The sequence below is a fragment of the Pseudomonas sp. MPDS genome (genome assembly GCF_013283895.1).
In the GTDB taxonomy this organism is placed as follows: Bacteria; Pseudomonadota; Gammaproteobacteria; order Pseudomonadales; family Pseudomonadaceae; genus Aquipseudomonas; species Aquipseudomonas rhizophila.
Map to the genome: position 1 here is coordinate 2,320,343 of NZ_CP054128.1, position 922,746 is coordinate 3,243,088.

At 60.4% G+C, this 922,746-nt stretch carries 788 protein-coding genes, 8 tRNA genes, 23 pseudogenes and 2 riboswitches (2 of these 821 only partly in view); of the genes and pseudogenes, 452 read left to right on the forward strand and 367 right to left on the reverse strand.

Features of this window, described 5'->3' with window-relative positions; all coding sequences use genetic code 11:
• The 18 genes from leuD (HQ912_RS10200) to HQ912_RS10285 form a co-directional block, all read left to right on the forward strand.
• Nucleotides 1-612, forward strand: partial view of a 3-isopropylmalate dehydratase small subunit gene (gene leuD, locus HQ912_RS10200; RefSeq protein ID WP_047229245.1) — the 3' portion only. Its footprint begins 33 nt before the window's first position; the window shows 612 of its 645 coding nt (coding positions 34-645); its start codon lies off the left edge, out of view; the stop codon is at nt 610-612.
• 134 nt (nt 613-746) lie between these two features.
• Nucleotides 747-1,511: a class I SAM-dependent methyltransferase gene (locus tag HQ912_RS10205; protein WP_076383916.1), complete on the forward strand. Its 765-nt coding sequence runs from the start codon at nt 747-749 to the stop codon at nt 1,509-1,511.
• A 51-nt stretch (nt 1,512-1,562) separates the two neighbouring features.
• Complete coding sequence (leuB, locus tag HQ912_RS10210) at nt 1,563-2,645, forward strand: 3-isopropylmalate dehydrogenase (RefSeq protein WP_047229243.1); 1,083 nt, start codon at nt 1,563-1,565, stop codon at nt 2,643-2,645.
• Nucleotides 2,646-2,699: 54 nt separating this feature from the next.
• On the forward strand, nt 2,700-3,812 hold the full coding sequence (asd, locus tag HQ912_RS10215; protein WP_047229242.1) for an aspartate-semialdehyde dehydrogenase: 1,113 nt from the start codon (nt 2,700-2,702) through the stop codon (nt 3,810-3,812).
• 250 nt (nt 3,813-4,062) lie between these two features.
• Nucleotides 4,063-5,073, forward strand: coding sequence for an aspartate-semialdehyde dehydrogenase (locus HQ912_RS10220; RefSeq protein ID WP_047229241.1), 1,011 nt, complete (start codon nt 4,063-4,065; stop codon nt 5,071-5,073).
• A 208-nt stretch (nt 5,074-5,281) separates the two neighbouring features.
• On the forward strand, nt 5,282-7,846 hold the full coding sequence (locus HQ912_RS10225) for a FimV family protein (protein WP_173406744.1): 2,565 nt from the start codon (nt 5,282-5,284) through the stop codon (nt 7,844-7,846).
• Nucleotides 7,847-8,150: 304 nt separating this feature from the next.
• Nucleotides 8,151-8,975, forward strand: coding sequence for a tRNA pseudouridine(38-40) synthase TruA (gene truA, locus HQ912_RS10230; RefSeq protein ID WP_047229296.1), 825 nt, complete (start codon nt 8,151-8,153; stop codon nt 8,973-8,975).
• A gap of 62 nt (nt 8,976-9,037) precedes the next feature.
• Nucleotides 9,038-9,661, forward strand: a complete 624-nt coding sequence (locus HQ912_RS10235; protein ID WP_047229239.1) for a phosphoribosylanthranilate isomerase — start codon at nt 9,038-9,040, stop codon at nt 9,659-9,661.
• 265 nt (nt 9,662-9,926) lie between these two features.
• The gene (gene accD, locus HQ912_RS10240) at nt 9,927-10,847 is read left to right on the forward strand and encodes an acetyl-CoA carboxylase, carboxyltransferase subunit beta (RefSeq protein WP_047229238.1); all 921 of its coding nucleotides are present in this window, start codon (nt 9,927-9,929) and stop codon (nt 10,845-10,847) included.
• Nucleotides 10,844-12,151: a bifunctional tetrahydrofolate synthase/dihydrofolate synthase gene (gene folC / locus HQ912_RS10245; RefSeq protein ID WP_047229237.1), complete on the forward strand. Its 1,308-nt coding sequence runs from the start codon at nt 10,844-10,846 to the stop codon at nt 12,149-12,151. The genes accD and folC overlap by 4 nt, the downstream gene beginning before the upstream one ends.
• Nucleotides 12,135-12,803 carry an SPOR domain-containing protein gene (locus HQ912_RS10250; protein ID WP_173406745.1) on the forward strand — a complete coding sequence of 223 codons (669 nt, stop codon included), beginning with the start codon at nt 12,135-12,137 and terminating at the stop codon, nt 12,801-12,803. The genes folC and HQ912_RS10250 overlap by 17 nt, the downstream gene beginning before the upstream one ends.
• A 99-nt stretch (nt 12,804-12,902) precedes the next feature.
• Nucleotides 12,903-13,463, forward strand: coding sequence for a CvpA family protein (locus HQ912_RS10255; protein ID WP_039593931.1), 561 nt, complete (start codon nt 12,903-12,905; stop codon nt 13,461-13,463).
• 41 nt (nt 13,464-13,504) lie between these two features.
• Nucleotides 13,505-15,010 carry an amidophosphoribosyltransferase gene (purF, locus tag HQ912_RS10260; protein ID WP_047229235.1) on the forward strand — a complete coding sequence of 502 codons (1,506 nt, stop codon included), beginning with the start codon at nt 13,505-13,507 and terminating at the stop codon, nt 15,008-15,010.
• A 56-nt stretch (nt 15,011-15,066) separates the two neighbouring features.
• A complete protein-coding gene (locus HQ912_RS10265; RefSeq protein ID WP_047229234.1) occupies nt 15,067-16,278 on the forward strand; it encodes an O-succinylhomoserine sulfhydrylase in 1,212 nt (403 codons plus the stop codon).
• Nucleotides 16,275-17,048, forward strand: a complete 774-nt coding sequence (locus tag HQ912_RS10270; protein WP_047229233.1) for an SDR family oxidoreductase — start codon at nt 16,275-16,277, stop codon at nt 17,046-17,048. Before HQ912_RS10265 ends, HQ912_RS10270 begins: the two co-directional genes overlap by 4 nt.
• Before the next feature lie 102 nt (nt 17,049-17,150).
• Nucleotides 17,151-17,226 (forward strand) — tRNA-Val (locus HQ912_RS10275).
• Between the two features lie 58 nt (nt 17,227-17,284).
• Nucleotides 17,285-17,361 (forward strand) — tRNA-Asp (locus tag HQ912_RS10280).
• An 89-nt stretch (nt 17,362-17,450) separates the two neighbouring features.
• Nucleotides 17,451-17,527: transfer RNA gene (locus HQ912_RS10285), tRNA-Asp, on the forward strand.
• Between the two features lie 208 nt (nt 17,528-17,735).
• Here HQ912_RS10285 and HQ912_RS10290 read toward each other — a convergent pair.
• A complete protein-coding gene (locus HQ912_RS10290) occupies nt 17,736-19,019 on the reverse strand; it encodes an NAD(P)/FAD-dependent oxidoreductase (protein ID WP_047229232.1) in 1,284 nt (427 codons plus the stop codon).
• A gap of 183 nt (nt 19,020-19,202) precedes the next feature.
• Between HQ912_RS10290 and HQ912_RS10295 the strand changes: the two genes are divergently transcribed.
• Nucleotides 19,203-19,279, forward strand: a tRNA-Val gene (locus HQ912_RS10295).
• Nucleotides 19,280-19,408: 129 nt separating this feature from the next.
• On the opposite strand, the gene HQ912_RS10300 is transcribed toward HQ912_RS10295, so the two are convergent.
• The gene (locus HQ912_RS10300) at nt 19,409-19,696 is read right to left on the reverse strand and encodes an antitoxin (RefSeq protein WP_173406746.1); all 288 of its coding nucleotides are present in this window, start codon (nt 19,694-19,696) and stop codon (nt 19,409-19,411) included.
• A gap of 529 nt (nt 19,697-20,225) precedes the next feature.
• Here HQ912_RS10300 and HQ912_RS10305 point away from each other — a divergent pair.
• The 10 genes from HQ912_RS10305 (at nt 20,226) to HQ912_RS10350 (ending at nt 25,376) form a co-directional block, all read left to right on the forward strand.
• Nucleotides 20,226-20,549: a DUF2388 domain-containing protein gene (locus HQ912_RS10305; RefSeq protein ID WP_047230558.1), complete on the forward strand. Its 324-nt coding sequence runs from the start codon at nt 20,226-20,228 to the stop codon at nt 20,547-20,549.
• A 71-nt stretch (nt 20,550-20,620) separates the two neighbouring features.
• Nucleotides 20,621-20,902, forward strand: coding sequence for a hypothetical protein (locus HQ912_RS10310; RefSeq protein WP_076383936.1), 282 nt, complete (start codon nt 20,621-20,623; stop codon nt 20,900-20,902).
• 298 nt (nt 20,903-21,200) lie between these two features.
• Entirely contained in the window at nt 21,201-21,332 is a 132-nt protein-coding gene (locus HQ912_RS10315; RefSeq protein ID WP_107322247.1) for a YHYH domain-containing protein, read from the forward strand.
• A gap of 397 nt (nt 21,333-21,729) precedes the next feature.
• Complete coding sequence (locus tag HQ912_RS10320; protein WP_076383937.1) at nt 21,730-22,218, forward strand: papain-like cysteine protease family protein; 489 nt, start codon at nt 21,730-21,732, stop codon at nt 22,216-22,218.
• 207 nt (nt 22,219-22,425) lie between these two features.
• A complete protein-coding gene (locus HQ912_RS10325; protein ID WP_007895617.1) occupies nt 22,426-22,626 on the forward strand; it encodes a hypothetical protein in 201 nt (66 codons plus the stop codon).
• A 112-nt stretch (nt 22,627-22,738) separates the two neighbouring features.
• Nucleotides 22,739-23,245 carry an AAA family ATPase gene (locus tag HQ912_RS10330; protein ID WP_047228563.1) on the forward strand — a complete coding sequence of 169 codons (507 nt, stop codon included), beginning with the start codon at nt 22,739-22,741 and terminating at the stop codon, nt 23,243-23,245.
• Between the two features lie 182 nt (nt 23,246-23,427).
• The gene (locus HQ912_RS10335; RefSeq protein ID WP_047228562.1) at nt 23,428-23,625 is read left to right on the forward strand and encodes a hypothetical protein; all 198 of its coding nucleotides are present in this window, start codon (nt 23,428-23,430) and stop codon (nt 23,623-23,625) included.
• Nucleotides 23,626-23,830: 205 nt separating this feature from the next.
• Nucleotides 23,831-24,199, forward strand: a complete 369-nt coding sequence (locus HQ912_RS10340; protein ID WP_047228561.1) for a hypothetical protein — start codon at nt 23,831-23,833, stop codon at nt 24,197-24,199.
• A gap of 161 nt (nt 24,200-24,360) precedes the next feature.
• On the forward strand, nt 24,361-25,071 hold the full coding sequence (locus tag HQ912_RS10345) for an AzlC family ABC transporter permease (RefSeq protein WP_173406747.1): 711 nt from the start codon (nt 24,361-24,363) through the stop codon (nt 25,069-25,071).
• Entirely contained in the window at nt 25,068-25,376 is a 309-nt protein-coding gene (locus HQ912_RS10350) for an AzlD family protein (protein ID WP_076383940.1), read from the forward strand. Before HQ912_RS10345 ends, HQ912_RS10350 begins: the two co-directional genes overlap by 4 nt.
• Before the next feature lie 49 nt (nt 25,377-25,425).
• On the opposite strand, the gene HQ912_RS10355 is transcribed toward HQ912_RS10350, so the two are convergent.
• Nucleotides 25,426-25,632 carry a hypothetical protein gene (locus HQ912_RS10355; RefSeq protein WP_047228558.1) on the reverse strand — a complete coding sequence of 69 codons (207 nt, stop codon included), beginning with the start codon at nt 25,630-25,632 and terminating at the stop codon, nt 25,426-25,428.
• Nucleotides 25,633-25,836: 204 nt separating this feature from the next.
• Complete coding sequence (locus tag HQ912_RS10360) at nt 25,837-27,051, reverse strand: MFS transporter (RefSeq protein ID WP_173406748.1); 1,215 nt, start codon at nt 27,049-27,051, stop codon at nt 25,837-25,839.
• A gap of 125 nt (nt 27,052-27,176) precedes the next feature.
• On the opposite strand from HQ912_RS10360, the gene HQ912_RS10365 reads away from it, so the two are divergent.
• Complete coding sequence (locus tag HQ912_RS10365; protein ID WP_107322251.1) at nt 27,177-27,695, forward strand: anti-virulence regulator CigR family protein; 519 nt, start codon at nt 27,177-27,179, stop codon at nt 27,693-27,695.
• A gap of 99 nt (nt 27,696-27,794) precedes the next feature.
• Here the strand turns inward: HQ912_RS10365 and HQ912_RS10370 are convergent, their stop codons facing one another.
• On the reverse strand, nt 27,795-29,639 hold the full coding sequence (locus tag HQ912_RS10370) for a sigma-54-dependent Fis family transcriptional regulator (protein ID WP_173406749.1): 1,845 nt from the start codon (nt 29,637-29,639) through the stop codon (nt 27,795-27,797).
• A 418-nt stretch (nt 29,640-30,057) separates the two neighbouring features.
• Here HQ912_RS10370 and HQ912_RS10375 point away from each other — a divergent pair, with 418 nt between their 5' ends.
• Genes HQ912_RS10375 through HQ912_RS10400 form a run of 6 tightly spaced genes read left to right on the forward strand, consistent with a single transcriptional unit; the run spans nt 30,058 to nt 36,007 of the window.
• Entirely contained in the window at nt 30,058-31,152 is a 1,095-nt protein-coding gene (locus tag HQ912_RS10375; RefSeq protein ID WP_047228554.1) for an ABC transporter ATP-binding protein, read from the forward strand.
• Nucleotides 31,152-32,261, forward strand: a complete 1,110-nt coding sequence (locus HQ912_RS10380; RefSeq protein ID WP_047228553.1) for an ABC transporter ATP-binding protein — start codon at nt 31,152-31,154, stop codon at nt 32,259-32,261. The genes HQ912_RS10375 and HQ912_RS10380 overlap by 1 nt, the downstream gene beginning before the upstream one ends.
• Nucleotides 32,258-33,124 carry a carbohydrate ABC transporter permease gene (locus HQ912_RS10385; RefSeq protein WP_047228552.1) on the forward strand — a complete coding sequence of 289 codons (867 nt, stop codon included), beginning with the start codon at nt 32,258-32,260 and terminating at the stop codon, nt 33,122-33,124. The genes HQ912_RS10380 and HQ912_RS10385 overlap by 4 nt, the downstream gene beginning before the upstream one ends.
• Before the next feature lie 10 nt (nt 33,125-33,134).
• Complete coding sequence (locus HQ912_RS10390) at nt 33,135-33,935, forward strand: carbohydrate ABC transporter permease (protein ID WP_047228551.1); 801 nt, start codon at nt 33,135-33,137, stop codon at nt 33,933-33,935.
• Between the two features lie 10 nt (nt 33,936-33,945).
• Nucleotides 33,946-34,218, forward strand: a complete 273-nt coding sequence (locus tag HQ912_RS10395; protein WP_047228550.1) for a DUF2160 domain-containing protein — start codon at nt 33,946-33,948, stop codon at nt 34,216-34,218.
• 46 nt (nt 34,219-34,264) lie between these two features.
• A complete protein-coding gene (locus HQ912_RS10400) occupies nt 34,265-36,007 on the forward strand; it encodes an ABC transporter substrate-binding protein (RefSeq protein WP_047228549.1) in 1,743 nt (580 codons plus the stop codon).
• Nucleotides 36,008-36,193: 186 nt separating this feature from the next.
• On the opposite strand, the gene HQ912_RS10405 is transcribed toward HQ912_RS10400, so the two are convergent.
• The 17 genes from HQ912_RS10405 to HQ912_RS10485 all read right to left on the reverse strand — a co-directional run bounded on the left by HQ912_RS10405 (nt 36,194) and on the right by HQ912_RS10485 (nt 54,366).
• Nucleotides 36,194-37,135, reverse strand: a complete 942-nt coding sequence (locus tag HQ912_RS10405) for an alpha/beta hydrolase (RefSeq protein WP_076383943.1) — start codon at nt 37,133-37,135, stop codon at nt 36,194-36,196.
• A 96-nt stretch (nt 37,136-37,231) separates the two neighbouring features.
• On the reverse strand, nt 37,232-38,026 hold the full coding sequence (locus HQ912_RS10410) for a ChbG/HpnK family deacetylase (protein ID WP_173406750.1): 795 nt from the start codon (nt 38,024-38,026) through the stop codon (nt 37,232-37,234).
• Nucleotides 37,998-39,176, reverse strand: a complete 1,179-nt coding sequence (locus HQ912_RS10415) for a GNAT family N-acetyltransferase (RefSeq protein ID WP_173406751.1) — start codon at nt 39,174-39,176, stop codon at nt 37,998-38,000. Before HQ912_RS10415 ends, HQ912_RS10410 begins: the two co-directional genes overlap by 29 nt.
• A gap of 5 nt (nt 39,177-39,181) precedes the next feature.
• Nucleotides 39,182-39,871, reverse strand: coding sequence for a hypothetical protein (locus tag HQ912_RS10420; protein ID WP_047228547.1), 690 nt, complete (start codon nt 39,869-39,871; stop codon nt 39,182-39,184).
• 214 nt (nt 39,872-40,085) lie between these two features.
• Nucleotides 40,086-40,775 carry a GNAT family N-acetyltransferase gene (locus tag HQ912_RS10425; protein WP_076383944.1) on the reverse strand — a complete coding sequence of 230 codons (690 nt, stop codon included), beginning with the start codon at nt 40,773-40,775 and terminating at the stop codon, nt 40,086-40,088.
• 239 nt (nt 40,776-41,014) lie between these two features.
• On the reverse strand, nt 41,015-42,319 hold the full coding sequence (locus HQ912_RS10430; RefSeq protein WP_076383945.1) for a lipopolysaccharide biosynthesis protein: 1,305 nt from the start codon (nt 42,317-42,319) through the stop codon (nt 41,015-41,017).
• Complete coding sequence (locus tag HQ912_RS10435; RefSeq protein ID WP_173406752.1) at nt 42,316-43,320, reverse strand: polysaccharide deacetylase family protein; 1,005 nt, start codon at nt 43,318-43,320, stop codon at nt 42,316-42,318. Before HQ912_RS10435 ends, HQ912_RS10430 begins: the two co-directional genes overlap by 4 nt.
• Before the next feature lie 11 nt (nt 43,321-43,331).
• Nucleotides 43,332-44,468, reverse strand: coding sequence for a glycosyltransferase family 2 protein (locus HQ912_RS10440; protein ID WP_047228542.1), 1,137 nt, complete (start codon nt 44,466-44,468; stop codon nt 43,332-43,334).
• The gene (locus HQ912_RS10445) at nt 44,461-45,417 is read right to left on the reverse strand and encodes a glycosyltransferase (RefSeq protein ID WP_047228541.1); all 957 of its coding nucleotides are present in this window, start codon (nt 45,415-45,417) and stop codon (nt 44,461-44,463) included. The genes HQ912_RS10440 and HQ912_RS10445 overlap by 8 nt, the downstream gene beginning before the upstream one ends.
• On the reverse strand, nt 45,414-46,784 hold the full coding sequence (locus tag HQ912_RS10450; RefSeq protein WP_076383948.1) for an O-antigen ligase family protein: 1,371 nt from the start codon (nt 46,782-46,784) through the stop codon (nt 45,414-45,416). The genes HQ912_RS10445 and HQ912_RS10450 overlap by 4 nt, the downstream gene beginning before the upstream one ends.
• Nucleotides 46,781-47,884, reverse strand: a complete 1,104-nt coding sequence (locus tag HQ912_RS10455; RefSeq protein ID WP_076383949.1) for a glycosyltransferase family 4 protein — start codon at nt 47,882-47,884, stop codon at nt 46,781-46,783. The genes HQ912_RS10450 and HQ912_RS10455 overlap by 4 nt, the downstream gene beginning before the upstream one ends.
• The gene (locus HQ912_RS10460; protein ID WP_047228538.1) at nt 47,881-49,473 is read right to left on the reverse strand and encodes a GumC family protein; all 1,593 of its coding nucleotides are present in this window, start codon (nt 49,471-49,473) and stop codon (nt 47,881-47,883) included. Before HQ912_RS10460 ends, HQ912_RS10455 begins: the two co-directional genes overlap by 4 nt.
• A 2-nt stretch (nt 49,474-49,475) precedes the next feature.
• On the reverse strand, nt 49,476-50,525 hold the full coding sequence (locus HQ912_RS10465; protein WP_047228537.1) for a polysaccharide biosynthesis/export family protein: 1,050 nt from the start codon (nt 50,523-50,525) through the stop codon (nt 49,476-49,478).
• Nucleotides 50,526-50,546: 21 nt separating this feature from the next.
• Nucleotides 50,547-51,191, reverse strand: coding sequence for a CpsD/CapB family tyrosine-protein kinase (locus HQ912_RS10470; RefSeq protein WP_047228536.1), 645 nt, complete (start codon nt 51,189-51,191; stop codon nt 50,547-50,549).
• Nucleotides 51,192-51,938, reverse strand: a complete 747-nt coding sequence (locus HQ912_RS10475; RefSeq protein WP_047228535.1) for a sugar transferase — start codon at nt 51,936-51,938, stop codon at nt 51,192-51,194.
• Complete coding sequence (locus tag HQ912_RS10480) at nt 51,935-53,005, reverse strand: NAD-dependent epimerase (protein ID WP_139049576.1); 1,071 nt, start codon at nt 53,003-53,005, stop codon at nt 51,935-51,937. Before HQ912_RS10480 ends, HQ912_RS10475 begins: the two co-directional genes overlap by 4 nt.
• Complete coding sequence (locus HQ912_RS10485; protein WP_076383950.1) at nt 53,002-54,366, reverse strand: UDP-glucose dehydrogenase family protein; 1,365 nt, start codon at nt 54,364-54,366, stop codon at nt 53,002-53,004. Before HQ912_RS10485 ends, HQ912_RS10480 begins: the two co-directional genes overlap by 4 nt.
• Before the next feature lie 378 nt (nt 54,367-54,744).
• Between HQ912_RS10485 and HQ912_RS10490 the strand changes: the two genes are divergently transcribed.
• Nucleotides 54,745-56,496, forward strand: coding sequence for a sulfatase-like hydrolase/transferase (locus tag HQ912_RS10490; RefSeq protein WP_173406753.1), 1,752 nt, complete (start codon nt 54,745-54,747; stop codon nt 56,494-56,496).
• 291 nt (nt 56,497-56,787) lie between these two features.
• Here HQ912_RS10490 and HQ912_RS10495 read toward each other — a convergent pair whose 3' ends face one another.
• Nucleotides 56,788-58,707, reverse strand: coding sequence for an acyltransferase family protein (locus HQ912_RS10495; RefSeq protein ID WP_173406754.1), 1,920 nt, complete (start codon nt 58,705-58,707; stop codon nt 56,788-56,790).
• Between the two features lie 247 nt (nt 58,708-58,954).
• Here HQ912_RS10495 and HQ912_RS10500 point away from each other — a divergent pair, with 247 nt between their 5' ends.
• From HQ912_RS10500 to HQ912_RS10520, 5 genes are all read left to right on the forward strand, one after another.
• The gene (locus tag HQ912_RS10500; protein WP_047228530.1) at nt 58,955-59,623 is read left to right on the forward strand and encodes an ABC transporter ATP-binding protein; all 669 of its coding nucleotides are present in this window, start codon (nt 58,955-58,957) and stop codon (nt 59,621-59,623) included.
• A complete protein-coding gene (locus tag HQ912_RS10505; RefSeq protein WP_173407528.1) occupies nt 59,623-62,091 on the forward strand; it encodes an ABC transporter permease in 2,469 nt (822 codons plus the stop codon). Before HQ912_RS10500 ends, HQ912_RS10505 begins: the two co-directional genes overlap by 1 nt.
• Nucleotides 62,081-63,154: a lipocalin-like domain-containing protein gene (locus HQ912_RS10510; RefSeq protein WP_173406755.1), complete on the forward strand. Its 1,074-nt coding sequence runs from the start codon at nt 62,081-62,083 to the stop codon at nt 63,152-63,154. The genes HQ912_RS10505 and HQ912_RS10510 overlap by 11 nt, the downstream gene beginning before the upstream one ends.
• A gap of 65 nt (nt 63,155-63,219) precedes the next feature.
• Nucleotides 63,220-63,462: a hypothetical protein gene (locus HQ912_RS10515; RefSeq protein ID WP_047228527.1), complete on the forward strand. Its 243-nt coding sequence runs from the start codon at nt 63,220-63,222 to the stop codon at nt 63,460-63,462.
• A 31-nt stretch (nt 63,463-63,493) separates the two neighbouring features.
• Nucleotides 63,494-63,664 carry a hypothetical protein gene (locus HQ912_RS10520; protein ID WP_171061341.1) on the forward strand — a complete coding sequence of 57 codons (171 nt, stop codon included), beginning with the start codon at nt 63,494-63,496 and terminating at the stop codon, nt 63,662-63,664.
• A 313-nt stretch (nt 63,665-63,977) separates the two neighbouring features.
• Here the strand turns inward: HQ912_RS10520 and HQ912_RS10525 are convergent, their stop codons facing one another.
• The 4 genes from HQ912_RS10525 to HQ912_RS10540 form a co-directional block, all read right to left on the reverse strand.
• Complete coding sequence (locus HQ912_RS10525; protein WP_047228526.1) at nt 63,978-64,496, reverse strand: Hcp family type VI secretion system effector; 519 nt, start codon at nt 64,494-64,496, stop codon at nt 63,978-63,980.
• Nucleotides 64,497-64,726: 230 nt separating this feature from the next.
• The gene (locus HQ912_RS10530; protein ID WP_173406756.1) at nt 64,727-66,103 is read right to left on the reverse strand and encodes a VOC family protein; all 1,377 of its coding nucleotides are present in this window, start codon (nt 66,101-66,103) and stop codon (nt 64,727-64,729) included.
• A 157-nt stretch (nt 66,104-66,260) separates the two neighbouring features.
• Nucleotides 66,261-67,190, reverse strand: a complete 930-nt coding sequence (locus HQ912_RS10535; RefSeq protein ID WP_047228524.1) for an alpha/beta fold hydrolase — start codon at nt 67,188-67,190, stop codon at nt 66,261-66,263.
• A gap of 16 nt (nt 67,191-67,206) precedes the next feature.
• Complete coding sequence (locus HQ912_RS10540) at nt 67,207-68,661, reverse strand: flavin-containing monooxygenase (RefSeq protein WP_173406757.1); 1,455 nt, start codon at nt 68,659-68,661, stop codon at nt 67,207-67,209.
• 182 nt (nt 68,662-68,843) lie between these two features.
• On the opposite strand from HQ912_RS10540, the gene HQ912_RS10545 reads away from it, so the two are divergent.
• From HQ912_RS10545 to HQ912_RS10555, 3 genes are all read left to right on the forward strand, one after another.
• Nucleotides 68,844-69,929 carry a diguanylate cyclase gene (locus tag HQ912_RS10545; protein WP_107322263.1) on the forward strand — a complete coding sequence of 362 codons (1,086 nt, stop codon included), beginning with the start codon at nt 68,844-68,846 and terminating at the stop codon, nt 69,927-69,929.
• A 124-nt stretch (nt 69,930-70,053) separates the two neighbouring features.
• Nucleotides 70,054-70,740 (forward strand): cysteine hydrolase family protein, encoded by a 687-nt coding sequence (locus HQ912_RS10550; RefSeq protein ID WP_173406758.1) that lies wholly within the window; start codon nt 70,054-70,056, stop codon nt 70,738-70,740.
• Nucleotides 70,741-70,742: 2 nt separating this feature from the next.
• Nucleotides 70,743-71,630: a LysR family transcriptional regulator gene (locus tag HQ912_RS10555; RefSeq protein ID WP_047228520.1), complete on the forward strand. Its 888-nt coding sequence runs from the start codon at nt 70,743-70,745 to the stop codon at nt 71,628-71,630.
• 122 nt (nt 71,631-71,752) lie between these two features.
• On the opposite strand, the gene HQ912_RS10560 is transcribed toward HQ912_RS10555, so the two are convergent.
• Nucleotides 71,753-72,670 (reverse strand): AraC family transcriptional regulator, encoded by a 918-nt coding sequence (locus HQ912_RS10560; protein WP_047228519.1) that lies wholly within the window; start codon nt 72,668-72,670, stop codon nt 71,753-71,755.
• A 247-nt stretch (nt 72,671-72,917) separates the two neighbouring features.
• Between HQ912_RS10560 and HQ912_RS10565 the strand changes: the two genes are divergently transcribed.
• The 3 genes from HQ912_RS10565 to HQ912_RS10575 all read left to right on the forward strand — a co-directional run bounded on the left by HQ912_RS10565 (nt 72,918) and on the right by HQ912_RS10575 (nt 75,666).
• Complete coding sequence (locus tag HQ912_RS10565; protein ID WP_076386596.1) at nt 72,918-73,940, forward strand: alpha/beta hydrolase; 1,023 nt, start codon at nt 72,918-72,920, stop codon at nt 73,938-73,940.
• A 121-nt stretch (nt 73,941-74,061) separates the two neighbouring features.
• Entirely contained in the window at nt 74,062-75,282 is a 1,221-nt protein-coding gene (locus tag HQ912_RS10570; RefSeq protein WP_173406759.1) for an MFS transporter, read from the forward strand.
• 123 nt (nt 75,283-75,405) lie between these two features.
• A complete protein-coding gene (locus HQ912_RS10575; RefSeq protein WP_173406760.1) occupies nt 75,406-75,666 on the forward strand; it encodes a hypothetical protein in 261 nt (86 codons plus the stop codon).
• A 75-nt stretch (nt 75,667-75,741) separates the two neighbouring features.
• Here HQ912_RS10575 and HQ912_RS10580 read toward each other — a convergent pair whose 3' ends face one another.
• Entirely contained in the window at nt 75,742-76,893 is a 1,152-nt protein-coding gene (locus HQ912_RS10580; RefSeq protein ID WP_047228517.1) for a mechanosensitive ion channel family protein, read from the reverse strand.
• A 192-nt stretch (nt 76,894-77,085) separates the two neighbouring features.
• On the opposite strand from HQ912_RS10580, the gene arsN2 reads away from it, so the two are divergent.
• Complete coding sequence (arsN2, locus tag HQ912_RS10585) at nt 77,086-77,517, forward strand: arsenic resistance N-acetyltransferase ArsN2 (protein WP_173406761.1); 432 nt, start codon at nt 77,086-77,088, stop codon at nt 77,515-77,517.
• Here the strand turns inward: arsN2 and chrA are convergent.
• Nucleotides 77,514-78,869 carry a chromate efflux transporter gene (gene chrA, locus HQ912_RS10590; RefSeq protein ID WP_160891330.1) on the reverse strand — a complete coding sequence of 452 codons (1,356 nt, stop codon included), beginning with the start codon at nt 78,867-78,869 and terminating at the stop codon, nt 77,514-77,516. The genes arsN2 and chrA overlap by 4 nt on opposite strands.
• A 300-nt stretch (nt 78,870-79,169) precedes the next feature.
• Here chrA and HQ912_RS10595 point away from each other — a divergent pair, with 300 nt between their 5' ends.
• The 4 genes from HQ912_RS10595 to HQ912_RS10610 all read left to right on the forward strand — a co-directional run bounded on the left by HQ912_RS10595 (nt 79,170) and on the right by HQ912_RS10610 (nt 84,233).
• On the forward strand, nt 79,170-80,741 hold the full coding sequence (locus tag HQ912_RS10595; RefSeq protein WP_047228514.1) for a GGDEF domain-containing protein: 1,572 nt from the start codon (nt 79,170-79,172) through the stop codon (nt 80,739-80,741).
• A 107-nt stretch (nt 80,742-80,848) separates the two neighbouring features.
• On the forward strand, nt 80,849-81,643 hold the full coding sequence (gene xth / locus HQ912_RS10600; protein WP_047228513.1) for an exodeoxyribonuclease III: 795 nt from the start codon (nt 80,849-80,851) through the stop codon (nt 81,641-81,643).
• A 110-nt stretch (nt 81,644-81,753) separates the two neighbouring features.
• Nucleotides 81,754-82,572 (forward strand): arylamine N-acetyltransferase family protein, encoded by an 819-nt coding sequence (locus tag HQ912_RS10605; RefSeq protein ID WP_076383962.1) that lies wholly within the window; start codon nt 81,754-81,756, stop codon nt 82,570-82,572.
• 140 nt (nt 82,573-82,712) lie between these two features.
• Complete coding sequence (locus tag HQ912_RS10610; RefSeq protein ID WP_047228511.1) at nt 82,713-84,233, forward strand: nucleobase:cation symporter-2 family protein; 1,521 nt, start codon at nt 82,713-82,715, stop codon at nt 84,231-84,233.
• A gap of 116 nt (nt 84,234-84,349) precedes the next feature.
• Here the strand turns inward: HQ912_RS10610 and HQ912_RS10615 are convergent, their stop codons facing one another.
• Nucleotides 84,350-84,700 carry a hypothetical protein gene (locus HQ912_RS10615; RefSeq protein WP_047228510.1) on the reverse strand — a complete coding sequence of 117 codons (351 nt, stop codon included), beginning with the start codon at nt 84,698-84,700 and terminating at the stop codon, nt 84,350-84,352.
• 161 nt (nt 84,701-84,861) lie between these two features.
• Here HQ912_RS10615 and HQ912_RS10620 point away from each other — a divergent pair, with 161 nt between their 5' ends.
• The gene (locus HQ912_RS10620; RefSeq protein WP_173406762.1) at nt 84,862-85,680 is read left to right on the forward strand and encodes a shikimate 5-dehydrogenase; all 819 of its coding nucleotides are present in this window, start codon (nt 84,862-84,864) and stop codon (nt 85,678-85,680) included.
• Here the strand turns inward: HQ912_RS10620 and HQ912_RS10625 are convergent, their stop codons facing one another.
• Complete coding sequence (locus tag HQ912_RS10625; RefSeq protein WP_047228508.1) at nt 85,681-86,328, reverse strand: YceH family protein; 648 nt, start codon at nt 86,326-86,328, stop codon at nt 85,681-85,683.
• A gap of 130 nt (nt 86,329-86,458) precedes the next feature.
• Between HQ912_RS10625 and HQ912_RS10630 the strand changes: the two genes are divergently transcribed.
• The gene (locus tag HQ912_RS10630) at nt 86,459-86,968 is read left to right on the forward strand and encodes a DUF1993 family protein (RefSeq protein ID WP_173406763.1); all 510 of its coding nucleotides are present in this window, start codon (nt 86,459-86,461) and stop codon (nt 86,966-86,968) included.
• A 186-nt stretch (nt 86,969-87,154) separates the two neighbouring features.
• Here HQ912_RS10630 and sstT read toward each other — a convergent pair whose 3' ends face one another.
• Nucleotides 87,155-88,387 carry a serine/threonine transporter SstT gene (gene sstT, locus HQ912_RS10635; protein WP_047228506.1) on the reverse strand — a complete coding sequence of 411 codons (1,233 nt, stop codon included), beginning with the start codon at nt 88,385-88,387 and terminating at the stop codon, nt 87,155-87,157.
• A gap of 283 nt (nt 88,388-88,670) precedes the next feature.
• On the opposite strand from sstT, the gene HQ912_RS10640 reads away from it, so the two are divergent.
• Nucleotides 88,671-89,828: an MFS transporter gene (locus HQ912_RS10640; RefSeq protein WP_047228505.1), complete on the forward strand. Its 1,158-nt coding sequence runs from the start codon at nt 88,671-88,673 to the stop codon at nt 89,826-89,828.
• Here the strand turns inward: HQ912_RS10640 and nhaR are convergent.
• Nucleotides 89,825-90,721: a transcriptional activator NhaR gene (gene nhaR / locus HQ912_RS10645; protein ID WP_076383964.1), complete on the reverse strand. Its 897-nt coding sequence runs from the start codon at nt 90,719-90,721 to the stop codon at nt 89,825-89,827. The genes HQ912_RS10640 and nhaR overlap by 4 nt on opposite strands.
• Before the next feature lie 136 nt (nt 90,722-90,857).
• Between nhaR and HQ912_RS10650 the strand changes: the two genes are divergently transcribed.
• Nucleotides 90,858-91,109, forward strand: coding sequence for a hypothetical protein (locus HQ912_RS10650; protein WP_047228503.1), 252 nt, complete (start codon nt 90,858-90,860; stop codon nt 91,107-91,109).
• Nucleotides 91,110-91,137: 28 nt separating this feature from the next.
• Nucleotides 91,138-91,887 carry a TerC family protein gene (locus tag HQ912_RS10655; protein WP_047228502.1) on the forward strand — a complete coding sequence of 250 codons (750 nt, stop codon included), beginning with the start codon at nt 91,138-91,140 and terminating at the stop codon, nt 91,885-91,887.
• Nucleotides 91,888-91,961: 74 nt separating this feature from the next.
• Here the strand turns inward: HQ912_RS10655 and HQ912_RS10660 are convergent, their stop codons facing one another.
• Nucleotides 91,962-92,129 (reverse strand): hypothetical protein, encoded by a 168-nt coding sequence (locus tag HQ912_RS10660; protein WP_171061342.1) that lies wholly within the window; start codon nt 92,127-92,129, stop codon nt 91,962-91,964.
• Between the two features lie 223 nt (nt 92,130-92,352).
• Here HQ912_RS10660 and HQ912_RS10665 point away from each other — a divergent pair, with 223 nt between their 5' ends.
• Together HQ912_RS10665 and HQ912_RS10670 are read left to right on the forward strand one after the other, a co-directional pair.
• Nucleotides 92,353-93,030 (forward strand): peptidase C39 family protein, encoded by a 678-nt coding sequence (locus HQ912_RS10665; RefSeq protein WP_047228501.1) that lies wholly within the window; start codon nt 92,353-92,355, stop codon nt 93,028-93,030.
• A gap of 100 nt (nt 93,031-93,130) precedes the next feature.
• A complete protein-coding gene (locus tag HQ912_RS10670; RefSeq protein ID WP_076383965.1) occupies nt 93,131-93,334 on the forward strand; it encodes a DUF6021 family protein in 204 nt (67 codons plus the stop codon).
• 44 nt (nt 93,335-93,378) lie between these two features.
• On the opposite strand, the gene pbpG is transcribed toward HQ912_RS10670, so the two are convergent.
• Nucleotides 93,379-94,317 carry a D-alanyl-D-alanine endopeptidase gene (gene pbpG, locus HQ912_RS10675; protein WP_047228565.1) on the reverse strand — a complete coding sequence of 313 codons (939 nt, stop codon included), beginning with the start codon at nt 94,315-94,317 and terminating at the stop codon, nt 93,379-93,381.
• A 269-nt stretch (nt 94,318-94,586) separates the two neighbouring features.
• Nucleotides 94,587-95,441 carry a bifunctional methylenetetrahydrofolate dehydrogenase/methenyltetrahydrofolate cyclohydrolase FolD gene (gene folD, locus HQ912_RS10680; protein ID WP_047228500.1) on the reverse strand — a complete coding sequence of 285 codons (855 nt, stop codon included), beginning with the start codon at nt 95,439-95,441 and terminating at the stop codon, nt 94,587-94,589.
• A gap of 281 nt (nt 95,442-95,722) precedes the next feature.
• Here folD and HQ912_RS10685 point away from each other — a divergent pair.
• The 11 genes from HQ912_RS10685 (at nt 95,723) to HQ912_RS10735 (ending at nt 106,424) form a co-directional block, all read left to right on the forward strand.
• Nucleotides 95,723-95,799 (forward strand) — tRNA-Arg (locus HQ912_RS10685).
• A gap of 41 nt (nt 95,800-95,840) precedes the next feature.
• Nucleotides 95,841-95,916 (forward strand) — tRNA-His (locus tag HQ912_RS10690).
• 57 nt (nt 95,917-95,973) lie between these two features.
• A tRNA-Leu gene (locus HQ912_RS10695) sits at nt 95,974-96,058 on the forward strand.
• Between the two features lie 415 nt (nt 96,059-96,473).
• A complete protein-coding gene (tig, locus tag HQ912_RS10700; RefSeq protein ID WP_047228499.1) occupies nt 96,474-97,784 on the forward strand; it encodes a trigger factor in 1,311 nt (436 codons plus the stop codon).
• Nucleotides 97,785-97,877: 93 nt separating this feature from the next.
• The gene (gene clpP / locus HQ912_RS10705) at nt 97,878-98,519 is read left to right on the forward strand and encodes an ATP-dependent Clp endopeptidase proteolytic subunit ClpP (protein WP_003183177.1); all 642 of its coding nucleotides are present in this window, start codon (nt 97,878-97,880) and stop codon (nt 98,517-98,519) included.
• A gap of 107 nt (nt 98,520-98,626) precedes the next feature.
• On the forward strand, nt 98,627-99,910 hold the full coding sequence (gene clpX / locus HQ912_RS10710) for an ATP-dependent Clp protease ATP-binding subunit ClpX (protein WP_047228498.1): 1,284 nt from the start codon (nt 98,627-98,629) through the stop codon (nt 99,908-99,910).
• A 161-nt stretch (nt 99,911-100,071) separates the two neighbouring features.
• Nucleotides 100,072-102,468 carry an endopeptidase La gene (gene lon / locus HQ912_RS10715; protein ID WP_076383967.1) on the forward strand — a complete coding sequence of 799 codons (2,397 nt, stop codon included), beginning with the start codon at nt 100,072-100,074 and terminating at the stop codon, nt 102,466-102,468.
• A gap of 148 nt (nt 102,469-102,616) precedes the next feature.
• A complete protein-coding gene (locus tag HQ912_RS10720) occupies nt 102,617-102,892 on the forward strand; it encodes an HU family DNA-binding protein (protein WP_047228496.1) in 276 nt (91 codons plus the stop codon).
• Between the two features lie 225 nt (nt 102,893-103,117).
• Nucleotides 103,118-104,989: a SurA N-terminal domain-containing protein gene (locus HQ912_RS10725; protein WP_173406764.1), complete on the forward strand. Its 1,872-nt coding sequence runs from the start codon at nt 103,118-103,120 to the stop codon at nt 104,987-104,989.
• Nucleotides 104,990-105,210: 221 nt separating this feature from the next.
• Nucleotides 105,211-106,161 (forward strand): DUF2242 domain-containing protein, encoded by a 951-nt coding sequence (locus HQ912_RS10730; protein ID WP_047228494.1) that lies wholly within the window; start codon nt 105,211-105,213, stop codon nt 106,159-106,161.
• Between the two features lie 116 nt (nt 106,162-106,277).
• Complete coding sequence (locus tag HQ912_RS10735; RefSeq protein ID WP_171061343.1) at nt 106,278-106,424, forward strand: hypothetical protein; 147 nt, start codon at nt 106,278-106,280, stop codon at nt 106,422-106,424.
• Between the two features lie 41 nt (nt 106,425-106,465).
• On the opposite strand, the gene HQ912_RS10740 is transcribed toward HQ912_RS10735, so the two are convergent.
• The gene (locus tag HQ912_RS10740) at nt 106,466-107,503 is read right to left on the reverse strand and encodes an AraC family transcriptional regulator (protein WP_047228493.1); all 1,038 of its coding nucleotides are present in this window, start codon (nt 107,501-107,503) and stop codon (nt 106,466-106,468) included.
• A 4-nt stretch (nt 107,504-107,507) separates the two neighbouring features.
• The gene (locus tag HQ912_RS10745) at nt 107,508-108,638 is read right to left on the reverse strand and encodes a carbon-nitrogen hydrolase family protein (RefSeq protein WP_076383970.1); all 1,131 of its coding nucleotides are present in this window, start codon (nt 108,636-108,638) and stop codon (nt 107,508-107,510) included.
• A gap of 209 nt (nt 108,639-108,847) precedes the next feature.
• On the opposite strand from HQ912_RS10745, the gene HQ912_RS10750 reads away from it, so the two are divergent.
• On the forward strand, nt 108,848-110,887 hold the full coding sequence (locus tag HQ912_RS10750) for an FAD-dependent oxidoreductase (protein ID WP_107322277.1): 2,040 nt from the start codon (nt 108,848-108,850) through the stop codon (nt 110,885-110,887).
• A gap of 199 nt (nt 110,888-111,086) precedes the next feature.
• The gene (locus HQ912_RS10755) at nt 111,087-111,995 is read left to right on the forward strand and encodes a 1-aminocyclopropane-1-carboxylate deaminase/D-cysteine desulfhydrase (protein ID WP_047228490.1); all 909 of its coding nucleotides are present in this window, start codon (nt 111,087-111,089) and stop codon (nt 111,993-111,995) included.
• Nucleotides 111,996-112,001: 6 nt separating this feature from the next.
• Here HQ912_RS10755 and HQ912_RS10760 read toward each other — a convergent pair whose 3' ends face one another.
• The gene (locus HQ912_RS10760) at nt 112,002-112,550 is read right to left on the reverse strand and encodes a cytochrome b (RefSeq protein WP_047228489.1); all 549 of its coding nucleotides are present in this window, start codon (nt 112,548-112,550) and stop codon (nt 112,002-112,004) included.
• A 189-nt stretch (nt 112,551-112,739) separates the two neighbouring features.
• Nucleotides 112,740-114,146, reverse strand: a complete 1,407-nt coding sequence (locus HQ912_RS10765) for a type VI secretion system Vgr family protein (protein WP_047228488.1) — start codon at nt 114,144-114,146, stop codon at nt 112,740-112,742.
• 220 nt (nt 114,147-114,366) lie between these two features.
• Here HQ912_RS10765 and HQ912_RS10770 point away from each other — a divergent pair, with 220 nt between their 5' ends.
• Entirely contained in the window at nt 114,367-115,071 is a 705-nt protein-coding gene (locus tag HQ912_RS10770; protein ID WP_047228487.1) for a YebC/PmpR family DNA-binding transcriptional regulator, read from the forward strand.
• On the opposite strand, the gene HQ912_RS10775 is transcribed toward HQ912_RS10770, so the two are convergent.
• The 8 genes from HQ912_RS10775 to HQ912_RS10810 form a co-directional block, all read right to left on the reverse strand.
• Nucleotides 115,068-116,423 (reverse strand): leucine-rich repeat-containing protein kinase family protein, encoded by a 1,356-nt coding sequence (locus HQ912_RS10775; protein ID WP_173406765.1) that lies wholly within the window; start codon nt 116,421-116,423, stop codon nt 115,068-115,070. The two genes, HQ912_RS10770 and HQ912_RS10775, sit on opposite strands and share 4 nt — an antisense overlap.
• 151 nt (nt 116,424-116,574) lie before the next feature.
• Nucleotides 116,575-117,636: an ABC transporter substrate-binding protein gene (locus HQ912_RS10780; protein ID WP_047228486.1), complete on the reverse strand. Its 1,062-nt coding sequence runs from the start codon at nt 117,634-117,636 to the stop codon at nt 116,575-116,577.
• A gap of 18 nt (nt 117,637-117,654) precedes the next feature.
• Entirely contained in the window at nt 117,655-118,770 is a 1,116-nt protein-coding gene (locus HQ912_RS10785) for an NAD(P)/FAD-dependent oxidoreductase (protein ID WP_047228485.1), read from the reverse strand.
• Nucleotides 118,767-120,122 carry an NAD(P)/FAD-dependent oxidoreductase gene (locus HQ912_RS10790; RefSeq protein ID WP_047228484.1) on the reverse strand — a complete coding sequence of 452 codons (1,356 nt, stop codon included), beginning with the start codon at nt 120,120-120,122 and terminating at the stop codon, nt 118,767-118,769. The genes HQ912_RS10785 and HQ912_RS10790 overlap by 4 nt, the downstream gene beginning before the upstream one ends.
• A gap of 154 nt (nt 120,123-120,276) precedes the next feature.
• On the reverse strand, nt 120,277-120,567 hold the full coding sequence (locus HQ912_RS10795; protein WP_047228483.1) for a (2Fe-2S)-binding protein: 291 nt from the start codon (nt 120,565-120,567) through the stop codon (nt 120,277-120,279).
• Nucleotides 120,568-120,574: 7 nt separating this feature from the next.
• The gene (locus tag HQ912_RS10800; RefSeq protein WP_047228482.1) at nt 120,575-121,369 is read right to left on the reverse strand and encodes an ABC transporter permease; all 795 of its coding nucleotides are present in this window, start codon (nt 121,367-121,369) and stop codon (nt 120,575-120,577) included.
• 6 nt (nt 121,370-121,375) lie between these two features.
• Nucleotides 121,376-122,245, reverse strand: a complete 870-nt coding sequence (locus tag HQ912_RS10805) for an ABC transporter permease (RefSeq protein WP_047228481.1) — start codon at nt 122,243-122,245, stop codon at nt 121,376-121,378.
• Nucleotides 122,242-123,267 carry an ABC transporter ATP-binding protein gene (locus HQ912_RS10810; RefSeq protein WP_107322282.1) on the reverse strand — a complete coding sequence of 342 codons (1,026 nt, stop codon included), beginning with the start codon at nt 123,265-123,267 and terminating at the stop codon, nt 122,242-122,244. The genes HQ912_RS10805 and HQ912_RS10810 overlap by 4 nt, the downstream gene beginning before the upstream one ends.
• Before the next feature lie 246 nt (nt 123,268-123,513).
• Between HQ912_RS10810 and HQ912_RS10815 the strand changes: the two genes are divergently transcribed.
• A complete protein-coding gene (locus HQ912_RS10815) occupies nt 123,514-124,350 on the forward strand; it encodes an IclR family transcriptional regulator (RefSeq protein ID WP_047228479.1) in 837 nt (278 codons plus the stop codon).
• Between the two features lie 44 nt (nt 124,351-124,394).
• Here HQ912_RS10815 and HQ912_RS10820 read toward each other — a convergent pair whose 3' ends face one another.
• Both HQ912_RS10820 and HQ912_RS10825 read right to left on the reverse strand, forming a co-directional pair.
• Nucleotides 124,395-125,147 (reverse strand): anti-sigma factor family protein, encoded by a 753-nt coding sequence (locus HQ912_RS10820; RefSeq protein WP_047228478.1) that lies wholly within the window; start codon nt 125,145-125,147, stop codon nt 124,395-124,397.
• A complete protein-coding gene (locus HQ912_RS10825) occupies nt 125,144-125,650 on the reverse strand; it encodes a sigma-70 family RNA polymerase sigma factor (RefSeq protein ID WP_047228477.1) in 507 nt (168 codons plus the stop codon). Before HQ912_RS10825 ends, HQ912_RS10820 begins: the two co-directional genes overlap by 4 nt.
• Nucleotides 125,651-125,814: 164 nt before the next feature.
• Here HQ912_RS10825 and HQ912_RS10830 point away from each other — a divergent pair, with 164 nt between their 5' ends.
• Both HQ912_RS10830 and HQ912_RS10835 read left to right on the forward strand, forming a co-directional pair.
• Complete coding sequence (locus HQ912_RS10830; RefSeq protein WP_047228476.1) at nt 125,815-126,897, forward strand: catalase family peroxidase; 1,083 nt, start codon at nt 125,815-125,817, stop codon at nt 126,895-126,897.
• Nucleotides 126,894-127,430 (forward strand): cytochrome b, encoded by a 537-nt coding sequence (locus tag HQ912_RS10835; RefSeq protein WP_047228475.1) that lies wholly within the window; start codon nt 126,894-126,896, stop codon nt 127,428-127,430. The genes HQ912_RS10830 and HQ912_RS10835 overlap by 4 nt, the downstream gene beginning before the upstream one ends.
• 98 nt (nt 127,431-127,528) lie before the next feature.
• Here the strand turns inward: HQ912_RS10835 and HQ912_RS10840 are convergent, their stop codons facing one another.
• Both HQ912_RS10840 and HQ912_RS10845 read right to left on the reverse strand, forming a co-directional pair.
• Nucleotides 127,529-128,680: a M14-type cytosolic carboxypeptidase gene (locus tag HQ912_RS10840; RefSeq protein ID WP_047228474.1), complete on the reverse strand. Its 1,152-nt coding sequence runs from the start codon at nt 128,678-128,680 to the stop codon at nt 127,529-127,531.
• Between the two features lie 491 nt (nt 128,681-129,171).
• The gene (locus HQ912_RS10845; RefSeq protein WP_047228473.1) at nt 129,172-129,513 is read right to left on the reverse strand and encodes a DUF6124 family protein; all 342 of its coding nucleotides are present in this window, start codon (nt 129,511-129,513) and stop codon (nt 129,172-129,174) included.
• Between the two features lie 129 nt (nt 129,514-129,642).
• Between HQ912_RS10845 and HQ912_RS10850 the strand changes: the two genes are divergently transcribed.
• A complete protein-coding gene (locus HQ912_RS10850) occupies nt 129,643-130,290 on the forward strand; it encodes a LexA family protein (protein ID WP_047228472.1) in 648 nt (215 codons plus the stop codon).
• A gap of 30 nt (nt 130,291-130,320) precedes the next feature.
• Here the strand turns inward: HQ912_RS10850 and HQ912_RS10855 are convergent, their stop codons facing one another.
• From HQ912_RS10855 to HQ912_RS10870, 4 genes are read right to left on the reverse strand one after another with little or no spacing between them, the layout of a single operon-like run.
• A complete protein-coding gene (locus tag HQ912_RS10855) occupies nt 130,321-132,270 on the reverse strand; it encodes an acetyl/propionyl/methylcrotonyl-CoA carboxylase subunit alpha (protein WP_047228471.1) in 1,950 nt (649 codons plus the stop codon).
• The gene (locus HQ912_RS10860; RefSeq protein ID WP_047228470.1) at nt 132,270-133,085 is read right to left on the reverse strand and encodes a gamma-carboxygeranoyl-CoA hydratase; all 816 of its coding nucleotides are present in this window, start codon (nt 133,083-133,085) and stop codon (nt 132,270-132,272) included. Before HQ912_RS10860 ends, HQ912_RS10855 begins: the two co-directional genes overlap by 1 nt.
• Nucleotides 133,086-133,098: 13 nt before the next feature.
• On the reverse strand, nt 133,099-134,706 hold the full coding sequence (locus HQ912_RS10865) for a carboxyl transferase domain-containing protein (RefSeq protein WP_076383981.1): 1,608 nt from the start codon (nt 134,704-134,706) through the stop codon (nt 133,099-133,101).
• Between the two features lie 12 nt (nt 134,707-134,718).
• Nucleotides 134,719-135,882, reverse strand: coding sequence for an isovaleryl-CoA dehydrogenase (locus HQ912_RS10870; protein WP_047228468.1), 1,164 nt, complete (start codon nt 135,880-135,882; stop codon nt 134,719-134,721).
• A 187-nt stretch (nt 135,883-136,069) separates the two neighbouring features.
• Here HQ912_RS10870 and HQ912_RS10875 point away from each other — a divergent pair, with 187 nt between their 5' ends.
• Complete coding sequence (locus tag HQ912_RS10875) at nt 136,070-137,767, forward strand: AMP-binding protein (protein ID WP_173406766.1); 1,698 nt, start codon at nt 136,070-136,072, stop codon at nt 137,765-137,767.
• 628 nt (nt 137,768-138,395) lie between these two features.
• On the opposite strand, the gene HQ912_RS10880 is transcribed toward HQ912_RS10875, so the two are convergent.
• From HQ912_RS10880 to HQ912_RS10890, 3 genes are all read right to left on the reverse strand, one after another.
• Nucleotides 138,396-139,295, reverse strand: a complete 900-nt coding sequence (locus HQ912_RS10880) for a hydroxymethylglutaryl-CoA lyase (protein WP_173406767.1) — start codon at nt 139,293-139,295, stop codon at nt 138,396-138,398.
• Nucleotides 139,296-139,342: 47 nt separating this feature from the next.
• The gene (locus HQ912_RS10885; RefSeq protein WP_047228465.1) at nt 139,343-139,744 is read right to left on the reverse strand and encodes a MerR family transcriptional regulator; all 402 of its coding nucleotides are present in this window, start codon (nt 139,742-139,744) and stop codon (nt 139,343-139,345) included.
• 192 nt (nt 139,745-139,936) lie between these two features.
• Complete coding sequence (locus tag HQ912_RS10890) at nt 139,937-140,866, reverse strand: LysR family transcriptional regulator (RefSeq protein ID WP_047228464.1); 930 nt, start codon at nt 140,864-140,866, stop codon at nt 139,937-139,939.
• A 178-nt stretch (nt 140,867-141,044) separates the two neighbouring features.
• Here HQ912_RS10890 and HQ912_RS10895 point away from each other — a divergent pair, with 178 nt between their 5' ends.
• Entirely contained in the window at nt 141,045-142,274 is a 1,230-nt protein-coding gene (locus tag HQ912_RS10895; protein ID WP_047228463.1) for an acyl-CoA dehydrogenase, read from the forward strand.
• 73 nt (nt 142,275-142,347) lie between these two features.
• On the opposite strand, the gene HQ912_RS10900 is transcribed toward HQ912_RS10895, so the two are convergent.
• The 8 genes from HQ912_RS10900 to HQ912_RS10935 all read right to left on the reverse strand — a co-directional run bounded on the left by HQ912_RS10900 (nt 142,348) and on the right by HQ912_RS10935 (nt 150,686).
• Entirely contained in the window at nt 142,348-143,217 is an 870-nt protein-coding gene (locus tag HQ912_RS10900; RefSeq protein WP_047228462.1) for an oxaloacetate decarboxylase, read from the reverse strand.
• A gap of 234 nt (nt 143,218-143,451) precedes the next feature.
• The gene (gene astA, locus HQ912_RS10905) at nt 143,452-144,486 is read right to left on the reverse strand and encodes an arginine N-succinyltransferase (RefSeq protein ID WP_173406768.1); all 1,035 of its coding nucleotides are present in this window, start codon (nt 144,484-144,486) and stop codon (nt 143,452-143,454) included.
• A gap of 61 nt (nt 144,487-144,547) precedes the next feature.
• Entirely contained in the window at nt 144,548-145,564 is a 1,017-nt protein-coding gene (locus HQ912_RS10910; RefSeq protein WP_173406769.1) for an arginine N-succinyltransferase, read from the reverse strand.
• Between the two features lie 111 nt (nt 145,565-145,675).
• Nucleotides 145,676-147,025 (reverse strand): APC family permease, encoded by a 1,350-nt coding sequence (locus tag HQ912_RS10915; RefSeq protein ID WP_173406770.1) that lies wholly within the window; start codon nt 147,023-147,025, stop codon nt 145,676-145,678.
• Between the two features lie 74 nt (nt 147,026-147,099).
• Nucleotides 147,100-147,852 carry an N-formylglutamate amidohydrolase gene (locus HQ912_RS10920; protein WP_047228458.1) on the reverse strand — a complete coding sequence of 251 codons (753 nt, stop codon included), beginning with the start codon at nt 147,850-147,852 and terminating at the stop codon, nt 147,100-147,102.
• On the reverse strand, nt 147,836-149,188 hold the full coding sequence (locus HQ912_RS10925; RefSeq protein ID WP_173406771.1) for a glutamine synthetase family protein: 1,353 nt from the start codon (nt 149,186-149,188) through the stop codon (nt 147,836-147,838). The genes HQ912_RS10920 and HQ912_RS10925 overlap by 17 nt, the downstream gene beginning before the upstream one ends.
• Complete coding sequence (locus HQ912_RS10930; RefSeq protein ID WP_076383986.1) at nt 149,185-149,829, reverse strand: isochorismatase family cysteine hydrolase; 645 nt, start codon at nt 149,827-149,829, stop codon at nt 149,185-149,187. The genes HQ912_RS10925 and HQ912_RS10930 overlap by 4 nt, the downstream gene beginning before the upstream one ends.
• Before the next feature lie 2 nt (nt 149,830-149,831).
• Nucleotides 149,832-150,686: a MurR/RpiR family transcriptional regulator gene (locus HQ912_RS10935; protein WP_047228455.1), complete on the reverse strand. Its 855-nt coding sequence runs from the start codon at nt 150,684-150,686 to the stop codon at nt 149,832-149,834.
• 299 nt (nt 150,687-150,985) lie between these two features.
• Here HQ912_RS10935 and HQ912_RS10940 point away from each other — a divergent pair, with 299 nt between their 5' ends.
• The gene (locus tag HQ912_RS10940) at nt 150,986-151,564 is read left to right on the forward strand and encodes a histidine phosphatase family protein (protein ID WP_160891360.1); all 579 of its coding nucleotides are present in this window, start codon (nt 150,986-150,988) and stop codon (nt 151,562-151,564) included.
• Nucleotides 151,561-152,316 carry a precorrin-6A synthase (deacetylating) gene (gene cobF / locus HQ912_RS10945; protein WP_139049617.1) on the forward strand — a complete coding sequence of 252 codons (756 nt, stop codon included), beginning with the start codon at nt 151,561-151,563 and terminating at the stop codon, nt 152,314-152,316. Before HQ912_RS10940 ends, cobF begins: the two co-directional genes overlap by 4 nt.
• A 48-nt stretch (nt 152,317-152,364) precedes the next feature.
• Here cobF and ftrA read toward each other — a convergent pair whose 3' ends face one another.
• Nucleotides 152,365-153,339 carry a transcriptional regulator FtrA gene (ftrA, locus tag HQ912_RS10950; RefSeq protein ID WP_076383987.1) on the reverse strand — a complete coding sequence of 325 codons (975 nt, stop codon included), beginning with the start codon at nt 153,337-153,339 and terminating at the stop codon, nt 152,365-152,367.
• Nucleotides 153,340-153,443: 104 nt separating this feature from the next.
• On the opposite strand from ftrA, the gene HQ912_RS10955 reads away from it, so the two are divergent.
• The 4 genes from HQ912_RS10955 to HQ912_RS10970 all read left to right on the forward strand — a co-directional run bounded on the left by HQ912_RS10955 (nt 153,444) and on the right by HQ912_RS10970 (nt 156,843).
• Nucleotides 153,444-153,878, forward strand: a complete 435-nt coding sequence (locus tag HQ912_RS10955; RefSeq protein WP_173406772.1) for a rhodanese-like domain-containing protein — start codon at nt 153,444-153,446, stop codon at nt 153,876-153,878.
• A 187-nt stretch (nt 153,879-154,065) separates the two neighbouring features.
• On the forward strand, nt 154,066-154,845 hold the full coding sequence (locus HQ912_RS10960) for an ABC transporter substrate-binding protein (RefSeq protein WP_047228450.1): 780 nt from the start codon (nt 154,066-154,068) through the stop codon (nt 154,843-154,845).
• A 104-nt stretch (nt 154,846-154,949) separates the two neighbouring features.
• Nucleotides 154,950-156,062, forward strand: a complete 1,113-nt coding sequence (locus HQ912_RS10965; protein ID WP_076383988.1) for a M14 family metallopeptidase — start codon at nt 154,950-154,952, stop codon at nt 156,060-156,062.
• Between the two features lie 64 nt (nt 156,063-156,126).
• Complete coding sequence (locus tag HQ912_RS10970; RefSeq protein WP_047228448.1) at nt 156,127-156,843, forward strand: alpha/beta hydrolase; 717 nt, start codon at nt 156,127-156,129, stop codon at nt 156,841-156,843.
• Between the two features lie 214 nt (nt 156,844-157,057).
• Here HQ912_RS10970 and HQ912_RS10975 read toward each other — a convergent pair whose 3' ends face one another.
• From HQ912_RS10975 to HQ912_RS10985, 3 genes are all read right to left on the reverse strand, one after another.
• Nucleotides 157,058-157,645, reverse strand: coding sequence for a hypothetical protein (locus tag HQ912_RS10975; protein WP_173406773.1), 588 nt, complete (start codon nt 157,643-157,645; stop codon nt 157,058-157,060).
• A gap of 70 nt (nt 157,646-157,715) precedes the next feature.
• A complete protein-coding gene (locus tag HQ912_RS10980) occupies nt 157,716-158,501 on the reverse strand; it encodes a hypothetical protein (RefSeq protein WP_047228446.1) in 786 nt (261 codons plus the stop codon).
• Nucleotides 158,502-158,554: 53 nt separating this feature from the next.
• Nucleotides 158,555-159,487 carry a LysR family transcriptional regulator gene (locus tag HQ912_RS10985; protein WP_047228445.1) on the reverse strand — a complete coding sequence of 311 codons (933 nt, stop codon included), beginning with the start codon at nt 159,485-159,487 and terminating at the stop codon, nt 158,555-158,557.
• 111 nt (nt 159,488-159,598) lie between these two features.
• Between HQ912_RS10985 and HQ912_RS10990 the strand changes: the two genes are divergently transcribed.
• Nucleotides 159,599-160,093 (forward strand): DMT family transporter, encoded by a 495-nt coding sequence (locus HQ912_RS10990; protein ID WP_047228444.1) that lies wholly within the window; start codon nt 159,599-159,601, stop codon nt 160,091-160,093.
• A 2-nt stretch (nt 160,094-160,095) separates the two neighbouring features.
• Nucleotides 160,096-160,548: a DMT family transporter gene (locus tag HQ912_RS10995; RefSeq protein ID WP_076383990.1), complete on the forward strand. Its 453-nt coding sequence runs from the start codon at nt 160,096-160,098 to the stop codon at nt 160,546-160,548.
• 5 nt (nt 160,549-160,553) lie between these two features.
• Here HQ912_RS10995 and HQ912_RS11000 read toward each other — a convergent pair whose 3' ends face one another.
• Nucleotides 160,554-160,838 (reverse strand): hypothetical protein, encoded by a 285-nt coding sequence (locus HQ912_RS11000; RefSeq protein WP_076383991.1) that lies wholly within the window; start codon nt 160,836-160,838, stop codon nt 160,554-160,556.
• Nucleotides 160,839-160,977: 139 nt separating this feature from the next.
• Between HQ912_RS11000 and selD the strand changes: the two genes are divergently transcribed.
• Together selD and mnmH are read left to right on the forward strand one after the other, a co-directional pair.
• A complete protein-coding gene (selD, locus tag HQ912_RS11005; RefSeq protein ID WP_047228441.1) occupies nt 160,978-162,012 on the forward strand; it encodes a selenide, water dikinase SelD in 1,035 nt (344 codons plus the stop codon).
• The gene (gene mnmH, locus HQ912_RS11010) at nt 162,012-163,115 is read left to right on the forward strand and encodes a tRNA 2-selenouridine(34) synthase MnmH (RefSeq protein WP_076383992.1); all 1,104 of its coding nucleotides are present in this window, start codon (nt 162,012-162,014) and stop codon (nt 163,113-163,115) included. Before selD ends, mnmH begins: the two co-directional genes overlap by 1 nt.
• A gap of 104 nt (nt 163,116-163,219) precedes the next feature.
• Here the strand turns inward: mnmH and HQ912_RS11015 are convergent, their stop codons facing one another.
• On the reverse strand, nt 163,220-163,894 hold the full coding sequence (locus tag HQ912_RS11015) for a histidine phosphatase family protein (protein WP_173406774.1): 675 nt from the start codon (nt 163,892-163,894) through the stop codon (nt 163,220-163,222).
• Nucleotides 163,895-164,262: 368 nt separating this feature from the next.
• Here HQ912_RS11015 and HQ912_RS11020 point away from each other — a divergent pair, with 368 nt between their 5' ends.
• The 6 genes from HQ912_RS11020 (at nt 164,263) to HQ912_RS11045 (ending at nt 173,808) form a co-directional block, all read left to right on the forward strand.
• A complete protein-coding gene (locus tag HQ912_RS11020; protein WP_173406775.1) occupies nt 164,263-169,104 on the forward strand; it encodes an RHS repeat-associated core domain-containing protein in 4,842 nt (1,613 codons plus the stop codon).
• A 3-nt stretch (nt 169,105-169,107) separates the two neighbouring features.
• The gene (locus HQ912_RS11025; protein WP_107322621.1) at nt 169,108-169,509 is read left to right on the forward strand and encodes a hypothetical protein; all 402 of its coding nucleotides are present in this window, start codon (nt 169,108-169,110) and stop codon (nt 169,507-169,509) included.
• A 126-nt stretch (nt 169,510-169,635) separates the two neighbouring features.
• Complete coding sequence (locus HQ912_RS11030) at nt 169,636-170,334, forward strand: glutathione binding-like protein (RefSeq protein WP_076383995.1); 699 nt, start codon at nt 169,636-169,638, stop codon at nt 170,332-170,334.
• Nucleotides 170,335-170,342: 8 nt separating this feature from the next.
• The gene (locus HQ912_RS11035; protein WP_076383996.1) at nt 170,343-171,188 is read left to right on the forward strand and encodes a PhzF family phenazine biosynthesis protein; all 846 of its coding nucleotides are present in this window, start codon (nt 170,343-170,345) and stop codon (nt 171,186-171,188) included.
• Nucleotides 171,189-171,301: 113 nt separating this feature from the next.
• The gene (gene hemB, locus HQ912_RS11040) at nt 171,302-172,276 is read left to right on the forward strand and encodes a porphobilinogen synthase (RefSeq protein ID WP_076383997.1); all 975 of its coding nucleotides are present in this window, start codon (nt 171,302-171,304) and stop codon (nt 172,274-172,276) included.
• 437 nt (nt 172,277-172,713) lie between these two features.
• Nucleotides 172,714-173,808: a DUF1615 domain-containing protein gene (locus HQ912_RS11045; RefSeq protein WP_076383998.1), complete on the forward strand. Its 1,095-nt coding sequence runs from the start codon at nt 172,714-172,716 to the stop codon at nt 173,806-173,808.
• A gap of 149 nt (nt 173,809-173,957) precedes the next feature.
• Here the strand turns inward: HQ912_RS11045 and HQ912_RS11050 are convergent, their stop codons facing one another.
• Nucleotides 173,958-174,470 carry a phage infection protein gene (locus HQ912_RS11050; protein ID WP_107322624.1) on the reverse strand — a complete coding sequence of 171 codons (513 nt, stop codon included), beginning with the start codon at nt 174,468-174,470 and terminating at the stop codon, nt 173,958-173,960.
• Nucleotides 174,471-174,733: 263 nt separating this feature from the next.
• On the opposite strand from HQ912_RS11050, the gene HQ912_RS11055 reads away from it, so the two are divergent.
• Complete coding sequence (locus tag HQ912_RS11055; RefSeq protein ID WP_160894134.1) at nt 174,734-175,363, forward strand: glutathione S-transferase family protein; 630 nt, start codon at nt 174,734-174,736, stop codon at nt 175,361-175,363.
• Nucleotides 175,364-175,456: 93 nt separating this feature from the next.
• Here HQ912_RS11055 and HQ912_RS11060 read toward each other — a convergent pair whose 3' ends face one another.
• From HQ912_RS11060 to HQ912_RS11080, 5 genes are all read right to left on the reverse strand, one after another.
• Nucleotides 175,457-175,993: a membrane integrity-associated transporter subunit PqiC gene (locus tag HQ912_RS11060; RefSeq protein WP_160894136.1), complete on the reverse strand. Its 537-nt coding sequence runs from the start codon at nt 175,991-175,993 to the stop codon at nt 175,457-175,459.
• A gap of 17 nt (nt 175,994-176,010) precedes the next feature.
• Nucleotides 176,011-177,669: an intermembrane transport protein PqiB gene (locus HQ912_RS11065; RefSeq protein ID WP_107322626.1), complete on the reverse strand. Its 1,659-nt coding sequence runs from the start codon at nt 177,667-177,669 to the stop codon at nt 176,011-176,013.
• The gene (locus tag HQ912_RS11070) at nt 177,650-178,309 is read right to left on the reverse strand and encodes a paraquat-inducible protein A (RefSeq protein ID WP_047227758.1); all 660 of its coding nucleotides are present in this window, start codon (nt 178,307-178,309) and stop codon (nt 177,650-177,652) included. Before HQ912_RS11070 ends, HQ912_RS11065 begins: the two co-directional genes overlap by 20 nt.
• Nucleotides 178,306-178,902 carry a paraquat-inducible protein A gene (locus tag HQ912_RS11075; protein ID WP_047227759.1) on the reverse strand — a complete coding sequence of 199 codons (597 nt, stop codon included), beginning with the start codon at nt 178,900-178,902 and terminating at the stop codon, nt 178,306-178,308. The genes HQ912_RS11070 and HQ912_RS11075 overlap by 4 nt, the downstream gene beginning before the upstream one ends.
• 69 nt (nt 178,903-178,971) lie before the next feature.
• Nucleotides 178,972-179,412, reverse strand: coding sequence for a CBS domain-containing protein (locus HQ912_RS11080; protein ID WP_047227760.1), 441 nt, complete (start codon nt 179,410-179,412; stop codon nt 178,972-178,974).
• A gap of 247 nt (nt 179,413-179,659) precedes the next feature.
• Between HQ912_RS11080 and HQ912_RS11085 the strand changes: the two genes are divergently transcribed.
• Nucleotides 179,660-182,023, forward strand: coding sequence for a DNA polymerase II (locus tag HQ912_RS11085; RefSeq protein ID WP_076384003.1), 2,364 nt, complete (start codon nt 179,660-179,662; stop codon nt 182,021-182,023).
• A gap of 144 nt (nt 182,024-182,167) precedes the next feature.
• Here the strand turns inward: HQ912_RS11085 and HQ912_RS11090 are convergent, their stop codons facing one another.
• Together HQ912_RS11090 and HQ912_RS11095 are read right to left on the reverse strand one after the other, a co-directional pair.
• The gene (locus HQ912_RS11090) at nt 182,168-182,989 is read right to left on the reverse strand and encodes an aldo/keto reductase (RefSeq protein ID WP_076384004.1); all 822 of its coding nucleotides are present in this window, start codon (nt 182,987-182,989) and stop codon (nt 182,168-182,170) included.
• Between the two features lie 108 nt (nt 182,990-183,097).
• Entirely contained in the window at nt 183,098-184,249 is a 1,152-nt protein-coding gene (locus HQ912_RS11095) for an aldose epimerase family protein (protein WP_047227763.1), read from the reverse strand.
• A gap of 319 nt (nt 184,250-184,568) precedes the next feature.
• Here HQ912_RS11095 and HQ912_RS11100 point away from each other — a divergent pair, with 319 nt between their 5' ends.
• The 3 genes from HQ912_RS11100 (at nt 184,569) to HQ912_RS11110 (ending at nt 187,011) form a co-directional block, all read left to right on the forward strand.
• A complete protein-coding gene (locus tag HQ912_RS11100; protein ID WP_370695203.1) occupies nt 184,569-185,294 on the forward strand; it encodes a hypothetical protein in 726 nt (241 codons plus the stop codon).
• Nucleotides 185,295-185,396: 102 nt separating this feature from the next.
• The gene (locus HQ912_RS11105) at nt 185,397-186,182 is read left to right on the forward strand and encodes a sulfite exporter TauE/SafE family protein (protein WP_047227884.1); all 786 of its coding nucleotides are present in this window, start codon (nt 185,397-185,399) and stop codon (nt 186,180-186,182) included.
• A gap of 280 nt (nt 186,183-186,462) precedes the next feature.
• Nucleotides 186,463-187,011, forward strand: a complete 549-nt coding sequence (locus HQ912_RS11110; RefSeq protein WP_076384005.1) for a DUF4174 domain-containing protein — start codon at nt 186,463-186,465, stop codon at nt 187,009-187,011.
• A gap of 67 nt (nt 187,012-187,078) precedes the next feature.
• Here the strand turns inward: HQ912_RS11110 and ampC are convergent, their stop codons facing one another.
• Complete coding sequence (ampC, locus tag HQ912_RS11115) at nt 187,079-188,227, reverse strand: class C beta-lactamase (protein WP_173406777.1); 1,149 nt, start codon at nt 188,225-188,227, stop codon at nt 187,079-187,081.
• 251 nt (nt 188,228-188,478) lie between these two features.
• On the opposite strand from ampC, the gene HQ912_RS11120 reads away from it, so the two are divergent.
• Nucleotides 188,479-189,357: a Dyp-type peroxidase gene (locus HQ912_RS11120; protein ID WP_139049627.1), complete on the forward strand. Its 879-nt coding sequence runs from the start codon at nt 188,479-188,481 to the stop codon at nt 189,355-189,357.
• Nucleotides 189,358-189,447: 90 nt separating this feature from the next.
• Nucleotides 189,448-190,194 (forward strand): SDR family oxidoreductase, encoded by a 747-nt coding sequence (locus HQ912_RS11125; protein ID WP_076384007.1) that lies wholly within the window; start codon nt 189,448-189,450, stop codon nt 190,192-190,194.
• A gap of 150 nt (nt 190,195-190,344) precedes the next feature.
• On the opposite strand, the gene mapR is transcribed toward HQ912_RS11125, so the two are convergent.
• From mapR to HQ912_RS11140, 3 genes are all read right to left on the reverse strand, one after another.
• Nucleotides 190,345-191,754 (reverse strand): GntR family transcriptional regulator MpaR, encoded by a 1,410-nt coding sequence (mapR, locus tag HQ912_RS11130; protein ID WP_076384008.1) that lies wholly within the window; start codon nt 191,752-191,754, stop codon nt 190,345-190,347.
• A 164-nt stretch (nt 191,755-191,918) separates the two neighbouring features.
• On the reverse strand, nt 191,919-193,331 hold the full coding sequence (ccoG, locus tag HQ912_RS11135; protein ID WP_173406778.1) for a cytochrome c oxidase accessory protein CcoG: 1,413 nt from the start codon (nt 193,329-193,331) through the stop codon (nt 191,919-191,921).
• Between the two features lie 248 nt (nt 193,332-193,579).
• On the reverse strand, nt 193,580-193,816 hold the full coding sequence (locus HQ912_RS11140) for a DUF3203 family protein (protein ID WP_047227771.1): 237 nt from the start codon (nt 193,814-193,816) through the stop codon (nt 193,580-193,582).
• A 136-nt stretch (nt 193,817-193,952) separates the two neighbouring features.
• On the opposite strand from HQ912_RS11140, the gene HQ912_RS11145 reads away from it, so the two are divergent.
• Complete coding sequence (locus HQ912_RS11145; RefSeq protein WP_076384010.1) at nt 193,953-194,453, forward strand: MgtC/SapB family protein; 501 nt, start codon at nt 193,953-193,955, stop codon at nt 194,451-194,453.
• Between the two features lie 87 nt (nt 194,454-194,540).
• On the opposite strand, the gene HQ912_RS11150 is transcribed toward HQ912_RS11145, so the two are convergent.
• A complete protein-coding gene (locus HQ912_RS11150; RefSeq protein WP_172833790.1) occupies nt 194,541-194,702 on the reverse strand; it encodes a hypothetical protein in 162 nt (53 codons plus the stop codon).
• A gap of 221 nt (nt 194,703-194,923) precedes the next feature.
• Here HQ912_RS11150 and HQ912_RS11155 point away from each other — a divergent pair, with 221 nt between their 5' ends.
• From HQ912_RS11155 to glgB, 3 genes are all read left to right on the forward strand, one after another.
• Entirely contained in the window at nt 194,924-196,924 is a 2,001-nt protein-coding gene (locus tag HQ912_RS11155) for an alpha-1,4-glucan--maltose-1-phosphate maltosyltransferase (RefSeq protein WP_076384011.1), read from the forward strand.
• Nucleotides 196,925-197,114: 190 nt separating this feature from the next.
• Nucleotides 197,115-200,459 carry a maltose alpha-D-glucosyltransferase gene (gene treS / locus HQ912_RS11160; protein ID WP_173406779.1) on the forward strand — a complete coding sequence of 1,115 codons (3,345 nt, stop codon included), beginning with the start codon at nt 197,115-197,117 and terminating at the stop codon, nt 200,457-200,459.
• 11 nt (nt 200,460-200,470) lie between these two features.
• Entirely contained in the window at nt 200,471-202,705 is a 2,235-nt protein-coding gene (gene glgB / locus HQ912_RS11165) for a 1,4-alpha-glucan branching protein GlgB (RefSeq protein ID WP_107322632.1), read from the forward strand.
• A gap of 131 nt (nt 202,706-202,836) precedes the next feature.
• Here the strand turns inward: glgB and gudD are convergent, their stop codons facing one another.
• On the reverse strand, nt 202,837-204,180 hold the full coding sequence (gudD, locus tag HQ912_RS11170) for a glucarate dehydratase (protein WP_047227776.1): 1,344 nt from the start codon (nt 204,178-204,180) through the stop codon (nt 202,837-202,839).
• Between the two features lie 45 nt (nt 204,181-204,225).
• Here gudD and HQ912_RS11175 point away from each other — a divergent pair, with 45 nt between their 5' ends.
• On the forward strand, nt 204,226-204,396 hold the full coding sequence (locus HQ912_RS11175; protein ID WP_173406780.1) for a hypothetical protein: 171 nt from the start codon (nt 204,226-204,228) through the stop codon (nt 204,394-204,396).
• An 88-nt stretch (nt 204,397-204,484) separates the two neighbouring features.
• On the forward strand, nt 204,485-205,198 hold the full coding sequence (locus HQ912_RS11180; protein WP_173406781.1) for a FadR/GntR family transcriptional regulator: 714 nt from the start codon (nt 204,485-204,487) through the stop codon (nt 205,196-205,198).
• A gap of 248 nt (nt 205,199-205,446) precedes the next feature.
• On the opposite strand, the gene HQ912_RS11185 is transcribed toward HQ912_RS11180, so the two are convergent.
• Genes HQ912_RS11185 through HQ912_RS11195 form a run of 3 tightly spaced genes read right to left on the reverse strand, consistent with a single transcriptional unit; the run spans nt 205,447 to nt 208,039 of the window.
• Entirely contained in the window at nt 205,447-206,628 is a 1,182-nt protein-coding gene (locus HQ912_RS11185) for an acetyl-CoA C-acetyltransferase (RefSeq protein WP_173406782.1), read from the reverse strand.
• Between the two features lie 11 nt (nt 206,629-206,639).
• Complete coding sequence (locus tag HQ912_RS11190; RefSeq protein WP_092461972.1) at nt 206,640-207,305, reverse strand: CoA transferase subunit B; 666 nt, start codon at nt 207,303-207,305, stop codon at nt 206,640-206,642.
• A 35-nt stretch (nt 207,306-207,340) separates the two neighbouring features.
• Complete coding sequence (locus tag HQ912_RS11195; RefSeq protein WP_047227779.1) at nt 207,341-208,039, reverse strand: CoA transferase subunit A; 699 nt, start codon at nt 208,037-208,039, stop codon at nt 207,341-207,343.
• 167 nt (nt 208,040-208,206) lie between these two features.
• Here HQ912_RS11195 and HQ912_RS11200 point away from each other — a divergent pair, with 167 nt between their 5' ends.
• Nucleotides 208,207-209,109 carry a LysR family transcriptional regulator gene (locus HQ912_RS11200; protein WP_076384016.1) on the forward strand — a complete coding sequence of 301 codons (903 nt, stop codon included), beginning with the start codon at nt 208,207-208,209 and terminating at the stop codon, nt 209,107-209,109.
• A 120-nt stretch (nt 209,110-209,229) separates the two neighbouring features.
• Here the strand turns inward: HQ912_RS11200 and HQ912_RS11205 are convergent, their stop codons facing one another.
• Nucleotides 209,230-210,069 carry an NAD-dependent protein deacetylase gene (locus tag HQ912_RS11205; protein WP_173406783.1) on the reverse strand — a complete coding sequence of 280 codons (840 nt, stop codon included), beginning with the start codon at nt 210,067-210,069 and terminating at the stop codon, nt 209,230-209,232.
• A 246-nt stretch (nt 210,070-210,315) separates the two neighbouring features.
• Here HQ912_RS11205 and HQ912_RS11210 point away from each other — a divergent pair, with 246 nt between their 5' ends.
• From HQ912_RS11210 to HQ912_RS11255, 10 genes are all read left to right on the forward strand, one after another.
• On the forward strand, nt 210,316-210,579 hold the full coding sequence (locus HQ912_RS11210) for a hypothetical protein (protein WP_047227782.1): 264 nt from the start codon (nt 210,316-210,318) through the stop codon (nt 210,577-210,579).
• Nucleotides 210,580-210,620: 41 nt separating this feature from the next.
• Nucleotides 210,621-210,815 (forward strand): metallothionein, encoded by a 195-nt coding sequence (locus HQ912_RS11215; protein ID WP_047227783.1) that lies wholly within the window; start codon nt 210,621-210,623, stop codon nt 210,813-210,815.
• A 291-nt stretch (nt 210,816-211,106) separates the two neighbouring features.
• Nucleotides 211,107-211,421: a general stress protein gene (locus HQ912_RS11220; protein ID WP_047227784.1), complete on the forward strand. Its 315-nt coding sequence runs from the start codon at nt 211,107-211,109 to the stop codon at nt 211,419-211,421.
• 331 nt (nt 211,422-211,752) lie between these two features.
• Nucleotides 211,753-212,634, forward strand: coding sequence for a manganese catalase family protein (locus HQ912_RS11225; protein ID WP_047227785.1), 882 nt, complete (start codon nt 211,753-211,755; stop codon nt 212,632-212,634).
• Between the two features lie 109 nt (nt 212,635-212,743).
• Nucleotides 212,744-213,673 (forward strand): ZIP family metal transporter, encoded by a 930-nt coding sequence (locus tag HQ912_RS11230; RefSeq protein WP_047227786.1) that lies wholly within the window; start codon nt 212,744-212,746, stop codon nt 213,671-213,673.
• 249 nt (nt 213,674-213,922) lie between these two features.
• Complete coding sequence (locus HQ912_RS11235; RefSeq protein ID WP_107322635.1) at nt 213,923-214,579, forward strand: hypothetical protein; 657 nt, start codon at nt 213,923-213,925, stop codon at nt 214,577-214,579.
• Nucleotides 214,576-215,007 carry a phage holin family protein gene (locus HQ912_RS11240; protein ID WP_047227788.1) on the forward strand — a complete coding sequence of 144 codons (432 nt, stop codon included), beginning with the start codon at nt 214,576-214,578 and terminating at the stop codon, nt 215,005-215,007. Before HQ912_RS11235 ends, HQ912_RS11240 begins: the two co-directional genes overlap by 4 nt.
• Nucleotides 215,004-215,804, forward strand: coding sequence for a DUF3618 domain-containing protein (locus tag HQ912_RS11245; protein WP_047227789.1), 801 nt, complete (start codon nt 215,004-215,006; stop codon nt 215,802-215,804). Before HQ912_RS11240 ends, HQ912_RS11245 begins: the two co-directional genes overlap by 4 nt.
• A gap of 126 nt (nt 215,805-215,930) precedes the next feature.
• Nucleotides 215,931-217,337 (forward strand): saccharopine dehydrogenase C-terminal domain-containing protein, encoded by a 1,407-nt coding sequence (locus HQ912_RS11250; protein WP_139049638.1) that lies wholly within the window; start codon nt 215,931-215,933, stop codon nt 217,335-217,337.
• Between the two features lie 131 nt (nt 217,338-217,468).
• A complete protein-coding gene (locus tag HQ912_RS11255) occupies nt 217,469-218,473 on the forward strand; it encodes a hypothetical protein (RefSeq protein WP_260990071.1) in 1,005 nt (334 codons plus the stop codon).
• A gap of 8 nt (nt 218,474-218,481) precedes the next feature.
• On the opposite strand, the gene HQ912_RS11260 is transcribed toward HQ912_RS11255, so the two are convergent.
• Nucleotides 218,482-218,676: a hypothetical protein gene (locus HQ912_RS11260; RefSeq protein ID WP_047227792.1), complete on the reverse strand. Its 195-nt coding sequence runs from the start codon at nt 218,674-218,676 to the stop codon at nt 218,482-218,484.
• Between the two features lie 279 nt (nt 218,677-218,955).
• Between HQ912_RS11260 and glsB the strand changes: the two genes are divergently transcribed.
• Nucleotides 218,956-219,864 (forward strand): glutaminase B, encoded by a 909-nt coding sequence (glsB, locus tag HQ912_RS11265; RefSeq protein WP_047227793.1) that lies wholly within the window; start codon nt 218,956-218,958, stop codon nt 219,862-219,864.
• Nucleotides 219,865-219,919: 55 nt separating this feature from the next.
• Here glsB and HQ912_RS11270 read toward each other — a convergent pair whose 3' ends face one another.
• Nucleotides 219,920-220,249, reverse strand: coding sequence for a hypothetical protein (locus tag HQ912_RS11270; protein WP_047227794.1), 330 nt, complete (start codon nt 220,247-220,249; stop codon nt 219,920-219,922).
• Between the two features lie 649 nt (nt 220,250-220,898).
• Nucleotides 220,899-222,845 carry a DNA topoisomerase III gene (locus HQ912_RS11275; protein WP_173406785.1) on the reverse strand — a complete coding sequence of 649 codons (1,947 nt, stop codon included), beginning with the start codon at nt 222,843-222,845 and terminating at the stop codon, nt 220,899-220,901.
• 241 nt (nt 222,846-223,086) lie between these two features.
• Here HQ912_RS11275 and HQ912_RS11280 point away from each other — a divergent pair, with 241 nt between their 5' ends.
• From HQ912_RS11280 to HQ912_RS11295, 4 genes are all read left to right on the forward strand, one after another.
• A complete protein-coding gene (locus HQ912_RS11280) occupies nt 223,087-223,494 on the forward strand; it encodes a response regulator (RefSeq protein WP_047227796.1) in 408 nt (135 codons plus the stop codon).
• Nucleotides 223,495-223,607: 113 nt separating this feature from the next.
• Nucleotides 223,608-224,129: a sigma-70 family RNA polymerase sigma factor gene (locus HQ912_RS11285; RefSeq protein ID WP_047227797.1), complete on the forward strand. Its 522-nt coding sequence runs from the start codon at nt 223,608-223,610 to the stop codon at nt 224,127-224,129.
• Nucleotides 224,126-225,085 carry a FecR domain-containing protein gene (locus tag HQ912_RS11290; RefSeq protein WP_047227798.1) on the forward strand — a complete coding sequence of 320 codons (960 nt, stop codon included), beginning with the start codon at nt 224,126-224,128 and terminating at the stop codon, nt 225,083-225,085. Before HQ912_RS11285 ends, HQ912_RS11290 begins: the two co-directional genes overlap by 4 nt.
• Nucleotides 225,086-225,186: 101 nt before the next feature.
• A complete protein-coding gene (locus tag HQ912_RS11295; protein ID WP_160894163.1) occupies nt 225,187-227,664 on the forward strand; it encodes a TonB-dependent siderophore receptor in 2,478 nt (825 codons plus the stop codon).
• A gap of 42 nt (nt 227,665-227,706) precedes the next feature.
• Here HQ912_RS11295 and HQ912_RS11300 read toward each other — a convergent pair whose 3' ends face one another.
• Nucleotides 227,707-229,329 (reverse strand): MFS transporter, encoded by a 1,623-nt coding sequence (locus HQ912_RS11300; protein ID WP_047227800.1) that lies wholly within the window; start codon nt 229,327-229,329, stop codon nt 227,707-227,709.
• A 207-nt stretch (nt 229,330-229,536) separates the two neighbouring features.
• Nucleotides 229,537-231,180, reverse strand: a complete 1,644-nt coding sequence (locus HQ912_RS11305; protein WP_173406786.1) for a GMC family oxidoreductase — start codon at nt 231,178-231,180, stop codon at nt 229,537-229,539.
• 128 nt (nt 231,181-231,308) lie between these two features.
• On the opposite strand from HQ912_RS11305, the gene HQ912_RS11310 reads away from it, so the two are divergent.
• The 4 genes from HQ912_RS11310 to HQ912_RS11325 all read left to right on the forward strand — a co-directional run bounded on the left by HQ912_RS11310 (nt 231,309) and on the right by HQ912_RS11325 (nt 235,421).
• Entirely contained in the window at nt 231,309-232,193 is an 885-nt protein-coding gene (locus tag HQ912_RS11310) for a LysR family transcriptional regulator (RefSeq protein ID WP_047227802.1), read from the forward strand.
• A 159-nt stretch (nt 232,194-232,352) separates the two neighbouring features.
• Entirely contained in the window at nt 232,353-232,724 is a 372-nt protein-coding gene (locus tag HQ912_RS11315) for a c-type cytochrome (RefSeq protein WP_047227803.1), read from the forward strand.
• Nucleotides 232,725-232,839: 115 nt separating this feature from the next.
• On the forward strand, nt 232,840-234,138 hold the full coding sequence (locus HQ912_RS11320; protein WP_172833821.1) for a D-arabinono-1,4-lactone oxidase: 1,299 nt from the start codon (nt 232,840-232,842) through the stop codon (nt 234,136-234,138).
• Between the two features lie 74 nt (nt 234,139-234,212).
• Nucleotides 234,213-235,421 carry a DSD1 family PLP-dependent enzyme gene (locus tag HQ912_RS11325; protein ID WP_172833822.1) on the forward strand — a complete coding sequence of 403 codons (1,209 nt, stop codon included), beginning with the start codon at nt 234,213-234,215 and terminating at the stop codon, nt 235,419-235,421.
• A 139-nt stretch (nt 235,422-235,560) separates the two neighbouring features.
• Here the strand turns inward: HQ912_RS11325 and HQ912_RS11330 are convergent, their stop codons facing one another.
• Nucleotides 235,561-236,499, reverse strand: a complete 939-nt coding sequence (locus HQ912_RS11330) for a transporter (RefSeq protein WP_047227806.1) — start codon at nt 236,497-236,499, stop codon at nt 235,561-235,563.
• Between the two features lie 206 nt (nt 236,500-236,705).
• Here HQ912_RS11330 and HQ912_RS11335 point away from each other — a divergent pair, with 206 nt between their 5' ends.
• The 7 genes from HQ912_RS11335 to HQ912_RS11365 all read left to right on the forward strand — a co-directional run bounded on the left by HQ912_RS11335 (nt 236,706) and on the right by HQ912_RS11365 (nt 246,223).
• Nucleotides 236,706-237,746, forward strand: a complete 1,041-nt coding sequence (locus HQ912_RS11335) for an AraC family transcriptional regulator (RefSeq protein WP_047227807.1) — start codon at nt 236,706-236,708, stop codon at nt 237,744-237,746.
• 76 nt (nt 237,747-237,822) lie between these two features.
• A complete protein-coding gene (lexA, locus tag HQ912_RS11340; RefSeq protein ID WP_047227808.1) occupies nt 237,823-238,440 on the forward strand; it encodes a transcriptional repressor LexA in 618 nt (205 codons plus the stop codon).
• Complete coding sequence (gene imuA, locus HQ912_RS11345) at nt 238,440-239,072, forward strand: translesion DNA synthesis-associated protein ImuA (RefSeq protein ID WP_047227809.1); 633 nt, start codon at nt 238,440-238,442, stop codon at nt 239,070-239,072. Before lexA ends, imuA begins: the two co-directional genes overlap by 1 nt.
• Before the next feature lie 7 nt (nt 239,073-239,079).
• Nucleotides 239,080-240,501, forward strand: a complete 1,422-nt coding sequence (locus HQ912_RS11350) for a Y-family DNA polymerase (RefSeq protein ID WP_047227810.1) — start codon at nt 239,080-239,082, stop codon at nt 240,499-240,501.
• A complete protein-coding gene (locus HQ912_RS11355; RefSeq protein WP_173406787.1) occupies nt 240,498-243,575 on the forward strand; it encodes an error-prone DNA polymerase in 3,078 nt (1,025 codons plus the stop codon). The genes HQ912_RS11350 and HQ912_RS11355 overlap by 4 nt, the downstream gene beginning before the upstream one ends.
• A gap of 159 nt (nt 243,576-243,734) precedes the next feature.
• On the forward strand, nt 243,735-245,846 hold the full coding sequence (locus HQ912_RS11360) for a PAS domain-containing sensor histidine kinase (RefSeq protein ID WP_107322648.1): 2,112 nt from the start codon (nt 243,735-243,737) through the stop codon (nt 245,844-245,846).
• A gap of 95 nt (nt 245,847-245,941) precedes the next feature.
• On the forward strand, nt 245,942-246,223 hold the full coding sequence (locus HQ912_RS11365; protein ID WP_047227813.1) for a hypothetical protein: 282 nt from the start codon (nt 245,942-245,944) through the stop codon (nt 246,221-246,223).
• A gap of 71 nt (nt 246,224-246,294) precedes the next feature.
• Here the strand turns inward: HQ912_RS11365 and HQ912_RS11370 are convergent, their stop codons facing one another.
• On the reverse strand, nt 246,295-247,455 hold the full coding sequence (locus HQ912_RS11370; protein ID WP_173406788.1) for a hypothetical protein: 1,161 nt from the start codon (nt 247,453-247,455) through the stop codon (nt 246,295-246,297).
• A gap of 444 nt (nt 247,456-247,899) precedes the next feature.
• Here HQ912_RS11370 and HQ912_RS11375 point away from each other — a divergent pair, with 444 nt between their 5' ends.
• Nucleotides 247,900-248,826, forward strand: coding sequence for a hypothetical protein (locus tag HQ912_RS11375; protein ID WP_173406789.1), 927 nt, complete (start codon nt 247,900-247,902; stop codon nt 248,824-248,826).
• Between the two features lie 245 nt (nt 248,827-249,071).
• Here the strand turns inward: HQ912_RS11375 and HQ912_RS11380 are convergent, their stop codons facing one another.
• A complete protein-coding gene (locus tag HQ912_RS11380; protein WP_047227815.1) occupies nt 249,072-249,593 on the reverse strand; it encodes a DUF4142 domain-containing protein in 522 nt (173 codons plus the stop codon).
• Nucleotides 249,594-249,810: 217 nt separating this feature from the next.
• Between HQ912_RS11380 and HQ912_RS11385 the strand changes: the two genes are divergently transcribed.
• Nucleotides 249,811-250,047: a YdcH family protein gene (locus HQ912_RS11385; protein ID WP_047227816.1), complete on the forward strand. Its 237-nt coding sequence runs from the start codon at nt 249,811-249,813 to the stop codon at nt 250,045-250,047.
• A 64-nt stretch (nt 250,048-250,111) separates the two neighbouring features.
• Here HQ912_RS11385 and HQ912_RS11390 read toward each other — a convergent pair whose 3' ends face one another.
• From HQ912_RS11390 to HQ912_RS11400, 3 genes are all read right to left on the reverse strand, one after another.
• Complete coding sequence (locus HQ912_RS11390) at nt 250,112-250,975, reverse strand: LysR family transcriptional regulator (protein WP_047227886.1); 864 nt, start codon at nt 250,973-250,975, stop codon at nt 250,112-250,114.
• 274 nt (nt 250,976-251,249) lie between these two features.
• Entirely contained in the window at nt 251,250-251,567 is a 318-nt protein-coding gene (locus tag HQ912_RS11395; RefSeq protein ID WP_076384034.1) for an SCP2 sterol-binding domain-containing protein, read from the reverse strand.
• A 51-nt stretch (nt 251,568-251,618) separates the two neighbouring features.
• Nucleotides 251,619-252,329, reverse strand: coding sequence for a histidine phosphatase family protein (locus tag HQ912_RS11400; RefSeq protein WP_047227818.1), 711 nt, complete (start codon nt 252,327-252,329; stop codon nt 251,619-251,621).
• Between the two features lie 229 nt (nt 252,330-252,558).
• Between HQ912_RS11400 and sohB the strand changes: the two genes are divergently transcribed.
• The gene (gene sohB / locus HQ912_RS11405) at nt 252,559-253,590 is read left to right on the forward strand and encodes a protease SohB (protein WP_047227819.1); all 1,032 of its coding nucleotides are present in this window, start codon (nt 252,559-252,561) and stop codon (nt 253,588-253,590) included.
• Between the two features lie 202 nt (nt 253,591-253,792).
• Here the strand turns inward: sohB and HQ912_RS11410 are convergent, their stop codons facing one another.
• The 4 genes from HQ912_RS11410 to metH form a co-directional block, all read right to left on the reverse strand.
• A complete protein-coding gene (locus HQ912_RS11410) occupies nt 253,793-254,287 on the reverse strand; it encodes a DUF934 domain-containing protein (RefSeq protein WP_047227820.1) in 495 nt (164 codons plus the stop codon).
• Nucleotides 254,271-255,929, reverse strand: coding sequence for a nitrite/sulfite reductase (locus tag HQ912_RS11415; protein WP_047227821.1), 1,659 nt, complete (start codon nt 255,927-255,929; stop codon nt 254,271-254,273). The genes HQ912_RS11410 and HQ912_RS11415 overlap by 17 nt, the downstream gene beginning before the upstream one ends.
• A gap of 537 nt (nt 255,930-256,466) precedes the next feature.
• On the reverse strand, nt 256,467-256,685 hold the full coding sequence (locus tag HQ912_RS11420; RefSeq protein ID WP_047227822.1) for a DUF2970 domain-containing protein: 219 nt from the start codon (nt 256,683-256,685) through the stop codon (nt 256,467-256,469).
• 113 nt (nt 256,686-256,798) lie between these two features.
• A complete protein-coding gene (metH, locus tag HQ912_RS11425) occupies nt 256,799-260,509 on the reverse strand; it encodes a methionine synthase (protein WP_047227823.1) in 3,711 nt (1,236 codons plus the stop codon).
• A gap of 153 nt (nt 260,510-260,662) precedes the next feature.
• On the opposite strand from metH, the gene HQ912_RS11430 reads away from it, so the two are divergent.
• A complete protein-coding gene (locus HQ912_RS11430) occupies nt 260,663-262,954 on the forward strand; it encodes a fatty acid cis/trans isomerase (protein ID WP_173406790.1) in 2,292 nt (763 codons plus the stop codon).
• Nucleotides 262,955-263,048: 94 nt separating this feature from the next.
• Nucleotides 263,049-263,633: a Fe-S biogenesis protein NfuA gene (gene nfuA, locus HQ912_RS11435; protein ID WP_003182850.1), complete on the forward strand. Its 585-nt coding sequence runs from the start codon at nt 263,049-263,051 to the stop codon at nt 263,631-263,633.
• Between the two features lie 191 nt (nt 263,634-263,824).
• On the opposite strand, the gene cobM is transcribed toward nfuA, so the two are convergent.
• The 4 genes from cobM to HQ912_RS11455 form a co-directional block, all read right to left on the reverse strand.
• Nucleotides 263,825-264,571: a precorrin-4 C(11)-methyltransferase gene (gene cobM, locus HQ912_RS11440; RefSeq protein ID WP_173406791.1), complete on the reverse strand. Its 747-nt coding sequence runs from the start codon at nt 264,569-264,571 to the stop codon at nt 263,825-263,827.
• Between the two features lie 75 nt (nt 264,572-264,646).
• Entirely contained in the window at nt 264,647-265,051 is a 405-nt protein-coding gene (locus HQ912_RS11445) for a cobalamin biosynthesis protein (RefSeq protein WP_076384038.1), read from the reverse strand.
• Complete coding sequence (locus HQ912_RS11450) at nt 265,048-265,743, reverse strand: CbtA family protein (protein ID WP_047227827.1); 696 nt, start codon at nt 265,741-265,743, stop codon at nt 265,048-265,050. Before HQ912_RS11450 ends, HQ912_RS11445 begins: the two co-directional genes overlap by 4 nt.
• 11 nt (nt 265,744-265,754) lie before the next feature.
• A complete protein-coding gene (locus HQ912_RS11455; protein ID WP_047227828.1) occupies nt 265,755-265,943 on the reverse strand; it encodes a CbtB-domain containing protein in 189 nt (62 codons plus the stop codon).
• Between the two features lie 101 nt (nt 265,944-266,044).
• A riboswitch (cobalamin riboswitch) is annotated at nt 266,045-266,268 on the reverse strand.
• A gap of 200 nt (nt 266,269-266,468) precedes the next feature.
• Nucleotides 266,469-266,683: riboswitch (cobalamin riboswitch) on the forward strand.
• Nucleotides 266,684-266,781: 98 nt separating this feature from the next.
• On the opposite strand from HQ912_RS11455, the gene cobW reads away from it, so the two are divergent.
• From cobW to HQ912_RS11480, 5 genes are all read left to right on the forward strand, one after another.
• Nucleotides 266,782-267,846: a cobalamin biosynthesis protein CobW gene (gene cobW, locus HQ912_RS11460; RefSeq protein ID WP_047227829.1), complete on the forward strand. Its 1,065-nt coding sequence runs from the start codon at nt 266,782-266,784 to the stop codon at nt 267,844-267,846.
• A 3-nt stretch (nt 267,847-267,849) separates the two neighbouring features.
• Nucleotides 267,850-271,611 (forward strand): cobaltochelatase subunit CobN, encoded by a 3,762-nt coding sequence (cobN, locus tag HQ912_RS11465; RefSeq protein WP_173406792.1) that lies wholly within the window; start codon nt 267,850-267,852, stop codon nt 271,609-271,611.
• 194 nt (nt 271,612-271,805) lie between these two features.
• Nucleotides 271,806-272,807, forward strand: coding sequence for an ATP-binding protein (locus HQ912_RS11470; RefSeq protein WP_107322655.1), 1,002 nt, complete (start codon nt 271,806-271,808; stop codon nt 272,805-272,807).
• Nucleotides 272,808-272,860: 53 nt separating this feature from the next.
• Nucleotides 272,861-273,484, forward strand: a complete 624-nt coding sequence (locus HQ912_RS11475) for a vWA domain-containing protein (protein ID WP_409936844.1) — start codon at nt 272,861-272,863, stop codon at nt 273,482-273,484.
• Between the two features lie 165 nt (nt 273,485-273,649).
• Nucleotides 273,650-275,296, forward strand: coding sequence for a phospholipase D-like domain-containing protein (locus HQ912_RS11480; RefSeq protein ID WP_173406793.1), 1,647 nt, complete (start codon nt 273,650-273,652; stop codon nt 275,294-275,296).
• A gap of 157 nt (nt 275,297-275,453) precedes the next feature.
• On the opposite strand, the gene HQ912_RS11485 is transcribed toward HQ912_RS11480, so the two are convergent.
• Nucleotides 275,454-275,900: a thioredoxin family protein gene (locus HQ912_RS11485; protein ID WP_076384043.1), complete on the reverse strand. Its 447-nt coding sequence runs from the start codon at nt 275,898-275,900 to the stop codon at nt 275,454-275,456.
• Nucleotides 275,901-276,249: 349 nt separating this feature from the next.
• Between HQ912_RS11485 and HQ912_RS11490 the strand changes: the two genes are divergently transcribed.
• From HQ912_RS11490 to HQ912_RS11525, 8 genes are all read left to right on the forward strand, one after another.
• Nucleotides 276,250-277,098: a transporter substrate-binding domain-containing protein gene (locus HQ912_RS11490; RefSeq protein ID WP_047227834.1), complete on the forward strand. Its 849-nt coding sequence runs from the start codon at nt 276,250-276,252 to the stop codon at nt 277,096-277,098.
• Between the two features lie 53 nt (nt 277,099-277,151).
• Nucleotides 277,152-277,814 carry an amino acid ABC transporter permease gene (locus HQ912_RS11495; RefSeq protein ID WP_076386604.1) on the forward strand — a complete coding sequence of 221 codons (663 nt, stop codon included), beginning with the start codon at nt 277,152-277,154 and terminating at the stop codon, nt 277,812-277,814.
• A gap of 9 nt (nt 277,815-277,823) precedes the next feature.
• Nucleotides 277,824-278,486: an amino acid ABC transporter permease gene (locus tag HQ912_RS11500; RefSeq protein ID WP_047227835.1), complete on the forward strand. Its 663-nt coding sequence runs from the start codon at nt 277,824-277,826 to the stop codon at nt 278,484-278,486.
• Complete coding sequence (locus HQ912_RS11505) at nt 278,483-279,274, forward strand: amino acid ABC transporter ATP-binding protein (protein WP_047227836.1); 792 nt, start codon at nt 278,483-278,485, stop codon at nt 279,272-279,274. Before HQ912_RS11500 ends, HQ912_RS11505 begins: the two co-directional genes overlap by 4 nt.
• A gap of 42 nt (nt 279,275-279,316) precedes the next feature.
• Nucleotides 279,317-279,706, forward strand: coding sequence for a RidA family protein (locus HQ912_RS11510; protein WP_047227837.1), 390 nt, complete (start codon nt 279,317-279,319; stop codon nt 279,704-279,706).
• A 145-nt stretch (nt 279,707-279,851) separates the two neighbouring features.
• Complete coding sequence (locus HQ912_RS11515) at nt 279,852-280,616, forward strand: IclR family transcriptional regulator (protein WP_047227838.1); 765 nt, start codon at nt 279,852-279,854, stop codon at nt 280,614-280,616.
• A gap of 29 nt (nt 280,617-280,645) precedes the next feature.
• Nucleotides 280,646-281,863, forward strand: a complete 1,218-nt coding sequence (locus HQ912_RS11520) for an amino acid deaminase (RefSeq protein WP_107322659.1) — start codon at nt 280,646-280,648, stop codon at nt 281,861-281,863.
• 153 nt (nt 281,864-282,016) lie between these two features.
• Complete coding sequence (locus tag HQ912_RS11525; protein WP_076384044.1) at nt 282,017-282,940, forward strand: sugar kinase; 924 nt, start codon at nt 282,017-282,019, stop codon at nt 282,938-282,940.
• A gap of 37 nt (nt 282,941-282,977) precedes the next feature.
• Here the strand turns inward: HQ912_RS11525 and HQ912_RS11530 are convergent, their stop codons facing one another.
• A complete protein-coding gene (locus HQ912_RS11530) occupies nt 282,978-283,253 on the reverse strand; it encodes a peptidylprolyl isomerase (protein ID WP_019690952.1) in 276 nt (91 codons plus the stop codon).
• 48 nt (nt 283,254-283,301) lie between these two features.
• Nucleotides 283,302-285,839 (reverse strand): PAS domain-containing protein, encoded by a 2,538-nt coding sequence (locus tag HQ912_RS11535; protein WP_047227841.1) that lies wholly within the window; start codon nt 285,837-285,839, stop codon nt 283,302-283,304.
• 134 nt (nt 285,840-285,973) lie between these two features.
• Here HQ912_RS11535 and HQ912_RS11540 point away from each other — a divergent pair, with 134 nt between their 5' ends.
• Nucleotides 285,974-287,092: a PilT/PilU family type 4a pilus ATPase gene (locus HQ912_RS11540; RefSeq protein ID WP_047227842.1), complete on the forward strand. Its 1,119-nt coding sequence runs from the start codon at nt 285,974-285,976 to the stop codon at nt 287,090-287,092.
• A gap of 151 nt (nt 287,093-287,243) precedes the next feature.
• Here HQ912_RS11540 and HQ912_RS11545 read toward each other — a convergent pair whose 3' ends face one another.
• The 4 genes from HQ912_RS11545 to HQ912_RS11560 form a co-directional block, all read right to left on the reverse strand.
• On the reverse strand, nt 287,244-289,199 hold the full coding sequence (locus HQ912_RS11545) for an acetoacetate--CoA ligase (protein WP_173406794.1): 1,956 nt from the start codon (nt 289,197-289,199) through the stop codon (nt 287,244-287,246).
• A gap of 196 nt (nt 289,200-289,395) precedes the next feature.
• Nucleotides 289,396-290,172 carry a 3-hydroxybutyrate dehydrogenase gene (gene hbdH, locus HQ912_RS11550; RefSeq protein ID WP_076384048.1) on the reverse strand — a complete coding sequence of 259 codons (777 nt, stop codon included), beginning with the start codon at nt 290,170-290,172 and terminating at the stop codon, nt 289,396-289,398.
• An 8-nt stretch (nt 290,173-290,180) separates the two neighbouring features.
• Nucleotides 290,181-291,572 (reverse strand): GntP family permease, encoded by a 1,392-nt coding sequence (locus HQ912_RS11555; protein ID WP_047227845.1) that lies wholly within the window; start codon nt 291,570-291,572, stop codon nt 290,181-290,183.
• 301 nt (nt 291,573-291,873) lie between these two features.
• The gene (locus tag HQ912_RS11560) at nt 291,874-293,289 is read right to left on the reverse strand and encodes a sigma-54 interaction domain-containing protein (protein ID WP_139049660.1); all 1,416 of its coding nucleotides are present in this window, start codon (nt 293,287-293,289) and stop codon (nt 291,874-291,876) included.
• 222 nt (nt 293,290-293,511) lie between these two features.
• On the opposite strand from HQ912_RS11560, the gene HQ912_RS11565 reads away from it, so the two are divergent.
• Nucleotides 293,512-293,727, forward strand: a complete 216-nt coding sequence (locus tag HQ912_RS11565) for a TIGR02450 family Trp-rich protein (protein ID WP_160894197.1) — start codon at nt 293,512-293,514, stop codon at nt 293,725-293,727.
• 167 nt (nt 293,728-293,894) lie between these two features.
• Nucleotides 293,895-295,229, forward strand: coding sequence for a methyl-accepting chemotaxis protein (locus HQ912_RS11570; protein ID WP_107322665.1), 1,335 nt, complete (start codon nt 293,895-293,897; stop codon nt 295,227-295,229).
• 12 nt (nt 295,230-295,241) lie between these two features.
• Here HQ912_RS11570 and HQ912_RS11575 read toward each other — a convergent pair whose 3' ends face one another.
• From HQ912_RS11575 to HQ912_RS11600, 6 genes are all read right to left on the reverse strand, one after another.
• Nucleotides 295,242-296,816, reverse strand: a complete 1,575-nt coding sequence (locus HQ912_RS11575) for an ABC transporter ATP-binding protein (RefSeq protein WP_047227849.1) — start codon at nt 296,814-296,816, stop codon at nt 295,242-295,244.
• A gap of 27 nt (nt 296,817-296,843) precedes the next feature.
• Nucleotides 296,844-297,866, reverse strand: a complete 1,023-nt coding sequence (locus tag HQ912_RS11580; protein ID WP_047227850.1) for an ABC transporter permease — start codon at nt 297,864-297,866, stop codon at nt 296,844-296,846.
• Entirely contained in the window at nt 297,866-298,924 is a 1,059-nt protein-coding gene (locus tag HQ912_RS11585; RefSeq protein WP_047227851.1) for a microcin C ABC transporter permease YejB, read from the reverse strand. The genes HQ912_RS11580 and HQ912_RS11585 overlap by 1 nt, the downstream gene beginning before the upstream one ends.
• Complete coding sequence (locus tag HQ912_RS11590; protein WP_173406795.1) at nt 298,924-300,792, reverse strand: extracellular solute-binding protein; 1,869 nt, start codon at nt 300,790-300,792, stop codon at nt 298,924-298,926. Before HQ912_RS11590 ends, HQ912_RS11585 begins: the two co-directional genes overlap by 1 nt.
• Before the next feature lie 130 nt (nt 300,793-300,922).
• Nucleotides 300,923-301,204 carry a peptidylprolyl isomerase gene (locus HQ912_RS11595; RefSeq protein ID WP_007898306.1) on the reverse strand — a complete coding sequence of 94 codons (282 nt, stop codon included), beginning with the start codon at nt 301,202-301,204 and terminating at the stop codon, nt 300,923-300,925.
• A 96-nt stretch (nt 301,205-301,300) separates the two neighbouring features.
• Nucleotides 301,301-302,179, reverse strand: coding sequence for an esterase/lipase family protein (locus HQ912_RS11600; RefSeq protein WP_047227853.1), 879 nt, complete (start codon nt 302,177-302,179; stop codon nt 301,301-301,303).
• A 326-nt stretch (nt 302,180-302,505) separates the two neighbouring features.
• Here HQ912_RS11600 and HQ912_RS11605 point away from each other — a divergent pair, with 326 nt between their 5' ends.
• Complete coding sequence (locus HQ912_RS11605) at nt 302,506-303,567, forward strand: hypothetical protein (protein ID WP_260990073.1); 1,062 nt, start codon at nt 302,506-302,508, stop codon at nt 303,565-303,567.
• 31 nt (nt 303,568-303,598) lie between these two features.
• On the opposite strand, the gene HQ912_RS11610 is transcribed toward HQ912_RS11605, so the two are convergent.
• Complete coding sequence (locus tag HQ912_RS11610) at nt 303,599-304,666, reverse strand: 3-deoxy-7-phosphoheptulonate synthase (protein WP_160894203.1); 1,068 nt, start codon at nt 304,664-304,666, stop codon at nt 303,599-303,601.
• A gap of 333 nt (nt 304,667-304,999) precedes the next feature.
• Nucleotides 305,000-305,128, reverse strand: a complete 129-nt coding sequence (locus HQ912_RS27760) for a hypothetical protein (RefSeq protein WP_260990074.1) — start codon at nt 305,126-305,128, stop codon at nt 305,000-305,002.
• 230 nt (nt 305,129-305,358) lie between these two features.
• Here HQ912_RS27760 and HQ912_RS11615 point away from each other — a divergent pair, with 230 nt between their 5' ends.
• The 6 genes from HQ912_RS11615 to HQ912_RS11640 all read left to right on the forward strand — a co-directional run bounded on the left by HQ912_RS11615 (nt 305,359) and on the right by HQ912_RS11640 (nt 311,212).
• Nucleotides 305,359-305,793 carry a GNAT family N-acetyltransferase gene (locus HQ912_RS11615; protein WP_047227856.1) on the forward strand — a complete coding sequence of 145 codons (435 nt, stop codon included), beginning with the start codon at nt 305,359-305,361 and terminating at the stop codon, nt 305,791-305,793.
• A 127-nt stretch (nt 305,794-305,920) separates the two neighbouring features.
• Nucleotides 305,921-306,562: a UvrY/SirA/GacA family response regulator transcription factor gene (uvrY, locus tag HQ912_RS11620; protein ID WP_024781217.1), complete on the forward strand. Its 642-nt coding sequence runs from the start codon at nt 305,921-305,923 to the stop codon at nt 306,560-306,562.
• Between the two features lie 2 nt (nt 306,563-306,564).
• Nucleotides 306,565-308,388, forward strand: a complete 1,824-nt coding sequence (gene uvrC, locus HQ912_RS11625; protein WP_047227858.1) for an excinuclease ABC subunit UvrC — start codon at nt 306,565-306,567, stop codon at nt 308,386-308,388.
• 32 nt (nt 308,389-308,420) lie between these two features.
• Nucleotides 308,421-308,981, forward strand: coding sequence for a CDP-diacylglycerol--glycerol-3-phosphate 3-phosphatidyltransferase (pgsA, locus tag HQ912_RS11630; protein ID WP_047227859.1), 561 nt, complete (start codon nt 308,421-308,423; stop codon nt 308,979-308,981).
• 63 nt (nt 308,982-309,044) lie between these two features.
• Nucleotides 309,045-309,120, forward strand: a tRNA-Gly gene (locus HQ912_RS11635).
• 247 nt (nt 309,121-309,367) lie between these two features.
• Nucleotides 309,368-311,212 carry a tyrosine-type recombinase/integrase gene (locus tag HQ912_RS11640; protein ID WP_260990075.1) on the forward strand — a complete coding sequence of 615 codons (1,845 nt, stop codon included), beginning with the start codon at nt 309,368-309,370 and terminating at the stop codon, nt 311,210-311,212.
• 703 nt (nt 311,213-311,915) lie between these two features.
• Here HQ912_RS11640 and HQ912_RS11645 read toward each other — a convergent pair.
• On the reverse strand, nt 311,916-312,806 hold the full coding sequence (locus tag HQ912_RS11645) for an aldo/keto reductase family oxidoreductase (RefSeq protein ID WP_173407531.1): 891 nt from the start codon (nt 312,804-312,806) through the stop codon (nt 311,916-311,918).
• A 304-nt stretch (nt 312,807-313,110) separates the two neighbouring features.
• Complete coding sequence (locus tag HQ912_RS11650) at nt 313,111-313,836, reverse strand: TetR/AcrR family transcriptional regulator (protein ID WP_222129873.1); 726 nt, start codon at nt 313,834-313,836, stop codon at nt 313,111-313,113.
• A gap of 91 nt (nt 313,837-313,927) precedes the next feature.
• Here HQ912_RS11650 and HQ912_RS11655 point away from each other — a divergent pair.
• The 4 genes and pseudogenes from HQ912_RS11655 to HQ912_RS11670 all read left to right on the forward strand — a co-directional run.
• A pseudogene (locus tag HQ912_RS11655) lies at nt 313,928-314,197 on the forward strand (MMPL family transporter); the annotation flags it as partial.
• 7 nt (nt 314,198-314,204) lie between these two features.
• The gene (locus HQ912_RS11660) at nt 314,205-314,696 is read left to right on the forward strand and encodes a DUF1097 domain-containing protein (RefSeq protein ID WP_222129874.1); all 492 of its coding nucleotides are present in this window, start codon (nt 314,205-314,207) and stop codon (nt 314,694-314,696) included.
• A gap of 322 nt (nt 314,697-315,018) precedes the next feature.
• Entirely contained in the window at nt 315,019-316,269 is a 1,251-nt protein-coding gene (locus HQ912_RS11665; RefSeq protein ID WP_107322671.1) for an alpha/beta hydrolase, read from the forward strand.
• Entirely contained in the window at nt 316,266-317,183 is a 918-nt protein-coding gene (locus tag HQ912_RS11670) for an NADP-dependent oxidoreductase (protein ID WP_173406796.1), read from the forward strand. Before HQ912_RS11665 ends, HQ912_RS11670 begins: the two co-directional genes overlap by 4 nt.
• A gap of 96 nt (nt 317,184-317,279) precedes the next feature.
• Here the strand turns inward: HQ912_RS11670 and HQ912_RS11675 are convergent, their stop codons facing one another.
• The 7 genes from HQ912_RS11675 to HQ912_RS11705 are packed head-to-tail and all read right to left on the reverse strand — an operon-like array spanning nt 317,280 to nt 324,546.
• Nucleotides 317,280-317,717 carry a hypothetical protein gene (locus HQ912_RS11675; protein ID WP_107322673.1) on the reverse strand — a complete coding sequence of 146 codons (438 nt, stop codon included), beginning with the start codon at nt 317,715-317,717 and terminating at the stop codon, nt 317,280-317,282.
• A gap of 10 nt (nt 317,718-317,727) precedes the next feature.
• Nucleotides 317,728-318,561 carry an enoyl-CoA hydratase/isomerase family protein gene (locus tag HQ912_RS11680; protein ID WP_173406797.1) on the reverse strand — a complete coding sequence of 278 codons (834 nt, stop codon included), beginning with the start codon at nt 318,559-318,561 and terminating at the stop codon, nt 317,728-317,730.
• A 36-nt stretch (nt 318,562-318,597) separates the two neighbouring features.
• Nucleotides 318,598-319,332 (reverse strand): nitroreductase family protein, encoded by a 735-nt coding sequence (locus HQ912_RS11685; protein WP_107322675.1) that lies wholly within the window; start codon nt 319,330-319,332, stop codon nt 318,598-318,600.
• Nucleotides 319,333-319,336: 4 nt separating this feature from the next.
• Nucleotides 319,337-320,251, reverse strand: coding sequence for an alpha/beta fold hydrolase (locus HQ912_RS11690; RefSeq protein ID WP_107322676.1), 915 nt, complete (start codon nt 320,249-320,251; stop codon nt 319,337-319,339).
• On the reverse strand, nt 320,248-321,939 hold the full coding sequence (locus HQ912_RS11695) for an AMP-binding protein (protein ID WP_173406798.1): 1,692 nt from the start codon (nt 321,937-321,939) through the stop codon (nt 320,248-320,250). Before HQ912_RS11695 ends, HQ912_RS11690 begins: the two co-directional genes overlap by 4 nt.
• A gap of 12 nt (nt 321,940-321,951) precedes the next feature.
• Entirely contained in the window at nt 321,952-323,727 is a 1,776-nt protein-coding gene (locus tag HQ912_RS11700; RefSeq protein WP_107322678.1) for an acyl-CoA dehydrogenase family protein, read from the reverse strand.
• A gap of 21 nt (nt 323,728-323,748) precedes the next feature.
• Nucleotides 323,749-324,546, reverse strand: coding sequence for a crotonase/enoyl-CoA hydratase family protein (locus HQ912_RS11705; RefSeq protein WP_107322679.1), 798 nt, complete (start codon nt 324,544-324,546; stop codon nt 323,749-323,751).
• Nucleotides 324,547-324,717: 171 nt separating this feature from the next.
• Here HQ912_RS11705 and HQ912_RS11710 point away from each other — a divergent pair, with 171 nt between their 5' ends.
• Nucleotides 324,718-325,281 (forward strand): TetR/AcrR family transcriptional regulator, encoded by a 564-nt coding sequence (locus HQ912_RS11710; protein WP_107322680.1) that lies wholly within the window; start codon nt 324,718-324,720, stop codon nt 325,279-325,281.
• Here the strand turns inward: HQ912_RS11710 and HQ912_RS11715 are convergent.
• On the reverse strand, nt 325,278-325,889 hold the full coding sequence (locus HQ912_RS11715) for a TetR/AcrR family transcriptional regulator (RefSeq protein ID WP_240539554.1): 612 nt from the start codon (nt 325,887-325,889) through the stop codon (nt 325,278-325,280). The two genes, HQ912_RS11710 and HQ912_RS11715, sit on opposite strands and share 4 nt — an antisense overlap.
• A 104-nt stretch (nt 325,890-325,993) precedes the next feature.
• Here HQ912_RS11715 and HQ912_RS11720 point away from each other — a divergent pair, with 104 nt between their 5' ends.
• Nucleotides 325,994-326,389, forward strand: a complete 396-nt coding sequence (locus tag HQ912_RS11720) for a cupin domain-containing protein (RefSeq protein WP_107322682.1) — start codon at nt 325,994-325,996, stop codon at nt 326,387-326,389.
• A gap of 814 nt (nt 326,390-327,203) precedes the next feature.
• On the opposite strand, the gene HQ912_RS11725 is transcribed toward HQ912_RS11720, so the two are convergent.
• On the reverse strand, nt 327,204-328,082 hold the full coding sequence (locus HQ912_RS11725; protein WP_107322683.1) for an aldo/keto reductase family oxidoreductase: 879 nt from the start codon (nt 328,080-328,082) through the stop codon (nt 327,204-327,206).
• 338 nt (nt 328,083-328,420) lie between these two features.
• Between HQ912_RS11725 and HQ912_RS11730 the strand changes: the two genes are divergently transcribed.
• Nucleotides 328,421-329,023: a TetR/AcrR family transcriptional regulator gene (locus HQ912_RS11730; RefSeq protein WP_173406799.1), complete on the forward strand. Its 603-nt coding sequence runs from the start codon at nt 328,421-328,423 to the stop codon at nt 329,021-329,023.
• Between the two features lie 38 nt (nt 329,024-329,061).
• On the opposite strand, the gene HQ912_RS27770 is transcribed toward HQ912_RS11730, so the two are convergent.
• The 4 genes and pseudogenes from HQ912_RS27770 to HQ912_RS11745 form a co-directional block, all read right to left on the reverse strand.
• Entirely contained in the window at nt 329,062-329,172 is a 111-nt protein-coding gene (locus tag HQ912_RS27770) for an IS3 family transposase (protein WP_240539555.1), read from the reverse strand.
• Nucleotides 329,173-329,184: 12 nt separating this feature from the next.
• Nucleotides 329,185-330,075, reverse strand: a complete 891-nt coding sequence (locus HQ912_RS11735; protein ID WP_240539556.1) for an IS3 family transposase — start codon at nt 330,073-330,075, stop codon at nt 329,185-329,187.
• Nucleotides 330,042-330,221 (reverse strand): annotated as a pseudogene (locus tag HQ912_RS27775) (transposase); the annotation flags it as partial. The gene HQ912_RS11735 and the pseudogene HQ912_RS27775, both read right to left, overlap by 34 nt.
• Before the next feature lie 270 nt (nt 330,222-330,491).
• Nucleotides 330,492-331,058 (reverse strand): MoaF C-terminal domain-containing protein, encoded by a 567-nt coding sequence (locus HQ912_RS11745; RefSeq protein ID WP_173406800.1) that lies wholly within the window; start codon nt 331,056-331,058, stop codon nt 330,492-330,494.
• A 136-nt stretch (nt 331,059-331,194) separates the two neighbouring features.
• Here HQ912_RS11745 and HQ912_RS27780 point away from each other — a divergent pair, with 136 nt between their 5' ends.
• Nucleotides 331,195-331,371 (forward strand): hypothetical protein, encoded by a 177-nt coding sequence (locus HQ912_RS27780; protein ID WP_240539557.1) that lies wholly within the window; start codon nt 331,195-331,197, stop codon nt 331,369-331,371.
• 81 nt (nt 331,372-331,452) lie between these two features.
• Here the strand turns inward: HQ912_RS27780 and HQ912_RS27785 are convergent, their stop codons facing one another.
• Nucleotides 331,453-331,638 carry a hypothetical protein gene (locus HQ912_RS27785; protein WP_260990076.1) on the reverse strand — a complete coding sequence of 62 codons (186 nt, stop codon included), beginning with the start codon at nt 331,636-331,638 and terminating at the stop codon, nt 331,453-331,455.
• Between the two features lie 290 nt (nt 331,639-331,928).
• On the opposite strand from HQ912_RS27785, the pseudogene tnpC reads away from it, so the two are divergent.
• Nucleotides 331,929-333,327, forward strand: a pseudogene (gene tnpC, locus HQ912_RS11755) (IS66 family transposase); the annotation flags it as partial.
• A 278-nt stretch (nt 333,328-333,605) separates the two neighbouring features.
• Here tnpC and HQ912_RS27790 read toward each other — a convergent pair.
• Both HQ912_RS27790 and HQ912_RS11765 read right to left on the reverse strand, forming a co-directional pair.
• A complete protein-coding gene (locus HQ912_RS27790) occupies nt 333,606-333,818 on the reverse strand; it encodes a glutathione S-transferase N-terminal domain-containing protein (protein ID WP_313959890.1) in 213 nt (70 codons plus the stop codon).
• Nucleotides 333,819-333,941: 123 nt separating this feature from the next.
• Complete coding sequence (locus HQ912_RS11765) at nt 333,942-334,694, reverse strand: SDR family oxidoreductase (protein WP_173406801.1); 753 nt, start codon at nt 334,692-334,694, stop codon at nt 333,942-333,944.
• A 145-nt stretch (nt 334,695-334,839) separates the two neighbouring features.
• Here HQ912_RS11765 and HQ912_RS11770 point away from each other — a divergent pair, with 145 nt between their 5' ends.
• A complete protein-coding gene (locus HQ912_RS11770; protein WP_222129875.1) occupies nt 334,840-335,751 on the forward strand; it encodes a LysR family transcriptional regulator in 912 nt (303 codons plus the stop codon).
• A 427-nt stretch (nt 335,752-336,178) separates the two neighbouring features.
• Here the strand turns inward: HQ912_RS11770 and HQ912_RS11775 are convergent, their stop codons facing one another.
• Together HQ912_RS11775 and HQ912_RS11780 are read right to left on the reverse strand one after the other, a co-directional pair.
• The gene (locus HQ912_RS11775; protein WP_173406802.1) at nt 336,179-336,421 is read right to left on the reverse strand and encodes a thioredoxin family protein; all 243 of its coding nucleotides are present in this window, start codon (nt 336,419-336,421) and stop codon (nt 336,179-336,181) included.
• 22 nt (nt 336,422-336,443) lie between these two features.
• A pseudogene (locus tag HQ912_RS11780) lies at nt 336,444-337,577 on the reverse strand (permease); the annotation flags it as partial.
• A gap of 240 nt (nt 337,578-337,817) precedes the next feature.
• Between HQ912_RS11780 and HQ912_RS11785 the strand changes: the two are divergent.
• The 3 genes and pseudogenes from HQ912_RS11785 to HQ912_RS11795 form a co-directional block, all read left to right on the forward strand.
• Nucleotides 337,818-338,106 (forward strand): annotated as a pseudogene (locus HQ912_RS11785) (DUF421 domain-containing protein); the annotation flags it as partial.
• 2 nt (nt 338,107-338,108) lie between these two features.
• Nucleotides 338,109-338,471, forward strand: a pseudogene (locus tag HQ912_RS11790) (hypothetical protein); the annotation flags it as partial.
• A 37-nt stretch (nt 338,472-338,508) separates the two neighbouring features.
• Nucleotides 338,509-338,865: a hypothetical protein gene (locus tag HQ912_RS11795; RefSeq protein WP_047227876.1), complete on the forward strand. Its 357-nt coding sequence runs from the start codon at nt 338,509-338,511 to the stop codon at nt 338,863-338,865.
• Between the two features lie 188 nt (nt 338,866-339,053).
• Here the strand turns inward: HQ912_RS11795 and HQ912_RS11800 are convergent, their stop codons facing one another.
• The 6 genes and pseudogenes from HQ912_RS11800 to HQ912_RS11825 form a co-directional block, all read right to left on the reverse strand.
• Nucleotides 339,054-341,075: a nitric oxide reductase activation protein NorD gene (locus HQ912_RS11800; RefSeq protein ID WP_047227877.1), complete on the reverse strand. Its 2,022-nt coding sequence runs from the start codon at nt 341,073-341,075 to the stop codon at nt 339,054-339,056.
• A complete protein-coding gene (locus tag HQ912_RS11805) occupies nt 341,076-341,891 on the reverse strand; it encodes a CbbQ/NirQ/NorQ/GpvN family protein (RefSeq protein ID WP_107322691.1) in 816 nt (271 codons plus the stop codon).
• Between the two features lie 14 nt (nt 341,892-341,905).
• On the reverse strand, nt 341,906-343,273 hold the full coding sequence (locus HQ912_RS11810) for a cbb3-type cytochrome c oxidase subunit I (RefSeq protein ID WP_013692871.1): 1,368 nt from the start codon (nt 343,271-343,273) through the stop codon (nt 341,906-341,908).
• Between the two features lie 15 nt (nt 343,274-343,288).
• Complete coding sequence (locus HQ912_RS11815; RefSeq protein WP_047227879.1) at nt 343,289-344,146, reverse strand: c-type cytochrome; 858 nt, start codon at nt 344,144-344,146, stop codon at nt 343,289-343,291.
• 668 nt (nt 344,147-344,814) lie between these two features.
• Complete coding sequence (locus tag HQ912_RS11820; protein ID WP_034114485.1) at nt 344,815-345,165, reverse strand: hypothetical protein; 351 nt, start codon at nt 345,163-345,165, stop codon at nt 344,815-344,817.
• Between the two features lie 364 nt (nt 345,166-345,529).
• Nucleotides 345,530-345,679: pseudogene (locus HQ912_RS11825) on the reverse strand (DUF488 family protein); the annotation flags it as partial.
• A 629-nt stretch (nt 345,680-346,308) separates the two neighbouring features.
• Here HQ912_RS11825 and nosR (HQ912_RS11830) point away from each other — a divergent pair.
• The 7 genes and pseudogenes from nosR (HQ912_RS11830) (at nt 346,309) to HQ912_RS11855 (ending at nt 354,047) form a co-directional block, all read left to right on the forward strand.
• The gene (nosR, locus tag HQ912_RS11830; RefSeq protein WP_260990078.1) at nt 346,309-348,429 is read left to right on the forward strand and encodes a transcriptional regulator NosR; all 2,121 of its coding nucleotides are present in this window, start codon (nt 346,309-346,311) and stop codon (nt 348,427-348,429) included.
• 77 nt (nt 348,430-348,506) lie between these two features.
• Nucleotides 348,507-350,443: pseudogene (gene nosZ / locus HQ912_RS11835) on the forward strand (TAT-dependent nitrous-oxide reductase).
• A 29-nt stretch (nt 350,444-350,472) separates the two neighbouring features.
• Nucleotides 350,473-350,823, forward strand: a complete 351-nt coding sequence (locus HQ912_RS27795) for a nitrous oxide reductase family maturation protein NosD (protein ID WP_260990079.1) — start codon at nt 350,473-350,475, stop codon at nt 350,821-350,823.
• Nucleotides 350,757-351,764, forward strand: a complete 1,008-nt coding sequence (gene nosD, locus HQ912_RS11840) for a nitrous oxide reductase family maturation protein NosD (RefSeq protein ID WP_260990088.1) — start codon at nt 350,757-350,759, stop codon at nt 351,762-351,764. Before HQ912_RS27795 ends, nosD begins: the two co-directional genes overlap by 67 nt.
• Nucleotides 351,761-352,684, forward strand: a complete 924-nt coding sequence (locus tag HQ912_RS11845; protein ID WP_107322694.1) for an ABC transporter ATP-binding protein — start codon at nt 351,761-351,763, stop codon at nt 352,682-352,684. The genes nosD and HQ912_RS11845 overlap by 4 nt, the downstream gene beginning before the upstream one ends.
• Nucleotides 352,681-353,511, forward strand: a complete 831-nt coding sequence (locus tag HQ912_RS11850) for an ABC transporter permease (protein WP_107322695.1) — start codon at nt 352,681-352,683, stop codon at nt 353,509-353,511. Before HQ912_RS11845 ends, HQ912_RS11850 begins: the two co-directional genes overlap by 4 nt.
• Nucleotides 353,512-353,534: 23 nt before the next feature.
• Entirely contained in the window at nt 353,535-354,047 is a 513-nt protein-coding gene (locus tag HQ912_RS11855; protein WP_047230561.1) for a nitrous oxide reductase accessory protein NosL, read from the forward strand.
• Nucleotides 354,048-354,116: 69 nt separating this feature from the next.
• Here the strand turns inward: HQ912_RS11855 and HQ912_RS11860 are convergent, their stop codons facing one another.
• The gene (locus tag HQ912_RS11860) at nt 354,117-354,431 is read right to left on the reverse strand and encodes a c-type cytochrome (protein WP_025214358.1); all 315 of its coding nucleotides are present in this window, start codon (nt 354,429-354,431) and stop codon (nt 354,117-354,119) included.
• A gap of 143 nt (nt 354,432-354,574) precedes the next feature.
• Between HQ912_RS11860 and HQ912_RS11865 the strand changes: the two genes are divergently transcribed.
• Nucleotides 354,575-354,883, forward strand: a complete 309-nt coding sequence (locus HQ912_RS11865; protein ID WP_173406803.1) for a hypothetical protein — start codon at nt 354,575-354,577, stop codon at nt 354,881-354,883.
• Between the two features lie 315 nt (nt 354,884-355,198).
• Here HQ912_RS11865 and norR (HQ912_RS11870) read toward each other — a convergent pair whose 3' ends face one another.
• Nucleotides 355,199-356,722: a nitric oxide reductase transcriptional regulator NorR gene (norR, locus tag HQ912_RS11870; protein WP_107322696.1), complete on the reverse strand. Its 1,524-nt coding sequence runs from the start codon at nt 356,720-356,722 to the stop codon at nt 355,199-355,201.
• Between the two features lie 158 nt (nt 356,723-356,880).
• Between norR (HQ912_RS11870) and norV the strand changes: the two genes are divergently transcribed.
• The 3 genes from norV (at nt 356,881) to HQ912_RS11885 (ending at nt 360,273) form a co-directional block, all read left to right on the forward strand.
• Nucleotides 356,881-358,323 carry an anaerobic nitric oxide reductase flavorubredoxin gene (gene norV, locus HQ912_RS11875; protein ID WP_173406804.1) on the forward strand — a complete coding sequence of 481 codons (1,443 nt, stop codon included), beginning with the start codon at nt 356,881-356,883 and terminating at the stop codon, nt 358,321-358,323.
• Complete coding sequence (gene norW, locus HQ912_RS11880) at nt 358,320-359,453, forward strand: NADH:flavorubredoxin reductase NorW (protein ID WP_107322698.1); 1,134 nt, start codon at nt 358,320-358,322, stop codon at nt 359,451-359,453. The genes norV and norW overlap by 4 nt, the downstream gene beginning before the upstream one ends.
• 361 nt (nt 359,454-359,814) lie before the next feature.
• Nucleotides 359,815-360,273, forward strand: a complete 459-nt coding sequence (locus HQ912_RS11885) for a hypothetical protein (RefSeq protein WP_240539561.1) — start codon at nt 359,815-359,817, stop codon at nt 360,271-360,273.
• Between the two features lie 509 nt (nt 360,274-360,782).
• On the opposite strand, the pseudogene HQ912_RS11890 reads toward HQ912_RS11885, so the two are convergent.
• Together HQ912_RS11890 and HQ912_RS11895 are read right to left on the reverse strand one after the other, a co-directional pair.
• Nucleotides 360,783-361,566: pseudogene (locus tag HQ912_RS11890) on the reverse strand (isocitrate lyase/phosphoenolpyruvate mutase family protein).
• 113 nt (nt 361,567-361,679) lie between these two features.
• Complete coding sequence (locus HQ912_RS11895) at nt 361,680-362,393, reverse strand: LuxR family transcriptional regulator (protein WP_047229727.1); 714 nt, start codon at nt 362,391-362,393, stop codon at nt 361,680-361,682.
• 388 nt (nt 362,394-362,781) lie between these two features.
• Between HQ912_RS11895 and HQ912_RS11900 the strand changes: the two genes are divergently transcribed.
• The 5 genes and pseudogenes from HQ912_RS11900 (at nt 362,782) to HQ912_RS11920 (ending at nt 367,728) form a co-directional block, all read left to right on the forward strand.
• Nucleotides 362,782-362,991: an acyl-homoserine-lactone synthase gene (locus HQ912_RS11900; RefSeq protein ID WP_230682647.1), complete on the forward strand. Its 210-nt coding sequence runs from the start codon at nt 362,782-362,784 to the stop codon at nt 362,989-362,991.
• Between the two features lie 133 nt (nt 362,992-363,124).
• Complete coding sequence (locus HQ912_RS11905; protein ID WP_173406805.1) at nt 363,125-363,589, forward strand: hypothetical protein; 465 nt, start codon at nt 363,125-363,127, stop codon at nt 363,587-363,589.
• Between the two features lie 112 nt (nt 363,590-363,701).
• A pseudogene (locus HQ912_RS11910) lies at nt 363,702-364,016 on the forward strand (transposase); the annotation flags it as partial.
• Between the two features lie 628 nt (nt 364,017-364,644).
• Nucleotides 364,645-366,336, forward strand: a complete 1,692-nt coding sequence (locus tag HQ912_RS11915; RefSeq protein WP_047229718.1) for a molecular chaperone HscC — start codon at nt 364,645-364,647, stop codon at nt 366,334-366,336.
• 6 nt (nt 366,337-366,342) lie between these two features.
• Nucleotides 366,343-367,728 carry a J domain-containing protein gene (locus tag HQ912_RS11920; RefSeq protein ID WP_107322699.1) on the forward strand — a complete coding sequence of 462 codons (1,386 nt, stop codon included), beginning with the start codon at nt 366,343-366,345 and terminating at the stop codon, nt 367,726-367,728.
• 256 nt (nt 367,729-367,984) lie between these two features.
• Here the strand turns inward: HQ912_RS11920 and HQ912_RS11925 are convergent, their stop codons facing one another.
• The 6 genes and pseudogenes from HQ912_RS11925 to HQ912_RS11950 all read right to left on the reverse strand — a co-directional run bounded on the left by HQ912_RS11925 (nt 367,985) and on the right by HQ912_RS11950 (nt 374,989).
• Entirely contained in the window at nt 367,985-369,037 is a 1,053-nt protein-coding gene (locus tag HQ912_RS11925) for an alpha/beta hydrolase family protein (protein ID WP_047229716.1), read from the reverse strand.
• 215 nt (nt 369,038-369,252) lie between these two features.
• Nucleotides 369,253-369,540 (reverse strand): annotated as a pseudogene (locus tag HQ912_RS11930) (transposase); the annotation flags it as partial.
• A gap of 257 nt (nt 369,541-369,797) precedes the next feature.
• Nucleotides 369,798-372,188, reverse strand: a complete 2,391-nt coding sequence (locus HQ912_RS11935) for a TonB-dependent siderophore receptor (protein WP_173406806.1) — start codon at nt 372,186-372,188, stop codon at nt 369,798-369,800.
• Nucleotides 372,189-372,306: 118 nt separating this feature from the next.
• Entirely contained in the window at nt 372,307-373,287 is a 981-nt protein-coding gene (locus HQ912_RS11940) for a FecR domain-containing protein (protein WP_107322701.1), read from the reverse strand.
• Nucleotides 373,274-373,789, reverse strand: a complete 516-nt coding sequence (locus HQ912_RS11945; RefSeq protein WP_047229725.1) for a sigma-70 family RNA polymerase sigma factor — start codon at nt 373,787-373,789, stop codon at nt 373,274-373,276. The genes HQ912_RS11940 and HQ912_RS11945 overlap by 14 nt, the downstream gene beginning before the upstream one ends.
• Nucleotides 373,790-374,020: 231 nt before the next feature.
• A complete protein-coding gene (locus tag HQ912_RS11950; protein WP_076384078.1) occupies nt 374,021-374,989 on the reverse strand; it encodes an AraC family transcriptional regulator in 969 nt (322 codons plus the stop codon).
• 101 nt (nt 374,990-375,090) lie between these two features.
• On the opposite strand from HQ912_RS11950, the gene HQ912_RS11955 reads away from it, so the two are divergent.
• The 10 genes from HQ912_RS11955 (at nt 375,091) to HQ912_RS12000 (ending at nt 387,170) form a co-directional block, all read left to right on the forward strand.
• The gene (locus HQ912_RS11955; protein WP_139049698.1) at nt 375,091-376,341 is read left to right on the forward strand and encodes an MFS transporter; all 1,251 of its coding nucleotides are present in this window, start codon (nt 375,091-375,093) and stop codon (nt 376,339-376,341) included.
• 47 nt (nt 376,342-376,388) lie between these two features.
• Nucleotides 376,389-376,583: a hypothetical protein gene (locus tag HQ912_RS11960; RefSeq protein WP_173406316.1), complete on the forward strand. Its 195-nt coding sequence runs from the start codon at nt 376,389-376,391 to the stop codon at nt 376,581-376,583.
• Nucleotides 376,584-377,389: 806 nt separating this feature from the next.
• Complete coding sequence (locus HQ912_RS11965; RefSeq protein ID WP_173406807.1) at nt 377,390-380,746, forward strand: type III effector HrpK domain-containing protein; 3,357 nt, start codon at nt 377,390-377,392, stop codon at nt 380,744-380,746.
• 592 nt (nt 380,747-381,338) lie between these two features.
• Complete coding sequence (locus HQ912_RS11970) at nt 381,339-381,500, forward strand: hypothetical protein (protein WP_163006721.1); 162 nt, start codon at nt 381,339-381,341, stop codon at nt 381,498-381,500.
• A 126-nt stretch (nt 381,501-381,626) separates the two neighbouring features.
• On the forward strand, nt 381,627-382,571 hold the full coding sequence (locus HQ912_RS11975) for an FHA domain-containing protein (protein WP_047229708.1): 945 nt from the start codon (nt 381,627-381,629) through the stop codon (nt 382,569-382,571).
• Nucleotides 382,568-382,930: a hypothetical protein gene (locus HQ912_RS11980; RefSeq protein ID WP_047229707.1), complete on the forward strand. Its 363-nt coding sequence runs from the start codon at nt 382,568-382,570 to the stop codon at nt 382,928-382,930. The genes HQ912_RS11975 and HQ912_RS11980 overlap by 4 nt, the downstream gene beginning before the upstream one ends.
• A complete protein-coding gene (locus tag HQ912_RS11985) occupies nt 382,927-383,262 on the forward strand; it encodes a tetratricopeptide repeat protein (RefSeq protein WP_047229706.1) in 336 nt (111 codons plus the stop codon). The genes HQ912_RS11980 and HQ912_RS11985 overlap by 4 nt, the downstream gene beginning before the upstream one ends.
• Nucleotides 383,259-385,397: a type III secretion system export apparatus subunit SctV gene (sctV, locus tag HQ912_RS11990; RefSeq protein WP_107323290.1), complete on the forward strand. Its 2,139-nt coding sequence runs from the start codon at nt 383,259-383,261 to the stop codon at nt 385,395-385,397. Before HQ912_RS11985 ends, sctV begins: the two co-directional genes overlap by 4 nt.
• Entirely contained in the window at nt 385,397-386,731 is a 1,335-nt protein-coding gene (locus HQ912_RS11995) for a type II and III secretion system protein family protein (protein WP_076384082.1), read from the forward strand. The genes sctV and HQ912_RS11995 overlap by 1 nt, the downstream gene beginning before the upstream one ends.
• 13 nt (nt 386,732-386,744) lie before the next feature.
• Nucleotides 386,745-387,170, forward strand: a complete 426-nt coding sequence (locus HQ912_RS12000) for a hypothetical protein (protein WP_076384083.1) — start codon at nt 386,745-386,747, stop codon at nt 387,168-387,170.
• 11 nt (nt 387,171-387,181) lie between these two features.
• Here the strand turns inward: HQ912_RS12000 and HQ912_RS12005 are convergent, their stop codons facing one another.
• Entirely contained in the window at nt 387,182-387,961 is a 780-nt protein-coding gene (locus HQ912_RS12005; protein ID WP_047229702.1) for a tetratricopeptide repeat protein, read from the reverse strand.
• 166 nt (nt 387,962-388,127) lie between these two features.
• Here HQ912_RS12005 and HQ912_RS12010 point away from each other — a divergent pair, with 166 nt between their 5' ends.
• From HQ912_RS12010 to HQ912_RS12075, 14 genes are all read left to right on the forward strand, one after another.
• Nucleotides 388,128-388,736, forward strand: coding sequence for a type III secretion protein (locus HQ912_RS12010; protein ID WP_083714391.1), 609 nt, complete (start codon nt 388,128-388,130; stop codon nt 388,734-388,736).
• 65 nt (nt 388,737-388,801) lie between these two features.
• Complete coding sequence (locus HQ912_RS12015) at nt 388,802-389,014, forward strand: hypothetical protein (protein WP_047229701.1); 213 nt, start codon at nt 388,802-388,804, stop codon at nt 389,012-389,014.
• 9 nt (nt 389,015-389,023) lie between these two features.
• Nucleotides 389,024-389,473 (forward strand): hypothetical protein, encoded by a 450-nt coding sequence (locus HQ912_RS12020; RefSeq protein WP_047229700.1) that lies wholly within the window; start codon nt 389,024-389,026, stop codon nt 389,471-389,473.
• Between the two features lie 4 nt (nt 389,474-389,477).
• On the forward strand, nt 389,478-390,260 hold the full coding sequence (gene sctJ / locus HQ912_RS12025; RefSeq protein ID WP_047229699.1) for a type III secretion system inner membrane ring lipoprotein SctJ: 783 nt from the start codon (nt 389,478-389,480) through the stop codon (nt 390,258-390,260).
• Nucleotides 390,257-390,895: a hypothetical protein gene (locus tag HQ912_RS12030; protein ID WP_047229698.1), complete on the forward strand. Its 639-nt coding sequence runs from the start codon at nt 390,257-390,259 to the stop codon at nt 390,893-390,895. The genes sctJ and HQ912_RS12030 overlap by 4 nt, the downstream gene beginning before the upstream one ends.
• Nucleotides 390,892-391,485 carry a type III secretion system stator protein SctL gene (gene sctL / locus HQ912_RS12035; protein ID WP_047229697.1) on the forward strand — a complete coding sequence of 198 codons (594 nt, stop codon included), beginning with the start codon at nt 390,892-390,894 and terminating at the stop codon, nt 391,483-391,485. The genes HQ912_RS12030 and sctL overlap by 4 nt, the downstream gene beginning before the upstream one ends.
• Nucleotides 391,482-392,804 carry a FliI/YscN family ATPase gene (locus tag HQ912_RS12040; RefSeq protein ID WP_047229696.1) on the forward strand — a complete coding sequence of 441 codons (1,323 nt, stop codon included), beginning with the start codon at nt 391,482-391,484 and terminating at the stop codon, nt 392,802-392,804. The genes sctL and HQ912_RS12040 overlap by 4 nt, the downstream gene beginning before the upstream one ends.
• 16 nt (nt 392,805-392,820) lie before the next feature.
• A complete protein-coding gene (locus HQ912_RS12045) occupies nt 392,821-393,297 on the forward strand; it encodes a hypothetical protein (RefSeq protein ID WP_107322709.1) in 477 nt (158 codons plus the stop codon).
• Complete coding sequence (gene sctQ / locus HQ912_RS12050) at nt 393,294-394,352, forward strand: type III secretion system cytoplasmic ring protein SctQ (protein WP_052915348.1); 1,059 nt, start codon at nt 393,294-393,296, stop codon at nt 394,350-394,352. Before HQ912_RS12045 ends, sctQ begins: the two co-directional genes overlap by 4 nt.
• The gene (gene sctR, locus HQ912_RS12055) at nt 394,349-395,008 is read left to right on the forward strand and encodes a type III secretion system export apparatus subunit SctR (protein WP_047229694.1); all 660 of its coding nucleotides are present in this window, start codon (nt 394,349-394,351) and stop codon (nt 395,006-395,008) included. The genes sctQ and sctR overlap by 4 nt, the downstream gene beginning before the upstream one ends.
• On the forward strand, nt 395,008-395,277 hold the full coding sequence (sctS, locus tag HQ912_RS12060; RefSeq protein WP_047229693.1) for a type III secretion system export apparatus subunit SctS: 270 nt from the start codon (nt 395,008-395,010) through the stop codon (nt 395,275-395,277). Before sctR ends, sctS begins: the two co-directional genes overlap by 1 nt.
• Before the next feature lie 5 nt (nt 395,278-395,282).
• On the forward strand, nt 395,283-396,095 hold the full coding sequence (gene sctT / locus HQ912_RS12065; RefSeq protein WP_047229722.1) for a type III secretion system export apparatus subunit SctT: 813 nt from the start codon (nt 395,283-395,285) through the stop codon (nt 396,093-396,095).
• Between the two features lie 25 nt (nt 396,096-396,120).
• On the forward strand, nt 396,121-397,167 hold the full coding sequence (locus HQ912_RS12070; protein ID WP_173406808.1) for an EscU/YscU/HrcU family type III secretion system export apparatus switch protein: 1,047 nt from the start codon (nt 396,121-396,123) through the stop codon (nt 397,165-397,167).
• 215 nt (nt 397,168-397,382) lie between these two features.
• Nucleotides 397,383-400,337, forward strand: a complete 2,955-nt coding sequence (locus tag HQ912_RS12075; protein ID WP_173406809.1) for a type III effector HrpK domain-containing protein — start codon at nt 397,383-397,385, stop codon at nt 400,335-400,337.
• Here HQ912_RS12075 and HQ912_RS12080 read toward each other — a convergent pair.
• Together HQ912_RS12080 and HQ912_RS27800 are read right to left on the reverse strand one after the other, a co-directional pair.
• Nucleotides 400,253-400,477, reverse strand: a pseudogene (locus HQ912_RS12080) (GMC oxidoreductase); the annotation flags it as partial. The gene HQ912_RS12075 and the pseudogene HQ912_RS12080 sit on opposite strands and share 85 nt — an antisense overlap.
• A pseudogene (locus tag HQ912_RS27800) lies at nt 400,468-400,888 on the reverse strand (esterase/lipase family protein); the annotation flags it as partial. The pseudogenes HQ912_RS12080 and HQ912_RS27800, both read right to left, overlap by 10 nt.
• A gap of 88 nt (nt 400,889-400,976) precedes the next feature.
• On the opposite strand from HQ912_RS27800, the gene HQ912_RS12085 reads away from it, so the two are divergent.
• Nucleotides 400,977-402,416, forward strand: coding sequence for an HD domain-containing phosphohydrolase (locus HQ912_RS12085; protein WP_173407536.1), 1,440 nt, complete (start codon nt 400,977-400,979; stop codon nt 402,414-402,416).
• Nucleotides 402,417-402,437: 21 nt separating this feature from the next.
• Here the strand turns inward: HQ912_RS12085 and HQ912_RS12090 are convergent, their stop codons facing one another.
• Complete coding sequence (locus HQ912_RS12090) at nt 402,438-403,355, reverse strand: LysR family transcriptional regulator (RefSeq protein WP_173406810.1); 918 nt, start codon at nt 403,353-403,355, stop codon at nt 402,438-402,440.
• 106 nt (nt 403,356-403,461) lie between these two features.
• On the opposite strand from HQ912_RS12090, the gene HQ912_RS12095 reads away from it, so the two are divergent.
• Together HQ912_RS12095 and HQ912_RS12100 are read left to right on the forward strand one after the other, a co-directional pair.
• On the forward strand, nt 403,462-403,794 hold the full coding sequence (locus tag HQ912_RS12095) for a nuclear transport factor 2 family protein (protein ID WP_173406811.1): 333 nt from the start codon (nt 403,462-403,464) through the stop codon (nt 403,792-403,794).
• Nucleotides 403,788-404,564, forward strand: coding sequence for an SDR family oxidoreductase (locus HQ912_RS12100; protein ID WP_047229688.1), 777 nt, complete (start codon nt 403,788-403,790; stop codon nt 404,562-404,564). The genes HQ912_RS12095 and HQ912_RS12100 overlap by 7 nt, the downstream gene beginning before the upstream one ends.
• 75 nt (nt 404,565-404,639) lie before the next feature.
• Here HQ912_RS12100 and HQ912_RS12105 read toward each other — a convergent pair whose 3' ends face one another.
• On the reverse strand, nt 404,640-405,689 hold the full coding sequence (locus HQ912_RS12105; RefSeq protein WP_173406812.1) for a LacI family DNA-binding transcriptional regulator: 1,050 nt from the start codon (nt 405,687-405,689) through the stop codon (nt 404,640-404,642).
• A 162-nt stretch (nt 405,690-405,851) separates the two neighbouring features.
• Between HQ912_RS12105 and HQ912_RS12110 the strand changes: the two genes are divergently transcribed.
• From HQ912_RS12110 to HQ912_RS12125, 4 genes are read left to right on the forward strand one after another with little or no spacing between them, the layout of a single operon-like run.
• Nucleotides 405,852-406,940 carry a fatty acid desaturase family protein gene (locus tag HQ912_RS12110; RefSeq protein ID WP_047229686.1) on the forward strand — a complete coding sequence of 363 codons (1,089 nt, stop codon included), beginning with the start codon at nt 405,852-405,854 and terminating at the stop codon, nt 406,938-406,940.
• Nucleotides 406,941-406,976: 36 nt separating this feature from the next.
• Complete coding sequence (locus HQ912_RS12115) at nt 406,977-407,297, forward strand: MocE family 2Fe-2S type ferredoxin (protein ID WP_047229685.1); 321 nt, start codon at nt 406,977-406,979, stop codon at nt 407,295-407,297.
• 18 nt (nt 407,298-407,315) lie between these two features.
• Complete coding sequence (locus HQ912_RS12120; RefSeq protein ID WP_173406813.1) at nt 407,316-408,548, forward strand: NAD(P)/FAD-dependent oxidoreductase; 1,233 nt, start codon at nt 407,316-407,318, stop codon at nt 408,546-408,548.
• Between the two features lies 1 nt (nt 408,549).
• Entirely contained in the window at nt 408,550-409,416 is an 867-nt protein-coding gene (locus HQ912_RS12125) for a sugar phosphate isomerase/epimerase (RefSeq protein WP_173406814.1), read from the forward strand.
• Here HQ912_RS12125 and HQ912_RS12130 read toward each other — a convergent pair.
• Nucleotides 409,399-411,090 carry a thiamine pyrophosphate-binding protein gene (locus HQ912_RS12130; protein WP_173406815.1) on the reverse strand — a complete coding sequence of 564 codons (1,692 nt, stop codon included), beginning with the start codon at nt 411,088-411,090 and terminating at the stop codon, nt 409,399-409,401. The two genes, HQ912_RS12125 and HQ912_RS12130, sit on opposite strands and share 18 nt — an antisense overlap.
• Before the next feature lie 29 nt (nt 411,091-411,119).
• Nucleotides 411,120-411,872: a hypothetical protein gene (locus HQ912_RS12135; protein WP_173406816.1), complete on the reverse strand. Its 753-nt coding sequence runs from the start codon at nt 411,870-411,872 to the stop codon at nt 411,120-411,122.
• Nucleotides 411,873-412,299: 427 nt separating this feature from the next.
• Between HQ912_RS12135 and HQ912_RS12140 the strand changes: the two genes are divergently transcribed.
• From HQ912_RS12140 to HQ912_RS12155, 4 genes are read left to right on the forward strand one after another with little or no spacing between them, the layout of a single operon-like run.
• Nucleotides 412,300-413,157, forward strand: a complete 858-nt coding sequence (locus tag HQ912_RS12140) for a sugar phosphate isomerase/epimerase family protein (RefSeq protein ID WP_173406817.1) — start codon at nt 412,300-412,302, stop codon at nt 413,155-413,157.
• Entirely contained in the window at nt 413,150-414,199 is a 1,050-nt protein-coding gene (locus tag HQ912_RS12145) for an isopenicillin N synthase family dioxygenase (protein WP_047229680.1), read from the forward strand. Before HQ912_RS12140 ends, HQ912_RS12145 begins: the two co-directional genes overlap by 8 nt.
• A gap of 23 nt (nt 414,200-414,222) precedes the next feature.
• A complete protein-coding gene (locus tag HQ912_RS12150; protein WP_047229679.1) occupies nt 414,223-415,020 on the forward strand; it encodes a transporter substrate-binding domain-containing protein in 798 nt (265 codons plus the stop codon).
• Nucleotides 415,021-415,069: 49 nt separating this feature from the next.
• Entirely contained in the window at nt 415,070-416,611 is a 1,542-nt protein-coding gene (locus HQ912_RS12155) for an amino acid ABC transporter permease/ATP-binding protein (RefSeq protein ID WP_173406818.1), read from the forward strand.
• A gap of 153 nt (nt 416,612-416,764) precedes the next feature.
• Here HQ912_RS12155 and HQ912_RS12160 read toward each other — a convergent pair whose 3' ends face one another.
• Nucleotides 416,765-417,463 (reverse strand): SDR family oxidoreductase, encoded by a 699-nt coding sequence (locus tag HQ912_RS12160; protein WP_047229677.1) that lies wholly within the window; start codon nt 417,461-417,463, stop codon nt 416,765-416,767.
• 63 nt (nt 417,464-417,526) lie between these two features.
• Nucleotides 417,527-418,738 (reverse strand): multidrug effflux MFS transporter, encoded by a 1,212-nt coding sequence (locus HQ912_RS12165; protein WP_160894257.1) that lies wholly within the window; start codon nt 418,736-418,738, stop codon nt 417,527-417,529.
• A gap of 162 nt (nt 418,739-418,900) precedes the next feature.
• On the opposite strand from HQ912_RS12165, the pseudogene HQ912_RS28090 reads away from it, so the two are divergent.
• Nucleotides 418,901-419,062, forward strand: a pseudogene (locus tag HQ912_RS28090) (TetR/AcrR family transcriptional regulator); the annotation flags it as partial.
• Between the two features lie 585 nt (nt 419,063-419,647).
• Entirely contained in the window at nt 419,648-420,013 is a 366-nt protein-coding gene (locus tag HQ912_RS28095) for a MarR family winged helix-turn-helix transcriptional regulator (RefSeq protein ID WP_409936845.1), read from the forward strand.
• A gap of 216 nt (nt 420,014-420,229) precedes the next feature.
• Here the strand turns inward: HQ912_RS28095 and HQ912_RS12180 are convergent, their stop codons facing one another.
• Nucleotides 420,230-421,234, reverse strand: a complete 1,005-nt coding sequence (locus HQ912_RS12180) for an aldo/keto reductase (RefSeq protein ID WP_173406819.1) — start codon at nt 421,232-421,234, stop codon at nt 420,230-420,232.
• A 261-nt stretch (nt 421,235-421,495) separates the two neighbouring features.
• Complete coding sequence (locus tag HQ912_RS12185; RefSeq protein ID WP_173406820.1) at nt 421,496-422,056, reverse strand: PaaI family thioesterase; 561 nt, start codon at nt 422,054-422,056, stop codon at nt 421,496-421,498.
• A 62-nt stretch (nt 422,057-422,118) separates the two neighbouring features.
• Here HQ912_RS12185 and HQ912_RS12190 point away from each other — a divergent pair, with 62 nt between their 5' ends.
• Entirely contained in the window at nt 422,119-422,571 is a 453-nt protein-coding gene (locus HQ912_RS12190; protein WP_047229673.1) for a MarR family winged helix-turn-helix transcriptional regulator, read from the forward strand.
• Between the two features lie 34 nt (nt 422,572-422,605).
• Here HQ912_RS12190 and HQ912_RS12195 read toward each other — a convergent pair whose 3' ends face one another.
• A complete protein-coding gene (locus tag HQ912_RS12195) occupies nt 422,606-423,598 on the reverse strand; it encodes a GntR family transcriptional regulator (RefSeq protein WP_409936846.1) in 993 nt (330 codons plus the stop codon).
• A gap of 343 nt (nt 423,599-423,941) precedes the next feature.
• Here HQ912_RS12195 and HQ912_RS12200 point away from each other — a divergent pair, with 343 nt between their 5' ends.
• From HQ912_RS12200 to HQ912_RS12235, 8 genes are all read left to right on the forward strand, one after another.
• Nucleotides 423,942-425,333: an amidase gene (locus HQ912_RS12200; protein ID WP_173406822.1), complete on the forward strand. Its 1,392-nt coding sequence runs from the start codon at nt 423,942-423,944 to the stop codon at nt 425,331-425,333.
• Between the two features lie 26 nt (nt 425,334-425,359).
• Nucleotides 425,360-426,238 (forward strand): polysaccharide deacetylase family protein, encoded by an 879-nt coding sequence (locus HQ912_RS12205; protein ID WP_047229670.1) that lies wholly within the window; start codon nt 425,360-425,362, stop codon nt 426,236-426,238.
• A gap of 28 nt (nt 426,239-426,266) precedes the next feature.
• Nucleotides 426,267-427,607 (forward strand): MFS transporter, encoded by a 1,341-nt coding sequence (locus HQ912_RS12210; protein ID WP_173406823.1) that lies wholly within the window; start codon nt 426,267-426,269, stop codon nt 427,605-427,607.
• A gap of 10 nt (nt 427,608-427,617) precedes the next feature.
• Nucleotides 427,618-428,379 carry an SDR family NAD(P)-dependent oxidoreductase gene (locus HQ912_RS12215; protein WP_160894270.1) on the forward strand — a complete coding sequence of 254 codons (762 nt, stop codon included), beginning with the start codon at nt 427,618-427,620 and terminating at the stop codon, nt 428,377-428,379.
• A 136-nt stretch (nt 428,380-428,515) separates the two neighbouring features.
• A complete protein-coding gene (locus tag HQ912_RS12220) occupies nt 428,516-429,265 on the forward strand; it encodes an SDR family NAD(P)-dependent oxidoreductase (protein ID WP_047229667.1) in 750 nt (249 codons plus the stop codon).
• Nucleotides 429,266-429,278: 13 nt separating this feature from the next.
• On the forward strand, nt 429,279-429,578 hold the full coding sequence (locus HQ912_RS12225) for a hypothetical protein (RefSeq protein WP_079302840.1): 300 nt from the start codon (nt 429,279-429,281) through the stop codon (nt 429,576-429,578).
• Nucleotides 429,575-430,549 (forward strand): CobW family GTP-binding protein, encoded by a 975-nt coding sequence (locus tag HQ912_RS12230; RefSeq protein ID WP_047229665.1) that lies wholly within the window; start codon nt 429,575-429,577, stop codon nt 430,547-430,549. The genes HQ912_RS12225 and HQ912_RS12230 overlap by 4 nt, the downstream gene beginning before the upstream one ends.
• Nucleotides 430,546-431,736, forward strand: coding sequence for a PotD/PotF family extracellular solute-binding protein (locus tag HQ912_RS12235; RefSeq protein ID WP_047229664.1), 1,191 nt, complete (start codon nt 430,546-430,548; stop codon nt 431,734-431,736). The genes HQ912_RS12230 and HQ912_RS12235 overlap by 4 nt, the downstream gene beginning before the upstream one ends.
• Nucleotides 431,737-431,866: 130 nt before the next feature.
• Here the strand turns inward: HQ912_RS12235 and HQ912_RS12240 are convergent, their stop codons facing one another.
• Nucleotides 431,867-432,451 (reverse strand): isocitrate lyase/phosphoenolpyruvate mutase family protein, encoded by a 585-nt coding sequence (locus tag HQ912_RS12240; protein WP_173406824.1) that lies wholly within the window; start codon nt 432,449-432,451, stop codon nt 431,867-431,869.
• Nucleotides 432,452-432,643: 192 nt separating this feature from the next.
• On the opposite strand from HQ912_RS12240, the pseudogene HQ912_RS12245 reads away from it, so the two are divergent.
• From HQ912_RS12245 to HQ912_RS12265, 5 genes and pseudogenes are all read left to right on the forward strand, one after another.
• Nucleotides 432,644-432,818: pseudogene (locus HQ912_RS12245) on the forward strand (muconate cycloisomerase); the annotation flags it as partial.
• 786 nt (nt 432,819-433,604) lie between these two features.
• A complete protein-coding gene (locus tag HQ912_RS12250) occupies nt 433,605-434,258 on the forward strand; it encodes a hypothetical protein (protein ID WP_080962944.1) in 654 nt (217 codons plus the stop codon).
• Nucleotides 434,259-434,550: 292 nt separating this feature from the next.
• Complete coding sequence (locus HQ912_RS12255) at nt 434,551-434,853, forward strand: ArsR/SmtB family transcription factor (RefSeq protein WP_047230144.1); 303 nt, start codon at nt 434,551-434,553, stop codon at nt 434,851-434,853.
• Nucleotides 434,854-434,915: 62 nt separating this feature from the next.
• Nucleotides 434,916-435,890 carry a zinc-dependent alcohol dehydrogenase family protein gene (locus HQ912_RS12260; RefSeq protein ID WP_047230143.1) on the forward strand — a complete coding sequence of 325 codons (975 nt, stop codon included), beginning with the start codon at nt 434,916-434,918 and terminating at the stop codon, nt 435,888-435,890.
• A 40-nt stretch (nt 435,891-435,930) separates the two neighbouring features.
• Nucleotides 435,931-436,224 carry an antibiotic biosynthesis monooxygenase family protein gene (locus tag HQ912_RS12265; protein WP_173406825.1) on the forward strand — a complete coding sequence of 98 codons (294 nt, stop codon included), beginning with the start codon at nt 435,931-435,933 and terminating at the stop codon, nt 436,222-436,224.
• A gap of 279 nt (nt 436,225-436,503) precedes the next feature.
• Here the strand turns inward: HQ912_RS12265 and HQ912_RS12270 are convergent, their stop codons facing one another.
• The gene (locus HQ912_RS12270) at nt 436,504-437,397 is read right to left on the reverse strand and encodes a LysR family transcriptional regulator (protein ID WP_173406826.1); all 894 of its coding nucleotides are present in this window, start codon (nt 437,395-437,397) and stop codon (nt 436,504-436,506) included.
• Nucleotides 437,398-437,491: 94 nt separating this feature from the next.
• Here HQ912_RS12270 and HQ912_RS12275 point away from each other — a divergent pair, with 94 nt between their 5' ends.
• From HQ912_RS12275 to HQ912_RS12310, 10 genes and pseudogenes are all read left to right on the forward strand, one after another.
• Nucleotides 437,492-438,658, forward strand: a complete 1,167-nt coding sequence (locus HQ912_RS12275; RefSeq protein ID WP_173406827.1) for an MFS transporter — start codon at nt 437,492-437,494, stop codon at nt 438,656-438,658.
• A gap of 150 nt (nt 438,659-438,808) precedes the next feature.
• Nucleotides 438,809-439,282, forward strand: a complete 474-nt coding sequence (locus HQ912_RS12280) for a carboxymuconolactone decarboxylase family protein (protein WP_173406828.1) — start codon at nt 438,809-438,811, stop codon at nt 439,280-439,282.
• A gap of 46 nt (nt 439,283-439,328) precedes the next feature.
• On the forward strand, nt 439,329-439,706 hold the full coding sequence (locus HQ912_RS12285) for a MerR family transcriptional regulator (RefSeq protein WP_139049735.1): 378 nt from the start codon (nt 439,329-439,331) through the stop codon (nt 439,704-439,706).
• Nucleotides 439,707-440,118: 412 nt separating this feature from the next.
• Nucleotides 440,119-441,219 (forward strand): ABC transporter substrate-binding protein, encoded by a 1,101-nt coding sequence (locus tag HQ912_RS12290; protein ID WP_260990080.1) that lies wholly within the window; start codon nt 440,119-440,121, stop codon nt 441,217-441,219.
• A 1,288-nt stretch (nt 441,220-442,507) separates the two neighbouring features.
• Nucleotides 442,508-443,557 (forward strand): annotated as a pseudogene (locus HQ912_RS28100) (sensor histidine kinase); the annotation flags it as partial.
• A gap of 213 nt (nt 443,558-443,770) precedes the next feature.
• Nucleotides 443,771-444,106: pseudogene (locus tag HQ912_RS28105) on the forward strand (response regulator transcription factor); the annotation flags it as partial.
• A 519-nt stretch (nt 444,107-444,625) separates the two neighbouring features.
• A pseudogene (locus tag HQ912_RS28110) lies at nt 444,626-444,964 on the forward strand (ATP-binding protein); the annotation flags it as partial.
• A 184-nt stretch (nt 444,965-445,148) separates the two neighbouring features.
• Entirely contained in the window at nt 445,149-445,763 is a 615-nt protein-coding gene (locus HQ912_RS12300; RefSeq protein WP_047230136.1) for a TetR/AcrR family transcriptional regulator, read from the forward strand.
• A gap of 280 nt (nt 445,764-446,043) precedes the next feature.
• Nucleotides 446,044-446,823 carry a thioesterase family protein gene (locus HQ912_RS12305; protein WP_076384112.1) on the forward strand — a complete coding sequence of 260 codons (780 nt, stop codon included), beginning with the start codon at nt 446,044-446,046 and terminating at the stop codon, nt 446,821-446,823.
• A 50-nt stretch (nt 446,824-446,873) separates the two neighbouring features.
• A complete protein-coding gene (locus tag HQ912_RS12310; protein ID WP_076384114.1) occupies nt 446,874-448,145 on the forward strand; it encodes an OmpP1/FadL family transporter in 1,272 nt (423 codons plus the stop codon).
• 101 nt (nt 448,146-448,246) lie between these two features.
• Here the strand turns inward: HQ912_RS12310 and HQ912_RS12315 are convergent, their stop codons facing one another.
• Together HQ912_RS12315 and HQ912_RS12320 are read right to left on the reverse strand one after the other, a co-directional pair.
• Nucleotides 448,247-449,032, reverse strand: coding sequence for an SDR family NAD(P)-dependent oxidoreductase (locus HQ912_RS12315; RefSeq protein WP_139049740.1), 786 nt, complete (start codon nt 449,030-449,032; stop codon nt 448,247-448,249).
• A gap of 69 nt (nt 449,033-449,101) precedes the next feature.
• Nucleotides 449,102-450,562, reverse strand: coding sequence for an efflux transporter outer membrane subunit (locus HQ912_RS12320; RefSeq protein ID WP_076384116.1), 1,461 nt, complete (start codon nt 450,560-450,562; stop codon nt 449,102-449,104).
• A 222-nt stretch (nt 450,563-450,784) separates the two neighbouring features.
• On the opposite strand from HQ912_RS12320, the gene HQ912_RS12325 reads away from it, so the two are divergent.
• The 3 genes from HQ912_RS12325 to fabF are packed head-to-tail and all read left to right on the forward strand — an operon-like array spanning nt 450,785 to nt 456,317.
• Entirely contained in the window at nt 450,785-451,894 is a 1,110-nt protein-coding gene (locus HQ912_RS12325; RefSeq protein WP_076384118.1) for an efflux RND transporter periplasmic adaptor subunit, read from the forward strand.
• Nucleotides 451,891-454,971, forward strand: coding sequence for an efflux RND transporter permease subunit (locus tag HQ912_RS12330; RefSeq protein WP_076384120.1), 3,081 nt, complete (start codon nt 451,891-451,893; stop codon nt 454,969-454,971). Before HQ912_RS12325 ends, HQ912_RS12330 begins: the two co-directional genes overlap by 4 nt.
• A gap of 56 nt (nt 454,972-455,027) precedes the next feature.
• Complete coding sequence (gene fabF, locus HQ912_RS12335; RefSeq protein ID WP_173406830.1) at nt 455,028-456,317, forward strand: beta-ketoacyl-ACP synthase II; 1,290 nt, start codon at nt 455,028-455,030, stop codon at nt 456,315-456,317.
• A gap of 11 nt (nt 456,318-456,328) precedes the next feature.
• Here the strand turns inward: fabF and HQ912_RS12340 are convergent, their stop codons facing one another.
• On the reverse strand, nt 456,329-458,032 hold the full coding sequence (locus HQ912_RS12340; protein ID WP_047230128.1) for an ABC transporter ATP-binding protein/permease: 1,704 nt from the start codon (nt 458,030-458,032) through the stop codon (nt 456,329-456,331).
• 199 nt (nt 458,033-458,231) lie between these two features.
• Between HQ912_RS12340 and fhuF the strand changes: the two genes are divergently transcribed.
• Nucleotides 458,232-458,915 carry a siderophore-iron reductase FhuF gene (gene fhuF / locus HQ912_RS12345; RefSeq protein ID WP_173406831.1) on the forward strand — a complete coding sequence of 228 codons (684 nt, stop codon included), beginning with the start codon at nt 458,232-458,234 and terminating at the stop codon, nt 458,913-458,915.
• Between the two features lie 178 nt (nt 458,916-459,093).
• Here fhuF and HQ912_RS12350 read toward each other — a convergent pair whose 3' ends face one another.
• From HQ912_RS12350 to HQ912_RS12385, 8 genes are all read right to left on the reverse strand, one after another.
• A complete protein-coding gene (locus HQ912_RS12350) occupies nt 459,094-460,743 on the reverse strand; it encodes a cyclic peptide export ABC transporter (RefSeq protein WP_173406832.1) in 1,650 nt (549 codons plus the stop codon).
• 1 nt (nt 460,744) lies between these two features.
• On the reverse strand, nt 460,745-464,581 hold the full coding sequence (locus HQ912_RS12355) for a non-ribosomal peptide synthetase (protein ID WP_173406833.1): 3,837 nt from the start codon (nt 464,579-464,581) through the stop codon (nt 460,745-460,747).
• On the reverse strand, nt 464,578-474,783 hold the full coding sequence (locus HQ912_RS12360) for a non-ribosomal peptide synthetase (protein WP_173406834.1): 10,206 nt from the start codon (nt 474,781-474,783) through the stop codon (nt 464,578-464,580). The genes HQ912_RS12355 and HQ912_RS12360 overlap by 4 nt, the downstream gene beginning before the upstream one ends.
• 94 nt (nt 474,784-474,877) lie before the next feature.
• Entirely contained in the window at nt 474,878-488,824 is a 13,947-nt protein-coding gene (locus tag HQ912_RS12365) for a non-ribosomal peptide synthase/polyketide synthase (protein ID WP_173406835.1), read from the reverse strand.
• Between the two features lie 58 nt (nt 488,825-488,882).
• On the reverse strand, nt 488,883-491,945 hold the full coding sequence (locus HQ912_RS12370; protein ID WP_173406836.1) for a non-ribosomal peptide synthetase: 3,063 nt from the start codon (nt 491,943-491,945) through the stop codon (nt 488,883-488,885).
• Nucleotides 491,946-492,056: 111 nt separating this feature from the next.
• A complete protein-coding gene (locus tag HQ912_RS12375; RefSeq protein ID WP_076384134.1) occupies nt 492,057-493,103 on the reverse strand; it encodes a TauD/TfdA family dioxygenase in 1,047 nt (348 codons plus the stop codon).
• Between the two features lie 17 nt (nt 493,104-493,120).
• Nucleotides 493,121-496,549 carry a condensation domain-containing protein gene (locus HQ912_RS12380; RefSeq protein ID WP_107322862.1) on the reverse strand — a complete coding sequence of 1,143 codons (3,429 nt, stop codon included), beginning with the start codon at nt 496,547-496,549 and terminating at the stop codon, nt 493,121-493,123.
• A gap of 7 nt (nt 496,550-496,556) precedes the next feature.
• The gene (locus HQ912_RS12385) at nt 496,557-497,534 is read right to left on the reverse strand and encodes a TauD/TfdA family dioxygenase (protein ID WP_107322861.1); all 978 of its coding nucleotides are present in this window, start codon (nt 497,532-497,534) and stop codon (nt 496,557-496,559) included.
• Between the two features lie 248 nt (nt 497,535-497,782).
• Between HQ912_RS12385 and HQ912_RS12390 the strand changes: the two genes are divergently transcribed.
• Nucleotides 497,783-499,843, forward strand: coding sequence for a TonB-dependent receptor (locus HQ912_RS12390; RefSeq protein WP_107322860.1), 2,061 nt, complete (start codon nt 497,783-497,785; stop codon nt 499,841-499,843).
• 122 nt (nt 499,844-499,965) lie between these two features.
• A complete protein-coding gene (locus HQ912_RS12395; RefSeq protein ID WP_173406837.1) occupies nt 499,966-501,387 on the forward strand; it encodes a diaminobutyrate--2-oxoglutarate transaminase in 1,422 nt (473 codons plus the stop codon).
• A gap of 115 nt (nt 501,388-501,502) precedes the next feature.
• Here the strand turns inward: HQ912_RS12395 and HQ912_RS12400 are convergent, their stop codons facing one another.
• Nucleotides 501,503-502,243, reverse strand: coding sequence for an NADPH-dependent F420 reductase (locus HQ912_RS12400; RefSeq protein WP_260990089.1), 741 nt, complete (start codon nt 502,241-502,243; stop codon nt 501,503-501,505).
• 110 nt (nt 502,244-502,353) lie between these two features.
• Nucleotides 502,354-503,112, reverse strand: a complete 759-nt coding sequence (locus HQ912_RS12405; protein ID WP_173406838.1) for an SDR family oxidoreductase — start codon at nt 503,110-503,112, stop codon at nt 502,354-502,356.
• A 122-nt stretch (nt 503,113-503,234) separates the two neighbouring features.
• Here HQ912_RS12405 and HQ912_RS12410 point away from each other — a divergent pair, with 122 nt between their 5' ends.
• Complete coding sequence (locus HQ912_RS12410; RefSeq protein ID WP_047225855.1) at nt 503,235-503,804, forward strand: TetR/AcrR family transcriptional regulator; 570 nt, start codon at nt 503,235-503,237, stop codon at nt 503,802-503,804.
• Between the two features lie 70 nt (nt 503,805-503,874).
• Here the strand turns inward: HQ912_RS12410 and dctA are convergent, their stop codons facing one another.
• Together dctA and HQ912_RS12420 are read right to left on the reverse strand one after the other, a co-directional pair.
• Nucleotides 503,875-505,182: a C4-dicarboxylate transporter DctA gene (dctA, locus tag HQ912_RS12415; protein WP_173406839.1), complete on the reverse strand. Its 1,308-nt coding sequence runs from the start codon at nt 505,180-505,182 to the stop codon at nt 503,875-503,877.
• A 102-nt stretch (nt 505,183-505,284) separates the two neighbouring features.
• A complete protein-coding gene (locus tag HQ912_RS12420) occupies nt 505,285-506,454 on the reverse strand; it encodes a mandelate racemase/muconate lactonizing enzyme family protein (protein ID WP_047225527.1) in 1,170 nt (389 codons plus the stop codon).
• A 99-nt stretch (nt 506,455-506,553) separates the two neighbouring features.
• On the opposite strand from HQ912_RS12420, the gene HQ912_RS12425 reads away from it, so the two are divergent.
• Nucleotides 506,554-507,429 (forward strand): LysR family transcriptional regulator, encoded by an 876-nt coding sequence (locus HQ912_RS12425; protein ID WP_047225528.1) that lies wholly within the window; start codon nt 506,554-506,556, stop codon nt 507,427-507,429.
• 103 nt (nt 507,430-507,532) lie between these two features.
• Here the strand turns inward: HQ912_RS12425 and HQ912_RS12430 are convergent, their stop codons facing one another.
• The 3 genes from HQ912_RS12430 to HQ912_RS12440 all read right to left on the reverse strand — a co-directional run bounded on the left by HQ912_RS12430 (nt 507,533) and on the right by HQ912_RS12440 (nt 510,349).
• On the reverse strand, nt 507,533-508,459 hold the full coding sequence (locus tag HQ912_RS12430; RefSeq protein WP_173406840.1) for a sugar ABC transporter substrate-binding protein: 927 nt from the start codon (nt 508,457-508,459) through the stop codon (nt 507,533-507,535).
• 79 nt (nt 508,460-508,538) lie between these two features.
• Entirely contained in the window at nt 508,539-509,330 is a 792-nt protein-coding gene (locus HQ912_RS12435) for a TIM barrel protein (RefSeq protein WP_173406841.1), read from the reverse strand.
• Entirely contained in the window at nt 509,327-510,349 is a 1,023-nt protein-coding gene (locus tag HQ912_RS12440; protein WP_173406842.1) for a Gfo/Idh/MocA family oxidoreductase, read from the reverse strand. Before HQ912_RS12440 ends, HQ912_RS12435 begins: the two co-directional genes overlap by 4 nt.
• Before the next feature lie 194 nt (nt 510,350-510,543).
• Between HQ912_RS12440 and HQ912_RS12445 the strand changes: the two genes are divergently transcribed.
• Complete coding sequence (locus tag HQ912_RS12445; RefSeq protein ID WP_173406843.1) at nt 510,544-512,535, forward strand: sigma-54 interaction domain-containing protein; 1,992 nt, start codon at nt 510,544-510,546, stop codon at nt 512,533-512,535.
• A 118-nt stretch (nt 512,536-512,653) separates the two neighbouring features.
• Here HQ912_RS12445 and HQ912_RS12450 read toward each other — a convergent pair whose 3' ends face one another.
• Nucleotides 512,654-512,911, reverse strand: coding sequence for an Atu4866 domain-containing protein (locus HQ912_RS12450; protein ID WP_047225532.1), 258 nt, complete (start codon nt 512,909-512,911; stop codon nt 512,654-512,656).
• 327 nt (nt 512,912-513,238) lie between these two features.
• Entirely contained in the window at nt 513,239-514,003 is a 765-nt protein-coding gene (locus tag HQ912_RS12455) for an SDR family NAD(P)-dependent oxidoreductase (RefSeq protein ID WP_173406844.1), read from the reverse strand.
• A 243-nt stretch (nt 514,004-514,246) separates the two neighbouring features.
• On the opposite strand from HQ912_RS12455, the gene HQ912_RS12460 reads away from it, so the two are divergent.
• From HQ912_RS12460 to HQ912_RS12475, 4 genes are all read left to right on the forward strand, one after another.
• The gene (locus tag HQ912_RS12460; protein ID WP_047225534.1) at nt 514,247-515,188 is read left to right on the forward strand and encodes a helix-turn-helix domain-containing protein; all 942 of its coding nucleotides are present in this window, start codon (nt 514,247-514,249) and stop codon (nt 515,186-515,188) included.
• A gap of 209 nt (nt 515,189-515,397) precedes the next feature.
• On the forward strand, nt 515,398-515,823 hold the full coding sequence (locus HQ912_RS12465) for a YciI family protein (RefSeq protein ID WP_047225535.1): 426 nt from the start codon (nt 515,398-515,400) through the stop codon (nt 515,821-515,823).
• Between the two features lie 22 nt (nt 515,824-515,845).
• Nucleotides 515,846-516,253 carry a VOC family protein gene (locus HQ912_RS12470; protein WP_047225536.1) on the forward strand — a complete coding sequence of 136 codons (408 nt, stop codon included), beginning with the start codon at nt 515,846-515,848 and terminating at the stop codon, nt 516,251-516,253.
• A 198-nt stretch (nt 516,254-516,451) separates the two neighbouring features.
• Nucleotides 516,452-517,096, forward strand: coding sequence for a hypothetical protein (locus HQ912_RS12475; RefSeq protein WP_173406845.1), 645 nt, complete (start codon nt 516,452-516,454; stop codon nt 517,094-517,096).
• Here the strand turns inward: HQ912_RS12475 and HQ912_RS12480 are convergent.
• Together HQ912_RS12480 and HQ912_RS12485 are read right to left on the reverse strand one after the other, a co-directional pair.
• Complete coding sequence (locus HQ912_RS12480; protein ID WP_223194322.1) at nt 517,091-518,944, reverse strand: protein Hnh; 1,854 nt, start codon at nt 518,942-518,944, stop codon at nt 517,091-517,093. The two genes, HQ912_RS12475 and HQ912_RS12480, sit on opposite strands and share 6 nt — an antisense overlap.
• Before the next feature lie 56 nt (nt 518,945-519,000).
• Nucleotides 519,001-519,681 carry a peptidoglycan-binding domain-containing protein gene (locus HQ912_RS12485; RefSeq protein ID WP_076384156.1) on the reverse strand — a complete coding sequence of 227 codons (681 nt, stop codon included), beginning with the start codon at nt 519,679-519,681 and terminating at the stop codon, nt 519,001-519,003.
• A 373-nt stretch (nt 519,682-520,054) separates the two neighbouring features.
• On the opposite strand from HQ912_RS12485, the gene HQ912_RS12490 reads away from it, so the two are divergent.
• The 6 genes from HQ912_RS12490 to HQ912_RS12515 all read left to right on the forward strand — a co-directional run bounded on the left by HQ912_RS12490 (nt 520,055) and on the right by HQ912_RS12515 (nt 527,981).
• Entirely contained in the window at nt 520,055-520,723 is a 669-nt protein-coding gene (locus tag HQ912_RS12490) for a GntR family transcriptional regulator (RefSeq protein WP_047225539.1), read from the forward strand.
• Nucleotides 520,724-520,799: 76 nt separating this feature from the next.
• Nucleotides 520,800-521,606, forward strand: coding sequence for an ABC transporter substrate-binding protein (locus HQ912_RS12495; protein ID WP_173406846.1), 807 nt, complete (start codon nt 520,800-520,802; stop codon nt 521,604-521,606).
• Between the two features lie 11 nt (nt 521,607-521,617).
• Nucleotides 521,618-522,394, forward strand: coding sequence for an amino acid ABC transporter permease (locus HQ912_RS12500; RefSeq protein WP_047225541.1), 777 nt, complete (start codon nt 521,618-521,620; stop codon nt 522,392-522,394).
• Between the two features lie 2 nt (nt 522,395-522,396).
• On the forward strand, nt 522,397-523,176 hold the full coding sequence (locus HQ912_RS12505) for an amino acid ABC transporter ATP-binding protein (protein ID WP_047225542.1): 780 nt from the start codon (nt 522,397-522,399) through the stop codon (nt 523,174-523,176).
• A 61-nt stretch (nt 523,177-523,237) separates the two neighbouring features.
• Complete coding sequence (locus HQ912_RS12510; RefSeq protein WP_047225543.1) at nt 523,238-524,848, forward strand: gamma-glutamyltransferase family protein; 1,611 nt, start codon at nt 523,238-523,240, stop codon at nt 524,846-524,848.
• A 238-nt stretch (nt 524,849-525,086) separates the two neighbouring features.
• The gene (locus tag HQ912_RS12515) at nt 525,087-527,981 is read left to right on the forward strand and encodes an EAL domain-containing protein (protein ID WP_173406847.1); all 2,895 of its coding nucleotides are present in this window, start codon (nt 525,087-525,089) and stop codon (nt 527,979-527,981) included.
• 17 nt (nt 527,982-527,998) lie between these two features.
• Here HQ912_RS12515 and HQ912_RS12520 read toward each other — a convergent pair whose 3' ends face one another.
• Nucleotides 527,999-528,625 (reverse strand): LysE family translocator, encoded by a 627-nt coding sequence (locus tag HQ912_RS12520; RefSeq protein WP_173406848.1) that lies wholly within the window; start codon nt 528,623-528,625, stop codon nt 527,999-528,001.
• Between the two features lie 303 nt (nt 528,626-528,928).
• On the opposite strand from HQ912_RS12520, the gene HQ912_RS12525 reads away from it, so the two are divergent.
• Entirely contained in the window at nt 528,929-529,621 is a 693-nt protein-coding gene (locus HQ912_RS12525; RefSeq protein ID WP_173406849.1) for a type 1 glutamine amidotransferase domain-containing protein, read from the forward strand.
• 90 nt (nt 529,622-529,711) lie between these two features.
• Here HQ912_RS12525 and HQ912_RS12530 read toward each other — a convergent pair whose 3' ends face one another.
• Nucleotides 529,712-530,608 (reverse strand): LysR family transcriptional regulator, encoded by an 897-nt coding sequence (locus HQ912_RS12530; RefSeq protein ID WP_047225547.1) that lies wholly within the window; start codon nt 530,606-530,608, stop codon nt 529,712-529,714.
• A 111-nt stretch (nt 530,609-530,719) separates the two neighbouring features.
• Here HQ912_RS12530 and HQ912_RS12535 point away from each other — a divergent pair, with 111 nt between their 5' ends.
• Entirely contained in the window at nt 530,720-531,547 is an 828-nt protein-coding gene (locus HQ912_RS12535) for an SDR family oxidoreductase (protein ID WP_076384163.1), read from the forward strand.
• 45 nt (nt 531,548-531,592) lie between these two features.
• On the opposite strand, the gene HQ912_RS12540 is transcribed toward HQ912_RS12535, so the two are convergent.
• On the reverse strand, nt 531,593-532,483 hold the full coding sequence (locus HQ912_RS12540) for a LysR family transcriptional regulator (RefSeq protein ID WP_047225549.1): 891 nt from the start codon (nt 532,481-532,483) through the stop codon (nt 531,593-531,595).
• A gap of 168 nt (nt 532,484-532,651) precedes the next feature.
• Here HQ912_RS12540 and HQ912_RS12545 point away from each other — a divergent pair, with 168 nt between their 5' ends.
• The 7 genes from HQ912_RS12545 to HQ912_RS12575 all read left to right on the forward strand — a co-directional run bounded on the left by HQ912_RS12545 (nt 532,652) and on the right by HQ912_RS12575 (nt 540,663).
• Nucleotides 532,652-533,734 (forward strand): 4-oxalomesaconate tautomerase, encoded by a 1,083-nt coding sequence (locus HQ912_RS12545; protein WP_173406850.1) that lies wholly within the window; start codon nt 532,652-532,654, stop codon nt 533,732-533,734.
• A gap of 41 nt (nt 533,735-533,775) precedes the next feature.
• Nucleotides 533,776-535,101: a dicarboxylate/amino acid:cation symporter gene (locus HQ912_RS12550; protein ID WP_047225551.1), complete on the forward strand. Its 1,326-nt coding sequence runs from the start codon at nt 533,776-533,778 to the stop codon at nt 535,099-535,101.
• Nucleotides 535,102-535,241: 140 nt separating this feature from the next.
• Nucleotides 535,242-536,546 (forward strand): CitMHS family transporter, encoded by a 1,305-nt coding sequence (locus HQ912_RS12555; RefSeq protein WP_047225552.1) that lies wholly within the window; start codon nt 535,242-535,244, stop codon nt 536,544-536,546.
• An 88-nt stretch (nt 536,547-536,634) separates the two neighbouring features.
• Nucleotides 536,635-537,888, forward strand: a complete 1,254-nt coding sequence (locus HQ912_RS12560) for an OprD family porin (protein ID WP_173406851.1) — start codon at nt 536,635-536,637, stop codon at nt 537,886-537,888.
• 349 nt (nt 537,889-538,237) lie between these two features.
• Nucleotides 538,238-538,579: a hypothetical protein gene (locus tag HQ912_RS12565; protein WP_260990081.1), complete on the forward strand. Its 342-nt coding sequence runs from the start codon at nt 538,238-538,240 to the stop codon at nt 538,577-538,579.
• Nucleotides 538,576-539,580 (forward strand): universal stress protein, encoded by a 1,005-nt coding sequence (locus HQ912_RS12570; protein ID WP_173406852.1) that lies wholly within the window; start codon nt 538,576-538,578, stop codon nt 539,578-539,580. Before HQ912_RS12565 ends, HQ912_RS12570 begins: the two co-directional genes overlap by 4 nt.
• A gap of 198 nt (nt 539,581-539,778) precedes the next feature.
• Nucleotides 539,779-540,663: a universal stress protein gene (locus HQ912_RS12575; protein ID WP_173406853.1), complete on the forward strand. Its 885-nt coding sequence runs from the start codon at nt 539,779-539,781 to the stop codon at nt 540,661-540,663.
• Here HQ912_RS12575 and HQ912_RS12580 read toward each other — a convergent pair.
• Entirely contained in the window at nt 540,660-541,463 is an 804-nt protein-coding gene (locus HQ912_RS12580) for a helix-turn-helix domain-containing protein (protein ID WP_223194323.1), read from the reverse strand. The two genes, HQ912_RS12575 and HQ912_RS12580, sit on opposite strands and share 4 nt — an antisense overlap.
• A gap of 97 nt (nt 541,464-541,560) precedes the next feature.
• On the opposite strand from HQ912_RS12580, the gene HQ912_RS12585 reads away from it, so the two are divergent.
• A complete protein-coding gene (locus tag HQ912_RS12585) occupies nt 541,561-542,517 on the forward strand; it encodes a threonine dehydratase (protein WP_107322840.1) in 957 nt (318 codons plus the stop codon).
• Here the strand turns inward: HQ912_RS12585 and HQ912_RS12590 are convergent.
• Nucleotides 542,514-542,705, reverse strand: coding sequence for a hypothetical protein (locus HQ912_RS12590; protein WP_107322839.1), 192 nt, complete (start codon nt 542,703-542,705; stop codon nt 542,514-542,516). The two genes, HQ912_RS12585 and HQ912_RS12590, sit on opposite strands and share 4 nt — an antisense overlap.
• Nucleotides 542,706-542,861: 156 nt before the next feature.
• Nucleotides 542,862-544,079: a 3-(3-hydroxy-phenyl)propionate transporter MhpT gene (mhpT, locus tag HQ912_RS12595; protein WP_240539566.1), complete on the reverse strand. Its 1,218-nt coding sequence runs from the start codon at nt 544,077-544,079 to the stop codon at nt 542,862-542,864.
• 336 nt (nt 544,080-544,415) lie between these two features.
• Between mhpT and HQ912_RS12600 the strand changes: the two genes are divergently transcribed.
• A complete protein-coding gene (locus HQ912_RS12600; protein ID WP_173406854.1) occupies nt 544,416-545,726 on the forward strand; it encodes an OprD family porin in 1,311 nt (436 codons plus the stop codon).
• A gap of 81 nt (nt 545,727-545,807) precedes the next feature.
• Here HQ912_RS12600 and HQ912_RS12605 read toward each other — a convergent pair whose 3' ends face one another.
• The 4 genes from HQ912_RS12605 to HQ912_RS12620 form a co-directional block, all read right to left on the reverse strand.
• A complete protein-coding gene (locus tag HQ912_RS12605) occupies nt 545,808-546,308 on the reverse strand; it encodes a lipocalin-like domain-containing protein (RefSeq protein WP_173406855.1) in 501 nt (166 codons plus the stop codon).
• A 51-nt stretch (nt 546,309-546,359) separates the two neighbouring features.
• Nucleotides 546,360-547,748 (reverse strand): tripartite tricarboxylate transporter permease, encoded by a 1,389-nt coding sequence (locus tag HQ912_RS12610; protein ID WP_173406856.1) that lies wholly within the window; start codon nt 547,746-547,748, stop codon nt 546,360-546,362.
• Nucleotides 547,745-548,221: a hypothetical protein gene (locus HQ912_RS12615; RefSeq protein WP_173406857.1), complete on the reverse strand. Its 477-nt coding sequence runs from the start codon at nt 548,219-548,221 to the stop codon at nt 547,745-547,747. Before HQ912_RS12615 ends, HQ912_RS12610 begins: the two co-directional genes overlap by 4 nt.
• Nucleotides 548,222-548,290: 69 nt before the next feature.
• Entirely contained in the window at nt 548,291-549,589 is a 1,299-nt protein-coding gene (locus tag HQ912_RS12620; protein ID WP_076384183.1) for a hydroxymethylglutaryl-CoA reductase, degradative, read from the reverse strand.
• 137 nt (nt 549,590-549,726) lie between these two features.
• Between HQ912_RS12620 and HQ912_RS12625 the strand changes: the two genes are divergently transcribed.
• From HQ912_RS12625 to HQ912_RS12645, 5 genes are all read left to right on the forward strand, one after another.
• Nucleotides 549,727-551,097 carry a PLP-dependent aminotransferase family protein gene (locus tag HQ912_RS12625; RefSeq protein ID WP_173406858.1) on the forward strand — a complete coding sequence of 457 codons (1,371 nt, stop codon included), beginning with the start codon at nt 549,727-549,729 and terminating at the stop codon, nt 551,095-551,097.
• A gap of 647 nt (nt 551,098-551,744) precedes the next feature.
• Nucleotides 551,745-552,440: a tRNA (adenine(22)-N(1))-methyltransferase gene (locus HQ912_RS12630; RefSeq protein ID WP_173406859.1), complete on the forward strand. Its 696-nt coding sequence runs from the start codon at nt 551,745-551,747 to the stop codon at nt 552,438-552,440.
• Nucleotides 552,441-552,633: 193 nt separating this feature from the next.
• On the forward strand, nt 552,634-554,379 hold the full coding sequence (locus tag HQ912_RS12635) for an OPT family oligopeptide transporter (RefSeq protein ID WP_173406860.1): 1,746 nt from the start codon (nt 552,634-552,636) through the stop codon (nt 554,377-554,379).
• A gap of 67 nt (nt 554,380-554,446) precedes the next feature.
• Complete coding sequence (locus tag HQ912_RS12640) at nt 554,447-555,733, forward strand: DUF2254 domain-containing protein (protein ID WP_076384189.1); 1,287 nt, start codon at nt 554,447-554,449, stop codon at nt 555,731-555,733.
• A gap of 83 nt (nt 555,734-555,816) precedes the next feature.
• Nucleotides 555,817-557,058, forward strand: coding sequence for a cation:proton antiporter (locus tag HQ912_RS12645; RefSeq protein WP_047225572.1), 1,242 nt, complete (start codon nt 555,817-555,819; stop codon nt 557,056-557,058).
• Nucleotides 557,059-557,127: 69 nt separating this feature from the next.
• On the opposite strand, the gene HQ912_RS12650 is transcribed toward HQ912_RS12645, so the two are convergent.
• The 7 genes from HQ912_RS12650 to HQ912_RS12680 all read right to left on the reverse strand — a co-directional run bounded on the left by HQ912_RS12650 (nt 557,128) and on the right by HQ912_RS12680 (nt 566,179).
• Nucleotides 557,128-558,492 (reverse strand): MFS transporter, encoded by a 1,365-nt coding sequence (locus HQ912_RS12650; protein ID WP_160892116.1) that lies wholly within the window; start codon nt 558,490-558,492, stop codon nt 557,128-557,130.
• Nucleotides 558,493-558,544: 52 nt separating this feature from the next.
• Entirely contained in the window at nt 558,545-559,774 is a 1,230-nt protein-coding gene (locus HQ912_RS12655; RefSeq protein ID WP_173406861.1) for an OprD family porin, read from the reverse strand.
• Between the two features lie 119 nt (nt 559,775-559,893).
• The gene (locus HQ912_RS12660) at nt 559,894-561,258 is read right to left on the reverse strand and encodes an MFS transporter (RefSeq protein WP_047225575.1); all 1,365 of its coding nucleotides are present in this window, start codon (nt 561,256-561,258) and stop codon (nt 559,894-559,896) included.
• An 80-nt stretch (nt 561,259-561,338) separates the two neighbouring features.
• Nucleotides 561,339-562,616, reverse strand: a complete 1,278-nt coding sequence (locus HQ912_RS12665) for an FAD-dependent oxidoreductase (RefSeq protein WP_076384195.1) — start codon at nt 562,614-562,616, stop codon at nt 561,339-561,341.
• A 91-nt stretch (nt 562,617-562,707) separates the two neighbouring features.
• Nucleotides 562,708-563,190 (reverse strand): aconitase X swivel domain-containing protein, encoded by a 483-nt coding sequence (locus HQ912_RS12670; RefSeq protein ID WP_047225577.1) that lies wholly within the window; start codon nt 563,188-563,190, stop codon nt 562,708-562,710.
• Nucleotides 563,187-564,470 carry an aconitase X gene (locus HQ912_RS12675; protein ID WP_047225578.1) on the reverse strand — a complete coding sequence of 428 codons (1,284 nt, stop codon included), beginning with the start codon at nt 564,468-564,470 and terminating at the stop codon, nt 563,187-563,189. The genes HQ912_RS12670 and HQ912_RS12675 overlap by 4 nt, the downstream gene beginning before the upstream one ends.
• Entirely contained in the window at nt 564,467-566,179 is a 1,713-nt protein-coding gene (locus HQ912_RS12680; RefSeq protein ID WP_173406862.1) for a dihydroxy-acid dehydratase, read from the reverse strand. Before HQ912_RS12680 ends, HQ912_RS12675 begins: the two co-directional genes overlap by 4 nt.
• Before the next feature lie 122 nt (nt 566,180-566,301).
• Between HQ912_RS12680 and HQ912_RS12685 the strand changes: the two genes are divergently transcribed.
• The 3 genes from HQ912_RS12685 (at nt 566,302) to HQ912_RS12695 (ending at nt 570,390) form a co-directional block, all read left to right on the forward strand.
• Nucleotides 566,302-567,234: a LysR family transcriptional regulator gene (locus HQ912_RS12685; protein ID WP_107322826.1), complete on the forward strand. Its 933-nt coding sequence runs from the start codon at nt 566,302-566,304 to the stop codon at nt 567,232-567,234.
• A 102-nt stretch (nt 567,235-567,336) separates the two neighbouring features.
• Nucleotides 567,337-568,578 (forward strand): thiolase family protein, encoded by a 1,242-nt coding sequence (locus HQ912_RS12690; RefSeq protein WP_047225581.1) that lies wholly within the window; start codon nt 567,337-567,339, stop codon nt 568,576-568,578.
• Nucleotides 568,579-568,635: 57 nt separating this feature from the next.
• Complete coding sequence (locus HQ912_RS12695) at nt 568,636-570,390, forward strand: acyl-CoA dehydrogenase (RefSeq protein WP_107322824.1); 1,755 nt, start codon at nt 568,636-568,638, stop codon at nt 570,388-570,390.
• Between the two features lie 64 nt (nt 570,391-570,454).
• Here the strand turns inward: HQ912_RS12695 and HQ912_RS12700 are convergent, their stop codons facing one another.
• The 3 genes from HQ912_RS12700 to HQ912_RS12710 are packed head-to-tail and all read right to left on the reverse strand — an operon-like array spanning nt 570,455 to nt 573,292.
• Nucleotides 570,455-571,822, reverse strand: a complete 1,368-nt coding sequence (locus tag HQ912_RS12700) for a sensor histidine kinase (RefSeq protein ID WP_107322823.1) — start codon at nt 571,820-571,822, stop codon at nt 570,455-570,457.
• Complete coding sequence (locus HQ912_RS12705) at nt 571,791-572,477, reverse strand: response regulator transcription factor (protein WP_047225584.1); 687 nt, start codon at nt 572,475-572,477, stop codon at nt 571,791-571,793. The genes HQ912_RS12700 and HQ912_RS12705 overlap by 32 nt, the downstream gene beginning before the upstream one ends.
• A complete protein-coding gene (locus HQ912_RS12710) occupies nt 572,477-573,292 on the reverse strand; it encodes a MipA/OmpV family protein (RefSeq protein WP_173406863.1) in 816 nt (271 codons plus the stop codon). The genes HQ912_RS12705 and HQ912_RS12710 overlap by 1 nt, the downstream gene beginning before the upstream one ends.
• 331 nt (nt 573,293-573,623) lie before the next feature.
• On the opposite strand from HQ912_RS12710, the gene HQ912_RS12715 reads away from it, so the two are divergent.
• The 9 genes and pseudogenes from HQ912_RS12715 (at nt 573,624) to HQ912_RS12755 (ending at nt 583,296) form a co-directional block, all read left to right on the forward strand.
• Complete coding sequence (locus HQ912_RS12715; protein ID WP_173406864.1) at nt 573,624-574,277, forward strand: heavy metal response regulator transcription factor; 654 nt, start codon at nt 573,624-573,626, stop codon at nt 574,275-574,277.
• Nucleotides 574,278-574,329: 52 nt separating this feature from the next.
• Nucleotides 574,330-575,434, forward strand: a pseudogene (locus HQ912_RS12720) (IS3 family transposase).
• Nucleotides 575,435-575,535: 101 nt separating this feature from the next.
• Nucleotides 575,536-576,909 carry a heavy metal sensor histidine kinase gene (locus HQ912_RS12725; RefSeq protein ID WP_047225587.1) on the forward strand — a complete coding sequence of 458 codons (1,374 nt, stop codon included), beginning with the start codon at nt 575,536-575,538 and terminating at the stop codon, nt 576,907-576,909.
• 134 nt (nt 576,910-577,043) lie between these two features.
• A complete protein-coding gene (locus HQ912_RS12730) occupies nt 577,044-577,304 on the forward strand; it encodes a DUF2790 domain-containing protein (protein WP_083714399.1) in 261 nt (86 codons plus the stop codon).
• Between the two features lie 44 nt (nt 577,305-577,348).
• Nucleotides 577,349-578,404 (forward strand): oxidoreductase, encoded by a 1,056-nt coding sequence (locus HQ912_RS12735; protein ID WP_076384211.1) that lies wholly within the window; start codon nt 577,349-577,351, stop codon nt 578,402-578,404.
• Between the two features lie 69 nt (nt 578,405-578,473).
• Nucleotides 578,474-579,793: an NTP/NDP exchange transporter gene (locus HQ912_RS12740; RefSeq protein WP_076384213.1), complete on the forward strand. Its 1,320-nt coding sequence runs from the start codon at nt 578,474-578,476 to the stop codon at nt 579,791-579,793.
• A gap of 322 nt (nt 579,794-580,115) precedes the next feature.
• Entirely contained in the window at nt 580,116-581,528 is a 1,413-nt protein-coding gene (locus HQ912_RS12745) for an acyclic terpene utilization AtuA family protein (RefSeq protein WP_047225591.1), read from the forward strand.
• On the forward strand, nt 581,528-581,836 hold the full coding sequence (locus HQ912_RS12750) for a DUF4387 domain-containing protein (RefSeq protein WP_047225592.1): 309 nt from the start codon (nt 581,528-581,530) through the stop codon (nt 581,834-581,836). The genes HQ912_RS12745 and HQ912_RS12750 overlap by 1 nt, the downstream gene beginning before the upstream one ends.
• 83 nt (nt 581,837-581,919) lie before the next feature.
• Entirely contained in the window at nt 581,920-583,296 is a 1,377-nt protein-coding gene (locus tag HQ912_RS12755) for an MmgE/PrpD family protein (RefSeq protein WP_173406865.1), read from the forward strand.
• Here the strand turns inward: HQ912_RS12755 and HQ912_RS12760 are convergent.
• Nucleotides 583,293-584,492: a citrate synthase gene (locus tag HQ912_RS12760; protein ID WP_076384217.1), complete on the reverse strand. Its 1,200-nt coding sequence runs from the start codon at nt 584,490-584,492 to the stop codon at nt 583,293-583,295. The genes HQ912_RS12755 and HQ912_RS12760 overlap by 4 nt on opposite strands.
• A gap of 336 nt (nt 584,493-584,828) precedes the next feature.
• On the opposite strand from HQ912_RS12760, the gene HQ912_RS12765 reads away from it, so the two are divergent.
• The 7 genes from HQ912_RS12765 to HQ912_RS12795 all read left to right on the forward strand — a co-directional run bounded on the left by HQ912_RS12765 (nt 584,829) and on the right by HQ912_RS12795 (nt 592,834).
• Nucleotides 584,829-586,118, forward strand: a complete 1,290-nt coding sequence (locus tag HQ912_RS12765) for a CitMHS family transporter (protein WP_047225594.1) — start codon at nt 584,829-584,831, stop codon at nt 586,116-586,118.
• 90 nt (nt 586,119-586,208) lie between these two features.
• The gene (locus HQ912_RS12770; protein WP_047225595.1) at nt 586,209-587,606 is read left to right on the forward strand and encodes an OprD family outer membrane porin; all 1,398 of its coding nucleotides are present in this window, start codon (nt 586,209-586,211) and stop codon (nt 587,604-587,606) included.
• Nucleotides 587,607-587,659: 53 nt separating this feature from the next.
• Nucleotides 587,660-588,688, forward strand: a complete 1,029-nt coding sequence (locus tag HQ912_RS12775) for a phosphoglycerate dehydrogenase (protein WP_047225596.1) — start codon at nt 587,660-587,662, stop codon at nt 588,686-588,688.
• Complete coding sequence (locus HQ912_RS12780; protein WP_047225597.1) at nt 588,685-590,052, forward strand: acyclic terpene utilization AtuA family protein; 1,368 nt, start codon at nt 588,685-588,687, stop codon at nt 590,050-590,052. Before HQ912_RS12775 ends, HQ912_RS12780 begins: the two co-directional genes overlap by 4 nt.
• A gap of 1 nt (nt 590,053) precedes the next feature.
• The gene (locus HQ912_RS12785) at nt 590,054-590,371 is read left to right on the forward strand and encodes a DUF4387 family protein (protein ID WP_047225598.1); all 318 of its coding nucleotides are present in this window, start codon (nt 590,054-590,056) and stop codon (nt 590,369-590,371) included.
• Between the two features lie 84 nt (nt 590,372-590,455).
• Nucleotides 590,456-591,460 (forward strand): alpha/beta hydrolase fold domain-containing protein, encoded by a 1,005-nt coding sequence (locus tag HQ912_RS12790; protein WP_047225599.1) that lies wholly within the window; start codon nt 590,456-590,458, stop codon nt 591,458-591,460.
• 156 nt (nt 591,461-591,616) lie between these two features.
• Entirely contained in the window at nt 591,617-592,834 is a 1,218-nt protein-coding gene (locus tag HQ912_RS12795) for a lipase family protein (RefSeq protein WP_260990082.1), read from the forward strand.
• Nucleotides 592,835-592,915: 81 nt separating this feature from the next.
• Here HQ912_RS12795 and HQ912_RS12800 read toward each other — a convergent pair whose 3' ends face one another.
• The gene (locus HQ912_RS12800; RefSeq protein ID WP_173406867.1) at nt 592,916-593,410 is read right to left on the reverse strand and encodes a DoxX family protein; all 495 of its coding nucleotides are present in this window, start codon (nt 593,408-593,410) and stop codon (nt 592,916-592,918) included.
• A 231-nt stretch (nt 593,411-593,641) separates the two neighbouring features.
• Here HQ912_RS12800 and HQ912_RS12805 point away from each other — a divergent pair, with 231 nt between their 5' ends.
• Nucleotides 593,642-594,550 carry a LysR family transcriptional regulator gene (locus HQ912_RS12805; RefSeq protein ID WP_173406868.1) on the forward strand — a complete coding sequence of 303 codons (909 nt, stop codon included), beginning with the start codon at nt 593,642-593,644 and terminating at the stop codon, nt 594,548-594,550.
• An 11-nt stretch (nt 594,551-594,561) separates the two neighbouring features.
• Here HQ912_RS12805 and HQ912_RS12810 read toward each other — a convergent pair whose 3' ends face one another.
• The 4 genes from HQ912_RS12810 to HQ912_RS12825 all read right to left on the reverse strand — a co-directional run bounded on the left by HQ912_RS12810 (nt 594,562) and on the right by HQ912_RS12825 (nt 599,657).
• A complete protein-coding gene (locus HQ912_RS12810; RefSeq protein WP_173406869.1) occupies nt 594,562-596,697 on the reverse strand; it encodes a xanthine dehydrogenase family protein molybdopterin-binding subunit in 2,136 nt (711 codons plus the stop codon).
• A 42-nt stretch (nt 596,698-596,739) separates the two neighbouring features.
• Nucleotides 596,740-597,195, reverse strand: coding sequence for a (2Fe-2S)-binding protein (locus tag HQ912_RS12815; RefSeq protein WP_047225603.1), 456 nt, complete (start codon nt 597,193-597,195; stop codon nt 596,740-596,742).
• 286 nt (nt 597,196-597,481) lie between these two features.
• Nucleotides 597,482-598,396, reverse strand: coding sequence for a hydroxymethylglutaryl-CoA lyase (locus tag HQ912_RS12820; protein WP_173406870.1), 915 nt, complete (start codon nt 598,394-598,396; stop codon nt 597,482-597,484).
• 58 nt (nt 598,397-598,454) lie between these two features.
• Nucleotides 598,455-599,657 carry a CaiB/BaiF CoA transferase family protein gene (locus tag HQ912_RS12825; protein WP_139049846.1) on the reverse strand — a complete coding sequence of 401 codons (1,203 nt, stop codon included), beginning with the start codon at nt 599,655-599,657 and terminating at the stop codon, nt 598,455-598,457.
• Nucleotides 599,658-599,839: 182 nt separating this feature from the next.
• On the opposite strand from HQ912_RS12825, the gene HQ912_RS12830 reads away from it, so the two are divergent.
• From HQ912_RS12830 to HQ912_RS12840, 3 genes are all read left to right on the forward strand, one after another.
• Entirely contained in the window at nt 599,840-600,760 is a 921-nt protein-coding gene (locus HQ912_RS12830; protein ID WP_160892132.1) for a LysR family transcriptional regulator, read from the forward strand.
• Nucleotides 600,761-600,879: 119 nt separating this feature from the next.
• Entirely contained in the window at nt 600,880-601,887 is a 1,008-nt protein-coding gene (locus HQ912_RS12835; protein ID WP_047225607.1) for a TRAP transporter substrate-binding protein, read from the forward strand.
• A gap of 194 nt (nt 601,888-602,081) precedes the next feature.
• Entirely contained in the window at nt 602,082-603,023 is a 942-nt protein-coding gene (locus HQ912_RS12840) for a LysR substrate-binding domain-containing protein (protein ID WP_047225608.1), read from the forward strand.
• Between the two features lie 58 nt (nt 603,024-603,081).
• Here the strand turns inward: HQ912_RS12840 and leuD (HQ912_RS12845) are convergent, their stop codons facing one another.
• The 6 genes from leuD (HQ912_RS12845) to HQ912_RS12870 form a co-directional block, all read right to left on the reverse strand.
• Nucleotides 603,082-603,690, reverse strand: a complete 609-nt coding sequence (gene leuD / locus HQ912_RS12845) for a 3-isopropylmalate dehydratase small subunit (RefSeq protein WP_173406871.1) — start codon at nt 603,688-603,690, stop codon at nt 603,082-603,084.
• Nucleotide 603,691: 1 nt separating this feature from the next.
• Nucleotides 603,692-605,113 (reverse strand): 3-isopropylmalate dehydratase large subunit, encoded by a 1,422-nt coding sequence (gene leuC / locus HQ912_RS12850; protein WP_173406872.1) that lies wholly within the window; start codon nt 605,111-605,113, stop codon nt 603,692-603,694.
• A 229-nt stretch (nt 605,114-605,342) separates the two neighbouring features.
• Nucleotides 605,343-606,182 carry a glutathione-dependent disulfide-bond oxidoreductase gene (gene yghU / locus HQ912_RS12855; protein ID WP_047225611.1) on the reverse strand — a complete coding sequence of 280 codons (840 nt, stop codon included), beginning with the start codon at nt 606,180-606,182 and terminating at the stop codon, nt 605,343-605,345.
• 129 nt (nt 606,183-606,311) lie between these two features.
• A complete protein-coding gene (locus HQ912_RS12860; protein WP_047225612.1) occupies nt 606,312-607,046 on the reverse strand; it encodes a substrate-binding periplasmic protein in 735 nt (244 codons plus the stop codon).
• A 25-nt stretch (nt 607,047-607,071) separates the two neighbouring features.
• Nucleotides 607,072-608,415: a diguanylate cyclase gene (locus HQ912_RS12865; RefSeq protein ID WP_047225613.1), complete on the reverse strand. Its 1,344-nt coding sequence runs from the start codon at nt 608,413-608,415 to the stop codon at nt 607,072-607,074.
• A gap of 1 nt (nt 608,416) precedes the next feature.
• Nucleotides 608,417-609,187 carry a substrate-binding periplasmic protein gene (locus HQ912_RS12870; protein ID WP_107322813.1) on the reverse strand — a complete coding sequence of 257 codons (771 nt, stop codon included), beginning with the start codon at nt 609,185-609,187 and terminating at the stop codon, nt 608,417-608,419.
• Nucleotides 609,188-609,449: 262 nt separating this feature from the next.
• Here HQ912_RS12870 and treA point away from each other — a divergent pair, with 262 nt between their 5' ends.
• A complete protein-coding gene (gene treA, locus HQ912_RS12875) occupies nt 609,450-611,081 on the forward strand; it encodes an alpha,alpha-trehalase TreA (RefSeq protein ID WP_173406873.1) in 1,632 nt (543 codons plus the stop codon).
• Between the two features lie 68 nt (nt 611,082-611,149).
• Here treA and HQ912_RS12880 read toward each other — a convergent pair whose 3' ends face one another.
• On the reverse strand, nt 611,150-612,556 hold the full coding sequence (locus tag HQ912_RS12880) for a GntP family permease (RefSeq protein ID WP_076384241.1): 1,407 nt from the start codon (nt 612,554-612,556) through the stop codon (nt 611,150-611,152).
• Nucleotides 612,557-612,615: 59 nt separating this feature from the next.
• A complete protein-coding gene (denD, locus tag HQ912_RS12885; RefSeq protein ID WP_173406874.1) occupies nt 612,616-613,572 on the reverse strand; it encodes a D-erythronate dehydrogenase in 957 nt (318 codons plus the stop codon).
• Between the two features lie 191 nt (nt 613,573-613,763).
• On the opposite strand from denD, the gene HQ912_RS12890 reads away from it, so the two are divergent.
• The 5 genes from HQ912_RS12890 to otnI are packed head-to-tail and all read left to right on the forward strand — an operon-like array spanning nt 613,764 to nt 618,101.
• Entirely contained in the window at nt 613,764-614,480 is a 717-nt protein-coding gene (locus HQ912_RS12890) for a FadR/GntR family transcriptional regulator (RefSeq protein WP_230682588.1), read from the forward strand.
• 21 nt (nt 614,481-614,501) lie between these two features.
• Nucleotides 614,502-615,410, forward strand: coding sequence for an L-threonate dehydrogenase (ltnD, locus tag HQ912_RS12895; protein WP_076384245.1), 909 nt, complete (start codon nt 614,502-614,504; stop codon nt 615,408-615,410).
• Between the two features lie 2 nt (nt 615,411-615,412).
• Complete coding sequence (gene otnK / locus HQ912_RS12900) at nt 615,413-616,684, forward strand: 3-oxo-tetronate kinase (RefSeq protein ID WP_047225617.1); 1,272 nt, start codon at nt 615,413-615,415, stop codon at nt 616,682-616,684.
• Nucleotides 616,681-617,319, forward strand: a complete 639-nt coding sequence (otnC, locus tag HQ912_RS12905; RefSeq protein ID WP_047225618.1) for a 3-oxo-tetronate 4-phosphate decarboxylase — start codon at nt 616,681-616,683, stop codon at nt 617,317-617,319. Before otnK ends, otnC begins: the two co-directional genes overlap by 4 nt.
• 5 nt (nt 617,320-617,324) lie before the next feature.
• Nucleotides 617,325-618,101 carry a 2-oxo-tetronate isomerase gene (gene otnI / locus HQ912_RS12910; protein ID WP_047225619.1) on the forward strand — a complete coding sequence of 259 codons (777 nt, stop codon included), beginning with the start codon at nt 617,325-617,327 and terminating at the stop codon, nt 618,099-618,101.
• Between the two features lie 82 nt (nt 618,102-618,183).
• Here the strand turns inward: otnI and HQ912_RS12915 are convergent, their stop codons facing one another.
• From HQ912_RS12915 to HQ912_RS12925, 3 genes are all read right to left on the reverse strand, one after another.
• Nucleotides 618,184-619,407 carry a zinc-dependent alcohol dehydrogenase gene (locus tag HQ912_RS12915; RefSeq protein WP_173406875.1) on the reverse strand — a complete coding sequence of 408 codons (1,224 nt, stop codon included), beginning with the start codon at nt 619,405-619,407 and terminating at the stop codon, nt 618,184-618,186.
• Nucleotides 619,408-619,506: 99 nt separating this feature from the next.
• Entirely contained in the window at nt 619,507-620,460 is a 954-nt protein-coding gene (locus HQ912_RS12920; protein ID WP_107322807.1) for a sensor domain-containing diguanylate cyclase, read from the reverse strand.
• Between the two features lie 3 nt (nt 620,461-620,463).
• Nucleotides 620,464-621,474 carry a response regulator gene (locus HQ912_RS12925; protein WP_107323296.1) on the reverse strand — a complete coding sequence of 337 codons (1,011 nt, stop codon included), beginning with the start codon at nt 621,472-621,474 and terminating at the stop codon, nt 620,464-620,466.
• Between the two features lie 115 nt (nt 621,475-621,589).
• Between HQ912_RS12925 and HQ912_RS12930 the strand changes: the two genes are divergently transcribed.
• The 4 genes from HQ912_RS12930 (at nt 621,590) to HQ912_RS12945 (ending at nt 625,225) form a co-directional block, all read left to right on the forward strand.
• Nucleotides 621,590-621,832: a hypothetical protein gene (locus HQ912_RS12930; protein ID WP_107322806.1), complete on the forward strand. Its 243-nt coding sequence runs from the start codon at nt 621,590-621,592 to the stop codon at nt 621,830-621,832.
• A gap of 288 nt (nt 621,833-622,120) precedes the next feature.
• On the forward strand, nt 622,121-623,563 hold the full coding sequence (locus HQ912_RS12935; protein WP_173406876.1) for a coniferyl aldehyde dehydrogenase: 1,443 nt from the start codon (nt 622,121-622,123) through the stop codon (nt 623,561-623,563).
• 18 nt (nt 623,564-623,581) lie between these two features.
• Nucleotides 623,582-624,487 carry an alpha/beta hydrolase gene (locus tag HQ912_RS12940; protein WP_173406877.1) on the forward strand — a complete coding sequence of 302 codons (906 nt, stop codon included), beginning with the start codon at nt 623,582-623,584 and terminating at the stop codon, nt 624,485-624,487.
• A 63-nt stretch (nt 624,488-624,550) separates the two neighbouring features.
• The gene (locus HQ912_RS12945; RefSeq protein WP_173406878.1) at nt 624,551-625,225 is read left to right on the forward strand and encodes a TetR/AcrR family transcriptional regulator; all 675 of its coding nucleotides are present in this window, start codon (nt 624,551-624,553) and stop codon (nt 625,223-625,225) included.
• Nucleotides 625,226-625,232: 7 nt separating this feature from the next.
• Here the strand turns inward: HQ912_RS12945 and HQ912_RS12950 are convergent, their stop codons facing one another.
• On the reverse strand, nt 625,233-627,062 hold the full coding sequence (locus HQ912_RS12950) for a sigma-54-dependent Fis family transcriptional regulator (RefSeq protein WP_139049860.1): 1,830 nt from the start codon (nt 627,060-627,062) through the stop codon (nt 625,233-625,235).
• A gap of 277 nt (nt 627,063-627,339) precedes the next feature.
• On the opposite strand from HQ912_RS12950, the gene HQ912_RS12955 reads away from it, so the two are divergent.
• The 7 genes and pseudogenes from HQ912_RS12955 to HQ912_RS28120 all read left to right on the forward strand — a co-directional run.
• Complete coding sequence (locus HQ912_RS12955) at nt 627,340-628,107, forward strand: coniferyl-alcohol dehydrogenase (protein WP_107322803.1); 768 nt, start codon at nt 627,340-627,342, stop codon at nt 628,105-628,107.
• A gap of 94 nt (nt 628,108-628,201) precedes the next feature.
• Nucleotides 628,202-629,848, forward strand: coding sequence for a DUF1302 domain-containing protein (locus HQ912_RS12960; protein WP_173406879.1), 1,647 nt, complete (start codon nt 628,202-628,204; stop codon nt 629,846-629,848).
• A gap of 18 nt (nt 629,849-629,866) precedes the next feature.
• Nucleotides 629,867-631,228, forward strand: coding sequence for a DUF1329 domain-containing protein (locus HQ912_RS12965; RefSeq protein WP_107322802.1), 1,362 nt, complete (start codon nt 629,867-629,869; stop codon nt 631,226-631,228).
• A gap of 86 nt (nt 631,229-631,314) precedes the next feature.
• Nucleotides 631,315-632,394 carry a WD40/YVTN/BNR-like repeat-containing protein gene (locus HQ912_RS12970; protein WP_076384274.1) on the forward strand — a complete coding sequence of 360 codons (1,080 nt, stop codon included), beginning with the start codon at nt 631,315-631,317 and terminating at the stop codon, nt 632,392-632,394.
• Between the two features lie 120 nt (nt 632,395-632,514).
• On the forward strand, nt 632,515-634,872 hold the full coding sequence (locus tag HQ912_RS12975) for an efflux RND transporter permease subunit (protein WP_240539610.1): 2,358 nt from the start codon (nt 632,515-632,517) through the stop codon (nt 634,870-634,872).
• A gap of 308 nt (nt 634,873-635,180) precedes the next feature.
• Nucleotides 635,181-635,858 (forward strand): annotated as a pseudogene (locus tag HQ912_RS28115) (PAS domain-containing protein); the annotation flags it as partial.
• A gap of 111 nt (nt 635,859-635,969) precedes the next feature.
• Nucleotides 635,970-636,446: pseudogene (locus HQ912_RS28120) on the forward strand (methyl-accepting chemotaxis protein); the annotation flags it as partial.
• 24 nt (nt 636,447-636,470) lie between these two features.
• Here the strand turns inward: HQ912_RS28120 and HQ912_RS12985 are convergent.
• From HQ912_RS12985 to napE, 5 genes are read right to left on the reverse strand one after another with little or no spacing between them, the layout of a single operon-like run.
• Nucleotides 636,471-637,067 (reverse strand): cytochrome c3 family protein, encoded by a 597-nt coding sequence (locus tag HQ912_RS12985; RefSeq protein WP_013692861.1) that lies wholly within the window; start codon nt 637,065-637,067, stop codon nt 636,471-636,473.
• Nucleotides 637,068-637,076: 9 nt separating this feature from the next.
• Nucleotides 637,077-637,562 carry a nitrate reductase cytochrome c-type subunit gene (locus HQ912_RS12990; protein WP_047225631.1) on the reverse strand — a complete coding sequence of 162 codons (486 nt, stop codon included), beginning with the start codon at nt 637,560-637,562 and terminating at the stop codon, nt 637,077-637,079.
• 11 nt (nt 637,563-637,573) lie between these two features.
• Nucleotides 637,574-640,078, reverse strand: coding sequence for a nitrate reductase catalytic subunit NapA (napA, locus tag HQ912_RS12995; RefSeq protein WP_076384280.1), 2,505 nt, complete (start codon nt 640,076-640,078; stop codon nt 637,574-637,576).
• On the reverse strand, nt 640,075-640,335 hold the full coding sequence (locus HQ912_RS13000; protein ID WP_076384282.1) for a chaperone NapD: 261 nt from the start codon (nt 640,333-640,335) through the stop codon (nt 640,075-640,077). The genes napA and HQ912_RS13000 overlap by 4 nt, the downstream gene beginning before the upstream one ends.
• 36 nt (nt 640,336-640,371) lie before the next feature.
• On the reverse strand, nt 640,372-640,539 hold the full coding sequence (gene napE, locus HQ912_RS13005; protein WP_076384284.1) for a periplasmic nitrate reductase, NapE protein: 168 nt from the start codon (nt 640,537-640,539) through the stop codon (nt 640,372-640,374).
• Between the two features lie 254 nt (nt 640,540-640,793).
• Here napE and HQ912_RS13010 point away from each other — a divergent pair, with 254 nt between their 5' ends.
• Together HQ912_RS13010 and HQ912_RS13015 are read left to right on the forward strand one after the other, a co-directional pair.
• Nucleotides 640,794-642,116, forward strand: coding sequence for an APC family permease (locus HQ912_RS13010; RefSeq protein WP_047225867.1), 1,323 nt, complete (start codon nt 640,794-640,796; stop codon nt 642,114-642,116).
• Nucleotides 642,117-642,252: 136 nt separating this feature from the next.
• Complete coding sequence (locus HQ912_RS13015) at nt 642,253-643,032, forward strand: EAL domain-containing protein (RefSeq protein WP_047225635.1); 780 nt, start codon at nt 642,253-642,255, stop codon at nt 643,030-643,032.
• 71 nt (nt 643,033-643,103) lie between these two features.
• Here the strand turns inward: HQ912_RS13015 and HQ912_RS13020 are convergent, their stop codons facing one another.
• A complete protein-coding gene (locus HQ912_RS13020) occupies nt 643,104-644,306 on the reverse strand; it encodes an MFS transporter (RefSeq protein ID WP_173406881.1) in 1,203 nt (400 codons plus the stop codon).
• Between the two features lie 145 nt (nt 644,307-644,451).
• Here HQ912_RS13020 and HQ912_RS13025 point away from each other — a divergent pair, with 145 nt between their 5' ends.
• Nucleotides 644,452-645,396 carry a LysR family transcriptional regulator gene (locus tag HQ912_RS13025; RefSeq protein WP_173407539.1) on the forward strand — a complete coding sequence of 315 codons (945 nt, stop codon included), beginning with the start codon at nt 644,452-644,454 and terminating at the stop codon, nt 645,394-645,396.
• Here HQ912_RS13025 and HQ912_RS13030 read toward each other — a convergent pair.
• Entirely contained in the window at nt 645,393-645,788 is a 396-nt protein-coding gene (locus HQ912_RS13030; protein WP_076384292.1) for a VOC family protein, read from the reverse strand. The genes HQ912_RS13025 and HQ912_RS13030 overlap by 4 nt on opposite strands.
• A 67-nt stretch (nt 645,789-645,855) precedes the next feature.
• Complete coding sequence (locus tag HQ912_RS13035) at nt 645,856-646,848, reverse strand: DMT family transporter (protein WP_047225638.1); 993 nt, start codon at nt 646,846-646,848, stop codon at nt 645,856-645,858.
• A gap of 91 nt (nt 646,849-646,939) precedes the next feature.
• On the opposite strand from HQ912_RS13035, the gene HQ912_RS13040 reads away from it, so the two are divergent.
• Nucleotides 646,940-647,848, forward strand: coding sequence for a LysR substrate-binding domain-containing protein (locus HQ912_RS13040; RefSeq protein WP_076386626.1), 909 nt, complete (start codon nt 646,940-646,942; stop codon nt 647,846-647,848).
• Nucleotides 647,849-647,997: 149 nt separating this feature from the next.
• Nucleotides 647,998-648,477: a DUF488 family protein gene (locus HQ912_RS13045; protein WP_230682590.1), complete on the forward strand. Its 480-nt coding sequence runs from the start codon at nt 647,998-648,000 to the stop codon at nt 648,475-648,477.
• A 6-nt stretch (nt 648,478-648,483) separates the two neighbouring features.
• Here HQ912_RS13045 and HQ912_RS13050 read toward each other — a convergent pair whose 3' ends face one another.
• On the reverse strand, nt 648,484-649,431 hold the full coding sequence (locus tag HQ912_RS13050; protein ID WP_173406882.1) for a DMT family transporter: 948 nt from the start codon (nt 649,429-649,431) through the stop codon (nt 648,484-648,486).
• Nucleotides 649,432-649,505: 74 nt separating this feature from the next.
• Here HQ912_RS13050 and HQ912_RS13055 point away from each other — a divergent pair, with 74 nt between their 5' ends.
• Nucleotides 649,506-650,360 carry a LysR family transcriptional regulator gene (locus HQ912_RS13055; protein ID WP_047225642.1) on the forward strand — a complete coding sequence of 285 codons (855 nt, stop codon included), beginning with the start codon at nt 649,506-649,508 and terminating at the stop codon, nt 650,358-650,360.
• Between the two features lie 32 nt (nt 650,361-650,392).
• Here HQ912_RS13055 and HQ912_RS13060 read toward each other — a convergent pair whose 3' ends face one another.
• Nucleotides 650,393-652,108: an amidase gene (locus HQ912_RS13060; RefSeq protein ID WP_047225868.1), complete on the reverse strand. Its 1,716-nt coding sequence runs from the start codon at nt 652,106-652,108 to the stop codon at nt 650,393-650,395.
• A 266-nt stretch (nt 652,109-652,374) separates the two neighbouring features.
• On the opposite strand from HQ912_RS13060, the gene nhaA reads away from it, so the two are divergent.
• The gene (gene nhaA, locus HQ912_RS13065) at nt 652,375-653,568 is read left to right on the forward strand and encodes a Na+/H+ antiporter NhaA (RefSeq protein ID WP_047225643.1); all 1,194 of its coding nucleotides are present in this window, start codon (nt 652,375-652,377) and stop codon (nt 653,566-653,568) included.
• 94 nt (nt 653,569-653,662) lie between these two features.
• Here the strand turns inward: nhaA and arsB are convergent, their stop codons facing one another.
• Entirely contained in the window at nt 653,663-654,748 is a 1,086-nt protein-coding gene (arsB, locus tag HQ912_RS13070; RefSeq protein WP_076384300.1) for an ACR3 family arsenite efflux transporter, read from the reverse strand.
• Between the two features lie 234 nt (nt 654,749-654,982).
• Between arsB and HQ912_RS13075 the strand changes: the two genes are divergently transcribed.
• The 12 genes from HQ912_RS13075 to HQ912_RS13130 all read left to right on the forward strand — a co-directional run bounded on the left by HQ912_RS13075 (nt 654,983) and on the right by HQ912_RS13130 (nt 665,234).
• Entirely contained in the window at nt 654,983-655,396 is a 414-nt protein-coding gene (locus HQ912_RS13075) for an arsenate reductase ArsC (RefSeq protein ID WP_047225645.1), read from the forward strand.
• An 8-nt stretch (nt 655,397-655,404) separates the two neighbouring features.
• The gene (locus HQ912_RS13080) at nt 655,405-655,776 is read left to right on the forward strand and encodes a metalloregulator ArsR/SmtB family transcription factor (protein WP_047225646.1); all 372 of its coding nucleotides are present in this window, start codon (nt 655,405-655,407) and stop codon (nt 655,774-655,776) included.
• A 65-nt stretch (nt 655,777-655,841) separates the two neighbouring features.
• On the forward strand, nt 655,842-656,558 hold the full coding sequence (gene arsH / locus HQ912_RS13085) for an arsenical resistance protein ArsH (RefSeq protein WP_047225647.1): 717 nt from the start codon (nt 655,842-655,844) through the stop codon (nt 656,556-656,558).
• 68 nt (nt 656,559-656,626) lie between these two features.
• Nucleotides 656,627-657,631, forward strand: a complete 1,005-nt coding sequence (locus HQ912_RS13090; RefSeq protein ID WP_047225648.1) for an ArsJ-associated glyceraldehyde-3-phosphate dehydrogenase — start codon at nt 656,627-656,629, stop codon at nt 657,629-657,631.
• A 9-nt stretch (nt 657,632-657,640) separates the two neighbouring features.
• A complete protein-coding gene (gene arsJ, locus HQ912_RS13095; RefSeq protein ID WP_047225649.1) occupies nt 657,641-658,870 on the forward strand; it encodes an organoarsenical effux MFS transporter ArsJ in 1,230 nt (409 codons plus the stop codon).
• 69 nt (nt 658,871-658,939) lie between these two features.
• Complete coding sequence (locus tag HQ912_RS13100; protein WP_047225650.1) at nt 658,940-659,617, forward strand: thermostable hemolysin; 678 nt, start codon at nt 658,940-658,942, stop codon at nt 659,615-659,617.
• Complete coding sequence (locus tag HQ912_RS13105) at nt 659,607-661,088, forward strand: AMP-binding protein (RefSeq protein ID WP_173406883.1); 1,482 nt, start codon at nt 659,607-659,609, stop codon at nt 661,086-661,088. The genes HQ912_RS13100 and HQ912_RS13105 overlap by 11 nt, the downstream gene beginning before the upstream one ends.
• Complete coding sequence (locus tag HQ912_RS13110) at nt 661,085-661,759, forward strand: TenA family transcriptional regulator (RefSeq protein WP_047225652.1); 675 nt, start codon at nt 661,085-661,087, stop codon at nt 661,757-661,759. Before HQ912_RS13105 ends, HQ912_RS13110 begins: the two co-directional genes overlap by 4 nt.
• Nucleotides 661,746-662,555, forward strand: coding sequence for an SDR family oxidoreductase (locus HQ912_RS13115; protein ID WP_047225653.1), 810 nt, complete (start codon nt 661,746-661,748; stop codon nt 662,553-662,555). Before HQ912_RS13110 ends, HQ912_RS13115 begins: the two co-directional genes overlap by 14 nt.
• The gene (locus HQ912_RS13120) at nt 662,552-663,196 is read left to right on the forward strand and encodes a tetratricopeptide repeat protein (RefSeq protein WP_076384310.1); all 645 of its coding nucleotides are present in this window, start codon (nt 662,552-662,554) and stop codon (nt 663,194-663,196) included. The genes HQ912_RS13115 and HQ912_RS13120 overlap by 4 nt, the downstream gene beginning before the upstream one ends.
• A gap of 11 nt (nt 663,197-663,207) precedes the next feature.
• Nucleotides 663,208-663,870 (forward strand): response regulator, encoded by a 663-nt coding sequence (locus HQ912_RS13125; protein ID WP_047225655.1) that lies wholly within the window; start codon nt 663,208-663,210, stop codon nt 663,868-663,870.
• On the forward strand, nt 663,867-665,234 hold the full coding sequence (locus HQ912_RS13130; protein WP_047225656.1) for an ATP-binding protein: 1,368 nt from the start codon (nt 663,867-663,869) through the stop codon (nt 665,232-665,234). Before HQ912_RS13125 ends, HQ912_RS13130 begins: the two co-directional genes overlap by 4 nt.
• On the opposite strand, the gene HQ912_RS13135 is transcribed toward HQ912_RS13130, so the two are convergent.
• From HQ912_RS13135 to HQ912_RS13165, 7 genes are all read right to left on the reverse strand, one after another.
• Complete coding sequence (locus HQ912_RS13135; protein ID WP_173406884.1) at nt 665,231-666,346, reverse strand: ArsO family NAD(P)H-dependent flavin-containing monooxygenase; 1,116 nt, start codon at nt 666,344-666,346, stop codon at nt 665,231-665,233. The genes HQ912_RS13130 and HQ912_RS13135 overlap by 4 nt on opposite strands.
• 84 nt (nt 666,347-666,430) lie before the next feature.
• On the reverse strand, nt 666,431-666,619 hold the full coding sequence (locus tag HQ912_RS13140) for a DUF2892 domain-containing protein (RefSeq protein ID WP_047225658.1): 189 nt from the start codon (nt 666,617-666,619) through the stop codon (nt 666,431-666,433).
• A 13-nt stretch (nt 666,620-666,632) separates the two neighbouring features.
• On the reverse strand, nt 666,633-667,052 hold the full coding sequence (locus HQ912_RS13145; RefSeq protein ID WP_047225659.1) for a DUF6691 family protein: 420 nt from the start codon (nt 667,050-667,052) through the stop codon (nt 666,633-666,635).
• Between the two features lie 2 nt (nt 667,053-667,054).
• Nucleotides 667,055-667,489 carry a YeeE/YedE family protein gene (locus HQ912_RS13150; protein ID WP_047225660.1) on the reverse strand — a complete coding sequence of 145 codons (435 nt, stop codon included), beginning with the start codon at nt 667,487-667,489 and terminating at the stop codon, nt 667,055-667,057.
• Between the two features lie 43 nt (nt 667,490-667,532).
• Nucleotides 667,533-668,336: a sulfite exporter TauE/SafE family protein gene (locus HQ912_RS13155; protein ID WP_107322786.1), complete on the reverse strand. Its 804-nt coding sequence runs from the start codon at nt 668,334-668,336 to the stop codon at nt 667,533-667,535.
• A gap of 28 nt (nt 668,337-668,364) precedes the next feature.
• Nucleotides 668,365-670,035 carry a bifunctional protein tyrosine phosphatase family protein/NAD(P)/FAD-dependent oxidoreductase gene (locus tag HQ912_RS13160; RefSeq protein WP_173406885.1) on the reverse strand — a complete coding sequence of 557 codons (1,671 nt, stop codon included), beginning with the start codon at nt 670,033-670,035 and terminating at the stop codon, nt 668,365-668,367.
• Between the two features lie 42 nt (nt 670,036-670,077).
• Entirely contained in the window at nt 670,078-670,956 is an 879-nt protein-coding gene (locus HQ912_RS13165; RefSeq protein WP_173406886.1) for an MBL fold metallo-hydrolase, read from the reverse strand.
• 236 nt (nt 670,957-671,192) lie between these two features.
• Here HQ912_RS13165 and HQ912_RS13170 point away from each other — a divergent pair, with 236 nt between their 5' ends.
• The 6 genes from HQ912_RS13170 to HQ912_RS13195 all read left to right on the forward strand — a co-directional run bounded on the left by HQ912_RS13170 (nt 671,193) and on the right by HQ912_RS13195 (nt 675,989).
• Complete coding sequence (locus HQ912_RS13170) at nt 671,193-672,518, forward strand: sigma-54 interaction domain-containing protein (protein ID WP_139049885.1); 1,326 nt, start codon at nt 671,193-671,195, stop codon at nt 672,516-672,518.
• Nucleotides 672,519-672,662: 144 nt separating this feature from the next.
• Nucleotides 672,663-672,863 carry a cytochrome oxidase putative small subunit CydP gene (gene cydP / locus HQ912_RS13175; RefSeq protein WP_052915280.1) on the forward strand — a complete coding sequence of 67 codons (201 nt, stop codon included), beginning with the start codon at nt 672,663-672,665 and terminating at the stop codon, nt 672,861-672,863.
• Nucleotides 672,860-674,431, forward strand: a complete 1,572-nt coding sequence (locus tag HQ912_RS13180) for a cytochrome ubiquinol oxidase subunit I (RefSeq protein WP_173406887.1) — start codon at nt 672,860-672,862, stop codon at nt 674,429-674,431. The genes cydP and HQ912_RS13180 overlap by 4 nt, the downstream gene beginning before the upstream one ends.
• Nucleotides 674,424-675,560, forward strand: a complete 1,137-nt coding sequence (cydB, locus tag HQ912_RS13185; protein ID WP_107322783.1) for a cytochrome d ubiquinol oxidase subunit II — start codon at nt 674,424-674,426, stop codon at nt 675,558-675,560. The genes HQ912_RS13180 and cydB overlap by 8 nt, the downstream gene beginning before the upstream one ends.
• A 22-nt stretch (nt 675,561-675,582) precedes the next feature.
• A complete protein-coding gene (cydX, locus tag HQ912_RS13190; protein ID WP_047225667.1) occupies nt 675,583-675,705 on the forward strand; it encodes a cytochrome bd-I oxidase subunit CydX in 123 nt (40 codons plus the stop codon).
• Entirely contained in the window at nt 675,702-675,989 is a 288-nt protein-coding gene (locus HQ912_RS13195; protein WP_107322782.1) for a cyd operon YbgE family protein, read from the forward strand. Before cydX ends, HQ912_RS13195 begins: the two co-directional genes overlap by 4 nt.
• A gap of 61 nt (nt 675,990-676,050) precedes the next feature.
• On the opposite strand, the gene HQ912_RS13200 is transcribed toward HQ912_RS13195, so the two are convergent.
• From HQ912_RS13200 to HQ912_RS13220, 5 genes are all read right to left on the reverse strand, one after another.
• The gene (locus HQ912_RS13200) at nt 676,051-676,968 is read right to left on the reverse strand and encodes a c-type cytochrome (protein ID WP_173406888.1); all 918 of its coding nucleotides are present in this window, start codon (nt 676,966-676,968) and stop codon (nt 676,051-676,053) included.
• A 10-nt stretch (nt 676,969-676,978) separates the two neighbouring features.
• On the reverse strand, nt 676,979-677,614 hold the full coding sequence (locus HQ912_RS13205) for a c-type cytochrome (protein WP_047225670.1): 636 nt from the start codon (nt 677,612-677,614) through the stop codon (nt 676,979-676,981).
• Nucleotides 677,615-677,682: 68 nt separating this feature from the next.
• Nucleotides 677,683-678,117 (reverse strand): universal stress protein, encoded by a 435-nt coding sequence (locus HQ912_RS13210; protein WP_047225671.1) that lies wholly within the window; start codon nt 678,115-678,117, stop codon nt 677,683-677,685.
• Nucleotides 678,118-678,177: 60 nt separating this feature from the next.
• Nucleotides 678,178-680,955: a cation-transporting P-type ATPase gene (locus HQ912_RS13215; protein ID WP_173406889.1), complete on the reverse strand. Its 2,778-nt coding sequence runs from the start codon at nt 680,953-680,955 to the stop codon at nt 678,178-678,180.
• Nucleotides 680,956-681,000: 45 nt separating this feature from the next.
• Entirely contained in the window at nt 681,001-681,924 is a 924-nt protein-coding gene (locus HQ912_RS13220; RefSeq protein ID WP_076384330.1) for a universal stress protein, read from the reverse strand.
• Nucleotides 681,925-682,160: 236 nt separating this feature from the next.
• Between HQ912_RS13220 and HQ912_RS13225 the strand changes: the two genes are divergently transcribed.
• Together HQ912_RS13225 and HQ912_RS13230 are read left to right on the forward strand one after the other, a co-directional pair.
• Nucleotides 682,161-683,405: an MgtC/SapB family protein gene (locus HQ912_RS13225; RefSeq protein WP_076384332.1), complete on the forward strand. Its 1,245-nt coding sequence runs from the start codon at nt 682,161-682,163 to the stop codon at nt 683,403-683,405.
• Between the two features lie 106 nt (nt 683,406-683,511).
• Nucleotides 683,512-684,423: a universal stress protein gene (locus HQ912_RS13230; RefSeq protein WP_047225675.1), complete on the forward strand. Its 912-nt coding sequence runs from the start codon at nt 683,512-683,514 to the stop codon at nt 684,421-684,423.
• A 55-nt stretch (nt 684,424-684,478) separates the two neighbouring features.
• Here HQ912_RS13230 and HQ912_RS13235 read toward each other — a convergent pair whose 3' ends face one another.
• Nucleotides 684,479-685,042, reverse strand: coding sequence for a GNAT family N-acetyltransferase (locus tag HQ912_RS13235; protein WP_047225870.1), 564 nt, complete (start codon nt 685,040-685,042; stop codon nt 684,479-684,481).
• Nucleotides 685,043-685,348: 306 nt separating this feature from the next.
• Here HQ912_RS13235 and HQ912_RS13240 point away from each other — a divergent pair, with 306 nt between their 5' ends.
• The 4 genes from HQ912_RS13240 (at nt 685,349) to HQ912_RS13255 (ending at nt 691,160) form a co-directional block, all read left to right on the forward strand.
• Nucleotides 685,349-686,242 (forward strand): universal stress protein, encoded by an 894-nt coding sequence (locus tag HQ912_RS13240; RefSeq protein WP_047225677.1) that lies wholly within the window; start codon nt 685,349-685,351, stop codon nt 686,240-686,242.
• Between the two features lie 136 nt (nt 686,243-686,378).
• Nucleotides 686,379-688,751, forward strand: a complete 2,373-nt coding sequence (locus tag HQ912_RS13245; RefSeq protein ID WP_047225678.1) for a phosphoketolase — start codon at nt 686,379-686,381, stop codon at nt 688,749-688,751.
• 61 nt (nt 688,752-688,812) lie between these two features.
• Nucleotides 688,813-689,703, forward strand: a complete 891-nt coding sequence (locus HQ912_RS13250) for a universal stress protein (protein WP_047225679.1) — start codon at nt 688,813-688,815, stop codon at nt 689,701-689,703.
• Nucleotides 689,704-689,804: 101 nt separating this feature from the next.
• Entirely contained in the window at nt 689,805-691,160 is a 1,356-nt protein-coding gene (locus tag HQ912_RS13255) for an MBL fold metallo-hydrolase RNA specificity domain-containing protein (RefSeq protein ID WP_107322777.1), read from the forward strand.
• 185 nt (nt 691,161-691,345) lie between these two features.
• Here the strand turns inward: HQ912_RS13255 and HQ912_RS13260 are convergent, their stop codons facing one another.
• On the reverse strand, nt 691,346-691,882 hold the full coding sequence (locus HQ912_RS13260) for an Hsp20/alpha crystallin family protein (protein WP_047225871.1): 537 nt from the start codon (nt 691,880-691,882) through the stop codon (nt 691,346-691,348).
• 88 nt (nt 691,883-691,970) lie between these two features.
• Nucleotides 691,971-693,464 carry an arginine-ornithine antiporter gene (gene arcD / locus HQ912_RS13265; RefSeq protein WP_052915282.1) on the reverse strand — a complete coding sequence of 498 codons (1,494 nt, stop codon included), beginning with the start codon at nt 693,462-693,464 and terminating at the stop codon, nt 691,971-691,973.
• A 264-nt stretch (nt 693,465-693,728) separates the two neighbouring features.
• Between arcD and HQ912_RS13270 the strand changes: the two genes are divergently transcribed.
• Nucleotides 693,729-694,418 (forward strand): phosphoribosyltransferase, encoded by a 690-nt coding sequence (locus tag HQ912_RS13270; RefSeq protein WP_047225681.1) that lies wholly within the window; start codon nt 693,729-693,731, stop codon nt 694,416-694,418.
• A gap of 29 nt (nt 694,419-694,447) precedes the next feature.
• Here HQ912_RS13270 and HQ912_RS13275 read toward each other — a convergent pair whose 3' ends face one another.
• Both HQ912_RS13275 and fnr read right to left on the reverse strand, forming a co-directional pair.
• A complete protein-coding gene (locus HQ912_RS13275) occupies nt 694,448-695,095 on the reverse strand; it encodes a BON domain-containing protein (protein ID WP_076384342.1) in 648 nt (215 codons plus the stop codon).
• Between the two features lie 238 nt (nt 695,096-695,333).
• Nucleotides 695,334-696,086 carry a fumarate/nitrate reduction transcriptional regulator Fnr gene (fnr, locus tag HQ912_RS13280; RefSeq protein WP_047225683.1) on the reverse strand — a complete coding sequence of 251 codons (753 nt, stop codon included), beginning with the start codon at nt 696,084-696,086 and terminating at the stop codon, nt 695,334-695,336.
• Nucleotides 696,087-696,476: 390 nt separating this feature from the next.
• Here fnr and HQ912_RS13285 point away from each other — a divergent pair, with 390 nt between their 5' ends.
• The 3 genes from HQ912_RS13285 (at nt 696,477) to HQ912_RS13295 (ending at nt 700,925) form a co-directional block, all read left to right on the forward strand.
• Complete coding sequence (locus HQ912_RS13285) at nt 696,477-698,279, forward strand: PAS domain S-box protein (protein WP_160892415.1); 1,803 nt, start codon at nt 696,477-696,479, stop codon at nt 698,277-698,279.
• Nucleotides 698,276-698,638: a response regulator gene (locus HQ912_RS13290; RefSeq protein WP_076384348.1), complete on the forward strand. Its 363-nt coding sequence runs from the start codon at nt 698,276-698,278 to the stop codon at nt 698,636-698,638. Before HQ912_RS13285 ends, HQ912_RS13290 begins: the two co-directional genes overlap by 4 nt.
• Before the next feature lie 235 nt (nt 698,639-698,873).
• Nucleotides 698,874-700,925: a pyridoxamine 5'-phosphate oxidase family protein gene (locus HQ912_RS13295; RefSeq protein WP_173406890.1), complete on the forward strand. Its 2,052-nt coding sequence runs from the start codon at nt 698,874-698,876 to the stop codon at nt 700,923-700,925.
• Nucleotides 700,926-701,119: 194 nt separating this feature from the next.
• On the opposite strand, the gene HQ912_RS13300 is transcribed toward HQ912_RS13295, so the two are convergent.
• Nucleotides 701,120-702,025 (reverse strand): AraC family transcriptional regulator, encoded by a 906-nt coding sequence (locus HQ912_RS13300; protein ID WP_107322322.1) that lies wholly within the window; start codon nt 702,023-702,025, stop codon nt 701,120-701,122.
• A 110-nt stretch (nt 702,026-702,135) separates the two neighbouring features.
• On the opposite strand from HQ912_RS13300, the gene HQ912_RS13305 reads away from it, so the two are divergent.
• Both HQ912_RS13305 and HQ912_RS13310 read left to right on the forward strand, forming a co-directional pair.
• Nucleotides 702,136-702,483 carry a carboxymuconolactone decarboxylase family protein gene (locus HQ912_RS13305; RefSeq protein WP_047225688.1) on the forward strand — a complete coding sequence of 116 codons (348 nt, stop codon included), beginning with the start codon at nt 702,136-702,138 and terminating at the stop codon, nt 702,481-702,483.
• Nucleotides 702,484-702,634: 151 nt separating this feature from the next.
• Nucleotides 702,635-703,078, forward strand: coding sequence for an HIT family protein (locus HQ912_RS13310; protein WP_076384354.1), 444 nt, complete (start codon nt 702,635-702,637; stop codon nt 703,076-703,078).
• A gap of 30 nt (nt 703,079-703,108) precedes the next feature.
• Here HQ912_RS13310 and HQ912_RS13315 read toward each other — a convergent pair whose 3' ends face one another.
• The 3 genes from HQ912_RS13315 to HQ912_RS13325 form a co-directional block, all read right to left on the reverse strand.
• A complete protein-coding gene (locus HQ912_RS13315; protein WP_173406891.1) occupies nt 703,109-704,359 on the reverse strand; it encodes an MFS transporter in 1,251 nt (416 codons plus the stop codon).
• A gap of 119 nt (nt 704,360-704,478) precedes the next feature.
• On the reverse strand, nt 704,479-706,245 hold the full coding sequence (locus HQ912_RS13320; RefSeq protein ID WP_047225692.1) for a S8/S53 family peptidase: 1,767 nt from the start codon (nt 706,243-706,245) through the stop codon (nt 704,479-704,481).
• A 111-nt stretch (nt 706,246-706,356) separates the two neighbouring features.
• On the reverse strand, nt 706,357-707,253 hold the full coding sequence (locus HQ912_RS13325) for an AraC family transcriptional regulator (RefSeq protein WP_173406892.1): 897 nt from the start codon (nt 707,251-707,253) through the stop codon (nt 706,357-706,359).
• 144 nt (nt 707,254-707,397) lie between these two features.
• On the opposite strand from HQ912_RS13325, the pseudogene HQ912_RS27805 reads away from it, so the two are divergent.
• The 3 genes and pseudogenes from HQ912_RS27805 to HQ912_RS13340 all read left to right on the forward strand — a co-directional run.
• A pseudogene (locus HQ912_RS27805) lies at nt 707,398-707,478 on the forward strand (3-oxoacyl-ACP reductase); the annotation flags it as partial.
• 16 nt (nt 707,479-707,494) lie between these two features.
• Complete coding sequence (locus tag HQ912_RS13335; RefSeq protein WP_047225693.1) at nt 707,495-707,896, forward strand: VOC family protein; 402 nt, start codon at nt 707,495-707,497, stop codon at nt 707,894-707,896.
• A complete protein-coding gene (locus HQ912_RS13340; RefSeq protein ID WP_173406893.1) occupies nt 707,893-708,870 on the forward strand; it encodes a trans-acting enoyl reductase family protein in 978 nt (325 codons plus the stop codon). Before HQ912_RS13335 ends, HQ912_RS13340 begins: the two co-directional genes overlap by 4 nt.
• On the opposite strand, the gene HQ912_RS13345 is transcribed toward HQ912_RS13340, so the two are convergent.
• On the reverse strand, nt 708,865-709,053 hold the full coding sequence (locus HQ912_RS13345; protein ID WP_409936842.1) for an OprD family outer membrane porin: 189 nt from the start codon (nt 709,051-709,053) through the stop codon (nt 708,865-708,867). The genes HQ912_RS13340 and HQ912_RS13345 overlap by 6 nt on opposite strands.
• Nucleotides 709,028-709,534, reverse strand: coding sequence for a transporter suffix domain-containing protein (locus tag HQ912_RS13350; RefSeq protein ID WP_047225698.1), 507 nt, complete (start codon nt 709,532-709,534; stop codon nt 709,028-709,030). Before HQ912_RS13350 ends, HQ912_RS13345 begins: the two co-directional genes overlap by 26 nt.
• A 117-nt stretch (nt 709,535-709,651) precedes the next feature.
• Between HQ912_RS13350 and HQ912_RS13355 the strand changes: the two genes are divergently transcribed.
• From HQ912_RS13355 to HQ912_RS13365, 3 genes are read left to right on the forward strand one after another with little or no spacing between them, the layout of a single operon-like run.
• Nucleotides 709,652-711,178, forward strand: coding sequence for a TolC family protein (locus tag HQ912_RS13355; protein WP_047225699.1), 1,527 nt, complete (start codon nt 709,652-709,654; stop codon nt 711,176-711,178).
• Nucleotides 711,171-712,310, forward strand: a complete 1,140-nt coding sequence (locus tag HQ912_RS13360; protein ID WP_107322329.1) for an HlyD family secretion protein — start codon at nt 711,171-711,173, stop codon at nt 712,308-712,310. The genes HQ912_RS13355 and HQ912_RS13360 overlap by 8 nt, the downstream gene beginning before the upstream one ends.
• Nucleotides 712,300-713,328 carry a DUF2955 domain-containing protein gene (locus HQ912_RS13365; RefSeq protein WP_160892218.1) on the forward strand — a complete coding sequence of 343 codons (1,029 nt, stop codon included), beginning with the start codon at nt 712,300-712,302 and terminating at the stop codon, nt 713,326-713,328. The genes HQ912_RS13360 and HQ912_RS13365 overlap by 11 nt, the downstream gene beginning before the upstream one ends.
• A gap of 204 nt (nt 713,329-713,532) precedes the next feature.
• On the opposite strand, the pseudogene HQ912_RS13370 reads toward HQ912_RS13365, so the two are convergent.
• The 8 genes and pseudogenes from HQ912_RS13370 to HQ912_RS13405 form a co-directional block, all read right to left on the reverse strand.
• Nucleotides 713,533-713,628: pseudogene (locus HQ912_RS13370) on the reverse strand (transposase domain-containing protein); the annotation flags it as partial.
• Entirely contained in the window at nt 713,629-714,639 is a 1,011-nt protein-coding gene (locus tag HQ912_RS13375) for a zinc-dependent alcohol dehydrogenase family protein (RefSeq protein ID WP_047225703.1), read from the reverse strand.
• 55 nt (nt 714,640-714,694) lie between these two features.
• The gene (locus HQ912_RS13380) at nt 714,695-714,991 is read right to left on the reverse strand and encodes an ArsR/SmtB family transcription factor (protein ID WP_047225704.1); all 297 of its coding nucleotides are present in this window, start codon (nt 714,989-714,991) and stop codon (nt 714,695-714,697) included.
• 227 nt (nt 714,992-715,218) lie between these two features.
• On the reverse strand, nt 715,219-715,749 hold the full coding sequence (locus HQ912_RS13385) for a nucleotidyltransferase family protein (RefSeq protein ID WP_256676789.1): 531 nt from the start codon (nt 715,747-715,749) through the stop codon (nt 715,219-715,221).
• A gap of 157 nt (nt 715,750-715,906) precedes the next feature.
• A complete protein-coding gene (locus HQ912_RS13390) occupies nt 715,907-716,716 on the reverse strand; it encodes an NYN domain-containing protein (protein ID WP_107322332.1) in 810 nt (269 codons plus the stop codon).
• Between the two features lie 307 nt (nt 716,717-717,023).
• A complete protein-coding gene (locus HQ912_RS13395; protein ID WP_160892220.1) occupies nt 717,024-718,025 on the reverse strand; it encodes an NAD(P)H-quinone oxidoreductase in 1,002 nt (333 codons plus the stop codon).
• Nucleotides 718,022-718,360: a carboxymuconolactone decarboxylase family protein gene (locus HQ912_RS13400; protein ID WP_047225708.1), complete on the reverse strand. Its 339-nt coding sequence runs from the start codon at nt 718,358-718,360 to the stop codon at nt 718,022-718,024. Before HQ912_RS13400 ends, HQ912_RS13395 begins: the two co-directional genes overlap by 4 nt.
• 11 nt (nt 718,361-718,371) lie before the next feature.
• Nucleotides 718,372-719,808: an NAD-dependent succinate-semialdehyde dehydrogenase gene (locus HQ912_RS13405; RefSeq protein ID WP_047225709.1), complete on the reverse strand. Its 1,437-nt coding sequence runs from the start codon at nt 719,806-719,808 to the stop codon at nt 718,372-718,374.
• Nucleotides 719,809-720,050: 242 nt separating this feature from the next.
• Between HQ912_RS13405 and HQ912_RS13410 the strand changes: the two genes are divergently transcribed.
• From HQ912_RS13410 to HQ912_RS13430, 5 genes are all read left to right on the forward strand, one after another.
• Nucleotides 720,051-720,977 carry a LysR family transcriptional regulator gene (locus HQ912_RS13410; RefSeq protein WP_047225710.1) on the forward strand — a complete coding sequence of 309 codons (927 nt, stop codon included), beginning with the start codon at nt 720,051-720,053 and terminating at the stop codon, nt 720,975-720,977.
• 383 nt (nt 720,978-721,360) lie between these two features.
• Nucleotides 721,361-721,843 (forward strand): formate dehydrogenase subunit gamma, encoded by a 483-nt coding sequence (locus HQ912_RS13415; RefSeq protein WP_047225711.1) that lies wholly within the window; start codon nt 721,361-721,363, stop codon nt 721,841-721,843.
• Nucleotides 721,837-723,396, forward strand: coding sequence for an NADH-quinone oxidoreductase subunit NuoF (locus tag HQ912_RS13420; protein WP_173406895.1), 1,560 nt, complete (start codon nt 721,837-721,839; stop codon nt 723,394-723,396). The genes HQ912_RS13415 and HQ912_RS13420 overlap by 7 nt, the downstream gene beginning before the upstream one ends.
• The gene (fdhF, locus tag HQ912_RS13425) at nt 723,393-726,269 is read left to right on the forward strand and encodes a formate dehydrogenase subunit alpha (RefSeq protein WP_076384379.1); all 2,877 of its coding nucleotides are present in this window, start codon (nt 723,393-723,395) and stop codon (nt 726,267-726,269) included. The genes HQ912_RS13420 and fdhF overlap by 4 nt, the downstream gene beginning before the upstream one ends.
• Nucleotides 726,266-726,490 (forward strand): formate dehydrogenase subunit delta, encoded by a 225-nt coding sequence (locus tag HQ912_RS13430; protein ID WP_076384381.1) that lies wholly within the window; start codon nt 726,266-726,268, stop codon nt 726,488-726,490. The genes fdhF and HQ912_RS13430 overlap by 4 nt, the downstream gene beginning before the upstream one ends.
• 98 nt (nt 726,491-726,588) lie before the next feature.
• On the opposite strand, the gene HQ912_RS13435 is transcribed toward HQ912_RS13430, so the two are convergent.
• From HQ912_RS13435 to HQ912_RS13470, 8 genes are all read right to left on the reverse strand, one after another.
• Nucleotides 726,589-727,107: an AidA/PixA family protein gene (locus tag HQ912_RS13435; RefSeq protein ID WP_047225715.1), complete on the reverse strand. Its 519-nt coding sequence runs from the start codon at nt 727,105-727,107 to the stop codon at nt 726,589-726,591.
• 303 nt (nt 727,108-727,410) lie between these two features.
• Nucleotides 727,411-727,773 carry a Na+/H+ antiporter subunit G gene (locus tag HQ912_RS13440; protein WP_047225716.1) on the reverse strand — a complete coding sequence of 121 codons (363 nt, stop codon included), beginning with the start codon at nt 727,771-727,773 and terminating at the stop codon, nt 727,411-727,413.
• Nucleotides 727,770-728,048: a K+/H+ antiporter subunit F gene (locus HQ912_RS13445; RefSeq protein ID WP_047225717.1), complete on the reverse strand. Its 279-nt coding sequence runs from the start codon at nt 728,046-728,048 to the stop codon at nt 727,770-727,772. The genes HQ912_RS13440 and HQ912_RS13445 overlap by 4 nt, the downstream gene beginning before the upstream one ends.
• Nucleotides 728,045-728,533, reverse strand: a complete 489-nt coding sequence (locus HQ912_RS13450; RefSeq protein WP_139049914.1) for a Na+/H+ antiporter subunit E — start codon at nt 728,531-728,533, stop codon at nt 728,045-728,047. Before HQ912_RS13450 ends, HQ912_RS13445 begins: the two co-directional genes overlap by 4 nt.
• A complete protein-coding gene (locus HQ912_RS13455; protein ID WP_160892222.1) occupies nt 728,530-730,212 on the reverse strand; it encodes a monovalent cation/H+ antiporter subunit D in 1,683 nt (560 codons plus the stop codon). Before HQ912_RS13455 ends, HQ912_RS13450 begins: the two co-directional genes overlap by 4 nt.
• Nucleotides 730,209-730,553, reverse strand: coding sequence for a Na+/H+ antiporter subunit C (locus HQ912_RS13460; protein ID WP_047225720.1), 345 nt, complete (start codon nt 730,551-730,553; stop codon nt 730,209-730,211). The genes HQ912_RS13455 and HQ912_RS13460 overlap by 4 nt, the downstream gene beginning before the upstream one ends.
• A complete protein-coding gene (locus HQ912_RS13465) occupies nt 730,553-733,480 on the reverse strand; it encodes a monovalent cation/H+ antiporter subunit A (protein ID WP_173406896.1) in 2,928 nt (975 codons plus the stop codon). The genes HQ912_RS13460 and HQ912_RS13465 overlap by 1 nt, the downstream gene beginning before the upstream one ends.
• A gap of 181 nt (nt 733,481-733,661) precedes the next feature.
• Complete coding sequence (locus HQ912_RS13470; protein WP_047225722.1) at nt 733,662-734,687, reverse strand: DMT family transporter; 1,026 nt, start codon at nt 734,685-734,687, stop codon at nt 733,662-733,664.
• Here HQ912_RS13470 and HQ912_RS13475 point away from each other — a divergent pair.
• Both HQ912_RS13475 and HQ912_RS13480 read left to right on the forward strand, forming a co-directional pair.
• Entirely contained in the window at nt 734,682-735,245 is a 564-nt protein-coding gene (locus HQ912_RS13475) for a helix-turn-helix domain-containing protein (RefSeq protein WP_047225723.1), read from the forward strand. The genes HQ912_RS13470 and HQ912_RS13475 overlap by 6 nt on opposite strands.
• Nucleotides 735,246-735,260: 15 nt before the next feature.
• The gene (locus tag HQ912_RS13480; RefSeq protein ID WP_160892224.1) at nt 735,261-736,700 is read left to right on the forward strand and encodes an FAD/NAD(P)-binding protein; all 1,440 of its coding nucleotides are present in this window, start codon (nt 735,261-735,263) and stop codon (nt 736,698-736,700) included.
• 157 nt (nt 736,701-736,857) lie between these two features.
• Here the strand turns inward: HQ912_RS13480 and HQ912_RS13485 are convergent, their stop codons facing one another.
• From HQ912_RS13485 to HQ912_RS13495, 3 genes are all read right to left on the reverse strand, one after another.
• Nucleotides 736,858-737,970 (reverse strand): Gfo/Idh/MocA family protein, encoded by a 1,113-nt coding sequence (locus HQ912_RS13485; RefSeq protein ID WP_047225725.1) that lies wholly within the window; start codon nt 737,968-737,970, stop codon nt 736,858-736,860.
• 215 nt (nt 737,971-738,185) lie between these two features.
• A complete protein-coding gene (locus HQ912_RS13490) occupies nt 738,186-738,953 on the reverse strand; it encodes an SDR family oxidoreductase (RefSeq protein WP_047225726.1) in 768 nt (255 codons plus the stop codon).
• Nucleotides 738,954-738,977: 24 nt separating this feature from the next.
• Nucleotides 738,978-740,045 carry a phosphotransferase family protein gene (locus tag HQ912_RS13495; protein ID WP_076384387.1) on the reverse strand — a complete coding sequence of 356 codons (1,068 nt, stop codon included), beginning with the start codon at nt 740,043-740,045 and terminating at the stop codon, nt 738,978-738,980.
• 180 nt (nt 740,046-740,225) lie between these two features.
• Here HQ912_RS13495 and HQ912_RS13500 point away from each other — a divergent pair, with 180 nt between their 5' ends.
• The gene (locus HQ912_RS13500) at nt 740,226-740,621 is read left to right on the forward strand and encodes a DUF4280 domain-containing protein (protein WP_047225728.1); all 396 of its coding nucleotides are present in this window, start codon (nt 740,226-740,228) and stop codon (nt 740,619-740,621) included.
• 144 nt (nt 740,622-740,765) lie between these two features.
• Here HQ912_RS13500 and HQ912_RS13505 read toward each other — a convergent pair whose 3' ends face one another.
• From HQ912_RS13505 to tssB, 10 genes are all read right to left on the reverse strand, one after another.
• Complete coding sequence (locus tag HQ912_RS13505) at nt 740,766-741,308, reverse strand: toxin-antitoxin system YwqK family antitoxin (RefSeq protein WP_076384389.1); 543 nt, start codon at nt 741,306-741,308, stop codon at nt 740,766-740,768.
• A gap of 13 nt (nt 741,309-741,321) precedes the next feature.
• Nucleotides 741,322-743,331, reverse strand: coding sequence for a type VI secretion system tip protein VgrG (gene tssI / locus HQ912_RS13510; RefSeq protein WP_047225730.1), 2,010 nt, complete (start codon nt 743,329-743,331; stop codon nt 741,322-741,324).
• A gap of 18 nt (nt 743,332-743,349) precedes the next feature.
• A complete protein-coding gene (locus HQ912_RS13515) occupies nt 743,350-743,793 on the reverse strand; it encodes a hypothetical protein (RefSeq protein ID WP_047225731.1) in 444 nt (147 codons plus the stop codon).
• A gap of 55 nt (nt 743,794-743,848) precedes the next feature.
• Entirely contained in the window at nt 743,849-746,392 is a 2,544-nt protein-coding gene (gene tssH / locus HQ912_RS13520) for a type VI secretion system ATPase TssH (protein WP_047225732.1), read from the reverse strand.
• Nucleotide 746,393: 1 nt separating this feature from the next.
• A complete protein-coding gene (gene tssG, locus HQ912_RS13525; protein ID WP_160892232.1) occupies nt 746,394-747,419 on the reverse strand; it encodes a type VI secretion system baseplate subunit TssG in 1,026 nt (341 codons plus the stop codon).
• The gene (gene tssF / locus HQ912_RS13530; RefSeq protein ID WP_173406897.1) at nt 747,383-749,173 is read right to left on the reverse strand and encodes a type VI secretion system baseplate subunit TssF; all 1,791 of its coding nucleotides are present in this window, start codon (nt 749,171-749,173) and stop codon (nt 747,383-747,385) included. Before tssF ends, tssG begins: the two co-directional genes overlap by 37 nt.
• A complete protein-coding gene (tssE, locus tag HQ912_RS13535) occupies nt 749,157-749,600 on the reverse strand; it encodes a type VI secretion system baseplate subunit TssE (RefSeq protein ID WP_047225735.1) in 444 nt (147 codons plus the stop codon). The genes tssF and tssE overlap by 17 nt, the downstream gene beginning before the upstream one ends.
• Nucleotides 749,601-749,613: 13 nt before the next feature.
• Nucleotides 749,614-750,111, reverse strand: a complete 498-nt coding sequence (locus HQ912_RS13540; protein WP_047225736.1) for an Hcp family type VI secretion system effector — start codon at nt 750,109-750,111, stop codon at nt 749,614-749,616.
• 180 nt (nt 750,112-750,291) lie between these two features.
• The gene (gene tssC, locus HQ912_RS13545) at nt 750,292-751,773 is read right to left on the reverse strand and encodes a type VI secretion system contractile sheath large subunit (RefSeq protein ID WP_173406898.1); all 1,482 of its coding nucleotides are present in this window, start codon (nt 751,771-751,773) and stop codon (nt 750,292-750,294) included.
• Between the two features lie 30 nt (nt 751,774-751,803).
• Nucleotides 751,804-752,361 carry a type VI secretion system contractile sheath small subunit gene (gene tssB, locus HQ912_RS13550; protein ID WP_047225738.1) on the reverse strand — a complete coding sequence of 186 codons (558 nt, stop codon included), beginning with the start codon at nt 752,359-752,361 and terminating at the stop codon, nt 751,804-751,806.
• Between the two features lie 223 nt (nt 752,362-752,584).
• Here tssB and HQ912_RS13555 point away from each other — a divergent pair, with 223 nt between their 5' ends.
• From HQ912_RS13555 to tssA, 5 genes are read left to right on the forward strand one after another with little or no spacing between them, the layout of a single operon-like run.
• Entirely contained in the window at nt 752,585-753,046 is a 462-nt protein-coding gene (locus tag HQ912_RS13555; RefSeq protein WP_047225739.1) for a hypothetical protein, read from the forward strand.
• 52 nt (nt 753,047-753,098) lie between these two features.
• The gene (gene tssK / locus HQ912_RS13560) at nt 753,099-754,430 is read left to right on the forward strand and encodes a type VI secretion system baseplate subunit TssK (protein ID WP_107322345.1); all 1,332 of its coding nucleotides are present in this window, start codon (nt 753,099-753,101) and stop codon (nt 754,428-754,430) included.
• A gap of 18 nt (nt 754,431-754,448) precedes the next feature.
• Entirely contained in the window at nt 754,449-755,210 is a 762-nt protein-coding gene (locus HQ912_RS13565; protein ID WP_107322346.1) for a DotU family type IV/VI secretion system protein, read from the forward strand.
• A complete protein-coding gene (locus HQ912_RS13570; RefSeq protein ID WP_107322347.1) occupies nt 755,207-759,028 on the forward strand; it encodes a type VI secretion system protein in 3,822 nt (1,273 codons plus the stop codon). The genes HQ912_RS13565 and HQ912_RS13570 overlap by 4 nt, the downstream gene beginning before the upstream one ends.
• On the forward strand, nt 759,025-760,113 hold the full coding sequence (gene tssA, locus HQ912_RS13575) for a type VI secretion system protein TssA (RefSeq protein ID WP_107322348.1): 1,089 nt from the start codon (nt 759,025-759,027) through the stop codon (nt 760,111-760,113). Before HQ912_RS13570 ends, tssA begins: the two co-directional genes overlap by 4 nt.
• On the opposite strand, the gene HQ912_RS13580 is transcribed toward tssA, so the two are convergent.
• Nucleotides 760,110-761,063 carry a 2-hydroxyacid dehydrogenase gene (locus HQ912_RS13580; RefSeq protein ID WP_107322349.1) on the reverse strand — a complete coding sequence of 318 codons (954 nt, stop codon included), beginning with the start codon at nt 761,061-761,063 and terminating at the stop codon, nt 760,110-760,112. The genes tssA and HQ912_RS13580 overlap by 4 nt on opposite strands.
• A 402-nt stretch (nt 761,064-761,465) precedes the next feature.
• Between HQ912_RS13580 and HQ912_RS13585 the strand changes: the two genes are divergently transcribed.
• On the forward strand, nt 761,466-762,746 hold the full coding sequence (locus HQ912_RS13585) for a serine/threonine transporter (protein ID WP_076384405.1): 1,281 nt from the start codon (nt 761,466-761,468) through the stop codon (nt 762,744-762,746).
• Between the two features lie 256 nt (nt 762,747-763,002).
• Here HQ912_RS13585 and acnB read toward each other — a convergent pair whose 3' ends face one another.
• On the reverse strand, nt 763,003-765,603 hold the full coding sequence (gene acnB / locus HQ912_RS13590) for a bifunctional aconitate hydratase 2/2-methylisocitrate dehydratase (protein ID WP_047225746.1): 2,601 nt from the start codon (nt 765,601-765,603) through the stop codon (nt 763,003-763,005).
• Nucleotides 765,604-766,011: 408 nt separating this feature from the next.
• Between acnB and HQ912_RS13595 the strand changes: the two genes are divergently transcribed.
• Entirely contained in the window at nt 766,012-766,482 is a 471-nt protein-coding gene (locus HQ912_RS13595; protein ID WP_047225747.1) for a DUF1289 domain-containing protein, read from the forward strand.
• A 27-nt stretch (nt 766,483-766,509) separates the two neighbouring features.
• Here the strand turns inward: HQ912_RS13595 and HQ912_RS13600 are convergent, their stop codons facing one another.
• A complete protein-coding gene (locus HQ912_RS13600; protein ID WP_047225748.1) occupies nt 766,510-767,373 on the reverse strand; it encodes a universal stress protein in 864 nt (287 codons plus the stop codon).
• Between the two features lie 159 nt (nt 767,374-767,532).
• Here HQ912_RS13600 and HQ912_RS13605 point away from each other — a divergent pair, with 159 nt between their 5' ends.
• Nucleotides 767,533-768,138: a tRNA-(ms[2]io[6]A)-hydroxylase gene (locus HQ912_RS13605; protein ID WP_173406899.1), complete on the forward strand. Its 606-nt coding sequence runs from the start codon at nt 767,533-767,535 to the stop codon at nt 768,136-768,138.
• Between the two features lie 135 nt (nt 768,139-768,273).
• Here HQ912_RS13605 and HQ912_RS13610 read toward each other — a convergent pair whose 3' ends face one another.
• From HQ912_RS13610 to HQ912_RS13625, 4 genes are all read right to left on the reverse strand, one after another.
• Nucleotides 768,274-768,762, reverse strand: coding sequence for a GFA family protein (locus HQ912_RS13610; RefSeq protein ID WP_160892248.1), 489 nt, complete (start codon nt 768,760-768,762; stop codon nt 768,274-768,276).
• Nucleotides 768,763-768,953: 191 nt separating this feature from the next.
• On the reverse strand, nt 768,954-769,571 hold the full coding sequence (locus tag HQ912_RS13615) for a DNA-3-methyladenine glycosylase family protein (RefSeq protein ID WP_107322351.1): 618 nt from the start codon (nt 769,569-769,571) through the stop codon (nt 768,954-768,956).
• 23 nt (nt 769,572-769,594) lie between these two features.
• Nucleotides 769,595-770,677, reverse strand: coding sequence for a bifunctional transcriptional activator/DNA repair enzyme AdaA (locus HQ912_RS13620; protein WP_047225752.1), 1,083 nt, complete (start codon nt 770,675-770,677; stop codon nt 769,595-769,597).
• Between the two features lie 66 nt (nt 770,678-770,743).
• Nucleotides 770,744-772,198: a TrkH family potassium uptake protein gene (locus HQ912_RS13625; protein WP_076384415.1), complete on the reverse strand. Its 1,455-nt coding sequence runs from the start codon at nt 772,196-772,198 to the stop codon at nt 770,744-770,746.
• Between the two features lie 203 nt (nt 772,199-772,401).
• Here HQ912_RS13625 and HQ912_RS13630 point away from each other — a divergent pair, with 203 nt between their 5' ends.
• Nucleotides 772,402-772,989 (forward strand): LysE family translocator, encoded by a 588-nt coding sequence (locus HQ912_RS13630; protein WP_047225755.1) that lies wholly within the window; start codon nt 772,402-772,404, stop codon nt 772,987-772,989.
• Nucleotides 772,990-773,017: 28 nt separating this feature from the next.
• Here the strand turns inward: HQ912_RS13630 and HQ912_RS13635 are convergent, their stop codons facing one another.
• A complete protein-coding gene (locus tag HQ912_RS13635; protein ID WP_107322353.1) occupies nt 773,018-773,842 on the reverse strand; it encodes a helix-turn-helix transcriptional regulator in 825 nt (274 codons plus the stop codon).
• Between the two features lie 137 nt (nt 773,843-773,979).
• Between HQ912_RS13635 and HQ912_RS13640 the strand changes: the two genes are divergently transcribed.
• On the forward strand, nt 773,980-774,942 hold the full coding sequence (locus HQ912_RS13640; protein ID WP_173406900.1) for a sensor domain-containing diguanylate cyclase: 963 nt from the start codon (nt 773,980-773,982) through the stop codon (nt 774,940-774,942).
• Between the two features lie 254 nt (nt 774,943-775,196).
• On the opposite strand, the gene fabI is transcribed toward HQ912_RS13640, so the two are convergent.
• The 8 genes from fabI to gloB form a co-directional block, all read right to left on the reverse strand.
• Nucleotides 775,197-775,991, reverse strand: a complete 795-nt coding sequence (gene fabI / locus HQ912_RS13645; RefSeq protein WP_003202751.1) for an enoyl-ACP reductase FabI — start codon at nt 775,989-775,991, stop codon at nt 775,197-775,199.
• Nucleotides 775,992-776,010: 19 nt separating this feature from the next.
• Nucleotides 776,011-777,621: an ABC transporter ATP-binding protein gene (locus HQ912_RS13650; RefSeq protein ID WP_076384417.1), complete on the reverse strand. Its 1,611-nt coding sequence runs from the start codon at nt 777,619-777,621 to the stop codon at nt 776,011-776,013.
• 1 nt (nt 777,622) lies between these two features.
• Entirely contained in the window at nt 777,623-778,642 is a 1,020-nt protein-coding gene (locus HQ912_RS13655) for an ABC transporter permease (protein ID WP_047225759.1), read from the reverse strand.
• Nucleotide 778,643: 1 nt separating this feature from the next.
• On the reverse strand, nt 778,644-779,717 hold the full coding sequence (locus HQ912_RS13660) for a microcin C ABC transporter permease YejB (protein ID WP_047225760.1): 1,074 nt from the start codon (nt 779,715-779,717) through the stop codon (nt 778,644-778,646).
• A 3-nt stretch (nt 779,718-779,720) separates the two neighbouring features.
• Nucleotides 779,721-781,574 (reverse strand): extracellular solute-binding protein, encoded by a 1,854-nt coding sequence (locus HQ912_RS13665; RefSeq protein WP_047225761.1) that lies wholly within the window; start codon nt 781,572-781,574, stop codon nt 779,721-779,723.
• Complete coding sequence (locus tag HQ912_RS13670; RefSeq protein ID WP_076384419.1) at nt 781,571-783,403, reverse strand: extracellular solute-binding protein; 1,833 nt, start codon at nt 783,401-783,403, stop codon at nt 781,571-781,573. Before HQ912_RS13670 ends, HQ912_RS13665 begins: the two co-directional genes overlap by 4 nt.
• Nucleotides 783,404-783,565: 162 nt before the next feature.
• Nucleotides 783,566-784,996 carry a transglycosylase SLT domain-containing protein gene (locus tag HQ912_RS13675; RefSeq protein WP_076384421.1) on the reverse strand — a complete coding sequence of 477 codons (1,431 nt, stop codon included), beginning with the start codon at nt 784,994-784,996 and terminating at the stop codon, nt 783,566-783,568.
• Nucleotides 784,997-785,095: 99 nt separating this feature from the next.
• On the reverse strand, nt 785,096-785,863 hold the full coding sequence (gene gloB / locus HQ912_RS13680) for a hydroxyacylglutathione hydrolase (protein WP_173406901.1): 768 nt from the start codon (nt 785,861-785,863) through the stop codon (nt 785,096-785,098).
• Nucleotides 785,864-785,928: 65 nt separating this feature from the next.
• Here gloB and HQ912_RS13685 point away from each other — a divergent pair, with 65 nt between their 5' ends.
• From HQ912_RS13685 to HQ912_RS13700, 4 genes are all read left to right on the forward strand, one after another.
• On the forward strand, nt 785,929-786,687 hold the full coding sequence (locus tag HQ912_RS13685) for a class I SAM-dependent methyltransferase (RefSeq protein ID WP_047225765.1): 759 nt from the start codon (nt 785,929-785,931) through the stop codon (nt 786,685-786,687).
• Nucleotides 786,688-786,776: 89 nt separating this feature from the next.
• Entirely contained in the window at nt 786,777-787,229 is a 453-nt protein-coding gene (rnhA, locus tag HQ912_RS13690) for a ribonuclease HI (RefSeq protein WP_047225766.1), read from the forward strand.
• Between the two features lie 159 nt (nt 787,230-787,388).
• Entirely contained in the window at nt 787,389-788,150 is a 762-nt protein-coding gene (dnaQ, locus tag HQ912_RS13695; RefSeq protein ID WP_047225767.1) for a DNA polymerase III subunit epsilon, read from the forward strand.
• A gap of 272 nt (nt 788,151-788,422) precedes the next feature.
• Complete coding sequence (locus HQ912_RS13700; RefSeq protein ID WP_047225768.1) at nt 788,423-789,037, forward strand: GNAT family N-acetyltransferase; 615 nt, start codon at nt 788,423-788,425, stop codon at nt 789,035-789,037.
• Here the strand turns inward: HQ912_RS13700 and HQ912_RS13705 are convergent.
• On the reverse strand, nt 789,003-789,896 hold the full coding sequence (locus tag HQ912_RS13705) for a LysR substrate-binding domain-containing protein (protein WP_047225769.1): 894 nt from the start codon (nt 789,894-789,896) through the stop codon (nt 789,003-789,005). The genes HQ912_RS13700 and HQ912_RS13705 overlap by 35 nt on opposite strands.
• 86 nt (nt 789,897-789,982) lie before the next feature.
• Nucleotides 789,983-790,246, reverse strand: a complete 264-nt coding sequence (locus HQ912_RS13710; protein WP_047225770.1) for a hypothetical protein — start codon at nt 790,244-790,246, stop codon at nt 789,983-789,985.
• Between the two features lie 184 nt (nt 790,247-790,430).
• On the opposite strand from HQ912_RS13710, the gene HQ912_RS13715 reads away from it, so the two are divergent.
• Together HQ912_RS13715 and HQ912_RS13720 are read left to right on the forward strand one after the other, a co-directional pair.
• A complete protein-coding gene (locus tag HQ912_RS13715) occupies nt 790,431-790,988 on the forward strand; it encodes an NADPH-dependent FMN reductase (RefSeq protein WP_047225771.1) in 558 nt (185 codons plus the stop codon).
• Nucleotides 790,989-791,094: 106 nt separating this feature from the next.
• Nucleotides 791,095-792,378 carry an arsenic transporter gene (locus HQ912_RS13720; protein WP_107322357.1) on the forward strand — a complete coding sequence of 428 codons (1,284 nt, stop codon included), beginning with the start codon at nt 791,095-791,097 and terminating at the stop codon, nt 792,376-792,378.
• A gap of 129 nt (nt 792,379-792,507) precedes the next feature.
• On the opposite strand, the gene HQ912_RS13725 is transcribed toward HQ912_RS13720, so the two are convergent.
• Nucleotides 792,508-793,473 (reverse strand): DUF1853 family protein, encoded by a 966-nt coding sequence (locus tag HQ912_RS13725; RefSeq protein WP_107322358.1) that lies wholly within the window; start codon nt 793,471-793,473, stop codon nt 792,508-792,510.
• Nucleotides 793,474-793,576: 103 nt separating this feature from the next.
• Here HQ912_RS13725 and HQ912_RS13730 point away from each other — a divergent pair, with 103 nt between their 5' ends.
• The 8 genes from HQ912_RS13730 (at nt 793,577) to HQ912_RS13765 (ending at nt 803,994) form a co-directional block, all read left to right on the forward strand.
• A complete protein-coding gene (locus tag HQ912_RS13730; protein WP_003202709.1) occupies nt 793,577-794,467 on the forward strand; it encodes an NAD(+) kinase in 891 nt (296 codons plus the stop codon).
• On the forward strand, nt 794,464-795,438 hold the full coding sequence (locus HQ912_RS13735) for a metallophosphoesterase (protein ID WP_171061363.1): 975 nt from the start codon (nt 794,464-794,466) through the stop codon (nt 795,436-795,438). Before HQ912_RS13730 ends, HQ912_RS13735 begins: the two co-directional genes overlap by 4 nt.
• Nucleotides 795,435-796,307 (forward strand): rhomboid family intramembrane serine protease, encoded by an 873-nt coding sequence (locus tag HQ912_RS13740; protein WP_107322359.1) that lies wholly within the window; start codon nt 795,435-795,437, stop codon nt 796,305-796,307. The genes HQ912_RS13735 and HQ912_RS13740 overlap by 4 nt, the downstream gene beginning before the upstream one ends.
• 44 nt (nt 796,308-796,351) lie before the next feature.
• Nucleotides 796,352-796,612 carry a YeaC family protein gene (locus HQ912_RS13745; RefSeq protein WP_047225776.1) on the forward strand — a complete coding sequence of 87 codons (261 nt, stop codon included), beginning with the start codon at nt 796,352-796,354 and terminating at the stop codon, nt 796,610-796,612.
• Nucleotides 796,609-797,439: a DUF2797 domain-containing protein gene (locus HQ912_RS13750; RefSeq protein ID WP_076384435.1), complete on the forward strand. Its 831-nt coding sequence runs from the start codon at nt 796,609-796,611 to the stop codon at nt 797,437-797,439. The genes HQ912_RS13745 and HQ912_RS13750 overlap by 4 nt, the downstream gene beginning before the upstream one ends.
• A gap of 13 nt (nt 797,440-797,452) precedes the next feature.
• Nucleotides 797,453-800,110 carry an aminopeptidase N gene (gene pepN, locus HQ912_RS13755; protein ID WP_173406902.1) on the forward strand — a complete coding sequence of 886 codons (2,658 nt, stop codon included), beginning with the start codon at nt 797,453-797,455 and terminating at the stop codon, nt 800,108-800,110.
• A gap of 412 nt (nt 800,111-800,522) precedes the next feature.
• Nucleotides 800,523-801,575 (forward strand): WD40/YVTN/BNR-like repeat-containing protein, encoded by a 1,053-nt coding sequence (locus HQ912_RS13760; RefSeq protein ID WP_107322360.1) that lies wholly within the window; start codon nt 800,523-800,525, stop codon nt 801,573-801,575.
• Between the two features lie 43 nt (nt 801,576-801,618).
• A complete protein-coding gene (locus HQ912_RS13765) occupies nt 801,619-803,994 on the forward strand; it encodes an efflux RND transporter permease subunit (protein ID WP_047225780.1) in 2,376 nt (791 codons plus the stop codon).
• A gap of 61 nt (nt 803,995-804,055) precedes the next feature.
• On the opposite strand, the gene HQ912_RS13770 is transcribed toward HQ912_RS13765, so the two are convergent.
• The 3 genes from HQ912_RS13770 to HQ912_RS13780 form a co-directional block, all read right to left on the reverse strand.
• Nucleotides 804,056-808,753: a dermonecrotic toxin domain-containing protein gene (locus HQ912_RS13770; RefSeq protein ID WP_173406903.1), complete on the reverse strand. Its 4,698-nt coding sequence runs from the start codon at nt 808,751-808,753 to the stop codon at nt 804,056-804,058.
• Between the two features lie 136 nt (nt 808,754-808,889).
• Nucleotides 808,890-809,609, reverse strand: coding sequence for a FadR/GntR family transcriptional regulator (locus HQ912_RS13775; RefSeq protein WP_047225782.1), 720 nt, complete (start codon nt 809,607-809,609; stop codon nt 808,890-808,892).
• A gap of 239 nt (nt 809,610-809,848) precedes the next feature.
• The gene (locus tag HQ912_RS13780; RefSeq protein WP_047225783.1) at nt 809,849-811,585 is read right to left on the reverse strand and encodes an IlvD/Edd family dehydratase; all 1,737 of its coding nucleotides are present in this window, start codon (nt 811,583-811,585) and stop codon (nt 809,849-809,851) included.
• Nucleotides 811,586-811,778: 193 nt separating this feature from the next.
• Here HQ912_RS13780 and HQ912_RS13785 point away from each other — a divergent pair, with 193 nt between their 5' ends.
• The 9 genes from HQ912_RS13785 (at nt 811,779) to HQ912_RS13820 (ending at nt 818,732) form a co-directional block, all read left to right on the forward strand.
• On the forward strand, nt 811,779-813,101 hold the full coding sequence (locus tag HQ912_RS13785; protein WP_047225784.1) for an MFS transporter: 1,323 nt from the start codon (nt 811,779-811,781) through the stop codon (nt 813,099-813,101).
• Nucleotides 813,102-813,248: 147 nt separating this feature from the next.
• The gene (gene araD1 / locus HQ912_RS13790; RefSeq protein WP_173406904.1) at nt 813,249-814,241 is read left to right on the forward strand and encodes an AraD1 family protein; all 993 of its coding nucleotides are present in this window, start codon (nt 813,249-813,251) and stop codon (nt 814,239-814,241) included.
• A gap of 12 nt (nt 814,242-814,253) precedes the next feature.
• Nucleotides 814,254-815,834: an aldehyde dehydrogenase (NADP(+)) gene (locus HQ912_RS13795; protein ID WP_173406905.1), complete on the forward strand. Its 1,581-nt coding sequence runs from the start codon at nt 814,254-814,256 to the stop codon at nt 815,832-815,834.
• Nucleotides 815,835-816,069: 235 nt separating this feature from the next.
• Nucleotides 816,070-816,366, forward strand: coding sequence for a DUF5629 family protein (locus HQ912_RS13800; RefSeq protein ID WP_173406906.1), 297 nt, complete (start codon nt 816,070-816,072; stop codon nt 816,364-816,366).
• Nucleotides 816,353-817,528 (forward strand): lactonase family protein, encoded by a 1,176-nt coding sequence (locus HQ912_RS13805; RefSeq protein WP_173406907.1) that lies wholly within the window; start codon nt 816,353-816,355, stop codon nt 817,526-817,528. Before HQ912_RS13800 ends, HQ912_RS13805 begins: the two co-directional genes overlap by 14 nt.
• 155 nt (nt 817,529-817,683) lie before the next feature.
• Nucleotides 817,684-817,863, forward strand: a complete 180-nt coding sequence (locus tag HQ912_RS13810) for a hypothetical protein (RefSeq protein ID WP_047225788.1) — start codon at nt 817,684-817,686, stop codon at nt 817,861-817,863.
• A 162-nt stretch (nt 817,864-818,025) separates the two neighbouring features.
• Complete coding sequence (locus tag HQ912_RS27810) at nt 818,026-818,151, forward strand: hypothetical protein (protein WP_256676792.1); 126 nt, start codon at nt 818,026-818,028, stop codon at nt 818,149-818,151.
• A gap of 114 nt (nt 818,152-818,265) precedes the next feature.
• A complete protein-coding gene (locus tag HQ912_RS13815) occupies nt 818,266-818,478 on the forward strand; it encodes a hypothetical protein (RefSeq protein ID WP_173406317.1) in 213 nt (70 codons plus the stop codon).
• Nucleotides 818,475-818,732, forward strand: coding sequence for a hypothetical protein (locus HQ912_RS13820; protein WP_092398528.1), 258 nt, complete (start codon nt 818,475-818,477; stop codon nt 818,730-818,732). Before HQ912_RS13815 ends, HQ912_RS13820 begins: the two co-directional genes overlap by 4 nt.
• 19 nt (nt 818,733-818,751) lie before the next feature.
• Here the strand turns inward: HQ912_RS13820 and HQ912_RS13825 are convergent, their stop codons facing one another.
• The 17 genes from HQ912_RS13825 to HQ912_RS13905 form a co-directional block, all read right to left on the reverse strand.
• Complete coding sequence (locus HQ912_RS13825) at nt 818,752-819,369, reverse strand: glutathione S-transferase (protein WP_173406908.1); 618 nt, start codon at nt 819,367-819,369, stop codon at nt 818,752-818,754.
• Nucleotides 819,366-823,007, reverse strand: a complete 3,642-nt coding sequence (locus HQ912_RS13830) for an AAA family ATPase (RefSeq protein WP_173406909.1) — start codon at nt 823,005-823,007, stop codon at nt 819,366-819,368. Before HQ912_RS13830 ends, HQ912_RS13825 begins: the two co-directional genes overlap by 4 nt.
• Nucleotides 823,004-824,248 (reverse strand): exonuclease SbcCD subunit D C-terminal domain-containing protein, encoded by a 1,245-nt coding sequence (locus HQ912_RS13835; protein ID WP_047225793.1) that lies wholly within the window; start codon nt 824,246-824,248, stop codon nt 823,004-823,006. Before HQ912_RS13835 ends, HQ912_RS13830 begins: the two co-directional genes overlap by 4 nt.
• A 157-nt stretch (nt 824,249-824,405) precedes the next feature.
• On the reverse strand, nt 824,406-826,043 hold the full coding sequence (locus HQ912_RS13840) for a BatD family protein (RefSeq protein ID WP_047225794.1): 1,638 nt from the start codon (nt 826,041-826,043) through the stop codon (nt 824,406-824,408).
• A complete protein-coding gene (locus HQ912_RS13845; protein WP_076384459.1) occupies nt 826,040-827,776 on the reverse strand; it encodes a vWA domain-containing protein in 1,737 nt (578 codons plus the stop codon). The genes HQ912_RS13840 and HQ912_RS13845 overlap by 4 nt, the downstream gene beginning before the upstream one ends.
• Nucleotides 827,773-828,852, reverse strand: a complete 1,080-nt coding sequence (locus HQ912_RS13850; protein WP_173406910.1) for a VWA domain-containing protein — start codon at nt 828,850-828,852, stop codon at nt 827,773-827,775. Before HQ912_RS13850 ends, HQ912_RS13845 begins: the two co-directional genes overlap by 4 nt.
• On the reverse strand, nt 828,845-829,339 hold the full coding sequence (locus HQ912_RS13855) for a DUF4381 domain-containing protein (RefSeq protein WP_173406911.1): 495 nt from the start codon (nt 829,337-829,339) through the stop codon (nt 828,845-828,847). Before HQ912_RS13855 ends, HQ912_RS13850 begins: the two co-directional genes overlap by 8 nt.
• The gene (locus tag HQ912_RS13860) at nt 829,336-830,280 is read right to left on the reverse strand and encodes a DUF58 domain-containing protein (protein ID WP_047225798.1); all 945 of its coding nucleotides are present in this window, start codon (nt 830,278-830,280) and stop codon (nt 829,336-829,338) included. Before HQ912_RS13860 ends, HQ912_RS13855 begins: the two co-directional genes overlap by 4 nt.
• Before the next feature lie 10 nt (nt 830,281-830,290).
• Nucleotides 830,291-831,250 (reverse strand): AAA family ATPase, encoded by a 960-nt coding sequence (locus HQ912_RS13865; RefSeq protein ID WP_047225799.1) that lies wholly within the window; start codon nt 831,248-831,250, stop codon nt 830,291-830,293.
• 208 nt (nt 831,251-831,458) lie between these two features.
• The gene (locus HQ912_RS13870; RefSeq protein WP_047225800.1) at nt 831,459-833,192 is read right to left on the reverse strand and encodes an ATP-binding cassette domain-containing protein; all 1,734 of its coding nucleotides are present in this window, start codon (nt 833,190-833,192) and stop codon (nt 831,459-831,461) included.
• A gap of 35 nt (nt 833,193-833,227) precedes the next feature.
• Complete coding sequence (locus HQ912_RS13875) at nt 833,228-834,403, reverse strand: YcaO-like family protein (protein ID WP_223194324.1); 1,176 nt, start codon at nt 834,401-834,403, stop codon at nt 833,228-833,230.
• A gap of 574 nt (nt 834,404-834,977) precedes the next feature.
• The gene (locus HQ912_RS13880; RefSeq protein ID WP_047225801.1) at nt 834,978-835,955 is read right to left on the reverse strand and encodes a 2-hydroxyacid dehydrogenase; all 978 of its coding nucleotides are present in this window, start codon (nt 835,953-835,955) and stop codon (nt 834,978-834,980) included.
• Nucleotides 835,956-835,967: 12 nt separating this feature from the next.
• Nucleotides 835,968-837,266 (reverse strand): MFS transporter, encoded by a 1,299-nt coding sequence (locus HQ912_RS13885; protein WP_047225802.1) that lies wholly within the window; start codon nt 837,264-837,266, stop codon nt 835,968-835,970.
• A 56-nt stretch (nt 837,267-837,322) separates the two neighbouring features.
• A complete protein-coding gene (locus HQ912_RS13890) occupies nt 837,323-838,333 on the reverse strand; it encodes a sugar kinase (protein ID WP_173406912.1) in 1,011 nt (336 codons plus the stop codon).
• A complete protein-coding gene (locus HQ912_RS13895) occupies nt 838,326-839,108 on the reverse strand; it encodes a TIM barrel protein (protein WP_047225804.1) in 783 nt (260 codons plus the stop codon). Before HQ912_RS13895 ends, HQ912_RS13890 begins: the two co-directional genes overlap by 8 nt.
• Before the next feature lie 149 nt (nt 839,109-839,257).
• Nucleotides 839,258-840,283 carry a LacI family DNA-binding transcriptional regulator gene (locus HQ912_RS13900; protein WP_047225805.1) on the reverse strand — a complete coding sequence of 342 codons (1,026 nt, stop codon included), beginning with the start codon at nt 840,281-840,283 and terminating at the stop codon, nt 839,258-839,260.
• Nucleotides 840,284-840,555: 272 nt separating this feature from the next.
• The gene (locus tag HQ912_RS13905) at nt 840,556-840,909 is read right to left on the reverse strand and encodes a hypothetical protein (RefSeq protein WP_047225806.1); all 354 of its coding nucleotides are present in this window, start codon (nt 840,907-840,909) and stop codon (nt 840,556-840,558) included.
• A gap of 467 nt (nt 840,910-841,376) precedes the next feature.
• On the opposite strand from HQ912_RS13905, the gene HQ912_RS13910 reads away from it, so the two are divergent.
• The gene (locus HQ912_RS13910) at nt 841,377-846,245 is read left to right on the forward strand and encodes an NAD-glutamate dehydrogenase (RefSeq protein ID WP_047225807.1); all 4,869 of its coding nucleotides are present in this window, start codon (nt 841,377-841,379) and stop codon (nt 846,243-846,245) included.
• Between the two features lie 191 nt (nt 846,246-846,436).
• Here HQ912_RS13910 and HQ912_RS13915 read toward each other — a convergent pair whose 3' ends face one another.
• The 3 genes from HQ912_RS13915 to HQ912_RS13925 form a co-directional block, all read right to left on the reverse strand.
• Nucleotides 846,437-846,841: a cupin domain-containing protein gene (locus HQ912_RS13915; protein WP_047225808.1), complete on the reverse strand. Its 405-nt coding sequence runs from the start codon at nt 846,839-846,841 to the stop codon at nt 846,437-846,439.
• Between the two features lie 139 nt (nt 846,842-846,980).
• Nucleotides 846,981-847,262 carry an antibiotic biosynthesis monooxygenase family protein gene (locus tag HQ912_RS13920; protein ID WP_047225809.1) on the reverse strand — a complete coding sequence of 94 codons (282 nt, stop codon included), beginning with the start codon at nt 847,260-847,262 and terminating at the stop codon, nt 846,981-846,983.
• 123 nt (nt 847,263-847,385) lie between these two features.
• Nucleotides 847,386-848,819, reverse strand: a complete 1,434-nt coding sequence (locus tag HQ912_RS13925; protein ID WP_047225810.1) for a PLP-dependent aminotransferase family protein — start codon at nt 848,817-848,819, stop codon at nt 847,386-847,388.
• A 205-nt stretch (nt 848,820-849,024) separates the two neighbouring features.
• Between HQ912_RS13925 and HQ912_RS13930 the strand changes: the two genes are divergently transcribed.
• Entirely contained in the window at nt 849,025-849,465 is a 441-nt protein-coding gene (locus HQ912_RS13930) for a carboxymuconolactone decarboxylase family protein (RefSeq protein ID WP_076384471.1), read from the forward strand.
• Nucleotides 849,466-849,490: 25 nt separating this feature from the next.
• On the opposite strand, the gene HQ912_RS13935 is transcribed toward HQ912_RS13930, so the two are convergent.
• Entirely contained in the window at nt 849,491-855,103 is a 5,613-nt protein-coding gene (locus HQ912_RS13935; RefSeq protein WP_173406913.1) for a putative Ig domain-containing protein, read from the reverse strand.
• Nucleotides 855,104-855,496: 393 nt separating this feature from the next.
• Here HQ912_RS13935 and HQ912_RS13940 point away from each other — a divergent pair, with 393 nt between their 5' ends.
• From HQ912_RS13940 to hemN, 3 genes are all read left to right on the forward strand, one after another.
• Nucleotides 855,497-855,940 carry a CopD family copper resistance protein gene (locus HQ912_RS13940; protein WP_047225813.1) on the forward strand — a complete coding sequence of 148 codons (444 nt, stop codon included), beginning with the start codon at nt 855,497-855,499 and terminating at the stop codon, nt 855,938-855,940.
• Between the two features lie 96 nt (nt 855,941-856,036).
• Nucleotides 856,037-857,416, forward strand: a complete 1,380-nt coding sequence (locus tag HQ912_RS13945) for a coproporphyrinogen III oxidase (RefSeq protein ID WP_047225814.1) — start codon at nt 856,037-856,039, stop codon at nt 857,414-857,416.
• Nucleotides 857,413-858,801 (forward strand): oxygen-independent coproporphyrinogen III oxidase, encoded by a 1,389-nt coding sequence (gene hemN, locus HQ912_RS13950; protein WP_076384477.1) that lies wholly within the window; start codon nt 857,413-857,415, stop codon nt 858,799-858,801. Before HQ912_RS13945 ends, hemN begins: the two co-directional genes overlap by 4 nt.
• Nucleotides 858,802-858,876: 75 nt before the next feature.
• Here hemN and HQ912_RS13955 read toward each other — a convergent pair whose 3' ends face one another.
• The 5 genes from HQ912_RS13955 to HQ912_RS13975 form a co-directional block, all read right to left on the reverse strand.
• Nucleotides 858,877-861,534 (reverse strand): excinuclease ABC subunit UvrA, encoded by a 2,658-nt coding sequence (locus tag HQ912_RS13955; protein WP_173406914.1) that lies wholly within the window; start codon nt 861,532-861,534, stop codon nt 858,877-858,879.
• 295 nt (nt 861,535-861,829) lie between these two features.
• A complete protein-coding gene (locus HQ912_RS13960) occupies nt 861,830-862,795 on the reverse strand; it encodes a phosphoribosyltransferase (protein ID WP_047225877.1) in 966 nt (321 codons plus the stop codon).
• A gap of 128 nt (nt 862,796-862,923) precedes the next feature.
• Entirely contained in the window at nt 862,924-863,373 is a 450-nt protein-coding gene (locus HQ912_RS13965) for a DoxX family protein (RefSeq protein ID WP_173406915.1), read from the reverse strand.
• A 150-nt stretch (nt 863,374-863,523) separates the two neighbouring features.
• Entirely contained in the window at nt 863,524-865,083 is a 1,560-nt protein-coding gene (locus tag HQ912_RS13970; RefSeq protein ID WP_260990029.1) for a GMC family oxidoreductase, read from the reverse strand.
• Between the two features lie 369 nt (nt 865,084-865,452).
• Nucleotides 865,453-866,214: an alpha/beta hydrolase gene (locus HQ912_RS13975; protein ID WP_047225817.1), complete on the reverse strand. Its 762-nt coding sequence runs from the start codon at nt 866,212-866,214 to the stop codon at nt 865,453-865,455.
• Between the two features lie 292 nt (nt 866,215-866,506).
• Here HQ912_RS13975 and nosR (HQ912_RS13980) point away from each other — a divergent pair, with 292 nt between their 5' ends.
• Genes nosR (HQ912_RS13980) through HQ912_RS14005 form a run of 6 tightly spaced genes read left to right on the forward strand, consistent with a single transcriptional unit; the run spans nt 866,507 to nt 874,294 of the window.
• A complete protein-coding gene (gene nosR / locus HQ912_RS13980) occupies nt 866,507-868,675 on the forward strand; it encodes a transcriptional regulator NosR (protein WP_047225818.1) in 2,169 nt (722 codons plus the stop codon).
• 53 nt (nt 868,676-868,728) lie between these two features.
• Entirely contained in the window at nt 868,729-870,648 is a 1,920-nt protein-coding gene (gene nosZ / locus HQ912_RS13985) for a TAT-dependent nitrous-oxide reductase (protein ID WP_047225819.1), read from the forward strand.
• A gap of 26 nt (nt 870,649-870,674) precedes the next feature.
• Nucleotides 870,675-871,994 (forward strand): nitrous oxide reductase family maturation protein NosD, encoded by a 1,320-nt coding sequence (locus HQ912_RS13990; protein ID WP_076384483.1) that lies wholly within the window; start codon nt 870,675-870,677, stop codon nt 871,992-871,994.
• Complete coding sequence (locus tag HQ912_RS13995; protein ID WP_076384485.1) at nt 871,991-872,908, forward strand: ABC transporter ATP-binding protein; 918 nt, start codon at nt 871,991-871,993, stop codon at nt 872,906-872,908. Before HQ912_RS13990 ends, HQ912_RS13995 begins: the two co-directional genes overlap by 4 nt.
• Nucleotides 872,905-873,735, forward strand: a complete 831-nt coding sequence (locus HQ912_RS14000; protein WP_076384487.1) for an ABC transporter permease — start codon at nt 872,905-872,907, stop codon at nt 873,733-873,735. The genes HQ912_RS13995 and HQ912_RS14000 overlap by 4 nt, the downstream gene beginning before the upstream one ends.
• 31 nt (nt 873,736-873,766) lie before the next feature.
• The gene (locus tag HQ912_RS14005; protein ID WP_047225823.1) at nt 873,767-874,294 is read left to right on the forward strand and encodes a nitrous oxide reductase accessory protein NosL; all 528 of its coding nucleotides are present in this window, start codon (nt 873,767-873,769) and stop codon (nt 874,292-874,294) included.
• Nucleotides 874,295-874,344: 50 nt separating this feature from the next.
• Here HQ912_RS14005 and HQ912_RS14010 read toward each other — a convergent pair whose 3' ends face one another.
• The 11 genes from HQ912_RS14010 to nirS all read right to left on the reverse strand — a co-directional run bounded on the left by HQ912_RS14010 (nt 874,345) and on the right by nirS (nt 883,434).
• Nucleotides 874,345-875,838, reverse strand: a complete 1,494-nt coding sequence (locus HQ912_RS14010) for a nitrite reductase (RefSeq protein ID WP_173406916.1) — start codon at nt 875,836-875,838, stop codon at nt 874,345-874,347.
• The gene (gene cobA, locus HQ912_RS14015) at nt 875,835-876,665 is read right to left on the reverse strand and encodes a uroporphyrinogen-III C-methyltransferase (protein ID WP_107322417.1); all 831 of its coding nucleotides are present in this window, start codon (nt 876,663-876,665) and stop codon (nt 875,835-875,837) included. Before cobA ends, HQ912_RS14010 begins: the two co-directional genes overlap by 4 nt.
• Nucleotides 876,666-876,702: 37 nt before the next feature.
• On the reverse strand, nt 876,703-877,899 hold the full coding sequence (nirJ, locus tag HQ912_RS14020; RefSeq protein ID WP_047225825.1) for a heme d1 biosynthesis radical SAM protein NirJ: 1,197 nt from the start codon (nt 877,897-877,899) through the stop codon (nt 876,703-876,705).
• A gap of 23 nt (nt 877,900-877,922) precedes the next feature.
• Nucleotides 877,923-878,525 (reverse strand): Lrp/AsnC family transcriptional regulator, encoded by a 603-nt coding sequence (locus HQ912_RS14025; protein ID WP_047225826.1) that lies wholly within the window; start codon nt 878,523-878,525, stop codon nt 877,923-877,925.
• Nucleotides 878,500-878,943 carry an Lrp/AsnC family transcriptional regulator gene (locus HQ912_RS14030; protein ID WP_047225827.1) on the reverse strand — a complete coding sequence of 148 codons (444 nt, stop codon included), beginning with the start codon at nt 878,941-878,943 and terminating at the stop codon, nt 878,500-878,502. Before HQ912_RS14030 ends, HQ912_RS14025 begins: the two co-directional genes overlap by 26 nt.
• Complete coding sequence (locus HQ912_RS14035) at nt 878,936-879,448, reverse strand: Lrp/AsnC family transcriptional regulator (RefSeq protein ID WP_107322418.1); 513 nt, start codon at nt 879,446-879,448, stop codon at nt 878,936-878,938. The genes HQ912_RS14030 and HQ912_RS14035 overlap by 8 nt, the downstream gene beginning before the upstream one ends.
• A complete protein-coding gene (locus HQ912_RS14040; protein WP_107322419.1) occupies nt 879,445-879,903 on the reverse strand; it encodes an Lrp/AsnC family transcriptional regulator in 459 nt (152 codons plus the stop codon). The genes HQ912_RS14035 and HQ912_RS14040 overlap by 4 nt, the downstream gene beginning before the upstream one ends.
• Before the next feature lie 2 nt (nt 879,904-879,905).
• On the reverse strand, nt 879,906-881,084 hold the full coding sequence (locus HQ912_RS14045; RefSeq protein ID WP_173406917.1) for a cytochrome D1 domain-containing protein: 1,179 nt from the start codon (nt 881,082-881,084) through the stop codon (nt 879,906-879,908).
• Entirely contained in the window at nt 881,081-881,410 is a 330-nt protein-coding gene (locus tag HQ912_RS14050) for a c-type cytochrome (RefSeq protein WP_047225831.1), read from the reverse strand. Before HQ912_RS14050 ends, HQ912_RS14045 begins: the two co-directional genes overlap by 4 nt.
• A gap of 119 nt (nt 881,411-881,529) precedes the next feature.
• Nucleotides 881,530-881,841, reverse strand: coding sequence for a c-type cytochrome (locus HQ912_RS14055; protein WP_047225832.1), 312 nt, complete (start codon nt 881,839-881,841; stop codon nt 881,530-881,532).
• A 24-nt stretch (nt 881,842-881,865) separates the two neighbouring features.
• A complete protein-coding gene (gene nirS, locus HQ912_RS14060) occupies nt 881,866-883,434 on the reverse strand; it encodes a nitrite reductase (protein WP_231990623.1) in 1,569 nt (522 codons plus the stop codon).
• Between the two features lie 309 nt (nt 883,435-883,743).
• On the opposite strand from nirS, the gene HQ912_RS14065 reads away from it, so the two are divergent.
• From HQ912_RS14065 to HQ912_RS14090, 6 genes are all read left to right on the forward strand, one after another.
• On the forward strand, nt 883,744-884,547 hold the full coding sequence (locus HQ912_RS14065) for a CbbQ/NirQ/NorQ/GpvN family protein (protein ID WP_076384504.1): 804 nt from the start codon (nt 883,744-883,746) through the stop codon (nt 884,545-884,547).
• Nucleotides 884,531-885,118: a cytochrome c oxidase subunit 3 family protein gene (locus tag HQ912_RS14070; RefSeq protein ID WP_076384506.1), complete on the forward strand. Its 588-nt coding sequence runs from the start codon at nt 884,531-884,533 to the stop codon at nt 885,116-885,118. Before HQ912_RS14065 ends, HQ912_RS14070 begins: the two co-directional genes overlap by 17 nt.
• 12 nt (nt 885,119-885,130) lie before the next feature.
• Nucleotides 885,131-885,376 carry a cytochrome C oxidase subunit IV family protein gene (locus tag HQ912_RS14075; RefSeq protein ID WP_047225836.1) on the forward strand — a complete coding sequence of 82 codons (246 nt, stop codon included), beginning with the start codon at nt 885,131-885,133 and terminating at the stop codon, nt 885,374-885,376.
• A gap of 277 nt (nt 885,377-885,653) precedes the next feature.
• The gene (locus tag HQ912_RS14080) at nt 885,654-886,094 is read left to right on the forward strand and encodes a c-type cytochrome (RefSeq protein WP_047225837.1); all 441 of its coding nucleotides are present in this window, start codon (nt 885,654-885,656) and stop codon (nt 886,092-886,094) included.
• Nucleotides 886,095-886,097: 3 nt separating this feature from the next.
• Nucleotides 886,098-887,525 (forward strand): cbb3-type cytochrome c oxidase subunit I, encoded by a 1,428-nt coding sequence (locus HQ912_RS14085; protein WP_047225838.1) that lies wholly within the window; start codon nt 886,098-886,100, stop codon nt 887,523-887,525.
• 161 nt (nt 887,526-887,686) lie between these two features.
• The gene (locus HQ912_RS14090) at nt 887,687-889,525 is read left to right on the forward strand and encodes a nitric oxide reductase activation protein NorD (RefSeq protein WP_047225839.1); all 1,839 of its coding nucleotides are present in this window, start codon (nt 887,687-887,689) and stop codon (nt 889,523-889,525) included.
• Between the two features lie 4 nt (nt 889,526-889,529).
• On the opposite strand, the gene HQ912_RS14095 is transcribed toward HQ912_RS14090, so the two are convergent.
• The 3 genes from HQ912_RS14095 to HQ912_RS14105 are packed head-to-tail and all read right to left on the reverse strand — an operon-like array spanning nt 889,530 to nt 890,591.
• Complete coding sequence (locus HQ912_RS14095; RefSeq protein ID WP_047225840.1) at nt 889,530-889,730, reverse strand: hypothetical protein; 201 nt, start codon at nt 889,728-889,730, stop codon at nt 889,530-889,532.
• On the reverse strand, nt 889,727-890,410 hold the full coding sequence (locus HQ912_RS14100; RefSeq protein ID WP_047225841.1) for a Crp/Fnr family transcriptional regulator: 684 nt from the start codon (nt 890,408-890,410) through the stop codon (nt 889,727-889,729). Before HQ912_RS14100 ends, HQ912_RS14095 begins: the two co-directional genes overlap by 4 nt.
• Nucleotides 890,411-890,447: 37 nt before the next feature.
• Nucleotides 890,448-890,591: a hypothetical protein gene (locus HQ912_RS14105; protein ID WP_172833795.1), complete on the reverse strand. Its 144-nt coding sequence runs from the start codon at nt 890,589-890,591 to the stop codon at nt 890,448-890,450.
• A 397-nt stretch (nt 890,592-890,988) separates the two neighbouring features.
• On the opposite strand from HQ912_RS14105, the gene HQ912_RS14110 reads away from it, so the two are divergent.
• Together HQ912_RS14110 and HQ912_RS14115 are read left to right on the forward strand one after the other, a co-directional pair.
• Complete coding sequence (locus tag HQ912_RS14110; protein WP_173406918.1) at nt 890,989-892,179, forward strand: NnrS family protein; 1,191 nt, start codon at nt 890,989-890,991, stop codon at nt 892,177-892,179.
• Between the two features lie 13 nt (nt 892,180-892,192).
• Nucleotides 892,193-892,633 carry a hypothetical protein gene (locus tag HQ912_RS14115; protein WP_173406919.1) on the forward strand — a complete coding sequence of 147 codons (441 nt, stop codon included), beginning with the start codon at nt 892,193-892,195 and terminating at the stop codon, nt 892,631-892,633.
• Nucleotides 892,634-892,772: 139 nt separating this feature from the next.
• Here the strand turns inward: HQ912_RS14115 and ytfE are convergent, their stop codons facing one another.
• Nucleotides 892,773-893,447, reverse strand: coding sequence for an iron-sulfur cluster repair protein YtfE (ytfE, locus tag HQ912_RS14120; RefSeq protein WP_047225844.1), 675 nt, complete (start codon nt 893,445-893,447; stop codon nt 892,773-892,775).
• A 159-nt stretch (nt 893,448-893,606) separates the two neighbouring features.
• Here ytfE and norR (HQ912_RS14125) point away from each other — a divergent pair, with 159 nt between their 5' ends.
• The 8 genes from norR (HQ912_RS14125) (at nt 893,607) to HQ912_RS14160 (ending at nt 900,704) form a co-directional block, all read left to right on the forward strand.
• On the forward strand, nt 893,607-895,139 hold the full coding sequence (norR, locus tag HQ912_RS14125; protein WP_047225845.1) for a nitric oxide reductase transcriptional regulator NorR: 1,533 nt from the start codon (nt 893,607-893,609) through the stop codon (nt 895,137-895,139).
• A gap of 198 nt (nt 895,140-895,337) precedes the next feature.
• Nucleotides 895,338-895,985: a pyridoxamine 5'-phosphate oxidase gene (pdxH, locus tag HQ912_RS14130; protein WP_047225881.1), complete on the forward strand. Its 648-nt coding sequence runs from the start codon at nt 895,338-895,340 to the stop codon at nt 895,983-895,985.
• Nucleotides 895,986-896,074: 89 nt separating this feature from the next.
• A complete protein-coding gene (gene moaB / locus HQ912_RS14135; protein ID WP_047225846.1) occupies nt 896,075-896,629 on the forward strand; it encodes a molybdenum cofactor biosynthesis protein B in 555 nt (184 codons plus the stop codon).
• The gene (gene glp, locus HQ912_RS14140) at nt 896,626-897,873 is read left to right on the forward strand and encodes a gephyrin-like molybdotransferase Glp (protein ID WP_047225847.1); all 1,248 of its coding nucleotides are present in this window, start codon (nt 896,626-896,628) and stop codon (nt 897,871-897,873) included. Before moaB ends, glp begins: the two co-directional genes overlap by 4 nt.
• An 81-nt stretch (nt 897,874-897,954) precedes the next feature.
• Nucleotides 897,955-898,950, forward strand: coding sequence for a peptidase U32 family protein (locus tag HQ912_RS14145; protein WP_047225848.1), 996 nt, complete (start codon nt 897,955-897,957; stop codon nt 898,948-898,950).
• A gap of 10 nt (nt 898,951-898,960) precedes the next feature.
• Complete coding sequence (locus HQ912_RS14150) at nt 898,961-899,851, forward strand: U32 family peptidase (protein WP_047225849.1); 891 nt, start codon at nt 898,961-898,963, stop codon at nt 899,849-899,851.
• Entirely contained in the window at nt 899,845-900,315 is a 471-nt protein-coding gene (locus tag HQ912_RS14155) for an SCP2 domain-containing protein (RefSeq protein ID WP_047225850.1), read from the forward strand. Before HQ912_RS14150 ends, HQ912_RS14155 begins: the two co-directional genes overlap by 7 nt.
• The gene (locus tag HQ912_RS14160) at nt 900,315-900,704 is read left to right on the forward strand and encodes a putative zinc-binding protein (RefSeq protein WP_076384509.1); all 390 of its coding nucleotides are present in this window, start codon (nt 900,315-900,317) and stop codon (nt 900,702-900,704) included. Before HQ912_RS14155 ends, HQ912_RS14160 begins: the two co-directional genes overlap by 1 nt.
• Nucleotides 900,705-900,841: 137 nt before the next feature.
• On the opposite strand, the gene HQ912_RS14165 is transcribed toward HQ912_RS14160, so the two are convergent.
• From HQ912_RS14165 to HQ912_RS14175, 3 genes are all read right to left on the reverse strand, one after another.
• Nucleotides 900,842-901,519: a Crp/Fnr family transcriptional regulator gene (locus HQ912_RS14165; protein WP_047225852.1), complete on the reverse strand. Its 678-nt coding sequence runs from the start codon at nt 901,517-901,519 to the stop codon at nt 900,842-900,844.
• A 352-nt stretch (nt 901,520-901,871) separates the two neighbouring features.
• Nucleotides 901,872-902,519 (reverse strand): two-component system response regulator NarL, encoded by a 648-nt coding sequence (gene narL / locus HQ912_RS14170; RefSeq protein ID WP_047229176.1) that lies wholly within the window; start codon nt 902,517-902,519, stop codon nt 901,872-901,874.
• A complete protein-coding gene (locus HQ912_RS14175; RefSeq protein WP_047229175.1) occupies nt 902,516-904,315 on the reverse strand; it encodes a HAMP domain-containing protein in 1,800 nt (599 codons plus the stop codon). Before HQ912_RS14175 ends, narL begins: the two co-directional genes overlap by 4 nt.
• Before the next feature lie 311 nt (nt 904,316-904,626).
• On the opposite strand from HQ912_RS14175, the gene HQ912_RS14180 reads away from it, so the two are divergent.
• The 12 genes from HQ912_RS14180 (at nt 904,627) to HQ912_RS14235 (ending at nt 921,029) form a co-directional block, all read left to right on the forward strand.
• The gene (locus HQ912_RS14180) at nt 904,627-905,928 is read left to right on the forward strand and encodes an MFS transporter (protein ID WP_047229174.1); all 1,302 of its coding nucleotides are present in this window, start codon (nt 904,627-904,629) and stop codon (nt 905,926-905,928) included.
• On the forward strand, nt 905,906-907,303 hold the full coding sequence (locus tag HQ912_RS14185; RefSeq protein WP_047229173.1) for a NarK family nitrate/nitrite MFS transporter: 1,398 nt from the start codon (nt 905,906-905,908) through the stop codon (nt 907,301-907,303). Before HQ912_RS14180 ends, HQ912_RS14185 begins: the two co-directional genes overlap by 23 nt.
• Nucleotides 907,304-907,367: 64 nt before the next feature.
• Nucleotides 907,368-911,141, forward strand: a complete 3,774-nt coding sequence (locus HQ912_RS14190; RefSeq protein WP_076384513.1) for a nitrate reductase subunit alpha — start codon at nt 907,368-907,370, stop codon at nt 911,139-911,141.
• Nucleotide 911,142: 1 nt separating this feature from the next.
• The gene (narH, locus tag HQ912_RS14195) at nt 911,143-912,681 is read left to right on the forward strand and encodes a nitrate reductase subunit beta (protein WP_047229171.1); all 1,539 of its coding nucleotides are present in this window, start codon (nt 911,143-911,145) and stop codon (nt 912,679-912,681) included.
• A 2-nt stretch (nt 912,682-912,683) separates the two neighbouring features.
• The gene (gene narJ, locus HQ912_RS14200) at nt 912,684-913,439 is read left to right on the forward strand and encodes a nitrate reductase molybdenum cofactor assembly chaperone (RefSeq protein ID WP_047229170.1); all 756 of its coding nucleotides are present in this window, start codon (nt 912,684-912,686) and stop codon (nt 913,437-913,439) included.
• Complete coding sequence (gene narI, locus HQ912_RS14205; RefSeq protein WP_047229169.1) at nt 913,432-914,112, forward strand: respiratory nitrate reductase subunit gamma; 681 nt, start codon at nt 913,432-913,434, stop codon at nt 914,110-914,112. The genes narJ and narI overlap by 8 nt, the downstream gene beginning before the upstream one ends.
• 10 nt (nt 914,113-914,122) lie before the next feature.
• On the forward strand, nt 914,123-915,094 hold the full coding sequence (locus tag HQ912_RS14210; protein WP_173406920.1) for a peptidylprolyl isomerase: 972 nt from the start codon (nt 914,123-914,125) through the stop codon (nt 915,092-915,094).
• Nucleotides 915,095-915,119: 25 nt separating this feature from the next.
• Nucleotides 915,120-916,112, forward strand: a complete 993-nt coding sequence (gene moaA, locus HQ912_RS14215; protein WP_173406921.1) for a GTP 3',8-cyclase MoaA — start codon at nt 915,120-915,122, stop codon at nt 916,110-916,112.
• Nucleotides 916,113-916,382: 270 nt separating this feature from the next.
• A complete protein-coding gene (locus HQ912_RS14220) occupies nt 916,383-918,398 on the forward strand; it encodes a ribonucleoside triphosphate reductase (RefSeq protein WP_173406922.1) in 2,016 nt (671 codons plus the stop codon).
• A 31-nt stretch (nt 918,399-918,429) separates the two neighbouring features.
• Nucleotides 918,430-918,591 carry an anaerobic ribonucleoside-triphosphate reductase gene (nrdD, locus tag HQ912_RS14225; protein ID WP_003182303.1) on the forward strand — a complete coding sequence of 54 codons (162 nt, stop codon included), beginning with the start codon at nt 918,430-918,432 and terminating at the stop codon, nt 918,589-918,591.
• The gene (locus HQ912_RS14230; RefSeq protein WP_047229165.1) at nt 918,588-919,283 is read left to right on the forward strand and encodes an anaerobic ribonucleoside-triphosphate reductase activating protein; all 696 of its coding nucleotides are present in this window, start codon (nt 918,588-918,590) and stop codon (nt 919,281-919,283) included. Before nrdD ends, HQ912_RS14230 begins: the two co-directional genes overlap by 4 nt.
• Nucleotides 919,284-919,406: 123 nt before the next feature.
• On the forward strand, nt 919,407-921,029 hold the full coding sequence (locus HQ912_RS14235; protein ID WP_076384523.1) for a methyl-accepting chemotaxis protein: 1,623 nt from the start codon (nt 919,407-919,409) through the stop codon (nt 921,027-921,029).
• Between the two features lie 201 nt (nt 921,030-921,230).
• Here the strand turns inward: HQ912_RS14235 and HQ912_RS14240 are convergent, their stop codons facing one another.
• Nucleotides 921,231-922,586 carry a 4Fe-4S binding protein gene (locus tag HQ912_RS14240; protein ID WP_173406923.1) on the reverse strand — a complete coding sequence of 452 codons (1,356 nt, stop codon included), beginning with the start codon at nt 922,584-922,586 and terminating at the stop codon, nt 921,231-921,233.
• Nucleotides 922,574-922,746, reverse strand: the 3' portion of a protein-coding gene (locus tag HQ912_RS14245) for an FTR1 family protein (protein WP_173406924.1). Its footprint extends 682 nt past the window's final position; the window shows 173 of its 855 coding nt (coding positions 683-855); its start codon lies off the right edge, out of view; it ends in the stop codon at nt 922,574-922,576. Before HQ912_RS14245 ends, HQ912_RS14240 begins: the two co-directional genes overlap by 13 nt.

The following is a 922,746-nucleotide window of genomic DNA, read 5'->3' on the forward strand; positions in this document are numbered from 1 at the left end:
GCGCCTCTGGATCGTGCCAACGTCGACACCGACCAGATCATCCCCAAGCAGTTTTTGAAGTCGATCAAGCGCACCGGTTTCGGCCCGAACCTGTTTGACGAGTGGCGCTACCTGGATGTGGGCCAGCCGTACCAGGACAACTCCAAGCGCCCGTTGAACAAGGATTTCGTCCTCAACGCCGAACGTTACCAAGGCGCCAGCGTGTTGCTGGCCCGCGAAAACTTCGGCTGCGGCTCCAGTCGCGAACACGCGCCATGGGCCCTTGAAGAGTACGGCTTTCGCAGCATCATTGCGCCGAGCTACGCCGACATCTTCTTCAACAACAGCTTCAAGAACGGCTTGTTGCCGATCATCCTGAGCGACGCTGAAGTCGATGAGTTGTTCCAGCAGGTCGAGGCCAACCCCGGCTATCAACTGCAGATCGACCTGGCGGCCCAGACCGTGACCCGTCCTGACGGCAAGGTGTTGCGTTTCGAGATCGATGCATTCCGTAAGCACTGCCTGCTCAACGGTCTGGACGACATCGGCCTGACCTTGCAGGACGGCGAGGCGATTGCCACGTTCGAGGCCAAGCACCGGGCGAGCCAGCCTTGGTTGTTTCGGGATGCTTGATCTTGTGTAAGGCGTGAAGATGCCATCGCGAGCAGGCTCGCTCCCACATTGGATTTGCGCGCTGACAAAATCCCTTGTGGGAGCGAGCCTGCTCGCGATGACGCCAGAACAGACCCAGCCAAAAGGAAGTCCCCATGACCAGCACCGCCCACAGTCAGGTCGTACAAAAGCAATTCGGTGAACAGGCTTCGGCCTATCTGAGCAGTGCTGTGCACGCCCAGGGCACTGAGTTCGCCCTGCTGCAGGCTGAGCTTGCCGGGCGCGGCGAGGCCCGTGTGCTGGACCTGGGCTGCGGCGCTGGGCACGTGAGTTTCCATGTGGCGCCGCTGGCCGGTGAAGTGGTGGCCTACGACCTGTCCCAGCCAATGCTTGACGTTGTAGCTACGGCGGCAGCGGATCGTGGCCTGAGTAACATCACCACGGTGTGCGGCGCCGCCGAACGCCTGCCGTTCGCTGACGCTGAGTTCGACTTCGTGTTCAGCCGCTATTCGGCGCATCATTGGAGCGACCTGGGCTTGGCGCTGCGGGAAGTGCGCCGGGTGCTCAAGCCGGGTGGAGTGGCGGCGTTCATTGATGTCCTGTCACCCGGCATGCCGTTGTTGGACACGTACCTGCAAAGCGTTGAGGTGCTGCGTGACACCAGCCATGTTCGCGATTATTCGGCCGGCGAGTGGTTGCGCCAGGTCAGCGAGGCGGGGTTGCATACCCGCAGCACCACGCGCCAGCGTCTGCGCCTGGAGTACCAGTCGTGGGTCGAGCGCATGCGCACCCCCGAAGTGATGCGTGGGGCGATCCGTGAGCTGCAGCGATCGATGGGTGTTGAGGTGCGTGAATATTTTGAGATTGAGGCCGATGGTTCGTTCAGTACAGACGTACTGGTGCTGTGGGCCGAGCGATAGCACTTTTTCCGGCCAGTCCAAGCGCGGGCCGACAGAGCAAACGAGGAAAACATGAGCAAGCAGATTCTGATTCTCCCAGGCGACGGTATTGGCCCGGAAATCATGGCCGAAGCGGTCAAGGTCCTAGAGCTGGCGAACGACAAGTACGGCCTGGGCTTTGAACTCAGCCACGATGTGATCGGCGGCGCTGCGATCGACAAGCATGGCGTCCCCCTGGCCGATGAAACCCTGGATCGCGCGCGTGCCGCCGATGCCGTACTGCTGGGCGCCGTGGGCGGCCCGAAATGGGACAAGATCGAACGCGACATCCGTCCTGAGCGCGGCCTGCTGAAGATCCGTGCGCAACTGGGCCTGTTCGGCAATCTGCGTCCGGCAATCCTCTACCCGCAACTGGCCGACGCTTCGAGCCTGAAGCCGGAAATCGTTTCGGGCCTGGACATCCTCATCGTCCGTGAACTGACCGGCGGTATCTACTTCGGCGCCCCGCGTGGCACCCGTGAGCTGGATAATGGCGAGCGTCAGGCCTACGACACCTTGCCGTACAGCGAGAGCGAAATCCGCCGTATCGCCCGGGTCGGTTTTGATATGGCGCGGGTGCGCGGCAAAAAACTGTGCTCGGTGGACAAGGCCAACGTCCTGGCTTCCAGCCAACTGTGGCGCGAAGTGGTCGAGCAGGTGGCCAAGGATTACCCGGACATCGAACTGAGCCACATGTACGTCGATAACGCCGCCATGCAACTGGTGCGCGCGCCCAAGCAGTTCGACGTGATCGTCACCGACAATATGTTCGGTGACATCCTGTCCGATGAAGCCTCGATGCTCACCGGCTCCATCGGCATGCTGCCGTCGGCCTCCCTGGATGCCAACAACAAAGGCATGTACGAGCCATGCCACGGTTCGGCGCCGGACATTGCCGGGCAGGGCATTGCCAACCCGTTGGCAACCATCCTGTCGGTGTCGATGATGCTGCGCTACAGCTTCAGTCTCAATGACGCGGCTGATGCCATCGAGAAGGCGGTCAGTGTGGTATTGGATCAAGGTTTGCGCACGGGCGACATCTGGTCGACCGGTTGTACCAAAGTCGGTACGCAGCAAATGGGCGATGCAGTAGTCGCCGCGTTGCGTAATCTGTAATCTTTGCGGCCCACCGCTTCGACGGTGGCCCACTTTTGTATAGGTGTAGTTGCGATGAAACGTGTAGGTCTGATCGGTTGGCGCGGCATGGTCGGTTCCGTGCTCATGCAGCGAATGCTGGAAGAGCAGGATTTCGATCTCATTGAACCGGTGTTTTTCACCACCTCCAATGTCGGTGGCCAGGGCCCGTCCGTGGGCAAGGACACCGGTGCGCTCAAGGATGCCTACAGCATTGACGAGCTCAAGACTCTCGACGTGATCCTGACCTGTCAGGGTGGCGACTACACCAGCGAAGTCTTCCCAAAACTGCGTGAAGCCGGCTGGCAGGGTTACTGGATCGACGCCGCCTCCAGCCTGCGCATGCAGGACGACGCCGTGATCATTCTCGACCCGGTGAACCGCAAGGTCATCGACCAGCAACTGGACGCGGGCACCAAGAACTACATTGGCGGCAACTGCACCGTCAGCCTGATGCTGATGGGCCTGGGCGGCCTGTTCGAGGCCGGTCTGGTGGAGTGGATGAGTGCCATGACCTATCAGGCGGCCTCGGGAGCCGGCGCGCAGAACATGCGTGAACTGATCAAACAAATGGGTGCTACCCACGCCGCTGTCGCCGATGACCTGGCCAACCCGGCCAGCGCCATCCTGGACATCGATCGCAAGGTCGCCGAGGCGATGCGCAGCGATGCGTACCCGACCGAGAACTTCGGCGTGCCGTTGGCCGGCAGCCTGATCCCGTGGATCGACAAGGAACTGCCGAACGGCCAGAGCCGTGAAGAGTGGAAGGCCCAGGCCGAAACCAACAAGATCCTCGGTCGCTTCAAGAGCCCGATCCCGGTGGACGGCATCTGCGTGCGTATCGGTGCCATGCGCTGCCACAGCCAGGCGCTGACCATCAAGTTGAACAAAGACGTGCCGATCGCCGACATCGAAGGGCTGATCAGCCAGCACAACCCTTGGGTCAAGCTGGTGCCGAACAACCGCGAAATCAGCATGCAGGAGCTGAGCCCGACCAAGGTCACCGGCACCTTGAACGTACCAGTGGGTCGTCTGCGCAAGTTGAACATGGGCTCGCAATTCGTCGGTGCCTTCACCGTCGGCGACCAGTTGCTGTGGGGCGCGGCCGAACCGCTGCGTCGCATGCTGCGGATTCTGCTCGAGCGTTGATCGGTCACTGCTGTGAAAGAACCCGTGCCTTGTGAGAGGTGCGGGTTTTTTTATGGGAACGGTGTCGTCCGTGACATCGCCATCGCGAGCAGGCTCGCTCCCACGGTGGATCTTCAGTGGCCACATCACCTGTGGGAGCGAGCTTGCTCGCGATGGGGCCAGTACAACCACTGCAAACTCCCCTGCCAATTGCCTGCATACCCCCCACCCGGTAAAGTGCCGCTCCCCACGTTTTACCTGAGGTAGACCCATGAGCCAGTCCTTTGATATTGCCGTGATCGGCGCCACCGGTACTGTCGGCGAAACCCTTGTCCAGATTCTCGAAGAACGTGACTTCCCGATCGGCAACCTGCACCTGCTGGCCAGCAGCGAGTCGGCAGGAAGCTCGGTGATGTTTCGCGGCAAAAATGTGCGGGTGCGCGAAGTCGACGAATTTGATTTCGGCAAAGTCCAACTGGTGTTTTTTGCCGCCGGCCCGGCGGTGACCCTGAGCTTCGCCCCGCGTGCCACGGCGGCCGGTTGCGCGTTGATTGACCTGTCCGGCGCCCTGCCGCCTGAGCAGGCGCCGCAGATCGTGCCGGAAGCCAACGCCGGGCTGCTGGCGGGTCTGAGCAAGCCGTTTCAAGTCAGCAGTCCCAGTGCGTCGGCGACCGCGCTGGCCGTGGTGCTGGCGCCGCTGCGCCAATGCCTGGCGTTGCAGCGTATCAGCCTGACCGCCAGTCTCGCTGTGTCCGCTCAGGGCCGCGCCGCCGTCAGTGAGCTGGCCCGTCAGACTGCCGAGTTGCTCAATGCACGTCCCCTTGAGCCGAAATTTTTCGATCGGCAAATGGCGTTCAACCTGCTGGCTCAGGTGGGTACCCCGGACGAGCAGGGTCACACGCTGCTGGAAAAGCGTCTGGTGCGTGAATTGCGTCAGGTGCTGGAACAGCCTTCGTTAAAGATTTCCGTCACTTGCATTCAAGCCCCGGTGTTTTTTGGCGATAGCTTTAGCGTGACTGTGCAGGCAGCCAGCGCCGTCGACCTGGCGAAAGTCAACGCAGCCTTGGAGGCGGCACCCGGCATCGAGCTGGTGGAGGCGGGCGATTACCCGACCCCGGTGGGCGATGCGGTAGGGCAGGATGTAGTCTACGTTGGACGTGTGCGCGGGGGGATCGATGACCCGGCGGAACTAAATATGTGGCTGACGTCAGATAACGTACGCAAGGGCGCGGCGCTCAATGCTGTGCAAGTGGCTGAGTTGTTGATAAAAGACCTGCTGTAAAAGATACTTGGCAACAATTTGTCGAATGATTCTAGCTGGGCGCTATGCTTGGCCAGAGTGCTGAAGGCGAACCTCCCTCTCGGGGCTTTTCCCGAGCATGAGTGAAACGATCGCGCGCGCCGTTGCTTCGGGGGGCGCGCAATGCCTTACGGCAGCGGCATCAACACCTTCTCGCTGGCCGAGGAATGTTCAAACAAAGGAAGAGGCTATGGTTCAAGTTCGCAAACTGGTGTTAGCAATAGCGGCCGCCTCGGCGCTGTCCTCCGGTATGGCGCAAGCACTCGGGCTCGGGGAATTGACCCTGAAGTCGCCGCCGAACCAGCCTCTGGTCGCCGAGATCGAGCTGCTCGACGTCCAGCAATTGACCGCCGCCGAAGTCGTGCCGAGCCTGGCCTCGCCCGAGGAGTTTGCCAAGGCCGGAATCGACCGCCAGGCGTTTCTCAATGACCTGACCTTCACCCCGGTAATCAATGCCAATGGCAAGAGCGTCTTGCGGGTGACTTCCAGCCAGCCGCTGTCGGAGCCGATGGTCAAGTTTCTGGTGCAGGTGATGTGGCCCAATGGCCGTCTGCTGCGCGACTACAGCGTGTTGATCGACCCTTCCAAATTCTCCCCCCAGGCGGCTGACGCCGCCCGGACGAAGCCGTCCCAGGTCGTCTCCACGCCGGTGACGGGCGCCACCAAGCCTTCCCAATACACCACCACGCCGCGCGATACACTTTGGGAAATTGCTGCCAAGGTGCGCAACGGCGGGTCGATCCAGCAAACCATGCTGGCGATCCAGGCGTTGAACCCGGACGCATTCATCAACGGCAACATCAATCTGCTCAAGACCGGCAAGGTATTGCGTCTGCCGGACCCGGTGCAAAGCACCGCGTTGCCGCAACCCCAGGCTATCGCTGAAGTGGCTGCGCAGAATGCCGCCTGGCGCCAGGGGCGGCGGGGCGTTGCGCGTTCCGGCCAGCAGCAGTTGGACGGTACCAAGCGTGGTGGCAGTCAAGCTGCACCGGCCCAGGCGGCCGGTCGCGATAATCTGAGTCTGGTCTCCGCCGAGGCCGCGAAGGCCGGCGCCAAAGGCGCTGCCGGCGATGCCCAAGCCCTGAGCAACCAGCTCGCGGTCACCCAGGAAAGCCTCGATTCGGCTCGCCGCGACAATGAAGAGCTCAAAAGCCGCATGGCGGATCTGCAGAGCCAACTGGACAAGCTGCAGCGCCTGATCGAGCTGAAGAACAATCAGCTGGCCAAAATGCAGGCTGATGGTGTCGCCGTACCGCCGCTCGATGAGTCGGCCCCGGCGATGTCGGCAGAATTGACGCCGGACCCAACGGCACAAGCTCCTGCGCCCGCGCCTGAAGCGACGCCGCCCGCGACTCCCGTGGAGCCAGCTCCGGCAGCGTCCAGCGAACAAAAGTACAACGATCTGCTGACCAATCCGATCCTGTTGGGTCTGGTTGGCGGTGGCGCGTTGATCCTGCTGTTGTTGCTGCTGTTGCTGGCCCGTCGCCGCAAGGCGCAACAGGAAGCCGAGAAGCACTTGCGCATGGCCCGAGCCCTCGAGGAGGAGGCTGATTTCTCCCCGGAGCTCGATCTGCCCCCGAGCAGCTTCGAGGGCATTGAAGTTCCACCGCCAAGCGTAAAGCTCGAACCAAAACCCGCTCCCGCGCCAGCGCCCAAGCCAGCCCCGGTGATTGCGCCCGTGATCGTCACGCCGCCGATCGCCGCGCCATTGGTGGCTCCGGCTGCCGAGCGTTCCGACGATGTGTTGGGTCAGGCCCAGTCCCATATTGATCGTGGTCGTTTGAATCAGGCGGCCGATCTGCTTGAGCAGGGCATCAAGGCCGAGCCTCAGCGCAGCGACCTGCGCCTGAAACTGATGGAAGTCTACGGTCAGCAGGGCGACCGCGACGCCTTTGTTGCCCAAGAGCGCCAACTGGTGGCCAACGGCGAAAACTATGCCCAGGTCGAACAGCTCAAAAGCCGTTTCCCGGCCATGGTGGTCGCCACCACTGCCGGTCTGGCCGCCGCGGCAGTCGCTGCCGAGCTGGACGCCCAGTACGTCAAGGATTTGCTGGAAGACACGCCGCCCACCGATGAGGAGCTCGACAGCGCCTTCGACCTGAGCCTTGAGGATCTGGAAGCCGCACCGGCAACGCCTGAGCCAGAGCCTGTCGTCGAGCTGGATGCATTCCCGTCCGATGATGACCTGGACTTCGAATCGTTGCTCAAGCAGCAGACCGAGGCCAATGAAAGCCTGGATGACCTGTCGGAGTTCGACCTTGACCTGGGTGCCGACGCCCCGGCGCCGACGCCGGCCCTGGCCGACGAAGACTTCCTGCTGGACCTGGATGACGACCTCAAGGGCCTGGATGAGCCTGCCGCCCAAACCCCTGTGGTGGCCGACACCCCGTCTGACGACCTTGAGCTGCCGGAAGATTTCGACCTGTCCCTGGCCGATGAAATGGACGAGCAAGACAAACCCAAGGACGCCTTCGAGTCCGAACTGGACGATGTCAATGCCGAGCTTGAGCGCCTGTCCGACAGCCTCGCTCAGCCGACTTTTACTGCTGAAGACGCGTTGGCCAGTGCCGACGATGAGCCGGATTTCGACTTCCTCAGCGGTACCGATGAAGTGGCGACCAAGCTCGATCTGGCCCAGGCCTACATCGACATGGGTGACAACGATGGTGCCCGGGATATCCTCGGCGAAGTCCTCAGCGAAGGCGATGCCACGCAGAAGAGCGAGGCGCAGGAAATGTTGTCGCGCCTGGCCTGAGGTGATCGGGTAAACAAAAGCGGCAGCCGGTGAGGCTGCCGTTTTTGTTTGGGATGGAGTTTAGGGTGGCTGGCGGGCCTCATCGCGAGCAGGCTCGCTCCCACAGAGGTTCTCGGGTATTCACAAATCCTGCGCCCAGCACAAATCCCTTGTGGGAGCGAGCCTGCTCGCGATGGCGCCAGTACATTCAACACATGACCACCGGTTGGACTGGCATCCCATCCCGCCGGCCTTATAATGCCCGCCTTTGCGTACTTCAGCAGGCTGTAATTCCTTGGCAAACATAGACAACCCGGCCGCCGAAATGGCGGCCGACGGCTTTTTCCGGATCGCCCTGGGCGTTGAATATAAAGGCTCGCGCTATCGCGGCTGGCAGCGCCAGGCCTCCGGTGTGGCGACGGTGCAGGAAACCCTCGAAAACGCACTGTCCAAAGTCGCTGATTCGCCCGTGTCGCTGCATTGTGCCGGCCGTACCGATGCCGGCGTGCACGCCTGCGGCCAGGTGGTGCATTTCGACACCCAGGTCGAGCGTTCGATGAAGGCCTGGGTCATGGGGGCCAACATCAACTTGCCTCACGACGTCAGTGTCAGCTGGGCCAAGGCAATGCCGGCGCATTTCCATGCACGCTTCAAGGCCATCGCCCGGCGTTATCGCTACGTGATCTACAACGACCAGATCCGCCCCGCGCATCTGAACGAAGAAATCACCTGGAACCACCGTCCGCTGGACGTTGAGCGCATGGCTGAAGCCGCGCAGTACCTGGTCGGTGTTCATGATTTCAGCGCCTTTCGCGCCGGCCAGTGCCAGGCCAAGTCACCGATCAAAGAGCTGCATCACCTGCGGGTGACCCGCCACGGCAAAATGATCGTGCTCGATATCCGCGCGAGCGCCTTCCTGCATCACATGGTGCGCAACATCGCGGGCGTGCTGATGACCATCGGTGCCGGTGAGCGGCCGGTGGAGTGGATCAAGGAAGTGCTCGAAAGCCGCATCCGGCGTTCCGGTGGCGTGACGGCGCACCCGTTTGGCCTGTACCTGGTGCAGGTCGAATACCACGATGAATTCGAGCTGCCGCAGCGTTACATCGGGCCACATTTCCTCACGGGCTTCTCGGAACTCGACGGCTGACGCCCTGCGCAGCATTTGCTACCATCCGGGACTTTCACGGATTTGCCTGAGGTTTTGACGACATGCCGGCCGTTCGCAGCAAGATTTGCGGGATCACCCGCGTCGAGGACGCGCTGGCGGCGGTGGAGGCTGGTGCCGATGCCATCGGGCTGGTGTTTTATGCCAAGAGCCCGCGCGCGGTGACGGTGCAGCAGGCGAGGGCGATCATCCAGGCCTTGCCTCCGTTCGTGACCCCCGTCGGCCTGTTCGTCAACGCCAGTCGTTGTGAGCTGGGCGAGATACTCGACGCGGTGCCGTTGGCACTGTTGCAGTTTCACGGGGACGAGACGCCCGCCGATTGCGAGGGCTGGCATCGGCCGTACATCAAGGCGTTGCGGGTCAAGGCCGGTGATGACATCGCGGCCAGTTGCGATGCCTTTGCCGGTGCCAGTGGCATACTGCTGGACACCTATGTGGAAGGCGTTCCCGGTGGGACCGGTGAAGCATTCGACTGGTCGCTGGTGCCCCAGGGCCTGAGCAAACCGATTATCCTCGCCGGTGGGTTGACGGCGCAAAACGTGGCCGAAGCCATCCGTCAGGTTCGCCCTTACGCGGTCGATGTCAGCGGTGGGGTAGAGCAAAGCAAGGGCATCAAGGATCCGGCCAGGATTCGTGCGTTCATGGCCGCTGTACGCAGCAGCCAGTAGTCAATGTGACGGCTGGCAGACTGCCGCCGTCCATACCAGCACTGTACAAAGCAGGCAGGCGCCGCCTCCGGGTGGGCCGATAGCGTAGTGGTAGCCGCGGTGCCGCGGTTGCCGGGATGGCTGAGGAGGTTGGGCTGCACGCAGGTCATGCTTCGCGCTGATCGTGGTGGTCCCTCGACCCTCGCCGCACAATGAATTTAGCTCAAGGGCATACGCGGGACCGCGAACCAGAGCGTTCGGGTCACCGGTACTGGAGAAAGAAAGCATGAGCAACTGGTTGGTAGACAAACTGATCCCTTCGATCATGCGTTCCGAGGTGAAAAAAAGCTCGGTGCCTGAAGGTCTGTGGCACAAATGTCCATCCTGCGAAGCGGTGCTGTACCGCCCCGAGCTGGAAAAGACCCTGGACGTTTGCCCCAAGTGCAACCATCACATGCGCATCGGTGCGCGTGCCCGTATCGACATCTTCCTGGATGCCGAAGGCCGTGTTGAGCTGGGTGCCGACCTGGAGCCGGTGGACCGCCTGAAATTCCGCGACGGCAAGAAGTACAAGGATCGCCTGACCGCGGCCCAGAAGCAGACCGGCGAAAAAGACGCCCTGGTGTCCATGAGCGGCACCCTGCTGGGCATGCCGGTGGTGGTTTCGGCCTTCGAGTTCTCCTTCATGGGCGGCTCCATGGGGGCCATCGTCGGTGAGCGCTTCGTGCGTGCCGCCAACCATGCCCTGGAAAACCGTTGCCCGATGATCTGCTTTGCCGCTTCCGGTGGTGCGCGTATGCAGGAAGCGCTGATCTCCCTGATGCAAATGGCCAAGACCTCCGCGGTGCTGGCGCGTCTGCGTGAAGAAGGCATTCCGTTCATCTCGGTGTTGACCGACCCGGTCTACGGCGGCGTTTCCGCCAGCCTGGCGATGCTGGGCGATGTGATCGTTGGCGAGCCGAAGGCGCTGATCGGTTTTGCCGGCCCGCGCGTTATCGAGCAGACCGTGCGCGAAAAATTGCCGGAAGGCTTCCAGCGCAGTGAGTTCCTGCTGGAGCACGGCGCCATCGACATGATCATCCACCGCCAGGAGTTGCGTCCGCGTCTGGGCAATCTGCTGGCGCAACTGATGGGCCTGCCGACCCCGAAATTCGTCGCCGCCCCCATCGAGCCGATCGTGGTTCCGCCGGTGCCAGCGAACATATGACCCAACGTACCCTGGGCGATTGGCTTGCCTACCTTGAGCAGTTGCATCCGTCAGCCATCGACATGGGGCTGGAGCGCTCGCAAGCGGTAATGTCCCGCATGGGACTGGCCAAGCCGGCGCCCCGGGTCATCACCGTTACCGGCACCAATGGCAAGGGTTCGACCTGCGCCTTCGTGGCCTCGCTGTTGCGGGCCCAGGGGTTGAGCGTAGGTGTCTACAGTTCGCCGCACCTGTTGCGCTACAACGAGCGGGTGCAGATCAACGGCGTCGAAGCCTCTGACGCCGAGTTGTGCGAAGCCTTTGCTGCGGTGGAAGCCGGGCGGGGCGAGATTTCCCTTACCTATTTCGAGATGGGCACCCTGGCGGCGTTCTGGCTGTTCGCGGGTGCCGGTCTTGATGCCGTGGTGCTTGAAGTCGGCCTGGGTGGCCGGCTTGATGCTGTCAATCTGGTGGATGCGGACGTTGCGCTGGTCACCAGCATCGGTGTGGACCATACCGATTACCTGGGTGACACCCGTGAGTCCGTCGCCTTCGAGAAAGCCGGCATCTTCCGCCCGGGCGCGCCTGCGCTCTGTGGTGACCTCAATCCCCCTCAACCGTTGCTGGACAAGGTCCGCGAGTTGGGCTGTCCGTTCTTTCTGCGAGGGCGGGATTTCGACCTGGCAATGACTGAGCAGCATTGGCAATGGCGGGGCAGTGACGCCCGGGGCAATCCGGTGGAGTTGCGCGATTTGCCGCTGCTGGAGCTGCCGATGGAGAACGCCGCGCTGGCGCTCCAGGCCTACCTGTTGCTGGACCTGCCATGGCATGCCGGGCAAATTATCGAAGCGTTGCAAGCGACTCGCGTCGTCGGTCGTCTCGATCGCCGCCAGTTCGATTGGCACGGCAAGCGCCTGAATCTGTTGCTTGATGTCGGCCACAACCCTCATGCGGCGCAGTATCTGGCCGAGCGCTTGGCGCGGCGGCCGGTAGCCGGGCGCCGCCTGGCGGTATTTGGGCTGCTTGGCGACAAGGATCTGGATGGCGTTGTCGATGCGTTGGGTGCTAGTGTCCAGCATTGGGCGGTAGCACCGCTGGATTCACCGCGCTCGCGCCCGGCTGCCGAGCTACGGGAAGCCTTGCAGCGTCGCGGCGCTTGCGTAGAGACTTATGACAGCGTGGCCGCGGCGCTGGAAGGGCAGTGCGCCCTGGCGACGGTCGACGATGAGATCCTGCTGTTCGGATCATTTTTTTGTGTTGCCGAGGCCCTTCAATGGCTGGCCCGGCGCTCCACGGAGGAAGCTGCAGATGGCATTGCTGGATAAAGCGTACAAGCAGCGCATGGTCGGGGCCCTGGTATTGGTGGCCTTGGCGGTGATTTTCCTGCCGATGCTGTTTTCTCGTCAGGATGAGCAGCGCCAGGTTACGGTCGACGCTCCGGCTGCCCCCCAGGCGCCGTCTGTCGCGCCCGTGCAGGTCGAGCCGGTGCTGGTGCCTGAACCTGAAGCGCTACCCCAGGAACCCGTTCCGAGCGACGAGGAGCTGGCCGAGCAACCTGCGCCTTCCCTGTCGATCGAGCCTGCGCCGGCGGCACCCGCCACGGCAGCGCCGGCTCCGAGCAAGCCGGCAGTCGCTCCAGCCCCGGCAGCACCGGTGGCCAAGCCGGCCCCGACCCAACCGATTACCCCAGCCCCGGCCAAGCCGGATACCACGCAAAGCCGCGTGGACGCCAACGGTCTGTCGGTCAGTTGGTCCGTTCAGTTGGCCAGCCTGAGCAATCGTGAGAGTGCCGAAAAACTGCAGAAAACCCTACGCAGCCAGGGCTACAACGCCTATATCCGCACCGCCGATGGCAAGAATCGCGTATTTGTGGGGCCGCTGATCGAGCGTGCCGAGGCTGATCGGCTGCGGGACCTGCTCAGCCGCCAGCAGAACCTCAAGGGTTTTGTGGTGCGTTTTCAGCCTGAGCGCGGTTGACGGCGGTTTGCCTGATTTGAATCACACTGACAATCGCAGCTTACCGACAGCTCTGGCCTCTGCTAAAATGCGCCGCCTTATCCGTCTGTAGGCTGCACCGTGCCATTTACCTGGGTTGACTGGGCGATCGTTGCAATCGTCGCCATCTCCGCATTGATCAGTCTGAGCCGCGGCTTCGTCAAGGAAGCCCTCTCGCTGCTGACCTGGATCATCGCGGGGGTCGTAGCCTGGATGTTTGGTGGTTCGTTGTCCCAGTACCTCGCCGGATACATTGAAACTCCGTCGGCCCGCGTGATCGCGGGCTGTGCCATCTTGTTTATCGCCACCTTGCTGGTCGGCGCAATGATCAACTACCTGATCGGCGAACTGATTCGCGTCACCGGGCTTTCCGGGACGGACCGGTTCCTGGGCATGGCCTTCGGCGCGGCGCGTGGCGCGTTGCTGGTGGTCGTGGCTGTCGGGCTATTGAGCCTGGGGCCGGTACAGCAGGATACGTGGTGGCAGGAGTCCCGGCTCGTGCCACAATTTCTATTGGTCGCAGACTGGTCCAAGAACCTGATCCTGGGTTGGAGCAGTCAGTGGCTTGCCAGCGGTATCAGCGTACCCGCTGAAATACCGTTCAAGGAACAACTCTTGCCGATGGCCAAAACGCCGCAGTGAGTGTTGTTCAGTTCAGATCCATTAAGTAGGGGTTGTGTCGCATGTGTGGCATCGTCGGTATCGTCGGTAAGTCGAACGTCAATCAGGCGCTGTATGACGCGCTAACCGTGCTCCAGCACCGCGGCCAGGACGCTGCCGGTATCGTGACCAGCCATGACGGCCGGTTATTCCTGCGCAAGGACAACGGGCTGGTGCGTGACGTGTTCCATCAGCGTCACATGCAGCGCCTGGTCGGTCACATGGGCATTGGCCATGTGCGCTACCCAACAGCGGGCAGCTCGACTTCGGCCGAAGCCCAGCCGTTCTACGTCAACTCGCCGTACGGCATCACGTTGGCGCACAACGGCAACCTGACCAACGTCGAGCAGTTGGCCAAGGAGATCTACGAATCGGACCTGCGCCACGTCAATACCAACTCCGACTCGGAAGTGATGCTCAACGTCTTCGCCCATGAACTGGCCCAGCGCGGCAAGCTGCAGCCTACCGAAGAAGATGTGTTCGCCGCTGTGACCGACGTGCATAACCGCTGCGTCGGCGGCTACTCGGTCGTGGCGATGATCACCGGTTACGGCATCGTCGGTTTCCGCGACCCCCATGGCATCCGCCCGATCGTGTTCGGCCAGCGTCACACCGACGAAGGCGTCGAGTACATGATTGCCTCGGAAAGCGTGTCCCTGGACGTGCTGGGCTTCACCCTGATTCGCGACCTGGCCCCGGGCGAAGCGGTCTACATCACCGAAGACGGCAAGTTGTTCACCCGTCAGTGCGCGACCAACCCGAGCCTGACTCCGTGCATCTTCGAGCACGTCTACCTGGCGCGCCCGGACTCGATCATCGACGGCATCTCGGTCTATAAGGCCCGCCTGCGCATGGGCGAGAAACTGGCCGACAAGATCTTGCGCGAGCGGCCGGACCACGACATCGACGTGGTCATCCCGATCCCGGACACCAGCCGCACCGCGGCCCTGGAGCTGGCGAACCACCTGGGCGTCAAGTTCCGCGAAGGCTTCGTGAAGAACCGTTACATCGGCCGTACCTTCATCATGCCCGGCCAGGCCGCGCGGAAAAAATCGGTACGCCAGAAGCTCAACGCCATCGAACTGGAATTTCGCGGCAAGAACGTGATGCTGGTGGATGACTCCATCGTGCGCGGAACCACGTGCAAGCAGATCATCCAGATGGCCCGTGAAGCCGGTGCCAAGAACGTATACTTCTGCTCGGCGGCGCCGGCCGTGCGTTATCCGAACGTCTACGGCATCGACATGCCGAGCGCCCACGAGCTGATCGCCCACAATCGCACTACCCAGGAAGTGGCCGACCTGATCGGCGCCGACTGGCTGATCTATCAGGACCTGCCGGACCTGATAGAAGCGGTGGGTGGTGGCAAGATCAAGATCGAGCAGTTCGACTGCGCAGTGTTTGACGGCAAGTACGTCACCGGTGACGTCGATGAGGCCTACCTGAACAAGATCGAGAACGCTCGTAACGATGCGTCCAAGGCCAAGACCCAGGCGGTCAGCGCGATCATCGATCTGTACAACAACTGAGTGACAAGCCGGCCCTGAGGGGCCGGTTTGCGTTTAATGACTACAGGAGCGACAGCATGAGTCAGGATTGGGATGCCGGTCGGCTGGACAGCGACCTTGAGGGTGTAGCGTTCGATACCCTGGCGGTCCGCGCCGGTCAGCACCGCACGCCGGAAGCCGAGCATGGCGATCCGATGTTCTTCACGTCCAGCTACGTGTTCCGTACCGCTGCCGATGCGGCGGCCCGGTTTGCCGGCGAGGTGCCGGGCAACGTCTACTCGCGCTACACCAACCCCACCGTGCGGGCTTTCGAAGAGCGCCTCGCTGCTCTGGAAGGTGCCGAGCAGGCTGTGGCCACCGCCACCGGCATGGCGGCGATCATGGCCGTGGTCATGAGCTTTTGCAGCGCTGGCGACCACGTGCTGGTGTCGCGCAGTGTCTTCGGCTCGACCATCAGCCTGTTCGAAAAGTACTTCAAGCGTTTCGGCGTGGAAGTCGATTACGTGCCCCTGGCGGACTTGTCCGGTTGGGATGCGGCAATCAAGCCCAATACCAAGATGCTGTTTGTCGAATCGCCGTCCAACCCCCTGGCCGAGCTGGTGGACATCGCCGCGTTGGCGGAAATCGCCCACGCCAAGGGCGCCATGCTGGTGGTCGATAACTGCTTCTGCACGCCGGCGTTGCAACAGCCACTGAAGCTGGGTGCCGACGTGGTGGTGCATTCGGCGACCAAGTTCATCGACGGCCAGGGTCGTTGCATGGGCGGCGTGGTGGCCGGTCGTGGCGAGCAGATGAAAGAAGTGGTGGGCTTCCTGCGCACCGCCGGGCCGACCTTGAGTCCGTTCAACGCCTGGATCTTCCTCAAAGGCCTGGAAACCCTGGGCCTGCGTATGAAAGCCCATTGCGCCAACGCCCAACTGCTGGCTGAGTGGCTGGAGCAGCAGGATGGCATCGAGAAAGTGCACTACGCCGGCCTCAAGAGCCATCCGCAACATGACCTGGCCGCGCGTCAGCAGCGCGGTTTCGGTGCGGTGGTGAGCTTCGAGGTCAAAGGGGGCAAGGAGGGCGCCTGGCGCTTCATCGACGCCACCCGGTTGATTTCCATCACCGCCAACCTGGGTGACAGCAAAACCACCATCACTCACCCAAGCACCACCTCCCACGGTCGCCTGACGCCCCAGGAGCGTGAAGCAGCGGGCATCCGCGACAGCCTGATCCGCGTCGCGGTGGGTCTGGAGGACGTGGCTGACCTGCAAGCCGATCTGGCCCGTGGGTTGGCCGCCTTGTGATCGAGCTGGCAACGCCGCACGGCGGCACTCATGGCCGGGTAGCACTGGTGACAGGCGCCGCGCGGGGTATCGGCCTGGGGATTGCCACCTGGCTGATCTGTGAAGGCTGGCAGGTGGTGCTGACTGACCTGGATCGTGAGCGCGGCTCCAAGGTCGCCAAGACGCTGGGGGAGAACGCCTGGTTCATCACCATGGACGTGGCGGACGAGACGCAAGTCGCCACGGGAATCGCCGAGGTGTTGGGCCAGTTTGGGCGGCTTGACGCGCTGGTGTGCAACGCGGCCATCGCCGATCCCCACAACATCACCCTGGAAAGCCTGGATCTGGCCTACTGGAATCGGGTCCTGGCGGTGAACCTGGGTGGTCCCATGCTGCTGGCCAAGCATTGTGCTCCTTACCTGCGTGCCCACAATGGCGCCATCGTCAACCTGGCCTCGACCCGTGCCGCACAATCAGAACCCGACACCGAAGCCTATGCGGCAAGCAAGGGCGGCTTGCTGGCCTTGACCCATGCCTTGGCGATCAGCCTTGGGCCGGAGATCCGGGTCAATGCTGTCAGCCCCGGCTGGATCGACGCACGGGACCCGTCCCAGCGTCGCGCGCAGCCGCTCAGCGATGCCGATCATGCTCAGCATCCGGCAGGCAGGGTAGGCACGGTGGAGGATGTAGCGGCGATGGTGGCGTGGCTGTTGTCGCGCAATGCCGGTTTTGTCACGGGCCAGGAGTTCGTGGTGGACGGCGGCATGACCAAGAAAATGATTTATGAGTGAGAGCGGTTGTGCGTGCCGCTTGAACTGTTTTGAAAAAACTTCAACCCTGCTATTGACTTAGCTTCGGTACCTGCGTAAATTTCGCGGCCTCAACGAAGCAAAGGGTGATTAGCTCAGCTGGGAGAGCGTCTGCCTTACAAGCAGAATGTCGGCGGTTCGATCCCGTCATCACCCACCATGTTTTACGAGAGTTTTGCGAAAGCAAGACGGAAGCTGTCAAAAGCCTCCACCGACGCGCAGCGGTAGTTCAGTCGGTTAGAATACCGGCCTGTCACGCCGGGGGTCGCGGGTTCGAGTCCCGTCCGCTGCGCCATATTTTCCGAAGCAGGTTCGCCTGGTTCGAGATCCAAACCCAAGAGGTTGGATCAGACGAGTTAACTGGACGCAAGTCCATAGCGATACGCAGCGGTAGTTCAGTCGGTTAGAATACCGGCCTGTCACGCCGGGGGTCGCGGGTTCGAGTCCCGTCCGCTGCGCCATATCTGCTTCGAGGCCCACTGAACGCCTTGAAGCTAAGAAGAAAGCTGAAAAGCTACTTCTAGTCGATAGCAAAGACCCTGGTCGAAAGACCGGGGTTTTTTGTTTTCGGGATAATGACACTGAAAGGTTGGAACGCGCCCGTGGCGAGGGAGCTTGCTCCCGCTGGGCTGCGCAGCAGCCCTTTTCTATGAAGTCGTCCGACGAGTCTCAGAACCCAAGCCTATCCCGCAGCCCGTAATACCAAGCCCCCATCGCCGCAAACGGCGTACGCAACAACTGACCGCCGGGGAAGGGGTAGTGGGGCAGGTCCGCAAACGCATCGAAACGCTCAGCCTGGCCACGCAGCGCCTCGGCCAGGACCTTGCCCGCCAGGTGCGTATACGTCACGCCATGGCCGCTGCAGCCCTGGGAATAATAAATGTTGTCCCCCAGGCGCCCGACCTGCGGAAGGCGCGATAGCGTCAGCAGGAAGTTTCCCGTCCAGGCGTAGTCGATCTTCACGTCCTTGAGCTGCGGGAAGGCCTTGAGCATCTTCGGACGAATGATCGCTTCAATATTCGCCGGATCCCTCGCGCCATACACCACGCCGCCGCCGAAAATCAGACGCTTGTCGCCCGTGAGTCGGTAGTAATCGAGCAAGTAGTTGCAGTCTTCAACGCAATAGTCCTGAGGCAGCAGGCTGCGAGCCAGCTCATCGCCCAGCGGCTCGGTAGCAATCACCTGTGTACCGCAAGGCATGGACTTGGCTGCCAGCTCCGGCACCAGATTGCCCAGATAAGCATTACCCGCCACGATGATGAACTTGGCCCTGACCTTGCCCTGCGGCGTATGCACAACCGGGCTGGCGCCACGCTCGATGCGCACCGCCGGCGACTGCTCATAAATCACCCCGCCAAGAGACTCCACCGCCGCCGCCTCACCGAGGGCCAGGTTCAGCGGATGAATATGCCCACCGCTCATGTCCAGCATCCCGCCCACATACTCCTCGCAGGCCACCACCTCGCGAATACGCCGCTGATCGAGCAACTCAAGCTGGGTATGCCCGAAACGCTCCCACAAACGCTTCTGCGACTCCAGATGGCCCATTTGCTTGGCGGTAAGGGCAGCGAATACTCCGCCATCCTTCAAATCACACTGAATCTGATACTTCGCCACCCGCTCGCGAATGATCCGACCGCCCTCGAACGCCATATTGCCCAGCAACTGCGCCTGCTGAGGCCCGACACTGCGCTCGATCACGTCGATGTCGCGGCTGTAACTGTTAACGATCTGCCCGCCATTACGACCCGAAGCCCCAAAGCCGACCTTTGCCGCCTCAAGGACCGTGACCTTGAAACCGTTCTCCAGCAGAAACAGCGCAGAGGACAGGCCGGTGTAACCAGCGCCGATCACGCAAACATCCGTTTCGACATCATCCTGCAGGGCAGGGCGAGCTGGAACCGGATTGGCCGACGCGGCGTAATAAGATTCTGGATACGGTGTGTTCGCCATTCTGCAACCTCTGTTTTATATTTTTTACGAATGCGCCGATCCTACCCGAGATAAAAATCAGCCGCCAGCCACCGCCAAATCTTCGGCGCTTTGGCGAAATTAAATATTTTGCATATTCATAGGGTTAGGTGAAAAAAAGGTATTGACACCCCTTCGGAATTCCGTAGAATGCCGCCTCACAGCAGGCACGTAGCTCAGTTGGTTAGAGCACCACCTTGACATGGTGGGGGTCGTTGGTTCGAGTCCAATCGCGCCTACCAAACAAAATCCGCTCTGCTGGGCGGTCTAGAAGGGTCAACCGAGAGGTTGGCCCTTTTTTGCGTCTGGGGTTTGGGGAGGCTTGTTATAGTGGAAGCCACTGATAGCCGATACGCGGGCTTTTTCGCTACTCAACGGCCATTGGCGATATCTGCTTCGGCCTCGCCAATCAGATCGTCGAGAGATACTCGAACAGGTGTTTCGTTGGCGTCGAGACGTGCCTTGACCAGGTGTACGAGTTCCAGTTCGTCCAGGCGCTCGACCATCGCCTCATAGACATTCGCCGGGACCATGTAGCCCACAACGTGGTTGTGGTTCAGCACGGCCACAGGTAAGCCATTGGTGCTGCTCAAGGCGGAAGATGGGTTCTTCATGAGTTCAGATACGCTGACGGCCACATCGGCAAGAATATTTTGCATGGATATGACTCCTGAATAGGTCTTTATTCTGGTCTTTTTATTCTGGAGTGACCACTGCCCAGAATCTCCATGCCAGGCCCAAGTCCAGTCAAACCACGGGGCATCGATCAGTCCGTCGTGCGTATGCCGCTGGCGTATTTGCTCCGCTACCTTCTTCACCAGTGAGCATCCCGACGCTTAGTTTTCGTCCTTGCTGATTTATGTCAAAAGCGGGCGACTTATGAGTCGCCCGCTTTTTGTAGGTCTCAGTTTCTAAAAGCAAGGACTCGGTCCGATTGTCTACCGCTTGCGCTGACATCAATCCGCAGTAGAAAAGGACAGATTTATTTTTACTTCGCTGCGCTGAGAGTTTTCATCGAATGTATTCGCTTGGATCAACTGGCAGCCGGCTAGAAAATAAATCTATCCCCTTTTAGCCCGTCCCCTTTCAGCCCTTCGCACGGCCCGGCCCAGCGCCGAGCTTCTTGTTTGTGGTGAGTACCTACTCTGCTATCGTGGTGCCCCTAGATCGAAATGGAAGCATCAAAGAATGGATTCATGGATGACTGTGGCCGTCGCCATCATGGTGTCGATCAGCGCTCAAGCGGTAGCGGAAGATAAGGGCTCGTATCAAAACTCGATGATGATGATAACGCTGGCACCTACCTTCCTTCTTGCAGGAACGACTGGGCTCTCTCTGCAGGCTACAAAGAACTTCAAGCCTGCCAAGGCTGATGCGCTCGCGTTTATGGGTTCAGATGGCGAGATCCGGGGTGCACAGTTCGAACAGGCTTGCCGATATTACCGCGCGACCTACACGTCACCTCTGATGTCTGATATGCAACTTGCTCAGGCAATCGCGACGTCCTATTGAAGAAAGATTGGGAAGAGCTGCACAGTTGTTTACTAAAGCGGACCTGGTTTCACTAACGATATGGAAATCTCATGAATAAAGTCATCACAATTTTCGCTATCTTCGCTCTTACCGGCTGTGCCTATCAGAAATCCCAGTACGTTCTGGACATAGAAAACGCGCCAGTGCCGACGACTCCTGAAGCAACGACCAGCGAGTGTGCTCGCATCTACGATGAAATCGATAAGAATAACCAAGCTATGGCTCGCAGCTACCAAGACGGTAGCTTCACCATGAAGGCTCAGAACGAAAAAGATGCGCGTAACGAGGCGTTATCCATTCGGACATTCAAGATAGGCTGCCCTCGACGGTAACGGCTTTCTCCTGAACCCCAGCTGTGAGGTGGAGGAAACGGGACATACCACGATTATGAATCGGGCCGATTACAAGAGGCCCCAAAACCGTGGCCTTTTCCCAGTTTTACCCCTGACCCTATGGCAAAGGGCAAGCCCTGTTATGCGGCTCGTAGTGGCGAAGTAATGGTGCTAAATTCTATGCATTCAGCATGTATGAATCGCCTGACGAGGCGGGGAGATATAGGCCCCACGATCTACTCGCGTCGGTCAGCCAAATCGGCACAACCCAGGAACTCGCAATCACAGGAAGTGGACCATGAAAATCATCACCCTAGTACTGGCAGCAATTATTGCAGTCACCTCTGTATCCGCAATTGCTCATGGTGGCCGTACGGACAAGCAGGGCTGTCATAACGACAAGAAAGCTGGAACACGCCACTGCCATTGACCCGAACAGCACCGGGATCTGAAGAGGCTGCGGTCTTCTCAAGTGGATGGGCGTCGATCTGATCCCGTCTGTCGCGCGAATGTCGGAAGCCGGGCAGGAAAGACGAGGCCAATTGGAAAAGGGGGGACAGATATATTTCGCCGCGCTGAAAACCCTTTGTTTTGGCTGGTTCGGGAAAAAACTGGCTGCCGTTAAGTTTTCGGAAGGCGGAAGACGGGACCCGCGAGTTGACCGCGACCGCTGTCAGTTTTCAAGAATTGTGCGTGCATCCTGCCTCCGGCATAGGAATCCTCGAGATTGTGGAAAAATGTGCATTGATCAACTACAAGTAAATAGTTGGACAGTTACGTTTAACGTATGGATTGATCGATTGGCTTTCCAATGAAAGGGAGTTCATATGGCATATGAAGGTGTCACTCGAGAAAAGTTTTTTTCTATTTTTCCTAAGCTTGAGATACAAAAGGTGAGTCATAGTTGCTGGGCTGCGAGCTTTTCAGTGCTTATGCGATTAAATGATGTTCAGGTCTCGGAGCAGGCTGTAATTGGTTTCTATCCTGAATGGGTTCACGACGGGATAACTTTTCATCAGTTAGAAGAGCTGGCCAAATATTACAATACCTATCACTTTTCAAAGGAAACTGGACTTGTGCATGGGGCAAGAGAGCTTAAAGCTTATGCAAAGCTGGAGCCTATTTTGCAGTATGCAAGCCAATATTCAGGGTTCTTGGTGTTTGTTGAATCTCACTACGTGGTCGTATTGGGATATGATGATTCTGCTAATACAATCGATTATTATGACCCTTGGTTGGGCGTTATTGAGACGTGTGCCCTAGGATATTTTTTGGCATGGGGTACTCAGCAAACATTAGTTGTTGCAAAAGATTGATTCTTTCGTAATCAAAGCGAATAACGGGGCAGGTCACGATTTGAGACAGGTGGGTGATCAGAGACGAAGAATTGTGGTCTGGCCCTCCAGTTCTCTCTCCTTCGCCAAGAGGCAGGAGCGGCAGTTCTCCATTTTGAAGCAGGTGTTCCGGTTGGCGAAGTATTCGCACTGAAGCTGATGCAACACGCCCTGAGGAAGGGTTAACCAATGCCAAAGAAACATCAGGAAAGCAAAGCAGCGACGGCTGCTGACATTGAACGCTCTATCCAGGCACTGAACAAAATGGCTGAACGCCTCTGGGGTGATGGTCGGGAAGCTGAGGCCAAAGCTCTGCTCGATGCCTTGGATGCTTTAAACCGGGCGCTCGATAGGATCAGGATTGGGGAGAGCCGCAGGGTTCTTCATTGAGGCGTGAAGGAAAATGGGATACCTCCCACAATATGAAACGGGACGATTCCAAGGGGCCAAATCGTGGTCGGTCCCCGGTTTTCTACCTGACGCATTAATCGAAGGATATGGAATGCTCATCGTCTTCAGCGGCCTTCCCGGCACCGGAAAAACGACTATCGCCAATGATCTCGCCGCGACAACAGGCGCCATGTACCTGCGGATCGATACTATTGAGCAGGCGATTCGAAACTCGGGCGCTCTTGCGCAAGATGTGGGGCGCAGTGGTTACATGGTCGCCAATGAGCTTGCGCGGAGTAATCTTCGTTTGGGCCGCACGGTCATTGTTGATTGTGTCAATCCCGTCCTCGAAAGCCGGATCGCGTGGAGCGAAATCGCCTCACAGGCCAGTGTCCGATTAGCAAATATCCAAGTGGTCTGTTCCGATAAAGATGAACATCGACGCCGGGTCGAAACAAGGATGGTTGATGTTCCAGGGCTGACTCCACCAACCTGGCAATCGGTACTGGATCATGAATATGAGCCATGGGATGAAGCTTCGTTTTGCATAGACACAGCCTTGGTCTCTCCGGTGCAAGCGGTCTCGATGATCATCGACCGATTCCTGTCCCGTGAGTAACGTCGGCGCGCGGCGCAGTCCACTCAGAACTCCGTGTCCAGCGCCAACGCTCCCTGAATCCACCGATCCAAACTCCGGTTTTTTCAGTACCTGCCGTTCATCCATTGCCCGGCACTTGCAGTTGCCCAGACATCTCTGATGTTTAAGCGTGGAAATCCCTCGCGTCAGAACGGAGAGCCAACATGGAAATCGACGAGAATGCCCCTGGGAACAAATCCCAGCAGGACGTAACCCGTGGCACCGATAATGAAACAGGCCACGATCCCAAGAAGGACGGCCCCGAGGTTCCATTGCCGGCGGATGATGAGGCTCCTGTCGAGGAGGATATGTCTGATGTGGAGGCCGCCGATTCGGTGGCCAGTGAGCATCCCGACGCTTAGCTTTCGTCCTTGCTGATTTATGGCAAAAGCGGGCGACTTATGAGTCGCCCGCTTTTTGTAGGTCTCAGTTTCTAAAAGCAAGGACTCGGTCCGGTTGTCTACCGCTTGCGCAGACATCAATCCGGGGATCTGCTTGATCTTGCGCGAAAAAATGATGCTGGTATGGTGGCGCCTCGTTTAAATCAGCGTTCAAGAGGGATCTTCTATGCACTCATTTTTCGCCAAGACCTTTGGGGGTCTTACTACCAGCTACTACATCCGCCAATTCCTTTTTGGGCTGGTGTTCGCTGTGATGATCATCTCTTTGGCGGCCAATGGCCCTGGGGGAATCGGTGCCAAGCCTGGGCTGATTGTGTTGGCGGTCATCAACTCATTGCTCTATCCGTATTCTCGGTTCGTCTACGAAAGCGTTGTTGGCTACATCATGGGTAACAACGTTTTCTTCGTGAATGCGCTGTTCATGCTGATAGTGAAGGTTTTCACCATGGCGATGTGCTGGTCGTTGGCGATTTTCATAGCACCGGTGGGGCTGGCGTATCTGTTCTGGCGTAATAGCCGGTCGGCGGTTGAGTAAGTCAGCAGTTCAGTGCGTTCGCAGTGATAACTGACGAGAATGGCTAAAGGAAGCCCTACATTGAATCGTAGGGCTCCCTATGACTTCTTTGTTGACACGGTTCCTGTCTTGCGGCCCTGGGTTGTTCAAGTGACGCAGCAAATATTTTAAGAGGCCATCTCTTGTCGAACGTAGAATCTCGCCTGCATGAACTAAAGCTCAATCACATCTACGACGGCTTCAAACAGCTGCTCCCCATTTCTCTGTTCGTCGTTGTATTCGGCGTCGCCTTTGGCCTGGCCGCAGCGCAGTCGGGGTTGAGTGATGTTTCAGCCGTGCTCATGAGCACGCTGGTATTCGCCGGCGCTTCTCAATTTGCTGCGCTGGATCTGTGGGGCCAACAGGTCCCGGTCGTTCCGTTGATGATCACCGTCTTTGCCATCAACGCCCGGCACCTGTTGATGGGCGCCACGCTCTACCCATGGCTACGGGAGCTGCCGGTTGCCAAGCGTTATGGGGTGATGCTGGTGGTCTCGGACGCCAACTGGGCCATGGCGATGCAAGCGTTCAGCCGTGGAAAACCTGGGCTGGGGCTTTTATTTGGCGGTGGCATCGCGCTCTGGGTTGCCTGGATCCTGGGCAGTTGGCTGGGGCTGCACTTTGGCAGCGCCATTGAAGACCCGGTCAGTTTCGGGCTCGACATGGTGATGGGGTGTTTCCTGTTGGCGATGGTCGTGGGCGGGAAGAAGAACCTGCGCATGCTCATCATCTGGACGGTGGCGGCCTGTTCATCGCTGTTGGCCTACTGGTATCTGCCGGCTAACAGTCATGTCGTGGTGGGGGCTTTGGCGGGAGGTATTCTGGGCGCGTTGTGGATGGAGAAAAAACAATGAATATCGACACGGCGGGCCATGGCACCCTGATGATCATCCTGATCATGGCCATCGTGACGTTGGCGACCCGCTGGGGCGGTGTTTTCGTGATGTCATTCGTGCCGATCAACTATCGGGTGCAGCAATTCATCACGGCAATGTCCGGCTCGGTATTGGTGGCCGTGCTCGCCCCGTTGGCGATCGAGGGTGACAACGGCGCGCGCCTGGCTTTGCTGAGCACCGCAATCATCATGGTGATCGTGAAGAAACCTCTGCCGGCGATTGCGGCCGGGATACTTGCAGCCGCTTTGGTCAGGCAGTTCTGAAACCATGTCGCCCGCTCACAAGCGGGCGATGAATTCCAAGTAACACAGGTCAGAAGTTCAGGGCCAATGCCTCCCCAAACGAGTGGTCCTGAACGCCGGCCATGAAGTGTAGTGGCATCTTCTGTTTCGCCTCGACCGGCGCAATGTCAAAACTACCGACTATTTGACTGTGAAGTGCACGTAGCCGTATCGACTCTTCTTCCTTTGCCTTTGCCATTCTCGCGTGGTTCGCTGCGATTTCATTGAGAGTTGACACGGTACATCTCCGGTGACTGACCAGCAGTGATAAGACGGCCGCCGCGTCAGGGTTACGTCGCCCTGGGGCTGCCATGACAAGTCGGTGCAAACCCTGAGCCAGACGTGGCGGCGAAATGCGCGTCACCTTCCATTAGCGACGAATGGTGGGCACCGGGAAACTCTAACCGCCCACAGATGAATATTTAAAGACGCGGGCGACTTCTCAAGCGTCTGTGTCGGCGCCATAGCCGGCCGGCATGCCTGCCGTCTTGCTGAAGAACGCGACCCCGGTGATGCCGATCAGGCTGGTGGCAAGCGCCAGCAGCAGGATCACCTGCTGCGTTCCGACGGGCGCTGCCAGCAGTGCGACCAGCAGCCCCGCCAAGGGCTGTGACAGGTTGTTGAGCAGGGTAATGACGCCGACGGTCTTGCCAAAATCCTTGGCTGGAATGACCTGCTGGCGAATGCTGCGCATGTAGACGTTGAACATCTTGTCGAAGCCGACGATCAGCAGAAATCCGACGACGTAACCCCACACTGTCGGGCTGAATGCTGTGATGAAGGCGCCGGCGGCGATCAGCGTGTAAGACACACTGCCCAAGACTCTCAAGGGCAAGGTCACCCGCGCCAGGAAGAACAGAATGATGATAGTGGTCACGGCCCCGGCTGCCTGTAACCAGGCGTAGTAGTCCTTGCCGGCGCTGTACTCGCCGATCACCATGGCCGCCGAGGTGGCGAGGGTGACGCCGATGATCAGGTTGACCCCTGCGGCCAGGCCGATGATTTTTTTCAGCTCGGCCAGGTTGCGGATGTGACCGAAGGCAATGCGCAGCGGGTTCAGCCAGACGTCGTGATGTTGCTCGAAGGTTTCCAGCGTAACCGCGCTGGTGCGCTGCCAGAACAGCATGGCCAGGTCCGCCAGCAGGAACAGTACGGCAATCGCCAGCACCACCCAGTGCCAGGCCCATACCTCCAGCATCAGCGCGGCGATCAGCGGGCCCAGCACCAGCCCGGTCTGGTCGGCGATCTGCGAGTACGACAAGGTCTTGGTGTAGGTGTAATGCTTGAAGATGTAGGGCATCACCACTTCGCGAGCCATGATGCCCTGGGTGGTCAATACACCGCAGACCGCCGAGAGGGCGACGATCCAATAAATGCCGCCAAAAATCATGAAGAGCACCACGGCGGCGATGCACATCACGGCGCGATAAACCTGGCTGATGTGCAGGATTCGAATGGGCGAGAACTTGTCGCACAGCGCCCCGCAGATCGGGAACGACAGAAAGCGTGGCAGGGATTCGACGAAGAAAGCCAGGCCCGCCCAGGAGACGCTTTGGGTGGTTTGGAAAACAATCAGCGGGACGATGAACAGCAGTATCTGGTCGGCCAGCCGTGAGAGGAACATTGAAACGAAAAAGGCCAGGTAATCCTTGCGCATGGAGCTCCTTGGGAACGTCGTTGTACTGTATCGGGCCTTGCTGTCAGCGCGCAGTATGATATGGAACTAATATCACTGTTAGCCTCTATATTCACAGGGATGTTCCCTTTTCAGTGAGAACCACCATGTTCAAATCGCGCTCGTTGATTGTTGCGGTTACCTGCTTCGCCCTCGTGGCGGGTTCTACCGCTGTAGTGGCGAACCCGGGTAACGACAAGGGGAACGCCAAATTCGATCAAGGCCAGGGTCAAGGACAAGGAAACAAAGGCGGGCAGGGCAACAAGGGCGGTCAAGGCAATCCAGGTAGCAATCAGGGCGGCAAAGGTAACCAGGGCGGCAAGGGCAACCCATCGGGTGGTGATTGGCACAACGGCCCCAGCATCGACCGCGGCGGCATTCTCGGCCTGGTGAGCGGTCACCGTGATTATTGGAGCCCCGGTCCGCCACTGCCGCCGGGTATCCAGAAAAACCTCGCCCGAGGCAAGCCGTTGCCACCGGGTATTGCCAAGAAGCTGGATGGGCGTTTGTTGGGGCGCCTGCCGCACTATGACGGGTACGAATGGCAGCAGGTGGGCACGGACCTGATTCTGGTGGCGATTGCCACCGGCATCATCTATGAAGTGCTGAACGGTGCGTTCGACTAAAGCGCCAATGGAATAAATAGCAGCCTCATTCGGAGTGATGCCAGTCAGTTAAGCGAATCGCCTGTGGGAGTGAGCAAGCCCGCTCCCACAGGTTTTGCATCAGCTTTCAAGTTGTCGCAGGCGCTTGTACAAGGTGTTGCGGCTGACCCCCAGCCGCCGCGCCAGGTGCGAAATGTTCCCGCCCACCGCCTGCAACTGGCGGTTCAGGTCCTCGACATCGTTCAGGTCGACCATCAGCGGCTCCGGTGTTTCCACCGGCTCCATTTCAAGATCAATGAAGAAGTCGTCTGGCAGATGTTCCGGGCGGATCGGCTGCTCTTCGGCCATTGCCAGGGCCACTTGCAGCACGCTGCTGACCTGGCGCAGATTGCCTGGCCACGGATGGCGTTCGAACAGATCCAGCACTTCGCGGCTCAGGCCGGCCCATTGTGTGGGTTCACGGTGGTGCTCCCAAAGACGTTTGAACAGGGCCTGTTTGTCATTGCGTTCGCGCAGGGGCGGCAGTTCCAGGGTCAGGCCGCCGATGCGGTAGTACAGGTCTTCGCGGAACCGGCCCAGTTGCACCTGTTCGCGCAACGAGCGGTTGGTGGCGGAGATGATACGAATGTCCACTGCAAACAGCTCGGCGCTGCCCACCGGTTGCACGCAACGCTCCTGCAATACTCGCAGCAATCGGGCCTGGGTCGGGAGGGGCATGTCACCGATCTCATCGAGGAACAGGGTGCCGCGGTCGGCCTTGCGGATCAGGCCGATACTGCCTTTTTGATTGGCGCCGGTGAAGGCGCCTTTTTCATAACCGAACAGTTCCGATTCCACCAGCTCGGCGGGGATCGCCGCGCAGTTGACCGCAATGAACGGCTGCTTGCTGCGGGAACTGGCCTGGTGAAGGGCTTTGACGAACACTTCCTTGCCGACCCCGGTTTCGCCGTGGATCAACAGAGGAATGTCTTTCTCCAGCAAGCGTTCGGCCTGGCGTACGGCTTTTTCCACGCGGCTGTCGCCGAAGTGCAGGGTATTGAGGCTGATCACGTTCGCGACGGGGGCGGACGAGGGCGCTGGCTCGCTGAAGACCCGGGCCTTGACCGTCACCTGTTGCGGGCGTCTGAGCAAACACTGGAAGCGATTGCTCCCCGACGCTTGCAGGGCGAACGGCAGGCCGTCGGGCTGGTTCAGCAGCTCCAGCAGCGAAACCTTGAACAGGCTTTCGATGCTCACCCGTGACAGGCGCAGTCCCAGCAGATTGTCGGCGCGACGGTTGGCGGAAAGCACCTGGCCGGTTTCATCGAAAATCAGCAGCCCGGCCCATTGGCTGTCGAGGTTGTTCAATCCGGTGTTGAAGGTCAGCTGGAAATGTTCACCGCGAAACAGGTTGAGGATCAGCCGGTTTTCCACGGTCTGGCTCATCATCTTGACCATGCCCAGGGTGTGGGAGGGCGGCAGGTAGCTGTCGCTGGAAACGTCCAGCACCGCGATGACCTTGCGCTCGGCATCGAAGATCGGCGCGGCGGAGCCGGTCATGAAGCGGTTGGCCTTGAGGAAGTGTTCATCGTGTTCGATGTGCACCGCCTGTTCACAGGCCAGTGCGGTGCCGATGGCATTGGTGCCGCTGCAGCGCTCCATCCAGCTCGCCCCGGCGCTGAAGCCATGGGCCAGTTTCGGTTCGATAAAGCGCTGGGTCCCCCACGAGGTCAGCACCTGGCCCTGGTTGTCGGCCAGCATGATCAGGCAATTGGAGTTGCTCAGGATATTCTCGTAATACGGCAGGACTTCCTGGTGGGTGGTCTGCACCAGCGAATGCTGGCTTTCCAGCAACTGGGCAATGCCTTCGGCGGGCAATTGATCGAAGGCAGGCACACTCTGGTGATTCAGGCCAAAGGCGCGGCAGCGGGACCAGGAGGCCTGGATGATGGCTTCGTGGGACAAGGCTGGAGCAGGTGCGGCCATGGGGCACTCTCGCAGATGTTGTTTTTATTGTTGTGATAAGTCTCGCACATCCTCCTTGTGCTGGGGCATGCCTGAATGTCACTTGATACACGAAACCTGTGGGAGCGAGCCTGCTCGCGATAGCGTTTGATCAGTAGCATTGATGGGCCTGACACAAAGCTATCGCGAGCAGGCTCGCTCCCACAGGATCGAAGTCAGGCCGGCCGAAAACCTTTATTCAGTGTTGTTCAAAATTGTTCATTGTCAACCAGCAATCTGTTCAGTTGTTCAGTCAGGTTGTTCATTTTCGTTCATCAACGAACGTTCTTTTCTGAAGGAAAAGAGAAAAAATCAACAGGATCATGAGCTTGTGATTTCTGGCACGGCTTTCGCTTTTAGACTCGGGTCGCTTGACTCCAAATAATAAAAAGGCCGAGCCATGTCATTAACGCTTGAGCACATTTGTCGCACCGTCGAAGGCCAGACCTGGATCGACGATGCCAACCTGAGTTTCGAACCCGGATCGTTCAACGTTCTGCTGGGCCGCACGCTGTCCGGCAAGACCAGCCTCATGCGCCTGATGGCTGGTCTGGACAAGCCCGACAGCGGTCGCATCCTGATGAACGGCGTTGATGTCACCCAGCGCCCGGTGCGCCTGCGCAACGTGTCGATGGTCTATCAACAGTTCATCAACTACCCGACCATGACGGTGTTCGAAAACATCGCCTCGCCGCTGCGCCAGGCCGGTGTGTCCAACGAGGTGATCCAGAGCAAGGTGCTGGAAACCGCGAAGATGCTGCGCATTGAGAAGTTCCTGCAGCGTCACCCGCTGGAATTGTCCGGCGGCCAACAGCAGCGCACCGCCATGGCCCGGGCGCTGGTCAAGGACGCCGAACTGATCCTGTTCGACGAGCCCCTGGTGAACCTGGACTACAAGCTGCGTGAGGAACTTCGCCAGGAAATGCGCGAACTGTTCCAGGCCCGCCACACCATTGCCGTCTACGCCACCACCGAACCCAACGAAGCCCTGGCTTTGGGCGGCACCACGACGATTCTGCATGAGGGCCGGGTGATCCAGAGCGGCAAGTCGGCCTCGGTGTATCACCAGCCGCAAACCGTACTGGCCGCCGAGCTGTTCTCCGAGCCACCGATCAATCTCATGCCGGGCCGCATCGCCGGCAATGAAGTAAGTTTCGCCAATTTCGTGCACTTTCCGCTGAACGTCGATCTGCGGCCGGTGGGCGAGGGTGAGTTCCGCTTCGGTGTGCGGCCCAGTCATATTTCCCTGGTGCCGAGCAACGACGACGACCTGGAACTGGCGGTGACCGTCGAGGTGGCCGAGATCAGCGGTTCGGAGACATTCCTGCACGTGCGCAACGAGCATTTCCTGCTGGTGCTGCACTTGTCCGGCGTCCATGAATACGACGTGGATGAGCCGATCCGCATCTACATTCCGACCCACAAACTGTTTGTCTTCGATGCCCAGGGCAAGCTGGTCCAAGCCCCAGGCCAGCGTATTGCGAGGGTTGCCTGATGGCTGAAATTCGTTTGCAGAACCTCGCCCACAGCTACACCAGCACCCCGGCGGGCCCAGAGGATTACGCGATCCGCGAGATGAACCACATCTGGGAGCAGGGCGGCGCCTATGCGTTGCTCGGGCCATCGGGCTGCGGCAAATCCACCTTGCTCAATATCATTTCCGGACTGCTGAGCCCCTCTGAAGGCCAAGTGATGTTCGACAGCAAAGTCGTCAACGACCTGACCCCGGAGCGTCGCAACATTGCCCAGGTGTTCCAGTTCCCGGTGGTGTACGACACCATGACGGTGTTCGACAACTTGGCCTTCCCGCTGCGTAACCAGGGCATGGCCGAGGCGAAAATCCACACCAAGGTGCAGGAAATCGCCGAGGTCCTGGACCTGCAGAACCTGCTGGACAAAAAGGCCCGCAACCTCACCGCCGACGAAAAACAGAAGGTCTCCATGGGGCGCGGGCTGGTGCGCGACGATGTGTCGGCGATCCTCTTCGATGAACCGCTGACGGTGATCGACCCGCACCTGAAATGGAAACTGCGGCGCAAGCTCAAGCAGATCCACGAGCAGTTCAATATCACCATGGTCTACGTCACTCACGACCAGCTGGAAGCGTCCACCTTCGCCGACAAGATCGCGGTGATGTATGGCGGTCAGATCGTGCAGTTCGGTACGCCCAGGGAGTTGTTCGAGCGTCCGAGCCACACCTTTGTCGGCTATTTCATCGGCAGCCCGGGGATGAACCTGATCGAGGTCACGGCACAACCCGGCGGCGTCGGTTTCGCTTCCACCCACTTTCCGCTGTCCGAAACGTTGCAACGCGGTATTGCCCAGGCCGAAGGCAAAAGCCTGAAGGTCGGTATTCGTCCTGAATTTGTCCATGTCTGGGACGGGCCTTACGACGATGCGATGCGGGCCGATGTGGTCCACGTCGAGGACCTGGGCACCTACAAGATCCTCACCCTCAACCTCGATGGCGCGCCGATCAAGGTGCGCCTGGCCGAAGACAAACCGGTGCCCGAAGGCACCGCGTACATCAGTTTCCCGGGCCAATGGCTGATGGTGTATGCCGATGAATACTTGCTGGAACCGTTGAGTGAGGTGCAGCCATGAACAAGGTGCAGAACAACAAGGCCTGGTGGCTGGTGTTGCCGGTGTTCCTGCTGGTGGCGTTCAGTGCGGTGATCCCGATGATGACCGTGGTCAACTATTCGGTGCAGGACATCTTCGACCAGTCCAGCCGCTATTTCGTCGGTGCCGATTGGTACAGGCAGGTGCTGCTCGATCCGCGGCTGCACGACTCGTTGCTGCGCCAGTTCATCTATTCGGCGTGCGTACTGCTGATCGAGATTCCGTTGGGCATCGCCATCGCCCTGACCATGCCGACCAAGGGCAAATGGTCGTCCCTGGTGTTGATCATCCTGGCGATCCCGCTGCTGATTCCATGGAACGTGGTGGGCACCATCTGGCAGATTTTCGGCCGCGCCGACATCGGCCTGATGGGCTCCACGCTCAACGCCATGGGCATCAACTACAACTATGCGGCCAATACCATGGACGCCTGGGTCACGGTATTGGTGATGGACGTCTGGCATTGGACGTCCCTGGTGGCGCTGCTCTGCTATTCCGGGTTGCGGGCGATTCCGGACGTGTATTACCAGGCCGCGCGAATTGACCGGGCCTCCAACTGGGCGGTGTTCCGGCATATTCAGTTGCCGAAAATGAAGAGCGTGCTGCTGATCGCGGTGATGCTGCGTTTCATGGACAGCTTCATGATCTATACCGAGCCGTTCGTGCTCACCGGCGGCGGACCGGGTAACGCCACCACGTTCCTGAGCCAGACCCTGACTCAGATGGCCATCGGTCAATTCGACCTGGGCCCGGCGGCAGCGTTTTCCCTGGTGTACTTCCTGATCATTCTGTTGGTGTCGTGGCTGTTCTATACCGCCATGACTCATTCCGACGCCAACCGTTGAGGCCCGCGCCATGAGCAAGAGAAAGCTGATTCCGTTGCTGATCTACATCCTGTTCCTGCTGGTGCCCATCTACTGGCTGCTGAACATGTCGTTCAAGAGCAACACCGAGATCCTCGGCACCCTGACGCTGTGGCCCCAGGATTTCACCTTCCAGAACTACAAGGTGATCTTCACCGACCCGAGCTGGTACACCGGTTACCTGAACTCGCTGTACTACGTCAGCCTGAACACGGTGATTTCCCTGGCTGTGGCGTTGCCGGCGGCCTATGCGTTTTCCCGCTACCGGTTCCTGGGGGACAAACACCTGTTCTTCTGGCTGCTGACCAACCGCATGGCGCCGCCAGCGGTGTTCCTGCTGCCGTTCTTCCAGCTGTACTCGTCCATCGGGCTGTTCGACACTCATATCGCTGTGGCCTTGGCCCATTGCCTGTTCAACGTGCCGCTGGCGGTGTGGATCCTCGAAGGGTTCATGTCCGGGGTGCCGAAAGAAATTGACGAGACTGCCTACATTGACGGCTACAGTTTCCCCAAGTTCTTCGCGAAGATCTTCATCCCGTTGATCGGCTCCGGCATCGGCGTCACGGCGTTTTTCTGCTTCATGTTTTCCTGGGTCGAACTGTTGCTGGCGCGCACCCTCACCTCGGTGAATGCCAAGCCGATCGCGGCGGTCATGACCCGTACGGTCTCGGCATCGGGTATCGACTGGGGCGTGCTGGCGGCGGCGGGGGTGTTGACTATCCTGCCAGGCATGCTGGTGATCTGGTTCGTACGCAACCATGTGGCCAAGGGCTTTGCCCTGGGCCGGGTCTGAGGAGACGATGATGGAATGGATGAACTGGACCGGCCCGACGGCGGCCTTCTTTGGTGTCATCGCCTTGCTGCTGGCAGGCATGACTACGTGGGAACTGCGTTCGCCGAGTATCCCTCGGCGCGGTTTCCTGCCGATTGCCACCACCCGTGGCGATCGGTTGTTTATCGGTCTTCTCGGTAGCGCCTACCTGCATCTGCTGGTGATCGGCGCCACCGACTGGAGCATCTGGATAGCGTTCGCGTTGTCTTTGGTGTGGCTGTTGGCAGTGATGCGGTGGGGCTAGTCGAAGGTTCGACGATCAGGCTCTTAAACCCAAACAGGAGGTCTCTATGTTCGATAAAAACAATAAGCTGCGACATAGCGTTTCATTGGCAGCCGTGCTGGCACTCAGCGGGTTGAGCGCTGCGGCCTGGGCCGACGCCTATGAAGACGCGGCGAAAAAATGGATTGGCAGTGAATTCAAGCCGTCTACCCTGACAGCCGAACAGCAGCTCGAAGAGCTCAAGTGGTTCATCAAGGCGTCCGAGCCATTTCGCGGCATGAAAATCAACGTGGTGTCGGAAACCATCGCCACCCACGAATATGAATCCAAGGTGCTGGCCAAGGCCTTCAGGGACATTACCGGGATCGAGCTGACCCACGACCTGTTGCAGGAAGGCGACGTGGTGGAGAAGCTGCAGACCCAGATGCAGTCGGACAAGAACATCTACGACGGTTGGGTCAATGACTCGGACCTGATCGGCACGCACTTTCGCTACGGCAAGACCGCATCGATCACCGATATGATGGCCAACGAAGGCAAGGCCTACACCTCGCCGACCCTGGATCTCAAGGACTTCATCGGCACTTCGTTCACCACCGCGCCGGACGGCAAGCTCTATCAACTGCCGGACCAGCAGTTCGCCAACCTGTACTGGTTCCGCGCCGACTGGTTCGAGCGGGCCGACCTGAAGGCCAAGTTCAAGGAAAAGTACGGCTACGAGCTGGGTGTACCGGTGAACTGGTCGGCTTATGAAGACATTGCCAAGTTCTTCACTGAAGACGTCAAGGAAATCGACGGTAAGCGCGTCTACGGTCACATGGATTACGGCAAGAAGGATCCGTCCCTGGGCTGGCGCTTTACCGATGCCTGGTTCTCCATGGCCGGTGGCGGCGACAAGGGCCTGCCCAACGGCTTGCCGGTGGACGAGTGGGGGATTCGCGTCGAGAATTGCCATCCGGTCGGCTCCAGCGTGACCCGTGGCGGCGACACCAACGGCCCCGCGGCTGTGTTCGCCACCACCAAATACGTGGACTGGATGAAGAAGTACGCGCCACCGGAAGCGGCGGGCATGACCTTCTCCGAATCCGGCCCGGTGCCGTCGCAAGGCAACATCGCCCAGCAGATCTTCTGGTACACCGCTTTTACGGCCGACATGACCAAACCGGGCCTGCCGGTGATGAACGCCGATGGCACGCCGAAATGGCGCATGGCGCCGTCGCCGCGCGGACCGTATTGGGAAGAGGGCATGAAGCTGGGCTATCAGGACGTGGGCTCCTGGACGTTCCTCAAGTCCACGCCTGAGAAGCAGAGGCTGGCCGCCTGGCTCTATGCGCAGTTCGTGACGTCCAAGACCGTATCGCTGAAGAAAACCATTGTAGGTTTGACGCCGATTCGTGAGTCGGACATCAACTCTCAGGCCTTGACCGATCTGGCGCCGAAACTCGGTGGGCTGGTTGAGTTCTATCGCAGCCCGGCCCGTGTGCAATGGACCCCGACCGGGACCAACGTGCCGGACTATCCACGCCTGGCTCAGCTGTGGTGGAGCCACATCGCCGAAGCCGCCAGCGGCGAGAAGACTCCGCAACAGGCACTCGACGGGTTGGCCAAGGATCAGGACGCAATCATGACCCGTCTGGAACGCTCCAAGGCCCAGGCCACCTGCGCCCCGAAAATGAACCCTGAGCGCGACGCGCAATACTGGTTCGACCAACCGGGCGCACCGAAGCCGAAACTGGCCAACGAGAAGCCTAAGGGTGAAACCGTGAGCTACGCCGAGCTGCTGAAATCATGGGAGGCGGCGCGTAAATAAGCTGGACCTGCAATGAATGAACGGCACCGTAAGGTGCCGTTTTTTTGTGCCCGGCCCCTCGACGCGCAAAACGGTGGGAGCAAGGCTTGCCGCGATGGCGGTGGCACATCCCGCATTAATGCCAACTGACCCACCGCCATCGCGAGCAGGCTCGCTCCCACAGGGGGATTGGGTAGCGGATTTGAATCAGCCCGCCTTGGCCGGGCTGATAGGAGGGTGTCCGGCCACTGGCGATGGCCCGGCTTTCATCAGGGCCTCCAATGCTTGGCGGTAGGTGCTGCCCGCCAGGTTCATGCTGTTGTTGTGGGTTGCGCCTGGCACCAGCAACAGACGCTTTGGCTCCAGGGCGGCGTTGAATAATTGTTCGCTCAAGCGTGGTGGGACGTAGCGGTCGGCGGCGCCGTGCACCACCAGCAAGGGCATGTTGATCTCGCGGATCTTGTCGATGGAGTCGAACTTCTGCGACAGCAGCCAGCGCACCGGCAGGGAGGTGTTCGCCATGGCGGTGGCGACATCGCCCAGGGAGGTGAACGTGGATTCGATGACCAGACCTCGGGCGGGCACGAGGCTGCCGTCTTTCGCCGCCTTCTGGCCAAGCTCCGCGGCGAGGTCTACCGCCACGGCGCCACCCAGTGAATGGCCGTAGATCAGCCGCAGGGCCGGGTCCGGTTGCAGCACTTCAAGACGCTGCCAGGCAATGCGCGCATCTTCATAGACGCTGGCTTCCGACGGCAGATCGCCCTGGCTTTTGCCGAAACCACGGTAATCGATGGCCAGCACCGAAAAGCCCAGGGCCCTTAACTGCCGAATACGAAACAACTGACCGGTCAGGTTCCAGCGCACCCCGTGCAGGTACAGAATCGCCGGCGCGTTCTTGCGTTCGGCCGGCCACCACCAGCCGTGGATATTTTCCCCGGCCTTGAAGCTCTTGGGCTTGAGGTCGAACTCCTGCACGTCGCCCGGCAAGCCGCTGAACCAGGTTGCCGTACCCGGCTCGATCCGAAACACCAGTTCACGTTCCTTGTGCTGCAACACGCCACAGCCCACCGGCAGCCCGACCACCATCGCGCTCATGCACAGCAAAGCCAGCCAGCGTCGCCCAAGGCGGGAGAGAAGAGACGAAGACATCGATGCGATTCGCTACTCAAGGCATGAAGGTGCTTTTTATCAGATTCGCTGGAAGGGTGGAGGGATTTCGGATGGCTTGTTGTCGCGTATCCTAAATCACTGCACATCCCCATATTGGGTCAATATCAAAGCCTTCACCGCCGCGCCGTACGCCACCCTAGGTACGCCCGACAGGCGTTTATGCAACACTTGGGTCAGTGAGTCCCCTGGCATCAGGCTCGCGTCGCCAAAGTCTTCATCCAGGTGCAGTGGATGAACGATTACCTCAAGCGAGCCGTGACCTGGCGGCGCGGCGTGGTGCAGGTCGGCGGGTGTGCAGACGTAGTCGGCTGTCGCGCCGCACAGGCTGCGCAGGCGACGGTTGAGCATGGTCTTGAACAGGCGCTTGGGCAGGTTGAGATTCGCCCCCAGGTTACGCGCCAACCGAATCGGCACGCCGTGTCGGGCGGCAAAGCGGGCCACCAGCTCTCCAATGGGCCAGATGTTATGTACGTGTTGATGAGAATCGAGGTGGCTAGGCCGCAGGCCATGGTCCAGGCAGCGTTGCCATTGGGCATCAAGCTCTTCCTGTACCGCGCGGAGGTCCTTTGAACCAAGGCGCAGGCAGTAGCGCGAGAGGTTCAGGTCGAACTCGCCGTTCGTGTCGCAAAACTCCGGTCGCGAAGCAATGGTCTGGCTCAGCGGGCGGCCGAAGCTGAGATTGAAATGCAGGCCGATTCGGCCGTCGAGTAGCGGTTTGCGGGCCATTTCACAAGCTTGCTCGAAAGCCGGCATGTTGGCCATGGCCGTGGCCGAACTGATCACGCCAGCCTCGAAGGCCCGCAGAATCAGGGAGTTTTCGTTGAGATCGAGTCCGAAGTCGTCAGCGTTGACGATCACTTGGCGTGGCATTCACATTCTCCTGGCGCTTGGGGGTAGATGACGAAGTCGCTGTCGCGCTTTGCCCGGTCGGGCGCTTGCGCAGTAACGGTTTCAGGCTTTTCCATAACCGCAAGGCGAGCCCCAGTACCAGGCCATCGGGCTGCCATGAATAAAAACTCCAACGCCAGTGCTCCAGTTGTCCGGTCATGCGTTCATGCAGTTGATGGCTCGAGTTCTCCAGGCTGACCCGCGAGGCATCGATCCAGCGCCAGTTGTCATCCAGCCCCCAGCGAATCCACTCCTCGAGCAGAACCCGACCACTGCCCAGGTCGGCATGCTGTGGCAGGAACGCCAGGTTGTAGTCGTACAGTCGTCCCTGATCCAGCAGGCCGAGGCGATAACTGATGCAGCGACCGTCCAGTTCCAGTATCACCACCCGCACCATGCCCTCGGCGGCGAGCGCAGTGAAGGCGTGATTCATCCATTGCCGACGGCTGGGGTCGGCGAAAATGCCGACACCTTCTTCTCCTTTCCAACTGGCTGCCTCGACTTCGGCAAGGTCGTGCAGCAGCAGCCCCATGCTGATGGCATCGGGTGTCACCCGGCGGATTTGGGCACCGCATGCGGCGATCCGCTTGCGCGCCCGGCGTAACTTGTAGCGCGGATCACCGGATATCTCCTGGCGGTCGCTGTCGCTGATCAAATGCACCGGCACCCGGCAACTGAGTCGCCGTTCCCCGGTCGAGCTCAGGGCCATCCAGGCACTGAGGACGCTTCCTTCACCCACCGGTTCGGTCACTTCATTCAACTGTAGTAACGCATGGGGCAGATGTTGGCGGATCTGCATCAGCGCCTCTGCCATACCCTCGGTGTCCAGACGTATCAGCGGCGCGATGCGGTCAGCCAATGGATAGCCCAAGTGACGCAATACCCGGAAACGCAGCCCACAGATACGTTCGCGCCCCGAAATGAGCGGCAGACACAGGCACAGTGTCTGATCCTGCCAGCCAAGCAGTATGTTGAGCTGCTGATCTGGCAGCAGCGCAAATTCCGCCGCTTGCAGCCAGGCCAATGTGTTGAACGGTGTAGTGTCGGGCACCAGGGTTCGCAGCTGTTCATAAGCTGTTGCAGGGAACTGCGCCGCGCCCAAGGAACGGCACCATTGGAACCTGATCGCCATGGACATCAGGCCGCCGCAGTGGTGGCGGACGGCTGGGCCGGTTTGCGAAACGGGTCCAGTAGTGAGCCGCTATAGAACGTGTCGCGGAAAAAACGCCAGCGGCCAAACAGGCAATACACGTGGGTGATTTGTCCGCGCTCCTGATAGTCCATGCGCAGGTGCAGTTTTACGGCTGGAATGTTCTCCAGATCGCAGACGTCGACTACTTTGTCGCTGCCTTTGTCGGCCATGGTCTTCCAGAGATCCAATTGCACATCCACCGATAGCTGACTGCCCCAATAGGCGCGGATCATTTCACCGCCGAACTCGAAGAACTCGCCCGGCTTGACCGGGAACCAGCAACCATAGAAATGGCGGTCGAAATAGTCGCGTTGACTGCCCCAGATGAAAGCGACGGTGTTGCCCTTGTCGTCCAGATACATCAAGCCGGTGTGGCCTTCGGCTGCCAGCTCACGCATGGTCTCGACACGGTCGCCGAAGTGAGTGGCGAAAGCGTCGGCGTTGCTGGTAGTGATGACTTCCCTGCGCAAAAGTGGATAAGGCTTAAGTTTGCAAGGCCGCACAGGACTGACCAGATCCCGCTCCATCCATATCAGTTGGGAGTGAAAAAACACGTAGCGTCTGCACAGCTTTTTGAGCACGGTGCGCAGGCCTTTCTTCTGAATGCGATCACGCAATTTTTGCAGAACGTTCATAGTGCCTCCTGACGGGTGGCGGGTTGGGAAATGGCCCCCATCGCGAGCTGGCTCGCGATGGGGTTTTGGCTGACGAGCGCACTCATGCTGATGTCCCCATCAGCCTCCGGCGCATCGGCAGCCAGTCGCTGGGCAGGATGATCTGTGTCTGCCACGGCGCCACACCGCTGGGACGGCAAGGAGCGACACCATTTGAGCCGGATCGCCATGGACATCAGGCCGCCGCAGTCGATGCAACCGGCTGATCCGGTTTTTGAAAAGCGCCCAGTGCCGAGCCGCGGTAAAACGTGTCGCGGAAAAACCGCCAGTGACCGAACAGGCGATACACGTGGGTGATCTTGCCGCGCTCCTGGAAGCCCATGCGCAGGTGCATCTTGATCGCCGGGATGTTTTGCAAGTCGCAGACATCGACCATCGTGTCGCAACCTTTGTCAGCCATGATCTTCCAAATTTCCAACTGCATGTCCGCCGACATCCTGGAACCCCAATAGGCACGGATCATCTCGCCACCGAACTGAAAGTACTCGCCAGGCTGGATCGGGAAGTTGCAGCGATAGAAATGGCGGTCGAAATAGTCTCGCGTACTGCCCCAGGCGAAACCCACGGTGTCGCCTTGAGCATCCAGGTACATCAAGCCTGTGTAGCCCTCCGCCGCCAGCTCGCGCATGGTTTTGACGCGGTCGCCGAAGTGCCGGGCAAACGCGTCGGCATTGCTGACCGTGATGAACTCCAGGCGCATTGGTGGGTAGGGTTTGAGGTTATGCGGGGGAAGCGGGGTCCGCACATCGTGCTCCAGCCACACCAGTCGGGAGTGGAAATACGCGTAGCGCCTGAACAGCTGTTTGAGCACAGCGCGCAGGCCTTTCTTCTGGATGCGATCACGCAATTTTTGCAGGGACTTCATGGTGCCTCCTGACGGGTGGCGTGGTGGGAGAAACGAGGTGTGTTCCAGTCCATGGCAAAACAGGGTGTCCCCGGGCAGGAGATACCCGATCTGAGGGGTTTGCATAAGCTCCGGGCCGACCCCATCGCGAGCAGGCTCGCTCCCACATTGGAGGTGTAGCGGCCGCAGCTCTTGTGTTCGGCGGCGAGCCACTGTGGGAGCGAGCCTGCTCGCGATGACGATCTGCCTGACGACGGCGTTCATGCGGATTTCCCCATCAGCATCTGCCGCATTGGCAGCAGGTCACTGGGCAGGATGATCAGCGTCTGCCATAGCGCCACGCCACTGAGGCGGCAGTACATCGTCAGTAGCGCGACGGTCACGGCCATATAGGCGATCGAAGACGCCGCGGCGGCCCCGACGATGCCGTAACGCGGAATCAGGATCAGGTTCAATGCCAGGTTCAATAACGCTCCCACACCCATCAGCAGTGAAACCGTGCCGGGCCGGTTCTTGCCCAGCAGATCCAGGCGCAGGATGCTCGCGTAGCACAATCCGAACAGCCCCGGCAGCAGCGCCAGCAAGGCGGGATAGGCTGGTTGGTAGGCCGCGCCGAACAGCGTGACGATCAGCCATTCACCAATCAGTGCCATGCCCAGGCAGGCGCCGAGCATGACCGTGGCGGTCAGGCGCAGGGCCAGAGGCGTCAGGCGTTTCATGTCGGAGTCCTGCTGCAGCAAACGCTTCATCAGCGGCGTGGTGACCGCCTCAGGCACAATCAGCAGCAGTTCGGCGGCGGCGCTGGCCATGGCGTAATGGCCCAGGGCAGTGCTGCCCAGCAGGGCGCCGATGAACAGGTAGTCCGAGCGCAGTACCACTTGCTGGAACAGTAAATCGGGGTGGCTGCGGGCACCGTAGCGCAACAGCTCCTTCTGGTTGGAGCGATCCCATTGCAGGGTGAACCTGTGGTCCCGCCGCAGCCAGACCCAACCGGCCAATACCACCAGGCTCAGACCCGCCAGCCAACTGATCAGTGCGGCCTCCAGGGCGGTGTCTTTCCACATCCAGAACAGCGCCAGAAACAGCAACAGCGGCGCCAGGGATTCCATCAGCCGCAGGGCATTGAAGGCGCCAACGCCGCCGGACGCATTGTGCAGTGTCAGCAGGCCGCTCTTGAGCACGGTCAACGGCACGGCCAACAGCAGCAGCCACGCCAACAGTCCCAACTGTGTGGTGATGTCCAGTTCGCCGCCGAATTCGCGCACCAGTGCCACCACCAGCACCGTCAATAACCCGGCCAACAGGCAGCCGAAGACCAGCACCTGGCTGAGCAGCAGGCCCATCGAGCGTTGTTGAGCCGCTTGATAGCCCACGGCCGAATTCAAGCCGCCACTGGTGACGGCGCTGATCAGGTCCGGCAGGGTGCTCAGCAGGGCGAACAGCCCGCGTTCACTTGGCCCCAGGATCCGCGCCAGCAGCACATTGCGCAGCAGGCGCAGGCCGATCATCGCCAGGCGCGTGCCCATGCTCAGCGCCAAGTGCTTGAGGTAGTGGCCGCGGCTCATGGGCGTGTCCCCCGGCGAATGCGCCAGGCCAGCAATTCAGGGTGCTGGGCATTGCGTTGGCTGACGCCGAAGCGTGGCAGGTTCAATGGATCGCCGTCGGTGCGATACAAGCCGGTTTCGGTGCCCAGGGCAAATGGGAAACCGTGGGCTGCCACCTGTTGACGCACGCGCTCATCGTGATCGCCGTTGGGGTAGCAATACACCGGCAGCGGCTGGGCGCAACCGTTCTCCAGGGCCGCCCGACTGCGGCTCAGCTCTTCGTGCAGACGCTGATCATCCAGCGCGGTGAGAATCGCGTGGCTGGCACCGTGGGGGCCGAAGCGGATGAGCCCGGAGTCTTCCAGCATTCGTACCTGGAACCAGTCCAGGGCCTGGGGCTGGGCGCCCGTGGGACAGGCGTCGGTGAGGTCGTTCAAGACCTGCGGGTCAAGGCTCTTGAGGCTCTGTAGATAGTGCATCAGCGACAGGCTGCGGTGCTGCTCATCCAAGTCATCGAGCATCACCGGCAATGGCCGGCCGACGTGCTGCAAATGCTCGATCAACGAGTGTCGCGCCACTTGGCCATGGCTGCCCCACAGGGTTTCGCCGATGCTTTCCCACCAGAAGTGCTGGCGGCTGCCGATGAAGTCGGTGGACAGGAAAATACTCGCCGGCACCTGGTATTGGCGCAGCAAAGGAAAGGCATTCATCGCGTTGTCGCGCCAGCCGTCGTCGAAGGTCAGCGCCACTCGCGGGCGATTCGGGACGCTTTCAGGATCGGCCAGCAGCAGGCTCATCAAGGGCACGCATTCGAAATAGCGTTGCAGCCAGATCAGCAAGCGCTCGAAAGCCTCAGGTCCCACGCACAATTCGTTGCGATGGGGCAGCTCGGCGGCGCGGTCATTGTTAAGGACCCGGTGCAGCATCAGAATCACGCCGGCGCCACGCAACGGACCACGGCCCAGGGACGTGTTCAGGTACAGCCAGCCGCCGGTGCGCTTGCAGACTTGTTTGATGGACATGGGCCGTCTCCTTAGCGGTTCTGCTCGGGGTTCCATTGGCTATAACGATGACCTCGCAGAAACTGCCACAGCCCGATGCTCATGCCCGCCAGCGTCACCAGCACGAACGCCGCCAGGCGAAAGGGCCTGGGCAATCGGTGGCCTACGTCCAGTAAGCCGATCATTGCAATGGCGTAGCCGAGCAGTTGCGCCACCAGGCTCAGGCGATAGAACAGATGTTCATTCCACAGCCAGGCGTTGCTCAGCAGCAGCGGCAATAGCAACACCGGCGCCAGACGGCGGATCAGTTTGTGACTGATCAGGCCGATGGCGTAGAGCCCGTGACGAAGAGGGTTGAGCAACTGCCGACGCTGGGCCAGGCTTTGCAGGCCGCCAACGGTGACCCGCTGGCGACGGCGAAACTGTTTGTCGGCTTCGTCCACGCCCTGGTCGGTGACCCGGGCCAGTGGCGCATACACGATGGACTTGCCCGCCGCCGGCGCACAGGTGCTGAGGAAGAAGTCGTCGTTGACCTGCGCCGGTATGGGTTCAAACAGTTCGCGCCGCAGGGCCAGCAAGGCGCCGTCGGCCGAGACCATGCAACCTGTGCGGCTCTCTACCTGACGCAGCCAGCCTTCGTAGTGCCGATACAGGCTATCGCCCAGGCTCAGGCCCTTGCCCGGCACGGGGATTTCCATATGCCCGGCACAGGCGCCGACTTGCGGATCGCCCAGCGGGGCCAACAGGTGGCCAAGGGTATCGGCGGCCCATTGGTTGTCGGCGTCGGTGAACACCAGGATCTCTCCAGTGCTGTGGGCCACGCCGGTATTCAGGGCGGCGGCCTTGCCCTGGCGCGGCAGGTCGAGCACGGTGATGCGCGGGTCGATGACCCGCCGAGCGCAGGCCACTGTGTCGTCGGTGGAGCCGTCGCTGGCCAGGATGATTTGCAGCGAGCGCGCTGGGTAGTCCTGGGCCAGCAAGGTGCGCAGTTTCTCTTCGATGTGCCGTGCCTCGTTGTGGGCGGCAATGACAATGCTGACGTCCATCGGCAACGCCGGCCCGTAGCGCCGGAGCGGAAAAAGTGGCGCCAGCAGGCTCAGCATCAACGGATAACCGAGGTAGGCGTACACCGGCAGCAACAGGCACGACCAGTAAAGAAATTCAGCCACGGGCAGGTCTCCTGACGTTCCAATGACATAGGTTGAGAAGCAATGCGGCGCCGGTCAGGTGCAAGCGCACCCCGTGCAAGGCCCACAGTTGCAGCGTCAGGCGCAGGTCACGCCCGCTTTGACGCAGACTGAGGAACAACGCGGGCAGAGAGGTCAGCAACAGCAGCATCAGCGCGATGCGCGGCTGGCCCTGGAACAGAGCGACCAACGCCAGAAAGTCCAGGCCCCAGGCACCGATGGACAGCGCCGGAAAACGCAGCAGGCGCAGACTCGGACCATGGCTGCGCAGCAACTGCAAATGGCTGCCCTGGCGCCACAGTTCCTTGCTCATCCACTCCCGCCAACTGCCTTCGTAACCCCAATGCAGGGCCACGTTTTCATTGACCAGCAGCAACTGCGCCCCGGCGTTGCGCAGGCGCAGGGAAAAATCCTTGTCTTCGCCCGTGCGCAGGGTTTCGTCGAACCCCCCGACCTGCTCAAACCACTGGCGACGCAACAACAGGTTGGCGCTGGGCAGCCACTGCACCCGGTGCAAGGGACGCGAGCCTGGCCGTTGGCTGCGGCGTTGCCAGGCTTGAGCGAACCAAGGCGCCTGAGCGGGGGTGTCCAGGTCCAGGCCCAGCACATCGCCCTGGCCTTGGAGTTCCAGCAGCAGCTTGAGCCAGTTGGCCGGCATCTCGATGTCGGCGTCGATGAACGCCAGCCATTCCCCATGGGCGATGGCCGCACCGCGGTTGCGCAGGGCGCCGATGTGCACGCCGGGCACGATCAGCACGCGCGCCCCCAGTTCGTTGGCAATGCGCGGCCCATGATCGTCCGAGCCGTTGTCCACCACGATCAACTCACAGTCCAGTTGCGCCTGGCGAGCGGCTTCCTGCGCCGCCAGCAACGTACGGCCAATGTGTCGGGCCTCGTTGAACATCGGGATCACAATGCTGATGCGGCTCATGGACGGGCCTCCTGCGGTGTTGCCTGTTCGGCGTCGTAGCGCAACACGCTGGTGATGGCGAGCATGATCCACAGCAACTTATGGTTGGGGGCGCTGAGGAACATCAAAAACAGCGCCAGCGACAGGAAACTCATGCCCAGGTGCGTCAGCAGGTCCGCCTGCACCCAGTCCCGACGTTGCAACCAGAGCTGGCGGGCGCGCCACAGGTTGTAGAGGCCCAGGCCGATCATGCCGACGAACATCAGCCCGCCAGGGATGCCGATCTCGCTGAAGATTTCCAGGTAAGTGTTGTGGGCCCGGCGATACAGATCCCCCAGCTTGCGATTGGCCGAGAACGCCTTGGCGTAGCCCGTGGGGGCGTAGTGCAGCGGGAACGTGCCCGGGCCGCTGCCCAGCACCGGGTTCTCGCGGATCATTTTGCTGCCGACCACGATGTACGAGGCACGACGGCCCAGGGATTCGTCTTTGTGGGCACTGGCGCCGGCGCTGAGGATGCTCAGCGACTGGATACGCGCCACGTAGCCGGCCGGCATCACCGCAATCACCAAGGGAATCATGATTGCCAGCCCGAGCATGGCGAAGCCCAGGTGTCGCGGGCGGATGCGCGGCATTTGGGCACGATAGTGATAGAGACCAATCACCAGGCTAAGCAACAGCACCACCAGCCCCGAGCGCGATTCGGTCTTGGTCATGCCGCCCAGCAGCAGGATGAAACAGCCACCCCAGAACAATCGGTGCAGCAGGTTCGGGCTGCGCAACACCAGCAACAACGCCATCGGCACGGTAAAGGCGATCAACAGGGCAAAGGCGTTCGGGTCTTCCAGCAGGCCGGATGCGCGGCCCTGGTCCTGGTATTTGACCGAAAACATTGCCAGCACGCAGGTGGTGGTCACGCTCAGGGTCATCAGTCGGCAGAACAGGTCCAGGTTCAGCTCGCGCCCGATCAGCAGGGTAATCACGAACAGAATCAGCCCTACCATCAGTTCGCGCAGATGGGTCATGGACAGGCCCAGGTTCTGCGACAGCATCAGGCTCAGGCCATAGAGCATCATGAAGGCGATCAGCGGCCGCCAGATATTGCTGCTCAAGCGTGATGAGGGAATCTGGCGCAGGGCCAGTTGCAGCATCAGGATCAGAATCAGCGCCACGCCGAAGAATTTGCTGCCCGAAAAAGCATTCTCCTTGAACAGACCTTCGAACGGCACCAGCGCCGCAATGCCCAGCAAGCCCCAGCCGGGTTTGCGGTATAGCACGGCGACGCCCACCAGGCCGAGCACCGCTCCCGGCGCCAGGAAGGGATAGGGGCTGGCCAGCAACGCCAGGCAAACCAGGCCCAGCAGACTGACGATCGAGAGCGGGACAATCATGGACGAGCCTCCCGTGCCGTGCGGATATAGAGCTGCGACCAGCGTTCGGCCAGGGCGCGCAGGTCATAACGGTCCCGTTGGGTACGGCGCGCGTTATCGGCCAGGATCCGCGCCAGGGGCGGTTCGCCAAACAGTGTTTCGATCTGCCGGGCCAGTTCGGCGCTGTCGGCCGGCGTCGCGAGCAGGCCGTTGTGACGGTCCTGCAGCACATCGGGAATGCCCCCCACACCGAACGCCACCACCGGCACTCCGGCCTGCATCGCTTCGAGCAGAATCATCGGCGTGCCTTCGGTGCGCGAACTGATCACCAGCGCGTCGAGCTGACTCCACCAGGGGTTCATGTCGGTCTGATAGCCGGGCAGCTCGATGCGAGTAGGCAGGCCCGCGTCGGCAATGCGCTTGAGCAAGGCCTGACGTTCCGGGCCGTCGCCGAGCATCACCGCGTGCAGCGATGCATGCCGCTGGCACAGGGGGATCATGGCGTCGAGGAACAGGTCCGGGCCTTTCTCGTGGCTCAAGCGACCGACGTAGCCGACCCGCCAGCGCAGCCGGTCGTCACGATGAGGCAGCGGTGCTGTGATCGACGGCAGGCCGTTGGGGATCACGTCGAGTTTTTCCGCGCGCACGCTGGCCTGGCGGTGCAGCACGGCAATGCTTTCGGCCACGCAGACCACGCGCTTGACCGAGGCGGTGCGGCACAGTTGCAGGCTCAGCCACGTGTAGAACCGTTGCTTGGTGCTGCGAGGCGTAAAGCCGTGCTGAGTGATGACCAGGGGCAAGCGCAGCAGCGTGGCCGCAGCCCAGCCGAACAGCAGGCCCTTGAAGTTATGGGTGTTGATCAGCGGCTGCTCGTCCCGTCGCTGGCGCAGGTGCTGCAACAGCTCGGCCCAACTGGCGCAGTGGCGGCAATCGACCCCGGCCTGGCGAAAGCGCGTGATCAAGGTCGGCGGCGCCGCCAGGAACAGCACTTGGTGCTGCCCTGGCGTGGCCAGGCAATGATCGAGCAACATCCGCTCGGCCCCGTAGAAGCCGCCGCTGTCGAGCAAATGAATGATCGGCAGGGCGCTGCTGCGGCAGGTCGGGCCAATCGGCGCGTTCAATTGCGCACCCAATGGACAAGGCTGGGCAGGCTCCAATTGCGGTGCGGGTTGACCTGTTCGGGGTTCTGCTCGTTGATCACCAGCAACACCGGTACATCCAGTTGCTGGGTAATCTGGGCAGGGTGCTTGAAGCGATGGTCGAAGAACTCACGCACATAGACCAGGGCGATCGCCAGGAGCAAGCCGCTGAACAGACCGAACGCAATAATCAGCATCGGCTTGGGAAACGCCGGGGCGGTCGGTTCGAACGGCGGGCTGAGGACGCGAGCATTGGACAGGTCGTTGTCCAGCGCGCGGGCGGTGCTGCTCTCGGCGAACCGCTGGGCGTAGGTGGAAAATGCCGCATGCAGGGCATTGATCTCGGTGTCCATCTGCCGCAGCTTGCTCTGGGTTTGCTGCAACTGATGGATACGCTCCTTGAACTCGGCGATGCGCGCGGTTTTCTGGTCGATCACCGAGCTGACGACTGCCAGGTCGTTGGTGCGTTCCTGGATGCGGTTGCTCACCACTTTGAGAAACTGCTGGCGGGTGCGCGCGATCTGCTCCCGAGTCAACAGCATCGGCTCGCTGCCGGGCTGGAAGATCGCCAGATCATTCATGTAGCGGCTGACCTGAGTGGTCAGTTGCTCGCCCAGTTGTTTGATTTCCCGGTCTTCGAAGGCGATGTTGTCCATGGTGGTGGTGAAGGTGAACGGGAAGGTGTAGTCGTTGAACCGTGAGTTGTTCGCCGCTGCCAGGCTGGTCTTGAGGTAATCCAGCCAGCGTTGGCTTTGCAGCAGACGATCGCGGTACAGGTTCAAGGCCTGTTCTTCGGTGTTGATGGCGTTCAGGCGGAAGGTGATCTCCTCTTTGGGATCGGAGGAGCTGACGTCTTCAAGCAGCGCCAGGCGGGTGCCCTCCAGTCCGTCGAGGCGAGTCTGGTACTGGGTTTTCTTCTGCTCATAGAAGGCTTGCGGCAGCTCGATCGATTGCAGGTCCTGACGACCGGAGAGGTAGTTCTCCAGCAGTTGCGCCACGAACCGGGTGCCCTGGGCCGGGTCGCCGAAGCTGTAGACGATGGAGATGACGTTGGAGCCTGGCAGGGTTTCGATTTTCAGGTTGGCGATGGCTTCGTCGGTCAGCATGTCGAGCGTGGTATCTCGCACCGGATCGACTTCCAGCCCCAGGCCGTCGCGCAGCGGGTTGACGACGTACTCGCGCAGCGGCGTGGTGACATAGTGCTTGAGCGGCTCGCTCACCCATTTGTTGAAGATGCCGGGGCTAGGGGTGTACTCGCCCTGATCGCGCAGGGTGCTGATGGTCTGCCGGATCAGGGCCGGCGAGCGCAGGATATTGCTCTCGGTTTCCATGTCCGCCAGGGACGGTGGAATGAAGGTGGCGTCTTCCTGGTTCAGCGAGGTGGTGGCGTCGCCCTGGGAGAGTTTTTTCGACTGGACGATGACCTGGGCGGTGATGTCGAAGCTCTGTTTGAGCATCAACGGCAGCGCCAGGGCGATCACGGCGAAGATCAGGAAGACGCGCTTCACCCACTGCTTGTTGGCGAAGAAAATCCTGAAGAACTCATGCAGATAGTTTTCCTTGGGATTCATGATCAATTACCTGCTGCAGAAGTGTTGGACCTGCCGTTGTCGCCTTTGCTGTCAAGGCGGTAGCCGAAGCTGACTCCCATGCCCTGGAACAGCACCACGTCGGCCAGTTGCCGAGCCATTTCACCGGCTTTGGCCAGCCCGGTCTTGGGCACGAAAAGCATGTCTTCGGGCTGCAGGTAGGCGATCTGCGAGGCGTCACCGCTCAGGGCTTTTTCCACGTCATAGTGGCGGGCTTCGACCTGATTGCCGTTGCGGCGCATGATCACCACCGAGTCGAGTCGGGCCTTGACGTTGGTGCCACGGGCCAGGGTCAGGGCCTCGAGGACCGAGATCGGCCGGCGGATCGGGTAGGAACCGGGCTGGGCCACTTCCCCGAGGACATAGATCTCGTTGCCAGCGGTGGATTTGAGCAGCACATCGACGGACATGCGCCCCGGCAATTGGGCGTAGCGCTCGTTAAGGTAGGTTTCCAGTTGATTGACGGTCATGCCTTGCAGCGGCACGGCACCGATTTCGGGGAAGCTTGCGTAACCATCCCGGCCCACGGTGATCTCCCGACTCATGCCGGTGCCCGGGTGGGTCAGGGTGTTGCGCAGTTTTGTCTCGTTGCTCAACGGGCTGGTGACATGCACCGTCAATTGATTGCGGTTGGGCTGGAACAGCATTTTGCGGTCATAGGCACGCTGTACCTCCAGGCGTGCTTCATCCGTGGTCAGCCCGGCGATTTTTACCGAGGTGTTGGCCCCCGGCAGTTCGATACTGCCGTCGGGCATTACCTGTTGTGCGCCGTTGAGCTGGCTGGCGGCGGTGAAGTTCAAGGCCACCTGGTCACCCGGCTGGACCCGGTAGGCATCCGGCCCGCTGGTGCTGATGTGAAAGATCACATCCAGCACATCCTGGGGACGCAGGGTCTGTTCGACCCGGGGCATGTCGGTGGCCTGGGCGTTGGCCGGTGCCGCCGTAAGGATCTGCACCGGCATGGAGCGGGTTTCGGTGTGGCTGGTGCAACCGGCAAGCGGCAACAGCAGCAGGACAAGCAATCTGGCGTTCATCTCGTCATCCTTTTTGCAGGCTTACAGGTTGTTGTAGAGCCACTTGGGCATGTAGTACTTGCGGCGGTTGAACACGCTGCCCACCACCTTGGCGCCGGCCTGGGTCAGACGCAGGCGAGCGGCCTGGGCCACCTCCCAGCGGGTGTCTTCACCGCGCACCACCAGCACCACACCGTCCACCTGGGTGCTCATGACCAGGGTGTCGCAGGCCGAGTACACCGCGTCAGCGTCGATCACCACAAAGCGGTACTGCCCGGCCAGTTGCTTGAACAGCGGGCGAAGCTGCTCGGGGTTCAGGCGCTCGGCATTGCGCCCCAGACGACCGTTGGGCAGCACGTCGAAGGGCAAGCTGGAGGTCTGCACCACGCAGTCCTGCAACAAGGGCGGTGCGAGGCTGTTGAACAGCAGGTCGCTGAAGCCGCGCTCCTTGTGCAGCGACAATTGCTGGCTGAGGTTGCGCGGCGACTGGCTGGCGTCCACCAGCAGTACGCGGCCGCTGCTCATCTGCGCCAGTTGAGCGGCCAGGGCCATGGCACTGGTACTGGTTCCGGTGCCGGTGTTGGCGGCCGTCAGAAGCAGAATCCGTATGGATGGGTCAAGCACGGTTGAGGTCAGGTTGGTCTCGCTCGGGCTTGCGATGCTCAGGATATTGGTTGAACCGTCCATTTAACTCGCTCCGTGGCCGCTGAAAACTTTGAAAGGGGTGATCATCAGGATCTTCAAGTCCAGCAACAGGCTTTGTTCGGCGATGTAGCTGAGGTCCAGTTCCACGCGCTGGTCGAAGTCGATGTTGCTGCGCCCGGAGATCTGCCACAGGCCGGTCAAGCCGGGGTAGATGCTCAGGCGGACAAGATGGTTGTCCTTGTAGCGGTAGGCGTTGAACGAGGTCGGCCGCGGGCCGACCAGGCGCATGTCGCCGGTCACCACATTGATCAGGTTGGGTAACTCGTCGAGGCTGCTGCGTCGCAGGAACCGGCCGACGGGGGTGATGCGCGGGTCGTTGTCGATCTTGAAGTCGATGGCATCGGCGCCGTGCTTGTTGAGGTGGCGCAGTGATTCTTTGAGCGCCTCGGCATCAGCAACCATGGTGCGGAACTTGTACATGCCAAAGACCCGACCGCGGTATCCGGTGCGTTTCTGCACAAACAGCACTGGACCGGGGCTTGAGAACTTGATCAGCAGGGCCAGGCCCAGCAGCAGCGGGCTGAGCAGTACCAGGATCGACAGCGCGCCGAGACAGGCCACCACCCGATTGGTGCGCGAGACCGTCCAGGGTCGACCGCCGTCGCGACCAGTCAGCCAGCCGCGGCCCTGACGATGGATGGCCGCGTCCAGGCGTCGGCGGTGTTCGGGATCGACACGCTTGTCGCCACCGCGGGCGGTGATAGGGATGCATTGCTCATGTCGGGTCATAGACTCCTCCGCTGAAGGTTGGTCGCATGCGTTGGGCTGCAAGCGGTGTCGGCGATAGGCAGGGCGTAGTAATCGAGGAACCAGGCAATGAAGCGCCCCAGGCCCTCGTCCAGCTCGATGCGCGGCTGAAAACCGGTGGCCCGCGCCAGGCCGCTGGCATCGGCGCAGGTGTTCAACACGTCCCCTGGTTGCAGGGGCAGCAGTTCGATCCGGGCGGTTTGCCCCAAGTGCTTTTCCAGCAATGCCACATAGGTGCGCAGCGCTACCGGGTGCTGCCCGCCGATGTTGTAGATCCGCCAGGGCGCTGCGCTGGTGGCCGGGTCCGGTTGATCGCGATCCCACTGTGGCATGGCATGGGGCGGGCGTTCGATCAGCCGGGCGATGCTTTCGACGATGTCGTCGATGTAGGTGAAATCGCGCTGGTGCTCGCCATGGTTGAACAACTGCAACACGCGGCCTTCGGCGATGGCGCGGGCGAACTGGATCGGCGACATGTCCGGCCGGCCCCAGGGGCCGTACACCGTGAAAAACCGCAGGCCGGTGCATGGGATGCCAAACAGATGGCTGTAACTGTGGGCCATCAACTCGTTGGCTTTCTTGCTGGCCGCATACAGCGACAGCGGATGGTCCACGCCGTCCTGTACTGAGTAAGGTGTGCGCTGGTTGGCGCCATACACGGAGCTTGAGGAGGCGTAGATCAGGTGCTTGACCGGATGGCGACGGCAGCTTTCCAGAATGTTCAGGAACCCGCTGAGGTTGCTGTCGACGTAGGCCCGTGGATTCTCCAGGGAATAACGCACGCCGGCTTGGGCGGCGAGATGAATCACCACGTCGGGGCGGTGTGACTGGAACAACTCATCGATGGCCGAGGCGTCGGTCAGGTCCACCCGGGCCAACGCAAAGTCCCCCGCCTGATCCTTCACCCACGCCACGCGGTCGTGCTTGAGCTGCGGGTCGTAGTAGTCGTTGAAATTGTCCAGCCCCCACACCTGATGGCCGTCGCGCAGCAGCCGCAGCACGCAATGGGCGCCGATGAAACCGGCCGCGCCGGTCACCAGAATGTTCATGCCCGTGGCCCCTGGGTCAGGCTGCTGGGCACGGTGTGACGCAATCCGATGCCGCGATACAAGAGGCCGGCGGCGGCCAGATGTTCGGGGTTGTACAGGTTGCGGCCATCGATGATGACCCGGGCGCGCAACTTGTTGGCCAACAGAGCGAAATCCACGACCCGGAAGTTCTTCCACTCGGTGCAGATCACCAGGGCGTCTGCATCCTCCAGGGTGTCGTCGCGGGTGGCGCACAGGTTCAGGTCTTTGCGGTAGCCGTAGAGGCGGCGGCATTCGGACATGGCCTCCGGGTCGTAGGCATGGACCCGAGCGCCTTCGCGCCACAGCGCTTCCATCAGGTAGCGGCTGGGGGCTTCGCGCATGTCATCGGTGTTGGGTTTGAAAGCCAGGCCCCAAATCGCAATCGACTTGCCGGCCAGGCCGCCGGAGAACTGTTGCGTCAGTTTCTCGAAGAGAATGTGTCGCTGGCTGTCGTTGACGTCGGTGACACTGCGCAGCAGGCGCAGGGGCATGCCGCTCTGTTCGGCGGTATGCAGCAGGGCGCGCAGGTCCTTGGGAAAGCATGAACCGCCGAAGCCGCATCCGGGGTAGATGAAGTGATAGCCGATACGAGGGTCCGAACCGATGCCCTTGCGTACCGCTTCGATGTCGGCGCCCAGCCTTTCGGTGAGATTGGCCAGTTCGTTCATGAAGCTGATGCGGGTGGCGAGCATGGCGTTGGCCGCGTACTTGGTCAGTTCGGCGCTGCGGTTGTCCATGAACATCAGCTTTTCGCGGTTACGGCAAAAGGGCGCGTACAGCTCGCTCATCTGATCGCGGGCCAGCGGGTCGGCGGTGCCGATGATGATCCGGTCCGGGCGCATGCAGTCGGCCAGGGCGCTGCCTTCCTTGAGAAACTCGGGGTTGGACACCACTCGCACGTTCAGCTGTTTCAGGCCCCGGCGAGCCAATGCCTGATGGGCACATTCGGCGACCTTGTCGGCGGTGCCGACCGGCACCGTGGACTTGATGATCAAGGTGCGGTCGCTGTCCATGAAGTCCGCGATCTGGCGGGTGACCGCCAGTACATGGCTCAGGTCTGCCGAACCGTCTTCATCGGCTGGCGTGCCGACGGCGATGAAAATCAGTTCGCCGTGATTGACCGCATCACTGGCCTGATCACTGAACAGCAGCCGGCCACTCTTGATGTTCTCTTCGAGCAGTTCGGACAACCCAGGCTCGCTGATCGGTGGCACCGCTTGCTGCAGCTGACGGATCTTGTTGGGGTCAATGTCGATGCACAAAACACGGTGACCGACGTCGGCCAACGCAGCCGCTTGAATCAATCCCACATACCCCGTACCAAATACGCTCACATCCATTTTTGGCGTGCCTCGCAAGACGGTTGATGTAACTCGGATGAAACTGTTTAGAGGGGTATAGCGCAGCTTCAGAAAAGCGTGTCAGCAAAATGACAGTTGTCACTGTTGGCAAACTCGACAGAACTTGGCCTTTTGATATCAAGTCATTGACTGGTTTAGAAAAGTGCCGTTTTTAAAGGGCTGTAACGGCTTTTAACTAGGCGATGAACGGTATTTATCCATAGATTTTTACGTTTAACTGGCTTCAAGTGTGTCATTTTTGGGCTAACTTTTTTTTGACGCATTGGCCGTTCGTCCCTTTTCTTGCGCTTTGCAAAGCCGCTGCTAACGTGCAGAAAACGACCCTCTATCCAACGCCGCCCTATCGCCGAGAAACACATGCTCCGATACCTCAAGGAACTGTTGCTGGTGCTGTACCTGATCAGGGGATATGACTATTACCTTGATCGTCTGAATGCCTTGGGTTTGGGATTCGCCACGTTGCTGTTCGGCGCGATGTTCGTGGTGTTGGTGGTGGCGCTGTGGATGAGTGCGTACATCCGCCAGACCTTCGTGCGCCACTTGTTTGCCTTGGCGATGTTTGGTTCGGCGGTGTTTTTCGAGGTTTACACGAGGGTGACCGATAGCTATCTGACGTACAGCCAGTTTGTGTCGCTGGTGTATTCGGGTGGTTTTATCGGGGAGGCGGCTTCGCAGTACCGCGAAGTGATTGTCAGCGCCGCCACCGGTGGCCTGTTGCTGCTGCTGGGACTGGGTCTCAAGCCTCGGCGGTCGGTGTCATTGCCCGGTTATTTGCCAATCGCCGCACCTGTGTTGGGCGTGTTGTTGCTCAGTGGTGTTCTGTTCGTCCGGGCGGGCGAGGGCGCACGGGGGTTGCCGGTGATGTACACACCGCTGGCCTATCTGAATCTGTTCGTTTACGAAGCCCTGCACAACACCGTCGGTCCTCGGGAGCCGATCCGCCTGACGCGGCCAACATCGCCGATCGAGCATGATATTGTGCTGATTATCGATGAAAGCGTCGCTGGGAATTATCTGGATATCAATACGCCGTTCGGCGTGCACACCGGCCTCAAGACCCCGCCCGATGGGGTGCAGGTGTTCAATTTCGGTTACGCGGCTTCCATTGCCAACTGCAGCGCCGACACCAACGTCACCTTGCGTTACGGCGGCACCCGGGCCGATTACGTGCGCATCAACAGCACGTTGCCGTCGATCTGGCAGTATGCAAAAAACGCCGGGTTGCGCACGGTCTATATCGACGCCCAGCGTACCGGTGGTCACCTTCAGAACCTGATGACCGACACTGAAAAAAACGATATCGACGACTTCGTGCAGTTCGACCGCACCCCGGTGTTCGAGCGAGACATGGCGGTTGCCGCGCAACTGATCGAGCGGCTGGGCAATGACCGGGCCGAGCTGGTGGTGGTGAACAAGCTCGGTGCGCATTTTCCCGTGCACGACAAATACCCGGATGAGTTCATGAGCTATCGTCCCGCACTGCCGCGTGGGCGCTTTCTCGAAGTCGCCGATACCGGCCAGCGTGACGGTTTTGATGGCCGGACTCATGACTGGGAGCTGTACCGCAATGCCTACCAGAACACTTTGCTGTGGAATGTCGGAGAGTTCTTCAGGCGGATCTTCCAGCAGGCCGATTTGGGCAACGCCGTGCTGATCTACACCTCCGACCACGGCCAGGACCTTCACGAGCGCGGCAACCCTGGGCTCAATACCCACTGCGGCGGTGACCCGGTGGCGGAGGAAGGGCTTGTGCCGCTGGTGGTCATAGAAGGCGCGCGCTTGCAGACCCTGGATTGGCAGCGGGCATGGGCACAGAACAAGGACCGCTCCAGCCACTACAACATCTTCCCGACGCTGTTGCAGTTGATGGGGTACGACCCGGCCGGTGTTGAAGCGACCTATGGGAAATCCCTGAGCCAGCCGACCGAAGACGCCTTTACCTTCAACTACCGCTTCAATGCGCGGCTGGGGGCGATGCCTGAATGGAAACACATTGACCTCAAGCACATTGTCACACCAGGCCCGGTTCAGGCCGAGATGGCGGCGGGTCAGGCGGGATCGATGTTGAAAGTGCCGCCGTCATCGCGAGCAGGCTCGCTCCCACAGTAGTCCGAGTTGTCCGCAGGCCTTGCATACCCCCGCAAATCCCCTGTGGGAGCGAGCCTGCTCGCGAAGGCGGTGTGTCGGTCGGAATCGATGTTGAATGTGTCGCCGTCATCGCGAGCAGGCTCGCTCCCACAGTAGTCCGAGTTGTCCGCAGGCCTTGCATGCCTCCGCAAATCCCCTGTGGGAGCGAGCCTGCTCGCGAAGGCGGTGGGTGGGCTTGCAGCATAGAATCTCCCACAGTAGTCCGAGTTGTCCGCAGAACTTGCATACCCCACAAACCTGCGGGGAGGGGGCTCACTGGGTTGTGGCGATCGGGCCGAGTCGGGCCGGGTCGTGCAGTAGGGAGAATCCCAGCTCGCGCAATGTGCGGCCGATGAAGCGTGAGCCCACGTCATTCAAGTGTGCGTCATCGCGGTACAGCAACTGCCCGTCCATGATCGGGCTGCATAGCCCCGCTGGGCAGATCACTTGATTGGGGTCGATAAAGCGCACCTGGGGGAGTCTGGCGCGTATCCCCTCCCAATACGGCGCGGTGACGTCCAGCGGGGCCGAGCATGGGCGATCGGTGCCGAACATCAAGCGGCGCACGGGGCAGGTCGCTGCATTGTCGATGTTCTGGTTGCGCAGGATCACGATGACCTGACCGGTGTTGTTCGCCACGTGCTTGATGCTCGCTTCGATAATTTGTGCGGCCGCCGCATCCTTGGGCCAGGCGCCGGCCAGCACGACGTATGGGTAGTGGTTCTGCTTGATCAGCTCGAACACCCGGTCGTTGCGCGCCATGCAACGGTCGCCATACGCCTCGGACACCTCGGTGGCATAGCCGAAAATCGGCGGGCAGGCGTCCAGTGTGTAGTCCATTAATCTGATGCCGTTGGGTTTGGCCAGGATATCGACCATGCCCGTGAAATGATTGGCGAACGAGTCACCCACCATCATTCCGTCCAGTTGCTCCTTGTGTGCACCGAGCTGGCAATTCGGATCAGGTTCGGCGCTGTACCTCGCACTGGGCATATGGCAACCGCTGCGAAGCCTGTTCGGTTTGCTCAGCGCCATGGCCTCGAGCCTCGACACTTCAGGCGCAAAACGCTGTGGGAAGCCGTTCCATTGCAGGCTCAAGGTCGCCAGGACGGCCAGCCCCAGGGCCGGGACTATGAATCGGCGGACCAGTACGCGGGGAAACTGCAATTGCGCGCCAGTGCGCCGAAAGGGAATTTCGACATACCGCCAGGACCACCAGGACAACAGAATCGACACCAGCACCAGTGACATGCCCACAGAAAGGGTTATCTCGATGCCCAGGTAATTCAGGTAGGCAATCAACGGCCAGTGCCATAAATACAGCGAATAGGAAATCAGGCCTATGAACACCATGGGCCGGTTGGTCAGCAGGCGGGAGCGGGCTCCACCGCTGCCGGCCAGAATCAGCAGCGCCGCGCCCAGGCAAGGTATCAACGCATTGACGCCGGGGAAGGGGGTGTCCCGGCTCAGGGCAAACAAGGAAAAACCAATCAGCCCATACCCCGCCGCTCTATAAGCCAGCACTTCTATCCTGCCGAGTGTACGTGGCTGATAAAGATAGATACCCAGTGCTCCGCCTAGCATCAGCTCGAAAAAACGTGTGGGCAGCAGGTAATAGGAGGCCGTGGCGAAGACGTTCGTGGCGTATTCGGAAAGCCCCACCGCCGTCACGATACCGACGGCCAACACCGGCAGGACATAACGCGGTGTCAGGCGATAGAGCATCAGGATCAGCAGCGGCCAGATCACGTAGAACTGCTCTTCAATCCCCAGGGACCAGGTATGCAGCAGCGGCGCTTCGCTGGCATCGGCGGCGAAATAGTTGCCGTACTTCATCCAGATATAGATATTCGAGACCCCCAGCAGGGAGAACAGCGCACTGACGTTGAGCCGCGTCAGGTCGGCGGGGGAAAGGATGAAGGCCCCTGCGATCACGCTCGCCAACAACACAGTGACCAGTGCGGGCACGATGCGATTGATGCGCCGCTGATAAAAGCGCTTGAGCGAAAAGGTGTTGCCCTTGATCTCGGAAAACACCTGGGAAGTGATGAGGAAACCCGAGATGACGAAAAAAATATCGACCCCCACGAACCCGCCTGGCAGCAGGTCGGCGTTGAGGTGATGGATGAGTACGGCCAGCACTGCAATACAGCGAAGCCCATCGATATCGAGGCGATATTTTGTTTGAGGCATGTCGGCGATCGTCCTTGAATAGGAGGCAATCCAGGTGCGTCATGTTTATGACGAATTGGCCGACTGCATGTAAACGGCACGTATTAGTCATTGATTGATAGCTGGAAATTTATGCTTTGCAAGGCGTCGGGCAAAACCAGGCGGGGCAGACGACCAGCGGTGTTTGCCCGTCGCCTGAGCGCATCCTTGGTCTGCCCGTCACCCAACTCCGCTATCCTGAGCCTCACGTTTACCCATGAGCCTTTTCATGCTTGAAGTTCGCGACGTATTTAAGAGCTATGCCACGCCGCAAGGGCCATTGCCGGTGCTGCAGGGTATCGACCTGACGTTGGCCCCTGGCGACAGCCTGGCACTGATGGGTGAGTCCGGCAGCGGGAAAAGCACCTTGCTGCATCTGGTTGCCGGTCTGGACAAGGTCGACCGTGGCAGCATTCGCTTTGGCGAGCGTAGGCTCGACGGCATGAGCGAAAGCCAACTGGCAAGCTGGCGACGTACACAGATCGGCCTGGTGTTCCAGCAGTTCAACCTCATCAGTAGCTTGCCGGTGGAGGATAATCTGGCGTTCCAGGCGCGTCTGTGCGGTCGCTATGACCCTGCCTGGCAGACCCATCTGGTGCAACGGCTCGGCCTTTCGCAACTGCTGCACCGCTATCCCGAACAACTGTCCGGCGGCCAGCAGCAACGGGTGGCATTGGGGCGGGCGCTGGCCTCGCGGCCGCCTTTGTTGCTGGCCGACGAACCCACCGGCAGCCTCGACGAAGCCACCAGCGACGAGGTGCTGCAACTGTTGCTGGAGTTGCTGGACGGCAGCCCGACGAGCCTGCTGATGGTGACCCACAGTCCCCGGGTGGCGGCCCGTCTGAGCCGTCGAGTGGTCTTGCAAGGCGGACGTCTGGCGCAGGTGGCCCAAGGGTGATGATCCTCCGCCAGACGCTCAAGGCCTTGCTCAGCCATTGGCGCCAGCACCCGGTGCAGTTTTTCAGCGTCCTGACCGGGCTCTGGCTCGCCACCAGCCTGCTCACCGGCGTGCAGGCGCTCAACAGTCAGGCCCGGGACAGCTACGCACGAGCCAGCCAGTTGATTGGTGGCGAACCCCAGGCCAGCCTCAGTGCGCCCGGCGGCGGCACCTTCACTCAACAATGGTTTGTCGATCTGCGTCGCCTGGGATGGCCGGTGTCCCCCGTGTTGCAGGCTCGGGTGACGCTGCAGGGGCACGAGGATCAGCGCCTGCAGTTAATGGGCATCGACCCGGTGTCTTTGCCCCCCGGAGCGGCAGTGGCGGGGCAGGTCCGGGAGATGGCAGACGTGGTGGAGTTTTTCACTGAACCTGGCCGCACCTGGATCGCTGCGCAGACCTTGCAGGCCTTGGGGCTGAGCGAGGGGGACCGGCCCCGGACGGTCGATGGACAATCCCTGCCACCGTTGCTTGTCCAGGCGGACATGGCGCCCGGCGTGCTGCTGATGGACATCGGCTTCGCCCAGCAGGTACTTGGACGGCCGGACCAGCTGTCGCGCTTGCTATTGCCTGCCACGTTCAACGCGCCCTTGCCGACGGCGTTCAACGGCCGGCTGCAGTTCAAGCACGCCGATGAAGAAAACAATCTGTCACGCCTGACCGAAAGCTTTCACCTGAACCTCGACGCCTTGGGGGTGCTGTCCTTCGTGGTGGGGTTGTTCATCGTTCACGCCGCCATTGGCCTGGCGCTGGAACAACGCCGCAGCTTGCTGCGAACCCTGCGGGCCTGTGGCGTCAGTGCGCGGTTGCTGGTCACCAGTCTGGCCCTCGAACTGAGCGCCTTGGCCTTGCTCGGCGCAATCGCAGGAGTGCTCAGCGGCTACTGGCTGGCGAGTCTGTTGTTGCCCGATGTCGCGGCGAGCCTGCGCGGCTTGTACGGCGCCGAAGTGGCCGGCCACCTGAACCTCAGCCCGTGGTGGTGGCTCAGCGGCGTGGGCTTGGGCTTGCTCGGCGCGTTATTGGCCGGCGCCGACAGTTTGCTGCGGGCGGCGCGCCTGCCGCTGTTGGCGCTGGCCAATCCCCAGGCTTGGCATCAGGCCCATGCACGCTGGCTGCGGCGCCAGGGGTGGGTGGCGACATTGGCGGGGTTGCTCGCGGTATCGGCGTTGATCTGGGGTGACAGCCTGGGCAGCGGTTTTGTCTTGATGACGGCGTTGTTGCTGGGCGCTGCCCTGGCTTTACCGGTGTTGCTCAGTGGCGCGCTGAAGTTGCTGTTGCGCCGCAGTCGTTCGGTACTTGGGCAATGGTTTCTCGCCGACTGCCGTCAGCAATTGCCGACGCTGAGCCTGGCACTGATGGCGTTGCTACTGGCTCTGGCGGCGAATATCGGTGCCGGCAGCATGACCGCAGGTTTTCGCCAGACCTTCAGTGACTGGCTCGAGCAACGGCTGACCGCCGAGCTGTACATCAATCCGCAAACCCCGGCCCAGGCGGGCGAGCTGCACACCTGGCTCAAGGAGCAGCCGGCGATCAGCACGATATTGCCCAACTGGCAGGTCTCGATTCCTTTGCAAGGCTGGCCGACGGACATCTACGGCATCATCGATCACAGCGCCTATCGTCAGCATTGGCCGTTGCTGGAGTCGGTTTCCGACAAGCCTTGGGAGCAACTGGCCGGGGGTGACACGTTGATGCTCAGCGAACAACTGGCCCGGCGTCTCAACGTGAATATTGGCGATCGATTGACGATCCCGACGCCCCAGGGACCCTGGACGCCGCGCCTCGTCGGGATCTATGCCGACTACGGCAACCCCAAGGGCCATGTGCTGGTCAATGCCGACCACTTGCTGCGGCATTGGCCGCAACTGACGCCGAACCGCTTCAACCTGCGCATCGAACCCTCCGCGATCCCTGCGTTGCTGACGGCGTTGCAGGCCCGGTTCAGCCTGGATGACAGCCGAATTGTCGATCAGGCGCGGCTCAAGGGCTGGTCGACGCAAGTATTCGAACGCACCTTCGCCGCCACCGCCGCCCTCAATAGCCTGACGCTGGCGGTGGCCGGGGTGGCGTTGTTCATCAGCCTGCTGACCCAGAGCCAAAGCCGCCTCGGCCAGTTGGCGCCGCTGTGGGCGCTGGGGGTAACGCGCCGGCAGTTGATGTTGCTCAATCTGGGCCAGACCTGGCTGTTGGCGCTATTGACCCTGGTACTGGCCTTGCCACTGGGCATCGCCTTGGCCTGGTGCCTGGACGCGGTAATCAATGTGCAGGCCTTCGGCTGGCGCCTGCCGTTGCGGGTATTCCCGTGGCAATTGGCGCAGTTGCTGGGCCTGGCGATGCTTGCCACGCTGCTGGCATCGGCCTGGCCGCTGTATGCGTTGTACCGCACGCAACCGGCGGATTTGCTGAGGACCTTTGCCCATGAAGATTAAACTGGGCTTGATGCTGATAGCGCTACTGCTCTGCGGTTGTGATAACCGGCAACCGCCGCCGAAGGGCTTCGCCGGCCTGGGTGAGCAGGCCGGCGCATTCACGCCCGTGGTGCCGGGGCGGGTATTCAGTTTTCCCGCCGATCATGGTGTTCATGAGGGGTTTCGCATCGAGTGGTGGTACGTCACTGCCAATCTCAAGGATGCCGAGGGCCGCGATTACGGTGTGCAATGGACGCTGTTTCGCAGCGCCCTGAACGCCGCGCCCCAGGCCAGCGGCTGGCGCAACCAGACGATCTGGCTCGGTCATGCCGCGGTCACTTCCAGCGCCGTCCACCATGCCGCCGAGCGCTATGCACGGGGCGCAGTGGGGCAGGCCGGGGTGCAGACGACTCCTTTCGACGCCTGGATCGATGACTGGCGGTTCGCTACACAAGCGTCGGGGGCCGATCCATTGGCGGACATGCAGCTCAAGGCCAGTGGCCCACACTTCAGTTATGAGTTGCGCCTCACGTCGACGCGTCCGCTGGTGCTACAGGGCGATAAGGGGTTCAGCCAGAAATCCGAACAGGGCCAGGCGTCGTACTACTACAGCCAACCGTTCTTCCAGGCCAGCGGCCACGTGGAAATCGATGGCCAGCGTTATACGGTCAGCGGCCCGGCCTGGCTCGACCGCGAATGGAGCAGCCAGCCACTGACTGCGAACCAGACGGGCTGGGACTGGTTTTCCCTGCACCTGGACAGCGGCGAGCATGTGATGCTCTACCGCATGCGCCACAAGGATGGGGCGCCATACCTCACGGGCACCTGGATCGATGCCCAAGGCCAGGCGCAGACCCTGCATGCCGGGCAGATCAGCCTTGAACCACTGGACACCGCCGTGGTTGCCGGGCGCTCGATGCCGGTGCGCTGGACGATCAGGATCCCCGGCAAGCGACTCGACATCACCACCGATGCCTTGAACCCCAACGCCTGGATGAACCTGCGCATTCCCTATTGGGAAGGGCCGGTGCACCTGAGCGGCAGCCACAGCGGCAACGGTTACCTGGAAATGACGGGCTACTGAGAATCGCCGGAACTCCCCGGGAACGTCGACCCTCATACCTTATGAATGCCTCTGAGGAGTCCGTCATGAGTGATGACCTCACACTTCCCTCGCTGGCCGACTGGCAGCGCTTGTTCGACGACAAGACCTACTGGCAGCAGTCGCCCGACGTCCATTTCACCGAGCTGATGCGGGTGGCCGATGACCTGTTCGGCCAGGGCGCTATCGACCTGGCACAGTGGCAGGAACTCAAGGCCAAGGCCGAACAACTGCACCATCGTTCACCCGACGCCAACGTCGCTGAAGAAGTCGCCGATCCTGACGCCTGACGCGCAGGCCCGAAAAACCAAGGAGTTCGCCATGAAACCCAGTGATCAAACGTCGCACAATCCAGACGAGCCGGCGATGCCGGGTGAGGTGGAGCGTGACAACGACGCCCTGCGCCCCAACGATCCGGCTAAACGCAAACAGCAGGAAGGCGATACTGAAGCGGGGGAGACGGATGCACAAAAGACCGCGCGACAGGGCTGAGGATTGATAGACCGCGCGGTCTTGAAAACGCATTTGTTAATGCTGCTTTACTTGCCCGGTCTTGTTCGGCGTAGCGGATATGTTTTTTTATACTGCTGTTGGATTTTGTATAGCTGTTTGTATAGCTGTTATTGATTGGGCGTTAATAATGACGACTAAAGATAAATAATTATTTAAACAAGCTCCCGGACATATTTTGCAAGTTCCACTATTATTATGCCCGTTCGCCCAGTGTCAGGCTCTTTACCAGTGCATGGAATGCCGAGGCCGTCGCACTGGGCGAACACCATCCTGAATCAATATCTATCGACGATTATCCAGCGACCGGTGAACGCCAGTCATCGGAGCCCGACGTGCCGCTGACTTCGTGGGTCCAGGTGATCTTGCGGTAGGTGAAGTGCACATCTTCCAGATGGGTGAAGTGCGCGTTCGCCGGGTCCTGGCAGTTGAGCATGTAGTCCTTGATATCGACGATGATCGCGTCCTCCAGAGTGGTGGTGTAGTAATGCTCCTGGGTGCCGGCCGCCGAGGTGCGGTACCACTGGATCTCGACTTTGGTCAGGCGTTCTCCGCAGGTCAGGGCCGCCAGCAGCAGCGGCGAGGCCTTGTCGAACACCTTGGTGATGACCAGGGGTTTATGCACGCGCTGGCCGGTTGGCTGACCCGACTGAGGATCGCGGGGGATGATGACCTGGTGCTCGAAGCCTTGCACCATGACTTGATCTTCATGACCTTCCTGGTAGGTGTTGCCCACCGAGTCGGCCGTAAAGGCGCCGGCAGTGATCAGACCTTGTTTGGTGCCTTCGATGGACATGTAAGCGGGGGTAGCCAATGGATGCTCTCCTTGCGGGATAACTAAAGGGACCTGGGAAGGGAATCGTCCCCAGGTGGCCTGACGGTTATCAAGAGCTATGCCAGATTCTATAAAAGCTATGTATATCAATAGGTTGGGATTAATCGCCAGTCCATGAGCGCTCCGGCTACAGAGGAATGCGCGCGGGGAGTTGCGTAGTTGGCAAGCCGGATGCGCAACTTCTTACGCATTCGGCTTTCCGGTTTTTCCTACATTCCCAGGGCGGACATGCACTCATCCATCGAGCGCTGTTGCGTTTCGGCATACAACTGCAGCTCATCGATGGTCGGTTGTCCCAGCGCTTGCTCGAATGCCTGGCGATTGGACTGTCCGGCGTAGTGAATTTGAGCGGTATCGCCGAGGTTCGACTGGAAGATGCCGGCGGCGCTCACGGGCAGGAAGTCCTCGTACACCAGGGGTTCGGCGCGCAGGTATTGCGCTTCCAGCAAGCGTTCCAGCGAGACCGGTTGCTTGATCGTGCCTTTGGCAGCGAGGCCCTTTGGCGTCACGAAATAGCGAAAGTACGCCAGTGCCTGCCGACGCAGCTCATCGTGGTTGTCAGGGAACTGGGCAAAATGCTCGGTCATCAGTGCGTTGTAGCGTTCGGCGTTGGCTTCGTTGGGAAACGCCCCCAGCGCATCCCGAGCGGCGTTCAGCAACTGATCGTAGAGTGCGCGACCTTTCGGGGTGAGGGCGGCGCCCCGTTGCTCGATTTCGCCGAAGCGGGCGCTGTGGCTGCCTTGGGAGTGGGGCTGGTCGGTGAACGCTACAGGTTCGTCGAGCGCCTTGAAGCTGGTCTGCCGCAGCAGGATCGGGCAATGCCGACGGGGCGGGCCTTCGACGACTGCCTTGGGGGTGATGCCGTGCACGGGCATCTGGGCCTGCACGATGTCGATGTCCAGGGTACGTGGCGTCAGGTGATTGATGTGCGGGCCCTTGAAAGCCACCACGTCGGCGATCAGCCGATGCTGGGCGCTCAGTTGCCGATATTGCTCGGCCGTGACGGTGGCGCTGTGGTGCCAGCGAAAGGTTTCCAGGGCCTGTAGGACGAAGTCATCAGTCTGTGGTTCGGTCAGACCCCCTTGGCGTTCGGCCAGGTCGATGAGCTGGAGCGCCTCGGAGGTGAAGATCTGGCGCTTGTTCAGTACCGATTCGGCAAAGGCCCGAAGCTCGGCGTTTTCGATCAGTTCCAGACGCAGCAACGAGGTAAACACCCGGAACGGGCTGACCTGCAAGGCGCTTTCATGCACGGCTCGAAATGCCGTGGAATGCACAGGCACCCCGGCGGGCGTGAGGTCGTAGTAGCCCACCGGGTGCATGCCCATGACCGCGAACAGACGCCCCAGGGTTGCCAGTTCTGCGGCGGTGCCGACACGGATCGCGCCGTGGCGCTCCAGGTCCAGACGCTGGAGTTCACCGGTACTGCGCAAGTGTTCGGCCAAGTGCGGGTCGTTGACCAGCACCTGGGCATTGGTCTGTTCCACCAGGTTCATCAGTGCCCCGTACAGCGGCACCTCGTCGCGGTACATGTCGGACATCGCCTTGGAGAAGCGTTGGCGGATCAGGTCGGGACTGACGAAGCTCATTGTGAGAATTCCTGGCGCAAGCTGTGGGAAAGTGGAAGGAAAGATCGCAGCCTTCACCAGCGTCGACAAACGAAGAATCTTCAGGACTTCATTCTGTCAGGGACTGATCCGCCTCCTTCACCGTGGCTCAGGCAAGCCTTGAAGAGCGGCATCAAGGTCACTGGCCCAGGCCCTTGAGAAAGTCGCGATACAGCGCGGCGGTTCTCCCGGGGCGCTCGACCATGGGCATATGGCCTACCCCCTCCCAGATTTCCACACGCAAGTCGGCGATGCCCTTGCTCCATACGGGCACACTGCTGACGTCAATCAGCCGGTCCTTGCGACCCCAGAGCAGCAGCGAAGGCGCGCGGATGTCGGGCAGGCGCGGCTCCATCGGCGGGCTGGCGCGAAAATCCACGAAGATCTCTTCCAGTTCATCCCGGCGTTGCTCATAACGCTCGGCCAGCGCCGCCAGCACCACACTCGGCACCCATGGCGGCGAGGCCATCGTCATCGCGTAGAACGGAGCGAAATCGTCCCGCGAGCGCACCAGAAACGGGTTGTGGCCGGCTGCCAGGTGCCGCTCCATGTCGCTGGGTTCGGGCGCGGTGACGCCGGCCGGGTCGATCAGGGCCAGGGTGAGTATCCGTTCCGGGGAGGTCGCCGCCAGCCAGGCGGCGAGATGACCGCCCATGGAGTTGCCGATCACATGGACCTTGTCCAGGCCGCAGGCATCCAGCAGTTCGATCACCCGTCGGGCCTGGGTCGGGATGTCATAACCGCCGCCGGCCTTGAAGCCGGTTTCGCCATGACCGGCCAGGTCAGGAATCACCACCCGGTAGTCGCTGACAAAATGCCGGGCAAAACGCAGCCAGAGGTTCTTGTCGGCGCTGTAGCCGTGCAGCATCAATATGCTGCCGGACGCTTCGTAGGGCCCGCCTTGCCAGGTCGACACGGTCATTTCGCTGATGGGCACCGTGATCTTGTGCAGTCGGTACAGACGCGCTTCCAGGGCCATGCCCATGTCGTACAGCACATGGCCGATGCCTGGATACGTCAGCCAGCTCCAGGCGATAAACACGGCGAGGACTACCCACAACACCAACATGCTTTGCCCTCCAGGGTCAGGACAGAATGTGATCGGCCAACCGGAGCCGACGAGTCAGATAGTGATAAGTGAAGCTGAAACCGGGGAACATCGCGACGACGTGGCCGCTTTTGCTTTGATACCAGCTGTGACAGCCGCCGGATTTCCATACAGTGCGTTGCATTTCCCGGTGGATCATTTCGGTGTAGCGCTGTTCGGCGGCAGGCTGCACTTCGATGCTGCGCAGGTTTTGCCGGTTCAAGGTGCGGATGCAGTCCAGGATGTAGTTCATCTGCGACTCGATGATGAACAGTGCCGAGGTGTGACCGATGCCGGTGTTGGGGCCGGTCACGATGAACAGGTTGGGGAAGTCCGGCAGGCTGGTACCCAGGTAGGCGCGCGGGTATTGGGCCCAGACGTCGTGCAGTCGGGTGCCGTTGCGGCCGGTGACGGGATAGGAAATCACCCCGTCGGTGGCGTCAAAGCCTGTCGACCAGATGATCAGGTCCAGTGGGATGTGCTGACCGTCCCGGGTGATGATGCCGGTTTCATCGAGGGCGGCGATGCCGTGCTCCTGGCCATGCACGCTGACGTTGGCCCGGCACAGGGCCGGATACAACGTACTGGACAGGATGACGCGCTTGCAGCCGATCAGGTAGTCAGGGGTCAAGCGACGACGCAGAACCGGATCCGGCACTTGGCGCTCAAGCATGTTCAGGGCCTGGCGCTGGACCATGCGAACCGCCGGCCGTGAATATTTGAACGCAATCACCCGGGTTTCGAATTGCCAGTAGATCGACCAGCGCAACAGGGTGCGCATCGGCGCCAGGCTCAGCAACCAACGTTCGAGACGGTTGAACGTGCGGTCGCGGCGTGGCAGTACCCAGTGGGGCGTACGCTGAAACACGTGCAGATGGGCGACTTCTGGCGCAATGGCCGGGATGACTTGGGCGGCGCTGGCGCCACTGCCGACGATGGCAACGCGTTTGTGGCGATAGTCGTAGGTGTGGTCCCAATCATTGGTGTGAAACGTCTTGCCCTGGAAGCGATCCCGGCCTTCGAAATCAGGGATCACCGGTTGGCTGAGGGGGCCTGTGGCATTGATCAGGAATTGCGCATGAAAGGTCTCTAGGCTGGCGGTGTCGACGATCCAATGTCGGGCAATGTCGTCCCATGCCACCCGCTGCACATTCGCGCTCAGTTGTACCTTGTCCTGCAGGGCGAAGCGTTCGATCACGTGCCGGGTGTAGCGGTGCAGCTCCTCCTGGCCGGCGAACATCCGGCTCCAGTCGTAAGCGGCGAATGAGAGCGAATACAAGGGCGACGGCACTTCTACCGCCGCGCCGGGGTAGGTGTTCTGGCACCAGGTGCCGCCGAAGAAATTCCGTCGCTCCAAGAGCAGGAAATCCGTTATGCCCTCTTTGAGGAGATTGATTGCCGCGCACTGGCCCCCGAACCCGCTGCCGATGATCAACACCTGATAGCTGCGCATGGGCCTCCTTTCTGGTGGTGGTTGCCGATTCCCTTTGTCATGTATAGCCAAAATCCGAGCGGAGCCGTGCATTTGATGGCGAATAAATAACCCTTCATCGATGGTGGCTATTTGATGCTGCCCTGATAGACTCCAAATAACCCTATCCCACAACCCGGGAAGCCCTCGGTGCAGAGGCCTCTATGCAAAGAACGGGACGAAAGGGACTGTCATTGGCCAGGAGGCTTTACACCTCACGAATCCTGGGCCTGATGCTAGGGTTGTTGTTGGTGAGTGTCGCCGTCTATCCCCTTGACCCGGCACCTTGGGTCTGGTGGGCCATGCTGTTCAACGGCTTGTTATGGCCGCATGTGGCCTATCAGTGGGCCCGTCGCGCGGCGCAGCCGTACCAGGCTGAACGCCGAAACTTGCTGATTGACGCCTTTCTTGGCGGTTTCTGGGTCGTTGCGATGCAATTCAATCCGCTGCCCACGGCCGTTACGCTGGCAATGATGGCGATGAACAACGTTTCCATCGGGGGCTTGCGTTTTCTGTTCGCCGGGGCGGCGGTCCAAGTGACGGGCATCGCCCTGGGCCTGGCGATCTTCCCGTTGACCAGTGTGCCGATGACCAGTTCGGCGCAGCTCTATGCCAGTTTGCCTCTGTTGTGCATATATCCGCTGGCGTTGGGCTGGATCTGTTTTCGCCAGACCGACATCCTGGGCCGGCAAAAGCGCGAGTTGTTGGCCCTGAGCCGTACCGACAGCCTGACCGGTCTGCTCAATCATGGGGCGTGGAAGGACCGGCTTAACGAGGAGTTCCAGCGCTGCCTGCGACAGCCACACGATGGGGCTGGTCACGGCGTGATTGCGCTGATGGACATCGACCACTTCAAAGCCATCAATGACACCTATGGCCATGGCGCTGGTGACATCGTGTTGCGTCAGCTGGGCAAGATGCTCAAGCAAAACCTGCGGGCCACCGACATTGTCGGACGTTATGGGGGGGACGAGTTCTGCGTGATTCTGCCGGACCTGACGTTGCACAAGGCCGTGCTGGCCATGGAGGCCCTGCGTGAGCGGTTCGCCCTGCTCGGCTACGAGCAGGCCCCCGCGCTAAAGGGCAGTCTGAGCATTGGCCTGGCCGCCTTCAACCCGGCCTATGGCGACGCCACTCTCTGGCTCAACGACGCCGACCAGGCGCTTTACGAGGCCAAGACCGGCGGGCGCAACCGGGTCGTTTGCCATCGGCAGTGCCAGATGCTCGAGGAACCGGCGGTTTCTTTCTGACCCAACCGAGGAAGAGGGTTTATTTGTGCTAAACACAAACAAGTCCTGTTCCAGCCGCACTGTGTTCCGGCCTGAACTATCCCCCTAGGATTGCTTCACTCAACCACTTGTGAAGGAATCCCTCATGCAACGTTTTACCCGTCGTTTGCTCGCCGCTTGTGCGTTCTCCGGTATTGTCGCCAGCACCGGCGCATTGGCTGATACCCATCCCACCATTCGAGCCATGGCTGGCGCGGAGCCGGTCAACCAACTCCCGGCCGGTAAAACCGCGTTACTGGTAATCGATTTTCAGAACGAATATTTCACCGGCAAAATGCCCATCCCTGACGGCGCTGCTGCGTTGGCCAATACTCGCGAACTGATTGATTTCGCCGATGATCACCACATGCCGGTGTTCCATATCCAGCACATTGCGCCGGCCGGTTCGGCGGTGTTTGCCGAGGGTGGCGAAACCGTGAAATTCCATCCGGACATGCAGCCCCGGGCCCAGGATGTTGTCTTGCAAAAGACCACTGTCAGCGTCTTCGGCAGTACCGACCTGGACAAGCGTTTGAAGAGCGCTGGTATCGAAAACCTGATCATCTCCGGTCTCATGACCCACGCGTGCGTGGCCGGTGCTGCCCGTGATGCGGCGCCGCTTGGCTACAATGTGTTGGTCGCCTCCGATGCATCGGCTACCCGTGCGATCACCCGGGTCAGTGGCGAAGCGATCGACAAGGACGCCTTGCACAAGGCCGCACTGGCCGAGGTCGAGGATACTTTCGGTGATGTGATGACCACCGCCCAAATCATCAAGCTGCCGGTACGCTGAAAATGAATCAGATGCTCGCCATGCGCGTGTTTCGCTGCATCGTGGAGGCTCAGGGGTTTTCAGCCGCGGCCGAACGACTGGACACCACTCATTCGTCGGTGTCGCGCAACTTGCAGCAATTGGAGTCTGTGCTGGGCGTGCGTCTGATCAATCGCAATACCCGACGCATGAGCCTTACGGCAGCAGGCGAGCGCTACTACGCCGCTTGCGTGGATATTCTGGATCGCGTTGATGCCGCGTCCCAGGCGGTGACCCTGGAACAGGAACGGCCCTCCGGACTGCTGCGCATCAGTACCCCGCTGGTGATCGGTACGCTGGAGCTGGCCCGTTGGTTGCCGGGGTTCCAGGAGCGCTATCCGGACATCCAGGTCGATCTGTCCTGCTCGGATCCGCTTGTCGATCTCGTGGCCGATGGGGTCGATGTGGCGTTACGGATTTGCGGGCCGCTGGCCGACAGCAGTCTTGTCGCGCGCTTGCTCAGCGTTTCGCCGCTGGTTCTGGTGGCGGCACCGGCCTATGTCTTCAAGCGCGGGCTGCCTCGCGGCGTTGCTGAACTCAACGACCATCGGCTGCTGACGTATGCCTCGGCCACGCAGTGGGTGCTGGTGGGGGAAGCAGGGGAGTCGAGCACGGTGGATTGCGCCAGCAGCTTTCATACGGACACCATCACTGCCTTGCACGCCTGCGCTCTGGCGGGCGGGGGCATTGCCGCGTTTACCCTGGCGACGGTGCAGGATGACTTGCTGACGGGAAGACTGGTGCGGATTCTGCCTGAGTACACGCTTGGGCAGCGGCACTACTATGCGCTTTACCCGCATGCGCGGAATTTGCCGGCCAAGGTTCGAGTGTTTGTGGATTACATGGCGCAGTATTACGGCGCCAGGAACTGATGGACCTTGGACTGAACAGCGCCGGGGCCTGAAAAGCCCGGACAACGTTGCGACGATTTGAACGATGTAGCTGAGCCGTGGCGAGGGAGTTCCCTCGTCACAATGGGGCAAGCCACAATGAATCAAACAGCCTTGGTGTGATCGGCTGGCCCGCGCAACGTCGCAATATCCCGCTTGGGCGGCATGCCAAACAAACGGCCGTACTCACGGCTGAACTGCGAGGGGCTTTCATAGCCCACTTTGAAGGCCGCACTCGCCACGTCCATATGTTCATTGAGCATCAAGCGCTTCGCTTCGTTCAACCGTAGCCACTTCTGATACTGCAGCGGACTCATCGCGGTGAGCTGGCGGAAGTGATGGTGGAAGGTGGGGGGGCTCATCTGCACACGCGCCGCGAGGTCCTCTACGCGGATGTGTTCGGTGTAATTCAATTTCAGCCAGTCGATGGCTTTGGCGATCCGGTAGCCCTGGCTGTCCACGGAGGCGATCTGACGCAGCCGCGAAGCCTGGTCGCTCATCAACAACCGATAATGAATTTCCTGTTGGATCAGCGGCGCCAGTACAGGGATCGCGTCAGGCTCATCCAGCAGCGCCAACAAGCGTGCGAACGGCGCCAGAAGCTCAGGTGTTGCTGTACCAATGCCTGCGCCAATTCCGATGGGCCGGTCTCGATACGGCGTCATGCCGCTCTGGGCGACCAGATCGGCGACCATGCGCAAGTCGAGCTTGAAGACCAGGCCCAGGCAAGGTTGCTCCGGGCTTGCCACCATCACTTCAGAATTGGCGGGGATGTCCAGCGAAGTGATGAGAAATCGTGTGGTGTCGTATCCATACGCCTTGCCACCTACCCATACCTGTTTCACGCCTTGGGCCACGAGCACGATGCTCGGTTCGATCATGCAGATGACGGGACGCGCCGGGGCTTCACGTCGAAAGAAACTAAGGCCGGCCACCGGCATATCAAAGTCCCCCGTCTGTGGGGTCCGGGCGTCAATGATTCCGGCGAGCGTCTCTTGCAGGGATTTGCGTTGGGTGGTCATGGCGGGTTCGGGGGTTGTCCAGGACTGATAGCTATAGGCAGAACATTAACTCGCCAAGCGAAGCGCTGCCTACATGAAGTGGGCGAACTCATAGGATCGGGCAAGAAAAGCAGCGCAATGCGCTACCTGAAATCCGGGTTGGGCGCTGAGAATTTGATCCGACCTGACTCAGGAGATCATTACTCAATGCATGTTCGAGCCTACGCGGGCGACACCCCTCGAATCACTCAAACAGAAGGACTATCCAGTGAAAAGAATGCTGCTTGCCCTCGGTCTGCTTATCGTCTCTTGCTCATCCATGGGGGCTGATATGTCCAACGGTGCTGACAACTTCTACAAAAGTGACAAGGTGACAGTGGAAAAGGTCGCCTTCAAGAATCAATACGGGATGGAGGTGGCAGGTAATCTGTTTGTCCCAAAGGGACTGGACCCGAAGGCGAAGAGCGCCGCCATCATCGTGGGTCATCCCATGGGCGCGGTGAAGGAGCAGAGTTCCAATCTGTACGCGACCAAAATGGCCGAGCAGGGTTTTGTTACGCTCTCCCTGGATTTGTCGTTCTGGGGGGAGAGTGAGGGTACGCCGCGCAATGCAGTGTTGCCGGACATGTACGCAGAGGATTACAGCGCTGCGGTGGATTTTCTCGGCACCCGGCCGTTCGTCAATCGCGAGCGCATCGGCATCATCGGTATCTGCGGCAGCGGCGCTTTCGTCATCAGCGCAGCCAAGATCGACCCGCGCCTGAAGGCCATCGCGACGGTCAGCATGTACAACCATGGCGACTTGTACCGCAAAGGCTTGGGTAACTCGACAACGGCGGAACAGAAAAAGCAGTTCCTGGCCACGGCAGCCGAGCAGCGCTATGTGGAGTTTATCGGTGGGAAAACCGCGTACACCTCTGGCTCACCGCTGAAATTGACGGGCGATGCCATCGCGGATGAGTTCTTTGACTTCTACCGGACCCCGCGTGGCGAAGTCACTCCCGCCGGCGCTTCGCCGCAGACCACGACCATGCCCACGCTGTCCAGCAACGTCAAGTTCATGAACTTCTACCCGTTCGATGACATTGAAAGCATCTCGCCGCGTCCTTTGCTGTTTATCACCGGCTCCGAGGCGCACTCGCGTGAGTACAGTGAAGATGCCTACAAGCGGTCTGCGCAACCCAAAGAGTTGCTCATCATCCCGGGAGCCAACCATGTGGACCTTTACGACCGGGTGAACCTGATCCCGTTCGACAAGTTGGCCGGGTTCTTTCGCAACAATCTGAAGTAACTCCCTCAATCACGCCATCACTTGGCACCTCTTGTCCTGCGGCAGCGATCTTCGGTGCCGCAGTTCGTCCCCTCGAGTCTTCAGTGGACCCGACGCTCAAGAAACACAGGATTCATATCCCATGACCGATAGCGTATTGCCCATCTCCCAAGACCGCCCCACGTGGAGCGCGGTGCTTGCCATGTCCCTCGCTGCGTTCGCCCTCGTTGCATCGGAGTTCATGCCGGTCAGCCTGCTCACGCCCATTGCGGCCGATCTACACATTAGCGAAGGGCAGGCCGGTCAAGGCATCGCCGTGTCTGGCGCCTTCGCCCTGATCACCAGCCTGTTCATTGCATCGATTGCCGCTAGGGTGGACCGTAAAAGTTTGCTCCTGCTGCTGACACTGTTGATGATCATTTCTGGAACCGTGGTCTCATTGGCACCCAATTACGCGGTATTCATGGCCGGACGCGCACTGATCGGCGTTGCGATTGGCGGCTTTTGGTCGTTGTCAGCCGCCACGGCCATGCGGCTGGTGCCGGATCACCAGATCCCACGGGCCCTGGCGATCGTCAATGGCGGCAATGCGTTGGCGACGGTGGTGGCGGCGCCGCTGGGCAGTTTTCTTGGGCAGATAATCGGTTGGCGTGGCGCGTTCTTTTGCATTGTGCCTGTCGCCGCCACCGCTTTGGTCTGGCTGCTGTTACGCCTGCCCTCCATGCCGGCACAGACGAAGCAGGGTAGCGCCAACGTGTTCAAATTGATGGCGCGAGCCCCCATAGCCTTGGGCATGCTGGCTGCCAGCGCATTCTTCATGGGTCAATTCATGTTGTTCACCTATCTACGACCGTTCCTTGAAACGGTGACGCAGATGAGCGTGTCTTTGCTTTCGTTTGCATTGCTGGTGATTGGCGTGGCCGGTTTGCTCGGTACCTTTGTGATCGGTGCGTTCTTGAAAAATGGCCTGTACCGGACGCTCATCGTCATCCCGTTGCTGATGGCAGCGATTGCACTTGCCCTGGTGGGGTTCGGGGCGTCGGCAACCATCACGATTATCCTGCTGGGACTTTGGGGTTTAGTGGCCACCGCTGCCCCCGTCGGCTGGTGGACCTGGCTGGCGCGAACGCTGCCAGATGATGCCGAAGCAGGGGGTGGATTGATGGTCGCGATCATTCAGCTTGCGATTGCGGCGGGTGCCACGGTGGGCGGCATCCTTTTCGATCTGAGCGGCTATCAGGCGACTTTCGAAGCCAGCGCGGTTGTGCTGGGTGGTGCAGCCGTTCTCGGCATCCTGGCTGCACGGGCCGCGGTTCGGGATTGCCCAGACATCCGCGCCCGGGCGCAAGCCAAGGCCGTTTGAGCAGATGACCGTTGAGCGCCTGCGGTTGGTGGCACATTGATATATTGGTAGGCTAGGGGCTCGTTACCTATCGAGTGGGTCAGTGTGACTACCGAGCGAATTTTCCAGTTGGAGCAAGCCCTTATGGCCGTGATCGCTGCGGCGGGAAAGATGGGGGTCTGCAGTGATGAACTGTGCGCGCAGGCGGTGGGCGGGTTGATGTTTGAACACCATTGGAGCTGGGCAAACGCACAGTACGCACAAGGGGCGGCCGACGAGATCGACAACGCGTTGAGCCTTCTCGTAGGGAAACCGCCGGTGGAAAACAGGTCGCCGGCGATTGAGACCGGCGCCAATGCGTTGCTCAATCCGCCAGCTAATTCGCGGTCTGTCAGTTTTATTTGATACGAGTGGGCGCCCATTTGCGTGTGCGCCCTCATCGCGAGCAAGCTTTGCTCCCACAGGGTAAATGCTTGGAGGTTAATGCTGCGAGCGATATTCCGGCGCGGCTTCCAGCGAGGTCTTGTGAGCGTTTTCCTTGGACGTTTGCCCCTGCGTATCGGGTAGCGAGGCGACATGAACGGTACGGGCCGGGATCGCAAATCGCACACCGATTCTGGCGAATTCTTCCATCATGCCCAGGTTGATCGCCTGTTGGACATCCATGTAAACGTTGTAGCTGGGGTCCAGCACGATGTACACCGTTTCGAATTCCAGTGCGCTCTCGCCGAAACCGCGAAAGTGCGAGCGGTCGAAGCGGGTCTTTTCCTGAGCCTTGATGATGTTTTCGACGATGACCGGCACTTGCCTTAGCTGTTCTGTCGAGCAGTCATGGGGCAGGGCGAATTCAAAGACGATCCGTCGTTCCTGAAGCCGTTTGTAGTTCTGAATGGTGGTGCTGATCATTCCGGCATTGGCCATCACGATCTGCTCGCCACCCAGGCTACGGATCCGCGTGGTTTTCAAGCCGACATGTTCCACGGTGCCGGCCAGGGAACCCACGACAATGAAGTCGCCGACCTCGAACGGTTTGTCCACGGCGATGGACAGCGAGGCGAACAGATCACCGAGGATGTTCTGCACCGCCAGCGCCACGGCGATACCACCGACCCCGAGGCTGGCGATAAAGGCGGTGATGTTCACGCCCAGGTTGGAGAGCATCGCCAGGAGCACCACGGCCCAGAGAAACACCTTCGCGCCCCACAGGCTCAGGGTGGCCAACGCGCTTTTCTGGTGGATGTCGGAGTGGCTGTGGCGGGCGAAATAGTGCAGCAACGCCAGGGCAATTGCCCGGTTGGCCCAGAGCCCCACCTGCAAGGCTGCGACCACGAACCAGAGGCTGCTGACCCGGTCAAGCCAACGCTCCGGCAGGTCCAGGACGCCGACGCCAATGAGGATGGAGGCCAGTAACAACAGCGTATTGCTGGTGCTGGACAGGACCTCGACGGCGATGTGGCTGACATACGCATCGGGTTTCTGTGCCCGGGCCTGCACTTTTCTCAACAGCAAGCCGATGCCGGCCCTGACGATGATAAAACTCACCACCATCACACCCAGGGCCAGGAGCCAGTTGGCGATGGAGATGCCGAGTAATTGGGTATCGGTAAGGAACTGAAGAGAGCTTGAGTCCATGTGAACGGTCACCTGTGCCATTGCTGTTCAGGTTTTGGCCCTTGCCGACTTTGGTGTGAGAACCTGGGCAGGGCATGAACCTGGTTAGTTCGCGCAAAGCACGGGCCGTTCAATTTTGTTCTGCGCCAGCAGTTGCGTAGGAGAGTGCTGGCGGCGTAGTTTCCTGGGCAGAACCTCTGTCAGAGCAATGCCATGCACATGACCGAACTGAGCAATGAGGAGTTGGAGCCGTTGCGCCAGGCGCTGATCCTGGCGGGTCTGCCTGTGGACGACCTGAACCAGCAGGGCCGACGTTTTTTCAGCTTCAGGCAAGCAGACGCTCAGACAGCGTTTGGCGGGATCGAGGGGGAGGGCGCGGACCGATTGTTACGCTCTCTGGTGGTCCCTGAGGGGCTGCGGGGGCGCGGCATAGGCGCAGCGATGCTGGTCGCTCTGGAAGAGTTTGCGAAAAACCAAGGCGTAGAACGCCTTCACCTGCTCACTGCCAGTGCTGCTAGGTTCTTTGTCGCCCAGGGGTATCAGCCGCGTGACCGTTCGCTGGCGCCGATGTCGATCAGCGAAACGGCCCAATTCAGATCATTGTGCCCGGCCTCGGCGGCCTACCTGAGCAAATGCCTCATCTAACGCAGTAGATGCACGGCCAGGCCGGTCAGTCCGCATCCCAGTAGCACCTGGATGACGCCGCGTTTGTAGCGAAACAGCGCAATGGCGGCGGCGAGCGCGATGATTGCCGACGGCCAGTCCAGCGCACCGGAAAAACCGCTGGGCCAAAGCACGTGGTAACCGAAGAAGCAGGCCAGGTTGAGGATCACCCCGACCACGGCGGCAGTAATCGCCGTCAGCGGTGCGGTGAATTTCAGCTCGTTATGCGTCGACTCCACCAATGGCCCACCCGCGAGGATGAACAGGAATGAGGGCAGGAACGTAAACCAGGTCACCAGCGTGGCGGCAACCGCGCCAGCGAGGAAGGCCTGTTCAGGGCCGAACACCTGCATCACGTAGCCACCGACGAAGCCGACGAAAGCGACCACCATGATCAACGGGCCGGGAGTGGTTTCGCCAAGGGCCAGACCATCGATCATCTGTGTCGGGGTCAGCCAGCCGAAATGTCCGACAGCGCCTTGATACACATAGGGCAGAACCGCATAGGCGCCACCAAACGTCAGCAAGGCCGCCTTGGTGAAGAACCAGGCCATTTGCGTCAGGGTGCCTTCCCAGCCGAACAACAGGGTCAACACACCCATCGGCAAGGCCCACAGCAGGGCGCCGATGATCGCCAGCCGGGCCAGTCGCAAGGCGCTGAAGCGGGCATGCTCCGGGGGCGGGGTGTCATCGTCGATCAATGCCGGGCCAAAGGACTGATGCGTGGCGTTGTGGCCGCCCAGGCTGAACTTTTCCGGTGCCCAGCGGCCGCCGAAGTACCCGATGACCGCCGCTCCCAGCACGATCAGCGGGAAGGGGAGATTGAAAGCGAATATCGCGGTGAACGAGCCGGCGGCGATGGCCCACAGCCAACTGTTCTTGAGCGCGCGCGAACCTATCCGGTGGGCGGCATGCACGACGATCGCGGTCACGGCTGGCTTGATGCCATAAAAAATCCCGGCCACCACCGGCACTTCGCCAAAGGCGACATACAGCCAGGACAATGTGATGAGAATGAACAGCGAAGGCAGCACGAACAGCGCCCCGGCAATGATCCCGCCCCAGCTGCGGTGCATCAGCCAGCCCAGGTACGTCGCCAATTGCTGCGCCTCGGGGCCTGGCAGCAGCATGCAGTAATTGAGGGCATGCAGAAAGCGTCGTTCGGAAATCCAGCGTCGGCGCTCCACCAACTCCTGGTGCATGATCGAGATTTGTCCTGCCGGCCCACCGAAACTGATAAAGCCCAGCTTGAGCCAGAACCAGAACGCCTCGCGCAAGCTGATGGCCGAGGGGCTGGACAACGGGTCGTCGACGGTCGGGATGGGTTTATTCATGGTCGGTCGGTGCTTGAATGGCAAAGGCGACCTACGTTATGGGGCGTTACGCAATTTTGATAGCCCTGGCAAAGCGATTCATGAAAAAAACCGGCTTTCCGGGATTGTCGCCATTGGGGGGGATTTTCCGGCCAGAACGGGTGAATTTGACAGGGCCATGCGCAGGATTTTGGATCCATTGAGCCACCCATCGGCTATGCCACACCGGCAAATTGCCGCCCCCCCAGGCGGTAGGCTAAGCTCACGAATATTGGGGGCTTTGAGGGTTTCGCTCATGCTTTGCCCCCCTCAGGAAATCGCTTGCCTATCCCCCATTTTGATCCGTTCCATGTCCCTGGCGGTGCCCTCAAGCGCCTGCCGTTGCTCAAGGCAGCGGTGGCGTTTATCGCGGCGGTCTGCCTGTGCCTGTGTGGCCTGCTTTTTTTGCAACTGGAACAGTCTCGTCGCTACGATCTGGAGTCGGCGCGCACCGCCTCAGCCAACCTCACCCGGGCCATGGCCCAACAGGCTCAGGACACGTTCCAGCAGACAGACCTGGTCCTGACCAGCCTGGCGGACTGGATAGAGAGCGACGGTTTCGATCCGGCGCTGCAACCACGTCTGCAGAAAACCTTTGCCCGGCGCGTGCAAGCACTGGAGCAATTGCATGGCCTGTTCCTGTTCGACAAGCACGGTCAATGGGTCATTACGTCCTTTGAACAACTGCACAGGGGCCCAGGGGTAGCAGATCGGGACTACTTTACGTTCCATCAGCAGAACACCGCCCTGATCGCTCATATCGGGCCGGCTATCCGCAGTCGACAAAATGGCGAGTGGATCATCCCGGTGTCGCGGCGCTTGAATGATCAGGACGGCAATTTCCAGGGCGTATTGTTGGCCGGGATCAAGATGTCGTACTTCGATCGATTCTTCGAAAGCTTCAGCCTCGCTGATCAAGACGAGATGGTCCTGGCCTTGTCCGACGGGACCTTGCTGGCCCGGCGCCCCTTCGACGAGGCGAAAATCGGTCGATCCCTGGCCGAGGAACCGGTCTTTCAGCATGAGTTGTACAGCGAAGGCGCCGGTACCGCGACCATCCGTTCCGCTGCCGATGGCGTCCTCAGGCTCTATGACCACCAGCATTTACAGGCCTATCCACTGGTGGTTACCGCCGCGATGTCCGAACAGGCGATCCTGGCGGGTTGGCACGACAGAGCCTTCAAATCCAGTCTGATCGTGGCAGTGGTGGTATTAGGTATCTGCCTGTTCGGCTGGGTGTTCGTGCGTCAGGTGCGCAACAGCGAACGGATCGAAGCGGACCTGCGCAAGGCCCAGGAAGCGTTGGAACTGATTGCCACCCATGACAGCCTGACCGGGCTTGCGAACCGTCGGCTGTTCGAGCGGGCCCTGGACATCGAGTTCGGCCGGGGTGCCCGCCAGCGCAGCCCCTTGAGCTTGATCATGCTCGATATCGATTTCTTCAAGCGTTACAACGACACCTACGGCCACGTGGCCGGGGATCATTGCCTGGCAGAAATGGCGAAGGTGCTCAAGGGTTGCTGTCATCGCAAGGCTGACCTTGCCGTGCGTTATGGTGGCGAGGAGTTCGCGGTGCTGCTGCCCGATACCAACCTGCAAGGGGCCTTGGCCCTGGCCGAGCAGATCCGCCGCAGCGTTATCGACCAACACATCACCCATGCCGGCTCTCCTACCGGCTACTTGACGGTGAGCCTGGGCTGCTACGCGTTTGTGCCCAGCAGTCTGGACAGTATTGAAGTGTTCCTCCAGCGGGCCGACGCGGCGCTTTATCAGGCCAAGCACAGCGGACGCAACCGAGTGGCGGCGTTATCGATGGAAGACGGGTTTGATACGCTGGCGCGCTCGGATCGTTGAGGTCGCAGAAATCATCAAAATCGATGGCCGGGAGATCGTAAGTCGTTGCAACCACCACGGTGGCTTGTCGGTCACAGCTAGTGTCCTGGATCTGGAGCCCTGGCCCGATGAAAAACCTGCGCATAGCGACCTTCAATATCAACGGCATCCGGGCCCGACTGCCCAATCTGCTGGAGTGGCTGGAGCGGGAGAAACCCGACATTGTCTGCTTGCAGGAACTCAAGGCAGCGGACAAGGATTTCCCCACAGCGCAGCTGGAATCGGTCGGTTACGGATCGCTCTGGCACGGCCAGGCGTCCTGGAATGGCGTTGCGATCCTGGCCCGTGATGCGCAACCGCTGGAGAGCCGCCGTGGTTTGCCCGGTGGTGACGATGACCGCCACAGTCGTTACCTGGAGGCTGCGGTGCATGGCGTGCTGGTGGGTTGTCTTTATCTGCCTAACGGCAACCCGCAACCTGGGCCCAAATTCGATTACAAACTGGCCTGGTTCGAACGGCTGATCGCTTATGCCCAGGGGCTGCAGGCCAGCGATCATCCGGTGGTGCTGGCGGGTGATTACAACGTGGTGCCCACCGACCTGGACATCTACAACCCGCGTTCCTGGCTCAAGGATGCCCTGCTGCAACCCGAAAGCCGCGAGTGTTACCAAAGGTTGCTCGACCAGGGTTGGACCGATTCGTTGCGCCATCTGTACCCGGACGAGCGGGTATACACCTTCTGGGATTATTTCCGTCAGCACTGGCAAAAGAACTCCGGGCTGCGCATCGATCACCTGCTGCTCAACCCGGCGGCCAGTCCTTACCTGAGCGAGGCGGGCGTGGACGCATGGGTCAGGAATCAACCACATCCCAGCGACCATGCTCCGACCTGGATCCGGCTCGCTTCGCGAAAACGTCGGTGAGGGAGCGAGGTCTGCGGTCGGTTATTGTCTCGCAAAGGCGAATGCCTTATATCTGCACCCCAGCAGCGGACTTTTTGTAAGCCCTGCACTGGACAGGAAAGGACATCCTCATGAGCCAAACCCGACTGAATGATTCGGGCCGTTATCTGCAACGCCTGGGCTTCGACACACCGCCAGCCCCGACCCTCGACACCTTGCGCCTGCTTCAACGACGCCACACCGCCGAGTTCCCCTTTGAAACCCTTTCGACGCTGCTGGGCCAACCCGTCCCCATCGACCTCGAATCAGTGGAGCGAAAAGTCTTCGAACAAGGCCGCGGCGGTTACTGCTATGAGCTCAATCAATTGTTCCTGGCGCTGCTGTTGGAACTGGGCTTCGAAGCCCGGGGCATCACCGGACGGGTGGTGATGAATGCCCCCGAGGGTGCCTGGCCCGCCCGCACCCACCGCCTCAGCCTGGTGACGCTTGACGGCGTGCGTTACACCACCGATGTCGGCTTCGGCGGCATGGTGCCTACTGCGCCGCTGCTGCTGGACAGCCGTGACACCCAGGCCACTCCCCACGAACCCTATCGCATCGAGGTTCACCCGGACGGCTATCTGCTGCGTGCCTGCGTGGCCGACGAATGGCGGCCGATGTACCTGTTCGATCTGCAGCGCCAGGAAGACATCGACTACACCGTCGGCAATTGGTACGTCAGCAACCACCCCGAGTCGCCATTCATGGGCCGGTTGATGGTGGCTCGCACTGGCGATGGATTGCGCAAGACCCTGAACGGCAACAGCTATGCCTTGCACCGGATAGGCGAGCAAAGCGAGCGCCGGACAATCACCGACGCCGACGAACTGATCGACCTGCTGGAAAACGAGTTTGGTCTGCGCGTACCGCCACGTGAGCTTTTACGGCCCGCCGTGGTTGGGCTTCTGTAACGAAGTGGGGTAGCAGGGGAAGCGCAAGGATCCGCGGGAGAGGATGGCTGTGCGCAACAAGTTGTATACAACTCTATGGACATTTGTCCTGAGTTTTGAATACAGTGTGCGCATAACAAAAAACAGGGAACTCCCGAACCATGAAAACGCCCCATGTTTCACTCCCACGGCCCGAGGACGAAAACCTTGGCGTCGGCGCGAATATGGCTTACGGCCTGCAACATGTGTTGACCATGTACGGTGGCATCGTCGCTGTGCCACTGATCATCGGTCAGGCCGCCGGTTTGTCACCGGCGGACATCGGCCTGTTGATCGCGGCGTCATTGTTCGCGGGGGGGCTTGCAACATTGTTGCAAACCCTTGGCCTGCCGTTTTTCGGCTGTCAGTTGCCTCTCGTGCAGGGCGTTTCGTTTTCCGGGGTCGCGACCATGGTGGCGATCGTCGGCAGCGGCGGAGAAGGGGGGTTCCAGGCCATCCTCGGAGCGGTGATCGCCGCGTCCTTGATCGGCTTGCTGATTACTCCGGTGTTCTCGCGAATCACCCGGTTCTTTCCGCCGCTGGTCACTGGCATCGTCATCACCACCATTGGCCTGACCTTGATGCCGGTAGCTGCTCGCTGGGCAATGGGCGGCAATAGCCATGCCGCCGATTTCGGCAGCATGGCCAATATCGGTTTGGCCGCCGTCACCCTGGTCCTGGTGCTGCTGCTGAGCAAAATGGGCAGCGCGACGATCTCGCGGCTGTCGATTCTGCTGGCAATGGTCATTGGCACGGTCATCGCCGTATTCCTGGGTATGGCGGACTTTTCATCCGTCAGCCAAGGCCCGATGTTCGGTTTCCCCACACCTTTCCACTTTGGCATGCCGACTTTTCATGTCGCGGCCATTCTGTCGATGTGCATCGTGATCATGGTGACATTGGTGGAAACGTCCGCCGATATCCTCGCGGTGGGCGAGATCATCGACACCAAAGTCGACTCCAGGCGTCTGGGTAACGGCTTGCGGGCCGACATGCTGTCGAGCATGATCGCGCCGATCTTTGGCTCTTTCACCCAGAGCGCCTTTGCCCAGAATGTCGGACTGGTGGCGGTGACGGGGATCAAGAGCCGTTTCGTGGTGGCAACTGGCGGGGTATTTCTGGTGGTACTCGGGCTGCTGCCGTTCATGGGCCGAGTGATCGCGGCGGTGCCGACTTCGGTGTTGGGCGGTGCCGGTATCGTACTGTTCGGCACCGTGGCTGCCAGCGGCATCCGCACGCTGTCAAAAGTCGACTACCGCAACAACGTCAACCTGATCATCGTCGCCACCTCTATCGGTTTTGGCATGATTCCCATCGCCGCGCCGAATTTCTACGATCATTTCCCGAGCTGGTTCGCGACGATCTTCCATTCGGGCATCAGCTCTTCGGCGATCATGGCAATCGTGCTGAACCTGGCCTTCAATCACTTCACCCGGGGTAACTCGGATCAACAGTCCGTATTCGCCGCCGGTACCGAGCGGGTGTTGCGTTATCAGGACCTGGCGGCGCTGCGTGAAGGCGACTACTTCAGTGACGGCAAGCTGCACGACTGCGATGGTAACGAGATTCCGGTGGTGTCGGAGGCAGCCCATGCACCGGTAGAGCATGGCCCGGTACGATTGAAAAGCAGCGAGCACGTCTAGCCTCGTGACGACGGCGCTTGCTCGGCTTTATGTCTCTTAATTCGGCTTTATGTCTCTTAATAAGGAAAGGCCTGTGATCGAGGATCACAGGCCTTTCCTTTTGCCTCAGAGACTGATCACCAGCGCCCGTAATGACCGCGCGGTGGGCCGTAGTAATAGCCCCGTGGTGGCCCGTAATACACCGGCGCCGGACGATAGTAGACAGGGCGCTCGATGTAGACCGGCTGTGGCTGGTAGTAGACCGGTGGCGGCTGCTGCACATAAACCGGTTGTGGCTGGACGTACACCGGTTGCTGCACGTAGACCGGACGATCACGGTTGATGATCGCTGAGCCGACGATGGCCGAACCAACGATTGCGCCAAACACGGCGGGCCCCTCCCAACCACCTCGACCATGGGCGGATGCCTGGCCGGTGACCGCGAGTGCCCCCATGAGCAGGGCGATGATGGGGAGTTGACGGTTCATAACGATTCCTCGTTTTGGCCCCGGCGCCTGTGGTCTGCAACAGACCCGAATGAGGGTCGCGGGGATACTTGCTCTGACAGCGATTTTTTCAGAATTTGCCGTGCCGTTGGGTAAATATTGTGTAAGGTCTGTAGCGGTTTCTTTACTGCAAGGAGTCACGCATGCAGATCAACCCCAACAAAGACACTCAACTGTGCATGTCACTATCGGCGCGCCCTGGGAACTTCGGCCTGCGCTTTCACAATCACCTGTATGAGCAACTGGGGCTGAATTTTTACTACAAGGCATTCAGCAGCCAGGACTTGCCCGGTGCTGTAGGCGGCATCCGCGCCTTGGGCATCCGCGGGTGCGGGGTGTCGATGCCGTTCAAGGAAGACTGCATCGCCCTGGTCGACGAACTCGATCCTTCCGCCGCCGCGATCCAGTCCATCAATACCATCGTCAACACCGATGGCCATTTAAAGGCCTACAACACCGACTACATCGCGATCGCCCAATTGCTGCAAACCCATGCGGTGCCCAAGGATTCAACCTTTGCTCTGCGCGGTAGCGGCGGCATGGCCAAGGCCGTGGCCAGCGCCTTGCGCGACGGTGGTTACTCAAACGGTTTGATCGTGGCCCGCAACGAAACCGCCGGGCGAGCCTTGGCCGGCTCCCTGGGTTACGAGTGGCAGGCTGAACTGGGGCAGCGACGGCCGCAGATGCTGATCAACGTCACGCCGATCGGCATGACCGGTGGCCCGGAAGCCGATCAACTGGCGTTCGAGCCCAACACCATCGCAGCGGCCGAGACGGTGTTCGATGTGGTGGCGATCCCGTCGCAAACGCCGCTGATCGTGCGCGCCCAGGCTGAGGGCAAACGGGTCATCACCGGGCTCGAAGTGATTGCGATCCAGGCCCTGGAGCAGTTTGTCCTGTACACCGGCGTGCGGCCCAGCGCGGAACAATTCAAGAAGGCCGTGGCGTTCGCTCGATCCTGATTACTCCAGTCGCGCCAGCCGTTCTTCCAACGCCGCGATCCGCGCTTCGAGTTCTTCGATGCGCTCCAGCGACACGCCGCTGCCGGCACCACGCTCCACGGGATGCTGGCGGGCGGCGAGGATCGCTTCGATATCCGCCGGGTCGCCCATGGCGTGCATGTAACGGTCTTCCCGCTGGCCGGGCTGGCGCGGCACCAACAGCGCCAAGCCACGGGCGATCAGCCGTTCAAGCTGATGCACCACCTGTTCGGTGTCTTCGAAATCGTGCATCCGCCCGCTACGGGTCAGCAGTTCATTGACTGTCTGCGGGCCGCGCAAGAACAGCAACCCCATCAGAATCACTTGGGCCGGCACCAGCTCCAGGGCCTTGTCGACCCGATGCTCCCAGCGGTCGGCGCGGCTGCCCATCACCAGTTTGGTAAAGCCGCGACCTTCCAGCGCACGCAGGCTCTGGCCGACCTGGCCCGGATTGAGGTTCATGACCGGCTCACGGCTGGTCTTCTGGTTGCAGGCCAGCACCAGGGCGTTGAGCGTCAGCGGGTAGGTCTCGGGGTTGGTGGCCTGCTTTTCGACCAGCGCGCCGAGAATGCGGATTTCCGTGCTGTTGAGCCGGGGTTCTTCGGCCGGGCTTTGTTCTTCGATACTCATCGCGCGTTCCCTATGCTGTGGAAGCCGCCTAGCCTAATCCTTGCGCAATAAAAGACAAGGTGCGCAACAAGGCGTGGCTATAATCGCACCCGTTTGATTTGTCCTTTCCTGCCACCTGCATGAGATCGCCATGACTATTTCCCTGTACGCCGCTTCCATCCCGGTTTTCAAGCAGATGCTCAACGCCCTGAGTGATGTCCTGAACAAGGCTGAAGCCCACGCCACTGCGAAAAACATCGACCCGAACGCGTTCCTGCAAGCCCGCCTGTACCCTGACATGTTCCCCCTGGTACGCCAGGTGCAGATCGCGGTGGACTTCGCCAAAGGCGTGTCCGCGCGTCTGGCCGAGCTTGAAGTGCCGAAATATGACGACAGCGAAACCACCTTTGCCGAACTGCAAGCCTTGATCACCAAGGTATTGGCGTTCATCGACGGCATCAGCCCCGAGCAGATCGACGGCAAGGAAGGCATCGAAATCGTCACCCGTCCGGGCACGCCGAAGGAAAAACGCTTCACCGGCCAGACCTACCTCCTGACCTATGGTCTGCCGCAGTTCTTCTTCCACGTCACCACCACCTATGCGCTGCTGCGCCACAATGGCGTGGAAGTGGGCAAACGCGACTACATGGGCGCGTTCTAAACCCGCCAGCATGAAAAAGCCCGGGACGGTGTGGGCCGTCCCGGGCTTTTTTGTGGCGGTCTGTTTACACGGTGGCTGTGCCATCGCTATCGCGAGCAGGCTCGCTCCCACATTGGATTTGTATCTGCCACAAACCCTGTGGGAGCGAGCCTGCTCGCGATGACGGTCATACCTCCAGCGCCGCTGTCAGGCCACGCGTTCGCGCTTCTCTTCCTCACCCAAGCAAGCCGCCGCGGTGAACAGCACATCGGTAGAGGAATTGAGCGCAGTCTCCGCCGAATCCTGCAGGACGCCGATAATGAAGCCCACGGCGACCACCTGCATGGCGATGTCGCTGGGAATGCCGAACAGGCTGCATGCCAGGGGAATCAGCAACAGCGAACCACCGGCCACGCCGGACGCGCCGCAGGCACAAATGGCCGCGACGACGCTCAGCAACACGGCGGTCGGCACGTCGACCACGATACCCAGGGTATGCACCGCCGCCAGGGTCAGTACGGTGATGGTAATGGCGGCGCCGGCCATGTTGATGGTCGCGCCCAGCGGGATCGATACCGAATAGGTGTCTTCGTGCAGGCCCAGGCGTTTGCTCAGTTCCAGGTTCACTGGGATATTCGCCGCCGAACTGCGGGTGAAGAACGCGGTAATGCCGCTCTCGCGCAGGCAGGTAAAGACCAGTGGGTACGGGTTGCGACGCAGCTTCCAGAACACGATGAGCGGGTTCATCACCAGCGCCACGAACAGCATGCAGCCAATCAGCACGGTCAACAGGTGAAGGTAGCCCAGCAACGCGCTGAAACCTGAGGTTGCCAGGGTCGAGGCCACCAGGCCGAAGATCCCCAGCGGGGCGAAGCAGATGACCACGCGCACGATCACGGTCACGCCGTTGGACAGATCCCCGAGCACGGTACGGGTGGTTTCGCCAGCATGGCGAATGGCAATGCCCATGCCGATGGCCCAGGCCAGAATGCCGATGAAGTTGGCATTCATCAGGGCGCTGACCGGATTGTCCACCACGCTGAGCATCAAACTCTGCAGTACTTCGCCGATGCCGCCGGGGGCGGTGACGGCGACGTCATGGGACACCAGGACAAGGCTGGACGGAAACAGGGTACTGGCAACCACCGCGACCACTGCGGCGGCGAAAGTGCCGAGCAGGTACAGGAAGAGAATGGGCCGGATATGGGTTTCCTGACCGTGCTTGTGGTTGGCGATCGACGCCATGACCAGCACGAACACCAGGATCGGTGCCACGGCCTTGAGCGCTGACACAAAGACCTTACCGATGAAAGCGGTGGACTTGGCAAGGTCCGGTGCCAGCCACGCCAGGATGATGCCGGCGATCAGACCGATGACGATTTGCGTCACCAGGCCGGTGCGTTTGAGGCGGTGTAGAACGGAAGGAGACAAAGCAGTCATAACGGCATCTCTGATTTTTTTTGTGTGCAACGGTCGACCCCTCAGGGCAACAGGCGGGCAGGCCACGTGAGCGGGACCGAAAAGAAAGTACAGCGTTTGCAGGCCGCGGACTTTATCACAGCCCGCGGAAAAACCTGACGGACCTGTGACGATCCGTCGCTTGGGCGTTCACACGCGTTTGTCTGAGGGGCGCATTCTGTTAGGCTTTGGGCCAATCCCCTTTCTACTCTGCCAGCGACCCTTTTGGGCTGACGCTGGTGTCGTTGTTTTGCTGGAGTTCTGCATGTTGTCTGTTTTTCTGTTGTCGGCGGCTGGTTTTACAGTGCTGACCACCGAATTCATCATCGTCGGCCTGTTGCCATCCATTGCCCGCGACCTGCAAGTCACGATTGCCCAGGCCGGGCTGCTGGTGACGTTGTTTGCATTTACCGTGGCGGCATTCGGGCCGTTCCTGACCGCCTGGTTCGCCCGCTTTGAGCGGCGCAAGCTGTTTATCAGCGTGTTGGTGATGTTTGGTCTGGCCAACACACTGGCGGCGCTGGCCCCCAATATCGGCGTAATGGCCGTCGCCCGATTGATCCCAGCCTTGGGGCTACCGGTGTTCTGGGCATTGGCCAGCGAAACGGCAGTGGACATTGTCGGGCCGCAGTTTGCCGGGCGGGCCATCGCCCGGATCGGGTTCGGCATTGTCTGTGCCACGGTGTTCGGTATTCCGGTAGGCACGCTGATTTCTGATGCGTTCGGCTGGCGCAGCGCCTTTGCCATCCTGGCGTTCGTTGCGTTCGCCAAGGCCTTGCTGCTGTTTGTCTACCTGCCCAAAACCAATCTGCATCAGCACCAGGTCAGTTTGCGCTCGCAACTCAAGATATTGCGCAGCCCGTTGATGCAGGGCCATGTGCTGCTGTCGATCCTGGTGTTCAGCGGCATGTTCACCGCGTACACCTACCTGGCCGATATCCTCGAGCGCCTGGCCGGGTTCGACGGCACACTGGTGGGCTGGTGCCTGATGGGCTTCGGGGCCGTGGGGCTGGTGGGTAACTCTCTGGGCGGCCGCGCGGTGGACCGACACCCTTTGATCGCCTCGATGGTGTTTTGTCTGTTCCTGATCGGCGGCATGGTGGCGCTGGTGCCGAGCATTCATTCGACCGTCGGGCTGGCGGCAGCGATGGGCATCTGGGGAGTGACCCAGGCGGCCCTGTTCCTGGTCAGTCATGTACGACTGATGAAGGCCGCGCCTGAGGCTCCAGCCTTTGCCGCATCGCTGAACATCGCCGGGGCCAATCTGGGAATTGGCTTGGGGGCGATGGTCGGTGGGCGCGTCATCGATACCCTGGGCCTGGGCAGCGTTGGTTTTGCCGCGTCCGGGTTCATCCTCATATCGATCCTGCTGGCGTTGTTGCTGATGACCTTCAAGCCCCGTGCCGCCTGCGCGCAGTCCTAAGCGCTGAACAGCTCGCGTCGGGCACCTTCGGCGATGGCGACGATGCCCGGATGGCTGACCTTGCGCTCCACGGAAATGGCATAGAACGACTCGCTGACCGCATCGGTCTGGCCGATCACCTGTACGCCGTACTGACGCTGAACTTCTTCGGCGATCACGCTCGGGCCGATGAAAATTCCGCTGCCTGATTGCCCGAAGGCCTGCATCAGCGCGCTGTCGTCGAATTCGCCGACGATGCGTGGCTGGATCTGTTGCTCGGCGAACCAGCGTTGCAAGCGGCTGCGTACCACGGTTTCGGCACCTGGAATCAGCAGCGGGGCGTCATTCAGGCTGCGGGGGAAATCCTGCCCATAGCGCTCGGCCAGCGCAGCGGTGGCAAAGAAGCTGATCCCGCACTCTCCCAACTTCTGGCTATAACCCTTGATGTCCAGGTGGGTCGGCATCGGGCTGTCGGAAATCACCAGGTCCAGGCGCTGGATCGCCAGGTCCGCCAACAGCCGCTCGAGTTTGTCTTCGCGGCAAGTGATGCGCAGCGGCTCACTCAGCTCCATGGTCGGCGCCAGCAGCCGATAGACGATGGACTTGGGCACCACATCTGCCACCCCGACCCGGAACAGCGTCTGCTGCTCATTGGGTTGGGCCCGGAGCATAAGCTCCAGTTCGCCACCCAACTGGAACATGTGTTCGGCATAGGGCAGCGTCTGGCGGCCAGCCTCGGTCAGTTCCAACTGTCGCCCGACGCGGCGAAACAACTTGATGTTAAAGGTTTGCTCGAGCAGCGAGATCTGCCCGCTGATGGTTTGTGGTGTCAGGTTCAGTTGCTCGCAGGCCCGCACAATGCTGCCGGTCTTGGCCACCACCCAGAAGTAATGCAACTGTCGGTAATTGAGCATAAGGCACACCGATTCGTAAAAATCGAAGTATAACCGCTGAAAATACGAATTTTCCTGAAGTATTCACCTCTCTAGAATGCCGGGCCATCGGTGAGCCACCTTTGGTGCTCTGTTTAACCCTGAGAGGCATTTATCCATGACGTACAAAACCCTGGGTTTGGCGGCCTTGTTGGCAGTGTCTTCAATCGCCCTTGTTGGCTGCGAACAGGCCGAAAAAAGTGCCCAGCAGTTGATGGGGCAAGCCGCGGAAACGGCCAAGCAGGCAATCGATGACACCCATAAGGCTGCCGAACAGGCGATCAGCGAGGCCACTGGCGGGTTGATCAGCCCCAAGAAGCAGCCGGCGGATGAGGCTGAAGAATCCGAAACCTCCACCCAAACCATTTAACCCCGTCATATCGAGTCAGGACTGACCCATGGATTATCTTTTACAACTCGCTGCCAGCCCCACTGCATGGATCGCGCTGGCGACTCTGGTCGTCATGGAAATCGTGCTTGGCATCGATAACCTGATCTTCATTTCGATCCTGACCAATAAACTGCCCGAACAGCACCGCGCCAAGGCACGGCGTATCGGCATTGGCATGGCGCTGATCCTGCGCCTGGGCTTGTTGAGCACCATTGCTTTCATCGTGCAGTTGACTGAGCCGGTTATCGAAATCCTCGGTCAGGCATTCTCCTGGAAGGACATGATCCTGATCGCCGGCGGCCTGTTCCTGCTGTGGAAAGCCACCACCGAGATCCACCACAGCATGGACCCGGCACCGAATGATCCGAAATCCGCCACCTCCGGCGTGACCCTCGGATTTGCCGCTGCGATCGGTCAGATCCTGATGCTGGACCTGGTATTTTCCATCGACAGCATCATTACCGCCGTGGGCATGACCGAGCATCTGCCGATCATGATCATTGCTGTCGTGATCTCGGTGTTGGTGATGTTGCTGGCGGCCGAGCCGCTGGCCAAGTTCATCAACGACAACCCGACAGTGGTCATGTTGGCGCTGGGCTTCCTGATCATGATCGGCATGACGTTGATCGCCGAAGGCTTTGGTGCTCATGTGCCCAAGGGCTATATCTACGCAGCCATGGCGTTCTCGGCAGCGATTGAGGTGTTGAACATGATGTCGCGTCGCCGTCAGCAAAGGGCGTTGGCTGACAAAGCCTGATTACAGGCACTCAAAAGCCGCCGGGTCCATGCCCGGGCGGCTTTTTTTTGGATTTTTGAAGGGCGGCGGGACGGTCAGTGTGCGGCGGCGTGGCGCCTGGCCGGTTTTGGTGCTTTTTCCGCCCGCGCTGGTCGTGGCGCAGGATGATGGCGGCGTGCAATGCGCAAAACGCCCCACAGCATGGCTGTGGCGACGCTTAACCAGCCGAATATCAGCATCAGGATTGTTGTGGTCAGGCTCATCTGTGCCTCCTTCTGCCCAAGTTCAGGGCGACGCACTCGTTACAATGGACAGTCTAGTCGCTAAAGTGTTGCAGGGAATCGATCTGTATTGATGACAGACGGACCGCTTCGTTCTATCGCCGCGATGGGACTGCTGTTTAAGGCTATACCCACGTCTGTCTGCACCTTATGATCGACGGCCCTTGCCTGGCCCGATGTCGGGTGCCTTAACAAGAGAGTCCTAATGTTTCCGGTAATTTCCTCTTTTCGATCACTGGTACTGGTGACGGCCTGCCTGGCGGCCCTGGCGGGTTGCGCAGGCAGTGTGTCGCCGCAGATTCAGCGCCTGCCCGAGCGGGTGGAACTCAACAGCGTGCCGTTCTTTCGTGGCGAAATGTACCAGGGTGGCCCCCAGTCGCTGGCCAGCCTCTTGACGCTGCAAGGCACGGTAATCACCCCGGGGCTGCTGGAGAAGCCTCTGCATCTGCCGGAAGGCGAGGCTCATTTGCAGCAGAACCTGCAGACCCTGGCGCGAGAATATGGGCTGGTGGTATACCCCCTCGACAGCGAACTGCCGGCACTGTTGGAGCAAGTCGCGGCAGGTTATCCCGTGTTGGTGCGCTATACGGAGGGGTCGGCTTTCTGGTCTGGGCCCAGGTACGGCATTCTCGTCGGTTATGACCGCCAAAAGCAGACGGTCTTGCTGCGATCGGGGATGAACCGGCGGCTGCTGATGAGCTTCAGTGGGTTTGAGTCGGCTCTCAAGGATGCTGGAGGCTGGGCGGTATTGGTCCAGCGACCTACGCAGCTCCCGGCCAAGGTAGACTCTCAGCGCTGGCTGAAAGCTGCGGGCGAACTGGCCGGGGCAGGGCAGGAGCAGGCAGCGGCCCGGGCGACTCAAGCCCTGAGCGGCGCACACTGATCTCACCCCCCGTTCGTCACTTGTCGGGCACCACCCGCCATGCCAGAGGCTCCTAACCTCAGGGCCGGAATATCCGGCCCATGCTTGCGAGGAGAAAAGCATGGCACAGTCGAAAACACCTACGGGGCCACATTCTTCCGAACATTCTTCAGGCGATGATTTGGGATTTGATCCCGATTCGCCGGATCTCGGCGATCCTCAAGTCGATCCGATAGGCCCCGCCAAGGCGCCTCTGGACGAAGAGGATGAGCAGGAAGAGCCCGGTTCCAGAGCGTATGACCCGTTGGGTGATCTAAAACCTTGAATAAACAAAGCCCCGATGAGTCGGGGCTTTGTTTGCCTGGTTAATTAATTCGACGCTTCGACTACACCGGTTTGGCGGCTCTTGAGGTTCTTGGCCGCCTTGTATTGAAGGGCCGCGGCAGGGACGCTGGCGCTTTTGCCGGTTTCCACCCAGCTACGGATCCGGCTGGCATCGGCGAAGTGGGTATATTTCCCAAACGCATCCAGCACCACCAGGGCCATCGGTCGATTGCTCATTTTCGTCACCAGTACCAGGCAGTGGCCGGCCTGATTGGTGAAGCCGGTCTTGGTCAGTTGGATGTCCCAGCCAGCCTTATGGACCAAGTGGTCGGTATTGCGAAAGCCCAGGCTATAAACCGGTTTGCGGAAGGTTACGGTCTTTTCCTTGGTGGTACTCAGTTCGCTCAGCAATGGATATTTGCGTGCCGCGATCAGCAGTTTGGTCAGGTCCCGGGCGGTGGATACGTTGTGAATCGACAGGCCTGTGGGCTCGACATAGTGGGTGCTGCTCATGCCCAGCGCCTTTGCCTTGGCGTTCATGGCCGCGATGAACGCTGCGTACCCGCCCGGGTAGTGGTGGGCGAGGCTGGCGGCGGCGCGGTTCTCCGACGACATCAGGGCAATCAGCAACACGTCCCGGCGTGACAGTTCGCTGTTGAGCTTGACCCGGGAAAATACCCCCTTCATCTCCGGTGTATTGGCGATGGTCATGGAAATGTATTCATTCAGATCCTGCTTGGCATCCAGCACGATCAGACCGGTCATCAATTTGGTCACCGAAGCGATGGGCACCACTACGTCGGGATTGCTGGCATAAACGACTTTATTCGTCTGCAAGTCCAGCAGTATCGCGCTGCCCGAGGCGACTTGCAGTTTTGAGGTGTCTCGCGGGGCGGCGATGGTTTCCTGCGCCTCGACATTCTGCGTGATAAAGGTACCTGTGAAAGCGATGAACAGGCTGAGGATAGAAAGACGGATTTTCACGCGAGTAGACTCGATAGAGTTGAAGGTGCCGTGCAGCAATGGCTTGTTAAAAAAGCGCTGCATTTTATGAGTATGGGCGACGACAGCGCCATATGCCTGTACCGCCGGGGCTTGCGATTAAATAAAGTTTAATGAAGGGCGCAAAAACTCCTGTGGGAGCGACCCTGCTTGCGATAGCGGTGTGTCAGTCAGCATGGATGAAGGCTGAGACAAAGCTATCGCGAGCAGGCTCGCTCCCACAGGGATTGGAACTGCGCTGAAAAGGCGTATCAGCTATGCAGCGTTTCCGCCGCATACAAGGTGTTTTCCAGCAGACAGGCACGGGTCATCGGACCTACGCCGCCAGGGACTGGAGTGATCCAGCCTGCACGGGGCAGGGCGGTTTCGTAGATCACGTCGCCGACCAGCTTGCCATCGTCCTGGCGGTTGATACCCACGTCGATCACGATGGCGCCTTCCTTGATCCACTCGCCCTTCACCAGGCCAGGCTTGCCGGCGGCAACGACCACCAGGTCGGCGCGGCCGACGTGTCCAGCCAGGTCCTTGGTAAAGCGATGGGTTACGGTGACGGTGCAGCCGGCCAGCAGCAACTCCATGGCCATCGGACGGCCAACGATGTTGGACGCGCCAACCACCACGGCATCGAGACCGTACAGGTCCACGCCGGTGCTTTCCAGCAACGTCATGATGCCTTTGGGGGTGCAGGGGCGCAGCAGCGGGATACGCTGGGCGAGGCGACCGACATTATAAGGATGGAAGCCGTCGACATCTTTGTCCGGGCGGATGCGCTCCAGCAGTTTGGAGGCGTCGAGGTGTTCAGGCAGAGGCAGTTGGAGCAGAACGCCGTCGATGTTCGGGTCGTCGTTCAGGCGATCAATCAGATCAGCCAATGCTTGCTGAGTGGTTTCGGAAGGCAGGTCGTAGGCCTGGGAAAGGAAGCCGACCTCTTCACAGTCTTTACGCTTGTGCGAGACATAAACCTGAGAGGCAGGATCGCTGCCGACCAGGATCACCGCCAGGCCGGGCGTGCGCAGGCCTTGCTGGCGACGCTCGGTGACTCGTTGGGCGATCTGCTGGCGCAGGCTGGCGGCGATCGATTTGCCGTCGATAAGTTGTGCAGTCATTGCGCGTGGTTAACCATCGAGAGGGGAAAAAAAGAGAACGCATTCTCGCATGCCGAGGCGTGAGGGCAAAGGCGCTTGGTCTGCAAATTCCCCTAACCCCTTTAATTAAATGAATTTTTTTTAAAAAAGAGTTGACGACCTATCAGGCCGTCTATAACATTCGTCGCACTTGTCGGGCACAGCCTAGCACTGGTTAAGAAGGTGGAGCAGAGTTGGTTGTTTTAACTCGGTAACACTGAAAGCACTTAGTTTGTAATCGTCCAAGAATACAGATTAAAAAGGCGCCCGTAGCTCAGCTGGATAGAGCATCCGCCTTCTAAGCGGATGGTCGCAGGTTCGAGTCCTGCCGGGTGCGCCAATTAGGCAGCTTTGGCACAAGTAAGGCAACAAGGCAATATGGTGGGCGTAGCTCAGTTGGTAGAGCACGGGATTGTGACTCCCGTTGTCGTGGGTTCGATCCCCATCGTCCACCCCATATTCTAGAAAGGCGCCAGATTAACAGTCTGGCGCCTTTGCTTTAAAAGCTTGATACGCGGATGTGGTGGAATTGGTAGACACACTGGATTTAGGTTCCAGCGCCGCAAGGTGTGAGAGTTCGAGTCTCTCCGTCCGCACCATACAAGTCGCTATTTAAATAGCAGAGAACGGCGCAGTACCTGAAGAGGGCTGCGCCGTTTTTGTATTCATGATTTTTTGTCGCCGACCCTGGTTCAGGGTTGTGCGGGGTGCTCGGGTCGTCACGATTGTGTTTCCTGATGATGCGCTGCATGCCCGTTGGTCTCCTCGCGAGACCGGATGCCGGGCGCGCGGGTTTGCTGCTCCTATATATAGAAGCATTGACCCAGAGCCTTGCAGCGACCGACTGTATTTGCAATCCGGGCGAGGCATGACCGTATGTCCGCTCCTAAATTCGGCGCCTGTTTCCAGCCCTTTTTCAGTAGGGTGACTTCTTGAGTTTGACCTACTAGAATGCATGCCCTTGATTCTGGGGTCGGAAACGCCCGGCCAACGTCTGTGCAACGAGGAATATCCATGCAAGTTTCTGTTGAAAATACTTCTGCTCTTGAGCGCCGCATGAGCATCACCGTGCCGGCTGAGCGCATCGAGACTCAGGTCAACAAGCGTCTGCAGCAGACTGCCCAAAAGGCCAAAATCCCAGGTTTCCGCCCAGGCAAAGTGCCAATGAGCGTGATCCGTCAGCGTTATGAAGCTGACGCACGTCAGGAAGCCGTGGGCGATGTGATCCAGTCTTCGTTCTACGAAGCGGTCGTCGAGCAGAAGCTGAACCCGGCCGGTGCTCCGTCCGTCGAGCCTAAAGTGCTGGAAAAGGGCAAGGACCTGGAGTTCATCGCCACGTTCGAAGTGTTCCCTGAGTTCACGGTTGCCGGTTTCGAGTCCATCTCCGTCGAGCGTCTGAGCGCCGATGTTTCGGATGCCGACCTGGACAAGATGCTGGACATCCTGCGCAAGCAGAACACCCGTTTCGAAGTGGCCGATCGTGCTGCCCAGAACGAAGATCAACTGAACATCGATTTCGTCGGCAAGGTCGACGGTGAAGTGTTCGCCGGTGGTTCCGCCAAGGCTACTCAGCTGGTGCTGGGCTCTGGCCGCATGATCCCTGGCTTCGAAGATGGCCTGGTTGGCGCCAAGGCCGGTGAAGAGCGCGTTCTGAACCTGACCTTCCCTGAGGACTATCAGAACCTGGACCTGGCTGGTAAATCCGCCGAGTTCACCGTGACCGTCAACAGCGTTTCCGAGCCGAAACTGCCAGAGCTGAACGAAGAGTTCTTCGCCCAGTTCGGCATCAAGGAAACCGGTCTGGAAGGTTTCCGCGCCGAAGTTCGCAAGAACATGGAGCGTGAGCTGCGTCAGGCCATCAAGTCCAAGGTCAAGAACCAGGTCATGGACGGTCTGCTGGCCTCCAACCCGATCGAAGTGCCAAAGGCTCTGCTGGACAACGAAGTGAACCGTCTGCGTGTACAGGCTGTTCAACAGTTCGGCGGCAACATCAAGCCGGATCAACTGCCCGCTGAGCTGTTCGAAGAGCAAGCCAAGCGCCGCGTTGTGCTGGGCCTGATCGTTGCTGAAGTGGTCAAGCAGTTCGAACTCAAGCCTGACGAAGCCCGCGTTCGCGAGCTGATCCAGGAAATGGCTTCGGCCTATCAGGAGCCTGAGCAAGTCGTGTCCTGGTACTACAAGAACGACCAGCAACTGAACGAAGTCCGTTCGGTTGTGCTGGAAGAACAAGTTGTGGATACTGTTCTGCAGAAAGCTAGCGTGACCGATAAAGCGGTCTCTTACGAAGAAGCGGTCAAGCCGGTGGAAGCTCCACAAGCCGATTGATCGTTCTGCGGTAAGAAATACACACCCATAAGCCAGCCTTCGCGCTGGCTTATGCGTATTCAAGACATAACTATTTGGGAGTGACTGCGAGACATGTCCCGCAATTCTTTTTATCAGCAGAGCTCTGACATCCAAGCCGCAGGCGGCCTGGTCCCGATGGTTATCGAGCAGTCTGCCCGTGGCGAACGTGCCTATGACATCTACTCGCGTCTGCTCAAGGAACGCGTCATCTTCCTGATCGGCCCCGTTGAAGACTACATGGCCAACCTGGTTGCGGCGCAACTGCTGTTCCTTGAAGCGGAAAACCCGGACAAGGATATCCATCTGTACATCAACTCACCTGGTGGCTCGGTGACAGCAGGCATGTCGATCTACGACACCATGCAGTTCATCAAGCCTGACGTTTCCACCATCTGCATCGGCCAGGCCTGCAGCATGGGCGCATTCCTGCTCGCCGGTGGCGCAGCGGGCAAGCGTCACTGCCTGCCTAATTCGCGCATGATGATTCACCAGCCGTTGGGTGGTTTCCAGGGGCAGGCGTCGGATATCGACATCCATGCCAAGGAAATCCTCCACATTCGTTCGCGCCTGAACTCGCTGCTGGCCCATCACACCGGCCAAAGCCTCGAAACCATTGAGCGTGACACCGAGCGTGACAACTTCATGAGCGCTGAGCGTGCGGCCGAATATGGCCTGATCGACTCCGTGATCAACAAGCGTCAAATGCCTGCCTAAGCCGCTCAAAATGCAGGTGGTTGGGATGACCGGCCGCCTGCGGGCTTGAAAAAGCCCGCAATTGCCTTCATCTTGTGTTGCAAGCCTATCGGATTTGGATCGATCGAATGACTGACACCCGCAACGGCGAGGACAACGGCAAACTGCTTTATTGCTCCTTCTGTGGCAAAAGCCAGCATGAAGTACGCAAATTGATTGCCGGCCCCTCGGTCTTCATTTGCGACGAGTGCGTCGACCTGTGCAATGACATCATCCGCGAGGAGGTGCAGGAAGCCCAGGCCGAAAGCAGCGCGCATAAGTTGCCTTCGCCTAAAGAAATCAGCGGCATCCTTGATCAATATGTCATTGGTCAGGAGCGCGCGAAAAAGGTACTGGCCGTAGCGGTGTACAACCACTACAAGCGCCTGAACCAACGTGACAAAAAGAATGACGAGGTCGAGCTCGGCAAGAGCAACATCCTGCTGATCGGCCCGACAGGCTCGGGTAAAACCCTGCTTGCCGAAACCCTGGCCCGTTTGCTGAACGTTCCGTTCACCATCGCCGACGCAACCACCCTTACCGAGGCGGGTTATGTGGGTGAGGATGTCGAGAACATCATTCAGAAACTGCTGCAGAAGTGCGATTACGATGTGGAAAAGGCCCAGATGGGTATCGTCTACATCGACGAAATCGACAAGATTTCCCGCAAGTCCGACAACCCGTCCATCACCCGGGATGTTTCCGGCGAGGGCGTGCAGCAGGCCTTGCTCAAGCTGATCGAAGGTACCGTGGCTTCCGTTCCGCCTCAGGGTGGTCGCAAGCATCCGCAGCAGGAGTTCCTGCAGGTCGACACGCGTAACATTCTGTTCATCTGCGGTGGCGCGTTCTCCGGCCTGGAAAAGGTTATTCAAAACCGTTCCACCCGTGGCGGCATTGGTTTCAACGCCGAAGTGCGCAGTAAGGAAGAGGGTAAGAAGGTCGGTGAATCCCTGCGTGAAGTCGAACCTGATGATTTGGTCAAGTTCGGTCTGATCCCGGAATTCGTGGGTCGCTTGCCGGTCCTGGCGACACTGGACGAGTTGGATGAAGCTGCACTGATGCAGATTCTGACCGAGCCGAAGAATGCCCTGACCAAGCAATATGCCAAGCTGTTCGAAATGGAAGGTGTAGACCTGGAGTTCCGTTCCGACGCGCTGAAATCGGTTGCCAAACGAGCCCTGGAGCGTAAAACCGGTGCCCGTGGGTTGCGCTCGATTCTGGAAGGCGTATTGCTCGACACGATGTATGAGATCCCCTCGCAGTCTGAGGTGAGTAAAGTCGTGATCGATGAAAGCGTTATAGAAGGTAAGTCCAAGCCTTTGTATATCTACGAAAACAAAGAGCCGGCTGCCAAGGCCGCGCCGGACGCTTAAGCGTCCCGGTGCCGGAATAAAGAAGGGGCCTTCGGGCCCCTTTGCTTTTTGCGCGTTTTAGACGTGTCTTTGCGCTTGTTTTTTTTCAAGGCTGCCCCCATCTTGGTTTCAAGCTTACTTCCATCTGTTTCCGGCCTTGTGGCCGCCGTAGAGGCGAAATCATGAAGACAACCATCGAATTGCCTCTCCTGCCATTGCGTGATGTCGTGGTTTATCCGCACATGGTTATCCCGCTGTTCGTGGGGCGCGAGAAGTCTATCGAAGCCCTCGAGGCTGCGATGACGGGTGACAAGCAGATTCTTCTGTTGGCGCAGAGAAATCCTGCTGACGATGATCCCGGCGAAGACGCACTTTATCGCGTAGGCACAATTGCAACAGTTCTGCAGCTGCTCAAGCTGCCCGACGGCACCGTCAAGGTCCTGGTCGAAGGTGAGCAGCGTGGCACGGTCGAGCGTTTCAGCGAAGTGGACGGCCATTGCCGGGCCGAAGTGTCGCTGATCGACGAAGTGGACGCCCCCGAGCGTGAGTCCGAGGTGTTTGTCCGCAGTCTTCTGTCGCAGTTCGAACAATACGTGCAGTTGGGCAAGAAGGTGCCTGCTGAGGTCCTGTCGTCGCTTAACAGCATCGACGAACCTGGACGGCTGGTCGATACGATGGCGGCCCACATGGCCCTCAAGATCGAGCAGAAGCAGGAAATTCTCGAAATCATCGATTTGTCTGCCCGTGTCGAACACGTGCTGGCATTGCTGGATGGCGAAATCGACCTGCTGCAGGTCGAGAAGCGCATTCGTGGTCGCGTCAAGAAGCAGATGGAGCGCAGCCAGCGCGAGTACTACCTGAATGAGCAGATGAAGGCCATTCAGAAGGAACTTGGCGATGGTGACGAAGGGCACAACGAAATCGAAGAGCTGAAAAAGCGCATCGATGCCGCGGGCCTGCCCAAGGATGCACTTGCCAAGGCCCAGGCCGAGCTGAACAAGCTCAAGCAAATGTCGCCTATGTCTGCCGAAGCCACTGTGGTGCGCTCCTATATCGACTGGCTGGTTCAGGTGCCTTGGAAGGCGCAAAGCAAGGTCCGTCTGGACCTGGCCCGCGCCGAAGATATTCTCGATGCCGACCACTACGGTCTGGAAGAGGTCAAGGAACGTATCCTCGAATACCTCGCCGTGCAAAAACGCGTGAAGAAAATTCGCGGGCCGGTACTGTGCCTGGTGGGGCCTCCCGGGGTCGGTAAAACATCGCTGGCAGAGTCGATTGCCCACGCGACCAATCGTAAATTCGTGCGCATGGCTCTCGGTGGCGTGCGCGATGAAGCGGAAATTCGGGGGCATCGCCGCACTTATATCGGGTCGATGCCAGGAAGATTGATTCAAAAGATGACTAAGGTTGGCGTGCGCAATCCGCTGTTTCTTTTGGATGAAATCGACAAGATGGGCAGCGATATGCGCGGCGATCCCGCTTCTGCGCTGCTCGAAGTGCTCGATCCGGAGCAGAATCACAATTTCAACGATCACTATCTGGAGGTCGACTACGACCTGTCGGACGTGATGTTCCTCTGCACCTCCAACTCCATGAACATTCCGCCAGCACTGCTGGACCGGATGGAGGTGATCCGTCTGCCGGGCTACACCGAAGACGAGAAGATCAACATCGCCGTCAAATACCTTTCGCCCAAGCAGATCCAGGCCAACGGCCTGAAAAAAGGCGAGCTGGAATTTGACGAGGAAGCGATTCGCGACATTATCCGCTACTACACTCGCGAGGCGGGTGTGCGTGGTCTGGAGCGGCAAATTGCCAAGGTCTGCCGCAAGGCGGTCAAAGAGCATGCGCTGGAAAAACGCTTCGCGGTCAAGGTTACTTCGGACCTGCTGGAGCACTTCCTGGGTGTTCGCAAGTTCCGCTACGGCCTCGCCGAGCAGCAGGATCAGATTGGTCAGGTGACTGGCCTTGCGTGGACTCAGGTCGGTGGCGAGTTGCTGACTATCGAAGCGGCCGTAGTACCGGGCAAGGGTCAACTGATCAAGACCGGTTCGCTGGGCGATGTGATGGTCGAGTCGATCACCGCAGCGCTGACGGTCGTGCGCAGCCGCGCCCGGAGCCTGGGCATCCCCCTGGACTTCCACGAGAAGCGCGACACCCATATCCACATGCCTGAAGGGGCTACGCCCAAGGACGGCCCGAGCGCCGGCGTAGGCATGTGCACGGCCCTGGTATCCGCGCTGACCGGCATTCCTGTGCGCGCCGACGTCGCCATGACGGGTGAAATCACCCTGCGTGGCCAGGTATTGGCCATCGGCGGTCTGAAGGAAAAACTGCTGGCGGCTCACCGTGGCGGGATCAAGATCGTGATCATTCCCGAGGAGAATGTCCGCGATTTGAAGGAGATTCCTGACAACATTAAGCAGGATCTTCAGATCAAACCGGTTAAATGGATTGACGAGGTCCTGCAAATTGCGCTGCAATACGCGCCGGAGCCCTTGCCGGATGTGGCTCCGGAGATAGTCGCGAAGGAAGACAAGCGAGAGTCTGACTCTAAGGAAAGAATTAGCACGCATTAATACGCATTTGCCTGGGGGGCTTCCTTGACAGTTTTTTAGAGCCCTTGTTATAAAGCGGCTCTTAAGTGTCTGTAGGCCATTCAGCACTCGTTTTTGCTTTCACCAAAAAAACTTAGAATCATCTCAAATAGATATAAGGGGACTTAGAGTGAACAAGTCGGAACTGATTGATGCTATCGCTGCATCCGCTGATATCCCGAAAGCTGCTGCTGGCCGTGCGCTGGACGCTGTAATCGAATCCGTCACTGGCGCTCTCAAGGCCGGCGACTCCGTAGTTCTGGTTGGTTTCGGCACCTTCTCCGTGACTGATCGCCCAGCGCGTACCGGCCGCAACCCGCAGACCGGCCAAACGCTGGAAATCCCTGCTGCCAAAAAGCCTGGTTTCAAAGCTGGCAAGGCATTGAAAGAAGCTGTTAACGACTAAGGTTTCACCGAGTTTATCCGGGTCGGGGTCATGCCTGGCTTGGCAGCGGAGCGGTCATACAGCCGGTTTGTAGCCGGTGTGTCACGCCAGGACTCGCGGGTTTGAGTCCGGTCCGCTCCGCCAGTTACGAGAAGGCGCATCCTCGGATGCGCCTTTCTTCTATCCGGATTCTACCCACGCTCCACGGTTGCCTAAATTTGAAGTTCAACCGTTTCTGGGGGACGCATGCTGCAGAATATCAGGGACAATTCACAAGGCTGGATTGCCAAAACCATCATCGGGGTCATCGTCGTATTGATGGCGTTGACCGGTTTCGATGCCATTTTTCAAGCTACCACCAACAGTAATGACGCAGCCAAGGTCAACGGCGAAGAGATCAGCCAGAACGAGCTGAGCCAGGCGGTCGACATGCAACGCCGCCAGCTCATGCAACAGCTGGGCAAGGATTTCGACGCTTCGTTGCTGGACGAAAAAATGCTGCGCGACTCAGCGCTCAAAGGCCTGATCGATCGCAAGCTGTTGCTGCAAGGCGCGCAAGATTCGAAATTCGCCTTCTCCGAAGCCGCGCTGGATCAAGTGATCCTGCAAACGCCTGAGTTTCAGGTCGATGGCAAATTCAGCGCCGAGCGTTTCGATCAGGTGATCCGCCAGCTGGGTTACAGCCGCATGCAATTTCGTCAGATGCTGGCTCAGGAGATGCTGATCGGCCAGTTGCGCGCAGGTCTGGCGGGGAGTGGTTTTGTCACCGACGCCCAGGTGTTGGCCTTCGCCCGTCTGGAAAAACAGACCCGGGATTTCGCCACCTTGAATATCCAGGCCGACTCGTCGACGGTCAAACTGACCGATGATGAGGTCAAGGCTTACTACGATAAGCATGCCAAGGAATTCATGACGCCCGACCAGGTGGTCATCGACTACCTTGAGCTGAAGAAGGCTTCTTTCTTCGATCAGGTCAGCGTCAAGGATGAAGACCTGCAAGCGGCCTATCAGAAAGAAATCGCGAACCTGTCCGAACAGCGTCGTGCTGCGCACATCCTGATCGAAGTGAACGATAAGGTCACCGAAGACCAGGCCAAGGCGAAGATCGAAGAGATTCAGGCTCGTTTGGCCAAAGGCGAATCGTTTGAGGCGTTGGCCAAGGAGTTCTCCCAGGACCCAGGTTCGGCGAACAGCGGCGGCGATCTCGGTTATGCCGGTCCGGGTGTCTACGATCCGGAGTTCGAAAAGGCTCTGTATGCGTTGAGCAAGGATCAGGTATCGGCACCGGTGCGTACCGATTTCGGTTTTCACCTGATCAAGTTGTTGGGAGTCGAAGCGCCTGAAGTGCCAACGTTTGCCAGCCTCAAGGACAAGCTTGTTCGCGAGCTGAAAACCCAGCAGGTTGAGCAGCGTTTCGTGGAGGCGACCAAGCAACTGGAGGATGCCTCTTTCGAAGCCTCCGACCTGGCACAGCCGGCTCAGGACCTGAAACTGACCGTCCACACTTCGGCGCCGTTCGGCCGTGAGGGTGGGGAGGGGATCGCGGCCAACCGCGCCGTGGTGACCGCCGCGTTCAGCCCGGAGGTACTGGATGAGGGTGCAAACAGCACCGCCATCGAGCTGGACCCGGAAACCGTGGTGGTGCTGCGTGCCAAGGAGCACCGCAAGCCCGAGCAAATGCCACTGGAAAGCGTGGACGGGGCCATTCGCGCTCAACTGGCGAAGGAACATGCCAGTGCGGCGGCCAAGACCCGGGCCGAGGAGTTGATTGCCGGTTTGCGCGATGGCAAGACGGCCCTGGATCAACCTGTCGACGGTCAGAAATGGAAGGTCATCGAGGCGGCGACTCGAAGCCAGGAAGGGATTGATCCGGCGGTGTTGCAGGCATTGTTCCGGATGCCTAAACCCGAATCGAAAGACAAGCCGACGTTCAGCAGTGTGACGTTGCCCGACGGCAGTCTGGTCATCGTGCGTTTGAACGGCGTGAACGAAGCGGCGGCACCGAGCGATGAGGAGAAGGCGCAATACCGCCGTTATCTCGCTTCTCGTGTCGGCCAGCAGGACTTCGCTGCCTATCGCAAGCAGTTGGAGAGTGAGGCGGACATCGAGCGCTTCTAAGTGCTCTGATGGTTTGCCCCACAACGACCCGGCCGAAAGGCCGGGTTTTTTGTGTCTGCTTGTTGCATCGGGCAGTATCTTCGTCGCTCCACCGAATTCGCGTCTTTTTCCCGCAAATAACCCCCAGTAGACTTGTAACCCGTTTGAGACAAGATTAGCCACGCGGCCTGGCAGCGTTCTGTTGCACAATACGCCCCGGATCGTTTTCCTCAGGATGTTCAATGTTCAAATCATTCCCTATGCGCACCGTCGGGCTGGCACTGGTGCTGGCCGCTGCAGCCGGTTGCTCGTCGAAGAAAACAGCTATCTACGAGCATGAAAACTTCGATGACTCCGGTACGTTCTCGCGTTCCTATTCAGTGAATGATGCGGCGACCTGCGAAGCCGGGCGCCGGGCATTGCTCAGCCAGGGCTACATCATTACCAGTAGCGATCCGAAGCTGGTCAGCGGTCACAAGAGTTTTCAGCAGACCGGCGAAACCCATATGGAGATCAGCTTCAATCTGGTCTGTGCGCAAGACAGTGGTCCCGGACACCGTGCGACCATGTTTGCCAACGCCTTGCAGGACCGTTATGCGCTGAAAAAAACCAACAACTCCGCCAGCTTGGGCGTGGGGGTGCTGGGATCGGTGTCGATGCCGATCGGCTCGTCCGATGATTCGATGGTCAAGGTCGCCAGCGAAACCGTGTCGTCGGCGAAGTTCTATGAGCGTTTCTTTGCCCTCGTGGAGTTGTTCCTGCCTCCCGAGGCGAAGAAACCCGTGGAAGAAACCGAAAAACCCAAGGCTGAGCTTGGCGTTCCGGAACCCCAGGTCGAGCCGGCGGCGTTGTCACCGGTTTCTACTCCGGAGCCGACACCGATGCCTGTTCCTGCACCAGAGCCGGCACCGATTCCTGTACCTGCTCTTGCTCCAGAGCCGGAGCCGGCTCCCGAATCGGCTCCCGAACCGGCACCAGCACCAGTCGCGCCGGTGGAGGAGGCCACGCCCGCGCCTGCCGAGACTTCTCCGGCCAGTTCGGAGCCGGTCGCGCCGCCGGCGGAGCCCGCGCCCATCGCACCCAGCGAGCCTCAACTATCAGAGCCTGAGTCGTCGACGCAAGCCATTACACCGCCACCCTCCAGCGCCTTGCCGGCCCCCTCCGAGCCGATCCAGCCGCTTCCCGCCTCTTGATGCTCAGTGGCAAGGGTGGAAATCCCTTGCCACACCTGCACGCAGTAATTTCCCAGCGCTGTGCTACGTTTAATTCATGAAGCTTTTGCTTCATGTTTTGTTCATAAAGCGGCTTTATGCTGATTCCAGCGCCATCAGGCATCGGTTTCAACGTTACGTTATGGGAAGGATTCAAGATGGATGATTATCAGGAAGAGCTGCTGGAATATCAGGCGTATGAGCTTGATCCCCTGGAACCCGCCGAGGATGCGACAGAGCTGTAAATCCGCTAAAAACGACACGTTATCAGCGGCAGGTTTGCAGCCTAACTGCTTCTACGACTGCGCCGAAACTCGCCCGGAGTCTGGTTGTTCCAGCGCTTGAAGGCGCGTTGAAAGGCTTCCGCTGAGGCGAACCCCAGCAGGTACGCGATTTCACCGAACGCCAGTTCAGTGTCGCGAATGTAGGTCATGGCCAGGTCGCGGCGAGTGTCGTTGAGGATTGCGCGAAATTGCGTGCCTTCTTCGGCCAGTTTGCGACGCAGTGTCCAGGTCGGCAGCTTCAGACGCGCCGCCACTTCTTCCAGGTCGGGTTCCCGACCGCCGTTGAGCAAGGGCCCCAGCAGTTGGATGATGCGCTCGCGCAGGCTGCGGGTGCGCGTCAATTGCTCCAGTTCCCGTTCACACAACTGAACCAGGTGTCGCCAGGTGCCGGGGCAATGTTGGGGGTTGCGTTGGGCGAGACTGTCGAGTCCCAGGCGTAGCTGATTATGTTCGGCACCGAACTGGATCGGGCAGTCACCGAGCGCGCGATAGGCCTCCAGGTATGCCGGTGCTTCGAACTCGATTTCCACCCGTTCAGCCCTCAACGCGACAGCACTCACGCAGGACAGCTGCGCCAGCCAGCCGGCGATGATCGAATCCACGACGAAGCGGTTGTAGGCGTTATAGGGGCTGATGGAATAGAACCGCAGCCACGCGCCTCGGGCATCTTCATGAAAACTCGACTGACCGCGATAGTTGGAGCCGTACAGCGGCTCGAAGCGGATCATGCACCGCGCGGCTTCGCGCACCGTCGGTGCCTGGGCCGCCGTCACGCCTGCCAGCCCGGCCTGGCTCAAGCGGCTAAGTTGGCCCATGCGCAAACCCAAGGCAGGGTCCTGGGTCTGTTGGATGGCGGCGTGCCCCAGGCGCATGTAGCGCGGGATCGACAGACGAGCACCGGGCTCGGCCAGGCGTGCCGCATCCAGACCGTATTGTTCAAGCAAAGGCTGGGGGTCGTGGCCATGGCTGGCAACCGCGTCGGCCAGGCTATGGACGAAGCTGACTGACAAGTCTCCCAGTCGCATCGGTTGCGGTTTCATGGTGTTACAGCCACAGGTTCAGCAGACGGGCGCCACGAGCTTCACCGTCGGGAAAATGCTCGCCGTCATGGCTGATGAAACTCTGCCCGGCGTTACCGTTGTCCCAGAACTGACCTCGCAGGAAGACACTGACGCCGCCCCTGGCCTGGCTGCTGGGCGGCTGGCTGGTCAGTGTCAGGCGATGCCAGGCCTGGCCTTCACTCACTTCCCCAGGCTTGAGGCTGACTTCGCTCGGTGTGGACAGGCCCCTATAGCCACCCCAGGGTTTTTCCCAGGTATGGCGACCGTTGACAAAGGCAGGCACTGCCACCAATTGCGCCCCCTGTTCATTCAACTGCCGATAATGAACCGGGTACCAACTGTCGCTGCCGATCAGCACGCCCAGGCGACCGGCAGGGGTGTCGACGACGCTGATTGTGTCCGGATGGTCTGGCCCCAGCACGCCCTGTTGCTCGAACATGGGGTGCTGTTGGCGCTGTGGCTGGCCCAGCGGCCGACCGTCGCGGCCGAACACCACGCTACTGTTGTACAACGGGCCCCGGCCAACTTTCAGTTGGCCATCGCTGACGCTTGGCTCGGGCAGCACGATGGAGCCGGCCACCAGAGTCACGCCGAACTCCTTGGCGAGTCCGCCGAACAGTGCCTGGTAGTCACGGGCCATGGTGTCGGCTTTCATGCGCAGGTAAGCATCGTCCAGCCGGTTGTCACCTTTTGCGCTGACCAGCGCCTGGATGAACGCCAGCGGGTTGCTGACCGCCAGCCAGTTCATCGCTTCCTTCAACGTGGCGGCCTGATACAACTCGTCTTTTTCCCCGGCGATCATCAACCAGGTGCCAATGTGCTCGGGCAAGACCACCACGGTTTTGTCATTGAGCAAGCCCAGGTCACGAGCGGTTTGCAAATAGGCCGCCAGTTTGCGGTGCAGGCGTTCGGGGCTCTGGTAGTCGGTGGGGAACAGTTCGGGCTGGATGCCCAGCAAGTTGCCTTGATCGGCAGGGGTGCCCTGGTTCACCGCCAGGTTGATGCGAAGGTCTGACAGGTAATGACCCGCCGGACGATCCACCGTCCACAGTGCGTAGGTGATCAGGGCGGCAATCAAGGCCAGTGACAACAGCAAGTACAGAAATTTGCGCATGGGGAACAGTCAGCGGCCGTGTGCGGATTCACTGACTAGGGTAGGGCCCACGATGGGGTGTTGCCAAGGGGCGTTGCGCATTTGGATCATTAAGTTGTCAGTTACGGCCATTGAGCACGCAGCTTCCCGCTCTTAGGCTGTCTGGCATGACTGATGGAAGCCGCAGAGCCTCCGCATTTTTTCCGTGATCGCCCGTTGTGGAGTTATCGATGACCACCCCTCATTACCCGCACCTGCTGGCCCCGCTGGACCTGGGTTTTACCACGTTGCGCAATCGCACCCTGATGGGGTCGATGCACACGGGTCTTGAAGAAAAGCCCGGTGGTTTCGAGCGCATGGCGGCGTATTTTGCCGAGCGCGCTCGTGGCGGCGTGGGGCTGATGGTCACCGGCGGAATCGGGCCGAATGACGAGGGCGGCGTTTACTCCGGCGCGGCCAAGCTGACCACCGAGGAAGAAGCCCTCAAGCACCAGATTGTGACCCGTGCCGTACATGAGGCCGGCGGCAAGATCTGCATGCAGATTCTCCACGCCGGGCGCTATGCCTACAGCCCCAAGCAGGTGGCGCCGAGCGCGATCCAGGCACCGATCAACCCGTTCAAGCCCAAGGAGCTGGACGAAGAGGGCATCGAAAAGCAGATCAGTGATTTTGTCACCTGTTCGGTCCTGGCCCAGAAAGCCGAGTACGACGGTGTCGAGATCATGGGCTCGGAAGGTTATTTCATTAACCAGTTCCTGGCGGCCCATACCAACCACCGCACCGATCGCTGGGGCGGCAGCTATGAAAACCGCATGCGCCTGCCGGTGGAAATCGTGCGTCGGGTGCGTGAGGCGGTCGGCCCCAACTTCATCATTATCTTTCGCCTGTCGATGCTCGACCTGGTGGAAGGTGGCAGCAGTTGGGATGAAATCGTTCAGTTGGCCAAAGCCATCGAGCAGGCCGGGGCGACGATCATCAACACCGGTATCGGCTGGCACGAGGCGCGGATTCCTACCATCGCCACCAAGGTTCCGCGGGCGGCGTTCAGCAAGGTCACAGCCAAACTGCGCGGCTCAGTGAGTATTCCGCTGATCACCACCAACCGCATCAACACCCCGGAAGTGGCCGAGCAGATCCTGGCCGAAGGCGACGCCGATATGGTGTCCATGGCGCGGCCTTTCCTGGCCGATCCGGAGTTCGTCAACAAGGCTGCCGCCGGGCGCGCGGATGAAATCAATACCTGCATCGGCTGTAACCAGGCCTGTCTGGACCATACCTTTGGCGGCAAGCTCACCAGTTGCCTGGTGAACCCGCGGGCGTGCCATGAAACCGAGCTCAATTACTTGCCGGTCACCGAGGTGAAAAAAATCGCTGTGGTCGGTGCCGGTCCGGCCGGTTTGTCCGCTGCTACCGTGGCGGCCGAACGGGGTCATCAGGTGACGCTGTTCGATTCGGCCAGCGAAATTGGTGGCCAGTTCAATATCGCCAAGCGGGTGCCGGGCAAGGAAGAGTTCTTCGAAACCCTGCGTTATTTCAAGCGCAAGTTGCAGACCAGCCACGTCGAGCTGTGCCTCAACACGCGGGTGGATGTCGCGCAATTGGTCGCGGGCGGTTTTGACGAGATCATCCTGGCCACCGGTATCGCACCGCGAGTGCCGGCGATTCCCGGGGTGGAGCATGCCAAGGTCCTCAGCTACCTGGATGTGATTCTGGAGCGCAAGCCAGTGGGCCGCAGCGTCGCGGTGATCGGGGCCGGCGGTATCGGCTTCGACGTGTCGGAGTTCCTGGTCCACCAAGGGGTTGCCACCAGCCAGGACCGTGAAGCGTTCTGGAAAGAATGGGGGATCGATACCCTGCTCCAGGCGCGCGGCGGTGTGGCGGGTATCAAAGCCGAGCCCCATGCCCCGGCGCGGCAAGTGTTCCTGTTGCAGCGCAAGAAATCCAAGGTGGGCGACGGCCTGGGCAAGACCACCGGCTGGATTCACCGCACGGGCCTGAAGAACAAGCAGGTGCAGATGCTCAACAGCGTCGAGTACCTGAAAATCGATGACGAAGGCTTGCACATCCGCATCGGTGAAACCGGCGAGCCGCAGGTGCTGGCCGTGGATAACATCGTGATCTGCGCCGGCCAGGATCCGTTGCGTGAGTTGCAGCAAGGCCTGGAAGCCGCAGGGCAAACCGTCCACCTCATTGGCGGTGCCGACGTAGCGGCAGAACTGGATGCCAAGCGGGCGATCAATCAGGGTTCGCGATTGGCGGCGCAGTTGTAAAGACCGAATCTTCGGGGGCTGAGCCCCTGTGGGAGCGAGCCTGCTCGCGATAGCGATGAGTCAGTTGCATGAGTGTTTACTGACCCACCGCCATCGCGAGCAGGCTCGCTCCCACAAGGGGTTGCAATGAACACAGGCACTGAGGTCATCCGCGACCTAGCTGTTAAACTTGCGGCTCGTCCCGATTCGGCCTGCTGCAATGTTGCTTTCCTGCCTCGACTGGCACCCCCAACCCCGCCTGGAACTCCTTCATCTGGACTGGCTCGCCCGTGCCGGAGTTGAAGTGGCGGTGCTGCGTCTGGACCAGATTGACCCCCTGATCAGCGGCAACAAGTGGTTCAAGCTGGTTCACCATGTGCGCGCTGCCCATGAGGCCGGTGCCAAGGGGATCATGAGCCTGGGCGGTGTCTATTCCAACCATCTGCATGCGCTGGCGACGGCTGGCAAGCGCTTCGGGTTCCCAACGGTCGGGCTGCTGCGCGGCAATCCCCAGGAAACGCCGACGGTCCTTGACCTCAAAGCGTTCGACATGGATCTGCACTGGCTGGGTTATGGCGGATACCGAGGGCGGCACGCCGCGGATTTCTGGCAACCCTGGCAGGCGCAATACCCGCAGCTGCATCCGGTGCCTGAGGGCGGTTCAGGGTTGTCCGGCGCGCAGGGTTGCATGGATTGGGTGGCCGGGGCGCGTGAACAATTGGCGGCGTTGGGCTGGGTGGATTATCACGGCTGGTGGCTGGCCTGCGGTACCGGGACCTCCCTGGCGGGGCTGGTGTTGGCTGAAGCGGGGGAGCACCCGGTCTACGGCGTGTTGGCTGTGCCTGCGGATCACGGCGTGGCGCAGCAGGTCGAAAGCATCGTGGGGCAAGCAGGTCTCTGCAACCCGCGTTATGAGTTGTTCGACGGCAGCCGTGGCGGCTTCGCCCGGGTCGACGCCGAACTCGTCGCCTTCATCCACGCCACTGGCGCCATCGAACTGGAGCCGCTGTATACCGGCAAGGCGTTGATGCTGCTCAAGGCGCGGGTCGAGGCCGGACAGTTTGCCCGTGGCACCCGCTTGATTTTCGTTCACACCGGCGGCTTGCAAGGCCGCCGAGGGTTTGAATAACCAGCGTCAGCCGCGTTTGGGCATCATCCGCAGCAGGGTGTTATCGCGCACGATGTAGTGGTGGTACAGCCCCGCCAGGGCATGCAGGCCAATCAGCCAGTAGCCGATGGTGCCTCCCAACTCATGCCAGCCCTCCAGTTGTTTGGCAAAGTCTTTGTCCTGATCGATCAGCAGTGGCAAATCGAAACCATAGAACATCACCTGATGCCCTTCGGCACTGGTGATCAGCCACCCCAGCAATGGCATGGCGATCATGAACAGGTACAACGCCCAGTGCATCAGGTGGGCAAGGAAGGTCTGCCAGGCAGGCGAGGCGGGAAAGATGGCTGGAGCCTTCCCCATGCTGCGGGCGAACAGGCGTAGCCAGACCAGCGCAAACACGGTCAGGCCGAGCATGAAGTGAGCTTCTTTGATCAGGGTCCGGCCGTCACTGCCTTTGGGGAATATCCCTCGCAGTTCGATGCAGGCATAAACCACGGCCAGTAGAATCAGCATCAGCCAATGCAGGGAGACCGTGACGGTACTGTAGCGGTTTTCCGAGCTTTTCCAGGGCATGCAGGTATCTCCAGTCATCAGGTAGAGCACCGTCTTATGCGGCGTAGTGCTCCTACTGTAAGCCCGTTTTTTCGGGTTCGCTTGAGCCAGATCAGTTTCGCCAGTATGGACAACCCCGATCAATGCATTCACAGGATGGCGGCTGTTGCGCCGCTGCGCGGGAGTAAGCGCCCTGGTCACGCAAGGAGGTCAGGGTGTCAGGTCTGGCGGATTCAGGAGCCAGTCCAATAGCAGCCTTGTGTCATTTTGACCCTGCACCGGTTTCGTTTGTATGGCGGGCTGCCCACCGCCGACATCGCCTACCCCCAGGCATAGCACCGGTCGGTCGGGGTCACCATCGAGAAAGCTCACCAGCACTACGCTGCCGGTCCTCAGGGCGGGCCGCTCATTCAGCGTCAGGCGTGACACCGGCAGGGTGATGCCTTCGTTATCCGGGGTCCACAGGCTGACAGTGACACGGCCGCGGTGATCGGGGCGTGTCGGCTGATGGTCAGGGTCGAGTACGTACGCGAGGTGATAGCCGGGGATGCAGGGTCTTGGATGCTTGAGGGCAGGCCTGAATACGGTGGACCATGGGATGGCCGAAAACCGGTTACGGTAATCGCGGGTCGCCGGTGTGGGCGACAGATTGGTTTCAAGGATGGAAAATTGCCGTCCGCGATGCTGGATATCGGTGATCAGCCACTGGTCGTTGAAAGTGGACTCCGGATGTTCACTGATCTGCACGATATGACCGCTGCGCAGGAAGGGCTGGTGGCTCTGGCCCTGGATTTCCCGCTGTCGACAGCGCAGCCGCTCAAGTCTGCGGCGGCCGGCCTGGTAGCGATGAGCCAACGTCGGACTGCTGCGTATCGTCTCGTGATTTTCACCTTCGAAGGCGTGATTGGCCGCGCTGTCCCCGGCTTGGCTTGTGTCGCGATCACTGAAGCCGGCCGGCAGGCCATGGGTCATTGCGCAGTGTCGCTGGTACACCTGCCTGATGGCTGGTTGCTGGCCGGGATCAGGGCGCAGGTTCAGTTCGATCGGACGGGCGGGAAAACTTTTCGGGTCTTCGGCGAATACCAGGACATGGCCATGAACGGTGTGTTCGAAGTGGTAATGAATGCCTTCTTCTTCACACAACCGGTGCAGCAACTCCAGATCGCTCTCCTCGTACTGGATACAGAACGGGCGGCACGGGTACTGCCCATGGGGCAGTTCAAAGCGGTAGCTGTGGGCCGGCAGCGCATTGTCTTCCAGCAGTCGATGCAGGATCTGCACAGCGCTAAGCCGGTAGAAAACCCGTCGCCGTGGGCCCTGTTCCAGGCGCTGGAGGTACGGCACCAGCGTCAAGCGATAGCCGATGCGCTGTGGGGCATGGCTCGTCACGCCGACGCTGTGCACAACGCCATGCACACCGCATTCGCCATCGAGGCGCAGGAAGGCAGGCTGGTCCAGCAACGTGTCGGGATTGATCGGCGGCGACAGCCCGATCAATTCAAGGTCGAAACGGTATGGCTGATTAAGCGCTTCGCGACCGTTAAACCTCAGGACTTGCAGGCGCAAATCGCTTTGCGTGAGGGTCAGGCTGAAAGGACTTTCCGATTCGTTGCGCATCGCGGTTCTTACTGGCTGGGAAGATAAGTTCACGAGAGTACGAAACCGCAGGAGGAAAGGGGGCCCCAAATCGCCATTTCAGAAACTCCCTACAGCACGTCGGGGAAATGTTGATTCATCGGCGGTGATTTTTTGGTCGATCAGCCGGTTTAGGCCGTATAAACTTGCGCCACAGCGCCGGCCAGCAGATGTCTCGGCGCGACAGACAAGAGAGTGAGTAATGGGCGCACAGTGGAAGGTTAAACACAAAGAAGCGGCTGCCAACGCCAAGGGCAAGATCTTCGGCAAGCTGGTGAAGGAAATCACCATTGCCGCGCGCAACGGCGCTGACACTGCCACCAATGCGCATCTGCGACTGGTGGTCGAGCAGGCGAAAAAGGCCTCGATGCCCCGCGAGACCCTGGAGCGCGCGATCAAGAAAGGCTCCGGCCAGCTCGGCGAAACCGTGCAGTACCATCGTGTGACCTACGAAGGCTTCGCACCGCATCAGGTGCCGCTGATCGTCGAATGCGTGACCGATAACATCAACCGTACCGTCGCCGAGATTCGCGTTGCGTTTCGCAAGGGCCAACTGGGCGCCTCGGGTTCGGTCGCGTGGGACTTCAACCATGTCGGCATGATCGAAGCCGCCCCGGACAGCCCCGACGCTGATCCGGAAATGGCCGCCATCGAGGCCGGCGCCCAGGATTTCGAACCGGGCGAAGACGGCGCGACGCTGTTCCTCACTGATCCTTCCGACCTGGATGCGGTGCAGAAGGCGCTGCCGGAGCAAGGTTTCACTGTGCTGTCCGCCAAGCTCGGCTACCAGCCGAAAAACCCGGTCAGTGGCTTGACGGACGAGCAGATGGCCGAAGTCGAGGCGTTCCTTGAGGGCCTGGACAATCACGACGACGTGCAGGACATGTTTGTCGGGTTGGCCGGTTAAGCACCACAACCCCCTGTGGCGAGGGAGCCTGTTCCTTCGCCACAGTCGCGCAGTAAGCCTTCAATCTCCTCAAACCCCGGCCGCCCCAGCACCTGCGGCTGACAGCAGCGCGCCTGCAGATCCTGCAACGTTGCCAGTTCCTCAGCACTGAGCCCCGGTTCGATCCGCGCCAGCAGTTCCCCCAGCAAAATCCCGAACGCCCGCACTTCGATGCGTTGTAACGCACGGGTTTGCACCGTGTCGGCAGTGGCATGGAACGACGCCGCGCCAAAGTCGCCCAACAGGCAGTCGCCCTGGTCATTGCACAGAATATTGTGCCCGTACAAATCGCCGTGGGTAATGCCCTGGCGGTGCAGGTGCGCCGCCACCGAGGCGATGCCCAGGGCGATGCGCAAGGCCACGGGAGCGCTGAAACGCAGTGCGTCGGCATACACGTCGCGGGTGCAGGACTCCAGGCTCGGCAGCCCCGCCAGGTTGCGGTAGCTGGGCGCGATCAGGTCCATCACCAGTCCGGCCTGTTGCTCGGGGTGCCCGTTGATCTGGCCCAGCACGTCGATAAGGTTCGGATGACGACCTGCGGTGATGCAGGCGTGCATTTCATGCAATGGCGAGCCGTCGCTGGTCATCTGGCCTTTGTACAGTTTGAGCGCGACGTGTCGCGCGACCTGACCCGGTGGTTGCCATAGCGCCTGATGAATCACCCCCGAAGCGCCTTCGCCTAATTGTTGATGCACGTTCAGTTGCGACCAGTCGATGGGCGTCGTCCTCGCCAGGAGGTCGGCGTTGGCCTGGGTTTCCAGCGGGTTGCCGGCATAGGCCAGCCAACTCAGGCTTGGCAACTCGAGCAACCATTGCGGCAGCTCGGTCAATTGGTTGGCGGCGATGCGCAGCAGTTCAAGACGATGGCACTGCCCCAGGCTCGTGGGCAACTGCCGCAATCGGTTGCCGGCCAGCATGAGCTTTTGCAAGTGCGGGCGTTGGCCGAGCTCTTGCGGCAACTGACTGATGCGGTTGTCCGTCAGGATCAGCCAACGCAATAGTGGCGGCAGGGCAGTGCCGGGCACGCGTTCGATGCGGTTAGCCTTGAAACCGACCATGGTCAATGCCGCGCAGCGGCCCAGGCATTCGGGCAATTCAATGAAGTGGTTGTCCGAGCAGAACAACACCCGCAGGTGGGGCAACCGATGCAGATCATCGGGCAGCGCAGTCAATTGGTTGCCGCTGAGATTGAGGACTTCGAGCGAGTCGGCCAGGTCGAAAATTTCCCGGGGGAACTGTGTCAGGCCGCAGGACAGATCCAGCCGTTTGATGCCCGACAGCTGGCCGGCGCGCAGTTGAGCGAGGGTGTGCATGAGAGGTTCGCTGCTGATCAAGGGGCGGGCATCAAGCCCGAAGCCGCACAGTTAACCAATAATCAGTTCAACACAACACCCTGTGGCGAAGGTTTTATCTGTGGGAGCAAGACTTGCCCCCACAAGGCCCCCTCGCCAGCATCGAAGGTGTCTAGCGCTCGACGCTGCGGTTCCATCGCGCGTTCCAGGCCGGGCGTTGCTCGTTGACCTGGTCCCAATCCACCGCAATCGCCGTTTCCAGGTACTGCTTCATTGCCTCTACCTGGCCGCGGGTTTTGTCAGTGGTCGGTGTGGTGGGGTTGGACGGGATCTGGTCGCCTTCTTCCAGGGCGATGGCCTGGGCTTCGGGTGTCAGCAGGAAGGCGGCGAGCTTTTGCGCCAATTCAGGCTGGGTGTTCTGGGCAATGGCGCACTCAGCGACATTGAGCACCACCGCGCCTTCCTTGGGTTGCGCGTACTCGACCGGCATGCCCTTGAGTTTGAGCGCGGTCACTTGGGTCGGCGTCAACGGGAACAGCGCGGCTTCGTCGGTTTGCAGCATTTCGGAGATCTTCGCTGAGCTGGGGATGTATTCCAGCACGTTGGGTCCGACGGTGTTTGGCCAGGCCTTGAAGCCCGGTTCGACGTCAGTTTCGCTGCCGCCCTGGATCCGGTTGAACATCAGAAAACCGTGCAGGCCGAAGGTCGAGGAAGCCAGGGACTGGAACACCAGTTTGTCCTTGAAGCGCGGATCGGCCATGTCCATCCAGGAGGTGGGCGCACTCCAGCCATTTTCCTTGAACAACCGTGTGTTGTAGGCAAGTCCCGTGACACCGAGGCTGACGGCCACGGCTTGATCCTTGATGCGGCCCTTGGCCGGAATCTGGGCCAGGGGCGGGCTGTCTTCGAGCTTGTCGCACAGCCCCATGGCGATGGCGCGGTACATGATGCCGTCGTCGAGGAACATCACGTGCATTTGCGGGTTGCCTTTACTGGCCTGGACTTTCGCCAGGATGTCGGCGGAGGTGCCGGGCACGATCACCACTTTGACGTTGTTGGCTTTTTCGAAGGCCGGCAAGACCTTGTCGGCGTAAAGCCGCTCCATGGTCCCACCGTTCATGCCCAGATAAAGCGTCGGCTCGGCCATCGCCTGGCTGACGGGGAGCAGGGCGCCCAGGCAGGAGAAACCCAGCGAGCAGAAACCGAACAGTGCACTGCGTTTGACGTTATTCATTGGCGCGACCTTCCTCTATCAAGCAACGGAGATGGAGTGAAACCGGGTGATTGAAAACGCATCCAGCGACGTTTTTGACGCGCCGCAGCAGATGATCTCGGTGAGCGCCTGGCCCACCGCGGGACCGATCTGAAAACCTGCGCCGGCAAAGCCGAACGCATGCAACAGGCCGGGTTGGGTGCTGCTGTGGCCGATCACCGGTTGGCGATCGGGCAGGTAACCTTCGGTGCCGCTCCAGGTGCGAATCGCCTGGGCACCTTCCAAAAAAGGGTAGAGCTCGACGGCTTGGCGCAGGATGTCGACCACTGCGTTCTGGCCGGGGCGGGCGCGGGCATTGTCCAGGGCGAAACCTTGGCCGCCCCCCAGCACGCAATTGCCACGGGCGACCTGGCGGGCGTAGATACCGCCGCCCTCCACGCCGGTGCTGGCATCCATCACCAAGGGTAATGGCTCAGTGACCAGCATCGCTGGATGCCCGGCGTGCATCGGCACCGCTTCGCCAAATTGCGCGGCAAAATGGCTCGCCCAGGCGCCCGCGCAGTTCAGCAGCCAGGGGGCCTGAAGCACCAGGCCCGTTTCGGTACGCACACTAAAGTGCTGACCGTCATGCTCCACATGGCTGACTGCGCATTGTTCAAAGACCTGTGCGCCATGCCTGCGGGCCGCCTGGGCAAATGCCGGGGACACCAGTCGCGGATTGGCGTGGCCGTCGTCCGGGCAGAGGGATGCTCCGACTGCAACTGCGCCGACCCATGGGAAGCGGGCGCGCAACTGGTCACGATCCAGCAGTTGCAGATCAAGGCCGAAGCCCTGGCTGTTGGCGGCATAGTCGTGCAGGGCTCGCAAGTCGTCGGGGCTGCGGGCCAATTTCAGGTGACCGCTGCGCTGGTACTCCCCGTCGATGCCGATCAACTGCGGCAACTGGCTCCAGATTTCATGGGCCCGTTGCGACAACGGCAGTTGTGACAACGGTCGACCCTGGCGCCGCACGCCGCCGTAGTTGACGCCGCTGGAGTGCGAACCGCAGAAGTCTCGCTCCAGCAATGCCACCCGGCGTCCGGCTTTGCTCAGGAACAGCGCGGCCGAGGCGCCGACGATACCGCCGCCAATGATCACGACATCCACTTCGATCATGGTTCGACCTCCAGGCCAAACGGTACGGGTTTGACCGGTGCCTGTGCCCGCATCCGGCCGATTTCGCCGACCGGACGCCCGCTCTCGCTGGCAATGATTTCCGCCGCTGCCGCACCGCACATTCTCCCTTGGCAACGCCCCATGCCGACCCGGCAATGGGCCTTGACCCGGTTGATTTCCCAATGGCCTTCACCCACTACCTGGCGGATCTCGCCTGCGCTGACTTCTTCGCAGCGGCAGATCATCAGGTCGTCAGCGGCGTGGGCGGCCCAATCCGTGGGAAAGACAAAGGCGTGCTCCAGGCCCTGTCGGAAACGGCCGATGCGTTTCAGGGATTGTTCCAGTTGGGCGCAACGCTGCGGGTCGACCAGATAGCCGAGGTCTTCGAGCAAGGCCAGGGCCGCACGTTCGCCGGCGATTTCCGCGGCGTCGGCACCCATGATTCCGGCCCCGTCGCCTGCCAGGTAGATCCCCGGCACGCTGCTGCGACCGGCAGGGTCACGCTGCGGCAGCCAGGCACGGTTTAGGGGGCTCCAGGAAAATTCGCAGCCCAGCAGGTCAGCCAGTTGGGTTTCGCTGCGCAAGCCGTGGGCGAAGGCCACCGCGTCGCAGTCGAGCGATTGCAAGCCTTTTGCATTGCGCCACTGCAATGACTGGACGCGTCGTTCTCCGTCGATACGCGACAGGCTCGCACCCTGATGCACAGCGATGCCGTGGCTGCTCAGCCAGGCGCGATAGTAGAGCCCCTTGGCCAGTGTGGCCGGTTGAGCCAGCAGGCCGGGCAGGGCGCGGGCCTGGGCGCTCAAGGGCGAGCTGTCGAGTACCGCGACCACCTTGGCGCCGGCCTTGGCGTATTGATAAGCCACCAGATAAAGCAAAGGGCCGCTGCCGGCGAACACCACCCGTTCGCCGATGGCGCAACCCTGGAACTTCAGGGCGATCTGCGCCGCGCCCAGGCTGTACACACCTGGCAGAGTCCATCCCGGAGCGGGAAGGATTCGGTCAGTGGCGCCCGTTGCGACGATCACGCTGGCGTACTCCAGGCGCGCGGCGCGGCCTTCATGCAAGGTATCCAGCAGGCCCGACTCGGCGTTCCACACCAGTGTGTCTGGCCGGTAATCGAGCTGTTCGCGCAACGCGTCGAAGGTTTGGTGCAGGGCGCTGGCTTTGTGCGCCTCAAAGCCATACAGCTTGGCCGGCGAGCGCTTGAAGTTGGCCGGTTGTTGCCGATAGATCTGTCCGCCACCGCGTGCGGCTTCATCCAGCAGGACGGGGTATACGCCGTGGGCGACCAAGGTCTGGGCGGCGCGGATACCCGCCGGCCCGGCCCCGATGATGACTACCGGTTTCATAGCCACCTCGCAGGCGATGCTGTGGGATTTATGCTGCTATCGCCGCCGCCATCGCGAGCAGGTTCGCTGCCACAGGGGGACGGTGGTGATGCTTGCTGCAAGTCCCCTGTGGCAGCGAGTCTGTTCGCGATGGGGCCATTCCAGACGGCATTGTTCATGGCTGGCGCCCCGGTTCGCGGGTGATCTGCTGGCCGGCTTCAAGTAGCGTCGAGCAGGCGCGCACGCGGCGGCCGTCGCCCAGCCGGACCCAGCAATCCTGGCAGGCGCCCATCAGGCAGAAACCGGCCCGGGGCTCGGCGCTGAAGTCGCTGCCGCGCAAGTGTTCACTGCAGGTCAGCACAGCGGTAAGCAGGGTATCGCCCAGCAGACCGATGGCCGGTTTGCCGTCGAGGATAAAGTCCAATGCCGGGCGGTCGCCTTCGGCCAGTCGTTTCAACAGAGCCATGGCGCCCTCATTGTTTGCCCACCAGAACTCGATCCAGGCCATAGACCCGGTCGAGCAGAATCATGGTCAGCGCCGTGAGCGCGATGACCAGCGCCGACACCGCCGCCATCATCGGGTCGATGGATTCGGTGGCGTAGACATACATGCGCACCGGCAGGGTTTGCGTGGCCGGTGAAGTGACGAAGATCGACAAGGTGACCTCGTCGAAGCTGTTGATGAACGCCAGCAACCAGCCTCCGGCTACCCCGGGCAGGATCATCGGCAAGGTGATTTGCCGAAACAGCGTGAAGCGCCCGGCCCCTAGCGATTGCGCGGCCTGCTCGGCGCTGCGGTCCAGGCCGATGGCCGAGGCCAGCACCAGACGCAGTACATACGGTGTAATCACCAGCACATGGGCGAAGATCAGCCAGGTGAAGCTGCCGTTCACGCCCATCAGCGCAAACAGCCGCAGCAACGCCACACCCAGTACCAGGTGTGGAATGATGATCGGCGACAGGAACAAGCCATTGAAAAAATCCCGGCCAGGGAATTCGAGCCGTGTGATCGCCAGCGCCGCCGGCACCGCGATCAACGTCGCCAACGACGCCGCACTGAATGCCAGGATCAGGCTGTTGTAGAACGCATCGATAAAGTCGGCGCGTTCGAACACCGCACGGAACCAGCGCAGGGAAAACGCCGTGGTCGGCAGGCTCAGGGTATTTTCCGGGGTGAAGGCAACAAGACAGACCACCACCAGCGGCGCCATCATGAACACCACCACCAGGGCATGAAACAACAGGGCGAAAGGACCGTTCCTGGACATGATGAGTTACCCCAATGACTTCTTGTAGCGGCCTTCGATCATGCGGTTCCACGACAGCATGATCAGCAGGTTGAGCAGCAGCAGCGCGACGGCAATGGCCGCGCCCATCGGCCAGTTCAGCTCCGACAGGTACTGGTCGTAGATCAGCGTGGCGACCATTTTCAGGCGGCGCCCACCGAGCAGGCCGGGAATGGCGAAGGAGCTGGCGGCGAGGCCGAAGACGATGAGGGTGCCGGACAAGACGCCGGGCATGATCTGCGGCAGCACGACCTTGCGCATCACCGTCAACTGGCTCGCGCCCAAGGACAGCGCGGCCTGTTCGGCGGCCGGATCGAGCTTTTGCAGCGAGGTCCAGACCGGGATGATCATGAATGGCAGCATCACATGCACCAGGGCGATGACCACGGCAAACGGCGTATAGAGCAGCTTCATCGGTGAGCCGCCGAAGGCTTGCAGCGTCTGGTTGACCAGCCCGTCGGCACCCAGCAGCAGGCTCCAGCCGAAGGCCCGCACCACCACCGAAATCAGCAGCGGCGTGAGAATCAGAATGAGGAAGATCGAGCGCCACGGCGCGCCCATGCGGCTGAGGATATAAGCCTCGGGCACGCCGATCAGCACGCACAAAATAGTGGTGAGTGCGCTGATCCAGAATGTGCGCAAGAAAATCTCGTAATAGTACGGGTCGCTCAGCAGGCTGGCGTAGTGGTCGAGGGTGTAGGCGTCCCCGTCGATGCCCGTGCCGTAGTCGAAGACATTGAACGACAGCACCAACGTCAGCCCCAAGGGAATGACCAGCAGACCCAGGTACCAGGCCAGGGCGGGCGCGGACATCAGATAGCCTTGCCTTCCCCGGCGCATTGCATCGATCAGCTTCATGCCGGCACCTCGTCCACGCTCAGCACCCGCAGCAGCGCCGGATCCCAGTCAAGACCTACCGCTGTGCCTTCGGTCATCGGCGCGCAGCCGTCGTTGCGGCGCACCACGCTGAGCTCGCCCAGGTTGGTCGAGACGCCGTACAGCCATTGGCTGCCGAGAAAGAAGCGGCTGACGATGACGCCTTGCAACCGACCCGAGCCGGCTTGGCACAGATCGATTTTCTCTGGACGCAGGCTCAAGACCAGTGGGCCGTGGCCCTGGCTGCAAGCTTGAACATTGCCCTGGCCGTCGCGCTCGCCGGGCAGCAGGTTGGCTTTACCGACGAAGCCGGAAATGAATTCGGTGCGCGGGTGTTCGTAGAGGGTGTACGGCGCGTCGATCTGAGTGATTCGCCCGGCCTGCATCACCACGACTCGGTCACTGATGGACAGTGCTTCGGATTGGTCGTGGGTCACCATCAATGTGGTGATGCCGACTTCCCGCTGAATGCGGCGGATTTCGTACTGCATCTCCTCGCGCAGGTTGGCGTCGAGATTGGACAGCGGTTCGTCGAGCAGCAGCACTGGCGGTTCTATCACCAGCGCCCGGGCCAGTGCCACGCGCTGGCGCTGGCCGCCCGAGAGTTCCCGCGGGTAGCGCTCGGCGTGCTGGTCCAGACGCACCAGCTTCAGCACCCGATCCACCCGTTGTTGCAGCTCGGCGCCGGGCACTTTGCGCATGCGCAGGCCGAAAGCGACGTTGTCCTTGACGGTCATGTGGGGGAACAGCGCGTAGCTTTGGAACACGACGCCCAGGCCCCGACTGGCGGGCTTGGCATGGGTGATATCGCGACCGTCCAGCAGGATGCGCCCACTGCTGACTTCGACGAAGCCGGCGATCATTTGCAAAGTGGTGGTTTTGCCGCAGCCGGAGGGGCCCAGCAGCGAGACGAATTCGCCTTTTTCCACCGAGAGATGGGTGTCCACCACGGCATCGATGGCGCCGTAACGTTTGCCAAGTCCTTCAAGTTGCACAAAAGCCATGATTGCGCTCCACCTGAGATTGTTATGCGTCGCCACAAGGCGCGCTTTTTTGTATGGGCAGATACGAAGGGATGCTGCGGGGTGCGTTGGTGCTCGACGCTAAGTCGGCTGCCGCTGTTGTTCGAATCGCCCCTGTATGGACGCAGAGTAGGACGAAGAATAGGATGGGCTCAATGGACTATTTCACTGAGACGATGACTATTTTCATTTTCATTCGTTGAGTAAATTTAACCAGCGAGAAACTTCATGCCTGATTCCACTGATCGGAATATCGAAAAAAACGAAGTCGGGGTCGGCGCGGTCTCGCGACTGTTTGCCGTGTTGCGCAGCCTGGGTGACACCGTCGAGGGCGGGGAGCGGGTCACGCAACTGGCTCAGCGCATCGGTCTGTCTCAACCCACCACACATCGCATGCTGCGCAGCCTGATGGACGAGGGCATGGTCGAGCAGGATGCGCGCAGCAAGCGCTATCGCCTGAGCCTGGACTTTTTTGCCTTGGCCGCGCGTGCCGGGAACACCGGCAACCTGCGTGAGTTGACGCGCCCTGCCATGCTGCGGCTGTCGGCGTCCCTGGGGGATTCGTTGTTTCTGCTGGCGCGCAGTGGTTTCGATGCGATCTGTCTGGACCGCAGTGAAGGTCCTTTCCCGATCCGCACATTCACCGGCGACATAGGCGGTCGCGTGGCGTTGGGCGTGGGGCAGGGCAGCCTGGCGATCCTGGCATTCCTGCCGGAAGAAGAGCGCGACACGGTGATCCAGTACAACCTGCCACGGCTCAAGGATTTTCATTTGTACGATGAAGTCTTCCTGCGCACGGAAGTGGAGAGCGTGCGCGCGCTGGGCTACGCCGGACGCAATACCGGGGTGTTGCAAGGCATGGCCGGGGTGGCTGTGCCAATCCTGGACCGGGAGGGCCGCGCCGTGGCGGCGTTGAGCGTGGCGACCGTGAGTGATCGACTGGGACCCGACCGCTTGCCGACGGTGGTGGAAATGCTCAAGCGCGAGGCCGCCCTGATCGGACCGCGAGTCAACCCGTTCGACCCGCTGCTGCGCAGACCTTCGCAGGTGTTTGGGCAGGGTTGAATTTCACGGGCATCCCCGACCTCTGTGGGAGCGGGCTGCAGCGCTCAGAAATTCAGGGTTTGCTTGAGCTTTTGCGCCGCTGGCGTATCACTGGGTATGACCATCGCATAGTTGTATCCCGGCCCGGACCAATACTCGGCTTGCAACTCGCCGTCACGACGGCTGCCGCGCGGTAGCAGGAAATTTTTCGGGCCTGGCGGACGCACATAGAAGCTGATCTTCTGGCCGCTCGGGTCCTGATAAACCACCATCGCCGCCGCGCCTTGCTCGGTGCTCAGCAATCGCCCGCTGACCGGCTTGAATCCTGCCGCCGACAGATCTGGCAGGCGGTCGGCCCGCGTGAAGTAACGGTCGAGCCAGCCTTGCATGGTGCTCTCATCGCCGCCTTGGTAATCGGCCGGCAGGATGCCTTGCTGGGCAAACAATCGATACGCCTGCAAGGCGTCGCTCATGGGCAGCATAGCGCTGACGAGCGTCATCTCCCGGGCCTTCCAGCCGCTCAAACCGCCGACACTGACGGCCAACACCAACACTGCCGCGCTGGCCAGATGGCGATGGAACCGATGTTTCAGGCGTTGGCGGATCGCTGTCGGGTCGAGGTCCGGATTAGGCGCGTGTTGCAGGCCTGCGTTCAGGGCCGCGCGCAAGTGTTGTGCGTCCTGTTGCCAGGCCTGGACCCGGGCGGCGACTTCCGGGTGATTGGCCAGGTAGTTTTCCATCAGACGCTGGTCGGCTTCGCTCAGTTGACGATCGACGAAAGCGTGCAGGTCGTTGTCGCTGGGGGGCATGCTGATCATTTGAGTATCCGCAGGGCAGGGCGGGTGATTTCGCCGTCGCTGAGTTGGCGCAGGGCCTGGCGGGCGCGGGATAGGCGCGACATCACGGTGCCGGTCGGCACGTCGAGGATGTCGGCCACTTGTTGGTAGCTCAAGCCTTCCACCGACACCCACAGCAACAGCGCACGTTGTTCGGTCGTCAGTCGATCGAAAGCCTCGAGGGACGATTGGGCGATCACGCTGCGCTCGGCTGAAGGGTGAGCATCATCGCGACCGGTGAAAAATTCCAGCATGCGTGCATAGCGTCGGGAACGACGATGGCTATCGAGAAACTGTCGATAAAGAATCGAAAACAGCCAGGCCCGAAGGTCACCATCGGCCCGTTTGTCATTCCATTTTGACAATGCCCGCTCCAGGCACGCTTGCACCAGGTCGTCAGCATTGCTGGGGTTGCGCGTCAACGACACGGCAAAACGCCGTAGTCGGGGGATGAGCGTGCGCAACTGTTCGTCGAGTTCGTTCATGGCTGTGCTTCTTTGGCAGTCACTGCGCCGGGAGTGGAAAGACGACTCGCGAACGAGATTATTCCAGCCTGGGAAAAATAAATACGAAGTGTGGGAATAAAACCCTCTGGCTTTCGTCTGACGGGTCCTTTAGTACAAACGGCCTTGGGCCTTGGAGCTTCGTCATGGTTGACCCTTCCTTTGAACCGAGCCGGCCGCCGTTGAGTGCCGCCAGCCTGGCGCTGCGCCTGACCGGCATTGCTGTGATTGTTGCCGCGTTGGCCGGGACATTTGCCTACGTCAACGGAACCCTTGACCCACAACGCCTGACACCGAATGCGCTGGTCAACGTGCTGGAAAAGAACAACGGCGTGCACCCGGGCTTTCGTCGCAATCACTCCAAAGGGGTTTGCGTTGCGGGCTATTTCCAAAGCAGCGGCGAGGCTCGCCCCTATTCCAGTGCCCAAGTCTTCCTGGAGGCGCGCACGCCGGTCGTCGGGCGGTTTGCCTTGCCCAGCGGCAACCCCTACGCGCCGGACAACAGCGTGCCCATCCGCAGCCTGGCGCTGCGCTTCACCCAAGCCAACGGGCAGCAGTGGCGTACCGGCATGAACAGCATGCCGGTGTTTCCGGTTGGCACGCCCGAAGCGTTCTATCAGTTGCAACAGGCACAATCGCCGGATCCGGCCACGGGCAAACCCAACCCTGCGGCCGTACCCGCCTTCTTTGCCGCGCACCCGGAAGCCAAACCGTTCCTGCAATGGATCAAGACGGCCAGGCCATCGGCCAGCTATGCCACCGAAACCTACAACGGCATCAATGCGTTCTATCTGGTCAATCCTGCGGGACAACGCCAGGCGGTGCGGTGGGGCGTGGTGCCAGTGGCTTCGGATGGCACGGACGTGACGCCACCCCAGGGCGCTGACTTTCTGGAACAGGATCTGGTCAAGCGCCTGGCTGCGGGGCCGTTGCGCTGGCAGCTGAATATCACGTTGGCCAATCCGGGCGATCCGGTAAACGATGCCAGCAAAGCCTGGCCCGAAGATCGAACGGTGCTCAACGCCGGTACGCTGGTGCTGGAGCGCACCCAGTCACAGGACGACGGCGAATGCCGCGACATCAACTATGACCCGCTGATTCTGCCGAGCGGCATCGAAGGTTCAGATGACCCGCTTTTGGCGGCGCGCTCTGCCGCGTATGCCAGTTCGTACTTGCGGCGCACCAGCGAAGTCAGTCAATTGCCCGCCAACCAGGAGTCCCGCCCATGAGCGCCCCTCGACACTTCGCACCGCTGGCTCGACTGCTGCACTGGTTGATGGCATTGATGGTCATTGCCATGCTCTTTATCGGCGCGGGCATGGTGGCCTCGGTGTCCGAGCGCCATGAATGGCTGCTTCAGTTGCACAAACCCTTGGGCATCGCGATTTTGCTGCTGGTGATCGTACGCCTGGTGGTGCGTTTTACGACACGCCAACCACCATTGCCGGCCGATCTGCCAGGCTGGCAGGCGTTGGCGGCCAAGGCGTCCCATGCTCTGTTGTATGCCTTGATGTTGATTCTGCCCCTGTTGGGCTGGGGCATGATTTCAGCGGCGGGAGACCCGGTGATGCTCAGCAGCTCCCTGCAATTGCCTTCCATCGTACCGGCGGATGCCCAGACTTTCGCACTGTTGCGCAAGGCCCACGGCTACCTGGCTTATCTATTGTTCCTGACCGTGCTGGTGCATCTGGCGGCGGCACTGTTTCATGGTTGGGTGCGTCGGGATGAGGTGTTGGACAGTATGTTGCGAGGACGGGATTGAAGTCCCCGCCACCTGTCGACAAACGATAACTTGTGGCGAGGGAATGAATCCCTCGCCACCGAGTGCCCACCACGGGGAGGGCGTTGGATGATGGAGCGTTAGCGCAGCTCGTCGACCATGTCCGCTATGGTGCTCAATACATCCTTGCCCAATTGCATCGAACGCTTGCCGGACCAGCCGGTGCGAGGATCCGGGTGGTCGTCATGATCCTTGAACGGCATCTCCAGGGTCAGGGACAGGCAGTCGTATTTCTGGCCGACCGCGTTACAAGCCAGGGTCATGTTGGCCAGGCCCGGTGCGTCGCGGGTGTAGCCGTGAGCGGTCTGAAAGTCTTTGGTCTGGTGCTTGAGATCGCTGCGAAAGCGCTCTTCGAGTTCGGCAATGCGTGGCGTGTAGCCGGGGTTGCCTTCGCAACCGGCAGTGAAGACGTGAGGGATTTCCTCGTCACCGTGAACGTCCAGGAACAAATCTACGCCGTATTTTTCCATTTGCTGCTGTACGAAAAATACCTCAGGACTGATTTCCGGACTGGCGTTCTGCCACGCGCGGTTGAGATCCTGACCCATGGCATTGGTACGCAGATGGCCGTGGAAGGCACCGTCAGGATTCATGTTGGGCACCAGATACAGATCGGCCTTGGCAAGCAGTCGGTTCAAGCGCGTGTCGTCCTGATGCTGCAGGCGTTCGATCACGCCCTCCATGAACCACTCGGCCATGTGCTCGCCGGGATGCTGCTGGGCGATGATCCAGACTTTGCGTCGACCTTCGGCACCGCTGCCCTTGCGCAGTAGTTGAATGTCGCGGCCTTCCACGCTTTTGCCGACGGCCAGCAGTTCGGTCCCGGCCTTGTGCAGTGCCTGCTCGATCAACCAGTCGTGACGACCACGGCTGTAGGGTTCGAAATAGGCAAACCAGGCATGGGACTGTTCGGCTTCCAGGTGAAAGCGCAGGGCGTCGCCTTCGAACTGTGTGGGAATACGGAACCAGTTGACGTGATCATAAGAGGCAACGGCCTGGTAACCCGTCCATGCCTTGTTGTAGGACGATTGACTGGCATTGAGCAAACGAAAGGAATATTCCTGGCCGACATGCAAGCCACTGGCCTTGAAGTGGAACCACTGGAAGTGGGCGCTACGGGTGTCGGGTCTGATCTTCAGCAGTGATTGCAAAGGATTGCTGATGTCGACGATCTCGATGTTACCGCTGTCGAAATTGGCGCTGATATCAAAGGAAGATTTAGCCACGGTCACGATTCCTGTGATGGATTTTATGACCGTTACTTTACACGCAAGGAGGAGGATGTCGGGACGATTTGCGTGACAGAAAAGAGGGGGCGTCCTCCCTGGACGCTATTGGAGCTTAGTGAGTCCGCGATTGATTCTCAAGTGCTGCCTGTCGATAGTTTTCGTCGGTATGGCGTGGAGTGCTTGAAAAGGGATATTCATTTGCTATCATCGCCGCCATCGAATGAGCGACACCCAAAAGACTTCATTAGCCTGAAGCCATAAGCCGAAAAATCGGCAAAAAAAGACCCGGCAAAAAGCCGGGTCAAAAACCGTGATTAGCCTGATGAGGAGATATTCCAGAAGTCCGACCTAAGGTCTTCTGGCCTATCGACTGATCTCGCGACCAGCTGATGCAATAATAATCATTATCATTTGCAAGTCAAATGTTTTTATCCTGCCTATTGGAAAATATTTTCCTGGTCCCGCATTTGCGGTGCCATTCCCAAGTGTTACGCCTAGCGAGTAGGGTAGCCATCCAGTGACCGGTCAAGCATCACCTTGACCAGATCAATCATATGCACCACTGAAAAAGCCAGGTCGCGGCTCGACCCTTGTAGTCGACTGGCGGATTCCTGGGCGGTGGCGGCCGCACAGCGCAGCAGGTCGCAAGCATGAACCAAGGCCTCTTCTGCGCTGATGTTGCGGTTTACGTCGAAGAAGCGATGTTCTGCAGGCGCTTCTGACATACCCGGTTTCAAGTAGTAGTCCAGAGCGCGTTGGGCCGCCGGGCAGTCCTTCAGCGAGGTGAGTGTACTGTCGAAAGGGCGGGTGGGCTCATCGTTGTTGAGTCTGTCCATGGTGTCTAGATTCTCCGTGTAGGGGCTGAAATCCTGAATCCAGAATAGTACCTATCGTAATTGTGACGATAATTTAAATACTACATTTTGTGTTTTGATGGTCGGAGCCAGCCAAGTATCGTGCCGCTCATGGATAAATGGATAGAGTTGGTCAAGGCCAAGATGAAGGAGCTGCGCATCACGCAAGTGGTGCTCGCAGAACGTTTGGGGATGTCCCAGGGCGGCGTCGGCCATTGGCTGACCAAGCGCCGGCAACCCAGTGTCGACGACATGAACCGGGTCCTGCGGGAGCTGGGGCTGGAGTTTCTGGAAGTGGCGATGGTGATCCGCGAGCCGGACACCTCCACCGAGGAAGGCATGGCCCTGGCGCAGAAGTACAATCCGTACTTCCGCTACCCGGTAAGTGATTGGAGCGAGGTAGGCGGGATTCGCGAAGGCGATCTGGCGTCCTACAGCCAGGCGCGCTATGAGCTGACGGACTATCACGCTCAGGGGGACGCATTCTGGCTCGTGGTGGTGGGAGATGCGATGACGTCACCCAGCGGGTTGAGCATTCCCGAGGGTATGTCGATCCTGGTGGACCCGGCCATTGACGCGGTGCCAGGCAAACTGGTGGTTGCCCAATTGCCTGACAGCAGTGACGCCACCTTTCGCAAGTTGATTGAAGAGAGCGGGCAGCCTTACCTGGTCCCGCTCAATCCCACCTACCCGAAAACCCTGTACACCGAGCAATGCCGCATCATCGGTGTGGTCGTGCAGGCCACCATCAGGTTCTGACTGGATCGGCCCGTGGGAGCGGGCCGATACTTACTCTTCGAACTCCACCAACGCGCAGCCCTCGCTGACCATTTCACCTTCCTGGCAATACAGTGCCTTGATCACACCGGCTTGGGGCGCGCGAATGCTGTGCTCCATTTTCATCGCCTCCAATACCACCAGTTGCGCCCCGGCTTCCACCGTCTGTCCGGCGCTCACCAGCACCCGAACGATACTGCCGTTCATGGGGGCGGTCAGGCCGCCTTGGTGGCTGTGGCTGGCTTCGGCGGCGGCCAGCGGGTCGTACACGTCGACTCGGTGCAGGTCACCTTCCCATTGCAGATACAGGCTGTCGCCCTGGCGAATGGCGCGATGCCTGCGCCGCAGGCCATTGTGCTCGGTCACCAGTTGCTCACCCCGGAATTCTGTACGACCAGCCGTGACGTCCAGGGTCAATGCTCGATCCTGGCCCTCACAGCTAAGGTGCACAGTGGTCTGTCTTGGCAGCCCCAGACGCAGTCCGGCGGTGTTGGCCCAAGGTGAGTTGGCGTCATCGGACCGTGCATGCGGCGTCAGACTCAAGGCGAAGCCATGGGCCGCCGCGAGCCAAAAGTCGTCATCCAATTCGCCGGGCTCCGGCAAAAGTTGCGTCTGGTAACGTGGGATAAATCCAGTGTCCAGCTCCGCCGCCGCAAAGGCGGGGTGGGCCACGATGCGTCGTAGAAATCCGATGTTGGTTTTCAGCCCGCCGATGGCAAACTCATCGAGCATGCTCAAAAGCCGCAACCGCGCCTGTTCACGATCCTCGCCCCAGGCAATCAGCTTGCCGAGCATCGGGTCGTAGAACGGTGAAATCTCATCGCCTTCCTCCACGCCGCTGTCGACCCGACGACCCGGTGCCGCACTCGACTCGCGATACAACGCCAGGCGCCCGGTAGCCGGCAGGAAGTCGTTGGCCGGGTCTTCGGCGTACAGGCGCACTTCGATAGCGTGGCCCCGCAGTGGCACTTGCTCCTGTGTCATGGGAAGCCGCTCGCCACGTGCCACGCGAATCTGCCATGCCACCAGATCGAGGCCGGTAATGGCTTCGGTGACCGGGTGTTCGACTTGCAGGCGCGTGTTCATCTCCATGAAGAAGAACTCACCGCGTGCATCCAGCAAAAACTCCACGGTACCGGCACCGACATAACCGATGGCTTGAGCCGAGCGCACGGCGGCTTCACCCATGGCACGCCGCAGTTGTGGGGTGAGGCCGGGGGCAGGGGCTTCTTCCACCACTTTCTGATGCCGACGCTGGATCGAGCAATCACGCTCATTGAGGTACAGACAGTTGCCGTGCTGATCGGCAAAGATCTGGATTTCCACGTGCCGTGGCTTGAGCAGATATTTTTCCACCAGCATCCGCGAATCGCCAAACGACGATTGCGCTTCACGCTGGGCCGAAGCCAGGGCTTCGGCCAGTTGGCTGACGTCCTCGACCACTTTCATGCCTTTGCCGCCGCCACCGGCAGTGGCCTTGAGCAGTACCGGATAGCCAATGCGTTCGCAGGCGTCGCGGAAGGTCTCCAGGTCCTGGGCTTCGCCGTGATAACCGGGCACCAGAGGCACACCGGCGGTTTCCATGAGGGCTTTGGCGGCGGACTTGCTGCCCATGGCATCAATGGCCGAGGCGGGCGGGCCGAGGAAGATCAAGCCGGCGTTTTCGATGGCCCGGGCGAACCCGGCATTTTCCGAAAGAAAACCATACCCGGGATGGATGGCCTGGGCGCCGCTGGTCTTGGCCGCGTCGATCAGTTTGTCGATTTGCAAATAGCTGTCAGCGGCCTTGCTACCGCCCAGGTCAACGCGGATATCGGCTTCACGGCTGTGACGGGCATCGCGGTCGGTGGCGCTGTGGACGGCCACTGTGGTCAGCCCCATGGCCTTGGCGGTGCGCATCACGCGACAAGCGATTTCACCACGGTTGGCCACCAGCAACGTGGTGAGGATGGGGACGCTCATCAACGCGGCTCCTTGTTGTTCGATTCGGCCTGCCAGCTGGGCGAGCGCTTTTGCAGGAACGCTCGTAAACCTTCCTGGCCTTGCGCACTGACGCGGATGCGGGCGATGGCGTTTTCGGTGTAGCGCCGCAATGCAGGTGTGAGGGCGCCGTTGCCGACTTCACGCAACAGTTCCTTGCTGGCGCGCATGGCCGCCGGACTGTTGAGCAACAGGTTGTCGACCCATTGTTCGACCTGCTGGTCCAGTGTTTCGGCCGGGTAGCTTTCCGACAGCAGACCGATTTCTTTTGCCCGTTGTCCGTCGAAGCGTTCCGCGGTCAGGGCGTAACGCCGCGCGGCCCGCTCTCCGATAGCTTGCACCACGAACGGGCTGATCACCGCCGGCGCCAGGCCAATGCGTACTTCCGACAGACAGAACTGCGCTTGATCAGCGCCAATGGCCATGTCGCAGGCGCTGATCAGCCCCAGCGCACCGCCAAACGCTGCGCCCTGGACCACCGCCACGGTAGGAATTTTCAACTTGGCGAGGTTGTACATCAGCTCCGCCAGTTCCCGGGCGTCGTCCAGGTTGGTGTGGTAATCGAGTTCGGCCGACTGCTGCATCCAGGCCAGGTCGGCACCGGCGCTGAAGTGTTTACCGCGACCACGGATCAGCAGAAAACGCAGGTTCGGATCACTGCTGACATGGTCCAGGGCAAGGATCAGCTCGCGGATCATTTCGGCGTTGAACGCGTTGTTTTTCTGCTCACGGCTGAGCCACAAGGTCGCAAAGCCGCGGGGGTCGCTGAGCAGTTCGAGGGTGTTGAAGTTATCCATGTGCATTCCCCGTTTACATCCGGAACACGCCGAAGCGGCTCGGTTCGATGGGCGCGTTCAATGACGCGGACAAGGCCAGGCCCAGTACATCGCGGGTCTGGGCCGGGTCGATGACCCCGTCGTCCCACAGCCTCGCGCTGGAATAGTAGGGGTGGCCCTGCTCTTCGTACTGATCGAGAATCGGTTGTTTGATTTCAGCTTCCTGGGCGGCGCTGAACGGATGGCCGCTACGTTCGGCCTGTTCGCGCTTGACCTGCACCAGTACGCCGGCGGCCTGTTCGGCACCCATCACGCCAATCCGCGCATTCGGCCACATCCACAGGAACCGTGGGTCGTAGGCGCGGCCGCACATGCCATAGTTGCCGGCACCAAAGCTACCGCCGATGATGACCGTGAATTTCGGCACCTTGGCGCAGGCCACCGCCGTCACCAGCTTCGCGCCGTGCTTGGCGATGCCGCCGGCTTCGTATTTTTGCCCGACCATGAACCCCGTGATGTTTTGCAGGAACAGCAGCGGGATACCGCGTTGACAGGCCAGCTCGATAAAGTGCGCGCCTTTTTGCGCGGCTTCGGCGAAGAGGATGCCATTGTTGGCGAGAATCGCGATCGGGTAGCCGTGCAAGTGAGCAAAACCGCAGACCAGCGTCGTCCCGAACAGCGCCTTGAACTCATCGAACACCGAACCGTCCACCAGCCGCGCAATCACTTCACGCACGTCAAACGGCTGCTTGGCGTCCGCCGAAACCACGCCGTACAGCTCGTCGCTCGAATACAGCGGGGCGATGGGGGCACGTTGCTGCACTTCGCCGAGCTTGTGCCAGTTGAGGTTGGCAATGCTGCGGCGGGCAATGGCCAGGGCGTGTTCATCGCTGTCGGCGTAGTGATCGGCGACGCCGGAGATCTTGCAGTGCACATCGGCACCGCCCAGGTCTTCAGCACTGACCACCTCTCCGGTGGCCGCTTTCACCAGCGGTGGGCCGGCCAGGAAGATCGTGGCTTGCTGGCGAACCATGATCGCTTCGTCGGCCATCGCCGGCACATAGGCGCCACCGGCGGTGCAGGAGCCCATGACCACGGCAATTTGTGGAATGCCCATGGCGCTCATGTTCGCCTGATTGAAGAAGATCCGCCCGAAGTGCTCACGGTCGGGAAACACTTCGTCCTGGCGCGGCAGGTTGGCGCCGCCGGAGTCCACTAGGTATATGCACGGCAAACGGTTCTGTTGAGCGATGGTCTGCGCGCGCAGGTGCTTTTTCACGGTCAGCGGGTAATACGAACCACCTTTTACGGTGGCATCGTTGGCGACAATCATGCACTCGACGCCTTCCACCCGGCCGATCCCGGCAATCACGCCAGCGGCCGGCACGTCTTCGCCATACACCTCGTAAGCTGCCAATTGGCTGATCTCGAGAAACGGCGAACCCGGATCGAGCAAGCGATTGATGCGCTCACGGGGCAGCAGTTTGCCCCGCGAGGTGTGGCGCTCCTGCGCCTTGGGGCCGCCACCTTGTTGAACCTGAGCGAGCAGGGTGTGCAAAGCGTCGACCTGTTTGAGCATCGCCTCGCGGTTGGCAATAAATTCCGCTGAGCGCGGATTGAGCTGGGTATGCAGCGTGGCCATGGACAGCTCCGTTTAGCGGGTTTCGTTGAACAGTTCACGACCGATCAACATCCGGCGAATCTCACTGGTACCAGCACCGATTTCGTACAGCTTGGCGTCACGCAGCAGGCGACCGGCGGGGAATTCATTGATGTAGCCGTTACCCCCCAGAATCTGGATCGCGTCGAGGGCCATCTGCGTGGCGCGTTCGGCGCTGTAGAGGATGACCCCGGCGGCGTCCTTGCGGGTGGTTTCGCCGCGCTCGCAGGCTTGGGCCACGGCATAGAGATAGGCTCGGCTGGCGTTGAGCTGGGTGTACATGTCCGCGACTTTGCCCTGGATCAACTGGAATTCGCCGATGCTCTGGCCGAACTGCTTGCGGTCGTGGATGTACGGCACGATCAGGTCCATGCAGGCCTGCATGATCCCGGTAGGGCCGCCCGACAGCACGACACGCTCGTAATCGAGGCCGCTCATCAACACTTTCACGCCGCCGTTGAGCACCCCGAGGATGTTTTCTTCCGGGACTTCGACGTCATCGAAAAACAACTCGCAGGTGTTGGAGCCGCGCATGCCGAGCTTGTCGAATTTGTTGCTGCGACTGAAGCCTTTCCAGTCGCGCTCGACGATGAAAGCAGTAATACCGTGGGGGCCTTTTTCCAGGTCAGTCTTGGCGTAGATCACGTAGGTGTTGGCGTCGGGACCGTTGGTGATCCAGGTCTTGCTGCCGTTGAGCACGTAGTGGTCGCCGCGCTTGTCGGCCCGCAACTTCATCGACACCACGTCAGAGCCGGCGTTGGGTTCGCTCATGGCCAGTGCGCCGATGTGTTCGCCGCTGATCAGCTTGGGCAGGTACTTGGTTTTCTGTTCGTGATTGCCGTTGCGGTTGATCTGGTTGACGCAGAGGTTGGAGTGGGCGCCGTAGGAGAGGGCGACCGAGGCCGAGCCGCGGCTGATTTCTTCCATTGTCACCACGTGGGCCAGATAACCCAGGCCAGCGCCGCCATATTCTTCCGGGACGGTGATGCCCAGCAGGCCCATGTCGCCGAATTTGCGCCACATGTCGGCAGGGAACAGGTTGTCGATGTCTATCTGGGCGGCCCGTGGCGCTAGCTCGGCTTTGACGAAGGCCTGCACCTGATCACGGAGCATGTCGATGGTTTCGCCGAGGGCAAAGTTCAGGGATGGGTAGCTCATGGGACACCTTTTGGCTTTTTTGTCGGGTGTGGAGAGGGGGGATTGGCTCTCACCTTTACGTTAACGTAAGCCTGTGACGAATGGCTGTCAATCACCCTTTACGTTAACGTCAACTTACGCCAAAGTAAGTGCGCGTGAGTCAGCAGGTTCACCGATACACCCACTAATAAAGACAAGAGGGGTCATCATGGATCAACCCGGTTCGCAATCGCAGCTCAGCTACACCCGCGGCTCCCAGGACAAGACTCTGCTGGCGCACACCATCGGCGAGGCCTTTGATCAGACTGTGGCCCGGTATCCCGATGGCGAGGCGTTGGTGGTTCGCCATCAATCGCTGCGTTATACCTGGCGCCAACTGGCCGAAGCCGTCGACTTGCATGCCCGAGCCCTGTTGGCGCTGGGCTTGAAAGCCGGCGACCGTCTTGGCGTGTGGGCCCCCAACTGTGCTCAGTGGTGCATCAGCCAGTTCGCCAGTGCGAAGATCGGTGTCATTCTGGTCAACATCAACCCGGCGTATCGCAGTTCCGAACTCGAATACGTGCTCAAGCAGTCAGGTTGCCAATGGCTGGTCTGCGCCGCAGCGTTCAAAACTTCGGATTATCACGCCATGGTGCAAGCGCTCGCGCCTGAACTGGCGGAGCAATCGATAGGCCAGTTGCACAGCGAGCGTCTGCCGCTGCTACGAGGCGTGATTAGTCTGGACGCCCAACCACCGTCAGGCTTTTTACCCTGGTCACAACTGGCAGCCCTTGGCGCTGCGGTTTTGCCTGAGCAACTGGTCGAGCGCCAAGCCAGCCTGCATCATGATGACCCGGTGAATATCCAGTACACCTCCGGCACCACCGGGTTCCCCAAGGGCGCGACCCTCAGCCATCGCAACATCCTCAACAATGGTTACATGGTCGGCGAAAGCCTGGGTCTGACGGCGAGCGACCGGCTGGTGATCCCGGTACCGCTCTACCATTGTTTCGGCATGGTCATGGGCAATCTGGGCTGCATGACCCACGGCAGCACCATGATCTACCCCAACGACGCCTTCGATCCGTTGCTGACCCTGCGTACCGTGGCCGAAGAAAAAGCCACGGCGCTGTATGGCGTGCCCACCATGTTCATCGCCATGCTGGACCAGCCGCAACGAGGCGATTTTGATTTGTCCAGCCTGCGGACCGGGATCATGGCCGGGGCCACTTGCCCCATTGAGGTGATGCGCCGGGTCATCAACGAGATGCACATGGCCGAAGTGCAGATTGCCTACGGCATGACGGAAACCAGTCCTGTGTCGTTGCAGACCGGTCCTTCAGACGAACTGGAATTGCGCGTGACCACCGTTGGCCGTACCCAGCCGCAGTTGGAGAGCAAGATCGTCGACGAGGCCGGCAATATCGTTGCCCGTGGCACCATCGGCGAGTTGTGTACCCGTGGCTACAGCGTGATGCTCGGCTACTGGGACAACCCCAGCGGCACTGCTGACGCCATCGATCAGGACGGCTGGATGCACACCGGCGACCTGGCGACCATGAACGAACAGGGTTATGTCTGCATCGTCGGACGCAACAAGGACATGATCATCCGAGGCGGTGAGAACATTTACCCGCGTGAGCTGGAAGAATTTTTCTTCACCCACCCCGCAGTGGCTGATGTGCAAGTGATCGGCATTCCGTGCTCGCGCTACGGTGAAGAAATCGTCGCCTGGATCAAGTTCCATCCCGGCCACAGCGCCACCGAGCAAGCGTTGCAAGCCTGGTGCAAAGAGCGCATTGCCCACTTCAAGACGCCACGTCATTTCAAGTTTGTCGAGGAGTTCCCGATGACCGTGACCGGCAAGATCCAGAAGTTCCGCATGCGCGAAATCAGCATTGAAGAACTGCGCGAAAAGGAAAGCTGAGAAAAATCCCCTGTGGGAGCGGGCTTGCTCACGAATGCGGTGTGTCAACCAAGGTGATATGGCTGACACATCGCCCCGGAAAACCCAAATCCCAGATAGCACAAAGGGGAGCCGAAGCTCCCCTTTAATTTTGTCGTTACGTGCTCTTTTTTTATTATTGAGGGGCGGCCTGTTGTTGTTTTTAGTAGCCGTGACCCTTTACCGCTGTTTTGGTGATCCCCATCCGGGATCAAGAGCAAACGTATTTTTTTGAGCGCTGACCTGCTTTTTCGCTTCGCGATCCAACCGATTCGGGGGCTACCTGAAGGTAGTTTTATTGTTCTCTGCCCGGTTGCGGGTTGCTCCTGAAAGCACCCTGAAAAGCCCATCTTCTCCAAAAAAATCTGTTAGCTGCGCCTCTGTCGTGTTGTTTTTGTTATGTCAGAGTCGTTTCGTCTTGTTTTTATTGGGTGTATCGCATTTTTTATTTTTGTTATGCCAAAGGTATAGCAGGGTGCGTGCCAACTTTTATGAATGCTTTATAAATCAATGACTTGGGCTTTTTGTCGGAAATATCCGCCCGTCCAGACCTGACAAATTGTTTCCGTGTTACTCGTTTCGTAGCTGTTACACCGGGAGCGGTAACACCTCACTGTGCGGCGCGCGCCTTGGCTACCCGCGAACCGGTAGGGCGACCCAGTACGTCACAGATCTGACGGCCGGCAGCCATCAGTGCGTCCAGGTCGACGCCAGTTTCAATGCCCAGGCCATTGAGCAGGTACAACACGTCTTCGGTGGCAACGTTACCGCTGGCGCCCTTGGCATACGGGCAACCGCCCAGGCCTGCGACAGAACTGTCGAACACGGCGATGCCTTCCAGCAGACTGGCGTAGACGTTGGCCATGGCTTGGCCGTAGGTATCGTGGAAGTGCCCGGCGAGCTTGTCCCTGGGCACTTCAGCCGAAACCACCTCGAACATCTTGCGTGTGGCGCCAGCGGTGCCGGTGCCGATGGTGTCCCCCAAGGACACCTCGTAGCAGCCCATTGCGTACAGTTCGCGGGCGACCCACGCCACTTGTTCGGGCTTGACCGCGCCTTCGTACGGGCAGCCCAGCACGCAGGAGACGTAACCGCGCACGCTGACACCGTTCTGCCGGGCGGCTTCCATGATCGGCGCAAAGCGCTCAAGGCTTTCCTTGATGGAACAGTTTATGTTGCGCTGGGAGAACGCCTCGGACGCGGCGGCGAACACGGCGACCTCTTTCACGCCGGCTGCCAGCGCGTCTTCAAAACCCCGCAGGTTCGGCGCCAGGGCGCCATAGGTGACGCCGGGTTTGCGCTGTATCTGCGCGAACACCTCGGCGGAGCCGGCCATTTGCGGCACCCACTTGGGCGAGACAAAACTGCCGACTTCGATATAACCCAGGCCGGCGGCGCTCAGGGCATCCACCAAGTGCACCTTGTCGGCGACACTGATGGGTTGTGCTTCATTCTGCAGGCCGTCGCGAGGGCCAACTTCAATCAGGCGTACAAAGGAGGGAAGGGACATGGGGATTGACCTGTAGTGGGCTGCCAGTATCAAGAGGATGACGATGATTACTGCACGGTTTCCTGACCTTTGATCGTCTGCTCCAGGGCCTGGATGCAGCGTTCTTCGGCGGTGTCGAGTTCCAGCTTCATCTGTTCGATGTCCAGCAGTTGCTGTTCGAGCTGTTCCCGACGTTCGGTGATCTTCGCCAGCATGCTGTGCAGTTGTTTCTGATTGCCGCTGGTGGGGTCGTAGAGTTCGATCAGTTCACGGCACTCGGCCAGGGAAAAACCGATGCGCTTGCCCCGCAGGATCAGCTTCAGGCTGACCTTGTCCCGAGGCGAATAAATGCGTTCCTGGCCACGTCGCTCCGGGCTCAGCAGGCCTTGCTCTTCATAGAAGCGGATGGCCCGGGTGGTGATATCCAGTTCGCGGGCGAGGTCGGAGATGCTGTAGGTCTGGCTGCTCATGGAAGCGCTCGAAACGAAAGGGGCTGGCGCTAAGCTAATGGCAGGTTGACGTTCACGTCAAGCAATCAGATCCCAATGCAGACACACCCCTTGTGGGAGCGAGCCTGCTCGCGATAGCGGTATACCTGTCAGCATTAATGTTGACTGACCCGGCGCCATCGCGAGCAGGCTCGCTCCCACAATTTTGATCGCCTAAACCTTGTCGAGCTTCTTCTCATGCGCCGTCACCTGCTGGCACAGCTCGATCATCTGTTCGCGCATCCAGCGATTGGCCGGGTCCTGGTCGGTGCTTTCATGCCAGTAGAGATGGGTTTCCACGGGGGGCACATCGTTGACCGGCAACACGAAGGCATGCAGATCGTGACGACGGGCAAAGCGCTCGGGGACGGTCATGACCATGTCGGTCTGTTGCAACACCTGGGACGCCATCAAGTAATGCTGGGAGCGTAGGGCGATCTTGCGCTGGATGCCCATCTTGCCCAGGGCCAGGTCGACATAACCCAGACCGTTACGGCGGCTGGAAATATGCACATGAGTCTGGGCCAGGTAATCATCGAGGCTGATTTTTTCCTTGCCCGCCAGTGGGTGCCCCTTGCGCATGGCGCACACGTACCGGTCTTCCATCAGCTTGACGTGGCGCACTTGCGGGTCGGTATTGAGTGGCGCGTCGACGGCGAAGTCGAGGCGACCGGCGGCCAGTTCCTTGGTGGTTTCACGGCGCTTGGACAGGAAGCTCTCGATGGCCACGGTCGGCGCCAGGCGTCGCAGGCGTTGGAACAACAGCGGCAGGATCACGCCTTCGGTGAGGTCGGTCATGCTGATGCGGTAGGTCTTGACCGCCTGCAGCGGATTGAAAATCCGGCTTTCCTGCACCGACACCCGCAGCAACGATAAGGCATTGCGCACCGGGCCAATGATGTTCTGGGCCATGGGCGTGGGCACCATGCCCTGGGCCGTGCGCACGAACAGCGGGTCATTGAAGGTCTCACGCAAACGCGCCAGGGCATTGGACACCGCCGGCTGAGTGATGCCGACGATCTGTCCGGCGCGGGTCAGGTTGGCTTCGGTGTAGATCGCGTCAAAAACGATAAAAAGGTTGAGGTCGACCTTGCTCAGATTCATGGCGCTGCACTCTTGTTCTTGGGCTTGTTGTGAGGTGCCGGGTGGCGATGCAAATCAGTGAACCATATATCGGTGATGAATGTTAATACACGCCGAGAATAGGTTAGGTAAATTTTCGTAGCTGAACTAGCATCGATTTCATGACCTAAAAACAACCTCTGCCAAGAAGGTGCTTCTCATGGATTTTGCGTATTCCCCCAAGGTTCAGGAACTGCGTGAACGTGTCACCGCGTTCATGGACGCCTACGTATACCCGGCTGAAGCAGTGTTCGAACGACAAGTGGCCGAAGGCGACCGCTGGCAGCCCACCGCCATCATGGAAGAGCTCAAGGCCAAGGCCAAAGCCGAAGGGCTGTGGAATCTGTTCCTGCCCGAGTCTGAGCTGGGCGCTGGCCTGACCAACCTCGAATACGCGCCGTTGGCAGAGATCATGGGCCGTTCGTTGCTGGGGCCGGAGCCGTTCAACTGCTCGGCGCCGGACACGGGCAACATGGAAGTGCTGGTGCGTTACGCCAATGAAGAACAGAAACAACGCTGGCTGGAACCGCTGCTGCGCGGCGAGATCCGATCGGCCTTCGCCATGACCGAGCCGGACGTTGCTTCTTCGGACGCCACCAACATGGCCGCCCGCGCCGAGCGCGATGGCGACGAGTGGGTGATCAACGGCAAGAAGTGGTGGACCTCCGGGGCCTGTGATCCGCGCTGCAAGATTCTGATCTTCATGGGCCTGAGCAACCCCGACGCGCCGCGTCATGCCCAGCACTCGATGATTCTGGTGCCGGTGGACACGCCTGGGGTAAAAATCGTACGTCCGCTGCCGGTATTCGGCTACGACGATGCGCCCCACGGCCACGCCGAAGTGCTGTTCGACAATGTGCGGGTGCCGTACGAAAACGTCTTGCTGGGTGAAGGGCGCGGTTTTGAAATTGCCCAGGGTCGCCTCGGCCCGGGTCGGATCCACCACTGCATGCGTTCCATCGGCATGGCCGAGCGTGCATTGGAGTTGATGTGCAAACGTGCCGTCAGCCGCACCGCCTTCGGCCAGCCGTTGGCGCGCCTGGGCGGCAACGTCGACAAGATCGCCGATTCACGGATGGAAATCGACATGGCGCGCCTGCTGACCTTGAAAGCGGCGTACATGATGGACACCGTCGGTAACAAGGTCGCCAAGAGTGAGATCGCCCAGATCAAGGTCGTTGCGCCGAACGTGGCCTTGAAGGTCATCGACCGGGCCATCCAGATCCACGGCGGGGCAGGGGTTTCCAACGATTTCCCGCTGGCCTACATGTACGCCATGCAACGCACCTTGCGCCTGGCCGACGGCCCGGATGAAGTACACCGCGCCGCCATCGGCAAGTTCGAAATCGGCAAGTACGTGCCCAAGGAGATGTTGCGCAGCGGCCGCTAGGAAGTAGCCCACCATGAGCCTTTGTGGGAGCAAAGCTTGCTTCCACAGGCTCATCTTGTGGGGGGGAGCTCGCTTACTCCTTGACGCTCATATATTCCTCGGCCCAACGGATGTAATCCTCGGGCTGGGTGTAAGTGTGGGTCAGCTCGGTGGCGCTCAGGTCTGACGCCTGGGTGAAGATCTGCCGCTGTTCGCGCAGGCTGTCATAGGTGGCCTTGATCGCGGCGAAGTAGGCACCGTGACCATCGATGGTAACGCGCACGCCGAGTTCCGCCAGGCGTTTGTCGTCACGCAGCAACGGATTGCCATAGGTGACGAGCATCAACGGCACGCTCAGGTTTTCGCTGATCTGCGCCAGGTGGTCGAAATCCTGCACACCCACCATGCAAATCCCGTCGGCGCCGGCACGTTCGTATTGCTGGGTCCTACTGATGATTTCCTGGACCGGTAGGATCCCTGCGTTGGTGCGGGCAATGATCGCCATTTCCGGGTCGACCCGGGCTTCCAGCGCTGCGCGAATCTTGCCGACACCTTCGGCGACGCCGATCAGGTCGGTGGATTTGCGCCCGAACTGGGCCGGCAGCAGCGTGTCTTCGATGGTCAGGGCCGCCACCCCGGCGCGCTCGAGTTCGATGATGGTGCGCATCACGTTCAGGGCGTTGCCATAGCCGTGATCGGCGTCGGCAATTACCGGCAGTTGGGCTACGCGGCCAATGCGCGTGGCCTGCTCGGCGAATTCGCTGAGTGTGATGAGGGCAAAGTCCGGCGCCCCCAACACTTGCAGCGACGCGACCGAGCCTCCCAGTATCCCTACTTCAAAACCCAGGTCGGCGGCGATGCGCGCTGACATCGGATCAAACACCGAGGCGGTGTGGTAGCAGGTTTCGCTCGCCAGCAGTTGGCGAAAGTTGCGACGCAAGTCTTGATGGGAAAGCCTGGGCATATGAGTTCCACCATTGGAATGGAAAGGCTTGAGCAAAAGTGTCAACGCCGAAAGATCCAAAGGCTATCACGCGCAAGGCTTAAAGATGATGACGAATGTGCATGGGCTATGTGTGTGCAGGATTGCAGAGGATCCCGACAGGCTGTAAGCGATGATCGAGCTGACCAAGGTGCAGGCAAAGGGGGCGGAGGCTAATGCGTGTCAGTGGATGAGGTATTTGTGCTCGAACCCAGCCTACGCCGCCACCGCTTGCCGCCCCTGTTGAAGCAACGCCACGGCGCGCACCGTGTCACCTGGTTGCATTTGCAGACGTTTGGCCGTGAGACGGTCCACCAGCAGGCTGTGACCGTGCTGGTGGGCTCGGGCACTGGTAACGCGGCAACTCGCCAGCCGTCGGTTATGGATCAGCCAGACCGGTGCCTGTTCGTCCGGTGTGCCGATGGCCAGGGTCAGCGACTGGCTGTCGCGCACGGTCCGGATTTTCGCCACTGGCGCTTCGATCACCGGACCGCCATCGAAAATGTCGATGTAGCCTTTATGGGCAAAACCCTCGGCGCCGAGGATTTTCAGGGCCGGCTCGGTATTCGGGTGGGCCCTGCCGATAGCCGCCTGGGCCTGTTCGGTGAGCAGGCAGGTGTACAGCGGTTGGCGCGGCATCAGCTCGGCGATGAAGGATTTGTTGCCCATGCCGGACAATTGGTCGGCGTAGCTGAAGTCTTTCTGGAAGAAGTGCCGGCCCAGGCTGTCCCAGAACGGTGAACAGCCGTGCTCGTCGGCGTGCCCTCGCAACTCGGCGATCAGTTTTTCACCGAACAGCTGGGAAAACTCGGCCACGAACAGCAAGCGCGCCAGTGACAGCAGGCGTCCGTTATGGCCGCGGCGGTGTTCAGGATGCAGAAACAAGGAGCAGATCTCCGATTGCCCGGTCATCTCATTGTTGAGGAATAGCGTGGGTATCTGTCGCTGGATGCCCAGTTCAGGCGCGGAGCTGACGGTGACCCCGACCCGGTAGTTGTACCAGGGCTCACGCAGCCCGACCGCACCGGTCAGGGCGCTGATACCGACCACTTGCCGGTCATCGTCCTCGAGCACGAACAGGTAATCGGCATCGGCGCGTTCGACTTGTCCGGCAAAGGTGCGCTGGGCCCAGCGCACTCGATGAGCCAGGCGTTCTTCGTTGGCCGGCAGGCTGGTGAACCCGGGGCCCGCACAATGGGCCAGGTCCAACAAAGCGGGCAGATCCGTCAGAGCGACCGGGCGCACAATCATGATGCAGCTCCTTCATCGTGCCAGTCGGGGCGCTGATGCCAGGTGAGGAATCGCGTCAGGTTCATAGCGCAACCACCCGGGCCCGCTCGCCGTCGGTGATACCCAGTGCTGCGAGCATCTGCGGTGTCAGGGACACGGTGCCCTCGGCACTGACGTCAAGCTCGGCCACGATGGCCCTGTAATTCTCCAGGCCGTCGTTGCTCAGCAGGAAGTGGCCGCCGAGGTCAATGTCTGAGCATTGTCGGGCCGTGGCTATACGGCTTTGGGTGATCGAGCGGATGTTCGCCACACGAGCATGCAGTGTCGGCCCGCCGTCGAAGATATCCACGTAGCTGTTGGTTTCGAAACCCTCGCGTTCCAGGATGTCGAAGGCTTCCTGGCCGTCGGGATGCACCCGGCCGATACAGGCTTGGGCCGCCTGGGACAGCATGGGTACATAAATCGGGTATTGCGGCATCAGTTCGGCGAGAAAGGTGCGGCTCTGCAGGCCGCACAAGCGTTCGGCTTCGGCGTAGGGCAGGTCGAAAAAATGCTGGCCAACGGCATCCCAGAACGGCGACTGACCGTCATCGCTGCTGAAACCAACGATCTCGGTGATCACTGATTCGGCAAAACGTTGCGGATGGGCGGCGATGAACATCAGCCGCGCGCGGGACAGCAACTCCGATTCCGGCGTGCGTACCCGTCCGGCGTCGATATGAAAGCCGCGCAGCAGCGTCTGACCATTGAGGTCCTGGCACAGCGACAGCGCGGGTACGCCGTGCTGGATGTTCAGTTCCCGGGACTCGCTGGTAAACGGGCGATGTCGCAGGCTGTAGAACGGCTCATTGCAGCCGGTGCTGGCGAGAATCTCGGAACAACCGGTCAATTGCCCGGATGCCAGGTCCTCCAGGACGAAGAAATAATTCTCTGCGCCCGGGCTCTGCACGTCGGTCTCGAACGAGGCACATGAATCGAGGATTTTGTCCCTCAGGCGTTCGGTATCGTCGGGAAGCGATGTGACGCCCACCAGACTGTCACGGGCCAGTTGCTGCAATTGCGGCAGGTCGCTTAATTGAACTGGACGTAAGGCCAGCATGGATTGCACTCCTTTTCCAAAGAGCCCGGTGACATGCACCGGGCTTGACGATCACTGTCGATGTCCACGCATTGTGACGACGGCTGGTCGAACCCCTTCGACCGCCGATCCTCACTGTCCCGCAGGGTCAGGCAGGGCAGTATCGGTGCCGAACTTATTGAGCACGGCCAGATAGACCAGGCCTGCGGCAATCCATATCAAGCCGAGCTTCTGCGCATCCACGCCCATGTTGTACATGATGGCCGCGACGATGGCGAAGCCGATCAAAGGGCAGATCAGGTGGCGAATCACTTGGCCGGACCGCTGGCGGCGCCAGTGATGGTTGATCACGGTGATATGCAACAACATGAAGCCGCTCAAGGCGCCGAAATTGACCAGGGAAGTCAGGGTGTCCACGGCATCGATGAACAGGTAGCAGATCAACAGCGACAGCACTGCTACCAGATAGATGCTCAAGTATGGGGTGTTGTGTTTCGGATGGACCTTGGCCAGCACCTTGGGGAGCTTGCCGTCCCGGGCCATGCCGAACAACAGGCGCGACACCGCCGCTTGCGAGGTGATCGCCACGGCCACGCCCCAGGCCAGCGCCGTGGCGACGGCGGTCAAAGTGGCCAGCCAACTGCCGGCCGCCAATTCGGCGATTTCATAAAACGCGGTATCGGCGGACTTGAAGCCCATGCCGGCCGCCAGGTCGGTGGCAATCCAGGTTTGCACGACGAAAATCACCCCCATCACCAGCAGCGTGATCAACGCTGCCTTGCCCACGCTGCGCCCCGGATCATTCTTGATTTCTTCGGCCAGGGTGGAAATGGCATCGAAGCCCAGGAACGACAACACGGCGATAGACACGGCCTGCATCAACAGCGCGAAATCAAAACGTTCCGGGCTGTACAGCGGCGCCAGGGTCAGTTGGCCGTTACCGGCGCCCCCCTGCAAGGCATTCCAGGCGTAGAACAGGAAAATGGCCAGCACCATCAGTTGCGCCAGCAGGAAAATGATATTCATCCATGCGGTGAAGGTGATGCCCCGCAGGTTGACGAAGGTCGCGCTGACCAGGAATGCCAGAATGAAACCGACCTTGGGAACGTCCGGGTACAGATGGTTCAGCGCCATGGCGGCGTAGACATAGAGCAGGGGCGGGATCAGCAGGTAGTCCAGCAGCATCAGCCAACCGGCGATGAAGCCCACGTGTGGGTTAAGGCCCCGTTGCGCATAGGAATAGACGGAGCCGGCCACCGGAAAAGCTCTGGCCATGCTGCCGTAGCTCAAGGCCGTGAAGAGCATCGCCACCATGCCGATGATATACGCCAACGGCACCATCCCCGGCGCCTCGGCGTTAACGTAGCCATACACGCCGAACGGTGCGATGGGGATCATGAAAATCATCCCGTACACCACCAGGTCCGTCAGCGACAGGCTGCGCTTCAATTCCTGTTTATAGCCAAATGCCTCGATACTCATAAGCCGTTCTCCCTCTCAGCTGTGTGGGTGTGCTCTTGCTTGTCGCTTGCCGCTCGAACCTTGCCGCTGCTTTCCTACAACAATGGCGCCAGGTAAGCGCTCCAGGCCTGCACCGCTGTCGGGCTGCGTAGCAGGTCGTTGCGCACTTCGATCAACACCGAATCCAGGCCGCGTCCATCGCCATGTACCGGAACCGTCATATCGGTCGAAGGGTTGATCTTGTACGGCTGGTTGCCGGCTACCCGCAGCGAGTGCCGGCTTAGCCCGTCGACGATGCGCTGGGCATAGTCCTTGGCCTCGCCGAACAGCACGCCCGCTTCCAGGGCGCGCGGTTGGCCGTAGAACACCGGCGTAAAACTGTGGATGCCCACCACCCGCACCGTCCGGTTGTCGGCCAGGCGCTGGTCGATCAACGCTCGCAGTCGATCATGGAAGGGATGGAACAGGCACCGCTGGCGATATTCACGGGTGGCCTCATCCAGGGACTGGTTGCCCGGAATCTGGTAGATCTCGCTCTGGTGCGGGATGCTGTCGGCGACGTGAAGGGGACGGTTCAGGTCGATCAGCAGCCGTGAATAGTTGGCCGCGAGCAAGGTCGCTCCAAGGGTTTCGGACAGTTGTTCGGCCAGCGCCAGGGCACCTATATCCCAGGCAATATGCTCCTGGGCCGCCGTCTCATCCAGGCCAAGGTCGTTCAACGCGGCGGGGATAAAGCGGTCGGCGTGTTCACACACCAGGATCAACGGGTGTTCGGCGTCTTCCCGGATCAGGCGATAAGCCGGCCCGGTATAAAGGCCCGATTCAGCACATTCAATAGATTCGCGCATAGTGCTCACACAGCTCGGCAGGTGACAGCGCCTGGGTCAAGGCCAGCTCCTGGGCCTTCAAGGCGAAATAGGTTTCGACCAGCGGGCCGGGCAGGGCTTCGAACAGCGCCCCGCTGTGGCGCAGGCAATCCAGCGCCTGGGCCAGGGTCGTCGGCAGGGCGATAATGCCACGGGCACGACGGTGTTCTTCGTTCAATTCATCGGGTATTTCATCGGTGACCGCCGTGAGCGCCAGCCGTTGCTCGATGCCCAGTCGCCCGGCGATCAACAGCGCCGCCAGCGCCAGGTGCGGCGAAGCGGTGGCATCCATGGCGCGAAACTCCAGGTTGTACTGGGTCGCCACCGGTTTGCCGCTCACGCTCACCGTCGGGCAGATGCGCAGCGCCGCTTCGCGGTTACGTTGCCCCAGGCAGGCGTAGGACGCGCTCCAGTGATGGGGTTGCAGGCGTTCATAGGACACCGGTGTCGGCGCGGTGATCGCGCACAGGGCGGGCAGATAGTGCAGCACCCCGGCGGCCCAGTGCTGGCCCAGGTCCGACAGCCCGTTGGCACAGCCAGCATCATGCAGCACGGGGACGCCGTCCAGGTCTTGCAGGCTCATGTGCAAATGCACGCCGTTGCACACGGCATGTTCCGAAGTCTTGGGGGCGAAACTCACATCCAGGCCCATCTGCCGGGCGATCTCTCGGGTGATTTCCCGCACGTTCACCGCACGGTCGGCGGCGGCCACGCCCAGGGTCGGGCGGCAGGTGATTTCATACTGATGCTTGCCGTATTCCGGCAGGAACATTTCCGGTTCCACGCCGCCTGCCCGCAATGCGCTGAGCAACCATCCGGCGAACCCGGCCTGCTGGCGCTGGGCCTGGAGGCTGAAGGCCAGGCGATCCGGTTGGGGTTGAGGGGTATCGACGCTGAATTCATGCTCGAACGCGGCGAACACCTGCAAGCCCAGCTCGGCGCGATAACGTTGCACTTCGTCATGCAGCAAGGTGCGAGGGCAAGCGGCCCAGGGCCGACCATCGGTTTCCCGCACATCGCAATGAATGAAATCCAGGGCAGGTGCCTGGGCATCCGGGCCATTGTCGACAGTGACCCGGCTGGCCAGGTCCGGGATCAGTCGCAGGTCGCCATAAGCCCCCCAAGGGTTGGCCGCTGCAATGATGTCCTGGGGCGTCAGCGCACTGTTGGCCGGCACCCAGCCACAACCGGCGTCGACGTAGTGGGGCAGTTCATCACTGGGGAACGAGCGGCCGCGGGTCACGCCGATCAGGTCGGTGCAGACCAGCGTGGACACGGGCAGCGGGGTCAGCGGCGTTGCGGCATCGAGACGGCTCACGGCTGCATCTCCTGCAACCGACCGAGCACGGTGTCGGTATCGGTGATCCAGCAATAACCTTTGATCGCGTTCAGGCAGGCCAGATGACGTTGTTCGCTGTAAGTGGCGCAGGCATCTTCCACCAGCGTGACCAGGTAGCCGCGGTCGGCGGCGTCACGCACGGCCATGTCGACACACTGGTCGGTGACGATGCCGGCGATGATCAGATGACGGGTCTGCAGATTGCGCAGCACGTAGTCGATGTTGGTGGAGTTGAAGACCCCCGAAGACGTCTTGGGCAGCACGATCTCGTTTTCCCGCGGCGCCAGCTCGGCGATGATCTGGGCTTGCGGGCTGTCTTTGGGCAAGTGCATGTCCGACAGCTTGTGGTCCAGCGAGCGATCGCGACCATCGGCAGTCAGGCTCTGGATGTGGGTGTGCAACACGTTTTGCTGCGCCGCCCGCACCGCTTCGAGCAGGCGCTGCTGATTGGGGATCACCTGTTGGCGGGCGCGGCGGATGAAATAGTCGGCCTCGGGCGTGGCCAGGTGGGCATCGAATTGCGGTTCCAGCCAGGCGCGTTGCATGTCCACCAGCAGCAAGGCGGTATGGTCGCAGGTGAATGGCAAATCCCGAGGGGAGTGGTGAGGGAGCGAGAACATCCTTATTTTTCCTCCAGCAGGTGCGTGTTGAACGCCGTGCGCAAGGTGTCGATACCTTCCAGGCGCTCGGCCAGATCAGGGCATTGCAAGGTCAGGCAGGCGATAAGCGCTTCGACCTGGGCCAGCGCCGGCACCAGGCTGTCGAAGGCCGAGATCGATTCCACCGGAGCGCTGATGATCAGGTCGGCCAGTTCCCGTAGCGGTGAGGTGTAGACGTCGCTGAACAGTACGACCCGCGCGTGGCGCTCCTTGGCCGCGCTGGCCACGCGTTGGGCCTGGGCCTGGTAGCGACGATAATCGAAGATCAGCACCACATCCTGGCGCTGCACGTCGAACAACCGGTCGGGTAACTGGGCGTTGTCTTCCAGGGCAAAACAACCCGCACGCAGCAAGCGCAAGTGGTTGAGCAGGTATTGGGCAAGGAAGCTGCTGAAGCGCCCGCCAAAACAATGCACCTGATGCCGGCTGTCGAGCAGCCATTGCACGAGAATACGCACGTCTTCGGGTTGAGTCAGGGCTTGGGTGTCGGTGAGGATGCGCTGGCTGGTTGCCAGGTACTGGCTCCAGGTGTCGCCTTGCTGCAATTTGGCCCGCGGTTGCAACAGGGTGCGAGGGGAGCGCAGGCGATGGTCCATGTCACTGAGCAGCGCATCCTGGAATTCGGCATAACCGCCAAATCCGAGTTTTTTCACCAGCCGCACGATAGTCGGGTCGCTGACCCCGGCATGATCGGCCAGGCGCGACATCGGCCCGAGGCCGTTGCGCGGGTAATGATCGAGCAGGGCCCGTACGACCTTGCGTTCCGACGGCGTCAAAACCAAGCCCGGATCGGTAATCAGGTCTCGAAGAGGCGGCATCCGTGCTCCTTGCCTGGATGGGTGTTGGATTTCTTTCATAACTCCTGAAAATAGTATTTATGTAGCGGGTACTACATGTCCAGTGGTTTTTACGTTCTGTTTAAAATGCACGAAAGTAGTGCGAAAGCCTTGTAGGACGGGGACTTGATCGCATAGATCCGATATGTCAGTTGATACCTCTGTCGGTGTAAGACATAACGCCTTTTTGTCTCAGTTATTTGATTTCATATAAGGTGCTGTACAAGAAAAAGCTTGAGTATCACCTCCATGAAACCCGTTCGACTGTCTGAGTACCGTGCGTGCAAGCCACTCGCCTGACCCTGATCTGCCATGCCCGCACCGTCGCCCAGAAGCAGGCGCGTTTTGGCCTGGATGAACCGCTGGATGCCGACTGGCTGGGCAAACGCCCGGAGCCGGGCCACGGCTACCGAAATGTCCGGCAGTTGCTCTGCGGGCCGGAGTTGCGCACCCGGCAGACTGCCGCCCTGTTCGGCGACGACGCCCAGGTGGTCGCTGACCTGGCCGATTGCGATCTGGGTCGCTGGCGTGGCTTGTCCATCGACCAGTTGCTCAAGGTCGAACCGCAACCCCTGCAAGCCTGGCTCGACGATCCCGATGCCGCTCCCCATGGCGGCGAATCCGTCACCCGCTTGTGCCATCGTGTCAGCGACTGGCTGGCCAGCCTGGAAGGCCGGCCGGGGCATGTGTTGGCCGTCACTCATCCGTTCGTGATCCGCGCGGCCGTGGTAACCGTATTGGGCTGTCCGGCAGCTGCCTTCAACCGTCTCGACATCGAACCGCTGTCGACTGTCGAGTTGCGTTTCAACGGTGTGTGGCGATTGCGCACCGAGGGTCCCGGCCAGGAGTCACTCGAATGAAAAAACTGTCAGTCATCGGTATCGGTGCCGGCGATCCGGATTACCTGACGATCCAGGCAGTGAAAGCCTTGAATCGGGTGGATGTGTTCTTTCTCATGGACAAGGGGCCTGCCAAGCAGACGTTAGTGGATCTGCGGCGGGAAATCTGCCAACGCTACATCGTTGATCGTACCTACCGTTTCGTCGAAGCCTACAGCCCCGAGCGACAACGCGGCGACGTGGACTACGCCGCCAGCGTCGAAGATCTGAACCGGGCGAAGCAGGCCACCTTCGAGCGGTTGATCGATGAGCAGTTGTCTGACGGGCAGTGCGGCGGTTTCCTGGTCTGGGGCGATCCGTCGTTGTACGACAGCACCGTGCGTATCTTGCAGTCGATTCTCGACGCGGGTCGCTGCGCCTTCGAATTCGAGGTGATTGCGGGCATCACCAGCGTCCAGGCCCTCGCGGCGCAACATAAGGTGCCATTGAACAGCATTGGCGGTTCGCTGGAGATCACCACGGGCCGCCGGCTGGCGGCAGGGCAGGTCGGTGACTCGGCAAGCGTGGTGGTGATGCTCGATGCTGAAGATGCGTATCGCCAGGTATCCGATCCGGATACGCACATCTACTGGGGGGCCTATGTGGGCACACCGGATCAGATCCTGATCGCCGGTCGGCTGGAGGAGGTGGCTGAAAGCATCGAACGCACCCGCAAGGCCGCACGGCAGGCGAACGGATGGATCATGGATACTTATTTGTTGCGCAAACCTTGATAACTCAAACCTTGATACGTCAGACCCCAATGTTCGACAGTTTCCACGTCAACTGACCGCCTTCGCCCCACGTCCAAACCGCTCCCGGTACACCGACGGCGCCAGCCCCACCACACTGCGAAATGCCACGCGAAAGCTTTCCACCGAGCGGTAGCCGCACAGCTGGGCGATGTTGTCGGTGTTGTCTTCGGTGCTTTCCAGCAACTCGCGAGCCCGGGCCAGGCGCTCATGTTGCAGCCAGGCCTTGGGCGACAGGCCGCAGGCCTGGGTGAAGTGCCGCAGGAAGGTTCGCTCGCTCATGGCCGCCTGGCTGGCCAGTTCGCGCACACCGAGCGGTTCGTGCAGGCGTTCGCGGGCCCAGTGCATGACGCCGGACAAATCGCTGCGTGGCGTGCGGCTGACCGGTGAAGGAATGAACTGCGCCTGGCCGCCCGTGCGTTGTGGTGACATCACCAGTCGCCGCGCCACGGCGTTGGCAACCTGGGTACCGAAATCCCGCGCTACCAGGTGCAGGCAGGCATCAATGCCCGCGGCGCTGCCGGCCGAAGTAATGACTTGCCCCGAATCCACGTACAGCACATCCGGGTCTACCAGGATGGCGGGAAAACTTTTGGCCAGTTCATCGGTGTAGCGCCAGTGAGTGGTAGCGCCCAGTCCATCGAGCAAGCCGGCGGCGGCCAGCACGAATGCCCCGGAGCAGATCGACAGCAGGCGCGCGCCCCGGGCATGGGCGCAGCGCAATGCCTCAAGCAGCGCCGGCGGCGGTGGTTCGTCGCGACTGTGCCAGCCGGGCACCACGATGGTTTGCGCCGTTTGCAATAATTCCATGCCGCCATCGGCCAGGATCTGGAAGCCGCCCATGGCCCGCATCGGGCCGTCATCGACGGCAACGATCCGATGTTTGTACCAAGGGAAATCGAACTCAGGTCGGGCAAGGCCGAATATCTCGATGGCGATGCCGAATTCGAAGGTGCACAGGCCGTCGTAGGCGAGGATGGCGACCAGACCGGGATTGGGCTGCATATGGCGGAAAATTCCCACAGAGTGTCTTGTGCGCCACTGTAGCGGTAAGCATCGGCCGGATAAAGTCTGCTCACCCCCCTCATTTGTCTGTGGAGTACACACTCATGACCAGCCTGGTTCGCCAAGTGCCTGCTGCCCCGTCCGACCTAGCCCTGCAACATTTCAGCCGGCGTCTGACGTTCGAAACTGATTGCTCCGACGTTCACGCCAGCCAACAGGCTGGAGAAGTCGATTTCGTCCTGGTGGACGTGCGCGGGCCACTGGCTTTCGAGCGCGGGCATGTGCCCGGGGCGATCAACCTGCCAACCCGCTCGCTGACCGCCCAGGCGCTGGCGGCTTATCCCAAGACCGCGCTGTTTGTGGTCTATTGCGCGGGCCCGCATTGCAATGGCGCGAACAAAGCGGCAGTGCGTCTGGCGACCTTGGGTTATCCGGTCAAGGAAATGATTGGCGGTGTCATGGGCTGGCTGGACGAAGGCTTCCGTCTGACTGGCGCAGTGGAATGCGCAGCGGACCAGGCTGTCGGCTGCGACTGCTGATCCTTTCCAGCCAGCAGGGTGCAAACCCTGTGGCCTGGTTGTTTCTATAAATATTTGTCGCCTCAACACAATTCGCCTCCTGAGTGCCCCTCTAGACTGCCGGCCACTTCGGTTTTTAATGACCGAACGCTGCCTAAGAATCTGCCGATAACCCGCTAATAAAAAACCTGCGCACTCAGGAGCAAAAATGAACAAGCTAGCAATGTTTGGTGCCTTGGCACTGTCCGTGTTGTCCTTGTCGGCCGTGGCCGAGGACGCCAAGCCGATCCGCCTCGGAATCGAAGCCGGTTACCCGCCGTTCTCGATGAAAACCCCCGACGGCAAGCTGACGGGTTTCGATGTTGATATCGGCGACGCGCTGTGCGAACAGATGAAGGTCAAGTGCACTTGGGTCGAGCAGGAATTTGACGGCCTGATCCCAGCGCTGAAAGTGAAGAAAATCGACGCAATCCTGTCGTCCATGACCATCACCGACGATCGTAAGAAAAACGTCGACTTCACCATCAAGTACTACCACACCCCGGCGCGTTTCGTGATGAAGGAAGGCAGCGACGTCAAGGACCCGCTGACCGAACTCAAGGGCAAGAAAGTCGGTGTGCTGCGTGCCAGTACCCACGACCGTTTCGCCACCGAGGTGCTGGTGCCCGCCGGTATCAATCTGGTGCGTTACAGCTCCCAGCAAGAAGCCAACCTGGACATGGTCGCCGGTCGTCTCGACGCCATGCTCGCCGACTCGGTCAACCTCGACGACGGCTTCCTGAAAACGGATGCCGGCAAAGGTTTTGCCTTCGTGGGCCCGACCTATGAAGATGCCAAGTACTTTGGTGGCGGCGCCGGCATTGCGGTGCGCAAGGGGGATAAGGCCCTGGCCGAGAAATTCAACGACGCCATCACGCAAATCCGCGCCAACGGCACGTACAAGAAAGTGCAGGACAAGTACTTCGCTTTTGATGTCTACGGGCATTAATCGCTGAAACCAAGGTGGCCCGCCGTTGACCCGGTCGGCCACCTTTTTCATGGGCGAGTGTTTTACCCCGGCGCCCGTCGAAATACCGTTATTGGGAGTTCCTCATGCAACGCATCGACCATACCCTGCCATGGAGCCACCTGGGCACCGAGCGCCGGCTCAGTGTGTTTCGTTACGGCCACGGTCCACGCAAGGCGTATATCCAGGCCAGCCTGCACGCCGATGAATTGCCCGGCATGCGCACGGCATGGGAGCTGAAACAACGACTCAACGAGCTTGAGACCCAAGGCTTGCTCAACGGCGTGATTGAACTGGTGCCCGTGGCCAACCCCATCGGCCTGGACCAGCATCTGCAGAGCGCGCACCTGGGGCGTTTCGAACTGGGCAGCGGCAAGAACTTCAATCGGGCTTTCGTGGAACTCAGCGCGCCGGTGGCCCAACGCATCGGTGATCGCCTGGGCGACGACCCGGCCGCCAATATCACGCTGATCCGCCAGACCATGGTTCAGGTGCTGGACGATTTGCCGGCGCCGCCCTCACAACTCGAGGCCCTGCATCGCCTGCTGCTGCGCCATGCCTGCGACGCCGATGTCACCCTGGACCTGCATTGCGACTTCGAGGCGGCGATTCACCTGTACGCCTTGCCGCAACACTGGCCGCAGTGGCGCTCCCTGGCCGCGCGGTTGAAGGCGGGCGTGGCGTTGCTGTGCGAAGACTCTGGCGGCAGTTCGTTCGACGAGTCTTGTTCCTCGCCCTGGTTGCGTCTGGCCAAGACCTTCCCCGAGGCCGCGATCCCGCCGGCCAACCTGGCGACCACGCTGGAACTGGGCAGCATGGGCGACACTCGGGTGGATCAGGCCCAGGCCAATTGCGAAGCCATTCTCGGGTTCCTGGCCGAGCAGGGTTTCATCGGTGGTGACTGGCCGCCCGCGCCAGCGCACTGTTGTGAAGGTTTTCCGTTCGAAGGCACTGAGTACCTGTTCGCGCCGCATCATGGGGTGGTGAGCTTCCTGCGCGAGGCCGGTGAGTGGGTGGAGCAGGGCGATCCGTTGTTCGAAGTGGTCGATCCGTTGAACGATCGGGTTACTACTGTTCGGGCCGGCACCAGCGGCGTGTTGTTTGCGCTGGACCGTGGGCGCTATACCCAGCCTGGAATCTGGCAGGCGAAAGTGGCCGGGCGAGCGCCGATTCGCGCGGGGAAATTGATCAACGACTGATAACTGCTGTCTATCTCAGCGCACGCGCGTTGCCGTGCGGCTATCGAATGATGGAGGAAGACTGATGTTCAAAGCGCTCGCCCTGTTGCTGTTGGTAGTGTCTTGCGGTTTGCAGGCTCAGCCTGCGCTGCACACCGATTTGCCCCTCAATTACCTGGCCCATGCCGATGAGCAGGCCAGAAACCGGCCGCTGGTGATCTTCCTGCATGGCTCCGGCGGCAGCGAACAAGACCTGTTCGACCTCAAGAATGAGCTGCCCAGTGACTACAACTACCTATCGGTACGAGCGCCCAAGACCGTGGAGCGGGGCCAGTATCAATGGTTTGCCAAGAAGGGCGAGGGCGCCTACGACGGTGATACCGCGGACCTGAAGGCCAGCGGCCAGATGCTGTTGGATTTCATCGAGAAGGCCCGGGTCAAGTACCCGACCGATGCGAGCAACGTATACCTGGTCGGTTTCAGCCAGGGCGCGATGATGAGTTACGAGGTCGCCCTGCGCCATCCCGAGGCCGTCGGTGGCATTGCCGCGCTGGGCGGGCGGGTGCTGTCGGTACTGCGGGCCGAACTGACACCCGACGAGTCGCGCCGGACGCTGGCGGTATTTATCGGTCATGGTACGGCGGACTCGGTGATCCCATACCATGACGGCACCGAGGCAGACAGCTTCCTCAAGACCCTGGCCCTGGAGCCCGAATTCCATGCCTATCCGGGCGTTGGCCACAGCGTCAGTGCCATGCAGGTGCGGGATCTGCGCGCCTGGCTGGAGCGGCTTAATCCCTGATTCAGTGACAGAGGGGTTGAGTGTGCCGCCGCCATCGCGAGCAGGCTCGCTCCCACCTTTTTCCCGAGTCGCTCCCAGAAACGAGGTTGCTTCCAGTCCTGTTGGGGCAAAGATTGCTCGCGATGAATAGCAGATTGGATATCAAGATTCATGTCGCCCCAGAATCTCTGTGGGAGCGAGCCTGCTCGCGATGAAAACCACCCGGTCCATCAAGTCACTGACCAGCGACGATCTGCTTCACCAGCGCCTCATGCCCGGCCTTGTCGCCGGCCCGGGAAATGATCTGTACCACTGCCATGCGCGTGCCGGAAGCGCCCAGCAACGTGGTATCGAGGGTCGGCCCACCGCCTTGGGTCGCCTTGGTATCGAGCTGGCGCAGACCCAGGCCGGTACCTTTTTGGGTCAGGCTTTTCTCGCTCAGGATCTTGGCATCCGGCAGGGCCTTGATTTTCTGGACGGCGAAGTCGGCCATGGTGGCATCGAGGAATGTGCTGTCGTCGTCTTTCACATTCGAGCCATCGATGATGGTGTTTTCAGCCGTGATCACCACGGTTTTGCTGGTGGCATTGCTGTACATCGTCCCCTTCGCCCCCGCCGTGCCCTGGGCGGCCTCGCCGGCCGGAAGCGGTGTGGCAGTGAAGCCCTTGGGCAGGGTGAAGTTGAACTTGCTTCCCAGCAGGGAAACCTTTTGTGCCGGTGCTGCGCCGCTGGTTTTGGGCCGGGCGGCATAAGCAGGCACCACCACCAGACTGGCGATGGCCGTCAGCACCAGGGCGGCGACTTGTTTACTTACCAATGACATTGAAACGCTCCACAGAGGGGTGTGCTTGAGCGCGATCATCCCATGGGCGTCCAACCGGCTCCAGCGTCGGTCACGAGTGCGCCACATCATTGGCCCGTGGGGCTGAGGCGCGCACCAGCAGGCGGCGGGTCACCAGCAGCATGACCACCGACACCGCGACACTTACGACAAAGGCCGGCATGCCGAGCAGCGGCAGGGTGAGGGCCAGGGTCAGGCAGAACGCGGTGAAGCAATACATGCCAGTGGCCGTGGCCCGCAGCAACGCGGCGGTGAAGGCCGCGCCACGGGTTTGCTGGGAGAACACTGCCATGACGCTGCCCAGCACCGGGAACACCGCCAGTAGCCCGCTCCAGCGTTCACCCACGGTGCTGGCCAGCAGCGTCACCGCCAGGGTCAACAGCGCGCCGGCGACCATGCGTAGCAGCAGCTTGTCGGATTTGGGAGCCGGGCCGCTCATCACCGGTCGAACTGTCGGGAACAGATAGGGCGCGGCCAGCAATGCCACAATGGCGATCACGCTCGACAGCGGCAGCGAGGCCGGCAACCAGGACAGCACCATCGCCACCAGCGCCCAGACGCCCAACGCGATACCCAGCGCCCAAGGCCAGTCACGATGCTGGGCGACCCGGGCGTACACCACACAGAATGCAATCATTGCAAACATGGCCGACAGCGCCGCTGTCGCCGACTGAGCGGCAAACGCCTCGCCCTGTTCCAGGGCCAGGAACAACAGAATCGGACCCACCACCACCGGCAACCCCGACAGCCAACCGGCCACGCTCGGTCCCCAACGTCGGCCCGCCAGGGAAATCAGCAGCAGGAAAGCGGGAATCACCAATAATTTGAGGAGCAGCACGGGGTTATCCTTGTCAGGCGACGGGCCGACACGTTAGCACCGACCTCGCAGTTTCAGCGATCCCAGTAAGGTACTTCGCCAAAACACTGTAGGAAAAAGTCGATCACGGTACGCACTTTCACCGACAGACGTCGGCTGCCCGGCCAGAGAATGGCGATCTGCTGGGGCTCAAGGCTGTTGGAGGCTTCGTAGTCGCGCAATACCGGCACCAGGGTGCCGTTGCGCACGGCTTCGCCGATCAGCCACGACGGAAACATCACCAGCCCCAGGCCTTGTTCGGCCGCCTGGGTCAGGGTGTCGGCATGGTTGCCGGTGATCGGCCCTTTGACGCTGTAGGGTGTCCAGGCCTGACCCGGACGGCGGAAAAACCAGCGTTGCTGGCCGGCCACGCCTTTGTAGGCCAGACACTGATGGTTCGCCAGATCCTGGGGTTTGAGCGGTGTGCCGCAACGCGCCAGGTACGCGGGGCTGGCGGCGATCTGAAAGCGGTGCGGGGCGAGGATTCGCGCCTGCATGCCTGAATCGTGCAGCGGGCCGATGCGAAACAGCAGGTCCGCGCCTTCCTGCAGCGGGTCGACGTAGCTGTCGGTTTGCTGGATGTCCAGTTGCAGCTTCGGGTAGCGCTCACACAATGACCCCAGCCACGGCGTCAGATGGCGCTGGCCGAACACCACCGGGGCATTGATCCGCACCAGTCCAGCCGGTTCACTGTGTTGTTCCTGCAGCGCCTGTTCGGCTTCTTCGAGTTGCACCAGCAACAGGCGTGCATGATGACCCAGCAGGCGGCCGGCTTCAGTGGGCGAAACAGCGCGGGTGTGTCGATACAACAACTGCTGGTTGAGGGCCTGTTCCATCAACTGGATCTGCCGGGAAATCGACGACGGCGCCAGGCCTTCGCGCCGGGCCACCTCCGAGAAGCTGCCGTGGTCGAGCACGGCGACAAACAACCGCAGGGCCTTGAAGCCGAGTTCATTGAGACCGTGCATGGACTGCTCCGCTGTGCGAGTTGCGCAAAAGTGTTGTCTGGATGCTCCCATTTATCGCACAGCTGCGCCAGCCGATAATCCCGCTCATTGTTCTTCTCAGAGGTTCTGATCATGCAAGCGTCTTCACTCAACGCCGCCGCCCCGGCGGCTGCCTCCAAACCACGAGCGCTTTTGCGCTGGCTGTTGCTGCCCCTGGTGATCCTGGCTGGCATGGGCCTGTCGGTAGAGGCCGGTCTGCTGGGGCCGCTGGGGGTTCAAGTGGGGCATCTCTGGGCAACCCTGAGCATATTCGGCGTCGGTTCGGCGATTCTGTTTCTGCTGTTGCTGCTCAGTGGTCCGCAACAAGGCCCCGCCTTGAATGAGTTGCCGCGCTGGCAATTGATCGGCGGTTTCCTGGGGCCGATCTACGTGGTCGTGCTGACGCTTGCCACGCCCCACATCGGCATTGCCATGACCATGGTCGCAATCCTTTCCGGGCAAGTGGGTAAAAGCGTGCTGATCGACCACTTCGGCTGGTTCGGTGCAACCCGCAAGCGGGTCAACGGCGAGCGCTGGCTCGCCTTGGCGCTGATCGTCGTAGCCCTTGTCCTGATTGCCCGAGGTTGAATATGAATCTGTTTTTGCTATTGCTGCTGGTCGTTGTTGCCGGTGCGGTGTTGAGCGTGCAGGCGGCCATCAACGGTCGCCTGGGCCAGACGGTCGGTGTGCTGCGCAGCAGTCTGCTGACATTCGTGGTGGGCACGGTGGTCACCGGGTTACTGATCGTGTTTTTTGAACCCGCTCACGCCCTCAGCCTGCTGGACGTGCCGAAATGGCAACTTGGCGGTGCCTTGTTTGGTGTGGTGTACATGATGGTCATGGTCGGCGCGGTGCCAAGGGTCGGCACCGCCGTGGCGACCGTGGCAGTGATCCTCGGGCAGTTGGCCATGGGCATGCTGATCGACAATTTCGGCTGGTTGGGCAACCCCGCTATTGAGTTGTCCGGGAGTCGGGTCCTGGCAATGGCCTGCCTGGCGCTGGCGCTGGTATTCATGTATCGCAGCAGTGCACGGCAGGCCTGAGAACCTCAGTCGGGCTCGACTTCCAGTCGCAGGCTGCCATCGTCCAGACGCTTGGCAAGCCGGACAATACCGCCAATGTGCCGGCCTTCGGTGCTGAAGACCACGATCTGGGCTTTTTCCAGATCATCCGGCAGCGGTGGCTGAACGTGCAGGGCGAACCACACCGGTTCACCGTCATCCAGGCGTTGGACATCGTAGCGGCAATCGACGCTTTGGGTCTGGCGACCAAACAGCGTGTCGAGGCCATACTTAAGGTCGGTGCTGTCGTCGGCAGCGGGGGCGAGGGACATCGGCGGTCTCCTGGGATGAATGCTCGGCTGGTCTTCTAGTGATTCCTCTGGTGGGGGAAAATTCAATGGGTTCGCGCCGGCACTGAACCGGCGGCGTTGCTGCTAGAATCGCCCACCTTGACTTACGAGAGGTATGCCCATGAGCGAGCCGATTCGCCTGACCCAGTACAGCCACGGCGCCGGTTGCGGCTGCAAGATTTCGCCACAGGTGCTGGAAGTGATCCTGGCCGGCAGCGGTGCGCAGAACCTTGACCCCAAGTTGTGGGTTGGCAATGCCTCCCGGGACGACGCTGCGGTATACGCCATCGACGAGGAGCGCGGGGTGGTCTCTACCACCGATTTCTTCATGCCGATTGTCGACGATCCTTTTGATTTCGGTCGCATCGCCGCCACCAATGCCATCAGCGACATCTACGCCATGGGCGGTGATCCGTTGATGGCGATTGCGATTCTCGGCTGGCCGGTCAATGTACTGGCCCCGGAAATCGCTCGCGAAGTGATTCGCGGCGGTCGTTCGGTATGTGACGAAGCAGGCATTCCCCTGGCGGGCGGCCATTCGATCGACGCGCCCGAGCCGATTTTCGGCCTGGCGGTCACGGGCCTGGTGCAAAAGCGTCATATGAAGCGCAACGACACCGCCACCGCCGGTTGCCGCCTGTACCTGACCAAGCCCTTGGGCATCGGCATCCTCACCACCGCGGAAAAGAAAGGCAAGCTGCGCGCCGCCGATGTTGGCCTGGCCCGCGACTGGATGTGCACCCTCAACAAGCCGGGCAGCCGCTTCGGCAAGCTCGACGGCGTGGCGGCGATGACCGACGTCACCGGTTTCGGCCTGCTCGGGCATTTGGTGGAAATGGCCGATGGCAGCCAGTTGACGGCGCGTATCCGCTACGACGCGGTGCCGCGTCTGCCGGGCGTCGAGTATTACCTCGACCAAGGCTGCGTGCCGGGCGGTACGTTGCGCAACTACGACAGCTACGCCAGCAAGGTTGGGCGCGTGCAGGAACTGCACAAGCGAGTGCTGTGCGACCCGCAGACCAGCGGCGGACTGCTGATCGCCGTCACGCCCGAGGGCAACGAAGCGTTTCTGGCGGTCGCCGCTGAACTGGGGTTTGCACTGGAGCCGATCGGTGAACTGGTCGAGCGACAGACCTACGCGGTCGAGGTGTCTTGATGACCCATGACATCACCGATTACCGCGACATTTTTCTCAATGACCGACCGATGATGGACACCCGTGCCCCCGTCGAATTTCTCAAGGGCGCATTCCCCGGCGTGGTCAATCTGCCGTTGATGACCGACATCGAACGGCAACGGGTCGGTACTTGCTACAAGCAGCAGGGCCAGCAGGCGGCCATTGTCCTGGGGCACCAATTGGTGTCCGGCGACACCAAGGCGCAACGCATCCAGGCCTGGGCCGAGTTCGCAACGGCCCATCCTGACGGTGTGCTGTATTGCTTTAGAGGTGGCTTGCGCTCACAGATCGTCCAGCAATGGCTCAAGGACGAGGCGGGCATTGACTATCCCAGGGTCGGCGGCGGCTACAAGGCCATGCGTACATTCCTGCTCGACACCGTCGAGCAGGCGGTTGCCCAATGCGACCTGGTGTTGCTGGGCGGCATGACCGGCACCGGCAAGACAGAAGTGCTGACTCAACTGGGCAACAGCCTGGATCTGGAAGGTTACGCCAACCATCGCGGTTCGAGCTTCGGCAAGCGCGCCACCGGGCAGCCTTCCAATATCGATTTCGAGAACCTGCTGGCCGTGGATGTGCTGAAAAAACGTGCCGCTGGTATCGAACAGTTCGTGCTGGAAGATGAAAGCCGCATGGTCGGCAGTTGCGCCTTGCCGCTGTCTTTGTACCAGCGCATGCAACAGGTTCCGATGGTCTGGCTTGAGGACAGCCTGGAGCGGCGGGTCGAGCGGATTCTGCGCGATTACGTCATCAACCTGTGCGGCGAATTTGTCGCAGTCCATGGCGATGAAGGGTTCTCGCTGTTTTGCGAGCGGTTGCTGGCAAGCCTCAATAACATCCATAAGCGCCTGGGTGGCGACCGCCATCGACGTTTGCTCCAAATCATGGAAGCGGCCCTGGCCGAGCAGGCGACCAGCGGCGCCGTCGACTTGCATCGTGGCTGGATCGAAGGCCTGTTGCGTGAGTATTACGACCCGATGTACGTGTTCCAGCGCGAGAAGAAGGGCGGGCGGATCGAGTTCGCGGGTGAGCAGGTGGCGGTGCTGGAGTATCTGCGTGAGCGAGCGGCCCGCAAAGGGTGATCGCTGCCCACCGCCAATCCCCTGTGGGAGCGAGCCTGCTCGCGATAACGGTGGGGACCAGTGGCGGTGATTGAGGAAGTATTGTCGAAAGTAATGTCCGCAGCCTATGTCGGACAAGTTTCCTGCCCGTTGTCCAGGCCTTGCTTGTAGTTCTGGCTGGTGAGACTGGCCTTGCCGTTGTGCCACGTCAGGGTCAGCACGTACAGCGAATCGAAATCCCCCGATTCCCAATCATCGGTAATCGTCTGCTTCTTGCCCATCGCGTCGCTGGCGACCTGGTTGATCAGCTCCGGCAGGTAGCCGTGCGACCAAGCGGTGTAGATGATCGAGTTGTGGTACTTGTCGTGCAGCAGTTCGTCAGCCAGGTCGCTGGTGTCATTGGCTGAATACTCGATGTTTACCGGCAGCCCGAGTTTGATGGCGCTGGGGCTGATGGTCATCAGTGGGCGGATGTAGCTGTAGGAATTATCCAGCTCGCCCTCTTCGACGTTGCGGGTAGGGTTGGCCGCGAACACATAGTCGGCCTTGCCGAATTTCTCCGGTAGCAGGGTGGCCAGGTCGATGGCGCGATTCAGCCCCTGGCAATTGAGCTGGCCCAGGCCGCCGGCGGGTTTCTCGGCGTGGCGCAGGAACACCAAGGTCTGGATACCGTCGGCCGGTTGGGCGCGACTGACGCTCGACTCCAGCAACAGCGCCAGGCCACAAGCGACAAGCAGCGTAGGCAACATCAGCCACGGTCGGCGCTTGAAGCGTTTGGCGAAATTCAGTGGGTTCATCATTGAATAATATTCTTCGGCTCTCTCAAGTCAGGCTGACAAACCTGGGCACCAGGAAGTTTTTGGCTTCCGGTGTTTTCCTTGTCGTGATGCCGCTTCGATTTCTCGGGGCATTGCTCAGAGTCTTCTGGCGCCCTTTGGTTCGATACCGACCGATTCCGTGCACTGTAAGGCCTCCTGCCAGGAGGTAGGGCGAATGTTAGCGACAGGATGTTGCGGATTTAAGAATGGGGCGTGCGAGTTTCGTGACGCGTTCATTTGGGTTTTGTATTTAAAGAATCGCCTTACACCTGCCGTCTCCTCCTCTGACTTATTTTCCCTGCCGTCCTCGGCAAAGTCTCGCGTCCGTCCCCGCACCGCGAGATTCCCGCATGTTCGCCCCCGACAAACTCCTGGCTTTGAACAACGTCATCGGCTCGCTGGTGATTGCGGCCATGGACCCCGAGCAGCCGGACATCGAAGCGGTGCTGGCGGACTTCCGCACTTGCCTGAACGACTACGACGCCTGGGCTGAAAGTTTCTGGACCGGCTGGGCGCTGGATATCGAGCAGGTGTTCAAGGTCGGCAACGAAGTGTCCCTGGCGGCACCGAAGGAGCTTGATCAACCTGTCAGCGCCACGGTGGTCGCTTGTCCGGCGGAGGGGCCGCTGACGCTGGTGCACATGTTCCAGGCGGCGCGCTTCGTGCCGATTGGCGACACACCGGTGATGCTGGAACCGATCACCGGGGGCGAGCCGGGGAAAGAAACCTTCGGCGAACCGGTTCATCACGTGATCGGCCCCAGCGGCATTCTGGAAGTCCCCGACTGCTGGCGGGGCCAGCGTTATCGCATCACCTTTTTTCCCCATGTGACGGCCGAGCATGTCAAGGCGCTGTACGCGTCCTACCGTGACGTGATTGCTCAACTGGAAGGTTGGCTGCAAGCGGAGTGGGATGAATTTCAACCGCTGTGGTTGGAGTTTTCCGACAGCGGATTTCTCGAGCGCTACAGCGCATTGCAGCAAGCTGATTGGCGCGGGTTCACAAACGCCCTGCATCAGTTGTGGGACGACGTCAAACAGGTCTTCGAACTGCTGGCGGACCTGCAGGCCAACAGCGAGAAGTTGTTGGAGTACCTGACTCAAGCCGAGCTTGAGCAGCTACTGAAGGCGTCCTCCGAGGCAATCGCCAAAGGGTTGATGGTGTTGAGCGACGAGCCGTTGCTCTTCGTGCATATGGCGGCCTTCGCCAGTTGGCTACGGATGTTGCCGCCCCAGCACGTCGCTGAAGTCGTGGGCGAGATGCGCGCCTCGGTGCTGATCAACTTCCTGCTGATGCGTTTGACCGGGGGGCTGGGCCTGGGTCTGCGCATGAGCGGTAAGGTGCTGGGCCGGGTCCGCTCGGAGCGGGCCCGGAAGTGGTTGCTGGCGTCGAGCCTGAGATTGGGCCAACTCACCCCCGACCGGCTCGATCAACATGCCGATGTGCTCAAACCATTGGTGGTCAGTCAGCGTGCGCCTTTAAAACCGACGCCTGTCGGACCTTTGCACATTACCCCTGAGAATTCGCCGCCAGTGTCCGTGAGCAATCCGGCCGCCGTGGCGCGGGAAAAATCCCAGCCTTCTACACGCCTGAGCGAACACGAACCCCACGACGACGCCCCCAACCAATCGAAAAACCCCAACGGTGACAGCGCCGACACCGCGGCCCTGACCCAGACCAGCGGCTGCCCGGTGTCGATGGTCACCGGCGAGGAGCTGCTGACCCTGGACGACGGCACCCTCGATGGCCGACTGCCGTTTGTCTTCACCCGCTTGTACCGCACCAGCGCGGTGGACCTGGACATCGGCCTGGGCCGCGGCTGGAGCCATGCCCTGGCGCATCGCCTGTTGCTTGAAGGCGAGCAGGTCATCTGGATCGACCAGGAAAACCGCCGTACGACGTTTCCGCTGCCCAGCGAGCAACGCCCGGCGATCCACAACAGCCTGGCCCGCGCAGCGATTTACCGGGGGGCCGAGCCGGACGAACTGATCATCGCCCAGTCCGGCGAAGGTGCGCTGTTCCTACACTTTCGCGACGGCCATCTGACCGTCCTCAGCGACCGCTACGCCAACCGCCTGACGATCAAGCGCAACATCCACGGCGACATCAGCCGCCTGGACAACGGCGCCGGACGCGCCCTGCGCTTGCGTTACGCGCAGCGTCACCTGGTCGCCATCGACTACCAGAGCTTCCACCCGGCCCTGACCCTGGACGACGCCTGGCGCACCGAACAGACCCTGGTGGCTTACCGCTACGACGCCCGCTGGCGACTGATCGAAGCCACCAACGCCGCCGGCGAAAGCGAACGCTACGACTACGACGACCAGCACGTCATCCTGCAACGGCAACTGGCCGGCGGCGCGAGTTTCTTCTGGGAATGGCAAGGGGCAGGCCGCGCAGCCCGCTGCGTGCGGCACTGGGCCTCGTTTGCGCAGATGGACAGCCGCTACACCTGGGGCGAGGACGGGCAGGTCACGGTCCAGCACCTGGATGGCAGTCAGGAAGTGTACGTCCACGACGAGCGGGCACGGCTGGTGCGCAAGGTCGAGCCCGATGGCGGCGAGCACCTCAAGGCCTATGACCCCCAGGGCCGGCTGATCGCCGAACAGGACCCGCTGGGCGCCGTCACCGAATACCGCTACGACGAAGCCGGACGGCTGGTGGCGCTGATTCCGCCGGACGAGGAACCGACGTCCTACGAATACCGCCACGGTTTCCTGCACGCCCGCTCGCGCGGCAAAGCCGTGTGGCAATACCGGCGCAACACCCAGGGCGATGTAATCGAGGCCATCGATCCGCACGGCCAGAGCACCGGCTATGACTACGACGCCCAAGGACAATTGCTGGCGATCCGTTACCCCGACGGTGGCGAGCATCGGTTTACCCGCAATCAGCTGGGCCAACTGACCGAAGAAACCCTGCCCGACACGGGGCGCCGGTGTTTTTCCTACGACGCCCTGGGGCGTTTGCTGACCCGCCAGGACGAACACGGCGCCCTCACGCACTACCAGTGGGACGCGGTGGGCCGCCTGCTCGAAACCACCTTGCCGGGTGGTGCGACCCGCGCCTGGCACTACAACGCCTACGGCAAGGTCACCGCCGAGCGCGATGAGCTGGGGCGGACCACCCGCTATGAATACGCCGAGGACCTGCACCTGATCAGCCGTCGGCTCAACCCCGACGGCAGCGAACTGAAGTATCGCTACGACTCGGCGCGGCTGTTGCTGACTGAAATCGAAAACGAATCCGGCGAAAAATATCAGCTGGACTACACGCCGAACGGATTGATCCGACAGCAGATCGGCTTTGACGGCCAACGCACCGCCTACGCCTACGACCTCAATGGCCACCTGCTGGAGAAAACCGAGCACGGCGCGGACGGCGCCCAATGGGTCACCCGCTACCAGCGCGACGGGGCCGGGCGGCTGCTGGTCAAGACCTTGCCCGACGGCCAGGCCATCGAATACCGCTACGACGGGCTGGGCCGGCTGGTCCACGTCAACGACGGCACCGATCACCCGCTGGCCTTCGAATACGACGCCCAGGACCGGCTGATCAGCGAACACCAGGGCTGGGGCACCCTGCGTTATCGCTACGACGCCTGCGGGCGCCTCAACCACCTGCGCCTGCCGGACAACAGCCAGCTCGACTACCACCACGCCCGAGGCGGCGCGCTGACGGCCATCGACCTGAACGGCTCGCGCCTCACCGAACACCAGCTCAGTGGCGGGCGCGAACGCCAGCGCCGCCAAGGCCTGCTGCTCAGCCAGTACGACTACGACGAACAGGGCCGGCTCAAGGCCCAGACGGTGTGGCAGAACCAGCAGCAACTGTTCTGGCGCGATTATGCCTACAGCGCCAATGGCAACCTGCAGTCCATTTCCGACAAGCGCAACCGCCGCCATTACCAATACGACCCGCTGGATCGCCTGATCGGCATCGACTATTCCCACAGCGAGCCGCCGGAACACTTCGCCCACGACCCGGGCGGCAACCTGCTGATGCAGGACCGCCCCGGCCCCACCCGCCTCAAGGGCAACCGCCTGCTGATGGAGGGCGACCGCCACTACGACTACGACGCCTTCGGCAACCTGATCCGCGAACGGCGCGGCAAGGCCCAGTGCCTCGTCAGCGAATACCGCTACGACAGCCAACACCGACTGATCGGCGTCACCACGGCGCACGGGCGCGAAACGTCCTACCGCTACGACGCCTTCGGCCGACGCATCAGCAAGACCGTGGACGGCCTGACCACGGAATTTTTCTGGCAGGGCGACCAGGTCGTCGCCGAAAGCAGCCCGCGCCACCACCGCAGCTACGTCTACGAACCGGGCACCTTCCGCCCACTGGCCCTGCTCGACGGCAAAGGCCCGAACGCCTGCCCGTTCTACTACCACCTCGACCACCTGGGCACGCCCCAGGAACTGACCAACTACGGCGGCACCATCGTCTGGTCGGCACGCTACAGCGGCTACGGCAAAACCACCGAACTGGTCCACGGCGGCGGCGAACAGCTGGAACAACCGTTGCGCTTCCAGGGCCAATACTTCGACCCCGAAAGCGGCCTGCACTACAACCGGCACCGCTACTACAATCCGGAAACCGGCCGCTACCTGACGCCTGACCCGAGCAAACTGGCGGGTGGCCTCAACGGGTATCGCTACACCCTGAACCCGACGGGGTGGGTGGATCCGTTGGGGTTGGTGGATTGTCCGGGGAAGGGTGGGTGCAGGTCGGCGGTTGGTAGTCAGGATCCGGCGGCTAAGGTTGGGGTGGATGAGGGTGAAAAATCGCTACCCAAACCTACCTACCTTTATCGTGGAGATTTGAGGGGGCCGGAGGTCATTTTTAAAGAAGGTTTTATGAGCTTGGGAAAAAGTACTGACCTACTGCTTCATATTTGGGATAACAGAAATCCACCGAGTAATTTTGTCAGCACAACAACTAGCGTTGAAGTGGGGCTTGATTTTGGAACAAAATATGGAACGCGGAAAGGGTATCTGTATGTTCTGAAAAAAATTCCTGGGCGTGATGTTAATAAGGAGCTACCGCCAGAGGACGTTCCCTATAGCTATGAGTATGAGATTGCAATTCCAGATCGAGTAAGAACGGAAGATATTATTGGCGTTACGCCGCTTAAAAGAGATGGTTCCTACGTAGGGTATTCTTTGCCCAACCCCCAGAGGAAATAACACATGAAAAGACAGCTTGTTCCAGTTATTAAAGATGGCCAGAGGGAAGAGGTGGTGCTGGACGTGAACGCACAAAAATCCACTATTCTGCTGACTTTTAAAAGTGGCTGGTCAAAGAAATACTCGGGAGCGGATGTGTATGAGTGTCTAGGGAAAATTATTAAGGAGCATACGGATATAAAATTTTTGTGCAAAGGAGCCAAGCTTAGTGTGCGTCCTTCAAGTATGTCCTCGCAAATGTCATCAGGAATAGCGGCTTATGAGCATGTTCTAGGTAAGCGTGCATCGAGAGCAGATCTAGTTAATATATTTGATTATGAGGATCGGGATATAGTGAGTGATCCTCAGCTGCAGAAAGATTATTTTTTTCTATGGCTGGAATCTATAAAAAATGTGGATGAGTAAGTTGTGGTCGTATGGGAAGTTAGGCCTGCTTGCAGCGGGGTGGTTCATGTAGATGCTTTCCTGATGTCACGGCAATCATTCTGAACTATGCTCCGCTTTTTTCTTCCCCCTCTGGAGTCCGCTCCCATGCCCAACCTAACCCCATTCCCCATCACCCAAAAATGGCCCGCCCAGTTCCCGGAGTGGATCCAGCTCTACTCCCTGCCGACCCCCAACGGCGTGAAAGTCTCGATCATGCTGGAAGAAATCGGCCTGCCCTACGAACCCCACAAAGTGGACTTCGGCAGCAATGACCAGCTATCCCCGGAGTTCCTCTCCTTGAACCCCAACAACAAGATCCCGGCGATTCTCGACCCTCATGGGCCGGGAGATCAGCCGTTGGCGTTGTTCGAGTCGGGGGCGATTCTGATTTATCTGGCGGACAAGAGCGGGCAGTTGCTGGCCCAGGAGTCGGCGGCGCGCTACGAGACGATTCAGTGGCTGATGTTCCAGATGGGCGGGATCGGGCCGATGTTCGGGCAGTTGGGTTTCTTCAACAAGTTTGCGGGCAAGGACTATGAAGACAAGCGACCTCGTGATCGTTACGTCGAGGAAAGCAAGCGCCTGCTCAAGGTGCTTGATGGTCGTCTTGAAGGCCGGGACTGGATCATGGGCGAGCGCTACACCATCGCCGATATCGCCACGTTTCCCTGGGTGCGCAACTTGATCGGTTTTTATGAAGCGGGGGATCTGGTGGGTATCCAGAATTTCCCGAATGTAACGCGGGTGTTGGAGCGTTTCCTGGCGCGGCCGGCAGTGGCACGCGGGTTGAAAATTCCGGAATGAGTGGACTGATGACGAGCTGTTTCAATTTCAAGCAATTGGACGTGTTCAGCGAAGTGCCGCTCAAGGGGAATCCGCTGGCGGTGGTGCTCGGGGCGGACGAGATCAGTGACGAGCGCATGGCCGCTTTTGCCAACTGGACCAACCTCAGCGAAACCACTTTCCTGCTGGCGCCGCAGCATCCGGAGGCGGATTACCGGGTGCGCATTTTCACCACCTCGACTGAACTGCCGTTTGCCGGTCATCCGACTTTGGGCAGCTGCCATGCCTGGCTGGAGGCCGGAGGCGTGCCGAAAGGGCCGCAGATCGTGCAGGAATGTGGCGTTGGCCTGGTAAGAATTCGCCGCAGCGATTTCGGGTTGGCTTTTCAGGCGCCGCCCTTGCTCAAGTCCGGCCCGCTGGAGGCTCAAGTGCTGGAGCGAGTGCGCAAGGGACTGGGGTTGCAGGCCGAGGCGATTGTCGAGACGCAGTGGGTTGATAATGGTGCCGGCTGGCTGGCATTGATGCTCAAGAATCGCCAGCAAGTGTTGGCACTCAAGCCCGATTACCAGCAGTTGCGGGATCTGGCCGTGGGCGTCATCGCGCCGTGGGAACCGGCCGTGGATGGCGATGAGGCGCAATTTGAAGTGCGCGGTTTCATTGCCGGCGACGGCATGCCGGAGGATCCTGCCACCGGCAGCCTGAACGCCGGGCTGGCCCAGTGGATGCTGGCCAAGGGGCTGGCACCGTCGCGCTATGTGGTCAGCCAGGGCTTGACCATGGGGCGAGCGGGGCGGATTCATGTTGAGCAGGTGGGCGAGGACGTCTGGATTGGTGGTGCGGTGGTGACCTGCGTCAATGGCTCACTGACCTTGTAAGCCGATTATTGCCCGGCCGGTAACACTCTGTTTTCCGGTCGGCGTTTGTGCCCAGGCGGGTGAGGGCATAAGCTTTGGCCCCTGCGATCGAGCACCCATTTTTCAGGAGTCCCATGTCCAGTCAGTTCCCCGAAGCACGTCCACGCCGTCTGCGTCGCAATGCGAGCCTGCGCAGTCTGTTCCAGGAAACCGAGTTCACCCTGAACGACCTGGTGCTGCCGATTTTCGTCGAAGAAGAAATCGATGACTTTGTACCGATCAAGAGTATGCCGGGCGTGGCGCGCATTCCTGAATCGAAACTCGCCGGTGAGATCGAGCGGTATGCCCGTGCCGGTATCAAGTCAGTAATGACCTTTGGCGTGTCCCATCACCTGGACAGTGATGGCAGCGACACCTGGAGCGAGCGCGGCCTGGTGTCGCGCATGGCCGGGATCTGCAAGGACGCGGTGCCGGAAATGATCGTGATGTCTGACACCTGTTTTTGTGAGTACACCGATCACGGCCATTGCGGGGTGCTTCACGGGCATGAAGTGGACAATGACCGGACCTTGCTCAACCTGGGTAAACAGGCCGTGGCGGCGGCCCGTGCCGGGGCTGATGTGATCGCGCCGTCCGCCGCCATGGACGGGCAGGTCCAGGCCATTCGCAAAGCCCTGGACGAAGCCGGTTTCAGCCAGACGGCAATCATGGCGTATTCAACCAAGTTCGCTTCAGCGCTCTACGGTCCGTTCCGCGAGGCGGGCGGCAGTGCCTTGAAAGGCGACCGCAAAAGCTACCAGATGAACCCGATGAACCGCCGCGAAGCACTGCGCGAGTCCTTGCTTGATGAGCAGGAAGGGGCCGATGCACTGATGGTCAAACCTGCTGGCGCGTACCTGGATATCATCCGCGATATTCGCCAGGCTTCGAACCTGCCCCTGTCGGCCTATCAGGTCAGCGGCGAGTACGCGATGATCAAATTCGCCGCCCAGGCCGGCGCCATCGACGAAGCTCGCGTCGTGCGAGAAAGTCTCGGCGCGATAAAACGAGCAGGGGCGGACCTGATCTTCACCTATTTTGCGATGGATCTGGCGCTAAGCGGGATCTGATCGACGCTGGATTTCCTGTGGGAGCCTGCTCGCGATAGTGGGGGGCCAGTTGGTATCAATGTCGGATGTGCCGCCGTCATCGCGAGCAGGCTCGCTCCCACATGGGACTTGTGGCGTGGACTAAAACTGTGAGCATCCGCGGTCAACCCTGTGGGAGCGAGCTTGCTCGCGATAGTGGTAGGCCAGCTTGCATCAATGTCGGATGTGCCGCCGTCATCGCGGGCAAGCCTTGCTCCCACAGACACCCACCCAAAATCTACTGTGGAGTCTTGCTCCCACACTGATGGTGTTAGGCCACCCATCTCTCACGTCAGCTTTTTGCTGCTGTCGAGCCTTCTTTGCTCTCAAGACCCCTTTTGGCTCTGATGAACAGAACATAGCCTGTACCGGCTTTTGATCGTATGGTTGCTGCGCAATAACAGACTTGATGGAGCAACATGCAACTCAATCGATTGATGATCAGCCTCACCGCGTTGTTGACCCTGGCCGGTTGCGGCAGCCGTCAGACCCAGGAACCGGAACGCCAGCCTGCCGAGGTCAAGGCGCAGATTGTGCGGTTGTTGCCGGCCAAGACTGTGGATCGCGAGGGCTGGGCGACGGATATCTACGTGGCTTTTGCCGCTCAGCAAATCTCACCCACGACGCAGAATATCTGTTCCGTCCTGGCGGTGACCGAACAGGAATCGACGTTCCAGGCTGATCCGGCGGTACCGGGGTTGGGCAAGATCGCCCGGCAGGAAATCGATCGTCGCGCGGCAAAGATGCACATTCCGGGTCTGTTGATCAGCGGCGCCCTCCAGGTGCGTTCGCCCAATGGCAAAAGCTACAGTGATCGGCTCAATGCCGCGCGCAGCGAGAAGGAGTTGAGTGCGATTTTCGATGACTTCATTGGCATGGTGCCCTTGGGCAAGACACTGTTCGGCAGCTTCAACCCCGTGCACACCGGAGGGCCGATGCAGGTCAGCATCGCGTTTGCCCAGGCAAATGCCCGGGATTATCCCTATGCGGTGGATGGGTCGATTCGTCGGGAGGTGTTCAGTCGTCGCGGCGGGATGTATTTCGGTATTGCGCATCTGCTGGGGTATCCGGTGAGCTACACCGAACCGCTGTATCGTTTCGCCGATTTCAATGCCGGATGGTACGCCAGCCGCAACGCGGCATTCCAGCATGCAGTGAGTCGTGCCTCAGGCATTCCCCTGGCTCTGGACGGCGATTTGATCTTGCATGGTTCCATCATGCCAGGCAGCACCGAGTTGGCGGTGCGCACCTTGGGCAGGTCGCTGGGGATGCGCAACCCGACCATTCGCGACCAGTTGGAGCAGGGCGACAGCCTGGCGTTCGAGGACAGCAAACTGTACAAGCGGGTCTTCGAATTGGCTGAGAAGGCCGAGGGCAAGCAATTACCTCGGGCGGTGTTACCGGGAATCGTGCTCAAGAGCCCGAAAATCACGCGCAAGCTGACCACGGCGTGGTTCGCCAAGCGAGTGGATGAGCGTTACCGGCGTTGTATGACGCGGGCTGCGGGACGCTAGGCAATCGGTGGGCAATGAAAAAGCCCGGCGGATAAGGCCGGGCTTTCATGGTGATGCGTTAGGTTCCAGAGGTGTTTGAAGCATTGTGGCGAGGGGGCTCCTTCGCCACACATTGAGTTGGGTTTCGTCACGCATTTGGATTGAACAACTCATACACGGTTCTGAGTCAGACGATCGGAACCACCTTCAGCAACGCGGTTCTGTTGCAGGCGATCGGAACCACCTTCAGCAACGCGGTTCTGTTGCAGGCGATCGGAACCACCTTCAGCAACGCGGTTCTGTTGCAGGCGATCGGAACCACCTTCAGCGACGCGATTCTGTTGCAGACGATCGGAGCCACCTTCGGCAACGCGGTTCTGTTGCAGACGATCGGAACCACCTTCAGCGACGCGATTCTGTTGCAGACGATCGGAACCACCTTCAGCAACGCGGTTCTGTTGCAGGCGATCGGAACCACCTTCAGCAACGCGGTTCTGGATCAGACGATCAGAGCCACCTTCGGCAACGCGGTTCTGGATCAGGCGATCGGAGCCGCCTTCGGCAACACGTTTTTCGATCAGTCGATCAGAACCACCTTCGGCAACGACCGGGTGGGAGGAGGCGGCGAATGCGTTGGCTGCCAGTACCGAGAAAGCGAGGCTGAGGATGATTTGGCGTTTCATGATGGTGTGCTCCGGGGATGCAGTGGGTTGGTGTGGAGCCATTGTTGTCCGGAGCGACAATCAAGAGAACTTCATTGGCCTGATGGTGAATATCGACGGCGGTGATACCTCGCCGAGCGGTTGGCAAGCAATATTGATGTTGACTGATCCGCCGACATCGCGGGCAGGCTCGCTTCCATGGAGAGTGCGTGTCGTCTGCCGGGTGGAACACTGGCGGGCCCGCGGGTTCTACCGGCTACCCCCCAAGCGCAGGAGGCAAGTTCATGTATCAGTTATTCGGCTACAGGCAATCCGGCTCTTCGGCTGTGGAGATCGCCCTGTGCCTGTGTGGCGTGCCTTATCGCCGTGTCGATGCCTATTCGACCGAAGACAACGAGGCGTCGAAAGAGCTACAGGCATTGAACCCTCAGAAGCAGGTCCCGACCTTGCAATTGCCGGACGGTTCGGTGCTGACCGAAGCCGCGGCGATTTTGATCCACCTAGGGTTGGTGTTTCCTGAATCGAAGTTGCTGCCGGACGATCCGAACCAACGTGCTCAAGCCATACGGGGCCTGGTCTATATCGTCGCCAATTGCTACACGCCCATCGGCATCATCGATTTTCCAGAGCGCTGGCTGGTCGACGCGGATGAAGCGACCCGGCAGCAATTGGTGTCGGGCACCCGACAGCGGCTACATCGCAACTGGGCGCTGTTTGCCGACCAGTTTGCGGCTCGTCCTTTTCTCAGCGGTGCCGAGCCGGGAGCGCTGGATATCCTGGCCGCCGTGGTCACGAAGTGGGAAGACACGCGGGAGGCCATGCTGAATGCCCGACCGCCGTTCTACGAGCTACTGGAGCGCATCGACCGCCATCCGCGCATTGCGCCGGTGCTGTCGCTGCACTGGCCCTTGTAGGCGCTGTCGAGCGCAGCGAGGCTGCGGTTTTTCCGAGTAGCAAACGAAAGATCAAAACAGAAAGATCGTCCAAACGCGGCCCGAGCCTTCGGGTCAGGGGCATCTCATTTTGGTGGCGGCTTGCTCGACGAGGCCGACAAACTGCCGCACATTTTGCTGATGGGCCGTCACCAGCTCATCGATGCTGCTCCCCGCCGGCGTTTGCAGGCTGTTACGGCAGGTCAGGGTATGGGCTTCGTTGCCCAGGTCGCGCAGGCGCCACTGCACGTCCATGCGGGCATATTGGCCGGGGATCGAATCGAAGCGCTGCACATCCACCCGCAGCAATAACTTCGCTGCGCCTGGGTTGCTCAGTTGTTCGTCCAGGCTGCTGCGCAGTTCATCGGCCAGACTGGCGCCCCACCATTGCGTTTCCAGGATCGCCAGCCCGCTGTTGCCTTGGCGGATGACCATTTGCGCGCGGTCCACCTGAGGCGGAACGCTCACCTGCTCGAGCTGGATGTCCATGTTCGTGCGTGGCTGGCCGGCAGGTTGAGCCGGGCTCAGGGTGTGGTACTGGATCGGATCGCCGCGGCAGGCAGCAAGCAGCAGCACCAAGGCAACCAGGGGGAGTTTCAGCATCAGCGGCATGGGGCGTGCTCCTGTGGTCATTCGTTCGCCGGCAATGTGAGGTTCTGCGCCGGTGCATCCTTGGGACGGCCGCGAAGCAGTGATTCGGGATGGCGGCTCAGGTAGTCGGACAGCTCGCGCAACGAACGCGACATGCGCCCAAGATCGTCCAGGGTCTGCGTCAGTTGTTCGCGTTGCGGCGAATCTTCGGCCAGGGTCGAGTTGGCCGATTGCAGGGTCTTGCTCACGTCCTGCAGCGTGTTTTGCACGCTTGGCAGGGTCTTGCTGTTGAACTGGGCCAGGCCTTTGCGCAATTCCACCAGGTTGCCGTTCAGGTTGTTGGCAACGCTTTCCAGGGGCAGCTTGTTGATTCGCTCGACCATCGCCTGCAGTTGTTCCTGCAGTTGCTGGAGACTGCCCGGGATGGTCGGTATACGGACCGGGCGGGCGTTGGCGTCGAAAGTGACTTTTTCGGCCTTGGGGTAGAAGTCCAGCGAGATGTACAACTGCCCGGTCAGCAGGTTGCCGCTACGGGCCTGGGCACGCAGGCCGCGTTCAACGAAACTGCCGATCAGGCGAGCGCCGGCCGCTTCGTCATCCGGGTTGTGATTGAGCGCCTTGAGCAGTTTTTCATGGGCCTTGCCCAGGCGCTGAGGGTAGAACACCACGCCGACATTGACCGGGAAGCTGCGCAGCTTCTCGTCGAAATCCAGATTGATAGCTACGACCCTGCCCACTTCGATGCCCAGGAATTCGACCGGCGCTCCGACCCGCAATCCGCGCAAAGCCTGATCGAAGCGTAAAGCCAGGTATTGCGCCTTGCCATCCGGCGGGGCCAGGGCGCTCTGCTGGTCGGCAAACAGCTCGAACGTCTTGTCCTCGCTAGCGGGGCTGTCGTTGGGGCTGTATTCCGGTGCCCGAAATGCGATGCCGCCCACCAGCAGCGCCGAGAGTGACTCGGTCTTGACCGCAAAGCCGTTGGCACCGACGTTCACGTCCACGCCGCTGACGTTCCAGAACCGGGTGTTTTCGGTGACGTAGACATCGTTGGGCGCATTGACGAATACGTCGATGTTGACCCCTTTGCCATCGGCATCCAGCGCATAGGACACCACTTGGCCCACCGGAATCTTGCGCAGGTACACCGGCGAGCCGATGTCCAGTGAACCGAGGTCCTGGGAATGCAGGGTGAAGCGCTTGCCCGGTTCACCGTAGGTGATCGGTGGCGGGGCTTCCAGGCCGGTAAAGGACTTGGCACGAACCTTCGATTGACCGGCGTCGGCCCCGATGAAATCCCCTGACAGCAGGGTATCGATCCCGGAAATTCCGCCGGCTCCGATACGCGGGCGTACGACCCAGAACACCGAGTCCTCGTGCGTGAAGGTCTCCGCCGTCTTGGCCAGCTTGACCGTGGCGGTGACGTTCTTCTGGTCGTCGCTCAATTGCACGTCGGTGACCTGGCCGATGACCACGTTGCGATATTTGACCGGTGTCTTGTTGGCGGTCAGGCCCTGGCCGGTCTTGAAGGTGATGGTGATGGTCGGACCTTCCTGCAGCCAGTTGTTGACCACCAGGGACAACCCTACCAGCACCGCGATGATTGGCACTATCCATACCAGCGACACCGTCCAGCGGCGGCTGGTGACATGGGCGCGACCTGGTGCCGGTTGCTGCCCGTCAGTGGCTTGCGACTTCATCCATGGCCTCCTCGGATGGTTGGGTGTCCCAGATCAGGCGCGGGTCGAAGCTCATGGCCGACAGCATGGTGAACAGCACCACGAGGCCGAAAAACAGGATGCCCGGTCGCGGCTCGATATCGCTCAGTGCCTGGAATTTCACCAGCGCCGCGACCAGCGCCACCACCAGCACGTCGAGCATCGACCAGTAGCCGATGACTTCCACCAGCCGATACAGTTTCGCCCGCTGGACCTGGGCCCAGGTGCTGCGTCGCTGCACGGTGACCAACAGCAAGGTCAGTACCACGAACTTGATGCCTGGTACCGCGATGCTGGCGATGAAAATGATCAGGGCGATGTCCCAGGCGCCCCCCTGCCAGAACTCAATGACGCCACTGATGATGGTGCTGTCGGCGCCATCCCCGAGCATCTGGGTATTCATCACCGGCAGCAGGTTGGCCGGAATGTAGAACACCAATGCCGCCAGCATGTAGGCCCAGGTACGGGTGAGGGTGTCGGGTTTGCGCCGGTGCAACGGGGCGTCGCAGCGGGGGCAGGTCTCGGGCTCGTCGCTCATGTCACAGGCCAGGCCACAGCTGTGGCACAGGCACAGGTTCAGGTCGCGGGCCAAGGGCGGGGGAGGCAACGGTTCGCGGTTCATAGGTTGTCCCACAAATCGCGCACATCGCGTCCGGCGATGCGGATCATCAGCAGGCTCAGGGCGGCCAGGGCAAACAGGCCGATGCCCGGCAGCACGTCCAGCAGCCCGGCGAGTTTGATCACCGCCACCAGCGCACCCAACAGGCACACCTCCAGCATGCTCCACGGCCGCAGTGCTTCCAGGCTGCGCATGCACAGACTGAACCCCGGCGCCCGTTGATTGGCGTAGGCGTAGGCCAGCACCCAGATCAGCAATACCAACTGAAAGACCGGGGCAATGATGATCGCCACCGCGGCCACCAGGGCGATGAAGGTGATGGGGCCCTGGCTCAGGGCCACGATGGAATCCCACAGCGTCGCGCTGTTGCTCAGCCCCTGGAGACGGATGCTCATCACTGGATAGATGTTGGCGAAAGCCCACAACACCGCTGCCGTCACACTCAAGGCCAGGCGCTGTTCAATGGTCAGGCCGTTGTAGCGCTGAATCACCGCGCCACACCGCACGCACGAGGCTTTCTGATGCGCAGCGAGCACCATCGGCTCGTACACCGCATCACAATGTTCGCAAATGATCAGTCGGTCGGTATCGGCCATCGGGATGCTCGGCAGGACAACTCCTTCAATATAGAAGGAGGTTGGGATTGAGCAACCCGCCCGAACGGGTCATTCGCCGCGAATGTATTGCTCCAGTTGTCGGATCAGGTCCGCCTGCTCGGCAATCGCTTCCTTGACCAGGTCACCAATGGACAGCAGACCGACGAGTTTGCCGTCTTCGACCACCGGCAAATGCCGCAAATGTTTTTCGGTCATGATGCTCAGGCAGGTTTCGACATTCTGGTGGGGGTCTATCGTAATCACGGGTGACACCATGATGTCGCTCACTTTGGTGCCTACTGAGGAGCGGCCATGCAAGACCATTTTGCGCGCGTAGTCGCGCTCACTGATGATCCCCAGTACTTCGCCGTTCTTCACCACCAGCAGGGCACCGACGTTTTTCTCGGCCATGCGCATCAGGGCCTGCAGCACCATGTCGTCCGGTGAAATGGTGTGCACTTGCTGGTTTTTCTCGTCTTTGATCCGGAGCAACTGCGCGACGGTTTTCATGGGGAAGCCTCAGGTGTTGTTTTTGCAGGTGGTTTAAGAATCGTAGACCCAACGGCGCAGAGCAAGCGGTAAAGCGGCAGTCAGTCGTCCAAAAACGTCATTGTCGGTGAGTTCACCACCGAAGTGAGGCCATGCACTGTTGGGGCGAGGGATTTATCGCCACTGTGGGGGCAGGCCTTGCTCCCACAGATAAATCCCCTCACCACAGGTAGAATCGTCGCTTACGCAAAAAATCGAGGTTGCAGCGGTGGATCTACAGCAGGGCTTCGTCCTGACCCGGCATTGGCGCGATACCCCGGCCGGCACCGAAGTCGAATTCTGGCTGGCGACCGACACCGGCCCCCGGCGCGTGCGCTTGCCGGTGCAGCCGTCGGTGGCATTCGTGCCACAGATTCAGCGCGGTCAGGTCGAAGCCTTGCTGCAAGGGGAGAAGGACGTTGAATTGCGACCCCTGGACCTGCTGGATTTCGAGCATCGACCGGTGCTGGGCCTGTATTGCCGGCAACATGCCCAACTGATGCGCCTGGACACCACCTTGCGCCGTGCCGGCGTGGAGGTGTTCGAAGCTGACATCCGTCCACCGGAACGCTACCTGATGGAGCGTTTCATCACCGCGCCGGTCTGGTTCGGTGGCACAAAGGCCGCTGAGGGCCTGCTGCTGGACGCCCAGATGAAACCGGCGCCCGAGTATCGTCCGCCTTTGCGTCTGGTGTCCCTGGACATCGAAACCACCGCCCAGGGCGATTTGTACTCCATTGCCCTTGAAGGCTGCGGCGAGCGTCAGGTGTATATGCTCGGCCCGCCCAATGGCGACGATACTGCCGTGGATTTCCAGCTCGAATATTGTGAATCGCGCACTTTGCTGCTGAAGAAACTCAACGATTGGTTCGCCCGTTTCGACCCTGACGCGATCATTGGCTGGAACCTGGTGCAGTTCGATTTGCGCGTGCTGCATGAGCACGCCCGGCGCCTGGCCGTGCCGCTACGCCTGGGGCGAGGCGGGGAGGAGATGCAGTGGCGCGAGCATGGCGCGCGCAACAATCACTTTTTCGCCTCGGCGGCAGGCCGGCTGATCATCGACGGCATTGAGTCGCTGCGTTCGGCGACCTGGAGTTTCCCTTCGTTCAGCCTGGAAAATGTCGCCCAGACGTTGTTGGGAGAGGGTAAGTCCATCGACAACCCGTACCAGCGCATGGACGAGATCAATCGCATGTTTGCCGAGGACAAACCGGCCCTGGCTCGTTACAACCTCAAGGACTGTGAGCTGGTGACGCGGATCTTCGCCAAGACCGAGCTGCTCAAGTTCCTGCTGGAGCGGGCCAGCGTTACCGGTCTGCCGGCGGACCGCAGCGGTGGTTCGGTGGCGGCCTTCACACACTTGTACATGCCACTGATGCACCGCCAGGGTTTCGTTGCGCCGAACCTTGGCCAGCGCCCGCCCGAGGCCAGCCCGGGTGGTTTTGTCATGGATTCCCAGCCGGGACTCTACGAGTCGGTGCTGGTGCTGGACTACAAGAGCCTGTATCCGTCGATCATCCGCACCTTCCTGATCGACCCGGTGGGCTTGATCGAAGGCTTGCGCCACCCGGACGAAAGCCAGTCGGTGCCCGGTTTTCGCGGGGCACGTTTCTCCCGCACGCGGCATTGCCTGCCAGCCATCGTGGCGCGGGTGGCCGAAGGCCGGGAAACCGCCAAGCGGGAACACAATGCACCGCTGTCCCAGGCACTGAAAATCATCATGAACGCCTTCTATGGCGTACTCGGTTCCAGTGGCTGTCGTTTCTTCGATCCGCGGCTGGCGTCCTCCATCACCCTGCGGGGTCACCAGATCATGCAGCGTACCCGGCAGTTGGTCGAAGCCCGGGGGCATGTGGTGATTTACGGTGATACCGACTCCACGTTCGTCTGGTTGCGCCGGGCCCACGGCCAGGAAGAGGCGGCGTCCATCGGCCAGGAACTGGTGGCATACGTCAATCAGTGGTGGCGCGAACACGTGCGTGATGAGTTCGGGCTGGAGAGCGCACTGGAGTTGCAGTTCGAAACCCATTTCAAACGTTTTCTGATGCCCACCATTCGTGGCGCGGAAGAGGGCAGCAAGAAGCGCTATGCCGGGCTGGTAACCCGCGCCGACGGCAGCGACGAGATCGTCTATAAGGGCCTGGAAACCGTGCGCACCGACTGGTCGCCGCTGGCCCGGCAGTTCCAGCAGGAGCTGTATGGGCGGATCTTCCACCGCAAGCCTTACCAGGATTATGTGCGCGATTATGTGCACCAGACCCTGGCCGGAGCGTTCGATGATCGGCTGGTCTACCGCAAGCGCTTGCGCCGGCCTCTGGAAGACTACGAACGCAACGTACCGCCGCACGTGCGCGCCGCGCGGCTGGCTGACGAGTTCAACCAGCGCCAGGGCCGTGCGCGGCAATACCAGAACGGCGGGTGGATCAGCTACGTGATCACTGTCGCCGGCCCCGAGCCGCTGGAAACCCGCAGCGCACCGATCGATTACGACCATTACGTGACCAAACAGCTGCAACCGGTGGCGGACGCGATTCTGCCGTTTGTGGATGACGATTTCTCGACCCTGGTGGGGGGGCAGATGGGCTTGTTCTGACGGATGCGCCAGTGTTGCGGGCGGGAGGCTTTTGTGGCGAGGGAGCTTGCTCCCGCTGGGGCGCGTAGCGGCCCCTTCTGGCGGTTGCTGCGCAACCGAGCGGGAGCAAGCTCCCTCGCCACAAAAGCGCTTTGCTCGTGAGAACTAGACCATCGCCAAGCGCTGCTTGCCTTCGGGCTGCGGGAATATCAAATCCAGCGCCGCCAGATCCTGGGGTGCGAGCTTCAGGTTGGCCGCTTCGGCGTTCAAGCGCACATGTTCAGTCTGAACGGCTTTGGGGATGGCAATGACATTGTCCTGACGCAACAGCCAGGCCAGGGCGATCTGCGCTGGGGTTGCGCCATGGCGTTCGGCGATCTGGCCCAAGGTGTGGTCCTTGAGCAGTTGCCCGCCCTGGCCGACCGGGCAGTAAGCCATGACTGGCATGCGCTGCTGTTGGCACCAGGGCAGCAGGTCGAATTCGATGCCACGCTCCTGCAGGTTGTACAGCACCTGGTTGGTGGCGCAGGCCGGTGAAGCCAGTTCTTCAAGGTCCGCGACATCAAAGTTCGACACGCCCCAGCGGCCGATCTTGCCTTCTTGGCGCAGGCGTTCGAACGCTTCGACGGTTTCTTCCAGCGGGTATTGCCCGCGCCAATGCAGCAGATAGAGATCGATGTAATCGGTGTCCAGTCGGCGCAAACTGCGTTCGCAGGCAAGCGCAATGCCTTTGCGGCTGGCATTGTGGGGATACACCTTGCTCACCAGGAAAACCTGGTCCCGCAGGCCGGTGATCGCTTCCCCAACGACCTCTTCGGCGCCGCCCTCGGCGTACATCTCCGCCGTGTCGATCAGCGTCATGCCCAATTCAATGCCCAGGCGCAGGGCCGCCACTTCCTTCTTGTGAAGGGACGGTTCTTCCCCCATGCGCCAGGTGCCCTGGCCAATCACCGGTACGGCCTCGCCAGCCAGTTCCAGAGTCCTCATGTCTACCTCCTGTTTGCAGAACATCAGACGTGTGGCAGCAGGATAGACCAGGTGTTCAAGGTTGATCGTCCCCACCGCCGTGGGAACGATCTTTTCGAAGGGCAGGATTTATTGCGCGGAGAACTTCAACACCATGGTCTGGGTGTAGGTCTGGCCGGGGTCAAGCCGGGTCGACGGGAAGTTCGGCTGGTTTGGCGAGTCGGGGTAGTGTTGGGTTTCCAGAGTGAACGCGCCCCAATGCGGATAGACCTTGCCGTGCTTGCCCTTGATCGTGCCGTCGAGGAAGTTGCTGGTATAGAACTGCACGCCAGGCTCGGTGGTGTAGAGCTCCAAGCGCCGTCCGGACTGTGGGTCGTAGACATCAGCGGCCAGTTTGCTCACGTCACCCTTGGCGTCAAGTGCCCAGTTGAAATCGAAACCGCCCTGTTTGGGTTCGGCGAATTTGAGCTGCGGGTGATCGGCCTTGATATGGGTGCCGATGGCGGTGGGCTTGGTGAAGTCCATCGGCGTACCGGCCACGGGGGCCAACTCACCGGTGGGGATAAGCTTGTCGGTCACCGGGGTGTAATGGGCGGCATGCAGGGTCGCGACCTGTTTGAGTATGTCGCCGTTACCGGCACCGGCGAGGTTGAAATAGCTGTGGTTGGTCAGGTTCAGCACTGTGGGTTTGTCGGTGGTGGCCTGGTACTCGATACGTAATTCGTTCCGTTCATTGAGGCTGTAGGTGACATCTGTTTTCAGTGCGCCTGGGAAACCCATCTCGCCATCCGCCGACAGGTAGGTCAGGGTCACGCCCACCGAGTCCTTGCCGTCATGGGGTTCGGCCTTCCAGACGCGCTTGTCGAAACCTTGCGGTCCGCCGTGCAGGGAGTTGCTCTTGTCGTTCTGCGGCACCTGGTAGCGCTTGCCGTCCAACTCGAATGCGCCGCCAGCCAGGCGATTGCCGAAGCGGCCAATGGTTGCGCCGAAATACACATTGCCGTTCTTCTGGTAACCCTGCACATCGTCGAAGCCCAGCACAACATCGGCGGCCATACCGTTCTTGTCCGGCACGATCAGTGACTGGAGGATCCCGCCGTACGTGATGACAGTAGCCTCCATGCCGTGGCTGTTGCGCAGGACGAATTTTTCCACCGCGGTACCGTCGCTGGTCTTGCCGAACGCTGCGCGTTCATTGCTCAGGCCGGCGGCCTGGGATGCAGAGGTGGCGATCATCAGAGACACTCCGAGAGCCGTGAGCAGATGTCTGGATTCAAGCATGGTGTGACCTTCCTTCCTGTCTTGTTGTTGTTTGGAACGCGGGTCGAGTCCGGTGTTTAGTCGGACAGCGATGAAGGTATATTTGGTTAGTAGTCTTTCTATTTGAAAGGCTAGAAGGGATTTATAGCCATTAATCGCGATTAATCAATTAAAAAGTCATACTAATTGAGCGGGGCGGATCTTCCCCATCTGTGTGGTTTTCCCTCGTCCATCGCACTTTTACGTTTTTTGCCGCTCTATCCATGGCCAGGAAGCGGCGACCCCCACCGCCTCCCCAAGCCCAGACCGAGACTCGATGGCCGGTGTTTTTCATTTCGTGATGGTGTCGCGACGTCGCTGTTCAGCGCTGTTGGTCGGCGTGTTGATGTTGCTTGGCGGCGGTTGCAGTCATCAGCAGGGGCAAGACATGGTCACTCAGTTCAGCAACACCAGGCCTCAGGAACTGCTGCAGACCAGCGTTGACCGCATGGCCACACTGGCGATGCATGACAACCTGCAAAGCCTCTATCTGCTGATGAACAAGCTTTATCTGCGCAACCCCGAAGAGTTGCGCAAGTCCGGATTTCTCGACGCCCGTGCCGCGGAAAAGCAGGTGCGCCTGGCCATCGAGCAGCAACAGCCGTTACCGACCCTTGGCGGCAAGAAGGACCTGGCCGCCCTGAGCTATGCCATGAGCCCTGAGTTCCTGGGGGATCGGGTGGGGGCGTTCATCTACGCCATTGGCAGCATGCTGGTCACGGCCCATGGCAATCGTCTCGAGTTCTACATGACCGACGCGATCGACCCGCGCTTTGTCAGCAACGCGGCGCGCAACATCGAAAAAGCCACTTGGATACTCAGCCAACGACTGGACAAAGACGGCAAACCGCTGCTGTTTTCCAATGAGATTTCGGAGGAGGGCAGCAATCTCAGCTTTGCCGTGGAGTTTGGAAAAATCGTTGCGCGCCTGGACCTGCTGACCCAAATGCTGGACGAGCGCTACCGGCGGATCGGTCTGAACTATGCCCAGAGCCTGCTCTTTCTTAACTTCCTGCCGGTTCAGTAATGTCAGAGGAAAAGGGAATAAAGATAGATCACATTGGTATAGGTGGTTATAAGAAAAATCGCTATGCTCGCGCCCAGATTTTATTTCATGCGGTCGCGCTTAATGGATTTCGGTAATGTCGGTTTAGTCATAGCGGGCTTGGTTGTCGGTTTTATCGTCGGGATGACCGGCGTGGGCGGCGGTTCGCTGATGACCCCCATTCTGTTGTGGTTTGGTATCAACCCTGCAACCGCAGTGGGTACCGATCTGCTGTACGCGGCGATTACCAAGTCCGGCGGTGTATTGGTTCACGCCAAGAACCGCAACATCGATTGGGCCATCACCGGCTGGCTGACCTTGGGCAGTGTGCCGGCGGTAGGATTGACGCTGTGGTTTCTCAGCAGTCTGCACAGTTCGCCCGACGCCATGAACGCGATCATCAAGCAAGCCCTGGGTTTTGTGCTGTTCGCCACCGCCCTGGCGATTCTGTTCAAGAAACGCCTCCTGCAATTTGCCCATGATCGTGCGGGCGGCCACTACAATCCCACCGGCTCGCGGCTCAATGTACTCACCGTCGTCACTGGCCTGATATTGGGCGTCATGGTCGCACTGACCTCCATTGGCGCTGGCGCACTGGGCACTGTCGCACTGTTCATTCTCTATCCATTCCTGGTCACCAAGCGCCTGGTGGGCACTGAAATCGCCCACGCCGTACCGCTGACCCTGGTCGCTGGCCTGGGCCACGCCAGCATGGGCAACATGGACTGGCACATCCTGGGTTACCTGCTGGTCGGCTCGTTGCCGGGCATCTACCTGGGCAGTCACTTGTCGGGCCGCATTTCCGATGAGGTGCTGCGCCCATGCCTGGCAGTGATGCTGGCGATGATCGGGTTCAAGTTGGCGTTCTAACTAACCTGCGCACCAATCAATGTGGGAGCGAGCCTGCTCGCGATGAGGCCGGTACAGCAGAACATCTGCTTGATTGACTGTGCGCCATCGCGAGCAGGCTCGCTCCCACATAAGTTGTGCCCGACTCCTGTCACGAAATTGTTCATCTCCCACGCCACGGTTGCGCAATGACCCCTCTGGCCTAAGCTTCAAGGCAGGCAGGCGCGGTATTGGGCGACTGTCGCGGAACAATCGCCGCCATGCGCAATCAGTACAGCGTAGATATCAAAAGGAGAGGCGCATGCTCATTCGGTCGTTGACCTTCGCTACCTTGTTGGCCATTGCAGGTCCCTTGTTCGCCGCGGATGGCGACTCACCCTTGGCCGCGGACAAGGGCAAATCCCGCCCCTTGATTGTCATCGCGCCGAGCACCGTCGATCCTGCATGGGTCAGCCTGAAAAAAGCATTGGAGGAACCGGCCGGCAAACAGGGTTTTTCCGAGCGCAACCTGGTGCTTTACACCGTGCTCAACACGATGGGGCAGCGCGATGGCAAAGACCTGGACCCGCAAAGCACCATGGCGCTGATCCGTTCACTCAGGTTGGGGGCCGGTGCCCAGACCAAGATCATCCTGGTGGGCAAGGACGGAGAAAAGAAGCTTGAGCACTCAGGTGCGATTGAGCTGAAGGATATCTTCGACACCGTCGATAAACTGCCTCCAGCAGAAAAGGAAGCGGCGGCGCCAGCCCCGACTCCCGCGCCTGAAGCTGCGCCGGCCCAGGAAGGCAAGGGTGCCAAGGCAGGCAAGACGGGCAAACCGGTGACTGCGCCGAAGCCGCTGGAGGATTGATCGGGCAGGCGATGAGCTCCCTTTGTGGCGAGGGAGCAAGCTTCCTCGCCACAGTAATTTGCGTAGCCTATTGTTTCTCCAGCGCCGTCAGGATCTTGTGCGCGGCCTTCACCCGTTCCTCGATCGGGTAGTTTTTGTTTGCCAGCATCACGATCCCCATATCCTTTCCAGGAACGAACGCCGCATAGGCACCAAAGCCACCGGTCGAGCCAGTCTTGTTGATCCAGCTGTCGGCCGGCGCAGGCAGGGGTGGGTTGAGCGGCTCCACTTTTTGTGGCATCAGGGCCATCTGCGGTGCATTGCCGGCCAATAGCGCGTCAAGCGTGACGGGGTAGGGGTAGAACTCCCAACCCAACCCCTGGGTCATGCCATTGGCCTTGTAGAACCCGGTATGCGTCGTGGCGATGGCCTGTCGCAGATCGGCGTCCAGCTTTTCAGGCCGCAGGTTAGCCTCGATGAAGCGGATCAGGTCCGATGAACTGGTTTTCACGCCATAGGCCTCGGCGTCCAGCGCTCCCGGTCCGACCCGCACTGGCTTGCCGTCCTTCGCGTAGCCTTGGGCGTAACGGCTCAATTGATCCTTGGGCACCCGTACATAACTGTGCTTGAGGCCTAATCCCGGCATCAGTGTCTGTTCCATCACCTCATCGAACGGTCGTTCCAGGCTGCGGGCCGCCAGGTAGCCGAACAGGCCGATGCTCGGGTTTGAATAGAGCCGCTGGGTACCGGCCGGATAGAGTGGTTTCCAGGTCTTGTAGTAACTGAACATCCGGTCCGGATGGTCCGCTTCGCCAGGAAACTGCAACGGCAGGCCACCCGGCGTGTAGGTGGCAAGGTTGAGCAGGCTGATGCCTTTCAGGGCGCTGCCGCTCAGCTCGGGGGCGAAGCGACCGGCCGGGTCCGACAGCGACAGCTTGCCTTGGGCCTGGGCGTAGGCGCCGAGGGTGGCGGTGAAGGTCTTGCTGACCGAGCCGATTTCGAACAGCGTCTGGTCGGTCACTGCCTGCTTCGTGTCCTTGGAGGCCACCCCGTAATTGAAGTAATGACGTTCACCGTTGTGAGTGATTGCCACGGCCATGCCGGCGATGTCCTGTTGTTTCATCAAGGGCTGGATCACGGCATTGACGGTGTCTTCAACGCGCTCCTGGGCAAAGCCCGTTGTTGTGCCGCAGGCGATGAAAAAAGCGCCCGTAAGTATCGATTTGGCAATGTGCATGTCTGACCGTTCTCCATGAGTCCTGAGGGTGCCAGCCGCTCTGCCAGCAGCTTTGGGGGCACCCAATCTAGGGAGTTTTCCGATGTCCGGCAATCGGGATCCTTGCAGTTCGAACCGGGTTCCGAGTCATCTGACCGGGTTGCAAGAGACTTCCTACGAAAATCTTTAGCGTCCTGGCCTTCGACAGCCCATGGCAACCACACAAACCACTGGTCGCCGGGTAAACTTGCGCTCTTTCTAAAGGAGTCCACATGAGCTACTACCAGCCCGGCATTCTCGCCACCCCTGTTCCGCCTCAGGCCCGTCACTTGTTTTTTGCCCTGGAATCGGTCGAGGCGCTGCCGGCTGCGATCGATAAGCTTTTGTTGCAAGTCGATGATCGAGTAGTGATCGGCCTGGGCGAGTCGCTGGTCCAGGCGCTGGGTGCGCAGGTCGAAGGCCTGCGGGCGTTTCCGGCCCTGGCCGGCGTGGGCGTGGACAACCCTTCGACCCAGCACGCGCTGTGGTGCTGGCTACACGGCGAAGACCGTGGCGAGCTGCTGCACCGCAGCCGTGCCATCGAGGCCGCTCTGGCCCCGGCGTTGCGCCTGGTGCAGATGAACGAAACTTTCCGTCATATGACCGGCCATGACCTGACCGGTTATGAAGACGGCACTGAGAACCCTCACGATGAAGCGGCCATCGCCGCTGCCCTGGCTCAAGGTGTCGATGGAGTGCGCGGTGGCAGTTTTGCGGCGATCCAGCAGTGGCAACACGATCTGGATGGTTTCGCCGCCATGCAACCCCATGAGCGCGACAACATCATGGGCCGGCGCCTGAGCGACAACGAGGAAATCGACGATGCCCCGGAGTCGGCCCACGTCAAACGCACCGCCCAGGAAAGCTTCGCCCCGGAAGCCTTCGTCGTACGCCGTTCCATGCCGTGGATTGAAGGGGATCGCGCAGGCCTGATGTTCCTGGCGTTCGGTTTCTCCCTCGACGCTTTCGAGGCTCAACTGCGGCGCATGAGCGGCCTGGAGGACGGTATCACCGACGGCCTGTATCGCATGAGCCGGCCGATCACGGGGGGCTACTACTGGTGCCCGCCGTTGCTGGATGGACGTCTGGATCTGCGGGCTTTGGCTCGCTGAGCCAAGCGCAAGCACAACGGCTTGTGCAAAAGCGCAGCGTGAACGCTATTCTTGGGCCGGACGTCTATCCGTGCAATGGGGAGAGCAAACGTGGATAAGGTCATCGTTATCACCGGTGGCGGCCGCGGGATCGGGGCGGCCACGGCGCTGTTGGCTGCCGACCTGGGCTATCGGATCTGCATCAATTACCAGTCTGATGAAGGCGCCGCGCAGGATGTGCTCGGACAGGTCCGGGCCAAGGGCGCCCAGGCGATTGCCGTGCGGGCGGATGTCAGCATCGAAGACGAAGTGGTCGCGCTGTTCGATCGTGTGGACGCTGAGTTGGGTCGCGTCACCGCTTTGGTGAACAACGCCGGCACGGTCGCTCACAAGTCCCGACTCGACGAAATGTCCGAGTTCCGCATTCTCAAGATCATGAAGACCAACGTGCTGGGGCCAATCCTCTGCGCCAAGCACGCGGTGTTGCGCATGTCGCCCAGGCATGGCGGGCAAGGTGGCAGTATTGTGAACGTCTCCTCGGTGGCCGCCCGCCTGGGCGCGCCGGGCGAGTATGTCGACTACGCGGCCTCCAAAGGCGCGCTGGACACGTTCACCATTGGCCTGTCCAAGGAAGTCGCTGGAGAAGGTATCCGCGTCAATGCGGTTCGCCCAGGTTATATCTACACCGATTTTCATGCCCTCAGCGGCGACCCGGACCGGGTCAGCAAGCTGGAGTCGGCAATCCCCATGGCCCGTGGCGGCCGTCCCGATGAAGTGGCTGAAGCGATTATCTGGTTGCTGTCGGACAAGGCTTCGTATGCGACCGGGACGTTTGTGGATTTGGGGGGCGGGCGCTGAGCTTTGAAATGTAAGTTGTCGGTTCTGCCGCCATCGCGAGCAGGCTCGCTCCCACATGAGATCTGCTGAGTAGCTGAGAGATTCGTCTCGCCGCAAACCCACTGTGGGAGCGAGCCTGCTCGCGATGGGGCAATAACAGACAACCCCATATCAAAACGACCGAATAATCCGGCCCAACGTCTCCATGGCTTTCTCCGACACTTCGGTCCACGGGCTGCCGTAGTTCAAACGGATGCAATTGCCGAAACGCCGGGTCGGTGAAAAGATCGGCCCAGGAGCGATGCTGATGCCTTGGGCCAAGGCCATCTGGAACAGTTTCAGCGAGTCCATCTGCTCCGGCAGTTCCAGCCACAGGAAATACCCGCCCGCCGGCTGGCTGACGCGGGTCTGTGCGGGGAAGTAGCGGGCGATGGCGGCGAGCATGGCGCTTTGCTGTTCTTCCAGGGCGTAGCGCAGTTTGCGCAGATGACGATCATAACCACCGTGTTGCAGGTAATCGGCGATGGCCGCCTGGGCCGGCATCGAGGCGCACAGTGACGTCATGAGTTTGAGCCGTTCGATCTTCTGTGCGTAACGCCCGGCGGCGACCCAGCCGATGCGATAGCCCGGCGCCAGGCTCTTGGCGAACGAACCGCAATGCATCACCAGCCCTTCGGTGTCGAACGCCTTGGCCGGCTTGGGTGCCTGCTGGCCGTAATAGAGTTCTGCGTACACATCGTCCTCGATCAGCGGCACCTGATGACGGCGTAGCAACTCCACCAACGCCTGTTTTCTTTCCTCGGGCATGGTCGCGCCCATGGGGTTCTGGAAACTGGTCATGCACCAGCATGCTTTGATCGGGTGGCGCTCCAGCGTCTGCTCCAATACATCCAGATCGATGCCGTCGCGTGGGTGCACCGGAATTTCCACTGCCTTGAGCTTGAGCCGCTCCAGCACTTGCAGGCTGGCGTAGAACGCCGGGGCCTCGATGGCCACCAGGTCGCCGGGCTCGGTGACGGCTTGCAGGCACAGGTTCAAGGCTTCCAGGGCGCCATTGGTGACCAGCAGTTCTTCCATGGGCAGCATCAGCCCGCCGACCATGTAGCGCAGGGCGATCTGTCGGCGCAATTGCGGATTGCCCGGTGACATGTCCGTGACCACCATTCGGGGGTCCATATCCCGCGTTGCGCTGGACAGCGAGCGGGACAGTCGTTGCAGGGGAAACAGGGTCGGGCTGGGGAACGCCGAACCGAACGGTACGGTGGCTGGATCCTTGATCGAGTCCAACACCGAAAACACCAGCTCGCTGACGTCGACTTCGGTGCTGTCGTGCACCTGGGTGCTGATCACCGGCTCGGCGAACGGATTCGGTGCATGGGCGTTGACGAAGTAGCCGGAGCGCGGACGAGCCCGGATCAGGCCACGACGCTCCAGCAGGTAGTAGGCCTGGAACACCGTGGACGGGCTGACGCCGTAGGTCTGGCTGGCATAACGCACCGATGGCACACGCTGCCCTGGGCCCAGCACGCCGGAGCGGATCAGCTCAGCGATGTCGTCGGCGAATTTCTCGTAGCGTTTCATAGCGGGCCCGCTCTTGAACAATTCAGGGGGTAACGCACGGCTTGCGCAGTTACCTGTGGGAGCGAGCCTGCTCGCGATGGGGCCGGTACATTCAATGTTGATATTGTTTGACCGTCCGCCATCGCGAGCAGGCTCGCTCCCACAAAGGTTCGGCATCTTAAGCCTCAACGATTTATCGGCGCCACAAAGCGGCTCGTGGCCTCACTGAAAGTCCCAGGCTCGTCACTGTCGGCCACCTTGAAGACCATTTCCCGGGAGCCGCTACGGGGCCGTTCGCTGAGCATTGCCACCGACACCGGTACGTCGAGGATTTCCCCCGGCGCCAGGCTCAGTTGCGTTTTGCCCTGCAGGACAAAACCTTCGGCGTCCGCCAGGGACAGCTGATAATCCTGGCGCTGCTGGGTCTTGTTGATGATTTTCAGGCTGTAGATGTTCTCGATCTGGCCCAGGCTGTTTTCGCGGAACAGCCCACGGTCCTTGGTCACGTCCAGCGACACCATGGGGCGTTCTGCCAGCGCCACGGCCAAGGCCCCGATCATCACCAGCAGCACGGCGGTATAGCCAATCAACCGCGGTCGCAGCAGGCGAGTCCTGCCACCTTGCAACTGATGTTCAGAGGTGTACTTGATCAGGCCACGGGCATAACCCATCTTGTCCATGATCGAATCGCAGGCATCGATGCAGGCGGCGCACCCGATGCACTCCATTTGCAGGCCGTCGCGAATGTCGATGCCGGTGGGGCAGACCTGCACGCACATCTGGCAATCGATGCAATCGCCCAAACCCACATTGGCCGGGTTCACTTCGCGCTTGCGCGGGCCACGGATGTCGCCACGGGCGGTGTCATAGGAAATGGTCAGGGTGTCCTTATCGAACATCACGCTCTGAAATCGTGCATAGGGGCACATGTGCATGCACACCGCTTCACGCAGCCAGCCGGCGTTGAGGTAGGTGGCGCCGGTAAAGAACAGCACCCAGAACAGACTGACACCGGCCATTTGCAGGGTCAGAAGTTCTTCGGCCAGCGGGCGGATCGGCGTGAAATAACCGACAAAGGTCAAGCCGGTGAGCAGGCTGATTGCCAGCCACAACGTATGTTTGGCTGAGCGACGCAGCAGCTTGTTCAAGGTCCAGGGCGCCGCCTGCAGCTTGATCCGCTGGTGCCGTTCGCCTTCGGTGATTTTCTCGCACCACATGAAGATCCAGGTCCAGGAACTCTGCGGGCAGGTGTAGCCGCACCACACCCGACCGGCAAATACGGTGATCGCGAACAGGCCGAAGGCGGCGATGATCAGCAGTGCCGACAGCAGGATGAAATCCTGGGGCCAGAAGGTCGCGCCAAAAATGTGGAATTTGCTTTCGGCGAGGTCCCAGAGCACCGCCTGGCGGTCGCCCCAGTTCAGCCACACCGTACCGAAAAACAGCAGGAACAGAAGCCCTGCACCGCTGATGCGCAAAGTGCGGAACAAACCGGTGAAGCTGCGGGTGTGGATCAGGTTATCGGTGGTCCGGGCCTTTATCTTCGTCGGCGCGGGTTCGAAGTGCTGTATCAACTGGACGGGGATTCTTTCGCTCATGGTCGGTCGCTCCTCAGCCTGTAACTGGCCGGCGCACTATGACCATCGAACTGTTTTCATAACAGACTCAGGTATATCGATAAAAACCGGATCAGATGCCGTGAGGCCCTGGCCCTGCGACACTTTGATGCATCCAGATCAGGCGAACAGATCTCGTTGGCGAAGACCGCCGTGGGAGCAAGGCTTGCTCCCACGCAGCCTCTCTGCACAGAGGACGATTTTCTCTTCAATCAAAGGGACAAAGGGATTCAGATCACCGAATCGCTATCAGTCGCCTTGAGGTTCTTACGCCCATCGACCGCCCCGGCCACGGTCAGGGCATCGGCTTGCGCCTCGGTGATGTACACCCGGCCGCCGTTGAGATCCACCGCCGACATGGCTTTTTCCGCATCAGTGATAACGGTCAACTCGCTGGCGGGTCGCTGTTCGTTGAACTCTTCGGTGTCGAAGGTGCAGATGTGGTTGCTATCGATATTGAAACTCATGGTTAGGTTTCCTTCTGGATGTCCTGAACGTTAGGCGTCGGCCCGCAGCCGCGGTTCGTTGCGTCTGATCAGCGGTCGAGCGCACCTCTGGCCTGGCTTGCGGTCCATCGTTTATCGACTGGAAAGAGGACCGTTCATGGACGCCTGGTGGCATGAAGTCTGGATAACCCTGCAATCGGAATTCGCCGATATCACCGATGCGCAGCAGATGACGCGGGTAACCGTACGCCTGCTGATGGCTGCGTTGTTGGGCGGCATCTTGGGTTTTGAGCGTGAACACAAGGGCAAGGCCGCCGGGGTCCGGACCCATATGCTGGTGGCCTTGGGGGCGGCGCTGTTTGTGCTGGTGCCGCAGATGTCCGGCTCCGAGGCTGACGCCATGAGCCGTGTGGTGCAGGGCGTTATCGCCGGCATCGGTTTCCTGGGCGCGGGCACTATCCTCAAGGGCAACGATAGTGACGAAAGCCATGTAAAAGGCCTGACCACCGCCGCCGGCCTGTGGATGACCGCCGCCATCGGCGTCGCCGCCGGGCTGGGGCGCGAGTCCACGGCAGTGCTCAGTACGGTATTGGCGCTGGCGATCTTCAGCGTAATGCCGCTGATTGTCCGGGCGCTGGAGAAGGAGGAAAAGCCGTGACCGCGATCTCCAGCCAGAACACATAATCCTGTGTGGAGCGAGCAAGCCCGCTCCCACAGGTTTTTTGTTATCCACTAGGCTGTTGGTTCAAACCCGCTCCGGCGCCTCGCTCGGCGGGTCGCCCAGAGGAGGCTGGGGATCAAGCGGCGGGTCTTTTTCCGGGATCGGTTCCGGCTCGGGGCCGGGTGGCGGCAGGGTGGGGTCGTCAATGTTGGGGTCGGGTGTTTCAGCCGGGATGGGAATATTCATCAGGACGGGTCTCCGTGACGCACATGGCTTGAGTCGTGCTTAACCTTGTTGACCACCCTGCGCCTGGTTTGATCCCGCTGCCATCGGGGCAAATCACTCTGAACTTTTAACCGTCGGTTCGGTTCGGAGTTTAAGTGAGTTTTTTCAGGGATCCATCCTTTCAAGGACTACTGGGCCTTTACCGCCACAACGTCCATGGGGCGTAAAAGGAGCGATGCTCGATGACTGCTGAACAACACCCGACTGACCTGTCGTACAACCCGCATTTGCCATTGTCCCAGGCCCTGTTACTGCCGCGTATTGCCATTGAAAGCACCATGCCGGTCATCGAAGGCGGGCAATTCGCCGCCAAGGCCGTGGCCGGGCAGGACGTGACGGTGACCAGCAAAGTCTTCGCCGACGGTCATGACAAATTAGCCGTGCATATCCTTTGGCGCGCGCTGAAGGATGAGTCGTGGAACAGCGCGGTCATGACCGAGCTGGGCAATAACGGCTGGCTAGGCCAGTTCAATGTGCCCGAGCAGGGCTTCTATGTGTTCCGCATCGAGGCCTGGATCGACCAGTTCGCCAGTTTCCGCTACGAGCTGGAGAAAAAATTCGCGGCCGGCGTGCCCATCAGCCTGGAATTGCAGGAAGGACGCAATCAGGTGCAGATGGCGGCCGAGCGCAGCGAAGGTGAGCTGAGGGAGCAATTGACCGCGTTGCACCATGAGCTTTCCGGCCTGTTGCCAGCTGAGCAGGTGGCATTGTTCCTGGCACCCCGCAGTGCCGGTCTCATGTCCCAGGCCGATCATCGCCCCTATTTGAGTATCAGCCCGCAATACCCTCTGGACGTCGAACGCAAGTTGGCCGAGTTCGCCAGTTGGTACGAGCTTTTTCCCCGCTCGATCACCGATGATCCCAAGCGTCATGGCACCTTCAATGACGTGCATTCGCGTCTGGCGGTGATCCAGGACATGGGGTTCGATGTGCTGTACTTCCCGCCGATCCACCCCATCGGTCGCAGCTTTCGCAAGGGCCCGAACAACTCCCTCACCGCCGGTCCCGACGATCCGGGCAGCCCTTATGCCATCGGGAGCGAGGAGGGCGGTCACGAAGCGATTCACCCGCAGTTGGGCTCGCGCGAGGATTTTCGGCGTCTGGTGGCCGCGGCGGCCGACCATGGCCTGGAGATCGCGTTGGACTTTGCTATCCAGTGTTCCCAGGACCACCCGTGGCTCAAGCAGCATCCGGGCTGGTTCAGCTGGCGGCCGGACGGCACGATCAAATATGCGGAAAACCCGCCGAAGAAATACCAGGACATCGTCAACGTCGATTTCTACGCCGCGGATGCGATTCCCAGCCTGTGGCTGGAGCTGCGGGACGTGGTGGTGGGGTGGGTCAATGAGGGCGTGAAGATCTTCCGTGTCGACAATCCCCACACCAAGCCGTTGCCGTTCTGGCAGTGGTTGATTGCCGATGTGCGGGCCCAGCACCCTGAAGTGATGTTCCTCGCCGAAGCCTTCACCACGCCGGCCATGATGGCGCGCCTGGGCAAGGTCGGTTATTCCCAGAGCTACACCTATTTCACCTGGCGCAATACCAAGACCGAACTGGCGACGTATTTCACCGAGCTCAACGAATCTCCGTTACGCGAGTGCTACCGGCCGAACTTTTTCGTCAACACGCCGGACATCAACCCGGCGTTTCTCCATGAGTCGGGGCGCGCCGGGTTTCTGATCCGCGCGGCCCTGGCGACCATGGGCTCGGGCCTGTGGGGCATGTACTCGGGGTTTGAATTGTGCGAATCGGCGCCAGTGCCGGGCAAGGAGGAATACCTCGACTCGGAGAAGTATGAGATCCGCCCCCGGGACTTCACCGCGCCGGGCAACATCATTGCCGAAATCGCCCAGCTCAACCGCATCCGCCGGCAAAACCCGGCGCTGCATACGCACTTGGGCCTGACGATCTACAACGCCTGGAACGACAACATCCTGTACTTCGGCAAACGCACCGCCGATGGCAGCAATTTCATTCTGGTGGCAGTGAGTCTCGACCCGCATACCCCGCAGGAAGCCAATTTCGAGTTGCCGCTGTGGGAAATGGGGCTGCCGGACGATGCCCAGACCCAAGGCGAGGATTTGATGAGCGGGCATCGTTGGACGTGGTATGGCAAGTACCAGTTCATGCGTATCGACCCGGCCTACCAACCGTTCGGGATATGGCGGATCAGCGTGGCGTAAGGCTGTGGGAGCAAGGCTTGCCCGCGATGAAGTTGACGCGCTCTTCAGGGGAATCGAGGCGCCTGTATCGCGAGCAAGCTTTGCTCCCACAAAGTGAGGATAAATCCCCTCGCCACAAAAAGGCCCCACGACGCAAAAAGACCTTACAAGCCTGTTTCAGCGGCTTTACAGAATTTCTCAGGAGTTGCAAATGGCGAAGAAACCCCGGTCTGCCACCTTTATCAAAGACCCGCTCTGGTACAAGGACGCGGTGATTTATCAGGTCCACGTCAAATCCTATTTCGATTCCAATAACGACGGGATCGGTGACTTTCCCGGATTGATCGAAAAGCTCGACTACATCGCCGATCTGGGCGTCAACACGATCTGGCTGCTGCCGTTCTATCCTTCGCCCAGGCGCGATGATGGCTACGACATCGCCGAGTACCGAGGTGTCAGCCCCGACTACGGCACCATGGCCGATGCGCGGCGTTTCATCGCCGAAGCCCACAAGCGTAATCTGCGGGTGATCACCGAGCTGGTCATCAACCACACCTCCGACCAGCATCCATGGTTCCAGCGCGCGCGCAAAGCCAAGCCGGGTTCGAAGGCGCGGGATTTTTACGTCTGGTCCGACGACGACCACAAGTACGATGGCACGCGGATCATTTTCCTCGACACCGAGAAATCCAACTGGACTTGGGATCCGGTAGCCGGCCAATACTTCTGGCACCGTTTCTATTCCCACCAGCCGGACCTCAACTTCGATAACCCCCAAGTGATCAAAGCCGTACTGTCGGTGATGCGCTACTGGCTGGACATGGGCATCGACGGCCTGCGCCTGGATGCGATCCCGTACCTGATCGAGCGCGACGGCACCAACAACGAGAACCTGCCCGAGACCCACGACGTCCTCAAGCAGATCCGCGCCGAGATCGATGCCAATTACCCCGACCGTATGCTGTTGGCCGAGGCCAACCAGTGGCCGGAAGACACCCAGTTGTACTTCGGCGATGTCGACGCCCAGGGTTTGAACGGTGACGAATGCCACATGGCGTTCCATTTCCCGCTGATGCCGCGCATGTACATGGCGCTGGCCCAGGAAGACCGCTTCCCCATCACCGACATTCTCCGCCAGACCCCGGAAATTCCGGCCAATTGCCAGTGGGCGATTTTCCTGCGCAACCACGATGAGTTGACCCTGGAGATGGTCACCGACAAGGAGCGCGACTACCTGTGGAATTACTACGCGGCCGACCGTCGGGCGCGGATTAACCTGGGGATCCGCCGACGTCTGGCGCCGCTGATGGAGCGCGACCGCCGCCGTGTCGAGTTGCTCAACAGCCTGCTGCTGTCGATGCCCGGCACGCCGACCTTGTACTACGGCGATGAAATCGGCATGGGCGACAACATCTACCTGGGCGACCGCGACGGCGTGCGCACGCCGATGCAGTGGTCGATCGACCGCAACGGTGGTTTCTCCCGCGCCGACCCGGCCAGCCTGGTACTGCCGCCGATCATGGACCCGCAATACGGCTACCAGTCGGTCAACGTCGAGACCCAGGCCGGCGATCCTCATTCATTGCTGAACTGGACCCGGCGGATGCTGGCGGTGCGCAAGCAGTCCAAGGCCTTTGGTCGTGGCACGCTGAAGATGCTCTCGCCAAGCAACCGCCGGATCCTGGCTTATACCCGCGAATACACCGGCCCCGATGGCAAGCACGAAGTCATCCTGTGCGTGGCCAACGTGTCTCGTAGCGCCCAGGCCGCCGAACTGGACCTGTCGGCCTATGCCGGGATGGTCCCGGTGGAAATGCTGGGGGGCAATGCCTTCCCGCCCATCGGCCAGCTGAATTTCCTGCTGACCCTGCCGCCGTATGGGTTCTACTGGTTTGCCCTGGCAACAGAAAACCAGATGCCGAGCTGGCATGTGGAGCCGGCCCAGAGCTTGCCGGACTTCACCACCCTGGTGCTGAAGAAACGCCTGGAAGAACTGCTTGAAGCACCGTCGCGCACCACGCTGGAGCAAACCATCCTGCCGAGCTGGCTGCAGAACCGTCGCTGGTTTGCCGGCAAAGACAGCGCGATCGAGAAGGTCAATATTGTCTATGGCGTGCGTTTCGGCGATCCGCAGCACCCGGTGCTGCTCAGCGAAATCGACGTCACCAGCGCTGGCCAGACACTGCGTTATCAACTGCCCTTCGGTCTGCTGGCCGAAGACCAGGTGGGCGCGGCGTTGCCGCAGCAATTGGCACTGTCTCGGGTTCGCCGGGTTCGTCAGGTCGGTTTGATCACCGATGCGTTCAGCCTGGAAAGTTTCGTGCGGGCGGTTCTGCAAAGTATGCAGGCCAATACGGTGCTGCCTTGCAGCGAAGGCGAGCTGCGGTTTGAACCCACCGAAGGCCTGGCCCCATTGAACTTGGGAGACGAGCCGGAGGTGCGTTACCTGTCCGCCGAGCAGTCCAACAGTTCGGTGGTGGTGGGCGGCAGTCTGGTGCTCAAACTGATCCGCAAAGTGGCGTCGGGCGTACACCCGGAGCTGGAAATGAGTGCCTACCTGACAGCCGCAGGTTTCAGCAATATTTCGCCGCTGCTCGGTTCGGTGATTCGCCGTGACACCGAGGGCGAAGATGCGCTGCTGATGATCGCCCAAGGCTACCTGAGCAATCAGGGCGACGCCTGGGAATGGACCCAGAACAACCTCGAACGCGCCCTGCGTGATGAGCTGGCCGATGCCGTGTCCGAGCAGGAACAGCACTACAACGCCTTGGGCGAACTCAAGGACTTCGCCGGCATGCTCGGCCAGCGCCTGGGGGAAATGCACGAGGTACTGGCTCAGGCCACCGATAACCCGGACTTCGCGCCCCAGGCCACCAACGCCAAGGAGGCCCAGGCCATCGGCAAGGATGTGGCCGCGCAGGTTGAGAACGCCTTGCGCCTGCTCAAGCAGAACCAGGGCCAATTGAACCCGGCGGACCAGGCCTTGGTCGCCCGCTTGCTGGAACACAAGAAGACCGTTCTGGCGCACATCCAGGAACTGGCCGGCAAGGCTGTCGGTGGCTTGCGCATCCGCGTCCACGGCGACCTGCACCTGGGGCAGGTACTGGTGATCAAGGGCGACGCCTACCTGATCGACTTCGAGGGCGAGCCGGCACGACCACTGCATGAGCGCCGCGGCAAGCACAGCCCGTACAAGGACGTCAGCGGCGTGCTGCGCTCCTTCGATTACGCAGCCGCCATGGCGATCCACCTGAACACCGTCGACAGCACCGCCGACGCCGACGCGGCACGGCAACGGGTGGCTGATCGTTATTTGAAAGAGGCCCGTCAGGCATTTGTTGAGGCATATCGGCTGGCGGCAGCTAGTCTTGCCCATGAGTGGAAGGATGCTGAAGGCGAAGACGCCGCACTGGCGTTGTTCGGCCTGGAGAAGGCGGCCTATGAAGTGGCCTATGAAGCCGAGAATCGCCCCGCCTGGCTGCCCGTGCCATTGCACGGTCTGTACGGGTTATTGAGCGGGCTGAAACCCTTTTCCGACTTAGCCGGACCGATTTAGTGGAGAGAATCATGAGTGTCTCGAACAAAGAACCACAGGGGCAGGCCAAAGAGTCGTTGCTGCCGTCCCCCCATGACATCGACGCGCTGGTGCGCGCAGAACATCAGGACCCGTTTTCCATCCTTGGTCCCCACGGCGATGGTGCCGGCGGGCAGTTCATCCGGGCGTACCTGCCCGGCGCCTTGAGCGTGCAAGTGTTGGCCCGCGATGGCGACGAAGTCCTGGGCGATTTGCAGCTCAGCGAAACCCCGGGGCTGTTTGTCGGCCATTTCGACCGCGCCCAACCCTACCTGTTGCGCACCCGCTGGGCCGGCGGTGAGCAGGTGGCCGAAGACCCCTACAGCTTCGGGCCACTGCTGGGGGAAATGGACCTTTATCTGTTTGCCGAAGGCAATCATCGCGACCTCAGTTCCTGTCTGGGGGCGCAGTTGACCACTGTCGATGGCGTCGACGGCGTGCGCTTTGCTGTATGGGCACCGAATGCGCGGCGAGTCTCGGTGGTGGGCGATTTCAACGTCTGGGACGGGCGCCGGCATCCAATGCGCATCCGTTATCCGTCCGGGGTGTGGGAGTTGTTCATCCCGCGGCTTGGCGCGGGCGAGGGTTACAAATATGAAATCCTCGGCGCCCACGGCATTTTGCCGCTCAAGGCTGACCCGGTGGCGCTGGCCACTCAAATGCCGCCGGATACCGCTTCCAAGGTCGCCGCGCCGCTGAAAATCGAGTGGCAGGATGGGCAATGGATGCAAGATCGTCGCGAGCGGCAGTTGCCTGGCGCACCGCTGTCGATCTACGAATTGCACGCCGGCTCCTGGCAGTGCGAAATCGACGAGGCGGGAGAAGTTGCCCGGCAGTACACCTGGCACGAAATGGCCGAACGCCTGATTCCGTACGTCAAGGACCTGGGGTTCACCCACATCGAGCTGATGCCGATCATGGAGCATCCGTTCGGGGGGTCCTGGGGTTACCAGCCGCTTTCACAGTTTGCCCCGACGGCGCGTTTCGGCTCGCCGGACGATTTCGCGGCGTTCGTCAATGCCTGTCACCAGGCCGACATCGGCGTGATTCTCGATTGGGTGCCGGCGCATTTCCCCACCGATACCCACGGTCTGGCCCAGTTCGACGGCACCGCGCTGTACGAATACGGCAACCCGCTGGAAGGCTTTCACCAGGATTGGGACACCCTGATCTACAACCTGGGACGCACCGAAGTCCATGGTTTCATGCTCGCTTCGGCGCTGCATTGGCTGAAGCACTTCCACATCGACGGCCTGCGTGTGGATGCCGTCGCCTCGATGTTGTATCGCGACTATTCACGCAAGGCCGGCGAATGGGTGCCCAATCGCCACGGTGGACGGGAGAACCTGGAAGCCATCGACTTCCTGCGGCACCTCAATGACGTGGTGGCGCTGGAAACCCCCGGTGCGTTGGTTATCGCCGAAGAGTCCACCGCCTGGCCCGGCGTCAGTCAGAGCACGCAACAGGGCGGCCTGGGTTTCGCCTATAAGTGGAACATGGGCTGGATGCACGATTCGCTGCATTACATCCAGCAGGACCCGGTGTACCGCGCCCACCATCACAACGAACTGAGTTTCGGCCTGATGTACGCGTGGTCCGAGCGCTTTGTCCTGCCGATTTCCCATGACGAAGTGGTGCATGGCAAACGCTCGCTGATCGACAAGATGCCGGGCGATCGCTGGCAGAAATTCGCCAACTTGCGGGCCTATCTGAGTTTCATGTGGGGCCATCCCGGCAAGAAGCTTCTGTTCATGGGCTGCGAGTTCGGCCAATGGCGCGAGTGGAACCACGACCAGCAGCTGGACTGGTACCTGTTGCAATACCCGGAGCACCGTGGGGTGCAGAAGCTGGTGAGCGACCTGAACCGTCTCTATCGCGAAGAGCCGGCGCTGCACGATCAGGACGACGCGCCTCAGGGGTTCCAGTGGCTGATTGGTGATGATGCGGTGAACAGCGTCTACGCCTGGTTGCGTTGGAGCAAGGAAGGTCGACCGGTGCTGGTGGTTGCCAACTTCACGCCCGTGCCGCGCGCGGCATACCGCATCGGCGTGCCGTTTGCCGGGCGCTGGGTGGAATTGCTCAACAGTGACGCCGACACCTATGCCGGTTCCAACTACGGCAACAGCGGTGGTGCCTTCACCGAAGAAGTGCCCAGCCATGGCCAGGCGCTGTCGCTGGAACTCAACTTGCCGCCATTGGCGGTGTTGATTCTGCGGCCGGAGGGTTAGGAGCAGCTCCTATCATGCACTAACCCTGTGGGAGCGAGCCTGCTCGCGATGCGGTTGCGATGTTGGATGTGCCGCCTTCATCGCGAGCAGGCTCGCTCCCACCTGGATAGGTGCTCAGCCAGAAGGTTCGTTCAGCGCACCAGGCACGGCTGCTTGTTGTTGAACGTCCAGCCCGGAATCAGATACTGCATTGCAACCGCATCATCCCGCGCGCCAAGCCCCATCCCTTTGTACAGTTCATGAGCCTTGGCCAATTGGTCGGTGTCCAGCTCGATCCCCAGTCCCGGTTTTTTCGGCACCTGCACGCAGCCACCCTGGATCTGCAACGGAGCCTTGGTCAGCCGCTGCCCATCCTGCCAGATCCAGTGCGTGTCGATCGCCGTGATGTCACCCGGTGCGGCCGCAGCTACGTGGGTGAACATCGCCAGGGAAATGTCGAAGTGGTTGTTGGAGTGCGAGCCCCAGGTCAGGCCCCATTCGTTGCACATCTGCGCCACTCGAACCGAACCTTGCATGGTCCAGAAGTGTGGGTCGGCCAGGGGAATGTCCACCGATTGCAAGGTGATGGCATGGCCCATTTCGCGCCAATCGGTGGCGATCATGTTAGTGGCGGTTTTAAGACCGGTGGCGCGGCGGAACTCGGCCATCACCTCACGGCCCGAATAACCGTTCTCGGCACCACAAGGATCTTCGGCGTATGCCAGGACCTTGTGCTGGTCCCGGCAGAGGCGGATGGCCTCCTTGAGTGACCAGGCGCCGTTCGGGTCCAGGGTGATACGTGCCTGAGGGAAGCGTTCGGCCAGGGCGGTGACGGCTTCGATTTCTTCGTCGCCCTTGAGCACGCCGCCCTTGAGCTTGAAGTCCTGGAAGCCGTAACGCGAATGAGCGGCTTCGGCCAGGCGCACCACGGCGTCGGCGTCCAGGGCTTTTTCGTGGCGTACGCGGAACCAGTCGTTGTCGGCGTCCGGTTCGCTGCGGTAGGGCAGGTCAGTTTGCTGGCGATCACCCACATAAAACAGATAACCGAGCATTTTCACTTCATCACGCTGCTGGCCTTCGCCGAGCAGTGCGGCTACCGGTACATCCAGGTGCTGGCCCAGCAGGTCCAGCAACGCCGCTTCCAGGCCGGTGACCGCGTGAATGGTGATGCGCAGGTCGAACGTCTGCAAGCCACGACCACCGGCATCCCGGTCGGCGAAGGCCTGGCGTACGGTGTTGAGAATCTTCTGATAGGTGCCGATGGGGCTGCCGACCACCAGCGAGCGGGCGTCTTCGAGGGTCTGGCGAATGCGCTCGCCGCCGGGCACTTCGCCCACGCCGGTGTGGCCGGCGTTGTCTTTGAGAATGACGATGTTGCGGGTAAAGAACGGGCCATGGGCGCCACTGAGATTCAGCAGCATGCCGTCATGACCGGCCACCGGCACGACCTGCATGCTGGTGATGATGGGGGCTTTGGTGGCTTCTTGGGTCTGCATGTTTTTCCCACTCGTTGTTTTTATGCGGGGCATCGCAGGAGGGCGATGTTGATAGACATCATACAACTTGATTTTTTTATCTTACAAGGGAGGCTGGTCGGTTTTTTGGGATGGTTTGCCTTAAAAAACTCGGAAATACCTTTATTTGCTGGATTTTTTAGCAAGGAAAAGAAACATGGGGAAGATCAGTTTAGCGCTGGCGGAACCGTTCGATGACTGAGATGATTGCACTTGTCATACAAGCTAAGGGGCGTGGAGTTTTTACCTCACGGCCCGCCTGCTCCGTTTCGAGGACCCACGGCCCATGCAACCAGACATCGAGGCAACGCCGCGCAAACGCACCCACAACCTGGCCCATGACCTGGTGGCGAAGCTGAGCCAGAGCATTTTGCTGGGGCAGTTGAAACCGGGGGAAAAACTGCCGTCGGAAGGTGCCATTGTGCAGGCCCATGGTGTCAGCCGCACGGTGGTGCGCGAGGCGATATCCAAGCTGCAGGCCTCGGGGCTGGTGGAAACTCGCCACGGCATCGGCACCTTTGTGCTGGAGCAGACCGGTGAGCCGGGCCTGAGGCTCAATGTCGACACCGCCGCAGGTGTGCGGGGGATCTTGGAACTGCGCCTGGGCCTGGAAACCCAGGCAGCGGCCCTGGCGGCCTTACGGCGCAATGAACGCCAACTGCAGCAGATGCGCCAGGCCCTGGATGATTACCAGCGGTTGCTCAGCAATAACGACAGTTGCGTCGACGCCGACCGGCGCTTTCATTTGCTCATCGCTGAAGCCACGGACAACACCTGTTTTGTCGAAATCATGCAGCACCTGGGCAGTGCGATGATTCCCCGAACCCGGGTGAACGTGGTCGAACGCGGTCAAGCGGACCTGGGGAAACTGGCGCAGTTGGCTAATCTGGAGCACGAGGCCATTTTCAATGCCATCAAACGCCAGGACCCGGACGCCGCCCGCGCCGCCATGTGGCTGCACCTGACCAACAGTCGCGACCGGTTTGGCGCGGGGGCCTGAAGGCTCATCGTCGCCTGACCCACCGCCATCGCGAGCAGGCTCGCTCCCACAGTGGATCGGTGGTGGACGCCAGTCTTGTAATCGCCCGAGATCCCTGTGGGAGCGAGCCTGCTCGCGATGAGGCCGCCAGATCATGCTCAAAACCAGCAGACAAAAAAAACCGGCGCAACCCAGGTTGCGCCGGTGTGTTGCCAGTGGATGTGCGGATGTTCGTGGGTCCGCGCATTCACTGTCGGGCTCTTTGCCGGTTACGCTCGTTCCAGCGCCAAGGCCACGCCTTGACCGCCGCCGATGCACAGCGTGGCGAGGCCTTTCTTGGCATCGCGCTTGATCATTTCATGGAGCAGCGACACCAGCACTCGGCAACCCGAGGCACCGATCGGGTGGCCCAGGGCGATGGCGCCGCCATTGACGTTGACCTTCTCCATGTCCCATTTCAGCTCTCTGGCCACGGCCAGTGACTGGGCGGCGAAGGCTTCGTTGGCTTCGATCAGGTCCAGTTGCTCCAAAGACCAGCCGGCCTTGTCCAGGCAGCGGCGGGTAGCCGACACCGGGCCGATGCCCATGATTGCCGGGTCTACCCCCGCATTGGCATAGGCGCTGATTTTCGCCAGTACCGGCAAGCCCAGTGCCTTGGCTTTTTCCGCGCTCATCAGCAGCACGGCGGCGGCGCCATCGTTCAGCGACGAGGCATTGCCGGCAGTAACGCTGCCGTCCTTTTTGAACGCCGGTTTGAGCTTGCCCAGGGATTCGGCGGTGGTGCCGGCCCGGGGTTGTTCGTCGGTGGCGAAGGCCACAGGATCGCCTTTGCGCTGGGGAATCAGGATCGGCGTGATCTCATCAGCAAACCGGCCACCTTCAATCGCCGCCACGGCCTTCTGCTGGGAAGCGGCGGCAAAGGCGTCCTGCTCCTCGCGGCTGATCTCGTACTTGTCCACCAGGTTCTCGGCGGTGATGCCCATGTGGTAATCGTTGAACGCATCCCACAGACCATCGGTAATCATGCTATCGATCATCTGCGCATGGCCCATGCGCAGGCCAGTGCGGGCAGCCGGCAGTACGTACGGAGCCAGGCTCATGTTTTCCATGCCGCCGGCAATGATCACCTCGGCATCGCCACAGCGGATCGCCTGGGCGCCCAGGTGCAAGGCCTTGAGCCCCGAGCCGCAGACCTTGTTCAGGGTCAGCGCCGGCACCGCGTGGGGCAGGCCAGCGAGGATCGATGCCTGGCGGGCCGGGTTCTGCCCGCTGCCTGCGGTCAACACCTGGCCAAGGATTACCTCATCGACCTGTTCACCCGAAAGCCCCGTCTGTTCCAGCAACCGACGAATCACCGCGGCACCGAGTTGCGGTGCGGGAATGGAGGCCAGCGAACCCTGGAAACTGCCAATGGCGGTACGGGTGGCGGCGACAATCACGACTTCTTGCATCGAATTTCTCCTCACTGGGCAGCGAACTGCATTTCAGGCACGTGGTCCGGCACGATCAGTTTGCCGGCAGTCTTGGCGACGATTTCCTCGACGCTGACGCCTGGGGCACGTTCTTTGAGAATGAAGGCGCCGTCCTGGATTTCCAGGTAGGCCAGGTCAGTCAGCACGCGCTTGATGCAACCGGCACCGGTCAGCGGCAGGCTGCAACGTGACAACAGTTTCGACTCACCGTCCTTGGACGCGTGAGTCATGGTGACGATGATGTTCTCGGCACCTGCCACCAGGTCCATCGCGCCGCCCATGCCCTTGACCAGCTTGCCAGGGATCATCCACGAAGCAATGTTACCTTCCACGTCTACCTCGAAGGCGCCCAGCACGGTCAGGTCGATGTGCCCGCCACGGATCATGGCAAAGGATTCGGCCGAAGAGAAGATCGAGGCGCCAATGCGCGCAGTGACGGTCTGCTTGCCGGCGTTGATCATGTCGGCATCGACCTCGGCTTCGGTAGGGAACGCGCCCATGCCGAGCAGGCCGTTTTCCGACTGCAGCATGACTTCCATGCCTTCGGGGATGTAGTTGGCGACCAGGGTCGGAATGCCGATGCCCAGGTTCACGTAGTAGCCGTCCTGCATTTCGCGGGCGACGCGTTGAGCCATTTGTTCGCGGGAAAGTGCCATGTTGTTATTCCTTCATTCGAGCCGGGGGCAGGGGATCACTTACGCACGGTGCGCTGTTCGATGCGCTTTTCGAAGGTGCCGCAAATGATCCGGTCGACGTAGATGCCTGGGGTATGGATCTGCGTCGGGTCCAGCTCGCCCGGTTCGACGATTTCTTCGACTTCAACCACGGTGATCTTGCCGGCTGTGGCCGCCAACGGGTTGAAATTCTGGGCGGTATGGCGATAGACCACGTTGCCGAAATGGTCGGCTTTCCAGCCTTTGACGATGGCGAAGTCGCCGGTGATGGATTCTTCCATCAGGTACTGGCGGCCATGGAATTCACGCACTTCCTTGCCTTCGGCCACTGGCGTGCCGACCCCGGTGGCGGTGAAGAAGGCCGGAATGCCCGCGCCGCCGGCGCGCATTTTTTCGGCGAGGGTGCCTTGCGGGGTGAGCACGACTTCGATTTCGCCGCTCAGCAGCTGCTTTTCGAAAAGAGCGTTTTCGCCGACGTAAGAGGCAACCACCTTGCGGATCTGCCGATCTTCCAGCAATACACCCAGACCGAAACCGTCGACGCCGCAGTTATTGGAAACCACGGTGAGGTCGCGGATACCCTTGCGCTTGATCTCGGCGATCAGGTTCTCCGGGATGCCGCAGAGGCCGAAGCCGCCAGCGATCACCGTCATGCCGTCTTGCAAGCCTTCCAGCGCTTCTTCGTAGCTACTCACACGTTTGTCGAAACCTGCCATAGACACCTCTTTTATTCTTGATGGGGTCGCAATGAAACGCAGTGTTGCGCCAAGTCATATATTTGTTAAGTTGATTTTTAGGTTGGATTGATTGATAAAACTCACTAATTGCCGATATCCGTTTGCGGCTTGAAACTGACCGCTTGCCGCCGGGAGCACAGCGACCCATGACCCTCAAGCAAATCCGCGCTTTTCTCGCCGTGGCCCAAAGCCTGAGCTTCGCCGTGGCCTGCGAGCGGCTGCACCTGTCCCAGTCGGCCCTGAGCCTGACCATCAAGGCCTTGGAAGAAGGCTTGGGCGGGCGTCTGTTCAGTCGCAATACTCGCAACGTGGCGCTGACGCCTGAAGGCGAATCGCTGCTGCCCCTGGCCCGGCGCCTGGTTGCCGATTGGGACAACGCCGAGGATGAAATGCGCCAACGCTTCACCTTGCAACGCGGCCGCGTCACCTTGGCGGCAATGCCGTCCTTTGCCGGCAACCTGCTGCCGCCGATCCTCAAGACCTTCCGCGCCCGCTATCCGAATGTCAACGTCACGGTCAACGATGTGATCAACGAACAGGTGCTGGAAATGGTTCGTGATCGGCACGTTGAACTGGGGGTCGCGTTCGAGCCGATGCAGAGCTCGTCGCTGGCCTTTACCCCGTTGTATCTGGACCGCTTTGTCGCGGTGGTGCCGCTGGACTCGCCACTGGCGCAGCGCCGTGAGATCCAGTGGCAGACGCTGCTGGAGCAGCCGTTTATCACGCTGCAAAGGCCCTCCACTGTGCGGGTGATGCTGGAGGAGCATTTGCAAAACCGAGGCATGAAACTGCCGGTGGAATTCGAGAGCCATCAGTTGGCGACAGTTGGACGGATGGTCGCCAGCGGGTTGGGGGTGAGTGCGGTCCCGGCGCTGTGTGTCGGGCAGATGCATGAGCTGGGCGCCCGCTGCATCACCCTCAGCGATCCAGTGATAGAACGGGCCATCGGTGTGCTGACCAAGCCGGGGCATGAACTGTCGGCGGCGGCGCAGGCGTTGTTCGATACGCTCAGGGATCAGGACATCGGTGCGCAGTTGACCACGCGGTAAACCACGGTTCCCTTGTGGGAGCGAGCCTGCTCGCGATAGCGGCGGCACATCCAGCATAGAGGCTAGTTGAACCAGCGCAATCGCGAGCAGGCTCGCTCCCACAGGGGGGCTGCGGTGCTGTTAGAACTGGCGTTGAGTCAGCAGCGGCAGCAGTTGCTCACAAGGCTCTTCAAGCTTGAGATCCAGCAACTCGTCGGCCCGTGTCTTGCCCCGGTTGATCGCCAGCAGCGGCTTGCCCCGTTCCTTGATCGCCCGGCACAGGCGAAACGCCGACCACGCCATCAGCGAGGAGCCCACCACCAGCAGGCCGTCCGCCTGTTCGACGGCTTGCATGGCGCGAGTGGCGGTGACGGCGGCGACGTTTTCGCCGAAAAACACCACGTCGGGTTTCAAGCGCTCGCCGTCGCAATGAGGGCAGCGGGGCACCTGGAAGCGCGCCTCGAACGCGGCATCCAGCAGGGTATCGCCGTCCGGCGCCTGAACCGCGTCGACACCGGCCAGGTAAGGATTCTGCGCTTGCATCAACAGCTGGATCTGCTGGCGCTCACTGTGCTGCTCGCAATCGAGGCACACCACCCGATGCAGGCTTCCGTGAAGTTCGATTACGTCGTGGCTGCCAGCCTGGTCATGCAGGGTGTCGACATTCTGGGTGATTAGGCCGCTGATGCGTTGGTGCGCCTGCAACATCGCCAACGCCTCGTGGGCCACGTTCGGCCGGGCCTGATGGACCCGCGGCCAGCCCAGCATCGCCCGCGCCCAGTAGCGCCGCCGTGCTTCGGGTTTGGCGAGAAACTCCTGGTACATCATGGGTTGCCGACCCCGTCGCACACCCTCGCTGTCCCGGTAGTCGGGAATGCCCGAAGGGGTGCTGATGCCGGCACCGGTGAGCACCAGAAAACGGCGCCCGGCCATATGCTCCAGCAATTGATCGATCGGTTGACGGTGAAAGTCGTCGGGCATAGAGGTCGCTCCGCTGGCCTGGAGTCGTTGAGGTTAGCATCGTGGTTCGTCGAGAGGGCGGTGGGAATGCCTTTCGTCGCACAGCGTTGTTGTTTCTTCAAACTTTCCCCGGTTGCGCGACATCCACCTCTATGAACGGCACTCAAAACTGTCGTGTTGCAATGCTGTGTCGACCCCAAGCGCTGAGTGTGAAAAATGCTGCCGCTGACGTGCTTCGGCATTTAACGCACCGAGAAGAGGAGGCGTATGAAACAGACCACCGGTGAAGTACGGGCCATCAATCGACAGAGAGCAATGGTCGGTGTGTACGTCGAGGAGGAAGACAACCACACAGTCCTTGAGCTCGATTCCGCCAACGACATCGATATTGGTGACGTCATGGAGTGGGACAGTGGCAAGGCCTTGGGCACCCAGTCTTATCGCAACCTGACCAAAGGCTGGACCGCCGAGGTTTATGTGGCGAACCATGGCGTTGCGGCGGCGAACCTTGAGGTTCAATTGCTGGTGTGATCCTGACGACAGCTTTAAAACCGGAACCCAGGAGAACGAACATGAGCGAGTTAAAGTGCGGTTGCCCCGATTGCCAATGCGATGTGGACCCGCAACAGGTGTTCAATCGCGATGGCGAGGCCTATTGCAGTCAAGCCTGCGCCGACCAACATCCAAACGGTGAACCTTGTCCGGCACCGGATTGCCATTGCGAACGCAGCGGCAAGAATGGCGGGCCAGACATGGATGGCAATTAACGGGATGAAGCGCTGGAGGACACCTTTGCGCCCAGCTATCCCATTTCATCCTGAATATAAACCGAGATTGCGGCCCGCTAACGATGGGTATCGCTCAAGTTGAGTAGTTGAATTCATTATTGGGCGTCATTTCTTTGAAAGGCCGTTGTAACTCGACGCCGCAGTGAGAGTGTGGGATTGCATGAGCCGTTCGTCGCTGTTTTCAAGATGTGTTTAAAACCTTGTCGGCGCCAGACTTTCAGATTGTTAGGAGTCAGCAGGTTCGCAACATCAACTAACGAGGTGAATGAAATGGCTAACACAGGAAATAAGAATCCTGGCAATTTCGCTAACGATCGTGAAAAGGCATCGCAAGCGGGGAAGAAGGGCGGCCACGTGTCAGGTGGTAACTTCGCGAATGATCCGCAGCGCGCATCCGAGGCCGGGCGCAAGGGGGGGCAAGCTTCGGGCGGCAATTTTGCCAATGACCCGGAACGAGCCGCCGCCGCCGGCCGAAAAGGTGGCCAAGCCTCGGGTGGCAATTTTGCCAAAGACCCTGAGCGGGCCTCCGAGGCCGGTCGAAAGGGCGGTCAGGCATCCGGCGACAACGTTACCAGCGACCGCTAGACAGTTTCCGAAACAAGTCAAAAAGGCCCTGGAAACAGCCAGGATCATGGGCGCAACTCTGAATACTCAATGACGTTACGGGCCCTGTGTTAATCGCATGGGGCCTGTCGGATTTATATACAACGGGATCGCGGCAAGGAATGTCTTCAAGCGTGAGGGGAGGGTAAGTTGTTCAGTTACCTGGCATTTCTGCAAGTGCGCCTTACCGATTACCGTTCGTCTCGTTTATTAAATAAAAGATAAATTTTAACTGTTTAACTTCTTCAGATTTTCTGTGGGCCTGCTCCCGGCAGTGTCCCTTTGGCTTGTGTCCTGAACGAGGAGTTTCATCATGTTCTTACATAACAAAAGACTGCAGTACACCGTACGTGTCGCCGAGCCTAACCCAGGGCTGGCTAATCTGTTGCTTGAACAGTTCGGCGGTGCCCAGGGCGAGTTGGCGGCGGCGTCGCGCTACTTCACCCAGGCCCTGTCCGAGGATGATCCCGGCCGCAAGGATTTGTTGATGGACATTGCCACCGAAGAGCTCAGTCATCTGGAGGTGATCGGCTCGATCATCGTGATGCTCAATAAAGGCGCCAAGGGCCGAATGGCCGAGGGTGTGGAAAAGGAAGGCCAGCTGTACCGGGACATCAACGGTGCCGGCAACGACTCTCACATCACCAGCCTGCTTTATGGCGCCGGTTCCCCGCTGACCAATTCGGCCGGTGTACCTTGGACAGCCGCTTACGTCGACACCATAGGTGAGCCGACAGCGGACATGCGGTCCAACATCGCCGCCGAGGCACGGGCGAAAATCATCTATGAGCGCCTGATGAATCTCACCGATGATCCTGGGGTAAAAGAAGCGCTGGGCTTTTTGATGACCCGTGAAATCGCGCACCAGATGTCCTTCGAGAAAGCCCTGCACTCGATCCAGCCGAATTTCCCTCAAGGTAAACTGCCAGGCATGCCAGAGTTCACCAACGTGTACTTCAACATGTCCCAAGGCGAGCCTTCGGTGCGTGGCCCATGGAACCAGGGCGATGAGTGGGAATTCGTCGAGAACCCAACGCCGGCGGTGGATGGCGGCGATGGTCTGGCGAGTGTGCAACTGAGCAAGAAAGACGAAGCGCTGCTGATGGACATGAAGGCGCGGACCATGTCCAACCCGGAAAGCGACCCCATGACAGGTGCCGACTTGGGTTCAGGGATGCAAGGTGACAAACTGTAGGAAACCGGCGAGGGGGCCTGGCTCCTTCGCCTGAAAATTGCGTTTGAGCGGACCCCTCGTTGGGGGAACGATCAGACATGACCTGGCGCAAAACCAGTAAGGATATTCGATGGACCAGCCCACCTCCCGGATCCGATCGCCCTGGCGTACCTGGCTGGATCCTGTGCAAAACAACCTGCTGCTGGGGGTAAGCTTCTGGCTGGGGCTGGCGGTGATCGCCGCGCTGTTGCTCTACAGCGGTTACAACGCATTGGTGGGGGCCGACCGGCACAACCTGGGCTACGCCGTTCTGGGCGGCACCGCCGGTTTCGCCGCCACGGCGCTGGGCGCGTTGATGGCGGTGGTGCTGCGTGATATCTCCTCGCGGACCCAGGACATCATGCTCGGTTTTGCCGCGGGCATGATGCTCGCCGCCAGTTCGTTTTCGCTGATCCTGCCGGGTATCGAAGCGGCACAAAGTATCGTGGGCAATCAACTGCTCGCCGCGTTTGTCGTTGTGGTCGGCCTGGGTCTGGGCGTGCTCCTGATGATCGGCCTTGACCGTTTCGTGCCCCACGAACATGAAGTGAGTGGCCGGCGCGGTCCGCAATCGGAACGCATCAACCGTGTCTGGTTGTTCGTGCTCGCCATCACCTTGCACAATTTGCCCGAGGGCATGGCCATCGGCGTCAGTTTTGCTAACGGTGATCTGCGGGTCGGCATGCCCCTGACCACTGCCATTGCGATCCAGGACATCCCCGAAGGGCTTGCCATCGCCATGGCGCTGCGAGTCACCGGGATCAGTGCGCTGCGTGCCGCGCTGATCGCGGTGGGCTCGGGGCTGATGGAGCCACTGGGCGCGGTGATCGGGCTGGGCATGTCTTCGGGCGTGGCCGTGGCGTATCCCATTAGCCTGGGGCTGGCGGCGGGGGCCATGATCTTCGTGGTGTCCCACGAAGTGATTCCGGAAACCCACCGCAACGGCCACGAAACGCCAGCCACGCTGGGGTTGATGATGGGGTTTGCGGTGATGATGTTCCTCGACACGGCACTGGGTTAGCAGGCCGTCGAGCACTGAACCACGAAGGGTATCAGCAGGATCGAAATCGGGCCTGGCGAATGCGCCAGGGCCCGATTTTTTTGTGCCCGCAGACAAACCAGCGGCCTGTGATACCGCACGGCGTCCCGCAGTGAAACTCGTTTGAACTACGCCTCAACCTGCTCCGTCATCTGTACTGAGAGGCACGTAGTCGGGCACCCCTCGGGGCTTCCCGGTATCGAGTATTCATCACGGAGGCGATGGGCAGACATGACTATCCCGGACAACAACCCCGAGCGAGAAAACGGCACGTCGGGCCAGGCCCGACCCGAGGATCACCTGAACCACATCAAGGAGGACGTGAGCGAGGCCATAGGCAGCGCTCGTGAGCAGGCCGATGCGCATTTCGGCCAATACCGCGATACGGCAGCGGATCAGATCGATGCACTGGCGCGTGGTGCCAAGTCAGCCGTGTCGGAAATCGAAGCCAACGACACCCTGGGCCTGTCCCACTATCTGGCAGACATGGCCGATTCGATGAGCGGCCTGTCCAGCAAATTACGCCACATGAGCGCCGAGCAATTGCTGCACGATGGTTCTCGACTGGCTCGGGAAAACCCGGGTCTGTTCCTGGTCGGCAGCGTAGCGGTGGGGTTTGGCCTGTCGCGGTTTCTGAAGGCCGGCAGCTCGCCTGTCCCGGCCGAAGTAGTCGATCCCGCCGCCGGCCACTCAAGCCCGCCAAGCGGAGGATTTGCCGCCCGTGGACCCTTTGATCCGAACCCGGATCCTATCGCACCGGGCGTCAATTCTGCCGGCGGCCACGCCACCGCCAGCACTCCCGCTGCGTCCGGCACCCAGGACCAGCCCAGTGATGCCACTACCGGCTCGTTGCCCGGTTCGGCCAATACCCGAGGAGAATTGCAATGAACCGACCAGACCCAGATATTCAGCGTCCCGTCGGGACGTCGGTGCCCGATCACGATGCGTCGGTGATGGGGCTGTTAAAGCAATTGACCCACGAAGTCCCCTCGCTTTTTACCAAGGAGCTGGCACTGGCCAAGGCCGAATTCCAAGCGAGCCTGAACACTTTGAAAGCGGGTATCGCCGGGGTAGCCGGTGGCGCGATGGTGCTGCTGGCCGGTTTTATCATCCTGCTGATGGCGGTGGTCTATGGCTTGAGCACGATCATGCAGCCCTGGCTCGCGGCGTTGATCGTCGGCGCAGTGGTCATGATCATTGGTTTCATCATGGTGCAGTCGGGCAAGAAGCAATTCGAACCGTCCCACTTCAAGCCTGAGCGAACGCTCGATGCGTTGAACAAAGACCAGGAAGCCCTGCGGAGGAAAGTCTCATGAAGGATGAATTCAAAACCGAATCCCAGAAGAGCCCGGAAACCATCGAGCGCGAGATCGACGAGCAACGGGCCCACATCAGCCATATCGTCGACGCCCTGGGCAGCAAGTTCACGCCGGGGCAGATGCTCGACCAGGCGCTGACCCTGGCCAAAGGCAACGGGTCGCAGTTTTTTGGCAACCTGGGTACCACCGTGCGCAACAACCCAGTGCCCACCGTGCTGACCACCGTGGGGCTGTGCTGGCTGATGCTGGGTCAGAACCGTCCGCCACGGGTCGGTTATCGCGTCGGGCCGGACCAGGATGCCAGCGGCTGGAGCGAAGGGCTTGCCGGTGGCCTGGACAGTGCCAAGGAGCATCTGCACAGCACCACCGACTCGTTGCGCGACGGGTTTCATCATCTCAAGGACAAGGCTTCGCATCTGGCCGACGGTTTGGGCGCCAGCGCCAGCCATGCCCGGAGCAAAGCTCACGAGACGGGTGAGCGCGTGGCCCATGGCTCGCAGGACCTGGGTGATCAATTCAGCCGTCTGCTCAAGGAGCAACCGTTGATGATGGCGGCCGCGGGAATCGCGCTGGGCGCCATGCTCGGCGCCGCACTGCCCAGTACTGCCACTGAGCAGCGGGTGATGGGCAAGACCAGCGCCGATCTGGCCGACAAGGCCAGGCAAGCGGCACGCGAGGGGTATGCAACGGTGCGCGATAGCGTGAGCAAGACCACCGAGCATCGTGACGAAACTTCACCGCGTGCTCAGGCGCGTTCCGGTACGGACCTGTCTGAGGGGCTGGGCACGTCTTAAGTTGAACGCGGTCCACGGCGCAGGGCCGGCAACGCCTGCGCCGGGTGCCTGTCGAGCCTGACAGTAGCCAAAGTCCGGTGACCGGTATTTCATGGCTCCATCGTCAACGTTCCGGGGAGACTGCACATGAAGCACCGGGTCAGGTTTTCGGGCCATCTGATCTTCATCGGATTTGGCTCCATTACCCGGGCCACGCTGCCGCTGCTGTTGCGGCAGGATCACGTCCCGGTCAATCAGATCACGGTCATTGCGCCCGTGATCGAGAAAAATATCTGGTTCAAGGAGCGGGGCATTTGCTTTGTCCGCAAAGCGCTGACTGAACACACCTTCACGCAGACCCTGGACCGCTTCATCAAACCTGGCGACTTCATCGTCAACCTGTCGGTGGAAGTCAGTTCGCTGGCCCTGATGACTTATGCCTTCGGCAAGGGCGCGCTGTACCTGGATACCTGCATTGAGCCTTGGGCCGGCGGCTACGATGACCCTTCATTGGATTTATCGCATCGCACCAATTACGCGTTGCGCTACCAGATGCTGGGCCTGCGCAAAAAACTGGGCCATGGCCCGACCGCCGTCGTGGCCCATGGCGCCAACCCCGGTTTGATCACTCATCTGCTCAAGGCTGGCCTGGTGGAACTGGCCGTGCAATTGAACCATCGCTTGCCACAGAACCGCGAAGGCGTGGACTGGGCCAGGCTGTGCATGGAGACCGGCATCAAGGTGATTCATTTTGCCGAGCGCGACACTCAGCGCTCCAGCCGCCTCAAGCAGGACGATGAGTTCGTCAATACGTGGTCGGTGGAAGGCTTGATCAGCGAGGGCCACCAACCGGCCGAGTTGGGCTGGGGCACCCACGAGCGCACCTGGCCAACGTCTGCCAGGCGCCACCGCTTCGGCAGTCGCAATGCCATCTACCTCGAGCGCCCGAGCGCCACTGTGCCGGTCAAGACCTGGACACCGTTGGGCGGGCCGTGCCTGGGGCTGATGATCACCCATCACGAAACCGCCTCTACAGCGGATCTGCTAACACTCAAGGACCAGCAGAAACTGATCTATCGCCCCACACTGCATTACGCCTATCACCCGTGCAACGATGCTTTGCTGTCGATCCATGAGTTGATTGGTCGAGGCTGGCAGAGCCAACAGCAGCAACGGATTCTCAACGGTGAAATCGACAGCATCGGAGCCGATGCGCTGGGCGTCTTGCTGATGGGGCATGAACTCAATGCCTACTGGTTCGGCTCGGTATTGACCATCGATGAAGCCCGGGCGCTCTTGCCCTTCAACAATGCCACCAGTTTGCAAGTGGCGGCGGGGGTTTTGTCGGGGATTGTCTGGGCGGTGGAAAACCCGGATCGCGGCATCGTCGAGCCAGAGCACATGGACTACGAACGTGTGCTGGAAGTGGCCAGGCCTTACCTCGGTACCTTGGTGGGCAAGCAGACCGACTGGAGACCGACCGGCGCGGTGCACACGTGTTCCCTGGACGGGGCGGCGGATGATTGGCAGTTCGAGCATTTCACGCGGTTTTGAGCCGCCATCGCGAGCAGGCTCGCTCCCACATGGGTTGTGTGTATTCCTTCTAAGCCCGTGTTCCTCGCGACCTATACTCAACCCCGTGGATGACTTGACCTCGGGATGGCGCAATCGTGCGGCGTTCACTGATGCTGGCCGTTTTGTTGGTTCTGGCGGGGTGCGCCACGTCGCCGCGCGAGCAGCAGGTCGCCACCGTGGCGGTTTCCCAGGACACCTGGCGGCAGGTTGACCGGCAGATCCTCGCCGCGTCGAAAAGCGCTATCGAACAGGCCGGGCTCTACGCTCGTGGTTCGATGGAGCATTGGCGCCGGCTCGTGTATGAACGGACCGAGATTCAATTCATCCCCTGGTTCAGCAGCTACTGGACCCAGGAATGGCTGGCGGTGAAGGTCAGTTGGTATGCCGCCAGTGCCGAAGGCGAAGAGGACTCCGCGGCCAGACGTCTGGCGGTTTATCTGCAAGAGCAGTACCGCGAGCAGGTGCTGGCACCTGTGGCGGTGGAAATCGACCCCGAGGCGATCAGGGCCAACGCGACGGGCTACTACGTGCGCCTGCTCAATCAACAGGTCCAAGTGATTGCCCGCCAGCACCGAATCCCGCCGGAGCTGATGAGTCGGCGCCTGCACGGCATTCCTGCCATCAGCCTGGGGCCGCCAGCGGCGCGTAACGCCTCGTTGTATGAGATGGCGCATACCGAGCCCCTCAATACATTGCCGGCGTACGCCGCGCTGATCGACCACGTCAACAAAGCCGCCGTGACAGGTTCGGGGCCATCGGATGCGGTGATCGCCACGGTGGCACAACGCACCAGTGAAAAAATCGAAGCGCAATTCGCCACGCGAGGTGCGGCCGGGGCGGCGGCAGCCGTGGCCGGGAAAGCGGCGGGGGCGTTGATCTCAGTTGGCGTGGCGGGGATTCGCGCGATCATTCATGAGGGCGAGCGTCCGGAAATGGAGACTCAAATCCGCAAGAGCCTCAGCGCAGCGTTCGACGAAGCCTGGTTCCAGTCGCTCAAGCATCCCCTCAGCGGGGTGATGGCACCGGTGTACTACCTGGCCGAGGAAATCGAAGGCAGCCTGGTGGCGGCGGACCTGGCCAATCGCGCGGTGGAGTTGCCAGCCATCAAACCGTGACGGACGGTTCATTCTGCCCCGAGGGTGACGCGGCAACCCTTGCGATGACGGATCTGTTCGTCCGAGGGCCGCTCCTTGATGAATTCGAAGCGCGGCTCTCCTTCGCTGTAGATCACCAGCCAGCCCCATTCCAGCTCACTTTCATCTTGACCGGGTCTGGGGGGCGAGGCCCACCAGGGTTCCTTCTGCATGATCTGTCGCATCGATGTCTCCTGCCGATTGATCCCTTCAACTATAGACCGCTCGATTGGATGACAAGCGCCCATGAAATCTCTTGAATTCTGTGGGAGCAAGGCTTGCCCGCGAAGCAGGCGATTCGGTTCCAGAAAGACCGCGTGAGCTTGATCGCGAGCAAGCTTTGCTCCCACGGATCGCCTCGCAACAGATGTTGCTGGTCTATTGAGTGTGCTCTGATCGCACCCATCAGCGTCTAGCGTCTGTATCCCCGCACTCGAACGGGGAATGATTGGACCCATGCGCATATGCAAGCATTGTTGAACGAGATCCTCGATGCGGTTCGCCCCCTGATCGGTCAGGGCAAGGTGGCCGACTACATTCCCGCCCTTGGCACCGTTGCGGCCAACCAGTTGGGCATTGCCGTCTACGGCAACGATGGCGAAATGTATTGCTCAGGTGACGCTGAAACGCCGTTTTCGGTGCAGAGTATTTCCAAGGTTTTCAGCCTGGTGCAGGCCATCGGCCATTCCGGCGAGGCAATCTGGGAGCGTTTGGGCCATGAGCCCTCCGGCCAGCCCTTCAATTCTCTGGTGCAGCTGGAATTTGAACGCGGTCGGCCGCGCAACCCGTTCATCAACGCCGGCGCCTTGGTGATCTGCGACATCAATCAGTCGCGTTTTGCCGCGCCAGCGCTTTCGATGCGTGATTTCGTACGGCGCCTGTCGGGCAATCCACAAGTCATGGTGGACGGCAAGGTCGCTGAGTCGGAATACCAGCACCGCGCCCGCAATGCGGCGATGGCCTACCTGATGCAGTCCTTCGGTAATTTTCATAACGACGTGGAAGCGGTGCTGCGCAGCTATTTCAGTCACTGCGCGTTGCGCATGAGCTGCATCGATCTGGCCCGGGCGTTCTGCTTCCTGGCCAACGACGGCTTCTGCAAGCACAGCGGCGAACAGATCCTGAGCGCCCGCCAGACCCAGCAGGTCAACTCCATCATGGCCACCAGCGGGCTGTACGATGAAGCCGGCAATTTTGCCTATCGCGTTGGCCTGCCGGGCAAGAGCGGGGTGGGTGGCGGGATTGTTGCCGTGGTGCCGGGGCGTTTTACGGTGTGCGTCTGGTCGCCGGAACTCAATGTCGCGGGCAATTCCCTGGCAGGCATGGCGGCGCTGGAATTGCTCAGCCAACGGATCGGCTGGTCGGTGTTCTAACGCCCAAAAAAAGGGCCCGTTCCAATCAGGAACGGGCCCTTTGTTTTAAGCGCGATCAGCAGAGGCGGTCGATGACCCGAACTTCAGATGTGTTCTGCATCGACTGCCACGCCTGGGTCAGCGTTTGCAGCACGCGACCCATGAAGTCTTTGTCGGCCGCGGCCTTCTTGCCGACGTAGCCCTGGCCACGACGGTACATCTTCAACCGGGCACACAGGTCCTGCTGATTCTTCTCGAATTCGTCTTCCTGGGTGAACGGCGACAGGCAGTCCATATGGACCTGGCCATTCTTGCTGATCCACAGGATATGGCTGTCCAGGGTGTCTTTGTGTGCTGCGAACATGCGAGCCAGTTCATCAATAGATGGTTGATTATTCAGATTCATGTGTAAGCCCCTTGACCATTTGGTTGATCTGTCTGGTGGTTCGCAAAAACTTCGCTTCTTTCGGTAAGTGCCTGTCCAGTGCTGCATGGCTAGCACCGAAACCAGGCCGTCAGCACCCGGCCGTCTGACTTCGACGGGGTCGTGCATCGGTTGTGTAGTGTTATCGAAGGGCTGCTACGCAAATGCGCTACAACGAAGAGAAACAGCGAAGAACCTTCAGGCATTGTCAACTTTCGAGGGTCGACCACGCGCGTCATGAGGATCGTCGCCGACGTTTCTCGTCCTTGTCACCGGACGGTCATGCCAGGTCAGCACCTTCAATCTGCCTTGTGGGCAGTCCCTTATCCAAAAAACAGCTCGGCGGTCAGACGAGCTTGCTCAAGCATTTACCTGTACTCCCGATCGGGGAGACGTCTGCATCATGCAAGGCCAAATCGGAGGCGTCAACGGTTTTGTAGTGATTATTTTTGGTCACTACATATTGTCGGACAAAATGGTTTTGTTATGAAAATTCTGGATCAGGGCAGATATCCCTGTGGGAGCGAGCCTGCTCGCGATGGCGGTGTATCAGTCGGTATCCATGGTGACTAACATAACGCTATCGCGAGCAGGCTCGCTCCCACAGGGCGACGCGTCGAACATGTATTTATCAGGTCGTCTTGGCTTTGCTCGCCTTGCGAGGTGTACCGCTGGCCTTGCGCTTGGCCGGCTTGCGTTTGCTTTTCCATGGGGTGGCCCCACGGCCGGCAGGGCTGGCCGGGCCGTTGATGGTCAGGCTCATGCCCTGGCAGCGGGCGATGTGTTTGCTCATCCAGGCGGCCTGGCGGGTCACGAACTCTTCCAGGCTCATCTCTCCGCTTTGCACCATGTCCAGCGCCTGCTCCCAGATGGCGGTAGTGCCTGGATCGGCGATGGCGCGGGGCACCGCATCGATCAGGCTGAAGGCCGCCGGTGTGGCGGACAGGGCCTTGCCGTTTTTCACCAGGTAACCCCGGTCGAGCAGGCCCTGGATGATCGAGGCCCGGGTCGCTTCGGTGCCGATGCCGGTGGTGTCCTTGAGCTTTTGCTTGAGCAGCGGATCCTCCACCAGCCGGGCAACGTTCTTCATCGCCTTGATCAGGTCGCCCTCGGTGAACGGTTTGGGGGGCTGGGTCCACAGGTCCTTGAGTTTGACCTCGTCCACGGCGCAGTCGCGACCTTCGACCAGGGCCGGCAAGGTTTGTGGTGCCGGTGCTTCACGGCCTCGTGCCGGAGCCAGCGCTTCGGGCAGGGCGCGTTTCCAGCCGGGTTCGACGATTTGCTTGCCAACGGCCCGCAATGCCTGGGCGGCGCAGTCGAAGTCGGCCTGGGTCCGGTCGTATTCGTGGTTGGGCAGGAACTGCGCCAGATACCGCGCCCGTATCAGCGTATAGACGGCCCGCTGCTTGCCGGCGAGCTTGTCGAGGTTCTTCGCCGCAGCGGTAGGGATGATGCCGTGGTGGGCGCTGACCTTGGCGTCGTTCCAGGCCCGGGATTTGCGTTGGGGCTGCAAGTGCTCGCGCAGCGGCGCCAGACCCGGGTCGGCCTGGGCGAGGGCGGCGAGGATGGCCGCAGCTTCGCTGTGCTGGCTCAAAGGCAGGAAACCGCAATCGCTGCGCGGATAGGTAATGAGCTTGTAGGTCTCATAGAGCGACTGGGCAATGTCCAGGGTTTCCTGGGCGCCGAGGCCGAGTTTCTTCGAGCAGACTTCCTGCAGGGTGCCCAGGTCGAACGGCAACGGCGCCGCTTCGCGCAAGCGCTCGGTGCGCACTTTCATCACCCGGGCGGTGGCAGCGTTGCCCATGGCTTGGGCGGCGTCCTGGGCGAGGGCCTGGTTCAAACAACGTTCCTGATCGTCGCAGGCATCCGGGTCGGCGCGCCACTGGGCGGTGAACACAGTGCCGTCGTGGCGCAGTTGCACGTCGATGGCCCAATAGGCGACCGGTACGAAATCCGCGATGCTGCGGTCGCGATCCACCACCAGGCGCAGGGTGGGGGTCTGCACGCGGCCCACCGGCAGCACGCCCTGATAACCGGACTGACGCCCCAGCAGCGTGAACAGGCGGCTCATGTTCATGCCGATCAGCCAGTCGGCCCGGGAGCGGCCGAGGGCCGAATGGTAGAGGTTGAAGGTTTCGGCGCCCGGCTTGAGTGCGGCCAGGGCCTTGCGGATCGACGCTTCGTCCAGGGCCGACAGCCACAGACGCTGGATCGGTCCACGGTAGCGGCAATGCTCCACCAGTTCCCGGGCAATCATTTCGCCTTCACGGTCGGCGTCGGTGGCGATGACCAGCGTCTTGGCTTCCCCCAACAGGCGCTTGACCGCCTTGTACTGGCCCGCGGTTTTCGGCTTGACCGTCATTTTCCACTGCGTCGGCACGATAGGCAGGTCTGCCAGTACCCAGCGCTTGTAGCGGGCATCGTAGGCGTCGGGCGGGGCGGTCTCCAGCAGATGGCCGATGCACCAGGTGACTGTGATGTTCGCGCCCAGCCAGCAACCGTCACCGCGGCGCGTGGCACCAAGCACGGCAGCGATGTCTTTGGCCTGGGACGGTTTTTCACACAGGTACAGCTGCATAGCGCCCTTTTCCTAAGCAGATTTCATGGGGCTGTAGCATGGTCATGGATGGGCGTCGGAGCAAGTTTTATCTGTATGGATATACAGATAAAACGTTGCGATGCGTTGCTCCAGGGCGGTTATCGCAACGTTTGGCGGTGTATTTGCACGCAGAATGAATTTCTCGCAAGGGCATCGCTCATAACTTGCAGAGCGGTTGAAACCGCAAAGAACGTTTATGGGGTCAAGGAGAGTCACTTACATGAATTCGATGCCAAAGGGCAACGGACAGGCGGCCGCGCGTTTGATTCTCGTCGTTGAAGATGATCAGACCATTCTGGAGTTCCTGTGTGAGATCCTGCAAGACGAGGGCTTTGCCGTGGAGCCCCGGGAAAGCGCCGACGCGGCGCTGGAATTCCTCAAGCAGAGCGCTGACGATGTGGACTTGTTACTCACCGATATCACCATGCCCGGCAAACTGAACGGCGCGGACCTGGCCAATTTGACCGGCGACCGGTGGCCACAGATACCCTTGTTGATCATGTCCGGTTTCGAAACCCCGGAAAGCGCCGGGATCAAGCATCATGCCTCGTTCATCGCCAAGCCTTGGGCGCTGGGGCAGATGCTGGATCTGGTGGAGAGCACGGTGAAAAATCACTCTGTGCATTGAGCAATGCCAAGAGGGTGAGGTGGCAGGCCTGGGACTGTGCATGTTTGGGTTGCAAGCGGCGATGCGCTCCATGACAATGCGAGTCATTATCAGTCGCGAATTATTCCATTGCCATGCCCGCCAACGATCTGTCCTTACGCAGTGCCGTCGACGTTCTGTACAGTGATCATCACAGTTGGCTCCAAGGCTGGCTGCGCAAGCGTTTGGGCAATGCTTTCGATGCCGCGGACCTGACCCAGGATACCTTCGTGCGTGTCATTAAGGCTCGCTCCGCGTTGGATATTCGTGAGCCGCGACCGTACCTGTCGATGATCGCCAAGGGGCTGTTGATCGATCTGTTTCGCCGCCGTTCGTTGGAACAGTCCTACCTCGAAGCCTTGGCCGCCATGCCGCAAGAGCAGCACCCGTCGCTGGAAGAACAGGCCATCCTGCTCCAGGCCCTGATGGAGATCGACCGCTTGCTGCTAGGGTTGGGGCCGCGTGTCAGGCAGGCGTTCATCCTGTCGCAGTTCGACGGCCTGACTTACCCGCAAATTGCCGAGCGCCTGGGCGTCAGCGTACGTACGGTGAATAACCACATGGCCAAGGCCATGGAACATTGCTGCCTGATGCAGATTCAATTACAACTTTCATGAACCTGCCAGCCGAAGAGTTGCAAGCCATCCGTGTGGCGGCGCAGTGGTACGCCCGGCTTCACTCCGGCATCACGACCGACGCGGATCGAGCCGGGTGGAATGCCTGGCTGAGTGCAGACCCGCTGCATAGCCAGGCCTGGCAACGAATGACAGCGGTGGCTGAACAGATGGCGAGTGTGCCGGGCGCCCTGGCGGCACCGACCTTGAGCGAACGCCACAATCGATCCCGTCGCCAGGTATTGCGCAGCGTCTTGTTGCTCACGTCCGCCAGCGGCCTGGGTTGGTTGGGCTGGCGCAGCCAGGCTACGCAGAACCTGCTTTGCGATTACCGCACCGCAGTGGGCGAGCGCCGCGAGTTTCAGCTGGCGGACGGCAGCACCGTGCTGCTCAACACCGACACCTCGGTCAATGTTCGTTTCGATGGGCGCCAGCGGCTACTGGAGCTGTTGTGGGGGGAGATCCTCGTCACGACGGCGATCGATCCCTTGCAGCGGCCTTTCAAGGTCATCACCGGTCATGTCGAAGTGCTTGCGCTGGGCACGCGTTTTATCGTCCGAGGCCAGGCGCGGGGCGGTGAGGTGGCGGTGCTTGAAAAAGCGGTCGAGGTGAGTCTCCCGGCGATTGGCTCGAGGATGCGCGTCGAAGCCGGCCAGCGCCTGGATTTCAATGACCGGTCGCTGGGTACACTGCGCGGCAACGATGTGTCGGTCGGTGCCTGGCAGAAGGGAAGCATCATCGCCATTGACCGTCCTCTGGCGGTGCTGCTGGATGAACTGTCGCGTTACCGCAACGGCGTGTTGCGTTGTGATCCGGCCATTGCCGACTTGAAGGTTTCCGGCGTGTTTCCCGTCGATAACACCGATCTCGCCCTGGCGGCGCTGGAGAGTGGCTTTTCGTTACGCGTGACCCGCTACAGCCGATTTTGGGTCCGGGTATCGAGCGGCGATCAGCGCTGACGTGGCGGCGCGATAAAAAAGAACACTGTCCTGCACTTTTTATCTCCATCGTTCGGCTCTTCCTCAGTGAGTTTTTATCGACCGTTTGGGGGAGGGGAAGCATGTCTTGGGTAAGCGCGCCAGGTCGTCTGGTGTTTGCAGTGAAAATCGGCTTGCTGGCAGCCGTGACCGGCAGCGTCGGGGTCGTGAATGCCAGTCCGGCTCCAGGTGCCTCGGCGCAGCAGCGTTCGGTGCAGGCCTACGATATCGGGGCCGGCAGCCTGGTGGATGTCCTGACCCGGTTCTCCAGTGCCGCCGGTGTCGCCATTTCGTTTGATGCCCGGCAACTCCAGGGCCTGCAATCGCCCGGCCTGAGAGGTTCGTTCGGCGTGGGCGATGGGTTTGCCCGCATTCTTGGCGGTAGCGGCCTGCAAGCCGACCTCCAGGCCAATGGCACGTACGTGCTGCGCTCCGTGCCCGCCAACGGTTCGGCCATGCAACTGGGAGCAACCACCATCGAGGCGCAGATGCTCGGAGCGACCACCGAGAACAGTGGCTCCTACACGACGGGGGCGGTCACGATCGGCAAAGGCGAGCACTCCCTGCGCGAGACGCCGCAATCGGTGACAGTGATCACTCGCAAGATGCTCGATGACCAGAACCTGAACACCATCGATCAAGTGATGGAAAAAACGCCCGGAATTACCGTCTACGACTCGACCATGGGCGGCAAATATTTCTACTCCCGTGGGTTCCGGATGTCCGGTCAGTATCAATACGACGGTGTTCCGCTGGACATGGGCAACAGCTATGTCCAGGCCGACAGTTTCAGCAGTGACATGGCGTATTACGATCGGGTCGAAGTCCTGCGCGGTGCCGCCGGGATGATGAAGGGCGCCGGCGGCACGTCCGGTGGCGTCAATTTCGTCCGTAAACGCGGCCAGGCCACGGCCCAGACCGAACTCAGCCTCTCGGGCGGCACCTGGGACAACTACCGCGGGCAGGTCGATACCGGTGGCCCGCTGAATGATTCCGGCACCCTGCGGGGCAGGGCGGTGATCGCCGAACAGAGCCGGCATTATTTCTACGACGATGCTCGGCGCAAGGACCAGATTTACTACGGTGCCCTGGACTTCGACCTGACGCCCGACACCACCCTCGGCCTGGGCCTGGCCTATGAGGACGTCGATGCGAGTCCTTGCTGGGGCGGGCAGCCGCGCTACAGGGATGGCAGCGATTTGAAACTCAGTCGCTCTACTTGCCTGGATCCGTCGTGGAACACCTGGCGTAGCCAGCGGACCACGGTGTTCAGCGATCTCAAGCATCAACTCAATGACGACTGGGCCGTGAAGGTGGCCGGTGTCTATACGAAAAACACCCAGGACATCAAATACGCCTTTGCATCCGGCTCGGTGACGCCGGGCGTCTCGACCACCAACGTGCTGGGCAGCATGTACGACTATGACCAGGTCGATTACGGCCTCGACGCCTACCTGGACGGCAAGTTCGACGCCTTCGGGCAGCAGCATGAATTGATCGTCGGCTTCAACGCCAGCCGTTCGGACAAGGACGATTTTTTCTCGGTCGCCTTCCTGCCGCAGCAACAGAACGTATTCGATCCGGATCGACACATTCCGGAACCGGATGACAGTTACTTCATCGAGAACTCAACGCGCGGTGGCCCGGTGAAAACCGTCACCCGGCAACAAGGCCTGTATTCGACCCTGCGCCTGAAACTGGCGGACCCGTTGACGTTTGTCGTGGGCAGCCGGGTGAGTTGGTACAACTCCAAGACCGACTCGGTGTTCCTCACCGGCGGTTCGGAACACGCCAAGAGCACGGAGACAGGCCAGGTCACCCCGTTTGCCGCCGTGTTGCTGGATCTCAACGAACACCTGACGGCCTACGCCAGTTACTCGGACATTTTCACGCCCCAAGGCAACTACCGTTCCGAAAGCGGTTCGGCACTCAAGCCCCTGGTGGGTGAAAGCTATGAGCTGGGGATCAAGGGCGAATGGTTCGAGGGACGCCTGAACAGCGCCTTCAACCTGTTCCGCACGTTGCAGAAAGACCAGGCCCAGACCGACTACAACTCAAGCTGTGCGTCCTCGGACGGTTACTGCTACGAGAACGCCGGCAAGGTTCGCGCCCAGGGTTTCGAAGCCGAGATCAGCGGTGAAGTCATCGAGCGCCTGCAACTGCTTGCCGGTTACACCTACACCCAGACCAAGACCCTGAACGACATTGATACCAGCCTCAACGGCGGCTCGTTCAACAGCTATGTGCCGCGTCATGTGCTGCGTCTGTGGGGCGATTATGCCCTGGGTGGGGCGTTCGAACGGTTCAGCGTCGGTGCGGGGGTCAATGCCCAAAGCGACAATTTCCGGGTATCGCCGGCGACGGGGGAGAAGATCACCCAGGCCGGTTATGCCGTGTGGAATGGTCGCGTCGGCTACCGCATTGATGACACCTGGTCGCTGGCCCTCAACGGCAACAACCTGTTCGACAAGCGCTACTACAGCACCATCGGGACCGAGAGCTTCGGTAACTATTACGGTGAGCCGCGCAACCTCACCATGACTCTGAAGGCGCACTTCTGATCCGCTGGCGAGGGAACAAACGCCCTCGCCACGGTTTTGCCCTCAGTTTTTATCCAGGTCCACGTTCCGGGTTTCCCGCAGGCAAATCATGCCCACCACCAGGCTCACCCCGGTGATCATCACCGGGTACCACAGCCCGTAGAAAATGTCCCCGGTGTAGACCACCAGGGCAAACGACACGGTGGGCAGGAAACCGCCGAACCAGCCGTTGCCGATGTGGTAGGGCAGGGACATGGAGGTGTAGCGGATCCGAGTGGGAAACAGTTCGACCATCAGCGCCGCCAGTGGGCCGTAGCACATGGCTGAAATGATGATCAGCGCCACGATCAGTGCCACGATCATCGGCCGGTTGATCTGCTGGGCATCGGCCTGTTGTGGGTAGCCCGCCAGGGTCACCGCGCCGCGCAGGGCGGCTTCGTCGTAGCCTTCAAGCTTCACATCACCGACGCTGACCTGCACATCACTGCCGGCCGGCGCCGCGACACTGCTGTAGGGCAGGCCTTGCTTGACCAGGAAGGTCTTGACCTTGTCGCATGGGCTATCGAAACGGGCCTTGCCCACCGGGTCGAACTGGAAGGTGCACGTGGCCGGATCGGCGATCACGGTGATCGGCGCCTGACGGCTCGCCAGGTCAATGGCCGGGTTGGCGTAGTGGGCCAGTGTCTTGAAGATCGGAAAGTACAACGCCGTCGCCAGCAACAGGCCAATCATCAGTACCGGTTTGCGCCCGACCTTGTCCGACAGCCAGCCAAAAAAGATGAAGAACGGTGCGCCGATGACCACGCTGACGATCAGCAGGCTGTTGGCCAGGGCCGGATCCATCTTCAGGAACTGGGTGAGGAAAAACAGCACATAGAACTGCGCGGCATAGAAGGTCACCGCTTGCCCGGCGTTGATGCTGAACAGCGCGATCAGCACCACCTTGAGATTTTCCCACTTACCAAAGGATTCGCGGATCGGCGCCTTGCAGCACTTGCCTTCTTCTTTCATTTTCAAGAAGGACGGCGATTCATGCAGGCTCAGGCGGATCCAGGTGGAGATGCCCAGCAACACGATCGACAGCAGAAACGGAATGCGCCAGCCCCAGACTTCGAACTGATCGCCCGTGAAATAACGACAGCCCAGTACCACCAGCAGCGAAAGCAGCAGCCCGAGGGTGGCGGTGGACTGAATCCAGCTGGTGTGGAAACCGCGCTTGCCCATCGGCGCGTGTTCGGCGACGTAGGTGGCAGCACCGCCGTACTCACCGCCCAAGGCCAGGCCCTGGAGCATGCGCAGCACCACGAGGATGATGGGCGCGGCAATGCCGATGCTGGCGTAGTTGGGCAACAGGCCGACGCAGAACGTCGCCAGGCCCATGAGTACGATGGTGGCCAGGAAGGTGTATTTGCGTCCGATCATGTCTCCCAGCCGTCCGAACACCAGTGCGCCGAAAGGCCGCACGATGAAACCGGCGGCGAATGCCATCAGGGCGAAGATGAATGCCGTGGTGTCGTTGACCCCGGCAAAGAACTGCTTGCTGATCACCGCCGCCAGGGCGCCATAGAGGAAAAAGTCATACCACTCGAACACCGTCCCCAAGGACGAGGCGAAGATGACTTTCTGGGTTTCCTGGCTGGTGCCGGCGCTACGCGTGGCTTCCAGGGACTGAACATGTTCAGACATTTGGGTATCCCTCACAGTGATTGTTTTTGTTGTTCCACTGTCGACGCCGGTACAGCGTCTCCTGTTTTGCTGCATACCTTGAATTCAAAGGGTTCTCCTTGTGGGAGCGAGCCTGCTCGCGAAAGCGGTATGCCGGTCGACATCATCGTGAGCTGATACACCGCCTTCGCGAGCAGGCTCGCTCCCACAGGGGGATTCTGTTGTTCTTCAGACCGTGGCAGGTTCCTTTTGGGGCGTGGTGCTGCGGATGTCCGCCTCGAGGATCATCTGCGCCGCCTTCTCGGCAATCATCAGCGTGGGCGAGCAGGTGTTGCCCGAGGTGATGCGCGGCATGATCGAGGCGTCGGCGATGCGCAGGCCGTTGATGCCGTGAACCCGCAGTTGCGCATCCACCACCGCGTCGCGGTCCTGGCCCATGCGGCAGGTGCCCACCGGGTGGAAAATCGTCGTGCCTATACGGGCGGCGGCCTGGTGCAGTTCTTCCTCGGTTTGCAGGCTTGGTCCCGGCAGGTATTCCACCGGCTTGAAGGCGCTCAACGCCGGGGCGGCGACGATGCGTCGGGTCAGGCGGATGGCGTCGGCGGCGACCCGCAAGTCTTCGGGATGGCTCAGGTAGTTGGTTTGGATCAGCGGTGCCTCGTGCGGGTCGGCCGAGCGAATGTCCACCCGGCCGCGGCTTTGCGGACGCAGGTCACAGACCGACGCAGTGAACGCCGGGAAACTGTGCAGTGGTTCGCCAAAGCGTTCCAGCGACAAGGGCTGTACGTGGTATTCGAGGTTGGCCGAGGTCTGTTCCGGCCCCGAGCGGGCGAACGCGCCGAGTTGGCTGGGGGCCATGGACAGCGGGCCGCTGCGATCATAGAGGTAGCGCAGCCCCATGCCCATCTTGCCCCATAAAGTGCCGGCGATCTGGTTCAGGGTACGGGCGTTTTCCAACTGGTAGATCAGCCGCAGTTGCAAGTGGTCCTGCAAGTTGCCGCCCACGCCGGGCAGCTCATGAACCACGCCAATGCCCAGGCGTTGCAACAGGTTGCGCGGACCGATTCCCGAGCGCTGCAAAATACCCGGCGAGCCGACGGCTCCGGCGCACAGCACGATTTCCTTGCGCGCCTTGAACGTCATGCTTTTGCCTTGCCAACGGGCGCTGACGGCGTGGGCCCGGTTGTCACGCAACAGCACGCGGTCGACTTCGACATCGGTCATTACCGTGAGGTTGGGGCGCTGGCGAACCGGTTTGAGGAAGGCCTTGGCCGCGTTCCAGCGCACCCCGGCTTTCTGGTTGACCTGGAAATAGCCGCAGCCTTCGTTGTCGCCGCCGTTGAAGTCGTCGACGCTGGGGATACCGCTCTGCTCGGCGGCGGTGCGAAACGCATCGAGAATCGGCCATGACAGGCGCTGGCGTTCGACCCGCCATTCCCCGGCGGCGCCATGGAGCTCGGAGTCTCCGGCAAAGTGGTTTTCGCTCTGTCTGAACAACGGCAGCACGTCTTTCCAGGCCCAGCCAGGGTTGCCCTCGGCAGCCCAGCTATCGTAATCCGCGGCCTGGCCGCGCATGTAGATCATGCCGTTGATGGAGGAGCAGCCACCCAGCACCTTGCCCCGTGGGTAACTCAGTGCGCGCCCTTGCAAACCCGCTTGCGCCTCGGTCTTGAAGCACCAGTCGGTGCGCGGGTTGCCGATGCAGAACAGGTAGCCGACCGGGATGTGAATCCACGGATAGTTGTCGCGCCCGCCCGCTTCAAGCAACAACACCCGGTGCTGCGCGTTGGCGCTAAGCCGGTTGGCCAGCAGGCATCCGGCAGGGCCGGCGCCCACGATCACGTAATCGTATTCATCGACGACAGGTTGCATTCGCGACCTCATTTTGTTCTTGTGGGATGCATCCTAGTTGTTAGGTTTCGTCAAAAGAATGTTAGTTTTTGCGCAACCGCTGTGCGTTTTTAAACAGTCCTGCCTTCAGGCGTGTTCAAGGATGGCCCATGTTCGACTGGAATGACCTGCGCTACTTTCTGGAACTGCAACGCAGCGGCCGTTTGCTCACGGCCGCACGACGCCTGAACACCACCCATGCCACTGTGGCCCGGCACATCGAAGCCATCGAGAAAAGCCTGGGCACCGCGTTGTTTGTCCAGCATGCCCAGGGTTATGAACTGACCCCCGCGGGCGAATCGTTGCTCAAGCACGCCGAAGCCATGGAAAACGTGGCGCTACTGGCTCAGGAGGACATCACCCAGTCCAGCGCGCCCTTGGGCAAGATCCGCGTGGGGGTGACGGAAGGGCTGGGCATCATGTTTTTAGCCAGCCGCATGGAGGGTCTGTTCCAGCGCTATCCGGGGCTGGAGGTGGAGTTGGTGGCGGTGCCGCGTTTTGTCAGCATCCTCAACCGCGAAGTGGAAATCAGCATTCACCTCGAACGCCCGGTGGCCGACCTGCTGGTGACCCGCAAGCTCACCGACTACAGTCTGGCGCTCTACGCCAGCCAGGCCTACCTGGACCGCTCGCCACCGTTGCGCAGTCGCGAAGACCTGGCCCGCCATGCCTGGATCGGGTATGTCGACGACCTGCTGTTCAGCCAGGAACTGATGTTTCTCAACAGCTTTTGCCGCAACCCTCGGGTGGTGTTCCACAGCACCAGTGTCATCGCCCAGCAACAGGCTGCACGCTCGGGATTGGGGATTGCCGTACTGCCTTGCTACATGGCCAGCAGCGACCCGGCCCTGGTCCCCTTACTGCCCGATGAAACCCTCCGCCGCAGCTACTGGATCAGCACCCGTCGCGAACTGCACAAATCCGTGCGTCTGCGGGTGCTCTGGGATTATGTGGTGCAGTTGTGCGAGCGCGAGCAGGGGCTGCTGCTGCCCTGATCGCCAATGTCCCTGGCCATCGATCATCCAGCGCTGGCCGCCCAAGTCCCCTTTTATGGCCCCCAATGACCTCAAGCCAACGCGCGGGCGTGCCTTAGTGTGAGTCTGTCTGACCCAACACAATAAAGGCGTGCTCATTGCGCCACCAAGAGGGGCCCCATGTCGGTACCAACGTCTTCAGCCTGGACTCACGCCGCGGCGATTCTTTCGCTTGGCGTATTGCTCGCCGGTTGCGGCGAAGAGGCCAAAACGAGCCCGCCCAGGGCCTTAACGAGTGTGCCCGCCGACGGAGCGCTGGCACAAATCTACGACAGCAGTTGCAAGCTCTGCCACGCCAACCCCGGCGCCGGAGCGCCCCTGACCGGCGACGCCAACGCCTGGGCGCCGCGAGTGGCCCAGGGCAGCGACACCCTGCTTGATCACACGATCAACGGCTACAACGGCATGCCGCCGATGGGGCTGTGCATGCACTGTTCCGAAGAGCAGTTCCTGGCCCTGATCGGCTTCATGTCCGGCCAGCCATTGCAATGACCAACAGGGGAACGACGGCATGACGATGGACTATTCACGGCGCCAGTGGCTGCAACGGGCCGCCGCTGTCGCGGCCTTCACGGCGCTGGGCAGCCAGGGCGCCCTGGCCGAGTTGATGCGCGCCCCGCGACTGATTCCGTGGCGCAATTGGTCCGGTGCGCAAAGTTGCCTGCCGGGAGCGCGTCTGGCTCCCAAGAATCTGGATGAACTGGTGCAAATCGTGGCCCGCGCCGAAGGGCGGATTCGTCCGGTGGGTTCAGGCCATTCCTTCAGCGCCCTGGTGCCCACGGACGGGACTTTGCTGTCGCTGAGTTTTTTCAGCGGTCTGCTGGATCACGATGTCGCCAGCCTGCAGGCTGAGTTCGGTGGCGGCACGCCCATGTCGCGCATGGGCCCAGCGCTCAAGGCCATCGGTCAGGCGCTACCGAACATGGCCGACGTGGATTACCAGACCCTGGCCGGGGCCATCGCCACCTCGACCCACGGCACCGGCAAGGCATTCGGTTCGTATTCGGCGCAGGTGGTCGGGCTGCAACTGGTGACGGCCGGCGGCGAGGTGCTTGATTGCGATGCCAACCGCCATCCCGAAGTGTTCAAGGCCGGGCGGGTGTCACTGGGTGCGCTGGGGCTGGTGACCCGTGTGCGTTTGCAGAACCGTCCTGCTTATCGGCTGCGCGAGCGCCAGTGGGTGGCGAAAACCGAAGAGTTGCTCGAGGACCTGGACACCAACACTCGGGACAACCAGCATTGGGAAATGCAGGTGGTCACCCATTCCGACTATGCGTTGTCGATTGCCTTGAACGAAACCACCGATCCGGCCACTGCACCGGTGAGCCCCGAGGAGGAGGGTGGCAACGAATTCGTCACCCTGATCGAAAAGCTCGACAAGTATGGCAGCGACTTTCCGACGATCCGGCGCACGTTGCTCAACAGCCTGCGACTGGTGGCCGACTTCGAGGATCGGGTTGGCGATTCCCACGACATCTACGCCAATGCGCGCACCGTGCGCTTCAACGAGATGGAATATTCGGTGCCAGCTGAACACGGTCCGGCGTGCCTGCGGGAAATCCTCAAACTGATCCGCGACAAAGACCTGCGCACCTGGTTTCCCATCGAATACCGCTACGTGAAGGCCGACGACATCGCCCTGAGCATGTTCGAAGGCCGCGACAGTTGTTCGATCTCCGTGCACCAGCATTACCAGATGGACCATCACAATTTCTTCGCCGCCATCGAGCCGGTCTTCTGGAAATACCAGGGGCGCCCGCATTGGGGAAAACTGCATTCCTTGAACGCCAGGACGCTCCAGGCGCTCTACCCACGCTGGAATGAGTTTGCCCAGGTGCGCCAGGCCCTGGACCCTGGCGGAAAATTCCTCAACGGGCATCTTTCAACAATTCTGGGAGCGAGCTGATGGGTTTCAATCGTCGAGGGTTCCTGGCTGGGACGGTGGGCGCCGGACTGTTGCTGGCCGGCGTCGGTGCCTGGCTGCGACCGCGGGACCAGGGCGGGCCGTACAGCGATTATTTCCGCCAGTTGAACCGGGAACTCAAGGCCCACGGTCCCATGCGACCGGTGATGCTGATTGACCTGGACCGACTCGATCACAACATCGACGTGGTAATGGCCTCGGTCCGGCGCGCCGGCAAACAGCTGCGCTTGGTGGAGAAGTCCCTGCCATCGCCGGGGCTGTTGAACTACATTGGCCAGCGAGCCGAGACTCGACGGTTGATGTCGTTCCACCAACCGTTTCTCAACCACGATGCGTTGCAGTTTCCCACGGCTGATATTTTGCTGGGCAAACCTCTCCCAGTGCGCAGCGCCGCGTTGTTCTATGAGCTTCACAAAGGACCCTTCGATCCGTCACGCCAGTTGCAGTGGCTGCTGGACACACCTGAACGGCTTGAGCAATACCGGGCCCTGGCCCAGGGGCTTGGTACTCGCTTGCGGATCAATATCGAACTGGATGTAGGCCTGCACCGGGGCGGAGTAGCCGACGATGCCACGCTGGAGGCGATGCTCAAGCTGATCCGGGCGAACCCGACGCACTTGGAATTTGCCGGGTTCATGGGCTACGACCCGTTCGTGGGCATGGGCGTGCCCGAGCTGCTGGCAACCCCTCAGGAGCTGCTGGCGCGGGTCATGGCGATCTACACCGCACGGGTGGATTTCGTGCGTCTGCGCTACCCCGACCTCTGGCATCCTGGCCTGACCCTCAACACCGCCGGCAGCCCCAGCTATCGCTTGCACGAACGGGAGAAACTGAGCAGTGAAGTCTCGGTGGGCACGGCCATGCTCAAACCCAGCCACTACGACCTGCCATCGTTGAGCGAGCACGTTCCGGCGGCCTACATCGCCACGCCTGTCTTGAAGCGCACCGGCCCGGTCAACATCCCCGCGCTGGACGACAAGTCGCGGATTTTTTCCTGGTGGGACGTGAACCAGCGCGGGACTTTTTTCATCTACGGCGGCAACTGGATGGCCAATCTCGAATCACCCTCAGGCTTGAAGCACAACGACCTCTACGGTCGCAGCTCCAATCAGGAAATGGTCAATGGTTCTGAAACGGTGGGGCTGGCGGTGGAGGACCAGGTGTTCCTACGACCGACCCAGAGCGAGTCGGTGCTGTTGCAGTTCGGTGATCTGCTGGCCGTGCGCGGAGGGCGGATAGTCGAGATGTGGCCGGTCTATAACTGACGACGGATCCTGTGGGAGCGAGCCTGCTCGCGATGACGGCGGTACATTCAGCATCAATGTAGGCCGATCCACCGCTATCGCGAGCAGGCTCGCTCCCACAAGGGATTGCTGGTGAGCCTGCCGGAACCGAATAGAGCGTTCACAACGCAAACGGAATACTGATCTTGGCCCAGAGCATTTCGCCTTCGGGGCGGTTCTCTACGTTGAACTCCTTGGCCCAGCGGATCTCGGCGCTGGCGTATTTGAGAAAGGTCAGGTGCAGCGCCGGACCGATGGCGAACACCTGGCCGCGCACGCCGTCATCCACGTCCTGACCGGCGAACTGCACGGTGCGGCCGTATTGTTTGTCGTCGGTGGTCTGCTTGAGGTAGTAACCGTTGAGCCCCAGCATCACGTTGTCCGTCAGCCGGTAACTGGCGGAATAATCGAAGTGGAAAATCTGCCCTGAGCGGTAGTCGGTGTCCTTGTTCTCGCGATTGAAACTGTAAGTGCTTTTCATCGACACCTCGGTGTTTTCCGTGGGCAACCAGGTGAAGGAAAACAGCGGCTTGTAGGTGTAGAAATTGGTGCTGGTGTTGGCCAGGCGGTCGGTGCTGTATTCGCCGGTCGGCACGGTGATTTCCAGTGCGGCGGCCAGGGTCAGGTTTTTGCCCATGTCCCACAGCACGATGGGCGAAATGGTGGTGTCGCCCATGCCTTCGCGAGTGTCCTGCAGGCCGAACACCGAGATTTCCTGTTTGATCCAGGGCTGGCCAACGTAGATACCCAGGCGTCCACCGGCCACCCGCAAAGGGCTCAGGTAATCGATCCGGGGGACCACCGCCGTGGATTCGATTTCGACATCCGGGACTTCGCCGCCCAACGAACTGATGTTGAATTTCCTGGCCTTGTAATGGTTGTAGTAGAGGTTGAACGCAAACATGTGGTCGGGAAGGTTGTCGACGTCCAGCGGCAACACGAAGAAACCGTCGGTGCCGGTGCCGATGTTATCGACTCCGGTTTCGGTGGCCAGGGCCGGCAGGGCACAGGCCAGGCCGAGGGTCAGTTGCAAGGCGAATGTCGTGCGGGTCGGGTTCATGCGGGGGCTCATTATTATTGTTGGAAAAGCACCAAAGGTCCGAGCCATACAAATAAGCCGTTCGCCGCCGGTAGGGCAGGGTATTGGCGGCCACACAGGGGACATGGGCGGCCAGATTTTTGTGCCCCTCTATACGCTGGGTCATGCTAACGTTTATGAAACAACCGGTTACAAAAACGCCGCCTAACGTACCCCGGAACCCGCCCATGCAGATGAAAGTCATCGACCCGACCTATGAACTGGCGCTGGTGTCGCCGTTTCTTTTGCAAACCTTGGCCGACGTGGTGGCAGACCAGGGTTTCGATGCCGCCAGCCTGTGTCGCGGCCTTGGTTTCGGGCTCGACGATCTGCAGGATCCTGCCCAGCGGATTTCCTATCGCCAGGCCGTGGTCATGATCCAGCGGGCGCTCAAGCTGTTGCCTGATCGGGGCCTGGGCTTGTGGGTTGGCGATCGCAATGTATTGGGTACCCTGGGCCTGCTGGGCCACGTGTTGTCGCTGTGCGAAACCCTGCGCGATGTCTTTGCCCTGGGGATTCGGTATCAACACACCACCGGCGGTATCGCAGTCTCGAGTGTTGAAGAGGCCAGTGACCGGATCATGGTCGAGGCGACTTGCCGCCTGCCTTTTGCCGAGGTCCAGGTCTTTGCGGTCGAAGAGTTTTTCGCCAGCCTGATGGTGTACGGCAGGGCGTTGGCAGGGCCTGACTTCAGGCCCCAGGCCGTGGAGTTCATGCACGCTGCGCCGTCTTATGCCCAGGAATACCAAAGGGTCCTGGGGCCGGATGTGCGTTTCGGTTGTCGTCACAATCGCATGCTGATCGATGCCTGCTGGCTCGGCGTACGCCTGCCCAACCATCACCCGCTGGCCTTGCGTCAGGCCCTGGCCTTGCTGGAACAGGAGGCCACTGAGGTCCATCGCAAGATCGATCTGATCCAGGCGGTGGAGCGGGCGATTGCCCGGGACCTGACCCGTGGCAGCCACATCGAGAAAATCGCCAGCGACCTCAACATGAGCAGCCGCACCCTGCGCCGACGCTTGACCGAGCACAACCTGACCTTCGAAGCCTTGCTGGAACAGGTGCGTCGTGGCCGGACCCTGAACCTGCTGGCCAACCCCGACTGGTCCATCGAGCGCATCACCGAAGAGGTCGGCTACAGCGATGTGCGCAGTTTCCGCCGGGCGTTCCGGCGCTGGACCGGGATGAGCCCGAGCGCGTTTCGGACCGAGGGGTCGACACCGGCTTAGCCGGGACGGTCAATGGTCGGCTCCCTGTGGTTGACTGACTGGCGGTGCTTGTCAGAAAAAACCGACAAGAGTACAAATGTACTCCATGACGACTCTCACCCCCCGCCGTACCGCCATCCTGACCTTCATCCGCGAACGCATCGCCGAGCAGGGCCAGCCCCCCAGCCTCGCTGAAATCAGCGAGGCGTTCGGTTTCGCCTCCCGCAGCGTGGCGCGCAAGCATGTGCTGGCGTTGACCGAAGCCGGTTTCATCGAAGTCAATCCGCATCAGGCCCGGGGTATCCGCTTGCTGAACCAGCCGCCGCGTCCCGAGCTGCTGGACGTACCGGTGCTGGGGCGGGTGGCCGCCGGCCTGCCGATCGGTGCGGATGCCGAGGTCCACAGTCGCCTGATGCTCGACCCGGCGATGTTCACCAAGGCGCCGGATTACCTGCTACGGGTCCAGGGGGACTCGATGATCGAGGATGGCATTCTCGACGGCGACCTGGTGGGCGTGCAGCGTACGCCCCAGGCCTCCAACGGCCAGATCGTCGTGGCGCGCCTGGACGGTGAAGTCACCATCAAGCGCTTCGAGCGAATCGGCGAGCGGATACGTTTGCTGCCGCGCAACCCGGCCTACCAGCCGATCATTGTCGAAGCCGACCAGGACCTGGCCATCGAAGGCGTGTTCTGTGGCTTGCTGAGGCAAGGCTGATGGGCGCTGTCGTTGCGCTGGACACGCTGTTCAACGGTGGCCAGGTCTGGAAGGGCCGGCCCGCGCCCCCGGCTGCCAGCCCGCAGCCCACCGGTCATGCGGCCCTGGACGCGGCGTTGCCCAGCGGTGGCTGGCCGGAAGCGGCGTTGACGGAACTGCTGGTCGCCGCGCCGGGCGTGGGCGAGTTGCAACTGGTCTGGCCAACCTTGGCGCGACTGACGGCGGCGGGGGAGCGGATCGTGCTGGTGGCGCCGCCATTCGTGCCCTATCCGCAGGCCTGGCAGAACGCTGGGGTGGACCTGCGCCAGTTGTCAGTGATCCGGGCCGATGAGCGCGATGCCTTGTGGGCCGCCGAACAATGCCTGCGTTCGGGCAGTTGTGGCGCGGTGCTGTGCTGGCCCCGCCAGGCTGATGATCGCGCCCTGCGCCGCTTGCAAGTGGCGGCGGAAACCGGCCAGACCCTGGCGTTCGCCTGGCGCTCGATTCAGGAAGCCATCAACCCCTCGCCGGCGGCCCTGCGCATCGCCATCGATGGCCGGCCAGGGCAATTGCGGGTGCTCAAGTGCCGGGGCGGGCTGGCCCGTTCGACGCCGATTGCCTTCGCCACGCTCAGCACACCGACCGAGCATTGAGGTTGCGATGCGCTGGGTCTGCATACTCTTCCCGCAACTGGCGCTGGACGCCGCGCTGCGTCAGCGTCCCGATCCCGACGAGCCCTTGGCGCTGTTGACCGGTCCGGCCCAGCGCCGGGTCCTGCAAGCGGTCAATGACCCGGCACGGGCCCTGGGTTTGCGCCCCGGCCAGACCATGACGGCCGCCCAGGCCCTGAGCAAAGGGTTTGCCACGGCCGAATACGATGCGGCGCAGATCGAACACTGGCAACAGTTCCTGGCGGCCTGGGCCTACCGTTTCAGCTCCCAGGTCAGCGTGCATTACCCGCGCACGGTGGTGTTCGAGATCGAGTCGAGCCTGGGCCTGTTCGGCCCCTGGCCGGTGTTCGAGAAGCGCCTGCGGGCCGAGCTGACGCAACTGGGATTCCGGCATCGCATTGTCGCCGCCCCCAACCCGGTGGCGGCGCGGGTGTTGGCCAATGCCTACGACGCCCTGGTGGTGCCCGATATTGAAACCCTGCAAGCCTGCCTGGGGCAGATGCCGGTGGAGCGTATCGGCCTGGAACCCGACGTCGCCACGGCACTGTCACGCATGGGGCTGCGCCAGTTGAGCCAGGTCCAGGCCTTGCCCCGACACACCCTGGCGCGGCGTTTTGAGGCCCAGGTGCTCAAGCATCTTGACGCGCTGACGGGCAGCCGCACCCTGGCGCTGTCGTTTTACCTGCCGCCGGACCGTTTCGATGTGCGCATCGAGCTCAATTACGACGTGCAATCCCACCAGGCGTTGTTGTTTCCGTTGCGCCGGTTGACCGGTGATCTCTCGGCTTTCCTGTGCGGTCGCGACAGCGGCGTGCAACGCTTTGACCTGCACCTGGAACACGCCGGGTTGCCGGACACGCTGATCAAGGTCGGCTTGCTCAGCGCCGAGCGGGATCCTGCGATGCTTTTCGAACTGGCCCGTGGTCGGCTGGAACAGGTGCAGGTCGAGGCACCGGTACGTGGCTTTCGTTTGTGTGCCGAAGACCTGCCCAGTTTCGTGCCCCAACGCCTGGAGCTGTTCGACGAGCGTCCTCAACAGTCCTTGCCTTGGGAGCAATTGCGCGAGCGGCTGCGGGCCCGGTTGGGGGACGACGCAGTGCAGGGCCTGGGGTTTCGCGATGACCATCGGCCTGAATGTGCCTGGCAGATGACCTCTCAGCGCCAGCCCCAGGCATGTCCGGTGCGCGAGGGCGTCCGGCGTCCCGGCTGGCTGCTGGACGAACCCCAGGCCTTGCAGGAGAGCCAGGCGCGAATCCTCATGGGCCCGGAGCGCATCGAGTCCGGCTGGTGGGACGGCGCCGACGTGCGCCGTGATTACTATCTGATCGAAACCCGCGCGGGCCAACGGGGCTGGGCCTATCGACCGGTGGGCGAGGGTGGCCCGCTGTGGCTGCAGGGCTGGTTCGCATGAACATCGAATATGCCGAGCTGCATTGCCTGTCGAACTTCAGTTTCCAGCGCGGTGCCTCCAGCGCCCTGGAGCTGTGCCGTCGTGCGCAACAACAAGGTTATAAGGCCCTGGCAATCACCGATGAGTGCACCCTGGCCGGGATTGTCCGAGCCTGGCAGGCTGCCCGGGAGCTGGACCTGCACTTGATCGTCGGCAGTGAGATCCAGATCGAGAACGGTCCGAAACTGGTGCTGCTGGTGGAAAATCTGCAAGGCTATCAAGCCTTGTGCCGGCTGATCACCCGCGCCCGCCGCCGCAGCGAGAAAGGTCGCTATCGCATCGTGCGGGAAGACTTCGACGAGCCCTTGCCGGGGTTGCTGGCGTTGTGGGTGCCCGGTGACAACGATTCCGAAGAGCAGGGGCGCTGGTTGCGGAAGATATTCGCCGAGCGCTTGTGGCTGTCGGTCCAGTTGCATTGCGGGCAGGACGACCGGCGTCGGCTGGCGGACTTGCTGGCGCTGGCCGAGCGTTTGGACCTTCCGGCCGTGGCCACGGGAGACGTGCACATGCATGTGCGCGGCCGGCGCGCCCTGCAGGACACCATGACCGCCATCCGGCACCACGTCACGGTGGCCGAGGCCGGCCAGCGCCTGCACCCCAACGGCGAGCGCCACCTGCGCAGTCTCCCGGCCCTGGCCGAAATCTACCCGCGCGCCTTGCTCGACGAAACGTTGAACATCGCCCGGCGCTGTACGTTCGACCTTGGCCAACTGCGTTATCAATACCCCCGTGAACTGGTGCCTGAGGGGCATGATCCAGCGTCCTGGCTGCGGGAATTGACCGAACGCGGTATGCGCGAGCGATGGGCCAAGGGTGTGGAAGACAAAGTACGGGTACAAATCGATAAAGAACTGACTCTGATCGCCGATCTGGGCTACGACAGCTATTTCCTCACCGTGCAGGACATCGTCAGCTTCGCCCGCAGCCGCAATATTCTTTGCCAGGGGCGCGGCTCGGCGGCCAACTCGGCGGTGTGCTACGCCTTGGGGATCACCGAAATCGACCCGAGCCAGACCAGCATGCTGTTCGAGCGATTCCTGTCCCGGGAGCGCAACGAGCCGCCGGACATCGACGTCGATTTTGAACACGAGCGTCGCGAAGAAGTGCTGCAGTACGTGTTCCAGCGCTACGGCCGCCATCGTGCGGCATTGACGGCGGTGGTCAGCAGCTACCACGGTGCCGGCGCGGTGCGGGACGTCGCCAAGGCCTTGGGCTTGCCGCCGGATCAGGTCAACGCGCTGGCCGACTGTTGTGGGCGCTGGAGTGACGAGGCGCCGCCAGTGGATCGCCTGCGCGAAGGTGGCTTCGACCCGGACAGCCCGGTGTTGCGCCGGGTCCTGAGCCTGACCCAACAACTGATCGGTTTTCCCCGGCATCTGTCCCAGCACCCTGGCGGCTTCGTGATCTCCGAACAGCCTCTGGACACTCTGGTGCCGGTGGAGAACGCCGCTATGGCCGAGCGCACCATCATCCAGTGGGACAAGGACGACCTGGACGCGGTCGGGTTGCTCAAGGTGGATATCCTGGCCTTGGGCATGCTCAGCGCAATTCGTCGCTGTTTTGATCTGATCGCGCAGTACCGCGGCCAGCACTACACCTTGGCGACGTTGCCCAAGGACGACGCGGCCACTTACGAGATGATCACCCGCGCCGACACCATTGGCGTGTTCCAGATCGAGTCGCGCGCACAGATGGCGATGTTGCCTCGGCTCAAACCCGAGTCCTTTTATGACCTGGTTATTGAAGTGGCCATCGTGCGACCGGGGCCGATCCAAGGCGGGATGGTGCACCCGTATCTGCGGCGTAAAAACAAGGAAGAAGCGGTGACTTACCCCTCCAAAGCGTTGGAAGAAGTGCTCAAGCGCACCTTGGGCGTGCCCCTGTTTCAGGAGCAGGTCATGCAGATCGCCATCGTTGCGGCGGATTACAGCCCCGGCGAAGCTGACCAGCTGCGTCGTTCCATGGCTGCCTGGAAACGTCACGGCGGCCTGGAACCGCATCGGGAACGCCTGGCGGCGGGGATGGCGAAAAACGGCTACACCGCCGAATTCGCCGCGCAGATCTTTGAACAGATCAAGGGGTTCGGCAATTACGGTTTTCCCGAATCCCATGCCGCCAGCTTCGCCTTGCTGACCTACGCCAGCAGTTGGCTCAAATGCCATGAACCGGCGGCGTTCGCCTGTGCCCTGATCAACAGCTGGCCCATGGGGTTCTACAGCCCGGACCAGATTCTGCAGGATGCCCGCCGGCATCAGTTGCAGATCCGCCCGGTGGACGTGCGCGCCAGTGACTGGGATTGCAGCCTCGAACCCATGGAAGGCCGACAACCGGCGCTTCGCCTGGGTTTGCGCATGATCAAGGGCTTTCGCCAAGAGGATGCCCATCGTATCGAAGCGGCCCGCCGGCATCGGCCCTTCAGTGACGTGGCCGACCTTGGCGAGCGCGCGCAACTCGATGCCCGGGCCCAGGCGCAACTGGCCGACGCCGGTGCCTTGCGGGGCTTGGCCGGTGATCGTCATCGCGCTCGCTGGGAGGTGGCCGGGGTACAGAAACAGCTGGGCTTGTTCGCCGGTTTGCCCAGCCAGGAAGAACCGCCCGTGGACCTGCCAAAACCTACGGTGGGGGAGAATCTGTTCGCCGATTACGCCAGCGTCGGTACGACACTGGGCCCCCATCCACTGGCTTTGCTGCGCCCCGAACTGCGCGCCCGGCGCTGTCGCAGCTCGCGGGAGCTGCAGGATGTGGAGCATGGCCGCAACGTCAGCGTCGCCGGGCTGGTCACCGGCCGCCAACGGCCAGGTACGGCCAGCGGCGTGACTTTTGTCACCCTGGAGGATGAGTTTGGCAACCTCAATGTGGTGGTCTGGCGCGATCTGGCCGAGCGCCAACGCAAAGCGTTGGTGGGTTCGCAATTGCTCAGGGTCGACGGGCGTTGGGAAAGTGTCGGTGAGGTTCGTCACCTGATCGCCGGCCGCCTGAGCGACCTGACCGAGTTGCTGGCGGGTATCCAGGTGCATAGCCGCGATTTCCGCTGAACCCAGCTGCCACCCAGCAAGCATGTTCCCAGTCTGGACAGGTTTGCATCATGACCTGCCCATGAAACCAAACGCCAGCGCAGCGCTCGAAGCTCTGAGCACAAGGGACTTGTGGTATGCCGATTCCCTGCTGGCATTTTCGAGGTTCAGAATCGACTCATGCAGTTCTTATCCCAGAATCATGGATGCCCCGGTTGGGGCGGTGAAATGGCCGGGCGTATCCGGTCGTTCGATTGGAGCCAGACCGAACTGGGCGCCATCGAGCACTGGTCCGCCAGTCTGCGCAGCGCAGTCCAGGTGCTGCTGGCGTCGCCTTTGCCGATGGTCATGTTGTGGGGCCGTCAGGGCTTCATGATCTACAACGATGCTTATGCCGAGTTCGCCGGCGGGCGCCATCCGTACCTGCTGGGCTGCGCGGTAGAGTTGGGCTGGCCGGAGGTGGCCGAATTCAATCGGCACGTACTGGATGTCTGCCTGGCTGGTGGCACCTTGTCCTATCGCAGCAAAGAGCTGGTACTGCTACGCAATGGCAAGCCCGAAGATGTCTGGATGGACCTTTATTACAGCCCGGTGCCCGACGATGATCAGTCTCCGGGCGGCGTTTTGGCGATCGTCGTGGAAACCACCGAGCTTGTGCTGACCGAGCGTGCCCGCCAGGAGGCCGAACGCAGCTACCGCGCCGTCAACGAGCGCATTCAGTTGGCCCTCTCGGCCGGGCCACTGCTGGGGTCGTTTGTCTGGGACATCCAGAACGACACACTTTCCGGCGATGAGCGTTTTTCCCGCACGTTCAATTACCCGCCAGACACGCCTCTGGATGCACTGCCTGTCGAGATTGCCCGCCAGAACATCCACCCCGATGACCTGGAGGAGGTGAACCGGCGGGTCGAACTGACCTTGCGCACCGGAACACCCTACAACGCTGAGTATCGGGTGCGTCGACTCGGCGGTGATTACCTGTGGGTGCTGGCCAGCGGCCGATGTGAATTCGATACGTTGGGCCGGCCGTTGCGTTTCCCCGGTGTGCTGATTGATATCAACGAACGCAAGGCGGCTGAAGCATCGCTGCTCAAGTTCACCCGTGATCTGGAGCAGCGTGTCGCCGAGGAAGTGCATGCGCGGTTGACGGCCGAAGAGCAGTTGCGCCAGTCGCAGAAACTCGAAGCCATTGGCGGACTCACCGGCGGTGTGGCTCATGACTTCAACAACTTGCTGCAGGTGATCGCCGGCAACCTGCACCTGTTGGCTCGCCACGAACCGCACAACGCCAATGTGCAGCGGCGGGTCAGTGCCTCCATTGAAGCGGTGGAACGGGGCGCCAAACTGTCCTCGCAATTGCTGGCGTTTGCCCGCCGCCAACCGTTGTCACCGGCGGTCTACAACCCACGACGAATCTTCGACGGTCTGGGCGAATTGTTGCAGCGGGCCTTGGGCGAAACCATCCAGATCGAAGTGACCTTGCCCGCCGAGCCCTGGTGCATCCACGTCGATCGCAATCAGCTTGAAAACGCTTTGCTGAACCTGGCGATCAATGCCCGCGATGCCATGTGTGGTGAGGGCACCATCGGCCTGATCGGCGAAAACATCGTGCTCGACGAATCGTCCTGCGCCGGTAAAGACATTCCGGCCGGTGACTATGTGCGCCTGTCGGTGATCGACCGCGGCGCGGGCATGCCACCCGATGTCCTGGACCATGTGTTCGAGCCGTTTTTCACCACCAAGACTGACGGCCAGGGCACCGGGCTTGGGTTGAGCATGGTGTTCGGGTTCGTCAAGCAAAGTGGCGGGCATATCGAGATTACCAGTGACGTGGGAGAGGGCACGCGAGCGCAGATGTATTTCCCCCGCAGTCGGCAACCTGAAACAGGTGAAGAGGCCCCACACAGCCCGCTTCTGACCGGTGGGCAAGAGACGATTCTGGTGGTGGAGGATAACGAAGAGGTGCGCAGCGCGTCGGTGGAGCTGCTGGAACAGTCCGGTTATCGGACCCTCACGGCCGCCAACGCTGATGCGGCCATGGCGCTTTTGCTCGAAGGTGCCTCGGTGGATCTGATTTTTACCGATGTGGTCATGCCTGGCCTGATCAAGAGCTCTGACCTGGCGGCCTGGGCCAGGGTACAGACTCCGCCTATGCCCATACTGTTCACCTCGGGCCACACCCGGGACATCATCTCCCGCAACCACCAGTTGAGCCCCGATACCCATCTGCTGAGCAAACCTTACGGCCCGGATGCCTTGATCACCATGGTGAGGACTGTGTTGGGCAGTTGATCGCGGCGCGCTAAACAAATGGAACCGAAGCCGCCATGCCACCTTCAAATGACCATGACCGGTCATCAATCCGGCCTGTCATGAATGAGGTGCCTATGAACCAAGATCCTGCAAACACCCAGCAACAAGGCCAGACGCAGGCCCCGTCACCGCGCAATGATCCGGCGATCGATCCTCAGGTTTCCCCTGAGCCCGCTGGCACCCAGCCAGTCAGCCCGGCTGGGGCAGGCAAGGCCCAAAGCGCCGACAGCGAAGTCGATCAAAAAAATCACCACCAGGACAACGACAACACCTTCAGCCCTGGCTTCAAGCCTGACCCGGACCGCCCGGAATCCGGTGAGAGCACTGACGCCGATATCGATACGGATGGCGGTTAGCCAATGAGCCCTGCTTCTTTTCTTGAAGCTGGGCTTTCGGATTTCACGACGCCGTTGGGTGGCTGGCGCATCTATTGAGTGGATGAGTGAGGCGACAGGTCCATCCGATACCCAGCCCCCGGCTTGCCTTCATGTAATGCCGACTGGATTTTTTCATACAATGCATTGGCCTCGGCAGTCGTGATTGACCGCGAGCAATCCCGCAATACGACGCGCAACAGAGCATTTTCCTGGCCGGGTAACAGCCCGAGTCGCTCGATGGCTTGTGGTGGTAATTCAGACGAAGTCCAACGACCTTTGACTTGCATCTCCTCAATCCAACCAGAGCAGTCGCCAGCCGCCTGGAGCATTTTCTCAGTCAGTACTTCCTCACTCAAACCCGGAGTCACGGCCACTGAAATGTCCCGAGTAATTGAAGGCAAACGCGAAACCGTACTCCAAGGACGTAAATCTTGCATCTGGGCCTGAACTCGCTCATTAGGGTCACGCAGCAGGCGAATATCCGGGATTCCCTTTCGTAGCATAGTCAACCGGTCCAGCCCCATCCCCAACGCCAGACCGCCATGACGCTGCGCATCGATTCCCAGCCGTTGCAATAACGAAGTGGCAATAAGCCCACACTCCAGCACTTCGACAGCAGAACCATCGTTTATCACATTCACCTCAATGCCACCTTCGGTGTAATGATGCGGACTGTCGCTGTAAACCCAAGGTTTATCGGGGACGGCGACCCCAAGGATATCGCCGACCAAGCGCAAAAGGTGTCCGCGCGCCGAGAGCTCGGGTTCACCCAGCACCCATATGTCCATCTGATGTGGCTCGGCGCAGTGCCAACGATCACGACTGTCGCGGCGGAACGTGATGCCCGGAGCGGCCAGCAAAATGACCTCTCCAGGCTTGCGTTCCTGAGCCGAACGTTGCAGCACAATTGGAATCTGGCTAGTGGTTTGTGTACGCAACAGTGAATGTTCGTCTATCCACCGGGTGTGTTCGCTGCCTAGAGTGATTTCTGCCGGGTCATAACCGAGCAGTCCGTAGTTCTCTTCGGCGGATACGATTCGTGGGCCGGTCTGTATTAGAGCCTGCGGCCACCCAGCACTGACCAGCCCTTCAATTATTTCGTTCATGATCAGGCGGACTGCATGTGCGGGCGAGTGCGCCTCAGTCAGATCTGTAATGGATAACGCCTGCTGAAGCGCGACGTCAGTCAGGTATTTCTTGGTAACACCCATTATTGGCCCCTTTGAATCAGTGTTTGCTACGGCTTGAACAGTCGGAGGAAAAACCTATCAACACTAGACCAAACAAACAACTTAATAAGGCGGATTTTGGTGTTTTCAGAACTCAGCTACAGATGCTTCCTACATAAATAATCTATTTTTATTGTCTGCTATTCTCAGTAGAAGTATTGGTTCTAAAAAGCGATCAAAAAATCATTTAAAAATCAGCATGAATTTGAACTAATACGACCACCCCCTTGAGCCGCAAGGGGGAAATAAGGTAAAGGTGAAACTATGAAGAAGCAGAAAGTAATTCAGGAAAAACTTAATCGTATTACCTCAGGTCCAGAAAATTTTGGGTGGGCTCCATTGGCTTGGGCCTATATGGGTGATTGATATCGTTTGATTCAGAAGGGTGGCATGGATCAGCCACCCTTTTTCATAAGGAGCTACTTTATGTCGTCCATGACAAATATCCATACACTTTTTGGCGCTGAGGAATTCTGGGTTGTCGCCGATTCAGAGCAATTTCTTAACAAGTGTTCTAATCAAGGGCTAAAAACTGCGCATATCACCAAGGTCGAAGCTCTGCCTCGCAATAGCATAATTTTCTCCTTCAGCAACAGTGCCGCCAAACTCACATTAGAGATTGCGCAAGCCACACCCAGAAAGAGAAGTGTTTTTTGTGCTGCACAAGTTTTCGAGCCCTCCCTGAGTTGTGCAAGTTATAGTCTGAATTTATTGCTAAATAGCGATTTCAAGAAGGCGCTGAAAAAACAGCGCGCCGTATTAAATATGCTTAATTCTTATGATTTGTTTTCAGTTACAGGCAACGGTTCTTGCGGGCGCGTTACTCTATTGCCCAAGTCAGAGCCTTATGCGCTGATTGCCGAGGATGTCTCTGGCGATTTCATACATTCCGTCGCCGAATTTTTCGAAGTTCATTATGCTCACATGAAGCCTCAAGAACCCTGCCCATTTTTTTTTAGTGGGGAGCTAAATATTTCTGGAATTCTGACTATCCTGAGAAAGCCTAATCCGATGTTGCCCGAAGATATGAAAATGAAACTTCAGCAGCTATCTGATACCCTTTCTGAGAACGGAGGATTGCTGACTGTCGTGGAGAATAAGGTAACGTCTCTACGAACTGGTAATGGTGAATATATAGAAGTCTTGAAAATGGCCGCAGGAACTCGAGGTCTCGAATTAACCGAATTCGCCATCGGTGTCAACGATGAAATAGCGCCTCTTATAGATTACAAGATGAACTCGCAATTGAATGAGGGTGTCGGCGGTGTTCACTTGGCTATCGGAGATGGCTCTAGTGGTTATCACATTGATTTTCTTAGCCCAGCGGCCAATGTCAGCCCCATAACTCAATAACCTTAATAACGGCGAATGGCAAAGAGAGCAACTCCTCACTGGGTCAGGACTAATGCTCTCTTTTTGGTGAAGTAAAATATCAAGGGGGCGCTTCTCGAAGTTGCTCAGAGGCATTTCGGTATGCTGAGAGGTCCTCACGTTTGAAACCAAGAATGCCCTGCCAGATTAAACCAGCAGGGCTTCTCGGTCAGGCTGATGATCTCGTTAAACCCTACGTTATGATCGGGCTTTTTTTACATTCTCTGCTATTTACTTGGATGAGCGGCCTGGAGTTTCTTGGCCATTTCCAGATGTTTTTCCAAGTCTGGAAGCATTTTTTGCGCGAACGCCTTCAGCTCGGTGTTGCCGGGCTTCTTGTCGTCAGTGACGGTCTCGGCTTCTTTCTTGAACAGGGCAATGGTTTCTTCGTGGGCCATCACCTGGTTGTTGGCGTAGGCCGCATCAAACGATTCCTCGCGCATATCGAGAATCTTGGCCTTGGCCTTTTTCACCAGCGTGGTTTCGTCCGGCACTTCGATATCGTGTTTTTTCGCCAGCGAGATCAACTCCTCGTTGGCTTTGGTGTGGTCGGAAATCATCATGTTGGCGAATTCCTTGACGTCCGCCGAACTGCTTTTTTCCAGGGCCAGTTTGCTGGTTTCGATTTCCGCGATACCACCGGCCGCCGCGTTGTCGACGAAGTCGCTGGAAGTCGCGGCCCAAGCCATTCCCATACTGGTGCTCAAGGCAACTGCCAGGCCGAGTTGACGCAGGTTGAATCCGTCCATAGGTAAGTCTCCACACAGGTTGTACAAGGGACTTGTGTCGTCCTGTTCAATGGAGAGCGGCGGGCGGACAAAGGTTTGATTGCAAAGCGGTGCGGTACGACGAACGGTCACCGCTGGTCGGATTGGCGGTCGACAGAACCCCGTCGGCGAGGCCATTCTGATAGTCGACGAGCGCCGTAGAAGGCGTTAGCCATCGTTCTACCAAAGGAGGTGTTCCATGCCGGTGATCCACGATTTGTGCCAGGATCTCAACTGCACAAAAGACGACATCCAGCAAAAGCGCAGCGAGAATCCCAGGCTCGACTCGTTACTTCTCAAGTATTCCCAAATAGATGCCGAAGTGGTCGACGCCGAGAAACCGTCCTCCGCGGCACTGTCCGATGTTGCCCTGAAGACGCTCAAGGAGAAACGTTTGCAGGTCAAGGACGAGATCGCGCAGTACTTGCAGGGATAGTCCTAGGGCCGGGCTGTCGGTGAGGAGCCCTCTGCTTGCAGGAGGGCTTTTTTCGGCAGACTCGTCAGGTCAGCGGGTCCCAGCGCTGGGACCAGTCGCTGCCGGTCGTGACGATCTGGCGCAGCACTTCGAACGCTTGCTGCAACGCCGCCGAATCCCGATCCCTGGAGTACACGAGGTAAGTCGGGTAGTTGAATTCCGGCGCCTTGGGCACCCGCTCCAGGATGCCGCTGTCCAGGTAGCTTTGCACCACTCGGGTCCGGAAGTAGCCGCTGCCGCCGTTCTCCAGGATGTACTGCAGGGCCAGGGGGCCGAGGTTGAAGGTCACAGCCGCCTTGGCCTTGTCCGGCAGCGCAGTGTCGTGCTGACGACGGAAGTCGGCACTCCAGTCGATGTACACGTAGGGCTCTGGACGGGTCGCCAGGCGCACCAGGATCAGTTTCTCTTCCAGCAACTGTTCCACTTGCAGCCTCGGCCAGTATTCGGGCTGATACACCACGGCGGCATCCAGCAGGCCCAGTTCCAGTTGTTGCAGCAGTTTTTCGCCATCGCGGATGTCCATGCGCAGGGCATGGCCGGGGATTTTATGGCGCAGTTCCTCGGCCCAGGCGAGCATCAAGGGGTTGCATAGACTGACCTCGCCACCGAGGTGCAAAACGTTGCGAAAGCCTTCGGGCAAGGGCAGGTCTCGGCGGGCCGCTTCCCAGGTCTGCACCAGTTGATTGGCATACACCACGAACGTTTCACCGTCGGCAGTCAGGCGCGCGCCGGCACGGTTGCGCACAAACAGCACGCAGCCAAGCTGGCTTTCAAGCTTCTGGACTCGCGCCGTGATAGCCGTCTGGGTGACGTGCAGCTTGTCGGCCGCGGCGGCGAGGCTGCCGTGGCGGACGATTTCCAGAAAGGTGCGGGCGAGGTCGATGTCCATGGTCAGGCCGATACGGGGAAAGCGGGGATTGTACGACACCTGCGAACTACCGCAGGGTCCTTTGCTGAATGTACCGGCGCTATCGCGAGCAGGCTCGCTCCCACAATTGCTCCGGGTGATGAGGATTGAGCGTCGCTCCAGATCCCCTGTGGGAGCGAGCCTGCTCGCGATAGCGATGGATCGGCCAGTGGAAATGCTCAAGTAAAAACACAAATCCCGCCACAGAGGCGGGATTCGTTTGCAGCCAGGGCGCCCGTAGAAAGGGCAAGCAGACTCAGGCCGGGAACAATTCGGACAGCTTCATCGACAGCATCATGTCGCCTTCGACGCGCAGCTTGCCGCCCATGAACGCTTGCATGCCGTCGGTATCGCCGCTGACGATGCCCTTGAGGGTTTCGCTGTCCATGATCAGCGTGCAGTTGGCGTTCTCATTTTCGCCTTCTTGCAGCTCACAGGTGCCATCCTTGACGATCAGGGCGTATTGCTTGTCTTCGTCGGTGATGTTGAAACCAAATACCAGGTCCAGGCCGGCAGCGGCGGCAGGGTTGAACTTGGCTTTCATGGCTTGTACGGCGTCGGCTACGGAGGTCATGGTTTCGATCCTTATTTGGGTTATACAGCAAGGGTCTACAGTGATCCGGACTCAGCGAAAGGTGATGAGGTCCGGGGCCTTCAGCAGTTGCAGGTGGGCATGACTGTTGAAGGAAGCCAGGGCCACCTCGCGGCCCCTGAATTTCAGGTGGTTGAGCGAGGTGTTGACGATTTGCCAGTTCAGTTCGAAGGCCTGCCGCGCAGGCATCTGGGTGATCAGGTGGAGCAGGGCGGTGATGGTCCCGCCGGAAGTGAACACGGCGATTTTCTGGGAATTGTCGGCTTGCTCCAGAATGCGCTGCAGGCCGGTCTGCACGCGTTCGACGAAACCCAGCCAGCTTTCCAGTTCGGGCGGGTCGTACTGGCCGCTGAGCCAGCGCTCGATGATCAACGCGAAGATGCGCTGGAACTCGGCGCGGTTCTGTGCGGCATTGCGCAGAATGTACAGGGCTTCGGGTTCCTGGGGCAGCATGTCCGGCAGCAGGGCGCGGATCACCGCGTCGGCATCGAACTCATTGAACGCCGAATCGATCTCCAGCCCGGGAACCGGCAGCCCGGCGGCGGACATCTGGCCCAGCGCACCGGTGGCGGTATCCTGCTGGCGACGCAGGTCGCCCGAGAGGCAGCGATCGAACACGACACCCAGTTCGGCCAGGTGGCTGCCCAGCACTTGCGCCTGGCGTACACCGTTTGGCGAAAGGACATCGTAGTCGTCCGCACCAAAGGAGGCCTGGCCATGTCGAATCAGATAGATACTGCCCACGTCCGCGTCATCCCGGTACGTTGAAGGTTTGGCGAGGTTATGAGGATGGCGGTGAGCTGTCAATGAAAAAACATACGCTTGTTTGAAATGCCTGTTACAGCCTTGTCCAGCTGCGCTCCCGTTAAGGTAACCACAGGTTTCACGGCTGGTCGTGGCGCAGGCGCATGGGTATGCTGAACGTGTTGAGTGCCCGCCCTTGAGCGGCGTTTTGAATTTATTAGGAGCCATCGTGGAGTTTTTCATCGAATACGCCAGTTTCCTGGCCAAGACCGTGACGCTGGTGATCGCCATCCTGGTGGTGCTGGCCAGTTTTGCTGCCCTGCGCAGCAAGGGCCGGCGCAAGTCTGCCGGCCAGTTGCAGGTGAGCAAACTCAACGACTTCTACAAGGGACTGCGTGAGCGCCTGGAGCAGACGCTGCTGGATAAAGACCAGCTCAAGGCCCTGCGCAAGACCGAAGGCAAGGCTGAAAAGGCCGCCAAGAAACACAAGGACAAGCCGGCGGCCAAGCCTCGGGTATTCGTGCTGGATTTTGACGGTGACATCAAAGCCTCGGCCACCGAGAGCCTTCGTCATGAAATCACCGCATTGCTGACCCTGGCGACCCCGAAGGATGAAGTGGTGTTGCGCCTGGAAAGCGGTGGCGGCATGGTCCACAGCTACGGTCTGGCCTCCTCGCAACTGGCCCGGATCCGTCAGGCCGGCGTGCCGCTGACGGTGTGCATCGACAAGGTCGCGGCCAGTGGCGGCTACATGATGGCGTGCATCGGCGAGAAGATCATCAGCGCGCCTTTTGCCATTCTTGGCTCCATCGGCGTCGTGGCCCAGTTGCCAAACGTCAACCGTCTCCTGAAGAAGCACGACATCGATTTTGAAGTGCTGACGGCCGGTGAATACAAGCGCACGTTGACGGTGTTTGGCGAAAACACCGAGAAGGGTCGGGAGAAGTTCCAGGAAGACCTGGACATCACCCATGAGTTGTTCAAGAACTTCGTGTCCAACTACCGTCCGCAACTGGCCATTGATGAAGTGGCGACTGGCGAAGTCTGGCTGGGCGTCGCAGCATTGGACAAGCGCCTGGTGGACGAGCTGAAAACCAGCGATGAATACCTGGCCGAACGAGCCAAGAGTGCCGAGCTGTACCACTTGCACTACGCCGAGCGCAAAAGTTTGCAGGAGCGTATTGGCATGGCGGCCAGTGGTTCGGTGGACCGGGTGCTGCTCAGTTGGTGGAGCCGCCTGACCCAGCAGCGGTTCTGGTAACGGCTAACACTGTGGGAGCGAGCCTGCTCGCGATGACGGTGGTTCATCCAGCATCACCTGCTCAGGCGAGCCGCTATCGCGAGCAGGCTCGCTCCCACATTGGGTTCAGGGTGGGCTGAAGATCAGGTTCCGCACCAATCATCCATCCATAAAAAAGCCCTGAACCGGAACACCCGGATCAGGGCTTTTTTTGTATCAGGTTTCAGCGACGACGAAACAACGGCAACGGTTCGTCAGTGGCAGCCTGGTAGGTCACCGAGAAATCCTTGAGGCTTTCGAGGGCTTCAAAGGGGTCCTTGTCGGCGCGCAAGGCAAAGGCGTCGAAACCGCAACGGCGCATGTAGAACAGTTGGTCGCGCAGCACATCGCCAATCGCCCGCAATTCGCCCTTGAAGCCATAACGCTCACGCAGCAGGCGAGCGTTGGAGTAGCTGCGACCGTCGGTGAAGGCCGGGAAGTTCAGGGCGATGACCTGGAACTGATTGGCGTCATCACCGATTTCCTCCGCCTCTTCGTCGGCGTCCAGCCACACACCCAGGCCGCCATCGCGGGCCTTGAGGGCGTGAGCATGATCGCGCCACAGGGCCAGGGGCACGATCAGGTCGTCGCAGTTGGAAATACCATCGAGGGTCGCGTCCTTGGGCAGCAGGTGCCAGGTTTCGTCGATAACCTCGTCGTTCTTAATTATTCGCTGCATAGACGCGTTCCTTGAAGAGGTCGATGCCGATACGTTGATAAGTGTCGATGAAACGCTCGTCTTCGGTACGTTGTTCGATGTAAACGTCGATCAGCTTCTCGATCACGTCAGGCATGTCGTCCTGGGCAAACGATGGGCCGAGGATCTTGCCCAGGCTGGCGTCGCGGCTACCGCTGCCGCCCAGGGAGACCTGGTAGAACTCCTCGCCTTTCTTGTCCACGCCCAGGATGCCGATGTGGCCGACGTGGTGGTGACCACAGGCGTTCATGCAACCGGAAATGTTCAGGTCCAGCTCGCCGATGTCGAACAGGTAGTCCAGGTCGTCGAAACGACGCTGGATCGACTCGGCGATAGGGATCGACTTGGCGTTGGCCAGGGAGCAGAAATCGCCGCCCGGGCAGCAGATTATGTCGGTCAGCAGGCCGATGTTCGGCGTGGCGAACCCTTGCTCGCGCAACTCGCCCCACAGGGTGAACAACTGGCTCTGTTCAACGTCCGCCAGGATGATGTTCTGTTCGTGGGAGGTGCGCAGTTGACCGAAGCTGTAGCGCTCAGCCAGATCGGCCACGGCGTCCAGCTGCTTGTCGGTGATGTCGCCCGGCGCGACGCCGGTCGGCTTCAGGGACAGGGTCACCGCGACGTAGCCCGGCTTCTTGTGGGCCAGGGTGTTGCGGGTGCGCCAGCGGGCGAAGCCCGGATGTTCTTTGTCGAGCGCGGCCAGCTCGGCGTCCTGGTTGCTCAGGGCCTTGTAGTCCGGGTCGACGAAATGCTTGGCTACGCGATGGACTTCGGCTTCGGTCAGGGTGGTCTGGCCGCCGCGCAGGTGAGCCATTTCGGCTTCGACCTTTTCGGCGAACACTTCTGGCGTAAGGGCCTTGACCAGGATCTTGATCCGCGCCTTGTACTTGTTGTCACGACGGCCGTAGCGGTTGTACACCCGCAGGATGGCGTCGAGGTAGCTCAGCAGGTCCTGCCATGGCAAGAACTCGTTGATGAACGCGCCGACCACCGGCGTACGGCCCAGGCCGCCGCCCACCAGCACACGGAAGCCCAGCTCGCCGGCGGCGTTGTAGACCGTCTCCAGGCCGATGTCATGGACTTCAATGGCCGCACGGTCCGAGGTCGAGCCATTGATGGCGATCTTGAACTTGCGCGGCAGGTAGGCGAATTCCGGGTGGAAGGTGGTCCACTGGCGAACGATCTCGCACCAAGGGCGCGGGTCGATCAACTCATCGGCCGCGACACCGGCGAATTGGTCGGTAGTGACGTTGCGCAGGCAGTTGCCGCTGGTCTGGATCGCGTGCATCTGCACGGTGGCCAGTTCAGCCAGGATCTGGGGCACATCTTCCAGGGCCGGCCAGTTGTACTGGACGTTCTGGCGGGTACTGATGTGGGCATAGCCTTTGTCGTAGTCGCGGGCAATCTTGGCCAGCATGCGCACCTGACGCGAGGTCAGTTGGCCATAGGGCACCGCTACGCGCAGCATCGGGGCGAAGCGCTGGATATACAGGCCATTCTGCAAACGCAGAGGGCGGAATTCTTCTTCGCTCAGCTCGCCTGCCAGATAGCGTCGGGTCTGATCACGGAACTGCTTGACGCGGTCCTCGATGATCCGCTGATCGTACTCGTCATATACGTACATATAAGTCTCGTTCTCAGGCTTGGGCCGATCAGAAACAGCTGCGTGTTGGCTCGCTGGAATCGGATTCTGCCTCGGCAATTCTGCGCGCACGGCCGCGCACTCCTACAGGAGCCGGTGCAAGATACCTGTTTTGAGTTATGCGCAAAAGTGATGTTTGAGTATATGTAAAGAACCAAATCGACTAATGGGATTGATTATTGCCTAACCCACATTTGTCGTGCGGGCAATCATCGTCTTAACTGTGGTCGAGTCCCTATGCAATCACCTACAAAACCGACAAGAGGCGATGCAATGAGCAATCCGACCAAAGCAAGGAAAAGCGACAGTACTGTTGATGCCTGGGCCATTTTGTTCCTGATTATCCTGGTGGTGGGCACTGCGGTGTTCTGGGTCAGTCACCAATAGAGCGGTGGTGAAAAAACGGTGGGAGCGAGCCTGCTCGCGATAGCGGTGGTTCAGTCAATCATGAAGTGACTGACAAACCGCTATCGCGAGCAGGCTCGCTCCCACAGGGGGGGATGTGTGTCGTAGACAGATTTACAACCCCGCCAGATGCACCACCAGCTTGACGATGCCAAACAGTGTCAGGGCGAAGATCACCGTGAAGGCGATGCCCAATACCACGAAGTGACTCGGCTTGCCGTGGGTGAAATCACGGGCGCGGTTCTTGCCGCTCTGCACGCCGAAGGCGGCAGCCAGCACACTGTGCACCATCTGCCACAGGGTCGGCGGCTTGTTGTCGATCGGATCGTCCATAAATCCCTCGTCTGCCATGGGTTTGGAACAAGCATAGACAAAAGATCGCAACCTGCGGCAGCCCCTACAGCAATACACAAAACCCTGTAGGAGCCTGCGATCCTTTAAGGCTCTTAGTTGTCGTAACCCAAATTCGGCGCCAACCAGCGCTCAGTCACGCTCAAGTCCTGGCCTTTGCGCGCGGTATAGCTCTGGACCTGATCCTTGTCGATCTTGCCCACGGCGAAGTATTGCGCCTGGGGATGGGCGAAATACCAGCCGCTGACGGCTGCCGCCGGGAACATGGCGTAATGCTCGGTGAGGAATACGCCGCTGCGTCCAGCCTTCAGTTCGCTGGCCTCGGGGTCGAGCAGGCGGAACAAGGTGGCCTTTTCGGTGTGATCCGGGCAGGCCGGGTAACCGGGGGCAGGGCGGATGCCGGTGTATTGCTCCTTGATCAGGGCGTCGTTGTCCAGGCTTTCGTCCTTGGCGTAACCCCAATGTTCCTTGCGCACCTGCTGGTGCAGCCATTCGGCGCAGGCCTCGGCCAAGCGGTCGGCCAGGGCCTTGACCATGATCGAGTTGTAGTCGTCGCCGGCTTCCTGGTAGGCCTTGGCGACTTCTTCGGCGCCGATGCCGGCGGTGGTGATGAAACCGCCCACGTAGTCGGTCACACCGCTGTCCTTGGGCGCGACGAAGTCGGCCAGGGAGAAGTTCGGCTTGCCGTCGGTCTTGATGATCTGCTGGCGCAGGTGATGCAGGCGGGCCAGTGGCTTGCCATCCTCGCCATAGACTTCCAGATCGTCGTCATGCACCTGGTTGGCCGGCCAGAAGCCGAACACGGCGCGGGCGCTGATGAGTTTCTCGTCGATGAGCTTGCGCAGCATCGCCCGGGCATCGGCGTACAGGGCAGTAGCCGCTTCTCCGACCACTTCGTCGGTGAGGATGCGCGGGTACTTGCCGGCCAGGTCCCAGGAAATGAAGAACGGTGTCCAGTCGATGTATTCGGCCAGGACGTTGAGGTCAATGTTGTCCAGCACCTTGGCGCCGGTAAAGGTCGGCTTGACCGGCTGGTAGCTGCTCCAGTCGAACTGCGGTTTTTTCGCCACGGCGGCCGGGTAGCTCAGGCGTTCGGTACGGGCGCTGCGGTTGGCGGTGCGCTCGCGAACGTCGATGTACTCCAGGCGGGTTTTCTCGACGAATGCCGGCTTGAGTTCCTTGGACAGCAACTGGGTGGCCACGCCCACGGCGCGCGAGGCGTCGGTGACGTAGATCACCGCGTCGTTGCTGTACTTGGGTTCGATTTTCACTGCCGTGTGGGCCTTGGAGGTCGTGGCGCCACCGATCATCAGGGGCAGGTGGAAATCCTGGCGCTGCATCTCGCGGGCCACATGCACCATCTCGTCCAGGGACGGAGTGATCAGGCCGGACAGCCCGATGATGTCGCACTTCTGCTCCTTGGCCACCTGCAGGATCTTCTCTGCCGGCACCATCACGCCCAGGTCGACCACGTCATAGCCGTTGCAACCGAGCACCACGCCGACGATATTCTTGCCGATGTCGTGGACGTCGCCCTTGACCGTGGCCATGAGGATCTTGCCCTTGGCTTCCGGCTTGTCGCCTTTTTCCGCCTCGATGAATGGAATCAGGTGGGCCACGGCCTGCTTCATCACCCGGGCGGACTTCACCACTTGGGGCAGGAACATTTTGCCGGCGCCGAACAGGTCGCCGACGATATTCATGCCGGCCATCAACGGGCCTTCGATGACTTCGATCGGGCGGGCGAACGACAGCCGCGATTCCTCGGTGTCTTCGACGATGTGCGTGGTGATGCCCTTGACCAGCGCGTGTTCCAGGCGCTTGTTCACTTCCCAGCCACGCCACTCTTCGGTTTCCGCTTCCTTGACGCTGCCGTCGCCCTTGTACTTGTCGGCGATGGCGAGCAGGGCGTCGGTGCCTTCAGGCGTGCGGTTGAGGATCACGTCTTCCACCGCGTCGCGCAGTTCCACCGGGATCTGGTCGTAGATCTCCAGTTGGCCGGCGTTGACGATGCCCATGGTCAGGCCCGAGCGGATTGCATAGAGCAGGAACACCGAATGAATCGCCTCGCGCACCGGGTTGTTGCCCCGGAACGAAAAGGACACGTTGGACACGCCACCCGAGGTCAGCGCATAAGGCAGTTCGTCGCGGATGTAGGCGCAGGCGTTGATGAAATCCACGGCATAGTTGTTGTGCTCTTCGATACCGGTGGCGACGGCGAAGATGTTCGGGTCGAAGATGATGTCTTCCGGCGGGAAGCCGACTTCATTGACCAGGATGTCGTAGGAGCGCTTGCAGATTTCCTTCTTGCGCGCTTCGGTATCGGCCTGGCCGGCTTCGTCGAAGGCCATCACCACCACGGCGGCGCCGTAGCGTTTGCACAACTTGGCGTGATGGATGAACTGCTCGACGCCTTCCTTCATGCTGATGGAGTTGACGATGCCCTTGCCCTGGATGCACTTGAGGCCCGCTTCGATCACTTCCCACTTGGAGGAGTCGATCATGATCGGCACGCGGGAAATATCCGGTTCGCCGGCAATCAGATTGAGGAAGGTCACCATGGCCTTCTTCGAATCGAGCATGCCCTCGTCCATGTTGATGTCGATCACCTGGGCGCCGGCCTCGACCTGCTGCAGGGCCACTTCCAGGGCTTCGGTGTAGTTGTCTTCGCGGATAAGGCGGGCGAACTTGGCCGAACCGGTGATGTTGGTCCGCTCACCGACGTTGACGAACAAGGAGCTGCGATCGATGGTGAACGGTTCCAGGCCCGACAGGCGGCAAGCCCGCGGGATCTCCGGAATCTGGCGCGGTGCGTAGCCGGCCACGGCCTTGGCGATGGCTTCGATGTGCGCCGGGGTGGTGCCACAGCAGCCGCCGACGATGTTCAGGAAGCCGCTTTGGGCAAACTCTTCGATGACTTTGGCGGTGTCCACCGGCAGTTCGTCGTATTCACCGAATTCATTGGGCAGACCGGCGTTCGGGTGCGCCGATACGTGGGTGCTGGCCTTGTTCGACAGTTCTTCGAGGTACGGGCGCAGTTCGCTGGCACCGAGGGCGCAGTTCAACCCAACGGAAATCGGCTTGGCGTGGGCGACGGAGTTCCAGAAGGCTTCGGTGGTCTGGCCGGACAGGGTGCGGCCGGACGCGTCGGTGATGGTGCCGGAGATCATGATCGGCAGTTCGACGCCTAATTCCTCATACACCCCTTGCACGGCGAAAATCGCTGCCTTGGCATTAAGCGTGTCGAAAATGGTTTCGATGAGGATCAGGTCGGCGCCGCCTTCGATCAGGCCCTTGGTGGCCTCGGTGTAGTTCTCCACCAGCTCGTCGAAGGTCACGTTGCGGTAGCCGGGGTTGTTCACGTCTGGCGACAGCGAGCAGGTGCGGCTGGTCGGGCCCAGCACGCCGGCTACGAAGCGCGGCTTGTCCGGTGTTTCAAGGGTCTTGGCGTCGGCGACCTTGCGGGCCAGGCGCGCGCCTTCCAGGTTCAGCTCGTAGGCCAGGCCCTGCATGCCGTAGTCGGCCTGGGACACCTGGGTGGCGTTGAAGGTGTTGGTTTCCAGAATGTCGGCACCGGCATCCAGGTAGGCTTTTTCGATGGCGCCGATCACATCCGGACGGCTCAGGACCAACAAATCATTGTTGCCCTTGACGTCGCTCGGCCAGTCGGCGAAACGCTTGCCACGATAGTCCTGTTCCTCAAGCTTGTAGCTCTGGATCATCGTACCCATGCCGCCGTCGAGGATCAGAATGCGTTCCTTGAGGGCCTGCTGGAGAAGATAAAGGCGAGCGCTGCGATCGGACATAGGACTACCTGGAAAAAGACCATTACGAAGGCGGGGATGATAGCAAACCTGTACAGGATTTGATCATGGGTGGCTTTTGCATGAATCCTGCTCATGTTTGCATCGCGATGGCGGCCCGGTAGAATCGCCGGATTATCTCTTAGGACCCGAGACATGCCGTACCGCGTCTTATTCGGCAGTCTGTTGCTGCTGTTGTCTTTTCACTCAGTGGCAAAGGATCCCGCCCCGGCGATTTCCTACACTCGCGATATCCAGCCGATCTTCACGGAAAAATGCGTCGCCTGCCACGCCTGCTATGACTCTGCGTGCCAATTGAACCTGGGCAGTGGCGAAGGCGTGTCCCGGGGCGCGAGCAAGCTGCCAGTCTATGACGGTGAACGACGCCAGGCTGCCGAACCCACCCGTTTGTTCTATGACGCCTCCGGCCAGCGGGCCTGGCAGCGCAAAGGCTTCTACTCCGTGCTGGATGCTCAAGGCAGCCAGGCCGCGCTGATGGCGCAGATGCTCGAACTGGGCCACAACACACCGTTGCAGCCCAACGCCAAGCTGCCCCAGGACATCGTGCTTGGGCTTGAGCGTGACAACAGCTGCCCGATGCCGGGGCAATTCGACGAGTACGCCGCCGCGCATCCCAAGGAAGGCATGCCTCTGGCGGTCACTGGCCTGACCGACCAGCAATATCAGACCTTGCAGCGCTGGCTGGCCGCGGGTGCACCCATCGATCAGCAAGCGCTGGCGCCGAGCGCCGCCGAAGCGTTGCAGGTGGTGCAGTGGGAAAACCTGCTCAACGCCCCCGGCGCCCGGGAAAGCCTAGTGGGCCGGTGGTTGTTTGAGCACTGGTTTCTGGCGCACATCTATTTCAAGGATGGCGAGCCGGGGCATTTCTTCCAGTGGGTACGTTCGCGCACGCCTACCGGCCAGCCAATCGATCTGATCAACACCCGCCGCCCGAACGATGACCCTGGCACCCGTGTGTATTACCGGCTCTGGCCGGTACAAGGGGTGATCGTGCACAAGACCCACATTACCTACGGGTTGAGCGCGGCGAAAATGGCGCGGATCAAGAGCCTGTTCTACAGCGGCAGATGGCAGGTCACTGCGTTGCCAGGGTACGGCCCGGAGCGCCGGGCCAACCCGTTTTCCACCTTCGAGGCGATCCCGGCCCAGGCCCGCTATCAGTTCATGCTCGATAACGCCGAGTATTTCGTGCGCACATTTATCCGCGGCCCGGTTTGCCGGGGCCAGATCGCCACGGACGTGATTCGCGACAACTTCTGGGCGTTGTTCCAGGCCCCGGAAAATGATCTGTACATCACCGACCCCAATTACCGCGGCCAGGCCACACCGTTGCTGGCGATGCCGGGGCAGAATGACGACGTGGGCAGCGTCCTGAGCCTGTGGCTGGACTACCGGGACAAGCGCAACGAGTACGAAGCCTTGCGTCGCGACAACTACGCCGACCTGCCTGCGCCCAGTTGGTCGACGCTGTGGGCCGGCAACGACAATGCCTTGCTGAGCATTTTCCGGCATTTCGACAGTGCTTCGGTCACCAAGGGCCTGATTGGCGAGGTGCCACAGACGATGTGGCTGTTCGACTTTCCATTGCTGGAGCGCACTTATTATCAGTTGGCGGTGAACTTCGACGTGTTCGGCAACGTGTCCCACCAGGCCCAGACGCGACTGTATTTCGACCTGATTCGCAACGGTGCGGAGCAGAACTTCCTGCGCCTGATGCCAGCCGATTCCCGCGAGGACTACCTCAACGATTGGTATCAGTCGGGCGGAAAATTCAAGATGTGGCTCGATTACGAGGCTATCGACGACGATAAACCCACCGCGCTCAAGCTTGACGAAGATGATCCCAAGCGCGATTTCGTCCAGCAATTGCTGGTTCGTTATGGCGACTTGAACGCGCGGCCCGATCCGATCAACCGGTGTAATGGCGCCTATTGCTCGCGTCCGAACATTGATCCGGCCTTACAGAACGCCGAACAGGCCCTCAGTCGCCTGGCTTCCAGACCGGCGGCGGGCCTGAGCGTCATCAACCAGTTGCCGGAAGCGACCATGTTGCGCGTCGAAACCGTCAGCGGTCGCCGTGAGGTCTACAGCCTGCTGCGCAACCGCGCTCACAGTAACGTGGCATTTTTGCTCGGCGAGGCGCTGCGATACCAACCGGGGCTGGACACCTTGACGGTCTATCCGGGCGTGCTGAGCAGCTATCCGAACTTCATCTTCAACATCCCCGCCGAGCAAGTGCCGGCCTTTGTCGACGCCATGGAGGGCGCCCGGGACGGACAGGCGTTCGAGCGGGTTGTCGAGCGCTGGGGCATTCGGCGCAGTCACCCGCAGTTCTGGCGGTACTTCCATGACCTGAGCCACTACCTGCAGGAGACGCAGCCGCTGGAAAGTGGGGTGCTGGACATGAATCGTTATCAGAACCTCTGACCAGGATATCCGGGCGCTTTCCTGACAAAAATACTAGGACTTTGTCCGGCGCGATGATTGGCGTAAACTGCCGACAAGCCTGCGAGGAGTTTCCATGACCGCCATTACCATTACCGATGCCGCCCACGATTACCTGGCCGACCTGCTGTCCAAGCAGAACACCCCAGGTATCGGGATCCGCATCTTCATCACCCAGCCCGGCACCCAGTACGCTGAAACCTGCATTGCCTACTGCAAGCCGGGGGAAGAGAAACCTGAAGACACCGCGCTGGGGCTCAAGAGCTTCACCGCGTACATCGACTCGTTCAGCGAAGCGTTCCTGGACGACGCGGTGGTCGACTATGCCACCGACCGCATGGGCGGCCAGTTGACCATCAAGGCGCCGAACGCCAAGGTGCCGATGGTCAATGCCGACAGCCCGGTCAACGAGCGCATCAATTATTACCTGCAAACCGAAATCAACCCTGGGCTGGCCAGCCACGGCGGCCAGGTTTCGCTGATCGACGTGGTGGAAGACGGCATCGCCGTGCTCCAGTTCGGCGGCGGTTGCCAGGGCTGCGGCCAGGCCGACGTGACCTTGAAGGAAGGCATCGAGCGCACCTTGCTCGAGCGTATCCCGGAGCTCAAGGGCGTGCGCGACGTGACCGACCACACGCAGAAAGAAAACGCCTACTACTGATAGGTGTTCGCTGCGGATAGAAAAAACGGCGCCCGTGAGCGCCGTTTTTTTATGGGTGGATCCGACATCCGCGCAAGCTGATCCACCGCTATCGCGAGCAGGCTCGCTCCCACATTGGGGCGGCGGTGATGTTCGATTTTTTAATCGCCGCAAATCCCTGTGGGAGCAAGCTCGCTCTTAAAGTTGTATTTTCAGGGCCTGTAGAGATGCGCGTGCCCGGCGCGGTAGAGCGACGACTCACTGAACACATCATTACCCAGCACGCGTCCCACCAGGATCAGCGCCGTGCGTCGAAAGCCCTTGGCCTGGACCTTTTCGGCAATGTCAGCCAGCGTACCCACCACCCAATCCTGATCCGGCCATGTCGCCCGGTGAATCACTGCGATCGGACAATCCACGCCGTAGTGGGGCAGCAGTTCGCTGACGATTTTTTCCAGATGATTGACGCCCAAATGAATCGCCATGCTCGCCCCGTGCTGCGCCAGGCTGCCCAGTTCTTCGCCGGCGGGCATCACGGTTTTGTCTGCGTAGCGGGTGAGGATCAGGCTTTGGGACACGTCCGGCAAGGTCAGTTCGGCGCCCAGCAGGGCGGCGCAGGCGGAGGTCGCGGTCACGCCGGGGATGATCTCGAACGGGATGTCCAGTTCCCGCAGGCACCGAATCTGCTCGCCAATGGCGCCATACAGGCTCGGGTCGCCGGAGTGCACCCTGGCCACGTCCTGGCCCTTGAAGTGAGCGGCCTTGATCAACTCGATAATCTGCTCCAGGTGCAGCTCGGCGCTGTTGACCACCTGTTCGGCGCTGTGGCCTTCCAGCACGGCTGTGGGCACCAGGGAGCCGGCGTAAATGATCAGCGCGCAGCTGCGGATCAGTCGCTGACCTTTGACAGTGATCAGTTCCGGGTCGCCAGGGCCGGCGCCAATGAAATAAACGGTCATGACCGGTTCCTAAAGGTGAGTGGGCGACCCTTTGAATGAAGATCGCTCATGATCCAGGGCGCGAATTATCGGGTTTTACGACGTCACCGCCAATGCCAGCGTGGCGCTTGGGGTCTTTTGGCGAGGAATCAACAGCGTCGCAGGTGTCGCGCCCAACCGGTCGGCCAGGGCCAGGGCAGCGCTTTCGGCGATGCCATAGCAACCGGTGCGTTCAAAAGCGATCTCGGAGCGGTGACTGAGCCGCTGCTGGTAGCTGGACAATTGCTCGGCATTGAAACAGGTCAGCGGCAACTCCAGTTGCTCGGCCAGCTCCAGCAGGCCCGGCTCGTCACGCTTGAGGTCGATACTGGCCAAGGCGCGAACCTCAGAGAGCTCGATGCCGTGTGCCCGCAAAGTCTGATCAAGCAGTTCTCGCAGCGTGCTGGCCGGGCAGCCGCGTTGACAGCCCAGGCCGACCACCAGGATCGGCCCGGTGCTCATGCGTCGTGCTGAGCCTGGTCGCCACGCCGGAACAACCATGCGCTGACCAGGCCCAAGGCCAGCCAGAACGCGACGTTGGTCACTTGCGAGGCGAGCTTGAACTGGCTTTCAAGTGCTTCGGGCGCCAGCATCGAGTGGACCTCAGGCTGCGGCGCACCGATGACATGGGGCACCAGCAAGGTCGCCACGCCCAACAGTTTGAGCAACCAATGCCTGCCGAAGACAATCAGGGCGATACCTACCGCAGTGGAGGCCGCCGTGCCGATCCACCACATCTGCCGTTGGGCCAGATCGGCCGCCGCCGTACCAGGCAGCTCCGGTGGCAGGCCGAGGGTGGGGGCCAGGACAAACGTGGCATAACCGGCCAAACCCCAAAGCAATCCCTGGGACGTGCGAGTCGGCGCCCGCAGGGTGTACAAGCCCGCCAACATCAGGGCGAAACCCACCGCGACCACCAGATTGCCGCCGGTGGTGGAGAGCAGTCGTTGCCAACCGTCTTCCGGCTCCCACGCTTGGGCATCATGGGAGTGAACGGCCCCAGCGGCGTGCTCATGGTGCTCGGTAGCCGGTGCGCTTTCGTAGGTTTCGGCCTGCAGAATCAGCGGCGATACCCAGAAACTCTGGAGGAGGGTTAGCAGCAGGGCGGCCAGCAACCCGCTGAAACCGGCGGTTTGCGCGATACGCTTGATCATGTCGTCAGGTCTCAATGGCACGGGAATGCGGCGCTGTGGCGGGTGTCGTGGGCCGCGTTGTGCACCGCTTCGATGTGGGAGAAACCGGCGAAATAGACCAGGCCTGCACCGAGGATCGAGGCGAAAATCGCCGCGCTCAGGCGCTGGCTCAGGGTCGTGGAGCTGCTGGCGGTACGGGCGGTGCTGCTGATGGTCGACATGGCGCTTCCCTATGGTCTCTTGTCATCGGGTGAAGCGAGCGCAATGAAACCCCGGGCGCAGGCCCGCCAAGGTTCGAACAGCGCCCGCCCACCGCGGGTTTGTTGATGCATGAGTCATGGGCCGGTCTCCGGGCTCGCGAGGGGCAGGGCTTGTGCCTGGCCGACAAGCGTCACCTTCCCATACCGTGAGGCACAGTGGATCTGACGCTTCTCTCGCTTACCGTTGCGGGGGCAGCACCGGACTGACGTGGCCTTGAAGTAAAGCACACGATTCACCGGTTTCCCGTTTCACCCTGTGAAGGGCACCCGTAACTAGGCGCACAGGAGAGCATGGGCGGGGGCGGGGCGTCAATTGGCTGATACCCGTTGCGCCCATCGCGAGCAGGCTCGCTCCCACAGTTGAGCTTTGTTGAACATGAATTTTGTGATCGGCGAGATTTACTGTGGGAGCGAGCCTGCTCGCGATAGGGCCCGCAAGACACCACAGAACTCACCTGCGGACATTGACCCGCCCCCACACCCTGCGTAGCCTTGCGCCTTCGAGGTTCTTCGGCATTGGCCGAAGCTAAGAAGGGAACGCGGTCCAAGCCGCGGCTGCCCCCGCAACTGTGAACGGTGATGTTTCTGCAAGGCCACTGTGCATGCTCTTGACCAAGGGTGCACGGGAAGGCGCAGTCACTGCCAGTCGAATGACTGGCCCGCCGTCAGCCAGGAGACCTGCCTCGACACAGATTCTCACTACAACCGGGCGGGGTGATCCGGTGGCGAAATCTTCCGCGTGCGCCCATGCGTGCGGGTTGTCGTCCCGTTTGCCCGCCACCTTGCCAAAGGGCATCCGATGAAAACACTGGCCAAACTCCCTGTCACCATCGTCACCGGCTTCCTCGGCTCGGGTAAAACCACCTTGCTGCGGCACATGCTCGACAACGCCCAGGGCCGCCGCATCGCCGTGATCGTCAATGAGTTCGGCGAGCTGGGTATCGACGGCGAGATCCTCAAGCAGTGCTCGATCGGCTGCACCGAAGAAGAAGCCAACGGTCGCGTCTATGAACTGGCCAACGGTTGCCTGTGCTGCACCGTGCAGGAAGAGTTTTTCCCGGTGATGCGCGAGTTGGTGGCGCGGCGCGGCGACCTCGATCACATCCTTATCGAAACCTCCGGCCTGGCCCTGCCCAAACCGCTGGTCCAGGCTTTCCAGTGGCCGGAAATCCGCAGCGCCTGCACCGTCGATGCGGTCATCACCGTGGTCGACAGCCCGGCCGTGGCCGCCGGCACGTTCGCCGCGTTCCCGGACCAGGTCGACGCCCAGCGCAAACTTGACCCCAACCTGGACCACGAATCACCGCTGCACGAGCTGTTCGCCGATCAACTGGCGAGCGCCGACCTGGTGATCCTCAACAAAGCCGACCTGATCAGCCCTGAAGACCTGGCCAAGGTGCGCCTGGAAGTGGCCGAAGAACTGCCGCCGGCGGTCAAGGTCATCGAAGCCAGCAGCGGCCGCTTGCCTTTGGAAGTGTTGATCGGCCTGGGCGCCGGCTCCGAGGAGCACATCGACAGCCGCCACAGCCATCACGATCATCACCATGACGGCGACGATGACGACCATGATCATGACGCGTTCGACTCCATTTCCATCGAACTGCCCCAGGCCGACGAAAGCCTGCTGCTGGACGCCCTGACCCAGCTGGTGGTCCAGCACGGCGTGCTACGGGTCAAGGGGTTCGCGGCCATTCCTGGCAAGCCGATGCGTTTGCTGATCCAGGGCGTGGGCACGCGCTTCGACAAACATTTCGACCGGCAGTGGGGCGCCGATGAAGCGCGGGTGACCCGTCTGGTGTTGATCGGCCAGGCGCTGGATGCCGGGCTGCTCGAAGCGCAATTGCGCGCCGCCCTCAGCGTCTAAGCCATGCACCTGCTCAGGACCCAGCCCGGCGGTTTCGTGTCGGACGACAACATTGCCGATCTCGGACAAACCCCTGCCGAGCTGGTGATCCTGTGCAGCGGCGACTCCAGCCTGGCGCTGCTGGCCGAAGCGGCGCGGCAGTTGCCGGACGACTATCCGCAGTTTCGCCTCGCCAACCCGATGCAGGTGCAAAACCACGCCTCGGTGGATCTGTATTTCGACGACGTGTTGCGTCACGCCAAGGTCATCCTGCTTTCCCTGCATGGCGGCATCGGTTATTGGCGCTACGGCATTGAACGTCTTATGGAACTGGCCGAGCGCGGGGTGAAGCTGATCCTGGTGCCGGGGGACGATCGACCCGACCCGGAACTCAGCGACCTGAGCAACGTGCCCAATGAGGATCGGGACCGGCTCTGGCAGTTCCTGCGCCAAGGCGGTTTGGGCAATGCCCTGGACCTGTTCCATAACCTGGCCAGCCAATGGTTCGGTCGCGACTATCCTTGGGGCGAACCGCAAACCCTGCCGCGCACGGCGATCTACCATCCGGAACGAACCAACGCCAGCCTGAGTGATTGGCAAAGCGACTGGCGGGCCGGGCAGCCGGTGGCGGCGGTGCTGTTTTATCGCTCCCACCTGCAAGCAGCGAACACGGCGTTCATCGACGTGTTTTGCCAGCGTCTGCAAGCGGCGGGGCTCAATCCCTTGCCCATTGCCGTGGCGAGCCTCAAGGAGCCTGCTTGCCTGACCTTGGTTGAAGACTGGCTGGATGAGGTGGCGGCGGGGGTGATCCTCAACACCACCGGTTTCGCCCAATCGAGCCCCGAAGCGCCGCACTTGCGACCGTTTCGCCGCAACATCCCGGTGATCCAGGCGATCTGCGCCCAGGACAACGAGCCTGGCTGGCGCGCCAGTGAGCAGGGTCTGGGCCCGCGGGACCTGGCGATGCACATTGCCCTGCCAGAACTGGACGGGCGGATCATCAGTCGCCCCATCAGTTTCAAGGACCTGGCCTGGCGCAGCGAGCGCAGCCAGAGCGATGTGGTCTGCTACCGGGCCGTGCCCGAGCGCATGGATTTTGTCGCTGAGCTGGCGTGGCGCTGGACTACCCTGGCGTGCCTGCCCAACTCGCAAAAGCGCGTGGCGCTGATCCTCGCCAACTACCCGACCCGGGATGGGCGCATCGGTAACGGCGTCGGCCTGGACACCCCGGCGGCGGCAGTGAATATCCTGCGGGCCTTGCAGGCCGAGGGTTATCCGCTGCCGGCTGAACTGCCTGCGAGCGGCACCGCGCTGATCCAGCAGTTGCTCGGCGGGGTAAGCAACGACCTGGACAGTCTTGACCAGCGGCCCTGTCACCAGAGCCTGGCGCTGGATGCTTACCGGGCCATGTTCGACGCCTTGCCCGAGGCCAATCGCCAGGCGGTGCTGGAGCGCTGGGGCGCGCCCGAACAGGATCCGATGTTCCGCGATGGCCGGCTGATGATTGCTGGCGTGCGCCTGGGCCTGACGTTCGTCGGCATCCAGCCGGCTCGAGGCTATCAGGTCGATCCGAGCGCCGTGTACCACGACCCGGACCTGGTGCCGCCCCACGGCTACCTGGCGTTTTATTTCTGGCTGCGCAACACCTACGGGGTTCACGCGCTGATTCATGTCGGCAAGCACGGCAATCTCGAATGGCTGCCGGGCAAGGGCGTCGGGCTGTCGGAAAACTGCTGGCCGGATGCGCTGCTGGGACCGTTGCCGAACATCTATCCGTTCATCGTCAATGACCCGGGCGAGGGCGCCCAGGCCAAGCGTCGCACCCAGGCCGTGATTATCGATCACTTGATGCCGCCGCTGACCCGGGCCGAAACCTATGGGCCGCTGCGTAACCTTGAGCTGTTGGCTGACGAATACTACGAAGCGCAACTGCTCGACCCACGCCGCGCCCGGGAACTGCAGCGAGATATTCTGAATTTGGTGCGCGAGACCCACATCGACCGCGAGTTGCAACTGGACGGCGACGCTGACGTGGCAATCTGGCTGCCGCGCCTGGACACTTACCTGTGCGATCTGAAGGAGTCGCAGATCCGCGACGGCCTGCACATTTTTGGCGAGTCGCCCACACAACGGTTGCGCATCGACACCTTGCTGGCGTTGCTGCGCATTCCCCGGGGGGATGGCAAGGGCGCGCAGTCGAGTTTGCTGCGGGCGCTGGCCAAGGCCTTTGCACTGGGTTTCGATCCGCTGGATTGTGCGCTGGCCGAACCTTGGACCGGCGCGTGTCCCGAAGCCTTGGCTCGGCTCAGCGACGAACCTTGGCGGACCGCTGGCGATACTCGTGAACGTTTGGAATTGTTCGCCGGGCAATTGATCGAGCAGGCCCTGGAGGGCGTGGTCGCGCAACTTGAGGCGCCGGGTTGGGAAACGGTGAACAGCATTATTGAAAACCTGCGCGGCGTCGTGGCTCCGCGTCTGGACGCTTGCGGTCCGGCGGAAATGCGCGGTTTGCTCGATGCCTTGAGCGGGCGCTTCGTGCCGGCCGGCCCCAGCGGTGCGCCCAGTCGCGGCCGCCTGGATGTGCTGCCCACCGGGCGCAACTTCTTCTCGGTGGACGTGCGCAACCTGCCGACTACCACAGCGTGGCGCATCGGTTTTCAGTCGGCGTCCCTGATCCTTGAGCGGCACTTGCAGGACCACGGCGATCACCTGCGTCAATTGGGGCTTTCGGTGTGGGGCACCGCCACCATGCGCACCGGCGGTGACGACATTGCCCAGGCCATGGCGTTGATGGGCGTGCGTCCGGTGTGGGCCACGGGCAGCCAACGAGTCGACGATTTCGAGATCTTGCCGTTGAGTCTGCTGGACCGGCCTCGGGTCGATGTCACGCTGCGGGTCTCCGGGTTCTTCCGGGACGCCTTTGCCAATCTGATCCGCCTGTTCGATGCAGCGGTGCAGGCCGTCGCCGCCCTCGACGAACCGGACGACATGAACCCCTTGGCGGCGAAGGTGCGCAGCGAGCGCCAGGCCCTGTTGGAATCGGGCCTTGAACCCGAGGTCGCGGCCCGTCAGGCCGGGTGGCGGATCTTCGGCGCCAAGCCCGGGGCCTACGGCGCGGGTGTGCAGGGCGCCATCGACGGCCGCCTGTGGCAGAGCCGCGAAGACCTGGCGCAGGTCTACCTGAATTGGGGTGGCTACGCCTACGGCGCCGGCGATGAAGGCACTGCCGCCCGGGAGCAGTTCTCCCGGCGCCTTAGCCAGGTGCAGGCGGTGTTGCAGAACCAGGACAACCGCGAACACGACCTGCTCGATTCCAACGATTACTACCAATTCCAGGGCGGCATGCTGGCGGCGGTGGAGACCCTTGGCGGCGCAACGGCGGCCAGTTACCACGGCGACCACAGCCAGCCGGACTTGCCCAAGATCCGCACGTTGAAAGAAGAGCTCAACCGCGTCATTCGTTCCCGGGCGGCTAATCCGAAGTGGATCGACGGGATCAAGCGCCACGGCTATAAAGGTGCGTTTGAACTGGCGGCGACGGTGGACAACCTGTTCGCCTTCGACGCCACCACGCAGTTGATCGACGATCACCAGTACGCCTTGCTGGCCGAGGCTTATCTGCTCGACCCCGATACCCGCGATTTCGTTCGCCAGCACAACCCCGATGCCTTGCGCGACATGACCGAGCGCATGCTCGAAGCGCAGCAGCGCGGAATGTGGCAGGAGCCCGGGGAGTATCGAGAGGCGCTGGAGAACTTGTTGTTGGACATAGAAGAAGACAGCTGACTTGCCCATTCGACGGGCTATACACAACCCCTGTGATGGGTTGACCTGTGGTGAGGGGGTTTATCCCCGCTGGGCTGCGAAGCGACCCTCTTGTCCACATTGGGAGGCCTGCTTTGCAGTCCAACGGGGATAAATCCCCTCGCCACAAGTACTCTGTTCACATCGACGTTACCGACCATCTTTGAGAGTTCAACATGACCGACACCCCTCATTTCCCGCTCTGCGCCGTGGTCGGGGCCGATGACCTGAAACTGGCCCTGTGCCTGGCTGCGATCGATCCGAAAATCGGCGGTGTGCTCATCGAAGGCCCACGGGGCATGGCGAAGTCTACGCTGGCCCGGGGGCTGGCGGACCTGTTGGCCAGCGGTCAGTTCGTCACCTTGCCTTTGGGCGCCACTGAAGAGCGGCTGGTGGGCACCCTGGATCTGGACGCGGCCCTGGGGGAGGGGCGCGCGCAGTTCTCTCCCGGCGTTTTGGCCAAGGCCGACGCCGGGGTGTTGTATGTCGATGAAGTGAACCTGCTGCCCGACCACCTGGTGGACCTGTTGCTGGACGTGGCCGCCAGCGGCACCAACCTGATCGAGCGTGACGGCATCTCACACCGGCATTCGGCGCGTTTTGTATTGATCGGCACCATGAACCCGGAAGAGGGTGAATTGCGTCCGCAGTTGCTCGACCGTTTCGGCCTGAACGTGGCGCTGGACGGCCACACCGCACCGCTTGAGCGCGGGCAGATTATTCGTCGGCGGCTGGATTTCGACAGTGATCCGGCGGCGTTCTGCGCGGAATGGGAACCGACCCAGCGGCAGTTGCGCGAACGCTGCCAACAGGCTCGCGACCGGTTGATGCAGATTCCTCTGGATGACCAGGCGCTGGCGCAGATCACCGAGCGTTGTTTTGCCGCTGGGGTCGATGGCTTGCGCGCGGACCTGGTCTGGCTGCGGGCCGCCCGCGCCCATGCTGCGTGGCGCGGGGCGGATGCCATTGCCGTTGAGGACATTGATGCGGTCGCCGAGTTTGCATTGCGTCATCGCAGGCGCGAGCCTTCGGCCCCTGCGCCGTCCCAGGCGCCGCCAGCCACCGCCGATCAAACCGCCAGGCCTGACGAAGGCCAGGGCCAGTGGGGTGACCTGCCGGCCCGGGCATTGCCCATCGGCACTCGGCGTGACGTGCCGAGCTGGCCAAAAAAGCCCTAGGCATTCGCCCCCGTTCGCCCGCGGGGGTGAATGCCAGACCCCGTGCGGGACGGTTGGACCAGGGGCGCCAGGGCCGCAGCAAAGCGGCGGCCAGCGGGGCGGTGAACTGGCCAGGCACCTTGCTCGCTGGCCGTCCACGCCTGCGTGAAGACCTGCGTTTTCAGCAACGCCATCGTTCGCCCCATGAACTGTGGCTGGTCATCGTCGACGCCTCGGCCTCGACTCGTCGTCATCAAGCCTTGAGCGATGGCAAAGGCCTGCTGGCGCAACTGTTCGATGACGCCTACCGCCAGCGCGCCCGGCTGGCCTTGCTGACGGCCAGCGGCAGCGCACCAGCCTGGCAGGTGCAAGGGCTCAAGGCCTCGGCGGGGCTACGGGACTGGCTCGACGGCCTGGGCGCCGGCGGCGGCACGCCGTTGCTGGCGGCGCTGAACGAGGCCGGACGCTGGTTGACGGCCCGGCGCAAGCGCTACCCGACCGAGCAACAGCGGGTGTTGCTGATGACCGATGGGCGAGTCAAACAGCAGCTGACACTGCCGCCCCTTGATTGCCCAAGCCTGTTGATCGACATCGAACGCGGACCGATTCGCCTGGGCCGGGGCCGGCAATTGGCGGGGCAGTTGGGGGCGCAGTATCGGCATATTGATGAAGGACTACCGGGCTCGGATGTTCGCTGACTGACATGGCCTTATCGCGAGCAGGCTCGCTCCCACATTTAACACTCGATCGATGAATCCCCTGTGGGAGCGAGCCTGCTCGCGATAGCATCGCCCCGGTGTCAGATCCGCACGCTCAATAAGCATCGCTGTTCTATGCTCAGCCAGACCTCACAGGAGTGAACCATGCGCGTACTCGTCACCAACGCCCAGGACGATTTTCGGGTCAAGGCCTACGCTGGCACCAACGGTGTATTGCTCGCCATGGACCTGGCCGAACCCCGGCGCAAGGGCTTGCTCGGCTTTGCCATCGAGAAGCAGCACGGCGCCAAGCCCTGGCTGTTCCTGTTCAACAGCCTGACCTTCCCCGACAAGGTGCACACGTTCCCGCAATTTCGCGCTACGCCGAGCGATAAAGCACCGTTGCAGAAATTTCGCTGGGCCGACTACGCCATCAACCCAGGCGTGGCAATTCACTACCGTGTGCACCTGGCCTATGGCAGCCCTGACGCGCCGCAACTGGGGGAATCACTTGAGGTGTCAGTGACCAGTGACGATGGTCAGCCAAGCAACCAGGGGGTCATCTTCAATCGTGCCGTGGCCGCGAGCCAGGCCTTCCAGCGCAAATTTCCCGAGCTGGATGCGCTGATCGACGCCAACAAAAATCTGTCCATCGATGCTTGGCCTGACGCGCCGCGCCGCTGGCTGGAAAACGGTTTGCTGGGGCGCTTGACCGGTTTTATCGACCGGGCCCTGAACGCCAGTTGGGCCCTGGACGTCGCCATCTATGAATATGAACTGCCGGTGATCGTCGAGGCTGTGAACGCCGCTTTCGCACGGGGGGCGCGGGTACGGGTGCTGTACCACGCTGAGCCGGGAGACGACGGCACACTGCGCAACGAAGCCAGCCTGGCAACATTGCCGGCGGCCAACAAGCGCGGGCGCGTCACGCACAATATTTTCCACGACAAGTTCATCGTGCTGAGCAAGGTCGACGACACCGGTTCGTTGCACCCCGAGGCTGTGCTGTGCGGCAGCACCAATTTCACTGCCAACGGCGTCTACCGCCAGGCCAACGTTATTCATGTGCTGGACGACGCGCGGGTCAGCAACAGCTATCGCCAGGTGTTCGAGCAGATCTGGGCCGCACCCGAGGACGTCGGGGCCACGCGGCAGTGGATCAACCGGAACAACCCCATGGTCCCCGAGGAGCCATTGTTCACCGGGTTCTCGCCGCGTACGGGAGAGGGCGACCTGGATCGCTTCGTCGATATCATCAATGGCGCTCGCAAGGACCTGCTGTTCGTCACGGCCTTCGCCTTGCCCGACCGGATCCTCGATGCCTTGCTCGGTCAACCCAACGACGACGTGCTGCGTTACGGCCTGCAGAACACCACCAGCCGCATCACTGGCTTTCATGCCGACCGCACCGCCGAATTCGCCGCCACCGCGCTGCTCAATACCGGCCTGGAGGGCTGGCTCAGGGAAAACATGAAAGGCCAGAAAGGCAATCTGCTGGTGCACACCAAAGCCGTCGTCACCGACTTCACCAGCGACACGCCGACCATCATCAGCGGCAGCCACAACCTGAGTGCCGCGGCCAGCAGCGGCAACGACGAGAACTACCTGATCATTCAGGGCGACACCGACCTGGCCGACCGCTACGGGCTTGAGCTGCTGCGCTTCTATGAGCATTACCGCTTTCGCTATTTCGCGAAAAAACTGGCGCTCAAGCAGGTCAAGCCACTGGCGGTGGATGACAGCTGGACGGACGATTATTACCGCGACGGGGATTTGCGGATGTTGTCCAGAGTGAGGTTTTGCGGACGCTAGGTGCAGTAAGTTATCCAGTGATGGCATGGGGCCGTTTATCGGCCAGGAAGCTGTCATGTGCCTCTGTCACGGAAGGTACAACACTGCCTGACACTCCGCCATCGCGAGCAGGCTCGCTCCCACAGGGTACTTATTTGCCATTCCAAAAAACACGCCGTTATCCAAGCGTTGCTCGCAACCTTACAAGCTCCCGTGCCCGGCGGGTGGTGCACAAGGTTCGCAGTTGCTCGTGCAACCAGTGCAAGTCACGGCGAGGCGAACGACGCGGCCGTCTGGGTTTGGTTCGGCCGATGTGTTCGGCAAAGTTCTGGGTCAGCGAGGCCTGATCACCGACGCCCTTGAGCTTGCGGCGTAACTTCCCATCCTTATAAAACAGCACCGTGGGTGTCCCGGTAACGTCCGGGTGTCGGGGCGATTCGCTGGTACTCAATTTGTAGATCACCGCCCGATCCTTGAATGTCTCGGCAACGCTACAAAACAGCGGCTCGGCCCAGCTACAGGCGTAGCAGTGGGGGTGGCCGAAATAGAAGACTACCGGGCGCCAGGTCTTGAGAGCCGTGCGGTAGTCCTTCGATGAGGCGATGTGAGTGATGAACGAACTCATGGCGGGCCTCCCTTCATCGACAGAGCGAGTGTTTGCCACCATAAGCAACACGGCCGGGCATCGCTACTGTCAGAGTTGACAGTAGCGTGGCTCCGTTTTGGTGCGCAAAAGCGTCGCTTGCTCCCTGTCTGAGGCCTTGCTACCCGAGGCTGTAGCCAACAGTAGCAGTCCCTGCGCAGATGCCCGCGTTCCTATTGAAACGTCTGGGCGTGCCATCCTTTTGATTTCATTGGTTTTCCATTTTCCTTATCCATACACCGCATGCCTGTGGCACACTTTCTGCTGTCTATTCCGTTGTTACATACTAAGTTCCGGTATAGCGGAATAAACTGACTCAGGAGTGCTTGCCATGCATCGCCGACCTTCCTTGTTCAAAGCGTGTGTTTTTATCTTCGCGGCCACGACGGCTGCCATGGGTGTCGCTCAGGCGGCGGACAGCAAGCTCGATAGCGTGCTGCAGCGCGGGAAATTGATCGTGGGCACGGGCAGCACCAATGCGCCGTGGCACTTCCAGGGAGCGGATGGCAAGTTGCAGGGTTTTGATATCGACATCGCACGGATGGTGGCCAAGGGTCTGTTCAATGACCCGGAGAAAGTCGAGTTTGTGGTGCAGTCGTCCGATGCACGCATTCCGAACCTGTTGACCGACAAGGTCGACATGAGCTGCCAGTTCATCACCGTCACCGCCAGTCGTGCCCAGCAAGTGGCGTTCACCCTGCCGTATTACCGCGAAGGCGTGGGCCTGCTGCTGCCGGCCAACAGCAAGTACAAGGAAATCGAAGACCTCAAGGCCGCCGGCGATGACGTCACCGTGGCTGTGCTGCAGAACGTCTACGCCGAGGAATTGGTGCACCAGGCGCTGCCCAAGGCCAAGGTCGATCAGTACGACAGTGTCGATCTGATGTATCAGGCGGTGAACTCCGGCCGCGCCGATGCGGCCGCCACCGACCAGTCTTCGGTCAAGTACCTGATGGTGCAGAACCCTGGTCGCTACCGCAGCCCGGCCTACGCCTGGAGCCCGCAAACCTATGCCTGCGCGGTCAAGCGCGGCGACCAGGACTGGCTGAACTTCGTCAACACCACCTTGCATGAAGCCATGACCGGCGTGGAATTCCCCACCTATGCGGCATCGTTCAAGCAATGGTTCGGCGTCGAGCTGCCGTCGCCGGCCATCGGTTTCCCCGTCGAATTCAAATGATCCCGTGAGCCCGGGGCGCCCTTGAGGGCGCCCCGTTGAAGGTACTGCCGACCATGAATTATCAGTTGAACTTTGCCGCCGTCTGGCGCGATTTCGACACCTTGCTGGCGGGGCTCGGCCTGGGGCTTTCCCTGGCGCTGGTGTCGATCGCCATCGGTTGCGTGATCGGCCTGGCGATGGCGTTCGCGCTGCTGAGCAAGCACCGCGTGTTGCGGGTGCTGGCCTCGGTGTATGTCACGGTGATCCGCAATACGCCGATCCTGGTGCTGATCCTGCTGATCTACTTCGCCTTGCCAAGCCTGGGTATTCGCCTGGACAAAATTCCCTCGTTCGTCATCACGCTCTCGCTGTACGCCGGGGCCTACCTGACCGAAGTGTTCCGCGGCGGGCTGTTGAGCATTCACAAGGGCCAGCGTGAAGCGGGGCTGGCCATCGGTTTGGGCGAGTGGCAAGTGAAGGCCTACGTCACCGTGCCGGTGATGCTGCGCAACGTGTTGCCGGCGTTGTCGAACAACTTCATTTCGCTGTTCAAGGACACCTCACTGGCGGCAGCGATCGCTGTGCCGGAGCTGACTTATTACGCCCGCAAGATCAACGTGGAGAGCTACCGGGTGATCGAAACCTGGCTGGTGACCACGGCCCTGTATGTCGCGGCCTGTTACCTCATTGCCATGCTGCTGCGTTATTTCGAGCAGCGTCTGGCGATCCGCCGTTAGGAGTCTTTCATGTACGAATCCCCCAGTTGGTTGCATGAGTTGTGGGTCGCCCGGGAGACGCTGTGGGCCGGGTTCCTGACCAGCGTGCAGTGCTCGGTACTGGCGATTTTGTTAGGCACGCTGATCGGCCTGTTCGCCGGGCTGGTGCTGACTTACGGTCGCTTCTGGATGCGCGCGCCGTTTCGTTTCTACGTCGACGTGATTCGCGGCACTCCGGTGTTTGTGTTGGTGCTGGCCTGTTTCTACATGGCCCCGGCCCTGGGCTGGCAAATCGGCGCATTCGAGGCCGGTGCCTTGGGCCTGACACTGTTTTGCGGCTCCCATGTGGCCGAGATCGTGCGCGGTGCCTTGCAGGCCTTGCCCCGTGGGCAGATGGAGGCAAGCCAGGCCATCGGCCTGACGTTCTTCCAGGCGCTGGGTTACGTGCTGTTGCCCCAGGCACTGCGGCAGATCTTGCCGACTTGGGTCAATTCCTCCACCGAAATCGTCAAGGCTTCGACCCTGTTGTCGGTGATCGGCGTTGCCGAACTGCTGCTCAGCACTCAGCAGATCATCGCCCGGACCTTCATGACCCTGGAGTTTTACCTGTTCGCCGGTTTTCTCTTTTTCATCATCAACTACGCCATCGAATTGCTCGGGCGGCACATTGAAAAGCGGGTGGCCTTGCCATGACTGATGTTTCGACCTCTACCAATGCTCAACCGCTGCTGGACATTCGCGGTCTGCGCAAACAATACGGCCCGGTGGAAGTGCTCAAGGGCGTGGACCTGAGCATGCAGCGCGGCAATGTCGTCACCCTGATCGGCTCCAGCGGCTCGGGCAAAACCACGTTGCTGCGTTGCGTGAACATGCTTGAGGAGTTCCAGGGCGGGCAGATCGTGCTCGATGGCGAGGCCATCGGCTATGACGAGGTGGGCGGCAAGCGCGTGCGCCACCCGGAAAAAGTCATCGCCCGGCATCGGGCCATGACCGGCATGGCCTTCCAGCAATTCAACCTGTTCCCGCATTTGACGGCGTTGCAGAACGTCACCCTGGGCCTGCTCAAGGTGAAAAAGCTACCCAAGGACGAAGCCGTGGCCCTGGCCGAGAAATGGCTGGAGCGGGTCGGCTTGCTGGAACGGCGCAATCATTTTCCCGGTCAGTTGTCCGGCGGTCAGCAGCAGCGTGTGGCGATCGCTCGGGCGATTGCCATGAACCCCAGCCTGATGCTGTTCGACGAAGTGACCTCGGCCCTGGACCCGGAATTGGTGGGTGAGGTGCTGAACGTGATCAAGGGACTGGCCGAAGACGGCATGACCATGCTGCTGGTGACCCACGAAATGCGTTTTGCCTTCGAGGTGTCCGACAAGATCGTGTTCATGAACCAGGGCCGCATCGAAGAACAGGGCCCACCGAAAGAACTGTTCGAACGGCCACAGTCGCCACGACTGGCTGAGTTTCTCAAGAACACCCGTTTTTAATTTTATTGAACCTCTGATTGATACAGGCAAGGAGAAACACCCATGAGCATTACGCGCTACGGCACCGGCAGCACCGCAGGCGGCGGTCAGCCACGGCCCTTCGCCCGAGCCGTTGAGGCCGACGGCTGGCTGCACGTGTCCGGTCAGGTGCCGGCGGTCAACGGCGAGATTATTGTCGGCGGGATCGTCGAGCAGACCCACCAGACCATGAAGAACCTGATCGCGATTCTTGAAGAAGCCGGATACGGCCTTGAAGATGTGGTGCGCTGCGGGGTATGGCTGGAAGATCCGCGGGATTTCTGGAGTTTCAACAAAGTATTTGGTGAATACTTCAGCCCCGAACATGCCCCTGCCAGGGCTTGTGTGCAAGCGAACATGATGGTTGATTGCAAGGTTGAGATTGATTGCATCGCCTACAAGAAAAAGGCCTGAGTCACTGAGGACTCATCGCGGGCACGCCTTGCTCCCACAAGGGAATGCAAACTCCTGTGGGAGCAAGGCTTGCCTGCGATAGCAATCTATCAGGCGGTGCAGCACTCTGGTTAAACTCCCGGCCAATTGAATGGGAACCCAAGACATGACCGAAGACACCATCAAACGCCGGGCCCGAGGGTTGGACCGGGCGTTCGATATCCTCGACTTCCTCAAGGAAATCGGCCAGCCGTTGCGCCCCAATGACATCGCCAGCGGCATCGGCAGTCCCAAGTCCACGGTCTACGAGCTGGTGGCGTCGCTGCTGGAGCGACGCATCCTGGAGCCGGTGGGCAAGGACGGCCACGTCTATCTGGGCCGCCAGTTGTACTTTCTCGGGCAGGCGCACCTGCGGCATTTCGACCTGAGTCGCGAGGCCGATCACGCCTTGCAGGAAATCGTCAGCCAGACCCGGGAAACCGCCCAGATGTGCCTGCTCAACGGGCGCAAATACACGGTGGCGCTGATGAAGGAGGGGGAGCGGCATTTTCGCATTTCCTCGGACATCGGCGAGAACGCGCCGATTCCCTGGACCGCATCCGGACGCCTGCTGCTGGCGCATCTGAGTGACCAGCAGATCGTCGACCTGATCGACCCCGACGACTTCATCCTGCCGGACGGCGAGCGCCTGCCCCTGGAGCGGTTTCTCGCGGAGATCCGCCAGGCCGGGCTCGATGGATTTTTCTCCTTCGACAGTGTGGCTGACACCTTCACCCACTGCTTCGCCGCGCCGGTCAAAGACGCCAATGGCGTGGCTATCGCGACCCTGTGCATCGTCGCCCCACGGGCCGACGCCAAGAACAACTACGCCGACTACCGCCGGGTGCTGATCGAAAGCGCCAACAACCTGGCCCGTCGCATCAATGAATAGACAGCCGCGGCTGTGTGAGGAGTGTGAACATGTCTTCTGCCATTCATAACGCTGCCGTGGAGAAGGGGGCCGCCCAAGCGGGTGATCACCTGCTGCGCGACATCAGCCTGCCGGCGCTGGTGCTGCATCGCCAAGCGTTGGAGCACAACATTGACTGGATGCAAAAGTTCGTCACGGACAGTGGTGCCGAACTGGCGCCCCACGGCAAGACCAGCATGACCCCGGCGCTGTTTCGCCGCCAACTCGAGGCCGGCGCCTGGGGACTGACCCTGGCCACCGCAGTGCAGACCCGTGCCGCTTACGCCCATGGCGTGCGCCGGGTGCTGATGGCCAACCAATTGGTGGGCACGCCAAACATGGCGCTGATCGCGGATCTGCTGGCAGATCCAGCGTTCGAATTCCATTGCATGGTCGACCATCCCGACAACGTTGCCGAGCTGGGCGCGTTCTTTGCCTCTCGCGGCGCGAAGTTGAACGTGATGATCGAATACGGTGTGGTGGGTGGCCGGTGTGGCTGCCGGACCGAGGCCGAGGTGCTGGCCCTGGCCGAGGCGATCGGGGCGCAACCGGCGCTGGCGCTGACCGGTATCGAAGGCTACGAAGGCGTGATCCATGGTGACCACGCCATCAGTGGCATCCGTGCGTTTGCCGCATCCCTGGTGGGGCTGGCGGTGCAACTGCAGGACAACGGTGCGTTCGCCATCGACAAGCCGATCATCACCGCCTCGGGTTCAGCCTGGTACGACCTGATTGCCGAGTCTTTCGAGGCTCGGAACGCCCACGGACGTTTCCTCAGTGTGCTGCGTCCTGGCAGTTACGTGGCCCATGACCATGGCATCTACAAAGAGGCCCAGTGCTGCGTGCTGGAACGGCGTAGCGACCTGCACGAAGGTCTGCGCCCGGCCCTGGAAGTCTGGGCCCACGTGCAATCGCTGCCTGAACCGGGCTTTGCGGTGATCGCCCTGGGTAAACGCGACGTGGCCTACGACGCCGGGCTGCCGGTGCCGCTCAAGCGTTACCAACCTGGCTCCGACTCGATAGCGGGGCAGGACCTGGCCGGCTGCAAGGTGACGGCGGTGATGGACCAGCATGCGTTCATGACGGTGGCGCCCGGGGTGGCGTTGCGGGTTGGCGACATCATTTCCTTCGGCACGTCGCATCCGTGCCTGACCTTCGACAAGTGGCGGGTGGCGTGCCTGGTGGATGAGCAGTTGCAGGTGGTCGAGAGCATGGAGACTTGTTTCTAGCCTTGAAACCGAGTCGCGGCTATCGCGAGCAGGCTCGCTCCCACAGTGGGGGCGGTTGTGAACAGAGGATTTATGTTCACCAATATCCCCTGTGGGAGCGAGCCTGCTCGCGATAGCGGCCTGGCAGACACTATCGAAATATCAGGATCGCCCATGAGCTACCCCAACCCAAAACCTCGCATCGCCCTGATCGGCGAGTGCATGATCGAACTGCAGCAGCGCGCCGATGGCAGTCTGCAACAAAGCTTCGGCGGCGACACCCTGAACACCGCTGTGTACCTGTCCCGCGCCCTGGGTGAGAAGGGCGCGGTGGATTACGTTACCGCCTTGGGCGACGACAGTTTCAGCGATGCCATGTGCCAGAGTTGGGCCGCCGAAAATATCGGCCTGGATCGGGTCCAGCGCCTGCCCGGTCGTTTGCCGGGTTTGTATTGCATCCAGACCGACGCGGCGGGTGAGCGGCGGTTTTTGTACTGGCGCAACGAGGCGGCGGTGCGTGATTGCTTCACCACCCCGGCCGCCGCACCGATTCTGGCGGCGCTGCCGGATTACGACGTGCTGTACTTCAGCGGCATCACCCTGGCCGTGCTCGGTGAGCAAGGTCGTGGCAAGCTCATCGAAACCCTGATCCAGGCCCGCCGGCGCGGGGCCGAGGTGGTGTTCGACAATAACTACCGGCCAAGGCTCTGGGCATCAGTGGATGCAGCCCGTGCGGCCTATCGCAGTGTATTGCCTTACGTGGAGCTGGCGCTGCTGACGGTGGACGACGAGCAGGCGCTGTTCGGTTATGCCGACAGCGCTGAGGTGTTCGCCGCGTACGCGCAGTTGGGCACTTCGGAAGTGGTGCTCAAGCGCGGTGCTGAGCCCTGTCTGATCTGTTGTGATGGTGAGTCTTTCGAGATTCCGGCCCAGCGAGTGGAGCGGGTGGTGGACACGACGGCGGCGGGGGATTCATTCAGTGCTGCTTACCTGGCAAGCCGCCTGCTCGGTGGCAGCCCGGTGGAGGCCGCCGAGGCTGGACATCTGTTGGCGAGCCGGGTCATCCAGGTGCCGGGGGCGTTGATGCCCAAGGACTGAAGGGGCCGCGAAGTACCTGTGGGAGCGGGCTCGATCATTAGTCCCGGTAGAACACCTGCACCAGGTGATAGCCGAACTTGCTCTTGATCGGCCCATGCACCACCCGCAGGGGTTTTTTGAAGATTACCGCATCGATTGCACCGACCATCTGCCCGGGCCGCACTTCACCCAGATCACCGCCGCGTTTGCCCGAGGGGCAGGTGGAGTATTTCTTGGCCAGTACATCGAAGGCTTCGCCTTTGGCGATGCGTTGCTTGAGCTGTTCGGCTTCTTCGGCGGTTTTCACCAGGATATGGCGGGCTTGGGCTTTCATTGCAGCAGTGACCTGAACGGTGCGACGGGGCGGCGATTATGCCTCAAGTCAGGCGCCATGGTTGATCATCGTCCGAATCTTGTTCGCCAGCAGATCGAGGCTGAAGGGCTTGGCAACCATATCCATGCCCTGCTCGAGAAAGCCCTGGCGCTCGGTGGCCTTCTGCGCATAACCGGTCATGAACAGCACCTTCAGATCGGGCCGATGCTGGCGGGCGATTTCCGCCAGTTGCCGGCCATTCATGCCTGGCAGGCCGACATCGGTCACCAGCAAGTCGATGCGCTGGCTGGACTCCAGTAGCCCAAGGGCAGCCTTGGCGTCCTGGGCTTGAAGGGTGGTGTAACCCAGGGCGTCGAGCAGATCGAGCACCAGCATGCGCACGGCCGGTTCGTCTTCGACCAGCAACACGGTTTCACCGGCGACGGCGGCCGGTGCATCCAGCGCTACCGGCGCCGCAGTCTGCTGGACAGACGCGACGTACAGCCGCGGCAGGTACAACTGCACCCGCGTGCCCTGGTCCGGCACACTGTCCAGGCTCAGCAGGCCACCCGACTGTTGGGCAAACCCGTAGATCATCGACAAGCCCAAACCGGTGCCCTGGCCGATGGGTTTGGTGGTGAAGAACGGATCAAAGGCCTTGGCCAGCACGGATGGGGTCATGCCGCTGCCATTGTCGCTGACGGCAATCATCACGTAGTCACCGGCCTTGACCGGTTCCAGGGCACTGAGGTCATTCCCGTCGAGGTAGACGTTGGCGGTTTCGATGGTCAATTCGCCACCCTCAGGCATGGCGTCCCGAGCGTTGATCACCAGGTTGAGCAGGGCGTTTTCCAGCTGGCTGGCATCGGTGCTGACCGGCCACAGTTCATCGGCCAACTGCAGGCGCAGCACGATGTGATCGCCGGTGGTTCGGCTCAGCAAGTCTTCAAGTGAACGCACCAGGTCATTGGGGTCCAGCGGTTTGCGGTCCAGCGACTGGCGGCGGGAAAACGCCAGCAGACGGTGGGTCAGGGCCGCCGCACGATTGGCCGAGGACACGGCCGCTTCGGTGAAACGACCGATCTCGGCGGTGCGACCGCTGGCAATGTAGCGCTGCATCAGGTCGAGACTGCCGAGAATGCCGGTGAGCATGTTGTTGAAGTCATGGGCAATGCCGCCAGTGAGTTGGCCCACGGCCTCCATTTTCTGGGCGTGTCGCAGCGCCTCCTCGGCACGTTCGCGTTCGAACATCTCGTTTTGCAGGCGGTGGTTGGCTTCAGCCAGTTGCTGGGTGCGGGCGATGACGCGTTCTTCGAGCGTTTCGTTGAGGTTGCGCAGGGCCTCTTCGGTTTTCTTGCGCTCGGTCTCGTCGATCACAAAGATGTAGAAACCGTTCACCGCACCATCGGCCCCACGGCGCGGCAGGTAGTTGATCAAGGCATGGCGGGGACGGCCGTCGCGGTGATCCGATTGCACGGTGAAGCTGCACGGCTTGCCTGCCAGGGCGTCGGCGATCTGCTCGGCGCGGGCGGCGTAGGCTGAATCGCCGAGCACTTCGCGAATGGTCTTGCCATATAGCTCTTGGGGCGTCAGGCCATACCAATCCAGATAGGCGCTGTTGTTGAGGCGAAAACGTTCTTCCCGGTCCACATAGCTGATAAGGACCGGCATGGCGTTGATGATCAGTTGCAGTTCGGTCTGGCTCTGGCGCAGGGCCTGCTCGGTACGCTTGCGATCGGTCAGGTCCAGGGCCGCGCCGAGAAAGCGTTTGGGCCGGCCATGGCGATCCTTGTAGCAACGACCGCGCACGAACACCCAGCGCAGTTCGCCGTCAGGCCGCAGGAGACGGTACTCCTCGGCGTATTCAGTGCTGTGGGTGATGCAATGCTTGATGCTGCGGGTGACCATGGCCCGGTCCTGGGGATGCACGCCTTCAAGGTAAGCGCTGATGGGCAACTGGCGCGACAGGTTCGGGTCGACGCCATGCAGCACCGCGAAGTGCTCGTCGGCAACAAAGCGGTCTTCGCTGATGTCCCAATCCCAGGTGCCTAGCGTATCGGCAGCGGCCAGGGCCAGTTGCAGGCGTTCCTCGCTTTCCTGCTGGGCCTTGAGGCTGGCTTCTGAGCGTCGCTCGAACTCCAGGGCCAGGCGTCGTCGTTCACCGGTCTCGATGGCTGTGACCAGAATACCGGCCACGGCGCCGTCTTCATCGCGCACGGGGCTGTAGGTCAGGTCCAGCCAGACATCGCAGAGGCGACCGGCGAAGGGCACCCGCCATTGCTGATCGCGACAGGTGTGCATGTGGCCTTGCAACACGCGGTGATAAATCGGCCCGCTCAGGTCTTTGAGTTCGGGCCATGCTGAATGGGTCGGCTGGCCGAACGCCTGGGGGTGTTTGTCGCCCGTCAGGCGGGTAAAGGCGTCGTTGTAGAAATGAATCAGCTGTGGCCCCCACAGCAGGGACATCGGCAGCGGCGAGTGGAGCACGATGTCCAGGGCGGTACGCAGGCTCTGGGGCCAGGTTTGGGCAGTGCCCAGCGGGCTGTTGGCCCAGTCACGTCGGGCGAACAGGCTTTGTATGTCAATGCCGGTGGGTGTTGCGTTCATCACGCAAACCCTGCAAATCGTGTCGCAGCCACGGTGTCTACTATCCTCTGAAGAAGGTAAGCGCGGGTTGGTCTGAAAAGTTTGCTCATCGGGTCAGCTTGTTTCATTGAAGTCTCGCGGAAGTCAATCAGGCCATGGAAATCGATCCCTTGTTACGCATCCTGGCGAGCCAGGATGGCTCCGACCTCTATATGTCCACCGGTGCGCCGCCGTGCGCGCGTTTCGAGGGGGTGCTCAAACCCTTGAGCAACCAGCCCTTCAAGGTGGGCGACATCGCCGGGCTCGCCGAGTCTTTGATGGACGCCGAACAGCGGCTTGAGTTCGATCGAGAACTGGAAATGAACCTGGCTATCTCCCTGGCTGGGGTCGGGCGGTTTCGCGTCAATATCTTCAAGCAGCGCAATGACGTGTCCATGGTGATCCGCAACGTCAAGCTCGACATCCCTCGGTTCGAGGACCTGAAACTGCCAAATGTGTTGCTGGACACCATCATGCAGAAACAGGGGCTGATGCTGTTCGTCGGCGCGACAGGGTCGGGCAAGTCGACTTCCCTGGCGGCGCTGATCGATTACCGTAATCGCAACAGCAGCGGCCATATCATCACCATTGAAGATCCGGTGGAGTATATCCATCGACACAAGAAATCGATCATCAATCAACGGGAAGTCGGTGTCGACACCCGCAGCTTTCATGCCGCCCTGAAGAACACCTTGCGCCAGGCACCAGACGTGGTACTGATCGGCGAAATTCGTGATCGCGAAACCATGGAACATGCCCTGGCCTTCGCCGACACCGGGCACCTGGTGATTTCCACCCTGCATGCTCACAATGCCAACCAGGCGCTGGACCGGGTGATCAATTTCTTCCCGGAAGAACGCCGGCCGCAGCTGCTCAATGATCTGGGCAACAACCTCAAGGCGTTCGTGTCGCAACGCCTGGTGCGCACTCGCACCGGCCAGCGCCGGGCCGCGGTGGAGGTCATGCTGGGCTCGCCCACGGTGGCCGACCTGATCCGCCGCAATGAGTTCGGCGAGCTCAAGGGCATCATGGAAAAGTCAGAAGAACTCGGGATGCAAACCTTCGATCACGCCCTGTACAACCTGGTGGTGGAGGGTGCTATCGATGAGGAGGAAGCCCTGAAAAACGCCGATTCGGCAAACAACCTGCGGTTGCGCCTGAAGTTGCATGCCGAGTCGGGGGCAGCGGTGCCCCCGGCCGATCCGGCGGCGGGGGAGTGGGGGTTGATGGATTGATGGTTCCACAGGCATACCGCGTTGTCGTTCATCGCGAGCAGGCTCGCTCCCACAGGGAATCGATGGTGATTGCCAATCCTGTGTTCACCACCGACCAATGTGGGAGCGAGCCCGCTCGCGATGAGGCCAGATGGCCCATACGGCTTTAACCTCAGGTGGTCAGTTCCAGCCGATCCCTGAACTGCTCCAGCGCCTCGGGATTGGCCAGGGCATCGGTGTTTTTCACCACCTGCCCATGCACCACGTTGCGCACCGCCAGTTCCACCACCTTGCCGCTGATGGTCCGCGGGATGTCGCTGACTGCCAGGATCTTCGCCGGCACATGACGCGGTGTGGTATTGGCGCGGATCACCTGGCGGATCTGTTGCTCCAGGGCCTCATCCAGGGTCACGCCGTCGCGCAGGCGCACAAACAGTACCACGCGCACATCACCCTGCCATTGCTGGCCGATAGCAACGCTGTCCAGCACCTGCTCGACCTTTTCCACCTGCCGATAGATTTCCGCCGTGCCGATGCGCACGCCACCGGGGTTGAGCACTGCATCCGAACGCCCGTGGATCAAGAAACCGCCGTGAGGCAGTTCCTCGGCGTAGTCCCCCTGGGCCCACACACCGGGGAACTGGCTGAAGTAGGAGGCCCTTAGCTTTTCCTGCTGCGGATCATTCCACAGGCCAATGGGCATGGCCGGGAAGTGCCGGGTGCAGACCAGTTCACCTTTCTCACCGATGACCGCCTGGCCTGCCTCGTTCCAGACCTGCACCGCCATGCCCAGACTCTTGCCCTGCATCTCGCCACGGCGAACGGCGGACAACGGATTGCCATTGACGAAGCACGACACAATGTCGGTGCCACCGGACATCGAGGCCAGGCACACCTGGGGCTTGAAGTCGCGATACACGTAGTCGTAGCTATGGGGCGCCAGGGCCGAGCCGGTGGACAGGATGGTTTTCAGGCTGCCCAGGTCATGGGTCTGTCGCGGTTTCAAACCCTGGCTTTCCAGGGCCGCCAGGTATTTGGGGCTGGTGCCGAATACGCTGATGCGCTGCTGGTCGATCAGGTCCAGCAGGCGCTCGGGGCCAGGGTGAAAGGGCGAGCCGTCGTAGAGCACCACCGCACTGCCGACGGCGAGGGCCGACACCAGCCAGTTCCACATCATCCAGCCACACGTGGTGTAGTAGAACAGGCGATCTTCGGGGCCAAGGTCCACATGCAGGCCATGTTCCTTGAGGTGTTGCAGCAACACGCCGCCGGTGCTGTGGACGATGCACTTCGGCACGCCGGTGGTGCCACTGGAATAGAGGATGTACAGCGGATGATCGAACGGCACGTCAACGAACGCCGGTTCGCCGCCACAGCGGTAGAAGTCGCTCCACAACGCGACGCTGGCCGTTGTCTTGAAGTCTTCGACGCGGGCGTCAGGGCATGCATAGGGCAGGATGATCAATTGCTGCAGCGAAGGCAGGCGCTCGAGGATTTCGTTGACCTTGGCTCGCTGGTCGATGACCTTGCCGGCGTAGCGGTAACCGGCGCAGGTAATCAGCACCTTAGGCTCGATCTGGCCGAACCGGTCGATGACCCCGTGGGTGCCGAAGTCAGGCGAGGAGCACGACCAGATCGCCCCCAGGCTGGTGGTGGCGAGCATGCCCACCAGGGTCTGCCAGGTGTTGGGCATGCACGCGGCTACCCGGTCGCCCTTGCTCACACCTGCCGCTTGCAGGCTTTTTTGCAGGCCAGCGACGTGGGCGGCAAGTTCGGCCCAAGTCAGTTGTTCTTGCCCGCCACTTTCGTCGAGGGCAACCACGGCCACGGCGTCATCGCGCCGGCGCAGCAGGTGTTCGGCAAAATTCAGTGTCGCCCCGGGAAACCACCGGGCGCTGGGCATTTGCTCACCTTCGACCAGCACATCGCTGGGCGCCTGGTGAAAACGGATCTCGAAGAAGTCGACGATGGCCTGCCAGAAGGCTTCACGCTGGTCGATGCTCCAGGCGTGCAGCGCCGGATAATCGCTCAGTTGCAGCTGATGCCGTTCGTTGATGAACCGGCGAAAGGCGTCCATGCGTGACTGGGCGATGCGATCGGGGGTGGGTTGCCAGAGGATGTCGGACATGGGGTGCCTCTTTTTCTTTTATGTACACACAAACTATAGAGCGACCCAATCTTGTGGCGAGGGGATTTATCTGTGGGAGCAAGGCTTGCCCGCGATGAACGAAAACGCGGTTTAGCTGTTAAACCGCGGTGCGGCCATCGCGGGCAAGCCTTGCTCCCACAGATAAATCCCCTCGCCACAAGGGATCGCAAGAAATTTACTGAGCCAGCCACCCACCATCAATATTCCACGCCGCGCCACGTACCTGGCTGCCGGCTTCGCTGCACAGAAACAGCACCAGTTCCCCCAGTTGCGGCGGGGTGACGAATTCCAGGGAAGGCTGTTTTTCGGCCAGCAGGTCATGCTGTGCCTGTTGCGGGTCGATGCCCGTGGCAATGCGGTCGTCGATCTGTTTCTGCACCAGCGGTGTCAGCACCCAGCCAGGGCAGATGGCGTTGCACGTCACGTTACTGGTGGCGGTTTCCAGGCCGACCACTTTGGTCAGACCGATCACCCCGTGTTTGGCTGCGACGTAGGCGGCCTTGCCCACCGAGCCGACCTGGCCGTGCACCGAGGCAATGTTGATGATCCGCCCCCAGCCCTTGGCGCGCATGCCCGGCAGGCTCAAGCGCGTGGCATGGAACACCGAGGACAGGTTGATGGCGATGATCGAGTCCCAGCGCTCCACCGGAAAATCTTCCACGGCGGCCACATGCTGGATACCGGCGTTGTTCACCAGAATGTCCACGCCGCCGAACTCCCGTTCGGCGTAAGCGAGCATGTCGGCGATCTGCGCCGGATCACTGACATCGGCCGGATGATGGCCGACCTTGCCGCCGAACTGTTTCACCTCGGCGATCACCGTCGAGGCATCGCCGAAGCCGTTGAGGATCAGGTTGGCGCCGGCCTTGGCGAGGCTCAGGGCGATGCCCAGGCCGATGCCGCTGGTAGAGCCGGTGACCAGGGCGGTCTTGCCCGAAAGAGGGGTTGTCATGGGGAGCCTCACACAATGCCAGTGGCGTAGAACACAGCGATCACGAAGAACACCGCGAGGGTCTTGATCAGCGTAATGCAGAAAATGTCTTTGTAGGCTTCACGGTGGGTCAGACCGGTCACCGCCAGCAGGGTGATCACCGCGCCGTTGTGGGGCAGGGTGTCCATGCCGCCGCTGGCCATGGACGCGACCCGGTGCAGCACTTCCAGAGGAATGTTGGCGGCGTTGGCGGCGCTGATGAACGTTTCGGACATCGCCGCCAGGGCGATGCTCATGCCGCCCGAGGCTGAACCGGTGATGCCCGCCAGCAGCGTCACGGTCACGGCTTCATTGACCAGTGGATTGGGGATGTTCTTGAGCCAGTCGGCCAGCACCAGAAAACCCGGCAAGGACGCGATGACCGCGCCAAAACCGTATTCCGAAGCGGTGTTCATTGCCGCCAGCAGCGCACCGCCCACCGCGCTCTTGCTGCCTTCGGCCAGCTTGCTGCGAATGGTGCTGAAGGCGAACAGCAGCACCAGGACAATGCCCACCAGCAACGCGGCCTGCACGGCCCAGATCGCGGTGAGCTTGGCGATGTCGCTGGTCACGGGTGTGGTCATGCCCGGCAGCGCCAGGCTGTGGGTCTTGCCATACCACTGGGGAATCCACTGGGTGAACAGCAGGTTCATGATCCCGACCGCCAACAGCGGCGAAATGGCGAGCCAGGGATTGGGCAGTTTGATGTCTTCGGCAGTCTCCGGCTCGTTGCGCAGTTCGGTGCCGTAGCCTTCGCCTAGGCGCTGGGCCTTGTTGCGCTGGCGTTGCAGGAACAGCATGCCGAAGCTGAACACGAAGATCGTGCCGATCACACCCAGCCAGGGCGCGGCCCAGGCGGTGGTGTTGAAGAAGGTGCTGGGGATGATGTTCTGGATCTGCGGCGTGCCGGGCAGAGCGTCCATGGTGAACGAGAACGCGCCAAGGGCAATGGTGGCCGGGATCAGTCGCTTGGGAATATTGCTCTGGCGGAACATCTCGGCGGCGAACGGATACACCGCGAACACCACGACGAACAATGATACGCCGCCATAGGTCAGCAAAGCGCAGACCAGCACAATCACCAACATGGCCTGGCGCGTGCCCAGCAGACGAATCGCCGCCGCGACGATAGAGCGGGAGAAACCCGACAGCTCGATCAGTTTGCCGAACACCGCGCCGAGCAGGAACACCGGGAAATACAGTTTGATGAAGCCGACCATCTTCTCCATGAACACCCCGGTGAAAGCCGGCGCGACGGCGGAAGGGTCAGTGAGCAGGACGGCGCCGAGGGCGGCGATGGGGGCAAAAAGGATAACGCTGTAGCCACGGTAGGCGGCCACCATCAGCAGCGTGAGGGCTGCCAAGGCAATGATCACACTCATGGTGTGTCTCCTGGATTGTTATTTTTGTGGTGAAGCGGTGCGGAGGGCTTTAGCGAGTTTTGTGCCAGGTATGTAATTTATTGAAATATAAGGAAATTATTGATTTTGGTGGGAGTGGTTCGAGGGTTTTGTCTCCATTGGGAGATTTTCAGGGGCTGTGCTGGCCTCATCGCGAGCAGGCTCGCTCCCACAGGTTGACCGAGTTCGTCAGGAAAGTACGGTCCACTGTGGGAGCGAGCCTGCTCGCGATGAGCGCGAAGCGCTCAAAAGGAGCTGTCTATATCTAGAGATATGCGTCTCTTTATTGAGACTCTGCAATCCCCAGCGCCACCATTTTCTTATACAAGGTCGACCTCCCCAGCCCCAACCGCTCAGCCGCTTCAACTACCTTGCCGCCGCATTGCGCGAGGGTGGTTTCGATCAAGTGACGGTCGAATCGTGCCCGGGCCTGGCTGAAGGTTTCTTGCGGCAGCGGTTCCTGATGTGGATTCAACGCCCGGGTGACCGGCGTGAAAGTCCCAATGGCCGCTCGAATATCGGCGGCAGTGAGCAGCAGGTCGTCGCTGAGCAGCGCGGTTCGTTCCAGCACATTGCGCAACTCCCGGATGTTGCCCGGCCAGGCGTGTTGCCCCAGCAGGTCGAGTGCGTCGCGGTCCAGTTCGTGCTGGCTGCGCAGTTCTTCGAGGATCGCCTCGCTCAGGGCCGGCAAATCATCCAGGCGTTCGCGCAGCGGCGGGACCTGGATCGGCAACACATTGAGGCGGTAATACAGGTCGGCGCGAAACTCTCCGCGTTTGATCGCTGCTTCCAGATCCATGGACGTGGCAGCGATGATCCGCACGTCGCTTTGCAGCACCTCGTTGGAGCCCACGGGTTCGTATTCTTTTTCCTGCAAGACCCGCAGCAGTTTGCTTTGCAGCGGCAGTGGCATGTCGCCAATTTCGTCCAGGAACAGTGTGCCGCCCTGGGCGATCTGCAGCTTGCCGGCGCGGCCTTTGCGGTCGGCGCCGGTGAAGGCGCCCGGGGCGGTGCCGAAAAACTCGGCTTCCAGCAGGGCCTCCGGGATCGCCGCGCTGTTGATGCTGACGAACGCCTTGTGCGCCCTCGGCGAAGCACCGTGGATTGCCTGGGCCAGCAGTTCCTTGCCGGTCCCGGTTTCGCCGAGCAACAGCACCGGCGAATCGGCGCTGGCGCTGCGCCGGGCACGACGCTTGACCTCCAGGCTGGCGCTGCTGGTGCCGATGAAGTGGGCGAAGTTGTACCGAGTCTGCCGTGCCCGCAACAGCGAGCGGGTGGAGGCCAGTTCCTCCTGCATGCTCAGGTAGCGCTTGAGCATCGGCGACAGGCTGCGCAATTCATCGAACAGGGCAAAACCGATGGCGCCGATCACCGCGCCCGCGCTGTCGTGGATCGGCAGGCGCATCACCACCAGCGGCTCCTTGGGCGTGTCCTGCATGTCCAACAGAATCGGTCGGCCAGTACGTACCACTTCGCGCAGCAGGCTGCTGGGGATCACGCTCTCGCACGCCCGGCCGATGGCTTCTTGCGCTGAGTTCAGGCCGAAGCGCCGGGCGTAGCGTTCGTTCATCCAGACGATGTTCGCGTCACGGTCGACAATCACCGTGCCTTCGCTGGACTGTTCGATGATCTCGAACAACGAACGGATCGCCAGCGTGCGCACGCGCTTGTAATCCTTGAGGCTCTCGGTGGGGTTCATCGGGCATTTCCAGAAGGTGGGATTTGCCGGCATCCTCCGATCAAAGGGGTTGCCAAAGAGCGGCATTATGCCGGGAGGGGCCGGCCGAGCACTACTCCGCCCGCATCCTTTGCCGTGGCGTATCAATGGCAAACCCTAAGCCTTAGTGGATCTGCTCAGTGGTGGGCAGTCTGATAAACTTGTACAGTTTTTACTAATATGTACATTTTTCTGAGAGCGCTCATGAATAAATTCAACCCTCGCAAGCTGCAGCTCTCCAAATGGACGGCCTGTGCGCCGACTGATCGGGAAAAGCACTTTCTCGTCACCAAGCTGCTCTGTGATGAGGAGGGGACACCCATTCAGATTGAGCTTGAGGCTGTATACAGCGCTCGTGTGACGTTGCTCGACTGGCGCGAGTTGCGCGACAGCAAGCATTGGAAAATGGGCTGGTGCTGAATGGCTTGGGCTGTGCCATAGAGATCCGTATGACTTCTTATAGTTATACACAATCATAAAGTTGTACAAGTTTTCCTGCGATAGTGGCTTAATGCAGCTATCTAGCGATGGCATCTCTGCCTTCGTGTGGCTACAGCCACGCATTCACGCCTCCGGGAGCGCCACCCATGTTCATTCGTACTCGCAAGCATCAGGACGCCTTGCACGAAATCCAGGCCAGGCAGGCTATTCTCGAAGCCGAACGGACGGCCTTGCAGCAATGCATGGCGATCATCGAGTTCACCCCGACGGGCGAGGTGCTCGACGTCAGCCCGGTTTTTTTGAAAATGATGGGGTATTCACTCAGCGAAACCCTCGGTCAGCATCATTCGATGTTTTGTGAGCCTGCCTATTCACGCAGTGCCGAATGCTCGGCGTTATGGCGGCAGTTGGGGCAGGGTTCTCCAGCCGACAGCCAGTTTCTGCATTTGCGGCGTGATGGAAGCTGGCTGTGGGTGCACGCAAGCTACGTCCCTGTGCTGGATCACCATGCAAAGGTGCAGCGCATCATCCTGATTGTTCGCGATATCAACGAGCGGGTGTTGCGCGCCCAGGCCGAAACCAGTTTCATGCAAGCGATCGACCGTTCCATGGCGGTTATCGAATTTGATCTGAGCGGTCAGGTCGTGAATGCCAACGAGAATTTCATGAACGTCATGGGGTACCGCCTGCAAGAAATTCGGGGCCAGCATCACCGGATTTTCTGCAAACCCAGCGAGGTCCAGAGTGAGGCTTATCGTGGCTTCTGGGCCGGGCTCAATCGCGGTGAATACAGGACCGGCCTTTTCGAACGCGTCGACAATCGAGGCGCGACTGTCTGGCTGCAGGCTACCTACAACCCTCTCTACGATGCACGGGGGCGCTTGTATGGCGTGGTCAAGTTCGCCACTGACAGCACTCGCGAAGTCGAGCAACGCCAAAGTGAATCAAAAGCCGCCGGACTTGCTTTCGAGACGTCCCGGCAGACCGATGAGCAAACCCGGCTCGGCACGTGTGTGGTTCAGCAAACCGTTACGGTGGTGCAAAGCATCGCCGATGAGCTTCAGCAGGTGTCAGCCGGGATAGGTGCCCTGAGCGCGCAGTCCGAAGAAATCGGCAGCATCGTCGATGCCATCCGGGGTATTGCCGAACAGACCAATCTGCTTGCCCTCAATGCCGCCATCGAAGCGGCTCGCGCCGGGGAGCAGGGACGCGGCTTCGCGGTGGTGGCCGATGAGGTGCGCAATCTGGCGCGACGTACAAGTCAGTCAACCGTGGCCATTACTCAGGTCGTCGCCAAGAACCGTGAATTGGCCAGGCAAGCGGTGAGCAGCATGCAATCGAGCACGCTCAAGGCAGAGCAGGGCGTGAAACTGGCTAACCAGGCCGGCACTGTCATTCTGGATATTCATCGAGGCGCGCAGCAGGTGGTGGAGGTGATGGGTGAATTCGCTCAAGCGCTGGATCAACGACGTGGTGCCTGAGCGAGCCCGGGATTACTGCGGCTGCGCCGCCGCCAACAGCTCCTTGGTGTAGGGATGCTGGGGCGAGTCGAACACTTCATGGCTGGCGCCGTGCTCCACCACTTTACCGTCCTTGATCACGATCATGTCGTGGGCCAGGGCGCGGACCACCGCCAGGTCATGGCTGATGAACAGGTAAGTCAGGCCATGCTTTTCCTGAAGCTGGCGGAGCAGGGCGACCACTTGCTTTTGCACGGTGCGGTCCAGGGCTGAGGTCGGTTCGTCCAGCAGAATCAGGGCCGGCTTGAGCACCAGCGCCCGGGCGATGGCGATGCGTTGGCGCTGGCCACCGGAGAATTCGTGGGGGTAGCGGTGGCGGCTCTGCGGGTCGAGGCCGACTTCCTGCAGCGCCTGGATCACCTGCGCTTCACACTGCTCGGAACTGGACGAGCTGTGGACCTCAAGGCCTTCACTGATGATCTGCTGCACCGACATGCGAGGGCTGAGGCTGCCGAACGGGTCCTGGAACACCACCTGCATCTGCTTGCGCCACGGTCGCAGGTCTTTCTGCGACAGATGATCGAGGGCTTGTCCCTGGAAGTGGATGCTGCCTTCGGATTCGATCAATCGCAGGATCGCCTGGCCGAGGGTGGATTTGCCGGAACCGGATTCACCGACGATGCCCAGGGTCTTGCCGCGCTGGATCGTCAAGCTGATGCCGTCCACGGCGCGCAGGTATTCCTTGCGCCGGAACAGCCCGCCGCCCAGGGCAAAGCTGACGCGCAGATCCTGCACTTGCAAGACGTCTTCGCGTTCGTCACGGGGCAGGGCTTCGCCTTCCGGTTCGGCGTGCAGCAACTCGCAGCTGTAGGGATGCTTCGGCGCGCTGAAGAGCGTTTCGCACGGCGCCTGTTCGACGATTTCCCCGGCCTTCATCACGCACACCCGTTGCGCGATGCTGCGCACCAGGTTCAGGTCGTGGCTGATCAGCAGCAGTGACATGCCGAGTCGTTGCTGCAGGGACTTGAGCAGCAGCAGAATCTTGCGCTGCACCGTCACGTCGAGCGCGGTGGTCGGTTCGTCGGCAATCAACAGTTCCGGTTCGCAGGCCAGGGCCATGGCAATCATCACCCGCTGTCGTTGGCCGCCGGAGAGTTGATGCGGGTAGGCTTTGAGGCGTTCGGTGGGTTTCTGGATGCCCACCAGGGCCAGCAACTCCAGAATGCGCTGGCGCGCGGCCTTGCCGCCCAGGCCCTTGTGCAGCATGAGGGTTTCGCCAATCTGCTTTTCGACGCTGTGCAGCGGGTTCAGCGAGGTCATGGGTTCCTGGAAGATCATCGCGATCCGGTCTCCGCGCAGTTCGCGCAGGACCCTGGCCTCGGCGCCCACCAGTTCCTGGCCGCGATAGCGGATGCTGCCGGTGGTACGGCTGCCGGTTTGCGGCAGCAGTTGCAGGATCGAATGGGCCGTTACCGACTTGCCGGAGCCTGACTCGCCCACCAGGGCCAGGCATTCGCCGGGGCGGATATCCAGGCACAGGTTGCGCACCACGGTTTGGTCGTTGAAGGCCACGCTCAAGTCGCGGATTTCGATCAGGTTGTCGCTCATCTCAGGGTTCCGCTTCATGGCCGTGGATCAGGATCGGGGGTCGAATGCATCGCGCAACGCCTCGCCAATGAACACCAGCAGAGAAAGAATCAGCGCCAGGGTGAAGAACGCCGTCAGGCCCAGCCACGGCGCTTGCAGGTTCTGTTTGCCCTGGCCGATCAACTCGCCCAGCGACGCGCTGCCCGCCGGCATGCCGAAGCCGAGGAAGTCCAGGGCGGTGAGGGTGGAAATCGCCCCGGTGAGGATGAACGGCAGATAACTCAGGGTGGCGTTCATCGCGTTGGGCAGGATATGCCGCACGATCACCTTGCGGTCGGACAGGCCCAGGGCTCTGGCGGCCTTGACGTATTCAAGGTTGCGCCCGCGCAGGAACTCGGCGCGCACCACATCCACCAGGGCCAGCCAGGAAAACAGCGCCATGATTCCCAGCAGCCACCAGAAATTCGGCTCGACGAAGCCGGACAGAATGATCAGCAGATAGAGCACCGGCAGCCCGGACCAGACCTCCAGCAGGCGTTGCCCCAGCAGGTCCACCCAGCCGCCGTAATACCCCTGCAAGGCACCGGCGCTGATGCCGATCAGCGCGCTGATGGCCGTCAGGGCCAGGGCGAACAGAATCGACACCCGTGCCCCGAAGATCACCCGGGCCAGCACGTCCCGGGCCTGATCATCGGTGCCCAGCCAGTTCACCGACGAGGGCGGGCTTGGGGTCGGCTGGTTCAGGTCGTAGTTGGGTGTGTCGTCGCTGAACGGGATCGGCGGGAACAACAGCCAGCCGCCGTCCTTGTGGATCAGATCCTGCACGTAGCTGCTGCGGTAATCGGCCTGGAACGGCAACTGCCCGCCAAACTCCTGTTCGGTGTAGCGCTTGAACACTGGGAAATACAGCGACCCCTGGTAACTCACCAGCAACGGCTTGTCGTTGGCGATCAATTCGCCGCCCAGGGTCAGCATGAACAGGCCGATGAACAGCCACAGCGACCACCAACCCCGGCGATTCTTCTTGAAACGCTCAAAACGCCGGCGGCCCAAGGGTGACAACTTGAACATCAGGCGTTCCTCGCGGCGAAGTCGATACGCGGGTCCACCAGGGTGTAGCACAGGTCGCCGATGAGTTTGATCAGCAAGCCGAACAGCGTGAAGATGAACAGCGAACCGAACACCACCGGATAGTCCCGGGACACCGCGGCTTCATAGCTCATGCGTCCCAGGCCATCGAGGGAGAAGATCACCTCGATCAGCAAGGAGCCGGCGAAAAACACGCTGATGAACGCCTGGGGAATCCCTGACACCACCAGCAGCATCGCATTGCGGAACACATGGCCATACAGCACGCGTCGTTCGCTCATACCCTTGGCTCGCGCGGTGACCACGTACTGGCGGGTGATTTCGTTGAGGAACGAGTTCTTGGTCAGGATCGTCAAGGTGGCGAAACCGCCAATCACCAGCGAAGTGACCGGCAGGACCAGGTGCCAGAAATAATCGGTGATCTTGCCCAGTGTCGACAGCGACTCGAAGTTGTCAGACACCAGCCCGCGCACCGGAAACCAGTTCAACGACGTGCCGCCGGCAAACATCACGATCAGGAACATGGCGAACAGAAATGCCGGCATGGCGTAGCCGATGATGATCGCCGTGCTGCTCCACACATCGAAGGCCGAGCCATGGCGCACCGCCTTGCGGATGCCCAGGGGAATCGACACCAGGTAGGTGATCAGCGTGGCCCAGAGCCCGAGGGAAATGGTCACCGGCATCTTCTCCAGGATCAGGTCGGTCACCGTGGCGCCGCGAAAGAAACTCTTGCCGAAGTCCAGTCGGGCGTAGCTGCTGAGCATCAACCACAAACGCTCATGGGCCGGTTTGTCGAAGCCGTATTGTTTTTCAATGTCCTTGATCAGCTGTGGATCGAGGCCGCGACTGGCTCGCGAACTGCCGGTCATGGCAGTGCCCGAACTGCCGACGCTGGCGCCGCCGATGCCTTGCAGTTGGGCGATGGCCTGTTCCACCGGCCCGCCCGGAGCGGCCTGCACGATGACGAAGTTCACCAACAGGATGATGACCAGCGTCGGAATGATCAGCAGCAAGCGCCGCGCGATATAGGCCCACATCAATGCCGCCCTCCAGGGGAGCCGCGTTTGAGGCGTTCGGCGGCCATCTGCTCGTTGGTCAGCGGTGTGGTGCTCATTTCCCACCAGCTTTCGATGGCTTCGTCATTGCTGGCCTGCACTTTGGGTCTGCCAAAGCGGTTCCACCAGACGGTCGAACTGCCCGGCGGGTAGTAGTTGGGGATCCAGTAGTAATTCCATTGCAGCACCCGGTCGAGGGCGTGGGCATGGCGGAGCATGTCGCGCTGGGTGGTGGCTTTGACCAGTCCGTCGATCAGGGTATCGACGGCCGGATTCTGCAAGGCCATGTAATTGTTGGCCCCTGGATCGTTGGCCGCCGCCGAGCCGAAATAGTTGTAGAGCTCCATGCCCGGCGAAGTGCTGACGGGATAGCCGGTGATGATCATGTCGTAGTCGCGACTCATCAGGCGATTGACGTATTGGGAGGCGTCGATGCGCCGGATGCTCATGTCGATGCCGATCTGTGCCAGGGTGCGCTTGTAGGGCAACAACAGCCGGTCGAGGCCGTTCTGGCTGATCAGGAACGTGAAGCTCAGCGCTTCCCCCTCGGCATTGACCAGGCGGTCGCCGTCGGGTTTCCAGCCGGCCTGTTGTAGCAGCGCCAGGGCTTGCAGTTGTTTGTCACGGATCACGCCGCTGCCGTCGGTTTTCGGTGCGTGGAAGACCTGGCTGAAGACTTCCTCTGGGACTTTGCCGCGCAACGGCTCGAGAATCGCCAGTTCGTCGGCATCGGGCAGTTGCCGGGCGGCCAGGTCGGTGTTGGAGAAAAAACTCTGCTGGCGCACATAGAGGTTGCGCATCATCTGGCGGTTGCTCCACTCGAAATCCCAGAGCATGGCCAGGGCCTGGCGGACACGCCGATCCTGGAACTGCGGTTTTTGCAGGTTGAACACGAAGCCTTGGGCCGTTTGGGGAGCCTCGGTGGCCAGGTGGGCCTTTTGCAGGCGACCGTCATGCAGGGCCGGGCTGTCATAGCCGATGGAATAACCGGTGGCGGAGAACTCGCGATTGTAGTCATAAGCGCCGCCACGCAAGACCTGCCGCGCCACATCGGTATCGCCGAAATACTCGATGCTGAAATGGTCGAAATTGTAGAGCCCGCGACTGACCGGCAGGTCCTTGCCCCACCAGTCGGGGTTGCGCTCGAAGGTGATGCTGCGTCCCGAGTCGATCCGGCCCACCCGATAGGGGCCACTGCCCAGCGGGGCTTCGTAGCCACCTCCACTGGCAAAGTCGCGGGTTTTCCACCAGTGCTCGGGAAAGACCGGCAGTGTGGCGATGTCCAGAGGCAGGGTACGGTTTTCGTTGTTCTTGAAGTCGAAGCGAACGGTGCGCTCGGATTCCACTTCGACGCCTTTGACGGCGGCGAACTGGGTGCGATACCGCAGGCTGCCCTGGGTCATCAACAGCTCGAAGGTGTAGCGCACGTCCTCGGCGGTGATGGGCTTGCCATCGGCAAACCGGGCCTTGGGATTGAGGTAGAAGCGCAAGGACAGGCCATCGTCGGCGCGTTCCATCTTCTGCGCCACCAGGCCATAGACGGTGTAGGGCTCGTCCAGCGAGCGCTGAGCCAGCGGCGAATACAGCATTCCATCGATCTGGCTGACGCCGATGCCTTTGTCGATGTAGGGCAGGACGTGGTCGAAATGGCCGATCTCGATGGCCGAGCGGCGCATGGTGCCGCCTTTGGGGGCCTGGGGATTGGTATAGGCGAAGTGGCTGAAGCCCTGGGGGTACTTGGCCGGTTCGCCATACACCGTCAGGGCATGTTGCGGTGTGGCATCCACACCGGCGGCACCTGTCAGCAGGACCACGGCAGTGAACAGCAGTGAAGGGAACGCCAGTCGCATTGTCAGCCTTAAAGCCGGGTGATAGATGACCACGATTTGTACGCGAGCTACGCCTTGATCGCTAGCCCCTTGGCCTGACACAAACACAACGGCCCACCGAAGGGCGGGCCGTTATGTCGATAAGCCGGGATCAGTCCTGGCGGCTGGTCACTTCCAGCAGGTGATAGCCGAACTGGGTCTTGACCGGACCCTGCACCACATTGATCGGGGCGCTGAATACCACGGTGTCGAATTCCTTGACCATCTGGCCTGGACCGAACGAACCCAGATCGCCGCCCTGACGGCTGGACGGGCACGAGGAGTTGGCTTTGGCAACTTCAGCGAAATCGGCGCCGGCTTCGATCTGAGCCTTGAGTTCGTTGCACTTCTCTTCGCTGGAAACCAGGATGTGGCGGGCAGTGGCTTTGGCCATGGGTAAAATTCCTTTCAATAGCTTTAAAGGTGTTGAGCCTACCGGAATCACTGACCGGTTGTTGTCAAAAATGCGTCAAAACCTTGAGTCTGTCGATCAAAGGCCGGCTTTGCGCAGGCGTTCGGCGTGGCGCACGTAAAGCTCCACCGGGTCTGTACCCTTGCGGCTGCAACCGGCTGTCTGGTTGATGGCGTCCATGTGGTCCAGTGGATAGTCAGAGCGAATAACCTTGCCCAGGTGCGAGCTGAAGCGTCCCACCAGGCCGTCGTTCTGCCCGGCTTCGGTGATGAAGTACTCGGAAAAGGCCCGGCAGAAACCCTGCAGTGGATCCATCGCATTGCATGCTCCGTTCTCGGAGTCCGGCAACGTGCCGCTCCATGAGTAGTAGCGCACCCCGTTGACCCTTTGTGCTCCGTTGCCGCCCCAGTGTTTGGGCAGGCCTTGGGGGTATTTGTCATTGAACGCGCCTACGCCTTCGGTGGTCAGCGCCGCCAGTGCTGCGATGGCCGCGTGTGGCAGTTGCGCCTGGCCGCCCAGCAGCGAGATGAAGTCTGCAAAAAGCGTGGCGACTTTATCCGCCACATGCTCTGGCAGGCGCCCCGGGGTCAGGGCTTTGTAGAGGAAATCAATCAGTTCGGAGCCATGATTGGGGCCGCTGACCGAGGTCACCGAGGCCACCCTGTCGGGGGCAACAGCGCCGGCGTATCGGGCGGCCAGCGCGCCCTGGCTGTGACCGATCAGGTTGACCCTGGTGGCGCCGGTGCCGCTCAGGATCCGATCGATCTGTGCCAGCAGTTGTTCACCACGGGCTTCATTGGAATGTGTCGCTGACAAATAGGGGATGAACACCCGGGCACCGGCGGCGCGTAATGCCTGTTTGATCCCGTGGAAGAGTTCGAAGCCGCCGACCCTGTCAAACCCGAACAACCCATGGACCAGCAGGATGGGAAATTGAGTGGTTGCATTCCGTTGCATGTTCGTACCTTTTTCGAAGAGGTTCCTGTTGAATTCGCGACGTCACTCTAATGCAGGCTTGTGCTGGACGGTGTAGGAAGAAACCGCAGTGCTCTGCTGAAAACGGAATAGAAGAAGTGGGAAGGGTCGGACTGGAGCCGGACGGATCTGAGCGTATCGGGATACTTCCGATTGCCCTTGGCGCTTGCGGCTACAACTTCACCGGCACCAGGCCACTCCCGTGGTCGTCTTGTCTGACTGTGGGTTTGGGACGGTCGAGGTTTAATGGCTTCATCGGGTGCCGCGATATGAACGCGGTGCCTTTATCCAAGGACTGGAGCCTATGTATGACCACTTACCCATCTGCCCCGCGAGCCCGGCTCGCACCCCTGACGAAATTGCCGGCCCCGTTTCTGGCAGCGGCCACGGCAGGGGTGATCAACCCCGCTTGGCGCAAGGTCGTCATCACCGTCAAGCCATATCCAATGATGACGTGCGGAGATGAGGTGCTGCTGTTCTGGCACGGACTCAATTCAGACGCCGAACCCTATCGGCATGAAGTGCGAAGGTTCATCACTGAGCGACATGTGGGGCGAGATGTCGTTTTTGTTGTGCGCGAGCCGCATATCACCGAGCTGGACGGCGGCTCGCTGGAGATCAGCTACCAAGTGACGAGCAAACGGCTGCCGGCCACGCTGGTCTCCCAGCCTTTGCAACTGGATATCGGCGATGTTTCCTTGCAACTGCCGGCCGCCGTTGCCAACGATGCCGTGGGCGGCAGCCTGGACCCGGCGCGGGTGCCCGAAGGAACGTGCGTGACCATCAAACCCTATTCCAGAATGGCCGTCGGCGACCGGTTGATCCTGATTGCCAGCAACGATTCCAGGGCCGTTTGGCGCGATGTGCTGGATATCGAGGCTCATGCCGTCGGCCGCGAGGTAGCGTTCTGGGTCGATCATTCGCTGATTGCCCCTCATGAGGGTCAAAGCCTGAGCCTGACCTATGTCGTCCGGCGCGGACATTCGGTGCGTCGCGCCGAGCCCCTGTCGTTGCACCTGGGGCCTTTGCGACGTCCTGCTCTGAAAGCGCCGCGGATTGCGGGATTGAACGCGGGCGGGCTGGATGTCGACGGGTTACAGGAAGGGGTGAGTGTCGTCATCGACGATGCCGGGCTTGAGGCTGGCGAGCTGGTCTGGCTGCAGTGCAACGGCAGTTACGCGCATGTCGCCGAGCGCGAAATCACCGCGGCGACGGCAGGTCAAGCGCTGACCTTTGTAGTGCCTGCGGCGTTCTGGCAGGACCAGCGCGGCAGGTCGGTGCACTTGTTTTATCAGGTCGAGCGCCTGGACGATGTGAGCCAGCATTCGGAGTGGGTCACCGTCCAGGTTCGCTCCGAGACAAAAAGCTGAGCGCCCTCGCTGGGGAGGGCGCTTTCAGGATTCAGGCTGACACCAGTTGGCGATGGGCCTGACGCAGCAGTTGCTCGGTGGTCGCCCAACCCAGGCAGCCATCGGTCACCGATACGCCGTAACGCAGCGACGGGCCCAACGACTGGCAACCTTCGAACAGGTGGCTTTCCAGCATCATGCCGATGAGGGAGTGGTTTCCTTGCAGGCGCTGTTCCAGGACGTCGTTGAACACCTGAGGCTGGCGCAACGGGTCTTTGCCACTGTTGGCGTGGCTGCAATCCACCATGATCCGGGCCGGTATTTTCAGGCGGGTCAGGTCATTGTGTATCTGTGTGACGCTCTGGCGGTCATAGTTCGGCCCGCGATGGCCGCCGCGCAGCACCAGATGAGTGTCGGGGTTGCCCTGGGTCTGGATGATCGCCGGATGCCCCTGGCTGTCGACGCCGAAATGCCGATGAGGATGGGCTGCCGAGCGCATGGCATCGCAGGCGATGCCAACACCGCCGTCCGTGCCGTTCTTGAAACCGACCGGCATGCCCAGGCCGCTGGCCATTTCCCGGTGGATCTGCGATTCGGTGGTACGCGCGCCGATGGCGACCCAACTGAGCAGGTCATCGAAGTAGTTGGCGGCCATGGGTTGCAGCAGTTCGGTGGCCACAGGCAGGCCCAACTGGAGCATTTCGCGCATCAGTTCCCGGGACAGCGTCAGGCCGCCGGCCATGTCATCGCTGCCATCCAGGCCAGGGTCGTAAGCGAGGCCTTTCCAGCCTACCGTCGTGCGGGGTTTTTCCACGTAGGCGCGCATCACCAGCAGCATGCTGTCGCTGACTTCATGGGCCACGCGCGCCAGGTTGGCAGCGTATTCGAGGGCCGATTTCGGATCGTGGATGGAGCAGGGGCCGACAATGACCAGCAGGCGGGAGTCCTCGCCGTCGAGGATCGCGCGGATTGCCTGGCGATGGGCATTGACCTGTTGGCTCAGCGCCGAGCTGAGGGGCAATTGTTGCTTGAGTTGCAATGAGCTGGGCAGACGCAGGGTCAGGGCTTCATTGGCAGGGTTTAGCGTGGACAGCGGCAAAGCAGAGACGGACGAATTCATGATCTGGTTTCCTGGGCGGGCAGCGGGTTCATTCCCGCGCGCCGGCCCTATTGGGGTGTTCGACAATTGGCCGTATTGGCCCGCAACTGAGGCTTGCCACCGGTAGGTGACCGATCGGAGGCGGCAGGCTGTCCCGAGCGGTGGCTGGTAAATCGCCAGGCGGAAAAACTGTCGTAACGGTAATAAGTGGCGTAGTTCATGGCTCAATCCTCAAGTTTGTCTGGTGTCGCAAAAATGTGTGGGGCTGAAAAAACAAAACCCCCGGTCGGGAGGCCGACCGGGGGTTAGAAAACTCTGGAAGGCGACCCGTTTAAATTGGGCACCGGTTGGGTATCAGGCGCGCCAGTGGCTAAACCAATACCCAAAATAAAAGCTGACCGGAGTCTGAACACTGTTCGCCCAGGCAGCCGCAACCGAGCGCTGGGCGCTGGCGGTTTGAAGCGATGCGAGGGCGTTGAACATGGTCTGTCTCCGATGAATGGACCTGAGCTTACTAGAGCAGGGTGGGCCGGTTCAATCAGAAAATTCTATCGTGGGCATGTGATTGTTCATCCTGGCTTGAGTCCGGCGGGCTTTGTGACAAACTTTGGGTTTGCACCTTCTCTCGATCTGGCTTTCGGCCTGAGCGAGTTGCGGTGCCCGACGGTTATCGGGCCCAGTCGTATGGGTGACCACGCTTTGAAGAGGTACACATGAGTTTCCAGTGGCGTGCGGCAACGGCCGAGGACATCGCCTTTGCCCGGCAACTGACGTGCATCAACATGCTTCCCTATTACTTGCACCATGATTTGTTATGGCAGGACGAAGCATTCGATCTGGCCTGGATCATTCGTCAGAACTGGATCATCTGCCGCGAGGGGCAAGCGTTGGGTTTTGTCAGCCTGAGTCGTGATGCCCGGGCGTTGTATATCCGGGAGCTACAGATTGCCGAGGCATTTCGGGGGCAGGGCGCCGGCACCTGGGCGATCGGTCAGGTTTGGGACATGGTGATGCAAGAGCGTCGCCCGGCGTTACGCTTGACGGTTTTCAAGAACAATCCGGCCAGGGTGCTCTACGAGCGCATGGGGCTGCAGGTGGTCGGCGAGGATGAATGTTTCCTGAGGATGGAGCGGGCCGCCAGGGCTTGAGGCCTCGGATTGCGTGCCTGTGAAAGACGCGCTGTAACTTTTATATGTCCCTTTGCGCTAGGTCTGCCGGATGGTTTTTGCTAAGGTGTTGGGCAACCCAAATAAGACCAAATCGTGAGGTGTCTGCTTGATTAGGGTGTTAGTGGTCGACGACCATGATCTCGTCCGTACGGGCATTACACGAATGCTGGCTGATATCGACGGTCTGCAGGTGGTTGGTCAGGCTGAATCCGGGGAAGAGTCCCTTATCAAGGCGCGTGAACTGAAACCCGACGTGGTACTGATGGACGTCAAGATGCCAGGCATCGGCGGTCTTGAAGCCACGCGTAAACTGCTGCGCAGCCACCCGGACATCAAGGTGGTCGCGGTGACCGTGTGTGAAGAAGATCCGTTCCCGACCCGCTTGCTGCAGGCGGGCGCTGCGGGTTATCTCACCAAGGGCGCCGGCTTGAACGAGATGGTCCAGGCCATTCGCCTGGTATTTGCCGGTCAGCGTTACATCAGCCCGCAAATTGCCCAGCAGTTGGCAATCAAGTCGTTCCAGCCGACCAATGAATCGCCCTTCGATGCGCTGTCGGAGCGGGAAATCCAGATTGCCCTGATGATTGTCGGTTGCCAAAAGGTGCAGATCATCTCCGATAAGCTGTGCTTGTCGCCTAAAACCGTCAACACCTACCGTTACCGAATCTTCGAGAAGCTGTCGATCAGCAGCGATGTCGAGTTGACGCTGCTGGCGGTGCGCCACGGCATGGTCGATGCCAGCGCCTGATAATGACTGAACTGTTTGATCCAAGTGCTTTCCTGTCCACATGCAGCGGTCGCCCAGGCGTCTATCGCATGTTCGACAGCGATGCGCGTCTGCTTTACGTCGGTAAGGCCAAGAACCTCAAGAAGCGTCTGGCCAGCTACTTTCGTAAAACCGGCCTCGCGCCAAAGACCGCCGCCCTGGTGGGGCGCATCGCGCAAGTCGAAACCACCATCACCGCCAATGAAACCGAGGCCTTGCTGCTCGAGCAGACGCTGATCAAGGAATGGCGGCCGCCGTACAATATTCTGCTGCGTGACGATAAGTCCTACCCGTACGTGTTCCTGTCCGACGGGGCATTTCCGCGCCTGAGCATTCACCGCGGGGCCAAGAAGGCCAAGGGCCGGTATTTCGGTCCTTACCCCAGCGCTGGGGCGATCCGTGAAAGCCTGAGTCTGTTGCAGAAGACCTTCTTCGTTCGCCAATGCGAAGACAGCTATTACAAGAACCGTACCCGACCATGCCTGCAATATCAGATCAAACGCTGCAAAGCGCCTTGCGTCGGGTTCGTCGAACCCCAGGTCTACGCCGAAGACGTGCGCCACTCGGTGATGTTTCTTGAAGGTCGCAGCAATGCGTTGACCGACGAACTGTCGGCGGCGATGGAGGACGCGGCGGTCAATCTTGAGTTTGAGCGGGCTGCCGAGCTGCGTGACCAGATCGGGCTGCTGCGCCGCGTGCAGGATCAGCAGAGCATGGAAGGTGGCAGCGGCGACGTTGACGTGATCGCCGCGTTCATCAACCCGGGTGGCGCCTGCGTTCACCTGATCAGCGTGCGCGGCGGTCGGGTGCTGGGCAGCAAGAACTTCTTTCCCCAGGTGGGTATCGAGGAAGACGTGGCCGAAGTCATGGCGGCGTTTTTGGGCCAGTACTACATCAGCAGCCCGGAACGCGACCTGCCTGCCGAGTTGATCGTCAATGTGGTCCACGAAGACTTCCCAGCCCTGGTCGAGGCCATTGACAAGCTTCGTGGTCGTGAACTGACCATCAGCCATCGCGTGCGTGGCACCCGGGCGCGCTGGCAGCAACTGGCCGTGACCAACGCCGAACAGGCCCTTGGCGCACGCTTGGCCAACCGCCAGCATGTGGCGGCACGGTTCGACGCCTTGGCCGATGTCCTTAACCTGGACGAGCCGCCGCAGCGGCTGGAGTGCTACGACATCAGCCACTCCAGTGGCGAAGCGACCGTGGCGTCTTGTGTGGTGTTTGGTCCGGAGGGTCCGATCAAGTCCGATTACCGGCGCTACAACATTGAAGGTGTTACCCCGGGCGATGATTACGCGGCGATGCATCAGGCGCTGATGCGCCGGTTCGGCAAGCTCAAGGACGGGGAGGGCAAGCTGCCGGACATCCTGCTGGTGGACGGCGGCAAAGGCCAGCTGTCCATGGCTCGCGACGTATTGAACGAGCTGATGGTCCCCGACCTGATCCTGCTGGGCGTGGCCAAGGGCGCCACCCGCAAGGCTGGCTTCGAGACCCTGTACCTGAACGATGCGGCCCATGAGTTCACCCTGAAAGGGGACTCGCCGGCGTTGCACCTGATCCAGCAGATCCGCGACGAAGCACACCGTTTCGCCATTACCGGACACCGTGCCCGCCGGGGTAAGACCCGTCGTACATCGACGCTGGAAGGCGTCGCAGGGGTTGGCCCGACGCGACGTCGCGATCTATTGAAACATTTTGGTGGATTGCAGGAGCTGTCTCGTGCCAGCATCGAAGAGATAGCCAAAGCTCCCGGTATCAGTAAAAAGCTCGCTGAGTCGATTTATGCAAGCCTGCATAGCGAGTAGAATGCCCGTCAACCTCGCAGCCAGTTGTGCCGATGAATATCCCAAATCTGATTACCGTACTTCGCGTCCTGCTCATCCCGATCTTCATTTTGCTGTTCTATTTGCCGTACCACTGGAGCTATGTGGCCTCCGCCTCGGTCTTTGCCTTCGCCGCCGCCACCGACTGGCTGGACGGCTACCTGGCCCGACGCCTGGAGCAGAGCACGCCTTTCGGCGCCTTCCTGGACCCTGTGGCCGACAAGCTGATGGTCGCGGTCGCCCTGGTACTGCTGGTGCAGGAGCACGGCAACCTCTGGCTGACCCTGCCGGCAGCGGTGATCATCGGCCGCGAGATCGTCGTATCGGCACTGCGCGAATGGATGGCCGAACTGGGCGCCCGTGCCCAAGTGGCGGTATCGAACCTGGGCAAATGGAAAACCGCCGCGCAAATGCTGGCGCTGGTGATCCTGCTGGGCAACCCGGCCAACTTCAATTTCTGGGTGCTGTTGGGCTATGCACTGCTGCTGATCTCCGCAGGCCTGACATTGTGGTCGATGGTTCAGTACCTGCGCGCCGCCTGGCCGCATCTGCGCACTGACGTAGACCCGAAATAAAAGTTTTTTGAATCAAAGGGTTGACGGCGTAATCTGAATCTATAGAATGCGCCACACCAAGACGCGGGAATAGCTCAGTTGGTAGAGCACGACCTTGCCAAGGTCGGGGTCGCGAGTTCGAGTCTCGTTTCCCGCTCCAAATATTGCGCTACAGAGTTCCACTGAATTCTGTAAGTGATTGAAATCAGGGCCTTTAGGCCCTTTTTTCGTTCCAGCGGGAACCACTGAAATCCAGCTCCATCCAGTGCTTTTAAGTCCCGATTTAAGTCCCGATTTAAGTCCCGAATGAGGGTCTTGGATTTGGATGTGCACTGAATCGGTTTTTTGCTGGAGCAGCTTGGATAGCGAGACGAGCATCTGGCCCTGACTCTGTTCAGGAGCTCGCTATGGCACTCTCGGATACGACCGTTCGGCAAGCCCGAATCACTGGCAATGACTACACGATAGGCGACACGGATGGGCTTGCGCTCAACGTGACCGCGCGCGGCGGGAAAATCTGGCGGTTCAGATATTACTGGGCGGGCGTGCAGAAACGCATGTCTCTCGGTAGTTATCCGCAAATCAGCCTTAAAGAAGCGCGTGCCCGACGTGATGAGGCTCGCGCCTTAGTCGCCCAAGGCATCAATCCCTATGAGCATCGTAAACAGCAGCGTCGTGCTGTTCGTTTTGCGACAGAGCATACCTTTGAGGCCGTGTTCAACCAGTGGGTGGAGTTCCGAAGGCTGAGCCTGAAGGAAGGCCGCCAGAGCACGCTCTCGCAAATCTTCAGAATCTTCAATAAAGACGTCCTGCCCACACTGGGTGGACGGTCTATCTACGATATCAATCGTCATGATCTTCTGGATTTGCTAAGCAGGATCGAACAGCGCAAGGCCTTAACGACAGCCGAAAAATGTCGGACCTGGTTCAATCAATTGTTCCGCTATGCGCTGGTGAAGATCGAGGGGCTGGAACATAACCCGGCTTCTGATCTCGACGTTGTTGCGCTCCCCAAACCGCCTGTTACGCACAATCCATTTCTCCGAATGGACGAGCTCCCTGCATTGATGGCAGCTCTTCGAAACTACAGCGGTGCCAACCAAACTCAGCTTTGCCTTCGATTGTTGCTGCTGACCGGTGCCCGCACGGGCGAGCTGCGCTTGGCGACACCCGACCAGTTCGATCTGGATAAGCGGTTATGGATCATACCGGCGGAGGTGGTGAAGCAACTTCAGTTAGCGATGCGGAAGCCCGGTAAGCAGATCTCAAACATACCGCCCTACATTGTGCCGCTATCGGTTCAGGCGCTTGAAATAGTGCGGTGCATGCTGGACCAAGTGGTTCCTGCGCAACGTTACTTGTTTGCGCATCGGAGCGACCTGAGCAAGCGCATCAGTGAGAACACGCTGAATGGCGCGCTACGCCGGATGGGGTACGCGGATCAGCTCACCGGTCATGGGATGAGGGCGACGATCTCGACTGCGCTGAACGAGATTGGATATCCAAAGGTATGGGTGGACGCTCAGCTTTCTCATGCAGATCCGGACAAGGTGAGTGCGGCCTACAACCACGCGGAATACGTGGAGCAGCGCCGGACCATGATGCAGGACTGGGCAAATCGTCTGGATCTGTGGGGGCAGGGCCAGCTGAAAGCGGCAAGCTCTCCACTTACCATCCGTTTGGAAGGGGCCGCTTCGCTGCCGTCGCTTGAAAACGCGATCGCAAATTCCATTCATTTCAACGGCACCTTTCCAGTGGCAGCGGTCTCGGTATCCAAGGCTTCGGTTAGCGACGAACCGGCTCTTGTCGTGTCGCACCAGTCGCCTGTCGTACCTCTTTCGGTCCCGACTGAAAAGCTGCATAAATCTATCGTGTCTGACATCCAGCGCGAACGCGTCGAAATGCTTGCCATTTATGAGGCCGCTAGTAATTTGCCGTTACTGGTTTTCGCTAAACTGGCTGGCAAATCTCGTGATCAGATCAACCGCGATATCAAGGCTCGGCGCCTTCTGTCCCTCAGCTTGGGGAATCGCGGTCAACGCATTCCCGATTGGCAGCTAGATCCATTGCGTCACAAGTTGGTGCTTGCTGCGTTAGCGCGGTTTCCGGATGTCGACCTTGCTGTTAGTCTTCAGCAGAGAATGGATGTATTGCTTCTCCAATCCGACTGCCTCAAGGTCACTAAGCAGCTTTTGATACGCTATTTCAAGATTCTTCACTTGGAGTTGAAAGGCGTCCCGATCCGCTTGTAGCGCGAGGAAGGTTCCTAGACTGACTTTTCCGTGAGCGTCTCTGTCTGATTCAAACAAAAAGGCTGGCTTCTGATCGGGATAATAAATTTGTATCCAGCGACGTAAATCGGAATGACGTATCGTTAGCTGATAGGGCTCCACGTAACTTCCACTGGGAACCGAAATTCCGAGGCATCCGTAAGGCAGTTCTCCATTACGTATTGCGTCGTAGATCTTTTCTGTGGCTGCGTGTAAACACGGCCACTGTGGAAATCGGTAGATAAGCTCCTCTGGACAAGACCACGCAGCTTCGACTATTTGTGCTTCGTAACGGGTAAGATTGCACCACCGCAACGCTGCGTCGATTGGGCGGTAAAAGGTTCTGGAATGTGGATTACAAATATAAGAAGACATAATAGCGATGGACCTCCATATCCTAATGGATAGGCCTCTTGCCGGATACCTGTATACGAACCTACTGATGGCAGTGGTTGTTTACTCGGATTTTTTAACTCGGTGAGGTCATCCATTCGTCTATTGCTTGAAAATTATTTTCATCTATTTTCTCAAGAACCTAACGATAGTACTCAAGGAGTCTGACCTGAAAGAAGCTGGTTTAAGGCTTAATGAAGGGCAGCATCTGAATCAGCAGAAGGTGTGCGCTGCAAGCTCAGACTCCATTCGACCAGTTAATGGGGCATTTAATCTCTCGTGATTATGTGTCTCAGCGCGGGTCGACATTCTTTTGGACGATACTGTCGAGCGTAGCAACATGCTCCGACGACAATGATATTTCAGCTGCGGAAAAGTTCTCCCGAAGGTGAGCCATGGACGTCGTTCCGGCGATAACCAGGATGTTAGGTGATCGTTGTAGCAGCCAAGCCAGAGCAACCTGTTTGGGGCCTGCGCCTACGTCGTTCGCAACGCTTGAGAGCAGATCGGACTGTAGCGGAGAGAACCCACCGAGTGGGAAGAACGGCACGTAAGCCACTCCTTTCGAGGCCAAAGTGTCAATAAAACTATCATCGGTACGGTGCACCAGGTTGTACTGGTTCTGTACGCAGACGATGTTCGCCAATGATTCCGCTTCATGGAACTGAGCAGCCGACACGTTGCTGAGGCCGATATGTCGGATAAGTCCCTTTCGTTGTAGCTCTACCAGGGTTCCCAGCGACTCGGCCACAGAGTTGTCATCCGGCCCGTGCGGACCACCTAAGCGCAGGTTGACTACATCAAGTGCATCCACACCAAGATTGGCGAGGTTTTCATGCACTGCACGGTGAAGTCCTTCGGGCGTACGATCTACCTGCCATGAGCCATCTTCCCCGCGTATAAAGCCAACCTTGGTGGCGATCACTAGGTCGGCCGGATAGGGCGAGAGCGCTTCGCGGATCAACTGATTTGAAACGTGTGGACCGTAAAAGTCGGCAGTGTCGATATGATTTGCGCCGAGGGCAAGCACCTCGCGGAGAACGGCGAGTGCTGAATCTTTGTCCCGCGGCGGCCCCCACACGTGTGGTCCCGGCAGTTGCATGGTGCCATAGCCCATACGCTTAAGCGTCAACGAGGTGTTTGGAAGGGTGAACGTGCCGCCGAGACTGTTTGTTGTTGTCATGGTTTTTCCTCTTGAAGAGATTTGTGTGTCGGGAATGGGAAGCAGTGAAGCTGCCCATGCTTGGGCGGAACTTGGGAATCTCGTCCAGCTTCTGCGCCACAGGAACTTCTTTCGTAACTCTGCCTGGTGTCTGCGGGTGACACGCTGGCGGCCCGCTGCACAAACCAGGCTTTCCTCTGGAACACCTGGTGTAGTGCTGTCCCATAACCACGCATGCAACCCTGGCTGCTGTTCGATGAAGGACATTTGCGTCTCAGTCAGCTGGAATCTTCCTCGCGTGCGACCGCAACTGTCGTGACGTAGGCTACTCGTTTGGGTTGCTGGAACTGCGAGGTAGCGCCGATCGCGCAGTCGCGCCATAGAGAAAGGTATTGACTGCACTCATGACAATCTTGTCGATCGCTGTATCCGATAACGGGGGTTGGACCAGACCGACAATCGCACGCAACTTCACATCGCTAGATGTCATGCTCATGAACTGCTCTGCCAGAACAGCGGGCGAGATATCTGGATTGAGCTTGCTTGTGGGGCTTGCCTGATGTGCTGCGATCCACACCGCTAGCCTGTCCAGAATCTTCAAGTAGCTGGCCGCAAGCATCGCTTGGGCGACCTCCGGGAAGCGACGGCCTTCGTTGGTAAGCAGCCTATGTACAGCCAGCGTTTGAGGCGACAGCGCAGTGCGCACCAACTGACGACCGAAAGCAGGTAATACTTCCTCTATCTCGAGTCCTTCGATTTTGAGTTCATCCAGCGGCTTCGCCATTTCTGTGGATACGTGCAACATCGCGGCCTTGAACAGCCCTTCTTTTCCACCGAAGTAGTCGTAAACATTGCGGCGTGAGCCACCTACGCGAGCAATGAGGTTATCGACAGCCACGGCGTCGAATCCGTTTTCCAAAAACTGTTCCGCTGCTACAGCGATCAGTTCTTGTACTCTTTGGGCCCCTTTAATCGTTCGGTGGGCTGGGGCTTTCGGTGGAACCATCATAGAGTGCGTACTTCGTTCAAATAAGGTCAGGTACAGTACCATACCATAACAGACCATTTCGCCTTGGCAAATACTTTAGGGCACGAGTGCTTCTTTGCTGGCGTAATGCCATTAAAAGCCGGTTTTTACCCCGCTGGCCCATCTGCGCCAAGGCGCAAGCCTGTCAAACGCGTACTACATCGCTTTGCTTTCAACCGGCAAGGTAGTTGTACCCACCGGCGTAACCCTCGGCGTGGCAGTGGCCACCTGGGTTCTATCACCAATCAAGTTCCAGGCGGACATGGGGATCCTGCTGGCCTTCATGTTTATCTGGAACATGCTCGGCGCGCTGATCCTGACCCCGGCATTGGCCCGGTTGCTGTTCCCAGCGTCGGCCATCCCCCTGAAACCTGCCACGAGGTAATACAGCCATGCGTCATACCCTTCGGTTGAATACGCTCAAGGCGATACTGGGAGAGTCTGTCCTGGCCTGCGTTGCCGCAACTCTTTGTGTTCTGCTCAGGATTCCAGTCTCAGCCATGTTTATCGGTTGGATTGCCTTCTTCACCAGAGGCATCACGGCCCGCGACGGTTTGATAAACCTCGGATGTATGCTGATCGGCCTGGCGATCGGCATCGCCAGCGAACTGTTGGCGCCGCACTTGGGGGCGTTGACTATCACCCTGGTAGCACTGCTGGTTACCGTGGTGGTGTTGTCATTACGCGGCTTACCAGTGTTCAACAATTTGTTAAGTCTGTTCCTGGGCGTGGTGTCCTTTTTTGCCTCGCACCTGGCTACCACGCTGGCGACCTTTCTGGAGTTGTCCTTGGCCTGCGCCTTGGGAGTTCTTGCGGGGCTGCTGGCAAGCAGGGTGCAAAGACATTGGGGCCAAGCCAAACATCCTGATATGCCTATGTCCTGAGGATCGCCCTGGGTGTGTTGCGCGAATACTTCCTTTTAGAAATAGGTGTGGTATTGTACCGTACCAAATTAATCGGGAGCTGGGGTTATGTCTGCAGAACCGGTGGAGGTTCTTAATGCTCACCGCTCCGCGAAAGGTGTGCAGCGGACACAAGGCCTGACGGTGGTGGCAACGCAGCCTTTTTTAGAGCGAGGTTTCCAAGTCATTTTGAGGGACGATTTCGTTGTCCGTGTCGTCAACTCGTGGCGCGCCATTTGGGTAGCTGGAAGTCGACGAGATCGCCCTCAATGCGGTTCGTGCAACAAAGCGCGGCGTAACGCAGATGAATAACGCGACTCTTCGATGCTTCTTCGAACACAAAGCCACTTCACGCTGGCTTTATTCTCTTGTGGTGTTGCTGTGCTCGAGTCTGGCCGGAGCCCATACTTTGGCCGAGGTGAGAGTGGGTGATCCGCCAGATTTTGCTACTTATCAACTCGAAACCCGAGCGCAGTTGCGCTTACAGCGCAACTTCCAGACGCACGAGCCGCTGAATGAGTTGCGGTGGAACTCCCCAGGGGAATGGCGCCCTCCCACAGGTATCCGGCCAAGCAAAGGCATTCTGCTTGTTCATGGCTTGGGCGATTCGCCATGGTCGTTTCACGACTTGGCACCTGTTCTCGCAGCCCAAGGCTTTTTGGTGCGCACCGTGCTCTTGCCGGGGCATGGGACTCGCCCCGAGGACTTGCTTAAAGTTGACCTCAAGCAGTGGCAGCGCGTCGTGAACGAGCAAGCGCAAGTGCTTCGACGCGATGTCGAGCATGTGTACTTGGGCGGATTTTCCACAGGGGCCAATCTAGTGCTCGAATACGCCTACGACAATCCTCAAATAGCCGGCTTAGTGCTGTTCTCACCCGCTTTCCGTGCTTCCAGTCGGTTGGAGTGGCTGGCACCGCTGACTGCTTGGCTACGTCCCTGGATCGTGTCCCCCGACGGGCTGCGTCCGATGCAAAACAGTGTCCGTTATCTCAATATGCCCACCAACGGGTTTGCGCAATTCCATAACAGCAGCCTTAAGGCTCAACGGCTCTTGAATGAGCACTTTTACGATAAGCCAGTATTCATGGCCGTTGCGCAGCACGATTCGGTGCTCGATACGAACTATCTGCTCGAGATGTTCCAGTTCCGCTTCACGCATCCAGCCAGTCGGTTGGTCTGGTATGGCGAGGAGACACTGGGTGTGTACGACCGCAGACGTGTCTTGGTGCGCGAAGATTATTTGCCAACATTGCGGATCAGCCAGTTTTCACACATGGGCCTGCTGTTCGCGCCTGGAAACCCGCAGTATGGCGAGCGAGGCATTTTACGTATTTGTTTAAACGGACAGCCATCCAATGCCACCCGAGCCTGCGAACAAGGCGCGCTGACCTGGTACTCGGATTGGGGGTATCGCGAGGAAGGTAAGGTTCATGCCCGCTTGACCTTCAATCCCTATTTCGATTGGCAGGCTTCGGTCCTGGCAACCGTGCTCGACGAACTTCCCATCAACTCTGACGTTGAATCAACGCCTTCCTCCCAAGAGAGTCATCCATGAAATCCATCCGTATTCATACGTATAACGACAAGCCTGTCGCAGAACAGATCCCGACCCCTGCTGTAGCGAAGGATCAGGTACTGGTGCAGGTGCAGGCAACCGCACTCAATCCTCTGGATGCGCTGGTGGTATCAGGTGTGGCGGCCCAGTTCTTCGCCATTTCCCTGCCGCTCACGTTGGGGACCGATTTTGCCGGCGTCATCGAGAAGGTGGGTTCCGAGGTCAGTCAATGGCGCGTTGGGGATCGGATCATTGCCTGCGCCGATGCCAGCACGTGCGGCGGCCTGGCCGAGTTTGCCGCCGTGCCCGCCAGTGCCTGCGTAACATTGCCGCAAAGCATGTCTGCTATTGAAGGTGCGGCTATCCCTATCGCGGCGCTTACAGCCTGGCATTCCTTGTTTTCTTCCGCTCGCTTGAAAGCAGGGGAGACCGTTTTGATCCACGCAGGTGCAGGTGGAGTAGGAACTTTTGCCGTGCAGTTTGCGAAGAAGGCAGGCGCTCGGGTAATTGCCACGGCTTCGGGGGATGGCCTTGAGCTCGCTCGTCGTCTCGGTGCGGACGAAGTGCTGGATTACACATCAGTAGACTTCACTTCGGTCGTTCACAACGTGGATGTTGTTCTGGACTTGGTCGGTGGTGAGACGCAACAGCGCTCCTTCGAAGTGCTGCGCAAGGGCGGGAGACTTGTATCCACAGCCATGCCACCAGACGCTCACATGGCTGAATCCTGTGGTGTGACGGCGAGCATGTTCTATGCGGCGCAGTATGCCTCTCAACTGGATAAGCTGGTCTCGTCGATAGTCGAGCAGGGCGTTGAGGTTGTGATTGACCGCGTGGTGCCGTTTGACGCATTCGATGATGCTTGGGAACGATTGGTTTCAGGTCGGGCAAGGGGCAAGATTATCGTGCAGTGAGTCAGGGCGACAGAGACTTTGCGTGATTGGTCCCGCTGCACAAAGCAACCTGCAGCGGGGCTTCCTGAAATGGTCGTCATAACGCCCAGCAGATGATCAGCGAAGCACCATCAGATAGACACCACAGGCTAGTGCCACCAGACCTGCGGGAATAGCTGTCACAGAAATGATGTCGATCTGGCGAGATTGGCGAATGACATCGGGTAAGTTGTCCTTTTCGGCTGCGGTGCGTCGCTTCAACACGGGTATCAGACACAGCATATTTCCGAGGACAGCGCTGCCTCCGGCAACGACTTTCAACGCGTAGATGCCATCGAAGCGTGTCGGTTCGATGAGCAACAGACCGGTGACAAGTACTACGGCGAAGGCCGGCATTTCGAAGAGCAGATCAATCTGCCGGTGCAAGCGGGCAACGGTGAAACCCTGATTCCGACTCTGCGCTCGGGTGCGCTCAAGCAGGTACTCGACCGCTACGATGCCCAGCCAGAAAGCGACGGCGAAAAGGTGCAATTGCAACAACAATTCGAAATGCATAGTCCAACCCTCAGTCTCTGACCAATCCAGGGGTCTTCACTGGCGCATCCCTTCGTCTGTCGGGATGATCACGTTCAAGAAAGCGGCGTAACCCTTCGCGGGTTTCCGGTTGATGAATAGAGTGATTGAAACACTGGGCCTCGATACGCAGGCCCTCAGCCAAAGGAAGGCCATACCCCCTGACTGCGGCCTCTTTGTCGGCACGCATGGCAGGTTGCGGCAACGTGCAGAGGAATTGGGCTAGCTCCATCGCTCGCATCAACGATTGCCCTGTAGGTACGACCTCATTGGCCAGACCGATGGCCAGTGCTTCTGCGGCGGTGATAACTTTGCCCGTGAGGATCAGCTCCATCGCCCGGCCCATCCCCACGATGCGTGGCAAGCGCTGACTTCCGCCGTCGGCGAGCCCGATGTTCCACCGTCGACACGTAACGCCAAAGGAGGCATGTTCTTCGGCAATGCGCATGTCGGCGAAGCATGCCCATTCCAGCCCGCCAGCGTAGGCTGCACCGTTTACTGCGGCGATGACCGGTTTGTAGATATCGGTCCAGCGGCTGGGCCCGAGAACGCCGGGGCGTTCGCCGCGGTTGTGGGCCGCAATCTCGCTCGGGCTGGTGGGCACCAGATCGAAGCCTGCTTCAAGGTCACCACCGGCACAGAATGCTTTTTCACCGGTACCGGTAATGATGGCGACCAGAGCACTGGGGTCATCTCGAAACTTTGTCCAGGCTTCCACCAGTTCCAAGTGAGTAGTCGGCCCGATGCAGTTGCGCTTTTCCGGGCGGTTGAAGCGAATGATCCTTATCGCGCCGTGTGCTTCGTATTCGATTTCCGTAAAGGCCATAACGGGTAATCCTCTTGGTGTTTTTTCAGCTGCTGATCAAAGCCAAGTCACGTTTTGCTCGAGTGGAAAACGTAATCGGGGATTTCGGATCGCGTGCACTCCCGGTAACCCCACGGCTAGTAGCATGATGGGAATTGCTTCTTTGGGCAGAGGTAGAATCTTCTTCAAACGCTTCTCATCGAAGCCTTCCATGGGACAGGTGCTGTAACCGTGGCTCTGAAAGGCGAGCATGAGATTCTGTGCCGCCAGCGCTGTCGATTTCACGGCCCATAGCCGCATTTGCATCAGGCTATTGGGGGTGCGCATGACGGGGCGCTTGTAACCGAGCACCCTGACCATCTGGCGTTTGATAAATCCCCGCCAGCCCATCCAGCCCTGGTTGTACTGGAAAGGAGCCGTTTCCTTGTAGAACCGATCGATCACCCTGGGTACTGCGGCTTCAGGCCATAACTTGAGCACATCGGCACAGGCCGATCTCCAAGTGTCCGGCCGTGCCAACACCGCGATGATCAAGGGGGCCCTCGCGGCACTTTGCCCAAGGCATACCTGTTGCAACTGTTGAAGACGTGCTGGATCGCGCACAACCTGGAAAGACCAAGGTTGCAGGTTGCACGAACTGGGTGCCAAAGCCGCGAGCTCCAGGCAATCTCGTATGATTGTTTCAGGAACGGCTTCTGCGGCGAACTGGCGAGCAGCTCGCCGGCTCTCAACCAGGGAGCGAAATGTTGTCGCGGATTCTGAAAACTCCGAATGGGATGCCAAGGGGTTCATTTTTCTAAGCCTCGGTCAGTCGGTGCTGTTTCGTCGTCTCGGCCTTGTGGGAAACAAGCCATTCGAGTAACTCGTCCCAGACTGGCGCGGCAGATGGGCGGAAATAGCCCATGTGTCCAATGGGCTGTTTTTTTGTGTCGGGATGAAGGTCGCGTACCCGCAACGGGGCATTGCGATAGCCCTTGATGAAAGCATCCCGCGATACGGGTGGTGCCCACGGATCATCCACTGCGTTGGCAAACATGCAGGGCGCGTGAACTCGCGCGTAGCGATCAACGACAGCAGCCATCGCCGGGTCGTCGAAGAAGTAATGGGGGTAGGCGCACCAGCGTCGCCATGCTTTGTAGACCCCCTTCGGCAAGTCGTCGCCCATGCCCAGCAGACTCCAGGCCATGTAGCCCTTGTGTGCGACGATCAAAGGCAGGATGCATGACCACAGCAAGCGGACCTTGAAAGCCTCCAGCCTCGGCATCCACCCGGCCCACCCGGCCCCCGTACCGAAGCAGTAGGCGGCCGTGATGCGGTGATGATTGGGTAGCAACCCCAGTGCATGTCCACCAAAAGAGTGACCGACCCAGTAAAGCGGCGTAATGCCGTCATCCATATGTTCGACTGCCGCTGCCAGGTCGAGCCAACCCCAGTCCAGGTAGGACATCTCAAACCCTTTCAGTGATTTGGGCTTGGAGGCTCCTATGCCCCGGTAATCCATTGTCAGGACGTTGAAGCCTTGTTTGCTGGCATGCTCGGCGAAGCGGCGGTAAAAACGCTGTTGCACCCCCGTCGCCCCCGCCATGATGAGGTTGCCCTTCAACGACCCCTGTGCAGAATAACGGATAGCCGCTAGTCGATAGCCATCGTCAGCCACCAACGTTAATTGATCAGCCATAGAGAAATCGGGTGCGTAAGCCGGCATCGTCATCGGGAGTGCTCCTCCTGCTCGATCCCCACCAACTCCTTGCGCAGAATCTTGCCCACATTGCTCTTGGGTAACTCGTCCCGAAATATGATGCGACGAGGGCGTTTATAGCTGACCAGGTGTTTTTCGCAGTGTGCGATCACGAGAGCTTCATCCAAGTAAGGTTGACGACGTACGACATAGGCGATGGGTACTTCCCCCGCTTTTTCGTCCGGGGCCGGTACAACTGCCGATTCCAGTACTCCGGGGTGAGAGTTCAAGATCCGCTCGATCTCCGAGGGGAATACCTTGAACCCCGAGGAAATGATCATTTCCTTTTTTCGGTCAACCAGGCTCAGATACCCATCCAGATCGAAGAGGCCGATGTCTCCTGTACGGAAGAAACCATCGTGGGTGAAGGCGGCGGCATTTTCTTCGGGACGCTGCCAATAACCGGCCATGATGGCCGGACTACGCACACATATCTCGCCGGCGCCAATAGTGACTTCTTCTTCATCCTCGCCCCGTAGGGAAATTTCAACTCCCGTTACTGGTAAACCTACCGAGCCGGGGCGTGAACGCCCCGCTGGGTTGCAGGAGATCAGCCCGGTTTCGGTCATACCGTAGGCTTCGGTGATATGGCAGCCGGTGATCCGATGCCAGAGCTTGGCCGTGGACTCGCTGACTGGCATGCCCGCACCGAGACAAAGGGCGAGGTCGGTGAAGTCCTGCGAGCGGAAGTTTTCATGCTCCAGGAGCGAGTTGTAGAGGGTGTTGACTCCGGGGAAACTGCTTACTCGGTGACGGGACCATTCTTTGATAAACGCCGTGGTATCGCGTGGATTCATCACCAACACCGCTTTACCACCTTTGGCCAAGGTGAAGAGCAGATTGCCCAGGCCGAGAATATGGTAGAGCGGCACCGCGAGCAGCAACACGTAGTCCTGCTCAGCTCTGCCTAAAAGATGCGGACGCAGAGCCGAATACTGTTGGGCAACGTTGAACAGCAAAGCCCGATGACTGATGGGTACGCCTTTGGGTTGCCCCGTAGTGCCACCGCTATAGATTATGAAGGCTGTCTGCTCGGCTGCGATGGGCCCACGTTGACGGAGTTTGGTCGCCCGAGTGGCTACGACCTTGCGCCAGTCGATGGCGCCTTCTATGCCGGTGAGCTTACTGCCCAAGCGCCGATGGGCTACCCAATTGACCAATGTCCGTCGCCAGCCTAGTTGATCACCTGGAGCGACTTGCACAGCAAGACTCACCCCGGCCTGGAGCATGGCCTGCTGGACTCCCTGGCCCATGGGTCCGAAGAGAAAGACAGCTTTGACTTCACTGTCCTTGAAAACCTGTGCCAGCTCCTGCGGTGTATACAAAGGGTTTACGCAGACGGCGATCAAACCCGCCCTGATAATTCCCAGGCACGCCACAGGATGGGCGAGCATGTTTGGCAAAGCGACTGCAACCCGGGCGCCCGGTTGCAGCCCTTGATTGATCAACCAGGTCGCTACTGAGGCACTCAGGTTCTGTAATTGCTCGTAACTTATGCTGGCACCCATGGCCGACAGGGCAGGGGCATGAGGCATTTTGGTAGCACTACGCTGCAGCAGTTCTTCGATGGTGCAAACTCCGAGGTCGGCAAGCTCGCCGCTACTCTGCCCACTACGGACTAACTTCAGCGTCTCGTTATCTTTTTTATTTAAACGATTCATCTGCGCTCCGCCCTAGCCGAGTTGGATTTGTTTGAGCTGCTCAAGACGCGAGGCATTGCGCTTTAGCTTTTCGATAAGCGAAGGCACTCGTAATTCGGCTTCGGAAAAATACAGGCGGGCGAGGGCAGGTTTGCTTCTGAGGAAATCCTCATTAGACGTTGACGGCGCGGCGGCGTCCGCAATCCATGCCCACAAATAGCCAAAAACAACAGTCCCCAGTAGTTCAAGAAAGTCTGGCGCAACCAACCCCACGACATCCCGGTTGAAAACGGTGTCGACGGACAGTTGTTGAATCAATGGTTCGAACTCGACCTGCCAGGCACTCAAAGTCGTTGCAACATCCTCCAGATCTGGGCGTTCGCGCAGACGCTTGGCAAGTGTTGGAATGTGGCTCAGGAAGATTCCCAAGCGCTGCCCCTGGTCACCCAAGGTCTTGCGCCCCAGCAAGTCCAGCGACTGGATATAGTTCGTGCCTTCGTAGATCGGACAGATAGCCGCATCCCTTAGCAATTGCTCCATGCCGGTTTCGACTATGTATCCGTTCCCGCCGAAGAGCTGGAGCGCCGAAGCGATATGTGTACCTGCATGATGCGAGAGATAGCCCTTGACGATGGGTGTCAGCAGTTCTGCAAGGTGGAAAGCCTTAGTGCGCCGCAAGTCATCTGGGTGGCAGCGCGCCTCATCGAGCAGCGTACCGACCCAGGCGCAAAGTAGGCGAGCGGGTTCGATGAACAACCTCTGCTGGACAAGGATCGACTTGACGCCAATATGGCTGAGCAAAGGATCGGCTGCTTGATCCGGGTGTGTAGCACCGTTCAGCGCACGGCCTTGAAGGCGCTCCTGGGTGTAGCTCAGCGCATTCTGGTAAGCGATCTCAGCCAGGCCTACGGTTTGGACACCGACAGCCAGCCGTGCACTGTTCATTAGCACGAACATGCAAGCCAGGCCTCGGTTCAGTTCTCCAACGCGATAGCCCTTGGCATTCTCGAACGACAAGGCGCAAGTAGCGTTGGCGCGAATACCATGTTTATGTTCAAGCGAAACGACTGACACGCCGTTCCCTGAGTTACGTCCATCCAATTGGTACTTTGGCACGACGAACAGGCTGAGGCCGCCGGTACCTGCTGGTGCGCTTTCCGTCCTGGCGAGAACCAAATGAACAATGTTTACGCTCAGATCGTGATCGCCGTTCGAAATGAATATCTTGGCTCCACTGAGCAAGTAGGAATCATCCGGCTGGGCAATTGCTGTCGTGCGAATCAAACCAAGATCACTGCCGGCTTGAGGCTCGGTAAGGCACATGGTGCCAAGCCATTCACCGCTGGCTAGTTTGTCGGAAAACAGGGATCGAACCTGTTCATCGCCGAATCGGTCGATGCAACGTAGAACACCTTCGCGGACATTGGAGAAGATGCTGAAAGACACGTTGGAGGAAGCGAGCATTTCATCAAAGAAAACACCGGCTGCTCCTGGGAAGCCTTGCCCCCCGATCGCCATTGGCACTGTCAGGGCGGGCCAACCGTTCTCTTGGAACAGGCGGTAAGCCGATTGAAAACCCCGCGGGGTTTTGACTTCACCATTTTCGAGCCGGCAGCCCTCGACGTCGCCGCTGCCGTTCAAAGGCAGCAGTTGTTCCTGGGTGAGTTCGGCACCGACCTCCAGAGTTGCCTTGAACAGGTCGATGTCGATATGGCAGTGCTCTGGTAGCAGAGGCAACAGCTCTGGAAGTCGAAGAACCTTGCGAGCGAGGAAATCGCACTCCTCCAATGGTGCTTGGTACTGAAGCATGTCGTTGCCCCTGCTGGTGAGTTAACGGCCTTTGAATTGCGGCTCGCGTTTCTGCATCATCGCCATCACACCTTCACGCACGTCTTCACTCTTGATCAGCGTGAACAACAGCTCATTGAGATTGGAGAGGGCGGCATCGTCGCCTTCATCTCGAGCCTGGAAGGCGGACTGCAACGTAGCCTTGATCGCCAGGGGGGCGGCCTTGGCGATGCGTTCGGCGTATTCGATGGCACGAGGCAACTCCTGCCCGGGCTCAACAACCTCGGTCAGCAGACGCATACCTAATGCATCATCGGCATCGAACTCTTCGCCGGTCAGCATGTAGCGCATTGCGTTGGTCCATCCGGCCGCTTGTGTGAAGCGCACAGTGGAACCGCCGGAGGGTGGAATACCACGCAAGACTTCCAGATGAGCGAAGCGGGTGTTGCTCGCGGCTATTGCGATGTCGGCGTTGAGCATCAGCTCGATGCCTGCTGTGTAGCAGGTACCTTGTACGACGAGGACAATCGGTTTGGTGCGACGCGGCTTCGAGACGCCCCAAGGATCGATGCCTCCATCGGGATACTTGAATCCCCCCGAAGCCAGCTTTGGCGTCAGTTCCATCAGATCCAAGCCAGCGGTGAAATGCTCGCCGTGGGCAAACACGACTGCGCAGCGCATGTCCGCATTGCGCTCGTACTCACCCAGCGCCAAGGCTAGGTCGTTCAGCATGGCGCTGTCGAAAGCATTACGTTTGCCGGCCCGATCCAGACCGATAAGGAACAGATGACCACGCTGCTCCCGGGTGACTCGACCCGGACCGCTGTTTGCTTCGCTCATGGGAAATTATCCTGGCGTTGTGAGATGAGGACCTGTATTTTCAGGCGAACCGTAGATACTTACCGAACGTTCGGTTTGTAAAAACTAAACAAACATTCGGTAACCGTCAAATTGAGACGCCAACGCTTATGGCATAGAATCAATTTGCATGATTGAGAACTGGATAAGCCCATGCGGCCACTGAAAATCCCGCGCGATGAGCTCCTACAGCGCTGCGCCAACACCTTCAAGCGTCTTGGCTACCATGGCACTACCATGGATGCGTTATCGTCCGCCTGTGGACTGACCAAGGCCTCGTTCTATCATCACTACCCCAACAAGGAATCGCTCCTGCGGGACGTATTGGACTGGACGCATGAACGGCTGAAACAGTCGTTGTTTTCTATCGCTTTTGATGAAAGTCTGGCGCCGCAGGAGCGACTTACACGCATGGGGCGCAAGGCTGGCAAGCTCTTTCAGGACGATTCGATCGGCTGTCTGATGGGCGTCGTTGCGGTCGATGCCACCTATGGCAAGGTAGAGCTCATGGCGCCCATTCAGCGCTTTCTGGATGACTGGACTCTGGCGTTTGCCGAGCTCTATGGCGGCCAGCACAGCAGGGAAGAGTCACTGCGTTTGGGGCGGCAGTTGGTAGCCGATTTCGAGGGCGCAATCTTATTGGCCCGTATCTACGCAGATCCAAGCTACATAGACGCGGTGATCGAGCGCGGCCTGAGGCAGTTGGACTGCGCCTAGGTCAGTTCCCTTTCAAAACTCCGTTTCACTTCCCCCCATATCAAGTCGAGCGGTTCTACACTGCGGGCTGCCCTGCAAAGAGCGACAGACCCCTCGATAGCGGCGATTGCCAGTAGCGCCAGACTGTGTGACCGAGCCTTGGTCACTCCAGCCTCCCGTAGCGATGAATCGATGATTTCTCGCCATTGCACAAAGATGGCGTTGGCTTGATTTAGCAGTTGAGTCTGGATTTGCGCTTCGAGTTCGGGCTCAGCTTCGCCACGTTGATCGGATGTGTACTGCTCCACTGAAACGGCCAATACCGCACAACCAGCCTGATAGTCGGATTCTTCCAAAATTTTTCGCCACAAATCAACGAAGCGTTTCATGCCATTCACTGGGCCGTATTTATGCAACAGTAATTTCAGCGGCTCCGTGACTTCGCGTCCGGCATGCTCAACCGCGGCTTCAAGCAGTTGGCGCTTACCGCCAGGAAAATGATGGGCAATGGATCCGCGCGGCGTGTTTGAGTAGCGCACCACCTCACGCATGCTGGTTGCTGTCAGCCCCTTGCGTCGTAGAAGATCCGCTGCGCCGACAATCATTCGATCTCGAGTAGAAGTGTTCATTTTAAAAAATTATGCCATCCGTCATAGTTTGGTGTAGTCTCGGTTTCGACTATGCCACGTGCCATAGTCTCTATCTACTCATTCCGATACGAGGCACAAAAACAATGACTGCTCGTCCAACGCTTCCCAATCCAATCGATTCCGTAGCCCTGGCCTCGCTCGACGCACCCGAAGGCTGGCTTGCCTACCCGCTGGGCGATGATGTAATCGAAGGTAATCCCGATACACGGATGAAGTTGCTTCGCACCGTAGGCGTGAAAACCCCGTACAAAGCCGTCGCGTTTTTTACTTCTCAACCTTCGAAGTTCGACTGGCGCTTTGAAAACGATGAAGCCTTCGTACTGCTTGAAGGTTGTATCGCAATCACTATGGACACCGGCGAGCGATTCGAGATGACAGCCGGCGATGCTGTCTCTATTCCGGCAGGACACACCGGTGTCTGCGAAGTCTTGGAGTTCAGCCGGAAATTCACCGTGGTGACGAGTGGGGGCGTCGAGTAATCTGAGATTGAGGCAGCGAGGGGCTGTGAACCCCGCCGTTCGCTGCCTTCGATGAAGGGAAGCGCAGATGACTTGGCGCTGAAGCCGCCATAGCGCAATGAAGACCATTACTGAGGAACAGTGATCTCAGACCCTCAAATGCCAACGACAGCGCTCAATTCAACCGCCAGATGCGCCAAAGCTTGTGACGCTGCGGTTGTTTGCTGCGCACCTTCGGACGACTGGATAGAGAGTTTGCGAATATTAAGCAAGTTTCTGTCCACCTAATGGGCCACATGGGCATGTTCTTCAGTCTGTGCAATCCAAAGTGTGACTCTGAAATTGTTATTTATTGCTGCATGCTTTATGAGGCTAGAGAAGGCAGGGCGGCAAAAAGGTGAAAGACAAATCGCATGATACGGTTATGGAAAAGTATTTCCGCACCGACCCGTCTATGCTACGGAATTGCTTGACGAAGTCCGTAACAATGGTTGTTCAGCAGAGCTGGCCATTCTATTGCGACAGTTAGGCATGGTCTCGGCAGTTAATCAAAATTCGGGGGTGAATATGTAGGGAATGTCTTGTATTTTTAATTTGAAAGTAGTGTCGTTACGCAGCTGTAAATAATATTGTTTCAACTGACTTATGTTATTCCTATTTAGTAAAATTTAAGAGTAATAATAGTTGGTGGCCGGTATTTACTTGCGTGCGAAGCCAAAAATCCCGTGTAATTGCGGGCTTTTTGGCTTTCAGTGGGTTGGGATTTTGCTCAAGCCCCGCCTTCATGGCAGCTAGAGCATATGATCTAACATCAGACTAAGCCGCCTAAGCTTCACTAATCGACCTGTCCTGAAACGCTATTGAGTTTCGCCACCTGTGTGTCTGACAGCACGAGATCTGAGGCGGCAAAATTCTCTCTAAGATGAACTGGAGAAGAAGTTCCCGCGATCACCAGAATATTTGGAGAGCGCTGCAGAAGCCATGCTAGTGCAACCTGCTTCGGAGTTGCTCCGACCTCTTCAGCCACTTGTGAAAGAAGCGACGATTGCAGGGGAGAAAAACCACCTAGTGGGAAAAATGGAACATAAGCCACTCCTTCCGCTGCTAGAGAGTCGATGAAATCGTCGTCATCTCGCTTGACCAAATTGTACTGATTTTGGACGCAAACAATCTTCGCTACCGATTTGGCTTCTGCAAACTGTGTCGGAGTAACATTGCTCAGGCCAATATGACGGATCACACCCTGATGCTGCAACTCGATGAGAGCTTGGAGCGGCTGTAAGACTGATCGATCATCCGGGCTATTAGGACCGCCGAGCCTTAGGTTGACGACATCGAGCGTTTCGAGGCCGAGGCTGGCAAGGTTTTCATGCACGGCGCGCTTGAGTCCATCCGGCGTATGATCGGGCGTCCAAGACGCATCTTGACCGCGTACGAAACCGACCTTGGTTATGATCGTCAGGTCATCAGGATATGGCGACAGCGCTTCGCGGATTAGTTGGTTAGATGTACCGGGACCGTAGAATTCGGCCGTGTCGATGTGATTGGCGCCTATTGCTATTGCATCGCGCAACACTTCAAGAGCCGCTTCCCTATCACGCGGTGGCCCCCATACATGAGGGCCGGGCAATTGCATAGTTCCATAGCCCATACGCTTCAGACATAACGAAGTGCCAGCCGGAGTGAACGTGCCTCCGAGGTAAGAAGATTTCATGAGATTCTCCTGAATATGGTTGGTAGTTTCTAATTGAAAAGAACGATGATCTTGCACGGCTGATGACCGAACAACTGTTGATGCCACTCGGCGAGCGCGAGGAGAGAGTTTAGGGAGGTTGCCTGCTCGCGCACGTGTACTCCACCCTTGCCTGCGTGAGATGTAGGAAGGCACTTTCTGCGAGATGCTTCTTCGAAGCCATGAATGTTTTTGGCTCTCATAAGTGACTTCCAGCTTGGGTCTAGGCAGGCTTTGATGATAGATTCTGCACCGAGTGCAAATAAATATATTGCACTCGGTGCATTTTTGCAAGGCCTAGATATGCGGAGAGCGTTGCCATGGAACCCGAGTTGAAACACAGAGATGGCGTTCGAGAAAAGAAACGCCGCGAGATGTACCGTCGTATCACCGACGTAGGTCTGACACTGTTCGCAGAGCATGGCTACGAGGCCACGACACTCGATGCGATTGCAGAAGCGTCGGGCATTGCACGTCGTACCTTCTTTCATTATTTCCGCTCTAAAGAAGAAATAATCTTGGCTTGGCAAAAGGCGCTGCCTGACGAGCTATATGCCGAAATATTGAAGCGGGGTGTAGATGCATCCCCAATCGCCACGACCCAAGCGGCTTTAATTGAGCTGGCAGCGAATATGCATCCGGATGTCGCGGTATTGATCGGTAGGATCGTCCAGTCCACTGAACAGCTTCAATCGGGTAATCAGACCAAATTTCTGCGAATGGAGCACGCCGCCTACGGAGCATTATGCGAGCTTTGGCCGGATGCTGCGAGACGGGTTGGGCTACATCTGGCAGCAATGGTTGGTGTCGGGTCTATGCGCCTTGCGATCGATGCTTGGGTTGCCGAAGGATGTCAGAGGCCCCTTAGAGAGTATCTCGAGGCGAACTTCAATTGCCTGAAAACTGAAGTAGGTGCTTGCTAGATGGCATTGGACTGCCCCCCCGTAGACATTTTCCAGCCTCAAAGTGAGGCATTTTCGAAGGACTCAGGACTGACGCCGCCCAGGTGACTGTGACGACGCGTTCGGTTATAAAATGCTTCAATAAAATCGAATACGTCGGCACGGGCCATGTCATGGGTATCTTAGATCCTCTTGCGTATGCGTTCTTTTTTCAGGCTGCTAAAAAAAGACTCCGCCACGGCATTGTCCCAGCAGTTTCCTCGGCGGCTCATACTCGGCTCTAGGTGGTTGGCCAAACAAAAACGTTTCCAGTCATCGCTGCCATATTGGCTCCCCTGATCCGAATGCACGATGACTCTGGCTCTGGGTTTACGGCGCAATACCGCAATGAGCAGTGCGTCCAGCGCCAGCTCCTTGCCCAGCGTTGGCTTCATTGACCAGCCAACCACCTTGCGAGCGTAGAGATCCAGTACGACGGCCAGATATAACCATCCCTGCCACGTTCGGATGTAAGTGATATCAGTCACCCACACCTTACTAGGGGCATCGACAGTGAAGGCCCGGTTGAGTCGATTGGCGGCAATGATCGATGGCCTCCCTTTGATTGCGCGCGGGGCTTTATAGCCTCTGAGCGTCTTGATTTTATTGGTGCGCATCAATGCCGCAACACGGTGCTTGCCGCAACTTTCTCCAGCCTCGCGCAAGTCAGCAAACTCCCTCCGTGCGCCATGCACACCTCGACTGGCTGCATAGGAGTCGTGGATCAGCCCTAACAGCCGACCATTCTCATTTTCTCGATCAGAAACAGGCTTGTGTAGCCATCGATAGAACCCGGCACGAGCAACTTGCAAAACCCGACACAGCGTAGTGATTGCGTATTGGAGTCGATGCTCGTTCATAAAGCGGTATTTCACTCGGGTTCCCTGGCGAAGTACCGCGCTGCTTTTTTTAATATGTCGCGTTCTTCTTCCAAGCGTCGCATTTGGGCTCGCAGTCGCAAAATTTTGCTTTTGGCTTCGAGCAGCTTGCTGGCCTGTTTCTCGGTTTTGTCGGGCGTTACGGCTTTGACCCATTTGTAGAGGCTGTGGGTCGAAACGCCGAGGTGCTCGGCTGTTTCCGCAACGGAGCATCCGCGTTCAAAGACTTGCCTGACGGCTTCTGCCTTGAATTCCAGCGTGAATCGTTGGGTGCTCATAAACTTCCTCCTATGCTCAAGCATAGGCTGGAGATGTCCACGATGCCGGTGGCAGTCCAGTTTAAGGCAAAGAAGTGTTTACATAACCCGAGGCGATTCAGACTGAGCGATGGCCACCACCAGTATTCCTGCCGCAACCAGGCGAAGCGCCAAGAAGGTGTTACGGTGCTTCATCCACTGCATGGTCTGTTGGCGCGGCTGAATGACGTGTCGGTTGAGCACGGATAGCCACCTGTGCGAGGGGGGCTCCCTCGTACAGGTTCAAGTGGGCATTTGTGCCTGGAAGTCGTACATTCAAAATGAAGCAGGGTACGCCGTCTCGTTCAGTACCGTCGCCTTCGAACCAAAGGTGAGGTGGATCAGCTTTTCAGGCTTTGGGTCCCAGCAAAAGAAGCGTCCGACGGAACGCATTTGCGCAAGGTCCACGACAATGACTGATTCCACCGGCATGACCGTTTCGGTCCAGAACAGCACGTAAAGGTCATCGGCAACGTCGAAATAAGCGCCACGCTCGACATCCGCCATGCCTTTTTCCGCACCGTTCACGCAGTGCCAGGCCATGGTTTGCGCGCCGAGATAGACGTGTTCATACCAATCGTCCGCGCTGTAGCGGTACAGTACGCGCTTACCTACCAGGCTGGATGCCTGGATAATGGGTGCCCCACCTTGCTTGCCATCGACCACGGCGGTCATGAAATCGGTACGGGTGCGTTTTTCATTCCCTCGATGGTAAAAGGCAGAGACTGCCGCCAACACGTCGCCAGTCTCGTATTTCCACACTAGGGTGGCCGACTCCTGGTGTTCGGGTTTCAGGAATTCGACGACAAAGATGCCGGGCCGTACCTCCACCGCTTCGAACAACGCAGCAGTCTCTTCCGGTTGCAGAAGACAAGAAGGATTTCGTCATCTCACTTCATACTGTTCATGACGGTTTTGGCGCCATAGGTCACCATTCTGCGCGGGCATTGCATGCGGCTCGCTGATTGGAAGTCGCGATTTGACCAAGGCACAGTTGACTGCAAAAGAGGCCGACGGGGCACAGGGCGTGCTCATTGACCCGACCGTAGACAACCTGGGTCTGAATGATCATCCGGTCAGTGGCGTGGCGCTGTTCTACATGGATCACGCCTTCGCCGGGCTGCGTTTCGCGCAACAGCGCAAGGTCTGCTCCTGAGCATTTCTTCTGGCGTTTTAGAAATGCGCCGCAAATCGCCCGTTACATTCACCAGCCTGACGCGTCGGCCATCGTCCTCGGTTATGAGTGGATGGTCGGCGCGACGATGGTGGCGACGCTGGACATTGCCGGGGCATTTGGCCGGGTGGACGAGCGTTGGTCGACGAGCAGGACGGTGGCGGGCCGACGGTGGCCAAGGATTTCGAACACCTGAACAAGATTCTGCCCGCTGCCCTTACACGGCGCGATGGCAAGTATGTCTGGCATGAAGGGGAGGATGCCAAGGTCAGCTTCCGTGCGGCGGACGGTGGAGGCTGGCCGCACTCAAATCGCATAAGGACTATGCTTGTTTTAGCTTTTGATAGCTGCTGAAAACAAATCCAGAATCAAGTCCTGTCCTGCTTCAGGTATAGACGAAACCCTTATACTTCAATGAGTCGGACACCAGATACGAGTCTCGTTTCCCGCTCAAAATATTGCGCTACAGAGGTAAGCGGATGGCGAATACACCTACCGAACTCCAGCATTAAGGGCGATGGTGTCCGCGTATTTTTGATCTGACCTACGAGATCGCACAGCTCAAGCGTTTGAAGTTTGCCAAGCGCAGTGAGCAGATGAGTCCTGAGCAGGCCAGCCTGCTCGATGACCTGACCGATACTGATATTGCGGCGATTGAGGCCGAGCTTCAGGCGTTGCAAATAGCACCAGCGGCGACCGAGAAAAAGCAAAAGCCCAAGCGCACGGCATTGCCGGCAGAATTCCCGCGCTCGTTGATCCATCACGAACCGGACAACACTCACTGCCCATGCGGCTGCGCACTGAAGCGCATCGGTGAAGATGTCAGCGATAAGCTGGACTACACGCCTGGACGTGTTCACCGTTGAGCGCCATGTTCGTGGCAGGTGGGTTTGCGATGAATGCGAACGCTAATCCAGGTGCCGGTACCTGCGCACCTCATCGACAAGGGCATCCCGACTGCCGGATTACTTGAGCACGTCATGATTGCGAAGTTCGCTGATCATCTTCCGCTTTACCGTCAGGAATCAATTTTCGGTCGAGCTGGCTTGGCGATTCCACGTTCGACGCTGGCCCAATGGGTTGGCATGACGGGCGAGCAGTTACAGCCCTTGGTCGATGCCTTGCGTGACGTAGTGATCGGGCAACAGGTCGTGCACGCAGATGAAACACCCGTGCAAATGCTCTCTCCGGGCTCGAAGACAACCACCGCTCTTATGTTTGGGCGTACGCCATCAGCCAGTTCTGCGAAACAGCCGCTGTCGTTTATGACCTCAGCCCCAGTCGTGCCGGTGAACATGCTCGTTACTTCCTGCAAGGCTGGAAAGGAAAGTTGGTTTGCGACGATTTTGCCGTTTATAAGGCCAGCATCGAACTCGGCGTGACCGAGATCGGCTGCATTGCCCACGCCCGGCGCAAGTTCTTCGAGTTGCACGCAACAAACAAGAGCCAGATCGCTGAGCAGGCGCTGCGCTACATCCAGTTGTTGTACGAAATCGAGAGCGAAGTGCGTGACCTGGAGCCCGATTTACGATGCCGGATACGGCAAGAAAAAGCCGCACCGGTGATGAATAGGTTGCATGCCTGGATAATTGCCCAGCGTGAACTTGTGCCCGAAGGTTAGGCCATCAGCAAAGCTCTCGATTACAGCCTCAAACGCTGGGCAGCGCTGTCGCGCTACCTCAATGACGGGCCGTACCCATTGATAATAATTGGGCGGAGAATCAGATCCGACCATGGGCTCTTGGCCGCAAGAACTGGCTCTTCGCCTGATCGCTACGCAGCGGAAAACGGGTTGCGGCGATCATTAGCTTGATCCAGTCGGCGCGGCTCAACAGGCATGACCCGTACGCCTATCTAAAGGATGTTCTCACGCGCCTGCCGACGCAGCAGGCCAGTGAGATTTCCGACTTGCTACCGCACAGATGGACGCGAGCGTAATAAAAAGCTTAACCGCTACGCGGCAAGCTCAACGTAGCTAGACTCCCCACCTCCAGTCGCGCCCGACAACCAACCCCATACGAACATCAGAGTGGTACGTCCTCCGTGATCAACGCCTACATTGCCACGAGACCAGCCAGCAAGAATCTCACACGGTGTTGCGCACGCAGCAGCGCATCCGCAGGATGCAATGCTGGCCCAGGCTGAACATCCTCAACATATTCACAGATTGCAACGCTTTCGAATAGAACGAACTCACGCCCGTTACCGTGTAAAACCTAGAGCAGCGGAACCTTGGCCGTTGGGGACATAGCGAGGAACCAGTCTGGCTTGTCGCGAAGATCAACATGGATTCGCTCGAAAGAAATCCCTTTTTCGTTCAAAACAATGGCGACACGCTGAACGAAAGGGCATAGAGGGTGGCTGACGAGTGTCAATTGCGTTTGTGGCATTGGAATGCTCCCTGTAAACATGAAGCCCACCCCACGCATGGCGGGGCGAGCGCATGGCGGTTGATTTACCCGTGTGTCTTCGAAAAATCCTGCCGAGGGTGATAGCTCAAAGACTGGCAGAAGAAGTCGGCATGAGAGTGCTCCTTCAGGTGCCGTCTGCAATCAGCCGTTCAGCGTGCGGCCGCCGTCAACGATAATTTCGGAGCCGACCGTCCATCGGGACTCGTCGGAAGCGAGGTACAGCACTGCTTTGGCCACTTCCTCCGGCGTACCGAAGCGGCCGAATGGAATGGTTGCGGCAATGTCCTTGTTGACCTGGTCGCGGTAGGCATCGGGGATGCCGAGCTTGTCGTACAGCGGCGTTTCAACCGGGCCAGGACTGACGGTGTTGACGCGAATCCCGCGTCCGAGCAGTTCGCTTGAAAGCGTCTTCGACATGTTCAGAAATGCAGCCTTGGTCGCGGCATATACCGACGAATTCGCCGCGCCGACGTGCGCGTTGATCGACGTATTGAGCACCACCGATGTGGGGTTCGCGAAGACAGGCAACAGCGCCTGGATCAGGAAATAGGGTCCCTTGACGTTGATGTCGAACGAGCGATCGAACATTTCTTCCGTCCACGCTTCGATCGGCGCCCAAACGGATACGCCAGCGTTGAGAAAGGCGATATCAAGCTGATCATAGTGAGCCTGGACGGCTTGCGCCAACTCCTTCTGAGCGGCCACGTTGGCTGAATCGGCACGCAGCACAAGAACCTCGTCGCCAAGTTCCGCCTTGGCCTTCGCTATGGAATCTGGATTGACGCCGGTGACGATAACGCGTGCGCCTTCGGCGAGGAACTGCTTGGCTGTTTCGAGGCCAATGCCACTGGTGCCGCCGGTGATGAGAGTGCGTTTGCCTTGCAAGCGGGACATAAAAGTTCTCCTGTAGATAATCTAATGATCAACCAGCGCTGGCTGACCTGCTGCGAGGAGAACTATGTACTCATGCTTGAAAATCCTTAAGATGGCATTTTTGTATATGATTCATGCTTCAAATACATGAGTGAGTGACTGAACTTTGGACCGGTTTCTTGTGATGACGTGCTTCGCGCGTGCGGTGGAGACGGGTAGCTTCTCTGCTGCCGGTCGCGACTTGGGCTTGGGGCAGCCGAATGTCAGCCGCTACGTGGCGGCACTGGAGGAGCATCTACAAACTCGACTGCTGCACCGGTCAACGCGCAAGCTTGCCCTCACTCCAGAGGGGGAACGCTACTATGCGGAAGTCCGGCGCATCCTTGACGCCGTGGAGGAATCAGAATCGTCCTTCAGGGAGAACGTCGATCCGTCTGGCGTGTTGCGCGTCGCCTGCCCGACCGCGCTGGCCCATGCATTCGTGTTGCCGCATGTTCCCGCCTTCCTGGAGCGCTATCCAGGGTTGATGCTGGATCTCCAGATCAATGATCGATATGTAAGTCTGGTCGATGAGGGAGCTGAACTGGCGATTCGGATCGGCCATTTGGAAGACAGCGCACTGCGCGCGCGGCGCATCGGTCTGTTCGAGCGCGTGTTCGTAGCCAGCAAGGGCTATCTCGCTAAACGCGGCGTCCCCGTCACGCCCAATGATCTACGCGGCCACGATTGCGTGATCTACACCCTGCTGTCGTCAGGTGCCACATGGCGCTTCCGGGATACCGAAGTTCCGGTATCCGGCAGGCTCCGGGTTAACTCCCCTGAGGCCGTACGCGGATCTGTAGATGCGGGACTAGGGATCGGACATGGGCCGGAATGGCTTTTCGAGGAAGGGCTCAAGAACGGCAATTTGCAATTGCTGCTGACGGGACACACTGCCCCTCCGGTCCCGGTTCAAATCGTCTATGTTGCAAACAGACTGCTTCCGACGCGGGCCGTCGTATTCATGGATTTTATCGCAGAAGTGTTTTCAAAGGTTCCTGCACTCAACGCCCGCCATGAGTTGCCTCTTGTACGATAAGGCTATTATGAGGGAGTGCTTGAAAGGGATCGGCGCCGATTGGCAAACCAGTAAGCCATGGCGTCGCACGGCGGGCGATGCGCGCCTTCTGGACGACAATGACAGTCCGAAGATTTCATTGCGCATGAACACCCGTGAATTGGCACAAGCGCTATACAGAATAAAGTCGTTGCTGCTCTGTTAGTCATTCAATACGCGGACAGCATCGCCCTTAATGCTAGAGTTAGGAAGGTGTGTTCCCAGAACGCTTACGCTATGAGTGCAACTTCTTGGTCCTGACCTTGAATAAGTTGACCCACATCACACCTCCGGGCCTGAGGGGCACAAAAAGTTGGCCGATGAGCAGCCCCCACGGGCCCCTAACCCAAAGCCGTCATCTGCACAGTGGAAGTGTTGAGGTCGTTCGGCTGTTTTGGCTTTGACAGTATCATTGCGCAGTCGAAATCCAGCCTTGGATATCCGCAACAGTCGGAATCTTCCCGCTGCTTACAACCTTCTCATTGATCACCAGAGCCGGCGTGGCGAGGATGTCATACGTTACCATCTTGCCCATGTCGGTGATCTTTTCGAATTCGGCTTGAATATTTAGATTCAGCGTGGCTTGACGGGCTACAGCCTCAAGCTTCTTGCAGTTGGCGCACCCTGAACCGAGAATTTTGATATTCAGCATTGAAAGCTCCTTGGTGTGTAAGTCAGCTTGCTGTTTGTTTACGTTGATAACGGATCAACTGGTAAATTGCACCGATTATGGCCAGTGAGGTCGCCATTCCTGCACCAAGGGTAAGCCAGCCGGTGCCATCGACCCAGGCACCATAGAGCAGGCCTGCCACGATGCTGAACGAAGCGACTAAGCCAACGTAGGCTGCTGTCTTCTTCCGACCAATCACAGCCGCCACCATGAGCATGCTCTGCAAGCTAAGTTCAGGATCCGCCATCAGATAGGCCAAGAGCGGGCCAGGATGCATACCTAGATCAAGGAACATGCGGGCGACGGGCACTTCTACCAAGGTTGGGAAGTACATGAACACGCCGAACCCTACTGCTATTGCATTGGCGGGTACTGTGTTGCTGCCTGCAAGGCTTTCAATCCACTCGGGTTGAATAACCTGGCGAACCATGCCGACGATGAATACACCCACCACCAGTACAACAAATATCTGCTTGACGAAGCGCCAGGCTTCCCACAGCCAGCCTTGCCAGTCTTCGGCTGGCATTTTTTGGGCAAAGTACCAAACAGACAGTATGGTCAATGCGACACCGAATACACGCCCCGTGAAGGTAAAGGATAATGTCCTGGGTTCTGGCGTCAGTCGCATCGAAGCGATCAGCAAGGTACTAGCGGTCAGACTCAACACAACCCATGTCCAGCTATTGGCACCTTCGGTGATGTTATCCAGGCCACGCTTGGCCGTGGCGGCAATCATCAGGAGTAGGGCGATGAGTACAGCCCCTTGAAAGCTGACGCCTTCCTCTCCTTTGCTGGCGTCGTATGGAACCCAGTCAAACAAGGTGTCCTGCCACGCCTGGGCCCAGAAAAGCGGGACGTTGAAACTGATCAGATCTGCGGTCAGGGGCCACAATCTCAAGGTGCCCGCAATCAGCAGGGCCACTAAAGATAGTAATACGCCCAGTGCAGGCCCGGAGACACTGGCCTTCTCTGCGAACAGGGCATCCGCCTGCGCGTCGTGGGTGAGGTCGTCTTTCCAGAATAGGGTTGCCATCAGCAAGCCAATACCGACGCCGAAGATCAGGCAGAGAATCAAACGAGCGATTGCAAACTCCGCTCCCAGAATGCTGCCGGTATAGGCCAGGGCCATGATGTTTCCCGCGGGAGCAAAAAATTGACTGCCCCGTCGACTGACAGCTAGGCGCTCAGGTTCAGATGTAGAGGGGACTGACTTTCGCTGTTCATGGCCAGTTAAACCTTTGAGCCAGGTCGCTGGTCAGGTGCAGTTGCACTTCTAGGGCGTCATGCAGGAGTCGGACGATTTCGATCACGTCGTCGTTTGCCACACGATAGAACACGATATGGCGTGGGCTCTTGACCGTCCCACACCATTTACCTGATGTTGATGATTCTGTTCAGATCGTCGGCAGGCGCTCCACGGCGGAACTCACTACCTTCGACCTAGTGTTATTGATGGTGATCCGCGAGGCCGCTCAGCAGGCGTTGCTGGGCGATGATTTTTCTTTGGCCAACGCCGTCTTGGTCATTGTCACGTTGACGCCATCGACATTGGTTTCTCATTGGTCAAACAGCGCTCACGCTGGTTTTTCCGTGTGCTGGATGGCGGGCCGACGATCGTGGTCGAAGACGGCAGAGTACTCGCTGAGCGCCTCAAGTATTCGCGGCTGGCAACGAAGTCGGACTGCGCATTGCCGCACTCGAACCGGAATGCTACACCGGGGCAGGGTTCGCCATAAGCCACGCCAGCACCTTACGATGCGCGAAGTGAGCAGTCATAGTCTGCTATTGTTGATTTCCGATGGCAAACCTAATGATATCGATCAGTATAAGGGTCGTTATGGTGTAGAAGACATGCGCCAGGCAGTCACCGAAGCTGATTTGCAAAGCGTCTATTCTTTCTGTTTGACTATCGACAGGCAGGCAGCAAACTATCCGCCTGCGGTATTTGGCGCGTCAATACGCTTTATTGCCCAGACCCGAGTTGTTGCCCGGCGTGTTGCTGAAGTGGATCGAAAGGCTGGTGATGGCTTGAGCTTCCACAATTCGCCTTCTCTTTGGAGAATCCTTTTATGCCTAAAGACAAGACCCCATCGTCGGTTGTTGCACAACAACTTCAGATGACGCTTTCGAGATGGGACGCTGAAGACACATCAAAAGCTTTTCCCACCCAAGGCACTCATGAGCTTCCCGAATTATCAAATACCGAGTTGGTTCACCTTCGTGTTCGTGTGATTGCTCTGGAAAATCTGGTTATCGCGTTGCTCGCCCAAGGGACGGATCAACAGCTTACGGTCGCCCGGGAAATGGCTGACTACATTAGGCCTAGACCGGGTTTTACCCAGCACCCTTTGACGATTCATGCCGCATCCCAAATGGTCAACAGCGTCGACCGTGCAGTGAGATTTCGAAAGTTGTCGGAAATATGAGCACTGAGCGGCCTGGCCTGTGCGACAAAGCTTGCTCTGCATTCAAAGATTAGGTTTAGAAGTTATTGTGTGCGTCACCAATGGAATCAGGAAAGGCGCAGTCATGATGTCATCTCCCCACTGACGGGAAACTCAGTCATGAGCCGAAAACCGCCTGCCATGAAAAAACCTTGGCGGGCGTCTCTCGTTCACGCTGATACCAGTCGTTTGATCCAGTCCAGCAGCACACTAGGCAGCAACTCGGGTCTGTGCAGTAAGGCATATTGCCGCGAGCCGAATACCGCTGGCAGGTAATTCGCCGCCTGGCGATCGATAGTCAAACAGAAGGGATAGATACCTTGGAGCTTGGCTTCGGTTACGGCCTGACGCATGTCTTCTACACCATAACGACCCTCATACTGATCGATATCATTAGGTTTGCCGTCGGAGAGCAGCAATAAGAGACGGTGCGTGGCAGCTTCGCGCATCAGCAACGTGCTGGCGTGGCGTATAGCTGCGCCGGCCCGGGTGTAGCGTTCCGGTTCGAGAGCCGCTATGCGCTGACCGACTTCAAGGCTGTAACGCTCATCGAAGGTTTTCAGAGTTCGGATCGTGACCCGCTGCGGCCCTTCGCCGGAAAACGCCAGCACACTATAGGGCTCGCCCAGGCTCTCTAGCGCCAGGCAGACCAGCAGCAACGCTTCGCGCTCGACATCAATGACCCGACGATGGCAGGACAGCCAACTGTCGGTGGAGCCGCTGACGTCGATCAGCAACATGATCGCCATGTTGCGACGGCCACGACGCTGGGTCAGATACACCGCTTGCGGCATGCTCAGGCCAGCGCGGGCCTCGGCGCAAGCGTCGATATAGGCTTCCAGATCGATTTCGTCGCCGTCCCATTGTTTGCGTAGCCTGACGCGTTGGGCCCGCAGACTTTCGAATTGCCGACGGATGGCATCCAGCACCGGACGATGAGCATCAAGGGTTCGCTCGACCCATTGCTGCGGGCCTTCCCGAACAGGACACAGTTGCAGGGTCGCCCCCGGATCACGGTACACCTGGTGGTGATAATCCCACTCGGGATAGCTGATTGTGTGGGTTGCGAGATCCTTTGCGCGGTGCTGAAAACGGGTCCGTGGCGGGTCGAGGGACAGCAGCACTTCTTTCGGGCGACCTGCCGTCACCACCAGCCGGGCTTCGTTGAGTTCGGACAATGACTCAGCGAAATCAGCCGCAGGGGTATCGGTATCTCGGTCGGTCGGGCGCTGCATGCCCATGGGGTCTTCGGCTTTTTCCAGCGGTTCGGCGGGTTGCACCATCCATAGGCCTTGTTCCTGATCGTCGTCCTCATCGGCACAGGCCTCGCGCGCCGTGGGCTGACGTGTGAGGCGGGCACTGCGTGGCAGGGCATCGTCGGTGGCGACTTCACCGGGCGGGGGCGACACTTCCTGACCGGCCGACGGTTCGCGCAGGTCGCCGGTCCAGGCATCAAGGAGAAGCCTGTCTGCGCCGAGCCCGTGAGATTCTTCGCAGAGGAGGAGACGTTGCGCGAGTGCTTCTGACAGTTGCAGCGAATCGGCGGTGTGGGTGGGGGTCGCCAACTCTTCCAGAGGCGCGCCGCATTCATTGTTCAGCAGTAAACGCAGGAAGTTTTCCAGGGGGTGTCGCTGGCTGGGAAAGGTGTGAAGCGGCGGGCGGGTCGCCAGGGCATGCTGGCGCAAGTCATGGATCGAGGGCGCCAATCCCGGCAGCAGGCGTATCAAATCCGCATCAGCCGCCCAAGCTTCGAGAAGTAGATAGACGCTGCGCTGCATCGGGTTGTCGAGGGCTGACAGGGCGTTTGCACTGCCTCGTTGGGCGCGCATCGCTTGTTGCAAGGCCAGGGCTCTATAACGCTTCAGGGTGGGCGGATTCTCGCTGCTTCCCAAATCCTGCGGTAGCCATATAGTCACGCCATCGGTCGCTGGGACAGCGCTTTGCTGACACGGCTTTTCGTGACGCACAAAAAGTTTCTTCAACAACGTAGGGGGCGAGGGCGGTTGCGCGACGCGCAGCGAATAGTGGGTGTTGAACACTGCCTTGATCAGCAAGTCGAGGTGTTGTGCGACATCCCCAAGGGTGACGATTTTTTCAGTTTCCGAGGGGGGGCGGTGACGACGCCACAACGCCTGTGCATACACCGTCGCGTGGCGTGCAACATCGGTAATGAGGTCCTCGGCTTCGGCCATTTAGATAAATGTCAGGTCGACAAGGTCGCGCATGGCAGCGACCAGTACCGCGTCGTCGGACAGCGGCGAGATCAACGCGACCCGACAGGCGATGGGCGCAGCAATGCCGCTGGTAATCAGTCGCGCAGTGGCAATCAACAGACGGGTACTGGGGACTTCCGCCAGGCCCCGGTCCTGCAGGGCGCGTAGTCGCTGGGCGAGGGTGACCAGCGCGTGGGCGATGGCGTAGTCGGTTCCACCTTCATGGATGACAATGGCGATTTCGCGCTCGGCCGGCGGGAAATCGAAATCCAGCGCCACAAAGCGCTGTCGAGTGCTCGGCTTCAAATCCTTGAGTATTCGTTGGTAGCCGGGGTTGTAGGACACCACCAATTGAAAGTGTGGCGAGGCTTCAACGATTTCGCCGATTTTGTCCAGGGGTAGAATGCGTCGGTGGTCGGTCAGCGGGTGCAGGACGACAATGGTGTCTTGCCGCGCTTCGACCACCTCATCCAGGTAACAGATAGCGCCTTCGCGCACCGCCCGGGTCAGCGGGCCTTCCGTCCAGTGGGTACCTTGGTGGCCGATCAGGAAGCGCCCGACCAGGTCGCTGGCACTCAAGTCGTCATGGCAGGAAATAGTGATCAGCGGGCGCTTGAGACGCCAGGCCATGTGTTCGACAAAACGGGTCTTGCCACACCCGGTGGGCCCTTTGAGCATGACAGCCAGCTGCTGTGCATGGCATTGATCGAAGATCGCCACCTCGTCGCCGCTGGGCTGGTAATAGGGTTCACCTTGCTGCGGCGCGGATTCTGCGGCCGACAGGTTCTGCTGCATTCGCGAACAATCCATTACAACGCTGCGCCCGACGCACGAGGCACCAGAACCGGATCTGCTTCATCGACATTGAATTGCGGCGCATGCCGGAAAAAATCGAAGATAAACAGCCCGACACCCAGGCTGAACATCGACGCCGTCGCCACCAGCATCAGGAAATGCACCTGAATCTTCAACTGCACATCCAGATAGCCCATGCCGAGAATGCGTTCCAGGTACACCTGAGCAATTCCCGCAGTGGCAAATGACAGGGTCATGCCGAACATCCCTCCCAACTGCAGCCAAAATGCCCAATAACCGATACTGCTTTCTTCCACGGGACGACGGGTCATGCCTGGAAGTGCGTAGGTGATCATCGCCAGGACTATCATGGCATAGGCCCCATAGAAGGCCGCATGGCCGTGCATTGCGGTAATCAGGGTGCCATGGGTCCATTTGTTGACGTCGGGGAAGGTATGAGCCAGACCGAGGAGGCCAGCGCCAAACATGGTGAACAGGGCGCTGCCCATGGTCCAGTGCAAGGCCAGTTTGTTGGGATGAGAGAGGCCGGAGCGGCGCATTGCGTTGTAGGCGTAGATCGCCATACCGACCAGCGCCATGGGCTCAAGTGCACTGAAGAAACCGCCCAATGGAAGCCAGTAATGGGGGACACCGATCCAATAATAATGGTGGGCGGTGCCGAGGATGCCGGCAATGAACACCAGGCCGACAATCACGTACAGCCACTTTTCCATGACCTCGCGATCAGCACCGGACAGTCTGATCAGCAGATAGGCCAGGAAGCCGCCCTGGATCATTTCCCAGACACCTTCGACCCACAGGTGAATCGTCCACCAGCGGTAGTAGATCGACACCACGTAGTTTTCATAGTGCAGCAGCGCCGGCAGATAAAGCACGGCTGCACTGGCCAGCCCCAACAAAAGAACGCCTTCGGTGGCAGTGAAGCGCCCGGCTTTCTTGATGGTCATGCCGATGTTGTAGAGAAACATCAGCATGCAGATCACGATCACGATCTTGTGCGGTAGCGGTTGCTCGAGCAATTTGTTCCCGGTGCCATAACCGAACAGATAGCCCAGTACGGCGGTGACGCCCATGGCCGTCCACAACCCGAGCTGGATATACGCCAGTTTGGTGCTGTGCAACTCGCCACGGGACTCGTCCGGCACCATCCAGTAGGTTGCCCCCATGAACCCGGTCAGCACCCAGACGATCAACAGATTGGTGTGTATCGCCTTGGTGACATCAAAGGGCAACACGTCCAGCAGGGGATCTGGTCCGAGGTATTTGGCCGCCGAGAGCAAGCCGAATACCAGTTGCAGACCGAATAGCGCCATGGCGACGGCGAAGTACCAGTAAGCGACGGATTGAGATCTGTAACGCATGGTCATCCCCTTTGATTACTGGAACGACGCCAGATAGGCGACCAGTTGATCGATCTGTGCGGGTGTTAGCGATTTGGCGAAGGTGTCCGGCATGAAAGACATACCATTGGCGGAATACATGTCGCCCGGATGCAGGTAGGCGCTTGGCGTGACGATGGACTCGCGGATGAAGCCTTCGACGTCCTTGGCCTTGCCCTTGTAGTCAGGCGAGGCAATGACCTGTTTGGCCCGAGCAGCCAACCCGGCCAGTGTCGGTCCGGCGAGATTGACCCCCGGTGCAATCGAATGACAAGCGCTGCACACCGGTGTGGCAGTGGTTCGAAACAGCGCCTCGCCCAAGGCGATAGGGTCTTCCTTGCCGGACACCGGGCGTGCGGCTGGTGGCTGGTTGCCACTGGCGACGTTCTGTTGCGCAACGGTGAGGTCCATGCCGGGAATCGACGTGCCGGTGACCAGAATCGGCCGCGGTGGCCAGCCTTGATTGTCGACCTTGCTCACCCAATCCATAAAGGCGATCAACGCCGCGATTTCTTCGTCGTTGAGTTCTAGGTTCGGCATCAACCGGCGATGACGTTGCTCGTCATAAAATTTTGAGGGGTCTTTGAGGAACGCGGTGAGATATGGGGTGCCGCGCTGCTGGGTGATTTTCGTAAGGTCCGGAGCGTAATACGCGCCTTCACCAAACAACGTATGGCAATTGATGCAATTGTATTCATGCCATACATCCTTGCCGCGAGTGACTTCTGGCGTGATCTGTTGAGCGTTGGTCAATTTTGGAAACTGCCGGTGACTATCAACCGTCATGCCAAGAAACACAACGGCGGCGATGGCCGTGGATATCAGCGCGAACGAGCGTGTCTGGCGTTTGTTCATTGCGAACTCCCTAGACGCCGATACCCGTCCAATAGGTGATGCCGATAACGCTGGCATAAACGACCGCGCTGGCCATCAGCACGAGCACGGCATAGCTGACTATCTTCAAAGCTTTTTGCACGGCTGCATCCCGAGTAGAAAGTGCAGTTGGAAAGTTCTTGGAAAAGCGCTCTGCCGGTTGGGTACTATTAACGATACCAAGCGCTGCATATTTGAGTGTGGTGGTTCAAGTTGTGAGAATGAATGATCTTGAGGATAGTAGGCTTTGCATGACTGTCAAGAAATTCTATAAAATTTTAACCAGTCTAGTGACGGATACATAGAAGAAATTGAAATAATCAGGTGAAGCAAATGATCAGCATATCTCTATTGAGGGCGGAGGCGCATGGCATTCAGTCATGATCAACCGTAAGCTCGATGGCGTCATGATATTTTGAGATCGGTATTTCGTCTCTTTTCATGATCCTGGATTCAAATTTCCGATCTAGATAGAGTCGATCGAGTAATCAAGGGCGGCGCAGCTCGAAACAATCCGAACGGTGGGAATCCATTTAGGAATAGGATCAAACATCGAATCGTTAATGATAAATATCAAAAACGACTTAAAAAGGCCCGCAAGCGGGCCTAAAAAGGGGGGGCTATTAGTCGCATGAAACTGTTCCGGCTTCTTACTCCTCAACTGCCACCAGTCGCGCACCTTTACGCGTGACCTGCTGCCCGACTTCAAATCTGGCATTGGGTGAGCGCACTGTACTAGTCTCACCTTGTGTGTTTTTTACTTGATAAGCGGTTTCAGATTTACCAATCCCTGTTTGTACCGCACTGCCTGCGAAAAAACCGCCAGCTGCGCCGACTAATGCACCAATCGGCCCCCCTACCGCGCCAACCATCATTCCGGTCAAAGCGCCGAAACCCTTGCCGGCAGTTGTGTCGGGGACTTCACGGATTATCTGGTCTGCCAGGCATAGCGGAGACAGCAGAGTACACAGGGTAAAACTGAGCGCGATTGAACGAGTCATTACATTATCCCTTTGGAGTTTGCGTTAAGTTCAATACTCAATACACAAAACGGGCCAATAATTTTATTCAACAATATCAATTAGTTAAGTAATTGAATGGTCATTACGACTAATCCGGAAAGGGTCATAATGACAAAACGATAGTCAATATGACTTCTCGACTGGTGACTCATTCGGCGGCAGCTTACGGGACAGACGGTGAAGCGCCGCTAATAGACAATCCACCTCCTGAGAATGCGCGACGCATCGGCGCGGGCAACAAGGGAGCAGCAGTAGATCTGCAATCATGGCGGCTACCGAGATTCCAGAGTTGTCGGGTGCCGAATTAGTCTGCCTTCAAATCCGAGCTCTTGTCTTGGAAAAGCTAGTAATCAAAGAGAGGGTAGTCCGCTACGATTCTGCGATGACAACGCCACCAGACGGCCTCCCACATAGGATCGCATCGCTGGTCCTGACTGAGTTCTTGCAAACGCAAAAAAGCCTGTTCAAATTCTTCGGACGATGCATGGTCGCCATAGTTATGAAAACGTTATCTGATCCAGAGTCCATTAGTGTGGGCGCGATTCGGATATGTAAGTTGCTGCAACTTGAATATTGGTTCGGTCCAACAATACCAAAAGTGCTAACTATGACAATTAACATCGACTCCGTTTACTGTCTCTTGGAAGGCTTAGGCGTAGGGTTAAACGCTTCACCATCGATTGATGGTCCGTCGCCTGAAATTATATTTGCAGGGGGGCGGAAATTTCGGTCATAGTCAATAAATAATCTATTCAAATCTGTATTTTAGACGAAGGGCGATAAAATCAGGCATGAATGCCCGTCAGGAGAGGTTTTCGTGCCATGAGGAAAAATATATCGACCTGTTGGGAGATGCCTATTTGTCTACTGGATAATCTTTTAAATAAATATTGAACCACTGCTGCTGATAATTGGTTTGACCCGTTTATAGAATATGATTGCTATTTTCGTGAGTAAGGAGGAGTGTTGATCCCATAATTTCAGTTAAGAGGCGATTGAGCATAATCGTTACTCGACGGGTGTTTTTTTCAGAGGTCGATCGCTCAGCGAACCCATGCGTGCTTCCAAACTCCCAATGCCCGGTGTCCCGCGATCATTTCACTATGGGCTGATCATTTTGTTGTGCCTAGTGTTCGATGGTTTTTTCGGATTACAGGCGAAGGACATGGCGGGCTCGAGCAGCAGCGTGTAGAAACCATATTTCCCGGTAGCGATGGACTTTCCGAGCCTGACGGCGAGTTCAAGGTTCGCACCATCCGCACCGGCAAAGATGTGCTCGGTTACGTGTTCCAGAGTCAGAACGTGGTGGATATTCCGGCTTACTCGGGCAAACCGATCAACATGCAGGTCATCCTCGATACCCACGGCGTCATCCAGGATGCCTACGTGCTGGAGCACCATGAGCCGATTCTGCTGATCGGCATTCCCGTGGAAAAGCTTCATGCCTTAGATGCCAAATACAAAGGGGTCAAGGCCGACCGAAGGGTGGTCGTTGGCCGGTCCAGTGATCTTGAGGCGGTGACCGTTGATGGGATTTCCGGCGCCACGGTGACCGTCATGGTGGTCAATGAGATCATCATGCGCGCCGCGCAAAAGGTCGCCGTATCGCTGAAGCTGATCGAGGACAGGGCCGGCGCAGCACAAAAGCCCGCCACTGTGCGCCAGGACTTTTACGAACCCGCCACCTGGGAGCAATTGACCGGTAACGGCGCGGTGCGCCGGTTGAACCTGACCCGTGGCCAGGTTGATGCCGCCTTCAAGGGTACCGAAGCCGAAGGTATCGACAACGCCGCCGCCGATCAAGTCGATGACACCTTTATCGAGCTGTACACCGCCGATTTGAACCCGCCAGCCATCGGTCGCAACCTGTTAGGCGACAATCAATACCGTTTCCTCATGCAGGATCTAAAGCCGGGCGAGCAGGCCATCGCGGTGTTGGGGCGCGGCCTTTTCTCCTACAAGGGCTCGGGTTATGTGCGCGGCGGAATTTTCGATCGGGTGCAATTGCGCCAGTTCGGAAATGTCATCAGTTTCCGCGACGTGGACCACCAGCGGCTCTCCGACGTGTTTGCCAAGGGCATGCCGGAATTCGATGAAATGTCGATTTTCATTGTGCGTGAAGCGGCCCGGTTCGATCCGGGATCGCCCTGGTCGCTGGAATTGCTGGTACGTCGTCAAACAGGCGCAGTCAGCGGCGTGTTCAGTAGCTTCGAGCTGCCTTACCAGATGCCCGAGCAATACCTCCTGCGGCCACCGCCCACTGCCGAAGAACTGGCCGCCATCGAGGTTGCCAACCGGCCGACCTGGGTGAATATCTGGTACCAGAAAGCGTTTCAGATCGGGGTACTGTGCACCGCTCTTGCCGTGTTGATGGTGATTTTGTTCCTGCAGGACACCTTTACCAAATACCCACGCTTCCTCCACTGGCTGCGTCGGGTATATCTGGTTTTCACCGTTGTGTTCATCGGCTGGTATGCCCTTGGGCAGATTTCGGTGGTCAACGTGCTGACGTTCGTCCATGCCCTGTTCGAGAACTTCCGCTGGGAACTGTTTCTCACGGACCCGATCATTTTCATCCTCTGGACCTTCACCGCCGCCAGCATCCTGCTCTGGGGCCGTGGTGTGTTCTGCGGCTGGCTGTGCCCGTTCGGTGCCTTGCAGGAGTTGATCAACGAAGCCGCGCGCAAGCTGAAGATTCCGCAATACGAGTTGCCGTTCGCGGTCCATGAGCGGTTGTGGGCGATCAAGTACATCATCCTGCTGCTGCTGTTCGGCATCTCCTTGGAGTCGATGACTGCTGCCGAGCAATTTGCCGAGGTGGAACCGTTCAAGACCGCCATCACCCTTAAATTCGATCGCCAATGGTGGTTCGTGGCCTACGCGGTGGCGTTGCTGGTGATCAATATCTTTACCCGCAAGGTCTACTGCCGCTACGTCTGCCCCTTGGGCGCGGCGCTGGCGATTCCGACCAAGCTGCGGCTGTTCGACTGGCTAAAACGCCGCAAAGAGTGCGGTACCCCTTGCCAGCTCTGCGCCAAGGAATGCGAAATCCAGGCAATCCACCCGGACGGCCATATCAACGCCAACGAGTGCCACTACTGCCTCGATTGCCAGATGACCTATCACAACGAAAACAAATGCCCGCCACTGGTCATCAAGAACAAGCGCAAAACGCGGAGCAAACCTGCGCCAGTGCTGGATCGCGAAGAATTGATTCCTGTTGTGCAAGTGTTCGAGCCCTGAGCCACCTCGCTGCAAACGAGGTATCAAGACTCGATTGACCGAGCTTTTTCATATCTGCCCCCGATGGAGCAACACCCATGAGCGATAACAAGTCGAAAAGCGATCATGAAACCGTGAAAGCAAAGCAGGAGACGGAATCGACCGGCCTGAGCCGTCGCGGTTTCCTCGGCACGAGTGCCGTAGCCAGCGTCGCGTTGGCCGGCGCCACGGCCCTTGGTAGCGTGGTATTCACCCGTGAAACCTGGGCGGCAGCTCCAAGGACGCGCAATCGAAAGTCCACGTGGGGCCGGGCGATCTGGATGATTACTATGGTTTCTGGAGTGGTGGCCACCAGGGCGAAGTTCGGATCATGGGCATCCCGTCGATGCGCGAGCTGTTGCGCATTCCGGTGTTCAACATCGATTCCGCCACCGGCTGGGGCCTGACTAACGAAAGCAAGCGGATCATGGGCGACAGCGCCAAATTCCAGAACGGCGACTGCCACCACCCGCATTTGTCCATGACCGACGGCAAGTACGACGGCAAGTACCTATTTATCAACGACAAGGCCAACAGCCGGGTCGCGCGCATCCGCCTGGATGTCATGAAATGCGACAAGATGATCACCGTACCGAATGTGCAGGCCGTACACGGTTTGCGTCTCCAGAAAATGCCGCACACCAAATACGTGTTCGCCAACGCCGAATTCGTCATTCCTCACCCCAATGACGGCAGCACCTTCGACCTCCAGGACAAGAACAGCTACACCATGTTCAATGCCATTGATGCCGAGAAAATGGAGATGGCGTTCCAGGTCATCGTCGAGGGCAACCTGGACAACACCGATGCCGACTACACCGGCAAGTATGCGGCTTCGACTTGCTACAACTCGGAGAAGGCCTACGACTTGGGCGGCATGATGCGCAACGAGCGCGATTGGGTGGTGGTATTCAACATTCCGCGCATCGAGGCAGCGATCAAGGCCGGCAAGTTCATCACGCTGGGCGATTCGAAAGTGCCGGTGGTCGACGGCCGTAGAACCGAGGGCAAGGACAGCGCATTCACCCGTTATATCCCGGTGCCGAAGAACCCGCATGGCATCAATATGTCGCCCGACGGCAAGTATTTCATCGCCGCCGGCAAGCTTTCGCCGACCTGCACCATCATCGCCACCGCCAAGCTGGACGATCTGTTTGACGACAAACTCAAGGAGCCGCGTGACGCGGTGGTCGGCGAGCCAGAACTGGGTCTGGGTCCTCTGCACACCACCTTCGACGGTCGCGGTAACGCCTACACCACGCTGTTTATCGACAGCCAGGTGGTCAAGTGGAACATGGACGAAGCCGTTCGCGCCTACACCGGCGAGAAGGTCAATTACATCAAGCAAAAACTCGACGTGCAGTATCAGCCTGGCCACAACCATGCCTCGCTGACCGAAACCAGCGAGGCCGACGGCAAATGGCTGATGGTCCTGAGCAAATTCTCCAAGGACCGCTTCCTGCCGACAGGCCCGCTGCACCCGGAAAACGATCAGTTGATCGATATCTCCGGCGACGAGATGAAACTGGTGCACGACGGCCCGGCCTTCGCCGAACCTCACGACTGCGTCATGGCCCGTCGCGACCAGATCCGGACCAAAAAAATCTGGGATCGCAACGACCCGTTTTTCGCCGAAACTGTAGCGATTGCTGCCAAGGATGGGATCAAGCTGGAAACCGATAACAAGGTCATACGCGACGGCAAGAAAGTGCGTGTGTACATGACCTCGATGGCCCCGGCCTATGGTCTGCCGGAGTTCACCGTCAAACAGGGTGACGAGGTCACGGTGACCATCACCAACATCGACAAGATTGAAGACGTGACCCACGGTTTCGTCATGACCAACCATGGCGTGAGCATGGAGATCAGTCCGCAACAGACGGCCTCGATCACCTTCATCGCCGACAAGGCCGGCCTACATTGGTACTACTGCAGCTGGTTCTGTCATGCGTTGCACATGGAAATGGTCGGCCGCATGCTGGTGGATAAAGTCTGATCGTAGCCTATCGTCAGGAGCGCAGGCCAATGACCCCATTCAAGCCAACCCCGATGAAGGTCATTGTGCTGGCGTCGCTGTTGACAGGTGGCAGCGCGCTGGCGGCAGTACAACCCATCACCACGCTGCCGTTGAAGCTGGACGCCGAGCAACGCTGGCACCTGCCGGCGGGGGAATACCGCGGCTCGTTCAGTGTCGATCAATCGATGCAGATTATCTGTGAGCCGGGTGCGGTGATCCAGAGCGAGGGGCAGGGCAACGCTGTGTTCATCAGCGCTCCCGACGTGCGGATCGAGGGCTGCACATTGCGCGACTGGGGGCGCGACATGACGGCCATGAACTCAGCGATTTTCATCGGTCCCAAAGCCCGGGTGCGGTGATACGCAACAACCGCATGAAAGGACCAGGCTTCGGCATCTGGGTGGATAGCACCCACGACGTCAGCCTGATTGACAACGATATCGAAGGCGACCCGAGCATTCGCTCCCAGGATCGCGGCAATGGGATTCATCTGTATGCCGTGCACGGCGCCAAGGTTATCGGTAATCACGTGCGACAGACCCGGGACGGGATCTACATCGATACCTCGAACGACAACCTGCTGCAGGGCAATACTTTGGAAGACCTGCGCTATGGCGTGCACTACATGTACGCCAACGACAACCAGTTGCTCGGCAACACCACCCGCCGGACACGCACCGGTTATGCCTTGATGCAGAGCCGCAAGCTGACGGTGATTGGCAACCGTTCCGAGCAGGACGAGAGCTATGGCATCCTGATGAACTACATCACCTATTCCGAGCTGCGCGACAACTTCGTCAGCGACGTGCGCAGCGGTTCCGCCGATGGCGGTATGGTCAGCGGTGCCGAAGGCAAGGCGCTGTTTATCTACAACTCGCTGTTCAATGTCATCGAACACAACCACTTCGAGCGCAGTGCCGTGGGCATTCACCTCACCGCAGGCTCCGAAGACAACCGGATCGCCGACAACGCCTTCGTCGACAATCAGCAGCAAGTCAAATACGTCGCCACCCGCTTGCAGGAATGGTCGGCCGAGGGGCAGGGCAATTACTGGAGTGATTACCTGGGTTGGGATCGCAATAACGATGCGGTAGGCGACGTGATCTACGAACCCAACGACAACGTCGACCGTCTGCTGTGGCTGTATCCGCAGGTCCGTCTGTTGATGAATAGCCCGAGCGTTCAATTATTGCGTTGGGTTCAGAGCAGTTTCCCCGTGACGAAATCACCGGGGGTAAAAGACAGTTTCCCCCTGATGAACCTTCCGACGATGCCCCAAACACAGCGGCCGACCTTATGATCGCCGTCGAAATCGAAGGGGTCAGCCAGCGTTACGGCAGCATGACCGTGCTGCACGATCTGACCCTGAGTCTGGGCGAAGGCGAGGTGCTGGGCTTGTTTGGCCACAACGGTGCGGGCAAGACCACGGTGATGAAATTGATCCTTGGCCTGCTCAAGGCCAGCGCCGGCCAGGTGCACGTACTCGGCTGCCGACCCGCACAAGCCGACGTGCGCCGCCAACTCGGTTACCTGCCGGAAAACGTGACGTTCTACCCGCAGCTCAGTGGCCGCGAAACTCTGCGGTATTTCGCCCGCCTCAAAGGAGCCGCCTTGACGCAAGTGGACGAATTGCTCGAGCAGGTCGGGCTTGCGGGGGCCGCAGACCGTCGGGTGAAAACCTATTCCAAGGGCATGCGCCAGCGTCTGGGCCTGGCTCAGGCGGTGCTCGGCGAGCCGCGCCTGTTGCTGTTGGACGAACCCACGGTGGGGCTGGACCCTATCGCCACCCAAGAACTTTACCTGTTGATCGACCGTCTGCGCCAACAGGGCGCGAGCATCATCCTCTGTTCCCATGTGTTGGCAGGTGTCGAAGCGCATATCAACCGTGCGGCCATCCTGGCCAATGGCTGCTTACAGGCGATCGGGAGTTTGTCCAGACTGCGTGAAGATGCCGACTTGCCGGCGCGAATCCGGGCCAGTGGTCTTTGCCGACGCGAGCAATGGTTGCAGCGCTGGAATGCCGCCGGGCACACCGCCACAGCGGTGGGCGGCAACGGGATCGAGGTGATGGCTGTCAATGGCTACAAAGTTGATCTACTGCGCCAGTTGTTCCACGAGGATCAACCGCAGGACATCGAGATACTGCAACCGTCCCTCGAAGACCTCTATGGCTACTACATGAATCGTGCGACCACCGGCACAGAAGGCACCCAGCCATGATGCAGATCTGGAGTATCGCCGGTAAAGAGTTCAGCGACGGGCTGCGCAATCGCTGGCTACTGGCAATCAGCCTGTTGTTCGCCATTCTGGCGGTGGGTATCGCCTGGCTCGGTGCGGCGGCTTCCGGGCAAGTGGGCTTCACTTCCATTCCGGCCACCATCGCCAGCCTCGCCAGCCTGGCGACGTTCCTGGTGCCGCTGATTGCCCTGCTATTGGCCTATGACGCGATCGTCGGCGAGGACGAGGGCGGGACGCTGATGCTGTTGCTGACCTACCCATTGGGGCGTGGACAAATCCTGTTGGGCAAGTTTGTCGGTCACGGTCTGATCCTGGCGCTGGCCACGCTGATCGGATTTGGCTGTGCCGCCGTGGCCATTGCCTTGCTGGTCGATGATGTCGAGTTGGGAATGCTGTTCTGGGCGTTCGGTCGCTTCATGGTCTCCTCCACGCTGCTGGGCTGGGTGTTCCTGGCGCTGGCTTATGTGCTGAGCAGCAAGGCCAGCGAAAAATCCAGCGCAGCCGGAATGGCGCTGGGGGTGTGGTTCCTCTTCGTTTTGGTGTTTGACTTGGCGCTGCTGGCGTTGCTGGTCTTCAGTAAAGGCCGGTTCAACCCGGACCTGTTGCCCTGGTTATTGCTGCTCAACCCGACTGACGTCTACCGCTTGATCAACCTTTCCGGTTTCGAGGGCAGCGGCAATGCCGTCGGCCTTATGGCGTTGAGCAGCGATCTGCCGGTGCCGGGTTCAATGTTGTGGGGCTGCCTGCTGCTTTGGGTCGGCGTTCTGTTGCTGTTGGCTTACTGGATGTTTCGCCGTCGGCTGACCTGATTTTCCAAGCTCGGGATATTCAAATGAACACTTTGTACCTAACCGGGGCCCGTGTCCTGGTCGTCATCATTACCAGTTTGGTATTGGCGGCGTGCAACGATCGCGCAGAGGAAAAGCAAACCCTTGGACCCGTGGCCTTCCATCAGAGTGACGAGTGTCATGTCTGCGGGATGGTCATCACCGACTTTCCGGGCCCCAAAGGTCAGGTCGTGGAAAAGGGCACGATCAAGAAATTTTGCTCCACTGCGGAAATGCTCGGATGGTGGCTTCAACCGGAGAATCACCACACTGAGGCAAAATTGTATGTGCACGACATGGGGAAAAGTGCATGGGAGAAACCCGACGACCATTTTCTGATTGATGCAACCCAAGCCTACTATGTCGTCGGCACTCAGCTTAAAGGTTCCATGGGTGTAGTTCTGGCGTCATTTTCCGAGGAGGCCACCGCACGCAATCTGGCCAGCGAGCAGGGCGGCAGGGTGTTGCGTTTTGAGAATATCGATCTGGCGCTTTTACAGCAAACCCCGACAATGTAGCCGAGCGACCCGGTTCGCAGAAGAGAGCGGGCTCGCTTCTGCGGTGTGGGTGTTTTTTATTGGGCTCTCTTACTTCAGCGTCAGGATCCAGTCGGCCAAGGTCTTCGCTTCTTCGTCGGTCACCTGGTTGGCCGGCATTGCGATTGGCCCCCATTTGCCCGTACTGCCTTCTTTGATGCTCTTGACCAGGGTTGCCGATGCGTCGGCTTGGCCAGCGTATTTGGCCGCCACTTCCTTGTAACCTGGACCGACCATTTTGGCGTCGACCATATGGCAGGCAACACAGGTTTTGCTCTTGAAGAGCGCCTCGCCATCAACGGCTTGAGCTGACTGCAACGTCAGCGCGGCACTCAGGGCCAGCAGTGGAACAAGAATCCTTTTCATCAGTGTTACCTCAGACTATGAAGCAGATTCGAAACGACCCGCTTCCGGTTTATTCAACAGGCATCGCATTGAATATTATTAGGGTGAATTTATCGGTACTCACATTCTTCATGTGCTGTTGATTGTCGGTGAGGAGCCGAATTGTGGAAAAAACGCTCTTTTCACCTTTATTAGATTTTAGATTTGCCATTTTGGGCATTCGTTCAATTTTATCAGGATGTATTGGAGGGTGTGTGGTTAGTTGTCGCCAGTGGATAATTAACTGGCGCATACTAAGTGTGTCGTATTCGCAACTCCTGGGGTTGAGTGCTGATATTTATCTTCATGGCCCTTCCTTTAAGTTTGTGATGTGTAAGTCGCTAAAATATACTGAAATTAAAATAGGGCGTGGAGGATATGCTGGGCGTCAGCAAAGCCCTGTGTACGCTCGGCAATATATCCGCGCTGATTAAATTAATAATAGGTTCTCGAAAAGAAAGAAAACATCATTGAGGTATGGCTTTGCTGAAATGATTGTTGCTGTAACTATGAGGAGCTCGGAGTCAATCATATCCACCCCCCTTGCCACCCCATTCCTCCCGTAGGAGGCTCCTGGGTGCAACCGCTAAATTAAATCGAGTTCTGCAGGGCGCGCCAAATATCGTCGGAGTCCGGGTAGGAGGTGCTAGAGCATTGCCGGTCTCGGTAGCGGGCCCTGACTGACCTGCAACCGGCCAGTCGATCAATGCTTGGTTCTGGTTGAATTGAGCCCTGATCGGCCGTGAGTGTTATTTCAAACCAAGCCGCTTCGCCAGTCGGTGCAGGTTAGCTACGTCCATATCCAGCATTCGAGCACAGGCAGACCATTTCCTTGCGCAATTATTTAGCGTGTTATCAATCAGCTGACGCTGGAAGTCATCCGTCGCATCCCGCAGACCCTGTTCAACGGCGAGGTAAGGAACATCCAGAGCAACAAGCGGCGCTACCATCTGCTCGGGTACTTGATTGAAATGCTGTGCTTCAAGCAGTAGCTCGTCACTTTGCTGGGTCGCACGAGCAATGATCGTCGCCCGATAAACAGCGTGCTCCAGTTCGCGAACGTTTCCTGGCCACGTGTACTGCTTGAGCAACGACAGACAGTTGGCAGCCAAAGCCACCCGTTTCAATCCCATGCGTTCCCGGCTCTGCTCGCAGAAAAAACCCGCTAGCAACGTGATGTCCTGATCACGCTCGCGCAGGGGTGGTACATGCACCGGGAATACGCTTAAACGGTGGAACAGGTCTGCACGGAACCGATTGTTCAACACCTCCTGCTTCAGATCACGATTGGTCGCGGCAAGTACCCGTACGTTGACCCGCAAGACGTTATCGTCACCAACCCGTTGCAGGTCGCCGTATTGCAGTACCCGTAACAGTTTTGCTTGCAGATTCAGTGACAGTTCACCGATTTCGTCGAGAAACAGTGTGCCGTTATCAGCCATTTCGAACTTGCCGGTGCGATGATGGATTGCACCGGTAAAAGCCCCTTTGACATGGCCGAACAACTCACTCTCAGCCACTGATTCCGGTAGCGCAGCGCAGTTAAGATAAACCACAGACTGACCGGCGCGTGATGAACCTTCATGTATGGCTTTGGCGACCAGTTCCTTGCCGACTCCGGTTTCTCCAGTGATCAAGACGTTCAGGTCGGAACCTGCCACCATTTCGATCTCTCTTTTCAACTGTCGCATGACTTCGCTGAGCCCGACCATTTCGCTGCCGGGTTTGCCCGCCGGGATATTGCTAATGGAAAGAGGCGTTATTGTCTGACTTTCCAGTTGCTCCACCAGCAATGCATTAGCCAAGGCGGCAGATGCTAGGGCTCCCACCACTCGCAGCTCTTCGTCGCTGAAGTGATCAAACTGTGCCGGGTCCATGCCATCGATCGTCAGCGCACCAATCAGTGTCTGGTCCGCGAACAACGGCAATCCGATGCAGGCATGCACTTTGAGGTCCTGCCGGCTCGGTATCAGTCCGTCATAGGGATCAGGCAAATGACTTTCTGCCGGAAAGCGCACCACGTCACCGGCGCGAGCGATGGCTTCCAGTCGCGGATGCGCATCAAGGCTGAAGCGACGTCCCAGAACATCCGGTGCCAGGCCGTCAATCGCCAGCGGACGGAACTGTCGCTGTTCATAACGCAACAAGGCAGAAGCGTCGCAACCCAGCAATTGGCGCAAGGTATTGATTAGACGTTGAAAGCGATCCTGATGGGAAATGCCGCTTTGCAACTGAATAGCGATGCGCGCCAAGGATTCAACGGACAGACTCATGTTTTGTCACTTTGACAATGATTAGTCATAAAGACAGTAAATGGGTAATGTCATATTGACAATAGCTGTTTTATTTGTCCTTTAAAATCAACGTCTTATTGTCTGGCACGAACATTGCCATCTTCGGTGTAGAACATCATTTTTTACCGAGGTAGGTTATGTCAATTCTCGTCAAGAACAACATCCATTGGGTCGGTCAGCGCGATTGGGAGGTGCGGGACTTTCATGGCACAGAATACAAATGCCACAAAGGTAGCAGTTACAATAGCTACCTGATCCGTGAAGAAAAGACCGTGCTGATTGATACGGTTGATCACAGGTTCAGCCGGGAGTTCATACAGAACCTGGCGATGGAAATCGACCTGAACACGCTGGACTATATCGTCATCAATCATGCCGAAGAGGACCATGCAGGGGCGCTGACAGAACTGATGTCGCTGATCCCGAATACGCCGATCTATTGCACCGCCAATGGCGTGGACTCGATCAACGGTCATCACCATCATCCAGAGTGGAATTTCCACGTTGTACACACCGGCGACACCCTGGATGTCGGTAATGGCAAACAGCTGGTTTTCGTGGAAACTCCGATGCTGCATTGGCCGGACAGCATGATGACGTACATGACCGGTGATGCCGTATTGTTCAGTAATGACGCCTTTGGCCAACATTACTGTGACGAACACTTGTTTAATGATGAAGTGGATCAAAACGAACTGTTCGATCAGTGCCAACGCTACTATGCCAACATCCTCACGCCATTCAGTCGTCTGGTCATTCCTAAGATTACTGAGATCCTCGGGTTCAACCTGCCGGTCGATATGATTGCCACCGCGCATGGCGTGGTGTGGCGTGATAATCCGACGCAGATTGTACACCGCTATCTGGAATGGGCAGCGGATTATCAAGAGGACCGCATCACACTGTTCTACGACACCATGTCGAACAACACCCGCATGATGGCCGATGCCATCGCACAAGGCATTCACGACGGCGATCCGCGTGTGGCGGTGAAGATTTTCAATGTCGCGCGCCACGACAAGAATGAGATTCTGACCAACGTGTTCCGCTCAAAAGGTGTTCTGGTGGGCTCGTCCACCATGAACAACGTCATGATGCCGAAAGTCGCTGCCCTGCTGGAGGAAATAACCGGGCTGCGTTTTCGTAACAAAAAGGCTTCGGCGTTTGGCAGTTACGGCTGGAATGGTGGGGCGGTGGACCGTATCCAGACGCGCTTGATGGACGCTGGTTTTGAAACCACATTGGCGCTCAAAGCCAAGTGGCGGCCCGACGGTGACTCGCTTGAGGTTTGCCGAGCTCATGGCCGTGAAATCGCTCGGCAATGGGCGCTGCATCCATCGACGAATGCACATGTCGCACCTGCTGCAGCCACCGCAACTGCCCAGGCAGAACCGAGCTCGGACGACGGCCTGCGTATGCGGTGCAGTGTCTGCCAATGGATTTACGACCCCGCGATCGGGGAGCCGATGCAGGATGTGCAGGCCGGTACGGCCTGGTGTGATGTGCCTGATTACTTCCTGTGCCCGGAATGTTCATTGGGTAAATCGGTATTCGATGAGTTGGCTTCGGAGGCGAAATGAACAAGGAAATTGTCATTGTGGGCTCCGGCTTCGCGGCTCGTCAGGTAGTCAAGAACTTGCGCAGGCTCGATGCAGCGGTGCCCATTCGGCTGATCGCCGCAGACAGTTGCGATGAGTACAACAAGCCCGACCTGAGTCACGTCATCAGTCTCAAGCAGACAGCGGACGACATGACTCGTCAGTCTGCGGCGGAGTTTGCCGAGATGTATCGGTTAACCCTGAATGCTGGTTGCCAGCTGACTGCAATTGATCGTGAAAACAAGCGTGTCAGCGCCGGCGGTGAGGCATTCAGCTACGACAAACTGATTCTTGCCACGGGTGCGCAAGCCATCGTTCCGCCAATTCCCGGACGGGAGTGGATGGTGACTTTGAATAGTCAGCAAGAATACCGTCATGCACAACATGCTCTGAGAGCGGCAGAGCGCGTACTGATTCTGGGAGCCGGCTTGATTGGCAGTGAACTGGCAATGGATGTCAATCGTGCCGGAAAGCAAGTGGTACTGATGGATAAGTCCTGCAGCCTGCTGGCATCGTTGCTGCCTGTTGAGGTGAGTAGCCGCTTGCAGCATCGGTTATGCCAGATGGGGGTGGAAATGGTGTTCAACCAGGCTTTGGAATCCATTGAAAAGAGAGACGATAGCCTGTTGGCGACTTTGTCCAATGGCCGGCAAATCACCACCGATGTGATCATTGCCTCAATCGGATTGAAACCTGATACGACGTTAGCGGCCCAGGCTGGCCTACGGATTGATCGTGGCATTGAAGTTGATGAACGCATGTGCACCTCTGACCCACACATATTTGCCGTTGGCGATTGCGCGCAAATCCAGGGCAAGCTGCTGCCGTTTCTACAACCCATTCAGTTAAGCGCCATGACCCTCGCGAGTAATGTGCTGGGTGGCGATGAGCAAGTGAAGTTCCCGGCGATGCTGGTGAAGATCAAGACCCCGGAAATGCCGCTGCACCTGGCCGGAGAAACCAACCGGAAGGACTTGCAATGGCAGATCAACCTTGAGGCACAGGGGTTGGTAGCCAAAGGGCTGGACATGGCAGGGCAGCTACGGGCGTTCGTCGTCAGTGAAGACCAAATGAAGCAGGCCTTTACATTACTACGGCAACTCTCGTTGTAAATCAAAGTGGCAGGGCTCACCCGGATCGACCAATCGCGCTGAGTGCTTTGTTCTTCCTAGACTTATTGTCGACGCCAAGTCTGCAATCGCCAGATCGGTTTTGAGTAATTGACGTTAGATCGTTTTGCCGAACAAAAGCCGGAGTTGTGTGATCGCGACTTGTATATTGTGCAACTCGGCCTTGACCTGCGTTGGCATGGTTTACTCTCAAGAGTTCCCGAGCAAAATGCAGCTGTACCGCTTGATGTGTGCCTCGTCAGCCTTCGAAAACAGGAGAGCACTGTTTTCTAGCCTAGGCTAGGCCGAACGGGTTGCGTTTCGTGCCGGGGGTGGCAGAAGGCGCGGATGGAGCAGCAGGTTCTTGTTTGGTTCGATGGGGTCCGAGTTTCATCATCACCCTAGCCGCCATTGCGAAACGATTGCTGCGCCAACGGCCGGCGATAGTATTTTTGCGAGCTATTTCAATCAGCAGATGGCCGGCAATGCGCTACGCATCTACAACACGCTGGATGTCGTTCCGATGGCATGGTGCGCAACCTTTCTCGACTTCTCCTTGACGCTCTATGAGCCTACCAACGTCATCGATGAAAAAATGAAGGAAATGGTTTGCTCAAAAATCGATACCGTTACCCGTAATAACTTGAACTACACGCAATGGGGCATGGGCGGTGCAAACATGGAGCTGCGGCTCTGTGGGGAACCTCAATCCCCGTGCCCAAGCTATGAAGCGCAATCCGGCTATCAGCACATCTACGAATACATGACGCTGCTGGGGTTGCAGCTTGGTGATATCCCGATGCCGCCGCCGTCTGGCAGCTAGCGCGCAGTCTCATCGATCAGGTGTTCGAGTTGCAGTTGCCGGCATTTGTTCGGGAAATCACACAGCTGCAACTCGCTTATTCGCAGCGCTAATTTCATGGGTCGTTCATAACGCGCGCTCATCATTATTTTCCACATTCGCAATCACCTGAGTAGGTAGCATCCCAGGCAGTCTTTCCAATCACCATCCAATCATAAGCACCTTCCGCCAATACCGAGTCAGTAGGCACAGTACTCGCAGCAATTACAGTAGGTGTCCGGTAAGCGTACGGGCAAACCGTCTTGCACAACTAAGCCGGACGCCACCTACGCGGCGGCAGCGCTGCAATCTCACTCGCCTGCTGCGTAGGCAAACGCGTCATTTCAAGGAATCGGATACCAGATAAGAGTCTCGTTCCCCGCTCCAAGATTCAGAAAAAAGCCATTCAGGTGAGTGGCTTTTTTTTGGTGCGTGTCTCGTCCTGAATAAGGTTTACACCTTCTGACCTATCTTCAGGACTAGACACAGCATTACTCGGCTTTCACCGCCATCAAAGCGTTCAATTCGCCGTATGTGTGGGCTTTCAAGGTTTGCGTGTCGAGTTGGCCGTTGTCCAAGAAACTGCGGACCAATGCTCCCATGGCGCCGTGCAGAAACTTGGCGATGCTGGAGCCCGCACTGAGTCGTCTGACGCCCAGACGCTTCAATTCGTCGGGGGAGGGCAGTCCGTCCCGGGACAGCAGGTTGACTGGCAGTTTGGTGTCCCGGCAGATGGTGGCAATTTCGTTCGAATCGACCACGCCAGCGGCAAACAGACCATCCGCCCCGGCGCTGGCATACAGTGCGCTGCGCTTGAGAAGTTCCTCCAGGCGTTGTTCAGCAGGGAACAGGTTTTTCAGGTAGACGTCGGTCCGTACGTTGATGAACAGCTTGATCCCCGCCTGGTTCGCCACCGTTCTCGCGACGTCGATCTTGCGGACAAGCAGCTCTGGCGAGCCCAGGCCGTCTTCGATGTTGATCCCTACCGCCCCTGCGGCGATGACGGCGTCAATCACTTGGCCGACTCGTTCCAGGTCATCCGAATAGCCGCCTTCGATATCCACTGTGAGCGGTACGCTGAGCACCCGTACCATCGGCTTGACGGTGGTGCTCAACAGGTCGAGAGGCAGCTTGTTGCCATCCTGATAACCATGCGACCAAGCCATGGCCGCGCTGCTGGTCGCTACGGCCTTGCCGCCCAAGCGTTCGACGATACGCGCACCACCCCCCATCGGCCACATTGGCCAAGACTCGAATTTTGGCAATGACCTGGATGAGAACCGGTTGATCGTCAGCTACACGATGGCGCTTTGGTAACCGAGGCTTGCACTGGCCACGACTTCCCATGAGAGGCGTGGTCATCATTCGAGCTTCAGAACATTTGCGTCTCAGGACAACAAGCCAGATAACGACGCCTTGATCGCCGCTTCAGTCTTGTTCGACGCCCGCAACTTGCGCATCGCATTCACCAGATGGAACTTCACCGTTCGTATGTCGATGTTCAGGATGATCCCGATTTCGACATAGGTTTTTCCCGATGCCGTCCACCTGAGAATTTCCTTCTCCCGGGCGGTCATTGGTTTGTAAGTATCGACCATGGTTTTTGCGGAGAAAAACTGCGCCATGGCCTCATGTACCAGATGAGTCAGCCAAATCAGCTTGGTCTCTTTGCTTTCCATTTCCTGTATTGAAATGCGTTCGCTTGAGCGGGAGACGGAGAGCAGACCGATCGAGTTATGTTCACGCCGCGAAGAAAGGCACCAGCCATGGTTGAGGTTGTAATGCCGCGCTTCTTCCCAGAACCCGCGCCCTGGATTTTGCTGCTGCGCAGACCAGCGCAATGGAATCGAACGGATCAGTCCATGTTCAACGGTGGGGTCTTGGGAGAAATAATCGCCGGCAATGTACTTTTTTTCCCAGGCGTCCGGGTAATTTGAAAGCAGAAAATATTGCGCCGACGCTAACGGCGAACTTAGTCTTAACCCATAAGAGCAAAACTCGAAGCCTAAGTCTGTTGTAATTTTAACGAGCTCGTTAAATAGCTGGTTTTCGTAAGTACAGCCAGCCACAAGCGCTATAAAGTCTTCACGCCAATCAATCACCAATATTACCTTCCGTGGTCAGCGCTCTTTCGTGATAAGAGCTGGGCTCATTATACAGGATTAAAACGCTGTCGGGAGATGTAGTGGCCTTCCGATGGTAATCCTTCAGACCGATAAGGCCCGCAGCCCGACGCTTCCAAACATTCGGCATCGCCGATGCGTCTAGACAGAGCAATAGCGGGCAGATTTAATGGCGAACTTTTTAGTACGGAAGTGCCAGGAAAGCTGGCAAGAGACGGCATTATTCTTTTGTCGTAGATACAATTCGGTATTTTCAAGGAGTACCTTGTGGCGACTCGCTGATTTACCTGACCTGCCCATTCGGGCAGCTACCCACAAAGAGCCCGGTTTGTTGTACTGGCGGAATAATCTTCGTCAGGAGGTAGTTATGCTGGCCGCGGTAACAGGGACTGTTAGTGATCTTTTGCCAGGAATGGAAGCTGCTCTGGCTAAATATAGATATCAGGTATTCGTTAAAGAGTTAGGTTGGCCTTTGCCCTGTGAAAAAGGGATTGAATTAGATGCCTTTGATCGTTCTGACACAGTGTATGTCCTGGCCTGTGATGATAATCAGTGTTGTTCAAGGATTACTTCGTAGGGCATCAGTTCGTATTGCTGTGCGCCGTTTTTCCTCTCGCGCTGACCCTGGCCGAAGCGAAGTCCCCTCACACGTGGGATACGCCGTTCTTGTTCATGGTCGGCAATGCCATTGTCACCGGAGTCTATTTACTGTGATTTACTTGATACGCCACGCCACCCCCCTGATCGACTACGGACGCTGCGGTGCTGTCTCGGCCAAAGTGCTGCTGGATGAGTACAACCAGACTTCGTCGATCGACGAGGCCGAAATTGCCGACTTCCTGAGCCGTGCGGAGTTGTCCGGGCCGCTGATGACGCCAGGGCTGAACATCATTTCATCGCCGATCAATCGAGCCTATGCCACGGCCTGCCGGCTGTTCGATGCCGGACGTATCCGGCAAGACAACCGATTGAAGGAGTTCGACCTGCGGCTGGGTCGCGTGCCTTTGTTGAAGATGGGCTTGAGGCAATGGTTTGCCTTGCATCGCGTGCTATGGCTGATGGGTATTTCGTTGGGGGCCGCATCCCGAAGATCGGAACACCTGCGTGCCGTGGGGGTGGCCGATGAGCTTTATACCGCGTGCACTACGACCGGGGAGACCACGGTATGTTCCTGAGGACCGTGCGCAAGACGCTGCAAAGACAGGGCATGCAGTTCCGTACGGTGTATCGCTCGGGGTGTTTTACGGTTGAGGCTTTGGCGCCAGGAAAAGGACCCGCCGCGAGCGTTTGCTGATCGAGATGGATCAGGTGGTGCCCTGGAAAGGCCCGATTGCATTGATTGAACCGCACTATCCGAAGGGCGAAGGCAGTCGTACGGCCTATCCGTTGACGATCATTCATGCACCGAGTTCGACCAAGAACAAGGACGGTAAACGTGATCCCGAAATGCATCAGACAAAGAAAGGAAACCAATACTATTTCGGAATGAAGTCGCACATTGGCGTGGATGCCGACTCCGGTTTGGTCCACGGCGTGATCGGCACGGCGGTCAATGTCGCGGATGTCGCCCAGGTTGATCGGCTGCTCGATGAAGGCGCTGTCGGCCTAAAAAATACTGATTTTGGCCCGTCCTAGAGGCTGTAAAAGCCGCACTGATGTGCTCCAGGTTACAACCGATGCGACACGCAGTATCAATCGTGCAATCGCTCAGCCAACGGGTGTCGATAATCCAAGACGTTGAGGTCATGATCGTTTTTACACACTCTGGGCCGAAAGCAGCCAATTGTGAGTTGACCTGTGAGCAGGGGGAAGGAGTAGCAGCCAGCAGGCGATTTTTGGGTGAGGGCTCGTCTTGAATTGGTCCTTTGCAATTGATACTTAGCGCGGGGCTTTTGACTGTTCCTAGGGCCGGTTTACATGCCGGCGTGAGTGGATGAGGTGATTACTGCGCAGGGTTTGTATAAGGTCGTCGCGATTTTGGGTCCAACACGAGAGAGCATGTTGGCGATTGCTCGCAACGCGGTGAGGATTAGTGTCTGGTATCGCTGGCGTGCTTGATTGATGTTGGCTATGTTCTCCGATCCCGCAAATGGTATTGCGGACGGGTTAAAGCCACCTTTAGCTCTGCCGATAACTCCGACCGTGAATCCGTAACCGCGTCCAGTGTAATGTCTGGGCCTACGACCAAGTTCCGCTGCTGGGCGGTCGCCTCATTTAAGGAAAAGTGACTGTGATCATAGGTATCGACCTGGGCACTACCAACAGCTTAGTGGCTGCTTGGGATGGCGAAAGCGCCAGGCTACTCCCTAATGCCTTGGGCAATCTTCTCACACCCAGCGTGGTTGGCCTCGACGACCACGGCCAACTGATCGTCGGGGAAATTGCCCGCGAACGGCTGCATACCCACCCGCACCTCACTACGTCTCTATTCAAGCGTTATATGGGCAGCGCCCGTGAAACGTTACTGAGCGGGCGCGCTTACCGTGCGGAAGAACTCTCGGCGATGTTGCTACGCAGCCTCAAGGCCGATGCCGAGCGTGCATTAGGCGAACCTGTTCACGAAGCGGTGATCAGCGTACCTGCGTATTTCAGCGACGCTCAGCGCAAGGCCACTCGTATTGCTGGTGAGTTGGCCGGACTGAAGATCGAAAAGCTAATCAACGAACCTACTGCAGCAGCCTTGGCCTATGGCCTTCAAGAGCGAAACGAAACGACCTTCCTGGTGTTCGATCTCGGTGGTGGCACCTTCGATGTGTCCATCTTGGAGCTGTTCGAGGGCGTCATGGAAGTGCGCGCCAGCGCGGGGGACAACTTTCTTGGGGGGGAAGATTTCGATGACCGGCTCGTGGAGCATTTCATCGCCAGAATCGGTGTCGCTGATCTTCCCGACACAACCCACCCCGCCATAGCACAGCGGTTGCGGCGCGAGGCTCAGCGGGTTCGTCATGCATTGGGGCAAGCGCAAGTCGCCCACTTTATCCTTCGCGAGCAAACGCGGGAGTGGAGTCTGGAACTGACCCAGAGTGACCTGGCGGACATTGTCCAGCCTTTGTTGGAGCGCCTGCGCACGCCGATCGAACGTGCGCTGCGCGATGCCCGGATCAAGGTCGCGGATCTGGACGAAATATTGTTGGTGGGCGGCACCACGCGCATGCCCTTGGTACGTAAGTTGGTCGCGACTCTGTTCGGGCGAATTCCGGCAATGCAGCTAAACCCGGACGAGGTTGTTGCGCAGGGAGCGGCCATCCAGGCGGCGCTACAGGCGCGCCATGCTTCCCTCGAGGAAGTGGTTCTTACCGATGTATGCCCCTATACCCTGGGGATCGAGACCGTAGTACAGCTAGGCACCGATTACCAAAGCGGTCACTACCTGCCAATCATCGAGCGCAACACTGTGGTGCCCGTGAGCCGCTCCCGTGACGTGTCGACCGTCAGCGATAACCAGAAGGTGGTCAGGCTGGGTATCTTCCAGGGCGAAAGCCGGTTGGTGGCCAACAACATTTTCCTCGGTGAACTGGAAATTCCCGTACCACCACGCAAGGCCGGCGAGGTTACGCTGGACGTACGCTTCACCTACGACAATAACGGTTTGCTCGAAGCCCAGGTGCATTTGCCCATCAATGGCGAAACCCGCCGGCTGGTTATCGAGAACAATCCTGGCGTACTGGCTCCCGAGGAAATCGCGCAACGGCTGGCCGCCCTCGAAGCGCTGAAAGTGCACCCGCGCGACCAGCAGATCAATACCCTGCTGTTGGCTCGATTGGACCGCCTTTATCAAGAAAGCCTTGGCGATGGCCGGCAGTACATCGCCGGGCTGGCGAACCATTTTCAGCAAGTGCTCGATACCCAGGATGAACACCGGATCCGTAAAGCCCGTGGCGATGTTATCCAGCGCCTTGCTCATTTCGAGCAAGAGGGGTAAGCCGCCATGAGTCATTGGCAAGTGCTGGGCCTCACCCCGGACGCGGACGAGCGCAGCATCAAACGCGCCTATGCACGGCTGCTCAGAATCCACCGCCCAGACGAAAACCCCAATGAGTTCCAGCGCCTTCGTGAAGCCTATGAAGCCTCGTTGGCCGAGGCGCGCTGGCGTGCGCAGGCCGGAAGGAAAGTCGTTTACGCCCCGTCAGCCGTAAGCGCGTCAACTCCCGAGCGCTACCAGCCGGCGGAAGATCCCACGCTGGTCATCCACAGAGAGCGCGTCGATATTCCAACTACCGCCAGCCCACCGGAACCGTCCCTGGGACAGATGCAGCAGTGGTTGACTGAGGGCAAAGATCGTCAAGTAATGGACGCGCTACGCCTCTGGCTGGCCAGCGACTGGCTATTGCCGTTCGAGCGCCGGCAGCAGTTCGAGCAGAACATATTGGATTGGCTCGAATCCGCAGAGGGATGGTCGCCAGCCTTCTTCGATGGGGTGTGCCAAGTGATGGGCTGGGACGAAACCCAGGGCAACCTACCCTGCGAGTACTGGCGCTGGGATCGCCTGATCCGGCAGTGCGAGGCACAAGCCTTGTCAGAGACCGTACTCAGTGATCTGGCCAAGTTCGACGACGATAAAATCCACGGGCAGGCAGCCGCTATGCTGTTCAAGCCCATGACTGACGGCCGTCGTCGTGAAATGGCCGACGGCTTTAGCGCCCTGGACTGGCAACGTTTTGCAGAGCTCGGCCAAGCCATCGAATATCAATATCCTGAAGTGCCCCAGCGTCTTGGGTTGCAACCACTCGACAACTGGCGGGATTGGTTACCGCCCACTAGCTATCGAGGGGTCTATCTATTCCTGTGGTTGGCGCTGTCTGCAATTCTTGTCGCTTCGGGGATTATCGGGCCGAAAAAGAACGATGTGCTGGGCGTGGTGGTTTTAATGCCGCTGATGATGTTGTTCGTGAATTGGATCGGCATGAAGGCATACCACGTTTGGGCTATGGTAGCTGTGGTAGCGGGCCGCCTGGATGTGCTGATCAGTCGATGGTTACTCCCGCGCCGCTGGTACCGGCGAGGCGCTGGGCTCCTATTGCTGCGCCACGTACTCCCCAGCGCAGTGCCCGCAGCCCTGGCATGCTTATGGTCCAGTGATGTCCTGTGGCTGCGGTGGGCAAGCCCAGTGGTGGTGTTCCTCGGTACGATCTACTTCACGAATGGCGCACTGAGCGGCGGCAGGGCTTCAATGTGGACTCGAGCATTACGAGCGCTAAAACTGAGGATCGGACGGTTGCCTTGGCACCTGTTGAAACGCGAGGGCCTTCTAGCTGTGATTGCAGTGGCGGTGATGGCTGCCACAGTCTATTTCCGTATGAAAGCTGTTGTTTAGGACGGCACGCGCAGTGGCTGACTGCTTGTTTTCGATTGCTACCCGCCAAGCGCAGCTCTGATCAATCACAGTCGACCGTATGAGTAAGTAATTTGCGACGAAGTGCCGTGTAGAGGCGGGCGACCCGCACGCTGAGGGTCTGCTTTTGGCCGAGGCTGTGTAGAAACGTTTTGATCGTAATAGGTGGCTGGATTCGACACAAAAATTGGCTCCTACGCAAATTTCAGGTCTGCTGAGTTGCCGAGTGCCAGCAATCCTAGAGCTCCACTTTGTTGTTCGCGGACTGCGTCAGAAACTCGGTGATCAGTGACGTAACCTGCTGTTGAATTACCTCGCGCGGGCGAGCATTGTCGCCATCCCCGCAAATGATCCCATCGCCAGGAATGTCCTCTTCGAGCAATGCCACTGCACCTGGTTTGCAAATCGGCAAGAAGCTGAAATGGCTGGCGTCACTGATCTCGACATAGCGGCTGGACGCTTGGGGCAGGCGTGTGGCCAGGTTGGCGGACTCCAACTGAGCAGGCAGTTCCACCGATGGTGCGCCGGCAGCGATAACCAGCACCGGCACCGGCAGTGCCGCAAGGCTCTCATCAGTCATCCCGCGCGAGAGTCCCAGGTCCAAAGAAACTACAGCGGTGACCCGTTGATCGCGCAAATCGCCGGCCAGACCAGCCTTTAATACCGGAGTACCCTCAGGGTTGATCTTTTGATAAATGGTACAACTGGATAACTGCGGATGGAGTTTGCAGTCACGGGCAAATAGGGCAGGGTCGAAACGAGCGCCGGCGATCTCCATTGCAGTCCAGCCGCCTAGTGAATGGCCTATTACAGCAATTTGATGCTTTGTGGTCACGCCAAATTTTTCAGGTTGAGTGGTGACCGCCTCAATGGCCCGATGCAGGTCAATGGGCCGCTGCCATAACTGCGCGGCCGCTTGCGGGCTTCGATCATGGGTCGTGGTGCCGGGGTGGTTGACCGCTGCGACAATGTAACCCTTATGGGCCAATGCACTCGCCAACCAGTTCTGATTGTTCCAATTGCCTCTGAATCCATGGGAGAGCACCACCAATGGGTGCTCGCCAGCAGAGGGCGGCGCGTTGCGAACCGCAGAAGCACCGACAAACACCACATTGTCGCCGATCAACTGTGGGGTGGTGGTCGTTGTGCTGGGATACCAGACGACCATCTCCAGCGGACGCTCATTGCGTGGGTCCGGTAGGGTGTAGGATTGGAAGCCGACAGAGTTGACGTCAGCGAGAGCGCTGGTCGTCAGACACGTTAAAAGCAGGGCGCCTAGAGCTGTTTTCAATGGGTTGTCGTCCTTGATTTAGACAGGGGTTCAGAACCTGGAACCCACCGATAGCGTGCTTCACATCTCGCAAATTATAGAAATCCTGCGCCGTGAGCAGTTGAGTCTGCACCGACATTAAAGCCGATACTCCGCCTAACATGCATAGTTTTCGTTATCTGCATTGACCGGTCAGCAGGCGAGCTTTTGGGGCAAGTTCGAAGGGCCGCTATTGGTAGCCACATCAGCTCGACGTTGCGTTGGGCTTCTGGTTCAAGACACCGACTCGATGGAATGCGGTTCAGATAACCGTAGATGTGGATCTTCAGCAGGATTGCGGGATGGTAAGCCGGCCGGCCAGTATCAGGCGGTATGGCGCCCTCGAAACCCAGTTTGATCGGGTCGAGTTCGTCGACAAAGACATCGACTACGCGCACCGGATTGGCATCGCTGACGTAATCGTCGAGGCTCTCCGGAAGGAAGGTACCTTGGCCTCGATGTTCACCTTGGATAAAGCGCTTCATGAGCGGTCCCTGCGATGAAATCCTCAGAAGTCATAGCAAGGGTTTGCGAAAGCGTTTTTACCCACTCTGGGCCGAAAGCAGATGCTCGAAAACAGGTTGATGTTATCTCGCGCTACTGGCGCTTAGTTAACAGCTGGCGCGTAACGATGAAAGTCGAACGCCCTTGTTTTTCATCTCGCACAATGATGGCCAAGTTGACGGTGCCCGCCGTATAGCGGGCACCGCTTCCTACATGGGGAAAAGGCTTAAACGCCTGCTTACCAGCTGTAACTCACTTTGGCGGTAATCTCGCGACCCGGGTTGTAGAAGTTCGCTGTGCCGGAACCGACCACGTGCTGCTCATCCAGCAGGTTGCTGACGTTCACCGCAAGGTCGGTGCCCTTGGCGATCTCGTAGTTGAAGGCGGCGTCGAACAGCGTGGTGCCATCGCTTTTGCCGGAGTTGGCTGCATCGAAGTAGTAAGAGCCGACATAGCGCGCACCCAAGCCAACGCTGACATCAGTGCCAGGCACGTCGTAATAACTCCAGAGCGAAGCGGAATGCTTGGGTGCCGTGGTGAACTCATTACCCTTCAGGGAGCTGCCGTCGTACAACGAACCGCGCAGTACCTCGGACTCCATATAGGAGTAGCCACCAATCAGGCTGAGGTTCCGCGTCACCTGCGCCTTGGCCTCCAGGTCGAGGCCACGCGCCCGCGATTCGCCCACCGTCTGTTGCTCAATGATGCCGCTCGGCAGCACCACGGCGATGGTGACGTTTTCCTGGGTCAAGTCATAAACGGCTGCGGAGAACAGTGCGTCCATTCCCATCGGCGCATACTTCACGCCCACTTCGTACTGCCTGCCCGTCTGCGGTGTTACGCCAACCTGAGGCGGCGAGACGGATTCCACCATGCTCACATAGGTGGACACCTCATCGTTGACGATATAGGTCAACGCACCTCGGTAGGAGGTTTCGGAGAAGTTGTCTTTCTCAGTGGATTGCAAGCCTTTGCTGGTAAGGTCCATCGAGTCGTTGCGCATACCCCCGGTGACGATGAAACGCTCGTAGAACGATAGGTTCTGCTGGAGGAACACGGCCTTGGTGGTCGCGTCTCGCTTGTTGACGGCATACGGTGTGATTGAGCGTGGAACGCCAGTAAACACGGGATTTGCAATGTCAATCGGGGTCGTCAGGGCGTAGACCGAGCTTTCCTTGGTGGTCGAATCGAGGTACTCCACGCCCACCAGGCTGCTGCTGTCGATGTTCTCGAAGCGGGCATCGTATTGCAGCATCAGATTGCCGTTGAACTGGTCGGCCTCACTGTCCGTTCCAAACAGATACCGGTCAACGCTAGTACCGACACGTGCGGCGCTGTCGCTGATGTAAACGTAGCCAAAATCATCGGTCAATTTGCTGTAACGCAGATTGCTGCGCAGTACGAAGCCGTTGTCGAAGTCATGGGTGACGTTACCGCTGAGGCTGGTGCGCTCGACATCGTGAAAGTTGTAGCTGGGCTCACCATAAAACTTGCTGCGGTCGTATTCCTTGTCCAGCGGATAGCCGCCACTGTTGGGCGAACTTTCAGTTTTCAGATAGTCCAGAGTCACGGTGGCTGACGTGTAATCCGTGGGCGCCCAGGTGAGGCCACCCATCACCAACCGGTTGTCGTCCTGTGAGTGATCGTACTCGCGGTCGCTGTTTTGGCCTTTGGCAGTAAAGCGGCCAGCCAAGGTTTTCTCGTCGTTCAGCGCATCCCCCACATCGATGCCTGTCTCTACATGGTCAAACGAACCGTAGGTCACATAGCCTTGGCCAAACTGCTCGAAGCGCGGCTGTTTGGTCACGAAATTCACCGAACCGCCCGGGTCCGCTGGGCCAAACAGCGTGGAGTTGGCGCCACGCAGAATCTCTATGCGTTCATAGGCGAATGGATCTTCGCGTACGCCGCGCATCGAACTCAGGGTCAAGCCGTCACGGTAGGTAGTAGCCTGGAAGCCCCGGATCTGGAAATAGTCGTTGCGGTCATCCGTACCATAGAAGTCACTGACCACGCCCGGCGTGTATTGCAGCGCCTCTTCCGTGGTACTGACGCTGCGTTGCTCCATTTCCTTGTTGGTAACAACCGACACCGAGGCCGGTGTATTGAGAATGCTGGTTGCCACCTTGCCGCCAACCCAGAGCTCCTTGGCGACCACCGAGTTGGCGTCGTCGTCGGCACTGACCCTGACCTTGGCATTGATGATGAGGGGGGCAAGGCGGTAGTCCTCGACGTCTGTTGCGTCGAGCTCCAGCGGGCCGGCGGGCTTTGGTTGAGGGAACAGTAGATAGGCATTCGGACCTTGCTGTTCGATTTGCAATTCGCTCCCCTGCAGCAACGATGACAGCGCTGCCGACGTATCGAGCGTGCCATTCACGCCAGCAGTGGTGCGGTTCACTACACTCGATGCGTCGAAGGAAAGACTGATGCCAGCCTCGCGCGCAAAGCGGTCAAGCGCCGGCGCCAGTGGGCCGGCAGCGATGTTCCACTGTTTCACCTGATTGCTGTGGTCAGCGCTCGACGTTTGCGCCAGCGATGGCAATGCGTAGCTGCTTACGATCAAACCCAAAATCGCACCGTGCAAGGCACGATTTAATGGATGGCGCTGTGAAACAGGGGACGAACTCATTTTCTCGCTCCAAGAAAGGACATCGGCAGACTGGCCTGTATTCCGGCCTTCCTTAGAGGTCGAACGAGAATGAGAAGCTACCTCATTATTTTTCAGGTAGCACAAAGTTCTGATGGGCTTAGGTGGCAGCGGTCACGGTCACCCAATAACGGGTCCGATAATCAATGTGCAAGTGCAGTGACTGCGCGATCAATGCCAGGACCTGATCGTTGTCGGCGAGCTGGAAGGTGCCGGAAACGCGACGATCAGCGACCCCTTCGGCGCAGCGCAGTACCCCGGGGCGATAACGCGACAACTCCGCGATGAAATCATTGAGGCGCATATTGCGCGCACTGATCACCCCGTCACCCCAGCTCCATAGATCAAGGCCGTTGTCCCTGAACATTCGGGCGCCACTTGATGTGAACAGCAGGTGATTTCCTGCCTGGACGCTGCGGCTCGCAGGAGTTTGATCGGAGCCGGGGAAAACCGTGACTGATCCTTCCTGAGCCGCGACCAGAGTGCCATCGTCCAGCTCGCGTGCCAGAAAGCGGGAACTCTGAGCGCGGATGAGCCCGTCACGTGATTGCACCCAGAACGGTCGTGCTCGAGGCGAGTGTTGATCCGCGCCGACATTCACGATGATTTCCCCACGTCGCAGGATTATCAGGCGTCGCTGGGCGTCGAAATCGCTGTCGACGGCGCTATCGCTGTTGAGCTGGATAAGGCTGCCATCATCGAGTTGGAAGCGTCGTTGCTCGCCGGTACTGCTGCGCTGCTGCGCAAGCATGGCGGGTACGGGTGTATAGTCCCGGCCGAGCCAGGCTGCAGCGCTAACAGTCGCCAATATGCCCAGTAGCTTCAGGCTTTCCCGCCGCCGCATTCCATGATTGGTGCCATTCAGGGTTTGTCGGGCCAATTGAGTTGGCACGCCTGCGAATTCATCCCCAAGCGTTTCCACACGCTGCCACGCCACCACATGCTCCGGGTGCTGCTGCAGCCAGTGCTCAAAAGTGCGCTGTGTCTGTTCATCGGCTTGATTGAAGCGAAGGCGCACCAGCCATTGGATTGCCTGCTCAACAATGGCCGGATTGAGCGCCTGCGGCTCACGCCTCGACATAACGCAAGCGATAGCAGTGTTGCAGGGCCGTGGCCAGGTCGCGTTCCACCGTCGCGCGGGAAACACCCAGCTTTTCGGCTATTTGCGCGCAGGTTAGACCGTCGAGTCGGGCAAATAAAAATGCCTGGCGAACTCTTGGTTTAAGCATACCGAGCATGCGGTCTATGCGCTCAAGCGCATCAAGAATCATCAGCCGGCTTTCTTCCGAGGGAACCTCATGTTGAGGCAGCAACGTGATGCTTTCCAAGTACGCACGTTCGAGTTCGCGACGACGATACTGATCAATCATCAGTCCGCGGGCGATACTGCTCAAATAGGCGCGTGGTTCGCGCAAGGGGCTGGACTGACGGGATTTGAGCAGGCGTACGAAGGTGTCCTGCGCCAAATCTGCAGCGTTGTCGCGACATCCAATGCGTCGGATTAGCCAGCCGTGTAACCACGAGTGGTGGGTTCGATAGAGCAGCCCTAGATCTGCAGTACCTAGTGTTTCATCGCTACGCATCGGAATCCCGGCAAATACATGATTGATAATTAATCGCATTCTACTCACGCGATAGGCCTTAGGCAAATACGTGGTGCTCTGTGTCCGCTTTTGGGTGAAGGCGATCATTCTGTAGAGGCTGCGAGTGAAAGAATGCATCCAGCGTTTGGAAGATTTGAACGCTAGTCACCGGCACTGTTGAATTTCAAAGTGCTTTTATTCCGCCGGCTCCTCCACGACTCCCGCTCGGCTTCAGGAAACAGCGGACCGCCTCGATTGACGACTTAACCCAGGCGTCTTGCCCGTAATGCGCTTGAATGCGCGACTGAACGCGGCCTGAGAGGTATAGCCCAAGCGCTGCGCCACCTCTTCAATCGGCAGCCTTTCGAGCGTCAACCACTGGCTCGCAAGCCGCATCCGCAACTCAGTCACGTAGCGCAGTGGGGCCATGCCAATAGTCGCCTGGAAACGGTCTGCGAAGACCGAGCGAGAGGTATTGCATTGCTCCGCCAACTGCGCAACGGTCCAGTCGCGTCCCGGTTGTTGATGGAGCGCGAGAAGCGCGCTTGCCAAGCGTGGGTCGCGTAATGCAGCGACCAGGCCAGAGGCATTACCGCAGGCGCACTCCACCCAACCGCGAACGACCATGGCGGCCACCACATCGGCCAAACGCGCGAGGATACCGGCGAAGCCGACACGGGCGGCGCTGACCTCGCGTTCCATGGTGGTCAGGATAGGCACGAGACCGGGGTAACGCTGGCCGCCGGCATCAATCAGCATCAGGCCCGGCATCAGCCTGCCAAGGCCATGAATACTGCCCAGTTCAAACTCCATGCAGCCACTGAACAAAATGGTGGTCGGCGTGGCGCTGGCATCGGTTCCGGTATCCACCGCGCTGACCGTATCACCGAGGGGGGCGCCGTCTAAACGGTCGATGTCCTGAACAGGCACGTCCGTATGGGAAAGCAGTTGATGGGCTGCGCCATGGGAGATGAATACGGCGTTGCCGGCAGACAGCGCGTACGTTGTCCCGTCCTCCATCCGCAGCACCGCATTGCCGATCGCCAGGAAGTGAAACCAGGCATGCCCAGGTTTGTCGGCGAAGCTCAGGCCAAAGGCTGGACCGGCTTGGATACGCCGGTACTCGACGCCACGCAGGCGCATGCCGCGCAACAGTTCGTTGATGAGATCCGAGGAGAGGGCAAACTGATCGGTAGGCATTGTTCGGTGTTTTAGTCAAAAAAACGAGGTTTTCGATCATAGATCATCCAGCTTCTCGCGCCTAGACTGCGGGTCGCAATGAAGATTGGGAGATCCGTGCAATGAATGACTGTGTTTGTAATGCCATATCCAACAACCGTCCCGGCGCCGCGCTGGATATGGAACCTGCGGCCCCTGCGTGGATGGCAGTCTTCTCGTTGGCAATGGGCGTGTTTGGATTGCTCACCGCTGAGTACCTGCCGGCCAGCCTGCTGACGCCGATGGCTACCGATCTGGGGGTGTCCGAAGCGCTGGCTGGCCAGGCGGTAACGGTGACAGCGGTGGTGGCACTGTTCGCTGGCTTGTTGGTGCCAGGCCTGACCCGCGGTATCGACCGCCGCTGGGTGCTGCTGGGTTTTTCCACGCTGATGATCGCATCCAATCTTTTGGTCGCCGTTTCCTCCAGTTTTGCGGTGCTATTGGTAATGCGTATCTTGCTGGGCATTGCCCTTGGCGGGTTCTGGAGCATGGCGGCAGCGGTGGCGATGCGCTTGGTACCGGGGGCTTTGTTGCCCCGAGCGCTCTCGATCATTTTCAGCGGCATTGCCGTCGGGACGGTGGTTGCGGTCCCGCTGGGCAGCTACTTAGGCGGCCTATATGGCTGGCGCAGCGCGTTCTTTGCAGCGGCGGCGGTAGGTCTGGTGACCCTGGCTTTCCAGTCGTTCACGCTGCCGCGCCTTGCGCCGCGCACGCCGGCACGCCTGCGCACCGTACTTGAGGTGTTGCAGCGCCCGGGCATCGCCATGGGGATGTTCGGTTGTGTGCTGGTGCACAGCGGTCACTTCGCGATGTTCACCTATGTTCGGCCATTCCTTGAGGGTACCACCGGCATCGGTCCGCAAGGGCTGTCGCTGATGCTGCTGGGTTTCGGTGTGGCAAACTTCGGCGGCACGCTGTTGGCCGGGTGGCTGCTTGAGCGTCACCCGCTGGCCACTCTGGTGTTGATGCCCGCGCTGGTGGGCGTTGCAGCACTGGCGTTGGTGCTGTTGCCGGCCTCGGTGCCGGGGCAGGCGGTGCTGCTGGCGATCTGGGGCCTGGCTTTTGGCGGTGTGCCGGTGGCGTGGTCGAACTGGGTCGCCAGCGCAATACCTGATCAGGCGGAAAGCGCCGGGGGCATGGTGGTGGCTTCTGTGCAGTCGGCCATCGCAACGGGCGCAGCCGCTGGCGGTGCGATGTTCAGCCTCGGTGGCAGCGCAGGCGTATTCGTAGCGGCGGCCGTGCTGATGCTGCTGGCCGCGTTGCTGATTGCGTTGCGTGTCCGGGTCCCTTCTGCCCATGGCAGTGCCCAGGCCGGGCAAGCGCTGCACCTTTGATCCGGCTCCCCAGCCGCCCCGATTCCATCCGTAACCCGGAGATAGACATGAACAATACGACGTCTCACCAAGGACGCCTGAAATCCTTGCGCGCGGCAGGTATAGGCAATGCGCTCGAGTGGTTCGACTGGACGCTGTACGCAACCGCCACGTGCGAATGGGTACATGGGCTTATGCAGGCAGACATTTACACCGTGATGATCACAAAAAACGTGCTCGATCGTCTCTTGCGCAATACGTAGAAGGTTCGCCGATGTCCATGATAGGCGGCTGATGCTTTGGAATAACGTCAAGCTGCGATGCTCTAGGATTTCTCCGTGCATCACCAAGCATGCTTGGCACTTGGTTAGGCGGCGTAGTACGGCGTGAACGCGTCCAGCAGCGAAGTGAAGTCGGCTCAAATCACTGAGCTGACCACCGTTGCCAAGACCGAGTTGGATTCGTCTAAGCAGCGTCCGCAGAACTGATTAAATGCTATCGGTCAGCCTGGCCCCTGCTGGCTGATCCCCTGCCTACCGTCCGCCTCCCTTTCGAGCGCATCCTGCCCTGACCAACAGCCCTGCAAAGGATGGGGGCGCACGCTCTATTGGAACACCATCAATGGCGGTTTATGTCAGTGCTAAGTCAAGGTTATACGTAACGAAGTCTGGTCTTCAGGCAAGTATTACATTGCAAGATACACGCAGAATATTGGCGGCATTGCATCTGGATGAGTGCGAGGGCAGGGGCTTATAAGTTCAATGCGAACGCTGAATAACTGATCTTAAGTAGGGGGGAGCCAATAATTATAAGATAGTGGTGTGCCGAGGCGGCATATTGATATCAATTTAAAAGTGCAGTGAAAGCGTCATGTAAACTTAATGTGAGCGTTTTTTCATGCTGTAACACTCTCCCGTGATACTCCTTTGATGATGCTGGCATATGCAGAGCTAATCATCCAGTTAATACCAAACTAATGGCACCTCTAAGCAGGCGTATTTTTGCTGGCTGATCTGCTGCAGTTGTTCAGCCTCTGCGCTTGTCCATACCCTAGAAAAAGGAGTCTTTCATGTCCGTTCAAGATGTCAGTATTGTAGGCATAACTTCTAAGCCGCAAGACTCTAAACTTGCCGAAGCCTGGGACCAGGCGATCAAGCAGGCCAAGGACGCGGGCATTGAATGGGAGCGGCCAAAAGGCGACGACCGCTCGGCCCAGGACATCATTAACGACACGCCGGTGCTCAAGAACCTGGGTAACCAGAGCGATGTGAAGGATAACCTCAAGGACCGTGTCGGCGATTTTGAGACTGACCCCGATGCGGCCTACCGTGCCAAGCAGGTGCTGGAGCACGTGGAAAAATATGATGAAGGTGGTGAACGGATCGCCAGCAAGGACATCGATAACAGCCGGGTCGACGGCTTCACAAAGGGCGGCGACGCCAAGCATGGCACTGAGGCGGGTCGCCTGCAGGACTTTGGCCGGCAAGGGTTCTCGCACCTCAAAGGCGAGCTCAAGGATCTGTCCAAGCCCGGCGATGATCCCAAGGTACGCGAACAAGCCGAGGCCTTGGGCATCAAGTGGGAGCGCCCTGAAGGCGATGATCGCTCCGCGCAGGTCATCATCGATGGCAATGCCTTGCTCAAGAACCTCGGCAATCAGAGCAGTGTCAGGGACATGCTCAAGGAGCAGGTCGGCGATTTCGAAAATGATCCGGACGCCGCTTATCGGGCGACCCAGGTGCTCGAGCACATCGAGACCCTCAATGGCGAAGGAGGCAAGATTGCTGGCAAGGACGTAGGCAACGGTCGTGTCGATGGTTTCACCAAGAGCGGTGAAGCGAAGCATGACACCGAAGCCGGTCGCCTGCAGGACTTCGGCAAGATGGGGTTTTCTGCCCTCAAGGGTGAAATTAAGGATTCGTCGTCGGCGGGCGACAACAAGGAAGCCCGCGAGCAGGCGGAAAAGGTTGGCATCGTCTGGAAGCGTCCGGAAGAGGATAAGCGCTCGGCCCAAGACATCATTGAAGACAACCCGCTGCTCAAGAACCTGGGCAACCAGAGTGGCGTCAAGGACATGCTCAAGGACCAGGTCGGCGATTACGAGAACGACGCCGACGCCGCCTACCGGGCTGCGCAGGTCTTGGATCGCATTACGATGTTCGATGACAAGGGCAATGCCCAGTCCGGTGGTGATGTGTTCAACAGCAGCGTGGACGGTTTCACCAAAAGTGGCGAAGCCAAGCACGGCACCGAGGCGGGGCGGCTGCAGGACTTCGGCAAGGGAGGCTTTTCGACTCTGCCGGAACTCAAGAAGACCGATGATATCGCCAGCTACAAGGATTACCTCAAGACCAACAAAGATGCCGATCCGGCGTCGCAGCAGATCGCCAAGTACGCAGCGATCCTCGATGAAAACTTTGAGGCGATCAAGGGCAAGACCGGTGCGGGCAAGTACCTGACTGCCGACGACATCAAGGAGTACAGGAACCAGAATTCACAGCTGAGCGAGGAGACCAAGCAGGCACTGGATTTCTGGTCTCAGCCAGGTGCGTTCAAGGTCATCGATAACGCCAAGAACCCACTGGACAAGAATCCTGATGGTGAACTGAGCAGGGGTGATGTCCAGGGTTGGCTCAAGAGTGCCAACGTGCCCAAGGATGCGACCTCCGTGACCGCACTGCTTTCTGGTATCGCTGGCAACAATGCCTTGGCCAGGGTCGATACCGCAGGCTTGAACAAGGACGTGTTCGATCACCCGGAGAAATACTCGGCAGAGGAAAAAGCCGCTGTTCTTCAGGATCTCAAGGCCGCCCAGCAGTTGATCATCCAGGGCAGCGCCGCCGGGATGTGGAGGGATGACAAGTCGCAGGTCACTATTGCCAATAAGGTGCGCAGCCATCCCGATGCCCAGAAGCTGCTGGACGATGTCAACAAGCACATTGGTATCTTGGAAAGTGACCCTGCGGTCAGTCAATACATGAGCGAGCACGGCTCCAGTGAGCTGACCAAGCTGGTGGACGATAACAAGGGGCTCAAGGAGTCCCTGCAAAAAACCTACGATGACGAAATCAAGTCCGGCAAGTCACTCGATACCCTGTGGGAGACCAAGTCCAAGGATGGCAAGACGACTCACACGGAAATTCTTGCCGAGTTCTTCGGTACGGCGCAGACCCTCCAGGGCGCGCTGGGCATCAATAATGCCGGTGAGATCCAGGCCGCCGTCAAAGGCTCCAAGGCGAATGCGGAGTTGGAAAGCTTTTACGAGAAGTCGCTGGCTTCAGGCGATCGCCTGAATGAGTTGCTCAAGGAGCATACCCCTGACGAAGCCATGAGTGCCTTCAGCCTTGAAGTCGCGCTTTACAACTCGGCGCTGGACCCCGAGTTCACCGGCAAGTTCGACACACAGCTCAACGATAACTTCACTAGGATCGCCAAGGACAATGCCTTCAAGGATGCGTCCTTCGACGACATGAAGGCGGCCTTCGGCGTCAATGGTGGAAGTGAGCTGGACGAGGAGAAGGTCAAGAAAATCATTGAGCAGATCAGCAAGGAAAACCCGCAGATGCTGGTCAATGCCGACGGCACCGTCGCCACGCCAGACCAGATCCTTGCTAACTTCAGGGGCGACTGGGACCTGCTTCGCCAAGGCACCAAGACTCTGGATGCGTTGGATGTATTCAGCAAAGACTCCTCGATCAAGGACGCTGCCAACAAAGGCGTCCTACACGGTGTGAGTGGGCTGTTCATGGCCGGCGTTACCATCGCCAAAGGCGCCAACAACGCCGGTAAGCTGACCGAGCGGCAGATCGTCGACATCGCCACCGGCTCAGTGCAGGCCGCCACGCTTCTGGCTGAAGGGGGCCTGAAAAACTATCAGGATTACCTCAAGGATGTGAAAGGCAAGCTGACAGGTGATCGGCTCGGCGATCTGGGCAAAAAGCTGGACGATCCGCTCAAAAGCGTGACTGCCAACCTCAAGGGTATGGAAAACGCGGCTAAGGGGATCGGTGGCATTGCCGCTATCACTGCCGGTGCCTACGGCATCTTCGATGGCGTCAAGGCGCTCAGGAAAGGCGATACGGTATCGGGTGGCATGAATATCACGGCCGGTTCGCTGGGGATCATGGCGGGCTTGGCTTCGGTGGCTGAGGTGGGCGCCAGCGCGATGAGCGTTTCGGCGATTGCCGCTTCGCGTATCTCGATGATAGCCGGTGGCCTGGGCTTCGCGGCGGCGGGTGTGGCCGCGCTGGCACTGCTCGTCCCGGGCTTGATCGAGGAAGGCAAGCAGGAGACCCGGGTGGGCAAATTCTCGGATGCCTTGAGCGATTACCTGACCCAGTACGAAATCGACGGTGTGCCGCAAGGCGATATCTGGGATATCCCTTACGAGGAGTGGCCGGGCGAAGATAGCACCATCGCTTCATGACGCCGGGCCAGTCGACCGCTGATGCGGCATGACGTGTGGAATAACCCCCGGGCGATTGCCTCAAGGCATCGCTCGGGGCAATCAGGGCACTGGCGAGTGTGCGCGTGTAAAAGACCGGTGCTGTCCGGGCAGTAAAACGTAACTGAATTTGTGTGAAGTTGATTGCAACTGGCCATCAATGCTGAGTTGCGTGGTGTTTACTCGGAAAAAGTTCCGTAGATATTTATTTTATTTTATCTCGAGCTTTGAATGTCGGTGTAAGCGCTGTTTATGCCGTCTGCGCAAAGCCTGTAAGTAGTTGTTCGCCAGAGGTGTCAGGTGGCGTACTGATTTGAGCGGTGGAGCGGTTTAGCCTAATTAATGCAGGGCTTGCGACAGTCTCTGCACGCCCTGATCTAACTTTCCTCTGCCAAGCAAAATATTCCCCAAGTGTGATGCAGTTCTTGTTTTTCATTCGGCCAATATAGTGAGGGGGGCTGAGATTAAAACACGTGTTAGACGTTGAACTGTAATGTTTGGCCCTTACTCTTCGCTTGGCAACATTAGTTGGCCGCTTGGCGGCTCAAATATTTCTTACGTTAGGAGAAACAACATGAGCACAACTCCCCCAGTAAGTTCCGGCAATGCTGACTCGGCTATCGCTAAGATGGAAGCCACCTTCAACATGGCGATCGAGAAATCGGCCAAGATCACCGAGCTGTCCACGGCCAAGAAAGCTGAGCTCGACGCTACCAAACAACGGCCTCAGAACTGATGCCGTCATGCAGGCAGCCCGAAGGCTGCCTGCATGCTTGTTGGTTGCGGTGCTAAATCTGGAAAACGACAGCTTCACCTGTGCCTCACGGGTGCCTCTCCGCATGCCTTATTCCGGTAATACACCATGACAGCCCTGACTTTTTTCGCCACGACTCCAGTCGTCGCGGCCACGGACAAGGCTCTGCCAGTGCTGAGTATCACCCACGGTTTACATCAGGGGGTTTGCCTGTCCCTGGAGAAGCCCGCCTACCTGCTTGGCAGCGCCGCCAGTGCTGATCTGCTGCTCAGCGACGCAGGCATTGTCGAGCGTCATGTGGCGCTACGTTTCACCGACGGCCAAGTGGCCGTTGAGGCAATGGGCGGCGATGTGTTCGTGCGTGGTCCCCATGCCCGGGAAATTCTGATTCCCACAGGCAAGGGGCATCGAGCGCACTTGCCCGTGGATATCCGCATCGGCAAGGCCCGCCTGACCCTCAGCCACGGCACCGCGAGCCTGGAGCCGATAGCGGCTGCGATCACATCGCCCCCCCAGCACAAGACACGGTGGTTCATCGCGTTGCTGCTGATGTTCCTGTGCGTGGGCGCTTTTGCTTTTCGGGACGAGTCGGTTTCGCCGTTGGCGTTGAGTACCGCCGACAAGGTCGCTCTACCGACCGTGCACCCTGAATCGACGAACACCGTCGCGCAGGCCAGGGCTTGGCTCGAGCAGCAGCTTGGCACGTTGGGCCTGCGCCACATCAAGGTCGGCGAAATCGATGGTCAGCTCAGTGCCCATGGTTTTTATGGCCCGACCCAGAAGAGCCAGTGGCTGGGTCTGCAGCAAGCCTTCGATAGCCGCTTTGGCCAGAAGGTAATGTTGCTTCCCGAGGTGGTGGCACGTAAAGAAATCGCCAAGCCTCGCGTGCGTTTTCAAGCGGTGTGGTTCGGCGATAACCCTTACGTGATCAACGACAACGGTGAACGCCTGTATCCGGGGGCCGCCCTGACCGATAACTGGATGCTCGAACGCATCGAGAACCATGAGGTGGTTCTCGCCCGCGGTGAAGAAAGGTTCACGTTAACCTTATGAGAATTGATCCTGGTGCTCCCTTACCGGCAACCGCCGAAAGAACCCCTGCGGTAGAAAGCCTTCAGCCGGCCAAGGCGCGCCAGGATGGACGCTTCGATGCGGTGCTGGGCAAGCGCGCGGTGTCGGCACGTCGTTCGCTGCGTGCCGACATTGAACAGTCGGGCATCGTTGAGGGCATGACCGCAGAGTTGTTCGGCAGTCGCCGCTCGATGGAGATTCTCGAATACGTCTTGGACAACGTGATCCCCACCCTCGATGCGGAGCCCGAGATCAAAGCGTTGGCCCATGAGCTCATCAGCGAAGAAATCGACCTGCGTCGTTTACTCGAAGAACAACGTGCCCAGGTGATCGAGTCATGAATCGCCAAGAGCAGGACTGCGTCGATCTGCTCAAGGGCATGGGTGAGCTCTATCGCCGTAGTGGCCAGTCGCAGCGTGCCTTGGTGCTGCTGTTGATCGCCGTCCAGATGACGCCCGCCGACACTGCGCTGCTGCGCAATCTGGTCATGGCCTTTACCGACAGCGGCCAGGCCGAGCGTGCCCTGTCGGCGCTGGATCGCCTGCTCGAACTGGAAGGCGAGTCCAGCGGCCTGTTGCTGTTGCGCAGTCGTGCGCTGTGGAGCGGTGGCCGCAAAGATGAGGCGCGTCAGTGCTTCAAACGTTATCTGACCGCCCGCAGAGCCGCGCAATAATGTTCCTCGACCGCCTCAACGCATTGGCCCGCATGGCCGCCCAGCGCAGTGACGTGATCGTTGTCGCCTTCATGCTGATGGCCATCGTGATGATGATCATTCCACTGCCCACCTGGTTGGTGGATACGCTAATCGGCCTGAACATCTCGCTGAGCATCCTGATCCTCATCGTCGCCTTTTACATCAAGCACTCGGTGGAGTTCTCGGCGTTGCCGCCGTTGATTTTGCTAAGCACCTTGTTTCGCCTGTCCCTGTCGATCACCACCACGCGCCTGATTCTGCTCGATGGCAACGCCGGTCACATAGTCAAGGCGTTCGGCGATTTCGTCATCGCCGGCCAGGTCGTGGTCGGTCTGGTGGTATTTCTGATCATCACCGTGGCCCAGTTTGTGGTTATCACCAAAGGTGCCGAGCGCGTGGCCGAGGTCGCGGCGCGCTTCACTCTGGATGCGATGCCAGGCAAGCAGATGAGCATCGACAACGACTTGCGCAACGGTGATATCGATCAGCATGAAGCCCGCCGCCGACGCTCGCGTCTGGAGCGGGAAAGCCAGATGTTCGGCGCAATGGATGGCGCTATGAAATTCGTCAAGGGCGATGCGATTGCCAGCCTCGTTATTCTGGCGGTCAACCTGCTGGGTGGCATGATGATCGGCATGGTCGAGCGCAATATGTCGTTTGCCGATGCGGCGCACACCTATTCGCTTCTGACCGTCGGTGACGGCCTGATCGCGCAGATCCCGGCGCTGTTGATCTCGGTCGCGGCCGGTATGGTGGTGACCCGGGTCAACAGTGGCACGACCGAAGGCAACCTGGGCAACGAGATCTTCCATCAGTTGGGATACAGCCCCCAGGCGTTGGGTTTGACCGCGTTTATCCTGCTGGGCGTGGCGTTGTTACCGGGCTTTCCGGCCATCGTGTTCATCGGGCTGTCGGCCTTGCTGGGCGTTGCCGCGTTCATGATCTACCGCCGCGACAAAGCGCCCCGGGAAGAGGTGGTCGAAGGCGCCAGCGAAGTCGCGGCACTCGAAGACGAACCGCTCGAACAATACGAAACCCTGGCTAAGCCACTGGACAGCCGCGTGCTGCTGAGCATTGGCCTGGCGCTGGCCCAGGCTGCGCCAGAACTGCCGTTGCGCCAGCGCATCGAAGCCTTGTGCCATGAGATTCGCGGCGACCTGGGGATCGACGTGCCGGTGCCGGACATCTACATCGACCGCAGCCTGCCCGCCAACGGCTTTTCGGTCGAACTCGAAGGCGTGCCCATCAGCGAGGGCGAGATACCGGTTGATTGCCTGATGCTCAAGGACGATCTGGTGCACGTTCAACTGTTGGAGATTCATGCGTTGGAGGCGCCGTCGCCGTTGCACAGTCGCCCGGCGCAATGGATTGAACGCACTCACCAGCCGCTGCTGGAGGAGGCCGGTATCGGTTTTCTCAGCGCCGCTGAAGTCCTGCGGGCCATCCTCGAGCGCAGTCTGCGCCGCAATGCCGCGACCTTTCTGGGCATTCAGGAAACCCGCAGGATGCTGGAGCGCATGGAAGCCAGCTATGACGAGTTGGTCAAGGAAGTCGCGCGCAGCGTGCCCTTGCAGCGTCTGGCTGAAACCCTGCGTTTGTTGGTCGCCGAGGGTGTATCGATTCGCAACCAGCGTGCCTTGCTCGAAGCCATGGTCGAGTGGGGCGCCCGCGAGCCGGATGCGGCGCGCCTGGCCGACCACTTGCGCGCCAGTCTGGCGCGGCAGATCAGCCATCAGTACGCCGACCGCAACCGGGTCATCACCGCCTTCGTGCTGACCCCCGCGGTGGAAGAACAATTGCGTGCTTACCTGCGCCGTGCCGATAACCCTCGCGAGTTGCTCAATGAGCATGCCAGCCGTTCATTGCTGATCCAGTTGCGTGCCGTTTGCAAGGACTTGGCCGAGGGGGATCGCACCGTCCTGTTGGTGCATCCCGAGTTACGTCGCAGCCTGCGTCGACTGGTGGTGCGGGGCGAGCTGGAGCTGGCGGTGCTGTCATTCCGTGAGCTGGCCGGCGAATACAACCTGCAGGCCATCGGTTCCATCAGCCTGACTGAAACGACCGGCCGCCGGACAGCCGACGGCGCTTCCCTTACTTCAATGGCGACTGCTTGATGATGTGTTTTGCGCTGTTTCGCGTCCCTGTCTATGTCGGCTTCTGGATCGCTGCCGCGTCATTTGTACTGCTGGCGCAACAGGCCAGCGCACAGTCCATCGCTCCGGGCAGCCGGGCCACGCTGGACCTGGCCCAGGGCGAAGGGCGGATCCTGCATTTCCAGGATCCGGTCGAGTCGGTGCTGGTCGCAGACCCTGGCATCGCCGATCTTCGGGTGGTTTCGCCTGGCGTGATCTACGTGTTCGGCAAGGCGCCCGGACAAACCAACCTGATTGCCTTGAGCGCCGAGGGTGAGGAACTGGCCAGCCTGAGCCTGGCGATCAACAGCGGCACCCAGGCCGTGACGCGGTCCATGAAAGACCTGCACCCCGCAAGCAATGTCCAGGTGAGCGGTGCCGGCAATCGCATGGTGGCCAAGGGAATGGTCCAGAGTGTCGGTGAAGCCACCGACCTCAACAGTCTGCTCAACACCGAAGGCCAGGGCTTGGGCTCGGCCCTCAACACGGCCTCCTACGTGGGCTCGGCCCAGGTGAACCTGCGGGTGCGCTTCGCCGAAGTCTCGCGCTCGGAGTTGCTGCGCTACGGCGTGAATTGGAATGCCCTTTTCAACAACGGTACCTTTTCCTTTGGCCTGTTGACGGGCGGTGCCCTGGCCTCCAGTGCGGCGTCTGGTGCCTCCAATGTGGTTAGCGCCGGGCTGACCTCGGGCAATGTCAACATCGATGCGATGCTTGAAGCATTGCAAAGTAACGGCATTCTGGAAATCCTCGCCGAACCCAACATCACCGCCATGACCGGCCAGACAGCCAGCTTCCTGGCCGGAGGCGAGGTCGCGGTGCCTGTTCCGGTCAACCGCGACACTGTCGGGATCGAATACAAACCCTATGGTGTTTCGCTGCTGTTCAACCCGACCCTGCTACCCAACGGGCGCATCGCCCTGCAAGTGCGCCCGGAAGTCAGCAGTCTGATGGGCTCCAGCACTGTGGACGTGAGCGGCTACCAGGTGCCCTCATTCCGCGTGCGGCGTGCCGATACCCGCGTCGAGGTTGGCAGCGGCCAGACCTTCGCCATTGCCGGGTTGTTTCAGCGCGAGAGCACCCAGGACATCGAGAAAGTGCCGATGCTGGGCGAGATGCCCATCCTGGGCAATCTGTTTCGCTCCAAGCGCTTCCAGCGCAACGAAACCGAGCTGGTGATTCTGATCACGCCGTATCTGGTGGAACCGGTTCGCACCCGCAACGTGGCCACGCCGCTCGATGCTCAGCCCGAGGGCGCGACCCATGCGTCTGGTGGGCCGCGCAGCAGTGACATGTTCGGTTTCTACATCAATTGAGCCAGGAGCGAGCATGAACCCTAAATCGTCCCATCTGTCTCTGGTCGCTGTGGCGTTCGGCGCGCTCGTGCTGTTGACCGCATGCAACACCCAGCTTGAACCGGTGAGTTATTCACCGAACTACCAGGCGTTCACCCACGCCGATGGGCGGATTGAGTGGGTGCCGGTGGCTTGCTTAGAGCCGCCGGTCGGAGACAACTTCTATACCGATGATGCGCGTTATGTGCGCCGGCTGCCGCCCGGTTGTGCGAATAACCGGACGCTGCTGCAGATGGTGGAGCAGCGCTCGGATGTGATCGAGGGCCGGGCAACCGGCCCAACGATGGCCGCGCCGGTGGGCCGGGCGGCCCAGGTTTACATCGAAGGTTATGACCGTGAGGAGCTGCGTCGCCGGCTGGCCGAACAGCAGGCCAAGGCCGACAAGCAGGAGGGCCAATGAAACCTTTTGGCTCAGCGACTGCCGACCAACCCCAGCTCCCGGGCCTGCATCGCAGGGTCCCGAATGGCCTTGATGCGTCGGGCCTCTGTCAGCAACCGGGCGTATTGCTTGGGCGTGATGTCTTCCAGGTTTTGAGTCTTGAGGTCCTCTTCGCGGCCGGCCAGCACCATGACCAGCAGGGCGTTGCGTTGGTGACTGGCTTGGGCGCGGGGCGAGTCGCGAACCTCCTTGATGGTTTGCAGCGCCTGTTGCGACTGGCCGCCCAAAGCGTAGGCCAGTGCCAGGTTGCATTGAGTGTCCAGGTTGGTGGGCGCCAGGACCAGACTTTGGCTGAATGCCACCTGGGCCGCTGCTGGCTCACCCCGCAGCATCTGCGCCACACCCTGGCGATTGAACGCTTCGGGGTGGTTGCCCGCGCTGGCCTGGGTCAGGGAAGTCACCGCTCGATCCAGTTTGCCCTGGTGCAGTTGGGCAGTGCCCACACCGAGCAATGCCGCGGCATTGTCGGACTGGCGTTCCAGCGCTTGCTGGTAGGCGCGCTCGGCGGCCCGCGCATCGCCGCTGGCCAGGCGCGCTTCGCCCAGTTTCAACCAAGCGTCGATCCGGGCGTCCGGTTCCTGGGTGGCTTTTTCGTACAACGCTGCGGCAGATCCCGCATCACCACGCTTTTGCAGGTCGCCGGCCAGTTGCATGTAGCGCTGGTAGCTGCCATCGGAGGCCGGTTGGTGGGCGCAGGAAGCAAGGGTGATGCTGGCAAACAACAACGATGTGCAGGCAAAACGATTTGGCATGAACAGAGCTCTTTCGGCGAATTTTGCAGTGGGCAAAACCAAGGAGTGTTGACCACTCAGACCGGACAGGTTGACCGACGTTTAAGTCATCTTCTTGACATCATCCATAAGAGTGCCCGTTTTTTGTTCGGGGCGTGTCTTCAGGCCGGCGGCGGAGGGCGATTTCATGCATAAGGTGTCGCGGGCGGCGATCGGCGTGGCGCTGATGGTGATCGCGCTTAACCTGCTGGCCGCCAATCAAACGCAAGTCGACGATGCCAACCCGCAGCCGGACTGGTTCGTTCGGCCCTATGCCTATGTGCTGGTCGAGCAGGACGTACGCGCCGCGCTGCAAGAGTTTGGCCAAAACATGGGCCTGAGCGTCGTCATGTCGGACAAGGTACGCGGCAAATCGCGCAGCCGGATACGTGCCGAGTCCGCCGGCGACTTCCTGACGGCGCTGTGCGACTTCAACGGTTTGACGTGGTACTTCGACGGCAATGTGCTTTACCTCTCCGCCGACTCCGAAACCGATACGCGACTCTTCAAAGCCCAGGGCCGGCAGTTGGAGCAGTTGCAGGATTACGTCACCAGCCGGGATGTCTACGGCACGCATATGTCGGTGCGCACCGGACCCGATGGCGATGAGTTGTTCGTTTCCGGGCCGCCGGCCTGGCTGGCCATGATTGAGCAACACTTCGACCAGCAGCTTACGCCGACGCCGACGCCGATGGCGACGACGACTCGCGAGCGCGGCGTGCGTGTGTTCAGGGGCGGTGCAGTGACACAAGAGTGAAAGCACTCGCCTGTAGGCTCCATTAACCGATCGATCTGTCATCAACCCCGTCAAGGAGAACCACCATGTCAGTTACCCCCATCAGCGAAAATACCGCTGTCACTGCTCACTCCGAAGCGCAGTTCAATGCAGCGGTGGACAACGCCAAGAGCGAGCTGAGCGATGAAGAACTCACTGAGGCCCTGATCACTCAGGCCGTCACGATTGGTGGCCAGTTCATCATCATGCCTCGTGCCCAGGAAATCCTGAATGAAGCCCAGTCGGATGATGACGAATAGGCCCACGCCATGACTGTAAGTCTCGGAACAACAGCCACGGCGGCGCTGCCGCCGTCAGGAGGGCAGGTCGATTTGCAGGCCTCCCAGAACTTGTTCGAACACATGACAAACAGCGCCAAGGGCATGCCTGCCGGCGCCAGTCCGCACCAGATTGGCGAAGGCTTGATGGAGCGCCTGAACGGTTTCATCGACCGTTCGCAAAACTTCGCCAAGCGTGCCGATGCGCTGACCAATGGGCCGACGGCTGGCAACGTTGTGGCTCCTCCCGGCACGCAATCGCTCGCGTCACTTCCTGAGGGGGCGGCGGGCGAGTCGGGGAAAAAGGTCGGCGATCAGCAGGTCGACCAGATCGTCCAATCGTTGGGCCGCATGTTCGATTACTCCATTGAAACTCAGATGGTCGTTCGTGGCGCGACGCAGATTTCCGGCGCAGCCAACACGCTCTTGAAAGGTCAATAAAGCCATGTTCCGCCGTTGCCATGCCGTGCGCCTGATGATTGTCCTCGCCTTTGCCTGCATGCTGCAGGGCTGCGATATCGACCTGTACACCAACCTCAGCGAGCGTGAGGCCAATGCCATGGTTGCAGTGCTGCTGCGTGAGGGTGTGCCGGCCTCGCGCAAGGTCCAGGAAAACGGCCAACTCACCGTGGTGGTGGACGAAAAACGCTTTGCCGAGGCCATGAGCCTGCTCGACGAAGCTGGCTTGCCGGGCCAAACCTTTTCCAACATGGGCGCCGTGTTCAAGAGTGGTGGCCTGGTGTCTTCTCCCGTGCAGGAAAGGGCCCAGATGGTCTACGCGCTCAGTGAAGAACTCTCGCACAGCGTCTCGCTGATCGACGGTGTGGTTTCTGCCCGGGTACATGTGGTGCTGCCCGACAATGACCTGCTCAAACGGGTGATTTCCCCGTCGTCGGCTTCAGTGCTGGTGCGCTACGACCCCAATACCGACATCAACCCCCTGATCCCGCAGATCAAAACCCTGGTGGCCAACGGCATCTCCGGCTTGAGCTACGAAGGGGTGTCGGTCACGGTAATCAAGGCCGCCACCGGCAGCGGCCGGGCCAACGCACAGCCGCGCCTGGCCAGCTTCCTGGGCATATGGATGCTCGAAGACAACCTGCCCCGTGCCCGGATGCTGTTCGGCGTCCTGCTGCTGGCCGCGCTGTCGATGGTCGGTGTGTTGGGCTGGCAGTACTGGCAACGACGCGCCTCCCGCGCCTTGTATGAGCTGGAGGACGTGAAATGAGTGCCGCCGCTTTGCCGCAGTGGCAAAACCTGCTCGAGCAGCCGCTGGATTTCGTCGGCACGCAGCCTCTTGCGGCGTGCTTCCCCGAGACCTCCGGCAGTGCGCTAAGCGCATTGCGCAAACAGCCGCGCTTCCAGGCGCGATTGATACGCTTGTTGCTCAGCCGTCATGAGCTGCAGGCTCCCGGTAGCCTGCCACTGCCCGATGTCGACGATCTACCGGTTCTGATGCTGCCTCCCGAGGCCTTCAAGCGCCTGCCGCGTCTGTGTGGCGCGATTTTGCATAGCACCACCCTGAGTCGCGAGATCCGTGGCGATGTGGTCAACCAGTTGCGCTATTTGCTGGGCAGTGATGTGTTTGCCCTGGCCCTGGCAAACCGTGCCCTGGGCAGCGGTGCCGACTTGCTGCGCCAGCCGGTCGAACTGCTTGAAGCCATCGACCATGATGGCGCCCGCTGCATCACCGCTTGGCTGAGCGCCCAGCCAGCGCCACTTCGGCCCTGGCTGCGCCTGCGTTTTGCCGAGCTGCCAGTTGAGAGCGGACCGGTAAGTGCCACACCTGTGGCCAATGCCTTGGCCATCGTGCGCAGCGCCGCCTCGAACCTTCCACAGCTTGAGGAGCAGGGGACCCGATGAGCGAGCTTCCGACCCGTCCTGCCGCCCGTATTCTGCGTGCCGAACAGGCAGACCTGTGGATAGACGGCTACGCCTTCCTGCAGGCTGCCCGTGACGAGGCTGAGGCCATCAGGCAAGACAGTGAGCAGTGGCTGCAACAAGCCCATGCCGAAGGCTTTGAAAGCGGGCGCCGGGAGGGTGCCGAACAGGTCAGCGCACTGCTGGGCGAAACGTCGTTGAGGATCGATGCCTGGCTGGCCGGGCTGGAAACGTCCCTGGCCGATCTGGCGCTGGGCATTGTGCGCGAAATACTCGATGACATGGACGATGCCGAGCGCGTGATGCGTTGCGCCCGCAAGGCATTGGGGGCGTTCCGCCAGGATCAGGCCCTGACCCTGTTCGTCTCCCGTCAGGACGCCGAAGCGGTGCGTCAGCAACTCAAACTGCAAGAGGACGGCTTGCCGACGATTGCCGTGGAACCGGACGATCGGTTGCAAGGTGGTCAGGCACGGCTGAGCAGTCCGGTGGGTTCAGTGGAGCTGGGGCTTGAAGCCCAGTTGCTCAACCTGCGCCGCAACCTGCTGCCGTTTGCCGACGAGGCACAGCCATGATCACGATCCCCCACGACCTGCTGCCGCGCCTGACCGAACGTCTGGCCAATGCCCGACCGCGCCCCATGAAGGGCACCATCCGCAGTATCCGCGGAGTGCTGCTGCGCGCTAGCGTCGCCGGTGTGCACATCGGTGAACTGTGCCAGTTGCGCGAACCCGGCAGCGGCCGCAGCCTGGCTGCCGAAGTCATTGGTTTTGAAGATGACGAAGCGATCCTTTCGCCCATCGGTTCGATGGACGGCCTGTCGACCCGCACCGAAATCATCGCCACCGGCGAGACCCTGGGGGTAAGCGTCGGCGATGCGCAGCTGGGCCGGGTGATCAGCCCCATGGGCGAATTTCTCGATGGCAGCCCGCCGCTGGGCGTGTTGCAGCGTTACCCCTTGCATGCCGAGCCTCCAGCGCCGTTCAGCCGCCAACTGATTGCCCACCCGATGTCCTTGGGGGTGCGCAGCATCGACGGCCTGCTGACCTTGGCCCAGGGCCAGCGCATGGGCATCTTCGGTGAACCGGGAGTGGGTAAGTCTTCGCTGCTGGCGAGCATCGTGCGCAATACCAGTGCAGATGTCATCGTGATCGCCCTGATCGGTGAGCGCGGCCGTGAAGTGCGCGAGCTGCTCGATGTGCAGTTGGGCGCCGAGGCCCGGGCGCGTACCGTGGCCGTGGTCGCCACCTCCGACCGTCCGGCTGCCGAGCGGGTACGCGCCGCCTTTGTTGCCACTGCGCTGGCCGAATATCACCGCGACCAGGGCCGCAACGTGCTGCTGTTGATGGATAGCCTGACCCGCTTTGCCCGGGCCCAGCGTGAAATCGGCCTGGCGGTGGGCGAGCCGCCGACCCGTCGCGGTTACCCACCCTCCTTTTTCTCCGCCTTGCCGCGCCTGCTTGAACGCGCCGGCCCCGGCGAGACCGGCAGCATCACCGGGTTGTATACCGTGCTCACAGAAGGCGATGCCTCGATGGACCCGGTGGCTGAAGAAACCCGCTCAATCCTCGACGGGCACATCGTGCTCAGCGCCGAACTTGCGCAACGCAACTTTTTCCCGGCGGTGGATGTGCTGCAAAGCCGTAGCCGGTTGATGGACCAGGTGTGTGGCGACGAGCAACGCCACCTGGCCATGCGCATGCGCGAGCTGATGGCGCGGCGCAACGAGATCGAAATGCTCATCCGGGTCGGCGAATACGCCGCCGGGAGCGACCCACTGGCCGACGAGGCGATTGAGCGGCATGACGCCATTGAAGCGTTCTTGCGCCAAGGGGCCAACGAGCCAAGCAACCCCAACGAAACCCTGCAACACATGCGCAGGGTGATGGCATGACAACCATGGAGGTCTTATGAAAACCAGTGACATGCGTAGCCTTCAAGCGTTGCGCAAGTTGCGTGAGCAACGTGCGTCCAGCCAACTGGTCGCTCAGCAGCGACGCTGCCGGCAGACCAACGTGGCGCTGGATGACGCCAAGGAAAACCTGCGCCTGCATCGTGAGGCCCTGGCCCGTGAAGCCGAGCGCATCTACGGCTCGATCAGCGAAGGCATGTCGATCAGCGACTGGCGTATGGCCCAGGAGCATCTGGAGGAGCTGTACGAGGGCGGACAGCGAAAGCTGGAAGTGAGCGTCAGTGAAGTGGCGCGCACCCTGGAAATCCACGAGCACGAGCGCGAAGTGTTTCGGGTTGCCCATGTGGCTCGACAGCGCCAGGCGCAAGCCTGCGACACCTTGCTCGAAGGCCGCGAGCGCGTCGAGCGCCTTGTCGACGAACACCGTTTGGAGGCCGACGAAATTCCTCGCGCTGCTATCGGAGGCCGTGCGTGAGCTGTCACCAGGACCCACTCTGGACACCCTTTGCCGAACAATTGACGCCTGTCGACCCCCAATGGGTGGACCTGCACAATCGCCTGCATCGTAGCCGCGAAACCTGGAAGGGAGAATGCGCAGGCCAGGTGATTGGCGTGCGCTGGGGCTCCGTTGCCGAACCTGACGTCACGGCAGTTGAGCTGTTGCTGGGGCTGGGCGAGGAGGGCGACGCGTCGGCCATCAGGCTGCACCTGCCAGCGCAGGCGCTGCACGCCCTGGGTGTGCCCGTTGCCTTGGACTTTCAAACCTTGCCTGGCGCGATGCTGCTGGAGCTGGCCCTGCTGAGTCTGATCGAACCGTTGGAGCGCCTGACCGGGCAATCGATGCGTTTCATTGACCACGCCGACCCGGTTCACGCCGCCCTGGCCGCGCAACCTTGCCCGTTGCGCCTGGTCACCCAAGTCCAGCTCGACGGCTCGTCCATGCTCGTTGTGCTGCACTTGAGTGCCAACGCTGGCGAGCAGGTCGCGCAGTGGCTCGATCGGTATGCACCGCCGGCTCCCCATGCGCTAACAGACCTGCTCCTGTGGCTGGCGGTCGAGGCCGGCGAAGCCGAGCTGAGTGTCGGCGAGCTGCGCAGCCTCAATCCGGGCGATGTGGTGATGCTCGATCCTTGGCCCATGGGCCAGGTGCGGCTGGTGGTGAACCATCGTCTGCACGCCCGGGCCGGCCAGGACGGCACCAGGCTGACACTGCTTGAAACACCGATGAGCATCAATCTTTCCAAGGAATTTTCTGTGAACGAAGCACCCACCATGAGTGAAACCGCTGACGGGCGAAACCTGGATTCGCGCTTGGACGAACTGCCACTGAAAATGGTTTGCCAGGCCGGCAGTGTCGAGTTGACCCTGGCGCAGCTGCGCGAACTGGGGGAGGGCAGCCTGCTGTCGTTCACCGAGCAACGCCAGGACAGCGTCGACCTGATGATAAACGGGCGTCGCGTCGGCCAGGGGCAATTGGTCAGGATTGGTCCAGGCCTGGGCGTGCGCGTGTTGAGCATCGCCGCGTCATGAATGGCTACCAGCCCAACCTGATTGAAATCATTGTGGTCGTCGCCACCATCGGTCTTATTCCGCTGGCAGTGGTGACCCTGACCGGTTTCATGAAAATCTCCGTGGTGCTGTTCCTGATTCGCAACGCCCTGGGCGTGCAACAGACACCGCCCAACATGGTGCTGTACGGCATCGCCCTGATCCTGTCGGTCTACGTCACCACGCCGTTGCTGGGCGACATGTACCGGCAGGTGCAGGGCCGTGATCTCAACATCGAGAGCATCGAGCAACTTACTGCCTTCGGGGACGCACTGAGGCCGCCATTGCAGGCGCACCTTTCGCGTTTCGCCAACGAAAGCGAGCGTGGTTTTTTCATCCAGGCCACGGAGACCATCTGGTCTCCTGAAGCCCGGGCCGATCTGCGCGACGATGACTTGGTGGTGCTGGTGCCGGCGTTCGTCAGCTCCGAACTGACCCGGGCGTTCGAAATCGGTTTTCTGCTGTACGTTCCCTTTCTGGTGGTGGATTTGCTGGTGGCGAACGTATTGATGGCCATGGGCATGTCCATGGTTTCACCTACGCTGATTTCCATACCGCTGAAGCTCTTTCTGTTCGTCGCCTTGAGCGGCTGGTCGCGCTTGATGCATGGCCTGATTCTTAGCTATGGGGGCACCTGATGGGCCAGGATGTATTTCTTTCGTTGATGAATCAGGCGCTGATGACGGTGCTGCTGTTGTCCGCCCCGGCACTGGCTGTTGCGATCATCGTCGGCCTGGGAGTGGGGTTGCTGCAGGCACTCACCCAGATCCAGGACCAGACCCTGCCGCAGGCGGTCAAGCTGGTGGCGGTGCTGCTGACGATCGTGTTCGTGGGGCCGTTGCTGGCGAGCCAGGTGGTGGAACTGGGTAATCAGGTGCTGGACAACTTCCCGTTGTGGACGCGCTGAATGGCATGAATATCGAGCTTGCCAACCAGTTCATCGAAGTCGCCTATCCGGTCATCAGCTCGGCGGCACTGTCCGCCAGCCGCGCCATGGGCGTGGTGGTGATTACCCCAGCCTTCAACCGCCTGGGCCTGACCGGCATGATCCGCAGTTGCGTCGCGGTGTCCATTGCCATCCCCATGTTTGTTCCGGTGTATGGCGCTTTCACTGCACTGCCAGAACATGGTGGGTTCTTCCTGGCCGGCCTACTGATCAAGGAATTCCTGATCGGTATCCTCATCGGACTGCTGTTCGGCATCCCGTTCTGGGCGGCGGAAGTGGCCGGCGAGTTGGTCGATCTGCAACGCGGTTCGACCATGGCCCAGTTGGTGGATCCCTTGTCATCGGGCGAGTCCAGTGTCATGGCCACCTTGCTGACGGTGATGTTGATCGCCCTGTTCTTCATGTCCAGCGGGTTCATCATGATGGTCGACGGCTATTACCACAGCTACCTGTTATGGCCGGTGACCGAGTTCACACCGTTGTTTGCCAGTTCGGCGTTGATGGCGGTGTTGCGGATTCTCGACCAGGTGACCCGCATCGGCGTGATCATGGTCGGGCCGCTGATCATCTGCATGCTGGTCACTGACCTGATGCTCGCTTACCTGTCGCGCATGGCGCCCAACCTGCACATTTTCGATCTGTCGCTGCCGGTGAAAAATATGTTCTTCACTGTATTGATGGTGGTCTACATCAGCTTCCTGATTCCGGTGATGATCGAGCAACTCGGCGAATTCCGCGGTACGGTGGAGCTCCTGAAGACGCTGGCCGATTCGGTATGACTTCCCTGTTTCGGGCGAAGCGTCCATGAGCGATAGCAGCGAAGAGAAATCACAGCCGGCCACCAGCAAGAAGCTCAGCGAGGCGCGCAAGAAAGGCCAGGTGTCCAAGAGTCAGGACCTGGTCTCCGGCATGGTCATCCTGTTTTGCACGCTCTGTATCTCGATCATGGTGCCCAAGGCCCAGGCACAGATCACCGCGTTGCTGGACCTGATCGCGCTGATCTACATCGAACCTTTTCACACCGCCTGGCCACGGGTGCTGGACATCGCCGGGCAGTTGCTCATCAACCTCACCCTGCCGGTGGTGGCCGTGACGGTGGGGGCGGTGATCCTGACCAACATCATCAGCATGCGCGGCGTGGTGTTCTCGGTCGAACCCCTCAAACCGGACATCAAACGTATCAATCCGATCGATGGCTTCAAGCGCATTTTTTCGATGCGCAGTTTCGTTGAATTTCTCAAGGGCGTGATCAAGGTCGTACTGCTGGGGCTGGCGTTCTACGTGATCGGGCGTGGGGCGTTGCAGGCGCTGATGGAGTCGTCGCGCTGCGGCGCCGGCTGCATCGAATCAACTTTCTACCTGGTACTCAAGCCTCTGGTGTTCACCGTGCTGGCTGCCTTTCTGCTGGTCGGGGCGGCAGACGTGATGATGCAGCGCTGGCTGTTTGGCCGTGACATGAAAATGACCCGCAGCGAACAGAAGCGTGAGCGCAAGGACAGTGACGGCGATCCGGTGATCAAGCAGGAGCGCCAGCGCCAACGTCGGGAAATGCAAGCCCTGGCCACCAAGCTGGGCGTGGGGCGTGCATCGTTGATGGTCGGCTCCGACCCTGGTTGGGTGGTGGGTATACGTTATGTACGCGGCGAAACTCCGGTACCGGTGGTGGTGTGCAAGGCCGAGCGCGAGGACGCGGCGCAGTTGCTTGCGCAGGCCCGGGGCCTGGGGATTGCCCATAGCCTCGATACCGTCCTGGCCAAGGACATCGCCCGACGGGCAGTGCCGGGGGACCCTGTGCCGGATAACACCTTCCAGGCAGTGGCGGATATCCTGGTGGCCGCTCGGTTGATTTGAGCGTACCTGCTGGTGAGTGCCTCACAAATGGACGGAGCGAGTTTGAAAGTCCCTGTAAACCGGCATGACGTTTGGTCGTCCAACTGCTCTCCCGATCTATCGGGTCTTTTGCGCGTTTAAGGTTGCGATTCGAGCCGAGTCATTCCCCTGCAATGTTCAATGGTCAAAGTTGATTCCTCTAGCGCTATCGGCGCCATTGTCAGGAGGACGTCCCCTTGCGAATCGACAGCAATGCCCGCCCCACAGATAGCCAATCCCCTGATTTTGAAGCGGGTCAGCGCTTTGAGAAAATGCTTGGCGCGGCCCGCATGCAAATCAGCGATAAAAAGCCTGACCCACGCGGTGCGGCAGACAAAGAAGTTTTGCCGTCCCTGCCTGAGAGCGTGCTCTTGGCGTTGCGAGAAGCGGGCGGCGCCATCGCAGAAACGCTGAAGCAGTCAGATGGACGTACGTTACGCAACGACGAAACCGTACCGCTCCAGGATCTCGAGATTTTCATGGGGTGGTGGGTGGATGGCGAGGTGACGGCGTACTCCGCGCGAGACGAAGGGGGCAATGAATTCACCATCAGCAAAGAGGCGACGCCTGATTACTTCGCCAAGGTTGATGCGTTGCAAAAAGGTAACGACGAAGGCTTTTTGTTGCGCGCAGATGGCGCACTTCTATCAGCAGAAACACTGGCGAGCGCAGAAATTTTGCCCCCGGATGAACACACAGGCTTTATCCGCCTGACGATCAATGGCGAAAAGATCCATGTCTCGAAGGACGTGACGCCCGACCTCTACAACCAGGTGGTCTGGAAACAGGAAGGCTACCAGAGCAAGTTTTACGAGCAGAACAGCGAGATCATCGACACGATCCGTGATCGATGGGACGACTGGAACGCCTCCGACAGCATTGTCAGTGACAAGGATTTGAGGAAGTACGCTGCCGATGAAAATCGAAGCGCAGAAGATCGCGAGGCGGCGCAGTTCCTGCTCGATAACAAAGGATTTTTTGACCTGCTTGATACCAAGGCACACAACAACAAGGCCGACGGCAAAATCAGCAGTAACGACCTGAATGCATGGCTACGACCTGTTGCTGTCAAAGCCGAAGACATCGGCGCCTATAACGACTTTCTGAAAGCCTCCCCGAATGCTGACGCGACCTCCCTGGAACTTGCGAAGCATTCGGCGCTGCTGCTGGAGAACTTCGACGAGATCAGCGATCGGACGGAGAGCGGTAAATACCTGACGCGTGAGTCCTTGCAGAAGTACCTGGATGAAAACCCGAACATCAGCGATGACTTGAAGCAAGCCCTGACTTTTTGGTCGCAGACGGGGGCGTTCGAAACGCTTGAAACCAGTGGGAAACCATTGGAGAGCAAACCCGATGGCGCGCTCGACAAGCGCGACATCCAGAATTGGTTGAAGGCCTCCAGCCCCAAAACCGCTGGAGACGCTCTGCTGTTCATCAACCAGGTAGCGAATGCCAGTGGGGTCTCCGGCATTGATACCGGTGACCTGGGCAAGGACGTCTTTGAAAACCCTGGCAACTATTCCGCCGAACAGCGGGCTGCGGTGTTACAGGATCTGCTCAAGGCGCGACAGTTGATCATCGACGGTGCGGCTGCCGGTCTGTGGAGTGATGACTACGGTAAGGTGTCCATCGCCAACGCTGTGCGCAGCCATCCAGATCCCAACAAGCTGCTTGCCGATGTCAACAGCCACATTGAGCAGCTACAAAGTGATCCCGAGGTGGTCAAATTTCTTAATGAAACCACCTCGACGCAGATGGCCAATCTATTTGAGGCAGTTCCTGGGTTAAAGGACTCGGTGCAAAAAAACTACGATGACATCAAGTCCGGTGCAGCTCTTGATGCGCTATGGGAAAAGCATACGAAAGACGGCAGCACCGACCAACAGGCGGTGCTGGCCGAATACTTCTCGACGGCAACGCTTTATCAGGAAGCGCTCGGCATCAATGATCGGGCAGAAATTCAGAAGGGGCTCGCTGCCTCTCAGCATGCCCAGGCGTTCCAGGATTATTACGAGCAGTCGCTTGCTTCCGGGACGCGACTGGAAGAACTGATGAAAACGGGCACCTTCGAAGAAGCGGTCGGCACCTTCTCCGCGGAGGTCGCGCTCTACAACGCGGCGCTGGATCCCAGCGTCACCGCAGGTTTAGACCCGCAGTTGAACGACAATTTCAGCCGGATCGGGCGCGACAACGCCATGAAAGACGGCACTTTCGAGGATGTCAAGCAAGCCCTGGGTATCAATGGCGGTGACGAGCTTGACGAGGCAAAAGTCAGGACGATGGCCGAGACGCTTATCCAGTCCAATCCAGAACTCGTGACCAATCCGGATGGCACCGTCGCAACGGCTGATCAGATCGTCGCGGGTGTCCGTTCGAATTGGGACATCCTGCGCCAAGGCACAAAGTCGCTTGCGGAATTGAAGTCGTCCTGGCTCAACCCCGACCTCAAGAACTTGTCTGACAAAGGGGGACTGCATGGCGTTAGCGGCATCTTCATGGCTGGCGTGACGATCGCCAAAGGCGCTCAGAATGGCGCAAACCTGACCGAACGAAACATCATAGACATCACCACCGGATCGGTCATGACGACGACCCTGCTCACCGAGGGTGGTGCCAAGAACCTGAAAAGCTACCTGAAAAACAAAGGAAACATTGATCTTGATCCGAAAATCAGAGCCTTTTTCGACGACCCCATAAAATCTCTCACTGGCACTGCCGACAAGTTTGAAAGCGGTGCCAAGGGTATCGGCGGTTTGGCCGGCATGGTTGCGGGTGCGTACGGAATCTTTGATGGCGTTCAGTCGATTCGCAAGGGCGACCCCGTCAGTGGTGGTATCAGCATCACTTCAGGCGCACTGGCGTCATTGTCAGGCCTGGCATCAGCGATTGAGGGCGGCGCAGGCCTTTTTGGCCATCTGGCAGTCAGGGCGGCGATGGCCCCGCTGGCTGGAGTCCTAGGCACCGTGGCGGCAGGCGTCGGCGCGGTTGCCCTGTTGCTTCCGGGCCTTATTGCGGAGGGCAAACGGCAGACTCAGCAAGACCACTTCGGCGACCTGCTTGGCGACTATCTGACACAGTACGAAATCGATGGCGTGGAGGGCGGTGATTTCAGTGACGTTCCCGACGAGGACTGGCCGCAAACCGATTGAGGGCTGTGCTGGCTTGCGGTAATTCGCGGCATGATCGAGGCATCAGCGATGCGCAGTTTATCGATGCCATATACGCGCAGTTGATGGTCGACCACCGATATCGTGTCTCGGCCCATTTTCGCGGAGCAGGACTGGTGCCAGGGGGCGTGGGCGCGCCTTTACCTTGTTCGCCGCTGGTTTGCCCGGTCTCTGGCGCGAAGGCGGCGACATACACCAGCGCGCTGACCTTCGGATCGCTACCGGCCTCGGTAATCACGGTGCCATCCCAAGAGTGCCCGACTAGAACCACCTTGCCCTGCTGGTTGTTCAAGGCGCGGCGCGTCGCGGCAACATCGTCGGCAAGCGAGGTGAGCGGGTTTTGCACAACCGTAACGGCCACCCCCTTGGGCTTGGAGCAGTGGCACCGCTTTGGCCCAATCGGAGCCGTCGGCGAACGTGCCGTGTACGATCACCACGGAGGGCGTTGTATCCTGCGCGTGACTGGCGCTTGCGGTGAAGGTACCGGCCAGGGCAAAAGCGACGGTAGCGATTTTCGATTTGATTGTTTTCATTGGATGAGCTCCTGTTCGGGAGTTCAAATTCCGCTGACCGGCCTGCGATGTGGGCATCGGTCAATTAGCCGACCCCGGGACATTTTTCATGGATAGTGAGTTGCAACTGGACATCTCCCTGGGTGGGGCACTGGCGACGATCGCCCAGGTCGGTGACCTCAGCATGGGACAACCTCTCGGTCATTCCCGGCGCGTTGCCGCACTGGCGCGGATGCTTGCGCAGGCCCAGCACGGCGACGGTGAGCACCTGAGGGTAGCGGAACAGGTTGCCTTGCTGCGCTGGTCCGGTTGCACCGCCAATGCCGAAGGCTTTGCGGATCTGCTGGGCGACGACGTCGATGGCCGCCGCGCGATGCTCGATTTGACGCTGGGCAATGAGCAAATGAACGCGGTGCATCAGGCAACCCCGCTTGCCGTTGTGCACTGTGAGGTGTCTGGAGCCATTGCCAAAACCCTCCAGCTCGGTGCCACCGTCGAGGCGGGCCTGTGTCGCGTGTTCGAAACCTACGACGGCACTGGCCGGCCGCTGGGTCTGACCCATGAGCACATTCCGGAGGTCGCCTATCAGGTAGTACTTGCAGGTGATCTGGATATTCTCAGTCGTGCACACGGTCTGGATGCGGCGCTACGCTGGATCAGAGAACAGTCGGATCGGCGCTATCCAGCGTCGCTGGTATCGTTGCTTCTGGACAACGCAAAGGACTGGCTGGCGGATCTGGAAACGCTGTGGAAAACCGTTGACCACGGGCATGAGCAGCGTTGCGTCTCACTGACGTTGGTGGGAGACATAATCGACTTGAAGCTGCCGTGGTTGGCAGGGCATTCGCGGCAGGTCGCGCATGTCGCCGTGGAAGCTGCACGCCTGTGGGGGCTGCGTGAACCGACTTTGACAGACATTGGCAAGTCCGCGCTCATCTACGGTCTCGGCCGGGCAGCCGTTTCGAACCACCTGTGGAATACCGCAGGAACGCTGCCATACAGCGCTGCGGAGCGGGTGCGCCTTGTCCCTTACTGGACGCAACAGGCGCTTAGACCTATCACTGAACTGGCTGTGCCCGCAGAGATTGCAGCCCATGCCTATGAACGGCTCAACGGCAGTGGCTATTTTCGAGGCGTGGCGGGTGATGCGCTGAGTGCCGAGCATCGCCTGTTCGCCACATCGGTAGCCTGGGTCGCGCTAAGGGAAGCCAGGCCATGGCGATCGGCTTACGGCGAAGCGGATGCAGCCAGGCTGCTCAAACAGGATGCTGGCAATGGCTTGTTCGACAACGATGTTTGCGAAGCAGTCATTGCCGCCGCAGGTGGCGAGCGGCGGATGCGGCAACCGAAGGCTTCGTTACTCACGACTCGGGAGTGCCGCATCCTGCTGGAGATCAGCCGTGGCGCCAGCAACAAGGAGGTGGCGCGGCTGCTGGACATCAGTCCGAGCACGGTTCGCACGCACATGGAAAGCATCTTTCGCAAACTGGAATGCTCGACCCGGGCAGCCGCTACCTTGAAGGGACTGACACTGGGGTTGATTGCCTGAGCCAGGTCGGGTTGGCTTGAATCAGGCGAGCCCGTCCTGACCGGCTTGACTGGCGCGTGCCAGGTCGATGAATGCCTTGGCTGCCGCGCTGGGGTTGCGGCGGTTCGGGTAGTACAGGCACAGCTTGTCTCTGGGCGGTGTCCAGTCTTCGAGAGTCCGCACGAACTGTCCGGTGCGGATTTCGTTGTGAACGTCCTGCTCCATGAAAAAACCGAGCCCCATGCCTTCCTGCACCGCCACCTTGACCACGCTGGATTCATCCAGCGTAAGCGGCCCGTTCACATCGAGGCGAGTCACTTCCCCGTCCCGCTCGAAATGCCACGGGAAAATCGCTCCATTCGGTAGTCGAACGCGGATGCAGCGATGCTGGAGCAGCTCGGATGGCGCTCGCGGTTTACCGTGTTTTTCGAAGTACGCCGGCGAACCGACCACCGCGTACCGTTGCGGAGGGCCGAGCGGGACGACAATCACGTCGTTCGGAACGAGGCTTGCTGAGCGCACGCCGAAATCGAAGCCGTCAGCCACGATATCCACCAGACGGCCTTCGGTGACGAGGTCGATGTGTACTTTTGGATGCTGCTGCAGGAACTCCATCACCAGTGGCAGGAGCGCCGATCGGGCAGCGCTGGCGAACGCATTGATACGCAGCGTACCCGAGGGCCCGGCGTTATGCGATCGCACTGCATCGAGTGCAGCACGCAGATCCTGCAAGGCTGGCCCCACCTGCTCCAGAAATATCCTGCCGGCTTCGGTGATGGCCACGCTACGGGTCGTGCGATTGAACAGCCGCGATTCGAGGCGGGTTTCCAGTTGCGCGATGGTGTTGCTCAGCGCGGTGGTGGAGACGTCGAGATCGATAGCGGCTTGCCGAAACGAGCCCCTGCGTGCGACCGCTATAACAGCGTCCAGCTCACTGAGGCCTAAACGATCTTGTGGCATGGATTGTCCTGAATTTCGGGATTGGTCATAAAGGTTTGTCCCAGTTGAACAAACTATCCGTCAGGCAGCAAGATCGCTCCAGGACATTCATCCAGGAGATCGGCAAATGACCCTTCAGCTTCCCGACGTCGTGCAGACGTACTTTGCAATCAGCAATGGTGGCGATACAGCGCAACTTGCGAGCTGCTTCCGCTCTGACGCCACGGTTTGCGATGAAAGAAAAACGTACGAAGGAAAGGCTGCCATCGAAGCCTGGCAACAGGAGGCCCGCAGAGCCTTCATCTATCAGGTCCAACCACTGCAAGCCCTGCAAGGGCAGGGCGAGCTGACGGTCATTGCGCGCCTTGTTGGGAATTTCCCCGGTAGCCCGGTTCAACTGAGTTACCTCTTCACACTGGAAGGCGGTCTAATCCGTTCCCTGGAGATCACGCCATGCTGAATCTAGGTTTGACTGGCAAGCGGGTCCTCGTCACCGGTGGCACCAAAGGCATCGGCAAGGCTGTCGTCGAGTTGCTACTGGCCGAGGGTGCGAAGGTCATTACCTCGGCCAGGCAGGTGGACGTGGAAATGCCGGGCGCTCTTCTGATTGCGGCTGATCTTTCGACCCGGGAAGGTTGTGATGTACTGATCGCCGCGATCCAACAGCGGCTGGGTGGCGTGGACATCATGATCCACGTCCTGGGTGGTTCGTCGGCACCCGGCGGCGGTTTTGCTGCGCTGGACGAGGAACAGTGGCAACGAGAGCTCAGCTTGAACCTGTTGCCGGCGGTGCGCCTCGATCGCGCTTTGCTCCCGGGGATGCTGGAGCGCAGGGAAGGGGTCGTCATCCACGTCACCTCCATCCAGAGTCGGCTGCCACTGCCGGAGGCTACAACAGCTTACGCGGCGGCCAAGGCCGCGCTTTCGACGTACAGCAAAAGTTTATCGAAAGAGGTTTCGCCCAGAGGCGTCCGCGTGGTTCGGGTTTCGCCGGGCTGGGTTGAAACCGAAGCGTCGGTCGCATTGGCCGAGCGACTCGCGCAGGAGGCAGGTACTGACTACCAAGGTGGCAAAGAGATCATCATGAAAGCACTTGGGGGTATCCCGCTCGGCCGCCCATCGACGCCTTGCGAAGTTGCTGACCTGATCGGTTTCCTGGCTTCGCCGCGAGCGGCATCTATCACGGGAAGTGAGTTTGTGATCGACGGCGGAACAGTACCAACGGTTTAGCCCGGAGGTAGATCCGACAGGCATAAGCAGGAAGGCCGTGCCATCAAAGGCCGAGCAGGTTGTACCGCCAGCCCATCAGCTTTGGGTATTTTCCGATGTCACAATCTGCAGCGGAATATGCACCCGGTGACGCACAGGATCGAACTGCTGCGCAGTCTGCAATTCCACCAACAGATTCACCAGCGCCGTTGCGGTCTGGCGCGGCTGAGAGTCGATCACCACGTCGACCAAACCCTGAGCCAGGGCTTGGCGTGACAGCTCGGTGGACTCCTGCAAAATGCAGCACAGCGTCGGGCGCTTGGGCAGTTGCGCCAACGCGTTGATGATCCCGTCGCCACCGCCGCCTACCACGCATAACCCGCGCAAATCGTTATGCCGAACCAGCAGGTCGAGGGTTGCTTCTTCGGTGATGTCGCAGTTATCCAGATTGATCAGCGGCTCCAGCGGACGCAACCCAGGTGCGTGTTCGGCCAAGTAACTGTGCAAGCCTTCGACCCGCTCCTGGTGGCCAAGAAAGCGATGGCCACCGAGCAGAATGCCGATGCTGCCTTTGCGCGCGCCACAGGTGCGGGCCAGCAGCCACCCCATCGTGCGCCCGACTACTTGATTGTCCTGGCCGACATAGGGCTCGGCCGCCGCCTCATGAATGCCCGACAGCAGTGCCACCACGGGCACTCCGGCCCCGCGAATCTGGGCAAGGGCGGCGTTGATCAGCGGGTGGGCGAAGCTGACCACCGCCAGGCCGTCGCATTGCACTGCCAACTGTTCGATCTGGGCAATGATGGCGCTGGGGGTGCGATCAAAAACGTATTCGAATTGGCAGGTCAGGTTGGCTCCGGCCTGGCGCTGCGCGGCCTCAGTGATGGCTTGGGCCAGGTTGGCGTAGAACGCCTGGGCGGTGCCCAGCAGCAGGATGCCGAAACGGTACGTGGGGCGACGTTCGAGAATGCGTTGGCCGATCAGCCGCGCGGCAAAATAACCCACGGCTTCGGCGGCCTGAAGCACCTGTTCGGCAGTGGCTGGATTAACCGGGGCGCGAGCGTTGAGCACGCGGTCGACGGTGGCGACACTTAAGCCTGCGTGTTCGGCGACCGTGGCGATGGTGGGGCGTTTATTGTTATTCATGATGAACCTTCAAAGCGTCTTGATAGAAAACTATCAAGCCCCGCAGGAGCTGGATGATAGCTTGATAGGGAATGTATTCAAGCCCTTGAGGGGGTCTTCCACGCTCTCTATATTTTCTTACGCAAAGCACCTGACATCTCACGCTTGCGGAGAACAATAACAATGTCTCAAGACAACACCGCCTCTACTCGGGACTATCGCCTGACCGGCCCTGAAGCCGCACGCGCGGCTGAAAAAGGCCTTGTATCGGCCAGTTGGTACCAGTCGCCCATCTCCCGTCAACGCATGAAGCAACTGATGCAGCGCCGCGACGGTCCGGCCTTGCTCGACACCGCCATCTGGCTGCTGGCCCTGCTGATCACCGGCTTCGGCGGCTACTGGTTCTGGGGCACTTGGGCTTGTGTGCCGTTTTTTCTTGCGTATGGCGTTCTGTACGCCACCGCCTCCAACCCGCGCTGGCATGAAACCGGCCACGGCACAGCTTTCAAGACTCGCTGGATGAATGATGCGCTCTACCAGGTGGCGAGCTTCATGTGCATGTTCGAGCCCCATGTGTGGCGCTGGAGCCATGCCCGGCACCATACCGACACCATCGTCGTCGGCCGCGATCCGGAAATCGTCGAACCGCGTCCACCGAGCTTGTTCATGATGCTGCTGAGCCTGTTCCAGATCCCGTTGCTGCTGAAGACGATGGGGGGCGTGTGCCGGCACGCGGTTGGCAAAATGGATGCCCAGGAACAGACGTTCATCCCTGAGTCCGAATGGCCCAAGGTGTTCCTGGCGGCCCGTATCTGGCTCGTGATTTACGCCGTTATCTTTGGCGCGGCGCTTTACCTGCACAGCTGGTTGCCGCTGATGTATATCGGCCTGCCCATCCTGTATGGCGGCTGGTTGTCCTACCTGTTTGGCCTCACCCAACATGTAGGCCTGGCGGAAGACGTGCTGGACCACCGCAGCAACTGCCGCACCATCTATATGAACCGGGTACTGCGCTTTCTGTACATGAACATGAATTATCACCTTGAGCACCACATGTACCCGATGGTGCCGTACCACGCCCTGGCGCAACTCCATGAAGAGATCCGCCACGACTGCCCGCCGCCTTACGCCAACATAGGTGAGGCCTTCAAGGAAATCATTCCGACCCTCTTGAAGCAGCGCAAGGACCCGACGTATTTCGTGCGACGCCCCGTCGGTAGCTCAAGGCCTGCCACCGAAGCTCATCCACAGGCTGAAGCCACCCTGGGCTGACACCTTCCGGCTGTACCCCGAACAAGAGAAAACGCCATGAACGATCAATGGATCGATGTATGCGCCGTGGGCGAAATCAATGAAGAAGATGTCATTCGCTTCGACCACGGTCCGCATACCTATGCCATCTACCGCTCTGCTGATAACGAGTTTTTTGCCACTGCTGGCCTGTGTACTCACGAGTCGATCCACCTGGCTGACGGCCTGGTGATGGACCACGTCATCGAGTGCCCCAAGCACAACGGGCGCTTTGACTATCGCACCGGCAAAGCCTTGGGGGCGCCAGTGTGCGTCAACCTCAAGACCTTTCCGGTACGGGTCGACGCGGGGCGGGTTCTGCTCGCCATTTCAGCTTGACCGCCAGGAGTGCACGCCATGAATGCTCCACTGATTATCGTCGGCGCCGGCCATGCCGGTGGCCGCGCGGCGCTGACCTTGCGCGAGCAGGGTTATACCGGTCGGCTGATCCTGATCGGCGATGAACTCCATTTGCCGTACGAGCGTCCTCCGCTGTCCAAGGGCTTGCTGCAGGGCACGATGGACCTGGACGATTGCAGCCTGTGGAGGGATAGCCGGCTCACTGAACTGAACATCGAACACCTGGCGGGCAACCCGGTAAAAAGCCTGGATCCGCAGCACCACCGCCTGCAATTGACCGACGGACGTTGGTTGCCCTACAGCCGATTACTGTTGGCGACCGGGGGCAGAGCGCGTCGCTTGTCCCTGGTGCCTGAACCACTGGCCAACGTGCTTTACCTGCGCACCCATGACGAAGCCCTGGCCCTGCGCAGCGCATTGATCCCCGGCACGCGCCTGGTGATCATCGGCGGGGGCTTTATCGGCCTTGAGGTCGCGGCAACGGCCCGAACCTTAGGCTGTCAGGTGACGTTGCTGGAAGCCGGGCCACGACTGGCCGGGCGAGTCTTGCCTGAAGCTGTGTCCCAGGCCTTGTTGGAATTGCATCGGCAACAGGGCGTAGACGTGCGGCTGAACGTAGCGCTTGAAAGGGTACAAGGCATCGAACGCGCTGAGGCGGTGCAACTGGTGGACGGCCAGGTGCTGCCCTGTGACTGGGTGGTAGTCGGTATCGGCATGCAACCCAACGTCGAATTGGCCGCGGCGGCGGGGCTTGAGGTGGGCCAGGGTATTCGAGTCGATGCCCAGTTGCGCACCAGCGCGCCAGACATCTTTGCTGCCGGCGATGTGTGTGAGTTTCGCCTGCACGCCGACGCGTTATTCCAGCGCCAGGAAACCTGGCGCAATGCCGAGACCCAGGGCCGTCACGCGGCATTGAATCTGTTGGGTGGCGAGCTGCCGTTCGAGGGGGTTCCCGGCTTCTGGTCTGATCAGTACGACTGGGGCTTACAGACGGTGGGCGTGATCCCACCGACGCCACCTTCGGCCGTTCGCACCTTGGCAGGCGGTGGTCTGCTGCTGTTCTACCTGGACACCGAGCAACGTTTGCAAGGCGCCTGCGGCTGGGGGCAGGGCAACAGCGTTGCCAAGGACATCAAGTTGTGTGAACGGCTGATTGCCAACCTGACTCCACTCTCTGTGGACGCATTGGCCGACGCCGATGTCTCGCTCAAACATCTGCTAAGGCCCTGACATGCGTGAATTCCTGGTATTTCAGTCCCTGTGGGCCATGCAAGATCACCGTGGTCAATGCGATCTTTGCCTGGAGGCGCAGGTGGAGAAGATTGCCGCTGCTGGCTTCGATGGGGTCACCGACCATTTCTGGGTCGCGCCACAGGCCGAACGTCTGCATGCCGCTGCCAAGGCGCAAGGCCTGCAAATCGAAGGTCAGCTGTTTCCCCGCACCGTGAGTGACTTGGCGCAAGCGCTTGAGGTGGCCTCCCGCTACGGCTGCCACCACCTCACGCTGCAAGCCGACGTCCGGCCGCGCACGCTGGCACAGGCGATCACCCTGATCGAAGGCTGGCAGCGTCTGGCCGAGCAGGTGGACTTTCCGATCCTGCTGGAAACCCACCGCTATCGTCTCACCAGTGACCTGTTGTTCACCCTCGACTTGCTCGCGCAGATGCCCGACCTCAAGTTGTTGGCTGACTTGTCCCATTACGTTGTGGGCCGCGAATTGCCTGAGCCGGCCGCGGTCGAAGACGACGAACAGATTCACACCATCCTACGACACAGTTGGGGCTTTCACGGGCGAGTCGCTAATAGTGAGCAGGTCCAGGTGCCCTTGACCTTTGCCCAGCATCGCCCCTGGTTGGACCGGTTTCTGGGCTGGTGGCGCTACGGAATCAAGGATTGGCTGGCGCGACCGAACACACCCACGAGCCTGTCCTTCACCTGTGAACTTGGCCCGCCACCCTATGCGATCACAGGGAATGATGGGCGCGACATAACGGATCGCTGGGACGAGGCGCTGCTGCTGAAGGGCCTGATGCGGGGTGTTTGGGATGAGTGTCAGCAGGGACAAGGTGCGCCCATTCCTTCAGGGCATGATCGGTAGTTCAATGAGATTCGGGCAGCCTGAGCGAATACCTTCTTCGATAGCTCCTGCAATATCGCCGGCGCGCTCGATCCTGCGGGAAGGGATCCCCATGGAAGAGGCGAGGGCCAGGAAATCGATCGCCGGGTCGCAGAGGTCCATGCCGATGAACCGGTGAGTGCTTGCACTCAGATAGTGCGCCTGGCTACGAGCGTAACTCTTCAAAATATTGTATTCGCCGTTGTTCATGACAACGAACGTGATCGGCAGTAGTTCATGCGCCGCCGTCCAGAGTGCTTGCGGTGAGTACATTGCCGAGCCATCACCGACCAGACAGACTACCGGGCTGCGGTCCAGGCCAAGCGACGTACCGACAGCCGCCGGCATGCCCCAGCCCAGGATGGCGCTGCGGGTAAAAAGATACTGGCGGGCCGAATGAGAGTCCAGGCAGGCACGGACATGAGGAATCGTGGCAGGTGCTTCGTCGACGATCCAGACGTCCGGCCCGATTGCCCGGATAGCCTCGTGGGCAGCCACGAAAGGCGTTGTCACCGGCGTGTTGAATTCGCGACTGACGCGAGCGACGACGTCGGCACGACGTGTATCGCGTTCTTGGCCTGCGACGTTTCGCAGCGTTGCGATTGCCTCGCTGTGTGGGACCAATTTCTTGTCCAGTATCGGCAACAGCGTTTGCAAGGAGAGTCTTAAATCTCCGATCAGCCCTAGCGCTGTCTCGTGGACTCTGCCTAATTGGTGTCCATCGCCGGTCAATTGGATAAGGCGACAGTGAGAGGGAATAGCGGGGCCCTGGGAATATTGATAGCTGATCAACGAATGGCCGCCGAGCAGGAAGACTGCGTCGAAGTCAGAGAACGTCTCTCTGATATCGGAAGCCTTCGCAGGCAGCGTTCCCCGCCACTGCGGATGAGCCGTCGGAAACGGAATATGCCCGGGCCAGGATGGCCCGTAGACCGGCGCGCCGAGTGCTTCGGCGAGCTTCACGGCTTCAACTTCCGCGCTCGACTGGAACACTTCCTCTCCAACGATAATCGCCAGACAACCGGGGGTAATTGCCGCTAAGGCAGCGGCCAATTCCTCAATCGCCCCGGTCACGGCACCGCGCTCGATTCGCGATGGCGGGCCGGCCGTTACATCCGTGTGTTGCTCCATCACGTTTATCGGCAGGGAAAGGAAAACCGGGCCGGCCGGCCCCGTGCGACAGTCCTGAAACGCACGACGCAGCAGCATCGGGATGTGTTCGGGATGATGAATTTCTTCCGCCCATTTGACGCTCGGTCGGGCGAGAGCGACGAGGTCTCCGTGGAGCAGCGGGTCGGTCACGCCATGTCGCGTGTCTTGTTGGCCCGCCGTGACGACAAGCGGCGTATTCGCCATCTTCGCGTTGAGAATTGCGCCCATTGCATTGCCGAGTCCACCGGCCGTATGGAGGTTGACGAAGCCGGGGCGACCGGATGCCTGTGCATAACCGTCGGCCATCGCTACGACTGAGGCCTCTTGGAGTCCGAGGATGTATTGGATGTCTGAGGCGCCTGAGAGGGCGTCGAGCAAAGGCAGTTCGGTTGTCCCCGGATTGCCGAAGACGTAACGTACCCCCTCGCTGCGAAGCACTTCTACGAACAGGTCCGCGCCGCGTTGCCCGCGGCTGTTGAAAAAAACATTGGATCCTGAAGGCATGGCGCAGAACCTCATCTGATCTGGAAGCTTTAATTTAGCTGGTTTGCTGTGGCGACGGTTAGCTGGCTCCGGACCGAACCGTTACCCGTGGCCTTCAAAATCGCATTGCACAAGGCCCGGGCGACAGGTGCGTAACTGGTCTGGCTGGGCTGGCCGGCTTCGGGAGCCCCGGTGGGATTGATCAGGTGCACCGCGATCTGTCCTGGCAGCCATGAGACGAGTGGCCAACGGGTGCGATAGGCAGGTTTAGGCCGGGTATCTCCGAGGGTCGGCTCAAAATCGCAGGATGTCACGAACGCTATCCCTATCAGGCAAGCGCCTTCGAGCTGCGAGCGCACGCGACCAGGATTTTTCAAGAAACCCAAGTCCGCGACAACGACCGCGTCATGAATGATCAAGCGGCCTTCGTCGCTCACTTCGATATCGAGAACGACCGCCATGCAGGTCTGCGCGTCATAGTGGGCAGCGATGCCTTGCGCCCGACCATGTCTTGGGGGCTTGCCCCAATGAGCTTTCTTTGCCGCTTCGGTGATGACGCTCTGCATTCGATGGCCGTCGACGCTTGATGAGTGCCGAGTGCCATCGTTCACCGTCGATGCCAGATCAATCAGCGAAAGCAGATAGTCCCTGTGATCCAGCTTGCAGGTTCGCACCTGCGCGGCCATGAATCGCTGTTCGGCGAACAGGCGGAGCAACAGGCCTTTTCTGTCCAGATTGCTGTCGAGCGTCGATTGCCAAGTAAATGGATCAAGAGCACTAGCGTGCGCATCAGGATGGCTCATTGCGTTTCTCCTTCCGGCGGATGGCAAGAGGTCCAGCTAAAGCGATGTGTCCTTGGTGCCTGTAACGCTGGCACCGTAGGGCAGTCATTGGGGGTACTTTAGGGGCAAGGATCTGACGTCAGAGTGACCGGAGGCTGACAGGAACATGTCAGGCGTTGGGCTGGTCGGCTTTGGTCCAAGCGTCGTTAGGAAACGCACGATAGACGTGCACCGGCGTCCCGGGTTCACGCACCAGGTCGATGTTAGTTCATGGATTTCTGAACTAACTATTTGCTACAGCCTATTCAATCATTTGTCACGATGGCCTTAGGATCCTCCACACGGGACCGCCGCCATCAGAGCAGCAGCCCGCAGCAGCCCCTTTTCGACTGCCCAGCAACGCCACCAGCCCAATCCGCCAGTGGCCCGACGCAGTCGAGAGGAATGCATGAAGCTAGAGATTTTCCGTACTTTATGGGGCTATACCGCCGGCCATTCATCCGCCCTGGATGAACTGCTCGCCGCCGGTTTTGATGGGATCGAAGCACGCCTGCCACTGCAGGCCAATGAGCGTGGCGAGTTCGGCGCTTTCCTGCGCAGCAATCACGTCCCCTACATTTGTACCCTGTTTAGTGCTTACGATGTCTTGCCTGATCAGCGCGCCACGCCTGCCCAGCACTTGGTCGACATCGATTGTAAGCTCGGCTGGGCCTCGGAGCTGACACCCCGTTTCGTCAATCTGCTTGCAGGCAATGATCGCTGGCCTCTGGCGCAGCAGGTCGAGTTCTTCGGTCAGGCCCTGGAGCTGGCCGCCAGGCATGGGGTGTTCTGCAGTTTCGAGACTCACCGCGCCCGCTCCCTGTATAGCCCTTGGGTGACTCTGGAACTGATTTGCCAACTGCCGGAACTGCGTTTCACCAGTGACATCAGCCATTGGGTGGTGTGCTGTGAGCGGTTACTGGACGACCCGGCCGACGATCTGTCGTCCTTCGTCGAGCGCGTTCATCACATTCAAGCTCGGGTCGGTTATGACCAGGGCCCGCAAGTTCCCCATCCCGCCGCCCCGGAATATGCCCGTGAACTGGTGTTTCACCAGCGCCACTGGGAGGCGGTCTGGGCTTCTCAATTTCAGCGCGGCTATGCAGTCAGCACCCTGACCCCGGAGTTCGGTGCCGACGGGTATCTGCATCACTTGCCCTTCACCAACATGCCAGTGGCCGATCTCTGGACCTTGAACCAGTGGATGGCGCGAACCGAGCGCGAACACTTCAACCGTTTTACCTGTGAAGGAGCCCACCATGAATAAGACTTCGCTGACCCAGGCCAACTTCAATCGCATTCCGGTGGTGAACATCGCCGGCCTCTTCAGTATCGAACTGGAGCATCGCCTTGCCGTGGCCGAGCAACTGGGTCGTGCCGCCAGCGATGTGGGGTTTCTGTACATCACCGGACACGGTATTGATCCGGCACTGATCGAGGGCCTGCGCCAGGCGAGCGAGGATTATTTCGCGCAGCCCCTGGAGACCAAGATGCGCCATTACATTGGTGCCTCGGAAAGCCACAAGGGCTTCGTGCCCGAAGGTGAGGAGGTGTACTCCAAGGGCAAGCCGGACCACAAAGAGGCCTTCGACATCGGTTTCGAAGTGCCGGTGGACGATCCGCTATTCCTGAGTCGAACGCCGCTGCTGGGCCCGAACCACTGGCCCGACGTGCCGGGTTTTCAGGCTGCAGTACAAAATTACTATCAGGCCGTGTTTGCCCTGGGCCGCCGACTGTTCGATGGCTTCGCCCTGGCCCTGGGCCTGGAAGAGGGCTACTTCGACGCACTGGTCACCCGGCCGCCTTCCAAGCTGCGGCTGATCCATTACCCCTTCGACGCCACTGCTGTGGATGCTCCCGGCATCGGCGCGCATACCGACTACGAGTGCTTCACCATCCTGCACGCCGATCAGCCGGGGTTGGAGGTGTTAAACGACCAGGATCAGTGGATCGATGCACCGCCAATGCCCGATGCGTTTGTGGTGAACATCGGCGACATGCTGGAAGTCATGACCGCTGGGACCTTTGTGGCCACCGCTCACCGAGTGCGCAAGGTGGCTCAGGAGCGCTATAGCTTCCCGCTGTTTTACGCCTGCGACTACCACACGCTGATCAAGCCGTTGCCGGCATTCATCAATGACGCTCAGGTCTACGAGGCGTTGACGATTGGTGAACACATGTGGAGTCAAGCCCTGCAGACCTATCAATACCTGCGCAAACGCGTCGAGAACGGCGAGCTTGAACTGCCGTCCCGAGCCCGCAAGCCATCGAGCTTCGGTCGCCTGAAAAACACTGCCACTCATTCCTAAAAAAACCAACGGAGCTTCCCAACATGAAAACCCCCTACGCCTTGACCCGACTGAGTCTGCTCGCCGCTAGTCTGTTCTGTGCCAGTGCCGCCTTCGCCAGCACCGCGACCCCGGGTGTATTGAAGGTCGGTATGGAAATCACCTACCCACCGTTCGAGTCCTATGACGCGAACAAGAATGTGGTCGGCTCCGACCCGGAGTTGGCCCATTCCCTGGCCAAGGCAATGGGCGTCAAGGCCAACTTCGTCGATACCAAGTTTCCCAATCTGCTCAACGGCCTCAACGCCGGGCACTACGACGCAATCATCTCCGGCATGTACATCACCCCGGAGCGCCAGGCCCAGGCCCGGACCATTGCTTATGCCAACACCGGCGCGGCGATCATGGTGCCCAAGGGCAGTGAGTTGAACCCGCAGGTTCCTGAAGACCTGTGTGGCCTGAAAATCGGGCTGGAGCAGGGCACCACCTGGGTCGGCAAGTTCCGTCAGTTGTCCAGCGACTACTGCGTCCCGAACAACAAGGGCGCCATCACCGTCAGTGAGTTTCCCTCGGCACCCGAGGTGACGCAGGCGCTGCTGTCAAAGAACATCCAGGCTCAAGTGGAAATTGCCGGCGCCGCGCACATGATCGCTCAGCGTACCAACGGCCGTGTGATCGTCAGCTCGCAGAAGTTGGTTTACCCGCAAACTTTGGGCATCTACGTCAAGAAAGACGCCGACGCGACCTATCAGGCGCTGGTCAAGGCGTTGGCTGAGAGTAAGGCCAACGGTGAGTACGCCGCCATTCTCAAGGCGTATGACCTGGAACCGGTCTCTGAGTAATGCCTGAAACCGCGCCCTCGATCGGGGGCGCGGCTTGCGCGAGGTGTCTATGCAATTCGATTGGGCTTACTTTTTTTCGCTGTTCTCCATGGCTGACTTCTGGGCGGCGAGTCTGACCGTCATCGAACTGAGCACCCTGGCCTGGTTTCTGGGCATGCTGCTGGGTTTCGTCCTGGCATCGGCCAAACTGTCGAGCGTGCGTTGGCTGCGCATACCCGCATCACTCTACATCTGGTTCTTTCGCAGCATTCCGCTGCTGGTGCTGGTGGTCTTCGTCTACAACCTGCCGCAGTTGCTGCCCGGTGCCGGGCCGGTGCTGTCGGTGCCATTTTATTCCGGCCTGTTGGCGCTGGTGGTCACTGAGGCCGCCTACATGGCAGAAATTCATCGTGGCGGGCTGATTTCGATCGCCAAGGGCCAGAAGGAAGCGGGCCGTGCCCTGGGACTCGGGCTGCTTGGCGTGCAACGGCTGATCGTTATTCCTCAAGCGTTTCGTATCTCACTGCCGACGTTGATTAACGAATACATCACGGTGGTCAAACTGACCTCGTTGATCTCGGTGATTTCACTGACCGAACTGCTGACTGTCGGCCAGCGCCTGTATGCCCAGAACTTCCTGGTTATGGAGACCCTGGCGGCTGTGGGCGTGTACTACGTGCTGATCGTTACAGTGTTTGGCTTTGCCTTGCAGCGTCTGGAACGTTACCTGGACCTGAACCTGCGTACACCGCAAACCCTGGAGAGCGCCTCGACACAAGTGCTGCGTGACAGTCTGGCACCTAGGGTATCGAGCAAGGTCAGCCTCCCAGCCAAAGGTGCGGCCCCGGCCCTGCACCTGCAGGACGTGCACAAACGCTACGGCGATCATCATGTGCTCAAAGGTATCGACCTGAAGGTGCAAAGCGGCCAGGTGATTTCCATCATCGGCCCGTCCGGCTCCGGCAAGACCTCGTTGATCCGCACCATTAATGGCCTGGAACGCATCGATCAGGGTGAAATCCTGTTGTTCGGGGAGGGCTTCATTAATGCCGAGGACAAACCGGATGGCTCTCGGGTTCGTCAGGGCGTGCAGCGCATCGGCATGGTGTTCCAGAACTTCAACCTGTTTCCGCACCGGACACTGTTGGACAACATCAGCCTCGCCCCTCGTTATCATGGCGTCAGCCGCACACTGAGCGAGCAACGGGCCTGCCAGTTGCTCGACAAGGTCGGCCTGCTGGCCCACGTTCACAAATATCCGCATCAACTGTCTGGCGGCCAGCAACAACGTGTGGCGATCGCCCGGGCCATGGCCATGGACCCGGACATCCTGCTGTTTGACGAACCGACCTCGGCGCTGGACCCGGAACTGGTCGGCGAGGTACTTACGGTGATCGCCGACCTGGCTCGCGAAGGCATGACCCTGCTGATTGTCACTCACGAAATGGAATTTGCCCTGTCGATCTCTGACCGGGTGATTTTCATGGAAAACGGCAACGTGCAGCTGGATGCCTCGCCACAGGCAATCCGCGAAGGGCATGGCGCCCAACGGGTACGACGGTTTATCGGGTTGGAAGAGTCAGAGGACGAGCGTTGCCTGTTGATGAGCTGAATTGAGCGCGTTTGGTCGCATGATCCGCTTTATGCCGTGGGCTTTTGACCGTCCCATGGTTCATTGCGGTCGTGGCTGCCAATGCGATAAGGAGATTGCAAAGCCCAGATGAGCCGGCGATGAAAGCTGCCGGATCTTTCGGGTCACCCGGTTTTACGATATCGGTCGCAGGTAGATACCGTTGCTCAGATTTTGCTTGAGCTGCTGGCTCGTCTCGTCCGCCAACACTTCCGGCTGGTCGTTGGCAACGCCATCCAGTGCGCGCTGTACCACATCGTGAGGGTTTGCCTTTGGCACGCCTTCGATACCGCGCGTCATGTCGGTGTCCACGAACGCAACATGCACGCCCACGACCAGGGTGCCCTGACTTGCCAATCGCAGGCGCAGGCCATTGGTAAGCGACCAGGCCGCCGCTTTGCTTGCCGAATAGGTAACGGTGGTGGGCAGGTTGATCCAGCTCAGGGCCGAGTGCATGTTGACGATTGCACCACCGCCGTTGGCGGCCAGGATCGGTGCGAAAGCCAGGCTGATGGCGAGCGGGGCGACCGCGTTGGTCTCGAACTCGTGGCGAAGGGTTTCCAGGCTAATGCTGTCATGCGCTTCGCCGCTGATGCCGGCGTTGTTGATTAGCAGCGTGAGGTCGTGCGCCTGTTCAGTCGCCGCCGCGATATCTTCGGGACGGGTCACGTCGAGTTTGATTGGCACCACGTTGGCCTGGGCTTCGAGAGTGGCGGGGTCACGTGCCGCGGCATAGACCTTCGCGGCACCCGCCGCGAGCAGTGCTTGCACGAAGGCCTTGCCCAACCCACGGTTGGCGCCGGTCACCAGCGCCACGCTACCTTTGATCTGCATGTTGATTCTCCAGTTGTTGGTCATGACGCAAACAAGAAACGACGCCTCAGCGCTTTAGCGTGTTTATTTCGCGAGACTGCCCCGTAGAAGGAACAGCGCCAGCGCGATCAGACAGGCTGTCGTCTGGACACCGCCCAGTGCTGTAACCGGTGCAAGCGTCAGCACCGAAACCAGCCAGGTTGTCAGTGCCGCCGCCCCCATGGAAACAAAGCCCAACAGGGCGGAAGCCATCCCGGCTTCCTTACCAAAAGGTCCCATGGTGATGGCCGTGCCCAGCGGATTGGCCAGGCCCATGCCCCAAAGAAACGTGACCATTGAAAGGGCATACCACCCAAGGCTCGGATCGGCCGGGCCTGCGAGCAGGAGCCCTCCGCCCGCCATGGCACAGGCAATGCCCAGCGTGGTAATGAGTCTTGGGCCGTAACGGTGCGCCAGGCGCGGGGCCGCCATGCCGGCTGCGAACACAACGAACACCGTGCAAGCGAAGTACAGGCCCGTCTGCAACGACGTCAGGCCGATCCCTTTCATCAGAATAGCGGGGGCGGCGGCGAACGATGCGAACAGTCCGCTCATCAGCAGGCTCATCGAAAGGGCAGGTAGGATGAAGCGCTTATCCAGCGTCAACCGCCGATACGCGAGCACCACGCTCTTGGCTGAATGCGGCGCGCGGCGGTCGGCGGGATGGGTCTCGCCAAGGCCGCGAACGTAGAAGAAGGCGAGCGCAACGGCGGCCAGCCCTACCAGGATAAAAATCGCCCGCCATCCAAGCGTGACCGACAGCAGGCTACCCGCCAGTGGTGAAAAACCTGGCGCAGCGGCGGTGGCAATCATGGTCAGCGACAACGCGCGAGCGAGTGCTTCTCCCTCAAACAGATCCCGTGCAATTGCGCGCGACAGCACTGAGGCGGCACACACGCCCAATGCCTGGATGACGCGTCCTGCAATCAGCGTATCGAGGGTGTTGGCGAGGCCTGCGACGACGGTGCCCACCACGAAGATCGCGAGTCCGCCCAGCACCAGCTTCTGGCGCCCGTAGCGGTCAGCCAGCGGCCCGACCACCAACTGGCCCAGTGCGAAGGTGATGAAGAAGCTGGACAGCGTCAGGCCAAGCGCGCGGGCGTCCACTCCCAGGTCTTCACCGATGACGGGGAATGCCGGGAGGATGATGTTGGTGGAGAGCATACCGATAGCAGCCAGGCCAGCGAGCAGTGCCACGATTTTTCCGGTCAATGGCTGGATGGCCTGGACGGGGGCATTCACAAAAGTTGTCGTCATGGATTTACATCCCTTGGCGCTTATGGAAGCGGTAGTCGTGGAATTGGCCGGCAGGCGGAAGTCGGCCCGCACTCTGGCTACGGCGTATGATGGTTGTAATATTTTCAGCCAAGCATGATGATCATCATGTTATTCGTCAAGCATAAATATCGAGGTCCACTGATGCGATATCCTGCAAGCCAGACTGCAGAACGGCGCGAGAAAATCCTTGAGGAGGCCTCCCGGTTGTTTCGCGGCAAGGGCATCGCAGGGGCGAGCATTGCGCAGGTCATGAAGGCATCGGGCCTGACTCATGGCGCGTTCTATGCGCACTTCGATTCGAAGGATGCGCTGGCTTGTGCCAGCCTTGAGCATGCGATGGACCAGTTGGCGCTACGGTTGCGCGACACTGTCTCCAGCAGCGATACACCCAAGCAAGCCTTTCTGGACAGGTACCTAAGTCAGGGTCACCGCGACCACCCGGAAGCAGGCTGCGCAATGCCTGCCTTGGCCATTGATGTCGCACGGGAACCGGGGATGCGGCGTTCGTTCACGGGCCGGGTCGCCGGAATGATCGAATCGTTCAGCGCCAGTCTTCCCTGGCGGCGTGACCGATCCAGGGAAGACCAGGCGATCGGTTTCATGTCGGCGATAGTCGGCGCCATGGTGCTCGCCCGAGCGGTCGACGATCAACCGCTGTCCGACCGCATTCTTCAAGCGACACGTGACGAACTGCTTGCGGGTGAGCAGGCTGGGGCAACAGTACAGGCCTTGGACAATATCCCCGACATCAGCCGACCAGTAGCCCGGAAAATATCTAGTGAGCTAGATAATATTGGGCTACAAAAGCGAGTTCCTGCCAAAAAGGCTGTCGTGCAGCGGGAAGTCGGAACCCAACTGTCCTTTGCTCTGTACGGTGCCGCCAATCGGATGATTCGCCTGCACAAACCCTTGCTGGAGCCCCTTGGGCTGACGTTCCCCCAGTACCTGGTCATGCTGGAACTGTTCACGGACGCGCCCAGGACCGTGGGCGATCTGGGCGCTGCACTTGGGATGGATACCGGGACGATCACGCCCTTGCTCAAGCGTCTTGAAGTGTCGGGCATGGTGACTCGAGCCCGCGACAAAAGCGACGAACGCCGCGTGCTGATTGCGCTTACCGACACTGGGGAAGGCCTGCGCGAAGAGCTTTGGGCCGTCACGGACAAGATCAAGACCGCCTGTCAACTGACTGAGGATGGGTTGGAAGCTCTTCGCGGCACGCTTAAGGCTTTTGCGCGTCCCGCTGGCGAATGAGGGCAGCCCTCCCGAAGATAGACCGGCAAGTGCAGTATCGATGTACCAGCGCCATCGTCGCTGCCGGTTGCCTGGAAGATGTGACCCTCAAGATAAGCCCTCCTGAATCCACCACCTGATTGCGCAAGCTGCCACGCCCTCAGCGTGGTCGCCTTCGCGATGGTTACAGGATATGGGAGTGTCGCTCGCGTACACCAGCACAGCGCCGAGGCAGGGCTATGCCACGATCCGATCCGCGCTCTCGGCCCAGGGGATTACCGTCCGCGCTGGAGTTGAGGGTGTCAGGATGCTTGCGGTATCGAGGCGACTGATGTGCTCGGAAGAAAGCTCAAGCGACAGCGCACCGAGGTTGTCGGTGAGCTGAGTCATTGAGCGTGGTCCGATGATCGGCACTGCCCCGTGGGTGCCTGCCCAGGCAATGGCGACCTGACCTGCACTGGCGCCGATCTCGCCCGCGATGGCAATGACGGTGTCGAGGATTTTTGTACGCTGCGCCGAATTCTCCGGCTGGAACACCCGGCCGCCCAAACCTTCGGCGCGACCTTTCTCCCCTTGGCGGTACTTGCCCGTCAGCATGCCGCCGCCCAGCGGCGACCAAGTGACGATACCAAGGCCCAGCGCGTGCGATGCCGGGAACAGGTCGGCTTCGGGCTCGCGATGAACCAGGCTGTGCTGGAACTGCGCAGCCGCGATGGGAACGGTACGAGTAAGTTCGGCCAAGGTCACTGTGCGGGAGAGTCGCCAGGCGGCGAAGTTCGAGAGGCCCGCATAGAGGATCTTGCCCGCGCGAGCCAAGTCCTCGAAGCCACGGACGATTTCCTCGGCCGGCGTGACGCCATCGGGATGATGCACCCAGTAAATGTCAATCCGATCCGTCTTGAGTCGCTTCAGGCTCGCTTCCACGGAGGCGATCATGGCCCTGCGGCTGTTGCCGGTGACCAGCCGATTGGCATTCGGCTGCGCGCCGCTGCTGTACTTCGTCGCAATGACGAAATCTTCGCGCCGCCCCTCCAGCAGGATGCCGATCTGTTCCTCCGATTGTCCGAACTGGTAGACATCCGCTGTATCGATGAAATTGCCTCCAGCCTCGGCATAGGCGTTGAAGATCGCTTTGCTGGTATCGGGATCGGCACCATGGCCCCAACCCGTGCCAAAGTTGCCCGTGCCGAGCGCCACCTGCGAAACCCGCAGGCCGGTTTTGCCAAAGGATGTGTATTTCATGACTTTCTCCATTGATCCAGGAGCGATGATATTGCCGCTGTTGGACGACTCGGAACCACGAGGTTGCCTACGAAAATCTGCACGACTTGCCCGTCCTGATTCAGCGCGTCTTGCGCATCTTGATCCGCCCTTGCTCCGGTCTTGATCTCGACGGGCACACCTTCAGGATTTTGCTTTCCACACTCAGTTCATCGCAGGGGTGTCTTTCTGCGATGCGCCATGCGTGCCGATCGGGGGCGGACCGCAGCGCAGAGAACAATGTCAGGCTTGCTCATGGGGACTCCTTGGAGAAGGGGCAGGGAAATCGAAGATCAAGCATGTCGTAGTGGCATGCGCGTACAGCTTGCCGTCGGGGCCAACGATTCGGCCTTCGGCAGTGGCAATCCGACTTCCTGCATGGATCAACTTCCCCTCGGCGCGTACTAGCGGTACCGCGTCGGTCAAGGCGCGGACCATGTTGACTTTCAGCTCCAGCGTAGTGAAGCCCTTACCCGCGGGTAAGGTCGAATGCACGGCGCAACCTACCGCCGAATCGAGCAGCGTGGAAAACCAACCGCCGTGCACGGTTCCCAGCGGGTTGTAGTGCCTTCGTTGCGGTCGACCTTGGAAGATCGCTGTGCCTGGTTCCATGTGAATGGGCAGGAAATCGAGCGTATCGCCGATTGGGGCGGGCGGGAGTTCCCCAGCAAAAATTGCCTCGAACAACTCCATGCCTGTCAGGCTGGTGATCTGTTTCTGCGTCGCGGAGTGGGAGGTGTTCCAACGGGCACGAATCGCTTTTTCCTCTTGGTCCCACCGCGCAACGACCTGGTCAGCCTGCATCACGAACTCCTTCCTCAGCCTCAATACTTGTATATACAATACTTGTAGATACAATCTATAACATGAAAAATATGACCAAGCCACAGGGTTGCACCAATCTGAAGATTCGCCAGCTCAATCGCATGGTGACGCGTCACTACGATCGCTATATCGCCGAGTCCGGATTAAAAAACACGCAGTACTCATTGTTGTCACACGTCGTCAGACTGGGGCCCATTCGGCCGAGCGACCTGGCTCGGCGAATGCAAATGGAGGCTTCGACGTTGACACGGAATATGCAGCCACTGGTCGCTCAAGGCTGGTTGACGGTCGGGGCAGGTGGCGACGCGCGCAGCCGCCTTGTCCAAGTGACCGAGGCAGGACTGGAAAAGCAAGCCGAAGGGCGCCGCGCCTGGAAAGAGGCGCAATTGGCACTTAATGAGCGACTCGGCGTGCATCGCGTTGCGGCGCTCCATGAGTTGCTGGATGCATGCATCGAGTGCCTTGATGATGAGCCTGAAACGTGTACGGACTGACTGGTAGGCGATTGGCCGTTTCCCAGAAACGCTTTCAGCTCAGTTTGGTCAGATATTCCGGCACCTGTTGCTCAGGTAGCACGGACAGAACCTTCAGCCGCTGCAACATGCGTTGGCGGGCGCGGTGGAGGTGTTCCTTGAGGTTCAGAGCTGCTGCGTCGAATGCGCCATGCAGTAGCAGCTCTAAAATCAAACGGTGCTCGGCCAGCATGGCTTCGTCGGGGCCGAGGCCCAACTGACTGTAAAAAATCCGACTGATGATCCTGGGACTCTGGGCCTGCCGGATCAGCGTAGCGATCTTGCGATTGTTTATTCCGGCGAGGCAGTGGTAATGCAGGTCTTCTTCAAGTTGCTCGATGCATGCCAGACTGCAACGTGGGTTGCTCTGTGCCTCATTAACCCGAGCCAGCATCGCTTCAAGGGATTCGCGACTAAGCCCTGGTGCGCTCTGGCGTAACGCCTCAGGTTCAAGGCAGGCGCGCAACTCGTAGTCTTCGGTGACCTCCCTGGCGGTGAGGGGGCCGGCCAGCCATTGGGAGTAGGGTTCCTTTTCCACCAAGCCGCGGTCACGCAGGCGCATCAATGCCTCGCGTATCACCGCCCGACTGACGCCGTAATGCTCGGCGGCCATTTGCTCGTCGAGTCGATAGTGTCCGAAAGCAATACAGGTCGATAAAGCCGAGCCAATCTCGTCGAACATCCGCTCGCCCAACGGCCGGGTATCGACCAGTTCTTCGCTGCTATCAAGGCCGAGTTGCTTGTGGGTAACGGCCAACCGCAGGGGCTCCACTTCCAACCCTTTCGGGTTGACCAGATAACCGCGGCCATCGAATCGACTGATCAAACCTTCCTTATGCAACAGGTCCAGCGCTTTGCGCACCGGTACGCGGCTGGTTCCGAACAGGTCGGCCAGAGGTGCTTCGAGCAGGACGAGCCCTTGAGCCACCTCCCCATCAACGATGGCGTCACGCAGGACCTGGCGGATCATGGCGTAGCGGGAGGCAGTGCGGTAATCCTCGGCGGTCATCGATCTCATACGCTTCTCGAAAGGCGGGGGGAAGATTCTCGCACAAGTCTGTTGTCACCGTGGACCACGTCATTAGTGCGCGTTCGTAGGGCCGTTGTTACTGATCTGCACCAAAACGGATATTTATTAATTAATACATTATTGGTGTTGCTGGCTGGCCCTGCCTGGAAGGCTCCGCAAAATAGGAACATCAACCCGCTCGGAAAGGTGTCTAGTCCGAGTGCTAGACGCAGGCCGCTTGCTCAGGTTTGCCGCTCTGGCATGCCTTCAGTATTCAGTTTGGCACGCTATCTGCTCTGTAAAACGTACATTTTAATAATGAATACGTTTATTGGTGAGTCAGATGTCCTACTCCAGTCCTCGATTACCCCTTGAAGCCGATGCTTTGGCGATGGCGGATGCATTCGCCTCGGGCAGCAGCGACCCGGTCAAGGCGTTGGAAGAAATGCTGGCCAGGGTGGCGGAAGTCGATGACGTGTTCATCTCTCTTTGTTCGGCGCGTGCCTTCCGCGAAGCCCTCTCGTCAGCCGCACGCTGGAAGGCCGGACAGCCGGCAAGCGCACTGGACGGCGTTCCCATAGCTTGGAAAGACATGTTCGACGTCGCCGGCAGCCCAACTACCGCAGGCGCATCCGTACGCCGCGACACTTCGCCAGCGCTGCTCGACGCCAATGTCGTAGGTCTACTGGCGCGAGCCGGGATGGTCAGTGTCGGGAAAACAAATCTTAGCGAATTTGCTTACTCAGGCCTCGGACTCAATCCCCATTTTGGCACGCCGCATAATCCCGTAGGCCTCGACCAGCCACGCATTCCGGGCGGCTCGTCCTCAGGCTCAGCGGTCGCCGTCGCGGCGGGAATCGTGCCGATCGCCATGGGCACGGACACCGCTGGCTCCATCCGAATTCCAGCGGCCTTCAACGGCTTGGTGGGGTTTCGAAGCAGTTGCAGACGCTACAGCCGAGAAGGCGTCTTCCCGCTCGCGCATACCCTCGACAGCGTGGGGCCTCTGACGCGCAGTGTGCGCGACGCCTTATCCATCGACGACATTCTGCTTGGGCGCGCCAAACCGACATCGCTTGTCCCCCGAGATTTGGCTGGGCAGCGATTCTGGGTCGATCAGGCAGTCATTGATGATGAGCGCATAGAGCCTGCGGTACGCGACAACCTGCTGCAATGCTTGATCGTGTTGAAAAATCACGGTGCGCTGATTGACCTGCGACCTTCGCCAGCCTTTCAGGCGGCACTTCAGCTCATTGAGCAACAAGGTTGGCTCGGTGCTTCTGAGGCTTTTGCCCTGCATCAGTCTCTGCTGGACAGCGATGCCGCCGCACGACTCGACCCCCGTGTGCGGCGCCGCCTGGAGGCGGCACGTGCATTCCCCGCCAGCCAGTTGGTCAACCTCTACGGGGCACGCAAACGCCTGCAGCAACAAATCACCGATGAACTTGATGGCGCGTTTTTGATTACCCCAAGCGTGGCCCATGTGGCGCCGCCGTTGGCGGCACTGGAAGCCGATGACGAGCTGTTCGCGCAGACCAACCTCGCTACGTTGCGCCTGACGATGCCCGGCAGTTTGCTGGATCTGCCGGGTGTGTCATTGCCCAGCGGCTGCGATGCGCTCGGTTTGCCCACCGGCATGCTGATAAGCGCGCCGCCGGGCGAAGACTCTCGATTGTTGCGAGCTGCGCTGGCAGTGGAAGCCGCGTTGCGCCACCACCAAAACACCCACGATTGATCTGATAAATCCGCAGGAGAGAGATGATGGCTAAAGAAATTCTGTGCGCCTTCGGCGTCGACGTAGACGCCGTGGCAGGCTGGCTGGGCTCTTATGGTGGTGAGGACTCACCCGACGATATTTCCCGCGGTCTGTTCGCTGGCGAAATTGGCGCTCCGCGTTTGCTCAAGCTTTTCGAGCGTTACGGCCTGCGTACTACCTGGTTTATCCCCGGCCACTCGATGGAAACTTTTCCCGAGCAGATGAAGGCGGTGGCCGATGCGGGCCACGAAATCGGTGTGCACGGCTACAGCCACGAAAACCCGATTGCGATGACCGCCGAGCAGGAGGAAATCGTGCTGGATAAGTCCATCGAGTTGATCACCCAGGTCACCGGCAAACGACCCACCGGCTACGTCGCGCCGTGGTGGGAATTCAGTAAGGTCACCAATGAGCTGCTGCTGAAAAAAGGCATCAAGTATGACCACAGCCTGATGCACAACGACTTCCACCCCTACTACGTGCGCAAGGGCGACAGCTGGACCAAGATCGACTACAGCCAGCACCCCGACACCTGGATGAAACCCCTGGTGCGCGGCGAAGAAACCGATCTGGTGGAGATTCCGGCCAACTGGTACCTCGACGATTTGCCGCCGATGATGTTCATCAAAAAGGCACCCAACAGTCACGGTTTCGTCAACCCGCGCCACCTCGAGGAAATGTGGCGCGACCAATTCGACTGGGTCTACCGCGAACACGAACACGCGGTGTTCACCATGACCATCCACCCCGACGTGTCCGGCCGCCCACAAGTGCTGCTGATGCTTGAGCGTCTGATCGAACACATCCAGAGCCATGCCGGCGTGCGCTTCGTCACTTTCGACGAAATCGCCGACGACTTTATCCGCCGCCAACCGCGTACCTGACACCCACCCATCCTTCGAGGCGCGATTCATGTCTATCTACAACAAGCTTGACCTGACTGGCTGGAAACCCCGGCAATTGACGTCCCAGGAAGTACGCTTCGCCACCTGGATCGCCTTCTTCGCCTGGGTGTTTGCGGTGTATGACTTCATCCTGTTCGGCACCTTGCTGCCCGAGATCGGCCGGCACTTTGGTTGGGGTGAAGTGGAGCAAGCTGAGATCGCGACCTGGGTGGCGGTGGGTACCGCCGTCGTCGCCCTGGCCATCGGCCCGATTGTCGACAGGCTGGGGCGGCGCAAAGGGATTATCCTCACTGTGGCCGGTTCCGCGCTGTGCTCGGCGCTCACCGCGATTGGCGGGGCGTGGGGCAAGTCGCCGCTGATTCTGATCCGTTCGTTGGGTGGCCTGGGCTATGCCGAAGAAACCGTCAATGCCACTTATTTGACCGAGTTGTATGGCGCCTCTGAAGACCCACGGCTGACCAAACGTCGCGGCTTTATCTACAGCCTGGTGCAGGGCGGCTGGCCGGTCGGTGCGTTGATCGCCGCCGGCTTGACCGCGCTGTTGCTGCCGATCATCGGCTGGCAGGGTTGCTTCATCTTCGCCGCAATCCCGGCCATCGTGATTGCGATCATGGCGCGCATGCTCAAGGAGAGCCCGCAGTTCCAGATCCACGAACGCATCAGTCAGTTGCGTAAAAGCGGCGCCGTGACCGAAGCGCAAAACGTCGCCGTGACCTACGGCGTGGACTATGACGAACACAGCAAGGCTGGCCTCAAAGCCGCGTTCCGTGGCCCGGCCCGTCGCGCCACATTGGTGATTGGCGCCGCGCTGCTGCTCAACTGGGCGGCCATCCAAGTGTTCAGCGTGCTCGGCACTTCAGTGATCGTCAGCGTGCACCACATCTCGTTCGAGAACTCGCTGATCATCCTCGTGTTGTCGAACCTGGTGGGTTACTGCGGCTACCTCAGCCACGGCTGGATGGGCGACAAGATCGGCCGTCGCAACGTGATTGGCTTGGGTTGGATGCTCGGTGGCCTGTCGTTTGCCGGGATGCTGTTCGGCCCGAGCAATATGCCGATGGTGGTCGGGCTGTACAGCCTGGGCTTGTTCTTTCTGATTGGGCCGTACTCGGCGGCGCTGTTCTTTATCAGTGAAAGTTTCCCTACCAGCATCCGCGCCACCGGTGGCGCGATCATTCATGCCATGGGCCCGATTGGCGCGGTGGTCGCAGGTTTTGGCGCCACCCAGGTGTTGTCCGCCGGCAGTGACTGGCAGACCGCCGCACTGTGGTTCGGTGCGCTGCCGTGTTTCCTGTCCGGTGCCCTGATGTTTGCCGCACGCCATGTGCGCCCGGAAACCGTCCAGTAAGGAGTTATCGATGAGCCGTAAAGTCGCCTTGATTACCGGTGCCGCCAGCGGCATCGGCCAAGCCCTCGCCGTGGCCTACGCGGGCAGCGGTGTGGCAGTCGTCGGCGGGTATTACCCGGCCGACCCCCATGACCCGCAAACAACGGTGGCCCTGGTGGAAGAAGCCGGTGGCGAGTGCCTGATGCTGGCACTGGACGTGGGCGATACCGCCTCGGTGGATGCGCTGGCCGAGCAAGCGGTGCAGCATTTCGGCCGCCTGGATTACGCCGTGGCGAACGCAGGTTTGCTGCGCCGTGCGCCGTTGCTGGAAATGACCGATGCGCTGTGGGACGAGATGCTCAACGTCGACCTGACGGGGGTGATGCGCACCTTTCGCGCGGCGACTCGGCATATGGGCGAGGGCGGTGCGTTGGTGGCGATTTCGTCGATTGCCGGCGGCGTATATGGCTGGCAAGAGCACAGCCACTACGCAGCGGCCAAGGCCGGCGTGCCGGGGTTGTGCCGTTCGCTGGCGGTGGAATTGGCAGCAAAGGGCATTCGTTGCAATGCGGTGATCCCAGGGTTGATCGAGACGCCGCAGTCGCTGGATGCGAAGAACTCCCTGGGGCCGGAAGGCCTGGCGAAAGCTGCGAGGGCGATTCCGCTGGGGCGGGTAGGGCGGGCGGATGAGGTGGCGTCGTTGGTGCAGTTCTTGACCAGTGATGCATCGAGCTACCTGACCGGGCAGAGCATCATCATAGACGGTGGGCTGACCGTGCGTTGGCCCGACTGACTGTACTCAATCCAAACGTGGGAGCGGGCTTGCTCGCGAATGCGGTGTTTCAGATAAATCAGTTTCGACTGACAGACCGCATTCGCGAGCAAGCCCGCTCCCACAGGGGACCTGTGTTTGCTTCAGGAGATTCTACATGCCTCAACTTACCCACCGCCGTGCCGTCATCACCGGCGCTGGCAGCGGTATCGGTGCCGCCATCGCCCGTGCCTATGCGGCTGAAGGCGCGCGTCTGGTGCTGGCCGACCGCAATGCTGTCAGTCTTGCCGAAACCGCGATCATCTGCCGCAACTTCGGCGCCGAAGTGGTGGAGTGCCTCGCCGATGTAGGCACCGTCGAAGGCGCCCAGGCCAGTGTCGACCGTTGCGTCGAGCACTTCGGCGGCATCGACATTTTGGTCAATAACGCTGGCATGCTCACCCAGGCGCGCTGTGTCGACCTCACTCTCGAGATGTGGAACGACATGCTGCGCGTTGACCTCACCAGCGTATTCGTGGCCAGCCAGCGCGCCTTGCCGCATATGCTCGCCCAGCGTTGGGGGCGGATCATCAACGTGGCCTCGCAACTGGGCATCAAGGGCGGCGCCGAACTCACCCATTACGCTGCGGCCAAGGCCGGGGTCATCGGCTTCACCAAGTCCTTGGCGCTGGAAGTCGCCAAGGACAACGTACTGGTCAATGCCATCGCTCCGGGGCCGATTGAAACGCCATTGGTCGCTGGGATCAGCGATGACTGGAAACGCGCCAAGGCCGCCGAGTTGCCCCTTGGCCGGTTCGGCCTGGCGGACGAGGTGGCGCCCACCGCTGTGCTGCTGGCCAGCGAGCCGGGCGGCAACCTGTTCGTTGGCCAGACCCTCGGCCCGAATTCTGGCGATGTCATGCCATGAGTGAGGTGTAGCCATGTGTGGACTCTGCGGTTTGCTTGGCGAAGACCTGCACTGGAGCGATCCCCTGGGCGATGAGCTGCCCAGGCGCCGCGAACGCCTGCGCCGCATCGCCGCGATCAATCAGGTATTGGCGGTGTTCCGGCTCAAGGTCGAAGATTTTCAGGGCGCCTCTTATCTGCTGCTCGGCGCGACCGGCAAGCAAGAGCTGGCGAGTGGCCTGGATCAGCTCTGGCGAGCCGCTGAAACTATGCTCGGTCGCCCGTTGGATCCCCTGGACCCGCGTCTGTTGGATCACTTGGAGTCAGCCGTATGAGCATCGCTCTCAACGTCATCACCGGTTTCCTCGGCAGCGGCAAAACCACTTTGCTCAAGCGCCTGCTGCAAGGCGAAAGCCTCGGCGATACGGCTTTGCTGATCAACGAATTCGGTGACGTCGGCATCGACCATCTGCTGGTGGAAGAAGTCGCCCCGGATACCGTGCTGTTGCCCAGTGGCTGCGTGTGTTGCTCGATTCGTGGCGAACTCAAAGACGCGTTGCTCGCCCTGTTGCAACGCCGTGAGCGTGGCGAAATCCCGGCGTTCAAAAGGGTCATCCTGGAGACCACCGGCCTGGCCGACCCTGCGCCGATCCTCGCCACATTGAACAACGATGTGCAATTGCGCGGGCGCTTGCATATCGGCCTGGTGGTCACCTTGGTCGATGCCAGCCACGCCGCGCTGCAAGAGCGCCTGCATCCGGAATGGCTTGCCCAGGTCGCCGCCGCGGACCGCTTGCTGTTGAGCAAGACCGACCTGATGGAGGACTGCGCCCCACTGCGCATGCACCTGCAAGCGCTCAATGCCGGTACGCCGATCCTCGATACATGCGACGTCCACAGCGGCGATCAGCTGTTGCTGGGTGAAGGTTTGCGCAGCGCCGAACCGACAGAGGAAGTCCGTCGCTGGCAACTGCATCGCAGTACCAGCGCCACCCACGGCGCCGCGCAAGTGTGCAGCCTGACCTTCGACCAGCCGTTGGATTGGGTCGGCTTCGGGGTTTGGTTGTCGATGCTGTTAAGATGCCACGGCGAACGAATTCTACGTGTCAAAGGACTGCTTAACGTGAACACCAGTAACGCCCCCATCGTCATCCATGGTGTGCAGCATTGCCTGCATGCCCCGGTGCACTTGTCTGCCTGGCCGGGCACTGATCGGCAGTCGCGCCTGGTGTTTATCCTGCGAGGTCTCGACCCCGCGCTGCTGCGGCGCTCCTTTGACGTGTTCTCTCAGCGGTTCGCCGCATGATCACACTCCGCGTCCTCGGCACCTCAGTGACCTTGCTCGAATGCCTGCGTGTACGTGCTGAACAGGAATTGGGCATTCACCTGGTGTACCAGGTGCACGATGTCGAGCAGGCCCAGCGCATCGCGGTGATGCAGCCCGACAGCTATGACCTGTACGACCAATGGTTCCACAACGTCGACTTCGTGTGGCCGGCCCGGGCGATCCAACCCATCGACACACGGCGCATTGCGTTGTGGCATGAGATCAACGACCTTCCCAAGCGCGGCCGCCTCTCCGCCAACGATCGGTTGGGCAGTGGCAGCGTGCCGAGTGAGCGCTTATTCGTGCAGCACGATGGCAGCCTCGGCAGCACCGTCACCGAGCGCATCAGCATGCTGCCCTTGACCCATAATGCCGACAGTTTCGCCTACCGCCCCGAGCGCCTGCCTGAGGGTTTTCGCCACGACAATGAAAGTTGGGGTTGGTTGCTCGACCCTGCGTGGCGCGCGCGCACCGCACTGCAGAGCGATGCCGCGATCGGTGCCCTGGATGCCGCGCTGGCGGTGCAGGGCGCGGGACTGGCGCGCTTTAAGGACATCGGCAATATGAGCATCGAAGAGATCGATGTGCTGGCCGATATTCTGGTGCGCAAACAGAAGGAAGGTCACTTTGCGGCGTTCTGGTCCGATGACGAGGAGGCCGCGCAGTTGATGCTCAGCCCGAGCATCGATATCCAGAGTCTGTGGTCGCCGACGTTGATGCGCCTGCATCGCGCCGGGGTGAAATACCGTCTGGCGGTGCCTCGCGAGGGCTATCGCGCTTGGTTCGGCGGTTTGTCATTGTCGCGCCACGCCCAGGGCCCGGTGCTGGACGCGGCCTACGCCTACCTCAATTGGTGGTTGTCCGGCTGGCCCGGCGCGGTGATGGCGCGCCAGGGTTACTACATCGGCAACCCGGCGCGCAGTCGCGACCATCTGAGCAGTGCCGAGTGGGACTACTGGTACGCCGGTCAACCTGCGCGGGAGGAGTTGCTGGGCAGTGATGGTTTGCCGCTGATTGACATCGGTGATGTGCGCGATGGTGGTTCCTATGAGCAGCGCATGGGGCATATCGCTGTGTGGAACTCGGTGATGGATGAACACAATTATCTGGTGCGTCGCTGGGGCGATATTTTACGGGCGGGGGCGAAAAGCTCTCGCAGACAGTGAACTTCTGAATCTGGCCAGGCAATACCGTCCTATGCTGGTAAGCGGTGTGGCTCCAACAGTCCAATTGGAAAGTGTCTCGTCCTGAATAAGGTGTACACCTTCTGGCCTATCTTCAGGACTAGACACAGCATTACTCGGCTTTCACCGCCATCAAAGCGTTCAATTCGCCGTATGTGTGGGCTTTCAAGGTTTGGGTGTCGAGTTGACCGTTGTCCAAGAAGCTGCGGACCAATGCTCCTATGGCGCCGTACAGAAACTCGGCGATGCTGGAGCCCGCACTGAGTCGTCTGACGCCCAGACGCTTCAATTCGTCGGGGGAGGGCAGTCCGTCCCGGGACAGCAGGTTGACTGGCAGTTTGGCGTCCCGGCAGATGGTGGCAATTTCGTTTGAGTCGACCACGCCAGCGGCAAACAAACCATCCGCCCCGGCGCTGGCATACAGTGCGCTGCGCTTGAGGAGTTCCTCCAGGCGTTGTTCGGCAGGGAACAGGTTTTTCAGGTAGACGTCGGTCCGTACGTTGATGAACAGTTTGACGCCCGCCTGGTTCGCCACCTTTCTCGCGACGTCGATCTTGCGGACAAGCAACTCTGGAGAGCCCAGGCCGTCTTCGATGTTGATCCCGACCGCCCCAGCACCGCCCGCATCGGCCACATTGGCCAAGACCAGTAGTCCATTCTGATGCAGGCTGTGAAAAGCGTTGTCCAGTGTGCTCATGACAATTCAACTCCTTTGAAAGTTATGTTTTTAGTGACGAGGGCAGCGTCTTAGGTAGGGCTATTATAATGATTGAATCAGGTAGGGTTTTGCTGGCGGTATGCAATGTATCCGCAAGGGAGTCTTGGAGGGGGGCACTGTTTTTAAGTGTAGGTGGACAGCGGGATTATTTTTGAGCCCAACGGTATTGCCATGCCGATTTGCGCCATCGAGTCGATCGAGGCGATTCTCGTCGACCTCCCCACCATTTGCCCGCACAAGCTGGCGATGCACGCGATGCAAAAACCAGACCCTGGTGATCATTCGCGTGCGTTGCGCCGACGGCATCGAAGGCATCGGCAATCAGCGTGCTGTGGCCGCCGAATCGCTTCCTCACGCCCAGGCAGCGCGGTTTCGTGGATTTCATTTCCTTGCATATATGAGCGGGCGAGGGACGCCGGGACGGAGCGGGGACACGGGTGCAGAGTTTCGTTGAGAGGGATTTCCGTTTCCGACTGCTCTTCGTCTGTCGACCATCGAAAAGGCCGCTCTGATTCAGGTGATGGATCAAAGTCGGATTGTCGAGCTCGGTACTCATGTTCAACTATTGGCCAAGGTAGTTACTATTCATGCTTGTATTCCGCAGCGCATAAATGAACTGTTATTGGGTTCTCGTGCGTGGAAGACGGGCCGGACAAACGGGTTTAACTTTTATTTAAGGTTTTTATTGCAGAATTATTATAGATTGATTTCTGTGGTTTTTTATGTTATGGGTTTGGTCTTTCAAGTTGATGTCTGGTTGCATTATGGAGTAATATTTGCTTTTTGAGTGTCGATGTGTGGGGTTTTGTAATGCAATTAAAGTTAGATGCGACTTGGTTGAGGTAGGCAGTGGGTAGATATGTCTAAGTATTTTTCAGGGGTGTTTGCTCTAGGAAATGCTAATTAAAGTGTGGTGCAGATCAAGCTGTATTGGTTCACTTTGGTCGGTATGTTGGTAGTCGAGTTTCTCTTGGTCCTTTGCCAGTTTATATTGTTTGGTTGGCCAGAAAGGGAGCGTTCGATAACCATGGTTAAGGTCGGTTTTGAACCGGGAGATGGCTGCTTGAAGATCTGTTGATCGAGGTCAAGCGTCGAACAGGGTAAAAATGAGGCATTTAAGGGGTTGGGGCGAGTGTCAAGTTTAGAGTTCGATGTGGATGCAGCTTACTGTGTGTCTTTAAAAGAGAGGTCTGATAGGCGCGCAGTATTTAAAGAGACAATTGAGCCGCTTATAAAGAACAAGGTTGAATTTCATGTGGTTGAGCGAGATAGTGATCCCGTTCGAGGCTGCTATGAGTCCCATCAAGATATTGCTCGAGAAGCCCTGGATAAGGGGTATGAAAGGGTGCTTGTTTTTGAGGATGATGTGGCTCCGTACCCAATTAGCCCTAGCCAAGTCGGTTGGATAAATAAGTTTGTCAGGAGGGAGCAGTTCAATATCTTGCATTTGGGTTATAGTATGGGGAAGAGTTGGCTTACTTGGTTTCCATACATTGCTCGAGGACGAGTTGTTGCAATGCATGCGTATATTTTGTCGCGCGAAGGGTGTAGAGCTTTGGTCGATGCACCGTATGATGGTGTGCCGGTTGATGTTTTATTTAAGAGGAAAGTCAAGCAGCATTGCACATTTCCTATGTTATTTCGTCAGCATCCTGCGGCGTTGACGGGAAGTGATATTGAGTTGGTTGTTAAAAATGAAGATGAGTGGTGGCAAAAAAACTGGAAAAAGCATTGGATGTCGCCGATAAAAAATATTTGGCGCACCATTTTTAGAGTCGGTTTTTAGAGCTGTCATCATACGACTCTGGCCATTGGCCTCCTGATTGAGTACCTCACCTTATATGTTAGTGAGTCCTGGGACTGCTGGCCGCGTCATGCTTTAAAATTTGGCTTGGTCGTCCCGAGTCTCAGCCAACGAACGTCACTGCTCCAAGACGATGAGGTCCAGGAGCGTTGTTACACACCTTGGGCGAGAGGCAGCCACTCGGTCCACCCTACGAGGACGCTGGCAATCCTAATCCCAAAATTATTCTAATCCCTCGTATTGACATATCGGTAAATCTCGATATCCTGAGCGCATGGAACTGATCGAAATATTCAAAGCCCTCTCGAACCCTACGCGTCTTCAAATCCTGAAAGGTTTGAAGGATCCCGTAAAGAACTTCCCTCCGCAGGATGAGGGTGACGTTCTCACGGTCGGCGTCTGCGTCAGTAGTATTCAAGAGGGTATCGGACTGTCGCAGTCAACGGTGTCCGGTTATCTTGCCACGTTGCAACGAGTGGGCCTGGTTGAAGTCAGGCGTATCGGTCAGTGGACCTACTACAAGCGCAATGAAGCAACCATCAGCGCGCTTGCCGAGGTCATAGGGAAAGATTTGTAATTTTTTTACCGTAACATATCGAGATATCTCGATATTCAATTTTATAGATGCGAGGATTTACCATGAAAGCGATGATACTGAAGTCATTTGGCGGTCCTGAGTCGTTCGAACTCCGCGACGTGCCCAAGCCCGTGCCGGGCGCGGGACAGGTCCTGGTCCGGGTACACGCAACCTCGATCAACCCGTTGGATTATCAGGTTCGACGTGGCGACTATGCCGACCTGGTGCCACTGCCGGCCATTACCGGACACGACGTATCGGGCGTTGTCGAAGAAGTCGGGCCGGGTGTAACGAGCTTCGCTCCGGGAGACGAAGTCTGGTACACCCCGCAAATTTTCGACGGCCCAGGCAGTTATGCCGAGTACCACGTTGCGGCCGAAGGCATCATCGGGCGTAAGCCGCAATCACTGAGCCACCTTGAGGCAGCAAGTCTGACCCTGGTTGGCGGGACGGTGTGGGAAGCACTGACCGTGCGAGCGGCGCTCAGAGTGGGGGAGAGCATTCTGATACACGGCGGCGCGGGAGGCGTAGGGCATGTCGCGATCCAGGTGGCAAAAGCCATTGGAGCGCGGGTCTTCACGACCGTGCGCGAAGCAAACTTTGAGTTCGCACGCAGCCTGGGTGCCGATGTGCTCATCGACTACGAAAAGGAGGATTACGTCGACGCCATCATGCGCGAAACCGGTGGTCACGGCGTGGATGTGGTGTTCGACACCATCGGCGGCAACACACTGACGCGTAGCCCCGACGTGCTCGCCCAACTCGGCCGCCTAGTCTCGATTGTGGACATTGCCCAGCCGCAAAACCTTGTTCAGGCGTGGGGCAAGAACGCGAGTTATCACTTCGTTTTTACCCGACAAAACCGCGGCAAACTTGATGAGCTGAGCGCATTGGTAGAGCGCGGTCAACTGCGCCCGCATGTTGGTGCGGTCTATTCGCTGGCCGACATTGGGCTTGCCCACGCTCGACTGGAGAGCCCCAACAACGGCCTTCAGGGAAAAATCGCGATTGCAGTCGAGCCATCGCTCATCTCGTGAGTGCGTACTTTTAGTCAACTGAGCTTGTTGGAGGAATGCCATGATTTATGAAATCGCTCTGCTCCCCGTTCACAAAGAACGCATTGAAGCGTTCAGACACACATTTGCCGAGGTCGCCCCTTTGCTCACCCGCGCAAAGGGTTACGGCGGCCACTTGCTAGCGCAAGGGATTGAAACCCCCCAGCAATTCAACCTGATCGTGCGCTGGGCTTCACTTGAGGATCACACGCCGGGCTTCGAAGCGAGTGAAGACCATCGGCTGTTCATGATGGGCCTGGAGGAATATTTTTCGGAAGAACCGAAGGTCTACCATATTGAGGGGGGGAGCTTTTAGGACTGACGAACATGATGCTTCCAACAATGCCGTCGGCATGGATGCTGCCGGCGCCTTGAGAGGCTTGAACTGGGACTAGGTGCCGGGTTTGAAGTCTTCTATGAAAGGCCCTAGATGTTTAGATTTAGACGTTTGAGCTGACCACCGTTCGCTTCTAGCCGAAAGCCGCCTCTCACCAATCGCCACCGGCCAATCTCGGCTATAGCTCCCGATTGTTCCAGTCAGGCAAAACTCCCACAGCATTACGAGCATCCGAAAGGGGCAGGTGACGTTACCCGTTTACATCCGGTGATGTTCCAGCAAGAAGTCCACGAATAACCGCACCCGCGCCGGCATTGCCGAGCCACCTACGAACACCGCATGAATCGGCTCCCGGTCTCCGGGGTTCCAGGCTTCCAGCAGCGGTACCAGATCGCCACGCCGCAGGTCCTCGGCTACGGTGAAATAGCCGATACGCGCGATGCCAGCGCCTACCCGTGCGAGTTGTGCCAGCGCTTCACCACTGCTGCATTCGATGTTGCCGCTGACCTTCAGGGAAAACTCATTTCCCTCGCGGATGAACGGCCAGTTGGGTTCGGCACGCCGGAAGTTGAAGCGCAGGCAGTTGTGCCGTAGCAGGTCTTCCGGTTCCTGGGGGATGCCGTGGCGCAGCAGATACTCGGGCGATGCCACCACGACCTGGCCGGTGTCGCCGATCCTTCGTGCGGTCAGCGGGCTGTCGGGCAGATGGCCAAAGCGTACCGCCACGTCGGCCTGACCGCCGAGAATGTCGACCACTTCGTCGCCGAGGGTGAGGTCGACGACGATGTTCGGGTAGCGGGCGCTGAATGCTGCCACCAAGGGAACGATGGTCTGGCGCCCATGGCCGAGGGCGGCACTGACCCGCAAACGGCCCCGGGGCACGCCCTGGTCGGCGATGGCTTCTTCGACCTCGGCCATGTCGGCCAGGATACGGCGGGCGCCGCGCAGGTAAGCCTCGCCCTCGGCGGTGAAGGTGATCGCTCGGGTGGTGCGCAACAACAGGCGAGTGCCAAGACGTTGTTCAGTACGCGCGATGATCCGACTGACCGCCGAGGGGGTCAGCCCCAATGCACGCGCGGCGGCTGACAGGCTGCCTTCCTGCGCCACGGTGGCGAACACGCTCATTTCACCTGATCTGCCGTTGAAGTCCATTTGTGCTCCGTACGCAAAGGTGATTGCCAGAAATGCTATCTACCGCCTGAAAAAGTTGGATCGTAGCATTGGCGGCATAGATAAGGAGCCTTCCATGCGTATCAATCCACCGCTTGTCGCACTCGCCATTGGTGCCTTTGGCATCGGCGTTACCGAGTTCGCCCCCATGGGCATGTTGCCGGGCATCGCTGAGGATCTCGGCGTATCCATTCCCGCCGCAGGTTTGTTGGTCAGTGCCTACGCCTTGGGCGTATTGCTCGGCGCGCCGCTGATGACCCTGACCACCGGCAGGATTCCCCGGCGCTATCTGCTGATCGGACTCATGGCGATTTTTACCCTGGGTAATCTGATGTCAGCCCTGGCTACCGATTACTACAGCCTCATGGTCGCCAGAGTGGTGACCTCACTGAACCACGGCGCGTTTTTTGGCGTCGGCTCCATCGTCGCCGCTAGCGTGGTCGCCCCGGAGAAACGCGCCGGGGCGGTTGCGGCCATGTTCTTGGGCCTGACCCTGGCCACCATCGGCGGTGTGCCGCTGGCCGCCTGGTTTGGCGAACTGTTCGGCTGGCGCACCGCATTCTGGGGTATTACCGGACTCGGCGTGGTAACCATGGCCGCGTTGTGGTTCGCGCTACCAAATCTGCAAGCGCCACAACGCGTCGGTGTACTGGCCGAAATTCGAGTGCTGGGCCGTGGACCGGTGCTGGGGGCGTTGGCCCTGACCGTAGTCGGCTCGGGTGCAATGTTTACCGTCTTCACCTACATCGCGCCGATCCTCAGCAGCGAAACCCATGCATCAACCGCGTACATCACCGCCATGCTGATGCTGTTCGGTGTGGGGTTGACGCTGGGCAACATGTGGGGCGGCAAGGCCGCCGACCGCTCGATAGATCGCACCCTGATCGTTTCGCTGAGCGCGCTGATTCTGGTCTTGTTGGCATTCACCGTACTGATGCGTTGGCCGCTGCCGGCCGCCGTTGCCATCCTGATATGGGGGATCGCCAGCTTCGCCCTGGTGCCGCCGCTACAGATGCGCGTCATGGAAGCCGCCAAGGACGCACCCAATCTGGCCTCGGCGGTGAACATCGGCGCCTTCAACTTGGGTAACGCGATGGGTGCGGCGCTGGGCGGAGCGGTGATCAATACCGGGCTGGGTTATCCGGCGATTTCCCTGGCTGGAGCGGCAATGGCGGGTCTGGGGCTGTTGATGGTGTTGGCTTTTGCCTGGCGTTCCAGAACGGTTGCAACTGCGGTGGTGTGACGATGATGTGAGGGGGGCTCCCTTTAGCTGCGGGCCCTTTTAGCTGAAAGCAACTGGCGCTTGACTTAGAGCGTGCTCTAACCAATAGCCTCCTTGTTGCACCGCCAAAACGGCCAGGTCCGTTGCGCGGCTTAAACAAGGAGACAGGTCATGACATTTAAAAAACTGAGCGCTGTAACCGGGCTCGTGCTTTCAGCAATCGCAATTCCGGCGTCGGCAACTGAACCGGATAGTCGACGAGTGAAAGGGGTCGAGACCCTGGAAAGAATCACCGGGACCACCGGCAACAACGTGGTCAAGTCGCTTAGCGATATCTCGCCCGAGCTGGGTGAATGGATAGTCGATTTCGCCTATGGTGATGTGTTTTCCAGGCCTGGTGTTGCTCTGTGCACACGCGAGTTGGCAACCATCGCGGCCCTCACCGCATTGGGGAACGCGCAACCTCAACTCAAGGTGCATATAGAGGGGGCGCTGAATGTGGGTTGCAAACCTGAGGAGATCGTTGAAATCATCATCCAGATGGCGGTGTATGCTGGTTTTCCAAGCGCGTTGAATGGCATCAGCGCAGCGCGGGAAGTGTTTGCCAAACGAGGCATCAAAATTGTTGCCGCACCTCCCGAGTGAGCGGGACGGGTGCATTACCGAACACCGATGGCCAAGGATTGTGCTTATGAACGCCTACCAGACGATTGACCAGGTCGCCAAGCGCACTGGCCTTACGGCCTATACCCTGCGCTACTACGAACGCATCGGCCTGTTGGCGCCGGTCGCCCGTGCGGCCGGCGGGCAACGGCTTTATGCGCCGACTGATATGGCGTGGCTGGAGTTTTTGCTGCGTTTACGCACCACTCACATGACCATCGGCAAAATGCAAACATTCGCCAAGCTGCGCAGCGCTGGGGACTCAACGATTGCCGAACGCCGCCAGATGCTGGAGAGCCATTTACAGGATGTACAGGCCGAAGTTGCTGCCATGCAAAAGGCCGTTGCTGCACTGCAAGTCAAGATTGACCACTACCGTGCGCTTGAGTCCAAGGAGGAAGGTTAGGATCTGCTCTGTTGGTCGACTCCCGCCCATCACGACAAGCAGAGTCTCGCTGAAATCCTTCATGGCCGCGAGCGAAGTGGGCACCTTGAGACTATGCTCAGTGTCACTGCAGGCAATGTACTGATTTCGGTTTTCAGCCGCCAAGGAAAGGAGTCTGTATGTCTCTGGTTCTTCGTGCCCGGTTCTATGATTGGAATGACCGAATGAGCAATCCGGTAACCGGTGCCCAGGGGCGCAGCTTGATCAATGGGCAATATCTCCTCAGTTCGTGAGCGTTTGGGCGCTTCATTCACAGGGTCGACGATCTCCAATCTGAAGGCCGACTTCTCCAACCAGGTCGAGCAGTCGATCCAGACTGTCGGCAAATGCAGGTGGATTACTTTTGGTAAATCCCAAGGACATGGAGAGCCGCATGAACACTAAACCACTCCACAAAATCTTATGGCGCCTCGCCGGCTGCGTGACCGGGCTGGCGATGGTTGTCGCCAATCCAGCCCAAGCTGCCGATGGCGGCATCGCCGGCGGCCCTACCTCAAGCTATAGCATTGCCTTCAGCAACTCCTACGCGGGCAGTGATTTCCGCAAAGTGATGGTGCGCAACTGGCAGGAGGTGGCGGCCCAAGCACAAAAGGATGGCTTGGTCCGCGAGGCTCCGGTGGTCAGCGCCAATAACTCCGCAGCGGAACAGGCGGCCCATATCCAGGACATGATCGTCAAAGGCGTGAACGCCATCGTCATCCTGGCCGCGTCCGACACGGCCCTCAACGGGGTGATTCGCGATGCATGCAACGCTGGCATCGTGGTGGTCGTCATGGCCAGTCTGGTCACCGAAAGCTGCGTCTATACCGTGGACTACAACTGGTCCGCCATGGGCCGCGTGGAAATGGATTATATCGCCGAGCGTCTCAAGGGGAACGGAACACTGCTGGAGATCCGCGGCATTGCCGGCGATGCCACCGATAAAAACATCAGCGACGGCATTCGCAAGGCCGCCAGCGACTACCCGGGCCTGAAGTTCGCCAAGACCGTGTACGGGAACTGGACGGCGTCCGTCGCACGCAAGGAGGTGGCGCTGGCACTGCCGTCGCTTCCCAGCATTAATGCCGTCGCGACTCAGGGGGGCGACGGTTATGGCGCGGCCATGGCGTTCAAGGCGGCGGGGCGCCCTTTGCCGATTATTGTGATGGGGAACCGTCAGGACGAACTTGCCCTGTGGAAGCAGGAGCGCGATGCCAATGGCTACGAGACCGTCTCGGTCTCCGCCTCCCCAAGCGTTTCCCAGGTGGGGTTCTGGGTGGCCCAGCAGATTCTGGCGGGCAAGCAAGTGCCGAAGTTCGTCGAGGTGCCGCTGGTACGCATCGATGCGAAGGACCTGGACGCCTGGCTCGCCACTATGCCGGTGGGCGGCGCCGCCAATCCTTTCTACAGCCAGGCTTCCGTTGCGGCGATGATCGACGCGGCCGTCAACCATACGGCGCCGCCGACGCCTTTGCCGGAGGTGACGAAGCAGTAGTGGTGGGCGGGGAGCGAGGAGGCGAGGCGCGGTGCTGACATTCAGGCCCACCACAGACAGGCCCATTGCCGTCAGGATCGGGCTGGCAGTCGCCGCACTGGTGTTTCTGATGCTGGCGGTGTCGCTAGTGAACCTCTATGGCCTGCGAGGCATGGTTCGTTCGGTGGATTCGGCCAGCCATTCCGCAGAAATTCTGGCCTCGGTCAACGGGGCCACCGAGCGGGTGGAAAACTTCATCGCCACCCGCGACCAGGAAAGCCTCTCCCAAGCCGAAGGCATGGTGGCGACCGCTATTGCCGGCCTTACCGCCATTGCGGTGGCAGAGGCGCAATCGCTCAAGGGCGGTCTGGACAGGCTCGCCGCGGCGATCGCCGCTTTGCGGGCGGCGACCCTGACCATGGATGGCGAAACGGAGAACATGACAGCCCACTACGGCCGGATGCGAGAGGCGACGATCCTGGTCGAACAGGGCATCGCCGATGGGCTGAAGGGGCTTGACGCCCGCACCGCTGAGCACCAGGCGCAGGTGAGCAACATTGAAAGCGCCCATCGCATCCTGGATATCCTGCGCAACGGCGAACGGATCATCATCGCCAATGTGGCCAAGATGCTGGTGACCGGTGATGGGGCGGCCGCGGCGCACAGCGCTTGCGCGGCACTCCCGCCGGTGGTCGAGCAATTGCGCGAGGTGATGGGGGAGCCGCAGGAGAGAGAGCCCCTGGACCAGTTGGCAACAGCGGTCGTTGCTACCTGCGTGACGGTAGAGCGCCTTGGCGAGGCGCCCAAGTTGCGGGGAGGCGAGGCGTTGCGGCAGCTCGCCGTCGTCGGGAATGTGGTCGAGCACCTCGAGGCAATGTTGAGTGAGGTGGATGGGCGCGTTGCTCATGATGCAAGCGACATTCAGGCAGCCACCGGCTTGCTGCACAATGCCGCCGCGTTGTCCAAGCGTTTCGCCGAGCGTGTTGCCACCCTGGAGGCGCAGACCCTGTCGTTTCGCCTGTCACCGTCAGCCGAGGTCGCCAGCTCTGTCGGCCACATCCTTGATGAACTTTCCCGTCTCGCGCGCGTTCTGCCTTCGTCCGTGGGGCCGCAAGCCAAGGCTACGCCTCTGACGGTCAGCGATCAGATTGCCGGCTACCGGGCGGCATTCGCCAGGTTCCATCAGGCAAGCAACGCTTTGAGCGATGCACGCGATCAGGTTCGCGACGAGGCTCGCAGCGCCGGCCAGTTGGTTGCGCGCTTCGCTGGAGAGGCGCGCTCCGACGCCTTGGTCCACAATGATCGCGGCATGCTTGCGACGATAATTGCAGGTACCGTCGCCATCCTGCTAGCCGGCGCCATCGCCTGGAGCACGTCGCGATTTATCGCACAGCCCATCGTGGCCCTGGCCTCGGTCATGCGCAGGCTTGCGGCCGGCGACCTGAACGCCGAGATCGCCAGTGCCGGACGCGGTGACGAGATTGGAATCATGACCCGCGCCGTACGGGTGTTCCAGGAGAATGCCCTGCGCATCCGGGTGCTGGAGGCTGAGGCTGAAGCCGAACGACAGCAAGTGCAGGCCTCCTTGGAGAGAATGGTCGCCGAACGGACCGACACGCTGCATCAACAGACCGAGGTGCTGGAGGCGCAGGCCGTCGAGCTCATTCAGGCGCGCAATCAAGCCGAGACGGCCAACCAGGCAAAGAGCGATTTCGTCGCCACGGTCAGCCACGAACTGCGCACCCCCCTGACCCTCATTCTCGCCCCCCTGGAGCAGCTCTCGGCGGCGTCCATCCCGCCGGCGGACTGGCATGTGCAAATCGACCGCGCCCAACGCAACGCACTGCGCTTGATGAACCGGGTGAATGACATTCTCGATTTCTCCAAAGCCGAAGCGGGCAAGTTTGAGGTGTGTCCGGCGCCAATTGACTTGAACAAGATGGTGGGTGTGCTGGCCGAGGATGCCGCCATGGTGGCCGAGGGCAAAGGCTGCACCCTGACCAGCAGCATCGATCCTGCGCTCGGCACGGTGTTCCTGGACCCCCGACACTTCGAGAAGATTCTTCTCAACCTGGTGAGCAATGCCATCAAGTTTACGTCCGCTGGCGGCACCGTGCACCTGGCAGTGACGCTGATTGATGGCGAGCGTTTTGAACTCGCGGTGCAAGACTCGGGGATCGGCATTGCGCCTGACAAACTGCCGTTGCTGTTCCAGCGTTTTTCCCAGATCGACAACTCCGCCACGCGCCACTACAGCGGCACAGGCATCGGTCTGGCCCTGGTCAAGGATCTGGCCGAACTGATGGGGGGCGAAGTGGGCGTGAACAGCGAGCCTGGACGGGGTTCGTGCTTCTTTGTTCGACTTCCGCTGGGGGCCGAGCAAAACACCGTGCCGAGCGAAGCCAGCAATATGCAGGAGCGATCGTCATCGAGCACAACAAGCACTATTGAGCAGCGCCACTTGCGTTTCGACGACGGCCACCAAGGCAGTCGCAACGACCAAGTCGTGACGCAAGGCGCAGGCGACGAGCAGCACCCGGAACACGCCTTGCGATCCAGAGTGCTGGTGGTCGACGACAGCCCGGAAATGCTCAGCTATCTCAGAGAACTTTTGCAAAACGATTACATCGTCGCCACCGCAGTTGATGGCGAGCAGGCCTGGGCACTCCTGCAGCGTCGACCCATCGATGTGGTCGTTTCGGATGTGATGATGCCGAAACTCGATGGCTTTGGCCTGACAGCCAGAATCAAAGCCAGCGCCGGTTTTGCCCATTTACCGGTGATCCTGGTGACCGCCCGTGGCGGTAGCGAGGCCTGCGTCTCCGGGCTGGAGAGTGGCGCCGATGACTATATCGCCAAACCCTTCTCGCCGCTGGAGCTCATGGCTCGCGTGCGCGCGGCGCTCCGCATGAGTCACGTGCAAACCGAACTGCATGCAAAATCCCGTCAGGCGGGCATGGCCGAAATCGCTACGACTGTGCTGCACAACGTCGGCAACGTCCTCAACAGCGTGAACGTATCGGCAGAACTGGTCAGCAGCCTGATGCGCACCTCCAAAGCCCAGGGGCTGGGCAAGGTCGCTCAGATGATGAACGAACACGTCCATGATTTGAGCGAATTTCTCACCACAGATCACAAAGGAAAGATGCTGCCCGGCTACCTGCTCAAGCTGGCGGAGGTGGTGGCGATAGAGCAACAGGGCATCATCGAAGAGCTCGGGCAACTCACCAAGGGCATTGACCACATCAAAACCATTGTCGCTGCCCAGCAGTCCTATGCCGTTGCCGTCAGTATCGTCGAGACAGTACCGGTCCCGGAGTTGATCGATGATGCCTTGCGCATGAGTGCTGGATCACTGGCGCGCCAGGAGGTGACGGTGGTCAAGGACATTGCCGACTTGCCCTTGCTGCCGCTGGACCGGCACCGGATGCTGCTGATTCTGGTGAACCTGATCCGCAATGCCAAACAAGCAATGAACGGCGTGATCGATCGCAGCCCGTGCATCACGTTCAGCGCCTTCCTGGCTGACGGGCCAGCATTGCGTATCACCGTGACCGACAACGGCAATGGGATTGCACCAGAGCATCTGGCGCGGCTCTTTTCCCATGGCTTCACTACTCGCAAAGACGGTCACGGTTTCGGCCTGCACAGCTGCGCGCTGGCCGCGCAGGAAATGGGGGGCAGCTTGACCGTGCACAGCGACGGGGCTGGACAGGGCGCAACCTTCATCCTTGATGTTCCGCTCGATGGTCCGCAGACGCAGTGATGAGCACCAGATGTCAGGAAATCATTTGGAAGCGAGTCCCAGATAGACCCAGTACAGCAGGGCAGTTGCGCCGATGGCAGCTCCTGACATGCAAACGGCTATCCAGCCAAATCGCCAGATATGTGACTTAATTACAATGTGGTCACAAGTTGTCAACCGCCTTTGAGGTGAGTAAGCTGACCGCATGAACCAGCCAATATCCCCCAGCGTCCGTGGCCCAGTCGACCATGACATCCGAGACCAGATAGTCGCGGCGGCCAATGAGCATTTCAGTCAATACGGTTACGGCAAGACCACGGTGTCCGACCTGGCCAAGGCCATCGGGTTTTCCAAGGCTTACATCTACAAGTTCTTTGATTCCAAGCAGGCAATCGGCGAAGCCATTTGCAAAAATTGTCTGGCGCAAATCGTTGCCGCCGTGGAGCAGGCCATCAACGTGGAAGGCCTCTCACCTACGGAGCGCTTTAGACGCATGGTCAAAACACTGATGGTCACGGGCGCGGACCTGTTCTTCAACGACCGCAAGCTTTATGACATCGCCGCGTTCTCGGCCTCGGAGCGTTGGCCAAGCTCGCAGGTTTATAATGCCCGGATCAAAGACTTTGTTCTGCAGATCGTACGAGAGGGGCGAGAACTCGGTGAGTTCGAGCGCAGGACGCCACTGGACGAGACGGTAGACGCGATACATCTGGCGCTCCAGCCTTTCGTCAATCCTTTGCTGTTGCAGTACAACCTCGATCGCATCGAGGATGCCCCAACGCTCACCTCCAATCTCATCCTGCGTAGCCTCATGCCCTGAGTTTCGGCTGAGGGCTGCATTGCCATTGCAACCTATTCCCGCGTGGTCCCTGCGATTTTACCTTCTGAATGAAGGTATCTATTTGTCTGGATTGTGACTGTTGACACAAATGGTCACATGAATAAGTATGGCGCATCTGTTCTCAAGAGATCGCCATGATCCAGCGCCGCCTTCAGCTTAGGTCTTCACCGATTCCATCCACCCGTTTCGATTGGGAGAGGGCGACGCCTGCGTGCTGCTTGGTGGGGATCACGACCGGTCAGTTCAGGGGAGCGTTGATATGACCAGCTTTGCCCAGATGCTGCAGCAATTCGATCCAGACTCACCTTTTATTGCACCACCCAACTGGCTACAGGGGCGCACTGTCTTTGGGGGCCTGTCTGCGGCGCTGTCGCTGCAAGCGGTTTTGCGTGAGTGTCCGACAGATTTCCCGCCGTTCAGGTCAGCCCAGGTGTCGTTCATTGGCCCTGTCACACAGGCCCAGACATTCGAAACCAGCGTGTTGCGTCAAGGGCGGTCAGTCACCTCGGTAGCGGTCGACTGTATGTCGGGCGATGACCTGGCGCTGCGCACCACGCTGTTATTCGCTCAGCCGCGCGAAAGCAAAATCAGCCACAACTCCTGGGGAAGACCGCTTGTAGAGGGGCCATCCAAATACTCCACGCTGGTTCTGGATAGCAACGTCGCACCGGCTTGCGCCCATAACTTCGAGATGCGCGCGGCGGGCGGTTCATTGCCAGTATCTGGCGCAGAAAATCCCGAACTGTTGATGTGGGTGCGCCACCTGGATGCACAGGGCGTGGACCCGGCCGTCGCCTTGGTTGCGCTCGCTGACAGTTTGCCGCCGGCCGCCATGACCTGCTTCACCGAGCCCGCCGCCATCAGCTCTGCGTCCTGGATGATTGATCTACCGCAGCCGGCCGTTGCTGGTGAATGGTTTCTCATCAGTTCTTTCAGCCAGCAGGCTCTGGAAGGTTACTCATTGCAAGATATGGAAATCTGGGACGAAAGCGGTCGACGAGTGCTTTGGGCGCGTCAGACCGTGGCAATTTTCACATAACACAACCACCCGCTTCATTCACCTCAGCTACTGCTGTAAGAGTTCTAATAATGAAAAAAATATGGCTCAAGACCCCGCTAGGTCTCGCTGTTGCGCTCGCCACTTCTCATGTGCTGGCGAGCGGTTTCGCGCTCAATGAGCAAAGCATCAGTGGGATGGGATCCGGGTTTGCCGGTCGCTCGTCTTCTGCTGAAGATGCGAGCACCGTTTTTGGCAATCCGGCGGGCATGTCTCGCTTGAAGAGGGAGCAGGTCAGTCTGGGGGCGGCGACGCTTTTCGCCAAGTCCGACATCAGCCAGACTCGCAGCACCTTCGGTGGCCAGCAGGACGGTGATATGGTGCCAGCGACCACGGTGCCGATGGGTTACTACGTCAAACCCATTGATGAGCACTGGGCGTTCGGTGTTGGTTTTTATGTTCCTTTCGGCCTGATTACCGACTATGGCAGCGGTTTCGCCGGGCGTTATTACGCCAACAAAAGCGAGGTCACGACCCTTACGTTCCAGCCCACTGTAAGCTATGCCTTTAACGACAAAGTGTCGATCGGGTTCGGTCCTACCATCAACCGTATCAGCGGTGAGTTGTCCGGGATGGTGCCCAACCCTCTCAGCCCTGGGCGCAATGATGGAAAACTCAAAAGCACCGGCGACGACACGGCCCTGGGTTTCAACGCGGGGATCCTGGTGCAGGCTACTGACCGAACCCGCTTAGGTCTGACGTACCACTCCAAAGTCAGTTACCACTTGGACGCCAAGACTAAGGTTACTGGTGGAGTCTTCAGCTTGCTGGGCGTCAGCGGCCAGAGCTATGACGCTTCGCTGGATGTGGATACACCGGAGTCGGTGGACTTCTCGGTGACTCATCAGCTCAACGATGACTGGACGCTTTATGCAGGGACCACCTGGACACGCTGGAGTCGCTTCAAGGAACTGGTCATCCAGAACTCGGGTTTGCCTCCTTTGCTCAGTGGCTCGCTGGGCACCGTTGCCGAAGAGCAGAACTGGCATGACACGTGGGCCCACGCCATCGGTACGGCGTACCGGTTGAACAACCAGTGGGTGCTTCGCGCAGGCTTGTCGGTCGACCAGTCGCCCGCCAACAACACCGACCGCGGGCCACGTATTCCTACGGGCGACCGGACGGTGATCAGCTTCGGTGCAGGCTGGACGCCGGTGGACGATGTCACGATCGACGTTGCCTATTCTTATCTGTGGGAAGAGAGCGTGCAGGTCAATCACACCTCAGCGACCCGGGGCGCCTACAGCTCCACGTATAAGAACAGTGCCAGCGGCCTCGGTGCTTCTGTCAGCTATCGCTTCTGATTGATTGCCGCTTTACGATAACGAAAAGGCCGGGGCACAGGTTGCCTCCGGCCTTTTTGTAGGCATTCCTTTCCCTTCGGGAAGGCCTTCACCTCGCCCACTCAGACGCCCATGACGTGCGCCATGATGCCTTGGTGAAACCGGCGAGGCGTGGCCCAGGTCAAGACCGTAATCGCTTTGTTGCCAAAGCCTGGCACGACACTCATGCGTCCGGCTTGCAGCGCACGGATTCCCGCAGCGACAACGGGCTGGGGCTGCATCATCACCATTTTCAGGGCCGGTGTGAGTTTTTGCCTGGCGCTTTGTGCAAATCCGGTGTCCGACATCCCGGGGCAAAGTGCGGTCACGACGACGCCGTCGGTTTTAAGTTCACGATGAAGCGCGTCAGAGAAGCGAAGCACATAGGCCTTTGCGGCAGAGTAAACGGCGAAATTCTTCACCCCCTGGAAGGCCAGCAGGCTGGCAACCATCAGGATATGTCCGCGTTTTCGGGCCCGCATGTCAGTCGCGAAAAGGCGCGTCAATGCTGTCAGGCTGGCAATGTCCAAATCGATCATGGCCAGGGATTGTTCTACGGATTGATCCAGAAAGGGCCCTTGCAAGCCATGACCGGCATTGTTGATGAGCACATCGATCACGACACCACGCTCGCTCAGTCGCTGATGCAGTTCGATGATCGCCGGAATCGAGGACAGGTCGACTTGCTCGACGAGCACCTCAACGCCGAAGCGTTCGCGCAACTGCGCCGACAGCGCCTGAAGTTTATCCAATCGGCGTGCTACCAGGACCAGCGATTTCCCTTGTGCTGCGTACTGCCGGGCAAACTCCTCGCCAAATCCGCTCGACGCGCCCGTGATGAGCACCCAAGAGTTATCGTTCGTTTTCATATTGCTGTTCTCTGCTGGTTTTAGCTGAAGGAGGAGGGCGCGCAGGTGGTGCCACGTCACCTGGTTACGTCATCGACTTGCCACAGGCTCGGCGTGAGCAGGCTGCCAGCCACCACCCAGTGCCCTGAACGCGGCGACCGCCGCTCGTGCCGATTCGGTTCGCGCTTGCGCTCGGGCATCGGAAGCTCGCAGCAGTGTTTCGTCGGCTTGCAGGACGTCGATGAGGCTGGCGGTGCCTTTCTCATAGGCAATGAACGAGGATTGACGAGCCTGAGTCAGAGCTGTCTCTGCTGCGGTGAGGGTGGTTGCCTGGGCTTCGCGATTGACCAACGAGGAGAACGCGTTCTCGACATCCTCGCTGGCGCGCAGCGCGGACTGGCGATAAGCGGCCAGGGCCTCGGCTTCCTGCCCCTTGGCTTGATCGATCTGTGCGTTGATACGGCCAAAGTCGAAGAGCCTCCAGCGCAGTCCCAATACACCCGCCGACTGGCTGGCGCCGCCGGTAAAAAGGTTGCCGGCGGATACGGCGGTGGCGCTACCGAGCAGCGCGCTGAGGGAGAATTTTGGATAGTACTCAGCAACGGCCTCTGCGATGCGTGCATTGGAGGCCGCTAGACGGCGCTCGGCCACGATGAGATCGGGCCGGCGGCGCAGCAGATCGGCAGGCGTTCCCATGGCGGTTATCTGGGGTGCCAGAGGAATGCTTCGCGCATTGGCCAGTTGTGTGCGATGCGTGCCGGGCGGCGTGCCGAGCATGATGTCCAGTGCGTTCATCGCAGCATCCAGGCCAATTTGCAGGACCGGCACTGTCGCTTGGACCTGTGCCAAGGCGCCCTCGGTCTGGCGAACCTGATAGCTGGCGGCGAGGCCCTTGCTGTAGAGCAGTTGGACCTTCTCCAGCAGTTCCTGTTGCGTTTTGACCTGTTGGTTCGCAATGCCCAAACGGGTCTGCAATCCGCGGACAGTGATGTAGATGTCGGCGGTCTGCGCAGCGACGGCCAGGCGGGTGGCCGTGGCGCCCGCTGCGGACGCCTGGTATTCGGCCAGGGCGGCCTCGCGTGACCGGCGCAGGCTGCCAAACAAATCGACCTCCCAGCTGGCCCCGAGGTTGAGTTCGTAAGCGCTTCCATACCGATCATAGCCAGGCGTTGAATTCAGCACCTGGCCGAGTGGGGTTTCGACTGACTGATAGGCGCGCGCGGCCTGGCCGCTGATATTGCCCGAGGGCAGCAAAGCAGCATCGGCCGCACCCAGGCCGGCCCGCGCCTGCGCGACGCGCGCCGAGGCCTGCGCCAGGTCCAGGTTCTGCTCAAGTGCCTTGGCGACGAATTCGGTCAGCGCTGGGTCATCAAAGCCTTCCCACCAAGCTACGAGACTGGCCGGCATCGTCGCGGGCCGCTGTTCGACAGAGGGCTGACCGAGGAAACGGTCCGATAGCGCAGTGTCCGGACGGTGATAGTCCGGACCAACGGCGCAGCCTGCCATCAAGCTGGCACTCAGTATCAGAGCAGCGGGGTGGAGTGGCGACATGGAGATTCCTGAAGTGGAGATTGATGTGTGACCATATTATATATTGGTCACTTTCTGTCAATGAACTCCTCATGGGTGGGTGCTCTCGCTGGGGGCTATGGTCGCAATAAGTGTTGAGAAAATTGTAATTTAGTCTCTGGTCGCAATGGTTGTGACCATTGACAGTAATGGTCACACGCCAGAGAATGTGACACCTGTTTCTATTCTTCAAGTAGGGAATCTATGCGCCGGCTTCGACCTGTCACCCTTGCCGCTTGCTTGTTGCCTCTCGTCCTGACGGCGTGTGGCGACTCTTCCACCGTCCAAGATCCGCGCACGCTCGCTCCTTTGGTGAGGGTCTCTGAAGTTCAGGATTCGTCCGGCCTCTGGCGTTCATTCACCGGAGTCGTGGCGGCTCGCGTCCAGAGTGACTTGGGTTTCCGAGTGTCGGGCAAAGTGCTTGAGCGTCTGGTCGATACCGGGCAGACCGTCAAGCGTGGTCAGCCGCTCATGCGTCTGGATCCCATCGACTTAGGCTTGCAAGCACGAGCGCAGCAAGAAGCGGTCACTGCCGCCAAAGCCCGTGCCAAACAGACCGCAGATGACGAGGCTCGTTATCGTGAGCTGGTGGCCGCAGGCGCCATTTCCGCATCGGGCTACGATCAGATCAAAGCCGCAGCCGATACCGCGAAGGCACAACTCAGCGCCGCGCAAGCTCAGGCTGACGTGGCCCGGAATGCGTCGGGCTATGCCGTACTGCTGGCAGACGCCGATGGCGTTGTCATGGAGACGCTCGCCGAACCCGGGCAGGTGGTCAGCCCTGGGCAGCCGGTGGTTCGACTGGCACGGGCCGGTCAGCGCGAAGCCATCGTGCAATTGCCAGAAACCTTGCGTCCGGCCGCAGGGTCCACCGCTCAGGCGACGCTTTACGGCAACACCTCGGCTGCTGTCACTGCCAAGCTGAGGCTGCTGTCGGATTCGGCTGACCCTGTGACACGCACCTTTGAGGCGCGGTATGTATTGGCGGGCGGGCTGGCCAATGCGCCGCTGGGTTCGACCGTCACCCTTCGGATCGCCGAAGACGCCGCGCAAGGGCCGGTCCTGCAAGTTCCGATCGCTGCCCTCTATGACCCGGGCAAGGGAACCGGTGTGTGGGTCATTGCCGGCGAACCGGCGAAAGTCAGCTGGCGGCCTGTTCAGGTCCTGGGCTTGAGTGACGACGCTGCCCGAGTTGCAGGTGAGCTCAAGGTTGGCGAGCGCATTGTCGCGCTGGGCGCGCATCTACTGCGCGATGGCGAGGAAGTGCGACTGAGCCCACAGGGTGACGTGAAGGTTGCCGGGGGCCGTCAATGAGTCTCAATTTATCGGCACTCGCCGTTCGCGAGCGCTCCATTACCGTGTTCCTGATCTTTCTGATTGCCGTCGCGGGTACCTTGGCGTTCTTCCAGTTGGGGCGTGCCGAGGACCCGCCGTTTACGGTCAAGCAGTTGACCGTCATCACTGCATGGCCGGGCGCGACTGCCCAGGAGATGCAGGACCAAGTCGCCGAGCCGCTGGAAAAGCGCCTGCAAGAACTGAAGTGGTACGACCGCACGGAAACCTACACCCGTCCAGGTCTGGCTTTCACCATGGTCTCGCTGGTCGATCGCACGCCACCCTCGCAAGTCCAGGAGGAGTTCTATCAGGCGCGCAAGAAACTCGACGATGAGGCCACTCGGCTGCCGGCGGGCGTCATTGGGCCGATGGTCAATGACGAGTATTCGGACGTTACCTTCGCGCTGTTCGCCCTGAAGGCCAAAGGCGAACCGCAGCGCCTGCTGGTGCGAGATGCCGAAGCGTTGCGCCAGCGCCTGTTGCATGTGGCGGGCGTGAAGAAGGTCAACATCATCGGTGAGCAGCCCGAGCGAATCTTTGTGTCGTTCTCCCATGATCGACTGGCGACCTTGGGCGTCTCGCCCCAGGATATCTTCGCCGCGCTGAACAGCCAGAATCTGCTCACGCCTGCTGGCTCGATCGAAACCAAAGGGCCGCAAGTCGTCCTGCGGGTGGACGGTGCCTTCGATAAATTGGCGAAAATTCGCGACACACCGCTTGCGATCCAGGGGCGCACGCTGAAGCTCTCGGACGTCGCGACAGTCGAGCGCGGATATGAAGATCCGGCCACTTTCCTGGTTCGCAATAACGGCGAAGAGGCGCTGCTGCTGGGGATCATAATGCGCGAGGGCTGGAACGGCCTGGACCTGGGCAAGGCACTGGACGCCGAGACGACCAAGATCAATGAAGGCATGCCACTGGGCATGACGCTGACCAAGGTCACCGATCAAGCCGTGAACATCGACTCGGCCGTCGGTGAGTTCATGGTCAAGTTTTTTGTCGCGCTGCTGGTTGTCATGCTCGTTTGCTTTCTCAGCATGGGCTGGCGTGTAGGCGTTGTGGTCGCAGCCGCCGTACCGTTGACGCTGGCGATAGTGTTTGTGGTGATGGCGGCCACCGAAAAGAACTTCGACCGGATTACCCTGGGTTCGCTGATCCTGGCGCTTGGGCTGTTGGTGGACGACGCGATCATCGCGATCGAAATGATGGTGGTAAAGATGGAGGAGGGCTACGACCGGATCAAAGCGTCCGCGTATGCCTGGAGCCACACCGCCGCGCCGATGCTGTCCGGTACGCTGGTGACGGCGATTGGCTTCATGCCCAACGGCTTTGCGCAATCGACCGCCGGCGAATACACCAGCAACATGTTCTGGATCGTCGGCATTGCCCTGATCGCCTCCTGGGTCGTCGCGGTGGCTTTTACCCCTTATCTTGGGGTGAAGCTATTGCCGGATATCAAGCCGGTCGAGGGCGGTCACGCGGCTATCTACAACACGCGTCATTACAATCGCTTTCGCCAGCTCCTGACCCGCGTCATCGCGCGCAAATGGTGGGTGGCCGGCACCGTGGTCGCGACATTTGTCGTGGCGATTCTCGGCATGAGCCTGGTCAAGAAGCAATTCTTCCCGACCTCAGACCGTCCCGAGGTATTGGTCGAGGTGCAGATGCCCTATGGAACCTCCATCGAGCAGACCAGTGCCGCCACGGCCAAGGTCGAGGCCTGGTTGCAAAAGCAGGATGAGGCGAAAATCGTCACCGCCTATATCGGTCAAGGTGCGCCACGCTTCTACCTGGCGATGGCGCCGGAACTCCCTGACCCGTCCTTCGCCAAGATTGTGGTGCTGACGACCAGCCAGGAGGCCCGTGAAACCCTCAAGTTCCGTCTTCGCGAAGCGGTCGCCGAAGGGCTTGCCCCGCAGGCGCGGGTGCGGGTGACTCAACTGGTGTTTGGTCCGTATTCGCCATTCCCCGTGGCTTACCGGGTGATGGGCCCCGATCCGTCAACGTTGCGCGAGATCGCCGGTCGGGTACAGGACGTCATGCAAGCGAGCCCGATGATGCGGACCGTCAATACCGACTGGGGGCCACTGACGCCGACGCTGCATTTCAGTCTTGATCAAGATCGTTTGCAGGCGGTGGGCCTGACCTCGAATGCCGTCGCCCAGCAGTTGCAGTTCCTGCTCACGGGGGTGCCGATTACGGCGGTTCGCGAGGACATCCGTTCGGTGCAAGTGGTTGGTCGCGCCGCAGGTGATATTCGACTCGATCCCGCCAAGATCGAAGGTTTTACCCTGGTGGGCACGGCGGGACAGCGTATTCCGCTGTCCCAGGTCGGCGAGGTGGATGTGCGCATGGAGGACCCAATCCTGCGGCGGCGTGATCGCACGCCGACCATTACCGTGCGCGGCGACATTGCCGAAGGCTTGCAGCCACCGGACGTATCGAGCGCAATCCTCAAACAACTGCAGCCGATCATGGACACCCTTCCTGACGGGTACCGGATCGAGCAGGCGGGGGCCATCGAGGAGTCGGGCAAGGCCGGCCAGGCGATCGTGCCGCTGCTGCCGATCATGGTTGCCCTGACGCTGCTGATCATCATCCTCCAGGTACGCTCGATCTCGGCGATGGTCATGGTGTTCTTCACCGCGCCGCTGGGATTGATTGGCGTGGTGCCGACCTTGCTGATCTTCCAGCAGCCGTTTGGAATCAACGCCCTGGTCGGCCTGATCGCGCTCTCGGGTATTTTGATGCGCAATACGCTGATTTTGATTGGGCAAATCCACCACAACGCGCAAGAAGGGCTGGACCCGTTCCACGCGGTGATCGAGGCCACCGTGCAACGGGCCCGGCCGGTGCTGCTGACGGCGCTGGCGGCCATCCTGGCATTCATCCCCCTGACACACTCCGTCTTCTGGGGGACGCTGGCCTACACGCTGATCGGAGGGACCTTCGTCGGCACCATCATGACGCTGGTATTTCTGCCGGCGATGTATTCCATCTGGTTCAAGATCCATCCTGACAAACAGGTCCAAACTGAAACAGCGAGGCTGGCGTAAGTCAGCAAACGCATGCTGCTGTCAGTGGATGTCGACTGAAAAATGAAGAGGTTTTTATGATGACTGCCGAAGGTCAAAAGCGAATCGTCGTCACAGGCATGGGCATTGTCAGCCCCCTGGGTTGTGCAGTGGAAGAAGTCTGGCAGAGGTTGCTGGCAGGACGTTCCGGTATCCGTAACCTGTCTTGCAATATCACCGAGGGTACCGGCGTTGCGGTGGGCGGCCAGGTGCCGTCTCTGCAAGAGGATGCCGTTGCGGGGTATGACCCCGAGCGCTTCATCTCGGTCAAGGATCGCAAGAAGATGGACCGTTTCATCGAGTTTGCCCTGGTCGCCGCCGATGAAGCCCTGGCGCAGGCAGGCTGGCATCCGACGCAAGCCTCAGACCAGGAACGCACCGCGACAATCATTTCATCGGGCGTCGGTGGCTTTGGCGCAATTGCCGACGCTGTACGCACCACCGATGCGCGTGGCCCGCGCCGCTTGTCGCCATTCACCGCGCCGGCCTTTCTCGCCAACATGGCGGCCGGGCACGTTTCCATCCGGCATGCGCTCAAGGGGCCTCTCGGTGCGCCTGTAACGGCTTGTGCCGCCGGGGTGCAAGCCATTGGAGATGCGGCCAGGCTCATCAGAAGCGGTGAGGCGGATATCGCCATATGTGGCGGTACTGAAGCGGCGATAGACCGTGTGACCCTGGGCTGTTTTGCCGCCGCCCGCGCACTGTCCACGGGCTTTGCCGAGCACCCTCAGGAGGCCTCGCGTCCCTTTGATCGCGACCGTGACGGTTTCGTCATGGCCGAAGGGGCCGGGCTACTGGTGATCGAGTCGCTGGAGCATGCCTTGGCTCGAGGTGCCAAGCCCCTGGCCGAACTGGTCGGCTATGGCACCAGCGCCGATGCCTATCACCTGACCGCAGGCCCGGAAGACGGCAGCGGCGCACGACGCGCCATGCAGCAGGCTCTGCGCCAGGCGGGGGTCAGCCCTGCGGACGTGCAGCATATCAATGCCCACGCGACCTCCACACAGGTGGGCGACAACGGGGAGTTGGCAGCGATTCGCTCGGTGTTCGGGGCTGACTCTGGCGTGGCTATCACCTCGACCAAGTCCGCCACCGGGCACCTTCTGGGGGCGGCGGGGGGCATTGAAGCGATCTTCACCGTGCTCGCGCTGCGTGATCAGATCGTACCGCCGACGCTGAACCTGCTTCATCCCGATGAAGCCGCAGAAGGGCTCGATCTGGTCGCCCTGAATGCCCGGAAGATGTCGATCACCCATGCGCTCTCAAATGGATTCGGGTTCGGCGGCGTTAACGCCAGCGTCCTGTTTCGTCGTTGGGATGCTAAATAGAGACGGCGAACTCACACCGGTTGCTTCACCTTCCGATGCACCCACCGTGCTTCGCTTTGCAGCTCCAGGACTTGCCAATGGAAGCGCTCAAGCGAAGCATTGTGGCCGACACTGATCAGGATCGTTTCTGGCAGCGTCTCTTTGAGCAGTTGATAGCAGCGCGCCTCGTTGGTTGAATCCAGTGCTGAACTGCTCTCGTCGAGGAACAGCACCGTCGGGCGGGCCAGCAAGGCCCTGACGAACGCACAGCGTTGCTGTTCGCCGACGCTGAGGGTCTGCGCCCAGTCCCGCTCCTGCTCCAACAGATCGCTCAGGTGCTGCAGGCCAACTTGCTCCATGGCCTGGCGCAGCGCGGCATCTTCTTCGCGACGGGGTGGGTTGGGGTACCACAGCGCTTCACGCAGACTGCCCAACGGCAGGTAGGGTTTCTGCGCAAGCGTCAGGGCACGCTCACGGTCATAACAGCTTGAGCCGCGAGCGTGATGCCAAAGCCCGGTAATCGTGCGGATCAGCGTCGATTTGCCGTAGCCGGACGGCGCGCGGATCATCAGGCTGTCACCGGGCTTGAGCGACAGATTGAAGTCTTTGAACAACGGCCGGCCGTTCGGCAGCCAGATGTCCAGATCCTTGATATCGAGACCGTCGGCCTGTTGTTCGAGCCTGACCTGGGACTTGACCTCAACGTTATCCAGGCGCTCCTGGAAACCGATCAAGCGGTCGATCACCGACTTCCATTCCGACAGCTCCGGGAACACGCTCACCAGGTAGGCGATGGCGGCGTGCACTTCGCCGAAGGCCGCGCTTATCTGTGTCAGGCGGCCGAGGGGAAAGGCGCCGGCAAAGAACTGTGGCGCCATGATGAACATCGGGATGACCGTCGCGCTGCGCAAGTAGAAGGTCGAGTAGCCCATGATCAGCTTCTGTTTTTTCACCAGCGCCCAGAAGTTTTCCAGCGCCGCCTCCAGGCGGTGGTTGAAGCGTTCGTTCTCTACGACTTCGCCGCGGTATTGCGCTACCGAGTCAGCGTTCTCCCGCAGGCGGATGAGCGAAAAACGAAAATCCGCTTCACGTCGCTGCTGCATGAAATTCAGGCTGGGCAGCGCGCGTCCCAGCCAGAAGGCCAGGCCGGTGCCCAGGAGCGCATACACCAGGGCGATCCACACCAGCAGTCCCGGAATGATGATGGACTGGTCGTTGAACGGCACGCTGACCAGGCTTGAGGCCTGCCAGAGGATATGCAGGAAGGAAAACAGCGACACCACCGACGTCAACAGGCCCAGGCTCAATTTGAGCGACTTGACGATGAACAGGTCGATGTCTTCGGCGATCCGCTGATCGGGGTTGTCGACCTCGGTTTCGGTCAGCTTCAGCTTCTGGTAGCGCTGGCTGTCCAGCCATTGATCAAGCATGTTGCGGGTCGCCCAGCGCCGCCAGCGGATGGTCAGCTTCTGCTGGAAGTGGAACGCGCCCACGGTGAAGGCGGCCGTGCCGATCTGCAGCAGGATGAACTGCAGGCTGCCGATCAGGAAACCGTGGTAGTCCAGGGCCTGCAAGGCATTATAGAAATGCAGGTTCCAGAAGTTGGTGAGGATGTTGACCCCGACCAGGCACAGGGTCATCAGCACGGTGGCCAACAGCAGCAACAGGGCCGGGTACTTTTCCTCGGATGCCCAGAAAGGCCGCGCGAGACGCCAGAAATTGCGGAGTGTGTGCATGTGGTCTTGGTGAGCCTGGTCGCTAACGACGTTGAGTTTGCAGGGGAGGGAGGATAGGATCAGCCAATGCTAATCGTTTGCATTAATTAGGGAAAGCCACGGGAGCCCCGTTATCGAATTTCCAGAATGGCTTAACCAGGCCTGGCCGCCGATACAGCGGGTCATTCGGCAGGAACCTGGTGATCAGCCTGCCATCGCGTTGAGCCAGCTTGCCGACCCTGGCGTACTGCAACCCTTGCTGGCCCGGTTTTTCTTGCGTTACCCAGGGGTGAACCGCGCCGCCGTGGTTTCGCAGTGGTCGATGAACTACATGAGTATCGTCCTGCCGGCCACCCTGGCCTGTGTGCTGACGCGTCGCTGCGCGATCGAGTTCTGGGGCGAGGACGCATTGCTGTTGCACGACGACGGCCAACCTGCGGCGCTGGGCCTGGCCGCCGGACTGTCAGCCTTGGACGCGGACGGCCGTGCGGTGTACTGGTCGCGGTTGATCCACGAGCACCTGGCGCCGCTGTTCAGCACATTGGCCACCGCCGGTGGCCTGGCCCCGAAAATATTGTGGGGCAACTTCGTTGCTATCTGGGACGGTGCCTTCGCCAGGATGGACCCTGACCTGTCCAAAGACGGTTTTGCCGAGGCGCACCAGTGGCTGGAACAGGTCACGGTGAACAACGGACGCTTGAAGCTGCGAGACCTGCAACGCATGGTCGAATCACCGGCGCCGCAGATTTGCCCGTGCTTGCCATTGCGCCGGCATTGTTGCCTGCATTACCAACTGCACGAGCCGGTCGAAGGCCAACCGCCGGTGCTCTGCGAATCCTGCCCCAAGCTGCACCGTCTGCCGCTGGCGGAGCAGGTGAGCTATTTGCATTACATCTATGAGTAGGGTTGGGCGCGCGTTCAATCCTTACCCCACTGGTTTCTGGCACAGCAAGTCCTTGTGGGAGCGAGCCTGCTCGCGATAGCGGCGGGTCAGCTTGCATCAATGCTGAATAGTCGACTTCATCGCGAGCAAGCTCACACACATTTGGGTTGGGGGTTGCCCTGGAGTTGTGGGCGCATTCTCAAGTGGACAGCATTTGCGCCAGGGGCACGGCGTCAGCCTGGGGAGCGACTTCACTGAGCTTGCCATGTTCGATACGGATCAGCCGGTCGGCCAGGCCGAAGTAGGCATCGTCGTGGGAGATGACGATCAGTAGTTTGCCGCGTTCGCGCAGGTCCGGCAGGATCCGGGTGTAGAAAAAGTGCTTGAACACCGGGTCCTGGTCGGCTGCCCATTCGTCGAACAGGTAGCAGGGGCGATCATCCAGGTACGCACTGAGCAGCGCCAGGCGCTTGCGTTGCCCGGTGGACAACGCCAGCGTCGTCAGCTTGCCGTTCTCGATTTGCACCTTGTGGTCCAGTTGCAGGTGCACCAGGTAGTCCTGTGCCTGTTTCACCAGGTGCGGATCGTCGCCATCGAACAGGTTTTCGAACAGGCAGAAGTCGGTGAAGATCGCTGAGAAGTGCTGTCGGTAATGGTGATTGTCATTGCTCGAGGACACTTGTTCGTCGAGCATGACGTCGCCGCTTTCCGGCCGGTACAGCCCTGTCAGCAACAGCGCCAGGGTGGTCTTGCCGCTGCCGTTGCCGCCGGTGATGAACACCACTTCGCCGGCATTGAGGGTGAGGTCGATGGGCCCCAGGGTGAAATGACCGTCTTCGCGCTCGCGGTAGTAAGTGTGGGTGACCTGGCGGCACACCAGGCTGCGAACCTGGGTCGGCGAGATCGTCTCGACGGTTTCGTCGGCGGTTTGCATCTCGCCTTCCAGGGCGCGGATCTTGTTCAGGGCCACGCTGGCCCGACCGAGGGTCGGCAAGGCGTGCATCAACTCCGACAACGGCGTGATCATGTAGAGGATCGCCAGGATATAGCCGGTGACCAGGCTCGCGCTCAGGTCGATGAAATGCGGCGCGGCGAACAGCACCACACCGATCAGCATGTAGAACACCGCATTGCCCCAGTTCAGGACCAGGGCGTAGATGCTCATGCCCCGCACGAAATCGCGGCGGTATTGCTGGCTCACCGGTATCAGCAGGCGGGTGAAGAAGTGCTGCCGGCGCGGATGGTTGAGTTGCAGTTCCTTGCTGCCATCGGTGAGCAGGCGGTACTGATTGAACAACTGGTCCTTGAGCTCGCGAGCACGGGAGATCGAGGTCAGCGCCCGACGTTGCGGCCAGTGAAAGCTCAGGCTGCCCAGGACGATCAGCAGCAGCGTCAGGCCGAGCAATGGCATGCTGAGCCAACCCAGGTAGCCGAGGCACGCGGCGATGATCCCGACGTTGACCAGCAGGATCGGCACCAACTCCACCGCCTGGCTGATGGTCTGCGTATCGTCGGTGAGCATCGCCAGCAGGCGATGCTTGCCCAGGCGCTGCAATTGCGCGTAAGGCGTGTCGATCAGCTTGGCGCTCAGGTGCAGGCGCATGTCGTTGACCGCAGCCTGGCCCAGTCGCAACAGGCTGATGTCGGAGATGATCCGCGACACCGCGACCAACACCACCAGGCCAGCGAAGAGCAGGCCATCCACCGGGCGCAGCTTGTCGAACACCTCCAGACTGTGGTTGATGTTGGCGATCAGGCCGGCAGCCGCGAGGCCGCAGATCAACCCCGTCAGGGTCGCCACCAGCAGTGCGCGCCAGGAGCGTTTAGCCATGAGTAACAACAGATCCATTTCAAACCGCTCCGTGTGTAGCAATGGCCGTGAGATGCGCCGCCAATTGTTCGTGCAAGGCGCGCTGCTCAAGGATGGTCAGGTGTTGCGCCGTGATGACCTCGCGGGTCAACGGCCCGCTGCTCAGGTCTTCCCAATGCGGGTCGGCGAAGTCAGCCTGGGCCAGGGTGTCGCTGGCCCACCAGACATGCACCGGGCAGCTTAGCCGGGCAGGCTTGAAGGTCGCCAGCAGATGCTGCGTGTGCTGCTGGTAGCGCAGCCGCGTTTGCAAATGCTCCCAACTGTCGCCATCGAGTTGCAGGCCTTGCTGGCGTGCCCACTGCACCAGCTCCGGCAGGCGTGCCGCTGGGGGCAGGGCGTCCAGTTGCTCCAGCAATGCGGCCATGATCGGTGGCGGCAACCGGCGCATCACGCTCTGGCTGTCCGGTGTCAGCGCTTGGGAGGCTGACTCCAGCAGCGCCTCGACACTGTCTTCTGGCGCTTGATGCTGGTACTGCGAGTCGATGATACCGAGAAACGCCACTGCTTGGCCCTGGCTTTCCAGGCGCGCGGCCGCAGCAATCGCCAGCAGACCACCGAGGGAGAAGCCCAGCAGGTGGTACGGCCCCTGGGGTTGCTGTTGGCGCAGGTGCTCGACATAGAGCGCGGCGAGGCTCTCGATATCGCCGCCCAGCGTTGTGCTGTCGTCGCTCAGGTACGCTGCCTGCAAGCCCCACAGATGCCAGGCCGACAGCGGCGCCAGCAGCGTGCGGTAATCCTGCACGTGGCCGGTGGAGGGGTGGAAGCAGAACAGGTTGGCGGCTTCGACAGCGTTTGGCGCCGACAACCGCACCAGTGGCGAGAGTTTGAGCTCGGCCTGCACCAATGCTGCAAATGCCGAGACGCTCGGGGCGTTGAACACCGCATTGACCGTCACTGGTGCCGACAGCGCGGTCTGCAGGCGACTGGCAAGCGTCACCGCCGCCAGGGAATGGCCGCCCAGCTCGAAGAAATCATCGTCGATGCCCACTCGCTCCAGGCCCAGCACCTGTGCCCAGACCTCGGCGAGCAAGGCTTCCAGCGGCGTGCGTGGCAAGGCACTGCCGACCGTGTCGAGGACTTTGTCTGCCCATTGCTGCAGGGTCTTGCGGTCGAGCTTGCCGTTGCCCATCAGGGGCAAGGCTTCGACGATCCGCAGGGTGGGCAGCATGTAGTCCGGCAAGCAATCCTGGGCCTGGCCATGCAGCCTGGCGACTGTGGTCGAATGCCCGGGCGCCAGGGTCATGAAAGCGAACAGTTGCTGGCCGAGCTCGCCGCGAGGGATGCATTCCACCGCGGCCTGGGCCACACCGGTAAGGCTGGTCAACTGCGCCTGGATCTCGTCGAGTTCCACGCGGAACCCTCGGATTTTCACCTGACGGTCGGCCCGCCCGGTGATCTCCAGGCTGCCGTCATGGCGATAGCGGGCCATGTCGCCGGTGCGATAGAGGCGCTCGCCCGGCCGATGTGCCAGCTCGATAAAACGCCCGGCGCTTTGTTGCGTGTCCAGGTAGCCGCGGGCCAGTTGCGGGCCGGCGATATACAGCTCGGCGCTTTGCCCTGGGGCGGCCAACGCTTGCTGCTCGTCGAGCAGGTACAGGCGCATGCCGTCGAGGCGGTCGCTGAGGGGCAGGCGACGATAATCCACGCTCGGATCGGCTTTGTGCATCACCACCCCAACGGTGGTTTCGGTCGGGCCGTAATGGTTGAAGACCGTTAGCGCCGGAGCAAGGCTGCGAATGCTTTGCAGCAGGCGCCGCGAGCAGCTTTCGCCACCGAGGATCAATTGCTTGCGCGGCAACACGGCAGCGCTTTGGGCATGAATCAACCAGGCGTCGAGCAACGACGGCACGATCTTCAGGTGATCGATCGGGTACTGCGCCTGCCAGGCTGCCCAAGCCTGGGCGTCCATGGCCGTTTCCTTGTCCAGCAGGTGCAATTCGCCGCCGCTGAGCAGGGCCGGGAACAGCAACGTGTAGCCCAGGTCGGCCGCCAGTGAGGTGACCACTGCACTGCGTTCGCCTGCGGCCAGTTGCAAGCGCCGGGATACGCTGGCGACATAACTGGCCAGCTGTCGGTGCTCGACGATGACGCCTTTGGGTGTACCGGTGCTGCCGGAAGTGAACAGCACGTAGGCCGCGTCCTGTCCTTGGATCTCGACGTTGGTTGCAGTCGTTGGCGCTTGCTGCCAGGCCGCTTCCTCGCGCAGGTCGAGGCTGCCGATGCCCGGCAACGCAGGGGCGCTGCCGGCCGAGCCGCTGAGTATGAAGGTCGGCTGGGCTTGTTGCAGGATCGCCAGCGAGCGTTGTGCCGGCTGATGCACATCCAGGGGAACGAACGCCGCGCCGCTCTTGAGCACGGCGAGCATGGCCAGGACCATCTGTGCCGAGCGATCCAGGTACAGCGCCACGCGATCTTCGCGACCCACGCCCTGGGCGCGCAGGAAATGCGCCAGTTGGTTACTGCGGGCCTGCAGTTGGGCATAGCTCAACTGCCCATTGGGGTCGCGCAGGGCCAAATATTCGGGAAACTGCGCGGCACATTCATCGAAACTCGCCGGCACGCTGGTAAACGGCAGTGCCGTAGCGTCGGATGGCGCCTGCAGGGCGGTCAGCGTTGCGGTAAAACTCGGCGCCTGCACGGACAGTTCGGCCAGGGGCTTGCCTGGGTTGGCCAGGGCATCGAGCAGCAGCGATTGGAGTTGCTCCAGCAGGACCAGGGCGGCCTGTTCGCTATAGCGGCCCGGCAGGTGGCAGAGGTTCAGGCGATAGCCGCCAGCGGTCGTTTCGGCCACCAACAGCAGCTCCATACCGGCGGGGATGGCCTGTGCGTCCAGCACCGTGAGCGTCGACGCCATGCTGCCCAAGGTGTCGAGTCGATCGGGCAACTGCCCACCCCACTGGAAGCCGTACTGCAAAGTGTCGGCCGGCAGTGCAGCGCTGACGCCGCAGTATTCCTGCCATTCGGTGGCTTGCTCGCAGAGCACCTGCAGGTTCGCCAGCGCCTGGGCAAACTGGCTGTCCGCCGCCGCTTGCCAGCGCAGGGGCAAGGGCTTGGCGAACAATCCCCAGCAATCGGCGAGTTCTTCATAGTCGTCGCGGCAATCGTGGACCCAGTTCAAGGTCAGTGCCGGGCTGTCGCCGCTGCTCAGGCGCTGCAACAGCACGCCCCAGGCCGTCATCAGCACTTGTTCGGGCGATGCGTCGTGACGTTGGCAAAAGCTGTCCAGGGCCATGCTCAACTGTGGGTTGGCGCTCAAGCGAGTGGTCACCGGGGCGTCGGAGCGGTCGCTGCGAACCTCACGGTAGAGCAACTCGCTGGCGGCCGCTTCGTCCAAGGCTTGGCTGGCCCAGAAACGCCGGCCAGGCTCGGCGTCTTCATCGGCCTGCAATTCGTAGAGCCAGGCGCTGTACTGGGTATATGTCATCGCCTCGTCATCCACCGATGGCGCCTCTATCGAGCCCAATGCCTGCGCCAGGCGCAGCAAGGTCCCGCGATCCGCGCTCAGCGCCGGCAGTTGCAGCGTGACCCGCTGCCGATCGCCGTCGACCGCTTGCACCTCGACGCTGATGGCGTCCGTGGCCATGACCGTGGATTCAACCACTTGCAAGGGCATCAGCAAGCCTGGCTCTGGCCGTACTCGCAGGCGCAGGGCCTCGTGACACACGCTCAGGGCGGCGAGTCGTTGGTGAAGACGCTCCAGGGCCAACGGGCCTTTTATTTCCAGTTCCAGGCGCGCCGCTGGCAATCCCGCCAACCACTGGCTGCGTTGTTGGGGCGAGAGGGCGAAGGCTTCTTCGCGAGTTTCAAAGGCGCTCATGCCTGCACCTCCGCAGCCAGCGGCGGCTGTGCTTCGGGCAGGCAACCGGTCAATTGTTCGCGACGCATCATCTGGCCCATGGCGACACAGATCTTGCGCTCACCCTCGAAGGGATCCCGAGCGTGGGCCACCAACATATTGTCCAGCATCACCATGTCACCCTTTTGCCAACTGAAACGTACCGCGCAGTCTTCATAAGCCTCGCCGATCACTTGCATCACTGCGTCTTCAATCACGCTGCCATCGCCGTAGTACACGTTACGTGGCAAATGTCCGGGGCCGAACAGGCTGATCAGGTTGCTGCGCACTTCCGGCTCCAGGCAGGCGGTGTGGTGCAGTTGCACCTGGTTGAAGAACGACAGTTCCAAGGTCTCGGGATGCTCGACGATGGCCGGGCAGTGCTGGGCGATCCGCAGGTTGTCGGCCCCCAGCCATTCCCAGCGCATGCCCGACGCCAGGCATTGGCGCTCGACTTCCTCACGCTGTTCGGTCTTGAAGAAGTCCTGCCAGCGCACATCCAGCTTGTCGGTGAAGTGCCGCACGTACAGCAGCCCCAGGGCCTTGAAGCGAGCGACGATGTCCTCGGGCAAGCGCGCCAGCACCTGCCGGCAATCGACGATGGGCGTGCAACCGCCCCGCGGCGCCGGCGTTTCGCAATAGAACCACTGCTTGCGTGGCCACTGCGGCAGATGGGAGCTCTCGTTGTGGAAGAGAATCATGTGCTGTTCCGGGTACGGCGTGGAGTGGTAGATGTTCTTGCCGGACTTGTTTTTCGGCAGGTCACCGTAGGTCCCGTAGAGGTCGGGTTCGATGGCCTGGGCGAACTGTTCGAAAGCGCTGGCATCCGGCAGGTTGAAACCCCGGAACAGCAGGCCGCCGTGGGTCAGCAGCTGTGCATTGATCCATTCCCGCGCTTGCAGCGCCCAGTGCACCGGGTCCAGGTCGCCGAGCAACGGCTCAATCACCAACGGCAAGGCTTGCCCGGCGCTGAGGGTGCGGGTACGGACCTGCTCATGGGCCACCTGGCTCACAGCGGTTGCACGGGTCTGCTTGAGCTTGCTCAATTTGGACTGCTTGCGCGCGCTGCGGGCCGTGGCTTCGTCGAGCGACGAATCCGCCAGGGACGCTGCGCTGGCGTTGCCACCCTCAAGGCGCCACGACCAATTGTCCAGCGCTTGTCCCGGGGCCGAGACGATCTGCTCCAACAGGCTCTCGAAGCCTTGTTCGAGGCGCTGGATGGTCGGCTCGTGCAACACGCTGGTGCGATACACCCAGCGCACATTCAGGCCTTGATCTTCGTCCTCTTCGACAAATACGGCGAGGTCGAACTTGCTGCTTTCCTGGCGTGATACCAGGTGTTCCACCTCAAGGTCCGGCAGGCTGGCATTGCCGCTGGGGGTGTTCTGCATGACGAACAGCACCTGGACCAGGGGATTGACCCCTGGTGTACGCGGCGGTTGCAGTTCCTCGACCAGTTTGTCGAACGGCACCTGCTGGTGCTGGAACGCCGACAGGCAATCCTCGCGCAAGCGTTGCAGACGGGCGTCAAAGCTTTCGCCCTCGCTCAGGCGGGCACGGATCGGCAGCACGTTGACGAAGAAGCCGATGAGATGCTCCAGGGCCGGATGTTCGCGGTTGGCCAGGTCGGTGCCGACGATAAAGTCGTTGGTCCCGGTGGCCCGTTGCAACAGGCTGTTGAAGGCATTGAGCAGGACCATGAACAGCGTCGCCCGCTGCTGTTGAGCATAGGCCTTGAGCACCTCGGCCTGGGCCGGTGTGAAGCGTTGTTCCAGGGCCGCCCCCTGATAGTCGGGACGCGCCGGGCGTGGCTGGTCAAGCGGTAGCGGGATCAGCGTTGGCGCGCCGTCGAGTTGGCGGCGCCAGTAGTCGATGGCCCGTGCCAGCAGGCGCTGTTGGGTTTCGCTGCGTTGCCAGTAGGCATAGTCGGCGAACTGGATCGGCAACACCGGCAGCACCGGTGTCGAACCGCTGGTACGAGCCTGGTACCCGACGATCAGCTCCTGCATGAGGATGCCCATGGACCACGCATCGGTCGCGATATGATGCAGCACCAATTGCAGCACATGATCGTCGGCGCCCAGGCGCAGCAGACTGGCGCGCAACATCGGCGCCTGTTGCAGATCGAACGGGCGTGCCGCCTGTTCATCAATCAAGCGTTGCAGGGTTTGCGCTTGTTCCTCGTGGTCGAGGTGACTCAGCTCGGTCGGCGTCAGGTCAACCCGCGGTGCCGGGCTGATGACCTGGCAAGGCTGGTCGCCGTGGAGATGGAACGCCGTGCGCAAGGACTCATGGCGTTCGAACACGGCCTGCAACGCCGCTTGCAGCGCTGCGACGTCCAGCGCACCACGCAGCCTGATGGCGGTGGTCATGTTGTAGGCGGCGCTGGGGCCTTCGAAGCGATCCAGGAACCACAACCGTTGCTGGCTGTAGGACAGCGGCAATGGCTGGTTGCGTGGCGCCAGGGCAATCTCGCTGTTGCCGTCGGCCTCGGTCTGGGCGTCGCGTTGCTGATCGACCGCTTCGGCCAATTGTTCCAGGGTGCCACGCTCGAACAGCGTGCGCAGCGGCAGGTTCACGTTCAACCGTCGGCGAATCCTCGACAACACCTGGGTGGCCAGCAACGAGTGACCGCCGATGGCGAAGAAGTCGTCGTGCACACCGACGGTGTCCAGGCCGAGAATTTCCTGCCACAGCTCGGCCAGGACCTGCTCGGTCGGCGTGCGCGGTGCCAAGCATTGCGCCTGCGCCGTTTCGTCCTGGGGCACACCCAGGGCGGCGAGGGCGCGACGGTCGATCTTGCCATTGGCGTTCAGCGGCAATTGCGCAAGGGCCAGCCAACGGGCTGGAACCATGTAGCTTGCCAGCTGCTGGCCCAGGTAAGCGCTCAAGACCTGTTGCGCGGACTCGCCGCCCAGGTTGGCCGTGTCGTCGAGCACATACCAGGCCACCAGTTGTAACGCCCCGCGCGCGTCGGGCAGTGCCAGCACCGCCGCGCTGTCCACCGCTGAGTGTTGCATCAGGCGGTTTTCGATCTCGCCCAGTTCGATGCGGTGGCCACGAATCTTCACTTGCTGGTCGCGCCGCCCGAGGTATTCGATCACGCCATCGGCGCGCATCCGGCCGATATCACCGCTGCGATACAGCCGCGCATCGGCTTGGAACGGGTGCGGAACAAAGGCTTCGCGGGTGCGTTTCGGGTCGCGCAGGTAGCCGCGACCGACGCCGACACCACCGATGCACAATTCGCCGGGTACACCGACAGGGACCAGGCGCAGCGCCGAGTCGAGAACGAACACCTGGTTATTGGCGGTCGGCTTGCCGATGGGCATGTGCAGGCAGTCGTCGGCGGGCGCTTCGGTGATGGGGTAGAAGGCAACGTCGTCCGAGCATTCGGCGGGACCGTAGGCGTTCATCAACGGGATCGCCGGGAAGCGGGCGAACCAGTCCCGCGCCAGGGCCGGCGGCAATGCCTCACCGGTGGGCAGGAGCCAGCGCAGGCTCGCCAAGGTGTGGTGCGTCTGGCTTTCCTGGAGCATGCCGCGAATCAGCGCCGGCACGGTTTCCAGCAGTGTCAATTGCTGCTCTTGAACCGCATCGAGCAGAGCCACAGGGTCATGGGCCTGGGCATCGGGAAGGATGTGCACGGTGGCGCCGAACAGCGGCGCGGCGAGGAACTGCCACACGCTGATATCGAACGCCGCCGAAGCCGTCTGGGCAATCCGGTCGTGCTCACCCAGGCCCAGGCTCGGGACCTTGCCGAACATGTTGTTGAGCATCCCGCGTTGTTCAACCATCACGCCTTTTGGCGTGCCAGTGGAACCCGAGGTGAAGATCACGTAGGCCAGTTGATCCGGGTTGTGCGCATAGGTGACCGGCGGCTGTTCGCGGCCTTGCCAGAGCGCCTGGGCGATCAGGCAGGTGGGTTGCTGGCGCATCTGCGGCAGGACGTTGTCCAGCGTTGAGCTTGCGTGCTCGCAGACCAGCAACAGCGGTGCTTCGCCCAGGTCCAGCAGCTCCGCCAGGCGTGCGTGGGGCTGTTGGATGTCCAGGGCCTGGAACGCCGCGCCGACCTTGAGCGTGGCGATCATCATTGTCAGCAAGGCCAGGCCCCGCTCAGCGAACAGCGCCACCAGGGTTTCCGGGCCGGCACCGGCCGCTTGCAGCGCATGGGCGATGCTGTTGGCGCGGCGGTCCAGTTCGGCGTAGGTCAGCGATTGCCCCTGGCATACGGCGGCGAGGTGTTGCGCACGGTTGCGCACTTGTTCGGCGAACAGCGCCGCATAGCCGCGCTCCAGCGGGAAGTCGACGTCGCTGCGGTTGCAGTCGATCTGCAACTGCCGGCGTTCCGCCTCGGGCAGCATGTGCAGGCTGCCCAGTGGCGCTTGCGGCGTCTCCAGCATGCCCGAAAGCAACTGCACCAGATGGCCGAGCATGCGCTGCACGGTGTCAGTGCTGAAACGCATGCTGTCGTAGGACAGGCGAATGCCCAGGCGGTCGCCGGGGTACAGCACCACCGTCATCGGGAAGTTGGTGTGCACCCGGTCTTCATAGATGTCGATGCTGAAGGCATCCAGTTTCACGCTGCTGATATCCAGCGGTGCGTTCTCGAACACCACCAGGCTGTCGAACAACTGCTGGCCGCGCGGCACTTGGCTGCAACGCTGGATGTCCACCAGCGAAGCGCTTTCGTGTTCGCGCAATTGCGCGTTGTGGGACAGCAGCGCCTGCAACCAGTCGGCCACTGGCACCTCGGGGTCGACATCGATGCGCAGAGGCAAGCTGTTGATGAACAGCCCGACCATTTCTTCCACACCGGCAAGATCAGTCGGGCGGCCGGCGACGGTCACGCCGAACAGCACATCGCGGTTGCCGCTGTAGCGCGACAGCAACAGTGCCCAGGCGCCCTGGATCCAGGTGTTGGGGGTCAGTTGGTATTGCTGGCACAGCTGCTGCAGCCGCTGGGTCTGGGCGATGCTCAGGGTCTGGTCGAAATCGCCAACCTGTTCCGGTGCCTGCTCCGGACGCGCCACGGGGCTGTCCACATGCAGCGGTGTCGGTTCGCTGAAACCGGCCATTTCGGCCTGCCAGAACGCATGGGCGGCGGCCATGTCATGGCGTTCCAGCCAGCTCATGTAGCCGCGGAAGGAGCGCAGGCGTGGACGGGCCACCGGCTCCTGGCGCACGATGGCCTGATAGATCGCCAGCAGGTCTTCCATCAGCAGGCCGAAGCACCAGGCGTCGGTCAGGATGTGGTGGAAACTGCGCACCACGGCGAAGCGTCGCTCATCGAGTTGGAACACCCTCAGGTGGGTCAGCGGCGCACAGGCCATGTCGAAACCTTGCAGGCGCTGTGCTTCGAGGGCCTGGTCCATCGCCAGGCGCTGCTGTTCTTCATCGAGGTGGCGCAGGTCCTGCCAGTCGAACGCCCGATGAGTTTGGCGGTATACGCATTGCAGCGGCTCATGATCGTCCTGCCACCAGAAGGCAGTGCGCATCATGGGATGGCGCTCAAGGAACAACTGCCAGGCCGCTTCCATCGCCGGGCGCTGCAGTACCCCGTCCCAGCTGTAGCGTTGCTGCATCAGGTAGATGCCGCTGTGGGGTTGCAACAGGGTGTGCAACAGCATGCCCTGTTGCATGGACGACAGCGGGTAGACGTCTTCGATGTTCGACCAGTCCAGCGGTTCGGATGCCAGGGTCGCCGCTTGCTTGTGGCACAACGCAAATGCCTGGCTGGCGGGGCGCAGGTCGGCTGCGCTGGCCAATCCGGCGAGTTCGTTCAAGCGTTGTGCAAGGCGCGGTGCCCAGTCGGCGGCGAGGGCGCCGTGGCTGCGCAGGTGCAGGCAATCGTCCTGCCACCAGGCGTCCAGGGTCAGCGGGCAAGTCGAAGCTGTCGCGGGGCTTGCGGCTTCGACCTGGGCCAGGATGCCACGCTCTTCGCGATGGCTGTCGAGGTTGCCGAGCCAGCGAATGGCCACCGATGCCGCCGGCAGATCACGCAGCGGTTCTTGCAGGTAGGTGTTGTCCGACAGGTAGCGCAGGGCGCCATAGTCGACGCCGTGCTGCGGGTAGGCGCGCATTTGCGCGGTCAGGGCCTGCAAGCGTTGCAGCAGGCTGTCGCCTTCGGGCTGGAGGAAGTACGGCACCGCCAGGGCCAATGGTCCCATGATGCGTGCCGGGTCGAGGTCGGCCACGGCAATCGGCGCATTTACCGGCAGGCGCTCGGCGCTTGGACGGGCATCGTGCACGCTCAGCGCAACCAGGCCATTGCCGCACAGTTCACGGCACTGTTCGACTACGGCAGCAGCCAATAGGCTGTTCCAGTCCAGTTGCAGCACTTCGCCCAAACGCTTGAGCTCACCTGAGGTGGCGGCCGGCAGGGTCTGCTCGACCACGCTGGCCGGCTGCTGGCTGTCCGGCAGTTGCAGCGTTTCCGTGCCGGCGTATTGCAGCCAGTGTTCCCAGGCGTCGTCCAGGGCATCGCCCTGTGCATGGGCCTGCTGGTGCCGCGTCCACTGGGTGAAATCGCCACCGGTGTAGGACAGGCGCACCGGCCGCTGATAGCGCAGTTGCGCCAAGGCCAGGTTGAGGTCGGTCAGCAGCAGCGCCCAGGATGCCTCGTCCAGACACAGCGGATGAGCGGCCAGCAGCAGGGCGTGTTTGCCGTCCACTTCCAGCAGGCGGGCATGCAGGGTTTGGCCGGCGTCCAGTGCCAGCGCGTCGACACCGGCCTGGGCCAGGGCTTGCAGTTGCGCCGGGGCGCAGGTCTCCAGTTTCTCGGTGGCGATGACCGGGGCCTTGGCCGCGACCAGTACCCGTTGCTGCCACTGGCCCTCCGGCAGGGCCTTGAGCGCCAGGCGCAAGGCCTGGTGGTGTTGCTGTAAGGCGCTGATGGCCTGGGTCAGCAGCTCGCTATCGAGCGCCTGGCTCAGCGCCACGCAATGCCAGGTGGCGTGCAACGGCCCTTGTTGCAGGCGCGCCAGTTGCCCGGCGGCCAGCGGCAGGTCATAGCCATCGGCAATCTCGTGTGCCACGCCATGGCTGGCATCGGCGCCCAGCACCCGGGCGATATCGGCGATGGTGCGGTTCTCGAAGAGCTGGCGGGGCGTGAGTTTCAGCCCTTGCTGGTTGGCGCGGGCGATGATCTGCAAGTTGATGATCGAATCGCCGCCTAGGGCGAAAAAGTTGTCGTGCACGCCGACACGTTCCAGCTTCAGGACTTCCTGCCAGATGGCGGCCAACTGCGCTTCGACTTCATTGCGCGGCGCCACGTGGCTGGCGCTGTCGTCCGTGGGTTTTTGCGGGAACGGCAAGCGCTGGACATCGACCTTGCCGTTGCGGGTCAGGGGCAGTTCGTCGAGGGTGATGAAGTGCGCCGGCACCATGTAGTCCGGCACCCGCGCACCCAGGTCGTTACGCAGTTTCGTGGCGGACAGCGACTGGCTGGCGACCAGGTAGGCCACCAGGCGCAAACTGCCGTCCAGTTCCACGGCACGGACCAGCGCCTGTTCGATCAGCGGCGACAGGCGCTTGAGCTGCGCTTCGACTTCGCCCAACTCCAGGCGGTTGCCGCGGATCTTGACCTGACTGTCGACCCGACCGAGGAACGCCAGTTGGCCGTCCACTTGCCAGCGCACGCGGTCGCCAGTGCGATACCAGCGTTGCTGATCGGCGTCGAGATGGAAGCGTTCGGCGGTCAGGTCTGGGCGGTGCAGGTAACCCCGGGCCAGGGCGCCGTTGATCAGCAGTTCGCCGGATACCCCGGTGGGCACCAGGCGGCCGTTGGCATCGACCACTTGCAGTTGACGGTTCGGCAGTGGCCGGCCGAGGGCGATGCTGCGCAGGCCCGCCGGCAACTCGGTGGCAATCGCCCCGACTGTCGCTTCGCTCGGCCCATAGTGGTTGAACACCCTGAGCCCTGGCGCCAGGCGGTTGACCTGTTCCAGCAGCGCCGGGCTGAGGGCGTCGCCACCGAAGACCAGCAGGGCGCGGGGCAGCAGGCGGGCATCGGGCAACGCCTGCAACAGGCCGGCCAGATGACTTGGGGTGATCTTCAGCACATCCACCGGGTGTTGGTCGAAGAGTTCGGCCAGTGCCAGGGGGCTGAAACCGCTGTCTTCATCCACCAGCAACAAGCTGGCGCCGCTGCACAGGGCGCCGAACAGTTGGGTGTGGCCCAGGTCGGCGGCGATGCTGGACAGCAAGCCGTAGCGAGCCGCCGGTGGCGGGTTGAGCACTGCGTGCACCGCCGTCAGGTAATCGACGATGGACTGGTGCTCGACCACCACGCCCTTGGGGGTGCCGGTGGAGCCCGAGGTGTAGATCACGTAGGCAGCATCGGTCGGGCTGTGGACCACGGCCGGTGGCGTGTCTGGCTGGGAGGCGATGGCGTCGGCCTGTTCCGCCAACCACAGCGTCGGCGTGTGCTCGGCCAGGCCTTTGAGCAGGGGCGAAGCGGCGGCACCGATCAGCAGTGCGGCGCGGCTGTCCACCAGCACGTCGGCCAGGCGCCCGGCCGGCTGCTTGAGGTCCAGCGGCAGATAGGCGGCGCCGGCCTTGAGGGTGGCGAGCAGGGCGATCACGAACTCGGCGCTGCGTTCCAGGGCCAATGCCACCACGCTGTCCTGGCCGATGCCCTGGGCACGCAAGTACTGGCTGAGGCGGTTGGCTTGCTGGTCCAGTTCACGGTAAGTCAGGGCGACCTGGCGGTCGCGCACCGCCAGCTGTTGCGGGTGGGCGGCCACCTGTTGTTCGAAGCGCTGGTGCAGGCACGCAGGGGGCACCGGCAGTTGCACACCACGACCCTGCACCAGCAATTGCTGGCGTTCTTCAGGGCTCAGCCATTCAAGCTCGCTGACCCGGCACTGCGCGTGCGCCGTCATCGCCAACAGGATCGCGCGCAATTGTGCCGACAACACCGCGACCTCGGCATCGCTGAAGCGACTGCGGTCGTAGCTGATCAGGTAGTGCAGTTGTTTGTCCGGCACCACGATCAGCGACAACGGGAAGTGATTGCGGCCTTGGGTGAGGGTAATGCCATCGGCCTGCTGGTCGCTGCTCGGGGCACTGAAACTCAAGCCACCGGTGTCCTGGTTAAGTGCGTCGGTGACCGGGAAGTTCTCGAACACCAGGATCGAGTCGAACAGCGCCTGTTCAGCGGCGATGCGCGTCATCGACTTGAGTTTGCCCAGTGGCAGGTAGGCGTGGTGGCGCAGATCGCTGTTGGCTTGCTGCAAGTGTTGCAGCCAGTCCACCAGGGTCGGCTCGTCGGCCCATTGCACGCGCAGCGGCAAGGTATTGATGAACAGCCCGACGGTGCTGTCCACCGCCGCCAGGTTCTCCGGACGCCCGGCGACGGTGACGCCATAGACCACGTCGTCACGCCCGGCGTGTTGGCCCAGCAGCAGTGCCCAGGCGCCCTGGATCAGCGTGTTGATGGTCAGGTCATGCTGACGGGCGAAGTGCGCCAGTTGCTCGGTTTCGCTGGCGGCCAGCAGGCTTTCCCGTTCGGCGAACGGTGCCCCCGCAGGCGCTGGCTGGCGTACGGCGAAGCTGGGCAGTGGGGTCGGCTCGCTGACGTCCTGCAACTGTTCGCGCCAGAAACTTTCGGTGGCGGCCATGTCCTGTTCCGCCAGCCAGGCGATGTAGTCTCGATAAGGGCGGGTCGGCGCCAGATGGGCAGGGCGGCCATGGGCTAGTTCGTAGTACAGCGCCAGCCACTCCTGCACGGCGATGCCGACGCTCCAGCCGTCCATGAGGATGTGATGGAAGGTCCAGATCAGGTGCCAGCGCTCAGGCGCCAGGCGCACCAGGCACACGCGCATCAGCGGCGAGTCATTCAGCTCCAGGGGTTGCGCCCGCTGTTCCAGTGCCAACTGTTCGAGCGCGGCCTGCGGTTCGGCGCGGTCCTGCCAGTCCAGTTCGGTCAGGGGCAATGCCACGTCCTGTTGCACCACCTGATAGGCATCGTCCAGTTCTTCCCAGAGAAACGCACTGCGCAGCACCGCATGACGCTGCATCAGCGCCTGCCAGGCACCACGAAAAGCGCTCAATTGCAGCGGGCCGTTCATGTCCAGGCTCAACTGCTGGTAATACACCCGCGAATCCGGTTCGTAGACGCTGTGGAACAACAGACCGTGCTGGGTCGGCGAAAGGGAGTAGATGTCTTCGATGTTGTTCATGCTTGTTTGGTCCATTTTAAAGTCTTGAAACTCGAGTGAGCGTCGATCAAGGCGCCGCGCCGGTCCGAGACCTGCGCGGGCGCGGCGTCGCTCGCTAGCTTTGGGAATTGGGTTTGGTCTTGAGTTTGCCCAGCAGCTTGTCCAGGGACTTCTGGTTCAGCGCCTTGGCCAGCGGGAAATCCGCTGGCATCAGCGAACCGGCCTGCGGGTCGAGGCAGTGCTCGCCCAGCGCCTGCAAATGTTCTAGCAGACGAGCGGGCAAACGGCTGTCGGCGTTCGGCGTGACGCTGTGCCATTCGACACGCAACACGCCGTCCTCCAGCCAGGCCACTACTTCACGGGCATGGGTCACTCGGTTCACCGGGGCCACCTCCGGCGGCGGGGTCAGGCTGCTGGCGCGCAACCAGCCCTCTGGCGTTTGCTCATGCCCCAGGTAGTTGAACAGCACATCACCGTGGCTGGCCGGCAACTCGCCGCGCTGGCGCAGCAAGCCGTAGCCAAGGCCTTGGCCGGGTACGTCGCGCAAAGCTTGCTTGGCGTTGCGCACCTGCTCGCCCGCGGCACCGCGGGCGTTCACCCGCAGTGGGTACAGCGTGGTGAACCAGCCGACGGTGCGGCCGACGTCCAGCCCGGCAAACGGTGCGTCACGTCCGTGGCGCTCAAGGTCCACCACGATATCGCTGCGCTGTTCGACTTCGGCCAGGGTCGCGGCGAGGGCGGCGATCAGCAGTTCTTCCGGTTGCGTGCGGTACGCCGCGTGGGACTCGGTCAGCCATTGCTGCGTGCGGTTGGTTTTCCAGCGGGCCGCCAGTGTCTGGCGCTCGGCGACCGTGGCCATGGGCGGCCGGTTCGTGCCGACCTGGGCACTCCAGTAGCGATGCTCGGCAGCAGCCTTCGCGGCATGGGCTTGCAAGTGCTCGGCCCATTGACGATACGAGGTGGTTTTTGCCGGCAACGCCGGGCTTTCGCCACGTTCCAAGGCGGGGTACAGCTGTTGGAAGTCTTCCAGCAGCGGCGTCCAGGACACCGCGTCGACCACCAGGTGATGGGCCACCAGGTACAGGCGCTGCGGCGTGCCTTCCAACAGGGCCGCGGCGAACAACGGGCCGTGTTGCAGGTCCAGGCTTTGCGCGACGTGCAGCAGTTGTTCCGGGTGCTCGCAGCGGGTCAGTTGGGCCGGGGCCACCGGCGCGATGTGCGCCTGCCATTGCCCGCCGATGTTGCTGAAACGCAAGCGCAGGGCGTCGTGGTGGGCCACCAGCCGGTCCAGCGTGGCTTGCACGATGGCCGGTTCCAGGCGACGGTCGCTGTCGGCCAACACCGATTGGTTCCAGTGCGCGGCCTGGACTTGCTGCTGGTCGAAGAACCACTGGTGCAACGGCATCAGCGGCATTGGCCCGGTCACGTCGCCTTGCTCGGCCTGGGTCAACAGTGTCGTGGTCACGTGGGCCAGCGCCGCCGGGGTCGGCGAACGGAACAGGTCCCGTGGCGTGAGCGAATAGCCCTGTTCACGCAGGCGCGAGATCAGTTTCAGGCCGAGGATCGAGTCACCACCCAGGGCAAAGAAACTGTCCGAGGTGCCGACTTCACGGCCGCCGGTCAAGGTGTCGCCGAGCAGTTCGCCGAACAACTGGCAGAGCAGGCGTTCCAGCTCGTTGCGCGGTGCCGCGTAGTCTTTCTGAGTGTTTGGCAGGGGCAGGGCGGCCAGGGCCTTGCGGTCGATCTTGCCGTTGGTGCTCAGGGGCAGGGCCGGGATTTGCACCCACACCGCCGGCACCATGTACGCCGGCAGTTCGGCAGCGAGCTGGGTGTCGAGGTCCGACTGCGCGGTGCTACTGCTGTAGAACGCCACCAGGCGGTTGTCGATGACCAGGGTGCAGGCGCCGGTGATGGCCGGCAGCTTAAGCAGCGCTGAGTCGATTTCCCCCAGCTCGATGCGCTGGCCGCGCAATTTCACCTGATGGTCGAGACGCCCCAGGTACTCGATGTTGCCATCGGCCAGGAAGCGGCAACGGTCGCCGGTGCGGTACAGGCGGTCACCTTCGATGAATGGGCTGGCGAGGAAGCGTTCCTCGGTCAGGTCCGGGCGTTTCAGATAACCCCGGGCCACGCCGACGCCACCGATGTACAGCTCGCCGATGCTGCCAATCGGCAACGGCTGCATGGCCTCGTCGAGGATGTACAAGCGCAGGTTGGCGATGGGTTTGCCGATCGGCACGATTGCATCGCCCTCCGAGCAACGCCAGACCGAGACGTCGATGGCTGCTTCGGTCGGGCCGTACAGGTTGACCAGGGCCGCCGGGTGCTGGCCCATGAAGCGCCGCACCAGATCCACCGGCAGTGCTTCGCCGCTGGCAAACACCTGGCGCAGGCTGTGGCAGTTGACCAGGCTCGGTTCCTCGACAAAGGCACGGAGCATTGACGGTACGAAGTGCAGCGTCGTGACCCGCTCCTTCTGGATCAACTGGCTGAGGTAGGCCGGGTCGCGATGCCCGTCCGGGCGGGCGACCACCAGGGTCGCGCCGGTGATCAGCGGCCAGAAGAACTCCCACACCGACACGTCGAAGCTGTACGGGGTCTTTTGCAGGACACGGTCGTTCGGGCCAATCGGGAAGGCGTCCTGCATCCAGTGCAGGCGGTTCATCAAGGCGCCGTGTTCGTTCATCACGCCTTTGGGTTGGCCGGTGGAACCGGAGGTGTAGAGCACGTAGGCCAGGTCGTGAGCTTCAACGCTGATCGGCTCGAACGCTGGAGCCTGGGGCAGAGCGTCGAGGGTCCAGGCTTGATGTCCGGTTGGTAGGCGCGACAGCCACTGCGCCTGGGTCAAGGTGACCTTGGCATCGGCGTCTTCGATCAGGAACGCCAGGCGTGCAGCCGGCAATTCCGGGTCCAGCGGCAACCACGCGGCGCCGGCATGGACGATACCGAGCAAGGCGACGACCATCTCCACCGAACGCTCCATGCACAGCGGCACGATGCTGTCGGTGCCCACGCCGGCGGCGCGCAGGGCCCGGGCAACGGTTTGCGCCCGTTGATCCAGCTCGGCATAGCTCAGGCGCTGGCCGTCGGACACCAATGCCGGGGCGTTGGGGCTCAGGGCTGCCTGTTGGCTGAGCGCGGTGTGCAGGTTGGTCGGGCCGCTGTAGTGACGTTCGGTGGCGTTCCAGCGATCCAGTTGCTGCTGATCCTGCTGTTGCGGGAACAGTTCGACCAGCGTGCGCCCAGGGGTTGCCACCAAGGCATCAAGCAGCGCACACCACTGCGCGCTCCAGCGTTGCATCGTCGTTTCGTCGAACAAGGCCGATTGGTATTCCAGCGCCAGCGTCATGTCGCTGCCATCGTCCTGGACTTCCCAGCTCTGTTCGAACTTGGCGTCGATCACCGGCAGCATCTGCTCTTCGACGTTCAGCCCCGGCCATTGGCTGCTGTCCACCCGGCCATAGTTGAGGGAGAACAGCACCTGGAACAGCGGTGTACGGTTCAGGTCGCGGTTTTGCGCGACAGCCCCGACCAGGGTGGCGAAGGGCAGGTCGGCGTGGGCCTGGGCTGCGCGCAGGTCGGCCTCGAGGCTGGCGAGCAATTGCTCGGCCGGTGCCCGTTGGTCGACGTCGCTGCGGATCACCAGGGTGTTGACCAGACAGGCCAGCAGTGTCTGGGCTTGCGGTTGATCACGCTGGTCCGCCGGGGTGCCGAAGCGAATCTCCCGTTGACCGCTGTAACGCGCCAGCAGCGCGCTCAAGGCCGTGGCGAGCACCACATAGGTGGTGGTGCCGCGCTGACGGGCGAACTGGCGGATGGCTTCGGCGCGCTGGGTGCCGAGGCGGACGGTCAGTTGCCGGGCGCGACGATCTGCTTCAGCGCCACGCGGATGGTCGATGGGCAGGTCGAGTTGGTAGTCGTCCTGGCCGAGGTGGTTTTTCCAGTAGTCCAGGCTGTCACTGCGCCCGGCCTGGGTGTCCGGGCGCTGTTGCCACACGGCAAAATCGACGTAGTCGATCTCCAGCGGCGTCCAGGCCGGCGACTGCCCGTTGAGACCGGCGGCGTAGGCCTGGGTCAGTTCATCGATGAGCAACTGCATGGCCCAGCCGTCGGTGGCGCTGTGATGCAGGCACACCAACAACAGGTTTTCGTCGCTGCCCTGGCGTTGCAGCAGATGCGCGCGCCAAGGTGCGGCAGCGGCCAGGTCAAACGGTGTCATCAGTTCGTCCTGGGCGTTGGCGCAGGTCGTTGCCCAGTCCTGGGTCGCGACGCAAGTGACTGCGAGCGCCGGCCCGTGGTCGTCGATCAGCAGTTGCGGCTCGCCGTCGACTTCGACAATCCGGCTGCGCAGCACCAAGTGGCGTTGGCTGACCTGTTCAAACGCGTCGCGCAAGACCTGGACCTGCAGCTCGCCGCGCAAGGTCAGGGCAAACGGCATGTGGTACTCGCGAGACTCAGGCACCAGGCGACTGAGCATCCAGAATCGGCGCTGGGCCAGACCCAGGGGCAATTGCGCCGGGCGTGGTTGTGCGCTGATCCATTCACCGGGGATGGCCGCGCGCAGATGCTCGGCCAGGGCCGCCACCGTTGGTTGGGCGAACACCAGCGGCAAGGGCAGGGAAACCCCAAGGCGCTCACGGACCCGGCTGACCAGGCGGGTGGCCAGCAAGGAGTGGCCGCCGAGTTGGAAGAAGTGATCTTCGATGCCGACTGGCGAACAACCCAGCACTTCGCCGAACAGTTCGCAGAGTACGCTTTCAGTGGCATTGCGCGGCGCGGTGCGCGGCTGGTCGCTTTGGTTTTGTGGCAGCGGCGTGGCGGCCAATGCCTTGCGGTCGAGCTTGCCGTTGCTGTTGAGTGGCAGATGATCGAGCTGCACGAACAGGCTTGGCTGCATGTGCGCGGGCAGACTGTCGCTCAACTCGGCACGCAGGGTCGCCTCATCGGCGTCTCCGCACCAGAAACTCACCAGGCGCTGGTCGAGCAACAAGGTGGCGGCATCGCGAATACCGGCTTGCGCCAGAAGTGCAGCGTCGATTTCCCCCAGCTCGATGCGCTGGCCGCGCAATTTCACTTGATGGTCGAGACGTCCCAGGTACTCGATGTTGCCATCGGCCAGGAAGCGGCAACGGTCACCGGTGCGGTACAGGCGATCACCGGCCACGAATGGACTGGCGAGGAAGCGTTCCTCGGTCAGGTCCGGGCGTTTCAGATAACCACGGGCCACGCCGACACCACCGATGTACAGCTCGCCGATGCTGCCAATCGGCAACGGTTGCATGGCCTCGTCGAGGATGTACAAACGCAGGTTGGCGATGGGTTTGCCGATCGGCACGATTGCATCGTCCGCCGAGCAACGCCAGACCGAGACGTCGATGGCTGCTTCGGTCGGGCCGTACAGGTTGACCAGAGCCGCCCGGTGCTGGCCCATGAAGCGTCGCACCAGATCCACCGGCAGTGCTTCACCGCTGGCGAACACCTGACGCAGGCTGTGGCAGTCGACCAAGCTCGGTTCTTCGACAAACGCCCGCAGCATTGACGGGACGAAGTGCAGCGTCGTGACCCGTTCCTGCTGGATCAACTGGCTGAGGTAAGCCGGATCGCGATGACCGCCCGGACGGGCGACCACCAGGGTCGCGCCAGTGATCAGCGGCCAGAAGAACTCCCACACCGACACGTCGAAGCTGTACGGGGTCTTTTGCAGAACGCGGTCGTTCGGGCCAATCGGGAAGGCGTCCTGCATCCAGTGCAGGCGGTTCATCAAGGCGCCGTGTTCGTTCATCACGCCTTTGGGTTGGCCGGTGGAACCGGAGGTGTAGAGCACGTAGGCCAGGTCGTTGGCCTCGACGCTGACCGGCTCTCCAACTTCAGCGTTTGGCAACGCATCCAGCGTCCAGGCTTGATGTCCGGTTGGCAGGCGCGACAGCCACTGCGCTTGGGTCAAGGTGACCTTGGCATCGGCGTCTTCGATCAGGAACGCCAGGCGCGCGGCCGGTAGTTCCGGATCCAGCGGCAGCCACGCGGCGCCGGCGTGGACGATACCGAGCAAGGCCACGACCATCTCCACCGAACGCTCCATGCACAGCGGCACGATGCTGTCGGTGCCCACGCCGGCGGCGCGCAGGGCTCGGGCAACGGTTTGCGCCCGTTGATCCAGCTCGGCATAGCTCAGGCGCTGGCCGTCGAACACCAATGCCGGGGCGTTGGGGCTCAGGGCGGCTTGTTGACTGAGCGCGGTGTGCAGGTCGGGCGGGCCGCTGTAGTTGCGCTCGGTGGCGTTCCACTCGATCAGTTGGCGATGACGCTCGGCCGCTGGCAACGGTGTCCAGTCCCCGAGACGGGTCTGCGGTGCTTCGAGCATGGCTTCCAGCAGTTGTTGCCACTGCTCCAGCCAACGCCGGGCCGTGGTTTCGCTGAACAGCGCGGCGCGGTATTCCAGCAACACCGACAGCACCTCGCCGTCGTGCACTTCCCAGTTCAGGTCGTACTTGGTGGCCTGGGCGGTCACCGCCCGTTCGCGCACCTGCAACTGCGGCCAGTGAGCCGAGGACGAGTCAGCGTTCTGCATGGCGAACAGCACTTGGAACAGCGGCGTCTGGCCGAGGCTGCGCGACGGCTTCAAGTGCTCCACGACCTGGTCGAACGGCACGTCCTGATGCTGCTGGGCATCCAGCACACGGTTGCGCACCTGGCCCAGCAAACCTTCGAAATCCAGCGTCGGATCCAGATCGGCGCGCATGACCACGGTGTTGACGAAGCAGCCGATCAGCGGTTGCAGCTCGGCGAATGGACGCTGGGCCACCGGGCTGCCGACCCGTACGTCGCGCTGGTTGGCGTAGCGCCCCAAGAGCAACTGCGCCGCACCGAGCATGAGCATGTACAGCGTGGCGCCGCGTTGCTGGGCGAACTGCCGCAGGCGTGCCACCAGGGCAGACGGCAATTGCAGTTGCACTGCGCCGGCCGCTGGGGCGAGCTGGTTCGGACGGCCCTGTTCGGTCGGCAGGTCCAGCAGGTAGTCGCCGTCCTCCAGTTGGTTGCGCCAGTATTCCAGTTGGCTGCTGAACATGGTCTGTTGACTGGGCTCGCGCTGCCAGAGGGCATAATCGGGGTATTGCAGCGCCAGCGCCGGCAGTGCCGCCGGAGTGCCCTGGCACTGGGCGGTGTAGAACTGTCGCAGCTCATCCAGCAGGTTCTGGCTGGAGGCGTCATCGGTGGCGCAGTGGTGCAGGCTGAGCAACAGCAGCGACTGGGCGCCGCCGCTGCGTTGCAGCAGTGTGGCACGCACGGGCACTTCGGCGGCGAGGTCGAAACGGCGGCCAGTTTGCGCGTGGATCGCCGCGTCGGTCAGTTGTTGCCACTGCTCGTCGCTGGCGGCCTGCAGTGGCGTGACTTGCAGGGTGATATCGACTTGGGGTTCGACGATCAACGCCAACTCGCCGTCGCTATCGCGCACGATGCGGCTGCGCAGGATTTCGTGGCGTTGGACCACATTGTTCAGGGCCATTTGCAGGGCCTGGACATCGAGTTCGCCGTCCAGTTGCACGGCGCTGACCACGTTGTATTCACCACCGCCGGCGCTCAGTTGTTCGAGGAACCACAAGCGTTGCTGTTCGAACGACAGCGGCAGGCGTGCCGGACGTGCCGGTGCAGCGAAGGTCGCCGCCGGGGCTTGCAGGGGATCGCCCAGCAGCGCGGCCAAGGCTTCAAGGGTTGGGTGTTCAAATACCGAGCGCAACGGTGGCACGCTGGTGAACTGTTGACGCAGGCGGGCAAACAGCGCCGCCGCCAGCAGCGAGTGGCCGCCGAGGTAGAAGAAGTGGCTATCACGGCCGATCTGCGACGACGGCACGTTCAGCAACTCGGCCCACAGGGCAGCCAGTTGCTGTTCGGCGACGCTGCGCGGTGGCTGCAGAGCGTCTGGTGCGGCTTGGATGTCCGGGGCCGGCAAGGCCTTGCGGTTGAGTTTGCCGTTGTCGGTCAGTGGCAACTCATCGAGCAGCACGAATGCCGAAGGCACCATGTAGTCGGGCAGGGCGGCGCCAATGGCGTTGCGCCAGGCGTGGATGTCGGCCTGCTGGTCGCAGGTCACGTAGGCCACCAGGCGCTTGTCGCCGGGCACGTCTTCACGGGCTAACACCACGGCCTGGCGCACGCCCGGTTGGGCGCCGATCAGGGTTTCAATTTCCCCCAGTTCGACGCGGAAGCCACGAATCTTCACTTGATGATCCATGCGTCCCAGGTATTCGAGCTGGCCGTCCGGCAGCCAGCGCACCAGATCGCCGGACTTGTACATCCGCGCACCGGGCAGCGACGAGAACGGGTCTTCGATGAACACCTTCGCGGTCTGTTCGGCACGGTTGAGGTAGCCCAGGGTCACGCCGGCACCGCCGATGTGCAGTTCCCCCGGGACGCCCACCGGCATCGGGTTGAGGAACGCATCGAGCACGTAAGTGCGCACGTTGGCGATCGGCCGGCCAATGATCGGCCGCAGCGGGAAGTCATCCACCGCGCAACCGGTTGCATCGACCGTGCATTCGGTTGGGCCGTAGGTGTTGAAGAAGCGGCTGCCGGCAATCGACGGCAAGCGTTGCCATAGCTGTGCATCCACCGCATCGCCACCGAACAGCACGAAGCGCGGCAGGTACACCTCGCCACGGCGAACACCGTCGCTTTCAAGCAGGGCCTTGAGCTGTGCCGGGGTGCACTCGAAGGCTTCCAGACGGGTGTCGCGGAAGAACCCGGCCAGGGCCTCGGGGTCGTAGCGCACGTCTTCCGGGGTCAGGTACAGGCTGTGGCCGTCGAGCAGCAGGATCAGCTCGGCCACCGAGCTGTCGAAGGCGAACGAGTAGTTGAAGCTGGTGCGCATCGGCTGGTCGGTGTAGCGGCGATACAAGCCATGGATGCGCGCCCAGGCCAGGTTGACCACCGAGCCGTTGGTTACCAGGGTGCCCTTGGGCTTACCGGTCGAGCCGGAGGTGTACATGATGTAGGCCAGGTCTTGCGGGCCGGCGAGCGGGGCAGGGTTGCTGTCCGGCTGGTTGGCGAACAGCGCTGCGTCGCTGTCCAGGCGCAAGCGTGGCAGTTCGGCGCCCAGCTGTTCCAGCAGGCCTTGCTGGCCGAGGAACAGTGCCGGCTGCGCGTCTTCAAGCATGTACGCCAGGCGATCCACCGGGTAGGTCGGGTCCAGCGGTACATAAGCGCCGCCGGACTTGAGAATGCCCAGCAGGCCGACCAGCAGTTCCAGCGAACGCTCGACACACAGCGCCACCGGGCGGTTGGCACCGACACCACAGCTGCGCAGGTAATGCGCCACCTGGTTGGCGCGCCGATTCAGTTCGCCGTAGCTCAGGCTGCGGCCTTCGAAACACAGGGCGTCGCGTTCCGGGGTGCGCTCGGCCTGTTGTTCAAACAACTGGGCAAAGGTCAGGTGCGTCGGCACCTGCATCTCGGTGCGGTTCCACTCGACCACGGTGCGTTGCCACTCCGCGTCCATTAGCAGCGGCAAGGCGGCGACCGGGCGCTGTGGCTCGGCGAGCATGTGTTCGAGCAGATGCTCCAGGCGCGCGAGAGTCTGGCGGGCGCTGTCGGCGACGAACAGGTCGAGGGCGAACATCAGCTCCAGCTGGATCGGCGCATTGGCCGGGCACAGCACGTGCAAGTCCAAGTCGCATTCGGAGTGGCGCAGCGGCGTGTCCAGGGCTTCGAATTCCAGCCCGGGGAAGCGCAACCGCGACTCCATGGCCAGTTGCTGGGCGACCATCACCTGGTACAGCGGTGCATGGCTGAGGCTGCGCGGCAGTTGCAGGTTGTCGACCAATTGTTCGAACGGCAGGTCCTGATGCAGCAAGCCATTGCGCATACGCTCGGCCACTTGTTTGACCAGGGCGGTGAAGTCGGCTTGCGGCTCGAAGTCGGCGCGGATCGCCAGGTTGTTCAGCAAGATGCCCAGCAGGCCTTCGGTGCCCGGTTGTTCCCGGTGGGTGACCGGGGTGCCGACCAGTACCGTGGCGTCGCCGCTCAAACGGTGCATCAGCACGGCAAAACCGGCGAACAGGACGGTGAACGGCGTGGTGCCGAGGCGACTGGCAAAGGCTTGCACTCGACCACTGAGGTCGGCGCTGAGTTCACGCTGCACGATCCCGGCGCGGTAGCTTTGCACCGACGGCCGAGGATGATCGGTGGGCAAGGCCAGCAGCGGGCTGGCGTCGCTGTCGCGACGGTCCAGGGTGGTGGTCCAGTAATCGAGTTGGCGCTTGAGTTCCGCGCCTTGCAGGTGTTCGCGCTGCCAGAGGGCGAAGTCAGCGTATTGCAGTGGCAGGGCCGGCAGGGCGGCGGGCGCGCCGTTGCAACGGGCTTCATAACCCAGGGCCAGCTCGCGCAGGGCGATGGTGGCCGACCAGGCGTCCGAGACCAGGTGATGCAGGGCGATGCCGAGCACATGCTCGTCCGGCGCCAGGCGCAGCAAGCGCGCCCGCAGCAACGGAGGGCAGGTCAGGTCGAACGGTTGCTCGAAGGTGTCTTGCAAGGCATTGAACTGCGCGCCGGCGCGCGCGGTAGCGGTCAGGCTCGACAAGTCTTCGAAGGGCAGCGAGATGTCCAGCGCTGGGCTGATGCGCTGGCAGGGCACGCCGTTGTTATTGTGGATGCCGGTACGCAGGATTTCGTGGCGCACCAGCAGATCGTTCAGGCTGGCGTGCAGCGCCTGGACGTTGAGTTCACCCTTGAGGTGCAGGGCGAACGGGATGTTGAACAGGGTGGTGCCCGGCGTCAGTTGTTCGATGAACCACAGACGCTGTTGCGAGAACGACAGCGGTAGCAGCGGCGGACGAGGCTGGGCCTTGGGCACGCTGAGCGCGTTGGCGTGTGGTGCGGCGGCCTCGGCCTGGCGGGCGGCGATGGCTTTGGCCAGCAAGGCCACGGTCGGCTGTTCGAACAACACCCGCAACGGCAGGTCGAGCTTGAATTGGGTGCGCAGGCGGGCCACGATCTGGGTCGCCAGTAGTGAATGCCCACCGAGGGTGAAGAAGTTGTCTTCCACGCCTACTGTGTCGCGCCCCAGGACCTCGGCCCAGACAGACGCCACGCTGGTTTCCAGCGCGTTGCGCGGGGCGATGCTGTGCTGGGTGTCGGCCTGCCAGTCCAGCTCACGGGCGGCGAGGGCTTTGCGATCGACCTTGCCGTTGTTGTTCAGGGGCAGCTTGTCCAGGCAGACGAAGGCCGCCGGCACCATGTACGGCGGCAGTTGCGCGCGCAGGTGCTCGCTCAGGTCGTCGCTGCCCAGGGCCTGGTCATGGGCCGCCCAGTACGCCACCAGCCAGGCTTCGCCGACGGTGTTTTCCCGCAGCAGGACCACGGCTTCCCGCACGTTCGGGTGCTGCGCGAGACGGTGTTCGATTTCCGTCAGCTCGATCCGGTGCCCGCGCAGTTTGACCTGCTGGTCGCGGCGGCCGAGGTATTCGATCACCCCGTCTGCACGCCAGCGCCCCAGGTCACCGGTGCGGTACAGGCGACCTTCGAGTTGAGGGTGGTCGATAAAGGCGTCAGCGGTGCGTTGCGGGTCGTGCAGGTAGCCGCGGCCGACGCCGACGCCCCCGACACAAATTTCCCCGGCCACGCCAACCGGCACCGGACGCAGGGCTTCGTCCAGCACGTACAGGCGGTTATTGGCGGTCGGCTGGCCGATGGGCATGTGGCTGACTTCGACCCCCGGTGCTTCGAAGATCGGCTGGAAGGCCACGTCGTCGGCGCATTCAGCCGGCCCGTAGGCGTTCATCAAGGCAATGTCGGGGAACCGGGCGAACCAGTCGCGGGCCACGGTCGGCGGCAGGGCTTCACCAGTGGGCAATACCCAGCGCAGGTCCGGCAGTTGCAAATCGCATGGGCACAGCGCGAGCAAGGTGCGCATCAGGCTCGGGACGATTTCCAGCACGTTCAGGCGCTCGCTGGCGAGCACTTGCAACAGGCGTTGCGGGTCGTGGGCGACCTCATCCGGGAGAATGTGCACGGTGGCACCGAGCACCGGCGCGGCGAGGAACTGCCACACCGAAATGTCGAACGCCACCGAGGCGGTCTGGGGAATCCGGTCGGCGGCGCTGAGGCCCAGGGCCGGTACTTTGCCGAAGATGTTGTTGAGCATGCCGCGCTGTTCGATCATCACACCCTTCGGAGTGCCGGTCGAACCGGAGGTGAACAGCACGTAGGCCAGGCTGTCCGGACCGGCGAGCACCGGCAGAGGCGCGTCGTTGCCCGACGTCCAGCAGGCCTCGGCGAACAGCGCCTCGGGCGCCCGGTCGAGGTCGCTGAGCAGTTGATCGAGCAGGCCGCTGCAGGCTTCGCTCGCCACCAGCAGAGGCGCGCGGGACAGCCCGAGGATTTCCCGCAGGCGCTCGGGCGGGTGATTGACCTCAAGGGGCAGCATCGCTGCGCCCGCCTTGAACACGGCCAGCATCATGGTCAACAGCGCCAGGCCACGAGGGGCCACCAGCGCGACCAGTTGATCTGCACCGACGCCGGCCTCGCGCAGGGCATGAGCCAGGCGCGTGGAACGCAGGTCCAGCTCGGCGTAGGTCAGTGACTCACCGGCGCAGATCGCGGCGACCTGATCACCGCGCTGGGCGACCTGGGCGGCAAACAGCTCGGCGTAGCTTTGATCCAGCGGGAAATCGTGGCGGTTGAGTGCCCACTCGCCCAGCAACTGTTGGCGCTCCTCGGTGGCCAGCAATTCGAAGCTGGCCAACGGCGCGTCGGGGGCGGCGAGCATGCTGCGCACCAGGCTGGCGATGTGGCCCAGCAGGCGCTGCACGGTGGCGGCCTCGAAACGTTCGCGGTCATACGACACGCGGATGCCCAGCTGTTCCCCCGGCAGGATCACCACGGTCAAGCCGTAGTGGGTGTGCACGCTGTGGTCCATACCTTCGAGGCTGAACTGGAAGCCGCCTTCGAGGATCTGTTCGTCGATGGGCGCGTTTTCGAATACCAGGATGCTGTCGAACAGGGTCTCGCCCCGGGGGAAATCGCTCCAGCCCTGGATGTCGGTCAACGGCGTGTGCTCGAAGTCGCGCATGTCGACGTTGAGCTTTTGCAGGTCGCCCAGCCAATTGCCGAGCGTGGCATTCGGGTCCACCGACACCCGCAGTGGCAGGGTGTTGATGAACAGGCCGATCATTTGCGCGACGCCGGTCAGGTCGGCCGGACGCCCGGCCACGGTGACGCCGAAGACCACGTCCTGTTGCCCGCTGTAGCGCGACAGCAGCAGTGACCAGACGCCCTGGAAAAACGTGTTCGGGGTGATCCGCCGATTGCGGCAGAACGCCGCCAGCGCCTGGGTTTCCTGCTCGTTCAGGTGAATCAGTTGGTCGTCCACCAGCACCGCATCGGTGTAGCGGTCGCGGGTCACGCCGTTGTCCACGGTCAGTGGTGTGGGCGCGTTTAGCCCTTGCAACTGGCCGCGCCAGAATTGCTCGGCCTTGCCCGCATCCTGGCGTTGCAGCCACTGGATGTAATCGCGAAACGGCCGAGGGCTTTTCAGCTCTGGCGTGCGGTCGTTGCACAGTGCTTCGTAGACTTTGAGGAAGTCCACGGTCACCAGGGAAATGCACCAGGCGTCCATCAGGATGTGGTGGAAGCTGCGAATGAATTCGTAGGACTCGTCAGCCAGGCGCACCAGTCGAAAGCGAATCAGCGGTGGCTTGGACAGGTTGAAGCCGACTTTCTGCTCGTCTTCCAGCAGGGTGCGGATCCGTGCTTCCTGCTCATGGGGGGCGAGCCCGCGCAAATCGAGGGTGTCCAGCGGTACCTTGACCTGACGATGGATCACCTGCACCGGTTGCTTCTGGCTTTTCCACTGGAAGCTGGCGCGCAGGGAAGGGTGCAGCGCTACCACCTGGCGCCACGATTCGAGGAACGCGCCTTCATCGATGGCCCCGCCGATGCGGTAGCGATCCTGCATCAGGTAGACACCGGAGTCTTCGTGCAGCAGGGAGTGGAACAGCATCCCTTGTTGCAGCGGCGACAGCGGGTAAATGTCTTCGATCGGGTTACCGGTGGTTTTTTCGCTGGTCATTGAAAGGATCCTGCGTAAATAGGGGCGACGGTGATGGCGTGGTGACGAGAAGAACCGTTCACAGGTCGGCCTCGTCCAGTTCGGCCATCAGCGCTTGCATTTCGTCATCGGACAGGCCCGAGGCGCTGAATTCGGTGCTGTCGGCTTGGGGCTCGGCGGCGCTCGGATCCAGCGGTTGCGCGACCTCGGCCATGGCTGCGACGGTCTGGCGTTCGAAGACTTGCTTGGCCGACAGCGCGATGCCTTGCTCATGGGCCTGGGCCACCACTTGCAGGCTCAGGATCGAGTCGCCGCCGATGGCGAAGAAATTGTCGGTGACGCTCACCGTCGAGAGTTTCAAGACCTTGGCGACGATGGCTTGCAGGGTGGTTTCCATGGCGTTGCGCGGCGCCACGTGGGCGCTTTCGTCGAGCTGCTCCGGGTCGGGCAACTGGCGGGTGTCGAGCTTGCCGTTGGGCGTGCGCGGAAAGCTCGCCAGGGTCAGCACCAGGGCCGGCACCATGTACGACGGCAGACGCTCGCCGAGGAAACGCTTGATCGCCTCCGAGTCCGGTGCGTAGCCGTGGGCGGCCAGGATATAGGCGAGCAGGCGCTTGCCGGCGGCATGTTCCTGGACGATCACCGCGGCTTCGCGCACGTCGCTGTGGCTGCACAATTGGCGTTCGATTTCGCCCAGTTCGATGCGGTAGCCGCGCACCTTGACCTGATGGTCCTTGCGCCCCAGGAATGCCAGGCGCCCGTCGGCTAGCCAGCACGCCAGGTCGCCGGTGCGGTAGGCGCGAGTGCCGTCGGCCAGGGTGACGAAGGCCTTGGCGGTTTCTTCGGGTTTGTGGCGATAGCCGCGGGCCAGGGTGGGGCCGGCGAGGACGATTTCACCCGGTTCGCCAATGCCGCAAGCCGTGTCGAATTCATTCAGCAGGCGCAGGTCCATGCCGGCGATCGGACGGCCGATGCTGACGTTCCGGCTTGGGTCCAACACCTCATAGGTGGCCCAGACGGTGGCCTCAGTGGGACCGTATTCGTTCACCAGATGTGCGCGTGGCAGGGTCTTGCTGTGTTGCGCGATCAGCGATGGTGGGCAAGCCTCACCCGCGACGATCCAGCAGGCCAGGCTGTCGGTTCCCCCGCTGCGCTGCAATTGATCGAGCAGGGCCTGGTACAGCGACGGCAGCGACAGGCCGTGGCTGACCTGGTGCTGGGCAATCAACTGCGCCAGGCGGGCCATCTCCAGCTCTTCGCCTGGGGCGGGCAATACCAGGCGTCCGCCTTGGGCCAGGGTCCAGAAAATCCCGGCGACCGAACTGTCGAAGGCAAACGATGACAACAACAGGTAGGCGCGCACCGGGGTCTCATAGGCCGCCATGCGCACTTGGGTCGAGAAACTCAAGGCGCCGTGGCTGATTTCCACGGCTTTCGGCGCACCGGTAGAGCCGGAGGTGTAGATCAGGTAGGCGAGGTCGTTGGCGTCCGGCAAGGGCAGTGCCGGACAGTCGCCGAGGTCCTGTGTTGTCAGCTCATCCAGCACGAAGCGTTGCAGGTTGGCCGGCACGCTGTCGGCCAGTTCGGCGCTGACCACGATGTGGGCGATGGCGCTGTCGGTGAGCATGTAGGCGCGGCGGTCGGCCGGGTAGGTCGGATCGACGGGCACATAGGCGCCACCGGCTTTCAAGACCGCGAGCATGGCGACAATGGCTGCGTTGCTGCGGGCGAACAGGATGCCGACGGGCACCCCTGGACCGATGCCGGCGGCGACCAGTTGATGGGCCAGTTGCGTGGCGCAGGCGTCGAGGCGGCTGTAGCTCAGGTCACCGTCCTGGTCGCTGAGGGCGATGGCGTTCGGTTGTTGGCGAACCTGACGGGCAATCAATTCCACCAGCGTCACCGGTTCGATGGAGGGTGCGCTCGCGCCGGCGCCGATCAACTGCGCTTGCAGCGCGCCACCCAGGGGCAATTGGGCCCAGCCCCGTTGCGGTTCGGCCAGGGCGCCGTGCAGCAGTTGCAGCCATTGTTCGGCGAGGCAGCCCACAGCGTCGGCGCTGAGGACATGGCGGTCGTAGACAACCTGCGCGTGCAGGCTGTCGGGCAACTGGCGGACGTTCAGGCAAGCCTTCAACGGGTTCATGACCGCACTGGCGTGGCGCTCCCGGGCATCGCCGGAGCGCCAGGCAAAAGCGTATCCGGCGTGGTGGTCGCCGGTGTAATAGTCTTGCCAGCCAATCAGCCGTTCCAGGGTGGCGGCCACTTGCGTGCTTTGCTCCAGCAGAGTCGCCTGGGCATCCAGTTCGATGCTCACGGGCAGGCACTGTTCGAACAGGCCCAGGGTGTTCTCCAGTTCCGCGCCGCGACTTTCATGGATCAGAGTGAGTGGCACCTGTTGCTGGCCGGCCAGTCGTCCCAGGACCGCTGCCCATGCCGCCAGCAGCAGTTCCGGGGTCAGGGCCGGGTGACGGGCGAGGTCGGCCGGCAGCGTCAGCTCCAGTCGGGTCGGCGCAAATCCACCATCGAGGGGCGATTCCAGCGGCAGCTGCAAGGTGGCCTGTTCGGTGTCGCCCGCAGGTTTCCAGAAGCTCACGCCCGGATGATCCGGTGCGTCTTCCACCAGGCTCCAGCGCCATTCGGCGTAATCGGCGTACTGCAGGGTTTCGGACAGGTCCGTGGCAGTGTCTTGCAGCAATGCAGCGGCCAGCCATTTCAGGCTGGCGAGGTCGAAGTGGCTGCTGGCCGCCGCGAGGTCCAGCACGCCTTGCTCATCGGACAGGCGCACCAGGGTCACCCACAGCGGGGTTGTCCAGTCACGGGGCTGGGTGGCGAGCTGAGCCAGTGCGGCGTCCTGGTCGGCGCGGCTGTGCTGGCGCAGGTCCTGGAGGTTCACCGCCAGTGAGCCGGCTTCGTCAATCACCTGCACCGGGTGGCGCAGGCCTGGCACGGGCATCAGGCGTGTGCGCAGGATCTCGCTGCCGGCCACCAGTGCCTGCAGGCGGTTGTTCAGTGCATCGACGTCCAGCGGTTGTGACAGCGACCATTGCAAATGACAGCTGAACGGGTGCTGCGCTGCGCCGTGGGTGTGGGGGTAAACCGATGCCTGTTGCGGGGAAATACGAAAACCTTGAAGTCCGCTCATGTTCATCTCGACTGGAAAAGGGCTTGAGCCTGGATCACCGCACAGACGTCGGGGCTTGCTGGACTCGTGTCAGGCAAGCCGCCTGCGAACGGCGGGTGGACCCGTTGAATGTCAGACGGCAACGTCGCTCGACAGCAGGGCTTCAGCCATGCCGGTCATGATGGCGCGCTTGCCGGTAAAGGGTTCGCGACCGTGCACAGCGAGCATGTTGTCGATGAACAACACGTCCCCCTGCTGCCAGCTGAAGCGCACCAGCGAGTCGAGGTAGGCCGCGCGTAGCGATTCCAGGACCTGCGGCTCGATCGGTTCGCCATCGCCGTAAAAGGTGTTGGTGGGCAGGTCGAGGTCGTTGAAGTTGCTTTGCAGCGAATCGCGGATTCGCTCGGGCAGGGTGCTGATGTGGAAGAACGTGGCGTGGTTGAACCAGACCTCTTCGCCGGTGCGCGGGTGGCGCACCACGGCCGGCCCGCGTTGGCGGGTGCGCAGGCGATTGTTGTCTTTCCATTCCACTTCGATGCCGACGCTGGCGCAGTAGGCTTCCACTTCGCGGCGGTCTTCGGACTGGAACACGCTCTGCCACGGCAGGCCGAAACCGTCGCCGTAGTTGCGAACGTACAGCACGCCTTTTTCCCGGAACCGCGCTTCGATCTGCGGGCTGATCCTGGCCTTTACGGCGCGGGTCGAGCCGATCGGTGTTTCACCGCCGGTCTCGGACGGCAGTTGGCAGTAGAAGAACAACCGCAGCGGGAAGCGCGGCGAGTAGGAGTGCTCGTTGTGGGGGAAAATCATCTGGTCGGCCGGGTAGTCGGTCGAGGTGTAGATGTTGCCGCCGACCCGTGTCCGGGGGGACGCGCGGAACATGTATTCCAGCGCTCCGGGGGAGAGGGCGGCGATCACCTGGTCGAACTGCTCGACAGACGCGACGTTGAAGCCGCGAAACAGCAGGGCGCCGTACTGCAGCAGTTTCTTTTCCAGCGACTCGCGTTCCCGGGCGGCCCAGGCGATCAGGTCAACGCCGCTGACCGCCGGTTCGATCACCAGGGGCAGCGCGTGGTCTGGACTGAGCAGGCGCTCGGTGACCAACTGTTGTTCCGAGACGTTCATGGCTTTGCGACGCACGGCGCCAAGGGCACGTGGCGATGGGGGCACGATAGACATAACGGCATCCGACTCGGTTAAAGGGACAAGGAGCGACGTTTGGCTTGCATCATCTGGCTGCGACCGGCCAGCGCCTGGGACTGCTGTCGCTCCCGGGTAAAGGCCTGATCCCAGCTGTCGATGCGCTCGGCCACTGCCGGCAACGGCTCGTCCAGCAGGCTGTGCATCTGCTCCAGCAGGCGCGTCCACAGGTGTCGCAGGCGCAAGGCACGGTCCCGGTCGAAGTATTCGCCGCGATACTTGAGGGTCGCGGCGAGGCCTTCGTCGCCGTGCACCAGGTCGAGCACCAGGTGGAAATCCCCCGGTGCCTGGGCCACCTCCAGCGCGGACAACTGCGCGCCAGCGATGGCGGTCGGGGTCACCCGTGACGGTTGATAGTTGAGCTTGACCTGGAACAGCGGCGAGTGACCGGGGCGGCGCTGCGGCGCGAGTGCCGAGACCACCAGATCAAAAGGCAGGCCTTGATGGGCATAGGCCAGGCGCGACTCATCGCGAACCTGCTCAAGGAAACCGGCCAGGGTCGCTTCGCCGCGCAAGTCACAGCGCAGGGTCAACTGGTTGACGAAGAAACCGATGACGTCGTTGTGCTCTGCCAGCGGTCGGCCGCTGACGTCGGTGCCCAACAGGAACTGCGGCTGGCCGCCCAGTTGCTTGAGGACCAGTTGGTAGCTGGCCAGCAACAACATGAACAACGTCATGCCTTGTTCACGGGCCAGCGCTGCCAAGCGCTCACAGCCGGTCTGCGGCACGTTGAAGTCCAGGCTGTATTCGCCCGGGGCCTGGCCGCTGCCACCCAGTTCCAACGTTTGCGGCATGCCGGCCAGGTGTTCGCGCCAGAAGCCTTGCTCGGTGGCGATTCGCTGTTCGCTCCAGTGCAGGGCTTCCCATTGGGCGAAAGCCAGGTATTGCCCCGGCAGCGCGGCGTCCGCCGAACCCGCCAGTTCTGCCAACAATATTTGCGCCGAGCGTCCGTCGAAGGCGATGTGGTGCAGCGTCAACAGTAGGTCATGCTGTTGGTCATGGCGGCTGAGCAACTGCGCTCGCAGCACTGGGCCGGCTTGCAGATCGACCGGGGTGGCGTGTTCTTGGGCCAGGCGTTCGTCCAACGTCTGCTGTTGCTGCGCTTGGTTCTGCTCACGCACATCATGATGGACCAGCGCCACAGCCGTGGCCGGCAACACCTGTTGTTGCGGGCCATCGACACTGTCGCGGTACACCGTGCGCAACACGCCGTGACGCTCGACCAGCGTGTTCAGTCGCAGGGCCAACGTCTCGATGTCCAGCGGACCTTGCAGGCGCAGGTGCAGTACCAGGTTGTGGCGGGTGTCATCCGGGTTCAGTTGGCGCAGGAACCACAAGCGACGCTGGGCGAACGACTGATGCCCCTGACTGGGGTTGGTCTGCTCGGTGGGAGCATCGGCCGTTGGCGTTGGATCATTGAGGAAAGCGTGCAGGTCCAGCGCCCATTGCCCCAGGGTGGTTTCCCCGAACAGGCTTTGGGTATCGAGGTTCCAACCCAGGTCCCTGTGCAGGCGCGCGGCAAAGTCGGCCACGCCGATGGAATCCAGGCCCTGGCCGATCAGGCTGAGGTCGAAGTCGGCGGAAAAATACGGATTGACCGCGTGCAGCGTCTGTTCCAGCCATTGGCGGCAGGCGGCTTGGGCCTGTTGCGACGTTTCGGTCGCCAGGCTTTTGAGCTGGGCAAGGTCAAGGGGCTCGTCGTTCGAGGCCAGCGTTCCACCGCTCTGGGCGATGATGCTCAACGTGCCGGCGGCCAGTTGTTTGCGCGCACCTTGGCGGGCGATCTTGCCGCTGGTGGTCATCGGGATGGTGCCGGCTTGCACCAGCACAATCTGGTCGATGCCGCAGTCGGCGGCTTCGCGCACAGCGTTTTGCATCGACGCGAACAGCGCCGGATGATGCGCCGGGTCGACGAACTTGCGTTGCGGCTCGGCGACAATCACCAGTTTCTCGCGGCCCAGTGCCGGGTCCATTTGCGCGAAGGCGGCGATGCGTCCGGTACGGATGCCCGGCTCGGCGTCGGTAATGGCGAATTCGATGTCGTGGGGGTAAAGGTTGCGCCCATTGAGAATCAACAGGTCCTTGAGCCGCCCGCAGATCACCACCTGGCCTTCGTGCATGAAGCCCAGGTCGCCGGAGCGCAGGTAATGTTCCGATGAGCCGACTATCCGTGCCTCAAAGGCTTCACGAGTGGCCTCGGGATTGTTCCAGTAGGATTCGGCGTTGCTCGGACCCTTGAGCCAGACTTCGCCGATGTGATCGGCGGCGCAGCGTTCGAAGGTGTGCGGGTCGACGATGGCGATGCTGTGCAAGGCTTGCGGATAACCGCAGGCGACGAACTCCACCGCGGCGGCATCGGCAGCGGCCAGGGCCACGCGACCGCTCTCCAGCACGGCTTTGTCCAGGCGCAGCACCACCGGCAGCGCATCGGCCGGCGTGGCGCTGACGCACAGCGTTGCTTCGGCCTGGCCATAACCGGGGCTGATGGCCAACGGGTTCAGGCCGCAGGCGGCAAAACGCTGGGCGAAGGCTTCCAGGGTGCCGGGATGGATCGGCTCTGCGCCGTTGATGGCGTGTTTCCAGTTGCTCAGGTCCAGCTGTGCGATCAGGTTGTCGCTGACCACGCGGTTGCACAGGGCATAGGCGAAGTTGGGGGCGAAGCTGGCGGTGGCCCGGTAGCGACTCAATGCCTGCAGCCAGGTCGACGGCGCATTGACGAAGGTCTGGGAAGCCATCAGGTAGCACGGCATGCCGCTGTAGAGCGGAGCCAACATGCCGCCGATCAGGCCCATGTCGTGATACAGCGGCAGCCAGTTGACCATGGCGCCGTGCTCGTCGAAATCGTACGCCTGGCGCATCAGTTCGACGTTGGCGATCAGGTTGCGCTGACGCACCTCGACGCCTTTTGGCGAGCCGGTCGAGCCCGAGGTGTATTGCAGGAAGGCTACGGTCGAACCGTCGATAGCCGGGCGTTGCCACTGGCTGGCCGGTGGTGTGCCCAGGTGCTGGACGGTCAGCACATCGACGCGGCCCTCCACCAGTTCCTGCAGGCTTTCGCAATGATCCGCCGGTGCCAGAATCAGCGCCGGCTCGGCATCCACTACCACGTTGCGGACGCGGTCGAGGTGGCGCGGTTTGCGCGACGGTGGCGGAAACAACGGCACGGCAATCAGGCCCGCATATAGGCAGGCACAGAAGGCGCGGGCGTAGTCGAGGCTGCTGGGCAGCATCAACAGCACGCGATCACCCGGCGCATAACGCGCTTGCAGCGCGGCCGCCAGGGACTGGGACTGCTCGTGCAGTTGGGCAAAGGTCAGGGTTTCGCCGATGTTTACACCGTCCGGCAAGAAATGCAGGGCAGCACGCTGAGGGAAGTGCTGGGCGTTGGCTTCCAGCACCTCGATCCAATGTTTGAATGAAAACATGTGCAATTCACGCCATGGCCACGATGACTTTACGGTCACCGGTGAAAGGATTGCGACCGTGTGCCACCAGTCGGTTGTCGAGCATCAGGATATCGCCCGGTTGCCAGGGGAAGCTGATGGCAGTCTCGCGGTAAACCTCGCGCACGGTGTCGAGCATGTCGTCGGCAATGGCCGAGCCGTCGCCGAAATAGACATGGCGCGGCAGGTTCTCTTCACCCACCGCTGCCAGCAGGCTGGCGCGTACGCTCGGTTCGATGGCCGAGACATGGAACAGGTGCGCCTGGTTGAACCAGACCCATTCACCGGTATCGGGATGCTGCTGCACGGCGGCGCAACGCTGGCGGGTGCGCAGGTCGCCATCAGCTTTCCATTCCCACTCGATGTCGTTGTCCCGGCAGTAGCGTTCGACCTGGGCACGGTCCTGGGTGTTGAAGACTTTTTCCCAAGGCAGGTCCAGGGCGCCGCTGTAGTTGCGTACATAGAGCAACTCGCGGCTGGCGAACAGCTCGCGGATCTCGGCGGGCATGCGCTGGTAGATCAGGCGGCTGTCGGCAATCGGGGTCTCGCCGCCGGTTTCACTGGCCTTGATGCAGTGAAACCAGATGCGCGAAGGCCAAGGGCGGGTGTAGGCCTGCTCGTTGTGCAAGGGTATGAATTGATGGGCCGGGTATTCCGTGGAGCTATAGACCCCGGCGAAGACCTTGCTGCGTGGCGTGGAGCCGAATTCGTAACTGGCCAGCGGTGTACCGAAGCTGGCGGCGAAGCGCTTGAAATCGATGGGCGTGGCGACCGTGAAACCGCGAAACAACACGCCGCCAACCGTGGTCAGGGCATGAGCCAGGCTGTCGCGAATCGAGGCGTCCAGATCGTGGATCGACTGTCCCGATGCCCCCTGCACCAGCAGGGGTAGCGACTGGGCGCTTGCATCCGTGGGCGCCATGGAAAAAAGCTCGGAACGCCCGTTCAGGTGTTCGATTGAGGTCATCCTTGTACATCCTCTTTTGTCTTCTTCGACCAGTCACAAGACCTTGAAAGCAGGGCAGCGGTCGGTTGTGTAGGACTCGTCTGTAATGTATTCAAATCAATACAAGACGTCATACTAGGTACAAATGAGATGGATTATCAATACTATTTATTTAATTTTTTTTTTGGATTAGACTCCGCTCCGCTGGCGCCACACAGCCTTCGGCCAGCTCAAAAAACCTAAAAATATCTGTCGCAGGGGAGCGGGGCGTGAATTTCAAAAAGAACACAATTGCGTTGGCTGTAGGGTCGGCCATAGGCCTGAGCAACGCTGCATGGGCGGCCGAAGAAGCCGGCACGATGGAGATTGCTCCGATCACCGTGACAGGTGAAAAAATCGACCGCACGCTTGAGCAGACCCAGTCCAGCGTCGTGGTCGTCACCGACAAGAATCTGCGTGAGCACGGCGACAAGGACCTGGTGGATGTGTTTGCCCGCACACCTGGCGTCTATAGCCAGGCCGGCAATGAGAACTGGGGTATCCGTGGTGTTCCGGTGTCCGGTTTTGACGATCAGGGCCCGGCGGCCCTCAATGGTGCGGTATCGGTGTATGTCGACGGTGCCGTGCAGCCCAACCGTGCGCTGACCCTCAGCCCGGTCCCGCTCTGGGATGCCGAGCAGGTCGAAGTATTCCTTGGCCCGCAATCCACCACCCAGGGCCGTAACTCCCTGGCCGGCGCGGTGGTTATCCGGACCAAGAACCCAACTTTCGAACCGAGCTTCTCGGCACAAACCAATGTGGGCAATTACGGCGAGCGCGGGGCGGCGGTGGCCGGTGGTGGTTCCATCGTCGACGACAAGATCGCCGGGCGTATCGCTGTGGACTATGGCGAAGGTGACGGCTACATCCGCAACACCACGCTCAATGACGACGCCAACCCGCGTCGCACCAGCAACACCCGCGGCAAATTGCTGATCCTGCCCAACGACGACACCGATGTCCTGCTGACCTACGCCCACAGCGAGCACCGCCAGGGCGACCGTTCGACCATGCGCGTCAACGGCAAGCCGAGCTATTACGATATCGCGTCCAACACCAAGGCTTTCGACAACCTCAAGCAGGACACCCTCAGCGCCAAGGTGGATTATCGTCTGAACGATGCCTGGTCGCTGACGAGCATGACCGCCAATACCAGCACCGACTACAGCAACCGTCTGGACTTTGACCAGACGGCGTTGGCTGACGAGGTCGTGCTGCGTAAGCAAGACGGTAACCTGTTCAGTCAGGAGCTGCGCCTGAATTACGCCTCAGACACAGTGAAGAGTTTTGTGGGTGCGTACTATGGCCACAACACCAACGCTTTCCACGACCGGTTGTTTTTCGATGACGTGCTGGTTCGTACGGTCAAAGGTGATACCAAGATTGAAAACAAGGCGGTGTTCGGTGAAGTCAACTGGACGTTCGCACCGCGCTGGACGTTGATCACCGGTCTGCGTTACGACCATGAGACGAACGATACCGATATCGAAGAGGACGGCCGCTTCGTTCCCGAGAAAATCAAGAAGTCGTTTGATGCCGTGCTGCCGAAACTCGGCATCGACTATGAACTGGCAACGGACCAGTACCTCGGTTTCATGGTGCAGAAGGGCTATCGCGGTGGCGGCGTCAACCTGCGCTCCGGTAGTGGTCACCAGGCCTACGACCCGGAATACACCACCAACTACGAGCTGTCTTATCGTGGTTCGTTCTTCGACAAGACCCTGCGCACCCGTGCCAACCTGTATTACACGGATTGGAAGGACCAGCAGGTCAGCGTTCGGCAGAACGGTAGCGCGGTCATTGATATCTACAACGCCGGTCGCAGTGACATCAAGGGCCTGGAAGTCTTCGTCGAAAAAGACATCACCGAGCAACTGACCCTGAACGTCGGCGCGGCCGTGACCGATAGTAAATACAAGGACTTCGTCTCTGACAGCGGTCAGGACAGGAGTGGTGAGTCGTTCCTCTTCTCGCCTAAATACAAGGCCTCTGTGGGGGGTGTCTATCGCTTCGACGACCGTCTGATATTCGGCACGGACGTTGTCTATCAGGGCACCGCGCCTTCGGAGTATGAGTTCGATTCAAACGGCAAAGTCACTGGTGAGCGTAAGAGCGACGCCTATGTGCTGGTGAACTTCAACACCGAGTACAAAGTCACCAAGAACGTCGCTGTGTCCGCTTACGTCAAAAACGCCTTCGACAAGGAATACGTCACCAACAACCGCAACGACGACATCATCGACGTCGGCGCACCGCGCACGGTGGGCATGAGCCTTCGTTACGATATGTAAGCGACGACATGTAAACCCAAAGGCGCGGGGAGGCAATCTCCTCGCGCCTGCCCTGCAACGTATCGGATGTTTGTTTCCAGGCTGTTCGTTCCCTTCCAAACCCAGCCTCCATGGAGGAAATCATGAGTGCTTTTTCGAATGTCACAGCGGGTGGCGCGCAACAGCTGCGCCTGTTGCACACCGGCCTGTCGAGTCCTTACTGCCTCGATTCGACCCCACTGCTGGACCGTCAGCAACAGCAGGAATCCAACGCCCGCAGTTACCCGCGACGCATTCCGCTGGTGCTTGAAAGAGCCCATGGCATTTATGTGCAGGACAGCCGGGGGCAAGTGTTTGTCGATTGCCTGGCCGGTGCCGGCACCCTGGCGCTGGGCCACAACCACCCGGTGATCATCGAGGCCATCACTCAGGTCATGGCAGCCGGTGTGCCGATGCACACCCTGGACCTCATGACGCCTGTGAAGGACGCATTTGTCCAAGAAATTTTCGCTTGCCTGCCTAGCGAGTTCGCTCGCCATGCACGCATCCAGTTCTGCGGCCCGAGTGGGGCCGATGCGGTCGAGGCCGCGCTCAAGCTGACCCGCACCGCCACTGGGCGGCATTCGGTCCTGGCGTTCGAAGGGGCCTATCACGGGATGACCCTGGGGACGCTGGCCATCAGCGGCAACCTGTCACCGAAAAATGCCCTCGGCGCATTGATGCCAGGTGTGCAGCGCCTGCCGTTCCCGCACGATTATCGTTGCCCGTTCGGGGTGGCCGGCGATCAGGCAGTCACGTTGAACGTGCGTTACCTGGAGCACTTGCTCAACGACCCGGAAAGCGGGGTGACCGCACCGGCGGCGCTGATCCTGGAGCCGATTCAAGGGGAGGGTGGGGTCATTGCCGCGCCGGACCGCTGGCTGCAGGAACTGCGCCGATTGACCCAGGCCCACGGCATCCCGCTGATCGTCGACGAGATCCAGTGCGGCATTGCCCGCAGTGGCCGGATGTTTGGCTTCGAGCAATCGGGTATCACGCCGGATGTCATCACCCTGTCCAAAGCCATCGGTGGCGGGTTGCCGCTGTCGGTCATGGTCTACCACGAGTCGCTGGACGTTTGGCAGCCGGGTGCCCACGCCGGCACATTCCGCGGCAATCAGTTGGCGATGGCGGCCGGTACCGCGACCTTGCGTTTCATCCGCGATGAAGGCCTGGTCCAGCACGCTGAAAAGGTCGGCGCTTATCTGCAAAAACAACTGCAGGCGCTGCAAAACGAGTTCGCCTGGATCGGCGATGTACGGGGTCGCGGCCTGATGCTCGGGATGGAAATCGTCGACCCGCAGGGCACCCTTGATGTACAGGGCCATCCGCCGGTGGACACAGCCCGGGCCAAGGCCTTCCAGCAAGCTTGCCTGAAGCACGGCTTGATCGTCGAGCTTGGCGGGCGCCATGGGGCGACGGTGCGCTTCTTGCCGCCGCTGATCATCACTGAGCAGGAGATCGATTTTGTGGGGCAGATCCTGTTTCAGGCAGCAAGCACGCTCAGCGAAGGCTCCGCGCAATAATCATTTGATCCGCCGATGCGCGCCCGCCGTAACGGATTGTGCTTTGCCGGCGTTGAGATTGAGCGACGGCTACCGCCTAATCTGGCGGTGGCCGCGCGATTTAGCAGTTCGATAGTCAGGCTGTCATTGCACGATTCGTGGCAACAATTTGCTCATGTGTAAACTGACCACCGGGAGCCATGAATCTGGCCAGAAGTGCGTCCCGGTTTTGAGGCGCCCTGATTTTATCAGCCGCACACAAGGCCGATTTTAGCTCCGGCAGGGTTAGTTCGGTGCAGTATGCAGGCGTGCCTGGTTGCTGATGCCATGAACTCTCAAGGCTGCCAGCGGCAAGCGCGGTGAACCCGGTATCCTCGACAAGATCCTGCGCGATCGCCTCGGCATAGGGGTCATCCCCAGCCACGGGTAAGGCGATGCGTGTTGAAGACCCGGCTGGTTGGCCTTTGTCGGCAAGAGTCGCTGCGAGAACGGCGTTCCATGCCTTGACGACTGGGCGACCAATCTGCTCGCTTACCCAGATGCTCTCGGGCTTGCCGTCGTCTACCTCCTTGATCGCCCCGTCTCGTCCCGGATAGTAATTGGACGTGTCAATGACGACGACCTTCTCGGGAACATGACTTAACGTTTGGCGCAGATCGGGGTACTTCGCGAAGGGGATCGAGAGGATAACCGCATCCACATCCGACACAGCGTCTTCCTTGGTCACCGCCCGTACACCGATTTCGTTGGCGAGGTCCTGAATACTTTGAGGGTTCTTCGAGTTGGCCAGTTTCACTTCATGGCCGCATGCAGCGAGCTTACGGGCAAGAGTAGCCCCAATGTTGCCCGCGCCGATAATTCCGATTTTCATGTCAATAACCTCCTCGCATACAAACAATATTCAATTACCGTTGCCTGGGTGTGCGAACGAATTAAGTGTGTGGCGAAGATCCAGCAATACTTCAGGTGTCATCCGCACGGTTGAGATCATTCTGTCGGTGGTTTGTATCCCGCAAGCATTTCGAGTACCTCAGCATGTGAACCGTTCGCTTCAGCAAACCGTAGTGGCTTGGCGCGCTCGACGACCAGTTCTTGTGGGGTCGGAGCGATCTCGAGCAGTGCGAAGATTTCATTCAGGAACTCGTCCAAGGGCATGGCGTGTTCGTCATTTTCCTGTCCAAGCAAAGTGGTACGCACTCCCGGTGGCGCAAGCTCGATGACCTCGACTGATGAGTTCTCCAGCTGCACTCGAAGACTTTGAGTGAATGAATGAACTGCCGCTTTGGTTGCGCTGTAGGTCGGTGTCGCAGGCAGCGGGACGAATGCCAACGCCGAGCTGACATTGATGATCGTGGCACTGGGCTGCTTGAGCAACTGGGGAGTAAATGCATACACCATGCGAATCGTGCCAAGCAAGTTCGTTGTCACGATATCTTCGGCTGTGCTCAGGTATTGGGAATCAGTCAGATCCTCCCAGTGCATGATGCCCGCGTTGTTTATGAGCACGTTCAGATTGGGGTGACTGATCGCAAGCGCTTCGCTGGTGCGCTGGATGGATTGCGGATCGCAGACGTCCAGCACTACCGATTCAATGCCTGGATGTTCCGACACGATCTTGTCGAGCAGAGCCTTGCGCCGTCCCGCGATGATTACGTTGTTTCCCGCCTGGTGAAGCCTTAGCGCCAGACCAAGGCCTATGCCTGAGGTGCTGCCGGTAACCAGAATCGTGTTGCCCGTGCTGTTCATAGTAAACTCCAGTAAGAGAACAAAAGCGGACAGCTGTCCACTTGTGTTAAAAATTACCGGACAACTGTCCGCTTTGCAATGCAGCGAAGGGAATAACTTTGCCCAGGAATGACGAAGTGGCGATGCGTTCTGACGCCAAGAAAAATCGAGAACGAATTCTGAAGGTCGCTGTGGCAGAGCTGACGCTCGATCCTGCGGTCCCGCTGAGTGCGATTGCGAAGAAGGCTGGAGTGGGACAGGGCACGTTCTATCGCCATTTCGCCAACAGAGAGGCGCTGGTATTCGAGGTCTACCAATTCGAAATGCAGCAAGTGGCCTCGTTGGCCGAACAGCTGCTCGCCACAAAACCCCCTAAGGAGGCCCTCCGAGAGTGGATGGACTGCCTCGTTGAATATGCAATGACCAAGGCGGGACTTGCGACCGCGATACGGCAAGCAGCCTCTACTTACGAATTTCCTGGGAAGTCGGGATACGCGCCGGTCCAGGCAGCCGCCGAGTTGCTTTTGAGGGCTAATGAAAAGGCCGGAACGATTCGTAGCGGGGTTACCCACGACGACTTTTTTCTAGCCACTGCTGGAATATGGCAAATAGATTCCCAGAGCGAATGGCGCCCACGTCTCGCCAGATTGATGGACTTGGTGATGGATGGTCTATGCGCAGGTAGCCCTGAAAGCCTGAAGAATAACGTGTAGCTTTCGTCCAAACGCAAACCACTACCGGTCATGCCGTGGTTTAAACGGAATGACCGGAGCGCCTTACGGATTATTTTTGCGCCAGCAATGCCTTTCTTGTCGCCTTTTGGTGTTTCATGGCGGCGATCTCACGCTCGCAGGCCTCGACATCGAACGAGTTGTCCCACTTGGCAATGGCGATGGTGCCGATACCGTTACCGATCAGGTTGGTCACGGCTCGCGCTTCGTTGAGGAACCGGTCAATGCCCAGGAGCAAAACGAGGCCGACCAGAGGAATGGAGTGAATGGTTGTGAGCGTTGCAGCCAGTGTCACAAACCCCGCACCCGCCACCCCAGCCGAGCCTTTTGAAGTCAGCAGGAACACGCCTAGCAGAATCATCTGATCCACAAAGGTCAGTGGCGTATTGGTCGCCTGTGCGATGAAGATGGCGGCCATGGTGAGATAGATACAGGTGCCGTCCGCATTGAAGGTGTACCCCGTAGGCAACACCATGCCCACTACCGATTTTTTGCAGCCAAGCTTTTCAAGTTTCACCATCATTCGTGGCAGCACGGCTTCGGTTGAGCAGGTGCCAAGGGTGATGAGGATTTCATCTTTGAAATAACGAAGAAATTGCAGAAGCGGCATGCCCGACCATCGAGCAACCGTACCCAGCACGACCACGATGAAAAACAAGGTCGTGATGTAGAGCGCGACCAGCAACTGGCCGAGTGACAGCAAGGTGCCAATCCCGTATTTGCCGATCGTGAAAGCCATGCCGGCACCCGCGCCAATCGGCGCCAAGCGCATGACCATTGCAACGATCTTGAACAGGCCTTGCAGGAACAGGTCAAGGGTGTTGATCAGTGGCTTGCTGGTTTCACCCATTTGAACCAGGGCGACACCCATCAATACCGAAAGCAGGATGACCTGAAGCATGACGCCATTGGAGAATGCGCCGATGAAGGTTTGCGGGATGATATTGAGAAAGAAATCAATGGTGCCGCCTTGCTCACTGGCAGCTTGGCTGTATTTGCTAATGGCACCTCCATCAAGCGCGCTGGCGTTGATGTTCATACCGACGCCAGGCTTCACGATGTTGACCACAATGAGGCCGACGACCAGGGCGATGGTTGAAAGAATCTCGAAGTAGATCAGCGCTTTCACGCCAATCCGGCCGACTTCTTTGATATCGCCCATCTTTGCGATACCCACAACGACCGTACCGAAAATAATGGGCGCCAACAGCATTTTGATCAGTTTGATGAAGCCATCGGCAAAGGGTTGCAGCTTGGCTCCGATATCAGGCACGAAGTAACCGATTGCTGCACCGATCACGATGCCGATCAGCACTTGCACATACAGCTGGCCATACCAGCGGGACTTGGAGATTTCCACGGAAGCACCTCATTTTATTGTTGTGATGGGCATGTGGCTCGGCGTCAGTGGGTGACGCCGGGGGCTGCGGCCTCTTTCAAAGAGACCGCAGATCGAGGTTGATCAGCCTTCGCCCAACTCACGCATCACTGCGTACAAAGCGGACTTGGCCTCGAAGCCAACACCTGGAATATCCGGCAGACCGACATAGCCGTTTTCCACGCGGATGCCGTCAGCGAAGCCGCCGAACGGCTGGAACACATCCGGGTAAGATTCGTTGCCGCCCAGGTGCAGACCCGCTGCGATGTTCAGGGACATCTGGTGACCGCCATGGGGCACTACGCGGCGGGAAGACCAACCCATTTCTTCCATCACCTTCAGGGTGCGCATGTACTCCACGAGCCCGTAGGACAGAGCACAGTCGAACTGGAGGTAGTCGCGATCGGGGCGCATGCCACCGTGGCGCAGCAGGTTACGGGCATCCTGGTGAGAGAACAGGTTTTCACCGGTAGCCATGGGCAGTTCATAGTGATTGGCAAGCTCGGCCTGGAGTGCGTAGTCCAGCGGATCGCCAACCTCTTCGTACCAGAAGAGGTTGTACTTCTTGATGGCTTCAGCGTACGCAATACCGGTCTGAAGATCGAAACGACCATTGGCGTCGACCGCCAACCGACGGCCGTCGCCAACCACTTCAAGTACCGCTTCGATGCGACGGATATCTTCGTCCAGCGGTACCGCACCAATCTTCATCTTGACGACGTCGTAGCCACGATCCAGATAGCTCTGCATTTCTGCCTTGAGCTTGGTCTGGTCTTTGCCAGGGTAGTAGTAGCCGCCCGCTGCATAGACCCAGACCTTGTCATCGGCCACGCCGTTACGGTAACGGTCGGCCAGCAGGCGATACAGCGGTTTGCCTTCAATCTTGGCGACGGCATCCCATACCGCCATGTCGATGGTGCCAACGGCGACAGAGCGCTCGCCATGGCCGCCTGGCTTTTCGTTGGTCATCAAGGTTTTCCAGATGGCGAACGGATCCAGGTTGTTGTTTTCATGGTCGACGAGCGTGTCTGGATCCGCTTGCGTGATACGCGCCAGGAAACGATCACGCATCAGTGCGCCCTGGCCATAGCGACCATTGGAGTTGAAACCGTAGCCAATGACAGGCTTCCCATCACGAATTACATCAGTGATGACCGCGACAACCGAGCAGGTCATTTTCGAAAAATCGATGTAGGCGTTAGCGATTGGGGAGGCAATGGAAACAGTTTTTTCACGAATGTCTACGATGCGCATGACGGGGTCCTCTTGTTGTTTGTAGGCCCACGTTAGGCTTTGCGATGGCACCCGCCCAATGCTATTAATGCCGCACCCTATGCACAGGAGGCATGGCCCTTGGAACTCGTCTGGCTTGAAGATTTTTCAGCGCTTGCGGAGTACGGCAGCTTTGTTCGGGCGGCTGAAGCGCGGCACGTTACCCAGCCGGCATTCAGCCGCAGAGTGCGCTCGTTAGAGAGTTGGATGGGGGTGCAGTTGTTCGTTCGAACGCCTCAAGGAGCGACGCTTACTGAAGCCGGCAGGCAAATTTTGCCAAGTGCCCAAGAGGCTGCCAGGCGCTTGTACAGAATGCGCAACGAGGCTCAAGAGGTTGCTGGAATGGCCGCCAAGTCGCTTCAATTCGCGGCAACTCACTCCCTGTCGTTTACATTTTTTCCCAAGTGGCTGCGAAGCTCAGAGAACGGTGCCCCCATTGAGGCTGTGCAACTGCACTCAGACAGCATGGCTGCCTGTGAGCAAATGCTGATACATGGCCAGGTTCAGTTTCTGCTCTGCCACCGCCATCCCGATGTTCCACCGCTACTGGCCCCTGATCAGTTCATCGGCAAGAAGGTGGGTGAAGACGTTCTCGTTCCTCTTGCGAGTGCCTGCGCTAACTTCGGCACCTCGCCTGCGGCATTGCCGTACCTCGCTTACACCCATGAATCCGGTTTGGGGCGTATCGTCGCGCACAGACTGCGTGGCAAAGAAGATTACCTTCACCTCAAACCACTTTTTAGCAGCCACCTTGCAGCGGTGCTAATGTCCATGGCCCTGGAAAGCAAAGGCGTGGCCTGGTTGCCCAGGAGCCTCACCGAGCAAGAAATACTGGATGGGCGCCTGGTCAGAGCGCTCGACGAAAGCTGGGATATACCGCTGGAAATTCATCTGACCCGTCCAGTAGCGCCACTCAGTCCATCTGCCGAAGAATTCTGGGCCAGGGTGGGGCAGTGACTCGGCGGGTTTTATATGACGCGCTGTGTTGCTCAATAGGGTTTGGGGTTGTGAATCGCCGCTGATCCCTTGCCGGGATCGCGGCGAAGTGTTGAGCTTTTCGCTACTTGTAATGTTGTTCAAACACCGCCAATTGCTCAGGCTTGATCAACTGAAAGGGTACCCAGACGTCCGTTTCCACCGGCTCTCCCTTGATCATCTTGAGTGCTGCTTGCACCGCGCTGGTCGCTTGGGCCTTGGGGTCCTGGAATACCGAGGCGACCAGCATCCCGCGCTTGATTGCCGCCAGGCCGTCAGGCAAGCCGTCGATGCCGACAATCGCGATCTCGCCCTTGGCTTTGCCGGCCTGTTGCAGTGCCATGGCCGCACCGATGGCCATCTCGTCATTGTTGGCGACGATGGCATCGAAACGGCTCCCAGCCAGCAACCAGTTGCTGGTCAGGTCCATCCCTTTGCTGCGCTGCCACTCGGCACTTTGCTGCTCGACAATCTTGATCCCGGGATAATCCTTGAGCACCTGTTTGACGCCTTCGGTGCGGTCGTGGGTGGCGTTTTGCGCCAGGTCGCCCATGATGATCGCCAGGTTGCCCTTGCCCCCGAGCTTTTCGGCCAGGTAACGCATCTGCAGTTGTCCGGCCTCAATGTCATTGGACGCCACGGTGACAACGCCTTTGGGCAGGGTGCGCTCGTCCGGGTGGCGGTTGACGTAGACCAGCGGCGTCTTCGCTTCGACCGCGGCGCGGGTGATGTTGGCTGTGGCGGAGGTGTCCACCGGCAGGACAATGACTGCATCCACTTTCTGATTGATAAAACCCTGGACCTGGTTGAGTTGGCGCACCACATCGCCTTGGGCGTCCTCGAATTGAATCTGCACGTTTTCCTTTTTCGCGGCCTCGTCCAGGCCGTTACGCACGTAGGTCATGAAGTTGTCGTCGACCCTGGCGATGCTGACGCCGATGCGATAGTCGGCGACGGCCCATTGGCTCAAGAGCAATAGCAGGGTGGCGAAAAGCAGTGTGCAACGACGCATGATGGTTTTCCTTTTGTTGTTATGAGTTGAACGTCACCAAGAAATTTGCCGCGGGCTTTAAATGAATCCAGTGCCGGCCTCATCCATCAAGCGTGAAGGCCTGTCTGAAACGCTCAAGCGCGACTTCGCTGTCACCGCTGGCCCAGCCTTCGAGGCCGACGACACCGCTGTATCCCATACCGAACAAGGCCCTGGCAATGGCGGGATAGTGGATTTCACCGGTGCCGGGTTCCATGCGGCCCGGGACGTCGGCGACCTGGATTTCGCCGATGGCGCTGCCGGCGCGCTGGATCAGTTCGATCAGGTTTCCTTCGCCGATCTGTGCGTGATAGAGGTCCAGGTTCATCTTCAGGTGCGGGCTGCCCACGGCCTCGATCAGTGCCAGGGTATCGTCAGCGCGGGCGAAAGGCGTGCCCGGGTGGTCGACTTCAGTGTTGAGGTTTTCCAGCAGGAATACCCGGCCCGCGTCTTCGCCCAGGCGGGCGATTTTTTCCAGTGTCTTGCAGGCGCTCAACCACATGCGGCCGGTGGTCTGGGCAACGGGTTTGACTGGCAATCCTTGATCACCCAGGCCGGTGCCGTGCAGGTTCAGGCACGGGCAACCCAATTGGGCTGCGACGGCTAGAGATTCCTGGGCGCTGTCGAGCAGTTGCTGGATACCCTCGGGATCGGTCAGGTTGCCCGAGATGTAGCCGGTCATGGAGGTGAAATCCGCGCCAGTCGCGACGAGAGCCTGGATGTCTTTGGTCGTCCAGTTCCATATCTCGACGCTGAAGCCCAGCGCGTGGATGCGTTTGACCCGCTCGGTAAAGGGCAGGTCGAGAAAGACCATCTCGGCGCTGATCGCCAGTTTGAACGGTATGAAACTCATGAATGAGCTCCTTGTACGCGCACCGGTTTGCCCAGTTGGAAGGACTCGATACAAGCGCGAGCAATGGCCAGTGCCGCCCGGGCGTCTTCACCGCTGGCCAGAGGTTTTTCGCCACTGCGTACGCAACTGACAAAGTGGTTGAGCTCAGCCACATAGGCATCACGCAGCAAGTCGGTGTCCATGCGCTGGGTGTCGGCCTGAACCCCATTGGCCAGGTACCGCAGCAGGTCGGAGTCGTTGACGTTGCCCATGGTCAGCATGCCAGCGCTGCCGAACACTTCGCCGCGGACATCGTAGCCATAGACCGCCTGGAAATTCGCTTCGGCCGTGGCGATGGCCCCGTTGTCGAAACGGATCGTGACCACCGCCGTGTCGAGAAATCCTTTGGCCTTGTAGTCCGGTGCGATCAGGGCATCGGCCATGACAAAAACCTCAACCGCTTCGGCGCCCGGATTCAGGTAGCGCAGGGTATCGAAGTCATGGATCAAAGTTTCGAGGAAGATCACCCATTGCGGTGACGCGGCGGGGTTGTTCAGCGCCGGGTCGCGGGTCAGCGAGCGCAGCAGTTGTGGCGTACCGATCCGGCCGGCAACCACGTCCAGATGAGCGGTGCGGAAACTTCTGGCAAAGCGCCGGTTGAAGCCGACCTGGAGTGTCACCCGTGCATCGGCAGCCGCAGCTATGGCGCGATCGGCTTCGTCCAGGGTGATCGCCATCGGTTTTTCACAGAACACACCTTTGCCGGCCCGGGCCGCACTGATCACCAGTTCGGCATGGCTGCGCGCCGGGGCGGCAATCAACACGGCGTCGATGTCCGGGTCATCAAGCAGTTGCTGTGGATCGGCATAGACCTTCTGCACGTCCAGTTCTGCCGCCAGGCGCGCGGCCTGGCCGGGAGTAGGGTCGGCGATGGCAGCGAGGCACGCGCCGGGGATGTGACGGGCGGCGGTGAGGCCGTGAAAACTGCCCATGCGGCCGGCGCCGATAAGGCCAAGGCGGATGATCCTGGATGTACTCATGAACATGACTCCCTTTATTGTTTTTACGACTCGGCGCTAAGAATGTCCTCGTCTGGATAAGCAGGGAGCAAGCGCTGTGCCAATAATCAACTCATTGATATTAAACAGATTTTATTCATTGTCGTTTGTATTCATGTTCATTTTGATTACATGTCTATACTGACATGTCGAAAATATGAACATATGGCCGAATAATGAATCAGCAACCTGCCGCCTTGAGCGCCGAAGACCGCGATTACCTCACCGCGCTTGGCCCAGCGTCGTTGAACGAAGGGCCCGGCACTGCGCTGGATGAGGCCTGGCGAGCGTGCTTGCAGGGGGTAATCGATCGCCCTGCCGGAATCAGGCGGGTGATTTGGGAGTCCTGGTTGCGCAGCGTCCATGCCGGCCTTGACCCGGAAGACGGTGAGTACCGTTTTGTCGCGCCCGACGACCTCGCCGCGACACTGGCAGCCAACCGGGTGCTGATCGCCGCGGCGGCGCAGGTCATGCGCGGTTTGCTCGCCTACAACCCCAAGGGCCATATCAATCTGACCGATACCCAAGGCACGACTTTGTACTTTTGTGGCCTGGACCTCACCCCCATAGGCAGTCGCCTGCTGGAGTCGGTACAGGGCACCAATTGCACCGGGCTGGCGATCGTCGAAGACCGTTTGGTCTATGTGCTAGCCGAGGAGAACTTTGGGCTTGGCCTGCGCCAGCGCCGCATGCATTGCGCCGCCGCGCCTATCCGGGATGCCCAGGGCCGAACCTTGGGTATGTTGACCTTGACGGCGGAGCCAGGCTGGTTTCACTTCCATACGCTGGGCACCGTCCAGGCCGCGGCCGAGGCGGTCTCGAGGCAGATGGCGCTGCAAACCTTGCTGGAAGAGCAACAAACCGTGCTTGAAGTGCTCAACGAGGGCTTGGTGGTATTGGATGAGCAGGGCTGCATCAAGGCGCTCAACCATTACGCCCGGCAGCTGTTCCGCGTAGGCCATGACTTGCTCGGCAGTCCCTTCAAGAGCCTGGGACAAAGTGAGTTGACCGATGCCGTCCTGCTTGCCAGCGGGGAGGGCGTACGGGACCTGGATTGCACCTTTGAACTGCACGACCACAGCCATCTGGCCTGCCTGGTGTCGGTCTGCCCGCTGGAACAAGGCGGGCGGATTGTTTCGTTGCGCGAAAACCGACGCATTCGGGAAATCACCCGGCGGATCATGGGCACCCAGGCCAGCTACACCTTCGAAACCATCCTGGGCCATTCACGGGCGATTCAGGATGCAGTGCACCTGGCACGGATCGCCAGTCGCAGTGATTCGACCACGCTGATCCTCGGCGAGAGCGGCACAGGCAAGGAGCTGTTCGCCCAGGCGATCCATAATGCCAGCGACCGTTGTCGCGGTCCTTTCGTGGCGGTCAATTGCGGCGCTATTCCCCGTGACCTGGTGCAGAGCGAACTGTTCGGTCATGTCGAAGGCGCTTTCACCGGATCGGCTCGCGGTGGCTCGGCAGGCAAGTTCGAATTGGCCGATGGCGGGACGATTTTCCTCGACGAAATCGGTGACATGTCCTTTGATGCGCAGGTCAGCTTGCTGCGCGTCCTGCAGGAAGGCGAGGTGACACGGGTGGGGGCAAAAAAATCGTTGCGGGTCAACGTTCGCATCATTGCCGCCACTCACCGCAACCTGAGCCAGGCGGTGGCCGAGGGCGCCTTTCGTGAGGACCTTTACTACCGGCTCAACGTCCTGAACCTGACCGTGCCGCCACTGCGGATGCGCCGCGAAGACGTGCCGTTGCTGGCGCGGCATTTTCTCGCGCGTTGTGCCCGGTCGCTCCGCAAATCGACGCAGGACCTTTCTCCCGTGGCGCTGGATATGCTTGGCGCCTACGATTGGCCGGGCAATGTTCGCGAGCTGGAAAACGTCATTGAACGGGCGACCAACCTGGCGATGAGCGAACTGATCCAGCCGAGCGATCTTGCGCTGGAGATCAGGCAGCGAGGGCGACTATCGACGTGGGCGAGCGTCCCTGAACCTCGGACGGCGCCGGACCTTGGCACCCATGAAATGAATGCAATCATTGCCGCCCTCACAGACACGCGCGGAAACATCCGCCTGGCGGCTCAACGGCTGAATGTGTCGCGTGGGGGGTTGTACAACAAGATGAGTCGGTATGGGCTCAAGGTTGATGCGTTTCGTTCTTAGCCGGTGGTGCAACGCTGGCGATGAAACGGACGACCAGTCTCCGCTCGAGGGTGGTTTTATGCATCCTTCATGCTGGCGAGACGAGAAACGCCCGGCCAAAAGGAGCCGGGCGTCTCTGTTACTTGCGATAGAGGACCATCCCGGCGTGGTAGAGGACGCCGTCCCGAAACGTTCCATCGGCAGTGAAGCCCGTGTCGTCCCAGTAGCGGATGTAATCGCCTTCCACCTCGTAACGCCCCTGATAAGCGCTTTCGCGATTTCCGCGAGCCTCGTCGTAGCGCCCATTTGGCAACAGCTCATGGCGAATATTCCCATCAGCGGTGATCCACATGCCGGTGTAGGGGTGACTGGCGGTAGTAGGTTGAATACGTTGCATGTTCCATTCTCCTTCTGCGGTTAGATCAGCCGAGACGACAACGGCGCTCAAAGCGGTACCGATCAACAATCGGCTGATGCTTTTCATGTTCTGCCCTCACATTTGAACAGCGAGTTCGGATGGCCCTGTCCGGGCCGTCCGGTGTCATCCGTTTCGTGAGTCCAGATTAGGGAGTGGATCCGCTTGGCCGTTATGTCAAAAATGTCGCGGGTTTGCCTGATCCTGTATGGCGTAACCGACACCGAACCGGCTTATCGATCAAGACCAAAGTCAACAGACGCCGGCCGAGGGCATCCTTGCCCCGGGGTGTGCAGCGACAACGCCGCATTAGCCCGCGGTGACGGTCATGCCGCCATCGGCCATAACCACCGAGCCGACCATGAAACTCGCGCGGTCCGAGGCGAGGAAGGCGACGATTTCGGCAATTTCCTCCGGCTGCGCAGCGCGGCCGATGGGTGCCGCTTCGCCGTGTTTGGCCAGAAAGCCGGGGCCGTCGTCGACCACGTCATTGAGGATGTTGGTCACCACATCGCCGACGCCGATGGCATTGACGCGGATGCCATGCTCGATCACTTCGAGCGCCAGCGTGCGGGTCAACTGGGCCAGCGCGCCCTTGGACGCGGTGTAGGCTGCGATCGTCGCAAAGGCGAAGTAGGATGCGTAAGAGGCGATGTTGACGATTGCCCCGGATCTGTTGGGCATCATCGCTTTCACCGCCTCGCGGCAATGCATGAAGGCCGCGGTGGCGTTGACTGCCTGAATGCGCTCCCAGTCTTCACGGGTCATGTCGATGACAAGCTTGTTGATGATGATCCCGGCGTTGTTGACCAGGATATCCAGCCGGCCGAACTGCTCGACGGCCAGGCCGACCGCGCGCTCGGCGGCTCCGTCTTCGCTGATGTCCGCCACCAGCGGCACCAGCCCGGGACGGGCGAGCTCTTCGACGGCGGGGTTCAGGTCTTCAGCAACGACCTTGGCGCCACGAGCGTGCAGCAACAGTGCGATGGCTTTGCCGATGCCACTGGCCGCGCCGGTGACCAGCGCGACTTTGCCTGCGACTTCGTGGGGGATGCTGTAGGTGATATCAGTCATGATGCTCTCCTGCGTTGCGAGCCGAGGAGACATTCGCCGGCTCCGCGCCCGTGAGGCGCTGTCGTTATCGACGGCTTCACTGTCTCTCAATGTGCATGTTCGGGCTTTCGCAGGCTTGCCTGGACTGTTGGGGTTTTGCTCCAGCATGCGAGGCTGCGGCGCACACGGTCTGTCGCGCAACCTTGCTCATGGCCGCCGCCGCGTTATCCTGTTGGCACCAGTCCTCGTCAGAGGGCTTTGTCGATGGAGCATCCTGTGCACCAACCCGATCCGCAAAACCTCGCCAGCGATGCTCAACGCATTACGGGCGAATCGATGCTGCACTATTTGCCGGGAACGCCGCAGACGTTACCGCCGCGCCCGCAGATGCAGGACGTGGTGATGTTGCGGTTCAGCCATCACAGCATCGTCGAGCCCATCCTGGTGCCCGCGGTGGTCGAGCCTCTGCTGGTGTGGGTGCTGGCGGGCGCGGCTCGGGTCGAGGAGCGCGTTCTGGGTGGGGAATGGGTCGCGTCCGACGTCAAGACCGGCGACTTCTTTCTCACCAACACTGGCGAACCCTACGAGATGCGCTGGCAGACCCAAGGCTGCGACGCTTTTGAGGTGATGCACCTGTATCTCGGCCTGCCATTGATTGATCAAGCCGCGCGCGAGGTACTGGGCGAACACGCCGACCCGGTCAGCTTCCTCGATGTTTCCGGTGACCGGGATGAACGAATCAGTTTCCTGTTGGAGCAACTGCGCCAGGAACTCATCGACGAGCGCCAGCCCAGCCCCTTGTTTGCCCACAGCCTGGCTCAGGCGCTGGCCGTGCATTTGGTGCGGCGCTACCTTGACCCAAACCGCAGTGCCCGGCGCAACAACGCGTTGCAGGCCTACAAACTGCGCCGCGTTATCGAGGCAATGACCGAGGGGCTTGCCGCCGATTTCAGCCTCGCGAACCTTGCGCGGGTTGCGCAACTGAGCGAGTACCACTTCAGCCGCATGTTCAAGCGCGCCACCGGGCTTTCACCCTCGCAGTACTTCATTCGCTTGCGCATGAGCCGCGCCCGGCATCTGCTGCTGGAGACGGACCGAAGCATCATCGATGTCGGGTTGGAGGTCGGCTATTCGAGCCCCAGCCATTTTTCCCAGGTGTTTCGCCGCGAAGTGGGGGTCACGCCCAGCGTCTATCGTCGGGCATGACGGCTGTTTAAGCGTTTCTGCGGTTTGCAGTGTTCATTCGGATGGTGTGAAAGGCTGCGCCGTTGGTCCGAGTGATCCATGGCTGAAGCCGCAACGGCCTGCCAAAAAAATAATTGCGTCAGGCTGTCGATTTCGACCCTTGCCATCCGATTAGTCCGTAGAGCCACCACAAGGGCGGCTTAATCCATCCACTCTCAGGAGACAAGCGCATGCGATTTATGGTGATCGTCAAAGCCAGCCCGGAATCGGAAGCCGGACAGATGCCCAGCGAAGAATTGCTCGCCGACATGGGCGCCTACAATGAAGAATTGCTCAAGGCCGGGGTGATGCTCGCCGGAGAAGGGCTGCATCCCAGTGCCAAGGGTGTGCGCGTGCAGTTTTCCGGCAAAAACCGGACCGTCGTCGAGGGGCCTTTTGCGCAAACCAGGGAATTGATTGCCGGCTTCTGGATCTTCCAGGTCCAGTCGCTGCAGGAAGCCATCGACTGGGTCAAACGCTGCCCGAACCCGATGATCAGTGACAGTGAAATCGAGATCCGCCAGATCTTCGAAGCCGAGGATTTTGGCGAGAGCTTTACCCCCGAGTTGCGCGAGCAGGAAGAGCGTCTGCGGGCGCAGTTGTCCAATCAATCGTGAGCCGACTACAGGAGTTGCGAGCATGAAAATCATCCCTTACCTGACCTTCAACGGCCGCTGCAAGGAAGCCTTTGCGTTGTACAAGGACGTACTTGGCGGCGAGCTGTTTTCCATGTCCTTTGCCGAGGCGCCGGAGGACGTCGGCATGCCCAAGGACGCCGACCTGATCATGCACACCTGCCTGACCGTGGGCAATTTCAGCCTGATGGCTTCCGACTGCCCGCCAGGCCAGCCGTATCGCCAGCCGCAAGGCGTGTCGGTTTCCCTCAACGTCGACAGCGTGGAAGAGGCCGAACGGCTGTTCAATGGCTTGAGTGCAGGTGGCACCGTGCAGATGCCCCTGGCGAAGACCTTTTGGGCGGAACGTTTTGCGATGTTCGAAGACCGTTTCGGGATTGCCTGGATGGTCAATTGCGAGGGGGGAAAATAAGCGGCTGTATCTCGCAGCGGTTTACTGGACATCTATCGGAAAAAGATCAGTACAAAGGTGCGCGCCATCCTGGACCGGAACTCCTGTCCGGTTGGCGCGGCATTCCGAATGGTCGCCGGGTTTCGCAACACACCCTGAGTTGGGATGCCTGGATCATCTACACTGCCTTTTCATCCTCCTGCCCGGGACTGGCAGCCTATGCGGATTTGTTTTTTTGACGGGGCCGATCGCATCGAGCTGGGTACTCGATCCAACCTTGCTGATGGCCAGTCCGTGCTGCGAGAGGCAAGCCCGGCGACCAGGATCGATGCGCGTGAACCATGGCAGGCAGAGCACTTTGTTCGCCGACATTTTGCCGGGGCCGGTGAAGTACCCCGTCTGCGCGGGCTATTGTCCGCCCAGGGGGTTCTGGTCCATCTGCTGGACGATGACGAGGTTCGTCATCAGGTCGCGGGCAAGCTGTCGAGTGGCGAGTTGTGTGCTTACCTATATCCACATCAACGACCGATGCCCGTTCGCGTACCGGCCTCGGTCGCTGTGGAAGCGGTTGTTGCACCGGTGTCCGCCGCGGCTCGCAAGCGTGCGCGGGTAAAAACCTCGTCCGAGTCCGTCAATCCACTTGAACCGGTTGCGCTGACCTTCGTGGAGATCGAGTTACTGGATATGCAGGGGCAGCCCGTCAGCGGGGAGCCCTACGTCATTGTGCTGCCCAATGGGACCCAGCGCAGCGGTGTGCTTGACGAACTCGGCCGGGCGAGAGCGGAAGGGGTTGATCCCGGCAACTGTCAGGTGACGTTTCCCAAACTCGATCAGCGTGCCGTCGAGCGATGCCGCGGCTCATGAATTGGATCGCAAACGAATGTGCTTCCACGCGGCGTCCAGGTCTTGGGGCATGCCGGCGCGCTTGCGCAGCCCGGTGGCCTTTGGCGTGATCCAGGGCTTCGGCGGGGCTGGCAATTCAAGTGGCGTCACTTCTCGGGGAATGTCGCCCGCTTTCAGCTTGGCGACGGCGTTGGCGATTTTCGTCAGCGTGGTGCGCATTTCAGTGGTGCTGTTGCTGGCATCTTCGTTCCCACAGGCTTGGCAACGGCGGTCGAGCTCAGCGGTAAGCTGTTCAGCATCCTGTCCTATCTTGACCACTTCGTTGCACCAGGGCGGTGTCTTAGTCAGGTTTCGATCCTGGTCGAACGCTTGCGTCACCACCTTGAGTCGGGCGACGACCTGATTGCAATGGGGCGTGAGGTCTTCTGCGAGATCCGGCCCGTATCTATTGAGGTTTCGCCTCATCGCGTCTATCGCATTGCTCCACGTACTCTTGTCGCACTCATAGGTTTCCAGGGCGTTGTAGACATCCAGGAAGTTGCGTTCGTGGGTCAGATAGCCGGCGACGAAAGCCGGGTCGTAACGGGTATAGTTCTTTTGCCACAGGAAAAATTGGGCGTGTTCAGCCATGACTTTTTCCAGGCGATCCCGGCAGACGTATTCGATGTGCGTTTGCTCAAAGCCGGCATTCCATAGCGGAGCATACACCTCAAGGGTGTCGCGCAATGCTTGCAGCGCCTTCATGTCCGCCTTGTAGGTAGCGAGGATGGTCGCATGCAGACTGAGCCGGGGGAGTTCGTGGACGCTGCGGGTGGCCGGGGCTATCCCGCTTTGTGCGGCCTGCAGCTGAGTGATGTGCTCGCGCAACTGCATCACGTGCCGAGCCAGTTCCAGGCTCCAGCAGGCAAAGGCGTCCATTGCCAATCCAGAGAACGGTGCCTGGGGCGTTGTCGAATAGAACAAAAACTCGATAGCGCAGCGCGTTGGATTGTCCGATACCTGATAAGCGTCGGGGTATTTCACCAGGTGGCGCAATGTCGGTTCCTGCAAGGTCTTGAACCACTCTTCTCCACGTTGCCATTTCAGGAATTCGATTGTCAGGTCGAGGCTGTGGGTCATCTCCAGAAAAACGCCTCGCAACATTGTCAGATGCCGCATGCGGGCGAACACAAGCTCCTTGCGGTTCAGACCGAGCACAAGGATATTCTTGCCACCCCTGTCGCTGGTGGGCTGCATTTGTTGGTTGAGGTCATTCAGAGGGGCGGGGATGGCCAGTCCTGTCGCGCAATTGAAGTTGATGTGCTCGCGGGGATTCTCGGTGACAGGATTGATCAACACCGGTTTCTCGGCGTTGTGCGGGTCGTCCCACGCGTCGTGGCGCGGTGGCCTAAACCGGCCCCATTCGCCAATGGCGTCCCAGAACTCATCCTCGGTGTTGAAGTCTTCCAGTCTCGGCGGCGGTTGCGCCAGGTTGTCCGGTATCACGTCAAAGTAGTTCTTCTTGTAGGTCTCGTTGCACTCCTTGCATGACCACAAGTGGTTGCTCCAGTCGTACACGTACTGAAAATAACCGAGGTTATCCATTGCCTTGTCGTTCACTGGAACGAAACCGTCGTGGCGTTTTTTCGGCCGGAAATGTTCAACATCCCCGCCTGCGGTGTCCATGAAGCGTGCCTCGCAAAAGGCGCACTTGCCATATTGGTCGACCTTGAGCAGCGCTTTGGCGTGGGGCGGTTTGTATTGGTCGTCATCGATGACGACCTTCACCGAGCCTTTGGGAACACTTTTTGTTTTGGCGGTGTTGGTGCCTTTGGTGCAGAGGACCACCGAAGCGCCAGCCTGGACAGCCTGCAGGACGTTGTTTTTCATGGCATCGTGCGAGCGCTGTAGCGCGGGAGGGGCCGTAGGCGTTTTGCGAACCCTGATCATACGGGGGCCTCGCCGTGGTAGCCGTGGAGCGCGGTGCGTACGGCATCGCCGAGTAAGTCATTGTCGTCGGGCAATCCGGCCTGCATCTTGAACGCACCGATGGCCACACGGGTCGCGTCATCCATCTGACCATCGCAGTCGCCGTTGAAGTAGCCAAGGCCACGCAGACGCTGCTGCACGCCTTTGAGGGTACTGATCGGGTCGAGCGCGCGCAGCCTCAGATGATAGTCGCGGGAGAAGCCGTCAAAGGTTACGCGCACGGTGATGTCGTCGGCGGTGGGCTCCAGAGGCCAGACGATATCGCCGTTGGCTTCGGCTTCGCCACTGCCCAGCAGCGTGTCACCGCGCAGTACCTGAAAGTGCCGGGCCAGGCCCTGTCCGGCGAGGGCATAAGGGCGAAACCTGAGCATGGCAGGGGTGTTCAGTACGCGGAAGGTGTGTCTTTGCCCGGTGGCGTTCTGTTCGAAGGTCGCTTTCACACGCGGCGGGACGAACAACGAATCACCCGCCGCGAGCGCCGTCCCGTCCGGGTGTTGACGGCGCAGATCGGCATTGCGCGGGTGATCCCAGAGTGTCTCGCGCGCATGCCCGTAGGCGTAGGCCACACTGTCGACGCTTTCGGTGGCCCCCAGTATAAGGACGATGCCGTCACCGCCCGGGTCCGATCTGGCATTCATACGGTTTCTCCTTCCCTGGAAGTCGCACGGTGGTCATCTGGGGGCGCAATCGCGCCGATTCAGCAGGCGATTAAAACCTTAGTAGGTTATGGCCGTTTTGGAAGGTCATTACCGAGCGCTGTTTGGTGAGTCACCTTCGGACACTCCCAGGGCTGGCTGATTGAGTGTTACCTGGCTACCACTGTGCACACTAATGGGCGTCGCTTGAGCCATTTGGTAGCACGTCTACCCAATTGACGCCGGGCCCATGCACGCCCCATAGCAAGACCCTTTCCTTCAAATCAATCACTTGCACATCGATCCATTCAGTTGGCACGCATTCTGCCTTTTGAATTTATGGATAATTGGATACAAAAATTCAAAAGGTGCTGCCATGCAATTCGCTCCGAGTTACGTTGGGCGCCCGTCGATGACGGCCGAGGAGGAGGCTTACAACTTCCTGCTGGACGCCATTTGCGGGGGACGATTGCGCAAGGGTGACCGGCTGATCGCTGAAGACATCGCCAGCGAGATCGGTATGAGCCGGATGCCGGTGCGCGAGGCGTTCCGTCGATTGGACGCCCAGGGCCTGGTGACCCTTAGACCCAATCGCGGGGCCGTTGTCAGTGGCCTGGATATCGATGAGCTGCACGAAGTCTTCGAGATGCGCAGCGTCCTCGAAGGCCTGGCGATCCGTGTCGCGGTAGCCAGGATAGGCGAGCGCCAATTGGCAGCCTTGGAGCGTCTGCTGGACGAGATGGACGATTACCGCGAGGAAAGCGCCGAGTGGGTCAGCCGGCATCGCGCCTTTCATGAATACCTGTGCAGCCTCAGCGGTCGTCCCCGGTTGCTGAAGCAGATCAGTGCCCTCTATTCCTTGATCGAGGCGCCCATGCGCCTATGGCTTGAGCACGTGGAAAAACCGCTGAGTGCGCGCCAGGAACACGCGGTGATTCTTGAGGCGATTCGTACTGGCGACGCCGATAAGGCCGAGGCAGTGGTGCGCGCGCACATCGAAGGCACCGTTCCTGAGTTGATCCAATTTCTGCAATCGAAAAAATAACCAGAGCGGGCCCCGCGCCTGCCGTTGTTTTGACTTTGAGTACTGCCCGTTACTAACTGAACTGGAGTGTCTGGTCATGCATAAGCCTCGCCTGTTGGTTGCCGCCCTATCCTTGGGATTCTGTGCGCAGTGGGCGGTTGCCGCGCCCGTTGTTCCGGAGCGCTTGCTCAAGGTCGAAAAACTCGTCTATTGCTCAGGCATGGATTCGCCGCCCCTGGTGTCCTTCGATGAAGCGCAGAAACCCAGGGGCTTGACCGTTGACCTGGGCCTGGAAATCGCCAAGCGGCTGGGCGACAAGAAAGTCGAGTGGCGGGTGATTCCCTTTTCCGGGCTGCTCCCGGCTTTGCTCGCCAAGCAGTGCGACATGATCGTCGACCAGTTGTTTGACAAGCCCGAGCGCCGTGAGGTGATCGATATCGTCAACTACATGTACTCCAGCCAGGCGGTGGTCGTGCCCAAGGGTAATCCGAAGGCAATCAAGACGCTGTCGGACCTGTTCGGGCATAAAGTCGCGGTGCTCAATGGCTCCACCATCAAGACCCTGCTCGACGCCGAGAATGAAGCGCTGGCCAAGGCTGGCAAGCCTGGAATGAAACTGGTGGTCTACAACACCGATACCGATGCATTCCAGGCCTTGCGCATCAGCCAGGTCGATGCCTACGGCACCACGGTGGAAACCGCCGGTTATTACGCCACCATGGCCCCCGATTTGTTTGAGGAAGGGGTGCCTGCCTTCAGCCGGATTCTTACCGGACTGGGTCTTCGCAAGGACGACACGCAACTGAGCGCCGCAGTGCAGCAGGTGATCAACGACATGCGCAGTGATGGCAGCTACAGCCAACTGCTCAGCAAATGGCATGTCGCCAGTGACACTCTTGATTGAGGTGAGCGTTGATGAACTTCAATTGGGATGTGTTTTGGCAGTACCTGTTGCAGCCCAGTGATGTTTACCTCACCGGGCTCTGGCTGACCTGCGTGATCAGTGTGTTGGCGATGCTGCTGGGCTGCTTCCTGGGACTGGCCGCGGCGTTGCTACGGTTGTCGAGCAATCCGTTGCTGCATCTACCGGTGCGTTTTTATGTGTGGCTGATGCGGGGCACGCCGTTGCTGGTGCAGATTGTCTTTCTCTATACAGCACTGGCGGCAGGGGGGATTTTCCGCTTCGAAGACATCGATCTGTTCGGCCTGGTGATTCCCGGCAATATCCAGGCGGCGATCATTGCCCTGGGGCTCAACGAAGGTGCCTATATGGCCGAGATCATCCGGGCCGGCATCGGCGCGGTGGACAAGGGCCAGTACGAAGCCGGGCGTTCCCTGGGCATGACGTTCGCCAAGCTGATGCGCCGCATTGTCTTGCCCCAGGCTTTCCGGGTCATCGTCCCGCCACTGGGCAACGAGTTCAACGTGATGCTCAAGAACACCACGTTGGTCAGTGTGATCGGCGTACAGGAGCTGTTGCTCAGTACCCAGATGGTCACGTCGGCGACGTTCCGGGTGTTCGAGTTGTACCTGGTGGTGGCGATCTATTTCCTCTTGTTGACCACTCTCTGGGGCTTTTTCCAGCGCTGGCTGGAAGCCCGTTTCGGCCAATCGGACCGACCCTCGTCACCACCGCCGGCGTCGACGCGGATGTTCGGTCGCAGCACCCTGAACCTGTTGAGGGCACGTTAGCCATGGCGCACAAAAGTGAAGAGCTGATCATCGAGGCGCTGGATGTGCACAAGTCCTTTGGCGAGCTGCAGATCCTCAAGGGCATATCCCTGCAAGTACGGCGCGGCGAAGTGGTGGTGCTGATCGGTGCCTCCGGCTCGGGCAAGACCACCTTTATCCGCTGCATCAATCTGCTGGAAGACATCCAGGGCGGGCGCATCCGCGTCAATGGCCGGGCCATGGGCTATCGCGAGCGGGCTGACGGCAGCCTGGTGCGTGAGTCGGAGCGCAACATCGCCCGCCAGCGCCGGGACATCGGCATGGTGTTTCAGCGCTTCAACCTGTTCCCCCACATGACGGCCCTGGAGAACATCATCGAGGCGCCGATCCAGGTGCTCGGGATGCCTCGCGCCGCGGCGCTGGAACAGGCCCGCAAGCTGCTGGAGCGGGTCGGTCTGGCGGACAAGGCCAACCACTACCCGTCGATGCTCTCCGGCGGCCAGCAGCAACGGGTGGCGATTGCCCGGGCCCTGGCGATGAAACCCCAGGCCATGCTGTTCGACGAACCCACCAGCGCCCTCGACCCGGAAACCGTTGGCGAGGTGCTGCAAGTGATGAAAGCGTTGGCAGAGGAAGGCATGACCATGGTCGTGGTCACCCATGAAATGGGCTTTGCCCGCGAAGTGGCAGACCGTGTGGTGGTGCTGGACCAAGGTGAACTCATTGAGCAAGGCCCGCCGGAGCAGATCTTCAGCCATCCCACGCACCCGCGAACTCGGGCTTTCCTCAGTCGCGTGTTATGACCGTTCCAGGGTGTTCGCCCTGAGTCCCGCCAATGAATCCTTGTGTTGAAGAGTCTTTGCCATGCTGAAATTTTCTGCTCACGAGTACCCTTATCCGTCGCAACGCCAGAGCGTTTTTGCCCGCCGGGGCATGGTCGCCGCGTCCCAGCCTCTGGCTGCCCAAGCGGGCATCGAGATCATGCAAAAGGGCGGCAACGCCATTGATGCGGCCATCGCCACGGCGGCGGCGCTGACGGTGGTCGAGCCCACGGGTTGTGGCATCGGTGGCGATGCTTTTGCCTTGGTCTGGTGCAAGGGTCAGTTACATGGCCTCAACGGCAACGGCCATGCACCGGCGGCCCTGAGTATCGAGGCGGTCAAGACGGCCGGTCATGAACAGATGCCGCTCTATGGCTGGACACCGGTAACCGTCCCGGGTTGCCCATCGGCCTGGGCCGAGTTGTCGCAACGCTTTGGCAAGCTGCCCTTTGCCGTGTTGCTGCAGCCGGCGATCAGCCTGGCGCGGGACGGTTTTGCGCTGTCGCCGGTGGTTGCCCATCAATGGCAGATCGCTTTGAACGAATTCACGCCTCATCGTGATCAGGTCCTGGATGCCTGGTTCCAGACTTTTCTGATTGACGGTCGCGCGCCACGGGCCGGGGAGATTTTCCGCAACCCGGCTCAGGCCCGTACCCTTGAAGAATTGGCTGCCACCCGCTGCGAGAGCCTGTATCGCGGCGCCTTGGCCGAACGCCTGGATGCCCACTCCCGGGCCAGCGGCGGCTACCTTCGTGCCACGGACCTGCAGGATTATCGCGCCCAATGGGTGGCACCGATCCACGTCAACTATCGAGGCGTCGATGTCTGGGAAATCCCGCCGAGCGGACAGGGGCTGGTGGCCTTGATGGCGCTGAAAATACTGGAGGGCTTCAGCTTCGATCACCGCGACAGCCAGCAGACCTGGCATCGCCAACTGGAGGCCATGAAGTTGGCCTACAGCGACGGCCTGCACTACATCACCGACCCTCTGCACATGCGTGTGGCGGTGACTGACCTGTTGAGCGAGGAGTACAGCGCCTGCCGTCGCGCCCAGATCAGTGAACAGGCCCAGGCACCCAAACCCGGCGATCCCCACGCCAGCGGCACGGTGTACCTGGCGACCGCTGACGGGGAAGGCAACATGGTCTCGTTCATCCAGAGCAACTACCACGGATTTGGCTCTGGCGTGGTGCTGCCTGACAGCGGGATTGCCTTGCAGAATCGCGGACAGGAATTCAGCCTGGATCCGAGCCACGCCAATTGCCTGGTCCCGGGCAAGAAGACTTTTCACACCATCATCCCTGGTTTCCTCACCCAGAATGGCCAGGCCCTTGGCCCTTTCGGCGTGATGGGCGGTTACATGCAGCCCCAAGGCCATGTGCAGATGGTGATGAACCTGGTGGACTTCGGCCTGAACCCGCAAGCGGCGCTGGACGCTCCGCGCTGGCAGTGGCTTGGTGAGATGAAAGTTGGCATCGAGCAGGGTGCCTCCGGCGACTTGGCCAATGCCTTGGCGCGGCGCGGTCATGAAGTGCAGATCGCCAGTGACCGGACTGATTACGGACGAGGCCAGATCATTCTCCGCGACCCGGTCAGCGGTGTCCTGTGCGGCGGCACCGAGCCCAGGGCGGATTCTCATATTGCTGTGTGGTAGGCACGATGAACCGGCCGTGCTTGCAGGGACTCCCGGGGCGTATGGTTGAGAACCCGGGAGGACGAGCGCCGCCGCAGGCAACACTCCATGACCGATGAAACACTCATTGCGTCGTGATAGCACTCAAGTGAATAAAAACGATTGAAAAAACCCTCTGGACGCTATACACCGAAGGCTCACTGGCATATTGCCTGGCAATCAGTCATTCAATCTCGCCACTGTGGCGCAGGGAGCGCTGATGAGTTTTCGCCCATTGAGCGATCCCCCGCAGCCATCGAACCATTACGGTGTGGCAATTCACCTGCAAGAAAACCCGGATGCGGCCGGCATGGCATACGTTGGCAAGGAAGACGCGATCGAACAATTGCTGGAATCAGCCCGCACCTGGGCCCACACCACCCAGTGGGTGGTTTATCGCGCCGGTGAACAACTGCATCTGCTGGGGCAGGGCGACCCAGGGCAACAGTGGCCGGCCAGCGTTGCGAACGCCGAGTTCGAGACCTTCTGCCGGACCAGACGGTTGTGCCGCTGGCCGACCGGTCGGGGCGAAAGTGTGCTGGGTTGGCTACTGGCGCCAGTCACCGATACCGAGGAGCCGGCCCTCGCCGAGTTTGCCCGATGCCTGGGCATCCAGGTACAGACCAATACCCTGGCCCGGGCCCAGATTACTCAGCGTGTGCTGTATGAAATTACCTACCTGGCCAGTTCCACCCGCGACCGCTCCGTGTTCCTGGTGGGGGTTCATCGGCTGCTCGCCAGCCTGATCGACGCCGAGAACTTTTATCTCGCGCTGTATGACCCCCACAGCGGAAAAATCGACTACCCGTACTACGTCGACATCATCGACGTCGATGCCGTGGAGTCCCAACACTACGAATACCTAGACCCTTCGCGTCTGTCGTTGACCGGCCAGGTGCTGACCTCGGGCCAGCCGTTGCTGATCGATGCCGCCGGCATTTGCGCCGCTCAGGCCGAGGGTCGTTTCTATTGCGTAGGTGATCGTCCCGAATTCTGGATGGGCGCTCCGCTGAAAAATGCCGCCGATGAAGTGTTTGGCATGCTTGCCATGCAGGTCTACGACGTTGCACGCACCTACAGCGCCGAAGACCGCGCGCTGTTTCTGGTGGTGGCCCGGCACGTGGCCATGGCGCTGGACCGGATTCTGCACCGTGAGGGCATGGAAGAGACGGTGATGCGTCGCACGCTGGAACTGTCGGCAGTCAATGACGCGCTGAGGCAGGAAGTGGCAGATCGAGAGCGCGCCGAACACCTGCAGAGTGCGCTATTTCAGATTGCAGAACTGTCGAGCCAGCCTGGCGACATGGCGGAGCTGTTCCAAACCTTGCATGGCATTGTCGGGGATCTGCTGTTCGCGGAGAACTTCTACATCGCGCTGTTCGACGACGCGATCGGTGAAGTGACCTTTCCGTATTATGTCGATGAGCGCAAAACCACCCTGCCTGAGGCACGCCGTGGGTGCCGGGGCCTGACTGAGTACGTTATCCGCCAGCGTCGTCCTTGCCTGATTGATCCTTTCGACGCGGATCGGTTGTCTGCACAGGGTGAACTCGAAGTGGCCTACGAGTCGGTCCGCTTCCATTCCTGGCTGGGCATTCCGTTGTTCGATGGCGATGTGGTACGGGGTGTGCTGGCGGTGCAAAGCTATACCTCCCAGGTGCGCTACACCTTGCGCGACCAGGAACTGCTGACGTTCGTGTCACGGCACATTGATACGGCATTGTCGCGCCGCACGGCCGCAGAAGCGATCCATGCCGCCAACCTCAAGCTCGAAGCCAGGGTGCAGGACCGCACCCGCGAACTGGATCACGCCAACGCCAAGCTGCAACACGAAAACGCCCATGATGCGCTGACCGGGCTGCCGAATCGCTCCTACCTGCAGCAGCGCCTCAATGTGGCCTGGGCGCGGTTCGAGAGCGAAGGCGGGCAACTGTCGGTGATGTTCATCGACCTCGACCGCTTCAAGATGGTCAACGACAGCTTCGGCCACCATTTTGGCGATTTGCTGTTGATGCAGGCCGCCCACCGCTTGCGCAGTTGCCTGCGTGACACCGACATGCTGGCCCGCCTGGGGGGCGATGAGTTTTCAGTGCTGGCGCCCGAGGCGACACTGGAGGTGGTGATCGAAATCGCCGAGCGGATTCTGTCGGTGTTCGACCTGCCGTTTTTCATCAATGGCCACGAAGTGTTTTCGTCGTGCAGTATCGGTATTGTCAGCGCCGACAGTCAGTTTCACCACGAACCCGCGGACTTGCTGCGCGATGCCGATGCGGCGATGTACCGGGTCAAGAATGCCGGGCGCGACAGTTACGCGGTGTTCAACCAGGAAGTGCGTCGTGAAGTCTCGGACCAGGTTGAGCGTGAAGGGCACCTGCGCAATGCGCTCAAGCGTACCGACGAACTGCTGCCGTATTTCCAGCCGATTGTCAGCGTCGAAAGCGGCGAGCTGGTGGCCCTTGAAGCGCTGATCCGCTGGCATCAACCGGGTGGCCGGATCATCGCGCCGGGCGAGTTTCTGCCCGATGTCGAGGGGTTGCGTCTGATCGGTCGACTGGATCTGTACATGCTCACCAGCATCGTGGCGATCCTCGCACTACCGCAACACGCCAATTGGCCACCGGTGCATGTCAATTGCTCCAGCTACAGCATGACGCGCCCGGATTTTGCCGATGATGTGCTGGCACTGTTGGCCCGTTACAACGTCGCGCCGTCGCGGATCTGCCTGGAGTTGACCGAAGGTGCGCTGGTGGCCGAGCCCGCCATTGCCCGACTGACCATGCAGCAATTGGCCGACAACGGCATGTCGGTGGTGCTCGATGATTTTGGCGCAGGATTTTCATCCCTGAGCTATGTGCATCAATACCGTTTCAGCGGTTTGAAGATCGACAAGTCGTTCATTTTCGAACTGACCACCAGCCCCCGCAGTCGCGCGATCGTCCGGGCGATCGTGCGTATGGCCGAATCACTGGACCTTAGCGTGGTGGCCGAAGGTGTCGAAGATGAAGCGACGTTGCTCTTGCTGCGGGAGATGGGGGCAGGGCAGGCCCAAGGTTATTATTTCGCCAAGCCGATGGGGCTGGAGGCATTGCTGGCGACTTCGCTGGTTGGTGGCTAGGTGCGTGGAACGGGCGGTTATTTCTGCCTGAGGGCGGCGATGGACAGTCCTGACACGATGAAGGTCAATCCCGCCCCGAGGTTCAGTCCGTTGGTAAGGCGTGGGCGTTGACAGATGTATTGCGACAGGCGCGTGGCGAAGACCCCCATCAACGAGAACCCCACGGCCGTCAGCAGGGCGAACCAGAACCCGTAGACCAGCATCTGTACGGTGACCGAGCCGAGCGCGGGGTTGATGAATTGAGGGATGAACGCCAGGACGAACAACCCGGGTTTGGGGTTTAGCGCCGCCGAAAGAAAGCCTGTAAGCAAAATGCTTCGCAGTGGCTGTCGTGCGGCGGGCGCGAAGGTTATCAGGCTTCTGGAGCGCAGCACCTTGATCCCGAGCCAGACCAGATAGGCCGCCCCTACCAATTTGACGACCCAGAAGGCAACCGTCGAGGTCTGGATCAACAGCGTCAGCCCCAACGAGGCGGTGGTGACGTGAAACAAAATGCCCAGCCCAGACGACAGGCCGGACACGATGGCGGCCAGGCGACCCTGGCTCAGCCCCCGTCCTATGGCCAGCAGATTGTCAGGACCGGGTGACAAGACCAGCAGCACGCAGGCTGCGGTGTAGGTGAACCAGATATCCATCGGAAACACGGTGAAGCTCCCTGTGAGGTATGAATGGGGTCAACGGATGATGCCCGCGAGGCTGTCCTGGATTGTGGCGCTGGCAGAGACAAGGCCAAGGTCTTTCATTTCTAGCAGCGGTGAACCGGTTCGGCAACTCAATAACGGGCCCCGAACTCCTCGGCAGCGGGGCTGATGGGGGGAGTAACGCTGGGATCAACGACCGTTTCATGAGGATTCGCTTCACCCACTTGAACGTCTACTACCACGCGGCCTCTGACGTAATGCAGGGCGAACATACGCCGCTCATTCCGACTTGGAGGATAGGTTTACATGAACATTCTAATGGTCCTGACGTCCCACGATCAGTTGGGTGACACCGGCAAGAAAACGGGGTTTTGGCTGGAAGAATTCGCCGCGCCCTATTACGTGTTTGTCGACGCCAAAGTGACGGTTACGCTCGCCTCACCAAAGGGAGGGCAACCGCCGCTGGACCCCAAGAGCGACGAGGAACAGGCCCAGACGGACGCCACTCGCCGCTTCAGCGCCGATACCCGGGCCCAGGCAGCGTTGGCCGACACGGTGCCGCTGGGCGAAATTGATCCCTACGACTTCGATGCCGTGTTCTATCCCGGAGGTCATGGGCCGCTGTGGGATCTGGCCGAGGACACTGATTCCAAGACCCTCCTCGAAGCCTTTTACGCCGCGAATAAACCCATCGCGGCCGTCTGTCACGCGCCTGGGGTGCTCAAGAACGTCAACGAGCCGGATGGCCATCCAGTGGTCAAGGGCAAGAAAGTGACCGGGTTCACCAACTCTGAAGAAGAGGCCGTGGGATTGACCCAGGTGGTGCCATTTCTGGTGGAGGACATGCTCAAAGCCAGAGGTGGCGAGTATTCAAAGGCGGCAGACTGGGCGAGTTACGTGGTCGAGGATGGCCATCTGATCACCGGTCAGAACCCGGCTTCTTCCGAAGCCGCCGCCAACGCGCTGCTCAAGCGCTTGCAGCAAGAGCAGAAGGCTTGAGTCAGCTCAAACAAGGGCCGGATCGCAACCGACGCGCGTTCACCTCGCAAGGGCGCATGCCGTTATGTTCGAATGCACAGTCGCGGACAATCAATGAGACTCGCGCAAGACCTCGATGAAGGCCTGCAAGCCTGATGGGATATAGCGGTGCCCCGGATAATACAGAAACAGCCCAGGAATCCTGGGGCACCAATCCGCGAGGACCTCGACCAGACGAGCGTCTGCCAAAGGTTGCGATACCGTCTGCTCTGGCACGTAAGCGATGCCGAGCCCGGATATGGCTGCATCGACCATGATTTCGGCATTATCGAGAGTTAGCTGTCCTTTGGGCTCGATGACCAAGGATTGTCCGTTCCTGGAGAATTCCCATCTATAAGGTTTACCACTGGGCATCCGGATGCAGATGCATTGATGTCCTGGCAGATCATCCGGCGTAAGGGGGACAGGATGAGTCTTCAGGTATTGGGGGGACGCCACGGTAATAAATCGCGTATCCGTTCCTATCGGCACGGCGATCATGTCTTGGGGGATCGCTTCACCTAAACGGATACCGGCGTCGAAGCCCTCGGCCACGATATCGATCAGACGGCCCTCGGTCACGAGGTCAACCGACATCTGGGGGAAGCGTTCCAGGAATATCGGAAGGGCAGCTTTCATCAAAACGCGCGCGGCCTGTTCGCTGGCATTGATCCGTAAAGTGCCGCTGGGAAGATCCCGGTATTCATTGACTTCCTCAATCGCCAGCTCGAATTCGCGCAACACAGGCGCCAGTCGTCTTAGCAGACGCTCTCCCGCTGCCGTCGGTGAAACGCTGCGCGTGGTGCGGTGCAGCAAACGCACCCCAAGACCGGCCTCCAGCGTTTTCATCATATGACTCAGGGTAGAGGCTGACAGGCCCAACTCATCGGCCGCTTTACGAAAGCTGCGATGAGCAACGATGCGGGTCAGCGCGCGTAAATCGGCAAGCGAAAGGGGCAATTGATTCATGGCTATATTTCATTAGCTCATCCGAATTATGCCCCATAGTAGCAGCAGTCCGGCTGACGTAGTTTGGTCTCACATCGATGGCAACTCACCCTTCATTCGGAGATCAAGCACATGAGCAAAACTTGGTTAGTGACTGGAAGTTCGTCCGGCATTGGTCTGGCGGTGGTCGAACAATTGCTGGAACGGGGGGACCGTGTGGCGGCTACTTTGCGTAAGCCTCAGGCTTTGAGTCACTTGAAGACACGCTACGGCGAGCAACTGTGGACAGCGTTGCTCGATGTAAACGACGCATTGGCCATCCGCGCTGTGGTTCATCAGGCGTTCACCGAGCTAGGACGTATTGATGTTGTGGTGAGCAGTGCGGGCTACGCGTTGTTTGGTGCGGCGGAGGAAGCCAGCGATGAACAGATCGACCAGCAGTTGCAAACGAATCTGCTCGGTTCTATTCAACTCATCCGTGCCTGCCTACCGTTTCTGCGCAAACAGGGGGGCGGTCGAATTCTTCAAGTGTCCTCGGAGGGCGGGCAGCTCGCTTACCCGAACTTCAGCCTTTACCACGCAAGCAAATGGGCCATTGAGGGATTCGTTGAGTCGGTCGCTCTGGAGGTTGCGCCTTTTGGGATCGAGTTCACCCTGGTAGAGCCGGGCCCGACACGAACTAATTTCGGCGCCGCGCTGGTTCGTCCGCCCGCGATGGCTGAGTACGAGCAAACGCCTGCCGGTGAAGTGCGTAAAGCAATCGCCGAGGGTACTTTCCCGCTTACCGGAGACCCGCAGAAAATGGCCAGGATCATGCTCGAGATTGTCGACGTCGATCCCGCACCCAGGCGTCTACTGCTAGGCAGCGGGGCTTACGAGCGTGTTCGCAATGCCCTGGTCCAACGGCTGGCTGAGCTGGAGCAATATCAAGCGCTTGCAATGAGCACGGAGGTTGACTGAGATCGGCCCGTTTCTCATCCAGTCCTGATCATGGACCCCGAAAAATCAGTGTTCCCATTGTTCAAGCAATATCGAGACAAATTTTTCCGCGGCCGGGGAGAGCGATGCGCCCCTTCGATAGACCAGGCCCAGCGATCGGTTTACCACCGGATCAATCAACGGCACGCTGACCAATGTCGGGTGATCCTCGGCTGGCATTGCGAGGCTGGGCATGGCCGACACCCCGAGGCCGGCCTCGACCAACCCCAACGATGTAGACAAGTGCTGCACTTCGTAGAACCACTGCGGACGCCAGCTCAAACCCGACAAGGCGTGGTCCAGCAGCATTCGGTTGCCGCTGAGACGACCGACACCGATCAGTCGGTAATCGCTGAGCTCAGACCAGCTTACCGAGCTGCGTCTGGCCAGTTCATGGTCGCGTCGACAAGCTAAAACGAAAGGTTCGTTGACCAATGGCACGAACTCGATATCCGGGTGCTGGCCACTCATCATATTGATACCGAAATCGGCTTCGCCACGCAGTACCGCCTCGAGCCCTTCGTTTGCGCTGAGGTCGAGCAGGCGGATGCGGATTTTGGGGTAGCGCTCGTTATAGAGGCGGATCACCGAAGGCAGGAAATAGAAGGCCGCGGTGGGGATGCAGGCCAAGGTCACCCGACCGATCTGGCGCTCCGCCAGTTCGCGAATATTGAGAATCGAGTCGTCGAAATCATCCAGCAAGCGCCGCGCCTTGGGCAGGAAATCGCGCCCGACGCTCGTCAGGCTGACCTTGCGGGTGGTGCGATCCAGCAAGGCGGTCCCCAGGCCTTCCTCGAGTTTTTTCATGCGCCGGCTCAGGGCCGGTTGAGAGAGATGCAACGCATCGGCGGCTTCATGAAAACTGCCTAGTTCAGCGATTTTCACGAAAGATCGTATGTCCTGAAGCTCGTATTCCATGTTCTTTCTCACCGGGCAAGAGCGATGCGCTGGGAAATCATCGTAAATTAATTAATTCGTGAAACGCAATAATTGCTCTGATCTTTGCATTGGAAACACTTTTAGAACCCTGCCACTCTTGTGTCCAGAACATCAATTATCCAGATTGATCAACAAGAGTTAGTGTTCATGCAGCGAATTCCTTGTGTGCTGATGCGCGGTGGTACTTCCAAAGGGCCCGTATTTCTTGCCTGGGACCTGCCCAGTGCCATCGCCGAACGTGATGAGCTGCTGCTCAACCTGATGGGGTCCGGCCATGAGCTGGAAATCGACGGCATCGGTGGCGGCAGCCCGCAAACCAGCAAAGTGGCAATCGTCAGCCCATCGTTGCACCCGGACGCGGATGTCGACTATCTGTTCGTCCAGGTCATGGTTTCCCAGCGCCGGGTCGATACCGCGCCCAACTGCGGCAATATGCTGTGCGCCGTCGGCCCGTTCGCCATCGAGCAGGGGCTGGTCAAGCCTTCCGGCGATCTGACCCGCGTGCGGATCCGCAACCTCAATACCGGGACCTTCGTAAATTCAGAGGTGCAAACCCCTGAGGGCAAGGTCAGCTATGAAGGGGACACCGCCATCGACGGCGTGCCTGGCACGGCGGCTCCGGTGCAACTGACCTTTCTGGATGCGGCTGGCAGCAAGACCGGCAAGCTCTTCCCGACGGGGCAATCGCTGGACCTGATCGATGGTATCCCGGTGACCTGTATCGACATGGCGATGCCGATGCTGATCGTCGAGGCCAGTCAGCTTGGCAAGCGCGGCGATGAAAGCCCCGCTGAACTGGACGCCGATAAGGCGTTCCTGCAACGCCTGGAGTCCCTGCGACTCAAAGCCGGCCTGGCCATGGGCCTGGGTGATGTCAGTGACAAGGTCATCCCCAAGCCGGTGCTGGTGTCTCCTGCCAAGTCGGGCGGGACGGTCCAGGTGCGCTATTTCATGCCGCACAACTGTCACCGTGCCCTGGCCATCACTGGCTCCATCGGTCTGGCCACCGCTTGCGTGACGCAAGGCAGCGTAGTGGCGCAGTTGCTCGGCGGCATCAGCGAGCCGCGTCTGCAGCAGGTTCGTATTGAGCACCCAAGCGGTGGTATCGACGTCGTACTGTCCTACACCGGCGAAAAGGGTGAGACCATTCGTGCCTCGGTGGTGCGTACCGCCCGCCGGCTTTTCTCAGGTTTCGTCTACGCCACCGCTTCACACCGGCTGGCCGGATAGTCCAGGCAGTCATTGTCGTTTGCATCAGAACAATTCTAAAAATGGGTGATGCCATGAAAGTTGTTAAATCGCTCTACTTCCAGATCATCTGCGCCGTGCTGCTGGGCGTGCTGGTCGGGCACTTCTGGTCGCAACAGGCGATTGCCTTGAAGCCGCTGGGTGATGCTTTCATCAAGTTGATCAAGATGATGATCGCACCGGTGGTGTTCTGCACGATTGTCACCGGCATCGCCGGCATGAGTGACAAGCGCTCGCTGGGGCGCTTGTTGAGCAAGACCATGCTGCTGTTCCTGGCGCTGACGGTGATCAGCCTGATCATTGGCCTTGTGTCGGTCTACCTGTTCAAGCCCGGTGCAGGCATGAACATAGACCCGACCCAGTTGAGCACCCAGGGCCTGTCGCAATACACCGACTCCGCTGCGAAGCTGAGTGTGGTGGACTTCTTCATGCACATCATTCCCGACACCTTTATTGGCGCTTTCAATAAAGGCGAGGTGCTGCCGGTGCTGTTTATCGCAGTGCTCTGCGGCTTTGCCCTGTCGTCCTTGGGCGAGCGCGGCAAGCCGGTGCTGGATGTGCTGGAATCAGCTTCGCACATGGTGTTCAAGATATTTTCCTACCTGATGCGTTTTGCTCCGATCGGCGCTTTCGGAGCCTTGGCCTTCACTGTCGGGCAGTACGGCATCACGTCGCTGGGCTCGCTGGCCAAGCTGATCATGACCCTGTACGTCGCTTGCGCCTTCTTCGTCTTCGTTGTGTTGGGCAGCATTTGCCGTGCACACGGCTTCAGTTTGTGGAAGCTGTTGCGTTATCTGCGCGAGGAATTCCTGGTGGTGCTGGGCACTTCTTCGACTGAACCGGTGATGCCGCGGATGTTGGAAAAGCTCCAGGCCCTGGGTTGCAAGAAGGGCGTCGTGGGGCTGGTGCTGCCAACCGGTTACTCGTTCAACCTCGATGGCACGGCGATCTACCTGTCGCTGGCGGCCATCTTCATTGCACAGGCCTGCAACATCGACCTGACGCTGACCCAGGTCATCACCATGCTGGCGATCATGTTGCTGTCTTCCAAGGGCGCCGCAGGTGTTACCGGCAGCGGCTTTGTCGCGTTGGCCTCGACCCTGACCGTCATCCACGATATTCCTCTGGCCGGTTTGGCCCTGTTGATCGGGATCGACCGGTTCATGTCCGAGGCGCGGGCGCTGACCAGCCTGGCGAGCAACGCAGTGGCGACCGTGGTGATCTCCATCTCGGAGAATGCCTGCGACCGCGATGTGCTGTTGCAGACCCTGGATGGCAAACCCTCCCCGAGGCACATCCAGGCAACGGAGCACGCCTGGGACGACACAAAGGTCGCGAATCACATCTAACCGGTCACGGCTGACCCGACATCACCGCGTTATCTTCCTGAATACCTGCGCCAGGCAATCATTCGAGTGTCGCCTGGCGAGTGGGATGGCGTGCGCCTGAATGTCGGCCAAGCTACTCATAACAACAAGAGATCTGACTTATGCTCGCTTTACTTGGCTTGGCCATGGTGGTGGTCTTCACCTTCCTGATAATGACCAAACGTTTGTCACCGATCGTCGCCCTGACGGTGGTGCCAATAGTCTTCGCGGTGATCGGCGGGTTTGGCGGTACCACCGGCAAGATGATGCTGGACGGCTTGAAGATGGTCGCGCCGTCGGCGGCGCTGCTGTTGTTCGCAATCCTGTTTTTCGGCCTGATGATCGATGCCGGTCTGTTCGACCCGCTGATCCGCAAGATCCTCAAGCGAGTTAACGGTGATCCGATGAAAATCGCCGTGGGCACGGCGCTGCTGTCGCTGTTGGTGGCGCTGGACGGTGACGGCACGACCACGTACATGATCACCTGTGCAGCGATGTTGCCGCTGTACAAGCGCATCGGCATGAACCCGATGATCCTGGCGACCATTTCCATGCTCTCGTTGAGCATCATGAGCGGCATGACGCCCTGGGGCGGCCCGGCGACCCGTGCGATCGCAGCGCTGGGCCTGGACGCCGGTGAGTATTTTGTGCCTTTGCTGCCGACCATGATCGGCGGTGCGATGTGGGTGGTGTTCACGGCGTTTCTGCTGGGGCGTGCCGAACGCAAGCGCATCGGCAACACCCATCTGCAAAGCGGTGGGGGTAATTGCTACATCAAGGCGATTATTGAAGACACGCCGCACAAGCGCCCGAAACTGGCCTACGTCAACCTGCTGCTGGTGACGGCGGTGATGGTTGCGCTGGTCATGGGCCTCATGCACTCGGCGATCCTGTTCCTGATCGGTTTTGTTCTGGCGTTGATGATCAACTATCCGCAACTGGATATTCAGAAAGAACGAATTCTCGCTCATTCGGGCAACGCCATGACCGTGGTTCTGCTGGTGTTTGCCGCGGGTATCTTTGCCGGGATCTTCTCCGGGACGAAAATGGTCGATGCGCTGGCGCAAACCCTGGTCGACTGGATTCCGCCATCCTGGGGCCATCTGTTCCCGCTGGTGGTTGCCATTACCAGCATGCCGCTGACCTTCGTGTTGTCCAACGATGCCTACTACTTCGGTGTCGTGCCGATCCTGGCCAACGCCGCAGCGGCCTATGGCATTGATCCGGTCGAGATTGCACGGGCCTCCATTCTCGGCCAGCCGGTGCACCTGATGAGTCCGTTGGTGGCCTCGACCCTGCTGCTGGTCGGCATGGTGGACCGTGATCTGGGCGACTTCCAGAAAGCCACCGTCAAATGGGCGGTGCTCACTTCCCTGGTCGTGACTGCGTTGGCCTTGCTGACTGGGGCAATCAGTCTGTTCTCCTGATTCTCCAAACCTCTTTGACACCTGACGCCCCATGCCAGTGGGGCGGACGGTCAGCTGCATTCCAAATAACAACAATGAGTAGTTTGATATGACCTCTGTTTATAACCGTGGAGCTTTATTGACTCTCCTGGCTTTGTTGCCGCTGGCCAATGCCAATGCGCAAGGCTTTATCGACGACAGCAAACTCAAGCTGCAATTGCGCAATGTTTACATCAATGAAAATTTCCGCGATGAACATGGGATGAGTGCGCGAGCGGCAAATACCGCCAAGAGCGAGCGCACCGAATGGGGCCAAGGCTTTTTGCTTGATTATCAGTCGGGATTCACGACCGGCAGCCTCGGTTTGGGTATTGATGCTTTGGGCCTGCTGGGGGTCAAGCTCGACTCCGGCCGCGGTCGTAGCGGCACCGGTCTGCTGCCTGTGCATGATGACGGTCGTGCCGCCGATGAATTTGCGAGCTTCGGGATGACCGCCAAGGCTCGATTTGCCAAAACCACCGTCAAGTACGGTACGTTGCTCCCTAAAACGCCGGTGCTCATTTACAACGATGCCCGACTGCTGCCTCAGACCTACCAGGGCGGCCAGTTCACTAGCACCGACATTGATAACCTTAGCCTGACGGGCGGCTATCTTGATCGTTTCAAGTTGCGAGATTCGAGCGACAGTATGCCCATCGTGCCAGACGGCTACAGTGGCGATAAGTCAGGGGACTTCAGTTACCTCGGTGCCGATTACAAGTTGGGCAAGACGATTCGCCTCAGCTACTTTCATGGCGAACTGGAGAACTTCTATAGGCAGAACTTTGCGGGTGTCCAACATGATCTGCCGCTCGGCCCAGGCGTGCTGACCAGTGATCTGCGCTACTTCCGCAGCGTTGATAGCGGTTCTGCCTATGGCGGTAAAATCGACAACCATATGCTCAGCGGCCAGCTGACTTACGCTGTCGCAGGCCATACCGTAGGCGGCGGCTATCAAACACTGAAGGGCGACGCCGGGCTGCCCTACATCAGCGGCGCGTCCGTTTATTCTTTCAGCAACGCCGGCATAGGCAAGTTCGTAGAGGAAGACGAGAAGACATGGATGCTCAACTACGGCTACAACTTCGCGGCCCTGGGCGTCCCCGGCCTGACGTTCTCCACGCGTTACCTTAGCGGCGACGATGGAGAGTCCAACACCACCATCAAAGAGTGGGAGCGCGATGCTGAACTGGCTTATGTGGTGCAGCAAGGTTCCTTCAAAGGGTTGGGCGTGAAGCTGCGCAATTACGTCTACCGCTCTGAATTCTCGAGGGGACGGGACAGTAACCGGATCTACCTTACCTACGATATCGCCCTTTGGTGATCGTTCGTCGCCCGCCTGATGGCGGAGGGGTGGGCGGTCATCGTCGATTTTCCAGGGCCGGGCAGGGTGGCCCAGCAAGGGCCACCAAGCCTGCAACGGTCTACTCCTGAACGCCCACCGCGTGTTGCTGTAGCCAGAAAAATGGCAAACAGCAGCACGAGGTTGATCCAGATCAAACGGCATTCGTTGATCGGCGTCATTCTTTTGATAAGCATGGGGCAGAGATACGGTCATGACAAACAACAGACCCATCAGCGGGGCGCAGGTGGTTCAGGACCGGAGCAAATCCGCATTGCCCGGGTTTTTGCATCTTCGGGGCACACGCTCGAGAAAACGTCAGGCAGCCATTTTGCTGTCGATTCTGGCGGTGCTGACCTCGGGATATTTCACGGTGTCGTATTTCGCCACCCATGCGATGCAGGATCTGGCAGACACCTGTACCGAGCGTTATGAGCTTGAGCTGGAGAATGCCGATATAGGCCCGCTGCCAGACGCGCTGCCGCGCTCCTTGTGTGAATGTCTGGCAAGTTCGCTTCTCGACAAAAACGGAATCATGCGTCTGGCATTGGTCGACAGGGGCCTGCTTGAACCGCTGGCCCTTGAACCTGTGACGCAGAAGGACGCTTCGGCCTGCATTGATGCCCTGTGGGTGCCGAATGTCGAACTGGCCACGGGCTTACCCCATGAATGAAGTTCATCAGGACTAAAGAGCCGCTCTATGCGGCACCTGTCCACCCAAGCAGGAATGCGCAGGGACGCCATTTTTATCATCGGATGCCGAGGTGTGAAATGACTCATCCATTGCGTTTACTGTTTCTTGCCCCCCCTCAGGCAGCTCACTCTCCAGGATTGGAGTATGCTGGCGATCTGGCACGCGCCCTGGGCGTCCCACTGCACGTGGCGATGTTCACTGAGCCCCACGGTGTAGAGCCGCCCGGCCATGCAGTCACCGAGAGGCCCGACATCGTGCGCGATAACTTAATGTCGTCGCGTCGCAAATGGCTGGAAAGTGAAAGTGCGCACCTGCAGGAAAAAGGCGTGGATGTCCATCCAGAGCTGGTATGCGCCAGTTCCTCGGCAGTCGAATGCGTTGCTTATGCGCAGCGTGTTGAAGCGGACTTGATCATCAAGGACATCCAGGAACGCCCAGGCCTGGCGCAGCGCGGTTTGTCAGCACTGGACTGGGAACTCTTGAGCGTCAGCCCGATTGCCGTGCTTTATGTGTTGCCGGGCCCGATTCAGTCACCCAGCAAGTTTCTGGTAGCGGTTGACATGGAGTCACAGGCGAAAGGAAACCGCGACAATCATTCGCTCATCGAGGCGGCCAGGCACCTGGCAAACGCCTGCGGTGCCTCATTGCACGTGATCAGCGTTTACGACTGTGCCGCTGCCAGCCACGGTGACCTGTCCCTCTATGAGGCCCAGGTACAGGCGTTCGATGCCTTGGCCAGCCAGCATGGTATTGCCAGCCAGCATCGGCACTTCATTCCCGGCGCTCCGGCGAATGCAATTCATGCTTATCTGCAGCGCAGTGCTTACAACCTGTTGGTCATCGGTGCGGCCGATCATCATACGCAGGCCTCTGATATCGGCTTGACCGCTGAAGGGATACTCGAAGACCCCATGTGCAGCGTCCTGATGATCAAGTTGCCAGCCGACGCAGCGCCGCAGCAGGCCAAACGATACGGTTAGACCGCTGCCTCTATGCCGCTGTGGCCTGCCGGCGGCGTGAAGAACGGCAGCCTTGCTCCGGTTGATATTTATCAACGTCAGGCATCTTCCGACGGCGCAGTCTGAAATGACGCTGGTGCCCGATCCGGCGCAGATGTCACGGCTGAATGTGTAGCTGGCAGTGGCAGAGGTTGAGTTTCACCTGTCTGGAGGCAGATCATGGGCCGGTATCAACAGCTGTTACTCATCACCCACCTGGCCCTGCGCCATTCTCCGGTGATCGACCATGCCGCAGCGCTTGCCAAGGCCAGCGCTGCACGCTTGCATATAGCGGCGTTGATTCCTGCCTTGAACCTGTTGTCGCTGCTTGAAGAGGGTGACCGTGAAAAGACACGCGAGCGTTACCTGCAGGACCACCGCGACTGGTTGGGGGAACAGGCGAAAAAGCTACATGCCAGAGGGGTCGATGTGACCACCGAGCTGGCGTGGGCTGATGACATGGAAAAGGACATCCTGGACCACTTCAGCGAATTGCAGCCTGACCTGTTGATCAAGGAAATCCAACATGAGTCGGTGCTCAAGCGTGCTTTTTTCACCCCGTTGGACTGGCACCTGCTGCGTTACTCACCGGTACCGGTGTATCTGGTGGGCGGGGTTCGACCTGCCTTGCCGCGCAAGGTCGTGGCGGCGGTAGAGGCGTCGCTGGCCGAGCCTGGACAAAATGAACTCAATGATCGCGTTATTCGCCAGGCCTGCAGTCTCGCCGAACAGTGTGATGCTGAACTGCACTTGCTGTATGCCTACGACATATCCCAAAACTACCAGGCGTCAGACACAGGCTTAACGCTGTCGGAGCTGACCCGATGGCAGCGCAAAGCGTTGGAACAATCGTTTCTGAAACTGGCCAGTCGATACAACGTTCCGCCTGGCCGCAGGCATTTCGTTCTGGGACACCCGGTTGCGGCGCTGAGTGAGTTTGCCAACACACATCACATGGACGTCATCGTGATGGGCAGAGTCCAGGATCCAGGCGGAGAGAAACTGCTTGGCAGCACCACCGAGCATATCTTGTATCAGGTGCCTTGCAGTGTTTTGGCGGTCTAGCGCAACTGCATCGGGCTCACCCCGAGCCGTTGCTTGAACGTGGTTGCCATGTGCGCCTGGGAATTGAACCCGCAGGCGAGGGCGATTTCCGACAGCCTGGCGGTGGAATCACGCATCAGTGCTCGGGCCTTGGCCAGACGCCGGTCGATCAGGTAGCTGTGCGGGCTTTTGCCCGTGGCGAGCTTGAAGGCCCGCATGAAATATCCTTCGGACAACCCCAGCAAACCTGCCATCGCTGACACGCCCAGCGGCCCTTCAAGATTTGCCTCGATAAACTCATCAAGCAGGCGCATGCGCCGGGGGGTGATAGCGCCTTGGTCCGGTGTCGACAACGCGCTATCACCGGTTGCCCGTTGTGCCAGCGCCAAGGCCCAGGTTTCCCAGTCATCTTCCACGCAGGCACGTAACAGCGCGCCGCGCATTCGCAGCGCGAGGTCAATGGCCTGTTGATCGATGTGATTGTTGAATGGGTGATCCCCGCTCAGGGGGATACCGTCGGTCCGCGTTACGCGCAGGTATTCACCGCCCATGAGCGACTCGGAGAACACGTCGCAGCCGGCGGGAACGAATGCCAGGCCGTTGGGCATGGCCTCGAAAGGATGCACCCGGTCGCTGCCCAAGGCGTGCAGGCCGCGCTGGCTGTCGAAGGCAAACCCGATGGAGGCCTGGGCCGCCACATAGCGGGTCGAGTAAGCGGCGCTGGGCAACAATTCGATCGCCCAGGACCCAGTCTCGACACGGCGGACCGGTTCAGACAAGGGCGATGGCTGTAGGCGGTTTTGATGGTTCATGAGCGCCATAGTAGTGAAGAAGCGGCGCAAAAGTCAGGTCGGTTTTTTGAAAGCCGACCCACGGCGGCGATGCCTAGACTGGCTAACCACTCAGGGAGATAACTTCATGCACCGACTGACTCGTGACGATATTGAACAGGCGGCTCGCCATGTGTACCAGGTGATGCCCGCCACCGCCCAGTATGCCTGGCCCTTGCTGGCTCAGCGGCTGGGCTGCACGGTGTGGGTCAAGCACGAGAACCACACTCCCACCGGCGCTTTCAAGATACGCGGCGGCATCACCTTCATGCATTGGCTCAAACGTGAACATCCCGGTGCGAAGGGCATCGTCACCGCCACCCGCGGCAATCATGGCCAGAGCCTGGCGCTGGCGGCGAGCGCGCTGGGTTTGAAGGCGTTGATTGTCGTGCCGCAGGGCAACTCGGTGGAAAAGAACAATGCCATGCGCGGCTTTGGCGGCGAAGTCATTGAGTGTGGGCGGGATTTTGATGAGGCCCGTGAAGAGGCCGCCCGTTTGGCGCAAGCGCATGACCTGTTCCTGGTGCCACCGTTTCACACGGAACTGGTCAAAGGCGTGGCCACTTACGCCCTGGAACTGTTCACTGCCGCGCCGCATCTCGATACCGTCTACGTGCCGATTGGCTGCGGATCGGGCATTTGTGGCGTGATCGCCGCCCGCGACGCACTGGGTCTGAAGACCCAGGTGGTGGGCGTGGTGTCCCGTGAAGCCGCGGCGGCAAAGTTATCTTTTGAGGCGGGCGAAATACAGGAAACCGCTTCGGCAAATACCTTCGCCGATGGCCTGGCCGTGCGCAAACCGATCCCCGCAGCTTTTGCCCTCTACGCAGCCGGGGCCGCACGGATCGTAGCGGTCAGCGAACAGGAAATTGCCGAGGCCATGCGCGTCTATTACACCGACACCCATAACCTCGCCGAAGGAGCCGGGGCCGCCGCCTTGGCCGCGCTTATTCAGGAACGTGAAGCTCGGGCGGGGGAGACAGTGGGGGTGATTCTGTCGGGTGGCAATGTCGATCGATCGGTGTATGCGGGCGTAATCGGTTAGTGACCGTCAGCCACATTGCGCTCAATCTCCGCGATTTTTCGACTGAGTTCCTCTGCTTCCTGCTCCTTGGTTTGAGTTGAGGAGGGCGTAGCGCTGTCCTCAGGATTCTTATCGACCGGTTTGCCAGACGTATCGGTCGGCGGGGTACTCGAGGTTGCTTCTGATTCGATGCCGTTATCGCTGTTCATAATCGCGTTACCTCTGTTGATCTACACATTAGAGGCAGGGGTATGGAATGAGTTCGAGATTATTGCAGACGATAAAGTCAGGAATTGACGCCTTTCAAACAGCTTCACCTTGAGCCCCCACAACAGCACCTGTTTACCTACGCCGCTCGGATGGCCTCAGGCCTTGACCTTACTCATCGACACGTTCAACGAAGTCGAGCGGGCAATGACGCTGATGATCGTCAAGGCTGCAATCACCAAACCGGGCGAGGTGGCCAGCAGGACACCGGTGGTGCCGGCTCCGGCCGCCAGAATCTGCCCGGCCGCCAATGGCCCGGCCACCGAGCCCAAACGACCGATCGCTACCGCTGCGCCGACGCCGGTGGCGCGCACCGACGTTGGATAGGAGGGCGGGGCCAGGGCGTAAAGCACCAGTTGCGCAGCCATCACAAACAACCCCGCGGCAAAACCGGCGATGGCCATGGGGATGATGCCCACGGACAGGCCAACCCCGCCCAGCGCTGCCAGCAAGCCGGTGTACACAAACAGCACCACCTTGATGCCGTTGCAGCGATCCAGCAACACTCCGCCGAGCAGGGAGCCGAGGGCGCCGCCGATATTGAAGAGCATCTGTACCAGGCCTGCCTGGGGTTTGCTGAAACCTTGTTCCAGCAGCAACGAGGGCAGCCAGTTGAGCAACATGTACATCACGGTCAGGGTGAAGAAGTAGCTCAACCATAACGCCAGGGTAACGCTGGCGCGGCCTTCGCCGAACAAGGCCTGGCCGGTTGAAGTGCGCGTCGGGTTGACGCTGTTTTGTTGTTGGCGAAAGGCGTTGGATTCAGGCAGCAGCACCATCATCAGTGGCACCACCAGCAATGGGGCGAGGCCGCCGATGATGAAGGTCGTCTGCCAATGTTCGGGAAACAGCATGGCGACCACCGCCGCCAGTGCCCCACCCAATGGCACGCCGGCATACATGATGCTGATGGCCGTACCGCGACGTTGCTCTCCCACGGCTTCGGCACACAGGGCGATCAGGTTGGGCAGGGCGGCGCCCAGGCCCAGGCCAGTCATGAAACGCACCAGCAGCAGGCCGGAGAAAGAGCTGACGTAGGCGGTGCTGAGCGAGAACACGCCAAACAGCAGCACCGCTGCGATGAGGATTTTCTTGCGACCGATGCGATCGGCAATCCAGCCACCGAAGAAGGCGCCCGGCAGCAAACCGATGATGCCGGCACTGAACACCCAACCCATCATTTTCGGGTCCAGGGCAAAGGTCTGACGCAACCCTGCGGCGGCAGTGCCGGCAGCTTGCAGGTCAAAACCTTCAATCAGAGCGACGATAAAACACAGGGCAATAGTCAGCGTCGTGCGACGTGATGGAGTGTCCATGGCAAACCTCTTTATTGTTTTTGTGAGTGTGCTGACGGGCGCACGCAGGCTTGCTCGCATCCAGCAATGCCAAGCCGCAATTAAGATTAACAAAGATAACTAAAAAGTGAACGCTAACGGAAAATGTCCAAACGCATCGACATAAACCTATTCAAATCAACAGGATGTCCTGTGTTTTTTAGGTTTTCTTGGAAATAGATACGAATATTAATGTTCGATTATCGGCCATTGTGGATTGACGGCACCTCCGGCTTTTCCCACTCTCTGGCCCGAGATCGCGGCTGGATGGCTGGCGATCACGTTCAAAAAAACAACAACAATAAGTGGACATAGGACATGACGAATTCACCCCGGGGCGTCCTTGCGACGACCTCAGACTTACCTCTTTGCGCACGCGGTTTCGTCCTGTTGGGCTTATGTGCGGTCGCCACTCCAGCGCTGTCGGAAGGTTTCATCGACGATAGCCGCGGCACATTGACCTTACGCAATTTCTACCTGGACCGGGATTACAAGGACGAGGGGGCGAAAACCGCGGCCCGGGAGTGGGCTCAGGGTTTCATCATGAATGCGGAGTCGGGTTTTACCCCGGGCGCTGTCGGCTTCGGCCTGGACGCCCGTGCATTGATCGGGGTCAAGCTGGACTCGTCACCGGACCGCAGCGGCACCGAATTACTGCCGGTATCCAGCAGCGACAAGCGCGCGGCGGATGAATATTCGCGCCTGGCCATGACTGCCAAAATGCGCTTTGCCCAAACCACGGTGAAGACCGGCGATGTGTCGATTTTCCTGCCGTTCGCCTTTGCCAGCCCGTCGCGGTTGCTGCCGCAGACTTTTCGCGGTACCACGCTCAGTTCCAAGGACATCGACGGACTGACGCTCAATACCGGCTATATCGATCGCATCAACAGGCGTGACTCCACTAACTACCAGCCGATGAGCATCGCTTCGCCGAACGGGCGTTTCAACGGTGCGGCCACCTCATCGCACATGGCTTATGTCGGTGGCGATTATCAGGTAAACAAAGACCTCAGCCTGCGCGCCTACCACGCCGAAGTGGCCGACCTGTACCAGCAGAACACCCTGGCCTTGCTGCATAACATGCAGGTAGGCGAGGGCACGCTGACCACTGATCTGCGCAGTTTCTTCAGCGACGAAGATGGCACTGCCAAGGCTGGCAAGGTGGACAACCGCAACCTGTCGGCGCTGTTCGGCTATCGCCTTGGCGGGCATCACCTGAGCCTGGGTTACATGCACGCCAGCGGCGACACAGCGACGCCTTATGTGTCAGGCACTGAGTTGATGGGCATGAGTGAATTGACCATGAGCTCGGACTTTCTCAATGCCAAGGAACGGACCTGGCAGGCAATCTACGACTATGACTTCGCCGCCGCCGGGGTGCCCGGCCTGAAGAGCCGGCTGCGTTACGTGCGCGGTGATAATATCGCGCTGGCGGCGCTCAATGCCGACGACCGCAAGGAGCGGGAGTTCCAGATGGAGCTGGGGTATGTGATCCAGAGCGGTCCGCTGAAGAATGTCGGGTTGATGGCGCGCAAGTCGATCTATCGCAACGACTTCCCGAGCGGCGCGGCATTTCGTGATGAAAACCAGACCCGCTTCCTGGTGCTCTACACGGTGCCGATCTGGTAAGCCGTGGGGCGAGTGGATACCAGCAGTGCTCAGCCCACTCATGAACTGAGTCGGCCCCGCAGGGCTGCTCGCGACGTAGAGTTACTTTACCCGCTCCCAGATGATGTGAACCTTCGTGCCATCGGGGCGCTGGAAGTTTTCCACCATTCGGTTGCCGTCGACTTTCAGTTGCAGGTCATCTTGAGTACGTGTCGCGCCCACCCAATTCGGGAACGTAGATCCTTCGACGGTATTGCCGGTGAACTCGCCGTTCTGGTCGACGGTATATCGTCCGAAAAAACCGATGCTCCCAGCCATCGCTGCCCGGTTTTCCTCATCGGTTCCTTCGCCCCGAGCGTTGGATCGAAACGCGGGCACTCGCGGATCGGTGAGCACCTCGACGAACGTCAATTCTTCAGTGAACACCAGCCATCCATGTGGGTTGGGGCCGTACGCATCCGACCGGCTGCCCTGACGTTCAATGGTTGCGCTGACCATTTTCCATGTTCCGACCAGCGGGCTTTTCATGGCGGAAAACGCTGCCGTGCAAACCGAAAGGGCCATGATCGCACCTACCGTCAGTACCGATATTTTCCGGGTCATTGGAATCACCGTTGTTGGTTATCTGAACACTGTTGTAGAGAGTTAAAAACATCACGCATTCATCAGGGCAACCAGGGCAGGCACAGACAGTACGGCTGTGTAATAGCCCATGAACTGCACACCGATGTTGAAACCCAAAAAGCGTGAGAGGAAACCGCCCAGCAGGCCGATGGTGACGATCACCAGCAACCCCAGCAGGCCACCTTCCCAGATGCCGATCACCAGGATCAGGCCAACAAAGGTCGAGATCACCGCTTCGTGACTGATCTTGCGCGACACGTAGGATGCGGCTCTGTGGGCGTAATTCATGGTGAAGGGGTAAGCGATCAGGATGGCCACGACCACCGCCAACACGCCGTAGCCAAAAAATTCCCAGGTGCTGAGCAATGAATGCAGGTTGTTCACCTGGCCTGTCGTCGCGTCGACGCTAAAGCGCGGCGGGGCGTTGAACAATGGCGCTGCCGGGCCTGCTGCGACAGGGCTCAGGGGCAGGCCGAAGGCGATCAGCGGGATCAATGCTTCGGCCAGGTAGGTTGACTCCGTAACGCCGTTTCGAGCGGTGATGACAGTGGTCAGGCGATGGTAGACATGCTTGACCCTCGAACCGACGAGCTCGCCCATGATCACGGTCATGGCCACTGGGCTGAACACAAAGGTCGCGCTGGAGATCACCGCAGTAATGGCCGTCCACATGCTCTGCTTGCTGTCCAGCACCTTGAGCGGATTAGGAAAGAATCCACCCCAGCTTTTTACGTCGGGTGACAGGGAAAACGTGCGCACTTGCTGGCGTCGCATGGTGTCCCGTTCGGCGGGTGCGAGCAGCGAGAACAGCGCGGCGATCAACGGGCCAATCGCGATGCCCAGAAAGTAACTGACACTGAGCTTGACGCCGAACTGCGCGGTCATGGTTTGCAGGCCAACAATGATCATGACGAACGGGATCAGCGTCAGCACGGCCGCCAGACGGCCTTTGGAGAACCACGCGATCGCCACCGCGGCAAGCAGGAACACCCAAGGCGCAGCCTGCTTGATCATGTCGCCGAACGGCGCGAGCATCAGCGCGAACAATACGGCCATTGGCACCGCGATCAACGCAGCAATGACCGCCCCGGAAATCATCTTGCGCAGGGCAATGTGGGGCACGCCCAGATTGCGCAGAAAGTTGGCCTCGCGCATCAGTGGCGTCGCCATGGTGTCGCCAGGAATACCCAGTAGCGCCGTCGGTACGGCGTGGGTCATATGTTTGGCGACGGCGCCGGCCAGAAAGAATGTCAGCACGCCGGGGGCAGGCACGCCCAGCAGGACGACCAGCAAGGTCAAGGGGGCGAGGGTAGTGGTTTCATCGCTCCCTGAGATCAGCCCGATCCCGGCAAAAATCACCGCCCCCAGGACCCCCATGCCCAGTGCCATCAGGACCTGATCCATCAGTGGAACGATCATGATTGACCTCCATTGCCACTGACTGCATCGGCGCCAACAGTGGGTGTTGCAGCCGGGCTTTTCTCAGGAGCGACAAGGCCTTTCTCGTAATCGGCGAACAGCTCATAAAGGTCCATTTCACGCAGTTCCGCGATCGTGGCCGGCGGCAGATCAGCCAGGCTGCCCAGTGGGCCGTACTCGTTCTGCAACTCAATCAGGATTTTTGCGCGCCAGGCCGGATCAGCCAGATGTTCGATGACATTGCGCTTGGGTTTGAAAAGCAGCGCACTGATGGCGCCACCTGCCAGGCAGCCGACAATACCTACCAGCATCGCGTAGGCGCGGGCCATCTGCACGGAATCCACCCAGCCGACAAACAAGTGCTGGGCGATAAAAAAAGCGCCGAGGCTGACGGCTGCACCGATGCCTATGGAATAGAGCAGGTGGCGACCATCAACCGTGTCGCCCCATACTTCGAACAGTTCGGGTTTCATAAGGATTCTCCCACTGCCCCTGAGGGGTTTTATTGTTATGAACGTGAAGAGATGTGGTTGAGTTCGTGACTACGAGCCCGACTCCTGCGCGCGTTTTTGCTCAAGCAGTTCAGCGGCTTTGTCCGAGCGCACGTCCCGGGCTTCGACCATCTGCGCGACCAGCCAATTGACCTCGTCGCCTCTGGCCCCCGCCGAAAGCGCAATGTTGCGTGCATGCAAAGCCATGTGCCCGCGTTGTATCCCCTCGGTAGACAGCGCCCGTAATGCGCCCAGGTTTTGCGCGAGGCCGACCGCCACGGCTATCTCGGCAAGTTCCTGAGCGCTCTTCACTCTCAGGATGCGTAACGACAGTTGCGCCAGCGGGTGAGTCTTGGTCGCGCCGCCGACCAGGCCGACGGGCATGGGCATTTCCAGCGTTCCCACCAGATGGCCCTTGCAATCTTTCTCCCAGGTCGTCAGTGAACCGTAATGCCCGTTGCGACAGGCATAGGCGTGTGCCCCGGCTTCCACCGCGCGCCAGTCGTTGCCGGTGGCGACGATCAAAGGGTCGATGCCGTTCATGATGCCCTTGTTGTGAGTGGCTGCACGATAGGGATCGACGACCGCAAAGTTGTAAGCATCGAGGATGCCTTCAATGACGTCCTCGCCCTTGTAGGCCTTGGTGGTGAGATGTTCAGGTGCAATGCGGATCTGGGCCCGGGCAAGCCGCAGGTCGGCGAGGTTCGACAGAATGCGCAGCCGTACCTTGCCGCCGGTAATCTGCTCCATCAGCGGGGCCACCGCTTCAGCCATCGTGTTTACGGTATTGGCTCCCATCGCATCGCGTACATCCACGATAAGGTGGGCGACCAGCATGGGGCCGCGCGGGCTCTGGGCGAAGGTATGCACTTCGATGTCGCGGCAACCTCCACCCAACTGGTTCAGCAGTTGATCCTTGCGGTTGGCCAGTTCGATGATTTCGTCCTTGCGGCGCAACAGACTCAAACGGGCATTGAAGGGATCGTCGATTTCCACGATCTGCACTTGCGCGCGCATCAGCGGCAGCGAGCTGGAGGTCTGAAAACCACCGGCTTCGCGCGCCAGTTTGGCCATGAACGAGGCGGCGGCGACCACCGAAGGCTCCTCGACGACCAACGGCACGATGACGTCGCGTCCATTGATCTGGAAGTTGCTCGCCACAGCGTAGGGCAACTCAAATTTTCCGATGACGTTCTCAATCATGCCATCGGCTATTTCCAGGGGCAGGGCGCCAGCGTCGCGGAGCAGGGCAACGTCATCTTCTGCAAGCTCAAGCAGTTGTTGCAAGTGGCTCAGGCGTTCGGCGGGCGACAGGCTGCGGAACATCGGGAGGCGGGAGTCGATACTCATGGTAGCAATCCAGTTGCAGTTATTGTTTTCGAATGCCTGCCACCCTATGCGTATGTGTCCTGGCAAAAAAGGTACAGTTTGGACAGACAGTACCTAAGCTGTACCCTCTGCGAATAATTCATCCAGGACTTCGTACAATGGCGCGACTGACGCTTGCCCAAGAGCTGACGGCCTCCTTGGTGACGCAGATCGGCAACGGTACCTACCGAGTGGGCGACCGTTTGCCGTCCCTGCGCGAGTGCATGCGCTTGTTTGGTCATTCGAAAAACACAGTGATCAACGCTTATGAATCGCTGGCCTCCCAAGGACTGGTGGAGGCGCGTCACGGGCAGGGTTTTTTCGTGACACGAGGCGCCCCGAGCAGCAGCGAACCGGAAGAACCACTGCCCTTTACCCGGGCGATGGACACCATCTGGCTCATGCGCCAGCAATTCGTCCGTGAGCCGGGTCACTCGCCGCTTGGGGAAGGTTTTCCGCCCGTAGAGTGGCTGATGGATCTGCGATTGGACAAGTTCACCCGTCAGATCATGCGCATGGGGGTGACCACGCTTTTTCGCTACGGCAACCGGCTGGGCAATGCTGCACTTCGTCAACACCTGGTGCAAAAACTGGCGAGTTATTCGATCACCGCCAGTGCTCGGCAAATCGTCACGACCCATGGGGCCAATCACGCACTGGACCTGATCATCCGCCGCTTCATTGCCCCCGCAGATTACGTTTTCGTCGAAGACCCGGGTTATTACCCGCTGTTTGGCAAGTTGCAACTGCAAGGGGCGCGAATGTTATCCGTACCCCGATTGCCGGACGGGCCGGACCTGCAAGTGCTGGAGCAGCATCTTCTGTTGCACAAGCCGAAATTGTTCTTCCTCCAGTCGGTTGGGCACAATCCGACGGGCTCCGATATTTCCCCCGGCAAGGCTCATCGACTGGTGCAGTTGGCCCATGAGCACAACTTCATTCTGGTGGACGACGACGCTTTGGCAGATTTCAAACCCGCGTCGGCCATCAAGGTGTCTGCGCTGGATCAGTTGAGCCGATCACTGTACGTGGGCAGTTTTTCCAAATCGGTTTCTGCGGCATTGAGGGTGGGGTTTATCGCCGGGAGCAAGGACGTCATCGATGAACTGGGTGATCTGAAAATGCTCCTGCATACCAGCACCTCGGAGCTGTGTGAGCGAACCATCGATGTCATCCTGACCGAGGGGCATTTTCTGCGACATCAGATCCGCCTCCAGGAGCGACTCAAGAGTGCCACTGCGGCAGGTTTGCAGATGCTCGATGAGATCGGCGCCGAGGTGTTCTTTCGGCCAGAGCAGAGTCTGTATTTGTGGGCCAGGTTCGCCCACATTGACGACGCCAGGGAGCTGACCCGGCAACTACTGCCGAAGGGATTCATGATTGCTCCCGGCCATATTTTTTCACCGGAGCAGTCGCGTATAAATCCCTGGACCAGATTGAATGTCGCCTACCTGAATGACCCGTTGCTTAAAGCCGAGTTGAGTGGCTGAGGGCTCACCACTCATGCTGCTAAGGCTGGGTTTGCGTTCCGGTCGAGACCACGCTTTCGTGCCGATTCACACCGCGCGCCTCAACAGGCACCCATAGGCGTTCACTGCGACATTTGAATTTCACGCCTTTGCGCGGCGCCATCGTCCTGGCTGAGTCCATGCACACAGCCCTGGACGCGTAAGTCGGCCCCGGCTTTCGCTCTTCTACACAACCTTCCACGCCGCTGCAGATAGCCATAACCACAAAATAAACAGTCATCATCCTGAATGCTCCTATAGAGCGATGCGATTAATACATCTGCGTCAGGCCTGAAAATGCTGGCTGTGACAGACGGATGATGAGCCTGCATTCAAATCCCCAGCAATGGCTTGCACGGGCCAATCGTCGGAAAAATGTCATTAGTTCAGGTTTATTCAGATTTGGATTTTTCGACGCCAATTCGTTGGCGTTTTTTGCCGCTTCAGTGGGTATTCCCTATGGGAAAAGCTGCGTGGCAAAGGAGCGTGGGCGGTAGCGCGGCTCACTCGAAAAGATTGTAATGGGAACAGTCCGCGTTTAAGGTGCGCGCGTGATTTTTGAGCGGTCACGCGCTCCAAGGCGAATACAAGACGGGACCGTAGGCAACGGTATTGAACAGGAGCAGCTGTTGAACGAACAGACATTGTCCCAGCGCCTGGAGCGTGTGGCCGCGCATGTACCCGCAGGTGCGCGCCTGGCCGATATCGGCTCGGATCACGGCTACCTGCCGGTGGCATTGATGCGCCGTGGTGTGATTGCGACAGCGGTGGCTGGCGAGGTGGCGTTGACGCCGTTTCGTTCGGCTGAACGCACCGTGCGCGAGAACGGTTTTACCCAGCAGGTCATTGTCCGCCTGGCTGACGGCCTGGCGGCGATCGAGCCAGGAGACGGGATCACGGCAGTCAGCCTGTGCGGCATGGGCGGCGAGACGATCCGCGACATTCTCGCTGGCGGCCAGGCGCACCTGAGCGGTGAGGAACGGCTGATCCTGCAGCCAAACGGCGGCGAGCAACCACTGCGTCAATGGCTGATGGAAAATGGTTATCGCATCTGCTTCGAAGAAGTGCTGCGGGAAAACCGCTTCTACTACGAAATCATCGTCGCCGAGCGCGCCGGGCCGGTGACGTACACCGCGCAGGAGCTGTACTTCGGGCCATTGCAGATGCGCGCCCGCAGCCCGGCGTTCCTGGCCAAGTGGCAGCGCATGCTGCGCCTCAAACAGCGGACCCTGACTCACTTCGCCCGGGCGCGACAAGCCGTGCCCGAGCAGAAGGTGCAGGACATCGCTTTGCAAACCCGCTGGATCACCGAGCTGCTGGCCTGAGTCCGGTACTCGGAAAATAACCAAGCAATCATCCCTCGTCGACCTCGTCACCGCCCCCGGAAAACTTCGATATGAGCGTTAAGCGCTCGCAAGGGCTTGCCCCTGTCATGTGAACCTTCCGCCCATGCAGCGCTCACTTGTTAAGTCGCCGCGTTGAGTGATCGCGCTGTCTCATTGCCGATAAGGAATTCGCATGCACCCAACTTCGCCAACCATCGCCCTGGATTACCCTGTCGAACGTGAGCTGAGCCTGCGAGCGGTCAGTACGGGAATCGTGATTGGTATCCTGTTGACGCCTTCCAATGTGTACGCCGGCCTCAAGATTGGCTGGTCGTTCAACATGTCGATCATTGCCTTGCTGATCGGCTATGGCATCTGGCAAGGCCTGGCCAAGCGTTCGGCCGCTCAACAGCCCTGGACGCTGCACGAAAGCAACATCAATCAGACCGTGGCCTCGGCCGCAGCGTCAATCATTTCCGGTGGGCTGGTTGCGCCCATCCCGGCCTACACCTTATTGACCGGTCAACAGTTGGACGTCATCCCGATGATCGCCTGGGTGTTCTCGGTGAGCTTCCTGGGGATCTGGATCGCCTGGTACCTGCGACCCTCGCTGCTCAATGACAAAGCACTGAAATTCCCCGAAGGCATGGCGACCCTGGAGACCCTTCTGCACATCTACAACCAGGGCCACGAAGCGGCGAAGCGCTTGAAGGTGCTGCTCAGCGCTGCGCTGCTGTCCGGGCTGGTCAAGTGGGTCGATACCTTCGTCTGGGCTTTTCCGCGCTGGTCGCCGACCCCGCAGTTGGAACGCCTGACGTTTACTGCGGACCCTTCGCTGTTGTTGGTGGGTTTCGGCGGGATCATCGGGATTCGCGTTGGCCTGACCCTGCTGCTTGGCGCCTTGTTGGCGTGGGGTGGATTGGCGCCGTGGCTGCTGGAGCAAGGCTTGGTGCAACTGCCGCCGGACAGCAGTGGCCCACAGTTCGCGGCGCTGGTGGAGTGGTTGCTGTGGCCGGGCGTGAGTCTGATGGTCTGCTCGACCCTGACCTCTTTGGCGATTCGCTTATGGGCATTGCACAAGTCCACCAAGGCGGGCGGTGGCGCGACCTGGGTGGTGCCCAAGACCGGACCTGCCAGCGGTTTCCTGGTGGCGATCGTCTTGGTGGTGAGCCTGCAAGCGCTGTTGTTTGGCATCAACCCCTGGATGGCGTTGTTGACCATTCCCTTGGCTATCTGCCTGGCCGCCGTGGCCGCCCGGGTGGTGGGGGCCACGGGCATTGCGCCCATCGGCGCCATCGGACAATTGTCCCAACTGAGTTTTGGCATCGTCGCCCCGGGGCAGGTGCCGATCAATTTGATGAGCGCCAACACCGCGGGCGGTTCGGCTGGGCAATGCACGGACTTGATGAACGACTTCAAGGTGGGCCGGGCGATTGGCGCCACACCCCACAAGCAGTTGATCGCCCAGACCCTGGGGATTTTCGTTGGAAGCATCGTTGGGGTGTTGGCCTACCTGGCCCTGATCCCGGACCCACAATCGATGCTGCTCACGCAAGAGTGGCCGGCGCCGGCGGTCGCTACCTGGAAAGCCGTGGCGCAAACCCTGACCCTGGGGCTGGACTCGCTGTCAGCAAGCATTCGCTGGGCGGTCATCATCGGCGCCGTGGCCGGCTTGTTGCTGGGGATTCTCGACAGCGTACTGCCCACCCACCGGGCCCGTTATTTGCCAAGCACGGCGGCTTTGGGCCTGGCGTTCGTCTTGCCGGCCTCGGTGTCGCTGATGATGGCCTTCGGCGCGGTACTCACCTGGCTGGTGAGCTGCCGCTGGGCGAGCCTTACAGAACGCTTTGCCATCACCGCGGCGGCGGGGTTGATTGCCGGGGAGAGCATTACCGGGGTGGGGGCGTCGTTGTGGCAGATGGTTGGGAATGGCGGATGATCTCAAACCGGCACGCATGAATGAGCGGGTATTTTCCCGCCTGGAACCGTACTGAGAAGGAGACAACATGATTGCTCGCTGGCGCTGGCTGTTGACGCAGCTGACTAAACAGCTGTGGTTCAAGGCTACGTTGTTTTCGCTGCTGGGCGTGGTCACGGCGTTGCTGGCCATCGCGCTCAAGGAATGGATTCCGTTCTCCTTGTCTGCCCGGATAGGCGCCGATGCCGTCGACAACATCCTTGGCATCATCGCTTCCAGCATGCTCGCGGTGACCACCTTCTCTTTGAGCATCATGGTTGCGGCGTATGGCGCAGCAAGTACGGGCGCCACGCCCCGTGCCACAACGCTGGTGATTGAAGACACCACGACGCAGAACGCACTTGCCACTTTTATCGGCTCTTTCTTGTTCAGTCTGGTCGGCATTATCGCGCTGAGTACCGGCGCTTACGGCGGGCAAGGGCGCGTCTTGCTGTTCGCAGTGACGATCGGCGTGGTGATTCTGATCGTGTACATGCTTTTGCGCTGGATCAATCATCTGTCCAAACTGGGGCGGGTCGGCGAGACGATTGATCGCGTAGAGAAGGCGACCATCGCCGCGATCAACCATCGAGTTCGATGGCCGTTTCTTGGCGGTTGTGCATACCCCGACGGCTGGGTCATGCCGTCGTCTGCGCGGCCGGTCGTCAGTGGCACCACCGGTTATGTCCAGCATATCGATGTACAGGCACTCAATGAGGTTGCCAGGGGTTGCGAGGCGCAGTTATTTCTGGAGATCTTGCCCGGAAGTTTTGTCCACCCGGGTATGCCGCTTGTCCATATCGCGCGAGCCAGCGAGGAAGGGCTCGACGGGGACGACCCGCTCGCCAGTAAAGTTCTCGCCTGCCTGAGCATCGGCGTTCGACGAACCTTTGAACATGATCCGCGTTTCGGGCTGTCAGTGCTTTCGGAAATCGCCTCACGGGCTTTATCAAGTGCGGTCAACGACTCCGGAACGGCCATTGACGTGCTGGGCCGTGGTGTTCGCAGCCTGGCCTGCTGGGGCACGTTTGAGCTTCATGAAGCGGTAACGCAACCGGAATGTGACCGCGTGTTCCTGCATGGCCTGAACGTTGACGACCTGTTTGATGATTTTTTTGGTCCCATTGCCAGAGATGGCGCCGGCATTGTCGAAGTGGATATTCGGATGATGAAGGCGCTGATTGCTCTCAGCCAGATCAATCCTGGATTGTTCAGCGCAGCCGCGACCAGGCAGGCTGATCGCTTGCTCGCGCGAGCCGATGCCGCGTTGGTGCTCGATGAAGAGAAGCAGCGGCTCAGAGCGCTTGCCGCAAGGCTTGTTTGCGCAACGGCTTAGTTTTTTTGTCGGTGCCAGGCGCAGCGCTTTGTGAACGCAACGTTAGCCGCACTTGAAATGTACCCAATGGACCCCTCTGCCCAATGCTAGACATTATTGCAATATTCCTCTGCATCACAGCAGTACTCGCTTACCTCAATCGGCGCTACGTAGGGCTACCCCCGGCCATTGGCGTGATGGGTATTGCCTTGGGCTTATCGTTACTGAACATGGCCTCCGATGCGCTGGGCTTTCACTCCCTGCACACGCTCGAGCAATCACTGGTGGAGTCCATCGATTTCTCCGAGTTGCTGATGGAGGGCATGCTGTCATTGCTGCTGTTCGCGGGGGCCCTGCATGTCGACTTGTCGCAACTGCGCGCCTATCGATGGCAGGTGGCGTCCCTGGCTGTGGTTGGCACGACTGTGTCGACGCTGTTCATCGGCTTCGGGCTATGGTGGCTGCTGTCTTTTACCGACCTGGAGTTGCCGCTTGCCTACTGCCTGGTGTTCGGTGCGCTGATTTCACCCACCGATCCGATTGCGGTCATGGGCATTCTGAAATCCGCCGGTGCTCCAAGTAGCGTGGAACTGGTGATTTCCGGAGAGTCGCTGTTCAACGACGGGGTCAGCGTTGTGCTGTTTTCACTGATTCTGGCGATGATCGCCAGTGGCGACGCGCCCTCCGTTACTGGCGTTTCGCGGCTCTTGCTGGAGGAGGCGGGCGGCGGTGCGCTTTTAGGCGCGGTTGTTGGGTACGTCACGTTCCGCATGCTCAAGAGTATCGACAGCTATCAGGAGGAGGTGCTCATCACCCTGGCCGCTGTGCTCGGCGGATATGCCCTGGCCACTCATTTGCACGTGTCCGGCCCGTTGGCGATGGTGGTGATGGGGTTGATCGTCGGTAACCATGGACGCTCTTATGCCATGTCTGAGCAGACCGAGAAAAACCTGGACATGTTCTGGGAGTTGATTGACGAAATACTCAACGCGGTCCTGTTTGTACTGATCGGTCTGGAAGTGATTCTGATCCACTTCACCAGCCCGCTCATTGTCACGGGCTTGATGGTGATCGTGCTGACCTTGTTCTCGCGTCTGTTGACGGTAGGCGTCCCGATAGCGATCTTGGGGCAGCGTTTCCGGTTACCTGAAGGCTCCTGGAGCGTGCTGACGTGGGGTGGGTTGCGCGGCGGGATATCGGTGGCCCTGGCGTTGTCGTTGCCACCGGGGGATGCTCGCGATGTCGTGGTTGGCATGACCTACCTGGTCGTGGTGTTTTCGATTCTGATCCAGGGTATGACCATCGGTAAGCTGGTCAAGCGCGTGATCCCTTGCTCGGGCGAATAGCGCTCATGCAAGTCGTGGACGTGACTCCTTGACTTGCATGATCCTGCGTCGCTGCTGCGTTGAATGTTTCTAGGGCTGCGATGTGGTCAGAAGCTCGGCGCTCACGGTTGAGCGCCGATCAATGCGTGCCACGACATAGGCACACACTCCAAGTACCGCAGGGCATAGAGCCAGTACTGCGAAGCTTTTCACCACGGGCATGCCGCTGTTGAGCACGTAGGCCCCGAGTAACGGCCCGCATACAGAGCCGATCTTACCCATTGACGCTGCCCATCCGGCGCCGTTGCCGCGAATGGCACTTGGGTAGAAAACCCCGGCGATGCTGGTGATGCCGTAGTGGCTGCCTTTGACGAAAATAGCGCCCATCAGGCTCAGTGCAATAAAGGCGTCTCCTTGCAGTTCGCCAATGCCCAGGACTAGCAGAAAAGGTAATGACAGCAGGGGATAGATCATCACGGCGTAGGGCCCCCGGGTGTCGACCACTCGCATCAATACGAGCCCGGCCATGGCGCCGCTGAACGAGGCGAAGGAGCTCACCCATGATGCAGTCGCCCGGTCGAAGCCGGCGTACTGGTACACCAGCGGGCTCCATGAGGCGAGAAAATACATGGCCATGGAGCTTGCTCCAAAGCCAATCCAGATCATGGGAGTGATCCATTTCAGTTTGCCGATGAACAACTGTCCGACACGGAAAGGTCGGTGACCGATGTCGATTTCATCGGCAAGAAAATAGCGGTCCCCGGCGCGAAGATCGATGTCCGGATCCAGGCGCCTGAGGATCCGCGCCACGGTTTCGGGTCGTCTTTGCTTGCTCACCAGAAATCGCACCGATTCTGGCAGGGTGAAAAACAACAGCACACTGGAAAGCAACGTTGCGATGCCGCCCAGCGCGAACACACTGGCCCAGCCATAGTGGGGAGCCATCCACACGGTTAGAGGGCCAGCAACCGCGCCACCCAGGCTGAAGCCAACCATGATGATTGTGATCACGGTTGCACGGTAACGCTTGGGCACAAACTCGATATTCAGCGCCCAACAGAGTGGCAACATGGCGCCCAAGGCAAAGCCATTGAGAAAGCGCAAGATCAGCAGCGAGGCGTAGCTATCGGCCAAGGTGAACAGCAACGTCATCAGGCCAAAGGCGCTGGTGGACAGGATGATGGTCGGGCGACGGCCGATCCGGTCACCCAGATAACCGAAAAAGAATCCACCCAACATCATGCCGAACAAACCTATGGAAAAGATGTTGCCCAGTTGCAACTTATCCAGGCCAATGTCCTCGGCCATGTAGGCGGCGGTGTGGGAGAGCATCAGCAAGTCGAAGCCATCGAGGAAGGTGATCAGCACCGACACACAGATGATCAGATAGTTGAAACTCGACAGTCTGCGCCCCTCAATCAAGGCGGCGACGTCAATTGCGCGTGACGGGATCATGATTGCTCTCCGCACAGTAAGATCCAAGTGAGCGTGTTCCGGCTTGCCGGACTCACCACAGTTTCCAGGTGTAACCGACGATCAAGCGATTTTCATCGAGCTGCTGGGTCAGGCCATCCCCCGACCGGTACGTGACGTTGCGCCAGCGCAGGTTCAGGCCCTCCAGGGCACCGCTCTGGAAGACGTAGGTCAGGTCGGTGTCACGTTCCCACTCACTGCCGTCGTTGACCGTACGGGTGCGGATATCGCTGCCTTTCACATAACGGGTCATGAACGTCAGGCCCGGTATCCCAAGCGCGGCGAAGTCATATTCGTAACGCAATTGCCAGGATTTTTCGTTGGCTTTGGTGAAGGAGTTGTAGGTGACGAGGTTCGCCACATACGGCGTACCGGTGTCGATCACGGGGAACACACTGTCTCCGGATAGGTGCTGGAACGCGGCGGCGAATCGCTGGGCCCCGACGGTCAAAGTGAACATGCCATTGAAGTTGCGGTTATCGATCTTCCCGGCTTTTGCCGCGCCTGTGTCGCTACTGTCGACGTAGCGCAAATCGGAGCGCAGGCTCATGCCTTCCCCCAGTGGCAGGACGTGAATCACTCCGGAAAAGTGCTGGCGGTAGATGTCCTGCAGCTCACCCTGGTGGTAGCGCAGGGTCAGGTTCTTGCCCAGCGTATAGTCGCCGCCGAGCAGGTCCAGATGATCGCTGCTCTGGCCGGCATAGCTGATGTCGTCATTACTGGAGGAGTCGCGACCGTTAGCCTCTGTCAATCTCGCTGCGGTGACGGTCAGGTTCTCGACTTCGCTCGACGTCAGGTAGGCACCGGTGAAGGTCGAGGGCAATAGTCGGGTGTCGCTGTAATACGCCAGCGGGTGAATCGGCATCAGGGTTCCTACCTTGAGCCGGGTCTGGGACAGACGCATTTTGGCGGTCAGCCCCAGTTCGCTGTACTCGTCGACAGGCTGGTTGCTGTCGGGCCCGTAGGGCAACAGTGCTGTGCCCCGTCGACCTCGGCCCGAGTCGAGCTTGATCCCCAGTTCACCCAAGGCGTCGAGACCAAATCCAACGGTACCTTCGGTGTAGCCAGACTGAAGTTCGGCGAAGAAACCTTGGGTCCATTCTTCGGCCTTGGCCTGGGGCGCGCCACTCTGGCGAAAGTCGCGATTGAGGTAAAAATTGCGCGTGGTCAACGTCGCGCTGCTGTCCTTGAGAAAGTCTGCCTGGGCGTAGCTGCCGTGGCAGAAGAGTGCAAGCGCGGTGAAGAAGGCTAGATTCCTGTTCATTTTTTTATTGCTCTCAGGAGAGGGAATACGATTATTCAGGGCGAGTTTTGCCTGACCGCGTCGGTGACGACGCGGCACAGCAGGCGTGGCTCAAGGTGTTGTGAATCAGAGGCAGGCGGTCACGTCTGTGACGGGGCGGGCAATGGATCCACCGCAAGGTCGTGGCGGGTCAGGTGACCGATTGCGAATGCACAGGCGGCCAGCATTGCCGGACATATGGCCAGGACCAGGAAGCTCTTGACCACTGGCATTCCGCTGTTCAGTACATAAGCGCCCAGCAATGGGCCGAGGATCGAGCCGATCTTGGCGATCGAGGTGGCCCAGCCCGCGCCATTGGCGCGGATAGCGCTGGGGTAGAAGACCCCGGCGATACTGAGGATTCCATAGTGGGAGCCTTTGACGAACACGGCCCCGACCAGGCTCAGCATCAGGAACGCGGTGCCCTGCATGCCGGTGATGCCCAATACCAGCAGGAAAGGCAATGCCAGCAGCGGATAGATCATCACCATGTAAGGGCCGCGGGTATCGACGAAACGCATCATCGCCAAGCCCGCCATTGCGCCGCTGAACGAGGCGATCGAACTGACCCACGAAGCTGTCGCGCGGTCAAAGCCTGCGTACTGATAGACCAGTGGACTCCACGAGGCGAGAAAGTACATGGCCATGGAACTGGCGGAGTAGCCCAGCCAGATCATCGGGGTAACCCATTTCAGGCGGCCGATAAACAGCTGGCTGACCCGAAATTCCTTGCGGCCCAGATCCGGCTCGTCCAGTAGGACGAAGCGGTCGCCCGGTCGCACATCCAGGCTCGAATCCATACGCTTGAGCGTTGCCGTGATTTTTTCCGGGCCTTTGCGTTTGCTGGCCAGAAACCGCACCGATTCGGGCAGGGTGAAAAACAGGAGCACGCTGGCGGCCAGGGTCAGTACACCGCCGAACACGAACACGCCCTGCCAACCGATATGCGGCGCCAGCCAGACGGTGATCGGGCCGGCCATCGCGCTGCCCAGGCTAAATCCGACCATGATGATGGTCACCACCGTCGAGCGATAACGCTTGGGTACGAACTCAATGTTCAAGGCCCAGCACAACGGCAGCATGGCACCTAGGGCGAAGCCGTTGAGAAAGCGCAGGACCATCAGCGATTCATAGCTGTTGGCCAAGGCAAACAGCAAGGTCAACACGCCAAATGAGCAGGTGGAAAGAAGAATGGTGGGACGCCGCCCGATTCGGTCACCCAGGTAGCCGAAGAAGAATCCACCGAGCATCATTCCCAGCAGGCCGATGGAGAAAATCTCACCCAGCTGGATCTTGTCCAGACCGACCTCATCGGCAATGTAGGAGGCCGTGTGCGACAGCACCAGCAAATCGAAACCATCGAGGAAGGTGATCAGAACCGAGACCAGAATCACCACGTAGTTGAAGCGTGAAAGTTTGCGACCTTCTATGAGCGCCGCTACGTCCAGGGTGCGGGACTGTGACATGTGCGTTCTCCACTGCATTTTTTATTTTTGTTGGAGTGGCGCCCCCTATGGATGGTGGGCGCGTCGAACTGCTTTAAGCACTATTCCAGATTGAATGCCAGCCGCTCGCGCAATGCCGGGGCAGGTATATCACTCAACCTGCCATCGGGGCCCGCGAGGTCCAGCGCGTGGGCCGCAGCGGCCCCCATTGCGATACAGGGGCCCATCACCCGGACACTCGACAGCGCGGCCGCATCGGCGTCGATGCAGCGACCGGCCACGACCAGGTTATCGCTGCCTTGGGCAAGCATGCTGCGCAACGGCACACTGTGAACGTGATCGTCACCAAAGGGCTCCCACTGGTAACCGCTGGTATTGCCGTGCAATTCCACCGGCCAGGAGGTGCGAGCTACCGCATCCGGGAATATCGTTGCCGCCCGCACTTCGTCAGTCGTCAGATGGTGATGTCCGACGATCCAGCGGGTCTGGCGAATACCTGGCAGCGCGTACGCCCGTACCTTGGCCTTGCTGTAGGCCTCGGGGTATTCCGACTTGAGGAAGTTGATGACCTGGTCCACCTGCTGGCGTCCGGCGATCGCGACATGGGAAGCGGCCACCGGATCCAGAGGCGTTTCGATGTGAGTCATGTTGAAGGCTGCGGTGCCACGGCCGGGGAACTGAAAGAACAGTCCGTCGTCGCGTTCGATACCGTAGCTTTTGGCTTTTTGTTTGACCCGTTCGGTGAACTGCGCGCGGGTGGGCAAGTGCGCTTCATTGATATGCTCAAGGACGAACATCTGGGTGCCATAGATGGGTGTGTCTGGCTCGCGACAGGCAAGTCCGGCATTCCAGGCTAACGCCGCGTCTCCGCTGGCGTCGATAAAGCCGTTGGCCGCGACACGCACATCGCCGTAGCGGGTGGCCAGTTCCACTTCGCGGATTCGCGGACCTTCGCGCACGACATCGCGTAACACCGCACCGAGCACCACGGTGATCCCGGCGTCGAGCACTTTCTGGCCAATCCATCGACCCAAGGCAACTTCGTCGTAGTAAACAACAGTCGTCAGGGGGCCAATGGCCTGGTGCAAGTCCCCCGAGGCGCCCAGGTCACGCAGGATATCGTCGGCGATTCCGTGGGTCAGCAACCGGCGGTTCGGACCATTGGAGAACAACCCGCAGAAGGTCCCGATAATTGAGCCGACCGCCTGGCCGCCGAGCATCGGCAAGGCATCGAACAGCACTACGCGTTTGCCGAGCGCAGCGGCCTCCAGAGCGGCGGAAATACCGGAGATACCCGCGCCGGCAATGCATACGTCGGCCTGCAAGCGTTGAGCGGTGGGGGCGCTGGTACGGCGTACCGTGCGAATGACATGAGCCATAAAACTTCCTTTGAGATGTAAAAAGGGCAGCCGATCCCGAGCCCGATGACCAAGGGTCACGGGAGCGGTTGTTGCGGCTGGCAGATTCCGGTTACGACAGGTCTCGCCTTCGCTCCGACCCGGTCGGGTGTTGCGATACGAACTGATCGGTTTGCAGCTGACGCGGAGTCACTTCAACGGTCCCAGCGTCGGCGTCGACGCGAACCCAATCCCCGGTTTGAATCCGGCTCAACGGGTCTTCGGTGAAGTCGGTCATGGCGGGCGCATGGACGACCACGGCGCCAAGGCCCATTTTTGCGGTCATTTCGTTGAACAACATGGCGCCAGGGGCTACGCCGGCGAGACGGGCGATATGGAACTGCGAGGACCAGCCGGACGAACCTTTGGCGCCGGGAAACACCAGCACTTTGCCGGCGAAACTGATGCCCTTGAGTTCGTGACGGGTCTCGATGACGGTGCCGCTGCGCGGGTCGATACCGCCCCAGCCGGAGATGCGGTCCCGGGTCACCAGGGCCTCGCCTTCGAAACAGCCGCCGACGACCTTGCGGCCTTTGAGGGTGAAGGTTGTGCTCATCTCAATACTCCTTTCCAACGGCCCTCGATGGCGGCCTGGACGCAATCGGCGGTGCTACCGAACCACGCCTGGATACCCATGATCGCCGGCAGGTAGTGCGCCTGTTTGGCCGAATCGACTGCCGCCACCCGCGTGCCCGTGGGAAGTACCTTGCCAATGGCTGAGCAGGTATCGGTCATCAGATGCCCGCCGGCCTGTTCGATGATGCGGGTGTAGCCGGCGACGTCGGCCAGTTGTTTGATCGACGCCGCCGTAAATATCCAGAGCTCGGTATTCGGACTCAGGCGTTGGCCTTCCAGCAATTGGCAGACCTCCCAGATCTGTTCGAGGCTGTAGTGCGGGCAACCGAGCATCACGAAGTCAATCTCGTCATCGCGAGCGGTGATATTGACTTGCTCGTAGGCCCAGCGCCGTTCGGCCTCGCCGAAGCGCATTGCGGCCAGGGGAGGGGACGCGCCAAACGCCTGCTCGCTGGTTTGGGCTTCAGGCGTCACCCCAACCAGGTGATACATCTCCACCCCACCGCTGGAAGCCGCCGCCGCCCCGAAGTGCTTGAGGCGAGCCAGGTTGGGTTGGTGACTCACGCCTTGGATGACCGGGATGCGGTCCTGCACCTGCTCGCCGACCCAGTAGCCGAGCAATCCCCAGTCCGCCGTGGTACTCACGTCTATGTCCAGCTGGATCAGGTGGGTACCGCGACGGTTTTCCTCGATGTGCAGACCCCAATAGGGGATCTTGCCGGTCAGCATCGCCGCGCCCGTGCTTTCCCGGCCTTCGGCATTGGTGCGGGCACCGAGTACCGAGTTGATATAGATCACCGCAGAGGATTCCATCCATGCGCAGTGTTCGCCTTTTACCGGCACGTTGCCGACTTGATAGGGCGTACAGGTATTCAAGGGTTGTACCCCCAGACCGCTGCTGTAAGCCTGACCTGTTTCATAGATGCGGACCACGTCTGGCGAGATGCCTTGGCGTACAGCGTGCCGGGGGTCGATGCCTTGCTGCAGGTGGCTGCTCGGGACCTTGACCCGAGGAATCTTGACCAATTCGGCGCTGTCGAGGTTGAACTCGCTGAACACCGCATCCATGCCGCCATTTTGGTCTGCGTACTGACGCAGAAAGGGCGTGGTGGCTCCGATGGTACCGGCGACATTGCGCGTATCCACCAGACATTGAGCGTCCAGGGCTTCGCCATAGCGCACCAGCAACTCCATGGCTTTTTGCACCGCCGGACCTTGATCGCCAGCGAGCATGGCTTTTTCGTCGTCGCGCAACTTCATTGCGGTTGCTCCCCGGGATGGGTGATATCCAGTGGCTTTATCAACACCGCACCGTGTTCCATGGAGGACACATTGTGGCGGTATATATCCAGCCAGCCACCACCGAACTGGGGGGCCGCAGGTATCCAGCGGGCGCGTCGGGCTTGCATTTGTGTTTCGCTGATATTGGCGTCAAGGGTGTTGAGATCCAGGTCGATGTCGATGATGTCCCCGTCTTCCACCAGTGCGAGGGGGCCACCGACGGCTGCCTCAGGAGCCACCTCCGCCACGACCAGGCCTTTGCACACCAGCCCCGAGAGGTGACCGTCGGTCAGCATTGCCACGTGGTCACCCAGCCCGGCCCCGTCAATGGCGAACACTACCTTCGAGGCGCCACCGCCCATGGCGGGCCCGCCCTGTACACCTGCGCCCCGCATGACCACGACATGGCCGGGCTGAATGCGTCCATCCTGCAACGCTTGGATGGCATCGGCGGAGCGCTCGAAGCAGATCGCGGGGCCCTTGAACTGGCGTGGCTTGCGCGGGTCGATGCCGTATTTGACGATGCCGGCCTGCGGGGCAATGTTGCCGCGCAGCATCACGATGGCCGGTTGCGTGGCAAAGGGAGCGTGCAACGGGCGGATCACCTCGTCGTCACTGACGGTCACCCCCTGCAGGTTTTGCGTCAGGGTTTTGCCGGTGACGGTCAGCACGTCACCGTGCAACAAAGGTTCAAGGCGCTTGAGCAGCCCACGGCCACCCCCCGCTGCTTCCATTTGCTCAATGCTGTGTTCGCCCACTGGTCGTACGCCGACCAGCACCGGTATCTTTTTTCCCAGTTTCCTGAAGAGTTGGTACACGTCCACGTCAATGCCACCTTCAGCCGCCACCGCCTGCATATGTTTGATGGTGTTGACCGAGCCTCCCGCAGCGAGAATTGTCGCAACGGCGTTGGCAAAGGCAGCAGGCGTCAGGATGTCGCGAGGTTTGAGATCTTCCTCGATCATTTCCACAATGCGCTTGCCTGCCTGGTGAACGAAATCGAACATCTGCGGGCTATTTGCTGCAATAGGGGAGCTACCGGGCAAGGCCATGCCCAACGCTTCACATACCAGATGCATGGAGTTGGCGGTGCCCATGCCCGAACAGACCCCAGGCCCTCTGATGGCGTTGCGTGCCATGCCGGCCAGTTCCTCGACGGGCAGTTTGCCGGTGACCACGTGCATGGAGCTGATGAATACATCTTCGATATCGACGTGCTGGCCATTGTATTCGCCGCTTGGCTGATACCCGCACACTACGATCAACGTCGGGATGTTCAGCCGGGCAGCTGCCATCAACTGACCGGGTACTGTTTTGTCGCAAGAGGCCAGGCAGATCATGCCGTCGAGCTGAGCGCCTTCGACCGCGACTTCGATGTCATTGGTGATGAGGTCTCGGGCGGCGAGCATATAGGCGCCTCCCGCACCGGCACCGGTGATGAAGTCACTGGGCGCGGCCGTACGAATTTCGAAGGGCAGCGCACCGGCATCGCGTATCGATTGCTTGAGGCTGGCAGCGATACCATCCAGATGACTGAAGCAAATCGCCAGGTTCGAGGACGAGTTCACGATGGCGATTTTCGGTTTTTCCAGCTCGCTCTCCTCAATGCCCAAGGCGCGCCACTGGGCGGCGCGCACAGCCCACAAGTAGGATCCGTAGGGGAAATTACTGCGTAGCTTCTTGGGCATGATTCGCTCCGTTGTTTTTATTAGATGTCGATTCGGTTAATTACCTTAACGATCTTGTACCGAGTCTAGGCTTCGACCTAGAATCCGAAAACCTTATTTTACTTATAGATAAAATCCAAAATATGGATATCAAGGACGTCGATCTCAACCTGCTTAAAGTCTTCGATGCGCTGCGCAAAAAGCAAAGCGTGACCCTGGCCGGTGATCTCATGGGGCTTAGCCAGCCAGCCATGAGCTTCGCGTTGGCCAAGTTGCGCACGCTGTTCGATGACCCATTGTTCATTCGCACTTCACGTGGCATGCAACCTACGGCCAGGGCCCTGCAGATCGCTGAGCCGGTGCAACGGATTCTGGAGATGGTCAGCAGCGAGGTGTTGCCATCCACCGGTTTCATTGCCGAACACTCCGAGCGACAACTGGTGCTGTGCATGTCGGATATCGGCGAAATGGTGTTCCTGCCCAGGTTGATGCGGATGCTCGACAGTAAGGCGCCCCAGTTAAGAATCCGTACCCTGGCGTTGTCCTCGGAGCAGTTGGAGGAGGGGCTGGATGCCGGCGAGGTGGACGCGGCAATCGGCTATTTTCCGCGCTTGCTCAATACCTCGATCCGGCATCGCGCGTTGTATCGCCATTCGTTTGTCTGCATCGTTCGTCGTGATCATCCCACCATCGGTGACAGCATGAGCGCCGAGCAATACCAGAGCGCAATGCATGTCGCGGTCCAGCCTGACGGGCGTGGAATGAGTGGACTGGATCGTGAGCTGGCGAGCCACGGCATCACCCGTCGAGTGCGTTTCAGCCTGCCACGGTTTATGGGCGTGCCATTTCTGGTGGCCGAGTCCGACATGATCGCCACTGTACCCTTGGCAGTCGGACGCAGGTTTGCCGACATCACCGATGTGCGCCTGGTGCCGCTGCCTTGGGATATTTGCGGATACGACATTCACCTTTACTGGCATACGCGGTTCCATCATGACCCGGCGAACCGCTGGTTGCGACAATCCTTCATTGAATTGCTCGATGACTTTTCTCCCGCAGACCAGATACAGATTTAATAGGTATCGGAAATAGTTAATTGACATAACTAATATGGCCGGTTAGTTTTTTGCTCACCTTCAAGTGCGCAACAAGAGAGCAGAAGCCATGGAACACAGGGCGTGAGCAGTGCAGGGCAATATTCAGCCTTTGTCGATGTAGCAATTTTCGATGCGGTGCGCACCCCCTGGGTTGATCTTGGTGGTGCCCTGGCCCAGGTTTCGCCTATCGATCTTGGGATCAAGGTTGCTCGTGAGGTGCTGGCCCGGGCCGGCATCGATCCTATGGCCGTAGACAGCGTGCTGGCCGGCTCCATGGCCCAAGCCAGCTTTGACGCCTATTTGTTGCCGCGGCACATAGGGTTGTACAGCGGCGTGGCGCAAACGGTTCCTGCGCTGGGGGTACAGCGCATCTGCGCCACCGGCTTTGAGCTGCTGCGCCAGTCTGCTGAACAGTTGCGCGATGACGTTCAGTTAGCCTTGTGCGTGGCCAGTGAATCGATGTCACGCAATCCGATCGCCGCCTACACCCACCGGAACGGGTTTCGTCTCGGTAGCGAGGTGCAATTCAAGGATTTTCTCTGGGAAGCCCTGTACGACCCGGCCCCCGGGGTGGATATGATCGCCACCGCCGACAACCTGGCGCGACGCTATGATCTGTGTCGCGAGGCGGTGGACCGTTATGCGTGCGACAGTCATCAGCGAGCCTTGCAGGCCCAGCGCGCAGGTGCCTGGTGTGAGGAAATCGTCCCCATCGATAACCAGGTGTTCGAACTGGAAGGCTATCAGCCAAGGGGCATCAGCCTGCCGCGCGGCACCGGTATCGTCACCCAGGACAGCCATCCACGACCTACTGACTTCTCGGCTTTATCGCGCCTGCGGGCGTTACATGTGGGGGGTGTACAAACCGCCGGTAATAGCTGCGCAGTCGTCGATGGTGCGGCGGCGGCCCTGGTAGGACGAGGCTCGGCCTGCACGCGTGTGCCCCTGGCTCGCTTGCTGGCCAGCGCGGTGGTCGGTGTGGCCCCGGAGTTCATGGGCATCGGCCCGGCACCAGCGATCCGTCTGTTGTTGCAACGCAGCGGATTGAGCCTTGATGACATTGCCCGTTTCGAGATCAACGAAGCCCAGGCGGCCCAGGTACTGGCGGTCGCGCAGGAGTTGGAACTGGATCATACCCGGCTCAACGTCCAGGGGGGCTCTTTGGCCGTCGGGCATCCACTGGCTGCTACCGGCCTGCGGTTGGTCATGACCCTGGCCAGGCAGTTGCGCCAGCACAATCTGCGCTACGGGATAGCCGCAGCATGTGTCGGTGGTGGCCAGGGCATGGCGTTGTTGATCGAAAATCCGACCTGCCACACCTGAGTTTATGCCCGCCCGCAGTGGTGGGGCGGTCTGTTTTATATCCTGACGAGGTGACTTATGTGGAGCTACCAGGCGCCTCTGCGCGATATGCAATTTGTGTTTGAGCATTGGTTGCAGGCGCCCGCCACATGGCGTCGCTGTCAGGCGTTCGATGCGCTTGATCTGCCGTTGGCGATGCAGGTGCTGGAGGAGGCGGGGCGCTTCACTCAGAACGTGCTGGCCCCGTTGAACAGCAGTGGCGATCGTCAGGGTTGCCGTTGGAGGGCAGGCCATGTCAGTACCCCGGACGGCTTTGCCAGTGCCTATCAGGCCTACGTTGACGGTGGCTGGCCAGCGCTGGCTTGTGGCGAGGCGTTGGGTGGACAGGGGTTGCCGCAATTGCTCGATGCCGCGCTGCAAGAGATGCTCTATGCCAGCAACCATGCCTGGGCCATGTACACCGGCATCGTCTACGGTGCGTACCTGTGCCTCAAGAGCCATGGTGCTCCTTGGCTGCAAGAGCGCTATCTGCCCGAGATCGTCAGTGGCCTAACCCTGCCTACCATGTGTTTGACCGAGCCCCAGGCAGGCAGCGATGTCGGCCTGCTGCGCTGTCGCGCCGAGCCTGGCGTAGATGGCAGCTATCGCCTGCATGGTAACAAGCTGTTTATCTCCGGCGGCGAGCACGACCTTACGGAAAATATCCTGCACTTGGTCTTGGCACGCTTGCCCGATGCGCCGTCGGGCAGTCGCGGCATCTCTCTGTTTCTGGTGCCCAAGCGACTGGACGATGGCCAGGCCAACGGTGTGCGCTGCGACGGTCTTGAACACAAGATGGGTATCAAGGGAAGTGCCACTTGCTCCCTGGTGTTCGATGGCGCTCAAGGCTGGTTGATCGGCGAAGCCAATCAGGGCCTGGCGGCGATGTTCGTGATGATGAATTCGGCGCGCTTGCATGTCGGCCTGCAAGGCTTGGGGCATACCGAAGTGGCGTGGCAGAACGCGAGGAAATATGCCGCCGAGCGCTTGCAGATGCGCGCACCGCTGAGACCCGAAGGGGTGCAAGCGCAGGCTGCCGACCCGCTTCACTATCATCCGGCCATGCGCCGGGTGTTGCTGGAGTTGCGCGCTGCCAGCGAAGGCATGCGAGCCATCGGCTATTGGGCCGCCCATTTGCTGGATCAGGCCGAACATGCCGTGGATCCACAGACCCGACAGCATGCCAGTCAACTGGCGCAGCTGTTGACGCCGATCATCAAGGCGTTCTTTACCGAACAGGGTTTCCGCCAAGCCAGCAGCTCCTTGCAAGTGTTCGGCGGTTACGGCTATGTCACCGAGTTCGCCATTGAGCAGACCTTGCGTGACAGCCGCATTGCCATGATCTATGAGGGCAGCAACGAAATTCAGGCCAATGACCTGCTGCTGCGCAAGGTGCTGGGAGACCATGGCCAGGCGTTTGGCTTGCTGCTGGCGCAGCTGCGCGAAGAGGCGCGGCTGGGTGGCGACTGGGTTGAGTGCCAAGGGTTCGCCGCGGCCCTGGAAAATCTCTGCAACTCGCTGGCGGCTGTGGTCGAGGACGTGGTCGAACGGACACGAGAAGACCGCGAATACCCCTATCGAATCGCAGGGGATTTCCTCCAGTTGTGTGGCGTAACGCTGCTGGCCTTGTCCTGGGCGCGGGCAGCACGGGTCTCCAGGGCATTGCCTGAAACGGATCCGCTACGCGCCGGCAAGTTGCAAAGCGCGGGGTTCTTTTTTGACTACCTGCCGTCCAGGCTGGCACAGCATCTGGCTGCTATCGTGGATGCTCGGGCTACCCTGGCGTTTATCTGAGGGGCGAGGGCGGGGGTGTTCGCCCGAGCGCGGGTACTCAAACCCGGATAGGGTCAACCAACCGCTACGGCCAAGACAACTCAAACAGCAGGCCCGGCTCCGCGCGCTTTGCAGACAGCATCCAGCCATGGGCCCGGGCAATTTCCTGGCAGATCGTCAGGCCAAGCCCCGCGCCATGATCACGGCGATGTGGCCCACGCCAGAAGCGCGTGAACAGGTGCGGCAATTGCTCGCGATCAACGCCGGGGCCCCAATCGCGCACCCTGAGTGCGCCCGCGCTGACGTGCATCCTGACCTCAGTACCGCGGGGGGCGTGTTGAATGGCATTTTCCAGCAGGTTCTTGAGCAACGTGAAGAGCGCGCTTCGATCGGCCTGCCATTGGCCGCCTTCAGGCGTTTCGTCAACCAGAACAAGACGTACGTCGACGGCCTCGGCCATACGCTGCAGATAGCCGCAGGCTTCCCTGGCGACATCGGCTATTTCCACTGTGGCAAAACTGTAATTCTGAACCTCACTGGCTTCGGTCAGGAGCAGCAGTTGCTGGACTTGCCGTGTCATGTGCGCCACATCATCGAGCAGGGCATTGTGCGCGTGACTGTCTTGCATCAGTTCGATTTGCGCGCGAATCAGCGCCAGCGGTGTTTTCAACTCGTGCGCGGCGGTTGCAAGAAACTCCTGCTGGACACGATAACCTCGCTCCAGGCGCGCAAGCGCCTGGTTGAAGCTGGTGACCAGCGGCTCGACCTCGGACGGCACGGTTTTTACCTGCAACCGCGAGTGCAGGGAGCGAGGGGAGATGGCCGCCGCTGACTCCGACACTTCACGCAAGGGTTTGAGGGTGTAGCCCAACGTGAAATAAGCGCAGGCGCCGAAGACGAACAGCAGCACCAGGCTGAACAGCGCGATCCCGGCCCCCATGAATGGCAAGGCAAATCCCCCATGGAGCAAATCCATTAGCCTTTCGCTGGCGGCAAATTGCAGATACCAGGTCTTGCCTTGGTGCTCGACAGCCGCGGTGGCAGCGTACATGACGATGCCTTCACGTTCGAACTTGAATCTCGGTTGTTGCGATGGAGGATTCGATGCGACTGAAGACCAGAACGTCGCGTCGGTGGAGGTCAGGACCACATTGCCCGTTGAATCCAGCACGCGGTGGCCGATTTCCCGCCCCAGGCTATCGAAGGTCCAGACTCGGTCACCCTCGCTGCTGTCGAAGCCGTTGGGCCGGCCAGTGGCATCGAACTGGAGCTTGCCGGCCAGTTCATGGGTGCGCTCGGCGACGTCGGTGGTCAATAAAATATCGCTCTTTGAGGTGACGAGCGCGAGCACCCCTAATGCAATCAGCAGAATACTCAACCCTACGCCGACCACGTAGGCGAGCAGCACCTTGAAGCTGATGCTATTGCGCCACGTCCTCTTGACGAAGGGCATAACCGAGACCTCTGAGGTTGATGATTCGTTGGCGGGAGCCGATGGTAAGCAGCTTGCGGCGGATCCGGTGAAGGGCCACATCCAGTGCGTTAGGCGTCACGGCTTCGCTCAAGCCCCAGCCTGCCGCTTCTATCGCGGCGCGACGCACGATTTCTCCTGGCTTTCGCAATAGCAACAGCATGATCTGCATTTCCGCCGGCGCGAGAGGAATGCTTTGGCCGGCACAACACATGATGCCGGTATCGGGTTGCAGGCTCAGGTCACCATGACTCGGCGCGAGTGGACGACAGTCCACGGGACGCCTTAGCAACGCCCGCACACGCGCGACCATCTCATCCATGGCGAATGGCTTGGGCAGATAATCATCTGCTCCAGCATCCAGGCCTGCGACACGGTCGTGCAGCGCGTCGCGCGCCGTGAGAACAAGGCAGGGCAAGCCAAGCCCGGCGTTGCGCAAGCGCTGCAACAAGACGAGCCCGTCGCCGTCCGGCAAGCCGCGATCAAGAATCAGCGCCTGGTAAGGGACCCGCCCGATAGCCGCCCACGCGCCATCGATGCGGTTGACCACATCGACGGCGATGCCGGCGCTCGCCAGGCCTTTGCACACCAGATGCGCCAATCGCTCGTGGTCTTCGACCAGCAGAATACGACTCATCAGAAGCGGTACAGGTAGCCGAAGAGCACGCTGTTTTCAGTAGAACGGTCTACCAGCGGGCTGTCCTTGATCTCATCGGCGAGGCGGGTGGCCTTGACGTCAAGGAACACGGAATGATGGTCATCGAACATATAGTTTCCACGAACGCCAAGTTCGGTATTGAGGCCGGATTTTCCATCATAGGCCGCTCGATCAATGCGAGCTTCACTTTCGCGAACACCAAAATAATAATCAACGTACTTTTGGTCCTGCCATATCGCCGCCACTCGTGGCGTGAGGGTGAGGTGTTCACCCCATTGCCAGGATCTCTCAAGACCCAGGGTGAAGCGCTGGCCCTTGCTGTTGCCCGATACGTCCGTCAGCCACTGGGCGCTGACATGGGCCAGAGGGTTGCGCCACTGCACCTTGGCGCCGGCCCAGAAGCCACCTTTACGATCACTCATGCCATCCAGGAAGCGGGCATCGTCGTCGTCATAACCACTGAAGTCGTATTCACCGACGATGCTCAGATCCAGTTGCTGGGAGTCGTCGAGAGTGAAACCCGGCAGCTTGATCTCGGCGGTAGGGCCGAATACTCGTACGTAGTCATTTTCAAAGTAGATCAATGGTATGGCCTGAGTTTCACGGTCGACGCCCTTGTACGGCTGCTGGCTGCTGACCGCCCCGATGCCAAGGCCCCAGGATGACGTCGACTCGGCGTTTGCCGACTCAGCGGCGAGCGCGACCATGGATGAGCACAGACCGAGCACCAAGGCTTGGGTGGTGGCAGTCAACCGGATCGCACTTGAAACGGTAGACAGGGGCGTGCAATGCATGGGGTTCTCCAGATCGATAGGATGAAAGCGACCCTATCGTCGAAAAGTTCTTCTTACTGGACACTTACCCATCAACCGACATCGATCCCTTCCTGGTAAGAGTCGCCAAGGATTCCCTATCCGATAGTGGGCACCGGTGCCCTGCAGCCCTTTGAATATGCTTGTCAGTCGATTCTGACAAGAATGTCAGCAAGCGGTCAGTTTGCGGATACCTTGATTGTCTAGACTGGTGGAGGGTAGCTACAGGCTACTTTGCAGGTCGTGTGCAAAAATTACCCAAACCTGGATCCCTGATTGCCCGGTTGTCCCGCTTCCCGAGAGGAGTTACCTGATGCGCTTGCTCATCGTCGAGGACGAAGAAAAGACGTCCTCCTATGTGCATCGTGGCCTGAGTGAGCTCGGCTACATTGTCGATGTGGCGAGTAACGGCATCGATGGGCTGCACTATGCGCTGGAAATGGACTATGACGTCGTGATCCTGGATGTCATGTTGCCGGGCAAGGACGGTTACAGCGTGCTGGAGGGTTTGCGCCAGCAGAAGAAAACCCCGGTCATCATGTTGTCGGCCAGGGGGACGGTGGATGATCGCGTTCGTGGGTTGCGCGAGGGCGCTGATGACTACCTTGGCAAACCTTTTTCCTTTGCCGAACTGGTCGCCCGCGTTCAGGCATTGATCCGTCGTCGCACCGCAGACACGGCTGACCTGACCCATCTGCGCATCGACGACCTGGAGGTCGACCTGCAAGCGCGCAAGGTGACCAGGGCCGGGCTGCGGCTGGATCTGACGGCCAAGGAGTTTTGTCTGTTGAGCCTTCTGGCGCGGCACCAGGGAGAGATTCTTTCCAAACTGATGATTGCCGAGCAGGTCTGGGACATGAATTTCGACAGTGACGCCAACGTGGTCGAGGTTGCGATCAAGCGCGTCCGGGCCAAGGTCGATGTGCCTTATTCGCGCAAACTGCTGCATACGCGACGTCTCCCCTGATTTGAGTAGCGCTCAGCTTTAGAGTCCAATCCCAGTAACCAGGAGATTGGACATGAAGAAGCGTTTCACTGAAGAGCAAATCATTGGCTTTCTACGCGAAGCCGAGGCTGGGCTGCCGATCAAGGAGCTGTGTCGTCGGCACGGCTTTTCAGAGGCCAGTTACTACCTCTGGCGCAGCAAGTTTGGCGGGATGAGCGTGTCGGATGCCAAGCGCCTGAAGGAGCTGGAAAGCGAAAATGCCCGGCTTAAGAAAATGCTCGCCGAGTCGATGCTGGAGATTGAAGTCACCCGCGAGGCGTTGCGAAAAAAGTGGTGAGCGCACCCTCGCGTCGAGAGCTGGTGCGCCACATGACGGCACGCGGCTTGAGTGAGCGCCGAGCGCTTCAGGTGATGCGCATGAGCGCCAGTGCTCTGCGCTACCAACCGAGGGCGGATCGCAACCAGAGCCTGCGCAAGCGCATTGTGGCCCTGGCTCATCGGCATCGCCGCTATGGCGCCGCGATGATCTATTTGAAGCTGCGCCAGGCTGGCGAGGTGGTCAACCACAAGCGGGTGGAGCGCCTGTATGCCGAAGCCCGCTTGCAGGTGAAAAGGCGTAAGCGCAAGAAGATTCCGATTGCAGATCGACAGCCGCTGGGCCGCCCGCGGGCCGCCAACCAGGTCTGGTCGATGGACTTTGTATTTGATCGCACGGCTGAAGGGCGTGTCATCAAGAGCCTGACCGTGGTGGATGATGCCACCCATGAGGCTGTAGCCATCGTGCCGGAAAGAGCGATTGGCGGGCTTTCGTTGACGCGCATCCTGGATCGTCTGGCCATGTCACGCGGACTGCCCAAAGCCATCCGCACGGACAATGGCAAGGAGTTCTGTGGCAGGGCCATGCTGACCTGGGCTCATCAGCGAGGTGTGCAGCTGTTCCTGATTGAGCCAGGTAAGCCCAATCAGAATGCCTACATCGAATCGTTTAACGGGCGCTTCCGTGATGAATGCCTGAACGAACACTGGTTCACCAGCCTGCCGCACGCCAAGGTAGTGATTGAGTCCTGGCGGAGGGAATACAACGAAGAGAGACCGAAGAAAGGGCTTGGTGGGTTAACCCCATCGGCCTATGCCGAGCAACTGGCCTCGAAAGCCGTTACATTGACCCAGGACTCTAAAGCCAGCTGCTACTGAAGACGGGGAGACGTCGTACGGTCCGGGGCATGGGCTATGTACTGGAAAGTCGTGAAGCCGATGCCAGTCAAGGCAGTACCCGGTGATGAAGGGGTCGATAGCCAAGCGGCTGGCATTGATGTTTGCGCTGGCGGTCTTGCTGATCATCTCTATCAGCGCGACGCTGCTGCGCTGCTCATTGAAGACATCGCTCGAAGATCAGATGCAAAACGAGTTGATCCTGCGCCATTCCGTACTTGATCCCGTGCTCACAAAATACGATTCACCGGCATTCTGGGTCGGTTTGCGTGAAAAGCTCGATGGCCTGACGCCCACGGATCAGCGGGTGCGTTATTGGGTCCTGGTTGACGACCCGGCCTACAGCTATGGCGGAGCGATGCCGGACGGCCAGGATTGGTCGAAGCGCCCGGATGGATTTTTCAGCATGGCGATACCTGAACGGGATCGTCCCATGGTGCTGCAAGTCAAGACTATCTCTGCCATGGGTAACCGCCCGGAGTTGCGCTTTATCGTGGGGCTCGATTCAACGCCGTTCATGAAGACCCTGGACCATTTCACCAAGACGCTGATCCTGACTTCGGCGCTGGGCATCGTACTGGTCGCGCTGCTGGGTTACTGGATCGCGCGTTTCGGCCTGGGGCCGGTCAGGCGCCTGAGCCGTCAGGCCAACAGCCTGCCGCCGGGTGATTCAAAGCAGCGACTGGACACCGAGGCACTGCCCGACGAGTTACAGGAACTGGCGGTGTCGTTCAACGGGGCCCTGGCTCGCCAGGAGGCCGCCTGGTGCCAGCTCGAAGGGTTCAATGCCAATGTCGCCCATGAGCTGCGAACGCCGCTGACCAACCTGATCGGGCAGACCCAGGTCGCGTTGGCCCACGGGCGTGATGTGGCTGAGCTTCAGGATCTGCTGCAATCGAATCTGGAAGAGCTTGAGCGCATGGGCACCATCGTCAATGACATGCTGTTCCTGGCGGGTGCCGAAAGCGGGCAGCGTGCGACCGAACTCAGTGATGTCTCGCTCTACGAGGAGGCGTCCAAGACGGTGGAATACCTGGAGCCCGTCTTGCACGACAAACAGTTGGACGTGGTGATCAAAGGCGACATGCGCGTATGCATCGACCGACGCCTTTTTCACCGCTCTTTGGCCAATCTGCTGCAAAACGCGGCGCGATACGCGGTGCCGCAGAGCACCATTACTGTAAGCCTGGAACGTCTTGGCGCGCAGGCCAAGGTAAGTGTTTCCAATGCGGGTGAGCCCATTGACGAGGTGCACCTGCAGCGCTTGTTCGAGCGTTTCTATCGCGCCGATGTCGCCCGGGCGCGAAGCGACGCACACCATGGCCTGGGGCTCTCCATTGTGCGAGCTGTGGCGTCCATGCACGGTGGCCGTGTGTTCGCCCACAGCAAGGATGGCTTCAATACCTTCGGATTCTCCCTGACCAGCCAGGCAGCCCGTTAGTCGCCGTCAACCGATGGCCGGCGTGGCTCGCCGGCGTTTGACATCTTCCTGTCAGTCAGCAGTCACCTTGACGTCAGTCACCTCCCCCTAGAGTGCTACGACCATCCCGGTAAAGGACAGTCGTGGAGTCCACTATGAACATTCAAAACGTGTCGATCGCCAGTCTTCTGGCATTCATCACTCTGAGCGGTTTGCCTCTGTTCGCCGAAGAGAAAGCGGATGTGCCTGCCTACGAATATGGCATGCCGCTGGATATCGCCAGGGTCATCCGCATTGAAGAACCGGAGTCGCGGGTGTGCGAGGTCGTGCGCGCAAAGATGACCTACGTGAATACACAAGGGGTCACAGAGCGCGTCAGCTTTCTGAAGCAGTCTGAGGTGTGCGTGCTCCAGTGACCGTTCGGCAGTGCTGGTTCTTCATCCAAATAGAGAGCTCAACCATGTGCATCAGAACAGCAGCAACCGAAACGGGCCTTTCAAATAACTTGAGCCGACTGGTGAAGCTGGCTCGAACACTGACCGTTGGCGCCGTGCTGCTAAGCGCGGTCAGTATCGATGCGTCCAGCCGCGTCGCGCCGAAACCGGACTGGTCGACCCGCGACATGCCTTCTCAGGAAGGTCGAATCGTCCTGATCACCGGCGGCACGAGCGGCATGGGGTACGAGGACGCACTGGCACTGGCCCGGGCCGGCGCCGACGTCATCATTGCTGCGCGCAACCCGGAGCGTGGCGCGCAGGCCATCGCGCAAATCAAAACATCCGTACCCGACGCCAAGGTGCAGTTCGAGGCCGTGGATCTGGCCAATCTTTCATCGGTGCGCAGCCTGGCCCAGCGTCTGAACCAGCGACTGCCGCGCCTGGATGTGTTGATCAATAATGCCGCCGTCATGGCGCCTCCTGAGCGGGGTACCTCCGCGGATGGCTTCGAGCTCCAGTTGGCGACCAACTACCTGGGGCACTTCGCACTGACCGGCCTGCTGGTGCCGTTGTTACGGCAAAGCCAGGACGCTCGCGTGGTGAGCCTTTCGAGCATCGCCGCGGCTCGCGGAACAATGAACTTCAACGACCTGCAGGCTGAGCAGCAGTACCAACCTTTGGCCGCCTACGCGCAGTCCAAGCTGGCCATCCTGCACTGGACCTTTGCCTTGCAGCAGCGCAGCGAGGCCGCAGGTTGGAACATTCGCAGCATCGCTGCGCATCCAGGCGTCGCCGTCACCGAGTTGGTCGCGCGTGGTCCGGGTCTGAACAGCGAGTTCGGCCAGCGATGGGCCAAGGATCGCGACGAATACCATTCAGCTGCCCAAGGGGCGCTGCCCACGCTGTATGCCGCCACCGCGCCTGAGGCGGTTGGCGGTGCCTACTACGGCCCCACCGGCGACGAGGAAAAGCGCGGCCCGTTGGGCTTCGCCAGGATGCCGCCGGCCGCCACCCATGAGGCGGATGCCGAACGGCTCTGGACCGTCTCCGAGCGACTGACCGGCGTCACCTACCGCTGATCATGCCTTGGGCACGGCAATCCGTTGCGTGCCCACTCTCTTGCCTGTTGTCGTCTTCCAGGAGTCTCCATGAGTGCGCCTTCCTACTTGCATCGACTGAGCCTTGCCGTGAACGCCCGTGATGATGAACTGCGTCCGGCGCTGTGCGGGTTCTTGTTGTTTCTCTGCCTCTTTACCGGCTACTTCATGCTGCGCCCGATACGTGAATCGATGGGCATCGCGGCGGGCGTGGAGAATCTGCAATGGCTGTTCACTGCCACGTTCCTGGTGATGCTGGCGGCCGTTCCGTTGTTTGCCTGGGTCAGTTCCCGGGTCCCGCGCCTGCGCCTCGTTGATTGGGTGTACGGCTTCTTCGGGATCAACTTGCTGATGTTCGTTGAATTGTTCGAGTTTCAATCGGACAGCGTCTGGCTCGCCCGTACTTTCTACGTATGGATATCGGTTTATAACCTTTTCGTGGTGTCCGTGGCCTGGAGCCTGATGGCGGATGTATTCGACAGTGAACAGGCCAAGCGGCTGTTTGCCTTCATCGCTGCCGGCGCCAGCATCGGCGGTCTGCTGGGGCCGGCCCTGAGCGCGGCGCTTATTGAGGCCATTGGTGCCTCGGGCTTGATGTTTCTGGCCGCGCTGTTGCTGGGTGTCACATTTGTATTGAAGCGGGCGCTGATGGGCTGGCGCGAAAAGGGCGGGGCTGGGCGGCCTGGTGCGGCACCGACGCAAAGCCCCGGGCAGCCACTGCAGGGCAATCCGTTCAGCGGTTTGACGGCGGTGCTCAGGTCACCCTACCTGTTGGGGATCGCCGGGTTCGTCGTGCTACTGGCGACGGTCACCACCTTTCTCTACTTCGAGCAGGCGCGCCTGGTGGCCGAACATTTTCCGAGTCGTGAGGCGCAGGTCCGGGTTTTCGGCACCATTGACTTCATCGTGCAGGCTGGCGCTCTGGTGTCTCAGCTGTTCATCACCGGGCGCATTGCGCCGAAGCTGGGGGTGCGTGCGTTACTGGCGATCGTGCCGCTGCTCATGTGCATCGGGTTCGTGGGTCTTGCGCTGGCCCCCGGCTTCGCACTGCTTGCCGCCCTGATGATCGTGCGGCGAATCGGTGAATACGCGTTCGTCCGGCCGGGCAGGGAAATGCTCTTCGCACCCTTGGATGCCGAGAGCAAGTACAAGGCCAAGAACTTCATCGACACCGTGGTTTATCGCGGCGGTGATGCGCTGAGCGGTTGGGCCAAGAGCCTGCTCGACATGCTGGGGCAGGGCACTGGCCTGGCGGCTCTGATCGGCGCGGGCTGCGCGCTGCTGTGGGCCTATCTGGGATGGCAATTGGGACAGCATGCCGATAACCAGCAGCAGGCACGGGGAGTGGGCGCCAGCGCCGTCGAAACATAACCCGGAGTACACAAAAGGCCACGCGGCGGGAGTGCGCGGGGTGGTTCATCATCGCATGAGTCCTGCCGGTCATCGCGTTCCCGGAATGCGCTGGAGATCAAAGTTTTATTCTGAAAAGTGTGCAGGCTCAGACGAACTTTCAGTGGTGTTGAACTTAATCGATAAAAGTATATTTCGGTCAGCGAATTAATGGAGGCGAATGCTCGGAAAGAATACCCGGCAACCCGTTGGGTAACGGGCCTATATTGATAATTTTTGTCCACTTGTCAACACGATTACAGCCCTTATTATTGCCTGACTGAGTGAATCGGAAGAGGGTTTTATGGGGCAGGTATTTGAAGGTTGCGTCAAAGTGATCGTTCCTTGTGGTTCATTAGGGGCGGGCGTTCGTGAAGAAGAAATTACTTATGGACTGGTGGCCGGTGCGCAAGCAATTGCCACGGACGCCGGTTCTACCGATAGCGGAGCAGCGTATCTCGCACTTGGAAAATCGAAGAATAACCGCGGGGCGGTAAAACGCGACTTGACGATATTAATGAAGGCGCAGGCCTGGTCCGGGGTGCCGATAATTGTCGGCACGGCAGGACAGGCCGGTGGCGATCTCAACCTGGACTGGACGCGCGATATAGTCCTGGAGGTTGCAGGAGAGTTGGGCGTCACACCAAAGATTGCGCTCATATATTGTGAACAGGACAGGGATACCGTTAAGCAACTGAACGCACAGGGGCGTATCAAACCGCTGCCGCCTCACGGTGAGCTCGATGACGCTACGGTGGACAGTTGTGAACACATTGTGGCGGCGCTGGGTGTAGAACCGTTCATTGCCGCGCTTGAAGCAGGCGCCGATATCATTTTGGCGGGTCGTTCGACCGACACGGCGGTCATTGCCTGTTATCCGATCTGGAAGGGCGCGCCCTGGGGGCCGTCCTGGCATGCCGGCAAAACGGGGGAGTGCGGTGTCCAGTGCGCCGTTAACCCGACATTGGGCTCGGGAATATTGCTCAGCGTTGATGCGCAGGGTTTCGACGTTGAGCCATTAAGTAAAGACAATCAGTGCACGCCCCATAGCGTCTCTGCACACATGCTTTATGAAAATAGCGACCCGTTTCGATTAGTGGAACCCGGCGGTATCCTGAACGTCGCACAAGCGCGCTACCAGAAGCTGAACGAGCGAGCCGTTCGTGTCGTAGGGTCTGAATGGGAGACGATGCCCTACACAATGAAGCTGGAGGGCGCCGCGGCCGGTCTCTATCAGACAATCATGTTAGTGGGTATCCAGGACCCTGATGTACTCAATGATATTGATGGGTTTCATGACCGCCTGCTGGAAGCCCTGTACACCCGGACCCGTCAATCCATCCCGCCGCAGGAGTTGGGAGAGTTTCATATCTCGCTGCGAATGTATGGCTGGAACGGCGTCACCGGCGTAAAACCCCCCGTTGGAACTTTGCCTCCGCCGGAAATAGGCATGCTATTTGTCGCCACAGCAGCGACTCAAGAAATGGCAAATACGATTGCCCAAGCATGCAATCCCTACTTTTTTCACTACCCCAGCGTAATGGGCAAGGAATTGCCTTCTTACGGCTTTGCTTTCACCCCGGCTGATATACCTCGCGGTCAGATTTATGAGTTCAAGTTAAATCACGTAGTGCAATTGGAGGACCCATTTGAGTTGGTGCGTATTCAATGGATCGATCTTTCCGAGTCAACGTTGGCTGTGAAGGAGTTGAGTTAATGGTTAAGTTGCGTGATGTATGCCGACATGTTCGATCCAAACAAGCCGGGCCGTTCTGGATTACCTTCGATATATTTTTTGACGGGCGTGAAAACTTTGAGCGTTACTCACAAAGTGCAGCACTTTCATCGGCGCAATTCGCAAGGCTCTATGGCACCGATCCGGCACGGGTGAAACATATTCCCGTTGCTGACCTGGAAATGGTCAAGATTTCCTACCCTCGCGCTACGCCGCAAGGCGGGATGGTGGAGCGCGACATGCATGCCGGCCAGCAATACGTACGTTTACTCGACGTCATTCTGGACTGAAAACCGCACGCGTCACCTGGCAACAGGTGATGCCGTCGCCGCCATCGGCGCAGACCCAACCCTGGTGCAGAACAGAGGCAACCATGAGCAATACGACTATTGCGCTGCAACTTGCAGAGTACGCGCATAAATTCAGGCATCAGCGACTGCCCGAAGAGATCATCGCGCTGGTGCGACAGCGCTTCATTGACAGTCTGGCGTGCATATTGGGGGCCTACGGAGCGGCGCCTGTGAATGCCGCTGTGTGTTATGCGGTTGCCAATCCCGCGCAGGGGGCCAGCGTGTTCGGAACAACTGTCCAAACGACGCCAGAGATAGCGGCGTTTGCCAATGGCGTGATGGTCCGTTTCCTGGACTACAACGATGGCTATATGGGGCTGGAGCCGGGCCATCCGAGTGACAATATTCCGGCCTGCCTGGCGCTAGCAGAGGCCGAGGGGGCCACCGGGGCAGAACTCATTTCGGCCATTGTGCTGGCCTATGAGATCCAGATGCGACTGCAGGACGCGGCCAGCCTGAACAAGCGCGGCTGGGACCACGTCAATTACATAAATGTGGCGATGGCCGCGGCGGCTTCCAGTCTGATGAAGCTGGATGTGGCGCAGACCGCACAGGCAATCAATATAGCGTTGAGCGCTCATCTGGCCATGCGCCAGGTTCGCAGTGGATCCCTGTCGGACTGGAAGGGCTGCTCGGCCGCAAACGCTGCACGTAATGCGATCTTCGCTGCCCAGTTATCGCGTCACGGCATGACAGGCCCGTCGCCGGTGTTCGAGGGGGACATGGGATTCTTTAAATTGGTCTCAGGCCCGTTCGACCTGGATACGGATCGTTTTGGTACGCCCGAGAATGGTGATTACGCTATACGGCGCTCCCTGACCAAGACCTTTCCCACCAACGGTGAGCTGCATACCGCGGTGTGGGCAGCCCTGGACATACGTGCCCGGATTGACGATCTCGATGATATCGCTTGCATCGTTGTCCAAACGTCCGAGTTCAACCGTCGAGTGTTGGCTGACACCCCTGAAAAATGGTTGCCCAAAACGCGGGAGACGGCGGATCACAGCTTGCCCTACAACGTGGCCCGGGCGCTGCTCGACGGTGACATCACCATAGACTCTTATTCGCCGGAAAAAATGGCTGATCCCATGGTGGTTGCCCTGATGGGCAAGATCAGCGTGGTGGAGGATGGCGCGCTCACCGCATTGTTTCCGCGTCATCTTGCCAACCGCGTCAGCGCCACGCTGGTGTCAGGCGAAATCGTCGTAAGCGAGATGATCAGCGGGCCGGGGTCCGTCGAAACACCGATGACCGATAGCGATTTTGAACGAAAATTCAGGAGGATGGGCTCACCTCATCTTGAAGAGTCGGCGCAGGCCAAGGTGCTTGGGTATGTGGCTGAACTTCAACACCAATCCGAATTCACATCGCTGTTTGCGGCCATGGTTGCTTCTGTCTAGTCACTGGCGAGGTGGGTCGCTCTTGGCAGAGTCCCCGTGTACCGAGCGCGGGGGCGAGCGTCATGATGCTGGTTGTATTGCTCGCTGGCGTGGGCTATCCAGCCGATCAATCTTCCGACACCCGCCAGTGCGATTTCCTGCCGATGCAACCCAAGCTTTCTACCGATGAAACTCACCAGGAGAATGAATTCCGGGGGGTATGCGACGAGTTCCGAGGCGACCGAAAAAGCTTTCTGCAGCTTGGCAAATTCGGGGTCGCCCTCGAAGGCAGCGGTCAACGCTTTCATCAGATTGGTAGCACGTGGGTCACTGACTGAGTGGACATTAGGTCCGAACCCGATGATGTGCCCCTCCTGACTGTACCGTTGCAATATCGGTTGGGTGGGATCGGTAGCTGTACAGATTTCCTCGATCATCCTGCTGGCGGCTTCGTTTCTGCCATAGGCGATCTTATGACCCCTGGCGGCCGCGAGTCCCGCGATCGCTGCGTAGTAGGGGGTGGCGCCGGTCGTGGCGGCAACGCGAACGCTGTGAGTGGCGTGGTCCAGTTCATGATCGACGCTGAGGATCAGAAGACGCCTGATCAGATCGGCGTGGGCTGGCGGGGCTGCGCAGGCCTGGGTAATGAATTCGTGCAAGGGTTGTGTGCTTGGTTGGGTCGCGCCCACGACCAACGCGGCAAACCATCTCACGACATCGGCGCCGGTGCGTGCATAGCTGTCGATGGAAAGATCGAAGGCTTTGGGGTTCTCCCTTTGAACCAGCGGGAAAAGTGCAATTGCCTTCTCCGGCGCTGACATGTGCTCATAGATCTTCAGCAGTTTGACGCTATCCTTCGGCGCGCGCGGCAGCGACGGTCCGAAGGCCGATGGCACCTGCCACATCAATCCGGCGACCTCCTCGACCGTGGCGTGGTCGGCGAGCTCGACGACGTCGTGCCCCCTGTAGAAGAGGCCGTCATCGGTGATCAATGTAATGGCGCTGTCCGATGACGACGAGCGCTTTGCAGCGTGCCCCGCGGGGCTTTTCACCAAGCGCTGGATGTCTTCGGCCCAATAGCGACGCTTGGGCGTGTTGGCGATCTTGACGGACCGAATGTTCTTCCGGCTGACGTAGGCATAAAGGGTTGGAAGGCTGACCCCCAGCATTCCAGCCGCTTCTTCTGCCGAAAGGTAAAGGTCTTCTTGATCAGGCATGACGGATCCGAACAGGTTGATGGGGGTTTGTACATATTCATTAAATATACCTGCCTTGCGTCAATGTCTACCAGGATATCCATTCCGTCGTGTTTTCAAAGGGAGTCAGCAATGGACGGTCTACACAGAGGGACCGACGGATGTGGGCATTGAAAGCCGACCAGCGTCCCTGAGATATCTTTTCACGAGCACGTTTGCCCCAGTATTTGCGGGATGTTGACGGAAAAAATCAAGATTTACAGGGTTTTCTCCCCTATGTAGATTCCTCGGGAGTGGCCGGTCGTTCACATTGATTTGCTACGACATTGATAAAAAAAACAAGAAAAGGTGATAGGCATGGCTTGGTTAGGTTTCGCAATGGTCATCACGTTTATGGCGTTGATCATCAGCAAGCGACTTTCTGCTGTGACAGCGCTCATCCTCATCCCGATTGCTTTCGGGCTGGCCAGCGGCGCAGGACCGGAGTTGGGCGGCATGGTGATGGAAGGCGTCCAGCAAGTGGCGCCAACGGCATTGATGTTGATGTTTGCAATCCTGTATTTCGCAATCATGTTCGACGCGGGGCTGTTCGAGCCCGCGGTTCGCCGGATTCTGCGTTATGTGGGAAATGATCCCCTTCGTGTGGTGCTCGGCACCGCTTTGCTGTCGTCGGTCATCTCCTTCGATGGGGATGGGGCAACGACGGTGCTGATCGTGACAACGGCGTTTTTGCCGCTCTACCTTCGCCTTGGGATTAACCCGCTCATCCTTGCACTGATGCTTCTGTTGACCAATACGGTCGTTAACATCATCCCTTGGGGTGGGCCGGTAGCGCGGGCTGCCAGCGCGCTGCATCTGGATGTCAGCGAGATATTCCTGGGCCTTGTACCCGCCATGTTTGCAGGTCTGGCCTACGCGTTTATCGTGGCAGTGTGGATAGGCCGCAAAGAGCGACGCCGTTTGGGGTGGACGCCCATGGCAAAGGACACTGTGTCTGAAGAGCTGCCTCTACCCCTTATCGAATCGGCCACGCAAAACCCCAGGCTGTTCTGGGTCAACCTGGCACTCACGGCCGCGCTGATGTACGCCATGGGTACAGGACTGGCACCGTTACCCCTGGTGATGATGGTGGGGTTTTCCCTGGCGTTGCTGATCAACTATCCACGTTTGGCGGAGCAGAAAGCGAGAATCGCCGCTCATTCCGACAGTGTGTTGACGGTCATTGCCCTGATATTCGCTTCAGGGGTCTTCACTGGCATTCTATCCGGCACGGGAATGGTCGATGGGATGTCGGCGCGGATCGTGCAGATGATTCCTGATGGCGGCGGGCAGTACTTCAGCATCATTACCGCCCTTGTCGCGCTGCCGCTTAATTTCCTGCTTTCCAATGACGCGTTCTTCTTTGGGATCTTGCCGGTGCTTGGCGCGGCGGGCGCGGAATATGGCATAGACCCGATGCACATCGCCCGCGCCTCGGTGCTTGGGCAACCGGTTCACGCATTAAGTCCACTCGTTGCCGCTGTTTATCTCATCAGCGGGATTATCCAGCGGGACATGGGCGAGATGCAAAGATATTGCTTGTTGTGGGCAATCGGCAGCAGCCTCACGCTCATAGCAACCGCCATCGTTACAAGAGCAATTATTTAAAGATCCACCTGTATCCCTGCACTGCTTGTTTAAAGCAGTGCCAGCTCACGCCTGCTCATTGAAAAAATAAAAATAATAATTGAGGTGATCATGAAATCGACTAAAGCCGTCGCAATGACATATCTCGCTACGCTGTTTGCATCGGGCAGTTGTTTTTCTGCGAGTATCAGCTATCCGGATAGATTTCAGCATGAAGGCAAGTTGAATGCTTATCTTCGATCCATGTACATCAATACGCGAATATCCAACGACCTGATTGAGGACAGCTTCGGCGGGTTTTCGACCGGCTCCGAATTAGGTGGGGTAGGGGTCGGCGCGATCCTGGATTACAACTCTAACTACTGGGGCGGCGTCGTAGGCTTTGATGCATCCTTGTACGGTGTGGCAATGATCGATTCCGAGCAGGACAGCCGCGACCTGTTTGATAATGACGATGGTTCTAACGGTGGCTTTGCAAAAGTCGGGCAAAGTTACTTGAAGTTGCGCCACGTCGGCGAGGGATGGAACGCAGACTCACAAATAGGCCGAGGTCGATTTGACGCGGGCACCCTGGTCAGCAATGACACGCGACTCGTGCCGGGTTCCTATCAGGGCGCGCGTGCCCATTTCAACTTGACTGACATGGGCATCGGGCCGCTGCCCGGAACGATGGCTTTCGAAGCGGCTTATATCGATCGAAGTTCTCCGCGGGACAGGCAGGCGTTCGGAAAGCTGCTAAGCCAGTCGGGTGAGGAAATAAGCAACGTCTACACCTATGGGGTCAACTACGATCTGAAGGCCGTTGAGTTGAGCTATGCCCGTGGTGTGTCAAAGGACTTCAATGAAAATACCCGTTATGGCTTGACCCTGCAGGCACCTATCGGTGAAACGGCAGGGATCATTTTAGACACTCAGTATTATCAGTTCCAAAAAGCGGGACGACTGTGGGAGCAAGATTGGTCCGCCGGTGACGCGGCCTATGATAAAGAGGCCACGTGGTTAAACGTCAACCTTGGCTTATTGCTCGATAAGTTGCGCCTGGGTGTTTCCTTCTCCGAGACACACGCCGAGCTGAGCAATGGCAACCTGGGCTATGCCTATTTCGACCACGCGGACAACGTGGACGGGAGAATGGATGCGTGGACCCGTTCCGGCAACGATTTCAACAATCATGGTGAAAGAACCTGGCAGGTAGGGGCGGAGTACGACCTGGGCGGTATTTCGCTGCTGGGGGCGTCATTGGACGGGTTTAAAGTCATGGCGCTCTATAAGCAGGGAAACTTTGACGCCGTGAACCCGTTCAGTGGTCAGAAGACGGATGTTTGGGAAAGGCAAAACGAATACCGCGTTTATTATCGATTCGATGACAAAGAGTACGCCGGCCTTTCCGTTGGTTTGATTTATCTCGATTACAGAATCGACCAGGATTTTGTTGCGCTTGTTTCCGCCCAACCCAATAACGTTGTCAATGGCTCAGAAGCCCGGGTGTACCTGGATTATGCGTTTTGAGTGGAGTGTGCTCATGGAATACGGGTTATTTAAACTATGTCGGGAGGTGCGCGATGCCTAAAACTCGTCATCGGGTTGTCGTCACACAACGTTTTTTTGATTCGGCGACCCTTGATTTTCTCAAGCATTGCGGTTGTGAAGTCATCATCGCAGAACTTGCGCCGGGAGTTGCCGACGGAAGTTTGAGTGAGCGGCAATTGATCGACCTCCTGATTGACGCTGACGGGTGGATTTTAGGGCACGCGAATGTGACGGCCAGCCTGCTCGGTTCGCTCCCTCGGCTCAAGGTGATCTCCCGCCGTGGCGTGGGGTATGAGCGCATTGATACGGTGGCGGTGGAAGCGGCCGGAAAGGTCGCAACGATCGCCGTCGGTGGAAATGATGCAAGTGTCGCTGACCATACGATTGCGCTGATGCTCGCGGTGTGTCGCAAGCTAAAACAATGTCAGGCGGGGCTGTCTGCCAACGACTGGAGCATTCCCTTGGGCGGTGACCTGTATCGCAAAACGGTCGGAATCGTCGGATTGGGCAGAATCGGCAAAGGCGTCTTGCTGCGCCTCGCCGGGTTCGAAGTCAAACCCCTGATTTATGCCCCTCGCCCAGACAGCTCACAAAAAGCCAACGGGGGGCAGAGCTGCTTCGTAGATCTGGAGACCCTGTTTCAGGAAAGTGACTTCATTACGCTTCATGCCCCCCTTAACCCGCAGACCCGGGGAATGATTGACAGCCGCGCTTTAAAGTCGATGAAAGCTGGCGCCGTGCTGATCAATACCGCCCGAGGTGGCCTGGTGCGCGACGCGGATCTGTTGAAAGCCCTGCAACAGGAAGACATCGCCGGGGCAGGACTCGATGTGTTCGAAAGCGAGTCCGACCCTTCACTGTCGGCAGTGACAGAGCAGCTCATCAAACTTCCCAACGTGGTCGTGACCCCCCATGCCGGCGCCTCTACGGTGGAAGGCTTGAATCGCACCAATTTAATTGCAGCCCAGTGTGTGGTGGCGGTCCTGGAAGGGCGGAGCCCGCCTGGGCACTGTGTCATCGCAGACGGCCGTCGACATACCGTTGCAAAGGAAAATACATGAACGTCAAGATCAAGGTGCTTACGCCAACGGGTGCAATCGGCACCGGATTCCCGAGAGATGCGTTTGAGAAGGCGCTTCTGGAATGTCCCGATGTGATTGCAATGGATGCGGGGTCCACCGACTCGGGTCCGCACTATCTCGGTACTGGCACGACGAAGTCTTCTGCTTCGATATTGCGCGCAGAGCTTCGGGTCTTCATGCAGGCCCGGGAAAAGCTGGGGATCCCGCTCATCATTGGCAGCTGCGGAACCTGTGGTTCCGACGCGGGTGTCGATTTGATGCGCGGGCTCTGTGAGGAGGTCGCGGCAGAGCTGGGGCAGACCGTACGTATCGCGGGCATCTACAGCGAGCAGCCAGCAAGTTCTGTGAAAACAGCACTTTTGGAGAAGCGGATCAAACCGCTGCAGCTTGATTTTATTGATGATGCCTTGGTGGATCGCTGTTCTCGAATAGTCGCGCTCATGGGCGTGGAACCCTTCATTCATGCGCTCCAGGAAGGCGCGGACATCATCCTGGCCGGTCGCTCCACGGACACCGCCGTCATGGCGTCGCTCCCGATCATGCGAGGGGGGCATCCAGGGGCCGCCTGGCACGCCGGGAAGATTCTAGAATGTGGCGCATCCTGTACCACCACACCCGCCCAGGCCGTGGTCATGGCAACCATTGACGAAACGGGATTCACCATCGAGGCGATTGGTGAGGGTGCCCGGCTTACGCCACGATCGGTGATGGCTCACATGCTCTATGAGAACAGCAATCCCTACGTGCTCGTCGAGCCGGGTGGTGTGCTGGATGTCGAGGGGGCTGTGTACACCGCGATCGACGAGCGAACGGTGCGGGTAGAAGGCTCGATCTGGAAACCCAGTGAAGACTACACCGTCAAGCTGGAAGGTGCGGCGCCTTGCGGGTTTCAATCGGTTGTCATGAGTATTGTCCGGGACACCGAGTACCTTGAGCGCTTCGATGAATGGCTCGCCTGTCTCGATTCGGTGATGCGCCAGCGAATAGAAAAACATCTGAATATCGGATCGGGCGACTACGACCTGCAGTTTCGCGCGATTGGCAAGAACGCGGCGTTGGGGGATTTTGAATCGCGATCCGCCACCCCAGTGGAAATAGGCGTCATGGCCCTGGCGACTTCCGCAACTGCCGAACGCACGAAAGACATCGTCGCTTTGCTCAATCCTTACCTGTTGCACTTCCCGTTGCCAGGTGACAAAGACCTGCCCACCCATGCGTTTCCATTCTCTCCAGCCTCGATGGACCGGGGAGTGGTTTATGAGTTCGTGCTCAGCCATGTGATGGTCGTGGCGAATCCGTTGGCACCTTTTCGATTTGACATGAAAACCATTGAGGCGGCGTGAGATGAATACCATGGAAGCACTCGGCTACGAAATCCGCTCCAAGAACGCCGGCCCCTTTTCTTTGACCATTGATGTGTTTTGTCAGGACTCGGATGTTTTTGCCCAGCTGGCGGGCGAACCGAAACTGCAAGCGCCGGCCATTGCTCAGCTCTTTCGCCGGACCGTCGAGTCGATCAGCGTGTTTCGGATCGATGCATTGAATGTGATCAAGATCAGCCTGCCGCGTCCCGTGGTGCAGGGGGCTCTGCAGGATCGTGATATGCACGGCGCGCAATGGGCCTTCATGGTGAGGGACGCGATCCTGGAATCCGAACAATGACCAGCGCCAGCCATTCATCAAGGCAGGCTCTTAATGGCGCCGTTGTTCAACGTGGCGGCAGACAACCGATAATCAGAGGTGGCGATGTCCAGGCTCGGTGAGAAGTGCGACAACCCGAAAGTGGGCGGTGAGGGGACAGACGTGGTGCTCGTCGATCCTAACGAGGTTCATCCAGACCTGGTCAGCGTCGCGGCGACGTTACGCGAGCTGGGTCTGCTTCCTGTCGTCGAAGGAGAGATTCAGAAGGTTCGCGCGCAGTTGCAACGAATCAGCGCATGGGCGTCGCGACCCAGTGTGCCTTTGTCCTGCGAGCGCATGTTGGAGTTTTCGGTCAATTGTCGGGTTGTTCCGTGCAAGCTGTATTGGCCGGAAGACGATGAGACGCCCTTGCTGCTGTTCTATTGTCACGGCGGCGGGTTTCGACACGGAGCACTCGCCGATTGGGACGCTCCTCTGCGCCAGTTGGTGCGTGACAGCGGCTTGGCGGTGTTGTCCATCGGCTATGCCCTCTCGCCGGAATACCGTTTTCCAGTGGCGTTTAACGAGGTGGTGTCGATAGTCAGCAGGGTCATCAACCTGGGGACAATCACTCATTGTCCTGTGCGGGGGTATGCCCTGGGTGGGGACTCGGCGGGCGCCAATCTGGCCCTGGGCGCCGCCCTTGCGCTGCGCGACGCTGGAATGGATGCGGTGCGACAGCTGATGCTGTACTACGGCTCCTATTCCCGAGGCGTTTCTTCCGATTCGTGGCAGAGACTCGGTGGGTATGGCGGGCAAAACTTGTCTGCCAAAACGATGAGCGCTTATTGGGCGAGCTACCTGGCCGAGGATGAAGATGACTGGCGGGTGCAGCCGATCACCGCTGATCTGGCTGGGCTCCCGCCTGTGCGCTTGATCGTCGGAAAACTTGATCCGTTGTACGACGAAAACTGTGAGCTGGCGGATAAGTTGCACGCTGCCGGTGTGGCGACGCACCTGGAAGTCCTTGCGAACATGACCCACGGGTTCCTGCGATTCAATGAAGTTGCACCTGTCGTACGGGATGTGATTTTCACCCAAGCCACTGCGTTGCGTCAGGCACTGGCGTAGTGCGCCGTCCGGCCAGTCATCCTGATCCTGAACACTGACTCTCGTGGCCTCCAGACCATTGTGCTGGGGCCTTCTTCATCATGAGGCGAACGCTAAATGCTGATTCTTCGAACCCTTGCTTCTTCACTTGTGACGCGGATCTGTCTTGGGAGCATCATGACCCTTGCGTTCAGCGCAATGGCTGCCGGTGAACTTCCGGTAGGGCGTGCCGCAGGTGATATGGAGCTTTCTGCGTTTTATCGCTGGCAGGACCCAATGCCCACTGTTCCCGGTGTTTTGCTGAGGAGCGAAACGCTCAAACCGCAGGAGCGGGTGCCAGCCGCAGCGCAAACCATACGCATGCTCTACAGTTCCACGGACCAGCGTTGGCACTCAGGCCAGGTGCCTGTCAGCGGCACCCTGTTCATGCCGAGCGGTCCTGCTCCGTCTGAAGGTTGGCCGCTCTTGGCCTGGGCCCACGGTACGCTGGGGATCGCCGACATATGCGCGCCCTCGTGGACCGGGTTCAGAGCGCGTGACGCTGCGTACATCAATCGTTGGCTGGAGCGCGGATTCGCCGTCGTGGCCACTGATTATCAAGGCCTGGGGGGGCCAGGGCCTCACCCTTATACGGTCTGGCAGGCCGAAGGCAGCTCTGTCCTGGATGCGGTCCGTGCTGCCCGCGCACTCAAGCCCGGTGTGATTGCCAACCGCACGATCCTGGCGGGGCAGTCCCAGGGGGGCGGCGCCGCTCTGGGCGCGTCGATACTCGCCGCCAGCTATGCACCTGAACTCAATATTCTCGGTGCGGTTATCACAGCGCCCAATAGCACATTCCCCGACGGGCCCATCGCGCTTGAGGCGCGCCATTCCAATACGATCTTCCTGTCGTTGGCCACTGGCGGGTTACGCGACAACGCGCCCCGAATAGACGACCTACTGACGCCTGAAGGGCTGCAGCTTCTCGACGTTGCCCGGCAAAGCTGTACGCGGGAAATTGCCCTCAAGTCGCGGGAGCTGAAAATCGGTTCGTTTTCGCAGTTGCTGACCATCAGTGCGCAAGCGTTGAGCGCACTGCGCACGCCCACGACCGATATGCCCCAGGCAACGATCGCTTTTCCATTGCTGATTGCCACCGGCCAGGCCGATGAGACCATCACCCCGGTACGACAGTACGCGGTGGCGGCGGCGCTGTGCGCGGCTGGAAACCAGGTCACCTGGCAAACCTATGAAGGATTGGGGCATGACGGGGTGATGCATGGCTCGTTGAATGAAGCGTTTGCTTTTGCACGCGCCCAACTCGAGGCGCAGGGCTATGATTCGAACTGCGCCACGATTCAGCGGCCTGGGGCGCCGGGTGAAAGGAATCCGAGCGCTCCATTCAACGATGATTGAACACGGGTGAATCCGTTGCTCATTTAACCGCCGTGCTTATCGACTGTCAGCCGATGCCGGTCGATAAGCGTCGCGCAGACGTCAGAATTCACGCCCCCATAGGCGGTCCAGTGAGTGACGACCGGCCCCCTTGAAGGCGATGTAAGTGAACAGAACGCCCATCAACACCGGGTATTCGATGCCACGGTCTATCCAGGGCCAGTTCGGGCCAAGGATGTAAGCGATCGCCGCCATCTGTATGGCCATCGCCACCGCCAACGGCCGGGTGGCCAATCCTAGCGCCAGCAGCAACCCACCCAAACCTTCAAGCCAGGCGACGAACAGGCCCAATAGCGCGGGGAATGGCAGATGCAGGACGTTTGCGATCAAGTGAATCGAACCCGCCATGGGATCCGCCATCGAGCCGTGTGAAGTTCCCAACAGCTTGGGCAAGCCATGGGTCACCATGATGATCCCCAGGCATAACCGGAGCATTGCATAGGCGAGAGGCTCGCCCCATTGATAAAAAATACCCAGGGCCGGGACGACCAGCTTCGAGGGCTGTTCAGCATTGGGAGCGTGAGATGTCGGTTTCATCTGAATGATGTCCTGGAGTCGTTTATCAAAAGGTTGATGAGGACAGTGTGGTGTCTTCCTGCCGATGGATAAATCGACGGGGCTGCCATGACCATTCACCTCCCATAAACAATCGGCCCACGCTGGACCTTGCACCGTCGTGAAAGTGATACTGATTGCTTCGATGGGGTGGATTAGTCAGGCATCGCGGGTAAGACTGTTCATCTCTCACCAATAAAAGGGCGTCACACGATGGACAAATTCGATGCCTTGCAACTGTTCATCCGCATCATCGAGCAAGGCAGTTTTACTCGTGCCGCCAACGGTCTGAATATCCCGCGAGCCACAGCTACGCTGGCCATCAAGGAGCTGGAGCGGCAGCTCGGTGCGCGTCTGCTCGAGCGTACAACCCGGCGGGTGCGGCCGACACTCGACGGCCAGGCCTTCTATGAGCGATGCAAGGCTGTGCTCGCAGATCTGGAGGACGCCGAGTCTTCACTCAGCACGGTCGTGGCGAATCCGCGCGGCACTTTGCGTCTGGATTTGCACGGGACCCATGCGACTCGGATCATCCTTCCGAACATCCAGGATTTTCATCGGCGCTATCCCCAAATCAACCTGGTCATCAGCTGCGGCGACCGGCTGGTGGATCTGGTGAGCGAAGGCGTCGATTGCGTGGTCCGTGCAGGTAACCCGCGTGATTCGTCGCTGGTGGCCAAGCGGCTGGCGTTGATGCCTGAAGTGGTCTGTGCCAGCCCCGGCTATCTGGCCGAACACGGCACGCCTATGTTTCCACAGCAGCTTGCTGAACATCAGGCCGTGGGCTTTTTTGCCAGCAATCACGACATACGTTACCCGTTCACCTTTGTCATTGACGGCCAAGTGGTCGAGCTGGAGCCGGGGGGCTGGATTTCAGTGAATGACGCCGAGTCATACTGCTGCTGTGCGTTGAACGGCTGCGGACTGATCCAGGTGCCGCGCTTTCGCGTGGAGCAATACCTGGCGTCAGGGGAGTTGGTCGAGGTCCTCGGTGGCTGGCCCAGTCCCGGACTCCCGGTTTCGGTGTTGTATCCCTATCACCGCCAGCTCTCTCCACGACTCAAGGTGTTTGTCGAGTGGGTGAGCGCCCTGTATGCCGAACGCTTTGGCCCGCTGACCTGAAGGCCTTCGCTTCATGTACTGCTCGATGGACGCAACGGCAGTTCGCGCAAGCGTTGACCCGTCAGGGCGAAGACCGCGTTGGCCACCGCCGCACCGATGGGGGGCGTTGCGGGTTCGCCTACACCGCCAGGGCTCTCGGTGCTGGGCAGCACATGCGCCTCGATCTGCGGCATTTCGTTGATGCGCAGCACCCGGTAATCGTGAAAGTTGGACTGTTGGATACGACCCTCCTTGATGCTCATCTGCCCGAACAGCGCTGCGCTGAGGCCGAAGACAATAGCGCTTTCCATCTGTGCCTTGATGTTGTCAGGGTTGACCGGGATGCCACAGTCGATCGCGCACACCACGCGATGAACGCGGATATTCCCACCTTCGATGGAAACCTCCACCGCTTGAGCACAGTAGCTGCCAAATGATTGATGCACGGCGAGGCCGTGGCCGCGTCCCGGTGCTGGCGTGCGCCCCCAACCGAAGCGTTCGGCGGCAAGGTTCAACACGCCCAGGTGCCGTGGGTCCGATTCAAGCAGCAGGCGGCGATACGCCAGTGGGTCCTGTCCGGCGGCGTGTGCCAGTTCATCCACCGCGCTCTCCATGACGAACGCATTGTGGCTGTGTCCAACGGAGCGCCAATACCACACCGGAATGTTTGACCGAGGGGAGTGCGCTTCGACCCGATAGGCCGGGCTGCGCATGATGTAGGGCGAGTCGCTCATGCCTTCGACAGACGTCGGGTGAACGCCCGGCGCATCCGGAAATATCGATTGCCCCGCCGTGGTTTGCGACCAGGCTACCGGTCGCCCGTCCGCCCCCAGGGCAACCCGCAGGCGTTGGGCGAAGGCTGCCCGGTAGTAACCGCCCTGCATATCATCCTCGCGGCTCCAGAGGGTTTTCACCGGCACTTTCACTGCCTTGGCAACTTCCACCGCTTCGGCGATGAAATCCTGCAACGCGCGCCTGCCAAAACCGCCGCCCAGGAACGTGGTGTGAATACGGATTTGCTCAGGGGCAAGACCGGTGATCTTTGCGGCGGTTCGTTGATTGAACGTTTGCATCTGGCTGCCGACCCAGATGTCGCAGCCATCGTCGCTGAGCTTCACGGTGCAGTTGAGTGGCTCCATTGTGGCGTGCGCGAGGTAGGGCACGGTGTACGCCATCTCGACTACCTTGCGGGCAGACTTCAGGGCTTGCTCCACCTCGCCGCGTTGCGTGACGACTTCACCCGGTGTGTGGGTCAGGGCGGTTAAATCCTGGCGTTGCTGGTCGCTGTCGAGGATGACGGTGCCGCTTGCAGCCTCCCATTGCACTTGCAGCGCATCGCGCCCGCGCTTGGCCGCCCAGTAGTGATCAGCGACGACCGCAATGCCGCTGGGGACCTGAACCACATGGCGTACGCCGGGCAGGGCCTTGGCCTGGGTCGCATCGAAGGCGCGGACGCTGCCGCCGAGCATCGGCGCCCGTGCAACCACGGCGCAGAGCAATCCTTCGAACTGGATGTCGATGCCATACTTCGCGCGACCGCTGATCTTTTCTGGCGAGTCCAGCCGTAGGGCGCCCTTGCCGATGAGCGTCCAGGCTGCCGGATCTTTCAGGGGCAGCGTCTCCGGATCCGGCACCGGGAGCGTGGCGGCCTGTTCGGCCAGTTCGCCATAGCGCAGACGGGTGTTGCCGGCGATGACCTCTCCATGTTCTGTGCGCAATGCGCTGGGTGCCTGGCCAAGACGAATGGCCGCTGCCTGGATCAACAGCGCCCGCGCCATTGCGCCCGCCCGGCGATAACGCTCGAACTCATCACGAATGCTGGAAGAGCCGACCGTGCCCTGAAACCCACGCCGCAGACTGGCATAGACGGCGGCGGCCGGCGCATGCTCGACCTTGAGTGTGCTCCACTCCGCGTCCAGTTCTTCGGCGATGAGCAGGGTCAGGGTGGTCCAGACCCCCTGACCCATCTCGGAATGAGCCAGGAAGATGGTGATGCTGTCATCCGCGGCTATGCGCAGAAATGCATTGGGCGCGAATTCGGCGGACTCTAGGTCTTGCGCCATCAGGCGTCTGCCAGCGGGCACCGTGAAACCGACAATCAGGCCAGTGCCGAGCACGGCGCCAGACTTAAGAAAACTGCGACGAGAAGAGACAATCATGGCATTCATTGCAGAGCACTCCCTGGCTGAAAGGTGGCTGAGAGGATGGGGTCAGGCTTTGCTCAGTTCGGCGGCCCGGTGGATTGCCAAACGAATGCGCTGGTACGTACCGCAACGACATAGATTGCCGGCCATGGCCTGATCGATGTCGGCGTCGGTGGGGGCAGGGTTGCTGGTCAGCAATGCAGCGGCGGCCATGATCTGACCGGACTGGCAATAGCCGCACTGGACCACATCCAGTTCGGTCCAGGCACGCTGAACCGGATGGCTGATATCGGCTGACAGCCCTTCGATAGTGGTGATTTTTTTACCGGCCAGGGCACCGACCGGCGTGATGCAACTGCGCTGGGGCGAGCCGTCGATATGCACGGTGCAGGCGCCACATAGGCCCATACCGCAACCGAACTTGGTGCCGGTCATGTTCATGAGGTCTCGAATGACCCATAACAGCGGCATATCGGCGGGCGCATCCACCTCCAGTTCGCGTTCATTGACCTGTAGCTTCATCGTTGACTCCCAGTCTGTGAAGAGAAGATCCGTGGCGACATTGAAGACACCGATGGCGACGGATACCGGCGCGCTCAAACCGGATCGATGATCGGCAATCACTCACCGGCTTTGTCGCCAATGGGGATCGAGAGGGAGCTTACAAGGCAGCTGCTCCGGCTATAAAGCCAGCAGATTTGAATGGTCTGTGCAGGGCGCAATAACAATATCGGCCGATTCTGGAGGGGGCGGTGAGGCGCTCGACTATCGGCGCGGTAGCCTCGGCCCGAGGCTACCGGCTTGGTATCTATTGAGCTTTTGCATAGCGTCGGTCGGACTTGCCGGCCTTGAGAATTGCCCCTGGCACCGGGTGACCGACCAGCGTTGGCAGGGTGGCCGCCACCGCCAGCAGTTTGTCCAGGTCGACACCGGTGTCCAGGCCCATGCGCTGGAACATGTGCACCAGATCCTCGCTGCAAATATTACCGCTGGCGCCAGGTGCATAGGGGCAGCCGCCCAGCCCTCCGAGCGAGGCATCGAAACGATCAATACCGGCGTCCAGTGCCGCCAGGGCATTGGCCAGTCCCATGCCTCGGGTGTTGTGAAAGTGTAGGGTAAACGGGGTCTGCGGCCAGCGCGCCAGGGCTTCACGGCAGATGCGCGCGACCTGCGCCGGATCGGCCATGCCAGTGGTGTCACACAAGGTCACGCCCTGCACGCCAATGTCCAGCAAGCGTTGGATCAGCCCGTGGACCCGCGCTTCGGCGACCTGGCCCTCGAACGGGCAGCCGAAGGCGGTCGACAACGAGGCATTGATGAACACGCCGCTACCCTGGCTGACGGCAATGATCTGGCGGAACTGCTCGAGCGATTGTTCGGCAGTCATGCGTAGGTTGGCCACGCCGTGGCTGTCGCTGGCCGACATCACCAGGTTGATCTCGTCAACCTCGCAGGCCAATGCCCGCTCACAGCCCTTCACATTGGGCACCAGCACGCTGTATTCCACCCCTGGCACGCGACGGATGCCGCGCATCACCGCTTCGGCATCGCGCAGGCTGGGAATCGCCTTGGGCGAGGTGAAGGAGGTGACTTCGATCTTCGCCAGGCCGGTTTGTGCCAGGCGATCGATCAGGGCGATCTTGTCTTCGCTGGGGATGAACTGGGCTTCGCTCTGGAAGCCGTCGCGGGTGACGACTTCCTGGATGTACAGGCGTTTGCTCATGGGGCGGTTCTCCGGGTAACGGTGAGGAGCGCAAGCTGTTTTGCAGGCGCGTCCTTGTTCAGATGATGCCGCGCTCGCGCAGGCCGCGGACCTGTTCGCCGCTCAGGCCCAGACCGGCCAGCAGGTCGTCGGTGTGCTCGCCCAATTGCGGGCCGCCAGCGCCGAGACGCCCTGGGGTGCGGCTGAGTTTGGGCAGTACACCCGGCACTTTCAGCGCGCCGGCGCTGGTCTGCACGGTCTCGATCATCTGGCGCGCGAGGTAGTGTGGGTCCTTGACGATATCGGCGGCGGTGTAGGGAAAGCCGGCCGGCACCAACGCCTGATTCAGTGCTTCCAGGACCTGGTCCCGGTCGCGTTGCCGGGTCCACTCGGCGATGGCCGCATCGATGCGCTCGGCGTGTTCGCCGCGTCCATCGTTATGCGCCAGGCGCGGGTCCTCGGCCAGATCCGGGCGGCCGATCAGGTGCATCAATCGTTTGTAGATACTGTCGCCATTGCCGGCAATCAGTACAAAATGCCCGTCGTTGCAGGGGTAGGAGTTGGACGGCGTGATACCCGGCAGGGCGCTGCCGGCGGGCTCGCGAATGTATCCGCAGGCGTCGTACTCCGGCACCAGGCTTTCCATCATCGCAAACACCGATTCGTACAGCGCCACGTCAATGAACTGGCCCATGCCGCTGTTCTGGCGCTCCTGCAAAGCGAGAAGCACGCCGATGACCCCATACAGGGAAGACAACGAATCGCCCAGGCTGATGCCGACCCGTACCGGTGCCTGACCCGGATAACCGGTGAGGTGACGCAGGCCGCCCATGGCCTCGCCGATGACACCGAAGCCGGGGCGGTCGCGATAGGGACCGGTCTGCCCGTAGCCGGAGATGCGCAGCATGATCAGGCGCGGGTTGATCTTCGACAGCGTGTCCCAGCCCAGTCCCCAACTTTCCAGGGTGCCGGGGCGAAAGTTCTCGACCAGTACATCGGCTTCGGCCACCAGCCGGCGAACAATCTCCTGACCTTCCGCTGCTTTCAGGTTGAGGGTCAACGACTGCTTGTTGCGTGACTGCACATGCCACCAGAGCGAGGTGCCGTCCTTGAGCTTGCGCCACTTGCGCAGCGGGTCACCAACACCCGGCGGCTCGATCTTGATCACCTGGGCACCAAACTCACCGAGCATCTTGCTGGCGAACGGGCCGGCGATCAGTTGGCCCATCTCCAGGACCTTCAGGCCTTGCAGCGCCATGCTGCTTGCGTGTTGTTCTGTCATGTCTGCACCTTTGGGTCGTGCGCTGTTCTTTGTCAGGCAGGATGGCTCAGGCCCATGGACTGAACAATTGATCAATGACCAAGCCAGGCTTCGTATCCTGCGAAGTACCACCTGTGAGAACCTTGAAACTGTTCTTCATCGTGCTGCACGTCGTGATACACGACTGACAGGAGGCCGCGCCTATGCGTCGTATCGATTTCGTCACCCTCAAGCTGTTTGTCGCCATCGCCGATGAGCGCAGCCTGACCAAGGCCGCCGAGCGCGAGCACCTGGCCCTGGCGGCGGTGAGCAAACGGGTCAGCGACCTGGAAAACCAGCTGGGAATCGCCTTGCTCTACCGCCAGCCCAAGGGCGTCGAACTGACGCCGGCCGGGCATGCGCTGCTGCATCACGCGCGCAATATGATGGACAACCTTGCGCAGATGAATGCCGACCTCAGCGAGTTCAGCGAGGGGGTCAAGGGGCATGTGCGCATTCATGCCAACACCTCGGCGGTGATCGAATTCTTGCCCGAGGACCTCAGTGCTTTTACCCGGTTGCACCCGCAGGTCAAAATCGATCTGGAAGAGCGGGTCAGCAGCGAAGCCATCCGTGCGGTGCACGAAGGGCTTACCGATATCGGCATCTTCGCCGGCCATGTGCCCGCCGACGAGCTGCAGGTGTTCAACTACCGCCACGATCGGTTGGTGCTGGTCACTCCACGCGCGCATCCGCTGGCCGAACGCAGCCGCATCAGCCTGCACGAAGCGGTCAGCTACGACTTCATCGGGTTGCAGCAGGACGCCTCGTTGCACGGCCTGTTGCAACAGGCAGCGCGTCATTTGGGCACGCCATTGCGCCTGCGTATCCAGGTGCGCAGCTTCGAAGCCATTTGCCGGATGATCCACACCGGCATGGGGATCGGCATCCTGCCGGAGCTTGCCGTGCGGACCTATCTGCCGGCGCTCGATGTGCAGGTCATTGCGCTGGACGATCCCTGGGCGCGTCGCGAGTTGAAGATTGCCGTGCGCAGCCTGGAAGCGCTGTCGATGACGGCACGCCAGATGCTCGAACACCTGATGAGCAGCGAACAACGGGAGGCTTCCATGGTCGAGCCTTCGTGAAAGCCGAAGGCAGCATTGTTCAAATATGAATTTCAGTGGCGTAGGGACGGGGGGTAGAGTCCAAACGGACTGAGGGGGATACGTCCCCAACGCTCGAACAAAAACAATAGGAGCTCACCATGAAGTATCCATCCGTGCGTCGTGGCCTGACCGGGGTGCTTGCCAGCTTTGCCCTGGTCGGTGCGTTGTCTGTCCAGGCCGCCGAGCCGATTCTGATCAAGTTCTCCCACATCACCGCCGACAGCACGCCCAAGGGGCAGGGCGCCCTGATGTTCAAGAAGTTGGTGGAGGAGCGCCTGCCGGGTAAAGTCGAAGTGCAGGTCTACTCCAATTCGTCGTTGTACGGCGATGGCAAGGAGATGGAAGCGTTGCTGCTGGGTGAGGTGCAGATGTTGGCGCCGGCACCCTCGAAACTGGAGCAGTACACCAAGCAATTGCAGTTGTTCGACTTGATGTTCCTGTTCGACGACGTGGCGGCAGCGCAGCGCTTTCAACAGTCGGACAAAGGCAAGGCGCTGCTCAGGTCAATGGAAGGCAAGGGCATCACCGGGCTGGCCTACTGGCTCAACGGTATGCGCCAGTTGACCGCGAACAAGCCGCTGGTCAAGCCAAGTGATGCCCGCGGGCAGAAGTTCCGCGTGCAGCCCTCTGACCTGCAGGCCGCGCAATACAGCGCATTGCGCGCAGTGCCGCGCAAGATGGCGTTCGCCGAGATCTACCAGGGCCTGCAGACGGGGGTGGTGAATGCTCAGGACAACCCCTGGTCGAACATCTATTCCCAGAAATACTATGAAGTGCAGAAGTACATGACCGAGTCCAACCATGCCATCGGCAACTACCTGCTGATCGCCAACACCAAATTCTGGAATGGTTTGCCGGCAGATGTACGCGATGAGCTGGAGCAGATCATCGATGAGGTCACTGTCGAAGTGAACAAGCAGGCCGAGGTGCTCAATCAGAAGGCCAAGCAGGGCATCATCGATTCGGGCAAGAGCGAGATCATCAGCCTGACCCCACAGCAACGTGATGCCTGGCGCAACGCCGTGCGTCCTGCCTGGAAAGCCTTCGAAACGCAGATCGGTACCGAACTGATCGAAGCGGCCCAGGCGGCCAACCAATCCAACTGAAGTTCCCCAGCCACGGTCGCCCGTTCGGGGTGGCCGAAGGCGTCTCTCGAAGTTTGCCTTGCTGCTGGTTCTGATCGTGATCACTGACATCCCGGCCATCTCCCTGGGGCTGCCGAACGGGTTGGGCATAAGCTGACGGGGGGCGGATCAGTAGATGCTATTCTTCGCAAAAAAGTGGAGCAGGCCGGGCAGTCATGACACCAGAAAACACATTTCGTGTTCAAACGCCTCTGCCGGAGGACCTTCGGGTCTTCCTGACCGTCATTCGCAAATCCAGCTTTGCCGGTGCCGCGGATGAGCTTGGGCTCTCGCCGGCCTTCGTGAGCAAACGGATTCGCGTGCTCGAGCAGACATTGCGCACGCGGCTTTTGCATCGCACCACTCGACGCATTGCGCTGACTGAAGCGGGAGAAAAAACCCAGCGCTGGGCGATTCGCTTTCTCGACGACATGGATGATTTCGTTGGTGAGCTCACCGAGATTCGCCAAGCCCCTCGTGGCCTGCTGCACATTTGCAGCAGCTTCGGTTTTGGGCGCAATCATGTTGCCCCTGCGATTGCAGAGTTGTCATCGATCTACCCGGAACTGGAGGTGCGGCTGGATGTGTTCGACCGCGTGGTAGACATCGTTGCCGAAGGCTTTGATCTGGAGATCCGCGTGGGTGACGACTTGCCGGGCCATCACATCAGCCGCAAGCTGCTCAGTAACCACCGAGTGCTCTGTGCCACACCGGATTACCTGGAGCGGCGAGGGGTCCCGATCACTCTCAAGGATCTTGCTCATCATGATTGTCTGGTCCTGAAGGAGCGGAACAATCCATTCGGTGTGTGGCATTTGAATCAGGCCAACCGCGATGAGGTTGTACGGGTCAGCAGCAGATTGTCATCCAACAGCGGAGAAATCGTACTGCAATGGGCCTTGGCTGGGCGCGGGGTGCTTCTGCGGTCGTTGTGGGATGTTCAGCCACTGTTGGATCAAGGCAAGCTGGTCCGCGTGCTGCCCGATTACACCCAAAGCGCGAACGTCTGGGCGGTGTATCCGACCAGGCTGGCGGATTCGGCCAAACTTCGCGTGTGCGTGGAGTTTCTGGAGAGCTATTTGAAAAGGCTGCGGCTACCGGAGACGGCCCGCGCCTGACGGCAGTTCTGTCCGGCCCCGCAGGCCCGCAGGATGCAGGCCCTTGTTCGCTCGAGGCTCAGGCAAGCCAGGGGTTCAAACGATGGTGCAGTGCCTCGAAGTCGCGGATTCGTGACGTGTGCTCAAGCGTTGTACCAATCGCATCGAGACCTTCCAGCAGCGCTTTTTTACGCAAGGGGTCCATCTCGAACCCAATCATCTTTCCGCTCTGAAGGTGAATCTGCTGGGCATGCAGATCGATCGTGATCTGCGAGTTTTCAGGTGACCCAACGAGATGGCTGATCTCCTGCTGTTCTGACTCCTTCAACTGAATGAGCAGAACACCATTGCGCTGGCAGTTGTCGTAGAAAATACCAGCGAAACTCGTGCCGATCAGTGCGCGTATACCCAATTGCTTCAGCCCCCAGACCGCGTGCTCGCGGCTGGAACCACAACCGAAATTAGGTCCGGTGATCAGGAAACTGGCGTGATCCCAAGGGGCCTGATTGAGAATGAACGCCGGATTGGGGACGCCATCGGCCAGGAAACGCAAGTCAAAGAAGACCCCGCGGTCCAGCCCATTGCGATCGATGCCCTTGAGGAACTGCTTGGGCATGATGACGTCGGTGTCCACATTCGCGGCGGGCAGCGGTGCGGCGATACCGCGAACGATGGTGAATGGCTGCATTTCAGCTCTCCATGGACAGTTGACGAACGTCGGTGAGGTGGCCGCAAATCGCTGCGGCGGCGACCATCGCCGGGCTCATGAGGTGAGTTCTTGCTCCGGCGCCCTGACGGCCCTCGAAATTTCGGTTGGTACTGGAGGCACAGCGATCACCCGGCGACAGCACATCATCATTCATCGCCAGGCACATCGAGCAGCCGGACTGGCGCCATTCGAAGCCGGCATCCTTGAAGATCTGCGCCAGCCCCTCCGCTTGTGCCTGATCACGCACCAGCGTGGAACCCGGTACGATCATCGCGCGCACGCTCGCCGCTACTTTGCGACCCCGAACGATGCGCGCGACATCGCGCAGATCCTCGATGCGTGCGTTGGTACAGGAGCCGATAAAGGCGTGACTGATCGGCACCCCGGCCAGTCGGGTTCCCGGCTCAAGGCCCATGTAGCGCAGTGCACGCTGCAGGTCCTGCCTGCGGATCAGGTCGCTCTCCAGGCGCGGATCCGGTACGCACTCACCAATCGGCGCGGCCTGGTCAGGGCTGGTTCCCCAAGTCACCATCGGCTCCAACGCGCTGGCATCGAGTTCGACTTCCTTGTCGAAATGCGCTCCAGGGTCGGAATAAAGCGTTTTCCATTTCTCGACAGCCTGCTCCCATAGCGCCCCTTTCGGGGCTCGCGGTTTGTCTTTGAGGTAGGCGTACACCTTTTCGTCCGGCGCCATGAAAGCCCCACGGGCACCGGCCTCTACGGCCATGTTGCAGATGGTCATGCGCGCTTCGACGCTGAGGGACTCAATGGTGGGGCCGGAGAATTCGATGGCGTAGCCCGTCGCACCGGACGCACCGATGTCGCGGATCAAGGCCATGATGATGTCTTTGGAGGTGACGCCTACGCCCATCCGCCCGTGCACATTCACGCGCAGGGTCTTCAGACGTTTATAGACCAACGTCTGTGTGGCGAGCAGGTGTTCAATTTCCGAGGTGCCGATACCAAAACCAAAGGCGCCCAGCGCGCCATAGGTCGTTGTGTGGCTATCACCTGCGGCCACGACCATCCCGGGAAGAATGAAGCCTTGCTCAGGGGCAACCACGTGCTCAATGCCTTGTCGCTTGTCCAGGACATCGAACAACTCGATTCCGAAGTCTCGACAGTTCCGCTCGAAGTAAGAAACCTGAAGCGCGCCACCCGCATCCGGCATGGCCGCGACGCGATCAGGCGCGGTCGGGTTGACGTGATCGACCACGCACAACGTCGATGACGGGCGCCATACCGTTCTGTTCGCCTCTCTCAAGCCGCTGAAGGCCTGGGGGCTGGTGTATTCGTTGGCGACCTGGCGGTCGATGTAGAGCAACACATGGCCATGGTCGTCCAGCGTACAGACGGTGTGGGCATCTATATGCTTCTGGTAGAGCGTTCTGGGGCCTTTCATGACGGTTCTCGCGAGTGATCGGAAGGCGCGCCGGGAGGGCCTCACGATGCGCCGCGCTCAATGAGCAGTCATGCCAGCATAGGGAATGTGATTGCAGGTTCAATGGCTGAAAAGTCAATCATCGATTCACGATTCGTGTTTAATCCGCGCAGCGGTCAGCGATTCGGATAGCGCCCGGCCCACCGCGGTTGCTATCCGGTGCTGACAGGAAAAGACCGGCCCGGCCCCTTCAATCCAGATCCTCAGCCCGATGCCGCTCCGGCACTTGGCTCGCTTCATCACCCCACGTGCGGTTCACTCGTTGCCCCCGGATCACTGCCGGTCGATTGGCGATCTCCTCGGCCCAGCGTTGCACATGGGTATATTCGTGGGCAGCCAGGAACTCGGCAGCCGAGTACACGTTGTCGCGCACCAATTGACCATACCAGGGCCAGACCGCGATATCGGCGATGGTGTAGCTGTCTGCGGCCAGGTATTGGCTTTCGCCAAGACGGCGATTCAGGACGTCGAGCTGGCGTTTGGTTTCCATGGTGAAACGATTGATGGGGTATTCAAGTTTATCGGGCGCGTAAGCGTAGAAATGACCGAAGCCTCCACCCAGATAGGGGGCTGCGCCCATCTGCCAGAACAGCCAGTTCAGGGTTTCGGTGCGTCCGGCCGGGTCGGTGGGCAGGAAGGCGCCGAATTTTTCTGCCAGGTACAGCAGGATCGAACCGGACTCGAAAACCCGGATTGCAGGCTGTACGCTGCGATCAAGCAACGCCGGGATCTTCGAGTTCGGGTTGATCTGGACAAAGCCACTGGAGAACTGGTCGCCCTCGTTAATGCGAATCAGCCAGGCGTCATATTCGGCGCCGGTGTGCCCCAGCGCCAACAGCTCTTCCAGCAGGATGGTCACCTTCACGCCATTGGGCGTGGCCAGTGAATAGAGCTGCAGCGGATGTTCGCCCACTGGCAATACTTTTTCATGGGTCGGCCCGGCGATAGGGCGATTGATGTTGGCGAACTGGCCGCCAGACGGGGCGTTGTATTTCCAGACTCTGGGCGGTACATAGGGCGCTTTGCTCATGGGAGGGGCCTCATTGCCGACTTGCAGTGACCGCGTGAACCGCGGAAAAAAGCTCTGGCCCAAGCCTGCCATAGGAGGGTCAGCGTCAGCAAATCACCCCGCCTGCACGTACTGCATTAGGCTTACCCGCTAACGCTCTTCAGTCATGATCCGATCCACTTCGCCTGAAGCCTTGAGCTTCGCGAAAGCTTGTTGAGCCCGGGTGACGATTTCGTCTGGGGTGCTCAGGCTAAACGCCATGTGAACTCGGTGGGGTTGTTCATCCAGGGAAAAGACCTCCTCCAGAGTGGTGAAATCCACTTGGGCATCTTTGCTCATCAGGCGCGCAGTATTCTCGGGCATCGGCAGCAACTGAATCTGCTGATTCAACAGTTTCTGAAAGTTATCGTGGTTGTCCGCCGATACCACCAGCCGGGTAAAGCCTTTCTGCTGCAGGTAAACCTGCTTGGCGTCATTGCGCACCACGCCTATGGTGTACTGCTTGGCGTCTTCAAGGTTGTCAACGGCGATGCCGCCACGTCCACGCAGCTTGTAGAGCTTGGTCGTCGCCCGATGGATTTCACCCACCCACTTGAACATCTGCTCACGGGCCGGGGTGCGATCGAGCGGGAAGATCATCACATTGGGTTCATGCAGCGCTTTTTCGTAAGCGCGTGCCCATGGGTACAGCAACATGCGGTAATCGCTGATCCCTGCGCCTCTCAAGGTTTCGTCGGCTATTCGAGTGCCCGGGCCGACGAGCGCGCCTTCACGCAGGTAGGCGTATAACGAGTCTTCGGTCACGACTTCGATCGCCTCGGCGTGACTTTTCACGCTGATCAGGGCCAGGAGCAAGCAGGAGCAGAGCTTCAGACGGTAGTGCATACAGACCTCGCAGCACACGGTGGTTTTATAAAGCGACGCAATTGCGCCCCTGGCGTTTGGCCCGGTACAACGCCTGGTCGGCGCGTTGCAGCAGTTGATCGAAGTGATCCATGGTTTTGGTGTCCAGCTCGGCGACGCCGATGCTCAGGGTGACAAAAGGGGAAACCGCTGAGCCGCCATGGGGCAGTGCAAGTTCAGCCAGGCTTTCACGAAACCGCTGGGCTGCCTCGCATGCCTGGCTGGCGTTGATATTGGGCAATACCACGACAAACTCCTCACCCCCCAGGCGAGCAGTCAGTTCGCCGGAGCGGCCGAAGACACTGCGCAGGGTCCCGGCGATCTGTTTCAAGCACTCGTCCCCTTTGATATGGCCGTAGGTGTCGTTGTAGATCTTGAAGAAATCCACATCGCACATCAGCACGGCCAGCGGGGTGTTGTGGCGGATCGCACGGCGGAATTCGACATCCTTCAGTTCATCGAAGTAACGACGGTTGGCCAAGCCCGTCAAGGCATCGTGACGCGACAGCGCTTCGAGGGCCTGGTTGGCGGCCTTGAGTTCCGAAGTGCGCGCCTCGACCAGTTCGGCCAACTGGTCGCGACTGGCTGCAAGGGCCAGTTCGTCCGAGTGCTGGCGCTCCAGATGGGCGTGGAGGTTGTCTTGCAGTGCATTGACTTTGGATTCGAGCAGGCTCAACTCGTCCTGGCGCCGGACCGAACGTTGCAGCTTGAGGTGGGAGTTGAGTGTTTGTGGTGAGAGTTTCCCCAGATGCCGGGCGATATGGACAACGTGCACGGTCACCAGGCGGTTGAACATGGTCATGACCAGGCCGGCCAGCAGCAACGACTGGATCACCTGCGTGATGACGATGCTGCGGGCTTCGTCCCAGAGGCGTTCCCAAAGCAGGTTGTTATCGCCCTCGATGGTCAGTTCACCGACCTTTTCGTTGGCGCCGATGTAGGGCTGCGCGACGAGCTGGCGATGCAGCACCGGCGCCACGCTGGATGCATTGCTGGCATATCGATTGAACTCGATGATTTCTGGCGCCTGTCCGGGTCGCAGGATATTGAGTGCCACGCGTCCCACCGGCGCCGCATTCGCAACGCTGGTGATCTGCTTGTCCAACGATTCACGGTCCATTTCCCAAATGGCATGGGCCAGGGTGTTCTGGAACACCTGGTCGATCAGGACCAGCTCGGAATTCATCTGCGCCAGATTGTTTTCCCAGGCCTGCCAGGTACGCAGCGTGACCATCGCCAAGGTAAAGCACAGGCAGAACACCAGCGTGGCCAACACCAGACGCCGTCCCAGCGAGCTGAACGTCCTGGTTTTTGGCGGATGGATGGGGACAGTCCGAAAATCGTCGGCCATGTCATAACCACTTGCGCATGATGGCGTCGTAAACGCCATTACGGCGGATGGTCTCCAGGCCTGAGCGGAATTTCTCGACCGTCGCGGCCGGCGTCTTGCGACTGAACGCCATGCTCAAGCCATCCTGACTGCTCAATTCGGGAAGCGGCAGCGAGCGGATCAACACTTTATCCGGGTCTTCACCATTCTGGCGGGTCAGGTACAGCGCGTTGAGCTCGTTGGAAATCCATAGCTCCACGTGATCGACCTTGAGCTTGCGGTAGTTGTGTTCGTACTTGTTGCTCGACTGCAGGTCTTTACCAATGCGGAAACCCTTCGACACCAGGTATTGCTCACCCACGTCCTGATTGACGGTGGCAATCTGGTGACCGTGCGCATCGTCCAGCGAGTTGAGTTTTACCGGGCGCTCAGCCAGCGAATACATGTACCACTGGGTTGGGGCGATGGCCCCGACCCACTGGAAAAGTGATTCACGCGCAGGCGTTCGAACGATTGAATAGATCAACACGTTACTTTCATTGAGCGCCAGTTCGTAGGCCCGCGCCCAAGGCATGGGCTGGATGGACGCCTCTACGCCGACCTCCTTGAGCACCGCCTGGACCACCTCGGTGCTCATACCGGTCACTCGCCCGTTCTGCGTCATGTTATAGGGCGGCAGTTCTTCCGTAACGATGCGCAGCGCAGTCTCTGCGGCAGCGTTTGGCACGGCTGAGCTTGCAGCCAGGAACACCAGGACGCAGCTCATCAGCAGACGGTTAAACGGCAAAATCATCGAGAGTTACCCTATGCAACCAGCAGTGCCGGCGCGGCCTGGGGGCCGTTGACTTAATGTGTTATCGGCTGGGCCTATACGCGCTTGAGTGTCATCCGTCGAAACCGGGGAGCATTGAACCTGGGGCGGTCGGGCCAGACCCTGTGAAAAACTTGAGTGTGGCCTCTCTTGTTCCAGCTGTCGATTCGGCGACATTTAATGAACCCGGGTTTGTTCGGCCGTGTCAGTCGTTTGTCAGGAACGACAAATGATGGAGCCGCTGATGCGACCACTGTATTTCACCAGCCTGTCCTTCGCCGCGTTGCTGTGCGCGGCTTGCTCAAGCCAACCGCCCGCGACCTGGGGCTACATGGATGCCAAGGAACGGGCCAATCTGCCGCCCGACCAGGCATATCCCGAGTTGTTCGAAGCCGTGCAGAACAACCAACTGTTCACCGACCAGAAGCATTTCGTCGACGCACTGCCCACCCGCGACCCCTCGAAAATCCGTGCCGAATACCTGGCTCGTCGCGACAACAGCGACTTCGATCTCGAAACCTTCGTGAAGGACAACTTCATCGAGTCCGGCGCAGCGCAAAGCCCGGCACCGAAACCGGGCGCGCCCATTCAAGAGCACATCGACAGCCTTTGGCCCGTGTTAAGCCGTACCTATCGCCAAGTGCCGCCCTACAGCAGCCTGTTGCCCTTGCCACAACCCTATGTCGTTCCAGGCGGACGCTTTCGCGAGATGTACTACTGGGACTCCTACTTCACCATGCTCGGGCTTGAACAAAGCGGGGATCAGGCCCAGGTGCGCCAGATGACCGATAACTTTGCCTATATGATCGACACGTACGGGCACATTCCCAATGGCAATCGCACCTACTACCTGAGCCGCTCACAACCGCCATTCTTCGCTTACATGGTGCAGTTGCAGGCGCACATCGAAGGTGACCAGGCGTTTGGGCGTTACCTTCCACAACTGCAGAAGGAATACGCCTATTGGATGCAGGGCGCTGAGGGGCTCAAGCCGGGTGCCGCCGCGCAACACGTGGTCAAGCTCGCCGATGGCAGCGTGCTCAATCGCTATTGGGATGCCCGTTCGACGCCGCGACAGGAATCCTGGTTGCAAGATGTCAAAACCGCCGAACAGGCCTCGAACAGACCCAGGCAAGAGGTCTGGCGTGATCTGCGTGCCGGGGCGGAGAGTGGTTGGGACTTCAGTTCGCGCTGGCTTGGCGACGGCCAGAACCTGGCGAGCATACGCACCACGTCCATTGTGCCCGTGGACCTGAACAGCCTGCTCTATCACCTGGAGCGCACCATCGCCAAGGCGTGTGAAACCGTGCAAAACACGCCATGCGTCCAGGCCTATGGTCAGCGCGCGGACCGGCGGCAGCGTGCCATTGAGCAGCATTTGTGGAATGCCGATGCAGGGTTCTACGTGGACTACGACTGGCAGCAGCACCGTCAACGCCCGCAACTGACGGCCGCCACGCTGTTTCCTCTTTACACCGGCCTTGCCTCCGCGGACCACGCCAATCGCACGGCCGAGGCAGTCCGTGATGGTCTGCTGCGCCCTGGCGGCATTGCCACCACGCAGGTCAGCAATGGCCAGCAGTGGGACGAACCCAACGGTTGGGCACCGCTGCAGTGGGTGGCGGTTGAGGGGCTGGATCGCTATGGGCACACCGCGCTGGCGCAGCAGATTGGCACTCGCTTCCTGCAACAGGTACACAATCTTTACCGCAAGGAAGACAAGCTGGTAGAGAAGTACGACGTGTCCGGGCGGGGAGATGGCGGGGGAGGTGGCGAATATGAGTTGCAGGACGGTTTTGGCTGGACGAATGGCGTGACGCTGAAACTGTTGAGCAAATATGGCGCACGTTCCTCCGCAACGACTGTGGGTGAATGAGCTGGCGCTAAGAGCAAGGGGCAAACCTGGGCAGGACTTATCAGTTCCTGCCCAGGTGCCCGGCGCTGTTATCCGAGAATGGCGTTGAAGAGCAACAGGGTGAGCAGGGAGGTGAACCAGCCGATCGTGGTCGGAATCGACCAGGTCAGCATCTGATGCTTGGCGTTGGTGACCCCGAGCATGCGGTTGACTACCCAGAAATAGCTGTCGTTGAAGTAGCCAAAGACCATCGAGCCAATGGCCGCCGCCTGGGCGGCGAAGACCATGTTAACGTCGGGAATCGAGGCCAGGATCGGCGCCGAAATCGAGGCGCCAGTGATCATTGCCACGGTGCCGCTGCCCTGGATCAGGCGCACCAGGGACGCGATCACGAAGGGGATCAACACCGCCGGCAGGGGCAAGGTGGCGACCCATTCGCCCATGTACTGACCCGCACCGCTGTCGCGCAACACGGCACCCAATGCACCACCGGCACCGGTGACCAGCAGGATGATGCCGGCGCTTTCCACGCCTTTCTCCATGTGCGCGATGACTTCCTCACGCGGGCGCCGCGGCACCAGTCCATACAGTGCCGCCACCACCCCGAGGCCGACAGCGATGACCGGGTTGCCGACGAAAGCGATGGTCTGACCGAACAGGCTCTGGGTCAGGGTGCTGTCGCCGTTGAGTTTGCCGAGGGCGACGACCAGGGTGTTGGCGAAGATCAGCAGGATAGGCAGCACGATCGGCAGCATCGACAGCCACAGCGGCGGCAGTTCGGCCTCGCGGGCATCGGCGCGTTCGAGCACTTCACGATAGGCGGTGGCGGGTTCGACCGGAGTTTGGCCGCTTTGCGCGATCATCGCCTCGATGCGTGGGCCCATGAAGCGGGCGTAGGCCACCAGCACGAAGGTGCCGGGAATGGTGAATACCACGCCCCAGAAAATCATCAACCCCACGTCGATATTGAAAATCCCGGCAATCCCCAGTGGCCCTGGCGTCGGTGGAACCGCATGGTGGGTCAGCATCAGGCCGCTGGCCAGGGCAATACCCAGGGTCAGCATCGATTTGCCGCTGTTGCGCGCCAGTGCCCGGACCAACGGGTTGAGGATGACGAACGCCGAGTCGCAGAAGATCGGCACCGAGACGATGTAGCCGGTCACCATCATCGCCCACTCTTCGCGTTTGTTGCCCAGCCAGCGCACGAAGGTATAGGCCATCCGCTCGGCGGCGCCGGAGACTTCCAGCAGGCGGCCCATCATCACACCGAAACCGATGACCAGGCCGATGGTCGACAGCGTGGCACCGAAGCCGGTGGTGATGGATTTGACCAGCGCGTCGGGCGCCATGCCGCCACCCAGGCCGGCGATCGAGGCGGCGATGATCAGCGCCAGCAGGGCGTGGATGCGGGTCTTGAGAACCAGCACGATGAGGATGACGATGGCCAGGACCAGGCTCACCATCAGCTGTGGGCCGGCGATAGAAGTTGCGTCCATTGGGTAATCACTCTTGTTGTTATTGGATGGAACGACGGCACCGCACGGCGCCGCCTGGGTCAGTGATTCATGCTGTGCTGGTGCGCCCTTACCACGCTGTCGAAATCGGCATCACCGCGAAAGCCCAATTGCAGCGGCCGCTGGATGTCGAAGTCGCCGGGCCAACTGCAGACGATGCGCTGGATCCGCTCGTCCGGCTCAAAGCTGACCCGCGCGCGGGCCGCCTCGCCACCGACACGGGCGAGACTGTCGAGCATTTCGCTGACCCGCACGCTGATGCCGGGCAGGTTGAGGGTCCGCCGCAGGCCAAGCGCCTGGCCGTCCAGGCGCGCGGCATGGACCAGATTGTCGACCACGGTCTGCGGCGAAGACAGCCACATGCGGGTATCCAGTGGTACCGGACAGTTGCTCATCTCGCCGGCCAGGGGCTCGCGCAGGATGCCGCTGGCAAATGACGAGGCCGCTGCGTTGGGTTTGCCGGGGCGAACGGAAATGGTCGGGAGGCGACACACCCGGCCATCGATGAAGCCCTTGCGCGAGTAGTCATTGATCAGCAGTTCGGCCATGGCCTTCTGCGCGCCATAGGACGATTGCGGCAGCGGTGCGAGTTCTTCGGGCACCTGCTCGGGCATCGGCCCACCGAATACCGCCAGTGAGCTGGCGAACACGAAACGCGGTGCCTGGGCCTGTTGGCGGCAGGCTTCGAGCAGGGCGCGGGTCGCATCGAAATTGACCCGCATGCCAAGGTCGAAATCGGCTTCGGCCTGGCCACTGACGATCGCGGCCAGGTGATAGACCAGGCAGGTCTCTGGGCCGATCAGCGATTTGATAAAGGCCGGGTCGCAGATGTCGCCGGTGTGCGACACCACTCGAGGGTCATCGATGGGGCAGGGCGCCAGGTCGACCGAGACGAGGCTGGCGCCGGGGGGCAGCAAGTCACTCGCGGTGGGCGCCAGCAGCGCTTCGATCAGGCGGGCGCCGAGAAAGCCAGCGCCGCCAGTTACCAGGATCTTCATGTATTGCACTCCGCTTAAGGAGAATATTCGGGGCAGGGTGCCGAACGCCCCGTATTCTTGTTATTTGACGAACCAGGTGACAAGCAGTTGTCATGTTGTATGATGAATTTAACGTGGACGCAACCGTTGCGTGTTTTCTTCTTGCCCACAGCGGGTGGCAAGGCAGCGCGACGATTGCCGGGAGAATTTGAGTGGACAGTCTGAACGACGTTACCCCCAAGCTGGCCGAACGGCTGGCCAAACGCCTGAGTGCAGCGGTCCATGACGGCCAGTTGGCCGCCGGGAACCGCCTGCCCACCGAGCAGGCATTGTGCGAGCAGTACGGTGTCAGCCGCACGGTGGTGCGCGAAGCGATTTCGATGCTCAAGCGCGAAGGCATGCTCACTTCGCGTCAGGGCAGCGGCACCTTCGTCGTGCCCAATCCCAGTGTCGCGCTGCGCCTGTCTCCGCCCCAGGGCAACTTCGAGGCGGTGGTGGAAATCCTCGAATTGCGCAGCGCGCTGGAGATCAAGGCCGCCGAGCTGGCCGCGGCACGGCGCACCAATGCGCAACTGCGGGCGATGCAAAACGCCTTGGCCGAGCTTGACGAAGCGGTCGAGCGGGGTGAAGACGGCGTGCGCGAAGACCTCGCCTTCCACCGTTCGGTGGTGGCCGCCACCGGTAACCAGCACTTTCTCGAAACCATCGATTTTCTGCACCAGCTGCTGCAACAGGCGATCAGAGTGACCCGTCGCAACGAGGCGCGTAACGCCCAGTACATGTGTCAGGTCGATCAGGAGCACCACGCGCTGCTCGCCGCTATCGCCGCAGGTGACAGTGAGGCGGCACGTACCGCGGCCTCCTCGCATCTGCGCAACGCCGAAGTCCGCCTGCGCGAAGCGCGAAGCGAGGCCGACGCGTCCGGATAACAACCACAAGAGGATTCACCCGTGACAGCAATATCCAGTATTGGTGTGGTCGGCCTGGGCTCCATGGGCCTGGGCATGGCGCGCGCACTTTTGCGCGCTGGTCTGCCCGTATGGGGCTACGACATCCGCGAGGATGTGCGTCAGGCCTTCATCGCCGAAGGTGGCCAGCCGGTCAGTGCCCTGAGTGACAGCGCCGCGCTCAGCGACCTGCTCTTCATCGTGGTGGTCAACGCCGCGCAAACCGAGCAACTGCTGTTCGGCGAGCAGGGTATTGCTGCGCGGTTGCGTCCGGGTTCCGTGGTCATTGCCTGTGCAACCATCTCGGCGGCGGCTGCGCGGCGCATCAGTGGGCGCTTGGCCGAGCATCAAGTGCTGATGCTCGATGCGCCGATTTCAGGCGGGGCGGTGCGCGCCGAAGCGGGCGAGTTGACCATCATGGCCTCGGGGCCGGAGGCCGCCTTCGAACGGGCGCAAACGGCACTTGCCGCCGTCGCCGCCAAGGTCTACCGGCTGGGTGAAGAGGCCGGGCAAGGTTCGCAGATCAAGCTGGTCAACCAGTTGCTCGCCGGGGTCCACATTGCCGCGGCGGCCGAAGCCATGGCCTATGGCATTCGTCAGGGCTGCGATCCCGAGGCGCTCTACGAGGTGATCAGTCACAGCGCCGGTAATTCCTGGATGTTCGAAAACCGCGTGCCGCATCTGCTGGCGGGTGATTATCGACCGCGCTCGGCGGTGGATATTTTCGTCAAGGATCTGGGCCTGGTGCTCGACAGCGCCCAGGAGGCGGTCTTCCCGCTGCCGCTGACCGCTAGCGCCCACCAGATGTTCAAGCAAGCGTCGGCTTCCGGGCTGGGGCGCGAGGATGATATCGCCGTGGTGAAGATATTCCCCGGCATCAACTTGCCTGCCGCCGCCAACGAGGAGATTTGACCATGCCCCTGATCGGATGCATCGCCGATGACTTCACCGGAGCGACCGACCTTGCCAGCATGCTCGTGCGCGGCGGTGCTCGCACTGTGCAGACCATTGGTGTCCCGCACGGGCCCTTGGCGGTGGGTGAAGCCGACGCCCTGGTGGTGGCACTCAAATCGCGCAACCTGGCGCCCGATGAAGCCGTCGCTCAGTCGCTGCAGGCGCTGGAGTGGTTGCGCCAGCAGGGCTGCCGACAGTTCTACTTCAAGTATTGCTCGACGTTCGACTCCACCGCTGAGGGCAACATCGGCCCGGTCAGCGATGCGTTGCTTCAAGCCCTGGGCAGCGACTTCACCGTGGCCTGTCCGGCCTTTCCGGAAAACCGCCGCAGCGTGTTCAACGGCTACCTGTTCGCCAATGACGTGCTGCTCAACGAAAGCGGGATGCAGGACCATCCACTCACGCCCATGCGCGACGCCAACCTGCTGCGCGTGTTGCAGCCGCAGACACGCCACCCGGTCGGCCTGATCGACTACCGGACCCTGCGCGCCGGCGTCGAGGCGACCCGTCAGCGGATCGCCGCGTTGCGCGCCGAGGGCGTGGGCATCGCCATCAGCGACGCCATTGATAATGAAGATTTGCAGGTGCTCGGCGCGGCCTGTGCCGATCTGCCGTTGGTCACGGCCGGCTCGGGGCTGGCGCTGGGCATGGCCCAGGATTGGCAGGCCAGAGGGCTGTTGCAGGCCAACGGCGAAGCCAGCCGGCTGGAGGCGGGGTGGGGGCGCCAGGCGATTCTCAGCGGTAGCTGTTCGCGAGCGACCCTCGGCCAGATCGAGCAGGCGGCAGCGGTCTATCCTGCTTTCCGTCTTGAGGCCGCCGAGCTGATGGCCCGCGGTGATGCACTGGTGGCCGAGGCCCTGGCCTGGGCTGCCGGCCACCCGGGGCCGGTGCTGATCTATGCCAGCAGTCCAGCCGACGAGGTACGCCGGGTGCAACAACAGTTCGGCGCGCAGCAGGTCGGTGAACGCATTGAATCGGCGTTGGCGGCGATTGCCCGTGCGCTGGTCGAACAGCAGGGCGTGGGCCAACTGCTGGTGGCCGGTGGCGAAACCTCCGGCGCAGTGGTCGGCGCGCTGGGCATCGAAGGTTTGCGCATCGGGCCGAGCATCGACCCCGGCGTGCCCTGGACCCAGACGCTCGGCCAATCCGGTCGGCCGCTGACGCTGGCGCTCAAGTCCGGTAACTTCGGTAGCGCCGATTTCATGATCAAGGCCTGGGAGATGCTGGCATGACAGAAAGCCAATTGCGCGAAGAGATCGTCGAGATCGGCCGTTCCCTCTACCTTCGTGGGCTCAGCCCCGGCTCCTCCGGGAATATCAGCGTGCGTCTGGACGATGGCTGGCTGCTGACACCGACCAACGCCTGTCTCGGTCGCCTGGACCCGGCCGACATCGCCAAGCTCGACTGGCAAGGTAACCACCTGGCCGGCAAACCCGCCTCCAAGGAAGCGTTCCTGCACCGTGCCGTCTATGAAGGCCGTGAAGATTCCGGTGCCATCGTGCACTTGCATTGCACGCACTCGGCGGCGGTCTCGTGCCTGGATTGCCTGGACGCGACGTCGTGCCTGCCACCGCTGACACCCTATTTCGTCATGCGTGTGGGGCGCTTGCCGCTGATTCCGTACCACCGGCCCGGTGATCCGCGGCTGGGTGAGGCGATTCGCGGGCTGGTCGGACAGCACAGTTCGGTGTTGCTGGCCAATCACGGGCCGGTCGTTTCGGGCAAGAGCCTGGAGGCGGCCACCTATGCCATCGAAGAACTCGAAGAAACCGCCAAGCTCTACCTGTTGCTGCGCCAGCAGCCGGTACGGGCGTTGGACGACGAACAAATCGAAGAACTGCGCCAGACCTTCGGCGCCCAATGGTGACTGCAATGCCACGTTTCGCTGCCAACCTCAGCATGATGTTCAACGACGCACCTTTCCTGGATCGCTTCGGCCGAGCCGCCAAGGCCGGCTTCAAGGGCGTGGAATACCTGTTCCCTTATGAGTTCGCACCGGCCGAACTGGCCGGACGTTTGGCCGAGCACGGGCTTAGCCAAGTGCTGTTCAACCTGCCACCGGGGGATTTTGCCGCAGGCGAGCGCGGCATCGCGGCGTTGCCGGGGCGCGAGGCGGAATTTCGTGAAAGTGTCGACCGGGCCATCGAATACGCCCACGCCCTGGGCTGCCCCAAACTGCACGCAATGGCCGGACTGGTGAGTGACGAGAGCCAGCGCCCGCGCATGCGCGAGGTCTATCTGGAAAACCTGCGTTACGCCGCACGACGTTTGGCCGAGCACAAACTGACACTGTTGATCGAGCCGATCAACAGCCGCTCGATTCCGGGTTACTTCATCAATCGCCAGGCCGAGGGCCATGCGATCCTGGCCGAACTGGGCGAGCCGAATCTGCGTGTGCAACTGGACCTGTTCCATGCACAAATCATGGAAGGCGATCTGATTGCCGGTTTCCAGCGCTTCCAGGCCGGTGTCGGGCATATCCAGATTGCCGGCGTGCCGGATCGGCACGAACCGGACCTGGGAGAAGTGAACTACCCATACCTGTTCAAACTGCTCGACGAGGCCGGCTACGATGGCTGGATCGGCTGCGAGTACAACCCCCGCGGCCTGACCGAGGATGGCCTGGGCTGGTTTGCGCCTTGGCGCTGAGCTGAGAGGGGTAGGGCGTCCAGGCAGGGCGTGAGGGCATGCGATGAATACACCCTCTCGCCCCAGACGCCGGATAAGTCCCCTACGTACTCAGCAGAACGGCCTGGTCGTCATCTACCGGCAAGACAATATCGGGCTCGCCGGGTGTCAGGATGACCTTGCGGCAATCTTCCTGTTTTTTGTCGAATAGCTTGTAGCCCTCGGCGGCCTGTTCCAGGGACAAGCGATGGCTGATGATGACTTCAGGGCTAAGGCGACCGGTCTCGATATGGCCAAGCAGCTCGGGAAGGTATCGCTGCACGTGGGTCTGGCCCATTTTGAAGGTCAGGCCTTTGTCGAATGCGTCGCCGAACAGGAAGCCGTGGATGAAACCGGCATACACGCCCGGTACGCTTACGACCCCACCGCGCCTGACCGCCGCAATGCATTGGCGTAACGCCTTGCCGCTGCTGCCTTCGAGTTTAAGCGTAGCCAGCACTGTTTCGGTGGTGCTGCCTTTGGCTTCAAAACCCACGGCATCCACCACACCGTCCACGCCCCGCATGCCCTTGGTCTGGCGAATGATCGTGTCCGCCGGGTCGTCGTCTTCATCAAAATTGATGGGAATAACGCCATAGGTTTTCTGTGCATAGGCCAGACGGTAGGGGTGATGATCGACCATGAAGATCTGGTCGGCGCCCAACATCCGCGCGCAGGCGGCGCTCAGTAAACCGACCGGCCCGGCGCCATAGATGGCAATACTCGAGCCGTTGCCGATCCCGGCGTTGGTCACCGCTTGAAAGGCGGTTGGCAAGATGTCCGAGAGGAACAGCACCTTCTCGTCCGAGAGGGTTCCCGGCACTTTGAAAGGCCCGGTGTTGGCCTTTGGTACCCTTACATACTCAGCTTGTCCGCCAGGGATACCGCCGTACAAATGACTGAAACCGAACAGAGCTGCCCCGGGCGGGATTGCCTTCTTGTTCAGAATCGCGCCACGACCCGTGTTGGTCGTTTCGCAAGCGGCGAACAAATCCATCTGACAGAAGAAACAGCTGCCGCAGGCGATAACGAAAGGCACAACCACTCGATCGCCGGGTTGAACGGCGGTCACCGCTGAACCGGCTTCTTCAACGATTCCCATGAACTCATGGCCGAAGATGTCGCCATGTTCGACAGCGGGAATTTTTCCGCGATAAAGGTGCAGATCGGAACCACAAATCGCCGTTGCCGTGACACGCAGAATGATGTCGTCACTGTCCTCCAGGACCGGGTCGGGGACCGTGTCGACTTTCACACTGTGTGCACCGTGGTAAGTGAGTGCTCTCATGACTTCCTGCCTCTGGGTCGCGTGGTGATATAGGGCAGAGGCGGGAGGCTGGATGGAAGTTCAGAGCATTAGCGCGGGCACGTGACTGGCGGTCATCATCTACTCATGCACCGTCACCCGATTGCGCCCGGTTTTTTTGGACGTATACAACGCCTGGTCGGCCCGGGCGATCAGTTCGGCGTGGCCGGTCGAGGGCTGGCTCAGGTCTGCCACTCCAAGGCTGATGGTGAAACGGATGCTCTGGTCGTTGTACAGCACCTGCAGTTCTTCGACGGCCTTGCGCAGGCGCTCGGCGAACATCCGGGCACCGGTCTGGTCGGTGTCCGACAGCACCACGCCAAACTCCTCGCCGCCATAACGCCCGGCCACGTCGGAGTCGCGTACGTGTTCGTGCAGAAGCCTGGCGACCTGCTCGATGACCTTGTCCCCGGCCTGGTGGCCATAGGTGTCGTTGACCCGTTTGAAGTGGTCGATATCGAGCATCACCAGGCTCAAGGCATTGCCATAGCGCTGATGCCGCGCATAGGCAGCTTTCAGGTTCGCCTCCCAATGACCGCGGTTGTACAGCCCGGTCAGTCGATCGGTACTGGAGAGCTGCTGCAATTGCGCATTGGCGGCCTGTAGTTGATGCCGGTTGGTGGCGACGTCGGTGACGTCATAGATCACCAGGCAGATGTGACTGATCGTGTTGTCGGGCGAGCGCAGCGGTAACAGCGTGGTGTTCTGGTACATGAACTCTTCCTGGCCGGTGATCGGCTGGTAGCTCTTGAACCGCACCAGATAGGGACGCTGCTCCCAGACAGTGAACGCTGGGGTGCCCAGGGCAGCGACGCTTTCTACCTTGCGGCTGAACCACTGGCGATCGATTTCCGGGAACAGGCTGAAAAAATGCTGGTCGTGGGCGTCCTTTGGCTGCACCCCGGAGCGGTTCTCCATGAACGTGTTCCAGACCTGCACGCGGTAGTCGCGGTCCAGCACCACCACACCGACATCGATGCTCTGAACAATGGCCAGCAACCAGTGAAACTCGTTCAGATCAATGGAATCAGGCATGGCTCAGGTCATCAGGTAGGTGAGTTTTTGGGTCAGCCGCTCGATCGAGTCTTCCGTGAACAGTAACAATAGATCGAAACGAATATCGTGCCCTTCCAGGCTGTAGCTGATTTCCACCGCCAGGGTCTTTTTCCAGTGCTTGCGGTTGACTTGAATCAGCTCCTCGATGGCCGCGTGCTGGCCGAGAATCTGCGGATGCCCCTGAGAAAACACCACGTCGATCTGTTCGGCAATGCTGCTCAGGCAAGCGCCGATCAGAACACTGGAGAGGTCCAGCAGCATTTCCAGGTCCGAATAGTCGCTGCTTTGGCGTTGCATCAGTTGCGCTATGTCAGCAATTTCCGACTCGTGAAATATCAGCAGGGCTTCGCCGGCAATACCGCTGCCAATAAAGCCCTGGCAGATGGCGGTGAGTTGTTCAGAGCTACCGGCATCGTTCAGCGCCATGTGCAGCTCACCCACCTCAAGGATGTTCACGTTCGGTACCGGTAACTGCACAAACACACCCAGCACCTTGGCGATCAGGGCGGCGGCCTGGCCGATGGCAACGTTGACCGTCTCGCGAAACGCATCGTGAAAACTGATGGCCGTGTTCGTTGCCGGACGATTTTGCGGCGGCGTCTGGCCGGGTTTCGTCAGAAGGCCCAACTGGCTGAGCGTCTGGCGCAGTTCGTTTTCGTCGAAAGGTTTTTTCAGGAATGCCAATGCGCCCAGCTCAAGCACGCGGCGTACCGCCTGTTCCTGTACGTCACCGGAGATCACGATGACTTGCGTCTTCAAGCCTTCGGTGCGCAAGGCGCTCAACACCTGGTAACCATCCATCTCCGGCATGGTCAGGTCCAGCAGCACCACCTGGCCCAGCCCCTGGCGTATGGCGTCCATGGCCTGGCGACCATTGCTGGCCTCGGTGACCGAGACCGGCCAGTCCGCCGGCAGCGCCCGTAGCACCTGCTTACGGGCCATGTTGGAGTCGTCACATACCACTAAGGGAATCACTGACACTGGGGCGCCCATTTGAATTGAACGGCAGCCGAGGCCTTCAGGCAGGCCACGCATTGCATTGAACTAAAAACTGGACCAATAAGTCAGGCTAGTCAAATGCACTTCATCCATTTCGGGAGTCTGTCCAATGCGCAACTACACGGTGAATTACCTGTTCAACGACGCGCCTCGCACTCACGCGTTCGAGCTCAAGCAGCTTCAACTGCCCGTCCATGAAGCCGCGATGCACCTGCTCCAGCTGCATTTTGGAGATGCAGAGAACGGCCTGATCATGCCCACCGCGGATGCGACGCCTGCGCAGATCCTGGAGCAGGCCGAGCGGGTAGGGCTGACGCAAATCAGGGTTGTCGATCAACACATAATTGATTAATCAAAATAATCAGTTCTTTTAGTTTTTTGCTCGTGATCTGTGTTGAACCGTCCATGAAAAACATCCGCGCCGGGGTTCCGCCTTTGGTGGTCCGAACCGGATATTATCGGTATTTCCGGCTGTTTATGGGCTCTTAGCCTCGCGTCGGGATGTTTGTAAATTAAGAAACCTAGTGGTTTCCTTTCTGTTGTTTTTTGGCATACTCACCCAGCGAGTCGACACCAGATGTCTGCTTGAAATGGTATTTAGTGCTGTCTAATAACAATATAACCAGCAGGAACCCACGCCATGCACAGTCCCGATCACCACGCTACGCCAGTCGGCGCCGAACAACTCACTGCCACCCTCGCACGGATGAAACAGGCCCACTTGGTTGACGGACCGGCCAGCCTGGAGCTGCGCCGCGACCGCCTCGATCGGGCCATTGCGCTACTGCTGGACAATCGTGACGCCATCGTCGCAGCGGTGTCGGCGGACTTCGGCAATCGTAGCCGCGAGCAGACGCTGCTTTCCGATATCGGCGGTTCGGTGGCAAGCCTCAAGCATTGCCGTGAGCATCTGGCCGAGTGGATGCAAGCGCAATCGCATCCGTCACCCTTCCCCGGCAGCGAGGCGCGGGTCGAGTACCAGCCGTTGGGCGTGGTGGGCGTGATCAGCCCCTGGAATTTTCCCATCGTACTGGCGTTCGGGCCTCTGGCGAGCATCTTCGCCGCCGGTAACCGGGCCATGCTCAAACCCTCGGAACTGACCCCACGCACCTCGGCATTGATGGGCGAATTGATCGCCCGATATTTTGACGAGAATGAACTCACCACGGTGCTGGGCGATGCCGAAGTCGGCGCGCTGTTCAGTGCCCAGCCGTTCGATCACCTGATCTTTACCGGTGGTACGGCGGTGGCTCGGCACATCATGCGTGCAGCCTCGGACAATCTGGTGCCGGTGACCCTGGAGCTGGGGGGCAAGTCGCCCGTGCTGGTGTCCCGTAGCGCCGATCTGGCGACGGTGGTGCAGCGGGTCATGACCGTGAAGACCTTCAACGCCGGGCAAATCTGCCTGGCCCCGGATTACGTGCTGCTGCCGAAAGAATGCCTGGAAGACTTCGTCGCCGAGGCGGTGCGCTTCGTCGGTGCCATGTATCCCTCCTTGCACAGCAACCCGGACTACACCTCCATCATCAACCCACGCAATTTCGACCGCCTGCAGGGTTATCTGGCCGATGCTCGCGCCAAAGGGGCGCGGCTGATCGAGATCAACCCGGCGCAGGAAGACCTGGGCGATCGCCAGACCCGCAAGATCGCTCCGACGCTAGTGCTGGATGCCACTGAACAGATGCAGGTGCTGCGCGAGGAAATCTTCGGCCCGCTGTTGCCGATCAAGACCTATCGCGATTTCGCCACGGCGATTGACTACGTCAACGGTCAACCTCGGCCCCTTGCCGCTTATTACTTCGGCGAGGACGCCGGTGAGCGCCAGCAGGTGCTGGAGCGCACGACTTCGGGCGGTGTAGTGATCAATGATGTCATGAGCCATGTGGTGTTCGAGGCGCTGCCGTTTGGCGGGGTCGGTCACTCGGGGATGGGGGCGTATCACGGTGTCTACGGTTTCCGTACGTTCAGCCATGCCAAGGCGGTGGTGGTGCAGAGCCCGCTCGGTGAGTCCAACCTGGCAATGCGCGCGCCTTACGGCGCAATGATCCACGGTCTGCTGGATCAATTGCTGACTGCCCACTGAGTCTTCAGGAGTTTGATCATGAACGTGTTGTCGACTCTCAAGGCCAAGCTGCTGCGTGCCTTTGCCAAGCGCATGAAAGCCAAGTTCACCTATGACGCGGCGCAGTATCCGTTGCGCCTGTTCGAGGAGAAGCTCATCCCCACGGCGTGGGGCCCGGCACGGGCCTTGTTCTATTGGCCCCAGGCGCCGTCCAGCGAACCTTTGCCCGTGTACCTGAACCTGCATGGCGGCGGTTTTGTGGCCGGGGTGCCGGAGCATGACGACAGCTATTGCCGGCGGTTGGCCCACAACCTGGGTTGCCTGGTGGTCAATCTGGATTATGTCCTGGCCCCCGAGTTTCCCTTTCCCGCCGGCTTGCGACAGAGCTTCGCGGTGCTTGAGTGGCTGGCCGAACAGGCCGCGGCCCTGGGTATCGACCCACAACGCATCGCAGTCGGTGGGCACAGCGCCGGCGGTAACCTGGCCACCGGCGTGGCCAATCTGGCGCGGGAGCACCAACGGCTGCGGGTGGTGCATCAGGTCATCGACTATGCGGCCGTGGACTTAGCCGCGGATCCGGAACTCAAGCGCTCGACCTCTGACAAACCCTTGCTCGGCCCGGGCCTGATGCGCTTCTTCAATCGCTGTTACCTGAGCGATCCGGCGCATGCCCGCGACCCTCTGGCATCGCCGTTACTGGCGACGGTCGAGCAATTGCAGGGCATGCCCCCCGCGACGGTGATCACTGCCGAGTACGATATCCTGCTCGCCGAGGGGCAGGCCTACGCGCAGAAACTGCGTCAGGCCGGTGTGGCGGTGACCGAGAGAATGTTCACCGGGTGCGATCATATGTTCACTCACCTGGGACCGGATGCTTCGGCACAGCAGGCGTGGCAGCTTATCGAAGACTCCCTGCGCAAGGCGTTTGCGAGCAGGCTGCGTTAAGCTGGGCACCTTTGTGAAACCACCATCAGGACATGCGCACCATGCCGTTCAACAGGACCCGTAATGCCTGAAACCGTAATGCCTGAAACCACCGGGCTGCCCACCCGGCGCGGTCGTCCGCCGGTGCGCAGCCGTCAGGAGCAGATGACCTCGCTGTTGGATGCGGCGGCGCAGGCGCTTGGCAGCGGCAATTTTGCCAACGTCACCATGGATGCTATCGCCCGCGCCGCCGGGATCTCCAAGAAGACCCTGTACCTGTTGGTGCCGAGCAAGGAAGCGTTGCTCTCGCAACTGGTGGCCAGGGACTTGTCCACCCTTGAACTGCTGTTGGAAAGCGGTATTGATTGCGCCGAGGACCTGCTCAGCGAGTTGCGCATGTACCTGACGTTATGGGCGCGCCTGACCCTGTCGCCGTTGGCGTTGGGGCTCTACCTGTTGGCTGCCCAGGGACGCGAAACGGCGCCGGGCCTTGCCAGGATCTGGTATCAGGAAGGTGCCGCGCGCTGCCTGAGCTTGTTGCGCGGCTGGCTGGGCAAGGCCGCCGGCAAGGGATTGTTGTCACACGAAGATGTCGAGTCAGCGGTGGAGCTGATCGACTCGCTGTTGATTTCCCAGCCGCTCAAGCTGTTCACCCTGGGGGTCCAACAGGCCTGGTCCGACGAGCAGATCGAGCAGCGGGTCGAGGTGACCTTGGGCCTGTTCGGCCGCTGCTTTATCCATCGATCATCTACGCCATGAGATGCGCCTATTCGCTGGTCGAGCGACGCGACAGGCGATAGGACAACTGAGCACGGGTCAGACCCAGACGGCGGGCCGCTTCAGAGACGTTGCCTTTCACTTCGCCCAGGCAGTGGTCAATGATGGTGTCCTCGATCTCTTGCAACGACAGCCGGCTCGGATCCTTGCCGCCGAACAGTTCCAGACTCGCACCACTGCCGGTACTGGCTGCGGCGCTCGTTGCATGGCGGGCCGGCGGCGGGTCGTTGGGGCTCGCAGCCAGTTGGCCACGGGTGCCGATGGAGAACATGGGCTGGGCCAGGCGTTCACCGCTGGTAAACAAGTGCGCCAGGTCGATTGCGCCGCCGTCCGGGGCGCTGATCACGCCGCGCTCCACCAGGTTCTGTAGCTCGCGGATATTGCCCGGGAAGTCATAGGCCAGCAGCGTATCGGCCGTGCGCGGCGTGAAGCCGCTGATCTGCCGACCATGGCGCTGGGTGAAGCGATGCAGGAAGTGGGTCATCAGCAGCGGGATGTCTTCCTTGCGTTCGCGCAGCGGCGGCAGATGGATCGGAAATACATTCAAGCGAAAGAACAGATCTTCACGAAACTCGCCACGTTGCGCGGCGGCGCGGAGGTCGACGTTGGTCGCGGCGACCACCCGTACATCGACTTTCAACGTGCGGCTGCCACCGACTCGCTCGACTTCGCCCTCCTGCAAAGCGCGCAACAGCTTGCCCTGGGCCACCAGGCTGAGGGTGGCGATCTCGTCAAGGAACAGGGTGCCGCCATCGGCGCGCTCGAAGCGCCCGGCGCGCGATTGAGTGGCACCGGTGTAGGCACCGCGCTCGACGCCGAACAGCTCCGACTCCATCAGGTTTTCCGGTATGGCAGCGCAGTTGATGGCGACGAAGGGTTCATCGTGGCGCGGGCTGATGCGGTGCAGCATCCGCGCAAACATTTCCTTGCCAACGCCGGACTCGCCAGTGAACAGCACCGTTGCCTGGGTCGGCGCGACCCGTCGCAACATGTGGCAGGCGGCGTTGAAGGCCGAGGAAATCCCCACCATGTCGCTGTCTTGTGCGGGAGTCGGATCAACCAGCAAACTGGTCGGCAGGGCGCCTTTATCGCTGCGGCTATGGGCTGTCACGCTGCGTCCGCCGGTGCTGACGAAAGGTTCGGCGTTCAGGTCGGCCAGGTCCGCTTCGGCGTCGTCCCATTCCTCCGCGGGTTTTCCAATCAGCCGGCAAATGCTGGAACCGGTGGAACGGCATTCGACCTCGCGGTAGAGAATCAGCCGGCCGACCATCGCCGAGGTGTACCCGGTGGCATAGCCGGTCTGCATCCAGCAGGCCGGTTCGGTGCCGATGCCGTATTGGGCGATGTGCTCGTCGTCCTCGCTGGAGTGATGCCAGAGGAATTCGCCGTAATAGGTGCCCAGGTTCATGTCGAATTCGAAATGCACCGGCTCGACCTTCACCGCGCCTTCGATCGCATGAATGATCGGACCGGCGGCGAACAGCGCCAGGATGTCGGCCTCGGGGAAGCGCTCCTTGATCAGGGCGGCGTCCCGGGCGCCGCAATGGTAGCCGGTGCGCAACATGATGCCTCGGGCGCGGGCCAGGCCCATGCTTTCAATCAGTTCTCGGCGTAGCGCGCCGATGCCGCTGTTGTGGATCAGCAGCATGCGCGCGCCGTTCAACCAGATGCGGCCGTCGCCCGGACTGAACATCAGGCATTCAGTCAGGTCCTGCAGGGTAGGCGGCGCCCCTGGTGGCAACTGCTCGCTGGCACCCCGCACGGGTTTGTTTGGCGTTGCGCGAGAGAGTTCGGCCAGGGAAATCAGCTTGTTCGCCATCACAAATCCTTAAACGGGATAATCATAATCCGCATAGTGCAGCATGAAATTGCTGAAATCATCACTTTTTTCACACGCCTGAATCCCCCCTCCAGATACCCACATGCCTCTGTTTGCGCTGGATGCCGCGTGCTTGAGCGGTTGCCTTGCGATTACTCAGAGATGGCATATCGCTTGCTACAACTAGTTACCGAGATTAACTAATTCGGCAATAACAATATGGCTTGGCTGTCGCCGCCTTCGAGCAGGCAGTACAAGCAAGAATCGGGAAGCCCGTATGAAGTTGACCAACAAGAGGATAGTCGTGACCGGGGTTTCCTCGGGCATCGGCGCCGAAACCGCGAGGATCCTGCGTGCCCACGGGGCCATCGTCATCGGCATGGATCGCAATGAGCCCAACCTGAGCCTGGACGATTTCATCCAGGCTGATCTCAGCCACCCGGATGTCATCGATGCGGCCGTGCAGCAGTTGCCGCAGGCGCTCGACGGCCTGTGCAACATTGCAGGAGTCCCCGGTACCGCCGATCCGCAAGCGGTTGCCCAGGTCAATTACCTGGGGGTGCGCCATCTCTGTGGGGCAGTGCTACCGCGCATTGTTGCCGGAGGCAGCATCGTCAACGTCGCCTCGATTCTGGGTGCGCAATGGCCGCAGCGCCTGGACCTGCACAAGGCCCTGGCCGATACCCAAAGCTTTGCCCATGGCCAGGCCTGGCTGGCCGAGCATCCGGTGCCTCGGCAGAGCTGCTACCAGTATTTCAAAGAGGCCTTGATCGTCTGGAATTACCAGCAGTCCCAACCCTGGTTCCTGCAGACCTCTGTGCGCATGAACTGCGTGGCGCCGGGCCCGGTGTTCACGCCCATCCTGGGTGATTTCGTCAGCATGCTCGGTCAAGAGCGCGTCGAGGCTGACGCTCATCGTATGAAGCGCCCGGCCTACGCCGATGAAGTGGCGGCTGCCATCGCCTTTCTGTGTGCCGACGAATCGCGCTGGATCAATGGCGTCAATCTGCCGGTCGATGGTGGCCTGGCGTCCACCTACATCTGAACGAGGAGCCCTGGGCGAGTGACCACCGGCCGACTACGAGCGAACGGCCAGTTCAAAAAACATGCTTCCAACAACAAGAACAATGAGGAACACCATGCACAACTCTCGATGCTATCCAGGCTTCAAGCGTTCAGCCCTGGCACTCTCGGTCTGCCTGGCCGGCTGGGCCTCCCAGCCCCAGGCTGCGCAAATAGACGTGGGCGACAGTCAATGGCGCCTGCGCTGGGATAACACCCTCAAATACAGCCAGGCGTGGCGTCTGCAAGGGGCCGACGACAATCTGGTCAACGCGCCGACGGCGGGGGGCCTGTACCCCTCGATCCAGAGTCAGGGCGACAAGAATTTCAGCAGCGGCCTGGTCTCCAACCGCCTGGACCTGTTCAGTGAGATGGACCTGAGCCGGGAAAACTATGGCCTGCGCCTCAGCGGCGCAGCCTGGTACGACGATATCTACAACAAGAACACCGACAGCAGCGAGCAACGGCACTTTCTCGACGATACCCGCGAACTGCACGGGCGCGACGCCGAATTGCTCGATGCCTTCGTGTTTGTGCGGGGTGATGTCGGCGAGTCGAGCCAGGGCACCGTGCGGCTGGGCCGGCATAGCCTGATTTATGGCGAAAGCCTGTTCTACGGGGGCAACGGCATTGCCAATGCCCAGGGGCCGAGCGATATCGTCAAGCTGCTCAGCGTACCCGGCACCCAGTTCAAGGAAATCCTGCGTCCGGTCAATCAGGTGTCCGGGCAGTTGCAGATCAACCCGCAGTTGTCTGTGGGTGCCTACTATCAGTTCGAATGGGAGCGTTCCAACTTGCCGGGGGCGGGCAGCTACCTGAGTGACAACGATGGTATCGGCGAAGGTTCCGGCGACTGGACCCAGGTGTTTGGCAACACCACCGTGCATGCCTCCGATATCGAGGCCAGGAACTCCGGCCAAGGCGGCATGCAACTGCGCTACAAGCCCGAAGGCACCGAACTGGAACTGGGCTTCTACGCTGCCAAGTATCACGACAAGGCGCCGAGCGCGCTCTATGCCTATCTGGACGGTGCAGCGGCCGCGGCCACCGGGCTGCCGATCCTGGGGTCCTATCGCCAGGTTTACGCCGAAGACATCAAAACCCTCGGCGCCAGCTTCTCCACGGCTTATGGCCCGTTCAATTTCGCCGGCGAAACCTCGGTGCGCTGGGACGCACCGCTGGTGAGCAACCTGCAGGTGGTGACACCTGCCATGGCGGCGGACAACAACGGCGATGCGCTCTACGCCAAGGGCAAGACCGCCCACGTCAACCTCTCGACCATCTATCTGCTGTCGCCCGGCCCGCTGTGGGATGGTGGTTCGGTGCTCGCCGAACTGGCCTGGAACCGCACCCTCAGCGTCACCGACAACCGCGCGGCATTGGACGCCAACACCACCCGGGACGCCACGGCGCTGCGCGTGCTGGCCGAACCGGCTTATTTCCAGGTGGCCGACGGTCTCGACCTGAGCGTACCGATGGGTTTTGGCGTGATCCTCGATGGGCGCTCCTCAGCGGTCAGCAAGGCCGGGTTCGGCAATACCCACGCCGGCGACTGGAGTGTCGGCGTCAAAGCCACTTACCTGCAACGCTGGGACTTCGGCATCAACTACGTGAACTTCTTCGGCAAGAAGGAGGCAGGGCTGCGCGAGGACGGCAACTTCAGCTACGGGCAATCGCTGGCCGACCGTGACTTTGTCTCCATGTACGTGAAAACCACATTCTAATAAGAGGTTTCATTCGTTATGCACAGTAACCTTTCCTTGCGTATTTCGGCCTTGGCCATTGCCTTGCTCAGTGCCGGCCTGGTGCACGCGGCCGTTTCCCCGGAGCAGGCCGCACGCCTGAACTCGGACCTCACCCCCCTTGGCGCCGAGCGCGCCGGCAACAAAGACGGCAGCATTCCGGAATGGACAGGTGGCTACACCACAGCACCGGCCGGCTACAAGAATGGCGATAAACGCGCTGATCCGTTCGCCGCCGACAAGCCGCTGTACTCGGTCAGCGCGTCCAACATGGCGCAGTACGCCGACCAATTGGCCGAAGGCACCAAAGCCCTGTTGCAGAAGTATCCCGCTTACCGTCTGGACGTCTATCCCACCCGGCGCAGTGCCGCAGCGCCTCAGTGGGTGTATGACAACACCCTGAAAAACGCTACCCGCGCGAACCTTGAGGTGGCCACCGAAAAGGTCAGCGGCGCCTATGGCGGGATCCCATTTCCATTGCCGCAAAACGGCGCCGAGGTGCTGTGGAACTACCGCCTGTCCTGGCAAGGCGGAGACACCTTCTATTCGCCTTTTGATACCTGGCTGATGACCGCAGGCGGCAAGAAAATCCAGGCCACCCGCGCGCGCTTCTGGTACCAGCAACCCTACTACTTCAAAGACGGCAGCCTGGAAACCTTCGCAGGCAAGTTTCTGATTGGCAAACTGGCCACGGAGCAACCGTCCTCCAAGGCCGGCGAGGGTCTGATGACCCACTGGGACATGGACCCCGGCAAACGTGCCGCCTGGCAGTACCTGGTCGGCCAGCGCCGGGTGCGTCGTGCGCCGAACGTTGCCTACGATACGCCGGACTTCGTCACCTCGGGCGTCGGTTTCTTCGACGAGGCCTTCATGATCTTCGGTCCGACCGACCGCCACGACCTCAAGCTGGTTGGCAAGAAAGAGTTGCTGGTGCCCTACAACAACAACCGCGCGGCAGCAGCGAGCAGCGACGAGTTGCTCAAGCCAGGCTTCCTCAACCCGGATCTGGTGCGGTGGGAGAAGCATCGGGTGTGGGTCGTGAGCGCGACACTCAAGGATGGCAAACGTCATGTGGTGCCCAAGCGCACCTATTACGTGGACGAGGACTCGTGGCAAGTACTGCTGCTCGACGGCTATGACGCCCAAGGCAAGTTGGGGCGGCATAACTATTCGCTGACGTTGCTGGCGCCTGAAATGCCCGCGCTGACCGCTCAGATGATGTGGGGCAGCTACAACCTGGAGACCGGCGCCTACTTCCTGAACTCCTCGGCCAACGACCTGGATGTGCAGTACCAGAGCTATCCGCGTCCGCCGTCCGCGTTCTTCACCCCTGACGCCATGGCCAGCGACAGTATGCGCTAAGCAATTGTGCAAGGCGCCGGAGCCCAGGCATCGGCGCCTTGTGCGATCAGCGGTTGGATAATTCTTATGCGGCGGTTGGAGCGGACATGATCGGTAATTTTTCACTCATGCGGGCGCTACCGGTGGCCTTGCTGCTGGCTGCGTTATCAGTGTCAGGCTGGGCGACGGCCAGCCCGGGCATAGCACTACTCAACCAGCCGGCCTTGCAAAGTGCCAAGGCACCCCGTGCGGTGCTGCTGGCGGTAACCCGGGCGGGCGATCGGCTGGTGGCGGTCGGCGAACGCGGCATCGTGCTGCTCTCTGATGACTCGGGCCAGAGTTGGCGCCAGGCCCGCGTGCCGGTCAGCGTCAGCCTGACGGCGGTGCAGTTCGTGGATGCCGAACGGGGCTGGGCTGTCGGTCATCTGGGCGTGATTCTTCACAGCACCGACGGTGGCGAAACCTGGGTCAAGCAACTCGATGGTGTCGCAGCGGCGCACCTGGCGCTGGTTTCGGCTCAACAAGGCAACGACGCCAAGCGGCTCAAGGATGCCGAGTGGCTGGTCGCCGATGGCCCGGACAAGCCGTTTCTCGACCTGTATTTCAGCGACCGTCGCAACGGCTATGTGGTCGGCGCCTATGGCCTGATTCTGCGTACCGCTGACGGTGGCGACAGTTGGCAGCCGTGGATGCAGCAGGTGGATAACCCCGAGGGCCTCAACCTGTACGGCATTCGCCCGGCGGGCAGTGCGCTGTTCATCGTCGGCGAACGCGGTCTGCTGCTGCGTTCAACTGACAACGGGAGCCGCTTCGAGGCCCTCGATTCACCCTATGACGGCAGTTTTTTCGGTGTGCAGGGCAGTTCGGCCGGGGAGTTGCTGGCCTTCGGTCTGCGCGGCAATGCTTATTGGTCGGGCGACCAGGGTGTCAGTTGGCGGCGGATCGAGACGGGGCTGGAAGTGGCCTTGTCGGCCGGCACTCGCTCGCCTGATGGCGCGTTGATCCTGGCCAGCCAGGCCGGCGATCTGCTGCTCAGCCTCGATCGAGGCCGCAGCTTGCGGCACTTGAAAGGACCGACCGGCACCTCGCTCGCCGGGCTGGTGGCCGCCCCGGACGGCAGCTTGATTGGTGTCGGCCTCAGTGGCGTGACCCGCCTCAAGCATGACCTTTACTCGGCGCAACGTTGAAACACTTGCCAGAGCCCTATGCGGCCGTATTCGGAGTCCGATGTGAACGACCATAATCCCGCCCTCGAACAGCAAGTGGTAATCGCCCGTCTGGAGGATTTCGATCCGCGTTCCGGAAACATGGGCGAGCGGGCGATTTTCAATCATCGCCCCTGGGTGATTCTGCTCTGCCTGCTGACCACCCTGGTGCTGGGTTACCAGGCCAGCAAGATCGGTCTCAATGCCAGTTTCGAAAAAACCATTCCGACGTCGCACCCTTACGTCGCCAATTTCCTTGAGCGACGCAGCGAATTGAGCGGCCTGGGTAACTCAGTGCGCATTGCCGTGGCGGTCAAGGACGGCAACATCTTCGACAAGGATTACCTCGACGTTCTCGCCAGGCTCAACGACGAGATCTATTTGCTGCCGGGTGTCGACAAGCCTTATATGAAGTCGCTCTGGACGCCGACCACGCGCTGGACGGCCGTGACAGAGGAGGGCCTTGATGGCGGCACGGTGATCCCGGACACCTATGACGGTTCTGCGGCCAGTTTGGAGCAGGTGCGCACCAACGTTGCCCGCTCCGGCGAGATCGGCCAACTGGTGGCGGGCAACTTCCAGTCCAGCGTGATATTCGTGCCGCTGCTGGAAATCAATCCTGTGACCGGCAAGGCGCTGGATGCCGGCGAATTTTCCCGGCAGCTGGAAGCTTTGCGCGACAAATACCAGAGCGATCGAATCCAGATCCACATCACTGGGTTCACCAAGATCATCGGCGACCTGATTGCCGGACTGGTCCAGGTCATGCTGTTTTTCGTGGTTGCCGTGCTCGTGACGGTCGTGGTGCTCTACTGGTACACCCGTTGTGCCCGCAGCACCGCGCTGGTGGTGCTCTGCTCCCTGGTGGCGGTGCTCTGGCAGGTCGGGCTGCTCGCCAGCCTTGGTTACGACCTGGATCCCTATTCGGCGTTGGTGCCTTTTCTGGTGTTCGCCATCGGCATGAGCCACGGCGCGCAGAAGATGAACGGCATCATGCAGGACATCGGTCGTGGCACGCACCGGGTGGTCGCCGCGCGTTATACCTTCCGCCGCTTGTTTGCCGCCGGCATGACCGCGTTGCTTTGTGATGCGGTGGGGTTCGCGGTGCTGATGGTGATCAAGATCCGCGTGATCCAGGACCTGGCGATTACCGCCAGCATCGGAGTGGCGGTGCTGATCTTCACCAACCTGATCCTGCTGCCGATTCTGCTCAGCTATATCGGTGTCGGCGCCAAGGCGGCCGAGCGCAGCTTGCGGGCCGAAACCGCTGAGTTGAAAGCAAACGTCAAGCATCCGCTCTGGAGTTTCCTCGACCTGTTCACCCGGCGCTCCTGGGCTTACGGCGCTTGCCTGGTGGGCCTGGCGCTGGCGGTCGGCGGTTTCGCCGTCAGCCTGCACCTGAAAATCGGCGATCTGGACCCAGGCGCTCCGGAGCTGCGTCCAGACTCGCGCTACAACCGCGATGCGGCTTTCATGACGCAGAACTACGCGGCCAGTTCGGACATTTTCGTGGTCATGGTCAAAACCCCGGAAGACCAGTGCACCCGCTATCCGACCCTGGCGGCGGTGGATGCTTTGGCCTGGCAACTGGAGCAATTGCCGGGCGTCGAGTCGACCAACTCCATGGCGGCCCTGAGCAAGATCGCCGCCGCCGGGTATAACGAGGGCAACTTCAAATGGTACGAGTTGATTCCCAATGACGGGGCCCTCGGCGCGGTACAGACCCGTGCGCCGCGTGAGCTGTTCAACCAGGGCTGTTCGCTGCTCTCGCTTTACGTCTACCTGGCCGACCACAAGGCTGACACTCTGGAGCGGGTGGTGCAGACCAGCGAAGCCTTTATCGCCCAGCAGCAACTGCCGGACGTGAAGTTCATGCTCGCTGCGGGGAGTGCCGGCATCGAGGCAGCCACCAACATTGTGGTGAAGAAGGCCATGCGCGAGATGCTGTTCTGGGTCTACGGTGCCGTGATCCTGCTTTGCTGGGTGACCTTCCGTTCCTGGCGCGCGGTACTCGCCGCGGTGCTGCCGCTGATGCTCACCTCGATCCTCTGCGAGGCGCTGATGGTGGGTCTGGGCATGGGCGTGAAGGTGGCCACCTTGCCGGTGATCGCCCTCGGGGTGGGCATCGGCGTCGATTACGCGCTTTACGTGCTGAGCGTGATCCTGACCCACATGCGCGCCGGCGCCTCGCTGTCCGAGGCCTACTACCGCGCGCTGCTGTTCACCGGCAAGGTGGTTCTGCTGACCGGCATCACCCTGGCTATCGCCGTGGCGACCTGGGCTTTCTCGCCGATCAAGTTCCAGGCCGACATGGGCATCCTGTTGGCCTTCATGTTCCTGGTGAACATGCTCGGTGCGCTGATCCTGTTGCCTGCACTGGCGTACTTCCTGTTGCCACAAAGGCTGTTCGCAAAAAAGCCTGAGGCCGCCGGCGTGTTGCAGCCGGTCGGGGAGGGCTGACTGACGGTCCGCTGGCAACCGAAGGGCCAGACCAGGCAAGCCAATGCGGCTTGCCTGGTCTGGCCATTTCCACGATCCGATGGAGACAAGTCAAAACGGTTTTTCTGCCGTTTATCTGGCGTCAAAACATAATCTTTCACGCCGTATTTAGCCTTCAGCCAACTCGCCGATACCCTCAATAAGGTCCGATCGATTTGTGGGTTCGCCGAGGGTACGTCATGTTTAATTCAACGCTGAAAAGTGAATTGATGGCTAGGACAGCCGAATTGGCAACGTACAAAGGATTGGTGGGTGCTCTGGAGCGGTCGATGGCCGTTGTGGAGTTCAGCCCAGATGGCAAGGTACTGCGCGCCAATGAGAATTTCTTGCATACGATGGGGCATCGGGCAGATCAACTGGCCGGTATGTCTCATCGGGATTTCTGCACGCCCGCGCTGGTCAGCAGCCCCGAGTATCGTCAGTTCTGGGACCGCCTGCGGTCCGGTCAATTCGTGTCGGGCACTTTTCAGCGAGTCAATGGCAAGGGCGGGAATGTCTGGCTGGAGGCCAGCTATAACCCGGTAGTGGACGAACAAGGCCGCGTTGTAAAAGTGGTCAAATATGCACTCGACGTCACCGTGCGGGTAGCAAACGAGGCGCAAACCCAAGGCAAGCTGGCAGCACTCGATCGCGCTATGGCGGTGATCGAATTCGATCTGAACGGCAACATCCTGACCGCTAACGACAACTTCCTCAGTGTCATGAATTACTCGCTGGCGGAACTCAAAGGCAAGCACCACCGGCTGTTCTGCGAGCAGGAGCTGGTGAGCAGCTCCGAATACAGCGATTTCTGGCGTCGCCTCAATAGCGGTGAATTTTTCAGTGGTCAATTCAAACGTCTGGGCAAGCACGGCAAGGTTGTCTGGTTGGAGGCCAGTTACAACCCGGTCTACGATGCCGAAGGCAAGCTGAGCAAAATCATCAAGTTCGCCAGTGACATCAGCGAACGAGTCGAGAAATTCGAAGAGGATTCGCGCGGCGCTTCCCGTGCCTACCACATCTCTGCCGAGACCGAGAAAGTCGCTGAACAGGGCTCGCAAGTGATTCAGCAGACGGCCAAGGAAATGCGCCAGATCGCTGACAATATCGGAGCCTCTGCACGATTGGTCGGCCAGTTGGGCGCGCGTTCTGAAGAGATCACGGCCATCGTCAATACCATTCGCGGCATCGCCGACCAGACCAACCTGCTTGCCCTTAACGCGGCCATCGAAGCGGCGCGGGCCGGCGATCAAGGGAGAGGGTTTGCGGTGGTCGCCGATGAAGTCCGGCAACTGGCCGGGCGCACCAGCCGTTCGACGGCCGAGATTGCCGAGATGATCGGCCTGATTCTGTCTGAAACCCGTGACGCCGTCGCCAGCATGACGGTGACCCAGGAGGGCGCCCTGCGTGGCGTAACCCTGGCCGATCAGGCCGGATCGGTTATTCTGCAGATCAGAACCGGTACCAGTGACGCACTCGAAGCGGTGAGCATGTTTGCCTCCAAACTCGATGAGTCCGAGGTCATCCCGAAAACGGCCATCGGCTGGGTAGGTTGATGCGTATGGGCGGCCCGAACCTCCTCACCAGCCTTTGACGCCGCTCATATCAGGCAACTTGTGAGCGATGCCCTTGTGGCAATCGATGCAGGTTGCCTCGCCATTGGCCAGTGAGGTCGAGTGCATGCTCGAGGCGCGCTTGCTTTGCCGGGTGAAGTCCATGAATTCGAAGTTGTGACAATTGCGGCATTCTCGCGAGTCGTTGGCCTTGAGTCGGGCCCATTCGTGCTCGGCCAGTTCACGTCGCAGGGCGAGGAATTTGTCGCGGGTGTCGATGGTACCGAAAATCTTGCCCCAGACCTCCTTGGAGGCCTGCATCTTGCGCGCGATCTTATGGGTCCACTCGTGTGGCACGTGACAGTCCGGACAACTGGCGCGTACGCCGGAGCGGTTGGTGTAGTGGATCGTGTCCTTGAGCTCGACAAACACGTTGTCACGCATTTCATGGCAGGACACGCAGAACGTCTCGGTATTGGTCGCCTCCAGTGCAGTGTTGAAGCCGCCCCAGAAAACGATACCGGCGATAAAGCCCCCAAGCGTCAGGAAACCCAGGCTGTAATACAGGCTCGGACGACGCAGGACGCCCCAGTAGTCCTTGAGCAAGGCGAACAGTGCTTTCATGTTGCCTCCTCAAGGTTTCTTCGTGGCGTTGGCGTTGTCTTGCAGCAGTTTGTCGATTGTCTCGAAATTGTTTCCCACCAAAGGCTTCACGTCCGCCTGCGGTACATGGCACTGGTTGCAGAAGTACCGACGTGGTGAGACGGCCGCCAGCGCTTGGCCATCGCGGTCCATGTAGTGGGTGATGCTGATCATCGTTGCCTGGGTCCGTGCGCTGTTGGCACGGCTGTGACAGGACAGGCACTTGTTGCCGTTCGCGTCGACCTGATAGCCACGGATGGTGTGGGGAATGGTCGGCGGCTGATCCGGGTAATTACGCTCGCGTTTGAGGTCTTTGTTTTCTTCATCGGTAATGGGCGGGGCGGGCATGTTCTGGGATAGAGTGCCGCCGGGGCGACGCCCATCCGGAGCTGGCGCGTCGAGCGGGTAGTTGATTTCAGCCGCGATCACCACGCCAATCGCGGCAAGCAGAAACAAGGGCAGCATTCGAAAAAGCATCAGGGTTCTCCTCAGGCCACGCTGACCAACTCGATGCGTATCGCGCACTTTTTGTAGTCGGTTTGCTTGGAGATCGGGTCGGTGGCATCGAGCGTGACCTTGTTGATCAGCTTGTTGGCGTCGAAAAACGGCACGAATACCAATCCTTGAGGCGGCTTGTTGCGCCCGCGGGTTTCGATGCGCGCACGGATCTCACCGCGTCGGCTGATCAGCTTCACTTCACTGCCGCGCCGTGCTTTCAAGGCCTTGGCATCCTCGGGATGCATGTACACCAGCGCATCCGGCACGGCTTTGTAGAGTTCTTCGACTCGCTGGGTCATGCTGCCCGTGTGCCAGTGTTCAAGAACGCGCCCGGTGCTCAGCCAGAACGGGTAGTCCGCATCCGGTGCCTCGGCCGGCGGTTCGTAGGGGAGGGCGAAAATGATCGCCTTCTTGTCCGGATAGCCATAGAACTGCACCTCGCTGCCTTTCTCCACATAGGGGTCCAGCCCCTCGCGATAACGCCAGCGGGTTTCCTTGCCATCCACCACCGGCCAGCGCAGGCCCCGTTCACTGTGGTAACGGTCAAATGCGGCAAGGTCATGTCCATGGCCGCGACCGAATTGGGCGTACTCCTCGAACAGCCCCTTCTGCGGGTAAAACCCAAAGGCCTTGGCTTCATCGTTTTTGTAGCCGGCTTCCAACTGCTCGACGGGGAACTGGTCCACCTGGCCATTTTTGAACAGCACCTCGAAGAGGGTCTTGCCCTTGAGCTCAGGTGCCTTGGCGAGCAATTCGGCGGGCCAGGTTTCATCGGTGGTGAAGCGCTTGGAAAATTCCATCAACTGCCACAGGTCCGACCGGGCGTCTCCCGGTGCCGTCACCAACTGATGCCAGAATTGCGTGCGTCGTTCAGCGTTACCGAAGGCGCCTTCCTTCTCCACCCACATGGCGCTGGGCAGAATCAGGTCGGCGGCCTGGGCGGAAACGGTGGGGTAGACGTCGGAGACAATCATGAAATTGTCCGGGTTGCGCCAACCCGGCAGGACTTCCTGCATGATGTTCGGTCCGGCCTGCATGTTGTTGCTGGCCTGGGTCCAGCACACGTTGAGCACACCGTCCTTGAGCATGCGGCTCTGTTCCACCGCGTGGAAGCCGGGCTTTTCCTGGATGGTGCCGGCGGGCAGCTTCCAGATTTTCTCGGCGGTGACGCGATGCTTGGGATTGGTGACCACCAGGTCGGCCGGTAGTCGGTGGGAAAAAGTCCCCACTTCACGTGCCGTGCCACAGGCCGACGGTTGACCGGTCAACGAGAACGGGCTATTGCCCGGCTCACTGATCTTGCCGGTAAGCAGGTGGATGTTGTAGATCAGGTTGTTGGCCCAGACGCCACGCGTGTGCTGGTTGAACCCCATGGTCCAGAACGACACGACCTTACGCTTGGGGTCGGCATACAACTGTGCCAGGCTTTTCAGTCGCTCAGGGGCAACCCCCGTCTCCCTGGCGGTTCGCTCCAGCGTGTAAGGCTTGACGAAGGCGGCGTACGCCTCGAAGTCAATATCCGTCCAGGTGTTGGCCTTGCCGGCATTCTTCGCGCTGGTTTCCCGTGGGTCGTCAGGACGCAGGCCGTAGCCGATGTCGTCGGCACCCCGGGCAAAGCGAGTGTGCTTGCTGATGAAATCCTGGTTCACCGCGCCGCTTTCAATGATGTGGTTGGCGATGTAGTTAAGAATCAGCAGGTCGGTTTGCGGCTTGAACACCATGGGGATGTCGGCCAACTCGAAACTGCGATGTTCGAAGGTGGACAGCACCGCCACTTTCACATGGGGCTGGCTCAGGCGGCGATCGGTGACCCGGCTCCAGAGCACCGGGTGCATCTCGGCCATGTTCGAGCCCCAGAGCACGAAGGCATCGGTGGCTTCGATGTCGTCATAACAACCCATGGGTTCATCGGCGCCAAAGGTGCGCATGAAACCCATCACCGCCGAGGCCATGCAATGGCGGGCGTTGGGGTCGATGTTGTTGGTGCGAAAGCCGGCCTTCATCAGTTTGTTGGCGGCGTAGCCTTCCCAGACCGTCCACTGTCCGGAGCCGAACATACCGACCGATTCCGGCCCCTTGCTTTTCAGGGCCTGCTTGAACTTCAGCTCCATGATGTCGAAGGCTTGCTCCCAACTGACCGGCTGGAATTCGCCCTGCTTGTCGTACTGACCGTTCTTCATGCGCAACAGCGGCTGGGTCAGGCGATCGACGCCATACATGATCTTTGAAAGAAAATAGCCTTTCACGCAGTTGAGCCCACGATTGACTTCGGCCTTCACGTCGCCATGGGTGGCGACCACCCGGTTATCCCGGGTCGCGACCATCACGCTGCACCCGGTGCCACAGAACCGGCAAGGCGCCTTGTTCCAGTCCAGGGTGACCATGTCCGCTTCGGTCACCAGGTTGCTGGCAGAGGTTACGATCGGCAGGCCCGCAGCGGCGGCTGCAATGGCGGCGGCCTGGGTCTTGACGAATGCACGGCGGGTCATGCTCATTCGATGTCTCCTTCGGGCTCGAGGAGTTCGTGATAGATCAACGCCGCGTTGAGTACGCCGGGCAGGTTGTTGATCTGGTCGATGCGTTGCAGGATCTGGTCTTCATGCACGGCTTCAAGCACTACCACCAGTTTTCCGGCGGCACTTTCCTGATGCAGCTCCAGGCCATCGAGCAGGCGCAGGTTGGCCTTGACCGTGTCGAACATCTCCGGTCGGGCAAGTACGACAAGACTGGCGATATGCAGGGTTTCGTCCATGAACGGGCTCCAATAGCCTCAAGAAAAAGCCACCGGTCAGTGGGGTGGGCCAGGAGGGCCATACAGCATCTGGAAAAACCAGACGAGGAAACCGTAGCCGCCGACGATGGCGACCGACAGCAGCGGAAAGAGGAACACGACAAGGAAGAGGAACAGCCGGGTTTCCTTGCGGCGTTCAGGTTTGCGTTCTTCAACCAACGACATTGGGGCTTCTCCAGCCGAACCTGCGTTGATACTAGATCACGATTGCTGGACTGGCCTGTGTGCCCGATTTGCTTTCGACCAACGGTCCCACCAAGGGCCAGTAAATGACTCTGACGATTGACCCGGACGGCGCGATGATGGGGAACATTTCTGAACTTTCACTGGGCAAATACTTCCACTACTCAGAGAGTCATACCACTGCCTGGCGCAACGCGAGGTACCCAACACGTGCATGTTTGAAGCAGAGCCAGAATATGAAAGTAACGCCCCCTAAATCCCGGACCTCCTTGCGCCGGGCGGTGACAGGACCGATGCTGTTTCTTTTCATTCTTGGCGATGTACTCGGCGCCGGTGTTTATGCGCTCGCCGGCACGATCGCGGGGGAGGTGGGCGGCGCGATCTGGATGCCGTTGCTGGTAGCATTATTCTTCGCAATGCTGACGGCCGGTTCGTATGCGGAGCTGGTCACCAAATACCCCCATGCGGGAGCGGCGTCGGTGTATGCCGAGAAGGCATTCAAGTCACCGCTTATTTCGTTTTTGGTCGGGTTCTGCATGCTGGCTGCGGCTGTCACAAGCGCTGCCGGTCTTTCGCTGGCTTTCGCGGGTGATTATCTGGGCGCATTTGTTCAGGTCTCACCGCACGTCGCGGCCCTGGTGTTTCTGGTGGTCATAGCGCTCTTGAATGCCAGGGGAATAAAAGAGTCTCTGGGGGCGAATCTGGTGATGACGCTCATAGAACTGTCAGGCCTGATTCTGGTCGTTGTGGCTGCCGCCTGGTTTTTCCGTTCCGGTGATGCTCACCTGGAAGCCGCGTTGCAATTCAAGCCGGGGGTCAGTCCGATGCTGGCGGTGTTGGGGGCGGCATTGCTGGCCTTCTATTCGTTTGTCGGCTTTGAAACATCCGCCAATCTGGCTGAGGAAATACGTGATGTTCGAAAGGTCTATCCGCGCGCCTTATTTGCGGCATTGTTGACCGCCGGGGTCGTCTACATGGCCGTTGGTGTCGCAGCCTCTTCAGTGCTGCCGATGGAGCAACTGGTCGCAACGTCGGCCCCGTTGCTGGAAGTCGTCCGGGCATCGGGATTGAACATTCCACCTCGCGTGTTTGCCTTTATCGCGCTCATCGCCGTGGCCAACGGAGCGTTGCTGACTCTGATCATGGCCAGTCGACTCGCCTATGGAATGGCGTGTCTGGGGCTGTTGCCGGAGGCCTTGGCGCAGGTACTGCCCAACAGACGTACGCCTTGGGTCGCTATCATCGCCACGACCCTTGTATCTATTGCGTTGACACTGACCGGCACCCTTGCTGCATTGGCCCAGACAGTTGTTCTGCTGTTGCTTTTCGTATTCCTCAGCACAAATCTGGCGGTATTGGTGTTAAGGCGTGACACGGTTGAGGAAGCGCATTTTCGGGTGCCAACCTGGGTGCCCGTTCTGGCTATCGTTTCGTGTTTGATATTGCTCAGTCAGCAAAGCCTGGAAACCTGGCTTCGCGGTGCAGCCTTGATGGTTGTCGGAATATTGCTTTACGCCTGCACGCGTATCGCGATGCCCGTGGCGATAAAGCCTGGCTAGCGGGCTGGAGGAGTCCCGTCGGTAATCATGGACTCAAACGTCCTCCAGAAAGCTCGGACTGTGCCGATTCAAACGGTGTCGACTACAGTTCCTTGCATGTGCAGGGGATGCCCCGTTAAGCAACGGAATACTGATCATGACCCAAGACTCCTCCGACCCAGCCTTCAAATCCCTCGGTTGCGCCGAATGCCGCAACCATGAGGCGCTGGGGTTCGACTTCACAATGGCCTTTCAACCCATCTTCAATGTACGAACGCGCACCGCGTTCGCTTATGAGGCGTTGGTGCGGGGCGTCAATGGCGAATCGGCAGGCTACATTCTTGGACTGGTCAATGACGGTAACCGCTACCGGTTCGACCAGGCGTGTCGCGTGAAGGCGATCGAGGAAGCCGCCCGGCTGGGCATTCTGGACATTGCCGATTGCCTGCTCAGCATCAATTTCCTGCCCAATGCCGTGTACAGGCCCGAGACCTGTATCCGGGCAACCCTGGAAGCCGCACGTAATACAAACTTCCCGCCAAACCGACTCATGTTCGAAGTGACGGAAGGCGAGAAAGTGGTAGATCCTGAGCACCTCAAGTCGATTTTCGTGGAGTACGAGCGCCAGGGTTTCACCACCGCCATTGACGATTTCGGCTCCGGTTACTCAGGACTCAATCTGCTGGCCATGTTTCAGCCGCAAGTGCTGAAGATTGATATGGCGTTGACCCGCACGATTGATCAAGACACCGTCAAGCAAGCGATTGTCGAGGGTATCGTCCTGGTCGCCAAACGCCTGGGCATTACCGTCATAGCCGAGGGCATTGAGACGCGAGGGGAAAGCGCCGCGCTTCTGGAGCTGGGTATCGATCTGATGCAGGGATACCTGTTCGCAAGACCTGAGGTCGGTCGCCTCCCGCCTGGCAGTTTTGACTGAGGCGTACGGGCCGTTCAAGGAGTTTTCCAAAGACAGCTTTTTTGTTCGCTGGGTGAGATGGCAGAGGCTTTTCACGGTTTTTGTCGGCCGTGGTTGAGCCAGCGGGAAGCACCCAATATATAAAAAGCTCCTCCCGCGATAATAAAGAGCGCGAGCATGTAGAAAATGCTGTGGGGCGGTTGCGTGGCCAGGACCACGCCGCAGAGCAACGGCCCGGCCGCGGCCCCCAGGTTGCCGAGGTTCTGCGCGGCGTAGTACATGCCGCGCAGATGGTTGGGCGCGATGTTGTCGATGAACATGTATTCCGCGGGGAATACGATTATTTCCCCGACAGTGAATACAGCCATGGACATCACCCAGAACATCACCGAGTTGGACAGGGCGAAACCGGCCAGGCCCATGAGGAACATTCCCAGCCCGGCCACTAGCCAAAGATTCAGATGCCGATGGGATATTTTCTTGCCGATGGAATATTGCAAGCTGATCACCATCAGCGCATTGGTCGTGACGATAGCGCTGATGATTCGGTAGGTGTTCTCCGGCGTGGTTGTAACCACCAGATACTGCGAGAGATAGGCGGTGAACTGGCCGAAGACCACGGCGCTGAGCAGGCCGCCTAGTGTGAAACATACCAGCCGGTAATCCTGGAGCAGAACCTTGCCCACCGCCAGGAAAGGCGCAGGCGTCTGGCCTGCGTCGACGGGGGCGGAATGTCTGTCGCCCCAAACGAAGTAAATGAGAAAGAAGCCGGCACCGAGCCCGGCAGACAATAGAAAGGGCAAGCTGATCCCTAGCTTGGCAATTCCCGCCCCGAGAAACGGTCCGACGGCATAGCCGATGTTGGTCAACGTGTATTTGATCGAGAACACTTCGCTGCGTTCGGCGGCGGGGAGCAAGCTGCCAAATCCCGCTTTGACCGCTATATCGATGACGGCATATGCCAGATTGATCAGCACCAGGCAGATGAAAAAAAGCCAGAGTTCGCGCGTCACGACTGCCCCAAGGAACCCCAGGCTGAACAACCCACTGAACCCCAGAATGAGTCGGTAGCTGGATAGCCTGTCAACCAGGAAACCGCCATAGAGGCTCAATAGCGATCCAATGATCAGTGTGCTGCCGATGACCACTCCGATATCCGCCACACCCATGGCGAAGTTTTCGGACAGATAGATAACCAGATAGGGCAGCGTGATCGCTTGGCTCAACGTCAGTATCGAAGACGCGCAAAGCAGCAGGTTGACGGTCGTGGGGTAGTTTCTAAGGGTAGCGAGCATCCTTGCCTCTTTGTTCAATCGATCATTGCCAGGGGCGCAGCGTGGCGCAATACGCTCGCGGCAAGTTTACTGAGGAATCCAGTTCTGATTTATGATGGATTTTCCATTGCAGGTTGAACTCAATTCATCAATAACAGGACGCCTAATGTTTTCCTCCGAGCGATTGAAGGGGATCGATGTCTTTGTCTGCGTCGCCGAATCCGGCAGCTTCAAGGCCGCCGCAGAGCGGTTGAGCCTCACGGGCTCGGCCATCAGCAAAAGCGTCGCCCGTCTGGAGAGCCGCCTTGGCGCTCGATTGTTCGATCGCACCACCCGGCGGGTATCGCTGACGGACGCTGGGACGGCGTTCTATCGCACCTGCACGGGGGTGCTTGCAGACCTTGAAGAGGCCGAGCTGTCGCTGCGTGCTGAAGACGCCGAGCCACAGGGTAGGGTCCGGCTTGACCTTCCGGCAGCCTTTGGTCGTTCGCAAGTGATGCCCATCATCTTGCGGTGTATCCAGGACTATCCGCGGCTGGTGCCGCACATCTCGTTCACGGATCGTTTCATCGACCCTCTCCAGGAAGGCGTGGATATCGTCGTCACCATTGGCGGCTCACAGGTTTGGCCTGACGCGCTGGGGCATCGTTACCTGGGTCGTGAATGGCATGTCTTCTGTGCTTCACCCATGTACTTGGCCAAGCATGGCATCCCCATGACCGATCGCGATCTGGAACATCACCAGTGCATCGCCTATGGCTGGCCGGACGGCAAGCTCAGTCCGTGGAATTTTGCCGGTGAGCGTCCCGGCGAGACGGTAAGAAAGCAGGTGTCGCCAGCGTTGGTCGTGGGGGACGGTGAAGGGCTGGTTGCTGCGGTATCGGCCGGGTGCGGGATTGCACAGTTACCTTCATGGTTGATCCAGCGGCAGCTTGAGGAGGGCACGTTGATTGAGGTGCTTGCCCATCTGGCAACCGACGGAATGGTGATCAACCTTGCCTGGCAGAAAAGCCGTGAGAAGCTTCCCAAGGTCAGTGCCTTGCTGGAAGCACTTGCGGCCAATTTGTGTCAGCCGGTAGAAGGCAATCCTCGCAAAGCCGTGGACGTCTAACCCAGCGGATCATGGCAGCAGACACACAGCTTGTTGCCGTCGAGGTCTCGAAAATAGGCGCCGTAATAGTCGGGGTGGTAATGGGGCCTCAATCCAGGCGCTCCCTCACACGTTCCTCCCAGGGCCAGCGCCATTGCGTGGCTGCGTGCGACAAGCTCCCGGCTGGGTGCCAGCAGCGCCACCATCTGACCGTTACCGGGCGCGCTTGGGTTGCCGTCAAATGGTTTTCCAATCACGAAGATCGGCCGAGGCGAGCCCTCGCAAACCCAACCGGCCCAGCCTTTAGTGGCGTCGCAGAACTTCAACGTAAGGCCCAGCCCGGCCATTATCTTTGAATGGAAAGCGAACGCGCGGTCGAAATCGCCTATGCCTAGGAAAACGTGAGAGATCATGCTGGCTATCCTTGCGGTCAGGGAATCGAATGAGTCTGGCGCGAAACGATGATCAGTGAAAGATGCATCACCGGGTGCGCCTGGCGATGTTCTCCTCGTGTCGGGCGCGGTCGGTCGATTCACTGGATGTCAGGATGATACGAACGGCCACAACCACGCCGACAAGAACACCGGCTAGCCCTGAGGTTTCCCAAAGTGTGGGCAGCCGCTGATGAAACATCAGGCCCAGTATCGTCGCGAAGAGCGACTCCAGGGATATCAGTTGCCCGCTAAGCACCATGGGCAGGCGACGGGACGCGGCATTCCACGCCCAGGCCCCGACGACCGATGACATCAGCGCGATAAAGAGCCCCCAGGCATACAACGGCCCAGCCACGGAAACACTGAAGCCCAGACTTGGCAGTTTCAGAAGATCAAGCACCAGTACGGCGGGTAAGGCGATCAAGGTGCCCAGCCCGGCGCCTGCCATCATCAAGCCGGTCCAGGCCCCTGATGCGTTGACGGCAAGTTTTTCCAGGCCCCTTTGATTCAACGCGGCGAATACGAGCCAGAGGATCACTGCGCTGATTGAAAAGAACAGCCCCTTGCGCCAGGCACTGTCGCCAGTTGGGAGGTGATTGAGACTGCCGACGTTCAACAGCAACAGCCCGCCTGTCATCAACGCCAGTGGTATCACGAGCTTGCGCCATTCGAGGGTTCTGCTCGTGGCGTTGCCGAGCACGGCCTGCAGAAGCGGCACCATGCCAATAAGTGCAGGGGTCAGTACCGGCCCTCCGTAAATCACTCCGGCGGCAATGCAAGTGCTATAGCCGAGGTACCCGATAATTCCCAGGCTTGCGCCAAGAAGCTGCTGTTCGCGGCTCAGGCGTCGAAGTCGAGCTCGATAGAACACCATGACGCCCATACCCAGCGTCCCGGCGATCAGAAACCGAACGATCATCAAGTCGTAGATCGAATAGGCACCGGTGACGTAGGGCGCTACGAAATTCAAGGCCCAACTCAGAGTGGCGACGACGGCGAGGGCCACGCCTGCGGTGGTGTTTGAGTCATTCCTGAGCATCGGTCTATCCATGAGATATTCAGCTCATGTTGCGCAGCGTCAGGGCTATGCTACAAACGAGTTCTCGGCCACGGATGCATTACCGGTGATTATGAATACGCTTGGAAAGTCTTTACCGCCGCTCGCCAGTTTATTGCCTTTTGAAGCGGCGGCGCGGCTGGAGAGTTTTTCGAAGGCCGCCGAGGAGCTGCACATTACCCAAGCGGCGATCAGTCGGCAGATACGGGGACTTGAAGAGAATCTTGGGCTAAAGCTCTTCAGTCGGCGCAACCGCGCAGTGTTTCTCACCCAGGAAGGACGCGAGCTAGGGCGTGTGGTGAGCAGCGCCTTGCGCAGTATCAGCGATGTCGCCGAGACCCTTCGCCAGGCGCCTGGCAAGAACCGTGTCGTTCTGCTGTGCCAATTGTGCGAGGCGTTCTACTGGCTGATGCCGCGCCTTTCGTCATTCCACCAGCAATACCCGGAGATCGAAATCCAGGTGGCCACTTCAACCCGGCCGCTGACTGAATTCAATGAGCATTTTGACGTGGCCTTGCAAAGCACCGGGCGCCCCAGTGGTGCGCATGTTCTGGTCTTTACCGCTAGCGATGAGGTGTTTCCGGTGTGCAGTCCGCAATACCTCAATGTCCAAGCGCCCATGCAGGTCAGTGAGCTTGCTCGCCACACGCTTTTGCACTATCGCACTACGCCGCCTCACTGGATGCAGTGGGAGGGTTGGCTAAAAGCGTTTGGACAGATACCGGCTGTTGATCTTCAAGGCACTGTATTTGACAGCTACCCCTTGATGCTTCAGGCGGCGGTGGAGGGGCACGGAATTGCACTGGGATGGCGCCGCACCGCCGCAAGGCTGATTGAGCGTGGGGCTTTGGTGAGGCCTTGCGCGCAAAGTGTTCCCTTGCCTGAAGCGATATCGGTTTTCAGAAATTCGCACGCAGCAGATCGCGCTGAAGTGAGCGCACTGATCGAGTGGCTTGAGGGGGAGTTGGCAAGTGAGGGCTGACGGCTGTCACCCTGGCGGATTTGCGTGAATCCACTAGAACCTGGCTTGCTTGCACAGGTCATCTGAAAGAAATCAGGTGTGGATTAGTATTTATGCAAAGTGTCTGTGTTTACACAGTGGGTCATTCGACCCGAACCCTCGAACAGTTCGTGGAGATCGTCAGCGGTTTTGGTGTCGATACCATTGTCGATATCAGGACCGTCCCGCGATCACGGACAAATCCTCAATACAATCTGGATACGCTTGCACACCGACTGGCCGAATTCGATATCGGGCATCAACAGATTCCGGAGCTTGGCGGATTACGAAAAAAATCAAAGACCGTTGCCGATGAGGTCAACGCATTCTGGGTCAATCGAAGTTTCCATAACTACGCGGACTACGCCCTTTCGCAAGAATTTGAGGTCGGTCTGAATCGCCTCCTCGCGCTCAGCAAGACTCACCACTGCGCCATCATGTGTGCGGAGGCTGTTTGGTGGCGTTGCCATCGCAGGATCGTCGCCGACTATCTGTTGCTTCGCGGTGTAGAAGTCATCCATATCATGGACAAAGATAAAGCCAATACAGCGGTGTTGAGTCCGGCTGCGAAGGTTCACGGGCTGAAATTGACTTATCCCGCTGGAGAGTGAACAGGGCTACTGAGCTGTGTCGGCCACTGGCTGCCGAGCTTCGGTGCGCACCACCATCCAGATGCCGATCCCGGACACCGCCATGCCCGACACCATTTGCCAGGAAAGAGGTTCGTTGAACATCGCCCAGGCCCACAGCATCGTAACGGGGGGGCTGAGGTACAGGACGCTGGCGACCCGGGTGGCTGACGCGCGGCGCAGGCACAGCCAGTAGAGCCCATATCCGCCAATCGTAGACAAGCCCGCGGTCCACAGGACACTCAAGATAAAACCTGTGCTGGGTATCGGTGCGAGGCTGCCCTGTAAGCCCTCGACCAAAGCGAAGGCAAAGCCCGAAACACAGCATTGCAGCCATAGGTTGGGGAGTAGGCCCAAGGACTGCGATGGCGGGAGGTGCTTTTGCCACAATGTCGCGACGGCGAGTGAAAGCATGCCAAGCAGCGGCAGCGCATAAGCCCATAAGGGCGCATCGCCCCAGGCCAGCGCGCCATGTGTCACCAGCGCGGCCCCGATCAGGCCGATGACCAGGCCGGCCCAAACCGGCCAGGCCAGTCGCTGTCCCAGGACGCCCGCGGCCAATAAAGCCAGGCCCATGGGCAGAAGGTCGGCGAACAGGGCAGCGAGCCCGGCCGGTACGCCCAAGGCAATGCCTTGGGTAATACCCGCCAGATACCCCGCCATGGCCAGCAAACCGATGCCGGCGTTTTTCAGCAGCACGGCAGCCGAGGTTCGCCTCAAGTTCCTGGCGACAAACGGGAACAGAACGAGCGTGACCAGCACGCAGCGCCAGAACACGACCAGTAACGGCGGCGCGTAATCAAGCGAGAAGCGCGCGCCGATGAAGCCTGAACTCCAGCTCAACACCAGCGCCGCCTCGAGTAAGAACAGAGGTATCGCCTGGTGCCATTGAGGTTTGGAGAGAGCAGGGCATGAGATCGATCGGTATGCATCCATGCCCACAGGCTACGAAAGCAGGCTAATCTAATAAATCAAAATATAGTGCAGCAGTCATTCACAAAGGTTGAATTATGCCGGCCATACTCGATATCGAACTGATACGGACTTTTCATGCGGTGGCGCGCATCGGCAAATTCAGTGCGGCGGCGGAGCAACTGCACAAAAGCCCGGCAGCGGTGAGCGTGCACATCCAGCGGCTGGAAGCGGTCGCCGGTGGACGATTGCTCAACCGTGACAATCAGGCGGTTTCCCTGACCGCACTGGGCAAGCGTTTGCTCCTGTCTACCACCGAGTTGCTCAGTACCCACGACCGGGTCTTGGCCGATCTGCATGGCACCCGTCTGGCGGGGCGTATCACCTTGGGCGTGCCGGATGAATATGCGGACCATGTCATCCGCGACATCCTTCCGACATTCGCAGCCGCCTGGCCGAACGTGGTACTGGAGCTCAGGACGGCGCCAAGCTACGCGCTACGTGATCAGGTTCAACGTGAAAAACTCCAGGCTGCGATGATTGCCCGGCCGAAGGAGCTGCCGGACACAGAGTCGCTGCGGTTAACCTCCACGACACCTGTTTGGGTCGGCCCGATCAATAGCGTGATTGCCTCGACGCAGCCGCTGCCACTGGCCGTGCATGCGGCGCAGTGCCCTTATCGACAAGCCATGGTGGAAGCGCTGAAGCAATGCGCTCGCAAGTCGCGCATTGTCCTGGAAAGCCCCTCCACCCAGGCCGTCAAGGCGTGTGTGGAGGCCGGCTTGGCGATCAGTCTGATAGACCGGGCCCGGGTGACGGACAAGATGCAGATCCTCGATGATCTGCCCCGGGTGCCGGAGCACGAGGTGGTGTTCATTCGAGCGCAGGCGTCCCATGCCGATGAGGCGGTGAACCTGCTCTCCCGAGCCATGCAGCAATATTTTCGGCTTTGATGAAAGGGGCGGGGCAATCCCGCCCACCAGGTTTATTTTTTACTGCCCGACAACGGCGGCGTACGCGGTGGGACCACCCGTTTGGAGCCCAGCGACTCAAACGCCGAAGCCAGGCGCAACAGGGTCGAATCGTCATAGGCACGTCCGGCAAACGTCAGCCCTACAGGCATGCCAATGTCCGCCATCACGCCCATCGGCACAGTAACGGTGGGCACGCCCAGGTGCCGGATGGCCAGGTTGCCATTGGCGACCCAGACCCCGTTGCTCCAGGCGATATCGGCGGACGCCGGGTTGATATCTGCATCTGCGGGGCCAACGTCGGCGACTGTCGGGAATATCACCGCATCGAGCCCTAGCCGGTCCATCCAGTCTTCAAGATCGATTCGACGTGTCTGTTCAAGGCCCCGCAGTCCGTCCGCCAGGGTGGGGATCTGGTCCCACGGCGTAATGCCGCGTTCGGCCATCCTGACGTATTCATCCATGCCAGCGGCCAGGTCGTCCTCACGGTTGGGCAGGGTGCCCGGGTCGTGGGGGAATATCAGCGGTCCGTCAACATCGGCCAGGCGATTGAGTTTCGGATCACCGTTGGCCCGCAGAAAGTCATCGAACGCCCAGGCCGACAGGTCCCACAACTCATGGTGCAGGAACTCCTTGGACACCAGGCCCCGAGTGAATACGGTCGGCGCGCCCGGACGATCACCTTCGCAGTTGGACACCAGCGGGAAATCGACCTCAATCACTTGCGCGCCACAGGCTTGGAGCGCCTTGCGGGCGTCTTCCCACAGGGCCATGACCGAGGCTCGGGTGTTGATTCGCTGCCCCGTCGGCCCGCCAATGCCGGGAGCCTCAGCCGTGCCCGCTTCGGGATCGGCGTTGATGTACATGCGCGGAACTCCGAAGCGGACCCCAGCGAGTGCTTCCTTATGCGCGGCAAGGCCCGGGTATGAGGCGGGGCGAACCGAGTCGACAGGCGGGAGGGGCACCCAGGGTTGCATGCGCCACAGATCGCCCCGGGTATCAGGATCGTCCGCCACCACGACGTCGAGCACTTCGAGAAGATCCGCCATCGTCCTGGCATAGGGCACGACGACGTCCATTGTTGGCGTCAACGGCCAGTTGCCGCGTACCGAAATCACCCCGCGCGAAGGTGTATAGGCACACAATCCGTTGTTCGAGGCCGGGCCCCGGCCGCTCGACCAGGTTTCTTCGGCAAGGCCGAACGCGGCGAAACTGGCTGCCGTTGCAGTGCCTGCACCGTTCGAGGAGCCCGATGCGAAAGGGGCGGTGAGGTAGTCCGCGTTATAGGGGCTTTCAGCCCGGCCATAGACACCGCGCTGCATGCCGCCATTGGCCATGGGCGGCATGTTGGTCTTGCCCAGGCAGATCGCCCCGGCGGCGCGAAGCCGTTCGATGGTGAACGCATCGCGATAAGCGATCAGGTTCGCGAACGCCGGACTGCCAGAAGCCGCCGTGAGCCCCTTCACCAGATAACTGTCCTTGGCGGTATAGGGAATGCCATCGAGCGGACCGAGGGTTTGTCCCTTGGCCCGACGGGCATCGGACGCCTGTGCTTCTTCCAGGGCATCGGGGTTTCGCACGACCACAGCGTTGAGGGCGGTGGACGTGTCGGCGCCGTCATAGGCATCGATCCTGGCAAGGTAGGCCTGGACGAGTTCGACCGCGGTCGTCTGACCGGACTGGAGCGCTGCGCGCAGTTGTGCGATGGAGACTTCGGTAATTTCGATCATGCTGTTACCGTTGCGGCTGACTGGGGGTGTGACGCGCGGGGCCATTCAAACTGGGTCTTGGGCACTTCAGACATCTCAAAGTGGGTTCTCATGTCGGTTGCATGCACTTTACTACGGGATAACCGCCAGAGGGCCTAATTAGAAAACCGCCCACACTCGGGCAGTACCTTTTGTATAGAATACGGCCCAAGGGTGTCACCGCAAAACGCGGCAGGGCAGGTTTAATCAAGCGCAGGTCGGGCCGCCAGCGCGGAGTCGCTGTGCCTATGAGCCCGGAACCGTTGCGCCTGAATAATAAAAGTGAGTCACCTTCCGCCATGGCTTTCCTCTCCCGTTTTTTCGCCGCTGAATCCGCTGGCGGCCTGATCCTGATGGCTTCCGCCCTGGCCGCGCTGATAGTAGCCAATTCGCCCTGGTCAGAAGTTTACTTCTCCACGCTGCACATCAAAGCCCTGGGGCTTTCGGTGGGGCACTGGATCAATGATGGCCTGATGGCTCTGTTCTTTTTACTGGTCGGCCTTGAGATCAAGCGTGAAATGCTTGAAGGCCAGTTGTCGAGTTGGGGCCAACGAGCCCTTCCGGGATTTGCGGCGCTGGGCGGTATGCTGCTGCCGGGCTTGATCTACGTGGCGATCAACTGGGGTAATGCACAGACTTTGAGCGGCTGGGCGATTCCCACCGCAACTGACATCGCGTTTGCTTTGGGGGTGTTGTCGCTGCTGGGCAAGCGTGTGCCCATTTCCTTGAAAATCTTTCTCTCCGCGCTGGCGATTCTGGATGACCTTGGGGCCGTCCTCATCATCGCGATCTTCTACACCAGCGACTTGTCGACGAACATGCTGCTGGCGTCCCTGGGCGTTACGGCACTGCTGGTGGTACTCAACCGTTGCGGCGTCAAGCGGCTGTTTCCCTATGTGATAGCCGGTGCACTGCTCTGGTACTTCATGCTGCAATCGGGCATCCATGCGACCTTGGCCGGGGTCATTCTTGCCCTGTGTATCCCCCTTGGAGACTCCAACGAAGGCGGGTGGTCGCCACTGCTCTACCTCGAAGAAAAGATGCATCCATGGGTGGCTTTTGCGGTCGTGCCCATCTTCGGCTTCGCCAATGCCGGCGTGTCCCTGGCCGGTATTTCGCCGAATAATCTGCTTGATCCGGTACCGATGGGCGTGGCGATGGGGCTGTTGCTGGGCAAGCAGCTTGGGGTGTTCGGGTTGGCGGCGCTGGCCATTCGTTTCGGCTTGGCCAAACTGCCTGAGGGGGCCAGATGGTCGCAGATGTACGGCGTGGCGCTGTTGTGCGGGATCGGATTCACCATGAGCCTGTTCATCGGTGCGCTGGCATTTCCCAATGCGCCGCATCTGGTCGATGAGGTCAAAGTCGGTGTGCTGCTGGGCTCGACCCTGTCGGCCATCATCGGCGTCATGTTGCTGATGAAAGTAGGTCCCAAGAAAAACTGATGTGAGACGCGGCAGGGGCATTGTCCATGCCGCGTTATCCAGTTCGTCTCGCCTGGGTTAACCACAGTATTTCTCGTTCGCAGCGATGCTGTGGTCATGGTGAGGCGGTTGGCGTCATCTCTACGCCTTCTTTCGGGAACCAGGCCTGGGTCCGGTTGGCAAAAGCCACCAGCGACAGCATCACCGGCACTTCCACCAGCACCCCGACCACGGTGACCAGGGCCGCCCCGGAGTTAAGGCCGAACAAACCAATTGCCACCGCCACCGCCAGCTCGAAGAAATTCGAGGTGCCGATCAGGGCGCAGGGTGCCGCCACGTTAAAGGGTACTTTCCATAGCCGCGCCGCCGCGTAAGCAATGGCAAAAATGCCGTAGGACTGGATCAGCAAGGGCACGGCAATCAAAGCAATCAGCAGTGGTTTATCCAGAATGATCTGCCCCTGAAACCCGAAAAGCAGCACCACGGTGCCCAGCAGGCCGAGTATCGACAGGGGTTTGACCCGAGCGTTGAAGCGCGTGACCGCATACTCGGCCTCGCCGGCGTTTTGCGCCGAGGCACTGAGCTTCAGCCGGGTGAGTACCCCGGCAATCAGCGGGATCAACACATACAGCCCGACCGAAAGGATCAGGGTTGCCCAAGGCACCTCAATGTCAGTCACGCCGAGCAACAGCGCCACCAGCGGCGCGAAGGCGAAGATCATGATCACGTCATTCAGTGCCACCTGCGCCAGGGTGTAGGTGGCGTCGCCGCGTGTCAGCTGCGACCAGACGAACACCATGGCAGTACACGGCGCGGCACCGAGCAGGATCAGACCGGCGATGTACTGGCCGGCATCGCGAGGATCGATCAGGTCGATAAAGAAATAATGAAAGAACAACACCCCCAGCCCGGCCATGGTGAACGGTTTGATCAACCAGTTGACCACCAGGGTGATGATCAGCCCCTTGGGCCGTTCGTGAATGCGCTTGAGGCTGGAGAAGTCCACCGACACCATCATCGGATAGACCATCAGCCAGATCAGTACCGCGACAATGAAATTGACCGAACCGTATTCATAATCGGCCATGGTCTGGAACAGCCGTGGGAACAGACTGCCCAGACCAATGCCGGCGGCGATACAGAGGGCGACCCACACTGACAGGTAGCGCTCGAAAAAGCCGATGGGCTGGCGGGTGCTCATACTCAAACCTCTTCTTTGTACGTCTGCGCGCACAGGTTCCGGATGCAGAGCGTATATGGAAAAAAACATATATTTCTGAACTGAGCGCGATCCTGTTCAGAGAATACCCCCAAGAGGATTCTATCTCGTTCTGATTGTAGACGTTGCGTGGCAGGGAAAATAAACGGCGGGGGCTTTACCTTATATTCGGATAATCATATATTCGGTTTTCCGTATATTGGATGAGGCTTCATCATGACTGGCAAAGCCCGCGTTCTCTTCGTCTGCACCGCCAACGCTGCTCGTTCCCAGTTAGCCCAAGCGCTGCTCAGGCACACGGATTCGGAACATTTCGAGGCGTTCAGCGCCGGCACGGTTCCGACCGCGGTCGACCCGCGCACCTTCGAGGTCTTGTCGCACCTTGGAATCAGTACTGACGGGTTACGCAGCAAGTCGATTGATGAGTTTCAGGGAGAGCGTTTCGATTACGTGATTACCCTGTGCGATAAAGCAACTGCGCAGTGCCAGTCGCTCCCCGATGCTGGCGAGGCGTTGACCTGGAGCTTTGAAGATCCGGTCACCAGCACCAAGCCCGACGCGTTCCGTCACACGCTTCACGAAATTCATGAGCGCATCAAGATGTTTGTCTTGGTGAAAACCAAACACTGAGAACTGAAATGGCTGACCATCTGACCCCGACCACTGTCTTCAAATGCCTGGCCGACGACAATCGGGTGCGCATGATGCTGCTGATCACCCGAGAGGGGGAGTTGTGCGTCTGCGAGCTGACCTGTGCGTTGAACGAGAGTCAGCCCAAAGTCTCCAGGCACTTGGCGCAGTTGCGCACCTGCGGTTTGCTCTCGGACCGTCGGCAAGGTCAATGGGTTTACTACCGACTGCACCCCAATCTTCCTGACTGGGTGCTGCAGGTACTGACCGTGGTACTCGAAACCAACAAGCACTGGTTAAGCCCCGATGCCAAGCGTCTGGAAGCAATGGGGGACCGTCCTGAACGGGTCGCCATTTGTTGTGAGAGCAAAATTGCCTGACGAGCCCCGGTAGACGATGCCGCTGGCTCGATGATTCCCAAAGCGCCGTCGCGCAGGAAAAGACTATGTTTGATGACTCTATTCCCCAACTCGAAACCGAACTGGCCGATCTTCCGTCGACAGACAAACTCGGTATCGAAACCACATCCAGCCACAAGCCACGCATTTTGCTGCTGTACGGATCGACGCGCGAGCGTTCCTTCAGTCGCCTGCTGGTAGAGGAGGCCGCTCGGTTGTTGGAGCACTTCGGCGCCGAGGCGCGGATTTTCAATCCGTCGGGGCTGCCGCTGCCGGATGACGCGCCGGTCGATCATCCCCGGGTCCAGGAACTGCGCGAGCTGATGCAGTGGTCCGAAGGCCAGGTCTGGTGCTCGCCGGAACGCCACGGGTCCATGAGCGCGGTGTTCAAGGCGCAGATTGATTGGGTACCGCTGGCGATGGGCGCGGTACGCCCGACCCAGGGCAAAACCCTCGCTGTCATGCAGGTATGCGGTGGCTCGCAGTCATTCAACGTGGTCAATCAGCTGCGGGTGCTGGGACGCTGGATGCGCATGTTCACCATTCCCAACCAATCTTCCGTGCCGAAGGCCTATATGGAGTTTGACGACAGCGGCCGGATGAAGCCTTCACCGTTCTATGACCGCGTGGTGGATGTGATGGAGGAGTTGGTGAAGTTCACGCTGCTGCTTCGCGACCGCCAGGATTACCTGGTCGACCGCTATTCCGAGCGCAAGGAGTCGGCGCAAGAATTGATGAATCGCGTCAATCAGCGCTCCATCTGAGTCAAGCCCAACGCCTGGTTCGACCGGCAGTCGAACTCCATAGACACCAGCCACAGGAGCACAACAACATGACGATCAAAGTGGGTATCAACGGTTTTGGGCGTATTGGTCGCCTGGCATTGCGGGCCGCCTGGCATTGGCCGGAGTTCGACTTTGTGCAGATCAACGACCCGGCGGGTGACGCCGCGACCCATGCGCATCTGTTGAACTTCGATTCGGTGCATGGTCGCTGGAATGCAGAGGCTGGCTCCGAGGACGACAACATCGTCATCGATGGCAAGCGGATCAAGGTCACAGCCAATAAAGCGATTGCCGACACCGATTGGTCGGGCTGCGATCTGGTGATCGAAGCCAGCGGAAAAATGAAGACGGTTGCCGTGCTTCAGGGTTATCTCGACCAGGGTGTGAAGCGCGTGGTGGTCAGCGCCCCGGTGAAGGAGAAGGGCGCATTGAACGTCGTCATGGGCGTCAATCATCAGTTGTTCAAACCCGACGATCATGCCATCGTCACCGCCGCTTCATGCACCACCAACTGCCTGGCGCCAGTGGTGAAAGTCATCCACGAGAAGCTCGGCATACGCCACGGTTCGATCACCACCATTCATGACCTGACCAACACCCAGAGCATCCTCGATCAACCCCACAAGGACCTGCGCCGTGCGCGGGCTTCGGGCATGAGTCTGATTCCCACCAGCACCGGCTCGGCCACGGCCATCGCGGAAATCTTCCCGGAGCTGCGCGGGCGCCTCAATGGTCACGCCGTGCGCGTGCCGCTGGCCAACGCTTCGCTGACCGATTGTGTCTTCGAGGTCGAGCGAGCCACCACCGTCGAAGAAGTGAATCAGTTCCTCAAGGACGCTTCCGAGAACGAACTCAAGGACATCCTCGGTTTTGAGGAGCGCCCATTGGTGTCCATCGATTACCGAACCGACCCGCGCTCGTCGATCATTGATGCGCTGTCGACCATGGTCATCAATGGCACCCAGGTCAAACTCTACGCCTGGTACGACAATGAATGGGGCTATGCCAACCGTACCGTGGAACTGGCCCGGATGGTCGGTCGAACAGTCTGAGGAACGGTCATGAAAGCGTTGTCAGCCCTCGCTCCGCAAGTGCGGCAGTACCTGCTCGTCACCGGCAATTACTGGGCCTTCACCCTCACCGATGGCGCCTTGCGCATGTTGGTGGTGCTGCATTTTCATGCGTTGGGCTACAGCCCGCTGCAAATCGCCGCGTTGTTTTTGTTCTACGAAATCTTTGGCGTGATCACCAACCTGGTGGGCGGCTACCTCGGTGCCCGGCTTGGCCTGAACCGAACCATGAATATCGGCCTGGGGATGCAGGTCGTGGCGCTGTTGATGCTGACAGTTCCCTCGGTCTGGTTGACCATCCCCTGGGTAATGGGCGCTCAGGCGCTGTCCGGGATCGCCAAAGACCTGAACAAGATGAGCGCGAAAAGCTCGATCAAGCTGCTGGTTCCCGATGGTCAACAGGGGCAATTGTACAAGTGGGTGGCGATTCTCACCGGCTCCAAGAATGCCCTCAAGGGCGTTGGTTTCTTCCTGGGGGGCGCCTTGCTGGCCCTCATCGGCTTCAAAGGTGCGCTGCTGGCGATGGCCGGCGTACTGGCGTTGATCTGGATCGCCAGCCTGATCCTGTTGAAAAAGGATCTGGGTAAAGCTAAAGCCAAGCCCAGGTTTCGCGACATCCTCTCCAAGAGCCGCGCGATCAACATTTTGTCGGCGGCACGGATGTTCTTGTTCGGTGCCCGCGACGTCTGGTTCGTGGTGGCCCTGCCGGTTTACCTGAGCAGTGTTTTCGGTTGGGACTTCTGGAAGGTCGGCGGTTTCCTCGCGGCTTGGGTGATCGGCTACGGCATCGTGCAGTCTTTTGCGCCCAACATCACTGGCAAGAAACGTGGGCACGTGCCGGATGGCCGTGCGGCGTGTCTGTGGGCAATGGCATTGGCGGGTCTGCCCGCGGCCATTGCGCTAGGACTCGACAGCGGGTTGGCACCACAGACGGTGCTACTGGGTGGGCTCATGGTCTTTGGTGCGCTGTTCGCGGTGAACTCTTCGTTGCACAGCTATTTGATCGTGTCCTACGCCAAGGAAGACGGCGTATCGCTGGATGTGGGTTTTTACTACATGTCCAACGCCATGGGACGGCTGATCGGAACGGTGCTTTCTGGCTGGGTTTATCAAGTGTACGGGCTGCAGGCGTGCTTATGGATCTCCAGCGCCTTCGTGCTGCTCGCCGCTTTGATTTCCATTGGATTGCCTCGTCACGCCAGTCCGGCGGTCGATCTTTAACCACCTTCAGACTTCGTTAAGAAACGGCCTCGATACTTTCTCCCCATACCCAAGGGAGAACGTTGACCCATGCCCGATTCTGACTGGAACATCCATCTACCGCTGGCTTTCGGCAATGCCGGCCAGCCGGTTCGCCACTTGCACCGGGCTATGCCGGGAGAGCCCCGCCGGGATGAGTTCGAAGCCTTCATCCACCGGCGTTTCCACCAGGCGCACGGCGCAGAGATTCGTCACTTCATGCCCGAACTGTTCGGGCTCGATGATGCTGACGGCAGGCTTTGCGCCGTGGCAGGCGTGCGTCTGGCCGCCCAGGGACCGCTGTTTCTCGAGCATTATCTGGACGATCCCATCGAGCCTTTGATCAAGGCCGATGCAGACTGCGCAGTGGATCGCGCCGGCATTGTCGAAGTTGGCAATCTGGCCGCCAGCGACACCGGCAGCGCTCGCCTGAGCATTATCGCGATCACCTATCTGTTGGCGATGGGCGGGCTGGAGTGGGTGGCGTTCACCGGCAATATCGGCCTGGTCAACAGTTTCCATCGCCTTGGCCTCAAGCCCGTGACCCTGTGTCCGGCCGACCCGCAGCGCCTGGGGGAAGACCGTCACCTCTGGGGCCGCTACTACGAGAGTCAGCCATGGGTTCATGTCGGCAACATCCGTGCAGGCTTCGTTCATCTGCGCGATGCCGGTCTGTTCGATCGCCTGGGTTTTTCACAGACCTACGGGGAGGCGTGCCATGTTGCCTGAAGTGGAGCGCTTCAAACTCACCCTGCGTGAGCATGCCCAACGCAAGGGCTACGCCGTGGCGCTGTGGGGCGATAACTTGCGGCTGGACTACGCCACGCTTTACTCCGAAGTGGTGTACCGCCAACAACGCTTGCGCGATGAACACATAAAGGTTGTTGCTCTGGCCCTGGATAACGGTGTCGAAGCCATGCTTTGGGACCTGGCGGCTTTGTTCGAAGGTCTGGCCTGCGTCATCCTGCCGGGTTTTTTCAGTCCGGCTCAACGCTTGCACTGCCTGGAGCAGAGCCAGGCGCAGCGGGTGATTGCCGAGCCGGGACTGGCAGACGAACTCCAGGCCGCCGGTTACCACTACAGCGGCGAGTTCTGGCACAAAGATTACCTCGGACCGAGCCACCTGCCGGCGGGCACCGCCAAGCTGACCTTTACCTCGGGCACCACCGGCACGCCAAAAGGTGTCTGCCTGAGTGCCGACAGCCTGCTGCGGGTCGCCCGTGAGCTGGAACAGGCCAGTCAGCCGGTCAACCCAAGGCATCATCTGGCGCTGCTGCCCCTGGCGGTGCTTCTGGAAAACCTCGGGTGCTACGCGGCGCTGTATGCCGGGGCGATGCTCAGCCTGCCTGGCCAGAAAACCCTTGGCATCCAGGGCGCCAGTGGCGTCGACCCGGCGCGCCTGTTGGCGTGCCTGACCGAGCGCCGGGCGCAGAGTCTGATCCTGGTTCCACAATTGTTGCTGATGCTGGTCACGGCCGCCGAGCAGAAAGCGTTCTACCCACACGCTTTGCGGTTCGCCGCCGTGGGCGGTGCGCGGGTATCCCATGATCTTCTGCAACGAGCCCAGCGTGCTGGCGTGCCGGTATTTGAAGGCTACGGACTGTCGGAATGCGCTTCGGTGGTGTGCCTCAACCGGCCACAGGCCAACCGCGCCGGCAGTGTCGGTCAGCCGTTGCCCCATGTGCAGGTTCGTCTGGCCGAAGACGGCGAGGTCATGATCAAGGGCTCGACCTTGCTCGGATACCTGGGGGAGCCTCCGCCGCCCGACGACTGGTGGCCCAGCGGCGACTTGGGGGAGGTCGACGCCGACGGGTTCCTGTACCTGCGCGGGCGCAAGAAGCACCAATTCGTCACCAGCTTCGGTCGTAACGTTAACCCTGAATGGGTCGAAGCCGAACTTACCCAAGGCGGCACCATCAGTCAGGCCTTCGTCTATGGCGAAGCCTTGCCGCACAACCATGCATTGCTGTGGCCCACCCGCGCTGACTGCTCTGATCAAGCGCTGGAGCTGGCGGTGAGCAAGGCCAACGAGGCGTTGCCCGATTACGCGCAGGTCCATCACTGGACGCGACTGGCGCACCCCTTCACCGCAGCCAACGGCCTGCTCACCGCCAACGGCCGACCGCGCCGTGAAGCGATTGTCGAGCATTACCGCGGGTTGTTCAGCGAATCCATTCTGTCCGAGGAATATCCGTCATGAGTTTTTTCGACACGTTGCAAGAAGCCACCCATCAGGAACGTCAAACGCTGTTTAATCTGCCGATTATCCGTGACGCCCTCGACGGCCAGGTCAGCCTGGCCAGTTACCGGGCGTTTCTGATCCAGGCCTACTACCACGTGCGCCACACCGTACCGTTGATGATGGCTTGCGGTGCACGCCTGCCAGCGCACTTGGAATGGCTGCGCAAAGCCGTGTGCGAGTACATCGACGAGGAATACGGTCATGAGCAATGGGTGCTGGATGACATCGCCGTGTGTGGAGGCGACAAGGATGCGGTGCGTGATGGTCAGCCGTCGCTGCCTATCGAATTGATGGTCAGTTACCTGTATGACTTGATCGCCCGGGGCAATCCGGTGGGGCTGTTCGGCATGGTCAACGTGCTCGAGGGCACCAGCATCGCTCTGGCGACCCACGCCGCTGACGCCATTCGTGAACACCTGGAACTGCCGCCCACCGCTTTCAGCTACCTCAGCTCCCACGGCTCGCTGGATATCGAGCACATGCAGACCTATCGCGGCCTGATGAACAAGCTGGAGGATCCGGCCGACCAGGCGGCGGTGATCCACGCCTCCAAAGTGGTGTACACGCTCTACACCGAGATGTTCCGGGGCCTGCCCCGTGACGAGGGGGACCAGCATGCGCCTGTGTGACGCCCGGATCGTCTTGACCGGTGCCAGTGGCGGAATTGGCCTGGCCATCGCCCAGGCCCTATGCGCTAGTGGCGCTCGGGTGTTGGCCGTGGCCAGGCATCGCGAAGCGCTGGAACCCTTGATCGAACGCTACCCGCAGCAGTTGTACTGGGTTGGCGCAGACCTGACTGTGCCAGGTGATCGGCGCAAGGTGCTGGCCGCCGCCGAGGCCTTGGGCGGCATCAACCTGCTGATCAATGCCGCCGGTGTTAACCACTTTGCCATGCTCGAACAACTCGAGGACAGTGAGATCGACGCCATGCTGGCCTTGAACATCAGCGCGCCGATCTGTTTGAGCAAACTGTTGCTGCCACTGCTTAAACAGGCCGCCAGCGCCATGGTGGTCAATGTCGGCTCGACCTACGGCTCGATCGGCTACCCAGGCTACGCCAGTTACTGTGCCAGCAAGTTCGCCCTGCGCGGGTTCTCCGAAGCACTGCGCCGGGAATTGGCGGACACCCGTGTCGGCGTGCTCTACGTGGCGCCCCGGGCTACACGTACGTCGATGAACAGCCCAGCGGCCCAAGCCCTCAACCAGGCGCTCAAGGCCAACGTCGATGATCCGCACGCGGTGGCCTCGGCGGTCATACATGCCATTACCGGCGACCGTCGCGAGCTGTATCTGGGCTGGCCCGAGCGTTTTTTCGTCGGTCTCAACAGCCTGCTGCCCAACCTGGTGGACCGTGGCCTGCGCAAGCAACTGCCACTGGTTCGCCGTCTGAGCCATAAACCTGAGAACGAGCACCTCAAACCATGAAAAAAATTCTGATCTGTTTACTGTTTGGCGCCCTGGCTCAAAGCGCCTGGGCCTTGGATGACGCCGACCAGCAGCGTCTCACAGGCATCCAGCAAAGCTGGGCGCATATTCAATATGAGTTGCCTGAGGGGCAGCGTGCCGATGCCTTTGAAAAACTCGCCGCCCAGGCTTCGGCGTTCAAGCAGCAACGCCAGTCAGTGGCCGAGGCCTGGATCTGGTCGGGCATTGTCAAAAGCAGTTGGGCAGGGGCCGCAGGCGGGATCGGTGCGCTGGGCAAGGTCAAGGACGCCAAGGCCGATCTGGAACAGGCCCTGGCCCTGGATCCCAAAGCCTTGCAAGGCTCGGCCTACACCAGCCTCGGCGCACTCTATGATCGGGTTCCCGGCTGGCCCTTGGGGTTTGGCGACTCGGACAAGGCCGAGCAACTGCTCCAGCAGGCGCTGCAACTGAACCCAAACGGCATTGACAGTCTGTACTTCTGGGGCGATCACCTCTACCGTCAGAAACGCTACGCTGAAGCCCGGGTTGCCCTGCAAAAAGCCTTGCAGGCAGCGCCACGGCCCGGCCGGGAAACCGCTGACGCGGGGCGCCGCAAGGAAATCGAAGCGTTGCTGGTGGATGTGAACAAAAAACTTGGCTGAGAGGAGTGTGCGTGCGCTTATTACTGATCGAGGATGACGTGGCCCTGGGCGAAGGCATCCATCAGGCCCTGAGCCGCGAAGGCTATACCGTAGACTGGTTGAAGGACGGGAGCAGCGCCTTGCACGCACTGCTCAGCGAAACCTTTGACCTGGCTGTGCTTGACCTGGGCCTGCCACGGATGGACGGCCTGCAGGTGTTGCGTCGCTTGCGTGACAGCGGTTCCAACCTGCCGGTGCTGATCCTCACCGCCCGGGACGCCACCGAAGATCGCATTGCCGGGCTCGATGCCGGGGCCGACGACTACTTGATCAAACCCTTCGATCTGGCGGAACTCAAGGCCCGGTTGCGGGCCTTGTTGCGCCGCAGCGCCGGTCGTGCCCAGGCGCTGATCGAGCATGCCGGCATCAGCCTCAATCCGGGGACCCAGCAGGTCAGCTATCAGGGCAACCCGGTGGCGTTGACGCCCAAGGAGTATCAGTTGCTCCATGAATTGCTGTCGCCGCCGGGCCGGGTCATGACGCGCGATCATCTGATGCAATTGCTTTACGGCTGGAACGAGGAGGCCGAGAGCAACACCCTGGAAGTGCATATCCACCACCTGCGCAAGAAATTTTCCACCGACCTGATCCGTACCATTCGTGGCGTCGGGTATCTGGTGGAGGAGCGCCGATGACTTCAATCCGGCGGCGCACCCTCACGCTGATCCTGGGGCTTTTGTTCGTTGGCCTGTTGATCATCACCGTATTCAATCTGCATGACAGCAACCACGAGATCGCTGAAGTCTACGATGCTCAATTGGCCCAGAACGCCCGGCTGTTGCAGGGTGTCATGCGCATGCCCATGGCCAGCAAGGAACATGCGCAGTTGTATCAGGCATTCAATTCGGCCTTGGCGTCGGCGGTTCCCAAAGTCGATGGACATCCCTATGAGAGCAAAATCGCCTTTCAGGTCTGGGATTCAAAAGGTGCGTTGCTGGTTCACACCTCCAGTGCACCGACATTCACCTCACCGCCGATTGCTCCTGGTTTCAGCGACGTGATAGACCAAAAGGACCGTATGTGGCGGGCGTTCGTACTGGATGATACACAGTACGGCCTGAAAATCTGGGTAGGGGAGCGTGATGATGTGCGGTCCGATCTGGTCGATCGTATTGTCCGTCACACGGTGGTGCCTAATCTGATCGGCAGTCTGATTCTGGCCGCCGTGATCTGGTTGGCCATCGGCTGGGGGCTCAAGCCTCTGGTCGACATGGCAGCCAAGTTGCGTGCGCGGCATCCGGGCTCACTGGAGCCTCTGCAATTGGTGCCGCTGCCCAGCGAACTGGAGCCCATGCAAGCGGCGCTCAATCGGGTGCTGGCGCAGATCCAGGAGTTGATGGGCCGTGAACGGCGTTTTATTGCCGACGCAGCCCATGAGATGCGAACCCCCCTGGCGGTGCTCAGGGTTCATGCGCAGAACCTGATGGAGGCGGGGAATGAGCAGAGCCGGCGTGAGTCCCTGCAACACCTGATCGTCGGAGTGGATCGCACCACGCGCCTGGTCAATCAGTTGCTCACCATGGCACGCCTTGAACCACAAGCCGGCGTGCCTGCACCCGCCGTGATCGATCTGCCCGCCACTGTGCGTGAAAGTCTGGTTCAGATGACTCCCTGGTTGCTCAGCAAGGGGCTGGAGCTGGTTCTGGACGTCAGTGATGACATCGACCCGGTGAGGATTGATCCGGTGTCCATCGATATTGCCTTGAACAACCTGGTGACCAATGCGGCCAACTTTTCTCCCCCCAACGGCTTGATCACGGTGCGACTGGCCCGACAGGGAGATCATTACGAGCTGGCGGTCGAGGATCAGGGGCCAGGCATAGACGAGGCCGAACGGGACCGGCTTTTTGAACGCTTCTACAGCCGCGGCAACGACCAGGGTGCTGGGTTGGGCTTGACGATCGTGCGGACCATCGCCAATCGGCTTGGCGGGCAGGTCCGGTTGGAGAATCGTCCCGAGGGAGGTCTGCGCGCCACGTTGCAGATGGGCCGTCTTTAACCTTGCTCGTCGCGTGCCGGTAGTGTTTGGGCATCGGATGGACCGACGAGGAAAGCGGCAATTTCGTTGACCGTGCTGCGGGCCGTGCGTGTTACGCCGATCAGCGTAGCGGAGGCCGCACCGGTCCATTCGCCATAGCCGACCAGCCATAGCCTGGGCTCTTGAATCGCATGAGTCCCGTCAACGTCCACGCGTCCTTCAGCGTTGAGCACACCCAGTGGCTCCAGATGCTGCAGGGCGGGGCGGAAGCCGGTGCACCAGATCACCACGTCCACCGCAGACTCGCTCCCGTCGGCCCAGATTACGCCGTTGCGGGTGAAGCGTTCGAAAGGTCGGACTGATTTGAGCGCGTTGCGCGACCGGGCCTCGACGACGGGCGGTACCATGACGATGTCACCCAGCCCACCCACGGGCTGTTCGATGACGCGACCTTCCTGTTGCGCTTTCCAGCGCTGCGTGGCGCGCTCGAACAACACCTGCCCATCCACTTCATCAGGTAGGAACAGGGGTTCAACAGGTGTTACCCACGTGGTTTCGGCAACCCTGGAAACCTCGGCCAGAATCTGCGCCCCTGAATTGCCGCCACCGATGACCAGGACTTTTTTTCCGGTGAACGGCTGCGCTTGGAGGTAGTTTGCCGAGTGCAACTGTTGACCGGCGAATAATCCGGCGCCGGGGTAGCGGGGGATGAACGGGGTACTCCAGGTGCCGGTGGCGCTGACCACAACCTTGGCGTCCCAATGTCTATCGTGCGCCTTAATCCGCAACCCGGTTTCTGTACGCTCTACAGAAGTGACGCGCACGGGACGCACGATGGGCAATTGATAGCGCTGTTCGTACTGCTTGAGGTAGTCGATCACATGGTCGCGTGATGGGTAGCCATCCTGCGTGGGCGGCATCATCCAGCCTGGGATCGAGCTCCAGGTGGCGGGGGAGAATAGACGCAATGAATTCCAGCCATGGCGCCAGGCACCTCCTGGCCCTTGCTCGGCATCGAGAATGACGAACGAAAGTCGGGTGCGCCGCAGGAAATACGCCACTGCCAAGGCGGATTGGCCTCCACCGACAATCACCACGTCATATTGACTGGCAGTGGCAGGCGAATGAGTCATGACGGTGGTCTCCGATTGAGGTGGGAAAACAAGCCGGTGTAATGGCTGACAGTACCGTCATTTGCAGGCGCGGCAGCACCCGCCTCAGCAGCGTTTGCAGGTCCTGATGCCCAGTAATGTATAGACCGGGCAGAAACGGAAGATCCCCGTCGCCAGCGGCACCAGGCCGATCCAGCCCCACAAGCCGATCACGCCGCTCAGGCTGAGGGCAATGAGGACAAGTCCCGCGGCAATACGCAAGCTACGGTCGATGGTTCCGATATTGGCTTTCATGACGATCTCCCGATCAGTGAGTGCGCCGGTTCTCCAGCGCGGTGAACAACAACATGCCAGCCAGCATGGCCGCCATGAATACGATGATTTGCCAGTGCCCGGTGAGCAGGATCGCCACGGCGGGCCCCGGACAGATACCGGCTATCCCCCAACCGATGCCAAACAGCAGGCTGCCGCCGATCAGGCGAGGGTCCAGCTCACGCTTGACCGGCAATTGCATCGGGTTTCCCAGCACCGAACGGGTCTGGCGGCGGGCCCAGGTCAGTGGGCCGATCGCGACACCAATCGCTGCGAGCATGACCAGGGCCAGGGAGGGGTCCCAAGTGCCGGTCACATCCAGGAACGCCAAGACTTTGCTCGGATTGGCCATGCCCGCCAGGAGCAGACCGAAGCCGAACACCAGACCGGCCATGAATGCAGTCAGTTTGAGCATGTTCAACCCTCCAACATATGACGCAGGACAAAGACCGTGGCGAAACCGCTGAACATGAAACATGCCGTGGCGATCATCGAACGCGGTGAAAGGCGCGACAGGCCACATACGCCGTGGCCGCTGGTACAGCCCGACCCGTAGCGGGTGCCGATGCCCACCAGCAGGCCGGCGACGCTGAGGCCGAGCCAGCCGCTCTGAAACTCGATCTGCGGCAACGCGGTGAATAGGCCCCATAGCAGCGGCGCAACGAGCAGCCCCAACAGAAACAGCGCTTTCTCGCTAACCCCCTCGCTACCACGCTGCAGCAGGCTGCCGAGTAAACCGCTGATGCCGGCGATACGCCCATTGGCGACAACGAAAAGGCTGGCAGCCAAACCAATCAACGCACCGCCGGCAAGGGCTGACCAGGGCGTGAAGTTGAGCCAGTCAATGTTCATGAGATTTCTCCGATACAAACCACGTTGAGACTCCAGCAGGCGATTAACCCAGGGCTTTTACAACCAATGCCAGGGCCACCAGCGCAGCCAGAATGGCGAAGCCTTTTTGCAGATAGGGCTCCGGCAGCCGGGCGGCGAGCAAGCGGCCGCCGGTCATTCCCAACAATGCGCCAAGGGTAAAAGGTACGGCAATCGCCCATTGCAAATGACCCGCCGCCGAGCTCGCCACCACGCCGGAAATTGAAACCAGGGCAATGACCGTCAGCGACGTGGCGAGCACCGATTGGGTGGTCAGATTGGTGTAGCGCTGGAGTGCCGGGACCATGACAAAACCGCCGCCCACACCCAGCAGGCCGGACAGCGCGCCGGCGACCATGCCGGAGACCGTCAGCGCCCAGGCACAGGGTGCGGTCCAATGGAGCTTGCCGCGGTTTTCGTCCAGTACACAAGGCGGGGGTTTGCGCTTCGACGTGGCTTTGCAATCGGCGCGCGAGGGCAGTGACTTTTGAAAGGCCCGGAAGGCCACGTACATCAATAGAAGGGCAAACAGGAGCGTCAAGGGACGGTTGGGCGTGCGCTGAGCCAGCCAGATCCCCAGTGGAGAGCAGATGATGCCCGCGCCTGCGGTCAGCAGCGCAGCCTTATAGCGTACGGTGCCGTTTCTAAGGCCCATCACCGCACCCAGGGACGCGGCCAAACCCACCGCCATCAAGCCAATGGGCCCGGCTTCGGCCATGCTCAGGCCCGCGCCGAAGACCAGCAGGGGAACCGCCAGTATTCCCCCGCCAGCGCCGGTCAGCGCCAGAATCACACCCACGGTCAGGCCGAGCAGCAAGATGATGATCATCCCTCTCTCCTTGCCTTGAGGTCTGGTTTCATAGATCCGCCAACTCCGGTTTAGCCAGCCACTCATGTCCCTTGAGCATGCCCTTCCAATACAACGGAGGGAGAATCCGCTCCTTGAGTAGCCAGGCCAGCCGCGATGGCCGGGTACCGTCAATCAGCCAGGACGGGAAGCTGGGGGCGACGGTGCCGCCATAGGTGAACTCCGCCAGGACGATCTTGCCCCGTTCGACTGTCAGCGGACAGGAGCCGTAACCGTCGTAATGAGCGTTGCCCTTGGCTTTCCCCATAGCTGCCAGCACGTTATGGGCGACCACGGGCGCCTGCTTGCGAGCGGCCGCGGCGGTCTTGGCATTACTGGAGTTGGTGGCGTCGCCCAGTGCGTGAATATTCGCCCAGGTTTTATGGCGCAGCGTGTCGGGGTCGACATCAATCCAGCCGGCGGCATCGGCGAGTGGGCTGACGCGGATAAAGTCTGGCGCAATCTGTGGGGGCACCACATGCAGCAAATCGAAGTCGCGCGTGACAAGCTGGCGTGTGCCATCAGGCTGGGCGCAACTGAAGGTGGCGGTTCGCGCGGGCCCGTCAACGCTCGTCAGCGTGCTGCCGAAGTTCAGGTCGATGCCATAGGCGCGGATGTACTCCATCAGGGCCGGCACGTAATCGGGCACGCCGAACAGCACAGCTGCGGCACTGCAGAAATCGATCTTGATGTTGCCGAGTACCCCTGCACGCCGCCAGTGGTCGGCAGAGAGATACATGGCTTTTTGCGGCGCCCCGGCACATTTGATCGGCATCGGCGGTTGCGTGAAGATGGCCCGGCCACCGCGCAGTTGCTGCACGCACTCCCAGGTATAGGGGGCGAGGTGATACAGGTAGTTGGATGTAACGCCGTTGCGACCCAATGTCTGCGGCAGACCTTCAATGGCATTCCAGTTGAGTTTCAGGCCAGGGCATACGATCAGTTGTTGATACTTGACGACTCTGCACCCATCGAGAATGAGCGCATTTTTCTCGGGTTCAAAAGCGGCCACGGCGGCTTTGATCCAGTGCACGCCGCGAGGAATGGTCGAGCCGATCGTATGGGCGGTCCGGGGGGCATCGAAGACACCGCAACCGACCAGCGTCCAGCCGGGCTGGTAATAATGCACATCTGCCGGGTCAATGATGGCGATGTCGAGCCCCGGTTCCCTGGCCAATAAGCTGGATGCCGCCGCAATGCCCGCTGCGCCGCCCCCGATAATGACCACCGCATGTTCGGCCTCGGCCACTTCGATCGGGGTCTGCCCCTTGTTTGCAATCCGGCGGATAACGCCTTTCATGTCAAACCCGGCATCTTTGGCTGTTTCGACGATCTGCGGCAGAGGAAGTAGGTTCGCTTGTGACAGCGCCCACATCGTTGTCGAACGCATGCCGGAGCGGCAATACGCCAACACCGGTTTTGGCAGCGATTCAAATAGCCGGCCGAAGGCAACGCCTTGTTCGTCGGTGACCTTGCCCGATTCCGCAGGCAGATAGTGAGCTTCAATGCCCATCGCTTCAGCCGCGCGCTTGATTTCGGCAAACAAGGGTTGATCGCTGCCTTCGCCATCCGGGCGATTACACACGATGGCGCGAAAGCCGGTGTTTTTCAGTTCCGTCAATTGATCGGGGAAAATCTGCTCCGATACCGCTAAGCCTGGCGCAAGGTGGCGGATGTCCATGGTGGTCTCCGTGATGGGATTTTCTTATAGGGGGAGGGGACGTCAGAGCACGTTGAGCGGGATCTTCAGATAGCGTGTGCCGTTCGATTCCGGCTCAGGAAAGTGTCCGGCGCGCATGTTCACCTGAACCGATGGCAGGATCACCGTCGGCATTTCCAACGTGCTGTCACGCTTGGTGCGCATGGCCACGAACTCTTCTTCACTGATGCCGTTGCGCACATGGATATTGTCGGCGCGCTGCTCGGCAACGGTACTGGCGAACAGTACCTCGCGGCCGTCGGGCTGGTAGTCGTGGCACATGTACAGCACCGTATCGGCCGGCAGGCTCAGTACCTTGTTGATGGACCGGAACAAGGTGCGGGCATCGCCACCAGGAAAATCACAGCGCGCCGTACCGTAGTCGGGCATGAACAGGGTGTCGCCGACGAATGCCACCGTTTGCCTGGCGTCGCTGACGACGTACGTCATGCAGGCGGGTGTATGGCCCGGCGTATGCAGTGCGCGGCATTGCAGCGAACCGATGGAGAACGTGTAGTCATTGACGAACAGATGATCGAACTGACTTCCATCCTGGGCCATGTCATCACCGGTATTGAACAGCGTGCCAAAGGCTTGCTGCACGGTGGTGATGCGACTGCCGATGCCGATCTTGCCTCCCAGCTTTTCTTTGAGGTAAGGCGCTGCCGTGAGGTGGTCGGCGTGGACATGGGTTTCAAGAATCCATTGAACCTTGGCGTCCAGCTCGGCCACCCTGGCGATCAACGTGTCGGCAGACGTCGTCGTGGTATGGCCGGACTTGGGATCGTAATCCAGTACGCTGTCCACGAGTGCGCAGTGGCGGGTCGCCTGATCAAGCACGATATAACTGACAGTATGAGTATCGGGATCGAAAAATCCTTCGACGTGCAGTGTAGCGGTCATGATCGGTCTCCTGGTCTTGTTGCCGACTGGTTTAACCTGACATAGCAATAAGTCTGCCATGGACCGAATGAGCGAAAACTCAAAGCTATCTATTTGAATTTGTTGTGTTTGTTTTTGTAGGTTGGATGCGGCATTTTCACGCACACGAATAAACAACTGCCATTGGCAGTGTTTGTTGGCATAGTGGCAGTGTCGCTTGCGTCCGGATGAATCCACAGGAACCCACAGGAACCCCGATGAGCACTATCCTGCCAACCCCGAACAATTCGATCCCCCCGCCGGACCAGGTGCAGTCTCTGGTTTCGTTTCTCGAGCACGAGCCGCAGCCGATGATCGTGCTGGACCCGGACTACAACATTCTGGCGGCGAACACCGCCTATCGGCGCCAGTTCGGCAGTGCTGATCAACCGTTTATTGGTCATAAGTGCTATCGGATTTCCCATCATTACGATGTGCCTTGCGATCAGGCGGGGGAGAACTGCCCGATGAAGAAGGCCAGGGAAATGCGCGGCCCGGATCGGGTCCTGCACATTCACCACACCCCCCGCGGGCCTGAACATGTCGACGTGGAACTGCGGCCGATCCTCAATGACCATGGCGACATAACCGCGTATGTGGAGCGTCTTACCCTGGTACGCAGCGCCTCAGCACGGCCCAGCAATGAGGGCCTGGTGGGCAGCTCTCCTGCGTTCAACCGTGCACTGTCGGAACTGCAGCGGGTCGCGCCGTCCATGTTGCCGGTGCTGCTGCTGGGAGAGTCGGGGACGGGTAAGGAACTGTTTGCCCGTGCGGTCCATGAAACCAGCGAGCGGGCCAACGGGCCCTTTGTGGTAGTGGATTGTTCCGGGTTGACTGAAACGCTGTTTGAAAGCGAACTGTTCGGCCACGAGAAAGGCGCGTTCACCGGGGCCACCCTGCGCAAGCAGGGCCTGGTCGAAACAGCCCAGGGCGGTACGCTGTTTCTTGATGAAATCGGCGACGTTCCCCTGGCCATGCAGGTGAAACTGCTCAGGCTGATTGAGTCGGGAACCTATCGCCGTGTTGGCGGCGTGGAAACCTTGCATGCCGATTTCCGATTGGTTGCCGCCACCCATAAGCCCTTGGAACAGATGATGGCCCAGGGTGAGTTCAGGCAAGACCTGTACTACCGCATCAGCGTATTTCCCATTCATTTACCGCCTCTTCGCAATCGCATGGAGGACATCGCGCTGCTGGTCAATTCGTTATTGCAACGTTCCGGTACGGGCAAGCGCCGGCTGACCATCGACGCCGATGCCTTGATGCAACTGCAGCGATACTCCTGGCCGGGCAATATCCGCGAGCTTCGTAATGTGCTGGAAAGAGCCAGCCTGTTTGCCGATGACGGGGTCATTCATTCCGTGCATTTACCCCAGGTCCCCGATGCGACAGCCCAACGACTGGCTAACCCGGCTGGTGCTGATGGCCACTCGTTGGCCCAGATCCTGTCTGCGTTCAAAGGGACCCGCAGTGAGCTGGCCCGGCACTTGGGTATCAGCGAACGGACTTTGTACCGGCGCTTGAAAGAGCAGGGTTTGGCCTGATCAGCCGCTATGACACCTGACTGCCAATCACTGCCGTCATGGCAGATTGGCAGGCTCTGAGGTTGGCGAAAAATCCCCCTTCTACCAGGTTATGTTCCTAATCGGCTGTTATTTAACGATAAAAACCTGACCTTGAGCCTTGGCATGGCGCGTGCTAACTGCACCGACATGACTATTTCCGACAAACGACTGCGCCGTCATCTGCTCACAGCAGTGCTTATCAAGCTGCTCGTGCTGGCAGTGCTGTGGTGGCTATTCATCCAGGATTTCCACGTCAGCGTCGACTCCAACGCGGTCGGCAACCGTTTCGGTGTACCCACCTCGGCTCAAGGGGCAAGCAAGTGATCTCAGAACAACTGGTGGATTTGTCGCGGCTGCAGTTCGCAGCCACGGCGCTTTATCACTTCCTTTTCGTACCGCTCACCGTTGGCATGGTGTGGCTGCTGGTCATCATGGAAAGCGTCTATGTGATGACCGGTAAGGTCATCTGGAAAGACATGACGCGCTTCTGGGGCAAGCTATTTGGCATCAACTTCGCGCTGGGGGTGACCACCGGGATCACCCTGGAATTTCAGTTCGGCACCAACTGGGCCTACTACTCGCACTATGTCGGTGACATCTTCGGTGCACCGCTGGCAATCGAAGGCTTGATGGCGTTCTTCCTCGAATCGACCATGATCGGGCTGTTCTTTTTTGGTTGGGACCGTCTCAAGAGACAGCATCACTTGCTGGTCACGCTGTTGATGGCAATCGGCACAAACCTGTCGGCGCTGTGGATCCTGATCGCCAATGGCTGGATGCAGAACCCGGTGGGCTCAGAGTTCAGCTACATCACCATGCGCATGGAAATGGTCGATTTCTGGACGGTGGTGTTCAATCCGGTGGCCCAGGCCAAGTTTGTCCATACGGTTTCGGCCGGGTATGTCACCGGTTCGATGTTTGTGCTGTCGATCTCCAGTTGGTATTTACTCAAAAATCGTGATGTCGAGTTTGCCAAACGTAGCTTTCGGGTCGCCGCAGCGTTCGGCCTGGCCTCTGTGCTGAGCGTCATCGTACTGGGCGATGAGTCCGGTTACACGGTGGGGGAGGCGCAGCAGACTAAGCTGGCGGCCATGGAGGCCATGTGGGAAACAAAGCCCGCGCCGGCTGGCCTGACGCTGATCGCGAGCATCGATGAAGCTCAATCCCGAAATAATTGGGAGGTCGAGGTGCCATGGTTGATGGGCCTGATCGGGACCCGCTCGGTCAGCCAGCAGATTCCCGGCATTCATGAGATCAAGGAAAAGAACCGCGCCCGAATCATCCGCGGTATTAGCGCAGTCAATGCGCTGGAAGCACTGAGAGCCAATCGCAGCGATCCGGCGGCGTTCAAGACGTTCGAAGAATACAAAGCTGATCTGGGCTTCGGGTTGCTGCTCAAGCGCTATGTCGAGGACGTCAACCAAGCCACACCGGCCATGATCGAAACCGCGGTGAACGATACGGTTCCGCGCGTGACGCCTATGTTTTGGGCGTTCCGGATCATGGTCGGCCTGGGTTTTGCGATGCTGATGCTCTTTGCACTGGCATTCTGGAGCACGCTGAAGTCGAACCGCACCCGCCACCGAGGGTTGTTGCGTTGGGCACTCTACATGCTGCCGGCGCCCTGGATCGCCTGTGAACTGGGCTGGTTTGTCGCCGAATACGGCCGTCAGCCCTGGACGATCTACGGTGTATTACCGACCCACTTGAGCGTGTCAACGCTCAGCGTCAACAACCTGTATGGCTCGCTGGCCGGGTTCATCGTTTTCTACACCGTGTTGCTGGTGGTGGAAATGTTCCTGATGGTCAAGTTCGCCCGCCAAGGGCCTGGCAGCCTCGGTACAGGCCGTTATGTTCACGACGCTCATCTGAAGGAGCTTCACCATGCTTGATTACTTCACCCTGAAAATAATCTGGTGGGCGTTGGTCGGCGTCCTGCTGATCGGTTTTGCGATCATGGATGGTCATGACATGGGCGTCGGCACGCTGCTGCCATTCGTTGGCCGCAATGACCTGGAGCGGCGCGTTGTCATCAATACCGTCGGGCCGCATTGGGATGGTAATCAGGTCTGGTTCATCACCGCTGGCGGCGCCTTGTTCGCGGCCTGGCCTGTGGTCTACGCCACTGCCTTCAGTGGTTTCTACTGGGCGATGATTCTGGTGCTCTGGGCGTTGTTCTTCCGCCCGGTGGGGTTTGACTACCGTAGCAAGATCCACAACGCCACTTGGCGCAGCACCTGGGATTGGGGGCTCTTTATCGGAGGGGCGGTGCCTCCGCTGGTGTTCGGGATTGCGTTTGGCAACTTGCTGCTGGGCGTGCCGTTTCACTTCAATGACTATCTGGTGTCTACCTACACCGGCAGTTTCTGGCAACTGCTCAATCCTTTCGCGCTGCTGTCCGGTGTTGTGAGCAGTGCAATGATCACCCTGCAGGGCGGCACTTATCTGGCCCATCGCACTGAGGGGATTATCCAGTCCCGGGCAGTAAAAGGTGCAGTGGCGGCGGCGATTGTGCTGGTGTGCTCATTCATCGTGGCCGGCATCTGGCTGCAATGGATTGACGGCTACCGCATCACCTCGCTCGTTGATACCGCGGCGCTGCCGGACATCCTCAGCAAGACTGTGGTACGTGAACCTGGCGCCTGGATGGCCAACTACGAACGCTATCCATTGCTTTGGCTGCTGCCCGTCCTTGGATTGGGCGGGGCTGTAGCTGCCGTGTTCTTGTTGATGGTGCGCCGCACGCTGTCGGCGTTTGTCGCCTCATCGCTTGCGGTGATTGGCGTGATCAGCACGGCGGGCGTCTCAATGTTTCCGTTCATCATGCCTTCCTCAACCATGCCTGCGGCAAGCCTGACGGTGTGGGACAGCGTCTCCAGCCACCTGAGCTTGGCGATCATGTTCTGGGCCACGTTGATCTTCATGCCTCTGATCGTGATTTATACCTCTTGGGCGTATCGCGTCATGAGCGGAAAAGTCACCGTTGCCCAGATCAAAGCCAACGAGCATTCGGCCTACTAGTGCCGGCAAAGGAGCAAAGAATATGTGGTATTTCGCCTGGATGTTGGGAGTCGGCTTTGCGCTGTTGCTGGCGATATTGAATGCAATGTGGGGGGAGAACGAAGCGAACCGGGCCTTGAGTGACAATGACGAGCAGCAGCGATGATTCAGCAACGCTCAGATACCCAGCCGTCTTCACGCATTCATCTGGCGAGTCTGATGATCGCCATCACCATCATGCTTGCCTGCACACTGTACCCGCCGATGATGGCAACCTCGGAGGGAAAAGCTGATCACGCACTGGCGGGTGCTTTGTTTGCGGCGATGAGTGTGGCTTTCGTCAGGGGCGTGGGTTTTATCCCGCGCCGGTGGCTCTGGCGCTGGCTGTTTTCAGGTTGGACCTGCACTGCGGCATTGGTGCTGGCCGGATGGCTGATGTTCGTGCGGTGAAGGCGGGCTTACGTTCAATAACGCTGCACGAGAACGGCGACAGTAGTATTGGCTGCGCCGTTCATTCAGTTCCCTGGCCAAGTATCACGCCGTTCACTTCTTTGCCATAAAGATTGATCCCGTCATTGGCATGGAATTTCAACCGGGTCTGCTCGATAGAACCGGCAATCATCCTGGGGTCTTTCGGCCGTTCGTGGCTGTTCATGTAGGCAGCAACGTGCCAGGCCTCATCGGCGGACAGGGTGGCGCCTTTACCTAATGGCATATTCGACTTTATGAACCCGGCTGCGGTATTGATACGATGCATCCCCGCGCCCCAATTGAATGAGTCTTTGCCCCATAACGGTGGGAATACGTAATCGCTCCCGGCCTTTTGGCCTTCGCCCTCGTTGCCATGACACACCGCGCATTGCTGGGCATAGATGACCTTGCCCTTGGCCACATCGAAGCCTCCCGCCGGTTGTGGCACCTCAGGATAAGCTCGCCCGGGCAGTTCCTGGCCTAGCGGTGCTCCTGTTGCCAACCAGTAGGAAAAGGCAGTCAGGGCGGCGATGACCTGCCCGTCGGCCGGAGGCGGTTTTCCGTTCATGCTGAACTCAAAGCAGCCTTGTAGGCGCTCGGCGTAGGTATTGACCTTGTCGTTCTTTTTTCGATAAGCCGGGTACATCGTGTAAGCCGCCCAAAGGGGCGCCGAGTCGGCTTTTCTGCCTTGGTCCAAATGACAATTGGTGCAGTTCATCCCGTTTCCCACGAACTCGGGGGCGTTGGCTTTGGTATCGACAAAGATCGCATGCCCTTGGCGGACCAAACGGCCAAAGGCGTTATCAGGCAGCGTGTCCTCTGCTGGCGGAGTAAATGTCGCCGTCCGCTGTTGTGGGGCGTCTGGGCCGGGCGAAGGGGGCGATGCATCTGCCACATCAGCAGCGCCAGCCATCGATACCATATTCAAACTGATGAGTGCCGCGATGAATGATTTCATGGCCAGACCTCTATTGACTGAGCTCAGCGAAATACCGGGAAACAGCCTCGACCTCGGCTTCAGTGAGGGACCTCGCGATGTGGCCCATGAGATCGTCCGGATCATTTTTCCGGGTCTTCTGCCGCCAGGCATTCAGTTGCGAGACCAGGTACTGAGCCGATTGGCCCGCCAGCGGTGGAAAAGAGGCACCGACCCCGATTCCGCCAGGGCCATGACAGGAGACGCACTCGGGTATGTTTCGATCCCATGCGCCTCTCAATGCCAGGGTCTGCCCCAGGCCCTTGGCCGCCTGCGCACGATTGATGGGTTTGACAGGTGGGCCTGGCATGTTGGCGAGCATGCTGGCGAGGGCTTGTACCTCGTCCTCGCTCAATGCCTGGGCGATAGGAAGCATGATTGGGTTGGCCCTGGAGCCTGAGCGAAAATCCGCGATTTGTTTTGAGAAGTACTCAGCAGGTAACCCTGCAAGCCTTGGGAAGCCAGCCGCGGGCATCCCTGTACCGTCCGCACCATGACAGGTTGAACAGGCAATGGCGGCGGGGTTGGTCCCGCCCTGGGTGAAGGTCTTTTGCGCGTCCGCTGCATAAGCGGATGTTGCCAGCGCACCGGATAAAGCAAGGACTGATCCCCATCGCGACATACCCATCGTTCTGCCTCGCAGACGTTATGGGGGACAGGCCCCCTGGTGCGCCATCAACTGCAACTCACCCTCGGTTATTTGACCAAGGTAATCGGGATACTGGACAGCTGGATCACTTTGGCCGCGACAGAGCCCAGGAAAATGCCTTCGAGAAAACCACTGCCGTGCGAACCCAGGATGATGCTGTCGCACCCCAAGGATTTGGCGCACGCCACGATTCTGCTGGCCGCGTCGCCGTGCAGTGTATGGAAAGTAAAGGCGATGCCTTGCTGTTTCAGAAGAGCGATTGCCTTATTCGCATCTTCGGCACTTTTGCCGTCGTAGTAACGGTCAAGTTCATCCTTGCTCATGGTTTGCGCGATGCGAGTGGGTAAAAATGACTGCACATTGACCAGGTGCACCTCCACGCTGCCTCCCAGCAATCCGCCGTCCCGGATCAGTCCAATGAGGTAATGCACCACACGTTCGGAGTGCTCTGAACCATCGACAGCGACCAATACTTTGTGCATTTTCCGAATCCTCTTTCAGTAACATCCAGCGGCTGGTCGAACACCATGCCAGCCGCAGCGTCAGGGTGACTTCGGGGTCTGTCCCACTATGAGCGTAGCGCCCTTGGGGTCGGTTAACCGTAGCCGAATCTGTTTTTCAGTTTCGATGATCGCAAAGAGCGCGATGCCCACTGCGATAATCAATAGCCCATCCATAAAGGGGATCGCTTGAGTGGCAAACACCCTTTGCAGGGGCGGCGCGTAGGTGATGGCGAACTGAGCGAAGGTTACCACTGCAACGGTCAGCCACACGACCTTTGTACCTCTGACAGCCTCCCAAGTCAGTGACGTGCCATAAAGATTGCGAATGAAGAACAGGTGGAATATTTCCATCACCACCAGCGTGTTGACGGCGATGGTGCGGGCCAACTCCACCGGGTAGCCCCGGTCGAGCGCGTAGGTAAATATGCCGTAGACGCCGCAAAGAAACAGGATCGAAACCAGCACCATGTGCCAGATCAAGGCGCCGCTTATCAACGGCTCGTGCCTTGAGCGCGGCGGCCTGCGCATGGTGTTTTCTTCGGTCGGCTCGAACGCCAGGGCGATACCCAGCGTTATGGCGGTAATCAGGTTGATCCACAAGATTTGAATCGGTGTCACCGGCAGGGTGAGGCCAAACAGCAGCGCGACAATGATGGTCATGGTTTCGCCCGCGTTGGTGGGCAACGTCCAGCTCAGCACTTTCTTGATGTTGTCGTAGACCGTCCGGCCTTCACGTACGGCGGCCACGATGGAGGCGAAGTTGTCATCGGCCAGCACCAGGTCCGCCGCCTCTTTTGCCGCCTCACTGCCTTTGTCACCCATGGCGATGCCGGCGTCGGCGCGTTTGAGCGCGGGTGCGTCGTTGACCCCGTCGCCGGTCATGGCCACGGTCATGCCGTTCGATTGCAGCAACATCACCAGCCGTAGCTTATGTTCAGGGCTGGTGCGGGCGAAGATATTCACGTCCTTGAGCGCTTCTTTGAGCGTGCCGTCGTTCATCGCGTCCAGGTCGACGCCCGTCAGCACCTTGTCGGGATTTTGCAGGCCGATTTGCGCGCCGATCGCGGCGGCGGTGCCGGAGTGATCGCCGGTGATCATCTTGACTGCGATACCGGCAGCCTGGCATTGCTGGACCGCCTGGATCGTCTCGGGGCGAGGCGGGTCAATCATGCCTGTCATGCCAAGCAGGGTCAGCGAACCCTGCACGTCGCCAAACTCCAGAACGGTGTGCTCGGACGGCACGGGGCGGCTGGCAAACGCCAGCACGCGCTGACCTTTGCCGGCAATGGTATTTGCCTGTTGGTGCCAGTAGTCAGCATTGAGCGGCTCCGTGGCGCCGGTACTGCCACGCTGCTGCGCGCACATGGCCAGGATCTGTTCCGGCGCGCCTTTTACATAGATTGACGCCTGTCGCTCATGGTTGTGGTGCAACGTCGCCATGAAGCGGTGTTTGGCGTCAAACGGAATCGCATCGGTGCGGGGCCAGGTGCGTCGTTCTTCTTCGCCATCGATTCCGGCTTTCACGGAAAACGCCAGCAGTGCGCCCTCCATGGGATCGCCCTCGACCTTCCATGTGGCGTCGTGCAGTCTCAACACCGCGTCATTGCAAAGCGCGGCGGCGCGTCCCAGTTCGGCTAACGTGGGGTGATTGGAGGTGTCGATCAACTGGTCAGCCAGGTTCATGTTTCCCGACGGCTGATAACCGGCACCGTCGACCGTGAACGTCAGATCACGGGTGACCACTGATGCGACCATCATTTCGTTGCGGGTGAGGGTGCCGGTCTTGTCCGTGCAGATGACCGAAACCGATCCCAGGGTTTCGATGGCGGGCAAGCGGCGAACGACGGCGTTGCGACGGGCCATCGCGCGAACCCCGACCGCCAGGGTAATGGTGAGAACGGCGGGCAGTCCTTCGGGGATGGCGGCGACTGACATGCCCACCACCACCATGAAGATTTCGTTGAATGCGTAATGGCCGACAAAATGACCGTAAACCAGTAGCAGCCCGGCGACGAGCAGAATCAGGATCGTCAGCCAGCGCGCGAAGACGTTCATTTGCTGGACCAATGGCGTGGTCAGTGTCTCGACTTCCGACAACAGATTGCTGATGCGCCCGATCTCGGCGGCGGTCGCGGTTGCAACGACAACCCCGGTGGCCTGCCCACAGGTCACCAGGGTTCCACTGAAGGCCATGCAGGCACGATCACCCAGGGGCGCTCCAAGGCGCACAGGTTCAGTGTGCTTTTCCACGGCGGCGGATTCACCGGTCAGGATGGCTTCCTGGATCTGCAGCCTGTTGGCGTGCAGCAAGCGAAGGTCTGCCGGGACTTTATCGCCGGCCTCCAACAAGACGATATCGCCGGGTACCAGCGCTTCACCCGCGATGCTCAAACGTTCACCGGCACGAATCACGGCGGCGCGGGGCGCCAGCATCTGCCGGATCGCGTCCATGGCTTTTTCCGCTTTGCCCTCCTGGACGTAGCCAATGATGGCGTTGGCCACCACCACCGCCAGAATGACCACCGTATCCCAGAGGTGTTGCAGCAGCGCAGTGATCACCGCGGAGCCCAGCAGCACATAAATCAGGATATTGTGAAACTGCAACAGAAAACGCAGCCACGCCGGTCGCCGCGCCGATTCCGGCAGGCGATTGAAGCCTGTGCGCGCAAGCCGGGCTTGAACTTCTGCATCGTTCAGCCCGGTGTGCTCATTGACCTCCAGCCGTCCGAGCACCTGCTGCGCAGGCAACGTGTACCAAGCCTCGGCATCTGTGGGAATCGGATCCCGCTCGGTCGGTGCGTTGCTCGCTCGGTTCATCAGGCCGCTATCCCTGCGCTCATTATGCTGTTGGTATTCATGCGTTCAATCGAACTGCTGCGGTGCAATCACCCACAAGCTGCACGGCATCTTGTACAGCAGGCCTTCCACGGTGCTGCCGATCAACTTGTCCAAACCTTTGTAGCGCACGCGCCCCATGACAATGACATCAATGTCATGGGATGCCGCGTAGCTGGCCAATACCTTGGCCGGGTCGCCCATGACCATGCGTCGTTGTTCCGGCGCGATGCCGTTGCGCTCGGCCAACGCGTCAAACGCCTCGCCCTGGGATTCATAGAGCTGCCGGGCCAGGGTGGAAGAAAAGAACATCGAGCCGCTGCCGAAACCATATTCGGAGGCGGTGATGGACGACAGGTCATAGGCGTAGATGACTTCCAGGCTCGCGTCGCAGGAGGTGGCCAGTTTGTTGGCTTCGCTCAGGATCCGGTCGTTGAGGCCTTCGTAGCGGCCGTCGAGATGAAAGGGGTCAATGGCCGCCAGAATCTTGCGCGGACGGGCGTGAGTGACTTTGTTGACGAAATGCAACGGCACTTCGCTTTCGCGCAGCAGGTGCACATCCAGCGGGGTGAACATCAGGCGCGAGAACCAGGATTCATGCTCCACCGTCTTGATCAGGGCATCCATCGGCTGCTCCTTGAGGTGGACCAGAATCTCCTGCAGCGGTCGCTCGACCCACGCCACTTCGGTCGTGACTTCAATGCCCAGCTTGCGCAGTGGCCGGGCCTGGTCTTCCAGCCAGTGGCGATGGCGTTCAACGTAACCCAGGCGCATCTGTTCCAGGGCCTGCTCATTGACCAGGCTAGCGGTGGCCAGGCCTTCGAGGTAGTCGAAGGCAACGATATGCAGCGCGGCGCCTTCGGCCTTGGCCAGCGCCGCTGCCCGGTCGAAGGCCGGACTGTGTTCCATCAGCGGCGAGACGACCAACATCAAACGTGATTGCGTGGACATGACAAACCTCCCGAGCATGGACGTATGGGTACCCGACGGCCTTCGCGCCGCGTGGAGCCAGGGTTTGATCATGATCGTATCGGGCATCGGTCACTTGATTTGCATCAAGCTCATGCCAGAAGCGTGGCATCAATGCACACGGCGCCTGGCAATAGCGTTATGTTTGATCATGAAATCCTCCCAGGGACTACCCTGGACTCAGGTACAACCGGAACACTCAGTATAGAACCGAGGCCATGAGCGAAACCCTGGGCTTTGCCAATGCCGCCGCTGCGCTCGGAATCGGCTTGTTGATCGGGCTTGAACGCGAGCGACGCAAGGGCGAGGGCGCCCGGCGCGACTTCGCCGGCCTGCGTACCTTTGCCATTACCTCGTTGCTGGGGTATGTCACGGTCCAGGCTGGCGGAGTCTTGCTGCTCGGGTTCGTGGCGCTTGCGCTGGGGGCACTGGTCACGGCGGCGTATTGGCGAAACCTCGACCAGGACCCCGGTATCACCAGCGAAGTGGCGTTATTCGCGGCGTTGGCGTTGGGGGCGCTCTGCATGACCGCCCCGGCCCTGGCGATCGCGATTGGCGTGGTGATGGCCGGTCTGCTCGCCAGCCGCCAGGCGCTGCACCATTTTGCACGCAACCAATTGACCGCAGCGGAAATGCGTGACGGGCTGGTGCTGTTGATCGCCGCGCTGGTGGTGCTGCCGCTGGTGCCGGATCGCTTCCTCGGACCTTACGATGCGATCAACCTGCGCACCATCTGTATGTTGACGGTCATGTTGATGGCTGTGGGTGCGCTGGGGCATGTTGCGGTGCGGACCCTCGGCACTCACTACGGTTACGCCCTCAGCGCGGTTGCCTCGGGGTTCGCCTCGGCCACGCTGACCGTCGCCACCATGGGTAACATCGCCGCGAAAGAACCGGCCAATCTCAAGGTGCTGAGCGCCGCTGCCGTGTTGTCCAATCTGGCGACAGTGGCACAAATAGGGCTGATCCTCGGTGCCGTAGAACCGGCCCTGTTGCTTTGGATGTGGGGCCCGCTACTCTGTGGCCTGCTGACAACATTGATCTACGCCGGAATGCTGATGTTTCCCCGACCCAGGGCTCGGGCGGATGAACCGATCAAGCGCGGCGGGGCCTTCAACCTCAAACTGGCCTTGACGGTAGTCTTGGCGATGGCCGGTATCACGCTCCTGTCGTCGGCGATGCTTGCCGAGTTCGGCCAGACCGGGGTAACCGTAACGGCGGTTTTCAGCGGGCTGGTTGATGCTCATGCTTCAATTGCCTCTGTTGCTTCCCTGGCGAAGGCCGGATTGTTACCCCTGGATGGCATCGCCATACCGGTCTTGATGGCGATGAGCAGCAATTCCCTGAGTAAATGCGTAGTGGCCTGGCTCAGTGGCGGACGGCGTTTCGCCGGGTATTTCATCCCCGGCCAGGTGCTGGTGACGCTGGGAATGTGGGCCGGCGTTCTGCTCCCGAATCTGTGAGCCTGTGTGGTGGCAGTTTGATGAAGATCAAGTCCTGCCCGTGGCATACGTTCATTCTGGAACCCTCAATCCTTTAAGTGGCTGCCGCCACGTGCCGAGGTGTTCCATGTCCCAGACCCAACGTTTGTTGTTATTGGCACCCGATGCCATGACCCGTTCGCCTGCGTTCGACCGCGCCACCGAACTGGCCCTGGCGCTGGATCTGCCCCTGCACATCGTCGCCATCGATTATCTGGAGGTGCTCTCGGTGGCCGGTCTTTTTGCGCCAGAACAAGTCAAGAAGGCCCGTGACGGGTATCTGGAAACGCACCGGCACTGGTTGTGGCAACAGGCTGAGCTGGCGCGCCGCCATGGAGTGGAGGCGACGAGCGAGGTGGTCTGGGGCAAAGACGCTTATCAGGCCTTGCAGCAGTACGTCAAAGAGATGCCACTGGCGCTGATCATCAAGGACGCCGAGCCTGAACCGGCAATGAAGCGGATTTTCTTCACACCCATGGACTGGCGCCTGCTGCGCGACTGTCCGGTGCCGGTGCACCTGGTCACCGACGCGCGTCATCCGCGGCCCCGGCAGGTCCTGGCGATCGTCGATGTGCTGCGCAGCGAGGAGCAGGACCTGGTGTTCAACGACCGGATCGTCGATGCCGCCGTGAAACTGGCCGATCAATGCAACGCCCAGGTTGAGTTGTTGCACGCCTTCGACTGGACGGCGGTGTACGCCGCCGATATGGGCGTGGGTGCGCTCCCGCTCGCCACCGGGCTCTATGAAGCATTGGGGCAGGCGCAGCACGAAGTGTTTGAATCCCTGGCCGAGCGTCACGGCGTGCCGCCGCAGCAGCGTCACTTCATCGAAGGTGCGCCGCTGAGCAGCATCTGCACGTTCGCCACCGATCATCAGTGCGACGTCATTGTCATGGGCACGACACAGCATCGAGGTCTGGACAAGCACTTGGGCAGTACTGCCGAGCAGGTGCTGCAACGGGCACCTTGCAGTATATGGGCAATCAAGCCGGGCGAGTGACGGCAGGGTGACCTTGCGCGGGGCCTGGCCCCGGGTCCCGCGCAATGCACTGTGGTTAAAGATAGAGCCGGTGGATGACCTGCCGGGCGTCGTCGGGGTCGGTACGGGTATCAAACCCAAGGCTATGGGCCAGATCCCGCATAGGGGCGTTATCGGCGGCGTCGATGGAATACAGCTGGCGATAGCCGTTCTTGCGGGCCGCCTCTATCAAATGCTCCATCAACAACGTCCCCAGCCCCAGATGCTGCCATTGATCGGCCACGGTCACGGCGCACTCGCATTCGTGTTCACTGGTAGCGCAATAGCGGCTGACACCGATTTCGATCAGTTGGCCGTTGTCGTGGACCAGGGCGATGTAAGCCATGCGCGTCTTGCAGTCGACATCCATCAACTGGTCGAGCATGGCCGCACCGGGTTCATTGATTTGCGCCAGGAAACGCATGTGCCGGGACTCCGGTGACAGACGCTTGATGAAGTCATACTCACGCTGGCGATCTTCTTCCTTCAGCGGCCTGATCAACACGTGCCGGCCATCTCTGAGGGCCTGGATCCAGTGCTTGCCGCTGATGCTGGCATACAGGGCAGCGGCGCGTTCATTGTGGTCTTTGACGTTGAGCATGATGCGTTCCTCCATCGGGTGTGAACCTTCGGCGCGGCAAAGGCCGTGCATTCGCTACTGTTCTACGCCGGCGTGGCAGATCGATTCTGATCTGGATCAGTGCTCGCGAATCCGCTCGTCGATGATCAATGCCGGGGAGCAATTTCAGTGGGAGCCAAACCTGTGGGGGGCAAGCTTTGCTCCCACAGGTATGTGCATGCAGTTGATAAAGATCAAGCCGCCCCGGGGTGACAAGCGCAGGCTGTTGCACATGCCAGAGAGGGACCGCTGGGGACCTGATGGCCAACAGACCAGTGGAGGTGTGTAATGGGACAGTACCAACGTTTGCTATTGATCGTTGAAGCCGACCTGCATCCGTCTGCCGCGCTGCGTCGCGCCTGTGCCCTGGCCAGGGTCAGTGGCGCGGCCTTGCACCTGTGCGCATTCGTTCAACCACCGCCTCACACGCATTTGTGGGGCGAAAAGAACGATGAAGCGACAGCTCAGCGCTATATGCACCACTACCGTCGCTGGATGGTGGAGGAGGCGGCGCTGCTCAAGGAGCAAGGACTGGATGTGACGACCCATGTGGTCTGGACCACTCATCCATTACTGGACATCCTGCGCTACGTCGAGCAGTTTCAGCCCGATTTGCTGATCAAGGATGTGACCCTCGAGCCGCTGCTCAAACGTGTTTTCGTGACGCCCCTGGACTGTCATCTGCTGCGCGATTGCCCGGTGCCGGTGCATCTGGTCAATCGCGCCACCCACAGCTTGCCACGTCGGGTCGTGGCGGCGGTGGACCCCGCCAATCCGCAGGCCAACGCCTTGAACGAGCGCATTATCCAGGCCGCTGGGGCAATGGCCCTGCAATGCAATGCCCCGCTGCATCTGCTGCACGCCTGCGATCTGTCTCCGGCCTTCAACGGGGAGGCTTCGTTGGTGGCTGGGGCCTGGGATGAAGATTTTGCCGAGGCCTTGCGAGAGTCGCTGCATGCGGCGTTCATCAATTTGGCCGAGCGGTGGAGCATTCCACCCGAGCGCCGTCATTTCGTCATTGGCCTGCCGGTGCCGGTGATCCATGAGTTCCTCGATGAGTTCGAGGCTGATGTGGTGGTGATGGGCACCGAGCAACGCGCTGGGCTGGACCGTCTGATCGGTAGCACGACGGAACGGGCCCTGTATTCGGTGTCGGGCAGCTTGTTGGCAGTCAGGGTATGAGCAGGGCGCGTTGACTCTGATGTAAATCAAGTCGGGTTTGTTCAAGCGCTCCAGAATCAGTCGTGGCAGACCGTTCGATATCGGTTCAAGCGATCAGGGCAGTTCGCGGGTAATCCAGCCTCTTTGGGAGAATGTGATGAGTGATTTTCTTAGCCCCGACCAACTGGAAGGCATTGACGCCTATTGGCGTGCTTCCAATTATCTGGCTGTGGGGCAGATTTACCTCAAAGACAACCCTTTGTTGCGCAAACCGCTGCTACTGGGCCACGTCAAGCCACGCCTGTTGGGCCACTGGGGCACCACGCCGGGATTGAACCTGATTTACGTTCACCTCAATCACCTGATCAAGACCCACGACCTGAACATGATCCTGGTCACCGGCCCCGGACACGGCGGCCCAGCCATCGTCGCCCAGAGCTATCTGGAGGGCAGCTTCACCCAGTGTTATCCCTCGGTGGAACAGAACGAGAACGGGATGCTGCGCCTGTTCCGGCAGTTTTCCTGGCCCTACGGGTTGTCCAGTCATGTCTCGGCGCAGATCCCGGGGTCCATTCATGAAGGCGGGGAGCTGGGGTATTGCCTGGCCCACGCCTACGGTGCGGCGTTCGACAACCCTGACCTGATCGTGGCCTGCGTTATCGGCGATGGTGAAGCCGAAACCGGTACGCTGGCGGCGAGCTGGCATTCCAACAAGTTCCTCAACCCCCGGCGTGACGGTGCGGTTCTGCCCATCCTTCACCTCAACGGCTTCAAGATCGCCAACCCCACGCTGCTTTCGCGTATCAGTGAAGACGAGCTGTCAGCCCTGATGTACGGGTATGGCTACGATCCTTATTTTGTCGAAGGCGACGACCCCCACAGCGTTCACCAGCAACTGGCGATGGTCCTGGACGCCATGCTGCTCAAGATCCGCGAAATCCAGCGTACGGCCCGTGCAGACTCGTCGGCACATGAACTGGAGCGGCCACTGTGGCCGATGTTGGTGCTGCGCACGCCCAAGGGCTGGACCGGTCCGAGATTCGTCGACGGTCAGCAGGTCGAGGGCACCTGGCGCGCCCATCAGGTGCCACTGAGTCATTTCGAGCAGCCCATGCATCTGACGCAACTGCAACAATGGCTCGAGAGTTACCGGCCACAGGAGCTGTTCGACGCCAGTGGTGCATTGCTGCCGGAGATTGCGGCGCTGGCGCCCACAGGGCATCGGCGTCTGGGCGCCAATCCCCATGCCAATGGCGGCTTGCTCCTCCAGTCACTTGAGCTGCCTCGATTTACCGATTACGCCGTGCAGTTCTCCGCGCCCGGCAGTGTGCAGGCGGAGTCCACCCGGGTGTTGGGCGGTTTTGTCCGGGACGTGATGAAGTACAACCTCAAGGCTGGCAACTTTCGCCTGTTCGGCCCCGACGAAACCGCCTCCAATCGCCTTGATGCGGTGTACGAGGTCAGTGGCAAGACCTGGATGGCGGCACTTGAAACGGGGGACACCAACCTGGCCTGCGAAGGCCGGGTGATGGAAATCCTCAGCGAGCAGGTGTGTGAAGGCTGGCTAGAGGGCTATCTACTGACGGGCCGTCATGGCCTGTTCTCCTGCTATGAGGCGTTCATCCATATCGTCGATTCGATGTTCAATCAGCACGCCAAGTGGCTCAAGACCGCTGCGCAGATTCCCTGGCGCGCGTCGATCGCTTCGCTCAACTACCTGCTCACATCCCACGTCTGGCGCCAGGACCACAATGGTTTCTCCCATCAGGATCCGGGATTTATCGATCATGTGGCGAACAAAAGTGCCGATGTGGTGCGTATCTACCTGCCGCCGGATGCCAATTGCCTGTTGTCGGTGGCCGATCACTGTCTCAAGAGCCGCGATTACATCAACGTGATCGTGGCCGGCAAGCAACCGGAGTGGCAATGGCTGGATATCGATTCGGCCATCAGGCACTGCTCCATTGGCATCGGTCGGTGGGCCTTCGCCTGCCAGAACGATGACGACCCGGATGTGGTGATGGCCTGCGCCGGTGATGTGCCAACCCTGGAAACCCTGGCCGCCGTGACACTGTTGCGCCAATACGTGCCGGATCTGCGCGTGCGGGTGGTGAACGTGGTGGACTTGATGGCCCTGCAACCGCCGCAACAGCATTGCCATGGTCTGCCGGATGCCGGGTTCGATGAGTTGTTCACCGTGGACAAACCGGTGATTTTCGCGTTCCACGGCTATCCTTCATTGATCCATCGTCTGGTCTACAAGCGCCATAACCATGACAATTTCCATGTGCGCGGTTTCATGGAGGAGGGGGCCACAACCACCCCGTTCGACATGGTGGTCATCAATCACTTGGATCGCTACCAACTGGCCTTCGATGTCATCCAGCGGGTACCGCGCTTGCAACCGTTGGTGGAGGGCGCCCGGGACCGCTACTGGGCCACCATGGAGAAGCACCAGCTTTACCTGATCGAACATGGGCAGGACATGCCCGAGGTCCTGAACTGGCGCTGGACGCCGGCGCCGGGTTGACTGTACGCCCTGTTACGACTTCGACATCGCGCCGTTCGCCCTGACTTTTTGGAGATCCATCATGAGCCAGTACCAGCGCTTACTGCTGATCCTCAACCCGGCACAGCGACACTCTCCGGCCCTTCATCACGCAGCGGCCCTGACGGCGGCCAGCGGGGCGCACTTGCATGTTTCTGCGTTGGTGCCGTCACTGGACATTCTCAAGCTGTTGGAGCAGGAGCCCCGTGATGAAGCGCGTCAGAATTACCTGCAGGACCACCGTCACTGGCTGGAGGAGGAGGCCGACAAGATGCGGCGCCGAGGCCTGAGGGTCACCACGCAGGTGGATTGGGTCGACGGCATGGACGAGCAGATTCTGCAGCACGTTACGCAAATCCAGCCTGATCTGCTGATCAAGCAGGTGCAACACGAGCCCCTGCTCAAACGGGCCTTCCTTACTCCGCTGGACTGGCGTCTGTTGCGCCAGTGCCCGGTTCCCATGTACCTGGTGGGCGCCACCGGCCACGCCTTGCCGCGCAAAGTGGTTGCTGCGGTGGACCCTTCCAGCGACTTTGCGCAAAACAGTGGGCTCAACGACCGGATCATTCGCGAGGCAATCGGCTTGGCCTTGCAGTGCGACGCCGAGTTGCATCTGGTTCACGCCTATGAGGTTTCGTCGGTCTATCTCGGCGATGTCGGCGGAGGTGGCCTGACGCTTAAACAGCTCAGCAATGAACTGCGCAGGAGCCTGGAAAAAACATTCCTGGAGCTGGCCAACCTGTTCGGCGTGCCGGCCGAGCGCAGGCACTTCGTGCTGGGCCATCCGGTTTCAGCCTTGAGTGAGTTTGCCCTGGAGCATGAGGTCGATGTCGTGGTCATGGGGCGCTCGCAAAAGGGTGGTTCGCACGGGCTGTTGGGTAGCACCACGGAGCATATTTTGTATCAGGTGTCGTGCAGCGTACTGGCTGTGTGAAGAAACCGGTGCTCATGGCTGTGTCCTTGATGAAAATCAATGGCCCGCTGGGCGAATAGTGCGACCAATGGAACGCCAATCGATTGTTCAGGAGCACGCTCATGCGCATGACGTTTCTAGGGGCGGCCGGCACAGTCACCGGCAGCAAGTACCTGCTGGAGCATGACGATCAACGCATCCTGATCGACTGCGGGCTGTTTCAGGGCTACAAACAATTGCGCTTGCACAACTGGGACCCCTTCGAACTGCCAATGCGTGACCTGGACGCGATCGTGCTGACTCACGCACACCTGGACCACAGCGGTTACCTGCCAGTGCTGGTGCGAAACGGTTATCGCGGTCCGGTCTATGCCACGTCGGCCACCTGTGAACTGGTCAAGATCCTCTTGCTCGACAGCGCCCGCTTGCAGGAGGAAGAGGCCGAATACGCCAACCGCAAGGGGTTTTCCAAGCATGATCCTGCCATGCCGTTGTACACCCGGGAGCATGCCGAGCGGGCACTGAAACTGTTACGCCCGATAGCGTTCGATCATCCGGTGGATATCGCCCGTGGGGTGGGGATTGTGCTGCGCCGTGCGGGACACATCCTGGGCGCAGCCACGGTGCAGGTGCAGGCCGCTGGCGTTACGTTGGTGTGCTCCGGCGACCTGGGGCGCCCCGAGGACCCGGTGATGTTTGCCCCGCAAACCATCGAGCAGGCGGATTACCTATTGGTTGAGTCCACCTACGGCGACCGGAGGCACCCAAGCCAATCGCCCGAAGATCAACTGGCTGAAGTCATCACCCGCACCGCATTGCGCGGCGGCATCACCTTGGTGCCCTCGTTCACGGTCGGTCGGGCACAACTGCTGATGTATCACCTGTATCGCCTGAAACAGCGGATGGCGATCCCGGACATCCCCATCTACCTGAACAGCCCCATGGCCATTGATGTAACCCGCTTGTATCAACGCTTTGGCGATGAGCATCGTTTGTCCAGGGAGGAGTGTGAGGGCATGTGCCACATCGCGCACCCGGTGCGCTCGGCCAGGGATTCCATGAACCTGGACCTGCAACGCACCCCGGCGGTGATCATCGCCGCCAGTGGTATGGCTACCGGAGGGCGGGTGTTGTTTCACCTCAAGAGCCTGGCGCCCAACCCGATCAATACCTTGCTGATGCCAGGGTTCCAGGCCGGGGGGACGCGTGGCGCAAGGATCGTGGCGGGTGAGCCTGCGGTGCGCATCCATGGCAAGGACGTGCCAATCAACGCCGAAGTGGTGCCGATGCAAACATTGTCCGCCCATGCCGATGCCGATGAAATCATGCAATGGTTGCGCGGCTTCAAGACACCGCCCCGGCATACCTATGTCGTGCATGGCGAACCCAACGCGTCCGATGTCCTGCGCCATCGCATTCGCGATGAGTTGGGCTGGTCAGTATCGGTGCCGGAGTATCGCGACAGCGTGGAGTTCTGAGGCCTCCTTCGCGAGCAGGCTCGCTCCCACAAAGGTCCTGAGGTACGCGGTATTTGTGTTCACCGCCGGCCCCTGTGGGAGCGAGCCTGCTCGCGAAGCGGCCCATCAGCTTCAACAACACATCTAAATGCACAGGCAAAAAAAAGCCCCTCGTCGTTGGCCGGCGAGGGGCAGGGTGCACAGCGTCAGTCAGCCTTGATCGGCACGACTTTTTCCGCTTTCAGCGCTTCCGGTTTTTTAGGCAGCGTCAGGGTCAGCACGCCTTTGCTGAACTGAGCTTCGATCTTGTCGCTATCGATGCCTTTTGGCAGGTTGAAAACCCGTTCGAAGGAGCCGTAATGGCGTTCGGACAGGTGATAACCTTTTTTCTTTTCTTCCTTGGCTTCTTTCTTCTCGCCCTTGATGATCAGGTTGCCATTGGCGAGCCGGATTTCGATGTCTTTCTGGTCCATGCCGGGCAATTCGGCTGTGATTTCAAAGCTCTTTTCCTTCTCGCTGATGTCCACGGCCGGCAGGCTTGTGGAGAACTCCCTGCGCCAGAATGGCTCGACATCGAACAGTCCGCGACTGAAGGGAGAAAGACCTGTACCCCGGTTGAAGTCATCGAACAGGTGATCCACCTGCTGACGGAGTTTTTCCAGTGGATGCCAAAGGTCATTCTTGGCCGGATGCTGAGTGTTGTCTTGGGTATCGACCGGCATTTTTTTCACTGAATTGGACATTTGATTTTCCTCTTTGGTGATGTCCGGGCGGGACTTGGCATCATTGCCAGGGACCGGTTCCGGACGGGTCAATGCACGCTTGCAAGCCTTACAACGAGAGCTGGCCGGACCAGAGCATCCAGCCGGCGAAAATCGCCGCCACCCAGATCACCAGCAGCAACCCCCAGCCGAAACCATTGAGCGCATGCCCGGTCCTGGCCCGTTGGGCGCTGAGGTAAATCAGCGAACCGGGGGCATAGAGCAGGGCGCTGAGCAGCATGTAGCGGGGGCCGGCGGCGTAGAGCAGCCAAATGCAATAGGTGGTGGCGACCAAGGCGATGGCCATGTCCCGCAGTTGCAGGGCGCGGTGCCCGGCGTAGGTCTGGCCTTGCCAGGTCATCTTCAGCGCGTACAGGCCGCTGAACAGATAAGGCAGCAGGATCATCGAGGTAGCGAGCGAGATCAGGGCCAGGTAGCTGGCGCTCGAATACAGCGTCAACAACAGGAACAGCTGAATGCAGCCGTTGGTGATCCACAGCGCGTTGGCCGGCGCGCCGTGCTGGTTTTCCGAGGCCAGCGCGCGGGGCATGACCTTTTCCCTGGCCGGCGTGAACACCGATTCCGCTGCCAGCAGGGTCCAGGCCAGCAGCGCACCACCGACCGACACAATCAGGCCGATACTGATCAACACCGCACCCCAAGGACCGGCCACCGCCTCCAGAACACCCGCCATGGATGGGTTCTTCAGGGCAGCCAGTTCAGGTTGTCTGAGGATCCCCAGAGACAGGAGCGACACGGCAATCAGCAGCAGCAATGTCAGGACGAAACCGATCACCGTGGCCCTGCCCACATCCGCCCGGTCGGCGGCACGGGCGGAAAACACGTTGGCACCTTCAATGCCGATAAAGACCCAGACCGTCACCAGCATGGTGCTCTTGACCTGATCCAGGGTACTACCCAATGCCGGCGTGCCCCAAAAGTCGACCATGAAGGTGTCTTTGGAAAATCCGGCGATCACCAGGCCGATGAACAGCAGCAAGGGCACGACTTTGGCCACGGTGGTCAGGGCGTTGGCCTTGGCCGCTGTGCGCATCCCGCGCAGGATCATCCAATGCAACGACCACAGCACCACCGACGCACCGGCAATCGCGGCCTTGTTATTGCCTTCGCCGAACAAGGGAAAAAAGTAACTGAGTGCCGCGAACAGAATCACCAGATAACTGACGTTGCCAATCCACGCACTGATCCAGTAGCCCCACGCCGAATTGAAGCCCAGGAACTCACCCCCAAGCGCACGAGCGTAGGCGAACACGCCATTATCGAGTTCCGGTTGACGGTTGGAGAGGGTCTGATAGACCAGGGCCAGTGACAGCATACCCACGCCAGTGATCAGCCAGCCGATCAGGATAGCCCCGGCACCCGCGCTGGAGGCCATGTTCTGGGGCAGGCTGAAAATGCCGCTGCCGATCATCGAACCCACCACCAGCGCAACCAGCAGGCTCAATGACAGGCGTTTGGGTTCGACCTTTCGCAAACTGCCGGCCAAAGGATGAGGTTTGACGGCCGGGATGACCGGCTCAGTGCCTTGCAGGTGCGTTGCCATGATTGAAGCCTCCACGAGACGAAGGGGTCGACGACCTTCGCCGAAGCGAAGGTTCTAGCGCGGGTTATTAATCTCTGCGTGAAGAGGCTGGGGAGCATTGATTTAGATCAGAGGTTATGCAGGGCGTGCATGCGTGAATTTCATAGGAAAAGGGCCGAGCTGCCTTGCAGGGAAATTGACATAAATCAACGCCGAGGCCGCTCTATCAGAGGACGCTGGATTGACGCTGAACGACGGGGCGCAACAGCCTGTGGAGGTTTTCCAATGAGTCAGAGTCCCTCAATGCAAACAGTGTGGAAGGACCGCAGCGCAGCGGGGCAAGGGCTGGTGGAACATTTGTTCAAATACGCCCATCGACCCGATGTCATCGTCCTGGCCTTGCCCCGTGGCGGAGTTCCAGTGGCTTATGAAGTGGTCACCGCTCTGCACGTGCGCCTTGATCTGATGCTGGTTCGCAAACTGGGTGTGCCGTCCAACCCTGAGTTCGCGATGGGCGCCATTGCCAGTGGTGGCATACAGATCCTCAATGACGACGCTCTTCGTGCCCATCCGATTGATCAGCCCAGTTTCGACGCCGTGGTTGCCCGGGAAACCCGGGAGCTGTTGCGTCGTGAGCAGGCGTATCGAGGCACTCGTGAGCCTGTACAACTCAAGGACCAGGTGGTCATCCTGATTGATGACGGTCTGGCGACGGGGGCCTCGATGATGGCAGCGATCCACGCGGTCCGCACGCAAGGGCCTTCGCGCGTTGTGGTCGCCGTGCCGGTTGGGCCGCTTGAAACAGTGGAGGCGCTACGCAGCGAAGTGGATGAGGTGATTTGTCCGCTTATTCCTGACTGGCTGGTTTCCATAGGCTATTGGTACAAGGACTTCCCTCAGACATCCGATGAAATCGTCATCGATTTGCTGCAGCGGGCCTGGCAACGGGAGTCGACCGCCGCGTCTCAGGGGTAGAGCGGCGGGACTGCGAACGGGCCTGCGACTCAGACAAGCAACAGGTGATCGTCCACCTCTCTGACCCCCGGCACCGACCAGGCCGCCCGTTCCGCGATTTTACGCTGGCGCCATAAATGGACTTTGCCTTCGAGCCTCACCACATCCCCATCGACCTTGACGTGAATTGCCTTGGCATCCACTTCGGCATTGCGTTTAAGGGCCTCTTCGATACGACGCTGGATGTTGCCCGCGTCCACTCGAGGGCGCAGGGTTAGCCGATTGTTCACGCCCACCACGCCGGACAGCTTGAACACGGACCGCTCCACGCTTTCTTTCTGGTATTGCCATTCCACTTCGCCTTCCAGGCTGACCCAGCCGTTCTGCACGATGACTTTTATGTCGCCTTCAGGAACGTCGCAGCTCCAGTTGATGATCTTCAAGGCGCGATTGGCAATGGTGTCGTCTGCGGTGCCGGCGTTTTTATTCAATCGGACCTGGATTTCCTCAGCTACGGCGCGCACGCCCTCGATGCTTTTGACGGCGCGTTCGGCGCTGATCTTTTCTGCATAACTGCCGACATGACCGGAAAGGGTGACGACGCCATTGTCCACGGCCACGCCAATATGGGCTGCATTGAGGTCGGGTTGGAATTCCAGTTCTTCCAGAATGGTCTTGCGCAGGGTCAAGTCGCTCATCGTGGCGTCCTCCAGGTAATGCGAAGCGGGCGGGGCTATCAGGGCCCGGTCTGCTTTTTCTACGCCTGGGTGATGCCGACACATTGAGCTAAATCAACAAGGGTGTAAGTGGGTCAACGCGCTGTCGGGGCAACAGCCTGTGATTTGATGAAAGTCAGCAGGGCGGTCGACCGTGTCAGCGGGGCGGGCGATCAGGCGACGGGCAGGTGATCAGTGATGCAAGCGCCTCGAGAGGGTTTCACCGCTCTGAATGACGATGGCAACCAGCCACTTTTTGCTTGAGGCCGGGCAGGTCCAGGATGGTGACGTTGCGTCCATGCATTTCTACCAGTTCCTCTTCTCGCAGGTGCGCGATACCCCGGCAGATCGTTTCCAGCCGCAGGCCCAGATAAGAGCCGATAGCCTCGCGGCTCATGCGCAAGACGAATTCCCTGGAGGAGTAACCGCGCATGTTAAGTCGCTGAGACAGGTTCAGCAGAAACGCCGCAAGACGTTCATCGGCATTCATGTTGCCAAGCAACAGCAGCATGCTGTGGTCGCGCACGATCTCCTGGCTCAGGAGCTTGTTGAGGTTGTGCTGTAAAGAGGGCAAATCGTGGGCAAGTTTTTCCAGGTTGCTGAAAGGAATCGGGCAAACTTCGCTGTCTTCCAGCGCTATTGCATTGCAGGCGTAATGATCGGTGCTGATGGCGTCCAGACCGAGCATTTCGCCTTGCATCTGGAAACCGGTGATTTGCTCGCGACCGTCTATCGACAATACGCTGGTCTTGAAGAAACCCAGCCGCACTGCATACAACGAGCGCAGCGGATCGCCGGTGCGGTACAGCGCCGTGCCTTTTTTGACCTTGACTCGCTGGGAGATCAAGGTGTCCAGACGCTCGACTTCGCCGCCCGTCAGCCCGATAGGCAGGCACAGCTCAAGCACGCTGCAGTTGGAGCAAGCGGTTTTAAGGGAATGCACGCGCAGAAGTCGTGCTTCTGATTCGCTCATCGGAATAAACTCCTTTGCTGGAGCAATCATAGAAGATCAAATCCGTTGCGCCTGTTCTTTGTCGTATATAGATAGACCGGCTGTCATGTTTCAATCTGCAAGCACAGGTCCTGAAGCGAATGGTTCGACAAACACGAGGCCGACTACACTCAATTGCTGCTCTTTAGCGCGCTAGAAAAGATCCCTGTCCAGGTTCAAACACCGAACCTGTTGAACTTTCATGAACTAGCGCGGTGAATAGGGATCTAGACCTCCAACATAACGGCTCTATGAAACATATCCGAACCCGCATTCAGAAGGATTATCCGAGCTGGAATCACCGACTCCGGCCATAAACCGGGGGCGATGGAGAGCGTGGGCGTTTCAGCCAGGCGGATTGAGGATTACCAGATGTCGAACATTGAAGAGCTTGCCGTGGAGGTTTGCGCTCCGAGCGAGTACCAGAGCCTGCTCACCCTGGGCGCGAGCGCGCTCGACGCCATACCGGGGGCGGTATACCTCTGTGATCACGAGGGTTGGCTCGTCAGGTACAACAGTGAAGCGGCCGAGCTATGGGGCAGGACGCCCATTATCGGGAAAAACGGTGACCGCTTCTGCGGCTCGCACCGGCTTTTTTTACCGGATGGCACGCCGCTGGCTTTCGAAGACTGCCCCATGGCTTCGGTGCTTATTACCGGCGCTGCGACACGCAATCAGGAAGTGATCATTGAGCGTTCGGATGGAACGCGGCTTATGGCGCTGGTGAACATCCGGGCCCTCAGGGATCGGCGCGGGGCCATTCAAGGGGCGATCAACTGTTTTCAGGATGTCTCGGCGCGTCATGCGATGGCCGAAGAGCTTCGTCGCAAGAGTGCCGACCTCGAGGATTTTTTTGAAAACAGCGCGGTGGGGCTTCACATTGTCAGCAACGCGGGCATCATCCAGCGTGCGAACAAGGCCGAGCTGAACATGCTGGGCTATACGGCTGACGAATATATCGGCCGCCACATTACGGAGTTTCATGTGGATGAGCCCGTTATTGGTGACATCCTCAATAAACTGGGCAGCGGCGAAAGCCTGGACAGCTACCCGGCGCGGTTGAGGGCCAAAGACGGCACGATCCGGCATGTAGCGATTACCTCCAATGGGCGTTTCGAGGACGGTAAGCTCTTTCACACACGCTGTTTCACCATCGACGTCACGCTCGCCCAGCAAATGGAAAGCCAGATTCGCGAAAGCGAACGGCATATGCGCAATCTTCTCGAGGCTCTGCCCGCTGCGGTTTATACAACCGATGCACAAGGGCGCATCACCTTCTTCAATCGGGCGGCTGTCGAATTGTCTGGCCGAACCCCACAGTTGGGGGACATGTGGTGCGTGACCTGGAAAATATTCAATACCGATGGAAGCGCGCTTCCCCACGACCAGTGCCCGATGGCGGTGGCCTTGAAGGAAAACCGCCCGATACGTGGTGTCGAGGCCATTGCCGAACGGCCGGATGGCACTCGTGTGCCGTTTGCGCCGTATCCCACACCGCTGCATGACGCCGATGGCAACCTGGTGGGCGCTATCAACATGCTGGTGGACATCACCGAGCGAAATCAGGCGCAGAACCGGCAGAAGACCCTGATCGACGAACTCAATCATCGGGTCAAGAACACCCTGGCCACTGTGCAATCCCTGGCGGCACAAACGGCGCGCAATGCCGAGGATGCGAACGACGGTTACAGGCGTTTCGAAGCCAGGCTGCTTGCGTTGTCCCGGGCTCACGATCTGTTGACCCGGCGCCATTGGGGCCATACCCCGCTGGGGTCCCTTGCCCATGAAGTGCTGATGCCGATATTTGGCCAGGAACCCAGTCGAATCGTGGTTGAGGGCGACCCTGTCGATGTCGGCACCCGCGTTGCGCTCAACCTCACCATGACCCTCAATGAACTGGCGATCAATGCACTGAAATACGGCGCGATGTCAGTAGAGACGGGCACGCTTTCAGTGAAGTGGGTTGTGCAACCACAATCCGATGGAATGCTACTGACCCTGGACTGGCGCGAGCAGGGCGGGCCACGGGTGGCCCAACCCAAGCGGGAAGGGTTGGGTTCGCGTTTGATGAAGCGCTGCATCGAGCGCGATTTGGGCGGGACATTTGACCTGACCTTCGACCCGAAGGGCGTTTGCTGCCGAATCTCGTTTCTGATCCAGGCGTCCAGCCCATGAGTTCGTTCCCCGGAGTCAGGGTGCTGCTGGTTGAGGACGAAGGCACCATCGCCATGCTGGTCGAGCAAATGCTGGAAGAGCTCGAATGCGTGGTGGTGGCGTCAGTGGCACGGCTCGCTACGGCCTGCGAAGTGGCGAATCGGGTGGCAATTGACCTGGCCATTCTCGATGTCAACCTGGCCGGTGAGCGGGTTTTTCCGGTTGCCGAAATTCTCCAGGCGCGCCAGATTCCGTTTTTGTTCAGCACCGGATACGGTGCCAGCGGGCTGCCGAATGAGTTCGCCCATCGTCCTGTGTTGCACAAGCCATTCTCCGAAAACGAGTTGCAACTGAAAATCGCTCTTGCGCTGGGGCGCTGACCTTCAGCGATGAGCGGGCACGCTGTCCGGCCCTGGTGATTCCCCGCAGGCGCCCTGGACGTGTTCATTCCAGTTTATGAAACAGTGGATTGCAGTTCGTGCGTATTCCTCCCCAATCCCTTTGGGAAGAAGATAACCCCACCTGCAATGCACCCTCGGCAAGAGGCGTAGCGCAGTCCCCCTGACCGTAGCGTCTTAACGCAGCCTGCAAGGCTGCGGGCGCGAGGAGTAGCTGATGGACGAAGCCGCGAAACCACAATCCTCACCCTGGCATGAAGGCGAACTGACCTTGCAACGCTCGGTCGGTGCGGTCGACATGATGACCAGCGTCGGCCAGCGACAATTGGCGCGCAACTGGATGCCGGACCAGCACCGGGAGTTCTACGCACAGTTGCCTTTCGTGGTATTGGGCGCCGTGGATCGGCAAGGTGACGTGTGGGCGACCCTGCGCACCGGCAAACCCGGTTTCATGAGCTCACCTGATCCGCAAACCCTGCAGATCGATCTCAAGCCACAACCCAGCGATCCGGCCCAGGAGGGCATGGGCGAGGGGGCTGCCATCGGCATGTTGGGTATCGAATTGCACACCCGCCGGCGCAACCGCATGAACGGCAACATTCGCCGTCTGCTCGATCACGGGCTGGAAATTTCCGTCAGCCAGGCCTATGGCAATTGCCCTCGCTATATCAACCTGCGCCAATATTCCTTTGTCCGCGAACAGGCCGGTGACGTTCGGCACCTGGTGGCAACGGACCCATTGGCTCGTCGCCTGATCACAACGGCTGATTCGTTCTACATCGCCACCTATGTGGAGCGCGACGGCGAACGGCAGGTCGATGCGTCCCACCGCGGCGGCAAGCCAGGTTTTGTGCGCATGGACGAGGACGGCACGCTGACCATCCCGGACTTCTCCGGAAACCTGTTCTTCAACACCCTGGGCAACATCCTGCTCAATCCCCGCGCAGGCCTGATCTTCGTCGATTTCAAGACCGGCGATCTTCTGCAAATGACCGGTTCCGCCCAAGTATTGCTGGACGATCCCGAAATTGCCGCGTTCCAGGGCGCCGAGCGGCTGCTGCGCTTCAAGCCGCAGCGCGTGGTTTACCGCCAGGCCGCGATCCCGTTGCGCTGGAAGGACCAGAGCGCGGGTGACTCGCCCAATTCATTGATGACTGGCAGTTGGGAACAGGCCGCCGAGCGCTTGCAGGCCGAAGCCCTGCGGACCCAATGGCGCCCATTGCGCGTGGTTCGTGTGGTGGATGAGAGCCACAACATTCGCTCTTTCTACCTGCAAGCAGCCGACGGAGCGGGCGTGCCCCGGTTTGACGCCGGCCAGCACTTGCCCGTGCGGATTTCGCTGGAGGGGCAGAAAGCCCCCGCGATTCGTACCTACAGCGTGTCCAGCGCACCGTCGGATGATTTCCTGCGCATCAGCGTCAAGCGCGAGGGCTTGGTCTCCTCGCATCTGCATGACCGAATTGAGGTGGCGCAGCAGATCGAGGCGCGAGCGCCCCAAGGGCATTTCACCGTTCAGGCCGCTGAGCGGCGGCCCTTGGTGCTGCTGGCGGCGGGCGTGGGTGTGACGCCGCTGTTGTCGATGTTGCGCGAGGTGGTTTATCAGGGCCTGCGCATGAGTCGGATGCGTCCGGTCTGGTTGGTGCAAAGCGCGCGCACGGTAGCCGACCTGGCATTTCGCGAGGAAATCGATGAGCTGGTCAAGCGTGCCGCAGGTAAGGTAAAGGTACTGCGCCTGGTCAGCCAGCCGCCTACGGAAGGTGTGGGGCAAGGCTACGACGCGACGGGCAGGATCGATGTGGAACTGCTCAAGCAACTGCTGGCGCTCGATGACTACGACTACTACCTGTGCGGGCCCGGCAGCTTCACTCAGTCGCTGTATGACGGGTTGCGCACATTGCGCATTCCAGACGATCGCATTCACGCCGAAACCTTCGGCCCATCCACACTGGTGCGCGATGCCGAAGTCAGCGTGCCAGCGGCCCCGCAAGTGCCTGCATCGAGCGAGTCGGTGAAGGTCCTGTTCGCCAGCTCCGGCAAGGAGGCCCGTTGGGAGCCGGGCAGCGGGACCCTGCTGGAGCTTGCCGAAGCCCGGGGCCTGAGCCCTGAGTTCAGCTGCCGCGGCGGTTCGTGCGGCACCTGTAAAACCCGGCTAAGCCAGGGGCAGGTGCATTATCTGAACAGTCCGGCCGAGCCGGTTGCCGAAGATGAGGTACTGATCTGTTGCGCAGTACCGGCACAGGGGAGTGAGACCGTGGTTCTGGACGTTTGAGCAGGTGCTACACCCTCGCCAAAAGAGCAGCTTTTTGATCGTTCCCACGCTCTGCGTGGGAATGCATCCCGTGACGCTCTGCGTCACCTTCCAGAAGCGGAACGCGGAGCGTCCCTGGCGACATTCCCACGCAGGAGCGTGGGAACGATCGAATCTCTGGCTCCAATCGCCCAGCCCAGCGCCCTTGCCACAGGCTAGATCGTACGTCGCACTTTTCCTGGTGCTTGCCCATAAATCTCCTTGAACTTCTTGCTGAACGCCGCCTGGGATTGGTAACCGACCTGCACGGCAATATCGCTCAAGCCCAAATGTGAATGGCTGAGCAGACTGAACGCCAACTCCATGCGTATTTGCGTCAACAACACCCAAGGCGATACCCCGGCCACGCGAACGAAGGTTCGCATGAAGTTCGCGCGGGACATGTTCGCGAGGTCCGCCAGGCCCTGGATCGTCCACTCGTAGGCCGGATCTGCGAGCATCGCCTGCCAGGCTCGGCCCAGACGTTTATCGCCCAACAGCGCCAGCGAGCCGCTGTCCTGGCCGTGATTTGCCAGATGCGCACGCAGAATAAGCGTGAACAATGCCTGGGAAAGCGCATCGAGCAGAAAACGGGCACCGACCTTGGCCTCATCGGCTTCCGCACGAATGACTTCCACCAGCGCGGGTAGCGGACCGTTGGCCGACAACGCGCCGCTGGGGATGACCAGGTATTCGGGCAGGGAGGCAAACAGCAGTGAGGCCCGATTGAAGTGAAAGTCGCCACACAGCATGTCCAGTTCTGCACTGGCGTTGCCAATACGATGGACCGGCAGCGCGCCACCTGTGACGAGTTTCGGTGAAGTTGGCGCCACTGTTTTCCCAGGGCTGTGCATCAGGTGTCGCGCACCACGGGGCAGAAGCAGGATGTCACCTGCGCGCATGGGCAAACGCTGCCCATCGGGAAACTCCACCCGGCACTCTCCCGCCAACACGATGTGATAGGGCGCTCTGCCCAGGGCTTGCTGTTCATGATCCAGAGCCCAGTCACCCTGGAACTGACAGCGTAGATCCAGACTGCCGCGCACATTGGCCAGGCTGATGAGTCGATCGATCGCATTCATTTGAGAGCATCGCCAAAAAAACTGAGCGGATTGAACAAAATCGACCCGCGCCGGAGTGAAAAACTGAGGGCGTCGAAACAGTACACCCAACCCACTCAGGAGTTAATGCCATGTTCAATAACTGGTCTGAAATGTTGCCCACCATTCAAAAAGCCTTTGGCGCGCTGGGCAAGAGCAACCCGAAAATGGTCAAGGCCTACATGGCCCTTGGGGAGGCCGCCAGCGAAAACGACGTACTCGATGCCAAGACCCGCGAGCTGATTTCGATTGCCGTCGCGGTGACCACCCGCTGCGATGGCTGTATCGCCGCGCACACGGACTCGGCGATCAAGGCTGGGGCGAGCCGCGAGGAAGTGGCCGCCGCCCTGGCAACCGCGATCTCGCTGAATGCAGGCGCCGCGTACATCTACTCGCTGCGTTCGCTTGAAGCCTATGACACGTTGAAAAACCGCGCGTGACGCCACGCAACGTCAGGCCCCGGCACTGCAAAGTACCGGGGCTTTTGCCCGTTTTATGGAAAACAGCCAGTTGATTGTGCTAAACCTTCTGATCGTTCGATGCCGGCTTGCTGGCAGTCAACTGTCCTGACAACCGCTTAAGGGAATGATCATGAGCCTGCACGGCGATTACGATCCGCAGAACATCTTCGCGCTAATCCTTCGTGGCGACGCGCCGTGCTACAAGATTTACGAAGACGCCGATGTACTGGCTTTTCTGGATATCTTTCCTCAATCGCGCGGCCACGTCCTGGTGATTCCCAAAGCGTCCCAGGCCCGGAATATTCTTGATGTCGAGCCTGCGGCCCTCGGCGCGATGATGTCTGCCGTGCAGCGGCTCACACGGGTCATCGTGGACGAGCTGAAGCCCGATGGTGTGCAAATCGCGCAGTTCAACGGGGCTCCGGCCGGGCAGACGGTCTACCACATTCATGTACACATCGTCCCTCGCTGGGAGGGCGAGGAGGCGGGCATACATGGGCGGGGCAAGGCCGACCCCGAGGAGCTCAAAGTGCTGCAGGCACGTCTGGTCGAGCGCATCCGTGCAGGGGGCTAGCGCTGGCCCGATCCTGACGTAGGTAGCGAGTCAGTACACGGTTTTCTTGAAAGGGCGGGTGACCACGCCCGTGTAAAACGCCAGGATCGCGAGGCCTTGCACCACGACAGCGGCAATCACGATAGCGACGATGGCCTGGCTCGGTTCGGCAAAGACTGAACGGACTAGGCCGAAGAATGCTGGAGCGAAGGCATAGGTGGCTTGACTGATTGCGACCATCAGCGCAATCACCCTGGCGGTCTGTTCGCGGCTGAACTCAGTCTGGGCGATCAACGGCGGCAATGAAGTGGCGTTGCCGATTCCCGAACCGATCAACACCACCGCCACCCAGGCGACCGCCGGATGGATATTCAGGCCCAGGAGCATCAGTGTTCCAAGCATCTGAATCCCATAACCCAGGCAGGCCAGTTGACGGCGGTTGACGCCTTGGGTCATCAGGCGTGCGGCCACGTAACGCCCGCCCATGGCGCTGGCGGTGGCCAGGCCCATGGCGAATGAGGCGTCATGGGCGCCCATGCGTCCCGCCAGAATCGAATACAGGTGGGCGATCAAGCCTATCTGGGCGAACAACCCCAGGGACATGCCCGCTGCCAGGGAACGGAAACTGGCCGACTTGAGGGTTTGCGCCGCGGTCCAGGGTGCGGCGCTCGTACCCGTCGCGACCGGTTCTGGCTGGTCGGCATTGTCCGGATGCTGGCCGAGGCTTTGAGGGCTTTTATTGAACACCAGAAAGGCGAAGCAGCCGAGCAGCACCACGGCTGCGAGGCTGATCACCAGCGCCGCTGTGGCAAAGCCAAAACGCTCGATCAGCAACACCCACAACGGCGAGAAAATCACCCCACCCATGCTGGCGCCGTTGTAAGCCTTGCCCAAGGCTTTGGGCCGCTCCTTGATATACCAGGGCGCGATCAGGGTGTTAACGGCGGCGGCGCCTAATGTCACCCAACCGATGCCCGAGCAGATGGCCCCGGCATACAGCACCCATAATTGGCTGGCCTGAGCCCAGATATTCACCCCGACCCCCAGCACCACGCAGCCCAGCAGGGTAATGGCCGGTACACCGAAGCGCGCGTAGAGCCTTGGCAGGTTGGCGATGACCAGGGTGCCGCTGAGAAAGTGCAGCGTAACGGCCGCCGACACCTGGGCCACCGGCCAGCCGGTGCGATCCATCACGGCCTGCATATAGATCGGCGGCCCATAGAAACCGACCCCCCATCCGATCATTGCCAGGATGAATGTGCAGGCCAGTACGGTCTTTCCAAAAAAGCGGGTGGGTTTCATCGCCATCTCCTCCATGTGGGCTCACAGGTTATGCACCTGAGGCATCGCTCACTTCGAGGAGGGTCAAACTATGGATGTCGCTGCTGCCAGTACTTTTTATCCCACACCCGGTGCCAGGTTCAGCGCACGCGCGTGCGGCTCTGCTCCGCCAGGTCCAGCGCTTTTTGCATGTCCAGTCGAGCCGAACGCCCCACGTCCTTGTCGTTAAGCTGATAGCTGCGCTCCGACGGTAGGATAGGGGCGGTGAGGTCCTCGCCATCCATCCGTTCGAAGTCATGGTTTTCACCGATGGTCATGGCGCTGCGCCGTAGCAGCATGCGTAGTTGCTCGGGCTGGAGTTGCGGGTTGATGGACAGCATCGCCGCCAGCAAGCCCGCGACCATGGGCGTGGCATAGGATGTGCCGCAATGCACTGCACCGTTTTCGCCGGCGCTGGTGGTCGAGGCGTGGGCGCAAGCGGCGGCGGTGATGTCCACGCGCATGTCGATATTCGAGGAGCTGCGCTTGACCGCATAGGCCGGGTCATCGACGGCAACCCCGGCGCGCTCGTTGCGCTGGTGCCCGCCGACCACCAGCAGTTGTTCGGTGATGAACGAAGAGGGCAGGCGGTATTCATCGGTGCCCGAGAACGAAGACCCATTGCCGGCGGAGTTCACCACCACCACGTCGGGATGCTCCTTGCGCAGCCACAGGAAAAACTCTTCCAGCAGTTCCTCGTAACCGCTCATGGCGATGCCTGAGCGCAACAGCGAGTCGACTTCATCGCCTTTGACGTTTTTCGCGCCAACGCGGTGAATGCCCCAGCTCCAGTTGAGCACCCGCACGCCGTCCTCCACAAGGTTGACCGAGGCGGCGATGTTGGCGGTGATCCCGGCATCGGAGTTGCGCTCGACAATGACTTCGAAACCACCGCTGGCTTTGTCCAGCCCCCGGAGAAAACCGGTGTTTCCACCGTCATCCCAGCGTGCGGCGAGAATGCCGGCGACGGTGGTGCCGTGGTTGTCTGGCGTATTCGCATCGCGCGCATAGACGCAGGTGCGCGGCATCGAGCAGCCGCCGAGGTAGTCGGCGAAATCGGCGGTGTCGAAATCCACGTTACGTTCGATCAGGCCGATGCGCACCGGTTGCGGCGGGGTGGGCGGTTGCCGCGCAGGAATGCGCCGCTGGTAGTAGTTCACCGCGTCGAGAAAGCGGTTCGCGGCCCATTCATCGGAGTCCAGGGCCGGCTTCTTCGGCTCTTCAGGGTGGGCGCTGGCTTGCTCGGCCTCTTCTGCCGCCGACTCCTCGATCACCACGGCATCGACACTGGTCTCGCTGCCCATCCGTAGCACCAGCGCGTCGCGCTGCACCAGATCCTTGGCGGGTAACCGAAGCTGATACAGGTTCAGGGGAGCAATACTGCCGACGACCTTGGCGCCGTATTTTTGGGCGAGACGCTCAGCTTCCTGGCGCCCGTCGTGATTCTCCTCGATCAACAGGCTCACCAGATCGACGTAGGTGCTCAAGCCGTCCATGTTCTTCGCCACTTCGTCCGGCCCGGCGGCCAATACGTGACTGTTGCGCAGGCTCAGCCAGGCTGCATTGCTGACGCGCTGCCCGTCTTCCAGCCAAATAGGGCCGCTCTGATAGGCGGCGCTGTCCAGGCGCACGCGCAGGTCTTGCCCTTCGCGCTGGACAATGAGCGCGGGTAGCGTTTTTTCACCGAGTTTCAGTTGTGGCGTTTGAGTATCCAAGCCGTGCACCGTCAGGCACCAGTCCTGATGCTGGCTTTGCAGCAGGTCACCACAGCGGTCCAGGCGTTCCAGGCGCAGCGGTTCTTGTGCGGCGGCCGCCGTGCTGGCGGCCAACGTGAGCAACGTAGCGAGGACAGCAGATCGTAAGGACATGAGTCAGGTTTCTTTGCCGAGGGGCCTGGTGTTCCGACTGCCCCGTGGCCTGTTTCGTTCAGCGCGAACAGCAACGGTGACTGACTCACAGCATCCGGGGGAAAAACCGTTTCATCTGATCTGTTCGCCGAGGATTTCACCCTGAATTCTTGCCGCATCGCGTGCTGGGGGCAGTCCGAATACTCGTGCGTAATCTCGACTGAACTGTGTAGCGCTTTCGTAACCGACCTCCAATGCCGCGCTGGTAACGCTTTTGGCATGGGCGACCAGGAGTGTCCGAGCCTGAAGCAAACGCACTCTTTTTTGGTACTGCAGAGGGCTCAGCGCGGTCACGGCTTTGAAGTGACGGTGAAAGGCCGAAACGCTCATCGCAGCCCGTTGTGCCAGCGCTTCCACGCGAATGGACTCGGCAAATTCCCGGCGAATGTACTGGATCGCGAGGCTGACCCGAGCCATGGCGCTATCGGGTGCTGCGATATCACGCAGCATCCAGCCGTGAGGGCCTTGTAACACCCGGTAGAGGATCTCTCGTTCGTAAACGGGGGCAAGGGCCGCAATGTCTTCAGGCCGGTTCATCAACCGCAGCATACGGACCCAGGCATCCATCAACTCGGGCGTGACTGAGGCTACCGAAAAGCCCGCATCCTTTTCGTATTGGCCGACAGGCTTTGGCAGGTCGGCGAGCAAAGTTGCCAGGACCGCCGGGTCGAGTGTCAGGCTGACCGCCAGGTAAGGCTCGCCGGACGCAGCAGGATGGACTTGGCCGACCGCTGGCAATTCGATGGACATGACGAAATAGGTCGCAGGGTCATAGTCCAGCGTACGGTCACCGATGGTCATTGACTTACTGCCTTGCAGAATCAGATTGATCATCGGTTCGTAAACGGCGGCCAGCAAATGCGCCGGGATTTCACCCTGGACCATGGCCAGGCGCGGTATGCCCGTTTCCGTGCGGCGGTTCTCGGCCCGAGCGGCCAGGGCGCGCAGTTCATTGAGTGGGTTGGTCATGGGGGCCATCTGAACCCAGGCGGATGCGTCCACGCAAGCAAAAAGCAGAAACAGGCAGGATTCGAGCAGGAACGGCTGCGCTCGCTACCAAGGCGATGGTTACTGTGGTGACTCAACTCAGTGACAGTGGCGCAGCGAATGAGCGTGGTCGCCATGCTGCTGTCCGAAGAAGGACGCTGGATCAATGCTCAGACGATCGAAGTCGCGGGCGGCTACAACATCTGAATAGCGAGGCTAGCGCATGCTTGATCATATTTTTATCTCAGTCAGCGACATTGAGCGTTCCATCCGTTTCTACACCGCGACACTGACCCCGCTGGGCATTACCGCGCGACTTGATTACGACGGCAAGGACGGACTGCCAGGCCACCCGGATCTCAAGGGCTTCGGCGCCAATGGGCGGATGTTCTTCTGGTTGCGCGAGGGCGTGGTCGAGGGTAGAGCCGTTCATGTTGGTTTCGTGGCGAGCAGCAAGGCCGAGGTCAACGCGGCGTATGCGGAGGCCATGGCCAGTGGCGGCCGCGACAACGGCGCCCCCGGCGCACGTCTGCATTACGACCCCGATTACTACGCAGCCAATGTCCTTGACCCGGATGGCTACAGCCTCGAATTCGTCTACAAGAACTGGCAGCACAATCAATGAAAAAATTAATGATCTACGGCGCGACGGGCTACACCGGGCGCATGGCTGCCGAGCATGCCAAAGCGTTGGGGCTGGAATTTGTCATCGCCGGACGCAATGGCGAAAGGTTGCAGGCTCTGGCTGCTCAACTGAACGTCACGTACCGAGTGTTCAGCCCGGATATACACGCAGCACAATCCCTGGAAGGCATCAGCGTGCTGCTGAACTTCGCCGGGCCTTTTGCACAGACAGCGCACGCCCTGATGCAGACCTGCATCAAGGCTGGGGTCGACTACCTGGACATCACCGCCGAGATCAACGTCTATCGGCAGGCCGAACAGCTTGGCACACAGGCCGCCCAAGCGGGTGTCATGTTGCTGCCCGGCGTCGGCTGGGACGTGGTGCCGACAGACTGTCTGGCCATGCATGTCGCTCGCCGTGTACAGAATCCGCAGTCGCTGGAGGTGGCGCTGCAGGTCGCAGGTTCCATGTCCCGGGGATCGGCTTTGAGCGTCAGCGAGATTATCGGCGCAGGGCTCTTGGCGCGGGTGGACGGATTGCTGGTTGCAACCCCCGATGCGCAGCCCCGGCATTTCGATTTTGGCGATGGCCCGGCACTGTGCGCACCGCTGTCCTTCGGTGATCTGATCACCGGGTGGCATTCCACCGCAGTCCCGAATATCGCCATGTTCGTGAATATCACCGGTGATGCCTTTCCCGAAGGCGACCTGTCACAACTTCCCGACGGCCCAAGCGCTGCGCAACGTGAGGCCAACCGCGCCCGCGCCGTGGCAGAAGTCACAGGGGCTGACGGCACGGTAGCGCGTTCAATGATCGAGACCGTCAACGGCTACACCTACACCCCCCTGGCGGCCGTGGAGGCTGCGCGGCGGGTGCTGGACGGTGAGCGGCGAGCAGGCTTTGAAACCCCGGGGCGGATGTTGGGTGTCGGTTTCGCCGAGACGATTGCAGGGACGACAATCACTGATTTATAGGGGTACAACGGTGGCGGGCCGGCTAGAGACAAGCTTTACCTTCAGCAGGCCTATCGCATCGATACTCAACCCCAGCGGCCCTTCGGTGAGTCCGGATTCGTAATTGACTTGAAAGCCCTGCGCCCATTCATGTTCATTTGTCGTTTCTATCGTCGACTCACGTCGCACTTGAGTCCGAGACACGTGCAGTTCGCACAAATAACGCGTGCACCTTCTCCCAGAAATTCCCCCCGAGTACAAAAAAGCTGCCAATCAGCATGACGTCACCCAGCAATTGGGCCTGCCAGAGGTTCGGTCTGAGACCTGGCCAGAAGGCATCGACGTAAGGCTCGAGGAATGAGGAGATCAACGGCAAGCAGAACATCACGATGCCGATTCGATGACGAACCGGGCCAACTTCGTCCTTCATGGAAGGCACAAGCCCGGACACGTAACCGACCAAGCTGCTCTTCAACTGCTGGAAGCCGGCCTTGCCCATGACGGCGATGACGAGAATCAGCAGGACTTTGTTGCTGATAAACAGGACCCCAGTCAGCGCTGCGATCTTCGATCCAGGCACATCGAGCGCCGCCGCGACCGGCACCATCAGCCAGGAGCCTAGCATCAGACAAATGATGGCTATACCCAGTTTGAAGCGCCATTTAGCGGTATGGGGGGAGTTCATGGCTGCCGTACCTTTTTGACGGGTCTTATCAAATGTAACGATGCTTGAAGAGCTTAGCAGTCTGCGGGCGATCAGGGCGTCTATGCTCCTGTAATCTTCCTTGACTGGAAAAAACGCATGCATCTGACGCGATCGGGCCAACTGCTAGTGTTTGGAGTGCTCGGCTTGAGCGGCTGCGTGCGCCTGGGGCCAGACTTTCAGTCACCGAGGGAGGCGTGGCCAGGACACTGGACTACTCCTGCCCTTGAGCAAGTCAGCCAACGCAGCCGGGCCCCGGACTTTCGTCAATGGTGGCAAGTTTTCGGCGATCCGGTTCTCAATCGTCTGATTGCCGAGGCGGATGCCAACAATTCAGACCTTAAAGTTGCCGGTCTGCGGGTGATTGAGGCGCGGGCCCAGTTGGGTATTGCCCAAAGCGGGCGTTACCCCCAACTGCAGCAAGCCAGCGCCGACAGTCTGTACTTCAACCGTCAGCAATCCGGCGGAAGTAGTCCGCAAAACAGTCATTTCTGGCAATACAGTGCGGGGTTCGACATTGGTTGGGAACTGGACTTCTGGGGGCGATTCAGTCGCGCCATTGAATCATCCGATGCCAGTTACTTCGCCGCCCAGGCCAATTTCGAAGACGGGCTGGTTCTGCTACGCGCCCAACTGGCCAGTACTTACTTTTCGCTGCGTACCACCGAAGCACGTTTGCGCGTGGCCAAGGAAAACGCCAAACAGCAAAAGCGTAACTTCGAGATAACCGAGAAGCTGTTCAAGAGCGGCCAGAATGCAGAGCTGGACCTGCAACAAGCCAGAACCCAATACCTGGGCACCCTCAGTACCATCCCCAACTTCGAGGATCAGGTTTTACGCACCCGTAATTCGTTGGCGGTACTGATTGGACGGCCGCCCGGCGCTCTGCCGCAACTGGTCGAAAATGAAGGATGGATTCCGCTGGTGGACCGTACCGTGCTGCAGGATGTACCGGCCAACCTGCTGCTGCGCAGGCCCGACGTGCGTGCCGCTGAACTCAATGTCGCGGCCCAGTCGGCCCTGATCGGCGTGGCCGAAACCGATTTCTATCCGTCGCTGACCTTGCTGGGCAGCATCGTTTGGACGACTGATACGCTCAATGGCACCCCCAGGAGTCTGGACCTGATCGGTGGCCCGAGTCTGCGCTGGAATCTGTTCGACCATGGCCAGATCAGTAATAACGTGCGCGTCCAGGATGCGCGGTTGCAGCAACTGATCGAAGGGTACCGCGAAAAAGTGCGCCAAGCGGCACGCGAGGCAGATGACGCAGCCAATGGACTGATCAAGTCCCTGGAGCGCGAAGCAATCCTGCGTGAGGCCGAAGTCGCCGCCAAGCGATCACTGGTGCTGGCCAACGCCCTGTATCGGGAAGGGTACTCGGACTTCCAGCGGGTGCTCGACTCGCAACGCGCACTGCTGGAGCAACAGGACAATTACCTGGTCAGCCGAAGCAATGCCGTCAGCAATGTGATTGCCCTATACAAAGCGTTGGGCGGCGGTTGGTACAGCGTCCAACCGAAAGTCGCCCCGGCCACCCGCCAGCAAATGGAAGGGCGCACGGACTGGGGCAACTTGCTGGATGAGCCTTCAGCAGCGGAACCGAAAAAGGTCAACAATCATGAGTGAAGCCGCGCAGTCTTCCACCGATGCCTCTTCCCCCGAGGCGCCAGAACCGCCAGTTGAATCCGGCTCAAAAGGCATCAAGTGGGTACTGATCTTGATCACACTGAGTCTGGTCTGGTACTTGTTGGCGGACCGCTTCACGCCTTATACGCAACAGGCTCGAGTCGGTGCTTTTGTGATACCGGTGGCTGCGGAAGTGGCTGGTCGAGTCATCCGCGTCAACGTGCGTAACAATCAGGACGTCAAGGCGGGAGACGTGCTGTTCGAAGTGGATCCTCAGCCATATCAGATTGCCGTCGACCGTGCGCATGCAGATCTTGAGTCCACCCGTCGACAGATCGGTGCCAGCACCGCTGGCATAGCCGCGGCACAAGCCAATTTGCGAGCGGCCCAGGCGAATGAACTCAAGGCGCGGCAGGACAACCAGCGGCTCGAGGGTTTGTACCGCGAAGACCCAGGCACCATTTCCGTACGCTTGCTCGAAGTATCTCGCGCCAACTACCAACAAGCGCTCAGCCAGGTCGCCGCCGCCCGTGCCGAGGTCCAGCGCGCGCGCGAGCAAGAAGGTGGCAGTGCGGAAAACAACGCTTTGCTGCGCAGCGCCGCCACCGCGTTGTCGAAAGCTGAACTCGACCTGGCTAATACACAGATTCGCGCACGTTCGGCAGGTTTGATCACCGACCTACGCACCGACGCGGGGCAGTTCGCAGCCATCGGCAGCCCAGTCATGACCCTGATCGCCATCCATGATGTGTGGATCAGCGCAGACATGACCGAAAACAACCTCGGTCTGGTCAAGCCCCAGACACCGGTGGCGATCGTCCTGGATGCATTGCCAGGCGAAGTGTTCGACGGGCGTGTACGCAGTGTCGGCTACGGCGTCAGCGTGGGTCCGACGACAGCGCCCGGTACATTGCCAACTGTGCAGAACAGCCGGGACTGGCTTCGTCCGGCACAGCGTTTTCCGGTGATCATCGAATTTTCCGAGGATTCAATGGCCAGGCTGCGTGACACTCGCGCGATACGTGCCGGTGGCCAAGCCGAGGTCATGGCATTCCCCGCTCAAGGCAACCCGCTGAATCCACTGGGCCGCATATTTCTGAGGCTGATGAGTTGGCTGTCTTATGTCTACTAAGCGGACGCCGAGGACTCAGCGGGCGTTGCGCCTGGCTACAGGCACCGCGCTGTGCCTTGCGGTCAGCTTCGGCGTAGCCTTGCCGATTCCCTTTATCGCGCCCGTGCTTGCGGTACTTTTGATTTCCACCCTCAATCGTCCGTTGCAACTCAAGGCTGGACTGACACTGGCCCTGGTCGCGATGTTGACCACCGGTGTAGGCCTATTGCTTATCCCAATCCTGCGCTACTACCCGTTCAGCGGCGTTCTCCTGGTTGGCGTGAGCCTGTTCCTGGTTTTTCGATTGGGTCTGCGTGGCGGCAATAACCTGATCGTCACGTTTCTGGTGATTGGCCTGACCATGATCTCCTCAGCTGGCTTCGTCGATTTTGACTTGGCGATGATGATCATCGGTGCATTGGTTAAAGGCTTGATCCTCGCTGTCATCGTGCTGGCGATAAGTCATTGGCTGTTTCCCGAGTCAGCCAATACTCCGTCACCACCTGCGGCCCCGGCCTTGCGGGCGGAAGACGTCGACAGGGTTGCGCTACGGGCAGCGCTGATTGTATTACCAGCGTTTCTGGTGGCCCTGATTGATCCGGCCACTTACCTGCCCATTGTCTTGAAAGCGGTCAGCCTGGGTCAGCAGAGCTCCACAACGACGTCGCGTAATGCCGCTCGAGAATTGATTGGCTCGACCTTGTTGGGAGGCCTGCTGGCGGTGTTGTTCTGGTGTGCACTGAGTCTCTTTGTACACCTATGGATGTTCTTCCTTTGGATGCTGCTGTTCGGCCTCGTGCTGGCGCGCAAGCTATATGGGATAAGCCCTACACGGTTAAGCCCAGGGTTCTGGCTCAACAGCCTGATCACCCTGATTATTCTGCTGGGCCAGTCGGTTCAAGACAGTATTGCGGGCAAGGACGTCTACACGGCGTTTGCCGTACGCATGGGATTGTTCATTCTCGTGACGCTGTATGCCTGTCTGATGGTTCATATTCTGGATCAGCGACAACCAAGACGAGCTCAAGAATTAATCTGATGGATAGACCGCTTCATGGGCAATCCTTGCGATGAAATCCTCAGAAATCATGGCAAGGGGTGGCAAAAGCGTTTACTCACTTTGGGGCGATGCAGACTGCCGGTCGTGAAAGTCCACTATCGACTCATACTGTTTTAAACCGCAGGTCTTGAACTGCTCGGCGGTGTTTTCACACAGCCTGGACCCCTTGCTGCCGGTTGTGACAGGCAGCAAGGGGCCAATCTCTCTCGTCCGCTGCGTCGGCAGCCGTGGCAGCAGATCTTTGAGATAGGCATACGGATCATGCCCATGCATGCGTGCTTAGATATCCAGGCAAATTTTGCCGAAATGCTGGTTGGTTTCCTGATACTTGAACGCTTCGACAATCTCGCTCATAGGGAAATGACGATCAATAATCGGGCGCATGCCATTAGCATTGATGGCTCGGATCATGTCCTGCTGCTGGCTGCGGCTACCCACCAATACACCCTGCAGACGCACTTGCTTGATCAGTGCCGGTACAAAATTCATTGCACCGCTTACGCCACTCAATATGCCGATGACGGAGATGTGACCAGCAACCCGAATTGCACTCATCGATTGCTCAAGCGTCGCAGGGCCGCCGACTTCGATGATGTGGTCAACACCACGGCCACCCGTTAGCGCGCGTGCAGTTTCGCCCCAGTTGAGGTCTTTGCGGTAATTGATCACATGATCAGCGCCTAGCGCTTTCAGACGTTCAAGTTTTTCGTCGCTTGAAGAGGTCGCAATAACGGTAGCGCCGGCCATTTTAGCGAACTGCAGGGCGAAAATTGAAACGCCACCAGTGCCTTGGACGAGCACGGTGTCGCCCGGCTTGAGTGAGTCATCGGCCATCAGGGCGCGCCATGCAGTCAGGCCAGCGGTGGTAAGCGTCGACGCTTCAGCATGGCTGTAGCCAATAGGCGCGAGGGTGAACGATGTGGCGTTGGCCGTTACTTGCTCACGAGCGTAGCCGTCAATGCCATCACCTGGCACGCTGACAAAGCCTTCAACCAGTGGCGTACCGTTGATCCATTCCGGGAAGAAGGTGCTGACGACCGAGTCACCTACCTTGAATTCAGTGACATCTGGGCCGACAGCAATGACTTCACCTGCACCATCGGCCATGGGGATGCGTTTTTCGCTAGGGCCCCACATACCGCTGACCACCGCGAAGTCGTGGTAGTTGAGCGAGTTTGCATGAAGACGTACGGTGATTTCGCCACGCGCTGCGGCTCGGACTTCGCTGCTGCCAACCACAACCTTTTCATAGCCGCCACCGGGTTCAACGAAGATAGTTTTGCTGCTCATAGGGGTTCCCTCATGTTTTCTCATTACGCGAAATAACGAAATGAATGTTTAAAAATTACAATTCGATGATCAGCCTAGCCGCAAAGTCATTAATCGCCTGCTCATTGCGCCGGTAGTAAGTCCATTTTCCGATGCGGGTGGTCAGCACGAAGCCTGCACGTTGCAAGATAGCTAAATGTGCAGACGCAGTAGAAGGTGAAAGCCCCGCCTTGTGCTGCAAATGGGTGACGCACACGCCTATCGCAGGATCGCCATGATCCTGTGGGGGGAAATTACTGAGTGGGTCTTTGAGCCACTCCATCATTTGCATGCGAGTGTCATTGCCCAGGGCTTTGAGCTGTTCGAGTATCATGGGCGGCAATGTTACGCTTTTTTACGAAATGTTCAATAAGTAATCTATGGTCCCGCGCAAAGGGTTGAAATCAAAAACGCATCCAGCTGAATCGACCCCGCTATTTGTAGACGCCTTGAATGACTGCTTGGGCAGCCAGTAAAGTCATCAATATCGATATGTCTCACGCTGGGAAGGTGAGAGGGTATGCGCCTTTTGCTTGGCCGGGATACGCCAAGCGCTCCGATTCAACTTTGTGTTTCCACGATCCTGAGCCAAGGCCAGCGAGCCTGATAACTTTTCGCCTTCTGATCGAACAGATCCGGCTTGGGATTCTTTGGGTTGATGCGAAGGAACCCTTGCTCGGTGTCGGTCAGGCCGTTGGGGGCATAAACTTCGCCAGTTTCTATATCCAAACCAATGCAGGTACCCGAAACCAGGTAGCGATCAACTCCGTCTTTAGCCGACTGAAGCTGGGGATAGTCCGCTCCAAACCGCTGGCGGTACCACAGGTGAACGCGAGCCTGATTCTTGATCTCAACGTTCACTTCAAGGTCTTGGAAGAGACGCTGAGCTGAGTTGATGACCTCATTCTCAGCGTCCCAGGACAGATCACTGTCGAAGTAAAAAACGTCGTAATCCTTCACTCCCCAGGCTGGTGGCAGCTGTGACTGATGATTCCAGACGGCTTGGAACAGGCAGCCTGCAGTGAGCATGCATTGATTCAAACCGAGTGAAGGTAGGCGTGAGGTGATTTCCGCATTTATTGGATTGGCCATTGCTATCCTGACCAACCTTTCGACAGTCAATGTCATTTTCGTCCCTTTGGAATCGATCTAGTCCTGGCGACCGGCAATAGATCATCGCTTGGTAAAATTTCTCCAATGACGGCGTTTCCACACACTCTGGGCCAAGAGCGGTCATTGGTTTTGGGGGCTACAAACCGGGCTGTCGATGCCGGGCATAGAGAATTGAACCACCCACTCCGGACGTTCCTCTAGCTTGCAGTTCAAACGTATCCGGATACCCCTTGATCAGTTCACTGAGCTTTTTGTAACCATGGGTGCGAGGGTCGAATTCAGGTCTCAATTTGCTGATGTTGGTGCCTAGCGCACCCAGGTGAACCCAGCCATCCTCGTCGGCAATGTCATCCAATATCTTTGCAATAAAACTTACGGGTGCCTTGGGTAGTTTTTTCGCCTCGGGCGTACTGGCGACATTGACGGTCTCAATTTCGGCGAGTGGCTCGGGTTCGGGGCGATCATGTCCATTGCTTGCAGCAACAAGCGCTTCACCGCGCAACAATTCGGTATAGATAAACTTGTCGCAGGCCGACACGAACGGTCTCGGGGTTTTTTCTTCACCAAACCCGTAGACCGTCAAACCTTCTTCTCGTAACCGCGATGCGAGCCGGGTGAAGTCACTGTCGCTCGAGACCAGGCAGAAACCGTCGAAGCGGCGGGTGTATAGCAGGTCCATTGCGTCGATGATCAACGCACTGTCTGTTGCGTTCTTACCTTTGGTATACGCGAACTGTTGAATAGGCTGAATCGAATGGTCGAGCAGCACCTTTTTCCATCCGCCCAACTGAGGGCCAGTCCAGTCGCCATAGATCCGCTTGACGTTGGCGACACCATACTTGGCGATTTCTTCGAATAAACCTTCAACAATTGCCGCCGCGGCGTTGTCGGCGTCGATTAACACTGCCAAGTGTTTTTGCGTGACGGTGGGTGCGTGGATGGCCATAGGTCGTCCTCGAGTTGAGGACTTAAACATACCGTTAAAGCAACGACGAACAAAAGGGGCGCCGCTGCCAGAGGGCATGAAGCAGTGGGCGGCAGCGACAACAGGGGAAACCTATGGGCCAGGAAATGAGCCGGGTAATCAGGAGTCCGGGATGCCGATGCTGTTATCCGAGTTACTGAGAAGGCGAATACGACCGTAGTACCTGAGAAGCCATGGAACAACGGGCCTAGTCCTGTGAAGATGGTTTTTTCATCCTGAAGGGTGCCCACCAGGGGCACCGTTTCAGTTCTATCGCAAGACGCCAGACTCAAACCAAGTCTTCAGGCTGCATGGTCAAAATGATTTTCCCGACGTTCTTGCAAGATTCCATCCGGCGATGTGCATCGGCGGCACGTGATAACGGGAACGTGCTGTCAACGACAGGCTCGAGGCTTGCAGCGCCATCGAAGCGATCAAGCCAATGCTCACGGAAGCGCCTGATCATGTCGTGCTTCTCCGGCTGCGTGCGGGACTTCATGACCGTGCCAATGATTTGCAAGTGACGGTAGAGGATATGCTCCAGCTCTATAGTTACTTTGCCGCCACCGCCGAGGATGCCAACCTGAATCAGGCGGCCGCCATGCGCAAGGGACGCGACGTTGCGTGCGAAGTAGGGCTCGCCGACGAAGTCGATGACGATATCGACGCCTCGACCGTTGGTTTTATCGGCAATGACTTCGGCGAAGTCCTGTGTCTTATAGTCAATCGCGACATCTGCCCCCAAGTGTTCGACGCGAGACAACTTGCTGCCTTCAGTTGTCGCATACACCGTGGCGCCTGTGGCGTAAGCCAGCTGCACGGCGGCAGACCCAACGCCTCCAGCAGCAGCGTGAATCAGCACCGAGTCGCTGGCCTTGAGCCGAGCCAGATGCATCATCGCTTCATGGGCGGTGACGAAGACCTCCGGAATTGCTGCCGCGTGCACATAGTCCAGTTGGGCAGGGATGTGCATGGCCATGCGGTAGTCGATTCGAGCCAGTTCGGCATAGGCGCCGCCTCCAACAACGCCCATCACTCGATCACCCACCTCAAATCCGATCACCTCACTGCCTGCATCGATCACCTCTCCGGCGATCTCCAGCCCGATGATCAGGGAGTCGCCGAAATTAGGATGGCCATAGCCACCCGTTCGATGAGTCAGATCCGCACGGTTTACCCCCGCGGCATAGACACGCACTAGCAGGTCGGTAGGACGCACTTCAGGAGTGGCAACCTCTGCGAGTTCCAGAACGTCTGCGGCACCAAATTCTCTGATGTTGATGGCTTTCATGCTTGGTTGTTCTCCGATTCGGTAAACGTGGCGTTGGCGATAGCAGACGCGGTAATGGCGCCAGGGAATCCCACGTAGAAAGCCAGGTGCGTGATCGCCGCTGCAATTTCGTCATGGTTAACGCCATTGCCCACCGCCCGGCGTAAATGAGCGGGCAATTCTTCCGAGTGGCCCCCGGCGATCAATGCGGCCACGGTGATCAGGCTGCGGTCGCGGGGAGACAATGCCGGATCGCTCCAGATCTGCGGATAAAGCGTTGAGTCGACGAACTGCGACAACTTGGGCGTGAATGCGCGCGCCGCTTCGCGGGGACTGCTGAAATTGATCTTGGACATGGGAATTACCCTTAAACCTGGCTGATGAATTTGTGGGTCAGATAGTGCTCGATGCCTTCAATGCCGCCTTCCGAGCCATGACCGCTTTCTTTCATGCCGCCGAACGGAAGCTCGGTGGCGACGATGCGGTATTGGTTGATCCCAATCATTCCGGCCTCCAATCCGTCAGCGACGTCAATGGCGGTTCGCGCACTGGATGTGAATGCGTACGCTGAGAGCCCGTAGGGCAGGCGGTTCGCTTCTTTCAGTCCATCCGCCAATTCATCGAACGGCATCAGTACTGCGATCGGGCCAAAGGGTTCTTCGTGCATGACTCGGGCGTTCAGCGGCACATCCGCCAGAACGGTGGGCTGGAAGAAGAAGCCTTCACGTGACAACGCTTCGCCCCCGATCAATACCCGAGCACCTTTCTCGACGGCATCGGCCACCAGTTCTTCCATCTTTGCCAATTGCCTTGGGTTGGCCAAAGGGCCCACTTGAGTGTCTGGATGCAGGCCATCACCGATTCTCAGGGCTTTGGTTGCAGCGACAAAATGATCGACAAAAGCTTGATAGGCACCGCGCTGGATCAGAAAACGAGTGGATGAAATGCACACCTGTCCGGTCCCGCGAAACCGATTCGCGACACCTTCGGTTGCAGCCTTTTCAATATCTGCATCTGCGAATACGAGCACGGGGCCGTGCCCACCCAACTCAAGGGTGATGGGCTTAACGCCTTCGGCAGCTCGGGCAGATAGCAGGCGACCGATGGGCACTGAGCCGGTAAAGGTGACTTTGCGAATGATCGGTGAGGCGATCAGATGGCTGGACACTTGATCCGGTACGCCGAAGACCACCTGCAGCACCCCTTTGGGCAAGCCTGCGTCGTCGAGCGCACGAGCCAGGGCCAGCGCTGTGGAAGGACTTTCTTCACCTGGCTTGAGGATAACGCTGCACCCGGCGGCCAAGGCTGCCGAGAGCTTGCGGGCTGGAGTAATGGCCGGGAAGTTCCAGGGTGTGAACGCTGCCACTGGGCCGATGGCCTGGCGTTTGACCAGTTGCAGTACGCCAGGACGGTTGGCCGGTACCACGCGGCCATCAATACGCCGGGCACTCTCGGCGAACCACTCGAAGTATTCCGCCGCACGTATCACTTCATCCATGCTTTCACCCAGCGGCTTGCCTTCTTCCAGTGTCATTTGCGCGGCGATGTGCGGTGCTCGTTCAATGATCAGGTCGGCGGCCCGCTTGAGGATTTTTGCGCGTTTGTCAGGTACGGTCTGGCGCCATTGTTCGAAGCTCAGTCGAGCCACCTCAAGGGCGTTATCAAGGTCACCTGCGGTGGCGAGGGGGACGCGCCCGATCATCCGTCCGGTTGCCGGGTTAACGACAGCAGCAGTGTCGCGCCCTTGGTCACTGATCCATTCACCACCGATGAAAAGATAAAGCGGGTCGTAGGGAGTGTTCATGATGTGGCCTTCATTTGGTTGTCAGGGTTTGGTATGACGCTCGGCGCCTGAGTGGCTGTGCCGCAGGCCTGTTGAGGCGGCCTGTGCAACCAAGTCTATGGAAGGCGACACCGTTGATTTAGTCGGCCCAGAGGGAATCATTGTTGTCAGCAGAGGTAATATCGAGCATCGGGCCGAGCGTGTAGCATCATGGAAAAATGCGTGTTTTCACGGGTATGCGTCAGATCTGAAGGAAGGTCGCAATGGATAAGCTTTCGAACATGTCGGTCTACATAAAGGTTGTCGAGATGGGCAGTTTCACTGCCGTGGCAAATCATCTGGACTCCACAGTAGGTAACGTATCGCGTGCTGTTTCTGCGCTCGAAAACGTGCTCGATGCGCGTCTGTTGCAACGCTCGACCCGGCGCCTGTCGGTCACTGATGCGGGGCGGCGGTTCTATGAGCGGTGCACGAAAATTCTGGCTGATCTTGAGAGTGCGGAAGCCGAAGCAAGCAACGCGGCCTTGCAGCCCAGGGGAACACTCCGTGTGCATTGTGTACCCGGACTGGCTCGGCATCTGGTCACGGGAGCCGTGCTGGAATACCGCAAACATTTTCCGGATGTCACTGTGGATCTATTGCTTTCCCAGCGCATGCCTAACCTGCTTGAAGACCAGCTCGATGTCTCGATTCTGATTGCCCGAACGCTGCCTGATTCGGCGTATGTCAGCCAAAAGATCGGTGTCAGCCATTGCGTTCTGGTGGCGTCACCAGACTATCTGGCTCGACATGCGCCGCCCGTGACGCCGAAGGATCTCGATGATCACCAGTGTCTGCTGCTGGGCACCGTGGACTATGTCAGGGATGAGTGGCAACTGAAGAGCAAGGCGGGCGACGCGACATTTGTCCCTGCCGGGCCAAGTTTCAGCGTGAACGATATGGATGCGATGGCGGTGGCTATTCGGGAGGGGGCTGGAATTGGGTTGCTGGCCGGGTTTACGGCCGTCGAGGATTTGCGCTCCGGGAAGCTGGTGCGGGTTCTGCCTGACTTCCATACGTATGAGCGCAACGTCTATGCCATCTACAACTCACGACAGTTTGTCGATGCAAAAATCACCCGCTTCATCGACACGTTAAAGGATCGGGTTGGTCGTCAATTGGCAGCCACCGCTCAGGAGCTCATCCATTGAAATACCGCGAGTCATAAGTATTTTCACCTCGACAAGACAACTTTCGAGCAACTCGCCTAAGCGCAAGGATATGTAGCCCCCCAAAAACCACCACCGGTAGCATCGACTGGCCAATACCCAATAGTGAATTAAGCTATGAGGGCTGACCGCCTCCCGGCTCAAGTCGCTTTCAGGACACGTTAAGTCGTCTGTGTGCAATCGCCGCCCCCCGGGAGTGGCAAGCTGTAACGATGCCCCGGACCTGGTGCGCCTAGACACTTGGCCGGAGAGCGAGAATGGTGACTGGATCAGCCACGCGTCCGTGACGTGGCCCGGCACCGCAGCCAAGACTCCGGACGGTCGTCGCGTTGCGGCGGTATCGTTCGAGATGCCGAGGTACGTTTATGCCTGATGAGACGCTTCACCTGCCTCTGATTCATAGCGTGTTGCAGCGCGAAAAGGACACTCCCGGTGCCTTGCTGCCGATTCTCCACGCCATCCAGGAAGGCTGCGGGTACGTTCCCGACGCCGCCGTCCCGGAGATTGCCCATGCCTTGAACCTCAGCCAGGCTGAAGTGCGCGGCGTAATCAGCTTCTACCACGACTTCCGTACCTCGCCGCCGGCGCGCCACACGCTGCGTCTGTGCCGGGCCGAGTCCTGCCAGAGCATGGGGGCCGAGGGCCTGGCTGCGCAGTTGCGTGAGCAATTGGCGCTGGATGACCATGGCACCAGTGCCGATGGCAGCATCAGCCTGCGTCCCGTCTATTGCCTGGGTGCCTGCGTCTGTTCACCTGCTCTGGAACTGGACGGCGAGCTGCATGCACGGTTAACCCCCGAACGCTTGCGCGAGCTGGTGAAGGGCTGTCTGGAGGAGGGCGCATGCTGAAGCTCTGTATCCCCCGTGATTCAGTGGCCCGCGCCGTGGGGGCGGACAAGGTTGCCGTGGCGCTGGTGAGTGAGGCCGAGCGTCGACAACTGCCGCTTGAACTGCGCCGCACCAGCTCCCGTGGGCTCTATTGGTTGGAGCCAATGCTGGAGCTTGAAACCGCCGAGGGCCGGCTGGGCTTTGGCCCGATCACGCCGCAAGACGTGCCGAGCCTGCTCGATGCCCTGGCGGGAGATCCCGCCAGTCATCCGTTGGCCTTGGGGCTGGTCGAGGAAATTCCGTACCTCAAAAGCCAGCAGCGTCTGCTGTTTGCGCGTGCCGGCATCACTCAACCGCTGTCCCTGGACGATTACCGTGCCCAAGGTGGCTTTCTTGGGCTTGCGCGGGCGATCCAGATGGACGGCGCCGACGTGGTCGCCAGCGTGCTCGATTCCGGCCTGCGTGGCCGCGGTGGCGCGGCGTTCCCGGCGGGCATCAAGTGGCGCACCGTTCGCGACGCGGTAGGCGCACAGAAGTATGTGGTGTGTAACGCCGATGAGGGCGACTCCGGCACGTTTGCCGACCGTATGCTGATGGAAGGCGATCCGTTCCTTTTGATCGAAGGCATGATTATCGCGGGTATCGCGGTCGGCGCGACCATGGGCTACATCTACGTGCGTTCGGAGTACCCGGACGCGGTAGCTACCCTCAATGCCGCCCTGGGCATCGCTCGCCAGGCGGGTTATCTGGGGACGAACGTGGGCGGCAGCGGGCGCGCGTTCGAGCTGGAAGTCCGGGTGGGCGCGGGGGCCTACATCTGTGGTGAGGAAACCGCCTTGCTGGAATCGCTGGAGGGCAAGCGCGGCACCGTTCGCGCCAAACCGCCATTGCCGGCGCTGCAAGGTTTGTTCGGGCTGCCGACACTGGTCCACAACGTGCTGACCCTGGCCTCGGTGCCCGTGATCCTGGAGAAGGGCGCACAGTTTTACCGTGATTTCGGCATGGGCCGTTCCTTGGGCACGATGCCTTTTCAACTGGCGGGCAACATCCGTCACGGCGGCCTGGTAGAGCGCGCCTTCGGTTTGAGCCTGCGTGAGCTGGTGGAAGGTTATGGGGGCGGTACCGCCAGTGGTCGGCCGCTCAAGGCCGCGCAAGTGGGCGGGCCGTTGGGTGCCTGGGTGCCGCCTTCGCAGTTCGACACGCCGCTGGACTACGAGGCATTCGCCGCCATGGGCGCCATGCTCGGCCACGGTGGTGTGGTGGTTGCCGACGACAGCCTGGACATGGCCCGGATGGCCCGTTTTGCCTTGCAGTTCTGCGCCGAGGAATCCTGCGGCAAGTGCACGCCGTGCCGGATCGGTTCCACCCGTGGCGTGGAAGTGGTGGACCGCTTGATCGCCAGCACCGATGCCGCTGCGCGCCAGGAGCAGGCACGGCTGCTGCAAGACCTTTGCGACACCATGCAGTACGGCTCGCTCTGCGCCCTGGGTGGGATGACTTCCTTTCCCGTCGGCAGCGCCCTCAAGCATTTTCCCGCCGACTTCGGTCTGGCGACCACGGAGGCCGACCAATGATCAATATCTTCGACCCAAGCAGCGATATCGACCTTGGCACCCCGGCACGTGAAAGCGACGTGCAGGTCAGCCTGACCATTGATGGCCGCGAAATCAGCGTCGCCTCTGGCACCTCGGTGATGCGCGCGGCGGCCATGCTCGGCACCACCATTCCAAAACTCTGCGCCACCGACAGCCTGGAAGCCTTCGGCTCCTGCCGCATGTGCCTGGTGGAGATCGACGGTATGCGTGGCTACCCGGCCTCCTGCACCACGCCGGTGACACAAGGCATGGTGGTGCGCACCCAAACGTCCAGACTGGCCGATCTGCGGCGCAACGTGATGGAAATGTACATTTCCGATCACCCGCTGGACTGCCTGACGTGCGCCGCCAACGGCAACTGTGAATTGCAGACGGTGGCGGGGCAGGTGGGCCTGCGCGAGGTGCGCTACGGCTACGAGGGTGCCAATCACCTGGCCGAAGCCAAGGACGTCTCCAACCCTTATTTCGAGTATGACCCGAGCAAATGCATCGTCTGTAACCGTTGTGTGCGCGCCTGTGAGGAAATCCAGGGCACGTTTGCCCTGACCATCACCGGACGCGGCTTCGATTCCCGCGTGGCGGCGGCCGGCGGTGACAACTTCCTCGACTCCGAATGCGTCTCCTGCGGCGCCTGTGTCCAGGCCTGCCCGACGGCGACCCTGATCGACAAGAGCGTTGTGGAGATCGGCCAGCCGGAGCGCAGCGTCATCACCACCTGTGCCTATTGCGGTGTAGGCTGCTCCTTCCGCGCCGAAATGAAAGGCGAGCAACTGGTGCGCATGGTCCCGGACAAGAACGGCCAGGCCAACCATGGGCACTCCTGCGTCAAGGGCCGTTTCGCCTGGGGTTACGCCACCCACCCAGACCGCATCACCAAACCGATGATCCGCAAGCACATCAGCGACCCGTGGCAGGAAGTCAGCTGGGAAGAGGCGGTCAACTACGCGGCCAGCGAATTACGGCGTATCCAGCTCAAATACGGGCGCGACTCCATCGGTGGCATCACCTCCAGCCGCTGCACCAACGAAGAAACCTACCTGGTGCAGAAACTGGTGCGCACCGCTTTCGGCAACAACAACGTCGACACGTGCGCCCGGGTCTGCCATTCGCCCACCGGTTATGGCCTCAAGCAGACCTTGGGCGAATCCGCCGGCACCCAGAATTTCGACTCGGTGATGAAGGCCGACGTGATCCTGGTGATGGGTGCCAACCCCACCGACGCTCACCCGGTGTTCGGCTCCCAGCTCAAGCGTCGCTTGCGCCAGGGCGCACGGCTGATCGTCATCGACCCGCGTCGTATCGATCTGGTGGACTCCCCCCATGCCCGTGCCGAACTGCACTTGCAACTGCGTCCGGGGACCAACGTGGCCATGCTCAATGCGCTGGCCCATGTGATTGTCACTGAGGGGCTGGTCAACCAGCCTTTTGTCGAGGAGCGCTGCGAGGCGGCGGACTTCGCCCGGTGGCGCGACTTCGTCAGCCAGCCGGAAAACTCGCCCGAAGTCCTCGGACCGGTGTGTGGCGTGCCCGCCGAGCAGATCCGCGCCGCCGCGCGGCTGTACGCCAGCGTTGACAATGCCGCTATCTACTACGGCCTCGGTGTCACCGAACACAGTCAGGGCAGCACCTCGGTGATGGGTATCGCCAACCTGGCCATGGTCACCGGCAATATTGGCCGTGAAGGGGTTGGGGTGAATCCGCTGCGCGGGCAGAACAACGTCCAGGGTTCCTGCGACATGGGTTCTTTCCCCCACGAGCTGCCCGGCTATCGGCACATTTCCAACGAAACGGTACGCGCCCAGTTCGAACAGGCCTGGAACGTGACCCTGCAACCCGATCCGGGGCTGCGCATTCCCAATATGTTCGAAGCGGCCCTGGACGGGACCTTCAAGGCGCTTTACTGCCAGGGCGAGGATATCGCCCAGAGCGACCCGAACACCCAGCACGTGACCGCGGCCCTGTCGGCCATGGAATGCGTGGTGGTGCAGGATATCTTCCTCAACGAGACGGCCAAGTTCGCCCATGTGTTCCTGCCGGGCAGCTCGTTCCTTGAGAAGGACGGCACCTTCACCAACGCCGAGCGCCGCATTTCCCGCGTGCGCAAGGTGATGGAACCGCTGGCCGGTAAGGCCGACTGGGAAGCCACCGTGGCCCTGGCCGATGCCTTGGGCTACAAGATGCACTACAACCATCCTTCGCAGATCATGGACGAGATCGCTCGCCTGACCCCCACCTTCAGCCGCGTCAGCTACGCCGAACTGGATCGTCACGGCAGCCTGCAATGGCCGTGTAACGACGCCGCGCCCGACGGCACGCCGACCATGCACATCGAGCAGTTCGTGCGTGGCAAGGGACGCTTCATGCTCACCGGCTATGTACCCACCGAGGAGAAGGTCAACAGCCGTTATCCGTTGCTACTGACCACCGGGCGGATCCTTAGCCAGTACAACGTCGGCGCCCAGACCCGACGCACCGACAACGTGGCCTGGCACGAGGAAGACCGGCTGGAAATTCATCCGACTGACGCCGAAAACCGCGGTATCGTCGAGGGCGACTGGGTCGGTATCGGCAGTCGCGCCGGGCAGACCGTGCTGCGTGCGAAAGTCACCGAGCGGGTGGCGCCAGGGGTGGTCTACACCACCTTCCACTTCCCCGAATCGGGCGCCAACGTCATCACCACCGACAACTCCGACTGGGCCACCAACTGCCCGGAATACAAAGTGACGGCGGTCGAGATCGTGCGGGTCAGCCAGCCTTCCGAATGGCAGAAGCGCTACCAGGCCTTCAGTGATGAACAGGGACGTCTGCTCAGAGAGCGTCGCCATGCCGAGAAAGCCGAGGTGCGGCGATGAGTTCCGAAAGCCTGATCAAGATGGCCAACCAGATCGCGCAGTACTTCGCCAGTGAACCGGATCACGCACAGGCGGTGAACGGCGTGCGCCAACACATGAAGAACTTCTGGACGCCGGCCATGCGTCGCCAGTTGAGTGCTTGGCAAACCGAGCATCCAGGCGCAGTACTGCATCCTTTGGTGCTGGCGGCACTGACGGAAACGACAGAGGGGGCGGTCTAGCGGGGCCTGCGATGGCGGGAACGGGCACAGCCCTGGCCGGTTCATCGTCGAAGACGTATGACAAAACCGATCAGGGCTGTGGTCAACTCAGGGATCTGTCAGTTGACAGTGATGTAGGGGTCCCAGCTGTAGTTCGGACCAATCTGGTTCAGGTTCCGGTCCAGCAGAACGAAGGTAACGGTGTACCAGAGTTTTCCTGCGTTCAGGGCCGTGGACTGCCAGAAGGTGTAGGTCACGTCAGTTTTGGCGATGCCGTGGGGGGCGCCCTTGTCCAGGTACGGCACCGGGATATTCGGGATGTTGTAGGAGATCGGGGTCGACATGGAACCTGGGTAATCACCGCCCTGGTGAGGATTGCCTTGCTGGACGTTGGTGATCAGTGCGACGCGGTCGAAGTTGCGCGACAGGGTCGTTGCGCGCCAGCGGATGTTGTCGCCGGGGTTCACGTCGATCCACAACTCGTCGCCACCTTCGCCGGTGTTGCCGCTGGCTTGCTTGTCGACCGCATCGCGGCTCACCAGCATGGCCACTGCGCCGCCGACATCGCCAGGATGGGCGATCAGGTAATCGGCATCAATCGTGACAAGCACATCAATTGTTTGGGTCGCTCCAGACATTTTGTTGCTCCTTGATCGTAGTGACATCGACGACCGCGCCCTCAAAGGGCGTCCGGGCCACCCGGTCCCTGGGTGCGGTCTCGGGGGGAACGATAGAAGACGGCTTTATGGAGTCAAATTTCGATTTCTTGACGCTGAAAAAGCGCAGCGAAGCGCGACGGCGGCATGTCCTTGATTCGGTTCCGAACCGGACATTTTCGTAAGATGCATCGGGTGAAATTCTGGCGGCATGCGTAGGTGAAGGCGCACAGCGCATGTCTGTCTTTGCCTTCAATGCCGCCACGGACACGCCGCAGGAATTGGTCAGCCGCCGTGCTCGGTCCTGCGGCTGCTGACTTCCGCCGGTACGTCATCCCCGGCCATGCGTTTGCGAAACAACGCGGCGCGGGCCAGCAACAGGGTGGTCACCGGTACCGTGATGGACAGCAGGATCGGTATCAGCCAGGCATGCAGAACCGGCGCGGACTTGAGCGCTGAAAAATAGATGATCGAGGCCAGCGCCACGCACCAGGCGCCCAATGTTGAAGCCAGGGCCGGCGGGTGCATGCGCTGGAAATAATCCTTCAAACGCACCAGGCCGATCGCTCCGGCCAGGGCGAACAGGCTGCTGAGCACCAGCAGGATCGCCACGGGAATTTCGACCCACATCGACAGTTCACCGCTCATTCAATCACCTCGCCGCGCAACAGGAACTTGGCCAGGGCGAACGAGCCGACAAAGCCGAACAGGGCGATCATCAGCGCCGCCTCGAAATAGGTGTCACTGGCGTAACGAATGCCCAGCACCAGCATCATCAGCATCGCCACGATGTACAGATAGTCCAGGGCCAGTACCCGGTCTTGCGCCGACGGTCCCTTGAACAGACGCAGCAAGGTCAGCACCATCGTCAGGGAGAACAGGAACAGGCTCAACAGGATCGCGTTGGACAGCAATGGGCTCATTCGAAAATCTCCATCAGCGGCCGCTCGAAGGTGGTCTTGAAGTGCGTAATGAATGCCGCTTCGTCTTCCAGATCGAACACGTGCAGTAGCAGGACGCTGCGATCCAGGGCCAGTTCCGACCAGACCGTACCGGGAATCACTGTGGTGATCATCGACAGCGCCGCCAGGCCATTGGCATCGTGCAGGTCCAGCGGCACCTTGATGAACCGCGAGCGAGGTGGGCGGTGTCCAGCGTTGATCACACTCCAGGCCACGGCCAGATTGGACACCAGCACTTCGCGACCCACCAGCAGGAACAACCGCAGCACTGCCCAGGGCCGCCGAATATGGATGGGCCTGGGGCGCAACGGGCGCATCATTAAAGGTGCCAGCACGCCCAGTGCCGCTCCCAGCAGCAGATGCCCTGCACTGAGGGACAGGTTCAACAGCAGCCAGAGCAACCAGAGTGCCAGGGACAACCACGGAGCAGGAAACAGACGTTTCATGGTTGCACCTCTGTCAGTGCGCTGTCCGCTTTCGGGCCGGGGACGGGGCGGGTAGCGAGCACCGACATCACATAATGTTCGGGGGTGTTCAGCCCGGCGGCCGCCTCCTGGGTGTAGCGCAGCAGTGGCTCGGCCTTGAAGGTCAGCGCGATGCCCAACCCCAGGAGCACGATGATCGGCAGGCACTCGGAAGGTCGCAACAAGGGTGACGGTCGTTCTTGCGGCGTCCAGAAGCGCTGGATACCCAGGCGCGAGAAAGCGATCAACGACGCCAGCCCCGACAGGATCAACAGCGCCAACAAGCCCCACGCCTGGTTCGACACCGGTTCCACACTGTCCCCAAGCCCCTGAGGGTTGAGCAATGCGCTCATGAGCCCCAGCTTGCCGATGAACCCCGAAAGTGGCGGCATGCCCACCACCAACAGCGTGCAGGCGATGAAGCTCAAGCCGAGGAAGGCCATGGTCCAGGGAATGACTTGCCCGATGACGGCTTTCTGTTCGTCATCGAGGTTGATGCCCTTGGGCGGTTGCAAGGATTCCAGCGGCCGAGGCAGGACATCGAGATCGTCCTCCAGCGACGGTTCATTGGCCGAGCGCGAGCGTTCGATCAGCTCGGCCAGCAAGAACAACGCACAGAGTGCCAGGGTCGAGCTCACCAGATAAAACAGCGCCGCACCCACCAGGTTTGGCTGGGCAAAGCCGATGGCCGACAACAGGATTCCGGCGGACACCAGGATACTCAGGCTGGCCATGCGCTCCAGGCGCTGGGCCGCAAGAATGGCGATGGCGGCACAGATGATCGTCGCCATGCCGCCGTAGATCAGCCAGTCGCCGCCGAAATATGCCGAGGCACCAGCCTGGCCGGAGAACAGCAACGTCCACAGGCGCAGGATCGTGTAGACGCCCACCTTGGTCATGATCGCGAACAGGGCCGCCACCGGCGCACTGGCCGCGCTGTAGGCTGGCACCAGCCAGAAGTTCAGCGGCCACATGCCGGCCTTGGCCAGGAACGCCACCGCCAGGATGCCTGCCCCAGCGTGCAGCAAGCCCCGGTCGGCTTCCGGCACCAGGGGCACCTTCAACGCCAGGTCTGCCATGTTCAACGTGCCGGTGACGCCATAGATCAGCGCCGCGCCGATCAGGAACAGCGAGGAGGCCAGCAGGTTGATGGAAATGTAGTGCAACCCCGACGACACCCGCGCCCGGCCCGAGCCGTGCAGCATCAAACCGTACGACGCTGCCAGCAGCACCTCGAAGAACACAAACAGATTGAACAGATCCGCGGTCAGGAAGGCCCCGTAGAGGCCCATCAACTGGATCTGGAACAGCGCATGGAAACTCGCGCCGGCGCGATCCCAGCGGGCTGTGGCGAACAGCAAGGCACTGACGCCGATGATGCCGGTCAACACCAGCATCAACGCCGACAGACGATCGACCACCAATACGATGCCGAACGGCGCCTGCCAGTTGCCCGGCAGGTACACGCCGATGGAGGCGGGCAGGGCCTGGTCCTGGGTCCAATGCAACAACAGCATGGCGATGCCCAGGCCCAGCAGGCTGGAAAACAGATTGATCCGCGCTTTGAGCGGGCGATGCTTCTCGCCCAGCATGAGCATCAGCGCAGCGGTCAAAAGCGGCAGCAGGATCGGCGCGGCGATCAAATGAGGCGTCAACATCATTCCTTGGGCTCCCGACCGTCCACATGGTCCGTGCCGGTCAAGCCCCGCGAGGCCAGCAGGACCACCAGGAACAGCGCGGTCATGGCGAAGCTGATCACAATCGCAGTGAGGACCAGCGCCTGGGGCAGCGGGTCGGTGTAATGCAGCAGGTCCTGGGGTATGCCGTCCTTGATGATCGGTTCCTTGCCGATGAACAGGCTGCCCATGCTGAAGATGAACAGATTGACGCCATAGGACAGCAGGCACAGGCCCATGACCACTTGGAACGTCCGTGGTCGCAGCACCAGCCAGACCCCGGAGGCGGCCAGCACGCCGATTGCTATTGCGATGACTTCTTCCATCAGGCCGCGCCTCCCGCTACCGGTTGTGCAATGGGTTTTGGATGCAGGCCAGGCTTGTGGGCCCGCACCGACTGGTGAGCCAGGGCGGTGAGAATCAACAGGGTCGAACCGACCACCACGGCGTAGACGCCGATGTCGAAGAACAGCGCGCTGGCCAAATGAATATCACCCAGCACCGGCAACTCGAAATGCCAGGTGTGGGTGGTCAGGAATGGATAACCCACGGCCATCGCTCCAAGCCCCGTGACCGTGGCGAACAACAGCCCCGTGCCCATCCAGCGCAGCGGACGCAGGCTCATCTGCGCTTCGACCCATTGGGTGCCGGCGACCATGTATTGCAGGATGAACGCCACCGACATCACCAGCCCGGCCACAAAACCGCCGCCGGGTTGATTGTGACCGCGCATGAACAGGTAGAACGACACCACCAGGGAGATCGGCAGCAGCAAACGCACCAGCACCGACGGCACCATCATGAACCCCAGCGCGGTATCACTGGCGTGGCGCGGGTTGACCAGGTCGGTGACCACGTCGGGTGCCAGCAGACGCTGTTGGGCCGGTAGCTGCATGCTTTCCTTGGGTGGCCGGAAACGTCGCAGCAGGGCGAAGACCGCCAGGGCCACCGCCACCAGCACCGTGACCTCGCCAAGGGTGTCGAAGCCACGGAAATCCACCAGCATCACGTTCACCACGTTGCTGCCGCCGCCCTCGGGCAAGGCCCGGCTCAGGTAAAACGATGAAATATCGTTGGGTGTCTGGCGGGTCAGCATTGCGTAGGACAGCAGCGCCATGCCGCCACCCACGGCGATGGACAGCAGCAAGTCCCGCAGACGACGGATGCGTGCGCGTCGTTCGCTGTTGGGTCGCGGCGCTGCATCCTCGATCCGCCGGGGCAACCAGCGCAGGCCCAGCAGGATCAGCACGGTGGTGACCACTTCCACGGCCAGTTGCGTCAGGGCCAGATCGGGGGCCGAGAACCAGACGAAGGTCACGCAGGTCATCAGGCCGCAGACGCTGACCATGGTCAGGGCCGCGAGCCGGTGATATTTGGCTTGCCAAGCCGCGCCCAGGGCGCAGGCAATTGCCAGCAGCCACAGGGTCACGAATACGATGGAGCCAGGGATCTTCGGCCGGTCACCCCACACCAGCGGGCTGTTGAGCATCGGGATCAGCCCGGCCAGTACGGCGGCCAGCACCAGCCAGAACAGCTGCGCTTGCAGGCGCCGGGTGCTGATCTTGCGCTCCAGCCGTCGGCCCTGGCGCATCATCAGCACCAAGCAGCGCTCGAACAGCCGCTTGCCGCTGAATCGGCCGATGAACGGTGGATGCTTGATGTGGCCCAGTTTGAACTGATTGCGCAGCAGCAGATAAAGCACGATGCCGCCGGACATCGCCACCAGGCTCATGATCATCGGCGCGTTCAGGCCATGCCAGATCGCCAGGCTGTACTCGGGCAACGGGCCGCCCACCACCGGCAATGCGGCGGCGGCCAGCAACGAGCCGACCACCTGGGCCGGGAAAATGCCCACCAGCAGACAGGCGAACACCAGCAACTCCACCGGTGCTCGCATCCAGCGTGGCGGTTCATGGGGGGTATGGGGCAGGTCGGTGGCCGGGGGGCCGAAGAACACGTCCACGGTAAAGCGCAGGGAGTAGGCGACGCTGAAGGTCCCGGCAATGGTGGCAATGATGGGTAGCGCCAGCTCTACCCAGGCCGTGGCGGAGATGAATACGGTTTCGGCGAAAAACATTTCCTTGGACAGGAACCCGTTGAGCAGCGGCACTCCGGCCATCGCCGCGCTGGCGACCATGGCCAGGGTGGCGGTGAACGGTATCAGCCGCACCAGGCCGCTGAGCCTTCGAATATCGCGGGTGCCGCTTTCGTGGTCGATGATCCCGGCGGCCATGAACAGCGAGGCTTTGAAGGTGGCGTGGTTAAGAATATGAAACACCGCCGCCACCGCCGCCAGCGGACTGTTGAGGCCCAGCAGCAGGGTGATCAACCCCAGATGGCTGATGGTGGAGTAGGCCAGCAGGCCCTTGAGATCGTTCTGAAACATCGCGCAGTAGGCGCCCAGCAACAACGTACAGGCCCCGGCGCCGCCGACGATGTAGAACCATTGTTCACTGCCCGACAGCGACGGCCACAACCGCGCCAGCAGGAATACGCCGGCCTTGACCATGGTGGCCGAATGCAGATACGCCGATACCGGAGTGGGCGCGGCCATGGCATGGGGAAGCCAGAAGTGGAAAGGGAACTGCGCGCTTTTGCTCAACGCGCCGATCAGGATCAACGGCAGCAGGATGGGGTAGAGAGCGTGGTCACGGATCAGGTTGCCGGCAGCCAGGACCTTGTCCAGGTCATAGCTGCCCACCACATGGCCGAGGATCATCACGCCGGCCAACAGGCACAGCCCGCCGGCCCCGGTCACCATCAAGGCCATGTAGGCACCGCGTCGGGCATCGGCGCGGTGATGCCAATAGCCGATCAGCAGGAATGAGAACAGGCTGGTCAGTTCCCAGAAAAACACCATCTGGATCAGGTTGCCGGAAATCACCAGGCCAAGCATGGCGCCCATGAAGGCGAGGAAAAACGCAAAGAAACGCGGTACCGGATCGTCCGGCGACATGTAGTAGCGGGCATACAGCGACACCAGTGTGCCGATGCCCAGCACCAGCATCGCGAACAGCCAGGCGAAACCGTCCAGGCGCAGCACGACATTCAGGCCCAGGCTCGGTAGCCAGAAATACTCCTCACGAATCACACCGCCGTCGGCGATCTGCGGGTACAGCAAAGCCACCTGAACGGTGCCGACCAAGGCCACGAGGCCTGCCAGCAAGGATTCGGCGTTACGGGCGTTATGCGGCAGCAGCGCCGCGACACAGCTGCCGATGAAGGGCAAAAGCAATAGAACTATCAGTGACATAGGCTTCTATTCGGCGGGAGTTTGTCAGGGATCATACGTGGTGAGCGTCCGATCACCAACCGCCAGCCTGTCGCAGAATCCTACAAGGCCGGTGGAGTTTTCCTATTTTGCGTGGGGTAGGAGCCGCCGAAGACGGCGATCTTCCTAGAGGCAAAACTTCTCGAAAGGTTTTTCGATTGCCTCAGCGTTCGCGCTCGAGCACCTCATCCGCCTCGTTGACAATTTTGCCGCGGGTTTTCAGTTCACTGACGATCACCGCCGCCACGATCAACACCGCACCTACCAGCGCAATCGCCGGCAACCGCTCGCCGGCCAGGCGCCCGGCAATACCGGCCCACACCGGCTCGCCGGCATAGATCAGCGTGGCGCGGGTGGGCGAGACGCTTTTCTGCGCCCAGTTCATCGCCACCTGGATCGCGGCGCTGGCCGCCCCCAGGCCCACGGCGCTGATCAGCAACAGCCAGGAAAAGTCCGGAATTCTTTCCTGGGTGGGCACGACCATCAAAAATGCCAGCACCGCCGTGCTTGCCAGTTGCACCACGGTTACCCGGCGCACATCGACCTGGCCGGCGTAGGCACTGATCAGGATGATTTCGGCGGCAATGGCGATGGCGCTGATCAGCGTGGCGATTTCACCGGGGCTGAAATTCAACGATGCCCCGGCCGGGCCCGACACCAGCATCAACCCGGTGAAGGCCAGCATGATGCCCAGGCTCGGCATCAAGCCTGGCCGACGGCCCAGCACCAGCCACTGCAACAGCGGCACGAACGGCACGTAAAGTGCGGTGATGAACGCCGATTGGCTGCTGGGAATGGTCTGCAGGCCGACGGTCTGCAAGCCATAGCCGAGCATGATCGCCACGCCGATGAAGCTCCCAGCCTTGAGTTCGAACAGGGTCAGGTCCCGCAGATGCCGCCACGAAAACAGCGCGACAAAGGCAGCAGCGGCGGCAAACCGCAGGCCCACGAAAAACATCGGCCCGCTGACCGTCATGGCGTGTTGCACCAGCAAGAAAGTCCCGCCCCAGATCATGGTGATCAGCACCAGCACGCATTCGGCCTTGCTGAACCTTGAGAAACGGGAGGAAGCTTGAGGGGAGTTCACCGATGCCATGACCTTGCGCGCCACTTGAGGCGGACGCACAATGCGCCCGAAGAAGGTGGGCAGTATAATGCGCAACCCCAGCAGATGAGCAATATAGTGCACAAAGAAAACGGCCAGCGGGCATCCGTCCTGCAACACGTCAGCCAGAACGTCCGCCGCCTGCGGCACGCCGCGCAGCTCAGTCAGACAACCCTGGCCGAACTGTCAGGGGTCAGCCGGCGCATGTTGGTGGCCATCGAGGCCGGCGAAAAGAACGTCAGCCTGACCACCCTTGACCGTGTCGCCGAAGCCCTCGACGTGGCCTTTAGCGACTTGATTCAGGCCCCCGATGCCCGCGACCCGAGTCGCATCAACGAACTGGCCTGGGCCGGTACCATCCCCGGCAGCAAAGCCGTGCTGCTGGCCAAGGCCACCGCCAGTCGCGAAGTCGAACTTTGGGAATGGCGCCTGGAGCCCGGTGAGCATTACCCATCCGAACCTGATGCCGATGGCTGGAGCGAGCAGCTCTATGTGTTCGAAGGCTGCCTGACCCTGACGCTGGGCAGCGCAGAGCACCAGATAGGCGCCGGTGAGTTTTTCATGTTTGCCAGCAACCAGCCCCATGCCTATCGCAATGAGGGTCCGGTGGCGACAAGATTCGTACGCAACGTGGTGATTTGATTCCTGGAGAGCGACATGCATACAGCGCTGGATCGACCTGGCAGCAGCATCACCCGCGAGGCCGATGTCCTGATCATCGGCGGTGGTCTGAGCGGAGCCATGCTGGCGGCGCAGCTACTGCGCCTGCCTGGCCGGCGCAACGTGCTGATCGTCGAGCCGCGCAGCGAGTTGGGCCGGGGCGAGGCCTACAGCGCCGTGGAGCTGGGCCACACCTTGAACGGCAACGCCGCGCGGATGAGCGTCGATCCAGACAACGCCGATGACTTGACTCAATGGCTCGCCGAATTCATCGAAGCCGGTGGTTGGCCCGAGTCGGATCAACAGCATGTGCCGGTCAGCGAGCTGTTCCCGCCCCGGGGAATCTTTGGTTTATATGTGCAGCAGCGCCTGGCGGAAGCCCGGGCGCTGGGGGCCCGTAATGGCTCTGTGGCGGAGCATGTGCGCGGGGAGGCCGTGGATCTGCAGGTCGCCGGTGATGCCGTGCTGCTTACGCTTGACGATGGCCAGACGTTGCGCGGACGTTTCGCGGTGCTCGCCACCGGCATGTTCCCGGCGGCGCGGACCCCGCAGACCGAATCCAGCGGCTTGAATGCCGCCGCGCTGGACCCTTGGGATGTAGCGGCGATGCGTCGGCTCGATCCGCAATCCATGGTGTTGATCATTGGCTCAGGGCTGACGATGGTGGATGCCGTGGTGTCCCTCGAGCAGGCCGGGCATCGCGGACCTATCGAAGTGTTTTCCCGCCATGGCCTGCTGCCCCATGTGCGTCGACAACCGCCTGAGTGGGTGGACTTTCTCGCCGCCGATCACAGCCTCCGCTCGCCACGCCAATTAATGCGCGCTCTGCGTGAGCAATGCCGTCAGGCCCAGGCCGAAGGCATCGACTGGCAGGCCCCTCTGGACACGGTGCGTGCGCACATCGGGCGCTTGTGGAGCCAGGCCAGCGATGTGCAGCGCCGGCAATTCGTGCGGCATGTACGACCCTGGTGGGAGAGCCATCATCATCGTTCGCCGCCTTTGAGCGCTGAGCTGGTGGCGCGGTTGCACGAGGAAGGGCGGTTGCGGATCCAGGCAGCGTCGTTCAAGGGGCTGGCGCCGTCTGCCGAGGGAGCGGTGAACATCCGCATTCGCCGAAGGGGCGAGGCAAACCTGACGGTGGTGCAGGGCGCTGCGCTGATCAACTCCAGTGGCATTGAATACGATTGGCGCCGGGTTGCACGACCGTTGCCCCAACAACTGCTGGCTCGCGGATTGGTCCAGCCCGGCCCGCTGGCCCTGGGCATCGCCGCCCGTCCCGATGGCGCGGTGCTGGATGCCCAGGGCGAGCCTGCCAGTCGTCTGTTCGCCATGGGGCCACCGTTGCGCGGGATGTGGTGGGAAAGCACCGCCGTGACCGATGTGGCGAGCCAGGCCAAGGCGCTGGCGGCACGGTTGGTTCAGTTGCAATCAACCTGAACATTGTCCCCCGTGGCGAGGGGATTTATCCCCGCTGGGGTGCGAAGCGCCCCTAAAGCTGACGCCTCGGTGTATCAGGCAGATTTTTTGGGGCCGCTGCGCGACCCAGCGGGGATAAATCCCCTCGCCACAAAGGGCGGCACAAATCGGCAGTGTGTCAGCCAGTCACGGTCACCCAGCGCTGTTCCCTCGCCGCCAGGCGAATCGCCGCCGCCAGCCGCTCCACTTCCCAGGCTTCTGCAAAATCGGTCCCGTCGCCGCCTTGGCCAGCGAGGGCCATGATCAGTTCCTGGACTTCCAGGGTCTTCAATTCGTTGTACCCCAACTGATGCCCGGCCGCTGGGCTGAACGCGGCATAGCCCGGCAGATCCGGGCCGGCCAGCAGACGTTGGAAGCCCCCGTGGCCGACGCGGCACAGGCGCAGTTCATTCAGCCGTTCCTGATCGAACGCCAAGGTGCCGAGCGTGCCGCTGATCTCAAAACTCAGGTGATTCTTGTAGCCGTGCTTGAGCCAACTGCTGCTGACCGTGCCTCGGGCGCCGCTGGTGAAGCGCAGCAGGGCGTGGACCTGGTCATCCACGGCGATGGTGCGCTGCTCAGTGTTGCCGGCACTGGCGGGGCGTTGGCTGTGTACGGTCTGGCTGTCGGCACACACGGCCTCGACATCGCCCAATAAATGACGGGCCATGGCCAGCAAGTGACTGCCCAGGTCCGCCAATGCGCCGCCAGCGTGGGCGGCTTCGCAGCGCCATGACCATGGTGAGGTCGGATCGGCCATGAAGTCTTCGCTGAACTCGCCCTGGAAACTGATGATCTGCCCCAGTTCCCCGCGCCGGATCATGTCACGCGCCCGTTGAATGACTGGATTGTGCTGGTAGTTGTAGCCGACCCGCGTGACCACGCCGGCCGCCTTGGCTGCCCGTTGCATCTGGTCGGCCTGTTCCAGCGACACGGCCAGGGGCTTTTCACAATAAACCGGCTTGCCCGCTGCCAGCGCAGCCATGGCCATCGGGAAGTGCAAATGGTTGGGCGTGGTGATGGCGATCAGGCCGACCTTCGGGTCGTCGATCAGTTGTTGCCAGTCGCTGTGGGCCGTCTCGAACCCCCAGCTCTGGGCGCACTGCCGGGCACGCTGGGGATCGGCATCGGCCAGCGCCGCCAGTGTCAGGTTCAGGGGGAGGTCGAACACCGCTTTGGCATTGTGAAACGCCAAGGCATGGGCACGGCCCATAAAGCCAGTGCCAATCAGACCGATGCCGAGTTCGCGCATGAGAAAGAGCCCTTTGAGTTTTTATTTTCAGAAGGGCTCTTTATGGAATAAATATTCGCATATTGCAAATACTGGAATAAATATTCTTTTGTTGGCGCTCACTGCACCACCCCCTGTGGGAGCGAGCCTGCTCGCGATAGCGGTGGATCAGTGACATCAATGCTGGCTGATCCAACGTCATCGCGAGCAGGCTCGCTCCCACAGGGGAAACATCATCAGGAGAGGAAACCCCCATCCACATTCAGCGCCACACCGGTGGTATAGCTGGACGCATCACTGGCCAGGTACAGCACCGCGCCGGCCATTTCGCTTGGATCGGCCACGCGCTTGAGCGGGATCTGCGCCAGGGCGGTTTTCAGGATCGCGTCGTTCTTGACCAGCGCCGAGGCGAACTTGGTGTCGGTAAGGCCCGGCAGCAAGGCATTGCAGCGGATGCCGAATTGCGCGCATTCCTTGGCGAACACCTTGGTCATGTTGATGACCGCGGCCTTGGTCACCGAGTAGATGCCCTGGAAGATCCCCGGCGAGATGCCATTGATCGACGCCACGTTGATGATGCTGCCGCCACCGTTTTCGCGCATCAGCTTGCCGGCTTCGACCGACATGAAGAAATAGCCGCGAATGTTCACGTCGACGGTTTTCTGGAATGCCCCCAGGTCAGTGTCCAGCACGTTGCAGAACTGCGGGTTGGTGGCGGCGTTGTTCACCAGGATGTCCAGGCGCCCGAACTGCTCGCGGATACCGGCAAATACCTGGCTGATCTGTTCCATTTCACCGATGTGGCAGGCGATGGCGGTCGCTTTGCCGCCAGCGGCGATGATGGCATCGGCCACGTGCTGGCAACCCTCGAGTTTGCGGCTCGAGACGATCACATGGGCGCCTTGCTGGGCCAGCAGTTTGGCGATGGCCTCGCCGATGCCGCGGCTGGCGCCGGAAACGAAAGCGATTTTACCGTCGAGGTCGAACAACTGAGTCTTGGACATGCTGTTTCCTTGTTATAGATGCGCTCAGAGCGTGGATTTGCTGATGACCTGCAGGCTCATCTGCTCCAGCAGTTTGTTCATCTGAACGAACTGCGCGAAGCGTTTGTCCTGGGTCTGGCCATGGAAGAAGCGGTAGTAGATCTGTTGGACGATGCCGGCCAGACGGAACAGGCCGTAGGTGTAATAGAAGTCGAAATTGTCGATGCGGATCCCGGAGCGTTCGGCGTAGTAATCGACGAACTCGCGACGGGTCAGCATGCCCGGTGCATGGCTGGGCTGGCGGCGCATCAGTTGTACCGGGGCCGGATCGCCGGCTTCGATCCAGTAGGCGAGGCTGTTGCCCAGGTCCATCAGCGGGTCGCCAATGGTGGTCAGTTCCCAGTCCAGCACGCCGATGATCTGCATCGGGTTTTCTGGGTCGAGGATCACGTTGTCGAAGCGGTAGTCGTTGTGCACGATGCTGGAGGTGGGGTGGTCGGCAGGCATCTTCTCGTTGAGCCAAGCCTTGACCGCCTCCCATTTCGGCGCGTCCGGGGTCAGGGCTTTTTCGTAACGGTCGCTCCAGCCACGGATCTGCCGGGCCACGTAGCCTTCGGGCTTGCCCAGGTCGGCCAGGCCGCAGGCCTTGTAGTCAACCTGATGCAGTTCGACGAGGCGGTCGATGAAGCTCTTGCACAGGGCTTCGGTACGGGCAGCGTCAAAACCCAGTTCCGGCGGCAGGTCGGAGCGCAGGATGATGCCTTTGACCCGCTCCATCACGTAGAACTCGGCGCCCATCACCGACTCGTCGGTGCAGTGCACGTAGGCTTTCGGGCAATAGGGGAAACCTTCGCGCAACTGATTGAGGATGCGGAACTCACGACCCATGTCGTGGGCGGACTTGGCTTTATGGCCGAACGGCGGACGCCGCAGGACGAATTCCTGTTCAGGGTATTCCAGCAGGTAAGTCAGGTTCGAAGCACCACCGGGAAACTGGCTGATCTGCGGCGTACCGGTCAGGCCTGGAATGTGGGCCTTGAGGTACGGGTCGATCAGACTGGCATCGAGTTCTTCACCGTCGCGGACACGGGTGGACTGATCAGTAAACGCCATGCTTATCCCTTCTGCTTATTTTGGAGGCCATCGATCATTGGCTAATCTAATGGCAGGTGAGAGGCGTCACAAGCACGCCAGGGTCTTATAGGTTAGCGTGTTGCAGGATAATCAGCGGGCCTGATGCCGGGTGGATGAGCTATGGTTTCAGCGTCTGCCGCTTTTCAGGGAGCCATCGCGATGGGATGCCCGCAAGTCTGTGGCACCGCAACCTTGCAATGCAGTTTCGGCGCCGCCCCGGCGGTGCTCAATGTGCTGCCGGTCAATCGGCTGCTGACCGGCGGGATGCCGGCGGCGAATATCATGGATCACATTCCTCTGGTGAACATCACCACCTTCGGCATGTGTCAAAGCCTGGCTAACCCGACCGTCGCCGCTGCGACTGCCGCGGCATTGGGCGTGCTGACACCCATGCCGTGCATTCCTGCCACCGCTACGCCCTGGATCCCCGGCGGCCCACCGACCTTGCTGCTGGGCAACATGCCGGCCATCGATGCCAACAGCACCCTGATGTGTACCTGGGCCGGGGTGATCAAGATCGTCGTGCCGGGGCAGGTGCAGATGCTCATTCCTTGATTGGTTCGGACCTACAGGTAGGGAAGATTTCCTGTGGGAGCGAGCTTGCTCGCGATAGCGGCGGTTCAGTTGGTGGAGATGTTGGCTGTACCACCGTCATCGCGAGCAGGCTCGCTCCCACATGGGTAAGGGGAAAGATAATAATTATGCTTGCGCCGGATCACTCCAGCGCCTGAACCACCAGCGCACCCTGGAAATCGGCTTGCCCTCGGCGTCCAGTGGTCGGCCGTCTTCGGCATAAGCGTGTGCCGGTTCCAGCAGTTGGCCGTTGAGGTAGCGGGCGTCGACGGCGGGGTTGCCATTGGGGTGCATGCGTCGATAACGACCGTCACGCACACCGTCACGATAGAACTCGGACTCGGCCAGTTGCCCATCGGGGAAATAGTTGTTCGCTTCACCGTGCAGCAACCCACCCCGATAAGTGGCCTGGCGCTGCAGCCCGCCTTCGGCGGCGTAGAAGCTTGCCACGCCCTGCAGTTTGCCTTTGACGAAGGGCAACACCGCGGAGACTTTACCGTTGGGGTGATACAGCGTGCTGGTGCCTTGCAGCTCACCTTGCTGATAGTTGAGTTTCGCTTGCGGGCGCTGGGCCTCCTCAATCTGCAGCGGGCCGTCGAGGTGGCCGTCGACCAGTTGCCCGCTCAGGTGACTGTCGCCACGCTCCACGTCGAGTTTTTTCGAGGTCATCGGCGCGCTCCCGTCAGTTGACCTTCACCAGGCCGCCCTTGATGGTCAGCATGCCGCCGCCGTCCACGGTCTGTTCGGCGGCGGCCTTGTTCACCAGGCTGATGCCGGCGTCGTTGGTCAGGGTGGTGCCGGCCTTGTTTTCCAATGACGTACCGGCCTGGTTGCTCAGGGCGGTTCCAGCCTTTTGGCTGATGGACGTGCTGGCCTGGGCCGCCAGGTCGGCACCGCTCTTGATCGCGAAACTGCCGCCGCTTTGCAGGGTCAGGGTGCCACTGACCTTGATGGTCAGGTTGCCGTCCACCGTCAGTTCATAGTTACCGGTGACCTTGTGCGCGTAGTTGCCCCCGGTGCTGTGGTTCTGGTCCGAACCCACGGTCACGGTGCGAGTGTCCTTCACATCGAGGCTGTCGCTGCCGGTCTGGATGGTCACGCTGCGTTTGCCCTTTTCCAGGGTGACGGTTTCGTCGCCTTCCTTGACCGTGCGGGTGCGCGCGTTCTGCACCGTGAGGGTTTCATCGTGACCGACCGTGGCGGTGGTGTCGTTGAGCACGTTGATGTTGAAGTCTTTCTGGGCCTGGAGAAAAACCTCCTCGGCGTCCTTCTTGTCCTCGAAGCGCAATTCGTTGAAACCGCCGCCGCCCTTGGACGAGTTGGTCTTGATCCCGGACTGGGTCTGGTTGGCCGGCAGCGCGTAGGGCAGGGCGTTGTCGCCGTTGTAGACACAACCGGTCACCAGCGGCCGGTCGGGGTCGCCGTCGATGAAGGTGACGATGACCTCCTGGCCGATGCGCGGCACGAACTGCATGCCAAACCCCTTGCCGCTCCAGGGCAAAACCACACGAACCCAGCAGGATGAACTCTCGTCGTTCTTGCCGGTGCGGTCCCAGGGGAACTGCAACTTGATCCGCCCGTATTCGTCGGTCCAGATTTCTTCACCGGCCTTGCCCACCACCAGTGCCGTCTGGGTGTGCATGCGGGGTTTTTGCGTGGTGCGGGGCGGTCGATAAGTCGTGGCCTTGGGAATCGCCTCGAAGCGGTTTCGGTAGCTATCGTGGCTGGCTTCGTGGCTGACCGAGGTCACCACCCAATCGATATTCAGCGTCGAGTCTTCATGGCCGGCGAGGGTGAACCAATACCCCGGCACCAGCCAACGGCAGTCGCTTTCGCCGACAAACCGCTTCTCCTGACTGCGCAGGCCATCCACCCGTTGTTTGGTCAACGCATCGCCCTGGCCCTTGGCGTCATAGCCGCCCGGATGCTCGTATATCGAACTCGGCCCGGCGACGGCTTCGGCCTGGCTGTAGAGCGAAGTCGTTGGCGTGGTGAATTGGTAGTCGGTTGCCTGGTAGACCCCGGCCACCGCTTGCAGGCACACCTGGCCTGAGCGGATGCCATGCAGTTCCCGATCACCTATTTTCTGCCCGAGATAATTCACCGTCGGGCCATTGGGGATCGGCAAGAACGCATCATTGTTGTCAGCCAGCACCAGCGTGTGCGTGCCTTGTTCGTGGCTGAAAAACCAGAAGATTCCGTCTTCTTCCATCAACCGCGAAACAAAGGCCAGATCGGTTTCGCCGTATTGCACACAGTATTCGCGTGGTGTGTAGCTGCCGGTGAGTTTGAGCTGGAAATCGGTGAAACCATGGGCCTTGAAAATCGTGGTGACGATGTCCGAGGTGGCGAGGTTCTGAAACACCCGATTGTTGCTCGCCAGGGTCAGCCACCAAAGCCACGGGCGCAATAAAAGTTGATAGCGTTCGGCGGTGGCGTCGGCGGGGAGCTGGCGGATCTCCGCGACCAGAAAATCCAGCGGGCGCAACAAGGCGTCCTTGTGCAGCGTCATGGTGACATGGCTGGCGACAGCGCTGGTGAGGGTCAGCGAGGGGCCGTCGTTGATGCCGTTGAGGATGTGCGAGCCCAACGCATTGAGGCTCTCTTCGCCGGACAGCGATTCCGGATACAGCGCCGACAGCGTGGCCGCGGTGAGGGAGAGGGTGGTGTTGCTGTCGGTGGAGCGGGGCATTGATTGTCCTCAGCGCCTTTAAATATCGTCAGGAAATCCTTCGACCGGGCCTGCCCATAAACATGACTCAACCGGGAAAGGAACATTGTCCAGTTGATTGGTATTGACCCCAATGCGTTGAGCGCAAATTTTGTCAGGCTCGCCAACTTTTTTAATCTTGATGAATCCGCTATTTACGTAATCATCCACTTTCTTCATCTGTTTTGGTTTTATCCATGCGAGGTTGAAATACAAAACATAGACTTCTGACAGTTTGCTAATGCCGAGTTTTTCTTTTTTCTCTCGTATTTCAGACGGTGGTATGGTCGTTAAATAGAAACCTTCTTCATGCTGCTTTTTGAACCAGGCCCACTTTTGAGGTTGATTCATCGTGCATTTCCACTCCCGGACGGCGGGGGTGCCGATTTGATTATCAGTGATGGATTTGGCCGCTGACTGGGTGGTGTAGTGATAGAACTTCATAAGGGCTCCGGTCCAACTCAGAAAGTCTTAACAGGCGATGAACCACGACGGTTTGTCACTCCAACACCCACTCCGCCAACTTCCCCGTCACCTGCGTCATCAACACATTCTCCACATCCCTTGCTCCTGCCGCGCTGCACTTGGCCAACACGGCCTTGACGATCCCTGCGTCGAACTCGAACTGCTTGCCGGTCGCGGCCTTATACCGCCCACGCAGTTTCTCCAGCTTGGCCAGGACAATGGCTTCCAGCGTCGCCTCATCCAGCGGCCGATACGCCACCACCGTCATGCGCGCCAGGAATGCGGGGCGAAACGCTTGCAGCAAGACTTTATGCAAGGCTTCGTTGAACGCGTCGCTGCCCAGTTGCGCGGCTGGCGTGTCCAGTAGCAGTTCGGCGCCGACGTTGCTGGTGGCGAGCATCACCGTGTTCTTGAAGTCCACCACCAGGCCGGTGCCGTCTTCCATCAGGCCTTTGTCGAAGACGTTGTAGAAGGCCTCGAGCACATCCGGGTGGGCCTTTTCGATTTCATCCAGCAACACCACCGAGTAGGGTTTGCGCCGCACCGCTTCGGTGAGCACACCGCCGCTGCCGTAGCCGACATAGCCGGGCGGGGCGCCCTTGAGCTGGCTGACGGTGTGGGCTTCCTGGTATTCCGAAAGGTTGATGCTGATCAGGTTACGTTCGCCGCCATAAAGGGCATCGGCCAGGGCGTAGGCGGTTTCGGTCTTGCCCACGCCGGTGGGGCCCACCAGCAGGAATACGCCGACCGGCTTCTGCGGATCGGTCAGGCCGGCGCGGTAGGCTTGCAGGCGCTGAGCGATGGTGTTCAACGCGGTGTCCTGGCCCATAACCCGCAGGCCCATGCGCTGACCGAGGGTGCGCACGGCGTGGGCTTCGTCGGCGAGCATCTTGCCTACCGGGATGCCGGTCCAGCCGGCGATCACGGCGGCGACGGTCTTGCTGTCCACCTGTTCGGGTACCAGCGGATCGTCCTGGCGAATGGCATCCAGGCCGGCCTCCAGACGCAGCAGTTCGGCAGCCAGGTGGTCGATGCGGTTATCGATCTCGGTGTCGGGCTTTTCACCGTCGGCGCGCTCGCTCAAGGCCAGCAGCTCGCGGCGGGTGTCGAGCAGTTCGCGCACCGCTTCGCGCTCTTCACCCCAGCGGGTCTCCAGCTCGCGGATGGCCTGCACGTTGCCGCTCGACTCGGTTTCCAGCAGGGTGATGCGCTCGCGGTGATCCAGCCCGGTGGCCTGCTCACGGCGCAAGCGTTCGACTTCGTCCTTGAGGCTGTTCTGGCGGTGGCGCAGGCTTTCCAGGGGCGGCGGCACATCGTGTTGGCCGAGGGCGACCCGCGCGCAGGCGGTGTCGAGCACGCTGATGGCTTTGTCCGGCAACTGTCGCCCGGAAATGTAGCGGTGGGACAGTTTCACCGCCTCCTGAATGGCCGCATCCAGCACGTGTACGCCGTGATGTTGTTCCAGTTTGGTCGCTACGCCACGGAGCATTTCCACGGCGGTGAGTTCGTCCGGTTCTTCGACCTGCACCAGTTGGAAGCGACGGGCGAGGGCCGGGTCTTTCTCGAAGTATTTTTTGTATTCCAGCCAGGTGGTGGCGGCCAGGGTGCGCAGTTCACCCCGGGCCAGGGCCGGTTTGAGCAGGTTGGCCGCGTCGCTGCCACCTTCAGCGCCGCCGGCACCGATCAGGGTATGGGCTTCGTCGATAAACAGAATGATCGGTTTTTCAGCGCTGCGTACAGCGTCAATCACGCCTTTGAGACGCTGTTCGAACTCGCCCTTGACGCCCGCGCCGGCCTGCAACAGGCCCAGATCCAGCACGCGCAAAGTGACCTCCTGCAACGACGGTGGCACGTCGCCTGCGGCAATGCGCAGGGCCAGCCCTTCCACCACGGCGGTTTTGCCGACGCCCGGCGGGCCCACCAGGATCGGGTTGTTCTGCCGACGTCTGAGCAGGATATCGATGCACTGACGAATCTCACCGTCGCGTCCGACGATGGGATCGATGCGTCCGTCCCGAGCGTCGGCGGTCAGGTCCTGGGTGTATTGGTCGAGCACCGGGTCCTGTTTCGGTGGTGCCTCACCGGGTTTTACCGGGCGCACGCCGCCGACATGTTCCCGCGAGCTTTCGGTCCATTCCAACAGATGGGCGCGCAAGGCCTCCCGGGGAATGCGCAGCAGCGACGAGGCACTGTTGAGCAACAGGCTGCGACGCTCATCACGGTCCAGCAGTGCCAGCAACAACAAGCCGGAACGAATGCTGTCCAGGCCCAGCACGCTGGCTTGCACCACGGCGTCCTCCAGCAGGCCGATGGTTTGCGTCGACAGGGCCGGCGTGCGGGTACTGCCGGATTTGAACAGCTCCAGGGCCTTGTTGATTTCTGCCGCCACCGCGTCGCGCTCCAGGCCAAAGCGCGGCAACAGACAGGCGAAGTCACCGCCTTCGATGTCCAGCAGTTCCAGCAGCAGGTGCTCGATTTCCACATAGTGATGGCTGCGTTGCAGGCAGCGTTGCGCGGCGCGTTCCAGGGCGCGACGGTTGTCCGGGTTGAGGCGTCCGATCAGGCTGGCCAGTTCCATTTCAGGCGATCTCCGGCTGACGAAGGCGAGTTTCGATCCGTTGTACGGCAAGGTTCGGCTGGCGTTGCAGGCCACCGTTCCAGCTCAATCGTGGCGGCGCCTGGCGAACCAGTTGCAGTGGCCCGGCGCCACGGATCAGCAGCACCAGGGTGCAATCCAGATCGGGACCGAAGTACAAGGCGTAAAGGCTGGCGAGTAACGGATGGGTCTCGCCGGTGGGCAGCAATGCATTGGCCTGAACCGCGGTCAGCGGGCCGAGGGTCAGGCGCACGCCGGCATGTTCGTCCCAGACCCGAGTGCCGGCGACCGCGCTGTGGCCCAAGCGCAAGTTGCGCCCGCCGGGCTGCAAGCGGCTGCGGCTGGCGGGAGGAATTTCGCGCCAGCCACCTTTGTAGGCGGTCAGTTCCACCGGCAGCCCGAACTGTTCGCGCACGATGGCTGCAAACCCGGCCAAGGAGCGCCGGCCATCGGCGTACAGTGCGGTACACGCCAGCACGCCCGCATCGGGTGCGGCCTGGCGTTCTTGCAACGCCTTGGGCAGCAGGCCGGTCAATGCACGCAATTGCGCCTGCACGGCAGACGCCGCCGGTGCGGTAAAACCCAGGGCGATGCGGTGTTTGCGCATCACTTTGTAGAGCAGGCTGAGCAGACGATGCTGGAACAGGTCGAGAAACTCCGCCGGCGCATGATCGCGCGCCCGTGCCCGTTGTTGCAGCCATTCCTGATAGGCGTAGGGCAAGGGGCCGTCGGGGCCGCCGAGGCCAAAGATCGGCGTGGTCAGGATGGGTGCCGTGCCGGGCTCTTGCTTCAGGCTTTCGACTTCACTGGCGGCGAACAGCGGTGTCAGCGGTCCCCGCAGGCGCAGGGCTTCGGCGTGGGGCGCGGTGCCGCTGCCCAGGGTTTCGGCCTGGGGCTGTTCGCGCTCCAGCACCAGCAATGCCTGAAGCCATTCGAAACGATGCGGGTCGCGCCGCAAACGTTCGCTCAGGTTCAGAGCGTCATGGGTTTGCCGGCTTGGGGTTGCCATGTTTTCACCTCCCTGTCCGATTGAACCAGCACGGTGCGCACGAAACGATTGGCGGTGGCATAGAGGGAAAAGAACTGCGCCAGCACCCCGGAGAACAGCACGGCACTGCTGCCGACGAAGTGTTGCGGGTCCAGTTGCAGGCTTACTTGCAACCCGTTGCGCCACCCGCGCCAGGCGTCTTCGCCGACATGGGCGATGACCCGGTCACAGGCCAGTTCCAGCACCCCGGCGATCTGTCGCCGGGCGCTGGCCTCGTCCCGCAGATTGTGCAATTCGAGAATTTCCCGCAGCGCGTCGAGAGCCTGGGGACCTTCCACCAGCGACAGGTGGTTGAGGGTCAATTGCGACACCAGTCTCCAGCGCGATTCGCCATCCAGGCGTGGCAGGCTCTGCGGGCTGGGCGGGTTGCGCAGGCGAGCCCAGGCCACCGGCCCGGGACGCTCAAAACCCAGCGCGGTGCCGGACGGCAGGCTCTGGGCCAGATGGCGGTTGGTGCACAGCAACTCGGCGGTGAGGCTGTAGTCCCGCGTGTCAGCCAGCGGGTCGAACTGAGTGTCCACCAGGCTGACCATCAAATCGGTGCCCAGGCGATTGGGGCTCATGCCGCTGACTCGCCGCGCATGCCAGTAATAGGCCTGGTCGTTGCCGTGCTGGCTGCCGTAATAGGCCGGCACTTTGCGCACCCCCTGGCTCGACGTCGCGCGCATGCCGCGGATGCTGTGGATCTCGACGCTGTTCTCTCGATGACTGTCGGCCACCAGGCGGTATTCGCTGCGGGTGCCGTCCGGGCGTAGCGGCTCGGACGTCCTGGGGAACAGGTTGATCACTGGCGCGCAGCCCAGGGCGATGTCGCTGGCCTGGAGCGGCAGGCGGCTGATGGGCGCGCGGTCGAACACGATGTACAGGTACAAGGCCTGGCTGTCGCTGGTCGCCCCGGCCAGTGGCAGGTCGAAAAAGCCGAATTTGTCGGGGAAGGCAAAGTATTCCGCCAGCAGGCGCATGCCGGGATGCACCCCGTCCTCGTCCGGCAGCAAGGCTTGATCACTGGCGAAACCGACGATCTCCGGCAGGCCGGTCAGGGGTTCCGGCACGCTGCCCGGTGGGCCGGCCAGGACCTTCACGGCATGGGCGCAGAGCAGGTCATACAGCCAGGCGTTGATCATTGGTGAGGCTGCCAGGTGTACCCGCAGAGAATCGATCCCCAGCGTCGACCATTGGCTTTCCCCCAGGCAACGCAGGTTCAGGCGCAAGGCGGAACGCGCCTGCACCACCCCCGTCAGCGCCTGAGCCTCATCGCTGCCCAGCAGCAACGCTTCACTGACTTCGACCGGCCACAGGCGCACGGCGGCCGTGGTGCGAAAATGAATGCTCTGCCCCTTGTCGGTGGTGACGAACAAGGGCGTGTCCCGGGGCAGGGGATAGCCTTCATTGAGGTTGCCTTTGCTCGGGTCGGGTTCGAACTGCACGATGGCGCAGGACGGCAGAGGACGCAGGGCCAGAGGGTAAAGCTGTTCGAGCAAGGCATCGCTGAACTCGGCGTAGTCGTCGTCCAGTCTTCGCTGCAAGCGGGCGGCCAGCAGTGCGAAGCCCTCCAGCAGTCGCTCGACATGCGGGTCCGGGCATTCACCGGGAGACAGCTCCAGGCGCCTGGCGACCTTGGGGTAACGTTCGGCGAACAGGCTCCCGGCATGCCGCAGCCAGGTCAGTTCACGCTGGTAGTAATCGAGCAGTTGCGGGTCAATCGAGTCGCTCATGTCGTACCTCAAGGCCATCGCCGGCGGGCTCGATGACAAATGCCACGGGCCATGAGTGCTGATCACCGCGCAACTCGCCCAATAGCCGTATGTTCAGTTGCTGGGGATGACCCGGCACAGGGTTGACCTGGACCTCGCCCAATCGCAGGCGCGGTTCGAAGTGGTTGATGGCCTGACGGATCTCGCGGGTCAGTTGGCGACGGTCATCGCTGCGCTGCTGTTGTAGCGCCGTCCAGTCAGCGATGCCGTAATCCAGAATGCTCGGCGGCTCGGTCAGCGCCTTCGGGCCGCGTCGGGTGTTGAACAGGCGCAGCAGTTCGGCATGAACCGAGTCCTGCAGCGCCTGCCGGTCGAACGCCCGCTCAGGGTCTTGCGCCGGGCTGGCCAGGCGTTCGAACAGAGGAGGGCGAAGCCCGAAGCCAGCCATGGGCGCGGCTTCCTTACTTGGTCATCTTGTTGGCCGCCAGGTCCCACGTCGTGCCCGCCGTGCCTTCCTTGGTGCCGTCGTCTTTCTGCGCGGTGAGTTCCCATTTGATCTTGGTGAAGTTCAGCGACAGGGTTTCCACCGGTTTGCCGCCTGTACCGCCACTGACGCTGACGTTGGACAGCACGACGTTGGTCAGGGTGTAGACGATGAACGGCATGATCTGACCGCTGCCTTCGGCAGCGTTGCGACCGATGGTGATGATGGCTTCGGGGATCGGTTTACCGGCGCAGCAATATTCGTTGAGGGTGGGGGTAGAACTGTCGACGAATTTGGTCAGGGTGAATTCGCCGATGTGGGGCCTGCCGGACGTACGTTCCGAGTTGCTGACGTCATTGGTGACTTGCATCGCCACGTTGTGGCTGTAGGACATGACTTCGATTTTGTCCGTGAAGCCCTCGAGCAGGCTGTCGCCCTTGATGTCGCCGCCGAGGTCGAGAATGATCGCATCCATTGTGTGGAACTCCTGAATAAGACGAGATGGGGGGTGCCCAATACCGATCCGTTAAAGACGAACGCCGAACCTGTGGCGAGGGAGCTTGCTCCCGCTGGGTCGCGCAGCGGCCCCCTCTTTTGTGGGACTGCTGTGCAGTCCAGCGGGAGCAAGCTCCCTCGCCACATAGCTACATAGCCGTCAGGCCGCTACCGGCGGCGGCAGGATCGCCACCAGGCGGATCGAAGCAGTCAGCTCCTCCAACTGGAAGTGCGGCCGCAGGAACACCGTGGCCTTGTAGGCCCCTGGCTTGCCCGCCACCTCCGTGACGTCCACCCGCGCTTCGCGCAACGGGTACTGCGCCTTGATCTCTTGCGGCGCGTTGTCGTTGATCAGCACGTAATCGGCGATCCAGTTATTGAGGTAGGTCTGCACGTTGTCGCGGGTCATGAAGCTGCCGACTTTGTCGCGCATGATGACCTTCAGGTAATGGGCGAAACGCGAGGCGGCGAGCACATACGGCAACATCGCCGAGATTCGCGCGTTGGCGTTGGCCTCGTTGGTGTTGTAGAGCTTGGCCTTGTTGGTGGTCTGGCCGCCGAAGAACACTGCCACGTCACTGTTTTTCTTGTGGCACAGGGAAATGAAGCCCAGGTCGTTGAGTTCTTTTTCGCGCCGGTCGGTGATCGCCACTTCGGTCGGGCATTTGAGCGACAGGTCCCCGGAACTGGTGCGGAAGGTATGGGCCGGCAGGCCTGCTACCGCGCCACCGCCTTCGGCCCCGCGAATCGCCGCGCACCAGCCATATTTGGCGAAGGCTTCGGTGATGCGTTGCGACAGCGCCCAGGCGGCGTTGCCCCACAGGTATTTACTGTGGTCGGTGCCGTTGACGTCCTCGACGTAGTTGATGCCTTCCACCGGCAGCGTGTCCGGGCCGTAGGGCAGGCGCAGCAGAAAGTGCGGCAGCACCAGGGACACGTAGCGCGAATCTTCGCTTTCGCGGAACGAGCGCCACTTGATCAGCTCCTGGCTTTCGAAAATCTTCGACAGGTCACGGGGCACGGCCAGCTCGGTGAAGCTGGTCATGTCGAACAACCGGGGGCTGGCGGCGGCAATGAACGGCGCGTGCGCGGCGGCGGCGACGTTCGACAGCTTTTCCAGCAGGCCGATATCCTGGGGGTGGCGTCCAAACGTGTAGTCGCCCACCAGCAGGCTGAACGGATGCCCGCCGAAGGTGCCGTATTCTTCCTCGTAGATCTTCTTGAACAGCGCGCTCTGGTCGAACTCGACGGCTTTTTCCAGATCGTTCTGCAGTTCTTTCTGGGTCACGTTGAGCAAGCGCAGTTTAAGCCGCGTGCTGGTTTCAGTGTTTTGCACCAGCAGATGCAGGCCGCGCCAGGAGGCTTCGAGTTTTTGCAGTTCGGGGTGGTGCAGCACTTCGTTGAGCTGGGCGCTGATCAACTGATCGATCTGGCTGATGCGGTCGTTGATCATGGCCACGGTGTCCTTGTCGATGGCCATGCCTTCGTCGAGGACCTGGGTGGCGAATTCGGCCAGCATGTCGCGGGCGTAGTCCTGCTGGCTGTCGTCGTGGGCCATGCGGCCTTCGGCGATGATCTTGTCCAGCAGGGACAGGGTCTGGGTCGTGCTCTCGCTGGTTTGAGCGCTGGATGAAGCAGGCATGGCTTTATCTCCCTTGAGTGATGAGCGCGATCAGGCCTGTGGTTCGGCCGGGGCTGGGTCATCGTTGGCGGCTTCGGTCGGCAGGTCTTGCGCATCCTGAGGGCGGGCTGACTTGATCTCTTGCAGGCCTTCGGTGTTGGCGATCACGTCGCGCAGCAGCTTGTCCAGGTCGTCGTTGCCATCAAGCTTGGTCAGCAGGTCCCGCAGACGCTGGCGGGCTTCGAACAGCCGGCGCAGGGGCGTGACCTGCTCCACAACCTTGACCGGGTCGAAGTCGTCGATGTGGCGGAAGTTGAGTTCGATGTTGAGCTTGCTGTCGTCACCGCTGAGGGTGTTATTCACCTGGAGCGTGGCGCGAGGGGAGATGGAGGCCAGTACCTCGTTGAAATTGTCGCGATCGATTTCGGTGAAGCGCCGCTCGTTGAGCTTGGGCAGCGGGTCCAGTGGTTTGCCCGAGAGGTCGGCCAGAATGCCGACCACCAGTGGCAATTCTTTCTTTTCGATGGCATTGCCGATTTCCACGTCATAGGTGATCTGGACGCGGGGAGGACGAACTCTGTCGAGCTTGTGCTGGGTACTTTCTGCCATGGCGGCCGACTCCGATGCATGTAGGGAGCAATGCATCGGGGGGCCCGCTCATCGCATTCCCTTGCTGATCCGCAGGTTGCAAATGGAGGGCAGTAGACCTGTCATTCCCTTGACGAACCTGGTGCATTCGACTGTGTGGGTCGAACTACCCAAGACGCTAGAACAGGTCTATAAAAATGCAAGCAAAAACAATTTTTGACCGCTGAGAAAAGGAAGATTCATTTTGCGTGTTCTTTTTTCCGGATTTTTTTTGAGCGTCGCGCTCACCGGTTGTTCGCTGTTTGCTCCCAGTGTCGACCTCGACAGCCTGACCCTGGACGTCGCGCCCCGAGCCAATGACGACACACCCATCGCAGTGGATTTTGTCGCCGTGAACGACCCGGATCTGCTCAAGCAGCTGTCGGGAATCAGCGCACGCCAGTGGTTTGCCGAGCGCGAACAGTTCCAGCGCGACTATCGTCAACTCATGTCGGTGTGGGGGCTGGAGCTGGTGCCGGGGCAATTCATCGACCGCCAACCCTTCCCTCTGGAGGGCAGGCGCGCCGCTGGACTTTTGGTCTTCGCCAGCTATAACACTCCCGGAGCCCACCGGCTTCGGCTGGACGATCAGCGCCAGGCTTGGCTGAAGTTCGAAAGTCGTGAGATGACCCTGGTGAACGATGGCCAGCTTGCCAGTCAGCCTTGAGTGACCGCGGGCCGCCCTGGGGCGGCGTCATTGGGATGTCGAAGGGAGTCGTATGAGTCTGTTACCTGACGCGGTTTGCTGGCACGAGGGCATGCAGTTGCTGCCCCAGCACTTCCAATTGCAAGGCCTGCGCGCTGAAGCCCTGGCCGCGCATTTTGCCGGCGCCTGCAACCCCTGGTTCTGGGGTGTCAGCCAGTTGGAGGTCGACCCTTCGGCCCTCAGCGCCGGCCAGGTCCGGCTGTTGCAGCTACAGGGCACCTTGCCGGACGGGTTGCCGGTCAACGTGCAGGCCGGGGTCGGGCCGACCCTGGAGCTGGACATCACCGAAGCGGTGAACAAGACCGACGACGCGACGGTGACCGTGTACCTGGCCATCAGTCCGCTCTGGCGCGCCGGGCAATTGCTGCCGCTCAAGGGCCGGCTGCAATCGGTAGTGGGTGACGCCTTGCCGGACCTCACCAGCGGCGAGTTCCCCGAGTCCATCACGGTGTGGCGGCCGAACCCTCGGCTGTGCACACAACTGAGCAAGGCCGACTCGATCTGCCTGCCGCTGTTGCGCATCCGCAAGGAGGGCGGCGGTTTCCTGCGGGTGGCCTACACACCGCCGACGCCGATCCTGTTGCCGGAATCGATTCTTGGTCGGCGAGTGGCCGGGCTGTGTGCCAGGGCCCGGGAGAAATGCCTGTTCCTGGCCGGGCGCCTGCGTCAGGCCCAGGCGGCCGGTAACCAGGACGATGCCATGGAGATTCGCCGTCAATTGACTGCGTTGTGGGCGCGTTTGCCGGAAGTCGAAGGCGCGCTGAACACCCGGGTGGCGACGCCCCAGGCATTGCATGGTCTGCTGTTGGGGCTGGCTGGTAGCTGGTCGGCGCTCGATCCGCTGGCCGGTGTCCCGGCCTTTGCGCCATTGGATTTTCTTGAGTTGCAACGCGGCTATGAGCCGCTGCTGGACTGGTTGGAAAACACCCTGGAGCTGGTCCGCGCCGGTTATCGCAGCCTGGCCTTCGAGCGCGATGACCAGGTGTTCTCGATCCAGTTGCCCGACGACCAGCCGAACCAGCGCCTGGTGATCGGCCTGCGTATGCCCAACGGCGCCAGTGAGCAAGCCGCCGCCGAGTGGTTGCGCGGGGCGATCATCGCGTCGGCGCCGCACATCCCGTTGTTGAGTCGCCAACGCATGAGCGGTCTGCCCCATCAGGCCATGAGCCGCAACGAACAGGTGGCCTACAGCGTGGGTGACGACACCCGGTTGTTCGTGGTGGCCGCCAGTGGGCAATGGTTCGATGGGCAATTGCCGTTGCACATCGTAGCGCCGGCCTCGCATCAGGCCAGCAGTCCGTGGCAAGTGGTGTTGTTTGTGGCGCAAGCCGGTGAAAGCGCCTGATCGTAAAAGGGGAGTCGTATGCCTGACGGAAGTGGCGGGGCGGTTCGGAGTCTGCATGAGGCACCGCTGAGCAGTGCGTTTCGTCAGGCTTGGCTGAAGTGGTCCCAGGACTGGCAGGACTTGCCCAAGGACAGCGACCCCGCGGTATTGGTCAGCCGGGTGGTGGAGTTTTCCGGTCGAAGCGCCCAGCGGTTGTGGCGGGTTGCCTTTGCCACCGTGGGCGATGCGGCCACCGAGCAGGTCAAGGCATTGGTCTACGCCTTCGTGGCGCTGGTGGACGAGACCTTGCTGTTCACCCCATGGCCGGGACAACTGGCCTGGCAGCAGCATCCCCTCGAATCGCGCATGTACTCCAGCCGTCAGGCCGGCGAACGGTTGCCGGCCGCTATCAAGAAACTGCTCGATGAGCAGATGCCCGGCACCCGGGACCTGGCCAACGTGTACCTGCAGTGTCTGATTCTCGGTTTTCAGGGCCGATTGCGGGGCGAGCCCGGTCAGGTCCAGCACGAAAAATGGCGGGTGGCGCTGTTCACGTTCGCCTGGCAGCACGAGCCCGATTATGTCGATGTCAGCCAGCGCCTGGCGATGTCTGCGGCGGCCACACCGATACGTGTCCCGGTTCAACAGTCGTTGCCGGACGGTTTGCGCCTGGGCCTGGTGATCCTGGCGATGGTGTTGCTGCTGACCGGGTTGGGGCAGGTGTTCTGGCGTGACATCCAATCAGAGCTTGAACCGGTGCTGCAACTGAACGAGTCGGTGGTTCAGGAGCAGGACTCATGAGCCTCTTGAGCATCGTCGCCCTGGTGTTGCTCGCCATTGTCGCGGTGCTGCTGATTGCGGCGGCGATCTGGTGGCTGCGCACCCAGGGCGGCGCGGCTATCCGCAGCTTCTATGGCGCGGTGCGCCACATGGAGCAGGAGCAAGGCACTCGGGACCGCTATCAGATGCCCTGGTTGTTGATGCTGGGCAACGAGGCCGATGGCGCGCAGTTGTGCGCCCAGTGGCGTTTGCAGCCGACAGACAAGGCGGCGTGGTTCGGCCGCTGGTGGTCGGATGCCGAAGGCGCGGTGCTGGTGGTGCCCCAGGCGCTGTTTTTGCCCGATGAGGGCATGAACATGCAGCGGGGTAACTGGTGGCGGCTGTTGGGATTGATTCTGCGCCTGCGCAGCAGACGGCCGCTGGATGCGGTGATCTGGACTGTGCCGTTCGGCAAGCTCGATGACATCGAGCAGACGACCGAGTTGAGTCTCAAGGTCCGGCGCTGTTTCATCGACCTCTTGCAACGGTTCGGTCTGAGCTTGCCGGTGTACGTGGTGATCACCGGGATGGAAGAACTGCCGGGGTTCCAGGAACTGGTCAGCGCCTTGCCCGCCCAGGCGCGGGAATCGACGCTGGGCTGGTCGTCGCCATATTCGCCCGAGGCGGCGTGGCAATCGCAATGGAGCGATCAGGCGCTGGATCAGGTCAACGCCGCATTGTCCCAGTCGATCATCGAAATCGGCGCGCTGTCGGGGCAGTTGAGCAGCGATCTGTATGGGTTGCCGGAGCGTTTCGAAGGGTTGCGGCGCGCCATGCAGCTGCTGCTGGAACCGGTTTTCCAGGGCAACGCGCAAGGCGAGGCACCGCGCTTTCGTGGCGTGTATTTCACCGCCAGCCAGGCGCCCGCCGTCACTGGCGATGGGTTGACCGCCAGCGACAGCGTTTTGCGCCAAACGGTGTTCGCCCGGCAATTGTGGTCGCGCCGGCTGGTGGCCGAGCGGGGGCTGGCCCAGCCGGTGCCACGCCTGCTGCGCTTGCGCCAGCGCTGGCATCGGCTGGGCGGTGGGGTGGCGCTGGTGGTCGGCGTGGTCTGGCTGGGGAGCATGGTCTGGGTCTGGCACGATTCGGTCGAGCAAGCCGAGGGCTTGTCGCGGTTGGTCCTCAGCGCGCACAAAAACCATGTCGTGGTCGACCCCGACAAGCCGCAACTGGAGCCGACCCGGCACAACGTGCAGAACTACTGGAACGTGCTGGAAAAAGCCCCGCGCTGGCGTTTCGTCTCGGTGGTGTTTCCGACTTCCTGGTTCTCCGCCGTGGACGTACAACTGGACAACGGCTTGCGCATGACCGCCCGCCATCATTGGATATTGCCGCTGCGTGACCTGCTGGTCTCGGACCTCGAACAACTCAAGGGCATCCGCAATACCGAGCGGCGCGGCAACGTGGAAAGCGAAGATCCGGCCCAATGGCAAAGTTACGTGAAAGCCAAGGACCTGGTTGAGCGTGCGGTGCGCCTGGAACAGCACAACCAGATGTTCAGCCAGGCGGTGAACAACCCCAAGGCACCGTTGGACGAGCTGGTGCAACTGAGCAACAACGCCCTGTCGTTGAACCTCAACACCGGGACCTTGAGCCGGGCGCGTTTTTACAATCGGGTGCTGTTCGATGCCCAGAATAGCGATTTGAAAGGCCTGGACCTGAACGCCGCGCGCCCGGTGATTGCCGATAACTTCATGGGCCTGATGCAGCGCTGGCTGGATCATTACTTTCTGGCGGACAACTTCGTGCGTCAGGCCGGTTACCTGAAGCTGCATCTGCAACGGCTTGAGGCCGGCGGCGGCAACTCCTTGAGCGAACTCGAAGAGCTGATGGCGTTGGTCGATGACCTGCAAAGGCTCGTCAGCCTGACCAACTCGGCCTGGGGCCGGGGCAAGGGGCAGGACCTGGTGCCCGGTTACACCCAGTTGATGGACAAGGTGGGCCACAGCACGCTGCTGGGGCCGGATCTTGAGCAGGATCTGCAGAGCCAGGCGGCAAAATTGCAGCAGAGCTTTCGCGACCAGTGGATCGTCCAGACCGGTTCCAGGGACAATCTGTTGGTCCAGCAGGGCAGCGGTTTGCTGGTGCTGCAGGAGCATGTCACGGCGCTGGACGGCGCGGTACAAGCGCTGTTCAAGCGTGACTTCGTGGCATTGGCCATGCAGAAGGCGCCGTCGGACAGTAACGCCGACTCGATGGGCCGGGGTGACAGCGACGATTTCAGCGTTGCCTTGAACTACTTCGCCAGCTACCAGAGCTACGCCAATGAAGAACTGCCGCGCATCCCGCCGGATTATCGTGGGGCGCTGATGGAGGCTGCTGAAAGCGCGGCGGCGCGGGCCATGTGGCTGAGTCTGGATGACAGCGAGCAACCGCTACCGGGCATGAGTTTCAATGTGCAGACCTCCCAGGCCGTTGCCCTGCAAAAAGCTTTCATGGATGTGAAGCGCAGCGATCTGGCGATTCGTTTTCAGCGCCTGCTCAACCGCCGAGCGTTGGCGCAGATCCAGAGCGGCCTGAACGAAATCGACGCCCAGCCACTGTTCACTCAACGTGCCGATGTCCAACGCTGGAACGGCTCGAAGAACTTCGGCTTGCAGTTGTACGGCGCCACTGATCCTCAGGACTTGAAGCTGAACCTCAACCAGCAGTTCGGCGCCATGCTACAGATCGCCGAGCATCGTATGCCTGCGCTGGAATGGCTGATTGTCCAGCAGGACAACCTGTCGGCCCTGGAGCACGATCAGGTTGCCCGGTTCATGGCGCTCAACGACGAACTGCTCAAATACAAAAACCAGAACCCGGCCAGTGCGGCTGCCCAGCTGGAGCAATTGGTAAGTCGCGATTTCATCGAAATGGACACCACGTCCTGCGCGCAGATTCTGCAAACGTCCAGCCTGCCCGGCGGACGTGGCGACCTGGCCGTGCGCACCGTTACGCTGCAACAAAGTGCCTTGCAGCGCTGCCTGTATCTACAACAGAACCAGGCGGCGACCGCCTGGAATGACCTGGCCAATTATTTCAATCAGTACCTGGCCGGGCGCTTTCCGTTTTCCCAGGACGTGCGGGCCAGCGATGCCGACCCGGCGCGGGTCCAGCGCCTGCTGGAGCTGATCGACACGCGGCTGCCTCAGGCACAGGCCGGACTGGCGTTGAGCCGGACGCCGGAGCGATTGGCGGCGGAGGATTTTCTCAACCGTTTGAAACAGGCCGGTGCCTGGCTCGGGCCGCTGTTCGTGCGGGACAAGAGTGGCTTGCTCGGCGTGGAAATGGACGTGCGCTGGCGAACCGATCGCGAGCAGGAACGCGGCGCGGATCAGGTGATCGCCTGGGGGCTGAACGCCGGCAACCAACAGATCAGTTACCCAGGTGAAACCGGGCAGAACCTGCGCTGGATGGTCGGCCAGCCGGTGAGTTTGACCCTGCGCTGGGCCCGTAACGGTTACCAGCGTCCGGCCAACGACCCCTTGCAACCCGACCTGGTGGTGCGCGATCTGGAAGCCGGCTGGGAGTACCAGGGGCCGTGGGCGTTGCTGCGCCTGATGCGCTCACTGGTGTCGAGCCAGCGCCAGCCGAACGCCGACTACACCGATTTCCCGCTGACCCTGCAACTGCCCGTGACGGCCCAGACCCAGGCGACCACGGCGCAACAGACCCAGATGTTCCTGCGTTTGTCGCTGATGAGCCAGGGTTCGAAGCTGCCGCTGTCGATTGCGCCGCTGCCGACCCAGGCCCCCCGTTCACCTTTCATGGCGACCTCATCGAGCACCGCCATCGCAACCCGCGAGGAGGGCTTGTGAGTTTGCCGATATCCCCTTTGCCCGAACTCATCCCCCGGTTGCTTGAGCCGATCAGCGCCGAATCGCCCTGTGGCCAGGATCTGCGCTACGAGCCGGAGTTCGACCAGTTGCGCGAGTTGCGCCGGGAGGACGACACCAGCCTGCCCACAGGTGTGTGGCAATCGTCGATCAAGCGCGCCCAATGGCCGGAACTGGAAAGACTTGCCACTGTGTTGCTGCTCGAGCGCAGCAAGGATTTGATGATCAGCGCCTGGCTGGGGGAGGCCTGGTTACACCTGACCGGGCTGGAAGGACTGCCGGGCAGCCTGGCGTTGGTGGCGGGTCTGTGTGAGCGCTACCCCGAGCAGCTGTATCCCCGGGCCGATGACGGTGACCCGTCGTGGCGGGTCATTCCGCTGGAGTGGCTGGCCCGTCGCTACAGCGAAGTGTTACTGACACGGGTGCCCTTGTTCGATGGCCGGGACCCTGATTTCGACGGTTTCTGCCTGGCCGACTGGCAACGCTTGCAGCGCCAGCAGGTGTTGGTCAACGACAGTAAAAACGCCAAGGCCTCGGCGGAAGCGGCGCGCAACGACCAGAAAAAACTTAGCGAACTGATTCGCACCACGCCATTGTCGTTCTGGCTGCATCGCCAGGGCAGCCTGATGCTGAGCCTGCAGCACCTGCAACGGCTCGAAGCCTGGAGTGATGCCTACCTGGGCGATCAGGCCCCAGGCTATTCCTCCCTGCAGGACGTGATACAGGCCTTGCTGACATTGATAGAGGAGTTCATTGCGATGAACCCACAGCAACCCACCGTCGTGCCGGCGCAAGCACCACCGCCGGTGACGCCGCAAACCGCCCCAGCGCAGGTGGGCGCCGCGGCAACCCTGGCTTTTCAGGAGCCGGCCAGCCGCGAGGAAGCCTATCGCCAGTTGCTGGTCATCGCCGGCTACCTGGCTCGCACCGAACCCCACAGTCCGGTGCCCTATTTGATCCGGCGCGGCGTGGAGTGGGGCAACAAACCGTTGAACGAGCTGCTGGGCGAACTGATCAGTGCCGATGCCGAATCCCGGCGCGTGTGGACGCTATTGGGCGTTCTCTAACGCTCCTCGTCGGGCAAGCGCACCGGCGTCAGTACCGGTTTGCCGGAAAAGAACGCGGTCAGGTTCTGGCCCACCAACTCCACCATAGCGCGGGTGGCTTCCGGCGACAGGCCTGCCACGTGGGGTGTGAGGACGACGTTGGGCAGGTTCTTCAGCGCCTGCGGCACTTCGGGCTCGTGATCGAACACATCCAGGGCCGCTCCGGCAATTCGCCGTTGTTCCAGGGCGCTGATCAGGTCGGCGGTGGCAACCACGCTGGCCCTGGCGACGTTCACCAGAAATCCTTTTGGACCGAGCGCATCCAGGCTCTGCTTGTTTATCAACTGCCGGGTATCCAGGCCGCCTGGCGTGGCGACGATCAGGAAGTCCGAGACCCGCGCCAGTTCCGTGGGCGTGGCGCAGAAGGTGTAGGGCACGTCGTTGCGTACCCGGCGATTGTGATAGCTGACACTCATGTCAAAGCCCAGGGCGGCCCGTTTGGCGATCGCCATGCCCACCGCGCCAAGGCCCAACACGCCCAGCCGCTTACCGGCCAGGGAAGGGCGCGCGCTCCTCGGCCATTCGCCCCGTCGCAGGGCGGCATCGCAATGGGGGATATCGCGCACCAACGCCAGCAACAGCGCCATGGCATGGTCGGCTACCGACGACGCATTGACCCCGGCGCCATTGGTCACCACGATGCCGCGCTGATGGGCGGCCTGCAGGTCCACCTGCTCGTAGCCGGCGCCGATCACGCAGATGATTTTCAGGTTGGGCAGGGCGGCAATTTCCTCGGCCGTCAAACCCAGGGGACCGCGGGTCAGTACCGCGCTGAACCGTTCTCCATGTTCGTGAATCGCCGTCTTGCGCTCGGCAGGCGTTGGCGCCAACTCCAAGTGATAGCCCTGGCGCTCAAGAATCGGCAGGTATTCGTTGACGGTTTCAACCAGTACAAGAACGGTTGCGGTCATGCTGTGCTCCTGTGGGCAATAGGACTGACGAAAAACCTGTGGGAGCGAGCCTGCTCGCGATAGCGGTGTCTCAGGAAATACCATGGCTGGCTGTTCCATCGCTATCGCGAGCAGGCTCGCTCCCACAGGGTTTTGTGCATTATGGCTTATCCTGCGCTGGTAACTGTTTCATCTGTTCTGAGTGTAGGAGTTGGCGCAAAACGGCGATAGGTCGGCGGCTTCATTCCCCGGCGTTATTTGCCGCAGATGCACCGTCCTCACAACCGCTCCTCAGCTAAGTCTTTGCTTCTGCTCGTTAATCCCGGACAATCGCGCCCCTGTTTCGGCCAGGGCGCTGCCTGTCGGGGTTTTCCGACTCGTCCTGGTCGGGTGCATGTGACCGGAATGCGGAGATCCGACCGGATGAATGATCAGGCCACTAGCGTCGAAGAACGCTTTGAAACGACAGCCCCAGCTACGCTCAGCCAGTGGGGGCGGCATGACACTACTTGGATGTTGGGCCTGTTTGGCACCGCCATCGGTGCAGGTACTTTGTTTTTGCCCATCAACGCCGGCCTCGGCGGTTTCTGGCCGTTGTTGATCCTGGCGTTGCTAGCCTTTCCCATGACGTTCTACGCCCACCGGGGGCTGACCCGTTTCGTGTTGTCCGGCCGTGAAGGCGCGGACATCACTGACGTGGTGGAGGAGCATTTCGGTATCAAGGCCGGTGCACTGATCACGTTGCTGTATTTCTTTGCAATTTTCCCGATTCTGCTGATCTACAGCGTGGCGCTGACCAATACGGTGGGCAGCTTCCTGGAGCATCAACTGCATATCCAGCCGCCACCTCGGGTGGTGCTATCGCTGGTGTTGATCCTGGGTTTGCTGGCAGTGGTGCGCTGCGGGGAGCAGGCGATCGTCAAGGCCATGAGCCTGATGGTCTATCCGTTTATCGTAGCGTTGCTGTTCCTGGCGGTGTTTCTGATCCCGCACTGGAACGGTGGCATCCTGACCACAGCGTCCACGCTGCCTGAACCTTCGGCGCTGCTGCATACCTTGTGGCTGGCGATTCCGGTGATGGTGTTCTCGTTCAACCACTCGCCGATCATCTCGGCGTTTGCGGTGGATCAGAAGCGTCGCCATGGCGATAACGCCGAAGTGCGCAGCTCGCAGATCCTCTCGCGCGCCCATGTGCTGATGGTGGTGATGGTGCTGTTCTTTGTGTTCAGTTGTGTTTTGACGCTTTCCCCGTCGCAACTGGCCGAGGCCAAGGCGCAGAATCTGTCGATCCTGTCGTACCTGGCCAACCACTTTAGTAATCCGACCATCGCTTTTGCCGCGCCATTGATTGCGTTCGTGGCGATCTCCAAGTCCTTCCTGGGGCATTACATTGGCGCCAGCGAAGGCCTCAAGGGCCTGATCGTCAAGAGCGGTCGGCGTCCGGCGGCAAAGACCCTGGACCGTCTGACCGCGGCGTTCATGTTGGTGGTGTGCTGGATCGTCGCCACCCTTAACCCGAGCATCCTGGGCATGATCGAAACCCTGGGCGGCCCGGTAATCGCGGCGATCCTGTTCCTGATGCCGATGTACGCCATCCAAAAGGTCCCGGCCATGGCCCGTTACCGCGGCCAGGCGTCCAATGTGTTCGTGACGCTGGTAGGGGTGGTGGCAATTACCGCGCTGGTCTATTCCCTGACATCCTGACCGGATTCCCTGTGGGAGCGCGCCCGCTCGCGAAAGCGGTGGGTCAGCTTGCATTGATGTTGGATGTGCTGCCGTCTTCGCGAGCAGGCTCGCTCCCACATGGAGTCTTGGGTGTTCATAGATTCGTCATTCACCACAAGTCTCTGTGGGAGCGAGCCTGCTCGCGATGGCGTCAGTTCAGGTTGCATCGAAAACAGGCATAAAAAAACGCCGCCCCTCGCAAGAAGGGCGGCGTTTTTAGTCGAGCGTTGAAGCCTTAGGCTTGAACGACCGGGATGTTGGCATTGGCAGCCGCTTCACGGAACTCGGCGATCTGGTCGAAGCTCAGGTAGCGGTACACGTCCGCTGCCATGCTGTCGATCTTGCCGGCGTATTCCATGTACTCCTCGACGGTCGGCAGGCGACCCAGGATAGACGCCACGGATGCCAGTTCGGCCGAAGCCAGGTAGACATTCGCGCCGTCGCCCAGACGGTTCGGGAAGTTGCGGGTCGAAGTCGACACCACGGTGGAGTTCGGTTCCACGCGTGCCTGGTTACCCATGCACAGCGAGCAGCCTGGCATTTCCATCCGTGCACCGGCCTTGCCGTAGATGCCGTAGTAGCCTTCTTCGGTGAGCTGGTGAGCGTCCATCTTGGTCGGCGGCGAGAGCCACAGACGGGTTGGCAACTGACCCTTGACCTGTTCCAGTAACTTACCGGCAGCGCGGAAGTGGCCGATGTTGGTCATGCACGAACCGATGAACACTTCGTCGATCTTCTGCCCAGCGACGCTGGAGAGCAGGCGGGCATCGTCCGGGTCGTTCGGCGCGCAGAGCACAGGCTCCTTGACGTCGGCCAGGTCGATCTCGATGACTTCGGCGTATTCGGCGTCCTTGTCGGCTTCCAGCAGTTCCGGGTTGGCCAGCCAGGCTTCCATCGCCTGGGCACGACGCTCCAGGGTGCGGGCATCGCCGTAGCCTTCGCCGATCATCCAGCGCAGCAGGGTGATGTTCGATTGCAGGTATTCGGCAATCGATTCCTTGGACAGCTTGATGGTGCAACCGGCAGCCGAACGTTCGGCCGAGGCGTCGGACAGTTCGAACGCTTGCTCGACGGTCAGGGTTTCCAGGCCTTCGATTTCCAGGATGCGGCCGGAGAAGGCGTTCTTCTTGCCTTTCTTCTCGACGGTCAACAGACCTTTCTGGATCGCGTAGTAAGGGATGGCGTGAACCAGGTCACGCAGGGTGACGCCTGGTTGCAGCTTGCCCTTGAAGCGAACCAGGATCGATTCCGGCATGTCCAGCGGCATGACGCCAGTGGCGGCGGCGAACGCCACCAGGCCAGAACCGGCCGGGAACGAGATACCGATCGGGAAACGGGTGTGGGAGTCGCCACCGGTGCCGACGGTGTCCGGCAGCAGCATGCGGTTCAGCCAGCTGTGGATGATGCCGTCGCCCGGACGCAGGGACACGCCGCCACGGGTCATGATGAAGTCAGGCAGGGTGTGGTGGGTGGTCACGTCGATCGGCTTTGGATAGGCCGCGGTGTGGCAGAAGGACTGCATCACCAGATCGGTCGAGAAGCCCAGGCACGCCAGGTCTTTCAATTCGTCGCGGGTCATCGGGCCAGTGGTGTCCTGGGAACCGACGGTAGTCATCTTCGGCTCGCAGTAGGTGCCCGGACGAACGCCGGTCACGCCGCAGGCCTTGCCGACCATTTTCTGCGCCAGGGTGAAACCCTTGGTGCTTTCGGCCGGGGCTTCCGGCTTCTTGAACAGGTCCGAAGCGGGCAGGCCCAGCTCGGCACGTGCCTTCTCGGTCAGGCCGCGACCGATGATCAGCGGGATACGGCCGCCGGCACGCACTTCGTCCAACAGGACCGGGGTCTTCATTTCGAAGGTGGCCAGGACTTCATCAGTGCCGTGCTTGCAGACTTTGCCAGCATGCGGGTACAGGTCGATCACGTCGCCCATGTGCATGTTGGACACATCGAATTCGATCGGCAGGGCGCCGGCGTCTTCCATGGTGTTGTAGAAAATCGGGGCGATCTTGCTGCCGAAGCAGAAACCACCGGCGCGCTTGTTCGGCACGTAAGGCACGTCGTCACCGAAGAACCACAGCACCGAGTTGGTGGCTGATTTACGCGACGAACCGGTACCGACCACGTCACCGACGTAGGCGATCGGGAAGCCCTGGCCGCGCATCTCTTCGATCTGCTTCATCGGGCCGGTCTTGCCTTGTTCATCCGGCACGATACCGTCACGGGCCATTTTCAGCATGGCCAGGGCGTGCAGTGGGATGTCCGGGCGGGACCAGGCGTCAGGAGCCGGGGAGAGGTCGTCGGTGTTGGTTTCGCCGGTAACCTTGAACACCCGAAGGCTGATCTTGTCGGCCAGCACGGGGCGGTTCTTGAACCACTCGCCGTCGGCCCAGGATTGCAGCACGCCCTTGGCGTGAACGTTGCCATTGCGGGCTTTTTCAGCCACGTCGTGGAAGGCGTCGAACATCAGCAGGGTGTGCTTGAGTTCTTCGGCGGCTACGGGCGCCAGTTCGGCGTCGTCCAGCAGGTCCACCAGGGTCACGATGTTGTAACCGCCCTGCATGGTGCCGAGCAGTTCAACGGCGCGCTTCTTGTCCAGCAGAGGGGATTGGGCTTCGCCTTTGGCCAGGGCGGACAGGAAACCGGCCTTCACGTAGGCGGCTTCGTCGACTCCAGGCGGAACGCGATTGGTGATCAGGTCAACGAGGAAAGCTTCTTCGCCAGCCGGAGGATTCTTCAGCAGCTCGATCAGGCCTGCGGTTTGTTCGGCGTTAAGCGGCTGGGGAACGATACCCAGTGCTGCACGCTCTTCGATATGTTTGCGGTAGGCTTCAAGCACAGTTATTACCCTCATCAGTGGTCCCAAATGGGTGTCCGGGACGCTCATCCAGAAACCCACGGTACTCATGCGCGTCGGAAGCTTTTTGAGCCACCACGCCAGAGTTTCCGCGAGTTCCTCACAGAAGCTGCTTTCAAAGTTTTACGCCTGCAGAACGGGGAGCTGATGAGGGTTGGCGTTGGGCTTTCCCCGCTGGAAAGACCCTCGGCCAACACCGCTCTGAAGGAACGACTGTGCTCGTGACGCTTTGAAAACAGCTTCTAACGGACATTGGCGCCTTAAAAGGCTGGCTGATTCTACGGCAAAAAAAAAATAAACGTAAGTTGGCCCCTGAAGTTTGAGGGGTGATCAATCTTAGACAAAGGGCTAACATGCCGGCCTGTCCTGCTTTTGCGTGTGTTTTTCCTTATGCCCAACCAGCTCATCAAGACCCCCTGCGTCGGCCTTTGCTCCACTGTCTACGGTGACCTGGTGTGCCGTGGCTGCAAGCGGTTCCACCATGAAGTGATTCATTGGAACGGCTATAACGAGGACGAAAAACGCGCGGTGTGGATGCGGCTTGAGCAGTTGCTGGTCCAGGTAATGGTGGCCAAGCTGGAGGTTTTTGATCCTGCGCTGCTGCGCCAGCAACTGGAAACACGCAAGATTCGTTTTGTGCCGCACCAGTCGGAATATTGCTGGGCTTATCAATTGATCGCCCGTGGCGCGCGGGTGATCAACAACCTGGAAGCCTACGGTATGGTGCTGATGCCCGAATTTCGCGACTGGGACCTGCCGGACCTGCGCGACGCCATTGATCGGGAATTCTTCCTGCTGTCCGAAGCCCATTACCAGCGCTACATCGCGCCGGGGTTCCTGAAGGATGCCATTGGCGGCTGAAGGAGATGGCTTTTGTGGCGAGGGGTGTCAGTCCTTGACCGCCAGCTCCACCAGATGATCCTCGACCTCCTGCGGTTTGAGCACCAGCACGTCGCTTTCCAGCGTGTCGAGCACCGCTTCGGCGGTATTGCCGATCAAGACCCCTGACAACCCGGAACGCGCCACGGTGCCGATCACTGTCACCGCTGCCTGCAGCTTGCGCGCCATGTATGGAATCAGGACGTCCGCCGGACCTTCTTCGATGTGCAGGTGTTGGTCGTCGATGTCGAACTCAGCCTGGAACGCCCGGCATTGTTCGCGGTATTTGGCCTCGATGGTTTCCTTGAGCTGGAACGTCGGATCGGCGGAGGACAGCATCGGTGTGGGATGGGCGCTGATCACGTGCAGGTGCGCCTTGGCCAGGATGGCAATGTCGTAGCCGTGATCGATGATGGTGGAGTGCAGGTGGCGGTGCTCGCCGTCGGCATTGCCCACGTCGACGGCGGCGAGGATCACTTTGTCTTTCCAGGAACCGGCGGTTTTCACCAGCAGCACTGGAGTCGGGCAATGGCGCAGCAATTTCCAGTCCGCCGGGGTGAGCAGGGCTTTTTTCAGCGGGCTGTCGGGAAAATGTTGCTTGATCACCAGGCCGCAACCTTCGGCCTGCTGTACGTCGATGATGGTTTCGTAGAGGCTTTCGTTCCAGGCCTGTTCGGTGGTGACACTGTAGCCGTCGGCCAGCAACGCGGCCTTCAGCACGCTGAGCATGCCGGCATGGTCATGCTTCTTGTCACACACCAGCAGATGCAGGTGGGCCTGGGTGACACCGGCAATCAGCTTGGCGCGCTTGAGCGCGAGGCTTTCCGAATGTTCGGGGTCGATGACCACCAGAATGCTGCGAATGGCTTGCATGATCGGCGTCTCCAGCAATAAAAAGGCATGGCGTTGCTCAACTATAGTTGTTGTATGGCAGTCGTCGACTTGATGCATATCAACGGCGGTGGCTGGTGGTCTGGAGGCAGGCCGGTATAATCGGCGCCCTTCGCTCGACTCTCTTTTTCCGTGAGCCCCATGATCCTTCCCGAAATTCATGAATTCCTTGGTTGCCGCACTCCCGATGCCTGGGTCCAGGCGGCGCTGGCCGACCAGGAGACGCTGCTGATCGACCACAAGAACTGCGAATTCAAGGCCGCCAGCACCGCCCTGAGCCTGATCGCCAAGTACCACTCCCACGTTGACCTGATCAACCTGATGTCACGTCTGGCCCGGGAAGAACTGGTGCATCACGAACAGGTGATGCGCCTGATGAAAAAACGCAAGGTCGGCTTGCGCCAGCTCTCTGCCGGGCGTTACGCCTCGGGGCTGCGCAAAGTGATCCGCAGCCACGAACCGGTCAAACTGGTGGACACTTTGGTGGTCGGCGCTTTCATCGAGGCCCGCAGTTGCGAGCGTTTCGAGGCCCTGGTGCCGCACCTGGACGAAGAATTGGGCAAGTTCTATTTCGGTTTGCTCAAAAGCGAAGCCCGGCATTTCCAGGGCTACCTGAAACTGGCCTACCAGTATGGCGACGCCAAGGACATCGCCCAGGTGATCGACAAGGTTCGTGACGCCGAGCAGGCGCTGATTGAATCGCCGGATGTGGAGTTTCGCTTCCACAGTGGTGTGCCTGCGGTATAGGGCTGTTTGCCCTGACGCCATCGCGAGCAGGCTCGCTCCCACATTTGATCTTCAGTGAACACAAGTAATGAGTACACCGAAAATCCCTGTGGGAGCGAGCCTGCTCGCGATGAGGCCTCACGCAGCTCTACATCCTTAATCGCTCAAACCCAGGCGCTCATGCCATTGGGCAATGGACTCCTGGGGATAGATCTCGAACTGCTGATCGCCGGCGTGCGCCTCGACTTCCACCCACGGCGCCTTGGAGCCCAGCATCAGATGGGTGTGCTCAGGCGGTACCGGCAACGGCGTGTCGATGGCAGAGGCGAACGGGTGGATCAGCTCAGGCCATTCGGGGCTGAACAGCCACAAGCCTGAACCGCAAAGGGAACAGAAATGCCGTTCGGCGCTGCTGCGGTGGGCGCGTTTATCCCCGTCATTCCTGAGCCGCGCATGATAGATCGAGATGTGCTTGCGACCGCGTACCTTCAAGCTCCGGGCATCGCCCCCCAGGTTTATCGCAAAGCCGCCTCCACCCTGGGTCTTGCGACAGATCGAGCAGTAGCAGCGCTGATAAGGGTAGGGGTGGGCGCTGTCGAGGCTGAACGACACCGCGCCGCAATGGCAGGATCCTTCGAGCTGCATGAGAACCTCCGGTTGGCAATTGGGAAGTGGCTCAGGACAGCCTAGACGGTCGGCATTTTTTGACAGCTGAATTCAGGCCGGCCATGCGGCAGCCATCGCGAGCAGGCTCGCTCCCACATTTGATCTTCAGTGAACACAAACACCGAAATCCCTGTGGGAGCGAGCCTGCTCGCGATGAACGATGACGCGCTCTAGCGACCGGGCACCCGCCACAAATACCACGCCGCCACCGTCCGATGTGGGCTCCACGCCTGTCCAATCCCAACCATCTGTTTGCGCGTCGGTTGGACGTCCAAACCCTTGAGCCGCCGATACCCCTCACGCACTCCAAAGTCATCCGCCGGCAGGATGTCGGGTCGCTCCAGGCTGTAGATCAGCAGCATCTCCACGGTCCAGCGTCCGACGCCGCGCAGGGTGATCAAGCGTTCGATCAAGGCCTCATCATCCATGGCCAGCGCCGCGGGGTAGTCCGGCACCACCTCGTCCAGCGTCGCTTGAGCGATGCCCTGTATGGTCGCGATCTTGCTGGCGGAAAATCCGCAGTCGCGCATCTGTTGGAAGTCAGTCGCCAGGATCTGCTCAGGCCTGGGGAATATCGCTCCCGGAAACAGCCGCAGAAAGCGACCGAGAATCGCATCGCCGGCTTTAGCATGCAATTGTTGATAGGCAATCGCCCGGACGAGTGCTTCATACGGGTCGCGGGCCGGTTTGGGTTGCAGCAGGCAAGGGCCGATCATCTCGACATGACGGCACCAGTCTTCGTCGAGGCTTGCCAGAAAGGTGCTCGCATCGTGGTACGGGACAGGCATCAGGTGTTCACTCGGCAGGCTGATCAGAATGCCAGTGGCAGGGACACCTGCACCGCGGCCTTTTCCAGCCGCAACAGAAAAGCCTTGCGTGGCTGCCCGCCACCATAACCGGTCAACGAGCCATCCGCACCGATCACCCGGTGGCAGGGGATGACGATGGCCAGGCGATTCTGGCCGTTGGCCAGTCCCACCGCACGGCTGGCACCAGGACTGCCGAGGGCAGTGGCGATGTTGCCGTAGCTACGGGTTTCGCCGTAGGGGATTTTTTCCAGTTCAGCCCAGACCCGGACGGCGAAGGCGCTGCCGGGCATGTGCAGCGGCACGCTGAACGAGGTGAGCTTTCCAGCGAAATAGTCGGCCAGTTCGGTTTCGATCTGTTGCAAGTGGGGATTGTGCCCCGGGGCGACGGTATAGCCGTAGCGTTGTTGCAACTCTTCGATTTCCCGGGTCAGGGCCGGGCGGTCGAGGAACTCCAGCAACACCAGGCCGCGCCGTTCGGCCATGGCCAGCATCGGCCCCAGTGGCGTTGTCAGGCGGGTGAACAGCAGGGGTTCGCTGTGGGCGGCGCGGCCCGGTGTGATGTGGAAAGACTTCACGAAGGCGTCACGAAATCCGCTCAGGGACTCGTAGCCTGAGTCAAAGGCCGCATTGTCGATGGAAATCCCTTCTTTGATGCCCCCCAGGGCGATGCCCAGCCGTCGAGTGCGCAGGTACGCATGGAAAGTCATGCCGAAATGCTGCTTGAACCAGCGCCGCAGCTTCAGCGGTTCAATGCCTTGTTCCAGCAACAAAGCATCGGTCCAGCGCAGGTCGGGTTCGGCGTCCACGGCCTTGAGCAGCGCCTGGATCCAGGCCGGCGCGATGGCGGCGGCATCCAGCGGCTTGCAACGCAGACAGGCTCGATATCCGGCCGACATGGCTTCGTCAGCGTGGGCGAAGAATTCGACGTTTTCCGGCTTCGGCTTGCGCGCCGTGCAGCTGGGGCGACAGAAGATGCCGGTGGTCTTGACCGCCGTGAAGAACACCCCCTCGTAGGCGGTGTCTCGTTCGAGCATGGCGCGGACCATCTCGGCATGGGGTGGGAGCAGCGAGTCGTGTAGGTTCATGGGAGGAGCATAGAGCCAGGCCCGGGATGGCTCCACCGGAAAATCGACAGTGAATTTTCATCCGCCTCAATACTTCCAGAACACCGGCGTGAACAACACCAGCACGGTCAGAATCTCCAGACGACCCAGCAGCATGCCAATGGTCAGCAGCCATTTGGCCGCATCCGGCAAGGTGGAGAAGTTGCCGGCCGGTCCGATGATCGAGCCCAGCCCTGGCCCGACGTTGCACACGGCCGTGGCGGCACCGGTGAGGGCCGTCGTCCAGTCCAGGCCGATCAGCGCAAGCCCAAGGGCGATAGCGCCGATGGTAATGGTGAAGAAAAAAGAAAACGTCAGCAGCGAACGGACGATCTCTTCGTCAATGGGGTGCTTGTTGTATTTTTTCTGAATCACCGCCCGCGGATGGATCAGTTGTTTCAAACTGCCCATCAGTAAGGCGCCGGCCACCTGAAAACGAAAAATCTTCAGCCCGCCGGAGGTGGATCCCGAACAACCGCCGACAAACGTCAGGTAAAAAAATAGCAGCAGGGCAAAGCTGCCCCATAGCGAGTAGTCACCCAGCGCCACACCGGTGGTGGTGACCACCGAAGTCACGTTGACGGCTACGATGCGCACCGCGTCCAGCCAGGCGTAGTCGCTGTTCAGGCTCAGCCAGGTGCCCACCACGAGCCAGGTAATGACCAGGAATCCGAGGAATCCACGGACCTGATGATCCCTCAGCAACGCTCGTTTGTTCCCGCGCAACGTGGCGACATACAAGGTGAAGGGCAGTGCGCCGGCGATCATGATAATCACCGAGATCCAGTGGATGGCCGGTTGAGACCAGTTGGCCAAGGACGAATCCGAAGTGGAGAACCCTCCGGTGGAAATCATGGTCATCGCATGGTTGATCGCTTCGAAAGGTGTCATGCCCGCCAGCCACAAGGCCAGGGCGGCCAGGGCACTCAAGCCTAAGTAGAGCCACAGGATGTAGGTCGCCGCCACATGGGAGCGCGGTGTGACTTTCTCCGACCAGTCCGATGATTCGGTCTGGAACAGTCGCATGCCGCCGACCCGCAACAGCGGCAGGATGGCCACCGCCATGCCGATGAAGCCGATCCCTCCGAGCCACTGCAACATCGAGCGCCAGATCAGCAGGCCCGGGGAGGCATTGTCCAAGCCGGTGAGGATGGTCGAGCCGGTGGTGGTGATGCCGGACATCGTCTCGAAGAATGCGTCGGTGTAGCTGATGTGCTGGATAAATACCATCGGCAAGGCGGCGAAGGTGCAGACAACCACCCAACTGGCAGTGGTCAGCAGGTACATGTCCCGCGGACGCAGTTGTATGTGCTCTGGCCGACCACGTGCTACCAGCAAGATGCCGCAGACAGAGGTGATCAGGCTCGACCACAAGAACGCCGAGAGGTCATCGTTTCGCTCGTACACCATCAGCGTGAGAAGCGGGATTGCCATGCTCGCGGCCAGGGTGATCAGGAAAATGCCGAGGATGAATCCGATAAACCGCACAGCCGCAAGGGACATAAAACACGCCTGAAAGAATGAGCCGCCCAGTATCGATTTCGTTGACCGGACGCTGCGTAAAGTTTGCGTAAAAAAAAAGCCCGAAACAGCACCTGTTCGCACGGCGCGCGGTGAGTCGTCGTCATTGGGCAGTTTTGTTCAATACCGCCAGTGGCGTGCAATTTACCTTGAACGCCACCTCACGGACATGAAGAAGGTATGCAATGAGTCTGATTATTTCCATGGCTGCGTTTGCACTGGTCGCGTCCATCACTCCCGGGCCGGTGAATATTGTAGCCCTCAGTTCCGGGGCGCGATTCGGCTTTCGTGCCACCTTGCGTCACGTGGCCGGGGCCACCCTGGGGTTTGTCTTGCTGCTGGTGTTGATGGGGCTGGGGTTGCACGAAGTGCTGCAGCGCTGGCCCGGCCTCACGCGAGTGGTGCAACTGGGGGGCGTGGGTTTTCTGTTGTTCATGGCCTGGAAACTGGCGATGGACAACGGGCAGCTGGGCGCCGGAGACGAGGAGCGGGCGCCGTCGATGTTTTACGGCGCGTTGATGCAGTGGCTCAACCCCAAGGCGTGGCTGGCCTGTGTGGCCGGGATGGGAGCATTCGTGGCCGATGGTGAGGCGCGGTTGGTGTGGCAGTTTGCGGCTATCTACCTGGTGATCTGTTATCTCTCGGTAGGCTGCTGGGCCTATGCCGGCAGTTTTCTGCGGGTCTGGCTGGGCAACCCGGCGACCATGCGCCTGTTCAATCGGACGATGGCGGCGTTGCTGGTGGTCAGTGCGGTGTATTTGTTGTTGCCTTGAGCCATCCCCGCGAAAGCAGGATCGGGTATCAACCGCGATATTGGCCCGGGGTGGCGGCCAGGTGTTGTTTGAAGGCGCGCTGGAAATGCGCCTGGTCGGCAAACCCGCTGTCCAGTGCGACATCGGCAATCAGCTTGCCTTCGCGTAACTGCCGACGGGCGAACTGGATCCGACGATTGACCAGGAAAGCATGGGGCGTCATGCCGTAATGGCGCTTGAAGGCCCGGCTCAGGTACGACGGCGAAAGTTGTGCGGCGGCGCAGATGTCTTCAAGTTTCAAGGCCTCGCTGCAATGGTCATGGATAAACTGCGCCGCTCGCATCAATCCCGGGTGGCTGCCACGGTCCGGGCGCCCGGCTGGGTTGAGCCGGTGTTGCAGGTCGATGAAAAACGCTTCGGCGGCGGCGTGTTTGCGGGCGATGTCGATCCGCTCATCCACCAGTTGGCCGTACAAACCCTGTAAGGCGGCAAACAGCTCGATGTCGCGGCTGTGGGTGGTGGCGAAGCCCTGAAAACCCAGGGTCTCGTCAAAGCCGATTCGGCGCTGCAAGTCCGTCAGCCACTGGGTGTCGACGTACAGCATTACATACGACCATGGCTGATCATTGATCGGGTTGCACGCATGGACATCGCCGGGGTTCATCAATACGACCGTACCGCTCTCTACCTGGAAATTCGATTGCTCATGAAGGTAGGTGCTGCGCCCGGCCGTGATAGCCCCGATGGAAAAGTGGTCATGGGAATGACGCGAATAGCAGACCTTGCGTCCATCGGTGATGCCCCGGGCTTCGATGAAGGGCAGCGCTGCATCACGCCAGAAACGTGGGGCGGCATCATGGGGGGCGGGCTTCATCGGTCGGCGTCCTCGTCTTGAACCTGTGTCGCAGTGTATTAGGCCCTGTCGATAAATGCCTGTTTGATTTGACGCATTGGTTTGAAGGGGAGTGGGCCTGGGCTAGACTTCAACAAGCCCTCTCGATGGAGTTCCCGATGCCTGCGCCAGGTAAACCGGATAACGAAGCCGTTCGCCTCAAGAATCTGCACTCGCTCAAGCTGCTCGACACCGCGCCCGAGGAGCGCTTCGACCGCCTGACTCGCCTTGCCCGGCGTTTGTTCGATGTGCCCATTGCGCTGGTGTCGCTGGTGGATGCCAACCGTCAGTGGTTCAAGTCCAACGCGGGCCTGGACGCCAGTGAGTCCGGACGCGACGTTTCATTTTGTGCACACGCCATTTTGCAGGATCAGATTCTGGAGGTTTGCGACGCGGAGCAGGACGAGCGGTTTCGCGACAACCCGTTTGTCACCGATAAACCCGGCATTCGTTTCTACGCCGGGCAGCCGTTGGCACTGGATGACGGCAGCAAGCTTGGAACCCTGTGCTTGCTGGACACCAAGCCGCGCAAGCTCAATGACGAAGAACGCGAACTGCTGCGCGACTTGGCCAGCATGGCCGAGCAGGAAATGATTGCTGTGCAGATGGCGAGCATGGACGAACTGACCTTGCTGTCCAATCGACGTGGTTTCAAGACGTTGGCCCAGCATGCGCTGAGCGTTTGCGAGCGCCTGTCGCGTCCGGCAACACTGCTGTTCTTCGACCTCAACGAATTCAAGCTCATCAACGACCGCTTCGGACACGCCGAGGGCGATACGGCACTAAAAACGTTTGCCGACGTGCTACGCATCGCCTTTCGCGAAAGTGATGTGATCGGTCGTTTGGGTGGCGATGAGTTCGTGGCGCTGCTCACCGGCTCTGCCCATGTCGAAACCTCGGCGATCATGGCGCGACTCAGGGAAATCCTTGATGAGCGCAATGCGATGTTGCAGCGTGGCTATGACATCCGTTTCAGCGTGGGCCAGATCGACTATGACCCGAAGCGTCATCAGTCCATCGACAGCCTTTTGGCGGATGCTGATGAGGCGATGTACATTCAAAAACAGGCTGGTTCGCGCTGACGGCCTCACATCAAGCCCTTATGTGTGCAGGTCCATCGTCATCGCGAGCAGGCTCGCTCCCACAGGGGATTTGCGGTTTGCCCGAAGTCTATGAGCAACTCGGAAAATGTGGGAGCGAGCCTGCTCGCGATAGCGGTGGCCCATTCAACACGAATGCAAGCTGACCCGCCGCCATGACCAGAGCGGAATAAAAAACGCCGCTTGTCCCTTTTCAGGACAAGCGGCGTTTTTACGCAGCGGATGTGACGTGAAGATTACTCTTCGATGTTACCCATGGCGGTGGTGTTGAAGCCGCCGTCCACGTACATGATTTCACCGCTGATGCCCGAGGCCAGGTCCGAGCACAGGAAGGCGCCGGCGTTGCCGACTTCCTCGATGGTGACGTTGCGACGCAGCGGGGTCTGCGCTTCGTTGGCGGCCAGCATTTTGCGGAAGTTCTTGATGCCGGAAGCGGCGAGGGTACGGATTGGACCGGCCGATACGCAGTTGACGCGGGTGCCATCCGGGCCCAGGGAGCCGGCCAGGTAACGCACGCCTGCTTCCAGGGAAGCCTTGGCCATACCCATCACGTTGTAGTTCGGCATGGTGCGCTCGGCGCCCAGGTACGACAGGGTCAGCAAGCTGCCGTTGCGGCCTTTCATCATTTCACGACCGGCTTTGGCCAGGGCCACAAAGCTGTAGGCGCTGATGTCGTGGGCAATGCGGAAGCCTTCGCGGGTGGTGGCTTCGGTGAAGTCGCCGTCCAGTTGATCGCCCGGGGCGAAGCCCACGGAGTGCACGATGCAGTCCAGGCCGTCCCACTTCTTGCTCAGTTCTTCGAAAACCTTGGCGATTTCTTCATCGCTGGCCACGTCGCACGGGAAGCACAGCTCAGGGCTCGAGCCCCAGCCTTGTGCGAACTCTTCGACGCGACCCTTGAGTTTGTCGTTCTGATAAGTGAAGGCAAGCTCAGCGCCCTCGCGATGCATGGCGGCGGCGATGCCGGATGCGATGGACAGCTTGCTGGCGACACCGACGATCAGTACGCGCTTACCGGCGAGAAAACCCATGTGTTGCTCCTCTTTCAGGTTATTCGGCAGTTGTTGGGGCCAGGAAAGCGGCCTCCAGCAACTGCTGTGTATAGGGGTGTTGCGGCGCGGCGAATATGCTGCGGGCATCACCTTGTTCGACCACTTGGCCATGCTTGACCACCATCAACTGGTGGCTCAGCGCTTTGACGACAGCCAGGTCATGGCTGATAAACAGGTACGTCAGGTTGTACTTGGTTTGCAGCGACCGCAACAGCTCCACCACCTGGCGTTGCACGGTACGGTCCAGGGCCGACGTCGGTTCATCCAGCAGAATCAACGCCGGCTTGAGCACCAGGGCCCGGGCAATGGCGATACGCTGCCGCTGCCCTCCGGAAAATTCATGGGGGTAGCGGTTCCGAGTCTCCGGATCCAGGCCTACCTCCTTCAATGCCGCGATTATCGCTTGTTCCTGCTCGGCTGCGGTGCCGATCTTGTGGATCCGCAGGCCTTCGCCGACGATCTGGCTTACACACATCCGTGGGCTCAGGCTGCCGAACGGGTCCTGAAACACCACTTGCATCTCCCGGCGCAGTGGCCGGACCTGTTGCTGCGACAGGCAGTCCAGCTGCTTGCCTTCAAAGCGGATCCCCCCCTGGCTGCCGATCAACCGCAAGATCGCCAGCCCCAGGGTGGACTTGCCGGAGCCGCTTTCGCCAACGATACCCAGGGTCTGGCCCTGGGGCAGGCTGAAGCGGATACCGTCCACGGCCTTGATGTAGTCCACCGTGCGTTTGAACAGGCCTTTCTTGATCGGGAACCAGACTTTCAGGTCCTCGACCTGCAACAGCGGCGGGCCGACCACGTTGGTCGCCGGGTTGCCGCTGGGCTCGGCGGCCAGCAGTTCCCGAGTGTACGGATGCTGCGGCGCGCGGAACAGCTCTTCGCACGATGCCTGTTCGACGATGCAACCGCGCTGCATGACACATACGCGATGAGCAATTCTTCGCACCAGGTTCAAATCGTGGCTGATCAACAGCAGCGACATACCCAGCCGCGCCTGCAAATCCTTGAGCAATTCGAGGATTTTCAGCTGGACGGTGACGTCCAGTGCCGTGGTCGGTTCGTCGGCAATCAGCAGCTCTGGTTCGTTGGCCAGGGCCATGGCGATCATCACTCGCTGGCGCTGGCCACCGGACAGTTCGTGGGGCAGGGCCTTGAGGCGCTTGTGCGGCTCGGGGATGCCCACCAGTTCCAGCAACTCCAAGGTGCGACGGGTAGCGACCTTACCGGACAGCCCCTTGTGAATGCCCAGCACTTCATTGATCTGCTTCTCGATGCAATGCAGCGGATTGAGGGACGTCATCGGCTCCTGAAAGATCATCGCGATCCGGTTACCCCGGATGTGGCGGATAGTCTTTTCTTTCAACCCGAGCAAATCCTGGCCGGCGTACTGGATGGTCCCGCTTGGATGGTGGGCCAACGGGTAGGGCAGCAACCGCAGGATTGAGTGGGCGGTCACCGACTTGCCTGAGCCGCTTTCGCCGACCAGGGCCATGGTTTCGCCACGCTTGATGTCAAAACTGACGCCTTCGACCACCCGTTGCCGACGTTCGCCGACGATGAACTCCACGGCCAAGTCGCGCACTTCGATCAGATTGTCCTGATTCATTTCACTTCCTCGGATCGAAGGCATCGCGAGCGGACTCGCCGATGAACACCAGCAGGCTCAGCATGATCGCCAGCACGGCGAACGCGCTGATGCCCAGCCAAGGCGCCTGCAGGTTGGATTTGCCTTGGGCCACCAGTTCACCCAGGGACGGAGCGCCCGGAGGCAAGCCAAACCCGAGGAAATCCAGGGCCGTGAGGGTGCCGATGGCCCCGGTGAGAATGAACGGCATGAACGTCATGGTCGAGACCATGGCGTTGGGCAGGATGTGGCGGAACATGATCGCGCCGTTCTGCATGCCTAATGCCCGCGCGGCACGCACGTATTCCAGGTTGCGCCCGCGCAGGAACTCGGCGCGGACCACGTCCACCAGGCTCATCCAGGAGAACAGCAGCATGATGCCCAGCAACCACCAGAAGTTCGGCTGCACGAAGCTGGCCAGGATGATCAACAGGTAAAGCACCGGCAGCCCCGACCAGATCTCCAGGAAACGCTGGCCGGCCAGGTCGACCCATCCGCCGTAAAAGCCCTGCAAGGCGCCGGCGATCACGCCGATGATTGAGCTGAGGAGGGTCAGTGTCAGAGCGAACAGCACCGAAACACGGAAACCATAGATCACCCGGGCCAGCACATCGCGGCCCTGGTCGTCGGTGCCCAGCCAGTTGACCGAGGAGGGCGGTGCCGGGGCGGGGACCTTCAGGTCGTAATTGATGCTCTGGTAGCTGAACGGGATCGGTGCCCACAGCACCCACGCGTCCTTGGCGGCCAGCAGTTCGCGGATGTACGGGCTCTTGTAGTTGGCTTCCAGCGGAAATTCGCCGCCGAACGTGGTTTCCGGGTAGCGCTTGAGTGCCGGGAAGTACCAGCCGTCGTCGTAGTGCACCACCAGCGGCTTGTCATTGGCGATCAACTCGGCGCCCAGGCTGAGCCCGAACAGGATCAGGAACAGCCACAGCGACCACCAGCCACGCTTGTTGGCCTTGAACAGTTCGAAACGGCGGCGATTGAGGGGGGACAGGTTCATCTCAATGCTCCCGGCTTTCGAAGTCGATGCGTGGATCGACAAAGGTGTAGGTCAGGTCACCGATCAGTTTCACCACCAGCCCCAGCAAGGTGAAGATGAACAGGGTGCCGAAGACCACCGGGTAGTCACGGTTGATTGCCGCCTCGAAACTCATCAAACCGAGGCCATCAAGGGAAAAAATAACCTCTACCAGCAACGAGCCGGTGAAGAAGATTCCGATGAACGCCGAAGGGAAGCCGGCAATCACCAGCAGCATGGCGTTGCGGAACACATGACCATAGAGCACCCGATTGCGGGTCAGGCCCTTGGCCTTGGCGGTGACCACGTACTGCTTGTTGATTTCATCGAGGAAGCTGTTCTTGGTCAGCAGGGTCATGGTGGCAAAGTTGCCGATCACCAGGGCCGTCACGGGCAAGGCCAGGTGCCAGAAATAGTCGAGGATCTTGCCGCCCATGCTCAGTTCATCGAAATCGTTGGACGTCAGCCCCCGTAGCGGGAACCAGTTGAAATAGCTGCCGCCGGCAAACACCACGATCAGCAGGATGGCGAACAGGAACGCCGGGATGGCATAGCCGACGATGATCGCCGAACTCGTCCAGACGTCGAAATGACTGCCATGCCGCGTCGCCTTGGCGATCCCCAGCGGGATCGACACCAGGTACATGATCAGCGTACTCCACAGCCCTAGCGAGATGGAGACCGGCATTTTTTCCTTGATCAGGTCGATGACCTTGGCGTCTCGGAAAAAACTGTCACCGAAATCCAGGCGAGCGTAATTCTTGATCATGATCCACAGGCGTTCCGGCGCCGACTTGTCGAAGCCGTACATGCGCTCGATTTCCTTGACCAGCGCCGGGTCCAGCCCCTGGGCGCCGCGATAGGCGGAGCCGGCCACCGACACTTCGGCACCGCCACCGGCAATGCGGCTGGTGGCGCCTTCGAAACCTTCGAGTTTGGCGATCATCTGCTCCACCGGCCCGCCGGGCGCGGCCTGGATGATCACGAAGTTGATCAGCAGGATGCCAAACAGGGTCGGGATGATGAGCAATAGACGCCGAAAGATATAAGCCAGCATCGGTTACTCCACACTCGCCGGGGCGACGATTTTTTGCTCGATGACCTGTTTTTCCACCTCGATGGAAGGCTTGACCTCTGGCTTGACCCACCATGTGGTGGTGCCGATGTCGTAGGTCGGGGTGATTTTTGGATGGCCGATGTGGTTCCAGTAGGCTACGCGCCAGGTCTTGATGTGCCAGTTGGGGATCACGTAGTAGCCCCATTGCAACACCCGGTCCAGCGCCCGGGCGTGGGCCACCAGGCTCTTGCGTGAGTCGGCGTTGATCAGTTGCTCCACCAGTTGGTCGACTGCCGGGTCCTTCAGGCCCATGGTGTTGCGGCTGCCGGGATTATCGGCGGCGGCCGACATCCAGAACTCGCGCTGTTCGTTACCCGGCGAGCTGGACTGCGGGAAGCTGCCCACGATCAGGTCGAAATCCCGCGAGCGCACGCGATTGATGTATTGGGACACGTCGACCCGGCGGATCACCAGTTCGATGCCCAGGTCACTGAGGTTACGCTTGAACGGCAGCAGCACCCGCTCGAATTCGGTCTGGGCCAGCAGGAACTCCAGCACCACGGGTTTGCCCTGGGCATCGACCATCTTGTCGTCGACGATGCGCCAGCCGGCCTCTTGCAGCAATTGATAGGCCTTGCGCTGCTGGTCACGAATCATGCCGCTGCCGTCGCATACCGAAGGCTGGAAGGCCTGGGTGAACACCTGCTCGGGGATCTTGCCACGCAACGGCTCGAGGATCTTCAGCTCGTCTTCGCCGGGCAGGCCGGTGGCGGCCATCTCCGAGTTTTCGAAATAACTGCGGGTGCGGGCGTAGGCACCGTGGAACAGTTGTTTGTTGGTCCATTCGAAGTCCAGCAGCAGGCTCAAGGCCTTGCGCACCCGCACGTCCTGGAAGACCGGGCGGCGCAAGTTGTAGACAAAGCCCTGCATGCCGGTGGGGTTGCCGTTGGGGATCTGTTCCTTGATCAGCCGGCCTTCGGTCACGGCGGGGATGTTGTAGGCGTTGGCCCAGTTCTTGGCAGCCATTTCCAGCCAGAAATCGAACTGCCCGGCCTTCAGTGCCTCGACCGCCACGGTGTTGTCGCGATAGTAGTCGGTGGTCAGCACATCGAAGTTGTAGAAGCCGCGGTTGACCGGCAGGTCCTTGCCCCAATAGTCCTTCACGCGTTCATAGCGAATCGAGCGGCCAGCCTTCACTTCGGCGACCTTATACGGGCCGCTGCCGAGGGGGATCTCCAGGTTGCCCTTGTTGAATTCGCGCCCGGCCCACCAATGCTTGGGCAATACCGGCAGTTGGCCGAGGATCAGCGGCAATTCGCGGTTATTGGTGTGCTTGAACTTGAACAGCACCTTGAGCGGTTCTTCGGCGATGACTTCGGCCACGTCGTTGTAATAACCGCGGAACATCGGAGCGCCGTCCTTGGTCAAGGTCTGGAAGCTGAATACCACGTCCTCGGCGCGTACGGGATGGCCGTCGTTGAAGCGGGCTTCGGGCCGCAGGTAGAAGCGCACCCAGGCATTGTCCGGGGCCTTCTCGATTTTTTCGGCGATCAGGCCATATTCGGTGAACGGTTCGTCCAGGCCTTGTTTGGCCAGGGTGTCGTAGATCAGGCCGATGTCATCGGCGGGGACGCCCTTGCTGATAAAAGGGTTGAGGCTGTCGAAGCCACCAAACCCGCCCTGACGAAAAATCCCGCCCTTGGGGGCGTCAGGGTTCACATAATCGAAATGCTTGAAGTCGGCCGGGTATTTCGGCGGCTCGTTGTACAAGGTCAAGGCGTGCTGCGGTGCGGCACAGGCCAGTCCGGCGAACAACAGGCCGCTGGCCTGCAGGAGCAGGGCGCGTAAAGGCTTCATTGATCTTTCTCCGAAGATTTCAGCCACCATGCGCTCAAACCCAGGGTGTAGGGCGGCGTAGTGACAAAGGCAAACCGGTTACGGTAGGCCAGGCGATGATAATTGAGATACCAGTTAGGGATGCAGTAGTGCTGCCACAGCAGCACACGGTCCAGGGCTTTGCCGGCGGCGACCTGTTCGTCACGGGTGCGGGCAGACAGGAGCTTTTCCAGCAGGTGATCAACCACCGGGTTGTTGATGCCGGCGTAGTTCTTGCTGCCCTTGACCCCCGCCTGGCTGGAATGGAAGTACTGCCATTGCTCAAGACCCGGGCTGAGGGTTTGCCCCAGAGTCAGCAGGATCATGTCGAAGTCGAACTGGTCCAGACGCTGCTTGTATTGAGCGCGATCCACCGTACGCAGGCGGGCCTGGATGCCGATGCTGGCGAGGTTTTCCACGTAGGGCTGCAGGATGCGCTCCAGGTTCGGGTTCACCAGCAGGATCTCGAAGCGCAGGGGCTGGCTGTCGGCGTTGAGCAGGCGCTGGCCGTGGATGGTCCACCCGGCTTCCTTCAGCAATCCCAGGGCTTTGCGCAGGGTTTCCCGGGGGATGCCCCGCCCGTCGGTTTTGGGCAGGCTGAAGGGTTGGGTGAACAATGCGGGCGGTAGTTGTTCCCGGTACGGCTTGAGCAGCAGCCATTCGTGGCCCACCGGAAGACCGCTGGCGGAGAATTCACTGTTGGGGTAGTAGCTGAGGGTGCGCTTGTAGGCACCGCTGAAGAGCGTGCGGTTGGTCCACTCGAAGTCGAACATTAGCCCCAGGGCTTCACGAACCTTGACCTGGGCGAACGTGCTGCGCCGGGTATTCATGAACAGACCCTGGGTCTGGGTCGGGATCTGGTGAGCAATCTGCGCCTTGATCACCTCGCCGCGATTGACCGCCGGGAACCGGTAGCCGTTGGCCCAGTTTTTGGCCTGGTGTTCAATGTAGATGTCGAATTCCCCGGCCTTGAAGGCTTCAAAAGCCACTTCACTGTCGCGGTAGAACTCCACGTCCATCCGGTCATAGTTGTATTTGCCGCGATTGACCGGCAGGTCCTTGCCCCAGTAATTCTTGACCCGCTCAAACACCAACTGGCGACCAGGCTGCACTTTGGTAATCCGGTAAGGGCCGCTGCCCAAGGGCGGTTCGAAGGTGGTGGCCTTGAAGTCGCGGTCTTTCCAGTAATGCTGGGGCAGCACCGGTAACTCACCCAGGCGCAGGATCAGCAGCGGGTTGCCCGTACGCTTGAACACAAAGCGGATTTTCAGCGGGTTGAGGATGTCGACCCGTAGCACTTCCTGAAGGTTGGTGCGGTACTGCGGATGACCTTCCTTGAGCAGCGTTCTGTAGGAGAACGCCACGTCATAGGCGGTAATCGGCACGCCGTCGTGAAAACGGGCTTCGGGTCTGAGGTTAAACACCACCCAACTGCGGTCTTCGCTGTATTCCACTGACCGGGCGATCAGGCCATAGCTCGACGTCGGCTCGTCGCCGGAAGGCGCATACTGACCGGTGCCAACCATCAGCGGTTCGTTCAACTCGTTGATGCCGTATTGCAAGAAGTTGGGCGTCGAAACCGGGCTGCTGCCCTTGAAAGTGTAGGGATTGAGCGTATCGAAGGTGCCAAATGCCATGACCCGCAAGATACCGCCCTTGGGCGCTTGCGGGTTGACCCAGTCGAAGTGGGTGAATCTGGCCGGGTACTTGAGCGTGCCGAACTGCGCATAACCATGGCTTTCGCTAATGGTTGCGCCGGCGGGAGAGCTCAAGGCCAGGCTGATCAGGAGCAGGAGGAGGGGACGTATCAAGTCTGAGATCCGATCCAGGCGGCTTGGGCTTTATGGCCCGTACAGTAACAGCTTGTATCGGCAGGAAAAAGGCGGGAGCCGAAAGCTTCAGGGATTACCCGAAACCGTGGCGAGGGAGCTTGCTCCCGCTGGGCTGCGAAGCAGCCCTCTCTTCAGTCAGGCTTAGTGCGGAGAGTAAACCGTCAGCATCTGCCCAGGCTTCAGTGCCTTGCCTACCCGTGGATTCCAGCGCTTGAGGTGCTGCATTTCCACGTTGAAGCGTTTGGCTACCACGTACAGCGAGTCGCCTTGCTTGACCTTGTACTGGGTTTGTTTCTTTTTATTCTTGCTGCTGGCAGCGACTACCGTGTTGACGCGTTTGCGGGTGTCTTGCATGACCAGGGTCTGGCCGATCTTGAGTTTGTTGCCGCTCAATCTGTTCCAGCGTTGCAAGTCTTTGATCTGAACGTTGTTGGCCTTGGCGATCAGCCCCAGGTTATCGCCACGCTTGACGCGATAGGTGCGCTTGGCGCCCGCCACCGTGCTTTCTTCGGCTGAGTCAAAAACCGGTTGGAGCGATCGTTTGCTGATCAGTTCTTCCGGACGCATGGTGGACAGGCTGGCGGTCAACAACTGGGCCTTGGACGTGGGCACCAGCAGGTGCTGCGGGCCATCGATGGTGGTGCGCTGCTTGAAAGCCGGGTTGAGCTGGAACAGCTCGTCTTCGTCGATGTCAGCCACCGCCGCGACTTTGGACAGGTCCATGCGCTGGTTGATCTCGACGACCTGGAAGTACGGTTCGTTGGCGATCGGGTTGAGGTTGACGCCGTAGGCCTCGGGAGAAAGTACGACCTGGGACAATGCCAGCAACTTCGGCACATAGGCCTGGGTTTCGCTGGGCAGCGGCAGGTTCCAGTAATCGGTGGGCAGGCCAAGTTTTTCGTTGCGCTCGATGGCGCGGCTGACCGTTCCCTCGCCTGCGTTGTAGGCCGCCAGCGCCAACAGCCAGTCGCCGTTGAACATGTCGTGCAGGCGCGTCAGGTAATCCATCGCGGCCGTGGTAGAGGCCGTGATGTCGCGACGCCCATCATAGAAGCGGGTCTGGCGCAGGTTGAAGTAGCGCCCCGTGGACGGGATGAACTGCCACAGGCCCACCGCATGGGCCCGGGAATAGGCCATGGGGTTGTAGGCGCTTTCGATCACCGGCAGCAGCGCCAGCTCCAGGGGCATGTTGCGTTCTTCAAGGCGTTCGACGATGTAATGAATGTACAGGCTGCCGCGTTCGCCGGCGTTTTCCAGAAAGGATGGATTGCTGGCGAACCACAGGCGTTGCTGCTCGATACGCGGGTTGACGCCGGCGGTTTCCTGCAGCTGGAAGCCCTGGCGCATACGCTCCCAGACGTCCTGAGGCACTTGAGGGACGGGTTTTTCAGTGAGCCAGATGGGCTTCTGTTTGGCGCGAGCGGCGATGTTCGGCGTGTGCGCCACATCGCTCTGCGGCACCTGGCTCGTGCTCTGGCAGCCCGCCAGGGTGGCGGACACAGCCACTGCGACAGCTTGAGCCAAGCGGGTCAATGTGTCTGACTGGACGGACTTACGTATAGATGACGACATTGGCTGGAAGTAAGTTCCGGGCAAAAATGTCGGCCGATTCTAGGAAGCGCACCCCAACAGGTCAACCTTTCAGAATTTTTGTATCAAACGCCAGCGGCCTTAGAACTTATCTTTCCACGCCCTCAAGGCCGCAAAAACCTCACTCGGCGTCTGGTTACGCTGGCCGTTCCGTTCGTCTGCTTTTTGTTTAACGGATGTTTCAGCGGTACGCAGGAACGGATTGGTGAGCTTTTCAAGTGCCAGGGTCGAGGGCAGGGTCATGACGCCGGAGTTGCGTTGCTGGCTGACTTTTTCCAGGCGCGCGGCAATGTCCGGGTTGCCCGGCTCTACCGCAGCGGCGAATCTAAGATTGCTGAGGGTGTATTCATGGGTACAGTAGACCAGCGTATCCTCAGGCAGAGAGGCCAGGCGGCTGAGGGACTGATGCATTTGTGCAGGCGTGCCTTCGAAGAGTCGCCCACAACCGGCGGCAAACAGGGTGTCGCCACAGAACAGCAAGCCATGATGGTAATACGCGATATGCCCCAGGGTGTGGCCGGGTACGGCGTAGACATCGAAGTCCCAGCCGAGGACGCTGAGCTGGTCGTTGTCCTGCAGCGCCACGTCCCGCGCCGGGATGTTTTCACTGGCCGGGCCGTAGACGGTGGCGTGTGTCGCGTTTTTCAGTGCCTGGACGCCGCCGACATGGTCGTGATGATGGTGGGTGATCAGGATGTCGCTCAGGACCCAGCCTGGATGGGCGTCGAGCCAGGCCTGCACCGGCGTGGCGTCGCCGGGGTCGACGACGGCGCAGCGTTGAGTGGCGTGGTCCTGTAACAACCAGATGTAGTTATCGGTGAACGCGGGCAGGGCACTGATCTGTATCATCGCGGAATTCGCCAAGCAGAAAACAAAGGCGCATCTTAGAACTTCCTGACGCGTTGGAGAATGCAATGACCGATGAAGCGTTCGCTCAGGCTGATCCCGACTGGCTTGCGTTGATCAGCGCCGCTCGTGAGTGGCTGTCCGGCCCTGTCGGGCAATTTTTGCTGGAAGAGGAGCGGCGCATGCTCGAAGACGAGCTGGGCCGGTTCTTTGGTGGCTATCTGGTGCACTACGGGCCTTCGGCGCAGACCCCGCCGTCGGCGCCGCAGGTTCAGCGTAATGTACGCCTGGGGGCACCATTGCCTGGCGTGGAGATCGTTTGCGAAGAGCAGGCCTGGCCGTTGAGCGAGCATGCCGCCGATGTGGTGGTGATGCAGCACGGGCTGGATTTCTGTCTCTCCCCGCACGGGCTGCTGCGCGAAGCCGCCAGCAGCGTCCGTCCTGGCGGGCATCTGCTGATCATTGGCATCAATCCCTGGAGCAGTTGGGGGTTGCGTCACGTGTTCGCTCACGATGCTTTGCGTCAGGCTCGCTGCATCTCGGCGTCAAGGGTCGGTGACTGGCTCAACCTGCTGGGCTTCGCGCTGGAGAAACGTCGCTTCGGATGCTATCGTCCGCCGCTTGCGTCGCCCAAGTGGCAGGCCCGTCTGGCCGGCTGGGAGCGCAAGGCCGGTGAGTGGCAACTGTCCGGCGGCGGCTTCTATTTATTGGTGGCGCGCAAGATTGCGGTCGGGCTGCGCCCGGTTCGTCAGGCGCGACGCGAGCCGATGGGTAAGCTGATTCCCTTGCCGATGGCCAAGGTCAATCGTCGCCACATCGAGCCTTAACCCTTTTCTGATGGTCTGGCGGCATTTCGGTTGCGGGCGTTGTCGTTCCCGTCCGGCAGGCCTTTGCATTTTTTTCTGGATGGATTGGCATGAGCGATAGTGTAGAACTCTTCACTGACGGCGCCTGCAAGGGCAATCCCGGCCCGGGTGGCTGGGGGGCGCTGCTGGTATGCAAGGGTGTCGAGAAGGAACTCTGGGGCGGTGAAACCAATACCACCAACAACCGTATGGAGCTGATGGGCGCTATTCGGGGTCTGGAAGAGCTTAAGCGGCCTTGCGACGTATTGCTGGTGACCGACTCGCAATATGTGATGAAAGGCATCAATGAGTGGATGGCCAACTGGAAGAAGCGTGGCTGGAAAACCGCTGCGAAAGAGCCGGTGAAGAACGCCGATCTGTGGAAGCTGCTCGACGAGCAGGTCAACCGTCACAACGTCACCTGGAAATGGGTGCGCGGTCATATCGGCCATCACGGAAACGAACGGGCCGACCAGTTGGCCAACCGTGGGGTGGATGAGGTGCGGGGTTTCAAGCAGGCCTGATACGAGTGGTGTCGGGGCCTGAACAGGATGATCTGTGGCGAGTGGGCTTTGCTCCCACAGCTTCGCTCCCATAAGCCAGGTTTCAGGTAAGTCCCCTCGTTACCGGAGCGTGTTAACATCGCCGCTTTTGCAAGCATGCCCGTTGAGAGCTGAACACTGATGGCCAACAGATCTGTTGTACTGGATACCGAAACCACCGGCATGCCGGTGACCGATGGTCACCGGATTATCGAAATCGGCTGTGTCGAGCTGATCGGCCGACGCCTGACCGGTCGCCATTTCCATGTTTACCTGCAACCGGACCGCGAAAGTGATGAAGGCGCCATCGGCGTCCACGGCATCACCAACGAGTTCCTGGTGGGCAAGCCGCGCTTCGCTGAAGTGGCCGATGAGTTCTTCGAGTTCATCCAGGGTGCGCAGCTGATCATCCATAACGCGGCGTTCGACGTTGGCTTCATCAACAACGAGTTTGCCCTGATGGGGCAGCACGACCGGGCCGATATCACCCGGCACTGCACCATCCTCGATACCTTGATGATGGCTCGGGAACGGCACCCGGGGCAGCGCAACAGCCTCGATGCCTTGTGCAAGCGCTACGGCGTCGACAACTCCGGTCGTGAACTGCACGGCGCCTTGCTCGACTCGGAGATTCTCGCCGACGTCTACCTGACCATGACGGGTGGCCAGACCAGCCTGTCCCTGGCCGGCAACGCCTCCGATGGCAATGGCACGGGTGAGGGTTCAGGTAACCAGGCAACGGAAATCCGTCGTTTGCCCGCTGACCGCACGCCAGGCCGGATCCTTCGCGCCAGCGAAAACGACCTCGCCGAACATGCCGCGCGTCTGGAAGCTATCGCCAAATCTGCCGGTGCTCCGGCACTGTGGACGCAACTGGTCGAATCCCAGGCCGCGGCGAACTGATCTTGCGCCACGGTCGTACCCTTTGTGGGAGCGAGCCTGCTCGCGATGCAGGCGGCTCGGTCTGTCTGTTGGACCATGGAGATCCCATCGCGAGCAGGCTCGCTCCCACAAGGGCAGTCTTCATTCATTTCTCGCCACAATCGCCAGTACCTTCTAACCTGAGGTAACGGGCAGGCTACGGATACCCGCTTGATGTATGAAGTTTCGAGAGGCAAGGGCAATGGATGGCAGAGCGCCGTTGGTTGTCTCAAGGAATGAGGACTTTTCCCAGTATGCAGCCGGTCATGAATCCCAAGCACCCCGGCCTGTCGGTGCGTGTCGTCGATGACGGCTTTGCCGCCTACATCTGGGGCAGCGACTTCAGTTTCGAGGTCAGCGCCTATGGGACGGCGCAGGTGGGTCGGCCGGTGAGCCAATGGCCAGTGACGCCCATTGCCCCTTATCGTAAATGCTATGGCATCGATCCTGAGGAATTCAGCAGTTTCCGGGACGCTCCGGACAGCGAGATCTTCATGGCTTACCTCGATGACCAACCGGTAGGGCATCTGGTGGTGAGTACCAACTGGAACGGTTTTGCCCACATCGATGAGCTTGCCGTGCATGCCCCGGCCCGTCGCCACGGTGTGGCCAGGGCATTGCTGGACGTCGCTCATTTCTGGAGCCGCAAGAAAAAACTGCCGGGCATCATGCTCGAAACCCAGAACAACAACCTGGGCGCGTGCCGGCTCTATGAGCGTTGCGGTTACGTGCTGGGCGGGATCGATCACCTGCGCTATCGCGGCATTGACCGTCATACCGCCGAGGTGGCGTTGTTCTGGTACCGGTTGTTCGACGATCCACTGGGCATGGCGATCAGTGGCCCAACAGCGCCTCGGCTTGTTCCGTAATCAGTTCCAGCAGCGACTGGAGGGTGGGAGAGGTCGCCGTGCCATTCAGACTCAGCGCATACAGGCAGATGGGAATGGCGGGCGATACCGGGCATACGTCCAGCCCGCCGTCCTTGGCACCTGAAGCGGTGAAGGGGTCGACGATGGCAAGCCCTTCACCAGCCTCGACCATGGCGCGCATCATCTGATGGGTCTGTACGCGGATCTGGATGACCGGCGCGGGGCGTAGCGCCGCCAGCTTATGGTCGAACGCAGGGCTCAGCGGGTCGTGGCCATCCAGGCCCACCAGCGACTGGCCGGCCAGATCCTGAACCGAAATGTATTTTTGCCGCGGTTGCAGCCAGCCGTGGGGCGCCAGCAATTGCAGTTTGCCCTGGGCGATCATCTGGCACTGGATGTCGGAGTGTTCGGGGTCGTGCAGACTAAGGCCCAAGTCACTGTCGCGCAGCAGAAGGCTCTGAACAATGTCTCGGGTCGGTTGGCTGAGCAGGGTGCAAGGGGCGTCCGGATGGCGTCGACGCAGGGCAGCGATACTTTGAGGCAGTAACTGCTGGGCCAGCGGTGGGGTGCAAATGATGCGCAGGGGCGGCGCCTGATAGTGTTTCAGGCTGCTGGCCAGGCGTTGCACCGGTTCGAGGGTGTCATACACGCGGGTGATGCCGTCGCGCAACTCAAGGGCTTCGCGAGTCGCCTGCAATCGCCCGCGCACACTGGCAAACAGCATGAAACCCAACTGCAGCTCGGCATCGCGCAGCGTCGCCTCCACCTCTGCCACCGGTAATTGCAGCCATTCAGCCGCCGTGCCGAGGTGGCCGGTCTGCAACAGCGCCTGGATCACTTCGATGTGGCGTAAACGCATGCAAGCAGTCCATGTTGGGCGGGAGAGCCATTGAGTGGCTGAATCCTAACCCAAGTCCGGGCATGACTTCTGCTCATAACAACAGGTTATGAAGCAATTAGCGTTTCAGCGGGCGTTTGAGCGGGCGGTAGCGTTTCCGGTTCGCGGGTTAATTCAATCTGGGACTGCACCAGCATGAATTTGCCGTCTTCGAGTTGGTTGACGCGATCTCCGATCGCCAGCTTGAAAGTGGTCACAGGCTCCTTGCCGTTACCGTCGGGCGACGGGGTCGATTCTTGGTATTCATGCACTGAATAGACGCGACCTTCGGCGTCCCGTGCATGAAATTGTCCGACAAGTACTGCTGCCATTGCTTAGAACCTCTGGAAATAAATCACTCGATTTGCGGTTCTGTAGACCTTGGTCAAGCGCGGTAAGTTTTCCTACATGAAAAAAATAGTCCAGTCGGAAGGTTTTCGGTTCTCCGCTGGTCCAATTGTTCGCCCGATCATCTATAAATGGGGCTCCCTTGAACCCATCGTCGAGAAGTGTCCAATGAGTAATGTCTACACCGTGGCCGTTTTAGTGGGGAGCCTGCGCAAGGCTTCGATCAATCGCAAGCTGGCTCTGGCCCTGGCGGATCTGGCGCCGAGCAACCTGAAGCTGGAAATCATCGAGATAGGCGACCTGCCGCTCTACAACGAAGATATTGACGTCACACCCCCACCAGCCTACAGCACTTTCCGTGAGCAGGTTGGCGCGGCCGACGCATTGCTGTTTGTCACGCCTGAATACAACCGCTCGGTTCCGGCCCCGATGAAAAATGCCATTGACGTCGGCTCGCGGCCTTACGGCAAGAGCTGCCTGAGCGGTAAACCGGGTGCGGTGATCAGTGCCTCGCCGGGAGCCATGGGTGGTTTCGGCGCCAATCATCATTTGCGCCAGTCCCTGGTTTTCCTCGATGTGCCTTGCATGCAACAGCCGGAGGCTTATCTGGCCGGTGCGGGGAGCGCGTTCGATGAGCAGGGCGAGCTGTCTGAGTCGGTGAGGCCGTTTCTGCAGAAATTCATTGATGCCTATGGCAAGTGGGTTGAACAGCACAAAAAGGCCTGATGCCCGGCATTTTCAGGCATGCATAGCGGGTGAGGGGTTTATCCCCTCGCCACAAGGCGACCCTTCTTTTCCCCCTACTAAATCCCTTCTTTCAAGGCTGTTGCGCATGCTCCTCGCGTCGTTGATTTTTCTGCTGACCATTACATTGGTGATCTGGCAACCCAAGGGCCTCGGTGTTGGCTGGAGTGCAACGCTCGGTGCGCTGCTGGCGTTGTTGAGCGGGGTGGTGCAGGTCGGTGACATTGCCCTGGTGTGGCAGATCATCTGGAACGCCACCGGTACGTTTATCGCGCTGATCATCATCAGCCTGTTGCTGGACGAGGCTGGGTTCTTCGCCTGGGCCGCCTTGCATGTGGCCCGCTGGGGCCGAGGCAGCGGGCGCAAGCTGTTTGCGTTCATGGTGCTGCTGGGCGCGCTGGTGTCGGCTTTGTTCGCCAATGACGGCGCGGCGTTGATCCTGACGCCCATCGTAATTTCGATGCTGCTGGCCTTGCGTTTTTCTCCGGCGGCAACCCTGGCATTCGTGATGGGCGCCGGCTTCATTGCCGATAGCGCGAGCCTGCCGCTGGTGGTGTCGAACCTGGTGAACATCGTCTCAGCCGACTTCTTCGGCATTGGCTTCAACCGTTACGCGGCGGTCATGGTGCCGGTGAACCTGGTCAGCGTCGCGGCCAGCCTGGCGATATTGCTGTGGTTCTTTCGCCGCGACATCCCGCGCGACTATGACCCGCATCAACTGGATGCCCCGGCGAGTGCCATCCACGACAGGGCCACCTTCTTCGCGGGCTGGGCGGTGTTGGCGATTCTGCTGCTTGGTTGCTTCGCCCTCGAGCCGTTGGGCATTCCCATCAGCGCGATTTCGGCGGTCTGCGCCGCGTTATTGCTGGCCGTCGCGGCCCGCGGTCACAAAATCTCCACTCGCAGGGTCATGAAGGAGGCGCCGTGGCAGATCGTGATCTTCTCCCTGGGCATGTATCTGGTGGTCTATGGCCTGCGCAATGCGGGGCTGACTGGCTACCTGGCGCAATGGCTCGATGGTTTCGCCGCCTATGGTGTGTGGGGGGCGGCGATGGGCACCGGACTGTTGACGGCTTTGCTCTCGTCGATCATGAACAACCTGCCGACGGTGCTGATCGGTGCCTTGTCCATCGATGCCAGTCAGGCCACCGGGGTGGTGAAGGAGGCGATGATCTACGCCAACGTCATCGGCAGCGACCTGGGCCCGAAAATCACTCCGATCGGCAGCCTGGCGACTTTGCTTTGGCTGCACGTGCTGGCGCGCAAGGACATCCGGATTGGCTGGGGGTACTACTTCAAGGTCGGGATTGTGCTGACCGTGCCGGTGTTGTTGGTGACGTTGGCGGCGTTGGCGTTGCGGTTGTCTATTTAGACCGCGTTGACTTTATCGCGAGCAGGCTCGCTCCTACATGGATGCAGTGTTGCCATTGAAGTTGCAAACGCCGCGGTCACTGTGGGAGCGAGCCTGCTCGCGATGAGGCCCGGACAGACGCCGCCCATCTCACCCATTCCCCGGCACATCCGGCCAACGATCCGCCACCAGGAACGCTCGCTCGGTTTCTTCCCACTCACCCTCGGCATTTTCACTCAGGCGCACCATCAATTGTGCGGGGGCCATGGGGTCGAGGGCCATTCGCCAGGCATCCAGTTGCCCGGCGCTCCAGGTCTGGTCCGCCGGATAATGGGCCGGGGCGAGCCAGCCAGCCCGGGGCAGGGGTTGCCAGCGCCCCGGCGGACGCTGGGCAACGAACGCCGGCCAGTCCCGCTGATGCAGCCACCTTCCGCGCAAATGCCTGGGATGGGCGCCGGTTGGGGGTTCGGCTTGGCCGGGCCACGGGTAAAGCAGATAGCCGCCTAGCCAGAGTTCCGAGCGAAACAGCTCGATGCCCGAGGGTTCGATGCCCAGCGTTGCCAGGGCCTCTCGGCTTTCCGGGCGAGCGGAGATTGGTAGCTGGTGTTCGCGCAAATGCGCCAGTTTAAGGTCGAGCCGGTCATGGCAGCCCGGGCCGAGCCATTGTGCGGTGTCCTGCCCGTGGCCGTTTTGCGGCCCGAGGTACAACTTGATCGCCAGTTCCAGGTGGTGGATGCCGTCGCCATCGCGCAGCAGCAGGTCCAGTTCACCCAGGGTCTGGCCCTGGTGGCGGATCGGCAGGTTGGCGGCGATCAGCTCAATGCCCGGCGCGTGCTGCACCGCAAACTGCCACAACCGTTCGTAATACAGACCCAGGCGCCGGGTTCTGCCCTGGGACAGGCAATGCAGTAACGGATAGCTGTCGCGGTCCAGTTGTCGCAGCCACTGTTCCAGTTGATGAGGCTGTTGCACCCAGTCGCTGCCGGTCAGGGGATGGCGTTGGGGCCAGGGCGTGTCGATCAGCATCGGCGGGGCAAGGATCGCCCACGCCAGGTCGCGCACTTCGGGATGGCGCAGGCGGCGGGGCAAGTCGAGCAGTTCGGGGAACAGGATCATTTTGCGAGCATAGCCTGCGTCGAAGGCTTAAAGAATTTTGTCTATGGGCGGCTTTCGCCCATAATCGTGTTTTTCGCCCGACGCAGACCCTCGCAGGAGCCCCATGGAGCAATTTCGCAATATCGGCATCATCGGTCGCCTGGGCAGTTCGCAGGTGCTGGACACTGTTCGCCGACTCAAACGTTTCCTCCTGGAGCGGCACCTGCATGTGATCCTCGAAGATACCATCGCCGAAGTCTTGCCTGGTCACGGCCTGCAGACTTCGTCGCGCAAGATGCTCGGCGAAGTCTGTGACATGGTGATCGTGGTCGGCGGCGATGGCAGTCTGCTGGGGGCCGCCCGAGCCCTGGCGCGGCACAACATTCCGGTACTGGGCATCAACCGGGGCAGCCTGGGGTTTCTGACCGATATCCGCCCCGACGAGCTGGAAACCAAAGTGGCCGAGGTATTGGACGGTCACTATCTGGTGGAGAATCGCTTCCTGCTGCAAGCCGAGGTGCGCCGTCACGCCGAAGCCATCGGCCAGGGCGATGCCCTCAACGATGTGGTGCTGCACCCCGGCAAATCCACGCGGATGATCGAATTCGAGCTGTATATCGACGGTCAGTTCGTCTGCAGCCAGAAGGCCGACGGCCTGATCGTCGCCACGCCCACCGGCTCCACGGCCTATGCGCTTTCCGCCGGTGGCCCGATCATGCATCCCAAGCTCGACGCTATTGTGATTGTGCCCATGTACCCCCATACCTTGTCTGGGCGACCCATTGTGGTCGATGGCAATAGTGAGCTGAAAATCGTCGTGTCCAAGGATATGCAGATCTACCCGCAAGTGTCCTGTGACGGCCAGAACCATTTCACCTGCGCGCCGGGTGACACCATCACCGTCAGCAAAAAAGCGCAGAAGCTGCGCCTGATCCACCCGCTGGATCACAATTACTACGAAGTCTGCCGGACCAAGCTCGGCTGGGGCAGTCGATTGGGGGGTGGAGGCGACTGATGCTCGATCCTGCGCGCAGTTACGACCTGATCGGCGACGTGCACGGATGCGCCCTGACCCTGGAACGCCTGCTGGACCGCCTCGGTTATCACAAGCAGGGCGGCGTCTGGCGGCACCCGTCGCGCATGGCCGTGTTCCTGGGGGACATCATCGACCGTGGTCCGCGGATCCGCGAAGCCCTGCACATCGTCCACGACATGGTGGTGGCCGGTCAGGCGCTGTGCATCATGGGCAACCACGAGTTCAACGCCCTGGGCTGGAGCACGCCGGCGTTGCCGGGCAGCGGCCAGCGCTACGTGCGCGAACACACCCCGCGCCATGCCCGTCTGCTCAACGAAACCCTGACCCAGTTCGAGCAGCATCCGGGCGACTGGCATGACTTTCTCAAGTGGTTTTACGAGTTGCCGCTGTTTGTCGATGCCCAGCGCTTTCGGGTGGTCCACGCCTGCTGGGACAACGGTCTGATCGAGCCGCTGCGAGGCTTGTTCCCGGACGGCTGTATCGACGAGCACTTCCTCCAGGCCTCGGCGGAGCCGGGCAGTTTCGCCTGCACGGTGTTTGATCGCCTGCTGCGCGGTACCGACATGCGCTTGCCCCATGGCCTGACCCTCACCGGCGGCGACGGCCTGACCCGTTCGTTCTTTCGCACCAAGTTCTGGGAAGACGATCCTCAGACCTATGGAGACATCGTGTTCCAACCCGACGCCTTGCCCGAACCGGTGGCTCGCACGCCGCTGTCGCCCGACGAAAAGAATAATCTGCTGCGCTATGGCGTGCATGAACCCATGCTGTTCGTCGGTCATTACTGGCGCAGCGGCAAACCCGCGCCGATCCGCTCGAACCTGGCCTGCCTGGATTACAGCGCGGTGCTTTACGGAAAACTGGTGGCCTATCGTCTCGACGCAGAAACCCGACTGGACCCGCATAAATTTGTCTGGGTCGATGTCGAACGGCCGGAGGAACTGCGATGAGCGTCGTGGCGGTCTTGCGCTTGCCCTTGGCCGAGGATCTGAGCGGCTTCGTCAAATTGCTGCAACGCATGCAGGTGCCCCATCGGGTCAGCGAGGAGGCGGGCGAGCAGGTGCTCTGGGTGCCCGATGAAATCTGCGAAGACGTGCGCTCGTTGTATGCACGCTTCCCGAGCGGCGATCCCGAGCACCAGTTGGAGTTGCCGGGCACCGGCAGCACGTCGCGACGGCCTGGTTTCGTCCAGCAACTGACCCGCAGCCCGGTTACAGCACTGGTGTTGCTGCTGAGCCTGATCGTCGGCGCCGTGACGTTGCTGGGGGAAAATCTCGAGACCTTGCGCTGGCTGACATTCCTGGAGTTTCGCGTCGTCGGCGACTATATCCATTTCACGCCCCTGGCCGACAGCCTGGCGGCAGGGCAGTGGTGGCGCCTGGTGACGCCGATGCTGATCCATTTCGGTTTCCTGCACATCGCCATGAATGGCATGTGGTACTGGGAACTGGGACGGCGGATTGAAGCGCGCCAGGGCGGCATCAACCTGCTGGGGCTGACACTGCTGTTCAGCCTCGTGTCCAACTTCGCCCAATATTTCTTCAGCGGCCCGACCTTGTTCGGCGGCTTGTCCGGCGTGCTCTATGGTCTGTTGGGGCACTGCTGGATCTTTCAACTGCTGGCGCCGAACCCGGCCTATCACTTGCCCCGTGGGGTGCTGGTGATGATGCTGGTGTGGCTGGTGCTGTGCCTGTCCGGGCTGATCTCGCTGATCGGTTTCGGCGAAATCGCCAACGCGGCCCACGTCGGCGGGCTGCTCATCGGTTGCTTCACGGGTTTGTTGGGCGGGCTGTTCGCTCGTCGTAAAATGGCCCTCTGACGGCGCCTGTAATATTTGAATATGCGCGATTGCGCGGAGAACCCATGTCCTCGTTCAACGAAATGATCAAAAACATCACCCCCGAGATCTATCAGAGCCTGAAGCTGGCGGTGGAAATCGGTAAATGGGCCGATGGCAACAAGCTCACCGCCGAACAGCGCGAATTGTCGCTGCAGGCGATGATCGCCTGGGAGATGCAGAATCTGCCCGAAGAGGAACGCACCGGCTACATGGGCCCGCAGGAGTGCCAGTCGAAGGCCACAGAAGTGCCGAACATCCTGTTCAAGTCGGATGCCATCCATTGATCGAGATTGGCCGCGGTGCAATCAGCAAGATGTCGGCACGCCTTGACGGGCCGACCGTTCAATACGCCTTTCGCCTGGGCGATACCGAGGTGCCAGTCAACCCGTTGATTGGCAGCACGGTGCGCCTGGAGTTTCTCGGTGCGATCCACTGCAGCCATTGCGGACGCAGGACCAAGACCAGCTTCAGCCAGGGTTATTGCTACCCCTGCATGACTAAACTGGCCCAGTGCGACCTGTGCATCATGAGCCCTGAGCGCTGCCACTTCGATGCGGGCACCTGCCGCGAGCCGGCCTGGGGCGAACAGTTCTGCATGACCGATCATGTGGTGTACCTGGCCAATTCCTCGGGCGTGAAAGTCGGCATCACCCGCGCCACGCAGCTGCCGACCCGCTGGCTGGACCAGGGCGCCAGCCAGGCGCTGCCGATCCTGCGGGTCGCCACTCGCCAGCAATCGGGCTTTGTCGAAGACCTGTTCCGCAGCCAGGTGGCGGACAAGACCAACTGGCGCGCATTGCTCAAGGGCGACGCCGTGGCGGTGGACCTGCCGCAGATCCGCGATTCGCTGTTCGAGAGCTGCGCCGAAGGTCTGCAAGGCTTGCAGGAACGATTCGGCCTGCAAGCGATCCAGACCATAGCGGACGTCGAGCCGATCGAGATCCGTTATCCGGTGGAGCAATACCCGGCCAAGATCGTCAGTTTCAACCTGGACAAGAACCCGATTGCCGAAGGCACGCTGCTGGGGATCAAGGGCCAATACCTGATTTTCGACACTGGCGTGATCAATATTCGTAAATACACGGCTTATCAGCTCGCCGTGCATCAGTAGAAGGATTTGCCCCATGCGCACCGAACAACCGAAGATGATTTACCTGAAGGACTATCAGGCGCCCGAGTACCTGATCGACGAGACGCACCTGACCTTCGAGTTGTTCGAGGACCACAGCCTGGTCCATGCGCAACTGGTGATGCGCCGTAACCCCGAGCGCGGTGCCGGCCTGCCGCCCCTGGTGCTCGATGGCCAGCAGCTGGAACTGCTCTCGATCAAGCTCGATGACACCGACCTCAATCCGCTGGACTATCAGCTGGACGCCAGCCACCTGACCCTGCAACCCAAGGCCCCGGCCTTCACGGTGGACACCACTGTCAGGATCCACCCGGAAACCAACACCGCCCTGGAAGGCTTGTACAAGTCCGGCAGCATGTTCTGCACCCAGTGCGAGGCCGAAGGTTTCCGCAAGATCACCTATTACCTCGACCGCCCGGATGTGATGAGTACGTTCACCACCACGGTGGTGGCCGAGCAGCACAGCTATCCGGTGTTGCTGTCCAACGGCAACCCGATCGCCAGCGGTCCCGGCGAAGATGGCCGGCACTGGGCGACCTGGGAAGACCCGTTCAAGAAACCCGCCTACCTGTTTGCCCTGGTGGCCGGCGACCTGTGGTGCGTCGAAGACACCTTCACCACCATGACCGAGCGCACCGTGGCGCTGCGCATCTATGTCGAGCCGGAAAACATCGACAAGTGCCAGCACGCCATGACCAGCCTCAAGAAGTCGATGCGCTGGGATGAAGAGGTCTATGGCCGTGAGTATGACCTGGACATCTTCATGATCGTCGCGGTCAACGACTTCAACATGGGCGCCATGGAAAACAAGGGCCTGAACATCTTCAACTCCAGCGCAGTGCTGGCCCGCGCTGAAACCGCCACCGATGCCGCGCACCAGCGGGTCGAAGCGATCGTTGCCCACGAGTATTTCCATAACTGGTCGGGTAACCGCGTGACGTGCCGTGACTGGTTCCAGTTGTCCCTCAAGGAAGGCTTCACTGTGTTCCGCGACGCCGGTTTTTCGGCCGACATGAACTCGGCCACGGTCAAGCGTATCCAGGACGTGGCGTACCTGCGCACTCACCAGTTTGCCGAAGACGCTGGTCCCATGGCCCACCCGGTGCGCCCGGACAGCTTCATCGAGATTTCCAACTTCTACACCCTGACCGTGTACGAAAAGGGGTCGGAAGTGGTCGGCATGATCCACACCCTGCTGGGGGCCGAGGGCTTTCGCAAGGGTAGCGACCTGTACTTCGAGCGCCACGACGGCCAGGCCGTGACCTGCGATGACTTCATCAAGGCCATGGAGGATGCCAACGGCGTCGACCTGAGTCAGTTCAAGCGCTGGTACAGCCAGGCGGGTACGCCACGGCTGGCGGTCAGCGAGTCCTACGACGCTGCTGCCCGAACCTACAGCCTGACCTTCAGCCAGAGCTGCCCACCGACCCCGGACAAAATGGAAAAACTGCCATTTGTGATTCCCGTGGAGCTGGGTTTGCTGGACAGCAAGGGCAATGAAATCCCTCTGCGCCTGGCCGGCGAAGCGGCGGCAACTGGCACGTCCCGGGTGATCTCGGTGACCGAAGCCGAGCAGACCTTCACCTTTGTCGACATCGCCGAAAAGCCGTTGCCTTCGTTGTTGCGCGGCTTCTCGGCCCCGGTGAAGCTTAGCTTCCCGTACGATCGGGACCACTTGATGTTCCTGATGCAGCACGACAGCGACGGCTTCAACCGCTGGGATGCCGGCCAGCAGTTGTCGGTGCAGGTGCTGCAGGAACTGATCGCCCAGCATCAGAAAGGCGAAAATCTGGTGCTGGATCCGCGTCTGGTCAGCGCGTTGCGTAGCGTGCTGTCGGACGAATCCCTGGATCAGGCCATGGTCGCGGAAATGCTCTCGCTGCCAAGCGAGGCCTACCTGACGGAAATCAGCGAAGTGGCCGACGTGGAGGCGATCCATGCCGCGCGGGAATTCGCCCGTCAGCAACTGGCGGACAGTCTGTTCGAAGCCCTGTGGCTGCGCTATGAGGCCAACCGTGACCTGTCCAAGCGCACGCCGTACGTGGCCGAGGCCGAGCATTTCGCCCGTCGCGCCTTGCAGAACATCGCGCTGTCGTACCTGATGCTGACCGACAAGCCGGAAGTGCTCAGTGCCACCCTGGAGCAGTTCGACACCGCCGACAATATGACCGAGCGTCTCACGGCCCTGGCGGTGCTGGTCAATTCCCCGTTCGAAGCCGAGAAGGCCAAGGCCCTGGAAGTGTTCGCGGAGAACTTCAAAGGCAACCCCCTGGTCATGGACCAATGGTTCAGCGTCCAGGCCGGCAGCCCGTTGCCGGGCGGCCTGGCGCGGGTCAAGGCCTTGATGGAACATCCGGCGTTCAATATCAAGAACCCGAACAAGGTACGCGCTTTGGTGGGGGCGTTTGCCGGGCAGAACCTGATCAACTTCCACGCGGCTGACGGTTCAGGTTATCGCTTCCTGGCGGATCTGGTGATCCAGCTCAATGGCTTCAACCCGCAGATCGCCGCACGGCAACTGGCGCCACTGACCCGCTGGCGCAAATACGACAGTGCCCGCCAGGCGCTGATGAAAGCCGAGCTGGAGCGCATCCTGGCGTCCGGCGGGCTGTCGGCCGATGTGTTCGAAGTGGTAAGCAAGAGCCTGGCGTGACCTTGGCACCGCGGTCTGCCTGGCAGGCCGCGGTGTTCCCATCGCGAGCAGGCTCGCTCCCACAGGTGATCTTCAGTGAGCATATATCTTGTGTTCAACATTGATCCCTTGTGGGAGCGAGCCTGCTCGCGATGGCGTCAGACCTGTCTACACAACAACCGCCTCGATAGCCTGCCATAACCTCCCCGAATACCCCTTCATTCACCCCCGACCGCACTGCGCCACGGTTAACAAAAGATAACGCGGCGTCGATTGTCAGACCTTTCCAAAGCCCGATAGGATAGGTCAGCTTCCGAAGTGGCTCTAGATTGCAGGTTTCAGGACTATGCTCCAGAACAGTCAATCACGATGAGCCCGCTTACGGCGCCCTGAAGGGTTGAATGACCTAACAATAATAATGGGGGAAAGGTCTATGAATGAGCCTGTCATGGCTGTGGGCCGCTGCCGGCCGCCGGTACTGCGCAGAGTCGCGTTGCTGGTCTCGGCGCTCTCGCTGCTGGGCTCTGCCGTGTTGTCTGCACCGGTGATGGCCGTAGCGGCTTCGACATCCGATGTCATCTATTCCGTCGAGTCGGCCAAGGCCAGCAAAACCCTGATGCTCGATGTGGTCCATGCCGGCAAACGCCTGGTGGCGGTCGGTGATCGCGGGCACATTGTCTATTCGGACGATCAGGGCGGTTCCTGGACTCAGGCCAAGGTGCCGACCCGCCAGTTGCTCACCGCAGTATTTTTCGTCGATGACAAACACGGCTGGGCCGTGGGGCACGACGCGCAGATACTGGCCAGCGAAGACGGTGGCAGCACCTGGACCAAGCAATTCGAAGACCTGCCCCGTGAATCGCCGCTGCTGGACGTCTGGTTCAAGGACGCGAGCAACGGTTTTGCCGTGGGCGCCTACGGGGCGCTGTTCGAAACCACCGACGGCGGCAAGCACTGGGAAGAGGTCGGGGATCGTCTCGACAACGAAGACCAGTTCCACCTCAACGCGATAGCTGCGGTGAAAGACGCCGGGCTGTTCATCGTCGGTGAGGCTGGCAGCATGTTCCGCTCCAGCGATTGGGGCCAGACCTGGGAAAAGATCGAAGGCCCATACGAAGGTTCGCTGTTCGGCGTCATCGGCACCGCTCAGCCTTCAACGCTGTTGGCCTACGGCCTGCGCGGCAACCTCTATCGCTCCACCGATTTTGGTAGCACCTGGGAGCAGGTCGAGCTCAAGGCCACCCGCGGTGCCCTGGAATTCGGCCTGTCCGGGGCCACGCTCTTGCCAGATGGCTCCATCGTAATTGTCGGCAATGGCGGCAGTGTGGTGCGCAGCAGTGATGACGGCGTGACCTTCAGCGTGTTCAACCGCCCGGATCGGATTTCCGTGGCGGCTGTCACGGCGGCGGGCAACGGCAATCTGATCCTGGCAGGACAGGGTGGCGTTCATGCCACCACCCCCACCGGCGCTGAATTGAGCAAATGAGCCGCAAACATCCGGCGGGCACAATAACAAGAAGGCGGACCCCATGAGCAGTCATCACCAAGACAAGGCGACGTTCCTCGAGCGCCTGATTTTCAACAACCGCCCGGCAGTGATCGTCATTTGCCTGTTGGTCAGTATTTTCCTGTTCTGGCAGGCCACGCTGATCCGGCCGTCCACCAGTTTCGAAAAGATGATCCCCCTCGAGCACCCCTTCATCGAGAAGATGCTCGAACACCGCAATGACCTGGCGAACCTGGGCAACACGGTGCGGATTTCCGTGGAGGCCACCAACGGTGACATTTTCTCCAAGGATTACATGGAGACCTTGCGCCAGATTCACGACGAGGTGTTCTACATTTCCGGCGTCGACCGCTCCGGCCTCAAGTCGTTGTGGAGCCCGAGCGTGCGCTGGACCGAGGTGACGGAGGAGGGTTTTGCCGGTGGTGAGGTGATTCCCCAGAGCTATGACGGCTCGGCAGACAGCCTCGACCTGTTACGCAACAACGTGCTCAAGTCCGGCCAGGTCGGACGTCTGGTAGCCAACGATTTCAAATCGAGCATCATCGATATCCCGCTGTTGGAGTCCTATCCGGACCCGCAGGACCAGGGCAAGCTGCTGGCCCTGGATTATCAGAAGTTCTCCCACGAACTCGAAGACAAGATCCGCAACAAGTTTGAAGCCCAGAACCCCAACGTAAAGATCCATATCGTGGGCTTCGCCAAGAAGGTCGGTGACTTGATCGACGGCCTGACCATGGTGGTGATGTTCTTCGGCGTGGCCTTCATCATTACCCTGGTGCTGCTGTACTGGTTCACGAACTGCATGCGCAGCACCATTGCAGTGCTGAGCACGACCCTGGTGGCCGTGGTCTGGCAGTTGGGGCTGATGCACGCCGTCGGTTTCGGGCTCGATCCTTATTCGATGCTGGTGCCGTTTCTGATCTTCGCCATTGGTATCTCCCACGGCGTGCAGAAAATCAACGGTATCGCTTTGCAGTCCAGTGAAGCGGACAACGCCCTGACGGCGGCGCGGCGCACATTCCGCCAGTTGTTCCTGCCGGGGATGATCGCAATCCTGGCGGATGCCGTCGGCTTCATCACCTTGCTGATCATCGACATCGGCGTGATCCGGGAACTGGCCTTCGGTGCGTCCATCGGCGTGGCGGTGATTGTGTTCACCAACCTGATCCTGTTGCCGGTGGCGATTTCCTATGTTGGCATCAGCAAGCGTGCCATCGAGCGCAGCAAAAAGGATGCGACGCGGGAGCATCCGTTCTGGCGCCTGCTGTCGAAGTTCGCCAGCGCCAAAGTCGCGCCGGTGTCGATCATCCTGGCCTTGATCGCCTTTGGTGGCGGCCTCTGGTACAGCCAGAACCTGAAGATCGGTGACCTGGACCAGGGCGCGCCGGAGTTGCGTCCGGACTCGCGCTACAACCAGGACAACAACTTCATCATCAGCAACTATTCCACCAGCTCCGATGTCCTGGTGGTGATGGTCAAGACCAAGGCTGAAGGCTGCTCACGCTATGAAGCCATGGCTCCCATCGACGAGCTGATGTGGAAAATGCAGAACACCGAGGGGGTGCAGTCGGCGATCTCCCTGGTCACCGTGTCCAAGCAAATGATCAAGGGCATGAACGAGGGCAACCTGAAATGGGAAACCCTGTCGCGTAACCCAGACGTGTTGAACAACTCCATTGCCCGGGCCGATGGCCTGTACAACAACAACTGTTCCGTGGCCCCGGTGTTGGTTTTCCTCAACGACCACAAGGCCGAGACCCTGGACCGCGCCGTGAAGGTGGTGCAGGAGTTTGCCAAGGAAAATAATCGCGACGGCCTGGAGTTCATCCTCGCCGCCGGCAACGCTGGCATTGAGGCTGCAACCAACGAAGTGATCAAGGAATCGGAACTGACCATCCTGGTCCTGGTGTACATCTGTGTGGCAACCATGTGCATGATCACTTTCCGTTCCTGGGCGGCGACGCTGTGCATCGTGCTGCCGCTGGTGCTGACCTCGGTGTTGGGGAACGCCCTGATGGCCTTCATGGGTATCGGTGTGAAGGTCGCGACGCTGCCAGTGGTGGCGCTTGGCGTGGGGATAGGCGTGGACTACGGCATCTATATCTACAGTCGCCTGGAAAGCTTCCTGCGGGCCGGCTTGCCGTTGCAAGAGGCGTACTACCAGACGCTGAAGTCCACCGGTAAGGCCGTGTTGTTCACAGGCCTGTGCCTGGCTATCGGTGTGTGCACCTGGATCTTCTCGGCCATCAAGTTCCAGGCCGACATGGGGCTGATGCTGACGTTCATGTTGTTGTGGAACATGTTCGGGGCACTGTGGCTGCTGCCGGCGCTGGCGCGGTTCCTGATCAAACCTGAGAAAATGGCAGGGCAGAAGAGTAAGTCGTTGTTTGCCCATTAATACATGTGGCGAGGGAGCTTGCTCCCTCGCCACATGTATTACGCCAGCCTTTGAACAGAGATCAAGGCGCCAACGGCAAGAACTTGCTCTGCGCCAACGGCCTGCCGATCTGTCCTCGATGCACATTCACCACCGCATAAGGGCTTTTCGCCTTGGCCAGCATCGAGTGATAGTGCTCCCGGCGTTGCTCCTTGGTTTTCAGATGCGCGACGCTGAAATCCGCTTTCGGCGTATCGGCCGCCTCGTAGTGAAAATGCGCATACCACAGCGGCCAACCGTCGCGGTCATTGATGGCGTACTCCTGAAGGAAATCCTTGCGCTCGCTTTTCAAGGCTTTGCGTTCGCCGAGCCGGGCAACCTGTATCAGGTTCTTTTCGAACAGGTAGCGCAGGTTGCTGTCGGTGGGCGGCAATTTGAAACTCAGTTCGGTACGCAGGGCGCTGCCCCGGGTAGCCAGGCGGGAAGCTGCGTTTGACAGTTCATCGATCAATGTTTGATCTGCTGGTGTGCGCGGTTTTGTCGAGGCGGTGAAGGCCCTTTCCAGTTCTTCGCAGCGTTTGCGGTAGCGACTCGCCTCATTGTTCATGATCTCCTCGATTTCCTGAGGAAAGCGGCACTGGGTTTTATACCGCTCTGCGCTCAGTAAACTGTTTTCCAATTGATCCAGCAGCTTGCGCGCTTCGCTCTTGATCGTTTTGATCGCTCTGGTGCGCGGTGGTGGCGGAACCGGTCGTTGTACTTCGACGATGTCCCAGACGTCATCGTGCTGTGAATACGTGGCGAGTAACTCGTCATCGACTTCGGAGCGTAACTCGACGACTTCAATCGGCAGGGAGGTGCCGGCGGGTTTCAGATCACCAATCAACACGCCGCCCTTACGGGTTTTGATCACCTTTTTTTGCGGACGCCCGCTCGCCGTTTTGGTGCGTTTTTGCGGACGCTTGCGCGGTTGCGGCGCCGGTTTTAGCTCGGCGGACAATGTCTTGGAGGCGTCGTCATAGAGCTGTTCGATCAGCTTGAACAGCCTGTCGAAATAGGATGGGTCAATGTCGCTGGCATTGAGTGCCTTGATGCCCTGCATGGCATCAAGGGAAGCGCCATAGTTTTCGGTCAGACTTTCCAGCACTTCAAGCCGCTCCGAAGGGGGCAGGTCATATGTTCCCAGGTCGGAGTGGGAGCGCACCTGTTCCAGCAAGAACTTGATGAGGTTATGCAGACTGGCGGGAAGGTCGGAGTCGGGGTTTTTGACCAGCAGGGCCCCGAGTATGGGTAACTGCACGGCCTTGGTGGCCAGCGCCGTTCTTTCTTCCTCGGGACGGTCCTTGGTCAGCCGCTCGAATATCTGCGCGCCTTCGGCATCCAGGTTCAATAGCGCGTCCAGGTGTCGATCTTTGAGTTCCAGCCAATAGATGGAACGATCGTTGATGACGCTCATTGCGTCGAGGTACGCAAAGTAGCCTGCGGGGTTGTCGGCGACAGCCTCCTTCAACGCCGGTCCGTTTTTTATGAATTGGATATTGGCGGCATCCAGGGCCAATAAATCCAACTCGACGACAAGAAAGGCTTTACGGGCATTGTTGACCACGTTTTCCATCAGGGCGCGAAGCATTTCCGGGGGCAATGTCATGTCAAGGCCGGCATATTCGGTTGCTTTGTTCAGCAGCCGCAGATAATCGTCAGTCTGGTCCTGGAGCAATTCATAAAACTGCGTACGTTTTGCCGCACGTTGCTCCTCGGTAAAGGCGCCTTCCTGAGTTCTGCTCATGACTTCCTGGGCAACTTGCACGGCCTTTAGCTTATCGGCTTCCTGTGCATGATAATTCGCCAGCTCCCGGCTCAGTTCCATCCCCCGCTGGGCCCTGAGCTTGCGCAGTTCGGCCACCCGCTTTGGGGGCATGCCCCCGCGCAGACGCAGGCGTAGATCCATGGACCAGTTGCCTTGGGTATCCGATTTCAACACCGGACCATTTTTTGCCGGGTTTCGCGGAGCCTGCGGGTCGACGATCACCGTATTGCCGTCCGGCTCCGGACTGATCCGATACAGTTGGTCTTCCACCAGTGCGTGCCATTTGTTCAGGATGACGTACAAGCCTGTATAGGGGCCATATTTGATCGGTTCAGGCATTGAAGTAGGGCGTGGCACCTGTAGCTGTTGCAGCCGGTTACGTTGTTCCGCTGTCAGGCGCTGGCGGGCACTGGCGAAACTGAGGTCCAGGTGCCTGCTGGCGCCCTGCAAGTGTTCGCCGGGCAAGCCCACCGGCCCTTCGAGAATGCGAGGCGACGCAGGCGCAGGCCATTGCTCAGGGATGACGCGCGGTGCGGGGGGACGCATCGCCTGTTCCTTCAGCGCATCGGGCAACGGTGCATGGGACAAGGCGCTGATGGCGGGAAACTGGTGCACCAGCATGCCGAGGTTGAGCAGCAGATCGACAGCGGCGAGCTCCCGGGTCACCGGGTCTTCGCTGCTCAGTGCCGGGATATCCTGGCTGGCGCTGGCCATCAGGCTCCACAGCCAGAAGGTGGCCATGACCGGGCCACGCAGCAAGGGCATCAGCAACGTATTGAACAGCAGGCTGCCGCCCTTGAGGAGCATGGCCCAGCGGCTCTCGCTGTTGGAGACTGAATCACGGTCGGCCTGGGAGATCAGGGCGCGGGCATTGCTGCCGTAAAGATACAGCATCAGCTCGCCGTTGCGCAGGAACTGCCGCAGTTCATCGTTTGCACCGTCGATGGCCAGCGTCGCAGGGGCGGGCTTGGCGGGGAGGTTGAATTCATCGCCCTGGAAAAACCGCACGATGTGCGGCTCCTGGAAGCCGCCATTGGCATAGATCGGCCGTGCGGCATCAGTCATCCAGGTCAGGATGCTTTTTTGCAGGTCCCCTGGGGTGACGACGGCCTTCAGCAGTGCCTCGCGCGTCGGGAACTCTTGCAACGAGGGCGCGTAAAGTGGGCGATACAGCAGGTGCGGTCCGGTTTGGACATCCTCCGGCTCGATAATGAACATATTGTTCACGATGTCGGGGTGGGCCTCGGGTTTGCGCAGGAAGGCCAGGTGGCGGATGACTACCGGTCGACCGCCTACCTGTTGGCTATCGGCCCCAGGATTGAGCAAGGCTTCAACCAGGCCCAGTCCTTGGCGGGTCACACCGTTTTCGTGGTTGAGCATTTGCTGGAAGGCTTCAAGCGGCAACTGTGCCGCGATCTGTTCGGCAAATATTCGCTGGCGTTCCTGGGCTTGAGGTACATCGTCCAACAGCCGTTGTTGCAGGTAGCGGGGATAGGCCGAACCAATGTCGACCTGTTCGATCAGCCCGTTCTTGCGGGTAATGAAGTCCGGCGTCAACCACCGGGGCAGCGTCAGGCCCAAGCGATGGTTGAGGATCAGGTTTGCACTCGGTCGGGCGATGAGGTTGTTGATGGCCAGCTCGGTCAGGCTCATCGTTCTTTTTTCGATGATCCCGCTAGTTCCGGGATAACCTGCGGCGACGGTGAAGGTCAGTTCTATATCATCAGGCTGGTATTGGATGGGTTGAGCCTTGTCCGGGTGGCTGTCGTTGGTTTGCCGCATCTGTTTGAGCAAGGCGTCGGCGGTAAAGGCCTTGATGTTCTTGATGTCGCTGAGAAAGGTGCGGCCCTGGTGGCGTTTTTTCGCGCTGGCCAATGTCAGGCTGTAGTGCTGGAATTTGGTTTGATCGACGATGGAAGCTTTTTTCAACCAGTCGGGCAACAGCGGCTCGATCCGTGCCGACGTTTCCGGCGTCAGGCGCGGCGCGTCAAGCAGATAACGGGCAGGGTCGCTCAGCTCCTGGTAGAGCGTCGACAGGTCTTGCAGGCCAATCCGCGAGGGCAACTGCACTGCGTTCAGGTCGGCCAGTTGCTGCTCCAGCACCATAGCCGCCTGGGTGTCGAAGACATTGCCACTGATCTCGTTGCGTTGACAGGTGAGCGTGTCGACCACGTACCGGCTGGCGATCAGTGCGCCCCAATGGTGATTGAAGGCTTCCAGGGATGCAAACGACTGCACGGCGCCGCCAGGGCGGCATAGCAGGAAGGTGGTCGCGCCTTTTGTGGCGTGAGTCAGGAGGATTTCGTTGCCGATCAGCACGCTGCTGGAGCCGTCTCGGATGAGCTTGGTTTCCAGGCTGTAGGCGTAGACGGGGGACGGGTTGTTGCGGCGAAAGCGCTGCTCGCGCTCCGGCCAGCGGACGATCTGGTCAAGGGCTTCGCGCGCCTGGTCAGTGAGGTCGGGTTGTCGCAGCCTGCGGATAGACAGCGTGTTCTTCAGTGCATCGCTGAGCCAGCGCCAGCGGCTGACGTTATTGCTTGTGTCGATTCCGGCATTCCAATAGCGGGTCAGCGCATCCTCCAGCCCGAGCGGTATGCTCCAAGGCAGTTCAAGCAGCAGTTTTTCGATGACCTTGATGTCCAGCTTCCCGTTGTCTGGTGAGAGCTCGCGGGGCGGGGTGTCGGTAAGAAAACATCGACGTCCACCGCGTTCCGGGAAATCCAGAGGGGTGCCGAGGGCCAGGTATTCGAGGACGCGGGGCATGAACGGTTGGAGCGTAAAGCCGCGAGAGGCTGGGTCCGGTGTGGCCAATCGGGTCTTGGACAGGTCGAAGGTCAGCGAGGGGTATTTTTCCTTGATGGCTTGCTCGAGCATGCGTTGCGCGATTTCTTCGAAGGTCGGGCGGCTGGCAAATAGCAGGCTGACCCTTTGCGCCAACGCGGGGAGCGTATTGGCCGGAGCGGGTGCGGTCATATGAAATCCTTTTCATAAATTCATGGCCGCCGGGAGTGACGACGAGGGAAGTATCGACATCCCGCTCCTGCGAGGGCGGTAAATAAATACCACCCTGGCGAATGCGGGTTATGCCTGGCCTCGTCGGGAGGGAAGATCAGGAAGGATCGGCGCCCAGCACCACATTCAGTGCGCTGCGGGCATCGTCAAGCTGCACCAGCGTGGCATGGCGGGCGCCGAGGGCGTCGCGGTTTTCGATGGCGGTGAGGATCGCCTTGTGGCGCGGCATCGCCAGTTCATGCAGGTTGGGCCGCTGGTTGGAGTGCTTGAGGGCTTCGGCGATGGCCACCGACAACATGTTGCACAGGTTGGCGAGCAGGTCGTTGTGGGTGGCATCGGCGATGCGGCTGTGGAAGTCTAGGTCCGGTTGCAGCACCGCTTCGGGGGTCGGTGCCGCCTCCATGCGCTGGTAGGCCTCGCGGATGGCAGCGATGTCGGTATCGTTGGCGAACTGTGCGGCGAGGGCCGCGGCGGCCGGCTCGATGATGCTGCGCACGCTGGTCAGCAGATTGAAGAACTCATTCTGCGGGCTGCTTTGCATCAACCAGTGCAGAACATCGGGGTCGAGCATGTGCCATTCCCGACGCGCCTTGACCACCGTGCCAACCCGTGGCCGCGAATACACCAGACCCTTGGCTACCAGCACGCGCGTGGCCTCGCGCAACACCGGACGGCTGACGGCATACTCCTCGCACAACAAAGCTTCGGCGGGCAGTTTATCGTCGGGTTTGAACCGCCCGGAAACGATCTGCATGCCCAGTTCCTGGACGATGCGCGCGTGCATGCTTTTGCGGTCGGAGGGTTTACGGTAGTCCATGGGGGGTGGCGCGATCCTGTGCGAAGGGGATGCTGCGCATGATAGCAGGCGCGGCGAGGGCGGGTCGCTAATGCGATTTTGATGTACACCCGAACCCATTGTGGGAGCGAGCCTTTGTGGGAGCTGAGCTTGCTCGCGATGAGGCCCTGCCAGTCAATATCTCTGTTGTCTGTTACACCGCTATCGCGAGCAAGCTCAGCTCCCACAAAAAGCTTGCTCGCGCAAGGGGATGAGTGGGGTCAGTGGGAGTGACGCGGCACCTCGGCGCCGCGGCAACCGACCAGGAAGTCGAAGTCACAACCCTGGTCCGCTTGCAGCACATGGTCGATGTACAGCTGGCGGTAGCCGCCCACCAACAGGTTCTGCGCTGGCGGCAGGTCGGCCAGGCGGGCGGCCAGTTCGGCGTCGCAAATGTCCAGGTGCAGACGCCCGCTGGCGCAGTCCAGTTCGATCCAGTCACCTTCCTTCACGGCCGCCAGTGGTCCGCCGGCTGCGGCTTCCGGGGCCACATGCAGCACCACGGTGCCGTAGGCGGTGCCGCTCATGCGCGCATCGGAGATACGCACCATGTCGGTCACTCCCTGGGCCAGCAACTTGGCCGGCAAGCCCATGTTGCCCACTTCGGCCATGCCTGGATAACCCTTGGGCCCGCAGTTCTTCATCACCAGAATCGAGCTGGCATCGACATCCAGCTCCGGATCATTGATCCGCGCCTTGTACTCGTCGAAGTTCTCGAACACCACCGCGCGACCACGATGTTGCATCAGCTCGGGCGTGGCGGCGGAGGGTTTGAGTACCGCGCCGAGGGGGGCCAGGTTACCGCGCAGCACGCAGATACCGCCGTCGGCCCGGATCGGGTTGTCCAGGGTACGAATGACTTCGTCCTGGCCATAGATCGGTGCGTCCTTGGTGTTCTCGCCAAGACTCTTGCCGTTGACGGTCAGCGCGTCGGGGTTAGGGATCAGGTTGGCTTCGCCGAGACGGCGCAGCACGGCGGGCAAACCACCGGCGTAATAGAACTCCTCCATCAGGAAGCGCCCGGACGGCTGCAGGTCGACGATGGTCGGCATGCCTCGACCGATGCGGGTCCAGTCGTCCAGGTCCAGTTGCACGCCGATGCGTCCGGCAATGGCCTTGAGGTGGATCACCGCGTTGGTCGAGCCGCCGATGGCTGCGTTGACCCGGATGGCGTTCTCGAAAGCCTCCTTGGTCAGGATCTTCGACAGCTTCAAGTCTTCACGGACCATTTCCACCGCACGCATGCCGGACATGTGGGCCAGCACATAACGGCGCGCGTCCACCGCCGGAATCGCGGCGTTGTGCGGCAGGGACGTGCCGAGGGCTTCGGCCATGCAGGCCATGGTCGAGGCGGTGCCCATGGTGTTGCAGGTCCCGGCCGAGCGGGACATGCCGCCCTCGGCCGCAAGGAAATCATCGATCGTGATGGTGCCGGCCTTGACCTGTTCGCTCAACTGCCAGACCACCGTGCCCGACCCGATGTCCTGGCCCTTGTGCTTGCCGTTGAGCATCGGTCCGCCGGTAACGACGATGGCCGGCACGTCACAACTGGCGGCACCCATCAGCAACGCCGGGGTGGTCTTGTCGCAACCGGTGAGCAGCACCACGCCGTCAATCGGATTGCCGCGAATCGCTTCCTCCACATCCATGCTCGCCAGGTTGCGCGTCAGCATGGCAGTCGGGCGCAGGTTCGATTCGCCGTTGGAGAACACCGGAAACTCCACAGGGAAGCCCCCGGCCTCGATCACGCCGCGCTTGACGTGTTCGGCGATCTGCCGGAAGTGCGCGTTGCATGGCGTCAGCTCCGACCAGGTGTTGCAGATGCCGATGATTGGCTTGCCATGAAACTGATGGTCGGCGATGCCCTGATTTTTCATCCAACTGCGGTACATGAAGCCGTTTTTGTCGGCGGTGCCAAACCATTGGGCCGAGCGCAGGGAGGGTTTCTTATCAGACATGATCGATTCTCTTATTGTATGACTATATGGTTTTAGCTTGCGCCTAACATAAGCGCAATTTGCTCTGTTTGGAAGTGTTGTTGGGTAAATAGTATTACTATATAGTCCGATTCAACGGAGGGATTGTCCTGGCGCTCATTGGTCAGAGAAATCCCCCAAGGTTCTATAACAACAACAATCGGAGACCGGTCCCATGAGCCAGGAATTGCGGCTAATTCGCCGCATCACGCTGAAACTGATTCCCTTCCTGATCCTGCTATACCTGATCGCCTACGTGGATCGCTCCGCCGTGGGTTTCGCCAAGCTGCACATGGGCGCCGACATCGGCATCGGCGACGCCGCCTACGGCCTGGGCGCGGGGTTGTTTTTCATTGGCTACTTCCTGCTTGAGATCCCCAGCAACCTGATGCTGGAACGCTTCGGTGCCCGGCGCTGGTTCGCGCGGATCATGATCACCTGGGGCGCCATCACCATCGGCATGGCGTTTGTGCAAGGGCCTTACAGCTTCTATGTGATGCGCTTTCTGCTCGGCGCGGCGGAAGCCGGATTCTTCCCCGGCGTGCTGTACTACATCACCCAATGGTTCCCGGTCCGCCATCGCGGCAAGATCCTGGGCCTGTTCATTTTGTCTCAGCCCATCGCCATGATGATCACCGGCCCCGTCTCCGGCGGCTTGCTGGGCATGGACGGCATCCTGGGCTTGCACGGCTGGCAGTGGTTGTTCATTGTCATCGGCCTGCCGGCGGTCTTGCTGACCTGGCCGGTGCTGCGTTATCTGCCGGATGGTCCGCAACAGGTGAAGTGGATGGACCAGACCGAAAAGGACTGGCTGACCGCTGAACTGAAAAAAGACCTTGAGGAATACGGCCAGACCCGGCACGGCAATCCGCTGCACGCCTTGAAGGACAAGCGTGTCCTGCTGCTGGCGCTGTTCTATCTGCCGGTGACCCTGAGCATCTACGGGCTGGGCCTGTGGCTGCCCACGTTGATCAAGCAATTTGGCGGCACTGACCTGGTGACCGGTTTCGTGTCCTCGGTGCCCTACATCTTCGGCATCATCGGTTTGCTGATCATTCCTCGCAGTTCCGACCGCTTGAACGATCGCTACGGTCATCTGGCCGTGCTCTATGTGCTGGGCGCCATCGGTCTGTTCCTCAGTGCCTGGCTGACGGTGCCGGTGTTGCAACTGGCGGCGCTGTGCCTGGTGGCGTTCGCGCTGTTTTCCTGCACCGCGGTGTTCTGGACCTTGCCGGGGCGTTTCTTTGCCGGCGCCAGTGCGGCGGCGGGTATCGCGCTGATCAACTCGGTGGGCAACCTGGGTGGCTACATCGGGCCGTTCGTGATCGGTGCGCTGAAGGAATACACCGGCAACTTGGCGTCGGGGCTGTACTTCCTGTCCTGCGTGATGGTGTTCGGTCTGGTGTTGACCGGCGTGGTGTATCGCCTGCTGGAGCGCAAGCATGTGCTGCCGGCGGAGCAGTTCGCAGCCAGTGCGCGGGGGGCGACGCGGACCTGAGGTGATTGAAATCCCCTGTGGGAGCGAGCCTGCTCGCGATTGCGATCTGTCAGTCGCATCAATGTTGCTGACCCAACGCTATCGCGAGCAGGCTCGCTCCCACAGGGATCAGCGTGTTATTCAAGCTTTGTTTGCAGGGAGAAAAATATGCGTTTAGTTCAGTTCGAATTGAATAACGGCGAACGTCGCGTCGGCGTGGTCGATGGCGAGCAAGTGCGCGAAGTGCAGGGCGTCCGGACCGTGCGCGACCTGGCTCTGGCGGCCATCGAGGCGGGTGTGAAGCTTGAGCAGCAGGTCAACAGCCTGGGCCTGGGAACCGCCCATGATTACCCGCAGTTACTCAGCGAACTGCGCATTCTGCCTCCGTTGGACCACCCGGACCCGGCGCACCTGCTGGTCAGCGGCACCGGCCTGACCCATCTGGGCAGTGCTTCGGCCCGGGACAAGATGCATCAGCAGGCCGGCGACGAAACCGCCATGACCGACACCATGCGCATCTTCAAGTGGGGCGTGGAGGGCGGTAAGCCTGAGAGCGGACAGGCCGGTGTGCAACCGGAGTGGTTCTACAAGGGCGACGGCAGCATCGTGGTCCGTCCGGGCCATCCGTTCCCGCTGCCGCCGTTTGCCGAAGATGCCGGCGAAGAGCCGGAAATCAGCGGGTTGTATGTCATCGGCCACGACGCTAAGCCATACAGACTGGGCTTTGCGGTGGGTAACGAGTTTTCCGATCATGTGATGGAGCGCAAGAATTACCTGTACCTGGCCCATTCGAAATTGCGCAGCTGCAGCTTTGGCCCGGAACTTCGCCTGGGTGAACTGCCTCAACATCTTTCCGGGACCAGTCGTATCCTGCGCAATGGCCAGGTGCTGTGGCAGAACGAGTTTCTCAGTGGCGAGGCAAACATGTGTCACAGCCTCGAAAACCTTGAGTTCCACCATTTCAAGTACAGTCAGTTCCTGCGTCCGGGTGACGTGCACGTGCATTTTTTCGGCACCGCGACCCTGTCGTTCGCCGACGGCATCCGCACGCAACCGGGGGATGTGTTCGAAATCAGCCAGACCGAATTCGGCGCACCGCTGGTCAACGGCATTGCCCCGGTGGACGCGGTGTTCAACCCGGGTACTATCGGCACACTTTAAAGGAGACTTTCGATGAACCAGATCCTTGGCCACAACTACATTGGTGGCGCGCGCAGCGCGGCCGGCCAGACACGCTTGCAGAGCCTTGACGCCAGCAGCGGCGAAGCCTTGCCCCATGAGTTCGTCCAGGCGACGGCCGAAGAAGTTGACGCTGCCGCCAAGGCTGCGGCTGCCGCTTATCCGGCCTACCGCAGCTTGAGCGCAGTGCGCCGGGCCGAGTTCCTCGAAGCCATTGCCGATGAGCTGGATGGCTTGGGCGATGAGTTCGTGGCCGTGGTCTGCCGGGAAACCGCCTTGCCGGCGGCGCGGATCCAGGGTGAGCGCGGTCGCACCAGCGGCCAGATGCGTCTGTTCGCCAAGGTCCTGCGTCGCGGCGATTTCTACGGCGCGCGCATCGACCGGGCCTTACCGGAACGCACGCCGTTGCCGCGTCCGGACTTGCGTCAGTACCGCATCGGCCTGGGGCCGGTTGCGGTGTTTGGCGCCAGTAACTTTCCTCTGGCATTTTCTACAGCGGGTGGCGACACCGCGTCGGCCCTGGCCGCGGGTTGCCCGGTGGTGTTCAAGGCCCACAGCGGCCACATGGCAACGGCCGAATGGGTGGCTGATGCGATTATCCGCGCGGCTGAAAAAACCTCGATGCCCGCCGGCGTGTTCAACATGATCTACGGCGGTGGTGTTGGCGAATGGCTGGTCAAGCATCCGGCGATCCAGGCGGTAGGCTTCACCGGTTCCCTCAAGGGCGGCCGCGCCCTGTGCGACATGGCCGCCGCGCGGCCCCAGCCGATCCCGGTATTCGCCGAGATGTCGAGCATCAACCCGGTGATCGTGTTGCCGCAAGCGTTGGAAAAGCGTGCCGACAGCGTCGCCCGCGATTTGACCGCCTCGGTGGTACAGGGCTGTGGTCAGTTCTGCACCAATCCCGGCCTGGTGATCGGCATCCGCTCGCCGCAATTCAGCGCCTTCACCCAACAAGTGGCCGCGCTGATCGGCGATCAGGCCCCGCAAACCATGCTCAACGCCGGCACGCTGCAAAGCTACGGCAAGGGCCTGCAGAAGTTGCTGGCTCACCCGGGCATCGAACATCTGGCCGGACGTGCGCAACAGGGCAACCAGGCCCAGCCGCAGTTGTTCAAGGCTGACGCCAGCTTGTTGATCAAAGGTGACGAGGCGCTGCAAGAAGAAGTGTTCGGCCCGACCACGGTGTTTGTCGAAGTGGCGGACCCAGCCGAGCTCACTGCCGCGCTGAACGGCCTGCACGGTCAGTTGACTGCAACCATGATCGGGGAGCCAGCGGATTTCGAGCAGTTCAGCGAATTGACTCCGTTGCTGGAGCAAAAAGTCGGTCGCATCCTGCTCAACGGTTATCCAACCGGCGTCGAGGTCTGCGACTCGATGGTCCATGGCGGGCCTTACCCGGCGACGTCCGATGCCCGTGGGACTTCGGTGGGTACGCTGGCGATCGATCGTTTCCTGCGCCCGGTGTGCTTCCAGAACTACCCCGACAGCCTGTTGCCCGAGCCTTTGAAAAACGCCAATCCGTTGGGCATCCAGCGATTGGTCGATGGGGTGCCGGGGCGCGAGGCGCTCTGATCGCAGTCAGGCAGTTGCATTGAAGTTCAATGGGCTGCCGCTATCGCGAGCGGGCTCGCTCCCACAGTGGATGGGTGGTGAATACAAGATGTGTGTTCGCTGCAAATCCAATTGTGGGAGCGAGCCTGCTCGCGATGGCGATCTGGCAGTTGACCGTGCTTTCGAACCTTTTGGCCCAAGGCCCACTCCCACATTGGGTTATCATGAGCACTTTCCCAACGACCGACTGATCGCCATGACTGCCTTGACCGACACCCTGCTGCACGCCCTCGAAACCTGCGACATGCTGATCATCGACGGGCTGCACGCATTCGATTTTTCCCTCGACGAACAAGACCAGTTGCACGTCGAGTGCATGAACGGTCGCACTCTCGAGCATTGGCGCTTCACGCCTGCGCAGATGGAGGCCGCGACGTTCGACGTGGTCAAGAAACACTGGATCATCACCAGCGATTCGGGCGACCACCACCTGGAGTGCGTGGAAGCGACCAGCGGCCACGACGATGAGGAAGACACACATGAGGATGCGTAGTTTCTGGCCCTTGTTGATGGCCGGCAGCGTGGGCGCCATGGGCGTCCAGGCAGAAACCGATGAGCGCCATCAACTGTTGGTGGGTTCCTATACCGCCGGCCAGAGTCAGGGCATCTACCGCCTGCAATTCGACAGCCGCAGCGGCCAGCTCGATGCCCAGCCGTTGCAAGTGATCAAGACCGACAACCCATCGTGGCTGACCCTTTCCAGGGACATGAGCCGGCTGTTCGTGGTAAATGAAAACGGGCCGGGGCAAAAAGACCCGGTGGGTAAGGTCAGCAGCTACGCCATTGACCCGAAGACCCATGAGCTGAGCCTGATCAGTCAGGTGCAGTCATTGGGCAACGAACCGACTCATTCGAGCCTCAGTGGCGATGGTCGACATTTGCTGGTCAGCAACTATTCGGTGGTGGAAGACCCGGGAGGCACCCTGGCGGTGTTGCCGGTGGGAACCGACGGTAAGCTGTCGCCGGTGGTGCAACTGAGCAGCCATCAACCGAGTCGGATCAATCCCGAGCGGCAGATGTCCGCCCATGTGCACTCGGCCGTGTCTTCGCCCGATGGCAAGTATGTGTTCGCCAGCGACCTGGGGGCGGACAAGGTGTTCATCTACCGCTACGACCCCAAGGCCAACCCCGAACTGCCACTGACCGCCGCCGATCCAGCCTTCGTGCAGTTGCCGCCCGGCAGCGGCCCGCGTCATCTGCTGTTCAGCGCCGACGGCAAGCATGCGTGGCTGACCATGGAAATGAGCGCCCAGGTGGCGGTGTTCGATTATCAGGACGGGCGTTTGACCCAGCGGCAACTGGTCGACCTGGCAGCGGGCAAACCACAGCCCGGTAGGGCGGCGGCAGCGCTGCATGCCTCCAAGGATGGCAAGTTCCTGTACGTCAGCAATCGTGGCACCACCAACGAAGTGCTGGTGTTCGCCATCGACCCGACTGCCGGCACGCTGACAGAGCTTCAGCGCCGCTCTGTGGAGGGGGATCATCCGCGGGAATTCAGCCTCGATCCGAGCGGGAAATTCCTGCTGATCGCCAATCAGAAGAGCAACCAGATCGTGGTTCTCGAGCGTGACTCCAAGACCGGTCTGCTGGGTAAAACCGTGCAAAAGCTGGCGATGGATGCGCCGAGCGACTTGAAGTTCATGCTCCCTCAGTAAAGCGCAGGCCCCGATTTTCGGGGCCTGCGTCGCTGTATCAACAAGACTGATATTCGCTAGTGTTGCAAAGCATTTCAAAGCGAGACGCCTCGGCGCGTAAGTTTGCTTCACGGCCCAACCGGGCAGGCAAGCCAACTCATCCGAGGACTACCGACATGAATCTGAATCTCTTCTCCGTGATCGCTGCTTCCGCTATCTCCGCCACCGTAGCGCTGCCAGCCAGTGCCAACATTGAAATCAGCGACAAGAAAAATCGCACCCAGAGCTATACCGAAAAATACCTGCAACAGAGCGCCAACTTCTACGCCGCCCTGGACCACAAGACCCAACACTGAACCGCGCTGAAGACTGAAGCCTGCGATCTTTTCATCTTTGAAAAAGAGAAAAAATCGCAGGCTTTGCCTGCTCCTACGAAAAACCCGCTGTAATATCACATGGCCATGTGTTTAAATTTGACGCTAGTAAATTGACTCCTTCTCCAACAAGAGATCGACACTATGGCGATGCGTCTGGCAATGATGCTGCTGTTTCTCTATTCCACCCCCATTGTTTCGGCCGCCCAGCCGACCCCCGGCGAGCCGGACGCTGCTCGTGAGCGATTATTGAGCCTGCTTAGGGACTGATCTGTTTGGATTAGTAATCAATAAAACTGATAGACACTATGCGTATTTGTCGCTACTAAAATCGGTTTAGTTGATTGATTCTGTGGGCACTGAAACATGCCCACGGAGAACCCCATGGCCAGCGCAATCCTATCTTCTGCCAGACACGGCGCGTACATCGCTATCGGCCTTTACGTGGCGATGGTGTTGGTGGTCAGCCTCGGTGCCCAATACCAAGGCTCTGTCGAAACCTCTCTCCAGGCCGCCCGGCCTTCTGTTCATTATGGTCCCCCGGTTGCCCGCGCGGCGCTCGAGCATGGCGCCGCAAAAGGGGCGGTCGGCGCATGAACAGAAGCAAGTTTTGGGTGATCGCATTCCTGGCGTTCATCACCAATGGTTTTTCATTGCTGGGTCTGGGGCAAGCCTCGGCGGGATCTCTGGCGCGGACCATCGAGTGCAACCACAACATCGCGCACAACATCCTGACCGCCAAGGCTTTGGGGGCGTTGGTGGGGAATCCGCCGGTCAAGCCCAGGGTTGCCGTCTTCGGGCCTTTTCAGATCGATTGTGCAGTGGTGCGCATGTGCAGCGTGGCTGCCTGAAGCAAGCCACAAAAGCTGTTCACCGGGTGGGTGATTGCTTGGCCATGATCGCCACGAAAAACTCGGAATCCAGCAAGCCTTGCAACCAACGCTGTAGGCGAGGGTAGGGCGCTGCGGCAAACCATTCCCGGTCGACATGAGCAAACTGCCGTATGAACGGCATCAGTGCCACGTCAGCCAGGCTTTGGTAATCCGCCGTCAGAAATGCTCGGGTTTCAAGCAACGCTTCCAGCCTGCGCAAGAAGACCTCGCCCTCGGTCCGATAATGTTCCAATGGATACTCGGGATGGCGCTCGGGGTATTTGTAGCGGTTCAGATGAAGCTTGAAGACCTGGTCGTTTTCCTCGATCAACGCGGCCGTCAACGCCTGGCCTTCGAGGTCGCCAAGCAATCTCCAATTATCCGGATCATGCTGCGCCAGAGCCCAGTGCATGATCTCCAGGCTTTCATCAATCACCTTGCCATCGACCTGCAGCACCGGCACCGTACCCTTGCTGGAAAGCGCCAGCATTTCGGGCGGCTTGGCCTTGAGGCTGACTTCGACAATGTTCAAATCGACCGCGCTGTAGCGCAACGCCATGCGCGCTCGCATCGCGTAGGGACAACGCCGGAACGAGTAGAGCGTGGCGCGGCTCATTTCACCTCCACGGTACTCAAGCCATTCCCTTGACGACGAACCTGGATCTGCACCGGGATCCGCTCATGCATTTCCTGCACGTGGGAAATCACCGCAACCTTGCGTCCCTGGGCTTGCAAACCGTCGAGAGCATCCATGGCCAGTTGCAGCGATTCGGGGTCCAGGCTGCCAAAGCCTTCGTCAATGAACAGCGATTCGATTTTCAGCGTGCTGGAAGCCATCGAGGCCAGGCCCAGCGCCAAGGCCAGGGAAACGAGGAAGGTTTCACCGCCGGACAACGAATGCACCGAGCGCAGCTCATCGCCCATCTCTGTGTCCATCACCAGAAGCCCCAACATGCTGCCACCGCGTTTGAGCCGGTAGCGGCGCACCAGTTGTCGTAGCTGCACGTTGGCGTGATGCACCAGCAAATCGAGGTTGTACGCCTGCGCCAGCTTGCGGAAGCGGTCGCCGGTGGCCGAACCGATCAGCGCATCGAGCCGTGCCCAGCGCTGGTACTCGGTATAAGCCTGTTCGATCTGCTGGGCCAGGGCCTGGTTGGCGTTCTGCCTGCGCTGGTCCTCGGCCTGTTCGGCGCGTAGTTCGGCGCAGCGCTGCTCGCTGGCGGTAAATTGGGTCTGAAGTTCGGTGAGGGCCTGGGCCAGTTGTTCAGATTCCAGGTTGCCGTTGTGCTGGGCCTGATGCTGTTGCAGCCGCTGCTCGCGTTCAGTAAGCAACACGCGGGCTTGCTCAATGGCTTTTTCGCTGTTGAGCAGTTGCTGACGCAGTTGGCCGACACTTTGCTCGTCCAGGTCAAGCAAGGCGGCCAGAGAGGCATCATCCAGTTCCGGGTGGCTGGCGCGCCATTGTGCGATGCTGGCGGCCAGGGCCGTGTGTTCAGTGTCCAGCGCTTGGGCCTGTTCCTGGCGGGCCTTGAGTTCGGCGGCCAGTTCCACCCGGTTGTGGCGTAGCGCTTGCAGTTGTTGATTGGCCGCTGTTTCGGCGCTGTGGGCCTGTTCCAGGGCTTGGTCGAGTTGCTGCTGCCACTGTTCGGCGCTGGTGTGTTCGCCCAGCAATTGCTTGAGCCGCTGCTGGCAGGCCTGCTGTTGTTCCGTCAGGGCGCTCAGTTGCCGTTGCGCCAACTCCAACTGCTGGAGGCGGGTTTGCTGGCGATCCTGCTCTTTCTCCAGGGTCTGCTGACGCTGAAGCTGTTCGCTGAGTTCGTCGCGTTGCTGTTCCAGGTGCGCCAGGCGTTGAGCGATCTGCTGGTCAAGCTGCATGAAGGTCGCGGCCGGCTCGGTGCGCAGGGCCTGTAGTGTGTCTGCCGGCAACAACGTACTGAAGTGGCTCAGTTCCTCGTCCAGGCGCTGGCGATCCCGGGCCAGCTCCTGCTGTTGGTTGTTCAGGTGCAGTGATGCCTGCTGATGCGCAGTTTCAGCCTCGCGCAAGTGCTGCGCCAGGCGCGCGGCGTCCTGTTGCAGCGTCAGCAGGGCGGCCTGGCGTTGTTCGTCCTGACTGATACGCAGGTTGAGCTGACTGCTTTGCTGGTCCAGCCAGGCGTCGCGTTTGGCCGCATCCTGGGCCAGCAGTTGCACCGAGAGCGGATGGCTTTCAAGGGCGGGCGCCAGACTTTGATGCTGGCTGGCGAGCTGTTCCTGTTGCTGCTTGAGTTCTTTGAGCTGGGCGATGACGCCGCTGTATTGCGCGCGCAGGTCGATGACTTTTTCATGGAGCGACTCGACGGCTTTGCGTGCATTGGCCTCTTCGGTTTCATCAAAACGCCCCAGGCTTTGCAGCAAGGCTTCGGGCTGATGGTAAGGATGCTCGACGCTGCCACACACCGGGCATGGCTGGTCATCCTTGAGCTGTTCACGCAATTGTTCGACGCTTTCGCTGCGGGCCAGGCGCTGACGCTCCAGCAGTTGGCGGGTGACGCTCAGGGTCTGTTCGGCAATCGCCAGTTCGGCCTTGGCTTCGCTGCCTTCGCGTACCAATCGGTCGCGTTCCTGCAACGCCTGTTGCTGGCGCTGTTCAAGCTCGGCACCTCGCTTGTCCAGCTCTTGCTGGCTGGCCCAGAGCCGCGTCAGATCCTCGAATGCACGCAGTTGCTTGCGATTGTCTTGCAGCAGATTAGCGAGCAACTGGATCTGCTCGGCCACCGCTTGCGGTTCGGCGTCGGCTTCCTTGTAGAGCACTTCGAGGTTTTGCCGGTGGGTTGCCAGGTGCTCGGCGGCGTGGGCGGCATTTTGCTCCAGGGTGGCGAGTTCAACCTGACCTTGGTTCAGGCGATTGCCAATCAGCATCAGCTGTTGGAGGCGATCACGATAGGCCTGCCAGGCGTCGCTCAACGGCGCCAGGTGAGTGCTTTGTTCAAGCTCCCCGGCGATTCGCTGCAAGCGCTCGGCCACCTGTTTTTGCTGCTCAAGCAGCGTGTCGATGGTGCGCTGGCCTTCGCTACAGGCGTGTTGTGCCTGCTCCTGGCGTTCGGCGCTTTGGCGAGCCTCCTTGTCGAGGCGGGCGAGGGTGCCTTGTTCTTCAAAGGCCTGGCGCAGCAAGGGGGCGCTGTCGGTGCTTTGTTGTCGGGCTGCGGTCAGCGCCAGTTGCGCAACGCCCAGGCCTTTCTCCAGCTCGGCCTGGCGTTCATGCAGATCGATCTGTTGCTGGGTGAGCTGCTGAACCTGTACCGCCAGGGGTTCGAGCTGCCGGGTCAGTTCCGTCTGGCGGATGAACTGATGCCGTTGCGGCGCGAGTTGTTCCAGGCGGGTCAGCTTCAGGCGTTCGTCGGCCAGGGCGTCCCAGTCAGTTTGGGCCTGTTGCAGTTGCTCGGCGGCGCTGGCCCGTTGCTCTTGCAACTGGCGCAGTTCCTTGAGCCAGGTGTGTTGCTGCTCCAGTTGCTTGAGTTGCGCCTGTTGGGTCTTGAGCTGTTGCTGGGCTTCGTTGAAGCGCTGGTCCAGTTCGGCGCGGGCCTCTGGGGCCAGTGGTGTGACGCCGGTGGCCTGGTCCTGCAATTGCTTGTGGGACTCTTTGGCTTGCTTGGCCTTGTCGAAGGCGCGCCGGCCCAATCGGGTATACAGGGCCGTATCAGTGAGCTTTTCCAGCAGCTCGCTGCGGTCGTTGTCGTCGGCCTTGAGGAATGCACTGAACTCGCTCTGGGCCAGCAACACGGCACGAGTGAACTGTTCAAAGTTCAATCCCAGGGCGGCTTCGAGCTGGGCCTTGTATTCGCCTTTCTGACTCGCCAGCAACTGATCGTTGTCCAGATCCCGCAGGCTCTGGCGGCTGGCTTGCAGCTTGCCACCGGCCTTTTCCCGGGCGCGATTGGCTTCCCAGCGCGCCCGGTAGCGACGGCCGTCGATGCCGCGAAAATCCACTTCGGCGTAACCATCGCCAGTACCACGGCGCAACAGCGTACGCGGATCGCCCGTAGCGATTTCGCCGTCGGCGTCCGGCACCTTGGCGTCGCGCCCGGTGTTGTTGAGGCGCGGCACGGCGCCGAACAGCGCCAGGCACAACGCGTCGAGCAGGGTGCTTTTACCGGCGCCTGTGGGGCCGGTGATGGCGAACAGGCCTGCACTGGCAAGCGGTTCGGCGGTGAAGTCTATTTCGAAGGGCCCGGCCAGGGACGCGAGGTTCTTGAGACGGATCGCGAGAATTTTCATGGCTGCTCGCCCTCCATCTGCACGTCTTGCAACAGCACGGCAAAATCCTTGAGGGTCTGTTCGTCCACTTCGTTGCCGTAGGTGTCTTGCCAGGCGCGGCTGAACAATTCCTGCGGGCTCAACTGATCCAGTTCCACCAACGCGGCGCCGTCATCGACGTTTGTGCTGCCGCCGTTGCCGGCGTATTCGGCGGCGATCCGCACCAGGCGCACGGCTTTGCCTTGCAGGGCGGTTTCCACTTGATGGCGCAGGTCAGGCTGCGGCTCATCGAGGCGCACCCGCACCTCCAGCCAGGGCTGGCGCTGGACATCGGCCAACAGGTCGATGTCCGGCAGGTCCTTGAGTTGCACCAGAATATCGGCCAGGGGTGCCGGGCCCAGGCGCTGCAGATTGACGGCCCGGGGAATCAGCCGTGGCTCGACTTTGACCAGGGTTTCGCCTTCCAGGGTGATATCGAGAATCTGATGCTGATAACCGATTTCCGAAAATGACAATGGAATCGGCGAGCCGCTGTAGCGGATGCGCTCTTCGCCGTTGACCTTTTGTGGTTTGTGCAAATGGCCGAGGGCGACGTAGCTGATGCTCGGGCCGAACAGGCTGGCGGGCAGGGCCTCGGCGTTGCCAATGATCAGGCTGCGCTCGGAATCCTCGGACACCGAGCCGCCGGCCATGTGAGCGTGGCTGATGGCGATCAGCGCCTGGCCCTTCTTGCGTTTGTCGTTGGCGGCGGCGATCAGCCATTCATGGACCTGACCGATGCCCCGCAGGTAATCGTCACCCAGTTGTGCGCCGGTCACCTCGGCAGGCCGCAGGAATGGCAGGGCCAGGCACCAGGCCTTGACCTTGCCCTTGGCGTCGGGCAACGGCAGCAGCAAGCGCTCGACGTCCAATTGCCCGTCGTCCAGCCACAACACCCGGCCCAGGGCATGGGTGCGCAACCGACGCATCAGCGGCGCTGGCAGTTCGATGCGCGAACCGGAGTCGTGGTTGCCGGCGATCATCACAATGGTCAGGTTGGCGTTTTGTTCATGGGCACTGACGATGAAGTCGTACAGCCGCTCCTGGGCTTTGACCGGCGGGTTCACCGTGTCGAAGATATCCCCGGCAATCAGCAGCACGTCGGGCTTTTCACTGGTCAACTGACGCAGCAGCCAGTCAAGGAAACAGGCGTGTTCGAAGTCGCGTTCCTGACCGTGCAGGTTTTGCCCAAGGTGCCAGTCGGAGGTGTGGAACAGACGCAAGATGAACTCCAGAAAACAGATGATGGCCGCGGGAAGAGAGGCGGCTAAAAGATGGAGAGTTTACTGGGAAACAGAGGAGAGAAACCGGGCAACTTCTCCAAATGAGTTGGCACCACTCCTGTGGCTAGCCACAGAAGCGCTATGTCCCGCAAAGGGATCACTTGGGGTAGAGCGGTGGCAAGCCACTGTCGCCGGCCGGGTCCTGGAAGCCTTCCGCAGCGGGAATGGTACGAATGGCTCGCCACAGATCTTCGCCCTGCCAATATTGACCCGTTTCGCTGTAGAGCGCGCCGTTGAGGCCGTCCAGGGCGTCGGACAGTGGCACGAAGCGCGCAGCCATGTCGGCCAGGGTTTCCGGTTGCTGGCGAGCCCAGGCGTCCAGCGCCTGGCGTGTAGCGTGGGAGTCGTTGGCCAGGCAGGCACGCTTGAGGTCGTCCAGCAAGGTCCGCGGGCTCGGCCCGGCCTGGGTCGCGCGCAGGATGGCCGGCTGCGAACGGGCGCGCCACCACAGGCCCAAGCCCAGCAGCGTGGTGCAGGCCAGGATGAAAGTGCTCAATTGCCAATACCGCAAGGTGTCGCTGTCGACGATCGTCACAATCTGAGGTGTGCTTGTTGGCGTGTCCACCATCAGGCTCGGATTGTTCGCCACTTGCAGGGTCCGCGCTGGAAGGCTGGTGCGGTCCAGGTGGTCTTCCCGGGTGTTCCACCAAACCACTTCCACCGGCGGCAATTCAATGGTGCCGCTGCGGTTGGGCACCAGGGCCTCGCGGTCTTCACGGCTGCCCACCAAACCGCGCTCGCTGCTGCGACTGCTGAGTACCGGTTGGTCGGGGTAGCGCCGCAGGCCGCTGATTTCAGTGGCTGGCAGGGGCGGTAGCTGGGCGCTGGCCAGACCCTCGGCTTCCAGGGTCAGGCTGCGGGTCAGGGAGTCACCCACCTGGCTGTGGGTTGGTTCCGGGCTCCAGCTCTCGCTCAAGGAAAGGCTGCGCGCCGGCAGCCAGGGCACATCTGCCGGGTAGCTGGCGGGCTTGGGGTTGACGGTCAGGCGCAGTTGCTCGGAGCTGACCCGCATCAACTGGCCGGGCTTGGGCCCCGACGGCGCGGTTCCCTGGGCCACCGGCTCGACCAGGGTGGCGCTGAAGGTCTGGGCCGGGATCATCAGTTCGCCGCTGCGTTGGGGGTAGATGCCGTAGCGCAGTTCGATCACGCCGTGGCGTACGTTGTTGATGACCTTTTCGTAGGTGCGTGATTCGCCCAGTTGCTCGGTACGGGCATCGGGAATGTGCAGCGGTGTCAGGCTGCTGTCGTCGTACAGCGACACCGAATGGTAGATGCGCAAGGTCAGGATCGCCTGTGCCTGCACATAGACGTCGGTCTGGTCGAGGCTGGCCTCGATGAACACCGGGGCCAGTTTGCCCGGCTCATTGCGCGTTTCGCTTTCGATCACTTGCAGGGTGATCGGTTGGCTGGTCACTTCGCCCAATTGCAGGGGCGGAATGACCACGGTGCCACTTTGGCGCGGCAGCAGGGTGACGATCCAGCGGGTGGTGGCGCGATTCTCGCCATCAAGAGTCGTCAGTTGGTTGACCTGGCGGGTGCCGCGCACTTCGAACAGCGCCTGGAGCGGGCTCAGGTCGGGTTTGCCGAACAGTGTGGCGTCATTGGACTCCAGGGTCAGTTCCACGGTCTCCCCCGAATTCAGGCGCCCGCGATCCACACTGGCAGTCAACTGTACGGCCTGGGTTCCAGATGCCCAGAGCAGCAACACGAGGAGGTAGGCGGTGAAGCGGGTCATGGGGTTTTTCCCTGGGCCTGATGGCTTTGCTGTTCATACCAGAATTTACGTCTGAGCAGTTCGCCCGGATTATCCGGGATCTGGCGCAGCCATTGTTCCAGTGCCTGGCGCTGTTCTTCGTCGTTGCGCTGGCCGGCCGCGGGGCGCAGTGGTGGGGTCGTGGTCCGCTCATCAGGCAACTCGCTGCCCGGCACATCCTGGGCACCAGGCGGTTGCGCTGCCTGGGGGCCCTGGGATTGTTCCGGTGTCGCGGTCGCTTCGGAGGAGGGCTGTCCCGGCGCAGAAGTTTGTGCCTGGGCATTGGCGTTCGGTGCTTGCTCGGCGGGCCCTGGCTGCTCACTTTCACTGGGTTCAGGTTCGGCAGGTTTTGCTGTCTGCTCTTTGAGCAGGCTCTGCACCAGTGCTTTGTTGGTTTGGGCCGGACGCAGGTCCGGTTGCAACTCCAGCGCTTGCTCGTACGCATCCAGCGCGGCGTCCAGTTCGCCGCTTTTGGCCAGGGCGTTGCCGCGGTTGTAGTGGGCGCGGGCGTCGTTGCCCTCGGCAAAGCGGCGAGCGGCTTCGCTGTAGGCACCGGCTTCATACAGGGCCACACCTTGCCATTGGTGGTCCTCGAAGTGGACGGCAGCCTCGGCCGGACGCTTCTGCTTGAGCAGGTGCTGGCCTTGTTGATCGGGGCGCAGCCACAGGTCCTGGAGTTCGAAGGCATGACCGGTTTGCGGCACCATGAACACCCACGGCAGGCAGAACAGCCAGCCGCGCCGTCCGGCGCAGGCGGCCAGCAACAACAGCGGCAGGAGCAGCCAGTAGCCATGGTCCGCCCAGGTATCCAGGCGCAACGTCTGACCGTCGCTGCGCAAATGGCGAGGGCCGTCCAGCAGCCCCAGGCCACGCAGGTCGCTATCGTCCAGGCGCGCCGGGCGATAGCGGCCGTCCAGCTCATTGAGGAAGGACTTGAGGCTCGGGCTGTCCAGGCGCGGTACCAGAATCGCGCCCTGGGCATCCTTGAGGTAACTGCCATCTTCCTGGGTTACCGGGGCGCCTTCGCGTGTTCCGATGCCCAGCATCAGCAATTGCGTGGCAGATCCATCGAGGATCTGGCGGATATGCTCGCGTTCCTGTTCGTTCAACGATGAACCTATCAGCAGGATCCGACCGTGACCAAGTCCGCTCTGATCCAGCAGGGCCATGGCCTTGTTGACCGCCAGGTCGGCGCGATGGCCGTTCTGGGGCATGATCGAGGGGGTGAGTGCTTCCAGGAGGTTGGCGCTGGTGGACAGGTCGTCGGACAGCGGCACCAGCGTATGGGCACTGCCGGAATAGACGATGATTGCGGTCTGGGCGTCGCTGCGGCTATGAAGCAAGTCCAGCACCTTGCGCCGGGCTTGCTCCAGACGCGTGGGCGGGACGTCGGCGGCGAGCATTTGCGGAGTCAGTTCCAGCACCACCACCAGCGGATCGGCGGGTTTTTGGCTGGTCTGTTCGACCCGTGCCCAACTGGGGCCCAGCAGCGCAAGCACCACCAACAGCCAGCCCAGGCCAAGGGCAACCCACGGGAGTTTGCTTTCGCGGCCGTTGCCGCCACTGAGCAGCACGGCATGAAACGCCGGCGGCAGGATCATTTGCCAGCGGCCCACGCGTTTCTGCCGGTGCCACAGGTGCCACAGCAGCCACCCCAACAAAGGCAGCAGCAATAGGAACCAGGGACGCAACCAGTGTGGCCAGAGAGCGATCATCGGCGTTTCCCCAGACGCATGCGCTTGAGTCGCCGGCGCCACTCGGAATGTTCTGCCGGTTGGAACAATGGCTGGGTGAACAGACGCTGCAGAGGGTTGTCCGGCCAACGTTCCCGGGCTACCAGCAAAACGCTCAGCAGCAGCGCAACGGCCAGGGGCCATTGGTAAAGTGCCTGGGCGGGGCGCGCCTGGGTCGGCTGTTGGGTCACCGGTTCGAGCTGGTCGAGGGTGGTCTTGATCGCCAGCAACTGTTGGCCATCCTGGGCGCGGAAATACTGGCCGCCCGTGGCTTGGGCAATTTCCCTGAGTGTCGCTTCGTCGAGGTCCAGGCTCGGGTTGACCCCGACAAACCCTGCTGTGCCACTTTCTTCCGGATCGGCGCCAATGCCGATCGGGTAGATCTTCACGCCTTCTTCAGCGGCCAGCCGGGCGGCGGTCAGCGGGTCGATTTCCCCGCCGTTGTTGGCGCCATCGGTCACCAGGATCAGCACGCGGCTGTTTGCCGGACGTTGACGCAGGCGCTTGAGCGCCAGGCCGATGGCGTCGCCGATAGCGGTGTTCTTGCCGGCGATGCCGATGCGCGCTTCATCCAGCCAGAGCCGCACGGTGCGACGATCGAAGGTCAGCGGTGCCTGGAGGTAGGCCTGGCTGCCGAACAGGATCAGGCCGACCCGATCACCTTCGCGGCTTTCGAGAAAGTCTCCCAGTAGGTGCTGGACCAGCGCGAGGCGACTGATTTCCTCGTCTTGCCAGCGCATATCGGGAAAGTCCATGGACCCCGAGACATCCACCGCCACCAACAGGTCCCGGCCGCTGGCAGCGATGGGCAACGGCTCGCCCAACCATTGCGGGCGGGCAGCGGCAATCAGCAACAGCAGCCAGAGCAGGATGAAGGGTGCCTGCTGACGCCAGGTCGGCAGATTGCTTCGGGCCCGGCGCCCCACGAGACCTTCGAGGTCGCCCAGGAAACTGACCCTGAGGGCCGGCTCGCCACTGTCGGCCGCCGGCAGCACCAGGCGCATCAGCCAGGGCAGGGGCAACAGCGCGAAAATCCACGGCCAGGCGAACTCAAACATGTTTGCGAATCCAGATCTCGACGGCTTGGGTCAGGCCGGCAATGGCTTTGTCATCGAGCTTGCATTCGGGCTTGTAGGCGCCTTCCACCAGCACCATCCAGCGGGTCAGGCCTGCCGCCGGGCAGCGGTTATCCAGGAAAGCCAGCCATTTACGTCCGTTGAGGGTGTGGCTCTGGCTGTACGGGTAGTGGTTGCGACACAGGCGCTTGAGCAGCCCGTTGAGCTGTTGCAGCCAGGCGCCGGCAGGGGCGCCATCGTAGGGTTTGGGCAGTTGGGCGAGTTCCGCCAGCGCGGCCAGGCGCGCCGGGTCCAGGGGTTGCTCGGCGCGCACGGTGGAGCGCTTGGCGGGAAGGAACCGGCGCAATTGCCACAGTCCAAACCCCAGCAACGGCAACACCACCAGCAGCAGCCACCAGCCCGGCGCGGGAGGCCAGAAGCCGATGGGTGGTGGCGTGATCAGTGGTTGCAGTTGATCGAGACTGCTCATCGGCTTTTCCCCGACCGCTTGGGGTTCAGGTATTCGCGTAGCTGTTCGACCATGTCGCCCTGGGTACTCAGGGGCATGAGCAGAATCCGCAGCTTCTGGGCCAGCAATTCCCAGCGCTCCTGACGGGCCTCGGCCTGGGCGCGATAGGTCTGGCGCAGTTCGAAATTCAGGGTGTCGAGTTCCAACTGCGCGCCGCGCTGGGCGAAACGCAGCAATCCGGCGGCGGGCAGGGCGTGATCCAGCGGATCCGAAAGCGGCAACAGCAACAGGTCGCAATGGCGTGACAGCAGGCTCAACTGTTGTTCGGCGCTGTCGGACAGCGCGCGCTCATCGCAAATCACGATCACCAGGCTGCCAGGGCGCAATACTTCCCGGGCCCGGCGCAAGGCGTTGCCGAACGAATCGCGGTCCGCTTCGCCCTCGGTATGCAGCGATTGATTGACCCGCACCAGGCGGTTCAGCAGTTGCAGAAGGCTCTGTTTGCTGCGCCGGGGCTTGACCTCGTAATGGGTGTTATCTCCGAACACCAGCCCGCCGACCCGGTCGTTGTGCCCCAGGGCGGCCCAGCCGATCAGGCTGGCGGCCTGGGCCGCGAGCACCGACTTGAACATCAGCCCCGAGCCGAAGAACAGCCGATGGCTTTGCTCGATCATGATGAAGATCGGCCGCTCCCGCTCCTCATGAAACAGCTTGGTGTGAGGCTCCTGAGTACGAGCGGTCACGCGCCAGTCAATGGTGCGTACGTCGTCGCCGGCCTGATAGACCCGCACCTGATCGAAATCCACGCCGCGCCCGCGCAGTTTGGAGTGGTGCAGGCCGATCAGTGGGCTACGCTGGCCTGGCGTCGAGAACAACTGCACTTCACGCACGCGATGGCGCATCTCGATCAGCTCCGAAAGGCTGACGCGGATGCCCGGTACGGGCGCCAGTGGGTTGTTCATGGCTGGCTACTCAAGCGACGGCGACGACGTCGAGAATCCGCTGCACGACGCGGTCCTGGTCAATACCGGCAGCTTCGGCTTCGAACGACAGGATGATGCGATGGCGCAGCACGTCGAACAGCACGGCCTGGATGTCTTCGGGGCTGACGAAGTCGCGGCCGGCGAGCCAGGCGTGGGCACGGGCGCACCGGTCCAGGGCAATGGAGCCTCGCGGGCTGGCGCCGTAGGCGATCCATTCGGCCATTTCCGGGTCGAACTTGGCCGGCGTACGGGTGGCCATGACCAGTTGCACCAGGTATTCCTCCACGGCGTCGGCCATGTACAACCCGAGGATCTCCTTGCGAGCGGAGAAAATAGCCTGCTGGCTCACGCGGCGCTCGGGCTTGGTTTCGCCGTGCAGCGCTTCACCTCGGGCCTGCTGCAGAATACGACGCTCCACCGCGGCATCCGGGAAGCCGATCTTGACGTGCATCAGGAAGCGGTCGAGCTGGGCCTCGGGCAGCGGGTAGGTGCCTTCCTGCTCGATCGGGTTTTGCGTGGCCATCACCAAAAACAGGGGCGACAGCTCGTACGTGCTGCGCCCGACGCTGACCTGGCGCTCGGCCATTGCTTCGAGCAAGGCCGACTGGACCTTGGCCGGGGCACGGTTGATTTCGTCCGCCAGCACCAGGTTGTGGAAGATCGGCCCCTGCTGGAACACGAAACTGCCGGTTTCCGGGCGGTAGATTTCCGTGCCGGTAATGTCGGCGGGCAGCAGATCGGGGGTGAACTGAATACGATGGAACTGCGCTTCAATGCCCTCGGCCAGCTCTTTGATGGCCTTGGTCTTGGCCAGCCCCGGCGCGCCTTCCACCAGCATGTGGCCGTCAGCGAGCAGGGCGATGAGCAGACGCTCGATGAGTTTTTCCTGGCCGAGGATCTGCGTTGAAAGAAAGGTTCGCAGCGCCAGCAGCGCTTCACGATGTTCCATCGGTGACTGTTCCTGGAAAGGGTGGCCCAGGCGTTCGGATAACGTCGGGGCTGGGGGCGTTACTTTAATGCATGGCGGGGGGTGGCGACTAACGGGATTTTGTTTGGTGTGCGGATTTGTGATCGGTTTGGATTCATTGTGGGATCTGAGGTGAACACCGACTCTATGAACACCCCTGATCGGCTCCCGCAGGGACTGGCGTTTAGATCTATTCCTGTATGCCTGCTAGTGCCGTGTCCTGAAAGTCATTGAGCAACAATTTGATTGCCGGTCTGTCGGCCAGCTCCTGCCAACACCCGTCGTCAACAATCGCGCCGTCGCGCAGGACGATGACCCGATCAAAGCGCTGTAGATGCTCGAAATCATGAGTGACACAAATTAGCCCGCGTTCTGCGAAGGTATCGAACAGCAAGTCCCATAGGGAGTCGGTCAACCCGGGCTCGATTGATGCACTGGGTTCATCGAACAAATTGAATCGCCCAGGCCTGTTGATCAGACGCAGCAGTGACAGACGCTTGGCTTCACCGCCAGAAATATTCGATGCGTGTTCACTGATGTTCCGTTCACAGACAATGTCCTGTAGCTGCAGTCGTCGTATTGCCTGGTCGAGGTGAGGCGACGCTTTAACGCCAAACAGAACGGACCTTTCAAAGAGACCTTCGAGAAAACAGGGCTGCTGAGGGCAGTACCTCAATGCACTCAAGTGGGCGCGAGGATTCAGTTGCGAAACGGGAGTTGCGTCGATGCTCAACTGATTTCGCGTTTCTTGATCAAGACCAGCGAGAACTTCCAACAAGGTGGATTTGCCCGCACCGCTCTGGCCGATGATCGCCACGGATTGACCTTGAGTAAATCTCAGGCTTTGCGTGATCGACAAGCGAACGTCGCCATTTTCGGTCAGTACGCACGGATCCAGAATCAGTGTCGATGCCCCTCGAAAATTGACTTCCGATTGCCGATTGCCATGGTCAAAATTTGGGAGCAAAAGCAGGCTTTGAAGTCGACGCTGATCGGCAAGAAACTGATCCAGCACACGATAGCCCTCCGTTAACGCGGCGATATTGAGTAAGTAACTGCCGGCGATGGAAAAAATGGCCACCAGTTGTCCGACACTGATACTGGGCTGGTTCGACAGTTGATCAACAACCCCCCATCCCAGTAATCCGCCCGTGGAGAGGCTGACGAACAGAATCTTGGCAGCGCTCAAGAAACCACCCGAGGTTGCCGCGGTCACCGCAGTATTGGCATAGCATTTGAAGGCCTCATTCAACGGCTGTGTGGCGGTTGACTCGGCGTTTTCCAGCTTTATTGCTTTGCCTGCATTGAGCGTGTTGTATAGGTGGGCGCTCAATTCATCTTCCTGCTCGTTGACAGCGTCAATGTGCTTCCTGCGCCATCTGATAATTTTGTGGCTGACAATCAGGTAGATAAATCCTAGACCCGTCATGCTCACAAAAACTTCAATGCCACCCATGTAAAAAAAAGCGCCGCCAACGATCAAGAACTCCAGGCACAGCGGCAGTCCGACGGTAACAAAAAACGTCAATAGTTGTTCGTGAGCGGTAATTCCACGCTCCACCGACTTTATGAAGTGACCGATTCGCCATGAATTGAACCGGGCAAATTCCTTGCGCATAAGGTTTGCCAGCCATTCAATAGATGCGGCCATGATAATTTGCTGGACAAGCTTGGATAGGAAATGGATCTGTAGCGGGCTGATAATTGCCTGCACGCACCCAGCGAGCACAAGGCCTGCCGTAAGAGTGAGCATTAGGTTGACGGTTGCATGTTTCTCGCCGTACAGGGTGTCGACGATTGCCCCCAGGAGCAAAGGTGGGGCGAGTGCGATGAGCTTGAGCACCAGGATTGTTGCAATGGTGGATGCCAGAAGAGTCGTATGTTTTTTGCAGGCAGTTCTAATGAGCGTTTGCATAGGATGCATACGACCGTCCGTTATTGTTTTATGGGTGGCTGGTTTCAACTGCTGAGTAATACATGCTGAGGTACAACGAGTTGCCCATTTCTAATGATGTTGAAGCGTTCAAGTCCAGGGATGTAAGCCTGGGTAACGATGCTGTTGTTTGGGAAGCGCGCTACAGTTCTATAGAATATTTTTTTGTCGGACTTCGATGTGGCTTTGTGCAGCGTGTCTAATTGTGTCGGGACAGTTTCATTGTAGTCGTGTGGTGGGCATTCAAGCTCAGGAAGGTTCAGGTCCCTAACAGGTGCCAAGTCGATTAAATTTTTAAGGATTTTTGAGTGCGACAATAACTTGACAGTTTTTCTGTCCATGGAATCTTCAAAGACATCATATAGACTCTCGGATTGGAGTTGTTCAGTCACCGCTCTCTGAATGGCGGTGCAAATGTCCATCGAACAGCCTGAGCCAATAGCTGAGAGAGGCTGGTCTCCAGGGCCGGCTTTGGGAAAGGCAACGGCAAAGTAAACAGATAAGACATCTTTGATAATGATGATCTGCAGTTTATTGGCGGGTTCTAAGGCGGAAGGGTCGTTGAGGAGCGCCTTGTTAAGCAAGCTCGTCGACGGTTTGTATAGGTCCATCTTGGGGCCGATTCCGCATATCGCCATGAAAAAAAGAGATAAGACATGTCGTTCGATTATTTCCTGAATGCCATGCAATAAAGCTTCATTTTCGGTGCAGCCAAAAGCAATGCCTGAGTTGGATGAGTAACGTGCCAAGAATTGCATGGTAGAACGCGTGTCGTTGGAGTTGCTTCGGGCAGCAGCAGGGCAGAGTAGAGCGCTTGGAGCAATCAGGTGTTCTTTTTTATCCAGCGATGTGAGAGTGAAGCAGTCTATTGGTTCGTCGCTGTATGGCAGGCGGGTGAAGAAACCGTCGTATTTAGCTGCTTTCTGACTGGCAATACTGTCGGTGCTGTGCCATGTCGACTCATGATTAGGGGCTAGAAAAGAGCTGGCATGCTCGATGGTTTCTGCCAGCGCACCTATAAGTGCGTCCGGCCCTTTACCCGCACCTGACTCAATAAAATGATTGTCACTATCAAAAAGCTCCGCCGTTGCCACTAGCCTGGAGGGTGTCGTATAGCGGGCCTCGGCTCTAAAACCGAGCGTGTGCAGGGTGGACATGATATTGAATAGAGCTTCGGTAGATGTTAGTTCGCGTTCTGGCATAGAAACCTCTAGGTTTAGGCGCCGAAAGGTGGAAACCTTTCGGCGCCTGTTCACAGGCACTTAATCGATCAATGATTTCAGTTGATCAGAGATGCAAAAAAGTTGGCTTCGGTTGTCAGAAGCCCTTTGGAAAAGCCCATTGCCTGCGGCAGAACATCAAAGGTGTTGATTTCAGAACGCTTCCTACCCATGTCATATACTCCTTTATTGATTATTCAGTGTCGCTTAGCGATCACCTAACTTGCGCGTTTTTGTGCAAGTGCATAATTAATAACACTGGGCTTTTGGATGGGCTAGGATGCAACTTCCGATGCTGGTGTAGGCCTGTTCTTGGCGATCGGTAGGACGTGCCTGAGGGAAGGTGGTTTTTTGTTGAAGTTTGCTTTTCTGGGCTATCTACTCAATGGGTTGAGTGGTTTATTCATCCCGGGATGAAGTGCCGCTAGAGTAATTGAGCAAGATTCAAAGGAGGGGTGTTGCCAGTCGGCTATCCAGTACTGGCAGAACCGGTGGCGAGGGGAGAGATTCCCTCGCCAAAAAGCTGCGCTTGGCTTCATTCTCGTGGACGAACGAATCAACCCTCCCACGCCTCCGGATTCACCAGATTCACCGGTCGCTCTCCCGCCAACGCCATCAGGAGATTATCCACCGCACAGCGCGCCATTGCCTCCCGTGTCTCGTGGGTGGCCGAACCCATGTGCGGCGTTGCCACTACGTTATCCATTTGTAATAACGGTGAGTCCGCACTCAGGGGTTCGCGCTCGAACACATCCAGCCCCGCGCCACGGATCTGTCCGTTGCGCAGGGCGTCGATCAGAGCGGCTTCGTCCACCACCTTGCCTCGGGAGATATTGATGAAGATGCTTTCGGGACGCATCTGCGCGAACGCTTGTGCACCGATCAGCCCTTGGGTTTCTGCCGTCAGAGGCAAAGTCAGACAAATGAAATCCGCCTGTCGCAACAGCGTCTCGAGGTTGCAATAACGGGCCCCGAAACGTTGCTCGACCGCGGGCTTGGGCGAATGGCTGTGGTAGAGCACCGGCATGCCGAAACCGAAATGCCCGCGCTGGGCCAAGGCTTCGCCGATGCGGCCCATGCCTATTATGCCGAGGGTCTTGCCATGGACATCGGTGCCGAAATGTTTGGAGCCGATGCTCTGTTGCCACTGGCCTGAGCGGATCAGGTTGGCCAACTCCACCACGCGCCGAGCCGTTGCCAGGATCAGTGCAAAACCGGTGTCCGCGGTGGTTTCGGTCAGCACGTCCGGGGTATTGGTGAGCAGGATGCGGCGTTCGGTCAGATAGTCGATGTCGTAGTTGTCGACCCCCACCGAGACGCTGGCGATGGCTTGCAGGTTCGGCGCTGAGTCCAGTAGTGGCGCATCCAGTTTCAGGCTGGCCCCCAACAGGCCATGGGCGCCAGGCAAGGCGTCGCGCAATTGGGCCAGGCCTGGCGCATCGAGGTGCTCGATGAGGGTGACCTGGGCCTGAGCTTGCAGACGGTCCATCAGTTGCGCCGAGAGCGCTTTGTACAACACTACGTGCTTTTTCATGGAGGGCTCGATTCAGGACTGTGCGGACGCCGGGTGTGGCGTCGCGGTTTGAGACACGGCGCGGTCGCTGGCGCCGGGCTTGAGGGCCAGGGTCAGTACCACCGACAACAGCAAGGCGCCACTCATTAGTAGAAAGGACATACCGGGAGAGCCGGTGGTGCCGTTGAGATAGCCCACCAGGTACGAGCCGCCGAACGAACCCAACGCGCCCATGCTGTTGATCAGTGCCATGGCACCGCCGGCGACGTTGGCCGGCAGGATCTCTGGAACGATGGCAAAAAACGGCCCGTACGGCGCGTACATGCAAGCCCCGGCAACCACCAACAAACTGTAGGACCACCAGAAATGCTCAGGCCCCAGCAAATAGGAGGCGTAAAACGCTACGGACGCGATCAGCAGCGGCGGCCAGACGAAACGTTTGCGCTTCTGCGCCTTGTCCGACGCCCAGGACACGACCAGCATGGCGACTACTGCCGCCAGGTATGGCAACGACGACAGCCAACCGGCCTCGACAATGCTCATTTGCAGGCCAGCCTTGAGGATTGACGGCAGCCACAGCACGAACCCGTAGACCCCAATGCTCCAGCAGAAAAATTGCAGTGCCAGGATGATGACTTTGGGTGAGCGGAAGGCTTCGGCATAGTTTTTCACGGCCTTGATACCGACCTGTTCAGCCGCCAGTGCGCTTTCCAGGTCTTGTTTTTCCTGGTTGCTGAGCCACTTGGCCTGGGACGGACGATCATCAGCCAGGCGCCACCAGATAAAGGCCCAGAGCACCGCCGGCAGACCTTCGATGATGAACATCCAGCGCCAGTCGAATTGTTGCACCAGATAGCCGGACACCACGGACATCCACAGCATGGTGACCGGGTTACCAAGGATCAGGAAGGTGTTGGCACGTGAGCGTTCGGCCCGGGTGAACCAGTGGCAGAGATACACCAGCATGGCCGGCATCACCGCAGCTTCGACCACGCCGAGCATGAAGCGGATCACGATTAGCCAGTAAGCATTGGAGACCACGCCCGTCAGGGTCGCCAGCGAGCCCCAGAGGATCAGGCTGACAAAAATCAGCTTCTTCACACTGTGTCTCTGCGCGTAGATCGCCCCCGGTACCTGGAAGAAAAAGTAACCAAGGAAAAACAGTGCGCCCAGCAATGAGGACAGCCCCGGGGTGATCATCAGATCCTCGGCCATGCCCGAGGCGGCGGCGAAGCCGTAGTTGGCCCGGTCCAGGTAAGCCAGGCTGTAGGTGATGAAGACGATGGGCATGATGTACCACCAGCGGCGGGTGGCGAGGTTGAGCGTTTGCATGTCGTTGACTCCTGAGCTTGTTGTTTTTGTTGCAGCAGGTGTGTTTTGTGGTGGTTCTAATCGCGAGCAGGCTCGCTCCCGCATGAGGATGCGTCGACCCTGTGGGAGCGAGCCTGCTGGCGATTGGCATCATTAAATTCAGCCAGTAACTCAATGCGCGTCGGCAATCCCTCCATGTCTCCACGGCTCTGCACTGCGCGGCTACCAATCCAGTTGGCGCGCTGTACGGCTTCGGTGATGGCGCGGCCTTCGAGTAACGCACTGATCAGGCCGACCGCGAAGCCATCGCCGGCGCCCACGGTGTCCACCACCTGGGCCACCGGCACGCCGGCAACTACGCCCTGGCCTAGCTGAGTGCGGAAATAGGCGCCATCCGCGCCGAGCTTGATCACGACGATTTCGGCACCCAGGTCCAGATAGAACGCGGCGATGTCGGCCGGGTCGTCGAAACCAGTCAGCAAGCGACCTTCGCCGAGCCCCGGCATGACCCAGTGGGCGAGGGCGGCGTGGCGATTGATTTCGTGAATCATCATCGACTCGCTAGCCCACAGGCTCGGCCGCAGGTTGGGATCGAAGGACAGGCTGCGGCCGGCCTCGCGCATCCGCATCATTAATTCAGAGGACATCTCACGGGCCGTGACCGACAAGGCCGGGACGATGCCGGTGGCGTGCAAGTGGCGGGCTTCGAGCTGCGAGGGGGCGATGGTGTCGATCGACAGATGACTGGCCGCCGAGCCGCGACGGAAATATTCGACTTGTGGGTCGCTGCCATCGTCGCTACGGGATTTGAACTGGAACCCGGTGGGGTGGGCTGGATCGACCGTCACGTGGCGACAATCCAGGCCTTCGTTTTCCAGCGTCTGCACCACGAAGCGTCCTAGAGAGTCAGCACCCACCCGGCTCAGCCACGCCACTTTGAAGCCCAGTCGCGACAGACCGATGGCCACGTTACTGTCGGCCCCGGCGACGCGCTTGTGGAACTGCTCGACATTGGCCAGGTCACCGCGCTGGTCGGCCACCAGCATCGCCATGGTTTCGCCGAAAGACAACACATCGAACTCAGGCATGGGCTGGCTCCCGGCATGATTGGCCTAGGCGGGCAAGGGTGGCGACATGTCCCGCAGTCAACTGCAGCAAGTCATCGTCTTGCAGCGGATATTCGGCGGCGCGCATTACACCAGCGGGCATGTGTTTGAACAGTTGTTCCCACAGATGCAGGTCTGTCATCGCCGGAGGCACCGCGACCAGTTTGCCGTCGGCGCGCCGGGCCACGGACTTGCAATGCACATAAGCCACATACCGCCCAAGCTGTCGGGCGGCCACAGCGGCCGATTGGTCCTGCCATTGCCAGTTGCCAATGTCGAAGGTCATACCGATGGGCAGCGCTTGCTCCTCTGTCGCAGCAAAAAAACGCTGTAATGGTTCGATCCGCCCGCCTTGCAGGGTCTGGTCGTTTTCCACTAGCAATCGCACCGGGCTGGCGGCCAGCGCATCCGCCAGGGCTGGCAGATCATGGGAGTCGGTGAAATAGCCGAGAGAGACTTTCAGCCATGCCGAGCCAAACGCCTCGGCACGTCGCAAGGCAAGTGACAGGGCGGGATTGGGCTTGGGCTGGCCGGCGAGCCACAGTTCAAGTGGGGAGGAAAAAATACTTTGCAGTCCTTTGGCCAAGGCACTGGCGGCCAGTTTAGCGGGCTGTTCAGTGGTGAGCAGTTCTTCGCGCCATTCGATCCGTGAAGCGCCAGCGGCAGCCAGCAGATCGATGAAACTGCCTTGGCCCTGTTGCCGTACCAGATCGGCACCGTAGCTGGAAAGGCTGATGGAGACGGGTGGGTTGTGCATTGTTTTTATACCTCTGAAACCGGTTTCAGTTTTGTGCAAAAAAAGGTTGTGCTTGAGAGGGCCCTATCGCGAGCAGGCTCGCTCCCACAGGGGACTCCAGTGCGATGCAGATCCAGTGTGGGAGCGAGCCTGCTCGCGGTAGGGCTTCATCACCGACCATTTCCCCGCGTGGACCCACGCTCGATCAACCGCGCCGCAAAATCCAGGGTTCGCACCGGCCCGTTATCGCCACGCAAGCGCTTGAGCAAACATTCGAACGCGCTGGCGCCGATCTCGGCCGTCGGTTGGGCCAGGGCGGTTATGCCGCTGCCCACCAGCGGGTACCAATCCAGATCATCGAGGGCGATCAGGCCTACATCGTCGAACAAGTGGCAACCCAGTTCGCGCAGCACCGTCGTGGCGGCCAGGGCGGCAATGCCATTGGCGCAGAACAATGCTTTGGGGCTATGTCCCGGCGGGGCAAGAAAGTTCTTGATGCGCGTGGTCAACTGATCACAGGTTTCCACAACGGTGCCGGCCAGGGCAGGCCGCCGTTGAATGCCGGCCTTGAAACTCTCGACCCGTTCGATCCGCGAGCTGGTGCCGTCGAATGGTTCGGTCACCAGCAACAGATCGCGGTAGCCCCGCTGTTCGAGATGATCGAGCGCCATCTCGACGGCCGCCGGATTGTCCAGGCCCACCAGGTCGCTTTCCAGTCGATCGACCTTGCGATCGACCAGCACCAGGGGCATTTCACTGCGCAGTTCCAACAATTCATCACGGTGGTGGCCGAGGGTGTTAACAATCAGCCCTTCGATGTTATAGGCGCGCAACAAGGCCAGATGCTGGCGTTCCTGCTCATCGTCGCGGTCGGTGTTACACACCACCAGGCTGTAGCCGTGGCGACGGCAGGCTGTTTCCACGCCGTGCATCACGGCAATTGAATAAGGGTTGCGGATATCGGCCACCAGCATGCCGATCAGGCGTGTGCGTCCGCGCTTGAGGCCGCGGGCCATCTGATTTGGACGGTAGCCCAGTTCGCTGATCGCTTGCTCGATGCGTTGAGCGATGGCCTCGGAAAGCAGGGCGCGATCCTCGCCAATGAAGCGCGAGACGCTGGCCTTGGAGACCCCGGCGCGTTCGGCGACATCAAGCATGGTCACGCGGCTGCGCTGGGCGGCGGAGAAGGGGTTCATCAATTGAAACCTGCTTATTTTTGTTAGTGGCTTTGAAACCGGTTTCAGAAGACCTCAGAACCCAGCGGGTCGTCAAGAGCGACGCGACATAAGAACGACCGACGGTGGTTTACCTCAGCCCAGGAAAGCGCAGGTATCGTTCCTGACGAGTATCTGGTCCATGACGCGGACGGCAATCTTGTGCCGGCGCAGGAATAAGTTAGGCGGGGTGCCTCCAAGTTCCTTGTGGCGAGCAAGCATACTCGTCGCAGGGAGTCAGTCGCGCTTCAGGTTCAGAGCTGGCTGATATAAGTGCCCGTCCCCTTGAGGATGTTCTGCAACGTCAGTTCCACCTCCGCCAAATCCGCCGCATCGGTGTCGTGGGTAATCTCCAGCACATCATCCCCGTTCAGCACATCGGCGTCCGACGCGGCAATTTCGATTTTCAGCAGGGTCGGGCTGAGGGTCACCTTGACGCCTTCCAGTGTCGAAGGCTCACCCTCCAGGGCGATTTCCAGTTCGTCTTCGTCGGGGTAGCGGGTCATCAGGAACATTTCGCCCTGGGTGCTGTGGCAGCACAGCATGGCCATGTTGTCTTCTTCCTCGTCGCACGGGTTGGCGATCAGAAGGGCGGTGCTCATTTGCATGGTGGTGGCTCCTGGCTCGATGAGCCTTGCTGGGCGCAAATAAAGTGAATTTTGCCAGCCCGAACGACTTTCTGCTGGATTACTGCAGTCACACGCAGAATATGCGCGCAATTTCACAGCGCCAGGTGCCGTTTTGCTCGCCGGGCTGCTACGGTTGTTCGATGCAAACCGGCTGTTTAGCTTGCCGTTGACCGAATATGTCGCAGCGCTGCAAGCAGGCACATTGTCGCACTCGTTAAGCTGCACGGCGGATGTACACCTGCAAAGGGCACCACGAGGGCTTTTTGCAGGTGTCCATTACATGGAAATTACATGGAAAAGGATGTGACCTGCCGGTCTTGTCCAGCTTCACCCACCTGTCGTCCTGTTTCCTCTGCCCGAGAATCAGGAACAGGATGGCCGACAGCCCTGAAAAAGGGCTGCACGCGACGCTTCCATCAATAACAAGCCCAAGCGGAGTACCACAGATGGCGTTCTTCACCGCAGCCAGCAAAGCCGACTTCCAGCACCAACTGCAAGCGGCACTGGCGCAGCACATCAGTGAACAGGCACTGCCACAAGTGGCGCTGTTCGCTGAACAATTCTTCGGCATCATTTCCCTCGATGAACTTACCCAGCGCCGGTTGTCCGACCTCGCCGGCTGCACCCTGTCTGCCTGGCGCCTGCTTGAGCGCTTCGATCATGCGCAGCCGCAGGTCCGCGTCTACAACCCGGATTACGAACGCCACGGTTGGCAGTCGACCCATACGGCAGTGGAAGTGTTGCACCACGACCTGCCATTTCTGGTGGATTCGGTCCGCACCGAACTGAACCGTCGCGGTTACAGCATCCATACTCTGCAAACCACTGTGTTGAGCGTGCGTCGCGGCAACAAGGGCGAGTTGCTGGAGATCCTGCCCAAAGGCACCCAGGGCGATGGCATTCTCCAAGAATCCCTGATGTATCTTGAAATCGACCGCTGCGCCAACGCCGCCGAACTCAACGTCCTGAGCAAGGAACTTGAGCAGGTGCTGGGCGAAGTGCGCGTGGCGGTGGCTGATTTCGAGCCGATGAAAGCCAAGGTCCAGGATATTCTGTCCAGCCTGGACAACAGCGCCTATGCCATCGATGCCGACGAAAAAGGTGAAATCAAGAGTTTCCTGGAATGGCTGGTGGGTAACCACTTCACCTTCCTTGGCTATGAAGAGTTCGTGGTTCGTGATGACCCTGATGGCGGCCATATCGAATACGACGCCGATTCGTTCCTCGGCCTGACCAAACTGTTGCGTGCCGGCCTCACGGTCGATGACCTGCGCATTGAAGACTACGCCGTCAATTACCTGCGTGAACCGACCCCGCTGTCGTTCGCCAAGGCCGCACACCCGAGCCGTGTACACCGTCCGGCTTACCCGGACTACGTATCGATCCGTGAGATCGACGCCGATGGCAAGGTCATCAAGGAATGCCGCTTCATGGGCCTGTACACCTCGTCGGTGTATGGTGAAAGCGTGCGCGTCATCCCGTACATCCGTCGCAAGGTCGAGGAAATCGAACGTCGCTCGGGCTTCCAGGCCAAGGCGCACCTGGGCAAGGAACTGGCCCAGGTGGTCGAAGTGCTGCCCCGCGACGATCTGTTCCAGACCCCGGTGGACGAGCTGTTCAGCACCGTGATGTCCATCGTGCAGATTCAGGAACGCAACAAGATCCGCGTATTCCTGCGCAAAGACCCGTATGGCCGTTTCTGCTACTGCCTGGCCTACGTGCCGCGCGACATCTATTCCACCGAAGTGCGCCAGAAGATCCAGCAAGTGTTGATGGAGCGTCTGAAAGCCTCGGACTGCGAGTTCTGGACCTTCTTCTCCGAATCCGTGCTGGCCCGTGTACAGCTGATCCTGCGGGTAGACCCGAAGAACCGTCTCGACATCGACCCGGTCTTGCTGGAAAAAGAAGTGGTGCAGGCCTGCCGCAGCTGGAAGGACGACTACGCCAGTCTGGTGATCGAAAGCTTCGGCGAAGCCCATGGCACCAACGTGCTGTCCGATTTCCCGAAAGGCTTCCCGGCCGGCTACCGCGAGCGTTTTGCCGCGCACTCGGCCGTGGTCGACATGCAGCACCTGCTGAGCCTGAACGAAAAAAATCCGCTGGTCATGAGCTTCTACCAGCCGCTGGGCCAGGTGTCCGGCCAGCGCGAGCTGCACTGCAAGCTGTATCACGCCGACACGCCGCTGGCGCTGTCCGACGTCCTGCCGATCCTGGAAAACCTCGGCCTGCGCGTGCTGGGCGAGTTCCCGTACCGCCTGCGCCACACCAATGGCCGCGAGTTCTGGATTCATGATTTCGCGTTCACCGCCGCCGAAGGCCTGGACCTGGACATCCAACAGCTCAACGACACATTGCAGGACGCCTTCGTCCACATCGTGCGTGGCGATGCCGAGAACGATGCATTCAACCGCCTGGTGCTGACCGCCGGCCTGCCATGGCGCGACGTGGCGCTGCTGCGTGCCTACGCCCGTTACCTGAAGCAGATCCGCCTGGGCTTCGACCTGGGTTACATCGCCAGTACCCTGAACAACCACACCGACATCGCTCGTGAACTGACCCGGTTGTTCAAGACCCGCTTCTACCTGGCGCGCAAACTCAGCGGCGACGACCTGGAAGACAAGCAGTTGCGTCTGGAACAGGCGATCCTCACGGCACTGGACGACGTTCAGGTGCTCAACGAAGACCGCATCCTGCGTCGCTACCTGGACCTGATCAAGGCCACCCTGCGGACCAACTTCTACCAGACCGACGCCAACGGCCAGAACAAGTCCTACTTCAGCTTCAAGTTCAACCCGCACCTGATCCCGGAACTGCCGAAACCGGTGCCCAAGTTCGAGATCTTCGTGTATTCGCCTCGGGTCGAGGGCGTGCACCTGCGCTTCGGTAACGTTGCTCGCGGTGGCCTGCGCTGGTCTGACCGTGAAGAAGACTACCGCACCGAAGTGCTGGGTCTGGTCAAGGCCCAGCAAGTGAAGAACTCGGTAATCGTGCCAGTCGGCGCCAAGGGTGGTTTCCTGCCGCGACGCCTGCCGCTGGGCGGTGGCCGGGACGAGATCGCCGCCGAAGGCGTAGCGTGCTACCGCATCTTCATTTCCGGCTTGTTGGACATCACCGACAACCTCAAGGAAGGCGCACTGGTTCCGCCGACCAATGTCGTGCGTCATGACGACGATGACCCGTACCTGGTAGTGGCTGCGGACAAAGGCACTGCAACCTTCTCCGACATCGCCAACGGCATCGCCATCGACTACGGCTTCTGGCTCGGCGATGCGTTCGCTTCCGGCGGTTCAGCCGGCTACGACCACAAGAAAATGGGCATTACCGCCAAGGGCGCGTGGGTCGGCGTACAGCGTCACTTCCGTGAGCGCGGTATCAATGTCCAGGAAGACAGCATCACCGTGGTGGGCGTTGGCGACATGGCCGGCGACGTGTTCGGTAACGGTCTGTTGATGTCTGACAAGTTGCAACTGGTGGCAGCCTTCAACCACCTGCACATCTTCATCGACCCGAACCCGGAGCCTGCCAGCAGCTTCGCCGAGCGCAAGCGTCTGTTCGACCTGCCGCGTTCGGCCTGGACCGACTACGACACCAGCATCATGTCCGAAGGCGGCGGTATCTTCTCGCGTAGCGCCAAGAGCATCGCCATCTCGCCACAGATGAAAGAACGCTTCGACATCAAGGCCGACAAACTGACCCCGACCGAGCTGCTCAACGCCTTGCTCAAGGCGCCGGTGGATCTGTTGTGGAACGGCGGTATCGGCACTTACGTCAAGGCCAGCAGCGAAAGCCACGCCGATGTGGGCGACAAGGCCAACGATGCGCTGCGCGTGAACGGCAACGAACTGCGCTGCAAAGTGGTGGGCGAGGGTGGCAACCTGGGCATGACTCAACTGGGTCGTGTCGAGTTCGGCCTGCATGGCGGTGCCACCAACACCGACTTCATCGACAACGCCGGTGGTGTGGACTGCTCCGACCACGAAGTGAACATCAAGATCCTGCTCAACGAAGTGGTGCAGGCCGGCGACATGACCGAGAAGCAACGTAACCAGTTGCTTGGCAGCATGACCGACGAAGTCGGTGGCCTGGTGTTGGGCAACAACTACAAGCAGACCCAGGCCCTGTCCCTGGCGGCACGCCGCGCATTCGTGCGCATTGCCGAATACAAGCGCCTGATGAACGATCTGGAGGCGCGAGGCAAGCTGGATCGCGCCATCGAGTTCCTGCCGGCCGAAGAGCAACTGGCTGAACGCGTCGCGGCGGGCCAAGGCCTGACCCGTGCCGAACTGTCGGTGCTGATCTCCTACAGCAAGATCGACCTCAAGGAAGCGCTGCTCAACTCCCAGGTGCCGGATGACGACTACCTGACCCGTGACATGGAGACCGCGTTCCCGCCGACACTGGTGAGCAAGTTCTCCGAAGCCATGCGTCGCCATCGCCTCAAGCGCGAGATCGTCAGCACCCAGATCGCCAACGACCTGGTCAACCACATGGGCATCACCTTCGTTCAACGGCTCAAAGAGTCCACCGGCATGAGCCCGGCGAACGTGGCTGGCGCTTACGTGATCGTGCGGGACATCTTCCATCTCCCGCACTGGTTCCGTCAGATTGAAGCCCTGGATCACCAGGTGTCGGCTGACGTGCAACTGGAGCTGATGGACGAGCTGATGCGCCTGGGTCGTCGTGCGACGCGCTGGTTCCTGCGCAGCCGCCGCAACGAGCAGAACGCTGCCCGTGACGTTGCTCACTTCGGTCCGCACCTGGCGGCGCTGGGCCTCAAGCTCGACGAACTGCTGGAAGGCCCGACCCGCGAAGGCTGGCAGACCCGCTACCAGGCCTACGTAGCAGCCGGCGTGCCGGAACTGCTGGCACGCATGGTTGCAGGCACTACGCACCTGTACACCTTGCTGCCGATCATCGAGGCATCTGATGTCACCGGCCAGAACGCCGCCGATGTGGCCAAGGCCTACTTCGCGGTAGGCAGTGCCCTGGACATCACCTGGTACTTGCAACAGATCAGCGCGCTGCCGGTGGAAAACAACTGGCAGGCCCTGGCCCGTGAAGCGTTCCGCGATGACGTCGACTGGCAGCAACGGGCGATCACCATTTCGGTCCTGCAGCAGGGCGACGGCACCCAGGAGGTGGAAACACGCCTGGCGCTGTGGCTGGAGCAGCATCACGACATGGTCGAGCGCTGGCGCGCCATGCTGGTGGACATCCGTGCCGCCAGTGGCACGGACTACGCCATGTACGCGGTCGCCAACCGCGAACTGCTGGACCTGGCGTTGAGTGGTCAACCGGTCCTGCCGGCCAACTGATCCGGCGTTGAATGAAAAAGCCCCGCATTGAGAGATGCGGGGCTTTTTTGCGTTTGTAATACGCGATTGGTTGGAGCGCAGAGCCCCTGTGGGAGCGAGCCTGCTCGCGATGGCGTTTGACCCGCGACATTGATGTTGACTGACACCCAGCTATCGCGAGCAGGCTCGCTCCCACAGGGGGCTCAAAGGTGTTAGTTCTTCAGCGGAATCAACACCGCCTCATCCTTGCCCATCACCATGAACACCAACAGTTTCGCCGGCTCGGTCGAGCTGGCGTTTTTCGAAACCAGATGCTCGGAACCCGCGGCTTCGTACCAGAACTCCCCGGCCTTGTAGGTGGTCGCCGGCTCGCCTTTGACCTGGGAGGTGATGGCGCCTTCCAGCACATAGGCCATGGCCGTTCCTTCATGTTTGTGGGCGACGGACGACTGGCCGGGGGCGTAGTCGACGGTCAGCATCATGGCTTTTTTACCAGGCAGGTTCTTCAGCATCTTCTCCTGCAGCACGTTGACCTTTTCCGAGGGTGCGGTTTCGTGGGCATAGACCGGGGCCAGAGGCAGCAGGCTGAGGGTAGCGATCAGGCAGAGGGTTTTCATGGCAATGACCTTCGTGGGTTTGAGTGAGTTCGCGCTGTGGCAGCGATGGATTCACCCTAAGCCCCACGGAGGGGCAAACAAACGTCCAATCTTTCGGAAGGCGGGTAGACCAATGCCGCGATCCACTCCAAGACAAAGGTCAGCGGTTGAAGTCCACGCTTCGAGCCAGACGGTTGTCGATCAGGCCGATGAACCCTTGCACTTCAGGGCAGTTGAAATGGGCTTGCATCGCCGCTTCCGATTGCCAGCGGGCGCTGACGGTCCAGCGGTCACCGTCGTCCGGGCAACGGTCGACCATGTAGGCATCGCACCCCGGTTGTGCACGCAGGGTTTCGACGATTTGCTGCAACTGGCGGCCCAGTTCTTCCGAGCGCCCGGCGGCGGCTTGGACCTGTACGGTATTGATCACCTGGCGAGTCATGGTTCTGGCTCCTGAATCAAGTCGGACGGGATTGGCTCGACAATCAACGAGACCCCTGCAGGATAGGCCTGTATTTACGAGGCTAAAACAGCCAATGGGCGGATAAATGTCCAGTCCAATGGCTCAGGCGACCTGCTGCAAAATGTCCCGCAAACGGTCCAGGGCGGTGTCGATGTCGAGGATTTCGATGGCGCCAAAACCGAAAAACAGACCCGGTCGCACCGGGGCGTCGTTGAAAAAGCCGTCGAGACGGTACAGCCCGACTTCGGCTTTTTTCGCCAGTTCGATCACCAGTGCCAGATCGATGGGCACCTTGCACAGCACGGCCAGGTGGAAGCCTGCGGTGGTGGGAACCGCCTCGAACCAGGGCGACAGGTCCCCGGCCATGCGCGCCAGGATTCGCTCGCGGCGGCCGGCATACAGCGTGTGGCAGCGGCGGATGTGCTTGAGCAGGCAGCCCTCGGCGATGAACTTGGCCAGTGCCCACTGGGGCAGGGTGGAGGTGTGTTGATCGGTGAGGCGCTTGGCCAGGATCACCGCTTCGAGGATCGCCGGTGGCAGGATCGCGTAACCAAGGCGCAGCTCCGGCAACAGCGTTTTCGAGAAGGTGCCGACGTAGGCCACGATCCCGCGGTCGTCCATGCTTTGCAATGAGTCGGCCGGCCGGCCTTCGTAACGAAATTCGCTGTCGTAATCATCCTCGATGATGATTGCCCCCAACTCGTAGGCCCGCGCCAGCAAGGCCTCGCGGCGGGCCTGGCTCATGGGCATGCCCAAGGGGAACTGGTGGGACGGCGTCACATAAATCAGGCTTGTGCCGTCGGGAATGAGGTCTACCCGCATGCCCTGGTCATCCACCGGTATCCCGGCCACCGTGGCGCCGTGGGAGCCAAACAGCAGGCGTGCTGGCGGATAGCCTGGGTCCTCCATAGCCACCAGACTGCCCGACCGGGTCAAGACCCGCGAGATCAGATCCAGGGCCTGTTGTGCACCGTTGCACACCACCACGTCATCGTCCTGACAATTGACCCCGCGGGAAAACGCAATATGCCGGGCAATGGCATTGCGCAGCGCCGGCAAACCCTCGGGCTGGCTGTAGAAGCCCTTGGCGCTGGCGATCTGGCGCAAGGCGTGGGCGGTACAACGTCGCCAGTCGTCCAGGGGAAACTGGCCTTTGCCGGTGGCGCCGCCGATGAAGTCATAACGCAGCGCACCTTCAAGGGTGGGATGGCGCATCAGGTCCGGCATGTTGCGCCAGGTCTCGACGACATCGGCGCCGGCCAGCTCGCGGTGGCTTTGTTTGCGCACGATTGGGGCCGGGCGCGCATTGACATAGGTGCCCTTGCCAATGATGCCGGTGAGAAAGTTTTCGTAGGTCAGTTGGGCGTAGGTGTCGGACACGGTCTTGCGCGAGACGCCCAGCTGTTCAGCGAGCAAGCGGCTGGGCGGCAGTTGCGTGCCGGCGGCCAGGCGACCACTTTCGATGGCACTGCGCAGTTGTTGATACAACTGGCCCGCCAGGTCTTTGCGGCCGTTGATGACAACATGAAGTTCCATACCCGCGCGCTCCTGGGCGATTGTGTGGCGCTAGCCCGCAAAGGCGCAAGATTAACCGCATTGTGCGTATGCATAGAAGTTGCGTGGAGAAAATCGCGCTGATTGGTCTGCTATGAACTGGTCCGGTTTTTTTCGACACATTGGATCTGTCGCGCAGCGTGCTTACGGCCTACCGTGGAGATACCGATCAGCACGGAATTGCGCCATGAGCCAGCGTCTGGATTACTACAGTGCGTCCCCAGGGGCGATGAAAGCCATGATTGGCCTTGAGGCGCTAAGCAGTCGCCTGAGTATAGAACCGGGATTGCTGCATCTGATCAAGATCCGTGCCTCGCAGCTTAACGGCTGTGCGTTTTGCACCGACATGCATTCGGTGGATGCGCGTCGCCTGGGTGAGAGCGAGCGGCGCCTGTTCGCCGTGGCGGTGTGGCGCGACAGTGGCTTTTTCACCCCCCGCGAACGCGCCGCCCTGGCCTGGACCGAGGCGGTAACGCTGTTGGCCGAAAGCCAGGTGCCGGATGAGGTCTTTGCCCAGGCCCGCGCCGTGTTCAGCGAGGAGGAACTGGTCGACCTCACGCTGGCGATCAGCACCATCAACAGCTGGAACCGGCTGGCGGTGAGTTTCCGCCAGAGTCCCGGTTCCTGATGGTTGATCGATCTGCCTGCTCCCGTCAGGCCGTGAAGTCGCTGGCATGCAGCTCCTTGACCCCCACCAGTTCGAATTCGAACTCGGCGCTGGCGTCGGCATTTACACTGCCGTAGAGGATGCCATCGGCAAAGCGCAGTTGACCGGTGGCATCGGCGCTAAAGGCATTGCTGCCAATGAACGTGAAGGTGTCGATCTCGGCGGTCAGCGGATTGGCGTCCAACCCGGTGAAGTCCAGTTGGTCGAACTCGGTGCTCTTGAAGCCGCTGATGACATCGCGTAGCGCCCCGACGCCCATGTCCGACAGTGCTTCGAATGCGTATGTGTCTGCACCCGTACCGCCGCTCAGGCTGTCAGTGCCTGCGCCGCCGATCAACCGGTCATCGCCCGAGCCACCCACCAGCGTATCGTTGCCCGCCCCACCGTTGAGCACGTTGGCGCCGCTGTTACCCGTCAGGTTGTCGGCGTAGGCACTGCCGGTCAGGTTCTCGACATACTTGAAGGTGTCAAGGCCCGAACCCACGGTGTTCTGTTGCGCGGAGGTGGACAGGGTGGCCGTGACACCGGCCATGGCCCGTTCGAACGAGACCGTGTCATTGCCATCACGGCCGTCCAGCACGTTGTTGCCGGCCCCGGCAAACAGTATGTTGTCCAACGCATTACCGGTGCCATTGGCGGCGTCGGGGGTATCGATGTACAGGTTTTCGACGTTGTTGTTGAGGGTATAGGCCGTCAAGCTGCTGTGCACGCTGTCGATCCCGCCAGACACCGGGTTGCTGTTGGTCTCGATCACGGTATCGCCGGTGTTGTCGACATAGTAAGTGTCGTTGCCATCGCCCCCGCTCATGCTGTCGGCCCCGGCGGCGCCATCAAGCACGTTGTTGGCGGCGTTCCCGGTGATGAAATTGCGCCGTTCATTGCCGGTGCCGTTGATGTCCGATACGCCGGTGAGCACCAGATTCTCCAGGTTATCGCCCAACGTCCAACTGACCGAGGCCTGCACCGTGTCGATCTGTGCGGTCGAGGTGTTGCTTTCCACCACGCTGTCGAACGCGTTGTCGACCACATAGATGTCGTTGCCGTCGCCGCCGGTCAAGCTGTCGGCGCCCAGGTCTCCGTCCAGGGTGTCGTTGCCCGAGCTGCCCACCAGCGTATCTGCCTGGTCGGTACCGGAAATCATCCCGCCTTCGTTCTGGGCATCATCGAATATGTCCTGCACGCTGTTGTTGTCATCAGGATTGCCCTGGAAACCCAGGTCATCGGCGATGTAATCGGCCAGGCGCTGGCCGACGATTTCCGCCGATTCCTCGTGCAAGTGCCAGACGTCGTCGGGATACACCAGTGGGTCGACTTCGTAGCGCAAGGGCAGATCGGTGTAGTCCACGGCCAGTTTCACGTCCGCGCGCTCGGCGGCGATGGCCTCCTGGGTGGCGCGGACATAACCGACACCTTCGACAATGTCGGCGATCTTCTCTTCCGAATAGCCACGGGCACGCGCCGCGTCCTGTTGGTAGTGCCCGGTCTCCATCAGGTACACGTTGAAACTGCCGAACTGGGCGTGCAGGTAATCAAACACGGCCAGCGTTGCGGTCTTGTAGGCCGCCGCTGCAGCTTCCTTGTCGGAGGCACGGGCGATCTCCTGGGCCGCTTCCTCGCCTTGGCCCCAAACAATGCCCATGGTGACGTTGTCGATGGCCCTGAGCTCGGCAAGCTGATCCTGCAACAACGCCACGGCGCGCAACAGCGCAGGCCCCGGTTGGTTGGTGTCGGTCAGCCACCAGCACAACTTGAGCTCCTCGGCGCCCAGGGTCGACAGGCCATTGACCGTACTGCCACCCACCGCGATGTCGATGCCATTGCCGTCGGCATCCTCGAACTGACTGCGTACGTCATAAGAGGTGTACTTGTTCAGGTCATTGACCAGCATCGACGTACCGGACTGATCATCGTCCTCAGTCATGCGCAGCAGGCGCGCATTGGACTGGCCGAGGGTCGGCAGGTAGAGGATGTCCTGCTGGGCGCGCTCGCCGAACACGAAGTCATCGGCGGTCAGGGTGTTGAGGTAGTTACCGCTGAGGGCGATTTCGAAGCGATTGCCGTCGGCGTCCGCTTCGCTGGATTTGATGTAGGTCTTGTCGCCGGCCGAGTTGAGGGTCATGTACAGCGTGCCGTTGCTGCCATTGCCGAGGCCGAGATAGCCCAGGCCGGAGACATCGATCTTGTCGACACCCACGGTGAAGTCATAGATCGTGTCCGTGGCCGTGACCCCGCCGGTGTCGTAGTCGCGATAGCTGTCGAGCACGTTGGTGTAGCGGAAGGTGTCGGCACCGTCGCCACCGTACAACGAGTCGCGACCGGCGCCACCATCGACAATGTCCGCGCCAGTGCCGGCCCTGATCGTGTCGTTGCCGCCCAGGCCGAGGATCAAGTCCGCGCCCGCGGTGCCAGTGAGGGATTCGGCGTTGTTGGTTCCGGTGATGGTATTGTCCGGCGCATCGGCCACTGCCAGGGCGAAGCTGTCGCTCACCGAGGCACCTGACGGATCGGTGGCCTTGACCAGTACGTTGTAGTTGCCTGCCGCCGTGCTGGTGGGTGTGCCAGCGAAAGTCAGATTGCTGGCATTGAAGCTCAGCCAGGCGGGCAGGGCGCTGCCATCGGCCAAGGTGGCGGTGTAGGTCAGCACATCCTGATTGGCGTCGCTGAAGCTGTCGGAGGTCACGGTGTAGGTGAACGGCGTACTTTCGGTGGCGTTCTGGTCGAGCAGGGGGATAACCACCACGGGCGCCACATTGCTGGGGGTGTTCTCGTCGGCGAAGACGAAATGACTGGCGGTCAGGCTGCTGACCAGGTTACCCGCCAACGACACTTCGAAACGGTTGCCGTTGGCATCGACCGTGAGGTCTTTGAGGTAGGTGCGGTTGGTCGAGCTGCTGTAGGTCACCTGCAGTGTGCCGCCCTGGCCATTGCCCAGTCCGGTGTAGCCGAGGGCCGATACATCGATCTTGTCGGCGGCCACGTCGAAATCGAGGATCTGGTCACTGGCGCTGGTGGAACTGGTGCGGTAGCTGTCGAGTTTGGAGGTATAGCGAAACACGTCGGCACCCGCGCCGCCGGTGAGTTTGTCCACGCCAGTGCCGCCCACCAGAATGTCGTTGCCAGCCCCGCCATTGAGGGTGTCGTTACCGGCGCCGCCATACAGTTGTTCGTTGGCCGCGGTACCGGTCAACGTGTCGTTGTTCGGCGTGCCATTGATCACGATGGGCGCGGCGGGCACGTCCTGCACCGCCAGGGTGAAGCTGTCGCTGACGGTGGCGTTGCTGCCGTCGGTCGCCGTGACCTGTATGGAATACGTGCCTGATGCTGTATCGGTTGGCGTGCCGCTGAATGTGCGGCTGGCGGCATCGAACACCAGCCAGCCGGGCAGGGCGCTGCCGTTGGCGAGGGTGGCTGTATAGCTGAGGCTGTCGTTGTCCGGGTCGGTAAAACTGGTGGCTGGCACCACGTAGCTGAACGGAGTGTTTTCGGTCGCATTCTGATCCAGCAACGGCGTGGCCAACACCGGTGCCTGATTGGTGGGCGAGGCGGTGGCGAAGACAAAATTGGCGCTGGTCAATGTGTCGAGGTAGTTACCCTCCAGCGCCACTTCGAAGCGGTTGCCATTGGCGTCAGCGGTCAGGGATTTGATGTAGGTCTTGGTCCCGGCGCTGTTGAGTACCACGTACACGGTGTCGTTCTTGCCGTCGCCAAGGCCGGTGAAGCCCATGGCCGACAGATCGATCTTGTCGGCGCTGACATCGAAATCGGTGATCACATCGCCCAGGTTGACGCCGCCGGTGTTGTAGTTGCGGTAGCTGTCCAGACGGTTGGAAAACACAAAGGTATCGGCCCCGGTGCCACCAGTGAGGGTGTCCATGCCGGCACCGCCGTCGAGTTTGTCGTCGCCCGCGCCACCACTGAGGCTGTCGTTGCCCGCCAGACCCAGCAGGGTGTCGGCCGAGTCACTGCCGATCAGCGAGTCACTGCCACTGGTGCCGGTGACCACCCGATTGAAGATGAAGTTGCTGGCGGTCAGGGTACTGGTCAGGTTGCCCGACAGAATCAGCTCGAAGCGATTGCCGCTGGCGTCGGCATCGTAATCCTTGATGTAGGTGCGGTCGCTGCTGGCGCTGTAGCTGATCTGCAATGTGCCGCCACGGCCATTGCCCAGGCCGGTGAAGCCCAGGCCCGCGAGGTCAATCTTGTCCTGGGTAACGTCGAAATCAGTGATGGTGTCGTCGAAGCTGGTGGTGGCGTTGCGGTAACTGTCGGACTGGCTGGCGAAGCGGAACGTATCGGCGCCGGTGCCGCCAGTCAGTCTGTCGATGCCCGCGCCACCCACCAGGATGTCGTCACCCGCGCCGCCATTGATGGTGTCATTGCCGGCACCGCCGTAGAAAATCTCGTTGGCGGCGCTGCCCAGCAAGGTGTCGTTGCCGGCGGTACCTTGCACGGTGGTCACCGGTACCGTGGCGCTGACATAGCTGCCGTCGCCATAGACCAGCGTCGCGCCCTTACTGGTGTGACTGATGGTGTTGGCGATGATCGCATTGCGGTCGGTGCCGTCTTCGTTGCGTTCGGCAACGCCGTAGGTCGACAGGTCGCTGCCGCTGATGATGTTGCCCTGGATCAGGTTGTCGCTGCCGTTGAAGTAGCGACCGGACACGCCCAGGGTGTCGTCGTAGGACTGGATGATGATTTCCGGTACCGGATTGCCCAGGGAGTTGTTGTTGAGGGTGTTGTCGATGACTTCAACGTGGTTGCTGCCGTAGATGCGGATCCCGGCGCTGGCGTTGTCGTGGATGTCGACGCCGCTGACGGTGACGTCGCTGGACAGCTTGATCAGTACGCCTTCGCCGCCGTTGCCATACACCTCGCCGCCGGTGATGGTGATGTTGCTGGGGGAGGGGATGTCCTCGCTGCCGCGCTGCACCACGATACCGTTGCCGCCGTTGTTGTAGGCAACGTTATTGGTGAGGGTGAAGTCGTGGGTGCTGGTGACGACGTTGAAACCGTGGCGGTCATTGTCGTAGGCGACGTTGTTTTCAAAGGTGCTGTCACTGAGGAAGTCAGCAACAAAACCGTCCAGGCCGTTGCCGTGGGACACGCTGTTCTTGATGACCATGTTGACGGTCTGCTCGTGGGGGTCGAAGCCGTACCCGGAGCAATCCTTGATCTCGACGCTGTCGAGGGTGACGTTGGAGTCGTAGCCTTCTTCGCCGGGAATGTAGCCGTTGAACCAGCCGTCGATCTTGCCTGTGGTGTTGTCGCGATTGCCGTCGATGGTGAGATGGCTGACGCCGAAATCGTGGGTTTCTTCACCGTAGGCCGAGCGGATGATGCCGGTGATCTTGGTGTCGGAGCCGTCGGCCACCTTGACGGTGGTTTCGCCCATGCCGTCGCCGTACAAATAGACGTTGCTCTTGAGCATCAGGCAACCGTCGGAGGGTTCCTCGCCGGCCGAAACGATGTAAGTCCCGGTCGGCATGTACACCTGCCCGCCGCCTGCGGCAGCCGCCGCATCAATGGCACTTTGTATTGCCGCCGTGTCGTCGGTGATGCCATCTCCTTTGGCGCCAAAATTTTGTACGTTGAAAATCATGAGCTTATCTCCGTATCGGGCTGGAACCACGGTAGAAGCCAATATTCCATCGGCGGCCACCGTGTTATGACCCGCAGGAGCGCAAAAGTTGTGACCGCATATCGGCAAAGCGTCAAAAAAACGAACGAGCTGATCAACGGTCGGAACGACTTCAACAACAGGTAACGTTCTGTTGACGCTTTTGGGTTCACACAACCCTTGTGGAAGCGAGCCTGCTCGCGATAGCGGTGTGTCAGTCGATGGGATGCAAGCCGAACCGACGCTATCGCGAGCAGGCTCGCTCCCACAGGTGCTGTATCGGGTTTCCTTGATTGGCATCAACCCCCAATCCGAAGCCGCGGGATAACCTCGACTAAACCATCGCCCGATGATTCAGGGGCGACCGAGGAGCCCATGAGCTATCCGCTATTCCTGACATTGCACCTGTTTGCCGCGCTGGTTTTCATTGGCACGGTGTTCTTCGAGGTGCTGTTCCTGGAGAGCATCCGCAAACAGCTGCCCGCCAAAGTCATGGTGCTGCTGGAACAGGGCATCAGCCGGCGTGCCCGGCAGTTGATGCCCTGGGTGTTGCTGACGCTGTTCGGTGCCGGCGCTGCCATGGTCTGGCTGCGGTACTGGCCGACGCTTTCCGCGCCATGGGAGTCTTCTTTCGGGTTGCTGCTGGGCCTGAAAATAGCCTTGGCGGGCAGCGTACTCGGGCATTTCCTCTGGGCCATGTGGCTGTTCAGAAGCGCCCGCATGAACGCCCGTTACGTGCAGATCATCCATACCAGCGTGTTCATTCATCTGCTGGCAATCGTGCTGTTGGCCAAGGGGATGTTTTACCTGACCTGGTGAGCGGTTGCGGGACGTATGCAAGGCGCTTGATACAGGTCAAGGCGACCCATCGGGACAAGTCCGACACTGTGCCTGCGCAGCCATTCGGAGATTGTCATGTTCGACCTGTTCCACACCCCCGGTGATCGAGCCCCGCGCCGTACCCCGGCGGTGGCTGATGTCGATTGCCCGGTCGGTACGCGCAAATTCCATACGGGGGTTGGCTCGCTCGATCTGCTTCGGGAGTTGCGCGACAGCCGCCATAAACGGCGGCCGCTGTCCCTGGCGGTGCATCTGCCTTCGCGCTTGCGTTTGTCATCGTGTTCGCCCCTGGCGAGCGTGTGCCGGTGTGGCGAGATCGAGGGCTATCTGCAACACCTGACCTATGAAATCGGATTGGTCGGTTGTCACTTGGGCGCAGGGCGTCGGGTCGAGGCGTTCTGCCTGACTGGCGGTACGCCGGTGATCGCCCATTTGCAGCGGCTGATGGATGACCTGCGCAAACGTTTCGAGTTCTGTGAATACGACAGCGCCGAACACAGCATCGAGGTCGACCTGCATCACACCGACTGGTCCACCATGGGGCTGATTCGCGACCAAGGGTTCACCCACGTCAGCATCGGCGTGCCAGACATTGGCCTGGACAGCGATTTGTCCGTGGATTGCTATCAGAACCCGGCACCGATTCATTCGCTGATCGATGCCGCGCGAACCTTCGGTTTCCGTTCCATCAACATCGATCTCGGTTATGGCCATGCCTGGCAAACGCCCCACAGCTTCGCGCGCAAACTGGCCACGCTGATCGAACTGGAGCCCGACCGGCTGCATGTGTTCGACTACGCCCATGCGCCGTATCGTTATCGTTCGAAAAAACACCAAGCGGCGGATGCCTTCAGCAGCCAGGCCGATACAGACACCATGCGCCAAATCTGCTGCGAGCAACTGACCGGGGCGGGGTATCACTACATCGGGTTGGGGCAGTTCGTCAGGGCGGACGATGACCTGGCCGTCGCCCAAGAGCACGGACGCCTGCACCGCAATTGCCAGGGTTTCACTCGGCGCGGTTGCTGTGACCACTTGGGTTTCGGCCTGTCGGCCATCACCCAGATCGAACACTTGTACGTGCAGAACACCGATGACCTGCTGGAGTACTGCCAGCAGCTGGACGCCGGGCAGTTGCCTGTGTGTCGCGGCTGGCGCTGTGAAGCGCAGGACCTGCTCAGGGCCGCAGTGACCGAGCAACTTGCCTGCGACCTGGAGCTGGATATCCCGGCCATGGAAGCGCGTTTCGGCGTGGTGTTGCGCGATTATTTCGCGTCCATCTGGCCGCAGCTGGAGGTATTGCGCAGCCAGGGTTTGATCGAATTGACCAGCCGTTTTATTGGCATCTTGCCCGCCGGGCGCCTGAGTGTGGATGCGATCTGCAATCTGTTCGATCCAGTTCCCGACGACGCAGGCACTTTGACCGGCCCCTTTGACAGGTTGACCCCATCATGAATGCTGTATCCGCTTTCAATCGCGCCCTGGTCGAGAAGTACGACCGTCCGGGGCCGCGCTACACCTCCTATCCGACGGCCCCGCAGTTCCATCAGGCCTTTGCCATGGATGAGTACCGCCAGGCCGCCGAGCTGAGCAACCAGGCCCCGGTGCCCAAACCCTTGTCGGTCTACATCCATATTCCGTTCTGCCAGAGCCTTTGCTACTACTGCGCGTGCAACAAAATCATTACTCGCAAGACTCATCGCGCCGCTGAATACCTGACTTACCTCAAGCGTGAGATCGGCCTGCAGGCGGCGTTGTTCGACCGTTCGCGCAAACTGACGCAACTGCACCTGGGCGGTGGCACGCCGACCTATCTGACCCATGAGCAACTGGCCGATCTGATGGAGTGCCTGCACCAGGCGTTCGACATGGACGACAGTGACGCCCATGAGTTTTCCATCGAGGTCGATCCGCGGACCATCGATGCCCAACAGATCCAGGGGCTGCGCCAGCTGGGGTTCAATCGCCTGAGCTTCGGCGTCCAGGATTTCGATGCCCAGGTGCAAGCCGCGGTCAATCGGGTGCAGAGCGAGGCCCAGGTCGTCGAGTTGGTGGAGGCGGCCCGGCTGGCGCGTTTCAAGTCCGTCAGTGTCGATCTGATCTACGGCTTGCCGCTGCAAACCATCGCCAGTTTCGATGTGACCCTGAGCAAGATCATCGCCCTGCGTCCCGACCGGATCGCCGCCTACAGCTATGCGCATCTGCCGCAACGGGTGCGGGCGCAACGGATGATCCGACCCGAAGACATGCCGCCGCCGGAGCGCAAGCTGGAGTTGCTGGAACTGACCATCAATCGTCTGACCGAAGCCGGTTATGTCTACATCGGCATGGACCATTTCGCCTTGCCGGACGACGAGTTGGTGCGCGCTCGGGTCCAGGGCACGCTGCAACGCAACTTCCAGGGGTATTCCACCCATGCCGATTGCGATTTGATCGGCCTGGGTGTGTCTTCGATCGGTAAGGTCGGTGACAGCTATGGTCAGAACGTCAAGGAGCTTTCTCAGTACTACGCTCGCCTGGATCAAGGCCTGCTGCCGGTGCAGCGCGGCTATCGCCTGAGCGACGATGACCGGTTGCGCCGCGAGGTCATCAGCGAGTTGATGTGCCATGGACGGATCGATTTCACCCGGGTCCAGATCAGTCACGGTGTGGGTTTCAACGAGTACTTTGCCGATGCCCTGGTCCGGCTTCAGGAACTGGTGCGCGACGGACTGCTGGAGATCCACCCCGACTCGCTGGTGCTGCTGCCCCAGGGGCAATTGATGATGCGCAACGTGGCCATGGCTTTCGACGCGTACTTGGGCGTCGACCAGACGGTCCAGTATTCGCGTACGGTTTGACGAGCGCTCCCGCTGGCTGCGCAGCCAGCGGGGATAACCCCCTCGCCGCAGGGCGTGCGCCAGGCAGGTTGCCCTTCAACCTCCAGGCTGCAGCACCCTGCCCAGAAAGGCCGCCGTTCGACTTTCCTGGCATTTCGCGACCTTCGCCGGAGCCCCGCATACCACGACTTTCCCGCCCTGGCTCCCAGCGCCCGGGCCGATGTCGATGACCCAATCACTCTGCGCCACCACGCGCATGTCATGCTCCACCACAACCACGCTGTGGCCTTCATCCACCAGGCGATTCAACTGCACCAGCAAGCGATCCACGTCCTGGGGATGCAAGCCGTTGGTTGGCTCATCCAGCACGTACAAAGTGGCGCCCCGGGCTTTGCGCTGCAGCTCGGTGGCCAGTTTGATGCGCTGGGCCTCGCCGCCGGACAGTTCCGTGGCCGGTTGGCCCAGGCGCAGATAACCCAGCCCGATATCCTGCAGCACTTGCAGTGAGCGCTTCGCCGACGCCTGCTCGGCAAACACCTCCAGTGCCTGATTCACGGTCAGTTGCAAAACCTGAGCGATGTTCAGCCCCTGCCAGTTCACTTCAAGGGTCTGGGGGTTGTAGCGATCTCCGTGGCACGTGGGGCAGGGTGCATACACGCTGGGCATGAACAACAGCTCGACGCTGACGAAGCCCTCGCCCTCGCAGGTTTCGCAACGGCCTTTGGCGACATTGAAGGAGAACTGTCCGGCATCGAAACCCAGTTCCTGCGCCTGAGGCGTGGCGGCGAACAATTTACGTACGTGATCGAACAGCCCGGTGTAGGTGGCGAGGTTGGAGCGCGGGGTGCGGCCGATGGGTTTCTGGTCCACCTGGACCAGCCGCTTGACCGACTCGAGTCCGGCGGTGACGTGGCCACCGCTGGTTTGCAGCGGTTCATCTTCCAGGCTTTGTTCGTCGGCTTCGGCGTTGTGGCTGGCCTGGCCCAGATGGCCACCCACCAGGTCCAGCAGGGCCTGGCTGACGAGGCTGGATTTACCCGAGCCGGAAATGCCGGTCACGGCGCTGAAGCAACCCAAGGGAAAGGCGGCGCTGAGGTTATCCAGATTGTTGCGGGTGATGCCTTCCAGGCGTAGCCAATCCTTGGGTGTTCGAGGCGTGCGCCCCGCAGCGCTGTCCTGGGCAAACAGGTAGGCGCGGGTGCGTGACTCCGGCACCTGCCGCAGGCCCGCGGGCGGGCCGCTGTAGAGGATTTTTCCGCCTTGTTCCCCCGCGTCGGGGCCGACGTCGATGAGCCAGTCGGCGCGGCGCATGGTGTCCAGGTCGTGTTCGACCACAAACACCGAATTACCCGAGGCCTTGAGGCGTTGCAGGGCTTGGAACAGCGCTTCGCTGTCGGCCGGGTGCAGGCCGGCGGAGGGTTCATCCAGCACATAGATCACGCCGAACAGCTGGGAGTTGAGCTGGGTTGCCAGGCGCAGGCGTTGCAGCTCGCCGGAAGACAGCGTCGGTGTGCTGCGCTCCAGGGCCAGGTAGCCGAGGCCCAGGTCGATCAAGGTGACGATGCGCTCCAGCAATTCAGCGGCGATGCGTTGGGCGGCCAGGCGTTTTTCCAGGGACAGATTGTGGGTGTGGCGTGCATCAGGCCCACCGGCGTGGGGATTTTCACCCCGGGCGGCGCGTTGCTCGCGGGCCTCGCGGGTTTGCTGGTGGGTGAGGGTTGTTCCCGGTTCCTCGGCTTGTGCCAGATAATCGGGGGCGGCAACGCCCTTGAGCACCTCGGCCAGTTCCAGCAACGGCAGGTGGGACAGTTCGGCGATGTCCAGGCCGGCAAAGGTCACCGTCAGTGCCTGGCGCTTGAGGCGTTTACCTTCGCACACCGGGCAAGGGCTGGCGCGCATGTATTGCGCCACGCGTTTGCGCATCTGGGCGCTTTGGGAGTGCATGAACGTGTGCAGCAGGTAGCGTCGGGCGCCGCTGAACGTGCCTTGATAGCTGGGCTCGAGTTTGCGCTTGAGGGCTGCGCGGGTCTGGGCCGGGGTGAGCCCGGCGTACACCGGGACAGTGGGGGTTTCTTCGGTGAAGAGAATCCAGTCACGCTGCTTTTTGGGCAGATCGCGCCAAGGAACGTCGACGTCATAACCCAGGGTTACCAGGATGTCTCGCAGGTTCTGGCCCTGCCAGGCCATGGGCCAGGCCGCCACGGCGCGTTCGCGGATGGTCAACGAAGGGTCCGGCACCATGGACGCTTCGGTCACTTCATAGACCCGGCCCAGGCCGTGGCACTGCTGGCAGGCGCCCTGAGGCGTGTTGGGCGAGAAATCCTCGGCGTACAGCATCGGTTGGTCGGCCGGGTAGCTACCCGCTCGGGAGTAGAGCATGCGGATCAGGCTCGACAAGGTGGTGACGCTGCCCACCGAGGATCGCGCGCTGGGCGTGCCGCGCTGCTGTTGCAAGGCCACCGCTGGCGGCAGACCTTCGATACTGTCCACGTCCGGCACGCCCACCTGGTCGATCAGGCGCCGGGCATAAGGCGCGACTGACTCGAAATAACGGCGCTGGGCTTCGGCATAAAGCGTGGAAAAGGCCAGCGACGACTTGCCCGACCCCGACACGCCAGTGAATACCACCAGGGCATCGCGAGGGATGTCGACGTCGACATTCTTGAGGTTGTGCTCGCGGGCGCCACGCACCCGGACGAAACCGGTGTCTTCAGGCAATGGCGAAGCGGAGGCGGGACCGGAGCGTGGGGGCATGGAGCGTTCCTTGTTTGCGTCTGTTCAACGCGTGGAGGCTTTCTGGCGAAACGGCGTCACTCGGAGAGTGGAACCTGAGTCACAGCACTGATATTTATGCGACCGGGTTCGTCGATTCTCGTGCAATAAAAATTTTCTCCGAAGCGAAGAGATGAGAAAAGCTTCGCAATTGTCATGGAAACGGACCCCGGATGCCTCGATCAAAGCTGTTCACTGCTCTGTTTGTTGCGCTGCTGTGGATGATAACCAGCGTGGCCCGCAGTGATAACCAGCGGCGTGTTCGCCATTTTCGCGTTCAGGATGGCGCCCCAGGCGTACCGTGTTTCCAATCTGCCGCGCCGATCAATCTTCCCCGGCCGCACCCGGCATCCCACCAGATGACCCGCAGCAAAGGCGCTTGCTGCGCGATCAGGATCGCTTGTGTCGGGTCGCTTTCAACGAAGTGCGTGCACCCCAATTGTACGCATGCCCGGGCTTTGTAGAGGGCAACCTGTTCTGGGCTGTCGTTGCACGAGCGGGTATCTCTCATGATCAGCGGTGTCCCGCTATGGCCGTGCTGGCTTAGCCAGGCTTGAGTACGAACGCGATCCATCTCCGGGCGCCCGGTGATAATCGCCTTCACCCGCCCCAGAGGTGGCAGTTGCTTGAAGGGCTCGAGGCGGTCGCGTTCGCCAAGCGCCGCACTCAAGTCCGCCGCATAACGTTGGAGCGGGATATCTGGAAGCAGTATTCCGTCGAGGTCGATGGCGTACACGTCGTAATCATGGTCATGGGCCATCCTGCCGGTACGCCCGCCACCGGTGTCGATCCAGCGATCGCGATAGGCGCAGGTAAGGGCTTGGCGCTCCCAAGGGAACTGCAAGAAATACCCTCGCCCGTCCAGCCCGTAATCGGGGCGTATACCGCTTAGGTCGTCAAAGCCGACAGTGAAAACCCTCACGATCAATCCCCTGCGCTGCAAGAATGCCAGGCAGTCCTTCAGGGTGTGCCCGGTGCCAGCGATGTCTTCACAGAGCAACACCTTGCTGCCTGGTGGAGGAAGGGGGATCGACGAGTCCCAAATCACGCTCCGATCGACCCGGTAATAGCGCAAAAAGGCCGGTTCAACGCCCGTGGCATGCGAGACCATCAGCGCTAAGGGGCCTCCACCTCGCAATATACCGATGATGCTACTGAACGCTTCTTCGAGAAGCGTAGGCTGTATCGACGCGACCAAGCGATCCATCTGCTCATACGAGATAGGCAGCACGGGTTTGAGCACGTGCGATTTCTGGACAGACACTGTTTTATCCGGTGATGAAAGCGAGTGTTCGGTGGGTGCTTGATGGCCCTACGGAGCCGTGACAGGGCTATGGGGTTGGCACAGGGTTCGATGTCCAGTCGTTTGACTCACCACCGTCGGCGTCTATTAAGGAAAGTCTGAAGGACAGATCGCGATACTCGCCCTTTGCTTTCAACCAACGGCAGCAGAGAACGGACGGCATCGCTGCGCAGGTAAAGCGAAGCCCAGGCCGCAATGCCCAACATCCCACTGATGATCTGCGAGGCGGAGCCCAATTCACCCAGGCGCAAATGGGTGCAAATGGCACCACCCAGGAATCCTGTCACCAGTATTGCGCCCAACACGGCGGTTCTCGGAATCATGTAGAGCACGGTGCAAACCAGGATGATGCTGCCAATGACAGAGGAGAGGTGATCGGGGAATCCGGTCAGCTCCATGTTTTTTGCGAGGACTTGGGGCGCGAAAATATTCACACCGGCGTCGGCAAGTAATGCCAACACCACCAGAGCGCCCAGGACTCTGCCCGTCCAGTGCGCGACGCTGGTTTTTTTCTGCATATCTGAAATCATGATTATGACCGTGGTAAAACTCATTGGGTGGGTTGACGCACACGCGTTAATTCAAGCAAGGCCCGGTTCTCCCGCAGGGTTCGGCGCAGCCCTCGGCGAGTGGCCGGCTCGAACACAGTCACCGGCGCCTGCTGACGCTCAAAGCTCGTAAGTGGTCCATATAGCCTCCACGGCCCGCTCACCGATCACGACGCACGGAGCCATCGTATTGCCGCTCGTGACATGCGGCATGATGGAGGCATCGGCAATGCGCAGGCCCTGGACTCCATAGACTCGCAGTTGACCATCGACCACGGACATCGCGTCCTGGCCCATTTTTGCCGTACCGCATTGGTGCCAGTAAGTAACGGCAGCGTTGCGAGCGTAATGTTCGAGCGATTGGGTGTTGAGTTTTCCAGGCAGGCTTTCACGTTTGACCAAGCCCTTGAAGGGCGCCTGCGCGCCCAGTTCCTGGACAAATCGGATGTTTTCCAGCGCGTTGCGCCGGTCGGTCGGATGCGACAGCGTGTTGGGTTCAATGATGGGGGCATCGGTCACATTCGGGCCGCTGAGCTTGACCCGGCCGCGACTTTCCGGATGGGCAAGGCCAGCGAACATTGTCCAGCCATGTGCGGGAACGCCGAGTGAGGCGTTCTCTGCGCTGGGCACTGGAAATTCAACTTGGCAGTGGAACATATCGGGGAGATGCAAAGCGCTTTCGCTGCTCCAGTAGAGCGTCGCCTCCGAGCCGCCGTAACCCACCGGCTGTGGAGCCGCGTATTCGAAAATAACGGCAAAGGACACGTGGTCCTGATGATTGGCGCCAACGCCGGGGAGATGCTGGACGAGCGGAATACCATGGCGCTGCAGTTCCTCCTCCGGCCCCACGCCTGATTGCATCAGGACCTTGGGGGTGTTGACCGCCCCCAACGAAAGAATGACTTCGTGATCGGCGTAAAAGCACTCGATCTGCCCATCTTTTATGGTTTGTACGCCGATGGCGCGTTGGTCCCTGAAGAGCACGCGACTGACAAGCGTATAAGTCAGGACCGTGAGGTTGGGCTGACCACAGCGTGGAGCGACGTAGGCGCGGTAAATGGAATTACGCCGGCCGTCCTTGACGATGAGGTCGTTCAAGGCTGCACCTCCGCGGCCTTCCATCATGGCGCCGTTCGGGTTCTCGAAAGCCGGTATACCCATGCCGGCAGCCGCACTGATCATGGCGTTGGCAATCGGTTGGGCGTCTCGCACAGGCGCGACATGAACCGGTCCGCCCTTGCCGCGACGCACCGGATCGCAGGTGCCCTGATAGTCTTCCACGCGTTGATAAATTTTCAGGACCGACGCGTAGTTCCACGCCGGGTCGCCACTGAGTGCGGCGAAGTCTTCCCAGTCGTTTTTATGGCCGCGGGCCCACAGCATGACATTGACGCTGGACCCGCCCCCCAAGCCGCGGCCCATATTCAATGGGATTTTCCGGTCGTTGAGATGAGGGTTCGCGGCGCCCACGAAGTTCCAGTCGCGCTCGGTGCCCAGGTTCAGCGGCCAATTCCCCGGTTCCAGCACGTGGGGGTGGTCATCGCTGCCTCCCGCCTCGATGAGCAACACTTCCACCTCGGGATTCTCGGCCAGTCGTCCGGCCACGACGGAGCCGGCGGTTCCCGCGCCACAGACGATGAAATCGAAATGGTGTTTATTCCGTGCGCAATTCATAGGCATGAGCGAGGTTCCTTGGTCGGGGTGGTATCGCTCGCCAGGTTCAAGCGTAGATCGAGGTGCAAAATCATTGCTGGGGAGAACATGCGGTGAATCTCGCTAGGGTATTGATAGGGGAAGCCGGGCACGATGACGGGTCAATCGACTGCCGTTTTGTTTGCTGGGCAATGAGTGACGGCAGGGGGGCAAAAGGTTCCAACGGATGTTTGCCGGCGGCTGGGTAGCAGGAGGCGAAGCTCAATCTCGCCAGATGTGATGACTGCTGCGAGGGAAGTGCGTTGCGTCCGAGCTTCCGCCAACCTGTCCTGAGACCGGTTGCAATCCATCCTGACGCAGCACTTCCCTCGATCCCGGCGCAGAAGAGGCCTGAAATTATTGGCTCTTCTGAACAGCCTGGATGATGACTTTTGCAACATCTGCCGGGCGTGACTGTTGCGGCACGTGGCTGGCGTCGATTTCGGTGACCTTGGCACCGATCTTCTTGGCGAAAGCTCGCTGCAGATCAGGCTGGATCATCCGGTCTTCCTTGGCCACGACGTACCAGGATGGCTTGCCTTTCCAGGCGGCGGCGCTGGTTTTGTCATCGAATGCCGAGGCGCGGATCGGCCCTTGCGTCGCGGCCATTACCGCGGTTTGCTCTGCGGAAAGATCCTGGGCAAAACCGGTGGCCATGCCCTCGGCAGTCATGTACAAGAAACCGTTTTTGTCGGCGGCGATGTCTTTCACGCCGGACGGAGCAGGGTAGTCCTTGCCCAGGTCTTTACTGGCTTGACCGGCATCCGGAGCGAACGCGGCGACGTACACCAGGCTGCGTACTTTCTTGTCGGTGCCAGCCTCGCTGATGACGGTACCGCCCCAGGAGTGGCCGACCAATACGACATCGTTCTCCTGGTTGTTCAGCACACGTTGCGTGGCGGCGACATCGTCAGCCAGCGAGGTCAGCGGGTTTTGTACCACGGTGACCTTGATGCCTTCCGCCTGCAGCAGCGGGACGACCTTGCCCCAATCGGATCCGTCGGCGAAAGCGCCATGGACGATGACGACAGAAGGTTGCTGCGCCGCGGCATGGACCGCGCCGCCGAACAATGAACAGGTCATGGCGAGTGTGAGGGCAAGGGCCTTGGGTTTGAACATGATGCGATCTCCTGTATGGGGTGAGCGCAGTTTCAGCAATACTCGGCGGCTGAGGTATCGGTCATTTATCCGAGGCCGTGAATAATGTTCAATCGAATGCCCGGAGGAAACGACATGTCGGCAGGTGGCGCGGCTGCGCGGGGACCGGTGGCTCACTTGGACCAGCCGCCTGATTGCGTCGAGCCCGGCACTCGGAGGAGTTCATTTCCTCAACTTGATTTCAATCAAGGGCCGCGCAGGGGAGTGGGTCCTACCATGATCGCCAAGATCCTGTCCTTAAGCCCTGGCGTTCATGACCCCTCCCTTTGTGATGCTGCACCCATCCCGCTTCTGGCTCCATGGGCTGCTCGTTCTCCTGCTGTTGATCGCAAGCCTCGCCCAGGCCAAGGACTACGGTGATATCCAGCAACAGCGCATCCACCAGGTCCTGAGCCCGGTCGATTCGATCTCCGAGCCCGACGGCCCCTTCAAGGTTCGCAAACTGTCCGCTGCCGGCAAGGTCGTCGGCTATGTGTTCCAGAGCTTGGATGTGGTGGACATTCCCGCTTATTCAGGCAAGCCCATCAACGTCCAGGTGATCCTCGATCCGGCCGGTGTGATCCTCGATGCTTTTGTGCTTGAGCACCACGAACCGATCCTGCTGATCGGCATTGCCGAAGAAAAACTCCACGCGTTCAGTGCCCGCTACAGCGGCATCAAGGTCAATCAACGGGTGGTGGTGGGGCATTCCAGCGACCCCAACGCGGTGACAGTGGATGCAATTGCCGGCGCCACCGTGACGGCGATGGTGGTCAATGAAGTCATCATGCGCGCCGCTCACGATGTCGCGGTTTCCCTGGAGCTGGTCAAGGGGGACGCGGGGTTGGCGGTGGCGCCGGCACGCGTGCGCGATGACCTCTACGAACCCGCCGACTGGAAAACCTTGACCGGCAACGGCGCGGTGCGTCGCCTGCACCTGACGCGCGGCCAGGCCGATGCTTCCTTCAAGGGGACCGAGGCCGAGGGTGTTGAAGCCGCCAGCGCCGAGCAAGCAGACGACACCTTCATCGACCTGTATGTCACCCACCTGAACCCGCCCACCATCGGTCGCAACCTGCTGGGCGAGGCGCAATACCGCACGTTGATGGCCGAACTCAAACCCGGCGAGCAGGCCATCGCCGTGATGGGCAGCGGTCGCTATTCCTTCAAGGGCTCGGGGTATGTGCGCGGCGGCATTTTCGATCGGGTACAGGTGCGTCAGTTCGGCGACGCCATCAGCTTTCGCGACCTGGACTTCCAGCGTCTGGACGACGTGGCGCCGACGGACATGCCGGAGTTCGACGAAATGGCGATTTTCATCGTCCGCGCCTCCCACCGTTTCGACCCGGGTTCGCCCTGGAGCCTGGAGCTGCTGGTGCGTCGTCAGACCGGACCTGTCAGTGGCATCTTCAGCAGCTTTGAACTGGCTTATCAATTGCCCGAGCCCTATCTGGAAAGGCCATTGCCAACGGCTGAACAACTGGCAGCTGCCGAAGAAGCCAGCCGACCGATGTGGTTGACCCTCTGGTACCAGAAAAGCCTCGAGATCAGCGTACTGGGCGTGGCCCTGCTGGTGCTCACGGCGATCCTGTTCCTGCAGGATGCGCTGGCCCGGCGCCCGAAGCTGTTGCACTGGGTCCGCCGTGGCTACCTGATGTTCACCGTGGTGTTTCTCGGTGGTTATGCATTGGCCCAGCTGTCGGTGGTCAATGTGCTGACCTTCGTTCATGCCCTGTTCGAAGGCTTTCGCTGGGAACTGTTCCTCACCGATCCGCTGATTTTCATCCTTTGGGTGTTCACCGCCGCCAGCATTCTGTTGTGGGGGCGCGGGGTGTTCTGCGGGTGGCTGTGTCCGTTCGGTGCGTTGCAAGAGTTGCTCAACGAGCTGGCGCGCAAGTTGAAAGTGCCGCAGTACGAGCTGCCGTTCGCCGTCCACGAGCGACTCTGGGCAATCAAATACATCATTTTGCTGGTGCTGTTCGGCGTCTCGCTGGAGTCGATGTCCAGCGCCGAACGGTTGGCCGAAGTGGAGCCCTTCAAGACCGCCATCACCCTCAGGTTCGACCGTCAGTGGTGGTTCGTGGCGTATGCGCTGGGTCTGCTGGTGGTCAACCTGTTCACCCGCAAAGTCTATTGCCGCTACATCTGCCCGTTGGGGGCCGCCCTGGCGATGCCGACCCGGCTGCGATTGTTCGACTGGCTCAAGCGCCGCAAGGAATGTGGCAACCCCTGCCAGCTGTGCGCCAAGGAATGCGAGATCCAGGCGATTCACCCCGATGGCCGGATCAACGCCAACGAATGTCACTACTGCCTCGATTGCCAGATGACCTGGCACAACGAAAACAAATGCCCGCCACTGATCAACAAGCGCAAAAAGCGCAGCAAGGCGAGCGCGACCGAGACGCAACTGATTCCCGTGGTGCAGGTGACCCCGGCGCCTTAAGACACCCGAATGTCCTGTCCCTTGACCCTTTCATTCTTCATGGAGCACACAGCATGAGCGATAAAAAAACCGAAACCAGCGGCGCGGTCGAAGAACCCAGGGGCGTCAGCCGTCGAGGATTTCTAGGGACCAGTGCGGTGACCGGCGCCGTACTGGCCGGCGCCACGGCGCTGGGCGGCGCGGTGTTCACCCGTGAGTCCTGGGCTGCGGCGGCCAAGGAAGCCAAGTCCAAAGTCCACGTCGGCCCCGGAGAGCTGGACGACTATTACGGTTTCTGGAGCGGTGGCCATCAGGGCGAGGTGAGGGTGTTGGGCGTACCGTCCATGCGCGAGCTGATGCGTATTCCGGTGTTCAACGTCGACTCGGCCACCGGTTGGGGGCTGACCAACGAAAGCAAGCGCATCCTGGGTGACAGCGCCAAGTACCAGAACGGCGACTGCCATCACCCACACATCTCCATGACCGATGGCAAATACGACGGCAAATACCTGTTCATCAACGATAAGGCCAATTCCCGGGTCGCGCGCATTCGCCTGGATATCATGAAGTGCGACAAGATTCTCACCGTGCCCAACGTCCAGGCGATCCATGGCCTGCGCCTGCAAAAGGTGCCGTACACCAAGTACGTGTTCGCCAACGCCGAATTCGTCATCCCGCACCCCAATGACGGTCGCACGTTCGACCTGCAAGACAAGAACAGCTACACGATGTTCAACGCCATCGACGCCGAAAAAATGGAAATGGCCTTCCAGGTGATCGTCGACGGCAACCTGGACAACTCCGACGCCGACTACACCGGCAAGTACGCCGCCAGCACCTGCTACAACTCCGAGAAGGCCTACGACCTGGGCGGCATGATGCGCAACGAGCGCGACTGGGTGGTGGTGTTCAACATCCCGCGCATCGAAGCGGCGATCAAGGCCGGCAAGTTCATCACCCTGGACGGCTCCAAGGTGCCGGTGGTCGATGGTCGTAAAACCGATGGCAAGGACAGCGCGTTCACCCGCTACATCCCGGTGCCGAAGAATCCCCACGGGCTCAATACCTCGTCCGACGGCAAATACTTCATCGCCAACGGCAAGCTGTCGCCCACCGTCTCGATGATCGCCATCGACCGGCTGGATGATCTATTCGACGACCGCTACAAAGACCCGCGCGAGGTGATCGTCGCTGAGCCGGAACTGGGCCTGGGGCCGTTGCATACCACCTTCGACGGGCGCGGCAATGCCTACACCACCTTGTTCATCGACAGTCAGGTGGTGAAGTGGAACATGGACGAGGCCATCCGTGCCTACAAGGGCGAGAAGGTCAACTACATCAAGCAAAAGCTCGATGTGCAGTACCAACCCGGCCACAACCACGCGTCCCTGACCGAAACCAGCGAGGCGGACGGCAAATGGCTGGTGGTCTTGTGCAAGTTCTCCAAGGATCGCTTCCTGCCCACCGGTCCGCTGCACCCGGAAAACGACCAGTTGATCGACATTTCCGGCGAAGAGATGAAGCTGGTACACGATGGCCCGGCCTTTGCCGAACCCCATGACTGCATCCTTGCCCGGCGTGATCAGATCAAGACCCAGAAGATCTGGAGCCGCACCGATCCGTTCTTCGCCGAAACCGTGGCCTTGGCCAAGAAGGATGGCATCAACCTGGAGACCGACAACAAGGTCATCCGTGACGGTAACAAGGTGCGGGTCTACATGACTTCGATGGCGCCGGCCTATGGCCTGACGGAGTTCACCGTCAAGCAAGGCAACGAGGTGACGGTGACGATCACCAACATCGACCAGATCGAAGACGTCTCCCACGGCTTTGTCATGACCAACCACGGCGTGAGCATGGAGATCAGTCCGCAACAGACCTCGTCCATCACCTTCATCGCCGACAAGGCCGGGTTGCATTGGTACTACTGCAGCTGGTTCTGCCACGCCCTGCACATGGAAATGGTCGGGCGCATGCTGGTTGAAAAGGCCTGAGCAGGTTCAACGAGGAGACGGGTTCAATGACCGGTAACCAGCAACAGCCTGCGGGCTACGCTCGCGCACCGGTCATTGCCCTGGTGCTCCTGCTACTGTCGGGCGGCGCGCTTGCCGCGCCGCAGCCGATCACCGACTTGCCATTGCAGGCCGACGGTGAACGGCAATGGCGCCTGCCTGCAGGGCAATACCGCGGCTCGTTCAGCATCGACCAACCCATGACCCTCACGTGCGCGCCTGATGCGGTATTCCAGGGGCAGGGTGAGGGCAATGGGTTGATCATTCGCGCCCCGAACGTCCAGCTCCAGGGCTGTACCTTCCTGGACTGGGGCCACGACCTCACGGCCATGAATGCCGCGGTGTTCATCCAGCCTGTCGCCCAGGGTGCGGTGGTCCGTGCCAACCGCATGCAGGGCCAGGGTTTCGGTATCTGGGTCGATGGCGCGCGGGACGTCAGCCTGATCAACAACCGCATCCAGGGCGATCCCGGGCTGCGCTCCCAGGACCGGGGGAACGGCATTCACTTGTACGCGGTACACGGTGCCCGGGTCATCGGCAATCACGTACGCGAGACCCGCGACGGCATCTATATCGACACCTCCAACGGCAACCTGCTCGAGGGCAACATCCTTGAGGATTTGCGCTACGGCGTGCACTACATGTTCGCTAACGATAACCGTCTGTTGGGCAACGTCACCCGGCGCACCCGCACCGGTTATGCCTTGATGCAAAGCCGTCAACTGACGGTCATCGGCAACCGCTCCGAACAGGACCAGAACTACGGGATCCTGATGAACTACATCACCTATTCCACCCTGCGCGACAACGTGGTCACCGATGTTCGCGACGGGTCCACCGGCGACACCATGATCACCGGTGCCGAGGGCAAGGCCCTGTTCATTTACAACTCATTGTTCAACCGCATCGAAGGCAATCATTTCGAGCGCAGCGCGGTGGGCATCCACCTGACCGCCGGTTCGGAGGACAACCGCATCGCCGGCAACGTGTTCGCCGGCAACCAGCGCCAGGTCAAATACGTGGCCACGCGGTTGCAGGAGTGGTCGGTGGACGGGCGCGGCAATTACTGGAGTGATTACCTGGGTTGGGATCGCAATGGCGACGGACTGGGAGACGTGGCCTATGAACCCAACGACAACGTCGATCGCCTGCTGTGGCTGTACCCCCAGGTACGGCTGTTGATGAACAGTCCGGGTATCGAGCTGCTGCGCTGGGTACAGCGGGCGTTCCCGGTCATGAAATCCCCCGGGGTGATGGACAGCCATCCATTGATGCACGCGCCGCTCCAGCCCCCGCCACGCAACAGTGCTCAGGAGGACGCGTCTTGAACGTCGTCGAGATCGAAGGCGTCAGTCAGCGCTACGGCAATGCCGCTGTGCTGCGCGGGCTGAACCTGAACCTGGCCCAGGGCGAAGTGCTCGGCCTATTTGGGCACAACGGTGCGGGCAAGACCACGACCATGAAACTGATACTCGGTCTGCTGCGCGCCAGTGAGGGTCAGGTGCGGGTATTTGGCCGGGAGCCGAGTGATCCGGGCGTGCGCAGAATGCTCGGTTACCTGCCGGAGAACGTGATGTTCTATCCGCAGTTGAGCGGGCTGGAAACCTTGCGCCATTTCGCCCGCCTCAAGGGCGCGGCGCCAGACCAGGTCGAGCGCTTGCTGGAGGAGGTCGGGTTGGCGCAAGCGGCCCGGCGGCGTGTGCGCACGTACTCCAAGGGCATGCGCCAACGCCTGGGGCTGGCCCAGGCCTTGCTCGGCCAGCCGCGGCTGCTGTTGCTGGACGAACCCACCGTCGGCCTGGACCCCATCGCCACCCAGGACCTCTATCAACTGCTCGATCGGCTGCGCTGGCAGGGCACCAGCATCATTCTTTGTTCGCACGTCTTGCCTGGCGTGGAAGCTCACATCAACCGCGCCGCGATTCTCACCCAAGGTCGTCTGTTGGCCCTGGGCAGCCTGGACCGGTTGCGCGAGGACGCGGGGCTGCCGACGCTGATCCGCGCCTCGGGCCTGTCGCGGGCCGATTGGCTTCGCCAGCATTGGCGCAGCGAAGGACACCTCACCCAAGGGTGGGGCGCGCAAGGGCTGCAGGTGTCCGCGCCGGATGGCAGCAAACTCAAGTTGCTGCGCCAGTTACTGGCCCAGGATGACCCGACGGATGTCGAGATCAAACCGCCGTCCCTGGAAGATTTGTACCGTCATTACATGGTTCGAGCGGCGACCGAGGAGGCCGGCTCATGAACCCGATCTGGAACATGGCCCGCAAGGAATTCAGTGACGGCTTGCGCAACCGCTGGTTGTTGGCGATCAGTCTGTTGTTCGCCGTGCTGGCCATCGGCATCGCCTGGCTTGGCGCGGCGGCGTCCGGCCAGTTGGGGTTTACCTCGGTGCCGGCAACGGTGGCGAGCCTGGCCAGCCTGGCAACGTTCCTGATGCCGTTGATCGCCTTGTTGCTGGCCTATGACGCGATCGTCGGCGAGGACGAGAGCGGCACCTTGCTGCTGTTGCTGACGTATCCGTTGGGGCGCGGGCAGTTGCTGCTGGGCAAGTTTGTCGGTCACGGCCTGATCCTGGCGCTGGCGACCCTGATCGGCTTTGGTTGCGCGATGTTCGCCATAGCCCTGCTGGTGGACGATATCGAGCTGAGCCTGCTGCTCTGGGCCTTTGGCCGCTTCATCGTCTCCAGCACGCTGTTGGGTTGGGTTTTTTTGGGGCTGGCCTATGTGCTGAGCAGCCTGTCGGCGGAGAAATCCACCGCCGCCGGGCTGGCGCTGGGGGTGTGGTTTTTCTTCGTGCTGGTGTTTGACCTGGCGTTGCTGGCACTGCTGGTGCTGAGCGAGGGCAGGTTCAGTCCGGACCTGCTGCCGTGGCTGTTGCTGTTCAACCCCACCGATGTGTATCGGCTGATCAACCTGTCGGGGTTCGACGCCGGTTCCAGCGGCGCGGCAGTGCTGACCTTGGGCAGCGACCTGCCGGTGCCCGGGCCTTGGCTCTGGCTGTGCCTGTGGTTGTGGATGGCTGTGCCGTTGTGGCTGGCCTATCGATTGTTCAACCGTCGGTGTCCGTGATTTCTGATCTTGATAGAGGGAGCATGTAACGATGAACAGGGTGTATTCGAGGACGGGCCGAGTCCTGGCCGGAGTGTTGGTGTGCCTGGTGCTGGTGGCATGCGGCAAGCCTGAGTCGACACCGGCCTCAAAGGCGGCGCTGGCGTTCCATCCCAGTGACGAGTGCCATGTCTGCGGCATGGTCATCACGGATTTTCCCGGACCCAAGGGCGCCGCAGCGACCGCCAGCGGCGTGAAGAAGTTCTGCTCGCCGGCCGAGATGCTCAGCTGGTGGCTGCAGCCGGAGAACCATCGGGCCGACGTCCAGTTGTACGTCCACGACATGGGGCGCAGCCACTGGAACACCCCGGATGATGAGCACCTGATCGATGCCCGGACCGCCTATTTCGTCGTCGGCTCCAAGCTCAAGGGCGCCATGGGCGTCGTCCTGGCCACGTTCGCCGACGCCCAGGCGGCGGAAAAACTCGCCCGCGAGACCGGCGGCCAGGTGCTGCGTCTGCAAGACATCGACCAGAAGCTGCTGGGACAGGCCACCGCTATGTCGCCGATGAATCATTGAACGAGCAACCTGCTCCCGCTGAGGTGAGCAGGTTTGCCCTGATCGCCCGTTCAGTGAGACGTACCTTCGGCAAATTCGATCTTGTTGCCCACGTTGTATTTGCCTGAAGGTTTGTTCATGGGCAGGCGCTTGATTTCCTTGAGGGTGTGGCTGTCGTAGACGATCAGCGCGCCGTCGGTGTCCCAGATGCTCAACAGCAGGTAGCGGCCGTCGTGGGTAAATTCGACGTGGGCGGCGGTTTTGCCGGGCATGGGGCGCAAGGTGTGGGCGATTTCCAGGGTCTGTTTGTCGATCAGGTGGATGGCATCGTTGCCGGCGGCGAAGAACACGTCGGTCCAGGCATAGCGGGAGTTGGCATGGCTGCGCAGGAAGAAACCCGGCCCGAGGGTAGGGATCTGCCTGATGACTTTCCAGGTGTTGATGTCGATCACCGACACCAGTCCTTTGCTGATGTTGGGGGTCGCGAACACCCAGCGGCCATCGCGCTTCCAATAGGTGCCCGAGCCCAGGTGCGGCATGCCCGGCAAGCTGATGTCGCTGACCACCTGGCCACTGTCAAGGTCGATCACCTGTCCACCCTGGGCCTTGCGCGAGGTGGCGAGCAACTGGCGATAGTCGGGTGAGAAGGAAAAGTCATCCAGATGATCCTGGACCTCGATGCGCCTGGGCACGAAGTCCGGGTTCGGACCGGTGGGCAGTTCCCAAACCTCGTTCACATCCTTCAGTGCGACGATGAAGCTGTTGCGCGGCGCAGCGGTATAGACCGCGCTGACCCGCGAAGCTTGGCCATCCCTGCCCAGCGTCGCGATCGTCTTGACCAGGGACAAGTCCCGGGCATCCAGCACCGCCAGATTGCCGGGCAGCGAGTTGCCCACCAGCACCCAGCGACCGTCCTTGCTCACCGCCAGGTTGCGAGTATTGAGCCCGGCCCGCACTTCGGCGATCAGCTTGAGGTTGTGCAGGTCATACAGGCTGATCCAGCCATCGCGCGACGCCAGGTAGACAAAACGCCCGTCCGGGGAAAACTTCGGTCCGCCATGCACTGCAAAGTGCGAGGCGAAGCGCGCGAGCACCTCGAACCGATCCCCGTCGACCACCGCGACGTGATGATTGCCGGCTTCCACCACCACGAACAGGTTCAGCGGGTCGGCCCGGTGTTGCGGCTGGTCGGGCAATGTGGCGACGTCCACCAGCACCCGATGACTTTGGCGAATATCCTCTTCATTCCAATTGGGCGCGACGCTGGGCGGACGCTGGAGATAAAGCGCCAGGGCGTCGATTTGTGCAGGCTCCAGCAGCGTACCGAAGGCCGCCATCTGACTGGCGGGGCGGCCATTTTCGATCACCTGGCGAATTTCGCCGGGCTTGATCCGGCCCAGGCTCTGGGGCAGTAACGCCGGCCCGGCGCCGCCGATGCGGTTCACGCCGTGGCATTGTTGGCAGAGCTGCTGGTAATTGCGCTTGGCCTGTTCCAGGTCGGCACCGGTGGTAACGGCGCCATGGCTCGTACCGATCCACAGCATCGCAAGCCCGATGCGTTTCATAGCGCCACCTTCAAAGGCTGGGGTTTGGGATGAACGCGCGCCGGATGCTGCATCGGCTGCTGGGCAAACAAGCCGACCACCTTACCGATCACCGTCAATGTCGGCAGCCCTTCAACGCAATCTCGTGCCATGGCCGGCAGTTGTTGCAGGGTGCCACGTAGCACCTGCTGGTCGGGACGAGTGCCGTTGCTGATCAATGCCGCCGGAGTCTCGGCGGCCAGGCCTGCGGCCATCAACCGTGCGGCAATGCTGCCCAGGTTCGACAAGCCCATGTAGAACACCAGGGTCTGGCTATCATCCGCCAGGCTTTGCCAAGGCAGGTTCAGATCACCTTCGCGCTGCAAGTGGCCGGTGATGAAACGGCAGGAATTGACCAGGTCGCGATGGGTCAGCGGAATGCCGGCGTAGGCGCTGCAACCGGATGCGGCAGTGATACCGGGCACCACCTGACAATCGATACCACGGGCCAGCAAGTATTCCAGCTCTTCGGCACCGCGACCGAAGATGAACGGGTCGCCGCCCTTGAGCCGGACCACCCGCTGGCCCTGGTCCGCGAGGTCGGCCAGCAATTGGTTGATCTGGGCCTGGGGCAGACTGTGGCAGCCGGCGGCCTTGCCGACGTAATGTCGGGCGCACGTCAGCGGGATCAAACCCAGCAGTTGCGCACTGATCAGGCGGTCGTAGACCACCGCGTCGGCCTGCATCAACAGGCTCCAGGCGCGTAACGTCAGCAAACCAGGGTCACCGGGACCGGCGCCGACCAACGCGACTTCCCCCGGTCTGAAGGACGATTGCAGGGCAGCGGGCAGAACGATAGAGGCAGACATGGGACTTCCTTGGTTCATCATCAGGTTCGCCGTCGGGTTATCGGGCGCAGGGCAATGCAACGCTGGGAATCAAAGTGCTGGGGAGCGTGTGCAAGCCGATTTCGTCATCGCTGAGGTGGCAGCCGGGGTCCTGGCCCCACAGGTCGCCGTCGGCCCAGGCGCGTGTGCGGGTGTTGCCATTGCAGATGGCCAGCCAACGACACTGTCCGCAGCGGCCACCCACGGTGCGCGGATGCTCGCGCAGTTTTTGCAGCAGAGCGTCGGGACGTTCCAGCCAGAGTGTGCGAAAGGGCGTCCGGCGCACGTTACCCACCGAGTGCTGCCACCAGTAAGTGTCGGGGTGTACCTCACCGGTGTTGTCGATATTGGCAATGCCGCTGCCCGAGGCGTTACCGCCCCAAGCCTTGAGCATGCGTTCCAGTTCGGCGTAGTGATGGGGCAGGCGTGAGGCTACCCATTGCAGCAACAGCACCGCATCGGCGTCGTTGTTGCCGCTGACGAAGTCCGTGTCGCGTCCGTGCAGGATGTCGCTCCAGGCCCGCTCGAAGATCAGGAGCATGGCCTCGCGGCTCATCTGTTGCCGGGCGTCGAGCTGACGACTGCGCTTGCCGCGACCGCTGTAGTTGAGGTGCGACAGGTAGAATTTCTGCACGTCGTATTCGCTCATCAGATCCAGCAGTCGCGGTAGCTGGGTGTGGTTCTGCTGGGTCAGAGTGGTGCGCAACCCGACCCGAATCCCGCGTTCGCGACACAACCTGATGGCCGCCATGGAACTGGCGAAACTGCCTTTGAGCTGGCGGAAGGCGTCGTGCGTCGCTTCCAGGCCATCGATGCTGATGCCCACATAATCGAAGTTCGCCGCCTCGATCTGCTCGATGTTGCTCGGGTCGATCAGCGTACCGTTGGTGGAAAGCGCCAGGAAGAATCCCTTGCGCCGGGCATAGGCACTGAGCTGGAACAGATCCTCGCGCAGCAGCGGCTCGCCGCCGGACAGGATCAATACCCGTACGCCCGCGTCATGCAGGTCGTCGATGACCTTGAGCGCCGCGGCCGTGTCCAGCTCATCACGAAACACGCTGTCGGCCGAGGTGGCGTAGCAGTGTTTGCAAGTCAGGTTGCAGCGCCTGAGCAGATTCCAGATCACCACCGGCGCTCGTGTACTGCCCGGTGGTGCAACACGCGGCGCGGGACATTGACCGGCCAGGGCACGCAGGTAATGGCTGATCCTCAACATAAGTCACTCCTTCCTTGTGGGGGCTAGGTTTGCCCGCCCTGAAGCCGATGCGGTCCCTCAGAAACCGAGGCGGCTGTTTCGCGAGCAAGCTTTGCTCCCACCGGCGACAGGCGCAGGCCGGTTTTTTTCAGGATGCGGCTGCTCACCAGCATGTCGTCGGCGCTACAGGCCTCACCCAGCAGATAGCGCAGGTGCTCGCGATAGCTGTCGATTTCCTCGCGACTGCGGCCATGGACCATGGCAAACAGGTTGTAGCGCCAACCGGCCCGGCGCGGGCGGCGGTAGCAGTGGCTGACAAAAGGCTGCGCACCCAGCAGCGCGCCCAGGCGCGGCACATCGGCGTCGGCGACATCCCAGACAGTCATGCCGTTGTGGCGATAACCCAGGCGATAGTGATTGGGCACCGCGGCGATGCGGCGGATCGCGCCTTCGGCCTGCAAACGCTTGAGCAGGTCGAGGGTCGATTCCACGCTCAGCCCCAGTTGCTCGGCCAGCCAGGCCCAGGGATCTTCGAGCAAGGGCAGGCCGTCCTGGGTCAGTTCCACCAGCCGCAGGGCCAGTGGCGTTTCATCCAGGCGAGGCAGCGTCTGCGGCAACGGCTCAGACCGGGAAATACAGGCCGACATGGTAAGTCTCCTCCTTGGGCAGGTTCAGCGGCTCCAGGCCGGTCAGGCGTTCGATACGCAACAAGGTGTCGCTGATCGCCTGTTCACTGGGGCAGGCAAGCACGAACCACATGTTCCAGGCGTGCTCGCGACGGTAGTTGTGGGCCACTTCGGGCATGGCCGCGAGCAGCTCGGCGATGGTGTCGAAACGCGGTTCGGGCACCGCCAGCGCCGCCAGGGTGAACGCGCCGCCCAGGCGGTCGATGTCGAACATCGGGCCGAAGCGGGTGAGTACGCCGTCGTTGAGCAACTCGTGCAGCCGGTCGAGCAGTTCGGTACTGCTGCTGTCCAGTTCATCGGCCAAGGCTTGCCAGGGCTGGCGTACCAGCGGCAAACCCAGTTGCAGGCGATTGATCAGGCGTCGGTCCAGGTCATCCATCGATCGCCACTCCGGCCGGTGTTGCGTAGCGTCCGCCACACTGCTTGAACAGGTGTGTGCTGAACAGCAACTGGTGCGGCAGATCACTCAACCAGTGCTCCTCCAACAGTGCCTGGACCTGGGCCTCGACACGGTCGCGCTGGCGACCGTGGATCATGCAGAACAGGTTGTATTGCCACTGGGGCAAGCGTCGTGGTCGTTGATAGCAAAGGCTGATGCCCGGCGCCTGGCCAAGGCGGCGACCGACTTCATCGACCAATGCATCCGGCACGTCCAGCACCAGCATGGCGTTGGCGGCAAAGCCCAATGCGCGGTGATTGACCACCAGGCCGACGCGGCGGAACAAGCCCTGTTCCTGCCAGTGCTGCACCTGGTCGAGAACCTGTTGTTCGCTGGCGTCGATCTGCTCGGCCAGGGCCTGGAAGGGCCGTGATGTCAGGGGCAGGCCGGTCTCCAGCAGACGGCGCAGTTGCAGTGACTGGTGGTCACTCAGGGTCGTGTTCATGGGGTAGCCTCCAGGGCAAAGCCCAGGTCGATGCGGTAAGCGGTCAGCATGGGCAGGTCCAGCGGCGTGAGGCCGGTGTCGTTTTCCAGTTCCCGGAGGATGTTGTCCAGGTGGGCACGATCAGGCCCGGTCAGCACAAACCAGAGGTTGTAGCGATGTTCGCGGGCGTAGTTGTGATTGACTTCCGGGTACTGACTGACGCGCGCTGCGACCTGGTGCAATCGGTCCACGGGCACCGCCAGGGCGGCGAGGGTGCTGGCCCCGGCTCGGCTGTGTTCGAACACCGGGCCGACCCGTGACAGGGTGCCCGCCAGTTGCAGGTGCTGCAGACAATCGAGCACCTGGGCTTCGCTGCAACCCAGGGCATCGGCCATTGCCCGATAGGGTTCGGCGCACAACGGCAGACCATGCTGGAACTGATCGATCAGGCGGCGGGCGAGTGGGCTTGGTGTCATGGTCAGTACCCCGGTTTGTGCGCACGGCTGCTGAAGAAGATGCCGCTGGGGCTCAGGGCAGGCAGGCTGCTCAGGCGTTCGAGCCGATACGGATCCCAGACCTGCACCTCACCGCCATCGCGAGCGGACAGCCACAGCTGGTCGCCCCGAGCGGTGAATTCCATGTGCAGCACCCCAGGCCCTGGTCGCAGGTCGGCGATGATGGCGTGAGTCTGGGTGTCGATGACCTGCACCCGGTCATTGTCCGGGTAGGCGAAGTTGACCCACAGCTGTCGGCCATCGGGACGGGCGGTGACAAACACCGGTTGGCCGGCCACGGCGACGGCGTCGACCGGTTGCCAGGAGCGGGCGTCCAGCACCAGCACCTGATGATGGCCAACGGCGGGCACAAAGGCCTGTTGATCGGCCAGGGCCCAGCCTTCCAGGTGGGGCATCTTGTATACCGGGAGCCGCGCCTCGCCGCGCCCGTACTGGTCCAGCACCCGTTTCACGCCGCGCTCCGGGTGCCAGAGGTCAAGTTGCGCCATGCCGTCCTCACCAAACAGTCCGGCCATGTAATAACGCCCGTCCGGCGTAATCAGTGCGTCATAGGGTTGCCGGCCGATGGCGGTGAAGCGTTCGATGCGTGGTGTCTGGCCCTGGCTGAAGTCGGCGGTCCAGATTTCGCCGGTGTCGAACAGGCTGAATACGAAGCGCTGCCCCGGCGCGTCCACCAGGCCGACCACCCGCGAACGTTTTTGGCCGTCGGGCAATGGTGTGGCTGGAATGTCCGCGACCGGTTCCAGTGTCTGCGCGTCGAATACCTTGACGCCGCCGGGCTCGTAGTTGGAGACGGCGATCAGCTTGCCGTCCTGGCTGATCGCGCCGCCGATGCTGTTGCCGCCCTGAATGATGCGACGGTCGATGCGTGCGCTCAGCAAGTCGACCTTGCTTAAGCCGCCATCGCGGCCAAATACATAGGCATAACGCTGGTCGCGGGAAAACACCACCGAGGCGTGCGACAGATCCCCCAGCCCTTCGACGCGGGCGAGGGCGGTGCGGGTGGCGCTTTCGATGATTTGCAGGCTGCCGGTGGCGCGCTCCACCACCACGCCCAAGTCGCCGGTGCCGCGCAGCGGTGGCTGGGCACAAGCCGAGAGCAACAGCACGCAGGCGGTGAGAGACAGCAGAGATCGGATCATGGGGCGGGAGTTCCTTGAAGGAGCCGGTCCACCAACCAGCGAATATCGTCGGGACCGAGCAATGGCTCCCAACCGGGCATGGCGCTGCCGGGCCGTCCCTGGGTGACGGTGGCGATGAGGCTGTCGCGGTTTTTTCCGGCCAGGGCATCACGGGTCAGAGGTGGGCCGAGGCCTCCGGTCAGGTGCAGGCCGTGGCAGGCGCCGCAGTCCTGGACCAGCAGGTGTTGCAGTTGGGCCTGGCGCTGGTGGTCGGGAGCGGCCAGCACCGGGGTACAAAAGACGAAGAGGAGGGTGGTCATCCGGGTTGCATAGCGGTGTCGGTCCATGACGTACTCCTGTTTGAGAAATAAAGCCGAGAGCGGCCCCTGTGGTGGGGGATTTATTTGGGAGCAAGCCTTGCTCCCCCATAAATCCCCTCGCCACAGGGAGATGCTCTTAATCAACGTTACTTAAGGGTCAAGACCCACGCCGCGAGGATCTTGGCTTCTTCATCGGTCACCGGATTGGCTGGCATCGGCATTGGTCCCCAGTTTCCTTGCGTGCCTTCCTTGATGTGCTTGGCCAACAGCTCTTGTGCTCCGGCGACGCCGGCATTTTTTGCCGCCACCTCCTTGAGCGCCGGCCCTACCAACTTGGTGTCAATGGAGTGGCAGGCGCCACAGGGTTTGCTCTTGAACAGTGTCGGGCCGTCCTGGGCCAGCGCCGGTTGCAGGCTGAATGCGGCACTCAAGGTCAGGGCAAGCAGAATAGGCTTCATGGTTTTTCCTCTTATTGATGGGGCTCAATAGATGTCGTGTTGGGTGTTGTAAACGTTGAATTTTCCGGTAGGGGTGATCAGGCGTTTGTCCTTGATCACGCTCTTGAGCTTGAGGGTCTTGTCATCGATCACCACCAGCGCCGACTCGTCTTCCTGACCGCTCCAGACCGAGAACCAGACTTCATCGCCGGCCTTGTTGTATTCCGGTTGCACCACGCGCATCGCACCTTTCTTGATACCGGCGTACTCGGCAATCGGCAGCACTGTGTAGCCGGCGTCGAGCTTGTCGATGTCGAACACCGCCACCGATTGGCTGAGCTTGGTGTCGGGGCTGAGGGTGGTGTCGACGTACAGGTGACGGGACTTGGGGTGGGTCTTGATGAACAGCGAACCGCCACCCTGGCCCTGGAGCGAGTCCACCTGTTTCCAGGCATATTGCGGATGCTTGACCGGGTCGGTGCCGATCAGTGAGACGCCGGCATCACCCAGGTGACTGGTAGCCCAGACCGGGCCGTAGAGCGGATGGTTGAAGTTGGCGCCGCGTCCCGGGTGCGGGGTTTTACCGACATCCACCAGGGCGGTGAGCTTGCGCTCCTTGGAGTCGATGACTGCCACCTGGTTGGAGTTGTTCGCCGCCGTCATGAAATAGCGATGGCTGCTGTCCCAGCCACCGTCATGCAGGAACGGTGCGGCGTCGATGCTGGTGATGGTGAGGTTCTTGATGTCCTGGTAGTTGACCAGCATCACCTTGCCGGTTTCCTTGACGTTGACGATGAACTCCGGCCACTCATGTGACGCGATGATCGCCGCGACCCGCGGTTCGGGGTGATATTGCTGGGTATCGACGGTCATGCCGCGCGTCGAGACGATCTGCCTGGGCTCCAGGGTCTCGCCGTCCATGATGGTGAACTGCGGCGGCCAATACGAGCCGGCAATGGTGTACTTGTCTTCGTAGCCCTTGAACTTGGAGGTTTCCACCGAGCGGGCCTCGATCCCGACTTTGATCTCGGCCACCTTGGTCGGCTCTTGCGGCCACAGGTCGATCATGTCGATCTTGGCGTCCCGGCCGATCACCAGCAGGTAACGCCCGGACGCCGAGATACGCGAAATGTGCACCGCGTAACCGGTGTCGATCAGCTTGACGATCTTTTTGCTGTCGCCGTCGACCAGGGCAATCTTGCCGTCATCGCGCAGGGTGACTGAAAACAGGTTTTGCAGGTTGAGTGAATTGAGTTGCCGGGTGGGCCGGTCTTCAGGTTTGACCAGCACCTTCCAGGTCTTGAGGGTTTCGGCCATGCCCCATTCCGGTGGGGTAGGCGGGGTGTGTTGGATGAACTTGGCCATTACCGTGATCTGGTCTTTGGTCAGGGCGTTGGAGGTGCCCCAGTTGGGCATGCCGGCGGCTGAACCGTAGGTAATCAGCGCCTCCAGGTAGGCCTGGCCGCGGCCCTGGGTGATGTCGGGTGTCAGCGGTTTACCGGTGGCGCCCTTGCGCAGCACACCATGGCAGCCGGCGCAGCGCTGGAAGTAGATTTGCTTGGCCGCGTCGAAGTCGGCCTGGCTCAGATCCGGCGCGCCTTCGGTCTTGACCATGCGGGCGTCTTGCGGCGCAGCGGGTGGGTTGGCGAAGGCATTGAGTGCAGCCAGCGCCGTACACAGCGCCCCGACCCCCATGACCCACGATTTTTTGTGGCTGATCAGCATTCCATTTCTCCTCAGGCATGACCCGCGCGGCCCTGCAATTGACGTTCGGCGCGCAGATTCTTGGTGCGCTGCAAGGCTATGCCCAGGCCGGTGGTTACCCGCTTGACGGCGATCAAGTTTGCCGGCCACAGCCCTTGCCAGGTTGTCGCAGGGGCCCGTAGCGTGGCTGGCAATCGTGTTATCTGATCAGGTCATGCCATGAACGCTATCCACACCCTTGAACACCCGGCCGAACCTTTCTACCAACCCCAGGACAACGAGCTGGCGTTGTTCGAACAGGCCTGGCGGCACGGCATGCCGGTGCTGGTCAAAGGCCCCACCGGTTGCGGCAAGACCCGTTTTGTCCAGCACATGGCTCACCGTCTGAAATTGCCGCTGTACACCGTGGCCTGCCACGATGACCTGAGCGCAGCCGACTTGGTGGGTCGTCACCTGATCGGCGCCCAGGGCACTTGGTGGCAGGATGGGCCTCTGACCCGAGCGGTGCGCGAGGGGGGCATCTGTTATCTGGACGAGGTGGTGGAGGCACGCCAGGACACCGCAGTGGTGTTGCATCCCTTGGCCGATGATCGCCGGCAGCTGTACCTGGAACGCACCGGCGAGGTTCTCCAGGCACCGCCGTCGTTCATGCTGGTGGTGTCGTACAACCCCGGTTACCAGAACTTGCTCAAGGGCATGAAGCCCAGCACCCGCCAGCGTTTCGTGGCGATGCGCTTTGGCTATCCCACGGTTGCCGATGAAGAGCGCATCGTTGCCCGCGAGGCCGGAGTGGATATGGCTCTGGCGGCCCAGGTGGTGCGGTTGGGGCAGGCGCTGCGTCGGCTAGATCAGCATGATCTGGAGGAGGTGGCCTCCACGCGTCTGCTGATTTTCGCCGCGCGCATGATCGGAGCCGGCATGGACCCGCGCCAAGCCTGTCTGGCCTGTCTGGCCGAGCCGTTGAGCGACGATCCGCAAACCGTTGCCGCATTGATGGATGTGGTCGATGTCCACTTCGGCTGAAGCCGCTGCGCTGTCCACCCGGCGATTGCCAGGGGATCTGGCAATGTGGTTTTTCATCCTCGCCGAACTGACGGTGTTTGCCTTGCTGATCCTGGCATTCGCCGTCGCCCAGGCATTGAACCCGCCGTTGTTCAGCGAAGGCCGGCAGTTGCTGGATCGCTCCACCGGCCTGGCGATGACCCTCAGCCTGCTGAGCGCCGGGTTGTTCGCAGCCTTGGCCCAGGAGCAAGTCCGACAGGACCGGCCACGCCAGGCGGCGCTGCTGTTGTGGCTGGCCTTGTTGGTTGCCGGCGGCTACGTGGCGCTCAAGCTCATCGAGTACGCCCACTTGTTGGCCAACGGTCTCGGCCTGGAGCACAACACCTTCTTCACCTTGTACTGGATCCTCACGGCGTTTCACTTTCTCCATGTGTTGCTGGGCATGGTGATCCTTGCCTGGCTGGCCGAGGGTTGCCGGCGGCGGCGTTACGGGGCGCAGCAGTGCAGCGGGCTGGAATCCGGCGTGCTGTATTGGCACATGGTGGACCTGGTCTGGGTGTTGCTGTTTCCGGTTGTCTACATTCTCGGTTGAGCGGAGGTGCTCATGTCGGTTTCCCGTGTCTTGATCGTCTGCTGGATGACACTGGCCGTGCTGAGCATCGGCACCGTTGCCCTAGGCCAGGTCGCTGCCACCGGGCTGGTGTCCATCGCCATCCTCGCGGTGGCGGTGACCAAGGCCTGGTTGATCGCCGACGGCTTCATGGAGCTGCGCCATGCGCCGCGATTGTGGCGCTGGCTGGTGTTGAGCTGGGCGGCGCTGCTCGCGATTGTGATCTCGTTCGCGCTCTGAATCCCGACGTACTCCCTGTGGCGAGGGAGCTTGCTCCCGCTGGGCTGCGCAGCAGCCCCTACAGCAACAACTCAATCCATCTGACACTCCGCGTCAGCAGGTTTTAGGGTCGCTTCGCAACCCAGCGGGAGCAAGCTCCCTCGCCACAACAGCTCACCTGGCTTCCTGGCTGTGCTGGAACAACCCACTAAAACCATCGGAGATTCTTGATCGCCATCAAGCGGGTTCTGGACCCTCGCTTCCTAGAATGGACACGCCAAGCAATGAGGAAGTGACCATGTCAGATACCTTTACCAAAGGCATGGCCAGGAATATTTATTTCGGGGGAAGCGTGTTCTTTTTCCTGATATTCCTGGCCCTGACCTACCACTCGGAACAGACCTTTCCAGAGCGCAGCAACCAGGCGCAATTGAGCGAATCGGTGATACGCGGCAAGGGCGTCTGGGAGCGCAACAACTGCATCGGCTGCCATACGCTGCTGGGCGAGGGCGCGTATTTCGCGCCGGAGCTGGGCAATGTGGTCAACCGGCGCGGTGGCGAGGAAGCCTTCACGCCGTTCCTGCAGGCCTGGATGAAAATGCAGCCGCTGAACGTTCCCGGCCGTCGCGCCATGCCGCAGTTCAACCTCAGCGAACAGGAAGTCGACGACATCGCCGAGTTCCTCAAGTGGAGTTCGAAAATCAATACCAATGGCTGGCCGCCAAACAAGGAGGGCTGAGAGATGAGCATGGCTAATCCGCATCTGAAATTCGCCTCGCAGGCCGTCGCCAAACCTTACTTCGTGTTTGCCCTGATGTTGTTCCTGGGGCAGGTACTGTTCGGTTTGATCATGGGGCTGCAATACGTGGTCGGCGACTTCCTGTTCCCGCTGATTCCCTTCAACGTGGCCCGCATGGTCCACACCAACCTGCTGATCGTCTGGCTGCTGTTTGGCTTCATGGGCGCGGCGTACTACCTGATACCCGAGGAAGCCGATCGGGAGCTGCACAGTCCGAAGCTGGCGATCGTGCTGTTCTGGGTGTTCGCCGCCGCCGGGGTACTGACGATCCTGGGCTACCTCTCGGTGCCCTATGCCACGCTGGCGAAAGTTACCGGCAACGATTTGCTGCCGACCATGGGCCGTGAGTTCCTGGAGCAACCGACAATCACCAAGATGGGCATCGTGGTGGTCTGCCTGGGTTTCCTCTACAACATCGGCATGACCATGCTTAAGGGCCGCAAGACCACGGTCAGCATGGTGATGATGACCGGCCTGATCGGCCTGGCGGTGTTCTTCCTGTTCTCCTTCTACAACCCGGAAAACCTCGTCCGCGACAAGTATTACTGGTGGTGGGTGGTGCATCTTTGGGTTGAAGGCGTCTGGGAACTGATCATGGGTTCGATGCTCGCCTTTGTGCTGATCAAGGTCACTGGCGTGGACCGCGAAGTGGTCGAGAAGTGGCTCTACGTGATCATCGCCATGGCCCTGATTACCGGGATCATCGGCACCGGTCACCACTTCTTCTGGATCGGCGCACCCGAGGTCTGGTTGTGGGTCGGATCGATCTTCTCCGCGCTGGAACCGCTGCCGTTCCTGGCGATGGTGATCTTCGCCTTCAGCATGGTGAAGAACCGTCGCCGGCAACACCCCAACCGCGCCGCCACCTTGTGGGCCAAAGGCACCACGGTCACCGCGTTCTTCGGCGCCGGCGTCTGGGGGTTCCTGCACACCTTGGCACCGGTGAACTTCTACACCCACGGTTCGCAACTGACTGCGGCCCACGGTCACCTGGCTTTCTACGGTGCCTACGCGATGATCGTCATGACGCTGATCAGCTACGCCATGCCGCGTCTGCGCGGGTTGGGTGAAGCGGCGGATGAACGTTCGCAGCGCCTGGAGATCTGGGGCTTCTGGCTGATGACGCTGTCGATGGTGATGATCACCTTGTTCCTCACCGCAGCCGGTGTCGTCCAGGTGTGGCTGCAACGCTGGATGGCGGATGGCAGTGCCTTGCCGTTCATGGCGACGATGGACCATTTGAAGCCGCTGTTCTGGGCGCGTCTGGTCAGCGGCGTCGGGTTCCTGGCTGGTTTGCTCTGCTACCTGTTCAGCTTCCGCCAACGTGGCCGCGCCGCTTTGCGCGCTCCGGCGGCGGTGGTGCCGTCTTGAAAGGCCACCACTGAGGCCGTGGCGAGGGAGCTTGCTCCCGCTGGGCTGCGCAGCAGACCCTTTTTGATGGGCGCTTCGCACCCAAGCGGGAGCAAGCTCCCTCGCCACAAAAGCGATGCGAGCCAGTCCCTCCACCGCAACGCGTCGATAGGAGAATAACCATGGCATTCACCCTTGAACTGGAAGAGTGGGTCGGCAGCGTCTGGCACCGTTTCATCACCCGCCGCGCCAGTGTGGATTTTCCCGAAGCGCGGGTGGAGTTGATCCCCCGGCAACGGGCTTTGCATGTGTTGTTACGCGCCACCGGTGGTGCTTCTCACCTGGGTGTGGAGGCGGTCAGCGACCGCGACCTGCTGCTGCGCCGCAACCTGTTGCAGCAGATCGCCGGCACCTGCAAGCAAGTGCCATTGGCCTGGTGCGATGGCGACAACCTGCGTTTGCCGGCGAGCCTGGCGGCGTTTCCCGATACCGGGTTGAACGAAGAACTGTACCGCTGGCTGGCGTTGCTGGCCGCGCAAGCGGGGCCGATGAAACATTGGGGACGTGACAACCAACGCTGGACCCAAGCACTGCTGGGGCGTTACCCGGCGCTGCGTGGCCGATATCGGCGGCTGGTGGATGCGCATCTGTCGTTGCGTCCCGACCCACAATCATTGCCCCCGGCCGAGGCGGCCCTGGAGCGCGCGCTGTGTCAGGCCTTGCGCGAACCGGGCAGCGTCGAGCATTTTCCGCGCAGTGAGCGGGCCGCCTGGCCGCTGCCGCTGTGGCTGTATCCGCCCCAGCATCTAGGCAATCCCCAGGCGGCCAACCTCGAGGAGTCCGAGCAATACCTGGCGACGCCGCCGGGTGAGCAGCAGGGCGGTCGCAAGCGCGCCGAGCGCATCGACGACACCACCCGGGACGGTGGGTTGCTGATCGTGCGCCTGGAGAACCTGTTCAGTTGGACCGAGCACGTGGACCTGGATCGCTGGGCGGACGACAGCGAAGACCCGGACGCGGCGCGCGTCGCCGAGGACCTGGACCAATTGACCCTGTCGCGCACCCGCTTGCGCAAGGGCGGCGGTTTGAAGTTGCACCTGGACTTGCCGCCGGCCGATGTGGATGACATTCCCCTGGGCGCGGGCATCCTGTTGCCGGAATGGGACTACCGCAAGCAACGCCTCCAGGATGATTTCGTCAGTGTGCAGACTTTCACTCCCCGGGACTGCGAACCTCAGCCGCTGCCGAACCGCCTGCGCGCCTCGGCCCAGCGTTTGCGACGCCAGTTCGAGCACCTGCGCAACGATCGACAATGGCTGCGCCAGCAAACCCAGGGTTCGGAGCTGGACCTGCAAGCCTGGCTGGACTTCCACGTCGAGCGTCAGCACGGCCAATGCAGCGAACGCGGCTTGTTCATGGAACAACGCCAGACCCGCCGCGACCTGGCTTGCCTGCTGTTGGCCGATCTGTCGATGTCCACCGATGCCCACCTCAACGACGAACACCGGGTGATCGACGTGATCCGCGACAGCTTGCTGCTGTTCGGTGAAACCCTGTCGGTGCTGGGGGATGATTTTGCCTTGTACGGGTTCTCTTCACTGCGCCGACAACAGGTGCGGATGCACGAGATCAAGGCGTTCAACCAAGGCTATGACGACCACACCCGCGGTCGGATCCAGGGCCTCAGGCCCGGTTACTACACGCGCATGGGCGCCGCCATTCGCCAGGCCACCCAACGGCTGGAAGGGTGCAAGCGGCGACGCAAGTTGTTGTTGCTGGTGAGCGATGGCAAACCCAACGATCTGGATCTCTATGAAGGGCGCTATGGCGTGGAGGACACCCGCCAGGCGGTGCTGGAGGCTCGGCGCCAGGGGCTGACGCCGTTTTGCATCACCATCGATCGTGAAGCCGGGGATTACCTGCCGTACATGTTCGGCGCCAACGGCTACACCTTGATCCGTCAGCCGGAGCAACTGCCGCTGCGTTTGCCGCAGTTGTACCGGCAGTTGACTCAGGATTGAGGGTTCAGGCGATGTCGCGGGGTAACCAGAAAAACATGACGACGCAGAATATCGTCAGACCGATACAGAACCAGGTGAAGCGTCGCAGGCGACGCTCGCCAGCCAGCGCCGCCTCGGCCGGCAGCGGCATGCCGCACTGGCGACATTCGCTTTGATTGGCGGGGTTGGTGTGTTGGCAATACAGGCAGGTGGGTTGTGCGCTCATTCGAAATGTTCCAGGCGCAGGCGATCGAGAATGGCGATCTGGCGACCGTCCTGGGTGATGATTTTTTCATCGATCAGCCGGCGGATGATCCGCGAGAAGGTTTCTGGCTGGATCGACAGGTGTCCGGCGATCAGTTGCTTGGCCATGGGCAGCTCGAACTGGCTGTCCACGGTTTGCAAGCGCACCAGTTGTGTCAGCAGGTAGCGCACCACGCGGTGGGTGGCGTTTTTCAGCGACAGGGTTTCAATCTCGTTGACCCGTTGGTGCAGGCGCACACAGAGCTTGCCGAGCAGGGCGAAGGTCAACCGGCTGTTACTTTGCAAAAGACGCATGTACGTGGCATTGGACAGGCGATACAGCTGGGTTGGCCCAACGGCCTCTGCGCAAGCGACGTAGTTCGGCGTGTCCATCAGCATCATGGCTTCAGCGAAGGTCTGGCGCTCGCCGATCACCTCGAAGACTTTTTCCTGGCCGTCCGGCGTCAACCGGTAGATTTTCACCGCGCCGGAGATCACGAAGTAAAACGCCTGCGCCGGTTCGCCTTGGCGGAACAGCGGTTCGCCCCTGTCGACATTCAGCAATTGGCTGGTACTCATCAGTTCGTCGAGCTGTTCTTCGTTCAACGGTTCGAACAGGTGATGACTGCGCAGAATCTGGTGATGAACACGGTGAAGCACCATGGCATGAGTCCTTGTATGGCAGGGAAATGAATCGGATTCAGACGAGGCTCAGGGACAGGCCGCTGGCCAGACCCACGACGCAAGAGAGCAGGACGAACCAGGCGAGTGGCAGCGCGACGTATTTCATGGATAACCCCGGCAAAAAAAAGTCTGTGCCCTGCCAGAGCAAGAGACGGGCCATGCCCGCAACCGTTGATTTGCGGGGCCGTACGGTGAGATGGGTATAAATGACCCTGTACTGTTAGGGTGATAATCACCATGACAGGGTTATATTTACCCGGTTGATGGCCATTTGTGGGAGCGAGCCTGCTCACGATGGCGGCTTATCAGTCAGCGGAGATATCGAGCTGACCGGCCTCATCGCCAGCAGGCTCGCCCCTTCAGGGGATAAACAGACGGTTTATTGAGTGGGGCGGTGCACCCTCGAACAGTTTCGGCAAGCCCCTTGCAAGTACCTGGGTGAGGCAGGCTGGCTTGATCTGAGACAAGGCCCGCCGGTGCCGATAGCTGATCATTCGAACCCTGATTGTTGACCCCTCACCGCTGGCCCGTCCCGCGCTGAGGTAAAGGAGTGGTGTATGCAAGTGCTTGACCGTCGCAAGGCCATGGCCATCCTGCCGTTGTGGCGGCTGGCGTTTCGGCCGTTCTTCCTGGCCGGGTGTGTGCTTGCATTGTTGGCCATACCGTTGTGGCTGGCGGCGTTTACTGGAAGGCTGTCGGCCTGGCAACCGGCCGGCGGCTGGTTGGCCTGGCACCGTCATGAACTGCTGTTCGGCTTCGGCCTGGCAATCATCGCCGGGTTCTTGTTGACGGCGGTGCAGACCTGGACAGGTACTCCGGGGCTCAGTGGCAAACGTCTGACGGCGCTGGCGCTGTTATGGCTGGGCGCGCGACTGGCCTGGCTGGCAGATGCGCCCTGGCCATTGCTGACGGTGCTGGAGCTGGGTTTCGCCCTGGCGGTTGCGGCGTTGATGGGCATTACGTTGTGGCGCGTACGGCAGAAGCGCAATTACCCGATTGTGCTGGTCTTGCTGCTGTTGGCCGCCGCTGATGGGTTATCCGTATACGCTCTGGTGCAACATGACGAGGGCTTGCAGCGCCAAAGCGTGCTCACCGGCCTATGGCTGGTGGCGGCGATGATGGGGCTGATCGGCGGGCGGGTGATTCCTTTCTTTACCCAGCGCGGTCTGGGCCGGGTAGAAGGCGTTGCCCCCTGGCCGTGGCTCGATCGTCTGTTACTGGCGGGGTCGGCACTGGTGGCGCTGCTGTATGCCTTCGGCCCGGCGCTGTCGACCAGCCTCTGGGTCGGCCTGTTGTTCGCCGCGCTGGCGGTGGGGCACGGGGTGCGACTGGTGCGCTGGCATGATCGGGATTTGTGGCGGGTGCCGCTGCTGTGGTCGCTGCACCTGGCCTACGCCTGGCTGGCGCTGGCTTGCCTGGGCATGGCGCTGTGGCATTTCGGCGTCGCGCTGAACCCGAGCCTGGCGGTGCACAGCTTGTCCATCGGCGCCATGGCCGGGTTGATCCTGGCGATGATCGCCCGCGTCAGCCTGGGCCATACCGGGCGAGCCTTGGAACCGCCGGCCGGCATGACCCTGGCGTTCGTCCTGCTGAACCTGGCATGCCTGAGCCGAGTGCTGCTGGTGCTGCTGTTCCCGTTGGCCGCGCTGTGGCTGGCGGGGCTGTGCTGGACCCTGGCATTTGGACTCTACGCCTGGCGTTATGGGCCGATGCTGTTGCAGGCCCGCGTGGATGGGCATCCAGGATGAGCCGAGGGGATCGATGATGTATGGGGTTTTGCTAGTCATTCATCTATTGGCGGCTATCGCTTTTATCGGCACGTTGTTTTTCGAGGTTTTTATCTGGCATGCCGCCCGCAGGCCTTTGGCCGAAGGCGTCAAGGACGCCGCCGACCCGGCTATCGCCAAGCGTTCGCGGCAGGTGTTGCACGGGGTGGTGCTGGTGCTTTACAGCGCCGGCATCGCGCTGGCCTGGCAGCATCGCGGTGCATTGAGCCAACCTTTGAGCAACAGCTTCGGCCTGTTGCTGAGCCTGAAGATCCTCCTGGCCTTGAGCATCATCGGCCATTATTTGTGGCTGGCGTACTGGCTCAAGAGCGGGCGGCTGACCCCGGACCGCGCCTGCTGGCTGCGTCGCAGTATCCTGGGACACATGGTGCTGATTGTGGTGTTGGCCAAGGCGATGTTCTATTGGCAGTTTTGAGCAGGAATGAGAGCCACAAACGGCTGTGGGAGCAAAGCTTGCTCGTGATGGCGCAATGTCAGTCGGTATCAATGTTGACTGATCCAGCGCTATCGCGAGCAAGCTTTGCTCCCACAGGGGTAATGGCAATGTTTGAGAGTCAGCGAACGGGTTTCATCGCATTGACGAACAACACATTGTTTTCCAGATGGATGTGCTGCATCAGGTCATCACGAAACTCCACCAGCCCGCGATACAGGGCGCGCCAGGTGTTGCAGGCATCGGAGGGCGGGGTGATCTGGTCGGTCAGGGCAAGCATGGTTTCCAGCGCTTCACCGTGCTGGTCGTGTTCGTAGCGCAGTACCTGGATGGGGGCCGAGGCCCGATCACCCAGGCCCTGTTGCAGCATCGGGAACAGCACCTGCTCCTCCTTGAGCATGTGGCCTTCGAGTTCCTGATACATGTCCTGCAAGTGATCGGCCAGGCCGACGGGGCAACTGGCCCGGGCGCCATGGACCATCTCGACGCGGCGGGCCAGACGGATCAATTCCGGCAGCTGTTCGCGGTGACGGGCGTGGTAGCGTTCCAGGATGTGGGCGATCAACAGCGCCTGGGGTTCGTCGCGCCAGTCATGGCCCAGTTCCCCAGCGGCCTGCAGGGTGCGCAGGGCATCGGCGATCAGCAGTGGGTTCAGGCCCTTGCCCAGCGCTGCTTCGCGCAAGGATTTTTGCCCGCCACAACAGAAGTCGAGGTTGTAGTGATGGAAGGTACGGGTGGCACCGGGAATGTCGCAGGCCAATTGGCCGAGGCTTTGTTCCAGCAGATCGAGGCTCATCATGTTTCCTTGGGTTGAATCCCGGGAGGGACAGATGAGCGAACTTTGCAGCCGACGTGCCAGAATTAACTGCCTGAAAATTAACGGATAAATATTTACCAGGGTGATTCTCACCCTGGCTGCAAGGGGTCAAACGAACCCTGGAGGGTAATCACTACCATGCTGCGTGAAAGCCTGGCCGCCGACCTGATCGTCGAGTTGCCCAATGCCGTTCGATTGCAACGCCTGGTACAGACCCTGCGCGAATACTTCAACAGTGGCGCCGTAGGCTTGTTGCGCCTGGACGATGACAGCCTCAGGCCCGTCGCCACCGTAGGCCTGGTGCATGAAGCGCTCGGCCGTCGGTTCGTGATCGCCCAGCATCCGCGTCTGGCGGCGATCATGGCGTCGCGCGAACCTACCTGGTTTGAGCCCGACAGCCGCTTGCCCGACCCTTATGACGGCTTGCTCGATAACCACGTCGGCGAACCGCTGCCGGTGCACGACTGCATGGGCGTGAGCCTGTACGTGGAAGGGCGGCTCTGGGGCGCGATCACCCTGGATGCGCTGCATGCTGGCACCTTCGACAGCCGCGCAAGGGAAGAACTCAAACGGTGCACCTTGCAGATCGAAGCGGCGGTGCGGGTGACCCGGCTCGAGCAGGAAAACCGCAGCCTGCGCGCCTCGCGCAGTGATCTGCCGGATGTCCGTCGGCCGGCCGAGGAGGGCGAGATCCTTGGGCGCAGCGAGGTGCTGGATCAACTGCTCAACGAGCTGGACGTATTGGCCGACTCCGAACTGCCGGTGCTGCTGCTGGGAGAAACCGGTGTCGGCAAGGAGTTGTTTGCGCGTCGTTTGCATCGCTTGTCCCGGCGCAGTCACAAGCCGCTGGTGCAGGTCAATTGCGCAGCCTTGCCCGAGTCCCTGGCCGAAAGCGAACTGTTCGGCCACGTCAAAGGGGCATTCTCCGGCGCTACGACTGACCGCGCTGGGCGTTTCGACGCGGCCAATGGCGGCACGTTGTTTCTCGACGAGGTGGGTGAATTGCCGTTGAGCGTGCAGGCCAAGTTGCTGCGCACCCTGCAAAACGGCGAGATCCAGCGCCTGGGTGCTGACAAGCCGCTGCACGTCGATGTGCGGATCATCGCCGCCACCAACCGCCACCTGCCGGACAGCATTCGCGATGGGCTATTTCGCGCCGACCTGTATCACCGGCTCTCGGTCTACCCGGTGCCGATCCCGCCGTTGCGCGAACGCGGTAGCGATGTGCTGATGCTCGCCGGGCATTTCCTCGAGTTGAACCGCACGCGCCTGGGCTTGCGCGGCTTGCGCCTGTCACCGGCCGCTGAACAGGCGCTGCTGGCGTACTCCTGGCCGGGCAATGTGCGGGAGCTGGAGCACGTGATCAGTCGCGCGGCGTTGAAGCAACTCAGCCGCGGGGCCAGTCGCAGCCTGATCATGACCCTGGAGCCGCAGGTGCTGGACCTGGACGTCAGTGCCAGCGGATCCACGACCCACGCGACACTTGAACAGTCTCCAGAGGTCGCCGATGTACCGTTCCAGCCGCTGAATGAAGCTGTCGACACTTGCCAGCGCCAGGCGATCCTCAAGGCCCTGGAGCATTGCGGGCAGAACTGGGCCGGTGCGGCGCGGCTGCTGGAGGTCGACCCGAGCAACCTGCATAAACTGGCGCGGCGGTTGGGGCTCAAGTAGCCGGCGACCTATTAGACCGAGTCGTCTTCATCGCGAGCAGGCTCGCTCCCACAGGGAACTCCATAGGCCCAATGTGGGAGCGAGCCTGCTCGCGATGGCATCGGCACGTTCAACACAAGATCCGCCATTGACAACGATCAAGGCCTGCCCTCGCGACAGAACCCACACTGGAGCAAATCCATCGTGGAGATCATCGTCATGCCCCTTTCCCTGGCCAAAATGCGTCGTCAGTACACCCTGGACGGGTTGGATGAAGCCCAGGCACCGGACGATCCGATGGTTCTGTTCGGATTATGGATGCAACAAGCCCGCGACACCGAAAGCCCGCCGGTGGAAGCCAACAGCATGACCCTGGCGACCGTGGACGAGCAGGGCCGGCCGCACTGTCGGGTGCTGCTGCTCAAGGGGTTCAGCGATGAAGGTTTCACATTTTTCGGCAACTACGACAGTGGCAAGGGACGGGACCTGGCGATCAATCCGTGGGCGGCCATGACGTTTTTCTGGCCGGGGCTGGAACGGCAAGTGCGGGTTGAAGGGCAGGTCCACAAGCTCGATTCCGGGCTATCGGATGCCTATTTCATTTCCCGCCCCCTGGCCAGTCGTCTTGGTGCCTGGGCCTCGCCGCAAAGCCGTGAGCTGGAGGATCGGGCCGCCCTTGAGGCGTTGCTGACGCAGACCGAACGGCGGTTTATCAATCAGCCAGTGCCGCGTCCCGAACACTGGGGCGGCTACTGCCTGAGGCCTGAACGGCTGGAGTTCTGGCAAGGCCGCGCCGACCGTCTGCACGATCGCCTCGACTACCGCCTGCAAGAAGGCGCCTGGCAGCGTAGCCGACTGGCACCGTAAACGCCGAGGGAGGTACCTCTATCGGGGAATAGGCCCGGCCCCGATTGCGGTTCAGGCTGGGCCATCTTTTTTTTAAAGGACGGCTGACCATGGCCCATCTGACGCAACGCCACTTTCAACCGCTGAATATTGCGGTGCTGACCATCAGCGATACCCGTAGCTTCGAAACCGATACCTCCGGGCAAACCCTCGCCGATCTGCTGCAAACCGCCGGGCATGTGCTGATCGACCGTGGGCTGGTGAAGGACGATATCTACCAGATCCGCGCCCAGGTCTCGCAGTGGATCGCCGCCCCTGAAGTGCAAGTGGTGCTGATGACCGGCGGCACCGGTTTTACCCCCCGCGATAACACCCCCCAGGCGGTGCTGCCGCTGCTGGACAAGCAGGTGGACGGGTTCGGCGAACTGTTCCGGCAGGTGTCACTGGCAGAGATCGGCATGTCCAGCCTGCAATCACGGGCATTGGCGGGTATGAGCAACGGCGTATTGGTGTGCTGCCTGCCGGGTTCGCCGGGCGCGTGTCGCACCGGTTGGGAACAGATCCTGGTCGGTCAACTGGACAGCCGCACCGGCCCGTGCAACTTCACTCCCCATCTCAAGCCGCAGCCCGGCGTTGTCGTTGAGCCTTGCGGGACGCGCTCATGAGCAGCGGCGCGTGTGGCAGCGTCTGTGAGAGCGGCGCGCTGATGCCGGTGGATGAAGCCATCCGCTACCTGCTGGATCAGGCACCGCTGCCGCCTCCGGTGCAACGGGTGGCGCTGGACCAGGCCCTGGGCCGGGTGCTGGCGACAGACATCCGCAGCCCCATGAACTTGCCTGCGTGGGACAACAGCGCCATGGACGGTTATGCCCTGCGGGCCGCTGACCTGCCAGCCGCCGGAGGTTATCTGACCCTGGCCGGGCGCATTGCCGCCGGACAGGCATCCAATAATCCGCTGCAGCCCGGGCAGGCCGTACGGATTTTCACGGGCGCGCCGCTGCCGCCGGGGGCAGACACCGTGGTGCCCCAGGAAAGCTGTCGGGTAGCAGGTGAGCGGGTCTGGTTGCCACCGGTCAATGACGGCGACCATGTGCGCAAGGAAGGCGAGGAAGTGCGCCGAGGAGACCTGTTGCTTCGTGCCGGCAAGCGCTTGCGGGCCCAGGAGCTGGGGTTGCTGGCCGGTGCCGGGATTGCGCGAATGGAGGTCTATCGGCCGTTGCAGGTCGGTCTGCTCAGCAGCGGCGATGAACTGCGCGAACCGGGCGAAGCATTGGCGCCGGGGCAGATCTACAACAGCAATCGCCATAGCCTCGCGGCACTGCTGCGCGGCTGGGGCATGGAGGTGCATGACTACGGCGCCATGCCCGACAAGCTGCTCGCCAGTCGCCAGGCCTTGAGCCTGGCGGCGGCCGAGTGTGATGTGCTGCTGACCTCCGGCGGCGTTTCGGTGGGCGAGGAGGATCACCTCAAACAAGCCATCGAAGCGCTGGGCAGCGTTGACCTGTGGCGCCTGGCAATCCAGCCGGGCAAACCGCTGGCCTTTGGCGAAGTCGCCGGCAAACCCTGGATCGGTTTGCCAGGTAACCCATCGGCGGCGCTGATTACCGCATTGATTGTCGTGCGCCCGTTCCTGTTCCGGGCCCAAGGCATGGACGAAGTATTGCCTATCTCATTGCAGTTGCCGGCCGGGTTTGACTGGCCAAAGCCCAACCGGCGGCGGCAGTACCTGCGGGCGAAACTGGTCCCCGGTGCCGATGGTTCGCTGTGTGTCGAGCTGCATCCCCAGCAAAGTTCGGCCATGTTGGCTGCCGCATGCTGGGCCGACGGTCTGGCCGTGGTCGAGTGCCAGGCGCACGTGCGCATGCTCGACAAGGTGATGTACTTGCCGTTCGCGAGCCTGATGCATTAACGGCAATTGATTGTCGTCAAGGTCGCCGCCGATGAGCTGACTAGACTGGCGGCGCTCCGAGTTTTCTCATGAGGATGCCCCATGCAACTGGTTTGCCCGGCAGGGAATCTGCCTGCCCTCAAAGCGGCGGTGCGCCAAGGCGCCGATGCCGTCTATGTCGGCTTTCGCGATGACACCAACGCCCGGCATTTCGCCGGGCTGAACATGGACGACAAACAGTTCGACGCGGCGGTCGCGCACATCCGCCAGCACCAACGCAAACTCTATGTGGCGGTCAACACCTACCCACAACCCAAGGGCTGGGAGCGTTGGCAGCGCGCGGTGGATCGCGCCGCCGATCTGGGCGTCGACGCCCTGATCGCCGCCGACCCCGGGGTGCTCGGCTACGCCAGCCAGCGCCACCCACAACTGGCCCTGCATCTTTCGGTACAAGGTTCGGCGACCCATGCCGCGGCGCTGGCTTTTTACGCCGAGCGCTACGGCATTCGGCGTGCGGTGCTGCCACGGGTGCTGTCCCTGGCCCAGGTGCGGCAGGTAGCAGCAGCGAGCCCAGTGCCGATCGAAGTCTTCGGTTTCGGCAGCCTGTGCATCATGGCCGAGGGCCGTTGTCACTTGTCCTCTTACATCACCGGTGAGTCGCCGAACCTGTGCGGCGTGTGCTCACCGGCCAAGGCAGTGCGCTGGAGCGAAGACGCCGACGGCCTGAGCGCACGCTTGAGCGAGGTGCTGATCGATCGCTACACCCCTGACGAGCCGGCCGGTTACCCGACCCTGTGCAAGGGCCGCTTCCTGGTCGGCGGCAAGCGCTTCCATGCCCTGGAAGAACCCACCAGCCTCGACACCCTGGACCTGCTGCCGGAGCTGGCGGCCATCGGCGTCGAGGCAGTGAAGATCGAGGGCCGCCAGCGCAGCCCGGCCTACGTTGAACAAGTGACCCGGGTCTGGCGCGCCGCACTGGATGCCCACCGGGCTGCGCCGCAACGATTCCGGGTGCGGGAAGAATGGCGCCAGGTGTTGGCCGGTTTGTCGGAAGGCAGCCAGACCACCCTGGGCGCTTACCATCGATCATGGCAATGAGGGAGGCCAGATGAAACTCAGCCTGGGACCGGTCCTGTTTTACTGGGACAAAGCGCAACTGGGGAATTTCTACGCCGAGATGTCGGCCTTGCCGCTGGATGTGATTTACCTGGGGGAAACCGTGTGCTCAAAGCGCCGGGCATTCTCCCTGGATCAATGGCTGGGCCTGGGGCGCGAACTGCAAGCGTGCAGCCAGGCACAGATTGTGTTGTCGAGCCTGACGCTGATCGAAGCGGCCTCGGAGCTGTCGTCCTTGCGTCGGCTGTGTGACAACGGCCAATTGTTGGTGGAAGCCAATGACATGGGCGCGGTGCAGTTTCTCGCTGAACGCAAGTTGCCTTTCGTGGGCGGCCCGGCGTTGAACCTGTACAACGGCCATGCCCTGGGGCAATTGCTCGACAGCGGCATGATTCGCTGGGTACCACCTGTGGAATGCTCGGCGGCGCTGATCGGCGATGTGCTGGAGCAGGTGCGGGAAATGGAACGCGAGGTCCCCGAGGTGGAGATTTTTGCCTACGGCCACTTGCCCCTGGCTTATTCGGCACGCTGCTTCACCGCCCGGGCCGAAAACCGGCCCAAGGACGACTGTCAGTTCTGTTGCATCAACTATCCCGACGGCCTGGCGTTGAGCAGTCAGGAGGGCCAGCAACTGTTCACCCTCAATGGCATTCAGACGATGTCCGGTGAGGTGACCAATCTGTTGGCCGATTACCCCGCGCTGATGGCCAGTGGCGCCGACGTGCTGCGTCTGAGCCCGCGCGCCCAGGGCATGGCCGAGGTGGTCAGGTCCTTCGACAACGTTCGCCAGGGCGAGGCACCACCGCTGTTTGTGGCCGGTTGCAACGGCTATTGGCACGGTCATGCCGGTATGTTGAAAGTTGAGGAGGCGGGCCTGTGCTGAGTCGAAAAAAATGGTTGCTCAAAGGCGCTGACCGGGTGCTGCCGCTGGTGGGCAAGGTGCCGTTTGTCGTACAGCGCCTGGCGTTGCAGCAGGCGCTCAACCGTTGCCTGGCCGAGCCGCTGCGCGATGGCGGGTTCGAGGTGTTGCGCGGGCGTTGGCTATGCCTGCGGGTGCCGGACCTGAAGTTGTGCTGGTACCTGACGCTGTCGCGGGATGGACTGCGCATTGCCGAACAAGCCGAAGCCCAGGTCAGCATCAGCGGCAACTGGCGTGAATTTCTCTTGCTCGCCAGTCGGCAGGAAGATCCCGACACGTTGTTCTTCCGGCGACGCCTGGTGATTGAGGGCGACACCGAATTGGGGCTGGCGCTGAAGAACCTGATCGACAGCCTCGACCCGGAGGTCTTGCCGCCCTGGTTATGGCGCAATCTGGAACGGGCGGGCAAGGGATTGGCGGCGGCCTGATGAAAGCTCCAGGCTCACTGCCCCTGGTGTACTCCTGTTCCGGTTGTTCCAACGTGGCGCAACTGGCCAACACCGTCGCCCTGCGCCTGGACCGCGCCGGCCTGGCCGAGATGTCCTGCATCGTCGGGGTCGGCGGGCATGTGCCGGCACTGGTCAACAAAGCGCGCTCGGGGCGGCGGATCATCGCGCTGGACGGTTGTCCGTTGCAGTGCGTCCAGGCGTGTTTGCAGCAGCATGATCTGGAAGCGGATGTGCATGTGATTTTGAGCCAGTTGGGCTGGCGCAAGCGTTTCGGCGTCGATTGCACGCAAGAGGAGGGGGACGCGTTGTTTGAGCGGTTGATACCGATGATCGTTGAAAATGACACAGCAGATAGTGAGTCTGGCTGAGCCTGTGGCGAGGGGATTTATCCCCGCTGGACTGCGAAGCAGTCCCAATGCGCTGTGTCAGACAGTTTGAATAGGGGCCGCTTCGCGCCCCAGCGGGGATAAATCCCCTCGCCACAAGGGAATTGGGGCTGCGCGGGTTATTGCTGGTAAGCGTCCAGCTCATCTTCGGCCAGGATGCGAATGTTGCGCCGCTCCATGGCAATCAGGCCACCGTCTACCAGGCGATGGAGAATGCGCGAAAAAGTCTCTGGCTGGATTCCCAGCTTGGAGGCCACCAGGCGTTTGGACACCTGTAGCACCACCTGGCCGTCGCGCGGGTCGCGTTCCTGAAGCAGAAAGTTGATGACCCGCCGGCTGGCGCTGGCCAGGGTCAGGTTGTCGATGTCCTTGAGGCGCTGGTGCAAATGGATACTCATGCTCGCCAGGATCGCCAGGCAGACCTTCGGCTGGTCTTCCAGGGCCTTGCGGTAATGAGTGCCTTCGATACTCACCAGTACGCTGTCCTTGAGCGCCGACGCACTGACCGGGTAGCACCGGGCCTGGCTGAACAGCAGAGCCTCGGCGAAGGTCTGCCCGGGCTGGATGATTTCCACCAGGTTTTCCTGACCTTCACCGGTGACCCGGAACAGCTTGATCTGACCGCTGACCAGCAGGAAAAACCGCTTGGCCGGGTCGCCCTGGTGCATGAGCGTGCTGTTGCACTCCAGGCGTTTGAGCACGGCCAGGTTGCACACGTCTTCGAAGACCCGCTCCGGTAACTGGCTGAACAGGTGATGACGACGCAACAGTAAAACGATGGAAGGATGAGTCAGCATGGCGTACCTCCGCGTGCCGTCATGGTAGAACCCCACGCGCCCCCGGCCTATGCCTCCGCAGGCCTACCTCGGAAGAGGGAGGTGCGTCCCCGCTCAAACACAAACCCTGTGGGAGCGAGCCTGCTCGCGATAGCGGAGGGTCAGCTTGCAGGGATGTTGAATGTGCCGCCGTCATCGCGAGCAGGCTCGCTCCCACAGTTTTTTCGAGTCGTGCGCAGGCGCTGTATTCGCCTGAAACACCCTGTGGAAGCAAAGCTTGCTCGCGATAGCGGAGGGTCAGCTTGCAGGGATGTTGAATGTGCCGCCGTCATCGCGAGCAAGCTCGCTCCCACAGGAGGTGTGGTTTGCCGGGCTAGCCCACTCCGCGCAGATGCTCCATGGCCCAGACGGCGGCTTCGACCCGTGAGCGCAACCCCAGTTTGTGCAGCAGGTTTTTCACATGGACCTTGACCGTGCCTTCGGTGATGCCCAGCTTGTGGCCGATGACTTTGTTGCTGCAGCCGCCGGCGATGGTCTTGAGTACCTGGCGTTCGCGTTCGGTCAGTTCCACGTCGGCCTGGCGGGGAGGGGAGCGCAAGGCCTGGGCCATGACGCGGGTCAGGCCGGGGCTGATCACCAGCGCGCCGTTGAGGGCATCGCGGATGTACTGCACCAGCAACTCCGGCTCCATGTCCTTGAGCAGGTAACCGTTGGCATCCAGGCGCAGGGCATCGCGAATGTCGTCCTCGGCGTCGGATACGGTGAACAGCAATACCTTGCCGGTGTAATGCATGGCCCGCAGCCGGCGCAGGGTTTCGATGCCGTTCATTTGCGGCATGTTGTTGTCCAGCAGGACCAGGTCAGGTTTGAGCGGTTCGATCAGGGTCAGGGCTTCTTCGCCGTGGCTGGCTTCGCCGACGATGTGCAAGTCGTCTTCGAGTTCGAGCATTTGGCGGATCCCTCGACGCATCATTGGATGGTCGTCGACCAGCAGGAGGGTGTGACGCAGGGGGGCGTTCATGTTGCGAGACCTTCGCTGTGTTGGCCCAGGAATTCCGGTTGGAAATGCACCTGGATACGGGTGCCCTGGGGCGTTCGGGAGATAATTTGCAGTTGGCCGCGCAAGCTGCGGGCCCGTTCGTTCATGATGTTCAGGCCGTGGTGTTCGCGCTGGTCCACTTCGCCACTGAAGCCCCGGCCATCGTCTTCGACCGACAGTCGCACGGTTTCGCCTTCCTGGCGCAGTTCGAGCCAGGCGTTCTCTGCGTGGGCGTGGCGCAGGCAGTTGGAGAGCGCCTCGCGGGTGATCTGCAGGATATGAATCTGCTCACTGGCCGACAGCTCGAAGGCCAGGGTGTCGACGAACAGATGCACCCGGAAATCGCCCCGGCGGGAGAATTCATCAGCGGTGTCCTTGAGTTCCTGGACCAGCCCGTCGTCGTGGATCTGCAAGCGGAACGTGGTGAGCAGTTCGCGCAACTGCCGGTAGGCATTGTTCAGGCCTTCGCGCAGTTCGGCGGTGACGGTTTCCAGGGTTTGCACCGGTTCGCCGCGACGCATCAGGGTTTGCATGCGGCTGACTTGCAGCTTCATGTACGACAAGGCCTGGGCCAGGGAGTCATGCAGTTCGCGGGCGATGATCGTGCGCTCATCGAGCAACAGCAGGCGATGGTCCTGTTCGCGCTGGCGCTTGAGAGACAGCGAGGTGCCGATCAGGTTTGCCAGGGCCTGGATCAGTGCGGTTTCCCAGGGTTGCGCCGCGTGACCGTCGACAAAATGCGCCTTGAGTTCACCCAGTTCCGTGCCCTGGTTACTGATGCTGAACGTCTGCGGCCGGGCGCTGTGGTGTTTCTGGCAGGTGGCGCAATCGCTGCTGGCGCAGACCTCGCGGCTGTTGGCGCCATGCAGCGACAGCAGTTGCCGGGCGGGCGCCTGCAACTGGCCTTGCAGACACAGCGACAGGCGCAGGCCCGGCAGCCGCTGCTGGAACCGGCTGATCAGTTCATCCAGCCCTTCGGCATTGGCCTGCCGCGTGGCCAGGCTGCGGCTGCTCTGGTACAGCAGCTCCAGGGCGGCATTGGCCTGTTGCAGGTTCAGGGTCTTTTGCTGGACCTGATTCTCCAGGGTGCGATGGGATTGCTCGATGGTCTCGGCCATGGTGTTGAAGCTGGTCGCCAGTTGGCCCAGTTCATCCTCTGACTGATGGTTGACCCGCACCTGGAATTCGCCACGGCGAAAGCGCTGGGTGGCGTCCACCAGTTCCTGCAAGGGCGTGACCACACCGTACTGCAATTCATACAGACCGATCAGCAGGATGATCATGGTGGTGAACAGCGCCATGCCCTGGATCGTCTGTTGCCAGGCTTGCTTGTGCTCGCTCTGGCGTTGCAACAGGGTGACGAACTGGTCCAGTTGCGCAACGAAGGAAGCGGCACTGGCCTGGAAGAACGCCGAATCGCCGCGTTCGATGGCCGGGCGCAAGGTCTGGTTCCAACGCTGCATGAGGCTCTGATAACTCTGATGCAGGGAGGTCGCCGGTCCGTCTTCCAGCACGGCGCGCAAGGACGGGCTTTCGAGACGTCGTTGCAGGCTGTCGATGATCGCCGGGACATCGTCGCTGGCCCCGGCTGCCAGTTTCCAGCTCAGGTGATAGGTCTCCATACGCACGGAACCGGCGGTGTTGATGGCGGCCGCGTCGCCCTGGCTGAACCAGGCAATCAGACCTGCGCTCAAGGAACTGGCCAGGGCGAGGATGGCGATCAGGATCACCGCCAGCCCGGCGCGAGCGGGCAGGGAACTGCGCAGCCACCGCATCATCGAGACTGGCCCTGGAGGAAATTCTGCAAACCGAACATGGGGACGCCCTGGCGTTGGGGGGGTATAGCAGCCGATCCCGGGCGCACTACCTCTAAAGAGTTGTCGGCCGCTACGTTTCGATAAAAGCCACGGCCGAAATGTTCAAAGCCTTGATAAATAAAGGTTCTTATCAACTTCAGGCTCTACCCCCTAAGAGGTAGACGGCCCCAGCATAGGCCAGTACCGCCGGGACGCACGTTGACCCAGGTCAAGTTTTTACGGGGTAGGCATCACTAGGCTGCGCTCATCGAACTGACGGGGAGTGCATCGAGATGCGAGCGCAAGTGCAACAAGGGTTGGTACTGGGGATGAGTACCCTGGCCTTCACCGTGTGCTTCATGGTCTGGATGATGTTTGCCGTGCTCGGTGTTCCGATCAAGGAAATGCTGGCGCTCAACGAAACCCAATTCGGTCTGCTGGCCGCCACGCCGGTGCTGACCGGTTCCCTGGTGCGCTTGCCCCTGGGCCTGCTGACCGACCGCTTCGGCGGGCGCATCGTGTTCTTCCTGCTGATGCTCTCCTGTGTGCTGCCGTTGTACCTGATCACCCTGGCCACGGCTTTCTGGCAGTTCCTGGTGCTGGGCCTGTTTGTCGGGCTGGCCGGTGGATCGTTCTCGGTGGGCATCGCTTATGTGGCCAAGTGGTTCGACAAGCAGAATCAAGGCTTCGCCATGGGTGTGTTCGGCGCGGGCAACGCCGGCGCCGCGCTGACCAAATTCCTCGCTCCTGCCTTGATCGCCTTCGGTTCCTGGCACCTGGTGCCGAAGGTGTTCAGCGCCATTCTGTTCATCACCGCGCTGCTGTTCTGGTTTCTCACAACCGAGAAGAAGGAGCACAGCGGCACCGGCGGCGCCACGTTGCGCGAGCAACTGAAAACCCTGAAAGAACCAGCGGTGTGGCGCTACTGCCAGTACTACTCGATCGTGTTCGGCGGCTATGTAGCCCTGGCCCTGTGGATGACCAAGTACTACGTGCAGGAATACGGCTTCAGCCTGCAAAGCGCGGCGCTGCTGGCGGCCTGCTTCTCCCTGCCCGGTGGCGTATTGCGGGCCGTCGGTGGCTGGATGTCCGACCGCTGGGGCGCCCAGAGCGTGACCTGGTGGGTGTTGTGGGTCAGCTGGATCTGCCTGTTCCTGCTCTCGTACCCACAGACCCAACTGCAAGTGCAGACCGTCAACGGCACGGTGGATTTTCACATCGGCCTCAACGCCACGCTGTTCACCGTGCTGCTGTTCGTGATGGGCATCGCCTTCGCGTTCGGCAAGGCCTCGGTCTTCAAGTACATCGCCAACGACTACCCGAAAAACATGGGCGCGGTGTCCGGCATCGTCGGCCTGGCCGGCGGCCTGGGCGGGTTCGTGTTGCCGATCATGTTCGGCGCCCTGGTGGACCTCACCGGCGTGCGCTCGTCCTGCTTCATGTTGATGTACGGCGTGGTCTGGGTCTCCCTGACCTGGATGTACTTCAGCGAAGTTCGCAAGCGCCCGCTGCTGGGTAAACAGCCGCCGGCCAGCCAATCCCCGTTTTCCAGCATTGCCCAAGGAGAAGAACATGTCCGTTCTGCAAACGCCTGAAAAGGGCCCGGTCATTCATGACTGGCGTCCGGAAGACCCCGCGTTCTGGGGCAAGAGTGGCAAACAGACTGCCCGGCGTAACCTGTGGATTTCCATCCCGGCGCTGCTGTTGGCCTTCGCGGTGTGGATGGTCTGGAGCACGGTGATCGTGCGCCTGAACGCCATCGGTTTCAGTTTCAGCACCGACCAGTTGTTCTGGCTCGCGGCGTTGCCGGGCCTGTCCGGCGCGACCTTGCGCATCTTCTATTCGTTCATGGTGCCGATCTTCGGCGGTCGTCGCTGGACGGCCCTGAGCACTGCGTCGCTGCTGTTGCCGGCGCTGTGGATGGGCTTTGCCGTGCAGGATCCGGCCACGCCTTACAGCGTGTTCGTGCTGATTGCGCTGCTCTGCGGCTTTGGCGGCGGTAACTTCGCCTCGAGCATGTCCAACATCAGCTTCTTTTACCCCAAGTCCCAGCAGGGCACAGCCCTGGGCCTGAACGCCGGGCTGGGCAACCTGGGCGTGTCGGTGATGCAGTTCAGCGTGCCGCTGGTGATTTCCTTCGGCGTGTTCGGCTTCATGGGCGGCCAGCCGCAGGTACTGGCTGACGGCAGCTCGCTGTGGCTGCAAAACGCCGGTTTTATCTGGGTGCCGTTCATCCTCGCCGTGACCGTGATTGCCTGGTTCGGCATGAACGACCTGTCCAGCGCCCGCGCTTCGTTCAGTGAGCAGGCAGTGATTTTCAAGCGCAAGCACAACTGGCTGATGTGCTGGTTGTACCTGGCGACCTTCGGCTCGTTCATCGGCTTCTCCGCCGCGTTTCCGCTGCTGATCAAAACCTCGTTCCCGGAAGTCATCGCCCTGAAGTTCGCCTTCCTCGGTCCGCTGGTCGGTGCCCTGGTGCGGCCACTGGGTGGCTGGCTGGCGGACAAGCTCGGCGGCGCGAAGGTTACGTTGTGGAACTTCGTGCTGATGATCGCGATGGTGTTCGGGGTCCTTCATTTCCTGCCCCAAGGCGGCCAGGGCGGCAGCTTCTACGGCTTCCTGGGGATGTTCATGTTGCTGTTCGTCACCACTGGCGTGGGCAACGGGTCGACCTTCCGCATGATCCCGGTGATCTTCCGCACCCTGCATGAAAAAGCCAGCCGCGGCCAAAAGCCCGAGCTACGCGAACAAGCGCTCAAGAACGCCGGCAAGGAATCGGCCGCAGTGCTGGGTTTCAGCTCGGCCATGGGCGCCTTCGGCGCGTTCTTCATCCCCAAATCATTCGGCACTTCGATGGCCCTGACCGGCGGCCCGGAGATGGCCTTCTACATGTTCGTCGGCTTTTACCTGAGCTGCATCGTGGTGACCTGGTGGTGGTATGCCCGCAAGGGCGCCGCAACACCGTGCTAAGCCGAACCTAAACCTGCGTGGGCGGGGCGCAGACCCCGCGGAGCAAGCCTGAGAGGAACACACTGTGAGTCATTTACTGGATCAACTGCGGTTTTTCAACCGCAAGCAAGGCGAGTTTTCCGAGGGGCACGGCGAGACCCGCAAGGAGTCCCGCGACTGGGAGAACGTCTACCGCTCCCGCTGGCAGTACGACAAGATCGTGCGCTCCACCCATGGGGTGAACTGCACCGGCTCGTGCTCGTGGAAAATCTACGTCAAGAACGGCCTGATCACCTGGGAAACCCAGCAGACCGACTACCCGCGCACCCGTAACGACCTGCCCAACCACGAGCCGCGTGGCTGCCCTCGTGGCGCCAGCTACAGCTGGTACATCTACAGCGCCAACCGGCTCAAGTACCCGAAGATCCGCAAGCCATTGCTCAAGCTGTGGCGCGAAGCCCGGCAGACCCTGCCGCCCGTGGAAGCGTGGGCCAGCATTGTCGAAAACAAGGCCAAGGCCGACTCGTATAAAAGCAAGCGCGGCATGGGTGGTTTCATCCGTTCCAACTGGGAAGAAGTCAACGAGATCATCGCCGCCGCCAACGTCTACACCGTCAAGCAATACGGCCCGGATCGGGTGGTTGGCTTCTCGCCGATCCCGGCGATGTCGATGGTCAGCTACGCCGCGGGTTCGCGTTACCTGTCGCTGATCGGTGGCGTGTGCCTGAGCTTCTACGACTGGTACTGCGACCTGCCGCCAGCCTCGCCGATGGTCTGGGGCGAGCAGACCGACGTGCCGGAATCGGCCGACTGGTACAACTCCAACTACATCATTGCCTGGGGCTCCAACGTCCCGCAGACCCGTACCCCCGACGCGCACTTTTTCACCGAGGTGCGTTACAAGGGCACCAAGACCGTGGCGATCACCCCGGACTATTCGGAAGTCGCCAAGCTCACCGACCTGTGGCTCAACCCTAAGCAGGGCACCGACGCGGCACTGGCCCAGGCTTTCAACCATGTGATCTTCAAAGAGTTTCACCTGGACAAGCCCAGCGCCTACTTCACCGAGTACGCCAAGCGCTACACCGACCTGCCGGTGCTGGTGATGCTCAAGCCGATGCTCGGCGTGGCGCCGGGCTCCGGCTACCAGCCTGATCGCTTCCTGCGCGCCAGCGACCTGACCAACAACCTCGGCCAGGACAATAACCCGGAGTGGAAAACCATCGCCCTGGATGCCAGCGGTGAACTGGTTTCTCCCCAAGGCTCCATCGGCTATCGCTGGGGCGAAGAGGGCAAATGGAACATCCTGGCCCGTGAAGGCGGCGAGGGCCGTGAGATCGACCTCAAGCTCAGCCTGATTGGCGATGACGTGGCTGAAGTGGCCTTCCCGTATTTTGCCGGTGAAGCCCAGGAGTACTTCCAGCATGTGGCCGGTGACGCGGTGCAGTACCGCCGGGTGCCGGTGCACAACGTGGTGCTGGCCGACGGCAGCGTGGTGAAAGTCGCCACGGTGTTTGACCTGTCGGCGGCCAACCTGGCCATCGACCGTGGCCTGGGCGGCGCCAACGTCGCCAAGGACTACGACGACGCCTCGGTGCCCGGCACCCCGGCCTGGCAGGAGCAGATCACCGGTGTGAGCCGCGAGAAAGCGATCCAGATCGCCCGCGAATTCGCCGACAACGCCGACAAGACCCGTGGCCGTTCGATGATCATCGTCGGCGCGGCGATGAACCACTGGTACCACATGGACATGAACTACCGTGGGCTGATCAACATGCTCATGCTGTGTGGTTGTGTCGGCCAGACCGGCGGCGGTTGGGCCCACTATGTCGGCCAGGAAAAACTCCGTCCGCAATGTGGCTGGCTGCCCCTGGCCTTCGGCCTGGACTGGAACCGTCCGCCACGGCAGATGAACGGCACCAGCTTCTTCTACGGCCACAGCTCGCAATGGCGCCACGAGAAGATGAGCATGCACGACGTGCTGTCGCCTCTGGCGGATAAATCGCAGTTCCCTGAGCATGCCCTGGACTACAACATCCGCGCCGAACGCGCCGGCTGGTTGCCCAGCGCGCCACAATTGAACACCAACCCGCTGAACATTTGCCGCGATGCTGCTGCCGCCGGCATGGACCCGAAAGACTACGTGGTCAAGTCCTGGCAGGACGGCAGCCTGCGGTTTGCCTGCGAACAACCCGACAGCCCGGAAAACTTCCCGCGCAACATGTTCATCTGGCGTTCCAATCTGCTGGGGTCCTCGGGCAAAGGCCACGAGTACATGCTCAAGTACCTGCTGGGCACCAAGAACGGCGTGATGAACGAAGACATCGGCTTTGGTGGCGAATCCAAGCCGACCGAGGCTGAATGGGTCGACAACGGTGCCATCGGCAAACTGGACCTGGTGACCACCCTGGACTTCCGCATGTCCTCGACCTGCGTGTATTCCGACATCGTCTTGCCGACCGCGACCTGGTACGAAAAAGACGACATGAACACCTCGGACATGCACCCGTTCATTCACCCGCTGTCAGCGGCTATCGACCCGGCCTGGGAGTCGCGTTCGGACTGGGAAATCTACAAGGGCATCGCCAAGGCGTTCTCCGCCATGTCGGTCGGGCACCTGGGTGTCGAGAAAGACCTGGTCACCGTGCCGTTGATGCATGACAGCGTCGGTGAACTGGCCCAGCCGTTTGGCGGCACTGACTGGAAAAGCGCCGGCGTGGCGCCGCAACCGGGCAAGAACGCACCGAACCTGCAAGTGGTGGAGCGCGATTACCCCAACATCTACAAGCAGTTCACCTCCCTGGGCCCGATGCTGGAGAAACTCGGCAATGGCGGCAAGGGCATCAACTGGAACACCGACGATGAGGTGAAATTCCTCGGTGAGCTCAATCACCATGAGGTCGACGCCGGTATCAGCCAGGGTCGGCCGAAGATCGACAGCGCCATTGACGCGGCCGAAGTGATTCTGTCCCTGGCCCCGGAAACCAACGGCCAGGTGGCCGTCAAGGCCTGGGCGGCCCTGTCGAAATTCACCGGCATCGATCACAGCCACCTGGCGCTGTCCAAGGCCCACGAGGCGATTCGCTTCCGCGACATCCAGGCGCAGCCGCGCAAGATCATTTCCAGCCCGACCTGGTCTGGCCTGGAAGACGATCACGTCAGCTACAACGCCGGTTACACCAACGTTCACGAAGCGATTCCATGGCGCACCATCACCGGCCGCCAGCAGTTCTACCAGGATCACCCGTGGATGCAGGCGTTCGGCGAGCAACTGATGAGTTATCGGCCGCCGGTCAACACCCGCACCATCGAAGGCGTCAAGGGCAAGCGCAGCAATGGCGAGACCGAAATCGTCCTGAACTGGATCACCCCGCACCAGAAGTGGGGCATCCACAGCACCTACAGCGACAACTTGCTGATGCTCACCTTGAGCCGCGGCGGGCCGATCGTCTGGCTCTCGGAAATCGACGCCAAGCGCGCCGGTATCGAGGACAACGACTGGATTGAATGCTTCAACGTCAACGGTGCGCTGACCGCCCGTGCGGTGGTCAGCCAGCGGGTCAAGGAAGGCATGGTGATGATGTACCACGCCCAGGAACGGATCGTGAACGTGCCCGGCTCGGAAACCACCAAGACCCGTGGCGGCCACCACAACTCGGTGACCCGCGTGGTGCTCAAGCCCACTCATATGATCGGTGGCTACGCGCAACAGGCCTACGGTTTCAACTATTACGGCACGGTCGGTTGCAACCGCGACGAGTTCGTCGTGGTGCGCAAGATGTCCAAGGTCGATTGGCTCGACGGTTCCAGTGGCGATGATCTGCCGCGTCCACTGCCAACCGATATCGAGGAGAACTGAGATGAAAATTCGCTCACAAATCGGCATGGTCCTGAACCTGGACAAATGCATCGGCTGTCACACCTGCTCGATTACCTGCAAGAACGTCTGGACCAGCCGCGAAGGCATGGAATACGCCTGGTTCAACAACGTCGAATCCAAGCCTGGCATCGGCTACCCCAAAGAGTGGGAAAACCAGGACAAGTGGAAGGGCGGCTGGATCCGTAACGCCGACGGTTCGATCAACCCACGCATCGGCGGCAAGTTCCGCGTGCTGGCGAACATCTTCGCCAACCCGGACTTGCCGAGCCTGGACGATTACTACGAACCGTTCGACTTCGACTACCAGCACCTGCACACCGCGCCTTTGGGCGAGCATCAGCCCACCGCACGGCCGCGCTCGCTGGTGTCCGGCAAGCGCATGGAGAAAATCGAGTGGGGCCCGAACTGGGAGGAGATCCTGGGCACCGAGTTTGCCAAGCGGCGCAAGGACAAGAACTTCGACCAGATCCAGGCGGACATTTACGGCGAGTACGAAAACACCTTCATGATGTACCTGCCGCGCCTGTGCGAGCACTGCCTGAACCCGGCGTGCGCGGCGTCCTGCCCGAGCGGGGCGATCTACAAGCGCGAGGAGGACGGCATCGTCCTGATTGACCAGGAGAAATGCCGCGGCTGGCGCATGTGCATCAGCGGCTGCCCGTACAAGAAAATCTATTTCAACTGGAAGAGCGGCAAATCGGAGAAATGCATTTTCTGCTACCCGCGCATCGAAGCCGGGATGCCGACGGTTTGCGCTGAAACCTGCGTCGGCCGCATCCGCTACCTCGGGGTGTTGCTGTACGACGCCGACCGCATCAGCGAAGTGGCGAGCACCGCCAACGAGCACGATCTGTATGAGAAGCAACTGGAGATCTTCCTCGACCCGAACGACCCGGCGGTGATTCGCCAGGCCCTGGCCGACGGCGTGCCGCAGTCGGTGATCGACTCGGCGCAACGCTCGCCGGTCTACAAAATGGCCGTGGACTGGAAACTCGCGCTGCCGTTGCACCCGGAATACCGCACCTTGCCAATGGTCTGGTACGTGCCGCCACTGTCGCCGATCCAGAACGCTGCGGCGGCCGGCACCGTGGGCATGAACGGGGTGATCCCGGACGTCGACAGCCTGCGCATTCCGCTGCGCTACCTGGCCAACATGCTCACCGCTGGCGATGAAAAACCGGTCAAGCGCGCCCTCAAGCGCCTGCTGGCGATGCGTGCCTACAAGCGTTCCGAACAGGTGGACGGCGTGCAGGACCTGCAAGTGCTGGCCGATGTCGGCCTGAGCGTGAACCAGGTGGAAGAGATGTACCGCTATCTGGCCATCGCCAACTACGAAGACCGTTTTGTCGTACCAAGCGCCCACCGCGAAGACGCCATGAGCGATGCGTTCGCCGAACGCTCCGGTTGTGGTTTCAGTTTCGGCAGCGGTTGCAGCGGCAGTACCGACACCAACATGTTCGGCGCCAAGAAGGCCAACCGCCGCGACGTCATCAAAACCGTGCAGTTGTGGGAGGAATGAACATGCGCATTCTCAAGGTGATTTCGTTGCTGCTCGATTATCCGACCGAAACCCTGGTGGCCGGTCGCGACGAGCTGGAGCAGGCGATTGTGCAGGCACGGGAAATCAGCCCGAAGCAGCGCGCTGCGCTGTTCGAGTTGCTGGAACTGATCTGTGGCCAGGACCTGATGGACGGCCAGGAGCACTACGGCGCGCTGTTCGGCCGTGGGCGCTCGCTGTCGCTGCTGCTGTTCGAACACGTCCATGGCGAGTCCCGCGACCGGGGCCAGGCCATGGTGGACATGATGGCCCAGTACGAAGAGGCCGGTTTTGCCATCGGCGTGAAGGAACTGCCCGATTACATCCCGCTGTACCTGGAGTTTCTCTCCACCCGCGAAGACATCGAGGCCCGCGAAGGACTGGCCGATGTGGCGCATCTGCTGGCCTTGCTGGCGGCGCGTCTGGAAGAGCGCGAGAGTGCCTACGCCAGTTGTTTCCGGGCCTTGCTGCAAATCGCTGGGGCCGAGCCCCAGGTGGCGGTGGCCGAGTTGCGTGAGCAGGTCAAGGCCGAGCCACGCGACGACTCCCTCGAAGCCCTGGACAGGATCTGGGAAGAGGAAGCGGTGGATTTCATGAAGGCCGAGCAGCAGGACCGTTGCAGTTCGCTGCCGAGTGCGCCGGGCAAGGCCCGGGACGAAAGCGCGGTGCCGTTGCATTGGGTGGATTTTCAGCATGAAGGACGGGCCGCTGCGCCCGCCGGGGAGGTGGGCAATGTCTAAATGGGATCTGTTGATGTTCGGGGTCTACCCCTATGTCGCCTTGGCGATTTGCCTGATCGGCAGTTGGGCGCGGTTTGACCTGTCCCAGTACACCTGGAAGGCCGGCTCCAGCCAGATGCTGAGCAACCGTGGCATGCGCGTGGCGAGCAATCTGTTCCATGTCGGTGTGTTGTTCGTCCTGGCCGGCCACTTTGTCGGCCTGCTGACGCCGGCGGCGATCTATCACCATGTGTTGAGCACTGAGAACAAACAGTTGCTGGCGATGGTGTCCGGCGGGTTCTTTGGGGTGCTGGGTCTGATCGGTCTGGTGATGCTGCTCAACCGGCGGCTGAGCGACCCGCGAGTGCGCGCCACGTCCAGCACGTCGGACATCCTGGTGTTGGTGGTGCTGCTGGTGCAACTGGTGCTGGGGCTGATGACCATTGTGGCGTCCACCGCCCATATGGACGGTTCGGTGATGGTGATGCTGGCCGACTGGGCACAGAACACTGTGCTGTTGCGTCCGGTGGAGGCGGCCGCGGCCATTGCGCCGGTGGGCTTGGTCTACAAGCTTCATGTGGTACTGGGCCTGACCCTGTTCGTGCTGTTCCCGTTTACCCGTCTCGTCCATATCGTCAGTGCGCCGGTCTGGTACCTGGGGCGTCGTTATCAAATCGTGCGGCAGAAGTTCTAAGGAGACGATCATGGCTAGTGGATGCGGATGTGGCGGCGGTAACGGGGGCAGCGGCGGCTGCGGTTCTTCAGCGAAAGCAGCGCCAGTGACCCCGCCGCTCAGCGATATCGAGCCGGCGGGCGCGGTGCAGTTCGAACCGGCCCAGTCCGGGCCGGTGCCAGGTGATGAAGCCCCGGCACAATTGATTGCCAGCAGTGAGCAGGAGTGGCCGATCATCAGCGTCAACGGGGTGTCGATCACCCCCCAGGCGATGGCCCAGGAGCTGCAGTATCACCCGGCTGAGAGCCGCGAGGATGCGGTCTACCAGGCGGCCCGGGCGTTGGTGATCCGGGAGTTGCTTCAGCAACGCATCGCCGAGCTGGGGCTGGCGTTGCAGGTGGGCGCCGGTGAAAACGAAGAGGAGGCGGCCACGCGGCTGTTGCTCGAGCGTGAGGTGCAGGTGCCGCAATGTGATGAGGCGACCTGCCTGCGCTACTACGAAAGCAATCGGGCGCGCTTTCACAGCGCCCCCTTGCTGGCGGTGCGGCACATTCTGCTCGAATGCGCACCGGACGACGCCGAAGCGCGCGACCAGGCTCACGGCCAGGCCGAAACCCTGCTGCAACGCCTGGACGAGTTCCCCGGCAGTTTTGCCGAACTGGCGTTGAACCACTCGGCCTGCCCGTCCAAGGCACAGGGCGGCTCGCTGGGGCAGATCAGCAAGGGCCAGACCGTGCCCGAACTGGAGCGCCAGTTGTTTGCCTTGCCGGCGGGCCTGGTGGGCAAACCGCTGGAAAGTCGCTACGGCTGGCATGTGATCAGCATCGATCAGCGTGTCGAAGGCCAACCGTTGCCTTATGAGGCGGTGGCGACGGCGATTCGCACCCAGCTGCAACAAGGCGTGTGGCAGAAGGCGCTGGTGCAGTACCTGCAAACCCTGATCGGTGCAGCGGACATTCGCGGCATTCATCTTCAGGGCGCCGACTCGCCGCTGGTGCAGTGAGCACCGGCTCAATCAGGGGACAGACATGAACGCCGTGTTGCAGGACGGATTTGGGCGCCAGATCGACTATCTGCGGATGTCGGTGACCGATCGTTGTGATTTTCGCTGCGTGTATTGCATGGCGAAAAACATGACCTTCCTGCCGCGCCAGCAGGTGTTGACCCTGGAGGAACTGCACCGATTGGCGCGGTTGTTCGTGGGGCTGGGGGTCAAGAAAATCCGCCTGACCGGTGGCGAACCGCTGATCCGTCCGGGCATCGTCGGGTTGTGTCGCGACATCGCGGCATTGCCCGGCCTGCGGGAACTGGTGATGACCAGCAACGGTTCGCAGCTGGGGCGACTGGCCCGGCCGCTGGTCGATGCCGGGGTCAAGCGCATGAACATCAGCCTGGACAGCCTGGATGGCGAGCGCTTTCGGGCGATCACCCGTAACGGCGATCTGGATCAGGTGCTGACGGGCATTGAAGCGGCGAAGGGCGCAGGGTTTGAGCGGATCAAGCTCAACTGCGTGGTGATGAAAGGGCGCAACTTCGATGAAGTCCCGGCGCTGGTGCAGTACGCCATCGAGCAACGCATCGACATCAGCTTCATCGAGGAAATGCCCTTGGGTGAGGTCGGGCGTTCCCGGGGCGAGTCGTTCTGCTCCAGCGATGAGGTCCGGGCGGTCATTGCCAATCATCACCGGTTGCTCGACAGCACCGAAAACAGCGGCGGCCCGGCGCGTTATGTGCGCCTGGAGCAGCACGCGCAGACCCGGATCGGTTTCATTTCCCCCAATACCCACAACTTTTGCGCCAGTTGCAACCGGGTGCGCATGACCGTTGAAGGGCGGTTGCTGCTGTGCCTGGGACAGGAAGATTCTCTGGACCTGCGCAGTTTGTTGCGGCGCTATCCGCTGGACGATCAACCGCTGATCCAGGCGGTACAACAGGCGCTGCGCGGCAAACCCCTGCGTCACGACTTCAACCCTGGCGGGGAAGTGCAGATTGTGCGGTTCATGAACATGAGTGGTGGGTGAGCCTCAGCGCAGATGTTGAATGGACCGCCGTTATCGCGAGCAGGCTCGCTCCCACAGGGATTTGTGGTGTACGCAGAAAGAGCAGACACCTGAAAACCCATGTGGGAGCGAGCCTGCTCGCGATGGGTTATACCGGTCGACATCTCAAGCGGCTGATCCACCCTCGATTCTTGATATCGATCAATTGCAACCCTGACTTTTGGCCGTACTCTCCACTGCATATTGTGTTTTAAGCCTGTTAATTATCTATATGTAGTGTCTGGAGCCAAAATGCAGAGCACGTTGATCTCAGTAGGCTGTAACCGCTTGCACAAGCGCGATGGCAGTGTGGTTGCCTTCGACGCGGACAAGATCCGCCAGGCGCTGATCGCCGCCGGCAAGGCCACCGGCGAATACGCTGAGGGGGAGGCTGAAGGGTTGCTGGAAGCGGTGCTGACGCGATTGGAAGGACAGACGCGCTTGAGCGTCGAGCAGATCCAGGACCGTGTCGAGCGAGTGCTGATGGACGCCGGTTTCTTTCTGGCCATGCGTGCCTATATCGTCTACCGCGAGCAACATGGACGCATGCGCCGGGATCGTCGCACCCTGGTGGAAGTCGCCACCTCGATGAACGAATACCTGGACCGCGAAGACTGGCGCGTACAGGCCAATGCCAACCAGGGTTACTCCCTCGGTGGGCTGATCCTCAACGTATCGGGCAAGGTCACCGCCAACTATTGGCTCGACGAGGTCTACAGCCAGGCCATCGGCCAAGCGCACCGCGAGGCCGACCTGCATATCCACGACCTGGACATGCTCGCCGGTTACTGCGCCGGCTGGTCGCTGCGCACGCTGCTGCACGAAGGCCTCAATGGGGTGCCGGGACGGGTTGAGGCCGGGCCGCCCAAACATTTGAGCAGCGCCTTGGGGCAGATGGTGAATTTCCTCGGCACGCTGCAAAACGAATGGGCCGGTGCCCAGGCGTTCAGCTCGTTCGACACCTACCTGGCGCCGTATGTGCGCAAGGACAGACTCAGCTATGACGAGGTCCGCCAGTCGTTGCAGGAGTTCATCTACAACCTCAACGTCCCGTCACGCTGGGGTACGCAAACACCTTTTACCAACCTTACGTTCGACTGGGTCTGCCCGGAGGATCTGCGCGAACAGATTCCGGTGATCGGTGGCGAGGAGATGCCGTTCGCCTACGGTGATCTGCAAGTGGAAATGGAATTGATCAATCGCGCCTACATCGAGGTGATGCAGGCCGGTGATGCAAAGGGCCGGGTGTTCACTTTCCCGATCCCGACCTACAACATCACCCATGACTTCCCGTGGGACAGCGAGAACGCCGACCGCTTGTTCGAGATGACCGCCCGCTACGGTCTGCCGTATTTCCAGAACTTCCTCAACTCGGACATGCAACCCAACCAGGTGCGCTCGATGTGCTGCCGCCTGCAACTGGATGTGCGCGAGTTGCTCAAGCGCGGAGGAGGCCTGTTCGGCTCGGCGGAACAGACCGGCTCACTAGGTGTGGTGACGATCAACTGCGCACGCCTGGGCTACCTGTACAAAGGCGATACCAGCGCATTGCTGCAACGCATCGATACGCTGATGGAACTGGCGAAGGAGAGCCTGGAGGTCAAGCGCAAGGTCATCCAGCACCACATGGACGCCGGGCTGTACCCGTACACCAAGCGCTACCTGGGCACCCTGCGTAATCACTTCTCCACCATCGGCGTGAACGGCCTGCACGAAATGCTGCGCAATTTCACCGATGACCAGCAAGGCCTGCATACCGAGCAAGGCCGGGCATTCGCCCTGAAACTGCTGGATCACGTGCGCGCCACGCTGCTGCGCTTTCAGGAAGAAACCGGCCACCTCTACAACCTGGAAGCCACCCCTGCCGAGGGCACCACCTACCGTTTCGCCAAGGAAGACCTCAAGCGTTACCCCGATATCTTGCAGGCCGGCAGCCCGATCGCCCCGTATTACACCAACTCGTCGCAGTTACCGGTGGGCTTCACCGACGATCCGTTCGAAGCCTTGGAGCTGCAAGACGAACTGCAATGCAAATACACCGGCGGCACCGTGCTGCACCTGTACATGGCCGAGCAGATTTCCTCCACACAGGCCTGCAAGCAGCTGGTGCGCAAGGCCCTGGGACGCTTCCGGCTGCCGTACCTGACCATCACGCCGACGTTTTCCATCTGCCCGGTTCACGGCTACCTGGCCGGGGAACATGAGTTTTGCCCCAAATGCGACGAGGCCTTGCTGTTGCAACAGCAGGTGGCAGGCAGCGTTCACTGATCCGATCCATCGACCGCAAGGAGCTTCATCCATGAACGCATCACAATCTCTTCCGCAGGCACAGCGTCAACGTTGCGAAGTCTGGACCCGCGTGATGGGTTATCACCGTCCGGTGGCGGCCTTCAACCCAGGCAAACAGTCCGAGCATCGCGAACGGGTTCACTTCACTGAAAGCGCGGCCGGGCGTCCATGAGTCGAGCGCTACGGGTTGGGGGCATGGTGCCCCTGACCACCCTCGATTATCCGGGCCAACTGGCTTGCGTACTGTTTTGCCAGGGCTGCGCCTGGCGTTGTCGTTATTGCCACAACCCGCAACTGATCCCGCCGCGCGGCAGCGAAGAGGTGGATTGGTGTCGGGTGTTGGCATTTTTGCAACGTCGCCAGGATCTGCTTGACGCCGTGGTGTTCAGCGGTGGTGAGCCGACCCTGCAGGACGGCCTGGCGCCAGCCATGGAGCAAGTGCGGCAGATGGGTTTTCGCATCGGCCTGCACAGCGCCGGCATCAAACCGGCGGCCTTCGCCAAAGTGGTCGGGCAAGCCGACTGGGTTGGCTTCGACATCAAGGCCTTGCCCGAAGACGCCCTGGACGTGACTCGGGTTCATGGCAGCGGTGCCGCCAACTGGCGCAGCCTCGACTATCTGCTGGCCAGCGGCGTGGATTATGAATGCCGGACCACCGTGCATTGGCATTTGTTCGATCCCGAACGGTTGTTGACCCTGGCTCGCCGCCTGAGCGAGCAGGGCGTCACGCGTTTCGCTGTGCAACTGGTGCGCACGGCCCGGATGCTCGACCCCCATCTTTCCAGTGTTTCGGCACAGGCCTTGCAGCCGGAGTTGTGGGCCGCCATGCGCGAGTTGTTTCCCTCGTTCGTTTTACGCAGTTGACCGTCCCCGGGGATGAACGACCGACAGCGGTTCGGGATCGCCGGGCCGCTCTTTTTTATGGCTTTTTTTATGGTTTTCAAATGCGCTGCCAATCGGCAGGTAGTTGAACAGGGAGCATTTGATATGACCAGACTCACCACTGCCCACCGTATCGTGATCGGTTTTGCCATCGCTCCACTGGCGTTGATCGCCCTGGCGTTATACGCCTTGAACGACCTGGCCACGCTGCGCGACCAGGCGGTGCAAATCGTCAGACAGGATTGGCCGAAGATCGACCCGATCATGGTGATCGCCACGGGTGTGCGCGATAACGCCAGGAACACCCGGGACCTGTTGATCGACAAGAACAACGCGCAGGTCCAGCAATCGATCGACATGACCCGGCAACGTATTACCCAGGCCTTTACCACGCTGGAGCCGCTGTTCGATCAGCCGGAAGGCAAAGCGGCGTATGCGGCACTGAAGAAGCACCGTGAGGCGTATGTGGCCGCGTTCGTTCAGGTGCAGGCGTTGATTCGCCAGGGAGCCACGGACGACGCGATGACGCAACTCAAGCAGGGCGTGATGCCGGCCGAGCTTGAGGTCTACAAAAGCCTGGAAGGGCTGATGGCGATGCAGGGCCGGTTGTTTGTCGAGCGTGAACAGCTGGCCCAGGCGCGCTACAGCGACGCGCGGCGCAACATGCTGACACTGGTGCTGGCCTGCCTGGCCCTGGTCAGTACCGTTGCGGTCCTGGTGACCCGCAGCGTGACCCGTCCGCTGGGTGGCGAGCCCGATGATGCGGCGCGGGTGCTGAGCCAGATTGCCCAAGGCGACTTGACGATCCGCGTGCCGCTGGACGCCGGGAGTGCAAACGACAGCGTAATGAGCAACATGCATGACATGCAGCAGAGCCTCAACAGCATGGTCCGGCACATTGCGGCTTCGGTGGATCGGGTGGCCAGTTCCTCCGAAGAGCTGAGTGCGGTGAGCAGTCAGACCAACAGCACCCTGGAACTGCAAGGCCAGGAAATCGAACAGGCCGCGGCGGCCGTGAACCAGATGACGGCGGCGGTGGACGAAGTGGCGCGCAATGCGGTGAGTACCAGCGAAGCCTCGCGGATATCCGAGCAAACCGCCCAGCGCGGTCGTGAGCAGGTTCAGGAGACCGTTGCTTCGATCAGCGCATTGGCGCTGGGGGTGACGGACTCCTCGGGACGCATCCAGCAGTTGGCAGGCAGGGTCGAGCACATCAGTTCGGTGCTGGACGTGATCCGCGGCATTGCCGATCAAACCAATCTGCTGGCCTTGAACGCCGCCATTGAAGCAGCCCGCGCTGGCGATGCCGGGCGTGGTTTTGCCGTGGTGGCCGACGAAGTCCGGGCACTGGCCCATCGCACCCAGGATTCGACTCGGGAAATCGAGGAGATGATCGGCAACATCCGCCAGGACAGCGAGCACGCCGTGACCGCCATGCAAAGCAACAGCGAACTGGTGCAGACCACTTTGCAAGTGGCCCGCCGCTCCGGCGATGCCCTGGATGAAATCGCCCGTTCGATCTCGCAGATCAACGAGCGCAATCTGATGATCGCCAGCGCCACCGAAGAACAGGCGCTGGTAGCCCGAGAAGTGGACCGTAACCTGGTGGGTATTCGCAACCTGTCCGAACAGGTATTGCTCGGGGCCCGGCATACTGATACCGCCGGTCAGGACCTGGCGCAGATGGCCGGCTCACTGCATGAGACCGTTGCGCGGTTCAAGGTCTAGGCCAGCCCCGCGTCAGCTGTTGTGAACCACACAAATCCACCGTGGGAGCAAAGCTTGCTCGCGAGGCGTCTGCACAGCCAACACCGCTCAAACTGACCCACCGCGATCGCGAGCAAGCTTTGCTCCCACAGGGTTTTGCGTCGTTCCAAGGTATCGTGAACGTTAGCGATCCGCTGTGGGAGCAACGCTTGCACTGCGTGTTCACCATCCCCAGAACTGCAACCACCAGCCATAACCCACCAGGCCATTGGCCAATACCAGGCAGGCCATTGCGAGGGGCCGGCGGGTTGCATGTTCCAGGCGCTTGTAGCCCAGCCACAGACTCCAGGCGATTGCCGCGACCAGCAGCGCGGCCCGAGCCGGTTGTACCCAGTCGAGCAACAACCCTTCATAGCGCAGCAGTTTGACGGTGGTGGCCGACAAGCCGAGGAACAACCCTGCACCGCCGAGGGGCGTCAGGGTGATGGCCAAGGGCCAATACTGTGCAGGATCGCCCGAGAGTCTTGCCGCCAGGCGCATCAACAGCAGCAGCGACGTGCCCAACAGCAAGGCACTCATGCCCAGATAAGCGACGATGCAAAAGCCATCTAGCCAACTGAAGCTGTCATTAAGCTGCGGATAGTGGGTCAGCAACCACCAAGGGGCGTTGTCTTGCAACGGCCAGAACAGCTCATGGGCGACCAGCCATTGGGCCAGGCTCTGCTTCATGGCAATGAACCAGGGGCTGACGGTCCACTGAAAAGCCCCCATGGCCAGGCCAATGACGCCGAACAACAACAAGCGCGCGTCCCAAGGCGAAAGGGTGGTTGCGCTCGAGTGAAGGATTTCCTCGTTACTGGAACGGGCTATCAGGCGTACCGCATCGCGCTGGCCGCTGCAGCGACCACAGGCGTGGCAATCGGCGGCACCGCGCATCCGGCGAATGTCCAGCAATGGCGCGCAGTTGGGAGGCGGTCGGCGCGGCGCGGGGTTTTCCAGCCAGCGTTGCTCGTTCACCTGGAAGTGCACCGGCGCCAGGCGAGCAAGCAGGGCAAAGACGCCACTGACTGGACACAGGTAGCGGCACCACACGCGCTTGCCTCGGGCGAACAGCAGGCCAACGATCACCGCTGCGACCGTCGAGCCCCCCAGGATCAACAGCGCCGCCTGGGCATAGTCATAGACGCTGATCAACTGCCCATAGATCGTGGTCAGGCAGAACGCCAGGGTCGGCCAGCCGGCCCAACGCACCCCGCGTGGCACGCCCAGGCCTTTGCCATACTGGCTGGCCCATTCACTCAAGGCACCTTCAGGACACAGCACGCCACACCAGAGTCGACCGAACAGCACAATCGACAGCAACACGAAAGGCCACCAGATGCCCCAGAACAGAAACTGCGCCAGCAGCGTGAGGTTGTCCAACAGCCGAGCCTGGCTGCTGGGCAATGGCAACAGCGCCGGCACCACCAGCAGTACCGCATAGACCAGCACCACCGCCCATTGCACGGCGCGAATGGTTGCGCCGTGGCGCCGCATGCCGTCGCCCAGACGTTGCAGCCAGAGGTTCAAGTCGGACATGGCAGCGTTTGCGCTTTGCGTGGCCGCAGCCAGCCGGCAACCCCCAGCCAGTAGCCGAGCCACACCAACAAGGTCATGGCACTGGGACTGGCTCGATAGCCGGTGAAGTCCGCCAGGAAACCGCCCAAGCCGTGGCCGTCATCCAATATCGCGCTGCTGT

Coding starts and splice junctions, on each gene's coding strand:
- HQ912_RS13305 (WP_047225688.1), top strand. CDS start 702,136: ATGTTCAATAACTGGTCTGAAATGTTGCCCACCATTCAAAAAGCCTTT.
- HQ912_RS10810 (WP_107322282.1), bottom strand. CDS start 123,267: ATGGCTTTTGTGCAACTTGAAGGACTTGGCAAACGTTACGGCGCCATC.
- HQ912_RS12860 (WP_047225612.1), bottom strand. CDS start 607,046: ATGCACTACCGTCTGAAGCTCTGCTCCTGCTTGCTCCTGGCCCTGATC.
- HQ912_RS12465 (WP_047225535.1), top strand. CDS start 515,398: ATGCGATTTATGGTGATCGTCAAAGCCAGCCCGGAATCGGAAGCCGGA.
- HQ912_RS11260 (WP_047227792.1), bottom strand. CDS start 218,676: ATGCGACAGATCATGCAGAAGGAACCCTGGTGGGCCTCGCCCCCCAGA.
- HQ912_RS10845 (WP_047228473.1), bottom strand. CDS start 129,513: ATGGACAGACTCAACAACGATGAGCCCACCCGCCCTTTCGACAGTACA.
- ampC (WP_173406777.1), bottom strand. CDS start 188,227: ATGCACATTGCCAAATCGATACTTACGGGCGCTTTTTTCATCGCCTGC.
- HQ912_RS12760 (WP_076384217.1), bottom strand. CDS start 584,492: ATGCCTGATCAAGAAGACCTTTACCTTTCGGCAGAAGAAGCGGCTGGA.
- HQ912_RS13300 (WP_107322322.1), bottom strand. CDS start 702,025: ATGAATGCGATCGATCGACTCATCAGCCTGGCCAATGTGCGCGGCAGT.
- HQ912_RS13965 (WP_173406915.1), bottom strand. CDS start 863,373: ATGCAGAAAAAAACCAGCGTCGCGCACTGGACGGGCAGAGTCCTGGGC.
- HQ912_RS11595 (WP_007898306.1), bottom strand. CDS start 301,204: ATGGCCAAAGCCACTGCCCGCCACATCCTGGTTTCCAGCGAAGAGAAG.
- tssE (WP_047225735.1), bottom strand. CDS start 749,600: ATGGCTGGCTTCGGGCTTCGCCCTCCTCTGTTCGAACGCCTGGCCAGC.
- HQ912_RS13250 (WP_047225679.1), top strand. CDS start 688,813: ATGAGCCAGTACCAGCGCTTACTGCTGATCCTCAACCCGGCACAGCGA.
- HQ912_RS10515 (WP_047228527.1), top strand. CDS start 63,220: ATGAGTGATGACCTCACACTTCCCTCGCTGGCCGACTGGCAGCGCTTG.
- HQ912_RS11355 (WP_173406787.1), top strand. CDS start 240,498: ATGAACATCGAATATGCCGAGCTGCATTGCCTGTCGAACTTCAGTTTC.
- HQ912_RS13800 (WP_173406906.1), top strand. CDS start 816,070: ATGACTGCCTTGACCGACACCCTGCTGCACGCCCTCGAAACCTGCGAC.
- HQ912_RS12650 (WP_160892116.1), bottom strand. CDS start 558,492: ATGATCCCGTCACGCGCAATTGACGTCGCCGCCTTGATTGAGGGGCGC.
- HQ912_RS12610 (WP_173406856.1), bottom strand. CDS start 547,748: ATGATCGTTCCACTGATGGATCAGGTCCTGATGGCACTGGGCATGGGG.
- HQ912_RS13820 (WP_092398528.1), top strand. CDS start 818,475: ATGAACAGAAGCAAGTTTTGGGTGATCGCATTCCTGGCGTTCATCACC.
- HQ912_RS10530 (WP_173406756.1), bottom strand. CDS start 66,103: ATGAGCTTCGTCAGTCCCGACCTGATCCGCCAACGCTTCTCCAAGGCG.
- arsN2 (WP_173406761.1), top strand. CDS start 77,086: ATGCACATGACCGAACTGAGCAATGAGGAGTTGGAGCCGTTGCGCCAG.
- HQ912_RS12210 (WP_173406823.1), top strand. CDS start 426,267: ATGTCTATCTACAACAAGCTTGACCTGACTGGCTGGAAACCCCGGCAA.
- HQ912_RS13615 (WP_107322351.1), bottom strand. CDS start 769,571: ATGCCTGTCCCGTACCACGATGCGAGCACCTTTCTGGCAAGCCTCGAC.
- HQ912_RS11295 (WP_160894163.1), top strand. CDS start 225,187: ATGTCTTGGGTAAGCGCGCCAGGTCGTCTGGTGTTTGCAGTGAAAATC.
- HQ912_RS12355 (WP_173406833.1), bottom strand. CDS start 464,581: ATGAGCGCCTTTGAAACTCGCGAAGAAGCCTTCGCCCTCTCGCCCCAA.
- HQ912_RS13410 (WP_047225710.1), top strand. CDS start 720,051: ATGGATAAGCTTTCGAACATGTCGGTCTACATAAAGGTTGTCGAGATG.
- HQ912_RS12115 (WP_047229685.1), top strand. CDS start 406,977: ATGAACGATCAATGGATCGATGTATGCGCCGTGGGCGAAATCAATGAA.
- HQ912_RS12440 (WP_173406842.1), bottom strand. CDS start 510,349: ATGAGTACATCCAGGATCATCCGCCTTGGCCTTATCGGCGCCGGCCGC.
- HQ912_RS10470 (WP_047228536.1), bottom strand. CDS start 51,191: ATGGACGGTTCAACCAATATCCTGAGCATCGCAAGCCCGAGCGAGACC.
- HQ912_RS11575 (WP_047227849.1), bottom strand. CDS start 296,816: ATGAGCGACAACCTGATCGAAATCCGCGACTTGAGCGTGGCCTTCAAC.
- HQ912_RS10495 (WP_173406754.1), bottom strand. CDS start 58,707: ATGCCTCAAACAAAATATCGCCTCGATATCGATGGGCTTCGCTGTATT.
- norV (WP_173406804.1), top strand. CDS start 356,881: ATGTCAATTCTCGTCAAGAACAACATCCATTGGGTCGGTCAGCGCGAT.
- HQ912_RS11995 (WP_076384082.1), top strand. CDS start 385,397: ATGATGTGTTTTGCGCTGTTTCGCGTCCCTGTCTATGTCGGCTTCTGG.
- HQ912_RS12555 (WP_047225552.1), top strand. CDS start 535,242: ATGCTCGCTTTACTTGGCTTGGCCATGGTGGTGGTCTTCACCTTCCTG.
- HQ912_RS12800 (WP_173406867.1), bottom strand. CDS start 593,410: ATGAAACCGACATCTCACGCTCCCAATGCTGAACAGCCCTCGAAGCTG.
- HQ912_RS12670 (WP_047225577.1), bottom strand. CDS start 563,190: ATGAGCACAACCTTCACCCTCAAAGGCCGCAAGGTCGTCGGCGGCTGT.
- HQ912_RS12385 (WP_107322861.1), bottom strand. CDS start 497,534: ATGACCTCAATCGAACACCTGAACGGGCGTTCCGAGCTTTTTTCCATG.
- HQ912_RS11690 (WP_107322676.1), bottom strand. CDS start 320,251: ATGACGATGCCGGCTTACGCACCCGATTTCTCTATGGCTGATCAATTA.
- HQ912_RS11920 (WP_107322699.1), top strand. CDS start 366,343: ATGAGTCATTGGCAAGTGCTGGGCCTCACCCCGGACGCGGACGAGCGC.
- HQ912_RS13895 (WP_047225804.1), bottom strand. CDS start 839,108: ATGCACAACCCACCCGTCTCCATCAGCCTTTCCAGCTACGGTGCCGAT.
- HQ912_RS10605 (WP_076383962.1), top strand. CDS start 81,754: ATGAGCCAAACCCGACTGAATGATTCGGGCCGTTATCTGCAACGCCTG.
- HQ912_RS13415 (WP_047225711.1), top strand. CDS start 721,361: ATGCCTGATGAGACGCTTCACCTGCCTCTGATTCATAGCGTGTTGCAG.
- HQ912_RS11290 (WP_047227798.1), top strand. CDS start 224,126: ATGAACCTGCCAGCCGAAGAGTTGCAAGCCATCCGTGTGGCGGCGCAG.
- HQ912_RS13405 (WP_047225709.1), bottom strand. CDS start 719,808: ATGAACACTCCCTACGACCCGCTTTATCTTTTCATCGGTGGTGAATGG.
- HQ912_RS11365 (WP_047227813.1), top strand. CDS start 245,942: ATGAACCAAGATCCTGCAAACACCCAGCAACAAGGCCAGACGCAGGCC.
- gudD (WP_047227776.1), bottom strand. CDS start 204,180: ATGCAGACCCAAGAAGCCACCAAAGCCCCCATCATCACCAGCATGCAG.
- HQ912_RS11810 (WP_013692871.1), bottom strand. CDS start 343,273: ATGCGTTACAGATCTCAATCCGTCGCTTACTGGTACTTCGCCGTCGCC.
- HQ912_RS13910 (WP_047225807.1), top strand. CDS start 841,377: ATGGCGTTCTTCACCGCAGCCAGCAAAGCCGACTTCCAGCACCAACTG.
- fabF (WP_173406830.1), top strand. CDS start 455,028: ATGATGACTGCCGAAGGTCAAAAGCGAATCGTCGTCACAGGCATGGGC.
- HQ912_RS13455 (WP_160892222.1), bottom strand. CDS start 730,212: ATGATGTTGACGCCTCATTTGATCGCCGCGCCGATCCTGCTGCCGCTT.
- tssG (WP_160892232.1), bottom strand. CDS start 747,419: ATGGCAACCCCAAGCCGGCAAACCCATGACGCTCTGAACCTGAGCGAA.
- HQ912_RS12750 (WP_047225592.1), top strand. CDS start 581,528: ATGGTTAAGTTGCGTGATGTATGCCGACATGTTCGATCCAAACAAGCC.
- HQ912_RS13745 (WP_047225776.1), top strand. CDS start 796,352: ATGTCCTCGTTCAACGAAATGATCAAAAACATCACCCCCGAGATCTAT.
- HQ912_RS11860 (WP_025214358.1), bottom strand. CDS start 354,431: ATGAAAAGGATTCTTGTTCCACTGCTGGCCCTGAGTGCCGCGCTGACG.
- HQ912_RS11710 (WP_107322680.1), top strand. CDS start 324,718: ATGCGGCCACTGAAAATCCCGCGCGATGAGCTCCTACAGCGCTGCGCC.
- HQ912_RS10580 (WP_047228517.1), bottom strand. CDS start 76,893: ATGGACTCAAGCTCTCTTCAGTTCCTTACCGATACCCAATTACTCGGC.
- HQ912_RS13200 (WP_173406888.1), bottom strand. CDS start 676,968: ATGAAATCATTCATCGCGGCACTCATCAGTTTGAATATGGTATCGATG.
- ftrA (WP_076383987.1), bottom strand. CDS start 153,339: ATGCAGCCCAATCCCGGTCTGGTCGCCATCCTCGCCTACGACGGCCTG.
- HQ912_RS11210 (WP_047227782.1), top strand. CDS start 210,316: ATGAAACAGACCACCGGTGAAGTACGGGCCATCAATCGACAGAGAGCA.
- HQ912_RS13825 (WP_173406908.1), bottom strand. CDS start 819,369: ATGAGCCGCGCCACGCTCTACTCGTTCCGGCGTTGTCCCTACGCGATG.
- HQ912_RS10865 (WP_076383981.1), bottom strand. CDS start 134,706: ATGGCCACGCTGCATACCCAGCTCAATCCGCGCTCAGCGGAATTTATT.
- ccoG (WP_173406778.1), bottom strand. CDS start 193,331: ATGAGCGAAAGAATCCCCGTCCAGTTGATACAGCACTTCGAACCCGCG.
- HQ912_RS13015 (WP_047225635.1), top strand. CDS start 642,253: ATGACCCAAGACTCCTCCGACCCAGCCTTCAAATCCCTCGGTTGCGCC.
- HQ912_RS11215 (WP_047227783.1), top strand. CDS start 210,621: ATGAGCGAGTTAAAGTGCGGTTGCCCCGATTGCCAATGCGATGTGGAC.
- HQ912_RS12635 (WP_173406860.1), top strand. CDS start 552,634: ATGCACCCAACTTCGCCAACCATCGCCCTGGATTACCCTGTCGAACGT.
- chrA (WP_160891330.1), bottom strand. CDS start 78,869: ATGAATAAACCCATCCCGACCGTCGACGACCCGTTGTCCAGCCCCTCG.
- leuC (WP_173406872.1), bottom strand. CDS start 605,113: ATGAAAGGCCCCAGAACGCTCTACCAGAAGCATATAGATGCCCACACC.
- HQ912_RS10485 (WP_076383950.1), bottom strand. CDS start 54,366: ATGGATGTGAGCGTATTTGGTACGGGGTATGTGGGATTGATTCAAGCG.
- HQ912_RS11060 (WP_160894136.1), bottom strand. CDS start 175,993: ATGCCGCTGATGCTGAAACTCCCCCTGGTTGCCTTGGTGCTGCTGCTT.
- HQ912_RS11490 (WP_047227834.1), top strand. CDS start 276,250: ATGCATCGCCGACCTTCCTTGTTCAAAGCGTGTGTTTTTATCTTCGCG.
- arsJ (WP_047225649.1), top strand. CDS start 657,641: ATGAAAGCGTTGTCAGCCCTCGCTCCGCAAGTGCGGCAGTACCTGCTC.
- HQ912_RS11545 (WP_173406794.1), bottom strand. CDS start 289,199: ATGTCCGACATCCTCTGGCAACCCACCCCCGATCGCATCGCCCAGTCA.
- HQ912_RS13075 (WP_047225645.1), top strand. CDS start 654,983: ATGACTGGCAAAGCCCGCGTTCTCTTCGTCTGCACCGCCAACGCTGCT.
- treS (WP_173406779.1), top strand. CDS start 197,115: ATGGCGAAGAAACCCCGGTCTGCCACCTTTATCAAAGACCCGCTCTGG.
- HQ912_RS11955 (WP_139049698.1), top strand. CDS start 375,091: ATGAATGACTGTGTTTGTAATGCCATATCCAACAACCGTCCCGGCGCC.
- HQ912_RS12225 (WP_079302840.1), top strand. CDS start 429,279: ATGTGTGGACTCTGCGGTTTGCTTGGCGAAGACCTGCACTGGAGCGAT.
- narH (WP_047229171.1), top strand. CDS start 911,143: ATGAAAATTCGCTCACAAATCGGCATGGTCCTGAACCTGGACAAATGC.
- HQ912_RS11415 (WP_047227821.1), bottom strand. CDS start 255,929: ATGTACGTATATGACGAGTACGATCAGCGGATCATCGAGGACCGCGTC.
- HQ912_RS10235 (WP_047229239.1), top strand. CDS start 9,038: ATGCCGGCCGTTCGCAGCAAGATTTGCGGGATCACCCGCGTCGAGGAC.
- HQ912_RS14105 (WP_172833795.1), bottom strand. CDS start 890,591: ATGGCCCGTCTCTTGCTCTGGCAGGGCACAGACTTTTTTTTGCCGGGG.
- HQ912_RS10300 (WP_173406746.1), bottom strand. CDS start 19,696: ATGCAAAATATTCTTGCCGATGTGGCCGTCAGCGTATCTGAACTCATG.
- HQ912_RS12945 (WP_173406878.1), top strand. CDS start 624,551: ATGCCTGAAACCGTAATGCCTGAAACCACCGGGCTGCCCACCCGGCGC.
- HQ912_RS10315 (WP_107322247.1), top strand. CDS start 21,201: ATGAAAATCATCACCCTAGTACTGGCAGCAATTATTGCAGTCACCTCT.
- HQ912_RS11970 (WP_163006721.1), top strand. CDS start 381,339: ATGAGCACAACTCCCCCAGTAAGTTCCGGCAATGCTGACTCGGCTATC.
- HQ912_RS12475 (WP_173406845.1), top strand. CDS start 516,452: ATGCGGATTTGTTTTTTTGACGGGGCCGATCGCATCGAGCTGGGTACT.
- HQ912_RS12160 (WP_047229677.1), bottom strand. CDS start 417,463: ATGCAGATCAAAGGTAGCGTGGCGCTGGTGACCGGCGCCAACCGTGGG.
- HQ912_RS11730 (WP_173406799.1), top strand. CDS start 328,421: ATGGAACCCGAGTTGAAACACAGAGATGGCGTTCGAGAAAAGAAACGC.
- HQ912_RS12550 (WP_047225551.1), top strand. CDS start 533,776: ATGGGTGATGCCATGAAAGTTGTTAAATCGCTCTACTTCCAGATCATC.
- HQ912_RS12290 (WP_260990080.1), top strand. CDS start 440,119: ATGAACACTAAACCACTCCACAAAATCTTATGGCGCCTCGCCGGCTGC.
- HQ912_RS13275 (WP_076384342.1), bottom strand. CDS start 695,095: ATGAGCGACTTGACCCTGCGCAAGACCATTCTGGAAGAACTGGAATTC.
- HQ912_RS10625 (WP_047228508.1), bottom strand. CDS start 86,328: ATGAGTATCGAAGAACAAAGCCCGGCCGAAGAACCCCGGCTCAACAGC.
- HQ912_RS12950 (WP_139049860.1), bottom strand. CDS start 627,062: ATGGCGAACAAGCTGATTTCCCTGGCCGAACTCTCTCGCGCAACGCCA.
- HQ912_RS14080 (WP_047225837.1), top strand. CDS start 885,654: ATGTCAGATACCTTTACCAAAGGCATGGCCAGGAATATTTATTTCGGG.
- HQ912_RS10560 (WP_047228519.1), bottom strand. CDS start 72,670: ATGACCACCCAACGCAAATCCCTGCAAGAGACGCTCGCCGGAATCATT.
- HQ912_RS13780 (WP_047225783.1), bottom strand. CDS start 811,585: ATGTCTGATAAGAAACCCTCCCTGCGCTCGGCCCAATGGTTTGGCACC.
- HQ912_RS13000 (WP_076384282.1), bottom strand. CDS start 640,335: ATGGACGAAACCCTGCATATCGCCAGTCTTGTCGTACTTGCCCGACCG.
- HQ912_RS10895 (WP_047228463.1), top strand. CDS start 141,045: ATGGATTTTGCGTATTCCCCCAAGGTTCAGGAACTGCGTGAACGTGTC.
- HQ912_RS27760 (WP_260990074.1), bottom strand. CDS start 305,128: ATGTTCAACGCCCTCGCATCGCTTCAAACCGCCAGCGCCCAGCGCTCG.
- HQ912_RS11140 (WP_047227771.1), bottom strand. CDS start 193,816: ATGAGTTTCAATATCGATAGCAACCACATCTGCACCTTCGACACCGAA.
- HQ912_RS12955 (WP_107322803.1), top strand. CDS start 627,340: ATGAAGTTGACCAACAAGAGGATAGTCGTGACCGGGGTTTCCTCGGGC.
- truA (WP_047229296.1), top strand. CDS start 8,151: ATGGCGGCCGACGGCTTTTTCCGGATCGCCCTGGGCGTTGAATATAAA.
- HQ912_RS12330 (WP_076384120.1), top strand. CDS start 451,891: ATGAGTCTCAATTTATCGGCACTCGCCGTTCGCGAGCGCTCCATTACC.
- HQ912_RS11250 (WP_139049638.1), top strand. CDS start 215,931: ATGAAGCACCGGGTCAGGTTTTCGGGCCATCTGATCTTCATCGGATTT.
- HQ912_RS12640 (WP_076384189.1), top strand. CDS start 554,447: ATGATTGCTCGCTGGCGCTGGCTGTTGACGCAGCTGACTAAACAGCTG.
- HQ912_RS11185 (WP_173406782.1), bottom strand. CDS start 206,628: ATGCAAGAAGTCGTGATTGTCGCCGCCACCCGTACCGCCATTGGCAGT.
- HQ912_RS12810 (WP_173406869.1), bottom strand. CDS start 596,697: ATGAATGCCATGATTGTCTCTTCTCGTCGCAGTTTTCTTAAGTCTGGC.
- HQ912_RS13340 (WP_173406893.1), top strand. CDS start 707,893: ATGAAAAAATTAATGATCTACGGCGCGACGGGCTACACCGGGCGCATG.
- HQ912_RS10780 (WP_047228486.1), bottom strand. CDS start 117,636: ATGAATAACGTCAAACGCAGTGCACTGTTCGGTTTCTGCTCGCTGGGT.
- HQ912_RS13885 (WP_047225802.1), bottom strand. CDS start 837,266: ATGCAAACGCTCAACCTCGCCACCCGCCGCTGGTGGTACATCATGCCC.
- HQ912_RS14180 (WP_047229174.1), top strand. CDS start 904,627: ATGCGAGCGCAAGTGCAACAAGGGTTGGTACTGGGGATGAGTACCCTG.
- HQ912_RS10225 (WP_173406744.1), top strand. CDS start 5,282: ATGGTTCAAGTTCGCAAACTGGTGTTAGCAATAGCGGCCGCCTCGGCG.
- glsB (WP_047227793.1), top strand. CDS start 218,956: ATGCAAGCATTGTTGAACGAGATCCTCGATGCGGTTCGCCCCCTGATC.
- HQ912_RS12215 (WP_160894270.1), top strand. CDS start 427,618: ATGAGCCGTAAAGTCGCCTTGATTACCGGTGCCGCCAGCGGCATCGGC.
- HQ912_RS10930 (WP_076383986.1), bottom strand. CDS start 149,829: ATGTTCTCGCTCCCTCACCACTCCCCTCGGGATTTGCCATTCACCTGC.
- sctT (WP_047229722.1), top strand. CDS start 395,283: ATGAATATCGAGCTTGCCAACCAGTTCATCGAAGTCGCCTATCCGGTC.
- HQ912_RS11315 (WP_047227803.1), top strand. CDS start 232,353: ATGTCGGTACCAACGTCTTCAGCCTGGACTCACGCCGCGGCGATTCTT.
- HQ912_RS11445 (WP_076384038.1), bottom strand. CDS start 265,051: ATGAGCACCGGGCCGATCCTGGTGGTCGGCCTGGGCTGTCAACGCGGC.
- HQ912_RS10725 (WP_173406764.1), top strand. CDS start 103,118: ATGCTGCAGAATATCAGGGACAATTCACAAGGCTGGATTGCCAAAACC.
- HQ912_RS12140 (WP_173406817.1), top strand. CDS start 412,300: ATGAAGCTAGAGATTTTCCGTACTTTATGGGGCTATACCGCCGGCCAT.
- HQ912_RS12365 (WP_173406835.1), bottom strand. CDS start 488,824: ATGACCAGCGAAAAAACCACCGGTAACCCGATCGAAGACATTTACCCG.
- HQ912_RS10460 (WP_047228538.1), bottom strand. CDS start 49,473: ATGAATCCCAAGGAAAACTATCTGCATGAGTTCTTCAGGATTTTCTTC.
- HQ912_RS13210 (WP_047225671.1), bottom strand. CDS start 678,117: ATGCACAAAGTATTGGTCGCTGTCGATGGTTCAGAGCACTCCGAACGT.
- HQ912_RS11735 (WP_240539556.1), bottom strand. CDS start 330,075: ATGGGTCAAAGCCGTAACGCCCGACAAAACCGAGAAACAGGCCAGCAA.
- HQ912_RS10765 (WP_047228488.1), bottom strand. CDS start 114,146: ATGCGCAACGAATCGGAAAGTCCTTTCAGCCTGACCCTCACGCAAAGC.
- HQ912_RS12510 (WP_047225543.1), top strand. CDS start 523,238: ATGCTGAAATTTTCTGCTCACGAGTACCCTTATCCGTCGCAACGCCAG.
- HQ912_RS14025 (WP_047225826.1), bottom strand. CDS start 878,525: ATGTCGGCCTGTATTTCCCGGTCTGAGCCGTTGCCGCAGACGCTGCCT.
- HQ912_RS12020 (WP_047229700.1), top strand. CDS start 389,024: ATGACTGTAAGTCTCGGAACAACAGCCACGGCGGCGCTGCCGCCGTCA.
- otnI (WP_047225619.1), top strand. CDS start 617,325: ATGCCACGTTTCGCTGCCAACCTCAGCATGATGTTCAACGACGCACCT.
- HQ912_RS13610 (WP_160892248.1), bottom strand. CDS start 768,762: ATGCAGCTCGAAGGATCCTGCCATTGCGGCGCGGTGTCGTTCAGCCTC.
- HQ912_RS12070 (WP_173406808.1), top strand. CDS start 396,121: ATGAGCGATAGCAGCGAAGAGAAATCACAGCCGGCCACCAGCAAGAAG.
- HQ912_RS11095 (WP_047227763.1), bottom strand. CDS start 184,249: ATGCTTGAATCCAGACATCTGCTCACGGCTCTCGGAGTGTCTCTGATG.
- HQ912_RS11255 (WP_260990071.1), top strand. CDS start 217,469: ATGCTGGCCGTTTTGTTGGTTCTGGCGGGGTGCGCCACGTCGCCGCGC.
- HQ912_RS12585 (WP_107322840.1), top strand. CDS start 541,561: ATGCACCGACTGACTCGTGACGATATTGAACAGGCGGCTCGCCATGTG.
- HQ912_RS14075 (WP_047225836.1), top strand. CDS start 885,131: ATGTCGGTTTCCCGTGTCTTGATCGTCTGCTGGATGACACTGGCCGTG.
- HQ912_RS11105 (WP_047227884.1), top strand. CDS start 185,397: ATGGATTTCGGTAATGTCGGTTTAGTCATAGCGGGCTTGGTTGTCGGT.
- HQ912_RS11615 (WP_047227856.1), top strand. CDS start 305,359: ATGAGTTTCCAGTGGCGTGCGGCAACGGCCGAGGACATCGCCTTTGCC.
- HQ912_RS11310 (WP_047227802.1), top strand. CDS start 231,309: ATGTTCGACTGGAATGACCTGCGCTACTTTCTGGAACTGCAACGCAGC.
- HQ912_RS10770 (WP_047228487.1), top strand. CDS start 114,367: ATGGGCGCACAGTGGAAGGTTAAACACAAAGAAGCGGCTGCCAACGCC.
- HQ912_RS11650 (WP_222129873.1), bottom strand. CDS start 313,836: ATGGTACTGTACCTGACCTTATTTGAACGAAGTACGCACTCTATGATG.
- cobN (WP_173406792.1), top strand. CDS start 267,850: ATGCACCTGCTCAGGACCCAGCCCGGCGGTTTCGTGTCGGACGACAAC.
- HQ912_RS10850 (WP_047228472.1), top strand. CDS start 129,643: ATGGATAAATGGATAGAGTTGGTCAAGGCCAAGATGAAGGAGCTGCGC.
- HQ912_RS10500 (WP_047228530.1), top strand. CDS start 58,955: ATGCTTGAAGTTCGCGACGTATTTAAGAGCTATGCCACGCCGCAAGGG.
- HQ912_RS11945 (WP_047229725.1), bottom strand. CDS start 373,789: ATGCGTAGCGATGAAACACTAGGTACTGCAGATCTAGGGCTGCTCTAT.
- HQ912_RS10815 (WP_047228479.1), top strand. CDS start 123,514: ATGCCTGATTCCACTGATCGGAATATCGAAAAAAACGAAGTCGGGGTC.
- asd (WP_047229242.1), top strand. CDS start 2,700: ATGAAACGTGTAGGTCTGATCGGTTGGCGCGGCATGGTCGGTTCCGTG.
- HQ912_RS11605 (WP_260990073.1), top strand. CDS start 302,506: ATGACCACTTACCCATCTGCCCCGCGAGCCCGGCTCGCACCCCTGACG.
- HQ912_RS12615 (WP_173406857.1), bottom strand. CDS start 548,221: ATGAAACCCGAACTGTTCGAAGTATGGGGCGACACGGTTGATGGTCGC.
- HQ912_RS14210 (WP_173406920.1), top strand. CDS start 914,123: ATGGCTAGTGGATGCGGATGTGGCGGCGGTAACGGGGGCAGCGGCGGC.
- HQ912_RS11975 (WP_047229708.1), top strand. CDS start 381,627: ATGACAGCCCTGACTTTTTTCGCCACGACTCCAGTCGTCGCGGCCACG.
- HQ912_RS12985 (WP_013692861.1), bottom strand. CDS start 637,067: ATGAAAGCACTGTTCGCCTTGCTCAAGGACTACTGGGGCGTCCTGCGT.
- HQ912_RS11950 (WP_076384078.1), bottom strand. CDS start 374,989: ATGCCTACCGATCAGTTTGCCCTCTCCTCGGATCTCATCAACGAACTG.
- HQ912_RS13335 (WP_047225693.1), top strand. CDS start 707,495: ATGCTTGATCATATTTTTATCTCAGTCAGCGACATTGAGCGTTCCATC.
- HQ912_RS12135 (WP_173406816.1), bottom strand. CDS start 411,872: ATGAGCCATCCTGATGCGCACGCTAGTGCTCTTGATCCATTTACTTGG.
- HQ912_RS10955 (WP_173406772.1), top strand. CDS start 153,444: ATGACCAGCCTGGTTCGCCAAGTGCCTGCTGCCCCGTCCGACCTAGCC.
- HQ912_RS13295 (WP_173406890.1), top strand. CDS start 698,874: ATGGACGAAGCCGCGAAACCACAATCCTCACCCTGGCATGAAGGCGAA.
- HQ912_RS12620 (WP_076384183.1), bottom strand. CDS start 549,589: ATGAGTATCGACTCCCGCCTCCCGATGTTCCGCAGCCTGTCGCCCGCC.
- HQ912_RS13585 (WP_076384405.1), top strand. CDS start 761,466: ATGAATGATCAGGCCACTAGCGTCGAAGAACGCTTTGAAACGACAGCC.
- tssH (WP_047225732.1), bottom strand. CDS start 746,392: ATGGAACTGGCCAGCCTGATCGGACGCCTCAACCCGGACAACCGTCGC.
- HQ912_RS13360 (WP_107322329.1), top strand. CDS start 711,171: ATGAGTGAAGCCGCGCAGTCTTCCACCGATGCCTCTTCCCCCGAGGCG.
- metH (WP_047227823.1), bottom strand. CDS start 260,509: ATGTCCGATCGCAGCGCTCGCCTTTATCTTCTCCAGCAGGCCCTCAAG.
- HQ912_RS11720 (WP_107322682.1), top strand. CDS start 325,994: ATGACTGCTCGTCCAACGCTTCCCAATCCAATCGATTCCGTAGCCCTG.
- nosZ (WP_047225819.1), top strand. CDS start 868,729: ATGAGCGATAAAAAAACCGAAACCAGCGGCGCGGTCGAAGAACCCAGG.
- HQ912_RS12570 (WP_173406852.1), top strand. CDS start 538,576: ATGAAGTTCATCAGGACTAAAGAGCCGCTCTATGCGGCACCTGTCCAC.
- HQ912_RS12820 (WP_173406870.1), bottom strand. CDS start 598,396: ATGAGCAAACGCCTGTACATCCAGGAAGTCGTCACCCGCGACGGCTTC.
- HQ912_RS10555 (WP_047228520.1), top strand. CDS start 70,743: ATGAATCAGATGCTCGCCATGCGCGTGTTTCGCTGCATCGTGGAGGCT.
- HQ912_RS12740 (WP_076384213.1), top strand. CDS start 578,474: ATGAGTGCGCCTTCCTACTTGCATCGACTGAGCCTTGCCGTGAACGCC.
- HQ912_RS12880 (WP_076384241.1), bottom strand. CDS start 612,556: ATGGACGCAACTTCTATCGCCGGCCCACAGCTGATGGTGAGCCTGGTC.
- HQ912_RS13890 (WP_173406912.1), bottom strand. CDS start 838,333: ATGCCTGAGTTCGATGTGTTGTCTTTCGGCGAAACCATGGCGATGCTG.
- HQ912_RS13740 (WP_107322359.1), top strand. CDS start 795,435: ATGAGCGTCGTGGCGGTCTTGCGCTTGCCCTTGGCCGAGGATCTGAGC.
- HQ912_RS14100 (WP_047225841.1), bottom strand. CDS start 890,410: ATGGTGCTTCACCGTGTTCATCACCAGATTCTGCGCAGTCATCACCTG.
- HQ912_RS14030 (WP_047225827.1), bottom strand. CDS start 878,943: ATGGATGACCTGGACCGACGCCTGATCAATCGCCTGCAACTGGGTTTG.
- imuA (WP_047227809.1), top strand. CDS start 238,440: ATGGGCGCTGTCGTTGCGCTGGACACGCTGTTCAACGGTGGCCAGGTC.
- HQ912_RS11900 (WP_230682647.1), top strand. CDS start 362,782: ATGCTGGCCGCGGTAACAGGGACTGTTAGTGATCTTTTGCCAGGAATG.
- yghU (WP_047225611.1), bottom strand. CDS start 606,182: ATGAGCAAAGCGCCCTATGTACCGCCCAGAGTCTGGAAATACAACGCC.
- HQ912_RS11380 (WP_047227815.1), bottom strand. CDS start 249,593: ATGGACGGATTCAACCTGCGTCAACTCGGCCTGGCAGTTGCCTTGAGC.
- HQ912_RS13795 (WP_173406905.1), top strand. CDS start 814,254: ATGAACCAGATCCTTGGCCACAACTACATTGGTGGCGCGCGCAGCGCG.
- HQ912_RS11480 (WP_173406793.1), top strand. CDS start 273,650: ATGCGCGTACTCGTCACCAACGCCCAGGACGATTTTCGGGTCAAGGCC.
- HQ912_RS12410 (WP_047225855.1), top strand. CDS start 503,235: ATGCGTTCTGACGCCAAGAAAAATCGAGAACGAATTCTGAAGGTCGCT.
- HQ912_RS11590 (WP_173406795.1), bottom strand. CDS start 300,792: ATGCGACTGGCGTTCCCTTCACTGCTGTTCACTGCCGTGGTCCTGCTG.
- HQ912_RS11665 (WP_107322671.1), top strand. CDS start 315,019: ATGAATAACGCGACTCTTCGATGCTTCTTCGAACACAAAGCCACTTCA.
- HQ912_RS10775 (WP_173406765.1), bottom strand. CDS start 116,423: ATGCACACCCTCGCTCAACTGCGCGCCGGCCAGCTGTCGGGCATCAAA.
- HQ912_RS10535 (WP_047228524.1), bottom strand. CDS start 67,190: ATGTTGGTGTTGTGGGTAGTCCTCGCCGTGTTTATCGCCTGGAGCTGG.
- norR (WP_107322696.1), bottom strand. CDS start 356,722: ATGAGTCTGTCCGTTGAATCCTTGGCGCGCATCGCTATTCAGTTGCAA.
- narL (WP_047229176.1), bottom strand. CDS start 902,519: ATGAACGCCCCCCTGCGTCACACCCTCCTGCTGGTCGACGACCATCCA.
- HQ912_RS12790 (WP_047225599.1), top strand. CDS start 590,456: ATGTCCAGGCTCGGTGAGAAGTGCGACAACCCGAAAGTGGGCGGTGAG.
- HQ912_RS13860 (WP_047225798.1), bottom strand. CDS start 830,280: ATGAACAACCCACTGGCGCCCGTACCGGGCATCCGCGTCAGCCTTTCG.
- HQ912_RS11080 (WP_047227760.1), bottom strand. CDS start 179,412: ATGAAAACCGTCGCGCAGTTGCTCCGGATCAAAGACGAGAAAAACCAG.
- HQ912_RS11075 (WP_047227759.1), bottom strand. CDS start 178,902: ATGGCCGATACCGACCGACTGATCATTTGCGAACATTGTGATGCGGTG.
- HQ912_RS13480 (WP_160892224.1), top strand. CDS start 735,261: ATGCATACAGCGCTGGATCGACCTGGCAGCAGCATCACCCGCGAGGCC.
- hbdH (WP_076384048.1), bottom strand. CDS start 290,172: ATGACAACCCCTCTTTCGGGCAAGACCGCCCTGGTCACCGGCTCTACC.
- napE (WP_076384284.1), bottom strand. CDS start 640,539: ATGTCGTTGGTTGAAGAACGCAAACCTGAACGCCGCAAGGAAACCCGG.
- HQ912_RS14110 (WP_173406918.1), top strand. CDS start 890,989: ATGCAAGTGCTTGACCGTCGCAAGGCCATGGCCATCCTGCCGTTGTGG.
- HQ912_RS10545 (WP_107322263.1), top strand. CDS start 68,844: ATGCAAAGAACGGGACGAAAGGGACTGTCATTGGCCAGGAGGCTTTAC.
- HQ912_RS10350 (WP_076383940.1), top strand. CDS start 25,068: ATGAATATCGACACGGCGGGCCATGGCACCCTGATGATCATCCTGATC.
- HQ912_RS11225 (WP_047227785.1), top strand. CDS start 211,753: ATGTTCTTACATAACAAAAGACTGCAGTACACCGTACGTGTCGCCGAG.
- HQ912_RS13540 (WP_047225736.1), bottom strand. CDS start 750,111: ATGGATGCGATCATTCTCGACCTCGGCGGCGACATCAAGGGCGACAGC.
- HQ912_RS10205 (WP_076383916.1), top strand. CDS start 747: ATGACCAGCACCGCCCACAGTCAGGTCGTACAAAAGCAATTCGGTGAA.
- pgsA (WP_047227859.1), top strand. CDS start 308,421: ATGAATATCCCAAATCTGATTACCGTACTTCGCGTCCTGCTCATCCCG.
- HQ912_RS10935 (WP_047228455.1), bottom strand. CDS start 150,686: ATGCCGCCTCTTCGAGACCTGATTACCGATCCGGGCTTGGTTTTGACG.
- HQ912_RS28095 (WP_409936845.1), top strand. CDS start 419,648: ATGATTCGCCTGCACAAACCCTTGCTGGAGCCCCTTGGGCTGACGTTC.
- HQ912_RS13815 (WP_173406317.1), top strand. CDS start 818,266: ATGGCCAGCGCAATCCTATCTTCTGCCAGACACGGCGCGTACATCGCT.
- HQ912_RS10425 (WP_076383944.1), bottom strand. CDS start 40,775: ATGAAGTCCCTGCAAAAATTGCGTGATCGCATCCAGAAGAAAGGCCTG.
- HQ912_RS10875 (WP_173406766.1), top strand. CDS start 136,070: ATGGATCAACCCGGTTCGCAATCGCAGCTCAGCTACACCCGCGGCTCC.
- HQ912_RS11030 (WP_076383995.1), top strand. CDS start 169,636: ATGCCCAACCTAACCCCATTCCCCATCACCCAAAAATGGCCCGCCCAG.
- HQ912_RS13865 (WP_047225799.1), bottom strand. CDS start 831,250: ATGGAACATCGTGAAGCGCTGCTGGCGCTGCGAACCTTTCTTTCAACG.
- HQ912_RS10445 (WP_047228541.1), bottom strand. CDS start 45,417: ATGAGCCGCATCAGCATTGTGATCCCGATGTTCAACGAGGCCCGACAC.
- HQ912_RS10805 (WP_047228481.1), bottom strand. CDS start 122,245: ATGAAGCTGATCGATGCAATGCGCCGGGGAAGGCAAGGCTATCTGATG.
- HQ912_RS10370 (WP_173406749.1), bottom strand. CDS start 29,639: ATGGCCGCACCTGCTCCAGCCTTGTCCCACGAAGCCATCATCCAGGCC.
- HQ912_RS27795 (WP_260990079.1), top strand. CDS start 350,473: ATGACCCCATTCAAGCCAACCCCGATGAAGGTCATTGTGCTGGCGTCG.
- HQ912_RS12575 (WP_173406853.1), top strand. CDS start 539,779: ATGGGCCGGTATCAACAGCTGTTACTCATCACCCACCTGGCCCTGCGC.
- HQ912_RS11560 (WP_139049660.1), bottom strand. CDS start 293,289: ATGAACCCCACCGAGAGCCTCAAGGATTACAAGCGCGTGCGCACGCTG.
- HQ912_RS13040 (WP_076386626.1), top strand. CDS start 646,940: ATGAATACGCTTGGAAAGTCTTTACCGCCGCTCGCCAGTTTATTGCCT.
- HQ912_RS12535 (WP_076384163.1), top strand. CDS start 530,720: ATGAGCAAAACTTGGTTAGTGACTGGAAGTTCGTCCGGCATTGGTCTG.
- leuD (WP_173406871.1), bottom strand. CDS start 603,690: ATGCAGCCATTCACCATCGTTCGCGGTATCGCCGCACCGCTGCCCGCC.
- HQ912_RS11540 (WP_047227842.1), top strand. CDS start 285,974: ATGGAAATCGATCCCTTGTTACGCATCCTGGCGAGCCAGGATGGCTCC.
- HQ912_RS13465 (WP_173406896.1), bottom strand. CDS start 733,480: ATGTCACTGATAGTTCTATTGCTTTTGCCCTTCATCGGCAGCTGTGTC.
- HQ912_RS12085 (WP_173407536.1), top strand. CDS start 400,977: ATGGATAGTGAGTTGCAACTGGACATCTCCCTGGGTGGGGCACTGGCG.
- HQ912_RS11190 (WP_092461972.1), bottom strand. CDS start 207,305: ATGGCACTTTCCCGCGAACAAATGGCTCAACGCGTCGCCCGCGAAATG.
- HQ912_RS10405 (WP_076383943.1), bottom strand. CDS start 37,135: ATGTCTTCGTCTCTTCTCTCCCGCCTTGGGCGACGCTGGCTGGCTTTG.
- HQ912_RS12000 (WP_076384083.1), top strand. CDS start 386,745: ATGAACCCTAAATCGTCCCATCTGTCTCTGGTCGCTGTGGCGTTCGGC.
- HQ912_RS11515 (WP_047227838.1), top strand. CDS start 279,852: ATGACCGAAGACACCATCAAACGCCGGGCCCGAGGGTTGGACCGGGCG.
- HQ912_RS13130 (WP_047225656.1), top strand. CDS start 663,867: ATGACTTCAATCCGGCGGCGCACCCTCACGCTGATCCTGGGGCTTTTG.
- HQ912_RS12815 (WP_047225603.1), bottom strand. CDS start 597,195: ATGAAGCTACAGGTCAATGAACGCGAACTGGAGGTGGATGCGCCCGCC.
- HQ912_RS13090 (WP_047225648.1), top strand. CDS start 656,627: ATGACGATCAAAGTGGGTATCAACGGTTTTGGGCGTATTGGTCGCCTG.
- HQ912_RS13460 (WP_047225720.1), bottom strand. CDS start 730,553: ATGGAAGAAGTCATCGCAATAGCAATCGGCGTGCTGGCCGCCTCCGGG.
- HQ912_RS12975 (WP_240539610.1), top strand. CDS start 632,515: ATGGGCGAGCGGGCGATTTTCAATCATCGCCCCTGGGTGATTCTGCTC.
- HQ912_RS10800 (WP_047228482.1), bottom strand. CDS start 121,369: ATGTCCAGGAACGGTCCTTTCGCCCTGTTGTTTCATGCCCTGGTGGTG.
- HQ912_RS11660 (WP_222129874.1), top strand. CDS start 314,205: ATGCGTCATACCCTTCGGTTGAATACGCTCAAGGCGATACTGGGAGAG.
- HQ912_RS11090 (WP_076384004.1), bottom strand. CDS start 182,989: ATGAGGACTCTGGAACTGGCTGGCGAGGCCGTACCGGTGATTGGCCAG.
- HQ912_RS12970 (WP_076384274.1), top strand. CDS start 631,315: ATGATCGGTAATTTTTCACTCATGCGGGCGCTACCGGTGGCCTTGCTG.
- HQ912_RS13655 (WP_047225759.1), bottom strand. CDS start 778,642: ATGAACCTGTCCCCCCTCAATCGCCGCCGTTTCGAACTGTTCAAGGCC.
- HQ912_RS14175 (WP_047229175.1), bottom strand. CDS start 904,315: ATGATGCGGTGGCTGCGCAGTTCCCTGCCCGCTCGCGCCGGGCTGGCG.
- HQ912_RS10320 (WP_076383937.1), top strand. CDS start 21,730: ATGGCATATGAAGGTGTCACTCGAGAAAAGTTTTTTTCTATTTTTCCT.
- mapR (WP_076384008.1), bottom strand. CDS start 191,754: ATGAAACGCTACGAGAAATTCGCCGACGACATCGCTGAGCTGATCCGC.
- HQ912_RS11675 (WP_107322673.1), bottom strand. CDS start 317,717: ATGCATTTCGAATTGTTGTTGCAATTGCACCTTTTCGCCGTCGCTTTC.
- HQ912_RS13625 (WP_076384415.1), bottom strand. CDS start 772,198: ATGTCCCTTGCGGCTGTGCGGTTTATCGGATTCATCCTCGGCATTTTC.
- arsB (WP_076384300.1), bottom strand. CDS start 654,748: ATGAGCACCCGCCAGCCCATCGGCTTTTTCGAGCGCTACCTGTCAGTG.
- HQ912_RS11390 (WP_047227886.1), bottom strand. CDS start 250,975: ATGGACATCGACCTCGCCCGCACCTTTCTGGAAATCGTCCGCCACGGC.
- HQ912_RS11500 (WP_047227835.1), top strand. CDS start 277,824: ATGTACGAATCCCCCAGTTGGTTGCATGAGTTGTGGGTCGCCCGGGAG.
- HQ912_RS13165 (WP_173406886.1), bottom strand. CDS start 670,956: ATGACCGCTACACTGCACGTCGAAGGATTTTTCGATCCCGATACTCAT.
- HQ912_RS10505 (WP_173407528.1), top strand. CDS start 59,623: ATGATCCTCCGCCAGACGCTCAAGGCCTTGCTCAGCCATTGGCGCCAG.
- purF (WP_047229235.1), top strand. CDS start 13,505: ATGTGTGGCATCGTCGGTATCGTCGGTAAGTCGAACGTCAATCAGGCG.
- HQ912_RS27785 (WP_260990076.1), bottom strand. CDS start 331,638: ATGCCAGACATACTTGCCATCGCGCCGTGTAAGGGCAGCGGGCAGAAT.
- cydP (WP_052915280.1), top strand. CDS start 672,663: ATGGCGCGTGCTAACTGCACCGACATGACTATTTCCGACAAACGACTG.
- rnhA (WP_047225766.1), top strand. CDS start 786,777: ATGAGCGATAGTGTAGAACTCTTCACTGACGGCGCCTGCAAGGGCAAT.
- HQ912_RS13145 (WP_047225659.1), bottom strand. CDS start 667,052: ATGCTCAAACTGACTGCATTCATGGCCGGTCTGGTGTTCGGCTTCGGT.
- HQ912_RS11050 (WP_107322624.1), bottom strand. CDS start 174,470: ATGAAACGCCAAATCATCCTCAGCCTCGCTTTCTCGGTACTGGCAGCC.
- HQ912_RS11275 (WP_173406785.1), bottom strand. CDS start 222,845: ATGCAGCTGTACCTGTGTGAAAAACCGTCCCAGGCCAAAGACATCGCT.
- HQ912_RS11200 (WP_076384016.1), top strand. CDS start 208,207: ATGACCCTCAAGCAAATCCGCGCTTTTCTCGCCGTGGCCCAAAGCCTG.
- HQ912_RS11385 (WP_047227816.1), top strand. CDS start 249,811: ATGCCGGTGATCCACGATTTGTGCCAGGATCTCAACTGCACAAAAGAC.
- HQ912_RS12660 (WP_047225575.1), bottom strand. CDS start 561,258: ATGTCACAGTCCCGCACCCTGGACGTAGCGGCGCTCATAGAAGGTCGC.
- HQ912_RS10510 (WP_173406755.1), top strand. CDS start 62,081: ATGAAGATTAAACTGGGCTTGATGCTGATAGCGCTACTGCTCTGCGGT.
- HQ912_RS12405 (WP_173406838.1), bottom strand. CDS start 503,112: ATGAACAGCACGGGCAACACGATTCTGGTTACCGGCAGCACCTCAGGC.
- HQ912_RS13515 (WP_047225731.1), bottom strand. CDS start 743,793: ATGAAGTTCTATCACTACACCACCCAGTCAGCGGCCAAATCCATCACT.
- HQ912_RS14065 (WP_076384504.1), top strand. CDS start 883,744: ATGAACGCTATCCACACCCTTGAACACCCGGCCGAACCTTTCTACCAA.
- HQ912_RS11580 (WP_047227850.1), bottom strand. CDS start 297,866: ATGTTCAAGTTGTCACCCTTGGGCCGCCGGCGTTTTGAGCGTTTCAAG.
- HQ912_RS13030 (WP_076384292.1), bottom strand. CDS start 645,788: ATGATCTCTCACGTTTTCCTAGGCATAGGCGATTTCGACCGCGCGTTC.
- HQ912_RS14230 (WP_047229165.1), top strand. CDS start 918,588: ATGAGTCGAGCGCTACGGGTTGGGGGCATGGTGCCCCTGACCACCCTC.
- HQ912_RS13380 (WP_047225704.1), bottom strand. CDS start 714,991: ATGATACTCGAACAGCTCAAAGCCCTGGGCAATGACACTCGCATGCAA.
- HQ912_RS12695 (WP_107322824.1), top strand. CDS start 568,636: ATGTGGAGCTACCAGGCGCCTCTGCGCGATATGCAATTTGTGTTTGAG.
- nhaA (WP_047225643.1), top strand. CDS start 652,375: ATGAGCCCGGAACCGTTGCGCCTGAATAATAAAAGTGAGTCACCTTCC.
- HQ912_RS12130 (WP_173406815.1), bottom strand. CDS start 411,090: ATGCCTTCAGGATCCAATGTTTTTTTCAACAGCCGCGGGCAACGCGGC.
- HQ912_RS10540 (WP_173406757.1), bottom strand. CDS start 68,661: ATGCGCAGCTATCAGGTGTTGATCATCGGCAGCGGGTTCGGGGGCCAG.
- HQ912_RS11320 (WP_172833821.1), top strand. CDS start 232,840: ATGCGCGCCCCGCGACTGATTCCGTGGCGCAATTGGTCCGGTGCGCAA.
- HQ912_RS11765 (WP_173406801.1), bottom strand. CDS start 334,694: ATGTCCCGCTTGCAAGGCAAACGCACTCTCATCACCGGCGGCACCAGT.
- HQ912_RS13390 (WP_107322332.1), bottom strand. CDS start 716,716: ATGGCCATCCACGCACCCACCGTCACGCAAAAACACTTGGCAGTGTTA.
- HQ912_RS13700 (WP_047225768.1), top strand. CDS start 788,423: ATGCAGCCGGTCATGAATCCCAAGCACCCCGGCCTGTCGGTGCGTGTC.
- HQ912_RS12435 (WP_173406841.1), bottom strand. CDS start 509,330: ATGAGTTTCATACCGTTCAAACTGGCGATCAGCGCCGAGATGGTCTTT.
- HQ912_RS11015 (WP_173406774.1), bottom strand. CDS start 163,894: ATGATGAACCCACTGAATTTCGCCAAACGCTTCAAGCGCCGACCGTGG.
- HQ912_RS13355 (WP_047225699.1), top strand. CDS start 709,652: ATGCATCTGACGCGATCGGGCCAACTGCTAGTGTTTGGAGTGCTCGGC.
- HQ912_RS13285 (WP_160892415.1), top strand. CDS start 696,477: ATGTCGAACATTGAAGAGCTTGCCGTGGAGGTTTGCGCTCCGAGCGAG.
- HQ912_RS12755 (WP_173406865.1), top strand. CDS start 581,920: ATGAGCAATACGACTATTGCGCTGCAACTTGCAGAGTACGCGCATAAA.
- HQ912_RS13940 (WP_047225813.1), top strand. CDS start 855,497: ATGAGCTATCCGCTATTCCTGACATTGCACCTGTTTGCCGCGCTGGTT.
- HQ912_RS10380 (WP_047228553.1), top strand. CDS start 31,152: ATGGCTGAAATTCGTTTGCAGAACCTCGCCCACAGCTACACCAGCACC.
- HQ912_RS11000 (WP_076383991.1), bottom strand. CDS start 160,838: ATGTCCCTCGCCCCCGCTGCCGACGACAGCACCGACCTTAAGTATGGC.
- HQ912_RS13055 (WP_047225642.1), top strand. CDS start 649,506: ATGCCGGCCATACTCGATATCGAACTGATACGGACTTTTCATGCGGTG.
- HQ912_RS14005 (WP_047225823.1), top strand. CDS start 873,767: ATGAACAGGGTGTATTCGAGGACGGGCCGAGTCCTGGCCGGAGTGTTG.
- HQ912_RS14035 (WP_107322418.1), bottom strand. CDS start 879,448: ATGAACACGACCCTGAGTGACCACCAGTCACTGCAACTGCGCCGTCTG.
- HQ912_RS10990 (WP_047228444.1), top strand. CDS start 159,599: ATGCAAGCGTCTTCACTCAACGCCGCCGCCCCGGCGGCTGCCTCCAAA.
- tssB (WP_047225738.1), bottom strand. CDS start 752,361: ATGGCAGAAAGTACCCAGCACAAGCTCGACAGAGTTCGTCCTCCCCGC.
- narI (WP_047229169.1), top strand. CDS start 913,432: ATGTCTAAATGGGATCTGTTGATGTTCGGGGTCTACCCCTATGTCGCC.
- HQ912_RS13155 (WP_107322786.1), bottom strand. CDS start 668,336: ATGATCATCATCTTGCTGCTCGGCCTGACCGTGGGTGTGATTCTGGCG.
- HQ912_RS12280 (WP_173406828.1), top strand. CDS start 438,809: ATGACATTTAAAAAACTGAGCGCTGTAACCGGGCTCGTGCTTTCAGCA.
- HQ912_RS12655 (WP_173406861.1), bottom strand. CDS start 559,774: ATGAACAGGAATCTAGCCTTCTTCACCGCGCTTGCACTCTTCTGCCAC.
- HQ912_RS10435 (WP_173406752.1), bottom strand. CDS start 43,320: ATGTCCATCAAACAAGTCTGCAAGCGCACCGGCGGCTGGCTGTACCTG.
- HQ912_RS10835 (WP_047228475.1), top strand. CDS start 126,894: ATGAGCGCCCCTCGACACTTCGCACCGCTGGCTCGACTGCTGCACTGG.
- HQ912_RS14010 (WP_173406916.1), bottom strand. CDS start 875,838: ATGAAACGCATCGGGCTTGCGATGCTGTGGATCGGTACGAGCCATGGC.
- HQ912_RS12710 (WP_173406863.1), bottom strand. CDS start 573,292: ATGCATTGCACGCCCCTGTCTACCGTTTCAAGTGCGATCCGGTTGACT.
- HQ912_RS13685 (WP_047225765.1), top strand. CDS start 785,929: ATGACCGATGAAGCGTTCGCTCAGGCTGATCCCGACTGGCTTGCGTTG.
- HQ912_RS11420 (WP_047227822.1), bottom strand. CDS start 256,685: ATGGACGATCCGATCGACAACAAGCCGCCGACCCTGTGGCAGATGGTG.
- HQ912_RS10310 (WP_076383936.1), top strand. CDS start 20,621: ATGAATAAAGTCATCACAATTTTCGCTATCTTCGCTCTTACCGGCTGT.
- selD (WP_047228441.1), top strand. CDS start 160,978: ATGAGCGAGCCGATTCGCCTGACCCAGTACAGCCACGGCGCCGGTTGC.
- HQ912_RS13160 (WP_173406885.1), bottom strand. CDS start 670,035: ATGGACATCCGCCACCTTGCGCCAGGCTTAGCGGTATCGGAGCAGATT.
- HQ912_RS10885 (WP_047228465.1), bottom strand. CDS start 139,744: ATGAGCAGCCAGACCTACAGCATCTCCGACCTCGCCCGCGAACTGGAT.
- HQ912_RS11800 (WP_047227877.1), bottom strand. CDS start 341,075: ATGGCCGAAGCCGAGGACCTCATTACCGATGTTGCACGCCACGCGACG.
- HQ912_RS11555 (WP_047227845.1), bottom strand. CDS start 291,572: ATGAGTGTGATCATTGCCTTGGCAGCCCTCACGCTGCTGATGGTGGCC.
- arsH (WP_047225647.1), top strand. CDS start 655,842: ATGTTTGATGACTCTATTCCCCAACTCGAAACCGAACTGGCCGATCTT.
- HQ912_RS11820 (WP_034114485.1), bottom strand. CDS start 345,165: ATGACTCGTTCAATCGCGCTCAGTTTTACCCTGTGTACTCTGCTGTCT.
- HQ912_RS12040 (WP_047229696.1), top strand. CDS start 391,482: ATGATCACGATCCCCCACGACCTGCTGCCGCGCCTGACCGAACGTCTG.
- HQ912_RS13775 (WP_047225782.1), bottom strand. CDS start 809,609: ATGGACTACCGTAAACCCTCCGACCGCAAAAGCATGCACGCGCGCATC.
- HQ912_RS14085 (WP_047225838.1), top strand. CDS start 886,098: ATGAGCATGGCTAATCCGCATCTGAAATTCGCCTCGCAGGCCGTCGCC.
- cobW (WP_047227829.1), top strand. CDS start 266,782: ATGAAAACACTGGCCAAACTCCCTGTCACCATCGTCACCGGCTTCCTC.
- HQ912_RS11940 (WP_107322701.1), bottom strand. CDS start 373,287: ATGTCGAGGCGTGAGCCGCAGGCGCTCAATCCGGCCATTGTTGAGCAG.
- HQ912_RS13970 (WP_260990029.1), bottom strand. CDS start 865,083: ATGCCTATGAATTGCGCACGGAATAAACACCATTTCGATTTCATCGTC.
- HQ912_RS13395 (WP_160892220.1), bottom strand. CDS start 718,025: ATGAAAGCCATCAACATCAGAGAATTTGGTGCCGCAGACGTTCTGGAA.
- sctL (WP_047229697.1), top strand. CDS start 390,892: ATGAGCGAGCTTCCGACCCGTCCTGCCGCCCGTATTCTGCGTGCCGAA.
- HQ912_RS10830 (WP_047228476.1), top strand. CDS start 125,815: ATGGTTGACCCTTCCTTTGAACCGAGCCGGCCGCCGTTGAGTGCCGCC.
- HQ912_RS13565 (WP_107322346.1), top strand. CDS start 754,449: ATGCCTGACGGAAGTGGCGGGGCGGTTCGGAGTCTGCATGAGGCACCG.
- HQ912_RS11055 (WP_160894134.1), top strand. CDS start 174,734: ATGTATCAGTTATTCGGCTACAGGCAATCCGGCTCTTCGGCTGTGGAG.
- HQ912_RS13365 (WP_160892218.1), top strand. CDS start 712,300: ATGTCTACTAAGCGGACGCCGAGGACTCAGCGGGCGTTGCGCCTGGCT.
- hemN (WP_076384477.1), top strand. CDS start 857,413: ATGAATGCTGTATCCGCTTTCAATCGCGCCCTGGTCGAGAAGTACGAC.
- HQ912_RS12480 (WP_223194322.1), bottom strand. CDS start 518,944: ATGAAAAACAACGTCCTGCAGGCTGTCCAGGCTGGCGCTTCGGTGGTC.
- HQ912_RS12165 (WP_160894257.1), bottom strand. CDS start 418,738: ATGACGACAACTTTTGTGAATGCCCCCGTCCAGGCCATCCAGCCATTG.
- HQ912_RS12045 (WP_107322709.1), top strand. CDS start 392,821: ATGAAAACCAGTGACATGCGTAGCCTTCAAGCGTTGCGCAAGTTGCGT.
- HQ912_RS10890 (WP_047228464.1), bottom strand. CDS start 140,866: ATGAATCTGAGCAAGGTCGACCTCAACCTTTTTATCGTTTTTGACGCG.
- HQ912_RS12235 (WP_047229664.1), top strand. CDS start 430,546: ATGATCACACTCCGCGTCCTCGGCACCTCAGTGACCTTGCTCGAATGC.
- HQ912_RS11640 (WP_260990075.1), top strand. CDS start 309,368: ATGGCACTCTCGGATACGACCGTTCGGCAAGCCCGAATCACTGGCAAT.
- HQ912_RS12285 (WP_139049735.1), top strand. CDS start 439,329: ATGAACGCCTACCAGACGATTGACCAGGTCGCCAAGCGCACTGGCCTT.
- HQ912_RS13845 (WP_076384459.1), bottom strand. CDS start 827,776: ATGATCGCTCTCTGGCCACACTGGTTGCGTCCCTGGTTCCTATTGCTG.
- HQ912_RS12935 (WP_173406876.1), top strand. CDS start 622,121: ATGCACAGTCCCGATCACCACGCTACGCCAGTCGGCGCCGAACAACTC.
- clpP (WP_003183177.1), top strand. CDS start 97,878: ATGTCCCGCAATTCTTTTTATCAGCAGAGCTCTGACATCCAAGCCGCA.
- HQ912_RS12220 (WP_047229667.1), top strand. CDS start 428,516: ATGCCTCAACTTACCCACCGCCGTGCCGTCATCACCGGCGCTGGCAGC.
- HQ912_RS12090 (WP_173406810.1), bottom strand. CDS start 403,355: ATGCCACAAGATCGTTTAGGCCTCAGTGAGCTGGACGCTGTTATAGCG.
- HQ912_RS11600 (WP_047227853.1), bottom strand. CDS start 302,179: ATGCAACGGAATGCAACCACTCAATTTCCCATCCTGCTGGTCCATGGG.
- HQ912_RS12715 (WP_173406864.1), top strand. CDS start 573,624: ATGCGCTTGCTCATCGTCGAGGACGAAGAAAAGACGTCCTCCTATGTG.
- HQ912_RS12600 (WP_173406854.1), top strand. CDS start 544,416: ATGACGAATTCACCCCGGGGCGTCCTTGCGACGACCTCAGACTTACCT.
- HQ912_RS10975 (WP_173406773.1), bottom strand. CDS start 157,645: ATGTCATTGGTAAGTAAACAAGTCGCCGCCCTGGTGCTGACGGCCATC.
- HQ912_RS10995 (WP_076383990.1), top strand. CDS start 160,096: ATGAATCTGTTTTTGCTATTGCTGCTGGTCGTTGTTGCCGGTGCGGTG.
- HQ912_RS13810 (WP_047225788.1), top strand. CDS start 817,684: ATGAATCTGAATCTCTTCTCCGTGATCGCTGCTTCCGCTATCTCCGCC.
- HQ912_RS13975 (WP_047225817.1), bottom strand. CDS start 866,214: ATGTTCAAACCCAAGGCCCTTGCCCTCACACTCGCCATGACCTGTTCA.
- HQ912_RS10880 (WP_173406767.1), bottom strand. CDS start 139,295: ATGTCCCTTCCCTCCTTTGTACGCCTGATTGAAGTTGGCCCTCGCGAC.
- HQ912_RS11520 (WP_107322659.1), top strand. CDS start 280,646: ATGTCTTCTGCCATTCATAACGCTGCCGTGGAGAAGGGGGCCGCCCAA.
- ytfE (WP_047225844.1), bottom strand. CDS start 893,447: ATGAGCCTCGATCTGCTGGAACAAAGCCTCGGCCAATTGGCCTGCGAC.
- HQ912_RS11845 (WP_107322694.1), top strand. CDS start 351,761: ATGATCGCCGTCGAAATCGAAGGGGTCAGCCAGCGTTACGGCAGCATG.
- HQ912_RS12765 (WP_047225594.1), top strand. CDS start 584,829: ATGGCTTGGTTAGGTTTCGCAATGGTCATCACGTTTATGGCGTTGATC.
- HQ912_RS27790 (WP_313959890.1), bottom strand. CDS start 333,818: ATGCGTGGGGTGGGCTTCATGTTTACAGGGAGCATTCCAATGCCACAA.
- HQ912_RS11965 (WP_173406807.1), top strand. CDS start 377,390: ATGTCCGTTCAAGATGTCAGTATTGTAGGCATAACTTCTAAGCCGCAA.
- HQ912_RS11980 (WP_047229707.1), top strand. CDS start 382,568: ATGAGAATTGATCCTGGTGCTCCCTTACCGGCAACCGCCGAAAGAACC.
- HQ912_RS10330 (WP_047228563.1), top strand. CDS start 22,739: ATGCTCATCGTCTTCAGCGGCCTTCCCGGCACCGGAAAAACGACTATC.
- HQ912_RS12940 (WP_173406877.1), top strand. CDS start 623,582: ATGAACGTGTTGTCGACTCTCAAGGCCAAGCTGCTGCGTGCCTTTGCC.
- HQ912_RS13660 (WP_047225760.1), bottom strand. CDS start 779,717: ATGCTGGCTTATATCTTTCGGCGTCTATTGCTCATCATCCCGACCCTG.
- HQ912_RS13710 (WP_047225770.1), bottom strand. CDS start 790,246: ATGGCAGCAGTACTTGTCGGACAATTTCATGCACGGGACGCCGAAGGT.
- HQ912_RS13260 (WP_047225871.1), bottom strand. CDS start 691,882: ATGTCCAATTCAGTGAAAAAAATGCCGGTCGATACCCAAGACAACACT.
- HQ912_RS10365 (WP_107322251.1), top strand. CDS start 27,177: ATGTTCAAATCGCGCTCGTTGATTGTTGCGGTTACCTGCTTCGCCCTC.
- HQ912_RS12745 (WP_047225591.1), top strand. CDS start 580,116: ATGGGGCAGGTATTTGAAGGTTGCGTCAAAGTGATCGTTCCTTGTGGT.
- HQ912_RS13385 (WP_256676789.1), bottom strand. CDS start 715,749: ATGGCCAATCCAATAAATGCGGAAATCACCTCACGCCTACCTTCACTC.
- HQ912_RS10655 (WP_047228502.1), top strand. CDS start 91,138: ATGGATTATCTTTTACAACTCGCTGCCAGCCCCACTGCATGGATCGCG.
- HQ912_RS10860 (WP_047228470.1), bottom strand. CDS start 133,085: ATGGATAACTTCAACACCCTCGAACTGCTCAGCGACCCCCGCGGCTTT.
- cobF (WP_139049617.1), top strand. CDS start 151,561: ATGAAAAAACTGTCAGTCATCGGTATCGGTGCCGGCGATCCGGATTAC.
- HQ912_RS12145 (WP_047229680.1), top strand. CDS start 413,150: ATGAATAAGACTTCGCTGACCCAGGCCAACTTCAATCGCATTCCGGTG.
- HQ912_RS12325 (WP_076384118.1), top strand. CDS start 450,785: ATGCGCCGGCTTCGACCTGTCACCCTTGCCGCTTGCTTGTTGCCTCTC.
- HQ912_RS12705 (WP_047225584.1), bottom strand. CDS start 572,477: ATGAGTCGTATTCTGCTGGTCGAAGACCACGAGCGATTGGCGCATCTG.
- HQ912_RS13730 (WP_003202709.1), top strand. CDS start 793,577: ATGGAGCAATTTCGCAATATCGGCATCATCGGTCGCCTGGGCAGTTCG.
- HQ912_RS13255 (WP_107322777.1), top strand. CDS start 689,805: ATGCGCATGACGTTTCTAGGGGCGGCCGGCACAGTCACCGGCAGCAAG.
- gloB (WP_173406901.1), bottom strand. CDS start 785,863: ATGATACAGATCAGTGCCCTGCCCGCGTTCACCGATAACTACATCTGG.
- HQ912_RS13570 (WP_107322347.1), top strand. CDS start 755,207: ATGAGCCTCTTGAGCATCGTCGCCCTGGTGTTGCTCGCCATTGTCGCG.
- HQ912_RS12700 (WP_107322823.1), bottom strand. CDS start 571,822: ATGCCCTTCGTCAAGAGGACGTGGCGCAATAGCATCAGCTTCAAGGTG.
- HQ912_RS14115 (WP_173406919.1), top strand. CDS start 892,193: ATGATGTATGGGGTTTTGCTAGTCATTCATCTATTGGCGGCTATCGCT.
- sstT (WP_047228506.1), bottom strand. CDS start 88,387: ATGACTGCTTTGTCTCCTTCCGTTCTACACCGCCTCAAACGCACCGGC.
- HQ912_RS11815 (WP_047227879.1), bottom strand. CDS start 344,146: ATGAACAAACGCCAGACACGCTCGTTCGCGCTGATATCCACGGCCATC.
- HQ912_RS13870 (WP_047225800.1), bottom strand. CDS start 833,192: ATGCATCCTATGCAAACGCTCATTAGAACTGCCTGCAAAAAACATACG.
- HQ912_RS12310 (WP_076384114.1), top strand. CDS start 446,874: ATGAAAAAAATATGGCTCAAGACCCCGCTAGGTCTCGCTGTTGCGCTC.
- HQ912_RS12665 (WP_076384195.1), bottom strand. CDS start 562,616: ATGGCTCATGTCATTCGCACGGTACGCCGTACCAGCGCCCCCACCGCT.
- sctJ (WP_047229699.1), top strand. CDS start 389,478: ATGTTCCGCCGTTGCCATGCCGTGCGCCTGATGATTGTCCTCGCCTTT.
- HQ912_RS13235 (WP_047225870.1), bottom strand. CDS start 685,042: ATGCTCAACGTCAAAGACCACAATGAACGCGCCGCTGCCCTGTATGCC.
- HQ912_RS10480 (WP_139049576.1), bottom strand. CDS start 53,005: ATGAACATTCTGGTGACCGGCGCGGCCGGTTTCATCGGCGCCCATTGC.
- HQ912_RS11145 (WP_076384010.1), top strand. CDS start 193,953: ATGGACGCCTGGTGGCATGAAGTCTGGATAACCCTGCAATCGGAATTC.
- HQ912_RS11645 (WP_173407531.1), bottom strand. CDS start 312,806: ATGACAACAACAAACAGTCTCGGCGGCACGTTCACCCTTCCAAACACC.
- HQ912_RS13905 (WP_047225806.1), bottom strand. CDS start 840,909: ATGCAAATGAGCACCGCCCTTCTGATCGCCAACCCGTGCGACGAGGAA.
- HQ912_RS13765 (WP_047225780.1), top strand. CDS start 801,619: ATGAGCAGTCATCACCAAGACAAGGCGACGTTCCTCGAGCGCCTGATT.
- HQ912_RS13135 (WP_173406884.1), bottom strand. CDS start 666,346: ATGACTCATTCGCCTGCCACTGCCAGTCAATATGACGTGGTGATTGTC.
- tssF (WP_173406897.1), bottom strand. CDS start 749,173: ATGAGCGACTCGATTGACCCGCAACTGCTCGATTACTACCAGCGTGAA.
- HQ912_RS13450 (WP_139049914.1), bottom strand. CDS start 728,533: ATGAAACGTCTGTTTCCTGCTCCGTGGTTGTCCCTGGCACTCTGGTTG.
- HQ912_RS10305 (WP_047230558.1), top strand. CDS start 20,226: ATGGATTCATGGATGACTGTGGCCGTCGCCATCATGGTGTCGATCAGC.
- HQ912_RS11535 (WP_047227841.1), bottom strand. CDS start 285,839: ATGAACGCAACACCCACCGGCATTGACATACAAAGCCTGTTCGCCCGA.
- HQ912_RS12685 (WP_107322826.1), top strand. CDS start 566,302: ATGGATATCAAGGACGTCGATCTCAACCTGCTTAAAGTCTTCGATGCG.
- HQ912_RS10795 (WP_047228483.1), bottom strand. CDS start 120,567: ATGGCTCTGTTGAAACGACTGGCCGAAGGCGACCGCCCGGCATTGGAC.
- cobA (WP_107322417.1), bottom strand. CDS start 876,665: ATGTCTGCCTCTATCGTTCTGCCCGCTGCCCTGCAATCGTCCTTCAGA.
- HQ912_RS13640 (WP_173406900.1), top strand. CDS start 773,980: ATGCCTGCGCCAGGTAAACCGGATAACGAAGCCGTTCGCCTCAAGAAT.
- HQ912_RS13630 (WP_047225755.1), top strand. CDS start 772,402: ATGAGTCTGATTATTTCCATGGCTGCGTTTGCACTGGTCGCGTCCATC.
- HQ912_RS11150 (WP_172833790.1), bottom strand. CDS start 194,702: ATGAATATTCCCATCCCGGCTGAAACACCCGACCCCAACATTGACGAC.
- HQ912_RS12255 (WP_047230144.1), top strand. CDS start 434,551: ATGGAACTGATCGAAATATTCAAAGCCCTCTCGAACCCTACGCGTCTT.
- HQ912_RS11775 (WP_173406802.1), bottom strand. CDS start 336,421: ATGCTGAATATCAAAATTCTCGGTTCAGGGTGCGCCAACTGCAAGAAG.
- HQ912_RS10620 (WP_173406762.1), top strand. CDS start 84,862: ATGCAGATCAACCCCAACAAAGACACTCAACTGTGCATGTCACTATCG.
- HQ912_RS12470 (WP_047225536.1), top strand. CDS start 515,846: ATGAAAATCATCCCTTACCTGACCTTCAACGGCCGCTGCAAGGAAGCC.
- treA (WP_173406873.1), top strand. CDS start 609,450: ATGCGACCACTGTATTTCACCAGCCTGTCCTTCGCCGCGTTGCTGTGC.
- HQ912_RS13915 (WP_047225808.1), bottom strand. CDS start 846,841: ATGAAAACCCTCTGCCTGATCGCTACCCTCAGCCTGCTGCCTCTGGCC.
- HQ912_RS13840 (WP_047225794.1), bottom strand. CDS start 826,043: ATGACCCGCTTCACCGCCTACCTCCTCGTGTTGCTGCTCTGGGCATCT.
- HQ912_RS13245 (WP_047225678.1), top strand. CDS start 686,379: ATGAGTGATTTTCTTAGCCCCGACCAACTGGAAGGCATTGACGCCTAT.
- hemB (WP_076383997.1), top strand. CDS start 171,302: ATGTCCAGTCAGTTCCCCGAAGCACGTCCACGCCGTCTGCGTCGCAAT.
- HQ912_RS13220 (WP_076384330.1), bottom strand. CDS start 681,924: ATGTCCACGCAATCACGTTTGATGTTGGTCGTCTCGCCGCTGATGGAA.
- HQ912_RS14145 (WP_047225848.1), top strand. CDS start 897,955: ATGCAACTGGTTTGCCCGGCAGGGAATCTGCCTGCCCTCAAAGCGGCG.
- HQ912_RS13140 (WP_047225658.1), bottom strand. CDS start 666,619: ATGAAAGCCAATATCGGAACCATCGACCGTAGCTTGCGTATTGCCGCG.
- HQ912_RS11695 (WP_173406798.1), bottom strand. CDS start 321,939: ATGAATCGTTTAAATAAAAAAGATAACGAGACGCTGAAGTTAGTCCGT.
- HQ912_RS14160 (WP_076384509.1), top strand. CDS start 900,315: ATGAAAGCTCCAGGCTCACTGCCCCTGGTGTACTCCTGTTCCGGTTGT.
- accD (WP_047229238.1), top strand. CDS start 9,927: ATGAGCAACTGGTTGGTAGACAAACTGATCCCTTCGATCATGCGTTCC.
- HQ912_RS12260 (WP_047230143.1), top strand. CDS start 434,916: ATGAAAGCGATGATACTGAAGTCATTTGGCGGTCCTGAGTCGTTCGAA.
- HQ912_RS12010 (WP_083714391.1), top strand. CDS start 388,128: ATGCATAAGGTGTCGCGGGCGGCGATCGGCGTGGCGCTGATGGTGATC.
- HQ912_RS13990 (WP_076384483.1), top strand. CDS start 870,675: ATGACCGGTAACCAGCAACAGCCTGCGGGCTACGCTCGCGCACCGGTC.
- HQ912_RS13705 (WP_047225769.1), bottom strand. CDS start 789,896: ATGCGTTTACGCCACATCGAAGTGATCCAGGCGCTGTTGCAGACCGGC.
- HQ912_RS12370 (WP_173406836.1), bottom strand. CDS start 491,945: ATGAGCGGACTTCAAGGTTTTCGTATTTCCCCGCAACAGGCATCGGTT.
- HQ912_RS12015 (WP_047229701.1), top strand. CDS start 388,802: ATGTCAGTTACCCCCATCAGCGAAAATACCGCTGTCACTGCTCACTCC.
- HQ912_RS12960 (WP_173406879.1), top strand. CDS start 628,202: ATGCACAACTCTCGATGCTATCCAGGCTTCAAGCGTTCAGCCCTGGCA.
- HQ912_RS11570 (WP_107322665.1), top strand. CDS start 293,895: ATGTTCATTCGTACTCGCAAGCATCAGGACGCCTTGCACGAAATCCAG.
- HQ912_RS13785 (WP_047225784.1), top strand. CDS start 811,779: ATGAGCCAGGAATTGCGGCTAATTCGCCGCATCACGCTGAAACTGATT.
- HQ912_RS13595 (WP_047225747.1), top strand. CDS start 766,012: ATGCCCAACCAGCTCATCAAGACCCCCTGCGTCGGCCTTTGCTCCACT.
- HQ912_RS12315 (WP_139049740.1), bottom strand. CDS start 449,032: ATGAAAACGAACGATAACTCTTGGGTGCTCATCACGGGCGCGTCGAGC.
- HQ912_RS11585 (WP_047227851.1), bottom strand. CDS start 298,924: ATGTGGGCCTATATCGCGCGGCGCTTGCTGCTGATCATTCCGACGCTG.
- HQ912_RS11410 (WP_047227820.1), bottom strand. CDS start 254,287: ATGCAGCGAATAATTAAGAACGACGAGGTTATCGACGAAACCTGGCAC.
- HQ912_RS13945 (WP_047225814.1), top strand. CDS start 856,037: ATGTTCGACCTGTTCCACACCCCCGGTGATCGAGCCCCGCGCCGTACC.
- mhpT (WP_240539566.1), bottom strand. CDS start 544,079: ATGGACACTCCATCACGTCGCACGACGCTGACTATTGCCCTGTGTTTT.
- HQ912_RS10960 (WP_047228450.1), top strand. CDS start 154,066: ATGAACAAGCTAGCAATGTTTGGTGCCTTGGCACTGTCCGTGTTGTCC.
- HQ912_RS10615 (WP_047228510.1), bottom strand. CDS start 84,700: ATGAACCGTCAACTCCCCATCATCGCCCTGCTCATGGGGGCACTCGCG.
- tssI (WP_047225730.1), bottom strand. CDS start 743,331: ATGCCCCGCTCCACCGACAGCAACACCACCCTCTCCCTCACCGCGGCC.
- HQ912_RS12420 (WP_047225527.1), bottom strand. CDS start 506,454: ATGCGCATCGTAGACATTCGTGAAAAAACTGTTTCCATTGCCTCCCCA.
- HQ912_RS12450 (WP_047225532.1), bottom strand. CDS start 512,911: ATGCAACGTATTCAACCTACTACCGCCAGTCACCCCTACACCGGCATG.
- napA (WP_076384280.1), bottom strand. CDS start 640,078: ATGAGCATGACCCGCCGTGCATTCGTCAAGACCCAGGCCGCCGCCATT.
- HQ912_RS11670 (WP_173406796.1), top strand. CDS start 316,266: ATGAAATCCATCCGTATTCATACGTATAACGACAAGCCTGTCGCAGAA.
- lexA (WP_047227808.1), top strand. CDS start 237,823: ATGTACTCCATGACGACTCTCACCCCCCGCCGTACCGCCATCCTGACC.
- fabI (WP_003202751.1), bottom strand. CDS start 775,991: ATGGGTTTTCTCGCCGGTAAGCGCGTACTGATCGTCGGTGTCGCCAGC.
- HQ912_RS12240 (WP_173406824.1), bottom strand. CDS start 432,451: ATGAGCACACTGGACAACGCTTTTCACAGCCTGCATCAGAATGGACTA.
- HQ912_RS10290 (WP_047229232.1), bottom strand. CDS start 19,019: ATGGCGAACACACCGTATCCAGAATCTTATTACGCCGCGTCGGCCAAT.
- pepN (WP_173406902.1), top strand. CDS start 797,453: ATGCGCACCGAACAACCGAAGATGATTTACCTGAAGGACTATCAGGCG.
- HQ912_RS14235 (WP_076384523.1), top strand. CDS start 919,407: ATGACCAGACTCACCACTGCCCACCGTATCGTGATCGGTTTTGCCATC.
- HQ912_RS13430 (WP_076384381.1), top strand. CDS start 726,266: ATGAGTTCCGAAAGCCTGATCAAGATGGCCAACCAGATCGCGCAGTAC.
- HQ912_RS13240 (WP_047225677.1), top strand. CDS start 685,349: ATGGGACAGTACCAACGTTTGCTATTGATCGTTGAAGCCGACCTGCAT.
- HQ912_RS11180 (WP_173406781.1), top strand. CDS start 204,485: ATGCAACCAGACATCGAGGCAACGCCGCGCAAACGCACCCACAACCTG.
- HQ912_RS12805 (WP_173406868.1), top strand. CDS start 593,642: ATGGACAAATTCGATGCCTTGCAACTGTTCATCCGCATCATCGAGCAA.
- HQ912_RS14090 (WP_047225839.1), top strand. CDS start 887,687: ATGGCATTCACCCTTGAACTGGAAGAGTGGGTCGGCAGCGTCTGGCAC.
- HQ912_RS12840 (WP_047225608.1), top strand. CDS start 602,082: ATGACACCAGAAAACACATTTCGTGTTCAAACGCCTCTGCCGGAGGAC.
- HQ912_RS10570 (WP_173406759.1), top strand. CDS start 74,062: ATGACCGATAGCGTATTGCCCATCTCCCAAGACCGCCCCACGTGGAGC.
- xth (WP_047228513.1), top strand. CDS start 80,849: ATGAAAAACCTGCGCATAGCGACCTTCAATATCAACGGCATCCGGGCC.
- HQ912_RS12305 (WP_076384112.1), top strand. CDS start 446,044: ATGACCAGCTTTGCCCAGATGCTGCAGCAATTCGATCCAGACTCACCT.
- folD (WP_047228500.1), bottom strand. CDS start 95,441: ATGACTGCACAACTTATCGACGGCAAATCGATCGCCGCCAGCCTGCGC.
- HQ912_RS11025 (WP_107322621.1), top strand. CDS start 169,108: ATGAAAAGACAGCTTGTTCCAGTTATTAAAGATGGCCAGAGGGAAGAG.
- HQ912_RS11230 (WP_047227786.1), top strand. CDS start 212,744: ATGGACCAGCCCACCTCCCGGATCCGATCGCCCTGGCGTACCTGGCTG.
- HQ912_RS13435 (WP_047225715.1), bottom strand. CDS start 727,107: ATGTCTGGAGCGACCCAAACAATTGATGTGCTTGTCACGATTGATGCC.
- uvrC (WP_047227858.1), top strand. CDS start 306,565: ATGACTGAACTGTTTGATCCAAGTGCTTTCCTGTCCACATGCAGCGGT.
- HQ912_RS12105 (WP_173406812.1), bottom strand. CDS start 405,689: ATGAATAACAATAAACGCCCCACCATCGCCACGGTCGCCGAACACGCA.
- cobM (WP_173406791.1), bottom strand. CDS start 264,571: ATGACCGTTTATTTCATTGGCGCCGGCCCTGGCGACCCGGAACTGATC.
- HQ912_RS12375 (WP_076384134.1), bottom strand. CDS start 493,103: ATGTCTATCGTGCCCCCATCGCCACGTGCCCTTGGCGCCGTGCGTCGC.
- HQ912_RS12445 (WP_173406843.1), top strand. CDS start 510,544: ATGAATCAGCAACCTGCCGCCTTGAGCGCCGAAGACCGCGATTACCTC.
- HQ912_RS14050 (WP_047225831.1), bottom strand. CDS start 881,410: ATGGACCGACACCGCTATGCAACCCGGATGACCACCCTCCTCTTCGTC.
- norW (WP_107322698.1), top strand. CDS start 358,320: ATGAACAAGGAAATTGTCATTGTGGGCTCCGGCTTCGCGGCTCGTCAG.
- HQ912_RS12350 (WP_173406832.1), bottom strand. CDS start 460,743: ATGGATCTGTTGTTACTCATGGCTAAACGCTCCTGGCGCGCACTGCTG.
- HQ912_RS11510 (WP_047227837.1), top strand. CDS start 279,317: ATGAGCATTACGCGCTACGGCACCGGCAGCACCGCAGGCGGCGGTCAG.
- HQ912_RS12775 (WP_047225596.1), top strand. CDS start 587,660: ATGCCTAAAACTCGTCATCGGGTTGTCGTCACACAACGTTTTTTTGAT.
- HQ912_RS13500 (WP_047225728.1), top strand. CDS start 740,226: ATGGGATGCCCGCAAGTCTGTGGCACCGCAACCTTGCAATGCAGTTTC.
- HQ912_RS12915 (WP_173406875.1), bottom strand. CDS start 619,407: ATGAGAGCACTCACTTACCACGGTGCACACAGTGTGAAAGTCGACACG.
- HQ912_RS10450 (WP_076383948.1), bottom strand. CDS start 46,784: ATGATTGTCCCGCTCTCGATCGTCAGTCTGCTGGGCCTGGTTTGCCTG.
- moaB (WP_047225846.1), top strand. CDS start 896,075: ATGGCCCATCTGACGCAACGCCACTTTCAACCGCTGAATATTGCGGTG.
- HQ912_RS10820 (WP_047228478.1), bottom strand. CDS start 125,147: ATGATCAGCATGCCCCCCAGCGACAACGACCTGCACGCTTTCGTCGAT.
- HQ912_RS10465 (WP_047228537.1), bottom strand. CDS start 50,525: ATGAACGCCAGATTGCTTGTCCTGCTGCTGTTGCCGCTTGCCGGTTGC.
- HQ912_RS13195 (WP_107322782.1), top strand. CDS start 675,702: ATGATTCAGCAACGCTCAGATACCCAGCCGTCTTCACGCATTCATCTG.
- HQ912_RS13310 (WP_076384354.1), top strand. CDS start 702,635: ATGAGCCTGCACGGCGATTACGATCCGCAGAACATCTTCGCGCTAATC.
- sctR (WP_047229694.1), top strand. CDS start 394,349: ATGAATGGCTACCAGCCCAACCTGATTGAAATCATTGTGGTCGTCGCC.
- HQ912_RS12495 (WP_173406846.1), top strand. CDS start 520,800: ATGCATAAGCCTCGCCTGTTGGTTGCCGCCCTATCCTTGGGATTCTGT.
- HQ912_RS13350 (WP_047225698.1), bottom strand. CDS start 709,534: ATGAACTCCCCCCATACCGCTAAATGGCGCTTCAAACTGGGTATAGCC.
- HQ912_RS10325 (WP_007895617.1), top strand. CDS start 22,426: ATGCCAAAGAAACATCAGGAAAGCAAAGCAGCGACGGCTGCTGACATT.
- HQ912_RS10490 (WP_173406753.1), top strand. CDS start 54,745: ATGCTCCGATACCTCAAGGAACTGTTGCTGGTGCTGTACCTGATCAGG.
- HQ912_RS12865 (WP_047225613.1), bottom strand. CDS start 608,415: ATGGCCGACGATTTTCGGACTGTCCCCATCCATCCGCCAAAAACCAGG.
- HQ912_RS13375 (WP_047225703.1), bottom strand. CDS start 714,639: ATGAGCAGCAAAACTATCTTCGTTGAACCCGGTGGCGGCTATGAAAAG.
- HQ912_RS11485 (WP_076384043.1), bottom strand. CDS start 275,900: ATGAGTTCGTTCATCACTCACATCGCCTCATCGAAGGACTACCGCACG.
- HQ912_RS13170 (WP_139049885.1), top strand. CDS start 671,193: ATGAGCACTATCCTGCCAACCCCGAACAATTCGATCCCCCCGCCGGAC.
- HQ912_RS12735 (WP_076384211.1), top strand. CDS start 577,349: ATGTGCATCAGAACAGCAGCAACCGAAACGGGCCTTTCAAATAACTTG.
- HQ912_RS10910 (WP_173406769.1), bottom strand. CDS start 145,564: ATGCTGGCCTTACGTCCAGTTCAATTAAGCGACCTGCCGCAATTGCAG.
- HQ912_RS14185 (WP_047229173.1), top strand. CDS start 905,906: ATGTCCGTTCTGCAAACGCCTGAAAAGGGCCCGGTCATTCATGACTGG.
- HQ912_RS11330 (WP_047227806.1), bottom strand. CDS start 236,499: ATGAACCCGACCCGCACGACATTCGCCTTGCAACTGACCCTCGGCCTG.
- HQ912_RS13440 (WP_047225716.1), bottom strand. CDS start 727,773: ATGAGCGGTGAACTGTCGATGTGGGTCGAAATTCCCGTGGCGATCCTG.
- HQ912_RS12780 (WP_047225597.1), top strand. CDS start 588,685: ATGAACGTCAAGATCAAGGTGCTTACGCCAACGGGTGCAATCGGCACC.
- narJ (WP_047229170.1), top strand. CDS start 912,684: ATGCGCATTCTCAAGGTGATTTCGTTGCTGCTCGATTATCCGACCGAA.
- HQ912_RS13230 (WP_047225675.1), top strand. CDS start 683,512: ATGTCCCAGACCCAACGTTTGTTGTTATTGGCACCCGATGCCATGACC.
- HQ912_RS10415 (WP_173406751.1), bottom strand. CDS start 39,176: ATGGCGATCAGGTTCCAATGGTGCCGTTCCTTGGGCGCGGCGCAGTTC.
- sctS (WP_047229693.1), top strand. CDS start 395,008: ATGGGCCAGGATGTATTTCTTTCGTTGATGAATCAGGCGCTGATGACG.
- HQ912_RS13060 (WP_047225868.1), bottom strand. CDS start 652,108: ATGATCGAAATTACCGAAGTCTCCATCGCACAACTGCGCGCAGCGCTC.
- HQ912_RS10785 (WP_047228485.1), bottom strand. CDS start 118,770: ATGATCGAAGTGGATGTCGTGATCATTGGCGGCGGTATCGTCGGCGCC.
- nfuA (WP_003182850.1), top strand. CDS start 263,049: ATGACCGCCATTACCATTACCGATGCCGCCCACGATTACCTGGCCGAC.
- HQ912_RS13205 (WP_047225670.1), bottom strand. CDS start 677,614: ATGGGTATGTCGCGATGGGGATCAGTCCTTGCTTTATCCGGTGCGCTG.
- HQ912_RS10970 (WP_047228448.1), top strand. CDS start 156,127: ATGTTCAAAGCGCTCGCCCTGTTGCTGTTGGTAGTGTCTTGCGGTTTG.
- HQ912_RS13485 (WP_047225725.1), bottom strand. CDS start 737,970: ATGCGCGAACTCGGCATCGGTCTGATTGGCACTGGCTTTATGGGCCGT.
- HQ912_RS10475 (WP_047228535.1), bottom strand. CDS start 51,938: ATGACCCGACATGAGCAATGCATCCCTATCACCGCCCGCGGTGGCGAC.
- HQ912_RS12965 (WP_107322802.1), top strand. CDS start 629,867: ATGCACAGTAACCTTTCCTTGCGTATTTCGGCCTTGGCCATTGCCTTG.
- HQ912_RS13805 (WP_173406907.1), top strand. CDS start 816,353: ATGAGGATGCGTAGTTTCTGGCCCTTGTTGATGGCCGGCAGCGTGGGC.
- HQ912_RS10790 (WP_047228484.1), bottom strand. CDS start 120,122: ATGAAACCGGTAGTCATCATCGGGGCCGGGCCGGCGGGTATCCGCGCC.
- leuB (WP_047229243.1), top strand. CDS start 1,563: ATGAGCAAGCAGATTCTGATTCTCCCAGGCGACGGTATTGGCCCGGAA.
- HQ912_RS12785 (WP_047225598.1), top strand. CDS start 590,054: ATGAATACCATGGAAGCACTCGGCTACGAAATCCGCTCCAAGAACGCC.
- HQ912_RS27770 (WP_240539555.1), bottom strand. CDS start 329,172: ATGGCCCGTGCCGACGTATTCGATTTTATTGAAGCATTTTATAACCGA.
- HQ912_RS13020 (WP_173406881.1), bottom strand. CDS start 644,306: ATGCTCGCTACCCTTAGAAACTACCCCACGACCGTCAACCTGCTGCTT.
- HQ912_RS13110 (WP_047225652.1), top strand. CDS start 661,085: ATGAGTTTTTTCGACACGTTGCAAGAAGCCACCCATCAGGAACGTCAA.
- HQ912_RS11100 (WP_370695203.1), top strand. CDS start 184,569: ATGGTGTCGCGACGTCGCTGTTCAGCGCTGTTGGTCGGCGTGTTGATG.
- HQ912_RS13600 (WP_047225748.1), bottom strand. CDS start 767,373: ATGCAAGCCATTCGCAGCATTCTGGTGGTCATCGACCCCGAACATTCG.
- HQ912_RS11175 (WP_173406780.1), top strand. CDS start 204,226: ATGTTGATAGACATCATACAACTTGATTTTTTTATCTTACAAGGGAGG.
- HQ912_RS11285 (WP_047227797.1), top strand. CDS start 223,608: ATGCCCGCCAACGATCTGTCCTTACGCAGTGCCGTCGACGTTCTGTAC.
- HQ912_RS12320 (WP_076384116.1), bottom strand. CDS start 450,562: ATGTCGCCACTCCACCCCGCTGCTCTGATACTGAGTGCCAGCTTGATG.
- tssK (WP_107322345.1), top strand. CDS start 753,099: ATGAGTCTGTTACCTGACGCGGTTTGCTGGCACGAGGGCATGCAGTTG.
- HQ912_RS10855 (WP_047228471.1), bottom strand. CDS start 132,270: ATGAGCGTCCCCATCCTCACCACGTTGCTGGTGGCCAACCGTGGTGAA.
- HQ912_RS14165 (WP_047225852.1), bottom strand. CDS start 901,519: ATGCTGACTCATCCTTCCATCGTTTTACTGTTGCGTCGTCATCACCTG.
- HQ912_RS11935 (WP_173406806.1), bottom strand. CDS start 372,188: ATGAGTTCGTCCCCTGTTTCACAGCGCCATCCATTAAATCGTGCCTTG.
- HQ912_RS12925 (WP_107323296.1), bottom strand. CDS start 621,474: ATGGGCGCCCCAGTGTCAGTGATTCCCTTAGTGGTATGTGACGACTCC.
- HQ912_RS14070 (WP_076384506.1), top strand. CDS start 884,531: ATGTCCACTTCGGCTGAAGCCGCTGCGCTGTCCACCCGGCGATTGCCA.
- HQ912_RS10735 (WP_171061343.1), top strand. CDS start 106,278: ATGCTGATTCCAGCGCCATCAGGCATCGGTTTCAACGTTACGTTATGG.
- tssC (WP_173406898.1), bottom strand. CDS start 751,773: ATGCCTGCTTCATCCAGCGCTCAAACCAGCGAGAGCACGACCCAGACC.
- HQ912_RS13935 (WP_173406913.1), bottom strand. CDS start 855,103: ATGATTTTCAACGTACAAAATTTTGGCGCCAAAGGAGATGGCATCACC.
- HQ912_RS14000 (WP_076384487.1), top strand. CDS start 872,905: ATGAACCCGATCTGGAACATGGCCCGCAAGGAATTCAGTGACGGCTTG.
- HQ912_RS12030 (WP_047229698.1), top strand. CDS start 390,257: ATGAGTGCCGCCGCTTTGCCGCAGTGGCAAAACCTGCTCGAGCAGCCG.
- HQ912_RS10640 (WP_047228505.1), top strand. CDS start 88,671: ATGTTGTCTGTTTTTCTGTTGTCGGCGGCTGGTTTTACAGTGCTGACC.
- HQ912_RS13580 (WP_107322349.1), bottom strand. CDS start 761,063: ATGACCGCAACCGTTCTTGTACTGGTTGAAACCGTCAACGAATACCTG.
- HQ912_RS13605 (WP_173406899.1), top strand. CDS start 767,533: ATGATCCTTCCCGAAATTCATGAATTCCTTGGTTGCCGCACTCCCGAT.
- nhaR (WP_076383964.1), bottom strand. CDS start 90,721: ATGCTCAATTACCGACAGTTGCATTACTTCTGGGTGGTGGCCAAGACC.
- HQ912_RS12300 (WP_047230136.1), top strand. CDS start 445,149: ATGAACCAGCCAATATCCCCCAGCGTCCGTGGCCCAGTCGACCATGAC.
- HQ912_RS13715 (WP_047225771.1), top strand. CDS start 790,431: ATGAGTAATGTCTACACCGTGGCCGTTTTAGTGGGGAGCCTGCGCAAG.
- HQ912_RS13325 (WP_173406892.1), bottom strand. CDS start 707,253: ATGACCAACCCACTCAATGAACTGCGCGCCCTGGCCGCTCGGGCCGAG.
- HQ912_RS13320 (WP_047225692.1), bottom strand. CDS start 706,245: ATGTCCTTACGATCTGCTGTCCTCGCTACGTTGCTCACGTTGGCCGCC.
- HQ912_RS11700 (WP_107322678.1), bottom strand. CDS start 323,727: ATGCTTCAGTACCAAGCACCATTGGAGGAGTGCGATTTCCTCGCTCGC.
- HQ912_RS10915 (WP_173406770.1), bottom strand. CDS start 147,025: ATGAGTATCGAGGCATTTGGCTATAAACAGGAATTGAAGCGCAGCCTG.
- HQ912_RS11855 (WP_047230561.1), top strand. CDS start 353,535: ATGAACACTTTGTACCTAACCGGGGCCCGTGTCCTGGTCGTCATCATT.
- HQ912_RS13215 (WP_173406889.1), bottom strand. CDS start 680,955: ATGAACCGAGCGAGCAACGCACCGACCGAGCGGGATCCGATTCCCACA.
- HQ912_RS10265 (WP_047229234.1), top strand. CDS start 15,067: ATGAGTCAGGATTGGGATGCCGGTCGGCTGGACAGCGACCTTGAGGGT.
- HQ912_RS12625 (WP_173406858.1), top strand. CDS start 549,727: ATGGCGCGACTGACGCTTGCCCAAGAGCTGACGGCCTCCTTGGTGACG.
- HQ912_RS10420 (WP_047228547.1), bottom strand. CDS start 39,871: ATGAACGTTCTGCAAAAATTGCGTGATCGCATTCAGAAGAAAGGCCTG.
- HQ912_RS11020 (WP_173406775.1), top strand. CDS start 164,263: ATGTTCGCCCCCGACAAACTCCTGGCTTTGAACAACGTCATCGGCTCG.
- cydX (WP_047225667.1), top strand. CDS start 675,583: ATGTGGTATTTCGCCTGGATGTTGGGAGTCGGCTTTGCGCTGTTGCTG.
- HQ912_RS10550 (WP_173406758.1), top strand. CDS start 70,054: ATGCAACGTTTTACCCGTCGTTTGCTCGCCGCTTGTGCGTTCTCCGGT.
- HQ912_RS13760 (WP_107322360.1), top strand. CDS start 800,523: ATGAATGAGCCTGTCATGGCTGTGGGCCGCTGCCGGCCGCCGGTACTG.
- HQ912_RS12205 (WP_047229670.1), top strand. CDS start 425,360: ATGGCTAAAGAAATTCTGTGCGCCTTCGGCGTCGACGTAGACGCCGTG.
- HQ912_RS12590 (WP_107322839.1), bottom strand. CDS start 542,705: ATGAACAGCGATAACGGCATCGAATCAGAAGCAACCTCGAGTACCCCG.
- HQ912_RS12920 (WP_107322807.1), bottom strand. CDS start 620,460: ATGCCTGATTCCATTGATCTGAACGAGTTTCACTGGTTGCTGGCCATT.
- HQ912_RS13880 (WP_047225801.1), bottom strand. CDS start 835,955: ATGAAAAAGCACGTAGTGTTGTACAAAGCGCTCTCGGCGCAACTGATG.
- HQ912_RS13635 (WP_107322353.1), bottom strand. CDS start 773,842: ATGAAGCCCGCCCCCCATGATGCCGCCCCACGTTTCTGGCGTGATGCA.
- HQ912_RS12430 (WP_173406840.1), bottom strand. CDS start 508,459: ATGCGTCGTTGCACACTGCTTTTCGCCACCCTGCTATTGCTCTTGAGC.
- HQ912_RS13930 (WP_076384471.1), top strand. CDS start 849,025: ATGAGCCAGCGTCTGGATTACTACAGTGCGTCCCCAGGGGCGATGAAA.
- HQ912_RS11610 (WP_160894203.1), bottom strand. CDS start 304,666: ATGAATTCGTCCGTCTCTGCTTTGCCGCTGTCCACGCTAAACCCTGCC.
- nirJ (WP_047225825.1), bottom strand. CDS start 877,899: ATGTTGAGGATCAGCCATTACCTGCGTGCCCTGGCCGGTCAATGTCCC.
- HQ912_RS12340 (WP_047230128.1), bottom strand. CDS start 458,032: ATGCACACACTCCGCAATTTCTGGCGTCTCGCGCGGCCTTTCTGGGCA.
- HQ912_RS13400 (WP_047225708.1), bottom strand. CDS start 718,360: ATGTCCAAGATCAATTTCAGCAGTCCCCGCGAAGCGGCGCGCGCATTC.
- HQ912_RS13290 (WP_076384348.1), top strand. CDS start 698,276: ATGAGTTCGTTCCCCGGAGTCAGGGTGCTGCTGGTTGAGGACGAAGGC.
- HQ912_RS13105 (WP_173406883.1), top strand. CDS start 659,607: ATGTTGCCTGAAGTGGAGCGCTTCAAACTCACCCTGCGTGAGCATGCC.
- HQ912_RS13115 (WP_047225653.1), top strand. CDS start 661,746: ATGCGCCTGTGTGACGCCCGGATCGTCTTGACCGGTGCCAGTGGCGGA.
- otnK (WP_047225617.1), top strand. CDS start 615,413: ATGCCCCTGATCGGATGCATCGCCGATGACTTCACCGGAGCGACCGAC.
- HQ912_RS10760 (WP_047228489.1), bottom strand. CDS start 112,550: ATGCCCTGGAAAAGCTCGGAAAACCGCTACAGTACCGTCACGGTCTCC.
- HQ912_RS13650 (WP_076384417.1), bottom strand. CDS start 777,621: ATGAATCAGGACAATCTGATCGAAGTGCGCGACTTGGCCGTGGAGTTC.
- mnmH (WP_076383992.1), top strand. CDS start 162,012: ATGACCCATGACATCACCGATTACCGCGACATTTTTCTCAATGACCGA.
- HQ912_RS11685 (WP_107322675.1), bottom strand. CDS start 319,332: ATGAACCCCTTGGCATCCCATTCGGAGTTTTCAGAATCCGCGACAACA.
- HQ912_RS14055 (WP_047225832.1), bottom strand. CDS start 881,841: ATGAAGCCTATTCTGCTTGCCCTGACCTTGAGTGCCGCATTCAGCCTG.
- HQ912_RS13955 (WP_173406914.1), bottom strand. CDS start 861,534: ATGCCCCCACGCTCCGGTCCCGCCTCCGCTTCGCCATTGCCTGAAGAC.
- HQ912_RS13770 (WP_173406903.1), bottom strand. CDS start 808,753: ATGACCGCACCCGCTCCGGCCAATACGCTCCCCGCGTTGGCGCAAAGG.
- HQ912_RS12200 (WP_173406822.1), top strand. CDS start 423,942: ATGTCCTACTCCAGTCCTCGATTACCCCTTGAAGCCGATGCTTTGGCG.
- HQ912_RS11370 (WP_173406788.1), bottom strand. CDS start 247,455: ATGGGTGTTACCAAGAAATACCTGACTGACGTCGCGCTTCAGCAGGCG.
- HQ912_RS11110 (WP_076384005.1), top strand. CDS start 186,463: ATGCTCATTCGGTCGTTGACCTTCGCTACCTTGTTGGCCATTGCAGGT.
- HQ912_RS10575 (WP_173406760.1), top strand. CDS start 75,406: ATGGCCGTGATCGCTGCGGCGGGAAAGATGGGGGTCTGCAGTGATGAA.
- HQ912_RS10385 (WP_047228552.1), top strand. CDS start 32,258: ATGAACAAGGTGCAGAACAACAAGGCCTGGTGGCTGGTGTTGCCGGTG.
- HQ912_RS13010 (WP_047225867.1), top strand. CDS start 640,794: ATGAAAGTAACGCCCCCTAAATCCCGGACCTCCTTGCGCCGGGCGGTG.
- HQ912_RS11280 (WP_047227796.1), top strand. CDS start 223,087: ATGAATTCGATGCCAAAGGGCAACGGACAGGCGGCCGCGCGTTTGATT.
- HQ912_RS13830 (WP_173406909.1), bottom strand. CDS start 823,007: ATGAAAATTCTCGCGATCCGTCTCAAGAACCTCGCGTCCCTGGCCGGG.
- HQ912_RS10650 (WP_047228503.1), top strand. CDS start 90,858: ATGACGTACAAAACCCTGGGTTTGGCGGCCTTGTTGGCAGTGTCTTCA.
- nirS (WP_231990623.1), bottom strand. CDS start 883,434: ATGGTCAAGACCGAAGGCGCGCCGGATCTGAGCCAGGCCGACTTCGAC.
- HQ912_RS11240 (WP_047227788.1), top strand. CDS start 214,576: ATGAACCGACCAGACCCAGATATTCAGCGTCCCGTCGGGACGTCGGTG.
- HQ912_RS12100 (WP_047229688.1), top strand. CDS start 403,788: ATGCTGAATCTAGGTTTGACTGGCAAGCGGGTCCTCGTCACCGGTGGC.
- arcD (WP_052915282.1), bottom strand. CDS start 693,464: ATGGCAACGCACCTGCAAGGCACTGAGCCGGTCATCCCGGCCGTCAAA.
- HQ912_RS10920 (WP_047228458.1), bottom strand. CDS start 147,852: ATGCGCGAATCTATTGAATGTGCTGAATCGGGCCTTTATACCGGGCCG.
- HQ912_RS13855 (WP_173406911.1), bottom strand. CDS start 829,339: ATGAGCAGTCTCGATCAACTGCAACCACTGATCACGCCACCACCCATC.
- clpX (WP_047228498.1), top strand. CDS start 98,627: ATGACTGACACCCGCAACGGCGAGGACAACGGCAAACTGCTTTATTGC.
- HQ912_RS10870 (WP_047228468.1), bottom strand. CDS start 135,882: ATGAGCTACCCATCCCTGAACTTTGCCCTCGGCGAAACCATCGACATG.
- HQ912_RS11705 (WP_107322679.1), bottom strand. CDS start 324,546: ATGAGCGAAGCAAACAGCGGTCCGGGTCGAGTCACCCGGGAGCAGCGT.
- HQ912_RS11525 (WP_076384044.1), top strand. CDS start 282,017: ATGAGCTACCCCAACCCAAAACCTCGCATCGCCCTGATCGGCGAGTGC.
- HQ912_RS12795 (WP_260990082.1), top strand. CDS start 591,617: ATGACCCTTGCGTTCAGCGCAATGGCTGCCGGTGAACTTCCGGTAGGG.
- HQ912_RS13665 (WP_047225761.1), bottom strand. CDS start 781,574: ATGAAGCCTTTACGCGCCCTGCTCCTGCAGGCCAGCGGCCTGTTGTTC.
- HQ912_RS11205 (WP_173406783.1), bottom strand. CDS start 210,069: ATGCCCGACGACTTTCACCGTCAACCGATCGATCAATTGCTGGAGCAT.
- HQ912_RS13315 (WP_173406891.1), bottom strand. CDS start 704,359: ATGAAACCCACCCGCTTTTTTGGAAAGACCGTACTGGCCTGCACATTC.
- HQ912_RS10410 (WP_173406750.1), bottom strand. CDS start 38,026: ATGCCACGCCAAGTGATCGTCAACGCTGACGACTTCGGACTCGATCTC.
- HQ912_RS11045 (WP_076383998.1), top strand. CDS start 172,714: ATGCAACTCAATCGATTGATGATCAGCCTCACCGCGTTGTTGACCCTG.
- HQ912_RS27810 (WP_256676792.1), top strand. CDS start 818,026: ATGGCGATGCGTCTGGCAATGATGCTGCTGTTTCTCTATTCCACCCCC.
- HQ912_RS12485 (WP_076384156.1), bottom strand. CDS start 519,681: ATGAATGCCAGATCGGACCCGGGCGGTGACGGCATCGTCCTTATACTG.
- HQ912_RS11850 (WP_107322695.1), top strand. CDS start 352,681: ATGATGCAGATCTGGAGTATCGCCGGTAAAGAGTTCAGCGACGGGCTG.
- HQ912_RS12190 (WP_047229673.1), top strand. CDS start 422,119: ATGAAAAATATGACCAAGCCACAGGGTTGCACCAATCTGAAGATTCGC.
- HQ912_RS12460 (WP_047225534.1), top strand. CDS start 514,247: ATGGAGCATCCTGTGCACCAACCCGATCCGCAAAACCTCGCCAGCGAT.
- glgB (WP_107322632.1), top strand. CDS start 200,471: ATGAGTGTCTCGAACAAAGAACCACAGGGGCAGGCCAAAGAGTCGTTG.
- HQ912_RS14095 (WP_047225840.1), bottom strand. CDS start 889,730: ATGAGCGCACAACCCACCTGCCTGTATTGCCAACACACCAACCCCGCC.
- HQ912_RS11455 (WP_047227828.1), bottom strand. CDS start 265,943: ATGTCGACCATCAGCAGCACCGCCCGTACCGCCAGCAGCTCCACGACC.
- HQ912_RS10340 (WP_047228561.1), top strand. CDS start 23,831: ATGCACTCATTTTTCGCCAAGACCTTTGGGGGTCTTACTACCAGCTAC.
- HQ912_RS13875 (WP_223194324.1), bottom strand. CDS start 834,403: ATGCCAGAACGCGAACTAACATCTACCGAAGCTCTATTCAATATCATG.
- HQ912_RS12725 (WP_047225587.1), top strand. CDS start 575,536: ATGAAGGGGTCGATAGCCAAGCGGCTGGCATTGATGTTTGCGCTGGCG.
- dnaQ (WP_047225767.1), top strand. CDS start 787,389: ATGGCCAACAGATCTGTTGTACTGGATACCGAAACCACCGGCATGCCG.
- HQ912_RS10825 (WP_047228477.1), bottom strand. CDS start 125,650: ATGAACGAACTCGACGAACAGTTGCGCACGCTCATCCCCCGACTACGG.
- HQ912_RS12605 (WP_173406855.1), bottom strand. CDS start 546,308: ATGACCCGGAAAATATCGGTACTGACGGTAGGTGCGATCATGGCCCTT.
- HQ912_RS11565 (WP_160894197.1), top strand. CDS start 293,512: ATGAATAAATTCAACCCTCGCAAGCTGCAGCTCTCCAAATGGACGGCC.
- HQ912_RS11360 (WP_107322648.1), top strand. CDS start 243,735: ATGCAGTTCTTATCCCAGAATCATGGATGCCCCGGTTGGGGCGGTGAA.
- otnC (WP_047225618.1), top strand. CDS start 616,681: ATGACAGAAAGCCAATTGCGCGAAGAGATCGTCGAGATCGGCCGTTCC.
- HQ912_RS10900 (WP_047228462.1), bottom strand. CDS start 143,217: ATGCCCAGGCTTTCCCATCAAGACTTGCGTCGCAACTTTCGCCAACTG.
- HQ912_RS12490 (WP_047225539.1), top strand. CDS start 520,055: ATGCAATTCGCTCCGAGTTACGTTGGGCGCCCGTCGATGACGGCCGAG.
- HQ912_RS10745 (WP_076383970.1), bottom strand. CDS start 108,638: ATGCGCAAATTTCTGTACTTGCTGTTGTCACTGGCCTTGATTGCCGCC.
- araD1 (WP_173406904.1), top strand. CDS start 813,249: ATGCGTTTAGTTCAGTTCGAATTGAATAACGGCGAACGTCGCGTCGGC.
- HQ912_RS12770 (WP_047225595.1), top strand. CDS start 586,209: ATGAAATCGACTAAAGCCGTCGCAATGACATATCTCGCTACGCTGTTT.
- HQ912_RS11375 (WP_173406789.1), top strand. CDS start 247,900: ATGTCGTCCATGACAAATATCCATACACTTTTTGGCGCTGAGGAATTC.
- HQ912_RS12730 (WP_083714399.1), top strand. CDS start 577,044: ATGAACATTCAAAACGTGTCGATCGCCAGTCTTCTGGCATTCATCACT.
- HQ912_RS10360 (WP_173406748.1), bottom strand. CDS start 27,051: ATGCGCAAGGATTACCTGGCCTTTTTCGTTTCAATGTTCCTCTCACGG.
- HQ912_RS13725 (WP_107322358.1), bottom strand. CDS start 793,473: ATGATCCTGTTCCCCGAACTGCTCGACTTGCCCCGCCGCCTGCGCCAT.
- HQ912_RS10750 (WP_107322277.1), top strand. CDS start 108,848: ATGACCACCCCTCATTACCCGCACCTGCTGGCCCCGCTGGACCTGGGT.
- HQ912_RS11725 (WP_107322683.1), bottom strand. CDS start 328,082: ATGAAATCTTCTTACCTCGGAGGCACGTTCACTCCGGCTGGCACTTCG.
- HQ912_RS12835 (WP_047225607.1), top strand. CDS start 600,880: ATGAAGTATCCATCCGTGCGTCGTGGCCTGACCGGGGTGCTTGCCAGC.
- HQ912_RS12380 (WP_107322862.1), bottom strand. CDS start 496,549: ATGTTTTCATTCAAACATTGGATCGAGGTGCTGGAAGCCAACGCCCAG.
- HQ912_RS11430 (WP_173406790.1), top strand. CDS start 260,663: ATGCCGTACCGCGTCTTATTCGGCAGTCTGTTGCTGCTGTTGTCTTTT.
- HQ912_RS11795 (WP_047227876.1), top strand. CDS start 338,509: ATGCCTAAAGACAAGACCCCATCGTCGGTTGTTGCACAACAACTTCAG.
- HQ912_RS13925 (WP_047225810.1), bottom strand. CDS start 848,819: ATGGAACTTCATGTTGTCATCAACGGCCGCAAAGACCTGGCGGGCCAG.
- HQ912_RS13445 (WP_047225717.1), bottom strand. CDS start 728,048: ATGAGCCCATTGCTGTCCAACGCGATCCTGTTGAGCCTGTTCCTGTTC.
- HQ912_RS10630 (WP_173406763.1), top strand. CDS start 86,459: ATGACTATTTCCCTGTACGCCGCTTCCATCCCGGTTTTCAAGCAGATG.
- HQ912_RS10335 (WP_047228562.1), top strand. CDS start 23,428: ATGGAAATCGACGAGAATGCCCCTGGGAACAAATCCCAGCAGGACGTA.
- HQ912_RS13225 (WP_076384332.1), top strand. CDS start 682,161: ATGAGCGAAACCCTGGGCTTTGCCAATGCCGCCGCTGCGCTCGGAATC.
- HQ912_RS10670 (WP_076383965.1), top strand. CDS start 93,131: ATGGCACAGTCGAAAACACCTACGGGGCCACATTCTTCCGAACATTCT.
- HQ912_RS11070 (WP_047227758.1), bottom strand. CDS start 178,309: ATGAACCGCGAACCGTTGCCTCCCCCGCCCTTGGCCCGCGACCTGAAC.
- HQ912_RS10400 (WP_047228549.1), top strand. CDS start 34,265: ATGTTCGATAAAAACAATAAGCTGCGACATAGCGTTTCATTGGCAGCC.
- HQ912_RS10430 (WP_076383945.1), bottom strand. CDS start 42,319: ATGAGCCGCGGCCACTACCTCAAGCACTTGGCGCTGAGCATGGGCACG.
- HQ912_RS11450 (WP_047227827.1), bottom strand. CDS start 265,743: ATGATCAAGCGTATCGCGCAAACCGCCGGTTTCAGCGGGTTGCTGGCC.
- HQ912_RS11220 (WP_047227784.1), top strand. CDS start 211,107: ATGGCTAACACAGGAAATAAGAATCCTGGCAATTTCGCTAACGATCGT.
- HQ912_RS12545 (WP_173406850.1), top strand. CDS start 532,652: ATGCAGCGAATTCCTTGTGTGCTGATGCGCGGTGGTACTTCCAAAGGG.
- HQ912_RS11680 (WP_173406797.1), bottom strand. CDS start 318,561: ATGGCCTTTACGGAAATCGAATACGAAGCACACGGCGCGATAAGGATC.
- HQ912_RS13080 (WP_047225646.1), top strand. CDS start 655,405: ATGGCTGACCATCTGACCCCGACCACTGTCTTCAAATGCCTGGCCGAC.
- HQ912_RS12930 (WP_107322806.1), top strand. CDS start 621,590: ATGCGCAACTACACGGTGAATTACCTGTTCAACGACGCGCCTCGCACT.
- moaA (WP_173406921.1), top strand. CDS start 915,120: ATGAACGCCGTGTTGCAGGACGGATTTGGGCGCCAGATCGACTATCTG.
- HQ912_RS12360 (WP_173406834.1), bottom strand. CDS start 474,783: ATGAACAACATCGAAGACATCTACTCCCTTTCGCCGACCCAGCACGGT.
- norR (WP_047225845.1), top strand. CDS start 893,607: ATGCTGCGTGAAAGCCTGGCCGCCGACCTGATCGTCGAGTTGCCCAAT.
- fdhF (WP_076384379.1), top strand. CDS start 723,393: ATGATCAATATCTTCGACCCAAGCAGCGATATCGACCTTGGCACCCCG.
- HQ912_RS12180 (WP_173406819.1), bottom strand. CDS start 421,234: ATGAAATACACATCCTTTGGCAAAACCGGCCTGCGGGTTTCGCAGGTG.
- HQ912_RS12645 (WP_047225572.1), top strand. CDS start 555,817: ATGCTAGACATTATTGCAATATTCCTCTGCATCACAGCAGTACTCGCT.
- nrdD (WP_003182303.1), top strand. CDS start 918,430: ATGAACGCATCACAATCTCTTCCGCAGGCACAGCGTCAACGTTGCGAA.
- HQ912_RS11505 (WP_047227836.1), top strand. CDS start 278,483: ATGACTGATGTTTCGACCTCTACCAATGCTCAACCGCTGCTGGACATT.
- HQ912_RS12515 (WP_173406847.1), top strand. CDS start 525,087: ATGAGTTTTCGCCCATTGAGCGATCCCCCGCAGCCATCGAACCATTAC.
- HQ912_RS12265 (WP_173406825.1), top strand. CDS start 435,931: ATGATTTATGAAATCGCTCTGCTCCCCGTTCACAAAGAACGCATTGAA.
- HQ912_RS13620 (WP_047225752.1), bottom strand. CDS start 770,677: ATGAACCTACACGACTCGCTGCTCCCACCCCATGCCGAGATGGTCCGC.
- HQ912_RS12870 (WP_107322813.1), bottom strand. CDS start 609,187: ATGATTTTGCCGTTTAACCGTCTGCTGATGAGCTGCGTCCTGGTGTTC.
- HQ912_RS11335 (WP_047227807.1), top strand. CDS start 236,706: ATGCAGATGAAAGTCATCGACCCGACCTATGAACTGGCGCTGGTGTCG.
- lon (WP_076383967.1), top strand. CDS start 100,072: ATGAAGACAACCATCGAATTGCCTCTCCTGCCATTGCGTGATGTCGTG.
- HQ912_RS11235 (WP_107322635.1), top strand. CDS start 213,923: ATGACTATCCCGGACAACAACCCCGAGCGAGAAAACGGCACGTCGGGC.
- HQ912_RS10755 (WP_047228490.1), top strand. CDS start 111,087: ATGTTGCTTTCCTGCCTCGACTGGCACCCCCAACCCCGCCTGGAACTC.
- HQ912_RS14045 (WP_173406917.1), bottom strand. CDS start 881,084: ATGATCCGATCTCTGCTGTCTCTCACCGCCTGCGTGCTGTTGCTCTCG.
- HQ912_RS13675 (WP_076384421.1), bottom strand. CDS start 784,996: ATGTCGTCATCTATACGTAAGTCCGTCCAGTCAGACACATTGACCCGC.
- HQ912_RS12455 (WP_173406844.1), bottom strand. CDS start 514,003: ATGACTGATATCACCTACAGCATCCCCCACGAAGTCGCAGGCAAAGTC.
- HQ912_RS12155 (WP_173406818.1), top strand. CDS start 415,070: ATGCAATTCGATTGGGCTTACTTTTTTTCGCTGTTCTCCATGGCTGAC.
- HQ912_RS13100 (WP_047225650.1), top strand. CDS start 658,940: ATGCCCGATTCTGACTGGAACATCCATCTACCGCTGGCTTTCGGCAAT.
- HQ912_RS11245 (WP_047227789.1), top strand. CDS start 215,004: ATGAAGGATGAATTCAAAACCGAATCCCAGAAGAGCCCGGAAACCATC.
- HQ912_RS12125 (WP_173406814.1), top strand. CDS start 408,550: ATGCGTGAATTCCTGGTATTTCAGTCCCTGTGGGCCATGCAAGATCAC.
- HQ912_RS10520 (WP_171061341.1), top strand. CDS start 63,494: ATGAAACCCAGTGATCAAACGTCGCACAATCCAGACGAGCCGGCGATG.
- HQ912_RS12005 (WP_047229702.1), bottom strand. CDS start 387,961: ATGCCAAATCGTTTTGCCTGCACATCGTTGTTGTTTGCCAGCATCACC.
- HQ912_RS12275 (WP_173406827.1), top strand. CDS start 437,492: ATGCGTATCAATCCACCGCTTGTCGCACTCGCCATTGGTGCCTTTGGC.
- HQ912_RS12680 (WP_173406862.1), bottom strand. CDS start 566,179: ATGCCCAAGAAGCTACGCAGTAATTTCCCCTACGGATCCTACTTGTGG.
- HQ912_RS11035 (WP_076383996.1), top strand. CDS start 170,343: ATGACGAGCTGTTTCAATTTCAAGCAATTGGACGTGTTCAGCGAAGTG.
- HQ912_RS10220 (WP_047229241.1), top strand. CDS start 4,063: ATGAGCCAGTCCTTTGATATTGCCGTGATCGGCGCCACCGGTACTGTC.
- HQ912_RS14040 (WP_107322419.1), bottom strand. CDS start 879,903: ATGACACCAAGCCCACTCGCCCGCCGCCTGATCGATCAGTTCCAGCAT.
- HQ912_RS12530 (WP_047225547.1), bottom strand. CDS start 530,608: ATGAATCAATTGCCCCTTTCGCTTGCCGATTTACGCGCGCTGACCCGC.
- HQ912_RS14240 (WP_173406923.1), bottom strand. CDS start 922,586: ATGTCCGACTTGAACCTCTGGCTGCAACGTCTGGGCGACGGCATGCGG.
- HQ912_RS10610 (WP_047228511.1), top strand. CDS start 82,713: ATGAAAACGCCCCATGTTTCACTCCCACGGCCCGAGGACGAAAACCTT.
- tig (WP_047228499.1), top strand. CDS start 96,474: ATGCAAGTTTCTGTTGAAAATACTTCTGCTCTTGAGCGCCGCATGAGC.
- HQ912_RS11155 (WP_076384011.1), top strand. CDS start 194,924: ATGACTGCTGAACAACACCCGACTGACCTGTCGTACAACCCGCATTTG.
- HQ912_RS13025 (WP_173407539.1), top strand. CDS start 644,452: ATGTTTTCCTCCGAGCGATTGAAGGGGATCGATGTCTTTGTCTGCGTC.
- HQ912_RS11715 (WP_240539554.1), bottom strand. CDS start 325,889: ATGAACACTTCTACTCGAGATCGAATGATTGTCGGCGCAGCGGATCTT.
- glp (WP_047225847.1), top strand. CDS start 896,626: ATGAGCAGCGGCGCGTGTGGCAGCGTCTGTGAGAGCGGCGCGCTGATG.
- HQ912_RS12120 (WP_173406813.1), top strand. CDS start 407,316: ATGAATGCTCCACTGATTATCGTCGGCGCCGGCCATGCCGGTGGCCGC.
- HQ912_RS12675 (WP_047225578.1), bottom strand. CDS start 564,470: ATGAAGTTGCGCGACGACGAAAAAGCCATGCTCGCTGGCGATCAAGGT.
- HQ912_RS12195 (WP_409936846.1), bottom strand. CDS start 423,598: ATGACCGCCGAGGATTACCGCACTGCCTCCCGCTACGCCATGATCCGC.
- HQ912_RS12185 (WP_173406820.1), bottom strand. CDS start 422,056: ATGCAGGCTGACCAGGTCGTTGCGCGGTGGGACCAAGAGGAAAAAGCG.
- HQ912_RS10985 (WP_047228445.1), bottom strand. CDS start 159,487: ATGCACGGTCTCAATGAACTCGGCTTCAAGGCCCTGCGGTTGTTTGTC.
- HQ912_RS12830 (WP_160892132.1), top strand. CDS start 599,840: ATGCGTCGTATCGATTTCGTCACCCTCAAGCTGTTTGTCGCCATCGCC.
- HQ912_RS13720 (WP_107322357.1), top strand. CDS start 791,095: ATGCTCCTCGCGTCGTTGATTTTTCTGCTGACCATTACATTGGTGATC.
- HQ912_RS10395 (WP_047228550.1), top strand. CDS start 33,946: ATGGAATGGATGAACTGGACCGGCCCGACGGCGGCCTTCTTTGGTGTC.
- HQ912_RS13920 (WP_047225809.1), bottom strand. CDS start 847,262: ATGACTCGCCAGGTGATCAATACCGTACAGGTCCAAGCCGCCGCCGGG.
- HQ912_RS11305 (WP_173406786.1), bottom strand. CDS start 231,180: ATGCAACCTGTCGTCGATGAATACGATTACGTGATCGTGGGCGCCGGC.
- HQ912_RS10390 (WP_047228551.1), top strand. CDS start 33,135: ATGAGCAAGAGAAAGCTGATTCCGTTGCTGATCTACATCCTGTTCCTG.
- HQ912_RS11805 (WP_107322691.1), bottom strand. CDS start 341,891: ATGCAGCAGAACCTGTCGGCCGCAGAATCCGCGCCGCAGCAAGGTGAA.
- HQ912_RS10375 (WP_047228554.1), top strand. CDS start 30,058: ATGTCATTAACGCTTGAGCACATTTGTCGCACCGTCGAAGGCCAGACC.
- HQ912_RS11065 (WP_107322626.1), bottom strand. CDS start 177,669: ATGAAGTCGCAAGCCACTGACGGGCAGCAACCGGCACCAGGTCGCGCC.
- HQ912_RS12395 (WP_173406837.1), top strand. CDS start 499,966: ATGAGTGCTTTTTCGAATGTCACAGCGGGTGGCGCGCAACAGCTGCGC.
- HQ912_RS11960 (WP_173406316.1), top strand. CDS start 376,389: ATGAACAATACGACGTCTCACCAAGGACGCCTGAAATCCTTGCGCGCG.
- HQ912_RS13035 (WP_047225638.1), bottom strand. CDS start 646,848: ATGCTCAGGAATGACTCAAACACCACCGCAGGCGTGGCCCTCGCCGTC.
- HQ912_RS12580 (WP_223194323.1), bottom strand. CDS start 541,463: ATGGCGCTCATGAACCATCAAAACCGCCTACAGCCATCGCCCTTGTCT.
- denD (WP_173406874.1), bottom strand. CDS start 613,572: ATGAAGATCCTGGTAACTGGCGGCGCTGGCTTTCTCGGCGCCCGCCTG.
- HQ912_RS10660 (WP_171061342.1), bottom strand. CDS start 92,129: ATGAGCCTGACCACAACAATCCTGATGCTGATATTCGGCTGGTTAAGC.
- HQ912_RS11530 (WP_019690952.1), bottom strand. CDS start 283,253: ATGAAAGCCCAAGCCCGCCATATCCTGGTGAAAACCGCCGAAGAAGCC.
- HQ912_RS10965 (WP_076383988.1), top strand. CDS start 154,950: ATGCAACGCATCGACCATACCCTGCCATGGAGCCACCTGGGCACCGAG.
- HQ912_RS10730 (WP_047228494.1), top strand. CDS start 105,211: ATGTTCAAATCATTCCCTATGCGCACCGTCGGGCTGGCACTGGTGCTG.
- folC (WP_047229237.1), top strand. CDS start 10,844: ATGACCCAACGTACCCTGGGCGATTGGCTTGCCTACCTTGAGCAGTTG.
- HQ912_RS11350 (WP_047227810.1), top strand. CDS start 239,080: ATGCGCTGGGTCTGCATACTCTTCCCGCAACTGGCGCTGGACGCCGCG.
- HQ912_RS11270 (WP_047227794.1), bottom strand. CDS start 220,249: ATGAATCTGAATAATCAACCATCTATTGATGAACTGGCTCGCATGTTC.
- HQ912_RS11300 (WP_047227800.1), bottom strand. CDS start 229,329: ATGTCTGAACATGTTCAGTCCCTGGAAGCCACGCGTAGCGCCGGCACC.
- HQ912_RS13495 (WP_076384387.1), bottom strand. CDS start 740,045: ATGGCGTTTACTGATCAGTCCACCCGTGTCCGCGACGGTGAAGAACTC.
- HQ912_RS13850 (WP_173406910.1), bottom strand. CDS start 828,852: ATGTTTGAGTTCGCCTGGCCGTGGATTTTCGCGCTGTTGCCCCTGCCC.
- HQ912_RS14220 (WP_173406922.1), top strand. CDS start 916,383: ATGCAGAGCACGTTGATCTCAGTAGGCTGTAACCGCTTGCACAAGCGC.
- HQ912_RS13150 (WP_047225660.1), bottom strand. CDS start 667,489: ATGAACATTGACTGGCTCAACTTCACGCCCTGGTCAGCCCTTGCCGGC.
- nosR (WP_047225818.1), top strand. CDS start 866,507: ATGACCCCTCCCTTTGTGATGCTGCACCCATCCCGCTTCTGGCTCCAT.
- HQ912_RS10665 (WP_047228501.1), top strand. CDS start 92,353: ATGTTTCCGGTAATTTCCTCTTTTCGATCACTGGTACTGGTGACGGCC.
- HQ912_RS12825 (WP_139049846.1), bottom strand. CDS start 599,657: ATGACAGAACAACACGCAAGCAGCATGGCGCTGCAAGGCCTGAAGGTC.
- HQ912_RS12525 (WP_173406849.1), top strand. CDS start 528,929: ATGAACATTCTAATGGTCCTGACGTCCCACGATCAGTTGGGTGACACC.
- HQ912_RS12540 (WP_047225549.1), bottom strand. CDS start 532,483: ATGGAATACGAGCTTCAGGACATACGATCTTTCGTGAAAATCGCTGAA.
- HQ912_RS11395 (WP_076384034.1), bottom strand. CDS start 251,567: ATGACCTCCGTAGCCGACGCCGTACAAGCCATGAAAGCCAAGTTCAAC.
- HQ912_RS12150 (WP_047229679.1), top strand. CDS start 414,223: ATGAAAACCCCCTACGCCTTGACCCGACTGAGTCTGCTCGCCGCTAGT.
- HQ912_RS13900 (WP_047225805.1), bottom strand. CDS start 840,283: ATGAACCCCTTCTCCGCCGCCCAGCGCAGCCGCGTGACCATGCTTGAT.
- HQ912_RS12110 (WP_047229686.1), top strand. CDS start 405,852: ATGTCTCAAGACAACACCGCCTCTACTCGGGACTATCGCCTGACCGGC.
- HQ912_RS11495 (WP_076386604.1), top strand. CDS start 277,152: ATGAATTATCAGTTGAACTTTGCCGCCGTCTGGCGCGATTTCGACACC.
- HQ912_RS13270 (WP_047225681.1), top strand. CDS start 693,729: ATGAGTCAGAGTCCCTCAATGCAAACAGTGTGGAAGGACCGCAGCGCA.
- HQ912_RS13505 (WP_076384389.1), bottom strand. CDS start 741,308: ATGACCTCGAAAAAACTCGACGTGGAGCGTGGCGACAGTCACCTGAGC.
- HQ912_RS13120 (WP_076384310.1), top strand. CDS start 662,552: ATGAAAAAAATTCTGATCTGTTTACTGTTTGGCGCCCTGGCTCAAAGC.
- HQ912_RS11470 (WP_107322655.1), top strand. CDS start 271,806: ATGACCGACACCCCTCATTTCCCGCTCTGCGCCGTGGTCGGGGCCGAT.
- HQ912_RS13050 (WP_173406882.1), bottom strand. CDS start 649,431: ATGGATGCATACCGATCGATCTCATGCCCTGCTCTCTCCAAACCTCAA.
- cydB (WP_107322783.1), top strand. CDS start 674,424: ATGCTTGATTACTTCACCCTGAAAATAATCTGGTGGGCGTTGGTCGGC.
- fnr (WP_047225683.1), bottom strand. CDS start 696,086: ATGAGCGAATCAGAAGCACGACTTCTGCGCGTGCATTCCCTTAAAACC.
- HQ912_RS13420 (WP_173406895.1), top strand. CDS start 721,837: ATGCTGAAGCTCTGTATCCCCCGTGATTCAGTGGCCCGCGCCGTGGGG.
- HQ912_RS14150 (WP_047225849.1), top strand. CDS start 898,961: ATGAAACTCAGCCTGGGACCGGTCCTGTTTTACTGGGACAAAGCGCAA.
- HQ912_RS10250 (WP_173406745.1), top strand. CDS start 12,135: ATGGCATTGCTGGATAAAGCGTACAAGCAGCGCATGGTCGGGGCCCTG.
- HQ912_RS13490 (WP_047225726.1), bottom strand. CDS start 738,953: ATGTCCAAGACTCAGTTGTTCGACCTCGACGGTAAAATCGCTTTCGTT.
- HQ912_RS12270 (WP_173406826.1), bottom strand. CDS start 437,397: ATGGACTTCAACGGCAGATCAGGTGAAATGAGCGTGTTCGCCACCGTG.
- HQ912_RS12990 (WP_047225631.1), bottom strand. CDS start 637,562: ATGCTTTTTCGAATGCTGCCCTTGTTTCTGCTTGCCGCGATTGGCGTG.
- HQ912_RS11985 (WP_047229706.1), top strand. CDS start 382,927: ATGAATCGCCAAGAGCAGGACTGCGTCGATCTGCTCAAGGGCATGGGT.
- astA (WP_173406768.1), bottom strand. CDS start 144,486: ATGATTGTGCGCCCGGTCGCTCTGACGGATCTGCCCGCTTTGTTGGAC.
- HQ912_RS10740 (WP_047228493.1), bottom strand. CDS start 107,503: ATGAAACCGCAACCGATGCGACTGGGAGACTTGTCAGTCAGCTTCGTC.
- HQ912_RS12500 (WP_047225541.1), top strand. CDS start 521,618: ATGAACTTCAATTGGGATGTGTTTTGGCAGTACCTGTTGCAGCCCAGT.
- HQ912_RS12230 (WP_047229665.1), top strand. CDS start 429,575: ATGAGCATCGCTCTCAACGTCATCACCGGTTTCCTCGGCAGCGGCAAA.
- HQ912_RS12505 (WP_047225542.1), top strand. CDS start 522,397: ATGGCGCACAAAAGTGAAGAGCTGATCATCGAGGCGCTGGATGTGCAC.
- HQ912_RS12560 (WP_173406851.1), top strand. CDS start 536,635: ATGACCTCTGTTTATAACCGTGGAGCTTTATTGACTCTCCTGGCTTTG.
- pdxH (WP_047225881.1), top strand. CDS start 895,338: ATGCCCCTTTCCCTGGCCAAAATGCGTCGTCAGTACACCCTGGACGGG.
- HQ912_RS11120 (WP_139049627.1), top strand. CDS start 188,479: ATGAGCTACTACCAGCCCGGCATTCTCGCCACCCCTGTTCCGCCTCAG.
- HQ912_RS11195 (WP_047227779.1), bottom strand. CDS start 208,039: ATGGCAGGTTTCGACAAACGTGTGAGTAGCTACGAAGAAGCGCTGGAA.
- HQ912_RS12095 (WP_173406811.1), top strand. CDS start 403,462: ATGACCCTTCAGCTTCCCGACGTCGTGCAGACGTACTTTGCAATCAGC.